General features: G+C 67.5%; 799 protein-coding genes, 11 pseudogenes and 3 riboswitches (2 of these 813 running past the window's edge). Of the genes and pseudogenes, 415 read left to right on the plus strand and 395 right to left on the minus strand.

Going from position 1 to position 922746, the window contains the following annotated elements:
• From QZM35_RS04390 to QZM35_RS04400, 3 genes are all read right to left on the minus strand, one after another.
• A protein-coding gene (locus QZM35_RS04390; protein ID WP_301775464.1) for a hypothetical protein crosses the window boundary here: on the minus strand, positions 1-315 show its 5' portion. It extends 489 nt beyond the left edge of the window; only the first 315 of its 804 coding nucleotides appear in the window; it begins with the start codon at positions 313-315; the stop codon falls past the left edge of the window.
• A 62-nt stretch (positions 316-377) separates the two neighbouring features.
• On the minus strand, positions 378-821 hold the full coding sequence (locus QZM35_RS04395) for a hypothetical protein (protein ID WP_089427759.1): 444 nt from the start codon (positions 819-821) through the stop codon (positions 378-380).
• Between the two features lie 712 nt (positions 822-1533).
• Positions 1534-2532, minus strand: a complete 999-nt coding sequence (locus tag QZM35_RS04400) for a LysR substrate-binding domain-containing protein (RefSeq protein ID WP_089432519.1) — start codon at positions 2530-2532, stop codon at positions 1534-1536.
• A gap of 602 nt (positions 2533-3134) precedes the next feature.
• Between QZM35_RS04400 and QZM35_RS04405 the strand changes: the two genes are divergently transcribed.
• The 10 genes from QZM35_RS04405 to QZM35_RS04450 all read left to right on the plus strand — a co-directional run bounded on the left by QZM35_RS04405 (position 3135) and on the right by QZM35_RS04450 (position 19542).
• Entirely contained in the window at positions 3135-4550 is a 1416-nt protein-coding gene (locus QZM35_RS04405) for a circularly permuted type 2 ATP-grasp protein (RefSeq protein WP_046547558.1), read from the plus strand.
• Between the two features lie 64 nt (positions 4551-4614).
• A complete protein-coding gene (locus QZM35_RS04410) occupies positions 4615-5556 on the plus strand; it encodes an alpha-E domain-containing protein (RefSeq protein ID WP_089427755.1) in 942 nt (313 codons plus the stop codon).
• An 8-nt stretch (positions 5557-5564) separates the two neighbouring features.
• Positions 5565-6584 carry a transglutaminase family protein gene (locus tag QZM35_RS04415; RefSeq protein WP_301775465.1) on the plus strand — a complete coding sequence of 340 codons (1020 nt, stop codon included), beginning with the start codon at positions 5565-5567 and terminating at the stop codon, positions 6582-6584.
• Positions 6585-6680: 96 nt separating this feature from the next.
• Positions 6681-10094, plus strand: a complete 3414-nt coding sequence (locus QZM35_RS04420; protein ID WP_089429126.1) for a DUF2126 domain-containing protein — start codon at positions 6681-6683, stop codon at positions 10092-10094.
• A gap of 214 nt (positions 10095-10308) precedes the next feature.
• Entirely contained in the window at positions 10309-12915 is a 2607-nt protein-coding gene (locus QZM35_RS04425) for a circularly permuted type 2 ATP-grasp protein (protein ID WP_254600161.1), read from the plus strand.
• Entirely contained in the window at positions 12909-13955 is a 1047-nt protein-coding gene (locus tag QZM35_RS04430) for a transglutaminase family protein (RefSeq protein WP_301775466.1), read from the plus strand. The genes QZM35_RS04425 and QZM35_RS04430 overlap by 7 nt, the downstream gene beginning before the upstream one ends.
• 455 nt (positions 13956-14410) lie before the next feature.
• Entirely contained in the window at positions 14411-16582 is a 2172-nt protein-coding gene (locus QZM35_RS04435; RefSeq protein WP_301775814.1) for a DUF3274 domain-containing protein, read from the plus strand.
• On the plus strand, positions 16579-18060 hold the full coding sequence (locus QZM35_RS04440; protein WP_256976889.1) for a virulence factor: 1482 nt from the start codon (positions 16579-16581) through the stop codon (positions 18058-18060). The genes QZM35_RS04435 and QZM35_RS04440 overlap by 4 nt, the downstream gene beginning before the upstream one ends.
• A 224-nt stretch (positions 18061-18284) precedes the next feature.
• A complete protein-coding gene (locus QZM35_RS04445; protein ID WP_174971741.1) occupies positions 18285-18557 on the plus strand; it encodes a hypothetical protein in 273 nt (90 codons plus the stop codon).
• Between the two features lie 82 nt (positions 18558-18639).
• Positions 18640-19542 carry a hypothetical protein gene (locus tag QZM35_RS04450; RefSeq protein ID WP_301775467.1) on the plus strand — a complete coding sequence of 301 codons (903 nt, stop codon included), beginning with the start codon at positions 18640-18642 and terminating at the stop codon, positions 19540-19542.
• Positions 19543-19552: 10 nt separating this feature from the next.
• On the opposite strand, the gene pip is transcribed toward QZM35_RS04450, so the two are convergent.
• Complete coding sequence (gene pip, locus QZM35_RS04455; RefSeq protein ID WP_301775468.1) at positions 19553-20485, minus strand: prolyl aminopeptidase; 933 nt, start codon at positions 20483-20485, stop codon at positions 19553-19555.
• A 320-nt stretch (positions 20486-20805) separates the two neighbouring features.
• Between pip and QZM35_RS04460 the strand changes: the two genes are divergently transcribed.
• On the plus strand, positions 20806-21957 hold the full coding sequence (locus QZM35_RS04460; protein WP_301775469.1) for an acyltransferase: 1152 nt from the start codon (positions 20806-20808) through the stop codon (positions 21955-21957).
• Positions 21958-21994: 37 nt separating this feature from the next.
• Here QZM35_RS04460 and QZM35_RS04465 read toward each other — a convergent pair whose 3' ends face one another.
• Entirely contained in the window at positions 21995-22819 is an 825-nt protein-coding gene (locus tag QZM35_RS04465; RefSeq protein WP_089427748.1) for a multidrug ABC transporter ATPase, read from the minus strand.
• Between the two features lie 139 nt (positions 22820-22958).
• On the opposite strand from QZM35_RS04465, the gene QZM35_RS04470 reads away from it, so the two are divergent.
• Together QZM35_RS04470 and QZM35_RS04475 are read left to right on the plus strand one after the other, a co-directional pair.
• The gene (locus QZM35_RS04470) at positions 22959-23324 is read left to right on the plus strand and encodes a VOC family protein (protein WP_089427747.1); all 366 of its coding nucleotides are present in this window, start codon (positions 22959-22961) and stop codon (positions 23322-23324) included.
• Positions 23325-23462: 138 nt separating this feature from the next.
• Positions 23463-24092, plus strand: a complete 630-nt coding sequence (locus QZM35_RS04475) for a transcriptional regulator (protein WP_301775470.1) — start codon at positions 23463-23465, stop codon at positions 24090-24092.
• Here the strand turns inward: QZM35_RS04475 and QZM35_RS04480 are convergent.
• The gene (locus tag QZM35_RS04480) at positions 24085-24234 is read right to left on the minus strand and encodes a hypothetical protein (protein ID WP_179255099.1); all 150 of its coding nucleotides are present in this window, start codon (positions 24232-24234) and stop codon (positions 24085-24087) included. The two genes, QZM35_RS04475 and QZM35_RS04480, sit on opposite strands and share 8 nt — an antisense overlap.
• Before the next feature lie 50 nt (positions 24235-24284).
• Between QZM35_RS04480 and QZM35_RS04485 the strand changes: the two genes are divergently transcribed.
• The gene (locus QZM35_RS04485) at positions 24285-25430 is read left to right on the plus strand and encodes a pyridoxal-phosphate dependent enzyme (RefSeq protein WP_089427744.1); all 1146 of its coding nucleotides are present in this window, start codon (positions 24285-24287) and stop codon (positions 25428-25430) included.
• An 11-nt stretch (positions 25431-25441) separates the two neighbouring features.
• Positions 25442-26371, plus strand: coding sequence for an asparaginase domain-containing protein (locus QZM35_RS04490; protein WP_089432526.1), 930 nt, complete (start codon positions 25442-25444; stop codon positions 26369-26371).
• Positions 26372-26468: 97 nt separating this feature from the next.
• Here QZM35_RS04490 and QZM35_RS04495 read toward each other — a convergent pair whose 3' ends face one another.
• The 8 genes from QZM35_RS04495 to QZM35_RS04530 form a co-directional block, all read right to left on the minus strand.
• Complete coding sequence (locus tag QZM35_RS04495; protein ID WP_241026051.1) at positions 26469-27560, minus strand: branched-chain amino acid ABC transporter substrate-binding protein; 1092 nt, start codon at positions 27558-27560, stop codon at positions 26469-26471.
• 707 nt (positions 27561-28267) lie between these two features.
• Positions 28268-29332, minus strand: a complete 1065-nt coding sequence (locus QZM35_RS04500; protein WP_301775471.1) for a 2-aminoethylphosphonate aminotransferase — start codon at positions 29330-29332, stop codon at positions 28268-28270.
• Complete coding sequence (gene aepY, locus QZM35_RS04505; protein ID WP_301775472.1) at positions 29332-30513, minus strand: phosphonopyruvate decarboxylase; 1182 nt, start codon at positions 30511-30513, stop codon at positions 29332-29334. Before aepY ends, QZM35_RS04500 begins: the two co-directional genes overlap by 1 nt.
• On the minus strand, positions 30510-32195 hold the full coding sequence (gene aepX, locus QZM35_RS04510; RefSeq protein ID WP_089432528.1) for a phosphoenolpyruvate mutase: 1686 nt from the start codon (positions 32193-32195) through the stop codon (positions 30510-30512). The genes aepY and aepX overlap by 4 nt, the downstream gene beginning before the upstream one ends.
• Complete coding sequence (locus QZM35_RS04515) at positions 32192-32959, minus strand: NTP transferase domain-containing protein (protein WP_089432529.1); 768 nt, start codon at positions 32957-32959, stop codon at positions 32192-32194. Before QZM35_RS04515 ends, aepX begins: the two co-directional genes overlap by 4 nt.
• 36 nt (positions 32960-32995) lie before the next feature.
• Complete coding sequence (locus QZM35_RS04520) at positions 32996-33997, minus strand: HpnL family protein (protein ID WP_089427737.1); 1002 nt, start codon at positions 33995-33997, stop codon at positions 32996-32998.
• Entirely contained in the window at positions 33994-34803 is an 810-nt protein-coding gene (locus QZM35_RS04525) for a 2OG-Fe(II) oxygenase (protein ID WP_089432531.1), read from the minus strand. The genes QZM35_RS04520 and QZM35_RS04525 overlap by 4 nt, the downstream gene beginning before the upstream one ends.
• The gene (locus tag QZM35_RS04530) at positions 34800-35480 is read right to left on the minus strand and encodes a CDP-alcohol phosphatidyltransferase family protein (protein ID WP_039357120.1); all 681 of its coding nucleotides are present in this window, start codon (positions 35478-35480) and stop codon (positions 34800-34802) included. The genes QZM35_RS04525 and QZM35_RS04530 overlap by 4 nt, the downstream gene beginning before the upstream one ends.
• A gap of 654 nt (positions 35481-36134) precedes the next feature.
• Here QZM35_RS04530 and QZM35_RS04535 point away from each other — a divergent pair.
• Entirely contained in the window at positions 36135-37649 is a 1515-nt protein-coding gene (locus tag QZM35_RS04535; protein WP_089432532.1) for an acetyl-CoA hydrolase/transferase family protein, read from the plus strand.
• A 37-nt stretch (positions 37650-37686) separates the two neighbouring features.
• Here the strand turns inward: QZM35_RS04535 and QZM35_RS04540 are convergent, their stop codons facing one another.
• On the minus strand, positions 37687-39216 hold the full coding sequence (locus QZM35_RS04540) for a DHA2 family efflux MFS transporter permease subunit (protein WP_089427733.1): 1530 nt from the start codon (positions 39214-39216) through the stop codon (positions 37687-37689).
• A 122-nt stretch (positions 39217-39338) separates the two neighbouring features.
• Between QZM35_RS04540 and QZM35_RS04545 the strand changes: the two genes are divergently transcribed.
• On the plus strand, positions 39339-39779 hold the full coding sequence (locus QZM35_RS04545; RefSeq protein WP_047850156.1) for a MarR family winged helix-turn-helix transcriptional regulator: 441 nt from the start codon (positions 39339-39341) through the stop codon (positions 39777-39779).
• Between the two features lie 258 nt (positions 39780-40037).
• Here QZM35_RS04545 and QZM35_RS04550 read toward each other — a convergent pair whose 3' ends face one another.
• The gene (locus QZM35_RS04550) at positions 40038-40535 is read right to left on the minus strand and encodes a DUF2938 domain-containing protein (RefSeq protein ID WP_089427732.1); all 498 of its coding nucleotides are present in this window, start codon (positions 40533-40535) and stop codon (positions 40038-40040) included.
• Between the two features lie 140 nt (positions 40536-40675).
• On the opposite strand from QZM35_RS04550, the gene QZM35_RS04555 reads away from it, so the two are divergent.
• Positions 40676-41101: a helix-turn-helix domain-containing protein gene (locus tag QZM35_RS04555; RefSeq protein WP_089427731.1), complete on the plus strand. Its 426-nt coding sequence runs from the start codon at positions 40676-40678 to the stop codon at positions 41099-41101.
• Positions 41102-41370: 269 nt separating this feature from the next.
• Positions 41371-41985: a hypothetical protein gene (locus QZM35_RS04560; protein ID WP_301775473.1), complete on the plus strand. Its 615-nt coding sequence runs from the start codon at positions 41371-41373 to the stop codon at positions 41983-41985.
• A 1-nt stretch (position 41986) separates the two neighbouring features.
• Here QZM35_RS04560 and QZM35_RS04565 read toward each other — a convergent pair whose 3' ends face one another.
• The gene (locus QZM35_RS04565; RefSeq protein WP_301775474.1) at positions 41987-42889 is read right to left on the minus strand and encodes a helix-hairpin-helix domain-containing protein; all 903 of its coding nucleotides are present in this window, start codon (positions 42887-42889) and stop codon (positions 41987-41989) included.
• Positions 42890-43070: 181 nt separating this feature from the next.
• Positions 43071-44606, minus strand: coding sequence for a sigma-70 family RNA polymerase sigma factor (locus tag QZM35_RS04570; protein ID WP_174971709.1), 1536 nt, complete (start codon positions 44604-44606; stop codon positions 43071-43073).
• Between the two features lie 297 nt (positions 44607-44903).
• On the opposite strand from QZM35_RS04570, the gene QZM35_RS04575 reads away from it, so the two are divergent.
• Positions 44904-45341 carry a hypothetical protein gene (locus QZM35_RS04575; RefSeq protein WP_089427727.1) on the plus strand — a complete coding sequence of 146 codons (438 nt, stop codon included), beginning with the start codon at positions 44904-44906 and terminating at the stop codon, positions 45339-45341.
• A gap of 33 nt (positions 45342-45374) precedes the next feature.
• A complete protein-coding gene (locus QZM35_RS04580) occupies positions 45375-46214 on the plus strand; it encodes an SH3 domain-containing protein (RefSeq protein WP_301775475.1) in 840 nt (279 codons plus the stop codon).
• A gap of 140 nt (positions 46215-46354) precedes the next feature.
• Here the strand turns inward: QZM35_RS04580 and ilvD are convergent, their stop codons facing one another.
• The 5 genes from ilvD to QZM35_RS04605 form a co-directional block, all read right to left on the minus strand.
• Positions 46355-48214, minus strand: coding sequence for a dihydroxy-acid dehydratase (ilvD, locus tag QZM35_RS04585; RefSeq protein ID WP_301775476.1), 1860 nt, complete (start codon positions 48212-48214; stop codon positions 46355-46357).
• A 340-nt stretch (positions 48215-48554) separates the two neighbouring features.
• Positions 48555-49577 (minus strand): Ldh family oxidoreductase, encoded by a 1023-nt coding sequence (locus QZM35_RS04590; protein ID WP_301775477.1) that lies wholly within the window; start codon positions 49575-49577, stop codon positions 48555-48557.
• Between the two features lies 1 nt (position 49578).
• Positions 49579-51162: an aldehyde dehydrogenase (NADP(+)) gene (locus QZM35_RS04595; RefSeq protein ID WP_301775478.1), complete on the minus strand. Its 1584-nt coding sequence runs from the start codon at positions 51160-51162 to the stop codon at positions 49579-49581.
• Between the two features lie 76 nt (positions 51163-51238).
• Positions 51239-52864 (minus strand): APC family permease, encoded by a 1626-nt coding sequence (locus QZM35_RS04600; protein WP_301775479.1) that lies wholly within the window; start codon positions 52862-52864, stop codon positions 51239-51241.
• Positions 52865-53097: 233 nt separating this feature from the next.
• A complete protein-coding gene (locus tag QZM35_RS04605) occupies positions 53098-54018 on the minus strand; it encodes a dihydrodipicolinate synthase family protein (RefSeq protein WP_006484863.1) in 921 nt (306 codons plus the stop codon).
• 251 nt (positions 54019-54269) lie between these two features.
• On the opposite strand from QZM35_RS04605, the gene QZM35_RS04610 reads away from it, so the two are divergent.
• The 4 genes from QZM35_RS04610 to QZM35_RS04625 all read left to right on the plus strand — a co-directional run bounded on the left by QZM35_RS04610 (position 54270) and on the right by QZM35_RS04625 (position 58017).
• Positions 54270-55202, plus strand: coding sequence for a 4-hydroxyproline epimerase (locus QZM35_RS04610; RefSeq protein WP_301775815.1), 933 nt, complete (start codon positions 54270-54272; stop codon positions 55200-55202).
• Positions 55199-56326 (plus strand): FAD-binding oxidoreductase, encoded by a 1128-nt coding sequence (locus tag QZM35_RS04615; protein WP_301775480.1) that lies wholly within the window; start codon positions 55199-55201, stop codon positions 56324-56326. Before QZM35_RS04610 ends, QZM35_RS04615 begins: the two co-directional genes overlap by 4 nt.
• 192 nt (positions 56327-56518) lie before the next feature.
• On the plus strand, positions 56519-56752 hold the full coding sequence (locus QZM35_RS04620) for a 2Fe-2S iron-sulfur cluster-binding protein (RefSeq protein ID WP_012338331.1): 234 nt from the start codon (positions 56519-56521) through the stop codon (positions 56750-56752).
• Positions 56749-58017, plus strand: coding sequence for an FAD/NAD(P)-binding oxidoreductase (locus tag QZM35_RS04625; RefSeq protein ID WP_301775481.1), 1269 nt, complete (start codon positions 56749-56751; stop codon positions 58015-58017). The genes QZM35_RS04620 and QZM35_RS04625 overlap by 4 nt, the downstream gene beginning before the upstream one ends.
• 179 nt (positions 58018-58196) lie before the next feature.
• Here QZM35_RS04625 and QZM35_RS04630 read toward each other — a convergent pair whose 3' ends face one another.
• Positions 58197-59141 (minus strand): LysR family transcriptional regulator, encoded by a 945-nt coding sequence (locus QZM35_RS04630; RefSeq protein WP_089427719.1) that lies wholly within the window; start codon positions 59139-59141, stop codon positions 58197-58199.
• Positions 59142-59305: 164 nt separating this feature from the next.
• On the opposite strand from QZM35_RS04630, the gene gtdA reads away from it, so the two are divergent.
• The 9 genes and pseudogenes from gtdA to QZM35_RS04675 form a co-directional block, all read left to right on the plus strand.
• Entirely contained in the window at positions 59306-60349 is a 1044-nt protein-coding gene (gtdA, locus tag QZM35_RS04635; RefSeq protein ID WP_301775482.1) for a gentisate 1,2-dioxygenase, read from the plus strand.
• 89 nt (positions 60350-60438) lie between these two features.
• Positions 60439-61137 carry a fumarylacetoacetate hydrolase family protein gene (locus tag QZM35_RS04640; RefSeq protein WP_301775483.1) on the plus strand — a complete coding sequence of 233 codons (699 nt, stop codon included), beginning with the start codon at positions 60439-60441 and terminating at the stop codon, positions 61135-61137.
• 25 nt (positions 61138-61162) lie between these two features.
• Positions 61163-61804 (plus strand): maleylacetoacetate isomerase, encoded by a 642-nt coding sequence (gene maiA / locus QZM35_RS04645; protein WP_301775484.1) that lies wholly within the window; start codon positions 61163-61165, stop codon positions 61802-61804.
• A gap of 19 nt (positions 61805-61823) precedes the next feature.
• Positions 61824-63032 (plus strand): 3-hydroxybenzoate 6-monooxygenase, encoded by a 1209-nt coding sequence (locus QZM35_RS04650; RefSeq protein WP_301775485.1) that lies wholly within the window; start codon positions 61824-61826, stop codon positions 63030-63032.
• A gap of 79 nt (positions 63033-63111) precedes the next feature.
• Positions 63112-64473: an aromatic acid/H+ symport family MFS transporter gene (locus QZM35_RS04655; protein ID WP_089429121.1), complete on the plus strand. Its 1362-nt coding sequence runs from the start codon at positions 63112-63114 to the stop codon at positions 64471-64473.
• Positions 64474-64575: 102 nt separating this feature from the next.
• A complete protein-coding gene (locus tag QZM35_RS04660) occupies positions 64576-64926 on the plus strand; it encodes a helix-turn-helix transcriptional regulator (RefSeq protein WP_089427714.1) in 351 nt (116 codons plus the stop codon).
• Positions 64916-65350: a YeeE/YedE family protein gene (locus tag QZM35_RS04665; RefSeq protein ID WP_301775486.1), complete on the plus strand. Its 435-nt coding sequence runs from the start codon at positions 64916-64918 to the stop codon at positions 65348-65350. The genes QZM35_RS04660 and QZM35_RS04665 overlap by 11 nt, the downstream gene beginning before the upstream one ends.
• Position 65351: 1 nt before the next feature.
• Positions 65352-65774 (plus strand): DUF6691 family protein, encoded by a 423-nt coding sequence (locus QZM35_RS04670; RefSeq protein WP_301775487.1) that lies wholly within the window; start codon positions 65352-65354, stop codon positions 65772-65774.
• A gap of 33 nt (positions 65775-65807) precedes the next feature.
• Positions 65808-66116, plus strand: a pseudogene (locus QZM35_RS04675) (PLP-dependent aminotransferase family protein); the annotation flags it as partial.
• Between the two features lie 81 nt (positions 66117-66197).
• Here QZM35_RS04675 and QZM35_RS04680 read toward each other — a convergent pair.
• From QZM35_RS04680 to QZM35_RS04690, 3 genes are all read right to left on the minus strand, one after another.
• The gene (locus QZM35_RS04680; RefSeq protein WP_011355479.1) at positions 66198-66473 is read right to left on the minus strand and encodes a hypothetical protein; all 276 of its coding nucleotides are present in this window, start codon (positions 66471-66473) and stop codon (positions 66198-66200) included.
• Positions 66474-66570: 97 nt separating this feature from the next.
• Positions 66571-67968, minus strand: coding sequence for a cytochrome-c peroxidase (locus tag QZM35_RS04685; RefSeq protein ID WP_301775488.1), 1398 nt, complete (start codon positions 67966-67968; stop codon positions 66571-66573).
• Positions 67965-69428 carry a metallophosphoesterase gene (locus tag QZM35_RS04690; RefSeq protein WP_301775489.1) on the minus strand — a complete coding sequence of 488 codons (1464 nt, stop codon included), beginning with the start codon at positions 69426-69428 and terminating at the stop codon, positions 67965-67967. Before QZM35_RS04690 ends, QZM35_RS04685 begins: the two co-directional genes overlap by 4 nt.
• A 166-nt stretch (positions 69429-69594) precedes the next feature.
• On the opposite strand from QZM35_RS04690, the gene QZM35_RS04695 reads away from it, so the two are divergent.
• Entirely contained in the window at positions 69595-70443 is an 849-nt protein-coding gene (locus QZM35_RS04695; protein WP_301775490.1) for a class I SAM-dependent methyltransferase, read from the plus strand.
• A 99-nt stretch (positions 70444-70542) separates the two neighbouring features.
• On the opposite strand, the gene QZM35_RS04700 is transcribed toward QZM35_RS04695, so the two are convergent.
• From QZM35_RS04700 to QZM35_RS04720, 5 genes are all read right to left on the minus strand, one after another.
• On the minus strand, positions 70543-70854 hold the full coding sequence (locus QZM35_RS04700) for a hypothetical protein (protein WP_089427709.1): 312 nt from the start codon (positions 70852-70854) through the stop codon (positions 70543-70545).
• Positions 70855-70906: 52 nt separating this feature from the next.
• Entirely contained in the window at positions 70907-72928 is a 2022-nt protein-coding gene (locus QZM35_RS04705) for a BCCT family transporter (RefSeq protein WP_301775491.1), read from the minus strand.
• 320 nt (positions 72929-73248) lie between these two features.
• Complete coding sequence (locus QZM35_RS04710; RefSeq protein ID WP_089432551.1) at positions 73249-74436, minus strand: porin; 1188 nt, start codon at positions 74434-74436, stop codon at positions 73249-73251.
• Between the two features lie 112 nt (positions 74437-74548).
• Positions 74549-76969, minus strand: a complete 2421-nt coding sequence (locus QZM35_RS04715; protein ID WP_301775492.1) for a glycoside hydrolase family 31 protein — start codon at positions 76967-76969, stop codon at positions 74549-74551.
• Between the two features lie 27 nt (positions 76970-76996).
• Positions 76997-78268 (minus strand): MFS transporter, encoded by a 1272-nt coding sequence (locus QZM35_RS04720; protein WP_301775493.1) that lies wholly within the window; start codon positions 78266-78268, stop codon positions 76997-76999.
• A gap of 468 nt (positions 78269-78736) precedes the next feature.
• On the opposite strand from QZM35_RS04720, the gene QZM35_RS04725 reads away from it, so the two are divergent.
• The 8 genes from QZM35_RS04725 (at position 78737) to QZM35_RS04760 (ending at position 88081) form a co-directional block, all read left to right on the plus strand.
• On the plus strand, positions 78737-79681 hold the full coding sequence (locus QZM35_RS04725; RefSeq protein WP_301775494.1) for a MurR/RpiR family transcriptional regulator: 945 nt from the start codon (positions 78737-78739) through the stop codon (positions 79679-79681).
• Positions 79678-80679 carry an isoaspartyl peptidase/L-asparaginase family protein gene (locus tag QZM35_RS04730; RefSeq protein ID WP_089427703.1) on the plus strand — a complete coding sequence of 334 codons (1002 nt, stop codon included), beginning with the start codon at positions 79678-79680 and terminating at the stop codon, positions 80677-80679. Before QZM35_RS04725 ends, QZM35_RS04730 begins: the two co-directional genes overlap by 4 nt.
• A 29-nt stretch (positions 80680-80708) precedes the next feature.
• Positions 80709-82616, plus strand: coding sequence for a dipeptide ABC transporter ATP-binding protein (locus QZM35_RS04735; protein WP_301775495.1), 1908 nt, complete (start codon positions 80709-80711; stop codon positions 82614-82616).
• Between the two features lie 95 nt (positions 82617-82711).
• Positions 82712-84274, plus strand: a complete 1563-nt coding sequence (gene gsiB, locus QZM35_RS04740; protein WP_089427701.1) for a glutathione ABC transporter substrate-binding protein GsiB — start codon at positions 82712-82714, stop codon at positions 84272-84274.
• A 79-nt stretch (positions 84275-84353) separates the two neighbouring features.
• The gene (gene gsiC / locus QZM35_RS04745) at positions 84354-85274 is read left to right on the plus strand and encodes a glutathione ABC transporter permease GsiC (protein WP_089427700.1); all 921 of its coding nucleotides are present in this window, start codon (positions 84354-84356) and stop codon (positions 85272-85274) included.
• A gap of 7 nt (positions 85275-85281) precedes the next feature.
• Positions 85282-86175, plus strand: coding sequence for a glutathione ABC transporter permease GsiD (gene gsiD / locus QZM35_RS04750; protein ID WP_089427699.1), 894 nt, complete (start codon positions 85282-85284; stop codon positions 86173-86175).
• A complete protein-coding gene (locus QZM35_RS04755; RefSeq protein ID WP_089427698.1) occupies positions 86175-87257 on the plus strand; it encodes a P1 family peptidase in 1083 nt (360 codons plus the stop codon). The genes gsiD and QZM35_RS04755 overlap by 1 nt, the downstream gene beginning before the upstream one ends.
• Positions 87254-88081, plus strand: coding sequence for a M55 family metallopeptidase (locus QZM35_RS04760; RefSeq protein ID WP_301775496.1), 828 nt, complete (start codon positions 87254-87256; stop codon positions 88079-88081). Before QZM35_RS04755 ends, QZM35_RS04760 begins: the two co-directional genes overlap by 4 nt.
• A 38-nt stretch (positions 88082-88119) precedes the next feature.
• Here QZM35_RS04760 and QZM35_RS04765 read toward each other — a convergent pair whose 3' ends face one another.
• On the minus strand, positions 88120-88899 hold the full coding sequence (locus QZM35_RS04765; RefSeq protein WP_301775497.1) for an alpha/beta fold hydrolase: 780 nt from the start codon (positions 88897-88899) through the stop codon (positions 88120-88122).
• 142 nt (positions 88900-89041) lie between these two features.
• Between QZM35_RS04765 and QZM35_RS04770 the strand changes: the two genes are divergently transcribed.
• Positions 89042-89821, plus strand: coding sequence for a helix-turn-helix domain-containing protein (locus tag QZM35_RS04770; protein WP_301775498.1), 780 nt, complete (start codon positions 89042-89044; stop codon positions 89819-89821).
• Positions 89822-90279: 458 nt separating this feature from the next.
• Here QZM35_RS04770 and pcaG read toward each other — a convergent pair whose 3' ends face one another.
• The 3 genes from pcaG to QZM35_RS04785 form a co-directional block, all read right to left on the minus strand.
• Positions 90280-90873, minus strand: a complete 594-nt coding sequence (gene pcaG, locus QZM35_RS04775; RefSeq protein ID WP_089432560.1) for a protocatechuate 3,4-dioxygenase subunit alpha — start codon at positions 90871-90873, stop codon at positions 90280-90282.
• A gap of 3 nt (positions 90874-90876) precedes the next feature.
• Entirely contained in the window at positions 90877-91584 is a 708-nt protein-coding gene (pcaH, locus tag QZM35_RS04780) for a protocatechuate 3,4-dioxygenase subunit beta (RefSeq protein ID WP_059683235.1), read from the minus strand.
• 274 nt (positions 91585-91858) lie between these two features.
• Positions 91859-92425, minus strand: a complete 567-nt coding sequence (locus tag QZM35_RS04785; protein ID WP_089427693.1) for a YiiX/YebB-like N1pC/P60 family cysteine hydrolase — start codon at positions 92423-92425, stop codon at positions 91859-91861.
• 120 nt (positions 92426-92545) lie between these two features.
• Here QZM35_RS04785 and QZM35_RS04790 point away from each other — a divergent pair, with 120 nt between their 5' ends.
• The 4 genes from QZM35_RS04790 (at position 92546) to QZM35_RS04805 (ending at position 95193) form a co-directional block, all read left to right on the plus strand.
• The gene (locus QZM35_RS04790) at positions 92546-93283 is read left to right on the plus strand and encodes a helix-turn-helix transcriptional regulator (protein ID WP_089427692.1); all 738 of its coding nucleotides are present in this window, start codon (positions 92546-92548) and stop codon (positions 93281-93283) included.
• An 84-nt stretch (positions 93284-93367) separates the two neighbouring features.
• Positions 93368-94354 (plus strand): pca operon transcription factor PcaQ, encoded by a 987-nt coding sequence (gene pcaQ, locus QZM35_RS04795; RefSeq protein WP_175238843.1) that lies wholly within the window; start codon positions 93368-93370, stop codon positions 94352-94354.
• A 110-nt stretch (positions 94355-94464) separates the two neighbouring features.
• On the plus strand, positions 94465-94824 hold the full coding sequence (locus QZM35_RS04800) for a type II toxin-antitoxin system RelE/ParE family toxin (protein WP_011355455.1): 360 nt from the start codon (positions 94465-94467) through the stop codon (positions 94822-94824).
• 72 nt (positions 94825-94896) lie between these two features.
• Positions 94897-95193 (plus strand): XRE family transcriptional regulator, encoded by a 297-nt coding sequence (locus QZM35_RS04805; RefSeq protein WP_089427690.1) that lies wholly within the window; start codon positions 94897-94899, stop codon positions 95191-95193.
• A 149-nt stretch (positions 95194-95342) separates the two neighbouring features.
• Here QZM35_RS04805 and QZM35_RS04810 read toward each other — a convergent pair whose 3' ends face one another.
• The 3 genes from QZM35_RS04810 to QZM35_RS04820 form a co-directional block, all read right to left on the minus strand.
• Positions 95343-96617 (minus strand): APC family permease, encoded by a 1275-nt coding sequence (locus QZM35_RS04810; RefSeq protein ID WP_301775499.1) that lies wholly within the window; start codon positions 96615-96617, stop codon positions 95343-95345.
• 135 nt (positions 96618-96752) lie between these two features.
• The gene (locus tag QZM35_RS04815) at positions 96753-101351 is read right to left on the minus strand and encodes a DEAD/DEAH box helicase (RefSeq protein ID WP_301775500.1); all 4599 of its coding nucleotides are present in this window, start codon (positions 101349-101351) and stop codon (positions 96753-96755) included.
• A 201-nt stretch (positions 101352-101552) separates the two neighbouring features.
• A complete protein-coding gene (locus tag QZM35_RS04820; RefSeq protein ID WP_089474688.1) occupies positions 101553-102077 on the minus strand; it encodes a metal-dependent hydrolase in 525 nt (174 codons plus the stop codon).
• 423 nt (positions 102078-102500) lie between these two features.
• Between QZM35_RS04820 and ggt (QZM35_RS04825) the strand changes: the two genes are divergently transcribed.
• Positions 102501-104222: a gamma-glutamyltransferase gene (ggt, locus tag QZM35_RS04825; protein WP_301775501.1), complete on the plus strand. Its 1722-nt coding sequence runs from the start codon at positions 102501-102503 to the stop codon at positions 104220-104222.
• 87 nt (positions 104223-104309) lie between these two features.
• Here the strand turns inward: ggt (QZM35_RS04825) and QZM35_RS04830 are convergent, their stop codons facing one another.
• On the minus strand, positions 104310-105233 hold the full coding sequence (locus tag QZM35_RS04830; RefSeq protein ID WP_174971654.1) for an alpha/beta fold hydrolase: 924 nt from the start codon (positions 105231-105233) through the stop codon (positions 104310-104312).
• 353 nt (positions 105234-105586) lie between these two features.
• Here QZM35_RS04830 and QZM35_RS04835 point away from each other — a divergent pair, with 353 nt between their 5' ends.
• A complete protein-coding gene (locus tag QZM35_RS04835; protein WP_089432565.1) occupies positions 105587-106036 on the plus strand; it encodes a helix-turn-helix domain-containing protein in 450 nt (149 codons plus the stop codon).
• A 27-nt stretch (positions 106037-106063) separates the two neighbouring features.
• Here the strand turns inward: QZM35_RS04835 and QZM35_RS04840 are convergent, their stop codons facing one another.
• Positions 106064-107479, minus strand: coding sequence for a TolC family protein (locus QZM35_RS04840; RefSeq protein ID WP_174971652.1), 1416 nt, complete (start codon positions 107477-107479; stop codon positions 106064-106066).
• Between the two features lie 281 nt (positions 107480-107760).
• On the opposite strand from QZM35_RS04840, the gene QZM35_RS04845 reads away from it, so the two are divergent.
• From QZM35_RS04845 to ppk2, 7 genes are all read left to right on the plus strand, one after another.
• Positions 107761-107934, plus strand: a complete 174-nt coding sequence (locus QZM35_RS04845; protein ID WP_006495012.1) for a hypothetical protein — start codon at positions 107761-107763, stop codon at positions 107932-107934.
• A 225-nt stretch (positions 107935-108159) separates the two neighbouring features.
• Positions 108160-108345 carry a hypothetical protein gene (locus tag QZM35_RS04850; protein WP_027791386.1) on the plus strand — a complete coding sequence of 62 codons (186 nt, stop codon included), beginning with the start codon at positions 108160-108162 and terminating at the stop codon, positions 108343-108345.
• A gap of 145 nt (positions 108346-108490) precedes the next feature.
• The gene (locus QZM35_RS04855) at positions 108491-110611 is read left to right on the plus strand and encodes a peptidase domain-containing ABC transporter (RefSeq protein ID WP_301775502.1); all 2121 of its coding nucleotides are present in this window, start codon (positions 108491-108493) and stop codon (positions 110609-110611) included.
• The gene (locus QZM35_RS04860; RefSeq protein WP_174971648.1) at positions 110608-111612 is read left to right on the plus strand and encodes a hypothetical protein; all 1005 of its coding nucleotides are present in this window, start codon (positions 110608-110610) and stop codon (positions 111610-111612) included. The genes QZM35_RS04855 and QZM35_RS04860 overlap by 4 nt, the downstream gene beginning before the upstream one ends.
• 12 nt (positions 111613-111624) lie before the next feature.
• Complete coding sequence (locus QZM35_RS04865; RefSeq protein WP_089432567.1) at positions 111625-112920, plus strand: HlyD family secretion protein; 1296 nt, start codon at positions 111625-111627, stop codon at positions 112918-112920.
• 4 nt (positions 112921-112924) lie between these two features.
• Positions 112925-114316 (plus strand): OmpW family protein, encoded by a 1392-nt coding sequence (locus QZM35_RS04870; protein WP_301775503.1) that lies wholly within the window; start codon positions 112925-112927, stop codon positions 114314-114316.
• An 89-nt stretch (positions 114317-114405) separates the two neighbouring features.
• Positions 114406-115356: a polyphosphate kinase 2 gene (gene ppk2 / locus QZM35_RS04875; protein WP_089427680.1), complete on the plus strand. Its 951-nt coding sequence runs from the start codon at positions 114406-114408 to the stop codon at positions 115354-115356.
• 55 nt (positions 115357-115411) lie between these two features.
• Here ppk2 and QZM35_RS04880 read toward each other — a convergent pair whose 3' ends face one another.
• From QZM35_RS04880 to QZM35_RS04890, 3 genes are all read right to left on the minus strand, one after another.
• Positions 115412-115702, minus strand: a complete 291-nt coding sequence (locus QZM35_RS04880) for an H-NS histone family protein (RefSeq protein WP_089427679.1) — start codon at positions 115700-115702, stop codon at positions 115412-115414.
• Between the two features lie 262 nt (positions 115703-115964).
• Complete coding sequence (locus QZM35_RS04885; RefSeq protein WP_089432569.1) at positions 115965-116552, minus strand: YigZ family protein; 588 nt, start codon at positions 116550-116552, stop codon at positions 115965-115967.
• A 240-nt stretch (positions 116553-116792) separates the two neighbouring features.
• A complete protein-coding gene (locus QZM35_RS04890) occupies positions 116793-117650 on the minus strand; it encodes a LysR family transcriptional regulator (protein ID WP_089429117.1) in 858 nt (285 codons plus the stop codon).
• A 127-nt stretch (positions 117651-117777) separates the two neighbouring features.
• On the opposite strand from QZM35_RS04890, the gene QZM35_RS04895 reads away from it, so the two are divergent.
• The gene (locus QZM35_RS04895) at positions 117778-118356 is read left to right on the plus strand and encodes a DUF4865 family protein (protein ID WP_301775504.1); all 579 of its coding nucleotides are present in this window, start codon (positions 117778-117780) and stop codon (positions 118354-118356) included.
• A complete protein-coding gene (locus QZM35_RS04900) occupies positions 118356-118526 on the plus strand; it encodes a hypothetical protein (protein WP_174971639.1) in 171 nt (56 codons plus the stop codon). The genes QZM35_RS04895 and QZM35_RS04900 overlap by 1 nt, the downstream gene beginning before the upstream one ends.
• 76 nt (positions 118527-118602) lie before the next feature.
• Here QZM35_RS04900 and QZM35_RS04905 read toward each other — a convergent pair whose 3' ends face one another.
• On the minus strand, positions 118603-120804 hold the full coding sequence (locus tag QZM35_RS04905) for a glycoside hydrolase family 3 C-terminal domain-containing protein (RefSeq protein WP_089429116.1): 2202 nt from the start codon (positions 120802-120804) through the stop codon (positions 118603-118605).
• Positions 120805-121280: 476 nt separating this feature from the next.
• On the minus strand, positions 121281-122540 hold the full coding sequence (locus QZM35_RS04910; protein WP_089427676.1) for an oligosaccharide flippase family protein: 1260 nt from the start codon (positions 122538-122540) through the stop codon (positions 121281-121283).
• 573 nt (positions 122541-123113) lie between these two features.
• Between QZM35_RS04910 and QZM35_RS04915 the strand changes: the two genes are divergently transcribed.
• Positions 123114-124970, plus strand: coding sequence for a S9 family peptidase (locus QZM35_RS04915; protein WP_089432571.1), 1857 nt, complete (start codon positions 123114-123116; stop codon positions 124968-124970).
• A 168-nt stretch (positions 124971-125138) separates the two neighbouring features.
• On the opposite strand, the gene QZM35_RS04920 is transcribed toward QZM35_RS04915, so the two are convergent.
• Positions 125139-125564, minus strand: a complete 426-nt coding sequence (locus QZM35_RS04920) for a hypothetical protein (RefSeq protein WP_301775505.1) — start codon at positions 125562-125564, stop codon at positions 125139-125141.
• Positions 125565-125692: 128 nt separating this feature from the next.
• On the opposite strand from QZM35_RS04920, the gene QZM35_RS04925 reads away from it, so the two are divergent.
• The 8 genes from QZM35_RS04925 to QZM35_RS04960 all read left to right on the plus strand — a co-directional run bounded on the left by QZM35_RS04925 (position 125693) and on the right by QZM35_RS04960 (position 137125).
• Positions 125693-126919, plus strand: a complete 1227-nt coding sequence (locus QZM35_RS04925; protein WP_089427673.1) for a polysaccharide biosynthesis/export family protein — start codon at positions 125693-125695, stop codon at positions 126917-126919.
• Positions 126920-126978: 59 nt separating this feature from the next.
• On the plus strand, positions 126979-129252 hold the full coding sequence (locus QZM35_RS04930; protein ID WP_174971629.1) for a polysaccharide biosynthesis tyrosine autokinase: 2274 nt from the start codon (positions 126979-126981) through the stop codon (positions 129250-129252).
• Entirely contained in the window at positions 129249-130583 is a 1335-nt protein-coding gene (locus QZM35_RS04935) for an oligosaccharide repeat unit polymerase (RefSeq protein ID WP_301775506.1), read from the plus strand. Before QZM35_RS04930 ends, QZM35_RS04935 begins: the two co-directional genes overlap by 4 nt.
• A 374-nt stretch (positions 130584-130957) precedes the next feature.
• Entirely contained in the window at positions 130958-131203 is a 246-nt protein-coding gene (locus QZM35_RS04940) for an acyl carrier protein (protein ID WP_059666713.1), read from the plus strand.
• A 55-nt stretch (positions 131204-131258) separates the two neighbouring features.
• Positions 131259-133202 (plus strand): HAD family hydrolase, encoded by a 1944-nt coding sequence (locus tag QZM35_RS04945; protein WP_301775507.1) that lies wholly within the window; start codon positions 131259-131261, stop codon positions 133200-133202.
• 237 nt (positions 133203-133439) lie between these two features.
• Positions 133440-134360 carry an SGNH/GDSL hydrolase family protein gene (locus QZM35_RS04950; protein WP_179255095.1) on the plus strand — a complete coding sequence of 307 codons (921 nt, stop codon included), beginning with the start codon at positions 133440-133442 and terminating at the stop codon, positions 134358-134360.
• Positions 134361-134412: 52 nt separating this feature from the next.
• The gene (locus QZM35_RS04955) at positions 134413-135843 is read left to right on the plus strand and encodes an MBOAT family O-acyltransferase (RefSeq protein ID WP_174971622.1); all 1431 of its coding nucleotides are present in this window, start codon (positions 134413-134415) and stop codon (positions 135841-135843) included.
• A gap of 112 nt (positions 135844-135955) precedes the next feature.
• Entirely contained in the window at positions 135956-137125 is a 1170-nt protein-coding gene (locus QZM35_RS04960) for an acyltransferase (RefSeq protein ID WP_089432578.1), read from the plus strand.
• Between the two features lie 83 nt (positions 137126-137208).
• Here the strand turns inward: QZM35_RS04960 and QZM35_RS04965 are convergent, their stop codons facing one another.
• The 3 genes from QZM35_RS04965 to QZM35_RS04975 all read right to left on the minus strand — a co-directional run bounded on the left by QZM35_RS04965 (position 137209) and on the right by QZM35_RS04975 (position 140952).
• On the minus strand, positions 137209-138288 hold the full coding sequence (locus tag QZM35_RS04965; RefSeq protein ID WP_089427666.1) for a glycosyltransferase family 1 protein: 1080 nt from the start codon (positions 138286-138288) through the stop codon (positions 137209-137211).
• A 27-nt stretch (positions 138289-138315) separates the two neighbouring features.
• On the minus strand, positions 138316-139464 hold the full coding sequence (locus QZM35_RS04970; RefSeq protein WP_089432579.1) for a glycosyltransferase: 1149 nt from the start codon (positions 139462-139464) through the stop codon (positions 138316-138318).
• A gap of 438 nt (positions 139465-139902) precedes the next feature.
• Complete coding sequence (locus tag QZM35_RS04975; protein ID WP_089429115.1) at positions 139903-140952, minus strand: glycosyltransferase family 2 protein; 1050 nt, start codon at positions 140950-140952, stop codon at positions 139903-139905.
• A 369-nt stretch (positions 140953-141321) separates the two neighbouring features.
• Between QZM35_RS04975 and QZM35_RS04980 the strand changes: the two genes are divergently transcribed.
• The gene (locus QZM35_RS04980; protein ID WP_301775508.1) at positions 141322-142614 is read left to right on the plus strand and encodes a right-handed parallel beta-helix repeat-containing protein; all 1293 of its coding nucleotides are present in this window, start codon (positions 141322-141324) and stop codon (positions 142612-142614) included.
• Between the two features lie 79 nt (positions 142615-142693).
• Here QZM35_RS04980 and QZM35_RS04985 read toward each other — a convergent pair whose 3' ends face one another.
• Both QZM35_RS04985 and QZM35_RS04990 read right to left on the minus strand, forming a co-directional pair.
• Positions 142694-144268 (minus strand): mannose-1-phosphate guanylyltransferase/mannose-6-phosphate isomerase, encoded by a 1575-nt coding sequence (locus QZM35_RS04985; protein ID WP_301775509.1) that lies wholly within the window; start codon positions 144266-144268, stop codon positions 142694-142696.
• A complete protein-coding gene (locus QZM35_RS04990) occupies positions 144265-144843 on the minus strand; it encodes a drug:proton antiporter (RefSeq protein WP_301775816.1) in 579 nt (192 codons plus the stop codon). Before QZM35_RS04990 ends, QZM35_RS04985 begins: the two co-directional genes overlap by 4 nt.
• A 309-nt stretch (positions 144844-145152) precedes the next feature.
• On the opposite strand from QZM35_RS04990, the gene QZM35_RS04995 reads away from it, so the two are divergent.
• Both QZM35_RS04995 and QZM35_RS05000 read left to right on the plus strand, forming a co-directional pair.
• Positions 145153-145401 carry a hypothetical protein gene (locus QZM35_RS04995; protein ID WP_301775510.1) on the plus strand — a complete coding sequence of 83 codons (249 nt, stop codon included), beginning with the start codon at positions 145153-145155 and terminating at the stop codon, positions 145399-145401.
• A gap of 669 nt (positions 145402-146070) precedes the next feature.
• Complete coding sequence (locus QZM35_RS05000) at positions 146071-147462, plus strand: sigma-54 dependent transcriptional regulator (RefSeq protein WP_174971616.1); 1392 nt, start codon at positions 146071-146073, stop codon at positions 147460-147462.
• Positions 147463-147503: 41 nt separating this feature from the next.
• On the opposite strand, the gene QZM35_RS05005 is transcribed toward QZM35_RS05000, so the two are convergent.
• The 6 genes from QZM35_RS05005 to QZM35_RS05030 form a co-directional block, all read right to left on the minus strand.
• Complete coding sequence (locus QZM35_RS05005; RefSeq protein ID WP_089432582.1) at positions 147504-149990, minus strand: glycoside hydrolase family 2 protein; 2487 nt, start codon at positions 149988-149990, stop codon at positions 147504-147506.
• Positions 149987-151042: a DUF1839 family protein gene (locus QZM35_RS05010; protein WP_089429112.1), complete on the minus strand. Its 1056-nt coding sequence runs from the start codon at positions 151040-151042 to the stop codon at positions 149987-149989. Before QZM35_RS05010 ends, QZM35_RS05005 begins: the two co-directional genes overlap by 4 nt.
• Positions 151039-152007, minus strand: a complete 969-nt coding sequence (locus QZM35_RS05015) for an amino acid--[acyl-carrier-protein] ligase (RefSeq protein ID WP_174971614.1) — start codon at positions 152005-152007, stop codon at positions 151039-151041. Before QZM35_RS05015 ends, QZM35_RS05010 begins: the two co-directional genes overlap by 4 nt.
• The gene (locus tag QZM35_RS05020; RefSeq protein ID WP_089427659.1) at positions 152004-153200 is read right to left on the minus strand and encodes an acyl-CoA dehydrogenase family protein; all 1197 of its coding nucleotides are present in this window, start codon (positions 153198-153200) and stop codon (positions 152004-152006) included. The genes QZM35_RS05015 and QZM35_RS05020 overlap by 4 nt, the downstream gene beginning before the upstream one ends.
• Entirely contained in the window at positions 153197-153448 is a 252-nt protein-coding gene (locus QZM35_RS05025) for an acyl carrier protein (RefSeq protein WP_089427658.1), read from the minus strand. Before QZM35_RS05025 ends, QZM35_RS05020 begins: the two co-directional genes overlap by 4 nt.
• Positions 153449-153637: 189 nt before the next feature.
• On the minus strand, positions 153638-154420 hold the full coding sequence (locus QZM35_RS05030; protein ID WP_174971612.1) for a Crp/Fnr family transcriptional regulator: 783 nt from the start codon (positions 154418-154420) through the stop codon (positions 153638-153640).
• A gap of 922 nt (positions 154421-155342) precedes the next feature.
• On the opposite strand from QZM35_RS05030, the gene QZM35_RS05035 reads away from it, so the two are divergent.
• From QZM35_RS05035 to polX, 4 genes are all read left to right on the plus strand, one after another.
• Positions 155343-156125 carry a Crp/Fnr family transcriptional regulator gene (locus QZM35_RS05035; protein WP_089427656.1) on the plus strand — a complete coding sequence of 261 codons (783 nt, stop codon included), beginning with the start codon at positions 155343-155345 and terminating at the stop codon, positions 156123-156125.
• Positions 156126-156157: 32 nt separating this feature from the next.
• Complete coding sequence (locus QZM35_RS05040) at positions 156158-157570, plus strand: undecaprenyl-phosphate glucose phosphotransferase (RefSeq protein WP_301775511.1); 1413 nt, start codon at positions 156158-156160, stop codon at positions 157568-157570.
• A 386-nt stretch (positions 157571-157956) separates the two neighbouring features.
• Positions 157957-158349 carry a TraR/DksA family transcriptional regulator gene (locus QZM35_RS05045; protein ID WP_089429110.1) on the plus strand — a complete coding sequence of 131 codons (393 nt, stop codon included), beginning with the start codon at positions 157957-157959 and terminating at the stop codon, positions 158347-158349.
• A gap of 155 nt (positions 158350-158504) precedes the next feature.
• Positions 158505-160274 (plus strand): DNA polymerase/3'-5' exonuclease PolX, encoded by a 1770-nt coding sequence (gene polX, locus QZM35_RS05050; protein WP_301775513.1) that lies wholly within the window; start codon positions 158505-158507, stop codon positions 160272-160274.
• Between the two features lie 54 nt (positions 160275-160328).
• Here polX and ald read toward each other — a convergent pair whose 3' ends face one another.
• Entirely contained in the window at positions 160329-161444 is a 1116-nt protein-coding gene (ald, locus tag QZM35_RS05055; RefSeq protein WP_175238816.1) for an alanine dehydrogenase, read from the minus strand.
• Positions 161445-161789: 345 nt separating this feature from the next.
• Here ald and QZM35_RS05060 point away from each other — a divergent pair, with 345 nt between their 5' ends.
• Complete coding sequence (locus tag QZM35_RS05060) at positions 161790-162206, plus strand: DUF3995 domain-containing protein (RefSeq protein WP_089432585.1); 417 nt, start codon at positions 161790-161792, stop codon at positions 162204-162206.
• Between the two features lie 9 nt (positions 162207-162215).
• On the opposite strand, the gene QZM35_RS05065 is transcribed toward QZM35_RS05060, so the two are convergent.
• Positions 162216-162803, minus strand: coding sequence for an RNA 2'-phosphotransferase (locus tag QZM35_RS05065; RefSeq protein WP_301775514.1), 588 nt, complete (start codon positions 162801-162803; stop codon positions 162216-162218).
• Positions 162804-163404: 601 nt separating this feature from the next.
• Between QZM35_RS05065 and QZM35_RS05070 the strand changes: the two genes are divergently transcribed.
• The 4 genes from QZM35_RS05070 (at position 163405) to QZM35_RS05085 (ending at position 169256) form a co-directional block, all read left to right on the plus strand.
• Complete coding sequence (locus QZM35_RS05070; protein ID WP_089427651.1) at positions 163405-164142, plus strand: gluconate 2-dehydrogenase subunit 3 family protein; 738 nt, start codon at positions 163405-163407, stop codon at positions 164140-164142.
• Positions 164142-165920, plus strand: coding sequence for a GMC family oxidoreductase (locus QZM35_RS05075; protein ID WP_301775515.1), 1779 nt, complete (start codon positions 164142-164144; stop codon positions 165918-165920). The genes QZM35_RS05070 and QZM35_RS05075 overlap by 1 nt, the downstream gene beginning before the upstream one ends.
• Complete coding sequence (locus tag QZM35_RS05080; protein ID WP_089432587.1) at positions 165917-167329, plus strand: cytochrome c; 1413 nt, start codon at positions 165917-165919, stop codon at positions 167327-167329. The genes QZM35_RS05075 and QZM35_RS05080 overlap by 4 nt, the downstream gene beginning before the upstream one ends.
• Before the next feature lie 208 nt (positions 167330-167537).
• Positions 167538-169256, plus strand: coding sequence for a cation:proton antiporter (locus QZM35_RS05085; RefSeq protein ID WP_089427648.1), 1719 nt, complete (start codon positions 167538-167540; stop codon positions 169254-169256).
• A 221-nt stretch (positions 169257-169477) separates the two neighbouring features.
• Here QZM35_RS05085 and QZM35_RS05090 read toward each other — a convergent pair whose 3' ends face one another.
• Complete coding sequence (locus QZM35_RS05090) at positions 169478-171376, minus strand: penicillin-binding protein 2 (protein ID WP_089427647.1); 1899 nt, start codon at positions 171374-171376, stop codon at positions 169478-169480.
• 407 nt (positions 171377-171783) lie between these two features.
• Entirely contained in the window at positions 171784-172128 is a 345-nt protein-coding gene (locus QZM35_RS05095; RefSeq protein WP_089427646.1) for a DUF3564 family protein, read from the minus strand.
• 648 nt (positions 172129-172776) lie between these two features.
• Between QZM35_RS05095 and QZM35_RS05100 the strand changes: the two genes are divergently transcribed.
• Entirely contained in the window at positions 172777-173988 is a 1212-nt protein-coding gene (locus tag QZM35_RS05100; RefSeq protein ID WP_089427645.1) for an SDR family oxidoreductase, read from the plus strand.
• A gap of 55 nt (positions 173989-174043) precedes the next feature.
• Here QZM35_RS05100 and hpaR read toward each other — a convergent pair whose 3' ends face one another.
• Entirely contained in the window at positions 174044-174484 is a 441-nt protein-coding gene (gene hpaR, locus QZM35_RS05105) for a homoprotocatechuate degradation operon regulator HpaR (protein ID WP_039356885.1), read from the minus strand.
• 152 nt (positions 174485-174636) lie between these two features.
• Between hpaR and QZM35_RS05110 the strand changes: the two genes are divergently transcribed.
• From QZM35_RS05110 to hpaI, 7 genes are all read left to right on the plus strand, one after another.
• Positions 174637-175326, plus strand: a complete 690-nt coding sequence (locus QZM35_RS05110; RefSeq protein ID WP_301775516.1) for a fumarylacetoacetate hydrolase family protein — start codon at positions 174637-174639, stop codon at positions 175324-175326.
• A complete protein-coding gene (locus tag QZM35_RS05115; protein WP_089427643.1) occupies positions 175323-176087 on the plus strand; it encodes a fumarylacetoacetate hydrolase family protein in 765 nt (254 codons plus the stop codon). The genes QZM35_RS05110 and QZM35_RS05115 overlap by 4 nt, the downstream gene beginning before the upstream one ends.
• A gap of 22 nt (positions 176088-176109) precedes the next feature.
• Positions 176110-177573 (plus strand): 5-carboxymethyl-2-hydroxymuconate semialdehyde dehydrogenase, encoded by a 1464-nt coding sequence (gene hpaE / locus QZM35_RS05120; protein WP_301775517.1) that lies wholly within the window; start codon positions 176110-176112, stop codon positions 177571-177573.
• Positions 177574-177683: 110 nt separating this feature from the next.
• Complete coding sequence (gene hpaD / locus QZM35_RS05125) at positions 177684-178532, plus strand: 3,4-dihydroxyphenylacetate 2,3-dioxygenase (protein ID WP_089427641.1); 849 nt, start codon at positions 177684-177686, stop codon at positions 178530-178532.
• A gap of 33 nt (positions 178533-178565) precedes the next feature.
• Positions 178566-178958: a 5-carboxymethyl-2-hydroxymuconate Delta-isomerase gene (locus QZM35_RS05130; RefSeq protein WP_089427640.1), complete on the plus strand. Its 393-nt coding sequence runs from the start codon at positions 178566-178568 to the stop codon at positions 178956-178958.
• A 20-nt stretch (positions 178959-178978) separates the two neighbouring features.
• Positions 178979-179782, plus strand: a complete 804-nt coding sequence (gene hpaH, locus QZM35_RS05135; protein ID WP_089427639.1) for a 2-oxo-hept-4-ene-1,7-dioate hydratase — start codon at positions 178979-178981, stop codon at positions 179780-179782.
• Between the two features lie 12 nt (positions 179783-179794).
• Positions 179795-180598, plus strand: a complete 804-nt coding sequence (hpaI, locus tag QZM35_RS05140; RefSeq protein ID WP_301775518.1) for a 4-hydroxy-2-oxoheptanedioate aldolase — start codon at positions 179795-179797, stop codon at positions 180596-180598.
• A gap of 86 nt (positions 180599-180684) precedes the next feature.
• On the opposite strand, the pseudogene QZM35_RS05145 reads toward hpaI, so the two are convergent.
• Positions 180685-180891, minus strand: a pseudogene (locus tag QZM35_RS05145) (AraC family transcriptional regulator); the annotation flags it as partial.
• A 158-nt stretch (positions 180892-181049) separates the two neighbouring features.
• On the opposite strand from QZM35_RS05145, the gene QZM35_RS05150 reads away from it, so the two are divergent.
• Genes QZM35_RS05150 through QZM35_RS05160 form a run of 3 tightly spaced genes read left to right on the plus strand, consistent with a single transcriptional unit; the run spans position 181050 to position 187525 of the window.
• Positions 181050-183782 (plus strand): type VI secretion system Vgr family protein, encoded by a 2733-nt coding sequence (locus QZM35_RS05150; RefSeq protein ID WP_301775519.1) that lies wholly within the window; start codon positions 181050-181052, stop codon positions 183780-183782.
• 39 nt (positions 183783-183821) lie between these two features.
• Positions 183822-185885, plus strand: coding sequence for a phospholipase D-like domain-containing protein (locus tag QZM35_RS05155; protein WP_301775520.1), 2064 nt, complete (start codon positions 183822-183824; stop codon positions 185883-185885).
• Positions 185882-187525, plus strand: a complete 1644-nt coding sequence (locus QZM35_RS05160; RefSeq protein ID WP_301775521.1) for a DUF6396 domain-containing protein — start codon at positions 185882-185884, stop codon at positions 187523-187525. Before QZM35_RS05155 ends, QZM35_RS05160 begins: the two co-directional genes overlap by 4 nt.
• Before the next feature lie 231 nt (positions 187526-187756).
• On the opposite strand, the gene QZM35_RS05165 is transcribed toward QZM35_RS05160, so the two are convergent.
• Positions 187757-188590, minus strand: coding sequence for a helix-turn-helix domain-containing protein (locus QZM35_RS05165; RefSeq protein ID WP_301775522.1), 834 nt, complete (start codon positions 188588-188590; stop codon positions 187757-187759).
• A gap of 95 nt (positions 188591-188685) precedes the next feature.
• On the opposite strand from QZM35_RS05165, the gene QZM35_RS05170 reads away from it, so the two are divergent.
• The gene (locus QZM35_RS05170; protein ID WP_174971580.1) at positions 188686-188937 is read left to right on the plus strand and encodes a hypothetical protein; all 252 of its coding nucleotides are present in this window, start codon (positions 188686-188688) and stop codon (positions 188935-188937) included.
• Positions 188938-188983: 46 nt separating this feature from the next.
• Positions 188984-189949, plus strand: a complete 966-nt coding sequence (locus QZM35_RS05175; protein ID WP_174971578.1) for a zinc-binding alcohol dehydrogenase family protein — start codon at positions 188984-188986, stop codon at positions 189947-189949.
• Positions 189950-190137: 188 nt separating this feature from the next.
• Here QZM35_RS05175 and QZM35_RS05180 read toward each other — a convergent pair whose 3' ends face one another.
• From QZM35_RS05180 to QZM35_RS05200, 5 genes are all read right to left on the minus strand, one after another.
• Positions 190138-191229 (minus strand): porin, encoded by a 1092-nt coding sequence (locus QZM35_RS05180; protein WP_301775523.1) that lies wholly within the window; start codon positions 191227-191229, stop codon positions 190138-190140.
• 130 nt (positions 191230-191359) lie between these two features.
• A complete protein-coding gene (locus QZM35_RS05185; RefSeq protein WP_089432595.1) occupies positions 191360-192427 on the minus strand; it encodes an ABC transporter ATP-binding protein in 1068 nt (355 codons plus the stop codon).
• Positions 192420-194192 carry an iron ABC transporter permease gene (locus QZM35_RS05190; protein WP_174971574.1) on the minus strand — a complete coding sequence of 591 codons (1773 nt, stop codon included), beginning with the start codon at positions 194190-194192 and terminating at the stop codon, positions 192420-192422. Before QZM35_RS05190 ends, QZM35_RS05185 begins: the two co-directional genes overlap by 8 nt.
• A 120-nt stretch (positions 194193-194312) precedes the next feature.
• On the minus strand, positions 194313-195413 hold the full coding sequence (locus QZM35_RS05195; protein ID WP_301775524.1) for an ABC transporter substrate-binding protein: 1101 nt from the start codon (positions 195411-195413) through the stop codon (positions 194313-194315).
• Between the two features lie 218 nt (positions 195414-195631).
• The gene (locus tag QZM35_RS05200; protein WP_301775525.1) at positions 195632-197119 is read right to left on the minus strand and encodes a PLP-dependent aminotransferase family protein; all 1488 of its coding nucleotides are present in this window, start codon (positions 197117-197119) and stop codon (positions 195632-195634) included.
• 102 nt (positions 197120-197221) lie between these two features.
• Here QZM35_RS05200 and QZM35_RS05205 point away from each other — a divergent pair, with 102 nt between their 5' ends.
• From QZM35_RS05205 to QZM35_RS05215, 3 genes are all read left to right on the plus strand, one after another.
• On the plus strand, positions 197222-198460 hold the full coding sequence (locus QZM35_RS05205) for a multidrug effflux MFS transporter (RefSeq protein WP_301775526.1): 1239 nt from the start codon (positions 197222-197224) through the stop codon (positions 198458-198460).
• Positions 198461-198585: 125 nt separating this feature from the next.
• Complete coding sequence (locus QZM35_RS05210; protein ID WP_089427627.1) at positions 198586-199266, plus strand: response regulator; 681 nt, start codon at positions 198586-198588, stop codon at positions 199264-199266.
• 181 nt (positions 199267-199447) lie between these two features.
• A complete protein-coding gene (locus QZM35_RS05215; RefSeq protein WP_174971569.1) occupies positions 199448-200866 on the plus strand; it encodes a sensor histidine kinase in 1419 nt (472 codons plus the stop codon).
• Positions 200867-200949: 83 nt separating this feature from the next.
• On the opposite strand, the gene QZM35_RS05220 is transcribed toward QZM35_RS05215, so the two are convergent.
• The 8 genes from QZM35_RS05220 to QZM35_RS05255 all read right to left on the minus strand — a co-directional run bounded on the left by QZM35_RS05220 (position 200950) and on the right by QZM35_RS05255 (position 209097).
• The gene (locus QZM35_RS05220; protein WP_301775527.1) at positions 200950-201816 is read right to left on the minus strand and encodes an MOSC domain-containing protein; all 867 of its coding nucleotides are present in this window, start codon (positions 201814-201816) and stop codon (positions 200950-200952) included.
• An 88-nt stretch (positions 201817-201904) separates the two neighbouring features.
• The gene (locus tag QZM35_RS05225) at positions 201905-202858 is read right to left on the minus strand and encodes an ABC transporter substrate-binding protein (RefSeq protein WP_301775528.1); all 954 of its coding nucleotides are present in this window, start codon (positions 202856-202858) and stop codon (positions 201905-201907) included.
• 37 nt (positions 202859-202895) lie between these two features.
• Complete coding sequence (locus QZM35_RS05230) at positions 202896-204080, minus strand: cytochrome c (RefSeq protein WP_301775529.1); 1185 nt, start codon at positions 204078-204080, stop codon at positions 202896-202898.
• 50 nt (positions 204081-204130) lie between these two features.
• Positions 204131-204958 (minus strand): ABC transporter ATP-binding protein, encoded by an 828-nt coding sequence (locus QZM35_RS05235; RefSeq protein ID WP_174971563.1) that lies wholly within the window; start codon positions 204956-204958, stop codon positions 204131-204133.
• Positions 204952-206055 (minus strand): ABC transporter permease, encoded by a 1104-nt coding sequence (locus QZM35_RS05240; RefSeq protein WP_301775530.1) that lies wholly within the window; start codon positions 206053-206055, stop codon positions 204952-204954. Before QZM35_RS05240 ends, QZM35_RS05235 begins: the two co-directional genes overlap by 7 nt.
• A gap of 4 nt (positions 206056-206059) precedes the next feature.
• A complete protein-coding gene (locus QZM35_RS05245) occupies positions 206060-207106 on the minus strand; it encodes an ABC transporter substrate-binding protein (protein ID WP_301775531.1) in 1047 nt (348 codons plus the stop codon).
• Positions 207107-207138: 32 nt separating this feature from the next.
• Positions 207139-207978: a class II aldolase/adducin family protein gene (locus QZM35_RS05250; RefSeq protein WP_174971559.1), complete on the minus strand. Its 840-nt coding sequence runs from the start codon at positions 207976-207978 to the stop codon at positions 207139-207141.
• A gap of 33 nt (positions 207979-208011) precedes the next feature.
• The gene (locus QZM35_RS05255; protein ID WP_089427618.1) at positions 208012-209097 is read right to left on the minus strand and encodes an LLM class flavin-dependent oxidoreductase; all 1086 of its coding nucleotides are present in this window, start codon (positions 209095-209097) and stop codon (positions 208012-208014) included.
• Positions 209098-209403: 306 nt separating this feature from the next.
• Here QZM35_RS05255 and QZM35_RS05260 point away from each other — a divergent pair, with 306 nt between their 5' ends.
• Positions 209404-210780, plus strand: a complete 1377-nt coding sequence (locus QZM35_RS05260) for an acyl-CoA dehydrogenase family protein (protein ID WP_089427617.1) — start codon at positions 209404-209406, stop codon at positions 210778-210780.
• Positions 210781-210841: 61 nt separating this feature from the next.
• On the opposite strand, the gene QZM35_RS05265 is transcribed toward QZM35_RS05260, so the two are convergent.
• Positions 210842-211816, minus strand: a complete 975-nt coding sequence (locus QZM35_RS05265) for a LysR family transcriptional regulator (RefSeq protein WP_174971555.1) — start codon at positions 211814-211816, stop codon at positions 210842-210844.
• Between the two features lie 17 nt (positions 211817-211833).
• Here QZM35_RS05265 and QZM35_RS05270 point away from each other — a divergent pair, with 17 nt between their 5' ends.
• Complete coding sequence (locus tag QZM35_RS05270; protein ID WP_089427616.1) at positions 211834-212400, plus strand: cysteine dioxygenase; 567 nt, start codon at positions 211834-211836, stop codon at positions 212398-212400.
• Positions 212401-212516: 116 nt separating this feature from the next.
• Complete coding sequence (locus QZM35_RS05275) at positions 212517-214145, plus strand: rhodanese-related sulfurtransferase (protein ID WP_301775532.1); 1629 nt, start codon at positions 212517-212519, stop codon at positions 214143-214145.
• 64 nt (positions 214146-214209) lie between these two features.
• Here QZM35_RS05275 and QZM35_RS05280 read toward each other — a convergent pair whose 3' ends face one another.
• On the minus strand, positions 214210-215355 hold the full coding sequence (locus QZM35_RS05280) for a glycerophosphodiester phosphodiesterase (protein WP_089427614.1): 1146 nt from the start codon (positions 215353-215355) through the stop codon (positions 214210-214212).
• 375 nt (positions 215356-215730) lie between these two features.
• Here QZM35_RS05280 and QZM35_RS05285 point away from each other — a divergent pair, with 375 nt between their 5' ends.
• Positions 215731-216795: a phytoene/squalene synthase family protein gene (locus QZM35_RS05285; protein ID WP_089427613.1), complete on the plus strand. Its 1065-nt coding sequence runs from the start codon at positions 215731-215733 to the stop codon at positions 216793-216795.
• Positions 216796-217285: 490 nt separating this feature from the next.
• Entirely contained in the window at positions 217286-218500 is a 1215-nt protein-coding gene (locus QZM35_RS05290; protein ID WP_089427612.1) for a porin, read from the plus strand.
• Between the two features lie 224 nt (positions 218501-218724).
• On the opposite strand, the gene QZM35_RS05295 is transcribed toward QZM35_RS05290, so the two are convergent.
• The 8 genes from QZM35_RS05295 to QZM35_RS05330 all read right to left on the minus strand — a co-directional run bounded on the left by QZM35_RS05295 (position 218725) and on the right by QZM35_RS05330 (position 226719).
• On the minus strand, positions 218725-220221 hold the full coding sequence (locus QZM35_RS05295; RefSeq protein WP_301775533.1) for an efflux transporter outer membrane subunit: 1497 nt from the start codon (positions 220219-220221) through the stop codon (positions 218725-218727).
• Between the two features lie 10 nt (positions 220222-220231).
• Entirely contained in the window at positions 220232-221386 is a 1155-nt protein-coding gene (locus QZM35_RS05300) for an ABC transporter permease (protein WP_089427610.1), read from the minus strand.
• A complete protein-coding gene (locus QZM35_RS05305; protein WP_089427609.1) occupies positions 221383-222342 on the minus strand; it encodes an ABC transporter ATP-binding protein in 960 nt (319 codons plus the stop codon). Before QZM35_RS05305 ends, QZM35_RS05300 begins: the two co-directional genes overlap by 4 nt.
• Positions 222339-223313, minus strand: a complete 975-nt coding sequence (locus tag QZM35_RS05310) for an HlyD family secretion protein (protein ID WP_089427608.1) — start codon at positions 223311-223313, stop codon at positions 222339-222341. Before QZM35_RS05310 ends, QZM35_RS05305 begins: the two co-directional genes overlap by 4 nt.
• Positions 223310-224017: a TetR/AcrR family transcriptional regulator gene (locus QZM35_RS05315; protein ID WP_089427607.1), complete on the minus strand. Its 708-nt coding sequence runs from the start codon at positions 224015-224017 to the stop codon at positions 223310-223312. Before QZM35_RS05315 ends, QZM35_RS05310 begins: the two co-directional genes overlap by 4 nt.
• A 253-nt stretch (positions 224018-224270) precedes the next feature.
• Positions 224271-224693, minus strand: coding sequence for a cupin domain-containing protein (locus QZM35_RS05320; RefSeq protein WP_089427606.1), 423 nt, complete (start codon positions 224691-224693; stop codon positions 224271-224273).
• 10 nt (positions 224694-224703) lie between these two features.
• Positions 224704-225141, minus strand: coding sequence for a carboxymuconolactone decarboxylase family protein (locus QZM35_RS05325; protein WP_089427605.1), 438 nt, complete (start codon positions 225139-225141; stop codon positions 224704-224706).
• Positions 225142-225234: 93 nt separating this feature from the next.
• Entirely contained in the window at positions 225235-226719 is a 1485-nt protein-coding gene (locus QZM35_RS05330) for a PLP-dependent aminotransferase family protein (RefSeq protein ID WP_089427604.1), read from the minus strand.
• Positions 226720-227035: 316 nt separating this feature from the next.
• On the opposite strand from QZM35_RS05330, the gene QZM35_RS05335 reads away from it, so the two are divergent.
• Positions 227036-227953 (plus strand): LysR family transcriptional regulator, encoded by a 918-nt coding sequence (locus QZM35_RS05335; protein ID WP_089427603.1) that lies wholly within the window; start codon positions 227036-227038, stop codon positions 227951-227953.
• Between the two features lie 162 nt (positions 227954-228115).
• Positions 228116-228865 carry an SDR family oxidoreductase gene (locus tag QZM35_RS05340; RefSeq protein ID WP_089427602.1) on the plus strand — a complete coding sequence of 250 codons (750 nt, stop codon included), beginning with the start codon at positions 228116-228118 and terminating at the stop codon, positions 228863-228865.
• A gap of 96 nt (positions 228866-228961) precedes the next feature.
• On the opposite strand, the gene QZM35_RS05345 is transcribed toward QZM35_RS05340, so the two are convergent.
• Both QZM35_RS05345 and QZM35_RS05350 read right to left on the minus strand, forming a co-directional pair.
• Complete coding sequence (locus QZM35_RS05345; RefSeq protein WP_089427601.1) at positions 228962-230599, minus strand: glycoside hydrolase family 32 protein; 1638 nt, start codon at positions 230597-230599, stop codon at positions 228962-228964.
• A gap of 152 nt (positions 230600-230751) precedes the next feature.
• Positions 230752-232338, minus strand: a complete 1587-nt coding sequence (locus tag QZM35_RS05350; protein WP_089427600.1) for a glycoside hydrolase family 68 protein — start codon at positions 232336-232338, stop codon at positions 230752-230754.
• Between the two features lie 187 nt (positions 232339-232525).
• Between QZM35_RS05350 and QZM35_RS05355 the strand changes: the two genes are divergently transcribed.
• The 5 genes from QZM35_RS05355 (at position 232526) to QZM35_RS05375 (ending at position 237689) form a co-directional block, all read left to right on the plus strand.
• The gene (locus QZM35_RS05355) at positions 232526-233554 is read left to right on the plus strand and encodes a substrate-binding domain-containing protein (RefSeq protein WP_089427599.1); all 1029 of its coding nucleotides are present in this window, start codon (positions 232526-232528) and stop codon (positions 233552-233554) included.
• 406 nt (positions 233555-233960) lie between these two features.
• Complete coding sequence (locus QZM35_RS05360) at positions 233961-234647, plus strand: type 1 glutamine amidotransferase domain-containing protein (RefSeq protein WP_089427598.1); 687 nt, start codon at positions 233961-233963, stop codon at positions 234645-234647.
• A gap of 143 nt (positions 234648-234790) precedes the next feature.
• Positions 234791-235900, plus strand: coding sequence for an NADH:flavin oxidoreductase/NADH oxidase (locus tag QZM35_RS05365; protein WP_089429107.1), 1110 nt, complete (start codon positions 234791-234793; stop codon positions 235898-235900).
• A 129-nt stretch (positions 235901-236029) separates the two neighbouring features.
• Positions 236030-237100, plus strand: coding sequence for an AI-2E family transporter (locus QZM35_RS05370; protein ID WP_089427596.1), 1071 nt, complete (start codon positions 236030-236032; stop codon positions 237098-237100).
• A gap of 214 nt (positions 237101-237314) precedes the next feature.
• The gene (locus tag QZM35_RS05375) at positions 237315-237689 is read left to right on the plus strand and encodes a hypothetical protein (RefSeq protein ID WP_089427595.1); all 375 of its coding nucleotides are present in this window, start codon (positions 237315-237317) and stop codon (positions 237687-237689) included.
• A gap of 27 nt (positions 237690-237716) precedes the next feature.
• On the opposite strand, the gene QZM35_RS05380 is transcribed toward QZM35_RS05375, so the two are convergent.
• Positions 237717-238511 carry an SDR family NAD(P)-dependent oxidoreductase gene (locus QZM35_RS05380; protein ID WP_089427594.1) on the minus strand — a complete coding sequence of 265 codons (795 nt, stop codon included), beginning with the start codon at positions 238509-238511 and terminating at the stop codon, positions 237717-237719.
• Positions 238512-238686: 175 nt separating this feature from the next.
• Here QZM35_RS05380 and QZM35_RS05385 point away from each other — a divergent pair, with 175 nt between their 5' ends.
• Positions 238687-239532, plus strand: coding sequence for an AraC family transcriptional regulator (locus tag QZM35_RS05385; RefSeq protein ID WP_089427593.1), 846 nt, complete (start codon positions 238687-238689; stop codon positions 239530-239532).
• A gap of 10 nt (positions 239533-239542) precedes the next feature.
• Here QZM35_RS05385 and QZM35_RS05390 read toward each other — a convergent pair whose 3' ends face one another.
• The 7 genes from QZM35_RS05390 to QZM35_RS05420 all read right to left on the minus strand — a co-directional run bounded on the left by QZM35_RS05390 (position 239543) and on the right by QZM35_RS05420 (position 249338).
• Positions 239543-240130 (minus strand): LysE family translocator, encoded by a 588-nt coding sequence (locus tag QZM35_RS05390; RefSeq protein ID WP_089427592.1) that lies wholly within the window; start codon positions 240128-240130, stop codon positions 239543-239545.
• A gap of 104 nt (positions 240131-240234) precedes the next feature.
• Positions 240235-241674, minus strand: a complete 1440-nt coding sequence (locus QZM35_RS05395) for a heavy metal sensor histidine kinase (protein WP_089427591.1) — start codon at positions 241672-241674, stop codon at positions 240235-240237.
• The gene (locus QZM35_RS05400; RefSeq protein ID WP_011355331.1) at positions 241671-242366 is read right to left on the minus strand and encodes a heavy metal response regulator transcription factor; all 696 of its coding nucleotides are present in this window, start codon (positions 242364-242366) and stop codon (positions 241671-241673) included. Before QZM35_RS05400 ends, QZM35_RS05395 begins: the two co-directional genes overlap by 4 nt.
• 28 nt (positions 242367-242394) lie before the next feature.
• Positions 242395-243915, minus strand: a complete 1521-nt coding sequence (locus QZM35_RS05405) for an efflux transporter outer membrane subunit (protein ID WP_089429106.1) — start codon at positions 243913-243915, stop codon at positions 242395-242397.
• Positions 243916-243920: 5 nt separating this feature from the next.
• Complete coding sequence (locus QZM35_RS05410) at positions 243921-245150, minus strand: efflux RND transporter periplasmic adaptor subunit (protein ID WP_089427590.1); 1230 nt, start codon at positions 245148-245150, stop codon at positions 243921-243923.
• A gap of 36 nt (positions 245151-245186) precedes the next feature.
• Positions 245187-248354 (minus strand): efflux RND transporter permease subunit, encoded by a 3168-nt coding sequence (locus QZM35_RS05415; RefSeq protein WP_089427589.1) that lies wholly within the window; start codon positions 248352-248354, stop codon positions 245187-245189.
• 228 nt (positions 248355-248582) lie between these two features.
• A complete protein-coding gene (locus tag QZM35_RS05420; RefSeq protein WP_179255093.1) occupies positions 248583-249338 on the minus strand; it encodes a Crp/Fnr family transcriptional regulator in 756 nt (251 codons plus the stop codon).
• Positions 249339-249506: 168 nt separating this feature from the next.
• Between QZM35_RS05420 and QZM35_RS05425 the strand changes: the two genes are divergently transcribed.
• Complete coding sequence (locus QZM35_RS05425) at positions 249507-251162, plus strand: acyl-CoA synthetase (RefSeq protein ID WP_089427588.1); 1656 nt, start codon at positions 249507-249509, stop codon at positions 251160-251162.
• A 36-nt stretch (positions 251163-251198) separates the two neighbouring features.
• On the opposite strand, the gene QZM35_RS05430 is transcribed toward QZM35_RS05425, so the two are convergent.
• From QZM35_RS05430 to QZM35_RS05445, 4 genes are all read right to left on the minus strand, one after another.
• The gene (locus tag QZM35_RS05430) at positions 251199-253181 is read right to left on the minus strand and encodes a methyl-accepting chemotaxis protein (RefSeq protein WP_301775534.1); all 1983 of its coding nucleotides are present in this window, start codon (positions 253179-253181) and stop codon (positions 251199-251201) included.
• 159 nt (positions 253182-253340) lie between these two features.
• Entirely contained in the window at positions 253341-253772 is a 432-nt protein-coding gene (locus tag QZM35_RS05435) for a YqaA family protein (protein ID WP_069251485.1), read from the minus strand.
• A 53-nt stretch (positions 253773-253825) separates the two neighbouring features.
• Entirely contained in the window at positions 253826-255001 is a 1176-nt protein-coding gene (gene kch / locus QZM35_RS05440) for a voltage-gated potassium channel protein (RefSeq protein WP_301775535.1), read from the minus strand.
• Positions 255002-255123: 122 nt separating this feature from the next.
• Complete coding sequence (locus tag QZM35_RS05445; RefSeq protein ID WP_089427585.1) at positions 255124-255771, minus strand: LysE family translocator; 648 nt, start codon at positions 255769-255771, stop codon at positions 255124-255126.
• Positions 255772-256056: 285 nt separating this feature from the next.
• Between QZM35_RS05445 and QZM35_RS05450 the strand changes: the two genes are divergently transcribed.
• Positions 256057-256539: an Lrp/AsnC family transcriptional regulator gene (locus tag QZM35_RS05450; RefSeq protein WP_021159229.1), complete on the plus strand. Its 483-nt coding sequence runs from the start codon at positions 256057-256059 to the stop codon at positions 256537-256539.
• Between the two features lie 850 nt (positions 256540-257389).
• Here QZM35_RS05450 and QZM35_RS05455 read toward each other — a convergent pair.
• A complete protein-coding gene (locus QZM35_RS05455) occupies positions 257390-259039 on the minus strand; it encodes an IclR family transcriptional regulator (protein WP_089427584.1) in 1650 nt (549 codons plus the stop codon).
• A 177-nt stretch (positions 259040-259216) separates the two neighbouring features.
• On the opposite strand from QZM35_RS05455, the gene QZM35_RS05460 reads away from it, so the two are divergent.
• From QZM35_RS05460 to QZM35_RS05470, 3 genes are all read left to right on the plus strand, one after another.
• Complete coding sequence (locus QZM35_RS05460; protein ID WP_089427583.1) at positions 259217-260176, plus strand: MBL fold metallo-hydrolase; 960 nt, start codon at positions 259217-259219, stop codon at positions 260174-260176.
• 180 nt (positions 260177-260356) lie between these two features.
• Positions 260357-261706, plus strand: a complete 1350-nt coding sequence (locus tag QZM35_RS05465; protein WP_089427582.1) for an MFS transporter — start codon at positions 260357-260359, stop codon at positions 261704-261706.
• A gap of 87 nt (positions 261707-261793) precedes the next feature.
• A complete protein-coding gene (locus QZM35_RS05470) occupies positions 261794-263146 on the plus strand; it encodes an MFS transporter (RefSeq protein WP_301775536.1) in 1353 nt (450 codons plus the stop codon).
• A 20-nt stretch (positions 263147-263166) separates the two neighbouring features.
• Here QZM35_RS05470 and QZM35_RS05475 read toward each other — a convergent pair whose 3' ends face one another.
• Both QZM35_RS05475 and QZM35_RS05480 read right to left on the minus strand, forming a co-directional pair.
• Positions 263167-263463, minus strand: a complete 297-nt coding sequence (locus QZM35_RS05475; protein ID WP_301775537.1) for a hypothetical protein — start codon at positions 263461-263463, stop codon at positions 263167-263169.
• 265 nt (positions 263464-263728) lie between these two features.
• Positions 263729-264529, minus strand: coding sequence for an SDR family oxidoreductase (locus QZM35_RS05480; RefSeq protein ID WP_174974435.1), 801 nt, complete (start codon positions 264527-264529; stop codon positions 263729-263731).
• A gap of 136 nt (positions 264530-264665) precedes the next feature.
• Between QZM35_RS05480 and QZM35_RS05485 the strand changes: the two genes are divergently transcribed.
• On the plus strand, positions 264666-265625 hold the full coding sequence (locus tag QZM35_RS05485) for a GlxA family transcriptional regulator (RefSeq protein WP_301775538.1): 960 nt from the start codon (positions 264666-264668) through the stop codon (positions 265623-265625).
• Between the two features lie 76 nt (positions 265626-265701).
• Complete coding sequence (locus QZM35_RS05490; protein ID WP_089427575.1) at positions 265702-266850, plus strand: epoxide hydrolase family protein; 1149 nt, start codon at positions 265702-265704, stop codon at positions 266848-266850.
• Between the two features lie 98 nt (positions 266851-266948).
• On the opposite strand, the gene QZM35_RS05495 is transcribed toward QZM35_RS05490, so the two are convergent.
• A complete protein-coding gene (locus tag QZM35_RS05495) occupies positions 266949-267440 on the minus strand; it encodes a 2,4'-dihydroxyacetophenone dioxygenase family protein (protein WP_301775539.1) in 492 nt (163 codons plus the stop codon).
• Between the two features lie 171 nt (positions 267441-267611).
• Here QZM35_RS05495 and QZM35_RS05500 point away from each other — a divergent pair, with 171 nt between their 5' ends.
• The 3 genes from QZM35_RS05500 to QZM35_RS05510 are packed head-to-tail and all read left to right on the plus strand — an operon-like array spanning position 267612 to position 269690.
• Positions 267612-268082: a MarR family winged helix-turn-helix transcriptional regulator gene (locus tag QZM35_RS05500; RefSeq protein ID WP_089427573.1), complete on the plus strand. Its 471-nt coding sequence runs from the start codon at positions 267612-267614 to the stop codon at positions 268080-268082.
• 37 nt (positions 268083-268119) lie between these two features.
• Positions 268120-268455 carry a hypothetical protein gene (locus QZM35_RS05505; RefSeq protein WP_089427572.1) on the plus strand — a complete coding sequence of 112 codons (336 nt, stop codon included), beginning with the start codon at positions 268120-268122 and terminating at the stop codon, positions 268453-268455.
• On the plus strand, positions 268452-269690 hold the full coding sequence (locus QZM35_RS05510; RefSeq protein WP_301775540.1) for an MFS transporter: 1239 nt from the start codon (positions 268452-268454) through the stop codon (positions 269688-269690). Before QZM35_RS05505 ends, QZM35_RS05510 begins: the two co-directional genes overlap by 4 nt.
• Positions 269691-269828: 138 nt before the next feature.
• On the opposite strand, the gene QZM35_RS05515 is transcribed toward QZM35_RS05510, so the two are convergent.
• The gene (locus tag QZM35_RS05515) at positions 269829-270779 is read right to left on the minus strand and encodes a LysR family transcriptional regulator (RefSeq protein ID WP_089427570.1); all 951 of its coding nucleotides are present in this window, start codon (positions 270777-270779) and stop codon (positions 269829-269831) included.
• Positions 270780-270884: 105 nt separating this feature from the next.
• Between QZM35_RS05515 and QZM35_RS05520 the strand changes: the two genes are divergently transcribed.
• Entirely contained in the window at positions 270885-272240 is a 1356-nt protein-coding gene (locus QZM35_RS05520) for an aspartate aminotransferase family protein (protein WP_089427569.1), read from the plus strand.
• A gap of 49 nt (positions 272241-272289) precedes the next feature.
• Complete coding sequence (locus QZM35_RS05525) at positions 272290-273807, plus strand: CoA-acylating methylmalonate-semialdehyde dehydrogenase (protein WP_089427568.1); 1518 nt, start codon at positions 272290-272292, stop codon at positions 273805-273807.
• A gap of 159 nt (positions 273808-273966) precedes the next feature.
• Here the strand turns inward: QZM35_RS05525 and QZM35_RS05530 are convergent, their stop codons facing one another.
• The 5 genes from QZM35_RS05530 to QZM35_RS05550 form a co-directional block, all read right to left on the minus strand.
• Positions 273967-274341, minus strand: a complete 375-nt coding sequence (locus tag QZM35_RS05530) for a hypothetical protein (RefSeq protein WP_089427567.1) — start codon at positions 274339-274341, stop codon at positions 273967-273969.
• A gap of 286 nt (positions 274342-274627) precedes the next feature.
• On the minus strand, positions 274628-275563 hold the full coding sequence (locus tag QZM35_RS05535; RefSeq protein WP_301775541.1) for a DMT family transporter: 936 nt from the start codon (positions 275561-275563) through the stop codon (positions 274628-274630).
• Between the two features lie 125 nt (positions 275564-275688).
• Positions 275689-276621, minus strand: a complete 933-nt coding sequence (locus tag QZM35_RS05540; protein ID WP_301775817.1) for an AEC family transporter — start codon at positions 276619-276621, stop codon at positions 275689-275691.
• Between the two features lie 182 nt (positions 276622-276803).
• Positions 276804-277688 (minus strand): LysR substrate-binding domain-containing protein, encoded by an 885-nt coding sequence (locus tag QZM35_RS05545; protein WP_089427564.1) that lies wholly within the window; start codon positions 277686-277688, stop codon positions 276804-276806.
• A gap of 306 nt (positions 277689-277994) precedes the next feature.
• The gene (locus QZM35_RS05550; protein WP_301775542.1) at positions 277995-278930 is read right to left on the minus strand and encodes a helix-turn-helix domain-containing protein; all 936 of its coding nucleotides are present in this window, start codon (positions 278928-278930) and stop codon (positions 277995-277997) included.
• Positions 278931-279017: 87 nt separating this feature from the next.
• Between QZM35_RS05550 and QZM35_RS05555 the strand changes: the two genes are divergently transcribed.
• From QZM35_RS05555 to QZM35_RS05565, 3 genes are read left to right on the plus strand one after another with little or no spacing between them, the layout of a single operon-like run.
• A complete protein-coding gene (locus QZM35_RS05555; RefSeq protein WP_301775543.1) occupies positions 279018-280445 on the plus strand; it encodes a cytochrome P450 in 1428 nt (475 codons plus the stop codon).
• On the plus strand, positions 280442-280642 hold the full coding sequence (locus QZM35_RS05560; RefSeq protein ID WP_301775544.1) for a hypothetical protein: 201 nt from the start codon (positions 280442-280444) through the stop codon (positions 280640-280642). Before QZM35_RS05555 ends, QZM35_RS05560 begins: the two co-directional genes overlap by 4 nt.
• 36 nt (positions 280643-280678) lie before the next feature.
• Entirely contained in the window at positions 280679-280990 is a 312-nt protein-coding gene (locus QZM35_RS05565) for a panthothenate synthetase (protein WP_301775545.1), read from the plus strand.
• Positions 280991-281057: 67 nt separating this feature from the next.
• Here QZM35_RS05565 and QZM35_RS05570 read toward each other — a convergent pair whose 3' ends face one another.
• The gene (locus QZM35_RS05570; RefSeq protein ID WP_301775546.1) at positions 281058-281441 is read right to left on the minus strand and encodes a hypothetical protein; all 384 of its coding nucleotides are present in this window, start codon (positions 281439-281441) and stop codon (positions 281058-281060) included.
• Positions 281442-281579: 138 nt separating this feature from the next.
• Complete coding sequence (locus QZM35_RS05575; protein WP_301775547.1) at positions 281580-282380, minus strand: helix-turn-helix transcriptional regulator; 801 nt, start codon at positions 282378-282380, stop codon at positions 281580-281582.
• Between the two features lie 141 nt (positions 282381-282521).
• On the opposite strand from QZM35_RS05575, the gene QZM35_RS05580 reads away from it, so the two are divergent.
• A complete protein-coding gene (locus QZM35_RS05580; protein WP_301775548.1) occupies positions 282522-283928 on the plus strand; it encodes an APC family permease in 1407 nt (468 codons plus the stop codon).
• 72 nt (positions 283929-284000) lie between these two features.
• Complete coding sequence (locus QZM35_RS05585; protein ID WP_301775549.1) at positions 284001-285110, plus strand: P1 family peptidase; 1110 nt, start codon at positions 284001-284003, stop codon at positions 285108-285110.
• 129 nt (positions 285111-285239) lie between these two features.
• Here QZM35_RS05585 and QZM35_RS05590 read toward each other — a convergent pair whose 3' ends face one another.
• On the minus strand, positions 285240-285452 hold the full coding sequence (locus QZM35_RS05590; RefSeq protein ID WP_034191451.1) for a hypothetical protein: 213 nt from the start codon (positions 285450-285452) through the stop codon (positions 285240-285242).
• A gap of 137 nt (positions 285453-285589) precedes the next feature.
• The gene (locus tag QZM35_RS05595) at positions 285590-287773 is read right to left on the minus strand and encodes an FUSC family protein (RefSeq protein WP_089432640.1); all 2184 of its coding nucleotides are present in this window, start codon (positions 287771-287773) and stop codon (positions 285590-285592) included.
• A gap of 200 nt (positions 287774-287973) precedes the next feature.
• Here QZM35_RS05595 and QZM35_RS05600 point away from each other — a divergent pair, with 200 nt between their 5' ends.
• Positions 287974-288921, plus strand: a complete 948-nt coding sequence (locus QZM35_RS05600; RefSeq protein ID WP_089427555.1) for a LysR family transcriptional regulator — start codon at positions 287974-287976, stop codon at positions 288919-288921.
• Between the two features lie 124 nt (positions 288922-289045).
• Here the strand turns inward: QZM35_RS05600 and QZM35_RS05605 are convergent, their stop codons facing one another.
• Positions 289046-289348 (minus strand): DUF4148 domain-containing protein, encoded by a 303-nt coding sequence (locus QZM35_RS05605; protein ID WP_089432642.1) that lies wholly within the window; start codon positions 289346-289348, stop codon positions 289046-289048.
• Between the two features lie 216 nt (positions 289349-289564).
• Positions 289565-290707, minus strand: a complete 1143-nt coding sequence (locus tag QZM35_RS05610; protein ID WP_301775550.1) for a porin — start codon at positions 290705-290707, stop codon at positions 289565-289567.
• 261 nt (positions 290708-290968) lie between these two features.
• Between QZM35_RS05610 and QZM35_RS05615 the strand changes: the two are divergent.
• A pseudogene (locus QZM35_RS05615) lies at positions 290969-291103 on the plus strand (cytosine deaminase); the annotation flags it as partial.
• 165 nt (positions 291104-291268) lie between these two features.
• On the plus strand, positions 291269-292597 hold the full coding sequence (locus tag QZM35_RS05620; RefSeq protein WP_301775551.1) for a chloride channel protein: 1329 nt from the start codon (positions 291269-291271) through the stop codon (positions 292595-292597).
• A 155-nt stretch (positions 292598-292752) separates the two neighbouring features.
• Here QZM35_RS05620 and QZM35_RS05625 read toward each other — a convergent pair whose 3' ends face one another.
• From QZM35_RS05625 to QZM35_RS05645, 5 genes are all read right to left on the minus strand, one after another.
• Positions 292753-293805, minus strand: coding sequence for an RNA-guided endonuclease TnpB family protein (locus QZM35_RS05625; RefSeq protein WP_089427552.1), 1053 nt, complete (start codon positions 293803-293805; stop codon positions 292753-292755).
• Positions 293806-293925: 120 nt separating this feature from the next.
• Positions 293926-295254 carry an MFS transporter gene (locus tag QZM35_RS05630; RefSeq protein ID WP_301775552.1) on the minus strand — a complete coding sequence of 443 codons (1329 nt, stop codon included), beginning with the start codon at positions 295252-295254 and terminating at the stop codon, positions 293926-293928.
• 222 nt (positions 295255-295476) lie between these two features.
• Complete coding sequence (locus tag QZM35_RS05635) at positions 295477-296409, minus strand: 3-keto-5-aminohexanoate cleavage protein (protein WP_174974405.1); 933 nt, start codon at positions 296407-296409, stop codon at positions 295477-295479.
• Positions 296410-296444: 35 nt separating this feature from the next.
• A complete protein-coding gene (locus QZM35_RS05640) occupies positions 296445-297251 on the minus strand; it encodes an SDR family oxidoreductase (protein ID WP_089432647.1) in 807 nt (268 codons plus the stop codon).
• Between the two features lie 72 nt (positions 297252-297323).
• Positions 297324-298034, minus strand: coding sequence for a GntR family transcriptional regulator (locus tag QZM35_RS05645; RefSeq protein WP_301775553.1), 711 nt, complete (start codon positions 298032-298034; stop codon positions 297324-297326).
• A gap of 285 nt (positions 298035-298319) precedes the next feature.
• Here QZM35_RS05645 and QZM35_RS05650 point away from each other — a divergent pair, with 285 nt between their 5' ends.
• On the plus strand, positions 298320-298820 hold the full coding sequence (locus QZM35_RS05650; protein WP_089429101.1) for a type VI secretion system amidase effector protein Tae4: 501 nt from the start codon (positions 298320-298322) through the stop codon (positions 298818-298820).
• Entirely contained in the window at positions 298817-299269 is a 453-nt protein-coding gene (locus QZM35_RS05655) for a type VI secretion system amidase immunity protein Tai4 (RefSeq protein ID WP_089427548.1), read from the plus strand. Before QZM35_RS05650 ends, QZM35_RS05655 begins: the two co-directional genes overlap by 4 nt.
• Before the next feature lie 54 nt (positions 299270-299323).
• Here the strand turns inward: QZM35_RS05655 and QZM35_RS05660 are convergent, their stop codons facing one another.
• On the minus strand, positions 299324-300115 hold the full coding sequence (locus QZM35_RS05660) for an IclR family transcriptional regulator (RefSeq protein WP_089427547.1): 792 nt from the start codon (positions 300113-300115) through the stop codon (positions 299324-299326).
• A gap of 161 nt (positions 300116-300276) precedes the next feature.
• On the opposite strand from QZM35_RS05660, the gene QZM35_RS05665 reads away from it, so the two are divergent.
• The 5 genes from QZM35_RS05665 (at position 300277) to QZM35_RS05685 (ending at position 304668) form a co-directional block, all read left to right on the plus strand.
• Entirely contained in the window at positions 300277-301053 is a 777-nt protein-coding gene (locus QZM35_RS05665; RefSeq protein WP_089432648.1) for an ABC transporter substrate-binding protein, read from the plus strand.
• An 88-nt stretch (positions 301054-301141) separates the two neighbouring features.
• Positions 301142-301798 carry an amino acid ABC transporter permease gene (locus tag QZM35_RS05670; RefSeq protein WP_046547751.1) on the plus strand — a complete coding sequence of 219 codons (657 nt, stop codon included), beginning with the start codon at positions 301142-301144 and terminating at the stop codon, positions 301796-301798.
• Entirely contained in the window at positions 301795-302550 is a 756-nt protein-coding gene (locus QZM35_RS05675; RefSeq protein ID WP_089432649.1) for an amino acid ABC transporter ATP-binding protein, read from the plus strand. Before QZM35_RS05670 ends, QZM35_RS05675 begins: the two co-directional genes overlap by 4 nt.
• Entirely contained in the window at positions 302547-303857 is a 1311-nt protein-coding gene (locus tag QZM35_RS05680) for an FAD-binding oxidoreductase (RefSeq protein ID WP_089432650.1), read from the plus strand. Before QZM35_RS05675 ends, QZM35_RS05680 begins: the two co-directional genes overlap by 4 nt.
• Before the next feature lie 79 nt (positions 303858-303936).
• Positions 303937-304668, plus strand: coding sequence for a class I SAM-dependent methyltransferase (locus tag QZM35_RS05685; RefSeq protein WP_301775554.1), 732 nt, complete (start codon positions 303937-303939; stop codon positions 304666-304668).
• A 29-nt stretch (positions 304669-304697) separates the two neighbouring features.
• Here the strand turns inward: QZM35_RS05685 and QZM35_RS05690 are convergent, their stop codons facing one another.
• Positions 304698-306119 (minus strand): cytochrome-c peroxidase, encoded by a 1422-nt coding sequence (locus QZM35_RS05690; protein ID WP_301775555.1) that lies wholly within the window; start codon positions 306117-306119, stop codon positions 304698-304700.
• Between the two features lie 94 nt (positions 306120-306213).
• Positions 306214-307887 (minus strand): phospholipase C, encoded by a 1674-nt coding sequence (locus tag QZM35_RS05695; RefSeq protein WP_301775556.1) that lies wholly within the window; start codon positions 307885-307887, stop codon positions 306214-306216.
• 349 nt (positions 307888-308236) lie between these two features.
• Between QZM35_RS05695 and QZM35_RS05700 the strand changes: the two genes are divergently transcribed.
• A complete protein-coding gene (locus tag QZM35_RS05700; protein WP_301775557.1) occupies positions 308237-309148 on the plus strand; it encodes a DMT family transporter in 912 nt (303 codons plus the stop codon).
• Between the two features lie 70 nt (positions 309149-309218).
• Here the strand turns inward: QZM35_RS05700 and QZM35_RS05705 are convergent, their stop codons facing one another.
• From QZM35_RS05705 to QZM35_RS05715, 3 genes are all read right to left on the minus strand, one after another.
• Positions 309219-309710, minus strand: a complete 492-nt coding sequence (locus QZM35_RS05705; protein ID WP_143329879.1) for a hypothetical protein — start codon at positions 309708-309710, stop codon at positions 309219-309221.
• Positions 309707-310420 (minus strand): M35 family metallo-endopeptidase, encoded by a 714-nt coding sequence (locus QZM35_RS05710; RefSeq protein WP_256976893.1) that lies wholly within the window; start codon positions 310418-310420, stop codon positions 309707-309709. Before QZM35_RS05710 ends, QZM35_RS05705 begins: the two co-directional genes overlap by 4 nt.
• Positions 310421-310729: 309 nt before the next feature.
• Positions 310730-311203 carry an Lrp/AsnC family transcriptional regulator gene (locus QZM35_RS05715; RefSeq protein ID WP_039367332.1) on the minus strand — a complete coding sequence of 158 codons (474 nt, stop codon included), beginning with the start codon at positions 311201-311203 and terminating at the stop codon, positions 310730-310732.
• A 312-nt stretch (positions 311204-311515) separates the two neighbouring features.
• On the opposite strand from QZM35_RS05715, the gene QZM35_RS05720 reads away from it, so the two are divergent.
• From QZM35_RS05720 to QZM35_RS05745, 6 genes are all read left to right on the plus strand, one after another.
• Positions 311516-312901: an amino acid permease gene (locus QZM35_RS05720; protein ID WP_069251526.1), complete on the plus strand. Its 1386-nt coding sequence runs from the start codon at positions 311516-311518 to the stop codon at positions 312899-312901.
• Between the two features lie 46 nt (positions 312902-312947).
• Positions 312948-314150, plus strand: a complete 1203-nt coding sequence (locus QZM35_RS05725; protein ID WP_301775558.1) for an amino acid aminotransferase — start codon at positions 312948-312950, stop codon at positions 314148-314150.
• A 152-nt stretch (positions 314151-314302) separates the two neighbouring features.
• Positions 314303-314701: a DUF488 domain-containing protein gene (locus tag QZM35_RS05730; protein WP_089427536.1), complete on the plus strand. Its 399-nt coding sequence runs from the start codon at positions 314303-314305 to the stop codon at positions 314699-314701.
• Between the two features lie 138 nt (positions 314702-314839).
• Positions 314840-315130: a DUF1488 domain-containing protein gene (locus tag QZM35_RS05735; RefSeq protein ID WP_089427535.1), complete on the plus strand. Its 291-nt coding sequence runs from the start codon at positions 314840-314842 to the stop codon at positions 315128-315130.
• Positions 315131-315146: 16 nt separating this feature from the next.
• Positions 315147-315386 (plus strand): hypothetical protein, encoded by a 240-nt coding sequence (locus QZM35_RS05740; RefSeq protein WP_039367346.1) that lies wholly within the window; start codon positions 315147-315149, stop codon positions 315384-315386.
• 154 nt (positions 315387-315540) lie between these two features.
• Positions 315541-315891, plus strand: a complete 351-nt coding sequence (locus QZM35_RS05745; RefSeq protein ID WP_301775559.1) for a metal ABC transporter ATPase — start codon at positions 315541-315543, stop codon at positions 315889-315891.
• A gap of 45 nt (positions 315892-315936) precedes the next feature.
• Here the strand turns inward: QZM35_RS05745 and QZM35_RS05750 are convergent, their stop codons facing one another.
• From QZM35_RS05750 to lhpI, 3 genes are all read right to left on the minus strand, one after another.
• Entirely contained in the window at positions 315937-316716 is a 780-nt protein-coding gene (locus tag QZM35_RS05750; protein ID WP_089427533.1) for a helix-turn-helix domain-containing protein, read from the minus strand.
• 16 nt (positions 316717-316732) lie between these two features.
• Entirely contained in the window at positions 316733-317137 is a 405-nt protein-coding gene (locus tag QZM35_RS05755; protein ID WP_089427532.1) for a response regulator transcription factor, read from the minus strand.
• A gap of 168 nt (positions 317138-317305) precedes the next feature.
• Positions 317306-318241 (minus strand): bifunctional Delta(1)-pyrroline-2-carboxylate/Delta(1)-piperideine-2-carboxylate reductase, encoded by a 936-nt coding sequence (gene lhpI / locus QZM35_RS05760; protein WP_089432657.1) that lies wholly within the window; start codon positions 318239-318241, stop codon positions 317306-317308.
• 262 nt (positions 318242-318503) lie between these two features.
• Here lhpI and QZM35_RS05765 point away from each other — a divergent pair, with 262 nt between their 5' ends.
• The 6 genes from QZM35_RS05765 to QZM35_RS05790 all read left to right on the plus strand — a co-directional run bounded on the left by QZM35_RS05765 (position 318504) and on the right by QZM35_RS05790 (position 325841).
• A complete protein-coding gene (locus tag QZM35_RS05765) occupies positions 318504-319241 on the plus strand; it encodes a FadR/GntR family transcriptional regulator (protein ID WP_301775560.1) in 738 nt (245 codons plus the stop codon).
• Positions 319242-319362: 121 nt separating this feature from the next.
• On the plus strand, positions 319363-320484 hold the full coding sequence (locus QZM35_RS05770) for a branched-chain amino acid ABC transporter substrate-binding protein (protein WP_089427529.1): 1122 nt from the start codon (positions 319363-319365) through the stop codon (positions 320482-320484).
• Between the two features lie 65 nt (positions 320485-320549).
• Positions 320550-321557 carry a trans-3-hydroxy-L-proline dehydratase gene (lhpH, locus tag QZM35_RS05775; RefSeq protein ID WP_301775561.1) on the plus strand — a complete coding sequence of 336 codons (1008 nt, stop codon included), beginning with the start codon at positions 320550-320552 and terminating at the stop codon, positions 321555-321557.
• 175 nt (positions 321558-321732) lie between these two features.
• Positions 321733-324327 carry a penicillin-binding protein 1A gene (locus QZM35_RS05780; RefSeq protein ID WP_301775562.1) on the plus strand — a complete coding sequence of 865 codons (2595 nt, stop codon included), beginning with the start codon at positions 321733-321735 and terminating at the stop codon, positions 324325-324327.
• Between the two features lie 79 nt (positions 324328-324406).
• On the plus strand, positions 324407-325288 hold the full coding sequence (locus QZM35_RS05785) for a PilZ domain-containing protein (protein WP_089427526.1): 882 nt from the start codon (positions 324407-324409) through the stop codon (positions 325286-325288).
• Between the two features lie 223 nt (positions 325289-325511).
• Positions 325512-325841 (plus strand): DUF4148 domain-containing protein, encoded by a 330-nt coding sequence (locus QZM35_RS05790; RefSeq protein WP_089427525.1) that lies wholly within the window; start codon positions 325512-325514, stop codon positions 325839-325841.
• Positions 325842-325962: 121 nt separating this feature from the next.
• Here QZM35_RS05790 and QZM35_RS05795 read toward each other — a convergent pair whose 3' ends face one another.
• The 3 genes from QZM35_RS05795 to QZM35_RS05805 are packed head-to-tail and all read right to left on the minus strand — an operon-like array spanning position 325963 to position 328279.
• A complete protein-coding gene (locus QZM35_RS05795; RefSeq protein WP_301775563.1) occupies positions 325963-326856 on the minus strand; it encodes a DMT family transporter in 894 nt (297 codons plus the stop codon).
• A gap of 8 nt (positions 326857-326864) precedes the next feature.
• Complete coding sequence (locus QZM35_RS05800; RefSeq protein WP_089427523.1) at positions 326865-327653, minus strand: DUF2182 domain-containing protein; 789 nt, start codon at positions 327651-327653, stop codon at positions 326865-326867.
• 23 nt (positions 327654-327676) lie between these two features.
• Positions 327677-328279 (minus strand): DUF1326 domain-containing protein, encoded by a 603-nt coding sequence (locus QZM35_RS05805; protein WP_089474832.1) that lies wholly within the window; start codon positions 328277-328279, stop codon positions 327677-327679.
• 348 nt (positions 328280-328627) lie between these two features.
• Between QZM35_RS05805 and QZM35_RS05810 the strand changes: the two genes are divergently transcribed.
• The gene (locus QZM35_RS05810) at positions 328628-329032 is read left to right on the plus strand and encodes a lysozyme inhibitor LprI family protein (RefSeq protein ID WP_089432663.1); all 405 of its coding nucleotides are present in this window, start codon (positions 328628-328630) and stop codon (positions 329030-329032) included.
• 67 nt (positions 329033-329099) lie between these two features.
• On the opposite strand, the gene QZM35_RS05815 is transcribed toward QZM35_RS05810, so the two are convergent.
• Positions 329100-329747 carry a response regulator transcription factor gene (locus tag QZM35_RS05815; protein ID WP_301775564.1) on the minus strand — a complete coding sequence of 216 codons (648 nt, stop codon included), beginning with the start codon at positions 329745-329747 and terminating at the stop codon, positions 329100-329102.
• Complete coding sequence (locus tag QZM35_RS05820) at positions 329744-331852, minus strand: PAS domain-containing sensor histidine kinase (RefSeq protein ID WP_301775565.1); 2109 nt, start codon at positions 331850-331852, stop codon at positions 329744-329746. The genes QZM35_RS05815 and QZM35_RS05820 overlap by 4 nt, the downstream gene beginning before the upstream one ends.
• A gap of 323 nt (positions 331853-332175) precedes the next feature.
• Between QZM35_RS05820 and QZM35_RS05825 the strand changes: the two genes are divergently transcribed.
• From QZM35_RS05825 to QZM35_RS05845, 5 genes are all read left to right on the plus strand, one after another.
• The gene (locus QZM35_RS05825) at positions 332176-332646 is read left to right on the plus strand and encodes a universal stress protein (RefSeq protein WP_089427519.1); all 471 of its coding nucleotides are present in this window, start codon (positions 332176-332178) and stop codon (positions 332644-332646) included.
• A 366-nt stretch (positions 332647-333012) separates the two neighbouring features.
• Positions 333013-333519 carry a cupin domain-containing protein gene (locus tag QZM35_RS05830; protein WP_089474834.1) on the plus strand — a complete coding sequence of 169 codons (507 nt, stop codon included), beginning with the start codon at positions 333013-333015 and terminating at the stop codon, positions 333517-333519.
• Positions 333520-333694: 175 nt separating this feature from the next.
• Positions 333695-334720 (plus strand): DedA family protein/thiosulfate sulfurtransferase GlpE, encoded by a 1026-nt coding sequence (locus QZM35_RS05835; RefSeq protein ID WP_041493311.1) that lies wholly within the window; start codon positions 333695-333697, stop codon positions 334718-334720.
• A gap of 443 nt (positions 334721-335163) precedes the next feature.
• Complete coding sequence (locus QZM35_RS05840) at positions 335164-336546, plus strand: amino acid permease (RefSeq protein ID WP_301775566.1); 1383 nt, start codon at positions 335164-335166, stop codon at positions 336544-336546.
• Between the two features lie 217 nt (positions 336547-336763).
• Entirely contained in the window at positions 336764-337699 is a 936-nt protein-coding gene (locus QZM35_RS05845) for a universal stress protein (protein ID WP_301775567.1), read from the plus strand.
• Positions 337700-338254: 555 nt separating this feature from the next.
• Here the strand turns inward: QZM35_RS05845 and QZM35_RS05850 are convergent.
• Both QZM35_RS05850 and QZM35_RS05855 read right to left on the minus strand, forming a co-directional pair.
• The gene (locus QZM35_RS05850; RefSeq protein WP_089427515.1) at positions 338255-338689 is read right to left on the minus strand and encodes a hypothetical protein; all 435 of its coding nucleotides are present in this window, start codon (positions 338687-338689) and stop codon (positions 338255-338257) included.
• A 293-nt stretch (positions 338690-338982) separates the two neighbouring features.
• Complete coding sequence (locus tag QZM35_RS05855) at positions 338983-339222, minus strand: hypothetical protein (RefSeq protein WP_143329881.1); 240 nt, start codon at positions 339220-339222, stop codon at positions 338983-338985.
• Between QZM35_RS05855 and QZM35_RS05860 the strand changes: the two genes are divergently transcribed.
• Complete coding sequence (locus QZM35_RS05860) at positions 339215-339466, plus strand: DUF3562 domain-containing protein (RefSeq protein ID WP_089427514.1); 252 nt, start codon at positions 339215-339217, stop codon at positions 339464-339466. The two genes, QZM35_RS05855 and QZM35_RS05860, sit on opposite strands and share 8 nt — an antisense overlap.
• Positions 339467-339817: 351 nt before the next feature.
• Positions 339818-341617, plus strand: coding sequence for a methyl-accepting chemotaxis protein (locus tag QZM35_RS05865; protein WP_089427513.1), 1800 nt, complete (start codon positions 339818-339820; stop codon positions 341615-341617).
• Between the two features lie 30 nt (positions 341618-341647).
• Here the strand turns inward: QZM35_RS05865 and QZM35_RS05870 are convergent.
• Positions 341648-342695, minus strand: a pseudogene (locus tag QZM35_RS05870) (sigma-54 interaction domain-containing protein).
• A gap of 385 nt (positions 342696-343080) precedes the next feature.
• Here QZM35_RS05870 and QZM35_RS05875 point away from each other — a divergent pair.
• Positions 343081-345072, plus strand: a complete 1992-nt coding sequence (locus QZM35_RS05875) for an ATP-binding protein (protein WP_301775568.1) — start codon at positions 343081-343083, stop codon at positions 345070-345072.
• 106 nt (positions 345073-345178) lie between these two features.
• Entirely contained in the window at positions 345179-345790 is a 612-nt protein-coding gene (locus QZM35_RS05880; RefSeq protein WP_089429100.1) for a DUF4142 domain-containing protein, read from the plus strand.
• Positions 345791-345802: 12 nt separating this feature from the next.
• On the opposite strand, the gene QZM35_RS05885 is transcribed toward QZM35_RS05880, so the two are convergent.
• The 3 genes from QZM35_RS05885 to QZM35_RS05895 form a co-directional block, all read right to left on the minus strand.
• Positions 345803-346318, minus strand: coding sequence for a PRC-barrel domain-containing protein (locus QZM35_RS05885; protein ID WP_089427510.1), 516 nt, complete (start codon positions 346316-346318; stop codon positions 345803-345805).
• Positions 346319-346355: 37 nt separating this feature from the next.
• Positions 346356-346787, minus strand: coding sequence for a CBS domain-containing protein (locus QZM35_RS05890; RefSeq protein WP_089429099.1), 432 nt, complete (start codon positions 346785-346787; stop codon positions 346356-346358).
• 378 nt (positions 346788-347165) lie between these two features.
• The gene (locus QZM35_RS05895) at positions 347166-347414 is read right to left on the minus strand and encodes a hypothetical protein (RefSeq protein WP_089427509.1); all 249 of its coding nucleotides are present in this window, start codon (positions 347412-347414) and stop codon (positions 347166-347168) included.
• A gap of 135 nt (positions 347415-347549) precedes the next feature.
• Between QZM35_RS05895 and QZM35_RS05900 the strand changes: the two genes are divergently transcribed.
• The 5 genes from QZM35_RS05900 (at position 347550) to QZM35_RS05920 (ending at position 353656) form a co-directional block, all read left to right on the plus strand.
• Positions 347550-347849 (plus strand): hypothetical protein, encoded by a 300-nt coding sequence (locus QZM35_RS05900; protein WP_301775569.1) that lies wholly within the window; start codon positions 347550-347552, stop codon positions 347847-347849.
• A gap of 323 nt (positions 347850-348172) precedes the next feature.
• Positions 348173-348484, plus strand: a complete 312-nt coding sequence (locus QZM35_RS05905; RefSeq protein WP_041492268.1) for a hypothetical protein — start codon at positions 348173-348175, stop codon at positions 348482-348484.
• Between the two features lie 205 nt (positions 348485-348689).
• Positions 348690-349568 (plus strand): MipA/OmpV family protein, encoded by an 879-nt coding sequence (locus QZM35_RS05910; RefSeq protein ID WP_089432676.1) that lies wholly within the window; start codon positions 348690-348692, stop codon positions 349566-349568.
• A 96-nt stretch (positions 349569-349664) separates the two neighbouring features.
• Positions 349665-351359: a VRR-NUC domain-containing protein gene (locus QZM35_RS05915; protein ID WP_301775570.1), complete on the plus strand. Its 1695-nt coding sequence runs from the start codon at positions 349665-349667 to the stop codon at positions 351357-351359.
• Positions 351356-353656: an ATP-dependent DNA helicase gene (locus tag QZM35_RS05920; RefSeq protein WP_301775571.1), complete on the plus strand. Its 2301-nt coding sequence runs from the start codon at positions 351356-351358 to the stop codon at positions 353654-353656. Before QZM35_RS05915 ends, QZM35_RS05920 begins: the two co-directional genes overlap by 4 nt.
• A 60-nt stretch (positions 353657-353716) precedes the next feature.
• Here QZM35_RS05920 and QZM35_RS05925 read toward each other — a convergent pair whose 3' ends face one another.
• Positions 353717-354487, minus strand: a complete 771-nt coding sequence (locus QZM35_RS05925; protein WP_089427504.1) for an IclR family transcriptional regulator C-terminal domain-containing protein — start codon at positions 354485-354487, stop codon at positions 353717-353719.
• A 296-nt stretch (positions 354488-354783) separates the two neighbouring features.
• On the opposite strand from QZM35_RS05925, the gene QZM35_RS05930 reads away from it, so the two are divergent.
• Positions 354784-355395: a hypothetical protein gene (locus QZM35_RS05930; protein ID WP_089432679.1), complete on the plus strand. Its 612-nt coding sequence runs from the start codon at positions 354784-354786 to the stop codon at positions 355393-355395.
• Positions 355396-355482: 87 nt separating this feature from the next.
• On the opposite strand, the gene QZM35_RS05935 is transcribed toward QZM35_RS05930, so the two are convergent.
• Together QZM35_RS05935 and shiA are read right to left on the minus strand one after the other, a co-directional pair.
• Positions 355483-356784 (minus strand): UDP-N-acetylglucosamine 1-carboxyvinyltransferase, encoded by a 1302-nt coding sequence (locus tag QZM35_RS05935; RefSeq protein ID WP_089432680.1) that lies wholly within the window; start codon positions 356782-356784, stop codon positions 355483-355485.
• Positions 356785-357001: 217 nt separating this feature from the next.
• Positions 357002-358309 (minus strand): shikimate transporter, encoded by a 1308-nt coding sequence (shiA, locus tag QZM35_RS05940; protein ID WP_089427502.1) that lies wholly within the window; start codon positions 358307-358309, stop codon positions 357002-357004.
• Positions 358310-358665: 356 nt separating this feature from the next.
• Here shiA and QZM35_RS05945 point away from each other — a divergent pair, with 356 nt between their 5' ends.
• Positions 358666-359793, plus strand: coding sequence for a 4-hydroxyphenylpyruvate dioxygenase family protein (locus QZM35_RS05945; RefSeq protein WP_089427501.1), 1128 nt, complete (start codon positions 358666-358668; stop codon positions 359791-359793).
• Positions 359794-359846: 53 nt separating this feature from the next.
• Here the strand turns inward: QZM35_RS05945 and QZM35_RS05950 are convergent, their stop codons facing one another.
• Positions 359847-361082, minus strand: coding sequence for an NADH:flavin oxidoreductase (locus QZM35_RS05950; protein WP_301775572.1), 1236 nt, complete (start codon positions 361080-361082; stop codon positions 359847-359849).
• A gap of 218 nt (positions 361083-361300) precedes the next feature.
• Between QZM35_RS05950 and QZM35_RS05955 the strand changes: the two genes are divergently transcribed.
• Positions 361301-362530 (plus strand): DUF2252 family protein, encoded by a 1230-nt coding sequence (locus QZM35_RS05955; RefSeq protein WP_089429098.1) that lies wholly within the window; start codon positions 361301-361303, stop codon positions 362528-362530.
• Positions 362531-362556: 26 nt separating this feature from the next.
• Here the strand turns inward: QZM35_RS05955 and QZM35_RS05960 are convergent, their stop codons facing one another.
• From QZM35_RS05960 to QZM35_RS05975, 4 genes are all read right to left on the minus strand, one after another.
• On the minus strand, positions 362557-363891 hold the full coding sequence (locus QZM35_RS05960; RefSeq protein WP_174974348.1) for a type II toxin-antitoxin system HipA family toxin: 1335 nt from the start codon (positions 363889-363891) through the stop codon (positions 362557-362559).
• Between the two features lie 2 nt (positions 363892-363893).
• The gene (locus tag QZM35_RS05965) at positions 363894-364322 is read right to left on the minus strand and encodes a helix-turn-helix domain-containing protein (RefSeq protein ID WP_089427498.1); all 429 of its coding nucleotides are present in this window, start codon (positions 364320-364322) and stop codon (positions 363894-363896) included.
• A 152-nt stretch (positions 364323-364474) separates the two neighbouring features.
• Positions 364475-365599, minus strand: a complete 1125-nt coding sequence (ribBA, locus tag QZM35_RS05970) for a bifunctional 3,4-dihydroxy-2-butanone-4-phosphate synthase/GTP cyclohydrolase II (RefSeq protein WP_089427497.1) — start codon at positions 365597-365599, stop codon at positions 364475-364477.
• A complete protein-coding gene (locus QZM35_RS05975) occupies positions 365596-366534 on the minus strand; it encodes an alpha/beta hydrolase (protein ID WP_089432683.1) in 939 nt (312 codons plus the stop codon). Before QZM35_RS05975 ends, ribBA begins: the two co-directional genes overlap by 4 nt.
• A gap of 281 nt (positions 366535-366815) precedes the next feature.
• Here QZM35_RS05975 and QZM35_RS05980 point away from each other — a divergent pair, with 281 nt between their 5' ends.
• Entirely contained in the window at positions 366816-368006 is a 1191-nt protein-coding gene (locus tag QZM35_RS05980) for a LuxR family transcriptional regulator (protein WP_069251570.1), read from the plus strand.
• Positions 368007-368205: 199 nt separating this feature from the next.
• Here QZM35_RS05980 and QZM35_RS05985 read toward each other — a convergent pair whose 3' ends face one another.
• Both QZM35_RS05985 and QZM35_RS05990 read right to left on the minus strand, forming a co-directional pair.
• The gene (locus QZM35_RS05985) at positions 368206-368871 is read right to left on the minus strand and encodes a cation diffusion facilitator family transporter (RefSeq protein ID WP_089432684.1); all 666 of its coding nucleotides are present in this window, start codon (positions 368869-368871) and stop codon (positions 368206-368208) included.
• 256 nt (positions 368872-369127) lie between these two features.
• Positions 369128-370312, minus strand: a complete 1185-nt coding sequence (locus QZM35_RS05990; RefSeq protein ID WP_089429097.1) for a thiolase family protein — start codon at positions 370310-370312, stop codon at positions 369128-369130.
• A 515-nt stretch (positions 370313-370827) separates the two neighbouring features.
• On the opposite strand from QZM35_RS05990, the gene QZM35_RS05995 reads away from it, so the two are divergent.
• Positions 370828-371850, plus strand: coding sequence for a DNA-binding protein (locus QZM35_RS05995; RefSeq protein ID WP_301775818.1), 1023 nt, complete (start codon positions 370828-370830; stop codon positions 371848-371850).
• Positions 371851-371966: 116 nt separating this feature from the next.
• Here the strand turns inward: QZM35_RS05995 and QZM35_RS06000 are convergent, their stop codons facing one another.
• Positions 371967-373538: a hypothetical protein gene (locus QZM35_RS06000; RefSeq protein WP_301775573.1), complete on the minus strand. Its 1572-nt coding sequence runs from the start codon at positions 373536-373538 to the stop codon at positions 371967-371969.
• Positions 373539-373844: 306 nt separating this feature from the next.
• Here QZM35_RS06000 and QZM35_RS06005 point away from each other — a divergent pair, with 306 nt between their 5' ends.
• From QZM35_RS06005 to QZM35_RS06035, 7 genes are all read left to right on the plus strand, one after another.
• Positions 373845-374465 (plus strand): TetR/AcrR family transcriptional regulator, encoded by a 621-nt coding sequence (locus tag QZM35_RS06005; RefSeq protein WP_089427491.1) that lies wholly within the window; start codon positions 373845-373847, stop codon positions 374463-374465.
• Between the two features lie 234 nt (positions 374466-374699).
• The gene (locus QZM35_RS06010) at positions 374700-375758 is read left to right on the plus strand and encodes an NADP-dependent oxidoreductase (protein WP_089427490.1); all 1059 of its coding nucleotides are present in this window, start codon (positions 374700-374702) and stop codon (positions 375756-375758) included.
• Positions 375759-375858: 100 nt separating this feature from the next.
• Positions 375859-376158, plus strand: coding sequence for a putative quinol monooxygenase (locus QZM35_RS06015; protein WP_089427489.1), 300 nt, complete (start codon positions 375859-375861; stop codon positions 376156-376158).
• Positions 376159-376292: 134 nt separating this feature from the next.
• Complete coding sequence (locus QZM35_RS06020) at positions 376293-376748, plus strand: (2Fe-2S)-binding protein (RefSeq protein WP_089432687.1); 456 nt, start codon at positions 376293-376295, stop codon at positions 376746-376748.
• A 1-nt stretch (position 376749) separates the two neighbouring features.
• Positions 376750-378972: a xanthine dehydrogenase family protein molybdopterin-binding subunit gene (locus QZM35_RS06025; protein ID WP_301775574.1), complete on the plus strand. Its 2223-nt coding sequence runs from the start codon at positions 376750-376752 to the stop codon at positions 378970-378972.
• Positions 378973-378987: 15 nt separating this feature from the next.
• Positions 378988-380286 carry a cytochrome c gene (locus tag QZM35_RS06030; RefSeq protein ID WP_301775575.1) on the plus strand — a complete coding sequence of 433 codons (1299 nt, stop codon included), beginning with the start codon at positions 378988-378990 and terminating at the stop codon, positions 380284-380286.
• Positions 380287-380438: 152 nt separating this feature from the next.
• Positions 380439-381884: an NAD-dependent succinate-semialdehyde dehydrogenase gene (locus tag QZM35_RS06035; protein ID WP_089427485.1), complete on the plus strand. Its 1446-nt coding sequence runs from the start codon at positions 380439-380441 to the stop codon at positions 381882-381884.
• A gap of 15 nt (positions 381885-381899) precedes the next feature.
• On the opposite strand, the gene QZM35_RS06040 is transcribed toward QZM35_RS06035, so the two are convergent.
• Positions 381900-383423, minus strand: coding sequence for an OmpA family protein (locus QZM35_RS06040; RefSeq protein WP_301775576.1), 1524 nt, complete (start codon positions 383421-383423; stop codon positions 381900-381902).
• Positions 383424-383824: 401 nt separating this feature from the next.
• On the opposite strand from QZM35_RS06040, the gene QZM35_RS06045 reads away from it, so the two are divergent.
• Complete coding sequence (locus QZM35_RS06045; protein WP_301775577.1) at positions 383825-385303, plus strand: diguanylate cyclase; 1479 nt, start codon at positions 383825-383827, stop codon at positions 385301-385303.
• Positions 385304-385357: 54 nt separating this feature from the next.
• Here the strand turns inward: QZM35_RS06045 and tagH are convergent, their stop codons facing one another.
• Together tagH and QZM35_RS06055 are read right to left on the minus strand one after the other, a co-directional pair.
• Positions 385358-386821 (minus strand): type VI secretion system-associated FHA domain protein TagH, encoded by a 1464-nt coding sequence (gene tagH / locus QZM35_RS06050; RefSeq protein WP_301775578.1) that lies wholly within the window; start codon positions 386819-386821, stop codon positions 385358-385360.
• 44 nt (positions 386822-386865) lie between these two features.
• On the minus strand, positions 386866-387252 hold the full coding sequence (locus QZM35_RS06055) for a TssQ family T6SS-associated lipoprotein (RefSeq protein ID WP_089427481.1): 387 nt from the start codon (positions 387250-387252) through the stop codon (positions 386866-386868).
• 629 nt (positions 387253-387881) lie between these two features.
• Between QZM35_RS06055 and tssJ the strand changes: the two genes are divergently transcribed.
• The 19 genes from tssJ (at position 387882) to QZM35_RS06150 (ending at position 418500) form a co-directional block, all read left to right on the plus strand.
• Positions 387882-388397 (plus strand): type VI secretion system lipoprotein TssJ, encoded by a 516-nt coding sequence (tssJ, locus tag QZM35_RS06060; RefSeq protein WP_089427480.1) that lies wholly within the window; start codon positions 387882-387884, stop codon positions 388395-388397.
• Positions 388394-389806 carry a type VI secretion system baseplate subunit TssK gene (gene tssK, locus QZM35_RS06065; RefSeq protein WP_301775579.1) on the plus strand — a complete coding sequence of 471 codons (1413 nt, stop codon included), beginning with the start codon at positions 388394-388396 and terminating at the stop codon, positions 389804-389806. The genes tssJ and tssK overlap by 4 nt, the downstream gene beginning before the upstream one ends.
• Positions 389807-389821: 15 nt before the next feature.
• Complete coding sequence (locus QZM35_RS06070) at positions 389822-391144, plus strand: DotU family type VI secretion system protein (protein ID WP_089427478.1); 1323 nt, start codon at positions 389822-389824, stop codon at positions 391142-391144.
• Positions 391145-391146: 2 nt separating this feature from the next.
• The gene (gene tssM, locus QZM35_RS06075; RefSeq protein ID WP_301775580.1) at positions 391147-394773 is read left to right on the plus strand and encodes a type VI secretion system membrane subunit TssM; all 3627 of its coding nucleotides are present in this window, start codon (positions 391147-391149) and stop codon (positions 394771-394773) included.
• Positions 394755-395450, plus strand: coding sequence for a type VI secretion system-associated protein TagF (gene tagF, locus QZM35_RS06080; protein WP_301775581.1), 696 nt, complete (start codon positions 394755-394757; stop codon positions 395448-395450). The genes tssM and tagF overlap by 19 nt, the downstream gene beginning before the upstream one ends.
• An 84-nt stretch (positions 395451-395534) precedes the next feature.
• Positions 395535-397898, plus strand: coding sequence for a serine/threonine-protein kinase (locus QZM35_RS06085; protein WP_301775582.1), 2364 nt, complete (start codon positions 395535-395537; stop codon positions 397896-397898).
• Positions 397885-399000 (plus strand): type VI secretion system protein TssA, encoded by a 1116-nt coding sequence (gene tssA, locus QZM35_RS06090; protein WP_301775583.1) that lies wholly within the window; start codon positions 397885-397887, stop codon positions 398998-399000. Before QZM35_RS06085 ends, tssA begins: the two co-directional genes overlap by 14 nt.
• Before the next feature lie 73 nt (positions 399001-399073).
• The gene (gene tssB, locus QZM35_RS06095; protein ID WP_089429096.1) at positions 399074-399628 is read left to right on the plus strand and encodes a type VI secretion system contractile sheath small subunit; all 555 of its coding nucleotides are present in this window, start codon (positions 399074-399076) and stop codon (positions 399626-399628) included.
• Positions 399621-401129 carry a type VI secretion system contractile sheath large subunit gene (gene tssC, locus QZM35_RS06100; protein WP_124576885.1) on the plus strand — a complete coding sequence of 503 codons (1509 nt, stop codon included), beginning with the start codon at positions 399621-399623 and terminating at the stop codon, positions 401127-401129. Before tssB ends, tssC begins: the two co-directional genes overlap by 8 nt.
• Before the next feature lie 71 nt (positions 401130-401200).
• Positions 401201-401692: a type VI secretion system tube protein Hcp gene (locus QZM35_RS06105; RefSeq protein WP_027791618.1), complete on the plus strand. Its 492-nt coding sequence runs from the start codon at positions 401201-401203 to the stop codon at positions 401690-401692.
• Between the two features lie 16 nt (positions 401693-401708).
• Positions 401709-402266: a type VI secretion system baseplate subunit TssE gene (gene tssE, locus QZM35_RS06110; RefSeq protein WP_089429095.1), complete on the plus strand. Its 558-nt coding sequence runs from the start codon at positions 401709-401711 to the stop codon at positions 402264-402266.
• Between the two features lie 4 nt (positions 402267-402270).
• Complete coding sequence (tssF, locus tag QZM35_RS06115) at positions 402271-404142, plus strand: type VI secretion system baseplate subunit TssF (RefSeq protein WP_301775584.1); 1872 nt, start codon at positions 402271-402273, stop codon at positions 404140-404142.
• 8 nt (positions 404143-404150) lie between these two features.
• Positions 404151-405242, plus strand: coding sequence for a type VI secretion system baseplate subunit TssG (tssG, locus tag QZM35_RS06120; protein WP_367620778.1), 1092 nt, complete (start codon positions 404151-404153; stop codon positions 405240-405242).
• Positions 405243-405254: 12 nt separating this feature from the next.
• Complete coding sequence (gene tssH, locus QZM35_RS06125) at positions 405255-407912, plus strand: type VI secretion system ATPase TssH (protein ID WP_301775586.1); 2658 nt, start codon at positions 405255-405257, stop codon at positions 407910-407912.
• A complete protein-coding gene (tssI, locus tag QZM35_RS06130) occupies positions 407909-410182 on the plus strand; it encodes a type VI secretion system tip protein TssI/VgrG (protein WP_367620779.1) in 2274 nt (757 codons plus the stop codon). The genes tssH and tssI overlap by 4 nt, the downstream gene beginning before the upstream one ends.
• Positions 410183-410261: 79 nt before the next feature.
• Positions 410262-410861 (plus strand): hypothetical protein, encoded by a 600-nt coding sequence (locus QZM35_RS06135; protein WP_301775587.1) that lies wholly within the window; start codon positions 410262-410264, stop codon positions 410859-410861.
• Between the two features lie 17 nt (positions 410862-410878).
• On the plus strand, positions 410879-412177 hold the full coding sequence (locus QZM35_RS06140; RefSeq protein WP_301775588.1) for a hypothetical protein: 1299 nt from the start codon (positions 410879-410881) through the stop codon (positions 412175-412177).
• Positions 412174-416880: an RHS repeat-associated core domain-containing protein gene (locus QZM35_RS06145; protein WP_301775589.1), complete on the plus strand. Its 4707-nt coding sequence runs from the start codon at positions 412174-412176 to the stop codon at positions 416878-416880. The genes QZM35_RS06140 and QZM35_RS06145 overlap by 4 nt, the downstream gene beginning before the upstream one ends.
• Positions 416881-417084: 204 nt before the next feature.
• Complete coding sequence (locus QZM35_RS06150) at positions 417085-418500, plus strand: ISNCY family transposase (RefSeq protein WP_301775590.1); 1416 nt, start codon at positions 417085-417087, stop codon at positions 418498-418500.
• A gap of 297 nt (positions 418501-418797) precedes the next feature.
• Here QZM35_RS06150 and QZM35_RS06155 read toward each other — a convergent pair whose 3' ends face one another.
• A complete protein-coding gene (locus QZM35_RS06155; protein WP_301775591.1) occupies positions 418798-420258 on the minus strand; it encodes an efflux transporter outer membrane subunit in 1461 nt (486 codons plus the stop codon).
• Positions 420259-420335: 77 nt separating this feature from the next.
• On the opposite strand from QZM35_RS06155, the gene QZM35_RS06160 reads away from it, so the two are divergent.
• The 4 genes from QZM35_RS06160 (at position 420336) to QZM35_RS06175 (ending at position 426132) form a co-directional block, all read left to right on the plus strand.
• A complete protein-coding gene (locus tag QZM35_RS06160) occupies positions 420336-420953 on the plus strand; it encodes a TetR/AcrR family transcriptional regulator (protein ID WP_301775592.1) in 618 nt (205 codons plus the stop codon).
• Positions 420954-421035: 82 nt separating this feature from the next.
• Positions 421036-422154, plus strand: a complete 1119-nt coding sequence (locus QZM35_RS06165) for an efflux RND transporter periplasmic adaptor subunit (protein ID WP_301775593.1) — start codon at positions 421036-421038, stop codon at positions 422152-422154.
• On the plus strand, positions 422151-425288 hold the full coding sequence (locus tag QZM35_RS06170; protein ID WP_301775594.1) for an efflux RND transporter permease subunit: 3138 nt from the start codon (positions 422151-422153) through the stop codon (positions 425286-425288). The genes QZM35_RS06165 and QZM35_RS06170 overlap by 4 nt, the downstream gene beginning before the upstream one ends.
• A 37-nt stretch (positions 425289-425325) precedes the next feature.
• Positions 425326-426132 (plus strand): oxidoreductase, encoded by an 807-nt coding sequence (locus QZM35_RS06175; protein ID WP_301775595.1) that lies wholly within the window; start codon positions 425326-425328, stop codon positions 426130-426132.
• A gap of 287 nt (positions 426133-426419) precedes the next feature.
• Here the strand turns inward: QZM35_RS06175 and QZM35_RS06180 are convergent, their stop codons facing one another.
• Positions 426420-427394 carry a nitronate monooxygenase family protein gene (locus tag QZM35_RS06180; RefSeq protein WP_301775596.1) on the minus strand — a complete coding sequence of 325 codons (975 nt, stop codon included), beginning with the start codon at positions 427392-427394 and terminating at the stop codon, positions 426420-426422.
• A gap of 335 nt (positions 427395-427729) precedes the next feature.
• Here QZM35_RS06180 and QZM35_RS06185 point away from each other — a divergent pair, with 335 nt between their 5' ends.
• The 3 genes from QZM35_RS06185 to QZM35_RS06195 all read left to right on the plus strand — a co-directional run bounded on the left by QZM35_RS06185 (position 427730) and on the right by QZM35_RS06195 (position 430016).
• Complete coding sequence (locus tag QZM35_RS06185) at positions 427730-428725, plus strand: GlxA family transcriptional regulator (RefSeq protein ID WP_301775597.1); 996 nt, start codon at positions 427730-427732, stop codon at positions 428723-428725.
• A gap of 214 nt (positions 428726-428939) precedes the next feature.
• Positions 428940-429395 (plus strand): VOC family protein, encoded by a 456-nt coding sequence (locus tag QZM35_RS06190; protein ID WP_301775819.1) that lies wholly within the window; start codon positions 428940-428942, stop codon positions 429393-429395.
• 42 nt (positions 429396-429437) lie between these two features.
• Positions 429438-430016 (plus strand): hypothetical protein, encoded by a 579-nt coding sequence (locus tag QZM35_RS06195; protein ID WP_301775598.1) that lies wholly within the window; start codon positions 429438-429440, stop codon positions 430014-430016.
• A 36-nt stretch (positions 430017-430052) separates the two neighbouring features.
• Here QZM35_RS06195 and QZM35_RS06200 read toward each other — a convergent pair whose 3' ends face one another.
• The 6 genes from QZM35_RS06200 to QZM35_RS06225 form a co-directional block, all read right to left on the minus strand.
• Positions 430053-430958 carry an ABC transporter ATP-binding protein gene (locus tag QZM35_RS06200; protein ID WP_301775599.1) on the minus strand — a complete coding sequence of 302 codons (906 nt, stop codon included), beginning with the start codon at positions 430956-430958 and terminating at the stop codon, positions 430053-430055.
• Between the two features lie 45 nt (positions 430959-431003).
• On the minus strand, positions 431004-431978 hold the full coding sequence (locus tag QZM35_RS06205) for an ABC transporter permease (protein WP_089427458.1): 975 nt from the start codon (positions 431976-431978) through the stop codon (positions 431004-431006).
• 64 nt (positions 431979-432042) lie between these two features.
• Positions 432043-433950, minus strand: coding sequence for an allophanate hydrolase (gene atzF, locus QZM35_RS06210; protein ID WP_301775600.1), 1908 nt, complete (start codon positions 433948-433950; stop codon positions 432043-432045).
• Entirely contained in the window at positions 433947-437540 is a 3594-nt protein-coding gene (uca, locus tag QZM35_RS06215; RefSeq protein WP_301775601.1) for an urea carboxylase, read from the minus strand. The genes atzF and uca overlap by 4 nt, the downstream gene beginning before the upstream one ends.
• Positions 437541-437691: 151 nt before the next feature.
• Positions 437692-438348, minus strand: coding sequence for an urea amidolyase associated protein UAAP2 (locus tag QZM35_RS06220; RefSeq protein ID WP_039357735.1), 657 nt, complete (start codon positions 438346-438348; stop codon positions 437692-437694).
• A gap of 13 nt (positions 438349-438361) precedes the next feature.
• A complete protein-coding gene (locus tag QZM35_RS06225; protein ID WP_089427455.1) occupies positions 438362-439117 on the minus strand; it encodes an urea amidolyase associated protein UAAP1 in 756 nt (251 codons plus the stop codon).
• Between the two features lie 57 nt (positions 439118-439174).
• Positions 439175-439308: riboswitch (guanidine-I (ykkC/yxkD leader) on the minus strand.
• 432 nt (positions 439309-439740) lie between these two features.
• A riboswitch (guanidine-I (ykkC/yxkD leader) is annotated at positions 439741-439862 on the plus strand.
• A gap of 137 nt (positions 439863-439999) precedes the next feature.
• Between QZM35_RS06225 and QZM35_RS06230 the strand changes: the two genes are divergently transcribed.
• From QZM35_RS06230 to pal, 3 genes are all read left to right on the plus strand, one after another.
• On the plus strand, positions 440000-441022 hold the full coding sequence (locus QZM35_RS06230; protein WP_089427453.1) for an ABC transporter substrate-binding protein: 1023 nt from the start codon (positions 440000-440002) through the stop codon (positions 441020-441022).
• Positions 441023-441270: 248 nt separating this feature from the next.
• Positions 441271-442467 carry a porin gene (locus tag QZM35_RS06235; RefSeq protein WP_174974466.1) on the plus strand — a complete coding sequence of 399 codons (1197 nt, stop codon included), beginning with the start codon at positions 441271-441273 and terminating at the stop codon, positions 442465-442467.
• A gap of 412 nt (positions 442468-442879) precedes the next feature.
• Positions 442880-443371 (plus strand): peptidoglycan-associated lipoprotein Pal, encoded by a 492-nt coding sequence (pal, locus tag QZM35_RS06240; RefSeq protein WP_089432715.1) that lies wholly within the window; start codon positions 442880-442882, stop codon positions 443369-443371.
• Positions 443372-443516: 145 nt separating this feature from the next.
• On the opposite strand, the gene QZM35_RS06245 is transcribed toward pal, so the two are convergent.
• Positions 443517-443981 (minus strand): hypothetical protein, encoded by a 465-nt coding sequence (locus tag QZM35_RS06245; protein WP_301775602.1) that lies wholly within the window; start codon positions 443979-443981, stop codon positions 443517-443519.
• A 208-nt stretch (positions 443982-444189) separates the two neighbouring features.
• Here QZM35_RS06245 and QZM35_RS06250 point away from each other — a divergent pair, with 208 nt between their 5' ends.
• Positions 444190-444354: a hypothetical protein gene (locus QZM35_RS06250; RefSeq protein WP_179255092.1), complete on the plus strand. Its 165-nt coding sequence runs from the start codon at positions 444190-444192 to the stop codon at positions 444352-444354.
• Between the two features lie 88 nt (positions 444355-444442).
• Here the strand turns inward: QZM35_RS06250 and QZM35_RS06255 are convergent, their stop codons facing one another.
• The 3 genes from QZM35_RS06255 to QZM35_RS06265 are packed head-to-tail and all read right to left on the minus strand — an operon-like array spanning position 444443 to position 449273.
• Entirely contained in the window at positions 444443-445702 is a 1260-nt protein-coding gene (locus QZM35_RS06255; RefSeq protein ID WP_089427449.1) for a cytochrome c, read from the minus strand.
• Positions 445699-446400, minus strand: coding sequence for a (2Fe-2S)-binding protein (locus QZM35_RS06260; RefSeq protein WP_089427448.1), 702 nt, complete (start codon positions 446398-446400; stop codon positions 445699-445701). The genes QZM35_RS06255 and QZM35_RS06260 overlap by 4 nt, the downstream gene beginning before the upstream one ends.
• Positions 446397-449273, minus strand: a complete 2877-nt coding sequence (locus tag QZM35_RS06265) for a xanthine dehydrogenase family protein molybdopterin-binding subunit (RefSeq protein ID WP_089427447.1) — start codon at positions 449271-449273, stop codon at positions 446397-446399. The genes QZM35_RS06260 and QZM35_RS06265 overlap by 4 nt, the downstream gene beginning before the upstream one ends.
• A gap of 500 nt (positions 449274-449773) precedes the next feature.
• Between QZM35_RS06265 and QZM35_RS06270 the strand changes: the two genes are divergently transcribed.
• From QZM35_RS06270 to QZM35_RS06320, 11 genes and pseudogenes are all read left to right on the plus strand, one after another.
• Positions 449774-451324 carry a sensor domain-containing diguanylate cyclase gene (locus QZM35_RS06270; RefSeq protein WP_089427446.1) on the plus strand — a complete coding sequence of 517 codons (1551 nt, stop codon included), beginning with the start codon at positions 449774-449776 and terminating at the stop codon, positions 451322-451324.
• Positions 451325-451568: 244 nt separating this feature from the next.
• Positions 451569-451844 (plus strand): hypothetical protein, encoded by a 276-nt coding sequence (locus tag QZM35_RS06275; protein WP_089427445.1) that lies wholly within the window; start codon positions 451569-451571, stop codon positions 451842-451844.
• Between the two features lie 257 nt (positions 451845-452101).
• Positions 452102-453142, plus strand: a complete 1041-nt coding sequence (locus QZM35_RS06280) for a succinylglutamate desuccinylase/aspartoacylase family protein (RefSeq protein ID WP_089427444.1) — start codon at positions 452102-452104, stop codon at positions 453140-453142.
• Positions 453143-453245: 103 nt separating this feature from the next.
• Positions 453246-453541, plus strand: a pseudogene (locus QZM35_RS06285) (type II toxin-antitoxin system MqsR family toxin).
• Between the two features lie 2 nt (positions 453542-453543).
• The gene (locus tag QZM35_RS06290; protein WP_089442431.1) at positions 453544-453945 is read left to right on the plus strand and encodes a type II TA system antitoxin MqsA family protein; all 402 of its coding nucleotides are present in this window, start codon (positions 453544-453546) and stop codon (positions 453943-453945) included.
• Between the two features lie 316 nt (positions 453946-454261).
• Positions 454262-454822 (plus strand): GNAT family N-acetyltransferase, encoded by a 561-nt coding sequence (locus QZM35_RS06295; protein ID WP_301775603.1) that lies wholly within the window; start codon positions 454262-454264, stop codon positions 454820-454822.
• Between the two features lie 55 nt (positions 454823-454877).
• Positions 454878-455825: an ABC transporter substrate-binding protein gene (locus tag QZM35_RS06300; RefSeq protein ID WP_301775604.1), complete on the plus strand. Its 948-nt coding sequence runs from the start codon at positions 454878-454880 to the stop codon at positions 455823-455825.
• A 63-nt stretch (positions 455826-455888) separates the two neighbouring features.
• The gene (locus QZM35_RS06305) at positions 455889-456938 is read left to right on the plus strand and encodes an LLM class flavin-dependent oxidoreductase (protein ID WP_301775605.1); all 1050 of its coding nucleotides are present in this window, start codon (positions 455889-455891) and stop codon (positions 456936-456938) included.
• A 7-nt stretch (positions 456939-456945) separates the two neighbouring features.
• Entirely contained in the window at positions 456946-458298 is a 1353-nt protein-coding gene (locus tag QZM35_RS06310; RefSeq protein ID WP_174974267.1) for an LLM class flavin-dependent oxidoreductase, read from the plus strand.
• Positions 458299-458361: 63 nt separating this feature from the next.
• On the plus strand, positions 458362-460152 hold the full coding sequence (locus QZM35_RS06315) for an amino acid ABC transporter permease/ATP-binding protein (protein WP_089427437.1): 1791 nt from the start codon (positions 458362-458364) through the stop codon (positions 460150-460152).
• 34 nt (positions 460153-460186) lie between these two features.
• A complete protein-coding gene (locus tag QZM35_RS06320; RefSeq protein WP_089474924.1) occupies positions 460187-461122 on the plus strand; it encodes an ABC transporter substrate-binding protein in 936 nt (311 codons plus the stop codon).
• 98 nt (positions 461123-461220) lie between these two features.
• Here QZM35_RS06320 and QZM35_RS06325 read toward each other — a convergent pair whose 3' ends face one another.
• Both QZM35_RS06325 and QZM35_RS06330 read right to left on the minus strand, forming a co-directional pair.
• The gene (locus QZM35_RS06325; protein ID WP_301775606.1) at positions 461221-462315 is read right to left on the minus strand and encodes an LLM class flavin-dependent oxidoreductase; all 1095 of its coding nucleotides are present in this window, start codon (positions 462313-462315) and stop codon (positions 461221-461223) included.
• Positions 462316-462367: 52 nt separating this feature from the next.
• Entirely contained in the window at positions 462368-463333 is a 966-nt protein-coding gene (locus tag QZM35_RS06330; protein ID WP_174974265.1) for an ABC transporter substrate-binding protein, read from the minus strand.
• 300 nt (positions 463334-463633) lie between these two features.
• Between QZM35_RS06330 and QZM35_RS06335 the strand changes: the two genes are divergently transcribed.
• The 3 genes from QZM35_RS06335 to QZM35_RS06345 all read left to right on the plus strand — a co-directional run bounded on the left by QZM35_RS06335 (position 463634) and on the right by QZM35_RS06345 (position 466882).
• The gene (locus tag QZM35_RS06335; protein WP_089427434.1) at positions 463634-464551 is read left to right on the plus strand and encodes an alpha/beta hydrolase; all 918 of its coding nucleotides are present in this window, start codon (positions 463634-463636) and stop codon (positions 464549-464551) included.
• Positions 464548-464979: a MarR family winged helix-turn-helix transcriptional regulator gene (locus QZM35_RS06340; protein WP_089427433.1), complete on the plus strand. Its 432-nt coding sequence runs from the start codon at positions 464548-464550 to the stop codon at positions 464977-464979. The genes QZM35_RS06335 and QZM35_RS06340 overlap by 4 nt, the downstream gene beginning before the upstream one ends.
• A gap of 457 nt (positions 464980-465436) precedes the next feature.
• Complete coding sequence (locus QZM35_RS06345) at positions 465437-466882, plus strand: sialidase family protein (protein WP_301775607.1); 1446 nt, start codon at positions 465437-465439, stop codon at positions 466880-466882.
• 69 nt (positions 466883-466951) lie between these two features.
• Here the strand turns inward: QZM35_RS06345 and adhP are convergent, their stop codons facing one another.
• Positions 466952-467980, minus strand: coding sequence for an alcohol dehydrogenase AdhP (gene adhP, locus QZM35_RS06350; protein ID WP_039367642.1), 1029 nt, complete (start codon positions 467978-467980; stop codon positions 466952-466954).
• Positions 467981-468559: 579 nt separating this feature from the next.
• Between adhP and QZM35_RS06355 the strand changes: the two genes are divergently transcribed.
• The 4 genes from QZM35_RS06355 (at position 468560) to otsA (ending at position 474780) form a co-directional block, all read left to right on the plus strand.
• Positions 468560-470638: a TonB-dependent receptor gene (locus tag QZM35_RS06355; protein ID WP_301775608.1), complete on the plus strand. Its 2079-nt coding sequence runs from the start codon at positions 468560-468562 to the stop codon at positions 470636-470638.
• A gap of 467 nt (positions 470639-471105) precedes the next feature.
• The gene (locus tag QZM35_RS06360; protein ID WP_089427428.1) at positions 471106-472725 is read left to right on the plus strand and encodes a methyl-accepting chemotaxis protein; all 1620 of its coding nucleotides are present in this window, start codon (positions 471106-471108) and stop codon (positions 472723-472725) included.
• Positions 472726-472836: 111 nt separating this feature from the next.
• The gene (locus QZM35_RS06365; RefSeq protein WP_174974261.1) at positions 472837-473043 is read left to right on the plus strand and encodes a hypothetical protein; all 207 of its coding nucleotides are present in this window, start codon (positions 472837-472839) and stop codon (positions 473041-473043) included.
• Between the two features lie 330 nt (positions 473044-473373).
• Positions 473374-474780 (plus strand): alpha,alpha-trehalose-phosphate synthase (UDP-forming), encoded by a 1407-nt coding sequence (gene otsA, locus QZM35_RS06370; protein ID WP_089427426.1) that lies wholly within the window; start codon positions 473374-473376, stop codon positions 474778-474780.
• Positions 474781-474956: 176 nt separating this feature from the next.
• Here the strand turns inward: otsA and QZM35_RS06375 are convergent.
• Both QZM35_RS06375 and ftsH read right to left on the minus strand, forming a co-directional pair.
• Positions 474957-475271 (minus strand): annotated as a pseudogene (locus tag QZM35_RS06375) (OsmC family protein); the annotation flags it as partial.
• A gap of 83 nt (positions 475272-475354) precedes the next feature.
• Entirely contained in the window at positions 475355-477331 is a 1977-nt protein-coding gene (ftsH, locus tag QZM35_RS06380; RefSeq protein WP_301775609.1) for an ATP-dependent zinc metalloprotease FtsH, read from the minus strand.
• Positions 477332-477813: 482 nt separating this feature from the next.
• Between ftsH and QZM35_RS06385 the strand changes: the two genes are divergently transcribed.
• Positions 477814-479478, plus strand: coding sequence for an acid phosphatase (locus QZM35_RS06385; protein WP_174974258.1), 1665 nt, complete (start codon positions 477814-477816; stop codon positions 479476-479478).
• A gap of 101 nt (positions 479479-479579) precedes the next feature.
• Here the strand turns inward: QZM35_RS06385 and QZM35_RS06390 are convergent, their stop codons facing one another.
• Both QZM35_RS06390 and QZM35_RS06395 read right to left on the minus strand, forming a co-directional pair.
• Entirely contained in the window at positions 479580-481076 is a 1497-nt protein-coding gene (locus QZM35_RS06390) for an FAD-dependent oxidoreductase (protein WP_089432730.1), read from the minus strand.
• A gap of 266 nt (positions 481077-481342) precedes the next feature.
• Positions 481343-481552, minus strand: a complete 210-nt coding sequence (locus QZM35_RS06395; RefSeq protein ID WP_089427420.1) for a hypothetical protein — start codon at positions 481550-481552, stop codon at positions 481343-481345.
• Positions 481553-482013: 461 nt separating this feature from the next.
• Between QZM35_RS06395 and QZM35_RS06400 the strand changes: the two genes are divergently transcribed.
• Genes QZM35_RS06400 through QZM35_RS06420 form a run of 5 tightly spaced genes read left to right on the plus strand, consistent with a single transcriptional unit; the run spans position 482014 to position 485931 of the window.
• Positions 482014-482430 carry a nuclear transport factor 2 family protein gene (locus tag QZM35_RS06400; protein ID WP_089429092.1) on the plus strand — a complete coding sequence of 139 codons (417 nt, stop codon included), beginning with the start codon at positions 482014-482016 and terminating at the stop codon, positions 482428-482430.
• 3 nt (positions 482431-482433) lie between these two features.
• Positions 482434-483291 (plus strand): SDR family NAD(P)-dependent oxidoreductase, encoded by an 858-nt coding sequence (locus QZM35_RS06405; protein ID WP_089427419.1) that lies wholly within the window; start codon positions 482434-482436, stop codon positions 483289-483291.
• A gap of 40 nt (positions 483292-483331) precedes the next feature.
• On the plus strand, positions 483332-484090 hold the full coding sequence (locus tag QZM35_RS06410) for an SDR family oxidoreductase (RefSeq protein WP_089432731.1): 759 nt from the start codon (positions 483332-483334) through the stop codon (positions 484088-484090).
• 40 nt (positions 484091-484130) lie between these two features.
• Positions 484131-484964, plus strand: coding sequence for an SDR family NAD(P)-dependent oxidoreductase (locus QZM35_RS06415; protein ID WP_217481532.1), 834 nt, complete (start codon positions 484131-484133; stop codon positions 484962-484964).
• 58 nt (positions 484965-485022) lie between these two features.
• Positions 485023-485931, plus strand: coding sequence for an NAD(P)-dependent oxidoreductase (locus QZM35_RS06420; RefSeq protein ID WP_089432733.1), 909 nt, complete (start codon positions 485023-485025; stop codon positions 485929-485931).
• A gap of 104 nt (positions 485932-486035) precedes the next feature.
• Here the strand turns inward: QZM35_RS06420 and QZM35_RS06425 are convergent, their stop codons facing one another.
• From QZM35_RS06425 to QZM35_RS06445, 5 genes are all read right to left on the minus strand, one after another.
• The gene (locus tag QZM35_RS06425) at positions 486036-487901 is read right to left on the minus strand and encodes a phosphoenolpyruvate carboxykinase (GTP) (RefSeq protein WP_089432734.1); all 1866 of its coding nucleotides are present in this window, start codon (positions 487899-487901) and stop codon (positions 486036-486038) included.
• Between the two features lie 525 nt (positions 487902-488426).
• Positions 488427-489203 carry a glucose 1-dehydrogenase gene (locus QZM35_RS06430; protein WP_301775610.1) on the minus strand — a complete coding sequence of 259 codons (777 nt, stop codon included), beginning with the start codon at positions 489201-489203 and terminating at the stop codon, positions 488427-488429.
• A gap of 106 nt (positions 489204-489309) precedes the next feature.
• Positions 489310-490065, minus strand: coding sequence for an SDR family NAD(P)-dependent oxidoreductase (locus QZM35_RS06435; RefSeq protein ID WP_089427413.1), 756 nt, complete (start codon positions 490063-490065; stop codon positions 489310-489312).
• A gap of 9 nt (positions 490066-490074) precedes the next feature.
• Positions 490075-490941: an SDR family NAD(P)-dependent oxidoreductase gene (locus tag QZM35_RS06440; RefSeq protein WP_301775611.1), complete on the minus strand. Its 867-nt coding sequence runs from the start codon at positions 490939-490941 to the stop codon at positions 490075-490077.
• Between the two features lie 55 nt (positions 490942-490996).
• Complete coding sequence (locus QZM35_RS06445; protein WP_301775612.1) at positions 490997-491497, minus strand: nuclear transport factor 2 family protein; 501 nt, start codon at positions 491495-491497, stop codon at positions 490997-490999.
• A gap of 212 nt (positions 491498-491709) precedes the next feature.
• On the opposite strand from QZM35_RS06445, the gene QZM35_RS06450 reads away from it, so the two are divergent.
• Positions 491710-492222, plus strand: coding sequence for a nuclear transport factor 2 family protein (locus tag QZM35_RS06450; protein WP_174974252.1), 513 nt, complete (start codon positions 491710-491712; stop codon positions 492220-492222).
• A gap of 51 nt (positions 492223-492273) precedes the next feature.
• Positions 492274-492990, plus strand: a complete 717-nt coding sequence (locus QZM35_RS06455; protein WP_301775613.1) for an EthD domain-containing protein — start codon at positions 492274-492276, stop codon at positions 492988-492990.
• Positions 492991-493221: 231 nt separating this feature from the next.
• Here QZM35_RS06455 and QZM35_RS06460 read toward each other — a convergent pair whose 3' ends face one another.
• From QZM35_RS06460 to QZM35_RS06470, 3 genes are all read right to left on the minus strand, one after another.
• Positions 493222-493851: a HEAT repeat domain-containing protein gene (locus tag QZM35_RS06460; RefSeq protein WP_179255305.1), complete on the minus strand. Its 630-nt coding sequence runs from the start codon at positions 493849-493851 to the stop codon at positions 493222-493224.
• Positions 493852-494104: 253 nt separating this feature from the next.
• Positions 494105-495013: an alpha/beta hydrolase gene (locus tag QZM35_RS06465; protein ID WP_089432739.1), complete on the minus strand. Its 909-nt coding sequence runs from the start codon at positions 495011-495013 to the stop codon at positions 494105-494107.
• Between the two features lie 56 nt (positions 495014-495069).
• Entirely contained in the window at positions 495070-495777 is a 708-nt protein-coding gene (locus tag QZM35_RS06470) for a TetR/AcrR family transcriptional regulator (protein WP_089432740.1), read from the minus strand.
• A 395-nt stretch (positions 495778-496172) separates the two neighbouring features.
• On the opposite strand from QZM35_RS06470, the gene QZM35_RS06475 reads away from it, so the two are divergent.
• The 4 genes from QZM35_RS06475 to QZM35_RS06490 all read left to right on the plus strand — a co-directional run bounded on the left by QZM35_RS06475 (position 496173) and on the right by QZM35_RS06490 (position 498780).
• Complete coding sequence (locus QZM35_RS06475; protein ID WP_089432741.1) at positions 496173-496676, plus strand: YbaK/prolyl-tRNA synthetase associated domain-containing protein; 504 nt, start codon at positions 496173-496175, stop codon at positions 496674-496676.
• Between the two features lie 63 nt (positions 496677-496739).
• The gene (locus QZM35_RS06480) at positions 496740-497378 is read left to right on the plus strand and encodes a transcriptional regulator (protein ID WP_011355097.1); all 639 of its coding nucleotides are present in this window, start codon (positions 496740-496742) and stop codon (positions 497376-497378) included.
• A 61-nt stretch (positions 497379-497439) separates the two neighbouring features.
• Complete coding sequence (locus QZM35_RS06485) at positions 497440-498414, plus strand: threo-3-hydroxy-L-aspartate ammonia-lyase (protein WP_089427405.1); 975 nt, start codon at positions 497440-497442, stop codon at positions 498412-498414.
• 117 nt (positions 498415-498531) lie between these two features.
• Entirely contained in the window at positions 498532-498780 is a 249-nt protein-coding gene (locus QZM35_RS06490) for a hypothetical protein (RefSeq protein WP_089427404.1), read from the plus strand.
• Between the two features lie 34 nt (positions 498781-498814).
• Here the strand turns inward: QZM35_RS06490 and QZM35_RS06495 are convergent, their stop codons facing one another.
• The 5 genes from QZM35_RS06495 to QZM35_RS06515 are packed head-to-tail and all read right to left on the minus strand — an operon-like array spanning position 498815 to position 502560.
• Positions 498815-499639, minus strand: a complete 825-nt coding sequence (locus QZM35_RS06495; RefSeq protein ID WP_089474951.1) for an SDR family NAD(P)-dependent oxidoreductase — start codon at positions 499637-499639, stop codon at positions 498815-498817.
• A 5-nt stretch (positions 499640-499644) separates the two neighbouring features.
• Positions 499645-500520 (minus strand): SDR family NAD(P)-dependent oxidoreductase, encoded by an 876-nt coding sequence (locus QZM35_RS06500; RefSeq protein WP_089427402.1) that lies wholly within the window; start codon positions 500518-500520, stop codon positions 499645-499647.
• Between the two features lie 31 nt (positions 500521-500551).
• The gene (locus QZM35_RS06505) at positions 500552-501544 is read right to left on the minus strand and encodes an NADP-dependent oxidoreductase (RefSeq protein ID WP_174974238.1); all 993 of its coding nucleotides are present in this window, start codon (positions 501542-501544) and stop codon (positions 500552-500554) included.
• A gap of 49 nt (positions 501545-501593) precedes the next feature.
• Positions 501594-502226 carry a Dabb family protein gene (locus tag QZM35_RS06510; RefSeq protein WP_301775614.1) on the minus strand — a complete coding sequence of 211 codons (633 nt, stop codon included), beginning with the start codon at positions 502224-502226 and terminating at the stop codon, positions 501594-501596.
• The gene (locus tag QZM35_RS06515) at positions 502216-502560 is read right to left on the minus strand and encodes a hypothetical protein (RefSeq protein ID WP_174974234.1); all 345 of its coding nucleotides are present in this window, start codon (positions 502558-502560) and stop codon (positions 502216-502218) included. Before QZM35_RS06515 ends, QZM35_RS06510 begins: the two co-directional genes overlap by 11 nt.
• Before the next feature lie 167 nt (positions 502561-502727).
• On the opposite strand from QZM35_RS06515, the gene QZM35_RS06520 reads away from it, so the two are divergent.
• The 7 genes from QZM35_RS06520 to QZM35_RS06550 all read left to right on the plus strand — a co-directional run bounded on the left by QZM35_RS06520 (position 502728) and on the right by QZM35_RS06550 (position 510230).
• Complete coding sequence (locus tag QZM35_RS06520) at positions 502728-503786, plus strand: AraC family transcriptional regulator (RefSeq protein ID WP_301775615.1); 1059 nt, start codon at positions 502728-502730, stop codon at positions 503784-503786.
• Between the two features lie 89 nt (positions 503787-503875).
• A riboswitch (cobalamin riboswitch) is annotated at positions 503876-504069 on the plus strand.
• Between the two features lie 339 nt (positions 504070-504408).
• Entirely contained in the window at positions 504409-506337 is a 1929-nt protein-coding gene (locus tag QZM35_RS06525; protein ID WP_301775616.1) for a TonB-dependent receptor, read from the plus strand.
• A gap of 236 nt (positions 506338-506573) precedes the next feature.
• Positions 506574-507143, plus strand: coding sequence for a YdeI family protein (locus QZM35_RS06530; protein ID WP_174974226.1), 570 nt, complete (start codon positions 506574-506576; stop codon positions 507141-507143).
• A gap of 115 nt (positions 507144-507258) precedes the next feature.
• A complete protein-coding gene (locus tag QZM35_RS06535; protein ID WP_301775617.1) occupies positions 507259-508104 on the plus strand; it encodes a GNAT family N-acetyltransferase in 846 nt (281 codons plus the stop codon).
• A 95-nt stretch (positions 508105-508199) separates the two neighbouring features.
• Positions 508200-508772: a TetR/AcrR family transcriptional regulator gene (locus QZM35_RS06540; protein WP_301775618.1), complete on the plus strand. Its 573-nt coding sequence runs from the start codon at positions 508200-508202 to the stop codon at positions 508770-508772.
• Positions 508773-508801: 29 nt separating this feature from the next.
• Positions 508802-509797, plus strand: a complete 996-nt coding sequence (locus QZM35_RS06545; RefSeq protein ID WP_301775619.1) for an alpha/beta hydrolase — start codon at positions 508802-508804, stop codon at positions 509795-509797.
• Between the two features lie 19 nt (positions 509798-509816).
• Positions 509817-510230, plus strand: a complete 414-nt coding sequence (locus QZM35_RS06550; protein ID WP_174974222.1) for a DUF6331 family protein — start codon at positions 509817-509819, stop codon at positions 510228-510230.
• Here the strand turns inward: QZM35_RS06550 and QZM35_RS06555 are convergent.
• On the minus strand, positions 510223-510855 hold the full coding sequence (locus QZM35_RS06555) for a LysE family translocator (RefSeq protein ID WP_301775620.1): 633 nt from the start codon (positions 510853-510855) through the stop codon (positions 510223-510225). The genes QZM35_RS06550 and QZM35_RS06555 overlap by 8 nt on opposite strands.
• Before the next feature lie 116 nt (positions 510856-510971).
• Here QZM35_RS06555 and QZM35_RS06560 point away from each other — a divergent pair, with 116 nt between their 5' ends.
• Entirely contained in the window at positions 510972-511433 is a 462-nt protein-coding gene (locus QZM35_RS06560; protein WP_301775621.1) for an Lrp/AsnC family transcriptional regulator, read from the plus strand.
• 122 nt (positions 511434-511555) lie between these two features.
• Here QZM35_RS06560 and QZM35_RS06565 read toward each other — a convergent pair whose 3' ends face one another.
• The 10 genes from QZM35_RS06565 to QZM35_RS06610 form a co-directional block, all read right to left on the minus strand.
• Entirely contained in the window at positions 511556-512968 is a 1413-nt protein-coding gene (locus QZM35_RS06565) for a collagen-like triple helix repeat-containing protein (protein WP_301775622.1), read from the minus strand.
• Positions 512969-513293: 325 nt separating this feature from the next.
• Positions 513294-514085, minus strand: a complete 792-nt coding sequence (locus QZM35_RS06570; RefSeq protein WP_089432753.1) for a DUF2182 domain-containing protein — start codon at positions 514083-514085, stop codon at positions 513294-513296.
• Positions 514082-514726, minus strand: coding sequence for a DUF1326 domain-containing protein (locus tag QZM35_RS06575; protein ID WP_301775820.1), 645 nt, complete (start codon positions 514724-514726; stop codon positions 514082-514084). Before QZM35_RS06575 ends, QZM35_RS06570 begins: the two co-directional genes overlap by 4 nt.
• A gap of 190 nt (positions 514727-514916) precedes the next feature.
• The gene (locus QZM35_RS06580; RefSeq protein WP_043186617.1) at positions 514917-515216 is read right to left on the minus strand and encodes a hypothetical protein; all 300 of its coding nucleotides are present in this window, start codon (positions 515214-515216) and stop codon (positions 514917-514919) included.
• A gap of 267 nt (positions 515217-515483) precedes the next feature.
• Positions 515484-515732, minus strand: coding sequence for a hypothetical protein (locus QZM35_RS06585; RefSeq protein WP_301775623.1), 249 nt, complete (start codon positions 515730-515732; stop codon positions 515484-515486).
• Between the two features lie 103 nt (positions 515733-515835).
• Positions 515836-516363 carry a transferase hexapeptide repeat family protein gene (locus QZM35_RS06590; RefSeq protein ID WP_124472044.1) on the minus strand — a complete coding sequence of 176 codons (528 nt, stop codon included), beginning with the start codon at positions 516361-516363 and terminating at the stop codon, positions 515836-515838.
• 3 nt (positions 516364-516366) lie between these two features.
• On the minus strand, positions 516367-517311 hold the full coding sequence (locus QZM35_RS06595) for an electron transfer flavoprotein subunit alpha/FixB family protein (RefSeq protein WP_301775624.1): 945 nt from the start codon (positions 517309-517311) through the stop codon (positions 516367-516369).
• Positions 517312-517327: 16 nt separating this feature from the next.
• Complete coding sequence (locus QZM35_RS06600; protein ID WP_301775625.1) at positions 517328-518077, minus strand: electron transfer flavoprotein subunit beta/FixA family protein; 750 nt, start codon at positions 518075-518077, stop codon at positions 517328-517330.
• A 38-nt stretch (positions 518078-518115) separates the two neighbouring features.
• Positions 518116-518904 (minus strand): SDR family NAD(P)-dependent oxidoreductase, encoded by a 789-nt coding sequence (locus tag QZM35_RS06605; RefSeq protein WP_089427384.1) that lies wholly within the window; start codon positions 518902-518904, stop codon positions 518116-518118.
• A gap of 77 nt (positions 518905-518981) precedes the next feature.
• Positions 518982-519818, minus strand: coding sequence for an alpha/beta fold hydrolase (locus QZM35_RS06610; protein WP_301775626.1), 837 nt, complete (start codon positions 519816-519818; stop codon positions 518982-518984).
• A gap of 137 nt (positions 519819-519955) precedes the next feature.
• Between QZM35_RS06610 and QZM35_RS06615 the strand changes: the two genes are divergently transcribed.
• The 6 genes from QZM35_RS06615 (at position 519956) to dmpG (ending at position 527031) form a co-directional block, all read left to right on the plus strand.
• The gene (locus QZM35_RS06615; RefSeq protein ID WP_301775627.1) at positions 519956-520735 is read left to right on the plus strand and encodes an SDR family oxidoreductase; all 780 of its coding nucleotides are present in this window, start codon (positions 519956-519958) and stop codon (positions 520733-520735) included.
• Positions 520736-521180: 445 nt separating this feature from the next.
• Entirely contained in the window at positions 521181-522746 is a 1566-nt protein-coding gene (locus QZM35_RS06620; RefSeq protein WP_089496850.1) for a DUF1302 domain-containing protein, read from the plus strand.
• Positions 522747-522786: 40 nt separating this feature from the next.
• Entirely contained in the window at positions 522787-524169 is a 1383-nt protein-coding gene (locus QZM35_RS06625; RefSeq protein ID WP_301775628.1) for a DUF1329 domain-containing protein, read from the plus strand.
• 118 nt (positions 524170-524287) lie between these two features.
• Entirely contained in the window at positions 524288-525070 is a 783-nt protein-coding gene (dmpE, locus tag QZM35_RS06630; RefSeq protein WP_039350783.1) for a 2-oxopent-4-enoate hydratase, read from the plus strand.
• A gap of 13 nt (positions 525071-525083) precedes the next feature.
• A complete protein-coding gene (locus QZM35_RS06635) occupies positions 525084-525983 on the plus strand; it encodes an acetaldehyde dehydrogenase (acetylating) (RefSeq protein ID WP_046547936.1) in 900 nt (299 codons plus the stop codon).
• A 16-nt stretch (positions 525984-525999) separates the two neighbouring features.
• Positions 526000-527031, plus strand: a complete 1032-nt coding sequence (gene dmpG / locus QZM35_RS06640; RefSeq protein ID WP_089432764.1) for a 4-hydroxy-2-oxovalerate aldolase — start codon at positions 526000-526002, stop codon at positions 527029-527031.
• A 109-nt stretch (positions 527032-527140) separates the two neighbouring features.
• On the opposite strand, the gene QZM35_RS06645 is transcribed toward dmpG, so the two are convergent.
• Both QZM35_RS06645 and QZM35_RS06650 read right to left on the minus strand, forming a co-directional pair.
• Positions 527141-527389 (minus strand): hypothetical protein, encoded by a 249-nt coding sequence (locus QZM35_RS06645; protein ID WP_089427378.1) that lies wholly within the window; start codon positions 527387-527389, stop codon positions 527141-527143.
• Positions 527386-528633: an alkaline phosphatase family protein gene (locus tag QZM35_RS06650; protein WP_301775629.1), complete on the minus strand. Its 1248-nt coding sequence runs from the start codon at positions 528631-528633 to the stop codon at positions 527386-527388. Before QZM35_RS06650 ends, QZM35_RS06645 begins: the two co-directional genes overlap by 4 nt.
• A gap of 410 nt (positions 528634-529043) precedes the next feature.
• Here QZM35_RS06650 and QZM35_RS06655 point away from each other — a divergent pair, with 410 nt between their 5' ends.
• On the plus strand, positions 529044-529334 hold the full coding sequence (locus QZM35_RS06655) for a hypothetical protein (protein ID WP_301775630.1): 291 nt from the start codon (positions 529044-529046) through the stop codon (positions 529332-529334).
• A 123-nt stretch (positions 529335-529457) separates the two neighbouring features.
• Here the strand turns inward: QZM35_RS06655 and infA are convergent, their stop codons facing one another.
• The 22 genes from infA to QZM35_RS06765 form a co-directional block, all read right to left on the minus strand.
• Positions 529458-529721: a translation initiation factor IF-1 gene (gene infA, locus QZM35_RS06660; RefSeq protein WP_048251091.1), complete on the minus strand. Its 264-nt coding sequence runs from the start codon at positions 529719-529721 to the stop codon at positions 529458-529460.
• Between the two features lie 468 nt (positions 529722-530189).
• Positions 530190-530393, minus strand: coding sequence for a cold-shock protein (locus tag QZM35_RS06665; RefSeq protein ID WP_006483056.1), 204 nt, complete (start codon positions 530391-530393; stop codon positions 530190-530192).
• A 290-nt stretch (positions 530394-530683) separates the two neighbouring features.
• Positions 530684-531763 (minus strand): Rieske 2Fe-2S domain-containing protein, encoded by a 1080-nt coding sequence (locus QZM35_RS06670; RefSeq protein WP_301775631.1) that lies wholly within the window; start codon positions 531761-531763, stop codon positions 530684-530686.
• Positions 531764-531830: 67 nt separating this feature from the next.
• Positions 531831-534293, minus strand: coding sequence for an RND family transporter (locus QZM35_RS06675; protein WP_301775632.1), 2463 nt, complete (start codon positions 534291-534293; stop codon positions 531831-531833).
• Positions 534294-534348: 55 nt separating this feature from the next.
• The gene (locus QZM35_RS06680) at positions 534349-535320 is read right to left on the minus strand and encodes a YCF48-related protein (protein ID WP_089429088.1); all 972 of its coding nucleotides are present in this window, start codon (positions 535318-535320) and stop codon (positions 534349-534351) included.
• Between the two features lie 150 nt (positions 535321-535470).
• Positions 535471-536676: an acetyl-CoA C-acyltransferase gene (locus tag QZM35_RS06685; RefSeq protein WP_089427371.1), complete on the minus strand. Its 1206-nt coding sequence runs from the start codon at positions 536674-536676 to the stop codon at positions 535471-535473.
• 17 nt (positions 536677-536693) lie between these two features.
• Positions 536694-537179, minus strand: a complete 486-nt coding sequence (locus QZM35_RS06690; protein ID WP_174972601.1) for a MaoC family dehydratase — start codon at positions 537177-537179, stop codon at positions 536694-536696.
• A complete protein-coding gene (locus QZM35_RS06695) occupies positions 537179-537979 on the minus strand; it encodes an SDR family oxidoreductase (protein ID WP_089432768.1) in 801 nt (266 codons plus the stop codon). The genes QZM35_RS06690 and QZM35_RS06695 overlap by 1 nt, the downstream gene beginning before the upstream one ends.
• The gene (locus QZM35_RS06700; protein WP_089432769.1) at positions 537976-539178 is read right to left on the minus strand and encodes an acyl-CoA dehydrogenase family protein; all 1203 of its coding nucleotides are present in this window, start codon (positions 539176-539178) and stop codon (positions 537976-537978) included. Before QZM35_RS06700 ends, QZM35_RS06695 begins: the two co-directional genes overlap by 4 nt.
• Entirely contained in the window at positions 539175-540413 is a 1239-nt protein-coding gene (locus QZM35_RS06705) for an acyl-CoA dehydrogenase family protein (protein ID WP_089432770.1), read from the minus strand. The genes QZM35_RS06700 and QZM35_RS06705 overlap by 4 nt, the downstream gene beginning before the upstream one ends.
• Positions 540414-540416: 3 nt before the next feature.
• On the minus strand, positions 540417-541307 hold the full coding sequence (locus QZM35_RS06710) for an SDR family oxidoreductase (protein WP_089427367.1): 891 nt from the start codon (positions 541305-541307) through the stop codon (positions 540417-540419).
• Between the two features lie 33 nt (positions 541308-541340).
• The gene (locus QZM35_RS06715; RefSeq protein ID WP_089496835.1) at positions 541341-542492 is read right to left on the minus strand and encodes an acetyl-CoA C-acetyltransferase; all 1152 of its coding nucleotides are present in this window, start codon (positions 542490-542492) and stop codon (positions 541341-541343) included.
• Entirely contained in the window at positions 542492-543559 is a 1068-nt protein-coding gene (locus tag QZM35_RS06720) for an acyl-CoA dehydrogenase family protein (protein WP_089427365.1), read from the minus strand. The genes QZM35_RS06715 and QZM35_RS06720 overlap by 1 nt, the downstream gene beginning before the upstream one ends.
• 35 nt (positions 543560-543594) lie before the next feature.
• Entirely contained in the window at positions 543595-544764 is a 1170-nt protein-coding gene (locus tag QZM35_RS06725) for an acyl-CoA dehydrogenase family protein (RefSeq protein ID WP_046547952.1), read from the minus strand.
• Positions 544761-545570 (minus strand): enoyl-CoA hydratase family protein, encoded by an 810-nt coding sequence (locus QZM35_RS06730; RefSeq protein ID WP_301775633.1) that lies wholly within the window; start codon positions 545568-545570, stop codon positions 544761-544763. The genes QZM35_RS06725 and QZM35_RS06730 overlap by 4 nt, the downstream gene beginning before the upstream one ends.
• A 24-nt stretch (positions 545571-545594) precedes the next feature.
• The gene (locus QZM35_RS06735; RefSeq protein WP_089427362.1) at positions 545595-546683 is read right to left on the minus strand and encodes a nitronate monooxygenase family protein; all 1089 of its coding nucleotides are present in this window, start codon (positions 546681-546683) and stop codon (positions 545595-545597) included.
• Positions 546680-547606: an enoyl-CoA hydratase gene (locus QZM35_RS06740; RefSeq protein ID WP_089432775.1), complete on the minus strand. Its 927-nt coding sequence runs from the start codon at positions 547604-547606 to the stop codon at positions 546680-546682. The genes QZM35_RS06735 and QZM35_RS06740 overlap by 4 nt, the downstream gene beginning before the upstream one ends.
• 8 nt (positions 547607-547614) lie before the next feature.
• Positions 547615-548412: a CoA-transferase subunit beta gene (locus QZM35_RS06745; RefSeq protein ID WP_301775634.1), complete on the minus strand. Its 798-nt coding sequence runs from the start codon at positions 548410-548412 to the stop codon at positions 547615-547617.
• Positions 548413-548422: 10 nt separating this feature from the next.
• Positions 548423-549316 (minus strand): CoA transferase subunit A, encoded by an 894-nt coding sequence (locus QZM35_RS06750; RefSeq protein ID WP_089427359.1) that lies wholly within the window; start codon positions 549314-549316, stop codon positions 548423-548425.
• A 9-nt stretch (positions 549317-549325) separates the two neighbouring features.
• Positions 549326-550222: a VOC family protein gene (locus tag QZM35_RS06755; protein WP_089432778.1), complete on the minus strand. Its 897-nt coding sequence runs from the start codon at positions 550220-550222 to the stop codon at positions 549326-549328.
• A gap of 199 nt (positions 550223-550421) precedes the next feature.
• Positions 550422-550838, minus strand: a complete 417-nt coding sequence (locus tag QZM35_RS06760) for a type II toxin-antitoxin system VapC family toxin (RefSeq protein WP_226203062.1) — start codon at positions 550836-550838, stop codon at positions 550422-550424.
• Positions 550825-551061, minus strand: a complete 237-nt coding sequence (locus tag QZM35_RS06765) for a DNA-binding protein (protein ID WP_039351245.1) — start codon at positions 551059-551061, stop codon at positions 550825-550827. The genes QZM35_RS06760 and QZM35_RS06765 overlap by 14 nt, the downstream gene beginning before the upstream one ends.
• Before the next feature lie 391 nt (positions 551062-551452).
• Here QZM35_RS06765 and QZM35_RS06770 point away from each other — a divergent pair, with 391 nt between their 5' ends.
• Positions 551453-552679 (plus strand): acyltransferase, encoded by a 1227-nt coding sequence (locus QZM35_RS06770; RefSeq protein WP_174972546.1) that lies wholly within the window; start codon positions 551453-551455, stop codon positions 552677-552679.
• A 12-nt stretch (positions 552680-552691) separates the two neighbouring features.
• Here QZM35_RS06770 and QZM35_RS06775 read toward each other — a convergent pair whose 3' ends face one another.
• Positions 552692-553375 (minus strand): hypothetical protein, encoded by a 684-nt coding sequence (locus QZM35_RS06775; protein ID WP_089429086.1) that lies wholly within the window; start codon positions 553373-553375, stop codon positions 552692-552694.
• 1003 nt (positions 553376-554378) lie between these two features.
• On the opposite strand from QZM35_RS06775, the gene QZM35_RS06780 reads away from it, so the two are divergent.
• Positions 554379-555104, plus strand: coding sequence for a lysozyme inhibitor LprI family protein (locus QZM35_RS06780; protein ID WP_174972541.1), 726 nt, complete (start codon positions 554379-554381; stop codon positions 555102-555104).
• Positions 555105-555156: 52 nt separating this feature from the next.
• Here the strand turns inward: QZM35_RS06780 and QZM35_RS06785 are convergent, their stop codons facing one another.
• From QZM35_RS06785 to QZM35_RS06815, 7 genes are all read right to left on the minus strand, one after another.
• The gene (locus QZM35_RS06785; protein ID WP_301775635.1) at positions 555157-555930 is read right to left on the minus strand and encodes an SDR family NAD(P)-dependent oxidoreductase; all 774 of its coding nucleotides are present in this window, start codon (positions 555928-555930) and stop codon (positions 555157-555159) included.
• A gap of 32 nt (positions 555931-555962) precedes the next feature.
• Positions 555963-557549 carry a FadD3 family acyl-CoA ligase gene (locus tag QZM35_RS06790; protein WP_301775636.1) on the minus strand — a complete coding sequence of 529 codons (1587 nt, stop codon included), beginning with the start codon at positions 557547-557549 and terminating at the stop codon, positions 555963-555965.
• Between the two features lie 39 nt (positions 557550-557588).
• Positions 557589-558650 (minus strand): ferredoxin--NADP reductase, encoded by a 1062-nt coding sequence (locus tag QZM35_RS06795; protein ID WP_301775637.1) that lies wholly within the window; start codon positions 558648-558650, stop codon positions 557589-557591.
• Positions 558651-558665: 15 nt separating this feature from the next.
• Entirely contained in the window at positions 558666-559184 is a 519-nt protein-coding gene (locus QZM35_RS06800) for a flavin reductase family protein (RefSeq protein ID WP_089429085.1), read from the minus strand.
• A complete protein-coding gene (locus QZM35_RS06805; RefSeq protein ID WP_301775638.1) occupies positions 559184-560941 on the minus strand; it encodes an FAD-dependent oxidoreductase in 1758 nt (585 codons plus the stop codon). Before QZM35_RS06805 ends, QZM35_RS06800 begins: the two co-directional genes overlap by 1 nt.
• Before the next feature lie 10 nt (positions 560942-560951).
• Positions 560952-562145, minus strand: a complete 1194-nt coding sequence (locus QZM35_RS06810) for an acyl-CoA dehydrogenase family protein (protein WP_089432785.1) — start codon at positions 562143-562145, stop codon at positions 560952-560954.
• 163 nt (positions 562146-562308) lie between these two features.
• Positions 562309-563448, minus strand: coding sequence for an LLM class flavin-dependent oxidoreductase (locus QZM35_RS06815; protein WP_089427349.1), 1140 nt, complete (start codon positions 563446-563448; stop codon positions 562309-562311).
• Between the two features lie 258 nt (positions 563449-563706).
• Here QZM35_RS06815 and QZM35_RS06820 point away from each other — a divergent pair, with 258 nt between their 5' ends.
• Entirely contained in the window at positions 563707-564057 is a 351-nt protein-coding gene (locus QZM35_RS06820; RefSeq protein ID WP_011355015.1) for a VOC family protein, read from the plus strand.
• Positions 564058-564108: 51 nt separating this feature from the next.
• Here the strand turns inward: QZM35_RS06820 and QZM35_RS06825 are convergent, their stop codons facing one another.
• Entirely contained in the window at positions 564109-564969 is an 861-nt protein-coding gene (locus QZM35_RS06825; protein WP_089427348.1) for a LysR family transcriptional regulator, read from the minus strand.
• A 157-nt stretch (positions 564970-565126) separates the two neighbouring features.
• Here QZM35_RS06825 and QZM35_RS06830 point away from each other — a divergent pair, with 157 nt between their 5' ends.
• A complete protein-coding gene (locus QZM35_RS06830; RefSeq protein ID WP_301775639.1) occupies positions 565127-566515 on the plus strand; it encodes a DHA2 family efflux MFS transporter permease subunit in 1389 nt (462 codons plus the stop codon).
• Positions 566516-566524: 9 nt separating this feature from the next.
• On the opposite strand, the gene QZM35_RS06835 is transcribed toward QZM35_RS06830, so the two are convergent.
• A complete protein-coding gene (locus tag QZM35_RS06835; RefSeq protein WP_089432787.1) occupies positions 566525-566905 on the minus strand; it encodes a DUF4377 domain-containing protein in 381 nt (126 codons plus the stop codon).
• A 301-nt stretch (positions 566906-567206) separates the two neighbouring features.
• Between QZM35_RS06835 and QZM35_RS06840 the strand changes: the two are divergent.
• A pseudogene (locus QZM35_RS06840) lies at positions 567207-568400 on the plus strand (tyrosine-type recombinase/integrase).
• Between the two features lie 34 nt (positions 568401-568434).
• On the opposite strand, the gene QZM35_RS06845 reads toward QZM35_RS06840, so the two are convergent.
• The 3 genes from QZM35_RS06845 to QZM35_RS06855 all read right to left on the minus strand — a co-directional run bounded on the left by QZM35_RS06845 (position 568435) and on the right by QZM35_RS06855 (position 571269).
• A complete protein-coding gene (locus tag QZM35_RS06845) occupies positions 568435-568653 on the minus strand; it encodes a YXWGXW repeat-containing protein (protein WP_089429083.1) in 219 nt (72 codons plus the stop codon).
• A 61-nt stretch (positions 568654-568714) separates the two neighbouring features.
• Complete coding sequence (locus tag QZM35_RS06850; protein ID WP_174972527.1) at positions 568715-569878, minus strand: DUF1501 domain-containing protein; 1164 nt, start codon at positions 569876-569878, stop codon at positions 568715-568717.
• On the minus strand, positions 569875-571269 hold the full coding sequence (locus QZM35_RS06855) for a DUF1800 family protein (RefSeq protein WP_089427344.1): 1395 nt from the start codon (positions 571267-571269) through the stop codon (positions 569875-569877). The genes QZM35_RS06850 and QZM35_RS06855 overlap by 4 nt, the downstream gene beginning before the upstream one ends.
• Before the next feature lie 386 nt (positions 571270-571655).
• Here QZM35_RS06855 and QZM35_RS06860 point away from each other — a divergent pair, with 386 nt between their 5' ends.
• Positions 571656-572513: an alpha/beta hydrolase gene (locus QZM35_RS06860; RefSeq protein ID WP_301775640.1), complete on the plus strand. Its 858-nt coding sequence runs from the start codon at positions 571656-571658 to the stop codon at positions 572511-572513.
• 147 nt (positions 572514-572660) lie between these two features.
• Here the strand turns inward: QZM35_RS06860 and QZM35_RS06865 are convergent, their stop codons facing one another.
• From QZM35_RS06865 to QZM35_RS06880, 4 genes are all read right to left on the minus strand, one after another.
• Complete coding sequence (locus tag QZM35_RS06865) at positions 572661-573164, minus strand: periplasmic heavy metal sensor (RefSeq protein ID WP_089427342.1); 504 nt, start codon at positions 573162-573164, stop codon at positions 572661-572663.
• On the minus strand, positions 573161-573580 hold the full coding sequence (locus tag QZM35_RS06870; protein ID WP_089432792.1) for a hypothetical protein: 420 nt from the start codon (positions 573578-573580) through the stop codon (positions 573161-573163). The genes QZM35_RS06865 and QZM35_RS06870 overlap by 4 nt, the downstream gene beginning before the upstream one ends.
• Positions 573577-574341: an RNA polymerase sigma factor gene (locus QZM35_RS06875; protein WP_301775641.1), complete on the minus strand. Its 765-nt coding sequence runs from the start codon at positions 574339-574341 to the stop codon at positions 573577-573579. Before QZM35_RS06875 ends, QZM35_RS06870 begins: the two co-directional genes overlap by 4 nt.
• Before the next feature lie 244 nt (positions 574342-574585).
• On the minus strand, positions 574586-574885 hold the full coding sequence (locus QZM35_RS06880) for a YXWGXW repeat-containing protein (RefSeq protein ID WP_089427339.1): 300 nt from the start codon (positions 574883-574885) through the stop codon (positions 574586-574588).
• A gap of 323 nt (positions 574886-575208) precedes the next feature.
• Here QZM35_RS06880 and QZM35_RS06885 point away from each other — a divergent pair, with 323 nt between their 5' ends.
• The 8 genes from QZM35_RS06885 to yddG all read left to right on the plus strand — a co-directional run bounded on the left by QZM35_RS06885 (position 575209) and on the right by yddG (position 584691).
• Positions 575209-576894, plus strand: coding sequence for a metallophosphoesterase family protein (locus QZM35_RS06885; RefSeq protein ID WP_301775642.1), 1686 nt, complete (start codon positions 575209-575211; stop codon positions 576892-576894).
• Positions 576895-576997: 103 nt separating this feature from the next.
• Positions 576998-577279: a hypothetical protein gene (locus tag QZM35_RS06890; RefSeq protein WP_256976901.1), complete on the plus strand. Its 282-nt coding sequence runs from the start codon at positions 576998-577000 to the stop codon at positions 577277-577279.
• Positions 577280-577514: 235 nt separating this feature from the next.
• Positions 577515-578246 carry a GntR family transcriptional regulator gene (locus QZM35_RS06895; protein ID WP_089432796.1) on the plus strand — a complete coding sequence of 244 codons (732 nt, stop codon included), beginning with the start codon at positions 577515-577517 and terminating at the stop codon, positions 578244-578246.
• Positions 578247-578331: 85 nt separating this feature from the next.
• Positions 578332-579651, plus strand: coding sequence for an FAD-binding oxidoreductase (locus tag QZM35_RS06900; RefSeq protein ID WP_089432797.1), 1320 nt, complete (start codon positions 578332-578334; stop codon positions 579649-579651).
• 134 nt (positions 579652-579785) lie between these two features.
• The gene (locus QZM35_RS06905) at positions 579786-581117 is read left to right on the plus strand and encodes an MFS transporter (protein WP_089432798.1); all 1332 of its coding nucleotides are present in this window, start codon (positions 579786-579788) and stop codon (positions 581115-581117) included.
• Positions 581118-581196: 79 nt separating this feature from the next.
• Positions 581197-582105 (plus strand): dihydrodipicolinate synthase family protein, encoded by a 909-nt coding sequence (locus QZM35_RS06910; protein WP_089432799.1) that lies wholly within the window; start codon positions 581197-581199, stop codon positions 582103-582105.
• The gene (locus QZM35_RS06915; RefSeq protein WP_089432800.1) at positions 582105-583607 is read left to right on the plus strand and encodes an aldehyde dehydrogenase; all 1503 of its coding nucleotides are present in this window, start codon (positions 582105-582107) and stop codon (positions 583605-583607) included. The genes QZM35_RS06910 and QZM35_RS06915 overlap by 1 nt, the downstream gene beginning before the upstream one ends.
• A gap of 139 nt (positions 583608-583746) precedes the next feature.
• Positions 583747-584691 carry an aromatic amino acid DMT transporter YddG gene (gene yddG / locus QZM35_RS06920; protein ID WP_144025219.1) on the plus strand — a complete coding sequence of 315 codons (945 nt, stop codon included), beginning with the start codon at positions 583747-583749 and terminating at the stop codon, positions 584689-584691.
• A 73-nt stretch (positions 584692-584764) separates the two neighbouring features.
• Here yddG and QZM35_RS06925 read toward each other — a convergent pair whose 3' ends face one another.
• On the minus strand, positions 584765-585394 hold the full coding sequence (locus QZM35_RS06925) for a LysE family translocator (RefSeq protein WP_089433317.1): 630 nt from the start codon (positions 585392-585394) through the stop codon (positions 584765-584767).
• 123 nt (positions 585395-585517) lie between these two features.
• Positions 585518-586414: a LysR family transcriptional regulator gene (locus QZM35_RS06930; protein ID WP_301775643.1), complete on the minus strand. Its 897-nt coding sequence runs from the start codon at positions 586412-586414 to the stop codon at positions 585518-585520.
• A 321-nt stretch (positions 586415-586735) separates the two neighbouring features.
• Between QZM35_RS06930 and QZM35_RS06935 the strand changes: the two genes are divergently transcribed.
• Entirely contained in the window at positions 586736-587638 is a 903-nt protein-coding gene (locus tag QZM35_RS06935; RefSeq protein WP_301775644.1) for a sulfite exporter TauE/SafE family protein, read from the plus strand.
• Between the two features lie 315 nt (positions 587639-587953).
• Here QZM35_RS06935 and QZM35_RS06940 read toward each other — a convergent pair whose 3' ends face one another.
• Complete coding sequence (locus tag QZM35_RS06940; protein WP_174972512.1) at positions 587954-588904, minus strand: LysR substrate-binding domain-containing protein; 951 nt, start codon at positions 588902-588904, stop codon at positions 587954-587956.
• 109 nt (positions 588905-589013) lie between these two features.
• Here QZM35_RS06940 and QZM35_RS06945 point away from each other — a divergent pair, with 109 nt between their 5' ends.
• The 4 genes from QZM35_RS06945 to QZM35_RS06960 all read left to right on the plus strand — a co-directional run bounded on the left by QZM35_RS06945 (position 589014) and on the right by QZM35_RS06960 (position 592352).
• On the plus strand, positions 589014-590339 hold the full coding sequence (locus QZM35_RS06945) for a D-serine ammonia-lyase (protein WP_301775645.1): 1326 nt from the start codon (positions 589014-589016) through the stop codon (positions 590337-590339).
• A gap of 210 nt (positions 590340-590549) precedes the next feature.
• The gene (locus QZM35_RS06950; protein WP_301775646.1) at positions 590550-590702 is read left to right on the plus strand and encodes a hypothetical protein; all 153 of its coding nucleotides are present in this window, start codon (positions 590550-590552) and stop codon (positions 590700-590702) included.
• Between the two features lie 825 nt (positions 590703-591527).
• Entirely contained in the window at positions 591528-591782 is a 255-nt protein-coding gene (locus QZM35_RS06955; protein ID WP_027791787.1) for a hypothetical protein, read from the plus strand.
• Positions 591783-592052: 270 nt separating this feature from the next.
• Entirely contained in the window at positions 592053-592352 is a 300-nt protein-coding gene (locus QZM35_RS06960; protein WP_089432805.1) for a DUF4148 domain-containing protein, read from the plus strand.
• Positions 592353-592462: 110 nt separating this feature from the next.
• Here QZM35_RS06960 and QZM35_RS06965 read toward each other — a convergent pair whose 3' ends face one another.
• The 3 genes from QZM35_RS06965 to QZM35_RS06975 form a co-directional block, all read right to left on the minus strand.
• Positions 592463-594253, minus strand: a complete 1791-nt coding sequence (locus QZM35_RS06965; RefSeq protein WP_089432806.1) for a sensor domain-containing diguanylate cyclase — start codon at positions 594251-594253, stop codon at positions 592463-592465.
• Complete coding sequence (locus tag QZM35_RS06970; RefSeq protein WP_301775647.1) at positions 594250-595383, minus strand: PotD/PotF family extracellular solute-binding protein; 1134 nt, start codon at positions 595381-595383, stop codon at positions 594250-594252. Before QZM35_RS06970 ends, QZM35_RS06965 begins: the two co-directional genes overlap by 4 nt.
• A gap of 161 nt (positions 595384-595544) precedes the next feature.
• Positions 595545-596267 (minus strand): FadR/GntR family transcriptional regulator, encoded by a 723-nt coding sequence (locus QZM35_RS06975; protein ID WP_089429080.1) that lies wholly within the window; start codon positions 596265-596267, stop codon positions 595545-595547.
• A gap of 270 nt (positions 596268-596537) precedes the next feature.
• Here QZM35_RS06975 and uxuA point away from each other — a divergent pair, with 270 nt between their 5' ends.
• The 6 genes from uxuA to QZM35_RS07005 all read left to right on the plus strand — a co-directional run bounded on the left by uxuA (position 596538) and on the right by QZM35_RS07005 (position 603431).
• Entirely contained in the window at positions 596538-597602 is a 1065-nt protein-coding gene (gene uxuA, locus QZM35_RS06980) for a mannonate dehydratase (RefSeq protein WP_179255087.1), read from the plus strand.
• 71 nt (positions 597603-597673) lie between these two features.
• Complete coding sequence (locus QZM35_RS06985) at positions 597674-598984, plus strand: MFS transporter (RefSeq protein WP_089427329.1); 1311 nt, start codon at positions 597674-597676, stop codon at positions 598982-598984.
• A 129-nt stretch (positions 598985-599113) separates the two neighbouring features.
• A complete protein-coding gene (locus QZM35_RS06990) occupies positions 599114-600547 on the plus strand; it encodes a PLP-dependent aminotransferase family protein (RefSeq protein ID WP_301775648.1) in 1434 nt (477 codons plus the stop codon).
• Between the two features lie 92 nt (positions 600548-600639).
• Positions 600640-601035, plus strand: a complete 396-nt coding sequence (locus QZM35_RS06995) for a hypothetical protein (RefSeq protein ID WP_301775649.1) — start codon at positions 600640-600642, stop codon at positions 601033-601035.
• Between the two features lie 201 nt (positions 601036-601236).
• Entirely contained in the window at positions 601237-603021 is a 1785-nt protein-coding gene (locus QZM35_RS07000) for a nitrite/sulfite reductase (RefSeq protein ID WP_301775650.1), read from the plus strand.
• The gene (locus tag QZM35_RS07005) at positions 603018-603431 is read left to right on the plus strand and encodes a DUF934 domain-containing protein (RefSeq protein WP_301775651.1); all 414 of its coding nucleotides are present in this window, start codon (positions 603018-603020) and stop codon (positions 603429-603431) included. The genes QZM35_RS07000 and QZM35_RS07005 overlap by 4 nt, the downstream gene beginning before the upstream one ends.
• Positions 603432-603509: 78 nt before the next feature.
• Here QZM35_RS07005 and QZM35_RS07010 read toward each other — a convergent pair whose 3' ends face one another.
• The 3 genes from QZM35_RS07010 to QZM35_RS07020 all read right to left on the minus strand — a co-directional run bounded on the left by QZM35_RS07010 (position 603510) and on the right by QZM35_RS07020 (position 608161).
• Positions 603510-604790 carry a virulence factor family protein gene (locus QZM35_RS07010; RefSeq protein WP_089432811.1) on the minus strand — a complete coding sequence of 427 codons (1281 nt, stop codon included), beginning with the start codon at positions 604788-604790 and terminating at the stop codon, positions 603510-603512.
• Positions 604787-607381 carry a bifunctional lysylphosphatidylglycerol flippase/synthetase MprF gene (gene mprF, locus QZM35_RS07015; protein ID WP_089458371.1) on the minus strand — a complete coding sequence of 865 codons (2595 nt, stop codon included), beginning with the start codon at positions 607379-607381 and terminating at the stop codon, positions 604787-604789. The genes QZM35_RS07010 and mprF overlap by 4 nt, the downstream gene beginning before the upstream one ends.
• 399 nt (positions 607382-607780) lie before the next feature.
• Positions 607781-608161: a hypothetical protein gene (locus QZM35_RS07020; protein WP_301775821.1), complete on the minus strand. Its 381-nt coding sequence runs from the start codon at positions 608159-608161 to the stop codon at positions 607781-607783.
• 193 nt (positions 608162-608354) lie between these two features.
• Here QZM35_RS07020 and QZM35_RS07025 point away from each other — a divergent pair, with 193 nt between their 5' ends.
• The gene (locus QZM35_RS07025) at positions 608355-608831 is read left to right on the plus strand and encodes a hypothetical protein (protein WP_301775652.1); all 477 of its coding nucleotides are present in this window, start codon (positions 608355-608357) and stop codon (positions 608829-608831) included.
• A gap of 25 nt (positions 608832-608856) precedes the next feature.
• On the opposite strand, the gene QZM35_RS07030 is transcribed toward QZM35_RS07025, so the two are convergent.
• Genes QZM35_RS07030 through QZM35_RS07045 form a run of 4 tightly spaced genes read right to left on the minus strand, consistent with a single transcriptional unit; the run spans position 608857 to position 617379 of the window.
• Positions 608857-613032, minus strand: a complete 4176-nt coding sequence (locus QZM35_RS07030) for a bifunctional nitrate reductase/sulfite reductase flavoprotein subunit alpha (RefSeq protein WP_301775653.1) — start codon at positions 613030-613032, stop codon at positions 608857-608859.
• Positions 613033-613048: 16 nt separating this feature from the next.
• Positions 613049-613396, minus strand: a complete 348-nt coding sequence (gene nirD / locus QZM35_RS07035) for a nitrite reductase small subunit NirD (protein ID WP_089432814.1) — start codon at positions 613394-613396, stop codon at positions 613049-613051.
• A 38-nt stretch (positions 613397-613434) separates the two neighbouring features.
• A complete protein-coding gene (gene nirB, locus QZM35_RS07040) occupies positions 613435-616032 on the minus strand; it encodes a nitrite reductase large subunit NirB (protein ID WP_301775654.1) in 2598 nt (865 codons plus the stop codon).
• A gap of 21 nt (positions 616033-616053) precedes the next feature.
• Positions 616054-617379: an MFS transporter gene (locus tag QZM35_RS07045; protein WP_301775655.1), complete on the minus strand. Its 1326-nt coding sequence runs from the start codon at positions 617377-617379 to the stop codon at positions 616054-616056.
• A gap of 663 nt (positions 617380-618042) precedes the next feature.
• Between QZM35_RS07045 and cobA the strand changes: the two genes are divergently transcribed.
• The 7 genes from cobA to QZM35_RS07080 all read left to right on the plus strand — a co-directional run bounded on the left by cobA (position 618043) and on the right by QZM35_RS07080 (position 624088).
• Positions 618043-618813, plus strand: a complete 771-nt coding sequence (cobA, locus tag QZM35_RS07050; protein ID WP_301775656.1) for a uroporphyrinogen-III C-methyltransferase — start codon at positions 618043-618045, stop codon at positions 618811-618813.
• Positions 618814-618969: 156 nt separating this feature from the next.
• On the plus strand, positions 618970-619566 hold the full coding sequence (locus QZM35_RS07055; RefSeq protein ID WP_089427317.1) for an ANTAR domain-containing response regulator: 597 nt from the start codon (positions 618970-618972) through the stop codon (positions 619564-619566).
• Between the two features lie 5 nt (positions 619567-619571).
• Complete coding sequence (locus QZM35_RS07060) at positions 619572-620624, plus strand: CmpA/NrtA family ABC transporter substrate-binding protein (RefSeq protein ID WP_301775657.1); 1053 nt, start codon at positions 619572-619574, stop codon at positions 620622-620624.
• Positions 620625-620746: 122 nt separating this feature from the next.
• Positions 620747-621346 (plus strand): uracil-DNA glycosylase family protein, encoded by a 600-nt coding sequence (locus tag QZM35_RS07065; protein ID WP_089427315.1) that lies wholly within the window; start codon positions 620747-620749, stop codon positions 621344-621346.
• Between the two features lie 62 nt (positions 621347-621408).
• On the plus strand, positions 621409-622203 hold the full coding sequence (locus tag QZM35_RS07070; protein WP_089432818.1) for a YkgJ family cysteine cluster protein: 795 nt from the start codon (positions 621409-621411) through the stop codon (positions 622201-622203).
• A 119-nt stretch (positions 622204-622322) separates the two neighbouring features.
• Positions 622323-623264 carry a helix-turn-helix transcriptional regulator gene (locus QZM35_RS07075; protein WP_301775658.1) on the plus strand — a complete coding sequence of 314 codons (942 nt, stop codon included), beginning with the start codon at positions 622323-622325 and terminating at the stop codon, positions 623262-623264.
• A gap of 125 nt (positions 623265-623389) precedes the next feature.
• Positions 623390-624088, plus strand: coding sequence for a fumarylacetoacetate hydrolase family protein (locus tag QZM35_RS07080; protein ID WP_301775659.1), 699 nt, complete (start codon positions 623390-623392; stop codon positions 624086-624088).
• A 55-nt stretch (positions 624089-624143) separates the two neighbouring features.
• On the opposite strand, the gene QZM35_RS07085 is transcribed toward QZM35_RS07080, so the two are convergent.
• The 4 genes from QZM35_RS07085 to QZM35_RS07100 all read right to left on the minus strand — a co-directional run bounded on the left by QZM35_RS07085 (position 624144) and on the right by QZM35_RS07100 (position 629740).
• Positions 624144-624698: a DUF4303 domain-containing protein gene (locus QZM35_RS07085; protein WP_089427312.1), complete on the minus strand. Its 555-nt coding sequence runs from the start codon at positions 624696-624698 to the stop codon at positions 624144-624146.
• 148 nt (positions 624699-624846) lie between these two features.
• Positions 624847-626058: an MFS transporter gene (locus QZM35_RS07090; protein ID WP_301775660.1), complete on the minus strand. Its 1212-nt coding sequence runs from the start codon at positions 626056-626058 to the stop codon at positions 624847-624849.
• A gap of 227 nt (positions 626059-626285) precedes the next feature.
• Positions 626286-627866 (minus strand): trypsin-like peptidase domain-containing protein, encoded by a 1581-nt coding sequence (locus tag QZM35_RS07095; protein ID WP_301775661.1) that lies wholly within the window; start codon positions 627864-627866, stop codon positions 626286-626288.
• 401 nt (positions 627867-628267) lie between these two features.
• Entirely contained in the window at positions 628268-629740 is a 1473-nt protein-coding gene (locus tag QZM35_RS07100) for a PLP-dependent aminotransferase family protein (protein ID WP_301775662.1), read from the minus strand.
• Between the two features lie 203 nt (positions 629741-629943).
• Between QZM35_RS07100 and QZM35_RS07105 the strand changes: the two genes are divergently transcribed.
• A complete protein-coding gene (locus QZM35_RS07105) occupies positions 629944-631146 on the plus strand; it encodes a GNAT family N-acetyltransferase (protein WP_301775663.1) in 1203 nt (400 codons plus the stop codon).
• A gap of 24 nt (positions 631147-631170) precedes the next feature.
• On the opposite strand, the gene QZM35_RS07110 is transcribed toward QZM35_RS07105, so the two are convergent.
• Positions 631171-631653: a DUF3331 domain-containing protein gene (locus QZM35_RS07110; protein ID WP_301775664.1), complete on the minus strand. Its 483-nt coding sequence runs from the start codon at positions 631651-631653 to the stop codon at positions 631171-631173.
• Between the two features lie 38 nt (positions 631654-631691).
• Complete coding sequence (locus tag QZM35_RS07115) at positions 631692-632903, minus strand: CynX/NimT family MFS transporter (protein ID WP_301775665.1); 1212 nt, start codon at positions 632901-632903, stop codon at positions 631692-631694.
• A gap of 474 nt (positions 632904-633377) precedes the next feature.
• Between QZM35_RS07115 and QZM35_RS07120 the strand changes: the two genes are divergently transcribed.
• The 4 genes from QZM35_RS07120 (at position 633378) to QZM35_RS07135 (ending at position 638577) form a co-directional block, all read left to right on the plus strand.
• Positions 633378-634442: a 2,3-butanediol dehydrogenase gene (locus QZM35_RS07120; protein ID WP_174972593.1), complete on the plus strand. Its 1065-nt coding sequence runs from the start codon at positions 633378-633380 to the stop codon at positions 634440-634442.
• Positions 634443-634887: 445 nt separating this feature from the next.
• A complete protein-coding gene (locus QZM35_RS07125) occupies positions 634888-636825 on the plus strand; it encodes a HAMP domain-containing sensor histidine kinase (protein ID WP_301775666.1) in 1938 nt (645 codons plus the stop codon).
• A gap of 154 nt (positions 636826-636979) precedes the next feature.
• On the plus strand, positions 636980-637636 hold the full coding sequence (locus QZM35_RS07130; RefSeq protein WP_089433322.1) for a VC0807 family protein: 657 nt from the start codon (positions 636980-636982) through the stop codon (positions 637634-637636).
• A 74-nt stretch (positions 637637-637710) separates the two neighbouring features.
• A complete protein-coding gene (locus tag QZM35_RS07135; protein ID WP_301775667.1) occupies positions 637711-638577 on the plus strand; it encodes a CPBP family intramembrane glutamic endopeptidase in 867 nt (288 codons plus the stop codon).
• 20 nt (positions 638578-638597) lie between these two features.
• On the opposite strand, the gene QZM35_RS07140 is transcribed toward QZM35_RS07135, so the two are convergent.
• From QZM35_RS07140 to QZM35_RS07160, 5 genes are all read right to left on the minus strand, one after another.
• The gene (locus QZM35_RS07140; protein WP_166894947.1) at positions 638598-639578 is read right to left on the minus strand and encodes an aldo/keto reductase; all 981 of its coding nucleotides are present in this window, start codon (positions 639576-639578) and stop codon (positions 638598-638600) included.
• A gap of 189 nt (positions 639579-639767) precedes the next feature.
• Complete coding sequence (locus tag QZM35_RS07145) at positions 639768-640439, minus strand: MarC family protein (protein WP_069251769.1); 672 nt, start codon at positions 640437-640439, stop codon at positions 639768-639770.
• Positions 640440-640588: 149 nt separating this feature from the next.
• Positions 640589-641389 carry an enoyl-CoA hydratase-related protein gene (locus QZM35_RS07150; protein ID WP_301775668.1) on the minus strand — a complete coding sequence of 267 codons (801 nt, stop codon included), beginning with the start codon at positions 641387-641389 and terminating at the stop codon, positions 640589-640591.
• A 38-nt stretch (positions 641390-641427) separates the two neighbouring features.
• A complete protein-coding gene (gene paaK / locus QZM35_RS07155) occupies positions 641428-642750 on the minus strand; it encodes a phenylacetate--CoA ligase PaaK (protein WP_301775669.1) in 1323 nt (440 codons plus the stop codon).
• 59 nt (positions 642751-642809) lie between these two features.
• Positions 642810-644366 carry a 3-hydroxyacyl-CoA dehydrogenase gene (locus QZM35_RS07160; protein WP_301775670.1) on the minus strand — a complete coding sequence of 519 codons (1557 nt, stop codon included), beginning with the start codon at positions 644364-644366 and terminating at the stop codon, positions 642810-642812.
• A gap of 551 nt (positions 644367-644917) precedes the next feature.
• Between QZM35_RS07160 and QZM35_RS07165 the strand changes: the two genes are divergently transcribed.
• Positions 644918-646006, plus strand: a complete 1089-nt coding sequence (locus QZM35_RS07165; protein WP_089427295.1) for a calcium:proton antiporter — start codon at positions 644918-644920, stop codon at positions 646004-646006.
• Between the two features lie 94 nt (positions 646007-646100).
• Here the strand turns inward: QZM35_RS07165 and QZM35_RS07170 are convergent, their stop codons facing one another.
• From QZM35_RS07170 to QZM35_RS07205, 8 genes are all read right to left on the minus strand, one after another.
• Entirely contained in the window at positions 646101-647234 is a 1134-nt protein-coding gene (locus QZM35_RS07170) for a transporter substrate-binding domain-containing protein (protein ID WP_089427294.1), read from the minus strand.
• Positions 647235-647254: 20 nt separating this feature from the next.
• Positions 647255-648028: a hypothetical protein gene (locus QZM35_RS07175; RefSeq protein WP_301775671.1), complete on the minus strand. Its 774-nt coding sequence runs from the start codon at positions 648026-648028 to the stop codon at positions 647255-647257.
• A gap of 666 nt (positions 648029-648694) precedes the next feature.
• Positions 648695-649519 carry an amidohydrolase gene (locus tag QZM35_RS07180; RefSeq protein WP_301775672.1) on the minus strand — a complete coding sequence of 275 codons (825 nt, stop codon included), beginning with the start codon at positions 649517-649519 and terminating at the stop codon, positions 648695-648697.
• Entirely contained in the window at positions 649516-650538 is a 1023-nt protein-coding gene (locus tag QZM35_RS07185; RefSeq protein WP_301775673.1) for a hydroxyacid dehydrogenase, read from the minus strand. Before QZM35_RS07185 ends, QZM35_RS07180 begins: the two co-directional genes overlap by 4 nt.
• Positions 650535-651605: a LacI family DNA-binding transcriptional regulator gene (locus QZM35_RS07190; protein ID WP_301775674.1), complete on the minus strand. Its 1071-nt coding sequence runs from the start codon at positions 651603-651605 to the stop codon at positions 650535-650537. Before QZM35_RS07190 ends, QZM35_RS07185 begins: the two co-directional genes overlap by 4 nt.
• Before the next feature lie 22 nt (positions 651606-651627).
• Positions 651628-653514, minus strand: coding sequence for a TRAP transporter large permease subunit (locus QZM35_RS07195; RefSeq protein WP_301775675.1), 1887 nt, complete (start codon positions 653512-653514; stop codon positions 651628-651630).
• Between the two features lie 3 nt (positions 653515-653517).
• Positions 653518-654546, minus strand: coding sequence for a TRAP transporter substrate-binding protein (locus QZM35_RS07200; protein ID WP_301775676.1), 1029 nt, complete (start codon positions 654544-654546; stop codon positions 653518-653520).
• A gap of 284 nt (positions 654547-654830) precedes the next feature.
• Complete coding sequence (locus QZM35_RS07205; protein ID WP_089427287.1) at positions 654831-655739, minus strand: LysR substrate-binding domain-containing protein; 909 nt, start codon at positions 655737-655739, stop codon at positions 654831-654833.
• Positions 655740-655857: 118 nt separating this feature from the next.
• On the opposite strand from QZM35_RS07205, the gene QZM35_RS07210 reads away from it, so the two are divergent.
• On the plus strand, positions 655858-656796 hold the full coding sequence (locus tag QZM35_RS07210) for a 2-hydroxyacid dehydrogenase (protein WP_301775677.1): 939 nt from the start codon (positions 655858-655860) through the stop codon (positions 656794-656796).
• A gap of 73 nt (positions 656797-656869) precedes the next feature.
• Positions 656870-658234 carry an MFS transporter gene (locus tag QZM35_RS07215; protein WP_089432837.1) on the plus strand — a complete coding sequence of 455 codons (1365 nt, stop codon included), beginning with the start codon at positions 656870-656872 and terminating at the stop codon, positions 658232-658234.
• Between the two features lie 49 nt (positions 658235-658283).
• Here the strand turns inward: QZM35_RS07215 and QZM35_RS07220 are convergent, their stop codons facing one another.
• On the minus strand, positions 658284-659252 hold the full coding sequence (locus QZM35_RS07220) for a LysR family transcriptional regulator (RefSeq protein WP_301775678.1): 969 nt from the start codon (positions 659250-659252) through the stop codon (positions 658284-658286).
• 364 nt (positions 659253-659616) lie between these two features.
• Here QZM35_RS07220 and QZM35_RS07225 point away from each other — a divergent pair, with 364 nt between their 5' ends.
• The 4 genes from QZM35_RS07225 (at position 659617) to QZM35_RS07240 (ending at position 663964) form a co-directional block, all read left to right on the plus strand.
• Positions 659617-660792: an HPP family protein gene (locus QZM35_RS07225; protein WP_301775679.1), complete on the plus strand. Its 1176-nt coding sequence runs from the start codon at positions 659617-659619 to the stop codon at positions 660790-660792.
• Positions 660793-660922: 130 nt separating this feature from the next.
• Entirely contained in the window at positions 660923-661336 is a 414-nt protein-coding gene (locus QZM35_RS07230; RefSeq protein WP_089427282.1) for a MarR family winged helix-turn-helix transcriptional regulator, read from the plus strand.
• 20 nt (positions 661337-661356) lie between these two features.
• Complete coding sequence (locus QZM35_RS07235) at positions 661357-663144, plus strand: chloride channel protein (RefSeq protein WP_301775680.1); 1788 nt, start codon at positions 661357-661359, stop codon at positions 663142-663144.
• 484 nt (positions 663145-663628) lie between these two features.
• Positions 663629-663964, plus strand: coding sequence for a hypothetical protein (locus tag QZM35_RS07240; protein WP_021162025.1), 336 nt, complete (start codon positions 663629-663631; stop codon positions 663962-663964).
• 90 nt (positions 663965-664054) lie between these two features.
• Here the strand turns inward: QZM35_RS07240 and QZM35_RS07245 are convergent, their stop codons facing one another.
• Positions 664055-664375, minus strand: a complete 321-nt coding sequence (locus QZM35_RS07245) for a pyrimidine/purine nucleoside phosphorylase (RefSeq protein ID WP_021162026.1) — start codon at positions 664373-664375, stop codon at positions 664055-664057.
• 209 nt (positions 664376-664584) lie between these two features.
• Positions 664585-665487: a LysR substrate-binding domain-containing protein gene (locus QZM35_RS07250; RefSeq protein WP_089427280.1), complete on the minus strand. Its 903-nt coding sequence runs from the start codon at positions 665485-665487 to the stop codon at positions 664585-664587.
• 181 nt (positions 665488-665668) lie between these two features.
• Here QZM35_RS07250 and QZM35_RS07255 point away from each other — a divergent pair, with 181 nt between their 5' ends.
• The 3 genes from QZM35_RS07255 to QZM35_RS07265 all read left to right on the plus strand — a co-directional run bounded on the left by QZM35_RS07255 (position 665669) and on the right by QZM35_RS07265 (position 668989).
• The gene (locus tag QZM35_RS07255) at positions 665669-666853 is read left to right on the plus strand and encodes a M20 aminoacylase family protein (RefSeq protein WP_089427279.1); all 1185 of its coding nucleotides are present in this window, start codon (positions 665669-665671) and stop codon (positions 666851-666853) included.
• A 44-nt stretch (positions 666854-666897) separates the two neighbouring features.
• Positions 666898-668217, plus strand: coding sequence for an MFS transporter (locus tag QZM35_RS07260; RefSeq protein WP_301775681.1), 1320 nt, complete (start codon positions 666898-666900; stop codon positions 668215-668217).
• Positions 668218-668446: 229 nt separating this feature from the next.
• Positions 668447-668989 carry a cysteine hydrolase family protein gene (locus QZM35_RS07265; protein ID WP_301775682.1) on the plus strand — a complete coding sequence of 181 codons (543 nt, stop codon included), beginning with the start codon at positions 668447-668449 and terminating at the stop codon, positions 668987-668989.
• Positions 668990-669073: 84 nt separating this feature from the next.
• Here QZM35_RS07265 and QZM35_RS07270 read toward each other — a convergent pair whose 3' ends face one another.
• From QZM35_RS07270 to QZM35_RS07290, 5 genes are all read right to left on the minus strand, one after another.
• Positions 669074-670180, minus strand: coding sequence for a porin (locus tag QZM35_RS07270; protein ID WP_046548031.1), 1107 nt, complete (start codon positions 670178-670180; stop codon positions 669074-669076).
• 63 nt (positions 670181-670243) lie between these two features.
• Positions 670244-670663 carry a DoxX family protein gene (locus QZM35_RS07275; protein ID WP_089429075.1) on the minus strand — a complete coding sequence of 140 codons (420 nt, stop codon included), beginning with the start codon at positions 670661-670663 and terminating at the stop codon, positions 670244-670246.
• A 185-nt stretch (positions 670664-670848) separates the two neighbouring features.
• Positions 670849-672126 carry a cytochrome c gene (locus tag QZM35_RS07280; RefSeq protein ID WP_089427276.1) on the minus strand — a complete coding sequence of 426 codons (1278 nt, stop codon included), beginning with the start codon at positions 672124-672126 and terminating at the stop codon, positions 670849-670851.
• A 2-nt stretch (positions 672127-672128) separates the two neighbouring features.
• A complete protein-coding gene (locus tag QZM35_RS07285) occupies positions 672129-673748 on the minus strand; it encodes a GMC family oxidoreductase (RefSeq protein ID WP_301775683.1) in 1620 nt (539 codons plus the stop codon).
• Positions 673748-674254 carry a sugar dehydrogenase complex small subunit gene (locus QZM35_RS07290; RefSeq protein WP_089427274.1) on the minus strand — a complete coding sequence of 169 codons (507 nt, stop codon included), beginning with the start codon at positions 674252-674254 and terminating at the stop codon, positions 673748-673750. Before QZM35_RS07290 ends, QZM35_RS07285 begins: the two co-directional genes overlap by 1 nt.
• A gap of 303 nt (positions 674255-674557) precedes the next feature.
• Between QZM35_RS07290 and QZM35_RS07295 the strand changes: the two genes are divergently transcribed.
• The 3 genes from QZM35_RS07295 (at position 674558) to QZM35_RS07305 (ending at position 683667) form a co-directional block, all read left to right on the plus strand.
• On the plus strand, positions 674558-680611 hold the full coding sequence (locus tag QZM35_RS07295) for an alpha-2-macroglobulin (RefSeq protein WP_301775684.1): 6054 nt from the start codon (positions 674558-674560) through the stop codon (positions 680609-680611).
• A 10-nt stretch (positions 680612-680621) separates the two neighbouring features.
• Positions 680622-682871 (plus strand): penicillin-binding protein 1C, encoded by a 2250-nt coding sequence (gene pbpC, locus QZM35_RS07300; RefSeq protein ID WP_301775685.1) that lies wholly within the window; start codon positions 680622-680624, stop codon positions 682869-682871.
• A 100-nt stretch (positions 682872-682971) separates the two neighbouring features.
• Positions 682972-683667, plus strand: a complete 696-nt coding sequence (locus tag QZM35_RS07305; RefSeq protein WP_301775686.1) for a hypothetical protein — start codon at positions 682972-682974, stop codon at positions 683665-683667.
• Positions 683668-683706: 39 nt separating this feature from the next.
• On the opposite strand, the gene QZM35_RS07310 is transcribed toward QZM35_RS07305, so the two are convergent.
• Together QZM35_RS07310 and QZM35_RS07315 are read right to left on the minus strand one after the other, a co-directional pair.
• On the minus strand, positions 683707-684228 hold the full coding sequence (locus QZM35_RS07310) for a GNAT family N-acetyltransferase (RefSeq protein WP_089427270.1): 522 nt from the start codon (positions 684226-684228) through the stop codon (positions 683707-683709).
• 21 nt (positions 684229-684249) lie between these two features.
• Positions 684250-685503, minus strand: a complete 1254-nt coding sequence (locus QZM35_RS07315) for a multidrug effflux MFS transporter (protein ID WP_089427269.1) — start codon at positions 685501-685503, stop codon at positions 684250-684252.
• A 299-nt stretch (positions 685504-685802) separates the two neighbouring features.
• Here QZM35_RS07315 and QZM35_RS07320 point away from each other — a divergent pair, with 299 nt between their 5' ends.
• On the plus strand, positions 685803-686342 hold the full coding sequence (locus tag QZM35_RS07320; RefSeq protein WP_089427268.1) for a hypothetical protein: 540 nt from the start codon (positions 685803-685805) through the stop codon (positions 686340-686342).
• Positions 686343-686417: 75 nt separating this feature from the next.
• Here QZM35_RS07320 and QZM35_RS07325 read toward each other — a convergent pair whose 3' ends face one another.
• Both QZM35_RS07325 and QZM35_RS07330 read right to left on the minus strand, forming a co-directional pair.
• Positions 686418-687314, minus strand: a complete 897-nt coding sequence (locus QZM35_RS07325) for a glutamate/aspartate ABC transporter substrate-binding protein (RefSeq protein ID WP_089427267.1) — start codon at positions 687312-687314, stop codon at positions 686418-686420.
• 211 nt (positions 687315-687525) lie between these two features.
• A complete protein-coding gene (locus QZM35_RS07330) occupies positions 687526-687714 on the minus strand; it encodes a hypothetical protein (protein WP_301775687.1) in 189 nt (62 codons plus the stop codon).
• Positions 687715-687735: 21 nt separating this feature from the next.
• Here QZM35_RS07330 and QZM35_RS07335 point away from each other — a divergent pair, with 21 nt between their 5' ends.
• The 3 genes from QZM35_RS07335 to QZM35_RS07345 all read left to right on the plus strand — a co-directional run bounded on the left by QZM35_RS07335 (position 687736) and on the right by QZM35_RS07345 (position 693702).
• Positions 687736-689394, plus strand: a complete 1659-nt coding sequence (locus QZM35_RS07335) for a S8 family peptidase (RefSeq protein ID WP_301775688.1) — start codon at positions 687736-687738, stop codon at positions 689392-689394.
• 718 nt (positions 689395-690112) lie between these two features.
• A complete protein-coding gene (gene mgtA, locus QZM35_RS07340) occupies positions 690113-692878 on the plus strand; it encodes a magnesium-translocating P-type ATPase (RefSeq protein ID WP_089427263.1) in 2766 nt (921 codons plus the stop codon).
• Positions 692879-692958: 80 nt separating this feature from the next.
• Entirely contained in the window at positions 692959-693702 is a 744-nt protein-coding gene (locus QZM35_RS07345; protein WP_301775689.1) for a transporter, read from the plus strand.
• A 150-nt stretch (positions 693703-693852) separates the two neighbouring features.
• Here the strand turns inward: QZM35_RS07345 and QZM35_RS07350 are convergent, their stop codons facing one another.
• From QZM35_RS07350 to QZM35_RS07360, 3 genes are all read right to left on the minus strand, one after another.
• A complete protein-coding gene (locus QZM35_RS07350; RefSeq protein ID WP_301775690.1) occupies positions 693853-695652 on the minus strand; it encodes a DUF262 domain-containing protein in 1800 nt (599 codons plus the stop codon).
• Between the two features lie 210 nt (positions 695653-695862).
• On the minus strand, positions 695863-696135 hold the full coding sequence (locus tag QZM35_RS07355; protein WP_301775691.1) for a transcriptional regulator: 273 nt from the start codon (positions 696133-696135) through the stop codon (positions 695863-695865).
• Positions 696136-696214: 79 nt separating this feature from the next.
• Positions 696215-697090 carry a LysR family transcriptional regulator gene (locus QZM35_RS07360; protein ID WP_301775692.1) on the minus strand — a complete coding sequence of 292 codons (876 nt, stop codon included), beginning with the start codon at positions 697088-697090 and terminating at the stop codon, positions 696215-696217.
• Between the two features lie 51 nt (positions 697091-697141).
• On the opposite strand from QZM35_RS07360, the gene QZM35_RS07365 reads away from it, so the two are divergent.
• The 6 genes from QZM35_RS07365 to QZM35_RS07390 all read left to right on the plus strand — a co-directional run bounded on the left by QZM35_RS07365 (position 697142) and on the right by QZM35_RS07390 (position 701669).
• Entirely contained in the window at positions 697142-697441 is a 300-nt protein-coding gene (locus QZM35_RS07365) for a hypothetical protein (protein WP_089432851.1), read from the plus strand.
• Between the two features lie 242 nt (positions 697442-697683).
• On the plus strand, positions 697684-698781 hold the full coding sequence (locus QZM35_RS07370; RefSeq protein WP_301775693.1) for a serine hydrolase: 1098 nt from the start codon (positions 697684-697686) through the stop codon (positions 698779-698781).
• Positions 698782-698825: 44 nt separating this feature from the next.
• Entirely contained in the window at positions 698826-699059 is a 234-nt protein-coding gene (locus QZM35_RS07375; RefSeq protein ID WP_089427257.1) for a hypothetical protein, read from the plus strand.
• A 73-nt stretch (positions 699060-699132) separates the two neighbouring features.
• On the plus strand, positions 699133-699588 hold the full coding sequence (locus tag QZM35_RS07380) for a MarR family winged helix-turn-helix transcriptional regulator (RefSeq protein ID WP_301775694.1): 456 nt from the start codon (positions 699133-699135) through the stop codon (positions 699586-699588).
• Positions 699589-699654: 66 nt separating this feature from the next.
• The gene (locus tag QZM35_RS07385) at positions 699655-700218 is read left to right on the plus strand and encodes an isochorismatase family protein (RefSeq protein WP_089427255.1); all 564 of its coding nucleotides are present in this window, start codon (positions 699655-699657) and stop codon (positions 700216-700218) included.
• Entirely contained in the window at positions 700215-701669 is a 1455-nt protein-coding gene (locus tag QZM35_RS07390; RefSeq protein ID WP_301775695.1) for a DHA2 family efflux MFS transporter permease subunit, read from the plus strand. The genes QZM35_RS07385 and QZM35_RS07390 overlap by 4 nt, the downstream gene beginning before the upstream one ends.
• Positions 701670-701799: 130 nt before the next feature.
• Here QZM35_RS07390 and QZM35_RS07395 read toward each other — a convergent pair whose 3' ends face one another.
• Positions 701800-703518: a SulP family inorganic anion transporter gene (locus QZM35_RS07395; RefSeq protein ID WP_301775696.1), complete on the minus strand. Its 1719-nt coding sequence runs from the start codon at positions 703516-703518 to the stop codon at positions 701800-701802.
• Between the two features lie 97 nt (positions 703519-703615).
• Here QZM35_RS07395 and QZM35_RS07400 point away from each other — a divergent pair, with 97 nt between their 5' ends.
• Both QZM35_RS07400 and QZM35_RS07405 read left to right on the plus strand, forming a co-directional pair.
• A complete protein-coding gene (locus QZM35_RS07400) occupies positions 703616-703903 on the plus strand; it encodes a hypothetical protein (protein WP_301775697.1) in 288 nt (95 codons plus the stop codon).
• A gap of 110 nt (positions 703904-704013) precedes the next feature.
• Positions 704014-705264, plus strand: a complete 1251-nt coding sequence (locus tag QZM35_RS07405) for a mechanosensitive ion channel family protein (protein WP_089427251.1) — start codon at positions 704014-704016, stop codon at positions 705262-705264.
• 53 nt (positions 705265-705317) lie between these two features.
• Here QZM35_RS07405 and QZM35_RS07410 read toward each other — a convergent pair whose 3' ends face one another.
• On the minus strand, positions 705318-706739 hold the full coding sequence (locus QZM35_RS07410) for a PLP-dependent aminotransferase family protein (RefSeq protein WP_174972402.1): 1422 nt from the start codon (positions 706737-706739) through the stop codon (positions 705318-705320).
• Positions 706740-706894: 155 nt separating this feature from the next.
• Here QZM35_RS07410 and QZM35_RS07415 point away from each other — a divergent pair, with 155 nt between their 5' ends.
• The gene (locus tag QZM35_RS07415; protein WP_174972400.1) at positions 706895-709219 is read left to right on the plus strand and encodes an FdhF/YdeP family oxidoreductase; all 2325 of its coding nucleotides are present in this window, start codon (positions 706895-706897) and stop codon (positions 709217-709219) included.
• Between the two features lie 12 nt (positions 709220-709231).
• Positions 709232-710152 carry a bestrophin family protein gene (locus QZM35_RS07420; protein ID WP_301775698.1) on the plus strand — a complete coding sequence of 307 codons (921 nt, stop codon included), beginning with the start codon at positions 709232-709234 and terminating at the stop codon, positions 710150-710152.
• Between the two features lie 121 nt (positions 710153-710273).
• On the opposite strand, the gene QZM35_RS07425 is transcribed toward QZM35_RS07420, so the two are convergent.
• From QZM35_RS07425 to QZM35_RS07435, 3 genes are all read right to left on the minus strand, one after another.
• Positions 710274-711173, minus strand: coding sequence for a hypothetical protein (locus QZM35_RS07425; protein WP_301775699.1), 900 nt, complete (start codon positions 711171-711173; stop codon positions 710274-710276).
• 125 nt (positions 711174-711298) lie between these two features.
• Positions 711299-712474 (minus strand): hypothetical protein, encoded by a 1176-nt coding sequence (locus tag QZM35_RS07430; protein WP_089427245.1) that lies wholly within the window; start codon positions 712472-712474, stop codon positions 711299-711301.
• A gap of 842 nt (positions 712475-713316) precedes the next feature.
• Complete coding sequence (locus QZM35_RS07435; protein WP_301775700.1) at positions 713317-715350, minus strand: FUSC family protein; 2034 nt, start codon at positions 715348-715350, stop codon at positions 713317-713319.
• A gap of 145 nt (positions 715351-715495) precedes the next feature.
• Here QZM35_RS07435 and QZM35_RS07440 point away from each other — a divergent pair, with 145 nt between their 5' ends.
• The 7 genes from QZM35_RS07440 to QZM35_RS07470 all read left to right on the plus strand — a co-directional run bounded on the left by QZM35_RS07440 (position 715496) and on the right by QZM35_RS07470 (position 723209).
• Positions 715496-716398: a LysR family transcriptional regulator gene (locus tag QZM35_RS07440; RefSeq protein ID WP_089427243.1), complete on the plus strand. Its 903-nt coding sequence runs from the start codon at positions 715496-715498 to the stop codon at positions 716396-716398.
• A gap of 434 nt (positions 716399-716832) precedes the next feature.
• On the plus strand, positions 716833-718392 hold the full coding sequence (locus tag QZM35_RS07445) for a DHA2 family efflux MFS transporter permease subunit (RefSeq protein ID WP_089432861.1): 1560 nt from the start codon (positions 716833-716835) through the stop codon (positions 718390-718392).
• A 174-nt stretch (positions 718393-718566) separates the two neighbouring features.
• Positions 718567-718896, plus strand: coding sequence for a hypothetical protein (locus QZM35_RS07450; RefSeq protein ID WP_301775701.1), 330 nt, complete (start codon positions 718567-718569; stop codon positions 718894-718896).
• 257 nt (positions 718897-719153) lie between these two features.
• Positions 719154-719489 carry a sugar ABC transporter ATPase gene (locus QZM35_RS07455; RefSeq protein WP_089432862.1) on the plus strand — a complete coding sequence of 112 codons (336 nt, stop codon included), beginning with the start codon at positions 719154-719156 and terminating at the stop codon, positions 719487-719489.
• A 136-nt stretch (positions 719490-719625) separates the two neighbouring features.
• A complete protein-coding gene (locus tag QZM35_RS07460) occupies positions 719626-721215 on the plus strand; it encodes an ABC transporter substrate-binding protein (RefSeq protein ID WP_174972390.1) in 1590 nt (529 codons plus the stop codon).
• 170 nt (positions 721216-721385) lie between these two features.
• Positions 721386-721928 carry a class I SAM-dependent methyltransferase gene (locus QZM35_RS07465; RefSeq protein ID WP_301775702.1) on the plus strand — a complete coding sequence of 181 codons (543 nt, stop codon included), beginning with the start codon at positions 721386-721388 and terminating at the stop codon, positions 721926-721928.
• A 27-nt stretch (positions 721929-721955) separates the two neighbouring features.
• Positions 721956-723209, plus strand: coding sequence for a hypothetical protein (locus QZM35_RS07470; protein WP_301775703.1), 1254 nt, complete (start codon positions 721956-721958; stop codon positions 723207-723209).
• Between the two features lie 19 nt (positions 723210-723228).
• On the opposite strand, the gene QZM35_RS07475 is transcribed toward QZM35_RS07470, so the two are convergent.
• From QZM35_RS07475 to QZM35_RS07485, 3 genes are all read right to left on the minus strand, one after another.
• Positions 723229-724536, minus strand: coding sequence for an Nramp family divalent metal transporter (locus QZM35_RS07475; RefSeq protein WP_174972386.1), 1308 nt, complete (start codon positions 724534-724536; stop codon positions 723229-723231).
• Between the two features lie 84 nt (positions 724537-724620).
• Positions 724621-725877 carry an oxalate decarboxylase family bicupin gene (locus tag QZM35_RS07480; RefSeq protein WP_301775704.1) on the minus strand — a complete coding sequence of 419 codons (1257 nt, stop codon included), beginning with the start codon at positions 725875-725877 and terminating at the stop codon, positions 724621-724623.
• 111 nt (positions 725878-725988) lie between these two features.
• Positions 725989-726396 (minus strand): hypothetical protein, encoded by a 408-nt coding sequence (locus tag QZM35_RS07485; protein ID WP_301775705.1) that lies wholly within the window; start codon positions 726394-726396, stop codon positions 725989-725991.
• Between QZM35_RS07485 and QZM35_RS07490 the strand changes: the two genes are divergently transcribed.
• The 10 genes from QZM35_RS07490 (at position 726395) to QZM35_RS07535 (ending at position 735348) form a co-directional block, all read left to right on the plus strand.
• Positions 726395-726991, plus strand: coding sequence for a hypothetical protein (locus QZM35_RS07490; RefSeq protein WP_174972382.1), 597 nt, complete (start codon positions 726395-726397; stop codon positions 726989-726991). The two genes, QZM35_RS07485 and QZM35_RS07490, sit on opposite strands and share 2 nt — an antisense overlap.
• A 366-nt stretch (positions 726992-727357) precedes the next feature.
• A complete protein-coding gene (sapR, locus tag QZM35_RS07495) occupies positions 727358-728239 on the plus strand; it encodes a sap1 transcriptional regulator SapR (RefSeq protein WP_089432867.1) in 882 nt (293 codons plus the stop codon).
• A 24-nt stretch (positions 728240-728263) separates the two neighbouring features.
• The gene (gene ddpX, locus QZM35_RS07500; protein ID WP_089429074.1) at positions 728264-728827 is read left to right on the plus strand and encodes a D-alanyl-D-alanine dipeptidase; all 564 of its coding nucleotides are present in this window, start codon (positions 728264-728266) and stop codon (positions 728825-728827) included.
• Between the two features lie 70 nt (positions 728828-728897).
• Positions 728898-730499, plus strand: coding sequence for an ABC transporter substrate-binding protein (locus QZM35_RS07505; RefSeq protein ID WP_301775706.1), 1602 nt, complete (start codon positions 728898-728900; stop codon positions 730497-730499).
• Between the two features lie 10 nt (positions 730500-730509).
• Complete coding sequence (locus QZM35_RS07510; protein ID WP_089475095.1) at positions 730510-731580, plus strand: ABC transporter permease; 1071 nt, start codon at positions 730510-730512, stop codon at positions 731578-731580.
• Between the two features lie 66 nt (positions 731581-731646).
• Positions 731647-732561 carry a nickel transporter permease gene (gene nikC / locus QZM35_RS07515; RefSeq protein ID WP_069251831.1) on the plus strand — a complete coding sequence of 305 codons (915 nt, stop codon included), beginning with the start codon at positions 731647-731649 and terminating at the stop codon, positions 732559-732561.
• Position 732562: 1 nt separating this feature from the next.
• A complete protein-coding gene (locus tag QZM35_RS07520) occupies positions 732563-733477 on the plus strand; it encodes an ABC transporter ATP-binding protein (protein WP_089432871.1) in 915 nt (304 codons plus the stop codon).
• A complete protein-coding gene (locus tag QZM35_RS07525) occupies positions 733474-734250 on the plus strand; it encodes an ABC transporter ATP-binding protein (protein WP_089427229.1) in 777 nt (258 codons plus the stop codon). The genes QZM35_RS07520 and QZM35_RS07525 overlap by 4 nt, the downstream gene beginning before the upstream one ends.
• A gap of 128 nt (positions 734251-734378) precedes the next feature.
• Positions 734379-734633 carry a GlsB/YeaQ/YmgE family stress response membrane protein gene (locus QZM35_RS07530; RefSeq protein WP_089427228.1) on the plus strand — a complete coding sequence of 85 codons (255 nt, stop codon included), beginning with the start codon at positions 734379-734381 and terminating at the stop codon, positions 734631-734633.
• Between the two features lie 379 nt (positions 734634-735012).
• Positions 735013-735348: a type 1 fimbrial protein gene (locus QZM35_RS07535; protein ID WP_301775707.1), complete on the plus strand. Its 336-nt coding sequence runs from the start codon at positions 735013-735015 to the stop codon at positions 735346-735348.
• Between the two features lie 68 nt (positions 735349-735416).
• On the opposite strand, the gene QZM35_RS07540 is transcribed toward QZM35_RS07535, so the two are convergent.
• The 3 genes from QZM35_RS07540 to QZM35_RS07550 all read right to left on the minus strand — a co-directional run bounded on the left by QZM35_RS07540 (position 735417) and on the right by QZM35_RS07550 (position 738366).
• Positions 735417-736289, minus strand: a complete 873-nt coding sequence (locus QZM35_RS07540; protein WP_089427226.1) for a LysR substrate-binding domain-containing protein — start codon at positions 736287-736289, stop codon at positions 735417-735419.
• 106 nt (positions 736290-736395) lie between these two features.
• Positions 736396-737295: a class A beta-lactamase gene (gene bla / locus QZM35_RS07545; RefSeq protein WP_301775708.1), complete on the minus strand. Its 900-nt coding sequence runs from the start codon at positions 737293-737295 to the stop codon at positions 736396-736398.
• A gap of 210 nt (positions 737296-737505) precedes the next feature.
• A complete protein-coding gene (locus tag QZM35_RS07550) occupies positions 737506-738366 on the minus strand; it encodes a peptidoglycan DD-metalloendopeptidase family protein (protein WP_301775709.1) in 861 nt (286 codons plus the stop codon).
• A gap of 511 nt (positions 738367-738877) precedes the next feature.
• Here QZM35_RS07550 and QZM35_RS07555 point away from each other — a divergent pair.
• The 3 genes from QZM35_RS07555 (at position 738878) to QZM35_RS07565 (ending at position 742877) form a co-directional block, all read left to right on the plus strand.
• Complete coding sequence (locus QZM35_RS07555) at positions 738878-739774, plus strand: LysR family transcriptional regulator (protein ID WP_301775710.1); 897 nt, start codon at positions 738878-738880, stop codon at positions 739772-739774.
• 46 nt (positions 739775-739820) lie between these two features.
• Positions 739821-740207 carry an ester cyclase gene (locus tag QZM35_RS07560; protein ID WP_089475102.1) on the plus strand — a complete coding sequence of 129 codons (387 nt, stop codon included), beginning with the start codon at positions 739821-739823 and terminating at the stop codon, positions 740205-740207.
• 495 nt (positions 740208-740702) lie between these two features.
• A complete protein-coding gene (locus QZM35_RS07565; protein ID WP_174972366.1) occupies positions 740703-742877 on the plus strand; it encodes a hypothetical protein in 2175 nt (724 codons plus the stop codon).
• Between the two features lie 112 nt (positions 742878-742989).
• On the opposite strand, the gene QZM35_RS07570 is transcribed toward QZM35_RS07565, so the two are convergent.
• Both QZM35_RS07570 and QZM35_RS07575 read right to left on the minus strand, forming a co-directional pair.
• Complete coding sequence (locus QZM35_RS07570) at positions 742990-743730, minus strand: sulfite exporter TauE/SafE family protein (RefSeq protein ID WP_174972364.1); 741 nt, start codon at positions 743728-743730, stop codon at positions 742990-742992.
• Positions 743731-744083: 353 nt separating this feature from the next.
• Positions 744084-745100: an aldo/keto reductase gene (locus QZM35_RS07575; protein WP_301775711.1), complete on the minus strand. Its 1017-nt coding sequence runs from the start codon at positions 745098-745100 to the stop codon at positions 744084-744086.
• Positions 745101-745241: 141 nt separating this feature from the next.
• On the opposite strand from QZM35_RS07575, the gene QZM35_RS07580 reads away from it, so the two are divergent.
• Positions 745242-746153, plus strand: coding sequence for a LysR family transcriptional regulator (locus QZM35_RS07580; RefSeq protein WP_089427218.1), 912 nt, complete (start codon positions 745242-745244; stop codon positions 746151-746153).
• 45 nt (positions 746154-746198) lie between these two features.
• Here the strand turns inward: QZM35_RS07580 and QZM35_RS07585 are convergent, their stop codons facing one another.
• Positions 746199-747353, minus strand: coding sequence for a porin (locus QZM35_RS07585; protein ID WP_089427217.1), 1155 nt, complete (start codon positions 747351-747353; stop codon positions 746199-746201).
• A gap of 382 nt (positions 747354-747735) precedes the next feature.
• On the opposite strand from QZM35_RS07585, the gene QZM35_RS07590 reads away from it, so the two are divergent.
• Both QZM35_RS07590 and QZM35_RS07595 read left to right on the plus strand, forming a co-directional pair.
• Positions 747736-748833, plus strand: a complete 1098-nt coding sequence (locus tag QZM35_RS07590) for an OpgC domain-containing protein (protein WP_089429073.1) — start codon at positions 747736-747738, stop codon at positions 748831-748833.
• Between the two features lie 61 nt (positions 748834-748894).
• Positions 748895-749827, plus strand: a complete 933-nt coding sequence (locus QZM35_RS07595; protein WP_089432876.1) for an esterase family protein — start codon at positions 748895-748897, stop codon at positions 749825-749827.
• A 175-nt stretch (positions 749828-750002) separates the two neighbouring features.
• Here QZM35_RS07595 and QZM35_RS07600 read toward each other — a convergent pair whose 3' ends face one another.
• Complete coding sequence (locus QZM35_RS07600) at positions 750003-751217, minus strand: FAD-dependent monooxygenase (RefSeq protein WP_301775712.1); 1215 nt, start codon at positions 751215-751217, stop codon at positions 750003-750005.
• 166 nt (positions 751218-751383) lie between these two features.
• Between QZM35_RS07600 and QZM35_RS07605 the strand changes: the two genes are divergently transcribed.
• The 3 genes from QZM35_RS07605 to QZM35_RS07615 all read left to right on the plus strand — a co-directional run bounded on the left by QZM35_RS07605 (position 751384) and on the right by QZM35_RS07615 (position 753492).
• Entirely contained in the window at positions 751384-752328 is a 945-nt protein-coding gene (locus QZM35_RS07605; RefSeq protein ID WP_301775713.1) for a LysR family transcriptional regulator, read from the plus strand.
• A gap of 140 nt (positions 752329-752468) precedes the next feature.
• Complete coding sequence (locus tag QZM35_RS07610) at positions 752469-753227, plus strand: SDR family oxidoreductase (protein ID WP_301775714.1); 759 nt, start codon at positions 752469-752471, stop codon at positions 753225-753227.
• A gap of 37 nt (positions 753228-753264) precedes the next feature.
• Positions 753265-753492 (plus strand): cupin domain-containing protein, encoded by a 228-nt coding sequence (locus QZM35_RS07615; protein WP_301775822.1) that lies wholly within the window; start codon positions 753265-753267, stop codon positions 753490-753492.
• Between the two features lie 14 nt (positions 753493-753506).
• On the opposite strand, the gene QZM35_RS07620 is transcribed toward QZM35_RS07615, so the two are convergent.
• On the minus strand, positions 753507-753842 hold the full coding sequence (locus QZM35_RS07620) for an H-NS histone family protein (RefSeq protein ID WP_301775715.1): 336 nt from the start codon (positions 753840-753842) through the stop codon (positions 753507-753509).
• 397 nt (positions 753843-754239) lie between these two features.
• Here QZM35_RS07620 and QZM35_RS07625 point away from each other — a divergent pair, with 397 nt between their 5' ends.
• Positions 754240-754800, plus strand: a complete 561-nt coding sequence (locus QZM35_RS07625) for a TetR/AcrR family transcriptional regulator (protein WP_301775716.1) — start codon at positions 754240-754242, stop codon at positions 754798-754800.
• Between the two features lie 216 nt (positions 754801-755016).
• On the opposite strand, the gene QZM35_RS07630 is transcribed toward QZM35_RS07625, so the two are convergent.
• The 4 genes from QZM35_RS07630 to QZM35_RS07645 form a co-directional block, all read right to left on the minus strand.
• A complete protein-coding gene (locus QZM35_RS07630) occupies positions 755017-755304 on the minus strand; it encodes a hypothetical protein (protein ID WP_301775717.1) in 288 nt (95 codons plus the stop codon).
• Between the two features lie 16 nt (positions 755305-755320).
• Positions 755321-756409 (minus strand): retroviral-like aspartic protease family protein, encoded by a 1089-nt coding sequence (locus tag QZM35_RS07635; protein ID WP_301775718.1) that lies wholly within the window; start codon positions 756407-756409, stop codon positions 755321-755323.
• 203 nt (positions 756410-756612) lie between these two features.
• The gene (locus QZM35_RS07640; RefSeq protein WP_069251854.1) at positions 756613-757707 is read right to left on the minus strand and encodes a TrkA family potassium uptake protein; all 1095 of its coding nucleotides are present in this window, start codon (positions 757705-757707) and stop codon (positions 756613-756615) included.
• Between the two features lie 82 nt (positions 757708-757789).
• The gene (locus tag QZM35_RS07645) at positions 757790-759124 is read right to left on the minus strand and encodes an FAD-binding oxidoreductase (RefSeq protein WP_301775719.1); all 1335 of its coding nucleotides are present in this window, start codon (positions 759122-759124) and stop codon (positions 757790-757792) included.
• Between the two features lie 224 nt (positions 759125-759348).
• Between QZM35_RS07645 and QZM35_RS07650 the strand changes: the two genes are divergently transcribed.
• On the plus strand, positions 759349-760203 hold the full coding sequence (locus tag QZM35_RS07650) for a helix-turn-helix domain-containing protein (protein WP_006485970.1): 855 nt from the start codon (positions 759349-759351) through the stop codon (positions 760201-760203).
• Between the two features lie 126 nt (positions 760204-760329).
• On the plus strand, positions 760330-761997 hold the full coding sequence (locus QZM35_RS07655; protein ID WP_089432881.1) for an ATP-dependent helicase: 1668 nt from the start codon (positions 760330-760332) through the stop codon (positions 761995-761997).
• A 56-nt stretch (positions 761998-762053) separates the two neighbouring features.
• Here the strand turns inward: QZM35_RS07655 and QZM35_RS07660 are convergent, their stop codons facing one another.
• Entirely contained in the window at positions 762054-763613 is a 1560-nt protein-coding gene (locus QZM35_RS07660) for a methyl-accepting chemotaxis protein (protein WP_301775720.1), read from the minus strand.
• A gap of 229 nt (positions 763614-763842) precedes the next feature.
• Here QZM35_RS07660 and QZM35_RS07665 point away from each other — a divergent pair, with 229 nt between their 5' ends.
• On the plus strand, positions 763843-765357 hold the full coding sequence (locus QZM35_RS07665) for an MDR family MFS transporter (RefSeq protein WP_301775721.1): 1515 nt from the start codon (positions 763843-763845) through the stop codon (positions 765355-765357).
• 59 nt (positions 765358-765416) lie between these two features.
• Here QZM35_RS07665 and QZM35_RS07670 read toward each other — a convergent pair whose 3' ends face one another.
• The gene (locus QZM35_RS07670) at positions 765417-766415 is read right to left on the minus strand and encodes a quinone oxidoreductase (RefSeq protein WP_089429071.1); all 999 of its coding nucleotides are present in this window, start codon (positions 766413-766415) and stop codon (positions 765417-765419) included.
• Positions 766416-766546: 131 nt separating this feature from the next.
• On the opposite strand from QZM35_RS07670, the gene QZM35_RS07675 reads away from it, so the two are divergent.
• From QZM35_RS07675 to QZM35_RS07700, 6 genes are all read left to right on the plus strand, one after another.
• On the plus strand, positions 766547-767419 hold the full coding sequence (locus QZM35_RS07675; RefSeq protein ID WP_174972352.1) for a LysR family transcriptional regulator: 873 nt from the start codon (positions 766547-766549) through the stop codon (positions 767417-767419).
• Positions 767420-767506: 87 nt separating this feature from the next.
• Entirely contained in the window at positions 767507-768067 is a 561-nt protein-coding gene (locus QZM35_RS07680) for a GNAT family N-acetyltransferase (RefSeq protein WP_174972349.1), read from the plus strand.
• Between the two features lie 9 nt (positions 768068-768076).
• Entirely contained in the window at positions 768077-768916 is an 840-nt protein-coding gene (locus QZM35_RS07685; protein ID WP_089427206.1) for a MerR family transcriptional regulator, read from the plus strand.
• A gap of 123 nt (positions 768917-769039) precedes the next feature.
• Positions 769040-770023 (plus strand): sulfonate ABC transporter substrate-binding protein, encoded by a 984-nt coding sequence (locus QZM35_RS07690; RefSeq protein WP_089427205.1) that lies wholly within the window; start codon positions 769040-769042, stop codon positions 770021-770023.
• 414 nt (positions 770024-770437) lie between these two features.
• Positions 770438-770641, plus strand: coding sequence for a cold-shock protein (locus QZM35_RS07695; RefSeq protein ID WP_006485974.1), 204 nt, complete (start codon positions 770438-770440; stop codon positions 770639-770641).
• A gap of 276 nt (positions 770642-770917) precedes the next feature.
• Entirely contained in the window at positions 770918-771142 is a 225-nt protein-coding gene (locus QZM35_RS07700; protein WP_089427204.1) for a hypothetical protein, read from the plus strand.
• A 107-nt stretch (positions 771143-771249) separates the two neighbouring features.
• Here the strand turns inward: QZM35_RS07700 and QZM35_RS07705 are convergent, their stop codons facing one another.
• Both QZM35_RS07705 and QZM35_RS07710 read right to left on the minus strand, forming a co-directional pair.
• Positions 771250-771447 carry a hypothetical protein gene (locus QZM35_RS07705; RefSeq protein ID WP_143329889.1) on the minus strand — a complete coding sequence of 66 codons (198 nt, stop codon included), beginning with the start codon at positions 771445-771447 and terminating at the stop codon, positions 771250-771252.
• A gap of 9 nt (positions 771448-771456) precedes the next feature.
• Positions 771457-772875 carry a CoA transferase gene (locus tag QZM35_RS07710; RefSeq protein WP_301775823.1) on the minus strand — a complete coding sequence of 473 codons (1419 nt, stop codon included), beginning with the start codon at positions 772873-772875 and terminating at the stop codon, positions 771457-771459.
• A gap of 118 nt (positions 772876-772993) precedes the next feature.
• Between QZM35_RS07710 and QZM35_RS07715 the strand changes: the two genes are divergently transcribed.
• A complete protein-coding gene (locus QZM35_RS07715) occupies positions 772994-774283 on the plus strand; it encodes a citrate synthase family protein (protein WP_301775824.1) in 1290 nt (429 codons plus the stop codon).
• Positions 774284-774517: 234 nt separating this feature from the next.
• On the opposite strand, the gene speB is transcribed toward QZM35_RS07715, so the two are convergent.
• Positions 774518-775486 (minus strand): agmatinase, encoded by a 969-nt coding sequence (speB, locus tag QZM35_RS07720; RefSeq protein WP_089433328.1) that lies wholly within the window; start codon positions 775484-775486, stop codon positions 774518-774520.
• A gap of 435 nt (positions 775487-775921) precedes the next feature.
• On the opposite strand from speB, the gene QZM35_RS07725 reads away from it, so the two are divergent.
• From QZM35_RS07725 to QZM35_RS07745, 5 genes are all read left to right on the plus strand, one after another.
• Positions 775922-776593, plus strand: coding sequence for a lysoplasmalogenase (locus QZM35_RS07725; RefSeq protein ID WP_089429069.1), 672 nt, complete (start codon positions 775922-775924; stop codon positions 776591-776593).
• 246 nt (positions 776594-776839) lie between these two features.
• A complete protein-coding gene (locus tag QZM35_RS07730; RefSeq protein ID WP_174972343.1) occupies positions 776840-778429 on the plus strand; it encodes an NAD(P)/FAD-dependent oxidoreductase in 1590 nt (529 codons plus the stop codon).
• A gap of 21 nt (positions 778430-778450) precedes the next feature.
• Positions 778451-779383, plus strand: coding sequence for an SDR family oxidoreductase (locus QZM35_RS07735; RefSeq protein ID WP_089432886.1), 933 nt, complete (start codon positions 778451-778453; stop codon positions 779381-779383).
• Entirely contained in the window at positions 779380-780285 is a 906-nt protein-coding gene (locus QZM35_RS07740; protein ID WP_301775722.1) for a metal-dependent hydrolase, read from the plus strand. The genes QZM35_RS07735 and QZM35_RS07740 overlap by 4 nt, the downstream gene beginning before the upstream one ends.
• A 4-nt stretch (positions 780286-780289) precedes the next feature.
• Positions 780290-781213, plus strand: coding sequence for an alpha/beta fold hydrolase (locus QZM35_RS07745; RefSeq protein WP_301775723.1), 924 nt, complete (start codon positions 780290-780292; stop codon positions 781211-781213).
• Here the strand turns inward: QZM35_RS07745 and QZM35_RS07750 are convergent.
• On the minus strand, positions 781162-781728 hold the full coding sequence (locus tag QZM35_RS07750; protein WP_089432889.1) for a putative glycolipid-binding domain-containing protein: 567 nt from the start codon (positions 781726-781728) through the stop codon (positions 781162-781164). The two genes, QZM35_RS07745 and QZM35_RS07750, sit on opposite strands and share 52 nt — an antisense overlap.
• A 256-nt stretch (positions 781729-781984) precedes the next feature.
• Between QZM35_RS07750 and QZM35_RS07755 the strand changes: the two genes are divergently transcribed.
• The 4 genes from QZM35_RS07755 to QZM35_RS07770 all read left to right on the plus strand — a co-directional run bounded on the left by QZM35_RS07755 (position 781985) and on the right by QZM35_RS07770 (position 788904).
• Positions 781985-782878 (plus strand): urea transporter, encoded by an 894-nt coding sequence (locus tag QZM35_RS07755; RefSeq protein ID WP_089427195.1) that lies wholly within the window; start codon positions 781985-781987, stop codon positions 782876-782878.
• A complete protein-coding gene (locus QZM35_RS07760) occupies positions 782853-783629 on the plus strand; it encodes a class II aldolase/adducin family protein (RefSeq protein ID WP_089427194.1) in 777 nt (258 codons plus the stop codon). The genes QZM35_RS07755 and QZM35_RS07760 overlap by 26 nt, the downstream gene beginning before the upstream one ends.
• A gap of 52 nt (positions 783630-783681) precedes the next feature.
• Positions 783682-783870 (plus strand): 4-oxalocrotonate tautomerase, encoded by a 189-nt coding sequence (locus tag QZM35_RS07765; protein ID WP_039344138.1) that lies wholly within the window; start codon positions 783682-783684, stop codon positions 783868-783870.
• Positions 783871-784062: 192 nt separating this feature from the next.
• Positions 784063-788904, plus strand: a complete 4842-nt coding sequence (locus QZM35_RS07770; protein WP_301775724.1) for an NAD-glutamate dehydrogenase — start codon at positions 784063-784065, stop codon at positions 788902-788904.
• A 40-nt stretch (positions 788905-788944) separates the two neighbouring features.
• Here QZM35_RS07770 and QZM35_RS07775 read toward each other — a convergent pair whose 3' ends face one another.
• The 6 genes from QZM35_RS07775 to QZM35_RS07800 all read right to left on the minus strand — a co-directional run bounded on the left by QZM35_RS07775 (position 788945) and on the right by QZM35_RS07800 (position 793838).
• A complete protein-coding gene (locus QZM35_RS07775; RefSeq protein ID WP_301775725.1) occupies positions 788945-789805 on the minus strand; it encodes a class I SAM-dependent methyltransferase in 861 nt (286 codons plus the stop codon).
• Between the two features lie 7 nt (positions 789806-789812).
• The gene (locus tag QZM35_RS07780; RefSeq protein ID WP_089427191.1) at positions 789813-790163 is read right to left on the minus strand and encodes a glyoxalase/bleomycin resistance/extradiol dioxygenase family protein; all 351 of its coding nucleotides are present in this window, start codon (positions 790161-790163) and stop codon (positions 789813-789815) included.
• A gap of 1 nt (position 790164) precedes the next feature.
• Complete coding sequence (locus QZM35_RS07785; protein ID WP_069251879.1) at positions 790165-790341, minus strand: ribbon-helix-helix domain-containing protein; 177 nt, start codon at positions 790339-790341, stop codon at positions 790165-790167.
• Positions 790342-790432: 91 nt separating this feature from the next.
• Positions 790433-791263 carry an arylamine N-acetyltransferase gene (locus tag QZM35_RS07790; RefSeq protein ID WP_089427190.1) on the minus strand — a complete coding sequence of 277 codons (831 nt, stop codon included), beginning with the start codon at positions 791261-791263 and terminating at the stop codon, positions 790433-790435.
• A 121-nt stretch (positions 791264-791384) separates the two neighbouring features.
• A complete protein-coding gene (locus tag QZM35_RS07795) occupies positions 791385-792071 on the minus strand; it encodes a hypothetical protein (RefSeq protein WP_089432892.1) in 687 nt (228 codons plus the stop codon).
• Between the two features lie 282 nt (positions 792072-792353).
• A complete protein-coding gene (locus QZM35_RS07800) occupies positions 792354-793838 on the minus strand; it encodes an amidase (protein ID WP_174972335.1) in 1485 nt (494 codons plus the stop codon).
• A 367-nt stretch (positions 793839-794205) separates the two neighbouring features.
• Between QZM35_RS07800 and QZM35_RS07805 the strand changes: the two genes are divergently transcribed.
• The 3 genes from QZM35_RS07805 to QZM35_RS07815 all read left to right on the plus strand — a co-directional run bounded on the left by QZM35_RS07805 (position 794206) and on the right by QZM35_RS07815 (position 796285).
• Entirely contained in the window at positions 794206-794640 is a 435-nt protein-coding gene (locus QZM35_RS07805) for a universal stress protein (protein ID WP_089427187.1), read from the plus strand.
• Positions 794641-795274: 634 nt separating this feature from the next.
• The gene (locus QZM35_RS07810) at positions 795275-795523 is read left to right on the plus strand and encodes an adhesin (protein ID WP_301775726.1); all 249 of its coding nucleotides are present in this window, start codon (positions 795275-795277) and stop codon (positions 795521-795523) included.
• A 288-nt stretch (positions 795524-795811) separates the two neighbouring features.
• Positions 795812-796285 (plus strand): nuclear transport factor 2 family protein, encoded by a 474-nt coding sequence (locus tag QZM35_RS07815; protein ID WP_089427185.1) that lies wholly within the window; start codon positions 795812-795814, stop codon positions 796283-796285.
• 9 nt (positions 796286-796294) lie between these two features.
• On the opposite strand, the gene QZM35_RS07820 is transcribed toward QZM35_RS07815, so the two are convergent.
• Positions 796295-797023: a BPL-N domain-containing protein gene (locus QZM35_RS07820; RefSeq protein WP_301775727.1), complete on the minus strand. Its 729-nt coding sequence runs from the start codon at positions 797021-797023 to the stop codon at positions 796295-796297.
• A gap of 647 nt (positions 797024-797670) precedes the next feature.
• Between QZM35_RS07820 and acnB the strand changes: the two genes are divergently transcribed.
• The gene (gene acnB, locus QZM35_RS07825; RefSeq protein WP_301775728.1) at positions 797671-800256 is read left to right on the plus strand and encodes a bifunctional aconitate hydratase 2/2-methylisocitrate dehydratase; all 2586 of its coding nucleotides are present in this window, start codon (positions 797671-797673) and stop codon (positions 800254-800256) included.
• Positions 800257-800424: 168 nt separating this feature from the next.
• Here acnB and QZM35_RS07830 read toward each other — a convergent pair whose 3' ends face one another.
• The 16 genes from QZM35_RS07830 to QZM35_RS07905 all read right to left on the minus strand — a co-directional run bounded on the left by QZM35_RS07830 (position 800425) and on the right by QZM35_RS07905 (position 814978).
• A complete protein-coding gene (locus tag QZM35_RS07830) occupies positions 800425-800838 on the minus strand; it encodes a PPC domain-containing DNA-binding protein (RefSeq protein ID WP_089432896.1) in 414 nt (137 codons plus the stop codon).
• 66 nt (positions 800839-800904) lie between these two features.
• A complete protein-coding gene (locus QZM35_RS07835; RefSeq protein WP_301775729.1) occupies positions 800905-801456 on the minus strand; it encodes a GNAT family N-acetyltransferase in 552 nt (183 codons plus the stop codon).
• Positions 801457-801631: 175 nt separating this feature from the next.
• Positions 801632-803032 carry an MFS transporter gene (locus QZM35_RS07840; protein WP_089427180.1) on the minus strand — a complete coding sequence of 467 codons (1401 nt, stop codon included), beginning with the start codon at positions 803030-803032 and terminating at the stop codon, positions 801632-801634.
• Positions 803033-803062: 30 nt separating this feature from the next.
• Positions 803063-804307 (minus strand): NAD(P)/FAD-dependent oxidoreductase, encoded by a 1245-nt coding sequence (locus QZM35_RS07845; protein WP_301775730.1) that lies wholly within the window; start codon positions 804305-804307, stop codon positions 803063-803065.
• Entirely contained in the window at positions 804304-805266 is a 963-nt protein-coding gene (locus tag QZM35_RS07850; protein ID WP_301775731.1) for a VOC family protein, read from the minus strand. The genes QZM35_RS07845 and QZM35_RS07850 overlap by 4 nt, the downstream gene beginning before the upstream one ends.
• An 18-nt stretch (positions 805267-805284) precedes the next feature.
• The gene (locus QZM35_RS07855) at positions 805285-806775 is read right to left on the minus strand and encodes an aldehyde dehydrogenase (RefSeq protein WP_089427177.1); all 1491 of its coding nucleotides are present in this window, start codon (positions 806773-806775) and stop codon (positions 805285-805287) included.
• A gap of 72 nt (positions 806776-806847) precedes the next feature.
• Positions 806848-807675 (minus strand): aspartate dehydrogenase, encoded by an 828-nt coding sequence (locus QZM35_RS07860; protein ID WP_089427176.1) that lies wholly within the window; start codon positions 807673-807675, stop codon positions 806848-806850.
• Positions 807668-809335, minus strand: coding sequence for a thiamine pyrophosphate-binding protein (locus QZM35_RS07865; protein ID WP_301775732.1), 1668 nt, complete (start codon positions 809333-809335; stop codon positions 807668-807670). Before QZM35_RS07865 ends, QZM35_RS07860 begins: the two co-directional genes overlap by 8 nt.
• On the minus strand, positions 809328-810125 hold the full coding sequence (locus QZM35_RS07870; protein ID WP_089427174.1) for an SDR family oxidoreductase: 798 nt from the start codon (positions 810123-810125) through the stop codon (positions 809328-809330). Before QZM35_RS07870 ends, QZM35_RS07865 begins: the two co-directional genes overlap by 8 nt.
• Positions 810122-810979, minus strand: a complete 858-nt coding sequence (locus QZM35_RS07875; protein WP_089427173.1) for an IclR family transcriptional regulator — start codon at positions 810977-810979, stop codon at positions 810122-810124. Before QZM35_RS07875 ends, QZM35_RS07870 begins: the two co-directional genes overlap by 4 nt.
• Entirely contained in the window at positions 810976-811872 is an 897-nt protein-coding gene (locus QZM35_RS07880; RefSeq protein WP_089432901.1) for an alpha/beta fold hydrolase, read from the minus strand. The genes QZM35_RS07875 and QZM35_RS07880 overlap by 4 nt, the downstream gene beginning before the upstream one ends.
• A gap of 18 nt (positions 811873-811890) precedes the next feature.
• Positions 811891-812418: a cupin domain-containing protein gene (locus QZM35_RS07885; RefSeq protein WP_039344094.1), complete on the minus strand. Its 528-nt coding sequence runs from the start codon at positions 812416-812418 to the stop codon at positions 811891-811893.
• 37 nt (positions 812419-812455) lie between these two features.
• Positions 812456-813226 (minus strand): SDR family oxidoreductase, encoded by a 771-nt coding sequence (locus QZM35_RS07890; RefSeq protein ID WP_089427171.1) that lies wholly within the window; start codon positions 813224-813226, stop codon positions 812456-812458.
• Entirely contained in the window at positions 813219-814295 is a 1077-nt protein-coding gene (locus QZM35_RS07895; RefSeq protein WP_089427170.1) for an aromatic ring-hydroxylating dioxygenase subunit alpha, read from the minus strand. The genes QZM35_RS07890 and QZM35_RS07895 overlap by 8 nt, the downstream gene beginning before the upstream one ends.
• A 52-nt stretch (positions 814296-814347) precedes the next feature.
• A complete protein-coding gene (locus QZM35_RS07900; RefSeq protein WP_069251900.1) occupies positions 814348-814659 on the minus strand; it encodes a recombinase-like helix-turn-helix domain-containing protein in 312 nt (103 codons plus the stop codon).
• Position 814660: 1 nt separating this feature from the next.
• Positions 814661-814978: a non-heme iron oxygenase ferredoxin subunit gene (locus tag QZM35_RS07905; protein ID WP_011354710.1), complete on the minus strand. Its 318-nt coding sequence runs from the start codon at positions 814976-814978 to the stop codon at positions 814661-814663.
• 444 nt (positions 814979-815422) lie between these two features.
• On the opposite strand from QZM35_RS07905, the gene QZM35_RS07910 reads away from it, so the two are divergent.
• Positions 815423-816502 (plus strand): porin, encoded by a 1080-nt coding sequence (locus QZM35_RS07910; RefSeq protein ID WP_301775733.1) that lies wholly within the window; start codon positions 815423-815425, stop codon positions 816500-816502.
• Between the two features lie 104 nt (positions 816503-816606).
• Here the strand turns inward: QZM35_RS07910 and QZM35_RS07915 are convergent, their stop codons facing one another.
• The 5 genes and pseudogenes from QZM35_RS07915 to QZM35_RS07935 all read right to left on the minus strand — a co-directional run bounded on the left by QZM35_RS07915 (position 816607) and on the right by QZM35_RS07935 (position 820115).
• Positions 816607-817500 carry an IclR family transcriptional regulator gene (locus QZM35_RS07915; RefSeq protein WP_089427167.1) on the minus strand — a complete coding sequence of 298 codons (894 nt, stop codon included), beginning with the start codon at positions 817498-817500 and terminating at the stop codon, positions 816607-816609.
• A gap of 277 nt (positions 817501-817777) precedes the next feature.
• Positions 817778-818314, minus strand: a complete 537-nt coding sequence (gene tecA / locus QZM35_RS07920; RefSeq protein ID WP_226202780.1) for a type 6 secretion system effector deamidase TecA — start codon at positions 818312-818314, stop codon at positions 817778-817780.
• Between the two features lie 192 nt (positions 818315-818506).
• Positions 818507-818704 (minus strand): annotated as a pseudogene (locus QZM35_RS07925) (prepilin-type N-terminal cleavage/methylation domain-containing protein); the annotation flags it as partial.
• 258 nt (positions 818705-818962) lie between these two features.
• Complete coding sequence (locus QZM35_RS07930) at positions 818963-819169, minus strand: hypothetical protein (protein WP_089429068.1); 207 nt, start codon at positions 819167-819169, stop codon at positions 818963-818965.
• A 340-nt stretch (positions 819170-819509) separates the two neighbouring features.
• Positions 819510-820115, minus strand: coding sequence for an alpha-ketoglutarate-dependent dioxygenase AlkB (locus tag QZM35_RS07935; protein WP_179255085.1), 606 nt, complete (start codon positions 820113-820115; stop codon positions 819510-819512).
• Between the two features lie 98 nt (positions 820116-820213).
• Between QZM35_RS07935 and QZM35_RS07940 the strand changes: the two are divergent.
• Positions 820214-820405, plus strand: a pseudogene (locus tag QZM35_RS07940) (nitroreductase family protein); the annotation flags it as partial.
• Positions 820406-820476: 71 nt separating this feature from the next.
• On the opposite strand, the gene QZM35_RS07945 reads toward QZM35_RS07940, so the two are convergent.
• Entirely contained in the window at positions 820477-821625 is a 1149-nt protein-coding gene (locus QZM35_RS07945; protein WP_301775734.1) for a metallophosphoesterase, read from the minus strand.
• 841 nt (positions 821626-822466) lie between these two features.
• On the opposite strand from QZM35_RS07945, the gene QZM35_RS07950 reads away from it, so the two are divergent.
• From QZM35_RS07950 to QZM35_RS07970, 5 genes are all read left to right on the plus strand, one after another.
• Positions 822467-822760, plus strand: a complete 294-nt coding sequence (locus tag QZM35_RS07950) for a hypothetical protein (RefSeq protein ID WP_011354664.1) — start codon at positions 822467-822469, stop codon at positions 822758-822760.
• On the plus strand, positions 822757-823806 hold the full coding sequence (gene mdtN, locus QZM35_RS07955) for a multidrug transporter subunit MdtN (RefSeq protein WP_301775735.1): 1050 nt from the start codon (positions 822757-822759) through the stop codon (positions 823804-823806). The genes QZM35_RS07950 and mdtN overlap by 4 nt, the downstream gene beginning before the upstream one ends.
• The gene (locus QZM35_RS07960; protein WP_301775736.1) at positions 823787-825934 is read left to right on the plus strand and encodes an FUSC family protein; all 2148 of its coding nucleotides are present in this window, start codon (positions 823787-823789) and stop codon (positions 825932-825934) included. Before mdtN ends, QZM35_RS07960 begins: the two co-directional genes overlap by 20 nt.
• Positions 825921-827465 (plus strand): TolC family protein, encoded by a 1545-nt coding sequence (locus QZM35_RS07965; protein WP_089427161.1) that lies wholly within the window; start codon positions 825921-825923, stop codon positions 827463-827465. The genes QZM35_RS07960 and QZM35_RS07965 overlap by 14 nt, the downstream gene beginning before the upstream one ends.
• Positions 827466-827770: 305 nt before the next feature.
• Positions 827771-828478 (plus strand): MgtC/SapB family protein, encoded by a 708-nt coding sequence (locus QZM35_RS07970; protein WP_089427160.1) that lies wholly within the window; start codon positions 827771-827773, stop codon positions 828476-828478.
• Between the two features lie 46 nt (positions 828479-828524).
• On the opposite strand, the gene QZM35_RS07975 is transcribed toward QZM35_RS07970, so the two are convergent.
• A complete protein-coding gene (locus QZM35_RS07975; RefSeq protein ID WP_089432910.1) occupies positions 828525-829244 on the minus strand; it encodes an autoinducer binding domain-containing protein in 720 nt (239 codons plus the stop codon).
• Positions 829245-829316: 72 nt separating this feature from the next.
• Here QZM35_RS07975 and QZM35_RS07980 point away from each other — a divergent pair, with 72 nt between their 5' ends.
• The 3 genes from QZM35_RS07980 (at position 829317) to QZM35_RS07990 (ending at position 831399) form a co-directional block, all read left to right on the plus strand.
• Positions 829317-829760 carry a DUF4902 domain-containing protein gene (locus QZM35_RS07980; protein WP_089427158.1) on the plus strand — a complete coding sequence of 148 codons (444 nt, stop codon included), beginning with the start codon at positions 829317-829319 and terminating at the stop codon, positions 829758-829760.
• Positions 829761-829974: 214 nt separating this feature from the next.
• Positions 829975-830583, plus strand: a complete 609-nt coding sequence (locus QZM35_RS07985; protein WP_301775737.1) for an acyl-homoserine-lactone synthase — start codon at positions 829975-829977, stop codon at positions 830581-830583.
• A gap of 51 nt (positions 830584-830634) precedes the next feature.
• Positions 830635-831399 (plus strand): hypothetical protein, encoded by a 765-nt coding sequence (locus QZM35_RS07990; RefSeq protein WP_301775738.1) that lies wholly within the window; start codon positions 830635-830637, stop codon positions 831397-831399.
• Between the two features lie 173 nt (positions 831400-831572).
• On the opposite strand, the gene QZM35_RS07995 is transcribed toward QZM35_RS07990, so the two are convergent.
• Positions 831573-831863: a hypothetical protein gene (locus tag QZM35_RS07995; RefSeq protein WP_175238945.1), complete on the minus strand. Its 291-nt coding sequence runs from the start codon at positions 831861-831863 to the stop codon at positions 831573-831575.
• Positions 831864-832160: 297 nt separating this feature from the next.
• Here QZM35_RS07995 and QZM35_RS08000 point away from each other — a divergent pair.
• A pseudogene (locus QZM35_RS08000) lies at positions 832161-832545 on the plus strand (VOC family protein).
• 21 nt (positions 832546-832566) lie between these two features.
• Here QZM35_RS08000 and QZM35_RS08005 read toward each other — a convergent pair.
• Together QZM35_RS08005 and ribA are read right to left on the minus strand one after the other, a co-directional pair.
• Complete coding sequence (locus QZM35_RS08005; protein WP_301775740.1) at positions 832567-833133, minus strand: GNAT family N-acetyltransferase; 567 nt, start codon at positions 833131-833133, stop codon at positions 832567-832569.
• A gap of 148 nt (positions 833134-833281) precedes the next feature.
• Positions 833282-833932 carry a GTP cyclohydrolase II gene (gene ribA / locus QZM35_RS08010; protein WP_069260282.1) on the minus strand — a complete coding sequence of 217 codons (651 nt, stop codon included), beginning with the start codon at positions 833930-833932 and terminating at the stop codon, positions 833282-833284.
• Positions 833933-834109: 177 nt separating this feature from the next.
• Between ribA and QZM35_RS08015 the strand changes: the two genes are divergently transcribed.
• Positions 834110-834571, plus strand: coding sequence for a CBS domain-containing protein (locus tag QZM35_RS08015; protein WP_069252006.1), 462 nt, complete (start codon positions 834110-834112; stop codon positions 834569-834571).
• 153 nt (positions 834572-834724) lie between these two features.
• Here QZM35_RS08015 and QZM35_RS08020 read toward each other — a convergent pair whose 3' ends face one another.
• Positions 834725-835054 (minus strand): DUF4148 domain-containing protein, encoded by a 330-nt coding sequence (locus QZM35_RS08020; protein ID WP_089427152.1) that lies wholly within the window; start codon positions 835052-835054, stop codon positions 834725-834727.
• Positions 835055-835567: 513 nt separating this feature from the next.
• On the opposite strand from QZM35_RS08020, the gene QZM35_RS08025 reads away from it, so the two are divergent.
• On the plus strand, positions 835568-835966 hold the full coding sequence (locus QZM35_RS08025) for a GreA/GreB family elongation factor (protein ID WP_059239999.1): 399 nt from the start codon (positions 835568-835570) through the stop codon (positions 835964-835966).
• A 176-nt stretch (positions 835967-836142) separates the two neighbouring features.
• Here QZM35_RS08025 and QZM35_RS08030 read toward each other — a convergent pair whose 3' ends face one another.
• Positions 836143-837261 carry a porin gene (locus QZM35_RS08030; RefSeq protein ID WP_089427151.1) on the minus strand — a complete coding sequence of 373 codons (1119 nt, stop codon included), beginning with the start codon at positions 837259-837261 and terminating at the stop codon, positions 836143-836145.
• A 588-nt stretch (positions 837262-837849) separates the two neighbouring features.
• On the opposite strand from QZM35_RS08030, the gene QZM35_RS08035 reads away from it, so the two are divergent.
• Positions 837850-838224, plus strand: coding sequence for a YXWGXW repeat-containing protein (locus QZM35_RS08035; protein WP_301775741.1), 375 nt, complete (start codon positions 837850-837852; stop codon positions 838222-838224).
• 491 nt (positions 838225-838715) lie between these two features.
• Here QZM35_RS08035 and QZM35_RS08040 read toward each other — a convergent pair whose 3' ends face one another.
• Positions 838716-839102, minus strand: a complete 387-nt coding sequence (locus tag QZM35_RS08040) for a helix-turn-helix domain-containing protein (RefSeq protein WP_301775742.1) — start codon at positions 839100-839102, stop codon at positions 838716-838718.
• A 318-nt stretch (positions 839103-839420) separates the two neighbouring features.
• On the opposite strand from QZM35_RS08040, the gene QZM35_RS08045 reads away from it, so the two are divergent.
• The 4 genes from QZM35_RS08045 (at position 839421) to QZM35_RS08060 (ending at position 842992) form a co-directional block, all read left to right on the plus strand.
• Complete coding sequence (locus tag QZM35_RS08045; protein WP_206149658.1) at positions 839421-839897, plus strand: nuclear transport factor 2 family protein; 477 nt, start codon at positions 839421-839423, stop codon at positions 839895-839897.
• 234 nt (positions 839898-840131) lie between these two features.
• Positions 840132-840947 carry a helix-turn-helix transcriptional regulator gene (locus tag QZM35_RS08050; RefSeq protein WP_254600169.1) on the plus strand — a complete coding sequence of 272 codons (816 nt, stop codon included), beginning with the start codon at positions 840132-840134 and terminating at the stop codon, positions 840945-840947.
• Positions 840948-841096: 149 nt separating this feature from the next.
• Entirely contained in the window at positions 841097-841255 is a 159-nt protein-coding gene (locus tag QZM35_RS08055) for a hypothetical protein (RefSeq protein ID WP_174972291.1), read from the plus strand.
• Between the two features lie 111 nt (positions 841256-841366).
• The gene (locus QZM35_RS08060; RefSeq protein WP_089427146.1) at positions 841367-842992 is read left to right on the plus strand and encodes an amidohydrolase; all 1626 of its coding nucleotides are present in this window, start codon (positions 841367-841369) and stop codon (positions 842990-842992) included.
• A gap of 23 nt (positions 842993-843015) precedes the next feature.
• Here the strand turns inward: QZM35_RS08060 and QZM35_RS08065 are convergent, their stop codons facing one another.
• The 3 genes from QZM35_RS08065 to QZM35_RS08075 form a co-directional block, all read right to left on the minus strand.
• The gene (locus tag QZM35_RS08065; protein ID WP_301775743.1) at positions 843016-843627 is read right to left on the minus strand and encodes a cysteine hydrolase family protein; all 612 of its coding nucleotides are present in this window, start codon (positions 843625-843627) and stop codon (positions 843016-843018) included.
• Between the two features lie 173 nt (positions 843628-843800).
• On the minus strand, positions 843801-845051 hold the full coding sequence (locus QZM35_RS08070; protein ID WP_301775744.1) for an MFS transporter: 1251 nt from the start codon (positions 845049-845051) through the stop codon (positions 843801-843803).
• A 156-nt stretch (positions 845052-845207) separates the two neighbouring features.
• A complete protein-coding gene (locus QZM35_RS08075; protein WP_089432923.1) occupies positions 845208-846524 on the minus strand; it encodes an MFS transporter in 1317 nt (438 codons plus the stop codon).
• 336 nt (positions 846525-846860) lie between these two features.
• Here QZM35_RS08075 and QZM35_RS08080 point away from each other — a divergent pair, with 336 nt between their 5' ends.
• The 3 genes from QZM35_RS08080 to QZM35_RS08090 all read left to right on the plus strand — a co-directional run bounded on the left by QZM35_RS08080 (position 846861) and on the right by QZM35_RS08090 (position 849317).
• Positions 846861-847778 carry a LysR family transcriptional regulator gene (locus tag QZM35_RS08080; protein ID WP_301775745.1) on the plus strand — a complete coding sequence of 306 codons (918 nt, stop codon included), beginning with the start codon at positions 846861-846863 and terminating at the stop codon, positions 847776-847778.
• Between the two features lie 206 nt (positions 847779-847984).
• On the plus strand, positions 847985-848521 hold the full coding sequence (locus QZM35_RS08085) for a VOC family protein (RefSeq protein ID WP_089427142.1): 537 nt from the start codon (positions 847985-847987) through the stop codon (positions 848519-848521).
• Between the two features lie 40 nt (positions 848522-848561).
• A complete protein-coding gene (locus QZM35_RS08090) occupies positions 848562-849317 on the plus strand; it encodes a glucose 1-dehydrogenase (RefSeq protein ID WP_089427141.1) in 756 nt (251 codons plus the stop codon).
• Positions 849318-849499: 182 nt separating this feature from the next.
• On the opposite strand, the gene QZM35_RS08095 is transcribed toward QZM35_RS08090, so the two are convergent.
• Positions 849500-851014, minus strand: a complete 1515-nt coding sequence (locus tag QZM35_RS08095; RefSeq protein WP_089427140.1) for a cytosine permease — start codon at positions 851012-851014, stop codon at positions 849500-849502.
• A gap of 202 nt (positions 851015-851216) precedes the next feature.
• Positions 851217-851864, minus strand: a complete 648-nt coding sequence (locus tag QZM35_RS08100; protein WP_301775746.1) for a glutathione S-transferase family protein — start codon at positions 851862-851864, stop codon at positions 851217-851219.
• Positions 851865-851969: 105 nt separating this feature from the next.
• Between QZM35_RS08100 and QZM35_RS08105 the strand changes: the two genes are divergently transcribed.
• Positions 851970-853088, plus strand: coding sequence for a pyruvate dehydrogenase (locus tag QZM35_RS08105; RefSeq protein WP_089432929.1), 1119 nt, complete (start codon positions 851970-851972; stop codon positions 853086-853088).
• Positions 853089-853106: 18 nt separating this feature from the next.
• Here the strand turns inward: QZM35_RS08105 and QZM35_RS08110 are convergent, their stop codons facing one another.
• Positions 853107-853562 carry a MarR family winged helix-turn-helix transcriptional regulator gene (locus QZM35_RS08110; protein ID WP_089432930.1) on the minus strand — a complete coding sequence of 152 codons (456 nt, stop codon included), beginning with the start codon at positions 853560-853562 and terminating at the stop codon, positions 853107-853109.
• A 173-nt stretch (positions 853563-853735) separates the two neighbouring features.
• On the opposite strand from QZM35_RS08110, the gene aceE reads away from it, so the two are divergent.
• Positions 853736-856420, plus strand: coding sequence for a pyruvate dehydrogenase (acetyl-transferring), homodimeric type (gene aceE, locus QZM35_RS08115; RefSeq protein ID WP_301775747.1), 2685 nt, complete (start codon positions 853736-853738; stop codon positions 856418-856420).
• A gap of 59 nt (positions 856421-856479) precedes the next feature.
• On the opposite strand, the gene QZM35_RS08120 is transcribed toward aceE, so the two are convergent.
• The 3 genes from QZM35_RS08120 to QZM35_RS08130 are packed head-to-tail and all read right to left on the minus strand — an operon-like array spanning position 856480 to position 862419.
• Entirely contained in the window at positions 856480-858009 is a 1530-nt protein-coding gene (locus QZM35_RS08120) for an efflux transporter outer membrane subunit (protein WP_301775748.1), read from the minus strand.
• Positions 858006-861179, minus strand: a complete 3174-nt coding sequence (locus QZM35_RS08125; protein WP_301775749.1) for an efflux RND transporter permease subunit — start codon at positions 861177-861179, stop codon at positions 858006-858008. Before QZM35_RS08125 ends, QZM35_RS08120 begins: the two co-directional genes overlap by 4 nt.
• Before the next feature lie 13 nt (positions 861180-861192).
• Positions 861193-862419 (minus strand): efflux RND transporter periplasmic adaptor subunit, encoded by a 1227-nt coding sequence (locus tag QZM35_RS08130; protein ID WP_089427134.1) that lies wholly within the window; start codon positions 862417-862419, stop codon positions 861193-861195.
• 80 nt (positions 862420-862499) lie between these two features.
• Between QZM35_RS08130 and soxR the strand changes: the two genes are divergently transcribed.
• Positions 862500-862979: a redox-sensitive transcriptional activator SoxR gene (gene soxR / locus QZM35_RS08135; RefSeq protein ID WP_089427133.1), complete on the plus strand. Its 480-nt coding sequence runs from the start codon at positions 862500-862502 to the stop codon at positions 862977-862979.
• 58 nt (positions 862980-863037) lie between these two features.
• On the opposite strand, the gene QZM35_RS08140 is transcribed toward soxR, so the two are convergent.
• Entirely contained in the window at positions 863038-863799 is a 762-nt protein-coding gene (locus QZM35_RS08140; protein ID WP_301775750.1) for an SDR family NAD(P)-dependent oxidoreductase, read from the minus strand.
• Positions 863800-863907: 108 nt separating this feature from the next.
• Here QZM35_RS08140 and QZM35_RS08145 point away from each other — a divergent pair, with 108 nt between their 5' ends.
• Positions 863908-864819 carry a LysR family transcriptional regulator gene (locus QZM35_RS08145; RefSeq protein WP_301775751.1) on the plus strand — a complete coding sequence of 304 codons (912 nt, stop codon included), beginning with the start codon at positions 863908-863910 and terminating at the stop codon, positions 864817-864819.
• A 24-nt stretch (positions 864820-864843) separates the two neighbouring features.
• Here the strand turns inward: QZM35_RS08145 and QZM35_RS08150 are convergent, their stop codons facing one another.
• Positions 864844-865497: a TetR/AcrR family transcriptional regulator gene (locus tag QZM35_RS08150; RefSeq protein ID WP_089427130.1), complete on the minus strand. Its 654-nt coding sequence runs from the start codon at positions 865495-865497 to the stop codon at positions 864844-864846.
• Between the two features lie 149 nt (positions 865498-865646).
• Here QZM35_RS08150 and QZM35_RS08155 point away from each other — a divergent pair, with 149 nt between their 5' ends.
• Together QZM35_RS08155 and QZM35_RS08160 are read left to right on the plus strand one after the other, a co-directional pair.
• On the plus strand, positions 865647-866939 hold the full coding sequence (locus tag QZM35_RS08155; RefSeq protein WP_089427129.1) for an NAD(P)/FAD-dependent oxidoreductase: 1293 nt from the start codon (positions 865647-865649) through the stop codon (positions 866937-866939).
• 44 nt (positions 866940-866983) lie between these two features.
• Positions 866984-867382 carry a DUF3331 domain-containing protein gene (locus QZM35_RS08160; protein ID WP_301775752.1) on the plus strand — a complete coding sequence of 133 codons (399 nt, stop codon included), beginning with the start codon at positions 866984-866986 and terminating at the stop codon, positions 867380-867382.
• Between the two features lie 29 nt (positions 867383-867411).
• Here QZM35_RS08160 and QZM35_RS08165 read toward each other — a convergent pair whose 3' ends face one another.
• A complete protein-coding gene (locus tag QZM35_RS08165; RefSeq protein ID WP_089427127.1) occupies positions 867412-868740 on the minus strand; it encodes a dicarboxylate/amino acid:cation symporter in 1329 nt (442 codons plus the stop codon).
• Positions 868741-868968: 228 nt separating this feature from the next.
• Positions 868969-870720 carry a gamma-glutamyltransferase gene (gene ggt / locus QZM35_RS08170; RefSeq protein WP_301775753.1) on the minus strand — a complete coding sequence of 584 codons (1752 nt, stop codon included), beginning with the start codon at positions 870718-870720 and terminating at the stop codon, positions 868969-868971.
• 362 nt (positions 870721-871082) lie between these two features.
• Between ggt (QZM35_RS08170) and QZM35_RS08175 the strand changes: the two genes are divergently transcribed.
• Positions 871083-871961 (plus strand): MurR/RpiR family transcriptional regulator, encoded by an 879-nt coding sequence (locus QZM35_RS08175; RefSeq protein WP_089427125.1) that lies wholly within the window; start codon positions 871083-871085, stop codon positions 871959-871961.
• On the opposite strand, the gene QZM35_RS08180 is transcribed toward QZM35_RS08175, so the two are convergent.
• Positions 871940-872644, minus strand: a complete 705-nt coding sequence (locus QZM35_RS08180; RefSeq protein WP_144025215.1) for a hypothetical protein — start codon at positions 872642-872644, stop codon at positions 871940-871942. The genes QZM35_RS08175 and QZM35_RS08180 overlap by 22 nt on opposite strands.
• 3 nt (positions 872645-872647) lie before the next feature.
• Between QZM35_RS08180 and QZM35_RS08185 the strand changes: the two are divergent.
• Positions 872648-873637: pseudogene (locus QZM35_RS08185) on the plus strand (ImpA family type VI secretion system protein); the annotation flags it as partial.
• A 50-nt stretch (positions 873638-873687) separates the two neighbouring features.
• On the opposite strand, the gene QZM35_RS08190 reads toward QZM35_RS08185, so the two are convergent.
• The 3 genes from QZM35_RS08190 to QZM35_RS08200 all read right to left on the minus strand — a co-directional run bounded on the left by QZM35_RS08190 (position 873688) and on the right by QZM35_RS08200 (position 878471).
• A complete protein-coding gene (locus tag QZM35_RS08190; RefSeq protein WP_069252037.1) occupies positions 873688-875034 on the minus strand; it encodes an AAA-associated domain-containing protein in 1347 nt (448 codons plus the stop codon).
• Between the two features lie 11 nt (positions 875035-875045).
• Complete coding sequence (locus tag QZM35_RS08195) at positions 875046-876800, minus strand: ABC transporter permease subunit (protein WP_089432938.1); 1755 nt, start codon at positions 876798-876800, stop codon at positions 875046-875048.
• Positions 876801-876881: 81 nt separating this feature from the next.
• Positions 876882-878471, minus strand: a complete 1590-nt coding sequence (locus tag QZM35_RS08200) for an inorganic phosphate transporter (RefSeq protein WP_301775754.1) — start codon at positions 878469-878471, stop codon at positions 876882-876884.
• Positions 878472-878726: 255 nt separating this feature from the next.
• Between QZM35_RS08200 and QZM35_RS08205 the strand changes: the two genes are divergently transcribed.
• The 3 genes from QZM35_RS08205 to QZM35_RS08215 all read left to right on the plus strand — a co-directional run bounded on the left by QZM35_RS08205 (position 878727) and on the right by QZM35_RS08215 (position 881326).
• Positions 878727-879671: a metallophosphoesterase gene (locus tag QZM35_RS08205; RefSeq protein ID WP_089432940.1), complete on the plus strand. Its 945-nt coding sequence runs from the start codon at positions 878727-878729 to the stop codon at positions 879669-879671.
• 25 nt (positions 879672-879696) lie between these two features.
• Positions 879697-880029 (plus strand): cupredoxin family copper-binding protein, encoded by a 333-nt coding sequence (locus QZM35_RS08210; protein WP_301775755.1) that lies wholly within the window; start codon positions 879697-879699, stop codon positions 880027-880029.
• Positions 880030-880186: 157 nt separating this feature from the next.
• Positions 880187-881326 carry a patatin-like phospholipase family protein gene (locus QZM35_RS08215; protein ID WP_089432942.1) on the plus strand — a complete coding sequence of 380 codons (1140 nt, stop codon included), beginning with the start codon at positions 880187-880189 and terminating at the stop codon, positions 881324-881326.
• Between the two features lie 223 nt (positions 881327-881549).
• On the opposite strand, the gene QZM35_RS08220 is transcribed toward QZM35_RS08215, so the two are convergent.
• The 3 genes from QZM35_RS08220 to QZM35_RS08230 form a co-directional block, all read right to left on the minus strand.
• Positions 881550-882710 carry an alpha/beta hydrolase gene (locus QZM35_RS08220; RefSeq protein ID WP_301775756.1) on the minus strand — a complete coding sequence of 387 codons (1161 nt, stop codon included), beginning with the start codon at positions 882708-882710 and terminating at the stop codon, positions 881550-881552.
• Positions 882711-882946: 236 nt separating this feature from the next.
• Positions 882947-883627 carry an HAD family hydrolase gene (locus QZM35_RS08225; RefSeq protein ID WP_089429066.1) on the minus strand — a complete coding sequence of 227 codons (681 nt, stop codon included), beginning with the start codon at positions 883625-883627 and terminating at the stop codon, positions 882947-882949.
• An 83-nt stretch (positions 883628-883710) separates the two neighbouring features.
• The gene (locus QZM35_RS08230; RefSeq protein WP_231937848.1) at positions 883711-884022 is read right to left on the minus strand and encodes a winged helix-turn-helix transcriptional regulator; all 312 of its coding nucleotides are present in this window, start codon (positions 884020-884022) and stop codon (positions 883711-883713) included.
• Between the two features lie 155 nt (positions 884023-884177).
• Between QZM35_RS08230 and QZM35_RS08235 the strand changes: the two genes are divergently transcribed.
• The 4 genes from QZM35_RS08235 (at position 884178) to QZM35_RS08250 (ending at position 886575) form a co-directional block, all read left to right on the plus strand.
• The gene (locus QZM35_RS08235; RefSeq protein WP_301775757.1) at positions 884178-884555 is read left to right on the plus strand and encodes a carboxymuconolactone decarboxylase family protein; all 378 of its coding nucleotides are present in this window, start codon (positions 884178-884180) and stop codon (positions 884553-884555) included.
• A gap of 5 nt (positions 884556-884560) precedes the next feature.
• Positions 884561-884800, plus strand: coding sequence for a hypothetical protein (locus tag QZM35_RS08240; RefSeq protein WP_301775758.1), 240 nt, complete (start codon positions 884561-884563; stop codon positions 884798-884800).
• 322 nt (positions 884801-885122) lie between these two features.
• Positions 885123-885431, plus strand: a complete 309-nt coding sequence (locus QZM35_RS08245; RefSeq protein WP_089427115.1) for a helix-turn-helix transcriptional regulator — start codon at positions 885123-885125, stop codon at positions 885429-885431.
• A gap of 82 nt (positions 885432-885513) precedes the next feature.
• Positions 885514-886575: an alkene reductase gene (locus QZM35_RS08250; protein ID WP_089427114.1), complete on the plus strand. Its 1062-nt coding sequence runs from the start codon at positions 885514-885516 to the stop codon at positions 886573-886575.
• Positions 886576-886593: 18 nt separating this feature from the next.
• Here the strand turns inward: QZM35_RS08250 and QZM35_RS08255 are convergent, their stop codons facing one another.
• Positions 886594-887121 carry a GNAT family N-acetyltransferase gene (locus tag QZM35_RS08255; protein ID WP_301775759.1) on the minus strand — a complete coding sequence of 176 codons (528 nt, stop codon included), beginning with the start codon at positions 887119-887121 and terminating at the stop codon, positions 886594-886596.
• 87 nt (positions 887122-887208) lie between these two features.
• Here QZM35_RS08255 and QZM35_RS08260 point away from each other — a divergent pair, with 87 nt between their 5' ends.
• The gene (locus QZM35_RS08260; RefSeq protein ID WP_301775760.1) at positions 887209-887820 is read left to right on the plus strand and encodes a LysE family translocator; all 612 of its coding nucleotides are present in this window, start codon (positions 887209-887211) and stop codon (positions 887818-887820) included.
• 54 nt (positions 887821-887874) lie between these two features.
• Here the strand turns inward: QZM35_RS08260 and QZM35_RS08265 are convergent, their stop codons facing one another.
• Both QZM35_RS08265 and QZM35_RS08270 read right to left on the minus strand, forming a co-directional pair.
• Positions 887875-888075 (minus strand): hypothetical protein, encoded by a 201-nt coding sequence (locus QZM35_RS08265; RefSeq protein ID WP_089427111.1) that lies wholly within the window; start codon positions 888073-888075, stop codon positions 887875-887877.
• Positions 888072-888533 carry a hypothetical protein gene (locus QZM35_RS08270; protein ID WP_089427110.1) on the minus strand — a complete coding sequence of 154 codons (462 nt, stop codon included), beginning with the start codon at positions 888531-888533 and terminating at the stop codon, positions 888072-888074. The genes QZM35_RS08265 and QZM35_RS08270 overlap by 4 nt, the downstream gene beginning before the upstream one ends.
• 285 nt (positions 888534-888818) lie before the next feature.
• Between QZM35_RS08270 and QZM35_RS08275 the strand changes: the two genes are divergently transcribed.
• Entirely contained in the window at positions 888819-889775 is a 957-nt protein-coding gene (locus QZM35_RS08275; RefSeq protein WP_301775761.1) for an alpha/beta hydrolase, read from the plus strand.
• Here QZM35_RS08275 and QZM35_RS08280 read toward each other — a convergent pair.
• A complete protein-coding gene (locus tag QZM35_RS08280) occupies positions 889772-890692 on the minus strand; it encodes a phosphatidylinositol-specific phospholipase C (protein WP_301775762.1) in 921 nt (306 codons plus the stop codon). The genes QZM35_RS08275 and QZM35_RS08280 overlap by 4 nt on opposite strands.
• A gap of 6 nt (positions 890693-890698) precedes the next feature.
• On the opposite strand from QZM35_RS08280, the gene QZM35_RS08285 reads away from it, so the two are divergent.
• The gene (locus QZM35_RS08285; protein WP_301775763.1) at positions 890699-891721 is read left to right on the plus strand and encodes a LacI family DNA-binding transcriptional regulator; all 1023 of its coding nucleotides are present in this window, start codon (positions 890699-890701) and stop codon (positions 891719-891721) included.
• Between the two features lie 32 nt (positions 891722-891753).
• On the opposite strand, the gene QZM35_RS08290 is transcribed toward QZM35_RS08285, so the two are convergent.
• The 12 genes from QZM35_RS08290 to QZM35_RS08345 form a co-directional block, all read right to left on the minus strand.
• Complete coding sequence (locus QZM35_RS08290; protein WP_301775764.1) at positions 891754-892614, minus strand: carbohydrate ABC transporter permease; 861 nt, start codon at positions 892612-892614, stop codon at positions 891754-891756.
• Positions 892611-893480, minus strand: a complete 870-nt coding sequence (locus QZM35_RS08295; protein ID WP_301775765.1) for a carbohydrate ABC transporter permease — start codon at positions 893478-893480, stop codon at positions 892611-892613. The genes QZM35_RS08290 and QZM35_RS08295 overlap by 4 nt, the downstream gene beginning before the upstream one ends.
• A 34-nt stretch (positions 893481-893514) precedes the next feature.
• Positions 893515-894753, minus strand: a complete 1239-nt coding sequence (locus QZM35_RS08300; RefSeq protein ID WP_301775766.1) for an ABC transporter substrate-binding protein — start codon at positions 894751-894753, stop codon at positions 893515-893517.
• Positions 894754-895017: 264 nt separating this feature from the next.
• Positions 895018-896226, minus strand: a complete 1209-nt coding sequence (locus QZM35_RS08305; protein WP_301775767.1) for a porin — start codon at positions 896224-896226, stop codon at positions 895018-895020.
• Between the two features lie 167 nt (positions 896227-896393).
• A complete protein-coding gene (locus QZM35_RS08310; RefSeq protein WP_124578046.1) occupies positions 896394-897332 on the minus strand; it encodes a helix-turn-helix domain-containing protein in 939 nt (312 codons plus the stop codon).
• A 61-nt stretch (positions 897333-897393) separates the two neighbouring features.
• Positions 897394-897981, minus strand: a complete 588-nt coding sequence (locus QZM35_RS08315) for a DUF3156 family protein (protein WP_301775768.1) — start codon at positions 897979-897981, stop codon at positions 897394-897396.
• Positions 897978-899480, minus strand: a complete 1503-nt coding sequence (locus QZM35_RS08320) for an APC family permease (protein WP_089427102.1) — start codon at positions 899478-899480, stop codon at positions 897978-897980. Before QZM35_RS08320 ends, QZM35_RS08315 begins: the two co-directional genes overlap by 4 nt.
• A gap of 236 nt (positions 899481-899716) precedes the next feature.
• Positions 899717-901057 (minus strand): aspartate aminotransferase family protein, encoded by a 1341-nt coding sequence (locus tag QZM35_RS08325; RefSeq protein WP_089427101.1) that lies wholly within the window; start codon positions 901055-901057, stop codon positions 899717-899719.
• Between the two features lie 42 nt (positions 901058-901099).
• The gene (locus tag QZM35_RS08330) at positions 901100-902602 is read right to left on the minus strand and encodes an aldehyde dehydrogenase family protein (protein WP_301775769.1); all 1503 of its coding nucleotides are present in this window, start codon (positions 902600-902602) and stop codon (positions 901100-901102) included.
• A gap of 191 nt (positions 902603-902793) precedes the next feature.
• Positions 902794-903183: a hypothetical protein gene (locus QZM35_RS08335; RefSeq protein ID WP_301775770.1), complete on the minus strand. Its 390-nt coding sequence runs from the start codon at positions 903181-903183 to the stop codon at positions 902794-902796.
• 339 nt (positions 903184-903522) lie between these two features.
• Positions 903523-904263, minus strand: coding sequence for a LuxR C-terminal-related transcriptional regulator (locus tag QZM35_RS08340; RefSeq protein ID WP_301775771.1), 741 nt, complete (start codon positions 904261-904263; stop codon positions 903523-903525).
• A gap of 170 nt (positions 904264-904433) precedes the next feature.
• On the minus strand, positions 904434-905315 hold the full coding sequence (locus tag QZM35_RS08345) for a neutral zinc metallopeptidase (RefSeq protein WP_089427097.1): 882 nt from the start codon (positions 905313-905315) through the stop codon (positions 904434-904436).
• A 400-nt stretch (positions 905316-905715) separates the two neighbouring features.
• Between QZM35_RS08345 and QZM35_RS08350 the strand changes: the two genes are divergently transcribed.
• From QZM35_RS08350 to QZM35_RS08370, 5 genes are all read left to right on the plus strand, one after another.
• Positions 905716-906507 carry an SDR family NAD(P)-dependent oxidoreductase gene (locus QZM35_RS08350; RefSeq protein ID WP_089432956.1) on the plus strand — a complete coding sequence of 264 codons (792 nt, stop codon included), beginning with the start codon at positions 905716-905718 and terminating at the stop codon, positions 906505-906507.
• Between the two features lie 186 nt (positions 906508-906693).
• Entirely contained in the window at positions 906694-907728 is a 1035-nt protein-coding gene (locus tag QZM35_RS08355; protein WP_089432957.1) for a LysR family transcriptional regulator, read from the plus strand.
• A gap of 99 nt (positions 907729-907827) precedes the next feature.
• Complete coding sequence (locus QZM35_RS08360) at positions 907828-908514, plus strand: DUF4286 family protein (protein WP_089432958.1); 687 nt, start codon at positions 907828-907830, stop codon at positions 908512-908514.
• 79 nt (positions 908515-908593) lie between these two features.
• Entirely contained in the window at positions 908594-909913 is a 1320-nt protein-coding gene (locus tag QZM35_RS08365; protein WP_089433329.1) for an MFS transporter, read from the plus strand.
• Between the two features lie 53 nt (positions 909914-909966).
• On the plus strand, positions 909967-910668 hold the full coding sequence (locus tag QZM35_RS08370; RefSeq protein ID WP_089432959.1) for a DUF2848 domain-containing protein: 702 nt from the start codon (positions 909967-909969) through the stop codon (positions 910666-910668).
• A 347-nt stretch (positions 910669-911015) separates the two neighbouring features.
• On the opposite strand, the gene QZM35_RS08375 is transcribed toward QZM35_RS08370, so the two are convergent.
• Complete coding sequence (locus QZM35_RS08375; protein ID WP_301775772.1) at positions 911016-911999, minus strand: NAD-dependent epimerase/dehydratase family protein; 984 nt, start codon at positions 911997-911999, stop codon at positions 911016-911018.
• Positions 912000-912100: 101 nt separating this feature from the next.
• Between QZM35_RS08375 and QZM35_RS08380 the strand changes: the two genes are divergently transcribed.
• A complete protein-coding gene (locus QZM35_RS08380; RefSeq protein WP_089427091.1) occupies positions 912101-913003 on the plus strand; it encodes a LysR family transcriptional regulator in 903 nt (300 codons plus the stop codon).
• Positions 913004-913054: 51 nt separating this feature from the next.
• On the opposite strand, the gene QZM35_RS08385 is transcribed toward QZM35_RS08380, so the two are convergent.
• On the minus strand, positions 913055-913375 hold the full coding sequence (locus tag QZM35_RS08385) for a hypothetical protein (protein ID WP_089427090.1): 321 nt from the start codon (positions 913373-913375) through the stop codon (positions 913055-913057).
• Positions 913376-913434: 59 nt separating this feature from the next.
• Entirely contained in the window at positions 913435-914307 is an 873-nt protein-coding gene (locus QZM35_RS08390; protein ID WP_089429065.1) for a LysR family transcriptional regulator, read from the minus strand.
• Positions 914308-914477: 170 nt separating this feature from the next.
• Here QZM35_RS08390 and QZM35_RS08395 point away from each other — a divergent pair, with 170 nt between their 5' ends.
• Positions 914478-915938 carry an MFS transporter gene (locus QZM35_RS08395; protein WP_301775773.1) on the plus strand — a complete coding sequence of 487 codons (1461 nt, stop codon included), beginning with the start codon at positions 914478-914480 and terminating at the stop codon, positions 915936-915938.
• Between the two features lie 82 nt (positions 915939-916020).
• Here QZM35_RS08395 and QZM35_RS08400 read toward each other — a convergent pair whose 3' ends face one another.
• A complete protein-coding gene (locus QZM35_RS08400; protein ID WP_069252077.1) occupies positions 916021-916218 on the minus strand; it encodes an oxidoreductase-like domain-containing protein in 198 nt (65 codons plus the stop codon).
• A gap of 82 nt (positions 916219-916300) precedes the next feature.
• Positions 916301-916738 (minus strand): hypothetical protein, encoded by a 438-nt coding sequence (locus QZM35_RS08405; protein ID WP_254600166.1) that lies wholly within the window; start codon positions 916736-916738, stop codon positions 916301-916303.
• 189 nt (positions 916739-916927) lie between these two features.
• Here QZM35_RS08405 and QZM35_RS08410 point away from each other — a divergent pair, with 189 nt between their 5' ends.
• Entirely contained in the window at positions 916928-917350 is a 423-nt protein-coding gene (locus QZM35_RS08410; RefSeq protein WP_089433331.1) for a RidA family protein, read from the plus strand.
• A 95-nt stretch (positions 917351-917445) separates the two neighbouring features.
• On the opposite strand, the gene creD is transcribed toward QZM35_RS08410, so the two are convergent.
• From creD to QZM35_RS08430, 4 genes are all read right to left on the minus strand, one after another.
• Complete coding sequence (creD, locus tag QZM35_RS08415; protein WP_174972197.1) at positions 917446-918834, minus strand: cell envelope integrity protein CreD; 1389 nt, start codon at positions 918832-918834, stop codon at positions 917446-917448.
• Positions 918835-918944: 110 nt separating this feature from the next.
• Positions 918945-920396: a two-component system sensor histidine kinase CreC gene (gene creC, locus QZM35_RS08420; RefSeq protein ID WP_089432963.1), complete on the minus strand. Its 1452-nt coding sequence runs from the start codon at positions 920394-920396 to the stop codon at positions 918945-918947.
• A gap of 15 nt (positions 920397-920411) precedes the next feature.
• Complete coding sequence (creB, locus tag QZM35_RS08425; RefSeq protein WP_089427086.1) at positions 920412-921131, minus strand: two-component system response regulator CreB; 720 nt, start codon at positions 921129-921131, stop codon at positions 920412-920414.
• A gap of 85 nt (positions 921132-921216) precedes the next feature.
• On the minus strand, positions 921217-921930 hold the full coding sequence (locus tag QZM35_RS08430) for an SDR family NAD(P)-dependent oxidoreductase (RefSeq protein WP_089432964.1): 714 nt from the start codon (positions 921928-921930) through the stop codon (positions 921217-921219).
• Positions 921931-922423: 493 nt separating this feature from the next.
• Here QZM35_RS08430 and QZM35_RS08435 point away from each other — a divergent pair, with 493 nt between their 5' ends.
• Positions 922424-922746 carry the 5' end (the start) of a dihydrodipicolinate reductase gene (locus QZM35_RS08435; RefSeq protein WP_089427083.1) on the plus strand. 370 nt of this gene lie beyond the right edge of the window, so only the first 323 of its 693 coding nucleotides appear in the window; the start codon lies at positions 922424-922426; the stop codon falls past the right edge of the window.

Here is a 922746-nt window from a genome sequence, read left to right on the forward strand (position 1 = left end):
CGGCGCGGGCGGCGAGGCCGGCGTGCGTGTCGACGCTGCCCCGGGCTCGGCCGATGTTCCGGACGTGCCCGTTGCGGGTGCGTGCGAGGCAAGGGCCATGATCGCGTTGCGGGTTTTCCCGACGGCGGTTCCGATCGCGCCGGAGATGTCGTGCGTCACGCTCGCATGGCCGACCGTCGTGTCCCGTTCGGCGTACGCGAAGAGGCCGAAGATCGCGGCGAATGCGGCGAAGCTGAGCGCCGCGTTCTTTCCAGGACCCCAGGAGGGTTTCGGCTGGTGGGCGGGCGAGCCGTCCTGTCGTTCTGCACGAGTCATTCATGTCTCCTCGATTCGATACGTTGTGGTGTAAGACGTGATGCGGTTCGCTCAGGTGGCGCTCACCATTTCAACTGCGTGGTCAGCGCACCCGTTTCGACGATCGCGAACTGGGTCGCGCCCTGATAGGTTCCTTCGACCCGGTAGCTCGCATCGGGCACGCTGAACAGGCAACGCGACCCCGATGCATTGAATTCGACGAGCACGCGGCCATGTCGCCGCAGGCGCACCTGGACGTTGGCGAGCGGCTGCCCCGTCTTGGCTGAAGCAAACGACACGCCCAGGTTGTACGGCCGTCCGTCGGGCGGTAGCGGTGCCGTACCGTCGATCCGCGCATCGCCGCAGATATACGAAATGACGTAGCGATCCGCACCCGGGCCGGATGCAGGGGCCGGCGCGGACGCGGACGGCTGGGACGCGAGCGTCTGGGCCATCGCATTCATGCTGAGCGCGCAGATGAAGACGCTCAGCAAAGGGCGAGCATGCTGTCGAAACGAGGAAGACATTGCAACCTCCCGTCCGGAATCAATGGCGAGCATTTATTCCGAGTCAGATTTGCCAACGTTCTTTTTGCGACACGCTATTGATACACGATGGACTTTGAACCAACAACCGCGTGTGGCCTGAATGGGACGACGTTAAATATCCTATTTAAATAGGATTGCGACGGATTCGTATGATTCCATTAACTATGAAGAAAGTCGATATTGCCGAATATGAATATTGCTAGTCGGTAGCGATGATCCGCCACGCATTGAATCACGTCGGACGTATCGCCATTCGTGCCGAAAAATAACGACTGATAAAAGGAATTTTTGCGGCTGTGTTCCGGAAAAATTGAAATCGATCCAGATACAGGTCGCACGATATGAAATGCGGGGGAGGCGTTGTTGGTATTTTAGATTGTTACAGGTAAATCGAAACTTTTAATTTGTTCTGTAACAGGGTATTTCTGTCCTGATAATCAGACGGAAAATGCCGATGTGCAATGCCGGACGTAAAAAGTTCATCCACGGGATGCAAACGATTGCGAATCATCTGATATCGATTACGCGTCCGGCACGGTCATTTTTCAGGCTAAAGCGGGATCGTTGCTTGCTACCGGAAAGCGGGGCGTGTAATCCGGGAAGCGACGCGGCGCGAATGGATGCGCACACCGGATTGTCGCCAACCGTGCTTGCGTTCGCGTCGTCCGCGGGAACGACGCGAACGCGACGATCAGCGGCTGCCGCCCGCGCTGCGCCGGGCGATGCGCATCGCCGGTGCGGCCGCGGGTTCGGCCGCGCCGGCTGCACCGTCGACCGCCGTGCGCGGCCGGTTCATGATGTAGGTCCACAGTTGCTCGGCCGCGAGCCCGCGCTTGCGGGCCGATCGGTACAGGCGGATTTCGAGCTCGGTGATCCAGTCGCCGGAACCTGCGCACACGAGCGTGCCTTCCGCGAGTTCCTTCGCGACGCAGCTTTCCGGCAGCCAGCCGATCCCGTGCCCGGCCACGACCATGCCCTTCAGGGCCTCGGACATGTGCGTCTCGAAGCAGCGGTGCAGCACGTACGGCTCGGTGGCATTCAGCAGCAGCATCTCGACGATGTTGCCGAGAAACGCGCCCGACGAATACGCGAGCAGCGGCAGCGGTGCATCGGGGGTGCCCGGCAACTGGAATACGGGCTTGCCGCGCGCATCGGGTGTCGACACGGGCAGGATCCGCTCGACGCCGAGGCTGACGAACGGGAAGTGATTCGGGTCGAGCACGATCGGCAGCTGCGGATGGTGATAGCCGAGCAGCAGGTCGCATTCCCCTTCGACGAGCTGCTGCACGCCTTCCGGCACGTTCACCGCGTTGACGCGTGCGGTGACGTGGCCGACCTCGCCGTTGAGCTGCTTGAGCCATTCGGGAAACAGCGTGAAGACGAGCGTGTGGGCCACCGCGAAACGCACGACCTGGTCGCTGGCCGCGAACTGGTCGTAGCCGTTCACGAGATTGCGCGCCGCATACATGCTGCGCAGGATGTCCGCGGCGAGCCCGCGGAACATCTGGCCGGCTGGCGTGAGCGTGATCGGGTTGATGCTCCGGTCCACCAGCTTCGCGTCCATCCAGGTTTCGAGTGCCGCTATTCGTCTGCTGAATGCCGATTGCGTGAGGTGCCGGTTACGCGCGGCCCGGGAAAAGCTCTTGGTATCCGCAAGGCTCAGGAAATCTTCCAGCCACTTTGCTTCCATTTCGATCTTCGCTTTTTATAGTCGGGCGCCTGAAAGGCGGCGGCACCGTTTGCTGCACGAACGTTCTAGCGTACCGCGCCTCGCGCCGCTCGACCCGATGTTTTTTTTCGATGGGTGTCAGTCGAAATATGCATGGGCGTTGTCGGCGGGATTACGGCTGCATAGCGTTGAGGTGCCGGACCCGGCTTAACCGGACAGTTCATCGCGTCGAACTGCCGGTGCGGCCGCAGACGGTACTTCCCCCCGGGCCGGTTGCGCCGTGCGCGTGCCGGCCCGCCTTCCCGTCCTTTCGTTCCGCTGGTCCGATGCGCGGGCGGGCCGTTTTTTTGTGCAGTGCAGATTGCACATTCGTGACACGCGGGGGAACTATGTTCGAAAGACGCGGCGCAGCATGAACCGTGCGCGCCGGCGACGCACCGTCGTCGCCCGTCGCGTCGGGCGCTGCACCGTGATGGTGCGCAATGCCGCGCGGGCGTGCCCGGCGCGGCGCAAAAACGGGGGGATATCGAGGGGATCGCGCAAGGCACGTTCCTTGCAAAGCATTCATTACGCCGGTCCGGCATGCGCAATGCCGGGGAAAACGATCGATGGAGAAAAGATCGATGAAGCCATTCGATGAAATGCTGCAATCCGGCGACATGGTAAGGGCGCCCTACGCGCGCCTGAAGCAGTGGCTCGACACGCAGAATCCCGCGAGCCTCGCCCAGAAGGCCTACGACGCGGAAGGCGTGTTCCGCAAGACGGGCATCACGTTCGCCGTCTACGGCGACGCGGAGGCCGCCGAGCGGCTGATTCCGTTCGACATCGTCCCGCGCATCATCTCGGGCGCCGAATGGAGCCGGCTGTCGCTCGGCATCGAGCAGCGCGTGATGGCGCTCAACGCGTTCCTCGACGACATCTACCACCGCCAGGAAATCGTGCGCGCGGGCATCGTGCCGAAGCACCTGATCGCGCACAACGAAGCGTTCATCCCGGAAATGATCGATTTCCGGCCGCCCGGCAACGTTTACACGCACATCATCGGCGTGGACATCGTGCGCACCGGCGAGAACGAATTCTATGTGCTGGAGGACAACGCGCGCACGCCGTCCGGCGTGTCGTACATGCTGGAAAACCGCGAGACGATGATGCAGCTCTTCCCGGAGCTGTTCCAGCAGGTGAAGGTGCGCCCGGTCGAGACCTATCCGCAGATGCTGCGCCAGTCGCTCGCGGCCGTGTGCCCGCCGGGCGGCAACGCCGACAACCCGACCGTCGCCGTGCTCACGCCCGGCATCCACAATTCCGCGTACTACGAACATTCGTTCCTCGCCGACCAGATGGGCGTGCATCTCGTCGAGGGCAGCGACCTGCAGGTGATCGACGGCCGCGTCGCGATGCGCACGACCGAAGGCTTCCAGCCGATCGACGTGCTGTATCGCCGCGTCGACGACGCGTTCCTCGATCCGCTCACGTTCCGCCCCGATTCGGTGCTCGGCGTCGCGGGGATCATGGACGTGTACCGCGCGGGCAACATCACGATCGCGAACGCGCCCGGCACCGGCATCGCCGACGACAAGGCGATCTACTCGTACATGCCGGAGATCGTCGAGTTCTACACGGGCCGCAAGGCGCTGCTGGAGAACGTGCCGACCTGGCGCTGCGGCGAGGCCGACAGCCTGAAATACGTGCTCGACCATCTCGACGAACTGGTCGTGAAGGAAGTGCACGGCTCGGGCGGCTACGGGATGCTGGTCGGGCCGTGCGCGTCGAAAGCCGAGCTCGAAGCCTTTGCCGCGAAGCTGCGCGCGCGCCCCGCGAACTACATCGCGCAGCCGACGCTCGCGCTGTCCACGACGCCGATCCTGACCGAAGCCGGCCTCGCGCCGCGCCACGTCGACCTGCGGCCGTTCGTGCTGGTGTCGGATCGCATCCGCATCACGCCGGGTGGGCTGACGCGCGTCGCGCTGAAGGAGGGATCGCTCGTCGTCAACTCGAGCCAGGGCGGCGGCACCAAGGACACCTGGGTGCTGGCCGACTGAGCCGGACGCGACCGCGCGCCCCGCGACCGGGGCGCCAACCGAACGAAGACGGAGTGGACACGAGATGCTTCTGGGACGTACTGCAAGCGGTCTCTACTGGATGTACCGCTATATCGAGCGCGCGGAGAACATCGCGCGCATCGTCGATGCCGGGCTGCGGATGGCGCTCACGCGCACGTCCGACGCGCCGGCCGAATGGTCGTCGGTGCTCGTCAGCTCGGGCACGGACGACGGCTACCGGCAGAAATACGACGCGTATGCGGCCGATACCGTGACCGACTACCTGCTGCGCGACCGCGACAACCCGTCGAGCGTGCTGTCGTGCATCGACGCCGCGCGCTCGAACGCGCGGATGGTGCGCACGGCGCTCACCCGCGAGGCATGGGAGAGCGTGAACGGCGCGTGGCTCGCGTTGCGCCGCGCGCTCGCGCAGCCGGTGCCGGAGAGCGAACTGCCGGCCGTGCTCGACCAGGTGAAGCGCGAAACCGCGCTGATCCTCGGCAGTTTCTACAGCACGATGCTGCGCAACGAGATCTTCGATTTCGCGCAGATCGGCGCGTTCGTCGAGCGCGCCGACAACACCGCGCGGATCATCGACGTGAAATACCACCTGCTGCTGCCGTCGGTGTCGCACGTCGGCACGATCCTCGACAACTACCAGTGGGAGACGATCCTGCGCTGCGTCGCCGCGCACCGTTCGTACCGCTGGGTGTACGACGTGCAGTACAAGCCGATGAACATCGCCGACTACCTGATCCTGAACGGCCGCATGCCGCGTTCGCTGCGTTATTGCTACGGGCGCGTCGTGTCGAGCCTGAACCTGCTCGCAAAGGATTACGGTGTGACACACCCGTGTCACGACACGGCCACGAAGATCCTGCAAATGCTGTCCGACACCTCGGTCGAGCGGATCTTCAAGAGTGGCCTGCACGAGTTCCTGACCGACTTCATCGGCCGCAACAACAGCCTCGGGCTCGAAATCGCCCAGGCTTACAACTTCGACTGAGACTTGCCATGCGACTCGCCATCCGACACATCTCGCGTTATCAGTTCGACGATCAAGCCACCCATGCGCTGCAACGGCTGCGGCTGCGCCCGCAGTCGGGCCCCGGGCAGACGGTGCGCGCGTGGCAGGTCACGATCGACGGCGTCGAGCCGTCGCTGTCCTATGCCGACGGGCTCGGCAACCGGATCGACCTCGTGCGGCACGACCGCGGCGCGAAGGCCGAGATCGTCGTCATCGCGGCCGGCGTCGTCGAGACGCAGGACCGCGCGGGCATACTCGGTCATCCTGAAGGCTATGCGCCGCCGTGGATCTTCGAGCGCGAAACGGCGCTGACGAAGGCCGGCGACACCGTGCGTGCGCTGGCGCAAGCGCTGCCGATCGAGCCGCACAGCCTCGACGCGCTGCACTGGCTGATGACGGAAGTGCACGACCGCATCGCGTATGCACCGAACCTGGCCGCCGACGCCCCCGTCGACGCGGAAACCGCGCTGCAAAGCGGCGAGGGCACGAGCCGCGACCATGCGCATGCGTTCATCGCGGCCGCGCGCGTGCTGAAGATTCCCGCGCGCTATATCTCGGGCTACGTGCTGGCGGACAGCGCGATGCAACGCATCGCCGACGCGAAGCAGAACGCGGGCGACGTCGAGCAGGAAGAAGCGCTCGCGCTGCAGAGCGGCGAGGGCATGCAGCAGGTGCTCGGCGCGTCGCATGCGGCGCAGTCGCAGTCGCAGTCCCAGTCCCAGTCGCAGTCGCAGTCGCAGTCGCAGGGAATGCCGCAGCCGGCGCACGGCGCGCAGTCGCAGGCGGCCGGGCTGACGCAGCAGCCGGCCGGCCATGCGTGGGCCGAGGCGTATGTGGAAGGGCTCGGCTGGGTCGGGTTCGATCCGTTCATGAATCGCTGCCCGGACGAGCGCTACGTGCGCATCGCGGTCGGCCTCGACTATCGCGACGCGCAGCCGGTGACGGGGCTCGGCGCGACGGCCGTCGGTGTCGAGATCAGCGTCGTGCAGACGCCCGAGCTCGTCTGACCTCGCGCACGTTTTCGCCGAATCCGCCAGGCCGGGGTGCCGCGTCGCATCGAGCGCGACGCGGCGCGCGGCTGGCCCAACCCGAACCGAGCTCCCATGTCCATCCACGTCGCGCTGCATCACACCACCCGCTATCGCTACGACCGGCTCGTCAACCTCGGCCCGCAGGTCGTGCGCCTGCGGCCCGCGCCGCACTGCCGGACGCCGATCCTCGCGTATTCGATGACGGTCGAGCCCGCGCAGCACTTCATCAACTGGCAGCAGGACCCGTTCTCGAACTATCTCGCGCGGCTCGTGTTTCCGGAGCGCACCGAGCACTTCGAGATCACGATCGATCTCGTCGCCGAGATGTCGGTGTACAACCCGTTCGACTTCTTCCTCGAAGCCAGCGCGGAGCAGTACCCGTTCAGCTATGACGACGCGCTGAAGACCGAGCTCGCGCCGTATCTCGTGTGCGATCCGCAGACGAGCGCGTCGCCGCTGTTCCGCGCGTATCTCGACGGCGTCGACCGCACGCCGGCCGGCACCGTGAACTTCCTCGTCGCGCTGAACCAGCAACTGCAGCACGACATCGGCTATCTCGTGCGGATGGAGCCGGGCGTGCAGACGCCCGAGCAGACGCTCGAACTGGCCTCGGGCTCGTGCCGCGACAGCGCGTGGCTGCTCGTGCAGCTGTGCCGTCATCTCGGCATCGCCGCGCGCTTCGTGTCGGGCTACCTGATCCAGCTGACGCCCGATGTGAAATCGCTCGACGGCCCGAGCGGCACGTCGGTCGACTTCACCGACCTGCATGCGTGGTGCGAGGTGTACCTGCCGGGTGCCGGCTGGATCGGCTTCGACCCGACTTCGGGCCTGCTCGCCGGCGAGGGCCACATTCCGCTGGCCTGCACGCCGCAGCCGACCAGCGCCGCGCCGGTCGAGGGGCTGATCGACGAGTGCGAGGTGTCGTTCGAGCACGAGATGACCGTGACGCGCGTGTACGAATCGCCGCGCGTGACGAAGCCGTACACGGAATCGCAGTGGGACGGCGTGCTCGCGCTCGGCACACAGGTGGACGGCGCGCTCGCGGCCGGCGACGTGCGGCTCACGCAGGGCGGCGAGCCGACCTTCGTGTCGATCGACGATCGCGACGGCGCCGAGTGGAACACCGACGCGCTCGGCCCGACCAAGCGCGGCTATGCAACCGAACTCGTGCAGCGGCTGCGCGCGGAATACGGCGACGGCGGCTTCCTGCATTTCGGGCAGGGCAAGTGGTACCCGGGCGAGCAACTGCCGCGCTGGGCGCTGTCGATCTTCTGGCGCGCGGACGGCCAGCCCGTATGGCACGATCCGTCGCTGTTCGCCGACGAGCGCGAGCCGTCCGCGTATACGACCGACGACGCGAAGCGCTTCATCGATGCGCTCGCCGCGCGGCTGAACCTGACCGGCGAATTCATCCGGCCCGGCTACGAGGACGTCTGGTACTACCTGTGGCGCGAGCGCCGGCTGCCGGTCAACGTCGACCCGTTCGACTCGCGTCTCGACGACGAACTCGAACGCGCGCGGTTGCGCAAGGTGTTCGAGCAGCAGCTCGACAGCGTGGTCGGCTATGTGCTGCCGGTCAAGCGTACGGAAGCTGCGCCCGGCCTCGACGGCCCGCGCTGGCAGACGGGCCCGTGGTTCTTCCGCGACGAGCGGATGTACCTGATGCCCGGCGATTCGCCGATGGGCTATCGGTTGCCGCTCGATTCGCTGCCGTGGGCGAGCCGCGCCGACTATCCGTACCTCGTCGAGCGCGACCCGTTCGCGCCGCGTGACGCGCTGCCGGATGCCGCCGCGATCCGCGCGCGCTACGCAGGGCCGGCCGATGCGCCGCGCTACCTGTCCGGCGTGCATCGCGAGGCATCCGCGCAGACCGTGATGCAGTGGCGCGACGACGGCACGGCCGGCAACGGCCGGCCGGCCGCGCGCGACCCGGGTCGCCAGCCCGAGCGCTTCGAATCGGCCGCATGGATCACGCGCACTGCGCTGTGCGTCGAAGTGCGCAACGGCATCCTGTACCTGTTCATGCCGCCGCTCGCCGCGCTCGAGGATTATCTCGAGCTGCTCGGCGCGATCGAGCTGACCGCGCATGCGCTGGGCGTGAAGCTCGTCCTGGAAGGCTATCCGCCGCCGCGCGACGCGCGGCTGAAGCTGCTGCAGGTGACGCCCGATCCCGGCGTGATCGAGGTGAACATTCATCCGGCCAGCAACTTCGACGAACTCGTCGACCACACCGAATTCCTGTACGACGCCGCGTGGCAGTCGCGGCTGTGCAGCGAGAAGTTCATGGTCGACGGCCGCCACGTCGGCACGGGCGGCGGCAACCACTTCGTGCTCGGCGGCGCGACGCCGGCCGACAGCCCATTCCTGCGCCGCCCGGACCTGCTCGCGAGCCTGATCGCGTACTGGCACAACCATCCGTCGCTGTCCTACCTGTTCTCCGGGCTCTTCATCGGGCCGACGAGCCAGGCGCCGCGTGTCGACGAGGCGCGCAACGACCAGCTCTACGAGCTCGACATCGCGTTCGCCGAGATCCAGCGCAACAAGCTGCTGTTCGGGCAGGACATGCCGCCGTGGCTCGTCGACCGCGTGCTGCGCAACCTGCTGATCGACGTGACCGGCAACACGCACCGCAGCGAGTTCTGCATCGACAAGCTGTATTCGCCGGACTCGTCGACCGGCCGGCTCGGTCTGCTCGAACTGCGCGCGTTCGAGATGCCGCCGCATGCGCGGATGAGCATCGTGCAGCAATTGCTGCTGCGCGCGCTGGTCGCGCGTTTCTGGGCTGCGCCGTACACGACGCCGCTCACGCGCTGGGGTACCGCGCTGCATGACCGCTTCATGTTGCCCGCGTTTCTTCAGATGGATTTCGACGACGTGCTGACCGAACTGCGCGACGCCGGCTTCGCGTTCGATCCGGCGTGGTTTGCGCCGCACTTCGAATTCCGCTTCCCGCTGTTCGGCCAGATCGCGGTGAACGGCATGGAGCTGTCGCTGCGCGGCGCGCTGGAGCCGTGGCACGTGATGGGCGAGGAGGGCGCGCCCGGCGGCACGGTGCGCTACGTCGATTCGTCGGTCGAACGGCTCGAAGTGCGCGTAACGGGGCTGAACGACAACCGGCACGTCGTGACGGTCAACGGCCGCGCGCTGCCGCTGCAGCCGACCGGCACCGTCGGCGAATACGTCGCGGGCGTGCGCTACAAGGCGTGGTCGCCGCCGTCCGCGCTGCATCCGACCCTCGGCGTGCACGCGCCGCTCACGTTCGACATCGTCGATACGTGGCTGCAGCGCTCGCTCGGCGGTTGCCGCTATCACGTCGCGCATCCGGGCGGGCGCAACTACGCGACGTTCCCGGTCAATGCGTACGAAGCCGAGAGCCGCCGGCTTGCACGCTTCGTCGAGATGGGGCATACGCCGGGGCGCATGGATGTCGCGGCGGCCGCGCCGAGCCGCGAATTCCCGTTCACGCTCGACCTGCGGCGGCCGTGACCGGACGATGACGACGCGGATGACGATGCGCGGTTCGCGATACCCGGCGGTTTCGGTCGCTGGCGGCCCCGCCGGAATGCTAGGATGCGGGCAGATTGCGGCCGCGCGCCGCGCCCCGCCGCCCGGGTGGCGGCGCGCGTGCGCGGCCGCGCCCTGACGACGGAACGACATCGTGCCGCCCATTGACACCGATCATCTCGCCGCCCTCGACGCGATGCCCACGCTTTTCGATACCGGCGCGCAGCCGGATGCCGCGGAACTGGCCGCCGCGCTTGCGGCGCCGGCTGCCGCCGGCCGCTACGACGAACTGCGCGGCAGCGCGGCCGGCCTGAACGCGCCTGCGCTCGCGCCCGCGTGGCGCAGCTTCTTCACGTCGATCGGCAGCGACGGCGTGGCCGACCTCGATCGCCGCGCCGACGCGCTGCACCGGCGCATGCGCGAGAACGGCCTGTTCTATCAACTGCACGAGCAGCGCGCCGGCGACGGCGCGGCCGGCCCGTGGTCGCTCGACCTGCTGCCGCTGATCGTCACGCCCGAGGACTGGGTCGCGATCGAGCGCGGCGTGCTGCAGCGCGTGCGGCTGCTCAACGCGACACTGGCCGACCTGTACGGGCCGCAGACGATCCTCGAACGCGGGCTGCTGCCGCCCGCGCTCGTCACCGGGCATCCCGGCTACCTGCGCGCGATGCGCGGCGCGCGCGTGCCGGGCGATACCTGGCTGCACGTCGTCGCGTTCGACCTTGCGCGCGGCCCGGACGGGCAGTGGCGGATCGTCGCGCAGCACACGCAGGGCGCGGCCGGCCTCGGCTACCTCCTCGAAAACCGCCTGATCGTGTCGCGGCTCTTTCCGCGCGGGTTTCGCGGGCTGCGCGTGCAGCGGCTCGCGTCCGCGTACCGCGCGCTGTTGCAGAGCATGCAGGCGCTCAGCCCGGCTCGCAAGAATTCGCGGATCGTGCTGCTCACACCGGGGCCGCACAGCGCGACCTATTTCGAGCATGCGTATCTCGCGCGCTACCTCGGCCTCACGCTCGTCGAAGGCGGCGACCTGACCGCGCGCGACAACCGCGTGTTCCTGAAGACGCTGAGCGGGCTCGAGCCGGTGCACGGCATCCTGCGGCGCGTCGACGATGCATGGCTCGATCCGCTCGAACTGCGGACCGATTCGATGCTCGGCGTGCCGGGGTTGCTGCAGGCCGTGCGCGCGGGCAACGTGCTGCTCGCGAACGCGCCGGGCTCGGGCTTTCTCGAATCACCGGCGATGCTCGGCTTCATGCCGCGCCTGGCGGAAGGGCTGCTCGGCGAAACGCTGACGCTGCCGGCCGTGCATTCGTGGTGGTGCGGTGAAGCGGCCGCGTGCGACGACGCGCTGCCGCAGCTCGCGCGCGGCATCGTCAAGGCATCCTATCCACCGGACGTGCAGGAAGGCGGCGCATTCGAGCCGGTGATCGGCGCGCGGCTCACGCAGGCGCAGCTGGCCGAGTGGCGCGCGCGGATTCTCGCGCGGCCCGAGCACTACACGGTGCAGGCCGACCTGCCGCTGTCGCAGGCGCCGACCTGGCCGCGCCACGACGCACCCGACAGCAACGGCGGCGCGCGCATCGTGCCGAAGCCGGTGCTGCTGCGCGTGTTCGCACTTGCCGACGGTGCGCAGCGCTGGCGGCTCCTGCCCGGCGGGCTGTCGCGGGTCGGCACGCGCGACACGCTGTTCAACGCGCCGATGCCGCGCGGCGGCAGCACCGTCGATACGTGGGTGATGACCGAAGGCATCGTCGATTCGACGACGCTGCTGCAGACGCACCTCGGCCCCGACGATCTCGTCGAACGCCCGCGCGCGATCGCGAGTCGTGCGGCTGAAAACCTGTTCTGGCTCGGCCGTTATACCGAACGCGCAACCAACCTGATGCGCCTCGCGCGTGCCGCGCTCGAACGGCTGCGCGGCGAGGACGACGTCGACAGCCCCGCGCACCTGGAACTGCTCGACACGCTGTGCCGCGACACGGGCCTGATCGCGGCCGACGCGCCGAACGCCGTCGATGCGCCGCGCGCGTTCCAGCACGCGCTCGCGACGTCGCTGACGCGCGGCGCGGATCGCACGTCGGGCATTGCGTCCTGCCTGTTCGGCATGCGTGGCGCGGCCGCCGCGATCCGCGAGCGACTGTCGAGCGATCAGTGGCGGCTGATCGACGACGCGACTCAACTGTTCGCGGACAGCGCGGGCCTGCCGGAAGCCGAGGAGCAGATCGGCAACGAGGCCCTGCAGTTGCTGGAGCGCCTCGGCCTGCTGCTTGGCGCGATCACGGGCGCGCAGACCGACAACATGACGCGCGACGACGGCTGGCGCTTGCTGTCGATCGGCCGGCAGATCGACCGGCTGGACTTCCTGTGCAGCGTGCTGAAGGCGGCCTTCGACGAAGGCGCGGTGCACCGGCAGGACGGCTTCGAGCTCGTGCTGGAACTGTTCGACAGCACGATCACGTTCCGTTCGCGGTTCCAGCGCGGCTTCGATGTCGCGCCGCTGCTGTCGCTCGTCGTGCTCGATACCGACAATCCGCGCTCGCTCGGCTGGGTCGTGCAGGCGCTGCGCGGCCGGCTGACGAAGGTGGAGCGCAGCGAAGGCTATGCGCTATCCGAGCTGGCCGAGACGATTCCCGACGTCCCCGCGTGGTCGCTGCACGAGCTGTGCGAGACCGCCGACGGCGGCCGGCACGACAAGCTGCTCGAAGCGCTCGACACGACGGTGAAGGCGGTATGGGAATTGTCGAACCGGATCGGCGAACGCTATTTCAGCCACGTGCGCGAGGCGGGCAGGACGTTATGGTGACGACGAAAGGCGCGGCGAAAGCGCCGCACGGTTCCGGCAATGCGCGGAACGCATCGGCACCGCCATCGGCGTCGGCCGCAAAGGCCGACGGTGCGCCCGGCCGGTTGCTGCGCGTCACGCACGACACCGAATACCGTTACGCGGCGCGCGTCGAATCGGCGCAGCACCAGGCACGCCTGCAGCCGCTCGTCACGCCGCGCCAGCAGGTGCTGTCGTTCGCGCTCGACATCGACCCCGCGCCGGAATCGGTCGGGACCGAGATCGATGCATTCGGCAACGCGCGCGCGTCGTTTGCGTTGAACCAGCCGCACGATGCGCTGCTCGTGCGCAGTTGCAGCACGGTACGCGTGACGCCGCCGGTGTGGTCGCGCGGGGCGCGCGGCGAGCCGCCGCCCGCCATCGCGAAACCCGACGCGAAACAGGCGATGGCGTGGGAAGCCGTGCGCGACCGCTTGCGGTTCCGCGCAGGGCAGCCTTACGACGCGGCGAGCGAATTCGTGTTCACGTCGCCGCATGTCATGTGCGATCCCGAACTCGCCGCGTATGCGGCCGCGAGCTTCACGCCGCAACGGCCGCTCGTGCAGGCCGCGTGGGAACTGATGCGGCGCGTGCATGCCGATTTTGCGTATACGCCGAACAGCACCGACATCACGACGTCGGCGCTCGATGCGCTGCGCTTGCGCAAGGGTGTGTGCCAGGATTTCGCGCACGTGATGATCGGCGCGCTGCGCTCGCTCGGGCTGGCCGCGCGTTACGTGAGCGGCTACCTGCTCACGCAGCCGCCGCCCGGGCAGCCGAGGCTGATTGGCGCCGACGCATCGCATGCATGGGTCGAGGTGTATGACCCGGCATGGCCCGAGGATAACGGCTGGCTGCAGCTCGATCCGACCAACGATCGCGCGCCGGGCGACGACTACGTGATGCTGTCGATCGGCCGCGACTATGCGGACGTGACGCCGTTGCGCGGCGTGATTCGCGGCGGCGGCGCGGATCAGGAGCTGAAGGTCGGGGTGACGGTGGAGCCGCTCGATGTCGTTTGACGCGGGTTCGCCGATCGGAGCGGTCGGTTGTTGATCGCGTGTCTGCAGGCGCGTACGTTCGTGACGGCTGCGAACCGGACGGTCCATGCGCGCGGCTCGGAAGACACTTCGTACTCGACCGTGAGACATGACCGGAAAGTCACGTGTCATTCCGTTCGATTGAATCGGACGAGTTCAATTCTGTAGGAAAAGAGAAAACTGCACTTGTGCGCTGGTGCGCGGATTTCCGATGATCCGCATCTGCGTTCACGTCGCGTCAGCTTGAATGACTGGCGGCGGAACGGCAGAACAACACCAAACCGCGCGCAGGAGCCAGGGTGACCCAGCTTTATCCCGAACATCGATCGGCGACAGACGAACCCGTCGCACGGTTGATCGATGCCACCGAGTCGGACAGCACCGGAACGCCACGCAAGCCTCCACCGATCGTCGTCGGCCGAGGCGACGGGGTGTCGATGTGGACGAAAGACACTCGGCTGATCTGCATCAAGCAAATGCCGTTGCCCGGTATCGTCATCTTCGTCCATGGTGTGAATTCCGAAGGCGAATGGTTCGAAGCCGCCGAGCAGGGGCTGTGCGATGGCCTGAATCGCCGGCTCGGCCGGCTGGACGATCAATTGATGTATCACGGCATCGACGCCGGGCAATTGGTGCCGGCGAAGTACACGGAAAGCGTGACGCCGGACGGGTTTTTGAATCCGAAGCTGCTTGCGGACAACTACGTCAAGCCCGATCCGTCGTTTTCACCGGTCATTCATTTCCGGTGGGGCTATCGGGCGACAGCCGAGGAACTCAAAGAATACGGCGACAAGATCTTCCTGAACGAGAAGGACTACTGGGGCGGCGGCCCGTTCACGAACGGTTGCGCGAGCCTGCCCGATCTCTGGCACGGCGGCCTCGACGACCGCGCGGCCGGGTGGATAACCGTGCAGGGCATCAACCCGACCAATCGACCGCTGTATCGCGCGCCGCCCCGCGCGTATGGCGTGCTCGCGGCGTTGCGCCTTGCGAGGTTGATCGAGTCGATCCGCCGCATGCAGGCCGACGTGCCGATTACCGTCGTGTGCCATAGCCAGGGCAACATCGTGGGTCTTACCGCGGCTTTCTTCGGCGACGCACTACCCGATGTCGAAGATCCGTGGGGACGTAGCGGGCATTGCGTGGCCGACGCCTACGTGCTGGCGAATGCGCCGTACAGTCTTGCGCGCGCAGACGGCCCGAATCCATCCGATACGTTCATGGATACCTGGTCGCAACGCGCGACCAGGGACGGCAGCGGTCGTCGCGGGCGGCAGACCTACGCCGCGCGCACGAAAACGTTCGGCAAGTTTCTGTCGATCATCGGCACGCGGAAGGCCTATGAACTTCCCGCAGACAAGATCGATGAAGACATGGCGAACGAACGGGTATCGCCGACCAGCAAGCGGTCTTATGCGGCACAAGAGGATCGGGTACGCCACGGCCTGAACGGATCGACGTATGGTCGCGTCACCGCGTATTGCTGTCCGCACGATCAGGTGATTTCGGCGATCACGGTTCAAGGCATCGGCTGGCGTGGCATCGACAAGAACGAGCTGAACGATATCAACGTCTCCGGCGTGCTGACGCAGCGCGTCTTTGCCTCCGGCTTTCAGGTTGGCGTGCAGGAGCGCTATCAGTATTGGGAAGACGACTGGCGGCATGGCAAAAAGGGAACGACGTCGGGATTCTGGTATCCGCCTTCGCCACCTGCCAAGTTCAATCTCATCGGTGCGCTCAAGGGAAACGAGTCCGTGTTCGGGGTGGCGGCCACGCTTGCATCCGCGCCGATCATGTTTTTCGTGACCCAGATCAGCTCGGCATTGAATATGTTCCGCGTGAACGCCAATCCGCCGCAGGGCTGGACCGTGGTGGCGGACGCGCCGGCACTCGACGAACCGTTCCCGCCGAAGGCGTTGCGGTTCGGCAAGCCCATCGAAACGAAGGACGGCAATGCGACCAGCGACTTCAACGAAGGCAACGATCCGCCGGCCGCATGGCGCGACGCAAGCAAGAGCGAGGCAGACAAGCGCGCGGACGATCCCTACGATCAGTACGAGGCGAAGAAAAATGACAGCGTCGCGCAAGGCACGGCAGAGAGCGAAGCCGGACAGCGTTACGAGGACCGCGCGTTGATGCGGATGGAGGCGCGGCGAACGCTGAATACGGAATGGCTCGATGGCGACGGCCACGTGATCGGCGAGGACGGCAAGAGCGAAATGCCGGAGGGCTACAAGGAATGGCGCGATAAACAGATTGTCGATTGGCTCGATCGTGGCTCGACCAACAGCCCGACGAATCACTCCACGACGATGACCAATCCGGAGCATGCGAAAAAGGCGCTTGCGTACGATGTGGCGATCGGGCGGTGCTACCTGACGCCCGAGCAAATGAAAGCACTACGGATTGAAGCCGATTGGCGGATGGGAGACGGTATTCCCGACGGCAACCCGAACAAGAAATACGCAGAGTACTTTGTACGCGGAGAGCTTGACGAGCTTTCGATGCACGACTGGATACATGCAGAGAGCAGTGAAGGCACGATGCCGGACACGATCACGGATGAACGGGAAGGTCAGTTCTATCTGAACGTCGGGAGAGCAAGATGAAAGCACTGATCGCTACATGGCCGCGACGTGCCGCTGTTTCGGTCGCTGCATGGATGATCGCAGCCGTACTCATGGCTTCGCTGATGGCTCACGTAGAGCAACCGGACCCGACCCAACTGGAAATAGGAGATTGGATGAAACGATTTGTATTCGTGCCCAGCTTGGCTGCGCTCATGGTGCTCCTGTTCACCACGGCCACGGCACGGTCAGCGCACGCGGCACCCGCTACGGAACCCGTAACTCATGCGGTGCTGTCCGCGGAAGAAGTAGCGAAGCCGTTCGTGGCACAAGTTGCAGGTTTGATCTGGTTGAATCCATTGCAACGCATGGACTATCCGACCGAATGGCAATTGTTGTGGACGCAGGGACTCGTGTCTCCGAACAAGAACGACGACATGGTACGGACCGATCCGAAGTCCTTCACAACGCTTCAATCGATTGGCGCGCTGGTATATGGCAACGAAGGTGCAGAAACATTTAGAGGCTTCTATCGCAAGTACATGACCAAGTTCCCGCTGCTGCTTCGCTCACGCTATGCAAGCAACGCGAAATACTTCTACACGGTCAAGCCTGATGACAAGAAAGGCTGGCGCGAACTGGCCGGCATCCGCGTCGAGCTTGCGATTCCGGAAAGACTTGACGCGTCCGAATCGCAAAGCTATTTGCGGGACTCCATTCGAAAGACGTTTTCGATCGGCAATCCGTATTTTCCAACCATGTGGAGCCGAAACACGCTTCCCGATGTCCAGATCACGCAAGGCGGGCCGAACGCCGGCTTCACCTCGCTGAACAGCGCGTTGGACTACCTGCAGGCGAACCCCGACGAGACCGTCTGGGTAGTGAACTGGGACGCACCCAACTTCCCGCCCACGGATGCACAGATCAACGAGAACCTTGTCGTGCTGTTCCTCGCCGGCCCAGCCTTCAACACCGAGCGAGAACCGCTCGCCTGGATCGGCAAGGCCGCAACCGGCAACACGCATGATTTTCCGCCGAAGGTCGGCACGACGCGCACCGTGCAGGCGTGGAAGGCGACCATCGACCAAGCGGCACGCAACGCCGGCGTCGCAGTCCCGGATCTCCATTACATCGTTCACGACGCAGGTAAGGGCAGCGACGCATCATCGTCACGTCTAGCCGTGCTCGGACAGACCTTGACCGAAACCCTTCCCGAATACGACCACCGCAAACAGACCTTCAACACGGCGGCCCTACTCGGTGACATGGGAACCGGCAGCGCATTGACCGACGTCGCGCTCGCCATCGGCCGGATCAATCACTTCGGCGGCAACGCACTCGTCGCCGGCACGACCGATCCGGATCACCCGGTCGCGGTCGTTGTCCGGCCACCGTCGAAGCTCACGCCGATCGATCCCGACAAGGACTGGTTCCGCGCGCGCGGCGGAAACAATGCCTACCTGCCGTGGTGGGGCCGCCGGCACGATACCGATTACGGCATGCAGGGCTATTCGTGGTGAGGTATGTCAGTGCGATGGTCGGCGGGCTTGACGCCCATCAGGTTCATCGGTCGTTGCGGAGATCGCGTCGGCGCTTTAAGTCTTCGTTAATACTGCGCGCCTAGCATGATCATGCCGGCGAACGGATCGGACTCGATCCGGGGCACCGGCGGCACGCGCGGGTGCGTCGACGTCACGGCGCCGCACCGTCGCGCAGCGCCATTCCCTTGCAACGGCGGCGCATCATGATCAAGAACTTCGACTACACGCTCGGCAGCGACACGATTGCGCTCTGCGCGAGCTTCGGCGCGGGGCCGGCGTGGCGCCGTGTGCTCGTGAGCCGCGCGGATTCGATGGAAACGCTGGTGGTGCTCGACGCGCGCGGGCTGTCGGGCTTGCTGAAGGTGGCGACCGAAGCGCCGGAAGGATTGCTCGAGGACGCGATCCGCAAGGTCGGCGACGAACAGCTCGTCGAGCGGGCGATCCGCGGCAAGGCGATCGTCGAAGCGGCGCTTTGACGGCACATGTGGCACACGAGCGGCGCGGCTGAACGGATCAAAGGAGTATGCTTCCGGTCCGACCGGCTTTTCGACGCTGCCCATGCTCACGACAGGCGCTGCCATTCCTGCTTCCCGCCGCTATACGACGATTCGCGTGATCGCGTATCACGGCATCCTGCAAAACTTGACATCGCTGCTGCAGTTCGTCCCGTTCGTGCTGTTCGTCCAGCACGAGCGATCGCTGAATGCGTTTTCGGCGTGGTCGTGGCAGTTCCGGGCGCTGCAGTGCGCACTGTTCGTGTCGGCGGTTGCGGGGCTGATCAGTCACGTTGCGCTTGCGTTGCGCCGCCGCTGGGGACGCACGCTGGCGCTAGCGACCTGGTGCGTATCGTGTGTCGTGTGGCTCCTGCTGTCGACGTGGGTCCCGGTGCTCGTCGGGTTGCCGTTCGGCATCATCGGCTTTGCGATGATGTACAACAGGCTCAGCAGCGACTACCTGCACCTGCCGCAGGCCGCGTCGGGTTCGACGGTGCGGCATTTCGTGTCTTTCGGCCTGCTGGCCGTGGCGTCGGCCCTGTATTACTGGGCGATATCGTACGCGGCGGCGCATGCGGGCGCTTTCGCTTACCTCATTCCGAACATCCGGCCGAAGAATCTGCTGCAGGCGGCGGCAGTCGCGCTGGTCCTGGGCACGGCCATCGCGCCGCGCGGGCGGCGCATGTGGAGTTGCGGCATGTCGCTGATGACGGCTGCGATCGCGATGCTGGGCATGCTGACGGGCTATGTGTCGATCGCGACGCCGCTGGTTCGCCATATGCCGCAGGAGTATCAACGCACGGCCGTTGTCATTCCGTGGCAGCCGATCATGGTCTACGTGGTCGTGACGTTCTGCGTTGCGCTGGTGCTGATTCGCGTGACGAAGCCGCCCAGGCCCGGCGATTGGGAGCAGGGGGCGAATCCCGACGCGCCTGCGGATTCGGCGCGCCGGGAAACGACTTCCTGATATCGCGCGGCTAGCCCGCGAACCGGTCCGTCGCCGCGACCAGCGCTTCCAGAATCCCCGGCTCGTTGTAAGCATGCCCGGCGCCGGGCACGATCTCGAACGTTGCATCAGGCCACGCCTTGGACAGCTCCCACGCGGTGCGTGCAGGCGTCGCGATGTCATAGCGGCCCTGCACGATCACGCCCGGAATGCCGGCGAGGCGATGCGCGTCGCGCAGCAACTGGCCTTCCTCGACGAAGCCCTGGTTCACGAAGTAGTGGTTCTCGATCCGCGCGAACGCGAGTGCGTAGTGACCGTCCGCGAAGTGTGCGGCGAGGGCGGGGTCGGGCAGCAGCGTGATCGTGCGGCCTTCCCAGATGCTCCACGCGCGCGCGGCTTCGAGCTTCGCGGCTTCGTCGTTGCCGGTCAGCCGGCGATGGTAGGCGGCCATCAGGTCGCCGCGCTCGGCTTCCGGGATCGGCGCAACGAAGTCTTCCCACAGATCAGGGAACAGCCACGATGCGCCTTCCTGGTAGTACCACAGCAATTCCGCGCGACGCATCGTGAAGATGCCGCGCACGACCAGCGCGCTCACGCGCTCGGGATGCGTTTCCGCGTAGGCAATCGACAGCGCGCTGCCCCACGAGCCGCCGAACACGAGCCACTTTTCCGCGCCCACCATCTCGCGCAGGCGTTCGATATCGGCGACCAGATGCCAGGTCGTGTTGTTCTCGAGGCTGGCGTGCGGTGTCGAGCGCCCGCAGCCGCGCTGGTCGAACAGCAGGATGTCGTAGCGCTCCGGATCGAACAGGCGGCGGTGGTCGGGGCTGCAGCCGGCGCCGGGGCCGCCGTGCAGGAATACGGCGGCCTTGCCGGCCGGGTTGCCGCAGCGCTCCCAGTAGATGCGGTGGCCGTCGCCGGTGTCGAGGTGGCCGTGGGCGTAGGGTTCGATCGGTGGGTACACAGGCAGGCTCCGGGTAAGGGTCGGCAGGAGGCGGACGACGCGCGGGCCGGTGTACGGGCGGGGGCTGCGGATATTGCGCCGCCGCAAAAATCGTTGTGTCGGCATCGACCCGGCCGCCGCCGGACAAGGCTTGTCATTATGCCCATTCGCTGCCCCGGGTGTCGGCTCGTTGCGGCGTGCGCGGCCGCGGGTGTCGGCCCGGGGATTTTTGAAGCAATTTCATTCCGATATTTTTCATACAAAATCCCGGCGGCATATCGGCGTGCCGAAGCGGGGGCGCCGGCGTGCTGCCCATCCACCGTGCCAACGGAAACCAGCCGATGAACCATCGCGTCACGCAGTTGACCGGGTTGCGCGCCGTCGCGGTCGCGATGGTGGTGGTCGGGCACGCCGAGCACGTGCTGCCCGGCGGCTACACGGGCTGGTACGCGCCGTTGCGGCTGATCGCCGACGGCCGGCTCGGCGTGCTGATCTTCTTCGTCCTCAGCGGCTTCCTGATCACCAACGTATTGCGCGCCGAGTTCGCGCGCACGGGCGGCATCGCGCTGACGTCGTTCTACGTGCGCCGCGCGCTGCGGATCTGGCCGGCCTGCTATGTCTATCTCGCGGCGGTGGCGATCGTGGCCTTCACCGGCTGGTTCGACGTCGACCGCCGGCAGTGGCTGTATGCGGCACTGCACCTGTGGAATTACTCGGCGTGGTTCGGGCTGACCGGCGACAATGCGCTGCATCCGGACGGCGCGTGGTATCTCGGCCATTTCTGGTCGCTCGCGCTCGAGGAACAGTTCTACTGGTTCTGGCCGCTGCTGTTCGTGTATGGGATGCGCCGCGGCGGCACGCGCTGGTTGGCTGCGTTGATTCTGGTCGTGCCGCTGGTGCGCGCCGTGACGTATTTCGTTGCGCCTGCGCTGCGCGGGCAGCTCGGGATGATGCTGCACACGGGCGTCGATCCGATCCTGATCGGCTGTTATGTGTCGCTCAATCGCGAGCGGCTTGAGGCATGGATTCGTACGTGGCGCAACGAGACGCGCATCGTGACCGCGATCATCGTCATCGTGCTGATCGGCATGCCGCTCGCCGAACATCGACTCGGCGGTTTCTGGAATGCGACCTATGGCGTGACGGTCGAGGCCGCGTTGATCGCGATCGTGATCGTCGTGTTGAATTTCCGCAGCGAATTCTGGTGTGCGCGGTGGTTGCGCGCGCGGCCGGTCGTGTTCGTCGGCACGATCTCGTTCAGTCTTTATCTGTGGCAGCAGCCGTTTGCGAATCCGGATCTGCAGGTTCCGCATGCGTTTCCGCTTGGGATCGTGTGGGCGCTGCTGGCGGCGACGGCCAGCTATTTCCTCGTCGAGAAGCCGTTCCTGCGATTGAAGGATCGTTATTCGGCGCGCGAGGCGCGACGTGTGCGTGACGATGCGCTGCGGATGCCGGCTTCGGGTGAGGCGATCGGGGCGAAAGTGGCGGAGTAGGCGGGTGGGGCGGACTCACCGTGGCTTCGCGTCACCGTCATTTGAATCGCTTCTTCGAGGCAGGCGAATACCAGAAGTCCCGGTACATATCGCTCCCGTATGATTTGCCGTCGTATTTGACGACCGTGCGCACGGTGCGTTTTCCCGCGTCCGGTTGTTTGTCGTCGTTGCTTTCCGCGTTCATGACGTGTGCCGTAATCGACAGGTCCGCAAAGCCGTTGTGCGACGTCTTCTCGACCGCAATCGTCATGCGGGCGGACTCACTGCGCAGGTCGCTGGTATCGGGGCCGCACGCGGTGCCGGTGGTGGCGACCCAGCCATTGAGATTGGTACCAAACACGGGGCGGATACGGGCGCCTTCGCGAATCCACAGTGTCAGTTCGTTCTCCATGTAGGCATCCGGACAGCTCGGTCCGTGCGCGGTACTGCTGAACACGACGCCGAATGCCCGTACATCGGGCGACAGTCGGTACGGCGCCGTATCGATGCGGTAACTGTTCTCGCCGATCTGTATCGCCGCGTCCTCCTGGATCACCGAACGGTCTGCCGCTACGACCTTGCTCCCTTCGACGAGCGCGACGACCTGCAGCTTGCTGCTTTCGTCGGGGTTCTTGCTTTTGGGCAGCGAATCGAACGCAACGGCCGCGATCGTCGTTTCCGGCGCGTTCGGCATGGCCTTGCATGCCGATGCGACGACGAGCCGGTTCGTGTCGCGCGTTGCGATGCGTGCGCTTGCGATGCCGGCCCAGCGGGCGATGGCTGTGACGGTTTCGTCGTTGCAGGACTGCTTATCGCCAGCGTGAGCGAACGGTGCCGCGGCGAGCGCCAGCAGCGGAACAAAACGAGCGATTCTCGGGGTCATGTGGGAGGTTTTTTATGGATTGCCGTGGAAATCGCTCAACGGCCGGAAACGAACGTCTTCAGAACGACCCCGCGTCGTCATGGGCGTGGCCACGGTGCCTATAATCGATTCTCGACAAACACCAAGGAAAGTGGCACGGATGAGCATTCGAGGGAAAGACCGGCAGATCGACAACATCGAATTCAATGTTAACAGCATTGCACGAAGCAAGGCCTTCTATGGCAGCGTGTTCGGCTGGACCTTCACGGATTATGGTCCCACCTATACCGAGTTTCGCGACGGCCGGATCACAGGCGGGTTGACGACCGGTGAGCCCGTTCGGCCCGGCGGCCCGTTAGTCATTCTCTACGCTGACGATCTGGTTGAAACCCGTCGAAGGATCGAGGCGGCGGGAGCCACCATCACCCGTCAGATTTTCTCGTTCCCTGGCGGTCGGCGCTTCCAGTTCCTTGATCCCGATGGCTATGAACTGGCCGTATGGTCAGCAGACGAATCGGGCCAGTAATCAAGACAAGAACCAGGAACCGGCCGTTGCTTCCGGCCATGTTCAGGATGTTAATCTAGACGAATTGTTTTGAATTTGACAAATCGTCTTGACGTGGCCAAACTGCCCGGCATGCCAAGGAAAATCACTGGACCCGACATGCCGAAGAAGACGCCCGAACAGCAGCTACTGCTGGGGCAGCTCAAACAGGTCGCCGAAGGGCTGGCCAGGACCTTCGCCCCGTTTACCGAGGTCGTGGTCCATGATCTCCTCGACCCGGAGCACGCGGTGCTCGCGATCCACAACAACCTGTCAGGTCGAGAAGTCGGACAGCATGCCACTGAATTGGGGCTTGCGCGGATCATGGACGCCGCCTACGAGCAGATCATCGCCAACTATCCGAATCAGTTCTCGGACGGCCGTCAGGTGAAGAGCACTTCCATCGGTATCAAGGACTCCAAAGGCGACTACATCGCCGCGTTGTGCCTGAATATCGACCTCACGTTGTTCCGGGGATTTCAGAACATGCTGAGCAGCTTCATGGCGGTCGAGGGCACCGCGCCTGCCAGGGAATCGCTGGACCCCGCTGGCGCGGATCTCATTCGCGCCCGTATCGACGAGTTCGCCGCACGCATGGCGTCGACACCGCGCTCGCTCAAGCCGGAGGACCGCCGCTCGCTCCTGAAGGAGCTCAAGGCGGCCGGCCTGCTCGAGGTCCGTCGGGCGATGGACACCATTGCCGTCTACCTGGGCGTCTCGCGCGCAACGGTGTACAGCGATGTCAAATGACGCCACGCGACTTCTCGTCGACCAGCATGTCGTCGCTCAATTGCTCGTGCCGGACGCCGTGATCGCGGCGGTGCGCGTGGCCTTCGAACTGCATGGGCAGCGCGCGGGCCGTGTGTTTCACCCCCAACGTCCCAGCCGTCATCGTCTTGCTCTTGCAGCGATCCGGTAGGTGCCAAAGCGGAGGCGGAAAACTTGAAACCGCACTATGTCGAGCCGCTCAGCGGCACTACTTATCCTCTCGACACGCCTCGGTGGTGTTCGGACGACCGCAGGCCGCTCCTGATCTCGCCGCAGGCTGGCATTTCCCGGGACGACATCGATCGACACGTTCGCTCCCAATGGCGCTATCGCGCGTCGCTTCCAGTCGAGATCGTCTCCCCCATCTCCATGGGGGAAGGGTGCACCCCGTTGATCCAGAAGACGTGGGGCGACCACCGGCCGCATTTCAAGCTGGAGTGGTTCAGCCCCACAAGCAGCTTCAAGGATCGCGGCACGACGGTGATGCTCTCGATGTTGCGGCAGCAAGGCATCGCGTCCGTTCTGGAGGACAGTTCGGGAAACGGCGGAGCGTCGGTGGCGGCGTATGGCGCTGCAGGCGCCGTGCGCGTGAAGATTCTGGCGCCCGCATACGCGTCGCCCGCGAAGATTGCCCAGATGCGAGCCTATGGGGCGGAGGTACAGCTGGTCGACGGCCCGCGACAGGCGTGTGAGGACGAGGCCGTCCTGCAGTCCGCGAGCATCTTCTACGCCAGCCACAATTGGCAGCCATTTTTCCTCGAAGGGACCAAGTCGGTCGGCTACGAGATCTGGGAGGACCTCAACTTCCAGGCGCCGGACAACATCGTCATGCCTGCAGGCGCGGGCAGCAATGTACTCGGCTGTTATTTGGCGTTCTCGGAACTGATGCGCGCGGGCCAGATTCACAAAATGCCCAGGCTCTTCGTATGCCAGCCATTGAACTGTTCTCCTATCGATGCCAGCTTTCAGGCGGGCGTCACGACGCCCATTCCCCGCGAGGTCCGAAAGACGGTCTCCGAGGGGACGGCCATCGCCCATCCTCTACGGCTGGCGCAAGTGATCAACGCTGTCAGGGAGACGGGCGGTACGACTGTGGCCGTGGAGGAAGAAGCAATCGTCGACGCGCTCAGGCGGATTGCGCGACTGGGCCTTCTGCCGGAGCTGACTTCGGCGACCGCGGTTGCAGGATTTGATCGGCTCACGCAACTGGGGGCGATTGAGGCGCGAGAGGAAACGGTTGTCCTGCTGACGGGCACGGGTATCAAGAATGCCGAGGCCATCGCGGATATGTACGCGGAAATTCCCGATACGCTTGCGTAAAGGCTCCCTCCATGAAAATCGGACTCCTGAATTGCGGCGGCACCATCACGGAAAGCTATCAGAGTGATGGGACGATCAAGCGTCTACTGGCGCGTGATCTGATCGTATCGAGCGGTCAAGCAGACTGGATCGGACGTGATATCGATCCTGTCGATAGCTGCGATCTGACTTTTGCCTCACTTTGCCGCGCTCGTGACGTCATGCGGCAGGATCGCGAGAGCGAAGCTTTCGTCATGTGCTGCGGCACCGACGCAATGGAAGACGTCGCCTATGCGGCCGCTCTGCTTTTTGATCGCGATCGGCCCGTCGTTTTGACCGGTGCGGCGATCCCCGGCGGCAATGCCAATGCCGACGGTCCGCGCAATCTGGCGGATTCCGGACGTCTGGCACAGGCCATGCAGAAGGGCGCGAGCGCTCTCGTGGCCTTCGCGGGACGGATTTTCGATCCGGTCTCGATCGTCAAGGTATGGCCGCAGGCCATTCAGCCCTTCGGACCGGAAACAGCGATCCGCGGCTCCATCGAGGCCGACATTGTGACGCTCACAGGTTCGGGAACCGTTGACGAGAGTTACGCGGATCTCGATGTATCCGACCTCGGCGCCCGCGTTGCGATCGTCATGGAGACCTTCGGGCCACTCGTCGGCTTGCCGGCTATCTCCGAACTCGACGGTATCGTCGTGGCAGGCAAGGGGGCAGGGGGTTTCTCGGCGCAGTCGGAGAGATTCCTGAGCGAAGCCGCGCGGCATATCCCCGTCGTGCTATCGACACGCTGTGCCCAGGGTTTCCGGGTCAATTCAGCCGTACCCAAATATGCCTATGAGCGCGCCCACAACCTCGGCCTGACCACGGCAGGTTATGACGGCCTGGACGCATCAAAGGCACGAATCCGGCTCATCGCGGAGCTTGGTCGTGCAACTCGCAGCGGAAAGGCTGGGCGCTGATCCGCGGACGGCGGCCACTCAACGATCTCGGCGAAGATGCGCCCGGTGCGGGGCCGGCGCGGGGGGCTTGAAGGCGCCCGCGTCGGCCCCGCCTCGTTCACATCTTCTCGACTTCCAGCAGGGTTCGCTTGCCTTTCACGTACTTGTAAAGGGAGATGGTGCTGTCCTTCAGGTCGCCGTGCTCGTCGAACCGGATATTGCCAATCAGCGTGTTCAGATTGGTCGCGGGCATGGCGGACAGGATGCCGGCGCGCGTGATCGAGTTGGCGCGTTTCATCGCATCGACGATCACGTAGACGGCGCTGTACGCAACCGGCGAGTAGACCACTGGATCGTGGCCGTACACGGCCTTCAGTTCCTTGCTGAACGCAGCGCTGCCCGCCATCGCGGACAGATCGCCGCCCGCGACGGAACAGACCAGATTGTCGGCGGCGTCGCCGGCCAACCTGGCCAAATCGGTCGTGCAGACACCGTCGCCCGCCAGGATCCTGGCGCGTAGGGCCAGTTGCATGGCCTGTTTGGCGAAGGGGCCGCCGGTGGCGTCCTCGCCGCCATACATGATCGCGTCGGGGCGTTCGGACTTGATCTTGGTCAGGATGGCCTTGAAGTCAGTGGCCTTGTCGTTGGTCGCATCGCGCGATAGCACCTGGATGCCTTCGGCCTTGGCGGTCTTCTCGAACTGGTCCGCAAGACCCTGGCCGTAGGCCGTGGCGTCGTCGACGATGGCGACCGTCTTGACTTTCTGGTTTTTGGCGTATTTCGCGAGGGCGGGGCCCTGCTGGGCATCGGTGCCGATCACGCGGAAGGCGGTCTTGTAGCCTTGCAGTGTGTACTGCGGGTTGGTGGAGCCCGGCGTGATCTGCGTGACGCCGTTGTCGCGGTAGATTTTGGACGCGGGGATGGACACGCCGGAGTTCAGGTGGCCGATCACGGCCACGACGCCATCGTCGACCAGCTTCTGCGCGACGTTCGTACCGATCCTGGGATCGGCCTGGTCATCCAGCGACTCGACCTCCAGGATGACCTTTTGACCGCCGATGACCAGATTGCCGGCCTTGTTGATCTGCTGGACGGCGAGCTTGGCGCCATCGGCCGCATCCTGGCCCATGTGAGCAATGTTGCCGGTCAGCGGTTCGGCGCTGCCGATCTTCACGATCACGTCCGCGAGAGCCGCTTGACCGTAGACCATGGCAACGCAGGCGAGTGTCAGCGCGGCGTTGCCGGGTTTGAGTTGAGATTTCATATGCTTAGCCTCTTGTTGAACTGGGTTGCTGTTGAAAATGCAAGCGGCGTCTCCTGTCGAAGTCGCGACGTTGGCGACGTTTCCGAATGTGAGTATTCGTCAGAGCAGCCCATCACCCGAGGAAAGACTGATTAGCATTCCGTAGCGTTATGGTCGGGAGCGTGGCCGCTGGTGAGCGGCCCGTCTGCTCCTTGGGCTCCCGTTTCTAGAAAGATTATCTAGAATTAAATAAAATGTATTGTAGGGGTAAACGCTTGGTATTGTCCGGCATCGACCAGAGGCTGAACGACTGACTGATGGACGGGAGGTAGGTCCAGACTGGAAGAAGCACCGCGTCTCGGTCCACGCAGTTGACTTGAACGCAACATTGATCGCTGGATCGACCGGTGATATTTGGCATTGCCGCGCCCGCAGGTACGTGCTGCTGGAGGCACCTCAGGGCTGAATGCGATCGGGATGACGCGAAGTCTCGAAGACCTCCAAAGCAGCCACCATTCCGTTAAATACACGCGGCCGATGTGGGTCGACAACCGGCCAGCCACCGCTGCCAGCCGAACGTTGTCAATGAGTTCAGCCTTTGCCGGAGCATCGCGAACAATAAAAAAGGCCCGGGAGCATTGCCCGGGCCTTTCGTAGACGAAGGAGTCAGGCGCTTACCGCGTCAACGCCGTAAACCCCTCCAGCAACCGCTCAACATCAGCCGCCTGAATCGCGCCCATCGTCGAGATGCGGAACAGTTCCTTCGACAACCCGCCTTGTCCCGCATAGATCACGAAGCCGCGCGCCTTCAACCCGTCGTGCAGCGTTTCGTACGTCACACCCTGCGGCAACCGATACGCACGCAGCACGACCGACGATTCACCTTCCGGCAACACCAGCGGCATCCCGCGCGCCGCAAGCCCGGCTTGCGCCTGTTCGGCGAGCGCCTTGTAATGCGCATGCCGCGCACGCCAGCCGCCGGCTTCGTCAAACTCGCGCAGCGCCTCGACGAGCGCGTAATACGCATGCACGGAAGGCGTGAAGGGCGTATTGCGCTGGTCCTGCAGCTTCGCGAGACGGCCGAGGTCGAGGTAGTACGTACGGCTTGCGGCCTTCGCGAGCGCACTGCGACGCACGATCACGAACGCTGCGCCCGGCACACCATGCAGGCATTTGTTCGCGGTCGCAGCCACAGCATCGATATCACCACCGGCAAAATCGATCGCTTCCGCCCCAAAGCTGCTCACACCATCAACGAGCATCTTCACGCCGCGCGAGCGGCAGACTTTCGCGATCGCGCCGAGGTCGTTCAAGCGGCCCGTCGTGGTTTCGTGATGGATCACGGCGACGTGCGAGTAACCACCCGCATCGAGCTTCGCACCAATCTGCGCAAGATCCGGCGCCTGCATCCACTCATGCTTGAGCACATCATGCGCGATCCCATACTGCGTCGCGATCTGCGTGATCCGCTCGCCATAAACACCGTTCTCGATCACGAGCAGCTTGCCGTCCTTCGGCACGAGCGCCGCGATCATGCTTTCGACAGCGGCCGTACCCGAACCGGTCATCAGCACGGCCGTCCACTCAGCCGGATCAAGCTCATACGCAGCAACGAGCCGCGCACGCGCCTCATCCTGCAGATCGAAGAATTCGCTTTCGCGATGGCACAGGTCGGGTTGCAGCAGGCTGCGGCGCACGCGTTCGGTGAGCGTGACCGGGCCGGGGTTCAGCAGCAGCATCAATGGGCTCCTTCAACGTGGGCTTCGGTCTGTGCGGCGCCGATGTGCCGCATCAGACGGGTCTTGACCTCGACCGGCGTGACGGTCGGGCGGGGCAGGCCGTCGGGCACGCCGGTGCGGATTGCCAGTCGCACGAACTGCGCACCATCGGCCGACGAAGCAAGCGCCGTATCGAGCACATCCAGCGTATCGCCTTCGACCGCCGACGCATACCCGCACGCGGCAGCCACGCCCGCGAACGAAACATGTTGCGACACGGTGGCCTGGCCACCCGTCGATTCGTGCGCGCCGTTGTCGAGCAGCACGTGCGTGAGGTTGGCCGGGCCGTAGGTGCCGAGCGTCGCGAACACGCCCATGCGCATCAGCGCGGCACCGTCGCCGTCGACCGCGACCACGCGCAGGTCGGGGCGTGCGAGCGCGAGGCCGAGCGCGAGCGGCGTCACGCAACCCATCGAACCGACCATGTACAGCTGGTTCGGGCGATCGTCGATTGCGTAGAGTTCGCGGCCGCAGAAGCCGGTCGACGCGAGCACGACGGTCGAATCGACCGGCGTGTGCGCGATCACGCGCTGCAGCGCGTCCTGGCGGGTCGGCCAGGCTTCGGCCGACGCAGCGCGCGACGACGCTTGCGCGGCGACATGCGCACGCGGCTTCGCGGCCGGGTTCGATTTCAGCTCATACGGCGCGACGCTGCCTTTCTGCATCACGAGCGCGTACGGGCGGCCCGTCGCGTCCATGTGCGCGATCGCGCGGTCGAGTGCCGGGCCGACCTGTTCGGGGTCGGTCGGGAACGTCTCCCACGGGATCTCCATCGTGTCGAGCATCGCGGGCGTGATCGGACCCATCAGCGCGTGCTGCGGCTCGTCGGCCACGCCCGGCTGGCCGCGCCACGTGACGATCAGCAGCTGCGGCAGGCGGAACGTCCACGTGAGCGACGTGAGCGGGCTCACCGCGTTGCCGAGCCCCGAGTTCTGCATCATCGCGATCCCGCGCTTGCCGCCGAGCGTCGCGCCCGCGATCAGCGCGACCGCGTCGCCTTCGTTCGCGGCCGACACGTAATTCAGCGTCGGGTCCTGCAGCACGTAATTGATGAACGGCGTCAGGTACGAGCAGGGCACGCCCGCGTACCAGTCGAAACCGCGCTCGCGCGCGGCCTCGACGAACTGGGCCGCTTCGATCATTGCGCGCCCCCGTTGCCGGCACCCGGTTCGGACAGCGGCGTCTGGCCGTGCGCGAAGTCGCCCGCGCGGCGGAAGTCCTCGAGATCGTTGACGCCGCGCCAGTGGCCGTGCACGTATTGCACCTCGATCTTCTCGCCGGCGGCGATCAGTTCGTTGAGCAGCGACGGGATGTCGAGCGTGTCGAAATCAGGACGCGCCTGCAGCGTCGCGAGCATGGCCTTCAGGCGGTCGACACCGGCGCCGCGCACGTTCAGCAGGCCGATCCAGCGGCCGTGCGGCGTGCCTGCGGCGACGTCGCTCGATACGCGTTGCAGGTACGTCTTCTGGCCGAACAGGCCGCGATCGTCTTCAGCCGAGCAGAGTGCGAAGTCGCGCACGCTCTGGTTGGTTTCGGTGAGCGACGAATCGACCACCACGCTGAACTCGGCCTCGCTCTCCGCGAGGTCGCGCACGATGTAGCTGCGGAACAGCAGGTCGCCGTACGAGATCACGGTGTCGCCGGTCAGGCGGTCGGCCGCGCAGGCGAGCGACGCGAGTTCGCCCGTCTGTGCATGGCGTTCGTTGACGACGAGCTTGATGCCCGACGTGTCGATCGCATCGGCGCGATAGCCGCCGACCACGGTGATGTCGTTCACGCCGTGCGTCTTGAAGCCGTCGACGAGCCAGCGCAGCAGCGGCTTGCCGGCGACCGGCAGCATGACCTTCGGCTTGTCTTCGGTCACGGCTTCGAGGCCCTTGCCGCGGCTGGCAGCCAGCACGATCGCCGCGTTCGACGCGCGCGACGACGACGACAGGTAGATACGCTCGGCCGCCGAGTATTCGTCGGCGTCCTGCAGGCGGAAGATCTCGTTGACCGATGCTACGCGGTCTTCGACGTTGATCAGCGTTTCGCTCTCGTGGATCTCGCGTGCGGTCGCCTGCATCGCGGAGGCCGACGCGCGGATCAGGTGGTTCGCCCAGATCACGGTGCTGATGCCGGCCTGGCGGAACACGTCGGTCGGCGTGCTGTAGTACTTGGTCGGCACGATCACGAGCGGCGCCTTGCCGCTCCATTCGCGCGCGAACTGCAGGATCTCGTCCGGGCGCGACAGCTTGCTGTGGATCAGGATCGCGTCGGCGCCGGCTTCCGCGTACGCGTTCGCGCGGCGCAGCGCCTCGTCCATGCCCCAGCCCGCGATCAGCGCTTCGACGCGCGCGACGATCGAGAAGTCGGGATCGGTCTGCGAATCCTTGCCGGCCTTGATCTTGCCGCAGAACTCGTCGATTTCCGCGAGCGGCTGGCGCTCGCCGCCGATGAAGCTGTTGGTCTTCGGGAACTGCTTGTCCTCGATACAGACGCCTGCGATGCCGCGCTGCTCGAGCTTCTTCACGAGGCGGCGCACGTTGTTGAAGTTGCCGTAGCCGGTGTCGCCGTCGAGCAGGATCGGCAGGTCGCTCGCGTCGGCCATGAATTCGAGCACGTCGACGACCTGGGTCCAGCTTGCCTCGTTGTTGTCACGCACGCCGAATTGCGCGGAGATCGCGAGGCCCGATGCCCAGATGCCCTTGAAGCCGGCTTCGCGGACGATCCGCGCGGACAGGCCGTTGTGCGCTTCCATCAGGAATTCGAGGTCGCTGCTGACGAGCATGCGGCGCAGGCGTGCGCTGCGCGATTCGGTGAAGTTGGGTTCGCGTGCGTTCATCGTGCGACTCCTGCGGTGGTGCGTTGAATCAGGGGGAGGATTTCTTGCGTGGCGCGAGCGACGTCGTTCGGGAAGTCGATCTCGATCCACGGCGAGCCGGTGACGTCGGCGACGTCGAACGAGTGACCGCCTTCGAGCAGCAGGTCGCGCACGGCTTCTTCGTGCGGCATGTTCGCGCGGCCGCTGTCGACGTAGCCCGCGACGATCGTCGCGAGGCGGCGCGCGGTGCCTTCGGTGAAGCGGAAGAAGCCGACCGATTCGCCGATCGTGTCGTAGTCGAGGTCGACTGCGAGCTGCTTGCGCAGCTCGACCGGCACGCCGTTCTTCAGGCACAGCTTGACGGGCTCGTCGCCGGCCTCGAAGTCGCGATCGATCAGCAGGCGGTCGACCGCCTTGTCGGAATCGGCCACCAGCGCGTGCAGGATGTTCTCGTCATACAGCACGTCGGCGTCCATCAGCAGCACGTCGCCGCCGCGCGTCATCGCCTCGGCGACGGTATGCACGGTCAGCACGCTGCCGAGGTCGTAGCGGTCGTTGATCACGATCTCGGCCTGGCGGCCGAGACGCTTCAATTCCTGCTCGACCTTCTCGTGCTGGAAGCCCAGCCCGAGCACGATCTCGTCGACGCCCGCGGCATCGAGTACGCGCAGATGGCGCTCGAGCAGCGACACGTCGTCGAAGCGCAGCAGGCACTTCGGGAACTGCGCCTCGGGCGGTTGTTGCAGGCGCAAGCCGAGGCCTGCCGCAAGAATGATGGCTCGCATGGGTTCTCCAACCAAAAAGCCGGCGGATCTGAACGATCAGTCGGCGAGCGGCTGCGGCGCACGGCGCCGCTGCCAGTTTCTTTCACTGAAATGCAGATAGAGCAGGCCGGGCAGGCCGAGCGCGAGTTCGCGCGCGCGTTTCGCAAGCGACAGCGCGAGCGCCGCGTCGGGCGGCAGTCCGACCAGCGGCGCGAGCAGCAGGTAGCCGCCTTCCTGCGCGCCGAGCGAGCCCGGGATCGCGAAGGCCGCGCCACGAATGGCCTGGCCGACGCTCTCGAGCAGCAGCGCGTCGAGCCAGCTCACCGGGTGCCCGAGGAAGTGCAGCGCAAGCCACACTTCGGCGGTGCCGACGATCCAGCCGACCAGACTCAATGCGAACGTCTTCGCGACCTTCGCACGATCGCGGTACAGCGCGCCGACCGCATCGTCGATCGCGTCGGCGCGGGTGGCCAGCGACGACCAGTCGCGCGGGCCGAGCAGCTTCGACGCGAGGCGCAGGCCGCGGCCGAACAGCCCGCGCCGCTGCGCCGCATAGAACGCGACGGCGAGGGCGCCGAGCACGCCGGTGGCGATCAGCGCGGGCGTGCGCAGGTGCGCGACCGATTCGTGCGTCGCATACAGGCTGAACGCGGCGATGCCGATCAGCGCGAACGCCATCTGCGCGAGCGCCTGCATCGTCGTGCTGACCGTGACGGCTGCCGCCGCGTCGGCCATCCGCGTGCCGCGCTGCGCGAGGTGGCGCACCATCAGCACGGGGCCGCCGATCTGCCCGGCGGGCAGCAGGCTGTTCACCGATTCGCCGACCCAGCGCGCGCGCAGCGCGTTGCCGAGCTCGGCGCCCGGCTGGCCGGGGCGGAACATCACGGAGATCGCGACCGCGTCGATCGCGAGCGGCACGACGTGGAACGCCGCGACGAGCGCGAGCCCCCAGCCGGCCGCGAGGAACGTGGACGCCACGGCGCCGACGCCCTGCCAGGCCAGCAGTGCGATGAAGAGTGCGGTCCCGAGGGACAGCAGGATGAGGCCCGCGCGTGTCATGACCCGCTCGTGCGTCGCGTCGCCAGTTGCTTGAACACCTGGCGGAAACCGAAATACGCGATCGCGTCCTTCATGTTCGAGATGAAGCGCTTCCACGGCCGCATGCCGGGGTTCGTCACGTATTCGAACGTGAGCGACACGCGCATCTCGTTCTGGCCGAGCGGCGTGATGCGGTGGCGCAGCTTGTCGCCGTCGAACAGCACGATGCCGCCGTCGGCGATCTGCACGGAACCCGGTTCGTCGGCTACGTCCGGATTGCGTGTGTGCAGCTCGTAGTCGAGCCGGCACGACGATTCGTCGATCACGCCGATCAGCAGCGTGTAGCGGCGGCCGTCGTAGTACGACGTGTCGTAGTGCCAGCCGATGTGGTCGCCGGGCTTCGTGTAGTAATACAGCGCGTACGCGTGCGGATCGTCGTCCGGCGACAGCATCAGCTTGTCGCCCGTGACTTTCTCGAGGAACGAGATCAGTGCCTTCGAGCGATACAGCTCGGCGATGTACGGCGCCTGCTCGTCGATCGTATGACGGCTGACGCTGCCGCCCTGCTTGTGGCCGGGCAGGTAATTGCGGTTCAGGCCGGCCTGCAGCGCGCGGGCGGCGTCGGCCAGTTTCGCGTGCGCGTCGGCCGGCAGGAAGGTGTCGAGATAAAGGAACGAGCCCTGGCGCGTGTAGTCGCCGCGCAGGCGGTCGAGGTCGAGCTGGCCGACACGGTCGGCCACGGTGCGATCGGGGTCGGCCGCGGCCGCGCGCACGGGCGCGGGGCGTGCCGGGCTCAGCACGGAGTCGTCGCGCGTGCTAGGAGTCATTTGGAAGCCTGGATTTCAGTAGGGTTCTGCGAAACGTTGCCGCGCCGAACGATGCGCCACCAGTCGAACACGACCCACGCCGCGAACAGCGGGGCGCCGATCGACGCCGCGAGCAGGAACGGCTCGACGCCGTCGAACAGCGTCACGAGCGGCAGCAGGTACAGCACGTCTTCGGTCTCGAAGCCGCCGGCGAATGCCTGCTTGGTGCCGGCCTTGCCGGCGAACGATTCGATCCGCATGCGCAGGAAGAAGATCAGCGCGACGGCCGCGCCGGCCACCGCGCCGAGCAGCACCGGCGACGCAGCCATCTGGCCGCCCTGGGCGACGATGCCGACGCCCATGCTGACGAACAGCGCGACCGTGACGAGCGCGTCTGCCGCGAGGTCGTAAAAATGACCGATCTTGCTGGATTTCCCGCTGATGCGTGCGAGCTCGCCATCGGTGTGGTCGACGAAGTTCGACAGCACGATCAGGAACGCGCCTGCATTGCTCCAGCCGAAGCCGCCGTGCGCGAGGCACCAGGCGCCGGCGAGGCCGATCAGCAGGCGAACGGTAGTGAGGTGATTCGGGGTGACGGGCGTGTCGACGAGCGGTCGGACAAGCGAGCGCGCCAGCCGCGCATCCCAGGTGCGCGGCAGGGGCGGTTCGGAACGTGTGGCGGTTTTTCTTTGGTCCATCGGCGAAATATATACGGAATTGTAATTTGGTGCTTTTTATTCGATCAATGTCCTGACATGAGGGAGTGTTACCGCGTCTTGCGGCGATCGGCCGGCCGAAAAAAGCGTGCGCGAAAGGGCGGCCAGACGGGGCGGCGGCATCCGTATTCCAGTGTGGTTCGCAACGCGCGACTGTCAAGGACGGACGGGCCTCACAGGCCGGTGCGGCGGTGCTTTTCGCGCTTCCCGCCGCGCGTCGCGCGGCGCGTGCGAGCTTGACGTGCGTCAGGTCGGGACAAGCCGCATCGGGCGACAATTGGCCGCGCCGGACGGGCGTCGGTCATTGCCGATCCGCAGGCGATAAAGCGCAGTGGAAATTCGTCGATTGATGCGCGTGAGTTGTCGATCGGCGACCGGTCGTTCTGCCCGATGCTTTCGCGCACCTTTCGTGTGCATCCGATTTAAACGGCACGCCTGTCACAGAACGGTCGTTCGATACCCGGCAAATCCGGCAAGGATCTTTTGCATTTAGCGGACATTTTGCGGCGATGGCCTCTGCGATACTCCGACCGTGCCTGTGGTGCCGGCCGCCCCTCGCGGCCCCAAGGGCTTCATGTCGCTCAGGAGACACCCCCCGCGACGTCAACGACAGACCCCAAGCGTCAGAAACCAGCCATGTCTTCATCACGCATCCTCGCTCCCGCCCTGCGTTCGCTCGTCCGCACCGCCGACGAAGCCGCCGCGCTGATCCGTCCCGGCATGACCGTCGCCATGAGCGGCTTCACGGGCTCAGGCTATCCGAAGGCCGTCCCGGCCGCGCTTGCCGCCCACATCGACGCGGCGCACACGCGCGGCGAGGACTTCCGGATCAACGTGCTGACGGGCGCATCGACCGCGCCGGAACTCGACGGCGCGCTTGCCCGCACCAACGGCATCTCGATGCGCCTGCCGTACCAGTCCGACCCGACGTTGCGCGACAAGATCAACGGCGGCGAAGTCGACTACCAGGACGTCCACCTGAGCCATGTCGCGCAGTACGCCTGGTTCGGGCTGTACGGCGATCTCGATGTCGCGATCGTCGAAGTCGCGGGTATCCGCGAGGACGGGCTGCTGATTCCGTCCGCGTCGATCGGCAACAACAAGACCTGGCTCGAACGCGCGAAGCACGTGATCCTCGAGGTCAACTCGCGCCAGCCGCTCGGCCTCGACGGGATGCACGACGTCTATTACGGCACCGCGCTGCCGCCGCACCGCAAGCCGATTCCGCTGACGAAGAGCGACGACCGGATCGGCGAGCCGTACCTGCGCTGCCCGGCCGACAAGATCGTCGCGATCGTCGAGACCGACGCGCCGGACCGCAGCAACGCGTTCTCCGCGCCGGACGCGACGTCCAAGCAGATCGCGCTGCAACTGATCGACTTCCTGCGCCATGAAGTGAAGCGCGGCCGCCTGCCGGAAAACCTGCTGCCGCTGCAGTCGGGCGTCGGCAACATCACGAACGCGGTACTCGCTGAGCTCAGCTCGGCCGGCTTCTCGAACCTGACCGCGTACACGGAAGTGATTCAGGACGGCATGCTCGACCTGCTGCAGGACGGCACGTTGAGCTTTGCGTCGGCCACCGCGCTGTCGCTGAGCCCGGCCGCCGTGCAGCGCTTCGCCGACGAAATCGCGACGTTCCGCGAGAAGATCGTGCTGCGCCCGCAGGAGATCAGCAACCATCCGGAGCTCGTGCGCCGGCTCGGCTGCATCGCGATGAACGGGATGATCGAGGCCGACATCTACGGCAACGTGAACTCGACGCACGTGATGGGCACGAAGATCCAGAACGGCATCGGCGGCTCGGGCGACTTCGCGCGCAACGGCTACCTGTCGTGCTTCATGTCTGCGAGTACCGCGAAGGGCGGCGCGATCTCGCGGATCGTGCCGATGGCGAGCCACGTCGATCACACCGAGCACGACGTCGCGGTGGTCGTCACCGAGCAGGGTCTCGCGGACTTGCGCGGCCTGTCGCCGAAGCAGCGCGCACGCAAGGTCATCGCGACCTGCGCGCATCCCGACTACCGGCCGATGCTCGAGGATTACTTCGAGCGTGCGTCGCGCGAAAGCTTCGGCAAGCACACGCCGCACCTGCTCGCCGAGGCGCTGTCGTGGCACGAGCGCTATGTGCGCACGGGCACGATGAAGGCCTGACGCGGAGCGAAGCGGGCGCGCGCCGCGCGTGCGCTCGTCAATCCATCGCCGCGTGCGCGATTTCCACGCTCGCCGCCTTCTGCGGCGGGCGGATCAGCAGCAACAGCGGAATCATCAGCAGCGTCGCGACGAACATCAGCTTGAAGTCGTTCAGGTACGCGATCATCGACGCCTGCTGGTTGATCGTGCGGTCGAGCAGCGCGATGTCGACGCGGCTGCCGACCATCGCCTGCACGGCCGGGTTGAACGGCGTGATGTGGGTCGCGAGGTCGGCATGCGCGACCTGGGTGTTGCGCGTCATCAGCGTCTGCACGATCGAGATGCCGATACTGCTGCCGATGTTGCGCATCAGGCTGTAGGTGGCCGTGCCGTCCGCACGCAGGTCGGGCGGCAGCGTCGAGAACGACAGCGCGCTCAGCGGCACGAACACGAGCCCCAGCCCGAAGCCCTGCACCACGCCCGGCCACACGATGTCCGCTTCGGACAGCACGACCGTGTACTGCATCATCTGCCAGAGCGCGAGCGCGGAAATCGCCAGCCCCGCGAGCAGCAGCATCCGCGCATCCACGTATTTCAGAAGCCTGCCGACGAACAGCATCGCGATCATCGTGCCGGCGCCGCTTGGCGCGGTGACGAGGCCCGTCGTCGCGACCGGGTAGCCCATCAGGTTCTGCAGCATCGGCGGTAGCAGCGCGCGGGTCGCGTACAGCACCGCGCCGACCACGAAGATGAACAGCGTGCCCGTCGCGAAGTTCGGGTCGCGCAGCAGTTCCGACTTGAAGAACGACGCCTTGCCGACGGTCGCCGTATGCACGAGGAAGAACGCGAAGCTGAGTGCCGCGACGATCGCCTCGATGCGGATCTCGTACGAGCCGAACCAGTCGAGTTGTTCGCCGCGGTCGAGCATCGCCTGGAACGCGCCGATCGCGAGCGCCAGCGTCGCGAAGCCGAACGCGTCGAACTTCACGTGCGGGCGCGGCGCGCGTGCGGGCAGGAAGGTCATCACGCCGGCGAGCGCGAACGCGCCGATCGGCACGTTGATGAAGAACACCCAGCGCCAGTTGTAGCTGTCGGTGAGCCAGCCGCCGAGCGTCGGGCCGAGGATCGGGCCGACCATCACGCCCATTCCCCAGATCGCCATCGCCTGGCCTTGTTTCTCGCGCGGATTGATGTCGAGCAGGATCGACTGCGACAGCGGCACCAGCGCGGCGCCGAATACGCCCTGCAGCAGGCGCGCGCCAACGATCTGCACGAGCGTCTCGGACAGCCCGCACAGCGCCGACGCGACCGTGAAGCCCGCGATCGACACGATCAGCAGCCGTTTCACGCTGAGCCGGTCGGACAGCCAGCCGGTGAGCGGGGTCGCGATCGCCGCGGCGACGATATACGAGGTCAGCACCCATGTGATCTCGTCCTGCGACGCGGACAGCGTGCCCTGCATGTGCGGCAGCGCGACGTTCGCGATCGTGCTGTCGAGGGTCTGGATCAGCGTGGCGAGCATGATCGACAGGGTCAGCATCGGCCGGTTCAGGGCGGGCGAGGCGGGGGCGTCGGCGGCGGGGTTCAAGCGGGTGTCTCCACGGGGCGGTCGCCGTGGGCGGCGATCCGGTATGGCTGGAATTATAAGCACGCGTATTATATATCCGCTTATCGCCGAGGCATGGCCGGCTTGACCCCTATAATCGCCGGATGGACAAGACTTACGAGAACCGGATCGGCTATCTGATCGCCGATGTCGCCCGCCTGAACGGACGCCTGTTCGACCGGCGCGCGAAGCGCATCGGGCTGACCCGGGCGCAAAGCCGCGTGCTCGCGTACCTGACGTGGAAGGGCGAGATGAATCAGGCGCGGCTCGCCGAATGGCTCGAGATCGCGCCGATCTCGCTCACGCGGTTGCTCGACCGGATGGAAAGCTATGGCTGGATCGAGCGCATCGCGAACGACGACGACCGCCGCGCATTCGTGATCCGGCTGACCGACAAGTCGCGCGAGATCTTTCCGCAGATGCTCGAAGTGGGTGACACCGTCGCCGACGACGGGCTGCGCGGCTTCACGCCCGACGAGCGCGACACGCTGGTGCGGCTGCTCGGGCGCGTGCGCCACAACCTGATCGATTGCGGCGGGGAGTGACGTGGCCCGCCGGTCGGGCGGGCCGGATGAACGACTTGAAAGCACCGGGCGGCAGCGCGCGAGCATGCGGCGTTTGCCCGCATGCCGGCACGCGGCGTTGTCGTCGCCGTTGCGCGGGTGCCGATGCCCGGCGTGGCCGTCGTCCGGCTGGCACACGAGACGATACGCTCGCCATGTTCGACGAAGCGCTTGCGTGGGTATCGACGTCGGCTCGGTTGAGCCGACGCTAGCTGTTACGGCCTCCGGAAGTCCATCTGCTCAACGGGTCAGTGCCGCGAGCGTGTACGCAGCCAGATAAAGCCCCACACCGTAGGACAGATGCGTGATGAGACTGCGCCGGCGCGCGACGCCCGGGTTCGGCGTGCGCGACGCCGCGATGCCGAAACCGAACGCGGGCTGCATCACGAAGAACGGTGCGACGACGCTAGCGAGGCCGGCGACTAGCGCGGGGAGCGGGGTCGGCGCGTCGATCCACGCCGGGCCGGCGATCAGGAGAGGCAGTGCCGCGAACGCGATGCCGATCGCGTAATGCGCGATCCAGCCGAGCGCACGTTCGCCCGGCACGGGCGCCGCGGCTCCGATCGACGCATGCCGGAACCGGCCGTGCATCATGTGGCCGATCCAGCGGCCGACCAGCGCATAGTCGAGCGACGGAATGCCGAATGCACGCCGCCGGAACAGTGTCCACAGATCCATCACGAGCGTGGCGCCCGTGCCGATCAGCAGCAGGTCGGGCAGGACGTCGGGCAGGCTCATCGCGTGCCTCCGCAGAGAAGGGAACAGGCTGCGCGGTGCAGCGGAATACGGCGTGGTTTCAACGGTTTCATGGCGATCCGGGCTTGTCTTCATCGAGTCGAACGACTATCTTGCAACCTCAAGTTCACTTGAGGTCAAGCATGAGCCGGCTGGACATTGCAGAGGTGGCGCGACGCTCGGGATTGCCCGCGTCGACGCTGCGCTACTACGAGGAAAAGGGGCTGATCGTCCCGATCGGCCGCCACGGGCTGCGGCGGCAATACGACGAGTCGGTGCTGGAGCGCCTGGCGCTGATCGCACTGGGCCGCGAGGCCGGCTTTTCGCTCGACGACATCCTCGCGATGGTCGGCACGGACGGCATGCCTGCGATCGATCGCGCGAAGCTCGACGGCAAGGCCGACGAACTCGACCGCACGATCCGCCGTCTCGGCGCCGTGCGCGATGCGTTGCGGCATGCGGCCGTGTGCCCGGCATCGAACCATCTCGAATGCCCGTCGTTCCAGAAGCTGCTGCGGATCGCCGCGCATCGCCATCCGGCCCGCCGCACGAAGACGGAGGGTGCGTAGGCGGCGAGTATGCATCGGCGGGTTGGCCGATGGCAGGGTGATGCGCGGAGTCATGCGGTGCCAGACATCGCAAACTGGAACAACGGGGTTGCAGCGTGTGGATTTTGCTTGTGTTTCCTGCCGCGTATGCGGCATCGCGGGTCGCGCCGCATTACGGGGTGCTCGCCGGGCTCGCGACGGTGGCCGTCGTGATGGTGACGCCGCAAGTGCTGCTGGCGTTGGGAATCGATTGGGTGACTCGGCGGTGCGGGGGCATTGAACCGCCTGTCATGGCCGCTCCGCCTGTACGGACCGATAGTCCGGAGGACGAACTGGCTGACGAGCCCGGCGACGCACCCGATGTGCCGTTTCGATACGGCGAGCGTGCACGATTCAAGCAACTGGTGCTGATCGCCGACGCCGTGCGGTCCGACGTCACGCGCAGTTTCTACGACAAGGCGAAGCTGACGATCGAAGCGTACGTGGATGTCGAGACGGGGCGCGACGGTTCGGGGGCGGCGATGGTGTCGACGGCCGAGCTGGCCCAGGAAGACGCCCCGACCGTCGTGCTGCCGGACGAAATGCTGACCGTGTTCGTGTCGAACGACGGCGCGTGGTCGGGGTTCCGCGTCGGTGACGACACCATCCGGTTCCGCCACGGTGCAATCACGAGAATGCAGCTCACGCAGGTGATTCCGGTTCGCTGGAAGGGCGGCTACATGGTGAAGTTCTGGTTCGACGTACCGAAACGGAACAGTCAAGACGATTGCGGGCCGCATTCGACCTGGTTCTATCTCGCGGCAGATTATTCCGGCCGCCGATCGCGCGTGCTCACCCATGCATGTCGCGAAGTCGCGTCGGTGCTCGACGTCCCGTTCGACGTCGACGAAACCGGCGACGACTGAGTCATCCCGCGTAGTACACGCGGCATTCCTGCTCGCGCCCGCGCACGATGCGCTTGCCGACGAGCGAGCCGTACGTTTCGGTGAAGACGGTCCGCTGATGCTCGCGTTGCAGGGCGTCGTAGAAATAGAGCGAGACCCAGTCCGTCGGGCGGGACGCCTCCGGCGTGCGCATCGCGGCATGCAGGCACAGCGCGGTGAAATGCCAGCCGCCCTTGGTCACGTGCATCACGGGCAGCGGCACGTAGTCGTCCGCATTCGGGCGCCGATGCGCGGTGACGCGTTGTACGACGCCAGGCGTCGGCAACACGCCGGCGGCGGCCTTGTTGCGGTACAGGCGGTCGATGTAGAGCAGCAGTTCGACGGGCGGCTCCGTGCCGCGGCCGGCGTCCTGCACGTGGCCCTGCCAGCGCCGGCGGCGGCTCAGCACGTCGTCGAGCGCGGCGCGGATGCCGGCCGCGCGCCGCGGGCCGACGCCCGAGATCGTTTCGAGCTGGCCGTTGCGGGCCGCGCGTTCGAGTTCCTCGAGCGTATCGATGTGCAGCAGGTCGTGAATGCGCAGCGCGAGCGCGTGGCCGATGCCCGGCACCGCTTCGAACGCGGAGGTGCGTTCGGCGTCGCCACACAGCCGGTCGAGCTGGCGCCAGCGCCCCGTCACCAGCAGCTCGGCAATCGCCTGGGCGACGCCCGTGCCGACCTCGGGCAGCATCCCGAGCGCATCGACGCCACCGGATTCGAACAGGGTGCGGATGTCGAGGTCGAGCGCGTCGACCGTCTCGGCCGACGCGCGGTACGCGGCGACCCGGTACGGATTCGCGCCCTGGTCAGCCAGCCGCTGCGCCGCCTCGCGCAGGCAGGCCGCGATATGCCGGTTTTCCTCGAACGTTTGGCTGACGGTCGTCTGCATGGCGAGGGACCCGGGGAAGCACAAACGGAATGGACACGGCGAACGATGCGCCGGTCGGCCTTTCATCATTGTCACGACACGCGATGAAGAAAACTTGACGCACGTCAATGGCAAACGTAGCACAGGTTCGACGCGCACGGTCGTGCCGGAAAGCGGCACGACCGTGCGTCGCGTGAGGCGGTCACGCGTCGAGGAACGACTGCGCGTTTTCGGCCTCGGCGGCCGTGCGCAACGCGGCGAGCGCCCGCTTCTCGATCTGCCGCACGCGTTCGCGCGACATGCCCGCGTCCTGCGCGATCGCGTCGTAGGTGTCAGGCTCGGCGCCGCCGAGCCCGAACCGCCGGCGCAGCACGTCGGCCTCGGCCGGCGTGACCGACCGGAGCAGCGACCTCACGCATTCGCGCATCCGCGTGTCGGCCAGTTGCTCGAACGGGCTGGCCGACGCCTGGTCCTCGATCAGCTCGACGAGGCCGGTGTCCGCGTCGGGCAGCGGCGCGTCGAGCGACACGGGCTCGGCAGGCAGCGCGAGCACCGCGCGCAGCTTGTCCTCGTCGAGGCCGGTTTCGGCGGCGAGGTCGGCCGGCGTCGCCCGGCGGCCCGTGCGCTGCCGAAAACGCAGCGCATGCCGCTGCACCCGCTGGTACTGGTCGCCGACGTGCACGGGCACGCGGATCGTGCGGGCGCGATCCGCGACCGCGCGCGCGATCGCCTGGCGGATCCACCAGGTCGCATAGGTCGAGAACTTGAACCCGCGCCGGTATTCGAATTTCTCGATCGCGCGCATCAGGCCGAGACTGCCGTCCTGCACGAGATCGGGCAGGTCGACGCCGCGGTTCATGTACTTGCGCGCGATCGACAGCACGAGCCGCAGGTTCGCCTCGAGCATCGCGCGCGTGGCGTCGTGCACTTTCTGCTGGCCGTCTGCCAGCGCCGCGGCGAGTGCCCGCCGCGCGACCGTGTCGAAGCAGGCGGCTTCGCCCGCCGCGGCGCGATGCGGCGCGGACACGAGCGTGCGCACGACGCCGCTCGCGTCGTCGACGGCCGGTGCGACCCACGCGATCGAGCCGAGCAGGGCGGCGACGTGGTTGCGTGCGTCACGGTATTCGTCTGAACGGTAGCCGTGCGCGTGCAATGCGCCGCGCAAGGCCGCGACGGCCACCTGCAGCGCGTCGTAGCTGGCCGGCGCAGGCGTGTCGCCGGCGTCGTCGTCGGACGACCCGGCTGCGCGGGTCGAAACCGGGGCGCGATGACGCGCGAGCAGCGCGTCCACCGCCGCCGGATAGCCGGCGAGCGCGTGCAGGATCTGGTGGCGGCCCGTCTCGATCTCGCGCGCCAGCACGATTTCGCCTTCGCGTGTGAGCAGCGGCACCGCCTGCATGCGGCGCATGTAGAGGGCGAGCGGATCGGTCGACGCGCTCGTGCCGCGTGCGAGGTCGCCGAGCATCGCGCGGCCTTCGTCGAGCGCATCGCGATCGACGTCGACCGGCGCCGAACCGGCGAACGGCGCAGGCGCGGCCGGCTCGTCGAGCACGGCGATGCCGATGTCGGCGAGCGCGGCGCGCACGACGTCGAGCGCGTCGGGGCTGTCGCTTTCGGGCGGCAGCGCGTCGACGAGGTCGGCGTGGGTCAGATAACCCTGTTCGCCGGCGAGCGCCAGCAACTGGATGATCGGATCGAGCGGCGTGTCCGCCCGGGGAGTGGGCCGTGGCGTAGTCATGTCGATGGCGGCGTGAGCCGCGTTCCTGTCTGGGCGGGCCGAAGTCCGCTGGTTTCGGGCCGCCGGTTGCTCGCGAACCCCGTCCGCGCCGGCCAGCCTGACATCGTTCAAGTTGAGGGCATTTGCGCGAACTTCAACGCGGGTGCGGCAGACGTGCCAGCATGCGGCGTGCCCGCGCGCCCGTCCGGTGCAGGAAACAAAAAGTAACCGATCAGACCGAGCGGAAATCTGCAGGGGACGTAAGCTAGAGTCAGGCGCGCGCCTGGCGGCGACGCGTGGATTCTGCCGGAGCAACCGATGACCCCGATTCCTGCCGCGAGGTATGCGGTATTCGCATTGACGACGCTGGCCCTCGGCGGCTGTTATTACACGAGTCCGTATGGCTATGCGCCGTACTACACACCGGCGCCGGCCACGCTGACGCAGCGCGAGATTCCCGTCACGCCGGCTGCGCCGGCCACCACTGCGCCGGGCCCGGCTGCGGCGGCGGTCGCGCCGCCGGTGGTCGATCCGGCGCCCGTCTACGTCGCGCCGGCCTATCCGCCACCGTATCCCTATCCGTATCCGTACTATGCCCCCGCGTATTACCCGGGCTGGTACGGCTGGGGCGCACCGGCGATCTCGGTCGGCTTCTGGGGCGGATGGGGCGGCGGCTGGCGTGGACGCGGCGGGTACGGGCATCGTCCGTGGGGCGGCGGCCACTGGGGCGGCGGCTGGGGCGGGCATCGGCACTGACCGGCGCGCGGCGGCACCGCGCGGGAGAGCATCATGAGGAACACGATTGTCCGTAGCCTGTGCGTCGTCCTGCTCGGCCTGGCGGCCGCGCCGGATATTACACAGGCACAGAGCACCGGCTACACGAATTCGCCGGCCGAACTGTTCGCCGGGCCCGCGCCCGACTATCCGGTCGTCGCGCAGATTCCGCCGGGCACCGCGCTGGACGTGTTCGGCTGCCTGAGCGACTACACGTGGTGCGACGTCGCGCTGCCGGGCGTGCGCGGCTGGATCGACGCGCAACTGATCGACTATCCGTACCAGGGCGGTTATGCGCCGCTGCTCGAATATGGCGCGATCGTCGGCGTGCCGATCACGGGGTTCGCGATCGGTGCGTACTGGGATCGCTACTACCGTCACCGCCCCTGGTTCCATGACCGCGATCGGTGGGAACACCGCGCGGAACCGCGGCTCGGCCCGGGCGGCGTGCCGCCGGGACAGGGGCGCGCGCAACCGGGTGGGCCGCCGCAGGCCGCACCGGGCGGACCGCCGCCCGTGCATGACGCGCGGCCGTCCGCTGCACGCGGCGGCTGGAACGGCGCGATTCGCACGCCGCCGCCGGCTGCGCCTGCGCCGGCACCCGCGCCTGCGCCGATGCCGGGTGCAGCCGGCAATCCGCGTCCGGCAGCGCCGCCGCAGGCCGTCATGCATCCGCCACCGGCCGCCGTCATGCGTCCGCCTCCCGCGCCGGGCGGTGAGGGCCGTTCGATGCCGGTACCAGTGCACCCGGGCGGTGGTTGGGGTGGCGGCGGTGGGCGGCCGCAAGGCGGCGGGAACGGCGGCGGAAGCCACGGTGGTGGCGGAGGCGGCGGCCCGGAAGAACTCCGTCACTGACGATGCCGATGCATTGGGTCGGCGCAGGACGAAAAAAAGCCGCTCCGGAGAGCGGCTTCTGGATCGGGCGAGCGGGCGACGGCCCGCAGCCTGACCGGCTACGTGTTACAAGCAGCCGGCCTTGCTAGTTGCTACCCCAATCAGTCGTCGAGCAGCGACAGGTCGCGCACCGCACCCTTGTCGGCGGACATGACCAGCTTCGCGTAGGCCTTCAGCGCAGCGGACACCTTGCGCGGACGCGGCTGCGTCGGCTTCCAGCCCTTGGCGTTCTGCTCTTCGCGGCGGCGCGCCAGTTCGTCGTCCGACACCAGCACGTCGATCGTGCGGTTCGGGATGTCGATGCGGATCTTGTCGCCGTCGCGCACGAGGCCAATCGCGCCGCCCGCTGCCGCTTCCGGCGAGCAATGGCCGATCGAGAGGCCCGACGTACCGCCCGAGAAGCGGCCGTCCGTCAGCAGCGCGCATGCCTTGCCGAGGCCCTTCGACTTGATGTAGCTGGTCGGGTAGAGCATTTCCTGCATGCCGGGGCCGCCCTTCGGGCCTTCGTAGCGCACGATCACCACGTCGCCGGCCTTGACCTTGTCGTTCAGGATGTTGTCGACTGCCTCATCCTGCGATTCGGTCACGTGTGCCGTGCCTTCGAACACGAGGATGCTCTCGTCGACGCCGGCCGTCTTCACCACGCAGCCGTCGACCGCGATGTTGCCCGTCAGCACGGCGAGGCCGCCTTCCTTCGAGAACGCATGCTCGTACGAGCGGATGCAGCCTTCGGCGCGATCGAGGTCGAGGCTCGGCCAGCGCGTGTTCTGGCTGAACGCGACCTGCGTCGGGATCCCGGCCGGGCCGGCCTGGTAGAACGTGCGGACCGCGTCGTCCTGCGTGCGGACGATGTCCCACTGGTCGAGCGCGTCCTTCAGCGACGGCGCGTGCACGGTCGGCACGTCGGTGTGCAGCTTGCCGGCGCGGTCGAGCTCGCCGAGGATCGCCATGATGCCGCCTGCGCGGTGCACGTCCTCGATGTGGTACTTGTTCGTGTTCGGCGCGACCTTGCACAGCTGCGGCACGACGCGCGACAGGCGGTCGATGTCCTTCATCGTGAAGTCGATGCCGGCTTCCTGCGCGATCGCCAGCAGGTGCAGGATCGTGTTGGTCGAACCGCCCATCGCGATGTCGAGCGTCATCGCGTTCTCGAATGCCTTGAAGCCCACCGAGCGCGGCAGCACGCGTTCGTCGTCCTGCTCGTAGTGCTGGCGGGTGAGTTCGACGATGCGACGGCCGGCGCGCTTGAACAGTTGCTCGCGGTCGGCGTGGGTGGCCACCACGGTGCCGTTGCCGGGCAGCGACAGGCCGAGGGCTTCGGTCAGGCAGTTCATCGAGTTCGCGGTGAACATGCCCGAGCACGAACCGCAGGTCGGGCAGGCCGAGCGTTCGACTTCGGCGACTTCGGCGTCGGAATACGACGGGTCGACCGCGATCACCATCGCGTCGACGAGGTCGAGCTTCTTCACCTCGATGGCCTTGGTGACCGGGTTCGCGAGGCGCGTCTTGCCCGCTTCCATCGGGCCGCCCGACACGAAGATCACCGGGATGTTGAGGCGCATCGCGGCCATCAGCATCCCCGGCGTGATCTTGTCGCAGTTCGAGATGCAGACCATCGCGTCCGCGCAGTGCGCGTTCACCATGTATTCGACCGAGTCGGCGATGATGTCGCGGCTCGGCAGCGAATACAGCATGCCGTCGTGGCCCATCGCGATGCCGTCGTCGACCGCGATCGTGTTGAATTCCTTCGCGACGCCGCCGGCTGCCTCGATCTCGCGCGCGACGAGCTGGCCGAGATCCTTCAGGTGCACGTGCCCCGGCACGAACTGCGTGAACGAGTTGACGACCGCAATGATCGGCTTCGAGAAATCGTCGTCTTTCATGCCGGTGGCGCGCCAGAGCGAGCGCGCCCCTGCCATGTTGCGGCCAGCGGTGGAGGTTTTGGAACGGTAAGTGGGCATGGTCGTTGCTGAAGAAATATCGCGGGAAAAGGGTGGAGGCACGGGGAATAAAGGCCTCTCTCGCGCCCGTGCAAACAACCTCTTGAGCTGCGCCCTGGGCAAACTCCGTGATTATCCCACAGCCGCCGGGCGGGCGGCGCCGGCGGGCAAGGCCGATCGGCGCGGGTGGGGCGCGGCGGGCAGCGCGTGGGCCCACAAGCCGAAAGAACCGAACAAAGCGCGGCGCGAAGACGGAATGGCGGGAGCACGCGAAGCCGGAAGCCGGCCATCGCCAGCGGAGCCCAGCAGCGGCTTCATCGCCCGTCTTGCCGACGACGAAGCCGCGCCGCTCGATCGCGCGTCAGTCGAGCAGCGTCAGGATCTCGTCGTACAGCGCCTTCGGAATCCGCACGCCGTTCGCGATGCTGCGCGCGCGGGCGTCGAAGCGGCGTTGCGACGGCAGCCGCGCACCCTGCGCGACGATCGATTCGAACATCCGTTCGCCGCGCGCGAGCCCCGTGTCGAGATCGTCGCCGAGGAACACCTTCGGGTCGAATGCGATCACGAGCTCGCCGTGGCACGGCGTCGCGCCGACGCCTTCGTCGAAGTCCATCGATTCCCGGCTCGTCATGTCGCCGATCAGCGCGCCGCCGAGCAGTTCGACCATCGCCGCGAGCGCCGAACCCTTGTGGCCGCCGAACGTGCGCATCGCGCCCTGCAGCGCGGCTTTCGGATCGGTGGTCGGCCGGCCGTCGGCGTCGATCGCCCATTCCGGCGGGATCGCCTTGCCTTGCTTCGCATGCAGCTCGATGTCGCCGCGCGCGATCGCGCTCGTCGCGAAATCGAACACGAACGGCACGCCGCCCGGGCGCGGCCATGCGAACGCGATCGGGTTCGTGCCGAACACCGGCTCCTTGCCGCCTTCCGGTGCAACCCAGCTATGGCTCGGGTTCATCGCGATGCCGACCAGCCCCTCGGCCGCGATGGCCTCGACCTCCGGCCACAGCGCGGAGAAGTGGTAGCAGTGGTTGATCGTCATCGCGGCGATGCCGTGCTGCTTCGCCATCTCGACGAGCACCGGCAGGCCGGTCTCGAAGCTCAGCAGCGAAAAGCCGCGATGTGCGTCGACCGAGACGATCGACGACGACAACCGGCGCAGCGTCGGCACGGCTTGCGGATCGACCTTGCCCTTCTTCAGCGAACGCACGCAGACGAGCAGCCGGTACACGCCATGCGAATGGCATTCGTCGCGCTGGCCCTGCGTGATCACGTTGGCGATGGCACGCGCATGCGCGTCGGACATGCCGTTGTGCGTCAGCACGCGCAGCGCGAGCGCGTGGACGTCATCGAGCGACAGGACGACTTCGTCGGTGGAGGCGGTCATGTCACGCCTCCCGCGGCGCGGGCACGCCGTCGATACGTTGCGGCACGTTCAGCGGATTGCCGTTGCGGATCGCGTCCGGCAGCAGCGCATCAGGCAGGTCCTGATACGACACCGGGCGCAGGAAGCGCTCGATCGCGCGTGCGCCGACGGACGTCGTGCGCGTATCGGACGTGGCCGGGAACGGGCCGCCGTGCACCATCGCATGGCCGACCTCGACACCCGTGCCGAAGCCGTTGACGAGAATGCGGCCGGCCTTGCGCTCGAGCAGCGGGCGCAGCGCGGCGAACAGCGGCGCGTCGCCATCGGCGAGGTGTGCCGCGATCGTCAGCTGGCCTTCGAGCGACTTCAGCACGCGATGCAGCGTGTCGGCGTCCGGGCAACGCACGATCAGCGAAGCGGGGCCGAACACTTCTTCTCGCAATTCGGGATGCGCGACGAACGCGTCGGCCGAGGTCGCGAGCAGCGCCGCGCGGGCCTGCAGGCGGTTGCCTTCGGCGCCTTGTGCGAGCAGCTCGACGGCCGCGTGATCGCGCAGCGCCGCGACGCCCTGTTCGTAGCTGGCGTGGATGGGCGGCGTCAGCATCGTTTGCGCGGGCGCGGCACGCACCGCAGCGGCGGCCGTTTCCTCGAACGCGCGCAGCCCGGGCCCGTCGACGGCGAGCACGAGGCCCGGGTTCGTGCAGAACTGACCGGCGCCGAGCGTGAGCGACGCGACGAACTGCGGCGCGATCGCATCGCGGCGCGCGTCGAGCGCGGCGGGAAACAGCAGCACGGGATTGATCGAGCTCATTTCCGCATAGACGGGAATCGGCTCGGGGCGCGCGGCCGCGATGTGCATCAGCGCGACGCCGCCGCGGCGCGAGCCGGTGAAGCCGACGGCCTTGATGCGCGGATCGGCGACGAGCGCCTGGCCGATCTCGCGCGACGCGTCGAACAGCAGCGAGAACACGCCGGCCGGCATCCCGCATTCACGCGCGGCTTGCTGGATCGCGCGGCCGACGAGTTCCGAGGTGCCCGGATGCGCCGAATGCGCCTTGACGATCACCGGGCAGCCGGCCGCGAGCGCCGACGCGGTATCGCCGCCGGCGACCGAGAACGCGAGCGGGAAATTCGACGCACCGAACACGGCGACGGGCCCGACCGCGACGTTGCGCAGGCGCAGGTCGACGCGCGGCAGCGGCTTGCGCTCGGGGCGCGCCGGATCGATGCGCGCGTCGAGAAAGGCGCCGTCGCGCACGAGCGACGCGAACAGCGCGAGCTGGCCGACCGTGCGGCCGCGCTCGCCTTCGATGCGCGCGCGCGGCAGGCCCGTTTCGATGACGCAGCGCTCGATCAGGTCGTCGCCGAGCGCCATGATGTGGCGGCCGATCGCGTCGAGAAACGCGGCGCGGGCTTCGAGCGACGTTTCGCGATAGGTGTCGAAGGCGTCGTCGGCGAGCGCGCAGGCCGTCTCCAGGTCGTGCGGGCTCGCACCGCCGAAGGCGGGTTCGAGCCGTTCGCCGGTGGCGGCGGCGATCGCGTGGAGGGTGCCGTTCTGTCCGGCGACGGCGGACGGGCCGATCAGGAGCTGACCTGTGAGTTGCATGGTTTTCCTCGGAAAAAGACAGGAGCCGGGCGTGGAGCGCCCGGCCGAAGGGATCATGGGAAAAGGAGCGAGTGCGTCAGTCCTCGTCGTCGTCGAGTTGCAGCTTCTCCGAGCGCACGCCGGTGTTCGCCCCCCAGTAATAGATGACGAGCGCGACGGCCGCGACGACGACTGTGTCGTACGGATGGGCAAGCTGGCCCGTGCCGCCGAAGCCGCCGAGATACGACAGCACGATCATCGCGGCATAGAACGCGATCAGCCACGCGGACGAGCGCACCTGCTCGGCGAGGCTAAGGTGCGCGGTCGGCACCCAGCGACGGCACGCGAGATAGATCACGAACATCACGATCTGCAGGCCGAGCAGCCAGGACACCGTGCTCCAGCCCGACCAGTAGACGATCAGCGCGGCGATCACGAACGACGCGGGGCCGGTGATGCCGAACGCGCTCGCGCGGAACGGCCGGGGGAGATCCGGCGCGGTGCGGCGGAGTGCGGCGACCGACACCGGCGCGACCGCATAGCTCAGCACCAGCGCGGCCGACACGATGTTGATCAGCGCTTCCCACGACGGGAACGGCAGCGTCCAGAAGATCGCGAGGCCGAACGTGAGCCACAGGCCCGCGCGCGGAATGCCCGACGCTTCGTCGACGCGCGTGAACACCTTGAAGAACGTGCCCGTCTTCGCCCAGCCGTAGACCACGCGCGGCGTCGCGTTCATGTAGATGTTGCCGCAGCCGCTCGGCGAGATCATCGCGTCGGCGACGACCATCACCGCGAGCCAGCCGACGCCGAGCGCCAGCGCGATGTCGCGGTACGGCAGCGAGAACGCCTTGCTCACGTCGTGCCAGCCGGCGGCGAGCATGTCGGTGGGGATGCTGCCGATGAACGCGAGCTGCAGCAGCACGTAGATCAGCGTCGACAGCAGGATCGACAGGATCAGCGCGATCGGGATCGTGCGCTGCGGATTGCGCACCTCGCTCGCGACCGACACGATCGGCGTGAGCCCGAGGTACGCGAAGATGATGCCGCCCGCGGACACGGCCATCTCGATGCCCGGCATGCCGAACGGCGCGAAGCCCTGGATCGTCAGGTTCGCGGGCTTGAAGAACGTGAACAGCACGGCGATCACCGCCAGCGGCACGATGAACTTGAAGAGGCTGATGATGTTGTTCGCCTTCGCGAACGTCTTCACGCTCGAATAGTTCAGGTAAAAGAAGAAGCCCAGCAGCGCGGCCTGCACGAGCCAGCCGAGCGTGGTCGGGTCGCTCGATCCTGCGACGGTCAGGCCTGGAAACCACGCGGCCGCATACTGGCGCGCGGCGACGACTTCGATCGCGATCAGGCTCGAAAAGGCGATCAGCGTGATGAAGCCCATCAGGTAGCCGAGCAGCGGGCCGTGCGAGAACACCGGGTAGCGCACGACGCCGCCCGCGCGCGGCAGCGCGGCGCCGAGTTCGCAGTAGACGATGCCGAGCAGCAGCACCGCGAAGCCGCCGAGCAGCCACGAGAAGATGCCGGCCGGCCCCGCGATCGTCGACACGTGACTCGCGGCGAACAGCCACCCCGAACCGAAAATGGCGCCGAGACCGATGAACGTGAGATCGGTCAGCGACAGCTGTTTCTTGAACTTGCCGTGACCCGCGTCGGGGTGCGCGGAACGGGAAAGCGGGATAGACGGGTGAGCGTTGCCTTGGCCTGGCATGGGCGTGTCTCCTGGAGGAATGTCGGCACAGGCTCGAGGTGCGCCGCGCTCCGACGGAGCAGCGGCGCCAGCCTGCCGGCCGGCGTCGCCCGGTTCGAACGACCGGGGCGGGCTGCGGGGCGTTCACGCGCGGCGCGCTCGGGCGCCGGTATGAACGGGCCCGCAGGCCATGCCGGACCGAAGACGGCGGCGCGCAGGGGGGAAAGCCCGCGTGCCGCCGCAGGGGAAGTCGGTCAGAGACCGACGTCGGGCAGCGCCGGGCGCGTTTCGAGCGCCTTCGCGACGATGGCCTTCACTTCCGCGAGCGTGTCGCCCTGCAGCGCGAGGCGCGGCGGGCGCGTGATCGCGCTGCCGCGGCCGACCAGCTCTTCGCACAGCTTGATGCACTGCACGAGGTCGGGGCGCGCGTCGAGGTGCAGCAGCGGCATGAACCAGCGATACAGCGCGAGCGCTTCGTCGAAGCGCTTTTGCTTCGCGAGGCGGAACAGCGTCTCGCCTTCCTTCGGGAACGCGTTCGACATGCCCGACACCCAGCCTTCGGCGCCGACGGCGATGCTCTCGACCACGACGTCGTCGAGGCCCGCGAACAGCACGAAGCGATCGCCGACGGCGTTGCGCAGGTCGATGAAACGGCGCGTATCGCCTGACGAATCCTTGAAGCAGACGATGTTCTCGCAATCCTGCAGCGCGATCAGCACGTCGGGCGTCACGTCGTTCTTGTAGATCGGCGGGTTGTTGTAGACCATCACCGGCAGGTCGGTGCTGGTTGCGACCGCGCGGAAGTGCGCGGCGGTTTCGTGCGGCTTCGCCGAGTAGACCAGCGCGGGCATCACCATCACGCCGTCGACACCGACGCGCTGCGCCTCACGCACCGTGTTGCGCGCGAATTCGGTCGTGAATTCGGCGATGCCGGCGATCACCGGAATCTTGCCGCCGGCCGCGTCGCGTGCGGCCTCGATCACCTGGAGCTTCTCGCTCGTCGACAGCGACGTGTTCTCGCCGACCGTGCCGCAGACCACGAGGCCCGATACGCCGTCGTTCACCAGGTTCTTCACCACGCGGTGCGTGGCATCGATGTCGAGGGAAAAGTCCGGCTTGAACTGGGTGCTGACGGCCGGGAAAACCCCGGTCCACTGAATGGCGTTTCGGCTCACTTCAATCTCCTACGTGTTTGTATCGGTCGGCCGACAGGTGTCGGTGTGGCAACCAGTATCGCCGCGCAAATGCCCATCACGCTTGAGTCGTATCGCGGAGCAAAATGACGAAATCGGCACAGCGGCCGGACGGCGCGGGAAGGGCGCTTCGCACTATGCCGATTTCGTCGTCGTCCTCATCGAAAAGCCACAAGCGGGCGGACGCGCGACGGAGGAAGCTGTGCTCCTTTCCCCACTTCGGACGGCTCATGATGAAGCGCATCCAGATCATCGATTCGCACACGGGCGGCGAACCCACTCGGCTCGTCGTGTCCGGTTTCCCCGCGCTCGGCAGCGGCACCATGGCCGAGCGCCGCGACGTGCTCGCGCGCGAGCACGACCGCTACCGCACCGCCTGCATTCTCGAACCGCGCGGCAGCGACGTGCTGGTCGGTGCGCTGCTGTGCGAACCCGTGTCGCCCGAGGCGGCGGCCGGCGTGATCTTCTTCAACAATAGCGGCTATCTCGGGATGTGCGGGCACGGTACGATCGGCGTCGTGCGCACGCTGCACCATATGGGGCGCATCGCGCCCGGCGTGCACCGGATCGAGACGCCCGTCGGCACCGTCGAGGCGACCCTGCACGACGACCTGTCGGTCAGCGTGCGCAACGTGCCTGCGTATCGCCATGCGAAAGGCGTCGCGCTCGACGTGCCGGGTTACGGCCCCGTGAAGGGCGACGTCGCGTGGGGCGGCAACTGGTTCTTCCTGATCAGCGACCATGGGCAGCGCGTTGCCGGCGACAACGTCGCGGCGCTCACCGCGTATGCGTCGGCCGTGCGCGAAGGGCTCGAACGCGCGGGCATCACCGGCGCGAACGGCGGCGAGATCGACCATATCGAGCTGTTCGCCGACGATCCCGAGCACGACAGCCGCAGCTTCGTGCTGTGCCCGGGCCTCGCGTACGACCGCTCACCGTGCGGCACCGGCACGAGCGCGAAGCTTGCGTGCCTCGCGGCCGACGGCAAGCTCGCGCCGGGCGCCGTATGGCGGCAGGCGAGCGTGATCGGCAGCGTGTTCCAGGCGAGCTACGAAGTGGCCGACGGCGGCATCGTGCCGACGATTCGCGGCAGCGCGCACCTGAGCGCGGAAGCGACGCTGCTGATCGAGGAAGACGATCCATTCGGCTGGGGTATTGCGCCGTGAGCGACACGAAGACGGATGTCGTCGTGATCGGCGCCGGCATCGTCGGCGCGGCGTGCGCGCACGAACTCGCGCAGCGCGGGCTGCGCGTGCTCGTCGTCGACGACGCGAGCGGCGGGGCAACCGGCGCGGGCATGGGGCATCTCGTCGCAATGGACGACAACGCGGCCGAACTCGCGCTCAGCCATTACTCGATCGAACTGTGGCGCGCGCTGAGCGGCGAGATGCCGGAAGGGTGCGCGTACCGCAACTGCGGCACGTTGTGGCTCGCCGCCGATGCGCACGAAATGGATCTGGCGCGCGCGAAGCAGGCGACGCTGGCCGCGCATGGCGTGGCGGGCGAGCTGATCGACGCGGCGACGCTCGCGCGGCTGGAGCCGATGCTGCGCGCGGGCCTCGGCGGTGCGCTGAAGATTCCCGGCGACGCGATCCTCTATGCGCCCGTCACCGCGAACTGGCTGCTGCAGCGCGCGCCGCGCATCACGTTGCGGCGCGACCGGGCCGTCGCGGTCGACGGCCCGTGCGTGACGCTCGCGAGCGGCGACACGCTGCGCGCGGAGCGGGTGGTCGTCGCGAACGGCGTCGCCGCGCGCACGCTGCTGCCCGAGTTGCCGCTGCGCCCGAAAAAGGGCCATCTGCTGATTACCGACCGCTATCCGGGCCAGGTGTCGCACCAGCTCGTCGAGCTGGGCTATGCGGCGAGCGCGCATGCGAGCGACGGCACGTCGGTCGCGTTCAACGTGCAGCCGCGGCCGACCGGCCAGTTGCTGATCGGTTCGTCGCGCCAGTTCGACACCGAGGACGCGCAAGTCGACCCGCCCGTGCTCGCGCGCATGCTGCGCCGCGCGGTGGGTTATCTGCCGGACCTGGCCGACCTGAACGGGATCCGCGCATGGACGGGGTTCCGTTCCGCGAGCCCCGACGGGCTGCCGCTGCTCGGCGAGCATCCGGCGCGGCCGGGCGTGTGGCTCGCGGTCGGGCATGAAGGGCTCGGCGTGACGACCGCGCCGGGCAGCGCGCGGCTCGTCGCGGCGCTGATGGCCGGCGAACGGCCGCCCATCGATATCGAACCGTATTTGCCGGGACGCTTTCTGAGCGCGTCCCTCGTAGCCGGAGCGCTGACATGAAACGACCCCCACGCTCTCTTCGTTCGCTGTCGACCGGTGTTGGCGCTTCAGAGCTGACTCCCGTCCCATGCACGGCGCCCCTCGCAGCGGCGGCCCGGCGGAGGCTGAGATGAAACGACCCCCACGCTCTCATCGTTCGCTGCCCCCCGCGGGGGCGGTCAGCCTCCTTGGGGCGGCCCGGCGGAGGCTGACATGATCATTCATCTGGACGGCCGCGCGCTGACGGTGGCCGACGGCGCGACCGTCGCGGCCGCCGTCGCGGCGAGCGGCGACGACACGACGCGCGTGTCGTGCACGGGTGCGGCGCGTGCGCCGTTTTGCGGGATGGGAATCTGCCAGGAGTGCAGGATGACGATCGATGGCCGTCGCCGGCTGGCCTGCCAGACGCTGTGCCGCGACGGCATGCAGGTGGAGCGCACGCGATGAAACAGGAACGACTGAGCGTCGACGTCGCGATCGTCGGCGCGGGGCCGGCCGGGCTGTCGGCCGCGCGGGCCGCCGCGCGCAGCGGTGCGACGGTTGCGATCGTCGACGACAACCCGCGTGCGGGCGGGCAGATCTGGCGGCAAGGCGCAGCGGCGATGCCGACGCCGGCCGCCGCCGAGCGGCTCGCCGTATTGCGGCAGCCGAACGTCACGCATCTTTCGGCGACGCGCATCGTCGCCGAAACGCAGCCGGGCACGCTGCTGCTCGAAGACGACGAACGCGGGCTGTTGCTTGATTTCCGCACGCTGATTCTCTGCTGCGGCGCACGCGAGCTGCTGTTGCCGTTTCCGGGCTGGACGCTGCCGGGTGTCACCGGCGCGGGCGGCTTGCAGGCGTTGATCAAGTACGGCCTCGACGTGCGCGGGCAGCGCACGGTGATCGCGGGCAGCGGGCCGCTGCTGCTGGCGAGCGCGGCGACGGCCCGTCAGGCTGGCGCGCGCGTGTCGCACGTGCTCGAACAGGCCGCATGGGGCGACGTGGCCGGTTTCGGGGCAGGGCTGTGGCGCTGGCCGTCGAAGCTCGCGCAGGCCGCGAAGCTCGTCACCGCCGCCTATCGGCCTGATGCGCATGTCGTCGAGGCGTTCGGCGACAAGCGGCTCGAACGCGTGCGGATTCGTCAGGGCGATCGCGAGTTCGACGTCGACTGCGACCGGCTCGCGTGCGGCTTCGGCCTCGTGCCGAACACCGTGCTGCCCAGTCATCTCGGCTGCCGGATCGACGATGGCGCGGTGGCGGTCGATGTGCACCAGCGCACGAGCCGCGATGGGTTTTTTGCGGCGGGTGAGTGTACGGGCGTCGGCGGCAGCGAACTGGCGATGGTCGAAGGCGAAATCGCCGGTTTGGCGGCGACCGGGCAGACGGCGCCGTTGGCCGCGCTGGTTACGCAACGGGCGCACTGGCAGGTGTTTGCCGATGCCGTACGCGAGCGTTTCGCGATCCGCGAACCGATCCGCCGGCTCGCGCGGGCCGACACGTTGCTGTGCCGTTGCGAGGACGTGCGTTTCGACGCCGTCGCGCAAGCGCCGGGCTGGACGGCCGCGAAACTGCAGTCACGTTGCGGGATGGGCGCGTGTCAGGGGCGCGTGTGTAGCGCGGCTGCGCAGGCGCTGTTCGGCTGGACGCCGCCGATGCCGCGTACGCCGCTCGTGCCCGCGCGGGTCGGTACGTTGATGCTGGACGGCACGGCATCCTGCGACGGCGCGTGACGCGTCGCGGCACCACGGCACCACGGCACCACGGCAACACGGCAACACGGCAACACGGCAACACGGCAACACGGCAACACGGCAACACGGCAACACGGCAACACGGCAACACGGCAACACGGCAACACGGCAACACGGCAACACGGCAACACGGCCCGGTTGACACCGGGCCGCGCCATTCATTCCACCTTCACTTTCTCCCATCCGCCGACCTGCGGCGCCGCACAGGCGCGCAGGCACTCGATCGTCGCGGCCACGGCCGCGCGATTCGCGCTGTCGGGGTGCCAATACATCGACACCGCGCCCTGGCCCTCGAGCTGCATCGGCAGGATCCGGATCGCGTTCAATTGCGCGAAGCGCTGCGCAGCGCGGTGCGATGCCACGCCGAGCAGGTCGGTGTTGTTCAGCAGCGTGAGGTTGAGGATCGACGAATTCGATTCGACGCAGTGCGGCGGCCGCACGCGGCCGGCGGCCGACAGCGCGGCCTCCAGCGCGTTGTGCACGGGCGTGCCCGACGGCCACACGATCCACGAGTAGGCGAGCACGTCGTCCCAGCCGACCGACGTCGCACCGGCGAGCGCGTGGCCGGGCCGCGCGACGAACACGACCGGATCGACATACAGCGCTTCGGCATGCAGCAGCGGATCGACGGATGTCGATCCCGAGCGGCCCACGACGATATCCAGTTCGCTGCGTGCGAGCTGCGGCATCAGCTGGTTCATCGTGCTTTCGGTCATCCGCACCTGCGCTCGCGGCATCCGTTTCAGCAACTGCGACACCGCGAGCGGCACCGTGTCGGCCGCCGCCACGCCGGACGTGCCGATCGTCACGAGGCCGCTGCCGCCTTCCCGCAGCGCAGCCATGTCGTCACGTGCGACGTCGAGCTGCGCTTCGACGCGGCGCGCATGCTCGATCAGCGCTTCGCCGTACGGCGTCGGCCGCAGGCCGCGCGCATGCCGTTCGAACAGCGGCAGCCCGACATCCTCTTCCAGTTCCTTCAGCCATTTCGACAGCGCGGGCTGCGTGGTGGCGAGCGCGACCGCCGACTGGCTCAGATTGCCGGTGCCGGCAAGGCTCAACAGTACCTGCAGATGCCGCAGTCGCAGCCGGTGGGTCCAGTCCATCGCATGCCTCGTCGCGAGTAGGTATATCCAGAAACATATGAATCAGATGATTTGACCATTTTACCGGGTATGTCTTGGTCGAATATAAATCCACTAACGGACTGCAGCACGGTTCCCGCCCCGACATAGCGCCGACGCCGATCGGCCGACTCCAAGGAGACATCATGACGACCCACCCGGACGCGTCGCGCGCCGCCTACTACGCACGGATCGCCGAGCAACGCCTGGCGCCGCTGTGGGAATCGCTGCACAACCTCGTGCCGAAAACTCCGCAGCCGGCCGCGCAGGCCGCGATCTGGAAGTACGCGCAGGTGCGCGACCTCGTGATGCAGGCCGGCAGCGTGATCAGCGCGGAAGAAGCCGTGCGCCGGGTGCTGGTGCTGGAGAACCCGGGGCTGCCCGGCAAGTCGAGCATGACGCCGACCCTGTACGCGGGCCTGCAGCTGATCCTGCCGGGCGAGATCGCGCCAAGCCACCGGCACACGCAGTCGGCGCTGCGCTTCATCGTCGAAGGGCGTGGCGCGTGGACGGCCGTGAACGGCGAACGCACGACGATGCATCCGGGCGACTTCATCATCACGCCGTCGTGGGCTTGGCATGACCACGGCAACCCGTCGGAGGAAGCGGGCGGCGAGCCGGTCGTATGGCTCGACGGGCTCGACATCCCGCTGCTCGCGAATCTCGACGCAGGCTTCGCGGAGAACTACCCGGAAGCCGTGCAGCCGGTGAATCGCCCGGAAGGCGACAGCTTCGCGCGCTTCGGTCACAACATGGTGCCGGTGCGGCATCGCGTGAGCGATCCGACGTCGCCGGTGTTCAGCTACCCGTATGCCCGCACCCGCGAAGCGCTCGACGCGCTGTACCGGAACGGCGAGCTCGACGCGTGGGACGGCGTGAAGCTGCGCTACGTCAACCCCGCGACGGGCGGCTGGCCGATGCCGACGATCGCGACCTTCATGCAGTTCCTGCCGGCCGGTTTCGACGGCCGCACGTACCGCAGCACCGACGCGACGATCTACTGCGTCGTCGAAGGCCGCGGCACCGCGCATATCGGCGGCAATGCATTCGAATTCGAGCCGCACGACATCTTCGTCGCGCCGTCGTGGGCGCCGGTGCGGCTGTCTGCGTCGTCCGACAGCGTGCTGTTCAGCTATTCCGACCGGCCTGTGCTGTCCGCGCTGAACCTGCTGCGCGAAGCGCGCGACTGACGCCGGCCGGTTTCGACGATTCGTTTCCCGTTTCCCGTGCGTCGCTGCGGCGGCGCGCCCCTTCATTCGTATTGACGCTGGAGCCATTCATGACTTTCGTTTTCCCGCCCGAAGCGCCCGTGGCGCTCCCCGTTGCCGGCAGCGACGCGCAGTTCGCGGTACGCCGTGTGTATTGCGTCGGTCGCAACTACGCGGCCCATGCACGTGAAATGGGCTTCGATCCCGATCGCGAGCCGCCGTTCTTCTTCTGCAAGCCGGCCGACTCGATCGTGCCGGTCGCGTACGGCGACACGCTCGACCTCGCCTATCCGTCGCAGACGCAGAACTATCACTACGAAGCCGAGCTTGTCGCGGTGATCGGCAAGGGCGGTTCGGACATCCCGCTCGAGCACGCGCTCGAACACGTGTGGGGCTACGCGGTCGGCCTCGACATGACGCGCCGCGACCTGCAGATGAAGATGCGCGAGATGGGCCGTCCGTGGGAAATCGGCAAGGCATTCGACCGCTCGGCGCCGATCGGGTCCGTGCATCCGGCGAGCGACGTCGGTCACTTCGAACAGGGCGGCCTGTGGCTGACCGTCAACGATGCGACGAAGCAGAAGAGCGACGTGTCGCACCTGATCTGGTCGGTCGCGGAAACGGTGGCCGACCTGTCGAAGTTCTTCCGCCTCGAACCGGGCGACGTGATCTTCACGGGCACGCCCGAAGGCGTCGGCGCGGTGGTCGCGGGCGACGTGATGAAGGTCGGCGTCGAACGGCTCGGCGAGCTGACCGTGCGCGTGGTCTGACGCATCTTCATCGAAAGGCGACATCGTGCAACTGCATAGCTTCTTCAACAGTTCGACGTCCTACCGGGTGCGCATCGCGCTCGCGCTGAAAGGGCTGCCGTACGACACGCTGCCGGTGAACATCCGCACCGGCGAGCATCGCGAGGCGGCGTACGTCGCGAACGTGAACCCGTCGGCCGCGGTGCCGGCGCTGGTCGATGGGGATTTTCGTCTCGGGCAGTCGCTCGCGATCCTCGATTACCTCGACCAGATCCAGCCGACGCCTCGACTGATTCCGCTCGAACTGCACCATCGTGCGCGCGTGCTGGAACTCGCGACGCTGATCGCATGCGACATCCATCCGGTCAACAACCTGCGCGTGCTGCGCTATCTCGACACCGAGTTGAAGGTCACGCCGCAGCAGAAGACCGCGTGGTACCGGCACTGGATCGCGGAAGGGATGGCCGCCGTCGAGCGGCTGCTCGCGCGCGCGGACGACGGCCCGTGGTGCTTCGGCGACACGCCGACGCTCGCCGACGTATGCCTCGTGCCGCAGGTCGCGAACGCGTTGCGGATGGATTGCGACTTGAGCACGTATCCGCGCAGCCTCGCGGTATATGAACACGCGCGGCACGAGCCGGCGTTCGAGGCCGCGCAACCGCAGCGGCAACCGGATTACGTCGCGTAACACGAAGCAGGAGACAGACATGGGCGAGACACAACACAACGGCCGGCGCGTGCTGGTGATCGGCGGCGGCATCGGCGGGCTCGCGACGGCGCTCGCGCTCGCGCGCCAGGGCATCCGCGTGAAGCTGCTCGAACAGGCCGACCGGATCGGCGAGATCGGCGCGGGGATCCAGCTCGCGGCGAACGCATTCAACGCGCTCGACGCGCTGGGTGTCGGCGAGGCCGCGCGCGGCCGGGCGGTGTTCACCGACTGGCTGCAACTGATGGATGCGGTCGATGCGCGCGAGGTGGCGCGCGTCGATACGGGCGCCGCGTACCGCGAGCGCTTCGGCAATCCGTATGCGGTGATTCATCGCGCGGACATTCACCTGTCGATCTACGAGGCGGTCAAGGATCATCCGCTGATCGAATTCCGGACGAGCACGCAGGTGTGCGGCTTCGAGCAGGACGGCAACGGCGTGACCGTGACCGACCAGCACGGCGAACGTTATCGCGCCGATGCGGTGATCGGCTGCGACGGCGTGAAATCCGCGATCCGTCAAGCGCTGATCGGCGACGCGCATCGCGTGACGGGCCACGTCGTGTATCGCGCGGTGGTCGACGTCGACAACATGCCGCAGGACCTGCAGATCAATGCGCCGGTCGTGTGGGCCGGCCCGCATTGCCATCTCGTCCACTACCCGCTGCGCGGCGGGCGGCAGTACAACCTCGTCGTCACGTTCCACAGCCGCGAGCAGGAAACCTGGGGCGTGCGCGAGGGCAGCAAGGAAGAAGTGCTGTCGTACTTCGACGGCGTCCATCCGCTGCCGAAGCAGATGCTCGACCGGCCGACGTCGTGGAAGCGCTGGGCGACCGCCGATCGCGATCCGGTCGAACGCTGGAGCGAAGGCCGTGCAACGGTGCTCGGCGACGCCGCGCATCCGATGACGCAATACATCGCGCAGGGCGCGTGCCAGGCGCTCGAGGACGCGGTGACGCTCGGTGCGGCCGTCGCCCGGACCGATGGCGACTTCGAGGCCGCGTTCGCGCTGTACGAACGTGTGCGGATTCCGCGCACCGCGCGCGTGCTGTATTCGGCGCGCGAGATGGGGCGGATCTATCACGCTAAGGGCGTCGAGCGGCAGGTGCGCAACGGCCTCTGGGTCGGCCGCACGCAGGCGCAGTTCTACGACGCGCTCGACTGGCTGCACGGCTGGCGCGCGGAGGATTGCCTGAAGTCCGTCGCGTAACGCGGCGCGGTTGGCCGATTCCGGCGGCGCGCATTTCAACGACACGACGCGCGACCGCCTTCCTGGAGGAGACATCATCATGGCCGATACGCTGTCCATCGACGTCAGCGAATGGATCGACCGGCATCGCGTGGCGCCGTTTCAGGCCGCGATCGTCGTCCTGTGCTTTCTGATCGTCGCGATCGACGGTTTCGATACCGCATCGATCGGGTTCATCGCCCCCGTCATCCGCGCGGAATGGGGGCTGTCGCCCGCGCAGCTCGCACCGGTGTTCGGCGCGGGGCTCGCCGGGTTGATGGCCGGCGCGCTCGTGTTCGGGCCGTTCGGCGACCGGTTCGGCCGCAAGCGGCTGCTGCTCGCCTGCGTGGCGTGCTTCGGCATCGCGAGCGCCGCGTCGGCGAGCGCGGGCGGCCTGACCGAGCTGATCGCGTGGCGCTTCGTGACCGGGCTCGGGCTCGGTGGCGCGATGCCCAATGCGATCACGCTCACGTCCGAATACTGCCCGGCGCGGCGCCGTTCGCTGCTGGTGACGACGATGTTCTGCGGCTTCACGATCGGCTCCGCGCTCGGCGGGCTCGCGGCTGCGTCGTTGATCGAACACCACGGCTGGCGCGCGGTGCTCGTCGTCGGCGGGGCCGCGCCGTTGTTGCTGCTGCCGGTGCTCGCGTGGCGGCTGCCGGAATCGGTGCGCTATCTCGTCAACGCAGGTGCGGCGCGCGAACGGATCGCGGCGATGCTGGGGCGCATCGCACCCGATCCGCATCTTGCGAACGCTTCGTTCATCGCGCCCGACGGCAAGCCGGCCGGGTCGCCGCTTGGCCGCCTGTTCGGTGCCGACCTGCTGCGCGGCACGCTGCTGCTGTGGCTCACGTTCTTCATGAGCCTGCTCGTGATCTACCTGCTGTCGAGCTGGCTGCCGACGCTGCTGCGCACGACCGGCGCGACGCTGCAGACGGCCGCACGCGTCACCGCGATGTTCCAGATCGGCGGCACGCTCGGCGCGATCGTCCTCGGCGGCTTGATGGACCGTTTCGATCCGCATCGTGTACTGGCCTGCAGCTATGCGGCGGCCGGTGTGTTCGTCGCCGCGATCGGCGTGTTTGCCGCATCGCCGTGGGGCGCCGCGCTCGCCGTGTTCGCGGCCGGCTTTTGCGTGTCGGGTTCTCAGGTCGGCGCGAACGCGTTGTCGGCCGCGTTCTATCCGACCGAGTGCCGCACCACCGGCGTGAGCTGGGCGAACGGGATCGGCCGTGGCGGCTCGGTCGTCGGATCGATGGCGGGCGGCGCAATGCTCGCGATGGGCGTGCCGTTGTCGACAGCGTTCGCCGTCGTCGCGGTGCCGTGCGTGATCGCGGGGATGGCGGTGCTGGCGCTCGGTGTGGTTCGCGCCGATTCGACGCGCGTAACTGCCGCGAAGGCGATGGCGGGCAAGCAGGCCTGAGCGAAGGAGGGGGCAAGGCCGCCTGCCTCTGCCGGTAAACCGCGGGGAACATCATTATATAAATCAATATAATATTGATTCTTTAATTGTGTCCCTGCGCCGATGAACGACGATCTTTCCACCGGGTTGCCGGAACCCGACCCGATGCGTGCGGCTGCCGAATCGGCCTGCGCGCTGCTCAAGGTGATGTCGAATCCCGACCGGCTGCTGCTGCTCTGCGAACTGTCGCAAGGCGAGCGGTGCGTCAGCGATCTCGAGACGGCGCTGGATATCCGCCAGCCGACCCTGTCGCAGCAGCTCGGCGTGTTGCGGGACAACGCGCTGGTTCGCACGCGCCGCGAGGGCAAGAACATCCACTATTCGCTCGACAGCCCGGCCGCGATCGCGGTGATGGGCGTGTTGTACGAACAGTTCTGCGGCCCGGCCGCGAAGGGGCGGCGCGATGCAGCTTGATGCGCTTCATTTCACGCCGTGGCTGTCGCTGGCCGGCGGCGTCCTGATCGGGCTCGCGGCCGCGTGGCTCGTCGCGTTCAACGGCCGGATTGCCGGCATCAGCGGCATCGTCGGCGGTCTGCTCACGGCACGCGCGGGCGAGCGCGACTGGCGCGCTGCGTTCGTCGCCGGGCTGATCGCCGCGCCGCTTGTGATGTACGTCGCAGGGAATCGTATGACGCCGCTTGTCGATGCAGGCTGGGTCGAACTGGTGGCGGCCGGGCTGCTGGTCGGCGTCGGCACGCGCTATGCGGGCGGTTGCACGAGCGGCCACGGCGTGTGCGGGATGTCGCGCGGTGCGTTGCGCTCGGCGGTCGCGACGGTAGTCTTCATGGTCGCAGGCTTCGCGACCGTCTTCGTGCGACGGCACGTGCTGGGAGGCTGACGTGCAGGCAGGATTCGCGTTTCTGGCGGGGCTGCTGTTCGGCACCGGCCTCATCGTGTCGGGCATGGCCAATCCGCAGAAGGTGCTCGGTTTTCTCGACCTGGCGGGCCGCTGGGATCCGTCGCTCGCGTTCGTGATGGCCGGCGCGACGGGCGTGGCCGTGTTCGCGTTCGCCTGGGCGAAGCACCGGACGCGGACGTGGCTCGGCTTGCCGATGCAGTTGCCGGCCGTGCGCGCGATCACCGTGCGGCTGGTTGCCGGAAGTGCGGTGTTCGGCATCGGCTGGGGGATCGCCGGGTTCTGCCCGGGGCCCGCGATCGTGTCGATCGGCTTCGGGTCGGCGAAGGGGATCGTGTTCGTCGTCGCGATGCTGGTAGGGATGGCGGTGTTCGAGTGGGTCGAGCGGCGCAGGAGTGTGCGGTGATGTCGGGGCCGCTGCGTGCCAGGCAGGGTGCGGCGGTTGCGCGTGCAGCGCGACGTGACGACCGATGCGATTGCGCGGCATTTCCCGGCCGGAACGCGGATGAACCAGCCGCCGGGCGGGATGCTGCTGTGGATCGCGCTGCCGGACGGCATGCGCTCCGAGGCGCTGTTCGACGCCGCGCTCGCGCACGGAGTCAGGATCGCACCCGGCTCGATCTTCTCGAATTCCGACCGCTTCGACCGCTATATCCGGCGCGCTTGCACGCGCGAGTTCGATGCGGCGCACGAAGCGGCATTTGAAACGCTCGGCCGCCTCGTACGGGAAGCCACCGCAGCCACGTAAGCATGGTGTCGGCCGGCCGGGCCAGCGAATTCGCAGGCCCTCCGGCTTTCCGGGCCACCGACGCGGCCAGCCGTCGCCATTTCATCGGCTGGCCGAGTGCGTGGCGAGGTGCTGGCGGATCAACGACAGGTAACGATCGCCGACCGAGAAATCGCGAGCGGCGCGCGGCCGTTCGGCCTGGCGCAGCGTGGCCGGTGCGCTCATGCCCAGATACCGGCATACGGCGGACGGGAAGGGCTTGCGCGTATGCCCGAGCTGGCGAGCCGCGCGCTCGACGCGGGCATCACCGACCTGAGCGCGGAGCCACGCCAGCACTTGGCGATCAGCTTCGTTGACGATACGGACCAGATGTTCCATCGCGCACCTCACTGTTCATAAATACAGTACTGTAAATATAACCAGTGTTTGCGGTGACCGCAAGCGGGTGCGCATGCGGCTGGCCGTTCGGCCAGGGTCAGCGAGCCGGTACGGTGGTTCGCGTGATCCGGCCAGCAGGAGCGGCGGGCGCCACAGGAGCCGCAACCTTCGTGTAGCGCGCGTCGGTCAGCGTGCCGAGGAACGCGACGATGTCGTCGATTTCCGCGTCGCTCAGTGCGGGTGGCGTGCCCGGCCGACGGTTCATCGGCGTCGAGTTGACGTTGATGTTGCCGCGGTAGGCGGCCGGCACGTCGTCGAACGTTCTGGCCCCGTGATACCAGAAGCCCGGGTCGGTCGAGCGCGTGTTGTAGAACGCGACCGCGTCGCGCAGCGTCGTGAACACGCCGTTGTGCATGAACGTCTGCTTGACCGCGACGTTGCGCAGCCCCGGCGTGCGCAGGTAGCCGCACCATTGCGTCGGCTCGGGCCAGCGCAGCCGCCGTGCGGTGTCGCACAGCCCGTTGTCGAAATGGCGCGGATCGCGGTTCGCCGGCAGCGCGCGGTTGCGCGGCACCGCGATCGCGTCGTAGCCGAAATCGGTGAAGAGCGAACGCTCCGGGCGGCTCGACGTCTCCGACAGCGTATGGCAGCTCATGCAGTTGCCCTTGTCGGGATTCCGGAACAGCGCGAGGCCGCGCATTTCGGCCGGCGCGAGTGGCTTGCGCGTGCGCAGGAAAACATCGAAACGCGACGTGAACGGCGCCATCTCGTCGCTCTGCAGATAGGCCTCGACGGCCAGGCCCATCGCATGCACCAGTTGCTCGGGATCGCGCCGCACCGGCGCGCCGAAACGTGCGGCGAGATCGGGCGCGAGTTCGGTCGCGTCGACCTTGCGCAGCAGCGCGGCCGGCGACCGGTTGTTCATCTCGTTCGGATCGAACAGCGGCCCGCGGATCTGCTCGGCGAGCGTATCCGCGCGGCCATCGCTGAACAGGCCGCCGAACGGCGACGGCGCGGGTGCGTCGTCATCCTGGTAGAAGTGGCGGCGCGGCACGTAACGCACATAGAGCAGCGACGGCGCGTTGCGCTGGCTGAAACGCCCGGGCCGGCTGCCTTCCGGCACACCGGGCCCCGCGAGCGAGGCGGGCGACAGCGTCGGCGCGAACGCGCGGCCCGGATCGTGGCAGCCCGCGCACGACATGCCGCGCGGCTCGGACAGCCGCGGATCGAAGAAGATCCGGCGGCCGAGCGCGACGAGCGTCGGGTCGGGCGCGAAGCGGGCGGTCGCCGCATCGATCTTGCCCGTCACCTGCGGCGTGCCGTTGCCGATCGTGTCGACCACTCGCGAAGGCGGCGCGCCGGGGAGCAGGACCGTTTCGGCCGGCGCGGCGTGAGCCGCGAGCGTCAGGCCGGTGAATACGACCGCCGTGGCTAGCGTGCGCAGCGTTTGCAGGCCGCCCGCATGGCGGCCGTCACATCGAACCCCTTCACTCACGGCGCAATGAACCCCGTCTTGTCGCAGGCGAGCGTCGTGCCCGACTGGTCGCACGACGCGAGCAGCTTGCCGGCCGCCGAATACGCGTGGAACACCCAGCCGGTCGCCGGGGCGGCGCGACGTTCCATGATCAGGAAGCCGAAGCTGTTGTTGTGCGACAGCCGTTCGATCACGGCGCCCGGTGCGGGCGTCAGGCCGGCCGGGAACGGGTCGGGCAGCGCGACGTCGAGATTGTCGCCGCCGTTGCCGGACACGATCGTCGCGGGATGCCCGGACGAGAAGTTGATTGCCTGGAAGTCGTGCACGTGCCCGTGCAGCGCGACGTGCACGCCGGGCGGGTAGTACGCCTGCGCGTTGAGGCTCGACATCACCGACTGCAGCGCGAGGTTGCCCGGCGCGGGCGTGCTGCCGGCGATCGGCGCGAACGCGAGGATCGGATGGTGGTTCGTGAAGATCGTCGTCGTCATGCCGGCCTTCGACGCGAGCGCGGCGACCGTCTGGAACTGCTTCTGGTAGATGCCGAATTGCGCGTCGGTCGTCTTGAGCGGCGTGCGGCCGACCTTCGCGGTGTCGAACACGATCACCTGCGAGCCGCCGCCGAGCGACACCGCATAGGGTTCCGAATAGTTCGCGTTGTTGTCGTTGGCCGGATCGTCGCACGAGCGCGCGGCCGAATACGGGCGCGGATCGAGGAAGCGGAACCAGCCCTGGCCCGCCCGCGCGCACTCCTCGTGGTTGCCGCGCACGACGACCCATGGCGCCTTCGCGAGCAGCGGCGCGGCCGGGCGGAACAGGTCGGCCTGCCACGTATCCCAGCCATAGCCCCACGGGCTGTCCTTACAGCCGGCGATGTCCGGCGGGCACGCGTTCTCGCGATAGTGGTAGTCGCCGATGTGCATCACGAGGTCGGGCGACAGCTTCGCGACGCTGGCCGCGATCGTGTCGAACGGCCACACCGTCGCGTCGTTGCACGCCTGCCACGCGTTGTCGGCTTTCTTCATGCGGCAGCCGGTATCGGCGATGATCGCGATGCGTTGCGGCTGCGCCTTCGGCAGCGGCAGCGTGCGGCCCGCGACGCTCGCCGCCTGCGCGCCGGCCGGCAGCGTCATCTCGCAGACGGACACCGGGAAGCTCGACGGCTTCGAATCGGACGGATCGCTGGCGGTGGGCCGCTGGGCGACGGTCGCGGCGCCCGCGCGCACGGCCATGCGCGACAGCTTGCCGTCGACGGTCAGTTGCGGGCACAGCGGATCGCCGGCCGACGCGGGTGTGTAGTTCGTGATGACGCGCGCGATCGCCTGGTTCGACTCGCCGATCTCAACCCATGCGGCCTGGACGTTGGCCGATGCGCTCGCCGGATCGGCCGGCGAATCGATGTGGTTCGAGCACGCGGACAGCGCGGCGAGGGCAGCAAGGGGAGCGCAGCGCATGAGCAGCGCGCGCGTGAGGAGTCGTCGCATGGGAGGCACCGTAGGAAAGTCGTCAACGATACGCAGCGCGAATGTAAGAAATATGAAAAAACCGGGCGCGACAGGGCGCTTGAGCACGGCCCGGGGGCTTGACCTCAAGCCGGCTTGAAGCAGCAAAGTGCGAGGCACGATCAATGAGCCAGAAGGGGAATCGACGATGGAAACCAGCCTGCCCAATGACGAACAATCCGTGCTCTGGAACGGCCCGTCGGGGCGCGCGTGGGTCGACACGCAGGCGCCGATCGACCGGATGTTCGAGCCGCTGGAAAAGTTGCTCGTGGATGCGGCGGCCACGTCGTCCGCGCGCAGCGTGCTCGACGTCGGCTGCGGCACGGGCGCGGTCACGCTCGCGATTGCGCGGCGGCTAGCGGCGGACGCGCAATGCACGGGCATCGATATCTCGGCCCGGATGATCGACGCCGCGCAGGCGCGTGCCGAACGCAGCAGCGTTCACGCCCGTTTCGTGCGCGCGGATGTGCAGACCCACGCGTTCGAGCCCGCGAGCGTCGACCTGATCGTGTCGCGCCTGGGTGTGATGTTCTTCGACGATCCGGTTCGTGCTTTTGAGAATCTGCGGCATGCGGCACGGCCGAATGCGCAGATGCGGTTCGTCGCATGGCGCAGCGCGGCCGACAATCCGTTCATGACGATCGCCGAGCGGGCCGCTGCGCCGTTGCTGACGAACCTGCCCGCCCGGCGGCCCGGCGCGCCTGGGCAATTCGCGTTCGGCGACCGGCAGCGCGTTGCGTCGGTGCTGTCGGACAGCGGCTGGGCGGACATCGTGATCGAGCCGGTCGATCTGGCGTGCGCGCTGCCTGCTTCCGCGCTGGACGACTACATCTCGCGGCTGGGCCCGGTCGGGCTGGCATTGCTGGCGGTGGACGAGGCGACCCGGCGGCGCGTGGTCGACACGATGCGTGCCGCGTTCGCGCGTTACGTTGAGGGTGCCGATGTGCGCTTCGACGCGGCATGCTGGCTCGTGACGGCGCGGGCACCGTCCGCGTAACGCGTTGCGGTAACGAGGCAGGTCAACGAAGGGCCGGCCGGTTCGCCCCGCGCGTGGCCGTTCGCGCGGGACGAAGCCGGGCCGCGTGACGCACGCGCGTCAGTGTCGCCGCGCGCGCAACATCAACCACGCGCATCCGCCGGCGACCAGGGCGAGACCGAGCAGCACGGCTTCGACGCCGAGTGCAAATCCGGGCGGCATGTTCCCGGTATCCGGCACCGGCGACAGGTTGACGCCCATCGCGATGGCGCCGCCGGCGAGCAGCGCCGCGCAGACGATCCAGTAGACCTTGCCGCTGGGCGCCGCGGCCCGGATTCGCCACAGCGCGATGCCGGCGCCGCTGAGATAGAGCACGGCGAGCGTGCCGAGCGCGATGACGTCGGAGGCGCGGCTTTGCAGTAGTCCGGTCATCGTGCCGCTCCATCGTGGATGGCGAACCGCCACGGCATGGCAAGGGCGGAGTTCATTCGGCCTCCGTCGCATGCCCCGGCGCGCGGCTCAGCAGATGCGTGCGCTTGTCGGCCGCGAGCGACACGTAGCGTTCGTACTGGCGCAGCACATCGGCAATCACTTCGTCGCCGCGCAGGTATTCGACGTCGTAGCCGAGCCGCCCGTCCTCGAAGAACGTGACGATCCCGTACACGTGGGCCCGTTCCGCTTCCGGCTCGGTTGCCTCGCGCACCAGGAACGCGGCCGCGGATTTCACCGTCACGCGCACGCCGTACACGAAATCGCGGTGGTCGGCGGTCGGCACGGTGAGCCGCACGGCATCGTCGCTGTCGCGCTGCACGTTCGCATCGACGCCGCTCGCGCGCAGCTCGTCGGCGACCTTGCGCAACGCGGGCTCGACCGTCTCGGCGACGAACTGGCGCGCTTCGGCTTCGGTCGTCTGCCGCAGGATGTGCGTCAGGCGGTGGCGCCAGTGCTGGCCGGTCCAGAAGCTCGTCGCGGGCGCGATGTCCTGCGAATAGTGCGCGCGGTCGGCCGCGAGCCCGCGCCACAGCCCGTAGCAGAGCGCGAGCATGATGATCGCCACCGGAAGCGCGGCGATCAGCGTCATCGCCTGCAACGCGCCGAGCCCGCCGGCGACGAGCAGCACCGCGGCCGTCACGCCGAGCAGCGCGGCCCAGAACAGCCGTTGCCACACGGGCGAGTGCGCGTTGCCGCGCGTCGCGATCTGGTCGAGCACGAACGCGCCCGAATCGGCGGACGTGACGAAGAACACCGCGATCAGCACGATCGCGACGATCGACAGCCCTTGCGACAGCGGCAGGAAATCGAAGAAGCGGAACAGCAGCGCGTCGACGTTGGTGGCCGTCTGCGCTAGCGCGCCGGCCGCGCCGTGCGTATCGAGCCAGATCGCGCTGTTGCCGAACACGGTCATCCACACGAGATTGAACGCGGTCGGCACGAGCAGCACGCCGATCACGAACTGACGGATCGTGCGGCCACGCGAGATGCGCGCGATGAACATGCCGACGAACGGCGACCACGATACCCACCATGCCCAGTAAAGGATCGTCCAGCCGCCGAACCAGCCTTCCTCGCGCGGCGATGCGTACGCATAGGTGCGGAACGACAGGTCGACGAGATGCGACAGGTACTGGCCGATGTTGTCGCCGAGCGCGCGCAGCAGGAACGACGTCGGTCCCGCGACGACCACGAACGCGAGCAACAGGAACGCGAGCAGCAGGTTCAGCTCGGACAGCCGCCGCACGCCCTTGTCGAGGCCACTCGCGGCGGAAGCACCCGCGAGCAGCACGACCAGCACGACCAGCCCGATGCGGAACGCGTTGCCGCTGGTGTCCCAGCCCACGACCGTGTGCAGGCCGGCGCTGATCTGCATCACGCCGTAGCCGAGCGTCGTCGCGATGCCGGCGACCGTGCCGACCAGCGCGAACGCGTCGACCGTGTGGCCGATCCAGCCGTTGATGCGCTCGCGCAGCACCGGATACAGCCCCGAGCGCAGCGTCAGCGGCAGGTTGTAGCGGAAGCCGAAATACGCGAGCACGAGCCCCATCAACCCGTAGATCGCCCATGCGTGGAAGCCCCAGTGGAAGAACGTCATCAGCATCGCCTCGCGCGCGGCGGCGGGCGTGCCGGGGTCGACGGTCGGCGGCTTCAGGAAGTGCTGCATCGGCTCGCCGACGCCGAAATACATCAGGCCGATACCCATGCCGGCCGCGAACAGCATCGCCGTCCACGACACGAAGCTGAATTCGGGTTCGGCGTCGTCGGGGCCGAGCCGGATGTTGCCGAAGTCGCTGGCGGCGATCAGCACGAGAAACACGAGGAAGCCGGTGACGGCGAGCACGTAGAACCAGTCGAAGCGTGCGATGACCCATTGCTGGCCGGCGGAGAACAGCGCGCCGGCTTCGCTCGGGTGCAGTGCGCACACGACGAGCAGTGCGCCGATGACCGCGAGCGCGGGCAGGACGACCTGCGGCTTGAACGTCGTGCGGGGCGAGGGACGGGAATCTGGCATGGCTGGCATCCAGTTGTGGGCGCAACGAGGCGCGACGCCGCCCGGCGCGCGTGTCGCGCGTCGGACCCTGATACGGCGTGCGTCGAGTGTACCGCGGTGTCAGGACTGCAAGAAGGGGGCATGCAGAAGAGGTGAACCTGACGAATTGTAAGGTATTGGGAGGATCGAGAAAACCCGGGAGGTTCGCCCGGCGGGCGGACGGGGCGCGGCAAACGCCGTGGCGGACGTTTATCGGGCGCCCGGACGGCGCGCGTGGAATGCGGGAAATGCGCGTGTCGTCCGGGGCAGGGGCAGCGCGCCGAAAGCGCTGCCGCGAGGGTTCAGAACGTGACGGCGATGCCGGCCATGCCGACGAACTGGCCGCGCGTCGTCGACGGCGTGAGCTGCTGCGAATCGCCGACGATCGGTGCCGCGTCGATCACGTGGCCCGCGCCTTGCGCACCGAGCGTCTGCCCGCTCGAATGCGTGTACGCCTGCAGCGCATAGAGCGTCGTGCGCTTCGACAGGCTGTACGACTCCTTCAGCGAATACTGCTGGTAGCGGGCCGCACTGTTGATGCCGTTCGCCTTCGACGCGAGCGTGTACGCGAACGCGCCGGCCACCGAGAATACCGGCGTGAAGCGGTACGCGGCGAGCGCGCCGTAGGTGTTGAACACGGCCGTGTCCGTGAACGCGGAGCCGTTGCCGGGCAGGTACTTCACGTTCGAGTAGTTGAGACCCATCGTCAGGTCGCCGAGCGTGTAGTTGCCGGCCGCCGCGACCTGCTCGACGGCCTTCGCGGTCAGGTAGCCCTGGTTCAGCACCGACACCGCGAAGCTGCCCGACGCGGCGGTCGCCGGATTCAGGAAGCCCGCCGACGAGCCCGAGCTGTTGATGCGCAGGTAGCCGGCCGCGACGCCGATCGGCCCGTTCGCATAACGCAGCGCGGCGCTGAACGTGTTGCCCTTGCCGGTCGCGCCGGCAATGCCGCCGAAGGCATACATCGCGCTGGCGGTCAGCCCGGCGAAGGTCGGCGACGTATAGGTGACCGAGTTGTTCACGCGTGTCGTCGTGTCGAGGCCGTCGATGTCACCCGGATGCGCGCCCGTCGCGCCGGTCAGCCAGCTGCTCGACGCGTACGGGCCGACGAACAGGAAGTAGGGCGTGTACTGGCGGCCGGCCGTCATCGTGCCGTAGTGATCGTTGCGCAGGCCGACGAACGCCTGGCGATTGAAGATCAGGCCGGCGGCGGATTGCGCGCCGTTGTTCAGGTTGAAGCCGGACTGCAGGTCGAAGATCGCATGCGTGCCGCCGCCGAGATCCTCGTCGCCGCGTAGCCCGAACTTCGACGCATACAGGTTGCCGTCGCGCATGTAGACGTTCGAGTGGCCCTGCTGGTTGTTCACGTACGCGAGCGAATCGTCGACGACGCCGTACAGCGTCACGCTGCTCTGCGCGTGGGCGGCGGTCGTGCCGAGCGATGCGGCCGATAAAATCAGGATTGCATAGCGATTGACGGGTGCTTTCATTGACGATCTCCAGATCTCTTCATCTTTTCAAGGGGGGGCGGGAGGCTCGGTCGCCTCCTCTGTGGCGGGCGGCGGGCCGCGTGAACGGCCCGTCTTGCGCGGGTGACGCGGTTCAGCTGTCGAATGCGACGACGAGGCGGCGCCATGCGCCGTCCTGCGCATCCTGCTCGACATGCGCGCCGCGCACGGCGACCGGGCCTTGCAGCGACGCGGGCAACAGGATCTCGACGCGGTCGGCCGGGCGTGCGGGGCGGCCGTCCCAGCGCACCGATACGCCGAGCGCGCCCGACGCTTCGCGGCCGGTCTCGATGCGCCACAGCCCGTATTCGCCGTCGCGCCATGCTTCCGTCTCGCCATCGTCCTCGACGCATTCGCCGTACGCGACACCGTCCTCGATGCGCGGCGCGACGAGGAAGCCGCGCGTGTCGGCACGCGCGCCGAAATGCTGTTCCGCGACGTTCAGCGGCAGCACGCGGCCCTCGCGCAGCAGCATCACCGGCGTGTCGAGCGGCGCGGGCAGCGTCACGCTCGCGCCGCCGTTGAACGCTTGCGCGCTCGCGCAGCACAACCAGCGCGCGCCCGACGGCAGATAGACGGTGCGCACCGTCAGGCCGGGATCGACGACCGGCGCGACGAGCAGCGCGTCGCCGAGCATCATGTCGTCACATTCGTCGTAGCAGCGCGCATCGCCGGGGAAATCGGCGAAGGTCGGCCGCAGCACGGGTTCGTAGCGCGTCGTCGACAGCCACAGCAGGTGATAGAGGTAGGGCAGCAGCCGGTAGCGCTGCTTGATCAGCGACGCGATCTGCGCGGTGATCTCCGGATACATCCACGGTTCGTTGACGGTGCCGTCGTCGTTCCACGAGTGGATGCTGAAGCGCGGCATGAAGATGCCGAACTGCACCCAGCGCAGCAGCAGTTCCGGCGACGGCGCGGGCCCGGAGAAGCCGCCGATGTCGTGACCGATGTTCGACACGCCCGACAGCGCGAGCCCGAGGCCCATCTTCAGGTTGTAGCGCAGGGTTTCCCACGACGTATAGTTGTCGCCGGACCAGGTCTGCACGTAGCGCTGCATGCCGGCGCCGCCGGAGCGCGACACGAGGAACGGCCGCCGCGCCGGCGCATGCGCGCGCTGCGCGTCGCGCGACGCGCGCATCATCAGCATCGTCTGCAGCACCTTCGCTTCACGCACGGGATACGGCTGGCCGAAACCGTGCGCGATCGCGTCGGGCGACCAGATCTCGTACTCGTTGTTGTCGTTCCAGGTCGACTCGATCCCGTATTCGAGCAGCGCCGACGTGACCTGCTCGCGCCACCAGCGATACGCGTCGGGCTGCGTGAAGTCGAGATACGCGCCGACTTCGTCCCAGAACTGCACCCATGCGGGCTCGCCGGACGCCGAGCGGATCAGCAGCCCGCGCCTGGCCGCCTCTTCGAATGCGGGATGGTCGCGCAGCAGGCACGGCTTGATGTTCGCGCACACGCGGATGCCGTGGTCGCGGTAATGCTTCACGAAGCCCTTCGCGTCGGGAAACTTGTCGAGGTTCCAGTTGAACACGTAGCGCTTCGCACCGATCGACGTATAGCCCGACGACAGGTGGAACGAATCGCACAGGATGTCGTGCGTGTCGCATTGCTCGACGAACTGGTTCATCTGCTGCTGCGCGTCCGGCGCATCGGTGTAGCGCATCGTCGAGCCCGAATAGCCGAGCCCCCATTTCGGCGTGCGCGCGGGGCGCCCGGTGAGCCACGTGAAGCGCCGCGCGGCGGCGAGCGGCGTGTCGGGCGACGCGATGAAGTAGTAGTCGAGATCGCCGTGCTCGGCGACGAAATAGCGGTATGGGCCGTGATAGTTGTCGAGCTCGCGGCCCATGTCGAACGCGCAGTCCGACAGCGTGTCGTAGAACAGCCCGAACCCCTGGCACGCTGCGGGCGACCAGGTGATGTAGAACGGAATGTGCTTGTACAGCGGGTCGGTGTGTTTCGCGCTGTAGCCCATCGCGTCGATGTTGCGCATCTCGAAGCGCGCGCCGGTGCGGTCGAGGTCGCCCGCACGTTCGCCGAGGCCGAACACCTTGTCGCCGCGCTCGCGGGCGACGTAGTGATACGCGCGATCGTCCCACCAGCCGAAGTTGTACGCCTGCGTCGCACGGTCGGCGAGTGCGACGCGCCAGGTGCCGTCCGCGCCGCGCATCGACCACGTGCAATGGCCGCCTTGCCGGCGCACCGCGAGCCGGATCTGTACGGTCTCGATGCACACGCTCTCATCGTCTTCGACGAGGGTAACGGAGGGCAGCGCGAAGCCGCTCAAGTCGAGGCGGTCGCGCCCGTCGAGCGGCACGTCGTCGAGGCCCGGCGCGATCGACCACGTGCGCGGGTTGCGCGCCGTCGCGTCGGGCAGCACGCGCACCCGCACGATGTCATCCTCGAGCACGAAGATCTCGACGGTTGCGCCCGCCTCGGACGCGAGCAGCACACGGTTCGCGTGCTGGCCGGCGACGCGGAACACGGGCGGATGAAGAAGCGAAGTCATGAATGCGATTCCTGGTAAGGGCGAAGGTCAGGCGTGCCGGGCGAGCAGGCGTTCCTGCTTCGACTGCCCGCGGATCAGCATCGCGAGCAGCGTGACGCCGATGATGTCGAACAGGCCGAGGCACGCGAACAGCGGCGCGTAGCCGATCTTGTCGGCGAGCGCGCCGACCAGCAGCGAGAAGCCGAGCCCGCCGATCCACGCGGCCATTCCGGCGAAGCCGCTCGCGGTGCCGACTTCCTCGGGATCGAACACGTCGGCCGACAGCGTGTTGACGAGCGCGGAGATCATCTGGTGCGCGAAGCCGCCGACGCAGAACAGCGCGATGGCCATGTACGGCGACGCGACGAGCCCGATCATCGCGGGACCGAGCATCAGCACCGCGCCGAGCGCGACGCCGGCAACGCGCGACCACACGAGCGGCAGCTTGAACCGTTTCGCGAGATACGGCGACAGGTAGCCGCCCGCGATGCCGCCGAGGTCGGCCGCGAGAAACGGCATCCACGCGAAGATCGCGATCTGCTTGAGTTCCATGTGGCGCTCGGTCGCGAGATAGAGCGGAATCCAGAAGCTGAAGGTCTGCCACGCGGGCTCGGCGAAGAAGCGCGGCAGCGCGATGGCCCAGAAGCGCCGCGCGGTGACGACGTCGCGAATGCGGCGCTTCGACACGGGCGGCATCGTCGCCTGGCCGTCGCGGATCAGCGCGCGCTCCTGCGGCGTGATGCGCGGATGGTCGGCTGGCGACCGGTACTGCGCATACCAGAGCGCGGCCCACACGAAGCCGAGCGCGCCGGTGGCCATGAACGCGGCCTGCCAGCCGAACCGCATCGACAGGAACACGACGAGCGGCGGCGCGATCGCGGCGCCGAGCGACGTACCCGCGTTGAAATAGCCGACCGCGACGGATTTCTCGCGATCGGGAAACCATTCGGCGACCGCCTTCATCCCGGACGGAATCGCGGCGGCTTCGAACAGGCCGAGAAAGCCGCGCAGGATGCCGAGCGACAGCCAGCCCGACGCGAAGCCGTGCGCGACGCCGACGATCGACCACAGCATCGCGAACAGCGCGAACCCGAGCCGTAGCCCGATCAGGTCGACGACGAAGCCGCACACGGGCTGCATGATCGTGTAACCGATCTGGAACGCGCCGACGATGTACGAATACTGCTGCGTCGAGATCGAAAAGACCTGCTTCAGCTCGGGGGCGAGCACCGCGAGGGAGTTCCGTGCGAGGTAGTTGAGGATCGTGCCGAGACATACGAGCACGATGATCCACCAGCGCAATGCCTTGACTGTCTTCACTGCTGTCTCCTGTCAGAGGGGCGGGCGCCCAGCGCCCGCCGATCCGTAAGGGCCATCCGCCCGGGATGGCTTATTCGTTTTATTCGTACGATGTCCGATCTTGATTGGAGCGGGTTATGCCGGCTTATATCGAAAATACGGTATTCGAACGAACATTTTGTCGTCGTCGAGCTGCGACGTTATCTGACGACTGATCATTTTCGAGCATCCTATGTTCGAATTCGAATCCGGTCAACGTGAAAATGTATTCGAACGAACTTGCTCGGGGTTTTCCCGAGGAGCACGGCCACACAGCGTGCTTGGCAACGCACGGCGATCACGCGCGAAGGCCCGTGCGGCGGGGCAGTGCGCGCATCGGGTGGTCGAAAGGCGCGGGGCGCGCCGTGACGAACCCTGATGAAAATTTATTTCTTTTCGAGACGGGAGTTGTGTAAATTCATTTTCATCATCCTTGCAACAACCCTTCGCATGACGCCTCTCGTTCCGCCCGACGCCAGTCACGACGAACCCGCGATCGCCGAGCGGATCGCGTCGGCGATGCCGTTGATGACGCCGATCCACCGCCGCATGGGCGAGTTCGTGCTCGCGAATCCGTTCCGCGCGGCGACGATGCGCATCGACGAACTCGCGCAGGCCGTGAACGCGTCGATCGCGACCGCGAACCGCTTCGCGAAGGCGCTCGGTTTCGACGGCTATCCGGCGATGCGCGCGGCGCTCGTGCGTGGCTTCGAGGCGACGCTCGGGCCGGTCGAGCGGCTGCGTTCCGCGCAGGAGCAGGAGCCCGGCGTACGCGGCGCCGCGTGGATCGACGCGGTATTCGACCAGGCCGTCGCGAACATCGAGAACACGCGTGCGCAACTGGACGCAGCCGATGTCGAGACCGCGGTCGAGGCGATCGTCGGCGCGCGGCGCGTGCTGATTCTCGGCGCGGGGTCGAGCGCGTTTCTCACCGGGCTGATGGAGCACGGGCTGTCCGTCTGCCATGACAACGTGCAGTCGCTCGCATTGCTCGGCGGCCCGTCGCACGCGGCGCGGCGGCTGTACACGGCCGACTCGCGCGATCTCGTGATCGCGCTCGCATTTCCGCGCTACGTGAAGGACACCATCGAACTGGCCCGTCGCGCGGCGGCGCGCGGTGCGCGCGTGCTGGGCATCTCCGACGGCCCGCAATCGCCGCTTGCGCCGATTGCGTCGCTGAACCTGTACGTCAAGGCCGAGCGGCGCTTCGCGGCGACGTCGGAAGCGGCCGTGCTCGCGATGATCGAGGCGCTGATCGACGCGGTCGCGCTGCGCACGCACCGGTCCGCGAAATCCGCGGCCGAGATGACCGAATTCCTGCTGCCGTGGCTCATCCAGCCGCAAGCGACGCCACCGGCCGCCAACCCTTCTACTCACCGTCCGAAAAAAACATGACTTCACCCGCGATCGTTGCGATTCACGGCGGCGCAGGCACGATCCTGCGCGAGGCGATGGATTCCGACACCGAACGTCAGTACCGTGCCGAACTGACCGCCATCCTGACGGCCGCGCAGCAGGTGCTGGCCGACGGCGGCAGCGCGCTCGACGCCGTCACCGTCGCGGTGCGGATGCTCGAGGATTGCCCGCTGTTCAACGCAGGACGCGGCGCCGTCTATACGGCGGAGGGCAAGCACGAACTCGACGCGGCGGTGATGGACGGCGCGACGCTCGGTGCCGGCGCGATCTGCTGCGCGACGCGCGTGCGCAATCCGGTGCTGGCCGCGCGGCGCGTGATGGAAGCGAGCGAGCACGTGCTGTTCGCCGGTGAGGGCGCCGATGCGTTCGCGGCCGCGCAGGGGCTCGAACTCGCGGAACCGGATTACTTCCACACCGAGGCGCGTCACGCGCAGTGGGTCAAGGCGCGCGCAGCGGCGGGCGCCATGCTCGACCACGACGCGGCGACGTTCACGTTCGGCGCATCACAGCAACTGCAGCAGCCGGCCGAACCGCTCGACCCGGACCGCAAGCACGGCACGGTCGGCGCGGTCGCATGCGACCAGCACGGCCACATCGCGGCGGCGACGTCGACGGGCGGCATCACGAACAAGCAGCCGGGGCGTGTCGGCGATTCGCCGATCATCGGCGCGGGCTGCTATGCGGACGACGCAACCTGCGCGGTGTCGTCGACGGGCACCGGCGAGATGTTCATCCGGCTCGCGACCGCACACGACGTGGCCGCGCAGATCGCGTATCGCGGCGCATCGCTCGCCGACGCCGCGCACGACGTCGTGATGAACAAGCTGCCGCGCCTCGCGGGCCGCGGCGGGATCATCGCGGTCGATGCGCAGGGCAACGTCGCGATGCCGTTCAACACGGAAGGGATGTACCGCGGCTATGCGCGCGTCGGCGAAGCGCCGGTGGTCGGCATCTATCGCGACGACGACACGGCCTGATCCCGGCCCGCACGAGGAGGAGACCCACGATGACTTCGAGCCGTAACCCGTCCGGCCTGGTGCTGCCCGAGCAGCGCGTGGTGGCCGTCGACGACCTGTCGGTCACGTTTCGCCGCGAAGGCGCGACGTTCGACGCGGTACGCAACGTGTCGTTTCACGTCGACCGCGGCGAGACGCTCGCGATCGTCGGCGAATCGGGCTCGGGCAAGTCGGTTACGTCGCTCGCGCTGATGCGGCTCGTCGAGCACGGCGGCGGCGCGATCACGAACGGCCGGATCGCGTTCCGCCGGCGCGGCGGTGCGATTGTCGATCTCGCGCAGGCCAGCGGCGCGACGATGCGCGGCATTCGCGGCGCGGACATCGCGATGATCTTCCAGGAGCCGATGACGTCGCTGAACCCGGTGTTCACGGTCGGCGACCAGATCAGCGAGGCGATCGCGCTGCACCAGTCGAAAAGCCTGTCGGAAGCACGCGCGGAAACGCTGCGGCTGCTCGAACTCGTGCGCATTCCGGAGGCGCGCCGCGTGTTCGCGCGCTATCCGCACCAGTTGTCGGGCGGGATGCGGCAGCGCGTGATGATCGCGATGGCGCTGTCGTGCCGGCCGTCGCTGCTGATCGCCGACGAGCCGACGACCGCGCTCGACGTGACGATCCAGGCGCAGATCCTGCAACTGGTGCGCGGGCTGCAGGACGAGATGAACATGGGCGTGATCTTCATCACGCACGACATGGGCGTGGTGGCCGAAGTGGCCGACCGCGTGCTCGTGATGTATCGCGGCGAGAAGGTCGAGGAGGGCGAGTCGGATCGCATCTTCGCGGCGCCGGAGCATCGCTACACGCGCGCGTTGCTCGCGGCCGTGCCGAAACTCGGCTCGATGCAGGGCACCGATGCGCCCCAGAAATTCCCGCTGCTGAAGGTGGAGGGCGCGAGCACGGCGGCGCCGGCTGCGTCGCCCGCCCCCGCGGCGAACGACGCTGCGCAGCCGCCCGTCGATCAGTCCGCGTCGCCGATCCTGCGCGTGCGCGATCTCGTGACGCGCTTCCCGGTGAAGAGCGGTGTGTTCGGCCGCGTGTCGCAATACGTGCATGCGGTGGAACGGGTGAGCTTCGAGCTGCGCGCGGGGGAGACGCTCGCGCTGGTCGGCGAATCGGGCTGCGGCAAGTCGACCACCGGCCGCTCGCTGCTGCGCCTCGTCGAATCGCAGAGCGGCTCGATCGAGTTCGACGGCCGCGACATCAGTGCGCTGAAAGGCCCGGACCTGCAGGCGCTGCGCCGGAACATCCAGTTCATCTTCCAGGATCCGTTCGCGTCGCTGAACCCGCGCCTGACCGTCGGCTTTTCGATCATGGAGCCGCTGCTCGTGCACGGCGTCGCGAGCGGCCGCGAAGCGCAGGCGCGCGTCGACTGGCTGCTCGACAAGGTCGGCCTGCCGCCCGAGGCCGCGCGCCGCTATCCGCACGAATTCTCGGGCGGCCAGCGCCAGCGGATCGCGATCGCGCGTGCGCTTGCGCTGAACCCGAAAGTCGTGATCGCCGACGAATCGGTGTCGGCGCTCGACGTGTCGGTGCAGGCACAGATCGTCAACCTGATGCTCGACCTGCAGCGCGAGCTCGGCGTCGCGTATCTGTTCATCTCGCACGACATGGCTGTGGTCGAGCGCATCAGCCATCGCGTCGCGGTGATGTACCTCGGCCAGATCGTCGAGATCGGCCCGCGCCGCGCGGTGTTCGAGGCGCCGCAGCACCCGTACACGAAGAAGCTGATGAGCGCGGTGCCGGTGGCCGATCCGGCACGCAGGCATGCGCCGCGCCAGCTGGCGGCGGACGAAATCCCGAGCCCGATCCGCGCGGTCGGCGACGACCCGGTCGTCGCACCGCTCGTCGCGGTCGGCCCCGATCATTACGTCGCGACGCATCGCGTCGGCGGCGCGTACTGAAGCAATGCGTCGCCACGGCGATGCGCGAGCGTGCAGGAAGTCGAAACCGAAACGCCCGTGAGGCGTCACCGATTCACCGATAGGAGCCCAGCAACATGACCAAGCAGCATCCGTTCCCGATGTTTCGTCCGCGCGCGTGTTTCGTCGCGCTTGCCGGCGCGTTCGCGCTGTCGGCCGCGGTGCCCGCGTTCGCGCAGCAGACCGCGGTGATGGCGGTGGATTCGACGTTCACGACGATGGACCCGTACGACGCGAACGACACGGTGTCGCAGGCCGTCGTCAAGTCGTTCTACCAGGGGCTGTTCGGCTTCGACAAGGACATGAAGCTCGTCAACGTGCTGGCGACGAGCTACGACGCAAGCCCCGATGCGAAGACGTACACGATCAAGCTGCGCCAGGGCGTCAAGTTCCACGACGGCACCGATTTCAACGCGGCGGCCGTGAAGGCGAACTTCGACCGCGTGACCGATCCGGCGAACCACCTGAAGCGCTACAACATGTTCCGCGTGATCGAGAAGACCGAAGTGGTCGATCCGTACACGGTGAAGATCACGCTGCGCGAGCCGTTCTCGGCGCTGATCAACACGCTCGCGCACCCGTCGGCCGTGATGATCTCGCCGGCCGCGTTGAAGAAGTGGGGCCGCGACATCGCGCTGCATCCGGTCGGCACCGGCCCGTTCGAATTCGTCGAATGGAAGCAGACCGACGACCTGAAGGTGAAGAAGTTCGCCGGCTACTGGAAGAAGGGCTATCCGAAGATCGACGCGATCGACTGGAAGCCGGTGGTCGACAACAACACGCGTGCCGCGCTGATCAAGACGGGCGAAGCCGATTTCGCGTTCCGCATCCCGTTCGAGCAGGCGGTCGACCTGAAGGGCAACCCGAAGGTCGACATCGTGGAGCGGCCGTCGATCGTGCAGCGCTACGTGTCGCTGAACATGCTGCAGAAACCGTTCGACAACCCGAAGGTGCGCCAGGCGCTGAACTACGCGGTGAACAAGGAAGCGCTCGCGAAGGTCGCGTTCTCCGGCTTCGCGACGCCGTCCACCGGCGTGGTGCCGCAGGGCGTCGACTATGCGACGAAGCTGGGCCCGTGGCCGTACGACCCGGCGAAGGCGCGCGCGCTGCTGAAGGAGGCAGGCTATCCGAACGGCTTCGAGACGACGCTGTGGTCCGCGTATAACAACTCGACGTCGCAGAAGGCGATCCAGTTCGTGCAGCAGCAGCTCGCGCAGGTCGGCGTGAAGGTGCAGGTGCAGGCGCTGGAGGCCGGCGAGCGGGTCGCGAAGGTCGAGAGCGCGCCCGATCCGGCGAAGGCGCCGGTGCGGATGTACTACATCGGCTGGTCGTCGTCGACGGGTGAGGCGAACTGGGCGATCACGCCGCTGCTCGCCGGTGCGTCGGCGCCGCCGAAGCTCGTCAACACCGCGTACTACAAGAACGACACGGTCGACGGCGATCTGACGAAGGCGCTCGAGACGGTCGATCGTGCGAAGAAGACCGACCTCTACGCCGATGCGCAGAAGCAGATCTGGACCGACGCACCGTGGATCTTCCTCGTGCAGGAGAAGATCGTGTATGCGCGCAGCAAGCGGCTGCAGGGTGCGTACGTGATGCCGGACGGTTCGTTCAACTTCGACGAAATCTCGCTGAAATGACAGTGGTGATGACGGCGGTTCGTCCGCCATGCGGTGCCGGCGGCACAAGCTGCCGGCACGCTGATTCGATCGGTGCCCCATGCTGAATTTTCTCGTCAAACGCCTGTTCGGCCTGCTGCCCACGCTCGCGATCGTCGCGGTGCTGGTGTTCCTGTTCGTCCACCTGCTGCCGGGCGATCCGGCGCGGCTCGCGGCCGGCCCCGAAGCCGACGACGCGACGATCGCGCTCGTGCGTGCCGATCTCGGGCTCGACCGCCCGCTGCCCGCGCAGTTCGTGAACTTCTTCACGAAGATCGCGCACGGCGACTTCGGCATGTCGACGCGCAGCAAGCGGCCGGTCTCGACCGAGATCGGCGAGCGCTTCATGCCGACGCTGATGCTGACGCTCGTCAGCATGGTGTGGGCGACGGCCTTCGGGATGGCGATCGGCATTGCGTCGGCAGTGTGGCGCAACCGCTGGCCGGATCGCCTCGGCATGACGCTCGCGGTGTCGGGCATCTCGTTTCCCGCGTTCGCGCTCGGCATGCTGCTGATGGAAGTCTTCTCGGTGAAGCTCGGCTGGCTGCCGGTCGTGCCGGACGGTTCGTGGAAGAGCTACGTGCTGCCGTCGCTGACGCTCGGCGCCGCGGTCGCGGCCGTGATGGCGCGCTTCACGCGCGCGTCGTTCGTCGAGGTGCTGAACGAGGATTTCGTGCGCACCGCGCGTGCGAAAGGCGTGCACGAGCCGATGGTGGTGCTCAAGCACTGCCTGCGCAACGCGATGATCCCGGTCGTCACGATGATGGGGCTGCAGTTCGGCTTCCTGCTCGGCGGCTCGATCGTCGTCGAGGTCGTGTTCAACTGGCCGGGGCTCGGCCGCCTGCTCGTCGACGCGGTAACGATGCGCGACTACCCGGTGATCCAGGCGATCGTGTTGCTGTTTTCGCTCGAGTTCATCCTGATCAACCTGACCGTCGACGTACTGTACGCGGTCATCAACCCGACCATCCGGTTCAAGTGAGGCGCGCATGAACGCGACAGTCCAGACCGCGGCGCCGGCCGCACCCGCCGCGATCCGCACGCCGTGGCGCGAATTCTGGCGCAAGTTCCGCAAGCAGACCGTCGCGCTCGTCGCGGGCGGCTTCGTGCTGGCGCTCGTCGTGCTGGCGTTCGTCGGCCCGCACATCGTGCCGTTCGATCCGGAGAACTATTTCGACTACGACGCGCTGAACGCGGGGCCGTCGGCCGTGCACTGGTTCGGCGTCGACTCGCTCGGCCGCGACATCTTCAGCCGGATCATCACGGGCACGCGCATCTCGCTCGCCGCCGGCTTCTTCTCGGTCGCGCTCGGCGCGGTGATCGGCACGTTCTTCGGTCTGCTCGCCGGCTACTACGAAGGCTGGTGGGACCGCATCACGATGCGCGTGGCCGACGTGCTGTTCGCGTTCCCGGGCATCCTGCTCGCGATCGGCGTGGTGGCGATCCTCGGCAACGGGATGGTCAACGTGATCTGCGCGGTCGCGATCTTCAGCATCCCGGCGTTTGCGCGGCTCGTGCGCGGCAACACGCTGATGCTCAAGCACATGACCTACGTCGAGGCCGCGCGCAGCATCGGCGCGTCGGACTGGACGATCATCATGCGGCACATCCTGCCGGGCACCGTGTCGTCGGTCGTCGTCTACTTCACGATGCGGATCGGCACGTCGATCATCACGGCCGCGAGCCTGTCGTTCCTCGGGCTCGGCGCGCAGCCGCCGACGCCGGAGTGGGGCGCGATGCTCAACGAGGCGCGCGCGGACATGGTGACGGCGCCGCACATCGCGATCTTCCCGAGCCTGGCGATCTTCCTGACCGTGCTCGCGTTCAACCTGCTCGGCGACGGGCTGCGCGACGCGCTCGATCCGAAACTGGAGCGCCGCTGATGCGCGATGCACCGATGTGGACGGCGACGCTGCCGTCCGGGCCGCGCGGCACGATCGCCGACGTGCCCGGCGTGACGGTCGGCCATTGCACGCTCGATGCGGGCAACGTGCAGACGGGCGTGACCGTCGTGAAGCCGCATCCGGGCGACGTGTACCGCAGCAAGGTGCCGGCCGGGGCGGCGGTGATCAACGGCTTCGGCAAGAGCGTCGGGCTCGTGCAGGTCGACGAACTCGGCACGCTCGAGACGCCGATCGCGCTGACCAATACGTTCGGCGTCGGCGCGCTCGCGCAGGCGCAGATACGCGCGGCGATCGCGGCGAATCCGCAGATCGGCCGCGACTGGTCGACCGTCAACCCGCTCGTGTTCGAGTGCAACGACGGCTATCTGAACGATATCCAGGCGTTCGCGGTCACGCCCGCGCATTACGACGACGCGTGCCGCGCGGCATCGCGTGACGTCGCACGCGGCGCGGTGGGCGCGGGGCGCGGGATGTCGAGCTTCGACCTGAAGGGCGGGATCGGTTCGGCATCGCGCGTCGCCGTCGCGGCCGGGCGGCCCTATACGGTCGGCGCACTCGTGCTCGCGAATTTCGGCCGGCTGCCGATGCTGACGCTCGGCGGCGTGCCGGTCGGGCGCATCGTCGCGCAACGGCGTGCGGCCGGGGCCGCACATGCGGCGCCGCCGGAGCAAGGATCGATCATCCTGTTGCTGGCGACCGACGCGCCGCTCGATGCGCGGCAACTGTCGCGGCTCGCGCGCCGCGCCGGGGCGGGACTGGCCCGCACGGGCTCGGTCTACGGGCACGGCAGCGGTGACATCGCGCTCGCGTTCTCCACCGCCTACACGATCGCGCACGACGCATCGACCCTCGCGCTGCCGGCCCTCGTCGCCGATGCGGCGCTCGATCCGCTGTTCATGGCCGCGGCCGAAAGCGTCGAGCATGCGATCGCCGACGCGCTGCTGCAGGCCGTGACGGTGGCCGGGCGCGACGGCCACGTGCGGCAATCGCTGCGCGATGCGGTGCCCGATCTCGATCGCCTGTTCAACGAAGGCCACGAAGGACGTCTTACCCAGTCATGAAGATCCTGATTTCGACCGACATCGAAGGCGTCGCCGGCGTATTTGCCATCGAGCAGACGCGCGCCGGCAATCCGGAATACGAGCGCGCGCGCCGCTGGATGACCGCCGAGGCGAACGCGGCGATCGAAGGCGCGTTCATGGGCGGCGCGCAGGCGGTGTGGGTCAACGATTCGCACGGCGGTTTCCGCAACCTGCTGCCCGACGGGCTCGATGCGCGTGCGCGTGTCGTGCTCGGCAAGCCGCGCACGCTCGGGATGATGACGGGCCTCGAGCAGCAGCCCGATCTCGTGTTCATGATCGGCTATCACGCGAAATCGCAGACGCGCGGCGTGCTCGCGCACACGATCAACAGCTTTGCGTTCACGCAGGTCTGGCTGAACGGCGTCGAACTCGGCGAAGCCGGGCTGTACGGTACGCTGGCGCGCGAATACGGCGCGCACGTCGCGCTGGCCACGGGCGACGACGTGTTCGCGGCGGAAACGCAGCCGCTGTTTCCGGACGCGCATTTCGAGACGGTCAAGACGGCCGGCGGCGCGTCGAGCGGCGATACGCTCACGCCCGCCGCGTCATGTGCGCGGATCGCAGCGGCTGCGCGCGAAGCGGTTGCGCACGCACTGTCGGCAGGCGTGCGCGCCGGCGCCCATCGGCCCGCGTCGGCCGCGTGCACGCTGCGCGTGCAGACGGCGGCGCAGGCCGACCTGTTCTGCGTGCTGCCGTCGCTGGAGCGCGTCGATGCGGTGACGCTGCGCTTCGACGGGCCTTCGGTCGAATATGTGGTGCGCACGCTGAACAGCTTGTCGGCGATGTCGTTCATGCTGCGGTGATGCGCATGACCGCCATGCTCCTTGCGCGCCGCGCGTCGTCAGGGGTTGCCGACGGGGTGCGCCGTCACGGCGAGCAGGAACGCTTCCATCGCGGCGACGAACGCGAGCGGCGTCTCGTTCATCGGGTAGTGGCCTGCATTGCGCAGCACGTCGACGGTGGCGAGCGGATAACGCCGCAGGTAGGTGCGGGCCACCAGTGCCGCGTCGAACGCCGGATCGTGCTCGCCGATCAGCACTTTCACCGGATGGATGCCGGCGATCTCGTCGCCGAAATCCGTATCGGCCCACGCGCGGAAGTACGCGCCGAACGCCGACGGCGAAGAACGGGCTGCCGAATACGCCGCTTTCCACTCGACCCAGGATGCGGGCAGCCGGCCGCCGGTGCTGCGATCGATGATGGTCCGGCGATCGGCGACGTGGTCGGCGGCGCGCTCGAATAGCGCACGTTTTTCCGCGTCGAACGGCAGGCCGCCGCACGGCACGGGCGTGACCGGCACCAGCGCGCGCACGCGCCCGGGCGCGATGACGGCGACTTTCTCGGCCGCCATCGCACCCATCGAATGGCCGACGATGCTGAAGGTCGCGAAATCGAGCGTGTCGGCCAGCGCGAGCGCGTCGGCGGCGATCTCGTCGATCGTGTAGTGGCCCGCTGCGTCGCGCATGCGGCCGTAGCCTCGGTAGTCCATGAATACATAGCTGAAGTGCTTGCGCGACAGCCACGCTTCGACGGGTTCGAACGCGTGGGCGTCGCCGAACCAGCCGGGCAGTACAAGAACAGGGTGGGGGCCGTCCCCCACGCGATGAAACGTATTCGGCATGTCCGCTCCGATGCAGTGGTAATCCGGCCGATCAGGCCGACGGGTCTTGCGGCCGTCAGGTCGCGCAAGGGTGGAGCGGATCGTAGATCGCGCGAAGGAGACCCGCCTTCGATATCGGGTCATTGATGATGGAATTCGGGCCGTGAGAAATACGCTGCTAGATCCCTACGAAAACATTCCCCGGAGCGTGGTCGTGACCGCGAATGACTATGCGGCGGGCACGACGTTTCCGGAACACGCGCACGGGCGCGGGCAATTCGCGTTCGCGTCGCGCGGCACGATCAGCGTGTCGACGCCGCACGGACGCTGGCTGGTGCCGCCGCAGCGCGCGTGCTGGGTGCCGGCCGGCGTGCGGCACGAAATGACGATGACCGGGCCGGTCACGATGCTCAACACGTTCGTGTCCGGCGCCGCCGCGCAGGAGGCGGGCCTGCCCGAGCAGTGCGGTGTGTATGGCGTATCGGCGCTGCTGCGGCAACTGATCGACGATGCGATCGACTTGCCGGCCCTGTACGACGTCGACGGGCGCGGGGGCAAGCTGATGGCGCTGCTGGTCGCGGAAATCGCGACGATGCCGCGCCTGTCGCTGCATGCGCCGCTGCCGGCCGACGCACGGCTGGCGAAGGTGTGCCGGCACCTGCTTGCCTCGCCGTCGATCGCGGCCGATCTCGACCAGGTCGCCGCGGACGCGGGCCTGAGCCGCCGCACGTTCACGCGGCAGTTCCGTGCGCAGACCGGCGTGAGTTTTGCCGTATGGCGCCAGCAGGTGTGCATGCTCGCGGCGATCGCGCGCCTGAGCGACGGTCAGCCGGTGACGCGGGTCGCGCTCGATCTCGGGTATGCGAGCGCCAGCGCGTTCACGTCGGCGTTTCGCCGCATTCTGGGTGATACGCCGAGCCGCTATCTGGAGATTCGGCGCTGACCGGAACGAAGTGACGCACGCCACGCCGGTGTGCCGGCCGCCGCCAAAAAATACGCGCCTGCCAACTTCGGTCAGACGCGTTTAAAGGCACTCGGTCAGAAAAAATGCGCGCCCAGCCTGCCGGGCGGTGTCGCGCATGACATGCGTAATTGTTTCCTGTTTCGATTCAATCTCATTGAAGCGTTGCGGATAGCGAAGAATACGCCGCATAACGCGCAAACGATATCGTGTCGGACTGGTGACTTGTGTGCTGTCGCAGCATGCGTTTCAATCGCGCGTTCGATGCAGGGGCAGGAGGCCCGTGGCAAGGCCGTCGGCACCCGCGATATGGCACGCTGCACCGCAGCATCGAATGATGACGACGGACCATGAAAAACGCCGCGTGGCGCGATGCCTGTCGGTATCGCGCCACGCGGCGGTGCGGTAGCGGGCGAAGCCGGCGTGAGCCGGCCCGCGCGTCACACGTCGAAGAACACGGTTTCGTCCGGCCCCTGCATGCGGATGTCGAAGCGGTAGACGACCGGGCGACCCGGCTGCGCGTCGCGTTTCGCGACGAGCGTCGCGCGGCGTTCGGCCGGCACCGCGTTCAGCACGGGGTCGGCTGCGTTTGCGGCGGCTTCGTCGTCGAAGTACACGCGCGTGAATGCATGAGTGAGGATCCCGCGCATCATCACGGTCACGTTGATGTGCGGCGCTTCGCCGGCGGCGAGGCGGCCCGGCTTCACCGTCTCGACGACGAAGCGCTGCTGCGCATCGGTGCCGGTGCCGACCCGCGCGAAGCCCGTGAAGCCGGATTTCGCGATGTCGTCGCGCGACGTGGGGTAGCGGCCCGCGCCGTCCACCTGCGTGAACTCGAGCACCGCGTCGCCGACGACGTTGCCGTCACCGTCGAACACCTGGCCGACCAGCAGCACGTGTTCGCCTTCGGCGTGTGCCGCGGCGATCGTCGGCGTGAACAGGCTCTTCAGGTCGTAGTCGTATTGCTGCGGGCACAGGCCGTACGCGAAGTACGGGCCGACCGTCTGCGAAGGGGTTTGCTTCAGCGTCGTCATGGTTCAGCGCTCCATCGGGGTAGCGTCGCGGCCGCGCAGCACGATGTCGAATTCGTAGCCGAGCGCATAGCCTTCTTCGGTGATGTCCATCGAGAAGCGCGAGATCAGGCGATCGCGTGCGGCCTCGGGCGTGCCCTGGAAGATCGGGTCGTACGCGAGCAGCGGGTCGCCGGGGAAGTACATCTGCGTGACGAGACGCGAGCCGAAGTAATCGCCGAACAGCGAGAAGTGGATGTGATTCGGGCGCCACGCGTTCGGATGGTTGCCCCACGGGTATGCGCCGGGCTTGATCGTCAGGAAGCGGTAGCGGCCTTCGTCGTCGGTCAGGCAACGGCCCGCGCCGAGGAAGTTCGGGTCGAGCGGCGCGTCGTGCTGGTCGACCTTGTGCACGTAGCGGCCGGCCGCGTTCGCCTGCCATACCTCGACGAGCGTGTTGCGCACGGGCTTGCCGCCTTCGTCGAGCACGCGGCCGGTGACGACCATGCGCTCGCCGAGCGGCTCGCCGTTCTTCACGGCGTTCTTCGTCAGGTCATGGTCGAGCGCGCCGAGATCTTCGGCGCCGTAGACGGGCGCGTACTGGTCGCGGAGCTTCTCCTTCAGCGGGATCAGCGGGCGCGTCGGGCCGCGCTTCACGGACGAACGGTACTCGGGGTGGATATAGGCCGGATGCGACGGCCAGTCGCGCGGCGTGAGGATCGTGGGGGAATCCATCGGGGCGTCTCCTGATAGGTCTTTCGCGAAGTGGATGGCACGACTGTAGCCAATCCGGAAAGTTATGCAAAATGACCTTTTTTAGCAAATCGCATAACTGTTCGTTATGTTCGATGCGCCAATGAAAATTCCGCCGGACAGGATGCCTGTCCGGCGGAAAAAGCGATCGGGCTTCGCGTCGTCGGTGACGACCCCGTGCACGGCCCTCCAGCCAGCCCGTCGCCGCTTTTTTGTGTTGTCGTTCTTGTTGTTATCCGGTCTCCCTGAGCGCCTGTTATGACGGGCGGCCGGGATCGAACACGATCCCGTCGAATTCGAGTGACAGGGTGCCGCTGCGCAGCAGTGCGGCCGGCGTCGCATCCCGGTCGGCACCGAGCACGTCGCTCACGTAGCGCGCGCAGAACCCGCGCCGCGTCCGCAGGTTGAAGCGGTTGCCGAGCAGGGCGTCGATCCGTTGTTCGGCGATTGCGTGCACCTGGCGCTGCGCATCGGCGGTCGGCGCCGCGACGCGACGGGCCAGCGCGATGCGTCCGCCGTCGGTACGGGCGACGAAGCGCGACAGCGGCGTGAGCTTCGTCCACGCCAACGCGGATTCGGCGATCACGGGCTCGTCGCCCGACGTGTCGACGACGATGCCGAAGCGATTGGCCCACGCACCCGTCGCGCCTGCCGCGTCGCGCGGCGCATTCGCCGGCACGCGGATGAACACGAGATCCCCGACGTGCGCGCTGGCGGCCAGCGTGCGGACCGTGGCGAGCGGCATCGTGCGATCCGTGTCGCGGGCATCGCGCGGGGCGGGGTGATGCGATTCGTAGGCAGCGGTGTCGGTTCGGGGGGGCATGTCGGCTCCGTCGTTCAGTGACAGCACGGAGCGGATTATGCAGACAAGTATCCGAATGTGTTCATCTGCGCGCGCAGGTAGCCTAATATCTGACCTCGAGCATCACTTTTCGATACCAAAATGACCGAAACTGCCCAACTCATCGACATGCTGAAGCGCCAGCTGAAGGCGCAGGGCATGACCTACCGCGACGTCGCACGTGCGCTCGACGTTTCCGAGACCAGCGTGAAGCGGCTGTTCGCCAGCGGCCGCTTCACGCTGGAGCGCGTCGTGGAGATCGCCCAGCTGCTCGGCTATACGCTGGCCGAGCTCGTACAGGAGGCGTCCGCATCGGCACCGAGGCTGCACGTGCTGACCGAGCAGCAGGAGGCGCTGCTCGTGTCCGACGACAAGCTGTTGCTCGTCGCCGTCTGCGCGATCAACTACTGGACGGTGCAGGACATCGTGTCGGCCTATCAGGTGACGAAGGCCGAGTGCGTGAAATACCTGCTGATGCTCGACCGGATGAACGTCGTCGCGCTGTTGCCGGGCGACCGGATTCGCGTGCGCGTCGCGCGCGATTTCGACTGGCTGCCGGGCGGGCCGATCCGCCGTTACTTCCATGCGCACGCGCTCGGCGATTTCCTCGACAGCCGCTTCGACGGCGAAGGCGAGACGATGACGTTCTCGCAGGGGATGCTGACGGAGGCTGCTTCCGCCGAGCTCGAACTGGAATTGCGCCGGCTGCGCAGCAAGGCGGCCGCGCTGCATGCGGAATCGTCGTCGGCACCGCTCGCGCAGAAGCGCGGCACCAGCTTGCTGATCGCGAAGCGGATGTGGGAGCCGGCCGGTTTCCAGGCACTGCGGCGCAACGCGTGACGCGTGACGTCTCGTCGAGCGCTTGGGGCTATCCGGAAAGTTATGCAAAATGGCATTTCATCGTCAATCGCATAACCACCTGTTATGAATAACCGTATCGCGGACGGCCGCGTCAAGTTTCGGCATCTGCAGTGCTTTCTCGCGGTCGCGCAACTGGGCGGCGTGCAGAAGGCAGCCGAAAGCCTGTCGATCACGCAGCCGGCCGTGTCGAAGACGATCGCCGAGCTGGAGGCGATCCTCGGCGTGAAGCTGTTCGAGCGCGGCCGGCAGGGCGCGCAGCCGACCCGCGAGGCGCAACTGTTCATGCCGCACGCGAACGCGTGCGTGCTGGCGTTGCGGCAAGGTGTCGGGCTGCTCGCGCGCGAAGGCGGGGCCGCCGCGGCGACGCTGGAAATCGGCATGCTGCCGACCGTCGCGGCATCGCTCGCGCCCGCGTTGATGAAGGCGCTCGCGGAGCGCTGGCCGCGCGTCGTCGTGCGGATCGCGACGGCCGCGAACGCCGATCTGCTCGAGCGCCTGAAGTCCGGCGCGATCGAGTGCGCGATCGGGCGGCTGTCGGAGCCGGAGCGGATGATCGGGCTCGCGTTCGAGCAGTTGTACAACGAGCCGCTCGTTGCCGTCGTGCGCGCCGGGCATCCGCTGCTCTCGAATGCGGCGCCGGCGGCCGAGCTTGCGCGCTATCCGGTCGTGCTGCCGCCGTTCGGCACGCTGATCCGCCAGTCGGCCGAGCAGCTGCTTGGCGCTTGCGGCGTGCCGCCGCTGGATTCGTTCATCGAGGTGCTGTCGGTGTCGGTCGCGCGTGCGCTGGCACTCGAAAACGACGCGGTCTGGTTCGTGCCGCTCTATGCGGCCGAATACGACCTGTCGGCCGGCGCACTGGCACGCCTGCCGCTGCCGTCGGCGGGCACCGACGAGCCGGTCGGGCTGGTGCTGCGCACCGATGCGCAGCCGTCGCCGGTCGCGCGGACGCTGATCGACGCCGTGCGCGACATCGCGCGGTCGCGGTTCGGCGAGACGCGTGAACGCGGGGCGTCACGCGCGGCGCGCAAGCCGGCTCGTCGCGACGATTGAGCCGGCGGACCGCCCGCCGTTCCCGGCTGCCGGATTGGCCATCCGGTCAGTAGCCGGCTGCGGGGTGCTTGGCATATCGTACCGATTTTGGTACGATTGGTGTCAGGACGATGACGAGACAGCAGATCCAGGTCACGCTCGGCGTGCGGTTCTTCCAGACGGCCCGTGGCAACGAGCCGGTGCGCGAATGGCTGAAGGCGCTCGGGCAAGCGGAGCGAAGGGCGATCGGCGAAGAGATCAAGACCGTTCAACTCGGCTGGCCGCTCGGCATGCCGCTGGTTCGGAAGATGGCGCAGGATCTGTGGGAGATCCGCGTGATGTTGCCGGGGCGGAGCGCCCGCGTGCTGTTTACGGTCGTCGGCGACACGATGGTCCTGCTGCACGGCTTCTTCAAGCAGTCGCGGGCCACGCCGTCGGACGATCTCGATGTCACCGTCGCGCGCCTGAAAGCGCTGATGCGCGCCATCTGAATTCCCCGGTCGCGCCGGAACACACCGTCTTCGACGGTCAGGCCGCCGGCAACGCCATGCACTGGAGTACCCATGACGACCACGAACAATCCGCATATCGGCAGCGATTTCGATACCTTCCTCGAGGAGGACGGCAATCTCGAGGCGGCCACCGCCACCGCGATCAAGCGCGTGATCGCGTGGCAGATCGGCCAGGAAATGAAGGCGCAGCAGATCACGAAAACCGCGATGGCCGCACGGATGAAAACCAGCCGCGCCGCGCTCAACCGCCTGCTCGACGAAACCGACACGAGCCTCACGCTGGCGACGCTCGCGAGCGCGGCCACCGCGCTCGGCAAACGGCTCAGCTTCGAGCTGGTGCCCGCCTGACGGGCGCGCAGCATCGGCGGCGGCCGAGGCTGCGCCCCCACGCATGATGCACGCGGCGGCGTGGCCGGCAATCCGGCCAGCGGTTCGGTGATGTCAGCCCGCGCGTCGCCGCAAGCAGGCGCGTGTCGACCCCGCGCGCAGCTGCCGGGTCACTGACGCGGCCCGGCCACCTGCAGATAGAGCAGCGCCCCGCCCGCGAGCAGCAGCGGGCACAGGATGTACCAGCCGGTCGTCAGGAACAGCCCGGCCACCGCGACCAGCGAAATCCATGCGCAACGGTGTGCGATGCCGCCGCGCGGCAGCAGTTTCAGCGCGGCGGCCGCGCCGAGCCCGTACACCATCACGAAGCACCCGGAGGTGACGAGCACGAGCGGCTTCGGCCCGACGTCCGACAGCGTCGTCGCAGCGAGTGCGATCACGGCGAGCAGGGCGATCACGCCGAGGCTGCGACGCGGGACGCCGCCGACCTGGCTGCCCTGCGCGAGCCACGCGGGCAATGCGCCGTCGCGCCCGAGCGCCGCGCCGAGCTTGGCCGCGCCCGCGAAATACGCGTTCATCGTACCGAGCGTGAGCAACAGGGCGGCTGCGGCGGCCAGCACCTGCGCATGGCCGCCGATGCCGCCCGCGATCAGTTCGGCGAGTGGCGCACCCGATCCGCCCGCGGACGGCCCGAGCACCGTCACGCTCGTGGCAGCAACCGACAGATACAGAAACCCGACCACCACGACCGCGATTCCCGCCGAGCGCGGCATGTCGTGCGCGGGCCGGCGGAATTCGGCCGCGAGATGCGTGATCGCTTCCCAGCCGGCGAAACTCCACACGAGCAGCGCGGCAGCCTGGCCGACCGCGAGCCAGCCGTGCGGCGCGAACGGATGCAGGTTCGCGGTGCGTGCATGCGGCGCGGAGGCGAGCACCGCGGCGAGCAGCAGCGTGACGAGCAGTGCCGACAGCACGAGCTGCATGCGGCCCGAAACCGTGACGCCGAATGCATTCGCGGCCGACACGGTCGCGATCAGCGCGGCAGCGGTGACGATGACCGTCGTGTGCCCGCCGCCCGTGACGGCCGCGACGTATGCGCCGCCGAACATGGCGGCGGCCGGTGCGCCGGCCGGTACCGCGAAGTAGAAGCACCATCCGACGATCGCAGCGGCTTTCGGCCCGAATGCGCGCCGCGCGTAGGTCGAGACGCCGCCTGCGTCGGGATAGCGCGCGCCGAGTGCGGCGAAGGTGGCCGCGAGCGGCCCGGACAGCACGACCAACGCCGCCCAGGCAAGTAGCGAGGCCGGCCCCGCCACCTCGGCGGCCAGTGCGGGCAGCGCGATCACGCCGGTGCCGAGCACCGCGCCGATATAGAGCGCGGCGCCCTGGAAAATCGTCAGCGAGCCCGCGTGATGAGCGGCGGGCGATTCGACATGCGAGGGCATGGACGGCAGTCTCCGGAAGTCTTGTTGTGTTCGAGCGCGGGCGCTCGCGCGGAAAATCGTTCGATGCTACCCGAACGACGGCGGCAGCGCGGCCCGGCGATCAGTAGTCCGTGCGGTGTCGTGTGTCAGCCGATGTCAGCAGTGGCGTGCGAGCCGCAGGCGGGCATCCTCGCGCGCGGCGGGCGACAGCTCGGGGGCGTAGTGGAACGCGCCCGAAACCAGCGAGGCGACGGGCACGCCGTCGCGGAACAGCACGCGATTGCCGGCCAGTGCCGGCACCTTGTCGCCGGGCAGCAGCGTGCCGGCAAGATTCAGCGGATCGGCGCCCGTCACGCACACGTACTGTCCGTCACCGGGTTGCCGCCGCATTTCGCGCAGGATCGGAATCGCTTCGGGCAACGCGAACTGTTCACCCGCGAGCCCGGCGACGAAGCGTCCGCCGCGAATCTCGCCGCGCGCTTCGAGGCGCTGCAGTACCCGCACGAGTTCACGCCAGCTCGGCAGCCAGTCGGCTTCGCGTTCGAGCAGCCGCCAGAACACGACGCCGTAGCGGCGCAGCAGCGTCCAGGCGATGTGTTCGAGCGCGTCGGGGTCGGTCGCGGCCTGGCCGCGTTTCGGTGCGGGCGCATCGGCCGGCGGCGCATGACGTTGCACGAGTGCCCAGCGGCCCGCGTCGTCCATCCCGCCGATCAGCGCACCGCCGCGCCGGGTGCGTGGCGCATAGGTCGCGCTGCGCTTGACGGCGGGCTTCAACAGCGCACGCAGGCCCGCGTAGCTGTCCGCATTCACGAGGCCGGCCGACACGAGTTCGCCGAGCGCCTGTTCGAGTTCGACGGGCAGCATGTGCAGGTCGTCGAGCAGCGCGTCGAAGAACATCGCGCCATGCGCGGCGAGGGCGTCACGTACCTGCGTGGCCCGCGCGGACAGCGCCGGTTGCGCGTCGGGATCGCGCAGCGCCTGCCATGCGGAGAGGTGGCGGCGCGGCAGCAGCACGATCGGCGTCGTCTTCACGGGTGTGCCGGCTGCGCGCGCCGGCGCGCCGATGCGTGTCCAAACGAGCTTGCCCGAGCGGCACAGCTCGTCGAGCCCACCCGCCATGTAGTCGGTGAGCCGCGCGGGCAGCAGCGCGTCTTCCCAGGCGCTTGCCGCGGCCTCGTAGCCTTCGAGCTGTTCGACCACGGCCGCGAGAGCGTCGCGGCCCGTGCCGCGCGTGTCCGGTGTCAGGTGTTGCCAGTGGAACAGGAACCGCATGAAATCGGCGCGCTCGACCGGCTCGATCTCGCGGCGCAGGCGCTTCACCGTATAGCGATGAATGCGCGCAAGCAGATGGCGTTCGCACCATTCGTCCGTCGTCGCGCCCGGCGTGAACCGGCCGCGCATCACATAGCCTTCGCGCTCCAGCGCCGCGAGTGCCGTCGCGATCGACGCAGGCGGCAGGCCGAGCGGTGCCGCGATCGCGTCGAGTGCAAGCGGCCCGAAGCCGGTGAGCCGCGCGCGGATCACGTCGACGAGTGCGGCGTCCGATTCCCACGGCTGCGCGCACGCGGCCGGCACCTTGAGCGCCGGCACGATGCGTGCGTCGGGATGCAGTGCACGCAGGCATACGAGTCGTTCGACCGGCACCCATAGCGCGGTGCCGTCCGGCGCGACGAGTTTCGTCGCACGGCGGCGTTCGGCGAGTTCCGCGAGCCGGTCGAGCCAGCCTTCGTGTTGGCGTGCTTCGCTGTCGGCGATGCACGCGAGCGTGAGCAGCGCGTCGTGCATTTCGTCGGCGTCGCGCACGAGCGGCCAGGCTTCGTCGCGTACGGCATCGATCGCGTCGGCGTCGAGCGCGCCGAGATCGTCGGTCGATTCGGGATCGCTCCAGCGGCGCGACTGCACGGCCTGCGTGCGGCGTTCCTCGAGCGGTGCATCGTCGAGGAACGCGTAGGGTTTCGCGTTCAGGATCTCGGCCGCGAGCGGCGACGGCGCGGGCAGGTCGCGCGCGACGAGCTCGATCGCGCCGCTTTCGATCCGGCGCAGCAGCGCAAGCCAGCCCTCGGTGTCCATCGCGTCGTGCAGGCAGTCGTCGAGCGTCTGGTCGACGAGCGGGTGATGCGGGATCTCGCGCTCGCCGACGATGTTCTCGAGGCACGCGACCTGATCGGGGAACACGGTCGCGAGCAGGTCGTCGCTCTTCATCCGCTGCAGTTGCGGCGCGGTGCGCTTGCCGCCGGTGAAGCGCGGCAATGCGAGCGCGGTGGTCGCGTTCCAGCGCCAGCGCACGCCGAACATCGGCGCGTCGAGCAGGGCCTGCACCAGCACGTGCTCGGCGCTCGCCGAACGCAGGTAGCGCCACACTTCGTCGAGCGCGAAGCTGTGCGCGAGCGACAGCGACAGGATGATCGCGTCGTCGGTCGCGGCCGCCTGCAGTTCGAAGTTGAAACTGCGGCAGAAGCGCTTGCGCAGCGCGAGCCCCCACGCGCGGTTGATGCGGCTGCCGAACGGCGAATGGATCACGAGCTGCGTGCCGCCCGATTCGTCGAAGAAGCGCTCCATCACGAGCGTGTCCTGCGTCGGCAACGCGCCGAGCGCGGCGCGCGTGCGCGCGAGATAGTCGGCGATCTGGTGCGCGGCGTCGGGCGACAGGTGCAGATCGTCGACGAGCCAGCGCAATGCCGGCGCGAGCCGGCTGTCGGCCGGGCTGGCAGGGGTGGCACGGGAGACGTCGTTTCGTACACTGATCGCGGCTTCGGCTTCGGCTTCGGCTTCGGCTTCGGCTTCGGCTTCGGCTTCGGCTTCGGCTTCGGCTTCGGCTTCAACGCGTCGCGTCGATTTTGCACCGCCTTTGGTCTTGGCTTTGGTCGTCGCCTTTGTTTCAGCCGTCGTCTTCCCGCGGATATCGTCGTCAGTGCGTTCACCGCCTCGGGCATGCGCTTGCCGCTCGCCGTCGGCGAACAGCCCGTCGAGCCGCGCGCGCAGCCGGCCGACCGCCGCCGATAATTCGTCGCTGCGCCCCGGCGCCTCGCCGAGCCAGAACGGGATGTTCGGCGACTGCCCCTGCGCATCCTCCACCCGCACGCGGCCCGTTTCCACGCGAATGATCCGGTACGACTGGTTGCCCAGCTGGAACACGTCGCCGGCCAGGCTCTCGATCGCGAAATCCTCGTTGACCGTGCCGACCTGGATGCCCTGCGGTTCGAGCAGCACCGCGTAATCGGCCATGTCGGGGATCGTGCCGCCCGACGTCGTGGCGGTCATCATCGCGTTGCGGCGCCCGCGCACGGTGCCGCCGACCACGTCGCGATGCAGGTAGGCGCCGCGCACGCCGCGCCGGCTCGTGAAGCCTTCGGCGAGCATCTTCATCACTTCGTCGAAGCGCTCGCGCGTCAGCCGCGCATACGGCGCCGCGCGCGTGAAGCTCGCGTACAGCGCGTCCTCCTGCCACTCCGCGCACGCCACTTCGGCGACGATCTGCTGCGCGAGCACGTCGAGCGGTGCTTCGGGAATGCGCAGCGTGTCGAGCTCGCCGCGCTGCACGCAATCGAGCAGCGCCGCGCATTCGACGAGCTCGTCGCGCGACAGCGGGAACAGCCGGCCCTTCGGCACGCCGCCGACATGGTGCCCGGAGCGGCCGACGCGCTGCAGGAACGGTGCGATCCCGCGCGGCGAGCCGACCTGGCAGACGAGATCGACGTCGCCGATATCGATGCCGAGTTCAAGTGATGCCGTGGCGACGAGCAGTTTCAGTTCGCCGCGCTTCAGGCGCTGCTCGGCGTCGAAGCGGTGCTCCTTCGCGAGACTGCCGTGATGCGCTGCGATCGCTTCCTTGCCGAGCCGGTCGGCGAGATGGCGCGCCATGCGCTCGGCGGTGCGCCGCGTGTTGACGAACACCAGCGTCGTGCGATGCGCGGCTGCGAGGCCGGCGATGCGGTCGTACACCTGTTCCCACACGTCGGTTGCCATCACGGGTTCGAGCGGCACGTTCGGCAGTTCGAGCGCGAGGTCGCGCTCGCGCGTGTGGCCCGTGTCGATGATCGTGCAGTCGCGCGGCGCGTCAGCCGGGCCGCCGACCAGGAAGCGCGCGACCGCATCGATCGGTTTTTGCGTCGCCGACAGTCCGATACGCGGCAGCGCACGGCCGGCCAGCGCGTCGAGACGTTCGAGCGACAACGCGAGATGGCTGCCGCGCTTCGATGACGCGAGCGCATGGATTTCGTCGACGATGACCGAGCGCACGTTCGACAGCATTCGTCGCCCCGACGTGGACGACAGCAGCACGTACAGCGACTCGGGCGTCGTCACGAGGATGTGCGGCGCGCGCTTGCGCAGCGCGGCGCGCTCGGCTTGCGTCGTGTCGCCGGTGCGCACGGCGGTGCGGATCGCCGGCACCGGCAAGCCGAGTTGCGCGAGCGATTCGGCGATGCCGGCCAGCGGCGCATCGAGGTTCACGTGGATGTCGTTCGACAGCGCCTTCAGCGGCGACACGTACACGACGAGCGTTGCGTCGGGCAGCGTGCCGTCGTGCGCCAGCGCATCGCGCACCAGATCGTCGAGTGCACACAGGAAGGCGGTGAGCGTCTTGCCGGAGCCGGTCGGTGCCGCAACGAGCGTCGATCGGCCGGCCTTGATGTGCGGCCACGCGAGCGCCTGCGCGCCGGTGGGCGCGGTGAACGTGCGCCGGAACCACGCGGCGACGGCCGGGTGGAACACGTCGAGCGCACTGGCGGCAGGGCGGGTAGTGGTGACGTCCATCGGAGCGTTGAAATGGGGTGCAAGCGCGCGGAGGGCGCGGGTGCGAATCGAATCGTCAGTGTGCCAGACGTCGCGCGTGCGCGCCGGGCACGTGTGGCGACGATTCCGCTTCAGATGGGGGCCGTCACCGCACTTTCAACGAACGGAAAGTTGCATGCGTGTCGGCACGCCGATCGCGTGCCGAATTGAGTCGAATTGCAATCAAACGCGATTGAGCCAGCCGAGCCAGTGCTCGAGCAGCGGTGCACGCGAGCACAGCGACTGCGCGAGCCACAGCGTGCCGCCCCAGGCGGCGGCCACGACGATCAGGTCGCAACGCCCGCTCTTCCACAGGTTGAGCGAGTGACGCCGCCAGATCCACGGCACGCCGAGCGGGTTCGGCCAGTCGGCGAGCAGGTGCATCAAGCCGCCGCATGCGAAGCCGAACAGCGGCGCGGCCCACAGCGGATGCGGATGATGGATGAGCCCGTGCCACCCGAGCGCCAGCAGCGCGATCCAGCCGATGCCCCAGTGCGTGACGGTGCGATGCGTGATCCACAGGCGGCGCTTGCGGCTCCACCATGCGACTTCGAGCCAGTCGGGCGCGGTGCCGCCCGCGACGCCGGCCGCGAACGCGGCGAACAGGCTCGAATGCCACGGGCCGGTCGCGCCGGTTTGTGCGACGAGGACGGCGGCGGCGACACCGGCCGCGAAGCCGGACGCATGATGCGCATTGTGTGATGCCATAGGAAGCGAGACGGGGAAACGTGAAGCGATGCGTGCGCGAAAAATGATGCACCGCGAAAGCGGGGCGCTATCTTCGCAGATCGGCCCATGCAGCGGGAGGGACGTTTGCAGATTTTTTTGCACGGGTCGCGTAGCCTTCCGCGCAGTTCGCAACTTTCGGTTTTTTGTGCGTTGCGTGATGACGGGTGCCGCGGACGTACACGTCAGACGCGCACCGTGTGCAATTTCGACCGATCTGCATGCATGTTCAGAAGCCGCGGCATGACCGAGGGCAGATAACAATGCGCTTTCGTTGCACGCCCCGTGTTCGACCCTTTTTGTCCCCCTATACTACGAAACCGGAGATGGCCGTCGGCGCGCCGGCGGCCATGAGCGGAACAGGTGCTTTTCCTGCCTGAAGGAGATCCATATGGGGGACGTGCAATGACTACGCTGAATCGCTTCAAATCATCCGCTGTCGTGCTCGCGACGGTGGCCGGCATCGGCTTCCTGCCGAACGCGCCCGTCTATGCGAAGGGGCCGCAGCCGGCCATCCTGACGAGTTCGGCGGTCGCGGTGGCCGACAAGTACAGCGCGGATGCCGCGGAGCGGATCTTCAAGGAAGGCGGCAACGCGATCGACGCGGCCGTCGCGATCGCGTTCACGCTCGCCGTCACGTATCCGGAAGCCGGCAACATCGGCGGCGGCGGCTTCATGACGATCTACAAGGACGGCAAGCCGTACTTCATCGACTACCGCGAGCGCGCGCCGCTCGCCGCGACGAAGGACATGTATCTCGACAAGGACGGCAACGTCGTCAAGGGCATGAGCCTGTACGGCCCGCGCGCGGTCGGCGTGCCGGGCACGGTCGCGGGCATGTGGGAAGCGCAGAAGCGCTTCGGCAAGCTGAAGTGGAAGCAGGTGCTCGCGCCGGCGATCCACTATGCGCGTGACGGCTTCGTCGTCGACGAGCAGCTCGCGCAGCGCGGCGTCGACGCATCGAAGGAGTTCGGCGGCAAGACCAACTTCGACAAGTATTTCTCCGGGCTGAAGGCGGGCGTGAACTTCAAGCAGCCGGATCTCGCCGAAGTGCTCGCGCGCATCGCGAACGACGGCGCGGAAGGTTTCTACAAGGGCAAGACGGCCGAGCTGATCGCCGCGTCGATGAAGACCGGCGACGGCAACGGGCTGATCACCACCGAGGATCTCGCGCAGTATCGCGCGGTGTGGCGCCAGCCGGTGCAGGCGAAGTGGAACGGCTATGACGTGATCACTGCGCCGCCTCCGAGCTCGGGCGGCATCGGCCTCGTGCAGCTGCTGAAGATGAAGGCCGACCTCAAGCAGGACTTCGAGGGCGTGAAGCTCAACTCGCCGCAGTACATCCACCTCGTTGCGGAAATCGAGAAGCGCGTGTTCGCCGATCGTGCGCAGTATCTCGGCGATCCGGATTTCTACAAGGTGCCGATCGCGCAGCTGACCGACGATAAGTACATCGCGAAGCGGGCGGGCGAGGTCAACCCGAAGGAGCCGTCGGATACGAAGAGCGTGCAGCCGGGCCTCGGCACGACGATGCCGGAGAAGGCTGAAACGACGCACTTCTCGGTGGTCGACAAGTGGGGCAACGCGGTGTCGAACACGTACACGATCAACGGCTATTTCGGCTCGGGCGTGATCGCCGACGGCACGGGCATCGTGCTGAACGACGAGATGGACGACTTCTCCGCGAAGCCGGGCGTCGCGAACATGTTCGGCGTGGTCGGCAGCGATGCGAACGCGATCGAACCGAAGAAGCGCCCGCTGTCGTCGATGTCGCCGACGATCATGACCAAGGACGGCAAGGTGTCGCTCGTGATCGGCACGCCGGGCGGCTCGCGAATCTTCACGTCGATCTTCCAGGTGATCAACAACATCTACGACTTCAAGATGCCGTTGAAGGAGGCCGTCGGCGCGATGCGCTTCCATCACCAGCTGCTGCCGCCGAACACGATCTTCTGGGAGCCGTACCACCCGATCGAAGGCGAACTCGCGAAGCAGATCGAGGCGCGCGGCTATACGCTGAAGGGGCAGGATTTCAGCGGCGACATCCAGGTGATCAAGATCGACGGCAAGACGCCGGAGGCGATGGCCGATCCGCGCGGGCGTGGCGTGACGCGGATCATCCACTGACGTGAAGGGGCGCGTGCGCGGGTGCGAAGGCGGCCGCGCACGCCATGTTCCGCAGCCGGGTGTCGTGCAGCCGGCTGCGGAACGCACTCAGCCGGTGGTCCGGATGAATTCGGCGATGCGCGCCGCGATGGCGTCGGGGGCATCCTCGAAGCAGTAATGTCCGACGCCCGCCAGCCGCTCGACGGGCGCGGACGGAAACAGTGCCGTGAAGAGCGGCAGGAAGTGTTCGGCGCCGAGCGTTCGATCGGCGTTTCCCCAGATCGCGAGCGCGGGCTTGTCGCGTATCGCGCGCAGCGCCGCCGCATCGGGTTCCTCGAACCGGTGCGCGCCAGCGGCAAACCCGCGGGCCCATCCGATCGCGCCGACGCAGTCCTCCGGCTGCGCGAACGGCGCACCGTATGCGGCGATCCACGTGTCGTTGATCACCGCGTGATTTTCGAACCCGTTCAGCTTCAGCGTGCTCAGGATATTGAAGCCGAGCTGGCCGAGCACCGTCTCCAGCGTATCGTCCGCCGCCGCGCGTGCGATCCACTGGAACCACGGCGCAGTGCGACCGTTCGCGTTCAGGCGTTCGACCAGATCGGGTTGGCCGAACGGCGTCGGCCCGTTCGCGGACACGATCCGCCGGATGCGGTCCGGATGCCGCGCGGCCAGCCCCATGCCGACCGGGCCGCCGAAGTCGTGCATCACGAGCGTGATGCGATCGAGGCCGCGCGCGAGCACGAAGCGCTCCAGGTTGTCGACATGGTCCTGCAGCCAGTAGCTGCGGTCCTGCGGCGTCGCGCTTTTGCCGAAGCCCATGTGATCGGGGACGACGACGCGGTGCGTCGGACTCAGCGCGGCAATCAGATGGCGGAACAGATAACCCCACGTGGGTTCGCCATGCAGGCAAAGGAGGGTTTCGCCGTCGTGCGGACCTTCGTCCACGTAGTGCATCCGGAAGCCGGATGCGTCGTCGAAATGCGGGGCGAATGGAAAGGTGCCGTCGAATGTGGCATCGGACCGGATCATCGAACGCTCCTTCGGATAGTCGGATAGTTTGGTTTCAAATTGAAACCGAATCCAAGCGTAGGATATCGGGTTGCAAGTTGCAACCGAAAAGATTGCCCCGATAGCCGCCGAATGACCGAGCCGTGGGCGCGTGATGACGCATCGGAAAGGAGCAGTGCCGGAATTTGTCGGCTGGAAATAGGAGTTGAAGTGCCAATCTGACCCGAATCGGCCGTTCCATTCGGCGATCGCGAACAGTCGGGCGTCGGGCGATTGATCTTTCGTTCGACGAGTTTTATATTGCAACCATTCATTTCACCGAAAACGACCGCCGTTTCACCTGCATACCGGGAACGGCATCGCCCCATGCAACGATGAACAGACGAACCACGCACGAAGAATCCCCCTGCGGCGTTGCCCGCCCGCTGGACGCGATCGGCGACTGGTGGTCGCTGCTGATCGTCCGCGACGCGTTCGACGGGCTGCGCCGCTTCGGCGAATTCCAGAAGAATCTCGGGCTGGCCAAGAACATCCTGGCCGCGCGTCTGCGCAACCTGGTCGCGCACGGGATCATGGACATCGTGCCGGCCGCGGACGGTGGTGCGCATCACGAATACGTGCTGACCGAGAAAGGGCGCGGCCTGTTTCCGCTGCTCGTCGCGCTGCGGCAGTGGGGCGAGGATTTCTTCTTCGAACCGGACGAGGCACACGTGCTGCTCGTCGACCGGAAGAGCGGTTTGCCGGTCAGGAAACTGGAGCTGCGTTCGCAGGACGGGCGCGTGCTCGGGCCGGAGGACACGGTCGTGTTGCCGCCGCCGGACTGATGGGCGGCGACCAGGCTCGCACCGCGCTCAACTCCGGTCGCTCGCCGCGTTGCTTTCGAGGAAGCTGTCCACCGCGATCAACGACTGTTCGTCGAGCGTACCCAGCACGCTTTTCAGCTTCAGCTGCAGCTTCAGCGCGTCGAGATAGCTGTCGAACAGCTTCTGCCGGATGCCCGAGATATCACGGCGCAGGTTCAGCGTTTCGTACGTCGTGCTGTAGCCGACCTGATGCGCCTTCATCGACGAATCGTACGCGAGCCGCGCGGCCTGCAGCGACTGCTGCAGCGCGCGGATGCGCTTGCCGACCGATTCGAGCGCGGACAGCGCCTCGCGATGATCGGTGCCCAGTTGCTCCTCGACCTCGCGCAGCCGGTTGCGGTATTGCTCGGTCACGTGTTCGGCTTCCACCTGCCGGTAGTACACGCTGCCGCCGGAGAAGATCGGAATCGTCACCTGCACGCCGACCGCGCTCTGATGGAAGTCGGAGCGATCGGTGAGCCCGCGCAGGTTCGGGTTGAGCCCGCGCGAATACGACGCAAACAGGTCGACGGTCGGCAAGTGCTCGGCGCTGACGCGCTTCGCGGCGAGCCGCGCGACCTGGACGTCGCGATACGCCTGCCGGTACGCGGGGTTGTCCTGCGGCGCGTAGTCGCCCGACGGAATGCGCGGCGACGACCCGCGCATCGCGAGCCGCGGCCAGCGTGAGAAATCGATCGTCGAACCGAGCAGCGTCTCGTAGCGCGCGCGGCGTGCGTCGACGTCGGTTTGCGCGAGGGCTTCGTCGGATTGCGCGAGGCTGCGGCGCGCCTCGATTTCCGCCGTATCGCCGATCGTCTTCATCCCGAGCTGCGCCATGCGTCGCGTATCGCTTTCGAGCCGGGTGAGCGCGTTCACTTCGTCGTCGGCCGACTGCAGTTTCTCGCGCGCGCTCAGCAGGTCGAAGCACGCGTTCGCGACGCGCAGGATCAGGTCCTGCCGCGCCACCTCGAGCTTCTGTTTCGCCGATTCCTCGTACTCGGTCGCGCGCCGCATGTCGTACAGGTAGGGCACGTTGAACAGCGCCTGCGTGACCTGCGCGGAACCGTATGCGGCATTGCTCGATCCGCTGACGTCGATGCCGAACAGGTTCGCGTGCGTCCCGTAGCGTCCCCATTCGAGTTGCGCGGCGGCCTGCGGCAGCATCTGGGCGCGCGCTTCGGGGAATTTCTGGCGGGCCGCGTCGTATTCGCTGCGTGCCTGCAGGTAGCGCGGATCGTGCACGACCGCGTACTGGAACGCGGTGTCGAGGCAGAACGCGTGCGCGTTCGCGGACACGCCGGCTATCGTTACAGCGAACAATGTCATGGTTGCAAGTCGGGGATTCCACCTAGTCGAAAAACTTGATAGGGAATTACCCGCATTCCGCGTTGCCGATCCGCGATTCGCGCGCCTCGTTTCAAACATGGCCGTCTCCGTCTCCTGCCCGTGCCGCAACGCAGTGCGGCGGGATTTAAACGTATTGAAATTGAAATTCAAACAGCGTGAATGCCTGCCAATCGTGGTGCATCGGAAAACACCACTGTAAGAGTGTGTCCTCCATTGAATTCCGATGCGCTCGCATGATAGCCTGATTTCGGCTCGTAATCGCAGTGATTATTAGATTAACAAGTCGCTAGGGATTAAAAGCCGTTTGTCTTTCAATGAAGGTTCTTTGCGTCATCTTTATTTTTTACGAGGAGAGAATGATGAAGGTCATGACGACGGAACAGGTCAGGAATGTGCATGGCGGCGGTGCGATCAGCTCGCTGGGTAGCCTCGCTGTTGACGCCGCGCCGGTGGTGACCGCGCTCGGCCAGTTCCTGCCGAGCCTCGGCAATTACCTGCAGAACCCGAAGACGTTCAATAACACCGGCAAGTAACCGCCGTGCGCGGGGAGGCGCCCCCCGCGCGAAATGCTGCGAAACAGAAGGAAAAGAATCGATCGCCGCAGTGGAAATAAAGCGAATCCGGAATGCATTATTTTCGGTTCGGGCGATTATCAGGAGGCAGGAGTGCCGGATTATCCCCGTAATAAAGTTGACGGCCATTGAGATTGCAATTGGCTGACGGTGGCGGGCATTCCGACAATATAAAGGCCACAACAAATGCGAGACATCACGGAAGAACAGGCCCGCCAGATTCGCGGCGGCGCGTCGCTTTACTCCAATTCGGCCGCCTATACGGTCGATCTCGTCAACCAGTCGATCGGGACCACGCTCCAGGGCCTGATGACCCAGTACCAGACCCGCGCCGTCGAACAGTTCCGGATGTCGCTCGGCTCGTCGCGCTGAGCGGCCCGCCCAGCAGCCGGTAACACCGATCTTCCGTCGCAGCCGGCAGCGTGCCGGCTGCGCCCATGCGTATCGCGCACGACCCGCCACGGGCCCGCTAGCGGCAGGCCCGGGCGGCGCGTCGTCGCGCCCCGGGTGCCCGACCATGCTCTTCAATACGCGTAAAGTCCGTCCGGTCCTGCAGGACGAGGTGACGGAGTGCGGCCTGGCCTGCCTCGCGATGATCGCGTCGTGGCACGGGCGCGAAATCACGTTGCGCACGCTGCGCAACCGCTATCCGGTGCGGATCGATTCCGGGCTGTCGTTCTTCGACCTGATGGAGATCGCGAACGATCTCGGCCTGCGCGCACGCGGGCTGCAGTTCGACGCGGGCGAACTCGACGCGCTCAAGACGCCGTGCATCCTGCACTGGGGGATGAACCACTATGTCGTGCTGACGAAGGTCGGCTACGGCAGCGTGCACATCGTCGATCCCGCGCTCGGCGAGACGAAGCTGCCGCTCGCGCAGGCGCTCACGCACATCACCGGCTACGCGCTCGAGCTGAATCCGGACATCGGCTTCACGCGGTCGGGGCAGGCCGACCGGATCCGGCTGCGCGACTACCTCGAAGGGCTGACCGGCATCCGCAAGAGCCTCGCGATCGGCATCGCGGGCGGCGTCGCCGCGCAGCTCCTGCTGCTGCTCGGCCCGTCGTACGTACAGCTGACGATCGACGAAGCGCTGAAGAAGACCGACGTCGACATCCTGTACCTGCTGACGATCCTGTTCGCGATCGTGTTCCTGTTCGACACGCTGTACGCGAACCTCGTCGGCAACATCAAGAGCTACCTGCGCAACATCGTGTCGCAGCAGTTGTCGGCGAACATGGTCGGGCATCTCGCGCGGCTGCCGATCGGCTATTTCCTGTTCCACAACACCGGCGATTCGATCTCGCGCGTGTCGTCGGTGTCGGAGGTCGGGCGCTTTCTCGTCGATGGGCTGATCGGCGGGCTGCTCAATACCGTCACCTGCACGCTGACGCTCGTGCTGATGCTGTACTACAGCCCGGTGCTGGCCGGCATCAGTCTCGCGGGGATGGTGCTGTTCGCGCTGAGCCGGCTCGCGATCCAGCCGCAACTGCAGGACGCGATGTCGCAGATCCTCACGCGCGGCGCCGAAGCCGATGCGCTGCTGATCGAGAACATTCGCTCCGCGCACTCGATCAAGCTGCTGTCGGCCGAGACCGCGCGCAGCAGCCTGTGGGTGAACGCGTTCACGCAGAAGCTGCAGGCGATGCGTCAGCAGGAGCGGCTGCAGCTGCTGTTCGATGCGATCTCGAAGGGGATCGTGCACGTCGAGCAGCTCGTGATCGTCACGTACGGCGCGTGGCTCGTGATGCACGGGCAGAGCACGATCGGCGTGATCTACGCGTTCATCCAGTACAAGAACCTGTTCGCCGACAAGTTCATCGACTCGATCCAGCTCTACGTGCGCCGCAAGGTGTTGCAGGTGCACATGGACCGCGTCGCGGACGTGCTGCAGACCGGGACGGAGGAGCCCGCGCCGGACGCGGTCGTGCGGCCGATCGACGGTTTCGACGGCGCGCTGGCGATCCGCGCGCTGTCGTACACGCCGAAGGGCGGCAACCGCCCGATCCTGCGCGACATCGCGCTCGACGTGCCGGCGGGCGGCAAGATCGCGATCGTCGGCCGCACCGGCAGCGGCAAGACGACGCTGCTGAACCTGATCTGCGGGCTCGTGCGGCCCGAGCCCGGCACGCTGTTCGTCGGCGGTGTGGATCTCGCGGAAGTGAACCTGCGGCAGTACCGCAAGCGTCTCGCGGCCGTCACGCAGTCCGACCAGCTGTTTCGCGGGACGATCCGCGACAACATCACGAACTTCGCGCCCGCGCCGCGGATCGGCGCGATGTTCGATGCGGCGAAGCTCGCGTGCATTCACGACGAGATCGAGCGGCTCGACCATCGCTACGACACGCCGCTCGGCGATACGCAGAAATTCCTGTCGGCCGGCCAGATGCAGCGGCTCCTGATCGCACGCGCGCTGTATTGCGAGCCGCGCCTGCTGATCCTCGACGAATTTTCGTCGAACCTCGACCAGGCGACGACCCACGAGATCTGCCGCAACGTGCTGACGCTGCCGTGCACGATCGTGCTCGTCACGCACGACGCGTCGATCCTGTCGAGGGTCGACCGGATCTACGAGATGCAGGACGGCGTATTGACCGATGTGACCGACGCGTGGCGTTCGGCCGAGGAGACGCGATGATGCTCGGGCGACTCTTTCTGCTCAATCCGTTCTCGTACGCGTTCCTGGTGCGCCGCGCGGTGCGCGCCGTCGCGCTGCGCACGTCGCCCGCGCGCGGGCTGCGGCTGATGCGCTGGTGCTCGGGCGCATGCCTGCGCTGCTTTCCGTGCATTCGCGAGTCGATCGAGCGTGCGGTCGCGTTCATGCTGGGCACGCACCTGAACGACGATCCGCGGCGCGTGCGGGAAGTGGCGGCGGCGATCGTGCGCGAGCTGTTCGAAGCGGAGTTCGCGGGGCTCAAGCTGCGGTCGCACAGCCTTGAATCGATGAAGTCGATGATCGATGGAATGGCGTGCGACGGCGACGCGCAACTGCAGGCGGCGCTCGCGCGCGGCGGCCCGCTGATGCTCGCGGGGCTGCACTTCGGCAACCTGATGCTGTTCGTCACGAAGCTGCGCTTCATGATTCCCGACGACCGCAAGCTGATGGTGATCCTGCACCGCGATGCGCCCGGCGCGTTCTTCGACGATGCACTGCGCCTCGTCGCCGAATACGGCGCCGGCGAAGTCGAGTTCATCGACATCGAGGAGCGCGTGCATCTGCGCCGGCTGATCACGAGCCTGCGGCGCGAGGCGCCGGTATTCCTGCTGTTCTCCGACCTGCACGGCAAGTTCGGCAAGACCAACCGCTGCCGGCTCGGTGGCCGCTGGGTGCGGATGGCCGGCGGCGGCGTGAAGCTCGCGGTCGAGCAGGGGATTCCGCTGCTCGTCGCGTATGCGACCGGCGTGCCGTTCCGCGATCGCTGCGCAGTGCATTTCACCGAACTCGCGGCCCGCCCGCTCGCGCCGATGCTCGGCGCGGACGACGACGCGTCGCCCGTGCGCGCGACGCACCAGCGCATCGTCGACCGGCTCGAGCAGGCGCTCGTGCGCCAGCCCGAGCAGTGGCATTTCTGGGAACACTTCACGCCTTACCTGATGCCGGCGCCGCTGCTCGATGCGGCCGCGCGGCGTCGCTCCTGACGAGCCCGCCCCATGCCGACCTGGAATTCCGCCCTTCGAGAACAGAAGCCGTCGCGCAAACTCGCGCGCGGCACGACCTTCGGCACCGTGATCCACGGCGTCGTCGACGTGCCGGTGTCGATGCGGTTCTTCTGCTACCTGTCGCTTGCGATGTTCGTGATGTTCGTGACCGCGCTCGTCGAGCTGAGCTATGCGAACACCGAGAGCGTATCGGGGATGCTGACGCCGCGCTCGGGGCTGATCGGCGTCAGCGCGCCGCCGGGCTGGGCCGTGCGCGACGTCTACGTCGGCAAGGACCAGCACGTGAAGGCCGGCCAGCGGCTGCTCGCGGTGACGCGCGACACGAGCTTCGTGAGCCAGGCGAACAACGTGCAGGGGCTGCGCGCCGCGCTCGACCGGCAGCGCGTCGAGGTCACGCAGCAGATCGACGCGGCGCGGCTCGAATACAAGTCGTCGGTGCAGCAGATCAACCAGCAGATCGCCGCGCAGGGTGAAAGCCGCGGGCTGATCGACCGGCAGATCCAGGACCAGAAACGCATCGTCGACGAGTACGGCGAACGGCGCGCACGCGTGAAGCAGCTGCTCGACGAACAGGTCGTGACGCTCGAGCAGTACAACCAGGTCAACACGCAGTACCTGCAGGCCGGGCAGGCGTACCAGGATCTGCTGCTGCGCCGCGCAGAACTCGCGAAGAACGCGATGAAGCTGCGCGGCGACCTCGACACGATGCAGAGCAAGTACGACGGTGCGAACGCGGAACTGAAGATCAAGCAGGAGGAACTGAACGCGAAGGAATACAACATCGACGAGAACGTGAACCAGGTGCTGTACGCGCCGGCCGACGGGCAGATCGTGCGGCTCGACGTCGTGCAGGGCGGCGTGATCGACCCGCCGGGTACGCGCGTCGTCGAGATCCTGCCCGCGAAGGCGGACGGGCTGATCGCCGAGGTCTACATTCCGTCGTCGAAGGCCGGCTTCGTGAAGAAGGGGCAGGAAGTGAAGGTGGCGTACGCCAGCTATCCGGTCGAGAAGTTCGGCACGTATCGCGGCAAGGTGCTGTCGATCTCGCCGGTCGCGTTTTCGGCGAAGGAGCTGAACCTGCCGGGCGATGCCGCCGCGCCTCAGACCTACTTCAAGACCTGGGTCGAGCTGGCCGACCGCACGCCGGCATTCGAAGGGCGGCCGCTGTCACTGCGCGCCGGGATGATGCTGAAGGCCGACATCGTGCTGGAGCGGCGCAGCCTGCTCGAATGGCTGTTCGAGCCGCTGTACCGCATCCGTCAGCGCCTGTTCGGCGTGCCGGCCTGAGCCGATGGCGAGCCGGGACAAGGACCGCCGCCGCGCGCGGCCGGGCACGGTGCGTCCGCTGTCGCGCTGGCTCGGCGCGACGCTGTTCGCGTGCGCGGCCGCCGCGCACGGCGCGCCGCAGCCGGACGGCGACGCTGCGCCACGCTGGCAGGCCGGCGCGGACGGAATCGGCTTCTGGCCGGGCGGCGACGCGGACGGGTTCGATGCGAGCGCGTGGGCGACCGATGCGGGGCCGGCCCGCAGCGGCCGCGGCGAGTCGGGCGATGTTTCGCCACCCGACACCGTACCGTTCACGGCGCGCAAGATCACGCTCGGTCAGCGGACCCGCGGGGCGGGGCGCGCATGCGCGGCCACACGCGACGACGGCGCGGACGGCATCGGCTTCGACGACAAGGGCTCGGCCGGCGGCTGCGAGCCGGCCGCGACACGCGATGCAACGGCGGATGACGCACCGGCGGGCGGTGTCGTCCACGCCGACCGGATGCCGTACGAACTGCATCCGATCGACCCGTCGCGGCTGCCCGATCTGCCGGCCGCCCAGGCGCCGCCGCTGCTGACGCAGCTGATGGGCGACGACCGCAACATGGTCGGCCTCGGCTGGCACTTCGTCGGCACGACCGGCCGATCGACGCCGGTGACGACGCACACGGACGCACTCGGGCTGAACAGCTTCCAGAACCGGGGTTCGAGCCTGTCGCTCAGCAATACGAACACGCTGGCTTTCACGTTCACCCACTTTATCTCGGAGAACTGGGCGGCCGAACTCGGCGCGGGCATTCCGCCGGTGCTGACGCTGCGCGGGCACGGCAGCATCGCGTTGCCGCTCGACCGGATCTTTTCCGGCGTCCAGGGGCGCTTTCCGCTGATCGACCTCGCGAATACGCAAAGCAACCCGCTCGCGACCACGCGCGCGTGGCTCGGCTCCGTCGTGTTCAAGTACTACCTCGGCGAGCGCGAGGATCGGTTCCGCCCGTTTGCGGGCATCGGCATCAGCTATACGCGCTTCACGAACACGAACCTGAATCCCGTGTTCCAGCGCAAGCTCGCGTCGCTCGGCGGGCTGCTCGCGGCGGGCGCGGACATCGGCAGCCTGCAGTCGCTGCTGCTCGACCCGTCGCTGTTCCAGCGGATCTGGGACGCCGGCGGCGACCTGCTGCTGTCGGGCAAGACCAATGTGTCGGCCAAGGTGAAGAGCGTGTGGGAGCCGGTGTTCACCGTCGGCGCGAGCTACCAGATCACGCGCCAGTTCTGGATCACCGGCATGGTGACCTATATCCCGTTACGGACGAAGATTACGCTGGACATCGACCAGCCGAATCGGCAACTCGCATCGAACACGTTCGATATTTCCGCGAACCCCGTGCTGGCCAGCGTGCTGCTCGCGTTCCGCTTCTGACCGGCGCGCCGGCCCTTTTTTCATGAATTTGACGCGCGACACTGAGATAATGTCAGCGTTTGGCTGCGTCAATGATGGAAGGAGGCCCCATGGGCGACAACGATACCCGCACCGAGACCGACGACCGCACCGATATGGAATCGATGGAGGCGCGCCAGCGCCGTTTCGAGGAAGATCTGGTCGACGCCTACGACGAAGAGCTCGAGATGGAGCTCGACGATCGCCGCTTCGACGACAGCGACGACCTGCTGTTTTCGCAGGAGCGCCGCGAGGCGCGCAAGGAGTATTTCCGCGAGCTGTTCCGGCTGCAGGGCGAGCTCGTGAAGCTGCAGGACTGGGTCGTGAGCACCGGGCACCGGCTCGTCGTCATTTTCGAGGGGCGCGACGCGGCCGGCAAGGGCGGTGCGATCAAGCGCATCACGCAGCGGCTGAATCCGCGCGTATGCCGCGTGGCGGCGCTCCCGGCGCCGAACAACCGCGAACGCACGCAATGGTATTTCCAGCGCTATGTCGCGCATCTGCCGGCCGGCGGCGAGATCGTGCTGTTCGACCGCAGCTGGTACAACCGCGCGGGCGTCGAGCGCGTGATGAACTTCTGTACCGACGAGGAATACGAGGAGTTTTTCCGTTCGGTGCCCGAGTTCGAAAAGATGCTGGTGCGTAGCGGGATCCAGATCGTCAAGTACTGGTTCTCGATCACCGATCACGAGCAGGAAGTGCGCTTCCAGAGCCGGATCGAGGATCCACTCAAGCAGTGGAAGCTGAGCCCGATGGACCTCGAGAGCCGCCGCCGCTGGGAAGCCTACACCGCCGCGAAGGAAGAGATGCTGCAGCGCACGCACATTCCGGAAGCGCCGTGGTGGGTCGTGCAGGCCGTCGACAAGAAGCGCGCGCGGCTGAACTGCATTCACCACCTTCTGCAGCAGGTGCCGTATCACGAGGTGCCGCACGCACCGATCGACCTGCCGCCGCGTGAGCATCACGAGGATTACATCCGTCGACCGGTGCCGGACAACATGATCGTGCCGGACACGTACTGAGCGGCCGGCGCGGATTCGATGCGATGAAGGGACGCGCCGCGCCACGCGGCGCGCATTACTCCCGGATCAGGAACGCGGTGCGGTCGCGCCCGACGATCCATGCGGGTGCACGGCCGCGGCCGCTCCATGTCGCGCCGGTTGCCGGGTCGCGATACTTCACGCCGACGGTGAACAGCTTCGCGCGATCGCTGTAACCCTGCCCGAAGATTTCCCGCGCGGTCAGCGCGTAGCTCGTGACGAGTTCGCGTACCTGCGCCAGCACCGCATTGCGTTCGCGGCTCCGCGCCGCCTTGATGCGCCGATCGAGTTCCGCAAGCTGGGCTTGCAGTGTCTGCACTTGATGCATGCGTCCGTTATCCCGTAGCTGAATTTTGATTATTGGCGACGCGTGACGAACCGCACGTCGGCACACCCGGCCCTGGCGTGCCGACTCGGCCGGTGGCGGTTGCGTGCTGCCTGTGCCGGCCTGCGGATAAAACGTATGCGGCGCGAGTCGCCGGGAACCCGGTGAGATTAAGTGGCAGCGTGCGGTTTTTCTATCGGACGTATCTGATTTTTCGGCGGAATTTGCCGGCAGCAGGAACGACGGGGCGGCCGGTTGCCGCGCGTCACAGATCGGGAAAGCCTGATCGCCCTTGCGTCAGGTCGAACAACTCGGTCCGCGCGTTCGCGTCGGCGGTCTCGGGCAGCTTGATCACGAGCTTGACCGTCATCCCGTACGCGCTGTCCACCAGTTCATAACCGGCCTGTTCGATCCAGCGGCGCACGCGCGCCTCCTCGGGATAGCCGATTTCGATGGCGAGCCGCGTGTAGCGGATGCGCTCGACGCGCTCGGCATCGAGCAGCGCCGACGCGATTGCATCGGTGTACGCGCGCACCAGCCCGCCCGCGCCGAGCTTCACGCCGCCGTAGTAACGGACGACCGCGCCAAGCACACCGTCGAGATCGTGATGGCGCAGCACTTCCAGGATCGGCCGGCCCGCCGTGCCGGACGGCTCGCCGTCGTCCGACATCCCCGACTGGCCGCCCGCCAGCAATGCCCAGCACACGTGCGTGGCGGCTGGATGTTCGTCACGCAGGCGTTGCAGTGCCTGCATCGCGGCGTCGCGGTCTTCGACGGGAATCGCGTAGGCGATGAAGCGGCTCTTGCGGATCTCGAGTTCCCGGATGTAGGTGGTGGCGAGCGAGTACATCATGCGTCGCGACGGGGAAAGTGTAGGGAAATCAAGGTGATGATGGGTGTCGGTTCTTTGGGTGCTGGCCGCGCAGGCAGTGGCCAGCCTGAAGACTGAATATTACCGTGGCGCGCGTCGAAGCCTTTCGATGCCGTCAGGGCCCGATCCGGGTGAGGTGCCGGATGCGGAATGGCGAAGTGCCACTGTGCATGGTGCGGCAGCGGCCGTTCCAATTTTTTCTCCGATGGTTCAAGCGCGCTATCACCGCGCGCCGACCGACGACCGCAGCGCCGCGCCCAGCGTGCGCAGCGCTTGCCGGGCCCGCGCATCGGTCAGGTTCGAGTAGAGCACCACGTCGCGCGCCGGCAAGGGCGGCAGCCCGTATCGCGCGCCCACGTCGACCGTCCCGACGGGCGCCACGCGATGCCCGAGCGCGGCGACGGCCAGCCCCGCGGACACCGCCGCGCCGATCGTCGCCACGCCGCCGCCGACGAACACTTCAGTCCACGCGACACCGGCTTCGTCCAGCGCGCCGATCGCCATGTGTCGCACGCTGCACGGCTCGGCCTGCGTCGCGAGCCGCAGCGGTTGCGGCGGATGGTATTCGAAATCGGTCGCGGCCATCCAGCCGAACGACGCCGACAGCAGGGTTTCCCCATCGAGCCGCCGGCTGTCGTGCTGTAGCGCGACGGCGGCATCGAGCTGGCCGCGATCGAACGCATCGAGCACGTCGCGCGACGCGGCGACCCGGATCTCCAGCACGAGCCCGGGTTCCGCTTCGCTCATGCGCCGAAGCAGCATCGGCAGATCGGCGCCGACGGCATGATGGCTCACGCCGATCACCAGCCGCCGCTGGCCGGCGCCGAACGCGCCGACCGCACCCTGGTGAGCCGCTACGAGCTCGCGCGCGGGTTCCAGGAACGCGGTGCCGTCGGCCGACAGGCGAACCTGCCGCGGCGTGCGTTCCAGCAAACGGCGGCCGAGGCCGTCTTCAAGTCGCTTGATCTTCAGGCTCACGGCGGACTGCGTCGTGTCCATCGCCTCGGCGGCCCGCGTGAAGCTCTTGAGGTCGGCGGTCAGCACGAACGCCTGCACGGCTTCGATGTCGAGCGTTTTCATCACGCACTCATCCATTAATAAAACGAATCATTGAAATATTCTGCCATCGTCTTTTCAAATGATTCAAGGTCTTCTACGCTGTTCTCGAGCCGTTCGGAATCTCCCTTGTCAATCCCAGGAGTCGATCATGCTGACCGCGTACTACGTGCACCGCCTGCCGGCGGACTACGACCTCGATATCATCCGCAATCGCGTGCGCGAGCGCGGCAGGCTCTGGGACGACACGCCGGATCTCGTGTTCAAGGGGTTTCTGCTGCGCGAGGCGGGCCGCTACGGTGCGACGGAAAACGGCTATGCGTCGCTTTATCTGTGGCGCAATGAACAGGCGTTCGCGGGGTTCGTCACGGACGGCCGCTATCGGGTCGTGACGGACAGTTTCGGACGCGCGCCGATCGATGTGCAGGTCGCACTCGATGCGCGCAAGGGCAGTGCGTCGGCGGGACGCTTCGTGCGGCTGGAAGCCATCGACATTCCGGCGGACGCCGACCTCGATGCGACGCTGGCACAGGAGGTCGAGCGCAATCGCGACGTGGCGGCGCGGCAGGGTACGGTTGCGGCCGCCGTCAGCCTCGATCCGCTGCGCTGGCGGCTGACGCGCGTGCTCGTATCGGAGCAGGAGCCGGATGGCGGCGGCGCGGGCACGGTGTACCAGGTTTTGCATCTGGCCCGGCCGTTGCTCGATGCGCTCGAAGGGAGTGGGGTGTGATGGCCGGCGCTGCGTTCCGATCGCGGGCCGGGCCGGCGGGTGGGGCCTGCGGCCCGGCATCCGCGCGATTGCCGGCCGGCCTGGTGATCGCCGCGCATCTGGCCGGGATGGCGGCGGGGATCGCCGCGATTGCCGCGCTCGCGACGGTGCTGGCGCTGTTGTTCCGGTGAGGTGCGCGTTTGCGGATGAGTGAATACGGAAGCGCCGCGCACGACGCACGCGGCGCTTCCGTTCTTCCTCTACCGCTCAGTGCCCCTGCAACCGGATATCCCGCGACGATGCACCGACGTACACCGTCCCGCCCGGCACCACGCGCCAGCCGTTACGCGACGTATCCCACACACTCTGCATCCGCGGCGACACGGTCACGTGCACACGCCGCGCCTCGCCCGGATTCAGCCGGATCTTCTCCCAGCCGACCAGCCGCTTCGGCGGCTCGTCCTTGTACGGCACGCCGAGATAGACCTGCGGCGTTTCCGCGCCGGCAACGCGCCCGTCGTTACGCACCGTGAACGCGACGCTCAGCGATCCGTCCCATTGCTTCGACACCGACAGCCCCGAATACGCGAAGTGCGTGTACGACAGCCCGTAGCCGAACTCGAACATCGGCTTGATGTTGTGCGCGTCATACCAGCGATAGCCCATGTTCAGCTTTTCCGCATAGACGGGATCGTTGTCGAACGCACCGTTTTGCCCCCAGGCCGGCGAATCCTGATCGCGCGCGGGGAACGTGACGGGCAGCTTGCCGGACGGATTGACCGCGCCGAACAACACGTTCGCGATCGCCTTGCCGCCGGCTTCGCCCGGATACCACGCCTCGACGATCGCGGAGACCTGGTCCTTCCACGGCATCAGCACCGGGTTGCCGCTCTGGACGACGACGATCGTGTGCGGATTCGCGCGCGCGACGGCTTCGACGAGCGCATCCTGGTTCGACGGGTTCGCGAGGCTCAGGCTCTGGAGATCACCGAAATCCTCGCCGGCCGGCTGCGCGACCACGACGATCGCGACGTCCGAGCGGCCCGCGAGTGCCGCGGCCTGGTCGATCTCCTGCTGCGTGTACGCGCGGAACGGCGACTGCTGATCGCTGTTGCCGGCATACGTGACCTGCGCGGCCGGCGCGAGCGCACGGATCGCCGCGACGATCGGCACGTCCACCTTCAGCCACGGATTGCGCCACCAGCTGCATCCCGTCGATGACCCGAACGTCAGGCCGCCGCAACCCGCGAACGATCCCGATACGGGGTCGCGCGTGTTGCCCGAGCCGCCGCCCGACAGCACGGCCGCATCGGCATGGCCGCCGATCACGGCGATACGCGACAGCGCCGACGCGGCGAGCGGCAACTGGTTGCCGTCGTTCTTCAGCAGCACGATCGACTGCTCGGAAGCGGCCTGCGCGAATCGGTTGCCGGCCGCGAAATCGATCGTGCCGCCGCCCTTGGCCGGATCGTCCATCACGCCGACGCGGATCATCACCGCGAGCTTACGGCGCACCATGTCGTCGAGGCGCGCGGTCGACACCGAGCCGTTCGCGATCGCCTGCTTGACCGCCGCCGGCGTCAGGTACACGCTCGGCCCGACGTCTTCCTCCTCGTCGAGCCCGGCGTTGATCGCGGCGGCGGTGCTGTGCGTGGCGCCCCAGTCGGACTGCACCTGGCCCTGGAAGCCCCATTCGTTCTTCAGCACGTCGTTCAGCAGATGGGGGTTCTCGCACGCATAGGTGCCGTTCAGGCGGTTGTAGCTGCACATCACGCTGCCGGGCCGGCCGCGCTTCGCGGCGATCTCGAACGGCAGCAGGTACAGCTCGCGCAGCGTGCGTTCGTCGATCTGCGTGTTGCCGCCCATCCGGCCGTGCTCCTGCTCGTTGCCGGCGTAGTGCTTGATGGTCGCGATGACTTTCTGCCGTTGCGTGGCCAGCGTGCGTTCGGCGAGCAGGTCGCCGGCCAGCAGCGGATCCTCGCCGAGATACTCGAACAGGCGGCCGCCGCGCGGTTCGCGCGCGAGGTTGGTGCCGCCGGCGAGGCCCATGCCGAATCCTTGCGCGCGCAACTGGATCGCGACCTGCTTGCCGTAGTCGTACGACAGGCGGCGATCCCAGCTCGCGGCGACGGCGATCGTCGCGGGGAACGTCGTGCTGGCCTGCGACGTGCTGCCGGAACCCGTCGCCGAATCGACCATGTTCAGGTCGGGAATGCCGAGGCGCGGCACACCCTGGATGTAGCCGGCGCCGCCGCCCGGCACCTTTGACATTTCGTATTGCGAATGAATGAATTGAAGTTTTTCGTCGAGCGTCATCTTGCGCACGAGCAGGTCAGCGCGCCGAACCGCCGCAGCCGACGCGAATGCATCGGTCGCGTCGCCCTGCGCGTTGAAATCGGCGTCGCCCGCATAGGCGGTGGTGCAGAGGGTCGCTGCCAGCACGACGGCCGGCCAGAGTGTGTCCCGCATGTTGCTCTCCATGATCGTATTGCCGGTTGTTCGGATGATGTCTGGAGCTGCGCACGTCCGGTGGATTCGCACCGGACGCAATTGGCTGGCGATGCTGGGTGGTTGCGCGTCGGCATGCCGGGCCAGGCGGGGAATCGTTACGGCCGGTTGGGCCCGATCGAACATCGAGGACGGCGACGCGGACCGCCCGACGCTGCCGAATCGGATGTAGCGATTCTCTGCAGCGACCAATCGTACAAATGTAGTTTGACTACAGCATCGGTGTTTCTACCGATACGTGTGATCTTTATTTCGTAGGGGGCGCGTAGCGGGGCGGAAAGACGGTCATCGTTCCCGATCGAGCGTGCGTGGAGGAGTAAGAAGTACCCGTGTGCGAGCGTGCGGAGGCGGCGGGCAATGAGGAGGCGTGTGGTCGCGCGGGACGGTTCGTTGCGCGCGCATCGAACGGAGCACCGTCGGATGCCGGCCACCTCGCGCTAGCCGCGTCGTGCGAGCGGACTGCCGGGAAGCGGAATCCCGGCGCGATAGACGACGGTGGCGAGTGCCGCGGCGACCGCCGCCTCGGCCGTCAGCACGGCGGCGGCTGCGCCCAGCTCGGCGAAGTACTTTGCGAGCACGGGTACCAGCACGATGTTCAGAACGCCCGATGACATCAGGATGCGCGTGAATGCGGACTTCATCCCGAGCGGCAGCATCGTCTGCACGCCGAACAGGTCGGTCATGCCGGCCATGAACGGAATGAAGGCCATCCAGCGCAGCACCTGGACCGTCGGTTCGTACGAAGGGCCATACAGGATGCGCACGGCGAGCGGCGCGCCGAAGAAGATCACGAGCGAGATACCGAGCACCATCGCAACCTGCACGACGAACAGCTTGCGCAGGAACGAGAACGCATCGTTGCGCGCGTGCCGCATCAGGTAGTTGATGCGCGGATAGGTGGCGGCCTTCAGCGGTTGCAGCATGCTGAGCGCCGCACGGATCAGCTTGTCGCCGGCGGCGAAGTAGCCTGCCGCGACGTTGCCCGATACGAAGCCGAGCAGCACGGTGTTGGTCGACGCATAGAACGCGATGGACGTCGACGCGAGGAACACCTGCCAGCCGCCTTTCAGCGATTCCGCGACGTCGGAGAACTCCACGCGAATGAAGTCGATTTCGCGCTGCGCATACAGGTAGATGGCCAGCACGATCGCGGACAGCGTCGGGACGGCTGCGTTGACGATCATCGCGCGGTCGATGTCCGCCGGGCTGTGCACGAGCGCGAACATCGCGGGCAGGCTCAGGATGCGGCCGATGAACAGGATCACGCTCAGCGCGCGCAGTTTCTCCATGCCCTGGAAATACCAGCCTGGCGTGAACGCCACGCCGGCCACCATGCCGAAACCGATCAGTAGCAGATCGCGGTCCTCGCCGAAGCGCTTGAACAGGAAAGTCAGCGCGACCAGCACGATGAAGCAGATCATGGCGATGCCGATCTGTGCGTACAACGTCGCCCAGAAGATACGGGAGCGCTCCGCGCGGTCGTCGCGGGCGAGCGCGATGCGCGGCGTGGCGGTCAGGTCGAAGCTGTAGCTCGTGCAGTTGGTCAGGTAGGCGATGACCGCGAGCGAGAACGCGAGTTGGCCGTAGCCTTCAGGCCCCAGTGCGTGCGTCAGCAGCGGTGCGATCAGCAGCGGCACCGCGTACATCGAAATCTGCAACGTCAGCAGCAGCAGGAAGTTCTTCTTGAGGTTAGACATTCGCTCGGTCGGCGCCGTGGGTGTCGCGGTGCGGCGGCATGGGGCCGCGGTGCGCGTGTGCAGCCGGTCGGCGCTGACCCGGATGCATGGGTGGGTGGCGCGTCCGGCGTCGCCGGGCACGGCCACATCATCGTATGGCGGCCATGATACCGGCGGCACGAGACGACTGTGTTCGCGAGCCTACCGTTCGCGGATGCCGTGCGCGCGGCATGCGTGGATCCCGACACCGCGCACGCCGTCGCGCGTCGTCGGATCGCGACAGTGACGAATCCATTTGTAAGCTGGCGCACCGAAGGACGCTCGAACCGGGTGCTTTAATCGAGTGCACAGTTTTGGTTCACGGCGCACGGGTTCCCGGCGCAGACCGTGACGGCGTGCCAGGCACACAACATCACCTCCCGCGGGCATGCGGGCAGGGCAACGGACGAAACAGGGCGGGCCGCGCAGGGGCGCGGACGGGGGCGCCGCCGTGTGTTCGCCGAGCAGTCGCACGATCGTGGAATCGCTCATTTCGGTGGAGCCGCCGGAACACGCGTCCGCGTCCGATAAAAATACCGATCCGAGGAGTACCGATTGAAGCCGATTACGTTCGGCAGCTGCGTGGGGTGGCTGCACGAGGGACAGACGACACAAGGGGTGGTCCTGTGCGAAGCATTGGGCCACGAGGCATCGTGGACGCACAAGTTCATGCGGGCGATCGCCGAGCGCCTTGCCAGTAACGGTGTCACGGTGTTGCGATTCAACTATCCGTGCAGCGGTGACTCCGCGGGCGACGATCTCGATGCCGGTCGGTATGCCGCGTGCATCGACAGCATTCACGATGCGATCGACATGCTGCGCGACCAGGTCGGTGTCGCGTCGCTAACGCTCGTCGGAATCCGTGCGGGCGCGCTGGTCGCGATGCTGGCCGCCGCAGGCAACGGCCAGCGCCCGTCGCCGCGCGTCGACGCATTGGCGGCGTTCGCGCCCGTCGTGCGTGGGCGTGCGTACCTCCGCGAGATGTCGTTCGTGCATCGGCAGTGGCTCGACATCACGTCGCCGGCCATTCGTGCCGCACATCGCGACGAACCGTGCATGAACGTGCTCGGGCACCGCTTTCCCGACGATTTCGTCGATGCGCTGAAGGCGGTCGATCTGTGCGACGTCGTGCGCGATGCAGCGACGTTGCCCGGCGCGATGCTGCTGATCGATCCCGATCAGGGGGACGGCCCTGCGTTGCGCGATGCACTGCTCGCTCGCGGCGTCGACGTGGCGACCGACTCGTTCCGCGAATGGTCGACGACGATGCTGGACGGCACGCGCTCGCGCTTGCCGCTCGACGCGATCGACACGCTCGTCAACTGGATCGCCGAACGGGCACCGCACGTGGCGACACGCATCGACCCCGCGCGGCCGCTGGATCCGTCATGGAATGGCGAGTCGGCTGTCGCGCTCGACATGACGGACATGACCGAGCAGGTCGTCGCGGTAGGGCCGGACCGGGTGGTCGGCGTGCTGTGCCGTCCCGCCGATACGGGGCCGGCAAATCCCGTCGCGCCGGCACTCGTGATCGCGAACACGTCGACGAATCCGCGCAGCGGAGAAGGGCGCTTCAGCGTGCGCCTCGCGCGGACGCTCGCACGCGCCGGCGTGACGACGCTGAGGATCGACGTGCATGGCGTGGGCGACAGCGGGGTTGCCGCGCCCGACGACCAGGCGCCGGTCGTGTATTCACCGCAGTCGAGCGACGACGTGGCCGCCGCCGCCGACTGGCTGCGTGCACTCGGCTACCCGGAGGTGATCGCAACCGGCATCTGTTCGGGCGCCTATGCGGCATTGCATGCGGCCGTGAAGACGCCGTCGCTCGGCGGCGTGATCGCGATCAACCTGGCGCGTTTCGTGTGGCCGGCCGGGCTCTCGCTGGAGGCGGTGCAGAAGCAGCGGAACAATTCGGTGCGCGGCTACTGGCTATCGGTGCGCGACTGGAAAAAGTGGAAGGGCCTCGTGCGCGAACGGCGCGATTTGCGGCCGATCGTGGCGGCCGTCGCCGCCAATGCGATCGCGCGGGTCAGCGTGCCGTTGAAAGAGGCCGCCGCGCGCTTCGGCTGGAAGCCGCGCGCCGGCACACCACGCGGCGTGATGCACGTGCTGGCACAACGCAATGTCCGGACGACGCTGGTGTACGGCGCGCTCGATCCCGGCATCGACGACGTGCGGCGCCACTTCGGTGCGATCGAGCGCGCGTTCAGGCACTCGCGTCACGTGCGACTGCATCTCGAGCCGCAGGTCGATCACGCGGTGTACGGCGCGGTCGGCACGGACATCGTGATCGGGCTGTGCATGCAGGCACTCGGCCGTGATTCGGCGAGGTCGGTCGTGCGCGTCGCCGATCCTGCCACGCTCGACGCGGCCGCAGGGTCGTACGGGAGCGTGTCGGTCGGCAGGCCGTGACGTGCGTTGTGCCGCATGCGTTGCATGCAGCGGCGCATCGGGGTGCGATCGCGCCCGCGTATGAAGATGGGCGTTCGGTGAGGTTGCTCACAGACGCGCCGTTTGCCGTGGTGTCCAATCCCTTATCGATGCATGCGCGGTCATGCCGAGGCATGACCGGCGGGTGCTTCAGTCCGGCTCGGCTGGCGCGTCATAGGGTGATTTCGCGTAGGGCGATGCGTACAACGTGTTGCTGCCCCATACGTCGTCGGTTGGTGTACTGGCCACCTGCGCGCGATGCGGGCGCGCCGGGACGAGCGGCCGGCGCAACGTGCTGTGGGCGCGCGGGTCGGGCTGGACGGCGGCGCTCGCGGCGGAACGCGTGAGCGCGGGTGCGGCAGCCGCGGACGCGGACGCGGGCGCGGCAGGTTCGGCGGCCGCGCGTGCGACCGCCGCTTGCGCCGAACGTTGTGGCGGCACCAGGCCCGGTAGCGTCGACGACGCAAGGGACGGAGTGTCGGCGGGGCTGCTGGACAGCGTCTGCGCACCGGCGGTACAGACGAACCCGGCCGACACGATGCAGACGAACGACGAAAGCGATGAAGAGAAGTTCATGACGAATCGTATGGAGTGACGTGCGGTGAAGAGGGCGGTGCGGCGATGCAATGCGAGCCGCGCTGGGCAAGCGTAATGCCGGAATTCGCCGCGTTCGGCGGGTTACCGCACAGTTTTGGAAGGACATCATGTCAATCACCACGCAACCGGAATCGACGCTCGGCACGCCGAGGCCCCGTCGGGCCGACGCCCGTCGCGCACCGTGGCAGTCGCGCCTGGCGATCGCGGCCGCCGCGTGCGCACTGAGCGCATGCGCGCTGTCGCCCGGCATGACTTATCACCCGCCGGCCGAGCGCGACTCGAATGCGCGCGTGAGCGCCGACGCATCGGGATCGGGCGGCCTCGACGGCGTGCAGAACGTGTCGAGCGAGGATCTGATCGAGATCACGCCGGCCTTCGTCGCGCAACACCATGCGGGGCGGCCGGCCAACGTCGACGCGGAAATCCGCCAGCTGTTCGGCAAGCCGATGCCGTACACGATCGGCCCTGGCGATGTGCTGGGCATCGTCGTATGGGACCACCCGGAGTTGAACCTGCCGACGACGCAGACGGTCGGTGGCGGCGACGGGGTCGGCGCCAGCTCGGTCGCGACGGGCTATACGGTCGACGCGAACGGCAACGTGCAGTTCGCTTACGCGGGCCTCGTTCACGTGGCCGGGTTGACCGAGGCACAGGCAGGCGCGCTGCTGATGAAGCGGCTCGGCGAATACGTGCGCAAGCCGCAGCTCTCGCTACGCGTGCAGAGCTACCGCAGCAAGCGCGTCTATCTCGACGGCGAGGTGCGCACGCCGGGTCTGCAGATCGTCAACGACATGCCGATGACGCTGCCCGAGGCGATCGACCGTGCGGGCGGTTTCACCCCGACGGCAGACCGCTCGCAGGTTTCGGTGACGCGCGGCGATAAGACCGTAAACGTGAGCCTGCCCGCATTGATCTCGGCGGGCGTGAATCCGTCGAACATCCTGTTGCGCGACGGCGATCTCGTGCGCGTGCGCGCGGCGAGCGACGCGAAGGTGTTCGTGCTCGGCGAGGTGTCGCGACCCGCGACGCTGACATTGACCGACGGCCGGATGAGCCTCGGCGAGGCGCTCGGCGACACGGGCGGCGTAAGTCAGTACACGTCCGACGCGCGCCAGGTGTTCGTCGTGCGCCGTGGCCCGGACAACCGTCCGCGGGTGTACCACCTCGACGGCAGCTCGCCCGCGTCGTTCGCGCTCGCCGACCAGTTTCCGCTCGAGCGGCGCGACGTCGTGTTCGTCGATGCGTCGTCGCTCGTGCGCTGGAGCCGCGTCGTGAACCTGCTGATTCCATCGTCCGCGCAAGGTGCGCTGACGGCGAAGGCCATTTCGCCGTGATGCTCGCGGCGGATTTTGTGACCGCGACGGTGCGTCGCGCCATACAGGACTGAGGCTGTATGAATACTTCGACCCTGCCTGACTCGCACAGCGGGCGCATTCCGCGGCCGTCCCATTCGGTACGCCGCTACTGGAGCGTGCTGTATGGCGGCCGGCGCCTGATCCTTTGCACCGCGCTTGCGGGCGCGATTGCCGGAGGCCTGTATGCGCTGTGCGCGGCCCCCGTCTACCGCTCCGACATCCTGTTCCAGGTCGAGCAAAGCCAGACCGACTCGAAGCAGACGTCGCCGCCTGGCGATCCATCGTCGGTGTTCGATCTGAAGACGGATGCATCGACGGAGATCGAGGTGCTGAAATCCCGCGCGGTGCTCGATCGCGCGATCGACAGCACCAACCTCGCGCTCGACGTTCGACCGCATTACCTGCCGCTGATCGGCTGGCGGTTCGTGAATGCCGCCGACGGGTTGTCGTCGCCGTTGCCGGGCGGATACGTGTACGGCACCGAACGCATCGACGTGCCGACCTTCGACGTGCCGAAACGACTGCTCGGCAAGCGCTTCGCGTTGACCGTCGGCGATGACGGCGCCTATACGCTGCAGCGCACCGGCATCTTCGGCCGGAAAGGGCCGATGTGGCAGGGCCGTATCGGCCAGCCGTTGCACGTCGAGACGCCGGAGGGCGCGATCGACGTGTTCGTGCGCGGCGTGGCCGGCAAGCCCGGCGCACGCTTCGACCTGACGCGTTACAGCGACGAGGAGGCGTCCACGTGGCTGCAGAAGAACGCGCTGATCTCGGAGCGCGGCAAGCAGTCGAACATGGTTGGCGTGACGCTCGACGGCACCGATCCCGTGCAGGACAGCCGCGTGCTGAACGCGATCGGCGACGCGTATCTGGCGCAGAACACGCAACGCAAGTCCGAGGCGGCCGACAAGCTGATCCGCTATATGGACGGCCAGTTGCCGCAGTTGAAGGCCCAGCTGGAGGCGGCGGAAAACCGCTTCAACGCATTCCGCGCATCGCACGGGACGGTCAATACGAGCGACGAAGCGCTGGCATTGCGTCAACAGGCGGTCGACATCGAGACGCGCGTGCAGACGCTGCAGCAGCGGCGTGAGGAACTGATGACGCGCTTCATGCCGAAGCATCCGGCGGTTGCGGCCGTTGATGCGCAGCTCGCCGATGCGCAGCGTACGCTCGACACGACGCGCAAGCAGATCCAGCAGTTGCCGACCGTGGAGCAGGGCGTGCTGCAACTGCAGCGCGACGTGGCCGTGGATACCGCGCTGTACACGAACCTGCTCAATACGCGCCAGCAGATGGTCCTCGCACGTGCCAGCAAGACCGGCACCGTGCGGATCGTCGATACGGCGAAGATCGCCGAGCAGCCGATCGGTCCGCATCGCGGGGTTGCGGTGGTCGGTCTCCTGGTGGTGGGCCTGCTGGCTGGCGCGGCGATCGTGATCGCCCGGCAGCGCGTCGTCGGCACGATCGGCGACGCGGAGGAAATCGAATGGGCGACGGGGCTGCCGGTGTTCGCGACCGTCCCGCACAGCGCGATCGCTGCGGCCGCGGAACTGCGGACAAAGGCCGGCCGGCCCGGTCCGCGCGCATCGATTGCGCCGGTCGGCGCGCAGGACGCCGCGCTCGAAAGCCTGCGCGGTCTGCGCGCGTCGCTGCAATTGGCGATGCCGGCCGCATCGAATCCGGTCGTGCTGATCTCCGGGCCGACGACGGGCGTCGGCAAGTCGTTCGTCGCTGCGAATATCGCGTCGCTCGCCGGTGCCGCGAAACGGCGGGTCCTGCTGATCGACGCCGATCTGCGCAAGGGTTCGCTGCACGACCGGTTCCGCTATAGCCGCGCGCCGGGGTTGTCGGACGTGGTGGCGGGCACCCATGCGCTCGACGAGGCAATCAAGCGCGGCGTCACACCGGGCCTCGATTTCATCGCGATGGGCAGCGTCGTTCCCGATCCGGGCGAACTGCTGCTGCAGCCCGCTTTCGCCGAATTGATCGGGCAGCTCGCGTCGCGCTACGACATGGTGGTGCTCGACGGCCCGCCGTTGCTGCCGGTCGCCGATGCGCTGGTGCTGGGGCGTCTGGCGGGCACGGTGTTCCTCGTCGCGCGTAGCGGCGTGACGACGCTGACGGAGCTCGACGAAAGCGCGCGACGGCTCGAGCACGCGCATATCGATGTGCGCGGCGTGATCCTGAACGATTACCAGGGCGCGCCGGGTCGGTACGACTACGGCTATACGGATACGAATACGCATCAGGCCGCGGCGACTGCCAATGGAATGGCGGTGTCGCGACAACAGATGGAACGTGCTTCATGAGACCGCGTGGCGTGGGCGAAGGCAGGCCCCGTCCGCGACAGAGCGGGGCGACGGCACGCAAGGCGGCGCGTGTCCGTCGCGAGGCAGGTGCTTACACGGGTTACTGGTGGGAAGACCCCGCCCGGCTCGTGCTGATCTTCATCCTGCCGTTGTACGGGATGTTGTCATTGAGTCTGCTGGTCAATCAGAAATCGATTGCGCGGCTCTACTTCGACGGCTATTACGCCTGGGTCGGCGCATTGTTCCTGCTGGTGGTCGTGGCGACGGCGTGGCTGGCGACGACCGAGGCGCAGTCGCGCCGGGGGCCGCCGGCCGCCCCCGCCGAGTTGCTCCCCGGCGTACTCGATTTCGTGTTCGTGCTCGCGATGTTCGGCAATCTGATGCTGCTGGGCGGGATTCTCGCGCGTCCGGCGTTGGTGCTGGCGTTCCTGCACGGCGAAGCGAACGCGTATGTCATGCTCGAGCAGAAAGGGCACTTCACGGGCCTGAGCTCGTTCACCCAGGCAGCCGCGCCGTACGTCGTGCTGTATTTCTACGTGTTCAAGACACCGGTCAAGGGCATGAACCGCTACAAGGTTTACCTCGGCGTGCTCGCGGTGCTGACGCTGCTGCGCAGCTTCATCTTTGCCGAGCGGCTCGCGTTGATCGAGGTGGCGCTGCCGTGCGTGCTCATGATCGTGCGGTTCCGGCTTCGCGGCCGGTTCTCGCGGCTGCTGACGCTCGGGCCGTACGCCGCGATTCCGTTGCTGTTCGGGCTCTTCATCGCGAACGAGTACAACCGGTCGTGGGAGGCCTATTACGTCACCGTCTACGACAACATTTTCGATTTCGCGATCGAACGTCTCGGCTTGTATTACTCGACGGCGCTGAACAACGGTGCGGGGATACTGGGCGTGCTCGGGTGGGACAGCGGTCATCCGATGTTCACCTTCGACTGGCTGCTGCATTTTCCGATCATCGGTGCGCCGTTGGAGCCGTGGCTCGATTCGACCGACAGCATCACCGTGTTCCTGAACAGCTACGCCGACCCGGAATTCAATAATCCGTCGGGGATCTTCGTTCACTTTTACGAATGGGGCTGGTTCGGGCTGCTCGATGCGGTTGTCCTCGGCTGGGTGTTCGGACGGAGCTACGCAGGCTGGCGGAGCGGAGCGGGGTTCTGGTGTTGCGCGCATGCCGTGCTCTTCGTTTCGATCATGGAAATTCTTCGAATTCCGAATTTGTTCAGCGGACGGAATTTCGTGCCGATCGTCTTGCTGATCGTCGTGTTCCGCTATTTCGTCAAGCGACCGGCATCGGTCGCGCCGCTCACCCGTCCTGCCGCGCCGTGAGGCGCACGCGGTCGCGCCGACGTGTGGAACGACGGCCGGGTTCGCGGCGTATCGCAGCGCGAACGCGGCTGATACCCCGTTGACGTTCGGTCCCGCGTCGCGGCGCCTGCCGCGCGCGAAGCGGCGGGGCGGCTGCGCACCCGCTCGACATTCCGCCCGGGAGTCGAAACCCGCATTCGAGCCGTGCAGTCTCCCGGAAAAGTAGCTTTTCGCACGTTAATGATTCGATCGCCGGGCTAGCATTTGTACGATGGTCGAGGTTGTCGTGCTGCCACGGACCGCTGACCGATGCAATGCGATGACGTGCGCGAGAACGACTTCGACCGCGCACATCGCATCGTTCATTTTTCCCTACGTCAAAGGATGCCTTCGCCGTGAGCCAATCTGCCGTCTATGCCAAGTTGACCGATGTGTTGCGGGACGTATTCGACGACGACGAGCTGGTGGCAACGCCTCAACTGACCGCCGCCGACGTCGACGGCTGGGACAGCCTGTCGCATATCCGTCTGGTTCTGAGCGTCGAGCGTGCGTTCGGAATCAAGCTTGCCGCCGCCGATATTTCAGGCCTGAAGAACGTCGGTGAATTTGCAGACCTGATCAGCAAGCGCCACGCCGCATGACGCGCGTCGGCCCGCATTTCCCGTCCAGAACCCGCTTCGCCGAGAGCGCCGTCCGATGAAAGATGATTTGTACACCGCGCTGGCCTGGTTGCCGCGCCCGCCTGACGATTTCTCCGCGCGCTGCCGCGAGCTCGGCGAATCGATCCACGATGATCCGGCTGCCGGATTGGGCAGTCGCGTACGCCAACTGGCCAGCTGCGCGCTCGGCGAAAATCAGTTGATCAAGCTCGGGCGCGCGATCGTCGCCTTGCAGCGCGCGGGGCGCACGCTTGCGCCGCTTACGCCGTTCCGGCTCGGGCTGGTCGGCAACGGCACGCTCGATCATCTCGTGTTGCCGCTCGTGGCCAGCGCCGCGCGTCATGGCGTTGCGCTGGAGATCGTGTCGGGACACTACGGGCAGGTCATGCAGGAAGCCCTGGCGCCGGATTCGACGATCAATCGCGCGCAAGTCGATGCCGTGCTGGTGGCCCTGGACTACCGCGGGCTGCCGCTGAACGCACAACCGGGCGACGAGGAAGCGGCGCAGCACGGCGTGGCTGCGGCGCTGGATCAGATCGATGCACTGCGCGCCGGCTTCAGGCAGCACGGCAACGCGCTGTCGATCGTCCAGACGCTCGCGCCGCCGTCCGACACGCTGTTCGGCAACCGGGATGCACTGATTGCCGGCACGCCGCTCAATCTCGTCGAACGTTTCAATCGAGCACTTGCGCAGCGTGTGGCGGAATCGAACGACATCCTGTTCGACGTTGCACATGTCGCGGGGACGGTCGGCGTCGCGAACTGGCATTCGCCCGCGCAATGGAATCTGGCCAAGTATCCGTTTGCCGGCGACTATGTGCCGCTGTATGCGGATCACGTGGGCCGGCTGCTCGGCGCGGCGCGCGGCAAGAGCCGGCGCGTGCTGGTACTCGATCTCGACAATACCCTGTGGGGCGGGGTGATCGGCGACGACTTGCTCGAAGGCATCAAGGTCGCGCAGGGCGATGCGGTCGGTGAAGCCCATCTCGCGGTGCAGCAGCTCGCGCTTTCGCTGAGAGCACGCGGCATCGTGCTCGCGGTGTCGTCGAAGAACAATGACGATACGGCGCGTCTGCCGTTTCAAAAACACCCTGAAATGCTGTTGCGCGAGCAACACTTCGCGGTGTTCCAGGCCAACTGGAACGACAAGGCGACCAATATTCGCGCGATTGCCGACGAACTGTCGCTCGGTATCGATGCGATGGTGTTCCTCGACGACAATCCGGTCGAGCGCAATCTGGTCCGTACGACGTTGCCCGAAGTCGCCGTTCCCGAGTTGCCCGATGATCCGTCGCTGTACGCGCGAACCCTGGCCGCCGCGGGCTATTTCGAGTCCCTCGCATTCTTGCCGGAAGATCGGAAGCGCGCGGACATGTACCAGGACAATGCGCGCCGCGTGGCGCTACGCAGTCAGGCCGGCGACATGGATGCGTACTTGCGATCGCTCGACATGAAGATCGATTTCGCACCGTTCGACGATACCGGACGGGCCCGCATCGTTCAGTTGATCAACAAGTCGAACCAGTTCAATTTGACGACGCGCCGCTATACCGACGCGGAGATCCAGGCGCTCGAAGGCGACGGGCGGGTTTTTACGCTGCAGGTTCGCCTGACGGATACGTTCGGCGACAACGGCATGATCTCGGTCGTGATTTGCCGGCCCGACGAACAGGCGCCGAGTACCTGGCAGATCGATTCGTGGTTGATGAGCTGCCGCGTGCTCGGGCGCCAGGTCGAGCAGATGGTGTTGCGCGAAGTGCTGCAGCATGCGCGCCAGCGCGATGTCACGCGCGTGATCGGGCGTTATGTCCCGACCGACCGCAATGCGCTGGTCAGGGATCATTATGCGAAGCTCGGTTTCGAAGCCGTGAGCGAAGAGCCGGACGGCACGACGGTCTGGGAAATGGCCAGCGACCGCGAGATCGCGCCCGGTCACTTCGCCGTGACGCGGGCGGGTTTCGATACGATGGCTGCCGCCTGAACCATGAAAAACACCGTACCACTCACGTCGTTTCGCGAGACGGATGACGTCGCGGTTTCTCGCCGGCTGCCGAGCCGGGACTATGTATTGCTGCCGTTGATCGTCGTGGCGACAGTGATCTGCCTGTTCGTCGCCGCCGAATGCGTGACGAGGGCGATCTGGAGCGCGGGGACGCGCGGGGGCGAATGTCATGTAGCCGATGCGGCGGAGGGCATGCGCAACGTTCCGAATTGCACGATGACGGTCAAGACCCCGGAAACGCCGTGGATCGCTTATCACTACAACGCGTGCGGTTTCCGCTCGACCGAGGGTTGCGGGCCGAAGCCGGCCGGAACGCGCCGCGTGGCGTTGCTCGGCACGTCGTTTGCCGAAGGCACGAGCCTCCCGTATGACCAATCGTTCGCGGCGCTGGCGGAACAGGATTTGAGCAGGATGTGCGGCGCGCCGGTCGAGGTCCAGAATCTCGGTGTCTACGAACTGCCGTTCCGCAAGGTGCTGAACCGGATCGGGCCGGCGCTCGCCTTGCAGCCGGATGCAGCGGTGCTCACGGTCGCGCCGTTCGATCTGGAAAAGATCAACCTGCCCGACGTCGCGGATGCGCCCGCGGCCACCGCGGCGCCGGAACCGCGCAGCGACCTGATGGCGCGTGCCAAGGGCTGGCTGAGCGGGAGCCGTGCCATTGCCGTCGCGCAGCACTACATGTTCGAAAATCCGGACATTCAGGTGCCGATGTATCTGAAATACGGCGACAAGGCCGATTTCCTTCGCCCGCCATTTTCGACCGCCTGGCGCGAGCGGCTCGAGACGTTCGACAAGGTGGCCGCCACGGTCGCGGACAGGTTTCGCGCGACAGGCGTGCCGGTGGCGCTGATGCTGATTCCGCAGCGCACGCAGGCGGGGCTCCTGGCCGCGAAATCGCTGCCGAGCGGGATCGATCCGTGGGCGCTCGATCGCGCGATGGCCGAAATCGCCGCGAAGCACGGCATGCGCTACATCGACCTGGCCTCGAGCCTTAAGCAGTCGGCGAACCCGGCCGATTACTACTATCCGGTCGACAACCATCTGAACGCCGCCGGCGCGCGCGTCGTCGCGCAAAGCATGGTGACGGCGCTTACCGCCGGCGGGTCGCCCGCGTTGTCGGCATGCGGATCACATTGAATCTGGCGGCGCATGCCGCCGCCATCGTTTCGAACCGTATCCAGGCCGCCCGATGAATATTCCATCCTTCCAGTTCTTCGCCTTTGCAGCCGTCGCCGCGCTGATCTTCAACCTGTCTCGCTCGCTGACCTGGCAAAACGCGGTGTTTCTCGTCGTCAACCTGCTGTTCCTGGCCACGTTTTCCCGCGATCCGGTCGCGTGGATTCCGTTCGCCGCTTTCCTGCTCGTCGGCTATCTGAGCGTCCGGGGCATGCAGACGAAGCAGTGGCTGGCGGCGTTCGCACCGATCCTCGCGATCGTGATCGCGCTGTTCTTCTGGCTCAAACGCTATACGTTCGTGCCGTCCGCGTTGCTGCTGTCGCACCCTTACGCGACGATCGGCGTGTCGTACATCTTTTTCCGGATGCTCCACCTCATCATCGACGCTCGCAGTCCGGGCCTGCCGGTTCGCGTGACGCCGGTGGTGTATCTGAATTACGTGCTCAACTTCACGTCGATCGTGTCGGGGCCGATTCAACGCTTTCAGGATTACAGCGTGACGCAGACGAACGAGCGGCCGGGGCCGGATGCCATCGACTACGGCGTCGCGCTCGAGCGCATCATCGTGGGATTCTTCAAGGTGGCGATCGTGTCGGTGGCGTTGTCGCACGTCCATCATCAGGCGCTTGCGCAGCTGTCGCCGGCGCAACCGCTCGGCGAGCGCATTCTGACCGGGCTGACGATCGCTGCGATCTACCCGGTCTATCTGTATTTCAACTTCTCCGGCTACACGGACACGGTCGTCGGTGTCGCGCGCTTCTTCGGGATCTCGCTGCCGGAGAATTTCGACCGGCCGTTCTCGTCGACCAACTTCATCGGATTCTGGAGCCGCTGGCACATCACGCTCTCCGGCTGGCTCAAGACCTACGTCTACAACCCGCTGCTGATGGCGCTCATGCGTCGCTTTCCGTCGCGCTCACTGGAGCCGTATCTGGGTGTCGTCGCGTTCTTCGTGACGTTCTTCCTGGTCGGCGCCTGGCACGGGCAGACGTCGATGTTCCTGTTCTTCGGTGTCCTGCAGGGCGGGGGCGTCAGCATCAACAAGCTGTATCAGATCCGCATGACCAAATGGCTTGGCAAGAAACGGTACGTCGCGCTGTGCAACACGCCGCTCTACACCCATTGCGCGCGTGGGCTGACGTTTACGTTCTTCGCATTCAGCCTGTTGTGGTTCTGGTCGACCTGGAGCGAAATCCAGACCATCGCGACCACGCTCGGCCCGGTACTCGTCGCGCTCGTGTGGCTGATGGTATTCGTCGGCGCGACGGTGACGCTTGCCGTGCTCGACGCGGTATATACGCGTATGACGCAAGGCGGCATGGCCGGACTGTTCCTGTCGCGTTACGCCCGGACCTCGTGGTGCACGGTATTGGCGGTCGTGACCGTGCTGGTGCTGGTCATTTCCGATTCGCCCGCGCCGGACATCGTCTACAAGACTTTCTGATCCGCGTCGGCGGTACGGCGATCGCAGGGTGCCGGGTTGCCGGACCCGTGCAAGTGCGCGCCGACGCGTGCCGAACCTGCAAGATCGATATTTCCCGGAGCCACTCACTTTCATGGCCAGTCACAAGCAGAAGTTCGAAATCCTGGACGGCTTGCGGGGCATCGCTGCCATCAGCGTGATGTTCATGCATTTCCTGCAGGAACTATCGAGCACGATCCTGCAGGGCGCCTATCTTTCCGTCGACATGTTTTTCATGTTGAGCGGGTTCATTCTTGCGTACTCCTACGGTGAAAGGCTGCGCCAGGACGCATGGCGTGGCGAGTATCTGAAGCGCAGGTTGATACGCCTGTACCCGATGATTTTCATCGGGTTCGCGATCGGCTTCGCCAGCCTCATCGTCATGCAGGCCAATTCGTCGGCCCGGTTCTCGTCGGGCAACCTGGTGGCCGCCACCGGCCAGAATCTTTTTCTCGTTCCGTACCTCGGTCGCTTTTCGGTGTCGGGTTTCGTCGGCGCGGCGAATCACAGCTTGCCGTCCGTCAACGATCCCGGCGTATTCCCGCTGAACCCGCCTGCCTGGTCGCTGTTCTTCGAGATGTTCGCGAGCGTCATCCTGATCGTGGCAATCAGGATGAGCGCGCGCAATCTGTCGAGATGGGCCTACGCCTGTCTCGTCGCATTCCTCGTATACGGTTTCCTCGCCAGCCTCGATAACGACAAGCTGGCGATCCTGATGAGCCAGGGCTGGGCGGCGGATAACTTCTTCGGCGGCTTCTTCAGGGTGGGCTACGGGTTCTTGTTGGGAATCGCGATCGGCAAGATGTACGACGCGAATCTTCCGGCGAAGCCGCATTGGTTCATCGGCGGGCTGGTGAAGAACGACTACATGCTGTTTGTCGTTTTCCTGGTGGTCGTCGCGTTTCCGTCGTCGATCAAGGGGATGTATTCGGTTGCGATCCTGCTGTTCGTCGCCCCCGCACTGGTTTACCGGGGGGCCATGCTCGCGCCTAGCGGCAAGGCGATTGCAAGGCTCAGCGCGTTCCTCGGCTGGATCTCGTATCCGCTTTATTGCGTGCACTATCCGATCGGCAGGCTGGTGTTCGCGTATGCACCACAGGCCGACATCCACATTGTCCGAACTGCGATGCTAGCTGCGTTTCTTTCGATCGTGTCCGCCGCCATCCTGGCGAAATTCGTCGAAGAACCGATCAGGTCGTATCTGGGCAAGCGCATGTTCGGAAATCACCGGGCCGCGACCGGCAACCCGGTCAACGCCGGGTAACGGGCGCCGCGCGCGGCGCACGCCGGCGTCGTTGCGGCGCCGGCGTGCGGGAATGCGGGAATGCGGGATGGCGGGAGTCGCGCTTACAGCCCGTCGAAGATCTCCGTCATCATCTCGGCGCTTCGGCGCCAGCGATATTTCTCCGCGTGCAGGCTTCCCTTGCGCTTGAGCTCGGCCCTGAGTTCGGCCGAATCGAGCAGGGTCCGCAATTTCCGTGCGATGTCGTCCTGGGAATACGGATCGCAGTACAGGGCCGCATCGGCACAGACTTCCGGCAGCGCGGCCGATTTGCCGACGACCGCCGGACAGCCGCAGCGCATCGCCTCGAGAGGCGGTATGCCGAAGCCTTCGTAGATCGACGGATACAGGAAGCACGCCGCGTTCTGATACAGCGCCTTCAATTGCTCGTCGCTGATGTAGCCGACGTACTTGATGTTCGGTTCGGCGGCCGACAGAGGATCCTGCTTGCCGAATACGGTGGTGTTCTGCATGCCGACGATGACGAGATCGACCGAAGGATCGTCGATCTGCCGGAAAGCCGCGATCAGCCGCCCGAAGTTCTTGGTCGGATTCATGCTGCTGACCGCGAGCACGAAGCGGCCGGGCGTCAGCGCATGCTTGTCGAGCACGCTCGTGTCCGCTTCCAGCGCATCGAGATGATCCGCACCGAGCGGCACGACGCTGATCTTCTCCGCGGACACGCCGCAGTGATGCGCGAGGCGATCCCGTGAGAAATAGGAGTTGGTCAGCACGCATACGGAGGTTCGCGCGAGGATCCAGAACATGATCCGGTACCACACGCGAAACGGGCGTGAGAAGTGCGCAGGCGTGTCGAACACTGCCGCATCGTGCATGTAGATGATCTGGTTGCCGATGAAAACGGATGCCGAATTGCTGAGATTGACGATGCGGCCTCGGCGAGCGAATAACGGGAGCACCAACTGCTCCCAGACCACGCCCTTGTAAAAGCCGACCTTGACCGTCCTGGCGCCGCTGACCTCGACGCCGGGCTGCGGAGGCACCAGCACGGTCACCGGATCCTGCGGCTGAAACTTGATCAATGCGGCGATCAGCTCGCGCGCGACGCGCTGCACGCCGGTCGTCTTCTGCGTGGTGAAGCGGCCGTTATAGACGAGTTGCTTCGGTTTATTGAAAGTGATCATGTCAACAAGAAGATATCGAAATCGGAATCAGGCTTTGACGTGATCCGGTGCGACCGGCTTGAAGTCGCGCGTGTCGACCCGCAGCTCCTCGGTATCGAGTCCGTAGAGCGCATTCCACTGCCGGAAAATCGCGTTCATCGAAAACCGCTGAATCGCCCGTTTTCGGGCTGCCGCGCCCATTTGCTCGCGAAGCTGCCGGTCGTCGCGCAGCGTCGTCAGATACGCGGCCATCTCGGCGGCGTTCGACGCGACGTAGCCGGTCACGCCGTGAATCACCACGTCGCGATTGCCCACGACGTCCGTCACCACGGCCGGTATGCCGGCGACCTGCGCTTCGATCAGCGCGACCGGCATGCCTTCCCAGCGGGAAGTCTGGACGTAGATGTCCAGTTCCGACGTCAGCGCGAGCGCACGTGCGCGGGGTATCCAGCCGCTGCAGACGACGGCTCCGCGCTGGGCGGAATCCGGAATCTCGGCCGCGTTGCCGCCGATCCAGAGAAACTCGACGTCCGCGTCGTGCAGCAGGTCGGCGAGTCGCACGAAGGCTTGATGATTCTTCTGGTACGACGCCCGACCGCTCATCCCGATGACGACTTTGCGATCGTCGCGCATTCGACGCGGCGGGATCTCCGCCACATCGACACCGTTTTCCACCAGGACCGTCGATTTCGCCCGGACCTTTGCCCTGATCTCGGCGAGCTCGCTGCCCGAGCACGCGACGATGGTGCCGCCGATGTGCGCTGCGATGCGTTCGAAGCTCAGATAGGCGTACTGCTTCATGCGCGACACGTCGCGACGCAGGAACGAGAGTCCGTGCGGCGAGTAGAGCACCTTCGCGTTCGGGGCGGCGATCCGGGCGGCGATTCGCCCCAGTACGCCGGCCTTCGACGAGTGCAGGTGAATCGCGGTCGGCCTGCAGTCGCGCAGGTTCAGGACCAGCGCACGCACGCTCTGCAGATCCTGTCTGACGCTCACCTCGCGCGCCATGTCGACGTACACGAGCTTCACGCCGGGCAGGAACAGCGTCGAAAAATCGGTCGGGGTTTCCGATCGGATCGAGTGCAGAACCGTCACGTCGACGCCGGACGCTGCGGCATGGTTGGCGAGATGGGTCAGCATCGAAAGCACGCCGCCACCGAATGCTTCGGCGATATGAACGATCTTTTGTTGGGTCATCTGTGGGTCCAGCGATTCGCTCGCACATTCATCGAACGTCGTGACGATGAGTCGCCTGCGAATCTCGCGGTCTCGATATCCGGTTCGTGAAACTATGCATTCCTGATTGATAAATGCATGGCAGTCGCGGCCATTGGATCCTGCTGTCACAGTCGCTGGTTTGCGCCGACGTCGCAGCGTGATGGTTTCCGCCGATGAAATGCCGAGTCGACGTTGCCGCAGGGCGCCGGACACGATGCAGCGTGAGGAATCCATGCCGCGACATACGTGCAGGCGCGATTCCTCCGAACATCGAAACCGGCGTTCGACTACGACGACTGGAGCCGAGACAACGACGAAGTCCGGTTAGTGCGCGTGAATCCACTGGTCCGGATCATTGTGCAGCGCATGCGCGACCCACTGGGTGCGATGGCTTACCGAATGCGCGATTCGGCGACGCTATCGCGCGTCGGCGTGATGGCCCGACGACTTGCGCACGCGCGCGAGCGGATTGGAGATATAGCGAATCGCGCGGTTGCTGAGCGTTGCCGACGGCAGCAAGCATGCGAGCGACAGCCCGGCTACGGCCGCTTTCTTGGCAACGCCCCAGAACGGGTTGCGCAGCACGGTTTGCCAGTAGCGTCCGGATTCGCACAGGAACCAGCGCCAGCGCCGCACGAGTGGGGCGTGATAGAGCGTGCTGGCGAAGCGGGCCTTCTCGATCGCGAAGTCGAGCGGCGCGATCGGCAATGCTTCGTGCAGCCGCGTGGCGGCGAGCATGCGCAGCGTCGCCCACCGGCGTTCGGCTTTCAGCGCGCCCGTCGCGGCGTCTTCGGAGTTGGTGAGCGCAAGCGCCGGCGTGTCGGCGGGCAGGCGCATCCCCGGCTGCTGGTGGACGCGATAGCCGCCGAGCGTTGCATCGATCATGTGCACGGCGCCGAGCAACGCGATACCGTAGATCGCGTAGAAATCCGCACCGTGCAGATTGTCCGGGGTGACCGGCACCGGAAAGATGCGCTTGAGCGCGTCGACCCGATACGCGTTGCCCGATGCGGGCGGCGACGGGTACAGCCAGCCCGCGCGCAACAGGCGGCCGCAATCGGTGTCGACGGCCGACTGCGGTACGCTGGCCCCGGTCACCGCACCGTCCCGTGCGATCACGTCGAGCCGGAAATGCACCTTCACGAAGTCGCCGGAAGCGAATGCGGCCAGCACGCGGGCCGCGGCGTCGGCATAGAGCAGGTCGTCGGCGTCGAGCAGGATCACGTAGCGCGTCGTGACATGCTCGATCGCGCGGTTGTATGCGGCGACCTGGCCGCGATTCTCCTGGAACACCGCCGTCACGCGCTCGCCGTACGAGCGAATGATGTCGCGCGAATCGTCGGTGGAACCGTCGTCGACGACCAGCACGGGGACGCCGTGCGCGCTTTGTGCGAGCGCCGAATCGATCGCATCGCGCAGGTACGCGCCGTGGTTGTAGTTGCAGATTGCGATGGTCAGGGTGGTCATGAACGGATTCCGGACGAGCGAAGTGCGGACGATCCGGGTGCCCGGCGCGCAGGGTTCGGGCCCCGGAGCACGGTCGCGTCGCATGGCGGCCATGATACGCGTCGTCGATCGGCATTCGGTTCGCGAGCCTACCGTTGCGCGATTCGCTTCGTCGAAAGCGCGATGACGCGTCAACCGCAAGCCGGATACACCGCGCAGGCAGGGTGTATTGGTCTGTTGACGCACTGAAACGCGGCGGGTTCGAATGATCCAATCGACCGTAGCATGCCGTCGCGTCGACGGTATCGTCGGTGGGCAACTCGGTCGGCATGCAGCGATTCGGATGCGCGTGCCGGCACGTTCGAAGTCATTCCAGGGAGTCGACTCGATATGCGTAGATCACATGGCACGTTTCTCGCGCGCGCAGCGCTCGCCGCCATGTGCGCGGCAGGCGGGCTGGCTTGGCCGGGCAGTGCCGCGGCGGCATCCGGCACGTCCGTGCCTGGGGCGCTTCATGCGACTGTACCGGATGCGGTCGTTCGTCCCGCTGCGGACGCGGCCGATCAGGCCGACATGCTGCAACATGCGCTGGACGCGTTGCAGCCGGGCCAGCGGCTGGTGTTCGCGCCGGGCCGGTATGTGGTCGGCCGGTCGCTGGTCGCGCGGCAGCGGCATGTGGTGTTGTCGGGCTACGGCGCGACGCTGATCGCGACCACCCCCGGCGACCAGACGATCGAGATGAGCGGCGACGGTACGACGCTCGTCGGCTTCCGGCTCACCGGAGCCGGCACGACACGCCTCACGACGCCGGAGTCGTCGAAGGTCGAGGTGACGGGGCGCGGTGTGCAGGTGCTCGACAACGTCATCGACGGTGGCGCGGGCGGCGGGATCTTCGTGTTCGGCGGCGCGGACGTCGCGATCGTCGGCAACGAGGTGCTGTCGACGCTGGCGGATGGCATTCACATGACGCACGGCACGCGCAACGTGCTGGTGCAGGGCAATGTCGTTCGCGGCACCGGCGACGACATGATCGCCGTGGTGAGTTATCAGGCGGAAGGCGTGCTGACGCGCAACGTGCTGATTACCGGCAACTCGCTGGAGGGCAATCCGTGGGGGCGGGGCATCACGGTGGTCGGCGGTGCGGAGGTCACCATCTCGAACAACGTCGTGCGCAACGTACAGGTGAGTTCCGGCATTCTCGTCGCTCAGGAAGACAGCAATCGCACTGCCGGCTCGTCCGACATCCGCATCGAGGGTAATTCGATCGCGGATATCCAGACGGCGACGGATCGGGCCGATGCTCGCCCGGTCACGCAGCAGGCGGCGATCGAGGTCAGCACGTGGTCGGGTTCGGTGTCGCGCGTGACCGTGATCGGTAATCGCGTGTCGCATGCGCGATTCGACGGCATTCGCCTGTGGGGAAACGTGTCGGGCGTGCGTCTCGCGGACAATCAACTGTCGGGGATCGGCGGAATGCCGGTCCGGATCGACCCTGCGCACGCTTGCGCGGCCGGCCGGCAGGTGGGGGCATCGGGACAGCAGGCGAAGGGCACGCCGTGTGCCGGCGCCGCGCTTCAGCCGCTGTCGGCGGCAGGCGATGCGATCGGCGCGGATACGTCGTTGTTGCCGCGCGTGCGCGAGTCCGTCAGGCGGCCGCGCTGGCCGCAAGGCGGCCCCCACTGATCAGGTGTTGCGTGGGCCGCCGGTTGTTCGCGCGGCGGCGGGTGTTGGCGTCGCACACGCCGTCGCAATCCGCATGCCCTTACCGGATGACGTCGCGTTCCGCGGCTTCCTCGTCCGGTTCGCGCGAGGCGAGCGACGGGGGCTGCTGCGCGGTCCCGACGACTGCCCGCCCGTACTGATCCTCGAACCGCACGATATCGTCCTCGCCGAGATAGTTGCCCGATTGAACCTCGATGATTTCGAGCGGAATCCGGCCGGGATTCTCGAGTCGATGCACTTCGCCGACGGCGATGTATGTCGATTCGTTCTCGCACAGCAGGAACGTCTCGGCGCCGCGCGTCACCTTCGCGGTGCCGCGCACGACGATCCAGTGCTCGGCGCGGTGATAGTGCATCTGCAGCGACAGCTGCTTGCCGGGTTCGACCACGATCCGCTTCACCTGGAAGCGCTCGCCGAGGTCAATCGAATCGTAATGGCCCCACGGCCGCTGCACCTTGCGGTGCTCGCTCACCTGCGGGCGCTGGTCGCTCTTCAGGCGCGCGACGATGTTCTTCACGCGCTGCACGTCGTGCTTGTTCGCGACCAGCACCGCATCGGCCGTCTCGATCACGACGACGTCCTTCATCCCGACGCACGCGACGAGGCGGCCTTCCGAACGCACGAGGCTGTCCTGCGTATCCTCGAAGACGATCGGGCCGCGCGCGACGTTGCCGTGATCGTCCTTCGGCATGATTTCCCAGATCGCGTCCCACGTGCCGACGTCCGACCAGCCGGCCGCGAGCGGCACCACAATGCCTTCGATGCCGAGTTCGGCGTGTTCCGCGAGGCGCTCCATCACCGCATAGTCGATCGAATCCGATGGGCACGCGTCGAAGGCGGCCGCATCGACCCGGAAGAACGGATCGTCGGCGACGCCCGCGCGCCACGCGCTGTCGCAGGCGGCATGGATGTCCGGTGCGAGCGCGCCGATCGCCTTCAGCCAGACCGATGCGCGCGTGACGAAGATCCCGCTGTTCCACCAGTAATCGCCCGATTGCAGGTAACGCTCGGCGAGCGTCGCATCGGGTTTTTCGACGAAGCGTCCGATCGCGTAGCCGCCGTGGCTGCCGTGGCGGCCCGAGCGCGGCTCGCCGACCTGGATGTAGCCGTAGCCCGTCTCCGCGCGGCGCGGCAGCACGCCGAGCGTGACGATCGCGCCTTCCTGCGCATAACGCGCCGCGCGCGCGACCGCGTCCTGGAACGCGGCGACATCCGCGATCACGTGATCGGCCGGCATCACGGCGAGGACAGGATCGTTCGCGAGCGCGTTCGCGTCGAGCGCGGCCAGCGTCAGCGCGGGCGCCGTGTTGCGCGCCGCGGGCTCCAGCAGGATGCGGGCAGGCACCGAGCGGCCGTGTACCTGCTCGGCGCTCATGAAGCGATGTTGTTCGCCGCATACGAGTAGCAGCGTGTCGCCGAGCGACGCGTTCGCGATGCCGTTCAGGCGGCGCGCCGTCGCCGACAGCGGCGACTCGTTCGAGACCAGCTCGATCAGCTGCTTCGGATACTGCTCGCGCGACAACGGCCACAGCCGCGTGCCGGAACCGCCGGCGAGAATCACCGGCAGGATGCTCGGCAGATCGGGTTCGGGAACCGGGTGAAGGGCGCGGGTCATCGGTTCGCTCCGGTATCGGCGGGCAGCCGGGTGTGAGGGCGGCCGTCGGCGCGCGTATCGTCGTCGCGCGAGAACGAAACGGCGCGCGACAGCAGGTGACGCAGCGCACCGGCCGTACGGTCGGCCGGCCGGACCAGGCCGACGAACGGCGCCCCTTGTTCGAGATACGGGCCGTAGGCTTTGCGGAATCCGAACCGTTTGTAGAACGCCTGACGCGGCGCGGGGACGTGCATGCGCACCGCGGTGTCCGGCCATGCGGCCTGCGCGGCGGTGAGTGCGCGCCCGATCAAACGCTCGAGCGTCTCGTCATCGCGGCAGCTTTCGCTCGTCAGCACCTTGTCGATCACGACGTCCGGATCGATGTCGTCGCCGGGCAGGATGCGCGCGTAGGCGGCGACTTCCGTCGTGTCGCCGTCGCTCACGCTCGCATAGACGTGCAGCGCGCCTGCGTCCTTGCCGTCGATGTCGAGATGCGTGTGGGCGTCCTCGACCACCAGCACGGCGTTGCGCGCGCGCAGGATTGCATAGAGATCGACGGCGCTCAGATGTTCGAATTCACAACAATGCCATTCCATGATGCTGTCCTCGCGTGATGCCTTCGTCACGCCGCGCTGCACGGACGCGATCGTTCCGTGCGACGTGGCGATCTTCATCATCCGGATGCGCGGTCCGGCGGTCTGTTCGACAGCGTACTCACGCTCCGGATTCGCCGGTCCGGCGCGGGCTGCGGGGCGGTGTGCGCGACGGGCGAGCGTCGCAATGTGCGACAGCACACATCGTCCGTGCCGCTGGCTTTTCATAATTGATTCATCGTGGCTCGCTGCAATGAAGCGCGACTGGTCCGCATCGCACGCGAACGAGGCAGCGGGGCGCGGGACCGAGGATTGCGCGCGGCCGACGACGGACCGCTCGCGTACCGCATCGTCGGCACGCTGCCGCCCGCGTGCATGCACGACCGTCGTGACCTGTCGCGGGCCTGCATCCGGTCGAACCACGGGGTTGTCCGGTCGCGCGGGAATGGCCATCATGCTGCGCCGCGAGACGCGCGTGCCGGCCCCGTGAAGTTCGAGCTCGCCGGCGGCGATTCGCGCGAAAAGCGCCAGCGTGGCGCGATGCCGTTGATTACGGCGTGATTACGACGTGTAACGGCCGGATGGCTCTCGCGCCGGCGCAATGGGATCGGGCTATCCGGGGGCGGGCGCGATTATGTGGTGCGACGGACACGGTGCCGCCACTTTAAGGAGATTTCGACGGAAGTTGCGGGTAATCGACGGTATCAATCTTGCGGAAAAGTAGTATTTGCCACTGATTGACGGGAAAGGTCATAGATAATCAAATCTCAGTGTTCAAAAAGGGGGCGGTGCGGAACGGCCGGCCCCGTAACCGCTTGATTCAGGTTTATCTTTTGCTAACAAAACCGGCCCGAAACGGGGTGTAAATTCAGGTGCGGTTGAAATGGGGCAGTCAATCCGGGCGCGGTTTGGCGGCCCGCCGGTTCAGCATCGGCGCGCTTGCCGTGTACGACGCCATGCCCATGCGGACGGGTTTTGGTTTGCCGACGTGCCCCGCCTGGCGGCGGGTTGCTTCAAAGCCGGAATGTCGTGGCTCCCGTAGCCGCGCGTTCCGTTCGAGTTCGATGACAACGGGACCGGATGATATCCGGCTCGATCTCCGGGGGTTCTCGCCGTGTGCAGTTTCGATCTTCGCCAAGGCTGCGGAAACGCAGCGCGGAAAGGCGGCCATGCGCCGCCTGCCGCCGCGCACGCGAACGGTTCGCGGAGTGCAGAAAATGATGGTTCGTTATGAATATGCCAATAACGCGCGATAAGAGCGCCGGCGTGGGGAGCGGTAACGGGCAGCGTCCGCTGATTTACTGGACGCAATCGCCGTCCGTGATGCTGCGAAAGGAATTGTCGCGCCGCGACTGGAAGGTGTCGGTCGTCGCGCATGCGAGCGAGCTGCGCGACACGTCCGGCGAAATTACCTGCGGCATTCTCGACCTGAGCGGCGGTCATGCCGATGCGATCGGCAACATCGCGTCGACCTGCGCGTCGATGCGCGATGTCGTGTGGGTGGCGCTCGTGGATGTCGGCCAGACCACCTCGCCGAACGTGCGCGCGCTGTTGCGCGACTACTGCTTCGACTACGTGACGTTACCGGCGTCGCATCAGCGGATTGCCGATACGGTCGGCCATGCCTACGGCATGGAATGCCTGTTCGCGCGCGATCGCGAACAGCTCGAATCGGAGGAAAAGGGCATCGTCGGCACCTGCAGCGCGATGCTGCGGCTGTTCGATACGGTGCGGCGTTTCGCACGCACCGACGCACCGGTGTTCGTGTTCGGCGAAACGGGAACCGGCAAGGAACTTACGGCCGTCGCGATCCATCGCCATTCGGCGCGGCGCAACGGCCCGTTCGTCGCGGTCAACTGCGGTGCGATTCCGCCGCATCTGCTGCAATCGGAACTGTTCGGCTATGAGCGCGGCGCGTTTACCGGCGCGAACGCGCGCAAGATCGGCTACGTCGAAGCCGCGAACGGCGGCACGCTGCTGCTCGACGAGATCGGCGACCTGCCGCACGAGAGCCAGGCGAGCCTGCTGCGGTTTCTGCAGGAACGCTCGATTCACCGACTTGGCGGCAGCGAACCGGTGCCGGTCGATGTCCGGATCGTGTCGGCGACGCACGTCGACCTGCGCGATGCGATGGAAGAAGGACGCTTTCGCGCCGACCTGTTCCACCGTCTGTGCGTGATGCGCATCGACCAGCCGCCGCTGCGCGCGCGCGGCAAGGACATCGAACTGCTCGCGCACCACATGCTCGAACGCTTCCGCGGCGATGCGCGCCATCGCGTGCGCGGGTTCTCGACGGATGCGATTACCGCGCTCTACAAGCACGACTGGCCGGGCAATGTCCGCGAGCTGATCAACCGCGTGCGCCGTGCGGTCGTGATGACGGAGGGGCGCCTGATCACCGCGCGTGACCTCGAGCTCGAATACTGTCTCGATGCGGCGTCGCCGTCGGTGGCCGACATCCGCAAGTCGATCGAGCGCGAGGCGATCGAAACCGCGTTGCTGCGAACGCGCGGGCGCGTTGCCGCTTCGGCGCGCGAACTCGGCGTGTCGCGCGCGACGCTGTATCGCTGGATGGAGGCGTACGGTATCGAGCGGCCGCGCGGGACGGGCTCGTCCGATTGATACAGGGCGACCCGACGCTCGCGGTGGCCGCGAGCGTCGGGTCAGCCGGCCTGCGTGGCTCGCACCGCGCGCGCGGCGTTCACGGCACGGATTTCCACCGCGGGCGGGGCGTTGTCGTCGGCCGCCACAGGCTTCCCGTCGATGCGCAATGGAACGAGCGCGATGCGCGCCGGCGTGCCGGGCGCGAGATGGAACCAGTCGTCGCCTGGCATGAATCCCGGCGCGTCGATCTGCACATGGCGCGCGACGTGTCGCGTGTCGACGTCGACGTGCCAGGTCTCGCCGGTGCGCGACACGCATGCCTCGATCCCGAGTTCGCGACGCGCCAGCACGGCCGGATGCGTGCGCGACACAAAATGGAACGCCTGCGACAGCAGCGTGCCGTCGTCGGCACGCAGGGTCGCGACGACCGTATCGTGTTCGCACGGGCCGAAACGGTATGCATAGGTCCAGTCGAAGAAGCGGCCGAGCAACTCGGCCGAGCCGAGCCGCACCGTGTCGTGCGCGGCGATCCGCACCGGGCAGCCGGCCCGCGCGACCGGCGTACGGCCGTCGCGCAGCGCGACCAGCTCGATTGACGCCGACAGCGGCGCCGGGCGCTCGTTGACGACGTGCACGTCGAGCCCGTTCAGCCCTTCGTCGACGAGGAGCACCTGGATCGGCTGCAGCACCTGGCGCAGCGCATACCATGCCGATTTCGGCCGGTGGGCGGCGTCGATCACGCCCCATCCGGCGCCCGGCATCACGTCCTGGAACTGCCACACGAGCGCGCCGGCGCAACGCGAGCCGGTGCGGCGCCATTCGGAAAACGTCTCGCGCATCACGTCCGCGACCACCGCACGCGACAGCTCGACATAGCGCGCCGGATCCTCGCGCCGCAGCCGGTCCGGCACAACGTCGTACAGCGTCTGCAAATAGTGGTCGCGGATATCGTCGAAATCCCACGACGTGCCGGGGTCGCGCGGCACGGCCGCCTTCCAGCGCGGCTCGTGCACGCCGGGCCAGCCGAGTTCGGCGAGTGTCGCGTCGCACGGGACGTTCGCGAACGCGAGGCATTCGCTCGCAAAGCGCACGTCCGCGCGGCGCGCGTCGTCGAGCGGACGCAGGTACGCACCGACGCCGTAGTAGTGCGACACGCGTTCGCGCGGCGTGAACGGCAGTACGCCGCCGTCGGGCGAATCGGGCACGTACGGGACATCGGGACGGAGCGCGGCCGCGTGGCCGGCCAGCCGGTCGGCCGTCAGTTCGAGGAAGCGCTGCTTCGGCCCGAGCCCCGACATCGCGGCCTGTTGCGCGATCTCGCTGCCGCCGCACAGCACCGCAAGCGACGGCGAAGCGCCGTGACGCGAGAGGAACTGGGTCGCTTCGCGATCGACGTTGGCCGCGAACGTGGGATCGTCGAGCGCGTAATCGAAGTTCGCGAAACCGAAGTCCTGCCAGACCAGCAGCCCGAGCCGGTCGCACCACGCGTGAAAGGCATCGGCCTCGTAGGTCATGGTGCCGCCGACGCGGATCATGTTGAAGCCGGCGTCGCGTGCGAGCCCGAGCAGGCGGCCGTAGGTCGCGTCGCCCGCGTGGAGCGCGAGCGGCGCGGCGCTGCTCCAGCATGCGCCGCGCGCGAACACGGGCACGCCGTTGATGCGCAGTCCGAAACCCTTGCCGTCGGCGCCGGAATCGATCTCGATCGTGCGGAAACCGGTCGAGCCGAGCGGCCGGCGCGCATCGCCGATATGCAGCACAACGTCGTAGAGCGACGGTTCGCCGTGCGTATGCGGCCACCAGCGACGCACGTTCGGTATCGCGACGTGCGCACGCAGCCGGTCGGCGCCGTCACGTTCGAGCGTCGCATGATGTTCGCCGCACGACAGCCGCGCTGCGAACGTATCGGGCAGCGGCGCGGCGAACGTCAGTTCCGCGTCGAGCCAGCCCGTGTCGCCTTCGACACGCGCCTGCAGTTTGCAGTTGGCCAGAACGGGCCCGTCGGCCGGATCGAGCACGTCGACGGGCCGCCACGGGCCGGTGGGCACATACGGCGGAAACCAGCCGGGCATGTGCCCGAACAGCGACGTGCGGATCGTGCGCAGCCCGGCCGGCTCGGCGAGCCGCGTGCGCCAGCGCGCGCGGCGCGGTGCGCGCGCGTCGCGCAGGTGCGGCGCGAGCGCGCGGAAACAGAGGGTCAGCCGGTGCATGCCGTCGAGCGATACCGGCACGTCGTGCGCGACGAACATGCTGTCCGAGCCGTGAATCGGCGTGTCGTCGAGCCAGGCCTGTGCGAGCGTCGCGAGGCCGTGAAAGCGCAGGATGCGCGGCCCGCGCCCACGCAGCTCGACGCGGTACCAGTGGTCGCGCTCGTCGAGCGATGCGGCTTCGTCGAGCCGGCCGGCCAGCGCGAGCGCCTGCGCGACCGTGCCGGGCACCGGCGCCGCGATCCAGCCGCCGTGGCCGGCCGGGAGGTCGCGCGGTTCCCGAACGGCGCCTGCGGCCGTCGCCAGCATCGACCACGCGGGCAGGGCGCGCGCGCGCGTCACCGCATGACCGACACGGGCGCCGTGTCGTAGCGTGCGGGCGTCACGTGCCGCAACGGCGCGCAGATCTGCCGCGCGCACGCGACGACGTCGACATACGCGGCCTCGATCGCCTCGAGCGTCGAGTCGCCGCGCTCCTCCTTGCCGCGTGCGCATGCGCGCGCGAGCCGGAATTCCAGCACCATCGCTTCGGACGCGATGCGCTCGCACGCGGCGCGAATCTCGGCGAACGGGCCGATGCAGCCGCTCGCCTGCAGCCAGCGCGCATAGTGGCCGAACAGTTCGAAATTCGCGCCGAGCTGCCGCACCGAATTGAACGAGTACGCATGGAAATGTTCGAGCGGCGCCTGCGCGAGGCGTTGTGCGTCGGTCTGCAACTGCCGGCGGAACGCCGCGATCGGATCGACGGTCGGCAGGCGCCGCAGGTGGCGCTGCAACGCGGCGAGCGAGGCCTCGCAGAGCGCGCGTTCGTCAAGCGGCGTAAAGCGTCGTTTCGCGCATTCGACGTACGGCGGCAGCGTCATCGGCGAGTTGCCGCCGACGAGCCCGTTGTAGTCGAAATCCTCGGCCACGTAATAGCCGCTGTTGTGGAAGTAGCCGATCTGGCGGTTCGCGCGGTCGATCGCGTCGATGCCGATCGTCGTCTTCGTATGCTGCGTGCGGTAGCTGCTGCCGCGCGTATCGGGCAGGAACCACGCGTCGACCTCGACGATCATCAGGTGGCCGCGCGCGACCTGCGTCTCGATGTGCTGATCGAGCGGCTCGTAGATCGAATGTTCCTGCACGACGATCCCGTAGAGCCGCTCCAGCTCGTCGAGCGGAAACTTGAAGAACGTGAACTGATCGCCCTCGAAGTCGAGCGCGATCGTAAACGGCAGCGCCGCGTACGGATTGAGACCCCACCACCGGAGCACCTCGAGCCACATGTCGACATAGCAGTTGGTCTGCTTCCAGACCATCGCCTGGCTGTGCAGCGGGTGCGGCCGGTAGTGGCGGGCGCGGTGGCGCACGCTCTCGAACGACGCGTCTTCGCCGTCGCGGGACACGAACCTCATCGCGTCCCCCACAGCACGTCGCGGACCGCTTGCGGCCACGCGGCGATATCGAAGCCGTGGTGGCGGAACAGCGCGAGCGTGAGCCGTTCGAGGCCGAAGCCGACGCAGCCCGTGTGCGCGACGTCGCCCGTCGCGGTGCGGATGTCCCACAGCAGCCCGAAATGGTCCATGTGGTAGTTGAAGCTCAGGCACGCGGTCTGGCGATCGTCGTGCTCGATCGGGATCAGCAGCTCGAACTTCAGGTTCTGCTCGCGCTGGCTGTCCGCGACGATCTTGCCGCCGCGCCCGAAGAACGGGTCGTTCGCGAGATCGATCGCATTCGGCAGGCGCAGCGCGTCGATCATCTTCGTGCCGCGTTCGATCCACGTCTCGCGGAACGAGACGATCTGCTCGGGCGTGCCGATCCGCACGTACTCGCGCATCCGGAACAACTGCATGCGGGTCGGGTCGAGCGACGGTTCGTGACGGAAGCAGTACGAGAACACGTCGACGATCCGGCCGTCGGCGGGCAGCGCGCCCGCGCGTGCGACGACCGGATAGACGGGGTAGCACGCGGCCGGTGTCATCACGACGTAGGTCGGCTTCTGGTTCTCGGTCCAGTCGTCGCCGCGATCGAGGCATTGCAGCACGCGCTGATGCTGGCGTTCGTCGCCGCAGAACGCATGCACGCTGCCCGCCAGCTGCGGGAAGCTCTTCATGTATTCGCTGCGCTCGAACTCGGTGCGGCTCATGGCCGGCGGGAAGCGCAGCACTTCGGCCTGCTGGTCGGCACCGATGCGCGTGACGAACGCGTCGAGCGCTTCGACCACGCGCTCGAATCGCTCGCTGCGGCCGAACAGGCCCTGGATGCCGGTCGAGACTAGCAGGCCCGCGTCGATCAGTTCGTCGCGCAGCGGGTTGACGCCGGCGCGGTCGAGCGGGGCGTCGGCGGGGGAGGCGGCGGGCACGGCGAGGCGATCGTTCACGTATGTTTCTCCAGCGTCGCAGGACGCAGCGCGAGCAACAGGCTCGCAGTGTTGGCGGCAATGCGGTCGTTGCTGATCATCAGCGGCGCCGCGTGCAGGTCGCGAATGTGGCGGCCGATACTGAAGGGCGTGCCTTGCTTGTAGCCGGCCATCCCGCAGATCATCATCGCCTGGTGCGCGACTTCGAGGGCCGTCTCCGACACGTAGGTCTTCAGCGTATTGATTTCGGCGGCCCAGGCCATGCCGGCCGACCACGAACGGGCCGACGCATTCGCGTGAAGGCGCAGCACGTTGTCGACGCGGGCCTGCATCGCCTGCATCAGTGCAAGCGATTCGGCGATGCGCCGCGCGGCGGGCGAAGGTGCGCCGTCGGTCTGGCGTGCCTGCGCGCGGAAGAACTGGTGCGCGCGATGGAATGCGTCGCCGGCCACGCCGATCCACACCGCGGCCCACAGGATGTGCGAGACCGGCACCATCGTTTCCTCGGCGATCGTCGCGAACGGCACCGGCAGGCATTGCACGGCGGCGCCCTGCGCATCCAGCACGAAGCCGTTGCTGCACGTGCCGCGCATGCCGAGCGTGTCCCATTCGCCGCGGCGCGTGAGCGTGTAGCCGTCGCGCAGCAGCGTGACGAGCACCTGCTCGGAAGCCGGCGCATCCGCATCGCGTCGCGCGGTGGCGAGAATGCCGTCCGCGTAGTCGCCGTACGAGATCGTCGGCGCGGATTTGTGCAAACGGAAGCCGCCACCGTCGATTTCGAGTGCGCACTGGCTCGCGCGCAGGTTGCCGCCCACGCCGTCTTCCGACGTGGCTGATGCGAGCAACCACTGGTGGCGCACGAGCTGTTGCAGGAACAGCTTGTGCCAGCCCTGGCCGGCGGCGTGATCGACGATGCAGGCGACCTGGATCTGGTGCATCGCGAACACCATCGCCGACGACGCACAGGCCTGGCCGAGGATCGAGCAGGCCGACGCGATGTCTTCCAGCGACGCGCCCGCGCCGCCGAGATGGGTCGGCACCATCGCGCCGAGCAGGCGGCGCGCGCGCATCGCCTCGATCGCCTCGACGGGGCAGCGCGCGTCGCGGTCGACCGCGTCCGCGTGCTGCGCGGCGATCTGTGCGACGGCATGCGCGGCCTCGTCGAGCCGACGCGCATCGCTGTCGGCCGCGAGTTCGGGAAGCGGCGCGCTCATGCTGAATGCTCGGTGCGTTGCAGCGTGGTGATCGTGTCCGCGAGCGCGTCGATGCTGCGGAACAGGTTGCGGTTCAGCATCTCGTCGGGAATCTCGATGTTGAATTGCTTCTCGATCGCGAGCATCAGCTGGATCGTGTCGAGTGACGAAAGGCCCGCGTCGTAGAGGTCGTCCCCGTCGCCGATCGAATCGATCGCGGCTTCGAGATGGGCGACGTGTTTCAGGATGGTTCTGATTTCGTTTTTCACGTGCTGCTCCGGCGTGCGTGGTGTCGTCCGCTCGGGCAGACGCGCGACACGCGCTGACGTCCCCCCGGCAGTCCGGCATCAGTAGACCATTGGCAGACACGGTGTTCTGTTCGCCACCCTACAAACAGCTGACCCGGCAGGCACCGGACGGCACGCGACGTTGCGTCCCGTCCTGATGCGGCACGCCGATCAGGCGCGCGACGCGGCCGGCACACCCGAATCGGCCGACAGGATGCGCTTCATCTCGTCGCGCACGATCGCGCGGCAGCCGCACGACATTTTTTCGAGGCCGTCGAGGTCGGCGAGCTCGATCGAGCTCCGGTACTGGCGGATCAGGCCCAGCTTCTGGATTTCGCCGGCGGCATCGGTGACCGTTTCGCGCCGCACGCCGAGCATCTGCGCCAGCATGCTGTGCGTCACCTGGATCTCGATGCTGCGGGTCCGGTCGTACGCGAGCAGGAACCATCTGCATAACTGATGTTTGAGCACGTGATGACGGCTGCAGAACGTGATCTGCGAGACCTGCGCCATCAGCAGCCGCACGCAGACGAACACGAGATGGCGGATCACCGGCGATGCGTCGAACGCGGCGGCGAACACGCGCCGGTCGAGCCGGTAGACGAAGCCGTCGCGGCAGGCCACGGCGCGGCAGGGCATCCGGCCGCTGCCGCCGATCACGTCGTCGCACACCACGCTCTCGCTGCCGATCTCCGCGACTTCCAGCGTCATGCCGCCGGACGACACGTACTGCAGCGAAATCGCGGTCGTGACGGGCAGGTAGACCGCCGCGAGCATTTCGCCGGGCTCGCAGAGCACTTGCCCGGATTTCAGGTGGACGAGTTGAAGGTGGGGGGCCAGCGTCGCGCGCTCGTCGCGGTCGATGGCCGCGAGAAAGCGGTTCGCGTCGAAGCTGTGGGAAAGCTCGATCATGCCGTTCGCGTACGCGACGGTATCCGGGGCCTGGTGAGTCACGGCGCATCCTCGTAGGGTGGCGGTCACGCGTCGTCGCGGCGATATCCCGGGAATTGGGAATTCGCACGATCGTGCGGACTTGTGTTCGTCAAAAATGGAGTGACGATACTGGCGAAAAGGCTAGCACGCCATTGAAATCGATCAATTGCATATTACGTCATTTCACAAAGTTTGACGATTTTGGCGCATGCAAACGTGATCCGGATTTAATGATTCATTTCCGTGAAATTAATCATCCGGAAGTTGAATGCGACCTCGGGCATTCATTCCATGTCGACCGTGAATCAATCTGCCGGGAGGGGCGCATCGCACGGGAAAAGTGCCAGATGGGCATTGAACATTTTTTGACAAATAAATTGCTATTTCAAGAATGTCTATATAAATCAGTCGGTTGCGTGAGAATTGTGCGGTGGATGACAGAGGCGAAAATTAGTGTGCCGATTCAGATTTGAGACAGTTTCAAACAACCGTGTGAGGCGCGATGCCATACCGGAGTGCTATCCGGGCACGTCATGGAAACAATTGAAAATAGACTGTAAGTATATGAGCGACAAGCCGTGCAGCACCGGTGCGGCTGCCTCGGCTCGAGGCAGGTGAATGATCAGTCAAATTGCCCGCAGTGTCCGCCATCAGGAAGAGTGTCCGGAAATGAGACGCTTTTTTTGTTTCTTGGCCGGTTATTCGGTCGATCTAAATCAGGCGTGATTCATATATTAAGGATGGGCATGTATTGGCACGTAAATCGCTTATTCGGGCTGGCGTGTCGAAACGGGACGGCCGACTCGATCCGGCGGCGATAAGCCGACGGTCAGTCGGAATCAGGGTTGTGGGCCGCAACCACGGTCAGTCCCGGGCGCGCATCGCGATAACGAGTTCCGTGCACGCGGCTGCAGGCGGCGCGGACAATAAAAGGGATACAGACATGCTTCATCTTCACTCGAGCTACTCGGCGAACGCCATCCTCGATGCCCTCCCGGAGGACAGCATCCGCACCATCGCACCGCATCTCGAACTGGTCAGGATCAAGGCCGGGATGCTCGACCGGGTCGGCGAGCCGATGCGCCACGTGCATTTCCCGACGACGTCGATGATGTCGGTGCAGCATCTGATGGAGGACGGTGCGATGGTCGAGGTGGCGCAGGTCGGCCGCGAGGGGGTGGTCGGCCTCGCGACGATGGTCGGCGGCGCCGCGGCGTCGCAACGGGTCGAGGTCCGCATCGGCGGGATGGCTTATCGCGTGCCGAGCTGCGTGATGCGCGCCGAATTCGAGCGCTCGCCGGAAACCTACCGGCTGCTGCTCAACTACTGCCAGGCGGTGATGGCGCAGATCTCGCGCAGCGCGCTGTGCAACCGGCATCACTCGGTCAGCGAGCAGCTCAGTCGCTGGCTGCTGCTTGCGCATGACCGCATCGACGGCGACGAACTGGCCGTCACGCAGCAGACGATCGCGAACATGCTCGGCGTGCGCCGCGAAGGCGTGACGGAAGCGGCGGGCAACCTGCAGGAAGCCGGGCTGATCCGGCAGCGCCGCGGCCGTATCACGGTGCTCGACCGCGACGGCCTCGAACATCACGCGTGTGAATGCTACAACCTGATTCGCGAGGACTATCGCAGGCTGCTCGGCACGCGCGAGACGGCGAGGCCGACACCGGTTCGGCCGCGCATGCCGGACGTGCATCGCGGGTTCCCGGCACATGGTGCATGACGATGCAATCGAAGTCCGGTGGGACGAATTCGATGCGGCGTTCTGTGATCGCAGTTATCGACGCCGCGCTCGTGCTGGCAGGCGCGCTCGCGGCGCAGGCGGCGTCGGGCCTCGCGTGGCACGCGCTGTCCGACGCGCAGCGCGGCGCGATCGCGCTGCTGTGCGTGCTGACCGTGGCCTTGCTGCCGCGCTACCTGCGCACCGTGCGCGGCAGCGTGGCGCCGCAAGGCGGCACGCATGCACTGACGCAGACGATGGTGGCGCTCGTCTGCGCGAGCGTGCTGACGGTCACCGCCGCGATGTGGATCATGAATCGCGGCGGCACGATCACGACACGCTGGATCGTGCGGACGGTGCTGGCCGGCGATGCTGCGTTGCTGCTCGGCCGTGCCGCGCTGCTGGCGCTCGCGCTGACGCGTGACGACCCGCGCGCGCGGCAGCGCCGCGTCGCGGTCGTGGGCGCAACGGCATATGGGCGTGTCGCGGTCGAGAGGATGCAGCTCGCGCCGAACGGCCCGTTCGTGGCCGCATGCGTATTCGACGACGACGCACCGGCTGCTACCGGCGCCACCGGCGCCACCGGCGGCATCGGCGGCATCGGCGGCGTGCCGGTAATCGACGACTGGAGCGTATTGCGTGACCTGATTCGCGGCGGCGACATCGACGAGGTCTGGCTCACGCTGCCGATGTCGCACGAGTGGCGGATCCAGCGCATCGTGCGCGAGTTGCGCGACGAGTTCGTGGAACTGCGGCTGTTGCCCGACGTGCGGCAGATGGCGGTGGTCGATCGCTCGGCGACCGACGTGCTCGGCATGCCCGCCATCAACCTCGCGACCACGCCGCGTTCGGCGCCGGAGCTGTGGGCGAAGTTCGCGTTCGACCGGCTGTTCGCATTCGGCGTGCTGATTCCGTTGCTGCCGCTGCTGTCGATGCTGGCGATCGCGGTCAAGCTGTCGTCACCGGGGCCCGTGCTGTTCAGGCAGCGCCGCAAGGGTGTCGACGGCCGGGAGTTCGACATTCTCAAGTTCCGGACCATGCGCGTGCATCGCGCCCAGCCGGGCGTGCTGCAGCAGGCGTCGCGCAACGATTCGCGCATCACGCGCGTCGGCGCGTTCCTGCGGCGTACGTCGCTCGACGAACTGCCGCAGTTCTTCAACGTGCTGTTCGGGCAGATGTCGGTGGTCGGGCCGCGCCCGCACGCGATCGAACACGACGACCTCTATCGGCAATTGATCGACTGCTACATGTACCGCTACCGCGTGCGGCCCGGCATCACCGGATGGGCGCAGGTGAACGGCTATCGCGGTGAAACGCGCAAGGTCGAGGCGATGGCAGCACGCGTGAAGTTCGATCTGTTCTACATGCAGAACTGGAGCTTCTGGTTCGACATGAAGATCATCCTGTTGACGGTCGTGCGCGGCTTCATTGGGCGCAATGCATTCTGAGGATCACGAAAGATCGAGGCGGCGCCGCGCGAGCGATCGTCCCGACGGCGTAATGCCGGTTCGTGCGCGCGGACGAAGCGTTGTAGCCGTGCGGAAAATTGCTGCGCTGCGGTCGTGCCGCCGAGTGTCCGAGCGCGCACCGCGGGTCCGGATTACGCGTCCGGCCCCAGTTTCAGCACGGCTGCCGCTGCCTGACCGACACGCTGATTCCGGTCAACACACGCGTGTTCAATGGGTTTATCCTGCGTCGAATGCGTCCGGCGCTCTTCGTGTCGCCGGGCGCCCATCCGGACACGGTGGCAGGCGGTGACGCCGGCCCGCCGCGCACCGGCGCGACACCGCGCGCCGCCATGCTCCGCGCGGAACCCGGAACAGGAGAGACGGCCATGTCGCTCGACCCACAACAACGGCAGACGCTGAAACAGCGGCTGAACGAGAGCGAGCAGACGTTGCGTGCGGAGATCCGCGCGAGCGAAGACCAGCGCGCGTCGGAGTCCTACGCAGACCTCGCCGGCGCGGCGCCGGACGAGGGCGACGAGGCCAATGCGGATCTGTTCGTCGACGTCGATCATGCGTTGATCGGCATGAAACTGACCGAGCTGCGCGCGATCGGCCGTGCCCAGCAGCGAATGCGCGACGGCAGCTACGGCGAGTGCATCGACTGCGACGGCTCGGTCGGCTACGAGCGCCTGCTGGCGCGCCCGGCCGCCGAACGCTGCACGCATTGCCAGTCGATCTACGAGCGGCACTACGCCACGACACCGCGCGCCTCCCTCTGACGCTGTCATCGTCGCCATCACGGCGCTGCACGCGCGGCGCGGCCGGCGTACGATGATGAACGGGCACCCGGCGGCGTCAGCATGCGGCGCCGGGCGGGCAGACGCCGTCGCGCACGCGCGCGGCGCCATCCACGTGGAAGGGAGCCACGCCGATCATGCCGATCCACAATGCCGAGTGTGCGGCGGTGTTCGCCGAGATCGCCGACATGCTCGAGATCCAGGGCGCCAATCCGTTCCGGGTGCGTGCCTATCGCAACGCAGCACGGACGATTGCCGACTACGGGCGCGATATCCCGACGATGATCGCGAACGGCGACGATCTCGGGAAGATTCCGTCGATCGGGCCCGATCTCGCGTCGAAGCTGCGCGAGATTGCCGCGACCGGCACCTGCGAACTGCAGCAAACGCTGCGTCACGCGTTGCCGGGCGCGATCGTCGAGCTGCTTGACGTGCCGGGGCTCGGCGCGAAGCGTGTGAAGGCGCTCCATGACGCACTGCACGTCGATTCGCTCGAGCAGCTTCGCGCGGAAGCGAAGAGCGGGCACGTGCGCGAGTTGCCGGGCTTCGGCGCGAAAACCGAAGCGCATCTGCTCGAAGCGATCGACGACCGGCTGAAGCGCGAACCTCAACGCTTCCTGCTGCCGGATGCGATGCACGCGCTGCAGCCGCTGCTCGAACGCCTGCGCGCGATCGCGGGCGTCGGCAACGCCGTGCCGGCCGGCAGCTTTCGCCGCCGCCGCGAGACGGTCGGCGATCTCGACATCCTCGTTACCGCACGTGATCCGGTGGCTGTCGCCGACGCGTTCGTCGGCCACGGCGAGGTCGCGCGCGTGCTCGCGCACGGCAAGACGAAGTCGAGCGTCGTGCTCGCCAGCGGGTTGCAGGTCGACCTGCGCGTCGTCGATGCCGACGCGTTCGGCGCGGCGCTCGTCTATTTCACCGGATCGAAAGCGCACAACATCGCGTTGCGCAGGATCGCGCAGGCCGGCGGACTGAAGATCAACGAGTACGGCGTGTTTCGCGGCGACGAACGGATTGCCGGCGCGACCGAGGCGTCGGTCTATGCAGCGATCGGGTTGCACGACGTGCCGCCCGAGTTGCGCGAGGATCGCGGCGAGATCGAGGCCGCGCGCGCGGGCACGCTGCCGGCACTGGTCGAGCGCAAGCACGTGCGCGGCGACCTGCACGCGCATACCGACGCGTCTGCCGGCCGCGACAGCCTGCGTGCGATGGCCGATGCGGCACGCGCACGCGGGTTCGCGTACCTGGCCATCACCGACCGGGCGCCGCATGCCGGCGGCAGCCGCAGCGACTTCGACTGGCTTGCCCGGCAGCTCGACGAGATCGATCGTCTCAACGCGTCGTTCGACGATTTGGTGCTGCTCAAGGGCGTGGAGGCCGGCATTCGAGAGGACGGCAGCCTCGATGTGCCCGATGCGATGCTCGGCCGGCTCGATCTCGTGGTCGGCGTGGTACGCGACGGCTTCGAGCTGTCGCGCGACGCACAGACCGCGCGCATGCTGCGCGCGATGGATCATCCGCATTTCACGATTCTCGCGCACCCGACGGGCCGCGTGCTCGGCGAGCGCGATGCTTGCGAACTCGATGTGCCGCGCGTGATCGCGCACGCCGCGGCGCGCGGTTGCTTCGTCGAACTCGATGCGCAGCCGCGGCGGCTCGACCTGCCGGACGTCTGGTGCCGCGAGGCCGCGAAGGCCGGCGTGCCGGTGGCGATCGGCTCGGATGCGTGCAGTGCGGACGAACTCGACAATCTTGCGTACGGCGTCGATCAGGCGCGACGGGGCTGGCTCACGCGGCCCGACGTGCTGAACACGCGCACGCTCGCGCAATTGCGGCCGCTGCTTGCACGCACGATGGGAGCGGGCGGCGCGTCGAAGCGCTGCGGCGGCGCGAAGGGCGCGTGAACGCAGCCGGCGGCGCGTGCCGTCAGCGGCTGGCCGGTCATGAATGTGGTCACGTCATGCCAGTACGCCGGCCGCCGGCACATAGGGCAGGCCGAGCGCGAGCGCGACGGCTTCGTACGTGATGTGTCCGTCGCATACGTTCAGGCCCGCGCGCAGATGCGGATCGTCGGTCATCGCCTGCTTCCAGCCCTTGTCGGCGAGCGCGAGCGCATGGGTGAGCGTCGCGTTGTTGAGCGCGAAGGTCGACGTGCGCGCGACTGCGCCGGGCATGTTCGCGACGCAGTAGTGCACGACGCCGTCGACGACGAAGGTCGGGTCCGCGTGCGTCGTCGCATGCGAAGTCTCGAAGCAGCCGCCCTGGTCGATCGCGACGTCGACGACGACCGCTCCCGTGCGCATCGTCGCGATCATGTCGCGCGTGACGAGCCGCGGCGCCGATGCGCCCGGCACCAGCACGGCGCCGATCACGACGTCGGCGTCGCGCACGGCTTCGTCGATCGTGTGTGCATTCGAGCAGACGGTCGCGATCCGGTTGGCGAAGACGAGGTCGAGCTGGCGCAGCCGGTTCACGTTGGTATCGAGCACGGTGACGCGTGCGCCGAGGCCGACCGCCATCTGCAGGGCGCCGGTTCCCACCACGCCCGCGCCGAGCACGACGACGTGCGCGGCCGGCACGCCGGGCACCCCGGCCATCAGCAGGCCACGCCCGCCGCGCGGGCTTTCGAGGTGAGTCGCCGCGACCTGGATCGACATGCGCCCGGCCACCTCGCTCATCGGCGCGAGCAGCGGCAGGCCGCCACCGGGGCCCGTCACGGTTTCGTACGCGATGCAGACGGCGCCGGACTTCACGAGCGCGGCCGCCTGGTCGGGATCGGGTGCGAGATGCAGGTACGTGTAGAGGATCTGGCCGCGCCGCAGCATCGCGCATTCCGCCGGCTGCGGCTCCTTGACCTTGATGATCATGTCGGCGCGCGCGAAAACTTCGTCGGCGCCGTCGCAGAGCGCTGCGCCCGCGGCCGTGTAGTCGTTGTCGAGCAGGCCGATCGCCGTGCCCGCGCCGCGCTGCACCAATACGCGATGGCCATGCCGCGTCAGTTCGCGGGCGCCGGCCGGCGTGAGGCCCACGCGATATTCGTGGTTCTTGATCTCTTTCGGCACACCGATCAGCATGAGTCGCCTCCATGGCCTTCGTTATCGTTGTCGTGCAGGTGCGCCATGCGGCGAACGTTGCCCGTGCGGCCGATCATGCAGGAGCGTATCGACCGCAGTACTGGAATATCAGGGTAGTAGTGCGCGGAGGGAAGTCAAGCGGCCGGATCGCGTGCACCGGCGCGCGCACTGCATCGCAACATGCGCTGTCGCGGGTGGCGGGTGGCAGGTTGCGACCGGAGGTCGCAATGCACGTGGTGCCGGGTTTCGGTATCGTCACGTGTGGCTCGGACCGAGGCCGCGCGCCGGAACGTCGCCGGCAACACATCGCGATAACGAGACAACGACACGAGGGCACTGACCAACATGACCGGAGCGTATTTCAGCGTGCCGACGCTTTGCGCAATCGCGCTCGTTCACGTCTACTGGGCGTTGGGCGGGCGGCGCGGCAAGGGGGCGGCCATTCCGGAGCAGGACGGCGAGCCGCTATTGCGGCCGACTGCCATCGGCACGCTTGCGGTCGCGGTGGCGTTGCTGGGCGGCGCGTGCGTGGTTGCCGCGCGTGCCGGCTGGCTGGGGCCGAATGCGTATCCCGGCACAATCTCGTTCGCGGTCGTTGCGTTCGCACTGATCTTCGCGGTGCGGGCCGTCGGCGATTTCCGTTACGTCGGCTTCTTCAAGCGGATTCGCGGCTCGCGTTTCGCACGCATGGACACGCTGTATTACTCGCCGCTTTGCGCGGCGCTGGCGCTGTCCATCGCGTCGATGTTCTGGCCGTGGTGAGCGCGCGTCTCAGCGCGCGGGCCCGTCCATCTCTTTGAGGAATGCCGCCGGCACGGTGTCGGTCAGCCATACGCCGTTTTCCGCGACGAAGAACGTGTGGCCTTGCCGATGCATGCGCTGCGCATCGACCTCGAGTATCACGGGCACGCCGTAGCGTGTGCCGACGGCCAGCGCCGTCCGGATGTCCGGCGACAGATGCACGTGATGACGGGCGCCGGGTTTCAGCCCTTGCTCCCGAATCGAATCCAGGAAGCGCGTCGCCGTGCCGTGATACAGGCGCTCGGGCGGCTGCGCGGTAGGATAGCGGCGCTGCACGACGGGCGTCGAATGGCCTTGCACCGCACGGATGCGACGGCCGTCGTCGGAGAGGGCGAAGCGTTGCTTGTCGTTGGTCGCGCAGACGGTTTCGAGCGTCGCGCGATCGAGGTGGTGCCCCTGGCGGGCAGCGCCGGTCATCAGTGCGTCGATGTCGGCCCAGCCTTCGGGGTCGAGTTGCAGCCCGATCGACTGCGGCGCGTGGCGCAGCAGGTAGCTGAGATATCGGCTGATGCCGGTCGCGTCGGTCGCCGGCAGTTCATTCTTCTTGTGTGGTTTCATGAGACGCGGAGGCTACCAGAGCACCGCGCAAAAAAGTACGCCCGGGTACCCCGCGTAGCAGGAAAGAGACAGCCTTCGGCGCAGCGCGCCACACAACAATCGTCTACCTGACGCCCGCGTCAGTCGGTATTCCCGCGATCCTTGTCGATTCCGACTCCCGGATTTTTCAATTGTTGCGATTTTCGATGCATTGAATTGCATTGATACGACACTCAATGGAACCGGTTCCATTTATAATTCGCGGCACTCGTCGCCGGGCCCGAAAGAGGGTCGTGCACGTTGCGCTTGCTGTCGGCAAACGCGGCGTCTAAGTTGAATGAGGGTCATGAGCGATGAGGGGCAGATGCGGGCAAATGCCGGCATTTGTCAGACGATAAGGCTCGCGAAGAAGCCGATCCGTGCAGCGCATCCTGAATTGGCGCGATGCGCGGCTGCTTGAAGGCGCTGCCGTGCATGGCATGGGCGGCGTCAGCAGCGAGGTTGTTCGCAACAGACGAAAGAACAGGACGGCCAGCCGCATGCGGCATGGCTGCCATGCCGGACATGCCGCATGCGGAGTGCGCGCGTCCGGGTCCCGATCCCCAACGATCAACATCCGACCATGTCCACGCCACCTGACAAACCCAACTCGCGCCGCCGTTTCCTGCGCACGTCGGTCGCGCTCGTGCCGATCGCGTCGGTCGCCGGCTGCGACCTGCGTTCGTCGTCGCCTTCCGCGACGACCGGCAACGCGCCCGGTGCATCGGCCAGTGCCGAACGCGCGCCGTACAAGCCGACCTTCTTCGATGCGAAGGAATGGGCGTTCGTCCAGGCCGCCGTCGACCGGCTGATTCCGGCCGACGCCGAAGGGCCCGGCGCGCTCGAATCGGGCGTGCCCGAATTCATCGACCGCCAGATGGAGACGCCGTATGCGCACGGCGCCACCTGGTACATGCAGGGGCCGTTCCAGCAAGGCGTGCCCGAGCTCGGCTACCAGCTGAAGCTGGTGCCGCGCGACATCTACCGGCTCGGTATCGCGGCGGTCAACCGCTATTGCGAGAAGACTCACGGCAAGGCATTCGCGGATCTCGACGCGCCGACGCGCGACACCGTGCTCGGCGCGCTGGAGAAGGGCGGCGCGCAGATCGACGACGTGCCGCCCGGCGTGTTCTTCGGTCAGTTGCTGCAGAACACGCGTGAAGGCTACTTCTGCGATCCGGTGCATGGCGGCAATCACGACATGGCCGCGTGGAAGATGATCGGCTTTCCGGGCGCGCGCGCGGACTTCATGGATTTCGTCAACCAGAACGGCAAGTCGTATCCGTACGGCCCCGTCTCGATCAACGGGGAGCGCAGCTGATGGCCGCAGAGAAAAAACCGCATGTCGATGCGGTGATCGTCGGCTTCGGCTGGACCGGCGCGATTCTCGCGAAGGAACTGACCGAAGCGGGCCTGAACGTCGTCGCGCTCGAGCGTGGCGAGTATCGCGACACCTATCCGGACGGCGCGTATCCGAACACGATCGACGAGCTGACCTACAACATCCGCAAGAAGCTGTTCCTCGACCTGTCGAAGACGACCGTGTCGATCCGCCACGGCCTGCAGGACACCGCGCTGCCGTACCGGCAGCTCGCCGCGTTCCTGCCGGGCGAAGGCGTGGGCGGCGCGGGGCTGCACTGGTCGGGCGTGCATTTCCGGATCACGCCGGAAGAGCTGCGCCTGCGCAGCCACTATGAAGAGCGCTACGGCAAGAAGTTCATCCCCGAAGGGATGACGATCCAGGACACGGGCGTGACCTACGAGGAGCTCGAGCCGCATTTCGACTTCGCGGAGAAGGTGTTCGGCACGTCGGGGCAGGCGTACAAGGTCGGCGGCAAGGTGGTCGGCGACGGCAACGTGTTCGAGGCGAACCGCAGCGACAACTTCCCGCTGCCCGCGCAGCTCAATACCTATTCGGCGCAGCGCTTCTCCGACGCGGCGAAGTCGCTCGGCCTGCATCCGTATCGGCTGCCGTCGGCGAACACGTCGGGGCCGTACACGAACCCGTACGGCGTGCAGATGGGCCCGTGCAACTTCTGCGGCTACTGCAGCGGCTACGCGTGCTACATGTACTCGAAGGCGTCGCCGAACCTGAACATCCTGCCCGCGCTGAAGCAGGCGCCGAACTTCGAGCTGCGCTCGAAGTGCCACGTGCTGCGCGTCGACCTCGACGATACGAAGAAGCGCGCGACGGGCGTGACCTACGTCGATCCGGCCGGGCGTGAAGTGCACCAGCCGGCGGATCTCGTGATCGTGGCCGCGTTCCAGTACCACAACGTGCACCTGCTGCTGCTGTCGGGCATCGGCAAGCCGTATGACCCGATCTCGGGCGAAGGCGTCGTGGGCCGCAATTTCGCGTACCAGAACCTGTCGACGATCAAGGCGTTCTTCGACAAGGACACCTACACGAATCCGTTCATCGGCGCGGGCGGCAACGGCGTCGCGGTGGACGATTTCAACGCGGACAACTTCGACCACGGCCCGCTCGGATTCGTCGGCGGCTCGCCGCTGTGGGTGAACCAGGCCGGCGTGAAGCCGATCAGCGGCATCGCGACGCCGCCCGGTACGCCGCAGTGGGGCTCGGCGTGGAAGAAGGCGGTGAAGGACAACTACGCGCATACGATCTCGATGGACGCGCACGGCACCAACATGTCGTACCGCGACGTGTATCTCGACCTCGATCCAACCTATCGCGATTCGTACGGCCAGCCGCTGCTGCGGATGACGTTCGACTGGAAGGACAACGACATCAAGATGGCGCAGTACGTGACCGCGCAGATGAAGAAGATCGCGGAGGCGATGGGGCCGAAGGCGATCAGCGTGTCGACGCGCGAATTCGGCAAGCACTTCGATTCGCGCGCGTACCAGACGACCCACCTCGTCGGCGGCGCGATCATGGGCACCGACCCGAAGACGAGCGTGCTGAACCGCTACCTGCAGTGCTGGGACGTGCACAACGTGTTCGTGATGGGCGCATCGGCGCTGCCGCAGGGCATCGGCTACAACCCGACCGGGATCATCGCGGCGCTGGCCTACTGGTCGGCACGTGCGATCCGCGAGCAATACCTGAAAAATCCCGCCCCGCTGGTGACCGCATGAAGAGGACGATGAACCACAACGTCGCGCGCCGGATGTCGCGCGCGCTGGCGGCCGGTGCGGCCTGGGCCGCGTTCGGCTGCGCAGGCTCGATGGCGTTCGCGCAGCCCGCCACTCCCGCGGCGGCTTCCGGCCCGGCGGCCGCACCCGCGGCCCAATCCGCCGACGCGGCCTTGATCAAGCGCGGCGAATATCTCGCGCGGGCAGGCGACTGCATCGCGTGCCACACCGCGAGCGGCGGCAAGCCGTTTGCGGGCGGGCTGAAATTCGACACGCCGATCGGCGGGATCTACTCGACGAACATCACGCCGGATCCGAAAACGGGCCTGGGCGGCTGGACCGTCGAGGACTTCACGCGCGCCGTGCGCGAAGGCGTGCGCAAGAACGGCGACACGATGTATCCGGCCATGCCGTTCCCATCCTACGCGCGCCTGACCGACGACGACATGAAGGCGCTGTACGCGTACTTCATGCACGGCGTCGCGCCCGTCGAGCACGAGAACCGCGCGGTCGACATCGTGTGGCCGCTGTCGATGCGCTGGCCGCTCGGGATCTGGCGCAAGATGTTCGCGCCGACCCCGAAGCCGTTCGACGCGGTGCCATACACCGATCCGGTGGTCGCGCGCGGTGCGTATCTCGTGCAGGGTCTCGGCCACTGCGGCGCGTGCCATACGCCGCGCGCGCCGACCATGCAGGAGCGCGGGCTGACCGACGCGGACGGCCCGGACTTCCTGGCCGGCGGCGCGGCGATCGACGGCTGGGTGCCGACGAGCCTGCGCGGCGAGCCGCGCACGGGCCTCGGCACGTGGACGGAAACCGAGATCGTGCAGTTCCTGAAGACGGGCCGCACGCTGCGCACGGCCGCGTTCGGCGGGATGACGGACGTGGTCGGCCACAGCATGCAGCACATGACCGACGACGACCTGAACGCGATCGCGCGCTACCTGAAGACGCTGCCGCCGCGCGTGCAGGGCGAGCAGCCGCACGTGTACGACGCGGCGGCCGCGAAGGCGCTGCAGACCGGCGACGCGAGCAAGCCGGGCGCGGCCGTTTATCGCGACAACTGCATGGCGTGCCACCGCAGCGACGGCCATGGCTACACGCGCGTGTTCCCGGCGCTCGCCGGCAACCCGGTCGTGCAGGGCGACGATCCGACGTCGCTGATCCACGTCGTGCTGGAAGGCAGCGCACTGCAGGGCACGCGCACCGCGCCGTCGACGTTCACGATGCCGCCGTTCGGCTGGCGCCTGTCGGACCAGGAAGTCGCGGACGTGTCCAACTTCGTGCGCACGAGCTGGGGCAACACGGGGGCTGCCGTGACGGCCGCGCAGGTCGCGAAGGTGCGCAAGAGCGTGCCGTCGACCCGGCCCGAACCGCCGCCGGGCGCGCGGTTCCCGCAAGCGTCGCGCTGACGGGGCGGCGGGGCGCCGGCCCCGCCTGTCGGATGTGCTGCAAGGCGCCGCCGTCTCCGCGCGGCGCCTTTTGTTTCGCCGGGGTTGCACCCCGCAAAGGCGCGCCAATGCGTGAAATTTTCGCGGCGGCGCGCCATTTTTCCGCCTCATCCCTTATCCTTTCGTTCTTGAACCTTACTAAATAGTTACAAGAACTTCGGGAGGGGGGATGCCTCATGACGTCAGCCTGATTGCGTTGCTCGCGGCCGGTTTCGGTCTCGCGATGGTCTTCGGTTATTTCGCGTCGCTGTTGAAAATGCCGCCGCTCGTCGGCTATTTGCTCGCCGGGATCGTGATCGGCCCCGGCACGCCCGGCTTCGTCGGCGACCTGTCGCTCGCGCAGCAGCTCGCCGAAGTCGGCGTGATGCTGCTGATGTTCGGCGTCGGCCTGCATTTCTCGCTCGGCGATCTGCTCGCGGTGCGCAAGATCGCGCTGCCCGGCGCGATCGTCCAGATTACGGTGGCCACGCTGCTCGGCGGCGGGCTCGCGCTCACCTGGGGCTGGAGCGTCGGCGCGGCGCTCGTGTTCGGGCTCGCGCTGTCGGTCGCGAGCACGGTGGTGCTGCTGCGAGCGCTCGAAGGGCGCGGGCTGGTCGAGACGGTCAACGGGCGCATCGCGGTCGGCTGGCTCGTCGTCGAGGATCTCGTGATGGTGCTCGTGCTGGTGCTGCTGCCACCCGTCGCGGGGCTGCTCGGCGGCACGCCGCCCGGCGACGCGCAGGCGGCCGGCGGCAGCGTGTGGGGCACGCTCGGCGTCACGATGCTGAAGGTCGCGGCGTTCATCGCATTGATGCTGGTGGTCGGCAAGCGCGTGTTTCCGCGCATTCTGTGGCTCGTCGCGCGCACCGGCTCGCGCGAGCTGTTCACGCTGTGCATGATCGCGGCCGCGGTCGGCATCGCATTCGGCGCGGCGAAGCTGTTCGACGTGTCGTTCGCGCTCGGCGCGTTCTTCGCCGGGATGATGATGCGCGAGTCGGAATTCAGCCGGCGCGCGGCCGACGAGACGCTGCCGCTGCGCGATGCGTTCTCGGTGCTGTTCTTCATTTCGGTCGGGATGCTGTTCGACCCGAAGATCCTGCTCGCGGAGCCGCTGCACGTGATCGAGGTCGCCGCGATCGTGGTGATCGGCAAGACGCTCGCGGCAGTCGCGCTCGTGATCGCGTTCCGCTATCCGCTGAATACCGCGCTGACGGTCGGTGCGGGGCTCGCGCAGATCGGCGAGTTCTCGTTCATCCTCGCCGGGCTCGGCCGTGCGCTGGGGCTGCTGTCGGCCGAGGGGCAGAGCCTGATTCTGGCCGTCGCGCTGATCTCGATCGCGATGAACACGCTGCTGTTCGCGATGATCGATCCGGCGCTCGCGTGGATTCGCAAGCATTCGGCGTTCGCGCGCAAGCTCGAGGCGCGCGACGATCCGCTCGCCGCGCTGCCGATGTCGACGCCGCAGACGCACCTGACCGGGCAGGTCGTGATCGTCGGCTACGGCAAGGTCGGTACCCGAATCGCGCACGCGCTGGACGAGCGCGGCATCGCGTATGTCGTCGTCGAACAGAATCGCGAGCTCGTCGAGAAACTGCGTGAGGACGGCGTCGCCGCCGTGTCGGGCGACGCGATCGAGCCGATCGTGCTCGTGCAGGCGCACATCGCGCGCGCCGGGATGCTGGTCGTCACGCTGCCCGACGTGTTCGACGTGCGGCAGATCGTCGAGATCTCGCGCACCTTGAATCCGGCGCTCGAGGTCGTGCTGTGCACGAACAGCGGCGACGAGGCCGCGCTGCTGTCGAGCGAGGGGATCGGCACGGTGTTCATGGGCGAGACCGAACTCGCGCGCGGGATGACCGAGCACGTGCTCGGCAGGATGACGAAGCCGGCCGCGGCCGCTGCACATTGACGGCACGCGGCATCGTGCCGCGTACCGGGCAGGGCGCGGCGGCCCGGGTGGGCCGAGGCGTGAAAAATTGGTAGGGAGCAGCGGCGGGAACGCTCAAATGACGCGCGGCGTTCCTGGAAAGTGGGACGGTGCCCGATGACGGGTAGGTCTGAGGCGGCGACGAGGCTGTCGGAGCGTGACGCGCGCGCCGGGACGGCGGCGCGTCGCGCGGGCAGCGCCGATCAACCCGCCGCCGTGTTTGCCTGCGCCGGCGCGCTCGATGGCGAGGCCGTCTTCAGGGATGCGGCGGCTTTCGGCGCCGCGGCTGTCTTGGCCTGGGTTGCCGCCGCTTTCGGTGCAGCCACCGTCTTTTGCGGCGCAACGGCCTTCGCCGGCGGCGCCTTCTCGGGCTCGACCGGCGCGTCGGGCGGCACGCCGAGCAGCTGCAGCGAGCCGCTCGTGACCGACGCGAACACCGGGCCGGCCACCGTGCCGCCGTAGTAGCCCTTGCCGCGCGGCTCGTCGATCATCACCGCGACGATCAGGCGCGGGTTGCTCATCGGCGCCATCCCGGCGAACAGCGCGCGGTACTTGCCCTTCGCATAGGTCGCGCCGACCTGCTTGCGCGCGGTACCCGTCTTGCCGCCGATCCGGTAGCCGTCGACGCGCGCGCGGCGCCCCGTGCCGCCTTCGCCGACCGCCATCTCGAGCATCGAGCGGATCGCCGCGGCCGTTTGCGGCGACGTCACGCGGTGGCCGCGATGCGCGTCGATCGTCTGCTGGTCGGTGCCGTTCTTCAGCAGCGACACCGGGTGCAGCGTGCCGTCGCCTGCATAGGCCGTGTAGGTCTGCGCGATCTGCAGCAGCGACATCGACAGGCCGTAGCCGTACGCCATCGTCGCCTGCTCGATCGGCCGCCAGCGCTTGTAGCCGCGCAGCCGGCCCGACGCGACGCCCGGGAACGTGAGTTCCGGTGCGCGGCCGATTCCGTATTCCTGGTATTTGTTCCAGATCGTTTCGGCAGGCAGGTTCAGCGCGAGCTTCGCGAGCGCGACGTTGCTCGACTTCTGCAGCGCCTGCGACACCGTCAGCGACCCGTGGTTCGACGTGTCGTGGATCACGGCCGGGCCGATCTTGTAGGTGCCCGGCGACGTGTTGATGATCGTGTTCGGCGTGACCTTGCGCTCGTCGATCGACAGCGCGACGACGAGCGGCTTGATCGTCGAGCCCGGCTCGAACGTGTCGATCACCGCGCGGTTGCGCAACTGCTGGCCGGTGAGGCGCGCGCGATCGTTCGGGTCGAAGGTCGGATAGTTCGCGAGCGCGAGAATCTCGCCGTTCTGCGCGTCGAGCACCACGACGCTGCCGGCCACCGCGTTGTTCTCGACCACGGCCGCCTTGAGCTGGCTGAACGCGAGCTGCTGGATGCGGCGGTCGATCGTCAGTTCGATCGTCGCGCCGTGCTGCGCCGGGACGAGCGGGCGCGTATCCGACACGATGCGGCCGAGCCGGTCGCGGATCACCTCGCGCTGCCCGGACGTGCCCACCAGGCGCGCATTCGCCGCGAGCTCGACGCCTTCCTGCCCCTTGTCCTCGACGTTCGTGAAGCCGACCACGTGCGCGGCCGATTCGCCTTCCGGGTAGAAACGCTTCGAATCGGCGATCTGGGTGACGCCGTCGATCGCGAGCTTGTCGAGCTTGCCCGCGGTGTCCGCGTCGACCTGCCGCTTGAGCAGCACGAACGTCTTGTCGTTGCCGAGGCGCCGCTTGACCTCGACGAGCGGCATGTCGAGCAGCTTCGAGATCTGCGGGTAATCGGTGTCGGCGACCTGTTTCGGGTTCGCCCAGATTTCATAGGTCGACAGGCTGACGGCAAGCATCGCGCCGTTGCGGTCGACGATGCGCCCGCGCGTCGCGTCGAGCTCGATCGTGCGCTGGTAGCGTTTCTGACCCTGGCCGACGTAGAACTCCTTGTTCGCGACCTGCACCCAGAAGGCGCGGCCGATCAGCGCGGCGAACGCGAGGAACACGATGATCACGATCAGCTTCGAGCGCCACATCGGCAGGCGCGACGCAAGCATCGGATGCTTGGTCGCGGCCGCGTACGGATCGGCGGGGTGGGTCTTCTTTTTCACGCTCATGCAATGGCCGGGTCGGGCCGCCCGAGGGCGGCGAGTCAGTCTGAATAATGCGATTGTAATAAATGAGTAAACGCCGTGTGGGGAAAGTATGTTCCGGCCCCGAGAAAAAGCGGGTATCGGCGCGCTGACACCGGGTGGAAAAGGGGGAGGGAGCGACATTTTCCCGAAGCAGTGACGATGAAACTCGGGTGACTTGCGACGTGCAGAACGGGCGGGTGGGGGATTTCCGGTACGGATCGAGGCCGATCCTCCCCGGTGTGCGATCAATTGACCGGCCCGTGGTTATTTCTTTAAGCCGGAAAATGAAAACGCCCCGAAGTGGGGCGCCGTTAATGCTGAATATCGAAATGAATATCGCTGAAACCGGAATAAACCCGAAAACCGCAGACGAATTACATCGATTATTTCTATCGGGCGACGGAAATGAATTCCCGGTATTCCGGCTCGCTCGTGCAACGATCGACAGCCTGCAGTCGCCACGCGCCGGGATGATTGCCGGCGAGCACCGCGGGGCCCTGTTCGCGCTGCGTCGCACCGAACGACAGTCCCTTCAACTGGCACACGGCATTCCCGCTGTCGGCCGCGCAGAGCGCCATTGCGCCCTCGACGTCGCGGACCTTGCCCCAGGTCGGAAGATCCATGCCCTGATGTGCCTCGCGCGACCACAGGCCCTCGTCGGTATCGACCCACAGTACCGCGAAGGCGTGCCGGGTTGCCGATTCGCTGCCATTAATCCGAATGGTGAGGCGCATTGTGATCGTCTCCTAAAAAAATGACACATTCGACCGTTTTGACTTGACCAGTCTAGATAGACTGGCGTGAAACGCAAGTGATAATCCGCAATAAATTCATATTGAGTCCATTGCGATTTCAGATGGAACGACGTCTGACGATTCATGGTAATTCCGGCCCAGTACGCGCAAACACACGCGTGCCGGCGATCGCGGTGCCGATGGGGGGCGGCCGATCATCGAGACATGGGATGACATGGCCGCGAGGCGCGTCGATCTGTCGCGCATGACCCGCCGGGGAAACCGGGCCGACCGGGGCGCCGCACCGTCGGAACGCGGGCCGATCGGATGTTGCGGCAGGTTGACGGCGCGCCCGGTACGACACACTCCGACAATCCCATACAAATCGGCACACTTTCACGAAACTTTCGGGACAGACTTGCCTGCGGTCGGGCCCCACACTGAGATCTTCCCGATCCAGTGCCGCGGACGCCCGTCCTCGGCGGCTGCCGCCGCCTCGTGCCAGAGACGCGATCGACGCGATCGCGGGCCGCACGCCCGATCGGGACTGCCGGGGCGCGCGTCAGGCCCCGGCCCGGCCGGTGAGCCGTGCGCAACCCGCAACCGCGGGCGTCGCGCCGCCCGGCCGACTCTTCGAAGGAGACTATCGTGCTGATCTGGAAAACCGCGTTGTCGCTCAACTGGCGGACGAGCCTCGTGTCGCCGGCCAGCGCACCGGTCGCGGCGGCGAACGTCGGGCGGCTGGTGCTGACCGGCGCAACCGGCTTCATCGGCAGTACCGTACTGACGGCGCTCGTCAATGCGGGGCTGCTCGACCGCATCGTCTGCGTCGTGCGTGCGCAGGATCGCGGCCACGCCGTCGCGCGGCTGCGCGAAGCGGCGCTGCGCGCGGGGCTGGCGCCGTACTGGGCGTCGCGCCTGACCGATGCGAACGTGATCGTCGGTGCGCTCGGCGACGTGTGGCAGGGCGCCGACGCGCCGCGCCTCGCCGCCGCGACGCACGTGATTCATTGCGCGGGCCATGCGTCGCCGGCCGACGGCGCGCACCTGCGCGCCGACATCGCCGATGCGGTGCGCTTCGCCGAGCGCTTCGCCCGGGCGCCGCGCCTGCAGCGCTTCGTGTACGTCGGCACGGCCTATGCGCATGCGGGCCGCGGCGGGATCGTGCAGGAAGAAGCCGCGGCCGCTGCGGCGAACGACGTCGCGCGCGACGAAGAGGGCTTGCCGGGTGCGGTGCTCGCGGCGGACTACCTGCATGCGAAGGCCGAGACCGAGCAGCGGCTGCGGGCGCTCGGGCTGCCGCTCGTCGTGGTGCGGCCGTCGCATGTGGTCGGCCACACGGTGCTCGGTACGCGGCCCGCGCCGAATTCGTTCTGGATGTTCCGGCTCGCGCATGCCGCGCGCCGCTTCACCGCGCGGCCGATGACGCGCATCGACATCGTGTCGGTGGACGACGTGGCGCGCGCGACGATGCTGCTGGCCGTCAAGCCGACGCTCGCGCACGACCTGTATCACGTGTCGGCCGGCGACGAGGCGCCGCAGGTCGCGCAGATCGTGCGTGCGATGGACGAGGCGGCGGGGATGACGGGCGCGCCGCGCTACGCGGCGTGTGCGCCGGCCGAGTTGCCGCTCGTGGTGCGCGATGTGCTGGGGCGGACCGATCCGGCACTCGAACGCGTGATCGGCCGGGCACTGCAGCGCTGCGGGGAATTCGCGACGGTCGATCGCGTGTTCGACAACCGCCGCGTGCGCGACGAAATCGATTTCGAGCCGCTGCCGTTCATCGACTACGTCGAAGAATGCATGCGCACGTCGCGCGGCGTGGCCGTGACCGAGCTGATCCGCGGCACGGTGCACTGATCACCCGCGCCGCACCGGCGCCCGTTCCCGCGGTGGGCGGGAACGGGCGCCGTTTTCACGTGTTGCCGCCGAGCTCGATGAGCCGGTCGAGCGCGCGGTAGATGTCTTCGAGGCCGTCCTGGCCGAACCGCGATTCGAGCTGCCGGTACTGCTCGTCGATCCGCGGACCGATTTCCGTGACCAGTTTCCTGCTTTGCGGTGTCAGGCTGACCAGCAGCCGGCGCTGATCTTCCTGCGCGCGTGTGCGCGTGATCAGGCCGTCGCGCTCCATCCGTTCCAGCACGCCGGTCAGGCTCGGGCTCAGGATGCAGCAGCGCCGCGCGATCTGTCCCGCTTCGAGCGCCTGCGCCGGTTCGCCGTCGAGCACGCGGATGATCCGCCATTGCTGTTCGGTCAGCGCGAATTCCTTGAGAATGGGGCGAAACAGACCCATCAGCGTTTCGCGGGCCTCGAGCAGCAGCATGGCCAGGTTGCGGTGGTCGAGCGTACGGTTCATCGGGGAGAGCAGAGGACGGGGACGCATCAATCTTAACAGCCGCGGGTAGTGAATTTCGCCTATCAGGGTAATCGAGGTTGCCAGCGTTCGATTGTTTACTTAAGATATTAACTATTGACGATGCGCCGCGACGCGCGGCAGGGGAATGACGCATGGAGCTGTCTTGCACGACCGCCGCGGCGCCGCCGTTGCCGGTCGCCATCGGTACCGTCTACGGTGCGCTGCTCAACGAGCGCGCGGCGCTCGACGCGCTCGGCGATGCCGTGAACGCACCGCCTTACGGCCGCCCGCCGCAGGCGCCGATCCTGTACATCAAGCCCGCCAACACGCATGCGAGCGACGGCGCGGCCGTCATCGTGCCTGCCGGTGTCGACGCGCTGGAGATCGGCGCATCGGTGGCCGTCGTGTTTGCTCGCCGAGCGACGCGCGTGCCGGCCGAACGGGCGCTCGACTATGTGCACGGCTTCACGCTCGCAAGCGATGTGTCGGTGCCGCATCCCGATTACTACCGTCCGGCCGTGCGCTTCAAGTGCCGCGATGGTTTCTGCCCGCTGGGCCCGGCTTTCGTGCCGGCCTCTGCGCTGGGCGAGGTCGACGCGATCGGCCTGACCGTGCGGATCGACGGCGACGTAGCCGTGTCTGCGTCGACGGCCACGCTGATTCGCCCCGTGCGCGAGCTGATCGCCGACGTGACGGCCTTCATGTCCTTCGACGCGGGCGATGTCCTGCTGCTCGGCGTTGCCGGCGGCGCACCGCGCGCCCGCGCGGGCAGCACGATCGAGATTTCGGCCGCCGGCATCGGCACGTTGCGACACACGCTGATCGCGGAGGAAGCACGATGAAAACCGCACGCGTCATCTACAACGGCGCACTGCATGCGGCCGAACCGGCCGGCGACGGTGCGATCCGCCTCGATACGGGGCGCGTCGTCGCGGAAGAGGCGGTCGAATGGCTGCCACCCGTCGCGCCGCGCACGACGTTCGCGCTCGGCCTCAACTACGCCGACCACGCGAAGGAACTCGCGTTCAACGCGCCGAGCGAGCCGCTGATCTTCCTGAAGGGGCCGAACACGTTCATCGGCCACCGGTCGCGCACCGTGCGCCCGGCGGATGCCACCCACATGCATTACGAGTGCGAGCTGGCCGTCGTGATCGGCCGGCCCGCGCGCAACGTGAGTCGCGCGCAGGCGCTCGACTACGTGGCCGGCTACACGGTCGCGAACGACTACGCGATCCGCGACTATCTCGAGAACTACTACCGCCCGAACCTGCGCGTGAAGAACCGCGACACCTGCACGCCGCTCGGGCCGTGGTTCGTCAGCCGCGACGAGATCGGCGATGCGGGCGACCTGACGCTGCGCACGACGGTGAACGGCCAGGAGACGCAGCGCGGCAGCACGCGCGACATGATCTTCGACGTGCCCGCGCTGATCGAGCACATCAGCGGCTTCATGACGCTCTCGCCGGGCGACCTGATCCTGACCGGCACGCCCGAGGGGCTGGCGGACACGAAGCCGGGCGACGAGGTCGTGACCGAGATCGAAGGGATTGGCCGGCTCGTGAACACGATCGTCGGCGAAGCAGACTACTATCGCGCCGGCTGAGCCCGTCGCCCAAGGAGAGAGCATGACCATCAAGCACTGGATCGACGGCCGCGAAGTCGAGAGCCGCGAGACGTTCACGACGCTGAATCCCGCGACCGGCGAGGTCATCACCGACGTCGCATCGGGCGGCGAGGCCGAAGTCGACGCGGCCGTGCGCGCCGCGAAGGAAGCGTTCCCGAAATGGGCGAACACGCCCGCCAAGGAGCGCGCGAAGCTGATGCGCAAGCTCGGCGAGCTGATCGAGAGGAACGTGCCGATGCTCGCGGCGCTGGAGACGCAGGACACCGGCCTGCCGATCGCGCAGACGAGCAAGCAGCTGATTCCGCGCGCGTCGGAGAACTTCAACTTCTTCGCGGAAGTGTGCGTGCAGATGAACGGCCGCACCTATCCGGTCGACGACCAGATGCTGAACTACACGCTGTACCAGCCGGTCGGCGTGTGTGCGCTGGTGTCGCCGTGGAACGTGCCGTTCATGACCGCGACGTGGAAGACGGCGCCGTGTCTCGCGCTCGGCAACACGGCCGTGCTGAAGATGTCGGAACTGTCGCCGCTGACGGCGGACCAGCTCGGCCGCCTCGCGCTCGAAGCCGGCATTCCGCCGGGCGTGCTGAACGTCGTGCAGGGCTATGGCGCGACGGCCGGCGATGCACTCGTGCGCCATCCGGACGTGCGCGCGGTGTCGTTCACCGGCGGCACGGTCACCGGCAAGCGGATCATGGAGCGTGCCGGTCTCAAGAAGTATTCGATGGAGCTTGGCGGCAAGTCGCCGGTGCTGATCTTCGACGATGCCGATTTCGATCGCGCGCTCGATGCGTCGCTGTTCACGATTTTCTCGATCAACGGCGAACGCTGCACGGCCGGCTCGCGGATCTTCGTGCAGCGCACGATCTACGACCGCTTCGTGCAGGAGTTCGCACGCCGCGCGAACAACCTGGTGGTCGGCGATCCGTCCGATCCGGCCACGAATCTCGGCGCGATGATCACGCGCCAGCACTGGGAGAAGGTGACGGGCTATATCCGCATCGGCGAGCAGGAAGGCGCGCGCGTGGTCGCGGGCGGCGCGGACAAGCCGGCGGGCCTGCCCGACCATCTGCGCAACGGCAACTTCGTGCGGCCGACCGTGCTGGCCGATGTCGACAACCGGATGCGCGTCGCGCAGGAAGAGATCTTCGGGCCGGTCGCGTGCCTGATCCCGTTCGAGGACGAGGAAGAAGGGCTGCGGCTCGCGAACGACACGTCCTACGGGCTCGCCTCGTACATCTGGACGCAGGATGTCGGCAAGGTGCATCGCCTCGCACGCGGCATCGAGGCCGGGATGGTGTTCGTGAACAGCCAGAACGTGCGCGACCTGCGCCAGCCGTTCGGCGGCGTGAAGGAGTCGGGCACCGGGCGAGAGGGCGGCGAATACAGTTTCGAGGTGTTCGCGGAGATCAAGAACGTGTGCATCTCGATGGGTTCGCACCACATTCCGCGCTGGGGCGTGTGACGGGCGACGGTCGTCGGCAGCACAAATGATTCCTTGGCCGGCACGCCGGCCGAGCATGGGACCGGAGTAAGCGCTAAAGCGCTAACTCCGGCCGACAGGAGACTTGAACGATGGGCAAACTGTCCCTCGCCGCGAAAATCACGCACGTGCCGTCGATGTACCTGTCGGAACTGCCCGGCAGGCATCACGGCTGCCGCGAAGCGGCGATCCGCGGCCATCAACTGATCGGCGAGCGCTGCCGCGCGCTCGGCGTCGACACGATCGTCGTGTCGGACGTGCACTGGCTCGTCAACGCCGGCTATCACGTGAACTGCAATGCGCAGTTCTCGGGCACGTACACGAGCAACGAGCTGCCGCATTTCATCCGCGACATGCAGTACGCGTATCCAGGCAACCCGGCGCTCGGCCGGCTGATCGCCGAGACGGCCACCGAGCGCGGGATCGCGACCCGCGCGCACGAGATCGACAGCCTCGAACTCGAATACGGCACGCTGGTGCCGATGCGCTACATGAACGCCGACCAGCACTTCAAGGTCGTGTCGATCGCCGGCTGGTGCATGTGGCATCAGCTCGACGAAAGCCGGCGCTTCGGCGAGGCGCTGCTCCAAGCGATCGAGAAGAGCGATTCGAACGTCGCGTTTCTCGCGAGCGGGTCGCTGTCGCACCGCTTCAACGACAACGGCAGCCCCGAGGAGTCGATCCACGAGATCAGCCGCGAATTCTTCCGGCAGGTCGACCTGCGCGTGGTCGAGCTGTGGAAGCAGGGCGATTTCAAGACCTTCTGCGCGATGCTGCCCGAGTACAACACGCATTGCCACGGCGAAGGCGGGATGCACGACACCGCGATGCTGCTCGGCTTGCTCGGCTGGGATCGCTACGACAAGCCCGTCGAGATCGTCACCGACTATTTCGCGAGTTCGGGCACCGGGCAGATCAATGCGATCTTTCCGCTCGCCTGAGCGCTGCGCCACGCCTTCGACAGGAGACCCGCCATGCCACACATCGTCGTCGAATACACCGCGAACATTCGCGACGACGCGCGCATTCCCGCGCTGCTGCGCACGATCAACGCCACGCTGATCGCACAGGGCGGCGTGTTCCCGACGGGCGGCATCCGCTCGCGCGCGATCGAGCTGCAGGACTATTGCGTGGCCGACGGCACGGAGGACGACGCGTTCGTCCACGTGACGCTCAAGATCGGCTCGGGCCGTACCGACGAGCAGAAAAAGGCCGCGTGCGACGCACTGTTCGACGCGATCAACGCGCATTTCGCGGAGTTGTACGCGAAACGCTACCTGGCGCTGTCGATGGAACTGACCGAGTTCAGCGAAAGCGGCTCGTACAAGCACAACAACATTCACGCCCGCTACAAGCGGGCCGGCTGAACCCCATTCCCGATCCGACCATGCTCGAACCCGCCATCATCGACCAGCTCGCGCAGCGCCTGCACGACGCCGAGCGCGAGCGCAAGCAGATCCGCCAGATCTCGCTCGACCATCCCGACATCACGATCGACGACGCGTACGCGATCCAGCGCACGTGGGTCGCCCTCAAGCTCGCGGAAGGCCGCACGCTGAAGGGCCACAAGATCGGCCTGACGTCGAAGGCGATGCAGAACACGTCGCAGATCGACGAGCCCGACTACGGCGCGCTGCTCGACGACATGTTCTTCGCCGACGGCGGCACGATTCCCACCGGCCGCTTCATCGTGCCGCGCGTCGAGGTCGAGCTCGCGTTCGTGCTCGGCAAGCGGCTCACCGGCCCGGACTGCACGATCTTCGACGTGTACGACGCGGTCGACTACGTGGTGCCGGCGCTCGAGATCATCGACGCGCGCAGCCAGTCGATCGACCCCGACACGAAGCGGCCGCGCAAGGTGTTCGACACGATCGCCGACAACGCGGCGAACGCGGGCGTCGTGATCGGCGGGCGGCCCGTGAAGCCGCAGGACGTCGACTTGCGCTGGGTCGCGGCGATCATGTCGCGCAACGGCGTGGTCGAGGAAACGGGCGTCGCGGCCGGCGTGCTGAACCATCCGGCGAACGGCGTCGCGTGGCTCGCGAACCGGCTCGCGCGCTTCGACGTCGCGCTGGAGCCGGGGCAGATCGTGCTTGGCGGTTCGTTCACGCGGCCGTGTGCGGCGCGGCCGGGCGACACGTTCAGCGTCGACTACGGCCCGCTCGGGACGATCCAGTGCTACTTCGAATGAGGTGAGCGAACGATGCAGATTCCTTCGAATGTCTTCAAGGCCGCGCTGGCACGCGGCGACGCGCAGATCGGGCTGTGGCTCGGGCTCGCGAATCCGTACAGCGCCGAGGTGGTCGCGGGCGCCGGTTTCGACTGGCTGCTGATCGACGGCGAGCATGCGCCGAACACGGTGCCGACGATCCTCGCGCAACTGCAGGCGATCGCGCCGTATCCGTCGCATCCGGTCGTGCGCGTGCCGTGGAACGATCCGGTGATCGTCAAGCAGGTGCTCGACCTTGGGGCGCAGACATTGCTCGTGCCGATGGTGCAGAGCGCCAACGAGGCGCGCGCGGCGGTGGCGGCGACGCGTTATCCGCCGCACGGGATTCGTGGCGTGGGCAGTGCGCTGGCGCGTGCGTCGCGGTGGAATCGCGTCGGTGACTACCTGCATCGCGCGAACGACGAGATGGCCGTGCTCGTGCAGGTCGAGACGCGGGCGGGGCTCGACGCGATCGAGACGATTGCGCGGGTCGAAGGTGTGGACGGTGTGTTCATCGGGCCGGCGGATCTCGCGGCCGACCTCGGGCATCTCGGCAATCCGGGACATCCGGATGTGCAGGCGGCAATCGATGGCGCGATCCGGACGATCAAGGCCGCTGGCAAGGCGCCGGGCATTCTGAGCGCCGATGAGGCGGCCGCGCGGCGCTATCTGGAGGCGGGGGCGTTGTTCGTCGCGGTCGGTGTCGATACGACGCTGCTGGCGAGGAGTGCGGAGCGGTTGGCTGCGCAGTTCAAGGGGAAGGGTGGCGAGGCGAAGGAGGGCGACGGCACATATTGACGCAGCGGCTGCGCGCGGCGGGTTTCTGTCAACCGAACGCCTGCTCTCCGTTCTGCGACTTCATGCGCGTGCAGGGCTGACCATTCTGCGCGTTGTTCTGCCTCCATATATTTCCCGTGCGTCGTCCCCAGCGCTCGCAGCAGTCCGGCCTACTGGCGTTGCTACGCGAACGTCAGTCCAGTCTCGGCGACAAAGCGGCGGCACATCGTCCGCGCACCGATGCCGGCCCATTCGAGCCAATCCTCCAGTCGCCGGTTGTCCGCGAGATTCGTAGCCAGCACGTCGGTAATCTTCCTGAACGCAGACCCGGTGGCGGCGCGAGCCGTGGCGTCTAGATACGCAAGTTTTTGTAACCTGATGCAATACTGATCTGAGTGCAGTTAGAATCGCGCAAGAGAGCCCATGTCATATTAATGACAATAAGTAAGCAAAAAGTAATAAAGGGATGGGAATGAACGCGCAAGATATTGTGAGGGCCCTTCAAGGCGGATTGCTTCAGCAAGACCGTCTACTGAAACTCGATAGTCCGCTGGGCCCCAACGTGCTGCTACCGCATCGCGTAGCGGGCTGGTCTCGGATCGGGCGGCACTACGACTTCACGCTCGATGTGTTGTCGACGCGCAACGATCTCAAACTAAAGAAGCTGATTGGGCAACCTATCACCCTTTGGATCCAGCAGGCGAACAAGTCGTATCTGCCACGGCATGGCTATGTTTATTCGATAAGACGGCTGGGAGCGGAAGGTGGGCTGACCAGCTACCAGATCGGGTTCGCATCGTGGATGAATTTCCTTAAGTTTCGTCGGGATCAACGTATCTGGCAGGACAAGCCTGTCGATGAGATCCTCAGCGACGTGTTCAACGCCCATCCGCAGGCGAAAGGACAGTTCAAGTTCGCACTTTCAAAGGCGCTGCCGCCAAGATCATATTGCACCCAGTACGAGGACGACTGGAACTTCGTTCACCGGCTCATGGAAGCAGAAGGGTTGTTCGGCATTTGGACGCAGGCTGGCGATGGCAAATCGCACGTGCTGACAGTTACCGATCGCCTGGATACTTGTGAGCAATTAACTCCGCAAGCGGTTCAATTTTCGCGTGACGGTGCAAACAGCGAGGTTGATGCACTGGTTCACTGGTCGGGAGTGCGAGTCCTGCATAGCGCCGCGCTGACGACCCGCACGTTCGACTACAAGAATCCATCATCGCTGGGAAATCCCAAGGGCACTAATGTTCCGACAGTGTTGCCCGAATTGCCCGAACAGTTGGAGATGTACGAGTACACCGGGCCGTACACCTATCTGAAGCAAGAGCGAGGAGAGCACCTTGCCAAGGTGCAAATGGAGGAGTGGGAGTCGAGCGCCAAGCGGTTCTACGGTACTGGCGGCCTGCGTGCGGCCGATGCAGGCAGGTGGTTCGAACTCACCGGGCATCCAGAGCACGATCGGGATTCTGCCGAGCGGCGTGAATTCGCGATTATCGAAACCGTATGGCTGATTGAGAACAACCTCCCAGGCTCAAGTCATCACGCAAACTTCCCTTATGGACTGCAGGGGCGCCTGTCCGACGCAATGGCGAGCCGTGGCATCGGAAACACTTCGATCATTGCGCACGATCATGGAGCCAAAGGCTTCTTTCTCGTCGAGGTAGAGGCGCAAAGAAAGGCCGTTCCGTACCGCAGCCCGTTCGAACACCGAAAGCCAGTCATGCAGATGCAGACGGCTACTGTGGTGGGTCCGCAAGGTAAGGAAGTCTATACGGATGAACTGGGGCGCGTGAAGGTACAGTTCCACTGGGACCGCATTGGAAAACGTGACGAATGCAGCTCGTGCTGGGTGCGGGTTGCACAGCCGTGGTCCAGCGCTCAGTTTGGCGGTATTCAGTTACCAAGAGTCGGTGACGAGGTGATCGTGCCATTTTTCGAGGGTGACCCTGACAGGCCGGTGATCACGGCCCGTGTGGGGAACGGCACGCATCGGCCGCAGTGGAATCTTCCCGACCAACATGCCCTTTCGGGTTTCGTCAGCAAGGAGATTGGTGGAGAGCAGAATAACGTCTGGCTGAAAGATGATACGGCGGGGCAAGTGCAGACTCAGATTCGGAGCGATCATCTTGAGTCAGGACTGCATTTGGGCTACCTCACGCGAGTCAGCGAACCCGCTGGGCGCGGCGAGAAGCGTGGTGAGGGCGCGGAGTTGCGCACGGATGGTCACGTTGCGGTACGCGGCGCACGCGGGATGCTCCTGTCGACGCATGCCCGCCCCGGGGCGACTGGGGATACTTTCAGCGTCGACGAGGTCAATCTCCAACTCGTGAACGCGCAGGATATCGCCGCCGGCGTCGCGCAGTCGGCCCAGGCAGCAGGCGCGCAAGATGGCGAGCAAAAGGCTGTTGCCAATTCGCTGAAGAGCCAGGCGAACTCGATAAAAGGTGGCGGTACGCTCAAACAGTTCGAGCGGCCGTATTTGGTGTTGGCCAGCCCTGCGGGCGTCGCGGCTACGACTGACGAGCAGATTCACTTGAGCAGTGGCAAAACCACAGCAGTCACTGCTGGCGAACATATGTCCGTCAGTACGGGCGGTGGATTTTTCGCCAGTGCACGTCGAGCGCTGCGCCTGTTCGCCTATGAGGCCGGCATGAGGCTCGTGGCGGCGGCCGGCGACATCGACGTGAAGGCACTAAAGGACAGCATCAATCTGCTGGCGAAGCTAAACGTTACGGTGACGGCCACAAAAATCACGATTAGTGCGCAGCAGGAAGTCGAGATCAACGGGGGCGGGAGCTATACCCGGTGGACAAGCGGGCAAATCAAGAGCGGCACATCGGGCGGCTTTGAAGTGCATTCGGCAAGCCAGACGTTCGTTGGTCCTGATAGCGTAAGCGCACCGAATATTCCTGCGTTGCCGCCGGAGAAGGAGCAACTGCACTTCGCTTTGCAGGCGTTACCGGGTGAAGGGCATTTGATTGCCGGCGAGCCCTATGAGCTATACAAGGGGAGCGCAAAGGTCGGCGCAGGTGTCACTGACGAATTCGGTCGGATCGTTGTGGACGACCACCAGGCAGGTACCCAAGCCTACACTGCTAAACTCAGTAACGGCGCAGAATACAATTTAAACGTCAAGGATGCGCTCAACGAAGAATCCGATCACCCCGATCAACGCACGAATCAAGGTGAGCGGTATGTCTGAGAGCAACGCCAATCGCATCCACTATTGAGAACAGCAGCCATGGCAGATTTCCCGCTTAAAACTCACAAACACGCAACAGTCGCGATCGATGAACAATCAAGGTCGGCGAAGAATGCGATGCAATTTCTCGTCGAGCATCGCGACGTGAAAGAAAAGAATGGGGACGGCACCTGCCCGATTACTAGGGGAAACAAGCTCAGCTTCATCATTTGCGGCGAAGAGGGATTTAAGCGGATCGCAAAAGACTTGCGAGAAGCGAAGAAATCAGCAGACATCGTCTGCTGGGGTTTTGATCCAGGTATGGAGCTCGAGAGAGACGGTGAAACGTGGCCGCGAGGGCAAACCTACGGACAGTTATTGGATGAGATCACTACCCGCAAGGAAAATCCTGTCACAGTGCGATTGCTGATCTGGTCTACTCCACGGGGTTCCGCTGTCCAAAACAATATGCCCGGTTTTTCAGATGTGCAGGAAAATTGGACAAGTGGTCCTATTGTTTACCATCTTCGGCAAGGGCCCGCGTACGGCGACGAGAAAAGCGAGCGTCACAAGACCTGTGTTGCGTGGTGGGCCGAGAACCTACCAGGAGGAAAAAGCAATAGCGGAAAGAATCCTCGCCTTCGAGTTGTACTGCGTGAAGTTTCGCCTGCTGATGCGAAAGCCTTGATGACTACTGCGCCTGCGGAAGAGGACAAGCCCGTAACCAGTACATTCAGCGTCGTTGATGAACGAAGCGGGATGGAGGATTATGGGACACATCACCAGAAACCAATCCTGATTGATTACGACTACGACAATGGAAGTAAGGCGGTTGGTTACGTCATGGGGCTAAATTCGGTTACCGACTACTGGGATCGTACCGCTCATGAAATCGACGATCGAAAGCGTGAGATCTTGTCATCGCCACTTATTGAAGACGAGCTGAAGCGCGAAATTTCAACGCAGACTGCGCCAGCAAAAACTAGTTTGTACCAGGGTCTGAAAAACAGGTTTTCGAAAAACGACGTGCAGCGCGGAATAGGGCACGAAAACTATGTACATGGACGTCCCTTTCAGGACTACGCGTGCCGAGTTGTAGGGCCGGCACTTGCGCAGCTGCATTTCAATTTTGAAAACGCATGGGCTGCGGCACTCAATGTTGGAGAATTACCATACCAGATTCCTCCAGCTCCACCAGCGAAGATTCCGCGGGTAGCCGGAAATCCAGCACATCTTGTGCAAATTGTGCGCACGCAACCTCGTGAACGAGAAAAGTCGATCAAGGAGGTGTATTTCCAGGCTACCAGTAGTGCACGCAACTACATTTACATGGAAAATCAGTATTTCTTTTACCCGGAATTTGCCCGGCACCTGATCAAAACACGGAAAAAACATTGCGATGACTGGATGAAGGGAGCAAATAAGCCAGTTACTGAAATGCCGAAGCTGCATCTTTTTATCGTGATTCCACATCCGGAGCGGGAGGAAATGGTGCCTCGAACATACGACACTCTGACCCTGCTTGGGGCTGGTGATTCGATGTCCGAGCAAAAGGGGCTTGTCGATAAAGGGAAGCTTGATTTTGTCTATGGAAAGAGCAGCAGAGGTCGCGGTGAAGTGCTTGATCGACCCAGTGTGGAGAATCTTGAGAAAACACTGGGTGTCGTTGTAAGTGTCGCGAGATTGCGAACGAGTGGTCCCGATGTTGATCAAAACATGTCTTATCGGGAAATATATATTCACTCGAAGTTGATGATCATTGATGATGTGTTTATTACGGTGGGTAGTGCAAACCTGAATCAGCGAAGTATGGCTATTGATAGTGAAATTAATATAGCTGCAACCGGTAGTGTTTATGCTGCTGATCTTCGTGAGCGTGTATTCGGGTTGCTCTACGGTGGTGATATTAGATATAGCGGCCACCCGAAAGATATGCCGGATACATTCAGGAATTGGAATCGACGGATGAGCAAGAATCAAGATATCCAGCAAGCGGGTACGCAGCCGATGACGGGTTTTTTGTTGCCATTCGTCGAGCATCGTTCGACCACGACGCTGTACGGGGCGATCTCCGTGCCAAATGGCGGTGGCGTCGGTGGCCCTCCTGGAAATGTGTACGCATGAATATTTTTATCTATATGTTGCGTTTTTCCCTCGCCGCTTTGTTGTTAACAACTACGGCGCACGCGGGCATCCTGACTTCTATCGGCAATAAGTTGACCACTCCCATGTCTGATCTGCCACGAAACGAAAAACTACCGCTGTTTGATCCACACCGAAAGGACTTTACCTGTGTCTACGAGGCGCAACGGGTGTCGTCCGTTGATCCACAGTCAGAAATGTGGTTCCAGCAAGCGTTGAGGCTAGATGACCCGGCGGTACCTGCGGACAACATCGACTATGCAAAGGTATATCAGCTCTATCTGCAAGCAGCTGAAAAAAAGCATTGGAAAGCGATGCTGAATCTGGCGTCGCTGATCTTGAGTGATCATTCTGGCGTACCGGACCACAATCCGGAAGTCGCTATTCAATGGGTCGAGAAGGCGATGAGGCTCGATATTCCCGACGCGTACGACAGGATGGGTGTATATCATCTCAACGGCGTGGTAAAGGAGGGGGACGCTACCAGCGCTTACGCTTTTTTCCAGCGAGCAGCGGATATGGGTAGCCCGGCTGCAATGGCATTTCTGGGATACAAGCTGGCTGCGTCTTACGATAACCCCAGCGAGGGCTTTTGGGCCAACCAAGCGGTGGGAACCAAGATGCTCGAATGTGCTTTTGCTCAGGGATATGGAGATGCCGCGGAGAAGCTGGGTTTGATCTACGCACGTTCCAATACACCTGAGGCGAAGCTCCGTGCGCTGAAGGTCTTGCATGAAGGCGTGAAGCTCGGGAGCACCAAATGTGCAGATAGCCTCGTTTCGGAATTTGATGGGATGGATCTCGAAAATGGAACCAATCTGGTAGGCCATATCGACAAAGCGCGTGCTCAACGGTACGGAAAAATTGCTGATATCTTGAAACTTTACGACGGACGATTGAAGCTTCCCAACCTGGACAAGATACTGCCGTTACCGCCTGCGCCGCTGCCGAAATGGAACGGTGATGGACAAACACTGATCAATGCCGCGAAGGCGGTTACTCCACCAATCAGTCGGAAAAAGAGTAGTGCGCTTCAGGGGCGTTCTTTTATACCCGATGGTTACGCGGTCGCCGCATTGGAGACGAGCACGCTTGCAGTCGGCGGGGATCAAAGCGTACCTAAAACGGGATACTGGCTGGCACTGTATGGTTCATCGAATGAGCCCGACGGGCGGTTGATTGCTCGATCAGGCTTGCCAGAGCGCTTCGAAACGGGAGAGCGGTTCGAGTTACCGTTACACGAATGGCTATCGCAGGATCGAGTGCAATGGCATTTCCTCGGTGAAGCATACCGTCTGCCGCCGCAGCGTGCAGATTTTCTGGCGAATATGGTTGAATCGGGATTATTGCGCGAGGTAGCGGCGCAGCCGGTGGCAGTGAAGTGCTCGGGTGATCGTCGCTGCACGGACACAGGCGTATGGGAGGGCCGCGTTGCAGATGACCACCCAATGGCCGCGTTGTTTAACCGATGGAATCAGCAAGCGTTTGTCGAAAAGGGGCAGGTGTTTCCATCGCCTACCGAGCAATTCATCGACATTGCGAACGATGATGTTGAATGGACCTATTTGGGGAGCCCAAATGCAGAAATGGGCGCCACTGGCGTTTACACCATTACTCTTTAAACTTGGTGTAGTTCTGCACTCGACGTAGGCTCGGGCGGTCGTCGTTGACGCCAAGCCAATCGATCGCAAGAGCGACACCGTCGATTGCAGTGCGCGGGATAGGTGAGATGTCTTGAAACAGGACGACGGGACCGGTCTGTCACTGAGGGTCCGGCAGACCCGAATGATCAAAATCGAATCGCGTCGCCACGTGATAGCAGTGTGTGTCGGTCAGTTCGAATATCTGATATATCAGTAATTGGGCCGCGACCATTCACACCTGCTGACGGCCGCACCTATCCTTCCGCGCCGGTCCGCTTCCATATACCTCCCCGGCGTCGTTCCCAACGCGCGCCGGAACATGTCGATGAACGCGCTCACGTTGTCGTACCCGAGGTCGAGCGCGATCGTCGTCACCGGCACGCCGTCGGCAATGCGCTCCAGCGCCCGCAGCAGCCTGGCCTGCTGACGCCACTGCGCGAACGTCAGCCCCGTCTCCGCGACGAAGCGGCGGCTCATCGTCCGGGCACTGATGCCCGCCCATTCGGCCCATTCCTCCAGCCGCCGGTTGTCCGCTAGATCGGCGGCAAGCGCATCGGTGATCTTCATCAGCCGCGGATCTTGCGGCCGCACCAGCCCCAGCGCCTCGACTTCCGACGACGCGATTTCATCGAGGATCACGTCGGCGATCCGCGTTTGAGCGGCATCCAGCGCCGACCCCTCCCAACTCGCCGCGCGCTGCACGGCCTCGCGCAGCAGCGGCGTCGTGCGGATCGCGCGCGGCGTATCCGGCAGCGCCGCGCAGCGTGCTTCGGCAACGAACGCCGACCAGCCGGAAATCGGCCCGAACGAGCGCAGCGAATGCCGGCAATGCGGCGGAATCCAGATCGCATGGATCGCCGGCACGACCCAGTCCTGATCGTCGAGACCGATCGTCAGCAGCCCGCTCAGCGCGCCGACGAGCTGGCCGCGCGCGTGCGAGTGGGATGGCGTCACGCGTGGGTCGCGTTGCGACAGGACGGCCGCGACGACGAACGGGCCGTCGTCGGACGTGACGAATCGGGCGGGCAGGAGTGGATCGGACATGGCCGGATAGCGGTATCGAATGGCCGTTATACCGGAGATCGGCCGGATTCGCACGCCTACACTGCATCCATCGATGACAACCGGAGTACGACACGATGCGAGCCGAACAGATGCTTCCCGACCATGCCGACCGGATCGAGGCCGGCGGAACGACGATCCGCAAGGGCACCGTCGGCGCGTTCCTGGTCAACGCGCGAGTGCTGACCGACCCGAACGCCGCGCCTGCCGACCGGGCGCGCGCGGAAGCCGACACGATCGACGCGTTGCCCGCGTTGCGCGCACTTGGCCTGTTCGACATGCTGGACGTACGCGATCCCGCGCTGCGCGCGTGGCTCGAAGCGCATTGACACGCGCCGGAACTGTCGATCGAGTATCCCGATTCGAGGAGTCACCATGAAAGCAGCAGTCGTAACGGGCGCCGGCGAGCGTCCCGTCCATATGGAATTCGACGCACCGCGCGCGATGCCGGGCCATCGCCTGATCGACGTGACGGCGTCCGCGCTGAGCCGGATCGCGCAGGGGCGGGCGTCCGGTACGCATTACTCGTCGGAAGGGCGTTATCCGTTCGTCGTCGGCGTCGACGGCGTGGGCCGCCTCGATGACGGGCAGCGCGTCTATTTCTTCGGCGCGCCCGCACCGTTCGGCGCGATGGCCGAGTGCACGATCGTGCCCGATACGCGGTGCGTGCCGTTGCCCGACGCGCTCGACGACATCACGGCCGCGGCGATCGCGATTCCCGGGATGTCGTCGTGGGCCGCGCTGACCGAGCGCGCCCGGCTCGTCGCGGGCGAGACGGTGCTCGTCAACGGCGCGACCGGTACGTCGGGGCGGCTGGCGGTGCGGATCGCGAAGCATCTCGGCGCAGCGAAGGTGATCGCGACCGGCCGCAACGCGGCTGCGCTGCAGGCATTGCTGAACGCGGGCGCGGATGCCGTCGTGTCGCTGCAGCAGGACGACGCGCATCTGGCGCGTGCGCTCGAGCCACACTTTCGCGCAGGCGTAGACGTTGTGCTCGACTATTTGTGGGGTGCCAGCGCGCAGACGCTGCTGGTTGCTGCGGCGAAGGCGACGCCCGAAGGCCGCCGGCTGCGCTTCGTGCAGATCGGTTCGATCGGCGGCGCGGATGTGCTGCTGCCGGGCGCGGTGCTGCGGGCGACCGCCATCGAGCTGATGGGCAGCGGCCTCGGCAGTGTGCCGTTGCCGCGCCTGCTGGCCTCGGTGCGCGGCGTATTCGACGCGGCCGGGCCGGCGGGCCTGGCAATCGAGACGCGGGTAGTGCCGCTGGCGGACGTCGGCGTGCATTGGGGCGATACGAGCAGCCTCGTGCGATCGGTGTTCACGATGGACGAGGGCAGATGAAGAAGCGGCGGTGCACCGCGTGGCCGAACGCACGGCGGGCACCGTTCACGCACGTGATCTCTTCACGATACCGATGGGTACGGCGAGCACGCTTCGTGCAACAAACAAGGGAACGGTGGCCCGTCGCGAGCGAACGGGCGACGCGGCGCAGCGACGCAACGCGCGCGCCGCCATCCGCCGCATGAGACTCAGAACCGCTGCTGAATCCCGGCCGTCACCCCGACCTGCGTGGTGCCGTACCCGTTGACATCGCGCGATACACCGACCTTCTGCCCATGCTGCCCGATCGCGAATGCACCGGCTGCGTACAGCACCGTGCGCTTCGACAGCGCGTATTGCGCGCGCATCGACACGAGCGTCGGATCGGCATCCGTGCCGCCCTTGATGTTCTGGTGATACACGGCGCCGATCAGCGAGAACGTCGGCGTGAACTGATACGAGCCGCCGACCCAGTACATGTCGCTCAACTGGTTCGCGGCGCTCGTGCGATACGTGCGCTTGTAGTTGCGGTAGCCGGCCATCGTCTTCAGGTTGCCGAAGTCGTAGCTCAGGCCGGCATGGATGCCCTGGATATAGTTGACCGCATCGGCCGGCGTGACGCTGTCGGCCGCGCCGTTCTGCCGGTCGAACGCGACCACCGCGGCGAACGGGCCTGTTTCGTAGCCGGCCGCGAAGTCGTATTTCGAGCTGGTCTTCATGCTGCCCGGCACGTTGCCGAAGCCGTACAACGCGCCGAACTTGAAGCCGCTGAATTCACCGTCGTAGCGCACCGCATTCGACGAGCGCGTGAACATGCCATCCTTGCGGCCGCCGGTCGCCATCGACGACGAGGCCCACGAGTAGTTCTGCGAGTAACCCATCGGGTCGAACGGCATCATGTAGTCATACGTGACGGTGAAGTTGCGGCCGAGCGTCAGTTCGCCCCATTTGCTTTTCAGGCCGACCGTCGCGCGGCGCGCGAAGATCGAGTCGGGGCCGTCGTCGGACGCGCCGTTCGCGAGGTCGATCCCGCTTTCCAGCCGGAACACCGCCTTCAGCCCGCCGCCGAGATCCTCGACGCCGCGCAAGCCCCACCGCGACGTGTTCTTGTTGCCCGACTTGAGCTTGACGGAATTGCCGCCTTCCGGCGCCGCGTGGTTCGCGAACTCGATGCCGGCGTCCATGATCCCGTAGATCGTGACCGACGACTGCGCGTGCGCGGCCGGCACGGCGATACAGGCTGCCGCGGCCGAACTGGTGAGGACTACTGTTCGAATGGAATGTTCTGCGCGTGACTTCATTTTGACGGTGTCTCCTTGGTTTTTGTGGGCGGGTTGAAACAGAAAACGGGTACGCGTCGCGCCGATGCGGGGCGCGAAGGGATGTGTGCGCAAATGCATGCGCGGCGGCGCGTGGGCCGCCGCGACGGGGTCAGCCCGCTTTCGCGAACGCCCAGCAGTCGTTGGCCGGGAATTCGATCCAGTGCTTGCCCGCTGCGCGCGGCACGTGGCCGAATGCGCGCAGGCGCATCTCGCCGCAATGGAACAGGTATTCCCAGCGGTCGCCGAGATACATCGACGTGACGAGGTCGGCCTGCAGCCGGTTCGCGCCCGGGCCGTCGGCGACCTGCACACGCTCGAGGCGGATCACGGCCTGCGCGTCCTGGCCCGGCGCGAAGGTGTCGCGGGCGAGCGCCTGCAGTTCCCAGCCGTCGCCGGCGAGCGTCACGCGTTCGCCGTCAATGGCCGCGACGCGCGCGTCGATCCGGTTGTTGCTGCCCATGAACTCGGCCGTATACAGCGAGCGCGGCGCGCCGTACAGCTCGGCCGGCGTGCCTTCCTGCTCGATGCGACCGTTGCGCAGCAGCAGGATGCGGTCGGACATCGCCATCGCTTCGGTCTGGTCGTGCGTCACGCACAGGGCCGACAGCCCGAGCGATACGATCAGCTCGCGCAGCCATGCGCGCGCTTCCTCGCGCAGCTTGGCGTCGAGGTTCGACAGCGGTTCGTCGAGCAGGATCACCGGCGGGTTGTAGACGAGCGCGCGCGCAATCGCGACGCGCTGCTGCTGGCCGCCCGACAGCTGATGCGGGAAGCGTTCCGCGAGATGGCCGAGGCCGAGCTGGTCGAGCGCGGACTGCACGCGGCGCTTCTGTTCGGCCGGTGCGACGCGGCGCAGCTTCAGCCCGTAGCCGACGTTGTCGGCGACGGTACGGTGCGGCCACAGCGCGTACGACTGGAACACGAGGCCGAGCGAGCGCTGCTCGACGGGCAGGTCGACGCGCTGCGCGCCGTCGAAGAACACGCGGTCGTCGAGCTGGATGCGGCCGTCGGACGGCTGTTCGAGGCCGGCCACCGCGCGCAGCAGCGTGGTCTTGCCGCTGCCCGACGCGCCGAGCAGGCACACGACTTCGCCGGCCTTCAGTTCGAACGACACGCCCTTGAGGATCGGATGGGTGCCGTAGCTGAGGTGCAGGTCGTCGACGATGAGCTTATCCATGAAGTTTCACTCCGAAACGCAGGGCCACGCCGAGACCGGCGCCGACCATCGCAATGTTGATGACAGAAAGCGCGGCGACCTGGTCGACGGCGCCGGTCGCCCACAGCGACACGAGCAGCGCGCCGATCACTTCGGTGCCGGGCGACAGCAGGTAGACGGCCGTCGAGTATTCGCGCTCGAAGATCATGAAGATCAGGAGCCACGCGGCGAGCAGGCCGAAACGCACGAGCGGCAGCGTCACGTCGAGCGACACGCGGCTGCGCGTCGCGCCGACGCTGCGGCCGGCTTCCTCGAGCTCGGGGCCGACCTGCAGCAGCGCGCTCTGGATGAGCCGCATCCCGTACGCGAGCCACACGACCGTGTACGCGATCCAGATGCTCCACATCGAGTTCTTCAGCTCGCGCAGGCCGGGGACGAACAGGAAGATCCACAGGAACGCGAGACCGGCGAGCAGGCCGGGCACCGCGCGCGGCAGCAGCACGAGGTAGTCGAGCAGCTTGGTGGCCCAGTCGGGGCGGCGGTGGCCGGCGAACGCGACGAGCGAGTAGAAGCCGATCGCGAGCGCGCCGCCGATCACGCCGACGCCGAGCGTATTGATGATCGCGCGCACCAGGTTGTCCTGCTCGAACAGTTCGATGAAGTTCGACAGCGTGAGCACGTCGGCGAGCGCGACGCCTTCGCCCCAGTTGGTCACGAACGCGCGCAGCACGATGCCCGAGATCGGCACGATCACGGTCAGCATCAGCCACAGCGCGACGATCGCGAGCGCGACCCAGCGCCATACGCCGAGCGGCAGCACCGTCGCGCGGCCGGCCTTGCCCTTCACGGTGACGAAGCGGTTCGCGGTCTTCAGCAGGCGGCGCTGCAGCAGCACGAGCGGGAACGTGATCGCGACGATGCACACCGCGACCGCGGCCATCAGGTGATACGACGGCACGCCGAGCTTGTTGGTCAGCTTGTACAGGTAGGTCGCGAGCACGAGGTGGCCTTCCGGATCGCCGAGCACGAGCGGCAGCCCGAACACCTCGAAGCCGAGGAAGAACACCAGCACGCCGGCGAACAGCAGCGCGGGCATCGTCATCGGCAGGCTCACGTCGAGCGCGACGCGGAACGGGCGGGCGCCCGTCACGCGCGCGGCTTCCTCGACATCCGAGCCGAGGTTGCGCAGCGCGGCCGACGAGTACAGGTACACGTGCGGCACGTGCGTGAGGCCGACGATCACCGTGATCGCGAAGACCGAGTACACGTTCCAGGGCACGCTTTGCACCCCGAACAGTGCCTTGAACCACACCGAGTAGAAGCCGACCGGGCCGGCCGCGACCACGTAGCCGAACGCGAGCACCATCGGCGACACGAACACGGGCGTGAGCAGCAGCGGTTCGAGCCAGCGGCGGCCGGGCAGGTCGGTGCGCACCATCAGGAACGCGAGGATGCCGCCGAGCGGGATCGAGATGAACAGCATCCCGCCGGCGATGATGAACGAGTTCTTCACGGCCGACCAGAAATCGGGATCGCTGAAGACGAAACGGAAGCCGTCGATGCCGAGCGTCTTGTTCGCATCGAAGAACGGCGCGGACAGCAGGCTCTGGAACAGGATGAAGCCGAGCGGCAGCGCGACCGCGATGGTCAGTACCGCGACGACGATCCAGCGCAGCATGCCGGCGAGCGGCTGCAGGCTGCTGACCGGCAGCGCGGGAATCGCATCGCGCGGGCCGGTGGCGGGCGGAACGGCAGGCACCGATCCGCGTGTGCTGGTTGAAAGCATGAGTTCGCCCCTGCGGCCATCCGGATGGCCGCCTCTAGGAAGTCGGTATGGGGAAGGGGCCGCCCGCGCGACGTGGCGGGCGGCCATTGGCCGGCCGAAGCCGGTCAGTGGATCAGCGGATCAGCCCTTGATCGCCTGCTGCCATTGCTTCAGGAACGCGAGCCGCTTCGACTGATCCAGATAGACGAGCAGGCCGGTGCCGATCTGGATCGGCTTCAGCGAATCGCCGAGTTCCTTCGTGAGGCCCGCGGCCGACGTTTCGCCGGTCACGTCCGTGCGGATCGCGTACAGGTTGGCCTGGTTCGCGATCAGCGTCTGGCCGCGTTTCGACAGCAGGTAGTCGACCCACAGCTTCGCGGCGTTCGGATTCTTCGCTTTCTTCGAGATGGTGGTGAGGCGGCTCACGATCTGTGTGTAGTCCTTCGGAAACACGTAGCCGATCGACTTGTCCTTCTTTGCCTTCGCGTACGCGTACGATCCGAAGATGTTGTAGCCGATCAGGTTCTCGCCCGACGAGATGCGCTCCATCATCGCGCCGGTGCTCGACTGCAGCTTCGGGCCGGTCGCGCCGATCGCCTTCACGAGTTCCCAGGTGACCTTCTCGTTCAGGTGCGCGTCCTGCGTCAGCGCGTTGAAGCCGACGCCGGATTTCTCGACGTCGTACGTCGTGAGCTTGCCCTTGAACTTGTCCGGTTGCGACGCGAGCAGCTTGATCAGCTCGGCGCGCGTTTTCGGCACTTCGTTCTCGGGGATCAGGCGCTTGTTGTAGACGATCGCGAGCGGCTCGAACGTCGTGCCGTACGCCTGCTTCTGGTACTGCGCCCACTGCGGCAGGTTCGCGCTTTCGGGGGAGTCGTACGACGCCATCAGGCCGTCGTTGACGAGCTTGACCTGCAGGTCCATCGCCGAGCTCCACAGCACGTCGGCGCTGGTGCTGCTCGCCGCGTTCTCGCTGATGTAGCGGTTGTACAGCTCGGTGCTGTTCATGTCGTTGTACTCGACCTTCACGCCGTACAGGCTTTCGAAGTCCTTGATCAGCGGACGCACGAGGCCCGTGTCGGTCGTCGAGTAGACGATCAGCTTGCCTTCCTTCTTCGCGGCGTCGATGACGCCCTGGTAGCTCCCCGGATACCCGGCCGGAACCTGCGCGGCGGCGCTGCCGGCGGCAGTGCCCAGAACGACCGCCAGCGCGGCGACGAGGTGCTTCGGTGCAAACGGCATGTCTTCCTCCAGTTACGTCTAGGTGTTGTTCGAGTGGAGCGGATGTTAATTGCGGCGCACTTTCAGCCCGCTTTCATTTCTGTTCACAATCGTGTCGTTCATGTCATGGATTTCCCGAGGTCGAAGCGGCGGCGGCCGCGCGTTTTGCAGCGCGCGGCACGGTCGGGCAAGCGGGGGCGGCGGGTTGCCGCGGGGCGCGGCACCGATGACGGGCGCGGTTAGGCGGGTTGCGCGAGCAGCTTGCCGAGCAGCCGGCCGCCATGCCGCGCGTGCGCGGCCGTCAGCGCGGAATACCCGACGACGACGCCCGCTTCGCACCGGGCGCTTCGACAGAATCCGCGGATCGGCTGCAACTCGATGCCGTCCGCCTGGGCTTGCGCGACATACGTCGCGTCGTCCATCCCGGGCGGCAGCCACAGCACGAAATGAAAGCCCGCGTGCTCGCCGGACACCGTGTACCGCCCGCCCGCGTGTTTCGCCAGCTGGTCGAGCACGATGTCGCGCCGCTGGCGGTACGCGTGACGCGCGGCGCGCAGGTGCTTCGCAAAATCGCCGTGGCCGATGAAGCGGGCCAGCGCCAGCTGCGGCGCCACGCCGACCGAGCGCGCGGTCGCATGCCACACGACCGACAGCGCCGGCCGCAGTTCCGCGGGCACGACCATGAAGCCGATCCGCAGACCCGAGAACAGCGTCTTGTTGAACGAGCCGCAGTAGAGCACGCGATCGCACGCGTCGAGCGATTTCAGCGCGGGCAGCGGGGCGGTCTGGTAGCTGAATTCGCCGTCGTAGTCGTCCTCGATGATCCATGCGCGGGTGCGCTGCGCCCAGTCGAGCAGTTCGAGCCGGCGCGACACCGACATCGTCACGCCGAGCGGCGCCTGATGGGCGGGCGTCACGTAGGCCGCGCGCGCATCGGGATAGCGATCCAGCGACGCCGTGTCGATGCCTTCCCGATCGACCGGCACGTCGATCACGGTCGCGCCCGCGATCGTGAAGATCTGCCACGCCGACGCATAGCCGGGATCCTCCATCAGCACCGTCGCGCCGGGCGCGAGCAGCGTGCGCGCGACGAGATCGATCGAATGGCGGATGCCGGTCGTGATGAAGATGTCGCCGGCGTCGCACGGGATGCCGCGGTATTCCCGCAGGTACGCGGCGATTTCGTCGCGCAGGCTTTCGACGCCTTGCGCCGGCGTGGCCCCGAGGTCGTGCGCGGTCGCGGCAAGCAGGCTCGCCCCGAGCGCCTTCTTCCATTGCTGCATCGGCAGCAGGCCGGGATCGGCAAGCCGCGCGACGAACGGCACGCCCGGGCGCACGCCTTGTTCCGGCGCGGGGGCTTCGGTCGTGCGTGCCGGTGCGGGGTGTGCGCCGGATGGGGGAAGGTGGGTGTCGCGCGATTGCGCCGCCGCGCGCAGATAGCTGTCCGGCACCACCGCGCATACCCGCGACCCCGACCCTTGCGTGCGGGCGATGTAGCCCTCGGAGCACAGCCGGTCGTACGCCGCTTCGACGGTTCCCCGGGCGACGCCCCAGCGCGCGGCGAGGGTGCGGCTCGACGGCAGCGGGCTGCCGCCGGGCAGCAGGCGCTTCAGGATCGCGTCGCGCAGCGCGTCGGCGATGCACTCCTGCTTCGACTGCGGACTGCCCGCGGACAGCCCGGCCGGGCACGGCAGATCAAGCGGAATCGCGGCTTTGCCTCGCGGCATAGTGGTCTATTCAGTCAAGGATTTAATGGCCCTTCAGCTTATATCACTTTGACCTTAGATTGCTGTCGACCCCATCAATCCGACCGGAGACGAGCTCACCGCATGAAAACGCGTTCATTACCCCAGTGGGGCTGGCTGCTCCTGTTGATGCTCGTCGTGTGCCTGCCGCGGGTCACGATCGATGCGTACCTGCCGTCGCTGCCGGCGATGGCGGACGCGCTGCACGGCACCGATGCCCAGTTGCAGCTCACGCTCACCCTGTACATGGTCGGCTACGCGCTGTCGATGCTGGCGTCGGGGCCATTGTCCGACCGTTATGGCCGCCGTCCTGTCCTGCTCGGCGGCCTGTGCCTCTACGTGGTCGCGAGCGTTGCCTGCGCGTGGTCGACCAGCGTCACGGCGATCGTCGCCGCGCGCATCTTCCAGGCGTTGGGCGGCTGCAGCGGAACGGTGATCGGGCGGGTGATCGTGCGCGAGCGCTTCCCGACCGCGATGCAGGCCACGATGCTGGGCCGCATCTCGGCCGGCATGGCGCTGTCGCCGGTGATTGCGCCGCTGGCCGGCAGTGCGGTGGCCGAATGGCTCGGCTGGCGCGGCGTGTTCGGGCTGCTGGCAGCGGGCGGGCTGGTCGCAACGGCGATGGTGCTGCGCTACCTGCCGGAGACGCGCGAACGCAACGCGCGGCCGGCGCCGGGCGCGGGGCTTCTGCGGACGTACGCGGGCCTGCTGCGCGAGCGCAGGTTCCTGCGCTACTCGCTCGCCATCAGTTTCGCGTACTGCACGTACTACCCGTTCATCGCGGAATCGTCGACGTTGTTCCAGCGGCAACGCGGCGTATCCGGCCCCGTGTATGCGGCGATCTTCGGCCTGACCGTGCTCGGCTACCTGATCGGTTCGAACCTGTTCGCGCGGACCGGCACGCGCTGGAAGACCGATTCGGTCATCGCGGCGGCGGCGGCCGTCAATCTGGCCAGCGCCGCCGTGTTGTGGATCGGCGGTGTGATCGCGCCGACGGCGGTCGCGGCGCTGGTCGTCCCGATGTTCTTCGTGATGATCACCGTCGGGATCGCGATTCCGGCCTGCCAGTTCGCGGTGATGCAGCCGTACACGACGATCGCGGGGACGGCGTCCGGGCTGTTCTTCTTTATCCAGATGGCGATCACCGCCGCGTGCGGCGGCGTGCTGGCGTGGCTGTCGGACGGCACCGCGCGCCCGATGATCGTCGTCACGGCCGGTGCGAGCGTCGCGTTCCTGGCGGTGGCGGTCGGCCTGCGCGAGCGGCACCGGGCAGGCGAAAGTTCGCGCTTCGCGACGCGCAACCGGCCCGCCGCCGAGCGCTGAGCGACGGTCGGCCGGGCCGGCCGACGTGCGCCCGAGCCGACGGCGCAACCCGTGTTTCCGCGAGGCGTCGCGATGGAAAGGATCATGTAATGTAGCGGCCTGTCGCTGACCTTACCGGAATCCCCATGCGTGTGCTGCTCGTCGAAGACAATCCGAACCTCGCCCAGTCGCTGAACGATGCGCTAAGCGCGGCGCGCTTCGCGGTCGACCACATGGCGGACGGCGAGGCGGCCGATCACGTGCTGCGCACGCAGGATTACGCGCTGGTGATCCTCGATCTCGGGCTGCCGAAGCTCGACGGGCTGGAAGTGCTGCGGCGGCTGCGCGCGCGCCGCAATCCGGTGCCGGTGCTGATCCTGACCGCGCACGGGTCGGTCGAGGATCGCGTGAAGGGGCTCGATCTCGGCGCCGACGACTATCTCGCGAAACCGTTCGAACTGACCGAACTGGAGGCGCGCGCCCGCGCGCTGATCCGCCGCAGCCTCGGCCACGAGCATTCGCGGGTCGAATGCGGGCCGCTTTCGTACGACAGTATCGACCGCAGCTTCCAGCTCGCGGGGGAGCCGCTGTCGCTCACGCCGCGCGAGCGCTCGGTGCTCGAGGTGCTGATCCTGCGCAACGGCCGCGCGATCAACAAGGAAACGCTGTCGGAGAAGATCTTCGGGCTCGACGAGTCGGTCAATGCCGATGCGATCGAGATCTACGTGTACCGGCTGCGCAAGAAGCTCGAGAACGCAGGAGTCGCGATCGTCACGCTGCGCGGGCTCGGTTATCTGCTGGAAGCGAAGGCGGAGACGGCTGAATGAACCGCCGCCGGGCTCACGATCTTTGCGCGGAACGGGTGGGCGCGTTGACGCGCCATGCCGGATCGACACGCTCACGGCGCGCCAACGACACGCACGCCATTCACGGCCGACCGTGCGGGCGCGGAGCGGTGCGCCGTGCATGCGCCGCCGTGTCCCTATGGGCGGCCTGGCGGGGGGCCGAGTGACCCGCCCGAACCTGCGCGCGCAGGTCGCGCTGTGGTTGCTGCTGCCGCTGCTCGGCCTGCTCGCGCTCGACTCGTGGCTCACGTACCAGCGCGCGATGAGCGCCGCGCACGTCGCGTTCGACCGCACGCTGTCGTCGTCGCTGAAGTCGATCCGCGAAGGCGTGCGGCTCAACGACGGCGAGATCGAGGTCGACCTGCCGTATCTCGCGCTCGAAATGCTCGAGTCGAGCGACGGCGGCAAGGTCTACTACCTGATCCGCGAGGACAACGGCCACACGATCACCGGCTACCCGGACCTGCCGCTGCCGCGAGGGCGCGACGCGGGCGACGGCGCGCTGTTCGTCACGCGTTACTACGACGTCGTGTATCGCGGCGAGCAGTTGCGGATGGCCGCGCTGCGCATCCCGGTGCACGACGTGCCGACCGCGCAGTCGCGCATCGTGTGGGTGATGGTCGGCGAGACGATCGAGGCGCGACAAGCGCTCGCGCGCGAGATCCTGGTGGGGTCGCTGCTGCAGGAAGGATTGCTCGTCGTGCTGGCGCTCGGCATCGTGTGGCTCGGCGTCGGGCGCGGGCTGCGGCCGCTGAACCGGCTGTCGGCGACGGTCGCCGCGCGCAGCGAGGACGATACGACGCCGCTCGATACCGGTGCGGTGCCGAGCGAACTCGCGCCGCTCGTCGAGTCGATCAACCAGTACATCGGCCGCACGCAGCGGATGCAGGTCGCGCGGCGCCGCTTCTTCGCGGACGCGGCCCATCAACTGAAGACGCCGCTCGCGGCCGTGCAGGCGGGCGTCGAACTCGCGTTGCGGCCCGACGAGCAGCCGCGCGCGAACGGGCACCTGCGGCGTGCGAACGGTGCGGTGCGGCAGGCCGCGAAGATCGTGCAGCAACTGCTGTCGCTGTCACGGCTCGATTCGGACAGCGGCCATGCGGTCGCGCACAAGCCGGTCGCGCTGCACCGGCTCGCGCGCAGCGTGACGCTCGACTGGTCGCCGGTCGCCCGCGCGCGCGACATCGATCTCGGTTTCGAGCACGAGGCCGACCTTGACGTGCACGGGCAGTCCGACCTGCTCGGCGAGATGATCGGCAACCTGATCGACAACGCGATCCGTTATGCGGGTGATCGCGCGGTGATCACGGTGCGCGTATCGCGCGACGGCGAGCACGCGCGGCTCGACGTCATCGACAACGGGCCGGGCATTCCGGCGGACGAACGCGACGCGGTGTTCGAGCGCTTCCATCGCGGCAGCAAGACGCAGACGGTCGAAGGGACGGGGCTCGGGCTGTCGATCGTGCGCGAGATCGCACGTGTGCACCAGGGCAGCGTGACGCTGGCCGATGCGGCCGGTGGCGGGTTGGTCGTGACGATCTGGCTGCCGGCGGCGAACGACGCAGCGCCGCGCGCTGCGTGATGGCGATCGGCGATGCGGGAAGCGGTGGCTGTGAGCCGCGGCTTCCCGGCGGTGAAAGGGGCGAGCGGTTCCGCCCGCCCGGCTCAATCGCCGAACCCGATCTCCGCTTCCAGCGACTGGCCGACTTCGAGCCACGCGCCCGCGCCTTCGACGACGATCGCATTGATGCCGAACGTCAGCTCGCCGTTGAAGTTCGGGTTCGCGCGATAGGTCTGCATCGTGTCGGTCGGTTCGTGCGGCCACGCCGGATCGGGCGCGCCGGTGGCCTGGTCGATCGTCGGCATCGGGCAGCGCGTGCACGGCTTCACGAGGCGCAGCCGCACGGGCGTCGCGCCTTCCGTGTCGAGATGTTCGACGAAATCCTCTTCGAACGCGTCGAGATCCGACACGACGATATTCGGGCGGAAGCGATTCATCGGGATCGCCGGCGCGCCCTTCGCGGCGAGCCGCGCATTCAGGTCGTCGAGCGACGACTGGCCGATCACGAGCAGCGGGTAACCGTCCGCGAACTGCGTGTGCGTATCGATCTCGCCGGTCCATGTGCGGTTGCAGCCGCGACGCGCGTCGGGCCCGAAGCGCGCGAGCTTCGTGGGCGTGCCGAGGAATTCGGTGAGCCACGCGGCCGTTTCGGTGCCCGTGTCGATCGCGTCGACGGTGTCGCGCCATACGGTCGCGGCCATTTTCGGCGTGGCGGGCGATACGTCGCCGTCGAGCGGCGTGCGGATCTCGTGCATGCCCGGCGCGTTCAGCACGAGCGCATCGCTGTCGAGCGCGGTGCGGATCAGCGCGAGGCGCGGGTGCGTGCGCTGCGTGATCATCTGCCCGGCCGGGTCGGTGATCAGCCAGTGGCGGTCGTACGCCAGGCCCGTTTCGAGCAGTTGCGCGCGCGACAACGCGATGCCGGCGCAGGATTTGATCGGGTAGACGAAGAGTTCGGCGATGGCTGGCATGACGCTGGCTGAAGGCGAATGGCGAGACTGCGATTGTGCCAGATCATGCCGAAGCCGTTCGGGCGGCTGCGCGCCGTCGCGTGGCCGGTCAGGCGAGCGGGAAGCCCGGGTCGAACGTCGTGCGCACGTCGAGCGGCTGGCGCAGCAGTCCGGCTTTCAGGTAGAAGTCGGCCGTGCGTTGTTGCTCCGCGACGACCGTCGCGTCGATCGGCAGCCAGCGCGTGTGGCGACGCTCGAACTGCAGCTTCGCGGCTGCCGGCGGAATGCCGATGATGCGCGCGAGTGCCGCGGAATACGCATCGACATGGCGGTACGACCAGGTCTGCGCGCGCACGACGCGCCGCAGGAAATCGTGCAGCACGTCGCGCTTCGACGCGATCGCCGCGTCGGTCGCCGCGAGGTAGCTGAGGCCCGACCACAGTCCGCGGCCATTGACGAGCACGCGCGCGCGGCCGCTCGTTTCGGCGAGCGCGGTATAGGGCTCCCAGGTCGCCCACGCGTCGATCGAACCGGTTGCGAGCGCAAGCATCGTGTCGGCCGGCGGCAGGAAGCGGAACGACACGGTGTCGGGCGGCAGGCCGGCCGCATCGAGCGCCTTCAGCGTGACGAAATGGCCGATCGAGCCGCGCGTGGTGCCGATGCGCTTGCCCTTCAGGTCGGCCGCGCCTTTCAGCGCCGCGTCGGGCTGCACGAGCACGGCCGTGCCGTATGGGTCGGAGCGGTTCGCGCCGATCACCTTGATGCGTGCGCCCGACGCGAGTGCGAAGATCACCGGCGCGTCGCCGATCGGCCCGCAGTCGACGGCGGCCGCGTTCAGCGCTTCGGCGAGCGGCGCGGCTGCCGGGAACTCGGTCCACGCGATGTCGTACGCCAGGCCATTCAGTTCGCCGGCCGCTTCGAGCAGCGCGCGTAGCCCGCCTTTCTGGTCGCCGGCACGCAGCAGCGGCCGCGTGCCCGATTGCGCGCGCAGGGCGGCCGGGGCTGCGGCGATCGTGGCGAGGGCGCTCGCTTGTGCGAGGAAATGGCGTCGGGTTGGATTCATCGTGAAGCTCGGTCGGAAGAGAGGTTCAAAGTTTCAATCAATGCGGAAGCCCGGCCTGCACATCGCGTACGGGCTCCGTGTCGACGCGCAGCAGCAGCGCAGTCAGCGGATCGCCGGTCGCTGCCGGCACGGCCGGTCGTGCGGTGGCGTCCGAGCGGCACAGCAGGTCGGCATCCGACCAGCCGGCGCTGCCCGGCAACGCGCGCGCCCGCAGCCAGCCGCGCCGATCGGCGAGGAGCTGCGTGCCACCGAGCGCATCGGGCGCCACGCCGGCGATCGTCGCGAATGCGTGCCACGCATCGGGCGTCGACGCGACGCAATCGGCCCGTGCGGCGCCGGTTGCCTGCGCCACGGGCGCGCCGCGTGCCGTGACGAGCAAGGTTTGCCAGCGCGCGTCTTCCGGCGGCGGCGTCGCGCCCGGCGCGAGCGCGACGATGCGCACGCGCTGGCCGTCGCGCCAGCGCTCGAGCGGCTGGGGTGCAGCGGCGCCGCAGCGCACGTCGAGCGCCGGCAGCGGAACGGGCACGGGCCACGCGCCTTCCGCCTGCGCGCCGCTGCCCGCGGCGAGCGCTTTCAGGTAGTCGAGCACGGCCCAGGTGTCCTGGGGGCCGAGCGTCGCGGTGAAGCCGGGCATCGTCGACGCGCCGTGTTCGTCGCGCGTGCCGTGGCGTACGCGCCAGAACAGCTCGCCGTCGAGACGTCGGGCGAGCAGCGCGCCGGCGAAGGTCGGCGGCCAGTGCGGGAGCGTGGCCGCGAGCGGCCCTTCGCCGCGTCCGTCCGCGCCGTGGCACGCCGCGCAATGCTGCGCATACAGATGCGCGCCGTGCATCACGTTCGATACGGAAAACGGCGCGGGATCGCGCTGGAAACTCGTCGGTACGGCAGGCGAGAGCCACAGCGACGACGGCGGCCACGGCGCGAACCACGCAACGGCCAGCGCGGCGACTGCCGATACGACACGCCACTTGCGCGACGCCAGCGCGATGCCCGCGAGCACGACCGCCAGCGCCGTCGCCGCCACGGCGAACGCAAGCTGCCGCGTGAGTCCCGCGTCGATGCGCAGCGTTTCGAGCGCGATGCGATGGGCCCATGGCCACGCGGCTTGACCATCGGCGTCGCCCGTCAGCCCGATCGCATGCAGCACGCGCGCCAGCGCGATTTGCGCGCGATACAGCCCTTGCAGAAACAGGAGCGCCCAGTCGGCGAACGTCGGCGCGTTCATCGGCTACGGCCGCGCCGCGCGGCGGCCCTTCGTCGAACGGTACCGCGCATCTACCAGCTCGCATCGAGCCCGAGATGCCGCAGCGCGTCGTGACGCAGTTCGGCGAGGCGCGGGTCGCCGCGATGGCGCGGATAGGGCAGGTCGACGTGCAACTCGGCGACGATCCGCGCGGGGCGCGGCCCGAACACGATCACGCGCTGCGCGAGGAACAGCGCTTCCTCGACATCGTGCGTGACGAGCAGCGCGGAGAAGCCGTCGCGTTGCCACAGCGCGGTGAGCTCGGCCTGCATCGTCAGCCGCGTCAGGGAATCGAGCTTGCCGAGCGGCTCGTCGAGAATCAGCAGGCGCGGATCGTTGACGAGTGCACGGGCCAGCGCGACCCGCTGCGCCATCCCGCCGGACAACTGATGCGGAAACACGTTCGCGAATTCCTGCAGCCCGACGCGCGCGAGCGCATCGTCGACGCGATGCTGCGCGGTGCGTGCCACGCCGCGCGCCTCGAGGCCGAGCGCGACGTTCGCGCGCACGCGCCGCCACGGGTACAGCGTCGGATCCTGGAACACGACGATGCGCGACGGATCGGGTTGCTCGATCGGCACGCCGTCCTGCGCGATCGTGCCTTGCCGCGCGGCGTCGAGGCCCGCGACGAGGCGCAGCAGCGTCGATTTTCCGCAACCGCTCGGGCCGAGCAGCGCGACGAATTCACCGGCCGCGACCGACAGCGTGACGTCGTCGAGCACCGGCAGCGCGCCGCCGGGGCCGTCGAACGCATGGCTCACGCGGCGGATGTCGATGCGCGCGCCGCGCGGCGCCGTGACGGCGGGCGCAGCGGCAACGGACGATGCAACGGACGATTCGAGTACGGCGGCGCTCACCATTTGACGGTTCCTTTCTGCCAGGCGAGCACGCGGTCGCGCACCGCGAACAGCAGCGCGATCAGCCCGGAAAACAGCAGCGCCATCACGATCAGCGCCGCATACATGTTCACGTACGATGCCCAGCCCTGCGCCCAGCTCAGGTACCAGCCGAGCCCCGACTTGACGCCCATCATCTCGGCGACGACCAGCACCGTAAACGACGCGCTCAGCCCCATGAAGATGCCGACGAACACGTGCGGCAGCGCGGCCGGAATCGCGACGCGCAGCACGAGGAAGCGCGCGTTCGCGCCGAGCGTGCGCGCGACGTCGTAATACTGCTTGTTGACGCTCGCGACGCCCGACCACGTGAGCACGGCGACCGGGAAGCCGGTTGCGAGCGCGATCAGGAACGCGGCCGCGGAATAGCTCGACGGGAAGAAGTAGAACGTGAGCGGCAGCAATGCGGTGGCCGGCACGGGGCCGAGCACGCGCAGCACCGGATGCACCCAGTAGCCGATCCGGCGCGACCAGCCAATCGACACGCCGACCGCGAAACCGACCGCGACGCCGTACGCAAAGCCGAGCGCGAGCAGCTTCAGCGTGTTGCCGGCGCTGCCCAGCAGGCGCGGCCAGTCGTCGACGTAGACCTCGATCAGCGCCTGCGGCGGCGCGAAGAACGGCGTCGGCAGCCAGCCGGTTTTCGCGGTGACGATTTCCCACGCGGCGAGCACGAGCGGCAGCGCGACGAGCCACGGGCCGGCCGGGCGCACGCGTGCGAGCCGCGTGCGTGTCGTGGGGACGAGATGGCCGAGCGTCGCGGCGGCGAGCAACAGCGCGGCGATCGTCCACGCGCCGACGGCGAATTCGTCGGTGTACGCCCAGTCGCTGAAACCGACGACGCGGTTCGGCCACAGTCGCGTGAGGGCGCCGAGCACGCCCCATGCGAGCGCGGCGGCGATGCCGGTCGGCCAGGTACGCGCGCGACGGGCTTCGGCGGCCAGCGTCGCTTCGCAGGCCGTGCAGGCGACACGTGCCGACGATGCGGTGGTACTGGCGCCGGAAGCGCCGGAAGCGCCGGAAGCGGAGCGTGCGGGAGCAGCGTGTTCGATCGTCGACATCGCGTCACCCCAGCACGTTCGCATAGACCTGCTGCGCGAAGCGCTGCGGGTCGGTGCTCTTCTTCAGCACGCTGATGCGGCGGAAGTCGTCCGCGTAGAACGCGATTTCCTGCTGCAGGTCGACGTTGGTCGGGTGGTGATTGTAGGTGAGCGTCGCGTAGAGCTTGCGCAAGTCCTCGGGGTTGATCTTCGGCGAATACTTCGCGAACACCTTCGCGGCTTCGTTCGGGTTGTCGTGCGTGAGTTCGGTGGCCTGCACGATCGAGCGCGCGAGCGCGGCGGCCGACGGACGGTCGTTGCGCACGAGGTCACCGCGCGCGCCGATCACGCAGCACACCTTGCGCGCGTATTCGCCGGACAGATTCGTCGCCAGCTCGGTGTATGCGCCGTTGCTGCGCTTCTCGAGCAGATAGAGGTTCGGGTCGCCGTCGGCGATCGCGTGGATCTCGCCCTTGTCGACCGCCACGCCGAGCAGGTCGGCCGGATACTGCCGCCACGTGATGTCGCGTTCGGGATCGATCCCGTTCTTCGCGAGCAGGATCGAGAAGAAATGCTTGCCGGGCGCAGCCAGGTCGCTGACGCCGACCGTCTTGCCCTTCAGCGCCTGCAGCGTCGTCACGCCGGCCGCCTTCGCGCCGACGAGCCGCACGCAGCCGCCGTGCGAGCTGCCGATGATCTTCACGTCGAAACCGGCTTCGAGCGGCTTCAGCCAGCGGTGAATCATCCCGACCGCCGCATCGGCCTTGCCGGTCGCGATCGATTCGAGCAACTGGTCGGTCGAGCCGCTGTAGTTGATCAGATCGACCTTCAGGCCGTTCTTCTCGAAGAAGCCGCGCTCCTGCGCGACGACGATCGGCGTCAGGCAGAACGCGTTCTGGTTCCACGCGAACGTGAGCTTCTTCAGCGGCGGCGCGGACCAGGCCTTGCGGCCCAGCGTGATCGCGGGCGCGGTGAGCGCGACCGCGCCGGCGGCTCGCAGCAGCTTGCGGCGCTTGTCGTCGTGCGCGTCGTCGGGCACGGGTGCGGGTGCGGGTGCGGTGGTTCGGGTCATGAGGGCTGGTCTCCGGTCGTGCGGAATGTTGCTCAGTCGAGCAGGTCGGGTTCTTCGGCGACGACGCGCGCGAACAGGCTGTCGAATGCATGCAGCGCACCCTCGGGGCCGCCGATCTGGCCGTGCGTGTGGCGCGCGGTCGCGCGATCGATCGGCTGCGGCGTGCCGGCCGCCTCGGCCAGCAACTGCGTGTGCGCGGCGTTGTCGAGCGCGATGTACCACCACGCAGCGGCCTCGACCGTCGGGCCGGCGCTCAGGATCCCGTGGTTCTTCAGGATCGCGCCCTTGTGCGTGGTGCCGTCCGGCTTCGCGAGCACGTCCGCGATCCGCGCGCCTTCGCTCGTGTCGACGACCATCCCCGTGAAGTCGTCGAACAGCGCGTGGTCTTCGTAGAACACGCAGGCATCCTGCGTGAGCGGATCGAGCAGGCGGCCGAGCGTCGACCACGCCTTGCCGTATGTCGAGTGCGTATGCGCGGCGGCGACGATGTGCGGATGCGCTTCGTGGATCGCCGCATGGATCGCGAACGCGGCCTTGTTCAGCGGCCGCGTGCCGATCGCGGTTTCGCCGCGTGCGTTGACGAGCAGCAGGTCGGACACCTTGATCTGCGAGAAATGCACGCCGAGCGGATTCACCCAGAAGTGGTCGAGCAGTTCGGGGTCACGTGCGGTGATGTGGCCGGCGAGCCCCTGCGCGAAGCCGAAGCGGGCGAACAGGCGGAATGCGCCCGCGAGCCGTTCCTGGCGGTGACGGCGCTCGGCGGCGACGTCGATGCGCGGTGCCGGCGGATCGAACCAGAAATGCTGGCGCGGCGCTTCGGCGAGTTCGAGACCCGATGCGGTGCGGACGGGCGAGGCAAGGACGGCGGACATGATGGCGGATGGCTCCAATAGGCTTCGTTGGGCTCAGGCTGCGCGGCGTGCCGCGTCGCGGGCGGCGACGGCGCTGCGCACGCGCGGAATCAGTTCGCGGCCGTAGTCGATCGCGTCTTCCAGCGGATCGAAGCCGCGGATCAGGAACGTCGTGACGCCGAGGTCGTAGTAGTCGAGCAGGGCGTCGGCGACCTGTTCGGGCGTGCCGACGAGCGCCGTCGAATTCGAGCGTGCGCCGGTGAGCTTCGCGATCTCGGTCCACAGCCGCTTGTCGACGCGCGAGCCGCGTTCGGCCGCGGCGAGCAGGCGGCGCGCGCCTTCGCTCTGCTGCGGGCCGCCGGCGCCGAGGCCGGCCGCTTCGCGCAGCCGGCGCGTTTCGTCGAGGATGCGATGCGCGCGCGCCCATGCTTCGTCCTCGGTCGCGGCGAGGATCGGGCGGAACGACACGGAGAAGCGCACCTGGCGGCCGTGCTTCGCGGCTTCGGCGCGCACGCGTGTGGTCAGGTCGCGCACCTGGTCGAGCGATTCGCCCCACAGCGCGTAGACGTCCGCGTGCTTGCCGGCCACTTCGAGCGCCGCTTCCGATGCGCCGCCGAAATAGATCGGCACATGCGGCTGCTGGAACGGCTTCACTTCTGAAAAGCCCTGCTTGAATCGGTAGTGCGCACCGTCGTGATCGAACGGCTGCGCTTCGGTCCAGATTCGTCGGAGGATGCCGAGGTATTCGTCGGTGCGCGCATAGCGCGCGTCGTGATCGAGGAAATCGCCGTCGCGCTGTTGTTCGCTGTCCGAGCCGCCGGAAATGAAGTGCACGGCGAGCCGGCCGCGGCTGAACTGGTCGAGCGTCGCGATCTGCCGCGCGGCGAGCGTCGGCGCGGTGAAACCCGGGCGATGCGCGAGCATGAAGTGAATGCGCTCGGTCGCGGCCGCGGCGAACGCGATCGTCAGCGTCGCCGACGGGCCGGTCGAGTGGTGCGGCACGAGAATCCGGTCGAAGCCGGCCGTCTCGTGGGCGCGCGCAAAATCGCGCACGTAATCGGGATCGACGACGGGGCCGGACGGCGGATGGATTTCCGACTGCTTCTGGCTCTGGATCATGCCGATGAATTCGACGCTCATCTGGGTCTCCGGTGCAGGGACGTCCCGGCGCACGGCCGGGCAGGAATGGAGCGCAGGTTAACGCCGGGATCATGCGAAACGGAAATAATCAATCCCGAATTGAATATCAGATTTGCATGGTTTGGGCGGGGGCGCGCTGCGCATACGCTGTGGGCTCACGAAAGATCGGGCGCGCGGGCGCCAGCGCATCCGGCGCCGCGCGTTCCGGATCGCCGGCTTCATCAGAAACCGCGCCGCGTGGCGATCGATTGCCGCTATTGCCGCCGGTCCGTATTACTTTGCGTATTGCCCAGGGAATCCGTCTCGATGTCCGCCAGCCTTGCCGCTTCCTCGCCAGCGCCGCAGCCGCGTTCGCTGCGCCTGCTGTCCACCGACGATGCCGACGCCGACGCCGACGCCGACGGCGCCCGCGTCGCCGCGCTGCTCGACCGCCTCGCGCCGGAGCTGGCCGCCGACGCGGCCCGCAACGACGCTGACGGCCGCTTTCCGCACGAGAACTTCGCGCGGCTGCATCGCGCGGGGCTGATCGCGCAGGTCGTGCCGCGCGAGCATGGCGGCGCCGGTGCGACGCTCGCGCAGGCGAGCCGGATCGTGGCTGCCGTCGCGAGCGCCGACCCGGCGACCGCGCTGGTGCTGACGATGACCTACCTGCAGCATCGCGCGCTCGGCCGCGCCGACAACCGCTGGCCGGCGCAGGTCCGGCGGGCGGTATTCGACAGCGCGGTCACCGAAGGGGCATTGATCAACGCGCTGCGCGTCGAGCCCGCGCTCGGTTCGCCGTCGCGCGGCGGCCTGCCGGAAACCATTGCACGGCGCGACGGCGACGGCTGGCGATTGTCCGGCCACAAGCTGTACAGCACCGGGATTCCGGCGCTGCGCTGGCTGGCCGTGTGGGCGCGCACCGACGAGCCGGTGCCGCGGGTCGGCGTGTTTCTGGTGCCGCGTGACCGCGATGCGGACGGCGATCGCATCCGCGTGATCGAAAGCTGGAATCACCTCGGCCTGCGTGCGTCAGGCAGCCATGAGGTCGTGTTCGACGACGTGCGGCTGCCGGCCGATTACGCGGTCGACGTACGCGCACCGGACGCATGGGCCGTGTCGGCGGCGACCCATGCGGATGCCGATGCGCAGGCCGACCAGCAGGCGTGGATGGTCGCGTTGCTCGGCAGCCTGTACGACGCGGTGGCGCGTGCGTCGCGCGACTGGCTGGTCGGGTTCGCGACGACGCGTGCGCCGAGCGGGCTGGGCGCGCCGCTGGCGACGCTGCCGCGCGTGCAGGAAGCGGTCGGCGAAATCGAGGGCTGGCTGCATGCGAACCGTGTGCTGCTCGACGATCACATCGCGCGCACCGATGCGGGTACGGCACCGGCGGTCACGACGAGCGGCCTCGTCAAGCGAACCGTGACCGAGCACGCGATCCGCGTGGTCGAGCAGGCATTGAAGCTGTCGGGCAATCACGGGCTGAGCCGCGCCAATCCGCTCGAACGCCACTATCGCGACGTGCTGTGCAGCCGCGTGCATACGCCGCAGGACGATGCGATCGCAGTGGCAGCGGGGCGTGCGGCGCTCGAAGCGGCGAGCCGGAGTGAGACGAAGCGCGCAGCGAAGGGCGAAACGAAAGGCGAAACGGAGACGAGCGGGGCGTCGGTCAACGAGACCGAACGCGGCCGCAACGATGCGTGATGGGAGCCGGGCGGGCGCGGGCGCCAATCGGGCGGCGCGACGCCTTCGCCGCCCGATCCGGTCAGGCAGCCTTGCCGTGCGCCTGCTCCGGCAACGCGAACGCGGTGCGCGCATGCGCGGCAACGGCGGCGAGCGGCGCGTCGAAGCGGGCCGCATCGTGCCGGCGCAGCAGCCACAGATCGATCTGCGGCTTGAAATCGGCGAGCGGCACGATGTCGAGCGCATCGCGCAGCGGGCTGCCTTCGACGAGCGGCAGCGGCATCAGCCCGATGCCGAAGCCGTTCGCGACGCTCTGCAGCTGCAGGTCGCGGCCGTAGGTGTCGAGCGTGACCGGCATCGGCAGGCCCTGCGCGTCGAGCGCGCGCCGCAAGCCCGCACGAAAACCGCAGCCGTCCGGATTGAGCACCCAGCCGCGCGCGTGGCAATCGGCGAGCCGGTAGCTGCGGCGCGGCCAGTCGCCCTTGCGGCCGACCGCGACGAGCCGCGTGGCCAGCAGCCGTTCGCCTTCGACCTGCGCCGGCAGCACCATTTCGCGCGCGAGGAACACGAGCGCCGCATCGAGTTCACGCCGGGCGACGCGCTCGACGAGCATGCCGCCCCAGGCGGTCGTGACCTGCGTCGCGAGCGCGGGCCACTGCGCGGCGAGTTCGGCGATCAGCGCGGGCAGCATCAGCTCGCCGAGGCCCTGCGTGAGCCCGATCCGGAATTCGCCGGCAGGCGGCTGCTCGCCGGCCGTCAGCTCGCGCAGCGCATCGACTTCACGCAGGATCGCGCGACACTGCTCGAACACCCGTCGGCCGATGTCGGTCGGGCGCGGCGGCTTGGTGTTGCGATCGAGCAGGATCACGCCGAGCGCTTCCTCGAGATTCTGGACGCGCCGCGTGATCGCGGGCTGCGTCATCCCGAGCTCGGCCGCGGCCTGGCTCAGGGTCTGGCAGCGGACGACCGCTGCAAAAGCGTCGATATCGCTAATTTTCATGTTTGTTCTGCATGGTCTTTCGGGTGCATCATGACGATCCATCATATTCGGCATCATATTCGAGGAGTCAGCCGATGAGTACGCTTTCGTTGCATCAGACGCCGCTGCGGCCGTTCGTCGACGGTCTGGGCGCGTTGCTCGCGTCCGGCGCGAACGAGGCGCGCATCCTCGACGAAGGCGGCGCGCTGCTCGCCGCGCTCGTCGAACACGACGACTGGTTGCCCGACGCATTCGCGCAGCCCGACCCCGCGCGCTATCGGCAGTACCTGCTGTATCTCGACCCGGACGAGCGGTTCTCGGTCGTCAGCTTCGTGTGGGGGCCGGGCCAGACGACGCCGATTCACAACCACACGGTGTGGGGGCTGATCGGGATGCTGCGCGGCGGCGAGTTCTCGCAGCCGTACCGGTTCGACGCGGCGGGCCGGCCCGAGCCGGCGGGCGACGCCGTGCGGCTGCGGCCGGGCGAAATCGAGGCCGTGTCGCCGCGCATCGGCGACGTCCATCGCGTGACCAACGCGTTCGACGATCAGGTATCGATCAGCATCCATGTGTACGGCGCGAACATCGGCAAGGTCGAGCGCGCGGTGTTCCTCGACGACGGTACCGTGAAGCCTTTCGTGTCGGGTTATTCGAATGCCTGATGCCTGACGCAACGCCCGCACGCGCGGCCGGTTGCCGGCACGCGCCGGCAGGCCCGAGATTCATCCGTTCCGCTTTTTTCACCGACTTCAACGCATTCAATCAAGACAGAGACACCGTGACGCAATCCGCCGACTCCACCTCCCGCTTTCCCGTCGCGTCGTACCAGGACGTGCGCGCCCGCCTGCTGGCCCGCGACGAGATCGCGCTGATCGACGTACGCGAGGAAGATCCGTACGCGCAGGGCCACCCGCTGTGGGCGGCCAACTTTCCGCTGTCGAAACTCGAACTCGACGCGTGGACGCGGGTTCCGCGCCGCGATACGCCGATCGTCGTGTTCGGCGAAGCGGGCGGCGAGGATCTCGCGCCGCGCGCGGCCGCCAAGCTCGCGCAGCTCGGCTACACCGACGTGCGGCTGCTTGACGGCGGCCTCGCGGGCTGGCTCGCCGCGGGCGGCGAACTGTTCATCGACGTGAACGTGCCGAGCAAGTCGTTCGGCGAATGGGTCGAGGCCGAGCGGCATACGCCGTCGCTGTCCGCGCAGGAGGTGCAGGCGCTGATCGACGCGAAGGCCGATGTCGTGATCGTCGACGCGCGCCGTTTCGACGAATACCAGACGATGAACATCCCGACGTCGACGAGCGTGCCGGGCGCGGAGCTCGTGCTGCGCGTGCGCGCGCTCGCGCCGAACCCGGCGACGCAGGTGATCGTCAACTGCGCGGGCCGCACGCGCAGCATCATCGGCACGCAGTCGCTCGTCAACGCGGGGCTGCCGAATCCGGTCGCCGCGCTGCGCAACGGCACGATCGGCTGGACGCTCGCGGGCCAGACGCTCGAACGCGGCGCCGCGCGACGCTTTCCGGACGACATCGACGCGACGCAGCGTGCCGACGCACGCCGGGCGGCGCGCGCGGTGGCCGAACGCGCGGGCGTGCCGCGCATCGCGCTCGCGGATGTCGCCGCGCTCGACGCGCCGGGCCGCACGCTGTACCGCTTCGACGTACGCACGCCGGAGGAATATGAAGCCGGCCATCTGCCGGGCTTCCTCAGTACGCCGGGCGGCCAGCTCGTGCAGGAGACCGACCATCACGCGGCCGTGCGCGGCGCGCGGATCGTGCTCGCCGACGATGACGGCGTGCGCGCCGACATGACCGCGTCGTGGCTCGCGCAGATGGGCTGGGACGTGCGGGTGGTCGAACCGGAGGACGGCACGGCGAAGTTCGGCGAGCGCGGCCAGCCGCCGCGCGACGTGCCGGCGACGCCGAGCGTGGCGGAAGTGTCGCCCGCGACGCTCGCGGGCTGGCTGAAGGAGGCCGCGCCGGGCGAGCTGGCGATCGTCGACGTGACGGCCAGCGCGAACTACGTGAAGCGGCATATCCCGGGTGCGTGGTTCGCGGTGCGTGCGCAGTTGCGCGATGCGCTCGCGGCGATTCCGCCCGCGAAGCGCTATGTGTTCACGTGCGGGTCGAGCCTGCTGGCGCGGTTCGCGGCGGACGACGCCTGCGCGCTGCTGCCGGCTTCGGCCGACATCTCGGTGCTCGCCGGCGGCACGGCCGCATGGATCGACGCCGGGCTGCCGCTCGAAAGCGGGGAGACGCATCTGGCCTCACCGCGCGTCGACCGCTACCGGCGCCCGTACGAAGGCACCGACAACGCGGCGGCCGCGATGCAGGCGTATCTCGACTGGGAGTACGGACTGGTCGATCAGTTGAAGCGGGACGGCACGCATCACTTCAACGTGATCTGACCGATGCGGCGCGACCGGGCGCGGCGCGTCGTGCGTCATGCATCGCGCCCGGTCAGCGCGCAGGTCAGCGCTTGAACGTATCGACGGCCGTGCGGCCGACGGCCGGATCGTCGGTGAAGAAACCGTCGATGCCCGCGCGCAGGTACGCCTGGATCTCGCGCACCGAGCCGGCCGGGTTGCGCGTGGCCGGCGTGCCGCCATCCTTCAGCGACGCGGGCAGGAAGTTGTTCTCCGGGCGGAACGTGTACGGATGCACGACGAGGCCGGCCTCGTGCGCGTAGCGCACGTACGGCGTCGGCTGCTGCAGCGTGCCGTCCGCGGCGACCGCGATGATCGACGTCTTGTACGGGCCGACGCCGTTCGCATAGGTCGCGATCTCGCGCATGCCGTCGCGCGTCGACAGGTCGCCGTAGGTGCGCTTGTCGTTCGCCTTCACGAAGTCGTACGGGCGCTGGCCGGCTTCGTCCATCAGCTGCACGAGCTTCCAGTTCGGCTGGCTCGACTTGATCCGGTTGCGGATCGTCTTCAGGTTCGCGACCTCGAACGACTGGATGTAGACGGTCGCCGTGCGTGCCGTGTACGAATCCTTCAGCAGTGCATCGACGAGACGGTCCTCGAGCGGCAGGCCGATCGACTGGAAGTAGGTCGGATGCTTGGTTTCCGGATACAGGTGGATCGTGCGGCCGGTCTGCGCGGACATCTGCTTCGCGAGCGCGACGATCTCGTCAAAGGTCGGGATCTCGAACTGGTCGTTGTACGCGGTGTTCGCGGGGCGCACTTGCGGAATGCGCTCGCGGGCGCGCAGCGTCTTCAGCTCGGCGAGCGTGAAATCCTCGGTGAACCAGCCCGTCAGTTCCGCGCCGTCGATCGTCTTGGTCGCCTTGCGGCTCGCGAACTGCGGCAGCGTCGACACGTTCGTCGTGCCCGAGATCTCGTTCTCGTGTCGTGCGACGAGCACGCCGTCGCGGGTCGACACGAGGTCGGGCTCGATCACGTCCGCGCCGTCCTCGACCGCCTTGCGGTACGACGCGAGCGTGTGTTCGGGGCGCAGCGCGCTCGCGCCGCGATGGCCGACCACCTGGACCTTCGCGGAAATCGGCTGGGTGGGATCGGACGCGACGTCGTCGTCACCACCGCACGCGGCGAGCAGGAACGCGGCGGCACAGGCGAACGGGACGTAGCGCAGGGAGGTCGGGCGCTTGAAGAGCATGTCGATGAACCTTCGAAACGAGAGTCGGAAAGGGGCGATCGATCCGGCGGTGAGGCCGTCGCGGCGTGTCGCACGGAGTCGAATGGGACGCGATCGTCGCACCGAATAATTACATATGTATTACTTTCGCCTTTCCATTATCTATTTTTAGGGTGCGATACCCGCGGCAGGGCGGTTGACTGCGACCTAGCGTGACGCGCATTCCGGCCGTCTCGGGCAGGCTGCGCGCCGGATGCACTAAACTTGCGGGAATTTTGCATCGACGCGCCGGGGCCGACGCCCGCCTGGCGCGACGATGCGGCGACTCGCGGGCCGGCGCGGGCGCCCGGCGCCCGTGTGCGTCCGGGGCCCGCGCCGGCCGATTTTTCCCGACCCATGACGACTCGAACCGATTCCGCTTTCCTGCTCGGCGACCTGCTGAAGAACGTTTCCCGCTCCTTCTACCTGACGCTGCGCGTGCTGCCCGACGGCATGCGCGACCCGGTCGGCCTCGCGTACCTGCTTGCGCGCGCGGCCGACACGATTGCCGATACGGCGCTCGTCGCACCCGATCGCCGGGCCGCGTTGCTGACCGACCTGCGCGACGAGGTCGAGCGGCTCGGCGACGGCGTCGCGCTGTCGCGGGCGCTCGAGGACGTGACGCGGATGCAGACCGATTCGCACGAGCACGTGCTGCTCGGCTCGATCGAGCCGATGCTCGCGCTGCTGCGCACGCAGCCGGACGCCGACCGCGCCTCGATCCGCAAGGTCGTCGCGACGCTGACGGCGGGGATGGTATTCGACCTGCGCACGTTCCCCGACGAGCAGTCGGGGCGCGTCGTGTCGCTGCCGACGCGCGGCGAACTCGACCGCTACACGTATCTCGTGGCCGGCTGCGTGGGCGAGTTCTGGACCGACATGACGGGCATGCACACGCCGGCCGCGCGCCGCTGGAACCTGCCGGACATGTGCGAGAAGGGCATCCGTTTCGGCAAGGCGCTGCAGATGACCAACATCCTGCGCGACTGCGGGAAGGACCTGCGCATCGGCCGGTGTTACCTGCCCGACGACGTGCTGGGTGCGCACGGGCTCGGCGTTGCCGACCTGATGGCGCCCGACGCGTCGGCGCGCGCGCGCGGCGTGCTCGTCGACCTGCTGCGCGTGACGCTCGACCAGTATCGCGACGCGTGCCTGTACACGCTCGCGATCCCGCGCCGCTTCGTGCGGCTGCGGCTCGCGTGCCTGTGGCCGATCATGATCGGCCTCGAAACACTCGAGTTGCTGGCCGGCAACGATGCGTGGCTCGATCCGGCAAAGCCGGCCAAGGTGCCGAGAAAGCGCGTCTACCGGATCATGGCGTCGTCGCTCGCGCTGGTCGGCTCGAACGCCGCGATTCGCGCGCGCCTGACCGCGCTCGCCGATGCCGTGAGCGCGCATCTCGCGCAGCCGGCCACGCGCTGATTCGCAGTGAACGATGCCGGCGCGACAGGTGCCGGCATCGCCCCTCGGCCCGCGTTCGCCGGGCCATCACCGTCCGCCGCTTCACGCCTCGGCTAAAAACGTTTTCATTATTTCGTGTCGCGAAACGTGGGTGTCATGAACGTCAGCGATCCTTCGCGGCGGCGTGAATCGTGGTGTCAGCCACGGTCGCGCATTGGTAAGACGTATGTTGCCGAAGGCATCTGACGACATCCGACGGTCGTGTTGCACCCGTAAAAATGTAAAGCTAGGGTTTTCACCGGGAAATGCCGGAAAAGCCCGCCGCGTAAGCGTTTTCAGGTGTTATGTAACCGCTTGGTGAACCCCTGCGTTGCGTCGATCATACGATGACCGACTGCGCGTGTTGGGAAATAATCGGTAATCCGTCAGAATCCCGTCGGCATGTACTCGCACATGTGTCAGTCATAAAACCACACCAGAAAAGAAATCATTCTTTGAGGACGGAGAATCAATGAAAAAGCGCGTCGCTTTCGCCATGACGGCAGTCGGTCTCGCAGCCGCTACCGCCGCCCACGCCCAGAGCAGCGTGACCCTGTACGGTATCGTCGACAACGGTCTGGCTTGGCAGAACAACTCGTCGGCCGTCGGCGCGACCACGGGTGGTCACTCGAAGGTGCAAATGTCCACCGGCGTGTGGGCAGGCAGCCGCTTCGGCCTGAAGGGCAGCGAAGATCTCGGCGGCGGCACGAAGGCGATTTTCCAGTTGGAAGCCGGCGTCAACACGGCTAACGGCTCGTCGCAGTGGACCAACGGCATCTTCACGCGTCAGGCGTGGGTTGGCCTGACCAACAGCACGTACGGTACGCTGACGGCCGGCCGCCAGTACACCGCGTACTACACGCTGCTGTCGCCGTACAGCCCGACGACCTGGCTGACCGGCTACTACGGCGCGCACCCGGGCGATATCGACTCGCTGGATACGAGCTACCGTGCGAACAACTCGCTCGTCTACATGTCGCCGAAGTTCTACGGCTTCACGGTCGGCGGTTCGTACTCGTTCGGCGGCGTCGCAGGCGCGACGAACCGCGGCTCGACGTGGAGCGCGGCGATCCAGTACCTGAACGGCCCGGCAGGCATCGCGGTCGGCTACCAAAAGGTCAACAACGCGACGCTCGGCGGCGGCGTGTGGGGCGCGAACTCGACGGTCCAGAACGGCCTGACGGCAACGGGCGACGGCAACCAGCCGGCTGTCTCGTCGATCAACAACGGCTATGCCACGGCGCAATCGCAACAGCGTATCGCCGTGACGGCGGGCTACCAGTTCACGCCGGCATGGGACATTTCGGCATCGTACTCGAACGTCCAGTACACGCCGGGCACGGGTTCGGCGTTCCGCAACACCGCCATCTTCAACACGGCTGGCGCCGTGCTGCACTGGAAGGCAGCCGCTCAGTGGGACTTCGCAGCGGGCTACTCGTACACGGCGGCAACGCAGTCGAACGGCATCACCAGCTCGGCCAAGTACCACCAGGTCACGCTGTCGCAGTACTACAGCCTGTCGAAGCGCACGGGCCTGTACGCAGTTGAGGCTTACCAGCACGCCAGCGGCAACACGCTCGGCAAGAGCGGCATCATCGCTGCAACGACGTCCATCGGCGACGGCGTGGGCGCAGGTTCGAAGCAGAACCAGATCGGCCTCGGCGTCGGCCTGATCCACCGCTTCTAAATGCCGCGCGGCGCGTGAGCGCCGCTTACGGTATGCGGTTGAAGAACCGGCCTTCGGGCCGGTTTTTTGTTTGCGGTACGTATTAAGTGTATTCCGGTGCCGTCGCCGGCCGGCATCGACGGGATGAGGACGGCGACGAAAGCCGCGCCAGACAAGCGCACCGCTCATGCGGTGCCCGGCGTGCACACGGCGGCGTCCTGCCCGTGCCAATGTCGTCCATCCGATCACTCCGCCGCGTCATCCGTCCAGCTTCCCGCCAGCGCCTGAAACAGCGCCGCCGTATCGGCGAGCCGGTCGGCCTGCGCGCGGGTACGGTCGAGCGCCGTCTGCAGCGCCTGCCGCTGCGCGTCGAGCAGGTCGAACGTGCTGATCCCGCCCGCCGCGTAACGGTCGCCGGCAATCCGGTTGCTGGCCGCCGCTTCCTGCGCGGCGATGTCTCTCGCCTGCAATGTCACCGCGTCGTGCTCGACCGCGCGCATTGCGTCGGCCACCTGCTGCAGCGCCTCGAGCACGGTTTCCCGATAACTTGCGAAGGCCGCTTCATACGCCGCTTCGGCCGCACGTTTCTTCGCGCGCAGTTCACCGCCATGAAAGAGCGGTTGCGTCAGCCCGAGGCCGACATTCCACACGTTGAGCCCGCTCAAGAGATCCGCGATGCGCGTGCGCTCCGAGCCGATTCCCGCCGAAATCGACAAGCGCGGATACAGGTTCGCGGTGGCCACGCCGACGTTCGCGCTCGCCTGGTGCAGCATGGCTTCGGCCGCGCGGATGTCGGGGCGTTCGCGCGCGAGCGTCGATGGCAGCGCGATGGGCAGCGTGCGCGGCAGCGCGAGCGCATCGAGGGAGAGGTCGGGCAACACGGCATCAGACGGCGGCACGCCGAGCAGGATCGCGAGCCGGTGGCCGGCCTGCGCGAGGCGGGCCTCGAGCGCTGGCAGCGACGCCCGCGTCTGCGCGAGCAGTGCGCGTTGCGCATGCACGTCGGCCTGCGAAACGCCGCCCGCCGCGAAACGCATTTCGACGATGGGCAACTGCCGCGCCTGCGCATCGATCAGTTGCCGCGTGAGCGCGACCTGTTGCGCGAGCGACGCGCGCAGGATCGTGGTCGCGACGATATTTCCCGCGAGCGTCAGGCGCGCCGCGTCGAGCGTGTACGACTGGTAGTCGACCTGTGCGCGCAACGCTTCGAGCGCGCGCCGGTTGCCGCCGAACACGTCGAGTACATACGACACGCTCACCGACGCGTCATACAGCGTGAACGGCCCCGGGCTGGGCACGTTGGCGGGCAGGCCGAACGCGGTTGTATTGACCTGCTCGCGCGTGGCCGACAGGCTCGCATCGACTTTCGGCAACATCGTCGCGCCGGCTTCGGCCGCATGGTTCTGCCGCGCTTCGTCGAGTCGTGCGCGGGCCTCGGCAAGCGTCGGGCTATTGTGCCACGCGGTATCGACGAGCCGGTTCAGCGGTTCGGAGCCGAACTGCGTCCACCAGTGCCGCGGCGTATGCGCGGCCGATGCGAACATCTGCGCGTCGCCAGTCGGGCCGGCGGTGGCGACCGTCGTCGCGGGCGGCTCGCCGCGCGTGTAGTGTTGCGTGGCCGGCGCATCCGGCGCGTGGAAATCCGGCCCGACCGCGCATCCCGCGACGAGCAGCGCGGCAGCCAGCGCACAGCCGCGAGCAGCAGGGTCGACGTGGAAGGAGCGACGCGAAGCCGGTTTCATCGTGCGGCGCCTAGTCGAGCGTACGTCGGTAGAAGCGCAGCGCGACGCCCATCACGACGACGGTGAACAGCGCGACCGGCCACACCGACGGCCACAGGTCGCTCCAGCCGTTGCCTTTCAGCAGGATGCCGCGCACGAGGCGGTTGAAGTAGGTGAGCGGCAGCAGGTTGCCGATGAACTGCGCCCACTTCGGCATCCCGGCGAACGGGAACATGAAGCCCGACAGCAGGATGTTCGGCAGGAAGTAGAACACCGCGAGCTGCATCGCCTGCAACTGGTTCTGCGCGAGCGACGACAGCGTGATGCCGACCGTCAGGTTCGCCGCGATGAACAGCAGCGCGGACAGGTAGATCGCGAACACGCCGCCGACGAACGGCACGTCGAACACGAAGCGCGCTGCGGCGACGATGATCGACACCTGGATCAGCCCGATCAGCACGTACGGGATGATCTTGCCCGTCATCACCTCGAGCGGCCGCACGGGCGTCGCGAGCAGGTTCTCCATCGTGCCGCGCTCGCGTTCGCGCGTGATCGCGAGGCCCGTCATCATTACCATCGTCATCGTCAGGATCACGCCCATCAGCCCCGGCACGACGTTGTACTGCGTGATGCCCTCGGGGTTGTACAGCCGGTGCAGCACGACGTCGAACGCGGCCGGGCGGCCGTTCAGGTGTGCGAGCGGGCCCGTCAGGTCCTTGTCGGCGACGGGCTGCACGAGGCCCGGCAGCGCGCCGATCGCCGACGCGGTCGCGACGGGATCGGTCGCGTCCGCCTCGACGAGTAGCGACGGACGCTCGCCGCGCAGCAGCCGCCGCGAGAAATCGGCCGGCACGCTCAGCACGAACTGCACGTCGCCGCGGGCGAGCGCATGCCGGCCGGCCGCCTCGTCGGGCAGCGTCTCGACGATGTCGAAGTACGCAGAATTGCGCATCGCGGCGATGAAGCTGCGCGCGAACGGGCTCGCATCCGCGACGATCACCGCGGTGGGCAGGTGCTTCGGATCGGTGTTGATCGCGAAGCCGAACAGCGTGAGCTGGATGATCGGCACGCCGACGATCATCGCGAACGTCACGCGGTCGCGCCGCAGCTGCAGGAATTCCTTCAGCACGATGCTCCACCAGCGGGCGACCGAAAACGCGTCGCGCAGGCGCGCCCACGCGTTCATGACGACGCTCCGCCGGGCGGCCCGGATGCGCGGCCCATCATGTAGATGAAGACGTCCTCGAGCGCGGTGTCGATCGGTGCGACCTGCAGCGCGGCAGACCCGTCGGCTTGCGCCGCGACCTGCGCGAGCGTCGCGTCGAGCCGCGCCTGATCGCGGCCGCTCACGTGCAGCGCCGAGCCGAACACGACCGTCTGGTCGACGCCCGGCATCGTGCGCAGCCGCGCGGACAGTTCGCTCAGATGCGCACCGGTGATCGCGCGGGTCACGAGCCCCTGCGACGCGACGATCTCCGCCGACGTCCCCTGCGCGAGCAGCTCGCCGTATGCGATGTACGCCAGCTTGTGGCAGCGCTCGGCCTCGTCCATGTAGTGCGTGCTGACGAGCACCGAGATCCCTTGCGCGGCCAGCCGGTGCAGTTCTTCCCAGAAGTCGCGGCGTGCGGCCGGATCGACGCCGGCCGTCGGTTCATCGAGCAGCAATAGCGCCGGCTCGTGCAGCATGCAGGCGGCCAGCGCGAGGCGCTGCTTCCAGCCGCCCGACAGCGCGCCCGTGAGCTGGTCCGCGCGGCTCGCGAGGCCGAGCCCGTCGAGGGCGCGCGCGACGGCCGCCTTGCGGTCGGGCATCCCGTACACGCGCGCGACGAAGTCGAGGTTCTCGCGAATCGACAGGTCCTCCCAGTACGAGAAGCGCTGCGTCATGTAGCCGACGCGCCGCTTGATCTGCGCGCTGTCGCGCACGATGTCGTAGCCGAGGCAGGTGCCGCTGCCCGAGTCGGGCGTGAGCAGCCCGCACATCATCCGGATCGACGTGGTCTTGCCGCTGCCGTTCGGCCCGAGAAAGCCGAAGATCTCGCCGCGCGCGACGCGCAGCGACACGTCCTTCACGACGTGCTTGTCGCCGAAATGCTTGTTCAGGCGATCGACGTCGATCGCGTACGGTGCGGGCGGCGCGCTCATGGCACCCTCACGGCGACGGGCTGGCCCGGATGGAGCTTCGGCGCGTCGCCGACGGCCGGGCGCGCCTCGATCATGAACACGAGCTTGGTCCGGCTTTCGTTGCTGTAGATCACGGGCGGCGTGTATTCGGCCTCGTTCGACACGTAGGTGATGCGTGCGGGCACGTCCGCCGCACAGCCGTCGCAGTGAATCGCGACCGTGCGCCCCGGCGCGAGCGAGGCGATCGCGGCCTCCGGCACGAAGAAGCGCACCTTCAGGTTTTGCGGCGGCAGCATCTGCACGACCGGATTGCCGGCCTGCACCCATTCGCCGACGCGGTACAGCGTGTCGTACACGCGTCCGGCGGCGGGCGCGGCGACGCGCTTCTGGTCGAGCTTCCATTGCGCCTCGGCGACCGCCGCCTGCGCGGCGTCGACCTGCGCGGCCTGCGCGGCGACCTGCTGCGCGCGGCCCGGCAGGCGCGCGACGTCGACCTGTTTCCGCAGTTCGCGCATTTGCGCGGCGGTCGTTTGCGCGGACGTGCGCGAATCGTCGAGCTGCTGTTTCGACAGGCCGCCGGCGGCGTACTGGCTTTCGTCGCGCGCGAGTTGCGCGGCGGCCCGCGCGGCCTGCGCGGTGGACTGCGCGAGCTGCGCCTGCGTGACCGCGATTTCCGGCGGGCGCTTGCCCGTCTGCAGGTCGGCGAGCTGCGCGCGGGCGGCCGCGAGCTGGTGCTGCGCCTGCAGCAGCGCGGCCGTTTCGCTGACGGCTTCGAGCGAGAAGGCCGGCGTGCCGGCGGCGAGGGTCTGGCCGCGCGCGACCGACAACTGCGTCAGCGTGCCCGATTGCGACGACGACAGGTACACGAATTCGCCTTCGACGTAGCCCTGGTAGGTCGTGCCGTTGTTCTCCCGGCGTTCGCAACCGGCGAGCAGCGCGACGGCGGCGACGGCGGCGGCCAGCGCGAGCGACCGCGCGCGGGGCGCGTTCATGACGGCCTCCGCGGCGAGGGCGAGCGGGCCCGTGCGCGCGGCGCGGCGGCCGGCGGCTGCATGCCCGACCCGAGCAGCGCGCGGACGTGCCGGTGCAGCACGTCGCGGTCGATCGGCGGCAGGCCGCCGCGCGCGCTTTGCCACAGCTTTGCGGTCGCGAGCGGCAGCATCACCAGTGCGATGATCGAATGGAACAGGAACGCCGGTTCGAGCGCCGGGTTCAGCGTGCCGGCCTGCTGCGCGCCGTGGATGCGTTCGGCGAAGCGCCCGACATGTTCGAGCGGAATGCGCCGGACCATCCGTTCGCGCAGTAGCCCGCCCTCATGGACGATCTCGCGCAGCCAGATCGACGGCAGCCATGGCATGCGGTGCGTGACGTCGAAGAAGCGGTCGACGAGTTCGGCGACGAGCGCGAACGGATCGTTTTCGATCTGCGGCTCGGTCGGTCGCCACACGAACGCGATGACCTGCGCGAGCCGTTCCTCGACGATCGCGTCGAGCAACTGCTCGCGATTCGTGAAGTAGTAGTGAACCATCGCCGACGTGACGCCGGCGGCGGCGGCGATCTGCGCGACGGTCGTCGCGGCGATCCCGCGTTCGGCGAACAGCTGCATCGCGACGTCGAGCATGTGGTCGCGCAGGTCGAAATCGTCGACCGACGGGCGGCGCCCGCGCGGCCTGGCGACGGTGGATTTCGCGTTCATGAAATCGACGCTAATTGATGAGTTAGTTAATTTCAAGGAAGGGTTTCCGCCCGAGATGATCGCGATCAGGCGAGCGTCGAAGGGGGACGCGGGCGAGCGAGGAGGCGACGTGACGCGGCGCGGTACGGCAAGCCGGTGGCGGAGTGTAGGGAGCAGCTAATGGAGAAACGGGAGGCGTGGCGGCCCCACGGTATGGAAAACCGGTCGCGAAGCGGGGCGCGCGCCTGGACGATCGCACGCCCCCGGTGAGCGGTTACTGATCGATCGGCGACGTCAGCGGCACGTGTTCGCCGGTCAACCCGAATACGACGAGCTGAGCGGGCTCGGTCGCGCTCGCGTTGCGCGACACCGGGTGGCGCGAGCCGGGCGCCTCGTACCAGCCTTCGCCGGCGCGGTAGCGGTGCAGCGGGCCGCCGTTCACCTGCGACAGCACTTCGCCTTTCGACACGACCGCGAACACCGAGCCGAGGTGCCGATGGGCTTCGGACGCCTGGCCGGGCGCGTAGTCGACGGTCGCGACGACCGCGAGCTTGCCGGGCGCTTCGGGCACGGCCTGCTGCAGGATCGTGTGCACGTTGTCGCCGGTGTCGTGCGCCCGGGCAGCGGCCGGCAGCAGCGCGACGCCGGCCGCGAGCGAGGCGCACAGGGCGGCGCGACGGAGCGTGGCATCCCTCATCGTCGTCTCCTTACTCGGGCATCTTGCGGAACGCGATCGCGAAGCGGTTCCACGAGTTGATCGTCGCGATCAGCATCGACAGGTCGAACAGCTCCTCGTCGGTGAAGTGCGGCTTCACGGCTTCCCAGACGGCGTCGGGCACGTGGTTGCTGGCGACCAGCGTCAGCGCCTCGGTCCATTCCAGCGCCGCGCGTTCGCGCTCGGTGAAGAACGGCGTCTCGCGCCACGTGACGACGGTGGCCAGGCGGCGGTCGGTTTCGCCGCCGTTGCGCGCGTCGGTCGTGTGCATGTCGACGCAGAACGCGCAGCCGTTGATCTGCGAGGCACGCAGGCGGACGAGTTCGGCGAGCGGCTTTTCGATCGAGCTCTTCGCGAGGAATTCCTCGGCGTTGCGCATCACCTTGATCGCATTCGGGCTGGCGGCGTAGAAGTTCAGGCGCGGTTGCATGGCAGGTCCTTTTCGGTGGGAGCGCACGGTGGCGCGACAGGACCTACTTTAGGACGTATGCTGGCCTGCTTGAATGGCCAATTTCCGGTAAATTCAGGTAACCAGTGCCGAGCCGCCAATGGCGTCCGAACCCAGCAGGCCGGCCAGCGTCGCGAGCGCCGTGTCGATGCGCGGCGTGTCGATCCCGCCATAGCCGAACAGCAGCCCCGCGCGGACCGGCACGCCGACGTGGAACGCCGAGATGCCGTACAGGCCGATGTCCTGCGCGCGGGCCGCGCGGACCAGCGCCGCTTCGTCGAGCCCCGGCTTCAGGTAGGCCGCCAGGTGGATGCCGGCGGTCGGCACGATCGCGTCGAACCACGGCGCGAGTTCGCCGCGCAGATGCGCGATCAGCATCTTGCGGCGCGCGTCGTAGTGCTTCTGCACGCGCTTCAGGTGCCGCGCGAAATCGCCTTCGAGCATGAAGCGCGCGAGCGCCGCCTGCGTCAGCGTGCAGGTGTGCCAGTCGACGATCTGCTTCGCCTTGGTCAGCGCGCCGCGCAGCGCACGCGGCGGAATCGCGTAGCCGATCCGCAGCTCCGGAAAGATCGTCTTCGAAAACGTGCCGACATACGCGACGAGGCCCGTGCGGTCGAGGCTCTTCAGCGATTCCACCGGCCGGCCCTCGAAGCGGAACTCGCCGTCGTAGTCGTCCTCGATGATCACCGCGCGGCGGCGCTGCGCCCACTCGAGCAGCGCGACGCGCCGGTCCAGCGTCATCGGCATCCCGAGCGGGAACTGATGCGACGGCGTCACGTAGACGAGGCGCGCGTCGTCGGGCAGCCGTTCCGTCACCAGCCCCTGCGCGTCGACCGGCACGCCGATCACCGTCGCGCCGAGCGACGCGAACGCGGCGCGGGCGGGCGGATAGCCGGGATCCTCGACCGCCACCACATCGCCCGGCCGCACGACGACGCGGGCGATCAGGTCGAGCGCCTGTTGCGCGCCTTGCGTGACGAGCACGTCGTCCCAGCCGCACGCGACCGCGCGGCTGAACGCGACGTAGCGCGCGATCGCGCCGCGCAACTGCGGATCGCCGGCCGGGTCGTGGTACCCGGCGGAGCCGCGCATCTGCTGGCGCAGCGCGTGATGCAGGCAGCGCCGCCACGCGTCGAACGGGAACAGCGCCTTGTCGGTCACGCCGCCGCGGAAGTCGAAGCCCGGTGTGTCCTGCGGCGTGGGCATCGCGAGCGCGTCGGGCAGGTCGTCCCACAGCGCACGCGCGTCGACCGCGTCGATGCGCGGCGTGTATTCGACGAGGGAGGGTGCCGACATGGCCGCGGCGTGCGGCACGCGCGCGAGGCCGTCGGCGACGAACGTGCCGTCACCCGCGCGCGTATTCAGGTAGCCCTCGGCGACGAGACGCTCGAACGCGTCGAGCGTCGTCTTGCGCGATACGCCGAGCTGTTTCGCGAGGTCGCGCGTCGACGGCAGCCGCGCGCCGCCGGCGAGCCGCCCGTCGACGATCGCGGTGCGCAGTTGCCGGAAGATCTGCCCCGTCAGGTCGTGACGGCCTTCGATGCGGATCGCGATGTCCATCGCAGTGGTTACCTCGATTTCTGGAATTTTGTGCCGATCAGCATACCGGAGGCGACGAAAGAATGGGCGGTTCTGCGCGGCGTGACGGCTTCGCGGGTTTCGCTCGATGCTCGAACCGGCCGCACGGTGCAAGGCATCCCGGCAGGGCGACGCGGGCGGCCGACGAACCCGTGCATCGTGCAACGCTGGCCCGGCGGCATTCGTCAGGGGGCGGGCATCGTCAGACGACGCAGCCCGGTCGCGCGATTGGACCTCGGCCCGCCGCTGCCTTACGATCCACGACAGATCCACGACAACCCCACACCGGAGCGTGCCCATGCTGTCCGAAGACGAACTTGCGCTGCTCGACGCGATCCGCGCCACCGGCAGCCTGTCGCGCGCGGCCGCGCGGCTCGGCAAGGCGCCGTCGACGGTGTCGCACGCGGCGCGCCAGCTCGAAACGCGCTTCGACGCGCTGCTGTTCGACCGCCGCGGCTACCGGCTGCAGCTCACGCCGGCCGGCCAGTTGCTGACCGACGAAGCGGCGCGGCTGGCGCTGGACGTCGCGCGGCTGACGCAGCGCGTGCGGCAGGTCGCGAGCGGCTGGGAAGACCGGCTGTGGATCGTCAGCGACGAAGTGCTGGAGTTCGACACGCTGCTGCCGGTCGTCCGCGCGTTCGATGCGCTCGACTCGGGCGTGTCGCTGCGTTTCACGCACGAAGTGCTCGGCGGGACGTGGGAAGCGCTGCGCGACGGGCGCGCGGACCTGGTGATCGGCGCGACCAACGAGCCGCCGGCGATTCCCGGTTTCAAGTGGTTCGAGCTGGGCGCGATGGAGTGGGTGTTCGCGGTATCGCCGCGCCATCCGCTGGCCACCGTGAGCGGCGCGCTGACGCGGGACGCGATCGGCGCGCACCGGGCCGTCGTCGTCGCCGATTCGTCGCGGCGCGCGGCCGGCCGCGCGTATGGCCTGCTCGGCGGGCAGGCCGTGCTGGCGGTGCCGTCGATGCGCGCGAAGATCCTCGCGCAGCGCGACGGGCTCGGCGTCGGCTGGGTGCCGCGCCGGCGCGTGGCGTCGCTGCTCGCGCGCGGCGAACTCGTGGAAAAACAGACGGCCGATCCGCGCGAACCGAACCTGCTGTATGTCGCATGGCACGGCGACCGGGACGGCCGCGCGCTGCAATGGTGGCTCGAGCAATTGCGCGAACCGCGGCTCGCGCAGCGCCTGCTCGACGGCATCGACGTGGCCGGCTGACGCGGCGCGGAACAGCACGGCACGGAACAGAGCGTTCGTATCCCATCCGCCCAAACATGTTCGATATTTTCGAACATGTTCGTCACGCCCGTCGTACGGCATGACCGGGCGCGGCGCGCATCCTGTGTTCACGGTCAACTCACCGGTTCACAGGAGAACATCATGCAACGCTTCGAAGGAAAGACGGTCCTCGTCACGGGTGGCAACAGCGGTATCGGCCTGGCAGCCGCCAAGGCATTCGCGGCAGAAGGCGCGCGCGTCATCATCACCGGGCGCGATGCGCAGACGCTCGAGGCCGCGCGGCAAACGCTCGGTGAAGGCGCGCTCGCGATCCGCAACGAGGCCGGCAGCGTCGCGTCGGCCCGCGCGCTGGCCGATGCGATCGCGTCGGCGGGGGCGCGGCTCGACGCCGTGTTCATCAACGCGGGCGTCGCGAAGCTCGCGCCGTTCGCCGACAGCGACGAGGCCATGTGGGATCTCGTGTTCAACACCAACGTGAAGGGCGCGTATTTCCAGATCCAGTCGCTGGTGCCGCTGCTGAACCGCGGCGCGTCGATCGTGATCAACGGCTCGATCAACGCGCACATCGGGATGCCCGGCTCGTCGGTGTATGCGGCGAGCAAGGCGGCCGTCAATTCGTTCGCGAAGACGCTGTCGGCGGAGTTGCTGCCGCACGGCGTGCGCGTGAACGTCGTGAGCCCCGGGCCCGTGCAGACGCCGCTCTACGGCAAGCTCGGATTTGACGCGGCCACGCTCGACGAAACGGCAGAGAAGATCAAGGGCCTCGTCCCGGTCGGCCGGTTCGGCACGCCGGACGAGATCGCGTCGACGGTGCTGCACCTCAGCGCGCCGGAATCCGCGTTCATCGTCGGCGCCGAGATCATCGCGTCGGGCGGGATGGGCTTGCTCTGATCGGTGGGGCTCAGGCGGGGGCTGCAACCGGCCGGCGTGATGCCGGGCGGACAGCCCCCGTCACATGCAGGACCGATGGCCGCCCGCCCATCGCATCTATCGCGCCGCACAGGCGTTGTGGCTGTCACCACCAGCTTCGAGCTGCGTCACCGTGAGCCCGGAGAACGTCGCGCGGCCGTGTTCGGCAAATACGGCGACGCGGTCCGCATCGAGCGGCGGGAAGATCAGGTCGGTGAGCGCGACACGGCCGCCGTTCGCGAACACTTCCACCGAACCGTGATCGACGACGATCTCGAGCCGCAACTGCCCGTGCTCGAGCGGCAGGTCCACGATGTGCTCTTTGCTGAACGTGTCGGCGAAATTGGTTTCGCCGGACTGCGAGCGGTCGAGCGTCAGCGTGCGCTTTGCCGTGTCGTACACGATCCGGGTGCCGACCGAGCCATCCGCCGAGCGCCGGACGATCAGGCCGGCACGCGCCGCGTGCTGCGGCGCGAGCGTGACCGTGATGCGCTGGATGACGCCGCGCGTCGCGGCCGACAGCGCACGTGTCGTGGAATCGACCGCGAGATCGCCTTCATGCACGGCGGGCCTGCCGTCCGCCCAGGCGTCGAATGCGGCGGCCGGCGCGACCACGAGCGTCGGTTCGCCGTCGATCGTTTTCAGCGACAGTTCGCGCGGCAGGGTCGTCGCGCCGCGCCACGGCGCGGTCGGCGCTTTCGCCGCGTAATCCCAGTTGCTCATCCACGCGATCGCGACCGGCCGTGAGCCGGGCGCGCCCGAGAAGGTGCCGGCTGCGTAGAAGTCCGCGCCATGGTCGACCCAGCGGAATTGCGCGGGATCGGAGCCGGCGGGCGCAATGCGGTCCGGTGTAAACGTGCGGCCGTCGAAGTCGCCGACGAAGTACATCGCGCCGGAGCCGCCGGCGATCGACCACGGATTGACGTTGACGATCATGACCCACCGGATGCGGGCGGGGTCGCCATCGAGCGGCAGCGGCACGAGGTCGGGCATTTCCCACAGCGCGCCGTCGTGCGGCACGCCCGGCCGCGTGAAGTCGCTCAGGAAATTCCAGTGGATCAGATCGTCCGAGCGATAGAGCTTCACGACGTGCGCATCGGCGACGACCGTCGTCATCAGCCAGTAGCCGCCCGGCGCATACCACGACACTTTCGGATCGCGAAATTGCTTCGATTCCGGATCGAGCGTCAGCACCGGATTGCGTGCGTACGGCTGCCAGGTCGCGCCTTGATCGAGGCTGTACGCCAGCGACTGCGCCTGGACGCCCGGCGCGTGACCGGAGCCTGCCTTGTACACGCTCGTATAAAGCGCGACGAGCGGCGTGTGGCCCGGCTTGCCGAGGCCGGACGTGTTGAGCGTGTCGGCGACGATCGAGCCGGAGAAGATTTCCTCCGTCGCGTTCGCGCGCATCGCGACCGGCTGCTCGCGCCAGTGGACGAGGTCGGTGCTCGTCGCGTGGCCCCACGACATGTTGCCCCAGTCGCGGCCGAGCGGATTGTATTGATAGAACAGGTGATAGCGGCCGTTGTCGTAGACGAGCCCGTTCGGGTCGTTCATCCAGTTGCGCTGCGGCGTGTAGTGGAGCGCGGGCCGCCATTGCGGCGTGTCATGTTCGGCCGGTGCGTGGCAAGGCGCGGCAGCGACCTGGGCGCAGGCCACGCAGGCGAGCAGCAACCGGGCGACCCGGACGGAAAAGCGGAAAGACGTCGATATCATGCGGGGTCCCGTGCTCCGCCGTGCAAAGCGGGAAAGGAGGGCACAACCGCTTTCAACGGCGGTGTGCGCGATGGATGGAAGAAAAAAGAGGAGGCGCACACGCGACACGCGCGATACGCGCCTCCTTAACCCCGTGCCTCTACCAGCGTGCGTTATTGTTGGTTATCCTGATTGCCCTGGCTGTTGCTGCCACCGGTCGCGGGCAGGTTCGCGGGAATGTCGCCGTAGCCGCCGAGCCCGCCGCGTCCATAGGCGCGATCGACCGCCGTCGACGTGCCGTTGATGTTGACCTTCACTGTCGGCGCGAGCGTGCCGCCGCGGCGTGGGCCGATCGCATCGATGAACGACTCGACGAGCCCGCCCGGCATCACGTAGTGCGAATACGACTGGAATTCACGCGGATTCTGGTTCGGATCCTGCGAATACGGCGCGCCGGCCGGCGCGGAGAAGTCCGTCGGGTTGCCGAGCACGAGGCCGCTGCCGCCGTTCAGCGGCAGGAAGTCGCTGCGGATGCCGTTGCCGACGAAGCCGTACACGCCGTCCGGCCCGTCGACGCCGGCCGCCATCGTCGTGCGGTGGCTGATCGTGAACAGGTAGTACTTGCCGTCCTTCAGGTAGATCTGCGGGCGCTCGGTCTGGTCGTCGACGCAGTTCGCCGACAGGATCGGCGGCAGGAACTTCCACTCGGTCAATTGCGGGTTCGTCGCGATCGCCAGGCCGACATTGGCCTTTTGATACACTGCGCCCGAATTCATCACCGCGTTGAGATCTTCCTTGTACGGATCGTTCGGCGCGTAGCCGAGATCCGCGTTGGTGCAGGTGCGTGCGCCGCGCGGGCCGCCCGTGTTGCCCTCGAAGACCATGTAGGTCTTGCCCGGGTGCGCGGGATCGGTGAACACGAACGGGTCACGGAACGAGAAGTAGGTGTTCTGCTGGCCGGACTGGTAGTAGTTGCCGTCCGGTTGCAGCAGCGCCTTGTGATCGTCGAAGCCGGAGAACCAGACGTGCGTGGCGTCGGCGTGGATGTGGCCGTCGGCGCGCGTGATGATCGCCTGCGGCGGCGTGATGTCGGCGCCGCCGGGCGCCGAGCGGTTGAACGACGTCGCGGTGTAGTAGAGGCTGACGTTGTCGCCGTGCGTGAGCCGGGCGGATCCCGACCATTCGGCGTTGTTGGTCATCGGCGCGGTGCCGAACACCTTGGCGCTTGCGCCGTCGGGGAACAGGTGGCCGCCCCAGGTCCAGCCGCCGTTCGCGGGGCGCTGCGACGCGGGGATGCCCGCGCGACGGTAGAAGAAGCCGATGCGCGCATGGACGTGACGGTCGTCGAACGTGTAGCCCGCATGCGGATCGGCGGTGAGCGAGAAGATCACCTCCCAGCCCTTGTAGCTGAGCTGGTTCGCGCGCAGGTCGGCCAGCGGCCATGTGTCCCACACCCATACGTTCGAGTTGATCAGCGGGAAATCCTGCGGGATGTCCGGCATCGTCAGCGCTTGCGGCAGCGAGTTCTTGTCGGCACCGGCGGTATGCGACTGCGCGACGATCTGGCGGATGTCCGCTCGCGTCCAGCGCATCGTGAAGTTGCCCTCGGGATCGTAGGCCTGCTGCGTATGGGGCGTGGGCAGGGGCGCGCCCGTGCCGCTGGACTGCGCATGCGCGACGGACGCGAAGGCGGCGAGTGCGCCGCCAGCGAGCAGCAAACGTTTGGTCGCGATCGGGCGGAAAAGGGGAAAGTATGTCATCTCGTCGTTGTTTCCTGGCTAGGTGAAAGTGAACGGCTGAGTGGGCATCGATGTCCAAACCGGTTTGGATGCTATTTCAAACCGGTTTGGAACGCAAAAGATATTTATTTGACGGTAATCGTTACCAATTGGAAATAATTACCCGGTCGGCGCGTCCCGCACGTCGGGCGGCCGGGCGGATCGGCGAATGCGAGGAACGACGGTGAAGGTGAATCTGAAGGCGCTCTCGGACGCGCTCGGGCTGTCGCGGACGACGGTCAGCCGCGCGCTGAACGGTTACGACGACGTCAGCGAGGCGACGCGCGAGCGCGTGGCGCGGGCCGCGCGGGAAATGGGCTATGTGGCGGATCCGACCGCGCGCCGGCTCGCGACCGGGCGGGCGGACGTGATCGGGATCGTCTATCCGTTCGGCGCGGGCGATCTCGGCGATCCGCGTTTCGGCGAGGTTGTCGCGGGCATCACCGAGCGGCTCGCGGAACGCAATCTCGATTTCATCATCGCGTCGGCGCGACCGAACGCGGAACTGGACACCTATCGGCGCATCGTCGACGGCAAGCTCGTCGACGGGCTGATCGTCGCGCGCACACGGGTCGACGATCCGCGCATCGCGTACCTGCAGGCGAGCGCGTTTCCGTACGTGGCCTACGGCCGGACGCAGGTGGCCGAGCCGTATGCGTGGTTCGATTTCGACAACGAGGGCGGCGCGCGGGACGCGGTGCGTCGACTGACGGCGTTCGGGCACCGGCGCATTGCGATGATCAGCGCGCCGCTGGCGCTGAATTTCGCCGCGCAGCGCCGTGCAGGCTATCTGTCGGCCCTGCGCGAAGCCGGTGTCGAGCCGGATCCGGCGCTGATGGTCGAGTGTCCATTTACGCACGACGGCGGGTGGCAGGCGGCGCGGGCGCTGCTCGCGCGCACCGAGCGGCCGACGGCGCTGCTGGTCGACAACAATATCGCGGGCGGCGGCGCGTTTCGGGCGCTCGTGGACAGCGGGCTGCGCCTGGGCGAGGACATGTCGCTGATCGTCTACGACGGCGTGCCGCCGAACCTCGCGCATCCGTATCGCGTGACGGCGGTCGTGCAGCCGACCGGCCACGCGTCGGGGCGCGCACTGGCGGAACTGATGCTGCGGCTGCTGGGCGACGGGGTTCGCGAGCAGCGGCTCGAAGCACCGGCGATCGAGGCGGGTGACACGGACGGTCCATTGCGCGGCTAGCCGCGGCGGCGCGGGTGAGGGGCGCGAGCGACGGCAGGTGCCGGCGGATCGCGCGCCGCCGAAAAGGCCATGACGAAGGCAGGGGTTACTAGACGACCGGTCTAATCCAGGGCTATCATCCGTTCCCATGAATGCGACGACGTCCGCGGCGCAGGCAACGAAGACGCGAAAATGCCATTTGAATGCCATTTCGCGCTGCGATGCTGGTGGTGCAGCAAGACGCCGTCGTTTCATTTCGAATTGTTCTAGACGACTGGTCTAATAGGCGCAAGCCGCATTCGGATACACGGGTCGCACGTTGACGCGTCACAGCTGACTAACCCACAGGCGTGCCGCGCCCACCGGCCGGATTTGCCGGCCGAGCGGCCCCGTTCCCGTCATCCATTTTTCGAAGGAGTGTCCGATCATGAAGATTCTGGTTGTCCTGACCTCGCACGACACGCTCGGCGACACCGGCAAGAAGACCGGCTTCTGGCTCGAGGAACTGGCCGCGCCGTACTACACGTTCAAGGACGCGGGCGTCGAGCTGACGCTCGCGTCGCCGAAGGGCGGCCAGCCGCCGCTCGACCCGAAGAGCAATGACCCGACGGCCCAGACCGACGCGACGCGCCGCTTCGACGCCGATGCGGAGGCCAAGGCCGAACTGGCTTCGACGCGCAAGCTGGCCGACGTGTCCGTGGACGACTACGACGCCGTGTTCTACCCGGGCGGCCATGGCCCGCTGTGGGATCTCGCCGAGGATCTGCATTCGATCGGCCTGATCGAGCGCGCGCTGGCGGCCGGCAAGCCGGTCGCGGCGGTGTGCCACGCGCCGGGCGTGCTGCGTCACGTGAAGAATCCGCAGACCGGCGAATCGGTCGTGCGCGGCAAGCGTGTGACGGGCTTCACCAACAGCGAGGAAGCGGCTGTCGAACTGACGGAAGTCGTGCCGTTCCTCGTCGAGGACATGCTGAAGACCAACGGCGCGGAGTTCGAGCGCAGCGCCGACTGGGCGCCGCATGTCGTCACCGACGGGCTGCTGATCACGGGGCAGAACCCCGCGTCGTCGGAGCCTGCCGCCGAGGCGCTGCTCGCGCAGCTCGGCCGCCGTTGAGCCCAGGGCGCCGGCCGGGCCGGCGCCATCCCCGTATCCGTCGCCGGGCGCAGGCCGGCCCGTCGACGGCCTGAATCGATCCGTCGTGCAGGTTGCACGACGCGTTTCCCGTCGTTTTTCAGAACCAAGCAAAGGAGCCGTGGATGTCTGCCCTGTTCGAACCGTTCAAACTCAAGGATGTCACGCTGCGCAACCGCATCGCGGTGCCGCCGATGTGCCAGTACGTCGCCGAGGACGGCGTCGTCAACGACTGGCATCACGTGCATCTGGCCGGCATCGCGCGTGGCGGTGCGGGCCTCGTGATCGCCGAGGCGACGGCGGTGTCGCCGGAAGGGCGCATCACGCCGGGCTGCGCGGGGCTGTGGAACGATGCGCAGGCCGAAGCGTTCGCGCCGTCGGTCGCGGCGATCAAGGCGGCCGGCGCGGTGCCCGGCATCCAGATCGCGCACGCGGGCCGCAAGGCGAGCGCGAACCGTCCGTGGGAAGGCGACGACCATATCGCCGACGGCGATCCGCGCGGCTGGCAAACCATCGCGCCGTCGGCCGTGCCGTTCGGCGCGCACCTGCCGAAGACGCCGCGCGCGATGACGCGCGACGACATCGCACGCGTGCAGGCCGACTTCGTTGCGGCGGCGAAGCGCGCGCGCGACCTGGGCTTCGAATGGCTCGAACTGCACTTCGCGCACGGCTATCTCGGCCAGAGCTTCTTCTCGGTGCATGCGAACCAGCGCGACGACGAATACGGCGGCTCGGCCGAGAACCGCGGCCGCTTCCTCGTCGAGACGCTGGCGGCCGTGCGCAAGGTGTGGCCGGAGCATCTGCCGTTGACCGCGCGCTTCGGCGTGATCGAGTACGACGGCCGCGACGAGGAGACGCTCGCCGAGTCGATCGCGCTCACGCAGCGGCTGAAGCGGGAAGGGCTCGACATGCTGAGCGTGTCGATCGGTTTCTCGACGCCCGACGCGCAGATCCCGTGGGGCCCGGCGTTCCTCGCGCCGATCGCCGAACGCGTGCGCCGCGAGGCCGGGCTGCCGGTGTCGTCCGCGTGGGGGATCGACACGCCGCAACTCGCGAACCGCGTGGTGGCTGAGGAGCAGCTCGATCTCGTGATGGTCGGCCGCGCGCATCTGGCCGACCCGCACTGGCCGTACTACGCGGCCAAGCAACTCGGCGTCGAGCGTCCGTCGTGGACGCTGCCCGCACCGTACGCGCACTGGCTCGAGCGTTACCGGAGCGCCGACAAGGTGGCCTGAGCGGGCGGGGCACCGGGGCGGCGCGCGCATCCCATGCGCCGCCGATCCGGCGCCGATGGATAGAATGGCGGTTCGCGCAGGCAACCGGCCTGCGCGAACCGCCATTTTTTTCATTTCGACAGAGGTGCCATGGGCGCACATGTCCCGTCGTCTCCCGAGCCCGCCGCACGGCCGCGCACGCAGCAGGTTTCCCGCGCCGTGCTGGTTGCGGCGCTGCTGGTGATCGCGCTGTGGGTGATCCGCGATTTCATTCCCGCCATCGCGTGGGCCTGCGTGATCGCCATCGCGATGTGGCCGATGCTGAAGCGCTTCGAATCGCACCGGCTGTTCCGCAACCGCCCGACACTCATCGCGCTCGTCATCACGGCGGCGATCTCGTTGCTGGTCGTGCTGCCGGTGGCCGTCGCGGCGACCCAGGCGATCGGCCAGGTGCATGACCTGCGCGAGTGGCTGCGCACGATCCAGGACAACGGCATCCCTGTGCCGGACGTGGTCGCCCGGGTGCCTTACGGCGCGGCGCAGATCACCGAATGGTGGCAGGCCAACCTCGCCCATCCGCTGCATGCGGCCACCGCGATGCACAGCGTCAACAGCGAGAAATTCCTCGCGTTCGGCCGGCAGTTCGGCACCAAGCTCGCGCACGCGCTGCTCGAATTCGGCTTCATGCTCGTCACGCTGTTCGTGATCCTGCGCGCCGGCCACAAGCTGTCGGGGGCGCTGCTGCAGGGCGCACGGCGCGCGTTCGGGCGCAGCGGCGCGGAGCTGATCGAGCGGATGGTCGCGGCCGTGTTCGGCACGGTGACGGGGCTCGTCGTCGTCGGGCTCGGCGAGGGCGCGCTGCTCGGTATCGCGTATGCGCTGGCCGGCGTCCCGCATGCGGCGCTGCTCGGCCTCGTCACGGCCATTGCCGCGATGCTGCCGTTCTGCGCGCCCGTCGTGTTCTGCGGCGCCGCGCTCTGGCTGTTCGTGCAGGGCGCGACCATGTGGGCCATCGTCGTGGCCGTGCTCGGGTTCGTCGTCGTGTTCGTCGCCGAGCACTTCGTGCGGCCGGTGCTGATCGGCAGTTCCGCGCGGCTGCCGTTCCTGCTCGTGCTGTTCGGCATCCTCGGCGGCGCCGAGACGTTCGGCCTGATCGGGCTGTTCGTCGGCCCCGCGCTGATGACGGTGCTGACGATGCTGTGGGCCGAGTGGATTGCATGACGCTGCGCGCCGGGGCGGCGGCATGAAGCGGCGGTACCGATGCGTGTTCACGCGCGCATCGGCCGCCACGACGGGCGCCGATCAGGCGGGTGCTGGAGCATGCAATGCAAGGATTCGGATAAAGATCTCTACATTTCTTTTCGATCCGGACCCAAAGGTCGAGTAGCATGGCGCTTTCGATCACGCCGGCATGGCGCAGCAGATTTCACCAAGCATGCGATTGATTTCGATGTCCCGTCCCGCAGCGACGCTGTCGCTGGCCGCCAGCTGCCTGATGTTGCACGGTTGCGCGTGGTTCGACGCGTGGCTGCCATTCTCGTATTCGCGCACGCCGCTCGCGAGGGCCGCGTCGCGGCACGGCGCGACGCGCGCCGATGTCGTCCGGGCCGCCGGCAATCCGCGCAGTGTCTGGATGGTCCGCAGCGGCAACGGTGTCTGCTACAACTACTTCATCGAGCACGGCAACGATCACCGCGAGTATTTCGTCGTGTTCGACCGGGCCGGCGTCGTCACGCAATACGGCTTCGATTCCTGCATGAACGCCGACCGCAAGGGCACGCTCCAGCCGGGCAAGGCCGCGTCGCGCTAGCGCGGCGGCGGCCGTGCCCGCCTGCCGTCAGGCGATCGTGTCGACCACGCCGCCGTCCACCCGCAACGCGGCGCCCGTCGTTGCCGACGCGAGCGGCGAGCACACGTAGACCACCAGGTTCGCGACTTCCTCCGGCGTCGCCGGCCGCTGGATGATCGAGCTCGAGCGGTGGTTGCGCACGAAATCCACGGCCACGTCCTCGACACTGCGGCCGGTTTCGTCGGCCGTTTCCTTCAGCAGCGCCCGCACGCCGTCCGACATCGTCGGCCCCGGCAGCACCGAGTTGACCGTCACGTTCGTGCCGGCCGCGAGCTTCGCGAGGCCGCGGGCGATCGACAGCTGCGCGGTTTTCGTGAAACCGTAGTGAATCATGTCGACCGGGATGTTCAGGCCGGATTCCGACGAAATGAACACGATGCGCCCGGCATTGCGTTCGATCATCCCCTTCAGGTAATGCCGCGCGAGGCGCACGCCGGACATCACGTTCATCTGGAAGTAATGTTCCCATTCGGCGTCGTCGATGTCGAAGAACGCCTTCAGGCCGTAGATGCCCGCATTGTTGACGAGGATGTCGGCCGCGCTCGTGTGCTGCGTGACGCGCGCAACGCCGGCGGCATCGGACAGGTCGGCCGCGACGCCGTCGAAGTCTGCATCGGGGAGGGCGGCGCGCAGGTGTTTGAGCGCGGACTGCACCGATGCATCACTGCGGCCATTGACGACGACGCGCGCGCCGGCGCGTGCGAGCCCTTCGGCGATCGCGAGCCCGATGCCGGCGGTGGAGGCGGTGACGACCGCGGTCTTGCCTTTCAGATCGATATGCATGTGCGTGACGGGAGAGGAATGAACGGAATCGCTGCGAGTGCCGCGGCGGACGGAATTCAAAGCTTAGGCGAAACGGCGCGATCCGGTATTGAAGCTGCAATCCGCCGATCCGGTTGCGCGGCGCCGCACAGTCTTGTACGGTGAGCGTTCGCCATCCGAACCGGGAGCCCGCCGCGTGAGCCGTACCGCCAACCGATCCGTCGTCCCGTCGCCGTTCTGGCGTGACGCCGCGCTGCCGTTCATCGAGGCGCGCACCGTCGACGACGGCCGCGCGATCTGTTACGCGAAGCACACGCACGACACGTTTTCGGTGGGCGCGATCGTCGGCGGCACGAGCACGTACGTGAACGGCCCGACGAACGCGCACGTCGGGCGCGGCGTGCTCGTGATCATCGATCCGGAACAGGTGCATGCGTGCAATCCGTACGGCCCCGACGCATGGGCGTACCGGATGGTCTATGTCGACGTGCCGTGGCTCGCGCGGCTTCAGCATTCACTGGGCCGCGATCCGAACAGCGATTTTCACGGCTTTTCGCAGAAGTTGACGGAGCGGCACGACCTGTTCGCGCAATTTGGCGGCTTCTACCGCACGCTCGTCGCACCCGGCGTCGATCCGCTCGGCAAGGAGAGCGCGGCGGTCGAGTTCTTCACGGCGCTGCACGGCGCGCTCGATCGCGACCTGCCCGGCCCGCGCGCCGGGGACGACAACGCCCGGCTCGCGCGCGCGGCCGACTACATCGCCGCGCATTGCCGCGAGGGCGTCACGCTCGATGCGATCTGCGCGGCGGCCGATCTGTCGCCGTCATACCTGATCCGCGCGTTCAACGCCCGCTACGGGATGACGCCGCATGCGTTCCTGATCGATCGCCGCGTGCAGTACGGCCGCACGGAGCTGCGCCGCGGCCGGCCGATCGCCGACGTCGCGCTGGACGCGGGCTTCGCCGACCAGGCGCATTTCCAGCGCGCGTTCCGGCGGATCGCGGCGGCGACGCCTGGTCAGTACCGCAGCGCGACGAGCTGAACGGCAAGCGCTACACGTCGAGCAGGAAGAGTGCGCTGCCCGCGAGCAGCAGCGCCATCAGCCGGTTGAACACGCGCATGTGCCGCGTGTTCGCGAGCCGGTGCCGCAGCGACGCGCCCGCATACGACCAGCACGCGATCGACGCGAAACAGATCACCAGATACAGCGCGGCGAACTGCCAGACCTGCGTGCGGTCGCCATCGGCCGCATAAGCGCCCATCGCGGCCACGCACGCGAGCCACGCCTTCGGATTCAGCCATTGCATCGCCGCACCGGCCGCCGCCGACGGGCCGGCCACGTCCGGGTCGGCCGACAGCCGGCCGTCGTCGAGCGCGAGCCGCAGCGCCATATACAGCAGGAACGCGATCCCCGACCATTGCGTGACAGTGGTCAGCACCGGCCAGCGCGCGAGCGCCGCGTGCAGCCCGAGGCCGATCAGCAGGAACAGCGCGACGAAGCCGAGCGTCGCGCCGGCCGCATAGCGCAGGCTCGCGCCGAGGCCGTGGCGGGCGCCGGCACTGAGCGCGACGATGTTGACGGGGCCGGGGGTGATCGACGAGGCGAGCGCGAACGCGGCCATCGAAACCAGCATGCTCATTGGGTGTCTCCATGCGAAAGGTCGAAAGTCGCATCGAGACTACGGGCGCCGCGCGGGCCCGTATTGAAGAAAACTGCCCTCGTCGGGCGGCCGCGCGGCCGCCGTCAGTGCAGCGCGCTCGGCGCGTGCGCCGGCCGGGTCTCGTGCCGGTCGGCCGGGGGCAGCGGGCCCCCGGCGCAGGGTTTCGTCGAGACCGAGAAGCCGAACGTATTGATGCCGCCCGAGCACGCGACGAATACGCTGCCGCCGTGCATCTCGGCGACGGCCTTGACGATCGACAGCCCGAGCCCGTGGTTCTCCTTGCTGTTCGCGCGGGCTTCCTCGAGCCGGTAGAAGCGCTCGAACACGTGCGAACGCCGCGCCGGGTCGATCGGCTCGCCGGGGTTCGCGACGGACATTTCGACGAGCGTGTCGCGACGCACGATCGTCACGCTGACAGTCGCGCCGGGCGCCGAATGCTGGATCGCGTTGATCAGCAGGTTCGTCATCGCACGGCGGAACAGCGACGGATCGACGGCTGCGCGCGCATCGCCGTGCAGCTCGGCGCGCAACTGCGCTTCGTCGAGCGGGATTTCGAGGAAGTCGAGCATGCGCCGCACTTCGTCGGCGAGCGACACGTCCTTCAGGTCGGTCGCGCGTTCGCCGCGGTCGCTGCGCGACAGGAACAGCATGTCGTTGATGATCACGCGCAGCCGCTCGAATTCCTCGAGGTTCGACTGCAGCGTCCGCTCCATCCGCTCGACCGTGCGGTCGCGGCTGGTCAGCGCGACCTGGGTCTGGCCGATCAGGATGCTGACCGGCGTGCGCAGCTCGTGCGCGACGTCCGCGTTGAACGCCTCGAGCCGCGCGTAGGTTTGCTGGATGCGGTCGAGCGCTCCGTTGAATGACGTGGCGAGGTCGCGCAGCTCGGGCGGCAGCGCGTCGGTCTGCAGCCGCTGGCGGCGATTCGCGAGGCTGATCGCCGAGGCGTCCTGCGACAGCCGGTCGAGCGGCGCGAGCCCGAAGCGGGCCACCGCGCGGCTCAGCAGCAGCGTGATGATCGTGGCGATCGTGATCAGCCCGGCGAGCGTCCAGCCGAAGCGGCGCAGCATCCGCTGCGTGCGCTCGCACGAGCTGGCGACGGTCAGCTTCAGCACCGGCCGCTCGCCGTTGCCGGCCACCATGACGGTCTTCGTCATCACGTCGTAGGTGCTGTGGTTCAACGCATAACGCTGGAACGCGCCGAACGGTGCGCCGACGGGCACGCCGTCGACGGGCGTGCCGAAGCGGAAATCCGGATTCGGGCTGTCGACCTGGTAGTGCGTCGAGCCGTCGGGCGGTTCGAGGTCGGCGAGCTTTTCCTGCATGAGACGCCCGCGCATGGCCGTGGTCGCATGCGACACGATCATCTCGGCGACCTTGGTGCGCGTATCGAGCGTCGCGCGCAGCTCGGCGAACAGCTGGCGCTCCATCATCACGAACAGCCCGCAGCCCACCAGCGTGAACACGAGCAGCGACACGATGCCGAACATCGCCGACAGCCGCAGGACGATCGAGCGTTTCATGCCGGCCTCTCGGTGTCGCCGTCCTCGCGCGCCTCGAGCACGTAGCCCATGCCGCGGATCGTGTGCAGCAGCTTGTCCGTGAACGGGCCGTCGAGTTTCGCGCGCAGGCGCTTGATCGCCGTTTCGACGACGTTCGCGTTGCTGTCGAAGTTCACGTCCCACACGAGTTCGGCGATGGTCGTCTTCGACAGCACCTCGCCGCTGCGCCGCGCGAGCACGCCGAGCAGCTGGAATTCCTGCGCGGTCAGGTCAAGGCGCGTGCCGTCGCGCGTGGCACGGCGGCCGATCAGGTCGACGCGCAGGTCGCCGATCGAGATCAGCGTCGATTCCTGCACGCGGGCGCGGCGCGTCAGCGCGCGCAGCCGCTCGATCAGCTCGAGGAACGAAAACGGCTTGGTCAGGTAGTCGTCGGCGCCGCCGCGCAAGCCCCGCACGCGGTCGTCGACGCGGTCGCGCGCGGTCAGCATGATGACGGGCGTCTGCTTCTGCGCGCGCAGTGCACGCAGCACGCCGAAGCCGTCCAGCTTCGGCAGCATCACGTCGAGCACGACCACGTCGTAGTCGAATTCGACGGCTTTCCACGCGCCGTCCTCGCCGTCGAGCGCGGTGTCGACGACCCAGCCTTCCTCGGTCAGGCCGCTCTTCAGGTATTCAACGACTTTCGGTTCGTCTTCGACGATCAGGACTTTCATGTTCGAATCCGTTGTCCGGGTAATCCGGTTAAGGGCTGGGGCGCGCCGCGGCCGGGGCTGGCACCGGCGCTGCCGTGGCGACCTCGGCCGGCGCGGGGTCGCCCGCGGCTTGGCCATCCCAGCCGCCGCCCAGCGCCTTCGCGAGAAACACGACGAGCGCCGCGCGCTGGCCCTGGATCTGCACGGCCTGCCGCTCGCTCGTCAGCAATTGCTGCTGGGCCGTCAGCACGTCGATGAACGGCGTCAGGCCGCCCGCGTAGCGATCCTGCGCGAGCGACACGAGCTTGCGCGCGTCGTCGACGGCCGCGGCGGCCTGCTGCGCGGCGTCGGCGAGCACCGACAGTCCCGTGACCGCATTCTGCACCTCCTGGAACGCGGTGAGTACGGTCTGCCGGTAGCTGGCCTGCGCGGCGACATAGCCGGCCTGCGCGAAATCGACGCCGGCCTTCAGCTTGCCGCCTTCGAACAGCGGCTGGCTGAGCGACCCGCCGACCGACCACAGCAACGCCGGCACGGTGAACAGGCCGGCGAAGCGCGTCGCGTCCCAGCCGATATCGGGCGACAGCGTGATGCGCGGGAAATACGCGGCGCGCGCGACGCCGATCTGCGCATTCGCGGCGGCCATCGCGCGCTCGGCCGACGCGACGTCGGGGCGCCGCTGCAGCACGTCGCTCGGCAGGCCGGTCGGCAGCGCCGGCGCGTTGATCGGCACGACGCGCGGCGCGATCGAGAAGGCGGGGGCCGGCGTGCCGACCAGCGTCGCGATCGCGGTCTCGACCTGCACGCGCTGCTGGAGCAGCAACTGCGCCTGCGTGCGCGTTGCGTCGAGCTGCGCGCGCTGCTGCAGCAGGTCGAGGCCCGACACCGCACCGAGGTCGTGGCGCGCGCTCACGTAGTCGAGCGCCTTCTGCTGGAGGTCGATCGAGCGCTTGACGACGTCGATCTCGGTGTCGAATTCGCGCAGCGCGAAATAGCTCGACGCGAGATTGGCGGTCAACACCAGGCGCGCGTTCGCGAAATCGTCGCCGGCCTGCTCGGTGGTCGCCTGCGCCGATTCGACGCTGCGCCGCACGCGGCCGAACAGGTCGAGTTCGTAGCTGACGGCCGCGCCGACCTGGATCTCGTTCTGCACGGTCGACATGCTTTTCGTCGCGTAGTTGGTCTGCGGCCGGTCGGCGGAGATCTTGAAGCGCTGGCCGCTCGCGTTCAGGCCGACGGCCGGATACTGCGCCGACGCGACCGACGCGAGGGTCGCCTTCGCTTGGTCGTAGCGCGCGGCGACGGCTTTCAGGTTCTGGTTGTTGCGCAGCGCGTCGGCTTCCAGCGCATCGAGCTGCGGATCGCCGAACGCGGTCCACCATGCCGGGTCGAGCGGCGCGCGGGCCGGCGCGGCCGGATGCCAGTACGCATCCGCCGGGTCGAGCCGCCACGCGGCCGGCGTGTCGACAGCGGGCCGCCTGTAATCGGGGCCGACCGTGCAGCCGGCGAGCGCGGCGGCGAGCGCAACCGACGTGATGGAGACGGCGGCAGGCCGCCGGCGGACGCGCAGCGCGATCACGACTTCGCCTCCGCGGCGCCGGAGGCCGGCTTCGCGGCCGGCGCCGTGACGATCACCGGGTCGCCGTTCGCGAGCGCGTCGCTCGGGTTCGTGACGAGGCGGTCGTTCGGCGTGAGCAGGCCGTCGACTTCGAGCGTTTGCCCGATCGTGCGCACGACCGTCACCTGCTTCAGGCGCACCCGGCCGTTCGCGTCGACGGTGGCGACCGTCGGGCCCTCGGCGCGGAACAGCAATGTATTGGCCGGCACCTGCAGGCGGCCGACCGGCGTCATCGGCAGCGTCGCCTGCACGTACGCGCCGGGCAGCAGCTTGCCGTCCGGGTTCGGCAGCGTGATCTCGATCTGCAGCGAGCGCGTCGCGACGTCGATCGCCTCGGACGTGCGCGTGACCGTCCCGTCGAAGGTCCGGCCCGGCAGCTCGGCCTGCGCGACGCTCACGTGCTGGCCGACCTTCACCTGCTGCGCGTACGCCTGCGGCACCTGCACGTAGAGGCGCAGCCGGTCGGCCTGCACGACCGTGAACAGCGAGCGGCCCGCGTTGCCGGAGCTGACGAGATCGCCCACGTCGACGTTGCGCTGCGTGACGATCCCGTCGATCGGCGCGGCGATCCGCTGGAAGCCTTTCAGCTCGGTGAGGCGGCGCATGTTGGCATCGGCCGCCGCGAGGTTCGCGGTGCCCTGGTTGAACGCGCCTTGCCGGTCGTCGAGTTCCTGCTGCGAGACGGCATCGCGCTGGCGCAACTGCTGCGCGCGGTCGAACGACGTCTTCGCGAGCGCGAGCGCGGCTTGCGCCTGCTGGCGCTGCGCGGTGGCCTGCGCGAGTTCCTGGTTCAGCTCGGGCGTGTCGAGTTCGGCGAGCGTCTGGCCCTGCTTCACGTGCGCGCCGATGTCGGCCTGCCAGCGCAGCACGTAGCCGCTCGCGCGGGCGTAGATCGGCGCCTCGACGAAACCGCGCAGCGTGCCGGGCAGCGTCAGCTTGCCGCCGGTGGCCGCATCGACCGGATGCGCGACGGTCACGTACTGGCGCGTGTTCTGCTCGGCGACCGCGTCGAGCCGGTTGTGGTTCAGCACGTTGACGACGACCGTGCGCGCCGCGCCGGCGGCCAGCAGCACGCCGATCACGATCAGGACGATTTTCCCGCGTCGCGACACCGACGACCGTGTCGGCAGGTGCATGCCGTGTTCGTCCACCTGGATGCCGACCGCGCTGTGATGTTTCTCTTCCATGAATTCAACCAAATCAACCGGGTAGTGGGACGAAAGTCAGTGGCCGGCCTGGCGCGCACGCCGGCGGGCCAGCCGCGCATGCACGCCGCCGAACACCAGCGGCACGAACAGCAGGGTCGACACGGTCGCGAACAACAGCCCGCCGATCACCGCGCGGCCGAGCGGCGCATTCTGCTCGGCGCCTTCGCCGAGGCCGAGCGCCATCGGCACCATCCCGATGATCATCGCGAGCGCCGTCATCAGCACCGGCCGGATCCGTGTCGCGCCGGCTTCCAGCGCGGCCGTGAGCGGCGGCGCGCCGTCGGCGAGGCGCTGGCGCGCGAACGACACGACCAGGATGCTGTTCGCGGTCGCGACGCCCACCGTCATGATCGCGCCCGTCAGCGCGGGCACGCTCAGGTGGGTGCCGGTGATGAACAGCATCCAGACGATGCCGGCGAGCGCGGCCGGCATCGCGCTGATGATGATCAGCGGGTCGAGCCACGACTGGAAATTGACGACGATCAGCAGGTAGACCAGCACGATCGCCATCGCGACGCCCGCGCCGAGGCCGATATACGACGTGCGCATCGTCTCGATCTGGCCGCGCATCGTCAGCTCGGTGCCGCGCGGCAGCGTCGCGCGCGCACCGGACACGATGCGGTCGATCTCGCCGGCCACCGCGCCGAGGTCGCGGCCTTCGACGCTCACGTACACGTCGATCGCCGGGCGGATGTTGTAGTGCGTGATCACGGCCGGGTTCGCGGTGCTGCGCACCTGCACGAGGTTGCCGAGCAGTTGCAGCGGCATGCCCGTGCGGCCGCTCGCCGAGATCGGCGTGCCGAGCAGGTCGTCGACCGACGAAATGTTGTATTGCGGGGTCTGGATCTGCAGCGGGTACTGGACCCCGGTGCGCGGGTTGATCCAGAACGACGGCGTGGTCTGAGAACTGCCGGACAGCGAGATCAGCATGTTCTGCGCGACGTTCTGCGCGGAGAGATTGAGCTGCTGCATGCGCGTACGGTCCATGTCGGCCAGCAGGGTCGGTTCGTCGTTACGTTGCAGCACGTGCACGTCGACGGCGCCGGGGATTTGCCTGATCTTTTTCATCAGGCTGCTCGCGATAGTCATGTTACTCGCGAGATCGTTGCCGAGCACCTGCAGGTCGATCGCGGCCGGTTGGCCGAAGTTGAGGATCTGCGTGATGATGTCCGACGGCTGGAAGAAGAACTCGACGCCCGGGAAGCGCTCGGGCAGCACTTGGCGCAGCGTCTGCACGTAGTGCTGGGTCGCGCGGTGGCCGGGCTTCAGCGCGATCAGCAGCTCGCCGTCGAGCGTGCCGATCGTGCCCGCGTTGCTGTACGACAGGTTGATGCCGCTCACCGGCAGGCCGAGGTTGTCGACGATCGCGCCGAGTTCGTCAGGCGGCACGGTTTGGCGGATCACGCGCTCGACCTGGTCGGCGAGGCGCGCGGTTTCCTCGATCCGGTAGCCGGTCGGCGCGCGCATGTGCAGCCGGATGTTGCCGGAATCCGCATTCGGGAAGAAGTCGCGGCCGAGCACGAACACGAGGCCCGTCGACAGCACGCAGAAGCCGAGGAAGCACATCGCGTAGAAGCGGCGGCGCACCAGCAGGATGCTGAGCAGCACGATGTACCACGCGCGCAGCCGCTCGAACGCCGCGTTGAACGCATGATGGATGCGCGCGAAGCGCGACGTCGCATGGCCGGCGCCGGTGCCCGCCTGCTGCGGGCGGAACAGCAGCATCGCGAGCGTCGGCACCAGCGTGCGCGACAGCACGTACGACGCGAGCATCGCGAACACGACCGCTTCCGCGAGCGGCACGAACAGGAAGCGCGCGACGCCCGTCAGGAAGAACATCGGCACGAACACGATACAGATGCACAGCGTCGACACGAACGCGGGCACCGCGATCTCGCCGGCGCCTTCGAGGATCGCGTCGTGCAGGTTCGTGCCGAGATGCAGGTGCCGCTCGATGTTTTCGATGGTGACGGTCGCATCGTCGACCAGGATCCCGACCGCGAGCGCGAGCCCGCCGAGCGTCATGATGTTGATGGTCTCGCCGAGCGCGGACAGCGCGATCAGCGACGTGAAGATCGACAGCGGAATCGAGATCGCGATGATCAGCGTGCTGCGCCAGTTGCCCAGGAACAGCAGGATCATCATCGCGGTCAGCACGGCGGCGATCAGCGCCTCGTGGATCACGCCCTGGACGGCCGCGTTGACGAACACCGACTGGTCGAACAGCGGCGTGATCGTGAGCCCTTCGGGCAGCGTCGGGATCACCTTCGGCAGCAGCGCCTTCAGGTCCGACACGACCTTGAGCGTCGACGCATCGCCGCTTTTCAGGATCGAGATGAGCACGCCGCGCTGGCCGTTCTGGCGCACGACGTTGGTCTGCGGCGCGAAGCCGTCGCGCACCGACGCCACCTCGCGCAGGTAGGTCGTCGCGCCGTTGATGGTCTGGACCGGCAGGCTGCTGATGTCGGCGACGGTGTCGGCCGAGGCGTTCGTGTCGATCCGGTATTCGGTCTGGCCCATCTTCGCGGTGCCGGTCGGCAGCACGAGGTTCTGCGCGTTGACCGCGTTGACGATGTCGGCGGGCGTGAGCCCCTTCGCCTGCAGCGCCTGCGGATCGAGGTCGATCGCGACCACGCGCGTGCGGCCGCCGTACGGGAACGGGATCTGCACGCCCGGCACCGTGATCAGCTGCGGGCGCAGGAAGTTGAGCGCGATGTCGGCGAGCGACTGTTCGCTGAGCGTCTTGCTCGACAGCCCGAGCTGGATCACCGGGATGCTCGACGCCGAATAGGTGATCACGAGCGGCGGCGTCGCGCCTTGCGGCATCTGCCGCACGATCGCCTGCGCGGACGAGACCGTCTGCGCGATCGCCGTCTGCACGTTCGCGCCCGGCTGCAGGAATACCTTCACGACCGCGATGCCGGGCAACGACGTCGATTCGACGTGCTGGATGTTGTTGACGGTCGTCGTCAGGATCCGCTCATGCACGGACGTGATGCGGTTCGTCATCTCGGTCGCGGAGAAGCCGCTGTAATTCCAGATGACGCTGATCACGGGAATGTTGATCGCGGGCAGCACGTCGACCGGCGTGCGCATCAGCGCAAGCGGGGTGGCCAGCACGATCATGATGGCCATCACGATGAACGTGTAGGGGCGCTTGAGCGCGAGATTGACGATCCACATGGAGGCAGCGGGACGGGCGGTGATCAGGCGTGGGTAAAGGGCACCCGAATGATAGGCGTCGGCGTGGAACGGGTTACTGTCGCGAAACTGGCGGAATTGTCAGGTCGGGGCGGGGCGGCCGATTGCCGATTCAGCAGAGGAAACGCCGCGCGGCGCGACGGCCGGAAAACGGTCGCGATACCGGATGGGCGCGCTGCTTCGATGGCGATTCCGTTCATCGGCCCGCGCTCAGATCTGCTCCATCCCGACGCGCGCGAGCGCCCCGAGATCGACGACGTCGATCTGGTTGTACGCGAGCCGCAGCGCACCAAGCTTCTCGAGCTGCTGCAGCGCCTGGTTGATGCGCTGTCGCGATACGCCGACGAGCATCCCCAGTTCCTCCTGCGAGATCGACAGCGACGGGCCCGTGTCCGGGTACAGGTCTGGGTTGAAGAGTTGGGCGAGCGCCTGCGCGACGCGCGCATCGACGTCGAGCAGCCGGCTGTTCTGGATCGACGCGATGAATTCGCCCATCCGGTTGTTCAACTGGTGGATCACGAAACGCGTGAACGGCAGGCTCGTGTCGAGCAACGCGTGGAACGTGTCGACCGGCACGAACAGCACGGTCGAGCGCTGGATCGCGACGACCTCGTACTTGCGCAGCTCGCGCTTGATCACGCTGCCTTCGCCGAACCAGCCGCCCGACGGCACGCCGGAGAACGTGCAGCCGCGCCCGGACGCATTGAAGATCGCGAGCTTCAGCAGCCCGCGGTGCACGCCGATCCAGTATTCGGATGGCGCGAGCCGATGGGCGATCACAGCGCCTGCCTCGCACTGCTCGACGCGCGACTGCGCGAGCACGAGCGCCTGGTGCTCGGGCGCGAGCGTGCGGAACCACGCGCACTGGCCGAACAGCGTGGCCAGCGCTGGCAGCGGGCCCGGTTCGGAAAGGGTGTCGGCCGGGGCGGCGGGCGCGTCGGGCGAGGCAACGAGAGGGTCGTGCATGGGTGCGGGTTTGCGAGGATAGGGATAACGCGCAGCGCGTGAAAGGCACTCTGTCGTTTCGATGACAGACCGCTCACAATAGTGCCCGTTAGGCTGTCGGCAATTGAACCACATCAAAACGATCCGGGGTGGATGCGCCCCGGTCGACAGGACACGGGAGACAGGATCATGACGCAGATGTTCGAGGCCGGGCTCGGCCGCCGCGACGCGAATTACGTGCCGCTCACCCCGATCGACTTCCTGGTCAGGACGGCCGAAGTCTACGGCGAGCGCCTCGCGATCGTGCACGGCGACGTGCGCCGCACGTGGGGCGAGACCTACACGCGCGCGAAGCAACTGGCGAGCGCGCTCGCGCGGCTCGGCGTCGAGCGCGGCGACACGGTCGCGGCGATGCTGCCGAACATTCCGGCGATGGTCGAGGCGCACTTCGGCGTGCCGATGGCCGGCGCGGTGCTGAACACGATCAACACGCGGCTCGACGTGTCGTCGGTGCTGTTCATGCTGCGTCATGGCGAGGCGAAGGTGCTGATCGTCGACACCGAATACGCGGAGTTCGCGCATCGCGCGGCGCTCGAGGTGCCGGGCCTGAAGATCGTCAGCGTGGCCGATGCGATGGCGGCCGATCCCGCGCGCTTCGCGGGCGCGACCGACTACGAGGCGCTCGTCGCGAGCGGCGACGCCGACTACGCGTGGACGCCGCCCGCCGACGAATGGGAGGCGATCGCGCTGAACTACACGTCCGGCACGACCGGCGACCCGAAGGGCGTCGTCTACCACCATCGCGGCGCGTATCTCGCGGCCGTCAGCAACCTCCTCGAATGGGACATGCCGAAGCACGCCGTCTACCTGTGGACGCTGCCGATGTTCCACTGCAACGGCTGGTGCTTCCCGTGGGCCGTCGCGGCGCGCGCGGGCGTGAACGTCTGCCTGCGCAAGTTCGATGCGAAGACGGTGTTCGACCTGATCCGCCGCGAACGCATCACGCACTATTGCGGCGCGCCGATCGTGCAGAGCGCGATCGCGAACGCACCGGCCGAATTCCGTGAAGGCATCGACCACACGGTGCACGCGATGGTCGCGGGCGCGGCGCCCGCGCCGGCCGTGATCGCGAAGATGAAGGAGATCGGCTTCGACCTGCTGCACGTGTACGGACTGACCGAGGTCTACGGCCCGGCGACCGTCTGCGCGAAGCAGTCGCACTGGGAGGCACTGAGCGACGACGAGCGCGCGCGGCTCAACGCGCGCCAGGGCGTGCGCTATCACCTGGAGGCGGGCGCGACGGTGCTCGATCCCGACACGATGGCGCCGGTGCCGGCCGACGGCGAGACGCTCGGCGAGATCATGTTCCGCGGCAACATCTGCATGAAGGGCTACCTGAAGAACCCGAAGGCGACCGACGACGCGTTCCACGGCGGCTGGTTCCATACCGGCGATCTCGCGGTGCTGATGCCGGACGGCTATATCCGGATCAAGGATCGCAAGAAGGACATCATCATCTCGGGCGGCGAGAACATCTCGAGCATTGAGGTCGAGGATGCGCTGTACCGGCATCCCGCGGTGGCGGTCGCGGCCGTCGTCGCGATGCCCGACCCGAAGTGGGGCGAGGTGCCGTGCGCGTTCGTCGAGCTGCGCGAAGGCGCGAGCGTGACCGAGGCGGAGATCGTCGCGCATTGCAAGGCGCTGCTCGCGGGCTTCAAGGTGCCGAAGGCCGTGCGGTTCGGCGAACTGCCGAAGACGTCGACCGGCAAGATCCAGAAGTTCCAGCTGCGCAATGCGGTGGGGTCGGACAAGGCGATCGATCTGGCGGGCGACGACAAGAAGTAGGCGATGGGCCGGCCGTCGCTGGCCAGCCGTTCTCCGTCACGCCTTCCGTTCGAGCCGGAACACGCTGACCGCGTCCGACAGATGCGCGGCCTGGTCGCGCAGCGCGACGGCCGCGCGTTCGGCATCCGAGATCAGCATCGCGTTCTGCTGCGTCGCGTCGCCGATCTGCGTGACGGCCAGGTTCACCTGCTCGATACCGGTCGACTGTTCGCGCGACGCGGCGCTGATCTCGCCGATCAGCGCGCGGACCTGGTCGACGCGCGCGACGATGTCGCGCATCGTGCCGCGTGCGGCCTCCGCGATCCGGTAGCCCTGTTCGACGGTCGTCGACGATTCGGCGCTCAGCGCGTCGATCTCCTTGACCGCGGCCGCGCTGCGCTGCGCGAGCGCGCGCACCTCGGCCGCGACCACCGCGAAGCCCTTGCCGTGTTCGCCGGCGCGCGCGGCCTCGACGGCCGCGTTCAGCGCCAGGATGTTGGTCTGGAACGCGATGCCTTCGATCGCGCCGGTGATCTCGGCGATCCGGCGCGTCGCGCGGCCGATGTCGTCCATCGTCGCGACCACGCGCTGCACCGCGGCGTCGCCGTTCGTCGCGGCGGCCGACGCGTCCGCGACCAGCGCATTGGCTTGCGCCGCGTGCTCGGCACTCTGCTGCACGGCGGCGGTGATCTGTTCCATGCTGGCGGCCGTCTGTTCGACGCTGCTCGCCTGCGTCGCGATCCGCGCGGCGATGTCGCTGCTGCCGGCGGCAATGTCGACCGTGCCGCGCGCGATGTCCGCGGAGCTGTTGCGCACCTGCGCGACGATCCGCGCGAGGCCGTCGCCGATCCCGTCGACCGCCTGCACGAGCCGGCCGATCTCGTCGTCGCCGGCCTGGCCGCGGGTGGCCGCGCCATCGCGGATGCGCACGCTGAGATCGCCCGCCGCATAGCGTTCGGACGCCCGTGCCGCCGCATCGAGCGGCCGGCTCACGACGCGGCGCACCACGATGACGAACAGCGTCGCGAACGCCGCGACGAGCACCGCGCCGATCATCAGGAAGCGGTTGCGGGTGGCGCGCATGGTGGCGAGCAGTTCGTCGTCGAGCGCGATGCCGCCGACGAGCCACTGCCACTGCGGAATCGTCGTGAACGACACGAATTTCGCGGTCGGGCCGCCGTCGTGCGCGGCCGGGTCGGTCGATGTGTACGCGAGCCGCCCCTGGCCGGTTGCGAGCATCTGCGCGTACGGCGCGCGCGTGTCGTCGGCCCGCTGGCCGGCGGCATCCGGATGCACGACGAAGGTGCCGCGCGACGGGCCCTGCGACGCATCGAGCACGAAGTAGTAGCCGTTGTCGCCGATCTTCAGCGAGCGGATGCCGTCCTCGACGAGCTTGAGCTCGGCGCCGATGTCGAGGCCGACGAACAGCGCGCCGATCACGCGGCCGGTCGCATCGGTCACCGGCTTGTACTGCGTGATGTACGGCCGGCCAAACAGCTTCGCGAGTCCCGTGTAGCTGCGTCCGGCGACGAGCGGTGCGTACGCGGGGCCGGCACGGTCGAGTTTCGTCCCGACGGCACGCGCGCCGTCCTGCTTCTTCAGCGACGTCGTGATGCGCACGAAGTCGTCGCCGTCGCGCGCGAAGATCGTCGCGATCGCGCCGCTTTTCTTCAGGAACTGGTCGGGAATCGAATAGTCGAGGTCGAGCGGCTGGCCGCCCGCGAGCAGGGTCGGCGCGGCGACGCCGCCGATGTCGACGGTACGCGTCGGGTCGAGCGAGAAATCGGGCGGCAGGAAGCTCGCGAACAGCGACATCGAACGGTTGGCTTCGGCCGACAGCGCCTTGTCGAACAGGTCGACCATCGCGCGGATCGACTGTTCCTTGTCGACGATCCGCATGTGGGCTTCTTCAGCCAGCTGCTGGCCGGCGAAATGAGCGAGCGTCCACGCGAACACGGTAAACAGCACGGCGACGAGTGCGCACGCCAGCGCCGCGAGACGCGCGCCGACGCTCACCCGGCCCAATTGAGTCAATCTCATGGAACATCCTGAGTGGGGAGGGAGAGGAGGCGGAACGCACGCGTCACCGCTAGTCGACCGGTTAATACGGCAACTTCGGCGAAATCTTTAGCGGCGCGCGGTCGATGGCGGCGCCGGCAGGTGCGGCCGTCGCGCGGGTGGGCGACGGGAAGCGGGGTGTCAGTGCGTCACGAGCCACGCGATCACGAGATACCGCGCGACCTTCGCGACGGTGACGATCGCGAGGAACGACGGCAGCGGCTCGCGCAGCACGCCGGCGATCATCGTCAGCGGATCGCCGATCACGGGCGCCCAGCTCAGCAGCAGCGACCAGCGGCCGTAGCGCGCATACCAGCGCTCGGCGCGCGCGAGCGCGGCGGGCTTGACGGGAAACCACCGGCGTTCGCGGAAGTGCTCGATGCCGCGCCCGAGCGCCCAGTTGATCACGGAGCCGGCGACGTTGCCGATGCTCGCGACGAGCACCAGCGCCCACACGGGTTCGCGCCCGGCGAGCAGCAGGCCGGCGAGCACGGCTTCGGACTGGAGCGGGAACAGGGTCGCGGCGACCATCGACACGGCGAACAGGCCGCCGTAAGTGAGCAATTCGGACATCGCGCGATTGTACCGGGCACGCACCGGCCAATCCGGGGCACCGGGTCACACGGTCATGCGGCGTCGGCCGTGCCGAACAGCAGGTGCGAGATCAGCGACTTGTCGACGGGTTCGTCGTTGAGCGTGCTGGCCAGCAGTTCGCCCGCCAGCTGCTGCGGCGAAAACACCATGTCGGGCTTCAGCAGGCGCAGCCGTTCGAGGTTGCGCTGCTGGTTCACGAGCGCGACCGTGCGCACCGACGATGCGATCTCGCGGATCGCGAGGATGATGAACGCGTTTTCGGCATCGTCGGAGCGCAGCGCGAGCACCGCACGCGCGGTCGCCGCGCCGGCGCGTTCCAGCACCGCGTGGTCGGTCGCATCGCCGACGATCAGGTCGGTCGCGGCCGGATAGTTGTGCTCGACGCCGGCCGGCACGACGACGGTCACCGCGTAGCCGCGCTTGCGCAGCCCGTCGTGCACGGCATGCGCGACGGGTGTCGCGCCGACGATCAGGTAATGATGCTTGCGGATCACGTTCGAAATGCCTCCCTTGACGATCCGTTTCAGATTGCCGCCGATCACGGGCCCGACGACCGCGCTGATCGACGTCGCGAACACCGTGATGCCGAGCACGATCACCGACGCGGTGAACAGGCGGGCGGTCGGCGCGTGCGGGACGATGTCGCCGTAGCCCACCGTCGACATCGACACGATCGAGAAATAGACGGCCGTGGCGAGATCGTGGACGGGCGGCGTGAATTCGTCGCCGAGATACAGCACGCCGAAGGTCGCGTAGATCAGCAGCGACACGATGCTCAGCAACGCGAACAGGCTGCTCGCGGCGACGCTCGCGCGGTCGAAGTGCCGCCAGTAGTACAGCAGCGCGACGGCCAGCACGGCCGTGTAGACGAACACCGCGTGGCTTCGATAGCCGCCGAGCACGCTGATCGCGGCGGCCGCGACCAGCAGCAGGATCGACAGCACCCACGCGACGCGGGCGCGCAGCACGATGCCGATGGCCATCGTCGCGAGGCCGGCCGCGACGACCACTTGCGGCAACACGACGAGCCCGGCGTTGTCGACGAGGTTCAGCGCATCGGCGAGCCACGCGTGATGCACGCCGAGCCGGGCATGCTCGACGACGGGGCGCAGCACCATGAGCGCGTCGAGCGCGAGGAGGAGAGCGAGATACCAGTGCAGGCCGATCGGCGCGAACAGGCACCGCAGGCGGGAAGTGAGAAGCTTCATCCAGTCGCCCGGCTGGCCGGGCATGTCCAACGAAACAGCCGCTACCCTAAAGCATTCGGCGCTCGGCTGCTTTTTCGAGGGGCGTTGCGGCGGCCGCGATGAAGCCGGCCGCCCGGCCGCGTTCAGTTCCAGCCGACCATGATCGCGCCCATGCCGACGAGCAGGCCACCCGTCACGCGGTTCATCGCGCGCATCCGCGCGGGCCGCTGCAGCGCGCGGCTCAGCCGGTGCGAGAACAGCGCCATCGACGCGACGCCGCCCGCGAACAGCACCGCGAACGTCGCCGCGAGCAGCAGGTACTGCTGGTTCAGGCTCCAGTCGGCGTTGGGGCTGATGAACTGCGGGAAGAATGACGGGAAGAACAGCAGCGTCTTCGGATTGAGGCCCGAGGTTGCCACGCCGCGCCAGAACAGCGCGCGGTGCGAGTCGGTGTCCGGCGTGGCCGGTCCGGCCGGGCCGGCCGAGGCGGCGGGTGCGCCGGCCGGCGTGCGGCTGAGCCATTGCTTGCAGCCGAGCCAGACGAGGTAGGCCGCGCCGGCCCAGCGCAGCACGGTCAGCGCGCGCTCGTCGAGATGCACGAGCGAATTCAGGCACAGCGCGGTCAGCGCGAGTTGCAGCAGCACGGCGAGCGTGCCGCCCCAGACGCACGGCAGCGCGCGGCGCCAGCCGGCGCGTAGCGCCTGGTTCATGGTGAGGAGGTTGACGGGGCCGGGGGCGTAGACGAGAACGGCGGAAGCCGCGAGAAACGACAGGTAAAGCCTGAACGACATGACGGGTAGGGCAGGAACAGGATCACGGGCGCCGAGGCCGCGCGGCCGGATAGGCGCGCGGACGGCGGGGAATCGCATGCCTGCCGGCCGGCACCGCAACTCGTGATTGCGGCTGTGCGTCCCGGTGCGAAGGGGTTGTCGCGGGGAACGTGCCGGACAGCAGGCATGGGTAAAAATATATCAAGGGGCCGGATTAAAAGGCTTCCGCTTTTCCACACAAACCGACACAAATCCGGAATGTCGTTCAGATAGAATCCCAGTTTTCAGTAGAAGATTCTTTTTGCCATGGCCACACGTGAACGCTCGCCGAAAACGCTCGACAGCCAGGACCGCAAGATCCTCGGTGCACTGCAGAAAAATGCGCGTCTGTCGAACGCCGAACTGGCCGAACAGATCGGCATGTCGACCACCGCGTGCTGGAACCGCACGCGGCAGCTCGAGGTGGACGGCTACATCGACGGTTACGTCGCGCTCGTCAATCAGCGCAAGCTGGGCTATGCGGACATCGTGATCCTCGAAGTCACGCTCGATCGCCACGAGGACGACGCGCTCGCGCGCTTCGGCGAGGAACTCGCCGCGCTGCCCGAGGTGCTCGAGGCGTATCTCGTGTCGGGCGAGTACGACTACTGGATCAAGGTCGCGGTGGATGGCACGGCCGGTTACGAGCGGTTCCTGCGCGAAAAGCTGTACAAGATTTCGAGCATCCGTCACAGCCGCTCGATGTTCGCGCTGCGCTGCATGAAGGACGTGCCGTCGATTCAGGTGTGATGGGGGCGGGGAGGCGTGTGCGGCCGTCGTTGAAACGACGGCGCATGAGGCTGCGCGTTTGCGCGGAGCAAGCCGGCAATCGGGAGAGGGGGCAGGCGTGAGGCGGGGTTCGGCGCCCGGGCCTGCAACGCGGATGAATCTTCCGCTCGCGATGATCCGGCGGACTCACGCGCCGGCGAGATAGCAGCTGCCTGCCCGGGCAACCGGCAGACAAAACCGCGCCGAGGTTGATCGCGGCGCCGGCGTCGGCTTTAAAGCAACTTCAAGGCGACTTCAACGCGCGCCTGAAACACGGCGCGCATCCAACGGGATCACCCGGCCTGTTTCTGACGACTTGCCTTGCAATCCGTTGCCCGACGCGGCGGCCTCATGGCGCGCGTCCGGGCAAGCGGATCAGGCAGGGTATCGTCGGGCCAACCGGCTGGCGGCCGGCCATTCCGCGCTCAGCGCGGCAGGCGTGCGTGTGCTTCAGCGATGACTTCGCAGTTCTCGAGGTGGAGTGCCCAAGCTTCTGCAATCAGCTCGCCCATACGTGCGAGCCAGCCAGCGGATTCGGTGGAACGGTCGGAGGTGTTAGACGTTTGCATGACGAAGCCCCATATAGGTGGCGAGTTAGGGATAACCCTAATCATAGCGAAACACCTCCGCTTTGTGAAATGCGATTTCGTTATATGAGAATTCCTGACAGTTTATGTTGCCGCGATGCAACATGAATGGCGGTCGCACACGGCTTCATAGCGATGTCATTTAGTACGGCCATCCCGCCCCGGAAAGGCCTGGCGCGCAGGCGTGGCGAGGCTGCGCCTCGCGGCGCGGTCTGGCGGAGGGAAGAAGAGAAAAAAGGGGACGGCTATCCGCCGATCCACCCGAACCGCCACGACAGCCGTCGCGTCGCGGCGAGCAGCGCCTGCGCGAGCTCGCTGTCGGGCCCGCGCGGGAAGCCGCGCGACGAGCCGATGATCGCGATCACGAGCCGGATGCTGCCGGTGTGATCGAACACGGGCGCGGCGACCGTCCCGATGCCCGGCACCGGCGCGTCGAATGCGAAATCGAGTTCGTCCGCGCGGATCGTCGCGAGCCGCGCGCGGAAGGCCGCGTCGACCGGCGCGGCGGCGCGGCCCGCGAGGCGCACGGGCTCGTTGGCGAGCAGGTCGGCCAGCACGTCGTCGGACATGCCGGCCGCGAAGATCCGTCCGATCGCCGTATTGACGAGCGACATCACCGTGCCGACCTGCAGGCTCACGTGCTGCGGTCGTGCCGACTCTTCGAGGCGGATCACGGTCGGGCCGAGCGGCCCCAGCGTCGCGGCTGCCACGCTCATGTCGGTCGCGCCGGCCAGCGCGACGATCTCGGCTTCCGCGTCGCGCGTCGGCGACACGCGCTGCATCGCGATCAGGCCGAGCGCCTGCCCGAGCGGGCCGCCGCCGAAGCAGCCGGCGTCGTCGCGGCTCAGCAGGCCGATCTTCTGCAGGCTGACGAGATGCGGAAAGGCCTTCGCGGCCGGCATGCCGGCGGCTGCCGCGAGATCGCGCAACGGCAGCGCGCGGCCCGCCGACACCAGCGCGAGCAGCAGCTCGCCGGTGCTGTCGAGCGCATTGATCCCGCGCTGCGCCTTCGCATCGTCGGCCAGTGCAGGCGGCACACGCGGGGCGGTCGGCGCCGAGGTGGAAGCCGGCGGAGGCGCATCGTGCGCCGCGCCGAGCGATGCGGTTGCCTGAAGAGCCGCGTCGCGTAACGCCGCCGCGATCGGGCCGTCCCAGTCGACGTCGATCGAGCCCGTCGAACCGATCACCGTCAACGCGAGTTGCAGCGTGCCTTGCGCGTCGAACACCGGCACGCACATCGCGCTGACGCCGGGGCTCGGCAGGTCGACGCCGCGCTCGATACCGCGTGCGCGGATCGCGTCGAGTTCCGCCTGCGGCACGCCGGCGTCCGGCGCGGGCTGCTCGGCGCCCGCGAGGGTGGCGCCCGCGCCGGCCTGGCTGGCCGCCATCGCATCGAGTTGGGCGGGGTCGCCGAACGCGCGGAACACGCGGCCGGTGGCCGTCGTGTCGAGCGACATCACCGAGCCGACGTGCAGGTTCACGTGCAGCGGATAGCCGCCGTGCTCGATTCGCACGATCGTCGGCCCGAGCACGCCCGGCACCGACAGCGCAACGCTCAGGCCAACCGCTTCCGCGAGCCGCGCCGCGTGCGGCAGCGCCGCGCGATAGGCCGGCTGGCGCTCGATCGACATCAGCCCGAGCCGCAGCGACAACGGGCCCGGCTCGTAGTTACCGGTGATCGCATCGCGCTTCACGAGTGCGAGCCGCGTCAGGCTGACGAGATAGGTGTGCGCCTGCGCGGTCGACAGGTCGGCCGCCGCGGCCAGCTCGGACAGGCCGAGCGGCTTGCGCCGGCGCGCGAGCGCGTCGAGCAGCCGGCCGCCGACCTCGACACTCTGGATCCCGCGCTGCGCCTTGGGCGGCGCGTCGTCTGCGCTGACTTCGTGGTTCTGCACGCGATGATTCTTCCGTTGACGAAACCCCGCATGGTATCCGACGCCATTTATCGCGCCAGCCCGCAGGTTTACCCGCATTAGACAATAGCAAGTGACTTTGTCATTGACAAATAATCGGCGCAGGAAGATGATCCGCTCACTCCCCTCAACACATGGCTCGCAGCCACGGAACGCAACATGGCCAAAGCATTCGCCTCCCAAGCCGATCTGGAAGAGAAGAAAGTCACCTGGACGAAGCTGTCCGAGAACGCGTACGCGTACACCGCCGAAGGCGACCCGAACTCGGGCGTGATCATCGGCGACGACAGCGTGCTGATCGTCGACACGACCGCGACGCCCGCGATGGCGCAGGACCTGATCGCGAAGATCCGCAGCGTGACCGACAAGCCGATCAAGCACGTGGTGCTGTCGCATTACCACGCGGTGCGCGTGCTCGGCGCGTCCGCGTATTTCGACGAAGGCGCGCAGCACGTGATCGCGAGCCGCGGCACGTACGAGATGATCGTCGAGCGCGGCGAGGCCGACATGAAGTCGGAGATCGAGCGTTTCCCGCGCCTGTTCGCGGGTGTCGAGACGGTGCCCGGCCTGACCTGGCCGACGCTCGTGTTCGAGCGCGAGATCACGCTGTTCCTCGGCAAGCTCGAAGTGAAGATCATGCACGTCGGCTCGGGCCACACGAAGGGCGACACGATCGTCTGGATTCCGTCGCAGAAAGTGCTGTTCTCGGGCGACCTCGTCGAATACGACGCCGCGTGCTACTGCGGCGACGCGCAGCTCGAACAATGGCCGGCCACGCTCGAGGCGCTGCGCGCGCTCGGCGCCGAGAAGCTCGTGCCGGGCCGCGGCCCCGCGCTGCTGAACCCGGCCGACGTGAACAAGGGCCTCGACTACACGAAGGATTTCGTCACGACGCTGCTCGCACAGGGCCGCAAGGCCGTCGAGCAGAAGCTCGACCTGAAGGCGTCGATGGCGCTCACGCGCGAAGCGATGGATCCGAAGTTCGGCCACGTGTTCATCTACGAGCACTGTCTGCCGTTCGACGTGTCGCGTGCGTTCGACGAAGCGAGCGGCATCACGCATCCGCGCATCTGGACCGCGCAGCGCGACAAGGAAATGTGGGCCGCGCTGCAGGACTGAGCGGCTTGCACAGGCGGGGTGTCCGGCAGGGCGCTCCGCCTTTTTTCTGACGCGGCGACGGGCCACGGCTTCCTGCCGGCTTTCCGTCCGCCGTATCCGATCTCACAAGAAAGCAGGGCGCACGTACGCCCTGGGAGACGGCTTGCGCGCTCGAATCGCGCAGCCTGTTTGGAGAGAGACATGCCCCAATCGCTTCCCGCCGAAGCGACGCTCGCGCACGCGAGCGCTTCGGTTTCCGCTTCCGCCGCCACGGACGACGCGCTGCTGTTCCGCAAGATCGCCTGGCGGATCGTGCCGTTCCTGTTCCTCTGCTACGTCATCTCGTTCCTCGACCGGATCAACATCGGCTTCGCGCAGTTGCAGATGAAGCACGATCTCGGCTTCAGCGACGCGATGTACGGCCTCGGCGCCGCGGTGTTCTACGTCGGCTACGTGTTCTGCGAAGTGCCGAGCAACCTGCTGCTCGCGCGTTTCGGCGCACGCCGCACCTTCACGCGGATCATGCTGCTGTGGGGCATCGCGTCGACCGGGATGATGTTCGTGTCGCAACCGTCGCATTTCTACGTGCTGCGCTTCCTGCTCGGCGTGTTCGAAGCGGGCTTCTTTCCCGGCATCGTGCTGTACCTGACCTACTGGTTCCCCGCGAACCGGCGGGCGGCCGCGATCTCGGTGTTCTTCGCGGGCGTCGCGGTGGCCGGCGTGCTCGGCGGCCTGATGTCGGGCTGGATCATGCGCGACATGAGCGGCGTGCTCGGGCTGCACGGCTGGCAGTGGATGTTCGCGATCGAAGGCGCGCCGGCGATCCTGCTCGCGTTCGCCGCGTTCACGTTGCTGGTCGACCGCCCGCAGGACGCCACGTGGCTCACGTCCGATGAAAAGGCGCGGGTCGCCGCGCTGTGCGCCGACGGCCGCGGCCACGGCCACGCGCACGACGGGCGCAGCCTCGTGGCCGCGCTTGCGAACCCGCGCGTGTACCTGTTCGCGTTCATCTATTTCTCGCTGACCTGCGCGTCGCTGACGCTCAACTTCTGGATGCCGCTGATGATCCGCGACTTCGGCGTGACCGACGTCGTGGCCGTGAGCCTGTACACGGTGGTGCCGAACGCGGTCGGTGCGGTGGGGCTGATCCTGATCGCGCGTCGTTCGGACCGCACCGGCGAGCGGCGCAAGCACTTCGCGTGCTGCACGATCGGCGGCGGGCTCGCGCTCGCGGCGCTGACGCTGCACCTGCACAGCTTCGCGGCGATGCTCGCGTGCCTGTCGGTCGCGGCGACGCTGATCTTCGCCGCATTGCCGATCTTCTGGGCGGTGCCGACCCGCTACCTGTCGGGCAACGCCGCCGCGGCCGGAATCGCGCTGATCAGCAGCATCGGGATCACGAGCGGGATCGTCAGCCCGTGGGTGATCGGGATGATCCGCACGCGCACCGGCAGCATGGATCTCGCCGTGTATCTGCTGGCCGCGCTGCTGGTGGCGAGCGGCGTCGCGCTGATGCTCGGCGTGAAAGGCGAAGCCGCGCCGCGCGACTGAGCGAGCCACGGCCGGTCGCCGCTCGCGGGCGGCGGCGACTGGCACGACGTGTGAGTCCCGTACCCGAACCCAGCGAGGAGACGATCGATGTCAGCCCCTCTTCAAGCGGACGCCGCGCGTGCCGTCGCGTCCGGTATCGCTTCAACGGACGACGACGCGCTGTACCGCCGCATCGGTGCGCGAATCGTGCCGTTCCTGTTCATCTGCTACATCGTTTCGATCCTCGATCGCAGCAACATCGGCTTCGCGCAGTTGCAGATGCGGCAGGATCTCGGCCTGACCGATGCGATGTACAGCCTCGGCGCGGTGCTGTTCTTCGTCGGCTACGTGCTGTTCGAGGTGCCGAGCAACGCGCTGCTGCGCCGCTTCGGCGCGCGCCGCACGTTTGCGCGGATCATGTTCCTGTGGGGTGCGGTGTCGGTCGCGATGATCACCGTCGACAGCGCGAAGCACTTTTACGTGCTGCGTTTCCTGCTCGGGCTGTTCGAGGCCGGGTTCTTTCCGGGCGTGGTGTTTTACCTGACGTACTGGTATCCGGCACGCCGGCGCGCGTCGGTGCTGTCGATCTTCTACGCGGGCGTCGCGGTGGCGGGGATGGTCGGCGGGCTGCTGTCGGGCTGGCTGATGCGCGGGATGTCGGGCGTGCTCGGGCTGCACGGCTGGCAGTGGATGTTCGCGATCGAAGGCGCGCCCGCGATCCTGCTCGGCGTGATGGCCTGGTTCTGGCTGTGCGATCGTCCCGAGCAGGCGAGCTGGCTGTCCGACGCCGACCGCCAGCGGCTCGCGGCCGACCTCGCCGCCGACCTCGCCGCCGACCGCGCCGGTGCCGGGACGCCGGCGCCGCATTCGCTGCGGCAGGTGCTGGCCGAACCGCGCACGTACCTGTTCGCATTCATCTATTTCTCGCTGACCACCGCGCTCCTGATGCTGCTGTTCTGGATGCCGCTGATGATCCGCGAATTCGGCATTCACGACGTCGTGCAGATCAGCCTGATGTCGGTGGTGCCGAATGCGATCGGCGCGGCCGGCCTGATCGCGATCGCGCGGCGCTCCGATCGCAAGCGCGAACGGCGCTGGCACTTCGCGGCATGTGCGCTCGGCGGCGCGGTGGCGCTCGCGCTGTTGACGCTGCACCTGTCGAGCATCGTCGCGATGATGGCGCTGCTGTCGGTCGCGGCGATGCTGATCTTCGCCGCGCATCCGGTGTTCTGGGCCGTGCCGTCCGCGTATTTCTCCGGCGCGGGCGCGGCCGGCGGGATCGCGCTGATCAGCAGCATCGGCGTGTCGAGCGGCATGATCACGCCGTGGCTCGTCGGGCTGATCCGCACCAGAACCGGCAGCATGGACCCGGCGATGCTGATGATCGCGGCGCTCCTGGCGGCATGCACGGTCGCGATGCTGCTGGGCGTGCGGGCGGTGCCGCGTGCGGAATCGGCGTGACGCGGGCGCGGCGGTGCGGTTCAGTTGAAGTACATAAACAGCCCGGGCAGGACGATCAGGCTGTGCAGCGCCAGCGCCCAGCTGATCGTGCCGCCGCGCGCCTGCTGGTCGATCGACAGGCACGCGATCGCCGCCATGACCCCGATGACCGACAGGCCTGCCGCCCAGAAGAGCGCGGTGATGAACACGCGAAGGCCCATGTACGGATCGTCCATCGAACTGGCGAACCCGTAGCCGAACAGCAGCGCCAGCAGCTCGATGAGCGCGACGACGAGAAGAACTGACGCGATGCGCGCGGTTCGTTTGGCATTGTCCATGGCGAGTCGGGGTGTGTAGGGGCAGGGGCGCCAGCCTACACGATCCGTCCCGAATATGTCGAGCAAAGGGGGCGGCGGGACGCCAGGCCGATCGGGAAACAATCCGGTGTGCGTTCCCGCGGACGAATTCATCAATCCGCAGATGCCCGGAAACGTGCCGCCGAACTTCGGATGATGACGGGCAATTCGCCACGTATCACCGTGTTCCGCAGCACCTCCCGGGCTTCGAAACGGCTATTGCTTTCGACCCGCGAGCGTCGCGTGGTCAGCCCGCCGTCGAATAACGCGGCGCGGGCGTGTCGGCCGACAGGTGCGGCGCCATCGTGCGGCGCGCGGCCTCGTACGCGGCCCATTCGTCACCCGCGTGCAGCGACGGGATCGTCACGAGTTCGCCACGATCGAAGCCGACCAGCGCCGCGTCGACCATGTCGGTCGCCGACATCACGATTTCCTTCGGCAGGTGCTCGAGCGGCAGGCCGCCCGTTTGCCAGAAATCGGTGGCGGTCGCGCCGGGCAGCACGGCCTGCACCTGCACGCCCTTGTCGGCGAGTTCGTGATGCAGCGACTGGCTGAACGCGAGCACGAACGCCTTGCTGCCGCCGTACACGCCGTTCAGCGTTTCCGGCGAGATCGCGACGATCGACGAAATGTTGATCACCGCGCCGTTGCCGCGGGCGACGAAGCCGGGCACCGCTGCATAGGTGAGGCGCGCGAGCGCGGTCACGTTGAGGTCGATCATCCGCGTCATCGCGTCGATGTCGCTGTCGAGCAGCGGCGTGTGCGTGCCGATGCCCGCGTTGTTCACCAGCAGCGTGATGCTCGCATCCTGCTTCAGCTTCGCCTCGACGGCGGCGAGTGCCGCGCGGTCGTTGAGGTCGGCGTCGATGATCTCGACGCTGCGCTGCGTGTCGTTCGTGATGCGGTCGGCGAGGGCGGCCAGGCGGTCGCGGTTGCGCGCGACCAGGATCAGGTCGTAGCCGCGGCGCGCGAGGCGGTCCGCGTAGACGGCGCCGATGCCCGACGAGGCGCCGGTAATGAGGGCGGTACCGCGATGTGCTTGCGTCATGATGTGCTCCGTTTCGAGGGAAATGGCCGGATGGCGTGAAGCCATTCTGGTCCCGAATCGTTGCGACACAAATGACGTAGATGGGTATGATTCCGGACATCGGGTCGACCCCTTCGCCCGGGACGGGAGATTCCACATGCACCGCATCGGCTTTCTGATCAGCGACGGCTTCCAGATCATGGCGCTCGCCGCGCAATCGGTGTTCGAGTACGCGAACATGGGCACGAGCGAGCCGTTCTACGCGATGGCCAACTATTCGGTCGACGGCGGCGACGTGCGCTCGTCGCTCGGGCTGCCGGTCGCCACGCACGCGCTGCGCGGGCGGATCGCCGTCGATACGTGGATCGTCGCGGGCGTCAACGATCCGCTCGCTTCGCCGGCGCCGGCCGGCGTCGTCACGTTCCTGCGCCGCACCAGCGCACGCGCGCGGCGGATCGCCGGCATCTGCACGGGCGCGTTCGTGCTGGCCGAAGCCGGGTTGCTGGCACAGCGCCGCGCGACGACGCACTGGGCGTTCGGCCGCGACATGCAGCGGTGCTATCCGGAGATCCGCGTCGAGGACGACCGGATCTACATCGTCGACGGCCCGATCTGGACGTCGGCCGGGATGACGGCCGGCCTCGACCTCGCACTCGCGATGGTGGAAAAGGATCTCGGCGCCGATGCCGCCCGGTCGGTCGCGCACAAGCTCGTGATGCACCAGCGGCGCGCCGGCGGCCAGTCGCAGCATTCCGAAATGCTGGAGCTCGCGCCGAAATCCGACCGGATCCAGAACGCGCTGAACTACGCGCGGCAGAATCTCGGCCGCGCGCTGACCGTCGAGGATCTCGCCGAAGCCGTCCACCTGAGCCCGCGCCAGTTCAGCCGCGTGTTCATGCTCGAAACGGGGCAGTCGCCGGCGAAGGCGATCGAGCGGCTGCGGCTGGAGGGGGCGCGACTGATGATCGAGCAGAGCCGCCACTCGCTCGACGTGATCGCGAAGGAAAACGGCTTTCGCGACCGCCGCCACATGCGCGAGGCGTTCGTGCGCGGGTTCGGCGTTCCGCCGCAGGCGATGCGGCGCGACGCGCGTGCGGAGGAGCGGGAAGCGGGCTGATGCCCGCGGGCGCGAGACGCCAGCGAAGGTCGGAAAAATCGCGCAGAATCTCCGGCACGTTTCGCGAGGAGACACCATGCACGCCGAGCCGTTCGACATTGCGATACCCGATCACGCGCTGGATGACCTGCGTCGGCGCCTGCGCGCCCACCGCCCGCCGTTGCTCACGCCCGCCGAGCCGTGGCAGCAGGGTGTGGACGGCGCGTGGCTGGGCGAACTGACCGACTACTGGGCCGAGCGCTTCGACTGGCGCGCGGTGGAACGTGCGCTGAACCGGTTGCCGCAGTTCGTCGCGGACGCAGGCGGGCAGCGCGTGCACTTCATCCATCGGCGTGGGGCGGGACCGAAACCTTATCCGCTCGTCATCACGCACGGCTGGCCGGGCTCCGTGTTCGAATTCGCCGCGCTGATCGAGCGCCTGTGCGACCCGGCGGCATTCGGCGGCGATCCTGACGACGCGTTCGATGTCGTCGTCCCGTCGCTGCCCGGCTTCCTGTTCTCGCCCGCGCCAACGGCACCCGGCATGTCGGCACTGCAGGTCGCCGACTGCTGGGCGGCGTTGATGTCCGGCCTCGGCTATCGACGCTTCGGCGCACAAGGCGGCGATCTCGGCGCAGGCGTGTCGATCGCGCTCGGCGCGCGGCATGCCGACCGGGTGGACGGCATCCATCTGAACTACCTGCCCGGCAGCTACGAACCTCCGGCCGACGCGGCCGTGCCGCTGACCGACGACGAACGGGCCTTCGTGACGCAGCGCGGCGAGTGGGCCGCGCTGGAAGGCGGCTACGCGCATGTGCACATGACGAAGCCGCAGACGCTGGCCGTCGCGCTCAACGATTCGCCGGCCGGACTGGCCGCCTGGATCGCCGAGAAATTCCGCGCGTGGAGCGATTGCGACGGCGACGTCGCACGGCGGTTTTCGCACGATGCGCTGCTGACCGGCATCTCGCTCTACTGGTTCACCGGCTGCATCGGCTCATCCATGCAGATGTATTGGGAAAACCGGCTGCAGCCCATGCGTTTCGCGGCCGGGCAACGCGTGACGGTGCCCGTCGCGTTCGCGCGCTTTCCGAAGGAAATCAGCCGTCCGCCGCGCAGCTGGCTGGAACGCGTGTTCGACGTCGTGCAATGGACCGACATGCCGAGCGGCGGCCATTTCGCGGCGATGGAAGAGCCGGATCGGCTGGCCGACGATATTCGGACGTTTTTCCGGCGCTTTCGGTGACGATCGGGTCGGCCGGCGCAGCGCACCGGCGGCCATCCGGTCGACAGGGAGTGCGGGCGGATCGCGACGCGACGGCGGCGCCTGCGTTAGCGCCTGCCTTAGCGCGTGACGAACGGCGCGGCGTCGTCCGGCGCCGTACGCGCATGCTTGCGCTGGCGCAGCAGCGCGACGCGGCAGTTCTCGCGCGCGGTCTCGCGGCCGTCGTCGTCGAGCAGCACGAGATCGCCGCGCATCACGTTGAGCGTGATTACGTCCTCACCCGGCGCGCCGAGCGTTTCCGGCGTATGCACCGAGCCGGCCGGCTCGAGCACCGTCGAGCCGGCGTGCGCCACCCAGTCGTATTCGCGGTAGCGCCACGCCCCCTGCAACGTATGGACGAACACCTCGCCTTCATGACGGTGGCGCGGCAGCGTGCCGCCGGCCGGCATCTTCAGCAGCGCGGAGAGTGTGTCCTCGGCCGCATTGATGTGCAGGTACTTGATCGCCAGCCCCGGCAGGTCGGCGCTCATCGGCAGCCACGGCAGCGCGTCGCCGGGCAGGCACGAGATCGGCGGCAGGTCGGTGGAGAGCGGGACGGACGGCTGCGTCATGGCGGGCGGTGGAGCGGAAATGGGGAGCCCGCATTATCGCAGAGCACGGCTTGTGCAGCCGAGCGGGACGTATAGCGTTGGCTTTCGAGCACATGCGACGAGGCGATCCTTACAGCTTGAAATATACAGCCAAACTGTACAGTTTGACTGTATATCTGTTATCTTGAATTTATGAACACGCCATTGCCTCCTTCCGAAGCGCTCCCACTGGCCGGTCTCGCCGGCGAACTTCGCATCTCCGTCGGCAAGCTGATGCGGCGGATGCGGGAGCAGGTCCACCCGAACGACCTCACGTCATCGCAGAAATCGGTGCTGTTGCGGCTCGACCGCGACGGCCCCGCGACCGTGTCGGCGCTCGCGCGCGCCGAAAGCGTGCGGCCGCAGTCGATGCGCGTGACGGTCGCGACGCTCGAGACGCTCGGCGCCGTCAGCGGCGAGCCCGATCCCACCGACGGCCGGCAGACGCTGATCGCGCTCACGCCCGGTTTCCGCAAGGCGCTGCAGGCCAACCGCGCGGCCAAGGACGACTGGCTGTTCCGCGCGCTGCATGCGCAACTGTCGGAGGCCGAGCAGGCCGAGCTCGCGTCGGCCGTGAAACTGCTGCAGCGGCTCGCCGAATTCCAGGAACCGGCGCGTCCGTAAACCGCCTCGCCCCGTTTGCCGCAAGGAAAGCCCGAACATGAACCTCCCGCATCTCGTGTCGTATTTCTTCGGCGGCGCGTTTCTCGCGAACGTCGTGCCGCATCTCGTCAGCGGGTTGCGCGGCGAGCCGTTCCAGACGCCGTTCGCGAATCCGCCCGGGCGCGGGTTGTCGTCGTCCACCGTGAATGTCTTGTGGGGTGTCGCGAACCTCGTGATTGCCTACGTGCTGGTGTGCCGGGTCGGCGACTTCGATCTCCGCATCACGGCAGACGCGGCGGCGTTCGGCCTCGGCGTCCTCGCGCTCGGCCTGTTCCTCGCGCGGCGCTTCGGTGAGCTGCACGGCGGCAACGAGCCCGACCGGGAGCGGCCATGAGCGTGCCGGCGGCGGGCGTCTTCCGCTCGCTTCGCAGCTTCAACTATCGCGTGTGGGCGATCGGCTCGCTGGTGTCGAACATCGGCACGTGGATCCAGCGCACCGCGCAGGACTGGCTCGTCCTCACGCAGCTCATGCATCACGACGCGTCGGCCGTCGGCATCGTGATGTCGCTGCAGTTCGGCCCGCAGCTTCTGCTGCTGCCGTGGACGGGCTACGCGGCCGACCGTTTCGACCAGCGCAAGCTGCTGATGGCGACCCAGGCGCTGATGGGCGGGCTCGCGCTCTTGCTGGGGCTGCTGACGGTGACCGGCGTCGCGCAGCTGTGGCACGTGTATCTGTTCGCGTTCCTGTTCGGCTGTGCGTCGGCATTCGATGCGCCGGTGCGGCAGACGTTCGTTGCCGAGCTGGTCGCCGATCGGGAACTGGCGAACGCCGTCGCGCTCAACTCGACGTCGTTCAACGCGGCGCGGATGATCGGGCCGGCGGCGGCCGGCTTCATCATCGCGTCGGTCGGCACCGGCTGGGCGTTCCTGCTCAACGGGCTCAGCTTCGTCGCGGTGCTGGCGTCGCTGTCGATGCTGCGTGCCGACGAGTTGCGCGCGCATGCGCGAGCCGACCGCACGCGCGGGAGCCTGCTCGACGGGTTCCGCTACGTGTGGCAGCGCCCGGACCTGAAGGCGATCCTCGTGATGCTGTTCCTGATCGGCACGTTCGGGCTCAATTTCCAGCTGTTCATCTCGACGATGGCGGCCAGCGTGTTTCACGTCGACGCGCGCGGCTTCGGCGTGCTGTCGTCGATGATGGCCGTCGGCACGATCACCGGTGCGCTGCTCGCGGCGCGCCGCGACCGGCCGCGTTTCCGGCATCTGTGGATCGGCGCGGCGCTGTTCGGGCTCGGCTGCACGCTGGCGGCGCTGGCGCCGGGTTACTGGCTGTTCGGCGCCGCGCTCGTGCTGACCGGGATCGCCGCGATCACCTTCATGAACTCGACCAACAGCCTCGTGCAGCTATCGACCGAGCCGGCGATGCGCGGGCGTGTGATGGCGCTGCGTCTCGCGGTGGCGCTCGGCGGCACGCCGATCGGCGCGCCGGTGGCCGGTTGGGTCGCGAATCATCTCGGCCCGCGCTGGGCGCTCGGTGTCGGCGCGATGTCCGGTTTTGCCGCGGCGCTCGTCGCGACGCATTTCATGAAGCGGATGCGTGCGCAGGCGGGCACGGGCGACGGCGCTTGACCGGCAGTGAAACCGACGTAGGCTGCCCAACCGTTCAGCCGTTCAGCCGTTCAGCCGTTCAGCCGTTCAGCCGTTCAGCCGTTCAGCCGTTCAGCCACTCAGCCATTCAGCCATTCAGCCATTCAGCCACGACGGCCGTTAAGCGACCGGCCGCGCCGCAGCATGCGCGGCTTCCAGGCACGACTGAAACAGCAACGCAGCCCGCGACGGCCGCGGCGAGCGCCGTAGCAGGCTCACGAACCGGCACAGGTAATTGAACCGGTGCGGCGCGATCGGCTGCATCAGCCCCTTGTTTTCGAAGCTTTCCGCGTAATGGTCGGGCAGGAAGCCGAGATAGCGGCCGGACAGGATCAGCGTCGCGATCGACTCCTGGTCCGACGCGGTCGCGCTGCGCGTGAGCTTCGCGCGATGGCTCAGCTCCATGTTCGGCGAATGGAAGCCGAGGCCCGCGAACGCATGGTTGCGGATCGTCGTCCACGTGAGCTTGCCGTGCGGCGCATCGTAGAGCGGATGCTGCCGGCCGCAATAGAGCAGCATCCGTTCGTCGAACAGCTCCGAATACACGAGGCTGCCCGAGTTGCGGTGTGCGGGAATGATCCCGACCTGATAGCTGCCGTCGATGATCCCGCGCTCGACCTCGTTGATCGACGCGACATGCAGGTTCAGTGCGACGTCGGGCGCTTCGTCGGCGAACTGGCGGATCGCGTCGCCGAGCCGTGCGTTCGCGTTGGTGGCCGTCTTGTCGAATACCGCGATGTGCAGTTCGCCGCCCATCCGGTCGTGAATGCCGTCGATCCTGCTGCGAAATGCTTCCATCGACGCGAGCAGCCGCAACGTCTCCTCGTACACCGTCTGGCCCTCGGGCGTCAGCGTGAAGCCCGCGCGGCCGCGCCGGCACAGCACGAGGCCGAGGCGCGTTTCCAGATCCTTCACGTGCCGGCTGATGGTCGAGATGCCGATATTCAGTTCCAGTTCGGCCGCGGCCATCCCGCCGCACTGCACGACGCCCTTGAAGACCCGCAGCAGGCGGAGATCCATGTCGCTGAGCTGCCCGAGCAGCGCGCGACTCTTCGGTTGCTTTGCTTGCATAGATGCGCAAGTGAACATTGATATTGCGATATTCAAAAGACTAATTGGCCTCCCGACAATGCGCAATATCAACATAAGGAGGAGGGGCGCCCCGCGCCGACCGATATGACCGACATCACCACCGCCCAGCACGACGAAACCAACCTCCGCACCGACGCCGCGTGGCTCGACGCGCACTGGATGCCGTTCACTGCCAACCGCCAGTTCAAGGCCGATCCGCGCATGATCGTGTCGGGCAAGGGCGCGTATTACACGGACGCCGAAGGCCGCAAGATCTTCGACGGCCTGTCGGGGCTCTGGTGCACGGGCCTGGGTCACGGCCGCACGGAAATCGTCGAGGCCGTGAGCCGCCAGGTCGCGCAGCTCGACTACGCGCCGGCATTCCAGTTCGGCCATCCGAAATCGTTCGAGTTGGCGAACAAGATCAAGGACCTGACGCCGGCCGGCCTCGACTACGTGTTCTTCACGGGTTCGGGCTCGGAAGCGGCCGATACCTCGCTGAAGCTGGCCCGCGCTTACTGGCGCGCGAAGGGCAAGGGCACGAAGACGCGCCTGATCGGCCGCGAGAAGGGCTATCACGGCGTGAACTTCGGCGGCATCTCGGTCGGCGGGATCGGGCCGAACCGCAAGCTGTTCGGCCAGGGCCTCGACGCCGACTTCCTGCCGCACACGCAACTCGCCGAGAACAAGTTCTCGCGCGGGATGCCCGAGCACGGTGCCGAGCTGGCCGACCGCCTGCTCGAGCTGATCGCGCTGCACGATGCATCGAACATCGCGGCCGTGATCGTCGAGCCGTTCTCCGGTTCGGCGGGCGTGGTCGTGCCGCCGAAGGGCTATCTGAAGCGCCTGCGCGACATCTGTACCGCGCACGACATCCTGCTGATTTTCGACGAAGTCATCACGGGCTTCGGCCGGGCCGGCGCGATGACGGGCGCCGATGCGTTCGGCGTGGTGCCGGACATCATGAACTTCGCGAAGCAGGTCACGAACGGCGTGCAGCCGCTCGGCGGCGTGATCGCGACGAAGGAAATCTACGACACGTTCATGGCCGCGGGCGGCCCCGAGTACATGCTCGAGTTCCCGCACGGCTACACGTATTCGGCGCACCCGGTCGCATGCGCGGCCGGCGTCGCGGCGCTCGACCTGCTGGTGAAGGAAGACGCGGTGGCCCGCGTGCGCGATCTCGCGCCGCATTTCGAAGCGGCGGTGCATGGGCTGAAGGGCCAGCGCCACATCACCGACATCCGCAACTACGGGCTGGCAGCCGGCCTGACGATCGCGGCGCTGCCCGGCGAGCCGGCACGGCGCCCGTACGAGATCGCGATGCGCTGCTGGGCGAAGGGCTTCTACGTGCGCTACGGCGGCGACACGATCCAGCTGGCGCCCCCGTTCATCTCCGAGAAGCGCGAGATCGACAACCTGGTCAACGCGCTGTCCGATGCACTGAACGAAGTGGACTGAGCCGCGGCTTGCCCTGAGCGATAACCGAATTCACGAAAGAGCCTCAACGATGAAACACGACAGCAACGTAACCTCCACCGTCGGCCACCTGATCGACGGCAAGCGCGTCGACGGCGGCAGCCGCGTCCAGCCGGTGTTCGACCCGGCCACCGGCGAATCGCACAAGAGCGTCGCGCTCGCCGACAAGCTGACCGTCGAAGCCGCGATCGCATCCGCGCAGGCCGCATTCCCGGCCTGGCGCAATACGCCGCCGCTGAAGCGCGCCCGCGTGATGAGCCGCTTCAAGACGCTGCTCGAGGAGCACGCCGACGAGCTGTGCGCGCTGATCACCGCCGAGCACGGCAAGGTGCTCGCCGATGCGATGGGTGAGCTGCAGCGCGGGATCGAGAACGTCGAATACGCGACCTACGTGCCCGAACTGCTGAAGGGCGAGCACAGCAAGAACGTCGGCCCCGCGATCGATTCGTGGAGCGAGTTCCAGGCGCTCGGCGTCGCGGCCGGCATCACGCCGTTCAACTTCCCGGTGATGGTGCCGTTGTGGATGTGGCCGATGGCCGTCGCGTGCGGCAACACGTTCGTGCTGAAGCCGTCGGAGCGTACGCCGTCGTCGACGTTGCGCATGGCCGAGCTGGCGCTCGAGGCCGGCCTGCCGCCGGGCGTGCTGAACGTCGTGAACGGCGACAAGGAAGCGGTCGACACGCTGCTGACCGACCCGCGCGTGAAGGCGGTGAGCTTCGTCGGCTCGACGCCGATCGCCGAGTACATCTATTCGACCGGCTGCGCGCACGGCAAGCGCGTGCAGGCGCTCGGCGGCGCGAAGAACTTCGCGGTCGTGATGCCGGACGCCGACATCGGCAACGCGGTGAACGCGCTGATGGGTGCCGCGTACGGTTCGTGCGGCGAGCGCTGCATGGCGATCCCGCTGGTCGTCGCGATCGGCGACGAGACGGGCGACCAGGTCGTCGCGGGCCTGAAAGCCGAGATCGAGAAGATGAAGGTCGGCCCGGGCAACGGCGCGGGCGTCGACATGGGTCCGCTCGTCACGCAGCAGCATTTCGAGAAGGTGACGGGTTTCGTCGACGCCGGTGTGGCAGCGGGCGCGACGCTCGTCGTCGACGGCCGCAACGTGAAGGTCGACGGCCACGACGGCGGTTACTACCTCGGCCCGTGCCTGTTCGACAACGTGAAGCCCGGCATGCCGATCTACCAGCACGAGATCTTCGGGCCCGTGCTCGGCGTGATCCGCCTGAAGTCGCTCGACGAGGCGATGGCGCTGATCGACGCGCACGAGTACGGCAACGGCACGTGCCTGTTCACGCGCGACGGTGAGGCCGCGCGCTACTTCGGTGACAACATCCAGATCGGCATGGTCGGCATCAACGTGCCGCTGCCGGTGCCGGTCGCGTACCACTCGTTCGGCGGCTGGAAGCGTTCGCTGTTCGGCGATTTGCACGCGTACGGCCCGGACGCCGTGCGCTTCTACACGAAGCGCAAGACGATCACGCAGCGCTGGCCGTCGGCCGGCGTGCGCGAAGGCACCGTGTTCAGCTTCCCGTCGAACCGCTGACGCGCCACCCGGCTGCATGCGTCGCCCGTCCGCCTGCCTGACGGCGGGCAACGCAACGCAATGCGGCCGGCGTGACCGCGACAAGGCCCGCCCGGATCGACGATCCGCGCGGGTTTTTTTACGTCCGCGCGGCGCGCGCGGAAGGGGGCGGAAGGACGGTTATGGCGCCACCACGTGCCACATGTTCTTGAAGTTGTCGCCGTTGCGGTCGCCCTGTTTCATGTCCTTCGAGAAGAAGTACAGCGGCTTGCCCTTGTACGCCCATTGCGGGCTGCCGTCATCGCGCTTGATGATCGTGTAGGGGCCGACCGGGACATCGGTCGCGCTGGCCTTGTAGGGCGGCCAGAAGGATTCGCATTGGCCGGTGCAGGCGCTGGTGCCGGCGTTGGGCTTGTCCTGGTCGAATGCGTAGACGGTCATCCCGTTTGCGGCGACGAGCGCGCCGTTTTCGACTTTCGTGATCGAGCCTTGGGCCGACGCCGAAGCGGATGCAATGGCGAGCAGGGCGGAACTGACGAGCAGCGCGGCTTTCATGAGGGCCTCCTGTAATCCGGTGGGCGGCCGCGATAGCGCACGGGCGAGCGTGCGCCGGGATCGCGATGAATGGTGCCGGAACGCGGTGCCGTTACCGCCGGTGCGAGCGACGCAGGGTCGAGTGGCGATGAACGGGGCGCTCCATTCACGATAGGCGGTTTTTGGCGGGGCTGCGAGAACATCGGGGGCGTATCGGCCGCGCGTGGGCGTGACACAACGGCCGTCATGCTCCGGCGCCGGGATTTGACATCCGTCCCCTTAGGCGCGACGGGCGCATGCCGATACGTCAGCGCCGCGCGCGATTGGTCAACGCGACGCCCACGATCACGAGCGCACCGCCGGCCAGCATCGACGGCGACAACGGCTCGCCGAGCAACGCGACCGACAGCAGCACGCCGAACACGGGGACCAGGTTGGTGAACACGGCCACGCGGGCCGGCCCGAGTTCGCGGATGCCCTGCGAATACCAGACGAACGCGACCACCGTGCCGATCGCGCCGAGGTAGAGCATCGACGCGACGGCCTGCCACGTCAGCGGCGTGCCGCTGCCGGCGGGCGCGCTGAACAGATGCGCGCCGATCAGCAGTGCGAGGCCCCACAGCGCCGCATACGTCGTGGCCGCGAGCGGCGACAGCCCGTCGAGCGCGCGTCGGCCGATCACCGTATAGGCGGCCCAGCTCAGCACCGCGCACAGCATGAAGCGTTCGCCCGAGCCGAACGTGTTGCCGAGATCGGTCAGCACCCGCAGCAAGTCGCCGCGGCTGATCACGACCAGCGCGCCGGACAGCGCGACGGCGATGCCAGCCCAGCGCGACAGCGACAGGCGCTCCCCGCGCACGACGATCGACAGCAGCACGGCGGTGGCCACCGGGTTCAGCGCGACGAACAGCGCGGTGCGGCCCGCCGGCATCCGCGCCAGCGCCGCGAAAAAGCACACGTTGTACAGGAAGATGCCGGTCGCGCCGAGCCCGAAGGTCGTCACGACCTGGCGGCCGCTCAGCTTCGGGAGCCCGCCTTCGATCTTCCACGTCAGCACGACCAGCAGCAGCGCGGCGATCGCGAAGCGGCCGGTGGCCGCGGCGGTCGCGGACATCGTCGCGGCCAGGATCCGACCTGCGATGAACGTGCCGCCCCAGAACAGCGCGACGAGCGTGAGCTTCACGTAGATGGCCGCGTGCGGCCGGGTGGCGACGAGGGCGGCGGGTGGGGCGGGCGCGTTCATGTGAAGGGTTTCTCGGTGGGTGCCTGCGGCCACGCGTGAGCGACCGCGCGCGGCCGACGATGCGGAATCGCGCGATGGCCGGCTGGCAGTCTGGATTCAGGGGGAAGGAGGGCGGCGCTGCGTCGTCAGCGAAACCCGGGCGCCGACGCGAGCGCGCTCAGCACGACCGGCATCGCGAGCGCCGCGGCGACCGTCTGGAACGCGGTGATGCCGGCCATCAGCGGCGCATCGCCGCCGAGCTGGCGCGCCATGATGTAGGACGCCGACGACGTCGGCAGCGCCTGGAACAGCAGCGCGACGGTCAGCGCCGCATCGCCGAGCCCGAGCAGGCGGCCGGCGGCGAGCGTGATGAGCGGCATCGCCATGAACTTGAACGCCGACGCGACGCATACCGGCTGCAGCCACGCCCGCGCCGCATCGAATTGCAGTGCCGCGCCCACGCACAGCAGGCCAAGCGGCATCGACGCGACGCCGAGCGCGCGCACGGCCGGCGCGACGGCCGCGGAGAACGAGACGCCGCCGGCCTGCATCGCGATCCCGAGCGCGCACGCGACGACCAGCGGATTCGACAGGATCTGGCGCACGAGTGCCGCCGCGCCGAGCCGCGTGTCGCCGTAGCGTGCGAACACCAGCACGCACATCAGGTTGACGGTCGGGACGATCGCCGCGACGCATACGGCCGCGAGCGCGATGCCTTTTGCGCCGAACAGGCCGGCGGCGAGCGCGGTGCCGACATAGTTGTTGAAGCGCACGGCGCCCTGGAATACCGACGTGAAGCCGGCGCCGTCGACCCGCACGAACCGGCGGACCAGCAGGAGAAGCGCCGCGGCGAGTGCGGTCGAACCGACCACCGCGGCCGCGAGCGGTAAAACGGGCAGTGATTGCAGCCGTGCGTTCGCGAGGCCGTCCGCGAACAGCGCGGGCAGCAGCACGTAGTAGCACAGCCGCTCGGCCTGCGGCCAGAACGCGTCGCCGATGAAGCCGGTGCGCCGCAGGCCGTGGCCGAACGCGACCAGCAGCGCAACCGGTGCCAGCGCGAGCAGGATCGGGCCGATCATCGACACGCCTTCACGCGAGCCGTGCAGGCGGTGCGGGCCGCTGCGAGTGGCTGGCACGCAAAACGGCGGAACGAGGCGGGAATCCATCCGGCGGGCAACATGGCGGCACGCAATCGAAAGAGTGACGATGCCGCCAAGTTAACACGCGCAAGCAACAGGAATAATGGTGAATTATCGGGTGTTCAATGAGAAATTCTCATCGATGACGCGGTGACTTCGGCGGCCAGCGCACGTGCGAAACGCTCGGCCGGACGCGACTGGTGTTCGAGCAGGACGACCGCGCGCCCCATTTGCGGCTGGCCGAACGGCAAGCGCGTGACGGGCGGCAGCCGCGCGAGCGTCGAATCGGGGAGTGCGACGATCGCCGCGCCGAGCCCTCTCGCGACCATGCGCGCGATCGTTTCCGCGCTGTCCAGCACCATCTCCTCGCGCACGCGCACGCCGATGCGGCGCAGCTCGGCGGCGATCATGCGGCCGGCCCATGCCTGCGCATCGAAGCGGATGAACGGCAGCGAATCGAGCAGCGTGACCGCATCGCGTTCCGCCTGGTCGGGCGGCGCGAGCAGCCAGAAGCGATCCTCGTACAGCGTGGTCCACGTCAGTTCCGCCGGATGCGGGCGCACGGGGCGCGTCGTGATCGCCGCATCGAGTTCGCCGGCCGCGACGCGGTTCGCGAGTTCGGCCGACATCCCGGCCGACACGTGCACGCGCAGCCGTGGGTGCGCCGCGCGCAGCGCGAGCAGCGCGTCGGGCAGCGGGCCGGACAGCGCGGTCTGGATCGCGCCGATCCGCAGGCGGCCGACCAGCTTCTTCTCGTCGCTGAGCGCATCGGGAATCCGGTCGACCAGCGCGAGCACCTGCTCGGCCTGCGCCAGCAGGATGTTGCCGGCCTCGGTGAGCACCGGCTGCCGGCGCGAGCGATCGAACAACTGCACGTTGTATTCGCTTTCGAGCGTCTTGATCTGCAGGCTCACCGCCGATTGCGTGAGGCCGATGGCTTCGCCGGCGCGCGCGAATGTGCGGTGTCGGGCGATGGCGACCAGCGTTCTGAATGCGCGTAATGACATGGGCGGGCGGAGGTGGGCAGAAGCAGCCGTGTGCGAAGCGGATCCCGGCTGGCGCGATTTGCAGCGCGTTGCGGGAAACCGTTCACAGGGCCGCCGCCAGGGTTCGCGACATCATGCCCGCGCGTCCCGAATCGGGCAACCGGCGTGCATGGCGTGCGCTGCGAGTCGTCGATGAGTCGCGAGCGTTCGGGGATTCCCTGGAATGACGGTTTGATTTCTGGAATGCTTTAGCCGGACAAGCGAGTGGTGCCGTACCGGCGTGTCGAGCGATGCTGCACGCCGGCGCAATGTGTCGTCCGCGGCGCCTTACACCCACAGCCGATACATCCAGAACGATTCGTCCTCGATGAAACGTTGCGTGAATTCGCTCGGCGAGAACCCCGTGATGCGCTTGACCTCGCGGCTCAGGTGCGCTTGGTCGGCGAACCCTTCGTCCAGCGCCAGCGTGGCCCAATTGAACGCGGCGCCGGCTTCGTACCGGTCGCGCGCCGCGAAGAACGCGCTTTCTGTCCTGACGAGCGTTTGCCATTCGCGCAGCGATCGGCCGCTGTAGGTCTTGATCCGCCGCTCGACCTGCCGCGGGCTATGGGTATCCCGCCATTCGCGCGCCTGCAGTGCGAGGCGCTCGACCCAACTGCGTCCCGCATTGCGTAGCGACGACAGCGGCGTCGCGGGCCGTAACGCCTGCCAGCGCGGTGCAAGATGACGTTCGATCGCCGCCAGCGCATCGGCATCGCGGTCCGCGCCGGCCAGCGCGTCGAGCAGCGGATGCCAGTCGTGGCCGAGGCACGCATGGGCGTCGAGCACGCGATCGTGGATGTCCGCCAGCGCGACGCCGAACAGCGCCCGTGCCGCATCGGCGGTGAAGCAGATCATGCCGATCCGTCCGCCCGTCGGCGCCCAGGCCACGGTAGGGGCCGAATGGCTGCCCGACAGTGTCACGGCGGCACCGAAGGGGCGCCACCGGGGCCCGTCGGCCGTGTGTTCGACGAAGCCCACGTCGAGATCCCGATACCACGACACGCACACGAGCGGCGTGGCCGGAAAATGCGAGAGCCGCTGCGCGTCGCTCAATGCGACCCCGCGCGTGTCGTGCAACACGATCGCGACCACCGCGCCCTGCAGGGCAGCCGGCGCCGGGTACAGCCGTCCATGCGGCGCCCGCCCGTCGCCCGGCGCGCGAGGGGCGCGTGCCAGCGGATCGGGGCACGACAGCGGGATCGATGACGGGGCGGGGAACATGACGCTGGAGTATAGGGAGCGGCCCGACGCGTGTCGATGTCGTTTGCGTTCAAGACCGCCGCCATGCCGGTGCGGACAATCCGGCCCATGAACACGCGATCCACATCCTCATGTCCATTCCATACGGGCGCTGCTTCGGCGCCCGTGCTTCACCCGCCCGGCGTATGGCCGCCGGGGCCGCGTGCCGGCCTGACGGGTTGGGGGCTGCTGCGCGCGATGTCGCGCGACCTGCTCGGCACGCTGGCCGGCTGGCAGCGCGCATACGGTGACGTCGTGCACGTGCGCGTGTGGCCCGAGCATGCGGTGGTCGTGACCGATCCCGCGCTCGTGCGCGAACTGCTGGTCACGCATCACGATGCGCTCGGGCGCTGGGAGCGTGCCGTCCGCGTGTTTGCGGAGGTCCACGGCCATAGCGTGCTGATCGCCGAAGGCGACGCGTGGCGCGACAAGCGGCAGGCGTTGCAGCCGAATTTCATGCCGAAGGCGGTGCAGACGTTCGTGCCGTCGATCGCGGCGACGGCCGGACATGCGCTTGCGCAGTGGCCCGCGCGCGATCCGGACTGGCCGATCGAAAGCGCGCTGACGTCGCTGGCGATGGACGTGATCATGCGCACGATGTTCTCCGACGCGATCGGCGACGACGCACGTGCGGCCGAGGAAGCCGTGCGAGCGGTGAGCGCGGCGGCCAACGCCGATTTCTACTGGCCCGCGAGCACGCCGGACTGGGTACCGTGGAAGCGCGGCAAGGCCCGGGCGATGGCCGTGCTGAACGGGCTGATCGACCGGCAACTGCATGCGCGTCTCGACCTGCCGGCGCGAGCGTGGCCCGACGATCTGCTGTCGCGCTTGTTGCGGCTGCATCGGGACGACGCGCGGCGCTGGCCGCTGCAGGCCGTGCACGACGAATGCATGACCGCGTTCCTCGCGGGCCACGAAACGACGGCCGGGGCACTGACCTGGTGGGCGTGGTGCATGGCGACGAATCCGGCGGCGCAGGCCGCCGCGCGCGATGAAGTGTCACGCGTGCTGGGCGGTTGCGCACCGTCCGCCGAGACGCGAGCGTCGTTACGCTACCTGACGCACACGCTCGAGGAAACGCTGCGCCTGTATCCGTCCGCGCCGATCCTGATCAGCCGCCGCGCGTCGCGACCGATCGTGCTGGGGCCGTGGCAGTTTCCCGCGCGGACGCTGTTCATGCTGCCGCTGCAGCTCATGCAGCGCGATGCGAGAGGGTTCGACGCGCCCGACGTGTTTCGCCCCGAGCGTTTTGCCGACGACGCGCCGGCTGCGCCGCGCGGAAGCTACATGCCGTTCGGCACAGGCCCGCGCGTGTGTCTCGGGCAGCATCTGGCAATGACGGAAATGACGGTCGTCGCGGCGATGATCCTGCAGCGCTACGCATTGTCGGCGCCGCCCGGCATGAAGCCGCCGCGGCCGGTGCTGAACGTGACGCTGCGGCCGGACCGGCCACTGCATCTCGCGATCGCGCCGGCGGCGGATGGGCGTTCCGCGTGATGCGCACGGCGCGGCCGGGCGAGCGGGCCGCTGAGTCGACGACAGATATCGAACGCGACGGCAGGCTCGGCCGATTCGCGTGTCGCGAACGCTTGCTGTTCGCGACACGCAACGAAATCGAATCGTCGGAACGTAAACGCGTGCCGGCCGCTGCGTTCGGCGCCACTGGCGCGGCATCGCGCAGCACCTATGCTTGAAGGGCCCAGGCCGGGCGCAGCCCAAGGAGGATGGTCATGCGCATGCTTCTCAACATACGAATCCCTCACGAGCCGTTCAACACGCTGGTGCGCGACGGCAGCGTCGGCGACGTGATCGGGCGAATACTCGAAGCGGTCAAGCCGGAGGCCGTGTATTTCACGGAGCAGAACGGCGGGCGCGGGGCGGTCGTGATCATCGACCTGAATGATCCATCGCAGATCCCGGCGCTCGCGGAGCCTTGGTTCCTGATGCTGAACGCGGACTGCGAGTTCCGCGTGGTGATGTTGCCGGACGATCTCAAGAACGCCGGGCTCGCGCAGATCGGTGCGAAGTGGAAGTCGACGTAGACATAGCGGACATCAGCGCATGACGATGCCCCTGCTCGAGACCCGTGCAGGCGGCTTGGCGCGCCGGCTATCGCGCAGGCTGCGACGGTTCGGCGTTCGCTGTTTGCGTGTCTTTCGGCCGTAATAGCAACAGCAGGCCGCTCAGTGCCGCCGCCGCGACGAACACGAAAAAGAACTGTCCGTTCCATTGGCGCAGGCTGTCGGACGCCACGCCGCCGTGACTCCCGGCCGAGGCGCCGGCTTCCAGCAGGAACGTGAAGACGGCCGGCACCGGCGCGGAGCCCAGGTAGGCGAGGAACGCGAACTGCAGCCGGCCGCGGGTCAGGATCGACCAGACGTTCTTGCCCATCAGGCAAGCGACCAGCACCGCCGGCGGGATGAGCACGATCGATACGGCACTGATCGCGCACAGCAGCAGCCAGCCAAGTCCGATGATCGGAATGAGCGACATGAATCGGGGCTCCTGTTGTCGGGCAATCCTGTTGTCGACGGTGCATCCGCATCGGCGTTACCGGATGACCCCGGCATGCGGCGCTTCACGGAGTGTGCCCGATTCCACGCCGGTTGCCATCCGCCGGCACCGATGCAGTCATCCGGCCGCGTCTTCCCCCAGCGCCTGGATGAAGCGCGAAAACAGCTCGGGCTGCGACGAAATCCCGAGCTTCGCGTACAAATGCCGCCGGTGCACCTTCACCGTTTCGGGGGATATCGCCAGCCGCTCGGCAATCGCCTTCGACGAATTGCCGCGCAGCACCATTCGCGCGATCGACATCTCTCGATCGGTCAGCACGCCCGCGCCGAAGCGGGCAAGCGCCTGCTCGACCCGCGCGCCGAGATCGGCATCGGGCGTCGCGCGCGCCGCGTCGCCCACCAGCCGCCAGTGCTGCCGGATCGACGCGAGCACCCACGGCATCGCGGCCGTCAGCTTGCCGAGCGGCTCGACGTCGAACCGCGTGCCCGCACCGAGCGACAGCGACAGCAGCATGTCGGCGTTCGGCCGCACGAGGATCTGGATCTCGTCGTCGCCGACCGCGTCGCGGAAGTAGCTCAGGAAATATTCGCTCTGCCGGAACAGGTCGGGCGCGACTTCCTCGAGCCGGTAGCAGCCGTCGGCTAGCCCGTCGTGCGCGGCCTGCAGGAACGGGTCGAGCAGATACACGCCGTTCAGGTAGAGCGGCACGGGCGATGCGGCATCGGTGCCGCCCGTGTCGTATTCGTCGAGCACGAGCGGCACGCCGTCGCGGCCGATCGCGGTCGCGAGCGCGTTGTCGAACGGCACCATTTCATTGAGCAGCAGCACCAGGAACCGCCAGAAGCGCGGCTGGCCGAGATGATCGATTGCGCGGCCGAGCGCCTGGTGCATCGCGATTTCGGAAAAGAGACGATCCATACCACCACCGGAAGGGCGTAACACGAAGGGGGAATAGCGGTCCTGAAATTGGCTTCCTAGACTGCCACGCAATCAATCGGGCCCGAGTATGGGCGTTCAAAAAAAAGTGGCAAAGGATTGGCCCAAGCACAGGAGAACGAAATGGCGATGATGTCGGAATCGACGGGCACGCTGCAAGCGGCGCCTGCAACGGAAGACGCGCCGCGCGCGCTGTCGCAGACGCTCAGCGTGCGCGATGCGGTGATGATCACCGTATCGGGCGTGACGCCCGCGAGCTCGATCTTCGTGATCGCGCCGTTCGCGATCCAGCAGGCCGGCAGCGGCGCCGTGCTGTCGTTCCTGCTCGGCGGCGTGCTCGCGCTGGCGTTCGCGCTCTGCTATGCGGAGCTGAGCGCCGCGCACCGCAGCGCGGGCGGCGAGTACGTGATGGCCAAGCGCGTGTTCGGCACGCTGCCCGGCTACCTGACCTTCATCACGGTGCTGTCCGTCAGCGTGTTCATCCCGGCCGTGCTCGCGAGCGGCGCCGCGCCCTACCTGAACAACGCGCTCGGCACGCATTTCAGCAACCAGTCGGTCGCGCTGACGATCGTGCTGCTCAGCTATCTGCTCGGCATGCTGAACATCAAGACGAACGCGTGGATCACGGGCGCGTTTCTCGTCGTCGAGATCGGCGTGCTGATGCTGATCGCGGGCCTCGGCTTCGGTTCGCCGCATCGCGGCGCCGACGCGCTGATCGCGCCGGTCGTCGCGAGCGGCAACGCGCTCGTGCCGGCGACGCTGGCCGCGATCGTCCCGGCGATCGGCACGGCGATCTTCTGCTACAACGGCTTCGGCTCGGCCGCCTATCTCGCGGAAGACCTGCGCGGCGGCAACCGCAATGTCGCGAAGGCGGTGATCTACTCGCTGCTCGTGATCCTCGTCGTCGAACTGATTCCGCTCACCGCGATCGTGCTCGGCGCGCCGTCGCTGACCGAGCTGACGAAGAGCGCCGACCCGATCGGCTATGTCGTGCGCTCGCTGAGCAACCCGGCCGTGTCGCGCGTGGTCAGCGGCGGGATCTTCCTGTCGGTGTTCAACGCGATCATCGCGATCGTGATCACGATGGGCCGGCTGCTGTACAGCAGCGGCCGGCACGCGCTCTGGTCGCGCACCTGCAACCGCGCCTTCTCGACGATCCATCCGCGCTTCGAATCGCCTTGGCTCGCCACGATCGCGCTCGCGGTGCCGTCGGCGGGGCTCGTGTTCGTGTCGAGCCTCGACGAACTGACCGCGTTCACGGTCGACCTGCTGCTGCTGATCTATCTGGTCGTCGGGCTGGCCGCGCTCGCGAGCCGCTTCGTGCGCCGTGACGTCGAACATCATTACCGGATGCCGTTGTGGCCCGTGACGCCGCTCGTCGCGGTAGCCGGCGCCGCGTATACGCTCTACACCACGCTCGCAACGGCCACGAAACCGACCGACCTGATCATCATCGCGGGGCTGCTGGTCACGGCACTCGTGATGTATGTGGTCTGGGCGCGCCACAGCGAAGCCTTCCGCACGCTCTGAGCGCGGGATCGAAAGCTTGCCGTACCGAATCATCGAAACACCGAACCATTGAAAGACGGGAGGAATTGCATCATGCGCACGAGGGATCTCGGCATCCGCATCGGACTCGGCACGCCGGGCCGCTTCAACGCGATCACGGACGTTCCGGGCGTGCGGGTCGGACATTGCACGCTGAACGTCGAGAACGGCGACGCGTCGATCTGCACCGGCGTCACCGTCATCGAGCCGCGCGCGGGCGCCGCGCACGATTCGCCGTGCTTCGCGGGCGTGCACGTGCTGAACGGCAACGGCGACGCGACGGGGCTCGAATGGATCCGCGAGGCCGGCCTGCTGACCACGCCGATCGCCTATACGAACACGCACAGCGTCGGCGCGGTGCGCGATGCGCTCGTCGCGAACGAGCGCGAAGCGGCGGCCGGCCGCGTGTACTGGTGCATGCCGGTCGTGATGGAAACCTACGACGGGCTGCTGAACGACATCTGGGGGCAGCACGTGAGCGCCGCGCATGTGCAGCGCGCGCTGGCCGCCGCGCAGTCGGGGCCGGTTGCCGAAGGCGGCGTGGGCGGCGGCACGGGGATGATCTGCCACGAGTTCAAGGGCGGCATCGGCACCGCGTCGCGCGTGCTCGCGGCCGAGGCGGGCGGCTGGACCGTCGGCGCGCTCGTGCAGGCGAACTACGGCGTGCGCGAGATGCTGCGCGTGGCCGGCTACCCGGTCGGCGAAGTGCTGCGGCACGTGCCTTCGCCGTTCCGCGCGCCGGACGCGCAGGGCGAGGCCGGGATGGGCTCGATCGTCGTGACGATCGCGACCGACGCGCCGTTGCTCCCGCACCAGTGCACGCGTCTCGCCCAGCGCGCGAGCGTCGGGCTGGCGCGCGTCGGCGGCGGCACGGAGGATTCGAGCGGCGACATCTTCCTGGCGTTCGCCACGGGCAACGACGGCCTGCCGGCGGCGAACTACGGCAGCAAGGGCGCGTCGACCACGGGCGTGAAGATGGTCAACAACGACCATATTTCCGCGCTGTTCGTGGCGGCGGCGGAAGCGGTGGAGGAAGCGATCGTGAATGCGCTCGTCGCGGGCGGCGACGTCGAGTCGCGCGGGGCGCGGGTCGAAGGGCTGGGGCAGGCGCGCTTGCTGGATGCGTTGCGCGAGGTGGGCTGGCGGCCGGGGCGCGGCGCCTGAAACGGCATGCGCCGCTTCAATCGAAGCGGCGCGCAGGGGAGCGGCGATGCGGCGATCGGCCGGGCCGCCGCTCGCCCATGGATGCAACGCGGGCGGTGCGGGCCTGGCCGTGACGACGCGGCGTCATGCTCAGCTGCCGAAGTAGATGTTGCAGAAGCTGACGGGGCCGACACACGCGTTCGGGTCTTCCTGCTTCGATTGCGAACGATCGACGCGGCCGGCGGCCTTCACGGCTTCGGCGCGGTTCGCCTGTTGCGGTGCGGCGTCTGCCGGTGCCGGCTGTGCGTGAGCAACAGCAGCGGTGAGCGACAGGGCAACGAGGGCGAGGTGCAGCGGCTTCATTTTGGTTTCTCCTGGGTGGGTGCCAGTCTCGCTGGCAGTGAGGAAACTATAGGCTCGCACTGCTTAAAGATTAATCACCGCGGCTGTAGAGCTTATTTCCATCCGGAACAAGGATCCCGTTGCGCGCGCACCGATCGTCAATGGCGGTGCCGGTTGAATGGCGCATCCTTGTCCAGCAGCGCGCTGCGCATGAAGTGCAGGCAGCCGACGATGCGCTGCATCCGGTGCCGCTCGTTGGGCACCGCATACCACGCCTGCAGCGTGTGCTGCGCCGCGCGGATCGCCAGGTTCACCGATTTCAGCGTGCGCGCGTGGTGGCCGGGCGTCGGGTCGTCGAAGAAGCGCGGCAACTCGTGCAGCACCGCGTCGATCGAGCCGGTCCAGCGCAGCGTTTGCGGCGGTTTCGATGCGCAGAACGCGTTCAGTTCGTCGCGCAGGTCGATCACCGCGTGGCCGACCTCGAGCGTCGACAGCATCCAGCGCAGCGCATCGCGATGCTGTCGCGTGCGCCGCACGAGCAGCGTGCGCAGTTGCGCCATCAGGTCGTGCGTGCTTGACTGGAAGCGCTGCGCGAGGCGCTCCGTCGGCCCTTCGCACGCCAGCGTGACCTGGCGGCGCAGGTCGTGCGCGATGCGACCCGTGAGCCACGGCATGTGGGTAGGAAAGACGACCGCGAACACGAGCGAGCACGCGAGCATCGCGACGACGATCGCCAGCCCGTTGTTGATCAGCACCTCGGGTGTATAGGCGATCACGTTGTCGGGCCCCGCGAGCAGGCAGAAGAACACCGCGAAGCCGATCCCGTAGCCGGACAAGCCCGGCCGCATCGCGAGAAACGCGCCGAGGCCGAGCACCGGCGCGAGCGCGGCGCACAGCAGCGGGAACCCTTCGATGTTCGGATACACGTAGCACAGGAACACATAGCCGACCGCAGTCGCGAACGCCGCGCCGACGCTCATCTGCGCGACGAACTTCGGCGCGCGCGGCGACGTCGAGCTGAGCGCGCACGCGATCGCGGTGGCGATCACGGCGAGCGGGCCGCTCGGCCATTCAGAGGCGAGCCAGAACGCGCTCATCGCGCCGACGGCGACGATCGTGCGCAGGAACGCGAACCCGACGAAGAACGAATTGGTCTTCACCGCGTAGTGCGTGACCGAGCGCTCGAACGCGTGATCGTCCTGGTCGAGCGATGCGTAGGTGTCGGCGTAGCCGAGATATTCGCCGATGAAGCGGTACAGCAGCTCGATCGCGGTATCGAAGTCGAGCAGGCCGCCGGCAGCGTGCTCCTCGATGGTTCGCCGCGATGCACGCGCGGCTTTCGGCAACGCGCTGTGGAAGCGGCGCAGTTCGAGCAGTGCGCCGGTGGCCGGCGCGATGCCGCGCTGCCGCTCGTCGCGCAGTGCGGCGAAGCGCTGCGCGAGCGCATCGACGTGCGGCGCCAGCGCGTCGAGCACCGCGTCGGAGCCATTGGCGCGCAATCGCTTGATGAGCTGGTGCAGCGCATGCAGCCGCGTGCACGCGTTCATGAACTCACTGTTCAGCCGCGCGAGGCGGCGGCTGCGCGCGCGAATGTGCGGATCCTCGAACGACGCGAACGCGCGGTTGGCCTCGAAGCCGACGATGTCGTCGACGAAATCGGCGAAGCGCCGCTCGAAATCGCCGCGCGCGACGTCGCCGGCGAGCGCGCCGGCCGTGAACGCCGCGAACGTCGCGTGGCGGGTGCCCAGCGAACGCATCAATGCCTTCGCGGAGCTGAGCGGCAGGATCAGCGCGCTGACCGCACCCGAGCACGCGATGCCGAGCGCGACCTCCGCGGCGCGGGTGAGCGCGGACTGGAACAGCGTCTGCGGGGTCATCACGGACGGCAGGCCGATCAGCGCGGCCGTATAGCCGGCGAGCACGAAGCCGTACCAGCGAAAGTGGCGGTTGCGCACCGCGAGCGCGATGCAGGTGCCGATCCACAGCGTGATGCCGGCCATGTACAGCTCGGGCTGCTGCGCGAACAGCCCGCCGAGCGCGAGTGCGGCGACGAGGCCGGCCGCCGTGCCGAGCACGCGGTAGAAGCTCTTCGCGAACACCATCCCCGACAACGGCTGCATCAGCACGAACACGGTCGTCATCGCCGTGCGCGGCTGCGACATCTCCAGGCGCATCGCGATGCCCATCGCGAGGAGCGCCGCGAACACGGTTTTCGCGAGGTGCAGCCAGATCAGCCCGTCGCTTGCGGCCCAGTCGCGTGCCGCGTCGCCGAGTGGATCGAGCCAGGTCCTCCATCGTGCCGGTTCGATGGAATGACGCTCGATCACAGGTTGTGGCTTCATGAAAAGAGGGGGCCGGTACGGGGCCTGGCGAGGTGCCTGGCACGTCCGAACGGGTCCGTTCGACTGTTGAGGCGCCGATTGTAGGAGTGCGGCGCCCGCGCATTAACGCAGCTGCGGGGAAACGATAGTTGCAGCCGGAGTAACAATCTGTCGCATCCCGTGGAGGAAAATAGCGGCTCCGCTACAGGTTGCTCACAGGAATGGATACCCTACAAAACATGCGGGTGTTTTCGCGCGTCGTCGAGACGGGCAGTTTCACCGCCGCCGCGCAATCGCTGAATTCGACGACGGGCGCGATGTCGCGCGCGGTGTCGGAGCTCGAGGCGCGCCTGCGCACCCGTCTGATGAATCGTTCGACGCGCCGTCTCGCGCTCACGTCGGCCGGCGAAAGCTATCTGCGGCGCTGCCGCCAGATCCTCGCCGACGTCGACCGTGCGGAAGAAGAGGCGAGCTGCGCACACGAACGGCCGGCCGGTGTGCTGCGCATGCACAGCTTCGCGAGCGTCGGCCATCACTATGTGTTGCCCGCGCTGACGCGCTATCACGCGCAGTTCCCGGACGTGTCGATCGAACTGTCGCTGTCGCAGCGCATGCCCGACCTGTTCGACGGCACGAGCGACATGGCCGTCGTGACCGCGTCGTCGCTGCCCGATTCGGAACTCGTGTCGCACCTGCTCGGTTCGACCTTCAGCATCCTGTGCGCGTCGCCCGACTATGTGAAACGCCACGGCGCACCGGTGCGTCCGCAGGATCTCGCTGCGCACGCATGCCTGACGTTATGCACGCCGGCGTTCCCGACGCACGAATGGGTGCTCGAAGGGCCGGAAGGCGTCGAGCAGATCCACGTCGCGGGGCCGGTGCAGACCAATACGGCCGAATCGCTCGCCCTCGCGATCCGCGACGGCATCGGGATCGGCATGCTGCCGCTGTACTCGGCGATCGACGCATTGCGCGACGGCACGCTCGTCCGCGTGCTGCCCGCGCATATCCTGCAGAAGATGAACGTGTATGCGCTGTATCCGTCGCGCCGCTTCGTCGATGCGAAGGTGCGGACCTGGGTCGAGATGCTGCGGGCCCAGGTGCCGGGGATGATCGCGCGCGACGTCGAGATGCTGAACGCGATCGATCGCGAACCGCAGGCCGCCTGAGCGGCGGGCGCGCACCGGCGCATTGCCAAGCTGCCGGCGTCTTCTCTTCAAGCCAATCAAGCGAACGCAACCGAGCCGCGCCTGCATGACATCGTTCATGCGGGCGCGGCGCTTCGTCATGCCGTTACAGCGCAGGCTTGGCCGCCGCGCCCGATTCCGTCGTCGGTGCGCCGGCGTGGCCGTAGGCGGCCTGCGCCGCCTTTTGTTCCGCGAGACGCTTTTCGTGAAGTCGTTCCTGCGCCGCCATGATGTCGTCCGGATAGTTGTTGACTTCGCCGCGCGCCGGGTTGTAGCCGACCGACTCGAGATCGATCAGCTCCTGCAGCACTTGCGCGCGCGTGACGGGCGACTGGGCCGACTGGGCGAAAGACAGGGCCGGTGCAGCGAGCAGGACGGCAGCGGCGGCGGTAACGACGAGCGATTTCACGAGGTTCTCCTGGGGACGGGGTGGGCGGCCGGTTCGACGCGCGATGCGTGACCGCGACCTTTGCAGGCAGTCTACGCAGCGCCCGCGCGCGCAAAAACCCCGATTCCAGGCAGGCTGCTTTCCAGATGACACAACATTGATGGAGGCCGCCCGCGGCCGGCGAACCCGCGTGCGAACGCAGGTTCGTGGCCGGCGGGCGACGACGCATCGCGCCGGTCAGAAGCGCGTGCGCATGCCGATCGTGCCGACGATCTGGTTCGCCGTGCTCGATGCGCCGCCCGAGCCGTTGATGAACGCCTGGTAGCCGCGGCCTGCTGCGTGCTGGTACATCGCTTCCGCGTAGACGTCCGTGCGGCGCGACAGCTTGTAGACGGCCTGCAGGTCGACCTGGTGCCATTTCGGATCGGTGCCGTGCTTGCTGTCGGGGTTCGACACGCTCGCGTCCGTGTACACGTAGGCCGCGCCGAGGCTGACGGCCGGCGTCACCGCATAGCGCACGTTCACGTCGTAGTTGTTGAACGCGACCTGGCCGGTCGAGCCGAACGAACCCGTGTTGTCGTACTGCGAACGCGTATAGACGAAGCCGACGGTGGCCGGGCCGAACCCGTAGCTGATGCCGCCGCCGTACGAACGCATGCGGTCCGAGCCGATCGACCAGCCGCCCTGGTTCAGGCTCTTTGCTTCGGCCGCATCGGTCGCGCCGGGGCTCGCGCTCGTCGAGCCCTTCGTGCCGTTCATCTGCAGGTACGCGCCGGCCAGTTTCAGCGGGCCGTTCGTGTAGCTCGCCGCGACGCTGTACGCGCGGTTCGCGCCGAAGTTGGTCGCGTTCGAGAACGCGACCATCGCGCCGACCTTGAAGCCCGCATAGGTCTCGCTCGTGTACTTGACCGCGTTGTTGATGCGCAGCGAGTGGTTCAGGTTGTCGTTGTCGAACGGATGCGCGAAGCTCGCGTCGCCGAGGTCGCCGGCCGTGGCCGACAGCGGCGCGACGAAGTCGACCATCGTGTCGTACTGGCGGCCGAGCGTCAGCGTGCCAAAGCCGTTCTGGCTCAGGCCGACGTACGCGTGGCGGCCGAACAGCTTGCCGTCCTGCCCGAGCCCGCCGTTGTTCACGTTGAAGCCGTTCTCGAGCACGAACAGCGCCTTCAGGCCGCCGCCGAGATCCTCGGTGCCGCGAAACCCGACGCGGCTGCCGTTGACGGTGCCGCTGTTCAGGCGCCACAGCGACGCGCCGTTCGCGTTGTTGGTGTAGACGATGCCGGCGTCGATCAGGCCGTACAGCGTGACCGAGCTCTGTGCGTGAGCGAGCGGGGCGAACAGGGCGGCGGTGCATGCGCCGGCGATGAGGGTTTTTTTCAAGTCAGGGCTCCTGCGTGTGGGACTGGGAACGAAGGTTCGGCGCAAGTGTAGGGGCGCATCGCGCGCGCAAGGCCGCCGGGGCCGCGAGCGGACCTTTCCGGATCCCGCAAGAGTCCTTCACAAAACTGACACGAGGCGCCGCGCGCGCGTGACGCCGGCGGTTTTTGCGTGGTCGCACGCGGCTGGCATCCGTTCATCGAGGCGTGCCTGTCGCGTCGCTGCAACATGCGCGGCGTGCGGTACGGCGGTTGATCGGCGTGTCCGGCGAATCTCGTCGTGCTTGATGCGGACAGCGACGACGAAGCGGTGCGGCGGCAGGCCAAGGCCACGCTGTCGATCCGCCAGGGGAAAGCGATCCTGCGGCGCGAACCTGAGCGGGTCATATATCCGGATTGAGGTGAACGGCGGGCGACTTGGGCCCGCCAGACGCCATGTATTCGAGAAATGCATCAGTCGATTCTAAAAATACGTTTGTCTCATGATGGGCGCCGGCCTACGATGCGGTCCTGACGGCGGCGCGCGTGTTGCGCGCCGTCCTTTCGATTCCAATCGCCGACCCCAATGCGCCCCGATCTCCCGTCCGCCCCCGCATCCTCCTCGCCGGCCGCCAGCCCGTTCGCGCGCGTGGCCGTCGTCACGATCCTGACCGGCATCGGCGCGGGCCTCGGCGGCATGCTGCTCGCGCTGCTGCTGCATGCGATCCAGCATGTTGCGTACGGCTACAGCGTCGCGCACGTGATCGGCACCGAGAGCTTCCTCACCGGCGTGACCGGCGCCGATCCGCTGCGCCGCCTCGCGGTGCTGGTCGTCTGCGGGATCGTTGCCGGCGGCGGCTGGTGGGCGTTGCACCGGTATGGCCGGCCGCTCGTCAGCATTCGCCGCGCAGTGCGTGCAGCCGATCCGCGGATGCCGGTCGTCAGCACGACGGTTCATGCGCTGCTGCAGATCGTCACCGTCGCGCTCGGCTCGCCGCTCGGCCGCGAAGTCGCGCCGCGCGAGATCGGTTCGCTGCTTGCCGGGCGGCTTGCGCATGCGGCGGGGCTCACGCCCGACGACTGCCGGCTGATGGTCGCGTGCGGTGCCGGTGCGGGGCTCGCTGCCGTCTATAACGTGCCGCTCGGCGGCGCGATCTTCGTGCTCGAAGTGCTGCTCGGCACGTTCGAACTGCGTGCGCTGGTCGTGGCGGTCGCGACGTCGGCGATCGCCGCGGCCGTTGCGTGGATCGGCCTCGGCAACGAACACCAGTACACGGTGCCGCCGTTCGTGCTGAGCTCGCCGCTGGTGGCGTGGTCGATCGTCTGCGGTCCGCTGTTCGGCCTTGCCGCGTACGGCTTCGTGCGGCTCACCACACGTGCCCGGGCGAACGCGCCGAAAGACGGGCGGTTGCCGGTGCTCGCACTGATCAACTTCACGATGATCGGCGTGCTCGCGATGGGGCTTCCGCCCTTGCTCGGCAACGGCAAGGGCCCGGCGTCGCTGGGCTTCGACGGCACGTTGACGATCGGCTTCGCCGCGGCGCTGCTCGTGCTGAAGGTGTTGATCGAGGCCAGCAGCTTGCGCGCGGGTGCGGAAGGGGGCCTGTTGACACCGGGCCTCGCGAACGGCGCGCTGCTCGGCGTCGTGCTCGGCGGGCTTTGGAGCCTCGTATGGCCGGGCGCGTCGATCGGCGGGTGCGCACTGATCGGCGCGACCGCGTTCCTCGCCGCGTCGATGCAGATGCCGATCACGGCGGTCGTGCTGCTGCTCGAATTCACGCGCGCGGACCACGACAGCCTCGTGCCGATGCTGCTTGCCGTGGCCGGCTCGCTCGTTGCGTACCGGTTCATGCAGCTGCTGGCGGAGCGGCGCGAATACGCGGTCGCGACGGTGCGTGCGCGCGCGCATCGGTGACGGCGCGTTAGCGCGGCGAACTCGTTCGAATCCTTCGCATGCGGCGCCTGGGGCGCCGCATGCTGTTTCTTGCTCCCTCGTTTCCCGGTTGCATCGCTGCGCTTACCAATCCAACTTACGGTCTCGATGCAGATGGTATTGACGTTCCTCTTCCTTTAAAAGCGAGGAATTCCCACAACTGGCGATGCACGTCCGCATCGGAGAATGTTCAGCGCAGCGTTGATATCACGATCATGCTCGACACCACAGTCACTGCAGGCCCACTCTCTTATTCGCAGTCCCGCGATACCTTTCGGCCGCGTCGTGCTGTCTTTCGATCCGCACGCCGAACAGGACTGGGTAGAACCGCTTTCGTCGACTTCCTCGAACGTGGCCCCGTGCGCGATCGCTTTGTAGCGGAGCTTGTTTCGGAAGGACGACCAGGATGCGTCGTAGACGCTCTTCGCCATCCTGGTTCTGGCGAGTTTGGCGGCCGACACGTTGCCAACCGCGATGTAATCGAAACGCCGCACCAGATCGAGCGCGAGCTTATGCTGGAAATCGGCACGGGCATTCGCCACCTTGGCGTGCAGCTTCGCGATATGCCGCTTGTGCTTTCGTGCCCGTTGCGCTTTCGCCAGCTTTTCCGCCGCTCGTCGACCGAACCGATCGTTAGGCAGTTTCTCGCCGGTCGAAAGTGTGGCGAAGTCTTTCAGGCCGAGATCGATGCCGACGCCGGAACGGACCGGGCGGGCCTGCACATCGGGCATCTCGATCACGATGTTCAGAAACCAGTTGCCGCGTGCATCCTGCGCAAAGTTGGTCCCGTCCTTGATCTTGCCTTCGGGAAGCGGTCGGCTGTTGAACACGCGAAAGGTGTTGCCGGCGAAACGGAACGCGTCACCCTCACGCTTCAGGTCACGGCCCTTCAGCGGCACCCAGCCCAGCGATTTCCTGCCGCGATAGCGCAGGTAGGGCCGACGGTGTTGGCTGCGCGACTTCGCGTATTGCTCGCAGGTTGCGTTGACGGTGCCCGAGTGGATGCCGAGTTCCTTGCTGGCACCGGTCGTCAACACGTTCAGGTCGAAACCCGTCGGCCACTTCTTGCGCCACTTGAGCGCGTGCTTTTGCGTGTCGTTGCAGAAGTTCCAGACGTAGTTCACCGCACGGCTCTGCTTGTTAAGCAGGCCATTGAGCGACTTCACCCGGTAGCGATAGACAACAATCATGCTGATCACTCTAGCGTTCGAGTGCTTTCTGTCAACGGTGCATTATTTCCTGATCGTAACCGGTGAGTTTTTATTGGGTGATTGAAGTCGCGTACAACGAACGAGTGTGCGAGTCTGGACTCAATTGCGTGACAGCATGGCATCCCGCTCGTGCCCGTGCCGCAACGCGAGGCTGGCGAACGCCGCGATGACGAGCGCGGCCGCCAGCAGCGTCAACCCGTTCTTCGCATTGCCGGTGGCCTGTTCGATCGCACCGACGACGGTCGGTCCGACGAAGCCGCCGAGCAACCCGCACGTATTCACCAGTCCGAGTCCGCCGGCCAGAGCGTTACCGGCGAGCCGCGACGCGGGAAACGTGAAGACGATCGACTGAACGACGAAGAACATGAAGGCGGCCACGCACACGCACAGGAGCCCCGCGGCAGGCGACGCATGCGCGGCGCCGACCATTCCGGCCGCCATCACGACCAGCCCCGCACACAGCATCCGGCGCGAATGCCGCGACTCGCGCGCAAAGCGCGGCAGCGTGGCGGCGCCGCACGCGGCGGCGAGCCAGGGCAGCGCGGTCAACAACCCGACCGCGAACGGCGAGAAGCGTCCCGATGCGCCGATGATGCCCGGCAGGAAGAAAATCACCGTGTAGATGGTCAACTGGTGGCAGAAGTACACGAAGATCGCGAGCCAGATCTGCGGATCGCGCAGCGCGGTGCCGAATGCATGGCCGCCGTGCGCGCCGGCGCCCGCATTCTGCTCGGCGGCCAGCGTGCGTTCGAGCGCACGCCCGGTTTCCGGGGAGAGCCACGGCGCGGTGCTCGGACGATCCGGCAGCCGTGTCCACACGACGAATGCGAGCAGGATCGCCGGAATGCCTTCGACGACGAACAGCCATTGCCAGCCGTGGAAGCCGAGCGTGCCGTCGAGCTCGATGAGCGCGCCGGCCAGCGGCCCGCCGACGATGTTTGCGATGCACACGCCCAGCAGGAAATAGCCGGTTGCGCGCGCACGCTCCTCGCGGCCGAACCAGTACGTCAGGTACAGCATCACGCCGGGAAACAGGCCGGCTTCGGCGGCCCCGAGCAGCAGGCGCATCACGTAGAACGACGTCTCGCCGCTGACGAACGCCATCGCGACCGATAGTGCGCCCCACGTAATCATGATCCGCGTGATCCAGAAGCGCGCGCCGACGCGATGCATGATCAGGTTGCTCGGAATTTCGAAGAGCGCATAGGTCAGGAAGAACAGCCCCGCGCCGAGTCCGTACGCGGCCGATGAAATGCCGAGATCGACCCCCATCGAATGTTTGGCGAACGCGATGTTGGTGCGGTCGAGGAAGCTGATCACATACGCGGCGATCAGCAGCGGCAGGAGTTTGCGGAACAGCAGCCGGTTCAGCGACGCGCTCGCGTCGCCGGCGGCGGAAGACAGGGCCTGGGCGTGATGAGTGGACATGCGGACGACTCCGGTAAGGGCGAACCGGCGCGCACGGCAAGCACGGTGCGCCGCGTTCGACAGATGCCGCTGCGATGCATGCAGCGGATGGGCAGACGACGGAGCCGCGCCGGCAGCGCTCGAACGGAGCGGGGCGATGATGGGCGTCCTGGCGCCGGCCGGCTCGGGCCGGCGCCTTGTCACTGCGCTTGCGGATTCTGGTGTTGGGGCGTTACCCGGCGATCAGAAATTCACCGCGTCGCCGCCCTTGAGCGCGAGCATCGCGCGCGCCTCGGCCGGTGTCGCGATCTCGAGCGACAGGCCCTCGAGCACCTGTCGCATTTTCAGGACCTGCGCGGCGCTCGATTCCGCGAGCGTGCCCGGCGCGATCCACAGCGAATCCTCGAGCCCGACGCGCACGTTCGCGCCTTGCGCGGCGCCGATCGTCGCGAGCGGAATCTGGTTGCGCCCGGCGCCGAGGATCGACCACACGTAATCGCTGCCGAACAGGCGGTCGGCCGTGCGGCGCATGTGCATCAGGTCTTCCGGGTGTGCACCGATCCCGCCGAGCAGGCCGAACACGCTTTGCACGAAGAACGGCGGCTTCGCGAGCCCGCGGTCGACAAAATGCGCAAGGTTGTACAGGTGCGAGATGTCGTAGCACTCGAATTCGAAGCGCGTGCCGTTCGCCCCGCAGCGCGTGAGGATCGTTTCGATATCGGCGAACGTGTTCTTGAACACGAGGTCGCGGCTCTTCTCGAGATGTTCGCGTTCCCACGGATGCTTCAGCTCGCGAAAGCGCTCGAGCATCGGGTACAGCCCGAAGTTCATCGAGCCCATGTTCAGCGATGCGACTTCGGGCTGGAAATGCAGGGCGGGCTGGAGGCGTTCGTCGACCGTCATGTGCGGGCTGCCGCCCGACGTGAGGTTGATCACCGCGTCGGTTTGCGCCTTGATGCGCGGCAGGAATTCGGCGAACACGGCCGGATCCTGGGTCGGCTTGCCGTCGGACGGATTGCGTGCGTGGAGATGCAGGATCGCTGCGCCGGCCTCGGCGGCCGCGACGGCGGCGGTTTCGATCTCGTGCGGCGTGACGGGCAGGTACGGCGACATCGACGGCGTATGGATCGCGCCGGTCGGCGCACAGGTGATGATGACTTTGCGAGCGTTGGCCATGGATGGATTCCTTTCGGTGAACGATGCAGGGTGCGTCAGAGCACTTCGACGTTGCCGCAGACGGAGATCGCTTGGCCCGTGATCCCGTGCCCGCCCGGCGAGCACAGGAACAGCGCGGTTGCGGCGATCTCGGCCGGATCGGTCATGCGCCGCAGCGAGATCTTCTCGAGATAGCGCGTCTCCATTTCGTCGTAACCGATGCCGAGCTGCTGCGCACGTGCCTGGATCACGCGGCGCATCCGCGGGCCGCGCACGATGCCGGGTTGAATGGCGTTCACGCGAATGCCGAGCGGGCCGAGTTCGATCGCGAGGCTCTTCACGAGGCCGACCACGGCCCATTTGGTTGCCGCATACGGCGTGCGGAACGCGTAACCGAGCCGGCCTGCGACCGACGACAGCGCGATGATCGCGCCGCCGTGCTTCGCGTCGCGCAGCAGCGGCACCGCGTGGCGCGCGAACTGGAATTGCGCGGTCAGGTTGATCGCGACGGTTTGTTCCCACTGCACCGGGTCGATCTCGTCGATGCCGCCGGTCGGACCGGCGATGCCGGCATTGTTGACGAGCACGTCGAGGCCGCCGAGCGTGGCCGATACGTCGGCGAACACGCGTTCGACGGCAGCCGGATCGGAGACGTCGGCCAGCGTCGCGCTGATCGCGCCGGCTCCGGCGCGCGGCGGCCGGTCGGCGAGCGCTGCAATCGCGGCTTGCGACGCGTCGCATACATGCACGTGCGCGCCGCATTCGGCGAACGCGTCCGCGATTTCAAGACCGATGCCCGATGCGCCGCCCGTCACGAGGACGCGCAGGCCGTCATAGGGTTTCAGCAGGTCGGAAGCTGTCATGCCGGGTTGTCTCCATCGTTGATGTAGTCGGATCGCGGACGCTCGCGACCGGGCGCCCGCGGCAGGCGGCCGCTACGGCTTCGCGTTCACGGTCCGCGGGGTCCGTTCCGCCCGCAGCGTCTCGGCGAGATCGTGTGCCGCGCCGCCGATGTCGAGCGCGATGCCGGCGCGCACGCCTGCGCCGTCGCGCCGTTCGAGCGCATCGACGATGGCGCGGTGCGCATCCATCGAGCGCCGCATGTGCGGGATGTCGAGCGCGACCATGTTGAGGAAGGGGCCGACGCGCATCCACAGGTTCTCGACGATCGCGAGCGTGCTTTCGCTTGCGCCGTGCGCATAGATCGCGCTGTGGAACGCGAAATTGCTTTGCAGGTAAGCGCGCGAGCGGCCTGCCTCGGCGTGAGCCTGCATCGTCTCGCAGGTCTTGCGCACGGCCGCGATCTGCGCGTCGCTCATGCGTCCGCACGCGCGTTCGGCGATGCAGCCTTCGAGTGCGATGCGCACGTCGCGCAACTCGTCGAGCATGTCGAGCGTCATCGGCGGCACGACGAGCGCGCGATTCGGGCCGTCGACCAGCGCGCGCTCGGCGTGCAGCCGGGTGAGTGCGGCGCGCACGGGCATCGTCGACGAACCGACCGCTTCCGCGACGCTGCGCAGGCTCAGCGCCTGGCCGGGCGCGAAACGGCCGCTCATCAGCGCTTCGCGCAGTTGCTGGTAGACCTTGTCGGCCATCGTTTCCTGTTCGATGGCTTTGAGGGCGGGCGGGACGATACGAGGCGCCAAGGCGGGTTCTCCTGGGTTTGATCTGCGATCTGTGATCACACTTGCGATGTGCGAATTGTGGTCGCCGGAGCGTGTGGAGTCAAGGCGAACGGGATCGGGGAAAACGAGGGGGCGAAGCAGAAGAAGGATCGGCGTCCGGCAAGTCGGCATCCTTACAAAAAACTTTCCAATCGCGCATCATGACTCCCTGATTCGATGGATTCGAAGGTATTCGTAGCACAGAGCCGTCGCGAGTCTTCGATGCGCTTCCTCGAGTCGAATTCATTACTATAACAAGGAGCCAAAGTGAAACGACCATCATTTGCCGTTGCGTGGGCGGCATCCCAGCGAATCTACGACCCGGCAAATTCCGGGGAGCGCGTCGCGAAAGTGATCGGCGGATACGTTGCGAAGAACGTCAACAATCCGAACCCGGCAGAGCAATGGAGCAATACTTGCGCGGTGAGGATGAGTTATATCCTGGGTGAAGCAGGTATGGTGATACCGCGAATCCCGGAACAAACGGTATCGGGTGGAGACAATCGGCAATACTTTTTTCGTGTCAGGGACTTGATTCGTTTTCTCGAGCAACGATGGGGGAAGGCTGACGGCGTCAAATACCCGCCGTCGAACGGAGGGCCACTTGCGGGTCGGCGGGGTGTCATCCTGTTCGAGGTGTCGGGGTGGCGCGATGCACAGGGCCACGCCACGTTGTTCAACGGGCGAACGTGTTACGACCATTGTTACTTCAACGAACCCGGCGCGCGGTATCGTACCGATCGCGCAAATTTTTGGAGCCTGTCATGAGGGGAGTCCGGATCGCTGCCGCGTTGGCGTGCATCGCGTTTCAACCGGCGATGGTCGTGGCGAAAGACGCCGCACAAACGTCGCCTGAGGCCGGCTCACGAACTTACCTCTGGAACTTCAAGGACATGGTGCTCGCGGAGTGCCTGGCTACCGCATACAAGCAGGCGCCCGGCGCGAGCAAGGACATCGGCAGCAGCACCAGCGCGTTGCGCGACTGGACCTACTACGACATGGAGCGTGCGCCGGACGTCATTCATGCGCTGGTCGCGAAGTATCTGGCCCGCGACTATCGGAATCCGGTCGTCGAATCGGAAGTCGGGGACGTGAAGTTCGACTTCCTGAAATGCATCGATCTGTATCACGGCAAGGAACTGGACGCCGCAGCGAAGCAGCTCGTATTGCGCCCGAACGGTACCTACCGGGCCGAGCATTCGCCGAAGCCGCAGTAGCGATCGAACGCCGGTGCGCCATGCAACGGCGCGCCGTATGCCGTTTCGCCGACGCTATTCAAGCGTCCGGATCGAATTGCTGATCCCGCGCGCGCAGTCGATCACCGCCGGCGCAAGCTTGCGGCGCGCGTCGTCGAACGTCCAGCGGCTCGTCGGTGCGACCACGTGCACGGCCGCGACCGGCTGCCCCTGACTGCCGAGCACGGGTGCGGCAATCGACATATCCCCGATGAACAGTTCTTCCTGGTTGGCCGCGTAGCCTTCGCGCCGCGCGCAATCGAGCAACGCGACGAGATCGTCGAGCGCCGTGACCGTGCGCGGCGTATGCGGCGTGCGCGCCATGCCGTCCAGCCTCACACGCGCTTCTTCCGGCGGCAACGCGCTCAGGAACGCGCGGCCACTGCCGGTGCAGTACATCGGGATACGGCTGCCGATCGGCATGTGGATCGGCACGAACTTGGTCGATACGAAACGCGCGACGTACACCATTTCATCGTCGTCCGGCTCGGTGAGGTTGGTCGTTTCGCCGGTCAGGTTCGTGAGCTCGGACAGGAACGGATTCGCGACGTCGATCAACGTGTCGGCCGCGAGATAGTTGAAGCCGATCCGCATCACGTGCGGCGTGAGCTGGTAGCGCCGCGTAACCGGATGCTTGCGGATGTAACCGAGCTTCTCGAGCGTATAGACCATCCGCTGCGCCGAGCTTTTCGTCATGCCGGCCGCGTCGGCCACTTCCGCCAGCGTCATCGTGCGCCGCTTCGCGCTGAACGCGCGCAACACGTTCAGCCCTTTCTCCAGCGACTGGTTGAACAGTAGGTCGTTTGACTGATCGGGCGACGTTTCCATGAGCAAGGGGCCGAATCGATTCGATATCGCATCATATCGTATCGCATATCGATACATAAAAATCTTTTTGCGATATTTTTGATTCGTTTTAAGATCGGGTCATCGTCGCAGTGTCGATCCGCGACCGGCCGGCGCACCGAAGTATTCGAGAAGGAGACATCATGGTTTCGTTCATCAAGCGGTTCGGCGCACTGGCCGCCGGTTTCGCCACCTGCATCGCTTTCTCCACGGCATCGGCCGGCGCCGTCGCGGCCGAGCCCACGCTGAAGGTCGGCGCGACGGCCACCGGCGTGCCGTTCACGTTTCTCGACGTCAAGAGCAATTCGATCCAGGGGATGATGGTCGATGCGATCACCGCGGCCGGGAAGTCGGCCGGGTTTCGCGTCGACGTGCAGCAGACCGTGTTCTCGGCGCTGATTCCGTCGCTCACCACGCAGAAGATCGACATCATCTCGGCCGCGATGCTGAAAACGCCGGCGCGCCAGCAGGTCGTCGACTTCTCCGACACGGTCTATACGTTCGGCGAAGGCCTGATCGTGAAGGCGGACGACCCGGGCCGCTACACGTCGATGGACGACTTCAAGGGGCAGGTGGTCGGCGCGCAGGTCGGTACGGCGTTCGTCGACGCACTCAACAAGAAGGGCATCTTCAAGGAAGTCCGCACCTACGATTCGATCGCCGACATCATGCGCGACGTCGCGCTCGGCCGCATCAAGGCCGGCTTCGCCGACCAGCCGATCGTCGCGTATCAGATCGAACACGGCGTCAACCGCCAGGTCCGGCTCGTGCCCGAATACCAGAGCGTCGTGAAGGGGCAGGTGTGCTTCATCGTGCGCAAGGGCGACACGGCGACGCTCGAGCAACTCAACGGCGCGATCCGGAAAATGAAGGGCGACGGCACGCTGCAGCAGATCCTGCAGAAGTGGCACATGAGCTGAGCGCGCGCCCGGGATTCCCGAGCGGTATCGCCCGCGCATCGCGGGCACCCACTGCGACGTGCCGCCGGGCCGTCGCATAGGAGACCTCATGTTTTTTCAGAACGCGATCGATTTCCTGCCGATCCTGCTGAAGGGGGCGGTGGTCACGATCGAGATCACGGCATGCGCGTTCGTGCTCAGCTCGGTGCTCGGGCTGATCCTCGCGTTGCTGAAGGTGTCGCCCAACCGTGCCGTGTCGACGGTCGGGAGCACGGTCGTCAACGTGATTCGCGGCCTGCCGATCATCGTGCAGCTGTTCTACATGTACTTCGTGTTGCCCGATCTCGGCATCCAGCTGTCGGCATTCCAGGCCGGGGTGCTCGGTCTCGGCATCGCGTATTCGGCCTACCAGGCGGAAAACTTCCGCGCGGGCATCGAGGCGATCGACCGTGGCCAGATCGAAGCCGCGCACGCGATCGGCATGCGCGGGCCGATGATCATGCGGCGCGTGGTGCTGCCGCAGGCGTTCCGCATCGCGCTGCCGCCTTACGGCAACACGCTGGTGATGCTGCTGAAGGATTCCTCGGTCGCGTCGACGATCACGGTCGCGGAGATCACGCGCGCCGGCCAGCTGATCGCGTCGTCGACGTTCCAGAACATGAGCGTCTATACGCTCGTCGCGTTGCTGTATCTCGCGCTCGGCCTGCCGCTGATGTTCGGCGTGAACCGGCTCGGCAAGCGACTCTCGCTGAGGAGAAGCGCATGATCCGGATCGATGCGATACACAAGCGCTTTCAGCAACACGCGGTGCTGAAGGGCGTCAGCCTCGACGTGCAGCAAGGTGAGGTCGTGTGCCTGATCGGGCCGTCCGGCTCGGGCAAGTCGACCGTGCTGCGCTGTATCAACGGCTTCGAGACGTACGACGAAGGATCGATCACGATCGACGGCGTGACGGTCGACGCGCATTCGAAACGGATCCACGAGCTGCGGATGCGGGTCGGCATGGTGTTCCAGCGCTTCAACCTGTTCTCGCATCGCACGGCGCTCGAGAACGTGATGGAAGGGCCGGTCCACGTGCGGCGCACGCCGGCCGCGCAAGCGCGCGAGCAGGCCCGCGCGCTGCTCGACAAGGTCGGGCTCGCGCACCGGATGAATGCGTATCCGTCCGAGCTGTCGGGCGGGCAGCAGCAGCGCGTCGCGATCGCACGCGCGCTCGCGATGGAGCCGCAGGCGATCCTGTTCGACGAACCGACGTCGGCGCTCGACCCCGAACTCGTCGGCGAAGTGCTCGGCGTGATGCGCGGACTCGCGCGCGACGGCATGACCATGGTGGTCGTCACGCACGAAATGGCATTCGCGCGCGAGGTGGCCGATCGCGTGTGTTTCCTGCACGACGGCACCATCTGCGAAAGCGGATCCGCGCGCGACGTGCTCACGCAGCCGAAGCATCCCCGCACGCAGGAATTCCTGCGTCGACTGCTGGCGTCGGACGACGCCGCCAACCCGGATCGAACATGAGTGCAAGGAACGCGGCACCCGGATGGCCCGACGCCCAGTGGCCGGATTCGCTGTGGGCGGCGACCGCCGCGCCGGCGCCCGATACACCCGCGCTCGACGCTTCCGCGTCGTGCGACGTGGCGATCGTCGGCGCCGGCTTTACGGGCCTGTCGACCGCGCTTCACCTGGCCGAACGCGGCGTGAACGTGCGCGTGATCGACGGCGCGCAGCCGGGCTGGGGCGCGTCCGGCCGCAACGGCGGGCAAGTGATCCCCGGCCTGAAATACGACCCCGACGAATTGATCCGCCGGTTCGGCGACGAAGCCGGCGAGCAGCTTGCTGCCGTGGTCGGCGGTGCGGCCGACACGGTATTCGACCTGATCGCGCGGCACGCGATCGACTGCGATGCGCGACGCCACGGCTGGATCCAGCCGGCGCCGACTGCCGCGATGCTCGACACGGTCGCCCGGCGTGCGCGGCAGTGGGCCGCGCGCGGCGCACCGGTCGAACTGCTCGGTCGCGACGAGGTCGCGCGCCGGCTCGGCACGCATGCGTATGCGGGCGGCTGGATCGATCGCCGCGCGGGCAGCGTGCAGCCGCTCAGCTATACGCGCGGCCTCGTGCGCGCCGCGCAGGCGAGCGGGGCGGTCGTGCACGGGCTGACGCGCGCCGTCGGGCTGACGCGTGCCGACGGCCGCTGGCAGGTCGCGACGGCCGGCGGCGCGACGCTATCGGCGGACCGTGTCGTGATCGCGACCAACGGGTATACGGACGGGCTGTGGCCGGGCTTGCGCCAGTCGGTGATCGCCGCGAACAGCTTCATCGTCGCGACGCAACCGCTCGCGCCGGAACTCGGTCGCGACATCCTCGCCGGCGGCGAGGTCGCATCGGATGCACGGCGCCTGCTGCTGTACTTCCGGCGCGATGCCGCGGGACGCCTGCTGATGGGCGGCCGCGGCCCGTTCGCGGAACCGCGTGCGACGAGCGACTGGCGCCATCTCGAACGTGCGACGACGCTGCTGTATCCGCAACTGAAGGGGGTCCGGTTCGAGTACCGCTGGGCCGGGCGCGTCGCGATCACCGCGGATTTCATGCCGCACGTGCACGAGCCCGCGCCGGGCGTGACGATCGCGCTCGGCTACAACGGGCGCGGCATCGCGATGGCGACGACGCTCGGCAAGCATCTGGCCGCGCACCTGTCGGGCGATGCGCAACTGCCGCTGCCGTTCCGGCGCACGCCGATCCGGCCCATTCCGTTTCACGGGCTGCAGCGCTTCTATATCGCGGCCGGCGTGGCCTGGTATCGGCTGCTCGACAGCCTGTCGTGACGCAGGCGAGACGCCGAGTCGCCACCCGCCGGCGGATCAGGCAGAATCGGCTTCCCCAGTTTCCATCGACGGAGTCCGCATGACCGATCCGAACGAACCACCCGGCCGCCAGGCATACGCGAGCTTCGCGCAACGCTACGCCGACATCGCGCCGACGAAGGCGCACAACGCGCTCTACGAACGTCCGGCGACGATGGCGCTGCTGGGCGACGTCGACGACCTGACGGTGCTCGATGCCGGCTGCGGGCCCGGCATCGGCAGCGAACACCTCGCACGCCAGGGCGCGAGGGTGCATGCGTTCGACGTCACGCCGGAGATGGTCGCGCTGGCAAGAACACGCTGCGCGGGCCTCGCGGTCGACCTCGTGGAGGGCGATCTGGAGGGGCCGCTCACGTGGTTGCCCGACGAAGCATTCGACAAGATCGTCTGTTCGCTCGCGTTCGACTACGTGCGCGACCTTGCGCCGACGCTGCGCGAATTCCGGCGGGTCGCGCGGCCGGGCGCCACGCTCGTGTTTTCGATGGCGCATCCTATGCGCGACTGGATGGACGAACGCACGCGCGGCGAGGGCACCTATTTCGATACGTCCCGCTTCGGCTTCCACTGGTCGGGTTTCGGTGAGCCGAAACCCTATGTCGAAGCGTGGCGGCGGCCGCTCGCAGACATCCTGAACGCCGTGGCCGACAGCGGCTGGCGGCTCGACCGGTTCGTCGAGCCGAAGCCGCTGCCCGAGATGAAGGCCGCCTCGGAGCGGCTTCATGCGGAGCTGTCGCTGGCCCCGGCCTTCCTCTGCATCCGCGCGCGCTGCTGACACGACGCGGCGCGGCGGTCATCCCGCACTCAATGCCGCACCGGCTCGTCGTTCAGCGTGCCGAGGAATGCTTCGATATCCTTGATGTCCTGCGCCGTCATCGCGGGCTTGTCGCCCGGCTTGCGATCGAACGGCACATCGGTCACGTCGACGTTCGCGCGATACTTCGGCGGGATGTCGTCGTACTCGTCGACCTTGCCGTCCGCGCCGCGCGAATAGAACTTCTGCGGCGAGATGCTGCGCTCGTTGTAGAACGCCATCACCTGGTCGAGCGTGTGGAACACGCCGTTGTGGAAGAACACGTGGCGCGTCGCCGCGTTGCGCAGCGTCGGCGTCAGGAACATCCCGCAATACTGCGTCTGATCCTTCAGGTCGTCGCGGAACGGCCCGCACACGCCGAGATCGTAGAACGCCGGGTTGCGGTTCTGCGCCAGTTCCTTGTTGCGCGGCGCGCCGAGCGCCTCGTACTGGTAATCGGTCAACATCGGCGGCAACCCGTCCTTGCCGGGTTTCGACAGGTGGCAGCCCGCGCAATTCGCCTTGTCCGGATCGTTGAACAGGCGCAGCCCGCGCAGTTCGGCCTGCGTGAGGCGCGCGCGGCCTTCGAGCCAGCGGTCGTACTTGCTGTTGTACGGATGGAACGACGGATCTTCCACCTGGTAGCGCGCGATCGCGAACATCGCCTCCGACACCGCGAGCTGCGGGCTGTCGAACACGCGCGGGCCGAACAGTTGCTCGAGCTGCGCGCGGTGCGACGACTGCTTGAGCTTGCGCGCGACGTCGTCGACGCTCGCGTTCGCCATCTCGACCGGATTCAGCAGCGGGCCGAACGCCTGTTGCTGCAGCGTATCGGCGCGGCCATCCCAGAACATTCCGCCCTGCGGCACGAGTTGCGGCGCGGCCGACGTGCCGGCCACCTTCTGCGCCTTGACGACGCCGGCTGCCGACGCGGCCTGTTGCGCGACGCTCGGCGCGGCGTCGTTTTCACCGGCATCGGGGCCGATGCTGAAGTTCGGCTGACGGTACAGGTACATCAGCGACGGCGGCGGGCGATAGCCCTGCTGCGTCATCGCGAGGCCGCCCGGCTGCACGTCGAGCGCATTCGGCGGGCCATACGCATGATCCGGGCTGTGGCACGACGCGCACGACTGCTTGCCCGACGCGGACAGCGACGGATCGGCGAACAGCGCGCGGCCGAGCTGCGCGACCGCCGACAGCGGTTGCGCGGCGGGCCGCTGCAGCACGACCGGATGCGGGTTCGCGCCCGTCCAGTCGGCGACGACGGTGCCGATCGCCGCGGGCACCTGCGCGGGGAACGCGATCGCGAACGCGCCGTAGCCGAGCACGGCGGCGCCGATCACGAACGCCGTGCGGCGCAGGAGGCGGGACGTCGTGCGCGACGCGCGGGGGCCGGTGGTGTCGGGAGACGGGAACGCGGGGCGGGCTGTCATGCTGTCGGTCGGAAATCGGGCGCCGCACGAAGCGGCGCGTTAAACGGAAACGGCCGGCGCGTGCTGCGCCGGCCATGCGGTCACGACGTACCGGTCAGATCGCGGGCGCCGAGCTCAATACGGTGCCGAGCGTCGGGTCGAGGTACAGCGGCGTCGTGTTCGGCTTCGACGTGAAGTCGAACAATGCGCGCAGGTCGCCCGCCGTCGCATCGAACGAGCCGCCGCCGATGCGCTGGCCGCCGAGCCAGTTGTCCTCGATGAAGCGCACGACGGACGCCTGGTCGAGCATCGTGTGGTCGACGTAGTTCTGCTTCGCGTACGGCGAGATCACGACGAGCGGAATGCGCACGCCCGGGCCGCAACGGCCGTTCACGGTCGCGCCGTTCACGCCGGTGGTGCCGCCCGTGCCGCACTTGCCGTTGCCGTTGACCTGGTCGACCGCGTCCGACGATGCGTGCGTCGGCGCCGTGTACACGTGGTCGTACCAGCCGTCCGAGTCGTCATAGGTGACGATCACGGCCGTGTTCTGCCAGTCCGGCTGCTGTTGCAGGAAGTTGACCACCTTCGTCACGAACGCCTGCTCGTCGAGCGGATCCGAATAGCCGGCGTGCCCGTCCTGCGCGGCCGGCGCCTTCAGGTAGCTGACCGACGGGAAGTTGCCGGCCTTCACGGCGGCGAAGAAGTCGTCCGTGTCGTACTGGTGGTTCGCGGGTTCGGCGGTCTTGCCGTCCGCCTGGAGGCTCGAACCGATCGCGGCGACCGAGCTCGGGCGCGTGTGCTGCGGGTTCGCGGTCGATGCGTAGTACTGGAACCAGTTGTGGTGCGGGATGTAGTCGGCCGTCGCGGCGTTCACGGCGGTGGCGACCGTGCTGCGCGCGCAGCCCGTGGTGCCGTTGCCGTTCGTCGTCGACAGGTTGAAGCCGCCCATGAAGCCGCCCCACGTGATCTTCGCGCTGTTCAGCAGGTCGCCGATGTTCTTGCCCGTCATCATCGCCTGGTCGGTCGTGCTCGAGCACACGTCGAAGCCCGGGTCGACGTCGTTGATCATCGTGAAGCCGCCCTGGCCGTCATTGATGTAGTACGAGCTGGCGGCGAGCGTCGACGGCTGCTTCGACGTCTTGACGATCTGCATCCCGTTGGTCTGGCCCGACACGACGTTCAGCGCGCCCGGCGTCGACGGGCCGTAGACCGTCGTGAACGTGTTGTCGCTCATCGCGAAGCGTTGCGCGTAGTTCCACAGCGCGGTCACGGTGTTGCCGTCGAAGTAGCCCATCACCTGGCCCTTCGTGCCGAACGCGCCGGCGCCGCCGGACGAGCCCTTGCCGGTGTATTTCGGGAACAGGTCGGCGAGGCCGTTGTCCTCGGCCTGCTGCTCGGCCGTGTACGCGTGGTTCTGGTCGGCGGTCGCGGCCTGCGTGCGGTCGAGGCGGAACGGGTTCGCCGCGTCGGTGCCGTTGGCCGTGTTCGTGAAGTTCGGGTTCGCGGTGAGCAGCGTGCCCGTCAGGCCGTTGGGCGTCGGCGTGCCGGACTTGGCGGTGAACGCCGGTTCGCCCGACGGGTTCGTCGCGTTCGGGTAGGTGCCGAAGTAGTGGTCGAACGAGATGTTTTCACCGTAGATCACGACGACGTGCTTGATCGGCGTGGCGGTCTGCAGCGCATCCTGCGACGACACGGCGGGCGTCGACGTGGGATCGTCGCTGCCGCCGCAGGCGAACAGCGCCAGCGCCGCGGCTGCGCAGGTGGTGACGAGCAAGGCTTGACGGAACATCGGGAAACTCCAGGTAAGGTCTTCGATGGTGGAGAGCGGCCCCGTCGCCGTGTCGGTTCGGCGCGGAGCTCTTGAGCGAGCACGCGCATTGGAACAGTCCCGTATGAAGATATGGGGACGGAGTGGTTTCGTCGCGATTGCGCTGCGGTATCGATTTCATTACGGCGGAATGCGATGCGAAAGTGAACGGAAAGGGGCGGACCGCATGCCACCTTCGTGTCACATCCCGCGGCGCGTGGGCCGCTTGCCGCGGATGCCGCGCGGGGCGGGCGAAAGGGCGTCATCGACGGCTCGGCGCACGGTGCGGTGCGGCGCCCGTTTTTTGACAATTGGATGACGTATTCCTACGATGAACGCCCTGCGGCGACGATTTCGCGTGGCCGACCGTCAGCGAGTATTCAGCGTGCCGATCCCCGTTCTGTTTGCCGTTCTATGTGCAGCGTTCCTGCACGCGTCGTGGAATGCGCTCGTCCGCAGCAGCGGAGACCGGCTCCGGTCGGCCACGGTGCTGCAGATCGCGATCGGACTGTTCGCGCTGCTGTTCCTGCCGGCCGCGGCGCCGATCTCGGCGGCGAGCTGGGCGTACGTCGTCGCGTCGGCCGTGCTGCACGTCGTCTATACGCTGCTGCTGGTGCGCGCGTACGAGCAGGGCGACCTGAGCGTCGCGTATCCGGTCGCGCGCGGCACCGCGCCGCTGCTCGTCACGCTCGGCGCGGCGGCGTTCGCGGGCGAGCGGCTGAACCTGGGTGCGCAGGCAGGGCTCGTGCTGATCTGCGCCGGCATCCTCGCGATCGGGCTGGAGCGCGGGCGCGGCGCCACGCACCGGATGATGCAGGTGCTGCCGACCGCGTTCGCGACCGGCGTGTCGATCGCGGCCTACAGCGTGGTCGACGGGATCGGCGTGCGGGAAAGCGGCAACACGGTCGGCTATACCGCGTGGATGTTCGTGCTGACGGGCGCGATGATGGCCGCGTACTACCGGCTGCGGGCGGGGCCGCTGCGGCTGACGCAGGAGGTCGGCGAAACGGCGAAGGCCGCGTGCGGCGGCGTGTTCGCGGCGCTCGCGTACGGCATCGTGATCTGGGCGATGGATCGCGCGCCGATGGGGCCGGTGTCGGCGCTGCGCGAAACGAGCGTGGTGTTCGCGGCGCTGATCGCGCGCGTGTATCTCGGCGAGCGGCTGACGCCGCGCCGGGCGGCAGGGTGTCTGGTGATCGCTTGCGGGGCGTTGTTGATCAGTGCGTTCGAGGCGGTGCGGTGAGTAAACGCCAAGATGGCCCCGTTCGGACGCCGTGAAAGTGCGCGCGCAGCCGACAAATCGTCATTGCCCATCACAGAATCGCCTTGCTTCGGGGCGTAACGCGTGGGTCGTCGCAAAGCCTTTGACACCCGCCTCGGCATAGGGGGGTTAGCTCAATGTCGATCTGGTACAGGGTTAGTGTTCCGTCGCTGTTCCGCACCATGGCATCGGTGAAAGTTTTTTTGTCGATGATGATGTGTTCGTTCCTGATTCCAAGTTGCTTCAGATATTCGCTCGCGATCTTGGCTCGCTCGGTCTTCAGGCGCTCGCCGTTCCGTTCCATCGTATATGCACCGGATATGACAACGGCCTGAATTTCTGCATCCGGCCATTTTCGCGCCTCGATTACAGCATTTGCGATTTTCAGCCTGTCAGCATTGGTCACGTCGACGCTGTTGAGCGGTAACGGGATTCGCACCGATTCCCCAATCGTGCATGCATGTGCTGGAAAGGTGCCGGCGCATGCCGACAGTGCAATCACCCGTGAGATACCGGAAATTACGGCTTTGATATGGACTTTCATTCCATGATTCTCTTGTCGAAGGTTGCGATGTATCCCGTAATACTGTCCGCATTTCTAATGGCGACGTCGGCATTGTTTTCTGCAAAAGCCTTCAGCCCGGATTCTGTGTCGGAATATATGATGTCGTCGGAATTGAATGTGTCGACATAGTGCGTGCATTCATGGATCAGTGTTTTAACCTTTGATGCCGTCCATAGGTCTCCGTTTGAAATTGTGCAGAATTTTGAATAGATGGCGATGATCCGCTTCTCAGAGTCCGGCTTGCATACCCCTGCGATGTTGTTACCACTGTCGGGCACTACACTGCAGGTAAGACGTCTGTTCATGGAATCGTCCCATCGAACGATCTTCTCCGGCACGAGCTCCCGCATCGCATTGAGTAGTCTAGGCAAGCCAGCGGCAAGGACTGATCTGACATCATTGTCGGAGCGGCCGAAGTAGAGTCGAGCCCGCGCTTGTTCAGCCTTGTCCCAAGCTGTGACGCCTTCAATGCGCTGTAGTATCAGAGAGATTGCTGCATCACGAGCCTTCATGATCAGTTTTCGGAATTTCCTGTTACTCATATTCGAGCATATGGGAGTCGTGTTGATTGACACATACACCATTGAGCCGGGGTTGGTATTGGTGATGGCGCCGGAATGTACCAAAACCCAATCCTCACTGTCGTCGATGTCGAAGTCGTACGGTTTTTTGTCGAAAAAATTGGTCATGCGTCAGCCCCCCTGTACATGGATTCTCAAGGATCAAGCCGAGTTCTTGAGGAATACTCTAGGGTCGCCAGAAGGGCGATTATTGTCCATCGGACGCATTCGAAATTTTGATTGAATCCGCCCGTGGCTCGTAGCGGGCCGCGCGCATACGAACATGAGATCGTTGCGCTCGATGCAATGTGGATGAGCTGCGAGGTGTGCTACGCGAGGTGGGAATAGGCCGATGAGGGATTCGAGCCTATTCGGGGCGACCACGTGCTGCGGATGCCGGGCGCGCGAATGGCGCCGCCGAGAATCCATGTGTGAAGGTCACGCCTCGACCGGCATCGCACTCGTGCACTTGATCTCGTCGAGGCACACGCTCGAATGCACGCCGCTCACGCCGGGAATGCGCATCAGCGTCTCGAGCAGGAACCGCGACAAGCCTTTCAGATCGTGCGCGACGACCTTCAACACGTAGTCGATGTCGCCCGTCACCGAGAAGCATTCCTGGATCTGCGCTAGATCGGACACCAGTTTCTGGAACTTCGACAGGTCGCGGATATGCCCGCGCTCCATCGTCACGTGCACGAAAGCGGTCACGCCGAAACCGAGCGTGTCGGGGCACAGCCGGGTTTCGTAGCGACGGATCGCACCGATTTCCTCCAGCCGCCGGTGGCGGCGCAACGTCTGCGCGGGCGACAGGCCGACGGCCTTCGCCAGGTCGAGGTTCGACGCGCGGCCGTTCTCCTGCAGGATCGCGAGCAAGTGGCGATCGAGGCGATCCAGAACCGGTTCATGCATTTTTGTTTCCCCATCTGTCTCCTGGATGCAATCTTATCTCATAATGTAGGGTTTGCATGAACGGGTTACGAAACCCGATTTCGCCGTCGCGACGCTAAACTGACGCCGGATTTTCGTGTGCGAACGCATCAAAGCGGGCGCGGCGGCGGCCGGTCTGGCGGGCACGCCGACGCGAATCGGGCGCCGCCACGCGAAGATTGCAGTCCCCAACCCGGCGGCTCCACGAACGGCCCCGGCACACCAAAACAGCGCCCGGCACACCGAGGCGCGCCGCACCCCGCTGCAGGCGGGCGCGGACAGAGTGGAGAAGACATGGTTTCTGGAAACGAGAGCGACGGCCTGAAGCGCGGGCTGAAGAACCGGCACATCCAGCTGATTGCGCTCGGCGGCGCGCTCGGCACGGGGCTGTTCCTCGGCATCGCGCAGACGATCAAGATGGCGGGCCCGTCGGTGCTGCTCGGCTACGCGGTGGCCGGCATCGTCGCGTTCTTCATCATGCGCCAGCTCGGCGAGATGGTCGTCGACGAGCCCGTCGCCGGCTCGTTCAGCTACTTCGCCAACAAGTACGTCGGCCACTTCACCGGTTTCCTGTCGGGCTGGAACTACTGGGTGCTGTACATCCTCGTCAGCATGGCCGAGCTGTCGGCCGTCGGGATCTACGTGCAGTACTGGTGGCCGGGCGTGCCGACCTGGGTGTCGGCGCTGGTCTTCTTCGTCGCGATCAACCTGCTGAACCTGGCCAGCGTGAAGTCGTACGGCGAGACGGAATTCTGGTTCTCGATCATCAAGGTCGCCGCGATCGTCGGCATGATCGGCTTCGGCGGCTGGCTGCTCGCGAGCGGCCATGCGGGGCCGGAGGCGAGTGTCCGGAACCTGTGGCAGCACGGCGGCTTCTTCCCGAACGGCGTGTCGGGGCTCGTGATGTCGATGGCCGCGATCATGTTCTCGTTCGGCGGGCTGGAGCTGATCGGCATCACCGCGGCCGAGGCCGACGATCCGAAGCGCAGCATTCCGCGCGCGACGAACCAGGTGATCTATCGCATCCTGATTTTCTACATCGGCGCGCTCGCCGTGCTGCTGTCGCTGTACCCGTGGGAAAAGGTCGTCACCGGCGGCAGCCCGTTCGTGCTGATCTTCCACGCGCTGAGCAGCAACCTGGTGGCCAACGTGCTGAACGTGGTCGTGCTGACGGCCGCGCTGTCGGTCTACAACAGCGGCGTGTACAGCAACAGCCGGATGCTGTTCGGCCTCGCGAAGCAGGGCAATGCGCCGAAGGTGCTGTGCTCGGTGAACAAGCGCGGCATTCCGCTCGCCGCGCTCGGCGCGTCGGCGCTCGCGACCGGCGTGTGCGTGCTGGTCAACTACTTCATGCCGGGCAAGGCGTTCGAGGTGCTGATGGGCCTCGTCGTGTCGGCGCTGATCATCAACTGGGCGATGATCACGCTGATCCACCTGAAGTTCCGCCAGGCGAAGCGCGCAGCCGGGGAGGAGACTTCCTTCCGCAGTCTGGGCTATCCTTTCACGAATTACCTGTGCCTGGCTTTCATGGCCGGCATTCTCGTCGTGATGTACCTGACGCCGGATCTCCGTCTGTCGGTGTACCTGATCCCGGTATGGCTCGCGGTGCTCGCGGTCGGGTATCGCTTCCGTCAGAAGAATGCAGGCTATGCGGTGCACGACGGCGCATCCGCACGCTGACGCAGGCCACGACCGACCATTCTTCCAAACGAGACCGATTCAAGCCATGTTCGAACACATCGACGCGTACCCGGGCGACCCGATCCTGACGCTCAACGAGAACTTCCAGAAAGATCCGCGCGACCAGAAGGTCAACCTGAGCATCGGCATCTACTTCGACGCCGAAGGCCGGATTCCGGTGATGGGCGCCGTGCGCGAAGCCGAAACCGCGCTGCAGCGCGACAGCGGCGCGAAGCCGTACCTGCCGATGGTCGGTCTGGCCGCGTATCGCGACGCCGTGCAGGCGCTCGTGTTCGGCGCCGATCATCCGGCCCGCGCGGCTGGCCGCATCGCCACGCTGCAGACGCTCGGCGGCTCCGGCGCACTGAAGGTGGGCGCCGATTTCCTGAAGCGTTATTTCCCGAATTCGCAGGTGTGGCTCAGCGATCCGAGCTGGGAAAACCACCGCTTCATCTTCGAGCGCGCCGGCTTCACGGTGAACACGTATCCGTACTATGACGAGGCGACGGGCGGCCTGAAGTTCGACGCGATGCTCGCGGCGATCGACGCGCTGCCGGCGCGCAGCATCGTGCTGCTGCACGCGTGCTGCCACAACCCGACCGGTGTCGACCTCGACGAAGGCCAGTGGGAGAAGCTGATCGACGTGATCGAGGCGCGCGGGCTGCTGCCGTTCGTCGACATGGCGTACCAGGGCTTCGGCGCGGGCCTCGACGCGGACGCGTTCGCGGTGCGCGAGCTGGCCCGCCGCGGCGTGCCGGCGCTGGTCGCGAACTCGTTCTCGAAGAACCTCTCGCTGTACGGCGAGCGGGTGGGCGGCCTGAGCGTCGTCTGCGAGGATGCCGCCGCGGCCGAGCGCGTGCTCGGCCAGCTGGCCGGCGCGGTGCGCTCGAACTACAGCAACCCGCAAACCTACGGCGCGAAGGTCGTGGCAACCGTGCTCGGCACGCCCGCGCTGCGCAAGCAGTGGGAAGAGGAACTGGCGGCGATGTGCCGCCGCATCGCGCGGATGCGCCAGTCGATCCATGACGGCCTGCGCGACCACGTCAGCGGCGAGGCACTGACGCGCTACGTGAAGCAGCGCGGGATGTTCACGTACACGGGCCTGACCGAATCGCAGGTCGACGCGCTGCGCGAAGTGCACGGCGTGTACGTCCTGCGTTCGGGCCGGATGTGCGTCGCGGGCCTGAACGACTCGAACGTCGCCATCGTCGCGGATGCCATCGGCAAGGTGCTGAAGAGCGGCGTCTGAGCGCGGCGCGCCACGCGGCTGGCCGAACCGGCTGTCTCCGCAAGGGGGCAGCCGGTTTTTCATTGTGCGGCCGCAAGGTGCGCCACCCGGCTGACGCGGGGGCACGCACGGCGGTACGATCACGGCATCCAGCGCAACTTGGAAGGAAGCACATGGGCATCCGGATCATCCAGCTCGGCACGCCGCGCGCGGCCGGCGAGGGCCTGCGGATCGGCACGGTGCGGCGGCCGCCGCGCGGCGTGCCGAAGGCGGAATTCGCGTCGCGCAACTACTATGATGTATGGCTGCCGACGCTGTCGCCGAGCCCGGAACTCGTCGCGCAGGCGCAGGCCGCCGCAACCGATGCCGAATGGAACGCGTTCCGGCGTCACTTCCGTGCGGAGATGGCGCATGGCGATGCGCCGAAGGTGCTCGACCTGCTGGCGGCGCTGTCGGCGACCACCGCGTTTTCGATCGGCTGCTATTGCGACGACGAGCGCCATTGCCACCGCAGCGTGCTGCGCGAACTGCTCGCGGAGCGCGGCGCGGCGATCGAGCCCGACGCGGGCTGAAAGCCGTTTGTAGCGGCATCGCACAGCCGCGCCGGCACGCCGCCGCGCCGTCATCGTGCGGTGCAGCGAACCGGTTGACGTGGGTCAAGCGTGCGTGCGCGCGCGCCACTATGCTCTTGTCATGGAGCCATCACGACGATGACAGGCCGACAGATGCAGATTGTTTTCCCGCCGGAACCACCCGAATATTGCGCACGCGACCTGGTCGTGGCGTTTTCGGCGCTGGTCGACGGACGGTGCGTGCAGTGCGCGGTCACGGCCGAGGCGCTGGAGGATCATTTCGGCGCGCCGTCGCTGCTCGAACGCGACCTGCTGGCTGCGTTCGACGCGCACCGGTCGGCGATCGAGGCGATGGCACGACGCATGCTCGAGGAAATCGGCGGCCGGCCGGTGCTGCTGCACAGCGGCCACTTCCGGCTCGGAGACTGATACCGCAGGAGGGCGCATGACACTGCAGGGCAACATTCACGAACGCGACTGGTCCGTCGAAGTCGAGACGCGCCCGTGCGAATCGGGCGAATTCCGCTGCCGCGTGTCGGTCGAGCACGGCACCGGCGCCGCGCGTTTTCATCATACGTTCGAGCACAGCCATGCGTATCCGACCGAGCGCGAGGCGATGATCGAAGGGTTGCGGGCCGGCATGACCTGGATCGAGATGAAGACGTCACAGACCTTCAACGTATGAACGGACCCGCGCCGGCGACGGCGCGGGCAGACTATCGGCCGGCAGCGATCGCAGAAATCGCGCCGTGCTACGGGCAACACGTGCCGCCGCCTTTCGGTGCAGGCGGCACATGCAAGGCGGTCGACGAGCGGGCGGCCCCGTCAGGAGACACGACATGGGCGTGGGCATGCAGATCGCCTGCCTGGGATTCGCGGGAACCGCCGCGGTCGAAGCCGAAGCCGGCGCGCAGCTGGTGCGGCTCGAACGGTTTCGCACGCTGATCGGCGGCTGTTACCTCGCCATTGAAGCGAGCGCCGACGCCGATGGCGCACGCGTGTACGACGTACGACTCGACCTCGTGATGCACGACACGGCGCGCTGGCCGCTGCCGCCGTGCGTCGGCGGCAACCTGGACGACGCGCTGCGCCGCGCGTTCATGCAGGCCGAACAGGCGCTGATCGCGTGCCAGGCGGCCGGTGCAAGGGTGGGGCTGCGCAACGCGGCGGCCGATGGCGCGGTGCGATGATGCATCGCGCGCGGTGCCGTCAGGCGCAGCCTGGGTTCCGGGTTGTCAGACCCGTGCGAGCGCTTGCGAGTCGATGATGCGCACGCGCTTGCCGCGCGTTTCGACCAGCGCTTCGCGATGGAACCGCGAGAACATCCGGCTCACGGTTTCGAGCTTCATCCCGAGATAGCAGCCGATTTCCTCGCGCGTCATCCGCAGGTTGAATTCCGTCGCCGAATAGCCGCGCGCCTCGAAGCGCGACGACAGGTTCAGCAGGAAATGCGCGACGCGTTGCTCGGCCGACATCGTGCCGAGCAGCAGCATCTGGCTCGATTCGCGGACGATCTCGCTGCTCAGCATCTGGTAGAGGAAGTGCTGCATCGGCTTGATCTCGCGGCACGCCGCTTCGAGCGCGCCGAACGGGATGATGCACACGACGCTGTCCTCGAGCGCGATCGCGTCGCAGCAATGCTGGCCGCCGCCGATGCCGTCCATCCCGAGCGTTTCGCCGGCAATCTGGAAGCCCGTCACGTGTTCGCGGCCGTCGCGATGCATCATCACCGTCTTGAACGAACCCGCGCGCACCGCATAGATGCTCTGGAACGGATCGTCGGTGCGGAACAGCGCGTCGCCCTGGCGCACCTGCCGGGTCGTGCAGATGATCGAGTCGAGGCGGCCGTATTCGGCTGCGGTCAGGTGCGGCGGCAGGCACATCGTGCGCATCGCGCACACCGAGCAGCGTGCGGCGGGATGCTTGGCGGCGTCGGCGCGCGTGACCGCGCGAAGCGGAATCGTCGGCCGAGGCGCGATGGATACGTCGGCGGCGCAGGGGGTGGCTGTGGACATGAGTCACTCCGGCTCGTCAGGGGTGGTGCACGCGAGCGTGCGCCAGGGATTCGATGACCTGGCATGCGGCGTCGAATTCGACGGTCTTGTCGAAGAAGTAGTCGGCTCCGGCCAACGCGCATGCCTCTCTGAATGCCGGTGCCGAGTGATTCGTCAGCACGATGGTGACGATGCGCGGCGCGGCCTTCGACAGCGTCCCGATCAGCTCGAGGCCGCTGCCGTCCGCCAGCCGCAGGTCGACGATCACCACGTCCGCCTGGCTGCTGCGGATATGCGTCCACGCGTCCTGGCCGTCTTCCGCTTCGCCGACGACGGCGACACCGCGGATCGCGCCGACGAGCAGCGCGATCCGCTGCCGGACGGCGACGGCGTGATCGACGAGAAACACCCGGAGCGCGGCGGGTAACGGGCTGGCATTCATGCCGGCAGTATCGTGTTGCGCCGCCGAAAATGAAATCGGCCGAATTGGAAGTTGATGTAGGCCGCTGCGACGCGTTGTAGGGCGATTCCTACAACGCGTACGGGAAATCGCCGGAACGGCCCCGCGGTGGCGATGCCGCGAGCGCGGCTGAAGGGGGACGTTGGCGGGTCAGCCGGCCTGGCGCGCAGCCAGCGCATCGCGCGCCGTGCGGCACGCGGCGAGATCCCACGCCGCACAGCCGACGCTCTTGAACAGCAGCGGCCCGTTGCGGTCGAATGCGCCGCCCAGCACGTCGGCGAGCGATGCGACGTGCTGCCAGTCGACCTGCGCGACGATCAGGTCGCCGGCTTCGTGACGCGCGCCGGCCGGATCGTCGACGACCAGCCGGCTGGCGCGCACCGTGTTCGCGTCGATCTCGGCCGCGTCCGCGGTAAACGCGCCGACGCCGACCACGAGCCGGCCTTCGCGCGCGGCTTCGCGATAGACGGGCGTGCGGCTCGTCGTCAGCGTGACGACCACGTCGATCGCATCGGGAATCGCGTCACCGTCGAGCGGCACGAGGCGCGGCGCCTGCGCGCGGTGCGCGGCACAGAATGCCGCTGTGCTGTCGGCGCTTGTGCCGCGCACGTGAAGGCGCGCCTCGGGAAAGATCGCGGCGAGCGCTTCCGCGTGATTGGCCGCCTGCTTCCCGGTGCCGATCAGCAGGATGTCGCGCGGCGCGGCGCCCTGCAGCGCCTGGATGCCGAGCGCGGTGATGGCCGCCGTGCGGCGCCCGGTGACCGTCGGGCCGTCGAGCGCGAAGCGCATTTCGCCGGTGGTCGCGTCGTAGGCGGTGACCTGGCCGAGGATCGTCGGCAGCCCGCGCGCGCCGTTGCCCGGGCACACGTTCACGAGCTTGTGGGTCGCGAGGTCGCGCGCGCTCGACGGCATCGACAGCATCACGCCGCCCGCCTGCAGCGGCACGACCAGGCGTTCGGGGCTGACGATCTCGCCCGCCGCATAGTCGGTGACGGCCTGCCTGAGCGTGGCAAGCAGCGCCGGGTAGTCGAGCAGCGCGGCCGTGTCGGCCGCGTCGAAAACGGGAATCGGGGAAAGAGCGGTCATCGTGTACGTCGCATGCGTCGGTGAGCGTGGACGACGGGCGCATGCCGCGCCCGCCAAGAGCTGCCGGATACCGTGACACAGGGCAGTGTGGATCGAATCTATACCACTTGCTGGCCCACCCGCAACCCAGAAAATAAAGCGCCTCGCCGTTTTTGGTTCTAATATCTGTCCAGAAGGGGCGCCATGGCCTCGATGCCGGCGCGCTCCGGTATAGTGCGAACCCATTCCCGATTCACGCCCGCGACCGGGCAGGAGCCATACGATGATGTCCGCGCGTCCCGACACACTCGAAGGCGGTTTCAGGCCGCTGCAGATCTACGAGCAGGTGGCCGAGAAGATCCGCGACGAAATTCGCGCGGGGCGCTATGCCGCCGAGTCGCGGCTGCCGTCCGAGCGCGAGCTCGCGGGGCTGTTCCAGGTCGGCCGGCCGGCCGTGCGCGAGGCGCTCGGCGCGCTGCAGAACGAAGGGCTCGTGTTCACGAAGCGCAATTCGGGCACCTACGTCGTCGCGTCGCCGCTCGACGTGCTCGCGCAGCGCGGCGACAGCCACCGGGCGTCCGAGCCCGATTTCAGCCCGACGTCGACGCTCGACGTGCGGCTGATCCTGGAGCCCGCGATCGCGCGCCTCGCGGCTGCGCACGGCCGAGCCGACCCGGGCGCCGAACGCTATCTGGCCCAGATGGAAACCATTACCGACGTCGACGATCCGCATCAGCGCGCGCTGTGGAACGAGAGCGACCGGCTGTTCCACCGGCAACTCGCGCTGATGACCGGCGACGCGCTGATGGTGAAGATCGCGGACGAAGTCGCGAAGACGATGGACCAGCCGCTGTGGAAGCGGCTGAAGGACGACGGCATCTACGATGCGGGCAGGATCCGGCTCTACGTGTCCGAACACCGGCTGATCTACGAGGCGATCGTGTCCGGCGACGCGGATGCGGCGGCGTTCTATGTCGAGCAGCACATCCGCCGCGTGCGGCGCGACATCGCACCGAAGTGACCGCGCCGGGTTCGTTCTGGTCTGAAAAATGACCAGAATCGCAGTTCTTATTTTGAAATTGCTTGCGCGGTGACCACGCGTATCCTACATTGGTTTCACACAAAACCAATCAGGAGACATCATGCGACATCTCGTTACCGCGCTCTCGGTGGCCATCGCCGCCGGCGCGCTGACTTCCGCGCAGGCGCAAGAAGTCGTCACGATCGGCCATTCGGCGCCGCTGACCGGCCCGCAGGCCGCGAACGGCAAGGACAATGAAAACGGCGCGCGCCTGGCCGTCGACGAACTCAACAAGGCCGGCATCAAGGTTGCCGGCAAGACGGTCACCTTCAAACTGGTCTCCGACGACGACCAGGCCGATCCGAAGGCCGGCGTGCAGGTCGCGCAGAACCTCGTCGACAAGGGCGTCGTCGCGGTGCTCGGGCCGTACAACTCGGGCGTCGCGATTCCCGCCTCGCGCGTGTACTCGAGCGCCGGCGTGCCGATGCTGCCGGTCGCGTCGAACCCGGCACTGACGAAGCAGGGTTTCAAGAACATCTTCCGGATCGGCGCGAGCGACGAGCAGCTCGGCGGCACGATGGCGACCTTCGCCGCGAAGACGCTGAATGCGAAGACCGCCGCCGTGATCGACGATCGCACCGCGTACGGGCAGGGCGTGGCCGAGCAGTTCATGAATGTCGCGAAGGCGAACGGCATCAAGATCGTCGACCAGGAATTCACGAGTTCGTCGGCCACCGATTTCCTCGGCATTCTCACCAAGATCAAGGCCAGCAACCCCGACGTGATCTTCCTCGGCGGCTATGCGGCACAGGGCGCGCCGATGGCCAAGCAGATGAAGCAGCGCGGCCTGCGCGCGAAGCTGCTCGGTGGCGACGGCATCTGCTCGGCCGACATGGGCAAGGTCGCGGGCGAGGCGGCGTCGATCGTCTACTGCGCGCAGGGCGGCGTCGCGCTCGAGAAGACGGCGGCCGGGCGCGAATTCCTGAAGAAGTACCACGACACGTATCACACCGATACGCAGGTCTATGGCGTGAACTACTACGACGGGATGAAGCTGCTCGCCGACGCGATGGTCAAGGCCGGCACGACCACCGACAAGGCGAAGCTGATCGCGCAGCTCGCGAAGTCGAACTACACGGGCGTCGCGGGCACCTATTCGTTCGACGCGAACGGCGACCTGAAGGGCGCGCCGACCACCGTTTACGTGATCCGCAACGGCCTGCCGGAACCGTACGCGAAGTAACGGCCCGCCAGCCATCGGACGGCGGCGCGGCCGCCGTTCTTCGTTTCAACGCTTTCGATTCCCCCATGAAAATTTCCCGATCCCTTTCCACCGTCGAAGTCCATACCGGCGGCGAAGCGTTCCGCATCGTCACGAGCGGGCTGCCGCGTCTGCCGGGCGACACCATCGTCCAGCGCCGCGCGTGGCTCAAGGAGCACGCCGACGAGATCCGCCGCGCGCTGATGTTCGAACCGCGCGGCCACGCCGACATGTACGGCGGCTACCTGACCGAGCCCGTGTCGCCGAACGCGGATTTCGGCGTGATCTTCGTGCACAACGAAGGCTACAGCGATCATTGCGGGCACGGCGTGATCGCGCTGTCGACCGCGGCGGTCGAGCTCGGCTGGGTGCAGCGCACGGTGCCGGAAACGCGGGTCGGCATCGACGCGCCGTGCGGCTTCATCGAGGCGTTCGTCAAATGGGACGGCGAGCACGCGGGGCCGGTGCGCTTCGTCAACGTGCCGTCGTTCATCTGGCAGCGCGACGTGTCGGTCGAGACGCCGTCGTTCGGCACCGTGACCGGCGACATCGCGTACGGCGGCGCGTTCTATTTCTACGTCGACGGTGCGCCGTTCGACCTGCCGGTGCGTGAAGCGGCGGTGGAACGGCTAATCCGCTTCGGCGCGGAAGTGAAGGCCGCCGCGAACGCGAAGTACCCGGTCGTGCATCCGGAGATCCCGGAAATCAACCACATCTACGGCACGATCATCGCGAATGCGCCGCGCCACCCGGGCTCGACGCAGGCGAACTGCTGCGTGTTCGCGGATCGCGAGGTCGACCGTTCGCCGACGGGTTCCGGCACCGGTGGCCGGGTCGCGCAGCTCTACCAGCGCGGGCTGCTCGCGGCCGGCGACACACTCGTCAACGAATCGATCGTCGGCACGGTCTTCAAGGGGCGCGTGCTGCGCGAAACGACGGTCGGCGACATCCCGGCCGTGATTCCGGAAGTGGAAGGCAGCGCGCATATCTGCGGGTTCGCTAACTGGATCGTCGACGAGCGCGATCCGCTGACCTACGGTTTTCTCGTGCGCTGAGTCGCCGCGCCGATCGGCCGCGCCCGGCGCGGCCACCCGTTTGTCGTACCAGGCTTGGCGCGTCGTTCCCGTTGCGGGGCGCGCGCCTTTTTTGCGTGGGGACCGCCCGCGCAGGCGCGCCGGGTAGGTCGCCGCCAGGCCATCGCCGTCCGGCGGCCCGCGCGAGTTTGGTACGATGCACCCTTTTCAGCCGAGCTCCACCCGAGTGAATCGCCGAAACGTGTCGTCAGTGCGTGCCTTCTGTGCCAGATGGGTCGCGCGCGCCCAACCCGTCGCGGCTGCCGCCGTCGCGCGGGTCAAGCCTCTCGCCGCCACCGCGTGGCACCATGTCCGTCACCCGACGCGCCGCGGCGTGTTGCTCGCCGGCGCCGCCGTGCCGGCGCTGTTCGTGGTGTACGTGGTCGTGCTCATCCCGTTCACGCCGGGCATCGGCGACATCCGCAAGGCGCGCGTCGACCAGCCCGCGCAGGTGCTGTCCGCCGACGGCAAGCTGCTGGCCGAATTCAAGCCGTCGAACCGCGAGTGGGTGCCGCTCAAGCAGATCTCGCCGCACATGGTCGATGCGCTGATCGCGACTGAGGATCACCGCTTCTACGAGCACCACGGCCTCGACTGGAAGCGCACGGCGTCGGCCGCGCTCCACACGTTCTCGGGCAGCCGCCAGGGCGGCTCGACGATCACGCAGCAGCTCGCGCGCAACCTGTATCCGGACGAGATCGGCCGTGCGCCGACGCTCACGCGCAAGGTGAAGGAGGCGATCACCGCGCTGAAGATCGAGGCGATCTACAGCAAGGACCAGATCCTCGAGACCTACCTGAACACGGTGCCGTTCCTGTACAACGCGTACGGCGTCGAAATGGCCGCGCGCACCTATTTCGACAAGTCGGCCAACGAGCTCGACGTGCTCGACAGCGCGACGCTGGTCGGGATGCTGAAGGGCAACAGTTACTACAACCCGGTGCTGAACCCGGAGCGCGCGCTGCAGCGGCGCAACACAGTGCTCGGCCAGATGGTGAAGTACGGCAAGCTGTCGCCCGCGCAGTTCGCGCAGCTGCAGCGCCGGCCGTTGCGGATCGACTTCGAGCGCCAGAAGGAGCCGCCGGGGCCGGCGCCGCACTTCGCGCAGCAGCTGCGCAAATGGCTGATCGCGTGGGCCGACCGCAACGACTACAACATCTACTCGGACGGGTTGATCGTGCGCACGACGATCGACGCGCGGCTGCAGCAGATGGCGACGCAGGCGCTCACGCTGCAGGGCAACCAGCTGCAGGGCATTGCGAACAACGCGTGGAGCGGCCGCGACGGCTGCGGCACCGACAACGAGGTGTTCCGCACCTTCATGCGCGAGTCGCCCGAGTACAAGGCCGCGCAGGACGCCGGCAAGGACGACGCGGCCGCGATGAAGCTGCTCGCGGCCGACCGCGGCTTCCTGCGCGCGCTGTGCAAGACGAAGACCGACGTGCAGGCCGGCTTCCTCGCGATCGATCCGCGCGACGGGCAGATCCGTGCGTGGGTCGGCAGCCGCGACTTCACCCGCGAGCCGTTCGACCACGTCGCGCAGGCGCGGCGCCAGCCGGGCTCGACGTTCAAGCCGTTCGTCTATGGCGTCGCGTTCGCGAACGGGATGAAGCCGGACGATACCTTCATCGACCAGCCGGTCGAGATTCCGTTGAAGGGTGGCGAGATCTGGCGGCCGAACGACGACGTGCCGCCCACCGGCAAGCCGATGACGCTGCGCGACGCGGTCGCGCTGTCGCGCAACCGGATCACCGCGCAGGTGATGGAGAAGGTCGGGCCGGCGTCCGTGGCCCGACTCGCACGCGACATGGGCGTGCGCGAGAGCCCGCTCGAACGCGTGCCGTCGCTGGCGCTCGGCACGAGCCCGGTCACGCTGAAGGAGATGGTCGCGTCGTACGCGACGATCGCGAACGGCGGGTTGTACGTCGAGCCGCAGATGGTGACGCGCATCGAGAACCGCCAGGGCGACGTGCTCGCCGAATACGCGCCGGCGCCGCCCGAGCGCGCGCTCGACGCCGAAACCGACAAGACGCTGCTCAGCGTGATGCGCGACGTCGTGACGCGCGGCACGGGCGGCAGCATCCGCACGCGCTTCGGGATCCGTGGCGACGTGGCCGGCAAGACCGGCACGACGCAGGACAACGCGGACGGCTGGTTCATCCTGATGCAACCCGGCCTCGTCGCCGGCGCGTGGGTCGGTTTCGACGACGGCCGCGTGACGCTGCGCAGCGACTACTGGGGGCAGGGCGCGCACAGTGCGCTGCCGATCGTCGGCGATTTCTTCCAGCGCGCGCAGCGCGCCCGGCTCGTCGATACGAAGGCGAAATTCGACACCGAGCCGTCGCCGGGCTGGTTCGCGTCGCTGCGCGAACGCGCGACGGACCTGTTCGACACGTGGTTCCCGCCCGACGCGAAGAAGGCGCCCGCACCGGTCAGGACGCAGCGGGTGGAGCCGGCGCCCGAGGCGGATACCGACGAGGCGTCGGCCGCCTCGGCTGCCTCGGCGCCCGAAGCGGCATCCGGGGGCATCGTCGAGGAATGGGTGCCGGCGTCCGAAGTGGCCGCGTCGGCCGCCGCGCTGTCGGCGGGCGCCTCGCAGCCGCCACCCGCGCAGCCGCCGGCGGGGGCGAGCGCGGCGGGCGGAGGCAGTGCGGGCCTCGGCGCCGCACCGGCGGCCGCCCCTTCGACCGCACCGTCCCAGGCGCCGGTACCGGCCGCGCCCGACGCGACCGGCGCATCGCAGTCGCAGTAACGGAGCCGTTCAGAACTCGCGCGATGCTGCCGTAATCATGTTGTCATGACAGCTTGCGCGGTCGCTCCGCGCCTCCCCGATGAGGCTATCTACCGACTACGTCCCGCTCGCGCGCGACGATCTCGCCGCCGGCGTCCCGCTCGGCTTCGATCTCTACGATGCCGACGGCGCCGCGCTGCTGCCGGCCGGCACGACGCTGCGCGATGCCGCGCAGCATGCCTTCCTGTTCGACCATTTCCGGCCGGTACGACGGCGCGACGACGCCGAAGCCGCGGCCGAGCCGCGCGTGCCTGACGCGGTGCCTCACGCGCCGCGGATGGGGTTGTCGGCGGGGGCTTCGATCGGCATCCGCCGCCGGGTCGGCACGACCCGCGGGCTGCAGCGCTGCCGGTTGATCGGCAGCGCCGCGTCGGGTGCGCTGTTCGTCGAGCCGCAGCCGTCGGCCGCGCTCGACTTCGCGCATGGCGACGATATCGAGGCCGTGGCGATCGGTCGTGCCGCGGTGTCGCGTTTCGGCGCGACGGTCGAGTCGGTGCAGGCGGCGGGCGCCGCGCGGTTCCTGGTGCTGTCGCCGCCCGGCTTCGTCGACCGGCTGCGCACGCGCGCGGAGCCGCGCGTGCCGGTGCGGATCGCCGCCTGTTGCACGGGTGGGTCGGAGGGGGCGGAAGGCATCGGGATGGTGCACGACATCAGCTTGAGCGGCCTGTCGATTGCCGTCGACCGGCCGATCGCCGCCATCGGCGAACCCTTGCGCGTGCAGCTTCCGTACGCGGCGGGCGACCGGGTCGAGCTGCTGGCGCTCGACGGCACGGTGCGGGCCGTCCATGCCGACCCGGCCGCGCCCGCGCTGACGCTGCATCACGCGGCGTTCGGCGAGACCGGCGCCGACGACCTGATCCGCCTCAAGGCGCTGCTGTTCGACCGGTTGATGGCGTCGTCGGATACCGACCGGCGGCGCTGATGCAGGGCTGGACGCACGGGGCGCCGTGCCACGGTATTCAGTGCGTGAATGCCGATAATCATCTGACGATTCCGCGTATTCCGTGGTGATTGTATGGTTTCCGTCAACAGTGAATTCGCGATTTAAGTATTTACCCTGATAGCGTGGCCTCCTAGACTTCTACTCATGCGCAACGACCCCGAGTCCGAAGCGCCTGACAAAACAATTCTGGAGGTAACGCATCATGAAATCGCTGATCAAGGCAGTTGCACTGGCCGCCCTGGTGGCCGCACCGGTCGTCTCCTTCGCCCAATCGAACCAGCAGCCGCTGACGCGCGCGCAAGTGCGCGCCGAGCTGGTCCAGCTCGAAAAGGCCGGCTACAACCCGAACGACTGGATGAACTACCCGGAAAACATCCAGGCCGCACAGGCAAAGATCGCCGCCGCGCAGAACCCCGGCGCGCAAGCTGATGCTACGGGCTACGGTTCGAACCCCGCCGCTGCGTCGCAATCGGGCCAGCGCGTGGTCGTGCCGGCCGCAACCGACCGTTCGTCGGTGTTCTTCGGCCACTAAGCCAGGCAGCGCCCGCAGGGGCGCCCGGTTTGCCGTTTCATCCGAAACCCGTGCACGGTATCCGTGTGCGGGTTTTGCATTTTGGCCGCTTGAATGGGTGGGGTGCCGCGCCTGACGGACATCACCGCGTGCTGCCCGCCCGCCGCGCCCGCGTCGCGAGCACGGTCGCGACGCCGCCGAGGATCGCAGCCGATGCGAGTGCGAGCCGCCAGGTTGGCTGTTCGGACAGGAGCAGCACGGCGCCGCCCGCGGCGATGGGCGGGACGGACAACTGAACCGCCGCGGCGCGCATCGCCGTGAGGTGCCGCAGCGCGGCATACCAGACCACGTAGCCGAGGCCCGACGTCAGCGCACCGGAAAGCGCGGCGAGCGCGAGGCCGGCCGGCGTGACGTGCAGGCGGGCGGCGAGCGCGACGCTCAGCGCGAGTGCCAGCGGCGCGGCGCGCAGGAAGTTGCCGGCAGTGGCCGCGACCGGATCGACGGGCCGACGGCCGCGGATCGAATAGACACCCCATGCGATGCCGGCTGCCGTCATCAGCGCGGCGCCGCGCGGCGTCGGCGCGGCGAGCCCGGGCGACACGAGATAGACCAGCCCGCCGAGCGCCGCGCCGAACCCGGCCCAGCCGGTCGCGGCAAACCGCTCGCCGGCATGCCATCCCGCCGCGAACATCGTCAGTTGCACCGCGCCGAACAGGATCAGCGCGCCGGTGGCCGCGCTGACGGTCAGATACGCAAACGAGAAGCACGTGACGTACGCGAACAGCATCGCCGCGGCCGGCCAGTCGGCGGGCGGGGCAGGCCGTCGTGTCCCCGCACGCGCGACGATCGCGAGCATCAGCGCGCCCGATACGAGGCGCAGGCTGCCGAAGCTGGCCGCGTCGATCCGCCCGGCCTGCAGCGCGAGCCGGCACAGCAGCGAATTCGACGCGAACGCGAGCATCGCGATCGACGTCAGCGCGACGACGCGCACGCCCGGCCGGACATGCGGCACGACGGCGGAGGCGGGCGGTCGCATCGTGGGCCTCACGCGTGGCCGGCGACGATCAGCACGGCCGCGCCGAACAACGCGGCGCCGAGCGGCGCGGTGAGCGCCTGCCCCCACGACGCGTTCTTCTCGACGGCCATCAACGCGGCGAGCGCCAGCATCCAGCCGAGACTGCCGGCGCCGACGACGAACATCAGGAGCATCAGCGCCCAGCAGCAGCCGACGCAGAAGAGCCCGTGGCTGACGCCCAATGCAAATGCGTGACGCATCGGCGTGCGGCCGCGCCAGCGGCTGATCACGAAACTGAACGGCGTGCGGCACCGGTCGAGGCAGTGCGTCTTCAGTCCGCTGAACTGGAACGCGCCGGCGAGCGCGAAGACGGCCGCGCCGATCAGCCAGCCGCGCCACGCGAGCGCCGGCACCCGCGCGACACCGGCCAGCAGCAGCCCGTGCAGCCCATGCGCGACGAGGCCGAAGCCGCTCCACGTGGCGACGTAGCCGATGCCGACGAGCGCTAGCAGGCGCGTCTGGTCGGGTCGGCTCGCGACGACGCGGGCGAACGCGTCGAACAGCGACAGCGTCGTCGGCAGCATCATCGCGAGGATCATCAGCGTCCAGCCGGCCGCGGTGAACGCGGCCGGCAGCCACAGCGCGCCACCGGGCAGCGCGCGGCAAAGCGTGCTGAACGGTTCGGCCAACACGCCGTCGCCGTGGTCGAGGTACCGCCCGTAAGGACTGCGCGTCCACGCCCACAGGGTGAGCCAGGCGAACGCGACGAGACTCGCGAGCACGAGCGGAAACAGGCGCCGGTGCAGCGACGCGGCCATGACCGTTGGCGTGCGATCACGCGTCACGCGTCGAACCGGAACGTGCTCTGCAGCGCGTTGTGATTCTTCAGGTCGACGTCGATGCCGATCGCCGCATTCTTCGACCGGTAGACGGGCGCCTTGCCGACGAACACCGGCGCGCCGGGCACCGTCGAGAACACGGTGTCGGTCAGCGTCGTCTGCGCGCCGCTCGGGCCGAGGTAGGGCTCGAGTTCCGCGTGGTAATCGGTGCCGATCGACAGCGTGCCGCGAGCCCCCTCGACATTGAACGTGATGGGCGCGCGTTCGATCGACACGACCGTGCCGATCAGTTTCGCGAGTTCGGCGATCGGGCCGCCGGCCTCGCCCGTGTAGACCTTGAGGAGCGCCTGCTCCTGCGCTTCGGACGCCGTGTCGCTGACGTAGATCGCAGCCGTCCAGTTGCCTTCCAGGATGTTGCCGGGCACGCGGCATACGGCGGCGATCGTGTTGCCGCCCACGTCGACGCCGTCGACGGTGCCCTTGTCGACATGCCACGCGACGATCGTGTCGCAGACGCCGAAATCGGGGTCCTCGCCGATCCAGCACGGGCAGAGTACGCGACAGTTGCAGACCTCGAGCAGACGGCCTTCAAGGTGATAACTCATGATTCCCTCCAGGGGGCGACGGCGAAGGCACGTTGGGCTGGGGGGAGGAGGCTGGCAGACGAATCGTCACCCCGCTCGGCGATGCGAACGCGAAATGCGCTGAGGAATGCGCGGAAGCGGAGACGGGATGGATGCGATAGCGCGGGCCTGAAGCGGCGTATCGGTTTTCAAGTGTAGGTGCGCACGGGCGATATGCAAGCCGTCGCAGGCCGCGACACCGGCTGACAAGCCGGCGCGCGTACGCTAGCATCGCGATCGGTGTCGCCACGAGAGACGGCGGCCGATGCGCGTCAGCGCGTCAAGCCCGGCACCGGCTTCCACGACTTCAACGAACAACAAGGAGCATCCATGCGTGTCTTGACCGGTCTGCTGTGCTCGCTCGCGCTGGCGGCGAACCTCGCCCACGCGCAGGCGAATTGTGCCGACGCGACGGATCAGGCGGCGATGACGGCGTGCGCCGATCGCGCGTACAAGAAAACCGACGGGGAGCTGAACCGGACGTACCAGGCCGTCACCGCACGCCTGCGCGACGCGCGGCCGCTTGCCGACAAACTCGTGAATGCGCAGCGTGCGTGGATCGCGTACCGCGATGCCGAATGCAACTTCTCCAGCGCGAACGCCGAGGGCGGCAGCGTGTATCCGATGGTCGTGTCGACCTGCCTCGACGATCTGACGAAATTGCGCACCGAAACGCTGAAGGGCTATCTGTCGTGCGAGGAAGGCGATCTCGCGTGCCCCGTGCCGGCGAAGTGAGCGGGTAAGCAGGGCGCGCCGCCCGGCCGGCGGCACCTGCCATCCCGCCGCTGCCGGACGTCGTCCGTTACACGTCGTCCGTTTCGTCGAGCAGCTTGTGCCGCATCGCGTACCGCACCAGCGCCGCTTCGTGCGGCATCTGCATCTTTTCCAGGATCCGCGTCTTGTACGTGCTGACCGTCTTCGCGCTCACGCACAGCGCGTTGGCGATCTCGGTCAGCGTCTGGCCGGCGGCGATCCGCCGGAACACGTCGAATTCGCGGTCGGACAGCCGCTGGTGCGGCAGCGTCTCGGCCGGCTCGTTCAGGCTCTGCGCGAACTGCTCGGCCATCGCGAGGCTCACGTAGACGCCGCCTGACGCCACCTTCGTGACCGCGCCGACCAGCTCGGCGCTCGCGCTTTCCTTCGTCAGATACCCGGACGCGCCGGCGCGGAACGCGCGCACCGCGTATTGCTGCTCCGCGTGCATGGTCAGCACGAGGACGCGCAGCGCGGGCTTCTCGTCCTTGATCTGCTTGATCAGCTCGACGCCGTTGCGGCCCGGCATCGACAGGTCGAGCACGAGCACCTGCGCGGGCGTCGCGCGCACGAGCGCGATCGTCGACGGGCCGTCGCAGGCTTCGCCGACCACCTCGAATCCGGTGGCGTTCTGGAGGATGTGCCGCAGACCGTCGCGTACGAGCGTATGGTCGTCGGCGATGAGCACCTTGATCATGTGATGAGCGTTTCCTGTTGGACGGTACTGAGCGGGAGCGCGACGGTGATCGAGAAACCGCGCGCGAGCGCGGTGTCGATCGTCACGCTGCCGCCCAGCATGTGGGCGCGTTCGCGAATGCCGATCAGGCCGAACGATTTGTCTTCATGGGCCGGGCCGCCGGGCGCCGAGCCGCGGCCGTTGTCCGCGACACGCAGCACGCAGAAGCCTTCCTCGACGTCGAGCCGCAGCGCGACGCGCGTCGCATCCGCGTGGCGCGCGACGTTCGTCAGCGCTTCCTGGACGATCCGGAACAACGTGGTCGCGCCCGCGCTGGTGAACGTGAGCCCGCCGGTTTCGATGTGCCGTTCGACATCGATTCCGTAGCGGTTCGTGAAATCGTTCGCGAGCCATTCGATCGCCGGCACGAGGCCGAGATCGTCGAGCATCACGGGCCGCAGGTCGGCCGCGATGCGCCGCACCGACGCGACCGTCGCGTCGATCAGCCGCCGCATGCCCTGCAGGTGCGTCTGCACGTCTTCGTCGGGGTGTGTGCGACCCGGCACGCGCAGCTGCTGTTCGACCACCGACAGATCCATCTTCAGCGCGGTGAGCTGCTGGCCGAGGTCGTCGTGCAGTTCGCGCGCGATGCGGGTCTTTTCCTCCTCGCGCACGTTCTGCAGGTTCGCGGACAGTTCGCGCAATTCCTCGCGCGACTGCTTCAGCGCGTTCTCGGCGCGCTGCCGCTCGGTGATGTCGCGCAGCATCACCGTATAGAGCTTGCCGGACGCGTCGCGGATCTGCGAGATCGACGCCTCGATCGGGAATTCCTCGCCGTTGGCGCGCAGCCCGAACAGCACCCGCTGGCGGCCCATCTGCCGCTCGGACACGCCCGTCACGCCGAACTGGTCGACGTGCTTGGCGTGCGCGGCGCGGAACCGCTCGGGGATGAAGCGCGACAGCGGCGCACCGATTGCCTCCATCGCGGATACGCCGAACACCTGCTCGGCCATCGGATTGAAGATCACGACCGTCTGCTTTTCGTCGATCGTGATGATCGCTTCCATCGACGAACGGATGATGCCCATCATCCGCGCCTCGTTGAGGATGCCGCGGCTGCTCGCGCCCGAATCGACGGCGATGCGGCCGCGCAGCAGCGCATGGATCAGCACCGCGAATGCGATCGACGCGATCAGCCCCGCGGCGAGCACGGTGCCGGCCGCGCGTTGCGCGCCGGTGGCGCTCGGGCGGCCGTCCGCGGAATACGCGAGCGTCAGCACCGTGCCGCCGAAATTCAGCTCGTCGGTGCGCCGCATCAGGTCGGGCGATGCCGACGCCTCGTCGGTCGTCGTTTCGACGCTGACGATCGCGCGCCGATCGCCGCCGGCGGTGATCCACACGTCGATCCCGCGTTCTGCGTCGAGCGCGCGCTCGACCAGGCGCCGCGGGCTCAATGCCGCGAACAGCACGCCGTCGGCGCCGGTTTCGCGCAGGCCGGGCGGTGCGGCGGCCGCACGCGGCGACGCGGCAACCGGCAGGAACAGCGTGAAGGTGCGGGCGTCGCGCGACGTGTCGTCGTCGGCCGGGTGGACGCCGAGCGCGACGTCGCCGGTCTGCAGCGCGCGCGTGAGCGGCGCCGCATCGGACGCGCCGAAGCGCACGACCGGTGAATTCGACGCCGGTGCGCTGAGCGCGGCGGTCGCGAGCGTGCCGGCCGGCATCGGCTTCGCGCCGGCGAGGGCGGTGCGCGTCGCGGGCGGCAGCGGCGCATAGCCGATCTGGCGCACCGGCGAGCGGCCGCTGTCGAGGTCGATCATCTCCGCATACCGGCGCCATTGTTCGGGCGTCATGCCCGGGACGAGGCTGAACGCGCCGCGCGCGCCTTCGAGCACGGCCGCGCCGGATTGCAGCTCGTGGCGGAGCATGGCCGTCACATGCGTCGTGCGGCGTTCGAAACGCGTATGGACAGCGCCTTGCCACTGCTCGCGCACGAGCAGCGCGACGCCGAGCGACAGCACGGCGCCGGCGCACAGTGCAACGACACCAGCCGCGAGCGGCTGGCGTAACATGATCTGGAGGCGCGTGGGCCCTCGGGCGTCACGCGTCGGGGTTCCACTTGCGGTCATTCGATTGGCATTCTGTTGTCAGGGGCCGCGCCCTGGCACCGGGAGCGGCACAGCAAAACCGGGCAAAACTCGCGCCGGCTGCACGCAACGTCTATTTTCAAGATGAAATTGTGCGCGATTTACACGTTTTATGTAATGGGGGCACTAGAAATTGCGGCAACCGGCGTGAAGCAGCGGGCGCGCCGGCCGCGCTTGACGCGCATCAACGGGCGCGTCGGCACGTGGGGCAGACTGTTCGGCAGACCACCCGGCACCGGGCCGGGTGGCGATAACGGGCCGCCGTCGCGCGACGCGCGATGCGTGCCCGGTCGGAGGGACGGACCATGTACAAGCGGATTTTCGTCGGGCTCGACGGCAGCCCGAGCGCGCGTCTCGCGCTGAACGAGGCGATCCGGATCGCGGCGGCGTCCGGCGGCGAAGTGACCTGCGCGTATGTCGTCGAGCACCGGCCGCAGCTCGTCGACGTCGATGCGGGCTTCGCTGCCGCGCGCGACGGCGATGCGGCCGCGACCGATGCCGTGACGCCGGTGCTCGACGATGCGAAGGCAGTGCTCGCGCAGCAGCATGTATCGGGCACCGTGCGCGCGCTCGACGCGTACGGCGAGGATGTCGCCACCGTGCTGATGCGCACGGCGGCCGAAGCCGATGCCGACCTGATCGTGATGGGCACGAGCGGGCGGCATGGCCTGCGCCGGCTGCTGCTCGGCAGCGTCGCCGAATCGCTGCTGCGCGCGGCCGACCGGCCCGTGCTGCTGGTGCGGCACAGCGAGCCCGGCACCTCGGCGGCTGCGTGACGCACGCGGCGATGCACCGACGTTGACGCACGGGCGGTCGCGGGGGGGCGGCCGTCTCGCGTATTCGTCGGATGACGGCGTGATGAAACGGAAACGCCCGCCGCACGGCGTGTGAGCGCGGCTGTCGCTGCTCATCGGGCGCGCGAGGGCGGCACACCCGATGTCCCCCACGCGCGCAATCGCGTGCCGGCGGTTGCATCCCGACACGCAGTTCTGGCAGCATCGACCGGTGTCCGCTTGTTCGCCGCGCGCATGGCCGCGGCGATCGACGCAGCAGCATCCGGCGCTATGCGACCGCGTTCGCGATGAGCGAAGCGAGGCCGTGCGCCGGGTGCCCGGTTCCTTACTTCACCGACGTCATCCGCCATGCCGATCTCCGCTACCGACCTGATTCGCCAGTTCGACCTGCAGCCGCATCCCGAAGGCGGCTATTTCCGCGAAACCTACCGTGCGGCCGATTCGGTCGTGCGTCCGGCCGACGGCGCGCCACGCGCCGCGTCGACCGCGATCTACTACCTGTTGTGCGACGGCGCGTATTCGTCGTGGCACCGGATCCGTTCCGACGAAGTCTGGCATTTCTACGCGGGCGACCCGATCGAAGTGTGGGTGCTCGACGAGCGCGACGGGCTGACGATCCACCGCCTCGGCAACCCGCTCACGCATCCGGGCACCGTGTTCCAGGCGGTCGTGCGGGCCGGGAGCTGGTTCGGCGCGCGCTGCGCGTTGCCGGAGCATGTCGCGCTCGTCGGCTGCACGGTGGCGCCGGGCTTCGAGTTCGCGGAATTCGAACTGGCCGACGCGGCCGCGCTGGCCGCCGCGTTTCCCGACTACGCGGAACACGTCGGGCAGCTTGCCCAGCGCACGGACATGTGACTGTCACGGAAGGGCGCGAAGCCCGTGCCGATGGTGCGTGTTCCGCGCGGTCGCGGCCAAACCCGTTTAGAATGCCGTGATGCATCGGGTCGGCCGCGGGCGTGCCGCGGCGGCCGTTGCCCAGCGGTGCCGACGGCCCTCGTCGCACGGCTGCATGCCTTCCAGGAGCGCCGCCGTGTGGCACTTTCCCATCGCTATTCCATCGTCGCTCGGCCCGTGGGCCGTGTTCGCGAGCGTGTTGATCACGCAGCTCGGCGTGCCGGTGCCGGCCGTGCCGATGCTGATTCTCGGCGGCACGATGGCGGCAATGGGGCAGGCGTCCTGGGTCAGCATGTTCGCGGCGGCGATCGGCGCGACGATGCTGGCCGATTCGCTGTGGTTCTTCATGGGCCGCACCCGCGGCCGGCGCCTGCTGAACGGCCTCGTGCGCTTCTCGCTGTCGCTCGACACGACGCTGCGTTTCGCACGTAACGTATTCGAAAGATACGGCGCGCCGCTGCTGGTGCTGTCCAAATTCCTGCCGGGCCTCGGCCTCGTGTCCGCGCCGCTGCTCGGCACGACCGCGATCGGCGTCGGCGTGTTCCTGTTCTGGGACCTGGCCGGCGCATCGCTGTGGGCCGCGTTCTGGCTAGTCGGCGGCGCGGCCATTCACGACCAGATCGTCCAGTTCGTGCTGTGGGTGCGCGCGAGCGGCGGCACGATCCTCGATGCATTCCTCGCGATCTTCATCACGTTCCTGCTGTACCGCTGGGTGCGTCGCGTGCAGTTCCGCCGCTATCTCGCGCAGGTGCGCATCTCGCCGCCGCAGCTCGTCGAAATGATGACGTCGGACGAGCCGCCGCTGATCTTCGACGCGCGGCCGAAAGCGATCCGCGAGCGCGAACCGTACCGGATCGCCGGCGCGGTGCCGGTCGACCTCGATTCGCCGGACCTGCTCGATCCTGAAATGCTGAAGCGGCCGATCGTCGTGTATTGCGTATGCCCGAACGAGGCCACCGCGAAGCGCCTGATCGCGAAGATGCAGCGCAAAAAGATGATCCACAACATCCGTGCGCTGAAGGGCGGCCTCGATGCATGGGAGAAGCACGGCTATCCGGTCGAGCCGATGCCGGCCGATCTCGATGCGTCGCGGTATTTCGTGCGGCCGGATCACGGTGCGATCGAAGGCGAATATACGGTGCGCGCGACGCTGTCGAAATAAATCCGAGCGCGGGAGTCGCGCGCATTCGAATTCCACTACCGGTTTCACGCCCCGCGATTTTCCCGAAAATCGACTGGCGTGAAACTGCTGATCCTCCCTATAATCCCGCCTGCATATTGCGTGCGCCTGATCGCGCACCTTCGACGCGTGTTCGTTCGCGCCGAAAGCGATTGATCCCGTCGCCGTCCGTCACGCGCACAGCCGCGTCGAACGGGCCGCGCGGGCGTATTCCGTGAACGGCCCGATCCGTTTTCCGGATTGTTCCGGAACATACGGATAATCCGCGGCGATTCCCATCGGATTGACGCAATATCCGTGTCGTTTCTAATTCAGAAAACGCCAGCGGAGATTATTTCGTTTTCGGCATGCCGGGATCGGCATGAACGGTCGCGCATTGACATCGACAATGACGGCGGCTCGTTCACGGCTGCCAGGAGACGGACTTGAAACAACCAGAAGACCAGTTGCATAGAGGATTGGAAGAGCGGCACATCAACCTGATGGCGCTCGGCGCGACGATCGGCGTCGGCCTGTTCCTCGGCTCGGCCAGCGCGATCCGCGTCGCCGGCCCGGCCATCCTGCTGACCTACCTGCTGGGCGGCATCGCGATTTTCCTGATCATGCGCGCGCTCGGCGAGATGGCGATCGCCAATCCCGTCGCCGGCGCGTTCAGCCGCTACGCACGCGACTACCTCGGGCCGCTCGCCGGCTATCTGACCGGCTGGACCTACTGGTTCGTGTGGATCGTCACCTGCATGGCGGAAATCACGGCGGTCGGCGTCTACATGCACATGTGGTTCCCCGCCGTGCCGAACTGGATCTGGGCGCTCGCGGCGCTCATGGCGATGGGCTCGGTGAACTTCATCGCGGTCAAGCTGTACGGGGAATTCGAGTTCTGGTTCGCGCTGATCAAGATCGTCACGATCGTGCTGATGATCATCGGCGGCGGGTTGATGATCGCGTTCGGCATCGGCAACGGCGGTGTCGCGATCGGCCTGTCGAACCTGTGGGCGCACGGCGGTTTCATGCCGAACGGCATCAACGGCGTGGTCGCCGCGTTGCCGATCGTGATGTTCGCGTATCTCGGCGTCGAGATGCTCGGCCTCACCGCCGGCGAGGCGCGCAACCCGGAGAAGTCGCTGACGAAGGCCGTGAACTCGGTGTTCTGGCGCGTGCTGATTTTCTACATCGGTGCGCTGTTCGTGATCATGTCGCTGTATCCGTGGGACCAGATCGGCACCCAGGGCAGCCCGTTCGTGATGACGTTCTCGCGGCTCGGCATCCCGGCGGCGGCCGGCATCATCAACTTCGTCGTGCTGACCGCGGCGCTGTCGTCGTGCAACAGCGGCCTGTTCAGCACCGCTCGGATGCTCTACAACCTCGCGCAGCAGGGCCAGGCGCCGAGCAAGCTCGGCCAGGTCAATCGCAACGGCGTGCCGGTGTACGGCGTGATCGTGTCGGTTGCGCTGCTGCTGATCGGCGTGCTGCTCAACTATCTCGCGCCGCAGCACGTGTTCACGTGGCTCACGTCGGTGTCGACGTTCGGCGCGATCTGGACGTGGTGCGTGATCCTGATCGCGCAGATGCGCTTTCGCCGCACGCTGTCGGCCGACAAGATCGCGCGCCTGCCGATCCGCGTGCCGTTCTATCCGCTCGGTTCGTTCGTCGCGCTCGGCTTTCTCGTGCTGGTCGTCGTGCTGATGGCGTTCACGCCCGACACGCGCGTCGCGCTCGTGATCGGGCCCGTATGGATCGTGCTGCTCGGCGTCACCTATGCGCTGTTCTACGCGAACCGTCGGGCGGCATCGGTGCCGACCAAGTCGTAAGCAGCAGGGGCAGGGGCCCGCGCGACCTTGATCGCGATCATGCACGCGCGGGCCGGACGACCTATGCTGAACGAATCGATTGTCCGCGTTTCGCGTGGCAACCCGCCGATCCCCGTGACCGCCGCGACCGCGGCGGTGGCCTGGCCGCCGTGCGCCGCTTCCGCGCGAAGCTCCCGTCGTCGTTCCGCGACGACGCGCACGCACGGAGGCCTTCGCCATGCAGCCTGCCCAGCCCAGCCCGACGCCTGCGCGGATCGCGCTGGCCGTCGATCCGACGCCCGAATCGCTGTCCGCCGCGCGCTATGCGCGCACGCTGCTGCACCCCGGCATGCGATTGCGGATCGTCTGCGCCATCGACAACCCGCGCCTCGTGTTGCCCGACATCCCGCGCATCGACGCACTGCTGACGTCCGCGCGCGAGGACATGATGCGCGAGGCGCACGCCATCAACGAACGGATCGCGGCAATGTTCGCCGGCAGCGGTGTCGAGGTCGAGCAGGCCATCATCGATACGTCGGTGACGGGCGGCTCGGTGGCCGATGCGTTGGTGGGCGATACGTCGGCATGGCGCGCGGACGTGCTGATGGTCGGCGCGAATCCGCATCACGGGCTGCTGCGGCTCGTCGAAGGCGCGATGTCGGACACGTTGACGACCCGCGTGCGCTGCGCGCTGCTGATCGTGCCGGCCGCCTACGTGCGGCCGTCGGACGGCGGCCTGCAGCGGCTGATGTTCGCGGTCGACGGCAGCGAGCCGTCGCTGCACGCGGTGCGCGTCGGGCTCGGCTTCGCGACGCCGACGACGTTGCTCTACGCGGCGTACGTGATCGATCGCGCGGTTCGTCTGACGGATATCGTGCCGGTGCGCGCGCTCGAGGATGCCTATCGCGCGGAGGGCGAGGATGCGCTCGCGAAGATCGGTCCGCTGTTCCATGCGACCGGGAACCCGAGCAAGCGCGGTGTCGTCGAAACCCGCCCGACCAGCGACGACGTGGCTCATGCGCTGATGCGCGACGCCGTGCACTGGCGTGCCGAACTGCTGGTGGTCGGCACGCATGGCAGGCGCGGCATCGCCGCCTGGCTGATCGGCAGCGTGGCGCGCCGCATTGCGCATCTCGCCCAGGTGCCGGTGCTGCTCGTGCGCGGTACCGAATAAAGCGCGCGGTGTCGCGATCGAAGCAGGCTTGGCTTGACCTGCATCAGAAACGGCGCGCCTCGCGCGTGAGACATTGTCGGAACAACCGGCAACACGGCCGGTCTGTCGTGCATGTACCGCGCAGCCACGCTGCAACACGCGTGTTGATGGCCGCGATCGACGGTGCATTCACAGCCGTGACATCAATTTCCGGAGCCGCGACGTGCGATGCACGGCGCGTCATCCGACAGAGAACTCTCTGGCACGAGGGTAGGCAGCCACGGTTGCCTTGGAGGACGGACGGGGTGGAAGTCACCCCGTCCGCTTTCCGCGTTCGTGTTGTAGTTGGCCCCGTCTGAATTGCCTTCCCCGCAGGAATCGTCGTCATGGCGGCCGTGTCGAACGGCGCGTCATGACGCGTGATGGCGCGCGGTGGCGCCGATGCGGATCGGTGAGGATCGCGCCAGGTGCGCCGCTCGCTGTAGTACAGGCGCGGCGTGCGGCAGGCGCTGCCGACGTCGTGAGATGTTCAGCCGTTGCACGGCCCCCGTGCCGTGCAACGGCACGCCTGCATGCTCAGGTGAAGCGAAGCATCGACCGCAGGTCGTGCCGTCGGCCGGGAGCGCGGCGCACCCGCGGACGCTGATGCCCGACATGCAGCGGCGCGCACGCGCTGCACGTGCGGTTGCGCAGGCGGTTCGCGTGCGGCCAGCCGGGGCGCGCCTTGCGACGTGGCTCGGCATCGGCCGGCGCGTCGGGTGCGGCCCGCGCGCAGAGTGCCGCGGCGAACCGTTGCAACGCGAGCACCGAGCCCGCGACGCTCTGGTACTTTTCGCGGCCGATCTGCCCGTCGAGCGTGACGAGCAATCCGGCCTCGCGTGCCAGCGCAAGCAAGGTGTCGATATTGTCGGACGGAAGGTTGCCCGCCGACACGGCCTGGGCGGGCAGGGCGCGCGCTTTGCCCGACGCGCGCCGCTGGCCGTCCCGGCCCGGTAAGTTGCGATGTGCCATGGTTGGTCTCCTGCGCCAGGCCCCGCATGCCGGCTCGACGGCCGGCTGAGCGATGACCCGTATGAACGTTTCGTCCATGTCACCAGTATCGTGTCGCGCCCGTGCGCTGCCAAGCAGCGCGCGCTGAAGTCGCTGTCAGGTAATGCGCGGCGCCTATAGGAATCCGCTGACACGCCGGCGTGTTCGTTCGGACGAATGGGGCGCGCGCGGAGGGGATCGCTTGACGCATGATTTCGGCCGGTCTAACTTGGCCAGTGCATCGGCGTCGGGCGGCGTTCCATCGTCGGCCTGTGTCAGTCGGTGCCGCGCCCCGGGGTGGCGTGGCAGGGCTTCCAGTCTCGTTCGCGGGCAGTTTGCGCCGCGAATCTTGCGCGGCCGGTTCGGGGACGGATCGGCACGGCGGCACGCAACGTGCCGTTGATCGCGCACAAACATGCGCCGGTGCATCGCACGCCGCGCCGCCGTTCAGTCTTTAAGCTTCCGGTACCTTCTTCTTTTCGTTCCTCGACCGTCAGGAGTCCGTCGATGTCCAAGGACAGTTTGCTCGATTCACTCAAGGAAGCCGCCAAACAGCGCGCAATCGGTTCGGATCAGTTGCGTGCGATGCTCGACGACGAAGTGCGCGCGCTGTCGTCCGACGCGCGGGTGCACGACTACATCCACGTATTCGCGATCCGGCACCTGCGCGAACGGATGCGCCGGCAGGACGATCTCCACGACGACACGCGTGCCGATGCGCCCGCGGACGCCGATCCGCGTCCGAGCCATCGCCTGTGACGGGCGAGCGCCGCGGCTGATGCCGCGGACGTGACATGATCCGTGGCCGGGGGCAGGGCCCGGGCCGGATCCTGATCGACATTCATGAGTCGGTCGGCAGCAAACCGGGCCCGTTCCAACGCGCTTCTTGATCGCCGTGCCCGGGATCGACGATGCCGTCGTCGCGTCCGCGGGCGGTGGGCGCACGGCGCCGCGCAGCACGGTCATCCTGACGATTCGCTGACAACCGGTCTTGCGTTTTGTCATACGTTTCACTGAATTGTCACAGCGGCCTCAAGTAAGTGGCGCGATTGCCGTTTACCCGGTGAATTCGTCCACCGGGCGTTCGCGCTCCCTTACCGAGTCGTTGCCATGCTCTCGTCCATCCGCGCCCGCATCCTTGCCGCGTGCGTCGCCATCGTCGTATTCGCGCTGGTCGCCACCACGCTCATCAACTATTTCATCGCGCGCTCGTACAACGACGACGCGATCGACCGCAACCTGACCTCCGTCGCCAGCGGCCACGTGGTCGGGATCGCCGACTGGGTCGCCACCCGGAGCCGGATGATCGCGTCGCTGCAGGATGCCGCGCTGACGACCGACCCGCTGCCGGTGTTCAAGCAGATGGCCACGGCCGGCGGTTTCACGAACGTCTACGCGGGCTACGCCGACAAGGCGTTCCACTTCTCCGACCCGACCGGCATTCCGCCCGACTACGATCCGACCGGCCGCCCGTGGTACAAGCAGGCCGCGCAGGCCGGCAAGCCGGTTGTCACGCCGCCGTACGTCGACGCCGGCACGGGCAACCTCGTCGTCACGTTCGCGGTGCCGATCCTGCGCGACGGCGCGGTGAAGGGCGTCGTCGCGGCGGACGTCTCGATGGACACCGTGATCGCGAACGTGAAGACGATCCACCCGACGCCCGCGAGCTTCGGGATGTTGATCGACAGCAACGGCCACGTGGTTGCCCACCCGGACCCGAAGCTCACGTTGAAGCCGGTCGCCGACGTGTCGCCCGAACTCGGCGCGACGAACGGCGCGACGATCGCGGCCGCGGCCGCGCCCGTCGAGGTGACGGTCGGCGGCGACGCGAAGCTGGTGCGCGCGCGCCCCGTGCCGGGCACGGACTGGTACGCGCTGGTGCTGCTCGACAAGAACGAAGCGACGGCCGGGATGCGCTCGCTGCTGACCGCGTCGCTGATCACGCTGCTCGTGATCGTCGGCGTGGCGTCGCTGATCATCGGCGCGATCACCGCGACCGCATTCCGTCGCCTGTCGCAAGTGCGCCAGGCCATGGCCGCGATCGGCTCGGGCGCCGGCGACCTGACGCAGCGCCTGCCGGCCGACGGACGTGACGAAGTGGCCGACATCGCCCGCTCGTTCAACAGCTTCGTCGACAAGCTGAACGACGTGATGCGCCAGATCCGCGACGCGAGCGAATCGGTGCGCACGGCCGCGAACGAGATCGCGGCGGGCAACCAGGACCTGTCGTCGCGCACCGAATCGGCGGCGGCGAGCCTCGAGGAAACGGCTGCGTCGATGGAAGAGATCACCGCGACGGTGGGTCAATCGGCCGCCGCCGCCGGCCAGGCCGACGAACGTGCGGCGGCCGCGTCGCGGATCGCGTCGCACGGCGGCGTGGTCGTGTCGGACGTCGTCGCGACGATGGAGAAGATCGAGGAAGCCTCGGGCCGCATCGGCGACATCATCGGCGTGATCGACGGGATCGCGTTCCAGACCAACATCCTTGCGCTGAACGCGGCCGTCGAAGCGGCGCGCGCGGGCGAGCAGGGCCGTGGCTTCGCGGTCGTCGCGCAGGAAGTGCGCAGCCTCGCGCAACGCAGCGCGCAGGCCGCGCGCGAAGTGAAGGTGCTGGTCGAATCGACGGTCGCGAGCGTGTCGGCCGGGTCCGGGCAGGTGCGTCAGGCGGGCGACACGATGCGCGAGATCGTGTCCAACGTGTCGAACGTGACGACGATCATCTCCGAGATCACGCACGCGGCGAACGAGCAGACGCGCGGCATCCAGGAAGTGAATCGCGCGGTCACGCAACTCGACGAAATGGTGCAGCAGAACGCGGCGCTCGTCGAACAGTCGACCGCCGCCGCGACCGCGTTGCAGTCGCAGGCGAACGCGCTGGCGACCACGGTCGGGCGGTTCAAGGTCGCTTGACGCGGCGCGTGGGAAAGACGGCCGCGCCGCTCAGGAGTGGCCGTTGTCGCGCATCAGCGCGAGCCGGTTGTAGAGCGTTTTCAGGCTGATCCCGAGCGCTTTCGCGGCGCGCGGCTTGTTGCCGTCGAAGTGGCGCAAAGTTGCCGCGATGAAGCGCTGCTGCGCATGGTGCAAGGTCGCGCCGAGCGGCAGCGCCATCGTGTTCTCCGACAGGCGCTCGGGCGGCATCGCCGGCTTCGGCAGCGTGACGTCGATGCCTTCGTCCGCCAGGATGTACGCGCGCTCGATCGTGTTGTGCAGCTCGCGGACGTTGCCGGGCCACGAATACGCGCGCAGCGCGGCGATCGCCGCGTCGGTCAGCCGCTTGTGCGCATGGTGCCGCGCGTTGAGCGCGTCGACGAATTCCAGTGCGATCGTCTCGATGTCGCTGTCGCGCTGGCGCAGCGGCGGCACGTACAGCGCAAACGCGGCGAGACGGTAGAACAGGTCCTCGCGCAGCCGGCCGTCGCGCACGGCTTCGGCCGGGTTGTGGCGCGTGGCCGACACGATGCGCACGTCGAGCGGAATCGGCTCGGTGCCGCCCACCCGGACGATCACGTTCGATTCGATCGCCCGCAACAACTTCACCTGCAATGGCGCGGGCATTTCCGCGATCTCGTCCAGCAGCAGCGTGCCGCCGCGCGCGGCTTCGAAGAAACCTTCGCGCTGCGCGATTGCACCCGTGAAGCTGCCTTTCTCGTGCCCGAACAATTGCGATTCCGCGATATCGGGCGGAATCGCGCCGCAGTTCACGGGGACGAACGGGCCGTCGCACCGGGCACTGAGGTCGTGCAGCCGGCGCGCGACGATATCCTTGCCGACCCCGCTTTCGCCGGCAATCATCACGCTGGCGCGGGTCGGGGCGATCTTCTCGATGCGGCCGAGCAGCGTGCGCATCGCGGTGGACTCGCCGGACAACCGGCGGCCGTCCGCACGTTGCTTCGACCGGTTTGCGGTTTCTCCCATTGGCATGGATCGGCATGGGTGGGGCCGTTTTGAAAATCGGCACCACGCGCTCCGTTGATTGCAATATTTTCATCGACAGCGAAACGACCACGAAGGTGCCGCAAAATAGAAATTTCCAATGTGCGCGGCGGGGACGGAAGAGACAGGCCATCGATTCCTGACGCGCATCGCGGCATTTCTGTGCCATCCAGGGTCGTATCGGTGCTTTTTTACAGAATTTTGATGAAAAAACCGGTCGTGACCATCGTGCGTTGATGCGACGCGCGACACCGGCTGGCGCTCAACCTGATACGGCACGCCCGACAGCCAGGGAGTCAGGCAGGCAGCCTTCCGCGATCCGCGCCGGGCATGCAGCTTGCGAATCCCGTCAGGCTCGCCCGGCACGCTCGACGGCAGGCCGGATGGTCGACCCCCGGCATGACGCCGTGCGACCGGAGCCGGCGCGAGGCAAGGATGCAATGAGGACCCTGACACGTGAGCTGTTACGGCAGGGTGCATGGATCGTGCTGGCCGTCGGGCTGGCGTCCGCGCTGCAGGCGTGGGCGGTTCGCGTCGTCGGCGAGCACGCGCCATTTGCGCCGCTGCCCTTTTATGCAGGCGTTGCGGCTGCCGCATGGCTGACGTCGTTCGGCGGCGGGCTGGTCGCGGCCGCGTTGAGCGTGGCCGTGATCGGCACGCTGTGGTGGCGTGATGCGCCGCTGGCCGAGCTGCTCACGCAAGCCGGCGCATTCGTCGCGATCAGCTTGGTCGAGTGCGTGCTCGTGATGGCCGTGAAGCCGCTGCTCGCGAACGATCGTCTGCGCGAACCCGATGACGACGGCGACGCCGGTGCCCGCGAGCCGCATCGCGAGCGGGCGCCGGCCGCACGCGTGCCGGTACCCGACGACCGCCTGCTGCGCCGTGTGGTCGACGCTTCGCCCGACGCGATCGTCGGGGTCGATGCCGCACGCCGGATCACGAGCTGGAATCCGGCCGCGCGCCGGATCTTCGGCATCGACGCGGCGCAGGCCGCCGGGCGCGACGTCGCCGCGATGATCGCGCCGCGCTGGTTGCGGCGCCATCCGTTGCCCGCGTCGTTCGCGAACCTGCACGCGCCGGTCGGTCCGCTCGACGTGCTGTGCGTGCGACGCGACGGCGGCCGTTTTCGGGCGACCTTCGCCGCCTCGCCGATGGTCGATGCGCAGGGCAACTGCACGGGCCTGTCGATGACGCTGCGCGATGCGCACGAACGGCGCCGCGGCGAGCGGCGCAACCTGCGCTCGCTGCGCGGCGCGCGCGACGCACGCGCCCAGGCGGACACGTCGAACCGGCTGAAGGACGAACTGCTGGCCACGGTGTCACACGAACTGCGCACGCCGCTGAACGTGATCTACGGCTGGGTCGAGGTGCTGCGCAACGTCGACGGCCAGGGGCTCGCGCAACAGGCCGTCGACGCGATCGATCGCAGCGCGCGGTCGCTGTCGCACATGGTGGCCGACCTGCTCGATGCATCGTCGCTCGCGACCGGCCGGTTGCGCCTCGAGCGCGTGCCGGTCGATCTCGTGCGGATCGTGCGCGATGCCACGCGTGAACTCGACGCGACGGCCCAGGCGAGCGGGCTCGAGCTGTCGACCCACTACGCGATGCCGACCTGCGTGATTCCGGCGGACCGCGAGCGCGTGCGCCAGCTCCTGTCGAACCTGCTGTCGAATGCGATCAAGTTCACGCCGCCGGGCGGGCGCATCGCCGTGTCGCTGGCCCGGGCAGGCGAGCGCGTGCGGCTGTCGGTCGCCGATACGGGGCAGGGCATTGCGCCGGAATACCTGCCGCACCTGTTCGAGACGTTCAGCCGGCCCGAACGCGCATTCGCGTCGCCGGAGCGCGGCCTCGGGCTCGGCCTGTCGATCGTGCGCCACATCGCGCAACTGCACGGCGGCGATGTCGTGGCGACGAGCGCCGGCCCCGGGCGCGGGACGACCGTCACGGTCACGCTGCCGGCTGGCTGGGACATCGACGATCCGGCCGACAACCTGCTGCACGCGGCGGACACGCCGGACCCGGTGACGCTCGACGGCCAGCGCGTGCTCGTCGTCGACGACGACGCGACATCGCGCGCGAGCCTTGCCGCGGCCCTCGAAACGATGGGCGCGCAGGTGTCGACCGCGCAGTCGGGGCACGACGCGCTCGACGCGGTGGAACGGCAGGCGCCGAACGTCGTGCTGTCGGATCTCGCGATGCCGGACGGTGACGGCTTCTGGCTGCTCGACCGTATCCGTCATTTGCCGGGCAGCAGCGGGCATCTGCCCGTCGTCGCGGTCACGGCCCACGCCGGCAACGCCGACCGGCACCGCGTGATGGCGGCCGGGTTCGACGCGTATCTGCGCAAGCCGGTGGACATGCCGACGCTGGCGAGCGTGATCGCCGATGTCGCGCCGGACGCCGCGCACGATCGGAAAGGGCGCGGCCAGTAGCAGCCGGCGTGGCGGCTCGCCGGGTCATGACGAAGGGAGGCGGCGCGACGGACGCAACGGCAACCCGCGCGGCCGGGCCGCCCTGTCGCGCCACACGGAGGTCCGGATGAAAACGAATCGACTTCATCGGCCAGCGGTGATCGTGCTGGCCGCGACCGTCGGCGCCTCGATCGCCGTACTCGCCCATGCGCAGGCGTTACCCGCTTCGTCGGCCCAGGTCGCGCCCGGCGTCATCCGCCCCGGCACGACGCCCGACGAGGCCGGCATGACCCAGCGGCCGACCGGTATCGATGTCGAATTCATCGACAAGGCCGGCATGATCGGCAAGGTGGCGCGGCAGGCCGGCCAGCTCGCGCTCGACCGCTCGTCGAACCCCAACGTGAAGGCGTTCGCCCGCCGGATGGTCGACGATCACGGACGGCTCGCCGGCGAATTGCGGGAGCTTGGCGCGACCAAGGGCGTACCGGTCCAGTCGCGGATGCTCGTCGATCCGGCCGTGACCGCGTTGCGAACCAAGGAAGGGCATGCGTTCGATACGGCCTATGTCGCGCTGGCGGGCCCGCGCGCGCATGAAGAAGCGATCAGGCTCTACGAAACAGAGGCGCGGAACGGCCGCGATCCGCAGCTTCGCGCGTTCGCGGCCCACGCGTTGCCGACGCTGAAGGCGCACCTGGCCGCCGCCCGGCAACTCGCGCAGACGGTGGCGGCCGCACACTGAGCGCCGATTGCGCTACCGCTTGCCGCCGTCAGGGCTTTCAGGGGCGTCGGGGCCGCCCGGCGACGCCTCATGCGGCGGAGCATCCAGCGCCGTTTCACCTTCCTCGATCAGCCAGTACGGCGAACTGCCATAGTACGCATGCAGCGCCTCGGCCCATTCCGGATCGGCCATGGCGGGCCAGCGCTTCCGGTCGAAGCCGGGGGCTTCGCGCACGCGTTCGGTGGCGACGGGCAACACGAAGCAGCGGCGCTCGACGTCGAGCACGAGCACGTTCCACGGCACCGCGAGCAGCTTGTCGCCGCTCCCGGGCGGGTTGCCCGCCGACACGACCGCATACGCGATCCGGCCGGAGCGCACGTCGAGCATGATGTCGGCGACCTGGCCGATGTCGTCGCCGTCCATCGTCAGCACGCGATCGCCTTCGAGCGTGCGGGCGGCCATCACGTCGGGCCCCGGCCCGCCGCCGGCCGTGCGGCGGTTGCCGCCGACGATGCGCGTGTCGTCACGCGACGGTCTGTCCGTTGTCATCGAACACCTCCTGGTCGAAGCGGCACCCGGGCGCCGGTCAGCGCCGGCGCGGCAGTGACACGTCCTCGAGCGTATTGGCCAGCTCGTCGCGCTCGGGGCCGCCGGCGCGCGTCGCGATGTCGCCGAGCGACACGATGCCGACCAGCCGCCGGTTGCGGTCGAGCACCGGCATCCGATGCAACTGCACGTCGGCCATCCGCTGCTGGACGTCGCCGACACCGTCGTCCTCGACGCACCACTGCACGGGTTGGGACGCGACCGCCTGCACGGGCGTATCGGACGAATGGCCGTGCGACAGTCCGCGCACCGCGAGGTCGCGGTCGGTCACGATCGCGACGAGTTCGGCGCCGTCGCAAACGGGCAGCACGCCGATATCGAAGCGCTGCATCAGTTCGGCCGCGTGGCGAATCGTGTCGGTCGGCGCGACGCACACCACGTCGCGCGACATGATCTCGGTGACGCGATACATGAACGTCTCCTTCGTGAGCAAGACTATCGGGGAGCAGATGGCGTGCCGCGCACGGGCCGCACACGCCGGGCCTGGGGCCAGCGCAAGCCCGCCACTAGCGTGAACGGGCCGCGCCGGCCAGGCGACGGAGAAATTTGCCAGCCCGCTTGTACATCTTCCACGGCGACAGCCGCGAGCGGGCGGGGCAGGACCTCAGTGGCCGATGCCCGTCATCGCGACGATCGCGAGCACCACCGCGCTTTCGATCGCCGCCAGCGCGGCAACGCCGGCGGCGCCGCTGATTTCATGCCATCTACGTTCAAGGCGTTTCATCAGATCAACTCCAGATTGCTCCGGCACGCGGCTGCGCCGCCGCGCAGCGCGGGCCGGTTGCCGCCGTCAGCCGTGATCGCGGGGCGGTGAAGGGACGTCCGGCGAGCGGCGTTCGTGCTTGCCGGATGGCTTGGCAGGATCGATACGGGTCGCGCCGCCCACGGCGGGCGGGTCGCTGGCCGGAAACGTCTCCTCGAGGCCCTCGTCGATGCGTTCCTCCGTCTTGTCTTTGGACGGCGGACGCGACGTGGCGAGCCAGAGCAGTCCGGCAGCCGGTGACACGGCGTCGTGGCGGCCGGGGGCGTGAACGGTCATGGTCGAACCTCCTTGGTCATGGATAGAGGCGCAAGCGCCATGCCTGCGCGGGCCGTCGGCACGACGGTTGCGCGTTGGCGAAACCGCACGCTGCGCAGTCACGCGCGCCGTCGGCGTGGTTGAGAGGACATCGTGATGAATGCATCCAGGGAAAGAATACGTTACGACGCGAACGTATGCGGCGGCGATTTCGCCCACCTGCGCGAGCGTTTCGACACGTGGAAGCGCGAGTCGCGGGTCTATCGGCCCGAGCGGCGCATGCTCGACGGCAAGGACGAGGTGCGCGAACTGAACGACACCGTCTACGACGGCCCCGAGCGCGCGCAGCGGGCGCTCGTCGCGGAATGCACGCCGTCCGACCGGTTCGCGCTCGCGGCCCGGCTGACCGCAGAAGGCCGCACGATGTGGCTGGTGATGGCGGCCTACGACGACTGAGCGCACGACAGCGTCCGACCGGAGCGGGCAACCGGGCGCGCGGGAGCGGGCACGCCGCTTGCGCGCGATGCCGGCGCCATCGAGATGCGCGCGCCGTCGCGCAGGAGAGACATGAAGACGCCATCCATGCTGCACCGCCCCGAGCCGACGACGCCCGATGTCGACCCGGACCCGCCGCCGCCCGGGCACGACGATCCCGTCGATCCGCCCGTGCCAGACGGGCTGCCGCAGGGCGACCCGCCGTCGCACCCGCCACCGATCCGGATGCCGGGAGGCGGTGCATCACAACCGTCCGCGCGAACACTCAAAAAAGGAGGACCCTCATGGACATTCACGTGCAATCGCCAGACAAGCGCGCGATCGCTCAGGTGCTGGGCCGCTACTTCGAATCGCGCTCGTTGCGCTATCACATCGAGGAATTGCCGGGCGGCGTGCTGCAGATCGGCTTTCGCGCCAGCGGCCGCCCGGTCGCCGTCACCGTGTCGTTCGACGATGCCGCGTACGACACCTACACGCACTGGGATGCGAGCCAGAAGCAGCTCGCGCTCGGTCGGCTCGCCGACGGCTTCTCGCGGATGATGTCGACGCGCAGCCCGGCCGCGCTGGCCGGCGACTATCACGTCGAGCGATTCTGATTCCACTCCGCTTCACCGGACTGTCCCGCGTACGGCAAAGTGCCCGCACGCAGCGGGCGCTTTGCGTCCGCGCGTGGGTCGCGTAGGATGTCCGTTAATTCAGCGCACGCTACGTTCGCGCCGCAGGCTGCCCACCGCTGCAGCCGAAGAGGCGTAATGCGCTTCTTTATTTCAGGTTCGTTTCGCGCCACCGACGGGGACCTTGATGACTGTTGCTCGCCCTTTGTTGTCACCCGGCGCACGCCGGTTCGTTTCCGGGGTGTCGGCCTGCGCGGCGCTTGCCGCGGCCGGCGCCCGCGACGCGTCGGCCCAGACGCCTTCACCGCTCGGCGAGTGGCAATACTCGGCGGGCGTGCCGCTCCAGAAGCTGTACGAGCCGAACATCTCCACCTGGGATATCAGCATGGGCGCCGCGATGACGCTGCAGCCGCGCTATGCGGGCTCTGACCGCTATCGCGTGATGGGCGGCCCGACGATCGATATCCGCTATCGCGACCTGTTCTTCCTGTCGACCGGCGAAGGGCTCGGCGCGAACGTGCTGCGCGGGCCGAACTGGCGCGTGAGCCTGTCCGTCGGTTACGACCTCGGGCGCCGCTCGGCCGACGACCTCCAGCACCTGAACGGCCTCGACAACATCAACGCGGCGCCGGTGATGAAACTGGCGGCCGATTACGTGATCTCGAAGGAGTTTCCGCTCGTACTGCGCGCGGATATCCGGCGCAGCATCGGCGGCTCGAATGGTTGGGTCGGAGATTTCTCCGCGTACATGCCGATGCCCGGCAGCAACGAGCATTTCTTCTGGTTCGCGGGGCCGACCGTGTCGTTCGCCGATTCGCGCTACATGAATAGCTGGTTCGGCGTGAGCCAGGGCGCCGCCGCGCGCTCGGGGCTGCCGGCCTATTCATCGGGGGCCGGGCTCAAGTCGGTCGGTGCGGGCGTGACGATGGCCTGGTTCGTGAACAAGCACTGGTTCGTCACGATCGACGGCGCGCTCGAGCAGCTCGTCGGCCGCGCCGCGCACAGCCCGATCACGCAGCAGAAGACCAACGGCGTGTTCGACATGTCGGTGAATTACCAGTTCTGAGTGGGGCCGGGGAGCCGATCGCCGACGGGGCGTGCGGCAGTTGCCGTCACATTTGATATGATTCCGACCTGTACAAATGTACAGTGATCGATCCCCGTGACGCCTGCATCGCCGACGCCCCCGGCGTTTTACTACCTGACCAATTTCGAACGCGCGCTGGCCTGGCTCGGCGCGCGTTACGACGACCTGTTCGACGCACACGAGCACGCGTTCGTCCGGCAGTTCGCGATGCTGCCGCAGGCGTCGCGCGCGCTGCTCGTGCGGATGCTGATGCGCAACGGGTCCGACTTCCGCGCCAGCAAGCTCGTCTACGACGAAATCGGCTGCACGCTCGACGCGGTCGCGCCGCTCGTCGCACTCGGCTGGGTCGATCCGGCGCCTGCGCTGACGCTCGACGAACTGTTCGCGCTGTCGACCAAGGCCGATCTGCTGCGCATCTTCCCGGCACTCGCCGCGCATGCCGGCGAGCGCAAGCCCGAATGGCTCGAACGGCTGCGGCCCGCGCACGACGTCGCGCAACCGCTCGACGCGTGGTGCGCGCAGGCCGGCGACCGCGTGCTGCGCGTGACGGTCGGCGCGCTGTGCGACCGGCTGCGCCTGATGTTCTTCGGCAATCTCCATCAGGACTGGAGCGAGTTCGTGCTCGCCGATCTCGGCGTGTTCCAGTACGAAAGCGTGCCGATCGCGCCGTCGTCGCGGGCGTTCCAGCAGCGCGGCGACGTCGATGCGTATCTCGCGCTGCAGACGTGTCGCGACGCGCTCGACGCGTGGCCCGACGATCTGCCGTTCGACGACCTGATGCGCGCCATCGACGCGGTCGGCTGCGCCCAGCCGTGGCTCGCGACGCGTCGCGCGAAGCTGCTGTTCGCGCTTGGGCAGACGTGTGAGCGCCGGGCCGACTGGGACGGCGCGCTCGACGCGTATGCACGCAGCGCATGGCCCGGCAGCCGCCATCGGCGCATCCGCGTGCTCGAACGCTGCGGGCGTGACGGCGAGGCGCTCGCGCTGGCGCTCGATGCGCGCTGCAGCTTCGAGAGCGACGAGGAGCGCCAGCGTGTCGAGCGGATGCTGCCGCGCCTGCAGCGCCGGCTCGGCCAGCGTGTCGAACGTGCCGCTGCCGCCGCAGACGTGCCGCGCGCGACGCTCGTGATCGCGCGTCCCGATGCGTTCGTCAGTGTCGAATTCGCCGTGCGCGACCATCTTGCGCAGCCGGCTTCGCCGGTCCATTACGTCGAAAATACGCTGATCAATTCGCTGTTCGGGCTGCTGTGCTGGGAGCCCGTGTTCGCCGCGGTGCCCGGTGCGTTCTTCCACCCGTTCCAGCGCGGCCCGGCCGATCTGCACGCACCCGATTTCCTCGCGCGTCGTGCGGAAGCGTTCGCCGCGTGCTTTGCGCAGCTCGATTCGGGTGCGTATCGCGACACGATCCGCCGGCATTTCGCGACGAAGGCCGGGCTGCAATCGCCGTTCGTGTTCTGGGGCGTGCTGACGGACGCGTTGCTCGACGAGGCGCTCGCGTGCCTGCCGCCCGAGCACCTGAGGCTGTGGTTCACGCGCCTGCTCGCGGATATCCGCAGCAACCGCTCGGGGCTGCCCGATCTCGTCCGCTTCTGGCCCGGCGAGCGCCGCTACGAGCTGATCGAGGTGAAAGGCCCCGGCGACCGCCTGCAGGACAACCAGACGCGCTGGCTCGCGTACTGCGTCGCACACGGCATGCCGGTGCGCGTGATCGATGTCGAGTGGGCCGGTGAGGGCGTCGCGCACGCCGAAGCGGCGGGGCTGTCCGCATGAGCTACGTCGTCGCGGTGCGGGCGATGTGCGAGTTCACCGCGCGACGCGGCGACCTCGACCTGCGCTTCACGCCCGCACCGACCGCGCTCGAAGGCATCGCCGGCCACGGTGCGGTCACGTCGAATCGCGGCGCACGCTACGAAACCGAGATCGCGCTGACCGGCACCTGGGGCACGCTCACCGTGCGCGGCCGCGCGGACGGCTACGACCCGGTGGCGAACCGTCTCGAGGAAATCAAGACTTATCGCGGCAGCCTCGATGCGATGCCCGACAACCACCGCGCGCTGCACTGGGCGCAGGCGAAGGTCTACGCGCACCTGATGTGCGACGCGCGCAGCCTCCCGGAAATCGACGTCGCGCTCGTCTATTTCGACATCGTGTCCGAGCGCGAGACGGTGCTGACGCAAACGCTGGGCGCGGCCGAGCTTGCGACGTTCTTTGCCGAGCAGTGCGCGTGCTTCGTCGGCTGGGCCGAGCGCGAGACGGCCCATCGGGCGGCGCGCGATGCGGCGCTGCGCGCGCTGGCGTTTCCGCACGGCCAGTTCCGCAGCGGCCAGCGCGAGCTGGCGGTGGCCGTCTATCGCGCGGCACGCGACGAGCGGTGCCTGATGGCGCAGGCGCCGACCGGCATCGGCAAGACGCTCGGCACCGTGTTTCCGCTGCTGAAGGCCTGCGGCGAGGGCGAGCTCGATCATGTGTACTTCCTGACCGCGAAGACACCCGGCCGCGCGCTCGCACTCGAGGCGGCGACGACGCTCGGCGCCGGCACGCCCGTGCTGCCGCTGCGCGTGCTGGAACTCGTCGCGCGCGACAAGGCGTGCGAGCATCCGGACAGCGCATGCCACGGCGAATCGTGTCCGCTCGCGAAAGGCTTCTACGACCGGCTGCCGGCCGCGCGCGATGCGGCCATCGAGGCCGGGCTGCTCGACCGCGACACGGTGCGCGCGGCCGCGCTCGCGCACGACGTCTGCCCGTACTACCTGTCGCAGGAGCTCGCGCGCTGGTCCGACATGGTGATCGGCGACTACAACTACTACTACGACGGCAGCGCGATGCTGCACACGCTCGCGCAGCAGAACCAGTGGCGCGTCGGCGTGCTCGTCGACGAAGCGCACAACCTGCTCGATCGCGCGAGGAAGATGTACAGCGCATCGCTCGACCCGTTCGCGTTCGCGGCGGCGCGCGAGGTTGCGCCCGCGGCACTGCGCAAGGCGTTCGACCGGCTCGCCCGCGCCTGGGGCTCGGTCAGTCGCGCGCAGGCCGAGCACTATGCCGCGTATCCGGAGATTCCGGGCCCGATCGTGTCGGCCGTGCAGAACCTCGTTGCGGCAATCGGTGAACACCTGGCCGACGCGCCGCGCGCGAACGGCGATGCACTGCTGCGGTTTCATTTCGAGGCGATCCAGTTCGGCGTGCTGGCCGAAGCGTTCGACAGCGCGTCGATCTTCGACGCGACGCTGCACGGCGAACCGATGCCGCGCCAGCCGGCGCTGGACGGCGTGGCGTCGGCCGGCCGCCGGCGCCGCGTCCAGTCGACGCTGTGCGTGCGCAACGTGATTCCGGCCGGCTTTCTCGCGCCGCGCTACGAAGCCGCGTGCGCGACCGTGCTGTTCTCGGGCACGCTGAGCCCGTTTCATTTCTATCGCGACACGCTCGGGTTGCCCGGCGACACGGGCTGGCTCGACGTCGACGGGCCGTTCCGCGCCGAGCAACTGACGGTGCGCGTCGCGAGCCACGTGTCGACGCGCTGGCGCGACCGCGACCGTTCGCTCGAACCGATCGCCGACCTGATCGCCGCGCAATACGCGACACGGCCCGGCAACTACCTCGGCTTCCTGAGCAGCTTCGACTACCTGGGGCGCGTGGTCGCGCTGATGCAGACGCGGCATCCGGACGTGCCCGTCTGGGAGCAGGCGCCCGGCATGGCGGAAAGCGAGCGCGACGCCTTTCTCGCCCGCTTCGACGCAGGCGGGCGCGGCGTCGGCTTCGCGGTGCTGGGCGGCGCGTTCTCGGAAGGCGTGGACCTGGTCGGCGAGCGGCTGATCGGCGCGTTCATCGCGACGCTCGGGTTGCCGCAGGTCAACGACGTCAACGAGCAGATGCGGCGTGCGATGGACGCGCGCTTCGGCAACGGCTACGACTACATGTACCTGTACCCGGGCTTGCAGAAAGTCGTGCAGGCGGCAGGACGCGTGATCCGCACCGAGCACGACGAAGGCGTCGTGCACCTGATCGACGACCGTTACCGGCGGCGCGAAGTGCGCGATCTGCTGCCGCGGTGGTGGCGGATCGGGTGACGGTGACGATGACGCTGCGCGGCCCGTTCCGGCGCACGGCTTCCCCGTCTCCGCGCCTCGCTACAGCACGTTGAGCATCGCGAGCGCGGCTTCCTGCAGATGCGGCAGGACGCGCCGCACGGCCGCGTCGGTCGTCTCCGCGCCGATCGGCATGTTCGTGCTCAGCGCGGCGACCACTTCACCATGACGGTTCTTCAGCGGCACCGCGATTCCGCGCACGCCGACCTGCAATTGCTGTTCGATCGCCGCGAAACCGGCGTCGCGTGCCTGGTCGACCTGTTCGAGCAGGCGCGCCTTGTTGGTGATCGTGTGCGGCGTGAACGGCGGCAGTTCGGTGTCGTCGAGCCACGCGCGCACGGCTTCGCGATCCGGATGATGGGCGAGCAGCACGACGCCGGGCGACGTCAGCGGCGCCGGCACGCGCGCGCCGAGCACGAAGCCGGTCGTCATCACGCGCGACACGCCGTTGCGCGCGATGAACACGAGTTCCCAGTCGTCGAGCACGCTCACGTACGCCGACTCGTTCAGCGACGCGCTCAATTGCTGCAGATAGGGCTGGACCGTGCGCGGCAGGCGGGCCGAATCGAAGTACGACCAGCCGACCCGCAGCACGCGCGGCGTGAGACCGTACAGCTTGCCGTCGGTGTACACGTAGCCGAGTGATTCGAGCGTCAGCAGGTAGCGCCGCGCGGCCGTGCGCGTGAGGCCGGTGCGCGCGGCAGCCTGGGTGGGCGTCATGCGCGCATGCTGGCTGTCGAATGCCTCGAGGATCGCCAGGCCTTTTTCGAGGCCGGCAATCCAGTCGCGTCGGTCGAGTTCGGGCTTTTTCATCGTCGTGATCAGGCGTCGGAATGCGCGGTGATCGCGCGTGAATGGGCGATTATCGCGCAGTTCTGATCTCCACGACGCTTGATCAGGGCTCGTTTCATTCGACGGTGGATGCGTGCTCCAGGCCCGGAACATGACCGTCGACGACAATCGGCACCACGCCGAACTATTGGGCCAGCCTGACTTGCGCAACCTGTGTGGAAGACATGCCGCAGGCTTTGCCGCTGTTCCGCAGCATCGCAGGCACGATTACGCTGGCGAAGCCGCGCTAGAATCGGCGCCTCGACTGGAACAGAACAATGACAATTCGCGAATCCGTATTGGCCGTGCTCGTCGCGGCCGTGCCGCTGCTTGCCGCGGCGAATCCTTCGTCCGGAACACTCCTCCCGAAGCCGACCGCCGACATCCGCGCGTGGCCGCGCATGACGTCACCGAAATTCGGCTGCTACGTCGAAACGTCCTTCGGCTACCGTGACAAGCGCTTCAATTGCGCGCTGAAGCAGTACCGGAACACCGGCGACGCGTGCAAGAACACGAAGGCCTACTACGAGGGCCCGGCGTTCCCCGACCGGCTCGCGGCCAGCGTGCATCCGCTCGCGACGAAGGTCGATCTCGACTGGGAGCAAGGCAGGCTGCAGATGGTCACCGTCACGCTGAAGGGGACGTGGAACGAAGCGGACGTGCGCAAGGCGTTCGGGCTGCCGCGCGCGGAAGGAAGCAAGCTGACCGAAGCGGAGTTGCGCTCGGAGCCGGGCAACCTGATGGACACGAGCGTCCAGTACCCGTCGTCTCCACTCGATGAAAGCCTGGCGAAACGCCCGAGCAACCCCGCGCGCGGCACGACGGCCGTGATGCTTTACGGGTTCGACCACATGGGCGGCGGCGATGTCGATTGCGGAGGAGGCGAGTAACGCGGGAAGGCGCGGCCGGCACGGGTGCCGGCCGGGTGGGGAGGATGGTACGGCTGTTCGCAGCGCTTGCGCCGTACCGTCAGGGCTTTACTCGCTGCTCGTCCACTCGACGTTCGCGCCGACCGAGCGCAGGTTCTCGACGAAGTGCGGGTGTGCGCGGCGGATCGGCAGCGCGTTCATGATTTCCGAGCGGCCTTCGATGCTCGCGGCCACCATCAGCAGCGCGATCGCGACACGGATGATGTACGGGCTCTCGACGCGCGCCGGCGTCAGTTGCAGCCCGCCGAACGTGATCAGCCGGTGCGGATCGGACAGCAGCACGTGCGCGCCGAACTTCGACAGTTCGCCGGACCAGCCGAGCGCGCCGTCGTACACCTTGTTCCAGAACATCGCGCTGCCTTCCGCACGCACGCCGAGCGCGATGAAGATCGGCAGCAGGTCGACCGGCAGGTACGGCCACGGCGCGGCTTCGACCTTGGTGAGGATGTTCTGCGTGAACGGCCGGCGCACGCGCAGCGGGCCGTCGCGCTCCGCGCGCGACCAGCCGTCGCGGTGCGTGACGTTGACGCCGAACTTCGCGAACGTGCGGTCGATCAGCGGGAAATGTTCGGGCGACGAGTTGCGCACCGTGATGTCGCCGCCGGTGATCGCGCCGAGCGCGAGGAACGTCGCGATCTCGTGGAAATCCTCGGCGAAGCGGAACTCGCCGCCGCCGAGCTTGCGGCCGCCCGTCACGCACAGCCGCGACGTACCGATGCCCTCGATCGCGACGCCGATCATCGCGAGGAACTGGCAGAACTCCTGCACGTGCGGCTCGGACGCGGCATTCATCAGCGTCGACGTGCCGTTGGCGGCCGTCGCGCACAGCGCGAAGTTCTCGGTGGTCGTGACCGACGCGTAGTCGAGCCAGTGGTCGTTGGCCGTCAACGGGCCGTCGGTGCGGACGATCAGCGAATCGGGCGTGCGCTCGATGTGCGCGCCGAAGCGCTCGAACACCTCGACGTGCGGATCGATCTCGCGCACGCCGAGCGTGCAGCCCTTCACGTCGTTCTCGAGGCGCGCGACGCCGAAGCGCGCGAGCAGCGGCGGGATCAGCATGATCGACGAGCGCATCGCTTCCGGCAGCCGGTGGACGGCCGGATCGAATTTCGTGTTGCGATGGTGGAGTTCGAGCAGGCCCGTCGTGAAGTCGACCGACACGTCGCTGCCGAGCGTGCGGAAGATGTCGAGGATCTTGCGCACGTCGGTGATGTCCGGCACGCCGATGAGGCGCAGCGGCTGATCGGTCAACAGGGTGGCGCACAGAATCGGCAGGACGGCGTTCTTGTTCGCGGACGGCTTGATGTCCCCGCGCAGCGGAGTGCCGCCGTGGACGATGAGATTCGACATGATATGGGGGCGTATCGGTGACTGACGTAGGCCCATATGATGCCATTGGTCGGCGGGCGGCGTGGCATGTTCAGCGGGGAAAAGGGCGAATCGACGCGTGTAACTGACAGTGTTTGACGTCGTGCGCTCGAACACGAGGCCGTGGCGCCGTTGCAGGTCATCGTCGAGCCACGCGGGATGGCCGGCCGCGCATCGGGCCGGCCATCCGGTCAGGGTGTTACTGCGCAGCCCGCATCCGCGCGGCGACCACCAGCGAGATCAGGCAGCCCACCGCGAGATAACCAGCGACGAGGTGCCACGAGCCGCCGGCCATGCTGACGAGGCCGACCGCGATGAACGGCGTGAACCCGCCGCCGACCACGCTCGCGAACTGGTAGCCGACGCCCGCGCCGCTATAGCGGTATTCGGCGCCGAACAGCTCGGTGAACAGCGGCTGCTGGACGCTCACGACCATGTCGTGCGCGGCATTCGCGAGCAGGATCGAGAAGATCACGATCCACGCGATCGAGCGCGCTTCCAGCGCGACGAAGAACGGCACCGCGGACGCCAGGCCGATCAGCGCGCCGATCAGGTAGATGCGGCGCAGGCCGTAGCGGTCGGCCAGCCACGCGAAGCACGGAATCGTCACACAGCTCACCGCGCCCACCAGCAAGCCGATGTTCAGGAACAGGTCGCGCGACATGCCGAGGTTCGTCGTCGAATAGCTGAGCGCGAACGCGGTGACGATATACATCGTGAACAGTTCAGCGAGGCGCAGCGCGATGATCAGCAGGAATGCCTTCGGATGGCGCGTGAGCGCTTCCAGCACCGGCAGGCGCAGCTTGCGGTTGCCGTGTTCGACCTTCTCGACGAACTCCTGCGATTCGTCCATGTTCTTGCGCACCCACAGCCCGATCAGCACGAGCACGATGCTGAACACGAACGGCAGGCGCCAGCCCCACGACTTGAATGCGGCCTCGCCGAGCGTGTGGCTCAGGATCGACACGATGCCCGTGGCCAGCACGAGGCCGACGCCGTAGCCGACCTGCACGCCGCTGCTGTAGAACGCCTTCTTCTGCTTCGGCGCGCTTTCGACGGCCATCAGCGCCGCGCCGCCCCATTCGCCGCCGACCGCGAAACCCTGGATCGCGCGCATCAGCACCAGCAGCACGGGCGCCCACCAGCCGATCGTCGAGAACGCCGGCAGCAGGCCGATCGCGACCGTCGACAGCCCCATCAGCATCACGGTCAGCACCAGCATCCGCTTGCGGCCGAGCCGGTCGCCGTAGTGGCCGAACACGACGCCGCCGAGCGGCCGGAACAGGAAGCCGACGCCGAAGGTCGCGAACGCCGCGAGCGTGCCCATCGTCGGGCTGACTTTCGGGAAGAACTCGGAATTGAATACCAGCGCGGCGACGATCCCGTACAGCAGGAAGTCGTACCAGTCGACGACGGCGCCGACGAAGCTGCCTATCGCGGCCTTGCGGGCCTGGCTGCGCGCGCGGGCGCCGGCTGCGGCGTCGAGGGTGTCGAAGGTTGGGGTCATGGCGATGTCTCCTGGCACGGCGCATCGTGGAATCGTGGCGGCGCCGCGTCCGATGCTGCATTGAAGTCGATGAGTGAACGGAGAATAGGGCGCGCGCCGCATGGCGGCAATTGGCCAATCGGACAGAGTGCGCGATTATCGTTCAAATCCGTGCGATTATCGAACGCTTTCCGGGTTTGCACTAGGCCGCGTGACGATATCCCGTTTGGCCAGGGTGTGCCGCCGTGAACGAACTGGTTAAAATTGGCAGCATTGAAAACTCGCCCGTTCGGGGCGGACGCGCGGTCGCCACCCTGGCCGCGCATCCCGCACGCAACGAGCGCCATCCCCATCGACGCATGCCCCCGGAGACTGGAATGCCCGGCACTTCCCACCCCCTGTCCAGCGATACGCCGCCCGTTGCCGATCCGGTTGCCAATCCGCTCGGGATGGCCGGCCTCGAGTTCGTCGAATTCGCGGCGCCCGTGCCGGAAGCGCTTGCGCAGCGCTTCGAGCAGCTCGGCTTCAAGGCGATCGCGCGGCACGTCAGCAAGAACGTCACGCTGTACCGGCAAGGGCAGATGCACTTCCTGATCAACGCCGAGCCCGATTCGTTCGCCGCGCGCTACGCGGAGGAATACGGGATGGGCGTCTGCGCGATCGGGCTGCGCGTGGCCAGCGCCCGGCGCGCGTTCGAGCGGGCGATCGAGCTCGGCGCGTGGGCGTTCGAGGGCGAGAAGGTCGGCGTCGGCGAGCTGAAGATTCCGGCGATCCAGGGCATCGGCGATTCGCACCTCTATTTCGTCGACCGCTGGCGCGGGCGTGACGGCCAGCGCGGCGGCGTCGGCGATATTTCGATCTTCGACATCGATTTCCGGCCGATCGACATCGCAACCGCACATACCGATCTCGACTGCGTGGGTGTTGGGCTGCAGCAGGTCGATCATTTCACGCAGACCGTCGGCGCGGGGCGCATGCAGGAGTGGCTGGATTTCTACCACGACCTGCTGCATTTTCGCGAGATCCACGAAATCGATGCGCACTGGCATGTGTCCGAGGAATCGCGCGTGATGGTGTCGCCGTGCGGCGCGGTGCGGATTCCAGTCTATGAGGAAGGCACGCGGCGCACCGAGCTGATGCATGCGTACCTGCCCGACCACCCCGGTGAAGGCGTGCAGCACGTCGCGCTGGCCACCGACGACATCCTGTCCTGCGTCGATGCGCTGCGGGCGAACGGCGTCGAATTCGTCGAGCCGCCGGCCCGCTATTACGACGAGGTCGACGCACGGCTGCCGGGGCACGGCGTCGACCTCGACGCGCTGCGCCGCCGCGCGGTGCTGGTCGACGGCGAGATCGGCAGCGACGGCGTGCCGCGCCTGTTCTTCCAGACCTTCGTCAAGCGCCGGCCCGGCGAGATCTTCTTCGAAATCGTGCAGCGCAAGGGGCACCACGGGTTCGGGGAAGGGAATCTCGCCGCACTCGCCCGCGCGCGCGACGCCGGCTGAGCGGCCGCGGCGCCCGCATCAGGCATCAGGCATCACGCGTTACACGTCAAGCGTCACGCGCCGGCGGCCGGCACGCGGTTCGGCGCGGGGTCGTTCGACTCGCGCAGCACGCACGCGGTGCCGCCCGGCGTGTACATCGACACGACACAACGGTTGCACGACGTGCAGCCCGACTGCGCGAGCCGGCCGTCGCGCAGCCCGTTGACGAAATCCGGCTCGAACACGAGCGCGCGTGCGAGCGCCACCGCGTCGAACCCTTCGCGCATCGCCCGCTCGACGTTCTCGCGCGAACGCACGCCGCCGAGGTAAGCGAGCGGCATCCTGACGGCCGCGCGCACCTTCCTCGAGTGTTCGAGGAAATACATCTCCCGAAACGCGCCCATCTTCGGCTCGGTGAGCTTCTGCAACGCCATTGCCGCGCGCACGATCGCGTTGTCGGCATTCGCACGCGCCTCGCCGGGCAACGGGCTGCCGAACAGCTGCCACACCGATTCGACGTTCATCCCGCCGCTGAGCACGAGCAGATGCGCGCCTTCGGCTTCGAGCCGCCGCGCGACTTCGCAAGCGTCGTCGGCGGTTCCGCCGCCGCGCACGCCTTCGGTCACGCCGATCTTGCAGACGACGGCGAGGTCGCGGCCCACCGCATCGAGCACGCGGCGCAGCACCTCGACCGGGAACGCGGCACGCCGCGCCGCGTCGCCGCCATACGCGTCGCGGCGGCGGTTGTACAGCGGCGACAGGAACTGGCTGAGCAGATAGCCGTGCCCCATGTGGATCTCGACTGCATCGAAGCCGGCGTCGCGCGCATGGCGTGCGGCCTGCGCGAATTCGTCGGCGATGGTCGACATCTGGTCGTGCGTCATCGCCTGCTTCAGGAAGCGGCCGCTCATCACGCCGACCTTGTTGAAGCCGCCCGACGCGCTCAATGGCCGCTTGGTCGACAGCGACGGCAGGAACGTGAAGCAGCCGCCATGCGTGATCTGCGCGGATGCGGCGGCACCGTGGCGATGGACGGCGTCGGTCAACGCGCGGAACTGGCGGACCGTCGGCGCGTCGAGCCGCGCCTGGTCGACGAATGTGCGGCCGTCGTCGCTGATCGCGCAGTACGCGACGGTCGTCAGCGCGGCGCCGCCTTCGGCGATGCGTTCGTGAAAACGGACGAGCGCGCGCGACGGCACACCGTTCGGCGTCATGCCCTCGTTGGTCGCGGACTTGATCAGGCGGTTGCGCAGCGTCAGCGGGCCGATCTGCAGCGGGTTGAACGCGAGGGACAATTCGGTGGGTTCCATGTCGGGGAGACGTCGGGAATGGGTTCGACGGTCATTGTGCGCAACCCGCGCCGGCGCACATCGTCCAGGTGGATGGCCCCGATCCGGCCGAATGAAGCATGAGACGGCAGGCCGGGGGGACGGACATTGGCGACGCTGCCGGTTTGCAGAAAGGCATCGATCAATGGCATCGTGACGAAGCCGCATGCCGCACACGACAGGAACATCCGGAGAACCGAATGAGCAACCAGTCACAGCCGAAGCAGAAACACAAGCAGAAGCGCATGCCGAAACCCGCCGGGCGCCAGGCGATCCTGACCGAACAGCGCCGCCGGAAGATGGCGCGCTCACCTCACGCGTACGTGCGCGGCAATACGGCGCGTTTCTACGAATGGCTCGTCGAGACCAACGGCAGCGCACTGCCGCACGGGCCGTCGATCTGGATCTGTGGCGATTGCCATACCGGCAATCTCGGCCCGGTCGCGAACAGTGAAGGAAAGGTCGAGGTGCAGATCCGGGATCTCGACCAGACGGTCGTCGGCAATCCCGTTCACGACCTGATCCGCCTCGGGCTGTCGCTGGCGACGGCCGCGCGCGGGTCCGCACTGGCGGGCCTGACGATCGTGCACATGATGGAGGCGATGACGGCGGGTTATGCGTCGGCATTCGGCAGCCGCCACGCGAAGCTGCCCCAACGCCCCGAACCCGTGCACCTCGTGATGAAGCAGGCCATGCGCCGCTCGTGGCGGCAACTCGCGATCGAACGGATCGAAGGGCTCGCGCCGACGATTCCGCTTGGCCGTCGCTTCTGGCCGCTGAGTGCGAAGGAATCCCGCGCGATCGGCAAGCTGTTCAGCGACGATGCGATCGCGACACTCGCAACGAGCCTCAAGGGCCGCAAGGACGGAGGCAAGGTCGACGTGCTCGACGCGGCGTACTGGGTGAAAGGCTGCAGTTCGCTTGGACGACTGCGCTACGCGGTGCTGCTCGACATCGACGGCGACGTGCGCGACGGCGACGACCTGTGTCTGATGGACATCAAGGAGGGCGTGACGGCCGCTGCACCGCGCGACGAAACGGCCACGATGCCGCGCGACAACGCCGAGCGCGTCGTGGAAGGCGCACGGCATCTGTCGCCGGCCCTCGGCGAGCGGATGCGGGCCGCGCGCCTGCTCGATCGCGCGGTCGTGATCCGCGAACTGCTGCCACAGGACCTGAAGCTCGACATCGATCTGCTCGCCGAGGACGATGCGCGTGACGTCGCGCGCTATCTCGGTGCGGCGGTCGGCGCCGCCCACGCGCGCCAGATGGACAAGCCGACACGCACGGCATGGCGCACCGAACTCGGCCGCAACCGCGCGAAGACGATCGACGCACCGATGTGGCTGTGGAACAGCATCGTCCAGCTCGTGAGCAGCCATGAAGCGGGGTATCTGGAGCATTGCCGGCGCTTCGCCGCCGGCGAGTAGCGTGTCGCCGCGGGCGACGGCCGAGGCTACCCGGCCGCGCCCAGCTTGAGGCTCTGCCGACGCATGCCGTCGAAGATTGCATCCGCCACGTCCGCCGGAAACTCCGCCGGGATCTGCGCTGCGGCCTCGGCGATCGCGGGTTCCGTGCGCGCGACGACGGCTGCCATCGCGGCGTGCACGTCATCTTCGGTCAGGCCGACACGCCGGCCCTGCGCGATCCAGTGGCGCGGCTGGATCTCGCCGATCACGTAGTGCCGGTTATTCCCGCACACGGCCATCGCGAGCCGCGCGCGGCGCGGCGGAAGCTGGTTGCGGCGCGTGCCGATGATCGGATGCGCGGACAGCACGTCGTACAGCGGCGTGCTGCGGTAGGTGTTGCCGGGCAAATGCGCGATGCTGAAGTTCTTCGCGTGGCCGTCGATCGCCGCCAGCACCCAGAACACGAGCTGCGTGACGAAGAAATTCATCCGGTCGCGCGCAGCGTCGGCCGAATGCGCGAGGATGCCCATGATCGTCTCGATGCCGGGGCCGCCGTCGGATTCGTATTTCGCGCCTGCGGGCGTGCCGGTCGCCTGGCACATGTCCTCCTGCGGCAATCGCAGGATCCATGTGCGGTCGCGCGAAGGACGCCGGTCGAAGCGCTCGACGATCAGCGCTTTCTGGTCATCGAACCGGCCGATCTCGCACGGTGCGACCGGCAGGCCGTACGCGGCGACGAGCGTCGAGCACAGCCATTCGTTTTCGACGGACGTCCGCATGTCGGCCTGCATGTTCCCGACACGTCCGAGCGGCAGCTTGAAAATGTGCGTCGTCGGCGTGCTGCCCAATGGTCGCAGCCAGCGGTTTCCGTGACGCAGCAACGCGGTCTTTTCCTGCGCGCCGGCAATCGACAGGCTCAGGTCGCCTTCCAGCTCCGCGCGGCCAGGCAGCGGCGTGGCGGTCGCGTGGCGCAGCACGTCGGCGACGGCCGCGTCGTCAAGCGTCATGCCGTCGATCGCCTCGAGATCGACGGGCGTCTCACCGGCCGGCAGCATCTGAATCGCGCCGACGCAATCGCGGCCGATCGACGCGAGCAGTTCGAACGGCGCCGTCGAGCGGAGCCCGTAACGCTGCGCGATGCGACGGCGGATCGGCTCGCTGTCCGGCAGCAGGTTGTCGAAGTAATCGGCGACGATCGCGCCCTGGTGCGGCTGGTTGCCGGGCGTGAAGGGCAACGACAGCGACAGCGGCCGCCCCTGTGGATCGTCGAGCCATTCAGGCAGGTAGACGAGGCGCTCGACGCCGCGCCGGACTTCCCAGTAGCCGACCGGAATGCCATTCATCCACAGGTCGAGCCGGTCGTGGCGGACACGCGTGGCCATCGTCACCAGTCCTCCCGCTTCGCAACCCTGGGCTTGCCGGGTGCTGCGTCAGTGGGCCGCTTGCGCTTGGCGCCGGTTGCGGGTTTGGCTGGATTTTTGGCGGGCGTGGTGCCGCGGGACGTTTCCTGCTTGCGTTTGCTCGAAGCCGGTTTCCGAACCGCCGGCGTGGCATCGGGCACAGGCACGGGATCCGCCGATGCCGCCGACACGTCCTGCTTGCCCAGTGCGAGTGTCATGTGAACGCCGAGCGCGTTCAGCACTTTGAAGAGCCGCTCGATGCTGACCGCCGACGGATTGGCCTCGAGCTGCGCGTAGGATTGTTGCGTGACGCCCAGACGGGCGGCCAATTGCGCCTGCGTGAGGCCCGCGGCTTTCCGGAAGCCGACGAGTATCGGCCGCAGTTGGGTCAGGGTCTGGACAGGAAAGGACATCGGGCGCTCCGCAGGATGACAAGCGATCGTTTGTAATCGAAAAATACAGCCTATAGCATGTATTATCAAAATACAAACCAAAGACTGTATCCACCAAAAACAAGCGATAGCCTGTCAGGCGTAAAGCCGACCCGCCATCCCGCGTCAACGCGTCACGCCGCCCGCAGCGGATTCGCCTGCACGCTCCGCGCGCTTTCCGGATCGTCGTCGCCGAGCGGAATGAACGCCATGATCTCGAGGTCGTGACCCGACAGCGCCGGCAGCCGGAACGGGCTCGACAGCACGTTCAGCCGCCGCACGCCGAGCTCGCGCAGGATCTGCGAGCCGATCCCCGTCACGCGTCCGTCGCGGCGCGCATGGCTGGTCGGCATTCGCATCGCGTCGCCACGCATGTCGCAGTCGAGCAGCACCGCGACCCCGCAGCCGGCCGCGTCGATTCGTTGCAGCGCGGCGTGCAGCGGCCACGAGTGCGCGGACGGCTCCGCATCGAGCAGGTCGAGCAGCGAATGGCATTCGTGCACGCGCGTCAGCACCGGCGTCGACGGATCGGGCTCGCCGCGCACGAGCGCGAGATGCGGCGCGCCGTGCACGGTGTCGCGATACTCGATCGCGCGGAATCGTCCCCACGGCGTATGCAGCGGCCGCTCGCCGACGCGTTCGACGAGCGATTCGTGTTCGCGCCGGTAATGGATCAGGTCGGCGATCGTGCCGATCTTCAGCCCATGCTGCGCGGCAAACGCCTTCAGCTCGGGCAGCCGCGCCATCGTGCCGTCGTCGTTCATCACCTCGCAGATCACCGACGCGGGCGTGAGCCCCGCGAGCGCGGCGAGATCGCAGCCGGCCTCGGTGTGCCCCGCACGCACGAGCACGCCGCCGGGGCGCGCGGCGATCGGGAACACGTGGCCGGGCTGCACGAGATCGTCCGGGCGGGCGCCGGCCCGCACCGCCGCCCGGATCGTGTGTGCGCGATCGGCCGCCGAAATGCCGGTCGTCACGCCTTCGGCCGCCTCGATGCTGACGGTGAACGCGGTGCCGAACGGCGTGCCGTTGTGATCGGCCATCGGCGGCAGCTTCAGCTGCTCGCAGCGCTCGGCGGTCAGCGTGAGGCAGATCAGCCCGCGCCCGAAGCGCGCCATGAAATTGATCGCGTCCGGCGTCACGTGATCGGCCGCGATCACGAGATCGCCTTCGTTCTCGCGATCCTCTTCGTCGACGAGCAGGACCATGCGGCCCGCCCGCAGTTCGTCGACGATCTCCAGCGTGCCGGCGAGCGTCATCGTGCCTCCGTCAAATCGAACGCGCGGCGCAGCGCATCGGCGCCGAAGGTCAGCACGCGGTCGGCTGCATCGATCGCGCCGAGCATGCTCGCGAAACCATGAAGCTGGCCCGGCCAGCGCACGAGCGTCACCGGGGTGCCGGCCTGCGCGAGGCGCAGCGCATAGGCTTCGGCCTCGTCGCGCAGCGGATCGAATTCGGCGCTGACGATCGTCGCCGGCGCCACGCCTGCGACGTCCGGCGCGGCGAGCGGGCTCGCGAGCGGCGACGCGCGATCGGCGCCGTCGTCGAAATAGTGGCGCTTGAACCAGCGCATCGCGTCCGCCGTCAGGAAATAGCCGTTGCCGAGCGTTTCGTACGACGGATGCTCGGTCGCGCAATCGACGACTGGATACAGCAGCAACTGGTGCGCGATCGCGATGCCCGAGCCGCGCAACTGCAGCGCGGCGACCGCCGCGAGATTGCCGCCGGCGCTGTCGCCGGCCACGGCGATCGCCCCGGCGCGCGCGCCGAGATCGCGCGCACTGGCGGCGGCCCACCGCACCGCGTCGCATGCGTCGTGCGCGGCCGCCGGGAAGCGTGCCTCGGGCGCAAGCCGGTAGTCGACCGACAGCACGAGCGTGCGCGCCCGGGTGGCGAGGCTGCGGCACAGGTTCGCATGCGTATCGATCCCGCACGACACGAAGCCGCCGCCGTGGAAGAACACGGTCAGCGGCAACGGCCCATCAGCGGCGGGCCGATACAGCCGTGCGGACAACTGACGGCCCGACAGCGGAATCCGCCAGTCCTCTTCGGCGGCGACGGCATCGCCCGGGGCGAACGCGCCGCCGGCTGCAAGGCTCGCGCGATATGCGGGAACGGTCAGCTGCGCGAAATCGATCGCGGGTGCCTGGGCGAACGCGGCGAGCAGCGCCTGCGCCTGTGGGTCGAGCGGCATGGGGACTCCTGTCTGAATCGGATGCGTTTTGAATCAGGTAAACCCGTGTCGCGGTTTTCCCTGAGTCCACGCCGGACGCTTGCCGGCACGGCCTGACGGGCATTCCAGCGCAGCGGGCAGGGCGCCACATCATCCGATCGGACGATGGTTCGTTCGCACGGGTGGCCAATTCTCACCATTCAGTGAATCTCCCGATGACGCCGGAATTTAGACGCGTCTTAATCATGGCGGCGCGGTTGGGTCGCGCCGGAAACATGTCGTATGGAGGATGGAGCGTGCTGATGGAGACGAGATGGGCTCCGCAAGAGAGCCAGGCAACCAGTGACGAGGCCGACATCGGCGTCGCGGATTTCAGCGAACTGATGGCGCGCATCTACCAGGGGCCGCTGGAGACGCCGCCGTGGGCCGGCGCGCTCGAACTGGTCCGCCGCTGGCTGCAGGCGAACTACGTGACGCTGATCCTGCGCGCGGCCGCCAGCGACCGCCGCGCGCCGCTGTCCGTGCACGCGTCGGAATTCGGCCCGGTGGTGCCGGGCGACGGCGAGGCGTCGTACAACAACTACTACTATTCGCTCGACCCGTTCGTCGGCCTGCCGGCCGATCGGGTGGTTACGGTCGACGACGTGTTCGGCGACACGGGCTGGCTGTCGAGCGAGCTGTACAAGCAGTTCCTGAAACCGCAGGACGTGCGCTATATCCTCGGCGCCGACCTGCGCACGGCATCGGGCGTCGAGTGCCGCTTCCGCGTGTGCCGCAACCATGCGTCGAAGCAGTTTTCCGCGCGCGACAAGGCGATCTGCGCGCTGCTGCTGCCGCACCTGAAACGCGCGGTGGAATTGCATTCGCGGCTCGACACGGCCGAGGTCGAGCGCTCGATCTATGCGAATGCGATCAACCGGATGCAGATCGGCACGATCACGCTCGACGAGAACGGCACGATCATCGACCTGAACAGCGTGGCCGACGAGATCCTCAAGCAGAACAACGGTCTGACGATTGCGCGCGGCACGATCGAGGCGACCGATGCGCAGGAGAACCGCACGCTGAAACGGCTGATCCGCCATGCGGTGATGGGGCACCACGGCACGGCCGCGGCGACCGTCGAGGCGATGCCGATCACGCGCAGCTTCGACAAGCCGCGCCTCGGGCTGCTGGTGCGCACGGTGCTGCTGTCCGACTGGTCGGAGGACAACAAGCGGCGGCCGGCCGTCACGCTGTTCCTGCGTGATCCCGACCGCAAGCCGCAGGGCGCGCAGGAGATCATCCGCAAGCTGTTCGACCTGACGCCCGCCGAGACGTCGCTCGCGCTGCTGCTGACGAACGGGCTGACGCTCGAGGAAGCCGCGGAGGAATCGGGGATCAGCAAGAACACGGCGCGTACGCACCTGCGCGCGATCTTCTCGAAGACGGGTGTCACGCGCCAGGCGACGCTCGTGCGGATTCTGCTCGGGAGCGTCGTGCCGCTCGGGTAAGCGACCATCAAGGTCGATCCATCGGAACCGGCCGCATTCGTCGGGCGATACATCGACTTCGGTCAACGCGTCGCGTATAGCACGATGATGGCGGCGACCTCATGCAAAAGAGGCTCGCACCGCGCGAGCCTCTTCTTCATTCATCGCCGCAGATAGCGACTACTGTGCCGCTCGCGATGCGGGACGATGCCCGCTGCGTTCACGAGCCGCGCGTCGACCGATCCGCCCATGCCGTGAGCGCCGGCCACTGCGCGCAACCACGTCGGATGAAACCGACACCCGTGCGGATCACGAGTGCGCCGATCGCCAGCGCGGCCAGATCGTCGAGACGACCGAAGCCAACCAGTGCCGCGCTCATCGCGAGCGCCGCCAGCAGCGACGACAGCGCATCGGTCCGCACATGCCAGCCGCTCGCCTCGAGCAGCGCGGAGCCGGTTTCGCGCGCCTTGCGCAGCATCCAGTGCGACAGCGCGGCCTTGCCGGCGAGCGTGACGGCGACGAGTGAGAGCGTCGCCGCGCCCGGCTGCACGACGGGCGGCGTCGCGAACCGGTTCGTTGCATGCCAGATCATCTGCGCGCCGGTTATGACGAGCAACGCGCCGAGGCCCGCGAGCGCGAGCGGTTCATAGGTCGGGCGCCGCTCCGGCGGCAGGCGTGCGTCGAGCCGGCACGCGACGAGAATCAGCGCATCGGCGGCGAGATCGATCGCCGCGTGGACGACGTCCGCGAGCAGCCCCGACGAATGCGCGGACCACGCCGCGGCCGTCTCGACGGCGAGCAGCAGCAGGTTGATCGCGAGGCTGACGGCGAGGGCGCGGGACGTGGCCGCATAAACATGGGGCGTGGCGCGCGACGTGCGCTGCATGGCGGATTCGTCTGTCGAAAGCGTGGGTCAGCCCCGAACGCTACCGGTCGACGGTGGCAGATCGGTGACACGGGGGCAATCGCCGAATCCGTGCGCGATGTGTACGGAAGCCTCCGGGCCGCCCGCCGACTTGGCGCGGTGCGCGCCGAGCAGGTGACTGGCTGCACCGTGACTCGGGAAGCCCGCGCCGCGAGCCGCATCGCCCGCGGCGTTTCCCTTTCGTCCGAATCGCAGATGCGTCCGCGTCCGCTTCGACTCAAAGCGCCTCGATCGCCAGCGCGATGCCCTGGCCGCCGCCTATGCACAGCGTGACGACGCCGCGCTTGATGCCGTCGCGCCGCATCGAATGGATCAGGCGAGTCGTCAGCACCGCCCCCGTTGCGCCAATCGCATGGCCGTGCGCAATCGCGCCGCCTTCGACGTTGACGATCTCCTCGGCGATGCCGAGCTGGCCCGCCACCGCGATCGGCACGACCGCAAACGCTTCGTTGATCTCGAAACGCTCGACGTCGGCCAGCGTCCAGCCCGCCCGCTCCAGCGCGATCCTGACGGCCGGCACGGGGCCGAGCCCGAACATGCCGGGTTCGACGGCAGCAACGCCGAATGCAACCAGCCGCGCACTCGGCGCAATCCCGTGCGCGTCGGCGAATGCGCGATCCGCGACCAGCATCGCCGCCGCGCCGCTGTTCAGGCCCGGTGCATTGCCCGCGGTAATCGTGCCGTCCGGGCGGAACGCGGGCTTCAGCTTCGCGAGCGCTTCGAGCGTCGTGTCGGGGCGCGGCGTCTCGTCGCGCGCAAACGCGACGCGCGTCTTGCGCTGCAGGACGTCGACCGGCACGAGCTCGGCGTCGAACTTGCCGTCCGCCAGCGCGGTGGAAAAGCGCTGCTGCGAGCGGAGCGCCCAGCGATCCTGGCGATCGCGCGAGATGTCGAGCTGGCTCGCGAGATCCTCGGTATGCCAACCCGAATGCTGGTCGGAAAACGCATCGACGAGGCCGTCGCGCAGCATGCTGTCGCGGATCGGCGCGTCGCCCATCCGGTAACCCGAGCGTGCGCCGTCGAGCAGGTACGGGGCGCGCTCCATGCTTTCCATGCCGCCGGCAATCGCCGCATTCGCGTAGCCCAGCAGGATCTCCTGCGCGGCGTTGACGACCGCCTGCGCGCCGGAGCCGCAGACGCGGTTGACCGTGAGCGCCGGCACCTTGACCGGCAGGCCCGCGCCGATGGCGGCCTGCCGGGCCGGATTCATCTTGTTGCCGGCCTGGATCACGTTGCCCAGCACGACCGCGTCGATCGCCGCGCCGTCGAGGCCGCTGCGCCGCAAGGTTTCGCGGATGGCGATCGCGCCGAGCTCGGTGGCCGGCGTGTCCTTCAGGGATCCGTTGAACGTACCGATCGGTGTCCGGACGGGGTGGCAGATGACGACTTCGCGTGTGCTCATGATGCATTCCTGGATCGCGTTGCAAGTTGCGCGGACGAGTCGGTGGCGAACGAGGGCGCGCCGCGCCATTCGCGTCGCCGGTTCGATTGCGCCGTGACGCCGGCAGGAACGCCGGCGCGGTGCAATGCGGCCGCCTCCGATGACCGGATCACGCGCCGCTCTTGAGGGAACGGTATCTATGCATATGCATACTGTCAACGGGGGCTTTGCTTAACAGATTGAGCGGCAGGGCACGTCATCGGGGAGAGGGGCGCATGACGATGCGCACGTCGCGGTCGGCGGCCGGCTTTCGATCGCGCATGTTGATGGTTTTTCGCGCTGATTGCAGCGGCGTTTGGGTGTCCGGGCGGGCTGGGAGGGAATCGGGGCAACGTGTTGTACTCGGCGACTTTGTGCTTGATGCCGAGTTCGACCATCTCGACATTATAGAAATAATGTCAAATTAAAAGGCGCGGTTAATTGGATATTTGACGTTTTACGTTATATTATTGACGAAATCACCAGCCCAACCCGCCATGTCCGATCTCGCCGCCGACGAATCCCGCCTGACCGCCGAAATCGAGCGTCTCAAGGCCGACTTCCCGAAAACCCGCGAGCTGTATCGCGAAGCCTGCGCGCTGCTGTTCTTCCGCTTCGGCATCACGCCCACTGCGAACCGCCTGTACCAGCTTGTCCGCAAGGGCAGCATGAGCACGCCGACGGCCGTCCTCGGCGAGTTCTGGGCCGAGCTGCGGGAAAAGAGTCGCGTGCGCATCGAGCATCCCGATCTGCCGGCCGATCTGCAGGCGGCCGCCGGCGAACTGGTGGCGGCGCTGTGGAATCGATCGAGCGCCGACGCGGCCGGCGCGCTCGACGCATTGCGCGCGGAGGTCGAGACCGAGCGGGTAGCAGCGAAGGCGGAAGTCGCGGCATTGCAGGCCGAACTGGCCCGCACCGAAACCGCGCTGGAGCAACGCACGGCCGCGCTGCTGGCCGCGCAGGTGCGCATTCAGGAACTGGAACAGGCGAGGGCGGCGGACGACGCATCGCGGCAAGCGCTGCAAGCGGACATCGAACGCCTCATGGCCGACAACGCGGAAGGCGACCGCGCACTTGCGCAGGCGCGGGCGGATTTCACCACCCAGCTCGACCGGCTGCGCGACGACGCCGGCCGGGCCGAGGAGCGCTTGCGCGCGTCGGAGAAGCGGGCGCTTCAGGAGATCGATCGCGAGCGGCTCGCGGCCGCGCGGCTGCAGAAGGAACTCGAGGCAGCGGCATTGCGCATGGAGCAGCGCGATGCGCAGCAGCGCAAGGAAATGGCCGCACTGCAGGCGCAGCTCGGCGACGCGCTGCATCGATGCGGCGTGCTTCAAGGGCAGCTCGACGGCGCGCTGGCGACCGATGCGGCACGGAGCAAGGAGCTCGATGCGCTGCGGCGCGAAATGACAGCGCTCTCGCGCCGGTCGGCGCTGCGTGGCGCCAAGGCTGCGCCAGCCGCACAACGGGACGAGCGGAGGGCGCGCACGCGAAAGCGCGCGGACGAAGCGCCGTCTCGTTGAAGTAGAAACCGCAAGCGTGCGTCAGCCGAAGGCGACGCACGCCGAAAGCCTGAAGCGGCAAGGCAAGCGACCGAGCCCCTTACACCCCCGATCGCCCGCCCATCCCCCGATACCGATCAACTCGACACATACCGCGACGGCAACGCCGGCGCATCCGCCGGAATCGTGACGAGCGACGTATTGAGCCAGCCCTGCGGCGACCCATTCGACTGCGCATAGGCACCGACGTACGGCATCATCCGCGTCGTCTGATAGACCTGCGGCGTCCACCCGGCGGGCGCGAGGAAGATCGACGTCGCGCGCTTCTCGCTATACGCGGACGCGCCGTACGTCGAGATGTTCCACAGCGTCTGCTGATACGTCGCATAGTCGGCGTTGTGCCGCGAACCGCCGGCCTGCCAGCCTTCGAGCTGGATAAACGTGTTGTACGTGCCGGCGCCCGCGAGCAGGTTGTTCACCGTGCGCCCGTACAGGAACGACAGGATCAGCCCGCAGTTCGCCGGCGCGAAATCACTGCCGACGCTCAGGTAATAGCGGCCCGTCGTGTTCAACACCGATGCGTAGTGCGAGTTGCCGATGTCCGTCGACGTCGTCAGCCCGCTCGCGCCCATGAAGCTGTCGAACGCCTGCATCGTGACGCCCGCCGGCAGGTCGCTCGTCGCGCTGATCGCGACGATGTGCGAGCCGGCCGCCAGCAGCGTCAGGAACGCGGACAGCGTGCTCGTATTCCAGTTGCCCTGCGCATCGACGAACGGAAACGCGCGATAGCCCGTCAGCGCGAACACCGCCGGATCGGAGCCGGCCTGCCACGTGATCTGCGGCACCCACATCGTCAGCGGGCCGGCGTTCGACGCGCCGGATACGTACTGTTTCAGCGCGTCGACGAGTTGCGCATCGGCAGCGGGCAGCACGCCATAGGCCGCGCCGCTCTGCCAGCGCCGCACCCATTGCGCGACGAAGGCCGCCAGTTGGCCGCCGGTGAAGTCGGCGGGCGGCACGTAGCCGAGCGGGCCGGTGCCTTGGTACGCGGACTGGATGGCCGCGACCGTGCGCACGTTGCTGCCGAACATGCTGTTCGCGAAATCCTGGCAGTTGTTGGCCGGCGGCGTCGCGAGCTGCGCGAGCGGGACGACCCACGCGCCGTTCGCGGTCGGGACGCCGCGATACAGCGTGAGATTCGCGACCGAGTCGTGACCGGGAAACGTGGCGGCGTCGGCGCCCGACACGTAGCCGGCGGACGGCGTGACGCTGACGGTGGTCGGCTGCGACCCGAACGGATGCGTGTACGAAATGGCAAACGATGCGTCGCCGCCGGCGAGGCTGAACGATCCCGTGCAGTCACCCCAGCTGTTCGACGCACTGACGGCGGTCGATTGCCCGGTGGCGACCTGCGCTTGCGACGCCTGCGGCAGCGAGCCGCTCTGGCTCGCCGCGTTGCCGTACGCGAGCGTCGTCGACGGGATCGCATTGACGACGTTGATCGTGATCGAGCGGTCGGCGATGCCGTAGCTGCGCGCGGATGCATCCGCGGCGCCGGCGGCGGCGAACGACGACGCGGACGTCGGGTTGCCGTCGCCGCCGCAGGCAGCCAGCGAGCCGACGAGCGGCGACAGGGTCAGCGCGGCGCCGCGCTGGATGAAGCGCCGGCGGTTCGGCGCGGACGGGCGTTCGGGTTTCGAAGCAGTCATGGGCGTTCCTGGTCACGGGTTCGGGAGGCGACAACGACGATCCGGCGCATTGCACACGTGTGCAATGCCGGTCGAAACGGCTCGATCACCGGCACATGCGCCGCGCGTATTTATGCGGGAGATCGATGAAACGCCTGCGACGAAACCGAGTCGGGCGTGTGACGCCGCGCGCTCGGCGGAGCGGGAAGGAGGGAGGCATGCCGGCGCGACGTTTGGGCGCCGGGCGGGGATCGGGTAAAGTGCCGCTCAACATGCCGGCTCGACGTTACTAGACGACCGGTCTAATCGTTGCTAACATACGCCATCATGAATGCATCTTCGGGCGCGGAAGTCCGCCAGCACATCCTGAATATCGCCAAGCCGATCATGCTCCACAAGGGGTTTTCGGCGGTCGGCCTGAACGAGATTCTCGCTGCGGCGGGCATCCCGAAGGGCTCGTTCTACCATTACTTCGGCTCGAAAGAGGCATTCGGCGAAGCGCTGCTCGAATCGTATTTCGACGGCTATCTCGCGCACCTCGACAACCTGTTCAAGCATCAGGCCGGCACGGGCGCCGAGCGCCTGATGACGTACTGGCGCAACTGGCTGCACACGCAATGCGCGGACGATCCGGAAGGCAAGTGCCTCGCGGTGAAGCTCGGCGCGGAAGTGTCGGACCTGTCGGAAGCGATGCGCGCGGTGCTGCGGAACGGCACGAGCCAGATCATCGAGCGGCTCGCGGGCGGCATCGAGGCCGGGCTGGCCGACGGTTCGCTGAGCGGGGTCGCCGATCCGTCGCATACGGCCGCGATCCTGTACGAGCTGTGGCTGGGCGCGACGCTGCTGGAAAAGATTCACCGCAATCGCAAGCCGCTCGAAAGGGCGATGGTCGAAACGCGGCGCATGCTGAACCTGCCGCCGCTCGAGCCGGGCGACGTGCAGTCATAACCCGGGCGCGCATCGGCGCGCCTTGTTTTTACCCTGATACTAGACGACTGGTCTACTCAACACCGCATGACGAACGTGCCACGCCGCGTTACGCTGTTCCGATTGATTCAACCGCATGCACGCAGCCGCGCCGGCCTGAGCGCCGATGCAGCCGCCCGCGTGCGTCTCCCGCTGGTCCATCCCTGATCCGATCGTGCCCACGAAGCACGTCCATTCCTGTTGACGGAGGCTCACATGCCGCAAAGCAAAACCGCTAATCGCCAGATCATCCTGAATTCGCGCCCGGTTGGCGCGCCGACGCCGGGCAACTTCCGCACCGAATCCGGTGACGTGCCGACGCCCGGCGCCGGCCAGGTGCTGCTGCGCACGGTCTGGTTGTCGCTCGACCCGTACATGCGCGGCCGGATGAGCGACGCACCGTCCTATGCGCCACCGGCCGAACTCGGCCAGCCGATGGTCGGCGGCACCGTCAGCCAGGTCGTCTCGTCGAACCTGCCGGCGTTCCGCGAAGGCGACCTGGTGGTCGCAGGCGCCGGCTGGCAGGACTATGCGTTGTCCGACGGCAGCGGCCTGATTCCGCTCGGCCGCGACTTCGCCCATCCGTCGTACGCGCTCGGCGTGCTCGGCATGCCGGGCTTCACCGCCTATACCGGACTGCTGACGATCGGCGAGCCGAAGGCCGGTGAAACCGTGGTCGTCGCGGCGGCGAGCGGTGCGGTCGGCGCGGTGGTCGGCCAGATCGCCAAACTGAAGGGCTGCCGCGTGGTCGGCGTCGCGGGCGGCGCCGACAAGTGCGCGTACGTGACCGATACGCTCGGTTTCGACGTGTGCGTCGACCACCGCGATCCGGCGTTCGCCGCGAAGCTGAAGGAAGCGTGCCCGAACGGCATCGACATCTATTTCGAGAACGTCGGCGGGGCCGTGTTCGACGCGGTGTGGCCGCTGCTCAACGACCATGCGCGCGTGCCGGTGTGCGGGATCATCGCGCACTACAACGACGCGGCCTACGACGACAAGGCCGTGTCGACCGGCCGCGACCGCGTGCCGGCACTGATGGGCACGATCCTGCGCAAGCGCATCCGGATGCAGGGTTTCATCATCATGGATCACTATGCCACCGGCTACGCGACGTTCATGAAGGACATGAGCGAATGGGTCGCGCAGGGCAAGGTGAAGACGCGCGAGGACGTCGTCCCCGATCTCGCCGATGCGCCGGAAGCGCTGATCGGCCTGCTGGCCGGCAAGAACTTCGGCAAGGTCGTCGTGCGCGTGGGCCCGGACGAACTGGCCTGACGCCTCGGCACGGCGACACACAACGGCTGCACGCCGGCGTCACGCGACGCCGGCTTGTGGCATGCTCGATTCCGCTATCGACGACTAGGAGAGTGACAAGATGGCGCTTCACGTGATGGCTTCCCTGTTCCTGAAACCCGAACACGCGGCGGCCGCCGAGGCCGAGCTGCGCAGCATGGTCGCGAAGACACGCACCGAGCCGGGCAACCGGCGCTACGACCTGTTCCGCGAACAGGACGGCTCGCCGAACCTGCACCTGTACGAGATCTACGACGACCAGGCCGCCTTCGACGCGCACCTCGCGAGCCCGCATTTCGGCGAATTCCGCGCGAAGTCGGCCGACTGGTTCACCGCGCCGCCGGTCATCAAGGTGCTGTCGGGCATCGACGTCGCCGAGTAACCCGCCGTACGCCCGTCGCGGCTCGCGCCCACCCGGGCCGCACGGCACCCGCCGCACTGCACGCGGCGGCGATGACAACACCAGGCGGCGCATCGTTCGCGCCGCTTCCCCCATACACCGGCCCCGGAGGCTGAATGATCACCCTCAACATCAACGGCGAAACCCGCTCGGTCGACGCCCCCGACGACATGCCCTTGCTCTGGGTGCTGCGCGACGTCGTCGGTCTCACCGGCACGAAATTCGGCTGCGGGATCGCGCAGTGCGGCGCGTGCACGGTGCATCTCGACGGCGTCGCCGCGCGCTCGTGCGTGCTGCCGGTCGCGGCGGTCGCCGGCCGCAAGATCACGACGATCGAAGCCGTCGGCGCGACGCCGGCCGGCCACAAGGTCCAGCAGGCGTGGCGCGCGCTCGACGTCGTCCAGTGCGGTTACTGCCAGTCGGGGCAGGTGATGGCCGCCACCGCGCTGATCGCGTCGAACCCGAACCCGAGCGACGCCGACATCGATGCGGCGATGGCCGGCAACATCTGCCGCTGCGGCACGTACAACCGGATTCGCGCGGCCGTGAAGCAAGCCGCCAAGGAGGCCTGACATGTCACGAGGACTGATCGAAGCCGGTCGGGCCGGCGCGGGCGTGTCGCGCCGTTCGTTCCTCAAGCTCGGCATGTCGCTGGGCGCGGCGGCCGGCGGCGGATTGCTGCTCGGCTTCAGCATGCCGGCCGCGGGTGACGATGCGCGTCGTTCGGTGATCGGCGGCGACGCCGCCGAGCCGGCTCAACCGGGCGTGTTCGCACCGAACGCGTTCGTGCAGATCGACCGCGCCGGCAAGATCACGCTGGTGATGCCGAAGGTCGAGATGGGGCAAGGCGTCTATACGGCGCTGCCGATGCTGATCGCGGAGGAACTCGAAGTGCCGCTGTCGAGCGTGACGCTCGATCATGCGCCGCCGAACGAGAAGCTGTTCCTCGATCCGCTGCTCGGCGGCCAGCTCACCGGCGGCTCGACGTCGGTACGCTACGCGTGGGAACCGCTGCGCCGTGCGGGCGCCACCGCGCGCACGCTGCTGGTCGCGGCCGCCGCGAAGCAATGGAACGTCGATCCGGCAGCCTGCCGCGCCGCGAACGGCGAAGTGCAGCATCCGCCGAGCGGCCGGCGCGCGTCGTACGGCCAGCTTGCCGATGCTGCGGCGAAGCTGCCGGTGCCGAAGGACGTCGCGCTGAAGCAGCCGGCGGATTTCAAGCTGATCGGCACGCCCGCGAAGCGGCTCGATTCGCCGGAGAAGGTCGACGGCACCGCGCAGTTCGGGCTCGACGTGCGCCTGCCCGGCATGCTGGTCGCGGTGATCGTGAACAGCCCGGTGTTTGGCGGCACGGTCGCGAGCGTCGACGACACGGCCGCGAAGAAGATCCCCGGCGTGCGCCAGGTCGTGCGCGTCGACAACGCGGTCGCGGTGGTCGGCGATCACACGTGGGCCGCGAAGCGCGGCGCATCGGCGCTGGTCGTGAAGTGGAACGAAGGCGCGGGCGCGAAGGTGTCGACCAAGGATCTGTTCGCGGATCTCGCGCAGGCGGCGGCGAACGGCAAGGGCGCGGTCGCGCGCAAGGAAGGCGACGTCGGCAACGCGTTCGCGAATGCGAAGACGCGCGTCGACGCCGTCTACGAGCAGCCGTTGCTCGCCCACGCGACGATGGAACCGGTGAACTGCACGGTGCACGTGCGTGGCGACGGCTGTGAGATCTGGGTCGGCACGCAGGTGCCGACGCGGGCGCGCGATACCGTGCAGCAGCTCACGGGCCTCGCGCCCGACCGGATCGTCGTGCACAACCACCTGCTCGGCGGCGGCTTCGGCCGGCGGCTCGAGACGGACATGATCGGCCAGGCCGTGAAGGTCGGCAAACAGGTCAACGCGCCGGTGAAAGTGATCTGGACGCGCGAGGAAGACGTGCAGCACGACATGTACCGGCCGTGCTACTACGACAGGATCTCGGCCGGCCTCGATGCGAACGGCAAGCCGGTCGCGTGGCAGCACCGGATCGTCGGCTCGTCGATCATGGCGCGCTTCGCGCCGCCGGCGTTCCAGCACGGCGTCGATCCCGATGCGGTCGAGGTCGCGGCCGAGCTGCCGTACGACCTGCCGAACCAGCTCGTCGACTACGTGCGCCAGGAGCCGCGCCACGTGCCGACCGCGTTCTGGCGCGGCGTCGGCCCGACGCGTGGCACGTTCGTGGTCGAGAGCTTCATCGACGAACTGGCCGCGCAGACCAAGACCGACCCGGTGCAATACCGCCGCGCGCTGCTCGGCAAGACGCCGCGCGCGCTCAACGTGCTCGACGTCGCGACGAAGGCGGCCGGCTGGGGCGGCCCGGCGCTGCCGACGGGGCAGGGGCGCGGCGTCTCGGTGATGCACGCGTTCGGCAGCTTCTTCTCGATCGTCGTCGACGTCGCGGTGGATAACGGCGAAGTGCTCGTGAAGCGTGTCGTGTGCGCGGTCGACTGCGGCATGGTCGTCAACCCGAACACGATCGAGGCGCAGGTGCAGGGCGGCATCATCTTCGGGATTACCGGCGCGCTGTATGGCGAAATCACGATCGAGGAGGGCCGCGTCGTGCAGAGCAACTTCACCGACTATCGGATGCTGCGGATCAACGAGACGCCGCCGATCGAGGTGCATCTCGTGAAAAGCGGCGAGGCGCCGGGCGGGATCGGCGAGCCGGGTACGGCCGCGACCGCCGCTGCGGTGGCGAACGCGATCTTCGCGGCAACCGGCAAGCGGCTGCGCAAGCTGCCGGTCGGCGACCAGCTGAAGACGGCTTGAGGGGAGGAGACGACCATGCAAAACCTCACCCTGAAGATGCTCGGCACGTCGTTGCTCACCGTGTCTGCACTGCTGGCCGGCACGGCCGCGCACGCCGCGCAGGCGGCGCCGGCCGACAGCGCGCTCGTCGCGCGCGGCGCGTATCTCGCGAAAGCGGGCGACTGCGTCGCGTGCCACACCGCGCCGCGCGGCACGCCGTTCGCCGGCGGCCTGAAGATGGTCACGCCGATGGGCGCGATCTACACGACCAACATCACGCCCGATCCGGAGACGGGCATCGGCGGCTATACCGAAGCCGACTTCGCCAGCGCGTTGCGCAAGGGCGTCGCGAAGGACGGTCACAACCTGTATCCGGCGATGCCGTATCCGTCGTACGCGAAGCTGAAGGACGACGACGTGAAGGCGCTGTATGCGTACTTCATGCACGGCGTCGAACCGGTGAAGCAGGCGAACCGGCCGTCGGACATCCCGTGGCCGCTCAACATGCGCTGGCCGCTCGCGTTGTGGAACAAGGTGTTCCTCGACACGACGCCTTACGCCGACAAGCCGGCGAAAGACGCGATGTGGAACCGCGGCGCGTATCTCGTGCAGGGGCTCGGGCACTGCGGGTCGTGCCACACGCCGCGCGGCGTCGGCTTCCAGGAGAAGGCGCTCGACGAAGGCGGCACGGCGTTCCTGTCGGGCGCGCCGATCGACAACTGGTTCGCGTCGAACCTGACCGGCGAGCCCAACACGGGGCTCGGCCGCTGGAACGAGGCCGAGGTCGCGCAGTTCCTGAAGACCGGCGCGAATCGGCACGCGACCGCGTTCGGCTCGATGGTGAGCGTGATCAACCACAGCACGCAGGCGCTCTCCGACGACGATCTGGCGGCGATTTCGCGTTACCTGAAATCGCTGCCGGCCGCAGGCGGCACGGGCGCGCCGCCGTACAGCTACGATCCGAAGGCGACGCAGGCCGCGCTGGGCCGGCCGGCGACCGATCCGGGCGCGAAGGTGTATAACGCTTACTGCCTGCATTGCCACGGCGCGGACGGGCGCGGTTACGCGCCGCTGCTCGCGCCGCTCGCCGGCAATCCGAACGTGCTCGAAACCGATGCATCGTCGCTGATCAACGTGACGCTGAACGGCAGCGACACGCTCGTGATCGGTGGCGTGCCGTCCGCGTATCCGATGCCGGCGTTCTCGAACCAGTTGAACGACCGGCAGATCGCCGACGTGCTGACGTTCATGCGCGCCGGCTGGAACAACGGCGCGCCGGCCGTGCAGGCGGCGGACGTCGCGAAACTCCGCAAGGCGACGGCGGCCGCGCGCTGAGCGCGGCCCCATGCGGAACGAGGGCGGGCCGGCGTGCCCGCCGTCACTGCCGCCGGGTGCGTGCCTGCCCCGGCGGCGTGGCTTTTTCTGTCAACCGGCGCGCGGCCGTTCGCGGCAGCGCGCGTTTATCGACGCAATGTAGGGGTGTCTGGATGGCTAACGTGACTTATACGGATACGCAACTGCTGATCGACGGCGAGTGGGTCGACGCCGCGAGCGGCAAGACGATCGACGTCGTGAACCCGGCGACCGGCAAGCCGATCGGCAAGGTGGCCCACGCGGGCATCGCCGATCTCGACCGTGCGCTCGCCGCCGCGCAACGCGGCTTCGAAGCCTGGCGCAAGGTGCCCGCGCACGAGCGCGCGGCGACGATGCGCAAGGCGGCCGCGCTGGTGCGTGAGCGCGCCGACGCGATCGCGCAGCTGATGACGCAGGAGCAGGGCAAGCCGCTCACCGAAGCGCGCGTCGAAGTGCTGTCGGCGGCGGACATCATCGAATGGTTCGCGGACGAAGGCCGCCGCGTGTACGGCCGGATCGTGCCGCCGCGCAACCTCGGCGCACAGCAGACGGTCGTGAAGGAGCCGGTCGGCCCGGTCGCCGCCTTCACGCCGTGGAATTTCCCGGTCAACCAGGTCGTGCGCAAGCTGAGCGCCGCACTGGCCACCGGCTGCTCGTTCCTCGTGAAAGCGCCGGAAGAAACCCCCGCCTCGCCGGCCGCGCTGCTGCGCGCCTTCGTCGACGCGGGTGTGCCGGCCGGCGTGATCGGCCTCGTGTACGGCGATCCGGCTGAGATCTCGTCGTACCTGATTCCGCACCCGGTGATCCGCAAGGTCACGTTCACGGGTTCGACGCCGGTCGGCAAGCAGCTCGCCGCGATGGCGGGCCTGCACATGAAGCGCGCGACGATGGAGCTGGGCGGGCACGCGCCGGTGATCGTCGCCGAGGACGCCGACGTCGCGCTCGCGGTGAAGGCGGCCGGCGGCGCGAAGTTCCGCAACGCGGGGCAGGTCTGCATCTCGCCGACGCGCTTCCTCGTGCACAACAGCATCCGCGACGAATTCACGCGCGCGCTGGTCAAGCATGCGGAAGGGTTGAAGGTCGGCAACGGCCTCGAGGAAGGCACGACGCTCGGCGCGCTCGCGAACCCGCGCCGGCTGACCGCGATGGCGTCGGTCATCGACAACGCGCGCAAGGTCGGCGCGAGCATCGAAACCGGCGGCGAGCGGATCGGCTCGGAAGGCAACTTCTTCGCGCCGACCGTGATCGCGAACGTGCCGCTCGAAGCGGACGTGTTCAACAACGAGCCGTTCGGCCCGGTCGCGGCGATTCGCGGTTTCGACAAGCTCGAGGACGCGATCGCGGAAGCGAACCGTCTGCCGTTCGGTCTCGCCGGCTACGCGTTCACGCGTTCGTTCGCGAACGTGCACCTGCTCACGCAGCGCCTCGAAGTCGGGATGCTGTGGATCAACCAGCCGGCGACGCCGTGGCCGGAAATGCCGTTCGGCGGCGTGAAGGACTCGGGCTACGGGTCGGAAGGCGGGCCGGAAGCGCTCGAGCCGTACCTCGTCACGAAGTCGGTGACCGTGATGGCCGTGTAAAGAAGGGCGGCTCGGCTAGTCCGTGCCGCTCTTGCCCCCTCCGCGAGCGTAGGTCACGCGAATTTCCACACGACGATTCGGCGCGTTACATTGTTCGACCTCGTAACGCGTTCCGGTCGTCTCTGACGGGCATTTGACCTTCGGCTCGCGGCTACCTGCACCAGTCGAGACGATCTCGACATCTTGATTGGCAATTAACCGACGCAACACCGTCGCAACTGCACTGGCACGCAATTCCGACAATCGCTGGTTGTCTCCAAGCGTTTCTGCGAGTGGTCCAGTGATGTGTCGGGCATCGCTATGCCCGCGTACGACGATGCGCCTTGGTGTGCCCGATGCCTCGATCGCGGACATCACGCTTTTCAATTGTGTCTGGGCAAGCGAGGTCAACTCGAAGCTCCCAGTCTTGAATAGCATGTCGTTTGCTAGATCGAAGCACGGATTAATCGGTGGCTTCGCGCTAACCACTCGCATTGCTCCCGTATCGAGGCGCAATGTCGCGTAGCGGATAGCGCGACGGTCGTTACCGAACGATACATTATCCTTCGGCTCAAGCACACTGAACGACACGAAGGAAGTATTTCCAACGCCTGTCCACAAAACATCCGCGCCGTGAATGAGCAGCCGTCCCCCCTCGATGCGGCGGCAATCCAGTATTGGATGGCCAACGACGTCCGAAATACGTTCGATCGTGCCCCGTTCGGATTCGTTTACTTCAATGCTGACGTCGGGAATACGAATTCCCAGCCTTTCGAAAACTAGATTCATCAGAGGCTGTGGGCCGCCGAAGAGGAGCACGATACCGAGTGGAATTATCGCGACAAATAGCCAGCGGACCCACGCTGGCGGCCGCGAATGTTTATCGTTGAGTGTTGAGAAGCCCAGTCGCTCGGCTGGAAGGCCTGTGATGACCAACGCGATAAAACCAGCAAGGAAGAATGCAATCAACAGCCTCGCCAACGACACATCGTGATAGACCCACGCAAGCAGGACCATCACCGCAAACATCATCACCGACATGAACAGGTACGCGCCGCCTTGGACTTCACGCGGCATCGAATATTCCGCAGCACCGGATGCCTTACGCCTCTCCTGCACCTGCTTTCGACTCTTCCGGAATTTCGTCAATACTGCCCATCGGAATCTCGCAAATTTCTTGATTTTTCTTTGGGATACTAGCTTTCTGAGTGACGGCCAGTTGGCTGCAGAAATAGTTCTAGGCGGACGGTTATATACGCGTTCCAAAAAACTTATCAAATGAACAAACCATATCGAAGAAATGGCACCGTACATCAACAGCACGACATAGACGAAACCAAAAGCAATTGCCACGAAAACAAAGAAAACGACTTCCCCAGGCGTCAATCCAGAAGGGAAGAATTTGATGTTGAACAAGTATCCGAGAGTAATTAGCGCCCCCGCGGCCGCTGCAATCTTGTAGGAAAACGATGCTAAATTGCTGATTGATTCGACGCGTTTTGCAAGAAGGTCGGCGCGCTCGGCTTCGCTGGCCGCGTCCGCGTGATTGTTTGTCGACATGACGTTATTTTTCTATTGCATGAAATGGAACGACTGGTTTGCACGCAAAACAGTCAGGCCTTGTCTTGATTTTTGCAAGACAACGTCATTGAGATAAATCGATCAAGGGCCGTTGTCAACGCCCACGTGCTGTCTGGCGGCGATGTTCATCTAGCTTTCCCGCCGACCGTACATTCGAACGTCAACCGGACGACAATTTCAATATCCGCACCATTCCCATCCCATTGTTTCAATTCCGTCATCGGCAACGACATACGCCGCGCCCCTAAGCTCACGCCGTCAGCCAACTGGCAAGTACGGACTGCTCCTCGTACCCGGATGTCACACTTTTTGGTATAGCTTATTCAGAAGAAACCATAACAACCGGTGCGTCAGCGTCGGCCCAACCTGAGAGGACACGGATGCATCCGCGGTCGGCAGCGCCGTACTACGTTGTGCTGGCGGGGACCTTGATAGCGTGCGCGCTGATGGGCCTCTGCGTGTTGCAGTTGTTTCAGAGCCGTCACGACGCGCTCGACCGCGCACGCGAGACGTCGCGAAATCTGGCGCTCGTCGCCGAGCGCGACATCGAGCGCAATATCGAGCTGTACGGGCTGTCACTGGAGGCGGTGATCCAGGGCCTTCAGCGGCAGGACGTCATGGCGGCCACGCCGGCCCTGCGGCGCGCCGTCCTGTTCGATCATGCAATGACCGCGCAATTTCTCGGTTCGATGCTCGTGCTGGATTCGGCCGGCAACATCATCCTCGATTCGGCGAACGACGTGCCGCGACAAGGCAATTTCGGCGACCGCAAATACTTTACGGTTCACCGGGACAATCCGAACGCCGGGCTTTACATCAGCGATCCGTTTGCGTCCCGCCTGCGCGGCGGCTCGCTCAGCGTGGCACTGACGCGCCGCGTGTCGAATCCGGACGGCTCGTTCGGCGGCATTGCGCTGATCGCGGTCAATCTCGAGTATTTCCATACGCTGTTCGCCGGCCTCGCGCTCGGCTCGCACGGCGCGATCTCGCTGGTCGGCCGGGACGGCATCATGTTCATGCGCCAGCCGTACGACGTGCACACCATCGGCCGCGACATCAGCAAGGCGGCGACGTTTCGCCACTTCATGACGGCGCCGGAAGGCTCGTTCATCGAGACCTCGACGATCGACCACGTGCGCCGCCTGTATTACTTCAAGACGCTGCCGCACCTGCCGCTGATCATCATGGTCGCCGAGGCGGAGCAGGACATCTACGCGGCGTGGCGGCGGCGCGCGATCACGATCGGCGCGCTGGTGGCGACCTTCGGCGCGGCGTTCATCGTGCTGTCCTTTTTGCTGGGCACCCAGCTGCGGCGCAGGATGCGGGCCGAATCCGAGCTGGTGATGCTCGCGCGCACCGACGGCCTCACCGGGCTCAACAATCGCCGCTCGTTCGGGGAAGTGCTGGATCTCGAATGGCGCCGCGCACGCCGTGCCCGCTCGGTGTTTTCGCTGCTGTTCGTCGACGTCGACCGCTTCAAGGCCTTCAACGACAAGTATGGTCACCAGGCCGGCGACGACGCGCTGGCGGCGGTTGCGCGATGCATCGGCGAGAACATCCGGCGTCCCGCGGACACCGCCGCCCGCTATGGCGGCGAGGAATTCGTCGTGATCCTGCCCGATACGCCGGCCACGGGCGCGACCGAGATCGCCGAACGGATTCGCGCGGCCATCGACGGGCTCGCGATCGAACATGCGGAAAGCGAATTCGGGCGCGTCACCGCGAGCATCGGCGTGGCAAGCTGGGCCCCCGGGCAGGAAGGGGAAGTCGAGTCGGTGATCAAGGCGGCCGACGAGGCGCTGTACCACGCGAAGGAAACGGGGCGAAACAAGGTGGCCTCGCATGAAACGGGCACCTGACACCGCCGCCGACACGCACCGCCCGCCACCGACGGCGGGCGTGCCGTTCGACGTTCAATGCCGGCCGCTGCCGCGATAGCTTTCCACTTCCGCGTCGTACGCCGCCAGAAACGCCTTGCCGAACACCGACGCGAAATCGTCCTCGATCGCGAACACCGTGTCGCGATGGGTCGCCGCGTAGCGATCCCACATCCTCGCCTTGTACAGCACCGGCACGCGCTTCTCGTACCAGCGCATCGCGTCGTCGCGCTCGCGCAGCCGTTGCGGCGAAAAGCGCGTCAGCAGATCCATCAACGCGGCGCGCATGCCAGCCACCATGCCGATCTGGTGCGCATGCAGATCCTGGAATGCGTCGCTGACCGCGCTCTGCGGCGACATGAAACCCGGCAGCGGCAGCCCGAACATCTGCCGCAGCACGGCGCCGCCGTCCGGCAGCAGCTTCAGCGGGTTGTTCTCGCGATCGAGCAGCATCGTCATGTGCGCCTTCACCTCGCGCTTCAGGATGCTGCGCGACGACAGCAGCTCGACCGTGCCGTTCGCGAACAGCGCCAGCAACTGCCCCGCGATGTACAGCTGCTCGGCCGACCACTGATGCGACTCGGCGGCCGTATCGAGCCCCGCGCCTTCGAAGAACGCGCTCAGCAGTTCATCGGGCGTCGGCGGGCGCGTGGCATGTGGCGCCGGTTCGTCGGCCGGCTGCGCATGCGTATCGGCCGCGCGCGCGGCAGCGGGCTGCACCCGCACGTGTTGCGTCCACTCGGGCGCATGGTCGGCCTGGGTCGCGGACGACGCTTCGCGTTCCGTGTGGCCGCGATCGGCATGCGATGCCGTGCCCGTCGTGCCTGATGTGCCGATATCGCCCGACGGCTGCGCGAACAGATCGAGCGGATCGATCGACAGCTGGTGCAGGTCGCGCTGTGAAGGGGCGGGCGGTACCGTTTGCGCCGCGCGGTTCGCGGGCTGCGCGGCATCCGGCCGTGCAGGGCCACCTGGTCGTGTACCGGTGTCCGCCGCCTTGCCGCGTGGCGCGAGACGATCCTGGAGAAGCCCCCACAGCCGGTTGCCGGCGCCTTTCGTATCGATCCGCGAAGACGATGCAGGCGAGGGCGCCGCCGACGTTCGCGCCTGCGACGGCGGATCGACGTGCACGCCGGTATCGGTCGCCATGTCGATGACCGGGGCGTCGTCGCCGTGGCCGCCGTCGTCACGTTCGGCGCGCAGCACGTACGGCCCGATGCGGATGATGTCGCCGGTATTGAGCGGGCGCTCCTGCGCATAGCCGACCGGCTCGCGATTCACCTCGATCGTCGAGACGCTGCTCAGGTTCTTCAGCAGGCACGCGTCGTCGCCGACCTGCAGCAGCGCCTGCAGGCGAGATATCTGCCGCGTGTCGTCGCGCAACACGAGATGGTTGTCGCTGGCCCGGCCGATGGTGCCGCCGGGCGGATGAAACACGACGGCGTCGTAGGAGTCGTTTTCGACCGGCTCGCCGGCATGTTCGATCACGATCAGTTGCATGTCATACGTCGCTCGGTGAAGCGCTCGCGTGGAAACCGGTTCGTTCAGGATGACGACGCATGCCTGCGGCGCGCGAATTCGAACGCGGGCCCCCAGATCGGATGCCCCTTCTCGGCAGGGGACAAGTCGAAGCGCGGGTTGAGGTCGAGAAGTTTCGAGAACTCGGCGCGGCACGGCGTGATGCGGTTCGTCACGCAATAGCTGAACGCGAGGAGCTTGTGCGCGGCCACCTGCGTGTCGGTGTCGGCGCCATCGATCTCCTTCGCATGGCTCAGCAATGCGATCGTGCGCCCGTAGTCGCCGCTGTCGTATGCGGCGCGCGCGCTGTCGACCGTCGCGCGTGCAGCCGACTGTGTCGGGGACGTACTGCACCCGCCGGCCCCCAGCAACCATGCGCCGAGGAAAAGAACGAGCGATGAACGACCTTTCATTATTGAAATTAAAGATTGGCGTAATTGGAAGGTGGCACACAAGCGCTGTTGGATTCTAGTGCCAATCATCGGCACCCAACCAGCTGTTACGTTTTGTTTCATTTCGCCAATCCGTTTCCCCCTGAATGCAGAATCGACTACGAATTTCAGTGCTTGTGAAACCGGAAAAACGGCCTATAGTTCGCTGTGTTTTTCGGATTCGTCAGTTGTTTGGTCAGCGCACGTCAATGCACTAAAAACAGGGCATCCGTTCGTGCGAAACGAATAGCCTGGCACACCACCAGCGTCGCGAGCGTCCCTTGCCCGGCGGCCGGTCGGCGTACGTCCTGCGCCCATCCGACAGGTGTCCACGCCATAGAACCGGGCCGCCCAGGCGCACCGGTCGGGTTAACTTTTGCCATTAATTTACCAATCTCAATTCAATTGCCCATCATCTCGCCAAAGAGATTTTCAAAAACCCCGATTGATATGACCCGGCTTTTTACAAGAATAATTTGCCGACACGGATTGCAATGGATGGATATGCAGGTTACACAATTACCGATCAATTAATTGTCCCTTTTTCAATCAGATCATCCGGTTTCGAAGTCGAAAACCGGCGCGCGGCTATTGGGTGGCGAGGGTGGCATATGCAATGGCGGTCGAGCAGTTTCATCGTATGGGGATGCGTGATGCTGTTGCCGGGGTGCGGTGCGACGGAGCACGCCGCGGCGGTGCCGTATGCGATCACGGTTGACGTTGCGCCGGACGTCAACCCGGACATGAACCGCAAGCCTTCGCCGATCGTGCTGAAGGTGTTCCAGCTCCGCGCGGCATCGTCGTTCGACAGCGCGGATTTCTTCTCGCTGCAGGACAAGCCGGAAAACGTGCTCGGCGCGGACCTGCTCGGCACCGACCGCGTGATCCTGCGGCCGGGCGAGTCGCGCACGCTGCGCTATCGCGGCAACGTCGAGGCCGGCGCGATCGGCGTGGTCGCCGAATACCGGATGCTCGACAAGAACCGCTGGCGGCTGACGGTGCCGCTGCCGCGCGCGAAGCAGCTCAATCTCTACAAGTTCTGGCAGACGTCGCCGGGCGAGCTGAAGCTGTCGATCGCCGTCCGCAATGGCGGCGTCGCGCTGAACGATGCGAAGGGGCGCCCATGACCGAACCGACGATGTCCGCGACGCCGGTCGCGGCGCTCCGCCAGCGGGTGGTGTGGACCGAGGGGATGTTCCTGCGGCCGCAGCATTTCCAGCAGCTCGAACGGCACTGGGAGCGCTACGTCGCGCTGCGCTGCCTGCCGCTGCAAGGCTTCTACTGGGGCTTCGACACGCTGGAACTCGATCGCGAGCAACTGGCGCTCGGCAAGGTCGCGCTGCGCACCGCGTCGGGCGTGATGCGCGACGGCACGCCGTTCGACCTGTCCCATCCGGACGATCTCCCCGAGCCGCTCGACGTGCCGGCCAATGCGAAGGACCAGCTCGTCGTGCTCGCGCTACCGCTGTGGCGCGGCGGCGGCGAGGAGGTGTCGTTCGGTGCGGGCGCGGGCGGCAGCCATGCCGCGAACGGCATGAATAGCGCGAACGGCAGCGCCGACGTCGCGCGCTACGTCGTCCGCGAATACGAAGTGGCCGACGCGAACGCGGTCGCACTCGGCCCCGCGCTGCTGCAGACGGGCCGCCTGAACGTGCGGCTGATGCTCGAAGCCGAGCTGACCGGCGACTGGCACGCGCTCGGCGTCGCACGGATCGTCGAGCGGCGCACCGACGCGCGGCTGCTCGTCGACGACGGCTACATTCCGCCGCGCCTCGTCGCGCAGCACGACACCGTGCTGCTGGCGTATGTGCGCGAGCTGCACGGGCTGCTCACGCAACGCAGCGAAGCGCTCGCGGCACGGCTGTCGGAGCCCGGGCGCGGCGGCGTGTCGGAAGTCGCGGATTTCCTGCTGCTGCAGCTCGTGAACCGCTATCTCGCGCTGACCTGGCACGCGCAGCAGCACGTGTCGACGCACCCGGAGGCGCTGTTCTGCGACTGGCTGAAGCTCGCCTGCGACCTGAGCACGTTCACGGCGGCCGGCCGGCGCCCGCAGTCGCTTGCGGTCTACGTCCACGACGACCTGCGCACGAGCTTCGCGGAGCTGATGACCGAGCTGCGCCGGTCGCTGTCGACGGTGCTCGAGCAGAACGCGATCCAGATCGAGCTGCGCGATGCGGGCAACGGCATCCGCGTCGCGACGCTGGCCGACCCGGCGCTGCGCGACACGGCCGGCTTCGTGCTCGCGGTGCGCGCGGACGTGCCGGCCGACAGCCTGCGTGCACGGTTTCCCGCGCAGGCGAAGCTCGGGCCGGTCGAGCGGATCCGCGATCTCGTGCAGCTGCAGCTGCCGGGCATCACGATGCGCCAGTTGCCGGTCGCGCCGCGGCAGATCCCGTATCACGCGGGCCATACGTACTTCGAGATCGACAAGGGCAGCGACCTGTGGAAGCAGCTGGCGCGCTCCGGCGGTCTCGCTTTCCATTTCGCCGGCGAATTCCCTGGGCTCTCGATGGAGTTCTGGGCGATACGCGGGTAAGGGCGGGGCGACGCGATGAATTCCTCCTCCGAATCGATCTCCCCCGGCGCCGGCGGATTCGTGCCGCCGAATCCGGGCGGCATGCATCCGGCCGCGGCGGGCACGGCCGGCCCGACCGCGACGCAGCCGCGCCCGGGGCGCTGGGCCGCGAGCGGCACGAACCCGCTCGTCGCCGCGGCGAATCCGTTGCTCAACCTGGTGCCGCAGATCCGCTCGACCGTCCATCACCCGAATCCCGCGTGGCTGCGCGAGCACCTGGTCGTCGAGATCCGGCAGTTCGAGGCGCGGGCGCAGGAGGCCGGCGTGCCGTCGGAAGCGATCATCGGCGCGCGCTACTGCCTGTGCACGGCGCTCGACGAGGCCGCCGCGCTGACGCCGTGGGGCGGCAGCGTGTGGTCGTCGCACAGCCTGCTCGTGTCGTTCCACAACGAGACGTGGGGCGGCGAGAAATTCTTCCACCTGCTCGAACGCCTGTCGCAGCAGCCGCGCCAGCATCTCGACCTGCTCGAGCTGCTGTATTTCTGTCTCGCGCTCGGTTTCGAGGGCCGCTATCGCGTGCTCGACAACGGCCATGCGCAGCTCGACGCGCTGCGCCACCAGCTCGCGCTGACGATCCGCTCGGTGCGCGGCGAATTCGAACCGGCGTTGTCGCCGCACTGGCGCGACGTCGTCACGCGCGACGTCGCGCGCCGCTTCGGCGTGCCGCTGTGGGTGTGCGTGGCGCTCGCGCTGCTGATCGGCTTCGGCGTGTTCGTCGGGCTGCGGATCGCGCTCGCCGGGCATTCGGATCGGCTGTTCGCGTCGATCGACGCGCTGCACGTGCCGAAGCTGCAACCCGCGCAGGCGCCGCCGCGCCCGGCGCAGGCACCGCGCATCGCGAAGTTCCTGGAACCGGAGATCGCGGCCGGCCTCGTGGCGGTGCGCGACCAGGCCGACCGCAGCGTGATCGTGCTGCGCGGCGACGGGGTGTTCAAGTCCGGCTCGACGTCGGTAATCGACCGTTACGTGCCGGTGCTCGCGCGCGTGGCCGATGCGCTGAACAAGGTGCCCGGCAACGTGCGCGTGACCGGCTATACCGACGACACGCCCGTGCATACGGCGCGCTTCGCATCGAACTGGGACCTGTCGCGCGAACGCGCGGAAGCCGTGCGCGGGATGATCGCCGCGCGGCTCGACCATCCGGAACGGCTCGCCGCGGAAGGGCGCGGCACGCTCGATCCGGTCGCGCCGAACGATTCGCCTGCGAACCGCGCACTGAACCGGCGCGTCGAGATCACGCTGCTGCCGGCGCCCGGCAGTGCCGCCGTCGGCGCGAGCGCCACGCAGGGAGCCAACTGACCATGAACCAGGCTGTCGCGCGTTTCGTCCGGCCGTTGCCGTCGCGGGAGATCTGGACCTTCGCCGGTCTCGTCGTGCTCGCGTGCTTCGTATGGCTCGCGGGGCCGCTGTTCGCGTTCGCCGAGGTCCGGCCGCTCGAAAGCGGCTGGGCGCGCGGGCTCACGATCGCGGTGCTGTTCATCGCGTGGGGCGCACGCGTCGCGTGGCGCAGCTGGCGCGCCGGCCGCCTCAACGCGCAGTTGCTGAACCAGCTGCGCGAGGCCGCGCCCGGGCCGGCTGTCGCCGACGATCCGGCGAAAGCGCAGCTCGACGAGTTGCGCAGCCGCTTCGACGAAGCCGCGACGCTGCTGAAGAAGGTGCGCTTCGGGCAGGCCGACACCGTGCGCAAGGGCTTGCCGCGCTGGTTCGACCGGATGTCGCGCCAGTATCTGTATCAGCTGCCGTGGTACGTGTTCATCGGCGCGCCGGGCTCGGGCAAGACCACCGCGCTCGTGAATTCCGGGCTCAGCTTTCCGCTTGCCGAGCAGTTCGGCCGCGCGGCGATCCGCGGCGTGGGCGGCACGCGGCATTGCGACTGGTGGTTCACGAACGACGCGGTGCTGATCGACACGGCCGGCCGCTATACGACGCACGAGGGCAACCGCGCGCTCGACGAGGCCGAATGGAAAGGCTTCGTCGACCTGCTGAAGAAATACCGCACACGCCAGCCGCTGAACGGCGCGATGCTGACGATCAGCGTGGCCGACCTGCTCGGCGCGTCGGAGGCCGAACGCACGCAGCACGCGATGGTGCTGCGCAAGCGGCTGCTCGAACTGCGCGCGCAGCTCGGCATCCGCTTTCCCGTGTACCTGCTCGTGACGAAGGCCGACCTGCTCGCGGGCTTCGCCGAGTATTTCAGCAGCTATGGCCGCGCGGAATGCGCGCAGGTGTGGGGTTTCACGTTCCCGCTCGCACAAAGCGAGGCGCCGGGCTTCGACCTGCGCGCGGCATTCGACCGCGAATACCGGCTGCTGCACCAGCGGCTGAACGACGGGCTGCCCGAACTGCTCGCCGCGCAGACCGACGCGCGCCAGCGCGAGATGACGTACCTGCTGCCGCAGCAGATCGCCGACCTGCAGGACATGCTCGGCCAGTTCGTCGCCGAGGTGTTTTCCGTGTCGAGCTACGAGCCGATGCCGATGCTGCGCGGCGTCTACCTGACGAGCGGCACGCAGGAGGGCACCGCGTTCGATCGCGTGATGAGCGGCATCAAGCGCTTCCTGAAGATCGAGGGCGTGCCGCCGGTCGCGCAGGTCGGTTCGACCGGGCGCAGCTTCTTCCTGAAGTCGCTGCTGCAGGAGCACATCTTCCGCGAAGCCGCGCTCGCAGGCAGCGACCTGCGCTGGCACCAGAAGCGGCGCGTGCTGCAGATCGCCGGCTACGTGCTGCTCGCGCTGGTGTGCGTGGCCGTGCTGTTTGCGTGGCTGCGCAGCTATTCGAACAACCGCGCGTATCTCGACCAGATCGCCGGGCGCGTGCCGGCCGTCGATGCGCAGATCGCCGGCGCGAAATTCTCCGATGCGGCCGACGTCGCGCGCCTGCTGCCCGTGCTCGACGCGCTCGGCAACCTCGCGAATGCGGGCGGCGTCGACCTGCAGCATCCGCCGCTCGCGTACCGGTGGGGGCTGTTCCAGGGCGAGAAGATCGACGAAGCCGTCGACGCCGTGTACCGGCGCGCGCTCGAAGACGTGCTGCTGCCGATCGCCGCGAGCCGGATGGAGGCCGCGCTGCGCGACGCACGGCCCGACGAGACCGAATATGCGTATGCGGCGCTGAAGGCGTACCTGATGCTGTACGACAGCGCGCACTACGATCCCGCGTTCGTGCAGGCGGTCGTCGACCTCGAGATGGAACGTGCGCTGCCGCCCGATTTCTCGCCGGCCGAACGCTCCGCGCTGCGTGCGCATCTTGCCGCGCTGTTCGGCAACCGGGTCGCGGTGTCACCGTATCCGATGAACGAGCGGCTCGTGGCCGACGTGCGCGACCGGCTGCGCCAGGTGCCGTTCTCGCAGCGGCTGTACCGGCAGATGACGATGACGCTGCGGCCGGCCACGGCCGCGTTCGACTTCAGCGTCGCGCGGGCGGTCGGCCCCGACGCTTCACTGGTATTCCGCCGGCAGAGCGGCAAGCCGCTGTCGGAAGGCGTGCCGGGGCTCTACACGCGCAACGGCTATCGCAACGTGTTCGCGCCGCGCCTGGCCGGCGAGGTCGAAGCGTACGGGCGCGAGGAGGTGTGGGTGCTGAACCTCGGGCTGTCCGAGATTCCCGGCCCGAACGACGCGGCGGCGTGGGCGCGCGATATCCGCCAGCTCTACCTGAACGACTACCTGAAGATCTGGGACGACTATCTCGCCGACATCAAGCTGCAGCGCACCGCGACGCTCGCGCAGAGCATCCAGGTGGCGCGCGCGCTGTCGTCCGCCGATTCGCCGCTCACGCGACTGATGGTGGCGCTCGCACGGGACACCGCGCTCGGCGACGCACCGGGCGGGGCGCGCAATCTCGCGGCGCGTGCGCAGGACAAGGTCGACGAGGCGCGCAGCTCGCTGTCGCAGATCTTCGCGGGCCAGGGCGGCAATTCGAGTGCGTCCGCGGCGGCGCCCGCGAGCGCCGAGCAGATCGTCGACAGCCACTTCGCCGGGCTGCGTGCGTTCGCGCCGGGCAGCGGCGACCAGGCGTCGGCATTCAACGACGTGCTGAAGTCGATCGACGCGCTGTACACGTACCTGACGGCCACCGACGACGCGCTGAGGAGCGGCGCGCAGCCGCCGCCGTCCGATGCGCCCGCGAAGCTGCGCGCCCAGGCCGGCCGCCTGCCGACACCATTCCGCGAAGTGCTCGACGACCTGTCGAACGTCGCGAACGGCAGCGTGGCGACCGTCGAGCAGCGCAGCGTCGCGACGCGGGCCGGCGCGAACGTCGGCGACTTCTGCCGGCAGGCGATCGCAGGCCGCTATCCGTTCGCGCGCGGCGCGGCGCGCGACGTCGCGCCGGCGGATTTCGCGCAGATGTTCGCGCCCGGCGGCCTGATGGACGACTTCTTCCAGAAGAACCTGCAGTCGATCGTCGATACGACGTCACACCCGTGGCGCTTCGCGAACCGCAATGCGGACGCCGATCCGTCGGCCGCCGCGATGCTGGCGTCGTTCGAGAAGGCGGCGGTGATCCGCGACGTCTATTTCGGCGGCGGCGCGCGCACCGCGCAGTTGAAGGTGCAGATCCAGCCGCTCGAAATGGACCCGTCGATCACGGAGATGGTGCTCGACGTCGACGGGCAGATCGTCCGCTACGCGCACGGCCCGCTCGTGCAGAGCGCGGTGAACTGGCCGGGCCCGCGCGGCAGCAACCAGGTGCGGCTGCAGGTGTCCGGGCAGGCCGGCGCGACCGAAGGCTTCTCGACCGACGGGCCGTGGGCGCTGCACCGGCTGTTCGACCGCGCGGGGGTGTCCGCCGGGCGCGGTTCCGACCAGATGATTGCGCGGTTCACGGTCGACGGCAAACCGATCGTGCTGCAAGTGAATGCGGGCAGTGTCCGCAACCCGTTCAGGCTGCCCCAGATGGAGTCCTTTACATGCCCGCCGAAGCCATGAGCCCGACACCGCCGTTCACGCGTACCGACGGCGATGCGCCGGCCTGGTACGGGAAGATTCCCGGCGCCGGCGACTTCGTGAACAGCCGGCTGCCGCATGCGCTCGCGCTGTGGTGGGAGCGCTGGCTCCAGCAGGGCATGGCCGCGATGCGCCAGCGCGGCGCGGACGAGATCGAGCGCCACTACACGGTCGCGCCGGTCTGGAATTTCCTGATTCCGGCGGGCGCGGGTGCGTCGTGCGTGCAGCCGGGCTGCCTCGCGCCGAGCTGCGACCGGGTGGGGCGCTACTACCCGGTGATCGTGACGCTGCCGATGCGCGCCGCCGATTACTGGAACGGGCTGCCGGATGCCGCCGACACGTTCTACTGGCAGGTCGGCCAGGCGCTGCTCGACACGATCCGCCATGCCCGCGCGCCCGGCGATCTCGAGCAGATGCTGGAACGCGTGCGGCTCACGCAGCGCGACGACACCTACGCCGACATCGTCGACGGCATGCCGGCGCCGCCGCCGGAACGGCCGGCCCCGGCCGCGTGGCCCGGGCTGTCCGGTTACTTCGATCCGCACGGCGGCACGAGTTTCTGGTGGACCAACCGCGCGGACGGATCGCCGCTGCGCACGCATGCGCATACGGGCACGCCCGACAACGCGCTGTTCCTGACGCTGTTCGGCGGCAGCTAGCGGGCCCCCGGCTGACCGACGGCGGGCCGCCGGGCGCGGCGGGTGCGGCGAGTGGAAAGGACGCGGTTTCGAGAGGTGGTGGAGATGAAGGACGCTGGATCGAGAGACAACGAGCACGACACGGCGACACGCGGCGACGCATCCGAATTCACGGTGCGGCCGCTGCCGCTCGGCCATCGCCTGGGCGAACTGCAGCTCGACGAGGTGCTGGGCATCGGCGGCTTCGGGATCGTCTATCGCGCATTCGACCGCACGTTGCGGCGCGCGGTCGCGATCAAGGAATACATGCCGTCGATGCTGGCCACGCGCGGCGGCGACTACACGGTGTCGCTACGCTCCGAGCGGTTCGCGCAGGCCTTCGACGCCGGCCGCGGCGCGTTCCTCAACGAAGCGCGCCTGCTCGCGCAATTCGACCATCCGGGGCTCGTCAAGGTCCTGCATTTCTGGGAAAGCCACGGCACCGCGTACATGGTGATGCCGTTCTACGAAGGGCGCACGCTCAAGCAGCTGCTCGACGGCGGGATGCGGATCAGCGAGACGCAGTTGCGCAATATCGTCGGCGCGCTGCTCGGCGCGCTCGACACGCTGCATCGCGCGCAGTGCTTCCATCGCGACGTCGCGCTCGACAACGTGCTGATCCGCCCGAACGGCAGCGCGATCCTGCTCGACTTCGGCGCGGCGCGCAAACGGATCGGCGACCTGGTCGACGACGGCGCGATGATGATCAAGCCCGGCTACGCGCCGATCGAGCAGTACACCGACGATCCCGCGTTCAGCCAGGGGCCGTGGACCGACCTCTATGCGCTCGGCGCGGTGATGCACGCGATGATCACCGGCGAGCTGCCGCCCGCGGCCGTCGTGCGCAGCATCAAGGACACGTACCGGCCGCTCGCGTCGCGCGAACTGCCCGCCGGCGAGGTGTACAGCCCGGCCTTTCTCGCGGCGGTCGATCATGCGCTGCAGTTGCGGATTCCGGATCGGCCGGAATCGGTCGCGGCGTTCGCGGCGGAGCTCGGGTTGCGGGACGTCGGGACGGGTGGCGGATATGGCGCGGCGGTCGTGCCGCCGGTGGGTGATGCAGGCAGGAGCGGGGAAGGGAAGGGGGAGGCTTCGGCTGCGTCCGGTACGGCGTCGGCTGTTGGCGCGGCTTCGATCGGCGCGGGCGGGACCGCTTCGGGCAACGCTGCGGCGGATGGGCGGGCGTCGACAGCCGGTGGTGCAGATCATGTGTCTACACCCACGCACACGGCATCCGCAGCGCCTGGCGTGTCCGGCGCCAAGCCGGCGGCCGATATGCGTTCGACGTCCCAAACCGTCGCGCAAGGCGCCGCCGTTGCGGCTGCGGGCTCGCTGGCAGCGTCTGCTGCATCGCATGCGTCTCAATCGCCTGCGAAACCGGTTGAAAAGCCGGTCGAATCCGAAACGGCGAACGGAAACGTCGAACGCGCGCAAGAAGCGTCTGCTGCACGAACTGACACACACGACGCAGCCGGTACGCGATCCCCAACGACCGACACCGGCGTCGGTGCACGCGGTGCGGCGGGTTCCGGGAATGCGAACGCATCCGCGACTGCCGGCACCGCTGGTTTGAGCGCACCGCATCCCGCCGCATCGGCGTCGGCCTCGTCATCGAGTGGCGCATCCGGGCCGACCGGCGCCCAACGCGACCACGCTCCGCCGGGATCGCGCAACCGCCGGCTGCCGGTCTACGTCGGCAGCGCGCTCGTTGCGTTGATCGCCGTCGGCCTCGCGGCGACTTATCTGTCGCGTCCCGCCCGCGTCGCCGACGAGGCCGCGCCGGCCGCCAGCCAGCCGCAGGCCGGCACGTCACCGCCCGCGAGCACGCCGGGCGCCACGCTGGCCCAGCAAGGGCCGACACCGACCGTCGTGCCGCCGTCGAGCCTCCCGGCCGGATCGTCCGCGCAGGTTCCACCGCCCCCCGTCGTCGCCGCACCGGCCAGCGCGCCTGCCGTCGAAGCCGCCACGCCCGCGCCGCAGGTTGCGACCACCGTCACGAACCCGGCCCCGTCGCCGTCGGGCTCCAGCTCGGGCATCGCGCCCGCCGGCAGCCTCGATTCGTCGGAACGCGTCGTCAACGTGCCGCCGTCGGAAGCGGCCGCCACACCGGCGACCGCGCCGACACCCGCACCGAAGGCGCCGTCGGAGGCCGAGACTGCTGTCGCCGCCGTCACCGCGCCAACGGCCGAGTCGCAGCCGCGTCCGCCGAAGGCGCAGGAAACCGTGCAGGTGCGTTTCAACGTGCGGCCCTGGGGCGACATCTACGTGAACGGCGCGCGGCGCGGTGCGAGCCCGCCGCTGCGCTCCGTATCGCTGACGCCGGGCGTCTACGTGATCGAGATCCGCAACGGCTCGCTGCCGCCGTTGCACCGCACCGTGGCGATCGACTTCGGCAGCAAACCGGTCAACATCGACTATGCATTCGAATGACGTCAGCCAGGCGGCGCTGGCCGCCGCCGCACATGCCACGGTGCCGCCCGGCCTGCCGGCGACCCCGCGCGCCGACCTGATCGGCCAACTGCTCGCGGACGTCGCGCCCGATGCGCCGTGCGGCGCGAACCTCGAATACGACGCCGAGTTCCTGCAACTGCAGGAGCGCGCGACGCCGCGTGCCGAGCAGCAATACGGCGACACCGTGATCCCGGCCGAGGCGCCCGACTGGCGGGCGGTCGAGCGGCTCGCGCTGGCGCTGTCGGCGCGCACGAAGGATCTGCGCGTCATCGCCTGTCTCGCGCGAAGCTGGACCGAGCAACACGGTATTCCGGGCTACGCGGACGCGCTTGCGCTCGTCGCGAACCTGCTCGAACGCCGCTGGGACGACCTGCATCCGCGGCTCGACGCGGACGGCGAACCGGACCCGACATTGCGGATGAACGCGCTCGCCGAGATAGCCGGCGCGCACGACTGCGCGCGCGCGGCGCGGCGCCAGCCGCTGTTCGACGGCGGCCCGAGCGTGCGCGACGCGGAACGGCTGCTCGACGGCCGCGACGACACCGGCAGCCCCGTGGCGGGCAGCCGCGAAAGCCTGCTGGCTGCGCTGTCGGCCGCGCGCAGCGACGGCACGACGCCGCTCGACGCGGCGCGCGCGGCACTGCACGCACTGGAGGCGATCCGCGTGGGCGTGACGGACAGGCTGGGCCGCGAATGGGCGCCCGACGAAGGCGACGCCGAGAAGGCGCTGCAACGGATCGTGCGCGACGTGCCGCTGCCCGAGCCGCAACCGGTGTCGCCCGACATGCAGCAGGCCGCGCCCGGCGACACGGCGCCGCCAGGCGTTGCCGCAACCGCGCCGGCGGCACGACCGAACGCGCACGCCTGGCGCGATGCCGAGGTCACGAGCCGCGACGACGTGCGCATCGGTCTCGACAAGATGTGCCGCTATTTCGAGCAACACGAGCCGAGCCATCCGGCGCCGCTGCTGCTGCGGCGCGCGCAACGGCTGCTCGCGCTCGACTTCTACGAAATCATCCGCGATCTCGCGCCGGAGAGCCTGCCGAAGCTGGATCTGCTGAGCGGCGAGCGGAGCGAATGAAACGAGCGAGCGCCGCCGCGATGTGGGCGGTGACGACCAACTGCGCAACCTGATCGATGTGAAGGAGTGGACGATGACGGACAGAACCAAGGCGGCAGGCAGCGGACAGAAGTTCATCGCGCGCAATCGGGCGCCGCGCGTGCAGATCGAGTACGACGTCGAGACCTACGGCGCCGAACGCAAGGTGCAGTTGCCGTTCGTGATGGGCGTGATTTCGGACCTGGCGGGCAAGCGTGCGGAGCCGTTGCCGGACTTGCCGGAGCGGAAATTTCTCGAGATCGACGTCGACAACTTCGACGAGCGGATGAAATCGATCGCGCCGCGTGTCGCGTTCCAGGTGCCGAACACGCTGACGGGCGAAGGGATGCTCAACGTCGACATGACGTTCGAGCAGATCGACGATTTCTCGCCGGCCGCGATCGCGCGCAACGTCGACGCGCTGCGCCGGCTGCTGGAGGCGCGCACCGAGCTGTCGAACCTGCTGTCGTACATGGACGGCAAGCATGGCGCCGAGCAGCTGATCGAGCGCGCGATCAACGATCCCGACCTGCTGAAGACGCTCGTGCGCAACCCGCACGAGCCCGCGCAGGGGGGCGACGCGACCCAACCGGAGGCCCGCGATGAATGATCCCGTCCAATCCCGCGCGGATACGCGCGACGCCGCACAACCGGCCGTCGCGCACGACGAATTCGCCGCACTGCTGCAGAAGGAGTTCAAGCCGAAGACGGCCGAGGCGCGCGAGTCGGTCGAGCGCGCGGTGCGCACGCTCGCGCAGCAGGCGCTCGAACACACGGTCGGCATGACGACCGATGCGTACGGCAGCGTGAAGCAGATCATCGCGGAGATCGACCGCAAGCTGTCCGAGCAGATCAACCAGATCCTGCATCACAACGAGTTCCAGACGCTCGAAGGCGCGTGGCGCGGGCTGCATTACCTCGTCACGCACACCGAGACCGACGAGCTGCTGAAGATCAAGGCGCTGCCGGCGTCGCGCAACGAGGTCGCGCGGGTGCTGAAGCGCTACAAGGGCGTCGCGTGGGATCAGAGCCCGCTGTTCCGCAAGATCTACGAAGAGGAATACGGGCAATTCGGCGGCGAGCCGTTCGGCTGCCTGGTCGGCGATTTCCATTTCAACCACAGCCCGCCGGACGTCGAGATGCTCGGCGAGCTGTCGAAGATCGCGGCGGCCGCGCACGCGCCGTTCATCGCCGGTGCATCGCCGGAGCTGATGCAGATGGATTCGTGGCAGGAGCTGTCGAACCCGCGCGACCTGACGAAGATCTTCCAGAACACCGAATACGCGGCGTGGCGCAGCCTGCGGCAGTCGGAGGATTCGCGCTACATCGGCCTCGCGATGCCGCGCTTTCTCGCGCGGCTGCCGTACGGCGCGCGCACCAACCCGGTCGACGAATTCGACTTCGAGGAAGACACCGACGCCGCGAACCACGACCGCTACACGTGGGCGAATTCGGCGTATGCGATGGCCGCGAACATCAACCGCTCGTTCAAGCAGTTCGGCTGGTGTTCGTCGATCCGCGGCGTCGAATCGGGCGGGGCGGTCGAAGGGCTGCCGAGCCACACGTTCCCGACCGACGACGGCGGCGTCGACCAGAAATGCCCGACCGAGATCGCGATCAGCGACCGCCGCGAGGCCGAGCTCGCGAAGAACGGCTTCATGCCGTTCGTACACCGGAAGAACTCGGATTTCGCGGCGTTCATCGGCGCGCAGTCGCTGTACCAGCCGGCCGAGTACCACGATCCCGACGCGACCGCGAACGCGCGGCTGTCCGGCCGCCTGCCATACCTGTTCGCGTGCTGCCGCTTCGCGCATTACCTGAAGTGCATCGTGCGCGACAAGATCGGCTCGTTCCGCGAACGCGACGACATGGAGCGCTGGCTGAACGACTGGATCATGAACTACGTCGACGGCGACCCCATCAACTCGTCGCAGGAAACCAAGGCGCGCAAGCCGCTCGCGGCCGCGCAGGTGGTGGTCGACGAGGTCGAGGACAACCCCGGCTACTACACGTCGAAATTCTTCCTGCGGCCGCACTACCAGCTCGAAGGGCTCACGGTGTCGCTGCGGCTCATCTCGCGGCTGCCGACCGCGAAGGCGGCCAACGAGTGAGCAGCGCAGCAAGCAACGATCGGCATTCAACGCGGCATTCATCCTGACATCGCACTGAAACGGAGACGGCAATGGGCGTGGCAATGTTTATGAAGGTGGACGGCGTGACCGGCGAATCGGCGGACGCGCAGCACAAGGGCTGGACCGACATCCAGTCGTTCACGTGGGGCGCGAGCCAGCCGGGCGCGATGGCGAGCGGCAGCGGCGGCAACGCGGGCAAGGCGAGCTTCAACGATCTCGTCGTCGCCGCATACATGGACAAGGGCGCGCCCGCGATCATCAAGAACTGCGCGAACGGCAAGCATCTGTCGTCGGTCGAGATCTCCGCATGCAAGACGGGCGGCACGCAGGTCGAGTTCATGCGCGTGACGCTGCAGGAGGTGCTCGTCACGTCCGCGCAGGTCGCGGGCATCGATCCGGGCGACGTCGCCGACCGGCTGATGATGCATTACGGCTTCCAGGCCGCGAAGGTGAAGAAGCAGTACTGGCAGCAGAACGACAACGGCGGCAAGGGCGCGGAGGTGACCGTCGGCTGGAACATCAAGGAAAACACCGAGATGTGACGGCGCGGAGATGACGATGGACGACCCGCGAACCCGCGACGGCCGCGACAGCCGGGAAGGCAGCCTGCGCGACCGGCTCCAGCCCGCGCTGCTCGACCGGCTCACCGACGACACGCCGCAGCGCGCCGCCGAAGCGCCCGGCGCGCAGTGGATCGGCACGGAACGCCTGCGTGCGGCCGTGCTGCGCGATCTCGCGTGGCTGCTCAACACGCGCAACGCCGAGGACGGCTTCGTCGACTGGTCGGCGTTCACGCACGCGCAGGCGTCGGTGCTCAACTACGGGATGCGGCCGCTCGTGGGCAAGCCGATGTCGGGCGTCGAGCGGATGTCGGTCGAGGCGTCGATCCGCGACGCGATCCTCCGCTTCGAGCCGCGCATCGCGCCCGACAGCGTCGAAGTCCGCAGCGTGATCGACGCGGCCGGCGGCCGCGCCGGCGAACGGCGCCACAACGTGTTGCTGTTCGAGATTCGCGGCACGCTGTGGTCGATCCCGCATCCGCTCGAATTCGTGCTGCGCTCCGACCTCGATCTCGAGACGGGCGCGATGTCGCTGCAATCGGTGGCGGGGGCCTGACGCGATGGATACGCGCCTGCTCGACTACTACAACCGCGAACTCGCGTACCTGCGCGAGCTCGGCGGCGAATTCGCGCAGCAGTTCCCGAAAGTGGCCGCGCGGCTGCGGCTCAACGAATCGGGGCCGCCCGATCCGTACGTCGAGCGGCTGCTCGAAGGCTTCAGCTTCCTCACCGCGCGCGTGCAGCTCAAGATGGACGCCGAGTTTCCGCGCTTCACGCAGGCGCTGCTCGATGCCGTTTATCCCGGCTATATCGCGCCGCTGCCGTCGATGGCGATCGTGCGGTTCGCGCCGCTGCTGAACGAAGGCAGCCTGGCGCAAGGCTGGCGGCTGCCGGCCGGCACCGCGCTGCGCGCGCGTCCGGCCGCGTCCGAGCAGACCGCCTGCGAATTCCGCACCGCGCATGACCTGACGCTGTGGCCGCTCGAACTGACCGATGCGACCGTCACCGGCGCGCCGTCGTGGCTGCCGCGCGGCGCGTTCGCCGCGCGGCAGGACGTGCGCGGCGCGCTGCGCATCCGGTTGGAGGCGCGCGGCGGTGCCAAACTGTCCCAGTTGCCGCTCGACCGGCTGACGTTCCATCTCGCCGGCCCCGAACGCGACGCGCTGCATCTGCTCGAACTGATCGCCGCGCATGCGCTCGGCGTCGTGTGCCACGATCCGGCGCAGCCGCCGCGCTGGCTGCATACGCTCGATGCCGACGCGATCGTCCACGAGGGCTTCGATCCCGCACAGGCGATCCTGCCCGACGACGGCCGCAGCTTCCACGGCTACCGGCTGCTGCGCGAGTATTTCGCGTTTCCGGCGCGTTTCCTGTTCTTCAGCATCGGCGGGCTGCGCGCCGCGCTTGCGCGTGCGACCGGCGACGCGTTCGAACTGACCGTGCTGTTCGATCGCCACGATGCGGCGCTCGAGGCGGCCGTCAGCGCGAAACACCTCGCGCTGAACTGCACGCCGGCCGTGAACCTGTTCGCGCGCCGCGCCGACCGCATTCCGCTGCAGCCGGGCGCGCGCGAGCACCATGTCGTCGTCGATCGCAGCCGGCCGCTCGACTATGAGGTCTATGCGGTGCAGCGGCTCGCGAGCGAGCAGCGCGACGATGGCCAGTCGCGCGAATTCCGGCCGTTTCATGCGTCGTTCGCGAGCGACGACGGTAATCACGGCGCTTACTACACGGTGCGGCGCGAACCGAGGCTGGTCTCTTCTCAGGCACGTGCGAACGGCACGCGCACCGGCTACGTCGGCAGCGAGACCTACGTGTCGCTCGTCGACAGCCAGTGCGCGCCGTACGACGAAACGATGCGTTACCTGGCGGCCGATACCCTGTGCACGAATCGCGATCTCGTGCTGCTGCAGCCACCGGGCGATGCGAACACGTTCACGCTGCGCGTGTCGGCCCCGGTCGAAAGCATCGTCGCGATCCGCGGCCCGTCGCGGCCGCGCCCGCCGATCGCCGATGCGCAAACCGCGTGGCGGCTGATCCGCCATCTCGGGCTCGCACGCCACACGCTGACCGATCTCGACGACGAAGAGGGCGCGCATGCGCTGCGCGAACTGCTCGGCCTGCATGCCGACCCGGCCGATGCCGCGATGCGCCGGCAGATCGACGGCGTGCTGCGCGTGGCGTTCTCGCCGGTGTTTCGTCGGCTGCCGGCGTCCGGCCCGCTGATGTTCGGGCGCGGCGTGCAGGTCGACGTGACCGTCGACGATCATGCGTTCTCCGGCGACAGCCCGTTCCTGCTCGGCGCGGTGCTCGAGCAGTTCTTCGCGCGGCACGTGTCGATCAACGCGTTCGCCGAATGCGTGCTGACCAGTGCGCAGCGCGGCACGCTCGCGCGCTGGCCGGCGCGCATCGGCAGGCGGCCCGCGATATGAAGCGCGACATGTCTCCGGCTACCGGGCCGGCTGCCGAAGCCGCACGCCGCGACGCGTGGTGGGCACGCCTGCGCGCCGCGCCGCACGGCTACGACCTGTTCCAGGCGCTGCGCTGGCTCGATGCGCTGTCGCCCGGCCCCGCGCCGCTCGGCCATGCGACGCGGCCACGCGACGAGCCGGTGCGGCTCGGGCAGCAACCGTCGCTCGCGTTCGCGGCGTCGATGCTGGCCGGCGTGAGCGACGACGGCAGCGGCATGCCGCCGCGCATCGCGATCCACGGGTTCGGGCTGTTCGGCCCGAACGGGCCGCTGCCGACGCACCTGACCGAATACGCGCACGAACGCGCCGCGCAGCACGACGATCCGACGTTCGCCGCGTTCGCCGACCTGTTCCATCACCGGCTGATCCTGCTGTTCTACCGCGCCTGGGCCGACGCGCAGCCGACGGTGAGCCTCGATCGCCCGGAGCGCGCACGGTTCGACGGTTATATCGCGAGCCTGATCGGCCGGGCGGCGCATGGCGACAAGCCGGCCGCGAAAGCCGACATCCACGCTGACGCCGACACGCTCGCGCCGCATGCGCGCTATTTCCACGCGGGCCATCTCGTGCGGCACACGCGCAACCCGGAAGGGCTCGTGCAGATCCTGCGCCGGCATTTCGGTGTCGAGGCGCGCATCGTCGAGCACGTGCCGCGGTGGGTCGCGATCGAACGTTCGCAGCGCTGCACGATCCGCGCGACGCGGCCGACGTTGCGGGTCGGCGCCGTCGCGCTCGGCGTCGCGGTGCGCGATGCGCAGTCGCGCTTCCGGATCGTGCTCGGCCCGCTGTCGCTCGACGCGTACCGCCGTTTCCTGCCGGGCGGCCCGCATGCGCGGCAGCTCGCGCAATGGGTGCGCGAATACGTCGGCATCGAGTTCGACTGGGACGTACAGCTCGAACTGGCGGCCGACGCGGTGCCCGCGATCGCGCTCGGCGCACCGCAGGGCATCGGCCGCACCGCGTGGCTCGGGCAGCGGCTCGAACCGGGCCCCGCGCGCGACCTCGTCGTCCGCTACGACGTGCGGCGCGGCGGCGCCCCCCTTCATCGCGAAACCGCCTAAACGGGAACCGTCATGTCCGATATCGGCCGCGCCAACCTGTTCGGAAAACTGAATCCGTTCCTCTACGAGACGCTCGAGCAGGCGACCGGCTTCTGCCGGCTGCGCGGCAATCCGTACGTCGAGCTTGCGCACTGGTTCAAGCAGATGCTGCAGCGGCCCGACGGCGACCTGCAGCGCGTGCTGCGCCACTTCGGCGTGGACGACGCCGCGATCGACCGCGGGCTCGTTACCGCGCTCGACAAGCTGCCGCGCGGCGCGGGCTCGGTGTCGGATCTGTCCGTGCACATCGACGATGCGGTCGAGCGCGCGTGGGTCTACGCGACGTTGAAGTACGACGCGACGCGCATTCGCGGCGCGGTGCTGCTGCTCGCGATCCTGAAGACACCGCAGTTGCGCAACGTGCTGCTGGCGATCACGCGCGAATTCGAGCGCATCGTGCCGGACGTGCTCGCCGACGAACTCGCGTCGATCGTCGAAGGCTCGCCCGAAGCGCCAGCGGCCGGGCAGGCGGCGCAGGGCGGCGACATGACGATGCGCGGCGCGACCGCCGCCGCCGGCTCGGCGCTCACGCGCTTCGCCGTCGACCTGACCGCCCGCGCGTGGGCCGGCGAGATCGATCCGGTGATCGGACGCGATCCGGAAATTCGCCAGATCGTCGACATCCTGCTGCGACGCCGGCAGAACAACCCGCTGCTGGTCGGCGAGGCCGGCGTCGGCAAGACGGCGGTCGCGGAAGGCTTCGCGCTGCGGATTGCCGCCGGCGACGTGCCGCCGTCGCTGCGGGACGTCGCGCTGTACCTGCTCGACATCGGGCTGCTGCAGGCCGGCGCGAGCGTGAAGGGTGAATTCGAGAGCCGGCTGCGCGGCGTGATCGACGAAGCGATGTCGTCCGAGCGGCCGGCGATCCTGTTCATCGACGAAGTCCACACGCTCGTCGGCGCGGGCGGGGCCGCCGGCACCGGCGACGCCGCGAACCTGCTGAAGCCAGCGCTCGCCCGCGGCCTGCTGCGCACGATCGGCGCGACCACGTGGTCCGAGTACAAGCAGTACATCGAGAAGGACCCGGCGCTGACGCGACGCTTCCAGCTCGTGCACGTCCATGAACCGGAGGAAGCGGCCGCGCTGACGATGCTGCGCGGCCTCGCCGGGAAGCTCGAGGCCCACCACCGCGTGCTCGTGCTCGACGATGCGCTGGAGGCCGCCGTCACGCTGTCGCACCGCTACATTCCCGCCCGCCAGTTGCCGGACAAGGCGATCAGCCTGCTCGATACGGCCTGCGCGCGCGTCGCCGTCAGCCAGCACGCGGTACCCGCGCCGATCGAAGATGCACGCCGCCGCATCGACAGCCTGCGCGTCGAACAGGAGCGGATCGGGCGCGAATGCGCGCTCGGCACCGGTGATACGGCGCGGCGCGACGCGATCGAGCACGACATTGCTACCGCCCGAACCGAACTCGACCGGCTCGACACGCGCTGGCAAACCGAACGCGACGCATTGACCGCGATCGTCGATGCCCGTGCGCTGCTGCTCGACGACGATCCGTCCCACGCACTCGATGCGGATGCACGAGCCGCGGCGCAAAACCGTCTCTCGGCTGCCCAGCAGGCGCTGGCCGACCTGCAGGGCGATGCGCCGCTCGTGCTGCCCGCCGTCGACCCACACGCGGTGGCCGCGGTCGTGGCCGACTGGACCGGCATTCCGCTCGGCCGCATGGTCCGCGACGAAACGCAGGCCGTGCTGAAGCTCGCCGATACGCTCGGCGAGCGCGTCGTCGGCCAGCAGCACGCGGTCGAGCTGATCGCCGAGCGCATCCAGACCGCGCGCGCCAAGCTGGACGACCCGAAGAAACCGCATGGCGTGTTCCTGCTGTGCGGGCCGTCCGGCGTCGGCAAGACCGAGACCGCGCTCGCACTGGCCGACACGCTGTACGGCGGCGAACACAACGCGATCACGATCAACATGAGCGAATTCCAGGAGGCGCATACGGTGTCGACACTGAAGGGCGCGCCGCCCGGCTACGTGGGCTACGGGCAGGGCGGCGTGCTCACCGAAGCGGTGCGCCGCCGCCCGTACAGCGTCGTGCTGCTCGACGAGATCGAGAAGGCGCACCGCGACGTGCACGAGATTTTCTTCCAGGTATTCGACAAGGGCTGGATGGAGGATGGCGAGGGGCGCGACATCGATTTCCGCCACACGGTGATCCTGCTGACGTCGAACGTCGGTGCCGATCGTGTGATGCAGCTGTGTCGCGACCCCGAGCGCCTGCCCGACGTGCAGACGCTCGCCGATGCGCTGCGCGCGCCGCTGCTCGACGTGTTTCCTGCCGCGCTGCTCGGGCGGTTGACCGTCGTGCCGTACTACCCGCTCACCGACGCGACGCTCGCGCGGATCGTCGCATTGCAGTTGCGGCGGATCGAGCAGCGGATCGACGCGCACCACGGCATCCGGCTGCGCTGCACCGAAGCGGCGACCGCGCTGGTCGTCGAGCGTTGCCGGACGATCGAATCCGGCGGCCGGATGGTCGACGCAATCCTCACGCACACCGTGATGCCGCGCATCGGCCGCGCGATCCTCCAGGCCACGCTCGAGGGCCGCACGCTGTCGTCGATCGAGCTGAGCGCCGTCGACGGCGAATTCGCGTACCGGTTCGACGAGGAGGAAACGACTTGAATCGCGTATTCACACTCGACAGCCCGCACGGCGACGGCCTCAAGTTCCATACGCTCGACGGCAGCGACGAGCTCGGCCGCCTGTTCGAATTCCGGATCGAGGCGCTTGCCGACAGTCACAGCCTGTCGCTGAAGGACATGCTCGGCAAGCCCGTGACGGTCCGGATCGAACAGCAGGACCTGTCGACCCGCTACCTGAACGGGATCGTTGCGCGCGCATCGCTTTCCGGCCGGCGCGCCGAGCGCTACTACGGCTACGAGCTGATCGTGCGCCCGTGGCTGTGGCTCGCGACGCGCCGCTCCGATTGCCGGATCTTCCAGAACAAGACCGTGCCCGAGATCGTGCAGGAGGTGCTGTCGACGTACGGCTTTCCGATCGAGAACCACCTCGCCGAATCGTATGTGCCGCGCGACTATTGCGTGCAGTACAACGAGACCGATGCCGCGTTCGTGTCGCGGCTGATGGAGTTCGAGGGGATCTACTTCTGGTTCCGGCATGCGGAGGACACGCATACGCTGATGCTCGGCGACGCGATGTCGTCGCATACCGTGCTGCCCGGCTACGAGACGATTCCGTACATCGCGCGCGACCGCACCGCGATCGCCGACGAGGAGCACATCGACGGCTGGCTGCCCGCGCAGGCGGTGAGCGTCGGCCGGCACCAGACCACCGACTATGACTATACGAAGCCGCGCGCCGATCTTTCGTCGCAGAAAGTCGATCCGCGTGGGCACGATCACGACAGTTTCGCTTCGTTCGAGTGGCCGGGTGGTTATCGCGACGATGCGCCCGGTGCGCATTACAGCCGCGTGCGGCTCGAGGAACAGCAGGCCGGACATGAACGGGCGAGCGCCGATACCGATGTGCGCGGTGTCGCGCCCGGTCATCTGTTCACGCTCGAACATTGCCCGCGGGCGGACCAGAACCGCGAATACCTGATCGTGCGCTGCCAGTACCGCTTTCAGGAGAACGCGTATGCGAGCGACCAGGGCGCGGAGGCCGTCGTGCATCAGACGATGATGCTCGTGCAGCCGTCGAGCCTGCCTTACCGGTCGCCGCGCGAGACGCCGCGGCCGCGCACCAACGGGCCGCAGACGGCCACCGTCGTCGGGCCGCCCGGGGAGGAAATCTGGACCGACCAGTACGGGCGCGTGAAGCTGCAGTTCCGCTGGGATCGGTATGGGCAGAGCAATCAGGATTCGTCGTGCTGGGTGCGGGTGTCGAGTCCCTGGGCCGGGGGTGGGTTCGGGGGCGTGCAGATTCCGCGGGTGGGTGATGAGGTCGTCGTGGATTTTCTGAACGGCGATCCGGATGAGCCGATCGTCACCGGACGGGTTTTCAACGGCGAGAAGATGCCACCGTGGGGGCTGCCGGGCAGTGCGACGCAGAGCGGGCTGTTGTCACGCTCGTCGCCGGGCGGGACGACCGACCACGCCAATGCGTTCCGGTTCGAGGACAAGAAGGGCGCCGAGCAACTGTGGATGCACGCGGAACGGAATTTCGATGCGGAGACGGAGCTCGATCATTCGCTTTCCGTCGGGAACAACCATACGCATACGGTCGGGAACGACGAAACGATGCAGGTGAAGAACAACCGGCAACGGAGCGTGGGGCAGAACGAGACGGTGAATATCGGGCAGAACCGGGTCGCGCAGATTGGGGCGAACGAGACGCATGGGGTGACGGGGAATCGCAGCGTGTCGGTCGATGGCAACAGTTCGCATACCGTGACCAAGGGGAATCACAACCTGGCGGTGATCGCCGGAACGCACGACGTCTTCGTCGAGGGGAACAGCACGCATGTCGTCGGCACCGGGTCGTATGCGACGAAGGTCAATGCCGGAAACCATTCCGTGGACGTTAACAAAGTCGCTTCATTGGCGGCCGGCCAATACATCGACATGGGTTCAGGAAAGAGTGGCGTGTCGATCAACAAGGACAACGTCGGCGTCTCCATCGGCGGAACCGGAGGCGATACCGGTGTCGGGATCAGCGGCCAGGGTGGCGGTGTGGCCATCGCCGGATACGGCAAGGGCGTCAACATTGCGGGCTACGCACCTGGCGTGACGATTTACGGCGAGAACGATCTCAATCTTTCCGGCAAGTCGACGGCAAATCTTCAGGCACCGACGGTCAACATCGACAACGGCAAGGCCAGTTGCACCGTCAACGTCAATGCGACGAGGATCGTTCTGGCGACCGGTGGCGGCTCGATCACGCTCGACGGATCGGGCGTGACGATCCAGGGGACGATTGCCCACATCAATTGATTTCGACCGGCGCCTGCCGGTCACACGATTGCATTTGAAGCATGGGAGACATTCGATGGAAAACGAATCGGATCAGGTGATGGTCGACGAAGCCCTCGAAGCCGAAACAGTCGAGGCGTTGCGCCGGTTGTTCGCCAACGATGCGACGCCGGAGCGTACACCGCCCGACGAACGTCGCGAATCGTCGACGATGATCGGCGAAGTGACCGATACGCATCATCCCGACGCGATGGGGCTCATTCGTGTGAAGTGGGTTTCGCAGGACGACACCACGTGCGAACGCTGGCTCGAATGCGTGGACGGCATCAAGCCCCACATCGGCGATCGCGTGCTGCTGCAATCTCCTGCGAACTGGCCCGAGTACCTGATCGCCGGTCTTCTCATGCGCAAAGGACACGGTGAACCGGTCGAACCAGCGGTCGAACCCGCGATGGCACTTTCGCTTGAAACCGACAAGTGCGTGCAGATCGCGGATGCATCTGGCTGTCCGCTGCTGCAGGTGCGTGCTTCTCCGGATGGGCCGGTCGTGACGCTGCTGAACCGGAACGTGAATATCGAAGTCGCCGGCAAGCTGCGGCTGAGCGCGCAGACCCTCGAACTGGAGGGCGGGCGAGGCGGTGTCGATATCCGGACCGAAGCGGACACCGTCGTGCGCAGCCGTTACGTTCGCCTGAACTGAGAAGGCGGCCTGACGTCATGCATCGTGAATTCTCCGCCATCGAATCGTCGCTCGAAGCGTTCATCGATCAGCCCGATGATCCCACGCTGTTGATCGAGGCAACCGACAACGACCTCGTGCCGGTTCTGAAGATGATGCAGTCGCTCGACGAACGACTCGGCGATGCCGTTTTCCTGAATTTTCCGTTTCCTTGCGACTCTGCCGACGCGTATCTGCAGACGTGCATGGAAGCACTTGCACGTCAGATCGACGACGCAAGCAGCGCACGCATTGAACGTGGCGAAACAAGCTGGCCACCGTTGCCGCTGACCTGCACCGACCCGAGGCGTGCGCCGGCGGCACGGCTGCGCGATGCCGTCACGCATGTTCACACGCTGATGCCGGAAGGCACCAAGGTCGTATGGGCATGGTTGCCGTCACCGATGGGCGATTTCGGCGGCTTTGCAAAGCTGGTGCTGCAATGCCTGGCGCTGAACGGCTTTGAAGAGTGGATGGAAGGGCATCGGTTCTGCATCCGCGACGACCGGAAGCATCCGTGCCTGATTCCGCTCGCTCGCGAGAAGAAGGCCGAGCACGTGCTGATCTTGCCGGTAGATTTCTCGTCCGAAAAAGCGACCCGTCATCTGGTCGACATCGCGAACGACGCGGTGCATCCGATCGAGCAGCGCATGGGGGCCTTGCTGCAAATCGCAGGGATCGATCTTGCGCATGGCCGATTGCCCGAAGCGCAGCGCAAGTACTACGCGCTCTTTTCCTTCCACGCCGAGCGCAAGGATGCGACAGGCTGCGCAGTGGCATTGCACGGCCTCGGCGATGTAGCGTTGCGCCACGGGTCGCCGCGCGATGCGAAGGACTGGTACATGCGCGCGCTGCCGGCTGCGCTCGATGGTCGGAACCTGCTGGTCGTGCTGAATGCGCTGATGGCCACGGGTAGCTGTTGCAACACGCTCGGCGAGCATGCGAAGGCGGCGACTTATTTTGATCTCGCGAGCGGTGCCGCCGGCAGGCTGATGCTCGTGCATACGAAGATCGAGGCGATGGAGAAGGGCGGTGTCGCGCTGCTGGCATGTGGCCAGGCGGCGGAAGCCGCGAAAAGCTGGATTGCCGCGAAGGGATTGTGCGAAAAGTTCGGCTGCGAACGACAGCGCATTTCCCTCCTCGATCGACTCGTTTCGCTCTACGGGAACGCCGGCCTGAAAACCGAGGCTAGGGCGTATGAGCTGGAGAAGGATCCGCTTTACATGACTCGCCTCCGTGGAGTGGTCGCGCCGACGGTACACGATGCGATGGCCGGGTACGAACGGGCGCGCCAATGAGTGACTTTGAAACCCGGCTGACGCGCGCATCGACGCCTGCGGAGAGCCATGCATCGCAATCCGAGTCGAAGGCCGACACCGCGTGCGATTCGCTGCTCGGTACGGTCAAGTCGACGTTCGATCCGTTCAAGGAGACCTTCTCGTCGGAAGGCGGCACGCTTCACCACGTCAGCGAAGCCGTGAACTCGCTCGCGTCGTTGCAGGGCATGCCGTCGCAGTTACTCAACACCGGCATTGCGCAGATCCCGCTGCTCGACAAGATGCCGGGGATGCCGGCGGCCACCATCGGTGTTCCGCATCTCGGTACGCCGCATGCGCATAGTCATCCGCCAAGCAGCGGTTTTCCGTTGCCGAGCGTCGGGGCGACGATCGGTAGCGGATGTTTGAGCGTGCTGATTGGGGGGATTCCTGCGGCACGCGTGCTGGATATCGGTATCGCGCCGACGTGCGGCGGGATAACGCCTTTCTTCGATATTCAGACTGGATCGAGCAATACCTTCATCGGCGGGATGCGTGCTGCTCGCATGGGAATCGACATGACTCGGCATTGCAATCCGATGGGGCATGTCGGGCACTCGGGTGGCGAAGCGGCGAGCGCTGCGGAGAAAGGCGAGGAGGTGGCAAGCGAGGCTGCTCAAGTGACCGGCAGGGCGAAGACGTTGGGACGGGCAGGGAAGGCATGGTCGGTTGGTAACGCCGCGGTCGGGCCAGCGTCCGGGGTAGCGGCTGCTGCCGATGACGCATCGCAAGGAGAAATCGCAGCAGCAGCGATGATGGCCGCACAAACTGCGGCCGATCTCGCGTTCATGGCGCTCAGTAACCTGATGGGCAAGGATCCCGGCATCGAGCCGAGTATGGGGGCGCTGCTCGTGGGCGATCCGACGGTCCTGATCGGCGGGTTTCCGTTGCCGGACTCGCAGATGATGTGGCATACGGCGAAGCATGGGATCGGAAAGAAGGTACGCGCTCGAATAGCACCTGAACGGCAAGAAGCAGGCCCGTGCAGGGATGGTCACCCAGTCGATGTGGTCAGGGGTACGGCCGAGAACGAATTCGTCGACTATGTGAAAGTTGAAGTGCCTGAATTCAGTTTGGAGCGATTTTATTGCAGCGGCTGGCGTGATCAGGACGGAGTCCTCGGATTCGGCTTCCGACATGGGTTTCAGCACGAACTTCGCATGTTGCGCACACGGGCGATCTATGTGGATGCACGCAACCGGACATATCCATTTCGTCGGAATGCAGCGGGCCAATATGCGGGCATTTGTTCCGGCTACGAGCTCGAGCAACGAGATGGGCGTTGTTTCGTTCTTCATCACGAACGGCTAGGCGACATGATTTTTGATCGCGCAAACGATTCCGACCGGGTTGCTCGGCTCGTACGGTACGTCAAGAGCGACGTTCAGCGCACGCTCGAATATTCGCGTGACGGTGCACTCATGCGCATTACGCAGGAGGACTGTCGCGCTCATCAGCGACAGTTGATCGATTTCCGCTACGATGACCACGGCCATGTCGTTGAGCTTTATCTCAAAGATCAAGAGGGCGGAAGCCAGCGGATCGCTCACTACCGTTACGACACGGCTGGATGTCTGGTGGAGGTTACCAATATTCTTGGCGCGAGGACTTCACACAAATATGATCGTCGGCGCCGGATGATCCAGGAGACCGATCCCAACGGCTACTCATTCTTATACCGGTACGACAACCAAGATCGCTGTATAGAGAGTGTCGGCGAGGACGGGCGGTGGCGTGTCGTGCTCGGCTATCAACCCGGTCGCACCGTAGTGACGCGTGTCGATGGCGGAAAATGGACATTCCTGTACAACGAGGCGCGCACCGTGACGCGAATCGTCGATCCATATGGCGGAGCAACGGAGCGCGTGACCGGCGATGATGGACAAATCCTTCGCGAGACGGATTCTGGCGGGCGCGTGATTCGCTGGCTTTATGACGAGCGCGGCGGTAATACGGGACGCTTGGATGGCTGGGGGAATCACTGGCCACCGCGAGAAGAAGCGCTCACGCTGCCCAACCCTCTGACGCATGAAATCCCAGCGACCCCGCTGGGGCTTCAGTGGGGCGATGCCAGACCGACGGATCTGGTTGATCGGATACTGCTACCGCCTGAAATCGACACGCTAGTCAACAAATTCGCATCGAATATTGTCGTATCCGCTCCGACTGAGCAGCATGATGCTGCAGGAAACGTGATCGCGCGCACGGACGAGTATAGGCAAACCGAATATCTGCATCGCGACGATGCCGGCAACCTGCTGTTTCTCCGTGACAAGGACGGATGCGGTTATCACAACACTATCACGTCGTGGAACTTACGCGAAAGCGAGGCCGATCCATTGGGCAACACAATTCGGTATCGGCACACAGCGAAAGGAGAAATTGCTGTCGTCATCGACGCGACCGGCAATGAAAGTGCATACACGTATGACTTAAAAGGCCGGATTTCGAGGGTGGTGCGGCATGGCGTGCTACGTGAGACGTACCGGTACGATGAGGGTGATCGATTGATCGAAAAATGCGACGGCGCCGGAACCGTTCTCCTGCGCAACGAAGTGGGATTCGATGGATTGTGTAGCCATCGTGTGCTGGGAAGCGGTGATATCCATACATTCGCGTACGATGCGCTGGGCAACGTAACAGAAGCGTCGACCACTCGATTCAAGGTCACGCGTACGTTTGACGGATTCGGCCGATTAACTGGAGATCGACGCGACGATCAAGGCGTCGAACACCGGTACGCCGGCCAGCATCGATCCGAAACCATGTATTTCGGGCACTACGCGGTGCATTACGAAGAAATTGATGGTCGGCAGATCCTTATCCGCACCCCGGACGGCGGCGAACATCGCATGTTGCGATCGACAGACGGCCGGGTACTCATGCAACTAGCCAATAAGACAAATGTGCTCTATATGTTCGATAGGCTAGGCAGGGCTACTGGGCGTCTGTCATGGCAGGAAAGTCGCACTGACCAACTTCGCAGTACGCAGTACGCATATAGCGCGACAGGAGAGTTACAACGCGTAACCGATAGTGTTACTGGAAGCACTGAATACCGATATGACGCGGCCCATCGCCTTATCGGAAAAGTCCAAGGCGGACTTCTCGTGAGTCGCTTCATCTACGACGGCGCTGGCAACCTGCTGGACTCCCCGACATCCCGATCGATGCAGTACATCGAGGGCAACCGGCTTGCCAGAGCAGGCGGCACCGTATACGAACACGATTCTCGGAATCATATCGTGCAGGCGACAAGCGAAACCGGATGTCGCAGGACGTATCACTACAACAGCATGGATTTGCTGGTGAAAGAGCAATTAAGCGATCGACCAGTCGCATGGACTGCCGATTACGATGGTATGTGTCGGCGAGTCGCGACGACATGTGGCAGCCAGCGTACCGATTTTTACTGGGACGGCGATCGCCTCGCTGCGGAAGTAAACGCCGATGGACTCGTGCGGCTGTATGTCTATGCAAACGACATGGCACTCGTTCCGTTCATGTTTTTCGACTACTTGAGCAAAGATGCAGCACTCGATAGTGGTCGAGCCTACTTCGTCTTTCACGACCAGGTTGGCATGCCGCAGTGGATCGAGGACATGGATGCAAAAACGGTATGGGCTGCAGAGCACACCGACCCGTACGGGTCGATCGATGTCGCGGTTGGCAGTTCAATCGAATATAACTTGCGATTTCCGGGCCACTACTTTGACGAGTCCACGGGGCTCCACAGCAATCGTTTTCGGTCCTATAACCCGGCGCTCGGTCGCTATCTTCAGTCCGATCCGCTTGGTCAACGTGGCGGAATCAATCTTTATTCCTATACAGCGAACCCGTTGCTGAAAGTCGACGTGCTCGGGTTATCCGCCGATGAGTGCAAGGCTGGAGAGCATTCCTCCGACGGACCGGGAAATACGAGCACGGGACATGTCGCAGAGCAACTAGCGCTGTGGGGAGAGCCCGTATCCGTACACAAGACACCGCCTGAGCGACCGCGTTTGAGTCGCGAGGAGGGGCAGCGCGTCGTAGACGGAATTCATGCGGCCATGCGCAGTACAGAACGTGCCAATAGGACCACCGGGCTGACCGAGCTTGAGGATGGGCGGCTTGTCATCACCTCCAATGCGCATTCACTGACCCCGAGCCAGAGGGCAGAGGCGGTGAGGCTGCTGCTAAACCGAGGATTCGGCCCGGACGACGTCATCTTTGTCGATGGGAAGCATCTGTCGTTTGGTTATCACCCGAGTTATGACAAACCTGTCACTGAACATCACCAGCCAAACGCCAATTACGTTTCCTCCAGAACGGATCGAAAACTGCAACCGGAAAATATCGAAGCAAGTGAAAACCTTCCCGATCCAAGTACGCTTCAAAATCCCCACCTTCACCATGCCGAACAGAGAGGCATTGAGGCAAGCTACAAAGCAAGCGGGAGGCCGCCCACACGTCAGTGGTCATCGTCCGGTGACGAACCTGGCAATCCGGATCGACCTGGGCATGGCGGCGCGGCTTGTCGTCATTGCGCCCGAGTTCAACAGGAACTCGGCATTCGGAATGAAACCGGGATTCAACCTGGCAGCGGCAAGTCTCCAATCGAAGGCTGGGACGGACGCATTGACCGGACGACACACACGATTCCCGGTGAGAACTGGGAAAATCATCGCGCGTGGTGGCGTCGATAGAGGACTCTTGAGCGAAGCATCCGGACGATTCAGATCATAAGCAGATCAACTGATTCACTAACACTTTAATTTGACATAACGTGAATTATCAACGTTAAATCGTGTAGCAGCCATATCCTAATGTCGTGTTCTGGCTATTTACAGATGTCGTGTTTTTGACTGCTGGCATGCTGGACGGCTCGTTGAGCGAGCGCGGAGCCGACCATGCAGCCAGCCGGATTGGTGACACTGACGATGCGAGAGCTTGATCGACTCAAGGTAATCCAGGCCGTGGTGGACACGGGCCTGAAGCCCGGACGTGCGGCCGAACGGCTGGGACTGAGCGTGCGACAGGTGGAAAGGCTGGTCATCCGATATCGAGAGCATGGACCTAGCGGCGTCGCTTCGGGCCGTCGTGGCCGGCCAGGCAACCGCAAGCTCGACGAAGGACTAGCGTTACGCGCCTTGACCACTATTCGAGAGCGTTACGCCGATTTCGGGCCGACGTTGGCCTGCGAGAAGCTGTGGGAATGCCATGGCATTCGGCTGGCCAAGGAAACGGTCAGGAAGCTGATGACGGACGCTGGCTTGTGGATTCCACGTCGGCAGCGTCCGCCGAAGGTTTATCAGCCGCGAGCGCGCCGGGCGTGTCTGGGTGAACTGATCCAGATCGATGGTTGCGATCATCGGTGGTTCGAGGAACGGGCGCCGGCCTGCACGCTGCTGGTGTACGTGGACGACGCGACGAGCCGGCTGATGATGCTGCACTTCACGCAGACCGAGTCGACGTTCAGCTACTTCGAGGCCACGCGAGCGTATCTGGAGCGCCATGGCAAGCCGGTGGCGTTTTACAGCGACAAGTACAGCGTGTTCCGCAATACGAGCGCCAGCAAGACAGGCCAAAGCGTGACGCACTTCGGTCGGGCGATGTACGAGCTGAACATTGACACGTTCTGCGCGAACAGCAGCTCGGCCAAGGGACGTGTCGAGCGAGCGCACTTGACGCTGCAGGATCGGTTCGTCAAGGAGTTGAGACTGCGCGGCATCAGCACGGTGGCCGACGCGAACGCTTACGCGCCCTCCTTCATGGCCATGTATAACGAGCGCTTCGCGAAGCCACCGAAGAGCGGCTTTGATGCGCATCGACCGCTGCGGTCCGACGAGGATCTGGATCTGCTGCTGACCTGGCGCGAGACACGCCGGGTCACGAAGGCGCTGACGGTGCAGTACGACCGGGTGCTCTATCTGCTGGACGATACGCCGGGGAATCGGGCGTGGATACATCGTGACATCGAGGTGTGGGAGTACCCGGACGGACGCATCGAGCTTCGGGCGGCTGGCCAGCTACTGTCGGCACAATCCTACGATCGGCTGGCCGAGGTGGATCAAGGCGCGATCGTGGATCACAAGCGCCTGAGCCATGCGTTGCAGGTGGCACAAGCGTTTCAGGCGCAGCGCGACAGCCGGCGGATCGGCACTGCGCCGTCGCGAACGCATCGGGGGCTGCCGGTGCGGGCAAATGAAGCGCAACCCGGCACGAAGAAACCTCGCCGGTTCACGGTGACTGACATGGAAGCCGCGATTCTGGAAGTTGCGTCAAAAGCAGAAACTGAGCGGCGGTCTGCCAAGGCCCGCGGGTGAGCGTAAGCGCCCTGCTGCTTCAGGCTCGGCGCTTCAACGCTGAAGGACGGAAAGGCCGATGAAACATGCGACATCTGTATTTAGCTGGCGCTACGACATCTGAATCCGGGTATGGCATTTGTTTGTAGCGGCTAGATTGAAATGGCCGCTTTCGGGCCGCGTAAGCTGGCCGGCCGCCGGGTGTCCGGCGCCGGAGGCTTCGATGGCTGCAACGGAGCGGATCACGATGACGATGCGCGAGCTGGACCGATTCAAGGTCATTCAGGACGTGGCAAGCCATCGGCACGTACAACCGCGCTATCGACTCGCAACGGCTTCGGACGCCGCCCCTTGCCATCCACCACCGAGCGCCTTGAACGCAGCCACCGACGCCCGAGCCGCTTCGGTTTTCGCCTGCACGCGCTCGTCCGATGCGCGCAGCAGGCTTTCGTCCGCCTGCAACACCTCGATCAGGCTGACGACGCCCTTCTGGTACGCAGCGAACGACGCAGCCCGTGCGCGGCCGAGCGAATCCACGCCGTCGGCGAGAACCGCCGCCTGCTCGTCGCGCCTGACGAGCGCGGAGAACGCGTTCTCGACGTCCTCGGTGGCGTGCAGCGCCGCGAGCCGATACGCAGCCAGCATTTCGGCATCCTGCCCTTTGGCCTGCGCGATCTGCGCATTGATGCGCCCGAAGTCGAACAAACGCCAGCGCAGGCCGAGCACGCCGGCAGCCTGGTTCGCGCCGCCGGCAAACAGGTTGCCCGCGCCCATCGTCGTCGCGCTGCCGATCAAGCCGCTCAGCGAAAACTTCGGGTAATACTCGGCAATGGCCACGCCGATGCGCGCGTTCGACGCCGCAAGGCGCCGCTCGGAGACGATCAGGTCGGGCCGCCGCCTGAGGAGTTCGCCGGGCGTTCCCGTCGCCGCGATCCGCGGTGCGACCGGCACGTCGCCGCCGTCGAGCAATTCCGCGCGATACGTACCGGGTTGCGAGCCGAGCATCACGTCGAGCGCATTCATCGCCGTGTCCAGCGCCGCTTCGAGTACCGGCACCGTTGCGCGGACCTGAGCGAGCGCACCCTCGGCCTGCCTGACCTGAAGCTCCGCCGCGAGCCCCTTTCCATACAGCAGATTGATGGTCGACAACAGATCCTGTTCGGTCTGCACCTGATGCCGCGCGACCTTCAGCCGGCCCTGCAACCCGCGAATCGTGATGTAGATGTCCGCCGTCTGCGCGGCCACGGCAAGGCGCGTGGCGACCGCCGCCGCCTCGGAGGCCTGATAGTCGGCGAGCGCCGCCTCCCGCCCGCGGCGCAACCCGCCGAACACATCCAGTTCCCAGCTCGCGGTGAAATCGGCCTCGTAGTCGTTGCCGTGACGGTCGAAACCGGGCGTCGAGTTCAGCACGCGCCCCAACGGCGTTTCGACCGACTGGTAGACGCGCGCGGCTTGACCGGTCACAGTGCCCGAAGGCAACAGCGCTGCATTGGCCGCACCGAGCCCGGCACGCGCTTGCGTGACGCGTGCCGCGGCCTGCGCGAGATCGAGGTTCTGCGCGAGCGCAAGCGTGACGAACCGGGTCAACTGCGGATCGCCGAAGCCCGTCCACCACGTCGCGAGTTCCGCTTCGGCCGCCGCGTGCCGCTGCTCCACGGCGCGCTGGCCCTGGAAACGCTGCGGCATGGCGATGTCCGGCCGCACGTAGTCGGGACCGACGGCGCATCCCGTCGACAGGAGCGCGGCAAGCACCGCGGCAACGATGGGTTTCGGTAGCATGACGGTTTTAGCCAAGATCAGATGGTGACTATAATACCAAATAGTCACTCGTTGTCCATCCTTGCCAGCCGCAACCCATGAAAGAAAACACCGCTTCCCCGGCTCCCGCGCGCGGCCCGGCCGATCACGACGTGCGGGACCAGATCGTGGCGGCCGCCACCGAGCACTTCAGCCGGTACGGCTATGAAAAGACGACCGTGTCCGACCTCGCGAAGGCCATCGGTTTCTCGAAGGCCTATATCTACAAGTTCTTCGAGTCGAAACAGGCGATCGGCGAGATGATCTGCGCGAACTGCCTGCATGAAATCGAAACCGACGTGCGCACCGCCGTCGCCGAAGCGAAACGACCCACCGAAAAGCTGCGGCGCATGTTCAAGGTCTTTACCGAAGCGAGCCTGCGGCTGTTCTTCCGCGACCGCAAGCTGTACGACATCGCCGCGTCGGCCGCCACCGGCAACTGGCAGTCGGTGCAGGCCTATGAGGCGCGCGTGCAGCAACTGCTGCAGGAGGTGCTGCAGGCGGGCCGGCAAAGCGGCGAGTTCGAGCGCAAGACGCCGCTGGACGAAACCGCGACGGCGATCTACCTCGTGATGCGGCCATACCTGAATCCGCTGCTGCTGCAATACAACCTCGACACGACCGATGCCGCGCCCGCGCAGTTGTCGAGCCTGGTGCTCCGCAGCCTCGCCCCGTGAATCGACGCCCATTGTGACCATTGACTCTTTTGGTCACTAGATACACAATGAAAGCCCCGATCACTTCGTTAGTGGGTCTTTCATGGTTCGGCGTCGCCCCGCTCTCCTCGCAGTCGCTTCCGCACTGCCCCTCGCGCTAGCCGCCTGCAGCGGAAAAGCGCCTTCCGATCCGCGCACGGAGGCGCCGCTCGTGCGTACCGCCATCGTTCAGGCAGCCGCGCCCGCGTCCCGCTCGTTTACCGGCACCGTCGCCGCACGCGTGCAGAGCGATCTCGGGTTCCGGGTGTCCGGCAAGGTGCTGGAGCGGCTCGTCGATACCGGACAAACCGTCCGGCGCGGCCAGCCGCTGATGCGGATCGATCCCGTCGACCTGAAGCTCGCGGCACGCGCACGCGACGAAGCCGTGGCCGCGGCACGGGCACGCGCGCGGCAGACCGCCGAGGACGAAGCGCGCTACCGCGACCTGCGCGGCACCGGCGCGATATCGGCATCGGCCTATGACCAGGTCAAGGCAGCGGCCGATGCCGCGAAAGCCCAGCTGAGCGCCGCCGAGGCCGATGCCGGCGTCGCACGCAATGCGACCGGCTATGCGGAACTCGTCGCGGACGGCGACGGCGTCGTGATGGACACGCTCGCGGAGCCCGGCCAGGTCGTGAGCGCCGGCCAGCCGGTCGTGCGGCTCGCGCACGCCGGCAACCGGGAAGCCGTGATCCAGTTGCCGGAAACCCTGCGCCCCGCGGTCGGCTCCGTGGCGCAGGCCGAGTTGTTCGGCAAGCCGGGCTTGCGTGTCCCCGCGACGCTGCGGCAGCTCTCCGATACCGCGGATGCGCGAACGCGCACGTTCGAAGCGCGCTACGTGCTGCAGGGCGCGCTGGCCGCTGCGCCGCTGGGCGCGACCGTCACGATCCGCCTACCGGACGACGCACGCGCGACGCCGCAAGCCGGCCTGCAGGTGCCGATCGGCGCGCTGCTGGACGGAGGCAAAGGGCCCGGCGTATGGGTCGTCGCAGGCGATCCGGCCAAGGTGGGATGGCGGCCGGTCACGGTCGAGCATGTGGATGACGACAGCGCACGCGTGTCGGGCGCACTCAAGCAAGGCGACCGGGTCGTCGCGCTCGGCGCGCAGTTGCTGCATGACGGCGATGCGGTCCGCGTGGCCGCGCAGGCCGCCACGCTCGCGAGCGAAGGAGCACGGCCGTGAGCGAGCGCCGCTTCAACCTGTCGGCGCTCGCGGTACGCGAGCGCGCGATCACGCTGTTCCTGATCTGCCTGATTTCGCTTGCGGGGCTCGTGTCGTTCTTCAAGCTGGGCCGCGCGGAAGACCCGGCCTTCACCGTCAAGGTGATGACCATCGTCACCGCATGGCCGGGCGCGACCGCGCAGGAAATGCACGACCAGGTGGCCGAAAAGATCGAAAAGCGCATGCAGGAGCTGCGCTGGTACGACCGCAGCGAAACCTACACGCGCCCCGGCCTCGCGTTCACGACGCTGACGTTGCTCGACAGCACGCCGCCGTCCGAGGTGCAGGAGCAGTTCTATCAGGCGCGCAAGAAGATCGGCGACGTGGCGAACGATCTGCCGGCCGGCGTGATCGGCCCGCTGGTCAACGACGAATACGCGGACGTCACGTTCGCGCTGTTCGCGCTGAAGGCCAAGGGCGAACCGCAGCGCCTGCTGGTGCGCGATGCGGAGACGCAGCGCCAGCGGCTGCTGCATGTGCCCGGCGTGAAGAAGGTCGACATCATCGGCGAACAGGCCGAGCGCATCTACGTGCAGCTGTCGCACGACCGGCTCGCGACGCTCGGCGTGAGCCCGCAGGACGTGTTCGCCGCCCTCAACGGCCAGAATGCGCTGACGCCGGCCGGCTCCGTCGAGACGCGCGGGCCGGAGATCTTCATTCGCGTGGAAGGCGCATTCGACAAGCTGCAGAAGATTCGCGACACGCCGATCGTCGCGCAGGGCCGCACGCTGAAACTGTCGGACATCGCGACCGTCGAGCGCGGCTACGAAGACCCGTCGACGTTCATGATCCGCAACAACGGCGAACCCGCGCTGCTGCTCGGCGTCGTGATGCGCGACGGCTGGAACGGGCTCGACCTCGGCCGCGCGCTGGACCGGGAAGTCGGCGCGATCAACGCCGCGCTGCCGCTCGGCATGAGCCTGACCAAGGTCACCGACCAGTCCGTGAACATCAGCTCGGCCGTCGACGAGTTCATGGTCAAGTTCTTCGCCGCGCTGCTCGTCGTGATGCTGGTGAGCTTCGTCAGCATGGGCTGGCGCGTGGGCCTCGTGGTCGCCGCGGCCGTGCCGCTGACGCTGGCCGTGGTGTTCGTCGTGATGGCCGCCACCGGCAAGAACTTCGACCGCATCACGCTCGGCTCGCTGATCCTCGCGCTCGGGCTGCTGGTCGACGACGCGATCATCGCGATCGAAATGATGGTCGTGAAGATGGAGGAAGGCTACGACCGCGTGGCCGCGTCGGCGTATGCGTGGAGCCATACGGCCGCGCCGATGCTGGCCGGCACGCTGGTCACCGCGGTCGGCTTCATGCCGAACGGCTTCGCGCGCTCCACCGCGGGCGAATACACCAGCAACATGTTCTGGATCGTCGGGATCGCGCTGATCGCCTCATGGGTCGTCGCCGTCGCGTTCACGCCGTACCTCGGCGTGAAGATGCTGCCGAACTTCAAGAAGTTCGAAGGCGGTCACGATGCGATCTACGACACGCCCCGCTACAACCGCTTCCGGCAACTGCTGACGCGCGTGATCGCCCGCAAATGGCTCGTCGCCGGGTCGGTCGTCGCCCTCTTCGTGCTCGCGATTCTCGGCATGGCGGTCGTCAAGAAGCAGTTTTTCCCGATCTCCGATCGCCCCGAGGTGCTGGTCGAGGTGCAGATGCCGTACGGCACGTCGATTTCGCAAACGAGCGCCGCCACGTCGAAGGTCGAGGCGTGGCTCGCGAAGCAGAAGGAAGCGAGGATCGTCACCGCGTACGTCGGCCAGGGCGCGCCGCGTTTTTATCTGGCGATGGGGCCGGAGCTGCCCGATCCGTCGTTCGCGAAGATCGTGATCCGCACCGACAGCCAGGACGAGCGCGACGCGTTGAAGGCGCGCCTGCGGCGGGCCATCGCCGACGGCCTCGCGCCCGAAGCGCGCGTGCGCGTGACGCAGCTCGTGTTCGGCCCGTATTCGCCGTTCCCGGTGGCCTACCGGATCACGGGCCCCGATCCGGACACGCTGCGCGGCATCGCGACCGATGTCGAGCGCGTGATGAACGGCAGCCCGATGATGCGCACGGTCAATGCGGACTGGGGCACGCGCGCGCCGACGCTGCACTTCACGTTGCAGCAGGACCGCCTGCAGGCAGTCGGGTTGACGTCCAGCGCGGTCGCGCAGCAGCTGCAGTTCCTGCTGACCGGGGTGCCCGTCACCGCGGTGCGCGAGGATATCCGGACCGTACAGGTGATCGCACGCTCGGGCGGCGACGCGCGGCTCGACCCGGCACGGCTCGACGACTTCACGCTCGCCGGCGCGAACGGCCAGCGCATCCCGCTGTCGCAGGTCGGCAAGGTCGACGTGCGGATGGAAGAGCCGATCATGCGCTGGCGCGATCGCGTGCCGACGCTCACGGTGCGCGGCGACATCGCCGAAGGCTTGCAGCCGCCGGACGTGTCGGCTGCGATCACGCAGCAACTTCAGCCGATCATCGCCGCGCTGCCGAGCGGCTATCGAATCGAGGAAGCCGGCTCCATCGAGGAATCCGGCAAGGCCACGAAGGCGATGCTGCCGCTGTTCCCGATCATGCTGGCGGTCACGCTCGTGATCATCATCTTCCAGGTGCGCTCGATCTCCGCGATGGTGATGGTGTTCATGACGAGCCCGCTCGGCCTGATCGGCGTGGTGCCCACGCTGATCCTGTTCCGGCAGCCGTTCGGCATCAATGCGCTGGTCGGCCTCATCGCGCTGTCGGGGATCCTGATGCGCAACACGCTGATCCTGATCGGCCAGATTCACCAGAACGAACAGGCGGGGCTGGATCCGTTCCACGCGGTTGTCGAAGCGACCGTGCAGCGGGCGCGCCCGGTGATTCTCACCGCGATGGCGGCCGTGCTCGCGTTCATTCCGCTCACGCATTCGGTGTTCTGGGGCACGCTCGCGTACACGCTGATCGGCGGCACGTTCGCCGGGACGATCCTCACGCTGATGTTCCTGCCGGCGATGTATGCGATCTGGTTCAGGATCCGGCCCGGTCAGTCCGCCGCCCGCCACGGCGGCCATGAACCGGCATCGCCGGGCGAGCCCGCACTTCAGCCCGCGCTCGACGCGCGCGATTGATTACGCCGATCCATTCACCGTATCGAAGGAAGCAGCCATGTCGAATTCCACCGTTGTCGTCGTGACCGGCGTGTCGTCGGGCATCGGGCGCGTTGCCGCGGAACGATTCGCCAAACGCGGGTGCCGCGTGTTCGGCACCGTGCGCAGCATTGCGCGAACGGCGCCCGTCGCCGGCGTCGAGTTGATCGAGATGGACGTGCGTGACGACGCGTCCGTTCAATCGGGTATCCAAGCGATCATCGATCGCGCGGCGCGTATCGACGTGCTCGTGAACAATGCGGGCATGAGCCTGATCGGCGCGGTGGAGGAAACGTCGGTGGACGAGGCAGCGGCCCTGTTCGACACCAACGTATTCAGCCTCCTGCGTACGACCCATGCGGTGCTTCCGCACATGCGGGCCCGACGGCGCGGCCGGATCGTCAATGTCAGCTCGGTGCTCGGCTTCCTGCCGGCGCCTTATATGGGACTCTATTCGGCATCCAAGCATGCGGTGGAGGGGTTGACCGAATCGCTCGATCACGAGGTGCGCCAGTTCGGCGTTCGCGCGACGCTGGTCGAACCGTCGTTTACACGGACCAGCCTGGACGTCAATGCGCCGCAGGCCGGCGCACCGATCGCCGAGTACGACCGCGAGCGAACGCTTGCGTCGCGCGCCGTCGCCGACAGCGTGAAAGCCGCGCCGCACCCCGACGGGGTGGCCGCCACCATCGTCGACGCAGCGCTCGGCGCATGGCGGATGCGACGCACGCCGGCCGGCGAGGCGTCGCTGTTGCGCAAGTTGCGGCGCTTCATGCCGGCCGGCCCCGTCGATTCGAGCCTGCGGAAAAAATTCCGGCTCACGTGACGCTGTCGGCGACGAAACGGTTCTGATGCGATCAGCGATATCGCCATGGTCAGGTTGTGATGCTTTGGATTCGCGGTATATCTGGGTGCAGCCGTCATCACCGTCTTGAGCGTCGCCACGCTCGCGACTCGCGCTCGGCCCACGGATCGAGTGCTCAGGTTGACTTTCGTCGACAGCCACACGCATCGGGGTTTTGCAACCAAAGACGGCCGTTCACCACTGAAGGTCGACCACGGCTGCAAATTCACGCTCGCCAAGCGGCTGCCGGAATTCGGGCAGCCTGCAGCTCAAACCGCGATATGTGCCAGCCGACTGCGGATGATCTCCGTCGCCTCGCTCACGATGCGATCGACGAGTTCCTTCACGGTCGGGATATCGCGGATCAAGCCGACGACCAGGCCGCACGACCAGGCGCCCGCGTCGAGCGCGCCCTCCTTCATGATGCGCGGATACACGCCGGCGACCTCTTCGACGATATCGTCGAACCGGATATCGGCGCCGAGCGTGCGTTCCTTTTCGAGGATGCGATCGACCGCGGCATTGCGCAGCACGCGTTCGGTATTGCGCAACGGACGCATGACCAGGCGCGTGTCCAGTTCGGTCGCCGCGACCAGCGCCTGCTTCACGTTCTCGTGCACCGGCGCCTCGCGGGTCGCGATGAAGCGCGTCCCCATGTTGATGCCGTCCGCGCCCAGCGAAAGTGCCGCCACCAGCGAGCGCCCGTCCGCCATGCCGCCGGAGGCCACGAACGGAATCCTGAGCTCGTCGGCAGCGCGCGGCAGCAGGACGAAGTTCGGAATGTCGTCCTCGCCCGGATGGCCACCGCATTCGAATCCATCGACGCTCACCGCATCGCAGCCAATGGCCTCGGCCTTGAGCGCATGGCGAACCGACGTGCACTTGTGGATCACCTTGACATGCGCGTCCTTGAGCGCGGGCAGGTAGGGCTGCGGGTTGTTGCCGGCCGTTTCGACGATCTTGACGCCGCCTTCGACGATCGCCCGGATATAGCCGGGATAGTCGGGGGACGTGACGGTCGGCAGGAAGGTGAGGTTCACGCCGAACGGCTTGTCGGTCATCTCGCGGCAGCGCCGGATTTCGGCAGCCAGATCCGCCGGCGACCGCTGGGTCAGGCCGGTAATGATGCCGAGGCCGCCGGCGTTGGAGACGGCCGCCGCCAGCTCCGCGTACCCGACGTGATGCATGCCGCCCTGGATGATCGGATAGTCGATGCCGAAGAGTTCGGTGATCCTGGTTTTCATGATGTTTTCGGTTCAGGTTGAGACGAAGGCGCCTTCGCATGCCGGGAACGCGCGGCGACCTCGACGCGCGCTGCCGTACGGCCGAATCGCCGGTGCGAAGCCGATGGAAACCCACGCGGCCACGCAACGGAGGCGCCCGAGCTTCCCGGGCGCCGGCTTCGTTCGCCTTCGCGCGGCCCGGACAGCATGCGATGCCGCCCCTTTTACACGGCCGCCCGCGTCGACGATCGGGTCGCCGCCCGACGCTGGCGCCAGCGGACACCGACAGTTTCCTCGCAGTACGGATTGCCGTACATTGGCTAAACTGACACATTACATGCGATATCCGACACACCATGCCCCGCGCCGCCATCCTTGCGTACGACGATTGCTACGCGTCCAGCCTGGGCGGGTTCGCCGACATCCTTCAGATTGCGAACGCGCATGTGCGGCGACAGCGAGGCGACGGCAATGCGCAGTTCGAGTGGCGGTTCGTCTCTCCGACCGGGGCGCCCGTCATGGCAAGCAACGGGCTACAGCTGAACACGGAGCCGATCCGGCCGCACGAGCAATTCGACGTGGTCTTCATTCCCAGTGCGCACTATGCGAGCGGCAAGGCGTTCGACCAGTTGCTGGCACGACAATCCGCCGCATGCGACTGGCTGGTTTCGCAATGGCACGCCGGCGCGTACCTGGCGGCAAACTGCACCGGCACGTTCGTGCTGGCCAACACCGGCCTTCTGGACGGACGGCCCGCGACGACCACGTGGTGGCTGGCAGACGCGTTTCGCAGCCGGTTTCCCCGGGTCGACCTTCAGCTGGAACCGGTCGTCACCGAAGCGGACCGGCTGATCTGTGCGGGCGCGTCAGCGTCTTACCTGCTGCAGACCATCCATGTCATCGAGCGTTTCTCCGGGGCGGTGATTGCCGCGCAGTGCGCCAAGACGATGCTGATCGACGTCAGCCAGACGAAGCAATTGCCGTATCTCCCGTTGCTGACGGAGAAGACGCATGGCGATTCGCTGGTTCACCGCGCGCAGCATTGGCTGCAGAAGCACATGACGAAGGACGTGAAGATGTCGGCGATGGCGCAGGACCTCGGCGTGAGCGAGCGCACGATCATCCGCCGCTTCAAGGCCACGCTGAATCAGTCTCCATTGCGGTATTTGCAGAGCCTGCGCATCGAAGCCGCGCGCGCTTTGCTGGAGGCCGGCGATCTCAGCCTCGAGCGGATCACGGCCCAGGTGGGGTATAGCGACACGAGCTCGTTCTGCCGACTGTTCAAGGAGAAGGTCGGACTGAGCCCGGGAGCGTATCGGGATCGCTTTCGGCCTGCGGCGGAATCGCGATGACGACCGGCCGGTAGAGGGCGGAGACCGTCCGCCTGCCAGGCGTCGCCGCCGCATCACCGCCCTTCCCCCACTCGCTATTTTCGTCTGTAGAATCAGCGTGTTAGCCGTTCACCACACGACAAAATCCTCGGCCACCGCCCCAGTGGACTCAATCCCCGCCCCGCGAGGCCCGACAGGATCGGCCGACACCCACACCCCCAAACCGGAGGGCACCATGGCGATTCACGAAGTGTTTCCCTATTTGCGCGCCAGGCGTGCGGACGACGCCATCGCGTTCTATGCGAAAGCGTTCGGCGCGCAGGAGAAATTCCGTCTCGTCGAGCCGTCGGGACGCATCGGCCACGCGGAATTGCAGCTCGGGCCATGCACGCTGATGATCTCGGACGAGTTCCCCGAATACGATATCTTCGCGCTCGACCCGGACGGCAAGGCGCCGATGTCGCTTCACCTGCACGTCGACGACGCCGACGCGACGATCGCCGCCGCGGTCGCGGCCGGCGCGCAGCTGACACGCGCGATCCAGGACCAGTTCTACGGCGAGCGTTCCGGCAAGATTCGCGACCCGTTCGGCTACGATTGGCTGATCGGGCATACGATCGAAGCGGTCGAACCCGATGAAATGCAGCGGCGTTATACGGCGCTGCTGTCCGGCGATCAGCAGAAAACCTGAACGGCGCACCGCGCGCGCCGGTCGATCACCCCGACATTCGCGATGCACTATCACTCCGCCGACATCTACCGGCTCTACCGAAGCGTGCCGACGCTGCTGCTGAACCGTCCCGCGCCGGCCGAACAATTCCTGGCCGCCGCCGTCGAGACCGGCGCCGAACTCGGGCACGTGCTGCGCGACTACCCGCAGGTCCGCTACCAGCCCCTCGACTTCCACTACCTGTGCCAGCAAAGCCTGTCCGTGCTGGACGACGCGCTGCTGGCCGACCTCACGTGCGACGAGGAACATGGATGGCGCGGCGCGCAGTGGGCCGCGCTGTTGATCGCGTTATCGGGCGATGCGCGCCATCTGCCGCGCCTCGATGCAGTCAGGCGCCATCGCGGCGTCGAGTGGACGGCCGGGCTCGCCGACGCCGCCGTCCACCCGGAAGCCTCGTCCACCGGTTTTCGCTGCTGCCGGCTGATCGTCGACCTGCGGAATCAGCTCGCATCGCTACCGCGCATCGCCGTGCGCCTGCGAAAGTCACCCCCGCCGGAAGTCATCGCGGCCACGACGGCGGCCGTTCGGGCCGCGTATCGCCGTGGCGATGTCGCGACGGCGCTGGCGATCGCCCGCGCCTAGACGCGTGGCGAACCGTCCGCCCGTTTTCATCACGGCTTACTCGACGTTGTCCGACACATCCGTCATGCGGATCATGTGCGGTCTCACGCCGTCGTCGATGGCCACCGCCTCCTTCGGATGGATCAGCGCCTCGAGCCGCGCCTTCGTCGCGATGAACTCGGGCGTATTGACCTGCGCATAGTCGCGCGGCCGTGGCACGGGCACCTCGATCAGTTCCTGCACCGCCCCCGGGTTCGCCTTCAGCACGAGAATCCGGTCCGCCAGGAAGATCGCCTCGTCGAGATCGTGCGTGATGAACAGGATCGTCACGTCGATGTTGCGCCAGATGTCGAGCAGGTGCGTCTGCATCCGCGCCCGCGTCTGCGCGTCGAGCGCGCCGAACGGCTCGTCCATCAGCAGGATGCGCGGCCGGTTCGCGAGCGCGCGGGCAATCGCCACGCGCTGCTTCATCCCGCCCGACAACTGGTGCGGATAGACATCCGCGAAACGCGTCAGCCCGACCAGATCGAGCCACTGCAGCGCTTCGCGCTCGGCCTGGCCGCTGCTGCCGTTCATCCGGAGTCCGAACATCACGTTCTTCTTCACGGTGAGCCACGGAAACAGCGTATAGCCCTGGAACACCATCCCGCGATCGGCGCCCGGCCCCTGCACGGGCTTGCCGTCGAGCAGCACCTCGCCGCTCGTCTGTGCGTCGAGCCCGGCCAGGATGCGGATCAGCGTCGACTTGCCGCAGCCGGACGGGCCGATCACGCACACGAATTCGCGCCGGTAGGTACGGAAACTGATGTCGTCAAGTGCGGTGCACTCGCCCTGCGGTGTCGCGAAACGCTTGCCGACATGACGCACGTCGAGTATCACGTCGCGGGTTTTCAGGCGCGCGAAGCGCTCGCGCACCGCGTCGGACTGCATCAGGTAATCGGGAACGGCTTGCGGGTTCTGCATGATGGTCTCCGCGGAAATCGGTCGATGGGTGGGCGTCAACGGGCGTCACGCGTTCAGCGTGCGATCCCACGGAAACAGCCGGCGGCCGAGCAGCCCGAGCACGATGTCGGTGCCGAGGCCGATGATCCCGATCATCAGGATCGCCGCATACACGTTGTCGAAATGCTGGTAGCGCGCCTGCTGGCTGATGTACCAGGTGATGCCCGAGCTCGTGCCGACGAGTTCGGCGACGATCAGGTAGGTCCAGGCCCAGCCGAGCAGGATGCGCTGGTCGCGATACAGGTCCGGCAGCACGCCGGGAATCACGACGTGCGTGAGCAGCTTCAGCTTCTTCGTGCCGAGTGTCATCGCGGCCTCGAACAGCCCGTACTCGAGCTTGCGCGTCGTGTTCGCGATGATCAGCACCTGCTGGAACAGCGTCCCGATCACGATGATCGCGACCTTCGGCGCATCGTAGATGCCGAGGATCGCGACCATCAGCGCGCCGAACGCCGGTGCGGGCAGGTAGCGGAAGAACTCCAGGAACGGTTCCTGCAGCCGCGCGAGCACGCTGAAGGTGCCGCAGACGATGCCGAGCGGCACGCCGATCGCGGACGAGATCACGAAGCCCCAGAAGATGATCCGGATGCTGTGCCACAGGCTCTCGTGCAGCCACACGCCGTCGCGGGATGCCGGCGGGGTCGTGAACGCCGTGTAGAACGCGCGCAGCACCTGGTGCGGCGCGGGCAGGTACACCGGGTTCGCGCGCACGCCTTCGGGCACGGCCGCGTGGGTCGCTCGCGCGTGGGCGAGTTCGTCGTCGAACACGTCGCGATCGATCTGCATGCCGGTCTGGAAATAGTCGACGCTGCCCGGATTCGTGACGCGCATTTGCGGATGCCAGATGAACGGCACATAGCTGATCAGGCACCAGACGGCGAATGGCAGCAGGAAGGACGCCACGCCGAGCGTCCATTTTCCGCGGGTCGTCAGCTCGCGGCGCACGGCAAGCCATCCGGTCGTGTTGCGGGTCATTGGCATGAAAATCTCCGTATCGTTTCAGGTGCCGGTCGCGCGCATGCCGGGGCACCGCGCGACCGGACGTTCATTGCAATGCGCGTGCGCCGGTCGCGGCGCTCGCACGGTAGGCACGCCAGCCGCCGAAGTGCGTGATGTCCTGCGCGCCGGCCAGCGCCGCGCTTTCGCACAGGAAACCCTGGACCCGAGCGCCGTCCGCGAGCGCCAGCGTGCCGATGCCGAGCGGGCCGGCAATGCCGGCGACGAAGCTGCCGTAAGCGTCGACCGGCATCTCCCAGAGCTCGACCGCGATCGACGCGCCGCCGTCCGGCACACGCACGAGGCCCGGCTTGGCGACGCCGCCGGATGCCGCCGCGGACAGCGCGTAGAGACGATAGGCGGGCGCCGTCGTCGTCGCGGCGACGAAATGCCCGCCTCGCTGGGTGAGCTGCCAGTTGAGCGGCTCACCGCGCAGATGCGCGCCGACGACAGCCACGCGCACGACGCCGGATGACGCGCCGGGCACCGGTGCTGTTGTTGCACCCGTGTCGCCGGCGACGTCCGTCTGCAGGCCGCCACCCTCGCCGCGGCCACGTTCCTCCGCGTCACCCCACGCCTGCGCAAGATCAAGCAGCCGCGCGTCGTCGTGCGCTCGCCCGACGAACGTGATGCCGAACGGCAGCCCGGCATGCCGCCCGGTTTCGCAGCGACCGGCGGGCACCGCGATCGCCGACAGGTCGAGCAGGTTGACGAAGTTCGTGTAGTACCCAAAACGCGAATTGACGCCGATCGGGTCGGCTTCGAGTTCGCCGATGGTCGCTGTCGTCGCCGAAGTCGGCATGACGATCGCGTCCAGTCCGTCCCATGCGCGACCGGCCTCGACGCGCAATGTCGCGAGCGTGTCGAATGCGGCGAACGCATCGGCCGCGCTGAAGCGCGCCGCGCCACCGACGATTGCGCGAATCACCGGATGTAGCGCGTCCGGTTCCCGCGCGGCGAACGCGCCGATCGCGGCGAGCCGTTCGGCGACCCACGGGCCTTCGTACAGCAGCCGCGCGGCAGCCAGGAACGCGCTGAAATCGATCTCGACGATCCGCGCCCCGGTCGCACGCAAGCGTTCGAGCGCGGCGCACCACGCCGCGCCATACGACTCGTCACCGAAGAATTGCAGCTGATCGGCGCGCGGCGTACCGAAGCGCAACTGCCCGAACGGTCGCGCCGGTTGCGCGCGGAGCCCGTCCGCGCCCAGCAGCGGTTGCCATACGCGTCCGTACGGATCGCCGTCGGTCACGCCGTGCGCGGCGGCGAACACCGTGCGCGCGTCGGCCGCCGACTGCGCGAACACCGACACGCAATCGAGCGACCGGCAGGCCGGCACGACACCGAGCGTGCTCAATACGCCCTTGGTCGGCTTGAGCCCGACGAGCCCGTGGAACGCGGCCGGCACGCGCCCGGAGCCGGCCGTGTCGGTACCCAGCGAGAACGACGCGACGCCGAGCGCCACGGCCACCGCCGACCCGGAGCTCGACCCGCCCGATGCATAACGCGGATCGAGCGCATTGCGGCACGCGCCATACGGCGAGCGCTGGCCCGACAACCCGGTCGCGAACTGGTCCAGGTTGGTCTTGCCGATCGGGATCGCGCCGGCCGCGATCAGCCGCTCGACGACGGGCGCGCTGCGCGCCGGCGTGTACGCGTAGGCCGGGCAGGCTGCCGTCGTCGGGATGCCGGCGAGGTCGATGTTGTCCTTGATCGCGAACGGCACGCCGTACAGCGGCAATGACGCGAGCTCGCGCCCGGCCAGCGCGTCGGCGTAGGCCGTCATCTCGCCATGCGTCAGCGGCCGGATCCACGCATGATGCGGATCGCCCGCGGCGAAATGCGCGGCGATCGCGTCAACGAGCGCGTGCGGCGTCAGGTCGCCCGCCGCATAGCGTGCACGCAGCGCGGCGATCGAGCTGGCGCCCGGCAGGATCGAACGTTCCGTCGTGCTCATGCGACCTCCTCGGCGGCGCCCGCCTTTATCACCATCAGCCGCTGGCCGGCCACCACCGCCGCGCCCGGCGCGCAATCGATCGTCTCGATCGTGCCGTCTTCCGTCGCCGTCACCGCGACCTCCATCTTCATCGACTCGACGATCGCGACGACCTGCCCTTCGGTCACGCGCTCACCGGCTTCGACCAGCACCTTCCATACGCTGCCCGACACGTCCGCGGCAATCGCGCGCTGCGTGTCGGCGAGCGCGCCGGCCTCCCGCGCGGCATCCGCGTCGCCCTGCACCGCGTCGCCGACGTATTCGGCATGCCCAGCTACCCGCCACCGTTCGCGCTCCGCTTCGAACGCCGTTTGCTGCGATGTCTTGAACGCGGCGATCGAATCGGCCTCGTCGCGCAGGAAACGGTTGTATGCACCGAGGTCGAACACCGATTCCTCGATCTTCAGCCCGGCGCGCCCCGCGACGAAATCCGCGCGCAGTTCCGCCAGTTCCGCCTCGCTGACTTCGTAGAAGCGAATCTCGTCGAAGAAGCGCAGCAGCCACGGCTTGCCGGCTTCGAACTCGCGGGTGGTGCGGTGGCGGTTCCACATCTGGACGGTGCGGCCGACAAACTGGTACCCGCCCGGCCCCTCCATCCCGTACACGCACAGATACGCGCCGCCGATGCCGACCGCGTTCTCCGGCGTCCAGGTGCGCGCGGGGTTGTATTTCGTGGTGACGAGCCGGTGGCGCGGATCGATCGGCGTCGCGACCGGCGCACCGAGGTACACGTCGCCGAGCCCCATCACGAGATAACGGGCGTCGAACACGATGCGCTTCACGTCGTCGATGCCGGCCAGGCCGTTGATCCGCCTGATGAACTCGATATTGCTCGGGCACCACGGCGCGTCGGGCCGCACCGACTGCATGTAGCGCTCGATCGCGACCCGCGTCGACGGGTCGTCCCACGACAGCGGCAGATGCACGATGCGGTTCGGCACGCGCATGTCGGCGACTTCCGGCAGTTCGCGCTCGGCCGCCTGCAGATGCGCGAGCAGCGTGTCGAGCGGCAAGGTCCGCGCGTCGAACTGCACCTGCAGCGAACGGATGCCCGGCGTCAGGTCGAGCATGCCGGGCAGACGGTGCGCGTCGAGCCAGCACATCAGCGCATGCACGCGAAAACGCAGGTTCAGGTCGAGCACGAGCGGCCCGTATTCCACCAGCACGTTGCGGTCGCCCGAGCGCCGGTAGACGACGCCGAGGCCGCCGCCGGCCGCCGGGTCGCGATGCAGCACGCAGTCGTCCGGCACGCCGGTGGGTGCCGGACGCGCAACCACCGTGTCGGCGGAAAGCTTGGTCGACACACGGGCGCGCACGAACTGCACCGTATCGCCCGGCCGCAGTTGCCCGAGCTTCCACAACTCGTCATGCACGACCGTCACCGGACACACGAAGCCGCCGAGGCTCGGGCCGTCCGGGCCCAGGATCACCGGCATGTCGCCGGTGAAATCGACCGCGCCGATCGCGTACGCGTTGTCGTGGATGTTCGACGGATGCAGGCCGGCTTCGCCGCCGTCCGCGCGTGCCCACTGCGGCTTCGGGCCGATCAGCCGGATGCCGGTGCGGCTGGAGTTGTAATGGACCGTCCACTGCGTGCCGTACAGCATCGCGATGTCGTCCGGCGTGAAGAAATCCGGCGCACCGTGCGGGCCGTCGAGCACGCCGAGGGTCCACGCGTGCGTCAGCGCGGGGATGTCCGCGGCGACCAGCGTGGCGCCCGCGTCGCCGCGCCCGGCTGCCGCATCCAGATGCAGCACGTCGCCCTTGCGCAGCGCCCGCCCCGCATGGCCGCCGAACTGGCCGAGCGTGAAAGTCGCCTTGCTGCCGAGATAGTCGGGCACCTGCAGCCCGCCTTTCACGGCCAGGCACGCGCGCACGCCGGCGCCCGTCACGCCGCCCAGCTTCAGCACCGCGCCGGGCCGCGCGCGCAGCACCTGCCAGAACGGCGCAGGTGCGCCATCGAGCGATGCCGCGAGCGGTGCGCCGCCGAGCACGAAGAGCGTCTCGGCGTTGAAGCGCAGCGTCGCGCCGACCATCGTGAATTCCAGCCCCGCCGCGTCGCGCGCGTTGCCGAGCAGCGTGTTCGCAAGCGCGAACGCGCGATCGTCCATCGGCCCGGACGGCGGCACGCCGACGTTCCAGTAGCCGATGCGCCCGGGCGCCTGCTGCACGGTGGTCTGCACGCCGCCGTCGAGCACGTCGATCGTGTGCGGTGCGAACGCGAAGCGCGACAGGAAGGCGGTCGTCGACGCGCCGCGCGCGAACGTGTCCGAACCGGCAATCGCGCGCAGATAGTCGAGGTTGGTTTCGATGCCGTACAGTTCCGTGCGCGCCAGTGCGCGCTGCAGCGCGGCCAGCGCGTCGCGGCGCGTCTCGCCATGCACGATCAGCTTCGCGAGCAGCGGATCGTAATACGCGCTGATCTCGGTGCCCGCCTCGATCCATCCGTCGACGCGCACGTCGTCCGGAAACGCGACGTGCGTCAGCAGTCCCGCGCTCGGCAGGAACTGCTTGTGCGGATCCTCCGCATACAGCCGCACCTGGATGCTCGCGCCGCGCGGTGCAACGGCGAGCGTGTCGAGCGGCGGCAGGTCGCCCTCCGCCTGCTGGATCATCCATTCCACGAGATCGATGCCCGTCACCGCCTCGGTCACGCAATGCTCGACCTGCAGCCGCGTGTTCACCTCGAGGAAATAGAACTGGCGCGTCGTCGCGTCGAACACGAACTCGACCGTGCCGGCCGACGCATAGCCGACCGCACGGGCAAGCCGCACCGCGCTCGCGTGCAACGCGGCACGCTCTTCAGCGGTCAGGCCCGGTGCAGGCGTTTCCTCGATCACTTTCTGGTTGCGGCGCTGCACCGAGCAATCGCGCTCGCCGAGCGCGATCGCATCGCCACGGCCGTCGCCGAAGATCTGCACTTCGATGTGCCGCGCGTGCTCGACGAACTTCTCGAGATACACGCCCGCATGCGCGAAGTTCGCGGCGCCGAGCCGCACGACGGAATCGAACGCCGCTTCGAGCTGCGCGGCGTCGCGACACAGGGACATGCCGATCCCGCCGCCGCCCGCGGTGCTTTTCAGCATCACCGGATAGCCGATTGCGTCGGCTTCCGCGAGCGCCGTCCGTGCATCGTCGAGCAGGCCCGTGCCCGGCAGCAGCGCGACGCCCTGCGCGGCGGCGAGTTCGCGCGCGGTGTGCTTGAGCCCGAACGCGCGCATCTGGTCGCCGCGCGGCCCGATGAAGCGCAGGCCCGCGGCTTCGCATGCGTCGGCGAAACCGGCGTGCTCGGACAGGAAGCCGTAGCCGGGATGCACGGCTTGCGCGCCCGTCTCGCGTGCGGCGGCGAGAATCGCCGCGACGTTCAGGTAGCTGTCCGCCGCCGGCGCGGGGCCGACCCGCACGGCTTCGTCGGCGAGCGCCACATGGCGCGCATCGCGATCGGCGTCGGAGTAGATCGCGACTGACGCGATTCCGAGCCGCTTCAGCGTGCGGATCACGCGGCACGCGATTTCGCCGCGGTTCGCGACGAGGACTTTCGTGAATCTCATGTTGCCTCCCGCCGGGCCGCCCCAAGGGGCGTAGCGGGGAATTCGCGGAGCATCGCTCCGCGCCCGCGCAGCCGGCCGGCTTTGCAAAGCCGGCCGTGGACGGCAACCGCCCCCTTGGGGGGCAGCGAACAATAGTGAGCGTGGGGGTCGTTCATTCAGCCTCCCAGATCGTGAGGCGCACCGGCGTCGGGTTGTACCCGTTGCACGGATTGTTGAGCTGCGGGCAGTTCGAGATCAGCACCGTGACGTCCATCTCCGCGCGCATCTCGACGTACTTGCCCGGTGCGGAAATGCCGTCCTCGAAGGTCAGCCCGCCGAGCGGCGTGACGGGCACGTTCATGAAGAAGTTGACGTTGCCGACCAGGTCGCGCTTGGTGAGCCGCGCGCCCGCGCCGCACGTGCAGTGCGTGATCGCGTTGAGGAAGCTGTCGCGGCAGTTGTGCATGTGCCGCTTGTCGAGCGCATAGCGTACGGTGTTGCTCTCGGCCGCGCACGCGCCGCCGAGCGTGTCGTGGCGGCCGCAGGTATCGGCGACGATCGTCACCATCGGGTTGCCCCGGCTCGACAGCAGCACGCTGCCCGCGCTCAGGTACAGGTTGCGCTGGGCGCGGATGGTGTCCTGCGCGCTGTAGCGCTCCTCGGGGTCGTCGGACCGGTAGAACAGCGTGTCGACGGCCTGGTTGCCTTCGAGGTCGAGGATGCGGAAGACCTGCCCGCGCTTCAGGTCGTGCAGCCACGGTTCGCCCGCGTTCAATGTGGTGTCGTGAATGGCATCGCGCGGGTCGAGACGGCTTTCGATGATCGGCATGGCTCGGCGCTCCTTACGCAAACAGGCGATCGGTGTTGGCGAAGCCGCGCACGTTCTCGGCGCACGCGCGGCGGCACGGGTCGTCTTCGGGCGCGGCCCCGTCTGCCGGATACGCGCGGTACGCGATCAGCTTCACGGCCTTCGGCGCGTAGTCGGGGTGCGGATCGAGCGGATGCGGCGCGGTCGAGAACGCCGCCAGCGTGTTCATCTCGAAGCGCAGGTCGACGGTGCTGCCGGCCGGCGAATGTCCGGCGACGAAATCGAGCGCGCCGTCGTCGCGCGTGTCGAGCTTGCTGAAGAAATTGACGTTCGCGACGAGGTCGCGCGCCGACAGCCCGTATTTCGCGAGTTCGAGCACGAGGCTGTCCCGGCCATTGCGGATCATCGCGTTGCGATCGGCCTGGTAAGACGTCGTGCCGTACTTGTGCGCGAACAGCCGCGCATCGCCGACGCCGCCGAGTGGGTCGTGCCAGCCGAGCGTGTCGGCCGTGATCGACGCGATCACACGCCCCATGTCGGTGTACAGCGCATGGCCGCGGGTGAGATGCGCGGTGTGCTGCGCCTTCAGCGTGTCGGCCATGTTGTAGCGTTCGAGCGGATCTTCCTGGCGATGAAACACGGCGGACAGATTCGCACCGCCGTCGACATCGACGACACGCAGCGCGAGACCGCGGCGCAGGATGCCGGACCAATGGGTTCCGGCGGGAATGAGCGTTTCCCACACGACGTGTGGCGGCGGGGCAAGGACGGCTTGGGGGCGCGGCGACATGGCGGCTCCGTGGTCGGTTGGACAAAAGGCGTGAGAGGGCGACCGAACGACATCGCGACCTCCCGGGCTTTTATCCCTCCGTGGAGCCTCGCCGTTTCCTCGAAGCGAGGAGAAGACAAGACCGGATTGCTCTCGGACCAGCCATCGCGCGGCGCGAACGCCGCACGACCGGAACCCTAGCGATCCTGAAGATGATGCAAATTGCTTCGCACCTCTCGGGCACGGAATAAGCGAGTTGCGTGCCAGCGTGCGAGGAATCGCCGTGCCACGCGGCTTTCCGGCGTGCGCGCGCTGACGGACACCGCACCGGATGCGGATCGCCGCCCTCGCGGCGGGCGTGCCGCGCACCATGCGAACGCGCGGCCGCACCGGCGCAGTGCGCGCCGAGCCGGCCTGCACGACACGACCGGTGATGGCATGGGCATTGCTCGATGCATGCACCTTCACTCGATACGCGACACCTCATGAACAAGCTCGACCTGCTCCGGCGCGCGCTGAGCGCGCTCTTCTCCGCCCGCTTCATCGAACTGCAGCGCAGGTCGCGCCGCCCCTGAGCCGCCCCGCCGCGTGCCGTTGGCACGCTTCTCGCTCGGCATGACGCCGAGAGGTGCGGCGGCGTCGCATCTTAGGGGTGCTAGGGTTCCGGTTCATCGAACGTCTGGTCCGAGAGCAGCCCGGCGCGGGTGCGTCCGATCGCGAGACCGGACGCGCACGCGCTACACGGCGGGACAAAAGCCCGGGAGATTGGCGATGGCAACGGCCGTCGCGCCTCTCCGTGGCCGCTTCATTCGTTCCGCATCCGCAGGAACCGGCCACGCGGCCGGACCGCGCACGAGCACGGTCCGTATCGACGATCCCGATCCCGGTCTCCTGGAGAAAACGATGACCCGCCCCGCCCTGGTGCTCCGCCGCCTGCTGTCCCGCCGTTCCGTCCGTCACGCCTTGGGCGCCGCCGCCGCGGCCGCCACGCTCCTCATGACGCCCGCCGCGCACGCGGCAGCGCCGCTCAAGATCGGCTACAGCGACTGGCCCGGCTGGGTCGCGTTCCAGGTCGCACTCGACAAAGGCTGGTTCAAGGAAGCCGGTGTCGACGTCGATTTCGAATGGTTCGATTACTCGGCATCGCTCGACGCGTTTTCGGCAGGCAAGCTCGACGCGGTCGCGGCGACGAACGGCGACGCGCTCGTCACGGGCTCGGCCGGCGCGAAGAACGTGATGATCCTGCTCACCGACTATTCCGCCGGCAACGACATGATCGTCGCCAAGCCGCCGCTGCGCAGCGTCGAGGCGCTGAAGGGCAAGAAGGTCGGCGTCGAACTCGGCCTCGTCGATCACCTGCTGCTCGAAACCGCGCTGCAGAAGCACGGGCTGAAGGACGGCGACGTGACGCTCGTGAATGCGAAAACCAACGAACTGCCCCAAGTGCTCGGCTCGTCGACGGACATCGCCGCGGTGGCCGCCTGGCAGCCGAACGCGGGCGAGGCGTTGAAGCGCGCACCGGGCGCACGTGCGATCTTCACGTCGGCGGACGCGCCGGGGCTGATCTACGACGCGATCACGGTCGCGCCGGCCAGCCTCGCCGCGCGCCGCGCCGACTGGGCCAAGGTGATCAAGGTCTGGTACCGCTGCGTCGCCTACATCAACGATCCGAAAACGCAGGCCGACGCGGTCCGGATCATGTCCGCACGCGTCGGGCTTGCGCCGGAGCAATACCTCCCGCTGCTGAAGGGGACGCACCTGCTCGACGAAGCCGCCGCGAAGCGCGCGTTCCGCAAGGGCGACGGGCTCGACTCGATCTACGGCTCGACGCGCAACGCGAATGCGTTCAACGTGCGCAACGGCGTATACAAGCAGTCGCAGGACATCGACGCGTATATCGATCCGCGCCTCGTGATGCCGCATTGACGGGCGCGGGGCCGGGCTTCGTGCGCCGGCCCCTCGCGCACACTCCCCCCACATCGCGGTCGCGTCAATACGCGGCCGCCGCTTGACCCTCTCTGCGCCCCCACTTCGCCGCGATTCCACGCGATTTTGCAGAGGACCTTTCCTGTGCAACGCCTTAATCGACCGCCATACGATCTCCAATAATGGCCGCTCGATCCGCCGGCCGCCGGGCCGGAAAAACGATAAAAACTCCTATGCATTCCTACAAGATGAACCAGCACGCCAGCACTCGACTCGCGGGGACCGCCATTGCCACCTGCCTGACCGCCCTCGCGTCAGGCGGAGTACACGCACAGAGCAGCGTGACGCTGTACGGCCTGATCGACACGTCGATCACCTACGCGACCAACCAGCGCACGCACGGCGCCGGCTCGCCGGGCAGCGGTGCCGTCGCGATGACGAGCGGCGCACTGAACGCGTCGCGCTGGGGGCTGCGCGGCCGCGAGGATCTGGGCGGCGGGACGGCCGCGGTCTTCACGCTCGAGAACGGCTTCTCGGGCACCACCGGCGCACTGTCGCAGAAAGGCGTCGACCTGTTCGGCCGCCAGGCATGGATCGGCCTGAGCTCGAAAACGGCCGGCACGCTCACGTTCGGCCGCCAGTACGACCTGATCCTCGATTTCGTGACGCCGCTCGGCGCGTCCGGCCCCGGCTGGGGCGGCAACCTCGCGGTGCATCCGTACGACAACGACGATTCGAACCGCAACCTCCGCATCAACCACGCGGTGAAGTACACGAGCCCGACGTACCGCGGGCTGACGTTCGGCGCGATGTTCGGGTTCTCGAACACGGCCGGACAGTTCTCCAATAACGCGGCATGGAGCACGGGCGTGTCGTACGCGAACGGTCCGCTGAAGCTCGGCGCCGGCTACCTGAAGATCAGCCGCGACCGCAATGCGCCGAACCCGAACGGCGCGCTCAGCACGGTCGACGGCTCGGCGACGATCACCGGCGGCAACCAGCAGATCTGGGCCGCGGCCGGCCGCTATGCATTCGGGCCGCATTCGGTCGGCGCCGCGTGGTCGCACTCGACCACCGACGGCGTGACGGGCGTGCTCCAGGGCGGCGGCATCGCGCCGCTGAAGGGCGAATCGCTGGTGTTCGACAACTTCTCGATCGACGGGCGCTACGTCGTCACGCGGGCGTTGAGCCTCTCGGCCGCCTACACGTACACGATGGGCCGCTTCGACACGCGCACCGGCCAGACGCGCCCGAAATGGAACCAGGTCGTGGCGCAGGCCGACTATGCGCTGTCGAAGCGCACCGATGCGTATCTCGAAGGCGTCTACCAGAGCGTGAGCGGCGGCAACGGCCATCCCGCATTCAACGCGACCGTCTGGACGCTGACGCCGTCGGCGAACAGCAACCAGGTCGTCGTCGCACTGGGGCTGCGGCACAAGTTCTGACGATGCAAGACGGAGCGGTGCAGCGCAACGCAACGCGGCTGCGCCGACGGACGTATCAGGCAAGCGTTCCAGCACCGCCCGATCGTCATGCCCCGAACCGAAAAGGCCGCGCCCGTGCGCGGTCTTTTCACTGTGACGGCGCCCGCACGGCAGCAAGAATGCCGCCCGGACTGTCGCATCGGCGCAAAAAAATGCGGAGAAACTGGTCACGCTGTGACATTTTTCCTAATCTGTTTGCAGCGACGCCGAGATTTGGCGTTCCGGTCGCGACACTCTTTCATATGGCGCACCACCGGCTTACGAACGTGCTTCACGTCGTGCGTGCCGGGCCTTTCGCGCCATGCCGGCCGGATACGGGCGTGCCGGTCGCACGCCCCACGCGTTCAACGCAGTCAACCGCTGGAGACGAACGATGAGCAAAACGAACCGATTTGCGGTCCTGGCAACCTTCGCGCTGCTGGCCGGTTGCCACCATGCGGCGAAGACGCCCGAGAATGCCGGCACGGCGCCGACACCCTCGAGCGAAGCCGTCGCAACGGTGACGGCCGACGATCTCGATAATCCGAACAGCCCGCTCGCGAAGCGCAGCATCTACTTCGATTTCGACCAGTACTCCGTCAAGCCCGAATTCCAGTCGCTGCTGCAGGCGCATGCCGACTATCTGCGCAGCCATCCGGCGCGGCACGTGCTGATCCAGGGCAACACCGACGAACGCGGCACGTCCGAATACAACCTCGCGCTCGGCCAACGCCGCTCGCAGGCCGTGATGAGCGGGCTCGAAACGCTCGGTGTGCCGGCCACGCAACTCGAGGCGGTCAGCCTCGGCAAGGAAAAGCCGGTTGCGCTCGGCCACGACGAGGATTCCTGGGCGCAGAATCGCCGCGCCGATCTCGTCTATCGTTGATCGCGGGCCGCCGCGACGGCGGCCTCCGCTTCAGGCACAGCATGGCAGCCCGCAGGCCGCAGAAGCGGCTGCGCGGCGCCGCCTGATTCGTACGATGCGCGCAAGCGATCGACACGCAGGCGGCCGATCACATACCGCTTCGCGTTCAACGCCGACGTTCGAGCCGGCGATGCAGCCAGTGCGACATCAGCGCCGACGCCACGATCGCATTGAGCGTGGCGCCCGCCGTGAGGGAGCGGGACGTGTCGCTCTTCGCCAGGCCATTCACGAGTTCGACGAAGCCGATCATCGCGCCTGCCCCGACGACCATCCCCAGCAGCACGAACCAGCGCCGCCGGATCCGCGTGCCGATTGCACCCATGATGCCGCCCGTCACGGCCGCAGGCACGAAATAGCCGAACAGGAACGACGCGAAGAAGATCAGCGGCACCATGCTGGCGCTGACCTTCAGTACCTCCCACGACGGACCGTCGATCAACGACCACGCGATCAGCATCACGGCCGGCCAGACGAGCGATGCGACCAGCGGGCCACCGACGGCAAACGACATGCAGCCGAACACGATGGGATGGGACAGCCGCGACGGCAGACGTTCTGCGGTAGCACTCATGTTCTTTGTAGTCGGAATCGGAATGGCGGCTGCCGGAGTGTACCAAGACACGGCAAGATGCCTCCGGTCTGCCCCTTCGCGTTCAACAATCCACAAAATGCATGGAATAAACCGCCCGCCCGAAACGTTTCATGTTCCGTCAGCACGCAGACGCGCGGTTCAAGCGAACCGGCCTTTCCAGCGTCCCGCGCGTGGCAAGGAGGCGGACATGAAATCGGCAAGGTGGGCCGCGGCGCTGATCGCCGCGCTGGTGCTCGTGCTGTCGGCGGGATGCATGTCATCGGGGAGTGGCCCTGCGCAGGGACCGGGCATGAGCCGGTATGGCGGTAGCGGCTCGGGAGGCAGCGGAGGCGGAGGCGGCAGCGGCTACTGAAGCGCCGCCGAAAAAATCGGACGACGCGTCGCGCGCGAGCACCGGAAACCGGCTGACTCCCGCGCGACGCCCCGCCCTGCGGCACGACTTAACGCATGGCCTTCACGTCGGCCGGCGTGACGCTCGCGGGCTGGCCGCCCCACGTCGCACGCAGGTAGTTCGCGAGCTGCGCGAGTTCGTCGTCGCTCAGCGTGTGCGCGAAACCGGGCATCGGCTGCAGGTTCTCGAACCCGGCAAACTTCTGCTCGCCGATGCCGTCGAGCATCGCGACCAGCAGGTTGCGCGGGTCGCCCTGGCGCACCGTCGAATTGCCGTTCATCGGCACCGCCACGTGCGGCTTGCCTTCACCGTTGAAGCCGTGGCAACCCGCGCAGACCGCGAGATACACCGAGCGGCCGGCCGCGAGCTGCGCGGCGTCGGCCGACACCGGCTTCACCGGTTGCGGCGCGGGCGGCGTATCGCCGAGCAGGTACACGGACAGCGCGCGCAGGTCGTCCTTCGTCATGGTCTGGGTGCTCAGATGCACGACCGGGTACATCTCGCCGAACGCCGAGCCTTGCGGCGCGATGCCGACGCCGAAGAACGTCTGCAGGTCGGCGCCCGTCCAGCCGCGCGCGGCGAGACCGGCCGGCGTGATGTCGGGCGCGGCCACGCGGCCGAGCGCGGCGCCGGCGAACGGCTTCGCGCTGTCGAGCTGGCCCGTGAACGCGCGCGGCGTATGGCATTCCGCGCAATGGCCGAGCGCACCCGCCAGATAGCGGCCGCGCTGCCAGTCGGCGGACTGGCCGGTCGACGCATCGGGCAGGCTGTCCTTCAGGAACACCATGTCCCAGAAGACCATCCCGAAACGCAGGTTGTACGGGAACTTCAGCTCGTGCTCGCGGTTTTCCAGGGCGACCGGCTTGACGGTCTTCAGGTACGCGTACATCGCGTCGGAATCGGCGCGCGTGAGCTGACGGTACGACGTGTACGGCATCGACGGATACAGGCGCTTGCCCGGCGCCTTGCCGTCATGCAGCGCGGCGTAGAAATCGTCCGCGCTCCAGCTGCCGATCCCGTGATCCTTGTCGGGCGTGATGTTCGAGCCGTAGAACGTGCCGAACGGCGATTCGAGGGGCGCGCCGCCGGCGAACGGTGCGCCGTCCTTCGCGGTGTGGCACGCCGCGCAGTCGGCGGCCTTGACGAGGTAGCGGCCGCGCGCGATCGGGTCGGCACCCGGTGCGCCGGAAGCCGCGTTCGAGGCCGGTGCGTCGTGGCCGCCGCATGCGGCGAGCAGCAACGCGCAGGCGGCCGCGAGCGCGGGCAAGCCCGCAGCCCGCGCGACACGATGAGCGAATGTGCGTTTCATGCGGCGTCCTTCACGAGTCCCGGCGTCGTCAGCACCACGTCCTTGACGGCTTCGTAGTAGCGGACATAGCCCGTGCAGCGGCAGAGGTGCGCATCGAGCGCCTCGGTGATCGTGCGCTCGACGTCGGCCTTCGCGATCGGCTCGCGCTTCAGGCGTTCGATCAGCACGGTCGCCGCGTTGACGAAGCCCGGCGTGCAGTAGCCGCACTGGAAGCTGAAGTGCTCGAGGAACTTCTGCTGGATCGGCGACAGCTCGACCACTTCGCCCGCTTCGTTGCGCTTCGCGTGGCCTTCGATCGTGCGGATCGAGCGGCCGTGGAAGAAGTGCGCGCCGGTGATGCAGGTGCGCATTTCCTCGCTCGTGCCGTCCGGCTTGTCGACGATCACGACGCACGCGTGGCAGATGCCCTGCCCGCAGCCGAGCCGCGAACCGGTGAGGCCCGCGTATTCGTGCAGGAACTCGATCATCATCAGCCCTTCCGGCACCTGCATCGGGCCGACGGACTTGCCGTTGATATTGATCGACAGCGGTTTCGACTGGAACCGGACGAGCGGACGCTCGACGGCAGCCGGTGCCGAAGCCGGCACGGCCGCGGCCGGGGCCGATGCCGGTGCGGCCGAAGCCGCGCTCGGCGCGGAAGCGCCGGTCGCAGCGGCGCTGGCGCTCGCGGCCGTAGCCGCGGTTTGGGCGGTCGTCATGCGAGCACCTCCTGAATCTTTTGCGGGGTCACCGGCAGGTCGGTGAAACGATGGCCGATCGCGTGCGCGATGCCGTTCACGATCGCGCCGACGACGGGAATCATCACCACTTCGGCGACGCCCTTCGGCGGATCGGTCTCGGACAGCGGCGGCAGCACGTCGCCCGTCTGCGTCCAGACGGCGACGTCGGACGCGCGCGGCAGCTGGTAACGGTTGAAGTTCCACGTGCCGTTGCCGGGGCCGTCTTCATAGAGCGGCAGGTACTCGTGCAGCGCGTGGCCGATCCCCATCGCGAGACCACCCTGCAACTGGCCCGACACGAGCTGCGGCGAAATCTGGTTGCCGCATTCCATGATCGAGTGGTGCGTGAGCAGCTCGACCTTGCCGGTCGCTTCGTGCACGGCCAGCTCGACCAGCGTGCCGACTGCCGTGTAGTACGTGACGGCCGCGTTGTTGCGGCTCGTCGGCGGAATGAACACGCGCTTGCGATCCAGCACGCGGTAGCCGTTCGCGGTCGGCGCCAGCGTGCCGCGCATCGTGGTCGCGCCGGCCGGTGCGGCGGTGCCGGGCACCGGGCCGTTGTCGCCCGTCTTCGGCGCGCCGACACGCAGCGACAGCCCGTCGATCGGCAGGCGCTCGACCGTGCCGCCCACTTCGAACTCGGCGTCGGCCCACTGCCAGCGGTTGAACACGTGCACGACGGCGCCGGTCGGCAGGCCGAGCGCATGGGCCTGCTTCGCGAGCTGCTCGAACGACAGCGGCTCGAGGCCGTCGGCGGTCAGCTTGCCGTCGACCCAGCGCGCGTCCTCGATGCGGATCGTGTACGGCGCGGCCTGGCCGCCGCCGAGGCCGCGCGTCCAGATCGACATCGCCGCCGGCCACAGGCCGTAGCGGAACACCGCGCGCGCGGCTTCGCGCGTGCTGTGCGTGAAGTAGTACGCGGAGTTCGTCGCGCTCGACGGCGACGCATAGCTCGGCGACCAGCGCGGGTTCGCGCTCAGGCGATCCTGGTCGGCCTGCGACATGAGGTACGGATCGCCGCTGGTCTCGACCGGCAGGTCCGGCCATTCGGTCACGGCCACGCGCACGTCAGTTGCCGGACGGCCCAGCCATTTCGCGACCGCGACGGCCTGCGACGTCGACATCCCGGTGCCGATCTCGGCCGCCGTGTGCTGCAGCGAGACCTTGCCGTTCTCGTCGAATTCGACCTTCGCGAACGACGCTTCCGCGCCCGTGCCGAAATCCTTCTGCACGCACGCGAAGCCGACGCCGTAGCGCTTGCCCGGATGCGCGGCCTCGTATTCGGCCTTGCGCGCGGCGCGGCGCGTCCACAGCGGATGCTGCTTCGAGCGCTCGAGCACCTCGTCGACGCGCAGCGCGCCGGCGGGAATCGCCCCCTGCGTGTTCTTCATCCCCGAGCGCAGCGCGTTGCGCAGGCGGAAATCGATCGGGTCGATGTTCAGCTGCGCGGCGATCTCGTCGACCGCCATCTCGGTCGCCGCCATGCTCTGCAGCGTGCCGTAGCCGCGTGCGGAACCGGCATCGATCGCGCGCGACGCGATCGCGACCGCGGCCAGGTCGCTCTTCGGGAAGTAATAGATCGATTGCGCGGCCGTCGCGCCCACCATCGCCACCGACGGCGAGAAGTTCGAGCGCCCGCCGCCGTTCGCCTCGAAGTCGCCCTTGAACGACTGCAGCAGGCCCGTGTTGCGGTCCACCGCGATCCGGTAATGCATCTTGAACGCGTGACGCTTCAGCGACGTCTGGAACTGCTCGTAGCGGTCGTTCGCGAAACGCACCGGGCGGCCGTCCGCGTACAGCGCGCAGACGAGGCCGTAGAACGGCACGTTGAAGTGATCCTTGGAACCGTAGCCGACCGTGTAGCACGGATGCACGAACAGCTTCTTCACCGGGAAGCGGCACTTCGCGACCATCGCGGCCGCGTTCTCCGCCACTTCGAGCGGCGACTGGGTCGGCACGACGAGATGCAGCGACTGCGTCGGGGTGTCGTACCAGCAGTTCGCGTTGTCCGGTTCGAGCGCGGACGTGTCGACCGACTGCGTGTTGTACTCGCGGTCGAACACGAGCCAGTCGGCCGACGGATGGTCGAGCTCGCTGGCGATCTGCCCGGCGAGGAACATGCCCTGCTCGTCGAGCTTGCCGTGCTCCTTGCCGTCCGGCCACACCGGCAGGTGCTTGCGCATCATGCTCGGGAAGATCGGCGCGTCCTTCAGGCTCGAATAGACGTCGTCGTCATAGGCCGTCTTGCCGCCCACGCGCACATAGCGGAAGGTGCCCCACGGATCGCGCTCGAGCGGGCCCGTGACCGCGCCGTAGCGGATCACGTCGTCGCGGAACTTGAGCGCGTTCTTCGCGAAGCGGAAGCGCGCGAAGTCGTGATAGATGAGGATCGCGACCGCATGGCCGAGATACGCGGGCGTCTTGCCGGCCGGCAGCAGCATGTCGTCGCCGTAGAACGTCGGGAACGCGACGCCGTCGCGCACGAGATCGTCGGCCGTGACCACGCGGTCCGGCTTCAGGTCGTCGCCGAGCAGCGACAGGTCGAAGCCTTCGTAGGTGCGGTCGGCCTGCGTGACGCGCAGGATCAGCGCATGCGACTGCTGCTGCGGCCAGTGCGGCATGTCGGCGGCGCGCACGTCCCGGGCGAACACTTTCGAGCCGGTGACCTTCGCGATGCCGTCGATGCGGAATTGGGGGATGCCGGTGACGCTATCCCATTTGACGGGGGTGAGGAGTTTTTCTTCGAAGAGCGCCGCGAATGCGCGGCTGCCCAGGGGCGCGACATACACCGCGACACCCGCCAGCACGCTGGCTTTCAGAAAACCCCGCCGTGACAGGCCGTGGTTTTTCATTTGGGGGGAACCTCCTGATGCGGCTCGGACGGCGATCGGGTGTCGCGACGTTCGGAGCGGCGCGCATTCTGGCATTGTTTTAGATATATCGCCTATAGTATTTCTCGCATGAAATACTTATTGAATTTCTTATAACGGTATTCAGCCGGGCTGCGGCAGCCGGTCGCGGGTGTCGATTCGACCGCGTCGCGCGCCCGTTTGCAGCGGCCCGCCGTGCACGGTGACCGGTCTCCTGCGGGTCGCCGAGCTGCATTCCGTTCGCCACGATGCTGCCCCGGCGCCGGCGAATGCGCAAGCCATTCGCGGGCGTGGTTTACGACGAGTGGCCGGCGCGGCGAGCGGTGCCGCTGGCCTCCCCGGGCATCCACCCGGGCTATCCGCGCCGCCCGCGTTTCATGGTAATGTCGTGCGCATCCGGCCTGGCCGGGCGCCCGCCATGTGCCGTGCGGGCGCCGCCAGCCATCGCGACATCACGCGACATCGTGTCGAGGTTAACAACCATGGCAGTCAGGGCATCTCTCCTGCACTCCGTTCTCGCCACTCCCCCCTCCGGCAACCACCGTGTGACGGCCGCGCTGCGCCCGTCGATGCTCGTTACGCTGTTCGAAGACGTCCGACCGATGGCGCTCTCCGGGCTCGCGAGCGGCTTCGTCGCGGCCGTCGCGCTGATCCGGCTGCAGCAGCTGTGGTGCCTCGCGTGGCTGATCGCCGACGTCGGCCTCCTCATCACGCGGCTCTCGATCGCGCGCGCGTACACCGTTCAACGCAACGCCGGCGACGACCGTGCCGAATACTGGGCGTTGCGCTATGCGCCTGTGTCGCTCGTCGCGTGCTTCGTGCTCGGCCTCGGCGTGATGGGCTGCGTGCAGGCCGTCGACGTCGAGCTCGGCACGCTGTCGGTGATGGTCGCGGGCGGCGTGTTCGGCGGAATCGCGTCGCGCAATTCGGCGCTGCCGCGGCTCGCGATGATGCAGGTCGCGCTCGGCGTGCTGCCGATCGGCGTCGGTGCGCTGCTGGCCCACCGGTCGGGCGCGTGGCTGCTGCTGCCGCCGCTCGCGATCTATCTCGCCGCGATGCGCACGGTCGTCCAGCGTCACTATCGCGTGCTCGTCGCGCTGATCGCCGCGCGCCAGCGCAACGCCGAACTCGTCGCGCGCTTCGACGCCGCGCTCACTTACATGCCGCACGGCCTGTGCATGATCGACGGCGAGCGCCGCGTGATCGTCGCGAACCGGCGCACCGCGCAACTGTTCGGCTCGCCGCGCGAAATCATGCTCGATACGCCGTTGCCCGCCGTCGTCGCGGCGCTCGGCGCGAACGACGCGACCGATCCCGGCGGCGCCATTCTCGCCGCGCAGTGCGAACTCTGGCTGGCCTGCGACGAACCCGCGCCGCTCGACGTCGTGCTCGCCGACGGCCGCCAGCTCGAACTGACGCGCCACCGCGTGCCCGACGGCAACGCGGTGATCATCGTCGAGGATGTCACAGCGCGGCGCCGGACCGAGCAGCACATCCGGCATCTCGCGCGGCACGATGCGCTGACGGGCTTGCCGAACCGTCATGAACTGCATGCCGAGCTCAAGCGGATGCTCGCGCGCCGGCCGCGCGCGCCGGGCCCCGCGCTCGCCGTCATGTATCTCGACCTCGACGGCTTCAAGGCGATCAACGACCGGTTCGGTCACCAGGCCGGTGACGACGTGCTCACGCAGGTCGCCGTGCGGCTCGGCAAGACGCTGTCGTCCGGCGAGCTGGCGGCCCGCATCGGCGGCGACGAGTTCGTGGTCGCGATCGACGATACGACGATGCACACGTGCTCGCTCCTCGCCGCGCGCATCATCCGGCAGATCTCGGCGCCGTACACGCTGTCGATCGGCGAGACCGTGAGCCTCGGGATCAGCATCGGCATCGCGCTCGACGACGGGCACGGCTCTCCCGACGAACTGATCCGGCAGGCCGACAGCGCGCTGTACGACGCGAAGTCCGCAGGCAAGGGCATCTATCGTTTCTATTCGAGCGGCAGCAGCCGGGTCACGCCGGTCACCGCGAGCTGACCCGGCTGCGCCACCCGCTTTCCCCCGCCTCCGCCTCCTCCCGACGATTCAATTCCGCAACGCTTTGCGTGGCCGCACGTGTCGTCGCGCGTTCGCGTGTCACGTGACGTGTTCCGTAACATCGCCGCCCGCCACCCGTCACGTTGGCTGCAGAAGCCGGCACGATCGACGCAGCGCAAGGCGTTTCAAGCCTGGCACTCTTATTGCTCCCTGTCAGGGAAACAGGTTGTCAGGGAGACCCAACATGAATACCGTCGAAGTCCTCAGCCGCAGCGAAACCATCGACGCACTGGACGTGATCGACGGCGAATCGCTGATCCGCCGGCTCGTGTCCGAAAGCCGCATGCCGGCCGCCCGCGAGGCCCGATGCGTCGACAATCCGCCGCTGACGCTGTACGGCGCATTTCGCCAGGGCATCGCCGATCACGGCGCACGCCGCGGGAATCCGTATCGCGCCGGCAGCCGTTTCTGGGCGCTGTGGGAAGAAGGACGTCTCGAAGCTGAAACATCGGGCCGGTAACGCGGTTGCGCGCGCCGGCCCTGTCGCGGCAAGGGGCCGGCGCGAAACATCCCGCCCGAATGCAGCCGGCCGACCTGCCGGCATGCGTTCATCGCTGCAACATCGCACGGGGCCTCGCGTATCGGCTGTGCAACGCGCCGTACGCATGATCCATGCGCGTGCCGGTTGATGGTGTTCGGCGTTGCACGCGTCGGGCCCGGCGCGCGGCGGTCGTTTCCCGATAAGATGGCGAATTCCGTTCATCGAACGATGCCGCCATGACCGCCTCTTCCTCGCACCGCAATCCCATCCACTGCGAAATCGATCTCGACGCACAAGGCAAGCACGCGGGCTACCTGCGGCTGCCGCATTCCGTCCACCGCTCGGCGTACGGCTGGCTGCCGATCCCGATCGCGTCGATCCGCAACGGCGACGGCCCGGTCGCGCTCGTGATGGCCGGCAATCACGGCGACGAGTACGAAGGCCAGATCATCGTGTCGCAACTGATGCGCGAGATCGAGCCCGAGATGGTCAGCGGGCAACTGATCCTGCTGCCGATGGCGAATTTCCCGGCGGCGGATGCCGGCCTGCGCGTGTCGCCGCTCGACGAAGGCAACCTGAACCGCAGTTTCCCCGGTGATCCGACCGGCACGCCGACGCAGATGATCGCCCACTACATCGAGCACGCGCTGCTGTCGCGCGCGGAGTATCTGGTCGACCTGCACTCGGGCGGCAGCTCGCTGCTGTACCAGGGCGGCAACATGCTCGCGATCGATCCGCTCGACGCCGACGAAGCCGCGAAGCTCAACGGGCTGCTGGTCGCGTTCGGGCTGGACAATGCGCTGCTGCACGCGCCGAATCCCGTGCATTCGGCGTCGGCCGCGCGCCGGCAAGGCGCGATCTCGATCGTGACCGAACTCGGCGGCGCGGGCATGGCCGATCCGTCGTTGATCCGGATGGGCCGCCACGGGCTGCTGCACTACCTCGGCCATATCGGCCTGCTGCGCGGCACGCTCGTGCCCGATGCGCCACCCACCGTCACGCGCTTCATGCGCGTCGACGGCGAGCGCCACTTCGTCTACGCGTACGAGCGCGGGCTGTACGAGCCGCTCGTCGAACTCGGCGACCAGGTGAAGGCCGGGCAGCCGGCCGCGTGGGTGCATTTCCCCGATACGCCGCTGCGCGAGCCGGTGCTGCACCGCTTCAAGGGCGACGGCGAAGTGGTGTGCAAGCGCGTGCCCGCGCAGGTGCAGCGCGGCGATTGCCTGTTTCAGCTCGCGGAGTTGTCGGCGCCGCCAAGCATCGGCCAGACGGCCTAAATCCGGACCTCTCTCCTTTCCACGCTGTCTGCCAGTCATGGCGGACGGCATGCGCTCGCCATTAACCAACTTGACAAATTAACTTACTTGGTTATGATCGCAGATGGAAAAGAGAACGCCTCATTGCAAGCTGCTGCGCGTGAAAGCGCTCGTCGAATCCGGCAAGGTCCGGCTAACGGCGAGCGCGGTACTCGGCGCCGGCTATTGGGTTTCACGGAACGGGAGGCGCTCGGTGTCGTGCTGTCGCTGACCGATCTCGACTTCCACAAGAGTATGACGACGTACGCCGACCACACGATCTGGCAGGACGTCTACCGACCTTTCACGGTGCGCGGCGACGTGTACCTGAAACTGACGGTGATCGACGATGTGCTGATCGTGTCTTTCAAGGAGCGTTGAACATGAAGTGCCCTGCCTGCGGTGCCGCCAAGCTGGTCCGCGACACGCGAGACATCCCCTATACCTACAAGGGCCGGTCGACTGTCGTTCGCGATATCACCGGCGATTTCTGTCCGGCCTGCGGGGAATCGGTGCTGGATCTCGACGAGGCGACCCGTCTCGGCGAAGCGATCACCGAATTCAACAAGCAGGTGAACGCCACCCTCGTCGACCCGAAGTACATCGCGAAGGTGCGCAAGAAGCTGAAGCTGGACCAGCGCGAGGCGGCCGAGCTCTTCGGCGGCGGCGTCAATGCGTTCTCCCGTTACGAGACAGGCAAGACGAATCCGCCGCTTGCCCTCGTGAAATTGCTGAAGCTCCTGGATCGTCACCCCGATCTGCTCGCCGAAGTTCGCGCGGCATAGGCGCTCGCGCTTCAGGATCGCGCATGCGTCCGGCACACGCCTCGACGCATGCGCGATCCCCCGTCACCCCACCCCACTCCCGCTGCAAGCCTTCTGACGCTTCCCGCGAAATCCTTATCGAAATTGCTTCGTTCGCCTTTGCCGGCCGCGCCGCTAACGTGTTCAAAACGGCGGCGGCCCGCCCTCTGCATTCCGGCAGGATACGCACCGGCCGCCGCCATCACGACAACCGCGTCGCGATAACGGAACAGACCGGACGGGCCGCGTGCCCGCACCCCGCCAGGAACGTCCGCATCGCGCGCCCTTCGCGATGCCCATGGCCACGACCGACCGCATCATCGACACGACGCCGCTCGACGTCCGCGCGCAACCGCTGATCGACGCGCTGATCGACGAGTATTCGACCCGTTACCACGCCTATCGGCCCGACAGCCACGCGTCCGCCCGCGAAGAACTCGCACGCTACCCGGCCGAAGTGTTCGCGCCGCCCGAAGGCGCGTTCGTGCTGCTGCTGCGCGACGGCGAAACGATCGGCGGCGGCGCGTTCAAGCGCTACGACGAGCAGACCGCCGAGCTCAAACGCATCTGGACCCGCTCGGACCTGCGCCGCCAGGGCCTCGCCCGCGTGATCGTCGACGCGCTCGAACTGCGCGCCGCGCAGCAAGGCTATCGCCGCATCTACCTGACCACCGGTTTTCGCCAGCCCGAAGCATGGGCGCTGTACGACCGCACCGGCTATACGCGGCTGTTCGATGCGTCGATCGACCCCGAAGCGTATTTCCACCTGCGGTTCGGCAAGGATCTCGCCGATCCGTCGCGAACGTCGACGCTGGCCGACCTGTGGGCGCCCGTGCCCGAACCGGTGCTGTCGCGCTGACCGCGACGGCCCCCCGCTTCCCTCCGATTTCCGCTTGCCACCCCAGGACGCTTTCATGCAACGAGCCGTACCGCTTTCTTCCCGTGCCGTGCGCGCGCTGGCCGCCGCGCTGATCGGCCTGACCGCGTTCGCCGCAGCCGCGGCCGCCGCCACATTCGACCTGAGCCCCGAGCAGCGCGGCCGCCCGCGCGGCGTGGCCGATGCGGCCGTCGAGCGCGCGGTGCCCTCGTCGTTCAAGTTCGCCGAACCCGGCACGCTGACGATCGGCGTTGCGCCGAGCCTGCCGCCGATCAGCTCGTATGCGACCGACGCGCGCACGGTGATCGGCTTCGACGCCGACGTCGGCCAGCTCGTGTCCGACAGCCTCGGCCGCAAGCTGAAGATCGTCGCGCTCGCGTGGGCCGACTGGCCGCTCGCCCTCGAATCCGGAAAAGTCGACGCGGTGATCTCGAACGTCACCGTCACCGAGGAGCGCAAGCAGAAGTTCGATTTCTCGACCTACCGCAAGGATCAGGTCGGCTTCTACGTGCGCAACGACAGCAAGATCCAGGCGATCCGCGAGCCGAAGGACGTCGCGGGGCTGCGCGTCGTGACCGACGCCGGCACCAACCAGGAAAAGATCCTGCTCGCGTGGGATCGCGAGAACGTCGCGCACGGGCTGAAACCCGTGCAGATCCAGTACTACGACGACCAGGCGATGCGTATCGTCGCCGTGCAGTCGGGCCGCGCCGATGCGGTGTTCAGCGTGAACTCGGTGCTCGCGTACCAGAGCGCGCAGCAAGGCAAGACGCGCCTCGTCGGCGCGATCAGCGGCGGCTGGCCGCGTACGGCCGACATCGCGATCGCGACGCGCCGCGGCAGCGGGCTCGCCGATCCGCTGACCGTCGCGCTGAACGGGCTGATCAAGAACGGCCGCTACCAGCAGGTGCTCGACCGCTGGAACCTCGCCTCGGAAGCAATCGACCAGTCGCGCACGAATCCGCCGGGGCTGCCGAAGAGCTGAACGCCGCGCACGCTCACCGTCCCTTCACGCTTACGCCACGCTCACGCAGGAACGCCGCCCACCATGTCTTATTCGCTTTCGTTGCTGGACAAGAGTCCGATCGCCGACGGCGCGAACGCCGCCGACGCGCTGCGCTTCACCACGACGCTCGCGCAGCGCGCCGAACAGCTCGGCTACGAGCGCTTCTGGGTCGCCGAACATCACGGCACGCCGGCCTTTGCAAGCTCGGCGCCGGAGATCGTCGTCGCGCACCTGCTCGCGCACACGTCGCGCATCCGCGTCGGCTCGGGCGGCGTGATGCTGCAGCACTACAGCCCGTTCAAGGTCGCCGAGACCTTCAAGGTGCTGGCCGCGCTCGCGCCGGGTCGCGTCGATCTCGGCATCGGCAAGGCGCCCGGCGGGTTGCCGCTGACCACGCGCGCGCTGCAGTGGTTCCACGACAAGGCGCGCAAGCCGGACTTCGCGGGCCAGCTTGCGGAGCTCGACGCGTTTCTCGGCTGGGGCGTCGCCGAGGATCACCCGCTCGCCGGTGCCGTCGCGCTGCCCGTGCCGCCGCAGGCGCCCGAACGCATCCTGCTCGGCGGCTCGCCGGACAGCGGCGCGCTCGCCGCGCGCAACGGCTGGCGCTTCTGCTACGCGGGGCATTTCAACGGCGACGACGCGAACCTCGAACGCTCGCTGGACGCGTACCGCAGCGCGGGCGGCACCCGGCCGCTGGTCGCGCTGTACGCGGTGGCCGCGCCCACGCGCGACGCGGCCGAGCAGCTGATCGGGCCGCTGAAGATCTTCAAGCTGCAGTTCGCGGGCGGCCAGAGCTTCAATCTCGCCAGCGCGCAGGCGGCCGCCGAATTCGCGCGGCAGAGCGGCGCGTCCGACTACCGGATCGACGAGTTGCGCCCGACGGTGCTGGCCGATACGCCCGAGCGCATCCACCGCGCGCTCGATGCGCTGAGCCGGCGGCTCGACGTCGATGCGTTCGTGATCGATTCGCCGGTGACCGACTACGCGGCGCGGCTCGCATCGGCCGAATGGCTCGGCGGCGCGCTGTCGGCCACGCCGTTGCAGGCGGCCCTCGCGGCCGACCGCTCCCTCTCCCCTGACCAGAACATGTGACGCTCCCATGACGACCCGACGATCGATTCCCTTCGGCCTGATGCTGCAAGGCGCAGGCAGCCACATGAATGCATGGCGGCACCCGAGCAACCCGCCGGACGCGAGCATCAACCTCGATTTCGCGATCGGCATCGCGCGCAAGGCGGAAGCCGCCGGCATCGCGTTCGCGTTCGTCGCGGACGGCCTGTACATCAACGAGAAGTCGATCCCGCACTTCCTGAACCGCTTCGAGCCGCTGACCGTGCTGTCGGCGCTCGCGGTCGCGACGAAGAAGATCGGGCTCGCGGGCACGATCTCGACGTCGTACAGCGAGCCGTTCACGGTCGCGCGCCAGCTCGCGTCGCTCGATGCGATCAGCGGCGGGCGCGCGGGCTGGAACGTCGTGACGACGCCGCTCGAAGGCACCGCGAAGAATTTCGGCAAGGCGCATCCCGATCACGAACTGCGCTACGAGATCGCCGACGAATACCTCGACGTCGTGCAGGGCCTGTGGGACAGCTGGGACGACGACGCCTTCGTGCGCGACCGCGCAACGGGCCGCTTCTTCGACCGCGACAAGCTCCACACGCTCGACCACCACGGCCGCTTCTTCCAGGTCGCGGGCCCGCTCAACATCCAGCGCTCGCCGCAGGGGCAGCCGGTGATCTTCCAGGCCGGTTCGTCGGACACCGGCATCAGCCTCGCCGGCAAGTATGCGGATGCGGTGTTCACGCATTCGCCGTCGCTCGACGAAACGGCCGCGTTCACGCGGCGCGTGAAGCAGAGCGCGATCGAGCACGGCCGGCAGGGCAGCGACGTGAAGATCTTCCCCGGCATCGGGCCGATCGTCGGCCGCACGGCGGCCGAGGCCGAGGACAAATACCAGGCGATCCGCAACCTGCTGACGATCGACGAGGCGCTCGCGTATCTCGGCCGCTATTTCGATCACCACGATTTCACGCAGTACGCGCTCGATGCGCCGTTCCCGGAACTCGGCGAGCTCGGCCGCAACAGCTTCCGCTCGACCACCGACCGGATCAAGGCCGACGCGAAACAGAAAGGCCTGTCGCTGCGCGAGACGGCGCTGGCGGTCGCCACGCCGCGCCCGAACTTCATCGGCACGGCCGAGCATGTCGCCGACGAACTGATCCGCTGGCACGACGCCGGCGCCGGCGACGGTTTCATCCTCGGCTTCGCGGTGCAGGCGCAGGGCGTCGAGGATTTCATCGAACTCGTGATTCCGGTGCTCGAGGCACGCGGGCGCTACAGCCGCGACCTGCCCGGTGCGACGCTGCGCGACCACCTCGGGCTCCCGCGCAAGGCCAGCCGCCACGCGGCGCCCGGCGCGCCGCACGAAACGGCGGCCGAAGCGCACGCCTGACACCCGCCGCCGCGCCGCCCGTGCGCGGCGCGCCCGCCCGACCGATTCGAGGATTTCCACGACATGAGCGACACGACCCACCTCGGCGGCGCGCTGCCGCCGCTCTCTTCCCCCGGCGCGCGCGACGCCGGCACGCGTTTCCGGATCGTGCCCGCGCGCCACCGGTCGCGCACGGCCGGCACCGTGCTCGCCGTCGCGCTGATCGCGATCGTCCTGCATTCGATTCTCGGCAACCCGCAATGGGGCTGGCCGGTGTTCGCCGAATGGTTCCTGTCGCCGCCCGTGCTGTCGGGGCTCGCGCGCACGCTGGTGCTGACGCTGCTCGGCGCGGTGTTCGGCCTCGTGCTCGGCGCGTTCGTCGCGCTGGCCCGGCTGTCGCGTTCGCGGCTGCTGTCGGCGAGCGCGTGGACCTTCGTGTGGCTGTTCCGCTCGATTCCGCTGATCGTGCTGCTGCTGATCCTGAACAACCTCGGCTACCTGTACGAGCATGTGCGGCTCGGCGTGCCGTTCACCGACATCGTCTGGTTCGACACGCCGACGACCGACCTGATCAGCCCGTTCCTCGCGGCCGTGCTCGGCCTCACGCTGCACCACGCGGCGTTTTCCGCGGAGGTGATTCGCGGCGGCATTCTCGCGGTCGACCAGGGCCAGCTCGAGGCGGCCGCCGCGCTCGGGCTGCCGCGCGGCCGCCAGACCACGCGAATCGTGCTGCCGCAGGCGATGCGCGCGATCCTGCCGACCGCGTTCAACGACCTGATCATGCTCGCGAAAGGCACGTCGATGGTCTACGTGCTCGCGATGCCCGAGCTGTTCTATACGGTGCAGGTGATCTATCGCCGCAATCTCGAAGTGATTCCGCTGCTGATGGTCGCCACCGTCTGGTACCTGATCATCCTGACCGTGCTGTCGGCCATCCAGGTGCAGGTCGAGCGGCACTATGCGCGCGGGGCGCTGCGCAACCCGCCGCCGTCCGTCATCACGTTCGCGCTCGCGCGCCTCGGCGCACTGTGGCGGCGTGTCACGTCCCGTCACGCGGCATCGGTCGCGCAGGCTCACGGCGATAGCGACGCGGCGACCGCCGTCGCACCGCGCGCCGGCGGCGAAGTGGCCGTGCATGGCGTGTCGAAGCAGTTCGGCATGCAGCGCGTGCTCGACAACGTGTCGTTCGTCGCGCCGCGCGGCAGCGTGACCGCGATCGTCGGGCCGTCGGGCTCGGGCAAGTCGACGCTGCTGCGCACGATCAACCATCTCGAACGCGTCGACGACGGCTTCATCGACATCGACGGCGAACTGATCGGCTATCGCCGCGACGGCGACGTGCTCTACGAACTGAAGGAGCGCGACGTGCTGACGCGGCGCACGGCCGTCGGGATGGTGTTCCAGAACTTCAACCTGTTCCCGCACCTGACCGTGCTCGAGAACCTGGTCGAAGCGCCGGTCGTCGTCGGCGGCATCACGCGCGACGCCGCCGAACGCATCGCCCGCACGCTGCTCGCGCGCGTCGGCCTCGCGGACAAGGCCGATGCGTATCCGCGCCAGTTGTCCGGCGGCCAGCAGCAGCGCGTCGCGATCGCGCGGGCGCTCGCGCTGCGCCCGAAGGTGCTGCTGTTCGACGAACCGACGTCGGCGCTCGATCCCGAGCTCGTCAACGAGGTGCTCGACGTGATCAAGGAACTCGCGCGTTCGGGCACGACGCTCGTGATCGTCACGCACGAGATCGGCTTCGCGCGCGAAGTCGCGGACAACGTGCTGTTCATGGAGCGCGGGCGCATCGTCGAAGCCGGGCCGCCGGCCGTCGTGCTCGACGCGCCGTCGCATCCGCGCACGCGCGCGTTCCTGTCGCGGGTGCTGTGATGCGCACCGCTCACGACCTGCGAGGTGCCGCACGATGACCGACCGACGCCAGTTCATGACCGCGGCGCTGGTCGCGGCAGCGGGCAGCCTTCCATGGCACGCGGTGCAGGCAGCCGCCGCGACCGCGGATCTCGATCCGCGCCAGGCCGGCCGCCCGCGCGCGCAACCCGACGACGCGGCGATCCGTGCGGCAGCCGGCTACCGCTGGGTACGCGACGGCGCGTTCACGGTCGCGATTTCACCGCACGCGCCGCCCGTGTCGACCTACGCGACCGACGCGCGCACCGTGGTCGGTGCCGACCCCGACTATGCGCAGCTCGTCGCCGACGCGCTCGGCCGCACGCTCGTGCTGCTGCCGATCGCGTGGGCCGACTGGCCGCTCGGGCTGACGTCCGGCAAGTACGACGCGGTGATCTCGAACGTCGGCGTGACCGAGAAGCGCAAGGAGAAATACGATTTCACGACCTACCGGCTCGGGTTGCACGGCTTCTACGTGCGTACCGGCAGCCCGATCGCGAAGCTCGCCGAGCCGAAGGACATCGCCGGCCTGCGCATCATCACCGGCGCGGGGACGAGCCAGGAGCGCATCCTGCTCGAGTGGAACAAGCGCAACGTGGCGCAGGGGCTGAAACCGGCCGAGCTGCTCTATTTCGACGACGATGCGGCGTCGCGCGTCGCGCTGCTGTCGGGTCGCGCCGATGCGGAGCTGAACCCGAACGCGTCGCTCGCGTACGAGGCCGCGCGCACCGGCAAGATCCGCCGCGTCGGCGTCGTCAATGCGGGCTGGCCGGCCAACGCCGACGTGGCGATCGCGACGCGGCGCGGCAGCGGGCTCGCGCCCGCGCTGACGCTTGCGACGAACGCGCTGATCGGCAGCGGCCGCTACGGGCAGGCGCTCGCGCGCTGGGGTTTGCAGAGTGAGGCGATTGCGCGTGCGGAGACCAATCCGCCGGGGCTGCCGTCGTTTTGACGGCGTCGATGGGGCGATACCCGACATGACATCGCCCCGGCACATTGCACGATGGCAATGCCGGGGCGCGTCGAAGCAACATCGCTGGCTGTAGAAGCCTACGCCGTCACCGCCGCGTGATACCGGTCGAGTTCCGCGACCTGCGCATGAATCGCCGGAATCAGCTCGCGCCCGTAATCGAGCGCGTCGTCCAGCGGATCGAACCCGCGAATCAGGAACGTCGACGCGCCGAGCCGGTAATACGCGCCGAGCGCCCGCGCGACCTGTTCGGGCGTGCCGACCAGCGCGGTCGAATTCCAGCGTGCGCCGGTCAGGTTGGCGACACCCATCCACAGCCGCTCGTCGAGCACGTCGCCCTGCGCGGCCGCCGCCATCAGCCGTTGCGAACCGGCATTCTGGGGCGCATGGCCGGCGATCGGCTGGCCGTTCGCGAGCCGCGCCGCGCGCACGCGTTCGCGGATCGCCTCGGCCTTCTCCCATGCGGCCGCCTCGGTGTCGGCCACGATCGGCCGGAACGACACGCTGATGCGCGGCGCACGCCCGAACGGCGCGGCGGCTTCGCGCACGCGTGCGATCTGCTCGCGCACCGACGCGAGCGGCTCACCCCATGTCATGTAGACATCGGCATGCTCGCCCGCGACCGCCAGCGCAGCCGGCGACGACCCGCCGAAATAGATCGGCACGTGCGGCCGCTGCGCGCCCTTCACGAGCGGCGACGCACCGCGCAGCCGGTAGAACGCACCGTCATGGTCGACCGGCGCGTCGGCCTGCCAGATCCGTTTCAGCACGTCGAGATATTCGCCGGTGCGTCGGTAGCGCGCATCGTGCGGCACGAAATCGCCGTCGCGCTGCAGGTCGGCATCGTCGCCGCCCGACACGACGTTCAGCGCCAGCCGGCCGCCGCTGAACACGTCGAGCGTCGCGATCTGCCGCGCGGCGGCCGACGGCACGATCACGCCCGGCCGGTGCGCGAGCAGGATGCGGATACGTTCGGTCGCGGCAGCCGCGAACGACGCGACGATGAAGCCGTCCGCCGCGTTGCTGAAATGGCCGACCAGGATCTGGTCGAAGCCGGCGGCCTCGTGCGCCTGCGCGAAGCGGCGCACGTAGTCGGGCTGGACGGCCGCGCCGCCCGGTACGTCGACCTCCGCGCCCGGTGTCGCGGTGATCATGCCGATGATGTCGACTGGCATGTCGGGATGTCCTTGGGGTGCTCGATTGGAAATCGTGGACGGGATGGCCCGCTTACTGCGCGGCGGCCGTCTTCTGCGCCGGCGCCGCGAACGCGCCCGCATACGAGCGGTCGAGCAGCTTCGACGTGTCGTACGCGGCCGGAATCACGCCGGCCTTGTACAGGAAGTCGGCCGTGTTCTGCGCGTCCTTCGCGGCCGTCTCGTCGACCGGGCCGACGCGCTGCTTCGCGTTGTTGAGCCAGCGGTACGCGACATCGGGTTCGAGCTTCGCGCGCTTCGCCCACAGATCCGCGTACTCGCGCGGATGGTTGTCGACCCACTGGCGCGCGGCGACGACGCGCCGCAGGAAATCGGTGATCTCGGCGCGCTTGCCGGAGGCAGCCTGCTCGTTCGCGGCGACGAAGCTCAGCGCCGGCATCAGCCCCTGCGCGGTCGTCACCGGTCGCGCACCTTGCCGCAACGCGAGCGTGCTGACGAACGGCTCCCACAGCGACACGGCGTCGACCGAGCCGTTCGCGAGCGCGTTGGTCGCATCGATCGGCATCAGGTACGCGTACTTGACCGAATCGGCGCGCAAGCCCGCGTGTTCGAGCGCGCGCAGCACGAGCTGCTGGCTCCACGCGCCGCGCCATACGGCGATGGTCTTGCCCTGCAGGTCGGCCACGGTGCGCACCGGCGAATTCTTCGGCACGAGAATCGCGACGCCGTCGAGGCTCTGCCGCGACACGGCGACCACCTTCACCGGCGCGCCGCGCGCGGCCAGCGTGAGCAGCGCGGAATCGCCGAGAAAGCCGACGTCGATCGCATTGCCGTTCAGCGATTCGGCGACGGGCGCCGCGGCCTGAAAATGCTTCCACTCGATCGTGTAAGGCAGGTCCTTCAGCACGCCGGACGCCTCCATCGACGCCTGGATGTTGAAGTAGTTCTGTTCACCGACGCGCAGCGTGACGGTGTCCTTGGCCATGCCCGGCTGCGCGGCCAGCGCCAGCAAGAGTGCCGTGACGATTCGACTCAACAACGTGATCTCCCGGAGGGTTGGCGGGCGGCCGCGCGAGAGCGGCGCCCGTGGTCCGCCGTGCACGGTGGTCGGCGGAACGGATGGAACCGCTGAAGATACGTCGATCTTCATCATGAAACAAACGCAATATTCTTCTATGCAAAGATGCAAATGTTTTATGACATGGCAAGCGTCGCCGGATGCCGCCGGTCGCGCTCAGGGGAACCCGGTTCGAATGAATCCTCGACAGATATTTCGCTCGCGAAATAAATCACGAACTATATTTCGCATACGAAATAACTACCCGTAACGAGGACAGCCATGACCTCCGAGCCCATCGAGTTTTCCGCCGCCGACGGCTACGCGCTGCACGGCACGCTGTGGTCGCCGGACGCGCCGCCGCGCGCGCTGGTGCTGATCCATCCGGCAACGGCCGTGCCGGAGCGGCTGTATGCGGGCTTCGCGCGCTTCCTGACCGAACGCGGCTTCGCGGCGCTCACCTACAACTATCGCGGCATCGGCGCGTCTCGCCCCGCGCGCCTGGGTGCGTTGAAGGCCCGCATGCGCGACTGGATGGAACTCGACGTGGGCGCCGCGACCGCGTGGGCGCGGCAGGCGTACGAAGAATTGCCGCTGCTGGCGGTCGGCCATAGCGTCGGCGGGCACGCGATCGGGCTGTCCGCCGCGACGCCGCACCTGCGTGCGGCCGTGCTGGTCGCCGCGCATGCGGGCAGCACGCGGCTGATCACGCAGGCGGCCGAACGCCTGAAGGTGCGGCTGATCCTGCGCGTGCTCGGCCCGCTGATGTCGGCGCTGCTCGGCTACGTGCCCGGCAAGCGGCTCGGGCTCGGCGAGGACATGCCGGCCGGCGTGTTCCGCGAATGGAGCCGCTGGACCACGCTGCCGCACTATTTCTTCGACGATCCGACACTCGGCGCGGCCGAGCGTTACGCGAAACAGCAGTTGCCGATCCTCGCGCTCGGCTTCGACGACGACCCGTGGGCGAACCCGCCGGCGATCGGGCTGCTGGTAAGCTATCTGACCCGCGCGGCGGTCGAACGCCGCCAGATCGATCCGCACGCGGCGGGCAGCGGCCCGGTCGGGCACATGGGCTTCTTCCGCAGCCGCCCCGGCACCGTGCTGTGGCCCGACGTGGCCGACTGGCTCGCGCAGGCGCTCGACTCGCCGCGAACCGCGGGCCGCCCCTCCCTTTCCATTGCAGCCGGGAACCCAGCTTGAGCGAAGACCGACGACTGTTTTTCATGTTGAACATCGGCCAGCGGCGCGTGCAGCGCTGGATCGACCGCAAGGCGGAGACCGAGACGCGCGCGAGCGCCGCGCAGGCCGGCGCGCTGTTCTGTCTCGCGAGACAGGATGGCGCGCTGATCGGTGAAGTCGGCGCCGCGCTGCAGCTCGCGCCGTCGGCGATGACGGGGCTCGCCGATCGGATGGCGAAAGCCGGCCTCATTACGCGTCACGCCGATTCGGACGACGGCCGCGCGACGCGCCTGTACCTGACCGACGCAGGCCACGCCGCGCTCAAGCGTGCGCGCGTGCTGCTGCGCGAACTCAACGGCAAGCTGTGCGACGGGTTTTCCGACGACGAACTCGATGTCGTCGCGCGCTGGCTGCATGCGTTGCAGGAGCGGTTTCCGGCGGAGCGCTGAGCGGCACCTTCCGGCATCGCCACCGGCACTCACCGGCCCCATCGAAAGCGATTCCGATTCGCATTTTCGATTCGATTTTCATGCCGCCTCGACGGCATTTTTTGCGCGCCCGCCGCCCTCTTCCGGCAACGCTTTCCGGCTGCGCACTGTTACAAAAAACTGCCTGCCGGGTGGCAATCGAATCGCCTACATTGCAATCCACCTCGACACATTCGTCGCCTGCCCGGGCAAGTCTTCCCGCCCGGTCGACATCGCAGACACACCCGACAATCAATGAAAATGAAAAGGAGTCTTAACCGAAGTGCTGGCGGCATCCAGCATACGCGGATTGCGATGACCGAAGCGGCATCCTGAACGACACGTATCGGCCTGATGCGCGGCAGACGACGCCGCGCGCCGGATCGCGCCGCCGCGTCGTGCCGCGCCATCGCACCCGCACGTCAACGAGGAGCAGTCCATGCGACGCATGATCTTGTCCCACTCGCTTGTCACCCGCCTGTCCGCCGCGATGGCGATGGCCGCCGCTGCCGCGGCGCACGCCGATCCCGTCGTCGTGTCCGGCCCGAGCCCGTTCGCCGCCTGCACCATCGGCGGCCCCGGCACCAACTACGTGAACGCCGAAGTCGAGCCGTGGCTATCGGTCAACCCTGCCAACCCGATGAACATGATCGGCGTGTGGCAGCAGGACCGCTGGTCGAACGGCGGCGCCCACGGGCTCGTCGCCGGCTACACGTTCGACGGCGGCGCGACCTGGGCACGCACGCCGCAGCCGTTCAGCGCATGCGCGCCGGGCGGGCTCAAGTACGAGCGCGCGTCCGATCCGTGGGTCTCGTTCGGGCCGGACGGCACCGCGTACTCGGTGTCGATTTCGTTCAACCAGTCGAACAACAGCAATGCGGTTGCCGCGTCGGTTTCGTCCGACGGCGGCCAGACCTGGAGCAGCCCGGCCGTGCTGATCGCGAACGACGAGCCGACGACGCAGTTCTTCAACGACAAGGAATCGGTCACCGCGAACCCGGTGAAGGCCGGCACGGCGTATGCGGTATGGGACCGCCTCGAGCTGCCGAACGGCAACCCGTACGCGAACCTGCACACGAAGGCATTCCGCGGCCCGACGCTGTTCTCGAAGACGACCGACGGCGGCAAGACGTGGAGCGCCCCGAAAGTGATCGTCAACGTGCCTTCACGCCAGCAGACGATCGGCAACCAGATCGTGGTCGATCCGAGGAACGGCACGCTCTACGATTTCTTCGACCTGATCCAGCCACCGTTCAGCAAGGCGGCCGGCAAGGTCGCGTTCATCAAGTCGACCGACGACGGCGCAACGTGGACGAAACCGCAGGTGATCGCCGGCCTGCAGACGGTCGGCGTCACGGATCCGGTCACCGGCGAACCGGTGCGCACCGGCGACATCATTCCGGAACCCGCGATCGATCCCGCGTCGGGGCAGCTGTACGTCGTGTGGCAGGACAGCCGCTTCAATGGCGGCACGTACGACGAGATTGCGGTATCGACGTCGAAGGACGGCGGCGCGACCTGGAGCGCGCCACAACAGTTGAACACGCCGACCGGGCGCCCAGCGTTCAATCCGTCGGTGCGCGTCGACAACACGGGGGCCGTGATGGTCACCTACTACGACTTCCGCGACCTGCAGGCCGGCAACACCACGACGCTGCCGACCGGCTTCTGGCGCAAGATCTCGCATGACGGCGGCACCACGTTCACCGACGAGCGGCGTGTCGGCGGCCCGTTCGACATGAAGCTCGCACCCAATGCCGAAGGTTTCTTCATCGGCGACTACCAGGGGCTCGACGTGCTTCCATCGTCGTCGTTCCATCCGTTCTTCGTCCAGACCAACGCGGGCAACCTGACGAACCGCACCGACGTGTTCTTCGCACCATGACACTGGCATGACCGCCACGCCGTCGCACGACGCGATGCGTCGCGCGGCGGCGTGGGCGTGTTCACGGCATCAATGCATGTCGGTCAGCACGATGCGCCCGTCGACCTTGCCTTCGCGCAGCTTCGCGAACACGTCGTTGATGTTGCCGAGCCGGTCGCGATGGATATGCGCGCGCACCAGGCCATCGGCGGCGAAGTCGAGCGATTCCTGCAGGTCGCGCCGCGTACCGACGATCGACCCGCGCACGGTGATGCCGTTCAGCACGGTCGAGAAGATCGGCAACGGGAAATCGCCCGGCGGCAAGCCGTTGAGCGCCACCGTGCCGCCGCGCCGCACCATCCCGAGCGCCTGCGCGAACGCGCTGCGCGACACGGCCGTGACGAGCACGCCGTGCGCACCGCCGATCTCCTTCTGGATCACCTTGGCCGGATCGTCGGTCGACGCGTCGATCGTCAGTTCCGCGCCGAGCTGCCGCGCCAGCGCGAGCTTGTCGGGTGATATGTCGATGGCCGCGACGTGCAGGCCCATCGCACGCGCATACTGCACGGCCACGTGCCCGAGGCCGCCGATGCCGGAGATCGCGAGCCACTGGCCCGGGCGCGTATCGGTGACGCGAATGCCCTTGTAGACGGTGACACCCGCGCACAGGATCGGCGCGATCTCGTCGAACGCAACCTGCGCGGGCAAATGGCCGACGTAGTCGGGATCGGCCAGCACGTATTCCGCGTAGCTGCCGTTCACCGAATAGCCGGTGTTCTGCTGGCCGTGGCACAGCGTTTCCCAGCCCGTGTGGCAGTACTCGCAATGGCCGCAGGCCGTGTAGAGCCACGGCACGCCCACGCGATCCCCCTCGCGCACGTGCGTGACGCCCGCACCGACCGCCGCGACGATGCCCACGCCTTCATGCCCCGGAATGAACGGCAACGTCGGCTTGACCGGCCAGTCGCCGTCGGCGGCGTGCAGATCGGTATGGCACACGCCCGACGCCTTGATGTTGACGAGGATCTGGCCGGGCCCCGGCGTCGGCACGGGCACTTCCTCGATGCGCAGCGGTTCGCCGAATGCGTGCACGACGGCCGCTTTCATGGTTTGGGTCATGGGTCGCTCCTGCCTGGTCAATGAGCGATCCAGTATCCGGTTTCGGAATCGAACGACGTTGATACGCATCAACCCGCGGGGCAATGCACGGCGATGGCCACCGCTACAAGGCGTCGCACCGTCGCGCGACGCGAAATCGCGCTGGCTCCCGACTCAGGAGCGGCGGTCCGCGCCCGCTGCATCGATCAGCGCAGGGCTGCTTCGGGCGGGCCGCTTCGACGGACACCGACGCGGGCAACACGCACCTGGCCGGCGAATCGGCAACGCGTCGGCATGCGCATCGCGTCCTCCGGTTCAGGCGAGCGTTCCGCACACCGCGCAGACGGTTTCCGCTCCCGCCGCCATTTCCCCCGTCCGACAGAAACCCGACGGGATCCCGCCATCCGGCTTGGATTTTGAGATGATATAACATATCATTTTGCGTGCTCGTCCGCCTGACGCCGTTCTACTGTGGGCGGCCGAGCCTCGCCGAGCCATGTTCCAACGGGTCACTGCGCGTCGCTGACGCAACAATATATCGTATCCAGCCGTGACCTGCATCGCTCGTTATCCGATCCGATTCCAACCGATTCACCGACCATGCGCGACCTCCCTCGTCTACCGCTTCGCCCGCTCTCGTCCCTTTCGCTGATGCTGTTCGCCGCCGTCGCGCACGCGCAGACCGAGCCGCCCGTCGGGCCCGGCACGCCGCCCACCACCACGCTCGCCCCGATCTTCGTGACCGCGAACCCGCTCGGTGACAACGAACTGATCGCGCCGACCGCCCAGCTATCCGGCGATGCGCTGACGCGCCGCCAGGCCGATTCGCTCGGCGAAACGCTGAACGGGCTGCCCGGCGTGTCGACCACCACCTACGGGCCGATGGTCGGCCGCCCGATCATCCGCGGGATGGATGGCGACCGGATCCGGCTGCTGCAGAACGGCGTCGCGGCGTACGACGCGTCGTCGCTGTCGTACGACCACGCGGTGCCGCAGGACCCGCTGTCGATCGAACGCATCGAGATCGTGCGCGGCCCGGCTGCGCTGCTGTACGGCGGCAATGCGGTGGGCGGCGTCGTCAACACGATCGACAACCGGATTCCGCGCGAAGCGATCCAGGGCGTGACGGGGGCGCTCGACGCGCGCTACGGCGGCGCGAACTCGGTGCGCGCGGGCGCCGCGCAGGTCGAAGGCGGCAACGGCCGCTTCGCGTTCCACGTCGATGCGTTCGACCGCGAGACGAGCAAGCTGCGGATTCCCGGCTACGCGCGCAGCAGCGCACAACGCGCGATCGACGGCCCCGACGCGCCGCAGCCGTACGGCAACGTACCGAACAGCGACGGCCGCGTGCACGGCGGCGCGGTGGGCGCGTCGTACACGTGGGCGGACGGCTTCGCGGGCCTGTCGTACAGCGGCTACGAATCGAACTACGGCTCCGTCGCGGAAAGCGACGTGCGGCTGCGGATGCGCCAGGAGCGCCTCGCGCTCGCGTCCGAGGTGCGCAACCTGAGCGGGCCGTTCACGAAGCTGAAATTCGATTTCGCGTACACCGACTACCGTCACAAGGAAGTCAACAACGGCGAAACCGCGACCACCTTCCGCAATCGCGGCTACGAGGCTCGCATCGAGGCAACGCATCGCAAGATCGGCCCGTTCGAAGGCGCGATCGGCGTGCAGTTCGGCCAGAACACGTTCTCCGCGCTCGGCGACGAATTGCTCGTGCCGTCCACGCGCACCAACAGCGTCGCGCTGTTCGGCCTCGAGGAATGGCAGGTCGTCCCGGCGCTGAAGCTGAGCCTCGGCGGCCGCTTCGAACACGTGAAGGTCGATCCCGATCCGGCCGGCGTCGAGAAATTCGCGGGCGCGCAGCCGCGCGAATTCAACGCGGGCAGCCTGTCGGCCGGCGCCCTGTTCTCGCTGACACCCGTGTGGTCGGTGGCGGCCAACGTCGCATACACCGAACGCGCGCCGACCTTCTACGAGCTGTATTCGAACGGCCCGCACGACGCGACCGGCCAGTTCCTGATCGGCAACCCGAACGCGTCGAAGGAAAAGGCCGTATCGACCGACCTGTCGCTGCGCTATGCGAGCGGGCCGAACCGTGGCAGCGTCGGCGTGTTCTACAACCGCTTCTCGAACTACCTGACCGAGTACAACACGGGCCGCGTCGTGAACGGCGACGACGAACCCGTCGCGCCCGGCACCGACGGCGCGCTGAACGAAGCGATCTATCGCGGCGTGCGCGCCGAGTTCTACGGCATCGAGCTCGACGGCAAGTGGCGTGCCTTCTCGCGGCGCGGCCATACTGTCGACCTGGAGCTGACCGCCGACTACACGCATGCGCGCAACGTCGACACGGGCCAGCCGCTGCCGCGCATCGCGCCGCTGCGCGCGACGCTCGCGGCCGACTACGGCTACGGCCCGTTCGGCGCGCGTGCGCAAGTCACGCATGCGTGGTCGCAGCATCGCGTGCCCGACAACGATTTTTCGACGGACGGCTACACGTCGCTCGGCGTGATGCTGACTTACAAGTTCCGCGTCGGCCCGACGCACTGGCTCGCGTACCTGCGCGGCGACAACCTGACGAACCAGGAGATCCGCTATTCGACGTCGGTCGTGCGCGGCTTCGCGCCGCAAGGCGGCCGCAGCGTCATGGCCGGGTTGCGCACCACGTTCTGACCCTCTCACGGTCCGCGGCGCCCGCCGCGGGCCTCTCTCCGGCGCCCCCCCCTGCGCCGCGAGTTCCATTGATCCGCCATTACCGCCAATTTCGCGGCATTCGCCGACGACGCGCACCAGTTCCCTCCCCAATTAATTCGAAACCCAATTCCAATATTCACCCATAAATCGAAACAGATTCATCAGACAATTATTAGCAAAACAAGTGTTTTTGTTTCACCCATGAAAACCGGTTTCGAATTCCACGTATAAACCTTTTAATTACGGGCACTCCGCCGATTTTTGATAAAAATCAGGAGCGCCCGTCTGGCAACGATTCCAGCGCTAAAAAAACTAATATCAGGGTTTTCGACGGGTAAAGAATCATCCCGGATACCCGTTAATGCCGGCACGAGCCCGTATCTGGTCGAACAATAAATTCAATTCGTCAACCACACGCACAGAGGCACACTGTGAAAATCGCCAGAATGAGCATCAAAACAAAACTCCTTGGCGGCTTCGGCCTGCTCGCCGCGGTCGTCGTGATCGTGTCGGGCATGGCACTCAAGGCGCTATCCGATACGAACGCCGAATTTTCCCGCTACATGAACGGCATCAATGCGCGGGCGACTGTTTCCGCGCAAATCCGCACCGCGGTCGACCGGCGCGCGATCGCCGCGCGCAACCTCGTGCTCGTGACCAAACCATCCGACGTCGAGCTCGAACTGGCCGAGGTCAACCAGGCGCACAAGGACGTGCAGGATCACCTCGCGAAGCTCAAGGACCTGATGGCGAACGCGACGGACACCTCCGATCGCGCGCGCGAACTGGTGGCCGACATCGTCCGTATCGAAACCAGCTACGGGCCCGTCGCCCTGCGCATCGTCGGGCTCGCGCAGGCCGGCAAGAAAGACGAGGCGACCGCCGACATCGACGGCAACTGCCGGCCACTGCTCGCGCAACTGGTGCGCGCAACCGATGCATACGCAACCTATACGCATGAACGCGAGCTCGCGATCGCGCAGCAATTCGCGGATCGCTATGCGATGGAGCGCAACCTGCTGGCCGGCATCTGCCTGATCGCCGTCGCGGTCGCGGCATGCGGCGGCCTGTGGCTGACGCGCAAGATCACGGTGCCGATCGGCTCGGCCGTGGACGTCGCGCGCACGGTCGCGAACGGCGATCTCGGCAGCCGCATCAACGTGAGCGGCAACGACGAGACGCGCGATCTGCTCGACGCGCTGCGAACGATGAACGAGCGGCTGATCGGCATCGTCGGCCGCGTGCGCGATTCGTCGAACAGCATCGCGCACGCGGTCAGCGAGATCGCATCGGGCAACCTCGACCTGAGCCAGCGCACCGAGGAACAGGCCGCGTCGCTGCAGGAAACCGCCGCGACGATGGAGGAATTCACGTCGACGGTGCGCCTGAACGCGGAGAACGCGCAACAGGCCAGCTCGCTCGCCGCGAACGCATCGGACGTCGCGCAGCGCGGCAGCGCGGTGGTCGGTCGCGTGGTCGACACGATGACGGAGATCGGCCAAAGCTCGTCGAAGATCGCGGACATCACGGGCATCATCGAAGGCATCGCGTTCCAGACCAACATCCTTGCGCTGAACGCGGCCGTCGAAGCCGCGCGTGCGGGCGAACAGGGGCGCGGCTTCGCGGTGGTCGCCAGTGAAGTGCGCAGCCTCGCGCAACGTTCGTCGACGGCGGCGAAGGAGATCAAGGAACTGATCTCCGCGTCGGTGCAGACGATCCGCGACGGCTCCGAACTCGCGGGCGAAGCCGGCAAGACGATGTCGGACGTCACGCAGGCCGTCGCGCGCGTGACGGACATCATGGGCGAGATCGCGGCCGCGTCGGCCGAGCAGAGCCGCGGCATCGACCAGGTGAACCTGACGATCACGCAGATGGACGAGACGACCCAGCAGAACGCGGCGCTCGTCGAGCAGGCCGCGGCCGCATCGAAGTCGCTCGAGGCGCAAGGCCACGAGCTGTCCGAAACGGTTGCCGCGTTCCGGATGCCGTCCGGCACGCACGTGGCGTCGCTGGGCGAGTACGCGCAAGCGCCCGCCGTGCAGCACTGGCAACCGGCCACTGCGTAACCTCGGAACCGCGTAACCGCGTAACCGATACCGCAAGGAGACGACGATGCGCCCGCTGTTCCGCCGATCCGCCTGCATCACGCTTGCGCGCACCGCGCGATGCGCGGCCGCATGCGGCACGCGGTGCAGTTGCATATCGTCGCCGTCCGGCGCGGCCGGTTCGCCTGCACGACGTCGCGCGTGCGCGGCACGCCTGCACGTCGCTTGGTGTCGCTCGCGCGTCGGCGCAGCCACGGCATCGCCGGTCCCTTCCACCGACCGGCGCGGGCCGCGCGCGCACGTCATGAAATGCACATCGTCACGCTCGATCGCGCGTGACGTGCGCGCTTGCGCATCACGCGGCGCACGCTGAATGGCCAGCGCTGCGCAAGTTTCGGTCCCGCCCATGTTTCTCACGTTGCCATACCGGCGTCATGGAGATCGCGCTGCATTCGCACGTGCGTCGCGCGCCGATGCAGACTTTTAAAACAGCCGAATGACGAGTATGCTTAAAAAAGCACTCCGCGATCGGACTGCGAGTCGCGTGCCCTGACTCCCGACCGATCGCATTGCGGCCCCGTCGCTGCGCGCACCGCGCGTCGATGGCGGCGTCTGCTTCTCGCGCCACGGCCGCACGAACCCTTCCCTCAACAATCGTCAGGAGAGCTGGTGAGCCGACTCGTCGTCGTATCCAATCGCATTGCAGATCCCCGTAAAGCCGCGGCCGGCGGGCTCGCCGTCGCCGTGAAGGACAGCCTGCAGGAATCCGGCGGCGTCTGGTTCGGCTGGAGCGGGAGGCTACGCGGCGGCGACGACCAGCCTGCGCACGGCGACGAGGTGCAGATCCAGAACGTCGGCGGCATCCAGCTCGCGACGATCGATCTCGACCCGCAGGATTACGACGCGTACTACCTCGGTTATTCGAACAACGTGCTGTGGCCGGTGTTTCACTACCGGCTCGATCTCGCGCAGTTCGACCGCCGCTTCGCCGACGGCTACCGGCGCGTGAACCAGCTGTTCGCGCGCAAGCTGCGCACGCTGCTGCGCCCCGACGACACCATCTGGGTCCACGACTACCAGCTGATTCCGCTCGCCGCCGAGCTGCGCGCGATGGGCTGCACGAATCCGATCGGCTTCTTCCTGCACATTCCGATGCCGCCGCCGCCGATCATGGCCGCGATCCCGGAACACGAATGGCTGATGCGTTCGCTGTTCGCCTACGATCTCGTCGGCTTCCAGACCGAGTCGGATCTGCTTCACTTCGAGCATTACGTCGAAGCGGAAGCCGGCGCCGCGCGGCTGCCCGACGGCCGCCTGCGCGCGTTCGGCCGCACGCTGTCGGCCGGCGCATTCCCGATCGGCATCAACGTCGACGAGTTCGAATCGCTCGCGCGCGATCGCGACGGCCTCGACATGTTCGAGCGAATGCGCGATGAATACTCGCGCCGCCAGTTGCTGGTCGGCGTCGACCGCCTCGACTACACGAAGGGGCTGCCGCAACGCGTGCATGCATTCCGCCAATTGCTCGAGCAATATCCGGAGAACCGCAACCGCGCGACGCTGATCCAGATCGCCGCGCCGAGCCGCGAGGATCTCGGCGCATACGACGACCTGCGGCGCGAGATGGACAGCCTGTGCGGCGCGATAAACGGCGACTACGGCGAACTCGAATGGATGCCGATGCGCTACATTCACCGCACCGTCGCGCGCAAGCGCCTGCCGGGCCTCTACCGCGCGAGCCGCGTTGCGCTCGTCACGCCGCTGCGCGACGGGATGAACCTCGTCGCGAAGGAATTTCTCGCCGCGCAGGATGCCGCCGATCCGGGCGTGCTCGTGCTGTCGCGTTTCGCCGGCGCGGCCGAGCAGTTGAAGTCGGCACTGCTCGTCAATCCGTACGACACGCAAGGCACCGCGCAGGCGATCCAGCGCGCGCTCACGATGCCGCTCGAAGAGCGCCGCCAGCGCCACGCGGCGCTGATGGCGATCGTGCGCAAGACCGACGTGCACTGGTGGCGCACGCGCTTTCTCAACGCGCTCGCTGAGGCCGCCGAAGTCGCGGCCGCGACCGAATCCTGACCCACCTGACGCGCGTTCACGCGTCCGTCGTCGCGCGTTCGAGCACCGCGCCGTTCACGTCGCACAAGTCGATCGACACCGGAATGCCTTCGCGCAGGCTCTCCGTCAGTACGCAGTACGCAGTACGCATCGAACTGATCGAGCATACGCGTCGCGACCGCGAGATCGGCCCACGTCTTGCCGATCGACAGCCGTACCGACATCGCGCCCACGCGCACCCGGCCCGCTTCGTTCTGCACCATGTCGACGTCGATATGCGCGGCAATCGGCTGCGGATCGACATGCTGCTTTTCCAGCGCGAACTGCAGGCTCGCCGCGAGACAGGTTGCAACGGCCGCGGCCAATAACCGGATCGGGTTCGGCCCGCGCCCGTCGCCGTGCGGCGGCGGTTCGTCCGTGAGCACCGGCGCCAGCGTCGTGCCGGCAAATACCACTTCGAAACAGAAACGCGCCTGCTGCGCGACATCGACCGATACGTGCGCCTCGCTCATGGCGACTCCGTGGAGATCAACGGGGAAAGGAATGACGGCACGCAGTCGCTTCGACGCGCGCCGCTCGCCGATTCATGGCATCTTCAGCGCTCGGGTTCGCGTGGCGGCCCGTACGCGACGAAATCGCGCTCGATTGAGGACGCCTGCTCTGTCTCGACCGCGCCGTCGCGTGCGCCGGCTGCGTCGTCCGGCGCCGGCGTCGTGGCGGACGACGGTTCGGCGCGCCCGTCGATCAGCGCCTGCAGCGCATCACGTTCGAGCACTTCGCATTGCAGCAGCCGGCGCGCGATGCGTTCCAGCGCATCGCGACGTTCGCCGAGCGTGGCCGCGACGCGGGCATGCGCGTCGGTCAGCAACGTATGCACCTCGTCGTCGATCATCCGCGCGGTGTGCTCGCTGCAGCGGCCGTCGCCCGCATGCCATACGCCCGGCATGCCGGTACACGTGTCGCCGTCATCGAAAGTCACGAGCCCGATCTTCTCGCTCATCCCGTACTGCATGACCATGTGGCGCGCCATCGCGGTCGCGCGCTCGAGATCGTTCTGCGCGCCCGTCGACACGTCGCCGAACACGAGTTCCTCGGCAGCACGGCCGCCGAGCAGCGCATCGATCCGGTCGAGCAGCTCGCTTCGGCGCAATACGTAGCGATCCTCGGTCGGCACCTGCTGCGTGTAGCCGAGCGCCGCGACACCGCGCGGAATGATCGACACCTTCTTCACCGGATCGCAATGGGTGCGGCTTTCCGCGACGAGCGCGTGGCCGGCCTCGTGATACGCGATGGTCAGCTTCTCCTGTGCGTTCATCACGCGGCTCTTGCGCTCGAGGCCCGTCAACGCGCGGTCGATCGCCTCGTCGAAGTCGGCCATGCCGATTGCCTGCTTGCCGAGTTCGGCCGCATGCAGCGCGGCCTCGTTGACGACGTTCGCGAGATCCGCGCCGACGAAGCCCGGCGTGCGCGACGCGAGTTCGCCGAGATCGACGTCGTCCGCGAGTTTCACGCGCTTCACGTGCACGCCGAGGATCTGCCTTCGGCCATTCACGTCGGGCCGGTCGATCGCGATGTGACGATCGAAGCGGCCCGGCCGCAGCAGCGCGGGATCGAGGATCTCCGGCCGGTTCGTCGCGGCCATGATGATCACGCCGGAACCGGCCTGGAAGCCGTCCATCTCGACGAGCAACTGATTGAGCGTCTGCTCGCGTTCGTCGTTGCCTGACATCGGGCCGACGCCGCGCACCTTGCCGAGCGCATCGAGCTCGTCGACGAACACGATGCACGGCGCCTTCTGCTGCGCCTGCTCGAACAGGTCGCGCACGCGCGCCGCGCCCACCCCGACGAACATCTCGACGAACGCCGAGCCGCTGATCGAGAAGAACGGCACGGCCGCCTCGCCGGCCACCGCGCGCGCGAGCAGCGTCTTGCCGGTGCCCGGTGCGCCGACCACGAGCACGCCCTTCGGGATCTTGCCGCCGAGCCGCTGGTAGCGGTCGGGGTTGCGCAGGAACGCGACGAGCTGCTGCAGCTCGGCCTTCGCTTCGTCTATGCCCGCGATATCGTCGAACGTGATGCCGGTTTCCTGCTGCACGTACACCCGCGCGCGGCTCTTGCCCATCCCGGTGAAATCCTGCAGCCCGCCGCGCCTGCGCAGCATCATGTTCCAGATGAACACGAACAGCACGAGCGGCAGCAGCCACGACGCAAGCGATGCAACCCAGCTCGTGTCGGGCGCACCGTGATAGCGGATGCCGGCGGCGGTCAGCGTGTCGGTCAGGTGCTCGTCGGTCACGCGGTTGGTCGTGAAGTGCCACGGCGCGCCGGCCTGCCGCACGGCCGCGGCTTCGGATGCCGGCAGCATCGTGCCGGCCTGCGGCATCTTCAGCGTGCCTGAGATCGATACGGGGCCGACTTCGAGATCGTCGACGAGCCGGGCGGCGACGAGCTGGTGGAAATCGCTGTACGCGATCGGCGCCGACGTCGGGCGCAGCATCAGCAACTGCGCGGCGAACAGCACGAAGAAGCCCGCCGCGATCAACAATCCCGGGTAGTCGAATTTCCTGTCCATGGCGTCGGGCCGGACGTGCGCGCTACGCTTGCGTTGCGCGGCACGGCGGACGGGTGCGGGCACGCGCGCAGCCGGCGCGCGCCGTCGGCGGCCATGCGGAAGCGGCATTCATGCGCGCCATCGTCGCCTCGCTTCATCGCCTCGTTCGTCGCATCAATGGCTCCGCGGCGACGCCGTCGGCCGGCGCCGCCGCGCAATCCTCGCCCGGGCGGCACGCTTGCGACGCGCCGCCCCTGAATCCAGTCTAGTTCGCGCGCGGGCGTCGCGCATGGCCCGAGACGCGCGTCGAATCGTCCGACAAACACCTTTCATCCGCCCCCGTTGCCGCGTTATAGTCGCATTCGTGACATTTTTGTGACAGATGCATCGCACCAGCCCATCCGTAACCGGGGCCGTTGCTTTCCATCCCGCGGCGCGGCAGCCTGTGCGACGCCGCCGCGCATCACGCCCCCGTCCACCCGCCCATTCGAGGAACCCACGACGTGAACGACACCCCCGATCGCCCCGACGACCTTCCCGCCGATCCCGACCGCCGCCGCGTGCTCGGCGGCCTCGCCGCGCTCGGTGCGGGTGTCGCGCTCAGCGGCTGTGAAACCACCACAGGCAGCGCGCCGCGTTCGGCCGCCGACCTGCGCATCGACGAAGCGTTGCGCCAGCGCGTGCGCCACATCGTCGTGATCTATGCGGAAAACCGCAGCTTCGCGAACCTGTACGGCGATTTCCCGGGCGTGCGCCATCCGCTGAGCGAGGTGCGGCCCGAGCATGCGCAGCAGCTCGATCGCGACGGCAAGACGCCGCTGCCCGTGCTGCCGAAGATCTGGGGCGGGCTCGTGCCGCAGGCGCAGGAAGTGGACGGCAAGCGCTACGCGATCGCCGAGCGCGACATCGACAAGCTGCCGAATGCGCCGTTCCTGATCAAGGACGCACAGGGCAACGCGCTGCCGAACGGCGTGATCACGCGCGACCTGTGGCACCGCTTCTACCAGAACCAGATGCAGATCGCGGCCGGCCGCAACAACCAGTTCGCCGCGTGGGCCGATTCGGGCGGCCTCGTGATGGGTCATTACCGCAATTCGGCCGACACGCTGCGGCTGTGGAATCTCGCGCGGCAATACACGCTGTGCGACAACTTCTTCATGGCGGCATTCGGCGGGTCGTGGATGAACCACATGTTCCTGATCTCCGCGCAGCCGCCGCTCTATCCGGACGCGCACAAGCATCCGCATGCGGCGAAACTGCTGTCGAAGGTCGAAGGCGACGATCCGACCGGCACGCGCCTGAAGCTCGCCGACAATTCGCCGGCGTCCGCGCTCGACGGCCCGCCGAAGTTCGTGGCCGACGGCCCGCTGACGCCGGACGGCTACGGCGTGAACACGATGGCGCCGCCGTACCAGCCGAGCTACGTGCCGCCGCCCGATCCGGGCAACGCCGCGTATGCGGATCCGGCCGACCATCGCGTGATGCCGCCGCAGGGCTATGCGACGATCGGCGATCGCCTGTCGGAAAAGAACATCGACTGGGCGTGGTACAGCGGCGCATGGCAGTACGCGCTCGAGCATCGCGACACGGGCACCGTGCCCGATTTCCAGTACCACCACCAGCCGTTCAACTATTTCGTGAACTACGCGCCGGGCACCGACGCGCGCCGCAAGCACCTGCGCGACGCGGGGCTCGGCGACGAGCCGTCGACCAACCACTTCATCGCCGACATCGACGCGGGCCGCCTGCCGGCCGTCACGTTCTACAAGCCGCAGGGCAACCTGAACATGCACGCAGGCTACGCGGACATCGAATCGGGCGACCGTCACATCGCGACCGTGATCGATCATATCCGGCGCGGGCCGCAATGGGACCACACCGTGATCGTGATGACGCACGACGAGAACGGCGGCTGGTGGGATCACGTCGCGCCGCCGGAAGGCGACCGCTGGGGCCCGGGTTCGCGGATTCCGGCGCTCGTGATCTCGCCGTTCGCGAAGAAGGGCTTCGTCGATCACACGCTGTACGACACGAACTCGATCCTGCGCTTCATCAGCCGCGTGCATGGGCTCGCGCCGCTCGACGGCGTCGTCGCACGCAACAAGGCGTTCGCCGCGCGCGGCGCGACGCCGCCGGGTGATCTGACGAATGCGCTCGATCTGGGCTAAGGGTCGACTGGCTTGACTGGTTGGTTGCTTGGTTGCTTGAAACGACGACGCCCCGGGCGATGTGATTGCCCGGGGCGTCGTTCATTTCGCGCCTGAAAACACTACGCGGCGCGGCGCACTGCGTCGCACCCCGCTTGCGCGGCGTGACGCCCGGCCTGCCGGCCGAAGAACGTCGCGTCGGCCAGCGACAGCCCCGAGCTGTACCCGGCGCCCCAGCGCGGCAGCCCGCAGGTCGTGCGGCCCGCCGCATAGAGCCCCGGCACCGGCGCGCGCGATGCATCGACCACCTGCCCGGTCGGCAGCGTGTCGAGCCCGCCGAGCGTGAAGTGTGGATAGAACGCGAAGTCGATCCGGCAATCGAGCGCGACGAACGGCGGCTCGATCAGCGGCTGCAGCCACTGCTTCGCCTTGTGGAACAGCGGATCGGTGCCGTCGGCCGCATGGCGGTTGTAGACGTCGACGGTCGCCGTCAGCGTGCCGGCCGGCATCTGCAGGTCGCGTTCGACTTCCTCCCACGTTTCGCCGGCCGCCGCGATGCCGATCCGCGCGATCGCGGGCGGCTCCTGGTAGGTGGCCTGGTCGACGAGCAGGTAGATCCGGTCGTCGGCCTGATGGAACGCGTGATGGCCCGTGCGACCGTGATAGCCGTCCTCGTTGATGAAACGCTGGCCGCGCGCGTTCACGAAGATCCCCTTGATCAGCGATTCGGGTGCGTAGAACGGCAGGCTGACGAAGCCTTGATCCATGTGAATCGCCGCGCCGCCCGCGCTCTGGCCAAGCAGGATGCCCGAGCCGTCGTCGCCGGGGCTGCCGATCGGCTCGTCCGAGCGCAGGAACTGCGGCGCATGCCGGCGCACCATCTCGCGGTTCATCGCGAAGCCGCCCGCGCACAGGATCACCGCGCGACGCGCCCGTACGAATGCCGTCTCGCCATAGGCGCGCAGCACGACGCCGCATACGGCGCCGCCGTCGTCGACGATCAATGCGAGCGCGCGCGTGTCGTAGCGCGTCGCGACGCCGAGCGCCGCCACACGTTCGGCCAGCACGCGCATCAGCATCTGTCCGCCGCCCCAGCCGGGCCATTGCGGCGTGTGCCCGCGCGGGCACGGCTTCGCAGCCTCGCTGAACGGCCAGGCTTCCTCGCTGCCCGACCAGATCAGGCAATCGTCGGTTTCCGGTTCGACGATCCGCTCGGATATGAACGTGTTCTTGTACGTGAGGCCCTGCGCGACGAGCCAGTCGTGGTGCGTCAGGCTGTCGTTCGCGTAGAGGCGCACTTTCGCCTCGTCGGCGTCGCGGCCGCCGGCCAGCATCAGGTAGCGGTACAGATCCTCAGTGTCGTCGGTGAAGCCGGCCTGCCGTTGCGCGGGTGTGCCGCCGCTGCCGCCGAGGTAGATCTCGCCGCCCGACAGCGCGCTCGTGCCGCCGTAGCTCGACGCGCGCTCGACGATCAGCGTGTCGGCGCCGGCGCTTGCGGCTTCGATCGCCGCGCAGGCGCCGGCCGCGCCGAAGCCGACGATCACGACATCGTGTTCGGCGTCCCAGCGAGGCACGTCGCGGGTGTTCAGGGGGTGAGTCAGGGAATAGTCGGATGACATGAGGAATGGGTCAGCGTTTGGGGAAATCTGCGGAAATCGGCGGAGGTGGCAAGGGACTGACGCGGACGTTACCGCCGATCCGGTTGCCGAGACGGACGTACGACGGTGCGCGTGCAACGCGCACGTCCGTCTCTCGTCCGGTTGAAGTCAAAGCGCGTAAAGCGGGATCGGCGCGCGGCGACTCCACCGTTGCCGTAGCGAATCGCATCCATACGCCATCGCGCCGCCACCGCTTCCGCGCTGCGCGGCGCGCGGCCGCGCCGATGTCACATGCCGCGCATCGCGGCAAAACCGAAGTGCGACGGATCGATCGGCACGCAACCGGTCGGCAAACCGTTCGCGTCGACCGAACGGCATTGCAGGATGCCGGCCGCATACGGCGGCGACGGGACCTGATCGGCGCCGTATCGCGCCATCGCCATGGCAGCGAACGTCCCTATCGCCAATACGCACAGCTTGCGAGTCGTCAGTCTCATGATCGTCGTCCCCTCCGGTTGTCCGCTGGTGCGGTTCGTGTCCGGCGTGCATCACATGCGGTACCGGATGACTGCACGGTAGCCAGCGCCCGGCCGCCGGCCATCGTCCATTTCGACTAGGGGCAAACGCTGAGCGGACGATGCGCGGCCTGACGCATCGCAACATCGCGCGCCGCGGCTTCGCCCACGCGGAGGAAACGCGGCACGTGGCGCGCCTGTCGCGGCCGGCCATACGAATCGTCAGACGCATCTCGCACACCGGCCACCGCACCGCACCATCCATGCGCCCTCACGTGACTCGCGGCGGCCTGCCCCGGTGTTTTCCCCGACCCGCGCCCTGCTCCGTATGGATGATGAATCCCGGCCTGCGCGATGCGAACCTGCGCGTCGACGTCGCAATGCCGCCGCGTCGGCCCGCCTTGCGCGGCCGACGCGTTCCGTTCTTCCACGGGAGCCCACGCATGACCGATTCCAATCCCCGCCACGCGCTGTACGAACTGGCGTGCCGCTACGCGCAAGCCGTCGACCGGCGCGACTGGCCACGCCTCACCACGCTCTTCACCCCCGATGCCACCCTGGCCGGCCCCGGCTTCCGCTTCGACGACCGCGACGCGATCGTCGCGGGCATGCGCGTGATCGAGCGCTACGAGGCGACCCAGCATCACGTGCACAACCAGCTCGTCACGCTCGACGGCGGCGAGGCCGATGTCGAGACCTACGGCGTCGCCTGCCACGTCTACGTGCGCGACGGCGTGAAGCGCAAGCTCGACTGGGGGCTGCGCTATCGCGATCGTTGCGTGGTCGACGGCGGCACGTGGCGCTTCGCCGCGCGCACGCTGCACGTCGACTGGGCCCAAGACCTGCCGCTGGAGGGCTGAACGATGCGCACCTCCGCTCCCCTCGACGGCCGCACTGCACTCGTGACGGGCGGCGCCGGCGGCATCGGCGCGGCCTGTGCGCACGCGCTCGTCGCCGACGGCGCGGCCGTCGTGCTGATGGGCCGCCGCCGCGACGCGCTCGAACGCACGCAGCGGCAACTGACCGACGCCGTGCCCGGCAGCCACGTCGCGATCCATGCGGGCGACGCCTGTGACGAAGGCGACCTGCAGGCCGCGCTCGACTGCGCGTGGGCGCTCGACCATCGCCTCGACATCGTCGTGCCGACGGTCGGCGGGGCGGGCTTCCGGCCGCTGCTGCTGCACGACGCCGACACCTTCCGCGCCGAAATCGACCTGAACCTGCACAGCGCGTTCGCCGCGATCCGTCATGCGGCGCCGCGGCTCGCCGACAGCGGCGGCGGCGCGATCGTCTGCATTTCGTCGACGGCCGCGCAGATCAATTTCCGGTGGCTGTCCGCGTACTGCACCGCGAAGGCCGCGCTCGAAGCGCTCGTGCGCGGCGCGGCCGAGGAACTGGCCGGCGCGAAGATCCGCGTGAACGCGGTGCGCCCGGGCCTCACGCGCTCGGAAGCCACCGCGCCGATGTTCGACAACCGCGCGCTCGTCGACAGCTTTCTCGAACAGATCCCGCTCGGCACGCTCGGCGAACCCGAAGCGATCGCGCATGCGGTGCGCTATCTCGCCGGCCCCGAGTCCGGCTGGGTGACCGGCCAGAGCTTCGCGGTCGACGGCGGCCATGAGCTGCGCACCAACCCGCGCGTCGACGACACGATCGCGCAGATCTACGGCACGGCCGCGCTCGACGCGATCAAGGCCGGCCGCGTGCCGGGCACCGCATGAGCGCCTGCCCTTTTTCAACGTCAAAGGAATCCGAACGAACATGAATCGAGTCGCAAACAAGGTCGCGCTGGTCACCGGCGCGGCAAGCGGCGTCGGCCGCGCGGATGCGCTGCTGCTCGCCGCGGAAGGTGCGCGTGTCGTGCTGACCGACATCGACGAGGACGCGGGCCTTGCGCTCGCCCGCGAGATCGGCGACGCGGCGCTGTTCGTCCGCCACGACATCGCCGACGAAGCCGGTTGGCAGCACGCGATCGCGTCGACGCTCGACCGCTTCGGCCGCCTCGACGTGCTCGTCAACAACGCGGCGATCTGCCCGGTCGGCTCGATCGAGGACACGAGCCTCGACACCTGGCGGCGCGTGATGCGTACCAATGCCGATGGCTATTTCCTAGGCTGCCAGTACGCGATCGGCGCGATGAAGGGCAACGACACGCCGGGCTCGATCGTGATGATGTCGTCGGTCGCCGCGCTCGGCGGGCTGCCGATGATGTGCGCGTACACCGGGTCGAAAGGCGCGGTGACGGCGCTCGCGCGCAGCGTCGCCGTGCACTGCAAGCGCAGCGGCTACCGGATCCGCTGCAACTCGATCCATCCGGACGGCATCTGGACGCCGATGACGCAGGCGCTGATGCCCGATCTCGACCCGGCCGCGCTCGGCATCGGCAGCGATCCGATGGCGCGCATGTGCGACCCGCAAGACGTCGCGAATCTCGTGCTGTTCCTCGCGTCCGACGAATCGCGTTTCGTGAACGGTGCGGAGCTGCGGATCGACAACGCGCAACTGGTGTCGTCGCTGTGACGCGGCTCATTGCTTTCCCGTTCAAAGGAGTCCATCGATGATTTCATTCACCGGCAAGACCGTGCTGGTCACCGGCGGCGGCGCGGGCATCGGCCGTGCGTGCGCGGAAGCGTTCGGCGCGACCGGCGCGCGCGTCGCGGTAGCCGAGATCGACCCGACCCGCGCGCAGGACGTGCGCCAGGCACTCGAAGCGGCGGGCGTCGATGCGCTCGTCGGCACCGTGGACGTCACGCGCCGCGACGAGGTCGAAGCATTCGCGCGCACCGTCGATGCACGCTTCGGCGGCCTCGACGTACTCGTCAACAATGTCGGCGATTTCCTGCAGATCGCGAAACCGTTCGACGACTGCACCGACGACGACATCGCACGGCTGTTCGACGTGAACCTGCGCCAGGTCTTCATCGTCACGCGCGCGATGCTGCCGTTGCTGCGCAAGCGCGGCGCGGGCAGCAGCATCGTCGGCGTGTCGTCGATCGAAGGCTTTCGAGCGATTCCGAACTGCACCGTGTACGCGTCGTTCAAGGCCGCGCTGACCGGCTTCACGAAGAGCCTTGCTCTCGAACTCGGGCCGGCCGGCATTCGTGTGAACCAGATCGCCCCCGAAACCACCGAGACGCCGCAGGTGCCCGTCAGCGCGATGGTCGCGGCCGAGCATCACGGCCATATCCCGCGCTGGATCCCGCTCGGGCGCTTCGGCGCGGCCGGCGATATCGCGGGCGCCGCGCTGTTCCTCGCGAGCCCGCTCGCTGCCTGGGTCACCGGCACGACGCTGCATGTCGACGGCGGCGCGCTCGCGGCGGCCGGCTGGTATCGCGACCCGAACGGCTTCTGGACCAACCTGCCCGTCGTCACGGGCAACGGCTTCAATTTCTGAGCGGCACCGCTCGCCTGTTCATTTCACGCGGCGAAATGGCGCCGCTTTCGGAGACATCATGAAGATCCTGATCGTCGGCGGCACCGGCCTCATCGGCGGCCATGCCGCGCTGCACCTGCACGCGCAGGGCAACCCCGTCACGCTCGCCGCGCGCAAGCCGCCCGCACCCGGCAGCGCGCTCGCGCGGTTCGACGTGCTGCTGCGCGACTACGTGGCCGGCAACTTCACGCGCGACGACCTCGCACCGTTCGACGCGGTGGTGTTCGCGGCCGGCAACGACATCCGCCACCTGCCGCCCGGCACCGACGAAGCCGCGCACTGGGAACGCGCGAACGTCGACGCTGTGCCGCGCTTCTTCGCGCTGGCGCGCGAGGCAGGCGTGAAGCGTGCGGTGCTGGTCGGCAGCTTCTATCCGCAGGTCGCGCCGGCGCTCGTCGACACGGTGCCGTACGTGCGCTCGCGCCATCTCGCCGACGAACGCGTACGCGCGCTCGCGACGCCGTCGTTCGCCGTGTGCAGCGTCAACGCGCCGTTCGTCGTCGGGTCGGTGCCGGGGCTGCGCAACGAGATGTTCGCGGCGTACGCGGGCTACGCGCAGGGCCAGTTCGCGGGGCTGCCCGTGTTCGGGCCGGCCGGCGGCAGCAATTTCATCTCGACGCAATCGCTGTCGGAAGCGATCTGGGGCGCATTGCAGCGCGGCGAAGCGGGCAAGGCCTACCTCGTCGGCGACGAGAATCTCAGCTTCGCCGATTACTTCGCGGCCTTCTTCCGCGCGGCCGGCAATCCGCAGGACGTGCCGTCGCTCGACCAGGAGCATCCGCTGCTGCCCGACATGGCGATCTACACGGGGCGCGGCAACGTCGTGTCGTACGAGCCCGATCCGGCCGACAGCGCGCTGCTGCGCTACCGGCGCGGCGACGTGCAGCGCGCGGTGGACGAGGTCGTCGCGCATTGCCGCGCGCAGTAAGCGAACGGCGAACGGTGCGTGTGCGGAGCCGATGCAAAAACGTCCCGCCGCCGGCGATGCAGGCCGGCGGCGGGACGTCAGGATGACTACGCGAATGCGATCCGTCAGGCGCCGATGCGCTGCTCGATCTTCTTCATCGTATCGGTCATTTCGGCCGGCAGGCGCAGCTTCAGCATATCGAACAGCGCCGCATGAAGCTTCAGCTCCTCGCGCCACTCATCGGCGTTCATCGACGTCACCGCATCGAACTGATCGCGCGTGAAATCGAGGCCGTCCCAGTGCAGGTCCTCATACGCGGGCGATACGCCGAACGCATGCTCGCCGCCACCACCGGTGCCTTCGAGACGATCGAGCATCCACTTCAGCACGCGCATGTTCTCGCCGAAGCCCGGCCACACGAACTTGCCGTTCGCATCCTTGCGGAACCAGTTCACGCAGTAGATTTTCGGCAGTTTCGCGCCCGCGCCTTCGAGCTGCTTGCCGAGCTTGAGCCAGTGCGCGAAATAATCGCTGACGTTGTAGCCGCAGAACGGCAGCATCGCGAACGGATCGCGACGCACGATGCCCTGCTGGCCGACCGCTGCGGCAGTCGTCTCCGAGCCCATCGTCGCGGCCATGTACACGCCTTCGACCCAGTCACGCGCCTCGGTCACGAGCGGCACAGTCGTCGAACGGCGGCCGCCGAAGATGAATGCGTCGATCGGCACGCCGGCCGGGTTCTCCCAGTCGTCGTCGATCGACGGACACTGCGCGGCCGGCGCCGTGAAGCGCGAATTCGGATGCGCGGCCTTGCGGCCCGTCTCCTTGCCGATCTCAGGCGTCCACGGGTTGCCCTGCCAGTCGGTCAGCTTCGCGGGCGGCGTGTCGGTCAGCCCTTCCCACCACACGTCGCCGTCTTCCGTCAGCGCGACGTTCGTGAAGATCACGTTTTCGGTGAGCGTCGAGATCGCGTTCGGGTTCGTCTTCACGCCGGTGCCCGGCGCGACGCCGAAGAAGCCCGCTTCCGGGTTGATCGCATACAGTCGGCCGTCGCGGCCCGGCTTCAGCCATGCGATGTCGTCGCCGATCGTCGTGACCTTCCAGCCGTCGAAGCCCTGCGGCGGAATCAGCATCGCGAAGTTGGTCTTGCCGCACGCGGACGGGAACGCAGCCGCGACGTGATACTTCTTGCCGGCCGGCGACGTCACGCCGAGGATCAGCATGTGTTCGGCGAGCCAGCCCTGGTCGCGGCCCATCGTCGACGCGATTCGCAGCGCGAAACACTTCTTGCCGAGCAGCGCGTTGCCGCCGTAGCCCGAGCCGAAACTCCAGATCTCGCGCGTTTCCGGGAAATGCACGATGTACTTGACCGGGTTGCACGGCCACCGCACATCCTGCTGGCCGGCTTCGAGCGGATGGCCGACGCTGTGCACGCACGGCACGAACTCGCCGTCCTCGCCCAGCACGTCGTACACCTCACGACCCATGCGCGTCATGATCCGCATGTTCACGACGACGTACGGACTGTCGGACAGTTCGACGCCGACGTGCGCGATCGGCGAGCCGAGCGGGCCCATCGAAAACGGCACGACGTACAGCGTGCGGCCGCGCATCGAGCCGCGGAACAGGCCGTTGAGCGTCTCGCGCATTTCGGCGGGCTCGATCCAGTTGTTGGTCGGGCCGACGTCGTCGCGCGAGGCCGCGCAGATGAACGTGCGATCCTCGACGCGCGCGACGTCGGACGGATCGGATTGCGCGAGATACGAGTTCGGGCGCTTCGCCGGGTTCAGGCGCGTGAGCGTGCCCTGGTCGACCATCGCCTGGCACAGCGCGTCGTTTTCTTCCTGCGAACCGTCACACCACACGACGCGCTCGGGCTCCGTCAGCGCCGCGATACGCGACACCCAGTCGATCAGCTTGCGATGTTTGACGAAAGCCGGCGGAGCGATCAGCGGGCCGTGTGTTGCTTCGGCCAAAGTGTTTTGCGACATGAGGATGTCTCCAGATTATTGGGCGGGGATGGGGGTTGCGGGGCGAGCCCGCGAGATGGGGTATGCGATTGGAGCGCAGGGTGCGGCGGCGCGCAGGACGGGACGCGCGAGCGGAGCGCGCGTCGATGCCGCGATGCGTGCGAGAGAAGGTGATGTCTCTTTAGTAATTGCGAACGCGAGTTTCGCCATACAAGCAACCTGCCGTACAACTCCATGACGGCCAGCATACCATCGCCGTTATTCGGCAAACGTTGCGTTGCAACAAGAAACAACTATGTCGGCGCGCCGGCACGCCGGTTGCATGTGCGTGCTTTTTACAGCGCCATGGCGCGCGCTTTGGGGACGAAACGGCCAGGACGGCCGTCCGGCAAGGGTTTCGCGGAAGCGGCAAAATTGCCGCACCGCTCCCGCGTGGGGCCCACGCGAGCGCGGGCCGGGCGAATTCACGTTTTCGCTACTCAGGCAAACCCTGAATTAGGTTGCGTACACAAACATCTGACGTGAGCGGGTCGCAGGCACCCCTGCTCAAAACGGCGCGCCGGGCAATCCGGGGTAATACGCGCCTGCCGCCATCCCGCCGTCGACGGCCAGCTCGGCGCCGTTGCAGTACGACGCTTCGTCGCTCGCGAGGAACAGCGTCGCGCGCGCGATTTCGTCGGGCAGCCCGACGCGTTGCAGCGGCACGTTCGCATAGTGCTGGTTGATTTCCTCGAGCGGCGCGCCGGTCGGGTTCGACATCGCGGTGTTCACGCCGCCCGGATGGATCGAATTCACGCGCACGCCCTGATGGCCGAGTTCGAGCGTCGCGACCTTCGTCAGCCCGCGCACGCCCCACTTGCTCGACACGTACGCGGCCAGCGCGTTCACGCCGCGCAGCCCGTCCACCGACGAGATGTTGACGATCGACCCGCTCTTCTGCGCGATCATGCGCGGCGCAATGGTCCGGATGCCGACGAACGTCCCGACGAGGTTGATCGACACCGCGCGCTCGAATTCGCGTTTCGACAGCTCCGTGATGCCGCCGAACGTCAGTACGGCTGCATTGTTGACCAGTACGTCGATCCGGCCAAACTGCTCCATCGTCGCTTCGGTCACGCGCACCCAGCTCGCTTCGTCGGCGACGTCGAGCCGCATGAAGCGCGCCGCGTCGCCGAGTTCGCGCGCGAGCGCTTCGCCCTCCGCGTCGAGTACGTCGCCGATCACGACGCGCGCGCCTTCCTCGACGAACAGCCTGCACGTCGCCGCGCCCATGCCACGCGCACCACCCGTGACGATCGCTACCTTTCCTTCCAGTCGACCCATGTCGTCCTCGCTTCGATTCCGGTTTGCCGGCTGCCGCGCGCAAGTGTGCATGCTCGCCGGTTCGTGATTGGCACGCGGCAAGCACCGCGCGCCGTCGGCCCCGCCATCAGCCCCAGTAAGCCTGCCCGCCGTCGAGCGGCAGCGTCGCACCGGTCAGGTAGGCGGCATCGCGGCTCGCCAGAAACACGATCGCGCGCCCGATGTCCTGCTCGCAGTCGCCGACGCGGCCAAGCGGAATCGTGCGAAAAAACGCCGCGGCTTCCTGCGGATTTGCGTCGACCCAGCCTTTCAGGCCCGGCGACAACGCGTGCGGCGCGACCGCGTTCACGCGGATGCCGTCCACGCCCCATTCGCAGGCCGCCGCGCGCGTCAGCGCACGAATCGCCTCCTTGGTCGCCGCATACGCGCCGTAGCCCGACGCATCCCAGCGCACCGCGGCCGACGACGCGAAATTGACGATCACGCCGTCGCCCTTCAGATGCGGATGGCACGCGCGCATCATGCGCAACGTCGCGATCGGCCCCGATTCGAGCCCCGCCAGGAAACTCGCGTCGGTCACGTCGAGCAGGCGGCCGAGCGGCACGACCTGCGCGTTGTTGATCAGGATCTGCACGCCACCGAACCGCGCGACGACGTTGTCGACGCATTGCTCGATCTGCGTCGCGTCCATCACGTCGCACACGAACGGCTCGGCCACGCCGCCGCGCGCACGAATCGCCTCGCAGGTCGCGAGCAGCTTGTCGAGGGTGCGACCGACCACCGCGACGTGCGCCCCTTCCGCCGCGAGCGCCTGCGCGACGCCCTGGCCGACGCCCTGCCCCGCGCCCGTCACGAGCGCGACCTTGCCTGTCAGGATGCCCATGCGTGCTCCTCAGGCGACGATCGCCGGATGCGCCTGCACGGGCCCGCCGAGCAGTTCGCGGTAAGAAGGCGGCTGCTTGCCGTCGAGATCGGCGATGCCGTACCGCAGCGCGGCTTCCGCGCCGACGAGCACCTGCCCCGACAGCGCCATGCGCTGCGGATCGCCGTGGATCGCGTGAATCACGCGGCCCGTGAATTCGGGGCTTTCCGCGACGAGCGAGAATTCCTTGTACAGCTCCGGGTGTTCTTCCCACACGCGCCTCGTGCGCTCGGTGCGCAGCGGGCCCATCCAGATCGACACGGCCGCGACGTCGAACGGCTTCAGGTCGACGGCCATGTCCTTCGCGAACTTGTCGACGCCGGACTTCTGCGCGCCGTACGCCGCGCCGTGCATGTAGCAGCTCGCGCCGAACGACGACGTGAACGCGATCAGCCCGCTGCGGCGCCGCGCCATCAGCCGCGCCGCGTGCCAGCTCGCGACATAGGCCGAGCGCAGCCCGACATCGAGGATGTTGACGAGATCGAGCGACTTCTCCCAGAACGGGCCCGGCAGGATCAGCTGATCGTGCAGGTAGGTCGCGTTGTTCACGAGCATGTCGAGCCGCCCACTTTCGCGTTCGACACGCTCGAACAGCGCCTGCACCTGTGCATCGTCCGCGTGGTCGCAGGCCACCGCGATCCCGCGCCCGCCGAGCGCATCGATCTCGCGTGCGGTCTCGTGGATCGTGCCGGGCAGCGGCGCATCGCCTTCATTCTGCGAGCGGCCCGTTACATAGACGGTCATGCCGGCCGCGCCGAGCGCGCGCGCGATGCCCTTGCCCGCGCCGCGCGATGCGCCCGTCACGACGGCGACCGGCGCATCGTGGTTCTGTGTCATGTTCGATGTCTCCTGTGGAATGTGCTGGGCGCCACGTGGATGGCGTTCGCGTGCGTCAGGCGGCCGGCGGCTGCGCGCCGGCGAACAGCACGCCCGGCGCATCGCCTTCGTAGCGGGCCGACAGCGTCGACGTGACGACGCAGCGCGTGCCCGCGATCTTCCATTCGCCGCCGACCTTCCGGTATTCGTCGTCGTAGTACGCGCCGAGCTGCGTGAGCGTGCGCGCGTTCGTGTCGATCATCTGGTAGTGCAGGCCCCACGTGCCGCGTGCATGCGTCGCGTCGAGCACATCGATCTCGGGATTCACGCCGTGGTGCATCTCGACGATGTGCGGATGGCAGCCGAGTTGCGCGAAGACGTCGACGAGCGCGTCGCGTGTATCGAACGTACCGATCCGGCCGTAGTCGATCTGCACGGGGCCGGGCGCGAAGCAGTCGCGCATCCCTTCCGGATCCTTGCGGTCGCAGCAGGTGAAGTAGCGCGCCTTCAGCCGGCGGATTGCGTCGGCGTCCTCGAGCCGGCGCACGCGCGCTTCCAGCGATTCGATGAGGGGCATCCTGTCTCCTTGTTTCGTGCCGGCGCGGTTCGAAGGCCGCGTCGATGCCACGTTACCGCCGCGCGATGGGTCGGCCATCACCCGTTCGGATGAAATCCGCGATTCGTTTCGGCAGCGCTGTTTGAGCGTGTCCGCAGCATTCGTCCGAACAGACGATGTGATGCAGGCGGCTTCGTTCCTACCATCGAACGACACCACCACGAGACCCGGCGATGGACGACACGACCCGCACGCTCCACGAGTACGAGCAGATCCGACAGCTGAAGTACCGGTATTTCCGCGCGGTCGACACGCACGACTGGGCGCTGCTCGCGGATTGCCTGACCGAAGACTGCGAGGCGCGGCTGTATGGCGGCCGCTATGCGTACGACGGCCGCGACGCGTTCGTGTCGAGCCTGCGCGCGCTGATCGGCAAGCCGACCTTCCTGACGATGCATCACGGTCATCACCCCGAGCTCACGCTGGTCTCGGCCGATCACGCGTGCGGCGTGTGGTTTCTCGAGGATCACGCGATCAATCTTGAGGATGACTACCTGCTGCACGGCACCGCGTTCTACGACGACCAGTACGTGAAACGCGATGGTGTGTGGCGCATTCACGCGACACGCCACGAGCGGCTGTTCGAAACCGTCACGTCGCCGGTTCCGCCGTCGTTCACGCTGACCGCGAACCGGTTCGCACCGGGCGCGCATCAGGCGGCCGGATCGACTGAAGCCGCTTCCTGAATCCCGGCGGCGATGCCGCCGATCCTGTCATTTCCCTCTGGAGCCGGAGCAATGGAGAAAGTCATTTACGTGTTGTGGCGCGATATGCAGGCCGCGCCCGATCAGTGGAGCCGCACGGTGCGCGCGCAACTCGCCGACAAGCTGCTGTCGCTCGGTGCGCACGGCGTGCAGGTGAACGTCGCCGATGCGGATGTCGCGCCGGCCGCCGGCCTGAAGCAGACCAACACGCACCCGGGCATCGACGGGATCGTCGCGGTGTGGGTCGATAGCGCGAATGCGATGTTCCGCCAGCCGTTCGACGACGCGGTGCGCGCCGTGGTCCCGCACATGGCGGCGTATCTCGTCACCGAGTCGCAGCCGATTACGAATACGCGCTTTCCGGCGCGTCCGGGCGAGCGGACGACGGGTTTTTCGCAGCTCGCGTTTTTGAAGCGGCCACCGCGGCTGACGCACGAAGCTTGGCTCGACGTGTGGCACGGGCATCACACGCGCGTCGCGATCGATACGCAGGACAACTTCCTGTACGTGCAGAACGTCGTCGTGCGCGCGCTCACGCATGCGGCGCCGGGGTACGACGCGATCGTCGAGGAATGCTTCCCCGCTGCGGCGATGACCGATCCGCATGCGTTCTTCGATGCGGTCGGCGATGACGAGAAGTTTCAGCGGAATGTAGCGGAGATGATGGACAGCTGTGGGCGCTTCATTGACTTCGACAAGATCGATGTGGTGCCGACGAGTCAGTATGTGGTGAAGGCGGTGCGGGGGTGAGCTGGAGTGATCGCACGGTGCGGTCGCCCTATTCCCGATTGACTGCCGTGTTCCATTTTGAGCCGGAGGAGCGTCGCCAACACACAACGGCTCGCTCCAATCGATAGTTGAACGTGGGGCACTGCGGCGAACGCCTGAATGCTGGCGAGTACTACCGGACGCGAACGGATTCGGGTGCCCGCCGCAATAGATGATCACATCGTTTCGCAACGTTCATTGAATCACCTGTCGTTACCGTCGAGGAGGAGCAGATCCATCGGCGGCGTCCGCGACAGGCTGGCCGTCACGTGCCTGGATCGCTTCTATCGCCGCCTGAGCCGAAATCTTCACATCGCGCTTGCGCGACTTTAGATTCTGCGTGATGGCAGGCAACGCTTTGCACGTGCCAATCCGGTTGAGCGTGGATTGACAGTAGATGACGTCATAGGGATCTGAAGTGGTCGCGAGAATCTCCAGCAACTCGTCTTCAGCCTGGGGGTTTGCGCAACCATTGAGTGACCGTATCGCGGAATGCCTCACGAGCCAGCGCTTGTCCTTGAGAAGTGCAAACAGGGGCCGGACATCGACGCCTCCCGGCTTCGGGATGTCAGCAAGCCGATCAAGGAGACTTGCCAGCGCATACTTGTCCGGCTCTCTGGACGAGTATTCGATCAGGCGTACCGCGCACTCGCCGCTGAGACAGTTCTTTCCGATCTTGCCGATGATGAAGTACGCTGCAGACCGCTGCTCCTTTTTGGGCTTCTGGCCGAGGAATACATCGAGTTCATCAACCAGAGACATGTCGCCAAGCAGTTCCGCTTCGCGATGTGCCTGCCAAGAGATGGAATCGTCCGAGCTAACGAAGTCCTGACGATCTGTCATCCGTTGAATTAGCTCGAGTAGCGCTTGTCGCATCACCGCACCCTTCGAAAAGAAATGACGACTCTAACAGCTTGGCCGTATAAACGAACCCATGAGCCGGTCGGTGCAGGAATGGTCACCGATCTGTGCATCTGATGCGAGTGACCGGCACGGGCCGATGCGGTCACGCTCGCGACAGCAGACACTCGCCGCCATCCGGCGGCTGCCGGCCCGCTACAGGCTGCCCCGACAATCGCATCGTATTCGATCGAGATTAGCGCCGACTCACTGCAAATCTGTGCACGAACGCCGAAACTGCCTCCACGACACCGTCCGCCAGTGGCAGATCCGGGTTCGAATAAGCAGCGAAGTTTTCGTGCAGATCCGCCGTGCGGACGGCCTTGAGAACGTGATTGGCGTCGGCGATCAGCGCCATTTCGGCCTGCGGATTTGCTCGCTGTAACAGTTCCGCGTCCTGCACGGCAACCTGGATATCCCGCGCGCCCTGCACGATCAGCACGGGCTTCACGTAATCGGCCAGCAGTGCCGCCGGGTCGATGGTCAATTCGCTGATCAGGAAGCGCTGGACTTGCGGCCTGAACGACGGCATGAGCGCCGGATCGATGTCGGTCGCGTCTACCCCATTCCCCGCTTCCAGCGAATCGAGGATCGACATTGCATTGTCCAGGATCGGCGCATTTGCAGGGTTCGACCGCAGTTGCTGCCTCAATACGGGCGCGAGCGGACGCCCCGCCGTGGCGACCAGAATCAGGCCGGCGATGTCGGCGGATTGCCGCGCCGCCAGCAACGCCACCAAACCGCCCTCGCTGTGCCCCAACACCCATACGCTGGAAGCACCTGTCCGCGCGCGGATGGCGGCTACCCACGAATGGACGTCCGCCGCGTAGTCGTCGATCACGACATCATTGGCATCCGGTATCGCCGACGCGCTGCCGTACATGCCGCGCTTGTCGACTCGTACCGACGCGATACCTTCTTCGCACAATCCTTCCGCGAGCAACCGGTACGTCGACGCCTGAAGCCAGCTCGGCGCGTTGCCATTTCTGTCGGTCGGGCCCGAGCCCGGCACGATCAGCACCACCGGCATATCGCCGGTGTCCGGGGACAACAGCGTGCCCTTCAACGGACCGGCAGGGCCCGGCGCTTCGATTTCCGTCTGCATGGTATGCAAAAGCCCCCCTGGTCATGAGCTACCGACAATCGCTCCAACAGTGCAGCTCACGGCGCCTTGGCCAAAGCCAGAATGGCCGTCACCGCATCGTCCTCGATTCCCTTGATATCCGACGGAAACCGATTCCTTTGCGGTATCAACACGATGAGCCCCTCGATCTGCGCCGTAACGAGTGCCGCGCGCCGGATGCGCACCGCTTGTGGCAGCGCCGGGTTCACGGCTTCAATGAGGCCGGCGATCACGCCGCGTTGAAATTCATACCCCTCTTCAAGCATCTTCCGCGCGAACTCCTGCGTTTGGGCCAGTGCCCAGAAGTTCACGAACAGGCTTTGGGTCTTGGGCTGCTTGCTGTCTTCGAGCAAGAGTCTGACCACTTTCTCCAGCCGGCCCTCGGGTGTCAGCGACGTGTCCGCGCGCACGCCGTCGTACGTATTGGCGTACGCCTCCCGCGTCACGGCAAGGATCGCCTCGAAGATGTCTTCGCGCGTGGGAAAGTAGTGCTGCAGGTTCGACAGCGCCAACCCGGCTTTTGCCGCGACCTTCCTCATGGTCAGCCCGCCGTAGCCTTCGTCCACGAAGATCTCGATCGCACTGGCCATAATCTTGTTCACAGCGTTCTTGCCGCGTTCGGTCAAGACGCGTCCGTTATCGAGAGCCGCCCTCTTCAAGAATTCCTCCTGCTGCCCCGTGAGCGCATGCCCGGGGCGATGGTGCTGATGGCGCGTCAGCGCCGCCGATGCCTGGTCGCAGACCAACCACGCCGCATCCGCTCCGCGCACGGAAGTGGTGATATAGGTTGGTCGACCGGATTTCGCAAAACATCGATGCCCCACACGCGGCCGTGTCGGTTCCACTGCAGGGACCGCAAGGCGGAACCTGACGGCGACATTCTACGCAGGATTGGAAATCCGGGGAGAGGCACCGATGTCGATTGACGAGCGTACGCATGACATGTTCGATACCCGTCACAAAATGGGTCGAGCGACACATTCTCGTCGATGCGCCCGAACGCCCTCGACTCCCCGCTCTCCCGTCCCTTTGCCAGGCCCATGACAAAAAGTCTATAATTTGACAATCCATCGACCGGCACGCCGAAGCATACGAACCCGAGCGCGCCCCCGATTCCCCGGCCCAATTTGCCCGGAGCGACATGAGCGACTACCCCGTTTTCGACACGCTTTGCGATCTGCTGAACACGTCCGGCGCGCGGTTCCGTGTGCTGGAGCATCCGGCCGAAGGGAAATCCGACGCCATCGCCGCGCTGCGCGGCACGCGCCCCGAACAGGGCGCGAAGGCGATGCTCTGCACGTTCAAGGATGGCGGAGACACCACCGCGCTCGCGGTGATTCCCGGCCATCTGAAGATCGATTTCCGCAAGGTCGCCGATGCGGTCGGCCGCCGCAAGGCCACCCTCGCGTCGCCCGACCTCGCGGCCACCGTCACGCGCTGCGTGATGGGCGCCGTGCCGCCGTTCGTGTTCGACGCCAGCGTGACGCTCGTCGTCGACCCCGCCCTGGTCGAACGCAACACCGAGATCGCTTTCAACGCGGGCCGCCTCGACCGCTCCGTCGTGCTCGACGCGGCCGACTACGTGCGGATCGCGCAGCCGCTGCTCGCCGACATCACGCGGCCGGAAGCCGCGGAAGGCGAGTAACACGCCGGTTGCCCCTTCCCCCGCAGCCGTCGCATCGATCCGAAACCTGACCGCGAAACCATCATGACCACTACCCGGAAACTCGTGCTGTCCGAACAGGCGTCGCTGATCGAACAGGTGCAGCGCATCGCCGAAGGGCTCGGTGCGATGTTCGCGCCGTTCACCGAGGTCGTGGTTCACGACCTGCGCACGCCGAAGCACGCGATCCTCGCGATCCACAACAACCTGTCGGGGCGCGCCGTCGGCGATCCCGCGACCGAGCTCGGCCTCGCCCGCATCGCGGACGACGATTTCCCGCCCGTGCTCGCGAACTACCCGAACCGCTTCGCCGACGGCCGCACCGCGAAAAGCACGTCGATCGGCATCAAGGATTCGACCGGCCGCTATGTGGCCGCGCTGTGCCTGAATGCCGACGTCACGCTGTTCCGCGGCTTCCAGGGCATGCTGAACCAGTTCTGCAGCACGGACGGCGAAGCCGTCGCGGAAACGCTCGATCCGGCCGGCGCGGACGCGATCCGCCAACGCATCGACGCATTCGCGATGCGCCTCGCGACGACGCCGCGCGAACTGAAGACCGACCAGCGCCGCGAGCTGATGCAGACGCTGAAGGCCGACGGTTTCCTCGAAGTGCGCCGCGCGATGGAGATCGTGTCGCAGCATCTCGGCGTCTCGCGCGCGACCGTCTACAACGATGCGAAATGACGCAGGCGCGTGACACGCGCTGCTTTCCCGCTGAACGATTTCAACGACCACCAGGCAATCCATGAACGCTCCGACTCTCCCCACCTACGACGACGTTGCCGCCGCCGCGGCCCGGCTCGAAGGCCATGCGCACCGCACACCGGTGATGACGTCGCGGACGATCGACGAAGCGCTCGGCGCGCAAGTGTTCTTCAAGTGCGAGAACCTGCAGCGCATGGGCGCATTCAAGTTCCGCGGCGCGTTCAACGCGCTGTCGCGCTTCGATGCGGAGCAACGCCGCAACGGCGTCGTCGCGTTCTCGTCCGGCAACCATGCGCAGGCGATCGCGCTGTCGGCGCGCATGCTCGGCATTCCCGCGACGATCGTGATGCCGCAGGATGCGCCGGCCGCGAAGATGGCCGCGACGCGCGGCTACGGCGGCAAGGTCGTGACCTACGACCGCTACACCGAGGATCGCGAGCAGATCGGCCGCGATCTCGCCGCGCAGCACGGCCTCACGCTGATTCCGCCCTACGACCACCCGGACGTGATCGCCGGCCAGGGCACGGCGGCCAAGGAACTGTTCGACGAAGTCGGCCCGCTCGATGCGGTATTCACGCCGCTCGGCGGCGGCGGCCTGCTGTCGGGCACCGCGCTCGCCACGCGCGCGCTGTCGCCGCACGCGACGCTGTACGGCGTCGAGCCGGAAGCCGGCAACGACGGCCAGCAATCGTTCCGCTCCGGCGCGATCGTGCATATCGACACGCCGCGCACGATCGCCGACGGGGCGCAGACGCAGCACCTCGGCAACCTGACGTTCCCGATCATCCGGCGCGACGTCGACGACATCCTGACCGCGACGGACGCGGAACTGATCGACTGCATGCGCTTCTTCGCCACGCGTATGAAGATTGTTGTCGAGCCGACCGGCTGCCTGTCGTTCGCCGCGGTGCGACGGATGAAGGACGCGCTGCAGGGCAAGCGCGTGGGCATCGTGATCAGCGGCGGCAACGTCGATCTCGAGAACTTCTGCGCGCTGGTGTCGGCGCCGGCATGAACGTCGCGGCGCGCATGAATATTCCGTCATCCGCGCCGCATCGCTCCTTCACGTCGCGTTAAGTTTCGCGCCCTAGACTGATGATGTTGTCCCGCAGTCAGTCGTGAAGGAGCCACCATGAAATCGCACGCGATCGTCGCCGCCGCCCTGGCGGCTGCTTCCCTTTCGGCGTTCGCTCAACCGGGCGTGACGTCATCCGGTTTCCCCGCAGCGTCGCCGCACGACGCCGTCGCGCAAGCGACGCACCGCTCGCCCGGCGCGTTGCCGCACGCCGGCTTCGTGCTCGCGAAGATCGATCAGAACAATACGCCGCCCGATCGCGGCGGCGACCCGAGCGGCCGTTCGCACTCCGGCATGCGCATGTGACGGCACGCGCCGGGCGCTGTGCCGCGCCCGGCCCTCAGAACGCAGGCAGCGACGGATCGCGTGACGCGAGGATGTCGTCGGTGCGCCGCTGCAGCGCGCCGTCGATCGTCTCCGGTTGCGGAATCAGCCAGTAGCGCCCGTCCCGGATGCCGTCGAACACCCGCGCGGCGAACGCGTCGGGCGTGAGCCCGTGCGCGTTCAGCATCGCGCGCATCGTGTCGACGAAGCCGCGCACCTCCGGCCGGTCGTGCACCGCGCCGAACGGGTCGTTGAAGATGCCCGACTGCACGGGGCCCGGCGCAAGCAACGACACGCCGACCGGTGCGCCCAGCATCTTCAGTTCTCCGTACAGTGATTCGGTCAACGCGACCACCGCGAATTTCGTTGCCGAATAAGGCGACATCAGCGGGCTGGGCAGGAACCCGCCGACCGACGCGGTATTCACGACGCGCGCCGGCACGTTGCGCTCGAGCATCCGCGGCACGAAGCTGCGGATGCCGTTCAGCACGCCGTGCACGTTGATCGCGAAGCTGCGCTCGAAGCGTTCCGGCGTGATTTCCCAGCTGAAGCCGGTCGCCATCACGCCCGCGTTGTTGAACAGCAGGTCGACGCCGCCGAAGCGCTGCCACGCGGCTTCCGCCAGCGCGTCGACGGCTTCCGGCCGGCTGACGTCGGTCGGCACGCACAGGACGTCGGTGTCGAGCGTCGCGGCGAAGGCGTCGAGCTTCGCCGGGTCGAGATCGGCCAGCACGACGCGCATGCCGAGCCCGGCGGCGTGGCGTGCGAGCCCGCTGCCGATGCCGCTGGCCGCGCCGGTGATCACGGCGGTGCCGCCGTCGAAGCGAATCGAATTCGTCATGTCAATCAAAGTCCTGTCGGGTCGATGTGGGGATGCGCATACGCGGGAACCACCGGCGGCGGCAGCACCGTGCGGCCGTCGAGCGAGCGCACCGCGAGTTGCTGCGCGAGCGGGAAATGCAGGCTGTGCGTGACGAGGCCCGTGCGTTCGCGCGCCGGCAGGCGGCACAGCGCGAGCGCGGTCTCGGCGAGATACGCGACGTCCTCCGTCGGATAGCCTTCGGGGATGTAGCGCGCGGCACCGGGCGTGCGGATCGCCGTGCTCGGCGCGACGAGATTCACCGCGATGCCGTCGGCTTCGAGTTCGGCCGCGAGCCCCTGCGTGAAGCGCGACAGCGCTGCCTTCGCCGCCGCATAGACGGTCGCGCCGCCCGCGCGCGAGAAATCGTCGAACGGCCGCAGCGGCGGCAGCGCCGTCACCGAGCCGACGTTGACGATCCAGCCGGCGCCGCGGGCGCGCATCAGCGGGATCGCAGCCTGCGCCAGCGCGAACGGAATCCGCAGATAGTGTTCGATCGTCGTGTCGAACATCGTCATCGGCATCGCGTCGACGCACGCGTAGTCGGCCACGCCCGCGTTGTTGACGAGGATGTCGAGGCCGCCGGCGGCTTGCGCCGCGTGCCCGACGAGCGCGTCGCGCTCGGCTGCGTTCGACAGGTCGGCCGCCAGCGCAATCGCGCGGCCGCCGGCGGCCTCGATCAGCGCAACCGTTTCGGCGAGCGTGCCGGCGGTCGTCGCCGATGGCGTGAGGCTGCGCGCCGTCACGACGACGGTCGCGCCTTCGGATGCGAGGCGCTGCGCGATCGCACGGCCAATGCCGCGGCTTGCGCCCGTCACGAGCGCACACTTGCCGGCCAGTACGCCGGTTCGGATATCGGTCATCGTTGTCTCCTGTGTTGTGCGTGCGGGCCGCTCAGCGGGCGATATCCGCAACATGAAGCACCAGCTTCGTTTTCGCCTCGCCCGTTTGAACGAGATCGAGTGCGCGGGCCGCCTGTTCGAGCGGGAAACGGTCGAAGCGCGGCACGCGCAGCGCGTGCTTGTCGAGTTGCGCCGCGATCCGGCCAAGCGTGCCGCCGCTCGGCATCCGGCTGTAGGTCATCGCGGTGCGCAGGCCGCGTCGTGCGGCAACGGCCGCCGTCGCGGCGAGCCGCTCCGCATCGCCGGGCGCGAGCGTCATGATGTTCACCAGCGTGCCGCCCGGCGCCAGCAGGTCGAGCGCATCGGGCAGCGTGTCGCCGCCGACCGCGTCGAGCACGAGGTCGACACCGCCGGGCGCCCAGGCGCGCAGCGCCGCGGCGATGTCCTGCGCGCGATAGTCGATGCTCGCCGCCGCGCCCAGCGATTCGACCGTCTCGCGGTTGCACGCGGAACACGTTGCCGCGACGCGCGCGCCGGCCTGCACGGCAAGCTGGATCGCGAACGTGCCGACCGCGCCCGCGCCGCCGTGCACCAGCACGGTCTGGCCCGCCTTCAGCTCGCCGTCGTCGAACAGGCCGGCCCATGCGGCAAGCGCAGGCGTCGGCACCGTGGCGGCTTCCGCCAGGCTCACCGCGTCGGGCACGCGCACGACCGAGTCGTGGCGCACCGCGACGAATTCCGCATACGCACCCCAGCGCCCCGCGCCGACGTCGGTCTGCGCGAACACGCGCATGCCGGGCGCGAACCCGTCGACGCCGTCGCCGACCGCTTCGACCACGCCCGCCGCGTCGAAGCCGATCACGAACGGAAACGTGTATTGCATGAAGGCGCCGAGGTAGCCTTCGCGGCATTTCCAGTCGGCGGGATTGATGCCCGCGTAGGCCACGCGGATCAGCACGTCGCCGGGGCCCGGCGTCGGGGCCGGCACGTCGGCCATTCGCAAGGTGTCGGAATGACCGACGCGGTCGATCAACAGGGCTCGCATCTTCGTGTCTCCAGGGTTGGTTTGATGTCAGCTCGATGTGGGCTGCGCGTCACGCCGCCGTGTCCGCCAGCAGGCTCGACGCGAGCGGACAGAACGCATGCGAGATCGCATCGACCGTCCAGTCGGGGCTTTCAGCGTCGAACCGGCGATCGACCCAGCCCCAGTGATACGGATGCATCAGGTATTCGCCGAGCAGATCGCCGACGTGCGCGAATTCCTGCTGCCACACATGCGTCCACGCGCCGGGCGTTTCGATCCGGCTCAGGCGCCAGTTGCGGATGCCGGGCATGAACGCGGGCATCTGCAGCAGTTCGCGTTCGAGCGCGGCGATCTGCGCTGCGCCGGCCTGCGGCCGCACGCGCAGCATCAGCGTGCGCCAGACGCCGTCGCGCAGCGCCGGTTCGCGCAGGCCGCCGCCGATCGAGCGGCATTGAGCGCCATCGATGCGCTCGATGCCCGGCAATTGAGCCAGCGCCGCGAAATCCGCCGTGCCGTCGGCCGCCGAATCGTCGCGTAGCACGTCGAGCGTGTAGTCGCCCGCGCCCCAGCTGCCGTCCAGATTGCGTGCCAATGCCACGCGTGTCGTGCCAACCCGCGCGTGCGCGGCTTCGTGCAATGCATGCTCGATCGCGCCCGCATCGCAATCCGAGGACACGAATACCTGTGCCGTGTCATGCCGCATGATCGACCTCCGTCAGCGCGGGCAGCGGCGCGTCGACGTCCGTCATCACATGGCGACGGCGCAGGTCGCACAGCGCGTCGACCGCCATCCAGAATCCGACCACATCGGCATCCGTCAACGCACGCATCCGGTAATAGGCCGGCGCGTCGGCCACGTGCCAGGTCAGCCACAGCGTGCTCGGCTGCCCCGGCACCGCGACGGGCGGTGATATCCAACGGCCGGCCGCCGTCAGCCCGCGCGCCGCATGGCCCGGCAGGTAACGGTCGCGCAGCAGTGCAAGCACGTCGGGAATGCGCTCGGGCGCGAGCGTGATTTCGTCTACGATCTGGATCATTCGCGTGTCGTCCGTGGTCGTTCGTGACAGGGATGCGCAGCCGGCCTACGCCGTTCCGGCGAGGCCGAAGGCGGTCGGCGTGGATAGCATTCTTGCGTGGTGACGATTCGCAGACCCCTACCGGCCCGCTCACCGCCCCCTGTCGCAACGATCAGATCGGGAAACTCATGAAACAGCGCGCCATTCCGGCCCGCAGCCGCGTCCTGCCGGGCCTCGGCGCGCGCCTGCTGAGCGAACTCACGCGCAGCGGCGCGCCGCCGGCCGACCGCGATGCGCAGCCGCCGCCACCGGCAGCGACGCCGGGCGATTTCGTCGCGCTGTATCGCGACGCGATCGAACGCCTTGAGGCGCAGGTCGCGCGCGGCGATGGCCACCCGCCGATGCGTAAGCGCGAAGTCGACCTGATGTGCCGCTGCCTGCTGAGTTGCGCGACGCTCGCCGACGCGATCCGCTGCGCGCGCGAATTCGGCGAGATGCTGACCCCGCGCGCCGGTGCGTTGTCGCTCACCGTGCGCGACGGGCGCGCGACGTTCCGGATGGATTCGCTGCGCCGCACTCGCAGCCCGGCCGCGTGCCTCGTCGACCTGACGGGCTTGTTCTGCTATCTGCAGCTGTTCGGCTGGCTGATCGGGCAGCCGCTGCGGCCGACCGACGTCTGGCTCGGCCATCCGCGCCGCGACGACGCGATGCCGTTGCTCGGGTTGTTCAATGCGCCGGTCGAGGTGGGCCGCAAGACCTACGGCTTCGCCTTCGATGCGGCGCGGCTCGAATGCCGTGTGGTGCGGCAGCCAGCCGAACTCGACGCGTTTCTCGTCGATTTTCCGTTTCGCCTGATCGACGCGGCGCCGGCCGTCGTGTCGTGGGCGCAGCAGGTGCGCGGCTTTCTCGACGCGGCGCTCGCGCACGAGCAGGCGTTGCCGGCACTCGCGGAGCTGGCCGTGTGGCTCGGCGTGAGCGAGGCGACGTTGCGGCGGCGGCTGGTGGCCGAAGGCAGCGGTTATCACGTGCTGCGGGAGCAATGCCTCTCCGAGGCCGCGCAACGCTGCCTGCGGGAGTCGGACTGGCCGGTCGCGCGGATCGCCGAGCATCTCGGGTTCGGCGGCGAGGAAGCCTTCCGCCGCGCGTTCGTCAGGTGGACGGGTGTCGCGCCGAGCCGGTACCGGCGCGATTTCATCGCAGCGAACCATGCCATTTCGTCAGACATGAAACGCACCGCCGACGCCTGAAAGACAGGATTTCGAAAGTTTTTGCGCATCGATGACGTTTTTTCGCATCCGGGGGCTGTCCGACAATTGACGCGCCGGCGCGCACGCCATTACCCTTGCGCGCTGATGGTTCCCAGGGATGGGATCAAAAGGGAACGCAGGAGAGGCAGTGCCTCGAATCTGCGGCTGCCCCCGCAACTGTGAGCGGCGAATCCGTGCCACTGCGTGCCACTGGGAAACCGGGAAGGCCGGCGCGAATCAGGACCCGCGAGCCAGGAGACCTGCCATCGACCCGAGGTCCAAGCAGCCGCACCGGGCGGGGTGTCCCGATGCGCCAACACCGCCTTTGGCGGTGTCCGTTGCATGGACGGCCCGACCTCAGGATCCGCCCGATGTCCACTGTTACCGCATCCGCTTCCTCACCGGAAGCGTCGCGCCGGCACGCCGCCGGCATGCACGGCCCGCCTGCTCGCGCGCGCCGTTCTCTGTGGATCGCGTCCGCCGGCATGTGCCGCGCCGACGCCCGCGACCGCGGCCCGCTCGGCCCGCTCGCGCGATAGCCCGATCACCGATAACAAAACCGGCGCTGCCCGCCGCGCTCCCCCGATCGACGCATGCGCAGCCCGACCACAACGACAGCCTCATGAAGATTCGACACCTCCTTGCCACGTCCGCCGCGACCGCGCTCTTCTCGCCGCTCGCCCACGCAGCCGGCGACACCGCGGTTGCGCAACCGGCCCCGGCCGCCGAAGGCGCCAACCTGCCGACGATCAATGTGACTGACACGCGTCGGCTGCCCGAGTCGTTCGACCAGCGCTATGCGACGACCCAGGTGCTCACGCGCACCGATCTCGACCGGCTGTCGCCGAGCGACCCGAGCATCACGCAGGCGCTCGCGACGCTGCCCGGCGTGACCGTCTCGCAGAACGGCGGGCCCGGCTCGTCCGCGTCGGTCAGCATCCGCGGCTCGTCGGCCAGCCAGGTCGCCGTGTTCATCGACGGCATCCGGATCGGCTCGCCGACCACCGGCATCGCGCCGTGGGCGGACCTGCCGACCGAATCGTTCGAACGTGTCGAAGTGATCTCGGGGCCGGCTGCCGCGTCGTTCGGCGCCAATGCGATGGGCGGCGTCGTGCAACTCTTCACGCGCCGCGCGGCCAGCCAGCCGAACCAGACCACCGTGTCGTTCGGCGGCGGGTCGAACAAGACGTTCGACACGCAACTGCGCACGTCGGGCACCGTGCCGTCGACCGGGCCGCTCGCCGCGCTCGGCGGGCTCACCTACTCGCTCGGCCTGCATTCGTACAACACGGCCGGCATCGACGCGACGCGGCCTTTCGCGTACGGGCACGAGGCGGGCCGCAACCCGTACCACGCGCAGGATCTCGATGCCCGCCTCGGCTACGCGCGCGACAACTGGTCGATCTCGACGTTCGCGCTGTATCACCGGTCCGATCTGTCCTACGACAACCGCGGCTATGCGAATCGCCAGCTCGATCATCAGCTCACGACCGGTCTCGCGTTCCACGTCGATATCACGCCGGACACGCAGTTCGACCAGTCGTTCGGTTATGCGAACGATCGCGGGTTCATCTACGCGAGCGATCCGACCACCCCGACCGACCAGATCAATTCGCAGCGCATCAGCACGTCGACGTCGCTGACGCACCAGGCGCGCGGATTCCATCTGTTCGGGCTGCCGCTGTCGGGCGAAACCAAGCTCGCCTACGACTTCACCCGCGAGCAGGCATTCCTGCCGGTCGACATTCCGAACGGCGTGCCGACGCGCAACGATTCCGCGTTCTCGCTGCATCAATCGGCGACGCTCGGCAGCGTGACGATGTTCCTCGCGGGGCGTCATGAAATCATCGCCGGGCGGTCCGTGAATACGGGTAACGCGGCGCTGTCGTGGACGATCACGCCGGTGTACACGGCGCGCGTGTCGTACGGCAATGCGTTCAAGCTGCCGTCGTTCAACGACCTGTACTACCCCGGCTACGGCAATCCGAACCTCAGCCCGGAACGCAGCACGTCGGTCGAGGCTGCGGTCGATGCGAACACGTCGTACGGTACGTTCACGGCCGCGATCTACGATACGCGCGTCAGCAACCTGATCGCGTACAACCCGGCGACGTTCTCGCCGATGAACATCGGCCGCGCGCATATTCGTGGCATCGACCTGTCGTACAAGGGGACGATCGGCCGCTCGACGCCGGTGAGCGTCGCGGTCGGGATCCTGAATCCGCAGGACGAAACCAACGACTCGTGGCTCAACCGCCGGCCGCGCCAGACGGTCAGCCTCAACATCGATCACACGTGGGACGAACTGCACCTGCATGCGTTGAGCACGGGGGCGTCGCTGCTTTATGGCGGCACGACGTTCGACGATCCGGCGAATTCGACCTATCTGCCTTCGTATCTGACGGTGGGCCTGCGCGCGTCGTACCGGATCAATTCGCACCTGACGGTGTCGGCGACGGTATCGAACCTGTTCGACCGGCAGTACATGACCGCGTATGGGTACAACACGCTCGGGCGGACGGCGTTCGGGAAGGTCAGCTACACGTTCTGACCGGGATGGGGAGGCTTCGGCCGGATAGCTGGCGAAGCCTCCCATTTGAAATCGCGCATCCGATGCCTGCGCCACCGGATGCCTGAAACGGGTGATGCCGCCCCCAAACCGGGCGACCGACGGACGGCTGACGAGCCGCCGGCCTTCGTCGCACTGCGCACGTTGCTGTCCGTATCAACACTGTTAGACTGCGGACGCCTTCCCCGCCCATGTACTCCACCATTCAGGATAGCGACATGACCGAATGCGCCCTAACATTGACCAGTCAGATCGAATGGGAAAACTGGTTAGGGCAGAACGGCAGAACGTCGGCCGGAACATGGCTGCGCCTGGCGAAAAAAGGCGCCGGGCAGCGAACCCTCACCTACGAACAGGCGTTGGAAAGCGCCCTCTGCTATGGCTGGATCGATGGTCAAAAACGGGCCGAGAGCGAGCAATACTGGTTGCAACGCTTCACCCCGCGCTCCGCAAAAAGCATCTGGTCCAAACTCAACACAGACAAGGCTGAAGCACTGATCGCCGCAGGCAGAATGCGCCCGCCCGGCTTGTGCGAAATCGAGAAAGCCAGAAAGGACGGCCGCTGGCAGGCTGCCTATACGTCGGCCAGCAACTCGATCGTGCCGGACGACCTGCAGGCGGCTTTGGACGCCAATCCGGAAGCCCGCAAGTTTTTCGCAACACTGAACAGCCGTAACCGATATGCCATCCTGTTTCGGATACAGAATGCCAAAAAGCCGGAAACACGGGCGCGCAAAATCGGGGAATTCATCGACATGCTGAATCGCGGCGAAACCATCCATCCATAGACTTTTCGCTGACGGGAACGGCGCCAAACGGGGCAACTCGCCCGTCATGGCTGCTTCGGCTCGGCAGCCGGTAACGCAACGCGCAATCCTGAAGGCGCAGCGACTGGGGTGAACCATGAACCAAGGCGGAGACTTCATCGTGCGCACCATGTCGGCCGACGAGGTCGCCATGGCGGTCGAATGGGCGGCGGCAGAAGGCTGGAATCCCGGCCTGCACGATCCCTCCTGTTTCAGGGAAGCAGACCCGGCCGGGTTCTTCGTCGGCGTATGGCGCGGCGAGCCGGTCGCGTGCATTTCTGCTGTCGCCTACGACGAACGCTTCGGCTTCATCGGCCTCTACATCGTGAAACCCGAGTTTCGCGGCCAAGGCTTCGGCATCCGAACCTGGCAGCACGGCATGCGTTACCTCGGAGACCGCAACATCGGGCTTGATGGTGTCGTGGCCCAGCAGGCGAACTACGGAAAATCCGGATTCGAGCTTGCGTACCGCAACATCCGCTATGAGGGGCGCGTGGACGGCATCGGGTGCGCGCACGTGGTGGCAGCGGCCGACGTGCCGTTCGAACAGTTGCTTGCCTACGATCGCGCATGCTTTCCGTCGGCGCGCGAGCGTTTCATCTCCACCTGGATCGCGCAGCCGGATGCCGTTGCGCTCGCGACGATCGACGCCGGCCGTGTCGCCGGCTACGGTGTCGTGCGCCGTTGCAGGACGGGCTGCAAGATTGGCCCGCTTTTCGCCGACGACGCGGGCGTCGCCACCGGGCTGTTTCGCGCGCTCGCGGCGCGAATGCCCGGCGAGGTCGTCGTGCTCGACGTGCCGGAAACGAACCCCGCGGCCGTCGCGCTGGCGGAACGGCACGGCATGACGAGCGTGTTCGAAACCGCACGGATGTACACGAAAGAAGCGCCGGCGATTGCGATCGACCGCGTGTTCGGGGTGACGTCGTTCGAGCTGGGGTGATCGTCATGGACATGGCTGTGACCGAATTCGGGAAATTGACATCAACCCAAAACCTAATACAATTAGCCTTTTCGCTAATCTGAATAGCATTCGCTATGGCACGCGCCGGCATCAAACTGGACAAACTCGTCGAAGCCGGCGCGCAACTCGCCGATGAAACCGGCTTCGAGCACCTGACCGGCGCGGCGCTGGCACGTCACTTCGACGTCAAACTGGCCAGCCTGTACTCCCATATCCCGAGCTTCGACGACCTCAAGAGCCGCATCGCACTCTTCGCGCTGAAGGAACTTGCCGATCGCGCGACCGACGCCTTGGCCGGCCGCACCGCCAAGGACGCGCTCACCGCGCTCGCCGACGTCTATCGCGACTACGCCCGCGAGCACCCCGGTCGCTTCGCCGCAGCGCGCCACCCGGTAAGCGCCGAACGCGCCGCCGAAAGCGCGGGCGGGCGGCTCGTCAGGATGACCTCGGCAGTGCTGCGCAGCTACGACATTCCGGAAGCCGAACAGGCGCATGCGATCCGTCTGCTCGGCGGCTTTTTCATGGGCTACGTCACACTTGAAAGCGCGGGCGGTTTCGCGCACAGCGCACCGGCTTCCGACACGTCGTGGTCGCGCAGTCTCGATGCGCTGGACGTGATGCTGCGCCACTGGCCCTCTGCCGCATGACTCGCCCAACGTCCAACGGAACCGAATCGATGAAAGACGAACCCGACGGCGTCGCCCTGCCGAGCCGCGTCGTCCCCTTCCCGGCCTCGATCAGCGACGAAGCGCGAGCCGCGTTGCAACGTCTGGTCGGCAGCGACGGCGTGCCGCTGAACGCGCTGCACGTGATGCCGGCCCCGGACGATTTCGACGCATGGATGCGTGTGAAGGCGGCCGCCGACGCACACTACGCGGCCGCCATCGAGCAACTCGGCGGCCATCTGCGTTCGAGCGTGGAGACGATCCGGACCGGCGCGGCGGACGTGCATGTCGCCACGCCCGAAGCAGCGGCTTCCGGCGAATGCGCGTACATCGACCTGCACGGCGGCGCGCTGGTGCTCGGCGGCGGCGCCGCGTGCCGCGCCGGCGCGCAGATGCAGGCCGACCGGCTCGGCATTCGGTGCTACGGCGTCGACTATCGCCTGCCACCCGAGCATCCGTATCCCGCCGCACTCGACGATTGCATCGCGGCGTATGCGTACGTGCTCGAGCGCTACGCGCCGGAAAACATCGTCATCGGCGGACGCTCGGCGGGCGGCAACCTCGCCGCGGCGATGGTGCTGCGCGCCCGCGACGAAGGCTTGCCGCTTCCGGCCGCGCTGGTGCTGCTGTCGCCGGAAGTCGACCTGACCGAATCCGGCGACAGCTTCGAAACCAATCGCCTCGTCGATGTCGTGCTGCCGGCGTCGCTGATGCCGAACAACCTGCTCTACGCGCACGGCGCCGATCTCGCGCATCCGTATCTGTCGCCGCTGTTCGGCGATTTCTCCGCCGGTTTCCCGCCGACCTTCATCCAGAGCGGCACGCGCGATCTGTTCCTGTCGAACGCGGTACGCCTGCATCGCGCGTTGCGGCGCGCGCAGGTGCCGACCGAGCTTCACGTATTCGAAGGGATGCCGCATGGCGGGTTCATGGGCGCGCCCGAGGACAGGGAACTGAGCCAGGAAATCGCGCGCTTCGTGCATGCACATTTGCCGGCGTTGAATTGAACCCGTCGAGCGTCAACCGATGAACGGCAAACCCCACAAGGACGACATCAGCATCGGCCCGGATCGCTGGATCGAATTCGGCGATCTGTCGGGTGGCCACGCACATGCGGCCACGATCGACGCCTGTCTGGCAGAGGTCATGCCTTTGATCGATGCGCTGGAGACAAACTGTGTCGCCGAATGCTGCGGCATCGACGCGTTCGGTTTCTGGCCGGACGAGATCGAGGTTGCGGTGGCCACGCGGGATCGCGATGCGCTGGCGCGACTCGCCGACGATCTGCTGACGGTTCAGCATTCGATCGACGCGTTGCCGTCCGATTTCGTCGTCAGCACGCGAATGAACCAGTATTTCCGGAAAGCCGTCGTGGTCGAGTTGCTCGCGCATATTCGGACGACGGTCGACGCGATCCACGCGGCGCATCGGCCTAAATGACACCGCGTACACCCGCGACCACCTGAATCACGCCAAATACCGCGATCACCGCCGCCGACACGCGCGACAGCCCGTGCATGAACGCGAACGACATCTTCGTGCGCAATGCGGCGGTCGTACCGCTCAGGCACAGCCACCACGTCGCGGAACCGATGAACACACCGGTAACCATCAGCGCCACAGCCGGCCACATCGCCCCTTCCCGCGTGCCCGACAGCGGGCCGAGCGCCGCGAAAATCCCGACGAACGACAGGATCGTCATCGGGTTCGACAGCGTCAGGCCAAACGTCGTCACGAAATCGCGCAGGACGGTCGTGCGCGGCACGTCGCGCTGCGCCGTCGACGCGGCCGGCGCCTGACGCGCGATGGTCCACGCCAGCCACACGAGGAACGCGCCGCCGCCGATTTTCAGGCCGACGGTCAGCATCGGGAACGCCGTGACGACACCCGCGATGCCGAGCGCGCCTAGCAGGCCGTAGATCGCATCGGCGCACGCGGCGCCGACGCCCGTCGCGAATCCCGCCTGAAAGCCGCGGCTCAGGCTGCGCTGAATGCACAGCATGCCGATCGGGCCGACGGGCACCGCAATCGACAGCCCCATCACGACGGACTTGATGAACAGCATCGCCTGCTCCTTGCAACATGCAACGGGTGGAACAGGCATCGTAGGGAAAGTCCCGTCATCGCTGAATGCGGTTTTTAAGGAAAAATGGCCACTCCGCCTTAAAAAATACCGCCGCGATGGACGATCTGGACTGGAAGGTAGTGACGCTGTTGCAGGCCAACGGCCGCATCAGCTACACGGAGCTGGCGCGCCAGGTGCACCTGTCGGTGCCGGCGGTGACGGAGCGCGTGAAGCGCCTTGAAGCGGCCGGTGTCGTCGAGGGCTACACGGCCCGGATCAATCCTGTCGCGGCCGGCTATCCGGTCAGCGCGCTGATCGGCATCACGGTGCCGCAACCGGCAAAAGCCAAATTCCTCCGGTTGCTGGAGACCATTCCCGAAGTCGTCGAATGCCATCACGTGACGGGCGCGGACTCGTACATGATGCGGCTCGCCGCGATCAGCATGACCCATCTCGAACAACTGATCGAACGCATCAACCTGTACGGCGAAACACGCACGTCGATCGTGATGTCGACGCCGCTGCCCGCACGCGGGCTGGCGCGGCCGCCGTCGCAGCGCGACGTCGTGCGCGATTGACACATCGAGAGGCCCCGTCCGATCCGCTTCCCGCAGGGGATCATCAAGCCATTCTGGTTGGCGGTAACCGGAGGCCGATTGTCGGTTGGCCGGTTACCGCCATGACGATCTCAATCGATCGGTTACTTGCCGGCCAAGCCACCCAAGCCGCCGAGCAGGCCGCCCACCAGCCCCGTCACGGGTGCGAGCGGGTTGGAGAGACCACCCAACGGTGAGCCGCCGCCCGTGCCCGTCGTGGAACCGTTGTGGACGATCGCCGTATTACCGCCGACCACGCTCGTCACCAGGCCCGCGACCGGCACCGCGCCGTTCGCACCGCCCGGGTTCACGAGGCCGCCCGCATTGGTCACGGTGTTGCCGACCGCGCGCACGAGGTCGCCGACGCCACTGACCAGCGGCTGGGGCGACGTGGACGTCACCTTCCATCCCGCCGACGTGATCGCGCCGCCGATCTGGCCGAGCAGGCCCGCGACGGGCTGCCCGAGGCCGGTCGCCGTGCCGACCTGCTGCGTGACCTGGCCGACGGTCGTGACGAGCGGCGTGATCGCCGTGCTGATCGCCTGCGTCGTCTGCTGGACCGGGCCCGACGACAGGGCCGCGCCGAGCATCGTGCCGCCCGTCTTGAGGCCACCGGCGACGGTATCGAGCAGCCCGCCGACCGGCGTCGTGAGCGGCGCCAACGGCGACAGCGGGCCGGTGCCGAGCGCCTTCACCGTGTCGCTGAGGCCGGTGACCGGGTTGCTCGTCGAGCCGACGATGGAACCCAGCCCGGCGACCGTCGTGCCGACCGGGTTCGCCGTGAAGCCGGTCTGGCCGATGCCGTTGCTCACGGCGTTCGACGTGTCGCGGATGATCGTGCCCGCGCCCGCGACCGTGTTGCCAAGGCCGGTGGTCACGCCCTTGGTCGGTCCCGGCGGGCTCTCGCCGGAAATCGTGGCGCCGGCGTCGATGACGACCGCGCCGACGGCGCTGACGATGCCGTTCGTGCCGGGGGTGCCGCTTGTGCCGCTTGTGCCACCGATTCCGCTCGTTCCACTTGTGCCGCTGGTTCCACTTGTGCCGCTGGTTCCGCTCGTCCCGCTCGTCCCGCTGGTTCCGCTGGTTCCGCTGGTTCCGCTGGTTCCGCTGGTTCCGCTGGTTCCGCTGGTTCCGCTGGTTCCGCTGGTTCCGCTGGTTCCGCTGGTTCCGCTGGTTCCGCTGGTTCCACTCGTGCCACTGGTTCCACTCGTGCCACTGCTTCCGCTCGTGCCGCTGGTTCCACTCGTGCCACTGGTTCCACTCGTCCCGCTGGTTCCGCTCGTGCCGCTGGTTCCACTCGTACCGCTGGTTCCACTCGTGCCACTGGTTCCACTCGTCCCGCTGGTTCCACTCGTCCCGCTCGTACCACTCGTCCCGCCAGTGCCGCTCGTACTCGTTCCGATCGTGTTACCACCCGGCTTAGGCGCCGTTACATCGCTGCCGCCACACGCCGCCAGCGCGCAAGCCGCCGCAATGGCGGCGACCGCAACGTTCGCCTTGATGAAATGATTCTGCATGGAAGCCCCCGTTCGCTTTCTAGCTCGATCATCCCGACAAGCACCTATCGTGCCATTGTGATCGGCATCAACGACGACTTCACGCCCACGCCGGACTGCCCTGTTCCAACGGCCGTCCGGGGCCCAACGCGTCGCATCCGGGCTCGCCTTCATCAGCGAGATCGAGCCTTGCGTTCCGGGTAACGCGTGCGTAACGCAGGCCCGGCGTTACGTAGCATCCCGCAGTGCAAATGCCGGCATCGCTCGACGCGGGACCGGCCGCGGCCGGCCGTCACCCGTCCATGGCGATTCCGCACGTCCGCGCCGGCTTGTCCATGACGGCCCGTCACACGATCAACGTCGCACCGGCCCACGCAATCAGCACGACGCCCAGCGCGCGCCCCACACGTTCGCCGCCGGGCAGGATCTTCTCCGCGAACACGAAGAGCGACAGCGCGGCGATCCACACGACGTTCATCACGCCGCCGACGAACAGCAGCGCCATCAGCAACCAGCAGCAGCCGACGCAAACCATGCCGTGCCGCGCGCCAAGCAGGAAACTGCCGGTGACGCCCGGACGCCAGTGCGCGACCAGGAACCCGGCCGGCGCCCGGCATTGCCGAAGGCACGCGCGTTTCAGCGACGAGAATTGATAGAGCCCGGCGAGCGCCAGCACGATCGCGGAAAGGACGGCGCTCTTCGACCACAGCATCATCGCGGAGATCAGCCCGGCCGGCTGCAGCATCGCCTGAAGCAGCGCCGCGCCGATCGAGAACGCCAGCCATGCGGCCAGGTAGCCGGCCAGCAGCGACAGCGACGTGAACGCCGAACCCGCCCCGTCCACGCCGCGCTGTCGCAGCACCCGCCGGTACAGCATCACGAGCGGCGCCGCGCTGGGCGTCATCATCGCGATCATCATCACCCACCACATCACGATCACGGTGGCCAGTGACGGATCCATGCTACCCATGGCGCCCTTCAAGCGATGCGGAAAGAGCGCAACTGCGGTCATGTCCAGCGCCGACATGCCGGTTCCCGCGCCCGTCAAAAGATAGAACCAGCACAGACCGACGAGCGCCGCGATGCCGAGCAGCGCGATGACGCGCTCGCGCCCGAGCCAGTGGTCGACGGGAGTCATGCCGCGACGCGATGCCTGACCACCCCGTGGTTGTTCAGGTGCAGCCGCGCGAACTGCGCATAGCTGCCGTCGAGGGTCAGCGGAATGTGGCCTTGCGAGCGCGACGTGCCCGAGCCGATTTCGGCCAGCTCGTATTCGAAGCCGTGCGGCAGGTCGATTCGTGCGCGATGCTCGGCGCCCGACACCGGATTGAGGATGGGATCGCCCGCGAGGTCGAACACGCCGTCGATGTGAATCCGGCCACGCCGCGCATCGACATCGACGTCGAAATCGATCTTCGCGAAGATCGGATCGAACGCCTGCTCGAGCGTCGAAGCGTAGACGGAGAACATCGTCGCGAACGGATCGGTATCCTGACCAGTCATGATCTTCAGCACCGCCTCGCGCTGGGCCGGGCTGGCGCGCTCGTCGACGATCGGCTGGCACCGGCCCCGCCCCTCGTGGACGGCCCCCGGCCACTCGAACACGACCGCGATCCTGACGCCGTCGAGCACCACGTCGCCGTAGTGGCCGCTGCCAATCTCAATCGCCCCCATCGCCGCGCAATGGCCATGGGTCGGCAGCGCATTGAACTGGCACGGGCAACCGTATGAGCAATTGCAATTCATCAATTCGGTGCCCTGAATCTCCCACGGCGTCATGGCCCCACCTCGCGCTCGGCTACACAGGAATGCTTCGAATCTAGTGCACGGCACAGGGGAAATCAAAGCCGTCGCGGCGGCCCGAATCGACGCGTGAAAACCGCCGTTCAAGCGCGCGTGGAAGACGTTTCGACACGCCCGTTCAAGACCGAACCGGTGGACCTCAGCGCATGCGAATCCTGCACGAATCTCACACGACCAGCGACGCGACGATCGCACACCACAACGCACTCGCACCGCACAGAAACACACGCCGCGCGACGAACATCCGCGATTCGTCGTCGGGGGTCTTCATCGGTGACGTGGCGAGAAACGGCACACTGACGAGGCACGCGAACCCGGCCAGCGCCGGCAGGATCACGACGTAGTCGCCGAACCGCCACGGCAGCGGCTCGTGCCAGCCCCAGTAGCCGAGAAACAGCATGCCCATCGAAAACATCGTCGCGGCGGCCGAACTGAGCGCGACCACCGATCCCGTCGGAAATTGCATGGCAGCCTCCCCTCGCGCGGCGTGCGCGACGCCGGATCATTATCCGGGCACGGCAGGAAAAAGCACAACGACGGCCGACGGACGGCAACGCTCATCCCGACGTCGAAGCCGACCAGCACGTCGAACGAGCGGAGCCCGATCCCGGTGGCCGGTTGCGCCTGCGGCGCGGGGATGCGGAAGAGGCACGGACGATTGCGGCGATGCCGCATGAGTGATCGTTGTCACGGATTGACAGCGATCGGTTTCGCGTGAAAAAAAAGCCAGCCTTCAACCCGGCTTCTTCGCGGCCTGCATGACGGAGATCCAGCCCACCACCGCCGCGGCGACCCAGCAGCACGCGATCATCAGGTCGAGATCCATCCAGCCTTCGAAGTTCGTGCTGTTTTCGAAACTGCAGCGCTGATGGCCCCTGACCCACACACAGCCACTGATGAACTGCTGGATGTGCTTATAAACGCTGTAGACGGCAAATGCCGACGCAATGACTGTGAGCCGCAAACGGACGTGCTTTTTCATGTGACGCGGATGCCGGTGGGAAAGCCTGTGCCGATCTTACGGCAACGGCAAGCTGCCCGGCAATCCGTCACATCCTGGGCCACCCGGCCGCCCGCCTGCCCGCTCACCCGTCGATCCGCCTGATCGTCCTCAGGCAGTCCGCCGCCAGTTGCTGATAGATGCGCGTACCGTTCGCCTTCGCGTCGATCTCCGCGTCGCTGAGCCGCCGCACGACGCGCCCCGGCACGCCCGCGAGCAGCACACCGCGCGGCACGTCGTAGCCGGCCTTCACGAACGCGCACGCGGCGACGATCGTCGTCGCGCCGATCGTCGCGCCGTCCATCACGACCGCATTCATTCCGATCATCGTGTCGGGTTCGAGCGTCGCGCCATGCACGATCGCGCCGTGGCCGACGTGGCTGTTGACGCCGAGCCGGCACGTCTCGCCAATCCCGACGTGCAGCACGCAGCCGTCCTGCACGTTGCTGCCGTCTTCGACGACGATCGCGCCGAAGTCGCCGCGCAGGCTCGCATGCGGGCCGATGTAGCAGCGCGCGCCGATCGTCACGTCGCCGATCACGACCGCGCTCGGATCGACGTACGCGGACGGATCGATGCGCGGCCGCATCCCGTTGAATTCGAACAGCGGCATCGGTCAGAGCGCCGCGGCCGCTTCCGGCACGAGTGTGAACAGGTCGCCGACCACACCGTAGTCAGCCACGCTGAAGATCGGCGCTTCCGGGTCCTTGTTGATCGCGACGATCACCTTCGAATCCTTCATGCCGGCCAGATGCTGAATCGCACCCGAGATGCCGACCGCGATGTACAGCTGCGGCGCGACGATCTTGCCGGTCTGGCCAACCTGGTAGTCGTTCGGTACGTAGCCGGCGTCGACTGCGGCGCGCGAGGCGCCCAGTGCGGCTTGAAGCTTGTCGGCCAGCGGCTCCAGTACCCTCGTGTAGTTCTCGCCGCTGCCCAGGCCGCGGCCGCCCGACACGATGATGCTTGCGCTCGTCAGTTCCGGACGGTCCAGCTTCGTCACTTCACGGCTCACGAACTGCGACTTGCCGGCATCGGCTGCCGCTTCGATCTTATCGACCGACGCGCTGCCGCCTTCCGTTGCCACCGGATCAAACGCGGTCGCGCGCACCGTGATCAGCTTGACCGGATCGCCCGACTGCACCGTCGCGATCGCGTTGCCTGCGTAGATCGGGCGCTCGAACGTATCGGCCGATACCACCGCCGTGATCTCGGAGATCTGTGCGACATCCAGCTTCGCGGCGATGCGCGGCGCGATGTTCTTGCCATAGGCCGTTGCCGGCGCAACGATGTGCGAGTAGCCGTTCGCGACGGTCATCACCGTCGCTTCGACGTTCTCGGCCAGACCGTCGGCCAGCTGCGGTGCATCGGCCAGCAGCACCTTCGACACACCGGCGAGCTTCGCCGCTGCATCGGCTGCCGCTTGTGCATCGTGTCCAGCAACGAGCACATGAACGTCGCCGCCGCCCACCACATTGAGCGCCTGTGCGGCCGCGACGGCATTCAGCGTCGCGGCCTTGATCGACGCGTTGTCGTGTTCCGCAATCACCAGAATCGTCATTTCTTTCCGCTCCCTGTTACAGCACCTTGGCTTCGGTCTTCAGTTTCTCGACCAGCGTCTGCACGTCCGGCACCTTCACGCCGGCTGCACGCTTCGGCGGCTCGTTCACCTCGAGCACCTTCAGGCGCGGCTTCACGTCCACGCCGAGGTCGTCGGGCTTCACGATTTCGAACGGCTTCTTCTTCGCCTTCATGATGTTCGGCAGCGTCACGTAGCGCGGCTCGTTCAGGCGCAGATCCGTGGTGACGACGGCGGGCAGTTGAAGCGACAGCGTTTCCGCACCGCCGTCCACTTCACGCGCAACCGTCACACGGCCATCGGCCACCACAACCTTCGAGGCAAACGTCGCCTGCGGCAAACCCGCCAGCGCGGCCAGCATCTGCCCGGTCTGGTTCGAATCGTCGTCGATCGCCTGCTTGCCGAGGATCACCAGCTGCGGCTGCTCCCTGTCGACCAGCGCCTTCAACACCTTCGCGACGCCGAGCGGCTCGACGCCTTCATGCGATTCGACGAGGATCGCGCGATCCGCACCGATCGCCAGCGCCGTGCGCAGCGTTTCCTGCGCCTGCGCGACGCCGACCGACACGGCCACCACTTCCGTCACGACGCCGGCCTCCTTCAACCGCACGGCCTCTTCCACCGCGATCTCGTCGAACGGGTTCATCGACATCTTCACGTTCGCGACGTCGACGCCCGTCCGGTCGGATTTCACGCCGACTTTCACGTTTGCATCGACCACGCGTTTCACTGCCACGAGCGCTTTCAACTGCCTGTCTCCTGTTCCGTTGCGTGCGCCGCGCCGCGTCAGCGCGCGGTAAAGCCGCCGTCGATCACGAGCTCCGCGCCTGTGACGTAACGGCCCGCCGGCGACACGAGATACAGGATGCCGGCCGCGATGTCGCGCGGGCTGCCGATCTTCGCCATCGGCACGTTGGTCTGCATGTACTCGAAGGCGCGATCGGGGTCCTGCCCCATCTGGCGGAACGCGTCCTCGAGCATCGGCGTGCGGATGTAGCCGGGATGCACCGAGTTCGCACGGATGTTCTTCGCCGCGTACAGCATCGCATCGACCTTCGCCATCATCCGCACCGCTGCCTTCGACGCGTGATACGCGGGCACGTCCGGGCCGCCGACGATCCCGTACATCGACGACAGGTTCACGATCGAGCCGCCGCCGGCCGCGTCGATATGCGGAATTGCCGCACGTGTGCACAGGAACACGCCGTTCACGTTCACGTCCTGCACGCGCTGCCATTGCGCGAGCGTGAGCTCGTGCGTCGGCACGTTGTGGCCTTCGATGCCCGCGTTGTTCACGAGCACGTCGAGGCGCCCGAAGCGCGCGACGATCTCGCCGAACACGCGCGCCACGTCGGCCTCGTGCGTGACGTCGAGCGACCAGAACGCGGCCTGGCCGCCCTGCGCTCGGATTTCCTCGACCAGCGCTTCCGCCGGTTGCGACAGCACGTCGAGAATCGCGACGCTCGCGCCGGCGGCCGCCAGCGTGCGCGCGGTCTCCGCGCCGATGCCGCGCGCGCCGCCGGTGATCGCGGCCACCTTGCCGCGCAGGTCGAACAGGTCTTCGATGAGCTTCATGTCGTCTCCAGGTTCCAGGTATTTGTTCAGACAGGCAGGCCGCCCGCATCGAGGCCGGCCGTCAAGGGCATCCGGCGTTATCGCGTATTCCGCGTCGCAAGAAAATCGAGGCATTCCCGATTGAAATAGTCGGCGTGTTCCACCATCACCCAGTGGCCGCACCGGTTCATCAGCACGAAGCGCGCATCGCGGCAGCGTTCGAGGAACTTCAGCGCGCCGCCGACCGGATTGAACCGATCGTCCGTGCCCCAGAACCCGAGCACCGGCGTACGCAGGTCGCCGAGCGCGTCGGTCAGGTTCGGCACGCTCATCGTCGACAGCACTTCGGTCGGCTGTTCGACGCACACCTTCATCCGCTCGGCGACGAGCGCGTCGGTGACGATCGCCGGGTCGTGCACGAGCAGCGTCAGCAGCTCGCGCATCGTGTCGTCATTCATCTGGCGGTTGGTGAACAGCTTCACCATCCGCTGGATGCCCTCCATCCGGAAATAGGTGTCGCGATCCTCGACGCCGCCCGGCGCCATCATGATCAGCCCGTCGACGTCGTCCGGGTAGTCGAGCGCGTACTTCAGCGCGATCGCGCCGCCGAGCGAGTTGCCGAGCAGCACGGCCGGCCCGATGCCGAGCGCGGTCAGCTGCGCATGCAGCGCGCCGACGAAGAAATCGAGCGTATAGGCGACGTCGGACGGCTTCGACGACTGCCCGTAGCCGGGCAGGTCGACGACGATCGCGCGATAGCCGGCCGCCGCGAACGCGGGCACGTTGTGCTTGAAGTTGCTGAAACCGCTGGCGCCCGGGCCGCTGCCGTGGATGAACACCACGGGCCGGCCTGCGCCCGCCTCGTAGTGGTGCAGGCGCAGGCCGCCCGGCACGTCGGTGAAGCTGCCGGCCGGCGGCGTCGTGGGGATCGTCATCGCGGGTTGTCTCCTTCGTCGTTCGATGGCTGTCTGCCACGATGATTGCGCCGCCGGCGCCGGCCGGCATCATCCTTTCAGACTACGAAGCCGCGCGCGCTTCTTCCTATCATCGGCCCACCGAAACGGAGGCAACGATGAACGGATTCGACTACAGCGGCAAGACGGTGCTCGTGACGGGCGGCACCAAGGGCATCGGGCGGCGCATCGCCGAACGGTTTCTCGCGGCGGGCGCGCGCGTGTTCGTCTGCGGACGCAGCGCGCCCGACACGCCGCCCGCGGACGGCAGCCGCACGGCGACGTTCGTCGCGGCCGACCTGCGCGACATCGAACAGGTCGACGCGATGCTCGCGACGATTCGCGCGGCGGCCGGCCGCCTCGACGTGCTCGTCAACAACGCAGGCGGCTCGCCGTTCGCGCTCGCGGCCGATGCATCACCGCGCTTCACCGAATCGATCGTGCGGCTGAACCTGATCGCGCCGCTGCAGCTCGCGCAGCGCGTGAACGCGATCATGCAGCCGCAGCCCGAAGGCGGCGTGATGCTGTTCATCGCGAGCGTCAGCGCGTCGCGTCCGTCGCCCGGCACGGCCGCATACGGCGCCGCGAAAGCCGGCCTCGTCAACGCGGTCACGTCGCTCGCGGTCGAGTGGGCGCCGCGCGTGCGCGTGTGCGCGATCAGCCCGAGCCTCGTGCAGACGGAATCGGCCACCGAAGGCCACTACGGCGACGACGATGCGCTCGACGCGATCCGCGCGACGATTCCCGCCGGCCGGCTCGCGACCCCCGACGACGTCGCCGCCGCGTGCCTGTTCCTCGCGTCGTCCGACGCGTCGTACACGTCGGGTGCAAACCTGCGGCTCGACGGCGGCGGCGAGCGGCCCGCGTTCCTGTCGGCCGCGCAGGTGGCCGCACGTTGATGCACGCACGGCAAATCGGTGCCGCACGAATCGTTGCCAGTCCTAGGGCCTGTTCACGCTAATAACGGGCTTGCGAACGTGCCTTTCCGCCCGCAGTGCAAGGAGAGAGGAGGCGCAATAGCCGTAGCTATTGCAACGACGAACGACGCCGCAATGCGGGCGGAAAGGCACGTTCCCCTGTTTGGAAAAATTCTCTCGTGGGGCTGGCCCCCAGAAGGGCCGATCGCCGCGTCATGCTCCTTGCGAATACGTTGAGTATTCGCTTCGTCGCATTCCTTGCGCTCGGCCCTTCTGGGGGCCAGCGCAAGCCCGTTATTAGCGTGAACAGGCCCTAGGGAAGTCATCTAGTTCATTTTGACGATTCCCTGCTACCGCGATCTCCCTACTCTGCCTCTCACGACAACACACACAGTCGACCGTCGTCGATACCCCAAGAGGAGACACCATGCATCAACGGATTTCGCGCCGTACCGACAAGCGGGCAACCGCCACGCTGTCGACGCTGGCCGCCGCGCTGCTCGCGTGTGCCGCTCCCGGCGCACATGCAGGCAGCACGATCGAGCTGGGCGCCGACACGACGCTGGACTACACGTTCACGCTCAGTTACGGCCTCGGCATGCGCACCCGCGCACCGAGCGGCAATCTCCTCACGCCGGCGAACATCAACGGCGACGACGGCGACCGCAACTTCGCGAAGAACAAGCTGATCGAGAACCAGGTCAGCCTGCTCGGCGAAGTGAACCTGAAGCACGACGACTGGGGCGTGTTCGTGCGCGCCGACACGTTCTACGACCAGGCGTATCGCCGCCCGAACTACAACGACGCGCCGGGCACCGTGAACCAGTCGGGCCAGTACAACAACTTCACGAGCGACGCGCGCTACTGGTCGGGCGGCCACACGACGCTGCTGGCCGCATACGCGTACAACACGTTCAAGATCGGCTCGACGAGCCTGAACGTGAAGGTCGGCGACCAGGTCGTCGCGTGGGGCGAAAGCCTGTTCTTCCCGAACATCGCCGGCGCACAGGGGCCGTCCGACGCGACCAAGTCGTACATGGCCGGCGCCGAAGTGAAGGACATCCTGCTGCCGGTGCCGCAGATCTCGACGCAGTGGCAGATCACGCCGAACTTCAGCCTGCTCGGCTACTACCAGTTCTCGTATCAGCAGAACCGGCTGACCGCGCCCGGCACGTACTGGAGCTATTCGGACGTCACGGGCCCCGGCGCGCAGTTCATCATCGGCCCGGGCGGGATGATCATTCCGCGCGGCCCCGACGACAAGCCGAGCGCGCGCAACCAGTGGGGGATCGGCGCGCGCTTCCGCGTGCTCGGCGACACCGAGCTCGGCCTGTACCACCTGCACTACAACGACATGAACCCGAGCGTCGTCACGACCTACTTCCCGACGCTCCAGTACCAGCAGAAGTATTTCAGCAACATCAAGCTGACCGGCGCGAGCTTCTCGACGCAGGTCGGCCCGGTGAACGTCGCGGGCGAAGTGTCGTACCGCCAGGGCGCGGCCGTGCTCGTCAACACGCCGACCGGCCCGCAGTCCACCCGCGCGAACGTGCTGCAGACGAACCTGTCCGGCATCTACTCGATCGGGCCGAGCTTCCTCGCGAATTCGCAGTCGCTGATCGGCGAACTCACGTACGTGCATGCCGGCAGCATCTCCGAGCTCGACGGCTCGACCACGCTCGCGAATTCGCGCAACGCGCTCGCGATGGAGATCGCGTGGACGCTCAGCTACAAGAACGTGTTCAACGGCTGGGATCTCGACGTGCCGCTGACCTACACGCACGACCTGACGGGCACGTCGCCGCTCGCCGGCGCGCTCGGCTCGCTGACCGGCCAGGGCGACCACCGCGTGACGGCCGGCGTGACCTTCACGCGCCTGAGCAACCTGCAGCTGTCGCTCGTCTACGCGAAGTTCCTCGGCTCGCCGAACCCGGTCACGCGCCCGCTCGCGGATCGCGACTACGTGCTGGCCACGGCGACCTACCACTTCTGAGCGGCCCGGCCGCTCGTCATTCAGCACTATGAGGATCGATATGAAACGCTTTCATCTCCCCCTCCTGCGCGCGTCGGTGATGGCCGCGTGCGCGGTCGTCGCGACGGCGTCGTACCCGAAGGTCACGCCGGACGACCTGAAGGCGCTCGACGGCCCGCTGACGCCGATGGGCGCGGTGCGCGCCGCGAGCAAGGACAGCGGCGTGCCCGAGTGGTCGGGCAAGTGGCTCGGCACGCCGCCGGACGTGCAGTACAAGCGCGGCACCCGCTACCCCGATCCGTTCGCGAGCGAGAAGCCGGTCGCGACGATCACCGCGGAGAACATGGCGCAGTACGCCGAGCACCTGACCGACGGCCAGAAGGCGATGTTCAAGCGCTACCCGGCCACGTTCAAGATCATCGTCTATCCGAGCCATCGCGACTTCCGCTACGCGGATGCCGTGTACAAGGACATCCGCACGTACGCACCGGATTCGACGATGACATCCGACGCGAACGGCCTCACGAACGCGCCGCCGACGGTGCCCTACCCGATCCCTAAAACAGCCGCCGAGCTGCTGTGGAACCAGCGCTTCTCGTCGGCGATCGGCGCCGAGCAGGCGACCTACGACCAGGCGGTCGTGTACTCGGACGGCAACATCGCATGGGGCAAGGTGCGCTACGACATCTACTCGCCGCGCAACTCAGGCAAGTACGACGTGAAGAGCGACCTGAACAACCGCACGTACTACCGCAACGCGACGGAGCTGCCGCTGTCCGACCGCGGCTCGCTGATCGTCGGCTTCACGAACTGGGACAAGGCCGGCGCGGACAACTCGTCGCGCACGTGGATGTACAACCCCGGCACGCGGCGTGTACGCCAGGCGCCCGAGTACGGCTACGACCAGCCGCAGGGCCCGGGCGGCTTCCGCACCGTCGACGACGACCGCCTGTACAACGGCCCCGGCGACCGCTATGACTGGAAGATCGTCGGCAAGCGCGAGATCTACGTGCCGTACGACAACTACAAGGCGATGGACAGCTCGGTGAAGTACGCAGACCTGCTGACCAAGGGCCACGAGAACCCGTCGTATATCCGCTACGAGCTGCATCGCGTGTGGGTGCTGCAGGCAACGCTGAAGAGCAACTATCGTCACCAGTATGCGAAGCGCGTGCTGTACATCGACGAGGATTCGTGGATGACGCTGCTCGCCGACAACTACGACGCGCGCGGCCAGCTGTGGCGCACCAATGTCGCGACGACGCTGTACGCGTATGACGCGAAGGTGTTCTACCCAGGCGTCGTGTTCTTTCACGACCTGATCTCCGGCGCGTACATGGCCGACCGCCTGACCAACGAAGGGCCGATGCCGAAGCTCGACAACAGCCCGCAGTTCAACGAGGCGTACTTCTCGCCCGACGCGATCCGCAGTTCGGGTAACTAAGCAACCCGCCGACGCGGCATGCCCGCGTCCCACGCGCCGGAGCGTCGCTCCGGCGCCCGGCGCCGCCCGCGACGGCGGCCTGTTCCATTCGATTCATTCGAGATTCGAGGGCCCTTTCATGTCTTCCCGCCTGCATACGACGCTCGGCGACGAGCTGTACGCCGCATGGCACGCGCGTGCGCCGGTCGCGCCGCTGTCGAGCCGCCCGCGCCGCCTGTCGCTCGACGACGCGTACCGCATCCAGCAGCGCTTCATCGAACGCCGCATCGAACACGGCGAGGCCGTGGTCGGCAAGAAGATCGGCGTGACGAGCCAGGCCGTGCAGGACATGCTGAACGTGCGCCAGCCCGATTTCGGCATCCTGCTGTCGGGCATGCACTACGCGGCCGGCGAAGCGATCGCCGCCGATACGCTGATCGCGCCGCGCGCCGAGGGCGAGATCGCGTTCATCCTCGCGCGCGACCTGCGCGGCCCCGGCATCGACCGCACCGACGTGATCGCCGCGACGGCCGCCGTCGCGCCCTGCTTCGAGATCGTCGATTCGCGCATCCGCGACTGGGCGATCCGCATCGAGGACACCGTCGCCGACAACGCATCGTGCGGCGTGTACGTCCTCGGCGATGCACGCGTCGATCCGCGCACGCTCGATCTCGCCGCGTGCGAGATGACGATCGACAAGAACGGCGAGCCCGTCGCGCAGGGCCGCGGCGACGCGGCGCTCGGCCACCCCGCCGACGCGGTCGCGTGGCTCGCGAACACGCTCGCCGCGTACGACGTGCCGCTGCTCGCCGGCGAGATCGTGCTGTCGGGCTCGCTAGCGAAACTGATTCCGGTCACGGCCGGCGACGCGCTGTCGATGCACATCTCCGGCATCGGCAGCTGCGACGTCCGCTTTATCTAAAGGAAAAATCCTGATGAAGAAAATCAAATGCGCACTGATCGGGCCCGGCAACATCGGCACCGACCTGCTCTACAAGCTGCGCCGCTCGCCGGTGCTCGAACCCGTGTGGATGGTCGGCGTCGATCCGGCGTCCGACGGCCTCGCGCGGGCGCGCGAGTTCGGCCTGAAGACCACCGACAAGGGCGTCGACGGGCTGCTGCCGCACGTGGCCGCCGACGACATCCGCATCGCGTTCGACGCGACCTCCGCCTACGTGCACCGCGACAACTCCGACAAGCTCACCGCGCTCGGCGTGAAGATGATCGACCTGACGCCCGCCGCGATCGGCCCGTACTGCGTGCCGCCGGTGAACCTCGACGCGCATCTCGACAGCGCGCAGGCGAACGTGAACATGGTCACGTGCGGCGGCCAGGCGACGATCCCGATGGTGTACGCGGTATCGCGCGTGCAGCCGGTCGCGTACGGCGAGATCGTCGCGACCGTGTCGTCGCGCTCGGTCGGCCCCGGCACGCGCAAGAACATCGACGAATTCACGCGCACGACGTCCGGTGCGATCGAACAGGTCGGCGGCGCACGCAAGGGCAAGGCGATCATCGTGATCAACCCGGCCGAGCCGCCGCTGATCATGCGCGACACGATCCATTGCCTGACCGACGGCCCGCCCGACGTCGATGCGATCACCGCGTCCGTGCATGCAATGGTCAAGGAAGTGCAGCGCTACGTGCCCGGCTATACGCTGAAGAACGGCCCCGTGTTCGACGGCAATCGCGTGTCCGTCTTCATGGAAGTCGAAGGGCTCGGCGATTACCTGCCGAAGTACGCGGGCAACCTCGACATCATGACCGCCGCCGCGGCCGCCACGGCCGAGCGTTTCGCCGAACAGATGCTGGCCGCGACGGCCGCCACCGCTTGAGTTGAGGAGCCACGCGATGTCACTTGCAGGCAAGAAGATCACCGTTCACGACATGTCGCTGCGCGACGGGATGCACCCGAAGCGCCACCAGATCACGCTCGACCAGATGCGCAACATCGCGCGCGGGCTCGACGCGGCCGGCGTGCCGCTGATCGAGGTCACGCACGGCGACGGGCTCGGCGGCGCGTCGGTCAACTACGGGTTCCCCGCGCACACCGACGAGGCATACCTCAGCGCCGTGATTCCGGAGCTGAAGCAGGCGAAGGTGTCGGCGCTGCTGCTGCCGGGTATCGGCACCGTCGAGCATCTGCGCATGGCGCACGCACTCGGCGTCGGCACGATCCGCGTCGCGACGCACTGCACCGAGGCGGACGTGTCGGAGCAGCACATCGGCCTCGCGCGCACGCTCGGGCTCGATACGGTCGGCTTTTTGATGATGGCGCACATGTCGTCGCCGGCGCAGCTCGTCGTGCAGGCGAAGCTGATGGAGTCGTATGGCGCGAACTGCATCTACATCACCGATTCGGCCGGCCACATGCTGCCGGATGACGTGACCGCGCGGATCAGCCAGGTGCGCGACGCGCTGAAGCCGGAGACGGAGCTCGGCTTCCACGGCCACCACAACCTCGCGATGGGCGTCGCGAACTCGGTCGCGGCGGTTGCCGCCGGCGCGAACCGGATCGATGCGGCCGCGGCCGGCCTCGGCGCCGGTGCGGGCAACACGCCGATGGAAGTGTTCGTCGCGGTGTGCGACCGGATGGGGATCGAGACGGGTGTCGACGTGTTCGCGATCTCGGACGTCGCCGAGGATCTCGTCGTGCCGATCATGGACGCGCCGATCCGCCTCGACCGCGATGCGCTGACGCTCGGCTATGCAGGCGTCTACTCGTCGTTCCTGCTGTTCGCGAAGCGCGCGGAAGCGAAGTACGGGATTCCCGCGCGCGACATCCTCGTCGAGCTGGGGCGGCAGCGGCTCGTCGGCGGGCAGGAGGACATGATCGAGGATGCGGCGCTGACGATGGTGCGGGCGCGGGCAGTGGCGGCCTGAACGAACGCGGCCGGCATTCGTCCGGAAGCGGCGGGAAACGGGGCGCGAGCCCCGTTTTCATTTCGGATGCGCGGATCGAGTCCCCTCGATCACGCATCGCCCGCCGACTTCAGCGATGCTTCCCGCCGTGCCGCTTGCGCCGATGCGCTTCACGCGCCTGCAACAGCGACGGCATCAGTTCCTCGATGTATTGCCGCGCCTGCCCGCGCGTCACGATCTCGCTGAAGCGCTGATGGGCCTTGTCATGGCCGACCAGCGCCGCATGCGCTTTCTTCAGGATGTGCAGATACGCGATCAGGCTCGTACCGTCGCGCACGGGCAGCGCATCGCGCGGGTCGAAGGCCGGTGTCGTACTCATGATCCGATCCTTTGCGGGCAGTCGCTGCGGCACGTCGTGGAGACGAGCGCCAGCAGGTCGTTCGCGAGGCGGTCGCGATCCGTCAGCGGCGCGAGGCCGAACAGCCGCTCGAGCGTCGCGGCAACCGACGCATGATCGTACGGCGTGTGATCGACCTGCCCGGCCGCGACCCACGGCGAAATCACGATCGCCGGCACCCGCACGCCATACACGTCGAACCCGAAGCCGCTCGCGTTCAGCGTCGCCGCCGCGCCGTCGTTCGGCGGCGGCGCGGCACCCGGCCTGACCGAATCGTAGAAGCCGCCGTGCTCGTCGTAGCAGATCACGAGCAGGCTGCTGTTCCACACCGGCGAATTGCGGATCGCGTTGTACACGCGCGCGGCGAGCTGGTCGCCACCGGCGAGGCCGTCCATCGGGTGCTGCGAGCTGCCGTTCTGGTAAGTGCCGTGCACGATGTCGCCGTAACCGGGCTCGATGAACGTGTAGCGCGCCGTATAGCCGGCCGCGAGATCGGCCTCGAAATGCGCGAGGTCGTCGATGTCGAAGAAGCTGATGCCCTTCAGCGACGCAACCTGCGGCACGTGGCCGAGCGGGTCGCCGGTCTGGTCCTGGTAGATGCGCCAGTTGTCGTCGCCGAGCGCGGCGAAGATCGACCCCTTCGGATACGGAAAGCCGTTGAACGCGTCCCATCCGGCCATTTCTTCCTTGGTCGGCGAATGGTCGAGCCCGGCCGACGACGCACCGTGCAGGAAAAAGCGGTTCGGCCAGGTCGGCCCCGGCATCGACGCATGCCACGCGTCGCACAGAACGAACGCGTTCGCGAGCGCGTGCAGCGACGGCGCCTGCGTCGCGATATCGACGCCCTGCATGATCTTGCCCGCGTCGGCCGGCTGCGGCGGTGTGCCTTCGGAATGCGAGGTCGCGTAGTTCGACACGAACCCGGTGTTGACGACCGGCGGATACGGCTGCCCTTTCACGAACGGCACGCTCGCGCCGCACAGCTGCTCGAGCACGTCCGTGAATTCGTGGCACGGATCGGTCGGCATCCGGTCGGGCGCGCCGCCGCCGAACGGATAGACCGCATCGCCGTACGCATTGCTGTTACCCGGCGACGCGGCGACGATGTCGGGATAGCCCGACAGCGCGAACAGGTGATCGAAGGAACGGTTCTCGAGCATCAGCACGAACACGTGCTGGATGCGGTCCTGAACCGACGGGGATGCGGGGGCTGCGTCTGCACTCATGGCGCCTCCTGGCGTCGCGCGACGAAAGTCCGGCTGGCACGATCGTCGGCCCGCTGAAAGCTGCTGAAGGGATTGAAAGCTGCGGCGCGGGCCGAGATTGCCGACGAGTGTACGACCGCGCCGGCCCGCGCGTAAAGCTGCATGCGAACCGTGTGGCAGTGTGCGCGTTCGACCGCTTGCCGGCCCGTTGCACGAGGCCCTCCCAGACTGGGGCGTCGACCGTTTCAACTTCATCGTCGACCGTGCAAGCAGGTCGCATCACGCGCCGATCGCCGAGACGACCGTCGATGACGATGCGTTTCGCCGGCTCGTGCGATTCGTGACGGGGGGACTGTCGGCGCGCGGGGCCGACGTGAAGCTGCCGCAGAACCGCGCGCGTGGCGCCGGCTTGCCGGCTCGCGTATCTCGACATGCTGACCGGCACGGATTTCGTCGACGACATCCGCGGGCTCGACACGCGCTTCCCGGTGATCGTCGGCGACAAGGATCCGCGGGCTCGACGCAGCGGCGATGCAGGCGACCTTCCTCGCGTGGCATCCGAACGCGCGGCTCGTGACGATACCGAATTGCGGACATCACCCGATGCAGGAAGGTCCGCCGTATGTCGCGATGATCGTCGAGGATTTCCTGCGGGACGCGGCCGCCTGAGCGTTGCGCACGCGCGGCGGCCGGTGAAGGCGGTATTGGCCGCCGCGGCATGACGATGCCGCCGGCGACCGGTGAACGGCACGCGATGTGTCGCCCACCCGGTTCGTCCGGCCTCGTCGGCCGGACAGGATTCGATTGGCGAGGCGGTGCTGCGTGCCCGCGCCGATCGTTACCGCTTAACGGCGCGGCTGGCCGGTTCGCGGCGGACGCGGCGAATTCGCGTCCTTGTGACGGAAGTTGATGCGCCCCTTGGTGAGGTCGTACATCGACAGTTCCAGGGTCACGCGGTCACCCGCGAGAATGCGGATGTGGTTCTTGCGCATGCGGCCCGACGCGTACGCGCCGACCACGACGCCGTTTTCCAGCGTGACACGGTATTTGCTGTCCGGCAGCACTTCGTCGACGATCCCGTCGAGTTCCAGCAGTTCTTCTTTTGCCAAACCAATTCCTCCAGACAAGGTGATTGACCGCGGCCGCGGCGATCTGCCCGGCGCCGTTTCCCGCAACGGGACGGCGACCGGCAGGCTGCCGGGTGTCGGTTCGTTCAGACGGACCCAGGGTCTGTCTTGTGATCGGAGCCCGGCGCGATGCGGCGTTCAGGCGGTCGGTGGCGGCGGCGCATGGAGCGCCGCGCAAGTCGGGACCGCGCCTGCTACGGCATGGCGGCGGTCTGCTCAGGTTGATGCGTTGAAGCGGTGATGCGCTCGCGAAGCGACAGGCGCTCCACGAAGGCGTTGCGTCGCACGCGGGTCACGCATGCGATGAGGGAAGCGTCACGACCGATGCATCGCGAATGTCGCGATGCATCGGTCGTGCGCATCGGAACGCGCCGGCTGCCGCCAAAGCGGCGCCCTGCGCGCCAATCCATCCGGCAGCGGCCACCGTGTGGCGGCCGTTGCCGATGCGGCTTACTGCGGCGTGATGTTCGACGCTTGCAGACCCTTCGGGCCGCGCTTCACTTCGAAGCTGACCTTCTGGCCTTCGGCCAGGGTCTTGAAGCCCGTGCCGCGAATTTCCGAGAAATGGGCGAACAGATCGTCGCCGCCGTTGTCCGGGGAGATGAAACCAAAGCCCTTGGTTTCGTTGAACCACTTGACGGTACCGGTATCCACAAATACTTCCTTAATACAAATGACGAATAATTGAACATGCGCCCGCGACGGGCACATAAAGAATCAAAAGAGGGATAGACCAACGACTGCCGCACGGAGTGCGGCCAATGATGAGCAATCGAACTTCTTGAACACTTCGGCCATGGACACTACGCGATGGCAGTCGCTTCGTCAAGTCTTTTTGATGCGGCGCACAAGCCTGCCCGCCGCGTGCGCCTTGCGCAGCGGGTGTTGCCGGCCGACGGCACGTATTTCGATGCGCCCCCTTTTTCGGCCGGCCCGCCGGGTTTTTACTGCGGCTCGAACACGTGATGCAGCGCCGGCGGCGCGGCGCCTTCGCGAATCCGCATTTCGAATGCCTTGCGCGCGACGCTCGTCGGCCGCACGTCCGCCACGTCCAGATAGAACTGCGAATACCAGTCGCGCATCTGGTACAGCGGCCCGTCGCCTTCGCACAGCAGCGGGTTGTCGATCCGCGTCTTGCTGTGCCAGATGTCGACGTCCTCGTAGAACGCGCGCTGCGCCTCCTTCACGTACGCGTTCGCGATCTCCATGTTCTGCGCGTCGGTCAGCCCGGCCACCTTCTTCACGATCACGCCGTAACGCAGCTCGAAACTGTTCATGTCGATCGGCACGTGGCAGTTCAGCAGCACCGAGTGGATCGGCTGCCCGCCGCTCTGCCCCGTCATCTGCGTGATGTGCACGGCCGGCCCGAAATACGTCGACAGCGCGGTCAGCGCATCACCGCCGAGCTTCTCGCTGCGGCCGACCATCAGCTGCGTCGCCTTGTGATCCTCGAACAGGTTCGCGAAATAGTCGATCGGCGCACGATGCACGGTCGCGAAGTGCGCGACGTCCGAGATGTTGTCGACCAGCTCGCGGCAGTTGGCCTGGATCACCATCGTGTCGACGACACAGTCCGACCATTCGTCGGAGAAGCACACGTCGAGCCGCGGAATCGCGACTTCCGGCGGCGGCGCGTTGCCTTCCGGGTCGTTCCACACGAACAGCAGGTTGTTTTCCTCGCAGGTCGGCCAGGCGCCGATGCGCGCCTTCGGCGGGATCCGCTTGCAGTACGGGATCGATGCGCACTGCCCTTCGCCGCTCCACGCCCAGCCGTGGAACGGGCACACGAGGTGGTCGCCCTGCACCGTGCCGAGGCTCAGGTCGGCGCCCATGTGCGGGCAGTAGGCGTCGACGACGTTGACCTTGCCGGTCGAATCGGCGAACGCGGCGAGCTTGCGGCCGAACGCGTTCAGCGTGTGCGGCTTGCCGTCCTTGAAATCGCGGGCGAGCCCGAGGCAGTGCCAGCCGCGCGCATAGCGCTGTGCGAGCGGCTGGGCTTCGATCTTGTAGGGGCGTGCGGACATGTGGGTTGACTCCTCTTGTGGAGAGCGCGCGGCGGCCGGCCGCGCGCGGGGGAAATGAGGGCGCCGGTCAGCGCATCGGATTGCCGGATTCGAGCGCGGGCGACGGCTTCAGCGGCGCCGGGGCCGCCGGTGACGGCTGCTGCCGGTGCGCCACGCGGCGCTCGGCCCGCTCGACGCCGAGCCATGCGGCGAGCGCGGGCAGCAGGAACACAGCGCCGAACAGGTTCACGAGGAACATGAACGCGAGCAGCACGCCCATGTCGACCTGGAACTTCAGCGCGGAGAACGCCCACGTGCCGACGCCGATGAACATTGTGACGGCCGTGAACAGCGCCGCCGTGCCGCGCTGGCGCATCGCGTCGGCGAACGCGTCCGGCAGCGTCGCGCCGTGGCGGAGGTCGTGCTGCAGGCGCTCGTACAGGTAGATCCCGTAGTCGACCCCCACGCCCACGCCGAGCGTGATCACCGGCAGCGTCGCGACCTTCAGACCGATGCCGAGCCGCGCCATCACCGCATTGCACAGGATCGACACGAGCGTGAGCGGCACGATGATGCACAGCACCGCGCGCCACGAGCGGAACGTGACCGCGCAGAGCAGCGCGATCGCGCCGAAGATCGACAGCAGCATCGCGATCTCCGCGTCGCCGACGGCCTCGTTGGTCGCGGCCATCACGCCGACGTTGCCGCCCGCGAGCCGGAACGCGACGTTCGGCGTCGGGTTCTCGGCCGCGAAGCGCTTGATCTCGTCGACGATGTGCGCGATGGTCGTGCCTTCGTGGTTCTTGGTGTAGATCAGCACCTGGATCGCCTTGCAGTTCGCGGTGTTCATCCCGTTGTCGGGGTCGAACGCGTTGGAGCCCTGCGTGAGCCCGTCGCTGGAACGCGGCAGCGCGGCCCAGCGCGGGTTGCCCTCGTTGAACGCGGCGATGAACACCTTGCCCTGCGACGACACGCTCGTCACCGACTGCACGCCGGCCACGCCGCGCATGGTCATCTCGAACTTCTCGATCGCGCTCATCACCGGGTAATGCAGGCACGCGTCGTCGAAGCCGGTCGTCTCGACGATCACCGACAGCACGTCCACGCCGATGTTGTACTGGTGCGTGATCGCCGCGTTGTCGAGGTTGTAGCGCGAGTTCGCGCGCAGCTCCGGCGCGCCGGTGCCGATGTCGCCGATCTCCAGCTTGCGCGATTCGAGCGTGCCGTAGGCGAGCAGCGCGAGCGCCACCGCGAACACGCCGAGCGCCGGCACCGGCCGGGCGAACACCGCGAAGCGCGACCACATCCGGCTGCCGCCGGCCGCCGCCGTGCGCTGCGCACGCGCCAGCGTGCCGCGCTCGAGGCGCGTGTACGACAGCAGGATCGGCAGGAACACCTTGTTCGTCACGATCATCAGCAGCACGCCGAGGCACGCGGTGATGCCGAGCTCGCGCACGATGTCGATCCGGATCCGCATGATCACCATGAAGCCGAGCGCGTTGGTCAGCAGCGCGACGGTGCCCGGCACGAACAGCTTGCGGAACGCGTCGCGCGCGGCATCGACCGACGACGCGCCGCGCACCAGCGCCTGCTTCCACGCATTGGTCATCTGCACCGCGTGCGACACGCCGATCGAGAAGATCAGGAACGGCACGAGGATCGACATCGGATCGATGCCGAGGCCGAGCAGCGGCAGCGCGCCGAGCAGCCATACGACCGGCAGCAGCGCGACGACGAGCGCCAGCACGGTGGTCTTCAATGAACGCGTATAGGCAAACAGCAGCGCGGCCGTCACGAGGAATGCGAGCGCGAAGAACGCCATCACGCCCGCGATACCGCTCTCGACGTCGCCCACCAGCTTCGCGAAGCCGATGATGTTCACGTCGATCCCCTGCTTCGCGTACTTCGTGCGGATCTCCTCCAGCTGCCGCGCGACCGCGCTGTAGTCGAGCCGCTTGCCGGTGGCCGGATCGGTCTCGCGCAGCTCCGCGCGGATCAGCGCCGACTTCAGGTCGTTGCCGACGAGGCGGCCGATCTGCCCGGAACGCGCGACGTTGCGGCGCACCTTTGCAAGATCGTCCGGATTCGCGCTCGAGAACTGGCCCGGCACGACCACGTCGCCGCGAAAGCCCGCCTCGGTCACCTCGGTGTAGTGGACGTTCGGCGTGAACAGCGAGAACACGCGCGAGCGGTTCACGCCCGGGATGAAGAAGACATCGTCGGTCGCGTGGCGCAGCGCGTCCATGAACGACTGGTTGTAGATGTCGCCGTCGCCCTTCCAGCGCAGGCTCACGAGGATCGTGTTCGCGCCGGGGAACGCGCCCGCATAGCGCTCGAACACCTGCATGTACGGATGCTGCATCGGGATCATCTTGTTGAAGCCCGGATCGAGCTTCAGCCGCGTCGCGGACAGCCCGAGCGCGAGCGTCACCGCGACGCACAGCAGCATCAGCAGCTTGCGCCGGCGGATGATCGTGTCGGCGCAGCGCTCGACGAACGCGGCGAGGCGCGACGCGGGGACGGCTTCAGGGGGACGTGACAGGTCGTTCATGGAATTCTCTTGTCGATGCGAAACGAACGGGAGCAGGCAGCGGGACCGCCGCGCGTCAGGACGGCGTTGACGCAGCCGCGCCGGCGAGCGGCGCGACGCCGGCCTCGCCGCCGAGCAGCAGCGCGCCGTGGCCCATGTCGAGCACGGCCGCGAGGCTCTGCACGCCGCCGAGCTTGCGCACGTCGAAGGTCAGGCCGCCGTCGCGCGACGCGACGATCGCGCCGCCCTGGCCCACCAGCACCAGTTCGCCGTCGGCGAGCTGGGTCGCGCCGAAGTACGACACCGGCACGTGGCTGTCGACGTGCGTCCAGGTCGCGCCGCGATCGGTGCTGCGCACCACGTTGCCGCGCATCCCGTATGCGACCCAGTCGCCGTTCGCGAGCATCAGCGCGCCGAACAGCGAGCCGGCGTACGGCGACGGCAGCTTGTCCCACGTCGCGCCGTTGTCGGTCGAGCGCAGCAGCGTGCCGCTCTCGCCCGCGACCAGCAGGTTGCCGTGGCCGTCGCCGACGATCGCGTTCAGGTGACGGTCGCCGGCCGGGGTTTTCACGGTCTGCCAGGTGAGGCCCGCGTCGTCCGAGCGCAGCAGCTGGCCGAAGCTGCCGGCCGCGAACAGCGGGCCGCCGGCCGTGCCCCACACGGACAGCAGCGGATCGGCATGCGCGTGGTCCATGTGCACGTCGCGCCAGTGCAGGCCGGCGTCGTCGCTGCGCACGATCCGGCCGTCGTGGCCGACCGCGATGCCGAGCGTCGGCGTGATGAAGCGCACCTGCGTGAGCGTCGATGCGTGGTCGGGTGCGGTCGAGGCCGGCCGCCAGTGGGCGCCCGCGTCGTCGCTCAGCAGGATCACGCCGCGTTCGCCGACCGCGACGATGCGCGCGCCGGCCCGGGCGAGCCCGTTGATCTGCAGCCGGTCCGCGTGGATCGCGGTGACCGGGAACGCCGGCAGCGGGCGCGGCGAAAACGCGAACAGCGCGGCGCCGAGCACCAGCGCCGACATCGCGAGTCCGGGCAAAGTTCGTTTCATCGCTTGTCTCCTGTGTCTGCGTTCGACGACGGTTCGCGCCATCGCGCCCACCGCCGTCGCCTGCATGTCTCCGGGCCGTCGGTCGTTGCCGCGGCCTCGAATGGTCCTGAATGGCGGGCCGCTCGTGCGGCGTGGCCCGTCCGCGTGCCGCTACGCGCCGACTTCGAACAGCGCGGCGGCGCCCATCCCGCCGCCGATGCACATCGTCACGACCGCGTGCCGCACGCCGCGCCGCGCGCCTTCGAGCAGCGCGTGCATCGTCATCCGCGTACCCGACATCCCGAACGGATGGCCGAGCGCGATCGCGCCGCCATCGACGTTCAGCCGGTCGTCGGGAATGCCGAGCGTGTCGCGGCAATACAGCGCCTGGCACGCGAATGCCTCGTTCAGCTCCCACAGCCCGATGTCGCCGACGGTCATCCCGAAGCGCGCCAGCAGCTTCGGAATCGCGAACACCGGGCCGATGCCCATCTCGTCGGGCTCGCAGCCGGCCACCGCGAGGCCGCGGAATGCGCCGAGCGGCGTCAACCCACGGCGCACCGCCTCACTGCGCGACATCACGACGACGGCCGCCGCGCCATCCGACAGTTGCGACGCATTGCCGGCCGTCACGAATTCGCCCTGCTCGACGACCTTGCCGCCGCTCCATGACGGCTTCAGCCCCGCGAGCCGCTCGGCCGTCGTGTCGGCACGCACGCCTTCGTCGCGCGCGGCGTTTACGTCCTCGAAGCCGGCCGGGTTGCCTTCCTTGTCGAACAGCGCGCGCCGCACGTCGAGCGGCGCGATTTCCGCGTCGAAGCGGCCGGCCGCCTGGGCGTCGGCCGTGCGCTGGTGACTCTGCAGCGCGAACTCATCCTGTGCGGCGCGCGAGATTCCGTAGCGGCGCGACACGATCTCGGCCGTTTCCATCATCGCCATGTAGGCCGCCGGCTGGTGGTCGAGCACGGCCTGCGAGCGAGCGCGATATGCGTTCTTGTGCTTGTTCTGCGTGAGCGAGATCGACTCGACGCCGCCTGCGACGACGATCCGTGCGTCGCCCGCGCCGATGCTGCGCGCGGCGCTCGCGATCGACATCAGGCCCGACGAGCACATGCGGTCGATCGCCATGCCGGGCACCGACGCCGGCAGCCCGGCCGCCGCGGCCGACAGGCGGCCGATGTTGTAGCCCTGCGTGCCCTGCTGCGCGGCGCAGCCGATCAGCACGTCGTCGACGTCGGCCGGCGCGACGCCCGCGCGTTCGAGCGCGGTGCGCACGACGTGGCCGCCCAGCGCGGGCGCCTCGGTGTCGTTGAACATGCCGCGAAACGCCTTGCCGATCGGCGTGCGTGCAACGGAAACGATGACTGCGTCTTCCATGTGTCTGCTCTCTGGAACTAGAAGTAGTAGCGGCTGATCGTGTCGGCCACGCAGCCGGGCTTCGCTTCGCCTTCGATCTCGACGGTCACGCGAATCCAGGCCTGCACGCCGCCTTCGAGCGGCTCGACGCGCAGCAGCTCGCCGACGCCGCGCACGCGCGCGCCGACCTTCACCGGTGCGGGGAAACGGATCCTGTCGCAGCCGTAGTTGACGCCGAGCCGCGCGCCGTCGATCCGCACGATCTGCGGCAGGAAGCAATTGACGAGCGACAACGTCAGGTACCCATGCGCGATGCATGCGCCGAACGGGCCGTCTTTCGCGCGCACCGGATCGACGTGCACCCACTGGTGGTCGCCCGTCGCGTCGGCGAAACCGTCGATGCGGAGCTGGTCGATCGCGAGCCATGCGCTTGCGCCGAGCGTGTCGCCGACGGCCTCTGCCAGTTCGCCGGGATGCGCGAACACGCGGGGCGTCGCGCGCACGGGGTCGAGGGTCGCGCTCATCATGCGTGCTGGCTGCTGACCGACAGCACTTCGCCGGTCATGTACGACGCGTAATCGCTTGCAAGGAACACCATCACGTTCGCGACCTCCCAGACTTCGGCGGCGCGCCCGAAGGCTTCGCGCGACGCCAGTTGATTCAGCAGGTCGGCCGGAGCCGACTTCTTCAGAAAATCGTGCATCGCGATGCTCGGCGCGACCGCGTTGATGCGCACGCCGTACGGCGACGCCTCGAGCGCCGCGCAGCGCGTGAGCGCCATCACGCCCGCCTTCGCCGCCGCGTAGTGCGCCTGTTCCGCCTGCGCGCGCCAGCCGAGCACCGATGCGTTGTTGACGATCGCGCCGCGGCCTCGGGCCTGCATGTGCGGCAACATCGCGCGCGTCATCCGGAACGTCCCGGTCAGGCTAATGTCGATCACGCGCGACCATTCGGCATCGTCCATATCGACGATGCGGGTCGAACCGCCGAGCCCGGCGTTGTTGATCAGCACGTCGACGCCGTCGAGCTTGTCCTGCGCTTGCGAGACCAGTGCCTGCACGTCGGCCTCCACCGAGACATTGCACAGGCGGCCGTAGACCTGTTGCAGCCCCGTTTCCGCGCGCAACGTCTCGACCGCCTGTTCGAGGCGCTTTTCGTGGATGTCGGAGATGAACAGCGCACGGCAGCCTTCTTCCGCACAGCGGCGTGCGGCCGCGAAGCCGATGCCGGCGCCGGCGGCCGCCGTGATCAGCACCGATTTTCCGGCGAGCAGCTGATGGCCCGGCACATAAGCCGGCGCTTTCTGGATCTGGGGTTCGGTCATGCTGTTCCTCTGGCTTCCCTGGGCATGCCGAGCCCGCGCTCGGCCATGATGTTGAGCTGGATTTCGTTGGTGCCCGCGTAGATCGTGTCCGCACGGGAGAACAGGAACACGCGCTGCAGATGGGTGAGTTTTTCGTCGGCCGGGTCGATCACGTTCGCGCGCGAGCCCAGTGCGTCCATCGCGAGCTGGCCGAGGTCGCGGTGCCAGTTCGACCAGAAATACTTGTAGATCAGCGCCTCGCGGCGCAGCGGCGTACCGGCGCCGGCATCGATGTCGTCCGCACCGGACAGCATCCGCAGCGCGTTGTAGCGCATCACGCGCAGCCCGGCCCACGCGCGACCGATCCGCTGGCGCAGCACCGGGTCGCGGTCCGCGCCCGATTCGCGCGCGGCGTCGATCACCCATTCGAGCTCGCGGACGAACTGCATCTGCTGGCCGAGCGTCGACATCCCGCGCTCGAATCCGAGCAGCGTCATCGCGATCCGCCAGCCGTCGCCGGGTGCGCCGACGAGGTCGCGGGCTTGAGCGCGCGCGCCGTCGAAGAACACTTCGTTGAATTCCGCGCCGCCGTTGAGCTGCTTGATCGGCCGGATCTCGATGCCCGGCTGGTCGAGCGGCATCAGCAGGAACGACAGCCCCTTGTTGCCCTTCGACGCGGGATCGGTGCGCGCGAGCACGAAGATCCAGTCGGAATCGTGCGCGAGCGACGTCCAGACCTTCTGTCCGTACACGCGCCACGTACCGTCCGCGTCCTGTTCGGCACGCGTGCGCACATTGGCGAGGTCGGAACCCGCGCCGGGCTCCGAATACCCTTGGCACCAGAACTGCGTGCCGGCCAGGATGCCGGGCAGGAAGCGCGCGCGCTGGTCGTCGGTGCCGCACGCGACGAGCGTCGGCCCAAGCAGCCCTTCGCCGATGTGCCCCATCCGCCCGGGGCCGCCCGCGCGTGCGTATTCCTCATGGAAAATCACCTGCTCGGCAACCGAGAAGCCGCGCCCGCCGGCGTCCGTCGGCCAGCCGAGGCCGGTCCAGCCGCCCTTCGCCAGTTCCTGTTCCCACGCCTTGCGCAGTTCGGGCCACGCTTCCTCGTCGCCGGGGCCGCCGCGGTATTTCAGGCATGCGAAGTCGCCGGTCAGGTGCGACTGCACCCAGTCGGCCACTTCGTGCCGCAATTGCTGTTCGCGCGTTTCGCTGTTCATTGCAGGGCTCCTGCGCGTGCGGCCGATGGGCGTGATGCCATCGCGGTGGCGGGGGCGAACGCTTGGTCGCGATGCGATGCGCCGCCGTCGATCGCATGGGTCGCGATCCATTCGAGCAGTTGCGGCGTGCTGCCGAACTGCGCACCCGATGCCTGTGCGCGCTTGAAATAGAGATGCGGGTCGTATTCCCACGTGAAGCCGACGCCGCCGTGCAGCTGAATCGCTTCCTGCGCGCAGAACGCATACGCGTCGTTCGCGGCGGATTTCGCGGCGGCGATATCGGCGCGCAATGCGTCGCTCGGCTGCGTGCGGCCGGTTTCGGCATCCCACGCGTGTGCAGCACCGAGCACGGCCGAGCGCGCCGATTCGATCAGCACCATCATCTGTGCGCAGCGGTGCTTGACGGCCTGGAACGATGCGATAGCACGGCCGAACTGCACGCGCTGGCTCGTGTAGTCGAGCGTCAGGTCGAGGCATTGCTGGGCACCGCCGAGCTGTTCGGCGGCGAGCGCGAGTGCCGCGAACCAGGTGGTGCGTTCCAGCACCTGCGCTGCCGCCGTGCCGCATGCGAGCAGCGCGTCGCGGCTCATGCGGGCTTCGTCGAATACCATGCGCGCGATCGGCCGTGTTGCGTCGAGCGTGTCGAGCGACGTGACTTTGAGCCCGGATGCCGCTGCGACGTCGATTGCGAACAGGCCGATCGATTGCCCTTCGTTCGCGATCCGCGCGGGCACCAGCAGCAGGTCGGCACGCGCGCCGTCGATCACCTGTTCGAGCGTGCCGGACAGCGCGTAGCCGCCCGCCGCTTCTTCCGCGACGACCGGCAACGACCGCAAAACGGCCGGGAGGTCGAACGGCAGCGCGAGCGTCGCGCTGCACGCGCCTTCTGCGATCCTGGCAAGCCAGTCGCTCGCCAGCGGCGTCTCGGCACAGCCCGCGAGCGCGGTCGCCGCGAGGCAAGCCGTCGAAAAATACGGCACGCACGCCACGCGCCGGCCGAGCTGTTCCATCAGTACGGTCTGTTCGACCGCACCAAGCCCCAGCCCGCCGGCCGCCTCGGGCAATGCGAGCGCATTCCAGCCGAGTTCGCCGGACAGCGCGGCCCACAACGCATCGTCGCGGCCGGCCGACTGCTCGAGCGCGCGGCGCACGTCGGCGGACGCGCTGCGTTCGGCGAGCACGTCGGCCGCCGCGTCGCGGATCATCGCCTGTTCGTCGGTGAGCGCCAGATCCATCGCTCAACTCCCGTACACGCGCTGCGCGGGACGCGCAGCGGCGAGCAGCTGTGCCACCGCCGGGCCGACCTCGGCCGCTTCCCAGCGCGCGCCGCGATCGACGCTCGGGCCGGTGCGCCAGCCTTCCGCGACCGCGATCATCCCGCCCGCGACCTCGAACACCTGCCCCGTCACGTCGGCCGACAGCGCGCTGCCGAGCCACACGACCAGCGGCGCGACGTTGGCCGGATCGAAATAGTCGAAGCCGCCGTCCTCGGGCTTCTTCATCATGTCGGCGAACACGCCTTCGGTCATCGACGTGCGCGCGGCCGGCGCCAGCGCGTTCACGCGCACGCCGTAGCGCTGCAGCTCGGCCGCCTGCATCAGCGTGAGCGCGGCGATCCCGGCCTTCGCCGCGCCGTAGTTCGACTGGCCGATCGAGCCTTGCAGCCCGGCGCCCGAACTCGTGTTGACGATCCGCGCGTCGACCGGATTGCCGGCCTTCGCCGCATCGCGCCACACACGCGCCAGCACGCTCGACAGGCAGAAGTGGCCGCGCAGGTGCACGCGCATCACGTCGTCCCAGTCGGTTTCGGTCATGCTCGTGAACATCTTGTCGCGGCAGATGCCCGCGTTGTTGACGAGCACGTGCACGTCGCCGAATGCTTCGCGCGCTGCATCGACGATCCGCTGAGCGGTGTCGACCTGCGTGATGTCGTCCGCATTCGCGAGCGCGCGGCCGCCGCCGGTTTTACCTCGACTGGCGATCTCGTCGACGACCGCTTGCGCGGCATCGTGCCGGATGTCGTTGACGACGACCGCCGCGCCTTCGGCCGCGAACGCCAGCGCGTATTCGCGCCCGAGCCCGCCGCCCGCGCCGGTGATGATGACGGTGCGTCCGTTACAGATTCCCATGCTTGTGCCTCGTGGATCGTGAAGGTGGCGCGCTCACAGGCGCTCGATGATCGTGACGTTCGCTAGGCCGCCGCCTTCACACATCGTCTGCAGCCCGTAGCGGCCGCCCGTGCGTTCCAGTTCGTGCAGCAGCGTCGTCATCAGCCGTGCGCCGGTCGCGCCGAGCGGATGGCCGAGCGCGATCCCGCCGCCGTTCGGGTTGGTCTTTTCGTGCGGGAAACGCGTATCGGCGAGCCAGGCCTGCGCGACCGACGCGAATGCCTCGTTCATCTCGACGACGTCGATCCGAGACCAGTCGAGGCCACTCTTCTTCAGCGCCGCCTTCGTCGCGGGAATCGGCGCGGTGAGCATCCACAGCGGATCGTCGCCGAGCACGCTCAGGTGATGGATGCGTGCACGCGGCGTGAGGCCGTAGCGCTTCAGCGCATCCTCCGACACGATCAGCAGCGCCGCCGCCGCGTCGCACGTCTGGCTCGCGACGGCCGCCGTCAGCGAACCGCCCGGCGTCAGCGGTTCGAGCGTCGCCATCTTTTCCAGCGACGTATCGGGGCGTGGCGTCTCGTCGTGCATCACGCCTTCGAGCGGCACGATTTCCCGCTTGAAATGCCCGGCCTCGATCGCCGCAACCGCACGGCGGTGGCTCTCCAGCGCATAGCGCTCCATCGCGTCGCGCGACAGGTTCCAGTGATCGGCGATCCGCTGCGCGGCGACGAACTGCGACACCGGCGCATCGCCGAAGCGTGCGCGCCAGCCGGTGCTGCCCGAGAACGGGTCGTTGAAGCCGAGCGGCGCGGCGCAGGTCATCGCGGACGAGATCGGGATCTGCGTCATCGTCTGCACGCCGCCGGCCACCACCACATCCTGCACGCCGCTCATCACCGCCTGCGCGGCGAAGTGCACGGCCTGCTGCGACGAGCCGCACTGGCGATCGACCGTCACGCCCGGCACCTGCAGCGGCAGCCCGGCCGCGAGCCAGCAGGTGCGCGCGATGTTGCCCGCGAGCGGGCCGATCGTGTCGACGCAGCCGAACACCACGTCGTCGTATTCATCGGCGGGAATCGCGTTGCGCTCGACCAGCGTCTTCAGCACGAAGCCGCCGAGGTCCGCCGCGTGCACGTGCGCGAGCCCGCCCTTGCGGCGGCCGGTCGGCGTGCGCAGCGCGTCGACGATATAGGCTTGTCTCATCAGTTCAATTCCTCGAGGTCGAAGGTCTGCGCGGGGCCGATCGGCAACGCGTCGCCGAGGATCGCGTCGGCCACGCGGGCCTTGTGGAACGCGCTGTCGCCCCAGCTGCCGGACAGCGCCCAGATGCGTTTCATGAAGATCTGCAGGTCGAGCTCCCACGTGTAGCCGATCGCGCCGTGCACCTGCATCGAGTGGCGTGCGGCGAGCTGAGCGGCCGACGTCGCCGCGAGCTTCGCGTGCGACACGAATACCGCGCGCTGCGGGTGATCGTCGGCGATCGCCTGCGCGGCGCGTGCCACCACCGGCCGCGCGAACTCGTAGCGGATCGCGACATCGGCGAGCAGGTGCTTGAGCGCCTGGTACGAACCGATCGCCTTGCCGAACTGCTTGCGCTGCGCGCTGTAGTCGATCGCGACGTCGAGCACGCGCTGCGTGAGGCCGAGCAGTTGCGCGGCGACCGCGAACGCGCCGTGGTCGAGCGCACGATTCAGCAGCGGTGCGGCCGCGTCGGCGCTCGCGATGCGCGTGGCCGCCGACGGTTCCCAGTCGAGCGTGAACAGCCGCCGCGACGGGTCGACGCTGTCAACCGCACGCCATGCGCATTGCGCCGGATCGACGCGGTGCAGCTCGCCGCGGTGCTCGCACAGCAGCGTCTGCGCGACATGCACGTCGGCCGCATACGGATTCACCGGATGCACGAGCGCGACGCGCGCGCGCCCTTCGGCGATGTCGCGCAGCAATGCGTCGCGCCAGTCGCTCGCCGGCAGCCGCGCGAGTACGCCGGCCGATACGAGCGCCGTATCGAGCAGCGGCTCGGGGCTGCCGAAATAGCCGTAGGCCTGCGCGAGCAGCGCCCATTCCGCTTCGGTCAGGCCGAGGCCGCCGTGCGCCTCGGGCACCGACACGGCGGTCAGCCCCTGCGACGCGAACAGCGCCCACAGGTCGTCCGAGCGCCCGGTCGGCGTGGCCCACAGCTCGCGGATCAGCTCGGGCGTCATCTCGGTCATCAGCAGGCGCTTCACGCTGTCCGCGAGCGCTTCCTGGTCTTCATCGAATACGAAATCCATACGATGTCCGTTCTGTAAGGGTGGCGCCGGCGCGCTTACGCACGCGGCATGCCGAGCATCCGTTCGGCGACGATGTTGCGCTGGATCTCGTTGGTGCCCGCGTAGATCGTGCCGGCCTGCGCGAACAGGAAGCCGTCGAGCCAGTGCCCGAGCGTCGCGTGCTGCGCGGCCGTCTGCGGGACGACTTCGCCATGCGCGCCGAGGATGTCGAGCGCGGTCTGGTGCATGCGCAAATCGAGTTCCGACCAGAACACCTTGTTGGTGCTCGATTCCGCGCCGATATGGCCGCCCTTCAGCAGCCGGCTCGCGGTCGCGTAGGTCGACAGCGCATAGGCCTGCGCATCCATCCACGCCTGCACCACGCGCTCGCGCAGCGTCGGATCGCGGTCGGCGCTGTCACGGTGCGCGAGATACAGGTCGCGCAGCGCCTGTGCAGTGCGCTGGAACCGTGCCGGCGAACGCAGCATCAGCCCGCGCTCGAACCCGGCCGTCGCCATCGCGACCTGCCAGCCCGCGCCTTCCGCTGCCAGCCGGTTCTCTACCGGCACACGCACGTCGTCGAAGAAGATTTCCGCGAAGCCGGTCTGCCCGTTCAGCTGGCGGATCGGCCGCACCGTGATGCCCGGCGCGGACAGCGGCACCATCAGGAACGTGAGCCCGTGGTGACGCGACGATTCGGGATCGCTGCGGAACAGGCCGAACAACCAGTCGGCCCACACCGCGCGCGTCGACCAGATCTTCTGGCCGTTCAGCACGTATTCGTCGCCGATGCGGGCGGCCGTCGTGCGGATCGCGGCCATGTCCGAGCCCGCGTTCGGCTCCGACCAGCCCTGCGCCCACACGTGCTCGCCGGCCGCCATCGCGGGCAGGAAGCGCGCCTTCTGCTCGGCCGTGCCGAAATCCATCAGCGTCGGGCCGAGCAGGAAGATGCCGTTCTGGTTCACGCGCATCGGCGCGTCGGCACGCCAGTACTCTTCCTCGAAGATCAGCCACTCGATCAGGTCGCAGCCGCGGCCGCCGAGTTCGCGCGGCCACGTGACCATGCTCCAGCGGCCGGAGTGCAACGTGCGCTCCCATTCGCGGTGCGCGGCGAAGCCTTCCTCGGTGTCGAAGCTCGGCAAGCGCTCGCGCGGCACGTGCGCCGCGAGCCATGCGCGGATCTCCGCGCGGAACGCCTGTTGCTGCGGCGTATAGGTCAGGTTCATGCGCGTGCCTCCTCGGCGGTTGCCTGCGCATCGAAACGCGCATCGCGCTTCTCGACGAACGCGGCGCGCGCTTCCGTCGAGTCGTTCGTCATGTACGCCTGCAGCGTGAAGCCCTGCTCCCAGCGGTACTTGTCCTCGAGATCGCCGTCCTCGACGCCGTTCAGCGCCTCCTTCGCGAGCCGCACCATCGCCGGGCTCTTCGCCGCGATCTTGCGGGCGATCGCGAGCGCCGCGTCGCGCAGCGCGTCGCGCGTCACGACCTGCTCGACCGCGCCGAGCCGGTAAGCTTCCGCCGCGTCGATCATGTCGCCGGTGAAGTACATCGCGCGCACCTTCTGCACGCCGAACAGCCGCTGCAGGTGCGCGCCGCCGCCCATCGCGCCGCGGTCGATCTCGGGCACGCCGAAGCGCGCGCAGTCGGCCGCGACGACGATGTCCGCCGCCCCGCAGATGCCGATCCCGCCGCCGAGCACGAAGCCGTGCACGGCCGCGATCACCGGCTTCGGGTTGCGGTGCACCGCGCGGAACGTCTCGTAGTTGCCCGCGTTGACCGCCACGATCCGCTCCGGATGCGCGGCCAGTTCCTTGATGTCGACGCCCGCGCAGAAGCCGCGCCCTTCGCCGCGTACGACGATCACGCGCACGTCGTCGTCCTCGCCGAGCGCGTCGAGCGCGCGCGAGAGCGCAAGCCAGCCCTGTGCGTCGAGCGCGTTTACGGGCGGATGGGCGATCACCAGTTCGGCGATGCCATCGGCACGATCGATCCGGAACGGCGTCGCGCCGGCCGGTTGGTTGGATGCTGTCATCTCCAAAGCCTCCCTGTTATGTTTTCACGCAGCCCGTGCGGCCGGCGCGCCGCGCAGCGCGGCCAGTGCGTCGAGCCGCTCGCCGGCGTCCGCGACGATCCGTGCGATCAATGCGTCGCACGATTCGATCGCGCCGATCATCGCGGCCGCCTGGCCGCTCGGCAGCACGCCTTCATCCGGGCGGCCTTCGACGATCGCGCGCTGGATCAGGAACGGCGCGTTCGCGGCCATCAGCGTCTGGCTGGCGGTGTAGTCATGCGAGCGCAGTGCCTTGAGCGCGAGGCCGAGCATGTCGCCGGTGCTCAGCCCGTTCTGGCGCCGCCAGGCTTCCGCCGTCTTCAACGCGAACCACGTGCGGCGCAGCGGGCCGAAGCGTTCGAGCTTCATCAGGTACGGGTTGTCGATCATCCGTTGCGGCAGCCCGTCGAGCGCGTCCGACACGCGGATGCGTGCCGGGTCGCCGACCGCGACGTAGCGCTCGAGCGTCTCGCGCGGCACCGGCGATTCGGCGCTCATCAGGAAGCGCGTGCCCATCGCGATGCCGGCCGCGCCGTACGCGAGCGCGGCAGCCAGCCCGCGCCCGTCGAAGAACCCGCCGGCCGCGACCACCGGCACGCGCACCGCGTCGAGCACCTTCGGCAGCAGCAGCGTGGTCGGCACCGAGCCGGTGTGGCCGCCGCCTTCCGCGCCCTGCACCGTCACGATGTCCGCGCCGAGTTCAACCGCTTTCGCCGCATGCTTCGGTGCGCCGACGGTCGGCATGCAGACGATGCCGGCATCCTTGAAGCGGCGGATCGTCTTCGCATCGGGCCCGCGGCCGTAGCTCACCGCGCGCAGCCGGTGCTTGATCGCCAGTTCGACGACCTGCTGCGCGTTCTTCTGGAACATGTGGAAGTTGATGCCGAACGGCTGGTCCGTCAGCGACTTCACTTTCAGGATCTCGGCCTCGACCTGGTCGGGTTCGAGCGTCGCGCCGGCGAGGAAGCCGAAGCCGCCCGCGTTGCCGGTGGCCGCGACGAGCCGTGCATCGGCCACCCAGCCCATCGCGGTCTGCACGATCGGATAGCGGCAGCCGAGCAGGTCGCACAAAGGCGTATGCAGCGTCGTGCTCATGCGGCGGCTCCGTTGACGGCGACCGGTGCCTGCGCCTGCGTGTCGCCGCGATCCGCGCCGTTCGGCTGGCGCTGCGAGCTGGCCATGCTGCGCGCGTCGTAGCCGCCGAGGCGATCGCCGCTCACCAGCTCGTTGTGCGCATGCGCAAAGTGATGCCACGCGAACGCCGCGTCCATCGCCGCGCGCTTGCCCTGCAGCTCCTCGACGTGGTTCAGCGCCTGCTTGGTCAGCGTGAGCCCGAGGCGCGGCATCGTCGCGATCTTCGCGGCGATCGCATAGGTCGCGTCGCGCAGCCGCTCGCGCGGCACCACGCGGTTGACCATCCCCATCTGGTACGCGCGCTCGGCCGGCATCCGCTCGCCGAGGAACAGGAACTCCTTCGCGATGCGCGGGTTGAGCTCGTACGCATGTGCGAAATACTCGACGCCCGGAATCCCCATCCGCACGACCGGATCGGCGAAGAACGCATCCTCGGACGCGACGATCAGGTCGCACACCCACGCGAGCATCAGGCCGCCGGCGATGCACGCGCCCTGCACCATCGCGATCGTCGGCTTCGGCAGGTCGCGCCAGCGTCGGCACATCCCGAGGTACACCTCCTGCTCGCGGGCATAGAGGAATTCGCCGCCCTCCTTGTCGACGTGGTCGTACCACAGCGATGCGCGGTCGAACGATTCGTGGATGTCGCGGCCCGGCGTGCCGATGTCGTGGCCCGCCGAGAAATGCTTGCCGGCGCCCGCGAGCACGATCGCCTTCACCGCGTCGTCGTGCGCCGCGCGCCGGAACGCCGCGTCGAGCGCATACGTCATCTTCGAGTTCTGCGCGTTGTGATACTCGGGGCGGTTCATCGTGATCGTCGCGATGCCATCCTCGACCGCGTAGTCGACGACACCGTCGCCGAAGGTCACCTGGGTCGCTTCCATGTCGGACCTCATCCCCGGCGCGGCGCCGGATTGTTGCGCACGATCGCCGCGCGCAGGTTGTGCGGATCGAGCGCACGCACGATGCGCAGGTCTTCCGCAGTCGGCGGGGCCGTCGTGCCGAGGTCGGGTGCGGCGATCAGCGGGAAGCCGGTCGCGTCCTGCACCTCGTCGAAGCTCACGCCCGGATGCAGCGAACGCACGCGGATCGCATGGTCCGGCCCGCCGAAATCCATCACGCACAGGTCGGTGACGATGCTGCGCAGGTCGACGAAGGTCTTCATCCCGGGCAGCCGGCGCGCCGGGTTGTAGCCGACCGTGCACACCATGTCGACTTCGCTCTCGACGAACGTGCGCTTGCCGTGGCCGCTGACGAAGAACGAATTCGCGTGGTTCGTCGTGTTGCCGGGGAAGCCGCGTGCGCCGAGCAGCTGGGTTTTCGGGCGCGCGTAGTCGTCGCCGAGCCACGAGATGTTGGCCTGGCCGAACCGGTCGATCTGCGTCGGCATCACGAGCGCATGGCGGCGGCCGTGCCACAGGCAGTCGAACACGCGCTCGTAGGTCATCCAGCCGCTCGCCTTCACCCGATAGCCGTCGGGGCGGGGCCCCAGCGGCACCGGCTCCTCGACGAGATACGCTTCGCCGTCGGTCAGCATCAGCCCGTTGTTGTATGCGAGCCGCGCGAGGCCGGCCGCGAGCCGCGGGCCCGTGCCGATGCCGGTCGCCAGCACTTCGCCGTCGTCGCGCCAGAGTCGCGCGGACGCGACGATCATCAGTTCCGCGAGGGAATGGTCGAGAGATTCGCTCACAGGCGCTCCTTTACAGAATCGGCAACGGCAGCGTCGTCACGTGCGACAGACCGCCGACGCCTTCGAGGTACCGGCGTTCGTCCTGGCCGACCACGTCGCGCAGGTACGCCGTCGTTTTCGCGTCGTCTTCCGCGCTCGCGCAGTACGCGCGCAGGTGCGGCAGGTCCCAGCCGTAGGCCGGCCCGCACGACGTCGGGTGCGCGCCGCCCGGCGCATGCACGACGCCGGTGACGAGCGAGCGTTCGAACGGGTTGCGTTTGGCGGCGTCGAGGTCTTCGCTCGCGAGCGATGCGTCGAGCGTTTCCGCCGACACGTAGCAGCGCTGTGCGGCCCGCGCCATCCACGCATCGAAGAACGGATCCGGGCCGTCGATGCGCGTATTGCCCATCCGGTCGGCCGCGTTCACGTGCAGCAGCGCGACGTCGAGGTCGATCGCGGGCATCGCGAGCAGCGTCTCGCCGTCGTCGTACGGCGATTGCACGGTGCGCAGTTGCGGCGCGTGATCGAGCAGCGCGGTGCCGAGCCCGGCACGGGTCGGCAGGAACGGCAGGCGCGCGGCGGCCGCGCGCAGGCCGAGCTGCAGCATCCCTTCGTCGAGTTCGAGCACGTCGACGCGGCCCTGCTCGCGGGCCCGACGGAAATGCGGTTCGAGCGGAATCACGTCGAGCGACACGAAGCCGAACACCACCTTGCGCACCTTGTCCGCCGCGCACAGCAGGCCGACATCGGCGCCGCCGTACGCGACGATCGTCAGGTCCTTCAGGTTCGAGCGCGCGATCTCGCGCACCAGCGCCATCGGCTTGCGCCGCGGCCCCCATCCGCCGATGCCGATCGTCATGCCGTCGGCGAGTTGCGCGACCACGTCGCGCGCGGACATCGTCTTGTCGAGAGGTTTCATCGTCATCGTGCTGGCTTACCGGTATCCGATGCTGAAATCGTGGCCCCACTGGCTCACCTTCGTGGCCTCGAACACCGCGTGCTTCGACCAGTCGACCGTGAGGCCGCCGAAACCGTATTCGAGATCGAAGCCGCCGGGGGTCTTCATGTAGAAAGAGATCATCTGGTCGTTGCAGTGACGGCCGAGCGTCGCGGACAGCTTCACGTCGTGCGCGGCCACGCGGTCGAGCGCGCGGCCGACTTCGTCCATCGAGCCGACTTCCGCCATCACGTGCACGCAGCCCGACGGCACGGCCATCTCGAACAGCGCGAGGCTGTGATGGCGCGCGTTGCGGCAGTGCATGAAGTGGATGCGCTTCTCGGGTTCGGCCGGATCCGGGGTGAACTTCACGCGAAAGATGTCGGACAGCTCGAAGCCGAGCACGCCGCGCACGAACGCGTCGGTCGCGTCGAACTGCGGCGCGGGCAGCACCGCGTGGCCGAGCCCCATGTCGCCGGTGACGAAGTGCGAGACGCCCAGCGGCGACACGAAGCGGCGGAAGTCGCAGCGCGCGCCCCAGTACAGCTCGTGGCGGTTGCCGGACGGGTCGATGCACCACGCCATCGCCTGCACGCGGCGCAGCGCGGCTTCGTCGCGGGTCGCGCGCACCGGCTCGACGCCCGCCCGCTGCAGTGCCGCCAGCGCGGCGTCGAACGCGGCGCCGTCGGGCAGTTCCCAGCCCGACGCGAAATAGCGGTCGGTCGAGCCGGGAACGATCACGTAGCGGAAATCGCGCTCGTCCATCTTCAGGTACAGCGCGCCGTCGGGCGCGTCGAGCGCCTGCATGCCCAGCACGTCTTCCGCGTAGCGGCGCCACGCATCGACGCGCGTCGCCTCGACGACGACATAGCCAAGCGCACGGACATCGATCATGTCGGCCTCCTCCTGGTTCAGAATCCGTTGTTCGTGAAAGGATTCTGGCCGGTCGGGGGTGGTGTTACATCGTCTGTTGGGACGAGAGGCGGCGGGGAATCGGCGCGGCGCAGGTGCGCGCGGAAGCCCGGCGGGACGGGCTGTGCATGCGGGAGAAGACGGGGAGCGGGTGCGGATTGCCGCGGCGCGGCAACACGGGTCAGTCGAACGGGTTCAGCAGCCGGACGCCGGTGCGGGCGAAATCCGCGACGTTGCGCGTGACCACGGTGAGATCGTTGATCAGCGCGGTGGCCGCGATCAGCTTGTCGAGTTCGTGCGTCGGATCGGGCACGCGCAAATGCCCCCACATCTGGCTGATCTCGATGTCGACCGGCAGGATGTTCGGCGCATAGCCGGACAGGATGGTCGCCATCCAGGCCTCGAGCGCCGACGCCTGAGGATGATCGCCGCGATGACGGATCAGATCGACGCCGCGGCGAAGTTCAGCAACCGTCACGACGGACAGGTAAAGCGGGCTCGCGTCCGCCGCGGCCTGCGTGAAGAACGCCCGCACGCCACGGTTGGTTCGCTTGCCCTTCCTGATTTCGCTGATGATGTTCGTATCAATCAAATACACGCCTGGCCTCGCCGGAATCCTGAACACGTTGAAAATCCGCGTCGTCGCCAACATCGGGCATGCTCATCAGCACTTGCGCAAATGTCTTACGCTTCGGCCGGCCGAGCGCATCGGCCAGGATGGCCCGATGTTCGGCCTCGGCACTCCTGCCATTTGCCGCAGCCTGCTCGCGCAGGCTCTGAACGATACTGTCATCCACGTTACGCACCAGTAGATTTGCCATGAATTCCTCCATCCGGATTTGCTATCAATGATAGCGCCAACAGGATGAAGTGCAAGCATTGCTATCATCTTGATGACGGACGGACGACGATGTCGGCGCTGGCCCTCGGCTCCGGACGAAACGGATCCGCCCACCGGCCGCCGCTGGCCCGACGCCTCGAACTGCTGTCGCCCAAGGTAAACCGGGACGGAGCGAGGTGAAAGACAGCCGAATGGCCGGTTTCCGACGCGCAGCCTGCCGCCACTCGCCGGCTCTGCGGCCATCGGCATCGTTTGATACCATCGAAACCATGAGACTGGCGATAGAACGCCGAGCAAAGCGCGCAGAAGACCTTGCATCGACGCGGATCATCCGTGCCTGAAATCCCGATCAAGACACGAGACGCCTTTCAGTGGACTTTGTTACGCCTTCTTTCGACACCCTCCTTTCCCCGACTCCCGACAAACTCTACTTCCCGGCCTGCCTTGCGGCCGTGGCGATCATCGCGTGGTTCGTCGCGCGACACACGCCGTTCTACCGGTTCGCCGTCGACCAGTCGCTGTCGATGCGCTATCGCAATCTGGACGGATTCCGCGGCATCCTCGCCACCTCCGTCGTCTTTCATCACTTCGCGTGCAACCAGGGCTTGCTCACGACCGGAAGCTGGGGCACGAGCCCCGGCTTCCTGCGCAATCTCGGGACGATTCCCGTCGCGATGTTCTTCATGGTCACCGGGTTCCTGTTCTGGGAACGCGCGTGCAAGGGCACGCTCGACGTGCGGACCTTCTTCGTCGGGCGCGTGCGGCGCGTCGCCCCGCTCTATCTCGCTTGCGCGATCGTCATCGTCGTCTGCACGCTGGTCTGGTTTCCTCGCAACGTCGTGGACGCGCCGACGCAGTTGCTGGCCGACGTGCTCAAGACCGTGTCGCTCGGCTGGTTCGGCGCGTTCCCGATCAACGGCGCCCGACACACCAGCTATCTGAGCGGCGTCTGGTGGACGCTCGGATATGAATGGCGGTTCTATGCCGTCGTTCCGTTTCTCGCGTGGTTCGTCGCGACGCATGCGTGGCGCAAGCTGTTCGCGCTCGCGATCGTCACGATCTGCGCGACGCTGTTCGGGCAGCCTGGCAGCCTGGCCCTGCTGTTTGCGCTCGGTGCCGTGGCATTCGAGATGTCGCGGCACCCCGCCATCCGCGCGCGGCTCGACACGAAATCGGCCGCCACCGTCGCGTTGCTGATCCTTGCCGTCGCCCCGAGCCCGGGTGAACGCTATTCGATCGAGGGCGTGTTGCCGCTGCTGCCCGTGTTCGTCTGCGTCGCGTGCGGGAACACGTTCTACGGCGTGCTCAAGACCCGGCCGCTCGCGTTGCTCGGCACGGTCAGCTTCAGCATCTACATGATCCACATGGTGATCGTGTACGTGCTGATCCACGCGATCAACCGGTTCGTTTTCCAGATCGGTTCCGCGGACGACCTGCAACGCTGGATGCTCTCGCTTGGATGCGCGCTGGTCGCGGTACTTTGTGCGTTGCTGACCTATCGCTACATCGAGCATCCATTCATCGCGAAACGCAGCAGCGCGCGTCCGGCACACCGATCGGTACCGCCCGAACGCGAGCGTCAAACGGCCACGCTGTGACCTGCCCACCGCTCAGAACCGATACGAAATCCCGATCTGCAACACCGGGTACCACCGATAGCGCGACATCACCTGCCGCAGCGAATCCAGCCCGCTCGCGGTCAGGATCTGGCTCTTCGCCGGCCCGGCCGCGGCCGCCAGTTCCGGCGACAGCGTGTACGAACATTTCGGTATCCCGTAGGCCACGCCAAGATCCGCGACGAAGCCCAGCCCCTTCGATGCCGGCCGGTGCCCGTAGCCGATCCCGAAGTACGGCATCACGGTCGGATAGCGCGCTTCCGCCACCGCGTTCATCCCCGGCATCGCCGGATAGCGCTTGCCGCCGAACACATAGGAGCCATTGGTCGGCACCGATACGCCACGGAGTTCGTCGTCGTTGAAGCGCAGGCCGAGCGTCGCCCGGAAGCCGCTGCCGCGCCATGGAAAGATGTCCGCGTACAGGCCGCCCTGGCGCAGCTTCAGGTCGTCCTGATAGCGATTGCCGGCTACCGTGAAGTCATGCGAAAGATCGATCGCATTGAAGTCCGCGTGCGCGCCCAGCATCGAATTGAAGCTCACGGCCGCGCCGATGCCGACGCCCTGCGTGCCGCCCTGCAGGTAGATCTCCTGCGCGAGTACATGCATGCTCGCGGCGCACGTCACCGCGACCGCTACCCATTGGTTCACCGTCGTTTTCACGGGCGCCTCCCCCGACATGTGCCGGGCGCGCCTCGCCAACGCATGCGACCTGCGCCGCCACGCGTGACGCGAACCCCGGCACGACACCTTGCAAGCACGCTTGCTGTTCGACGGATCGGGAGCGCGTTGCCCCTTGCGCATGGCCGATACGACATGCGCGGCATGTACGTCGCTCCAGGCGGCGCCCACGCCCCGATCCGATTCCCCGTTTGTTTCGATGTCGCTGCATGCCGCCGATGCGTTCATCGTGGTTGCGTGTTTCGTTTGCACCGGCGGCACCGGGTCAATCGCAAAGCGCGTGCCATGCGGCGCAAATCGAAGCGGGACATGCGTCATCACCGAACGTCGGCAGTCGCGCGGCGTGTAATCGGAGGAAATGTTTCAGGAACGCATCGTTATTCGGCAGACGAAGCCGGGACATGCGATCCGATGTGTCCGCATCGATGCCGCAATGCGTATTGAACGCGGCGGGACGGCCTTCAGCGCATGCGAGTCGTCGTTGCCGTCAAGCGCATGCGGCGCAATGCGTGGACGAAACGTTGCAAGGATGTGACCGCGCGCGGCTCGAGCGCGTGGCCGATGTGCGATCGCACGTGGCAATTCAGGGTGAATACGGGTGCCGGCGCGTGTTTTTCATTTGAATGCAGCCACGATGCTCCAATTTATTGACTTTCCAGATCACCAACCAAACGAAGCAGCTTGGTACAATCCATCGACCAAGACCAAGCCGATTTATAAATCAATCCGGCCACCGGAAAATTGCAGACGAGGCATTCCACGTCGAATATCCGCGGCAACCATCGGCGATTCATAAGACCAATCGATTAGCGGGGGAAATGTGAAACACATCGCAATTCTTTTGTTGGTAGCAGCCACTGTTGCTGGTTGCAATTCGAAACAATCCGACAACAGCACTCAGTCGTCAGCAACGAGCCCCAGCACATCAAGCGATACTTCCACGCCGCAGCAGCCGCCTCCAGTGGTGGCCCCTGCGCCGCCTCCCCCTTCACACAACTACGCAATGAGCCAAGATGGCACGTATGGTTACGAGCCTGCGCTTAGTGAAGACGACGTGAGAGCAGGAAAAGCCACGAAGGCGCTTGTCATGATGCGCTACGTTGGACTTAGGGATGGCAGCTATATTCTGCTCCTGGTCGATGAAGACAACCCGAACATTTCGAATCGCATTACCTGTTCGGCCCCGTGCAATTTCGCCAAGTCGCAAACCATGGCTGGTGATTCGATTCTTAAAACTGAAACAGTACGGGTTGTACCTAATTCCCTGATCGGCGCGATGGTCGAAGACGCGATGTCGGGGCAACTGACACCTTATGGTCAACGCACGGCAACGTTGCCCCAACCTCAACAATCATCTACTACGGCAATCTCGACACAATCGAACTTGCCTGCTGCTCAGCCGGTGGCAAATCAACCAGCAAGCGATGCCGCAGCTTCACCGCTGCAACAAACAAGCTTCGACTGTGCCAAAGCCAAGTCCATTCCAGAATTTCTGATCTGTCACGATGCCGATCTTGCAGCTTCAGATCGGGATCTTGCCGCGACATATCAACAAGCGAAAGATGCTGTCATCGACAAGACCGCCTTTGTTGAGCGGACACGAAAGCAGTGGAATTTTCGCGAGAAGAATTGTCGAGACAAGGACTGTCTGACATCGTGGTACGCGTATCAGAAGCGCGTTCTGACGAAGATCGCCCAAACCGGCGATGTCAACGTTCAAGACAACTGACGCGACTCGGCGACGATGAAGCCTGCTCGTCCGAGCAGGCTTTGTGTACCCGCTACAACCCATACCCCCCAGACACATTCAACTGCTGCCCGGTGATGTAATTGGCCCGGTCCGACGCCAGGAACACCGCCGCCCGTCCGACATCGTGCGCCTTCCCCCAGCGCTTGAGCGCGAGCATCTTCTGCGTCTCGTCGATCCACGCCTGATCGAACTGCCCCTGTTCGAGCAGCACCGGAAACATCCCGGCCTCGATCACGCCGACCAGGATCGAATTCGCGCGAATGTCGTAACGCCCTTCCTCGCGCGCCAGCCCTTTCACCAGCGCCTCGTTCGCCGCCTTCGGCGCGACCGAAAGCCCGTCGCGATCCGGCCAGCGCAGGTGCCCGGCCGAACCTAGCGTCACGAACGATCCGCCGCCCGACGCACGGAAGTGCGGCAACGCAGCCTTCGCCGCCACGAAGAAGCCGACCGTCTCGACGTCGATCGCGCGGCGCCAGTCGTCGTGCGTCATGTCGCCGATGTGACGCTGGTTCACGAACGGCCCGGCCGCCCAGACGACCGTGTGCACGCGGCCATGCGCGTCGATCGCGGCCGCGAGCGCGGCATCGACCTGGGCGGAATCGGTCACGTCCACGCAGTGCGTGGTGGCCGCGACGCCTTCGCCGCGAATCTCGCGCGCGACGCGCTCGGCCACGTCGGCCTTGCTCCGATAGCCCACCGCGACCGGCACGCCGGCACGCGCAAACTCGAGCGCGACACCCTGCCCGATCCCGCCGCTGCCGCCGAACACCAGCACCGCGCCCTGCGGAAACCCGTTGTCGTTCATGCGTTCATCCCGTTCGTGTGTCGCGGCGGCGCTCAGGCCGCCGCGTCGATCCCCGCCCGCAGGCGGTACTTCAGCACCTTGCCGGCCGCGCTCGTCGGCAGTTGCTCGACGAACGTGAAATGCCGCGGCACCTTGTAGTTCGCCATGTTGCGGCGTGCCCAGTCGTTCAGTTCGTCGGCGCCGGCATGCGCGCCCGGCCGCAGCACGACATACGCATGCCCGACTTCGCCGAGCCGCGTATCGGGCACGCCGACCAGCGCGACCTGCGCGATCGCCGGATGCGCGGCGAGCAGCCGCTCGATCTCGGCCGGATAGCAGTTGAAGCCACCGACGATGAACATGTCCTTGATGCGATCGGTGATCTTCAGGTTGCCGTTCGCATCGACGCAGCCGAGATCGCCCGTATGCAGCCAGCCATCCGTATCGATCGTCTCGCGCGTCGCGTCCGGCTGGTTGAAGTAGCCGCGCATCACGTTGTAGCCGCGCACCCAGATCTCGCCGGTTTCGTCCGGCCCGAGCGGCTCACCGCCTTCGCCCGCGATACGCAATTCGACATCCGGCATCGGGCGCCCCGACGTATAGGCAACGGTTTGCGCATCGTCACCCTGACGGCACAGCGTCGCGAAGCCGCACGATTCGGTCAGTCCGTAGCCGGTCAGCACCGTCTCGAAGCCGAGCTCCGCGCGCATCCGCTCGATCAGGCTCGGCGCGATCGCCGCCGCGCCCGTCACCGCGATCCGCAGCGACGACAGGTCGCGCGTCGCGCGATCGGGTGCGTCGAGCAGCGCGTAGTACAGCGTCGGCGGGCCGGGCAGCACCGACACGCGATCGTCGGCGACACGCCGCAGCACGTCGGCCGGCTGGAACACGAGATGCGGCAGCACGGTCGCGCCGCTCGACAGCGCGGCGAGCCAGCCCGCCTTGTAGCCGAACGTGTGGAAGAACGGATTGACGATCAGGTAGCGGTCGTCGGCGCGCACGCCGGCGATCGCCGCCCACGCCTGCGCGGCGCGCAGGTTCTGGCCGTGCGCGGTCATCACGCCCTTCGGGCGGCCCGTCGTGCCGGACGTGAACATCAGGTCCATCACGGTGTCGGGCGTGACCTGCGCCTCGCGTTCGCGCACCGCGGCCAGCGGCACCTCGGCGCCGCGTGCGAGGAACGCGTCCCAGGTCTCGTCGCGCGCGCCTGAAGGCGGCTCGCCGTCGAACACGACGACGCGCTCGAGCGTCGCGGGCCGGTGCGGCGCGAGCATCGCCGGATACGATTCGCCGAGGAAGGTGCCGCAGCAGAACAGCAGCCGTGCGCCGCCGTCGTACAGGATGCCGCCCACCTCCATCCCCTTCATCCGCGTATTGACCGGCACGAGGATCGCGCCGACGGTGTGGATCGCCAGCGCCGCGACGATCCATTCCGGCAGGTTCGGCGCCCACACCGCGACGCGGTCGCCTGTCTCGATACCGCTCGCGAGCAGCGCGCGGGCCGCGGCGACGCGCGCAGCATCGAGTTCCGCGTAGGTCAGCCGGCCATGCTCCGACTCGATCGCCGGATGCGCGCCGTGGCGCGCGGCTGCCCGGGCGATCAGCGCGGGCGTGGTCAGGATTTCGTTGTCCATCGTCATAGATCAGGGTGGCCGTGCGCGCCGCCGGCGCGCGACGGCTCAGTCGGGAAACACCACGCGCAGCGCGTCGCTCGCGGGCCGTGCGCAACAGGCGAGCGTCCAGCCGGCCGCGATCTCGTCGTCGTCGAGCACATGGTTGCTGTCGAGCGCGACTTCGCCGCGCTCGATCCGGCACATGCACGCGCCGCATTGCCCCATCCGGCAGGAATTCGGCGCCGGCACACCCGCGCGCAGCATCGCGTCGAGCAGCGTTTCGCCGGGGGCGCTGTCGAACGCGAACGCGTCGCCGTCGAGCACCGTCTCGATCGCCGCGCCGTCGCCGGATGCTGCGGCCGACGCCGCCGCTACGACGCTTGACGCCGTCGTATCCGCCGCCGTCGACGCCGGCGCATCAGGCAGCGAGGCAAAACGCTCGACATGGACCCGCGAACGCGGCAACCCGAGGCCGAGCATCGCGGCCAGCGCGTTCTCCATGAACAGCGCGGGCCCGCAGATGAACGTCTCCTGCTGGCTGAACGGCCGCGCGAGCTCCTCGAGATGGCGCTGCTGCGGAATGCCCTGCACGCTGTCGAGCCAGTGGATCACGCGCAAGCGGCCCGGATGGCGCTGCGCGAGCTGCTGCAATTCGGCGCGGAAAATCACCGAGCGTTCGTCGCGGTTCGCGTAGATCAGCGTCAGCATCCCGCGTCCGTGCACGAGCGCCGATTTCAGGATCGACAGCACCGGCGTGATGCCGCTGCCGCCCGCGAACAGCAGCAGGTCGCCATCGAGCGCGCGCGGCGTGAACACGCCGGCCGGCGGCAGCACATCGAGCGTGTCGCCCGGCTTCACGCGGTCGCACAGCCAGTTCGACGCGCGGCCGTCGCGCACGCGCTTGACGGTGATCTTCGGCGCGGCGTCGATGCCGGGCGCGCTCGACAGCGAATAACAGCGCGCGACGGTCGCGTCCGCGCACGGCACGTTCAGCGTCAGGAACTGGCCGGGCCGGTACGCGAAGGCGTCGCGCAACGCGGCCGGCACGTCGAACACGAACGAGCACGCGTCGTCGCTTTCGGCAATCACGTCGGCCACGGTCAGCCGATGGAAGCGCGAATCGCTCATGGCCGGCTCCTCACGTCACGCGGCCGCACGGGCCACCGGCGCGCCGGGCGTCGTGTAGGCGCCGTCGAGATAGACGAGCGGATCGACGTCGCCGCTCATCAGCACCTCGCGGATACGCCCGATGAACACGGTGTGCGTGCCGTATTCGAAGCGGCCGTCCTGCTCGCACACGAGGCTCGCCTGCGCGTCGCGCAAATACGGCACGCCGAGCGCCGACGTGTGCCAGTCGCCGGTCGTGAAGCGCGCCTCGCCCTTCAGGCGGCCGCTGCAGTCGATCGCGATGCCTTCGTGCGCCGCCGACAACACGTTCACGCAGAACCCGGCGCCCGCGTCGAGCGGCGGATACAGCGACGCGCTGCGGTTGATGCAGATCAGCAGCGAAGGCGGATCGGTCGACAGCGAATCGACCGCCGTCGCGGACATCGAGTAGCGCCGGCCGTCGTGCGCGCTGCTGATGACCGTGACGGAGCGCGCGAGGCGGCGCATCGCGAGCAGCATGTCGGTGCGCAGCGGATGGGTGGTGAGATCGCTCATCATTGGACTCCGTCAAGTTCAGTCGTGGATGGCCGGGCGGGCTGCCCGCCGGCGTCGGCCGCGCGAGCAGCCAGGTGGTCGGCGGCGAGATACCCGAAGGTCATCGCCGGACCGAGCGTCGAGCCCGCGCCGGGGTAGCTCGCGCCCATCATCGAGGCGCTGGTGTTGCCGATCGCGTAGAGGCCGTCGATCGGCTCGCCGTCGGCGCGCAGCACGCGGGCGTGCACGTCGGTGACGAGCCCGCCCTTCGTGCCGATGTCGCCCGCGTCGATCCGCACCGCGTAGAACGGCGCCTGGTCGACCGGCCCGAGGCACGGGTTCGGCTTGTTCCGCGGATCGCCGTAGTACGTGTCGAACAGGTTGTCGCCCTTGCCGAACGCTTCGTCGATCCCGGTTGCCGCATAACGCGCCATGTCGCGCAGCGTGTCGTGCAGGCCAGCCGCGTCGACGCCGATGCACGCAGCGAGCGCGTCGATCGTGTCGGCCTTCACGATCACGTCGCGGAACGCGGCCGGAATCCGTGAATCGGGCATCATCGACGCCGGCATGATCGGACCGCACGGATACTTGCGGCGAAACCGCGCGTCGAACACCATCCAGGCCGGCACGTTCGCGCCGGTGCGCGCATGGTCGCGATACATCGCCGGCACGAATTCGGAATACGGCGCGGCTTCGTTGACGAAGCGCTTGCCGAGGCGGTTCACGATCACGCAGCCCGGCAGGTTGCGTTCGACGAACAGCGCGCGCTGCTTCTCCTCGCCCGCGACACCGACCGTCGGCGCGCCCCACACGTGCGTCATCAACGCCAGCGCGCCGCCGAGCCGGTGGCCTTCAGCGATCGCGTCGCCGGTGTTGGCCGGCGGCGTCGCGCTCCACTGCGCCTGCGTCGGCTGCGGCAGGTAGCGTTCACGCATCGGCTGGTTGCGCTCGAACCCGCCCGCGCCGAGGATCACGCCACGCCGCGCGACGATCGTCACCGGCTGCCCGAAGCGCTGCGCGCGCACGCCGGTCACGCGGCCGTCGACGTCGAGCAGGTCGCGCATCGGCGTATCGAGCCACACGGGCACGTTGCGGTCGAGCAGCGCACGGCGCAGCCCGCCGATCAGCGCGTTGCCGAGCGTCAGGCGCCGGTCGCGCCGCGTGCGGCGGCGCATCCCGATATCGAGCCAGTAACGGCCGAACTGCGCGATCGCGAGCTTCATGAAGCCGGGCCCGCGCGAGAACAGCGTGTGCGCCTCCTTCGACGTCACGGCGACGCGCCCGCCGATCAGCGTGCCGGGCGACGCCGGCCGCAGCCGGTCGAGTTCGTCGCCGAGCAGCCCGCCGTCGAACGGCATCGGATCGAGCGCGCGGTAGCCCGGCATCGCGCCCGGCACCTTCTGGAAGTAGTCCGCGTATTTCGGCAGCGACTGGTAACGCACCGGCGTTTTCGTTTCCAGGTAGCGCAGCATCTCCGGCGCGCGGTCGAGATAGGTGTCGATCTTCTCGGGCGTCGATTCGCCAGCCACGCAGGCTTCGATATAGCCGCGCGCGGCCTCGCGCGAATCGGTCGCGCCCAGCTCGACGATATGGTGGTTGCACGGCACCCAGATGCCGCCGCCCGACACGGCCGACGTGCCGCCGTACAGCGCCGTCTTCTCGATCACGACGACGGACAGGCCGCGGTCGGCCGCGCGGCACGCGGCGAGCAGCGCGCCCGCGCCCGAACCGACGACCACCACGTCGAACACGTATTGCGGTGCTTGCGGGTCGTTCATCGCGGCCTCGTCAGATGAAGAAGTCGGTGTTCTCGCGGCCGAGCATCACGGCGCCGAGGTTCTGGCCGAAGCGGTCCACGTTGTTCGCGTAGTGCGCGCGGGCCGCATGCAGGTCGAGGAAGCGGCGCACCAGCGGATTGCGGTGATAGATGCCGTTGCCGCCCGCGTAGCGCAGCAGCGCGTTCGCGGCCTGCGCGCAGCGCTCGGCGACCTGCGCGGACTGGTAGCGGAAATGCACGCGGCGCTCGATCGACACGGCCGGGCCGCCGGTGACGGACGCCATCAGTTCCGCGAAATTGCGCTTGAGCAGCACCTGCATCTCGTCGATCGCGACGGCCGCGTTCGCGCACGCGTTCTGCGCGCCCGGATCGTCGGTCGTCTTCGCGCCGCTGTTGGCCGACACGCGCGTGGCCGCATAGCCGGTGAAATCGTCGAGCGCACCCTGCAGCGCGCCGATGCACGACGTGCACACCGCGCGCACGAAGATCTGCGCGAACGGCAGCTTGAACAGCGGCGCGTCGTTGACGGCGAGGCCCGGGCTCGTGCCCATCATCCCGTCGATCGCCTTGTGCGTGCGGTACGCGGGCACGAACACGTCGTCGACGACGATGTCGTGGCTGCCCGTCGCGCGCAGGCCGAGCACGTCCCAGTCCTGCTGGATCCGGTAGTCGGCTTTCGGCAGCAGGAAGGTGCGGTATTCGGGCGGCTGGCCGGCAACGGCTGGCGGCACCAGCGCGCCGAGGAACACCCACTCGCACAGTTCGCTGCCGCTCGAGAACTTCCAGTGGCCCGACAGGCGGAAGCCGCCGTCGACCGGCGTCACGCGGCCGACAGGCATGTAGGTCGACGCGATCAGCGTCGTCGGGTCGTTGCCCCACACGTCCTGCTGCGCGCGTTCGTCGAACAGCGCGAGCTGCCAGTTGTGCACGCCGACGACGCCGTACACCCACGCGGTCGACATGCAGCCGCGCGCGAGCGCCATCTGGATGTCGAAGAACGCCTGCGGATCGAGCTCGTAGCCGCCGTAGCGCTTCGGCTGCAGCACCTTGAAGAAGCCGGCGGCCTGCATGTCGGCGATCGTCTCGGCCGGGATGCGGCCCTGCGCGTCCGCCTGCGCGGCGCGGCCGGCCAGCGTCGGCGCCAGTGCCTCGGCCCGGGCGATCAGCGTGGCGGCCAGTGCGTTCGAATCGTTGTCGCGATGCACGAATGTCTCCTGTGAAGCGGGTGATGCGCTGCGGCGCGTGCCCCGCTCTCGTTCAAAGTTGTCCGGCGCGGCCTGGCCGCGGGCGATGCTCGCCACCACCGATGGTCGGCTTCGCGCGAGCGCGCCGCATCGTCCGACCGGACGACGGGCGCGGCCCTGTGCATCACGCGCAGGCGCGCGCCTTCTCGCGGTTGAAGAACGGAATCACGTGCTCGCCGATGTTGCGGATCGTCTCCATCTGCGCGTCGTGCGGCACCGTGCCCATCTGGCACAGGAACAGCACCTCGTCGACGCCGGCTTCCTGCAGGCGGCCGACATAGCCGATGCAGTCGTCCACCGTGCCGTACGCGTGGTTCGGGTTCATCATCGCGAGCGCCGGGTCGGCGAAGTTCACGACGACTTCCTCCGACGCGAAGCGCGAGCGGATCACCATCTCGCCGGTATCGGCCTGCACGAGGTCGTCGCCCCACTTCGCCGGGTCCGGACGCTCGCCGCCCGTGTACCAGTACGCGAGCGATTCCATGAAGTAGCGCTGGCCGCGGATGCCGATCTTGCGGGCGGCCTGGCCGTCGGCCATCACGACCGTCGGGCACAGCGCCGCGAGGTGCTGGGTCGGGCGGAAGCCGACCTGGTCTTCCGGCTTGCGATTCGCCCACGCTTCGCGATACACGGCGTTCTTCTTCGCGACTTCGTCGGGGCCACCGAAGCCGAGCACCAGCGCGCCCATCCCGCGCTGCCCGGCGCGCAGCAGCGCGTCGGTGTTGGTACACGCGAGGTACATCGGCGGATGCGGATCCTGGAACGGCTTCGGGTGGATCGGACGCTTCGGAATCTTGATGTACTTGCCGTCGTGCTCGATCTCGTCCTGCACGAACATCTTCGGCACGAGGTACATCGATTCGTCGATCATCGGCTGCAGTTCGTTGAGGTCGTAGCCGAACGCGCCGGCTTCCTGCTGGCTGCCGCCCTTGCCGACGCCGAAGTGCACGCGGCCGCCGGACAGGATGTCGAGCAGCGCGACGCGCTCCGCGACCTTGATCGGGTGGTTCATCGCCGGCGGCAGGCACACGACGCCGTGGCCGAGGCCGATGCGCGTCGTGCGGCCGGCCAGGTACGCAAGGAAGGTTTCCGGTGCGCTCATGTGCGCATAGTTGGTCAGCGACGTGTGCTCGACGCACCAGATCGTGTCGAAGCCGACCTGCTCGGCGAGCAGCGCCTGTTCGACCGTCTCCTTGAATACCCGGTGGTCGCCCTCGCGCGATGCGTCGGTGGTCTGGGCTTCGTAGATGAGGGAAAACTTCATTGCGTGCGTCTCCATGGTTGTTGGACGAGTCGGGTCGTGCAGCCCGCCCGCACGATACGGACGAAGCGCGACGGTCCACGAATGGGAGTGTCGGCGCACGCACGGGTGCGGGCATCGTCTGTTCGGAGTACCGGCGCGCCTGCGGGGACAGAGGGGTTTCACCGTCATCCGATCGGACTGCGTGAGCGCGCGACCGGCGCGCTAGCATCGAACGGCGGGCGCGTGGCGCGCGCCGACCAACGACAAGGGAGAGAGGGAATGAAGGTATCGATGCTGCTGTATCCGGTCGACGACATCGACACGGCGCTGCCGCTGTTCGTCGACGGACTGGGCCTGAACGTGAAGTTTCGCGACGGCGACCGTTATTGCGCGCTCGACGGCGGCCCGCTGACGATCGCGCTGGTCGCGGGCGACGAGCAGATCGTCGAGCGCGCGGCGCTCACGCTGCGCGTGGACGAGGACGACGACCTGTATGCGGCGATGGCGCGAGTGGTGAAGGCCGGCGCGTCGGTGCGCGTGCCCGTGCAGGCCGGGCCGCACGAATACCGCGCGGTGCTGGAGGACAAGAACGGTGCATTGCTCGTGATTTCGCAGAAACGGGCCGCATGACCGCACGCCGCGCGGGCGCCGGATACGGGCGCCTCGTGCGCGGCGCGCCCGCTAGGCGTGCGCGCCCGGCGTGCTCAGGTCGCTCGCTTCGAGCAATTCGAGCAGTGTGCGCGCCGGCTGGCTGAGCCGCTTCGCGGCCAGCGCGATGAATTCGATGTCGGGCAGCACGGGCAGCGCATCGCCGTTGACCAGCGGCGCGAGCCCGCGTGTCGACAGATAGTGCGACGTCGCGGTCAGGCCGAGCCCCGCGCGCGCGGCCGCGATGCAGCCCGGCTGGCTGCTGCTCGAACACACGACTTCCCAGCCGATCCCCTTCTCCGCGAGCGCGTTCAGGACGATCGCGCGCGTCACGCTCGGCTCGGCGACCAGCACGAGCGGCAGCGGCCGCTCCGGATCGACGACGGTGCCGGGCCGCGCGACCCATTCGAGCCGCGTGCGCAAGAGCGGCGTGCCGCGCCGCTCGCCGAGCCGCCGCTTGCCGATCATCAGGTCGAGCGCGCCCGCGTCCAGCCCTTCATACAGCCGACTCGTCATGCCGGTGGTGATTTCCAGCGCGACGTCCGGATGCGCGGCGCGAAACCCGGCGAGCACGTCCGGCAACGCGACGAGCGCGAGATCGTCCGGCGCGCCAAGGCGCACCCGCCCTTTGAGCCTCGGCTTGCGAAACTGCGATTCCGCGCGGTTCAGCGCCTGCAGGATCACGTTCGCATGCACGAGCAGCGCCTCGCCGTCGGCCGTCATCGCGATCGAATGGGTATCGCGCACGAACAGCCGCCGGCCGACGCTCTCCTCGAGACGACGGATGTGTTCGCTGACGCTCGACTGGTTGAGCCCGAGCTGCCGGCCCGCTTCGGTGAAGCTGCGGCAGTTCGTGACGGTCGCGAACGTGTTGAGCCAGACGGGATTGAGCATGGCGCATTGTCATCGGCAATACCGATGACAGTCAACGTCTTCAGGCAGCTTCCCGATGACCGTCGGAATCGGTACCATCGTGCGCTTGGAGACCGCAGGCGCCACGCAACCGCGTGAAGGCGCCCTCCGCGCCGGCCTTTGCACCACCGATTTCGCCATGTCCCGGGAACCCACACATTCCGCGCTGCTCTGGATCGTCGCCGCTGCATTCTTCATGCAGTCGCTCGACACGACGATCGTCAACACCGCCCTGCCTTCGATCGCGCAAAGCCTGCATGCGTCGCCGCTGGCAATGCAGCCGGTCGTGGTCGTCTATACGCTGACGATGGCGATGCTCACGCCGGCGTCCGGCTGGCTCGCCGACCGGTTCGGCACACGCCGCGTGTTCTCGCTCGCGATTCTCGTGTTCGTGCTCGCCTCGATCGGCTGCGCGGCGTCGCATACGCTCGGCCAGCTCGTCGCCGCGCGTGCGCTGCAGGGCATCGGCGGCTCGATGCTGCTGCCGATCGGCCGGCTCGCCGTGCTGCGCCGCGTGCCGGGCGAACAGTACGTCGCGGCGATCGCGTTCGTGTCGATCGCCGGCCAGCTCGGCCCGATCGTCGGGCCGACGCTCGGCGGCTGGCTCACGCAGGCGATTTCGTGGCACTGGGTGTTCATCGTCAACGTGCCGGTCGGCGTGGTCGGCTTCGTCGCCGTGCAGCGCTACCTGCCGCACGACCAGGCGCACCAGCCGCCGCCGTTCGACTTCGTCGGCTGTGCGCTGCTGTCGGTCGCGATGATCGCGCTGTCGCTCGCGATCGACCCGCCGATGCCCGCGCATCGCGCCGCCTGGGCGGCCGGGCTCGCCGTGGTCGGGCTGGCGAGCGCGCTTGCGTACCTGCCGCACGCGCGGCGCCGCGCGCAGCCGCTGTTCCGGCTCGGGCTGTTTCGTGAGCCGAACTTCGGCTCGGGGCTGCTCGGCAACCTGCTGTGCCGGATCGGCACGAGCTCCGTGCCGTTCATGCTGCCGCTGCTGATGCAGGTGCAGCTCGGCTATACGCCGCTGCAGTCGGGGCTGATGATGCTGCCGGCCGCGATCGCGGGCGTCATTGCTAAACGCTGGATCGCGCCGCTCGTGAAGCGGTTCGGCTACGCGACGTTCCTGGTCGTGAATACGGGGATCGTCGGGTGCGCGATCGCGGGGTTCGCGCTGGTGTCGATGCGGCCCGCGCCACTGCTGGAAGGCGCGCTGCTGATCGTGTTCGGCACGGCGAACTCGATGCAGTTCGCCGCGATGAACGGCGTGACGTTGAAGGGGCTGTCGCATGCCGACGCCGGCAGCGGCAACAGCCTGTTCACGATGATGCAGATGCTGGCGATGGGGCTCGGCGTGTCGATCGGCGGCGGCCTCGTCAACCTGTTTGCCGACTATTGGGGCTCGATGGCGCACGGGTTCATGCTGTCGTTCACGTGCATGGGCGTGGTGACGCTGCTGTCGTCCGTCGTATTCCGGCAGATCGATACGGCCGCGCCGCCGGCCAGCGCGGCCGCACGCCCATCCGCGTGAGCGCGGCCGTCAGTTCACCTGGCGGCGCTCGACGACGCGCTTGAGCACCCAGCGGATCGACGAACCGTCGGCCGGCGGCTGCGCAACGTGGTACTCGTCGATTTCGAGCGTGTACAGGTAGCCGGGCTGGTACGCGAAGCCTTCGATACCGGCGTACCACAGGCTCCACGGCTCGTTGGGGCCGTTGCGCACCTGCAGGCACTCCATCGGCGCGACACCCGTGCAGCGCGCGGATTGCGGCGCGACGTACACGGTCTTGGTCACCGGCTTGCTGTCGGCCGGGCGCACCGCGTTCGGCTGCGTGGCGACCGCATCGGTCTGGCATCCGGCGAGGAGCGTGCTGCCGGCAATGACGGCCGCGCCGAGCAGCGTTCTGGATGGGCGAATCATCGGGTGTTCCTCTGGAAGCGTTGGAGGGCCGATTAGAGGCCCTCACGGCAAGAAAGTTCACAAATACCTTACAGAATTCACGCCACCTCTTTCATGCCCGGCGGATCGCACGACCTCGCGGTAGCGGAGACGTGACTATGCTCGCCCGCCGCGCGTTTCGTCGCCGGTCAGACGATCGCCGCCGACGGCGAATTCACCGTGTGCTGATCGTGTACCATCGACGCTTCCCGATATGCCTGATCGCGCTGTGTTCGTCCGCCTATTCACATGCGTACGATCCGCACAGCGCACCCCGCCTCGCATGACCTCACCCGTTCCGTCCGACACCCCGCTGCGCCCGCTGCCGATCGATGCACTCACCGTGCCGGCCGCGCTCGACGGACGCACGGGCACCAACCGCTCGAGCAGCGCGCATCCGCAGATTGCCGCGACCAATGACCTGGACGCGGTGCGCGCGTGGCTCGCCCGCTTCGTCGATACGCCGACCACGTTCCAGAACTACCGCAAGGAAGCCGAACGCCTGCTGCTGTGGGCCGTGATCGCGTGCGGCAAGCCGCTGTCGTCGCTCACGCACGAGGATCTGGTCGTCTACCGCCAGTTCCTGCTCGCACCCGCGCCGGCCAAGCTGTGGTGTGCGAACGGCGGGCGCAAGCATCCGCGCGACGATCCGCGCTGGCGGCCGTTCTACGGGCCGCTGTCGGCGGCCAGCCAGCGGCAGGCACTGGTGATCCTGAACGTGATGTTCTCGTGGCTCGTGCAGGCCGGCTATCTCGCCGGCAATCCGCTCGCGTTGTCGCGCCAGCGGCAGCGCCGGCCCGCGCCGCGCGTCACGCGCCATCTCGGGCAGCCGCTGTGGCAATCGGTCAAGGATGCGATCGCCGCGATGCCGCGCGACGACGCGCGGGCGGGCTTCCATGCGGATCGGGCGCGCTGGCTGTTCACGCTGCTGTATCTCGGCGGGCTGCGCATCACCGAAGCGGCCGACACGACGATGGGCCAGTTCTTCTGCCGGCGCGATGCGGACGGGCGCGACCGCTGGTGGCTCGACGTGACGGGCAAAGGCGGCCGGCAGCGGCTCGTGCCGGCCACCGACGAGATGATGGCCGAGCTGTCGCGCTACCGGCGCGCGCATGGCCTGCCCGCGTTGCCGTCCGACGGCGAGGCCACGCCGCTCGTGCTGCCGGTCGGCCAGGCGCGCAAGCCGCTCACGCGCGCGGCGCTGCACCGGATCGTGAAGCAGGTGTTCCGGCACGCGGCCGACCGGCTGCGTGCGAACGGCGAAGCCGGCGCGCAGCAGGCGCGCGTGCTCGAACAGGCGTCCGCGCACTAGCTGCGCCACAGCGCGGGTTCGCACATGGCCGACGGCCGCGTCGACCTGCGGCTCGTGCGCGACAACCTCGGCCACGTATCGCTCACGACCACGAGCCAGTACCTGCACGCGGACGACGACTGGCGGCATCGCGAGACGGAGGAGAAGCACCGGATCGGGTGGTAGGCGCGCATCGGCCGGCTCGGCGCGTCACACACGATCAGTACACGCCCACCCAGTGCCCGGGCACCCACGCCCAGTGATTGCCGGCCCACCGGTAATGGCCCTTCACCCAGCGATAGCCCGGCGCGGGCATCGGCGGCGGCACCTCGACGATCGGCGCCGGTTGCGGCGGCCGCACGGGTTCGACAACGCACGCGGACATCAACGCTGCGCTGGCCGTCACCAGCATGGCGAGCGAAACGGATCGGATCTTGATCATCTTGCATTCTCCCTTTTTGTAGTGAATGGATTGAGTGCCGACGCGGCAACGCTGTGCGTCACGCGGTTCCGCGAATCAGCCCGCTCATCGGCCGCGTCGCACCGCTTTCCGCAAACAGCGCGGACGCGGTACGGCGCGGATCGAGCCGCAGGCTGTCGGCGGCGGCGCCCGAGATCAGCGCGTCGAGCGACGCGGTCGGTTTCAGGTCGCGCCCTTCGTACAGGTCGCCCGGTCGCAACCCCGGCCAGTCGGCGATCACGCGGCCGCCCGCGACCGCGCCGCCCGCCAGCATCGCGACGGATGCCTGCCCGTGATCGGTGCCGCCCGTGCCGTTCGCGGCCGCCGTGCGGCCGAACTCGGTAGCGACCAGCACCGTGGTCTGCTGCCACGCGGGCCCGAGGCCGTCGCGCAACGCGGCGAGCATCGTGTCGAGCGCTTTCAGCTGATTCGCGAGCCGTGCGTTCTGCGCGCTGTGCGTGTCCCAGCCGCCCGTCTCGATCATCGCGATGCGCGGGCCGTCGTCGCGCGCGAGGAACGTCGCGGCGAGCTTGCCGACGCCCGCCGGATCCTGTCGCGCATGCGCATCGCCGGCGAGGCCGCGCGCGTCCATCGCCGACTGCCACAACGGGCCGAGCTGCGCATCGGCCTCGTAGAGCGCCGACACGCGCGCGAGCAGGTCGTCCGGCGCGGCCGGCAAACCGGACGGCGCGTACGACGCGGCCTGCACGGTGCCGCGCAACGCGAGCGGCACGGTCGGCGCGAACGCGATCGCACTTTCGCGCGTGGCCGGCAGCAGCGCGGCGAGCCGGTTCAGCCAGCCGTCCTTCACCTGGTACGGCGCGCGGCCGCCCGTCTCGAGCACGTTCTGCCCGTCGAAATGCGAGCGGTCGCGATACGGCGAGGCAATTGCATGGACGAACAGCGCCTGCCCGTCGCGGTACAACTGCGCGGTCTGCACGAGCGACGGATGCAGCGCGAACGTGCCGTCGAGCCGCGTCGCGGCCGACGTGTCGATCGCCAGCGGGCCGCGCAGCGACGCATACGCGGGCTCGGCATACGGGACGACGATGTTCAGGCCGTCGGCCGCGCCGCGCTGGATCACGAACACGAAGCGCCGATCGGTCTCGACGTTCGCGAACACGATCCGCGGTGCGACGAGGATCGCGCCTGCGCCGGCGGCGGCCACGCTCAGGAATTGTCGGCGGGACAGTGACATGGTCATCTCCGTTGGAAATCGGGTGAGACGAGCAACAGCGCGAGCGACGTGGTCGCGCTTTCGGCGCGCGACAGCGCGGTCGCCGTCGGCGCGCTCAACGAACCGGCGAGCAGCGTGTTGCCGAGCGTGCGCGGGTCGAGCCGGTCGCCCGTGCGCGCGGCCAGCCGCTGCGCGAGCTCGACGCGGCGCACGAGTGCGTCGGGCGCGGCCCAGCTCGCGGCCACGTCGTCGTAACCGGCCGGCGAGCCGGGCCGCCACACCGGCTGGCCGAGCTGCGCGAGCAGCGGCGCGGCCTTCAGGTCGCCCGTTTCGCGCCAGCCGAGCCCGCGCAGCGCCGACACGGCCCACTCCCACGGCGTCTTGAACTTGCGGTTGACCGGCGACCATGCATCCGTCGAATCGACGAGCGCGCGATAGACGGTCGGCAAATCGCCGCCGCTCGCGTCGAACGCGCGGGCCAGCCGGTCGGTCAGCGCGGGCGGCGGATTGTCGGCGACGAAATGACGGGCCAGCTGGAACGCGATGTGCCGGCCGGTCGCCTCCGCATGCGCGAGGTCGTGCAGGATCGCGCGCGCCTGCGCTTCACCGGGCTGGTCGTAGCTGCGGCCCATCACGGTACGCACGCCGGGCTCGTGCAGTTTCGGGCGAAACACGAACGCGCCGGGCGCCGCATCGCCGGGCTGCGGGCCGCGTCCGCCGGCGATGCTCCAGCCGGTCAGCGCACGCGCGAATTCCGTCACGTCGGCCTGCGTGTATCCCGTGCGTACGCCGAGCGTGTGCAGTTCCATGATTTCGCGCGCGAGATTCTCGTTGAGCCCGCGCCTGGCCGACGGATTGCGTGCTTCGGCACGCAGCGCGGCCGGGCTGTCGGGGCCGACCGAGCGCGCCTGGTCGAGGAAAAGCTGCATCGCCGGATGCTGTTCGACGGCGACCAGCATGTCCTCGAAACGGCCGAGCACGTGCGGGCGGATCGCGTCGCGTTCGAACGCACCCGCGTAGGCCGCCACCGGTCCCTTGTCGACCGATACCGCGAAATGGTTCGCCCAGAAATGCACGAGACGCTCGACGAACGGTGCGGGCGTATTCAGCGCACTGTTCATCCGCGCGACGACCGCGCTGCGATACGTGTCGTTGCCGTCGCGCCGGATCGACTGCTCGGTCGCGCGCTTCGTCGCCGGATCGTTGGCCGTCATCGCATTGCGTGCGTTCGCGAAGCGTGTCGCGAGCGTGACCGCGTCGGGCTCGCCGGCCCATGCGGCCGGCCGCGCGTCGTAACGGTCGAATTGTGCGACGAGCGCTGCCTTCGGGTTCGCCGGCGGCGCTTCGTCGGCCCGCGCGCCGAGACCGAAACGGTTCAGCGCGATGGCGGCCGGTGTGATGTCGTTCGGGTGGTCCATGACAGGGCTCTCGCGATGCGTACCCGTGTTTAACGTGGGTCGGCGGGAAATCCGTCGCTGGGGAGACGAATATTTCCGGTGCGTCGCGCGGCCTTGGATGCGTGCGTGTTGCCGCTCGAATGCCGGTCGCGGATTCGGCTGATCAAAGTCGCGAATCGGTGGGTCGCTCAGCGGCCGTATCGGGGTCCCGCGTCCCTGCGAAGGACGGGCCTGTTTCGACATTCGGTTAGCCGGCTTTCACTTGCCTGACCGGCCTCGATCTCAGCGGAAGGCTCGCCGACCGCCCCACCCGGACGCTTGCCGTTCCCGGAAAGCCACCTAGACTCAATGAAAGGTATCGCCCCCGCGTCACGGCGTTTTGCCGTCCCGACCCAGCGACCACTACGATGCCCACTCTTCCCGTCAGCTTGCGTGCGCGGTTTCGTTGCGTCGGTTCGATGCGTCCGCACTCGCACTGGATCCGTGCGTGGCTGCTTGCCATCGCGCTGACGCTGCCCGGCTATCCGGCCCATGCGCAGAATGCGCCCAAGGTCGTCGACATCCCGACGCGCCCCGGCGTGACTCAACGGATTCTCTTCATCGCACCCGACGCACCCAAGGCAGCGGCCATTCTCTATGCCGGCGGACATGGCGGGCTGCAACTGGAACCGTCCGGACAGTTCGGATGGGGCGCAGGCAACTTTCTCGTCCGCACCCGGCAGCTGTTCGTGAATGACGGCATCGCCGTCGCGGTCATCGATGCACCGAGCGACCGGCAATCCGCGCCCTACCTCAATGGCTTTCGACTGTCGAAGGAACACGCCGACGACGCACGCGCCGTGATTGCGTGGTTGAAGGAGCAACTCCATGTACCGGTCTGGCTGGTCGGGACGAGCCGCGGCACCCAGTCCGCCGCCGCCATTGCGATTGCGCTGGCCGGCGGCGGCGGGCCCGACGGTCTCGTGCTGACGTCCACCATCCTCCGCGAAGAGCAAGGCGGTACCGCGGTTACGGACATGAACCTTGCCAGTCTCACGATTCCGGTGCTCATCGTTCATCACCAGAATGACGGCTGCAAACATTGTCCGGTGTCCGAAACGGATACGCTGCTGAAGAAGCTGGAGCAGTCTCCGAAAGCCGAACTGATGATCGTGTCGGGCGGCACGTCCCGGGGCGACCCGTGCGAAGCCTTTGCTTATCACGGCTTCAATGGCCTTGAGAGCGGTGTGGTCGACGCGATCTCCGCGTGGATGCTGGCGCGCTGAACGGGCGCGCCGCGTAGCGAAGTCGAAGCTGCTCCTTGCGATCCTTTGTCGAAGCTCAGCCTGCAAGCATTGCCGACCCACCTTCGGCGTACGCGTTGCGCATCACCGAAAAGGCACGCCGCCGCACGTTGCCCGTGCGGCGTTGGCTTACTTGCTCGCTGCGTCGTCCTGCTTCTTCTGCCACTTCGCCGGCAGCCGCCAGTTCCCGCTGCGCCGCAACCCGTCGACGAACTTCGCGCGCTCGTCCGGCGTCAGCGTCGCCGCGAAATCGACGACGCGGCGCTCGACCTGCGCACGCAGCGCCGTATCGGCCGCACGCGTGCGGTCGAGCGCCGCGTCGATCGCCGTGCGATCGAGTTGCGGCGCGGCGAGCAGGTCCAGTACGGTGATCCGGTCGTCGCGCCCTTCCCGCGCGAAATCGCGGCCGTCCTTGCGCGCCGCCTTCAGCGCCGCCACGAATTCCTGCTGGCGCGCGTCCGGCAATTCGTCCGCGGCGAAACGCAATGCGGTGTGCGACGCCGGTGCGCCCGCGGCCCGCAGGTCGCGATGCGTCGAAAACCACTGATACGCACCGCCGCCGATCGCGCCGAGCATGAATACGTTCAGCACGACCGACCCGACGAGGACGAATTTCCAGCCACGCTCACTCATTCATCACTCCAGTCCACGCTCGGCCCACCGAACGTCGTTGTCAGATAGCCCGGCTCATGCGCAGGCGGCACGCTGCCGAGCATCAGCATCGACACGGCCACCGCACCCGCGAGCGCACCGGCCAGGCCCACGCCCGCGAATGCCGCGCCCGACCACCACACGGCGCCCCGCCGCCGCCGCGCGCGCCGCGCCGCGGGTGCCGTCGCGACGATACGCTCGACGAGCGCCGGCGCGGGCGGTGCGACCGTATCGTTGGCGAGCCACGCATCGAGTTCGGCGGCATCGTCCAGCGCGGCCAATGCGTCGCCCGGATGCGCGCGCGCCCATGCCTCGGCGGCCGCGCGCTCGCCATCCGGCCAGCGCCGCGCATCCGAGCCGTACGCGGCGACGATGGTACGAAATCGTTCGGGTGTCATCGGATGTCCTCGCTCGGTGAGTCGCCCGCCAGTTGCGCGCGCAAGTTTCGCCGCGCACGTGCAAGCAGGCTTTCCAGCGCGTCGACGGTAATGCCCATCAGGTTGGCCGCCTCCACGTTCGACATTTCCTGATAGTACTGGAGCACGAGCGCTTCGCGCTGCCGCGCCGGCAACGCCGCGAGCGCCTGCCGCACGCGCGCGTCGCGCGAGCGGGTCTCCGCACGGGTGGCCGGCTCCGGTTGCGGATCGGGCACGTCGGGCAACACGTCGACCGGTTCCTCGCGGCGGCCGCGCAAGCGGTCGTAGCACAGATTCAGCACGACGCGATGCAGCCACGTGTCGAACCGTGCCTCGCCTTCGCGCCAGCCCGGCGCCTGTTTCCAGATCCGCAAGAACGTCTCCTGTGCGACGTCCTCGGCTTCCGTGCGGTCGCCGAGCATGCGCGTCGCGAGTGCGAGCAGCCGCGGCAGCTTGCGCGCGACGAGCATGCGCACGGCCGACGCGTCGCGCGCGCCGACCCGTGCGACCAGGGCCGCGTCCGGATCGCCGTCGCTCAACGCGGGGCGCTCCAGCGCATCGTGCGTCTGTGCCGCGGCGCGATCGTTGATGCGCCCGCCGGCAGACTCAAGCTCATCGTCGTGCTCTCCTTGCATGCGCCGCGCCATTACCCGGCCCCGCCCCAGTGGCGGTTCGGGATCGCCGCGCGCATCGCGCACGGCCTCGGCAAGGTCCGTTTCATCGGCATCCGTTTCAGGCTGCATGGCGATCGGGTCGATCGGGTGCCGGCCGCCCGTTTGCGCGAGCGGCGGCCGGCGTGCTCAATATACGACGACCGGCGCGGGCCGGTAATAGACCGGACGCGCCGGCACCACGACACAGCCGGCCAGCACGACAACTGCGGCCGCGAGTATCACCACGGTTCGAAAAGGCATGGCTGCTGCGCCTCATGACGTTGCGGGAAAGCGCCGCCGCGCCGGCATCGCGTGCCGTGCGGCGGCATGCGCATCAGGCCCAGTGACCGGGCACCCAGCGCCAGGCCGGGCCGCGCGCGGCCCAGTGGCCCGGCACCCAGTGATAGCCGACGCGCACCACTTGCCAGTGGCCCGGAATCCACACGTAGCGGCCCTGCCGCCAGTGCCAGTGGCCCTGGTCCCACACGTAGCCCGCGCGCGGCGCCGGCATCACTTCGACGCGAGGCGCCGGCGGCGCGTAAGGCGCGACGATGACCGCCTGCGCGAAGGCGGCCGACGCAGCCAGCGCGGCCACGCATGCCGCTGCGAACCGCAATGGAATGGAAAGCTTCATGCAAGACTCCGAAGTAGCGGATATCGACCGGAAGCGGCCGTTCATGCGTTAAACGGCGCGGGCGAACGGAATCCGTCGCGGAGTCTGCAAATAAATTTCGGTCGGACCGGATGCGCGCCGGCACGGGCCGGATGCCGTGATGTGCACACGCGGACAGTCGCCGACACGCGCGCGGGGTTGCCCTGCTGTCACAACCCGGCAAAACTGCCCTTCGACAATGTCTCGCACCGGGATCCCGCTCGTTTCCAGCTCACGCACTGGCCGCGCTCGCGCATGGCCAGGCGGTTCCACATCTCGCGTCTCCACCCACGAAAACACCGACCATGTCGAACCAGGACAACTCCCCGATCCAGCCGAACGAGCCGGCCGCGTCCGTGTCGCGTCGCGGCTTCCTGAAACTTGCCGGCGTATCCGGCCTCGCCACCGCCGCCGGTGGCCTCGCGGCAGCCCGGGCCGCCGCGTCGAACCCGGACGGCACGCCCGAACAGGTGCACCTGACGTGGGGCAACGACCCGACGTCGGAAGTCGTGATCTCGTGGGCCTCGCTCGCGCCGGCCGTCAATCCGCGTGCGCGCATCGTCGCCGACGGCGAGCCGGCGCGCACCGTGTACGGCGTCCAGCGCCTGTACACCGACGGCCTGAACGGCGAGACGGTATTCGCGTACCACGCGCGCGTGCACGGGCTGAAGCCGAATACGCGCTACCGCTACGAGATCACGGCCGACAACGACAGCAACGCCGCGCAGCCGTTCTCCGCGAATTTCTCGACCGCGCCGCGCGGCCGCGCGCCGTTCCGCTTCACGAGCTACGGCGATCTCGCGACGCCGAACGGCGCGTGGGTGCTGTCGTCGCCGCAGAGCCGCTTCGCGGTGCAGGCTGTCGAGCAATTCCAGCCGCTGTTCCACCTGCTGAACGGCGACCTCTGCTACGCGAACCTGAACCCTGCGCACCAGCCCGAGGTGTGGCGCGATTTCGGCAACAACAACCAGACGTCGGCCGCCAATCGTCCGTGGATGCCGTGCCCGGGCAATCACGAGATCGAGTTCAACAACGGCCCGCAGGGGCTCGACTCGTATCTCGCGCGCTATACGCTGCCGGAGAACGGCACGCGCTTCCAGGGCCGCTGGTACAGCTTCCGCGTGAGCTCGGTGCTGTTCGTCTCGCTCGACGCGGACGATGTCGTGTACCAGGACGCCGCCGCGTTCGTCGGCGGCCCCGCACCGCTCGTGCCGGCCGCGAGCACGGGCCACCCGCCGATCGAGCCCGGCACGTCGTTCTACGTGCGCGGCTACAGCAACGGCGAGCAGACGCGCTGGCTCGAACACACGCTGCGTCATGCCGCGCATGACGACGACATCGACTGGATCGTCGTGCAGATGCACCAGGACGCGCTCAGCTCGTCGAAGACGGGCAACGGTTCCGACAAAGGCATTCGCGAAGCATGGCTGCCGCTGTTCGATCGCTACGGCGTCGACCTCGTGCTGTGCGGCCACGATCACGACTACGAGCGCAGCTACCCGGTGCGCGGCTGCAATCACCGCGCGGGTGTCGATGCGACGACCGGCGAAGTCGTCGAGACGCTGCAGCCGCGTCCGGTCGGCTCGAACGACCCGGACCGCACGACGTTCGACACGAGCCACGGCACGATCCACCTGATCCTCGGCGGCGGCGGCACCAGCGCGCCGCTCGACGTGTATGGCGAGAACCCGGCGACCGGCTTCGCGCGGGCGAAGGTGTTCACGAAGCCGAACCGACCGGTGCCGGGCACGGCGCCGAATACGTTCGTGCGCGCGCCGGCCGATGCGCTCGAGGATGCGATCTGGTCCGCGCGCCGCGATACGGGCACCGGCTACGGGATCGCGGTGTTCGACCACGACCCGGGCAAGCCGGGCGGGCACACGACGATCACGATGCGCTACTACCACGCGCCGGGCGCCGACCAGCACCCGACCGCCGACTACGAACTGTTCGAGACGATCGAACTGAGCAAGAAGCGGAACGAACGCTGATCGGGCGGGCGCCCGTTGCGACGGGCGCCCGATGGAGTGCCGTTGCGGGACGTCGCGCGATGCCACGCGTTAGACTGCCCGCCTCGCCCACCGGCCCATGCAGATGAGTTTCGAATACCGCATCCACACGATCCCGTCGGCCGACGCATTCGATGCCATCGCGAATGCGTTGCGGCAAGCGCATGACGACGTCGACATCGATCCCGACCGACGACAGCTCGAAGTCCGTGGCGACACTGGCGACTGGCCACTGATCGGCCTGTCGACCGACGAAGACGGCTTCTTCCTGGTCACGACGCTCGGGCCGACGCGCGACGCGATGCTCGACACGATCGGCCGCGCGTTGTCGGCAATCGGCGCAGCGTGGCACATCGACGACGCATGACCGTCGCCCCCCTTTCACCGGCTTGCCTGAATCGGCCCCGCACGCAGAGCCGGCACCGCATCAACGCCCGCCATTCGGCCCTCCCGGCTTCGTCCCTTTAAGCTACGCATGTCCGGGCGCGCCTCGCCGCGCCCGCACCGGCCTCGTCCGCCCGGCGAGGCAAGGTGTAAACCCTTATTTTTGCTTGGTCTATTCTCAACCTAAACTGTGTCTACAGTTTGTAGACAATAAAATCATGTCCAGACAGAAGCTTCAGACCGCCTCACCGGATGCCGAATCCGGCGGATCGGCGGATCGCAAGAACGTAATGGCGGAGACACTGCGGCGACGCATCGTGAGCATGGAGCTCGCGCCGGGCGCCGTCGTCGACGAGCTCGCGCTCAGCGAGGAATTCGGGCTCTCGCGCCCGCCGGTGCGCGAACTGATGCGCCAGATGGCGGCGGAAGGCTATCTCGAGCTCGAGCCGAACCGCCCGGCCCGCGTGTCGCCGATGGGTTATCAGTCGCTGCGCAGCTTTTTCCTGGCTGCGCCGCTGATCTACGTCGCGACGACCCAGCTGGCCGCAAGCCACGCGACGGCGGAAGAAGTGGAGCGGCTGAAGGCGATCCAGGCGCAGTTTCGCGCCGCGATCGAGGAGAACGACCTGCAGGCGCGCGTGCTGCAGAACGACGCGTTCCACTTCGAAATCGGCCGGATCGCGCGCAACGCCTACCTGATGCCGAGCCTGCGCCGCGTGCTGATCGATCACGCCCGCCTCGGCAAGATCTTCTATCGCTCGCCCGCGACGAGCGACATGCAGCAGGACCTGGAAACGGCAGTCAAGCAGCACGACGAGATCATCGAAGCAATTGCGCAGCGCGACGCGCAGCGCGCCGGCGAGCTGGTCCGCAGCCACATGGAGCTGTCGCGCCGCCGCATGGCCGAGTACGTGATCCCGGAGGGCCTCGACGTACCCATCCAGTTTTAACGGCCGCACCAGACGGCGCACGCTTTCACGTGCGCCGCCTCAACACGCCATCGATCAGGACTCTTTACCGATATTGGATTTAGGAATGCATAAGGTCACATCGCTTCCCGCCGACGACAAGATGTGCGGCTGGTACCACACCAGCCGGCAGCGGCAGCCCAGGCCGTCGCACCGCGGGGAATCCAGCGCGCGCTGGGCCGTCGTCGGTGCGGGTTTCACCGGCCTGGCCGCCGCGCGGCAGCTCGCGCTGAATTTTCCGGATGACGAGATCGTCCTGGTCGATGCACAGGAAGTCGGCTTCGGCACCTCGGGGCGCAACGCCGGTTTCGCGATCGACCTGCCGCACGATATCGGTGCCGACGACTACATCGGCGACATCCCCACCGCCCGGACGACGCTGAAGCTGAACGTGCTCGGCCAGACGATCCTGCGCCGGCTCGTCGCCGAGCACGGTATCGATTGCGCGATGAGCGCGTCCGGGAAATACCAGGCGGCCGTGGAAGCGCGCGGCATCGCCGTGCTCGACGCATACCGCCGAGGTCTCGACAAGCTCGGCCAGCCGTACGAGATGATCGAGGGCAAGGATCTGCCCGCGCATATCGGCACGTCGTTCTACCGGAAGGCGCTGTTCACGCCGGGCACCGTGCTGATCCAGCCGTCGGCGCTCGTGAAGGGGCTGGCCGACTGCCTGCCGCCGAACGTGACGCTGTACGAGCACACGCCGATCACCGACGTCGAGTACGGCGACAGGATCGTGCTCGCGCACCGCCACGGCCGGGTCACGGTCGACAAGCTGGTGCTCGCGAACAACGCGTTCGGCATGCGCTTCGGCTTCCTGCAGCACACGATGCTGCCGGTCTTCCTGTATGCGAGCCTGACGCGGCCGCTGACCGGCGCCGAACAGGCGCAACTGGGCGGCAAGCCGTTCTGGGGCGTGATTCCGGCCGACCCGTTCGGCAGCACGCTGCGCCGCACGCACGACAACCGCATCCTGGTGCGCAACAGCTTCAGCTTCAACCCCGACGGCCGCCCGCGCGAAAAGTACCTGCCGCGTTTCGCCGACCGGCACCGGCTGTCGTTCGAGCGACGCTTCCCGATGCTGCCGGACGTCGAGTTCGAGTACACGTGGAGCGGTTCGCTGGCGCTGTCGCAGAACCACAAGGGATTCTTCGGGCAGCTTGCGCCGAACGTCTACGGCGCGCTGTGCTGCAACGGCCTCGGCATCACGCGCGGCACCGTGACGGGCACGCTGCTCGCCGACTGGCTGGCCGGCAAGCGCAGCGACCTGGTCGACTTTCTGCTGGAAACATCGGGACCGAACCGCACCCCGCCGGAGCCGTTCCTGTCGATCGGCGTCAACTCGACGCTCTGGTGGGGACAACGCAAGGCGGGACTCGAAAGCTGACCGGGACGCGACGAGCGTAACCGCGCCAGGAAGCACCCTGACAACGACATCGATTCATGCATCACGCTTAGTAGACCATATCAATTGATCACGCGACGGTGTTCCGTGCGCAATTTCATGGAAGGAGACAGGCAATGTCAACGCATCACGTTTCCATCGAGGATGTTCCGCTCAATGGATTTCACCAGTTGCTCACGGTCCGCTCGGGCGGCGGCTGGCTAATGGACGGCTACGTGCTGAGCATCATCGGCGTCGCGATGGTGCAGTTTTCCGACGCACTCGGCCTGACCGGCTTCTGGCAAGGCATGGTCGCCGCGTCCGCGCTGATCGGCATTTTCTTCGGCGGCTTCATCGGCGGCTGGCTGAGCGACCGTCTCGGGCGGCAGAAGCCCTACCTCTTCGGCCCGGTGATCTTCTTCGTCTGCTCGCTCGCGCAGCTATGGGTCCAGTCCGGCGAAGCGCTGTTCGTGCTGCGCTTCCTGATCGGCATCGGCGTGGGCATCGAATATCCCGTCGCCGGCTCGCTGCTCGTCGAGTTCATGCCGCGCAAGTATCGCGGACCGCGTCTCGCGATGCTGACCATCATCTGGTTCTTCGGTGCGGCGCTCGCGTACATCGTCGGCAACATCATCCTCGGCAGCGGCGGCCCCGATGCGTGGCGCTGGGTGCTGGCCAGCCCGGCCGTGATCGGTCTCGCGCTGTTCGTCGTGCGCATCGGCACGCCCGAATCGCCGCGCTGGCTGCTCAGCAAAGGCCGCGTTGCGGAAGCCGACGACGTGATCCGAAAAGTCTACGGCCCGTCGTTCTCCGTGAAGAACCTGCCGGAAGAACCAACCGAAAAGAAGATCTCGCTGTGGGCGCTGCTGCACTCGGGCTACGGCAAGCGGATGCTGTTCGTGTCGGTGTTCTGGAGCTGCTCGGTGATTCCGGTGTTCGCCGTCTACTCGTTCGCGCCGCGCGTGCTCGAAGCGCTGCACCTGACCGGCAAGTGGGAATCGCTCGGCTCCGTGGCCATCACGTTGCTGTTCGTGGTCGGCTGCATCATCGCGACGTGGATCATCAACGAACTCGGCCGCCGCGCGATGGTGATCCACAGCTTCCTCTGGTCGGGCCTCGCACTGCTGGCGCTCGGCGCCTGCTCCGGCGGCTCGGCGGTGCTGATCCTCGTGCTGTTCGGTGCGTATGCGGTGCTGATCGGCGGCGCGCAGGTGCTGCAGCTCGTGTACCCGAATGAAATCTTCCCGACCGACATCCGCGCATTCGCGGTCGGCATGGGCGCATCGCTGTCACGCATCGGCGCGGCGGTCGGCACCTGGCTCGTACCGATCGCGCTGCAGACCGTCGGCATCGGCAACACCATGTACGCAGCGGCCGCCGTCTCCTTCGTCGGGCTGATCGCATCGCTCGCGCTGGCGCCCGAAACGCGCTCGCTCAGCCTGCAAGAGGCCGCGTCGCTGAACCACTGATACCCGTCACCGGTGCGCCGCCCTCACGACGACGCACCTTTCCTCAACCTGCCCCAATCCCTTTCCGCGGAAGAACACCATGAATTTCGAAGGCATCTACACCCCGGCCATCACGCCCCTGAACGCCGCCGGCCAGATCGACAAGACCGCATTCGCCGACGTGATCGAATCGCTGATCGCGGCCGGCGTGCACGGCATCATCGTCGGCGGCTCGACTGGCGAATACTATGCGCACACCGCGCAGGAGCGCTTCGACCTCGGCGCCTGGGCGCGCGAAGTGATCGGCTCGCGCGTGCCGCTCGTGATCGGCACCGGCGCGGTACGCACCGAGGATTCCGTCGACTACGCGAAGGCGGCCAAGGCCGTGCGCGCCGACGCGATCCTGGTCGGCTCGCCGCCCTACGCGCTGCCCACGCAGCAGGAGAACGCGGCGCATGCGCTGGAGATCGATCGCGCGGCGGGCCTGCCGATCATGCTGTACAACTACCCGGGCCGGATGAGCGTGTCGATGGACCGCGAATTCTTCCGTACCGTCTGCGACGCGTCGAAGAACATCGTCGCGATCAAGGAAAGCTCGGGCCAGACGGGCCAGTTGCACATGCTGGTCCGCGAGTTCCCGAACATCAGCGTGTCGTGCGGCTGGGACGACCAGGCGCTCGAGTTCTTCGCATGGGGCGCGCGCAGCTGGGTGTGCGCGGGCTCGAACTTCCTGCCGGCCGAGCATATCGCGCTGTACCAGGCATGCGCGATCGAGAAGGACTTCGACAAGGGCCGCCGGATCATGTCCGCGATGATGCCGCTGATGGATTTCCTCGAAGGCGGCAAGTTCGTGCAGTCGATCAAGTACGGTTGCGAACTCGCGGGGCTGCGCGCGGGCGGCGTGCGCGCACCGCTGCGCGGGCTCGACGAACCGGAAAAGCAGGCGCTGGCCGCGATCGTGGCCGGCATCAAGCGCGAAGTCGCCGCCGTCACCGGAGGCCAAGCCTGATGACCGACCTGCTCAGCGCGTCCGAATACGCGGCGCTGGCCGCGGCGTTGCGCTTCCCGACCGGGCCGTTCATCGACGGCGCATTCCGCACGGCCAGTTCCGGCGACACGTTCGCGACCGTGAATCCGGCCACCGACGCCGTCCTCGCGCAGATCGGCGCATGCAATGCGGCCGACGTCGACCTCGCGGTCGCCCATGCGAGGCAGGCGTTCGAGGACGGCCGCTGGCGCAAGCTGGCGCCGTCGCATCGCAAGGCCGTCCTGCTGAAGTTTGCCGACCTGCTCGAACAGCACGCGCACGAACTCGCGACGATGGAAAGCCTCGACAGCGGCAAGCCGATCCGCGAATGCCAGACCATCGACGTGCCGGAGACGATTCATACGATCCGCTGGCACGCCGAGCTGATCGACAAGATCTACGACAACACGGCGCCCGTCGGCGGCAACGCGCTGGCACTGGTCGTGCGCGAGCCGATCGGCGTCGTCGGCCTCGTGCTGCCGTGGAATTTCCCGCTGCTGATGCTCGCGTGGAAGATTGGCCCGTCGCTCGCGGCCGGCTGCTCGATCGTCGTGAAGCCGGCGAAGGAAACCTCGCTCACGGCACTGCGCGTCGCGGAACTTGCTCATGAAGCCGGCGTGCCGGCCGGCGTCTTCAACGTGCTGCCCGGCGGCGGCCCGGAAGTCGGCGAGCCGCTGGGCCGTCACGCGGACGTCGACATGGTGAGCTTCACCGGGTCGACCGATACCGGGCGGAAGTTCCTCAAGTACGCGGCCGAATCCAACCTGAAGCGCATCGTGCTAGAGTGCGGCGGCAAGAATCCGGCGGTCGTGCTGCCCGACGCCCCCGATCTCGACGCGGTCGCGCAGCACATCGTCAACGGCGCGTTCTGGAACATGGGCGAGAACTGTTCGGCGTCGTCGCGGCTGATCGTCCATGCCGACATCAAGGACGACCTGCTGCGGCGCATCGGCGCGCAGATGCGCGAATGGAAGATGGGCAACCCGCTCGATCCGGCACACCGGCTCGGCGCGATGGTCAGCAAGGCCCACTTCGAGAAAGTGCGTTCGTACCTCGAGCAGGTCGATGTGGAGCATTTGCGCATCGCGTTCGGCGGTCACACCGACGGCGGCATTTTCGTCGAGCCGACCGTAGTGGACGGCGTGAGCCCGCACAGCCGGCTGTTCCGCGAGGAGATCTTCGGCCCGGTCCTGTCGGTGACGACGTTCACCGATATCGGCGAAGCGATCGCGCTGGCCAACGACTCGGTGTACGGACTCGCCGCATCGGTCTATACCGGCAGCCTGAACCAGGCGATCCGGCTGTCGCGCGAGATCCGCGCGGGCGTCGTGACCGTCAACTGCTTCGGCGAAGGCGACGTGACGACACCGTTCGGCGGTTACAAGGCGTCCGGGTTCGGCGGCCGTGACAAGTCGGTCTGGGCGCACGACCAGTACACCGAGATCAAGACCATCTGGATCGACGTACCCGCGGATCTCGCGTAAGCGCGCCGCTTTGCATGGCCGGTTGCAGCCGCCGCCGCGTGTGGCGAGTGCAACCGGATTGTCCGTTTGCGGCGGCGGCACGCGCGGGCGGACCCGAATCATCTGAACTCGAATTTAAATGTTGAAACAGGCAGGAAGCATGAAGCGCAAGAACAAGGCCACGCTCGCCGGGCTCGGTGCGGTGTTGTTGTGGGCCTCCGTGGTCGCCCTCGTTCGCGGCGTGAGTGAAAGCCTCGGCGCGACCGGCGGCGCCGCGATGATCTATACGGTCGCATCCGCGCTTCTGCTGTTGACGATCGGCTTCCCCGATCTCAGCAAATTCCCGAAAAAATATCTGCTCTGGGGCGGGCTGCTGTTCGTCGCGTACGAGCTGTGCCTGTCGCTGTCGATCGGCTATGCCAGCAACGGCCAGCAGGCGATCGAAGTCGCGATGGTCAACTATCTGTGGCCGAGCTTCACGCTGGTCGCGGCGATCGTGTTCAACAAGCAGCGCGCCAACCTGCTGGTCGTGCCCGGCGTCCTGCTGTCGATGCTCGGGATCTGCCGGGTGCTCGGCGGCGACCAGGGGCTCGACCCGGCCGGCATGCTGCACAACGTCGCGGACAATCCGCTGAGCTACGGCCTCGCGTTCTTCGGCGCGCTGATCTGGGCCGGCTATTGCACGGTGACGGCACGCCTCGCCGACGGCAAGAACGGCGTCACGCCTTTCTTCATGCTGGTGGCGCTGGCGCTCTGGATCAAGTTCGCGATCGAAGGCGGCGGCGGCATGACGTTCAGCCTGCATGCGGTCATCTACATCGTGCTGGCGGCATCGGCGCTGGGGTTCGGCTATGCGGCCTGGAACACCGGCATCATGTACGGCAACGTGACCGTCATCGTCGGCGCGTCGTACTTCACGCCGGTGCTCGCCGCGCTGCTCGCCGCGACGCTGCTGCATGCGCCGCTGTCGATCGAATTCTGGCAAGGTGCATTGATGGTGTGCGGCGGGTCGATCCTGTGCTGGCTCGCGACGCGCAGCCGGCGCCATGAAAAAGCCGCACCTGTCCCGGTCGGCAACGAAGCGCAGGGCAACTGCCAGGGCTGACGATGCCGGGCGCTTGCGTTGAGATGCCGCCTGAAAGCCCCACGGCGATCCTGCATACCGCCAACCGTTCGCGCTAGCGCGACTCCAGTGCGATACGCACGGCCAGCCCGGCCAGCACCGTACCCATCAACCAGCGCTGGGCCGACGCCCAGACCGGCCGCCCCGCCAGAAAGCCCGCGATGCCGCCTGCCATGCAGGCAATCAGCGCATTCACGCTGACGCTCACCGCGATCTGCACGCAGCCGAGCGCCAGCGATTGCACGAGCACGCTGCCGTGCCCCGGCGAAATGAACTGCGGCAGGAGCGACAGATACATCACCGCGATCTTCGGATTCGCGAGGTTCGTGACGAAGCCCATCGTGAACAGCCTGGCACGGCTGTCGTGCGGCAGTTGCCTGACCTGGAACGCCGAGCGACCGCCCGGCCTCAACGCCTGCCAGGCGAGGTACGCCAGATAAAGCGCACCGGCGAAACGCAACGCGTCGTACGCATACGGCACGGCCATCACGAGCGCGGTGATGCCGAACGCCGCGCACACCATGTAGAACACGAACCCCAGCGCGACGCCGCCGAGCGACACCAGCCCGGCACGGCGGCCCTGGCAGATCGAGCGTGACACCAGGTAGATCATGTTCGGCCCGGGTGTCAGCACCATGCCGAGCGACACGAGTCCGAAAGCAAGCAAGGTGGGCAAGGCCGGCACGGCAATCTCCTTCGGGACGAAGCGGTCAGGGGCGAGTTCGAACAATGTATTGCATCTCGACTGTCATCGGCTTGAATAAACTTCAAGACGCCCATGAGCGCTGTTCATCGCCGAAGCCGCTCGTCACCGGGCCTTTCTCGCACGCGTGTTGACCGCCTTCGCCGCCTTCGCGCGTTGCGCGTCGACGAGCCGCACGAATTCCTCTGCGACCGCGTTGCCGGCCGTATTCCACGACAACCGCACCGAGCGATGCAGCCTGGGCGACAGTTCCAGCACGCGGCCGCCGAATTGCGTGTACGTAAGCGTGATGCGCGGCACGATCGACACGCCCATGCCGGCCTCCGCCATCGACAGGATGGTGCGCATCTCGACCACGTTGAACGCGGCCCGCAGCGGCACCCCGCCGCGCGCGAAGTAATCCGCGATCACCGGCCCGCATCCTGCCTTCGAGAAGATGAACGGTGCCGTGGACAACTGCTTCGCCGACACGCTCTTGCGGCCGGCGAACATGCCGTCGGCCGCCACCGCGACAAAATCCTCGTCGAGCAGTGCCAGAGTGTGTGCGAACGTCTTCGTGCCGGCCACCACGCCGACATCGGCCGTACCGTCGTCGATCCACCCTTCCACTTCGCTGTCCGTGCCTTCGAGCAGCACCGCCGACACGCCCTGGTGCATGTCCTTCAACGCCTCGAGCGCGGGCACGACGAACGCCAGCGACACGCTCGGCAGCGACGCGACCACCAGCTTCCCTTCGAGCTTGCCGCGTGACAGGCTGAACTGCTGGCGCAACAGCTGCGCTTCCCGCACCACATTCTGCACGTACGGCCACAGGCGTTCGCCCGCCGCCGTCAGGACGACCGGCTGCCGGTCGCGCCACAGCAGCTTGACCTCCGTAAGGTCTTCCAGCTCGGTCAATGCATGACTGATCGCGGATTGACTGCGGCTCAACCGATCGGCCGCGGCCGTGAGCGACCCGAGTTCGACCACGGCCGCCAGGGCCTGCAACTGGGCCAGCGTCATCGACGCCTCCTCGTTCAAAGATATGAATCGGGCACATGAAATTACCAACCATCATGAATTATATTGAACAGCGGGAATGATCACGTCGAAGCGCCCCGTGACGCGCCACAGTCCGTGCCGAATGTCCTTCGCGACGCTCAGGTAAGATGCACCGTCGAACCGCCCATCGATTGCCCGCGGCCCCGGCCGCACAACGGCGCGACGCCACGCGATCGACTTCCGGTTCAAGCCAATCCAGAACACACGCGTGCCAGACACACGCGACCGCCACGTGCGCCATCGACAGCGCTCGCTGCCGGATATGCCGCGACATGCCATTCCATGATGCATTTCAATCTGACTGAAGGGGTGCTGGTCTCCAGCCTGCAGGGGCTCAGCGCGTTCGAGCTGGCCGGCATCGCCATCGCGCTATTGCTGGGCGGCATGGCCAAGGGGATCACGGGCATCGGCGTGCCGCTGATCGCGATGCCGATACTCAGCCAGTTCCTGCCGATCCGGCATGCGGTGCTGCTGCTGTCGATGCCGATCATCCTCGGCAACATCCCGCAGGCGCTGGAAGGCGGCCAGCTGCTGGCGACGGCACGCAAGATCGCCGCGCCGATCGCGGGCACCGTGATCGGCAATATCGTCGGCGTGGCGATCCTGCTGTCGCTCAATCCGGGCCACGCGCAGGCGGCGTCCGGCGCACTGCTGATCGTGGCCGCGGCGCTGATGCTCGCCGCGCCGAAACTCAACCTGCCGGAAGCATGGCAGAAGCCCGTCGGCTTCGCACTCGGCTTCGGTGCGGCGCTGATGGAAAGCATCGCGTCGGTTCCCGGCCCGCTGCTCGCCACCTATCTGATTTCGTCCGGTGCAACCGGACGCGTCTTCACGAAGCAGATCGCGATCATCCTCGTGGTGTCGATCGTCACGCTGATCACGACGTTCAGCGGCGCCGCGCACGCGAGCGGCGCCGACCTCGCGATCTCGGCCGCAGCCAGCCTGCCGGCGATTGCCGGCATGTGGCTCGTTCGCCCGCTGCGGGACAAGATGTCGCCCCGCCTCTTCAGGATGGTCGTGCTGCTGTTCGTGCTCGTCGCGGCATCGCAGATGATCTGGAAATCGGGTGTATTCCGGCACGGTGGATCGCACGTTACCCAGATGAACCACGCGCGCACGGGCAAGAACCAGGAGATGGCGCAAAGCCATCGATCGCGCATGCGTTCTGAAAGCTGCGAAGCGTAGTATTCGCGGACCCGGCGTATCGCCCCGCCCGACGGGTCGAACGATACGTCACCGATGTTGCTGCTCGCTCGCTGATGCCCGCATCGGCGCTGCCACGCTTTCAGAGACATGACATGGAAACCTACGTATTGCTCGGCTGCGGATTGGGCCTTGGCCTGTTGATCGCCGTCTGGGGCATCTGGCAACTCAAGTAACGCTTGCCCGCACCGTCCACATGCAAGCCATCCGTATGGAGACGAACGGGAAACTGTAGTTTGCATCCGCATTCGTCACCCGACTACTTCGCACTCCGATTCAGCTATCCGACAGCGTCGGCTACCCGCGTTTGCTTCCGTTCGAAAGCAAACGTGAACGCGCGGCATCGAAGCGCGTGCACTCGGCCTTGAGCCAATCCGAAAACACCTCGGTACGCGGATCGTCGGGATGGCGTGACAACAGCATGTAGCGCGCCGGCGCACGCACGTGCTTGCCGAAGACATCCACGAGCCGCCCGCTCGCGATCTCGTCATGCACGAGCGCGGCGCGCCCCATCGCGACACCCTGATGGTTCAGCGCGGCCGTGATCGCCAGGCTGGAGAAGTTGAACTGCGGGCCGTCAAGATCGACCGCCCACGCCGGACGGACTGCCTCCAGCCACGTGCGCCACTCCACGAACTCGGGCGCGCCGCCCCACGGCGCGGCGTCGTGCAGCAGGACGACGCCGTCCAGCGACTCTCCACGGGCAAAGGCCGGATGCTGCGCCAGATACGCCGGTGTGGCGACCGGAAACAGGATTTCGTCGAGGATGGCCTCGGCATGCAGCCGATCGTATTGCACCGGGTCATAGCGCACCGCCACATCGATGTCGTCGGTCTCCATGGCCTGGCGATCCAGCACCTGAAACTCGGCCTTCACGCGAACCGGCACGTTCGGCTGCTGCCGATGAAATTCGGACAGGCGCGGCATCAGCCACTGCAGCGCAAGCGACGGCAGGCAGCTGACCTGCAGCGGGGCATCCGACGTGCCAAGCGCCTGAAGCGTGCGGTTGATGTCGACGAACGCGCTCGACATCGTCCCGAGCAGGATTGCGCCCTTCTCGGTCAGCTTCAGTCCGCGCGCCTGGCGCACGAACAGCGGATAGCCGAGCCGGTCCTCCAGGTTCCGGATCTGCTGGCTCACGGCGCTTTGCGTCAGGTTGAACGCCTGTGCCGTCTTCGTGAAGCTCAGCAACCGGCCGGCGGTTTCAAAGCAGAGCAACGCACCCAGGGTCGAACCGTCGAGTCGCATAGGTATCAGTCAGGCTAATGGATCCATTAGAAATCGGCGCTTTCGCGCAGGCGTCCCGGATCGTAGCATTCCGGCCACCCCTCACGTTTATCCAGCGCAAGACCGATCCATGACCCTCACGCTCCTGCCCGACGATCTATTAGCTCAACTGCAATCCCGCCATCCGCTACTGTGGCTGAATCCCCATGCCGGCAGTCCGTTGCCGCACGACGCGCCGGGGCTCGGCGCCATTGCAATGGCCGAAGCGCGGCTGGCGCGCTGCGAACCGCTGATGGCCGAGCTGTTTCCCGAACTCGCGGCAAGCGCGGGAAAAATCGAATCGCCGCTGATGCCGGCAGACGACCTGCCGCGCAGGCTGTCGCTCCCGGCAGACGCACACGGCGCCTGGTTCATCAAGCGCGACGACGCGTTGCCGATCGCCGGTTCGATCAAGGCGCGCGGCGGCTTTCATGAAGTGCTCGCGCTCGCGGAGTCGATCGCGATCGAACACGGGTTGCTCGACCCCGCGGGCGACCGGCGGATCCTCGCATCGGCCGCCGCACGCGAACGGTTCGCCGCGCACACCGTCATCGTCGGCAGCACCGGCAATCTCGGCCTGAGCATCGGCGTGATGGCCGCCGCGCTGGGGTTCGAATCGGTCGTGCACATGTCGACCGACGCGAAACCGTGGAAGAAGGCGCGCCTGAGAAAGCGTGGCGTTCGCGTGATCGAACATGACGGCGACTATGCGCAAGCCGTCGCGGCCGGACGCGCGCAGGCACACGATCAGCCACGCAGCCACTTCGTCGACGACGAAGGCTCGCTGATGCTGTTCCTCGGCTACGCGGCCAGCGCCCGGCATCTCGCCGCGCAGCTCGCCGACGCGGGCCGCCGCGTGGACGCGACGCATCCGCTCTTCGTTCATATCCCGTGCGGGGTCGGCGGCGCACCGGGCGGCATCGCGTATGGCCTCAAGGCGCTGTTCGGCGAGCACGTGCATTGCTTCTTTGCCGAACCCGTCGCGTCGCCATGCATGCTGGTCCAGCTGGCCGCCGGCCCCGGGAAGCCCGTGTCCGTCTACGACGTGGGGCTCGACAACCGGACCGAGGCCGACGGCCTGGCCGTCGCGCAGGCATCGCACCTCGTCAGCCCGCTGATGGCGTCGCTGCTGTCCGGCGTGTTCACCGTCAGCGACGCGCAGCTCTACGCGCAGTTGCTCGCGGTTCAGCGCGCGACGGGCGTGGAACTCGAACCGTCGGCCGCCGCGGCCGTCAGTGGCCCCGGCTGGCTGACGGCGTCCCCGGCCGGCCGCGACTACGTGCATCGCCGCGCGATCGACCTGCGCCGGTCGACGCACGTCATCTGGGCGACGGGCGGCTCGCTCGTGCCGCCGGAAGAGCACCGACGCTTCCAGTCGCATGCGAAAGCGCTCGCCGGTGTCGCAACCAACACGTGACGCTTCGGGGCAAGCGTTCAGCCCCGCTCCCGAAGACGCGTTAGACTGTCCCGATGGAACAATGCCGTTATTGCCAGAGAATCCGCGATGAATGGGATTGCCACGGTGACATCGGCCTTTCCGGCTTGCGGCGTATGTCTGTTCGTTCCGTGATTTTCCGACTTTGGACAATCACAGGACAAACCGCATGGCAACCTGCTTCGATCGGCAATGGCTCAGGTGTCGTTAGCCGACCTCAATGCAGCGATGATCGCAGAGTGGCGCGATGACAGACTGAAAACCATATGCGGCGGCTCGCTCCTGCGCGAGTTCTCCGTACTCAAAAACACGATCAAGGCCGATCCGATTGGGGAATCGAACTGACGAGCGATCCTCTAGCGAACGTTCGCAGACCGCGCGAGACAGGCAAGCGCGAACGCATCGTGACGCCAGAAGAAGAACAACAGCTTTACGAAGGGTGCGTCACGTCCCGCAATCAGCTTCTCTTATCGGTGGGACTTCCGGCCAGTTCTAACCGGATCACAAAAATTGATTAACCCCATGGATGTTTACGGACACCATGGGGTTAATCAATAACGTATTACATGCCAACGGTCATAGTAAGTCCCCCGAAATCCTCCACGGCTCAGGGGCATTATTATGATCACTGCGCGATCAGTTCAGCATCAGCGTGAACGTGAATGCTTCTTGACCAGAAACTTTCGGCCGCGCTTTGAGGTGCGCAAGTGGCTCGACACCTCGATATCGCGGCCGATCTTCGGTGCAGTCAAACGCTCGATTGCCTTCTTCCGCGCTTTCCGCCTCTGCTCTGCCATCTCGGTAATGCTCTTGAGTCTTCTCATAATGAGAGTTTCCTGCTTGAGTTAAAAATACCCCATATAGGGGATGCTGCCTGAATCGATGAACTGACATGGCCCCGATATTGTTCAGAGACACCGGTCATTTGTACAGATCGGAATGTATGAAGAATCACAGCGTGTTGTAAGGAAGTTACGTTTTGTCTCCAGCGTCTTGCAATTGCTCGCTCGTCGATCCGCGCCCGGGAGCGGTGTATGTCCGTCTTCACCCATTTATGTACAATGGTCTGTCACGGAACGCACACATACACCGCTGAAAGCATTTCACCTCCGCGCCAAGCCATTGATTTTATTGATTTTGCGAAGGTTGAAGTGCCTAAGTAAGCTCCCGATGGAACAATGCCGTTATTGCCAGAGAATCCGCGATGAATGGGATTGCCACGGTGACGAATGCCGCCGGGCAATCGCCAAGGCGCTGCGCCGGCAGCGCGCGGGCCTGCCCATGGTGCCCGATCGCATCCGCAACGAACTGCCGTCCGGCGCGCCGACCCAGCAGGTGATCGCCGTGCTGTCGCGCCAGCGCCTGCGCGCGCGCCGCGGCAACGAGGAACGCCGGGAGCGCAAGGAAATCGACGACGACGTCTGATCCGCCAGCGTCGCAGTGCGTCCCCCTCTCCGCCCGCGCCTTCGCCGCCGCGCGCCCGTCCGTGCGTGCGCGCGCATCCGCCGCCCGTTCCCTTGCAAATCCGGCAACGTCGATTAGGGACGGAAGGTATTTATCTCGAAATTATTGCCCCGGCTGCAACGATCTTTCGCCGAAACTCACGTTTACCCTAGGTCGACCGACGCCTACGATGTAATCAACCGCTTACGACATGGTGTCGAACGCGGAAAGCCAAAAACATCGGAGGTCATCATGAAATCGCTCGTTTCCGCAGTCGTTGCCGCTGCCGCCCTGTCCGCCTCGTTCGGCGCCTTCGCCCAAAGCACCGTGACCCGCGCTCAAGTGCGCAATGAACTGGTCCAACTCGAAAGCGCCGGCTACAAGCCGAGCCAGTCGAGCCCGTATTACCCGGCCGACATCCAGGCCGCGCAAGCCCGCGTGCAAGGTGCCGACAACAGCGGCTACGGTGCGCAACCGGCCGCGACCGTCCAGGGTGGCGCACCGGCCGTCAAGGCGCAAAACCCGCGCGACTCGGTCTACTTCGGCCACTGAGCAAGCCTGCCGCCGCGCGCCTTCGCGCGCAGTCCGCAAACGCCACGAGCCCGTCTTGCGACGGGCTCGTGGCGTTTGCAACGCGTGGATCAGCGACCGGCCGCAACCGGTCACCGGCCGCCGCCCGACGCGACCCGGCCGGCCGCTTCGTCCGTCCCGCTGCCGGCGCCACTCCCGTTGCCGACCAGTTCCTGATAGCGCACGAACGCGCGCTGCGCGGACGCCTTCGCCGCATACATCGCCGCATCGGCCTTGACGAGCAGTTCCTCGGCCGACGCACCGTCGGCCGGAAACTCGCTGACGCCGATACTCGCGCCCACGGCCACCCGCCGGTCGCCGAACTCCAGTTCCTCGTCCATCACGCGCTGGATGCGCGACGCGACGTCGCCGATCACCGCCGGTGAGCGCACGTCCGTGATCAGCACGATGAATTCGTCGCCGCCGAGCCGCGCGACCATGTCGCCGCCACGCAGCACGAGGCTCAGCCGCTTGGCGACCGCGACGAGCGTGCGGTCGCCGGCCGAGTGGCCGTGCTGGTCGTTGATCTGCTTGAAGCGGTCGAGGTCGACGAACATCACGGCCAGCCCTTCGTGCAGCGCGGCCGCACGCCGGATCGCGGCATCGAGATGCTCCATGAACAGCAGGCGATTCGGCAGTTCGGTCAGCGCATCGTGTCCGGCGAGGTGCGTGAGCTCCAGCTGCTTCGCGCGCAACATCGCGACCTGCGTGCGGATCTCGACGCGCATGCTGTCGAAACAGCGCGCGAGCACGCCGATCTCGTCGGCACGCCCGACCGGCAACTGCTCGGTGGCCGGATCGTCGAACACGTGCGTCGCGGCGCGCGCGAGCGTCTGCAGCGGCCGCGTGATCGCACGTGCGAACAGGATCGCGAGGATCACCGCCATCAAGCTCGACACCAGCACCATCCGGACGATCCGCTCGCCAAGCATGCCCGCTGGCGACAACACATCCGCCAGCGGGCGCCCCATCCCGAGCACGACGAAGCGGTTGCCCTCGTCGTGCCCGAACGGCGTGCGCACGAACGCGAACATCTGGCCCGGCGCCGCGGCGGGGTCGGCCAGGCCATTGAGGGTAACGTTTGCGCGCGCACTGTCGAACAGCGCACGCGTGACGGCGAAGCGGTCCTGCATCAGCACGCGCCGGCCGCGATCGAAGCCGAACGTCTGCGTCGGATCGGGATGCACGAGGAAATCGCCCCACTCGTTCGCGAGGTACACCGTGTAGTCTTCCGGCAGATCGCGCTCGAGCCGGTCGAACACGCGCGACAGCTCGACGTCGACGACGAGCGCCCCCACCGTCTGGCCCGACGCGTCGACGACCGGCGTGCCCACGCGCAGGATCGGCAGCCCTTCGGCCGCGTGCGCCCCCGTCTCGTGGTTGATCACGATCGGCGACAGGTAGATATGACCGGGCGCCGTGGCCAGCGTATCGAATACGTAGGAAAACTGTCCTTTCTCCTGCAACGCACTGTCCGGCAGGACGACGATGCCATGCGCATCGCGATCGACACGGATGCGTTCGAGGCCGAAATCCCCGCGCGCGATCAGGCGGACCTGCAGGTACTCCGGGTGATTTCTCATGAAGCTGTAGAACACCTGCTCGAGCCGCGCGCGTGGCGCGCCATCCCGGTTGTCGCCGCTCGAGACCCGTGCACACGACGGCAACTGTGCGAGCACGAGCGCATCGTCCGAGACGTCGGACAGCGCCGTGGTGAAGCGCTGCCCGAGCAGTTGCGTCGACATCAGCAGGCTGTGCTGCGCTTCCTGCACGAGCATCGTGCGGTTCGCGCGATACGCGTAATAGCCGGTCGTGCCGGACGCGATCACGCCGATGCAGGCGAACAGCACCGACAGTTTCGACGTGAGCCCGAGCCGGATCATTTTCCGAAACGCTCCGGCCGGTCGCCCGACACGATGCGGCTCCACAGCGATTCGCGCCGCGCGATGTCCTCGACGGGCTGGAGCCAGACGAGATGCTGGTGCCCGGTGTCGAGTCCCGGCGGCGACGCGAGCGTGTTCGCGAGGCCCTGGCGTTCGGTCAGCAGCGCGCCGATCGCCGGTTCGAGCATGTAATTGATCCACGCGAACGCGAGCTCCGGATGTTGTGCGCCGCGCGTGACAGCCCAGCAGTCGAGCCACGCGAGCGCGCCTTCATCCGGGATCACGTAGCCGACGTCCGCGCCGGCCCGTCGCAGCAGTTCGACCTGTTGCGTGCCGTAGTTGCCGAACATCAGCGCCGCGCGATGCTGGACGAACAACGCGGTCGCCTCTTCAGGAAGCGTGTAGTACGTCAGCAGGTTGCGGCGCAGGTCGATCAGCTTGTGCGCGACGGCGAGCGTCTGCGCGGGCGACAGGCGAAACGGATCGGGATAGCCGAGCGCCAGCGCCGTGAACGAAAAATTGTGCTGCGCGCTGTTGAAGTCGAGCACCTTGCCGCGATAGCGCGGATTCCACATCTCCCGCATCGAGCGCGGCGCGGCCGGCACCTGCTTGCGGTCGTAGATCAGCCCCATCGACGAATACGTGAACGGAATCGCATACGGGGCGCCTGCTTCAACGAGCCCGTCGATCGCCGCGAGTTGCTGGAAGTTCGGCAACTGCCGCCGCCGGTTCGGGATGCGCGGCAGGTCGATCGGCGCGAGCAGGCGTTCGTGCGCATAGCGCTGGATCTCGGCCGTATTCGCGGCCAGCACGTCGTACGGCGGTGGCGCCGCGCTGTGCATGCGCGTCCACAGTGCTTCGTCGGAGTCGACGAACGTGACTTCGACGCGGACGTGAAATTGCGCCTCGAACGCACTGACGACATCGTCGTCCGCATAGCCGGGCCATGCGAGCACACGCAGCACGTTGTCGTTGACGGTTTCGGGAGACGCGGCGAACGCGGGGGGAAGCACGGAGGCCAGTAAGCCCGCCGTCAAAATGACAAGCAGCCGGCGCACGGCGAACCGTACGCATGTACGTCCGCCGATTCCCCTGATCAATTGGACCCCGTGTGAATCGCCCGGCTGCATTCGACTGTCCTTTTTTGAGTCGATGCGATATCCCGCAACAAGACCATAAAACCTACGGTCATGCAATCGGAAGAAGCCGTACAACGGGGCCGCGCGCGCCAACCCTCACCGCCGTATGACGGTAACGTTACGCCGGCCTGTTTCCTCTGACGGAACGCGCGTCAGCGCCACGCCTGCGTGAATTCCGCGATCACGCGCGACAGGTGTGCACGCATCGCGTCGCGTGCCGCCGTTGCGTCGCGCGCCATGATCGCCGCGAAGATCCGCTGGTGATCTTCCTGCGACGCCTCGCGCAGCGCGGTCGAGTGAAAATGCTCCTCGATCTTGTCCCACAGCGGATCGCTGCGCGCGCAGTCCCACATCGCGGTGACCATGTGCAGCAGCACCGTGTTGCCGGTCGATTCCGCGATACGCAGGTGGAACTGGCGATCGGCCGCGTCGTACGCGACCTTGTCGTCCATCTGCTCGCGCATCGTCGTCAGCGAGAAGAACAGCCGGTCGAGATCCGCGTCCTTGCGTTCGGTCGCCGCGAGCGCCGCGACTTCCGCCTCGATCAGCCCGCGGGCGCGCAGCGTCTCGATCGGCCCCGGGCCGCGCGGCACCTCGAACGTCACCGGCCGCGCGGCGTCGGCCGCCGATACGTAGATGCCCGAACCGATCCGCACCTCGACGATCCCCTGCACCTCGAGCGCGATGATCGCCTCGCGCACCTGCGTGCGGCTCACGCCGAACTGGTCGGCCAGGCTGCGCTCGGACGGCAGCCGCGCGCCGGCCTCGAACGCACCGGCGGCCACCATCGCGTGAATCTGCCGCGCAAGGCCGATATAGGAGCGGTCCGCGGCATCGGTATCGCGGCTGGCGGGCAGGCTGGAAAGATCGGTCATCGAAAGGCTCGCAACAGGCTGGCCGGCGCCGTCGCGGCACCGGATCGCCAAAATGGTACACCAATTTCGGGCCGCCTCCGATTCGGCGGGGTGGCCGGCGCGACGCATGCCTTTCCTGCGATGCGCTGACACCCCGATTCCACCTCGACAACTGGTAAACCACTATCCCGCACAATTGGCATACCAATCATAATCCGCACACCGGAGACGGGGCCGGCACGCTGCCGCCCGTTCGTCCGATGCCACAACCGCCAGCCAGGAGCCGCGCCAGTGAAGATGTCTTTCCGTTGGTATGGCGAGTCCGATCCGGTCTCGCTGCAATACATCCGCCAGATCCCGGGCGTCACGCATATCGTGTCCGCGATCTACGACGAACCGGTGGGCGCAGTCTGGCCCGCGCACAAGATCGACGCGCTGAAGGCGACGATCGAGCGCGCCGGCCTGCAGTTCGAAGTCGTCGAGTCGGTGCCCGTCCATGAGGACGTCAAGCTCGGCAAGCCGGGCCGCGACCGCCTGATCGACCACTACCGTCAGACGATTCGCCATCTCGGCGCGGCCGGCGTGCGCGTGATCTGCTATAACTTCATGCCCGTGTTCGACTGGACGCGCACCGAGCTGTCGAAGACGCTCGACGACGGCTCGACCTGCCTCGCGTTCAGCACCGATGCGGTCGACCGGATCGATCCGGACGACGGCATCGCGCTGCCGGGCTGGGATTCGAGCTACCGGCCCGAACAGTTGAAGGCGCTGCTCGCCGAGTATCGCGACGTCGACGAAGCCGCGCTGTGGGCGAACCTCGAATACTTCCTGAAGGCGATCATCCCCGTCGCCGAGGAAGCCGGCGTGAAGATGGCAATCCACCCCGACGATCCACCCCGCCCGATCTTCGGGCTGCCGCGCATCGTGAAGAACCGCGATGATCTCGCGCGGATCGTGCGCATCGTCGACACGCCCGCGAACGGGCTGACGCTGTGCTCGGGCTCGCTCGGCGCGGGCCCGCAGAACGATGTCGAGGCGCTCGTGCGCGAATTCGGCGCGATGGGCCGCATCCACTTCGCGCACATCCGCAACGTGAAGGTCGACGCGAACGGCGATTTCGAGGAAACCGCCCACCTGTCGAGCTGCGGCTCGCTCGACATCGCCGCGATCGTGAAGGCGTACCACGACACCGGCTTCACCGGCTACGTGCGCCCCGATCACGGCCGCATGATCTGGGGCGAGACGGGCAAGCCCGGCTACGGCCTCTACGACCGCGCGCTCGGCGCGGTCTACCTGAACGGCCTGTGGGAAGCGCTCGCGAAGTTCGACCGCACGCCGTCGCACGCCACGCGATAACCCGCCCATCGAGGCCGCCGGCGCTGCGGATCGCCGGCGGCCCGTCACGACATTCCGCGCGGAGACACCGCATGCCACGCATCCGATGGGCCATGATCCTCATGTGCTTCCTCGCCAACGTCATCAACTTCATCGACCGCGCGAACCTCGCGATCGCGGCGCCCAGCATCCGCGCCGACCTCGGCCTCGACGCGGTCGGCATGGGGCTCGTGCTGAGCGCATTCTTCTGGACCTACGCGTTCCTGCAACTGCCGGCCGGCTGGTTCATCGACAAGGTCGGCGTGCGCGTGAGCCTCGCGCTCGCGGTCGGCTGGTGGTCGGTGTTCACCGTCGCGACGGGCGCCGCGCGCGGCCTCACGCAGCTCGTCGGCGTGCGGCTGATGCTCGGCGTCGGCGAAGCGGCCGCGATCCCGTCGTTCGCGAAGGTCGCGTTCAACTGGTTCCCGCGCAGCGAACGCGGGCTCGCGAGCAGCATCTTCGACAGCGGCTCGCGCGTCGGCTCCGCGCTGTCGCTGCCGCTCGTCGCGTGGCTGATCTCGATCGTCGGCTGGCGCGGGTCGTTCGTGATCACGGGCGGCATCGGCATCGTGTGGGCACTGGCGTGGTGGTTCGTCTATCGCGATCCGGAACGCTACCGTGCGATCGCGCCCGACGCCGTCGATGCGCTGCTCGCGCAGCGCGGCGCACCGACCGTTGCGGCCGCAACCGACGGCCCGAAGGTGTCGTGGCTCGACCTGTTCCGCTACCGCACCGTGTGGGGCATGATGATCGGGCTGTTCTGCCTGAACTTCGCGATCTACTTCTTCATCACGTGGTTCCCGAGCTACCTGCTGCAGTCGCGCGGCTTCTCGCTCGCGTCGCTCGGCACGTGGGGCATGCTGCCCGCGCTGCTCGCGATTCCCGGCGGCTGGCTCGGCGGCTATGTGTCGGACAGCCTGTTCCGCCGCGGCTGGAGCGCGACCGCCGCGCGCAAGACCTGCCTCGTGCTCGGCATGCTGCTGTCTTCGTCGATCGCGCTGTCGGCCTTCGTCGAGAACGTGTGGGCCTGCCTCGGGTTGTTCGCACTGGCGTATGCGAGCCTGTCGTTTGCAGGCGCCAACGTGTGGACGCTCGTCGGCGAAGTCGCGCCGACGCCCGCGCATGTCGCATCGCTCGGCGGCATCCAGAACTTCGCCGGCAATCTCGCGGGGATCTTCATCACGACGTTCACGGGCGTGATGCTGTCGATCACGAAGGGCTCGTTCGTCGTGCCGCTCGCGGTGGCCGGTGCGTTGTGCGTGGTCGGCGCGCTGTCGTACCTGTTCATCGTCGGCAAGGTCGAGCCGTTGCCGCCGTTGCGCGGCGCCCCGAACCGGCAGAACGTCGAGCCGAACGCGGCCTGACGCAGCCGGAAAGCGCGGCCGCCGCGCCTGCGCTTTCCTTTTCGGGCCGCGCATCGGACAATGAGCCGCGCCCGCCGGCGCGGCGCCACCCCGGCCCGCGCGTGGCGACGACGCGCGCCACCCTCGCCGATGAAACGCTACGAAACCCTCGCCCACACGATCGCCGACGACATCCGCACCGGCAACCTCGCCGTCGGCACGCGCCTGCCGTCGCTGCGGCAGATCATCGCGCAGCACGGCGTGAGCCAGTCGACGGTGTTTCGCGCGTACTACCTGCTCGAACAGTGGGGGCTGATCCGCGCGCGCGAACGCTCGGGCTACTACGTCGCGCCGGGCGCCACGCCGGCGGCAAACCCGGCCGCCAAACGCCAGGCAAGCCGCGCCGGCGTCACCCGCAAGGTCGACATCAGCAGCCTCGTGTTCTCCGTCCTCGACGCGGCGACGCAACCCGGCATCGTGCCGCTCGGCTCCGCGTTCCCGTCGCCGCAACTGTTTCCGCTGCCGCGTCTCGCGAAATCGCTCGCGCAGGCCACGCGGCTCGTCAGCCCGTGGAGCACGGTCGTCGACCTGCCGCCCGGCAACGAGGCGCTGCGCCAGCAGATCGCGCGGCGCTATCTCGCGACCGGCATCTCGCAGCCGATCGACGAGATCGTCGTCACGAACGGCGCGCTCGAAGCGCTGAACCTGTGCCTGATGGCCGTCACGCGGCCCGGCGACGTCGTGGCCGTCGAAGCGCCCGGTTTCTATGCGGCGCTGCAGGCGCTCGAGCGGCTCGACCTGCGTGCGGTCGAGATTCCCGTCGATCCGCGCATGGGCCTCGATCTCGACGCGCTCGCGAACGCGCTCGACCGGCACGACATCCGCGCGTGCTGGTTCATGACCAACTTCCAGAATCCGACCGGCGTCACGCTGTCCGCCGAGAAGAAGCGCGCGCTCGTCGCGTTGCTCGCCGCGCGCGACGTGCCGCTGATTGAGGACGACGTGTACGGCGAGCTGCACTTCGGCCCCGACTATCCGCTGCCCGCGCGCGCGTTCGACCGGCACGGCCTCGTGATGCATTGCAGTTCGTTCTCGAAGACGCTCGCGCCCGGCTACCGGATCGGCTGGGCCGCCGCCGGCCGGTTCGCGGAGAAGGTGCAGCGGCTCAAGCTGATGACGACGCTGTCGGCCAGCATCCCCGCGCAGGTCGGCATCGCGAACTATCTCGAGCACGGCGGCTACGACCGGCACCTGCGCAAGCTGCGCGGCGCGCTGCACACGCAGCTCGACCGGATGGACGACGCGCTGCGGCGCTGGCTGCCGGCCGGCGTCGAATGGGTGCGGCCTGAAGGCGGCTATTTTCTGTGGCTCGCGTTTCCCGACGCGATCGACGCGATGGAGCTGCATCGCCAGGCCATCGCACGCGGGATCAGCTTCGCGCCGGGGCCGCTGTTTTCGGCCGCGCACGGCTTCGAGCGTTGCGTGCGCGTGAACTTCGGCCATCCGTGGAGCCGCGACATCGAGCGTGCGATCCGTGTGCTCGGCGAGCTCGTCGCGCAGCCGTCGGTCCGCAAGGGCGGCTGAATCTCACCCGGGGCGCACCGCCTGCGTCACGGTGATGCGCGCAATCCGCACGCGGGTTACAGTGCTGTTCCCGCCGCCCTTCATGATTTCCGATGAGTCAACTGCCCTACCTCGATCACGACGCGCTGTTGAAACTGACCGCTGAAGCCGCGCACATCACGCAGTCGTGCATCTGCACGAAAACGCCGCTCGCCGGATGGACGACCCTGCCGCTGTCGCTGCAGGACGCGCAACTGACCGAAGTCGCCACGCTCGCGCCGCCCGACGAGACGGAGCCGACCTACGCCGAATATCACCCGGCCGGCACGCGCTACGCGTCGGACGACGCGCCGATCGCGCTGCGCCATTTCCCGTACAACCGCTGCACCGTCAACCGCTGCCGCTCGTGCGGCCGCCTGTTCCTGCGCTATCAGGAAGGCGGCGGCTACTTCATCGACCAGCGCATCCGCGCGCTCGATCCGGCGCTCGTCGTCGACGCCGCCGTTTAAACGCCCGCCACGGGCATGCCCGCACGCATGCCCGGCCCGCGCCGGCGTCACGCCGGCGATCTGCTGCGCCCTTTTCGCCCCCATCTGCTGCTTGTCCCGCCGCACCGCGTTCCCTACGCTGTCTGCGGTTGCCCGACACCCGTCGCAACGTCTGTTCCGAGCCGCGCGCGCCGCGCCACGGCTCCTCTCGCGTATCACGTCATGTATCGATATACCGTTTTCGACCGGGCGCTCGTGCACAGCCGCGCCGCCCAGTTTCGCGATCAGCTCGAACGCTGGCAGCACGGCACGCTGAGCGAAGACGCATTCCGGCCGCTGCGCCTGCAGAACGGCTGGTACGTGCAGCGCCACGCGCCGATGCTGCGCGTGGCCGTCCCGTACGGCGAACTGTCGAGCGCGCAGCTACGCGTGCTCGCGCGGATCGCGCGCGACTACGACGTGCCGGACGACGCCACCTACCGCGCCGCATCCGACGCGCAGGCCTTGCTCGGCACGCTGCGCCTGCCGACCCGCAGCGCGCACTTCACGACGCGCACCAACGTGCAGTTCAACTGGATTCCGCTCGACAAGGCCGCCGACGTGATGGACCTGCTCGCGACCGTCGACATGCACGGCATCCAGACGAGCGGCAACTGCATCCGCAATATCTCGTGCGACGAGCGCGCGGGTGTCGCGCCGGACGAGATCGCCGATCCGCGCCCGTTCGCCGAAGTGATGCGCCAGTGGACCACGCTGCACCCCGAATTCGCGTTCCTGCCGCGCAAGTTCAAGATCGCGATCACCGGCGCGACCGAAGACCGCGCGGCCACCGACTGGCACGACGTCGGGCTGAAGCTCGTGCGCAACGACGCGGGCGAACTCGGCTTTCGCGTGAGCGTCGGCGGCGGGATGAGCCGCACGCCGATGATCGCGACGCTGCTGCGCGCGTTCCTGCCATGGCAGCACGTGATGAACTACATCGAGGCGATCGTCCGCGTGTACAACCGCTACGGACGGCGCGACAACAAGTACAAGGCGCGCATCAAGATCCTCGTGAAGACCGAGGGACAGCGCTATATCGACGACGTCGAGGAAGAGTTCCGCCAGATCGTCGATCACGACGGCGGGCTGCATACGATTCCACAGGTCGAGTTCGACCGCGTCGCCGCATCGTTCGTCCCGCCGCGGCTCAAGCCGCGCACGGTCAGCCTGCGCGACGCGAACCTGCGCCTGTCCGCCCAGGCGGCACGCCATCCGGCCTTCGCGCGCTGGCTCGCACGCAATGTGGCCGACCACCGCGATCCGGCGCTGCGCATCGTCACGCTGTCGTTCAAGCGCCGCCTGCAGGCACCGGGCGACGCGTCGCCGGACCAGCTCGACGCGCTCGCCGATCTCGCCGACCAGTTCTCGGCCGGCGAGGCGCGCGTCACGCACACGCAGAACGTCGTGCTGCCATGGGTGCATGTCGACGACCTGTTCCTGCTGTGGGAAAACGCGCGCGCGATCGGGCTCGCCAGCGCGAACGTCGGACTCCTGACGGACATGATCGCGTGCCCGGGCGGCGACTTCTGCGCGCTCGCGAATGCTCGCTCGATCCCGATCGCCGATGCGATCGCCGAACGCTTCCAGGATCTCGACATGCTGCACGACGTCGGCGACATCGACCTGCACATCAGCGGCTGCATCAACTCGTGCGGCCATCATCACAGCGGCCACCTCGGCATCCTCGGCGTCGACAAGGACGGCGCCGAGTGGTACCAGGTCACGCTCGGCGGCTCGGACGGCTCGACCGCGAGCGGCCCCGCGCGGCCGGGCAAGGTGATCGGCCCGTCGTTTTCGGCGGACGAGATCGTCGATGTCGTCGATGCGATCGTCAACGCGTATCTCGACGCGCGCATCGACGACGACGGCCGCAGCGAGCGATTCATCGACACCGTCCGCCGCATCGGCACGGAACCCTTCAAGGCCGCCGCGAACGACGCGCGCCATCAGGTGGAGCACGCATGACGCACGGAGAGAATTCGACCACACGCATCCGGCTGCTGACACCGGCCGAACACGCCGGCGACACGCAGCAGCACGGCACGGCGACGCTGACGATCGGCAACGACGAGGAACTGCCGCCGCTCGCCGAACACATCGCGCGGGCCGCGCGCATCGACCTCGCGTTTCCGTCGTTCACCGATGGGCGTGCGTACAGCCAGGCGTACCTGCTGCGCAAGCGCTACGGCTTCGCCGGCGACCTGCGCGCGACCGGCGAGGTGCTGGTCGACCAGTTGCTGTTGATGGAACGCACGGGGTTTTCGAGCGCGGTGCTCGGCGACGGCACGGACCTCGCGGCCGCGCGGCGTCAGCTCGACCGGTTCACCGGCTTCTATCAGCACGATGCGCGAACGGCAACGCCCGCCGCAAAATGAAACGGGCGGCCCGCAGGCCGCCCGTACGATGAACCGGAAGCTACCGGTCGGCGCCCGCCGCAAAGCGGGCGCCGGCGTTCAGCGTGCCGCGACCGGCTTGCCGAACGCGCCGAGGATCTTCTTCTCGAGCGCGATGTAGTCGCGGCCGAAGTGGTGATCGCCTTGCGTCTTGATCACGTCGGCGCCCGTGTTCGCGAGTGCCGGACACATCGTGTCCTTCTCTTCCGCGCCATAGAAGCACTGCACGAGCTGCGGCGGCACCTTCGCGATTTCCGGCGCAACCTTCAGCGCCTTGTCGCTTGCGGGCATGCCGAGCCAGCCCGTCACGCGGATCTGGAAATCGGCGGCCGGCGCGAAGCCGAGCAGCGACATCACGGCGACCTTGTCGCGCAGGTCGGCCGGCAGCCGGTTGTACGCGAACGGCATCACGTCGGCGCCGAACGAGTAGCCGACCAGCGCCACGCGGTTCGCATGCCAGCGCGCCATGTAGGTGCGCATCACGCGTGCGAGATCGCGGCTCACCTGCGCCGGCGGCTTCTCGCTCCAGAAATAGCGCAGGCTGTCGATGCCGACCACCGACACGCCGTCGCGCTGCAGCGCCTCGGCGATCGTCTTGTCGAGATCGCGCCAGCCGCCGTCACCCGAGATCACGATCGCGAGCTGGCCGTTGCCACCCTTGGCCGGCAGCTCGACGAGCGGCAGGTCCGACACGTCGAGTTCGTCGCCGCGGGTAGTGTCCAGCAGATGCGACGTGACGAGCGACACGAGCTTCGCGGAATCGCCCGTGGCCGCCGTGTCGACGAAGCCCGGCATCGCGCGGCGCACGATCGTCGGATCGGGCGGGCACGGCTTGAAGCGCGGATCGAGCTTGGCGGCCGGATCGACCGATACGACACCGGCGATCGTGTTCTCCGGCGCCATCGACAGGATCTGCTTCGCGATCGTGCCGCCCTGGCCGACGCCCGCGACGATCGGCGTGAAGTAGCGCGACGACTGTGCAAGGCGCTCGAGCTGGTGACTGACCGCTTCGGCGTCGCCGTCGAGGTGATGGCAGGTCTCCTGCTTCGCGGCGAGATTCATCGCATACCGCTCGGAATCGACGCCGACCGTCATCGCCCCGGCCTTCGCGAGCGCCTCGGCGGCCTGCTGGTCGGCCGCATTCCAGCCGGCCTCGCGCGAGAACAGCACGACGAAGCCGCGCAACGGCCCGCTGGGTTTGGTCACGGTCACGGGCCCGTAGCGGCCGCCCGATACGGTTTCGGCCTTCATTGCGGCTGGCTGGGTGGCGCACGCGGCGCCGGCCAGCATCATTCCCGCGCAGGCGGCTGCCGCCCGCGCGATTCCCTTCTTCAACATCATGAACGCCGACCTCCAGCCAGCAATGACAGATCCGCCAGCGTGACGAACACACCGACCGTGCCCGAGGCCGCGAGGTAACGCGGCTCCCAGTGCGGTTCGAACTTGCTCTTGAATGCGCGCAAGCCGCGGAAGTTGTAGAAGCGGCCGCCGAAGCGCCAGACCATCAGGCCGATCCGGTGCAACGGCGACGGCATCTTCGCCGCCCCCATCCCCGAGAACGGCGCGATGCCCAGGCTCAGCTTGCGGAAACCCGCTTCCTTCAGATGCAGCGCGAGCTGCGTAAACAGATACTCCATCGCGTACGGCGACGCGTCCGGCAGATGGCGCATCACGCCGACCGTCGCCTCGGTGTTGAGGTCGGTCGTCATGAACGTGACGAACGCGATCGGCTTGTCGGCCTGCCGCACGAGCATCACCGACTGCGTCGCCAGATAGCCGTCGTGGAACGCGGCGACCGAGAAGCTCTTCTCGCGCGCGTCGCGGCTGTCGAGCCAGCCGTCCGAGATGTCGCGCAGCGCCGGCAGCGCGGCCGGCACGTCGCTCGGCGCGATCACCTCGACCGTCAGCGCGTCCTTGTCGCCGCGGCGCAGCGCGTAGCGCAGGTGCGAGCGGTTCGAACCCTTCAGGTCGAACCGGTCGAGCGCGATATGCGCTTCCTCGCCGAGCTTCATCAGCGTGAGCCCCGCGTCGAGATACAGCGGCAGCGCGTTCGCGCGCACCTGGTAGAACGCCGCACGGCCGCTATGCGCGTGGGCGAGCGCGATGAACTTGCTGATCAGCGCCGGCCATTCCTCGCGCGGCCCGACCGGATCGTGCAGCGCGGCCCACGTGCGGCCGTTCTTCGCATACATCAGGAAGGCCCGGCGGGACTCCGAGAACAGGAACGACTTGTCGCCCATCAGCGCGAGGCCCGCATCGCTGCATTCCTGCGCGCGGATGATTCGTTCGGCATCCGACAGGTCCTGCTCCGCAGGCTTCACGAAACGGCCCGGCGCCGGGCGCAGCAGTTGCCACAGCGCGAACAGCGCGACGAACACGCCGGACGCAAGCGTCGCGCGCAGCGCCCGCGGCGCACGCGCGTCGAACGAGAAATGCGACCACAGCTCGCGCGTGTACGGCACGTCGCGGAACGCGAAGAACAGCACCCACACGGCCAGCATCAGCACCATTGCCACCGACACGAACCAGCTCACCGTGAAGCGCTCCGCCAGCAGCGACGAATGGCGGTTGAAGCGGCGACGGCTGACGAGCAGCAGCACCAGCAGCGTGCCGAGCACGCCGGCCTCGACGAACGCGAGGCCTTTCGCCAGCGACAGCGCGAGGCTGGCGAGCGTCAGCGCGAAGGTCATCCACCAGGCACCGTCGAGGCGGCGCAGCAGCCCGCGCGCGACGAACAGCAGCGCGACACCGAGCACGCTGCAGATCACCTGCGAGCCTTCGAGCACCCACAGCGGCACGAGGTGGCGCAGGATCGCGATCCGGTGCCAGAACGCGGGCGTCGCGCTCGAGATCACCAGCATCCCGCCGACCGCGAACGTCACGAGGCTCAGGAACACCGGTGCGAGCTGCGACACGCGCACGGCCTGCCGCGTCACGAGCCGGCGCCGCAGCGCGCGGCCCTCGAAACCGGCCAGCAGGCCGGCCGACAGCACGAGCGGCACGCCGAAATAGATCGCGCGATACGCGATCAGCGCGGCGACCATCGCGTGCGGCGGCACTTCGCGGCCCAGCGTGAAGACCATCGCGGCTTCGAACACGCCGATCCCGCCCGGCGTATGGCCGATCATCCCGAGCAACAACGCGGCGGCGTAAACGGTAATGAAGGTCGGGAAGCCGACCGGCGCGGCCGGCAGCAGCACCCACAGCGTCAGGCCCGCCGCGACGACGTCGAGTACCGCATAGACGACCTGCGCGACGAGATCGCGCCGTGCCGGCACGTCGAACGACAGCCACTTGAAGCGCGTGACGACCGGGCGCGCGGTGTTGCCGCACATCACGACCATCGCGGCCAGCACCACCAGCAGCGCCGCCCCGGTCCAGGTCAGCACGCCGGGCGCGACGTGCAGCATCGCGGCGAGCGCTTCCGGCATGCACACCATGCCGACTGCCGTCATCAACACCATCGCGAGCGCCAGCGTGCCGCTCGTGAACACCGTCATCCGGCCGATCTGCGCGGGCGTGACGCCCGACACGCCGTACACGCGTGCGCGCACCGCGCCGCCCGTCAGCGCGCCGAAGCCGGTCGCGTTACCGAGCGCGGACCCGGCGATCGCGCCGATCCACAGCGCGACGCGCGGCACCTTCGCGGCGACGTAGCGCAGGCCGACCGCGTCGCGGGCGACAAGCGCGAGATAGCTGAGGGCCGTCGCGGCCAGCGACGCGCCCCACTCGCCGGCGGACATGTGACGCAGCTGGCGGATCACCGACCGGTAGTCGACGGATTCCGACAGGTGCTGGAAAACCACGATCAGCAGCAGGCCGATGCCGAGCGCGAGCAGCGGCGACAGCACGCGCTCGTTGCGGATCAGCGCCCGGGCACGGGCGATCACCGCCGCGGCACGACCAGGCGAACCAGAGTGGCGGGAAGACATAAGTTGTTCAGTGGTGGTGCATAGCGTGTCGCGGCGCGGGTTGGCCGGGCGGCGACGTATCTGTGGTTGTTCTGCGTGGGCGGCCGGCCGAAGACGGGCTCGGAGGCGCCTGGGTCAGAACTTACGAGTATACGGAATTTATATTACAGAATCTTTCACGTCGGCTTTGTGCGGATTTGTGGTATCTCGGCCATCAAAAACGCATAAAGAAACAAGGCGTCCTGCAACGCAAGGTGCGCATCATACCGGGAACCGGGATGGTTTTTTCATCTGATGAATGACTTGTGATGCATTTGGGAAAAAATCGCCGGGAGTGCCCGCGCGGACAGGGACAAATACGCAACGCCGCGCGGCTTTCCGGGACGGGAGGCGCCGTCTCGGGCAAGCACCCGCTTGCCGTCACTTCGCCCGCTCATGCTCCCCCAACCCGATCGCCTTGTAGTCGTAAGTCGGATAGAACTCCGTCCGGTACGCGCCCCACGCCGTATCCTCGAGCACGCGATTGACCTCCCGCAGCCGCGACGCCGGCAACCGCAGCACGACGATCTGCCCGATCCCCATCGTCACGGTCCAGCTCACCACTTCGACACCCGGCGGCGGAAATGCCTTGTAAAACCCCTGCTTCGCGAGCTGCGCATTGAGCTCGGCAAGCGGGCGCGACTGGTCGTGTTTCAGGAATACCGTGAGCAGCACCGCGTTGTCGGGGGTCGCGGCGGCCGACCCGACCGGCGACGACGCGCCCTGCGCGGCGGCGGGCAGGCTCCATGCCGCTGCCGCCATCAGGATGCCGACGGTCGCGGCCCGGGCCGTCGCGCTGACAAATCTCGTCTTCATGTTTGCTCCGGTCGATCGTGAAGGAAGGTGCGCGCCGGCCGCGAAACGAACCGGCCGTTGCCGGCGCCGACGCCTGTGCTACGCTGCGACGATCGATTCCCGCCTGCGGCCGCGACGCCGCCAGCCGAGCGCAAGCGGCATGCCCGCCGCCGCGAAGGAACCCATCGGAATGAAAATGACTTCGCTGAAGAATATGCCGATTTTCGGCGGAGATACGCCGGAAACGGTCCGGGTGGCCGTCACGCTGCTGGCAGGCGCATGGTGCATCTTCGCGTACCGGATCGCCATTTTCGAGTCGGCCATCGTTCCGGCCCTGCTCGACCGCGTCTCGGGTGACGCGTTACGCGTCAGGATCGTCCAGATGCTCGCGGCGGCCTTCATCGCGATCGCCCTCGCGCTGCTCGTCGTGCAGATCGCGCGCCGGAAGAACTGGGCGCGCATCACGATGATCGGGCTGGTCATCGCCACGCTCGCCTTGATGGCCTTTACGGTCGCCCATCGGCCGGTCGATTTCCTGAGCGCCGTCTACTGCCTGTTCACGCTGGCGACCTTGCTGTTGCTGTCGCGCTCGAGCCGGCAGTGGTTCAACCGGCCGCAACCGGACGATCAGGCGTAACCCGCCGGGCCCGCGTCACCGGCGTTCAGTACACGTCCCGCATGTAGCGCCGCGCCTTCGAGAGCCGCGCGACATAATCGTTCGCGGCTTCATCCGACATCCCGCCGTGCTCGGCGACCACCGCCTTCAGCGCCGTGTCGACATCCTTCGCCATCCGCGCGGCATCGCCGCACACGTAGAAGTGCGCGCCTTCCTCCAGCCACGCGAACAGCTCGGCACCCTGCTCGCGCATCCGGTCCTGCACGTAGATCTTGTCGGCCTGGTCGCGCGAGAACGCGAGGTCGAGCCGCGTCAGGAAGCCGCTGTCGTGCATCGCGCCCAGCTCGTCGCCGTAGTAGAAGTCGGTCTGCGCGTGCTGCTCGCCGAAGAACAGCCAGTTGCGCCCGCGCGCGCCGCGCGCCTGCCGCTCGTGCAGGAAGCCGCGGAACGGCGCGACGCCGGTGCCCGGGCCGACCATCACGATCGGCACGTCGCCGTTCACCGGCGGCCGGAAATGCGCGGACTTCTGCACGAACACCGGCACGCGGCCGTCGTCCGCGCGATCGGCGAGGAACGTCGACGCCACGCCTTTGCGCGCGCGCCGACCGTTGTGATAGCGCACGGCCGACACGGTCAGGTGGATCTCGCCCTGATGCGCGCTCGGGCTCGACGCGATCGAATAGAGGCGCGGCTGCATGCGCTTGAGCATCCCGATCAGCTCCGTGCCCGACAGCTCGACCGGAAACTCGTGCAGCACGTCCGCGAGTTGTTGCCCCCACAGCCATTGCTTCAGGTCGCCCTTGCGGGCGTCGCCGAGCAGCGACTTCAGCGCGCCGTTCGGGCTGCGCGACGCGATGAACGCAAGCGTGTCCGGATGCGGGCGCGTGATGTCGAAGTGACGCGCGAGTGCATCACCGAGGCGCACGTCGCCGACGCCCGCCACCGACACGGGCGCATCGGCCTTCAGCGCGGTGACCGACAGCAGCTCGTCGACCAGCTCCGGGCAGTTGGTCGGCCACACGCCGAGCGCGTCGCCGGTTTCGTATTCGAGGTTCGCGCCTTCGGTCGACAGCGACACGTAGCGCGTGTCCTTCGCCGCGCCCGGACGGTTCAGCCGCAGGTTCGCGACGAGCTTCGACGGCGCCGGATGCGCCTTGGTCGGCAGCAGCCCCGACGGGCTCATCGCGCCGGTCGGCACCGCGTGCAGCGCGGCATCGGCCTCCTTGATCCGCGCGACGACGCGTTCGAGCCACTGGTCGGCGTCGCGCTGGAATTCGACGTCGCAATCGACGCGTGCACAGAGGCGCGCCGCGCCGAGTTCCGCGAGCCGCGCGTCGAGCCGGCGGCCGTGGCCGCAAAACTGGTCGTAGTTGCGATCGCCGAACGCGAGCACCGCGAAGTGCACGCCATCGAGACGCGCGGCGCTGCCGGCCCGCAGCGCGTCCCAGAATTCGCTGCCGTTGTCGGGCGCATCGCCGTCGCCGAACGTGCTGGTCATCAGCAGCACGTATTGCGCGCCGGCGAGCGAAGCGACCGGATAGTCGGACATGCACGCGGTACGGATCTCGAAGCCCGCGTTCATCAGTTGCGTCGCGTAATCCTCGGTCAACGATTCGATGTTGCCGGTCTGCGACGCCCATAGCAGCACGACCTTCGGCCGTGTACGCACGATCCGCACGCCGCCCGACGCAGTGGCATCGGCCGGCAACGCAGGCGCCGCGGCACCCGGCACGCTCGCCGGCAGCGTGCGGCTGAACAGCCCGGCCAGCATGCCGTCGAGCCAGAACCGCGCCGGCGGCGTGAGCGGCGCGCCGGCCGGCAGCACGGGCACGCCGCCCTCGCGCCGGCCCGCGCTCGCCTTGAGCCCGCTGACGAGGCCGGCCACGTACAGCCGTTCGGTGTCCGTCAACGGCGGCGGCGCGAGGTCGGCCACGCCGAGCGCGGCCGCGAAAGTGTCGATGTCTGCCATGTCGGATTCCTGTGAAGCAAGCGTCGGCGCGGGCAGCGTGTCGTCGGCGCGAGCATCGGGTTGCACGGTCGCTTCATCGGCGGACGCGAACGCATCCGTCTCGACGCGCCGCAGCGCGACCGCGCAGTATTTCAGTTCGGGTTGCTGCGATTCCGGATCGATCGCGTCGTTCGTCACCGCGTTGATGCACAGGTCGTCGCCGTACACGTCGTTCCAGTGCATCGGCGCGAAGCAGTTGCCGCGTCGCACGCGCTCGGTCACGACGGCCGGTAGCACCGCGCGGCCGCGCGCCGAACGGATCTCGACGCTGTCCTTCGCGGCAATGCCGAGCGCGCTCGCGTCGTCCGGATGCAGCTCGACGAACGGGCGCGGGTTGAGCTTGTTCAGCATCGCGACCTTGCCCGTCTTCGTCATCGTGTGCCACTGATGCTGCAGCCGCCCGGTGTTCAGCACGATCGGGAACGTGTCGTCCGGCAGCTCGGCCGGATCGACATGCGGCCGCGCGAAGAAGCGCGCCTTGCCCGACGGCGTCGGGAATGCGAGGCGCGGCGCGTCGTTGCCGTCGGCGGCCGGCCGCAGCGTCTGGCTCACGCCGTCGTTCAGGTAGCGGATCGGGTGCCGTTCGCGCGCGGTGCCCGGCGCGACCGGCCACTGCACGGGCCCGTCGCGCAGCGCCGCATGGCTCGCGCCGCGCAGGTCGTAGCCCGTCGCCGGATTCGAGAAGCGCACGATCTCGTCGAACACGTCGGCCGCCGACGCATAGTCGAACGCATCGCCGAAGCCCATCGCACGCGCGACTTCCGCGACGATGCGCCAGTCGGGCAGCGCGTCACCGGGCGGCGCGACCGCCGCGCGCATCAGCGTCATGTTGCGCTCGGAGTTGACCATCACGCCGTCACCCTCGGCCCACAGCGCGCCGGGCAGCAGGATGTCCGCATAGCGGTTGGTCTCGGTGTCCAGGAATGCATCCTGCGCGATCACGAGCTCGGCGGCCTGCAACCCGGCGATCACGTTCTGCCGGTTCGGCACCGTCGCGACCGGGTTCGTGCAGATGATCCAGCATGCCTTGATGTCGCCGGCCGCCATCCGCGCGAACATGTCCACCGTGCCGTGCCCCGTCTCCTTGCGCAGCGTGCCGGCCGGCACGCGCCACAGGCTCTCGACGAAGCGGCGATCGTCGTCGGACGCCACCGAGCGCTGGCCCGGCAGCCCGGGGCCCATGTAGCCCATCTCGCGCCCGCCCATCGCGTTCGGCTGGCCGGTCAGCGAGAACGGGCCGCTGCCGGCGCGGCAGATCTTGCCCGTCGCGAGATGCAGATTGCAGATCGTATTGGTGTTCCACACGCCGTGCGTGCTCTGGTTGAGCCCCATCGTCCAGCAGCTCATCCACTCCGGCGCATCGCCGATCCACTCCGCGGCCGTGCGGAGGTCGGCTTCCGCGAGCCCGGTGATTTCCGCGACACGCTCGGGCGTGTAGTCGGCGAGGAACGCGGGCATCGCGTCCCAGCCTTCGGTGTACGCGTCGATGAACGCGGCATCGGTGCGGCCGTTCGCGTGCAGCAGGTGCAGCAGCCCGTTGGTCAGCGCGAGATCGGTGCCCGGCCGGATCTGCAGGAACAGGTCGGCCTTGTCGGCCGTGCCGGTGCGGCGCGGATCGACGACGATCAGCTTCGCACCGGCCTTCACGCGATCCATCATCCTCAGGAACAGGATCGGATGGCAGTCGGCCATGTTCGCGCCGATCACGAAGAACAGGTTCGCGCGATCGAAGTCCTGGTACGACCCGGGCGGGCCGTCCGCGCCGAGCGACTGCTTGTAGCCGGTGCCCGCGCTCGCCATGCAGAGGCGCGAGTTCGACTCGATGTTGTTGGTACCGACGAAGCCCTTCGCGAGCTTGTTGACGAGGTATTGCGCCTCGATCGACATCTGCCCCGATACGTAGAACGACAGCGCGTCGGGCCCGTGCGTATCGAGCACCGCGCGCAGGCGGCGCGCGGTGTCGGCGATCGCGTCGCGGGCCGGCAGCGGCACCAGGTCCTCCTCGCGCGCCCGGCGCACGAACGCGCGGTCGAGCCGCCCCGAGCGGCGCAGCGCGACGTGCGCCGACGCGCCCTTCGTGCACAGCCGCCCGAAGTTGGTCGGATGGTCGGCGTCGCCGGACACCTTGACGACTTCGCCTTCCTCGACGTGCAGCACCATCCCGCAACCGACGCCGCAGTACGGGCACACGCTCTTGACGGGGGTGGCGGTCATGCGCGCTCCGGGGCGGTCAGGCTGCGATCCACACGAAACCGTCCTCGACCCGCGACGGATACGCGCTCACCGACTGCTCGGGCGCCTCGAGACATTCGCCGGTGCGCAGGTCGAAGTGCTGCTTGTACAGCGGCGACGCGACGACCACGCGCTCGCCGAGGCTGCCGATCAGCCCGCGCGACATCACGGCCGCCTGCGATACGGGATCGACGTTGTCGATCGCGAACACGCCGCCTGCTTCGGCATGCGCGACGTGAAAAACCGCGACCTGCTCGCCGTTGACGAGCGCACATACGCCGGTGTTGGGCACGATGTCGTCGAGCGCGCACACGCGGGTCCAGGACAGCGGAAGACGATCGTTCATGATGGGCTCCTTGGAAAAGACGCGGGTGTCGGTCAGGGTCAAACGGTGGCGGGTTCGGTGGCGGCTTGCGTCACGCCTTCGGCCACGACGGGAATCGACACGCGCTTGCCGCCCGCGCGTTCGCCGGGCGTCGCGGGCCGGATCTGGCCGCGCGTCTCGACGAACTCGATGGTCGTGTCCGGCGCGTCGCTGTTCACGAAGTGGCGGAAGCGCTTGCGCGTTTCCGGATCGGTCACGGCCTTCTTCCATTCGCACTCGTAGGTGTCCACCACGTGCTGCATGTCGGCTTCGAGTTCGGCGCCGAGCCCGAGCCGGTCGTGCACGACGACGTCGATCAGGTAGTCGAGGCCGCCTTCGAGGTTGTCGCGCCACACGCTCGTGCGTTGCAGCCGGTCAGCCGTGCGCACGTAGAACATCAGGAGACGGTCGATGTAGCGGATCAGCGTCGGACGATCGAGATCGGACGCGAGCAGTTCCGCGTGGCGCGGCTTCATCCCGCCGTTGCCGCACACGTACAGGTTCCAGCCCTTCTCGGTCGCGATGATGCCGACGTCCTTGCCCTGTGCTTCCGCGCACTCGCGCGTGCAGCCGGACACGCCGAACTTGATCTTGTGCGGTGCGCGCAGCCCCTTGTAGCGGTTCTCCAGGTCGATCGCGAGGCCGACCGAATCGTCGACGCCGTAGCGGCACCACGTCGAGCCGACGCACGATTTCACGGTGCGCAGCGCCTTGCCGTACGCGTGGCCCGATTCGAAGCCGGCGGCGATCAGTTCTTCCCAGATCGAAGGCAGCTGCTCGACGCGCGCGCCGAACAGGTCGACGCGCTGGCCGCCGGTGATCTTCGTGTACAGGCCATACTTTTTCGCGACCTGGCCCACCGCGATCAGCCCTTCCGGCGTGACTTCGCCGCCCGGCATGCGCGGCACGACCGAGTATGTGCCGTCGCGCTGGATGTTCGCGAGGTAGTAGTCGTTCGAATCCTGCAGCCCCGCGTGCTCCTTCTTCAGCACGAATTCGTTGAAGCACGACGCGAGGATGCCCGCCACCGCCGGCTTGCACACGTCGCAGCCGAGGCCGTGGCCGTGCTTCGCGAGCAGTTCGTCGAAGGTCGTGATGCGCTCGACGCGGATCAGGTGGAACAGCTCCTGGCGCGAATGCGGGAAGTGCTCGCACAAATGGTTGTTGACCGCGAGGCCCTGCTTCTTCATCTCGGCCTTCATGATCTGCGTGACGAGCGGCACGCAGCCGCCGCACGACGTGCCGGCGCCGGTGCACGTCTTCAGCGCGCCGAGGCTCGTCGCGCCGTCGGCGACCGCCGTGCAGATCTGCGACTTCGACACGTTGTTGCACGAGCAGATCTGCGCGGCCGCGGGCAGCGCCTCGACGCCGATCGCCGGCTTCGCGACGCCGTCCGACGACGGCAGGATCAGGAATTCCGGCGATTCCGGCAGCTCGATGCGGTTCAGCATCATCTGCAGCAGCGTGCCGTACTCGGCTGCATCGCCGACCATCACCGCGCCGTGCAGGAACTTGCCGCAGTCGGACACCACGAGCTTCTTGTAGACCTGGCGGCGCTCGTCCGCGTACTGGTAGGTGCGGCTGCCGGCCGTCGTGCCGTGCGCGTCGCCGATGCTCGCGACGTCCACGCCCATCAGCTTCAGCTTCGTGCTCATGTCGGCGCCGGCGAAGGCGGCCTCGGCCGCACTGTTCGCATCGCCGCAAAGCTGCTTCGCGACCACGCGCGCCATGTCGTAGCCGGGGGCGACGAGGCCGTACACCATCCCGTTCCAGGCCGCGCATTCGCCGATCGCGTAGATGTCGGCATCGCTCGTGCGGCATGTGTCGTCGATCGCGACGCCGCCGCGCGGGCCGATGTCCAGACCGCATGCGCGGGCCAGTTCGTCGCGTGCGCGGATGCCGGCCGAGAACACGATCATGTCGGCGTCGAGGTGCGAGCCGTCGGCGAACGCCATCCGGTGCGTACCTGCCTCGCCATCGACGATTTCCAGCGTGTTCTTGCCCGTATGCACGGTCACGCCGAGCGCCTCGATCTTCGCGCGCAGCATCCGGCCGCCACCGTCGTCGACCTGCACGGCCATCAGCCGCGGCGCGAATTCGACGACGTGCGTGTCGAGCCCCATGTCGCGCAGCGCCTTCGCGCATTCGAGGCCGAGCAGGCCGCCGCCGACCACGACGCCCCTTTTCGCATGCGTGCCGCACGCCTGCATCGCTTCGAGATCCTCGATCGTCCGGTACACGAAGCAGCCGTCACGATCGTGCCCCGGCATCGGCGGCACGAACGGGCGCGAACCCGTCGCGAGCACCAGCTTGTCGTACGCGAGCGTTTCGCCGGATGCGAGCGTGACCGTATGCGCGGCGCGGTCGATCGACGCGACTTGCGCATTCAGGCGCAGGTCGAATTGCGGATGACGTTCGAAGAAGCCGGGTTCGACGAGCGACAGGTCGTCCGCCGACTTGCCCGCGAAGAATTCCGACAGGTGCACGCGGTCGTACGCCGGACGCGGTTCCTCGCCGAGCACCGTGACCTGCAGCGCGCCCGCGGCGCCCGCTTCCGCCGCGACGCATTCGAGGAGCTTGTGGCCGACCATGCCGTGGCCGATGACGATGAGTTTCATGGTGACGTTTCCTTCGGTCGATCAGCTCGCGACGCTGCTGGCAGCCAGCGCGCGGTCGCGCAGCTCGGCTTCGCGCGCCTTGTGTTCTTCGCTGAAGCGCACGGCCATCGCGCACAGCGCGGTCGCGGTGACGGCCAGGCCGAGCAGGCTCAGCGTGTGCTGCACGTCGCCGACACCCTTCAGCAGGAAGCTGGCGGCCACCGCGCCGACGTTGCCGCCCGCGCCGACGATCCCCGCGACGCCGCCAAGTGCCTTGCGGTCGATGAACGGCACCAGCGCGTAGGTCGCGCCGCAGGCCATGTGCGTGAAGAGGCCGAACGCGAGCATCGCGACGAGCGCGATGCCGACGCTTTGCGCATGCGAGAACCAGATCAACCCGAGCCCTTCGCCGACGATCAGCGCGCACAGCAGCGTCGCGCGCACGTCGAGGCTGCGGCGCGCGGCGATCCTGTCGGACAGCCAGCCGCCGAGCGCACGCGCGAACAGCGCGAGCAGCCCGAACAGGCCGACCGCGAAGCCGGCGTCCTTCAGCGACAGGCTGAAGTGATCGACGTAGTACAGCGCGGCGATGTTGTGGATGAACACCTCGACGCCGAAGCACGCGCCGTACGTGACGAACAGCATCCACACGCGATAGTTGCCGCAGGCCGCGAAGAAGCTCGCCCAGCCACCCTTCTTGCCGCTGTCGACCGTCACGCCCGCCTTGCGCAGCGCGATGATGTCGCCTTGCGGGCAATCCTGCGTGAAGCGCCAGTACGCCCAGGCCATCACGAGCATCGCGACGCCCGGTACGACCAGCGCGATGCGCCACGACGAATCCTCGCCGAAGCCGAGCATCAGGCCGGCGGCGACGAGCAGCGGCATCAGCGCCTGCGTCGCGCCTGCGCCGGCGTTACCCCAGCCGGCCGTCGTCGCGTTCGCGGTGCCGACCACGTTCGGCGCGAACATCACCGAAGTGTGGTACTGCGTGATCACGAAGCCCGCGCCGATCGCGCCGATGCCGAGCCGGCAGATCAGGAACGACAGGTAATCGTGCGTGAACGACACCGCAAGCACGGGGATCGCGCCGAGCAGCAGCAGGCCCACGTACACGCGGCGCGGGCCGAAGCGGTCGCACAGCGGGCCGACCAGCAGCCGTACGGCGATCGTCGCGGCCACCGCCGCGATGTTGATGTTGGCGACCTGTGCGGCCGTCAGGTGAAATTCGCGTGCGATCAGCGGCATCAGCGGCGCGCACGCGAACCACGCGAAGAAACACACGAAGAACGCCATCCACGTCAGGTGGAACGCGCGCATCGGCGCGGTGCGGAAGCTGAAGAGATCGATACGGGTAGCTTTGTCGGTCATGTCATCCGCCAAACGAAAAACGGCGTCCTGCGCACCCGGTCTCGTCGAGACCCGATGCGTAGGACGCCGTTGCCCATGAAGCCCGTTGCCGGGCGCGTCGGTAATCGGTACTGCCGGACGAATCGCCATTGATCCGCCCGAACCTCCCAACGCAAACGCCGTGCCATGTCGTCGCGAATCGGGCCCACAGCCCCGCCACGCAAGGCGTGTCGGGCGTCATGCGACGCGCGGCGCCACGTCACCCACGATGCGTCGTGAGGCAGCGAGGCACAGATGTGGTGCGATGCAGCACTGTCGTCGTGCGACATCGCGGTGCGTGCTGACGGGGCACGATGCACGTCGATGCGGCATTGCGGCTGCCCGCGCGCGGTGGCCGCCTTCACGCTCGGGGCCATCGCGCGGCGCAATGCGCACCGTTGCCGCCGCCCCCCGCGCGACGCGTCATGCCGGTTGGCCCGGATATTGCTGAATCCGCCGCATGACACCGGCAACGGCGCCGGTGGGCAGTCCCCGCAAACCATGCCCGTCATTCACGCGGGCCGATCAGGACAACGGCGTCCTTCCGTGCGCGGCACGGCCGGATGCCGGTGCGTTTCGACCGCCCGCCGCCGCGCAAGACAATGCGCTATCGACCGCCCCATGCAGGCGGCACTGGAACACGACATGACGACAGGCAAAGTCACGCTGCTGGGCGCCGGCCCCGGCGATCCCGATCTCCTCACGCTGAAGGCCGTGAAGGCGCTGGCCGCCGCCGACGTGCTGCTGCTCGACGATCTCGTCGCGCCCGGCATCGTCGAACTCGCGCCGCAGGCACGCGTGATCCGCGTCGGCAAGCGCGGCGGCTGCCGCTCCACGCCGCAGGCATTCATCGAGAAGCTGATGCGCCGCTACGCGCTGCGCGGCGCCCACGTGGTGCGCGTGAAAGGCGGCGATGCGCTGCTGTTCGGGCGCGCCGGCGAAGAACTCGCGACGCTGCGCGCCGCCGCGATCCCGGTCGAGATCGTCAACGGCATCTCGTCGGGCTTCGCGGCCGCCGCGAGCCTCGGCATCTCGCTCACGCACCGCGCGCATTGCCACGGCGTCACGTTCGTCACCGCGCACCGTCAGGACCACGGCGAACCCGACTGGGCGCGTCTCGCGGCGACCGGCACCACGCTCGCGATCTACATGGGCATGAGTCGCGTCGACGGCATTGCCGCCGGCCTGCTGGCCGTGCTGTCAGCCTCGACGCCGGCCGCAGCCGTGCAATGGGCCGGCACGTCCGACGAACGCCGCTGGACCGGCACGCTGGGCGGTCTCGCGCACGGCATCGACGCAGCGCGGCTCGGCAGCCCGGCCGTGATCCTCGTCGGCGGCGCGATCGGCGAAGCCGCCGTGCAGCACGTGCCGGACGCGGGCGCCGCGATCGGAACGGCCTTGTCCCGGGCCGCGTAGCATGCGCGACGCCATGCGGCACCAGCCGCCCCCCTATCATGAAGACGGCGGCACCGGCCGCCGGGCCGCCGTGCGCGGCACCGACACGATGTCCGCACGGAACCGCCGCCCCCGATCCGCCCATCGCGCCACGCTTTCGCCGCCGCCGTTCACGTCATGAGTACGTCTGCTTCTTCCTCCCGCCTGCGTGTGCTGCTCGTCACCGACACCGACAAGCCGATCGGCGAGCTCGGCGACGCGCTCGCGCACCTCGGCTACGAGATGCTGAACGACGTCGCGACGCCCGCGCGCCTGCCGGCCGCCGTCGAGGAGCAGCATCCCGACGTCGTGATCATCGATACCGATTCGCCGTCGCGCGACACGCTCGAGCAGCTTGCCGTGATGCACGCCACCGCGCCGCGCCCCGTGCTGATGTTCAGCCATGACGCCAACCAGTCGCTGATCCGCGCGGCGGTCGGCGCGGGCGTCAGCGCGTATCTCGTCGAAGGGCTGTCGGCCGAGCGCCTCGCGCCGATTCTCGAAGTCGCGCTTGCCCGCTTCTCGCACGACGACGCGCTGCGCCGCCGGCTGGCCGACGTGGAGCGCGAGCTCGCGGAGCGCAAGCTGATCGACCGCGCGAAGCGCTTGCTGATGGATGAGCGCAAGCTGTCCGAACACGACGCCTACGCGGCGCTGCGCAAGCGCGCGATGGACCAGGGCCTGCGCATCGTCGACGTCGCGCGGCAACTGCTCGACGCGTCACCCCAGTCATGAATGCCATGGATACCTCCTCTCCCGCCGCGCCGGAACGCGCACATCTTCGCCTCGGGTTCGTCGCGCTGAGCGACGCGGCCCCGCTGATCGTCGCGCAGCGCCTGAACCTCGGCGAACGGCACGGCCTCACGCTCGAGCTCAGCCGCCAGCCGTCGTGGGCCACCGTGCGCGACAAGCTGCTGAGCGGCGAGCTCGACGCCGCGCATGCGCTGTACGGGCTCGTCTGCGGATTGCAGCTCGGGATCGGCGGCCCGCAGGCCGACATGGCCGCGCTGATGGTGCTGAACCGCAACGGCCAGGCGATCTCGTTGTCGCGCAGCCTCGCCGACGCGTATCGCGCCAGCGGCAGCGTGCGCGACGCGTTCGCGACGCTCGGCCGCAAGCCGCTCCTTGCCCAGACGTTCCCGACCGGCACGCACGCGATGTGGCTGAACCACTGGCTCGCGTCGCACGACGTCGATCCGCTGCGCGACGTGCGCAGCGTCGTGATCCCGCCGCCGGAGATGGTGGCCGCGCTCGCCGGCGGCGAGCTCGACGGTTTCTGCGCCGGCGAGCCGTGGCATGCGGTGGCCGAGGCCTGCGGCGCGGGGCGGACCGTTGCCGTCACGAGCGAGATCTGGCCCGATCATCCGGAGAAGGTGCTCGCGGCCCGGCGCGATTTCGTCGCGCTGTATCCGGCCACGGCCCGCGCGCTGATCCGCACGCTCGTCGATGCCTGCGCCTGGCTCGACAGTGCCGCGCACCGTCGCGAGGCGGCCGACTGGCTCGCGTCGCCCGATGCGCTCGGCGTGCCGGCCCGGCTGATCGCGCCGCGCCTGCTCGGCGACTACGGCTCAGGCCCGTTCGCCGTGCCGCCGCTGCCGATCCGCTTCCACGACGGCGGCGCCGTGAACCGCCCCGATCCGCGCGAAGGCGAGTGGTTCCTGTCCCAATACCGGCGCTGGGGCATGCTCGACGGCGCGCACGACGACGCGGGGATCGCCCGGGCGATCGCGCAAACCGCGTTGTATGATGCTGCCGTCGCCGAAAGCGGCGCACCGGGCCTGTCGCAGGCGTGATGCGCGCCGCATGATGCAGGCGGCGCGCGCTCCCGCGCCACGCCTGTCCGGGCCGCCTGCCGGCGCCCGGCACGCGGCCCCGGGTGACGCCGCATGACCACTCCGTCCCCCGATCCGATTCGATGCCAAAACCCACGCGCGCGCCGCTCGACGTGCTGCTCACCGAAATCCGCGCGTGCCGTGCCTGCGAAGCCGACCTGCCGCTCGGCCCGCGCCCCGTCGTGCGCGCCCATCGCGACGCGCGCATCCTGATCGTCGGGCAGGCGCCGGGGGCACGCGTCCATGCAAGCGGCATCCCGTGGGACGACGCGAGCGGCCAGCGGCTGCGCGGCTGGCTCGACGTCGATGCCGACACGTTCTACGACGAGACGCGCTTCGCGATCGTGCCGATGGGCTTCTGCTACCCGGGCCGCGGCACAAGCGGCGACAACCCGCCGCGCCCCGAATGCGCGCCGCTGTGGATCGACCGATTGCTCGCCGAGTTGCCGTCGATCCGGCTCACGCTGCTGATCGGCCAGTACGCGCAGCGCCATTTCCTGCGCGAGTCGCGCAAGGCCACGCTGACCGACACCGTGCACGCGTGGCGCGACTATGGCCCCGACGTGTTGCCGCTGCCGCATCCGTCGCCGCGCAACCAGGCGTGGTTCAAGCACCACCCGTGGTTCGACTCCGAGGTCGTGCCCGAACTGCGGCGCCGAATCGCGCCGCTGGTCGCCCGATAAACGCACACCGCTGCCATGTCGCGACGCGTCGCGACATCCCCGTTATCCGTATCGAATCAAGCATGAACGACACCCCCACCGACCTCGACTTTGCCTGCAACGGCTGCGGCGGGTGCTGCCGCGACCTGCGCATTCCGCTGACGATCGACGAGGCCACCGATTGGCTGCAGCGCGGCGGCCACGTGGAGTTGCTGTGCGACGCGATGCCGTGGCTCGTCGAGCCCGAGCCCGACAACGCGTTCGCCGCGTACAAGCGCGTGCGCTCGAGCGCCGCGCTCAGCGGCTCGCTGCCCGTCCGCATCACGGTCATGCTCACCGCGACCCATGCCGGGCCATGCCCGAACCTCGGCGATGACATGCGCTGCGCGATCTACGACGCGCGGCCGCTCGTGTGCCGGATCTATCCGGCCGAAGTGAATCCGTTCGTGCCGCTGGTGCCGGACGGCAAGCAATGCACGCCCGACGCGTGGCAGCAGGCGCCGTTCGTCCGCGGCGGCACGATCGTCGACGCGGCCACCCGCGAGAACATCGCGCGCTCGCGTGCGGCGAGCGAAGCCGAGACGCCGCTGCGGGCGCGGTTGTGCGCGATGCTGGGGATCGATACGGCGGCGGTGGCCAACGAAGGGTTCGCGGTCCATGCGCCGCCGGCTGCCGCGCTGCTCGCCGCGCTGACGGCTTTGACGGCGCAGCGCGCAGCGGAGTCGGCCCCGGCCAGCGCCGACGCCGCCATCGCCTGGACGCTGGTGTCGAACCGTACGTCGACGCTGGATGCGCTCGTGTCGGTCGGCGCGGCAGCTCAGCGTGCCGGTAGCGCCAACCCGCATGCCAGTTATCTCGGCTTCCATCCGGACGAGTGATCGCCGCGCGGCACGCCGCGAGCGACACCGGGCGAAGCCGTGCGGCCGCACGGATCGCCGCCGCGCCCGGTTCGCTGTACCATCGCGGCTCAACCGCGTCACGAACAGCAGAATCCTTCATGCCCTCCACCGCCCCGCCGCGCCTGTACGGGATGCCCGAACGCAGCGACCGGCTCGACTTCTACATCCGCGACCAGGCGTCGCGCCAGGCGATCACCGAGCCGCACCGGCACGCGTATTTCCAGATCCAGTTCAATCTCGGCGGCGACACCGAGCAGCGGATCGGCGGCGTCACGCGGCCGTTTCCGCGCGGCGCGCTCGCGTTCGTGCTGCCGCACCGCGAGCACCTGATCCCGCATCCGGAAGGCGCGCACTTCATCGTGATCAACTTCAGCCAGGCGTTCCTGCGCGCCGATCTCGACGTCGACCCGCTCGATCTCGAGGACGTGCCCGCGCACCGCTTTCCCGAGCTGACGCCGTTCCGCTTCCAGGAACACCTCGACTTCATCCTGACCGGCGACACCTACGAAGAAGCGCGCCGCCTCGCGCTGTGCATGCTCGACACCGATCGCGTGCGCACGTTCGGCTCGACCACGCTGCTGCGCGGCTACCTGCTGCAGCTGATCGGGCTCGTCTGCACGCAGTACGCGGGTGCGCTCGACAAGCTCGCGCAGCGCGGCGCCCAGCGCGCGGGCCGGCGCGACGCGCTCGCGCGCGTGCTGCGCCACGTGCGCGCCAACCTGACCCGCGAGGACCTGACGCTCGCCGCGACCGCCGAGGCCGCGTTCCTGTCGCCCAACTACCTCGCGCACCTGGTCCGCAAGGAAACCGGCAGCACCTTCACCGATCTCGTGACCGAGCGCCGGATCGCGCTCGCGCAGTCGCTGCTGGCCCATACCAGCCGGCGCATCGCCGATATCGCACGCTCGGTCGGCTTCCGCGACGAAGGGTATTTCGCGCGGCGCTTCCGCGCGCGGGTCGGCGTGTCGCCGAAGGCGTACCGCGACGCGAACGCCGCGCCGCCGGACGGCGACGACGCACCGGCGGCGGCCGACGCGTAGTTTTGTCCCGGTAAAACGCAGTTGCGTCGCATCCGGCCACTCGGCTGTCGGGTATCGTTGCACGCATGCCGGCCCGTGCGCCGCACGGGCACCGCATCCGTCTTCCCACTGAACGAGGCCATCCGATGTCCGCTTATGTCATCGACGCTGCCGAGCGTCCTTCCGTCGAAGTCGACCAGTCGTCCGCGCGCTTTCCGGTGCGCCGCGTGTTCTGCGTCGGCCGCAACTACGCCGACCACGCGCGCGAAATGGGTGCCGATCCCGACCGCGAACCGCCGTTCTTCTTCACGAAGCCGGCCGACGCGATCGTCCCGGCCAGCGGCACCGTCGCCTATCCGCCGCTGACGAACGACCTTCATCACGAAATCGAGCTGGTCGTCGCGATCGGCAAGAACGGCCGGTCGATCGACCCGGCCGACGCACTGTCGCACGTGTGGGGCTACGGTGTCGGCGTCGACCTCACGCGCCGCGACCTGCAGGCCGAAGCGAAGAAGCTGAGCCGTCCGTGGGACTGGGCGAAGGGCTTCGATGCATCGGGCCCCGTAACCGCACTGCGCGCGGCAGCCGCCACCGGCCACCCGGCGACGGGCCGCATCTGGCTCGCGGTCAACGGCGACACGCGCCAGCAAGGCGACCTGGCCGACATGATCTGGGCCGTGCCCGACGTCATCGCGTACGTGTCGCGCTCGGTCGAGCTGAAGGCCGGCGACCTGATCTTCACCGGCACGCCGGCGGGTGTCGGCGCGCTGCAGCCGGGCGATCGCGTCACGGGCGGCGTCGACGGCGTCGCGACGTTCGAATTCGTCGTGGGCGCGAAGCCGTAAACCATAAGCCGACACGCAGCACGCACGGCGGCCGCCTGCGCGGGGCCGCCGTGCGCTATCCCGCTTTCGGTCGGTCGTAGCGGCGCAGGAATGCGTCGGCGACGGCCGGCGGATTCAGCGCCTTCGCCGATTCGTTTTCCAGCGCCTCGGCCGCGTCGTCGTCGCTGATCGACACGAACAGCGTGATCGCCGCCCGGTCGTCGCCCGTGCCGAACAGGCCTTCTCGGTCGAGCAGCCGCAACGCCGCGATCATGTCGGCGTGCAGTTGCCGCGAAAATTCCGGGAATCTCGAGCGGATGAACTGCGGGCTCAGCACGTCATCGGCGAGCTTGCCGCAGATCGCATTGAACGGCGACGCTTCCGCCGCCGCGTACGCCCATTCGGAGAAACCCCACGCATACCACGGGTCGTCGTCCGGGACGGCCTGCTGCTCGCGGATCCGGCGCAGCCCCTCGACCGAATTGGCCGCCGGCACCACCGTCATCGCGCCGCTGTCGGTATACAGCGCGAATGCGTAGAAATGCTCGTCCGGGTGCAGCGCCCGCAGCGCCCTGAATGTCGCTCTCGCGGCGTCGGCAATGTCTCGCTGGAAATCAGAAAAGTCGCTCATCGCATCCTCGTCCAGTCGCCCTTCCCGCGTCGGAGCATGCTCGGCGCGCGGCGGGTTCGTCGTCTCCCGATAATCGATCGATTGTCCGCCAATCGTTCACGGCACGGTAGCGGTGCCAGCCCCCATGTCCGATGCCGCGTGTCTTCGTTCACCGCCCCGCGTCGCGCGCATCGAACACCCGCACGCAGACGGCCGCCGCCAGGGCGATCGCGGCCGACAGCAGCATCATCGCGAGCGGCGCATAGCCCGCGTTGCCGGCTGTCAGCACCGCCCCCGTCAGCGACGAAAGCGCGGCCCCGCCGGCGATCGTCATCGCGCCGGCCAGCCCCGACGCGCTCCCCGCCAGTTCCGGGCGCACCGACACTGCGCCTGCATGCGCGCCGGGATTCGTCAGCCCGTTGCCGATGCCGACCAGCACGCACGGCCCGAACCACGCGATCGCCTGCGTCGCGCCACCGAACCTTAGCGCGAGCCCGATCAACGGCCCCGCGCACGCGACCACCCGCCCGCACAGGATCGTCGTGGCCAGCGCGTAGCGGCGCGCGTAACGCGCGGCCAGGAAGCTGCCGCACACGAAGCCGGCCGTGATGGTCCCCATGTAGAAGCCGATCTCCGCCGGCGCGATGCCGAACACCGTTTGCGCGGCGAGCGGCGCACCGGCCAGAAACGCGTAGAACGCGCCGGTCGAAAACGCCATGCAAAGCGCGTAGGCCCAGAAACGGCGCGCGCGGAGCAGCGCCGGATACGCACGAAGCTGCTGCCCGAGGCTCGACGACCGGTTCGCATGGGTTTCGACGAGGTCGAACGCACACCAGACGAACAGCGCGATGCCCACCGCGCCGAGCAGCCAGAAGCTCGCGCGCCAGCCCAACGCCTGGTCGAGCGCGCCGCCGAGCGTGGGGCCGAGCATCGGCGCGAACGCGGCCGCCATCGCCGCATAGCCGATCCGGCTCGCGGCGCGCGCACCGCCGCCGGTGTCCCGGATCGTCGCCATCGACACCGGATAGACCGACGTGATCGCCGCCTGCATCAGCCTGCATGCCAGAAACGCCCGAATATCGGTCGCCATCGCGCAGCCGAGCGAGCCGAGCGCGAACACGCCGACGCTCGCCAGTACGACCGGCCGCCGCCCGAACCGGTCCGACAGCGGCCCCATCACGAATTCGAGCAACACGGCCACCGCCGCGTAACCGCCGAGCGACAGCGCGACGAGCGCATAGTCGGCGCGCAGGTCGCGTGCGATGGCCGGCAGCGACGGCAGGAACAGGCTCAGCGGCAGCACCGAGCACGCACACAGCAGGATCAGCGTCGCGAGTCTCGGCGACGCCCGTTCGGAAGCGATCGGCAGGTTCGATTGCAAGCGGATGCCCTCCGCGCACGTGCCGCACGGCCGTGCGCAATGCAAAAAAAAGCCCCCGAACGAGTCGGGGGCGCATGGGTGCCGGCGCGGTGCCGCTACCGGACCCTGCGCCTGGGTACTACTACGATGATGAATGCTGCGTTCATGCCGGATGGCTCCTGAATGCGTCGCTGACTGCGTGCGAGATCGGACGATGGTAGGCGGACGATGCCGAGCGCGTCAACGCCCTAACGCGCACGCACCGACACGAATTTCCGGGCGTTGTTGCGCTGGATCAGCACCGCGATCACGCTGCCGTTCGCTTCGAGCGTCGGTATGTCATCGGGCGTCTCGAGCAGCGTGTCGTTGAGCTCCAGCACGACATCGCCCGGTTGAATACCGGCCTTGGCTGCCGGGCCGTGCACCGCGTCCACCATCATCCCGACGGCGAGCCCCGTCGAGCGGCGCTCGTCGTCGCTGAGCGCATGCATCGTCAGCCCGAGGCGGTCGCCGCCGTCGGCAGCCGCTGCTCCCGCCGCCGGTCGTGCAGCCGCCTTCGGCGCGGCCATGGCGACAGCAGGGCCGGCGGTGCCGGCGGCCTCGTCGGCGCCCGTGATCGTCAGCATCACCGGCGCGCGGTTGCGGATCAGCCGCAGCGGCGCCTTCTGGCCCGGCGGCAGCGCGGCGGCCAGGTCGTTCAGCTCGGCCGAACGGCCGATCGTCTTGTCGCCCAGCTTCACGATCACGTCGCCGGGCTTCACGCCGGCCGCGGCGGCCGGCGAGCCGGGCGCGACGCCGTTGACGAGCGCGCCCGCCGGCCGCGGCAGCCCGAACGCCGCGGCCAGCCCGATGCCGACATCCTGCACGTCGACGCCGATCGCATTGCCGGACGACGACTCGCCCGGCGCCTGGGCCTGCTGCGCTTGCGCCTGCATCTGCTTCTGCAGTTGCGCACGCACCTTTGCGGCAAACGCGATCGGGATCGCGAACGTCGTGCTCGCGTAGCGGTCGGTGCCCGTGTAGACCTGCACCGCGATGCCGATCACGTCGCCCGCCCGATTGAAGACGGGGCCACCGGAGTTGTCGGGGTTCGGGGCGATGTCGGTTTCGAAGAACGGAAACGCGCTGCCGTCCGGCAGCCGGTGCGACGTCGCGCTGACGATGCCGGCCGTGACCGTGTTGCCCGATCCGTCCGGCGCGCCGATCGTCATCACCGGCTCGCCCGCGCGAACCTTCGACGAATCGCCGACGCGCACGAACGGCAGCTTCGTTACGTTGACACGCAGCACGGCGACATCGCTTTGCGGATCGACGGCCAGCACGGTCGCCTTGAATTCGCGGCGGTCGGTGAGCCGCACCGTCACGTCGGTGGCATCGTCGACCACGTGGGCGGACGTGAGGATCACGCCGTCGGCGCTGACGATGAAACCCGAGCCGCTGCCCGATACCGCGCGCGGCGCGGTGTCGGGTGCCTGCGCCTGCTGGCCTGGCGCCTGCGGGCCCTGGGCGGGCGGCGGTGCGTCACGCCGGAAGAACGCCGCGAGCGGATCGTCGGGATCGAGGGTCGTGAACGACGGGCCGCTCGCCTGCTGGTCGGGTGCGGCGGTCATGACGGTCACGACGGCCGGGCCGTAGCGGTCGACGATCGCCGGAAAATCGACCGGCATCGCGTAAGGCGCGACAGCCGGCCGTTGCTTCATCGGATGCGGCGTGACGGGCGGCGAGAGGGTTCCGGCAAGGACGGCCGGCGGGGCCGGCAAACAGCCGGCAAACACGCCCCCGATCAACGCGGTGCGAAGCACGGCGCGAGCAAGCGTCTGGCGAACCACGGTGCACCTCCCCCGGGAGTCACGGCGCCGACATGCGCGAGACGCGCAGGCGCTCGACAAGGCCCGGTACACCCATCCATTTATAGTCCACGCGGCCTGTTCGACCATACGAATCGAAACCCGAATGCCGGGCGGCGCGGCAAGCGCGGAGCCGCGACGGTGGCCGTTTCGAACAAAGTGTGCGGTTCGTCAATCCGCACAAGTCCGATTGTCATCCGTCGCACCAGCGCACGCGGCTTCCGTAGCGAAGGCAGCCAGACGAACGACGGTCATCACCGATCCAGTTCGTCCATTCATGACTCGATTCTCCCGTCGGGATCCCAAAGCGAAATCGAAATCGATACAGACGCGGAAATCACCGGCGACGGGTGACGTCACCCGCGCGCCCGGCCGCCCCCACATCACTCCCCACCCACCCGCTCCGCGATAGCCGACAACATCCGCAACATCGGCTCGAACGCGTCAGCCGACGTATTGCCGAAACCGAGCACGAGCCCGTTGCCCGCCGATCCCGCATCGATCGAAAAACCCGACAGCGGAAACGGCCCGATGCCGTGCGCACGCGCGGCGTCGACGATCGCGCGATCGCGGTAGCGCGCCGGCAGCCGCAGCGCGAGATGCAGCCCGCACGGCCCGCCCTCGATCTGATGCGTCACGCTCAGGTTGCCGTCCAGCGCGGCGAGCAGCAACCGCCGCCGGTCGCGGTACAGCCGGCGCATGCGGCCGAGATGGCGGCCGTACTCGCCCGACTCGATGAAATCGGCCAGCGCGAGCTGCACGTGGCGCGTCCCGCCGCGCAGCATCTCCGGCAGCACCGGCCGCACCGCGGCCAGCAGCGCGTCGGGCAGCACGAGAAAACCGATCCGCAGCGCCGGAAACATCGTCTTGCTGAACGAGCCGAGATAGACGACGGGCGAATCGGGCGCGAGCCCGTGCATCGCGCCGATCGGCTCGCCGGTGTGACGGAATTCGCTGTCGTAGTCGTCCTCGATGATCCACGCGCGATGCCGGCGCGCGGCATCGATCAGCGCGAGCCGGCGCGAGATCGACAGCACGGCGCCGGTCGGGAACTGGTTCGACGGCGTCGTATAGACGAGACGCGGCGTCCGCTCGCGCCAGTCGTCCTCGTCGGTGCGCAGCCCTTCTGCGTCGACCGGCATCGGCACGACGTCGAGGTCGGCCGCCTGCATCGCGGTGCGCGCGCCGCGATAGCCGGGCTCCTCGACCCACACCGTATCGCCCGGGTTCGTCAGCAACTGCGCGCACAGCGCGATCGCGCCCTGTGCGCCTTCCGTGATCACGATCTGCTCGGGATCGCAGCGCACGCCGCGCGTCACGGCTAGGTGGCGCGCGATCGATTCGCGCAGCGCGGGCTCGCCGAGCGGGTCGCCATAGCCGAGCAGGTCGCGGCCGGCGCGGCGCAGCGCGCGGTCGATCGCGTGGCGCCATGCGTCCGCCGGGAAATGCGTCAGCGCGGGCACGCCCGGCCGGAAGCCCTCCGATTCGCCGGTGCCGATGCGGCTCGGGCGAATCCGGCCGAGCCGCTGCGCGACGGCCGGCGGCGCGGCACGCCGGCGCGGCGGCGCCGGCCGTGACAACCCCACCACGCGCGTACCGCGGCGGTCCGACTGCAGGAAGCCTTCGGCGACGAGCTGCTCGTAGACGGCCGCCGTGGTGTTGCGCGACACGCCGAGCGTCTCGGCCAGCGCGCGCGTGCCGGGCAGCCGCGTGCCGGCCGGCATCGCGCCGCCGAGAATCGCGTCGCGCACGCGGCGCAGCAACTGGCGCTGCAGCGAAGGCGCGCCCGGCGTGCGCGCCAACGGCGCGTCGAGCGGCAGCAACGGCGCATCGCCGGAAGGAAGGACAGTCGTCATCGGAACATCGCAGCGTGAAAATGTCGGAACGTGGCGCACGGCAAGTGGCGCACGGCTGGTGAACGGCGGCTCGCGGTTCGGCCCCCCGATATTCGTGGCACCATAAATTTGCCGATCTCTGGCGCTTCTCATGGTACCTCGCCGCGACTACGATCGTCTGCATGCCGGCATGTCGCCGGCCGCCAACCGAAGCGAGATCGACCTTGTCCACGCTCACCAACGCTTTCCAGCAACCCATCGGCCACCCCGTTCCCGACTGGTCCGCGCGCCCGCGCCCGGAGCGCATCGTGCTCGAAGGCCGCTACTGCCGGCTCGAACCGCTCGACGCCGAGCGCCACGCGGCCGACCTGCACGCCGCCTACTCGCAGGCGCCGGACGGCAGCGACTGGACCTATCTCGCACACGGCCCGTACGCCGACGAAGCGAGCTACCGCGAGTACGCGCGTGCCGCGCAGGCGAGCCCGGATCCGCTGCACTACACGGTGATCGACCGCGCCACCGGCCGCGCGGTCGGCACGCTCGCGCTGATGCGCATCGATCCGGCCAACGGCGTGATCGAGGTCGGCTCCGTCACGTTCTCGCCGCTGCTCAAGCGCACGCCCGTTTCGACCGAAGCGCAGTTCCTGCTGATGAAGTACGCGTTCGACACGCTCGGCTACCGGCGTTACGAATGGAAGTGCGACGACCTGAACCTCCCGTCGTGCAAGGCCGCCGCCCGGCTCGGCTTCCGCTACGAAGGCACGTTCCGGCAGGCGATCATCTACCGCGGCCGCAATCGCGACACCGCGTGGTTCTCGATCATCGACGGCGAATGGCCGGATGTGCGCGCCGCGTTCGACGCGTGGCTCGCCCCGGAAAACTTCGACGCGCAGGGCGAGCAGCGCCGGTCGCTCACCGCGATCCGCCACGCGCAGGCAAGCGCGCGCGACGCGGCCAGCCGCGCGAACGACGCGACGCGCGTCACGGTGCGCCCGCTCGTCGCCGCCGACGAAGCCGCGTGGCGCCCGCTGTGGCAGGGTTATCAGAAGTTCTACGACACCGCGCTGAGCGACGCGGTATTCGCAACGACGTGGGCCCGCCTGATGGATCCGGCCGAGCCGATGTTCGTGCTCGGCGCATTCGACGCCTCGGGGGCGCTGGTCGGGATCGTGCATGCGATCTACCACCGCTCGTGCTGGACCGAAGGGCCGTACTGCTACCTGCAGGACCTGTACACCGCACCCGACGCACGCGGGCAAGGCGCAGGCGGCGCGCTGATCGAGGCCGTGTACGAACATGCCCGCGAAGCCGGCGCGAGCCGCGTGTACTGGCTCACCCACGAAACCAACACGACGGCACGCGCGCTGTACGACAAGCTCGCGAACAACGCCGGCTTCATCCAGTACCGGCACGACGTGAAGAAGTAACGCGGCGTCGCAGCCGGCCGGCGTTCAACGGGAAACGTCGGCCGGCTCGCGTGCGGCGTCGTCGCCCTCCGGGGCGGCGTCACCTGCCAGGCCGGCCGCACCCGGCACCGCCGCCGGGCAGATCATCTCGTCGCCGTTGGCCGGCACGGGCCGCCGCACCGGCCGGAACACCGGCTCGCCCGGCTCGATCGGTTGCCCCGAGATCGCGCAGCGGCCCGGCTGCAACGCGACGCGCAAGCGCCAGCGCTGCTCGCCGTAATGGCACCGGCCGCTCTCGACCCAGCGGATCAGCAACGCGTGGTCGTCGGCCTCCAGCACCGTGACGAACAGTTGCGGGCGCAACGGCGAGACGGCCGCCGCGGCGTGGTCGGGACCCGGCGCCCGGCCGATCGTCCCGAGCGGATGCGCGACGCCGCCACGTGGCGGCATCGCATCGTCTTCGACCCATGCCGGCGCATCGCACGGCGGGTCTGCTTCGCAAATCAGGCTTTCCATGGTGTTGAGCATGCTTGACGGATTTCCGTGCAGGTTGAACGGCGCCGCGCTCAGCGCCGGCCCGTTGGTTCGCGCAGCAGCGACAGGCCGATCGCCGCGCCGGTGACCGCGGCCGCGAGCATCAGCCCGATGCCGCCCGACCAGCCGAATGCGCCGACGATCGAGCCGATCGCGAGCGGCCCGATCACCTGCCCGAGATAGTTGCCCTGCACGACCCAGCCGATGCTGAGCGGCGCCAGCGACGGCGTCGGCGCGGAGCCCGGCGCACACGCGAGGATCGTCGCGGGCAGCATCCCCGCGATCGCCGAAAACGCAAAACCCAGCGCCACCGCGAGCGGCGCCGGCGTGGCCGCGCTGAAGAGCCCCGCGCCGGCCGCGCCGATCGCGACCGACGTCGCGGCCATCACGATCCCGGGCCGTGCGCCGCGCGACAACAGCCAGCCGGCCGTCAGGTTGCCGATCACGCACGCGGCGACGATCGCCGCGCTGATCAACCCCGCGGCGCCGACCGCGACGCCGAGGCGCTGCATCAGGAACACCGGCAGGAACGTCATCGCCGCGAAGAACTGCACGTTGTAGGTGGCGAACCCCAGCGCCAGCAGCGTGGTCGAGCGCGACGCGAGTACGTCGCGCAGCGCGGGCCCGACGCGCGGGGCGCCGGCCTGCCGCGACGGCGCATCCGCCGACGTCGTGACGGGCACCGCAGCCGCCGCGACGAGCGTCAGCGCCGCGGCCGCGAGCCAGCCGTTGCGCCAGCCGCCGAGCAGCGGCCCGACCAGCATCGACAGCGCCATGCCGACCGGCATGAACGTGCTCCACAGGCCAAATACGAGATTGCGCCGCTCGGGCGGCGTCACGCGATTCAGCACGGCCGGCGCGGCAACCACCACGATCACGAAACCGAGCCCTTCGACGAAACGCGTGGCCAGCAACAGCGTGAAGCTGCCGGCCCATGCGCCGGCGACACTCGACAGGCCGAGGATCACGAGGCCCGCGATCAGCAGCAGCCGGTCGCCCCGGCGTCGCACCAGCAGGCCGGCCGCGATGCCGCCGAACACGCCGACGAACGGAAACACCGACATGATCCCGCTCAGCGACGCGAGCGAGCCGCCGAATTCGTGCTGGAGCGACGGCAACGCGATCGTCGCCTTGCCGACGTGCAGCGCCGACACGATGCTCGCCAGCACGACGTTCGCGACGGCGGCCCGGTAGCTGCGCGACGGCAGCGTGGCGGCATCGGCCGCGACAGGCGATTCGGTCATCTCCCCCTCCGTTGAAACGGCTGCGTGCAACGGGATGCGTCACGCGTCCGCGATCGGACTGGCGCACATGATACAAATTGAAGTTAACTTCAAGTAAAGGGGTAATGTGCGCAACGATCCGTTCCGCCGATCGCGGCAATGGATCGGCGTGGCAACGTGCGTCTCGCGATTCGTCTCATTGCGCTGAGACGAACGTCCCAGCGTCTCACCCGGCCGGAGTTTTTGCTTCCGCAGCAAATTTCACCCCTGCTTCCGTCAAATCATTCCCTGTCAACGAGTCGGTAAATGGTGCATCGCATCGTTCCCATCCCGTCCGATCGCCGTCCGGCGCCCCCACTCGAGCTGGCCCCGTTCCTGCATACCGGTCGTTCGCGCACTCGCGCGACGGGCGCACCGGCAGCCACGCCTCGCGCCCGACGACAACCTGATGGAGACAGCAACGTGAGTACACCGGCAACGACCACCGCCCCGAGCATGAAAGCCGCCGTCTGGCACGGCCGACACGACATCCGCGTCGAACAGGTTCCCGTTCCCGAGCGCCCGCCGGCAGGCTGGGTGACGATTCGCGTGCATTGGTGCGGGATCTGCGGCTCCGACCTGCACGAATACGTCGCGGGCCCGGTCTTCATCCCGGTCGACGCGCCGCATCCGCTGACGGGCCTGAAGGGCCAGTGCATCCTCGGCCACGAGTTCAGCGGCGAGATCGCCGAACTCGGTGCGGGCGTGACGGGCTACGCGGTCGGCGACCGCGTGACGGCCGACGCCTGCCAGCATTGCGGCACCTGCTGGTATTGCAAGCATGGGCTGTACAACATCTGCGAGAACCTCGCGTTCACCGGGCTGATGAACAACGGCGCATTCGCCGAATACGTGAACGTGCCGGCCGAGTTGCTGTACAAGCTGCCCGACGACTTCCCGACCGAGGCCGGCGCGCTGATCGAACCGCTCGCGGTCGGGCTGCATGCGGTGAAGAAGGCCGGCAACATCGTCGGGCAGACCGTCGTCGTGGTCGGCGCGGGCACGATCGGCCTGTGCACGATCATGTGCGCGAAGGCCGCGGGCGCCGGGCGCGTGATCGCGCTGGAAATGTCGGCCGCGCGCAAGCAGAAGGCGCTGGAGGTCGGCGCAAGCGTGGTCATCGATCCGAAGACGTCCGACGCGATCGCGGAAGTCAAGGCGCTGACCGGCGGCTACGGCGCCGACGTGTCGTTCGAGTGCATCGGCCACACCACCACCGCGAAGCTCGCGATCGACGTGATCCGCAAGGCCGGCAAGTCGGTGATGGTCGGCATCTTCGAGGAGCCGGCGCCGTTCAACTTCTTCGACATCGTGTCGACCGAGAAGGAAGTGATCGGCTCGCTCGCGTACAACGGCGAATTCGCGGACGTGATCCGCTTCATCGCGGACGGCCGCATCGACGTGCAGCCGCTCATCACCGGGCGCATCGCGCTTGGCGACATCGTCTCGCACGGCTTCGAGGAACTGGTCAACCACAAGGACCGGAACGTGAAGATCATCGTCCAGCCCGCCCTCACCTGACCGCACGCGCGGCCGCGGCAGCGATTCGCGCCGCGGCACGTGGGCTGCAAGCGTCACCCTGGAGCGTCGCCCGTGCGCAGGCGGCGCGCCTGCCAGCCATTCCCTTCCAGCGCCCCCTCCTTGCCGCCTTCGTCCGTCGCGAACTTCGTGCCGCGCATCGTTCGAACATGACGACCAGAAACATTCGCAATCCAAACCATCCGTCGTAATGCGCCGCTGGTCCGATGCGCGCTCAGGGTTTCTCCGGATCAAGCGCGATTCGTCCGATGTCGACAGGACACTGACGCAAGGTGATCCTGTGCAAGGCACGATCCGGCCTCCCTGCCGGGATCGTTGCCGCCCCTTGAGGGCGGCCCCCGCCCCCCCCACAAAACCTTACGGTGTCGCGGCGCCGACAGGCCGAGAATACGGGCCCACCCGGGATAGCTTGCAAACATGGTGTGTCATGAATCGTTCATTCTCGTTTAGCCGGGAACGCGCATATAACATTCGATCGCTGACGATCCAGCAGAAGACCCATATCGGCTTCGCACTCGTCACCACGCTGCTGGCCTTGCTGTGCGGCACGATCATCTGGGGGAGTGTCCGGCAATACCGGCAGGAGAACGCCGACCTGCAGAGCTTCGAATTCGTCCGCGGCGCGATGAGCGCCGCCAACGTGATCTCGGCCGAACGCGGCCCGACGAACGACCTGCTGGTGCGCCCGCAGGACGACGGCGCGATCGAGATCCGCCACCTGCTCGCCGCGCGCGTGCGTTCCGACCAGGCGCTCGACCATTTTCGCGGCGGCATCGCGCAAGCGACCGTGCTCGACGATCGCGAACGCAGCACCCTGCTGCATGCACTCGACTCGGTCCGGATCACGCTCGCCGATGCGCGTATGGAAGTCGATGCACTCGGCATGCGGCCGCGCGCGACACGCGGCGTTCACGATATCCAGCACGCGCAGGCGCGCCTGTTCCGGATCGTCGACACGCTGTCGCTGCTGATCGACGGCGCCATGACCGACACCGCGATGGGCGACCCGCGCACCTCGGGTGCGATCCTGCTCGCGCGGCTCCTCGGCGATCTTCGCGAATACGCGGGCCGCACGGGCTCGCTGCTCATTGCGCCGATGTTCGCGCGGCAGGCGCTCGAGCGCACGCAGTTCGCGGACATCATGCGGATGCGCGGCCGCATCGAGCAATTGCGCGCGCTGATCGACGGCTCGATCGGCGCGCAGCTCGACGACCCTGACGTGGCGCGCGAATACGCGCAGCTCAACGCGGCCTTCGACGCGCACATCCTGCCGCTCGTCGACGCGGCCGTCGCCGGCGGCAAGAACGGCGTCTATGCGATGAGTGCGGCCGACTTTTCCCGCGCGATCGTGCCGCATTTCCGGCCGAGCGAGCGGCTGCGCGACCACGTGATCGACCTGGCCCGGCGTCGCGCGATCGGCGGCCGGAACACCGCCCGGATCAAGGTCGCGTTGTCGGCGTTCGCCACGACACTGTGCGTCGCGATCCTGGCCTCGCTCGCGCGCGGCGTGCAGCGACTGCTGTCGAAGCCGCTCGATGCGCTCGGCCGCCGGATCGTCGCGCTCAGCGATGGCGATACGTCGCACGTCGCGATGCCGCGCGGCATCGGGCCCGAGATCACGCAGATCCACGACGCACTGGAAACCTTGCGCCACGCGACCGTCCGCCGCGACATGCTCGAGCGCCAGCGCAACGACATGCTGACGCTGTTCTCGCACGACATGCGCGCCCCGCTGACCTCGCTGATCATCCTGATCGACACGCAGGCGCGACGGGCGGGCGACGTGCAGATGAAGCAGCAGTTCGCGAGAATCGGCAAGCTGGCGCGGCACACGCTGGCGCTGGCCGACGGCTTCGCGCAGCTCTCGCGTGCGGAGGCCAGCGACTACGAGCGCGTGCCGGTCAACCTCGCCGACCTGATGAACGAGGCACGCGACGCGGTGTGGCCGCTCGCGCACCGGAAATCCATGTCGATCGACGACGTGCCGCGGCGCGACGACACGATCGTGCTGGGCGACCCGGCACTGCTGTCGCGCGCGCTGATCAACCTGCTGGACAACGCCATCAAGTACAGCGCGTCGCTGACGAGCGTCGAATGCAGGGTCGAGCCGGGCGCCGACGGCAAGACCGTGCGCTGCACGATCCGCGACAGCGGGTGCGGGATCAGCAGCGCGGACCAGACGCGGCTGTTCGAGCGTTACCGGCGCTTCCGCACCGCCGGCCAGCCGGAAACCAGCGGCGTCGGGCTCGGCATGGCGTTCGTCAAGACCGTCGTCGAGCGGCACGAAGGCACGATCCACGTGCACAGCGTCATGCTGCAGGGCACCACGGTCACGATCACGCTGCCGGCCGCGGGGCTTCCATGACGATGGCACCGACACCGGCGCCGACGGCACGCGGCCGACACGGCACCGCAGCCCGGCCCGATTCTTCGATATACTCAATCGAACCCTTTTCGGGGCAACCGCGGGCCACCACGCCCTTTGCAGGTTCGCCCCAACCTGCGTGGAATTGCTCACCGTGAAACCGCGAGCCGGACTGATCCTCGAACTCTTCGTCAACCTGGTGCTGCCCTGGATTGCCTACCGGGCCGCGCAGCCGTCTTTCGGCGAAACCGGCGCGCTGTACGCGTCGGCGGTCCCGCCGATCGTCTGGTCGATCGTCGAATTCATCCGCTCGCGCCGCGTCGATGCGGTAGCGGCCATCGTGCTGCTGGGCATCGCGCTGTCGATCCTCGGGATGGCGCTCGGCGGCAGCGCGCGCACGCTGCTGATGCGCGAATCGCTCGCGTCGGGCACGATCGGCGTCGTGTTCCTGCTGTCGCTGTTCCGCGAACGCCCGCTGATCTTCTACCTGGCCCGCGCCACGGTGGCCCGCGAGATGGATGGCGGCGCCGCGCATTTCGAAGCCGTCTGGGAAGCCCAGCCGGGGCTGCGGCAGATGCTCCGGCGGATGACCTTCGTGTGGGGCGCGTTCATGACGCTGGAAATGCTGCTGCGCCTCTGGATGGTCGTGACCTGGCCGGTCGAACGCGTGCTGGTCGTGTCGCCGATCATGGGCTACACCGTGTTCGGCTGTCTGCTGCTGTGGACGTTCTGGTACCGGCGGCGGATGCGCGAGCGCAACAGCGTCCACGTCCCGGGCCGCGACAGCGTCACCGAAACCGCCGGCCGCTGACCGCTCTCCACCGGCATCGCAAGCCGGCTGCTGTATGATGCGCGGCGTCTCGTCCGACGAATGCCGCTCCTGTCATGTCCCTTTCGCTCCTTCCGTCCGCCACGATCTGGCTCGCGCTGTTCGCGGCCGCCGCGTTCGCGTGGCATCGCCCGCAGCACGGCCTGAGCGTCGGCCTCGCCGCGCTCGGCTGTGCGTGCGCGCTGGCGTTCGGCAAGCTCGGGCCGCTCGCGCTGGCCCCGCTCGCGTTGCTGGGCGCGGCAGCCTGGGGCGTGATGCCCGAGCGCCCACGCGCGGTGCGCATCGCCGCGCACGTCGTCTTTGCCGCCGTCGCGATCGCGCTCAGCCTGCACCTGATTCCCGGCTTCCACAATCCGCGCGTGATCGGCCCAACGCGCTTCACGCCGGATGCCGTGCCGTTCACGATGTACCTGAATCTCGACAAGCCGCTCGTCGGCTTGTGGCTGGTATGGGTGCTGCCGTGGGTCGCCCCCGACGTCCCGCTGTCGCGCGCGCTGCGCACCGGCGCGGTGGCGGCCGTCGCAACGGCGGCCGCGTGCCTGGCCGGCGCGCTCGCGATCGGGATGATCGGCTGGGCGCCCAAATGGCCGCCGTCGGGCTGGCTGTGGCTCGTGAACAACCTGCTGCTCGTGACGCTCGCCGAGGAAGCGTTGTTCCGCGGCTACGTGCAGGGCGGGCTAACGCGTGCGCTACGCGCGTTCGCATGGGGGCCGTGGGCCGCGCTTGCGATCGGCGCGGTGCTGTTCGGCGCCGCGCACGCCGCCGGCGGCTGGCAATGGATCGTGCTCGGCACGGTGGCCGGCGTCGGCTACGGCCTCGCCTGGCGGCGCGGCGGGCTGCTCGCGTCCGCGCTCGCGCATGCGGGGCTGAACGTCATCCACTTCGGCCTGTTCACCTACCCGATGCTCGACGCCGCGCGCTGACGGCCGCGCGGCGCCGCCGCTCAGTTGATCCCGGCGACCGCGTGCGGCACGTACGGGCGTTCGAGCGTCGCGATCTCGTCGTCGGTCAGTTTCAGTTCGAGCGCGGCCAGTGCGTCGTCCAGCTGCTGCGGCTTCGATATGCCGACGATCGGCGCGGTGACCCCGCGCTTCTGCGCGACCCACGCGAGTGCGACCTGCGCACGCGGCACGTTGCGGGCGGCCGCGATCGTCGCCACGGCATCGACGACCGCCTTGTCCGACTCCGCCGTCGCATCGTAAAGCCGCTGGCCGACCGCGTCGCTCTGCTGCCGCTCGGTCGACTCGTCCCAGTTGCGCGTGAGGCGGCCGCGCGCGAGCGGGCTCCACGGAATCACCGCGATCCCTTCGTCTTCGCACAGCGGCAGCATTTCCCGCTCCTCTTCCCGATACAGCAGGTTCAGGTGGTTCTGCATGCTGACGAAGCGGGTCCAGCCGTGCTGCTTCGACGTGTGCAGCGCCTTCGCGAACTGCCATGCGAACATCGACGACGCGCCGATATAGCGCGCCTTGCCGGCCTTCACGACGTCGTGCAGCGCCTCGAGCGTCTCCTCGAGCGGCGTGCCGTCGTCCCAGCGGTGAATCTGGTAGAGATCGACATAGTCGGTGCCGAGCCGCTTCAGGCTCTGGTCGATGTCGGTCATGATCGCCTTGCGCGACAGCCCCGCGCCGTTCGGCCCGGGCCGCATCCGGTAGAACACCTTGGTCGCGATCACGATGTCGTCGCGTTTCGCGAAATCGCGCAGCGCGCGGCCGACGATCTCCTCCGACGTGCCGTCGGAATACATGTTCGCGGTATCGAAGAAGTTGATGCCGGCTTCGACCGCCCGCTGGATGATCGGACGGCTCTGCGCTTCCGGCAGCGTCCACGGATGCGTGCCGCGTAACGGTTCGCCGAACGTCATGCAACCCAGCACCAGCTTCGACACCTCCAGCCCCGTCGATCCGAATTTCACGTATTCCATTGCACGCCTCGCCATTGAAGTTGAGCTGACGGCCGGATGCGCGCCGCGCATCCGCCGAACCGTCGCATGGTATCCCGGGCGGCAAAAATGCGTGCGGTGTCGCCGCAAGGTGCGAAGGGAGTGGTCGTCAGCGCGAGGTCGTACGGGCGCCGGCCGCGCAGCACGTGCGCAGCGGCGCGGGCTGCTTGCTTACTTGACCTGGTCGGCGATCGGCTGCAGGAACGCGGAAAAACCGGTCAGCATGATCTGCACGCCGATGCACAGCAGCAGGAACGCCGACACGCGCTTCGCGACCTTGGTGCCTTCGCTGCCGAGGTAGCGCGACAGCAGCGCGGAGCGGCTGTAGACCTGCCAGATCACGATCGCCACCAGCACCGAGACGGCGATCGACACGATGCTCGACAGCGCGAACTCCGACAGCTTGTGCGTGCGGTTCGCGTTCAGCGCGATCGCGGTCGCGATCGAGCCGGGGCCGACCGTCAGCGGCATGGTCAGCGGGAAGAATGCGCGCGTCATGATCGCGTTCGCGTCGATCGGCTTGACCGGCGTATCGCCGCCGCCCGGGCCGTCGGGTTCGTTCAGCATCTGCCAGCCGGCCACCGCAACCGCGAAGCCGCCGCCGATCCGCAGCGCTTCCATCGAGATCCCGAAGAAATGCAGCACCGGCGTGCCGGCGAAGAACGCGACCATCAGCACGACGAACGCGTTGAACGCGACCTTCCTCGCGAGCAGATCGCGTTCTTGCTCGGTGAGCGCCTCGGTTCGTTCGAGAAACAGGAACGCGATGCCGATCGGGTTGATGATGCCGATCAGGCCGGTGAAGCCGAACAGGATCTCGGAGATAAGGCGGTTGACGATCATCGGATGAAGAATCGGTCGGGGCTGGGCCGGCAGCACGCCGGAGGTCACGCATTGTAGAGCAAGCGCCCGCGCCCGAGCCGCAAAATTCGGCCGGGCCCGCTGCACCGCCGAGCGCCGCCGTTTCGCCCTGGTTTCCCCTCGGTTTCCCGTTACTCGGTGCCCGCCTCCCAGGCCGGCGGCCGCTTCGCGAAGAACGCGGCGAAGCCTTCCTTCGCTTCCGGCGTCGCCCGCACGCGGGAGATCGTCTGCGCGGTGAACGCCGCGCGCTCGTCCGACGGCGGATACTCGCCGATCGCGTCGAAGAAGCGCTTGATCTCCATCAGCGCGTTCGGGCCGTTGCGGCCGAGTTCGGCGAGCGTCCGGTCGAGCGCTTCGTCGAGCGCATCGAGCGGCACGGCCTGGTGGATCAGGCCGATCGCGACCGCTTCGCCCGCGGCGAGCTGGGTCGCCGTCAGCGCGAGGCGGCGCGCCTGGCGCTGGCCGACCGCCTCGACCAGATACGGGCCGATCACGGCCGGCAGGATCCCGAAGCGGGCCTCGCTGACCGAGAAGCGCGCGTGATCGCTCGCGATCACGATGTCGCACGCCGCGCACAGGCCGACGCCGCCACCGAACGCATGGCCCTGCACGCGCGCCACCGTCGGTTTCGGGCATTGCCGGATCGCGCGCATCATCGCGGCGAACCGCTCCGCATCGCGCAGGTTCGCGGCCGCATCGTTCGCGCTCGCGCGCTGCATCCACTGCAGGTCGGCGCCCGCGCAGAACGCGCGGCCCTCCGAACGCAGCACGATCGCGCGCACGTCGTCACGCCGGCCGAGCGTGGCGAACGCGTCGGTCAGTTCGGCGATCATCGTCTCGTCGAATGCGTTGAGCACGTCGCCGCGCTGCAGCGCGACGGTTGCGATGCCGCGCGCATCGACCGTGACGGCCAGGGTCTTCAATCCATCCATCGAACAGGTTTCCTCGGGTTGAACGGCAAACAGGGGAATCAGGCGGCCTGGCGGCGATCGATCACGCGCCGGGCCTTGCCGGTCGCGGTCGCGGGAATGCCGCCCGCGGCCAGCACCGTCACGCCGGACGACACGCCGACCATCGTCTTGATCCGGTGCTGCAACTCGCGCGCGAGCGCCGTGCGATCGCTTTCGCTGACGGACGCGGCCGCTTCGGAGCGCAGTTCGACCGCGAGGTCGAGCCGGTCCATGTGCCCGTCGCGCGACAGCGTGATCTGGAACTGGCCCGACAGCTGCGGCAGCGCGACGATGATCTCCTCGATCTGGCTCGGGAACACGTTCACGCCGCGCACGATCAGCATGTCGTCGGAGCGGCCCGTGATCTTCGCGAGCCGGCGCATCGCGCGCGCGGTCGGCGGCAGCAGCGCGGTGAGGTCGCGCGTGCGGTAGCGGATCACCGGCATCGCCTCCTTCGTCAGCGACGTGAACACCAGCTCGCCCTGGCTGCCGTCGGGCAGCACTTCGCCCGTGACCGGGTCGATGATCTCCGGATAGAAATGGTCTTCCCAGATCACCGGGCCGTCCTTCGTCTCGACGCATTCGCACGCGACGCCCGGGCCCATCACCTCCGACAGCCCGTAGATGTCGAGCGCGTCGATGCCCACGCGCGTCTCGACTTCCTCGCGCAACGCCTGCGTCCACGGCTCGGCGCCGAAGATGCCGATCTTCAGCGACGATTCGGCCGGGTCCATCCCCTGCCGCACCATCTCGTCGATCAGGTTCAGCATGTATGACGGCGTGACGAGGATGATCTTCGGCTCGAAATCGCGGATCAGCTGCACCTGCTTCTCGGTCTGCCCGCCCGACATCGGCACGACCATGCAGCCGAGCCGTTCCGCACCGTAGTGAATCCCGAGGCCGCCGGTGAAGAGCCCGTAGCCGAACGCGTTGTGCAGCGTGTCGCCCGGGCGGCCGCCGGCCGCGCGGATCGAGCGCGCGGTCACGTTCGCCCACGTGTCGATGTCACGCGCGGTGTAGCCGACCACCGTCGGCTTGCCGGTCGTGCCGCTCGACGCGTGCACGCGCACGACCTGCTCGCGCGGCACCGCGAACAGCCCGAACGGATAGTTGTCGCGCAGATCGTGCTTGGTCGAGAACGGGAATTTCGCAAGATCGGCGAGCGACTTCAGGTCGTCCGGATGCACGCCCGCCGCCTCGAACGTGCGGCGATAGTGCGGGACGTTGTCGTACGCGTGGCGCAGCGACCACTTGAGGCGCTCGAGCTGCAGCGCCTGCAGTTCGTCGCGGCTGGCAGTCTCGATCGGCTCGAGGGCGGCGGCGGGATGCGTCGGGTGAGTCATCGGGGTGCTCCTCCAATGGAGTGATGTCGTTATCGTGTTCGAAGTGACGGGGGCGACGGCTACGACCGGAACGTGCGGCCGGCCGCATGCAGCGCGGCGATACGCGGCGACACGCGATAGCGGTCCTCGCCGTAGCTCGCCGCCAGGTTCGACAGCACGCGATGCACGCGGCCGATGCCGATCACATCGGCCCACGCGAGCGGGCCGCACGGGTAGTTCACGCCCTTCTCCATCGCGAGATCGAGATCGGCGGGCGAGCACACGCCCTGGTTCACCGTGTCGGCCGCCTCGTTCGCGAGCATCGCGACGGTGCGCATCGCGACCATGCCCGGCACGTCCGCGACGCCGACGACGCGAAAACCCGCCTGCTGGAACAGGCCGACCGCATCCGCATAGGCCGCGTCGCTGCACTGGAGCGCGCGCGTCAGCGCGACGAGCCCGGCCTGCGCGTAATCACGCGCCAGATCGACCAGCACGAGATCAGCCGCGCCCGTCTGCGCGGCGCGCTCGGTCGCGGTACGGCCGTCGGTCAGCGCGATCGATGCGCGGCCGGCCGTCGCGAGCAGGTCGTCGGCATGCGCGCCGGCCTGCCGGGCGCTCGGAATGCGTTCGGCGAAGCGCGCCTGCAGCGCGGCGGCCGGGCCGTCCTGTGCAAACAATGCAACGTCGGCCGGCGCGTCGCGCGGGGCTTCGAGATCGGGGGCAGGCGGCGTCGCGCCGTCCGCATACGAATAGAAGCCGCGGCCCGACTTGCGCCCGAGGAAGCCTGCGTTCACGAGTTCCTGCTGGATCAGCGACGGCGTGTAGCGCGGATCGTTGAAATACGCGCGGAACACCGATTCCGTCACCGCGAAGTTCACGTCGTGGCCGATCAGGTCCATCAGCTCGAACGGCCCCATCCGGAAGCCGCCGGCCTCGCGCATCACCGCGTCGATCGATGCCGGCGCGCCGCCCTGCTCGTTCAGCACGCGCAGCGCCTCTGCGTAATACGGCCGCGCGACGCGATTCACGATGAAGCCCGGCGTCGATTTCGCCATCACGGGCTGCTTGCCCCACGCGGCGGCGGTCGCAACCAGCACCTGCGCGACTTCCGGCGCGGTCGCGAGCCCGCTGACCACCTCGACGAGCGCCATCAGCGGCGCCGGGTTGAAGAAATGCAGGCCGGCGACGCGCTGCGGCACACGCAGCCCGGCCGCGATCGACGTGATCGAGATCGATGACGTATTGGTGGCCAGCAGGCACGCGTCGTCGACATGACGCTCGAGCGTCGCGAAAATCTCGCGCTTCACGTCGAGCCGCTCGGCCGCCGCCTCGACGATCAGCGCGGCGCCCGCGAAATCGGCCAGTTCACGCACCGCGCGAATCCGGGCGCCGGCCGCGTCGGCCTGCGCCGGTTCGAGCCGGCCCTTCTCCGCGAGCCGCGCGAACTGCGCGCGGATGCCGGCCAGCGCCTTGTCGCAAGCGGCTTCGTTCAGGTCGTACAGCAGCACCGCATGGCCGGCCGCCGCCGCGACCTGCGCGATGCCCGCGCCCATCGCGCCGGCGCCGATCACGCCGACGACGGCCGATGGCGCCAGCGCGCCCGAGTTCACCGAATGTGCAGAAGAAACAGCCATCGCTTGCGATCCGTCATGAAGTGGAGGTGCGAGCGATTATAAACCGACCGGTCGGTAGATTTATGTCAGGGCGAGCCCGAATTTGTCGTGCAAGAGACCGTTACGAAACCTGCAAAGACAAAAAAATCGAAAGGCCGGGGCACTTTTTGTAAACCGAAAGGTCTATGAAAGAGTTCGAATATGAGATAGTGACCCCCAAACGCCTGATAAAATTCGACAAACTGCCGGATTTCAGGGGGAAACCGCATGTCACGTCGCCACCGCCGTCCATTGCCGGCCGCCCTTCCAGGGTCGGAACCGAGCCTCCGGCCCGTGCGTCGTCACACGTGCTCGCCTCGTCGTTCGCGGCCGGCCGCATCGAATCGTTTCATCCCGCGACGGGCTCCGGCCCGCCCGCGCCCCTCGCCGCCTCATGGCGGCGAACCCCGGGCAGCACCGTTGCGTGCCGCCCTCCTTCGGTTTCATCATCCTCGTTCGGCGGATAGTACGGCCGGGCTTCGTCAACCCGTGACGGCGCGTCGCGCGCCGCCACTCGCATAAGGAAACCCTCCATGCCGCTCTCGTCCAACCAGCTCCCGCGCTGGACCCTCGTGGCCCCGCTTGCCGCCTGGCTGGTCCTCGCGCTGTCGCGCGTCGTACCGGCCGAAGGCCTCGTCATCGCGGTGTTCGCCGCCGCCCTCGCCGGCGCCGTGTTCGCCGCCGTCCACCATGCCGAAGTCGTCGCGCACCGCGTCGGCGAACCGTTCGGCACGCTCGTGCTCGCGATCGCCGTGACCGTCATCGAAGTCGCGCTGATCGTGTCGGTGATGCTCGGCGCGGGCCCGGAGAAATCGGGCCTCGCCCGCGATACCGTGTACGCCGCCGTGATGATCATCTGCAACGGCATCGTCGGCATCTGCCTGCTGGTCGGCGCGTGGAAGCACGGCGAGCAGGACTTCCAGGGGCGCGGCGCCAGCAAGGCGCTCGCGGTGCTGGCTTCCCTGTCGGTACTGTCGCTCGTGATGCCGAACTACCTGAGCGCCGCGCCGGGCCCGTTCTTCTCGAAATCGCAGCTCGCATTCGCCGGCGTGGCGTCGCTCGTGCTGTACGGCGCGTTCGTGTTCGTGCAGACCGTGCGCCACCGCGACTACTTCCTCACCGGGCACGACAGCGCGAACGAATCGGTGCATGCGGCGCCGCCAAGCGGCCGCACTGCGCTGATCAGCCTGGTGCTGCTGTTCGTAAGTCTCGTCGCGGTCGTGCTGCTCGCGAAGCTGCTGTCGCCGGCCGTCGAGCATGCGGTGATGAAGCTCGGCGCGCCCGAGGCCGCGGTCGGTATCGTGATCGCCGCGCTCGTGCTGCTGCCGGAAGCGCTCGCGGCCGTCACCGCCGCGCGTGCGAACCGCCTGCAGACCAGCATGAACCTCGCACTCGGTTCGGCGCTCGCGAGTATCGGGCTCACGATCCCGACCGTCGCGGCCGTGTTCATCTGGGTCGGCCAGCCGCTCACGCTCGGCATCGGCCCGATGGAAACCGTGCTGCTGGCGCTCACCCTGCTGGTCAGCACGCTGACGCTCAGCCAGGGGCGCACGACGGTGCTGCACGGCGTCGTGCACCTGTCGCTGTTCGCTGCCTACCTGTTCCTGTCGATCACGCATTGACGCAGAAAAGCACGCGGCCCGGCGGATCCTCTCCGCCGGGCCACGCGCCGTCCTTCACGTCCCTTCCGCTTCCTTCGTTCACGTCACGCCGCCGTTACCGCACCGGAATCACCAGATGCTGGCCCGCCAGGATCAGGTTCGGGTTGGCGAGGTTGTTGCGGCGTTGAATCTCGCGATAGCGCTGGCCGCTGCCGAGCTTGCTCGCGGCGATCAGGTTCAGCGTGTCGCCCGCCTTCACCACGTACGTATGCTCGCCCGACGCGGCCGCGGTCGTCACCGCCTGGTCGCTGACGAAGTACTTGCGCAGCAGGTCGAGATACTGCGGCGACTGCTTGAGCTTCGCGATCGCGGCGTTCAGGTAGATCAGCAGATCCTGGTCGTCGGCGCGCACGCCGATCTTGTACGCGATGTTCGAGCCGTCGAGCTTGGTCACCGCGAACTTCAGGTCGGTGTCCTTGATCGAGCTGACCGCGAACGGATAGTCGTAGATGAACGCGTCGACCGCATGGCCGTCGATGCTCTTCGCGATGAAGGCCGGATCGGAATCGTCGACCTCGACGAACTTCACGTTCGGATACTGGCGCGTGACGAACGCACGCACGTCCGGGTCGCCCTTCAGGATGCCGACCGTCTTGCCCGCGAGATCGTCGGTCGAGCGGATCGCGGAGCCTCGCCGCACGATCAGCGAATAGCCGAAATCGTCGACGTACGGCACCGAATAGACGATGCCCGACGGCGTGTTGTCCGGGAACGTCAGCCCGTCCATCGCCACGTCGACCACGTGGTTCCCCTTCGCATCCGTATCGAGCAGCTGCTTCGGCACGCCCGGATACGTGTCGACCTCGTGACGCGTATCGACGACGACCGGCTTGCCGCCGTGCGAGAACGACGGATCCGCGAACAGCAGCCGCGCGAATTCGACGTTGAAGCCGTGCGGCGTGCCCTTGTCCTCGCCGAAGAACGGTTCGCTCGGGTTCTGCACGGAGATCCGCACGATACCGTTTTCTGCAATCGATTTCAGCGCGCTGGCCTGCGGCGTGAAGCCGGCCGGCAGCACGTTGGACGACGGCGACGTCTGCGTGGACGGGCCGCTGTCGCCACTTTGCGCGGACGTCGAGGCCGGGGCCGCGTCATGCGCGGGAATCAGCGTCGACAGGCCGCCCTGATGCACGATCCATACGCCGACGAGCACGACCAGAAATGCGATGGCGCCAAGAAGTTTTTTCATGGTTGCGAGCCTGCAGGAAGTTATTGTTGTTTCGACGGCAGTTGCGCGCGGGTCGTCGCGTCGAGCCCGGGCGCATGCGGCGCGTTCATCACCGCCTGCTGCTGTGCCTGCTTGACCTCGGGGTTATCCATCAGCGACGTCTCCATTTCGGAGAACGCCTTGTTGACCGAGCGCATCACCGAATCGACGGCCACGTCGGTCTTGATCTGCTCGAACGTGTCGGACGCCTGCCGGCCCGCGAGCTTGTTCATCTGCTGCGCGGCCTGCGACATGTCCCACATCGCCTTCGCACGATCGATCGCCGATGCGAAATTCTTCAGTTCGGCCTGCACCTGCTTGTACCGCCCCTCGCGAAACGAGAGCAGCTGCTTCATCGTGTCGAGCTGCTGCCGGAAGCGCGGCGCGTCGTCCGGATACTGCTTCTCGAACAGCTCCGTCTTGCTCTCGAAGTTCTTCACCTCGGTGCGGAACGCGGTGATGCTGTCCGCGAACTTCTGGGCCGCCTGGCGCTTCTCCGCGAGCTGGTTGATCAGCGTCTCGATCGGATTCGCCTGCGCCTCCTGGACGATCATCTTCACCTTCTGGTTCGCGAACCTCATCGCGACGACCGGCGCGAAGTAGATCGCGCCGAGGCCGATCACGGCCGCCGTGACCAGTGCGATCACCCCCTTCAGGATGAACAACGCCGCCGGTGCCGCGATCGCGACGCCGGCGATGATGATCGCCCACTTGATCAGCTTGACCTTGCCATTCCCCGAACTGCCGTTTGCTTCTTCATTCGAAAGCTGCGACATGAGTTTTTCTCCTTGAACCTCGAACCGAACTGCTTGCGTTTGCCTTTTCAAGCTCAATCGAAATGCTTCGGACTCCGGTGCCGCCGGGCAGTCAGGCAGGCCGGCGGCGCAATGCAAGGATGGGCGCGACGGACGTCACGAGACGCCGGTGTAGGCGCCGTTCAGGATGCGTTGGTGAGGAGCGGCAGACGACGCTGCGATGCGGCGCGCCGGACGGGCGCCGCTCATCGTCGCGGCTCGCGCGCGGACGGGAAAGTGTACCGATGCACGGTACGAAACGGGATGACGGATACGTGACGCGACGGGCGTCGGGAGAAGCATTGTTCCGGCGGGCCGAGAAACGCGGGGCCGGTATTCCGGTACGAGTGCGTAAAGGCTCATCGTTGTTTTTCTGCGTATCGCGGGTGCAGGAACCGCGCGGCCGGCGCGTCCCACTCCACATGCACGGACGTATCCTGCGCCGACCGGCATGCAGCGTCAAGCAGTTGTCGCAGTGCAGCGAAGCCTCGCGTTCCTCCGTTGGAACACCGATAGCGAACCCGCTTTCAGCACGGTAAGGATTCGCAGGACTGCGACCTGTCGTGCTAGGTCAGGATTGCTTGGCATCGCTTGTGCAAGCTTCCGGATTGAAAGCTTGTGACGCTCGACCTCGTCCTGGCAGCCGACTCAGAATCCGTAAAGTACGGTCGGGTTGTCGATCAGAATCGCGCGGCTGACCGCGTCGTCCGCCGTGCAGTCGTCCAGCCAGCCGAGCAGGCGCAGGTCGTCGGGGACCGGCGACGCGTTCGGGTGCGGCCAGTTGCTGCCCCATACGCAACGCGCCGAGTGGTCGCGCGCCAGCACGGCGGCGAGACGCGCGACATCGTCGTAACCGGGCGCGCCCGAGCGCGACGTCTCGTACGGCGCGGACAGCTTCACCCAGGCGTGGCCGCGGTCGAGCAGACGCCGCAGCGCGAGAAACGCAGGCGCGTCCGGCGCGACCGGTGTCAGGAACTTGCCCGTGTGATCGATCACGACACGCGCCGGTAGCGAGGACAGCAACGGCAGGACCTCGGGCAGCGTCCGGCCGTCGAGCTGCACGTCGACGTGCCAGCCAAGCGGCGCGATCCGCGCGGCCACCCGCTCCAGTTCGTCCCACCGCGCCAGGCCGCCCGCCAACGTCATGAACCGGACGCCGCGCACGCCCGCCGCGTGCAACCGCGCCAGCTCGGCATCCGGCACGTCGACCGGCAACGTCGCGACGCCGCGCGCCTGCGGGCCGAATGCAGCCAGCGCTTCGAGCAGGCAACGGTTGTCGACACCATAGCCGGTCGGCTGCACGATCACGACGCGGGCCAGGCCGAGCGTCTGCTGCACCCGGCGATACGCATCCACCGGCGCGTGCGGCGGACGGAACGTCGCCGTCGGCGCGAGCGGATACGCGTCGTCATAGATGTGGATGTGGCAATCGCACGCGTCGGCCGTCCGCCCGGTGGGTGTGTCGGCTCTCATCGCGCGCCCGCCCCGGTATCGGCCCCTGCCGTGCGCCAGCGCGCCAGCCGCGAGGCGTACGCCGCGTTGACGGCACCGCGCGGCACGCTTCCGGCGAGCAGCGCGGCGAGCTGATCGACCGTCTCGAGCGCCTGGTGCTCGACTGCGGGCAGCGTCAGGCCGCCGACGTGCGGCGTCGCGATCACGCGTGGATGGGCCGCGAGCGCGGGCGTCGGCATCTGGTCTGGCGCGCGCCCGACGTCGAGTGCGCAGCCCGCGAGCCGGCCGGTGTCGAGCGCCTCGGACAGCGCCTGCTCGTCGACCAGTTCGCCGCGCGACGCATTGATGAAATACGCGCCCGGCTTCATGGCCGCGAACGCGCCCGCATCGATCAGGTTCGCGGTGGCCGGCGTCGCCGGCGCGAGGCACACGACGAAATCGGCCGCCTGCAACAGCGCCGCGAATTCGACCTGTTCGAGCCTCGGCGCATCGACGCGCACGTACGGATCACTGACGAGCACGCGCATCCCGAGCGCCGTCGCGATCGGCGCGAGATGGCGCGCGATCTGCCCGTAACCGATCAGGCCGAGCGTGCTGCCGCGCAATTCGCGCCCCATCTGCGGCACGGGCGGCATCCCTTGGTGGTAGGCCGACGCATAACGGCCGATACCGCGCGTGAGATCGATCATCGCGCCGATCACCCACTCGGCGACCGCCGGCGCGAAGCCGGGGCTCGCCTGCGTGACCAGCACGCCGAACGCGCTCGCCGCGTCGACATCGATGGTGCGGATATCGACCGCGCAACGCAGGAACGCCGCCAGTGCGGGCAGCCCGGCGAACAGCGCCCGCGGCGCGGGCGTCTGCCGGTACGCAATCATCGCCTCGCAACCCTGCGCGGCCGCGATCAGTTCGTCCGTGCCCAGCTCGCGATCAAGCGGATTGCACGTGACGTCCGCGATCGCCTGCAGCGCGCGCATGGCCTTCGCGCCGAAATAACGGTCGAGCATCCCCGACGGATGCGTGACGAAGACGCGCGTCATGCGGCCCCCCCGTGCGAATCGCCCGCTTGCGGCGGCGATGCAACCGAGGCGCGCTCGATGAGCGTCACGTCGGAGAATACGTGCGGCTCGGGCGCCAGCGGCCTGTCGCCGTCCGGCCGCATCACACGCCGCACCATGTCCTCGGCCATCTCGGTGACCGGCAGTTGCACCGTGGTCAGCGCCGGATTGGAAATCGCCGACAGGAAATGACCGTCCATCCCGACGACCGACACGTCGTCCGGCACGCGCAGGCCGCCATCGCGCAACCCGGCCATCAGGCCAAGCGCGAACAGGTCGTTGACCGCGACGATGCCGGTCGGCCGCGCCGGATCGGCCGCAAGCGCGACGCCCAGCGCGCGCCCCACGTCGACGATCACGGCGTCGCCGTACTCGTTCGCGGGACCGCCGTCGAGCACCCGCGCGTGTGCGTCGACGCCCGCCTCGCGCGCCGTCTCGAGAAAGCCCCGGATCTTGTCGCTGCGGCTCACCGTCATGCCGGCAACCGTCGCGAACGCGAGCCGCCGATGTCCCGCATCGACCAGGCAACGCGTCGCGAGCCGCGCGGCGGCCTCGTTGTCGGCCGTGACGTGTTCGACCTTCGACCGTTCGCCGGGCGTCGCGCGCCGGTCATAGCTCACCACCGTCATCCCGCGCTCGGCCGCGCGCTCGAGGTGGCTTTCGTCGGCCAGCGACGAGATCACGATCACGCGCCGCACGCCATGCGCGAACAGGTCGTCGAAGAACGATGCCTCCTTCTTCGCATCGCGATACGTATTGCCGATCAGCACGCGATGGCCGTACCGTTCCTGCGCGCAGGCCTCGACCTCGCGCGCGATGTAGCCGTACATCGGGTTCGCCATCGACGGCACCAGCAGCCCGACGAGCGGCGTCTGCCCCGTCTTGAGCTGCCGCGCGAGCGTGCTGGGCCGGTACTGCAACACTTCCATCGCGGCCTTCACGCGTTCGAGCGTTTCCTGCTTCATCTGGTCGGTGCGGCCGTTGAGCACGTTCGAAACCGTGCTGACCGAAACGGCCGCATGACGGGCCACGTCCTGAATCGTACTCATGTCGTCTTGCTGTAAAAGGCGGCTACAGGCCGAAATGGGCCGGCAGCCACAACGAAAACGCCGGCACGAGAATCAGCGCCACGAGGGCGGCGACCAGCACCAGCAGATATTTCACCATCGGCCGCGCAACGTGCCGGACTTCGGTGCCCGTGATCGCGCAGGTCGTGAACAGACCGAGTCCGACCGGCGGCGCGAACAGGCCGAGCCCCATCGCCACCACCACGACCGTGCCGAAATGCAGCGGGTTGATGCCCAGCTGCAACGCGATCGGCGCAAGCAGCGGCCCGAAGATGATCAGCGCCGGCGCCCCCTCGAGCACCGCGCCGAACACGATCATGACCAGCGCCGCGAGCAGCAGGAACATCGTCGCGCCGTACTGGTGGGCGAACGCGGTCATTGTGCCCGAGACCAGCGCCGGAATTTGCTCGATCGACAGCGCGAACGACACGCTCGACGCCGCGGCGACGATGAACAGGATGCCGCCGGCCATCGACGCGGCACGCACGAACACGCGCCCGACCGACCGCCAGGTCAGCTCGCGAAACGCGAGCCAGCCCGCCACGAGCGCATAGACCACCGCGAACGCGGACACCTCGGTCGACGTCGCGATCCCCGACGTCACGCCCTTGCCGATCATCGCGACCATCACCAGCGCGACCAGCGCGCCGCCCGCGAGCGGCAGCCACGCGCGGCGTTCCGTGAACACCGCCGAGACGTCGATCCGGCGTCCGGTGATCACCGTGACCACCGCGAGCGACGCGGCCAGCACCGCGGCCGGCACGATGCCCGCGACGAACAGCCCGGCAATCGAGATGTTCGCGACGAAGCCCATGATGATCATGTTCACGCAGGGCGGGATGGTCTCCGCCATCACCGCGCTGCACGCGAGCAGCGCGGCCGTTTCGTCCGGATCCTGGCGCGCACGGCGCACCGCCGGCATCACCACGCCGCCGACTGCCGCGATGTCGGCAAGCTTGGAGCCCGACACGCCGGAAAAGCAGGCCGTCGCGAGAATCACGATCAGCCCGAGCCCGCCGCGCACGCGCCCGAAAATCCGCAGCAGCAGCTCGACGAGCCGGGCGGACATGCCGTTCGATTCCATCAGCAGCCCGGCCAGCACGAAGAACGGCACGGCGAGCAGCACGAAGTGATCGGCGCCGGCCATGACCTGCTGCGAATAGACGAGCAGCGGCAGCGTCGGGTCGGCGAGGAAATACAGCAGCGCCGAGAACGCGAGTACGAAGCCGATCGGCACGCCCAGTACGAGCCCGCCGACGAAACCGGCCGCCAGCAGCAGGCCCGGCGCGATCGCATGCGCCGGCGCCAGCACATTCCATCCGTACAGCGCGGCCGCGAACCCCACGCAGCACGCGAGCGTGCCGATTACCCGGCGGCGCGGCGCGTCGAGCGCGTTCGCCAGCGCGAACACGGTCATGAACAGCGCGCCGAACATCATCGGATACACGTTGATCCAGCCCGGCAGCCCACCCGGCGTCAACTGGTCGTACGAATCCGCCAGCAACTGGCACGACGACACCAGCAGGTTCAGCGAGACGGCCGCGACGATCCAGTGGCCGATCTGCACGAGCGCGCCCTGCCAGCGCACGGGGAACGCGCCGCGAAACAGGTCGATGCCGACGTGCTGGCTGCGCCCGAGCACCGTCGCCGCGCCGAAAAACACCAGCACGATCATCAGCGCACTCGCGACCTCCTCGGTCCAGTCGAGCGGGTCGTGCAGGAAATAACGGCACACGACCGACACGAACACGACGAGCACATCGACGGCCAGCACCGCCGCGGACACGTATTCGATCGCGCGCAGCATCGCGTCCAGCACGCGCGCGACGCGGCGTGCCGGGCGGCCGGCGCCAGGCGCCGCCGCGGCGCCCGAAACGGAACAGGTCTCCATCGTTCAGCCCCGCCCGGCGGCGATCGCCGGAAACAGCGGCGCGGTCGCCGGATACTGCGTGGCGAATGCGGTATAGAGCCGGTCGTGCATCGTCTGCCGCAACGCCGCGCGTTCGGCCGGCGCCATCGGATGGAAGCGCATGCCGTGCTGCTTCAGCGCCTGCTCGGCCTGGTCGGCCTTCTGCGCGGCAATCGCGCGCTGCTGCGCGGTGGCGTCGGCCACCGCGCGATCGAACGCGGGACGCAGGTTCGCCGGAATCCGGTCGAGCGCACGCCGCCCCATCACGACGGTCATCGCGGCAAACACGTGTTGCGATTGCCAGCACGACTTCACCACTTCGTCGAACTTGCTCGCGAGCACCGTGGCCGGATCGTGCTCGAGCCCGTCGACGACGCCCGTCTGCACGGCCATGTACAGCTCGCCGAACGGAATCGGTGTCGGCACCGCCCCCATCGCCTTGAAGGTGTCCATGAACGCCGGCGTCGGCAGCACGCGCAGCTTCGTGCCTTTCAGCCCCTGCAGCGCCAGCACGGGCTGCTTCGTGAACACGCAGCGCCCGCCGAAATGCGAGCCCCAGGTCAGCACCGAGCAGCCCGCGCGCTTCTGCAGCAGCGCGTTCAGGCTGGCACCGACCGGGCCGTCGAGCACTTTCGCGACGTGCGCATAGCTGTCGAACAGATAGCCGAGATCGAGCATGCCGAGCTCCGGCGCCACCGTCGCCCAGATCGACGAACCCGCGATCATCATGTCGATCGCGCCGATCTTGACCTGCTGCGCGACATCGCTTTCCTTGCCGAGCTGGCTGTTCGGAAAGTAGTCGACCCGGATCGCGTCGCCGACACTCGCCTTCAGGTTCGCGGCAAGACGCTCGTACCACACGTAGTGCGCGGCGTTCTGGTCGGCCGGCATCGACGACGAGCAACGCAGCGTCACGACCGGCTGCGCGCGCGCGGCGTCCGGCAAGCCGCCCGCGGCCGCGAGCGTGGCGGCGGACACCGTCTGCAGAAAGCGCCGCCGGGTGTAGGTATTCATGGGCCGTCTCCTTTGCGATGGCGTCTCACGACGCACTGTATCGATTTAGTGTATCGATACAGTAATACGACGACCGATGAGATAAAAATGGGGGTTTTCCCGTGACAAAGGTAAAAATGGGGGATCTGCGGCGTTGATTTCCGGCCGATTCCTTTGCAAAGAAACGGAATTCCCGCTGATTCCGGACGACCCGGAAATGATTCGAGCGGGCATCTCGAATCATCAGACGACAGACTTTTAATCCGGCATGTGGGCAGGACGCTCGCGCGAGTCGCGCCGCTCCTCTATGCGCCCGCTTCGTCGGCGCTCTCGGTCAGGAACCGCTCGACCATCGCGTTGAACACCGGCAGCGCCGGGTTGTCGTTGTCCGCGCGCCATGCGAGATACAGCTCGGCCGCCACGTCGGCGCCCGCCAGCGGCCGGAACACCACGCCATCCACATGCAGTTCGCGCGCCGACGCCGGCACGAGCGCGGCGCCGAGCCCCGCGCGCACGAGGCCGAGGATCGTATGCGTCTGCCCGACATAATGCAGGTAGTTCGGCAGCCGCCCCGCGTTCGCGAACAGGCCCGAGATCAGGTCGTGGAAGTATTTCCCCTCGTTCGGCGAATACGCGATGAACGGCTGCCGGTCGAGCTCGTCGGGGCCGATGCGCTCGCACGCGGCGAGCGGCGCGCCCTCCGCGACCGCGACCAGCATCGGCTCGCGCTGCACGAGCCGGTATTCGAGCGGCTGGCGCGCGGCGCGCTGGCGGACGAAGCCCGCGTCGAGCATCCGCGACGCCAGCGCATCGATCTGCACGGTCGACACCATCTCGCGCAATTCGATGTCGACGTCCGGCAGCGCGTGCGCGGCATGCGCCAGCAGCATCGGGATCATCCGGTATGCGCTGACCGCCGTGAAGCCGAGCGTGATGCGGCCGGCGCCGCCATGTGCGACGCGCTGCGCGGCCTGCTCGGCCCGTGCGGAAAATTCGAGGATGTGCCGCGCGTCGCGCAGAAACCGCTCGCCGGCCGCGGTCAGGCTGACCTGCCGGCTGCTGCGTTCGAGCAGCGCGATGCCGAGCGCATGCTCGAGCAACTGGATCTGCCGGCTGAGCGGCGGCTGGGTCATGAAGAGCCGCCGCGCCGCGCGACCGAAATGCAGCTCCTCGGCGACCGCGACGAAACAGCGAAGCTGGTGCAGTTCAATCATCCAAATCTTGAATCAATCAATAGTCTTTTGATGTTAGACGCATATCGATGCGATTTCTATACTCGGTTGCACCTGATGCACGGCGCGGCCCGCGCCGCGCATACCGACCGAGACCTTCATGACCATCGACATCCTCCTCACCCAGCCGCTCCCCGACACCATCGACGCCGAACTGTCCACCCGTTACGCCGTGCACCGGCTGTATGCGGCCGAGCAGCCGGACGCACTGCTCGATCGCGTGGCCGCACGCATTCGCGGTGTCGTGACCGGCGGCGCGAACGGCCTCGCCGCCGCGCTGATGGACCGGCTGCCCGCGCTCGAGATCGTCGCGATCAGCGGCATCGGCACCGACGCCGTCGATCTCGAGCGGGCGCGGGCACGCGGCATCCACGTGACGACGACGCCCGACGTGCTGACCGACGACGTCGCCGACATGGCGATGGGGCTGATCCTGATGACGCTGCGCGACCTCGGCGCCGGCGAGCGCATCGTGCGCGCCGGCCGCTGGGGCAAGACGGCCCAGGCGCTCGCGACGCAGGTGAGCGGCAAGCGGCTCGGCATCGTCGGGCTCGGCCGCGTCGGACGCGCGATCGCGCAGCGCGCGCAGGCGTTCCGGATGCCTGTGAGCTACTTCGGCCCGCGCGAGCATCGCGACAGCGGCTATCGCTTCGTGCCCGACCTCGCCGCGCTCGCGCGCGACAGCGACGTGCTCGTGATCGCGGCATCGGCCGATCACGGCAACGTGCTCGTGACCGCCGACGTGCTCGCCGCGCTCGGCCCCCAAGGATTCCTGATCAATGTCGCACGCGGCAAGCTGGTCGACGAAGCCGCGCTGATTCGCGCACTCGCCGACGGCACGATCGCCGGCGCCGGCCTCGACGTGTTCGCGAACGAACCGCACGTGCCGGCCGAGTTGCTCGAACTCGACCGTGTCGTCGTGCAACCGCACCGGGCGAGCGCGACCCGCGAAACGCGCGAAGAGATGGGCCGGATCGTGCTGGCCAACCTCGCCGCGTGCTTCGCGGGCCAGCGCCCGCCGACCAGCGTCACACGCTGATCACGGCACACCGCACGGCCGCCCCTCGTTACAACACCGGATGCCTCCGCATGACGGAGGCCAGGAGACACGCATGCCCAATCGAACCAGCGGCGCCGCCCTCGCCGCGTCACCCGCCGCCTCGCGCACGATCGGCCGCGTCCGTTATGCGGTCCTCGCGCTGATTTTCGCGGTCACCGTCATCAACTATGCGGACCGCGCGACGATGTCGATCGCCGGCACCGGCGTCGCGCACGACCTCGGGCTGACGCCCGTGCAGCTCGGCATCGTCTTTTCCGCGTTCGCGTGGGCCTATGCGATCGGGCAGATCCCGGGCGGCTGGCTGCTCGACCGCTTCGGCGCACGGCGCGTGTACGGCCTGAGCCTGCTGCTGTGGTCGGTCTTCACGATGCTGCAAGGCACGGTCGGCTGGCTCGCCGTGCAAGGCGCATCCGCCACGCTCGCGCTGTTCGTCATGCGCTTCATGCTCGGCCTCGTCGAATCGCCGGCGTTCCCGGCCAATTCGAGAATCGTCGCATGCTGGTTCCCGACCGCCGAACGCGGCACCGCGTCGGCCCTGTTCAATTCCGCGCAGTACATGGCCGTCGTGCTGTTCACGCCCGCGATGGCGTGGCTCACGCATGCGCTCGGCTGGGAGCACGTGTTCCTGTGGATGGGGCTGCTCGGCATCGCGCTCGCCGCGCTGTGGTTCGCGTGGTATCGCGAGCCGCACGGCCACCCGCGCGTGAGCGACGCGGAACGCGACTACCTGCGTGCGCACGGCGCGCTCGTCGATCTCGAAGCGAACCGCGTGCGCCAACAGCCACGCGTGTCGTGGCACGACGTGTCGCAACTGTTCCGCCACCGGAACCTGTGGGCGATCTACGTCGGCCAGTACTGCATCACGGCGCTCACCTACTTCTTCATCACGTGGTTCCCGATCTACCTGATCAAGGGGCGCGGGATGACGATCATGGAGGCCGGCTGGGTCGCCGCGCTGCCGGCGATCTGCGGCTTCACGGGCGGCGTGCTCGGCGGCGTGCTGTCGGACTGGCTGATCCGGCGCGGCATGCATCCGTCGAAGGCGCGCAAGACGCCGTTCGTCGTGGGGATGGCGATGGCGACGCTGCTCGTGCTGGCGAACGGCGCATCGTCGAATGCAGTCGTGATCGCGCTGATGACGATCGCGTTCTTCGGCAAGGGGCTCGCGGCAGTCGGCTGGGCCGTGCTCGCCGACACCGCGCCGGAAGGCATGGTCGGCCTGAGCGGCGGCGTGTTCAATGGCCTCGGCAACATCGCCGGGATCGTCACACCGCTCGTGATCGGCTATTTCGTCGCCAGCACCGGCTCGTTCGCCGGCGCATTGTGGTTCGTCGCCGCGCACGGGCTGCTCGGCATCGCCGCCTACGCGTGGCTCGCGGGACGCTTCGAGCGGATTCGCATCACGCCGCGCGCATGAACCGCGCCGCGGCCCGTGCGGTTCGCGCGGCGCACGCCCGCGCGGATCGTCACGCGCGCTTGCGGCCGCCCGGCGTCAGTTCGGTCGTCAGCCGGTCGAGTTCGCGCAGGTCGTTCTCCAGCGCGGGCGTGAGCGTCGTGCGCAGGTGGTCGAGGAACGTGCGGATCTTCGCGTCGAGATAGCGGCGCGTCGCGTAGACGGCATACACGCTCACCGTCTGCAGCCGGTACTCGGGCAGCACGCGGATCAGCCGCCCTTCGCGGATGTCGTCGAGCACCGTATACAGCGCGACGCACGCGATCCCGCGCCCGGCGCGCACCGCGACGCACAGCGCGTCCGGCACGTTGACCTGGAACGGCGCGGGCTGCAGTTCGTAGACCGCCTCCTCGCCATCGCTGCGCTCGAGCCGCCATTCGCTGGCCGGCGAGGCCGGCGTATCGAGGCGCAGGCACACGTGGTTCGGCAATTCGTCGGGCGATTGCGGCGTGCCGTGGCGCGCCAGGTATTCGCGCGACGCGACGAGCACGCTGCAGCTCGTGCCGCAGGTCTGCGCGACATAGCCCGAATCGGGCAGCTGCGACGCCGTCACGATCGACACGTCGTAGCCCTCCTCGACGAGATTCGGCATCCGCTGGGCGAGCGTCAGTTCGACCGACACGTCGGGGTTGTCCTCCTGGTAGCGGACGATCGACGACACGACATGACTCTGCCCGAGCCCCGTCATCGCATGGATGCGCATCTTGCCGCTCGGCCGCAGCAGCGCGTTGCGCGCCTCCGCGTTCGCGTAGTCGATTTCCGCGAGGATCGACTTTGCGCGCTCGAAATAGCGTTCGCCGCTTTCGGTGAGACCGAGGTGGCGCGTCGTGCGATGCAGCAGCCGCGTCTGTACGTGCGCTTCGAGGTTCGATACCGCGCGCGACACCTGCGCGGTGGTCGCGTCGATTTCCTTCGCGACCGCAGTAAAACTGCCGGCTTCGACAACGCGCACGAACAGGCGCATGTTTTCGAGCATGTCCATTGAATTGGCTTGGGGAGAGTCAGTGGGGAGGCGTCGGCAGCGCTCGCGTCAGGTGGAAAACGGAACGCAGCCGCGAACCACGTCAATTCGATCACCGTGCCGGGGGAAAGGCGGGAGAGCGGGCATCGCGTACGTGGGTTCTGGCATGACGGGGGATTCAGTGGCCCGAATTGTACGCCGCCGCAGACAAATTTGCGCGTTTGTCCGGCCTGCAAACTTTCATCGGATGAAAGCTTTTTGCAAGGCATGTCCGTCGCACGTATGCAACGGCTTGATGCAGCGCGACGATTTGTATCACAACGCGATATAATTCGCCGCTTGTCGCAGCGCGCATCCGCGCTGTCATCCTTACCGCTTACCGTCCATGTCGTCAGGCTCCCCTTCGTCGCGCCGCACGTTGCGGCAATGGCTGCACAGCTTCGTTCCCCATCCGATGTCGCTGGGCTGGCGTGAACGCCTGCGCTCGTGCACGGGCGCGCTCGTCGGCATCGCGACGGTCGGCGTGACGATGCGGCTGCTGCCGGGCGTGCCGGGCCTCGTGCCGCTGCTGGTCGCACCGATGGGGGCGTCGGCCGTGCTGCTGTTCGCGGTGCCGGCGAGCCCGCTCGCGCAGCCTTGGTCGATCATCGGCGGCAATCTCGTCGCGGCGACGGTCGGTGTCGCGTGCGCACAATGGATCGCCGATCCGATCACGGCCGCCGCGGTCGCGATCGCGTGCGCGATCGGCGGCATGTTCGTGCTGCGCTGCGTGCACCCGCCGTCGGGCGCCGTCGCGCTCACGGCCGTGGTCGGCGGCCCGGCGATCCATTCGCTCGGGTTCAGCTTCGTGCTGGAGCCGATCGCGCTGCAATCGGCCGTCCTGCTGTCGGCCGCGCTCGCCTATCACGCGCTGACCGGGCACCGCTACCCGCACGGCGGCGTGCGCCCCGAAGCGAAACCGCAGGCAGGCGGCGCCGCACCGGCGCGCGGCGGCTTCACGCGCGGCGACCTCGATGCGGTGCTGAAGCGTCGCGGCGAATGGCTCGACGTCGATCCGGACGATCTCGAAGCGCTGCTGCGCGAAACCGAGATGCAAGCCTATACGCGCACGTTCGGCCAGCTGTCGTGCGCCGACCTGATGACGAAGAACGCGATCGAAGTCGCGCCGTCGACGTCGGTGACGGCCGCGCTCACGCTGCTCGACCGCCACCGTGTGAAGGCGCTGCCGGTCGTCGACGGCGAAGGCCGCCTGACCGGCATCGTCACGCGTGCGGACCTCACGCGCCAACTGCGCCGTCCGACCCCGCTGTGGCAACGCCTGTCGGCGCGGCTGCCGCAATCGTTCGGCGGCCAGCCGGCGAGCGTCGCCACCGTGATGACGCGCGACGTCGCGTGCGTGCCGGAGACGATGCCGATCACCGCGCTCGTGCCGCTGTTTACGCATTCGGGCCACCACCATATTCCGGTCGTCGATGCATCGCGCCGGCTCGTCGGAATCATTACCCAGACGGATCTCGTCACGGGCCTTTATCGGCAGACGCAAATGCGCGAGGCCGCGTAGCGCATGCAGCGCACGTAACGCATCTAACGGCCGGCACAACGCGGAATGCCTTCCATTCGCCCCCACTCGGCCATTTATATCATGTTGTGATATATTAATCGCTACCGAAACCGACTGTCCGACCGCCCCGATGAACGATACCCGACGCGCGCTGGCGAAAAGCGATTTCCAGCAACTGTCCGAGTTCCGCTACCAGATGCGCCGCTTCGAGCGCTTCTCCGAACGCGCCGCGCAAAGCGAAGGCGTGACGCCGCTGCAATACCTGCTGCTGCTGCACATCAAGGGCTATCCGCATCGCGAATGGGCGACCATCGGCGAACTCGCGGAACGCCTGCAGGCGCAGCATCACGGCGTCGTCGCGCTGGTCACGCGCTGCGAAGCGCTCGGCCTCGTGAAGCGCAAGACGAGCGAAGCGGATCGCCGCCAGGTCGAGGTCCACCTCGAGCCAGCCGGCGAGACGCTGCTCGCGCGTCTCGCGGCCATGCACCGCGCCGAGCTAAGATCGCTCAAGGACGCGTTCCAGGTTCCCCAGATCGATTACTGACCCCTGCTCTGTCCACTCCGATGAACGCACCACACAAACGCGATTTCGCGACCAACGACCGCCTGCCCAGGATCGCGTTGCTCGCCGCCGGGATCGGCCTGCTCAGCACGCTGGCCGCATTCGTGCTGTTGAGCCTGATCCACCTGTTCACGAACCTGTTCTTCTACCAGCAGTTCTCGTTCGCCGACCGATCGCCGGCGAACAGCACGCTGGGCGCATGGGTGATCATCGTGCCGGTGATCGGCGGGTTGATCGTGGGGTTGATGGCGCGCTTCGGTTCGGAAAAGATCCGCGGCCACGGCATTCCCGAAGCGATCGAGGCGATCCTGTTCGGCAAGAGCCGCATGTCGCCGAAGGTCGCGATCCTCAAGCCGCTGTCGTCCGGCGTCGTGATCGGCAGCGGCGGCCCGTTCGGCGCAGAAGGCCCGATCATCATGACGGGCGGCGCGCTTGGCTCGCTGATCGCGCAGTGCGTGCACGTCACCGCCGCCGAGCGCAAGACGCTGCTCGTCGCCGGTGCGGCCGCCGGCATGACGGCCGTGTTCGGCACGCCGGTCGCCGCCGTGCTGCTCGCGGTCGAACTGCTGCTGTTCGAATGGCGCCCGCGCAGTTTCCTGCCGGTCGCGCTCGCCTGCGCGGTGGCCGGTTTTGCCCGCGCCGTGTTCTTCGGCGTCGATCCGCTGTTTCCGCTGACCACCGCCGCACCGACGCCCGTCGCGCTGCTGTCGTGCATCGTCGCGGGCCTGCTGTCGGGCATGCTCGCGTGCGGCCTGTCGGCGGCGCTGTATCGTGTGGAGGACACCTTCGCGAAGCTGCCGGTGCACTGGATGTGGTGGCCCGCGCTCGGCGCGGTCGTGATCGGCATCGGCGGCTGGCTCGAACCGCGCGCGCTCGGTGTCGGCTATGACGTGATCGGCGATCTGCTGCATCAGCACATCGCATTGAAGATCGCGCTCGCGCTGCTGATCGTGAAGGCCGTGATGTGGGTGATCGCGCTCGGCTCGGGCACGTCGGGCGGCGTGCTCGCCCCGCTGCTGATGCTCGGCGCCGGCCTCGGCACCGTGCTGTCGCCGGTGCTGCCGGGGGGCGACCCGGCGCTGTGGCCGCTGGTCTGCATGGCCGCGACGCTCGGCGCGACACTTGGCGCCCCGCTGACCGCGATCGTGTTCGCGTTCGGCCTCACTCACGACGCGAACGCACTGCTGCCGCTGCTCGCGGCGACGCTCGTCGCGCACGGCTTCGCGACCATCGTGATGAAGCGCTCGATCATGACGGAAAAGATCGCACGTCGCGGCTATCACATCTATCGCGAATACGGCGTCGATCCGCTCGAGCGGCACGACATCGGCGAAGTGATGACGTCGGCCGACCGGCTCGTCGCGATCGACGGCGCAGCGACGCTCGATGCCGTCGAGTCGCAGTACTTCGGCGCGAAGCAGACGCACCGCGCGTACCCGGTCGTGCAGAACGGCCGCCTGCTCGGTCTCGTCGATCGCGCGACGCTCGACGCGCAGCGCGCACGGGCCGCGGCCGACACGCCGATCGCGGGCGCATTCGCCGACCGCGCGCCTACGGTCGCGCAGGCGCACGAAACGTGCCGCGTCGTCGCGTCGCGACTCGCGATGCTCGGCCTCGAACGTCTGCCGGTTGTCGACGACGAGCAATCGATGCGCATCACGGGCATCGTGTCGCGCAGCGACCTGATCAAACCCGCACTCCAGCACTTCGACGACGAACAGAAGCGCGAACGCTTCCGCCCGATCGTCCCGGCCAACCTGCGCGACATCGGCACGCGCAAGGCCGGCTGACCCACTGCACTGCGCGGCCCCCTCGCCGCGTACGCTCCGCTCGCATCACCGCTTGCGCTCGCGATGCGGCACGCCTCTCGCGTGCCGCATCGCATTCCGCCGCTTCCCGTGTTTAAAGTTGGTTAACAATTCGACGGGCGAAAGTTTGTCATCATGGTGCTCATGCGACGGGGCCATCCATCCAGCCATTCCACTTCGCGATCCAATAAAGAGTCACGGCACGGCATGAAGACATATGCCGTTCGCCGCGACCGTCACGTCACCATACGACCGGGCAGCGCGCCGACCACGCAGCGCATGACGTCGTGCCGCACACGATGCATGCCGCGCCGCAGCAACGTGCAAAGCATCGGAGCCGCCATTTGGCAAGCGCGTTAACATCTTGTTTCGGAATAGCCGGAACCGTGCTCGCCCGATGCGATCTCACTGTTACGCAGTCCTGCTGCGCATCCCACTCAATCAATCACGACTCGAGGGAGATAACGTGAACGCGAAATACTTACCGCTCATCGCATTGACCGTGGCATTTTCTGCTCATGCAGCCGATTCTGCCCTGCAAAACGTGGGACAAAGCCAGAAACCCGCCGACCAGGTCGCGCAGTGCATCGCCAAGACCTGGGCCGACAAGTCACAGCAACAAGTGACGTCGCAGTATGAACTCGCGAACGGCCTCGCCATGGCCGTGTATGCGCCGGGCCAGCAGCCGCCGAATGGCGCCGCGGCCGTCGTGCGCCCGGCCAACGCCGCCAATGCGAAGACCTGGGTAGGTTTCCGCGGTGGCGATGCATCGTCGGCCGGCGACATCAACGCCTGCCTGTAACGAGAACAGGCGCTTCGGATGGCCTTGGCGCCATCCGCTTGCGACAAGCCCCGCTTCGGCGGGGCTTTTCTTTTGCAGCGCGGCGGCGTGTTACAGGTAGCTGCAGACGTAATCGAGCGTCTCGAGCACTTCGATGTCGAAGCGGCTCTTGCCCGGCACCGAGAACGATTCGCCCGCGCCGTAGGTCTGCCATTCGCTGCTGCCGTCGAGCTTCACGCGGCACTTGCCGGCCTGCACTTCCATCAATTCGGGGGCGTCCGTGCCGAAGTTGAGCGCGCACGGCAGGATCACGCCGAGCGTCTTGCGCGTGCCGTCCGGGAAGAGCACGGTATGCGACACGCACTTGCCGTCGAAATAGACGTTCGCGCGCTTGACGATCGATACGTTGTCGAATTGGGTTGCACTGGTCATGAAATGCCTCTGATTGCTGGATGCCGGATGGCGATGTTGTTGGAGGCCGGCCGGAGCGGCGGGCCGGCCGCTATGATACCGGCTCGCGCGGCATGCGCCGGAACGGCGTGCCCGCTGCGCAAGCCACGTGCCCGTCAGACAACGGCAACGCCGCACGGATAATCGTCAGGATGACGATGTATTGAAGATCGCCGACCGCGAGCGCCGGTTCACCGCAACCCCTTGCGCCGCGCGGAATCACGCAGGCAGTCGAGCAGCATCGCCGCTGCCGGTGTCAGCGGGCTGTCGCGACGCGTGATGACCTGCACCGAGACGCCCGGCAGGCGCTCGCGGATTGGCAACACCGCGAGCTGGTCGCGCGCCCATTCGGCCTGCAGCAATTGCTCGGGCATCGACGCGATCAGGTCGCATTCCATCATCAGACTGCGCGCGAGCCCGAAGCTCGGGCACTCGACGACACGCGCCGGCACCGGTAGCCCGTAGGCGACGAACGAATTGAACAGCACCTGCGTCGAGCTTTCCGGCGACGGGTTCATCAGCCAGTCGGCTTCGACGAGCTCGGCGAGCGACGTGGCCGACGCGAGCGGATGCCCCTTGCGGGCGACGATCAGCGACCGGCTCGCATACAGCTCCGCGTGATCGAATTCGGCCGCCAGCAGTTCGGGCACGACGACGGCCACCGCGAAATCGAGCGAACCGTCGTGCAGGCGCGGCAGCGCGACGCCCGGAAACCCCTCCATCAGGTTGACGCGCGCCACCGGGAAGCGGCGCCGGAATGCGCGAAACGCGTCGGGCAGGATCGTCACCGCGGCGGCCGGCGTGATCGCCGCCGCGACGGAGCCCGTCATCGCGCCCTGCGCCTGCTCGATGTCGTCGCGGGCGCGCTGCATTTCGGCGACGATCAGCCGCGCGCGCACCTGCAACTGCTGGCCGAACGCGGTGAGCTGCACGCCGCGCGCGGTGCGCACGACGAGCGATACGCCGAGCGCGATCTCCAGTTCCTTGACCGCCTTCGTCAGCGCCGCCGGCGACACGTTCAGGCGCCGCGCGGCCGCGCGAATGCTCCCCTCTTCCGCGACGGTGACGAACGCTTTCAGCTGATGGTATTTCATGGCGGCGACGCGTGATCCGTGGAAACCCCGTGCTGCGCGGCACACGCCGGCTCAGGGTATTCCCGAGCGGCAACCGGTGGTGAGCACCAAAGCAATTTATCAGCTTCTGGTACACAAAAGAAATTTATATGCTTGCTCGTCATATGTGCGTCAAACGCCCACCTGCCCCACAGGAGATACCATGCTGCAAGCCGTGAACCCCGTCATCCCCGGTATCGCCGCGATCGCACCCGAGCTGGTCGAAGTGCGCCGCCGCATCCACGCTCATCCCGAGCTCGCGTTCGAGGAAACGCTCACGAGCGATCTCGTCGCCGAGCTGCTCGCCGGCTGGGGTTATGAAGTGCATCGCGGCATCGGCAAGACGGGTGTGGTCGGCGTGCTGCGCGAAGGGCAAGGCACGCGCACGGTCGGGCTGCGCGCCGACATGGACGCGCTGCCGCTCGCGGAAACCACGGGCCTGCCGTACGCGAGCCGCCACGCGAACAAGATGCATGCGTGCGGCCACGACGGCCACACCGCGATGCTGCTGTGCGCGGCGCGCCACCTCGCAGCCACGCGCCAGTTCTCCGGCACGCTGAACCTGATCTTCCAGCCGGCCGAGGAAAACTTCGGCGGCGCGAAGGCGATGATGGACGACGGCCTGTTCGACCGCTTCCCGTGCGATGCGATCTTCGCAATCCACAACATGCCGGGCCGCGCGGCCGGTGACATGGCCTTCCGCACCGGCGCCGCGATGGCGTCGGCCGACCGCGTGACGATCACGCTGCGCGGGGTCGGCGGCCACGGCGCGATGCCGCATTTCGCGCGCGATCCGATGTCGGCCGCGGGCAGCATCATGGTCGCGCTGCAGACGATCGTCGCACGCGAGGTCGACGCGCAGCATGCGGCCGTGATCACGGTCGGCAGCGTGCAGGCCGGCGAGACGTTCAACATCATTCCCGAAACCGTCACGATGAAACTGTCGGTGCGCGCGCTGAACGCCGACGTGCGCGCGCTGCTCGCGCGCCGCATCGAAGCGCTCGCGAAAGGCCAGGCGGAAAGCTTCGGCGTCACGGCGGAAGTCGACTACGACTACGGCTACCCGGTGCTCGTCAATCACGCGGAACCGACCGCGTTCGCGGCCGACATCGCGCGCCAGATGCTCGGCGCCGAACGCGTCGAAACCGACGCCGCGCCGTTGATGGGCAGCGAGGATTTCGCGTTCATGCTCGAAGCGCGCCCCGGCTGCTACGCGTTCATCGGCAACGGGATCGGCAGCAAGGGCGGCTGCATGGTGCACAACCCCGGCTACGACTTCAACGACGACATCCTCGCGATCGGCGCGAGCTACTGGGTTCGCATCGCCGAAGCCTGGCTCGCCGCCTGACGGCCCTTTACCCCATCGTTTCGCGCCCAACCGGGGAGCCCCACATGGAAACGTCCGCCCTTTCGTTCGCCGGCACGCCGGTCGATGCACGCGCCGCCGCGAAGAAACGCCGGCTGATCGCGGCCGCCGCCGTCGGCAACGCGCTCGAGTTCTACGACTTCACGGTCTACAGCTTCTTCGCGATCCTGATCGGCAAGCTGTTCTTTCCCGTGCATTCGCCGTTCGGGCAACTGATGCTCGCGGTGGCGAGCTTCGGCGTCGGCTTCGTCACGCGCCCGCTCGGCGGGCTCGTGATCGGCATGTATGCCGACCGCGCCGGCCGCAAGAAGGCGATGATCCTCACGCTGCTGCTGATGGCGCTCGGCACCGCGACGATCGCGGTCGCGCCGACCTTCGCGCAGATCGGGCTCGCCGCACCGCTGCTGCTCGTGCTCGCGCGCCTGCTGCAGGGATTCGCGTCGGGCGGCGAAGTCGGCGCGTCGACGACGCTGCTGCTCGAACAGGCGCCGCAGCATCGTCGCGGCTTCTACGCGTCGTTCCAGTTCTCGAGCCAGGGGCTCGCCGCGCTCGCCGGCGCGCTGACCGGCGTCGCGCTGACGTCGACGCTGAATGCCGCGCAGCTCGAAAGCTGGGGCTGGCGCGTGCCGTTCATCATCGGCACGCTGTTCGTGCCGCTCGGCTACTGGCTGCGCCGCACCGTCGAGGAAGTGCCGGCCGCCGCGCCTGCCGCCGCACACGACGAGCCGGTCGCGTCGCTGCCGCTCGCCGACGTGCTGCGCCATCACGGCAAGGCCGTGTTCGCAGGCCTCGGCGTGACGATCGGCGGCACGTCGATCCACTACATCATCGTGTTCTACATGGCGATCTACGGCGTGCAGGTGCTGCACCTGCCGACGTGGCTGTCGATGACGGCCGGCAGCGTCGCGGGCGCGATCCTGATGCTCGTGACGCCGATCGGCGGCCACCTGTCCGACGTCTACGGACGCAACCGGATCGTCTGGTGGACGCGGATCGTGCTGATGGCCGCGATCTACCCGGCGTTCATCGCACTGAACCGCTGGCCGGGCGCCGCATCGCTGCTGTCGATCATCGCCGCGCTGTCGATCGTGCATGCGATCAACATCGGCGCGACGGGCGCGATGCTCGGCGAACTGTTCCCGCGTGCGGTGCGCGCGACCGGCGGTGCGCTCGTGTACAGCGTCGGCGTCGCGATCTTCGGCGGCTTCGCGCAATTCTTCGTCACGTGGCTGATCGCGGCGACCGGGAATCCGAATGCGCCTGCGTGGTATGCGATCGGCTGCGGCGCGATGACGCTGCTTGCTGTCCGCTGCATGGATGAAAAGGCCGGGAAGGCACTCGACTGACTGGTGGCCGATGCGCGATGCAGGATTGACGTGGCGCGCGTGCATCGTGCATGATCGCTCCATGCGCCACATCACGACCACCCCCTCGACCACGACGCGCACGACCGCCTTCGGCGGGCTCGTGCGGCGAGTGCGCGCAAGGTCGTAGCGCCATCCCTCACAGGCCCCGCCGGTTCCGGACGGGGTCTTGTCGTTTCTCCGTCCGTATCGGTCACTCAGGAGAAACGCAATGCCAGAAGTCTGTTCCCCGAAACGCGCACTGCTCGTCATCGACATGCAGGTCGGCCTGTTTCATGGCCCCGAGCGTCCGTACGACGGCGAACGCGTGCTCGCGAACATCAACCGGTTGATCGGTCGCGCGCATGAAGCCGATGCACCGGTGTTCGCCGTGCGCCACACCGGGCCTGTCGGTTCGCCGATTGCGCCCGGTTCCCCGCTGACCGCGCTGGTGCCGGAACTCGCGATCGATATGAAGCGTGACATCGTGTTCGACAAGGCGCAGTCGAGCAGCTTCGCCGGTACGCGGCTCGCCGAATGGCTGCGCGAAGCCGGCATCGGCGAGATCGTCATCGCGGGAATGAAGACCCAGTACTGCGTCGATACGGCCTGCCGTGCGGCCGCCGATCACGGCTTTCGTGCGGTGCTCGTGACCGATGCGCACACCTGCATGGACATGCCGGAGCTGCCGGCCGAGCGGATCGTCGCGCATCACAACACGACGCTTGGTGGGCCGTTCGCGACGCTCACCACGACCGACGCGTGCGCGTTCTGATCGACACCGTTCACACACTCTAAACACAACAACGCACGGGCAGCCACCGCCCGTGCGTTGCGTACCGGTCGCGTAACCGCCTGCTCAGAACGTATGCATCATCCCCACATACGCCCCCGTCTGCGACTCGCCCGTCATCGGACTCGTCCCGGACGTCGCATCGCGCGGCGTCGCGAGCAGCGAGAAGTTCGAATTGCCGCCGTTTCGCACATAAGCGACCGTGCCATACAGGAACGTGCGCTTCGACAGGTTGTACGTGGTCCCTAACACATACATCATCGCGTGCCCCGACGGATCGTGTGACGCATCGCCGCCGCCATCGCCCACCTTCACGTAGTACCCGCCACCCGTCACCGCCCACTGCGGCGTCGCGGTGTAAGTCGCACCGAGCCAGTAGTGATCGGCCCGATCGGCGACACCGGCCGGGCTGTCCGGCGCCTGGTAATGCGTATACGCGCCCTGGATCTTGAACTTCGACACCTTCACGTTCGCACCGACGAAATACTCGCGCGACGCGGTGAAGATATTGCTGAACTTGCCGTTGTTGTCGCGCAGTTCGTCGTAGATGCCGCGCACGTCGAGCAACGGCGAGTGGTACGAGATCATGATCCCGTCCGAGCGGCCGAAATCGTCGGCCGCACCGTAGTTGAAGCCGCGCGACTGGTTGCCGAACGCGTATTGCGCCTGCACGTCGAAGCCGCCGATCACCGGGCTGTGATATTCGATGTTGTTGCTGGTCTGCTGCCAGTTGCGGCCGCGCACGAGCGAGGCCGACGAAAACGCCTGCTGCACGAACGGGTCGAATTCCCACACGCCGTCGCTGTCGATGAACAGGTTGCGGCCGGCCTGCAGCTGGCCCCACGTGTTGCTCTTCAGCCCGACGTACGCGCGCCGCGACCACATGCGGCCGCCGCCGGTCTGGCCGTTCATCACCTGGAACGCGGTTTCGAGGTTGAAGACCGTCGACAGCCCGCCGCCGAGATCCTCGATGCCCTTCAGCCCGAACATGCTGGTGCCCCAGTCGCCGCTTTCGGCGCTCCAGCGGGTTCCGCTGCCGCCGTTCGGCTTCGCGATGTGGTTCAGGTATTCGATGCCGCCGTCGACGCGGCCGTACAGCGTCACGCTCGTCTGTGCGAAAGCGGCCGCCGGTGTGGCAGCCGCGATCAGCCATGCGAAATGTTTGAGTCGCAAAATGATGCCCCCTCGGAGTCTCGACCTTCCAGCGCGTGCCCCATGCGCGCGCCCCGGGTCCGTTTATCCGCGATCGATCGAAAAACGACCGGGGCCCGCCGCGCAAAGCGCGAGCAGGCCGCCGGCGATCGCGATGTTCTTGTAGAAATGAATCATGTTGTTGATCTGCTCGCCGCCCGTCATCGTCCAGTAGTGGTGACCGATGATGCCGGTGCCGATCGTATAGAGCGCCAGCAGCAGCGCGAGCGCCCGCGTCTGGAAACCGACCAGGATCGCGATCCCGACGAACAGCTCCATCACGACGGAAATCGCGGCGGAGATGATCGGCGCGGGCGCGCCTTCGGAACCCATGAACGCGATGGTCCCGGGGAAGTCGACGATCTTCTTCCAGCCGAACATGACGAACAGGATCACGAGCAGGATCCGGGCAAGCAGCAGCAGCACATCGCGCTGGGACGCGAGAAACGGTTGATTCGGTGTCATGGTGTCGATCAACGAAAGCGATGCGCACGGCGAAAACACGCCCGGCGCACCGGATTGCGAATGAACCAGGACGGGCGGCCGCCTGCGCCGCCCGCCCCGCTCTGCAACAACCGGCATCGGGCAACGACCCGATGTGCTGTGCTCCTCCTCTTGTCAGTTATCGCCCTGCTTCGTCGCGCGCCGCCTCAACGCAGCTTCGCGACGTCCTGCTCGGTCACCTTCGCGGCCGGATTGCCGAACTGCCCGGTCAGGTAGTTAGTCAGCGCGGCGATCTGCGCATCCGACAGCTCGTGGCGGAACGCCGGCATCCCGACGTCCTCGCTGCCGGCCTTGCGCTGCACGCCGTTCAGGATCACCTGCACGAGGTTGGTCGGATTCGATGCGCCGACCGTCGAGTTGTGGAACAGCGGCGGGTAATAGCCGTCCGGCGTGCCCTTGCCCTGCATCTGGTGACAGGTCGCGCAGTTGCCGAGATAGAGCCGGGCCGGATCGATGCCCGACGACGCGAGCGCGACGCCGCGCAGCGTCAGGCCGTCCTCGGCCGGCTTGCCCCACGACGCGCGCGACTGCTTCGCATCGCCGCTGGCGACGGCCGGCACCGTGCGAATGTACGTCGAGATCGCGCCGATGTCGGCTTCCGTCATCTTCGAGAAGCTGTGCTCGATCGCCTCGGCCATCGGGCCGGCCGCCTGCGCGAGGCCCGGCACGCTGCCGGTGCGCAGGTACTGGACGAGCTGCTGCTGCGTCCACCCGCCGATCCCCGCATTGGCGTCGGACGTGATGTTGTAGCCGTCCCAGCCCGCGAGCACCGAGCCCGACAGGAAGCTGCCGCCCGTTTCGTCGAGCGACTTCTCCTGCATCGCGATGCCGCGCGGCGTGTGGCACGTGCTGCAGTGCGCAAGGCCCTGCACGAGATACGCGCCGCGGTTCCACTCGGCGCTCTGCGCCGGCTTCGGCTGGTAGACCCCGTCCTTCAGGAACAGCCAGTTCCAGATCTTCAGCGGCCAGCGCATGCTCAGCAGCGCGGGGATCTCGTTCTTCGGCGGCGCCTGCTTGACCGGCTCGACGCCGTGCATGAAGTACGCGTACAGCGCCTGCACGTCGTCGTCGTTGATCTTCGCGTACGACACATACGGCATCGCCGGATACAGGTTGTCGCCGTTCTTCGACACCCCGTGGCGCACCGCGCGCTCGAAGTCCTCGGCGGACCAGTTGCCGATGCCCGTCTCGGGATCGGGCGTGATGTTGCTCGTGTAGATCTTGCCGAGCATCGGGACCGGCATGCCGAGACCGCCCGCGAACGGCTTGCCGCCCTTCGCGGTGTGGCACGCCATGCAGTCGCCCGCGACCGCGAGATATTCGCCGCGCTTGACCAGCGCCGGATCGGCCGCATCGGCCGCGCGTACGAGACCCGGCAGCGCGAGGCAGCCGGCGAGGAGGAAGGTGAGAGTAGATTTCCGCACGGTCAGACTTCCTTCTTCAGCGTGTCCGACATCCGCAGCGCAAGCGCGGCGATCGTCAGCGTCACGTTCACCGTACCGACGGTCGGCATCGTCGAGCTGCTCGAGATGAACAGGTTCGGATGGTCGAACGTGCGGCAGTCCTTGTCGACGACCGAGTCGCGTGCATCCGCGCCCATGATCGTCGCGCCCGTGATGTGGTTGTTCGGCGCGAACTCGTCGTTGAAGACGACTTCGGTGCCGCCCAGCACCTTCGCGGCCGTCGCGTAGACCTCGCGCGTGTGCACGGCGCCGCGCTTCACGTAGTCGTCGATCGCATACGTGATCTCGGGGCGCGGGATGCCGACGGCGTCGGTGGCCGTCTTGCTCGGCACGATGCGGTTCTCGGGTTGCGGCAGGATTTCGTGGAAGCAGTCGAACTGCACGTAGCGCGCGGAACGGTCGCGGATCTGCGCGTCGAGCTCCTCGGGCTTCATCAGCTTGCCGGCCTTGAAGATCTTCTGCGTTTCCTGGTTGATACGCGACATGTTCGACAGGTGGATCTTCTTCGCGGCTTCGGTCGCGCGGAACGGGCCGTCGCGGAAACCGATCAGCAACGTCATCTCCTGCGGGCCGCGGCCCGGCCACAGCTTCTCGTTCGCGTAGAACGACACGCCGGTGCCCGGGTGGTCCATCAGGTTGCGGCCGACCATGTCCGAGCTGTTCGCGACACCGTTCGGGAAATCGCGGTTCGCGGACATCAGCAGGATCTTCGGCGTCTCGATGCCGTTCGCGGCGATCACGAAGTACTTGCCTTCGACGCGATGGTCGGCGCCCGTCTTGTCCTTGTAGACCGCGGCGGTGATGCGCTTGTCCGGCCCGGTCTCGAGCTTGTAGACGACCGCGCTGTCGATCAGCTTCGCGCCGGCCTGCTCGGCCTTCTCGACGTGCACGATGCCGTTGTACATCGCGCCGATCGGGCAGATCGGCATGCAGTTGTTGTTCCCGCAACACGTCGGCCGGCCGTCGTACGGGCGGCTGTTGCGCGCGACCGGCTCGGTCACCACGTGGAACTTCGGGTCATAGCCGTTGAGCGCGCTCTTGATCGTGTGCTCGTTGAACGACAACGGCAGCGGCGGCATCGGGTACGGCTGCTTGCGCGGCGAGTACAGGTCTTCCTCGGGGCCCGGGCCCCACACGCCGAGTTCCTCTTCGGCGCGCTGGTAGTAATGCTCGATGTCGTCGTACTGGATCGGCCAGTCGCGGCCGACGCCGTACACGGTCTTCATCTTGAAGTCGTTCGGGATGAAGCGCCACGCCGACGCGGCCCAGTGCCACGTCGTGCCGCCTACCGCGCGGATGTACTGCGAGTTGAACTTGTGCTCGCCCTTCAGGATCAGGTAGTCGTTCGGCGGGCCGTATTCCGGATGCGGCGCCCACGCGCTCGACGGGTACGGCGCCATGAAATCGGTCTTGTCGACCTGGTTGCGGAAGCGCTCGACGATTTCCCAGCGCGGCATGCGCGGGCCGGCTTCCAGCAGGATCACGGACTTGCCCGCCATCGCGAGCTGGTGCGCGACGATCGCGCCTGCGACACCCGACCCGACGACGACGACGTCTGCCTTTTGCGTATCGGTATCGGCCATCAGGCTTGCCTCTCGATCGGTTTTTCGGCCCAGAAGCCGGGTTTGTTGGGGCAATACGACGGGATCACGAGCGTATCGGATACGACGCTGAACATTAATGCTTCTTCGTAGGTAATCACGACGTTATCGACGATGCCGAGATACCACGCTTCAAGAATCTTCAGCGCGAGTGCTTCCTGGTCGGGATTCAGCGAACCGGACGCGAGTGCGCCGGCGAGTTGAGGCAGGCTGTCGGCCGTCTTGAACGAACCCTTCTGCAACGCCTGCAGGAAGCGCTGGCCGAGCACGCGGCTCAATCCCTTCTTGCCTGTCACTGCTTCGGAGAGCGTCATGAACGTATCGAGCGGCGCGGTGCCGGGATCGTCGGCCAGGGCCCGCAACGCCAGCGAGCCCGTGAGGCCCGCCGCCGTCAGCGCCAGTGCGCCCTGCAGCCATTGACGCCGTGTGATGCCTGTTACGGCTGCGTCGCCCGAGCGACGCGAGTGGGGAGTGTTGTCGTTGTGCATGTTTCCTTCTCTCGAACACCGGATTCGGGAAAACCACGCTTGATATTTCTCAAACATTGGCGCGGACCTGAAATGTACGCGCACAAATCGGATCGAACAATCTTTTTATAGTCCATTAAATGTTCCGCAATCCGAGACAATCGACATTTCGCTGCATTTTTGTGTCGTTGACGCGACAAATCTGCGGCACGCACCTCAGTGTCGCACGCCGACGACACACTGTGCAGTGCGATGCGCGCGCAGGTCGGTCGGTTAGAATCCCGTGCAATCAAACAGAAAGCTTCCCTCCAAGGGCAACGAGCGATGAAGCAGCACGACAAACAGAACAAAGCAAAACGAACCAACCACACCACCCGGCTGCTCTGGCGCATCGGCGCCGTCGCGGCGCTCGGCGGCGCCACGGCGCTGTCGCTGCATGCGGGCGCGGCGCGCACGGTGAGCGTGTCGCCGCAAGGCACCGTCACCGAGGTCCGGCAAACCGTCGTCAAGTTCGACGAACCGATGGTCGCGTTCGGCTCGGCCTCCGCGCCGAATCCGGCACGCGTGACCTGCAACGACTCCACGGCCGCGCGCGGCCAGGGCCACTGGCTCGACGACAAGACCTGGGTTTACGATTTCGAAAACGACCTGCCGCCCGGCGTGCGCTGCTCGGTCGCGCTCAACGACACGTTGCGCTCGGTCGCCGGCAACGCGGCCAGCGGCCCGCGCCGCTTCACGTTCCAGACGGGCGGCCCGTTCCCGGTGAACGTCCGCCCCGGCTCGCGCGAGATCGAGGAGCGGCAGATGTTCGTGCTGAAGCTGAACGGCCCGGCCGAACCGCGCTCGGCGCTCGCGAACATCTGGTGCGAAGCGGCCGGCATCGGCAACCGCATTCCCGTCACGGCCGCCGACGACGATGCGCGCAACGCGCTGCTCGATCACTTCGGCCTGAAGAAGGATGCCGCGCGCGTGCTGACGCTGTCGTGCGCCCAGGCGCTGCCGGCGAGCGCGAAGATGCAGCTCGTGTACGGCAAGGGCGTCACGAGCCCGAGCGGGATCCCGAACGAAACGGAGCGCCGCTTCGATTTCACCGTGCGGGCCCCGTTCGCCGCGAGCTTCTCGTGCGAACGCGAGAACGCGAAGGCGCCCTGCACTCCGCTGCGCCCGCTCACGCTGTCGTTCAACGCGCCAATCTCGCGCAAGCACGCCGAGGCGATCAAGCTGCGCGGCCCTGACGGAACGCTCGCGCCGACCTTCGCGGCCGACGACAAGAGCGAGGAAGTCACCACCGTCACGTTCAACCCGCCGCTGCCCGAACAGGCCGGCCTGACGATCGAACTGCCGTCTGGCCTGCGCGACGTGACCGATCGACCGCTGTCGAACGCCGACCTGTTCCCGCTCGCGACGCGCACCGCGCCGATGCCGCCGCTCGCGAAATTCTCGTCGGGCACCTTCGGGATCGTCGAGCGCTTCGCCGAACCCGATTCGCCCGCGCTCGTGCCCGTCACGCTGCGCAACGTCGAGGCCGACCTGCATATCGACGGCCTCAACACCCAGGGCGCGCAGTTCTCGAACCTGAAGGTCGACGACGACACCGCGATCCGCCAGTGGATGCGCACGGTCGACCGCTTCGACAACTGGTCGATGACGGCCGGCTCGATCGACCGCCAGATTCCCGGCCTGCTCGAACGCAAGGGCCAGCATCCCGTGTACGTGCCGCGCGAAGCCGGCGAAAAGGCGCCCGCGCCGAAGGATCGCCGCATCGACGTGCGTTCGCTGACACTGCTCAAGGGCCAGCCCGGCGTGCAGGCGCTGACGCTGCCGAAGGCGGACCCGAAGGCGCTGCGCCCGTTCGAGGTCGTCGGCGTGCCGATCGACAAGCCCGGCTTCTACGTGCTCGAACTCGCGTCGCCCGCGCTCGGCCGCTCGCTGCTCGCGAAGCCGTCGAGCATGTACGTGCGCACCACGGTGCTCGTCACCAACCTCGGCGTGCACCTGAAACAGGGCCGCGAAAACAACCTCGTGTGGGTCACGACGCTCGACAAGGGCAAGCCCGTGCCGAACGCGCAGATCCGCGTGTCGGACTGCAACGGCGACGAGATCGCGTCCGGCAAGACCGATGCGCAGGGCCTGCTGAAGATCGACGGCGCGTTCGAGTCGAAGCGCGCCTGCAGCTCGTCCGACTCGGAGCAACGCTTCGACGACTACTTCGTGTCGGCCCGCGTGAACGATCCGAAGACGGGCCCCGACATGGCGTTCGTCAGCTCCGGCTGGAACCGCGGAATCGAATCGTGGCGCTTCAACGTGCCGACCGACACGGACAGCGCACGCACCGTGCGCGCGCATACGGTCTTCGACCGCACGCTGCTGCGCGCCGGCGAAACCGTGTCGATGAAGCATTTCATCCGCGCCGAGACGCTGCAGAGCCTCGCGTTCCCGTCGCAATACCCGACGCGCGTGACGATCCGCCATCTCGGCACGGGCCAGACCTACAAGCTGCCGCTCACGTGGGCCGCCGATCACAGCGCGGACACGCAGTTCACGCTGCCGGCCGCCGCGAAGCTCGGCGAATACAGCGTCGAACTCGAAGGCGGCCCGGAAGACGCGCCGACCGCCACCTATTACAGCGGCAGCTTCCGCGTCGAGGCGTTCCGCCTGCCGGTGCTGAAGGGGTCGATCGGCGCGCGCGACGCGCAGAAGAGCCCGCTCGTCGCCGTGAAGGAAGCGCCGCTCGCGGTGCAGATCGACTACGTGTCGGGGGGCGGCGCATCGAACCTGCCGGTGCAGGTATCGGCGCTGATGAAGTGGGCGTCGCCGCCGTTCGCCGATCGCTTCGAGGATTTCAGCTTCACGCCGTATCGCCCCGAAGCGGGCGACGGCAATGCCGACGACGATTCGCAGGACGGCGACAACGCATCGACGTCGAACAACGATCCCGACGCGACGAAGCTGATCGCCGACAAGCTGCCGCTGACGCTCGACCGCAACGGCGCGGGCTCGGTCACGCTCAAGGGCCTGCCCGACGTCGACGCACCGAAGCGCATCGCGCTCGAAGCGACGTTCGCCGACCCGAACGGCGAAGTGCAGACGATTCGCGGCGACACGATCCTGTGGCCGGCCGCGGTGGTGGCCGGCATCAAGGCAGGCCGCTGGGTATCGGTCGGCCAGCGCGTGCCCGTGCAGGCACTGGCGGTCGACCTGCAAGGCAAGCCGCGCGCGTCGGTGCCGATCGAGATCAAGGGCATCGCGCGCATCACGACGTCGTCGCGCAAGCGGATGGTCGGCGGCTTCTATGCGTACGACAACAAGAGCGACACGCGCGACCTCGGCGTGCTGTGCTCGGGCAAGACCGACGACAAGGGCCGCATGGCTTGCGACGCGACGCTCGAACAGGCCGGCAACGTGCAGCTGATCGCGGTCGCCAAGGACGGCGACGGCCGCACGTCGAACGCGTCGACGTCGGTGTGGGTCACGCGCGAGGACGAGCTCTGGTTCGGCGGCGACAACACCGACCGGATCGACGTGATCCCCGAGAAAACCTCGTACGAACCGGGCGAAACCGCCCGCTTCCAGGTACGCATGCCGTTCCGCTACGCCACCGCGCTGGTCGCTGTCGAACGCGGCGGCGTGATGGAAACGCACATCGTCGAGCTGAACGGCAAGAACCCGACGGTCGACCTGAAGGTCGGCGAATCGTGGGGGCCGAACGTCTACGTGTCGGTGCTCGCGCTGCGCGGCCGGATTCGCGAAGTGCCGTGGTACTCGTTCTTCACGTGGGGCTGGAAGGCGCCGGTCGAATGGGCGCGCGCGTTCTGGCGCGAAGGCCGTCACTATGAAGCGCCGACCGCGTTCGTCGACCTGTCGAAGCCCGCGTTCCGCTATGGTCTCGGCGAAATCAAGGTCGGCACGGGCGTGCACCGACTCGGCGTGACCGTGACGACCGACGCGACCCGCTACACGGTGCGCAGCAAGGCGCAGGCGCACGTGAAGGTCACGCTGCCGAACGGCCAACCGGCGCCGGCCGGCACGCAGATCGCGGTCGCGGCCGTCGACGAGGCACTGCTCGAACTGATGCCGAACAACAGCTGGGACCTGCTCGACGCGATGCTGCGGCGACGCGCGTACGGCGTCGAGACATCCACGGCACAGATGGAAATCGTCGGCCGCCGCCACTTCGGCCGCAAGGCCGTGCCCGCGGGCGGCGGCGGCGGCAGCGCGCCGACGCGCGAGCTGTTCGACACGCTGCTGCTGTGGAATCCGCGCGTGACGCTGGATGCCAATGGCAGCGCGACCGTCGAGGTGCCGCTGAACGACGCGCTCACGCGCTTCCGGATCGTCGCGATCGCGGCGGTCGGCCCCGACCGCTTCGGCACCGGCAGCACGTCGATCCGCAGCACGCAGGATCTGCAGCTGATCTCCGGCCTGCCGCCGCTCGTGCGCGAAGGCGACGCGTTCCGCGCGCAGGTCACGCTGCGCAACACGACCGACCGCGCGATGCAGGTCGTCGTGACGCCGCGCGTGACGGGCCTCGAGGTCGCGCCGCAAACCGTCTCGCTCGCGGCCAACACGGCCACCGAGGTCGCGTGGACGATCACCGTGCCCGAGCAGGCGCTCGACGCGGCCGGTGCGCTGAACTGGCGCATCGAAGCGGCCGAGCAAGGCGGCAAGCGCGCGTCCGACGCGCTGGCGGTCGCGCAGAAGGTCGTGCCCGCGCTGCCGGTCACGGTCCAGCAGGCGACCCTCGCGCAAGTCGACGGCACGCTGACGGTGCCGATCGCCTCCCCGGCCGGCGCCGCGAACAACGCGCAAGGCCTGCCGCGCGGCGGCATCGCCGTGTCGCTGCAGTCGAAGCTCGCCGACGGGCTGCCCGGCGTGAAGCGCTGGTTCGAGCGCTATCCGTACCGCTGCCTCGAACAGCAGACCTCGCGCGCGATCGGCCTGCGCGACCCCGCGCAATGGCAGGCGCTGATCGCACGCATGCCCGTGTATCTCGACAGCGACGGGCTCGCGAGCTACTTCCCGCCGTCGTCCGACGATTCGCATGCCGGCAGCGCGACGCTGTCGTCGTACCTGCTCGTGGTGTCCGACGAGGCGAGCCGTCTCGACCCGCGCTTCGCGCTGCCGGAAGACCTGCGCACGCAGCTCGAGGCCGGGCTCGCGCGTTTCGTCGACGGCCGCCTCGAACGCAACCCGTGGGCGCCGCGCCAGGATCGCGACCTGCGCAAGCTCGCCGCGATCGAGGCGCTGTCGCGCTACGGCGCCGCGCAGGGCCGCATGCTCGGCTCGATCGAGATCGCGCCGAACCAGTGGCCGACTTCCGCGGTGATCGACTATCACGCGATCCTGACGCGCGTGAAGGACATCCCGCAACGCGACGAGAAACGCGCGCAGGTCGAACAGATCCTGCGGGCACGCCTGACGTACCAGGGCACGCAGCTCGTGTTCTCGACCGCACGCGACGACGACCTGTGGTGGCTGATGACCAGCAACGAGACCAACGCGGCACGGCTCGCGCTGGAATTCGCCGGTGACCCGGCGTGGAAGGACGAGATGCCGCGCGTGACGGCCGGCCTGCTCGCGCTGCAGCGCCAGGGTGCATGGCAGACCACGACGTCGAATGCGCTCGGCCTGCTCGCGGTCGAACGTTTCTCGCGCACCTACGAGAGCACGCCGGTGGCCGGCGCGACGAAGGTCGCGCTCGGCGGCGACGCGCGCACGATCTCGTGGTCGCAGGCATCGGCCCCCGCGTCCTCGCCCGCCGACACGCCGGCGTCGGCCACCCCGGCCACCCGCGCCGCCGCGGCCCGCAGCGTAATGCTGCCGTGGCCGCGCGCGTCGCAGGCGCCGGCCACGCTGTCCGTCACGCAGGACGGCACGGGCCGCCCGTGGGCCACGATCGAAAGCCTCGCGGCGGTGCCGCTGCGTTCGCCGTTCGCGGCCGGCTACCGGATCACGAAGACCGTCACGCCCGTGTCGCCCGCCGTCAAGGGCGTGCTGACGCGCGGCGACGTCGTGCGCGTGCATCTCGACATCGATGCGCAGAGCGACATGACCTGGGTCGTCGTCAACGATCCGGTTCCGGCCGGTTCGACGATCCTCGGTTCGGGCCTCGGCCGCGACTCCGAAGCCGCGACCCAGGGCGAGAAGACGCCGGACGGCGCGTGGCCGGCGTTCATCGAGCGCGACTTCGACGGCTACCGCGCGTACTACGACTATCTGCCGAAGGGCAAATTCTCGGTCGAGTACACGGTGCGGCTGAACAACGTCGGCACGTTCGGCTTGCCGCCGACGCGTGTCGAGGCGCTGTACGCGCCGTCCGTGTACGGCCTGTGGCCGAACCCGCCGATGACCGTGAAAGCGGCCGAAGCGGGCAAGTAACGAGCAAGCGATGATCGATCAGGGTTTGCCGCGGCCGGCGCGTTTCGCCGGCCGCGTATTCGTCGCCATCGTGCTGGCCGCACCGCTCGTCGCGCATGCGCTGCCGAGCTACGACGACGTGCGCCGCAACTGGCGCAGCTCCGACTGGGTGCTGCTCGCGCGCGACGGCACGCCGCTGCAGCGCACGCGCGTCGACCTCACCGAGCGGCGCGGCGACTGGGTGTCGCTCGCCGACGTGTCGCCCGCGTTTCGTGAGGCGATCGTCGTGTCCGAAGACAAGCGCTTTTATGAGCACAGCGGCGTCGACTGGCGCGGCATCGCCGGCGCCGCGTGGGGCAACCTGTGGAACGAGCGCACGCGCGGCGCGTCGACCGTCACGATGCAGCTCGCCGGGCTGCTCAGCGATTCGCCGCGCCGCTCGGGCCAGCGCTCGCTGCCGCAGAAGGCGTCGCAGGCGGTCAACGCGCTGCTGCTCGAACGCGGCTGGCGCAAGGACCAGGTGCTCGAGGCATACCTGAACCTCGTGCCGTTCCGCGGCGAGACGATCGGCCTTGCCGCGCTGTCGCAGGTGCTGTTCGGCAAGGCGCCGTCGGGCCTCGACGCCCGCGAAGCCGCGATCGCGGCCGCGCTCGTGCGCGCGCCCAACGCAACCTCCGCGAAAGTCGCCGAACGTGCATGCCGGATCCTGCGCGACATGCATGCCGAGCAGGCCTGCGCGTCGCTCGACGGCTACGTGCAGCTCGTCACCGCGCGCCCGGCCGGCGCCGCGCGCGACGACGGCGCCGCCCTCGCCCCGCACTTCGCGCGACGCATCGCGGCCGAGGTCCGGCCAACGGCCGGCGCGCAGATACGCACGACCCTCGATGCGCCGCTGCAGCGCTTCGCGCGCGACACGCTGGTGCGCGCGCTGACCGAACTCAACGCACCCGCGCACCGGCGCAACGTGCAGGACGGCGCAGTCGTCGTGATCGACAACGCGACCGGCGAGATTCGCGCGTGGGTCGGCTCGTCCGGCGCGCTGTCGGGCGCGCGCGACGTCGATGCCGTGCTCGCGCCGCGCCAGGCCGGCTCGACGCTCAAGCCGTTCCTGTATGCGCAGGCGATCGACGAGAAACGGCTGACGGCCGCGTCGCTGCTCGACGATGCGCCGATCAACCTCGCCGCCGGCGGCGGCCTGTACATTCCGCAGAACTACGACAAGGATTTCAAGGGCTGGGTGAGCGTGCGCAGCGCGCTCGGCGGCTCGCTGAACGTGCCGGCCGTGCGCACGCTCGTGCTCGTCACGCCGCACCGCTTCGCGCGCACGCTGACCGCGCTCGGCCTGCCGCTCGCGCAGGAAGGCGACTACTACGGCTTCAGCCTCGCGCTCGGCAGTGCGGACGTCACGCTGCTGTCGCTGACCAACGCGTACCGCGCGCTTGCGAACGGCGGCGTCGCGCGCAAAGTCATCGACGTGCCGGCGCCGGCGTCCGGTGCAGCCGGCGCATCGGCCGCGTCACCCGCCCGCGCAGCCGACGACACGCGCGTGTTCAGCGACGCGGCCAGCTTCGTCGTGACCGACATCCTCTCCGACAACAACGCGCGCGTGCGCACGTTCGGCTTCGACAATCCGCTCGCGACGCGCTTCTTCTCGGCGGTCAAGACCGGCACCAGCAAGGACATGCGTGACAACTGGACCGTCGGCTTCACGTCGCGCTATACGGTCGGCGTGTGGGTCGGCAATGCGGACGGCTCGCCGATGTGGGACGTGTCGGGCGTCACGGGCGCGTCGCCGGTGTGGTCGGCCGTCGTCGGCTACCTGCACCGCGACCAGCCGAGCCGTGCGCCGCGCGCGCCGGCCGGCGTCGAGACGCGCCGCATCACGTTCGAACGCGATATCGAACCGTCGCGCAACGAGTGGTTCATCGCGGGAACGGCGGTCGACACGATCCGGCTCGCCGCCCCCGTCACGCCGGGCAAGGACGGCGCGCGCGCACCGCTGACGATCGGCACGCCGACCGACGGCACGATCTTCGCGATCGATCCGGACATTCCGCCGAAGAACCAGCGGATCTGGTTCGAGCGCTCGGCCGGACGCGCGACGAAGTTCGCGTGGCGGCTCGACGACAAGGTGATCGGGCATGCCGATCGCATCGCGTGGATGCCGTGGCCGGGCCGGCACCGCCTCGAACTCGTCGATGCGCGCGGCAAGGTGGCCGATACGATACGCTTCGAGGTGCGCGGCGCGTTCGCGAAGGCGGCCGCGCGCGGGCCGAACTGACCCAACGGCCAAGCAGCGCCCCGATTCGGGACCTAGAATAGGAACGGCGCCGCATTTTCGGCGCCGACCGGTTGCCCCACTCTCGTCAAGGCCCGCGACCATGAACATTCACCCCAGGCGCTTCATCCGCCCCGCGCTGAGCACCCTCTGCCTCGCCACCCTCGCGACGCTCCAGGCATGCAACGGCGATGCCTGCTTCGGCGTCGATGCCTGCTTCAACAACAACAACAACACGCAGACCGTCGCGCTGTCCGGCACGGCCGCGACGGGCGGCGCGCTCGCCAGCGCGCAGGTAACAGTCAGTTGCGCGGCAGGGTCGGCGACGACGCTGACGGACGGCGGCGGCAACTACCGCGTGACGGTCAATGCGGCGCTGCCGTGCGTGATCACCGTGACGTCCGGCGGCACGAGCCTGCATTCGCTCGCGTATGCGGGCGGCACGTTCAATACGACGCCCGAGACCGAGCTGATGCTCGTCTATCTCGCCGCCCAGCTCGGTACGAACACGGCCACCTTGATCGGCAATTTCCAGGGGAATTCGCGCTATCAGCAGGCGATGAACAGCGCGAACACCGTACAGGCCGCGCAATCGGCCGTGGTGACGAACCTGCAGCAGCGCTATTCGGTGGCGCTCACCACGCCGGCGTTCCTGACGACATCGTTCACGGTCGGGCAACCGGGTGTCGACAGCGATCTCGTCGCCCTCGCGAAAGCCGGTGCAATCGACTCGAACGGGATGCCGGATCCGGCGGCCGTATCGCTGCTGACGCAGGCCGGCGCGGCGCATCCGCTGTAGGCGGCCGGCGGCGGGAAGAAGATCGCCCGGTATCGGGCGTCAGGGGCGCGCTTGGGGCTTGCTGTCGGCCAGCAGCGCCCACCGTTCGTGGTCGCGCCATTCGCCGCCGATGCGCAGATAGCGCGGCGAAAAACCCTCTTTCGTGAAACCGAGCCGCCGAACCAGCGCAATCGACGCGTGGTTGCCGGGCTGGATGTTCGCTTCGAGCCGATGCAGCCCGAGTTCGCCGAACGCGACGCCGATCGCCGCGCGCAGGGCTTCGGTCATCAGCCCTGTACGGCTGAATTCCACCATCCCGTAGTACCCGAGATACGCGCTCTGGAACACGCCGCCGACGATCTCGTTGAGGTTCACCACGCCGACCACCGCCCCGGACGTGCGTTCGCGTGCGACGAGGCCGACGTTCGGCCCCGTGAGGCAGCGGCCGAACCACTGGTCGAATCCCGCCTGGTCGGTGAACGAATCGACCCACGGGAGATGGTGGCTCCGGCTCGCGCGGTTGGCGGCGAGCAGGTCAGCGGCGTCGGTACGGGCGACGCGGTTCAGCAGGATCGGGCTCACGGCCCGGTCGACAGGCGGCACTTACGCGGCCTCTTCGCGGCCGCACGCGACGGGCGCGGCCTGCGCCTGCTGCTGCGACAGGTATCGCAACAGCTTGGTGACCATCCACACGACGATGCACGACAGCACGACGAAGAACACCGCGAGCGGCGTCAGCACGTGAATCGACACGAAGCCGGCCAGCCCCATCATCGCGGACGACACCAGCAGCAGCGCGCATCCGAGGATCGCGCTCGTCAGGCCGGCGATATGCGGAAACAGCGAATTGCCCTTGGCCATCAGCGTCGGATACATCGCGCCCGCGCAGAAACCCATCACGAGCACCGGCGTCGCGAGCGTCCAGACGCGCAACCCGACGGTCAGCGCCAGCACCAGCATCGCGACCGACGCGCCGGCCATCACGCGCGCGCCGATGCGCAGCCGTTGCTCGGCGCTCGGCAGCCCGGGCCGGTGAATCCGGTTCGACAGGCCGCCGAGGAAATACATCAACCCGATCCCGAGCGCGAGATAGCCGAAGAAAGTCGGCGGCTTGTGCAGCGTGGTCTGCACCATGAACGGCCCGACGATGTTGAACACGAGCAGGATGCTGTAGCACAGCCCCTGTGCGAGGAAGCAGCTCTGGAACACCGGGCTCGCCAGCACCTTGCCCGCATTCGTCATCAGCGTGCGCGGCTCGAGATGCACGGGTTTCGGCAAGGTTTCGCGGTAACGCCACAGCAGCGCCCACATCACCAGCGAGTACACGAGCAGGAACACGAGGCATGCGCGCCAGCCGAACCATTCCTGCAGGTGCGCGCCGATCACCGGTGCGACGATCGGTGCCAGCCCCCACGCGATCGACATGTACGTAAACGCGTGCATCAGCGCCTGGCCGGCGAACGAATCGGTGATGATCGCCTTCGCGAGCAGGTTGGTGGTCGCGATCCCGAAGCCCTGCAGGCAGCGCGCGAGCACGAACGTCTCCAGGTTCTGCGCGCCGAGCGACAGCAGGCAGCCGATCGTGTAGATCACGAGCCCGAACGCGAGCACACGCTTGCGCCCGTAGGCATCCGCGACCGGCCCGAAAATCAGCTGGCCGAGCGCGTAGGCCGCCATGTAGCCGGACACGCTCGACTGGATCGCCTGCGGCGTGGTGGCGAACGAACGTGCCATGTCGGGCAGCGCGGGCACGTAGATGTCGATCGCGAGCTGGCCGGCGGACGCGAACAGGCAGATCAGGAACAGCAGGAAACGCGGCGAATTCGACTCGCGCGCGGGGATGAGCGTGGCGTTCATGACGACGGGGAAGGAGGTCGGACAGCAGCGGCGCAGCCGTGCGATGTTCGAATGGCGAACACGCGTGCGTGTCGCGGCGAATTCCGTATTGTGCCTGTTGTTGCATCGGGCGACAGGATTCCCCTGGCACGGGCGAGGTTGAATGCCGATTGCGGAGCGTCCTGACCTGCGCTGACCGGGCCGGCCGGCGGCGGTTTTAATGTTGATTTAAGCCGACGGCTGCATTGTCCCGGATGGCTCACTCCGTGAGCCGCACGTCATTGTTGATTCGATCAGTCTCGTTTGATGGAGATACGAAGATGCGATTCCGTTCGTATATGGCGGCGGGCGCGCTGGCGCTGGTGCCCGTGTTCGCCCTGGCCGGGCAGGCCGGCGCGGCGGCCGCCCAACCGATGTTCGTCAACGTCGACGGGCAGGCCGTGCCCGTGAAAGCCGAAACGCGCGTCGTCCAGACGGCCGTCGGCCCGATGAAGGTCAGCACGTGGAGCTGGCACAGCCCGCAAGGCGGCGCGAGCTTCGAGATGCAGACGTCGTCGTCGGGCGGCCTGCCGCCCGCGGCAGCGTTGCGGCAAATGCAGGCCGCGCAGTACCGGATGCAGGCGGCTCAGGCGCAGATGGTCGCGATGCAGCAGCAGATGATGGCGCTCCAGCACATCGCGCTCGCCAATGCGTTCGCGATGCCGGTGCCGCAGCCCGTCGGCTTCGCGATGGCGCCGTGGGCCATGCCCGAGCCGGTGCTCGTCATCGTGCCGGCGCAGCCGTCGGTGCGTTCGACGGCCCCGGCAACGCCGGCCGCCCCTGCCGCCCCCGCCGCGCGCGGCGCGGAAATCAAGGCCTGACACGCTTCGCCGCGCTCGGCGCGGCGCGCTCGAACCGCCGGCATACGCCGGCGGTTTTTCATTGCGACGGCCGAATCAATACTGCGCCTGATCCGTTGGATTCCTGAACAGCTGCTTCATCTCCGCCGACAGCGGATAGTTCAGGCTCACGCCCTTGGGCGGAATCGGCTGCGTGAACCACTGGTTGTAGAGCTTCTCGGCCGCGCCCGACGTCTGCATCTTCGCGATCACGCCGTCGACCACGTGCTTGAACGCCGGATCGTCCCTGCGCATCATGCACGCGTAGTTCTCGTGGACGAGCGGCGTGCCCGTCACCGTGTACGCGCCCGGGTTGCGGTCCTTCGCGATCTCGCCGTACAGCAGCGGCTCGTCCATCACGAACGCCACCGCGCGCCCGGTCGTGACGTTCATGAACGCTTCGGCATGATCCTTCGCGCTGATGATCGTCATGTTCATCGCCTTCTCTTCGTTGAGCTTGCGCAGCAGGCGCTCGTCCGACGTGCCGGCCGTCGTCGCGACCGTCTTGCCGGCCAGGTCCGCGAAGTCCTTCACGCCGGAATCCTTGCGCGTGCTGAAGCGGATGCCATACAGAAAGATGCTGTTCGAGAACGCGGCCTGCTTCTGCCGTTCGAGCGTGTTCGTCGTCGATCCGCATTCGAAATCGATCGTCCCGTTCTGCAATAGCGGAATCCGGTTCTGCGACGTGATCGGGATTTCCTTCACGGCGAGGTTCGGCGCGTTCAGTTCCGTCTTCAACTGATCGATGATGCGCGACGCGATGTCCCGCGAATAGCCGATGTTCTTCTGCTGGTTGTCCGAATACGAGAACGGCACCGACGATTCGCGAATGCCCAGCGACACGACACCCGTGTCCTTGATCTTCTTCAGCGTGCCGGTGAGGGCCTGCGCGTGCGCGGTGCCCGCCAGCGCACAGGACAGCGCGACGGCCAGCCAGCGTAAGCGGCGATCCATGCTTTTCTCCTGACGAAACGTTGGTCGAATCGCGATCGTACGCCCGACAAAATTCGCGTCGCATCAGGGAAAGCGTCATCAACCTTCCGTCGCGGCCGGGCCGTGAAAGATGTTTTCCGTACCGCGCAAACGCGCCCGCGCCGCCCGTGTCGCCCGACCGGCCGCACACGGACTCGCCCCACCTTTTGTGCCACGCGTTCCAAACACGCGTTCATGCTGCAACGCAGCAACGTAATCGTTTGCGCCCACCCCGGTTTTTCTCGTGAAACGCACTCAAGAAGCCGCCGCGCTGGCCGTTACCCAGTGCATGGCGCGTCGCAGCAACCTGGCTGCAACCGTCAGACAAAAAAGACAAGGTCCGGGTCAGCCGGACCAGCGCCACCGCCGGCACGACGGTCATCTACGAGGATCGAGTTTCAACATGAGAACCAAGCGTTTCAATTTTGCGCTGGCGCGCTCCGCACATGCGCGCATGCTCGCCGGCATGCTGTCCGCCGCCGCCCTCCTGCCCCTCGCCGGTTGCGGCGGCGGAGGCGGCGGCGACGGCAGCAACCCGTCTTCTTCCAACGCAGCGCCTGCCCCTGCCCCTGCCCCCACGCCGTCTCCCGCGCCGTCCAATCCCACGAACCCGCCCACGTCGTCCGGCAGCAATGCGTGCACGACGCAGCAGGCCGCCGTGCAGATGGCCGCGCAGACCGCGCAGACCGAACCGCCGATCGATCACCTGATCGTCAAGCTGAAGACGCTGACGGCCACGCGTGCGATGGCCGCCGTCGATAACGGGACGCGGCTCGACGCAGTGATCCAGCGCTCGCTGACGCGCTGGACGGCGCCGGTCGCCGGCAGCGCACGTGCGTATGCAAGCACGGTCGGGCAAACGCCGGTGAACGTGCAGGTCGAGCGGACGATCTCGAACGGCGCGACCGTGCTGTCGCTCGGCCAGCGCATGGCCGCCACCGACGCAGCCGCGCTCGCGCAGGCATTCGCAGCCGATTCCGACGTCGACTACGCGGAACCGGATCATCCGATGCAGATCCGCGACACGCCGAGCGACCCGCTCTACAGCCAGCAGTGGTACCTGTCCGACCCGACCGCCGGGATCAACCTGCCGCCCGCGTGGAACGCGACCAAGGGTTCGCCGACCGTCGTCACGGCCGTGCTCGACACGGGCTACCGGCCGCACGCCGACCTCGTCGGCAACATCCTGTCCGGCTACAGCTTCATCAGCAACGTCAACACCAGCAACAACGGCCTGACCCGCAGCCCTGACGCGACCGACCCGGGCGACTGGGTCACGCAGCAGGAACTCGACAACGCAAACGGTCCGTACTATCACTGCGCGAGCCAGCCGAGCGACAGCAGCTGGCACGGCACGCGCGTGATGGGCGTGATCGGCGCGACCGCCAACAACGGCACCGGCATCGCCGGCGTGTCGTGGCTCGGCCAGATCCTGCCGGTGCGCGTGCTCGGCAAGTGCGGCGGCACGACGAGCGACATCGCCGACGGGATGCGCTGGGCCGCCGGCATCGCGGTGAACGGCGTGCCGAACAACCCGCGCCCCGCGAAGGTCATCAACCTGAGCCTCGGTGGGGTCGGCGCGTGCAGCTCGACGTTCCAGCAGGCCATCGACGACGTGACCGCGAAGGGCGTGACCGTCATCGTCGCCGCGGGCAACGACGGCCTGTCGACCGGGCTCGACCAGCCCGCGAACTGCCGCGGCGTGATCAGCGTCGGCGCCACCGACGCGACCGGCCGCCGCGCGTCGTTCAGCAACTTCGGCCCCGATGTGTCGCTGAGCGCGCCGGGCGTCAACATCCTGTCGACGTCGAATACCGGCACGACGACCCCGGGCTCGGACACCTACGGCCTCGCGAACGGCACCAGCCTCGCCACGCCGCAAGTGACGGGGGTTGCCGCGCTGATGTTGTCGGTGAACGGCAACCTCACGCCCGCGCAGATCCAGCAGAAGCTGCAGGGCGGCACGCGCACGGCCAAGCTCGCGGCCGGCACGTCGTGCACCGCGATGCCGGCGGGCTCGGGCATCCTCGATGCAGGGGCCGCCGTCGCATCGGCCCACTAATACGCCACCTGCTTCGACACGGCCGCGCGCATGCCGATATCGCATGCGCGCAGCCGTTTCATTGGCGTCGATCCGACGGCGCGCCGCGCACCCCTCACCCCGATTACGTTTCTCGAAATAACGACTGACAAAAGGGTTGACGCTTCGCACAGCGACCCATTACCATCGCTCCCGTCTAATTACATGGAGTGTTCTGTGAACACCGATGCGAGTTGTAGTTGGTGCTTGACCAACTCGACTGCTGCCTGAGGAAAACGCGCAGAGCCTCGTCTTCTGCCGCATCCCGGGAAGCAGGATGCGGCGTCCTTCCGGCCTGACTTGACTGGCCAGATCTCCCGCCGAATTTTCATTATTGTCGAATGCACGCGATGCGCCGTCGCGCGCGTGCGTTCGTGTTGCGCGCAGCGTCAGCTGCGTGCGTTTTCCGTTCGCGTGCCGTCCGGCCGCGCGCCTTCGTGCGTGCGTCGCCGTCGATCGCCCGTGCCGACTATTCGCAACCGACAGGAGTGCAGATGAACTCAGACGACAGTAGTCGATTACCGCTCGCCGGTGCGACGTCACGCATCGCCCCTCCGGCCGCACCGCACGCGCCGGCGAGCGTTCCCGCCTTCACCGATCCACAGCCGATCGCGCCTGACGCGACGCGGCGGGGAGCGCTCGTGCGTCGATAACGTCACGGTCGCTCCCCGCCCGCCGCCTCGTGCGCTAGGAGCGACTCATGACAACACGACACAACACATCGCAAAAGAAACAGCGCGGCTTCATCAAGGCCGGCGGCGCCCAGCAGAACGACCCGCGCATCATGCGCGCCGCGCAGGAAGCGGCCCGTCCGCTCGAAGAGACGCTGAAGTCGCTGAACACCAGCACGCGCGGCCTCACCTACGACCAGGCCGCCGACCGCCTGCAGCACTACGGCCCGAACGAAATCGCGCACGACAAGCCGCCGCACTGGACCCGCCAGCTGCTGCTCTCGTTCCACAATCCGTTCGTCTACGTGCTGCTGGTACTCGCCGCCATCAGCTTCTTCACCGACGTCTACTTCGCGGCGCCCGACGATCGCGACTACGTCGGCATGACGATCCTGCTGACGATGGTCACGATCAGCGCGCTGCTGCGCTTCGTGCAGGAATTCCGTTCGCTGCGCGCGGCCGAGAAGCTGAAGGCGATGGTCCGCACGACGGCCACCGTGCAGCGTGCCATGACCGACACGTCCGAGCCGACACGCCGCGAGGTGCCGATGCGCGAAGTCGTGGCCGGCGACATCGTGCACCTGTCGGCCGGCGACATGATCCCGGCGGACGTGCGCCTGCTCGCGTCGCGCGACCTGTTCATCAGCCAGGCCGTGCTGACCGGCGAGGCGCTGCCCGTCGAGAAGTACGACACGCTCGGCGCGGTCGCCGGCAAATCCGCCGGCACGCGCGCGGCCGACTCCGCGACCGATACGTCGGCATCGCTGCTCGATCTCGAGAACGTCTGCTTCATGGGCACCAACGTCGTCAGCGGCACGGCGACGGCCGTCGTCGTCGCGACCGGCGAGGACACCTACTTCGGCTCGCTCGCGCGCAACGTCGTGAGCCACAAGCGCATCGAGACGAGCTTCGACCGCGGCGTCGCGAGCGTGAGCTGGCTGCTGATCAAGTTCATGTTCGTGATGGTGCCGATCGTGTTCATGATCAACGGGCTGACCAAGGGCGACTGGCTGAGCGCGCTCACGTTCGCCCTCGCGGTGGCCGTGGGCCTCACGCCGGAGATGCTGCCGATGATCGTCAGCGCGAACCTCGCGCGCGGCGCGGTGGCAATGGCGCGCCGCAAGGTCGTCGTCAAGCGGCTGAACTCGGTGCAGAACTTCGGCGCGATGGACGTGCTGTGCACCGACAAGACCGGCACGCTCACGCAGGACAAGATCATCCTCGAACATCACCTCGACCTGTCGGGCTACAAGGACGAGGAGATCCTGCGGCTCGGCTGGCTGAACAGCTTCCACCAGAGCGGCCAGAAGAACCTGATCGACATCGCGGTCGTCGCGCGTGCCGACGAGATCGGCGAGCGCGTGAAGCCGCAGGGCTACAAGAAGATCGACGAACTGCCGTTCGACTTCGTGCGGCGCCGCCTGTCGGTCGTCGTCGAGGACAGGCACGGCACGCACCTGCTGATCTGCAAGGGTGCGGTCGAGGAAATGCTGGCCGTCTCCACGCACGTGCAGGACGAGGACGGCGTGCGCCCGCTCGACTTCGTCGCGCGCAAGCGGCTGCTCGAACAGGCCAGCGCGTACAACGAGGACGGCTTCCGCGTGCTCGTGCTCGCCACGCGCACGATCCCGCGCGGCGACGAGCGCCAGCAGTACCGCACCGCCGACGAACACGACCTCGTCGTGCGCGGCTTCCTGACCTTCCTCGATCCGCCGAAGGAATCGGCCGCGCCGGCGCTCGCCGCGCTGCGCGAAAACGGCGTCGCGGTGAAGGTGCTGACGGGCGACAACCCGGTCGTCACGATGAAGGTGTGCCGCCAGGTCGGCCTCGAGCCCGGCAAGCCGATCCTCGGCACGGAAATCGAAGCGCTCGACGACGCGACGCTCGCGGAAGTCGTCGAACGCACGACCGTGTTCGCGAAGCTCACGCCGCTGCAGAAGGCGCGCATCGTCAAGGCGCTGCAGGCGAACGGCCACACGGTCGGCTTCCTCGGCGACGGCATCAACGATGCGCCCGCGCTGCGCGACGCCGACGTCGGCATCTCGGTCGACAGCGGCGCCGACATCGCGAAGGAAACCGCGGACATCATCCTGCTCGAAAAGAGCCTGATGGTGCTCGAGGAAGGCGTGATCAAGGGCCGCGAGACGTTCGGCAACATCCTGAAGTACCTGAACATGACCGCCAGCTCGAACTTCGGCAACGTGTTCTCGGTGCTCGTCGCCAGCGCGTTCCTGCCGTGGGAGCCGATGCTCGCGACGCAGCTGCTCGTGCTGAACCTGATTTACGACACGTCGCAGATGCTGCTGCCGTGGGACAAGATGGATCCCGAGTTCCTGAAGAAGCCGCGCAAGTGGGAAGCCGGCAACATCAGCCGCTTCATGCTGTGGGTCGGGCCGACGTCGTCGGTGTTCGACATCACGACGTACATCCTGATGTGGACGGTGTTCGGCGCGGGTGCGATGTATCACCTGAACGGCGGCACCGGCGGCCAGATCGTGATGAACTCGGGCTGGTTCATCGAGAGCCTGGTCTCGCAGACGCTCGTCGTGCACCTGCTGCGCACGCAGAAGATCCCGTTCCTGCAGAGCACGGCCGCGCTGCCGGTGCTGCTGTCGACGTTCACCGCGATCGCGATCGGCTGCTGGCTGCCGTTCTCGCCGTTCGCCGAATCGCTCGGCTTCATGCACCTGCCGGGCACCTTCTGGCTGTGGCTCGCCGCGACGATGGTCGGCTACATCCTGCTCGCGCAGATCGTCAAGACGATCTACGTGCGCCGCTACAAGCAGTGGTTCTGAACGTCTTCGCTTGACGACCTGCCGGCCTGCGCCTCCCTGGGCGCAAGCCGGCAGGCTCGCCACGCATCTCGGGTGACACGATGAAAAGAATGCTTCCGCTCGCAGCCGCGAGCGCCTTCCTCGCGCCGTTCGATGCGCTCGCCACCCATCCGCTCGTCAGCGACGACACGGGCACGCAGGGCAACGCGAACTGGCAGTTCGAATTCAACGCCGAGGAAACCTCGAAACAGGAAGAAACCGGCCGCCACCAGCTGTGGAACGCGACGCTCACGCGCGGGTTCGGCGAACACGTCGATCTCTACGTGAACGCGCCTTACACGCATCTGCAAACGCGCACCGATGAAAACGGCGCCGGAATCGGCGATGTCGAGATCGGCATGAAATGGCGGTTCGTCGAGCGCGGCCCGCTGTCGATCGCGCTGAAGCCGAAACTGACCGCGCCGACCGGCAACGACCGGCGCGGCCTCGGCACCGGCCGCGTGGGCGCCGGCGCAACGCTGCTCGCGCAGCTCGACGTCGCGCGGTTTTCGTTCCTCGCGAATGCGGGCATGACGTACCAGCCGAATCGCCAGGGCGACCTGACGTCGATCTGGGCCGTGTCCGGCGCGGCGATCTACAAGGCGACCGACACGTTGCAGATCGTGGCCGACATCGGCACGTCGCGCCACACGGAAAGCGGTGCCGGCGCGAATCCCGCCTTCGTGATCGCGGGCGCGATCTATTCGCCGAAGCCGTGGCTCGATCTCGACCTCGGCTACCGGCGCAGGCTGAACGACCAGACCTACGATCATTCGGTGATGGGCGGCGTGACGGTGCGGTGGTGAGACGTCGAACGATGGATGGGGGGAGTACTAGCGCCCGTCCACCATCGTCCCGCACAGAATCCGTGTGCTCATAAAGATTTTTTATCAACGACAAAGATTTTTTTCGCGCTGGAAATACTCAACAAGATCGTGCGAAATTCAACCCTTTTGTCAATTGAATAATCTTGCGAGTTGAATTATCTCCTTCCCCGCCACCTCCACTGTTTGCGCCCCGTTCCTTCTAAACATTTTGTCACCTAAGAAGCAGGGCTCTTTCCCGGCTTCGACCCTAACCACGATCGAAGTACGCCCCATGTAGTCAATCGGCGCAATCTGAGATCCGACCCTTATCCTTATCTCATCAGACAGATTACTTCCTGCGATTCTATCCGAAATAAACTGAAGATATTTATCCATATTTGTATGAAACACCGCCTCCCGATCGACTCCGACAACATGAAACTCACCCGCCTTCAATATTGACGTCCCATACAATTCCCGCACCCTCTCGGCGTCAGATTTTTTATCAGCAACCCCAAGGATCACATACCCAACCTTTCCCTTCCCCAAATTTGCAAGCGCACATATCGTCTCCAACACCCCGGAAAATGAATTATCATCAAATTTCCTGGCACCATCCAAGCGATGCAAACCTTGCTTAAAATCGTAATTTGCCGCCTCTGTTTTCGATCTCGACAGCAAATTCAAGAATTCCGTTTTCCCAACAAGAGCCACCGGATCTTCCGGATTAACCCTAAAACTTCTACGGATCAACCCCTTAACAAGATCGACATTTTTATTTCTATTAATTGCCGCCCAGTGTCCACCCGTCGAAATATCAACATGCCTATCCAAGCCATCCAGCGCCTTTATCAAACCTCTCTTATCGGCGATCCTCAACTTCTCGACAAAGAGAAGCTCATAGAGAGCAAGAAATACAACTTGAAAGTATCGTGAAGTCCCATGCCTCGGAGAAACGTTCTTCAGTACTTTTCGAAATCCACCTATCTCATCAAAGATCTCGTCAAAATTATCAACCGTTTGCTGAATCGTCTTCTCTAGTGCCGAAATCCCAAACTTAAAAACCAGCGAGTCAATTTCGGACTTTTTTGCCGCAACACGAACCAACTCTTCTGCCGTGGACTCTCGGGATCTACCGTAGAATGCGTCACGAGCCTGCCGAGAACTTGCCGGCTTCTCCTCGTCCGGACTCGCAATATAGGCGATGATGTCAGCAATCACCTCTTCATCTCGACTATCGCGAATATCCTCTCTCAACTGCACCCCATGACGAACCCAGAACATATCCTCGACACGAATTCCATACTCGAGGTCTTTACTGGTAATACTAATTGCATCCATTTTACTCAACAGCAAGATATCGTCATGCGAAACGTCGCCACGAATCGCCGTAGCCAGCGTTCGAACAAGATCTGAAAATGATCCCGTAACGCCAGCCTGCCGAATCTCCTGATCAGACAGAACCCGTCCAAAGGAATTTATTCTTCTAAATATTTCATCGATATCAGCAGAATCATCGATTCTATAAGTCGAAATAGGTATTTTGTAATTCGCAAAAGCAGCACATACTTTACGAGGCAGAATATTTTCGCCTTGACCCAAACGCCCCTCATCGAGCAACTGCTTCGACGACGCCATCGTCTCCAAGTCAAAATACTCATTATTGAATGCAAATTTATTTTCAATAAAACTGAATATCGCATTCAATCGCTGCATTCCATCAATAATCTCGAATCTCGGCTGCCCGTCAACATGAACTTCGGCCAAAAGAATTAATGGAAGAGGAAATTGCCGAACAACAGTATCGATCAGATGTTGCTTTTCATCGATAGTCCAAACCAATTTTCTTTGATAGCGCCTATTTACGATAAGACGGCCATCGAGATACCATGTATAAAGCTCCTGAATATTTTCACCGCGAATATTCAAATCAATTTTAGAAGATTCCATTGTTATTATCCATTATTTAATATAATCACCCGCAACATTCCGGGCGCCCCGATTTCTAATGCACCATCAATAACAAAAACAGCAAACAACCACGTGGCAACAAGACCAAACCTCTCCTACCAAAAACATTTATCGCCAATCAAAAGATAACATAAGCCCGACAAGAAAACTTACCCATAATAACGACCCACATCTTCCAGTACATTCGCATTAGTCACCGAACAGTTGCGCGCACACCGCGCGCCCTTCGTCGGTCAGCGCGGCGCTGCCGGTACCGTCCTCGCTCAACGTCGTCGCGCTCAGGCCCGCGGCGTCGAGCTGCGTGAGCACGCGGCGCAGCGTGCTCATCGGCAGTTGCGTGCGTTTCGCGATCTTCGGCAGCGACCAGGCCTTGCCGGCCGGATCGCCCGCGGCGTCGTTCAGTGTCGCGAGCGTCGCGACGAGTGCGGGATCGAGCGGGGCGTCGTCGGATTCTGAAGTCATGGGTGGTGGTTGTTGAGCGAGACTGGGGCTTGCGATCGGGCGACCGCTGCCGGCTGAGGACACTATACCGCTTCGTTCGTCATGCATTCTTGATCGCGGCACGCATGAACGATACGAAGCGTGTGGTGACGGGATCGTCGCGATCCGACAGCCATGCGAGCCCGACGCGCCACTTCGCGTCCTTGCCGTCGAGCGGCAATACCGTCGCGTCGCGCAGCAGATATTGCGCACGCGACGGAATGAACGCGACGCCCGCGCCGGCCGCGACCGACGCAAGCACCGACTGCACGTCCTCGGCCTGCTGCGTCACGTGCGGCACGAAGCGGCGCTCGACGCACCACCGGTCGACCTGCGCGGCCAACCCTTGGCCGCGTGCGCGCTGCAACGCGATGAAGCCAATCTCGTTGAGCGTGCCGAGATCGGCGGGCACGCGCTTCAGGCCGAGATGCGGCGGCACCGCCAGCGCCAGCGCCTCGTCGATCACCTTGAACGACGACAAATCTTCGTCCGACGGCAGGCGCAGGAATCCCGCATCGAGCTTGCCCGCGCGCAACCGGCGCGTCTGCTCCGCGGACGACAGGTCGCTCAACGTCACGGCAATGCCGGGATTCCGGCTGCGAAATTCCGCGACGAGCTTCGGGACGAGCGTCAGCACCGACAGGCAGATGCCCAGCCGCAAATGGCCGCGCTGCCCGCTCGACAGCTCACGCGCGCGGGTGAGAATCTCGTCCGCATCGCGCACCAGCGCCTGCGCATCGGGCAGGAAGCGCTCGCCGAACGCGGTGAGTTCCGCGCCGTGCCGGCCGCGCTCGAACAGCTTGCCGCCGAGGCTCGCCTCGAGCGCGCCGATCTGCTTGCTCAGTGCCGGCTGGCTCATGTGCAGCGCATCGGCCGCGCGGCTGAAATGGCTCAGCTCAGTGACCGTCAGGAAGGTTCGCAGCAGTTTCAATTCCATTCTTAAAAGGAATCGTAACGATCGAAACATTCATTTTACCGATCGAATGCGATGGCGTTCAATACGGACATGCCCTTTCAGGAATCGACCGTCATGTCTGTAGATCTCATCTGTGAATGTCCGCCCGACGACACGTCGTGCGCACCGGCCGCCCTCGATGAGCGCGCCGCAACGGCTGATCCGCGCGCTCCGAAGCGTCGTGCCGAACGCGCCGACGGCCGCGGCCGCCGCTTTCGTTTCGGCGATGCGGTGGACGCGATGAGCGCGATGAACGACGCACCGCCGCGCCCCGTGACGGGTTCGATCGCGATCAGCTTCGCGGTGGTGTCGCGGCGTAACTGGCCGCGTTGAGCATCGGCGCTATCGATCCACGATCGCGCCGCGTATCGCGTCATATATCGCGCGACCGCAAGCGCGCAGGCCGCTGCGCCCTCCTCGAATCACCGATCAGCGTCGCCCAATTTCACCGAATCGCGCATCTTTTCCCGCCTTCAATCGTCATCGCTCCGCGATCGACCGTATAATTTTCCGCATCCCGCTGACCGCCCACGCATTTCACGCCGCCTCGCCACGCGTGACAAGGAGACTTTCGCTTGACCGGCCTCATCGCGCGCCTGCCTCTCGCCCGGACCACCCTGCTCGTCGCCCTGTCGATGCTGATGTTCGCCTTCTCGACGAACGCGTCGTCCGCACAACGTCACACGCCGCAGCGCGTCGCGCATGTGCAGCCGCATGCGAAAAAGGTCGTCAAGAAAGCCGTCAGGAAAAAGCCCGCGCAGCGTAAGCAGAAGGCCGTCAAGCACCGCCGCCCGCGCGTGAAGCACCAGGCAGTCAAGCGCCAGGCGGCACCGGCCCCGCAGCAGCGCCGCGCGAAACGTTCGAATGCGGTACGCCCGCGCCCGGCCGTCAAGCCGCGCCTGATGGCGAGCTGCGGCTATACCCCACGCGCAGTCAACTCGCTCCATTCACGCGCCGCCTACGTGCTAGACGTCGACTCTGGCACGCCGCTGCTGGCCCGCAACGCACGCACCGTGCGGCCGATCGCGTCGATCTCGAAGCTGATGACGGCCGTCGTCGCGCGCGACGCCGACCGTCCGCTGAACGGCGTGCTGCGCGTCACCGCGCACGACCGCGACACGATCAAGTTCACCGGGTCGCGCCTGCAGGTCGGCTCGGAACTGTCGCGCCGCGAGATGTTCCATATCGCGCTGATGTCGTCGGAAAACCGCGCGGCCGCCGTGCTGAGCCGCGACTATCCGGGCGGACGCGCCGCGTTCGTCAAGGCAATGAACCGCGAAGCGCGTCGGCTCGGCATGCGTCATACGCACTTCCGCGAGCCCACCGGCCTGTCGCCGCACAACGTGTCGACGGCGGAGGATCTCGCGAAGCTCGTCGGCGCGGCCGCGCAGGATCCGCTGATCCGCTATTTCTCGACGGATACGTCGACCACCGTGCGCCCGGGCGACGGCGAGCTGCTGTATGTGAATTCCGACCCGCTCGTCCGCTACCGCCGCCTGCCGATCCGGCTGCAGAAGACCGGCTTCATCAACGAGTCGGGCCACGGCGTCGTGATGCGCATGCGGGTGAAGGGCCGCCGCGAAACGGTCGTGCTGCTCGGTGCGCCAACGCGCGCGGGCGTCTCGAGCGATGCCATCAAGATCCACCGCTGGCTGTCCTGCTCGATCCAGTAAGCGCGCACGGGCGGCCGGCGCGTTCACCGTCACGGAGCGACGCCATGCAGGACGAATACCGCTTCAACGCATTTGGCCGGCTACTCGCCGTCGTCCGCAAGAACGACCGCTGGATCGTGTTCGCTCTCGGCGCCGAGGGCAAGCGGCGCCCGGCAAACCTGCACATTCCGTCCGAGCTTGCCGCCGACGAACTGGCGCAATACCTCGGCGACCTGCTGCACGAAAGCGCGACCCCGCGATACAGCGAAGTCGTACCGGTCCCACTCCCCGGCGCGTAACCACCCGCCCGGCTGCACCGCGATCCGGCGATCAATTCGACAGTTAAACTTGCAAGTTTAACTGTCGTGCCCTATGATCCGCCGCATGAACCCGCCACGCAAATCCGGCGTTTCCGCCGATATCGTCGCCGCCGATCTGACCCTCGCGGTCGGCCAGTTGATCCGCCGGCTCCGCTCCGAGATCGAATCCGGCGGGCTCGGCATGTCCCAAACGAGCGCGCTCGCGCGACTCGAACGGCACGGGCCGATGACGACCGCCGACCTCGCGCGCGCCGAAGCGATGAAGCCGCAGTCGATGAAGGCGACGCTTGCCAGCCTCGAGGAAGATGGCCTCGTCGAACGCGAACCGCATCCGACCGACGGCCGCCAGATCCTGTTCCGGCTGACCGCGGCCGGCCTCGACGCGCGGCTCAAGCGCAACGCCGCGAAGCACAAGTGGCTCGGCGCCGCGATCGCGCAACTCGATCCCGAAGACATCGGCACGCTCGCCGCCGCGATCCCGCTGATCCGCCGCATCGGCGAGCAATGAATCCGGCCGGCGCGCCCCACCGCATTCGCGCGCACGGCTTCCTTCGCCCTTTCACGGAGTCCCATCATGAGCGCAACCCGTCTCGACACGAACACGGCCCTCGTCGTCATCGACCTGCAGAAAGGCATCGTCGCCCTTCCCACCGCGCACCCGGTCGAACCGGTGATCGCGCACACCCGTGAACTGCTCGACGCATTCCGCAGCCGCGGCCTGCCGGTCGTGCTCGTCAACGTCGCGGGCGGCGCACCGGGTCGCACCGAGCAACCGCCGCGCACGGCACAGCTCCCGGCTGACTGGGCCGAACTCGTGCCCGAACTGAACCGGCAACCGGGCGACCACCTCGTGACGAAAAAGACCTGGGGCGCCTTCACCGGCACCGACCTCGACGCGCACCTGAAGGCGGCCGGCGTCACGCAGATCGTGCTGACCGGCGTCGCGACGAGCATCGGCGTCGAATCGACTGCACGGCAGGCGCATGAACTCGGCTACAACGTCACGCTCGCCGTCGATGCGATGACCGACCTCAACGCGGATGCACATGTGAACAGCGTCGAGCGCCTGTTCCCGCGCCTCGGCGAGACGGGCACGACGCAGGACATCGTCGCGCTGCTCGACCGGCGCGGCGCGTGAGCGATCCACGCACTCGGCCGGCGCGGGACCACGCGGCCGGCCGGCTCGATCCGTCGATCTGGAAGGTCAGCGCGGTCGCGGTGCTGGGCTCGTTGCTGTCGCAACTCGACGCGACGATCGTCAACGTGTCGCTGTCGAGTCTCGCGACCGACCTGCACGCGAACCTTTCGACGATCCAGTGGGTGACGAGCGGCTACCTGCTCGCGCTCACGCTGGTGCTGCCGCTGAACGGCTGGCTCGTCGACCGGATCGGCGCGAAGGCGCTGTATTTGTGGTGCTTCTCGGCGTTCACGCTCACGTCGGCGCTGTGCGGGCTCGCGTGGTCCGCGCCGTCGCTGATCGCCTTCCGCGTGCTGCAAGGCGTGAGCGGCGGGCTGCTCGCGCCGATGGCGCAGATGATGATCGCGCGTGTCGCCGGCCAGCAGATGGCGCGCGTGATCGGCTACGCGGCCGTGCCGGTGCTGCTCGCGCCGATCCTCGGCCCGGTCGTCGCCGGCGCGATCCTGCAGCACACGTCGTGGCGCTGGCTGTTTCTCGTGAACCTGCCCGTCGGCGTGCTGGCGCTCGCGCTGGCCGTGCGGTTCCTGCCCGGCGACCGCGACGACACGCAGCCGCGCGAACTCGACTGGGTCGGCCTCGCGCTGCTGTCGCCGGCGCTCGTGCTGTTCCTGTACGGGATCGAGCGGATCAACGAAGCGCTCGGCATCGCGGCGATCGTCGCGGCCGCGCTGTTGCTCGCGGCGTTCCTGCGGGTCGAAACGCGCAAGGGCGAGCACGCGCTGATCGACCTGGCGCTGTTTCGCCGCAAGGTATTCGGCGCGGCCGCGTCGACGCAATTCCTGTCGAACGGCGCGCTGTTCGCGGGCCAGATGCTGATTCCGGTGTTCCTGATCCAGGCCTGCGGCCGCACGCCCGGCGAAATGGGCTGGCTGCTCGCGCCGATGGGGCTCGGCATGCTGGTCACCTACCCGTCGATGGGCGCGCTCACGAGCCGGTTCGGCGTGCGCCGGCTGGCCGCCGCAGGCGCCCTGCTCGCGCTGTTCGCGACGCTGCCGTTGGTGTTTCTCGCGCTGAGCGGCTACGATCCGGTCCTGCTCGTGCCCGCGCTGTTCCTGCGCGGCATGGGCCAGAGCGCGATCGGCGCGCCGTCGATTTCCGCCGCGTATGCGTCGGTCGAGCGCCGCAACCTGCCGATGGCGACGACCTCGCTCAATATCGTGCAGCGTCTCGGTGGCCCGACGTTCACGACGATCTGCTCGCTGTTCCTCGCGTGGCGGCTGCAGGCCGAATCGGTGGCGAGCGGCGGCACGCAGGCGAACGCGTATGCGTGGGCGTTCGGCCTGCTTTGTGTGCTGCACGCGGCGAGCTTCGTCACGACGCTGCGGTTGCCGTTGTGGTCGGCCGGTGCGGGCGGGAAACCTGCCGGCGCCGCACGCGCCGGTTCGCGCTGACCGCGGGCGCTCCATCACGCTGCGCTGTGCCCCGCGCGCGGCGTCGCCATGGCAGCCACATCGGCACGATCGACGCCACCTGCGCAACGGCTTCGCGCGCGTGCGGGCGGCAGCCTAACGCCCGCTCCCGCTACACGATGCCCGGTTCCTGCGGCGCCGGCGTCGTGCCGGCGGCCTCCAGTGCCTGGTGCAGTGTCGGGAAGATGCACGACGCGCCGACGATCTCCGTGATCCGGTGACGATCCATGTCCGCGCGCAGGTAGCGATTGACACGCCCGAACAGCACACCGATCCCGCGTGCCTGCAGCATCCTGACGAGGTCGGTCAGCGTCCGCGCGGCCGAGTAGTCGATATCGGTGATCGCGCCCGCATCGACGACGAACCAGCGCGTCGGCACCGGCGCCGCCTCGACGAGCTCGGTCACTTCGGCGGTGAACAGATGATCGTTCGCGAAGAACAGGTCGGAGCCGAACCGGTAGACGATCAGCCCCGGCGCCGTCATCGCGCCGCGCCGCGTGGGCACCGGCTGCCACCGCCCGTTGCCGTCGACCGGTTCGAGCACCATCGTGTGCGGCTGGTAGCTGTGGCGCACGTGCCGCATCAGCGACAGCGCGACGGCCAGCAGGATGCCGTGCTCGACGCCGACCGTCACGACGGCCAGCGCCGTCACCAGCGCGAGCGTGAACTCGCCGGGGCTTTCCTTGCGGATCGCGGCGAGACTGCGCACATTGATCAGCCCGAGCGCGATCGTGAACACGATGCCGGCCAGCACCGCATGCGGCAGGTACTGCAGATAGGGGCTGAAGAACAGCAGGACCACCGCCACCACGGCCGCGAATGCGAGGTGCCCGATCTGGCTGCGCACGCCCGCGCCGTCGGCCATCGCCGTCTGCGTCGGGCTGCCGTTGACGACGAACGCGCCGCCCACCGCCGCCGCCGCATTCGCGGCCGCGAGGCCGAGGATGTCGGCGTTGGTGTCGACCTCCTCGTCATACTGCTGCGCGAACACGCGTGCGGCGGCCGCACTCTGCGCGATGATCATCACGAAGCACGAAGCCGCGACCGGCACGAGATCGAGGCACTGCTGCCACGTGACGGACGGCCAGCGCAACGGCGGCAGCCCGCCGGCGACCGGCCCGAGCACCGCGATGCCGTGCGCGGCGAACCCGAACGCGTAGCTTGCGGCGATGCTGCCCACGACCACGATCATCGGCATCGGCACGCGCGGCAGGAACCGCTTGCACGCGAGAATCGCGACGACGACGAGCGCCGCGAGCGCGAACGTCGGCCGGTTCGTGTGGACGAGATGCGTGACGACGTAGTCGAGCTGTGCCAGGCTGCGCGACGCCGGGTACGGCACCGCCAACCCGAGCATGTCGCCGAGCATCGCGATCGACACCTGCACGCCGACGCCGGCGAGAAAGCCGACCAGCACCGTGCGCGACAGGAAATCGGCGAGAAAGCCGAGCTTGAAGAGGCGTGCGAGCAGCAGCATCGCGGCGGTCAGCAGCGCGACCATGCCGGCCAGCGCCACGTACTCGGCGCTGCCGGCCGGCGCCATCGACGACAGCCGGCTCGCGAAGATCGTCGCGGTCGCGGAATCGGCGGCCACCACCAGATGCCGCGACGCACCGAAGCACGCGAACGCGACGAGCGGCAGGAACACCGTGTAGAGGCCCGTGACGGCCGGCATGCCGGCGATGCGCGCATAGCCGAGCACCTGCGGGATGTCCATCGACGCGAGCGAAATACCCGCGAACACGTCGCGGATCGCCCCGCCACGGCGGATCGGGAGGATGCCTTTCAGCAGCCGCACGCCCGACGGGCGGCTTTCGTTGGAATCTTGCATGCGTGGAATGCGTGAATACGGGGTGGCGTGGTTCGCGAAGTCGTTCGTGCATCGTGCCCCGGGCAGGCGTCCCATGGCAAGTGCGCGAAGGTGGCACGTGTCGCTCACCGTCGGCGATGAGCCGCACGCGAAAGCGAGCGTCACACGCGCCGGCACGGGCGACGCCCGCATGATTGCATGGATCGCCGTTCACGCGCATCGACGCGCGAAGGCCCGCTGGAGCGGGCTGCAGCCGATCCCCAGCCCGGTGCGCAACGCATCCGGCGACATGCGCGCGCGGCGGCTCGCGGTGATGCGCTTTCACCACCCGCCCTCACCCGATTACAGAGGAAACCTACGCAATGGTGAGGAGATTCGGGAGCCGCGCACCATGCACTCGCAGTAACGCGCCCGGAACCCGATGGCACAATCACGGTCCCTTTCATGTGCCCTTCACCGGGCGCGCGCCGCGCCGCGGCGCCGATTCAACGCACGAGAAGGCCCCTGTTTGCCCCTATGACCCTGAACGAATCCTGGTTTGCGCCGCTCGTCGGCACCCTCATCCTGCTCGCCGCCGCCGGCGCGATCACCGCCGTCGTCCATTTCCTGCTGTTCCGCGTGGTCGCGCGGCTCGCCCGGCTGTCCGCCACGCGCGTCGACGACGCGCTGTTCGAGTTCGGCGCATTCAAGTGGCTGAACCGCATCGTCCCGTTCGTCGTGATCAAGTTCGGGCTCGGCGCGGTGCCCGGCATCCCCGAGACGGCCGCGGAGGTCGCCGACAAGGTGCTGTTCGCGCTGATCGTGTTCCTCGTGACGATGACCGTCAGCGCGACGCTGTCGGCGCTCGAACACACGCATCGCACGTACCAGCGCGATCAGCGCGGCCAGCCGCACCTGTCGCTGAAAGGCGCGATGCAGCTCGTCAAGCTCGTGATGTTCATCACGGCCGCGCTGGTCGTGATCGGCGACGCGACCGGCAAGCAGATCGGCCTGCTGCTGTCGGGCATCGGTGCGATGTCCGCGGTGCTGATGCTGATCTTCAAGGACACGCTGCTCGGCCTGGTCGCGGGCGTGCAGCTGTCGTCGAACGACATGCTGCGGATCGGCGACTGGATCACGATGCCGTCGGCCGGCGCGGACGGCACCGTGATCGACATCACGCTGAACACCGTCAAGGTCGCGAACTTCGATCACACGATCATCACCGTGCCGACGTGGAAGCTGATCACCGAGAGCTACCAGAACTGGCGCGGAATGACCGAAGCGGGCGGGCGCCGTATCAAGCGCGCGCTGTTCGTCGACGCGACGAGCGTGCGTTTTCTCTCCCACGACGAGATCGAACGGCTCGAACGCCTGACGCTGCTGAAGGACTATCTCGAGGACAAGGTCGACGCGATCGAGCAATGGAACGGCACGCTCGGCGCCGCCGGCGACTGCCCGGCGAACCGCCGCCAGCTGACGAATCTCGGCACGTTCCGCGCGTATGTCGCGAACTACCTGAAGGGCCATCCGCGCATCCGCCGCGACATGACCTGCATGGCGCGGCAACTGCCGCTCACGGCCGAAGGCATTCCGCTCGAACTGTACTGCTTCACCGACACGACGACGTGGGTCGACTACGAGGCCATCCAGTCCGACCTGTTCGATCACCTGATCGCGGTGCTGCCGGAGTTCGGGCTGCGCGTGTACCAGCACCCGTCGGGCTTCGACATGCGGCAGATGGTCGGCGCCGCGCAAGCCGGGCTGCAGGCGCCGCACGCGGGGTGATGCACGCGGTGGCGGCCGAGCGTCGGCCGCCGCTTGCCGCGCGGCCCCCGCACTCAGCGCGCCGCGCACTCCGACGCGAGCCGCCCGAGTACCTTCAACGCATCCTCGATCTGTCGCGACCACGGATAGCTGTAGTTGAGCCGGATGAAATGCCGGTAATCGGTGCTCGCCGAGAACATGTGTCCGGGGCCGACCGTGATTCCTTGAGCGAGCGCGGCCGCATACAGCTTCATCGCATCGACCTGCCGCGGCAGCTCGACCCACAGCACGTACCCGCCCTGCGGCTGCGACAGCCGCGTGCCTTCCGGAAAGAAACGCCGCACCATCGCGCTCATCAGGCTCGCCTGCTGCGCGTACTGCTTGCGCATGCGCCGCAGGTGGAAATCGTAGCCGTCGTATTTCAGGTACTCGGCAATCGCGAGCTGCTCGATCGCGGGCGTGGCCAGCGTGTTCAGGAATTTCAGCTTCTCGACCTGATCGCGGTAGCGGCCCGGCATCGCCCAGCCGATCCGGTAGCGCGGCGACAGGCTCTTCGTGAACGACGCGCAATGCAGCACGAGCCCGTCGCGGTCGAACGACTTCAGCGCGCTCGGCGTCGTGTCGCCGAAGTGCAGCTCGTGATAGACGTCGCTCTCGATCGCCGGCACGCCGTGCTTCGCCAGCAGTTCGACGAGCGCGCGCTTGCGCGAGTCGGGCATCTGGAAACCGAGCGGATTCTGGAAGTTCGGCATCACCATGCACGCGGCGATGCGCTCGCGTTCGAGGACCCGTCCGAGCGCGTCGAGATCGATGCCGTCGACCGGGTGCGTCGCGACTTCCAGTGCGCGCATGCCCATCCGCTCGATCGCGTGCAGCATCGCGTAGAAGGTCGGCGACTCCACGGCGATCGTGTCGCCCGGCTTCGCGACGGCCTGCAGGCACAGGTTGATCGCCTCGGTCGCACCGATCGTCACCACGATCTCGCCGGGTTCGACCACGATCCCGCGCTCCGCATAGCGCCGCACGATCTGGCGGATCAGCTCCTGGTTGCCGGGCGGCAGATCGTCGATCACGCCCCAGCGCGTGCGGCGGCGGCCGATCGTCTGCGCATAGCGCGCAAGACGCTGCACCGGAAACTGCGACGCATCGGGATACGGCGAACCGAGCGGCACCGCGTCGTCGCGCGAGATCGAGCGCAGCGTCGACAGCACGAGCCGGCTCACGTCCACGGCCGACGGCTCGGCGGCCGGCGCCGACATGTGCAGCTCGGCCTCGGCCGGCGCCGACGCGCGCGCACGGACGAAGTAGCCCGATTGCGGCCGGCTCTCGATCAGGCCGCGGCTTTCCAGCACGAGGTACGCGCGCAGCACGGTCGTGACGCTGAGCTGCTGCTGCCGGCTCGCCTGCCGCACCGACGGAATCCGCTCGCCGGGCCGGTACACGCCGCGCTCGATCTGCGCCTGGAGATCGTCGGCCAGTTGTTCGTAACGCTTCACGCGCCTCCCTTTCAACTTCCCTTCAACAATACAGTTGCGATCCGCACTGCCTGAATGGCCGCAACTGTACTCTTTTTTGGAATGAACAGGTGTACACACAGCCGGACGGGGGCCGCGCGTACTCTGCACCCATCGACCCCGACACCCGCTGCATCATGAAAAAGAAATCCGCCACCGCGCGCATCGAACCGTACACCCACCCGGCCGCCGGCTGGGGCGCGCTGAAAGCCGTCACGATCAACCTGATCAAGGAAAAGGTCGCGGGCGGCAACTACCGTACGCTGCTGCGCCAGAACCAGCCGGACGGCTTCGACTGCCCGGGCTGCGCGTGGCCCGATCGCCAGCACGCGTCGACGTTCGAATTCTGCGAAAACGGCGTGAAGGCCGTGGCCGCGGAAGCGACGAGCAAGCGCGTGACGCCCGAATTCTTCGCCGCGCATACGGTTACCGAGCTGCTCGAACAGTCGGATTTCGAACTCGAGCAGCACGGCCGGCTCACCGACCCGATGGTGTACGACGCGCAGACCGACCGCTACGTGCCGATCGCATGGGACGACGCGTTCGCGCTGATCGCGCGCCACCTGCGGGCGCTGCCCGACCCGAACCAGGCCGCGTTCTACACGTCCGGCCGCGCGAGCAACGAAGCGGCGTTCCTGTACCAGCTGCTCGTGCGGCTGTACGGCACGAATAACTTCCCCGACTGCTCGAACATGTGCCACGAGGCGACGAGCCGCGGGCTGCCGGCATCGGTCGGCGTCGGCAAGGGCACCGTCACGCTCGACGATTTCGAACATGCGGACACGCTGCTGATCTTCGGCCAGAACCCGGCCACCAACCACCCGCGGATGATGGGCGAGCTGCGCGAGTGCGCGAAGCGCGGCGCGACGATCGTGTCGATCAACCCGCTGAAGGAGCGCGGCCTCGAACGCTTCGCCGATCCGCAAAGCCCGATCGAGATGCTGACGATGTCGGGCACGAAGATCGCATCGACGTTCATCCAGCCGACGATCGGCGGCGATTTCGCGCTGATCAAGGGGATGGCGAAGCGCGTGCTCGAACTCGACGACGCCGCGCGCGCCGCCGGTGCGCCGCGCGTGCTCGACACCGCGTTCATCGGCGAGCACACGGCCGGCTTCGACGCATTCGCCGACGATCTGCGCAACGAAAGCTGGTCGGCGCTGACGGCCGAAAGCGGCGTGCCGTACGAACAGATCGACAGCCTCGCGCAGCTCTATGCACGCAGCGAGCGCGTGATCGCGACGTGGGGCATGGGCATCACGCAGCACAAGCATTCGGTCGCGACCGTCCAGATGCTGACGAACCTGATGCTGATGCGCGGCAACATCGGCCGCCCCGGCGCGGGCCTGTGCCCGGTGCGCGGCCACTCGAACGTGCAGGGCAACCGCACGGTCGGCATCGAGGAAAAGCCGTCGCAGGAGTTCCTCGACCGGCTCGGCCACGTGTTCGACTTCGAACCCCCGCGCCACCACGGCTACGACGTCGTCGAGACGATCGAAGGGATGCTCGAAGGCCACGTGAAGGTGCTGATCGGCCTCGGCGGCAACTTCGCGATGGCGACGCCCGACACGCCGCGCACGTGGGAAGGCATGCGCCGCTGCGACCTCTCCGTGCACATCACGACGAAGCTGAACCGCAGCCACCTGATCCACGGCCGCGACGCGCTGATCCTGCCGACGCTCGGCCGCACCGAAATCGACCTGCAGGACAACGTCGCGCAAGGCGTGACGGTCGAGGATTCGATGAGCATGGTCCATGTGTCGTACGGGATGAACAAGCCGGCGTCGCCGAACCTGATGTCGGAGCCCGCGATCGTCGCGCACATGGGTCATGCGCTGTTCGGCAGCGGCAAGATCGACTGGCTCGCGTACAAGGACGACTACGCGAAGATCCGCGACGCGATCGAGGCGACGCTCGACGGCTTCTACGACTACAACACGCGCATCGCGCGACCGGGCGGCTTCCACCTGCGCGTCGCGTCGCGCGACCGCGAATGGCTCACGCCGACGGGCAAGGCGAACTTCATCGCGCACGCGCTGCCGGCCGACACGCCGATCCAGCGTGCCCGCGCGCTGCACGGCGAGCGCCTGATGACGCTGATGACGACGCGCTCGCACGACCAGTACAACACGACCGTCTACGGGCTCGACGACCGCTATCGCGGCGTGTTCGGCCAGCGCCGCGTGGTGTTCGCCAATCGTGACGATCTCGCGATGCTCGGCCTGAAGGCCGGCGACTGGGTCGACATGGAAACCGTGTGGCACGACGGCATCGAGCGGCGCGCGGACGGCTTCCTGCTCGTCGAGTACGACATCCCGCGCGGCTGCATCGGCGCGTACTACCCGGAAACGAACCCGCTCGTGCCGCTCGACAGCGTCGGCGACGTGTGCAACACCCCGACGTCGAAGTCGATTCCCGTGCTGCTGCATCGCGCGGCCGCGCCGGCCTCGATTGCCGCCTGACGGAGCGCCGCGATGATCGTTCGTCCGCGCGAGCACTGGCTGCGGATGCTGCTCGTCTGGAACGGCTCGGTGCTGCCGACCATCCTGCCGCAGCTCGTGCTGACGCTCGCGATCAGCCTCGTCGCGGTCTGGGGCGGCGGCCGCGTGCTCGGCGAGAAGGTGCCGCTGAACCCGACGCCGTTCACGCTGATCGGCCTGACGCTCGCGATCTTCGCGGGGTTCCGCAACAACGCGAGCTACGAACGCTACCGCGAGGGCCGGCAACTGTGGGGCGGCGTGCTGACCGCCACGCGCACGCTGGTGTCGCAGGCGCTCTGCTACGGTGCGATCGACCGTGACGATGCATCGCGGCGCGCGTTCGTGCGGACGGTCGTCGCGTTCGTCTATGCGCTCAAGCATCAACTGCGCGGCACCGATCCGGCCGCGGACCTGCGCGGGCTGCTCGACGGCGCCGCTTACGCGCGCGTTGCCGCTGCGCGGTTCCGCCCGGTCGTCATCGTGCACGCACTGCGCGAAGCGTTCGCCGCACGCGCCGATGCGGGCCATCTCTCCGACACGCGACTGTGGATGCTCGACGCGCGCCTCGACGATCTCGTCGAGATGGTGAGCGGCTGCGAACGGATTGCGTCGACGCCGATCCCGTTTTCATACGACGTGCTGCTGCACCGGACCATCTATGCGTACTGCGTGCTGCTGCCGTTCGGTCTCGTCGATTCGATCGGCGCGGCGACGCCGTTCGTCAGCGTGTTCGTCGCCTATACGCTGATCGCCCTCGACGCGATCGCACATGCGATCGCCGAGCCGTTCGGCGACGGGCCGAACCATCTCGCACTCGATGCAATGACGCGGCAGATCGAGCGCACGCTGCTCGAGCTGAACCGCGAGCCGCTGCCGGCGGAAGTGAGGCCGGGCAAGGCCTGGCGGCTCAGTTGATCCGGCCGACTCGGCCCGGTAGCGACGCGCTGCCCGGCGTTGACGTCCCCTGCATTCTCGGTACGAGTTCTGCCGTGGATTGGACCGCACCGTCGACGACCGCGCCATTGCGTCGCGCCCCTTACCCTCCGAGGAATTGCGCTGCACTTACCACGGACGCGGCGAGGACGATTGGCGCATTCCGATCGCTGGCGATTTGCACCGTCATCTGGTTCTCGCTGTTGAAGTGAATATGGGTGGAAATCCCGGAGCCGCTCAAGTAGAACGGCCACATACCCTTCGCCTGACTGGCTTGGATCGATTGCTGGTCGGCTTTGCTAAACGACGCACTCGATGTGTACTCGGCATTCAGACCCGATACGACAAGCAAGCTTGCAACAAAGCGCTGCATGTTGCCGTGCGGGCCAAACGTCGATTGCCAATTGATCGCCGATCCCGGATTCCACGGGTCGCCGCTCTTCGTCGCGTGCGCAAGTGACAGCGCTGAAGAAACGTACCAGTTGGACGGCGTTGCCGACAACGGAAGCACGTGCTTGAATTCGAACTGACCGGACACGTCGCCGGCGGCGAATTGCGCACTCGGTCCCGAGATGGAATCGCTGCCGCCCCACAGGCCCCAGAATCCTGTATTCGGCTCGGCGTTGCTGCCGAACGGAAACGTGACGCTAGGGGCTACCGCAAGCTGCTTCACCAGGCCGGCATAGTCGACATTCCAGGCGGGGGGCTGCCGCCCCCACACATCGAGGCGATGCTTTGCTGCCGCGATCGGATCGAGCAGAGCGGATCCAGGTATCAATGAGTCGATCAACGCGGAATATGCCGCAAAAAACGTGTCGCCACCGCTTGGCGCAAAGACCGGCAAGTCGGCCGGAATGGTGTTGAAGCAGGACCACAGTGACTCGTTATCCCCGGAGCGGAGCAATGCGGCCGGCTGTAGCACTTGCCCGCCCGACCGAGAAAACCCGAGCGCCGCAAACTCCGCGGTGATAAAGCGGTCTTGCAGTTCGACGAATGAAGCCATGGGATTGACCTTTCTTCGGTTGTGCAAGTCGGCGGGATCCAGGGGATCCCGCCCGAAATGAGCACGGCGCAGCGACCTCCTGCTGCAAATGGCCGGAATGCCGGCTCAGGTATCACTGCCCGACGTCAGCTGTAGAACTTCTCGGTAAGGATCTTCGACGCCAGCGACTCATGGCCGAGATAGTGGCTTGCGGAAAGAACGATGCAGCCGATGACAACGGGTACGTTCTTCTGAGAGGTGATCGTGACGGTCATGTTTCCCGCGGCATTGAACGCCGTCGACGTGTTGGAACCGCCCGAGCTACTGGAGCAATAGAATGGCCACAAACCGGCGGACGAGTTATTTCTGATCTGCTCCTGCTCGCTCTCGCTATAGGACGCGTTAGACGTAACCTTGATGTTCATCTCGTTGACAATCACGAGAGTCGATGCGAACCGTTGCATGTTGCCCGACGCGCCGAATGTCGTTTCCCAATTGGGCTTGACACCGGGCTTCCACGGCGCACTGCCCGGGTTGTTGAATGCGAGGCCGAACGCGCCCGAGCTGTACCACGTGCCCGGGGTCACGTTGAACGGCAGCACGTTGCGGAAGCTCGCGTCCACCGATACACCGCCGGAGGCGAACTTCTGGCTCAACGTGGACGTATAGCTGCTGCCGCCCCATAGCCCGAAGAAACCGCTGTTCGAACCTTGGGTCCACGTGCTGGACACATCGGTTTGCCAGCTGTTGGTACCGACATTGAAGGAGCGATACGGCGCCTTCTTGAGCAAGGCAAGCATCTTCGAGTAGCCGGGCACGAAGTCAACCGACTCGTCACCGGCCGGGAGGTAGGGTTCGACGTTCAACTGCGCAGCGAAGATCGGATCAAGCTCCGCAGCCGCCAAGGCAGACGCGCCCGACACTGCAACGGCAGAACACGCTCCGTTATATAGCGCCCAATTGCGAAACTTCTTGGGATTCGTCAGGCTCTTGTCCTGCTTCAGCGCAGCCTGATAGCTATCCCAACATGCCGGGCCGAGCGTCGATTGGAAGTTGTTCGGTGCTGACTGCAATGCAGACATCACTGCCTGGTAATTGGCAAGAAACTGATTGCCGCCCGAAATCTGCGTGTTCCCCGTCAGAGACGCGACGGGAAGATTATTGAAATAGGCCCAGAGCAAGTCATCCGCGCCCTCTCCATCCAGAAGCGGAGGCGACGGTTGAATCACCTGAAACGGGTCCTGGTTGGAGTACCCCAGACCCTGGGCGAGTGCGTTGTAGAAGCCAGCTTGAAGATCAACGAAGTTTTTCGGATCCGCCATGACATTCACCTTTGTGTTATTTTAATGCACGATTTAAATGCCCCGATTATTTTGCAAGCAAACCTATCAATCCACTGCACCTTCCCGCATTACTGCGGCCACCACATTGCCACGCCATAGTCGCGCGCCTCGTTTTTCGCGTTGACCCGGCGTTTTTGCACGACTTCACCTCGCTTCTCCCGGAATCTCCTATGCACACACTTAATAATCAAACCAGCCGCATGAATAAAACATAGATAAAAAACATAGACTTTAAAGCTGTCATTTATATCAGCCCAATTCGATTCATCAATCGTCAATATTATTCAATAATCCAAGAATCAATAAAAATAGGTTCGCATTAAATTAAAAATATCCCCTTGCCGCTCCATTGCGGCAACAGAGTTGAGTGCTTGTCGCGTGGGCAGTACGGGGTCGTTGCCTGCATTGCGCCGGCCCCTCGATCACTCTCATTAAACGGCCGCAATTGCTCCCCAAAAACGCAGCCCAACAGAAAAAGTTGGATTTAGCCATGAATGCCATTCCGAAAATTAAATTGCGCACGGGAGTGAGCGGACTCCTCGCCAAATATGTGAACGCACTGCAAGAGTGCTCAAATTTTTCGAATACCGGTGGGAAGTAACCATTGGAACAGACGCTGATAAATTCAAGCGCTCAGGTCTGGATTCCGTCAGTCGCCCCGGGGAAAAAGGTGAGCAACGACACCACGGAACTGGATACCGCTGACGAATGATTCCCCGGCGAGGCAAAGCGGAAAACTGAAGCCTCAGGGTGCGCCTGCCTCATTCAACGTCGATGGACAGGTGTTTTTCGAAGGAGAGACTGCACCACTCCTTCCGATTTCAGACGAACGCTACCGCGCGCAGGAAGCCATCGTGCGCGGCCGCCGTCTCCGCGATCGTTCTCAGCAGCACCGCACCGCGCAGCAGTGCGCGGCCGTCGTCGCTGTCGACTTCGGTCACGCGCCGCAGCAGCATGCGGGCAGCCGCGTTGCTGGTCCGCGCCAGCCGCGCGAAATCCGCGCGCCCGACCCGCCCCCGCACGACCGCGACCGCCCGGCGCGCCGCCGGCTCGCGCGCGGCCAGTTCGGCGAGCGACAACAGGCTGTCGCCGATCGTCCAGGCCGCGAGCAGATCGCGCAGGTCGCGCTCGATGAGCGTGGGTGACAGACGGCCCGCGAAACCGAGTTCGCGCCCGAGACGGTCGGCCGTGCGGCTCAGCCACGCACTCGCCCGCCATGCCCGTGGATTGCGTGCGATGCGAACCAGATCGTCGCGCACCGCGCGATGCAGGCGCCGCCGGCTCGTGCCGGGATCGCCGGGAAACACGAGCGCGAACACCAGCGCCCCGAACGCGATGCCGAGCAGCGTGGCGAGCGCCGAATTGAGAAACGCGGCATCGCCGATGCGCGCCGTATTGTCCGGCGACGTGAAATTCCAGAAGAAGATCGAGAAGCCGCTGCCGATGCCGGCCGTGCGCGGATTGCGCATCGCGATGCCCGTGCCGATCATGAACACGCCGAGGATGTACGCGAGCATCTCGAAGCCCGACACCGCCGGCAGCAGCACGAAATTGCAGAGCGCGCCCGCGACCGCCGCGCAGGCCGCCCCTTTCAGGAAGCCGACGGTGGCGCCGACCGAGTTCGGGCGCGTCGAGAACAGCGCGCAGACCACGCCCGTGATCGCGACGAACCCGGCGCCCGACGGCCACGCGGTGACGATCCAGAGCGCCGATGCGACCAGCACGGCGACGAACGCGCGAATGCCGTTGTGCCACGCGAGCACCGGATCGTGGTGGAACGCATAGCGCACGCGCGACGCCGGCGGATTCGGCCGGTCCAGCTGCGCCTTGCCCGCAAAGGCGGCGTCGAACCCGGCAAGCAGCGCCGCCAGCCGGTCGAGCGTGAGCAGGCGCGACGGATCGGAGCCGGCCGGCTCCGCGGCCTCGGCGCGCACCGCGTCGTCCACGCGCGCACGCAATGCGGTCAGCGCAGGCCCCGCTTCGCCCGACGCCGCCACGCCATCGAGCACCTGCGCGGCATCGGCGACCAGCGGCTCCGGCGTGCCGTCGCTGCGCGCCGCGTGCTCGTGCAGCGCCTGCCCCGCGGCCTGCGCGGACAGCACACCCAGCACCGCCGCGCGCAGATGGCCGATCGCGTTGCGCACCGGCAGATCGCCGGCGGCCGCATATTCGGCCGCCGTGTCGAGTTCGAGTGCGTCCGCGAACAGCCGGTGCACGGCGGCGCCGTTCGGCTCGCGGCGCAGCGCGCCCGCACCGACGGCCACCGCGCGGTCGAGATAGCGCGCGAGCCGCGTGCGGACGTCGGCCAGCGGCGAACCGGGCGCGAACACAGTCTCGAACGCCGCGCCGCACAGGATGCCGACCACCACGTACAGGAAGCGCGCGGTCGCGATGTCGAATGCGTGCAGCGGCGCGGAGACGGCGTCCATCGCGATGATCGCCGCCGTATAGCCGGCGAGCACCGCCGCATACGCGCGGAAATTGCGCAGAAAGGTCGCGACGCCCGCGCACAGGCCGATCCACGCGGCGAGCGCCGGCAGGAACAGCTCGGGCGTCTGCGCGAAGGCGCCGGTCAGCACCAGTGCGACGGCCGCGCCGATCGCCGTGCCGAGAATCCGGTACTGGCTCTTCGACAAACCCATCCCGCGGCTGCCCTGCGCGACGATCCACACCGTCGACGCGGCCCATTTCGGGTCGTCGAGATTCATCCGGAATGCGATGTAGAGCGCGAGGAGCGACGCGGCCGTGTTGCGCAACGCGAAGCCGAGGGCGCTGGGCGGCAGCGTGGGCCGGGCGTCGCGCAGCGCGGTGCGCACGGCCGCGAGCGGCGGTAGAGAGGGCAAGGCGAATTTCATGCGGCGAGCATACGGGGGCGCGCCGCCGCCACTAAGAGGCGCGGACAGGATGCGTTATTGCACCGGGCAGGATAATCGCCGCCGCACGAAGCAATTCGGCCGGCACAGGTAAGATGCGCGCAGGTCGAACACTGAAGCACCTCGTATGGACTTCGAAAGCATCCGGATATTCCTGCGCGTGGTCGAGCGCGGCAACTTCACCGCCGCCGCCACGCACCTCGACATGCCGCTCAGCCGCGTAAGCCGCAAGGTCAAGCAGCTCGAGGACGATCTCGGCGTCCAGCTGCTGTACCGCACCACGCGCCGTGTGTCCGTCACCGAAGCCGGACGCGACTACTACGAGCGCTGCCTGCGTGCCGAGGACATCCTGCTCGACGCCGACCGCCAGGCCCGTGCGCTGCGCACGGCGCCGGAGGGCATGCTGCGCGTGCTGGTGCCCTATTCGATCGGCCTGTTCGAGCTGGAGCCGGCGCTCGCCGAGTTTCGGCGGCGCTACCCGCTGGTCCAGCTCGTGCTGATCTACGACAACAACCCGCTCGATCTGGTCGAGCATGGCTTCGACGTCGCGCTGCGGGCGGGCGTGCTGACGGACTCCAGCTACATCGCGCGCTCGCTCGGCTGGTCGCAGGCGAAGCTCGCCGCGAGCCCCGCGTATCTCGACCGCGTCGGCCGGCCCGCCACGCCGCAGGATCTCGCGCAGCACGACCTGCTGCTCGTCGGCCGCGACGCGCCCGGCCTGACGCTGCGGCTCACCAATGCGGCCGGCGAAGTGGCCGACGTGCCGGTGCGGCCGGTGCTGATCACCAACGAATCGGTGACGGTGCTGCGCCAGGCCGCGAGCGGCGGCGGCATCGCGCTGGTCTCGACGCACTACACGGCCCGCCGGCTCGAGCGGAACGAGCTCGAAATCGTGCTGCCCGACTGGCACCGGACCGACGACGTCGAGCTGCACGTGCTGTATCCGCGGCGCGCGACGCTCGACAGCAAGGTGCGCGCGTTCGTCGAATTCCTCGCGGAAGTGTTCGACGATTGGCGCACCGCCCCGTAACCGGCACGGTTCGCCCAGCGATTGTTGCAGCAAGCGAAATCGATTAATGAGCCGGCACGTGTTGATGGCGGCTCGCCACATCGTTAGCCTGTCGCGATGCAAAACCATTCCACACGCGACGGCAGCCGCCTGACCGCTGCCCGCAGGCGCGTCACGCGCGTCCCGCCTTCCTGACCGGCAGCATTCCGCCTCCCGAAGCCCGCCACGGCTTCGTGCATCCGATCGAGCAGCACGTCGCACGCGTCGGCCCCTCTACCGGGCCGCGTCGCGCGCGCCGTGCTTCCTTCCGTTCAGCAGCCGCGCCGTCCGTGCGTCGCTTTCGCGCGCGCGCGCGTGCGTGGCCGCGTGCGGCCGCGCGTGCCCGCCGCAACGGGTCGCATCCGTTCCGCCCCTTACGTCCCTTACGTCCATTACGTCCCTTACGCAGGAAACCCATGTCCTCTCCGTCCACTACAGCCCCGCTATCGGGCGGCCGCCTCGCGATCGGCACGATCGCGGTATCGCTCGCGATGTTCATGAACGTGCTCGACTCGTCGATCGCGAACGTCGCCATTCCGACGATCTCGGGCGACCTCGGCGTGTCGGTCGACGAAGGCACGTGGGTGATCACGATCTTCGCGGCCGCGAACGCGGTGTCGATTCCGTTGACCGGCTGGCTCACGCAGCGCTTCGGCCAGGTGCGCCTGTTCGTCACGTCGATCCTGCTGTTCGTGTTCGCGTCGTGGCTGTGCGGGATCGCGCCCAACCTGCCGACGCTGCTCGCCGCACGGATCCTGCAGGGCGCGGTCGCCGGGCCGCTCGCGCCGCTGTCGCAGGCGCTGCTGCTCGGCGCGTGGCCACGGCAGAAATCGTCGAGCGCACTGGCGCTGTGGTCGATGACGGCGCTCGTCGGCCCGATCGCGGGGCCGTCGCTCGGCGGCTGGATCACGTACGACTACAACTGGTCGTGGATCTTCTACATCAACATCCCGGTCGGCTTCTTCGCGGCCGCCGTCACGTGGATCGTGTTCCGCGACCGCGAATCGGCCACGAAACGCATGCCGATCGATACGATCGGCCTGTTGCTGCTCGTGCTGTGGGTCGCGTCGCTGCAGATCATGCTCGACAAGGGCAAGGATCTCGACTGGTTCAACTCGCCGGTCGTGGTCGCGCTCGGCATCGTCGCGCTGATCGGCTTCGCGTTCTTCCTCGTGTGGGAGCTTCACGAGGCGAACCCGATCGTCGACCTGCGGCTATTCACGCAGCGCAATTTCGCGGGCGGCACGATAGCGATCTCGGTCGCGTACGGGATGTTCTTCGGCACGCTGGTGCTGCTGCCGCAGTGGATGCAGGGCTATCTCGGCTACCGCGCGGTCGATTCCGGGCTCGCCACCGCGCCGCTCGGCGTGTTCGCGATCCTGCTTACGCCGGTCATGGGGCGCCTGCTGCCGCGCACCGATCCGCGCTACATCGCGACACTCGCGTTCGTCGGCTTCGCGGTCGTGTTCATGATGCGCACGACCTTCTACACCGACGTGTCGCGCTGGGATCTCGTGCTGCCGACGCTGCTGCAGGGCATCCCGATGGCGATGTTCTTCGTGCCGCTGACATCGATCATCCTGTCCGGGCTGCCGCCGGAGAAGATCCCGGCCGCCGCCGGCCTGTCGAATTTCGGCCGCACGTTCTGCGGCGCGGTGGGCACGTCGCTGATCAGCAACGCATGGAACGACCGCACGATCCTGCATCACGTGCGGCTCACCGAACAGGCGAGCGTCACCAATCCGGTCTTCACGCAGCAGGTTGACACGACGCGCTCGCTGCTGCATCTCGGCCCCGATTCGGCACTCGCGTTCTTCAACGCCTCGGTCGATTCGCAGGCGGCCGTGATGGGGTTGAACGACATCTTCTACGTGTCGGCGATCATCTTCATCGCGATCATTCCGCTCATCTGGATCACGAAGCCGAAGCGCTCCGGCGGCGGCGATGCCGATGCGGCGGCGGCCGGCGCGCATTGACCCGAGTGCGCGACGGTCGGGCCCCGTCCTGCACGCGCCGGGGCTCGCGCCGTCACACGCCGACGTAATAAAGACTTGCAATCGATACACGAGGAAACGTCAACAGCCGGTGCCCGCTCCGCGTTTTTTGGACAAGCGCCCACGATCCGGAGCGCAACGACAGGAGAACACACCATGCGAGCCCTGACCCGCCATCTCACGATTGCCGCGACCCTGATGTCGGTGCTGACCGGTACCGCGTTCGCCGATACGCCGTGGCAACAGGCGCATCCGCGCCGCGAAGCGGTCAACCAGCGCCTCGCCAACCAGAATCGCCGGATCCATCACGAAGTGAAGGAAGGCGAGATGTCGCACGCCGAAGCTGCGCGCCTGCACCGTGACGACCGCAAGATCCGCCGGGAAGAGCGGGACATGGCTGCGCAGGATCACAGCCACATCACGAAGAGCGAAAAGCACGTGCTGAACCAGCAGGAAAATGCGGTCAGCCACCAGATCGGCCAATAAGATCGACAACACCGGCAAGTGCCCATTCGCCGTCACCTGAAACGCCCGCTGCCGCGATGCGGTAGCGGGTGCTTGTTGTGTATCGAATCGTTTCAACGCGCCAACGGCTTCAAACGCTGCGGGTATACTCCGTCGTCAGCCGCCTGTCGCATCGTCATCCGTCAAAAACGGCCCGATTCCGGGCGGTTTCGTCGCGAAGCTTCGCGTTTCGCCTCCCCCGCGCCCCAGCCTCGATACGAGACCCACGACGACCCATCATGAAACGATTCCTGCTGCTCCTTCCCGCCGCCCTGCTCGCCGCCTGCGGTTCCGCGCCCTCGTCCGACTCGGGCTCCGCCTCCGGTGCAGCGCCGATGATCTACGTGTCGTCGCAACGTCCGGCCTACGCGGTCGCCAACTGCCTCGACAGCCGCCTGTCGGGCACCGAGCAATCGCAGCACAACGGCGTGACCGACATCGCGGTCGGCTCGAACTCGTACTTCGTCACGTTGACGCCGTCGGGCAACGGTTCGGTCATCAAGGTCGTGCGCGGCTCGGGCAACGAGCCGGCCGAGGAAGCGATGCGCTTCGCGATCGCGCGCTGCGCGATCTGATTCGAACCCGCCGACGCCGGGCGCCCGCCCGGCTCGCGGCTACGCGCCACCCCACCGGCGCGCACGCCGAATATTTTCATCCGGCCGGCCGTCGATGAGAGAATCGCACCCACGATTCCCTTTCAACGGAGCCCGCATGAAGCACCTGCTGTCCCGCCTGTTCGTCAGCGCCGCGCTCGTCGCGCTTGTTCCGGCACTCCCGGCGCAGGCGGCCACGCCGCCCGGCATCTTCGTCGTCGCGACGCAGCTCGGCGAATTCACGACCCTCGACCCGAGCGGGATCTACGAGCTGGTGCCGTCCGAATACGTCGCGAACACCTACGAACGCCTGGTGCGCGTCGACCTGAAGGACCCGACACGCTTCGACGGGCAGATCGCGCAATCGTGGACGGTCGGCGCCGACGGCGTGACCTACACGTTCAAGCTGCGCCCCGGCCTCACGTTCCACTCCGGCAACCCGGTGACCGCCGACGACGTCGCGTGGTCGCTGCAGCGCACCATCCTGCTCGACAAGGGGCCGGCCGGCGTGCTCGCCGATCTCGGCCTCACGAAGGCGAACGTGATGCAGAAGGTGCGCGTGGTCGATCCGCAGACCGTCGTGCTCGAAACCGACCGCAAGTACGCGCCGAGCTTCGTGCTCAACGTGCTGAGCGCGTGCCCGGCATCGGTCTTCGACAAGAAGCTGCTGCTGTCGCATCAGCAAGGCAACGATTTCGGCAGTGCCTGGCTGCGGACCAACGACGCGGGTTCGGGCCCGTACCAGCTCGTCAAGTGGACGCCCAACGAGACCATCGTGCTGCAGCGCTTCGAGAAATACCGCACGCCGTACCCGATGAAGCGCGTCGTGCTGCGCCACGTGCCCGAAGCATCCGCGCAACGCCTGCTGCTGGAGAACGGCGACGCCGACGCCGCGCGCAACCTGAGCCCCGACAGCCTCGCCGCGCTGACGAAGGCCGGCAAGATCAAGGTCACGTCGTGGCCGGTGTCCGCGCTGCTGTACCTGAGCCTGAACACGAAGAACCCGAACCTCGCGAAACCCGAGGTGCAGCAGGCGATGAAATGGCTCGTCGACTACGACGGCATCCAGCGCAACATCGTCAGCACGACCTACAAGGTGCATGAAACCTTCCTGCCCGAAGGCTTCCTCGGCGCGTCGAACGCGCGGCCGTACAAGCAGGACGTCGCGAAGGCGAAGGCGCTGCTCGCCAAGGCCGGCTTGCCGAACGGCTTCGACGTGACGATGGACATGCCGAACGACTATCCGTACCTCGAGATCGCGCAGGCGCTGCAGGCGAACTTCGCGCAGGGCGGCATCCGCGTGAAGCTGATTCCGGGCGATGCGAAGCAGGCGATCGGCAAGTATCGCGCGCGCCAGCACGACATCTTCGTCGGCGAGTGGTCACCCGACTACATGGACCCGAACAGCAATGCGCGCGGCTTCGCGTGGAATCCGGACAACTCCGACCAGTCGCCGACCAAGATGCTCGCGTGGCGCAACAGCTGGGACATTCCGCAACTGACGAAGGACACCGAGGCCGCGCTCGTCGAGCCGTCGCCCGCGAAGCGCGCGCAGCGTTACGAAGCGCTGCAGAAGGCCGTGCTCGCGAACTCGCCGTTCATCATCATGTTCGAGAAGGTCGTGCAGGTCGCGACGCGCCCCGGCGCGACCGGGCCGGAAATCGGGCCGATCAACGACCTCGTGTCATACCGCACGCTCGCGAAGTAATCGGGGCTGCCCGCGCGGCCGGCCCTGCCGGCGCGCGGGTAATCGCCGCCACCGCCGCGCCCGCGCTAGGGCGAGGGGCGGCCGGCGATCTACAATGGCCGGCACCGCGGGGACCGGCGGGTCCCGGCGCTGGCAACCACCACCGAATCCGGTTCGCGAAGGAAAACAGGATGCGCACGCTACAACAACTGAGAATGGCGTTTCTGCAGTACCAGATCGAACCGATCGGCTGGCTCGGCGACAGCCCTTCCCGCTTCGACTTCTATACGGAAACGGCGACCGGGTGCGACACCATCCTCGAGCTCGGCGTGTTCACCGGGCTGACCACGACGGCCTTCATGCTCGCGCAACCCAAGCGCCTCGTGTCGGTCGACATCTCCGACGAGCACTTCCGCATCCGGCACGAACTGGAGCAGGCCGCGCAAGACCTGTCGGTCGACTTCGAATTCAGGATCGCCGACGATCTGGCGATGGAGCCGCTGGCATCCGACCTGCTGTTCATCGACACCACGCACACGTACGAGCAGACGCTCGCCGAACTGAACCGCTTCGGCCCGCTGGTGCGCAAGAAGATCGTGCTGCACGACATGACCACGGCAGGCGTATATCAAGCCGTGTTCCAGTGGCTGTGGGACAACAAGCAGTTTCATATTACGTATCACGACAGCCGCGGCTGCGGCGCGGTCGTCTGCGAGCGCCACGTCGGCTACTGAGCCGGGCACGCACACCGGGGAAAGAACATGCATTCGAGCGAGCACGCGGTCTGCGTGGCGATCAACGACAACAACCGCGCGTGGTACGAAATGCTCGTGCCGTTCCTGCTGTCGCTGCGGCACACCGGCTACGACGGCCGGATCGCGGTGATCGGCTACGGCCTCTCCGAACGCAAGCGGCAGATCCTGGCGAGCCAGGCGGTCGACGTGATCGAGGCATCGGGCGCGTATGCGCTGCCGGTCGGCCGCTTCATCGAGGCCGCCGAGTATTGCGCTCGCCACCCGCAGATCCGCAAGCTCGCGCTGTACGACGCCGACATCTGGTTCTGCGCACCGGGGTTCGACCTGTTCTCGCAGATCGGCGACGACCGGATCCACGCGTGCCCCGACCCGCTGTTCTGCACGTTCGTCGTCACGCCGCTGATCGGCGAGCGGCGCGACCATCACTGGCGTCTCGTCGTCGACGAAGTCTCCGCGCGCCACGGCGGCGCCTTGCAGGCCGGGCTCGTGGCCGGGACCGCCGATGCCTGGACACGCTACGCCCACCACCTGCGCGACTGCATCGCCCGCATCGGCACCGATTTCCAGGAATGCTTCGGAATAGATACGACCTTCCTGCACCTGTGGAGCGCACAGGGTGAAACGGCGCTGCTCGACCCTGTCCAGAACTTCGTCAGCAAGTACGGCATTCACGAAGCGTTCGATGCCAGCACCGGCACGACGACGCTCCGGTATCACGGCGAGCCGATCCGCGCGCTGCACATGACCGGCGATATCCGCTTCCTCGACCGGTGGCGCTACTACCCGAACCACACCGACGCCGCGCTGCGCGACGGCATGCCGTTCGCGCTGTCGGACGGCACGCCGGCGCAATCCGACACGGTTGCCGCGCGCATCGCGGCGACCGGCTACGTCCGCTCGGCCGGGCTGACCGTCGCGGCCGCGGCGATCGAGGAAAGCACCGGCGCCTACCTGCAGGCGATCGACGAACCCGGCGGCACGATGCTGATCGGCAGCGGAAACCACGAAATCGTGCTCACCGCGACCCGCGACATCGCGCGGCTGAACGTCTACGTCACGCATCCGTCCGGCTCGCCGTCGCCGCTGCTGTGCGAGGTGCTGGTCGACGGGCAGGCGCAACGCAAGGGCACCGAGCTGATGGCGCATTTCTGGTATCAGGTCGCGGCCGGCACCGTCATCACGCTGCGCTCGACGAGCCTCGGCGGCCAGCAATGCAACGTGATCTGGCGGCTTCGCGAGGCGCCGGACATGCAGCAGTAGGCGGCCGGCCCGCGGCCGTTCAATTGAAGGCCGCCCACACCAGGTACGCATTCAACCCGACGATCACGACCGTCGCCGCGCCGGCGACGATCCGCAGCGGCGGCCGCATCGCGTAGGCGCCCATCACGTCCGTGCGCGCCGACAGCAACAGCAGCGCGATCATCGGCAGCGGCAGCACGAAACTCAGCACGACCTGGCTCGCGACCATCGCGCGCGTGACGTCGCAGCCGAGCGCGACCACCGCGAACGCGGGCACGACCGTCACCGCGCGCCGCACCCAGACCGGCATGCGGCGGTGGATGAAGCCCTGCATCACGACCTGCCCGGCCATCGTGCCGACCACCGAACTCGACACGCCCGACGTCAGCAGCGCGACGAGAAACAGCGCGCCGGCCGCCGGCCCGAGCACCGGGATCAGCGTGTGATACGCGTCGCCGATGTCGGTCATGCCCGGCGCGCTCGCGTGAAACGCCGACGACGCCATCATCACCATCGCGAGATTCACGAACCCGGCCAGCCCGAGCGCGACGACGACCTCGCGATTCGAGAAGCGCACGAGCCGCCGCCGCTCCGCGTCGTCGCGCGGCGCGGTGCGATCCTGCGTGAGACCCGAATGCAGATACAGCGTGTGCGGCATGATCGTCGCGCCGATGATCCCCACCGCGATCGTCAGCGCCGCGTGATCCGGAATCTGCGGGACGATCAGGTGGAACGCGGCCGCATGCCAGTCCTGCGGCGCGATCAGCAACTCGCCGAGATAGCACGCGCCGATCACGCCGACCAGCGCCGCGATCGCGGCTTCCAGCGGCCGGAAGCCGCGCTTTTCGAGCGCGAGGATCGCGCCGGTCGCGAGCGCCGTCGCGATCATCCCCGCGAACAGCGACAGGTGGCACAACAGCCCGAATGCGAGCGCGCCGCCGAGGAATTCGGCGAGGTCGGTCGCCATCGCGGCGATCTCGGACGCGACCCACATGCCCCACACGACCGGCGCGGGAAAGCGGTCGCGGCACAGCTCCGCGAGATTGCGGCCGGTCACGATGCCGAGCTTCGCGGACATCGCCTGGAACAGCATCGCGATCGCGTTCGCGGCCAGCACGACCCACAGCAGCCGGTAGCCGTACGCGGCGCCGGCCTGGATGTTGGTCGCGAAGTTGCCGGGATCCATGTAGCCGATCGACGCGATTACGGCCGGGCCGACGAACGGCAGCAGCGCGGCGACGCCGGTGCGGCGCCCTTCCAGCGCGGCGCGCGCCGCGCCGTCGGGGTGCGCGGTGGACAGGTCGGGCAGCGCGAAGCCGCCGGCACGTTTGCTCGTGACGGGAATCATGGTGAGGTTCCGTTCGAATGAGGAAGGATTCCTGAAGTTCGGGCGCCGTGGCCGGCATGCCGCCTGCCGGCCGAGGCGGCGGCGTTACAGCGGCACGACGTCGGGACGGTTGCGCGGAAACTGCGCGATCACGTCCGGTGCGACGTCCAGGTGCGCTTCGACGAGCTGCGGCGGCGTATGCGCGAGCCAGTCGGACAGCGACACTTCCGCATAGCGGTCGGTCTTGAAGATCTCGAGGAACACCAGGTCGGTGTTGCCGGTGTTCTGCACGTAGTGTCCGAGGCTTTTCTTCACGTAGCCGACGTCGCCCGCGCGGAAGTCGGCCGTCTGCGCCTTCGGCCCCGTGTCGAACACGGTCATTCGCGCGTCGCCCTGCAGGTAGTACTGCCATTCGTCCGCGTTGGGGTGCCAGTGCAGCTCGCGCATGCCGCCCGGATGCACGGTGACGAGCGCCGCCGCGACCGTGGTCGACACGTTGAAGTTCGTGCTGTCCGCGATCCGCACTTCGCCGCCGCGGGTCTTCCTGACCGGCTTCATGTCGCCGAGCGAGAAGATGAACGGATGCGGCGGCGCCCCGGCCGACGACGCCGACGCGCGCTGCGCTTCCGCGAGCGGGCCCGGTTCGTCGCCCTGGAAGATCCACAGGTTGTCGAGCGGAATGTTCCTGAACGCGTCGGCCGGCACGCCGAAGTTGAGCGCAAGCACGTCGGGCGGCGTGTGCGCGATCCAGTCGGTCAGCAGCAGCGTGTTGAATTCGGACGCGCGGCCGTTATCGAACGCGAGCAGGAATTCGGCGCCGTCGGTGCCGAGGCCCTGCAGCGAATGCGGCAGACCGGGCGGGAAATACCAGAGATCGCCGGTTTTCACGTCCTGCACCGATGGCCTGCCGAGTTCGTCGAGTACCGTGATCCGGCAGCGGCCGTCGAGCATGATGGCCCACTCGGCCTGCTGGTGCCAGTGCATCTCGCGAATGCCGCCACGCGTGAGGCGCATGTTGACGCCGGAAATGGTTTCGGAAATCGCAAAATCGTCCTGCGTGACTTCACGTGCCCATCCGCCATTTTGAATGCGTTTATGGGCGTTATTGAATGACGCCCAGAATAATGGCATCCCATTGATATCGGTAGCCGGCGGATCCTGAAAGGCCGGGAATTGATTGGCGATTGCCGGGTTTTGGGGCCCCGGGTCGGTCAGGCTCTGGCGGTTGCGCGCATTCACCGCGCCTTCCGGCGGGCGGTCCGGATTACCGAACGAAGCAGCCTTGGCCGATACGGCGATACCCGCCGCGGCAATGGCGCCGGCCGTTCCAGCCAGCATCTTGCGTCGAGAAAGATTCGTCATGATTTCCTCTTCATGCCTGCGATTGTGCGAATTTCCATTTACGGAACACATGCCGTTTTTCGGATTATCGAAAATCGAACATCCCGTGACGCAAGTTAAATCCATATTCATCTAAAAATTAAATGAATTATTAACCTGAATTGATGAGTTAATCTGATTCGCTTTAATTTTGTAATTATTGAGGCGCTGTTGGGTGTGAGCGACCGATGCTGTTAATCGGTCGAGTCTGGTGAATGAGGAAACGCGATCAGTTGCAGCGGTGATGCCTGAAATGGCGGCAAGAGGAGTCGATGCCGAGTCCACGTAGCGCGAAATGCTCGATGCCAGGGCGCGGTTACCCCGGGGCATCGTCACCACACGCCACGCGTTTTTTGTCTCTTCAGGACCGCTTTTAACCGGTTGAGCCGCGGCAAAGGCAATGTCGGGCAGGCGGGCGACGTCGACAAGACGACCGCCCTTGCATTTTCGGGGTATTTCAGGGTACTCTCGGGGTAATTCAACCAGAAACGGAGCTTTCATGCCCCCGATTCAGTATGTCAATGCCAGCGATGGCACCCCTACCCATGTCATCATTCCCGTCGACGAATTCGAGCGCGATTACGTGCGCATCGACACGACTCATGCGGCACCCGAGTCCGAACCCGCGCGCGAGTCGCTGTTGAGCGCCGACAAGCTGTTCATCAAGCTGCCGCACGGCGGCCCGGACGCGAAGATCGACGTTCACGCGTTCGCTCACGCGTTCTGCCGCCGCGGCACGACCGATACGGTGCTCCCGGTTGTGCCGATCGCCAAAAAAACGCAGAAGCTGGCCGACTTCGAGGCCAAACGCGACGGCAACAACAACATGGTCGGCCCCATCAACGGCCTTGACGCGATGCTGCGGCGTTGCTGCCTGCCGGAGGGTTCGCCCTATCGTGACACGATGCAGGCGACTACGGCTGTGGTCGACGCACTCGTCGAAACCGGCCTGTTCAAGCGCACGACTCAATCCATGCCCGGCTTCTATCGGGCCGTGCAATGCCTTTCCGTGGTGGAGGAGAAAATCGTCGCCTTCGTTGATGACCACGGCGAACCGGACAACCCGATCGACCCGAACCTCTTGATCATCCCGTGATGCCGAAGCAGCATCGCATTCCTCAACATGCAAAGGCGAAGCCCGGGGACGGCCTTCGCTTTTTTCTTTTTGCGGCCAACCGGGCAAGCGCTGTCACTGCACCGATCGCGACTCCCATTTCACGGCTTCGAGACACAAGACCTAGCGCAGGCTTCGCCAGCCCGACAATTATTCCTGTCAGGCATATTTTGCGTTTATGCCTGACAGGAATAATTGACCCGCCTGCGCACACCTCTCCCTCCGCCGACCATGCTTTCGCCCCTATCACCTATCCTCACACCATAGTTTTTATCCGCTGGCGCGGATGATTTTGGCTTTGTTAGATGGATGACATTCGATCACCTGACGACAACGATCTAACAGCCGATGACCTGCGCGTTTGCCCGTACCGTCGAATCCCGCTATGCCGAGCTGACGCCGACCGCCAAGCGCATCGCGAGCTACATGCTCGCGAACCTCGACCGGCTCGGGCTCGAGACGGCCGACCAGATCGCGCAGCAGGCCGGCACCAGCGGCATCTCGGTCGGGCGATTCCTGCGCAGCGTCGGCTACCGCAACCTCGACGACCTGAAGCGCGAACTGCGCGGCGGCGGCGACCGCCCGTGGATGATCACCGACCGGCTCGACGAATACCGCCGCGTCGCCGGCACGCATCCGGCCGAACCCGACGGCAACGGCCGCGAGGGGCCGCTCGCGTCGTCGCTCGAGCGCGAGCTCGATGCGATCCGCCACGTGTACCGGCTCGCCGAAGGCCCGGTGTTCGCGCAGGTGGCCGACCGGATCGCGCAGGCGGACGCCGTGTTCATCCTCGGCATCCAGTCGACGCGCGGGATCAGCAACGCGTTCAGCAGCTACCTCGAATACCTGCGCCCGCGCGTGTTCTATTCGGACGGCCAGTCGGGCTCGTACGTCGATTCGCTGAACTCCGAATTCGAGCGGCCGTACTGCATCGTCACCGATACACGCGCGTATTCGCGCAGCGCGCGCCGCTATTGCCAGGCGGCCGCCGAGCGCGGGCAGCCGTTCGCGCTGGTCACCGATCTCTCGTGCCCGTGGGCGCGCGACTGGCCGGCCGACCTGCTGCAGGTGAAGACCGACGTCGGCCAGTTCTGGGATTCGCTCGCGCCGCTCACCTGCCTGTTCAACCTGCTGATCACGGCCGTGGTCGACCGCCTCGGCCCCGCGATCGACCGGCGCGTCGCGCGCAACCGCGAACTGCAGCGCACGTTCGATCAATTCGAATCCTGAATGCGAGTGCCTTCCGAACCGCCGATGAACGCTCACCGCCTCGTTGAAATCACGTCCGCCACGCATCGCGTCGACATCGATCTCGTCTACGCGACCGACCGCAACCTGACCGGCAAGCCGATCTACCGCCGCGCGCATTGCCTGCTGCTGGCGCCGGCCGAAGCCGCGCTGCGCCGCGCGGTGACCATCGCGGCGCAAGCCGGCTTCACGCTGCGCATCTACGACGCGTACCGGCCGCCGCAGGCGCAGCAGGTGCTGTGGGATTTCCTGCCCGATCCGAACTTCATCGCCGATCTCGGCCGCGGCTCGAATCACAGCCGCGGCACCGCGCTCGACCTGACGCTCGTCGGCGCGGACGGCGAGCCGCTCGACATGGGCACCGGCTTCGACGAGATGGTCGCCGCCTCCGGTCACTTCCACGCGGGGCTGCCCGAAGCCGTTCAGCGCAACCGCCTGCTGCTGCTCGGCGTGATGCACGCGGCCGGCTTCGCGCACATCGACAGCGAGTGGTGGCACTACGAATTGCCGGGCTCGCACGCGCTGCCGCAGATCGACAATGCCGACAGCGGCTCGTGGCACCTGATGTGATGGCCCGACGTATTTCCCTCACCGTTCACGTTCGACGACTTCAACGATCTCAACGACAGATGGAGCGCACATGAAATTGCTGACATCCCGGCTCGTCGCGGCGCTGGCCGCCGCGTCCGTTCTCGCCGCCGTTCCGCTTTCCGCCGCGCGCGCGGAAACGCCGAAGGACATGTTCGTGATGGCCACGCTGCTCGACGAATTCACGACGCTGGACCCGGGCGAGATCTACGAGCTGGTGCCCGAGGAATACGTCGCGAACACGTACGACCGGCTCGTGCGCGTCGATCTGCGCGATCCGTCGAAATTCAACGGCGACGTCGCGCAGTCGTGGACGGTGAGCACCGACGGGCTGACCTACACGTTCAAGCTGCGCCCCGGCCTCAAGTTCCACTCGGGCAACCCGCTGACGGCCGACGACGTCGCCTGGTCGATCCAGCGCGCGGTGCTGCTCGACAAGGGGCCGGCCGCCGTGCTGACCGGCATCGGGCTCACGAAGGCGAACGTCGTCGCCAACGTGAAGAAGCTCGACGACCTGACGGTATCGGTCACGACCGACCAGAAGTACGCCCCGACCTTCGTGCTGAACGTGCTCGGCTCGTGGCCTGCATCGGTGGTCGACAAGAAGCTGCTGCTGTCGCACCAGCAGGGCAACGATTTCGGCAACGCCTGGCTGAAGACCAACGAAGCCGGCTCCGGCGGCTACAAGCTCGTGAAATGGACGGCCGGCGACAGCGTCGTGCTGCAACGCTTCGATGGCTACCGTCTGCCGCTCGCGATGAAGCGCATCGTGCTGCGCCACGTGCCCGAAGCGGCAAGCCAGCGCCTGCTGCTGGAAAACGGCGACGTCGACGCGGCGCGCGACCTGAGCCCTGACGATCTGGCGTCAGTCGTGAAATCCGGCAAGGCGAAGGTGTCGGCCTCGCCGCAGGCGACGCTGCTGTATCTCGGCCTGAACACGAAGAACCCGACGCTCGCGAAACCGGAGGTACAGGAAGCGCTGAAATGGCTGGTCGACTATGCGGGCATCCAGGGCAACGTGGTGAAGACGACCTACAAGGTGCACCAGACCTTCTTGCCCGAAGGCTTCCTCGGCACGCTGAACGCGAACCCGTACAAGCTCGACGTCGCGAAGGCGAAGGCGCTGCTCGCGAAGGCCGGCGTGCCGAACGGCTTTTCGGTGACGATGGACGTGCGCAACGACTATCCGTACACCGAAATCGCGCAGGCCGTGCAGGCGAACTTCGCGCAGGCCGGCATCAAGGTGCAGCTGATCCCCGGCGACAACAAGCAGACGCTCGCGAAATACCGCGCGCGCCAGCACGACATCTACATCGGCGAATGGTCGGCCGACTACATCGACCCGCACAGCAACGCGCAGGGTTTTGCATGGAACCCGGACAATTCCGACAAGTCGAGCTATAAAATGCTGGCCTGGCGCAACAGCTGGGATATCCCGCAACTGACGAAGGAGACCGACACCGCGCTCGCCGAACCGACCGCCGCGAAACGCGCGCAACGGTATCAGGCGATGCAGAAGGAGATGCTCGCGCGTTCGCCGTTCGTGATCATGTTCGAGAAAGTCGCGCAGGTCGCGACGCGGCCCGGCGTGAGCGGGCTCGACGTCGGGCCGATCAACGATCTCGTGTCGTACCGCAACCTGAAGAAGCAATAAGATTCGCCGCATGTCGACACCCGCCTCCTCCCTCGAAGCACTGCGCACGCTGCCCGCGCGGCGCCCGGCCGTGCGCTGGGCCCTGCGCGTGCTGCGCTGGGCGCTCACGCTCGCCGTCACGTTCGCGGGGCTGCTCGCGCTGACGTTCGTGATCGGCCGCAAGGTGCCGATCGACCCCGTGCTCGCGATCCTCGGCGATCGCGCGTCGGCCGACGCGTATGCGGCCGAGCGCATCGCGCTCGGCCTCGACAAACCGCTCGCCACGCAATTCCTGATCTATGCGCGCGACGTGCTGCACGGCAATCTCGGCATGTCGCTGCTGACCGCGAACCCCGTGCTCGACGACATCAGGCGCGTGTTCCCGGCCACGCTCGAACTAGCGACGATCGCGACGCTGATCGGCATCGCGATCGGCGTGCCGCTCGGCGTCGCGGCCGCCGTGAAGCACAACCGGCCGATCGACCACGTCGCGCGCTTCGTCGGGCTGATCGGCAATTCGGTGCCGGTGTTCTGGCTCGGGCTGATGGGGCTGCTGCTGTTCTACGCGCGGCTGCACTGGGTCGGCGGGCCCGGCCGGCTCGATCCCGTGTACGACGGGATGGTCGACGCGCGCACCGGCAGCCTGCTGATCGACGCGGCGCTCGCGGGCGAGTGGGACGTGTTCCGCAACGCGGTGTCGCACATCGCGCTGCCGGCCGCGATCCTCGGCTACTACTCGGTCGCGTACCTGAGCCGGATGACGCGCTCGTTCATGCTCGACCAGTTGAGCCAGGAATACATCGTCACCGCGCGCGCGAAGGGCTTGTCGGAACGGCGCGTGATCTGGCGGCATGCGTTCGGCAACATCATGGTGCCGCTGCTCACCGTGATCGCGCTCACGTACAGCAACCTGCTCGAAGGCTCGGTGCTGACCGAGATCGTGTTCGCGTGGCCCGGGCTCGGCTCGTACCTGACCGGCGCGCTGCTGAACGCCGACATGAACGCGGTGCTCGGCGCGACGCTCGTGATCGGCGCGATGTTCATCACCGTCAACCTGCTGACCGACGCGCTGTACCGCGTGTTCGATCCGCGTGCGCGCTGAGGGCCGACCCGACATGACCGCTTCCCCCCTGCTTCTTTCATCGCCCATGCCGAAGGTCGTCCAGTCATGAATGCCGAGCGTCTCACCCTGCGTGCGTGGCTGCTCTCCGACGCGCCCGCATCGCGCTCGCAGGCCGCACTCGGCCTCGCGTACCGGCGCTGGCGTCGTTTCGCCGCGAATCCGCTCAACCTGTTCGGGCTCGCGATTCTCGTCGCGCTGATCGTCGTCGCGATCGTCGGCCCGCTGATCATGCCGCACGACCCGCTGCGCCAGGTGCTGTCCGACCGGCTGCTGCCGCCCGGCTCGCCGTCGCACTGGCTCGGCACCGACCAGCTCGGCCGCGACATCCTTTCGCGGCTGATTGCCGGTTCGCGCCTCACGCTCGGCATCGCCATCCTCGTCGTCGTGATCGTCGTGCCGATCGGCCTCCTGATCGGCACGACGGCCGGCTATTGCGGCGGCTTCGTCGACAGCGTGCTGATGCGCATCACCGACATCGCGCTCGCGTTCCCGAAAATCGTGCTCGCGCTCGCGTTCGCCGCCGCGCTCGGGCCGGGCGTGATCAACGCGGTCGTCGCGATCTCGATCACCGCGTGGCCCGCGTATGCGCGGCTCGCGCGCGCGGAGACGATCCGCATCGCGCAGGCCGACTTCATCCACGCCGCGCGCCTGCAGGGCGCGTCCGGCCCGCGCATCCTGCTGCGCTACATCATGCCGCTGTGCATGTCGTCGGTGATCGTGCGCGCGACGCTCGACATGGCCGGCATCATCCTGACCGTCGCGGGCCTCGGCTTCCTCGGCCTCGGCGCGCAGCCGCCGAGCCCCGAGTGGGGCTTCATGGTCGCGTCGGGCCGCAACGTGCTGCTCGACGCGTGGTGGGTCGCGACGCTGCCCGGCTGCGCGATCCTGCTCGTGAGCCTCGCGTTCAACCTGCTCGGCGACGGGCTGCGCGACGTCTTCGATCCCCGCCATGGAGCGTGACATGCCGATGAATCCCGCCCCCTCGCCCGCGCCGCTCTGCGAGATCGACGGCCTGAAGATCGGCTTTCGCGGCCACGACGGCACCGTCACCGACGCCGTGCGCGACCTGTCGCTGACGCTCGCGCCCGGCGAACGGCTCGGCATCGTCGGTGAATCGGGCTCCGGCAAGTCGCTGACGGGCCGCGCGCTGCTCGGCCTGCTGCCCGATGCCGCGCGCTGGTCGGCCCGCACGATGCGCTTCGCGGGCCACGACCTGCTCGCGATGCCGCCGGGCGAACGCCGGCGGCTGTGCGGCAGCCAGATGGGCATGATCCTGCAGGACCCGAAATATTCGCTGAACCCGGTGATGACGGTCGCGAAGCAGATGGGCGAGGCGTTCCGGCTGCACGAGCCGGGCCTGCGCGGTCGCGCGCTGCGCGAACGGATCGTCGACGCGCTCGCGGCCGTGCAGATCCGCGACCCCGCACGCGTCGTCGATGCGTATCCGCACGAGTTGTCGGGCGGCATGGGCCAACGCGTGATGATCGCGATGATGGTGTCGACCGGCCCGCGCCTGCTGATCGCCGACGAGCCGACGTCCGCGCTCGACGTCGCCGTGTCGATGCAGGTGCTCGCCGTGCTCGACGCGATGATCGCGCGACACGACACGGGCCTGATGTTCATCAGCCACGACCTGCCGCTCGTGATGTCGTTCTGCGATCGCGTCGCGGTGATGTACGCGGGCCGCGTGGTCGAAACCTGCGCCGCGCGCGACCTGCGCGACGCATCCCATCCCTATACGCGCGGGCTGCTCGCGGCGAACCCGCCGCTCGCGAACCCGCCGGACGAACTGCCCGTGCTGCGGCGCGATCCGGCGTGGCTCGAGCCCGCGTCGCCTGCCGGCACGCCCGCCGATCGACAGGAGGCCGCACGATGATCGACGTCGATCACGCATCGATCCGTTTCCCGACCCGCACGGGTCACGTCGACGCCGTGCGCAACGCGAGCTTCGCGGTGCGCGACGGCGAGGTGTTCGGGCTCGTCGGCGAATCGGGTTCCGGCAAGTCGACGCTGCTGCGCGCGCTGACGGGCCTCGTGCCCCTCGCGTCCGGCAGCCTGTCGATCGACGGCCGGCCGGTGGGCGGCACGCCCGATCGCGCCTTTCGCCGTCACGTGCAGATGGTGTTTCAGGATCCGTATGCGTCGCTGCATCCGCGCTTCACGGTCGACCAGACGCTGCGCGAGCCGCTGTCGATCCATGGCATCGGCGACGCCGATGCACGCATCGCCCGCGCGCTGTCCGAGGTCGGCCTCGGCCCCGCGTTCCGGTTCCGCTATCCGCACCAGCTGTCGGGCGGCCAGCGGCAGCGCGTCGCGATCGCGCGCGCGCTGATCGTCGAGCCGCGCGTGCTGCTGCTCGACGAGCCGACGTCCGCGCTCGACGTATCGGTGCAGGCGGAGATCCTGAACCTGTTGCGCCGCCTGCATCTCGAACGCAACCTGACGATGATCCTCGTCAGCCACAACCTCGCGGTGGTCGGCTTCCTGTGCCAGCGCGTCGCGGTGATGCAGCATGGCCAGATCGTCGAGCAACTCCGGATCGAGGACGTGCGCGCCGGGCAGGTGGCGCGCGACTACACGCGCACGCTGCTGAACGCGACCGAAGGCTACCGCCGTCTCGACCCGGTGGCGGGCGCGCCGGCGGCCTGACATCTGCGCGCCGTGCCGGCATGCGATACTCGGCACGCCACGCGGCGGCCTGCCGCGCATGGAACCCTTGTGCGCTGCACGGGTCAACTTTCTTTCGTCAACAGCTCATCCGCAATAGGGAGGCGTTCATGCTGCAATTCATCGAAACCCTGGTCGTCGGGCTCATCGTCGGCCTCCTCGCCCGCGCGCTCAAGCCCGGCGACGACAAGATGGGCATCCTGATGACCATCGTGCTCGGCGTTGTCGGCTCGCTGGTCGCCGGCTACGTCGGCCGCGCCGCCGGCTGGTACGCACCGGGCCAGGGCGCGGGCTGGATCGCGTCGATCATCGGCGCGATCGTGCTGCTCGTGGTCGTCGGCGCGGTACGCAAGCGCACGGCCTGAACGACGCACGTTCCGCTTCAACGCAAAACGGCCGCTCGGAAACGAGCGGCCGTTTTCTTTTGGATCGCCGATATTCACCTGCGCACCTCTTTCACGCTCCATAAATTCGTTGACTTCGCAACGACCCGTCGTGACGACCGGCATCGGACTTCCGCGTTCCGGTCGAGCCTACACCACCGGCATTACCCTGATTTGATATCTCGCAAATCAGGCATAGATTGAATTCAGCAATACGAAAGCGTTTGCTCCTATCCCAAATTGGTAATTTTCCACTCAAGAGTTTCGATGGTTTTGCCGTTTACGCATACAGCATCGCAGCGTTAGACGGACTGCCACCCGAGCGGCCCCGCTGCGACGCGCTTCCTCTCTGGAGCCTGTCATGAAGCACCGCCCTATCGCCGCCTCGTTCGTCCTGGCTGCTGCGCTTCTGGCCACTTCCTCGTCCTTCGCCGCCGGCACGTCCGGCGTCATCACCTTCTCCGGCATGATCGTCGAGCCGCCCTGCTCGTTCGCGGTCGATACGGCCGATGTCGCCCGTGGGCACGTGCGCCCCGATTGTCCGCGCCCGGCCTACGGCCAGATCGCGTTCGTCGACGCGGCGAGCCAGCAGGCCATCAAGACCACGACCTTTACTCAGGCCTCGCGCGCAATCGTTTTACCGAACCGTCCGGGCCACAACCAGGCGCCGATGATCGCCGTCGTGACGTACCAGTAAAGCCGTCCGCCGGCGCGCGGGATCCAACGGATTCCGCGCGCCGTTCGGCGTACCTGCGTGATCGCCGGTCAATCGCGATGGCGCGCGATCCAGTCGCTGAACGCGCGGATCTTCTGCTGGTTGCCGATGTTCTCGGGATAGACGAAGAAATAGCGCGCGCCCGTCTCGAGCACGATGTCGAACGGACGCTCCAGCCGGCGCGCGCTGACGTCGTCGTCGACGAGCGTCACGTCGCCGATCGCGACGCCGAAGCCCTGCATCGCCGCGTTCGTCGCGAGATCGAGCGTGTCGAACGTCGGCCCGCGCGCGGGATCGACGCTGCGCTCGCCGGCGTGATCGAGCCACGCGCGCCAGTCGCGGTGGTCACGCGTCGGATGCAGCAACGTATGGCGCGCGAGATCGCCGACCGCATCGAGCGGCGACGTCTGCCGCAATTCGGGCGCGCAGACGGGTGTCAGCCGCTCGTCGAACAGCGGCAGCGCGAACACGCCGGCGCCCGGCGACGTGCCGTAGACAACGGCCGCATCGAACGGCTCGGTCGAGAAATCGACGACGTGCTGCCACGCGGTCGTGATCTGCACATGGAGATCGGGATGCTCGCCCTGGAAACGCATGATGCGCGGCAACATCCAGCGCATCACGCAGGTCGGCACCTTCAGCGCGAGATCCGTGCGCTGCCGCGTGAGCCGCATCGAAATGTCCTCGATCCGCGCGAAGCTCTCGTTGACCACCGGCAGCAACTGCTCGCCCTCCGCCGTCAGCGTGAGGCCCTTCGCATGCCGCTTGAACAACGGGAAACCGTAATGCGCCTCGAGCGTCTGGATCTGCCGGCTTACCGCGCCCTGCGTGATGCACAGCTGCTCGGCCGCGCGCGTGAAGCTGCGGTGGCGGGCCACCGTCGAGAAGATCTGCAGCGCGTGCAGGGGCGGAAGTCGGCGCATGAAGAAGGCAAACGGAAAAACGGCGCGGAAGGACCGCGCGCCGACCCCGGCGCGCACTGTCCGACACGATAAGCCAAACGCCGGCTTTGCGCGAGGCGCGGGACGCTCAGGCCGTCGCGGTGAGCGCGCCCGCCACGATGCGCGCCGCCGACGCGACGACGTCCGCGCGGGCCGCCGCGGCGACCTGCGGCTGCGTGAACGACACGGCCATCACGATCGGCGCACGCGACGGCGGCCACAGCACGGCGACGTCGGTCGTCGTGCCGTAACCGCCCGTGCCGGCCTTGTCCGCGATGCGCCAGCCGGGCGGCACGCCCGCCGCGATGCCGGTCGCGCCGCGCGCGCCGCCGACCATCCACTCCGTCAGTCGCGCGCGCTGCGGCTCCTGCAGCGTGTTGCCGAGCAGCAGCCGCTGCAGCGTGTCGACCATCTCGACCGACGTCGACGTGTCGCGTTCGTCGCCGGGCGCGGCGTTGTTCAGTTCGGGTTCCCAGTGATCGAGGCGGAACGACGTGTCGCCGCTCGCGCGCACGAACGCCGTGACGGCCTGCGGGCCGCCGAGCACGCCCATCAGCAGGTTGCCGGCACCCTTGTCGCCGGACTGCAGCATCGCCGCGCACAGCTGCTCGATCGTCATGCCCGTGTCGACGTGGCTTTCCGTGATCGGCGAGCCCGCAACGATTTCATAGCGACGGTACAGGATGCGGCGCGGCAGCAGCGACGCGTCGAGCGAGCCGCGCGCGAGTATCGCGGCCGCCGCAGCGACCGCGTACGTGCCGCACAGCGGGAAGCGCTCGCGCGCATGGTGCGCGATGCGCACGCCGTTCGACGTATCGAGCGCGGCGACGCCGAGCCGGCCATTCGAGGCCTTCTCGAGCGCGGTCAATTCAGCCTGGGCGGTGTGGGCGCGCCCCTGGTCGGCGACCGGCGCGGACGTGCACGCGGCGACGAACGGCGCGGCAACGGCGGCAAGCAACAGCGAGCGGCGTGTCGGAGAGTGTTCCATGAATGTCGTGGGTTCTGTCGGAATCGGTGGCACGAAGCAGCTCGGGCACGCGTTGAAGAAGCGTGCCCGTTCACGCCGACGGCCGGCCCGCGACGGCATTCGCCGCGCTTCCCCGAAAGACGACCGTCGGCCCCGCGAAGCGCGGGACTCGCATGAACAGACCCTAGCGTAGCAGCGACCGCCGCGACGTTCCAGCGAAACGGCCCGGCTTCACCCTTGCGACGAAGGCAGGTACGGCATCGGATTGACCGGCTTGCCGTCGCGTCGCACTTCGAACAGCAGCGCGACACGCGAGTTGTCGAGGTCGCCCATCTCGGCGATCTCGTCGCCCTGGCGCACGATGTCGCCTGTCTTCACGAGCAGCTTGCGGTTGTGCGCATAGGCGGTCAGGAAATCCGCGTTGTGCTGGACGATGATCAGGCTGCCGTAGTCGTTCAGGCCGGTGCCCGCGTACATCACGCGGCCGTCGGCCGCGGCGCGGACCGGGTCGCCCGGCCGGCCGGCGATCTGGATGCCGCGGTTCTGCCCCGGCCGGAAGCCGTCGACGATCTTGCCGCTCGCGGGCCACTTGAGCGCGACGCCGCCCGCATGCCGCTTCGTTTCCTTGACGACCTGACGGTCGCTCGCGCTCGACGCGATGGTCTGCGTAGCTGCCGGGTTGCTCGCCGCGCCATTGCCCGACGCCGACGAGGCGGCCACCTGCGTGCCGGGTGCACCCGGCGCCGGCAACGGCTGCTGCTTGACGATGCGCAGCACCTGCCCCATGCGCAGCCTGCCGTTCGCGCCCAGCTTGTTCCAGGTGCGCAGGTCGGCAACGCTGCAGCCGTTCGCGGACGCAATGCCCGTCAGCGTGTCGCCGCGCTTCACGACGTACTTCTGCGCGACGAGAATCGGCGCCGGCGGCGGTGCGCTAGCCGACGGCGCAGCGGCAGGCTGGCTCGACGGCGAAGGCTGTCCCGCCAGCGTGTCGCTCGGCGGAACGGACTGCGTGCTTGCACAACCGGCCATGACGAGCACGGCTGCCAGGCCTGGCAGCCACGCCGCGTTGCGGTGAATCTCGCGCGTTTTCATGGACGATCCGACTCCGGTTTGACAATCTTTCAAGCATCTCAAAAACGGAACGGCCGACGTGTAACCGGATGCAAACAATGATGACAAACGATCACGAACCGGATGCCGGCCGGCATTCGCTACCGGTAATACGGTCCGATTCAGGAAAACTTGATGGTCTTTTTGCAGGAAAGCGGAAGAATTTTCGTCTCTGAAAACTATGACGGATTGGTTTCAATAGGCACGAGGCGGCGATCGCCGCGACGTTCAACGCAACCACGCGGCGAGTTCGGAACAGGCCCACGCGATGCCGATGCACAGGAACAGCATGTGCAACGCGATCTTGAACGACACGCCCCACGACGGATCGATCTGCATGACAGGCTCCTCGGTTGATGTGCGGCCATGATCCGCCATCGATCGCGCCCCGAAAATGCGGAACCGGCGAATCGGGCCTCAAGCTGCGCCTGAGACCCGGGCCGCGGTTCCCTGCTAACTTATCGGCCATTCCAATACGATCGCCCCACCCATCATGCGCTTCGACCTGACCGACCTGCGGCTCTTCCTGAACATCTGCGAGGCCGGCACGATCACGAGCGGCGCCGAGCGGACCCACATCACGCTGCAGGCCGCGAGCGAGCGCATCCGCGGCATGGAGGACGAGCTCGGCGTGCCGCTGCTGCACCGGACCAAGTCGGGTGCGCAGGCCACCGATGCCGGCCGCGCGCTCGAACACCACGCGCGCACCGTGCTGCAGCAGATCGACCACATGCGCGGCGAGCTGCAGCAATACGGCCAGGGGCTGCGCGGGCATATCCGGTTGCTATGCAACACGGCGTCGCTGAGCGAATACCTGCCCGATGCGCTGGCCGACTACCTGCCGCATCATCCGAAGCTGTCGATCAGCGTCGAGGAGCGCTCGAGCCAGGAGATCGTGCATGCGATCCGCAACAAGACGGCCGAGGTCGGTATCGTCGCCGATTCGGTCGGGCTCGGCAGGCTCGAACAGAAGCCGTTCCGCGAGGACTGGCTGATCGTCGTCGTCCCGGCCGCGCATCCGCTCGCGTCGCAGGACAAGGTCGCGTTCGACTCGATCGCCGATGCCGACTTCATCGGCCTCACCGACGGCAGCGCGCTGCAGGTGCATCTCGCCGACCAGGCGCGCGCGCTCGGCAAGCGGATCCGCTATCGCGTGCAGCTGAAGAGCTTCGATGCGATCTGCCGCGTGATCGCGAGCGGCGTGGGCATCGGCATCGTGTCGCGCCATGCGGCCGAGCGCGCGATGCAGACGATGGACGTGCGGCTCGTCGAGCTGTCCGATGCGTGGAGCCATCGTCGGCTGAAGCTGTGCGCACGGTCGTTCGATGCGCTGCCGAAGTACACGCGGGAGTTCGTCGCGTTCCTGTCCGGCGAAACCACGCCGCAGTGACGCGCGCCGCATCCGACTCATCCCGTCGATACAAGGAGGCACGGCCATGACCGACACCGATCTTGCAACCCGCTACCGCGCGTACATCGACTGCCTGAACCGGCAGGACTGGCCGGCGCTCGGCGAATACGTCTCCGATAACGTGATTCACAACGACCGGCCGCTCGGCCTCGCCGGTTACCGCGCGATGCTGGAACAGGACTTCCGCGACATTCCCGATCTCCGTTTCGACATCCGGCTGCTCGTGTGCGAGCCGCCGCGCATCGCCTGCCGGCTGCGCTTCGCCTGTTCGCCGAGCGGGACGTTCATGGGGCTCGCCGTCGACGGCCGGAAGGTCACGTTCTGCGAGAACGTGTTCTACGAGTTTCATGACGGCAAGATCCGTCAGGTCTGGTCGGTGATCGACAAGGCCGCGATCGAGGCACAGCTTTAGGCTCGACGGAACGGCGTGGCTGCCTGTCGCCATCGCGCCCCGATGTCCGTCGAATTCATCTCGATCCGTGTGGATAACGTTTTCCCTCACTCCCCCGCGAGCACGCATCACCGGATAGTCATTCTGCTCGTCGTGTCCACATCGGTATCCCGCGCTTCACTTCATCTCATCGCGAAGAAATCCCGGTAAATTCTTCACTATTTCGCTCCAACCCTTCACGCCCCCTTCCCACCATCCGGGTTTTTCCCGCCCCTTCCGACGTGAAAGTTCATTGACATCACGCCGATGGCTGCCTAAATTTGGAAAACGTTTTCCAATATCTTCGCACGACGCCCGTCACGGCCCGTGCAGGGAGAACGCTTGCCCGCTCGACAAGTGATTCAGGCCGTCCGTCTTCAGGGATCAGGGTTGCAAGACGGCGGCCGGGTACGGGCATCGAGCGCGGCAACGGCCACACCCGCCCGTGCTTCATCACTATTCAAAACTGGAGACACAATGCATCCGCGCAGCAGATTCGCGCTCGGCGCCGCGCTCAGCGCCCTTTCCGTCCTGTTCGTCAGCGCCTGCGGCGGCAACGACGTGACCGACACGCCGCCACCGTCGTCATCTTCGCCGCCCCCGTCCACGACACCGACGCTCGCGTCGAACTCGCTGCAGGCGCTCGTCTACGGCGCGCCCGACACCAGCGTGCCGGCCGGCGCGAACATTCCGGTCACGATGATGGGCCAGATGCGCGCACTGTTCGACCTGATCCGGAAATCGCCCGACTTCACGCAGGTCGTGATGGATCTCGGCGACGGCACGCCGGTCCACGTGCTCGACACGAACACCGGCGACAAATTCCTGCCGGGCAAGCTCGCGCTCGGCCTGTCGTACATCCTGATCGACATGAAGTCGAAGAACGATCCGCAGTACGCCAGCTACCTCGCGACGTACCAGACGATCACGACCGCGATGATGGCGCAGTCGGGCAGCAACTACACGTATGCGAATACGTCCTGGGGCGAGTACTACTACCTCGTCGCGCTGAACAACCTGAAGGCGCACGGGATGCTCAACGAAGTCTTCAGCGACGCGATGCTCGCGACCCTGCAGCGGCGGCTCACCTTCTGCGACATGTTCGGCCCCGATGCGAGCGGCAAGACCGATACGTGCCCCGCGGCCGGCACGCCGATCGACATCGCCTCGCTCAACACCGCGCAGAACTACTATGCGGTGTCCTACGGCATCGCCGGGCTGCGCCAGAAGCTCGGCTGGAGCAGCCCGTCGTTTGCATCGAAGACCGATCCGTCGGTCGCGACGATGGGCGCGCGCGACGCGCTGCTGTACACGCTCACGAACCATATCCGCAACGACTCGTCGGGCGGGTTCTCGGACGAAGCGTCGAACACGCACACGACCTACTACGACCAGGCGCGCTTCGACCGCTACAGCACGCTGCTGATCGGCGAAGTGACCGAGCGCACGTTCGAGATGGGCAACGAGGCGAACCTCACGCCCGAGTTGAAGGGCTATCTGCGCAAGTCGGTCGACCTGATCCTGCCGCAGCTGAACGCGAACGGCCAGGGCTTCAACTACGGCCGCTCGATCGGCCCGTACGGCGATTCGGCGTTCATGGAGGTGTTGACGGCCGCGGCCAACGCCGGCGTGCTGACCGACCAGGAGAAGCAGGTTGCATACAAGTTCATCTATCAGGCCGCGCAGCGTTTCGACACATACTGGTACGACCCGTCGCTGCCCACACCTTCGGTGAACATGTGGGTCAAGGGCCGCGGCACGGACGCGTATCGCGGCAAGCCGCGCGTGATGGGTGAGAACTTCAGCCTGCTGCACCAGTACCTGTACGTGAACGCGTGGTGGAACAAGCTCGGCTTCGGCGGCAAGGCGCCGATGGCCGACACGGACTACAACGCGTGGCTCGATGCGCTGCCGCACTACACGCTCACCTGGTACAACCAGCCGGGTGACGCCGCGCATCCGTACAGTGCGGCGCTCGTCACCGTGCGCGACGGCCGGCGCGTGATCAACCTGAACCTCAGCCAGGCGCCCGACTACAACTCCTACACGCCGTACTACCCGGTACCGTTCTCGGACAAGCTGATCTACGGCACGACCGATCTCGGCTACGCGCTGCTGGTGCCGCAGGTGTCGTACAACGGGAAGACCTACATTCCCGTCACGTACTACAAGAACCTGAACGTTCAGCAAGGCAACGGCCAGGTGATCGTGTCGTTCGATACCGCGAAGTTCCGGCTCGCGTCGAAGAATGCGGCGTACACGACGGATCTCGACCTGCAGGTGCATACGGTGCTGACGTTCGCGCATGGGTCGGTCGCCCGCAGCGACACGCTGAGCACGGGCTCGCTCACCGGCAACCTGTCGGTCGAGACGGACTTCACGTCGTTCGCGGATTTCGCGTCGACGCAGGCGAACGGCGACGGCGTGTCGGTGACCTACGCGAACAGCGCCGCGACCGGCTATGCGGCGTCCGGGTTCGACACCTGCGCGCTGTCGGCCTTCGACACGGCGAACGGCACGACGAATCCGCTGTCGACGACGCCGGTCGGCCAGCTGCATTCGAACTTCGCCTGCACGACGAAGCCGTTTGCCCTCGGCGCGGGCGCGACCCGCACGTTCGGTTGGACGCTGAAGTACGCCGACCCGGCCTGAGCGAGGTGACCCACGTCCGGTGAACGCGCCTGAAGCCCGCTGTTGTCGAAACCGGCTTCGGGCGCGTCACCGACAGCGGACAGCGGGCATCGCGCTCGTCAGCGATGCCCGCTTACAGCCACCCCGAAGCCGCCATATAGGCGCCGAGCGCGATCAGCCCGACGAAGAAGCAGCGCTTGAACGCCTTCTCGCTCATCACACGCCGAGCATATTGCCCGCCGGCCATGCCCGCCAGCGCCGGTACGAGCGCGAGCGCCGACACGCCGAGATCGACCGTCTCCAGCGCGCCCGTCACGCGCAACTGCAGGCCGAGCACGATCGTCGATGCGGTGAACGACAGCCCGAGCGCCTGGATCAGGTCGTCTTTCGACAGCCGCAGCGCCTGCAGGTACGGCACGGCCGGCACGACGAACACGCCGGTCGCGGCCGTCACGACACCCGTGAGGTAGCCGACCCCGGCCGACAGCCATTTTTCATGGCGGCCCGGCGCGGGCAACCGCGCGGCGGCCAGCCCCCACAGCCCGTAGAGGATCAGCACCACGCCGAGCGCCGCATGCGTCCAGGTGCTGCCGGCCGCGAGCGCGGGCAGCCCGCCCGTCAGCGTGCCGATCGTCAGGCCGGCGAGCAGCGGCCAAAGCCGGCACAGCAGCGGCCCGAACGACGGGCCGAGCCACAGCTGCCACACGTTGGTGACGAACGACGGCACGAGCAGCAGGCTCGCGGCGGCCGACGGCGGCATCGCGAGCGTCAGCAGCCCCATCGCGATCGTCGGCAGCCCAAGCCCGATCATCCCTTTGACCGCGCCGGCCAGCAGGAAAACCACCGCGATGATCGTTAGCGTATGAACTTGCATGAAAGGCATTCCGTCCGGTTGAGTACGGCGCCGATGGTGAACCCCGATCGCGCCGCTCGCCATCTGGTTTTGCCTGAGGCTGGCTAGGGCTTGCCGGATGGGGCGGCGGCGCGATTGTGCCGATGGGCTGGCGCGCCGCAGCGTCGGCGAAACATGCGCCACCGGCGTCAAGTCAGGCCAGGCCAGCCATGCACTGCAATCGGGGTTGCCGGCCCGGCCTCAGCCCCAGCCTCAGCCTCAGCCTCAGCCTCAGCCTCAGCCCCAGCCCCAGCCCCAGCCCCAGCCCCAGCCCCAGCCCTCAGATTCGAGCCGAATACGGAGCCTGCACCGAAACCATTGCCGATCCGCGCCGATCAGTCCCCGTGAGATGCCCCCCGGCCTTGCTCGCTGTCGAGGTGCGCCATCTGTGCGGCCGGATAACGCTCACCGGCAGCCGCCCCGGCGGGAACCGCCGCTTCGATGCGAGCGATGTCATTGACCGTTAGTTGCATTTCAATCGCCTGCAACGCATCCTGAAGTTGTGTGCGCTTGCGCGCGCCGATCAGCGGCACGATATCGTCGCCGCGCGACAGCGCCCACGCGATCGCGACCTGCGCCGGATTGCTGCCCTTCTCGTCGGCGATGGCGCGCAGCGCATCGACGAGCGCGAGGTTGTGCGCGAGGTTCTCGCCCTGGAAGCGCGGGCTCGCCGCGCGGAAATCGCGCTCGCCTTCCCGCGCCGTGCTCCAGCGCCCGCCCAGCAGCCCGCGCGACAGCACGCCGTAGGCCGTGACACCGATCCCGAGTTCTCGACACGCGGGCAAGATCCCGGCCTCGATGCCACGCGACAGCAGCGAATACTCGATCTGCAGGTCGGAGATCGGCGCGACGGCCGCCGCGCGGCGGATCGTGTCGACGCCGGCTTCCGACAGGCCGATATGGCGCACGTACCCGGCCTTCACGAGATCGGCGATCGCACCGATCGTCTCCTCGATCGGCACGGCCGGATCGACCCGCGCCGGCCGGTAGATGTCGATGTAGTCGGTGCCGAGCCGTTTCAGCGAGTACGCGACGAAGTTGCGGATCGCCACCGGCCGCGCGTCGTAGCCGGCAAACCCGCCGGCCGGATCGCGCAGTGCACCGAATTTCACGCTGATCAGCACCTGGTCGCGGGCCCGGCCGCGCAGCGCGTCGCGGATCAGCATCTCGTTGTCGCCCATCCCGTAGAAATCGCCGGTGTCGAGCATCGTGATGCCGTGGTCGAGCGCCGCGTGCAGCGTCGCGATGCTTTCGTCGCGGTCGGCGGGCCCGTAGAAGTCCGACATCCCCATGCAGCCGAGCGCAATTGCCGACACCCGCGGGCCGGTACGGCCCAGTTCACGCGTTTCCATATCCGTTTCCTCGAGTGATGAATGAACAGGCCGGATTCTGGGCGCATCGCGGCGCGCGATAAACGCGAAACACTCAACCAAACCATTCGACGCTGATTAACAATGGAGCCTGCTCCCCCTCCACCCACGCACCCGCCCCGCATGGATCATCTGCAAGCAATGCGCATCTTCGCGCGCGTCGCCCATCTCGGCAGCTTCACGAAAGCGGCCGAGCAGTTGCAACTGCCGCGCCCGACGGTCAGCAACGCCGTCCAGTACCTGGAAAAGCATCTGAAGGTCCGCCTGCTGCAGCGCACGACGCGGCGCGTCGCGCTGACGGCCGAAGGCGCGACCTATTACGAGCGCTGCATGCGGCTGCTGGCCGATCTGGACGATGCGGAGACGCTGTTCGAGGACGCCGGCACGACGCCGCGCGGCGCGATCCGCGTCGACCTGCCCGAACGCTTCGCGCTGAACCAGGTGATTCCGGCGCTGCCGGGTTTCCACGCGCGCTACCCCGACCTGCGCGTCGTGATCGGCACGACCGACCGCTTCGTCGACCTCGTCGCCGACGGCATCGACTGCGCGGTGCGGGTCGGCGCGATGTCCGATACGTCGCTCGTCGCACGGCGCATCGGCGAACTGGCGCAGATCAATTGCGCGGCGCCCGCGTATCTCGAGCGGCACGGCACGCCGCGCTCGCCGGACGAGCTGCCGGACCACGTCGCGGTCGGCTATTTCTCGAGCCGCACGGGCCGCGAGCTGGACTGGGAATATGCGGATATGGATTCGGGCCGGCTGCACGCGGTCAAGATGCGCAGCGTCGTGTCGGTCAACAGCTCGCAGGCGTATCTCGCGTGCTGTCTGGCGGGCCTCGGGCTGATCCAGGCGCCGCGCGAAGGGCTCGGGCCGCTGCTCGCCGACGGCTCGCTGGTCGAGGTGCTGCCGGAATGGAATGCCGAGCCGCTGCCCGTGTCGGTGGTGTTTCCGACCGGCCGGCATCTCGCGCCGCGCGTGCGGATCTTCGTCGACTGGCTTGCGGAAACGCTCGGCGCCACGCCCCGGGCGGATTGACGGCAGGCGCCGGCGCACCCGCCCCGGCGCCGCCCGGTCAGAACTTTAGAACTTGTGGCGGATCGCCGCGCGCACCGCGAACTGGTTCGACGACGCCGACGGGCCGTCCGTCCCGACCACGTAGCCGCCGTCGGCCGCCGTGCCGGTCTTGTCGCCGCCCACCTTCTGCCACGCGCCCTGCAGGTACACGTCGGTGCGCTTCGACAGGCTGTAGTCGGCCATCAGGCCGACCGTGTGGTATTTCGGCTTGAACGTCCCGGCCGCGGCATCGTACTTGCCGTCCGTGTACACATACTGCGCGCCGAGATAGAAATCGGGCGTGAGCTGGTACTTGCCGTTGATCTCGAAGTTCTGGAACTTCGTCGCGGTCAGCCCGAGGCCGGCGAACGTCGACGCCGGCAGGTAGACGGTCGACACCGGATTCTTCACGTCCGTCTTCGTGTAGACGAAGCCGACCGTGGCCGGGCCGAACGTGTAATTGACGCCGCCGCCGAAGATCCGCAGGCGGTCGGCGACGAAGTTCGCATCGTCGGCCGAGATCGCGCCCGCGCTGCCGATGCCCGGGTTGTTCGCCTGCAGGTACGCAGCCGCGACCTGCAGCCCCGCCAGCGAATACTGCGCGCCGAGGCTGTACTGACGGTTGTTCGAGAAGCCGGTGCTGTTGCTGAAGCTGTACGTGCCGCCGAACGTCAGGCCGTTCCAGTCGGCGCTCGCATACTTGACCGTGTTGTTGACGCGGAACGAGTTGTCCGTGTTGTCGTTGTCGAACGGGTGCGAGAACAGCGTGCCGCCCCAGTTGCCGTTGGCGGTGAGCGGCGCGAGATAGTCGACGACGGAATCGTACTGACGGCCGAGGGTCAGCGTGCCGAAGCGCGGCGCGCTCAGCCCGACGAACGCCTGGCGGCCGAACATGCGGCCGCCCTGGCCGAGCCGGCCGTTGTTCACGTCAAAACCGTTTTCCAGCGTGAAGATCGCCTTCAGCCCGCCGCCGAGATCCTCGCTGCCCTTCAGGCCCCAGCGGCTGCCCTGCGCATAGCCGCTCGCCAGCTGGTAATTCGTTTTTCCGACCCCATTGACGTTCACGTTGTTCGTGTAATTGAAGCCTTCGTCGATCACACCGTACAGCGTCACGCTGTTCTGGGCGAAGACCGGCGCGGCGAAAGCGGCTAGCGCGGCGGCAAAAATGACGTGCTTCTTCATGACGGATCTCCGGAGCCGGGGGCCGGGCAGGGTCGAGCGCCCGGCGAATGTTTGGTCTGTTTTAGGTGTGGCCCGCAGGGCGGACGACGCGGTGTGCGGCCGCGTGAGGTCAAAATGGTGTCACGTCGCAAACCGTCCGTCCATCGGGGTAGCTGAACCCTGCGCAAACCGTTGCGCTCGTCCAACTGCCCCGTTGCGCAGACTGCCTGCCCCGGCTTATCGGCAGCGGCACGACGGCCGACCATCCGCGTAAACCCGATGTGCGCCGCATCGGTGGCACAATGCGCATCCGTTCGTCATTTCTTCACGAAGTCATGCTTCCCCCCGATTCATGCGCGGCGCGTGCCGGCCGCGCCCGCGGCGCGCGCCGGGAGGCGGTCCGATGACCGCACCGGCCCGGGCCGGCCGCTACGCCGAGCTCGATTTCTTCCGCGGCCTCGTGCTGCTCGTCATCGTCGTCGACCATATCGGCGGCAGCATCCTGTCGCGCGTGACGCTGCACGCTTACGCGCTGTGCGACGCGGCCGAGGTCTTCGTGTTCCTCGGCGGCTTCGCCACCGCGATCGCGTACAACTCGCTCGCCGAACGGCACGACGAAGCCGCCGCGCGCCAGCGCTTCATCCGGCGCGCGTTCGAGATCTACCGCGCGTTCCTCGTGACGGCCGGTCTGATGCTGCTGATCACGGCCGCGCTGAACGCGTTCGCGATCGACGGCCCGAACATGCCGACCAACGATCTCGACGGCCTGCTCCACAAGCCGCTCGCCGCGCTGCGCGACATCCTGCTGTTCCGCCGCCAGCCGTACCTCGCGTCAGTGCTGCCGATGTATGCGTTCTTCGCGCTGCTCGTCCCGCTCACGCTGCCGCTCGCGCGCACGCAGCCGTGGCTGCTGCTCGCGTTCAGCGGGTCGCTGTGGTACGCCGCGCCGCACGCCGCGCGCTTTTTGCCGACTGTCGAAGGCGCGCCGTGGGACTTCAATCCGTTCGCATGGCAGTTCCTGTTCGTGCTCGGCGTGATCGCGCGCTGCCAGCCCGTCTACCAGACGCTCGCGCCGAAGCCGCAGGGCTGGCTGCTGACGGCCGCGGCGCTCGCGATCGTCGCGGCCGGCGCGTACTACCGGCTGCGCATCGAGCCGTTCCCGACCGATCCGTCGATCAAGCAGAACCTCGGCGCGCTGCGGCTCGCGAACTTCCTCGCGATCGCATGGCTCGCGGCCAAGCTGGTCCACCTCGGCTGGATGAAGAAGGTTGCGCACGCGATGCCGTGGATCGGCACGATCGGCCGGCAGGGGCTGCTGTGCTTCGTCGCGGGCACCGCCATCTCGCTCGCGGTCGATTCGGTGCTCTACCAGGCGACCGAAGGCTATCTCGACGTGAAGCTCGGCCTGATTGCCGACGTCGTCGCAATGGGCCTGCTGTATCTCGTCGCCAAACTCTACGGGCCGCTCGTCGCGCGGCTGCCGTTCCGTTCGCGGCGATGACGCGCCGCGCCGTCATGCGCCGCTGCTACGATAGCCGGCGCCTCTCCTGAAACGATTCGACATGCGCCGACTCGCCCTTGCGTTCGCCCCCGCCCTGATCGCCGGCTCCATCGCCACCGCCCGCGCCACGCCGCCCGCGCCGGCGGCAGCGCCCGCGCCGCCGCCGGCCGTCCAGACCGCGACGACCCCGTCGGCCACCCAGGAGCCCGCGCTCAATCCGGGCAGCAGCGTCGTGCTGCGCACGTTCCGGTCGGCGTCGCTGAAGCGCGACTGGTCGTACACGGTCTACCTGCCGCCCGGCTACAACCCGGAAGGCGCGCGCTACCCGGTGATGTACCTGCTGCACGGCAACGCCGGCAACGCGAACGACTGGGTCACGCAGGGCCGGCTGCAGGCCACCGCCGACACGCTGATCGAGCGCCGCGAGATCCCGCCGGTCGTGATCGTGATGCCGCAGGGCGGCACCGACTGGTACGTCGACCGCAAGGAGAAGATGCAGAGCGCGTTCCTCAACGACCTGCTGCCCGAGGTCGAAGCGCACTTCGCGGTGTCGAACCAGCGAGCGGGCCGCGCGATCGGCGGCGTGTCGATGGGCGGCTTCGGCGCGCTGCGCTTCTCGCTGCTCGAACCCGGGCTGTTCTGCGGCGCGATGCTGCTGAGCCCCGCAATCTACGCGAACGAGCCGCCGCTCAATTCCGCCGCGCGCTACGTCGGCGTGTTCGGCGACCGGCAGTTCGACCCGCGCGTGTGGCACGAGCTCAACTACCCGGCGCTGATGCGCGGCTATTTCGCGCGCAGCTGGCGAATCCCGATGTTCATCGCGGTCGGCGACGACGACCTGACCATCCAGGCCGAATCGAGCGTGCTGTACACGCAGCTGCGCCGCGCGCAGAACCCGGCCGAGCTGCGCATCGTCGACGGCGGGCACACGTGGGATGTATGGCGCGGGCTGCTCGGGCAGGGGTTGAAGTACGCGCTCGAATGCGTGAAGTGACGGCGGGCGGGCGTTGCCCCGCCCGTTTTCGTCAGGCCGGCGGGTGATCGGCGGGCCATAGGCCGTCGACCCACGTCATGCCCGGCGCATGCAATCCCGGCGAGCCTGTCGCGCCTGAAGGCGCACTCGTTGCGCTTGCCGCCGCGCCCCCTGATCCAGATTCCAGATGGCAGACTCAAAGCCAAGTGCCGCCCTGCCGCTCGCTTGGCTCCCTCGCCAGCGCATCGAAATCGTGAATCCAGTCCAGGTGATGCAGCACGCAGTCGCGCTCGGCCAGACGCGCATTGCGCGCCTGCGCGGCCGGCCCGTCGGGCAGGTGCAACACATCGGCCACGGAGATCGACGCGTACTGCACCTTGCGCGTGCGACCGCGACGCAGCCGCTCATACGCTTCCTGTGCTTCGCGCCAGTTGCCTGGCCCGGCCTTGGCCAGTTGCTCGGCCAGCACCACCGCATCCTCGATCGACTGGTTCGCGCCCTGCCCGTGATGCGGCACCAGCGCATGCGCGGCGTCGCCGATCAGCGTCACGCGCCCGCGGCTCCAGCGGCCGAGCGGCGGCCGGTGGAACAACCCCCAGCGCTGGCTGATCGGCACGGCGGTGATCATCTGCACCACCGCCGGATGCCAGTCCCTGAACACACGCAGTTGCTCGCCCTCTTCCGACGGCATCACCCAGTCGCGCGACGGCCACGGTGACGGATGGCGCTCGACCAGCAGGAAATTCTGGTCGCCGTCGTCGCCGATCGGATAGTGCAGCAGGTGCCCGTGCGGCCCGATCCAGTACTGCAGCGTTTCGGGATCGGGCAACAGGCTCAGCCGCGCGGCCGGCACCACGCCGCGAAACCCCGAACACCCCGAATACAGCGCATCGTCGTAGCCGAGCATCCAGCGCCGCGTGATCGAGCGCGCGCCGTCCGCACCGATCACGAGATCGGCGTCGACGCGCACACCGTTGTCGAACGACAGCGTGACGCGATCGGGATGCTGCGCGAGATCGGTCAGCCGATGGCCGAGATGGATGGCGTCGAGGCCGACCGCCTTCGACAGCAGCGCCTGAAGATCCGCACGATGCACGCCCCAGTACGCGCCGCCGAACTGCCGGCGATAGTCGGGGTCGCCGCGATGATGGCCGATCACCGCGCCGCTGCGGCCGTCGCGATAGACGAGCCCCGGGATGTCCGCGCACACCGCATCGAAGGCCGCCCGCAATCCCATCCGTTCGTAGAAGCGCGTCGCATTGGCCGACAGCGCGACGGCCGCGCCGACTTCGCGCAACACCTCCGTCTGTTCGTAGAGCTGCACGTCGATGCCGTGCTCGCGCAAGGCAAGTGCGAGCGTCAGGCCGCCGATCCCGGCGCCGACGATCGCAATCTTCAGGTTCGTCTGCATGATGAAGGTGTCTCCGATGTTCCGATGGGGGGTCTGCGGCGTGCGCAGCGGTCATGTCGATTGCATGGGCCGTATCGGTATTCTCGGGAGCGGACTTTCATCCCGCAATAAAATGACCGGAATCTGCTTCATCACTGAATGCAATGATTCCGGCGAGGCCCAACCCATGGAACTGAGCGATATCGACCTCAACCTGCTGCTGCTTTTCCAGCGGCTGATGCAGGAACGGCGCGTGTCGAGCGTCGCCGAGCAGATGAACATGAGCCAGCCGGGCGTGAGCAATGCACTCGCGAAGCTGCGCCGCCGGCTCGGCGATCCGCTGTTCGTGCGCGGGCCCGGCGGCGTGGTGCCGACGCCGTTCGCGCTGCGCCTCGCGGAACCCGTATCGCACGCGCTCGCGACGCTGCACGCCGCGCTCAACCCCGAGACCGGTTTCGATCCGCAGCGCGCCACGCGCACGCTGACGATCGGCATGACCGACATCGGCGAAGTCGTGTTCCTGCCCGCGCTGCTCGAACACCTGTCGCAAGCGGCGCCGGGCATCGCGCTCAATACCGTGCGCGACACGAGCGTCAATCTCGGCGACGAAATGGCCGACGGCCGCGTCGATCTCGCGATCGGCCTGCTGCCGCAGCTCAAGGGCGGCTTCTATCAGCGCCGGCTGTTCGATCAGCGTTATGTGTGCCTCTTTCGGCGCGGCCATCCGCTCGAGGATGCGCCGCTGACGGTCGACGCATGGCGCAATGCCGAGCACCTGGTCGTGGTGTCGGCCGGCACCGGTCACGGGCAGGTGGACGAATGGCTGAAGCGCCGCCGCGTGGCGCGCCAGGTGCGGCTCACGGTGCCGCACTTCATGAGCGTCGGCTACATCCTGCAGCGCACCGACCTGATCGCGACGGTGCCCGAACATCTCGCGCAGCAGCTTGCCGCACCGTTCTCGCTCGGCTGGCGCGCGTTGCCCGTCACGGTGCCGGGCGCGCCGATTCACATGCTCTGGCATACGCGGGTCAATCAGGACGAAGGGAACAAGTGGCTGCGCGACGTGGTGGTCGATCTGTTTGCGGAGTCAGGCACGCGGGCGCGGAAGGCCATACCTGGCCGCAAGAAGTAGCCAAGGTCATCACGCCATCGCGTGTGCCTGACGATGTCGCTCGAACATGTGCGCCGCACATTTCGACTACATTGCCGAAGTGGCGACGATTCCGGTCGTCGGCCACCTCGCCCCTCTTTCAACCTGCAGGAAATCAAGCCATGTCTGTTTCGAAGAAATTCGCAGCCGTCACCGGCGCCGGCTCCGGCATCGGTCGCGCGGCGGCCATCGCGCTCGCCCAGGCCGGTTTCACCGTCGCGCTGCTCGGACGCACCGAGGCATCGTTGCGCGACACGCAGGACGCGATCCGCACCGCCGGCGGTGACGCGCCCGTGTTTCCTGCGGACGTCACCGACGAAGCCTCGGTCGACCACGCGTTCGCCCGGATCGCGCAGCAGTTCGGCCGGCTCGACGTGCTGTTCAACAACGCCGGCCGCAACGCGCCGCCGGTTTCCCTCGACGAATACGAATTCGACGTGTGGAACAGCGTCGTCGCGACCAACCTGACCGGTGTCTTCCTGTGCGCGCGGGCCGCGTGGCGCCTGATGAAAACGCAGACGCCGCAGGGCGGCCGGATCATCAACAACGGCTCGATCTCGGCCCATGCGCCGCGCCCCGACACGATCGCGTACACGGCCACCAAGCATGCGGTGACCGGGATCACCAAATCGCTGGCGCTCGACGGCCGCCGGTACAACATCGCGTGCGGCCAGATCGACATCGGCAACGCGGCGACGTCGCTCACGGACCGAATGACGCAAGGCGTCCCGCAGGCCGACGGCAGCCTCGCGCCCGAGGCGCGCATGGACGTCACGCATGTCGCGAACGCGATCGTCCAGATGGCGAACCTGCCGCTCGACACGAACATCCTGAACATGACGATCATGGCGACGGCGATGCCGTTCGTCGGCCGGGGCTGAACGAAACGCACGCGACACCCGATCCCGTCCGGCCCGAATCGCGAGACGTCACCCGCGTCATGATTGCGGACGACGTCACGTGCTGTCGGGCGAACGCGAGTTGCACGTCGAGCACGGCGAGCCGACGCGGTTGCGCGCCGGTGAGCACGCGCGCTTCTCGTCGCAGCGGCCGCATGCGTACGTGGCGCCGTCGCCGGAAGACGTGACGCTGCTCATGGTGCTCACGCCGTCCAGTCAGGCACCGGCGAAGCCGCTGTCGCCGTAGCCCGACGCCGTCCGTCATCTGGTTTTGGTTTTCTTGCCGGTCGACGGCGGCTTGACGATGACGAACTGACGACGATCCTTGCCCCTGATCCAGAGCGGCGCATTGCCGCGCCCGCTCCACTCCTTTCCGCTCACCGGATCACGATAGCGCGCCGGCAGCGCTTTCAGGATGTACGAGCCCCGGCTGCCGTTGCGGCCGACCAGGTCGCGATGCTTGATCGCATACGTGTCCATCAGCGAGTGAACCGCCGCGATCGCATCGACGCGTTCGCGCGCGCGTGCGCGCTCGATTTCCTCGTCCAGTTCGGCCAGCTCGACGACGAGCTGTGCATAGGTCTTGCTCGCGTTCATCTTCTGCTTCCTGCCCCGCATCTGCATCTGCATGCGAACCGGCATGATTCGCATGACTAACTGACTGTTTCACGACGTCCCGTGACGGCCACATTCACTCGATTGGCAAGCAGCGCGCGTCGGCGCATCGAAGCACGCGATACGACACCAACGACACGCCGCCACGCACCGGCACACCGTGCGCCCCCCGCGTCGACCCGATCGCCCGCCCGGGGCCCCCGCTGCAGACGTTCGGCGACACAATCGCACCCGGCATTTCAAATATCGAGTGATATCTGAAATGCGATCGTAATGGTATCTATCTTAAATATCAACTGATATCCTGCCGGCCATGAACATGGTTCCCCCTCCCCCGCGGCTGAGCCGCGAAGAAAGCCGACAGCAGACCCGTGCCCATTTGCTCGCCGCGGCGAAACGGCTGTTCGTCGACCGCGGGTTCGGCGGTACATCGCTCAGGGATATCGCGGCCGAGGCCGGCTATACGCAAGGCGCGTTCTATTCGAATTTCGCGAGCAAGGAGGAATTGTTCGTCGAGCTGATGCGCGAGCGCTCGCAGACGCAAGTGGCCGACATCGCCCGGGTGCTGAGCGACCCCGCCGCGTCCGGGGAGGACATTCTGAATGCGCTGGAGGTCTGGTCGCGGACCGTCGATGCCGAGCCCGAGTGGTCGGTGCTGGGCGTCGAGTTCAAGCTTCAGGGGCGGCGCAACCCCGCTTTTGCCGTCGCGTCGCAGGCGTTGCTGGACGCCCATCGCGATGGCCTTGCCCATTGCATCGAACAGATTTTCGCGCGGCTGAAGAAGGTGCCGCCCGAACCGCCGGCCGTCCTGGCCGTTGCGTTCATGGGGCTCTCGCAAGGCCTGTCGCTGCAGCAGTCGATCCTGTCCGAGGTGCCGATCGGGCACATGATCATGGTGTTCCTGCGCAGCCTGCTGACCACGGCCGAACCGGTGCGTTGAACGAAAAGGCGGCGGGCGACCGGGAAATGACCGGCGCCGCGACGGAGTCGGATCGCGCATGACGCCGTGCGGGCCGTTGCGGGCACTCGACGCAAGTGATGGCGCTCGTATCCGGGGCCTGCCGCAGCACCACCGTTTACGAACGCCGCGATGCCGCGGCGACACGCCGCCTGCGGACGTGCAACGTCATGCCCGCAGGATCTCCTTGGCGACCTGTTAGAAGGCCACACGCCCTTGCCGAAGCTCGACGGTCTCGTCGCTCCCGAAGTCGATGTGGCCACTGTTCAGCCCGCGATTCAATTCGATGAATCCGTTGATCGCCACGCTCGAGAACGGATTCATCGCGAGTACGCCAGCCCACGCCGAAGGTTCGAGCGCCACCGGCCGCACCGGTCGATCCAGCATGAGCGCAAAGATCGCCGCGATGTCGGCAGGCGAATAGGCAACCGGCCCTTCCAGGCCGATCTTGCGGATGCCCGCCCAGTCTTCACGCAGGAGGTCCACTCACGCCACGGTCCGGTCAGGAGCGCTGGCTGATCGACCAACGCGTCGGCGTGAACGACACCTCGAAACGGGACAGGAAAGACTGGCCGAGCAAGCCGTCGATGCCGTCGCCGTATGGCGACTTGCCGCCCGCATCGACCGATACCGGCACGTCCGACGCTTCGACCGCACCGACCTTGACCGCGCGGGCCTGGGCCAGCAGTCCGTCACGGGCACCATTGGCTGTCTGCAGACGAATCCGCTTGGCTTGCTCCGTCGGAACCTGCGCGCGCCGGGCAAACGCTTCGCTTAGCGAAACATAGCTCGCGCCCGTGTCGACGATGAACACACCCTCGATGCCGTTGACCTTCGCCTTCACGCGAATCGTATTGCCCGATTGCCTGGCAAAACTCTCCTGTCCGGCCGCATACGTCGACGGGCAACTCGCATGCGACGCGTACTGCGCGATCATCCCCTTCGCCTGCGTGTTGTCCGCACGCTCCGGATCGGCCGACACCCACATCCGGATCGCACTGACCGAATCGCAGTAGCGGCCAGCCTTCGCATGCAGGTCGGCGATCCGGATGAACAGGTTGCTGGTGACTGTCGCCAGGTTCGTCGACAAAGCCAGCGCCTGCATGTAGTCCGACAATGCCGCATCGTCGCGCTGCCAGCCTTCGTTTGCGCGCCCGCGATCGAAGTAATACTGCGGTTCCGACGGGTTGTTTGCGATCAGCCGGTCGGAAACCTCCACGGCGCCCTTGAAATCGCTCACGGCCATCAGGTCGTTCGCGGCAGCACTCAGGAAACCGTCCGCGCGCCCGCATCGATCGACGAACCCGATCAGCGCGGACGCGCTTTCGCGACGGTAGCCGAGCGCGTCGATCTGCGCGGCCATTCGGCCCATCGCGTCCCGATTGCAAGCCTCCCGGCTCAGTTGAACCAGCGCCCGCCGGATGTCGGGCTTCGTCATGTCGGAAACGGACATGCCGGAAAGCTTGTACGTGTCGACAGCAGGCTTGATGTCGTCGGGTACCGCGATGCCGACCTGGTCGCAGGCGGTCATGGCGACCAGCACCGCGAGCCCTGTGCTCACCTTGACGGCGCGTCGAACCGACCGGCTCATGCGCCCCTTCGAAAACGCGTGCGGCCCATCTGCGTCATGCGGGTTCCTTGTCGCCCCGCTTTCTCTCTCGATCATTCTTTTCATTGCCCCGTTTAATTCTGATTTCGCGGCCCGTTCGCGCGGGCCGATCCCTCGCGTGCGCCGGACCGGCGCCGCCTCCCTGCATCAGCGGCAACCGGTCGGCCATGTTGCCATACGAGCCGTCAAACATCCGGATCCGGAATCCGCGCCGACTGAATCACGACCAGCGTGTCCCCTTTCTCGATCCGGCACGGCGGGTCTTCATAGAACGAAAAAATCTTCCCGCATCGATCGAGCCCGACGACGATCGCGCCCGGCACGACGTTCGTCATGCAGCCGACTTCCTGCGGCATCGCCTCGCGCTCGAGCAGCGTCGCGCGGCCGCGCGTCGATAGCATGTCGTTCACGAACGGCACGATATAGCGGCTATGCACGGCATCCGCGAGCAGCAGCGCGCCGATCTTCGTCGACGACACGATCACGTCGGCGCCCGCCTGCCGCAGTTGCCGCTGATACAGGTTCTCCTGGATCCGCACGACGATCTTCGTATCGGGCGCGATACTGCGCACCGACAACGTGAGCAGGATCGCGGTCGGATCATCGGTCACCGAAATGATCACGGCCTTCGCTTCGCGCACCTGTGCCTGCTGCAGCAGATCCTCATGCGCGGGATCGCCGAGCAATCCCGCCACGCCGAGCGACGTCGCGGCCTCGATCGCCTGCTGCTGCGAGTCGATCACGATGAGCGTCGCCGGATCGACGCCGCTCTCGAGCAGTTCGCGCACCGCGATCGAGCCGGACAGGCCATAACCGCATACGACGATGTGATCGGACAATTGCTTCTGCAGGCGTTTCATGCGGAATTCCTCGATGACGCGCTGGATCACGAACTGATACGCCGTGCCCAGGAAAATGAACCAGATGACGATGCGGATCGGCACGATGAAGAACGCATCGATCAGACGCGCCCGCGCGGTGACGGGCACGATGTCGCCATAGCCGACCGTCGCGACCGTGACCATCGTGAAGTACACGAGATCGGCGACGGTCATCGGCGTGCTCTTGGTCGAATCGCGCAACCCGTCGCGATCGAGATACAGCACGAGGAACGCGAGCGTGCACAGCAGCACGACCGCGCCGATCCGGAACAGCAGCGTGCGCCGCGGCGACGTCGCGGGACGCGTGAACAGTGTGCGCGCACGCGGCGCCTGCCACGGGTTGCGGGCGCGACGCAGGCGTGAGCGCAACGAGCGGCGCTGGGCGGAGGGCGAAGCCAACGGGGAATCTCCTGAAGGATGCGGGCTCGATTCTACGATGGGTCGGCCGCGGCCGGCCGACGTCATCGCGTCGATGCGTCCGTTACAGCATGCTGCGCGGCCGCACCATCGTGCCGTCGACGAAGCGCTGCGCACGAAACGCCGACAGGTCGAGCGACGGCGCACCCGTGTCGATCCATTCGGCCAGCAGCCGCCCGACGATCGGCCCCATCGCGAAACCGTGGCCGCAGAACCCCGTCGCGATCGCAAGCCCGGACGGCGTGCCCGGCGCATCGATCACCGGAATGCCGTCGGGCAGCACGTCGATCAGGCCGGCCCAGGCCTCGACGATCTGCGCGTCCTTCAGCGCGGGAAAGATCGCCTTGAGCTTCGCGAGCGCGCGCGGCGCATGCGCGCGATTCGGCTGCGGCTGCGGATCGCGCGGTTCGATCGGCCCGGTCGCCCCGTTGATGCGGGCCAGCACGTCGCGCCACGCGGCCCCGTTCACGTGCAGCCGGAATTTGTCGCGCTGCGACCAGAACTCCGGCCAGAACAGGCTCAACCCACGCAGGTGGCCGAGCGTCAGGTCGACGTCGACCTGCATGTCGTCGGCAAGATTGATCGCGCCGTTCTTGCGCTGCCGGATACCGAGGCCGTGGCCCCACACCGTCGACGCCGACACCGGCGGCACCACGTTGGTGCGCATGCAGGTACCGCGCACGGCCTGTTGCGGGAGCCGGATGCCGACGCCATCGAGCAGCCGGAAGCTGGTCGCACCGGCCGCGCAGATCACGCGCCGCGTGCGGATCGTGCCGCGCTCGGTCACGACACCGACCACCGCACCGCCGGCCGTCTCGATCGCAGTCACGCCGCAGCCTTCGAAGAAGCGCGCGCCCGCCTCCGCGGCACGCGCGGCGAATGCGGCGGCCGCGCGACGCGGCTCGGCCTGCCCGTCGGTCGCGGTGTACAGCCCGCCGAGCGTGCGCGCCTGCGGCGAAAGGCCGCTGACGCACTCGTCGATCTGCGCGCGCGTCAGCGTGCGTGTATCGAGCCCGTGGTCGCGCGCGACGGCGAGCCACGCGTTGAATGACGTCCAGTCCGTTTCGTTGTCCGCAATATAAAGACAGCCGCCCTGCCGCCATTCGAGATCGAAACCGAGGGTTTCCTCTAACCCCTCCCAGATCTTGATGCCGGCCATCATCAGCGGCACCTCGGCCGCTTCGCGCCCCTGCTGCCGCACGAAGCCCCATGCACGGGTCGACTGCTGTCCGGCGATGCGCGACTTGTCGAGCACGACGGCCTTCAGGCCGCGCAGGCCCAGGTAATACGCGGCTGCGCAGCCCATGATGCCGGCGCCGGCGATCACGACGTCGGCTTCGTGCGGGAATGGTGTGTCTATGCGGGTCAGGGCATCATGCAGCGGATAGGTTGTCGTCATTGTTTCCTGTCAGGCGTTAATGCATCCGAATGTGGGCGGCGGTGGTAACGTCGTGACACACCTTTCACACAAACGCACCTTTCGCCACGCTGAATAACGACCATTTTGCGGTAAAGTTATCTTTTCCGCGCGTGGCCGGTCGGCTCGCCCCTGGACGTCATGAAGACTGTCCGTCGAGACTGCCGCAAGGCGTCGTTCTGAACGTCACGATCCGTTCCCGTAGCATGACCACTGAAGCAATCACCACGGATTCCCTCGCGGTTGCCGAGCGCGTGCGCGAGCTGATGACCCGCAACGGCATCGGCAAGCGCCAGCAGACCACCGAGCTGTGCCGCATCCTCGACCTGAGTTTCTCGCAAGGCCACCGCAAACTGCGCGGCAGCAGCCCCTGGACGCTCGCGCAGATCAAGAAAGTCGCCGAAGCGTACGGCGAACCCGCCGCGCAACTGTTCGGCGCGCAAACGCTCGACCCCGGCATGGTCGGCGCCTATTCGCAGGAGGCCGTCCTTTACGCGGGCGTCGCCGAGATTCCGTGCACCGCCTGGATCGGTGCGCCGCTCGAAGCCGGCGCGCGCCCCGAATTCGTCGCGTACGAACAAAACGGCCGCTGGCGCGTGCTGCGCCACACCGGCGTGCTGTACCAGAACGCGTACGACGTGCACAAGATCGAGATCTATCCGCGCCGCGCGGAGAGCGACAAGCTCGTCGTCGCGGTGATCGACCCCGATCGCGTCAGCGCGACCGAACTGTGCCGCTATCTCGAACGCCAGGGTTTCGCGACCGCCGCATTCGACGGCCTCGCGCCGTTCGTCGACGCGCTGCAAGGCCAGGCGTTCGACGCGGTGCTGACCGAATGGCTGTTCGACGACAGCACGGCCGCCACCGCGATCAAGGCCGTGCGCACATCCGACAACCCGGGCGCACCGATCTTCGTGCTGACCGGCGACCTGCTCACCGGCCGCGCGAGCGAGGCCGACATCAGCGAAGTGATCCGCGCGTTCGACGTCGTCTGCTACGAAAAGCCCGCGCGCATGGCAATTCTCAGCGCCGATCTCGCGAAACGGCTCGCCCGCGGGTAACGTCCCCGGGCCGTTCTTCCTCCTGACGGCCAGCGTCCGCGCGGCACGGCGGTCGTGAACCGGTGCATAGCTCAGTACAATAGCCGCACCCGTTCACGCCCACGCCGGCTTCCGCCGCCCGACGCCATGGCCCGCCTCATCCCCGACGACTGGAAAAGCCTCGCCGCGACCGGCGCGGCCGAACGCGAGCGCGAAACGCTCGCCGCGCTCGAACACGCGCTGCCCGACAGCTACACCGTGTATCACGGCGTGCACTGGACCCGCGCCGACCAGGCGTTCTCGGTGTTCGGCGAGGCCGCGTTCGTCGTCGTGAGCCCGGCCGGCCGCGTGCTGCTGATCGAGCAGAAAGCCGGCTTCCTGCGCGAAACGCCGAAGGGGCTCGTGAAGGTCTATCTGCAGAAGGAACGCAATGTCCCGATCCAGCTCGCGCGCACGCAGGAAACGCTGCACCGGCGCCTGACGGCCGCGCTCGGCGCGGGTGTCTACGGCGTCGAGGCGCTGCTGTACTGCCCCGACTACTCGATCCGCGACGCGTCGATCGCCGGCGTCGCGGCCGACCGCATCGTCGATGCATCGCGCAAGGCGCAGCTCGCGCAGGTGATCCTGCAGATCCTGCCGGAGGACGACGAACACTTTCCGAACGCGCCGAAGCTCCACCACTTCCTCGCGGACGAGCTCGCGCTCACGCCCGACACGAGCGCGCTCGTCGGCCAGGCCGGCACGCTCGTCACGCGGCTGTCGGGCGGGCTCGCCGCGTGGGCGCGCCAGCTCGAATTCGCGCCGTTCCGGCTGCGCGTCACCGGCACGGCCGGCTCGGGCAAGACGCAGCTCGCGGTGCAGGCGATGCGCGATGCGGTCGCGGCCGGCAAGCGCGTGCTCTACGTGTGTTTCAACCGGCCGCTCGCCGACTACATCGCGCGCATCGCGCCGCCCGGCGCGAAAATCGCGAACTACCACCAGCTGTGCGACTGGGTCGCGCGCGACGGCGGCTATACGCCCGACTTCCAGGTACCCGGCGAATTCGAGCGGCTCGAGGCGCGCTTCGCGGCAACGCCGATTCCCGAGCGCTGGCGCTTCGACGTGCTGGTCGTCGATGAAGGACAGGATTTCCATGCGCCGTGGGCGGCCGCCCTGGCGCGCTTGCTGGCGCCGGAAGGCGCATGGTGGTGGCTGGAAGATCCGCTGCAGAACCTGTACATGCGCGAGCCCGTCGCGCTGCCGGGCTGGGTCACGCTGAAGGCGCTCACGAACTACCGCAGCCCGCGCGACCTGCTCGAATTCGTGCGCGACATCGTCGGCCGGGTCGAGCCGCTGGCGGCCGAGCTGCGCTCGGGCAGCCCGTTCGACGGTTCGGATCCGTCGGTGTCGTCGTACGGGGAAGAAGGCGCGTCGGCAGACGCACTGGCCGACGCCTGCATCGACGCGACCAAGCGGGCGATCACGCATGCGCTGTCGCTCGGCTTTCGCAAGCAGGACATCGCGGTGCTGTCGTATCGCGGCCGCGAAGGCTCGGTGCTCGCGCCGCTCGACCAGCTCGGCCCGCACCGGCTCAAGAGCTTCACCGGCAAGTACGACCTGTTCGGCAACCCGGAGTATCGCGAAGGCGACGTGCTGCTCGATTCGATCTACCGCTTCAAGGGCCAGTCGGCGCCGTGCGTGATCCTCACCGAGGTCGACTTCGACACGCTCGACGCGCGTGCCGCGCGCAAGCTGTTCGTCGGCGCGACGCGTGCGACGATGAAGCTGCTGATCGTCGCGTCGTCGCGCGCGGCCGCGCAACTCGCGGCCGTCTGATGTAACGGGCGGACGGCAGGCGGGCAAGCGCCCGCCCCGTCGCCGCCCGCGGTCGATCAGGCGACGCGGAACGCGCCGACCGCGCGGCGCAGCCCGTCGGCCTGCTCTTCCAGCGACGCGGCAGCCGCCGCAGCCTGCTCGACGAGCGCCGCGTTCTGCTGCGACACCTGGTCCATCTGCGACACCGCGCGGTTCACCTGCTCGATCCCGTCGCGCTGCTCGTTCGACGCAGCCGCGATCTCGGTCATGATGCCCGTCACGCGGCCGATCGCCTGCTGGATGTCCTGCATCGTCGCACCCGCCGTGCCGACGAGCCGCGAGCCGGTCGCGACGCGCTCGACCGATTCGCCGATCAGCGTGCGGATTTCCTTCGCCGCCGACGCCGAACGTTGCGCGAGCGTGCGCACCTCGCCCGCGACCACCGCGAAGCCGCGGCCCTGCTCGCCCGCGCGCGCGGCTTCGACTGCCGCATTCAGCGCGAGGATGTTGGTCTGGAACGCGATGCCCTCGATCGTGCCGATGATGTCGGCGACCTTCTGCGAGCTCTGGTCGATCTCGTTCATCGTGCCGATCACTTCGCCGACCACCGTCGCGCCGCGCGTGGCGATCTCGCTCGCGGTATCCGCGCAGGCCTGCGCCTGCATCGCATTGTCCGCGTTCTGCTTCACGGTCGCGGTGAGCTGCTCCATGCTCGCGGCCGTTTCCTGCAGCGCGGACGCCTGTTCCTCGGTGCGCTGCGACAGGTCGGTGTTGCCGGCCGCGATCTGGTGCGTCGCCGTCGAGATCGCTTCGGAACCCTGGCTGACCTGGCGGACCGTATCCGCGAGGCTGCGCTGCATGCCGGTCACGCCCTTGACCAGCTCGGCCATCTCGTCACGCGACGACCAGCGCACCTCCGACGTCAGGTCGCCTTCCGACAGGCGGCGGAAATGCGACAGCAGCCGGTTCACCGGCTGGGTGATCGCGTAATGCAGGCCGATCGCGCAACCGAGGCACGCGGCCAGGCCGAACGCGATACCGGCGATCGCGCCCGCGCGCATCCAGCCGTAATAGGTCTGCGCGGTGTCGTACACGTCCTTGCCGCGTGCGACCTGGTACGCATCGAGCGCATCGGTCGCCTGCGTGAGCGCGACCGACAGCGGCGGCGCAACCGACATCAGCAGCCGGTCGGCCTCGTCGCGACGGCCGTCGCGGACCGCGTCGATCATCGGCTTCAGCGCCTGCCCGATCAGCGCCTGGCGCGCGGCGTCGAGGCGGCTCGCGAGCGGGCCTTCGTCGCCGTCGTGCGGCATCGACGCGTAGCCGCGCCAGGCGGTGTCGGCCTTCGCGAGATAGCTCTCGGCCTTCTTGACGAGATCGGGCACCTCCGGCGCTTCCGGATGCAGCATCGCGCGGTCGATCGTCGTGCGCACGATCGTCAGGTTCAGGCTGGCCGCCGACAGCGCGGTCTTCGCAGCCAGTTGCTGCGTATAAGCCTCGTCGAGCGCGCGGTTCGAGCTCTGCATGCCGGCGAGGCCGATCAGCCCCGATACGACGAGCAGCGCGGCAACGAGGCCGAGCGTGGAGAAAATCCGCGTACGGATCGAGAAACGGGAAAACAGGGCGTTCAGGTTCATGACGGGACGAGAGCGATGAAAAGTGCCGCGGCAATCGGTCCGCAGCACTCTGGATTACGGTTTGCCTGCAAAAAACTTGAGTCCGTCCCCGCTTTCCCGTGATCCCGGTCAATTTTCCGGGCCGGCAATCTCCTGTTGCGGTTGCAACACATCGAGGCTGGGCAGAAATTGACCAGTCAACTATCAATGGCTATATTCGACACAATTCCCTGCCATGGCAGATATCTCGATGACAACCGACACCCTCCTCACTCCGCCGGCCGCCGAAACGGCCCGCCGCGACGCGCCGACCGGGCTGATCGTCGCCGCGCTGCTGCTCGTCATGCTGCTGTCCGCACTCGACCAGACGATCGTGTCGACCGCGCTGCCGACGATCGTCGGCGAGCTCGGCGGGCTCGACCAGTTGTCGTGGGTCGTCACCGCGTACCTGCTCTCCTCCACCGTCGTGCTGCCGTTGTACGGCAAGCTCGGTGACCTGTACGGCCGCAAGATCGTGCTGCAGGCCGCGATCGTGCTGTTCCTCGCGGGCTCCGCGCTGTGCGGCGTCGCGCAGGACATGACGCAGCTGATCGTGCTGCGCGCGGTGCAGGGGCTGGGCGGCGGCGGCCTGATGGTCGTCACGATGGCCGCGATCGGCGATCTGGTGCCGCCCGATCGCCGCGCGCGCTACCAGGGGATGTTCGGCGGCGTGTACGGCCTCGCGACGATCATCGGCCCGTTGCTCGGCGGCTTCCTGGTCGAGCACCTGTCGTGGCGCTGGATCTTCACGATCAACCTGCCGCTCGGCTTGCTCGCGCTCGCGGTGATCGGCGTCGCGTTCCGGCCGCACACCGCGCACGTGAAGCACCGGATCGACTACATGGGCGCCGCGTTCCTCGCCACCGCCCTCACCTGCGTGATCCTGTTCACGAGCGAAGGCGGCTCGCTGCTGCCGTGGACGTCGCCGCAGCTGTGGATGACGCTCGTGCTCGGCATCGTCGCGATCGGCGGCTTCATTTACGAAGAGCGGCTCGCGGCCGAGCCGATCATGCCGCTCGAACTGTTCCGCCATCGCACCTTCGTGCTGGTCAGCCTGATCGGCTTCGTCGTCGGCATCGCGCTGTTCGGCTCGGTCACGTTCATTCCGCTCTACCTGCAGGTCGTGAAGGGCTCGACGCCGTCGCAGGCCGGGATGCAGCTGCTGCCGATGATGGGCGGGATGCTCGTGACGTCGATCGTCAGCGGCCGGCTGATCTCGCGGCTCGGCTCGTACCGGATGTTCCCGATCCTGGGCACGCTGACCGGCGGCATCGCGATGGCGCTGCTGTCGACGCTGACGCTCGATACGCCGCTGCACACGATGTACACGTACATGGCGCTGCTCGGGATCGGCCTCGGCATGGTGATGCCCGTGCTGACGCTCGCCGTGCAGAACACGGTCGAATTCCGGCACATGGGCGTCGCGACGTCGGGTGCAACGCTGTTCCGCTCGATCGGCGGCTCGCTCGGTGTCGCGGCGTTCGGCGCGCTGTTCTCGCACGGGCTGCAGTCGCGGGTGATGGCTGCGCTGCCGGCCGGCACGGCGCTGCCGCCCGCGCTCGGCCCGGCTGCCGTGCACCAGTTGCCGGATGCCGTGCGCGACGCGTACCTGCATGCGTTCGCCGGTTCGCTGCACGTCGTGTATCTGGCCGCGGCGACGGTCATCGCGATCGCGTTCGTGCTCGCGTGGTTCGTCGAGGATGCGCCGCTGCGCAAGCACCACTGAGCCTCCCGTGGATCGCGATGCGAGCATCGACCCGCATCGCGATCCCCATCCCCCCGCCATCACGGCACCAGCACGACCCCACCCGTCGTCGCGCGCGACTCCAGCAACCGGTGCGCATCGGCCGCCTGTTCGAGCGGCAGCCGCGCGCCGATCTCCACGTGCATCCCGCCTGCCAGCCGTTCGAGCGTCGCGCGCGCAGCCTCGCGATATCCGTCGACGTCACGCGCGATGAAGCCGAGCACGCTCGGCCGCGCCAGCGCGATCGACCGCGCCGGTCCCAGTTCGTCGAGATCGAACGTCTGCCGCGCACCGATCGCGGCCACCTGCCCGATGCTCGCGACCATCCCGAACGGACGGACCGCGCCGAGCGTGCGCGTCAGCACGTCGCCGCCGATCCCGTCGATCGCGTAATCGACTCCCGCGCCGCCGCCGAACGCGCGGGCCGCCGCGACAAAATCCTCCTCGCGGTAATCGACGACCGCGTCGGCGCCATGCTTGCGAACAAGCGCGGCTTTCGCGGCCGACCCGACCGTGCCGATCACCCGCGCGCCGAGCGCACGCGCCCATTGCGTCGCCAGCAGCCCGACGCCGCCGGCCGCCGCATGCACGAGCACCGTGTCGCCGGCGCCGACATGACGGACGCGATGCAGCAGCATGTAAACGGTGATCCCTTTCAGCAGTCCGGCCGCGGCGCCTTCGTCGCTCAGGCCGTCGGGAAGCGGCAACACACGCTCGGCCGGCATCGTGCGCAGGCTCGCATAGCTGCCGGTCGGCATACCCGCATACGCGACGCGCTGACCAGGGACGAGCTCCATCACGCCCGGCCCGACCGCATCGATCACGCCGGCCGCTTCGACACCGAGCGCATCCGGCAGCGCCGGCAACGCGTGTGCGCCCGACCTGAAATAGATGTCGACGAAATTCACGCCGATCGCGGTCTGGCGAATCCGCACTTCGCCGGCACCGGGCGGCGCGACGGGCGCATCGACGCGGCGCAGCACGCCGGCGTCGCCGTAACGGTCGATCCCGATCCGGATGGCGGTGGCAGTCTGGGTCATGACGTTCCTCGTAATCGAATGAAGTGACACGATCATCCCATCGTGCATAATCGAACGGAATTCCCGCCAACCGCCCACCTACTGTGCAAAATTCGACCGATCAGGATCCCGTTTCCGCATCCGCATTGCCGATGAGCTGGGACGACGTCCGTTATTTCCTCGCGGTGATGCGCGGCGGCAGCCTGTCGGCCGCCGCGCGGGCGCTCCAGGTTCAGCACTCGACGGTCGCGCGGCGCATCGACGCGCTGGAGTCCGCACTCGGCATCCGGCTGTTCGACCGGCTGCCGCGCGGCTGGCCGCCGACCGACGAAGGGCTGCACCTTGCCGAGCACGCGGCACGCATCGAAACCGACGCGCATGCGTTCGCGCGCGCCGCCCAGGGCGCGGCGGCGCTCGACGGCGTGGTGCGCGTATCGGCGTCGCCGGTGTTCGCCAGCCACTTCCTCGCGCCGCGGCTCGCCCGCGCGCAGCGCGCATGGCCGGCGCTGCGGATCGACCTGCTGGGCGAGATGCACGCGGCGAACCTGTACGCACGCGAAGCCGATCTCGCGGTGCGGCTGTCGCGGCCGACCGAGCCGGGGCTCGCCGCGCGCCGGCTCGGCACGATGCGCTTCGCGCTGTGCGCGTCGCCGGAATGGGCGGACGCACCGCCCGACACCTGGCCGTTCGTCGGCTACGACGACGCGCTCGCTCAGACGCCGCAGCATCAGTGGCTCGCCCGCTTCGCGGCCGGGCGCCGTTTCGCGTTCGTCACCAACGACCTGGCCGCGCAGCATCGCGCGTGCGCGGCCGGCGCCGGCGTCGCGCTGCTGCCGCGGTTTCTCGTCGACGATCCGGCCGCGCATGCCGGCGCGCCGCTCGTCGAGCTGACGGCCGCACCGCGTTGCGACATCGAGCGCGAGATCTGGCTCGTCGTCCACCCGGACGTGCGCCGGTCGCCGCGCGTGCAGCGCGTCGCCGACGCGATCGCCGAAGCCGTTCACGCGGCGGACGGACGGCTGTAGGCAGCTGCCTCCGCACACGGCTTTGCCATACGCGCCAGCGGCCGGCATAGTAGCGGTCTCCATTCGGAATGCACCGGACCCGCCGCCATGCTCACCACTCCCGCCTGCGTCGTTCGCGACGCGACCGACGCCGACCTCGATGCGATCCACGCGATCTATGCGCACCACGTGCACCACAGCGTCGCGTCGTTCGAGGAAACGCCGCCCGACGTCGCCGAACTGCGCGCGCGCCGCGACGCGGTGCTGCGCGACGGGCTGCCATACCTCGTCGCCGAATGCGACGGCCGCGTGGCCGGCTACGCGTACGCGACGCCGTACCGCACGCGCAGCGCGTACCGCTTCACGATCGAGGATTCGATCTACATCGACGATGCGCAGCGCGGGCGCGGGATCGGCCGCGCGCTGCTCGCCGCGCTGATCGAACGTTGCGAGGCCGGCCCGTGGCGGCAGATGATCGCGGTGATCGCCGACGGCGGCACCGGCGGCTCGACGTCGCTGCATCGCGCGTTCGGCTTCGAGCCGGCCGGCATGCTGAAGGCGGTCGGTTTCAAGCACGGCCGCTGGATCGATACGGCGCTGCTGCAGCGCCCGCTCGGTGACGGCGCGCGCACGCTTCCCGTCTCGCCGGAGCCTCCCACGTCGCGCTAGAATGGCCGCATGTCAAAACAGACTCATTCCACACCCGACGAGGCGGCGCCGGACTCCCGCAACGAGTACACGGTCGACGAACTTGCACGCGTGTCCGACACGACCGTGCGCAATGTCCGTGCGTACCAGGATCGCGGTTTGCTCGCGCCGCCGGAAAAGCGCGGCCGCGTCGGCATCTACGACGACACGCACGTCGCACGGCTGAAGCTGATCAACCACCTGCTCGCGCGCGGCTACACGCTGTCGAACATCCAGGACCTGATCAAGGCGATCGACGAAGGCCACGACCTGCGCTCGATCCTCGGTCTCGAAAACGCGATCGGCGGCCGCTGGTCGCACGAACTGCCGAAGACCTATTCGCTTGCCGCGCTCGCGCAGATGTTCGGCCCGCAGGCCACCACGCAGCTGTCGCGCGTGACCGAACTCGGCCTGCTCGAACGGCGCGGCCTGTCGTTCGTCGCCAAGAGCCCCGCGCTGCTCGAAGCGGCCGCCGCGATGACCAAGGAAGGCATTCCGCCGCGCGAGCTGCTCGACGTGATCAGCCTCGCACGGCCGCATTTCGACGCGATCGCGCGGCTGCTCGTTGATCTCGTCGTGAAGCGGCTCGACCGCTACGACGCGGGCACGCTGCCGCCCGCCACCGACGTGCCCGAACTGGTCGATGCGATCTGGCGCCTGCGCCCGCTCGCGGCCGTGTTCGTCGAAGGCGAGACGAACCGCGCACTGGAAACCGCGGCGAGCGCGTATCTCGGCGGCCGCGTCGCGACGATCCTCGACAAGAAGCTCAGCGACGAGGCCGCGCGGCAGTCCGGCACACCTTCACCGGAAAACGGCGGCGACGAAGCATAGGCGCGCCGCAGTCATATTGATATCGGCAATGCTTCGTTTGCGGGCGTGATTGCCCATGCGACGATTCTTCCAACCGAGCGGCACCGCCGCTCGCCCGAAGACGTTTTGCATGGAGTCCGTTCGATGATTCGTTTCACCCGCTGGATCGCCCGCACCGCCGCCGTCACCACGCTCGTCGCGCTGTCCGCCGCGTCGGCTTTCGCGCAAGGCGGCGCCGACAAGGTCGTGCGCATCGGCTACCAGAAGGCCGGCCTGCTGTCGGTCATCAAGGCGCAAGGTTCGCTCGAAGCGCGGCTCAAGCCGCTCGGCTATGGCGTGCAGTGGTTCGAATTCCCGGCCGGCCCGCAACTGCTCGAAGCGCTGAACGCGAACAGCATCGACTTCGGCTACACGGGCGCGCCGCCGCCCGTGTTCGCACAGGCGGCCGGCGTGCACTTCGTCTATGTCGGCGCGGAACCGCCGGCGCCGCACAACGAGGCCGTGATCGTGAAGGCCGATTCGCCGATCGGTTCGGTCACCGGCCTGCGCGGCAAGAAGATCGCGCTGCAGAAGGGCTCGAGCGCGAACTACCTGCTGCTCGAAGCACTGAAGCAGGCCGGCGTGCGCTACGACGAAATCCGCCCCGTGTATCTTCCGCCAGCCGACGCGCGCGCCGCATTCGAGAGCGGCAACGTCGATGCGTGGGTCGTCTGGGATCCGTACTACGCGGCCGCGCAGAATGCGCTGAAGGTGCGCACGCTGTCCGACTACACGGGCCTCGCGGCGACCAACAACTTCTACGAAGCGACGCGGGATTTCGCGCAGCAGCATCCGGACGTGGTCGGCGCGATCCTGAAGCAGGCGCGCGAGACGGGCCAGTGGGTCAACACGCATCCGGCCGACACGGCGGCGCTGATCGCACCGAAGGTCGGCCTGCCGCAACCGATTGTCGAGACGTGGATCAAGCGTGTCCCGTTTGGCGCGGTGCCGCTCGACGAAAAGATCGTCGCGGCCCAGCAACGCGTCGCCGATGCGTTTTATGCGGCGAAGCTGATTCCGCAGAAGCTGAACGTGGCCGACAACGCATGGGTCGACCAAAACGCGCAGCGTGCGCTCGCGGCAAAGTAGCGGGAACCCAGCGCGCAACGTGCCGAAACGGCCGCCGGGCACACGACTCGTCGGCCTTTCTTGTTCTTGTCGAATTTTCGGGAAATGCGGGACGCACTGTCGGCGTAAGCGCCAGCGCGCGAGTCTCGCGTTTGCGTTTATCGTGGACGCCCCTGCACGCCATGCCGCGCAGCACGCTCCGCTACGCAGGGCCACATCGCTTCGTCCGCAAACAGGCCGCGCGGTGAAACAGTTACAAGTTAATGATTGACGCCACCGCCGCCCAGCGGTTAATGTCTCGGTCGAAGTTCAAGAAGTCCGATTGCTGTTCATCAATTGATCGCTCCTCAGCGGTATTCGTTGTCCTCTCCCTCCTTGACGCTTCCAGCGCTCTTTCCAGAGCAAATCTTCATATTTTTATCTCAAGGAATCTTCATGGATACCGGTATCGTCAAGTGGTTCAACGACAGCAAAGGCTTTGGCTTCATCACGCCCGACAACGGCGGCGACGACCTCTTCGCTCACTTCTCCGAAATTCGCGCCGACGGCTTCAAGACGCTGGCTGAAAACCAGAAAGTGAGCTTCGAAACGAAGCAAGGCCCGAAGGGTCTGCAAGCGGCCAACATCAAGCCGCTGTAAAGTTTGAAGGACCCGGCGCCCCGTAACGGGCGCCGGGTTGCAGCGACATCCTCGCGGAGCCTGGTCTCCCAAAGTTGGCGCGATTGCTCTTGGCTGCATCGGTTCATTCCGCAGCTCGCCGCGCGCCACACGCCTCGTTGCACTTCATTCCCCCTCTGGCTGCCAAGCCCTTTTTCGCTTTACGACTGCGTCAGATTCAGCTCGCAATGGCTTTGAATCGGCATACCCGTGCACATCCGCACGGCACGCGCGCACTCGAACATCATTAAAATTAAAATGCATAACGAACAAATTCATCAATACAACGGCTATGCCGTCCAACCCTCGGCGCATCGTTTGCCCGACGGTAGTTTTTCGTCCAACCTGCTGCTTGAACGCGCCGGTAGCCCACGCACCGAAGGCCGCTACCAGTTCTATTCGCTCGATTACTTCACGAGCGAAGAGCAGGCGTTGCAGCATTCGGCCCGCTGGGCACGCAACTGGGTCGACACGCGCGGTTAAACACAACGCCCGGCCGTCGATCCAGCGACGCGCAGCGCGCCGGCGGTCTTCGCCGGCCGACTTGCTTCACTAGGCCGCCCCCTCTCCGCCGAACGCGTTCCGTCTGCTCAGGCACATCCTGATCGGCGGCCAAGGTGCGGTGGGGGGACATCCGTAAACACGCCGCCGATCGCTTCGGTCACGTGTTCCAGCACGTTCGCGGGCTGCCCGATGATGACGACCTGCGCATTGCGCTGAGCAACATTCATCGCCGTGGCCACGTCGTTTCCCGTCCCGTCGCCACTCACCGACACCAACCGACTCATCGCATCGCGTCACAGATCGTCGTTCGACGACAACCATTCGGGCTCGTACGCACCCAGCGCGCGCGCCGGATAAAACCATCGCAGCGGCGCACCGTCGATCCGTACGGGCGGCAGGAGCCGGGATGCCGGCCCCCACGACGTCGGTTCGACGTGTTCCGCACGATCACGTTGATCGTCGGCAACCAGCTCAATCACCTCGCTCATCGGCTCCGACCGCAACTGCAACTCAGCCGCCGTGCGCGCCAGCGAAGTGCGCACCTCGGTACCGACGCCCTCTTTCATTCGCGTCGTCAGCCCGCGGATCGCGGCGGTCGCCATCAGGTAACCCGTCGCATGGTCGATCGCCTGGACAGGCAAGTTCACCGGCTCATCACTGCCCGTCACGCGCATACCCGCGTCGGCGATTCCCGTGCTCATTTGAATGAGGCTGTCGAAGCCGCGCCGGTAACGCCATTCACCACTCCAGCCATAAGCGTCGAGCGACACGTCGATGAGCGCAGGATTCAGCTCGCGCCGATGCGCGGCATCGAGCCCGAGGCGCGCGAGCGCGTCCGACCGGTAACCGTGCACGACGATATCCGCGCTGCGCAGCAACTGCTTGAGCGTATCGAGATCCGCCGCATCCTTCAGGTTCAGCCGCGCACACCGCTTGCCGTGGACGACTTCGGGCACCGTGCCCGGCTCTTCCCAGCCGTACGGATCGATGCGCAGCACGTCGGCGCCCAGGCCCGCAAGAAACCGTGTCGCCACGGGGCCGGCGAGAATGCGCGTCAGGTCGAGCACGCGAATGCCGCGCAACGGCCGGTCTTTCGAAGGCCGCCAATCATGCGCGACGGCATCGGTCGCGGCACGGACATGCAGCAACGGCTCGGTTGCGACTGCGTTGCCCTGCGGATGCCCGGCCCACTCCTGCGCCGAGTACATCGCCGCTGCACAACCGCCGCGCTCGACGATCGCCTCTTCGAGCGCGCCGGCATCCCAGCGATTCACCGCTTGTGCGACCGACTGCGCATCGGCGGCGCAGCCGAGCACCGACAACGCGGCCAGCCGATGATGCGGCGCGTTCGTGTGCAAGCGGATCCAGCGATCGCGCGCCCGATAGTTGGCGGCCAGCGGATCCCATTGCGGCGGCATCGACCAGCCCTGCGGACGCAGCGACGTGCCGAACCATAGCGACGCCATGCGCCGGTCGACCCGAACCGCCGGCAACGTCCCGGTCGCTGCATGCAGCAATTCGGCAACGGACGCCCCTGCCGCGCCGATCGCCGCCGTGGCCATGTCGGTGACGCGAAATGCCGAAACCAGTTCGCCCGCCCCGCTGAAGCTGCACGACTCGAGAAAAGCCTGAGACCCACCCGCCGCGCGCCAGAACGCCCGTAGCTGACGCGACACCCGCTCGTCATCGGCCGGAGCCCGTTCCCTCGACATTTGATCGACACCCATGTTCGCCTCGCATGAATCAGGTGACGCAAAGATCGTCCCGCTCGCATTTGCTGTCAACGTTGATTATCCTGATCAACCTGTCGAACGATTCCCCCTGCGCACGATGTCGAACTACCTGAATTCGACCGCAGCCGCGGCAAGGCTCGGTGTCTCGCGGCAAACCCTCTATGCGTACGTCAGCCGCGGCCTGCTTCGCGCGGAGCCGGGCGGCAGCCACCGTGAAAGCCGCTACCTCGCGGCCGATGTCGAGCGCCTCGCGGATCAACGCGCACGCGGCCGCAAGCCGAAGGAAGTGGCGAAGGCCGCGCTGAACTGGGGGGCGCCCGTGCTCGAATCGAGCATCACGTTGATCGATGGCGGCCGGCTCTTCTATCGCGGCGTGGATGCACTCGATCTCGCTGCCCGCGCGAGTCTCGAGGAAGTCGCGGCGCTGCTGTGGCGATGCGACGAGCAGACCGCTTTCGGCCGTCACGTCCCCACGACGCCGTCAGTACTGCGAACGCTCTTCAGGCACTACGACGGTCAACGCACCGAGCAAGCGCTGCTGCCGCTCTTCACCGTCGCAAGCGAGGACGCGCCGACGGCGATCTGGCATCAGTCGGCCGATCGTCAGGCGCAGGGCTGCGGCGATCTCGTGCGGATTCTGACGGCATGCCTGCTGCGCACCCGCATCGATACCGCCCCCATCCACGCGCAATGCGCGCGGGCATGGGGCGTCGGGCCGGCGGGCGCCGAGCTGATCAGGATGGCGCTCGTGCTGTGCGCGGATCACGAACTGAACGCGTCGAGCTTCACGGGGCGGTGCATCGCGTCGACGAACGCGAGCTTGCGCGCCGTCGTGGTCGGCGGCCTGGCCGGCTTGTCGGGCGAGCGGCATGGCGCCACCACCGCGCGCGGCGAAGCACTGTGGGACGAACTGGGCAAAAAGGACGTCGAGCAAAAAATGGTCGCGCGTCTCGCCCGGGGTGACGGCTTGCCGGGCTTCGGACATGCGCTCTATCCCGATGGCGACGTGCGTGCGACGTATCTGTTGTCGCGGATCCTGCCGCGTCATCCTCAATGGAAAAGGATGATCGATACCGGGAGCACGCTCGTCGGCCAGAAGCCCTCGCTCGATCTCGCGCTGGTGGCGTTACGCAGACATTTGCGGCTTCCCGTCGGCGCGGCATTCGGCCTGTTCGCGCTCGGCCGCTCGATCGGCTGGATCGCGCACGGGCTGGAGCAGCGCGAGCAATCCGATCTCATCCGGCCGCGTGCGGTTTATACGGGGGCCTGGCCAGACGGTGCCGGAGCGGATCATTCTCGATCTCGCGGACGGGCGGGAAAGCAGCAAACAACGCAACCGGCAGCGCCGAAAGACGACATGCTTGCGGCTTTCTTCAGGAGTAGATAGGTTTTTGCTTGATGAAGTCGCGGCACGTCATCGGTGACATGTCAGCGCGTCGTTGACGTACGGAAGCAGCCAACCACTGACGTTTCGCGGATTTCGCCAACGGGTCGGCAACGCCCCTCCACGGGAATCCGCAAAGACTTTTCTCCCGATTCACGGGATACGAACAGCACACGGCACCTCGATCCGGCAATGCGCGCACCGCGCCAGCGGCACGCGCATGCCCGGCATGCCGACTTACTTCAGCGCTCCCGCCACCTTCTTCTGCCGCCACAGACACAGCAAGTCACACGCGACATGCGCGGCCGCGATCGCCGTGATGTCCGCGTGGTCGTACGCGGGCGCGACCTCGACCACATCCGCACCGACCAGGTTCACCGCGCCGAGCGCACGCACGATCGCGAGCGCCTGCGCCGACGACAGCCCGCCCGCGACCGGCGTGCCGGTGCCGGGCGCGAACGCCGGATCGAGACAATCGATATCGAACGTCAGGTACGCCGGCCGCGCGCCGACGATAGCGACGATCCGCTCGACCGCCGCACGCGCGCCGTGGTCATGCACCCACGCCGCATCGAGCCGCTCGATCCCGAGAAAGTCGTCGTTCCACGTGCGAATCCCGACCTGCACCGACGTCGCCGGATCGATCAGCCCTTCCTTCACGGCCTTGTAGAACATCGTCCCGTGATTGAGGCTGTCCGGATCGTCGTCGGCCCACGTATCGCAGTGCGCGTCGAAATGGATCAGCGACAGCGGCTTGCCGTAGCGCTCCGCATGCGCGACCAGCAGCGGGTACGTGATGTAGTGGTCGCCGCCGAGCGTCAGCATCTTCGCGCCGGAACCGAGGATCGTGCGCGCATGCTCGACGATCGCGGGCTTGATCGACAGCGGGTTGTGCGCGTCGAACCAGCAATCGCCGTAGTCGACGGCCGCGAGATCGTCGAACGGGTTGAAGCCCCACGGATACGGATGAAGCTCCGCGAGCTGCACGCTCGCCGCGCGGATCGCGGCCGGCCCGAGCCGCGCGCCGGAGCGGTAGGTCGTCGCGAGGTCGAGCGGCACGCCGGAGATCGCGACGTCGACGCCGTCGAGCGCGCGCGAATAGTTGCGGCGCATGAACGACAGCACGCCCGCATAAGTGTTTTCGATCGACGAGCCGTACGGCGTCGTGCGACGGATCGCGCCGTCGCCGTGGAGAAGTTCGGTCATGGTCGGACCTGTTTTCGTGGGGAAGGCCAGCCCGCCCGGTTCGCCTGAGCGCACGGGCCGGGCACGGCATGGATTCATCGGGCCCGCATCGGCTTGCGCATCCAGTCGCGCGGCCGGGCGGAACAACGACAACGACAGCAACAACCACATCGACAACGGCAATACCGCGGCGATCATAGCAAGCCGAATTGCAATCGTTGCCCCGGTTCAACCGGGGCAACGCGCGGAGAAAATCCGGCGGCGGCACCCACGCATCGGAGCTCGACATCGCCGGATTGCCGCGCCGGCGGGCAATCCTCGTGCATGGCGATCCCGGTCGCTTCCTAGAAGGATTCGCCGGTTTTGGCACGTCCTTTCTTCCGGATAATGGCCGACAGCCGCGCCCTCGACCGCGCGCCGTCCACCGCAGACGACAACAAACCGGAGACACCCGCCTTGATCGCCACGCTTCCCGCCACCTACCGCCGGCTCTGGCCGCTCGCCGTCGTCGCCGCGCTGCTATACGGACTGTCGCTCGCCGCGGCGCCCTATCCCGGCCAGGCCGTCGCGAAAGCCGCGATGGGCATCCTGCTGCTCGCGGCGGGCAGCACCTGCGCCGCACCGCGTGAACGCGCGTGGCTGTGCGCGGCGCTCGTGACGGCCGTGCTCGGCGACGTGCTGCTCGCGCTGCCCGACTGGCCGCTGTCGTTCGTCCTCGGCCTCGGCGCGTTCCTGCTCACGCACCTGGGCTACTGCGCGATCTTCATGCGCTGGCGCGCGCGGCCGCACGGCTGGCGCATCGTCGCGCTCGTCGGGCTGTGGATCGCCGCGCCGGCGTTCTACGTGGCGTTCTTCCCGCACCTCGGCGAGTTGCTGGCACCGGTCGCCGTCTACATGCTCGTGCTGTGCGCGATGGCGAGCTTCGCGCTCGCCGCCCGCACGCGCGGCCCGCTGGTGGCCATCGGCAGCCTGATCTTCGTCGGCTCCGATACGCTGATCGGCGTCGGCCGCTTCCTCGGCGGTTTTCCGGGCATCGATTACCTGATCTGGGGCCTCTACGCGCTCGCGCAGGTCACGATCGTGGCCGGGGTTTTCCATGAGACAGCCGGTCGACCGATCCGTCCCTGATACCGTTTCAAACAGCCCGCCGCGCGCCGGCGGTCTCGCCCGCACCCTCTCTCGCCCTGGCGACGGCCCTTCCCGCGCATCCCGCGATGCGGAAACCGGCCCGTTCCAAACCCCGCTCAGCCTTTTCCCGCCTGGCTTCCGGCCCTTAGAGCGCCGCTTCTAGCCTCTTGCGGTTTCCGGGTTCACCCACTATCGTTACATCAAACAATGTAACATTCCAAAATGAGCCAAATCGGAGACACCCGGATGAATGCTCGCACGTTGCCTTTCGGTCCGCCCGGCCACGACGGCCTGGACGAAACCATCGACATCGCCATCATCGGCACCGGCTTCGCCGGCCTCGGGATGGCGATCCGCCTGCGTCAAACAGGCGTGACCGACTTCGTCGTCCTCGAGAAGGCCGCGTCGGTCGGCGGCACGTGGCGCGACAATCATTACCCCGGGTGTGCATGCGACGTGCAATCGCACGTCTATTCGTTCTCGTTCGCGCCGAACCCGCGCTGGACGCGCATGTTCGCGCCGCAGCCGGAAATCCGCGCCTATCTGGAAGACTGCGTGCAGCGCTTCGGCGTCGGCCCGCACCTGCGCCTGAACCATGAACTGCAACGCGCCGAATACGACGAAGCCGCGCAACGCTGGCGCCTCACGTTCGCGAACGGCAAGCGGTTGTCCGCGCGCGTGCTGGTGTCGGGGATGGGCGGGCTGTCGCGCGCCGCGCTGCCGTCGATTCCCGGCGTCGAGAACTTCAAGGGCCGCGCGTTCCACTCGCAGCAGTGGGATCACGACTATGCGCTCGAAGGCAAGTGCGTCGCGGTAATCGGCACCGGCGCGAGTGCGATCCAGTTCGTGCCGCAGATCGCGCCGCGCGTGAAGGCGCTCGCGCTGTTCCAGCGCACGCCGCCGTGGATCATGCCGAAGCCCGACCGCAACCTGACCGGGTTCGAGAAGTGGCTGTTCCGCACGCTGCCGTTCACGCAGAAGGCCGTGCGCAGCAGCATCTACTGGATGCTCGAATCGCGCGTGCTCGGCTTCGCGATCCATCCGTCGCTGATGAAGAACGTGCAGAAGCTCGCGCTGCGCCATATCCGCAAGCAGATTCCCGATCCGGAGCTGCGCAAGATCGTCACGCCGAACTACACGCTCGGCTGCAAGCGCGTGCTGATCTCGAACGACTACTACCCGGCGCTGTCGCGCAAGAACGTCGACGTGATCACGACCGGCATCGACCACATCGAAGCCGACGCGGTCGTGACGACCGACGGCAAGCGTCATGAAGTCGACTGCCTGATCTACGGCACCGGCTTCCAGGTGGCCGATCCGTATCCGCGCGGCGCGATCATCGGCCGCGGTGGGCTCGACATCGTCGACGCATGGCGCGACGGCGCGCACGCGTATCTCGGCTCGACGCTGCCGGGCTACCCGAACTTCTTCATGATCGTCGGCCCGAACACGGGCCTCGGCCACAACTCGATGGTGTTCATGATCGAGTCGCAGATCGAGTACATCCTCGGCGCACTGCAGGCGATGCGCCGCGAACGGGCGGACGCGATCGAGGTGCGCCCGCTCGTCGAGGCGCAGTTCAACAGCGACCTGCAAGGCAAGCTCAAGAAGGCGATCTGGTCGACGGGCGGCTGCAAGAGCTGGTACCTCGATCCGCGCACCGGCAAGAACACGACGCTGTGGCCCGGCTTCACGTGGCGCTTCCGCCAGGCGACCGCGCACTTCTCGATCGCCGACTACCACGCGTATCGCGCGCCGCAACACGACACCACTGCGCGGCCTGCCGCCGCGCCCGCCGCTTCCGCTTCGACTTCCCCGTCCGCCGAAGCGGCCTGAGCCAGACAAGGAGCCACCGACATGAGAGATTTCGCCAACAAGGTCGCCGCCATCACGGGTGCCGGCTCGGGCATGGGCCGCTCGCTCGCGATCCAGCTCGCGCAGGCCGGCTGCCACGTCGCGCTCGCCGACAAGAACGGCGTCGGCCTCGCCGAAACCGAACGGATCGTCCGCGCGATCGCGCCGAACGTGCGCGTGTCGACGCGCGTGCTGGACGTCGGCGATCGCGACGCGATGTTCGCGTGGGCCGACGACACCGCGAAGGAACACGGCAAGGTCAACCTGATCTTCAACAACGCGGGCGTCGCGCTGTCGAGCACGATCGAAGGGATGGAATACAGCGATCTCGAGTGGATCGTGAACATCAACTTCTGGGGCGTCGTGCACGGCACGAAGGCGTTCCTGCCGCACCTGAAGGCCTCGGGTGACGGCCACGTGATCAACACGTCGAGCATCTTCGGGATCTTCGCGCAGCCGGGCATGAGCGGCTACAACGCGACCAAGTTCGCGGTGCGCGGCTTCACCGAATCGCTGCGCCAGGAACTCGACATGATGAAGTGCGGCGTGTCGGCGACCTGCGTGCATCCGGGCGGCATCCGCACGAACATCGCGCAATCGAGCCGCGTCGCGAAGAACATGGTCGGCTTCATCGTCGAGAGCGAACAGCAAGGCAAGGACAGCTTCGAGAAATTCTTCATCACGACCGCCGACGACGCCGCGCGCACGATCCTCGCCGGCGTGCGCAAGAACAAGCGCCGCGTGCTGATCGGCCGCGACGCGAAGGGCGCGGACTGGATGGCGCGCATCCTGCCCGCCGCGTACCAGGCGCTCGTCGTGCTCGCGACGCGCCGCGAGGCCGCGAAAGCCCGCCGCGCCGCGCGCGGCACGCCGGCGCCCGCGCCGCTGCACGCCACCTACAACAATGCAGGCAACCAGGGAGGAGAACAATCATGACGACCCCGAACATGATGCCCGTGCGGCGCGACATCCGTTTCGCGCTGCCCCCCGAACGCGCGCGCGACTGGCACGTGCAGGGTGTACCGGTCACGCACTTCATGAACGCGCTGTCGCTGCTGTTCCCGGCCGGCGAACGCTTCTTCATGGATTCGGTGCGCAACTACCGCGACCAGATCGAGGATCCCGAACTGAAGAAGCAGGTGCTCGGGTTCATCGGCCAGGAAGCGATGCACACGCGCGAGCACATCGAATACAACGACCTGCTGCAGGCGTCCGGCCTGCCCGCGCACAAGCTCGACAAGCGCCTGTGGACGATCCTCGGCTGGTTCAAGAAGGTGCTGCCGCATTCGATGCAGCTCGCGATCACGATCGCGCTCGAGCACTACACGGCGATCCTCGCGAACCAGCTGCTGTCGGGCCACGAGCACCGCATCGACGGCTCGGTCGAAGGCTACCAGCAGATGTGGATGTGGCACGCGATGGAGGAAACCGAGCACAAGGCGGTTTCCTACGACGTGTGGCGCACCGTGATGAAGCCGGGCCTCGGCAGCTACCTGCTGCGCACCGGCACGATGCTGACGACCACCGTGTTCTTCTGGGCCATCGTGTTCGACTTCCATGTGCGGCTGATGCGCGCGCACCGTCGCGAGCACGGCAAGTTCGGCGGCATGTGGCGCCTCGTGAAGTACCTGTACAGCCCCAAGCACGGCGTGTTCCCGAGCATCGCGCGCGAATGGCTCGACTACTTCCGCCCGGGCTTCCACCCGTGGGACCACGACAACCATCAGTACCTGCAGGAGCTCGACACGCTGCTCGAGAACATCGACGCGACCAACGCGCGCTACGCCGCGCAAGCCGCCCCGCGCCGCGTGCCGCTGCACCCGGTTCCGCAGGCATGACGCCATGGCGCGCGCCCACGAGATGCTGACCGTCCAGTCCGGCGACGTGAAACTCGCCGTCTACGTAAGCGGGTCGCGTCGCGCCCCGCCGCTGATCCTCGTGCACGGCTACCCCGATTCGGCGGCCGTGTGGGCGCCGATCCGGGCGCGGCTCGCGAAGCGCTACCGCGTGATCGCGTACGACGTGCGCGGCGCCGGTGCGTCCGATGCGCCGCGCCGCCGTGCCGACTACACGCTCGAGCAGCTCGCCGCCGACCTGAAGGCGGTGGCCGACGCGACCTGCGGCGGCCGGCCGTTCCATCTCGTCGGCCACGACTGGGGGTCGATCCAGTGCTGGGAGGCCGTGACCGACCCCGCGTTCCGCGGCCGGATCGCGTCGTACACGTCGATCTCGGGCCCGTGTCTCGATCACGTGTTCCGCGCGAAGATGCGGCTCAAGCAAAGCCTGAAGTCGTGGTACATCGCGTTCTTCCACCTGCCGCTCGTGCCGTCGCTGGTGTGGCGGCTCGGCGGCGCGGCACTGTGGCCGCGCTGGCTGCAGCTCACCGAGCGCGTGCGTGCGGAGCGCGATCCCGTGCAACTGAAGAACGCGCTGAACGGGCTGCAGCTGTACCGCGCGAACTTCATCGCACGGGCCCGCAAGCCGCGCGAGCGGTACGCGCAGGCGCCCGTGCAGATCCTGGTGCCGGTGCGCGACCGCTACGTGACGCCCGAGATGTCGGTCGACCTCGACCGCTGGCTCGGCGACCACGTGCGCGAGGAAATCGACGGCACGCACTGGATCGTGCTGCGCCACCCCGACATGATCGCGTCGCGGATCGACCGCTTCGCGTCCGCGCAGGAGCGGCCGGCACTCGCCCCGGTCGCGGCCCGGGTTCAGCGCACAGCGGGCGCCGGCGCCGGCAGGCGCCTGAACAGCGTCTCGTAATCGATGACGAGCCCGTCGTCGTCGATCTCCATCTCGGCCGTGAAGTCGCGGAAGATTCCTTCGTAGCGATAGCGCCGGCCCGGCTCGAGGCACGCATAGGCCTGCTTGACCGGCGTGACCTTCAGGTCCGGCGTCGAGATGTACGCGACGTCGATCGGCCGCCGCTCACCGCGCGCGAGCCCGAGGCGGCCGATCGGCAGCGAATTCGTGAACGGCGTCGCCGCGATGTCGATGTCAATGCAACCGTCGAGTTCCGGCAGTGCGCGGCCCGAGCCGTCGCGCCAGTGGCCGGCGCCGTCGCCGCGCAATTCGAGCGTGCCGCCGCCCATCACCTTGAGCACCGCATGGGTCACGCGCCAGTGCGCGTCGCACTCGACGCGATACGCGAGCCCGTACGCACGGCCGTACCGCTGGCCGACCACCGCGCTTTCGACGACGATCCCGCCGCCGCTCCGGTCGAACGTCAGATGTTCGACCCCGTCGCCTTCGAGCGACGCCCAACGCACTTCGCGCATCTTTCCACCTCCCGGTATTCCCGATGCGAGGCATCGTCGCACGAATCGCCCGACGAAAATGCCGGCCATCACCAGGATTCGAGTCCCGAGCGGGACAGCCCGCCGAAAGCGCCAACGGCGCGACGTTCGGGCACGAATCGACCTCCGGATTCACCGTTTCGGGGCATCGACCACAAATCCTGACTATCCAGAATTCCCTATTCCGGTGCATCGGATTGTGTCCTATGCTCGCGGCTCGTCCTGTTCCGCCGCCATCATGCCTACCGCCCGCCCCGTCCCGCCGTCGATCGACCTGCGTATCCTGCTGCGCGGCATCGGGCAGATCGTGCTGCAGGCGAATGCGCTCACCGGCGCGCTGCTGCTCGCCGCGCTGGCGCTGACCGACCTGCGGCTCGCGAGCGCGGCGCTGGTCGGCTCGGCCGCTGCCAGCATGACGGCCGTGCTGACGGGCGCCGAGCGCCGCGACGTCGAACAGGGGCTGCACGGCTTCAACGGCGCGCTCGCCGCGCTGATCGCCGTGCTGTTCGCGCCCCATCAACTCGCGGCCATCGTACTGGTGCCGCTGGCCTCGATCGGCGCGGCGCTCGTGCAGCGCGCGATGCGCGTGCCGCTCGCGCGCTGGCGGCAGTGCCCGTATTCGAGCCCGTGCCTCGCCGTTACCGCGCTATGGTTTCCGTTTGTCGCATTGCAGCAGGCAGGCGGCGCGACGGCCGGCCCGGCGCTGACGTTTTCAGCCGCGGCCGACGCGCTGCTCTCGGGCATCGCGCAGACCACTTTCGCGCAAGGCGCATGGGCCGGCACGCTGATCGCCACCGGCCTTGCCGTCGCGTCCCGCCGCGCGGCCGCATTCGCACTCGGCGGCGCACTGGTGTCGACCGTGCTGCTGGTCGCACTCGGCGCGAGCGGCGCATCGTTCGCCGACGGCCTGCTCGGCTTCAACGGCGCGCTCGCCGCACTCGCGCTGATGCCGCGCGGCCCGCGCGCGGCGCTCGCGGCCGCCGCACTCGCCGCGCTGATCCAGTGGCTCGCGACGCGCGCCGGCATTCCCGCGTTCACGGCCCCGTTCGCGCTCGCGTCGTGGATCACGGTGATCGTCGCGCGCCGCTTCACCTTCGGAGAACCCGATGTCGTCATTCGCACACCGTCCTGATGCCGTGAAACCCGGCGGCCCGATCTCGGACGCCGAACGCCGGATGCGCGTCGACCTCGCCGCCGCGTACCGGCTCGTCGCGCTGAACGGCTGGGACGACCTGATCTACACGCACCTTTCGGCGACCGTGCCCGGCGAGCCCGGCCACTTCCTGATCAACCCGTTCGGCCTCACGTTCGACGAAGTCCGCGCGTCGAATCTCGTGAAGATCGACCTGGCCGGCAACCGGATCGGCGACAGCGAGCATGCGGTCAACGTGACGGGCTTCGCGCTGCACGCGGCCGTGCATGCCGCGCGCGCCGACGCCGTGTGCGTGATGCATCTGCACAATACGGCCGGCATCGCCGTGTCGATCCAGCGCGACGGGCTGCTGCCCGCGTCGCAGCACGCGCTGCGGTTTCATGGCGACCTCGCGTACCACGACTACGAAGCGCTCGCGTTCTCGCCGGCCGAAGGCACGCGGCTGACCGCGAGCCTCGGCGCGAAATCCGCGATGCTGCTGCGCAACCACGGCACGCTGACGGTCGGCCGCACCGTGGCCGAAGCCTATGTGCTGATGGATACGCTGATCAAGGCGTGCGATATCCAGGTGCGCGCGCAGGCCGGCGGCGGGCCGCTCGTGCTGCCCGCCCCGGCCGTTGCCGACCGAACCGCCGAACAGCTGCGCGACGGCGGCGCGATCGAAGGCGAACTGGAATGGCCGGCGCTGCTGCGCCGGCTCGACCGGATCGATCCGACGTATCGCGACTGACGACGCCGGCTCCCAACGCCTCATTCATCCCAACCAATCGGAGCACTCCGTCATGCCGACTTTCAATATCCAGCTCTTCGAAGGCCGCACCGTCGACCAGAAGCGCGCATTCGTCGAAGCCATCACGCGCGTCACGTGCGAGACGCTCGGCTGCGAACCGGGCTCGGTCGACATCATTCTCACCGACGTGAAGAAGGAGAACTGGGCGACGGCAGGGAAGCTGTGGAGCGACGAGCGCTGAGCATCAAAGGCGGCGTCGCTTCGACGCGGCCTGCCCCACACTAATCGACACGCTGCAGCGCCCGCGACGGGCGCTGCACGCGGCCTTCTCCAGCCGCCTCTCGTTGTGCGCCCGCACATCGCTTTGTCACGCAATCGGCGCATAATGCCGGACAGACGCAGCAGCCGATGGCCACCCGACGAGGAGACCGCCATGGAAGCGAAGAACGAGGAAGTCGTCGCACACCTGCTCTCGGACGTCGTCGAATTCGCGCGCGGGCGCCTGCCCGAAGCCACGTTCCGGATCGTCGAACCCTTCCTGCGTCACTACTACGATTTCGTCGACGCCGATGATCTGCAAAGCCGCAGCATCGCCGATCTCTACGGCGCCGCGATGGCGCACTGGCAGACCGCCCAGAAATTCGTGCCCGGCAGCGAGCGGCTGCGCGTGTACAACCCGATCCTCGAACAGCACGGCTGGCATTCCGATCACACGGTCATCGAGATCGTCAACGACGACATGCCGTTCCTCGTCGACTCGGTGTCGATGGCCGTCAACCGCCTCGGGCTCGCGCTGCATTCGGCGCTGCACCCGGTATTCCGCATCTGGCGCGGTCGCGACGGCGGCATCGAGCGCGTCGACGCGGGCGGTGCGACACCCGGCGACGGCCAGTCGCAGCTCGCGTCGTTCATCCATTTCGAAGTCGATCGCTGCGGCGATGCCGCGCTGCTCAACACGTTGCGCAACGACATCGCGCACGTGCTCGGCGACGTGCGCGCGTCGGTGGAAGACTGGCCGAAGATCGTCGAGATCGCGCGCGCGACGATCAAGGAAATGAAGGCGCGCGAATCGACCGCGGAAGACATCGAGGCGCGCGCGTTCCTCGAATGGATGGCCGCCGATCACTTCACGTTCCTCGGCCAGCGCGACTACGCGCTGGTATCGGACGGCACGGGCTTCGGGCTGCGCGGCATCGAAGGCACCGGCTTCGGCATCCTGCGCGAATCGCTGCGCACGTCGGGCGCGCCCGACGTGACGCCGCTGCCGCAGGCCGCCGCCGACATCATCACCGGCTCCTGGCCGATCTTCCTGACCAAGGCGAATTCGCGCGCAACCGTGCACCGGCCCGGCTATCTCGACTACGTCGGCGTGAAGCTCGTCGGCCCCGACGGCAAGGTCGCGGGCGAGCGCCGCTTCATCGGGCTCTACACGTCGACCGCGTACATGGTGTCGAGCGCCGAGATCCCGATCGTGCGCCGCAAGTGCGCGAACATCGTGCGGCGCGCGGGCTTCCTGCCGAAGGGGCACCTCGGCAAGTCGCTCGTGACGGTGCTCGAAACCTACCCGCGCGACGAGCTGTTCCAGGCCGACGAAGACCAGCTCTACGACATCGCGCTCGGCATCCTGCGGCTGCAGGAACATCAGCGCACGCGCCTGTTCGTGCGGCGCGACCGCTTCGACCGCTTCGTGTCGTGCCTCGTGTTCGTGCCGCGCGACAAGTACAACACCGACCTGCGCCGGCGCATCGCGAAGCTGCTCATCGACGCGTACAACGGCGTGAACGTCGAGTTCACGCCGCTGCTGTCGGAATCGGCGATCGCGCGCATTCATTTCGTCGTGCACGCGGAACCGGGCACGATGCCCGACGTCGACACGCGCGAGCTTGAAACGCGGCTCGTGCAGGTCACGCGCCGCTGGCAGGACGATCTCGCCGACGCGCTGCTCGACGCCTTCGGCGAAGAGCAAGGCAACCGCCTGCTGCAGCGCTATGCCGATTCGTTCCCGGCCGGCTATCGCGACGACTATCCGGCGCGCACGGCCGTGCGCGACATCGAGCTGATCGAGCGCGTGAAGGATTCGGGGCAGCTCGCGATGAACCTGTACCGGCCGATCGAGGCCGAGGCGCGTGCGTTCCGCTTCAAGGTCTATCGCGCGGGCGACCCGATCGCGCTGTCGCGCAGCCTGCCGATGCTCGAGCATCTCGGCGTGCGCGTCGACGAGGAGCGGCCGTACCGGATCCAGACGCAGGACGCCGCGCATGCGTGGGTACACGACTTCGGCCTCGAGCTCGCCGACGACACCGAATTCGACATCGAGCGCGTGAAGGGCCTGTTCGAAGATGCGTTCGACCAGATCTGGAGCGGCCGGATCGAGAACGACGATTTCAACCGCCTCGTGCTGCGCGCCCACCTGAGCGCACGCGAAGTGACGATCCTGCGCGCGTATGCGAAGTACCTGCGGCAAGTCGGCTCGACCTTCAGCGACGCGTATATCGAGCGCGCGCTGACCGGCAACCCGGCGATCGCGCGGCAGCTCGTCGAGCTGTTCCTGCTGCGCTTCGACCCGGCCACCGGCGACACGCGCGACGTGCAGGCCGAGCGGCGGCTGAAGGCGATCGAAGGCGCGCTCGACCAGGTGCCGAACCTCGACGAGGACCGCATCCTGCGCCAGTTCCTCGGCGTGATCAATGCGACCGAGCGCACGAACTACTTCCTCGCCGATGCGAACGGCGAATCGAAACCGTACCTGTCGTTCAAGTTCAATCCGGCGAAGGTGCCGGGCCTGCCCGAACCGAAGCCGATGTTCGAGATCTGGGTGTATTCGCCGCGTGTCGAAGGCGTGCATCTGCGCGGCGGGCGCGTCGCGCGCGGCGGCCTGCGCTGGTCGGATCGCCGCGAGGATTTCCGCACCGAAGTGCTCGGGCTGATGAAGGCGCAGATGGTGAAGAACGTCGTGATCGTGCCGGTCGGCTCGAAAGGCGGCTTCGTCGTGAAGAACCCGCCGCCGCCGAGCGATCGCGAAGCGTGGATGCGCGAAGGCATCGCGTGCTACCAGACCTTCCTGCGCGGCCTGCTCGACCTGACCGACAACCTCGTGAGCAACGCAATCGTGCCGCCGCCCGACGTCGTGCGTCACGATCCGGATGACCCGTACCTGGTCGTCGCCGCCGACAAGGGCACGGCCACCTTCTCCGACTACGCGAACGCGATCTCGCATGAATACGGCTTCTGGCTCGACGACGCGTTCGCGTCCGGCGGCTCGGTCGGCTACGACCACAAGAAGATGGCGATCACCGCGCGCGGCGCGTGGGAGTCGGTGAAGCGGCACTTCCGCGAGATGGGCATCGATACGCAGACGACCGATTTCACGGTGGTCGGCGTCGGCGACATGTCCGGCGACGTGTTCGGCAACGGGATGCTGCTGTCGCCGCATATCCGGCTGGTCGCCGCGTTCGATCACCGGCACGTGTTCCTCGATCCGAACCCCGATCCCGCGACGAGCTTCGCCGAGCGCGCGCACATGTTCGCGCTCGAACGCTCGAGCTGGGCCGACTACGATCCGGCCGCGATTTCGGCGGGCGGCGGCGTCTACCCGCGCACCGCGAAGACGATCCCGCTGTCGCCGGCCGTGCAGGCCGCGCTCGGCATCGACGCGCATGCGTTGCCGCCGGCCGAGCTGATCCGCGCGATCCTGCAGGCGCCGGTCGACCTGCTGTACAACGGCGGGATCGGCACCTACGTGAAAGCCGCGCGCGAAACCCACCTGCAGGTCGGCGACCGCGCGAACGACGCGGTGCGCGTGAACGGCGCGGACCTGCGCTGCAAGGTGGTCGGCGAAGGCGGCAACCTCGGCTGCACGCAGTTCGGCCGGATCGAGTTCGCGCAGCGCGGCGGCCGCATCAACACCGATGCGATCGACAATTCGGCCGGCGTCGATTGTTCGGATCACGAAGTCAACATCAAGATCCTGCTCGGGCTCGTCGTGTCCGACGGCGAGATGACCGAGAAGCAGCGCAACGCGCTGCTCGCGGAGATGACCGACGAAGTCGGGCTGCTCGTGCTGCGCGACAACTACTACCAGACGCAGGCGCTGTCGATCGCCGGCCGCTATGCGGTCGAGCTGCTCGATGCCGAAGCGCGCCTGATGCGCTGGCTCGAACGCGCGGGCCGCCTGAACCGCGTGATCGAATTCCTGCCGACCGACGACGAAGTGGCCGAACGGCAGGCCGCGAAGCTCGGCCTCACGTCGCCGGAACGCGCGGTGCTGCTCGCGTACAGCAAGATGTGGCTGTACGACGCGCTGCTCGAATCCGACGTGCCCGAGGATCCGCTGGTGGCCGCGATGCTCGTCGACTACTTCCCGAAGCCGCTGCAGCAGCGCTTCAGCGAACCGATGCGCCGCCATCCGCTGCGCCGCGAGATCCTCGCGACGCACCTGACCAACGCGCTCGTGAACCGCGTCGGCTGCGCGTTCGTGCACCGGCTGATGGAGGAGACCGACGCGAAGCCCGGCGACATCGTGCGGGCGTGCATCATGGCGCGCGACGTGTTCGACCTCGATGCGGTGTGGCGCGATATCGACGCGCTCGACAACCGCGTCGCCGACGACGTGCAGGCGCGCATGTTCGTCGACGTCGCGCGGCTGCTGGAACGCGCGGCGCTGTGGTTCCTGCGGCATCTGCAGTCCGGCGCGGTGGCCGATGGTGGCGTCTCCGAGCTGATCGCGCGCTGCCGCGACGCGGCGGAGCGGCTTGCACCGCAATTGCCGTCGCTGCTGCCGGCCGCCGATCTCGAAGCGCTGTCCGAACGGCAGCGCGTGCTGGTTGAAGCCGGTGTCGACAGCGCGCTCGCGGTGCGCGTCGCGAGCGGCGACATCTCGGCCGCGCTGCTCGACATCGCCGAAGTGGCCGCGACCAGCAACCGCAGCCTCGAACTCGTCGCGGGGGTCTATTTCTCGCTCGGCACGCTGCTTAACTACAGCTGGATCGGCGAGCGCGCGGCGACGCTGCCGACGCCGACGCACTGGGACATGCTGGCGCGCGCGGCCGCGCTCGCGGAAGTCGCGCGCCTCAAGCGCACGCTGGCATCGAGCGCACTCGCGGAATCACCGGATTCGACCACACCGGAGACGATCGTCGGCGCATGGCGCGCGCGCCGCGAAGCCGCGCTCGTGCGCTACGAGCACCTGCTCGCGGACTTGCGCGCATCGGGCGGCGCGAGCCTCGCGGTGCTGCTCGTGGTCGTGCGGGAAATGGCCGTGCTCGAACGGGCGTAATGGTCGCTGTGGTTGCCGTGGTCGCTATGGTCGCAACACCTCAGACCGTCGCGACCAGCAGCTCTTCCGCGTTGTTCGGCGGCCGCAGGCCGTCGGTGCGATCGGCGAAGTAACGGCGCGTCAGTTCGGCGGCCGATACGTGCGCGGCCTCTGCGAAACCGGCCTCACGCGCGAGCGCCTGGATCTGCGCCGGCATGAAGAAGCTGATGAACGGCGTGCCGCTGGCGCGCGCGCCCTTCGCGGCCATTTCCAGCCCGGGGCGCACGTCCGGATCCGCATGCTCCAGCGGCAACAGGAACGTCATCGTGAGCGTCGAGCCCGGCGCGAGCGACGCGACTTCGCGCAACGCGGCCGCATTTGCTTCGTGCGTCAGGTACATGCTGACGCCGGTCGACACCACGACCGCGGGCTTGCCGGCATCGAAGCCCGCGCCGACCAGCGCAGCACGCCACGACTGTTTCGCCTCGAAATCGACCGGCACGAAACGCAGCCAGTCGGGCACGCCGAAACCCAGCTCGACCAGGCGGCGCTGCTTCCAGGCCTGCGGCGCGGGCGGGTCGACTTCGAACACGGTCACGCGCGACGCCATGTCGGGCCGACGCTGCACGAAGCTGTCGAGGCCCGCGCCGAGGATCACGTACTGGCTCACGCCGCGCGCGGCCTGTTCGACTACGAGATCCTCGATGAAGCGCGCCCGCGCGACGATCGACGCGCGGAACGGCCGCGTGAATTGCGGATCCATGTCGCCGCGCTGCTGCCAGCCGGGTTCCGGCGCGAGCAATTGCAGCCCGACTTCATCGGCGAGCACGTGCGGTGGCGCATCGAGTTCGACGTGCAGTGCGCGCCACAGTGCGACGCGTGCGGCGGTGCTGTCGGGAGCGCTTTCTCGGGGTTCGTTCATGGCCGCCTCACGCGCCCTGCTTGCCCGGCGCCTGCAGGCGCCATACGCGGCCGTCCGGATCGCGCACGGTCATGTCGCGCGTGCCCCAGTGGGTATCTTCGAACGGCGTGACGACGTCGACGATCGGCTGCGGCTGCACCGCCTGCTCATCCGCCACCTTGAGCACGACCTGCATGCCCGGTTTCTCGCCCGGCGGCACTTCGGCAATGAACAGAAAGGGGCCGTCGCCGCTGCGCAGCTGGCCAGAGTGGTGATCGGTTTCGAACTCCAGCTTGAAGCCCAGCGCCTGGAAGAACTTCGCCGACTTGCCCCAGTTGTGCGTCGTCAGGTACACGGCTTCGATTCGCTCGGATGACATGTCACTCCTCCTTGGTGGACGGCCCCTCGCCCGGCGGCGGCGCGGCCAGATACGCGCGCAATGCGTCGGCCACCAGCGCGGACAGCGATTGCTCCGTTTCGATGGCGCGATGCTTGACCTGCCGGATCAGGCTGAGCGGCAGGTACACGTTGAACTGCTTCACTTCTTCATCGGTCATGGTTACTAGTATGCTATCAATCTAGTAAAAGTCAATCGCAAGCGCGACCCGTGGGTGCGGGCCGCCGTTGGAGATCGGTCGTGAATCCGGGTTACGCGGCGGCGCGCGCCGCCAGTCGCACAAACAGCGCGTCGAGATCGAATCCCGTCGTGTCGATGCCGATCGTGTCGCGCAGGCACGCGCCCCAAGCGGCCGCATCGTCGAACGTGACGGTGCGCCCGACGCCCGCCGCGTCACGGATCGTCAGCGTGGTGTTGCGCAGCGCGGCACGGCCGTCCGGCAGCACGCGGCAGGCGATCAGGTTATGCAGGAAGATCGATTCGGGATACGTCGACGTGAACCAGTTCGCGGCCTCGTAATCGATCCACTCGACCCGCTTCGGCTGGAAGCGGTAGGTGGTCTGCCAGCCGTCGGGCGTCTCGATCTGCATGTCGAATTCACCGTCGACCGGCGCGGCGACGACGCGGAACGCGCCGTGCGGCGTCAGCTGCCGCTCGTCCGGCACGAAACGCAGCGGCGCGGTGAGCGTCGCGCTGCCGAAGCCGATGTCCGCGAGCCAGGCCGCGCCGTCGAGATCGATGCGCAGCAGCATGTGCGTATGCGCGGTGGCGACTTCGGGCGGCAGCATCCAGCGCACGCGCGCGATCATCGGCGTCACGCGAAAGCCGATCGCCGTGAGCGCGGTGTAGAACAGCTTGTTGAGTTCGAAGCAGTAGCCGCCGCGGCGATGCGCGAGCACCTTGTCGACGATCGACGGCAGGTCGAGCGCGACGCGCGCGCCGGTCAGCGGATTGAGGTTTTCGAACGGAATCGCCTGCGGGTGCAGCAGATGCAGCCGGCGCAGCACGTCGAGCGTCGGCTCGACCGGGCCGTCGTAGCCGATGCGGGAGAAATAGCGCGAGAGGTCAAACGAGTCTGTCATGAACCTGCACCGAAAAAAGGGACACGCCACGATAGCATCGTGCGCAATCCCCATGTTGGGCGGGGTCATCTTCGTGTCGCGCGCGATGTCGGCACCGCATCGCGCACGGCCCCGCGCAACGTTACGGCAGCAGCTTCAGCGCGGACGATGCGACCGACGGCACCGAAATGCCTTGGCTCGTCGCGAACTGCACGGCCTGGCTGAGCGTCGTCGCGAGCGACTGCAACTGGCCCGGCGCGCTTTGCGCGATATACGACGCAGCCTGCATGTTCTGCGGATTCAGGCCCGACTGCAACAGCGACGCCGCGCTCGTCGAACCGAGATTGCCGAGCCCCGACTGCAGTTGCGAATACTGCGTGAGCCCCTGCCCGAGCGACGCGAGGCCGTTGCTGAATGCCTGCTTGTCGATCGGCCCGTGCGTCGCACCGCCGCTCGCGAAGGCCTGGCCGAGCGCCTGCGATACCGATTGCTGCGCGCCGCCCATCTGCGACAGCGCGGCCGGCGTCAGCGCATTGCCGCCGGCGAGCTGGCTCGCGGCCTGCTGCGCCTGCCCGGCCGCGCCGGTCAGGCCCATCGCCGACGCGAGCGACGACTGGCCGGTCAGCACCTGCTGGTTCGCACCGACATAGGCCTGCAGCAATTGCGCGACGCCGCCCTGCGTGGGCGCCGCCTGCTGCTGCCCGCCGCCGAGCAGCGACGCGCCGATCGACTGCAGGTCGAGCTGCGCGTGCGCGGTGCCGCTTGCGAGAATGCCGAACGCGATGCATGCCGAGGCCAGGTGCCGGCCCGTCGCGCGAATCTGCTTCATGTGTTGTCCTCGTGCCCGAATGGTTGAGCCCGATATTGTCGAAGCGCGCCGCGCGCGGCCGCAACGACTGAAACACATCGAAACGAAATCACGCCGCGCGGCCGCTTGCAATTGCGCGTGTCACGTACGTGCTCGAGGGAATTCTTCCGCGATTGTGTGCGATTTCGCGCGGGAGCTGGAATTCGTTCGCGTGCCGCATGAATGGCGATGGCGGCAGAGAGGTTGGCAAAGTGAGGCGGCCGGTGGTCGGCCACCCGCTTTCGGCTTTCGGCCAGCGCGGCGCTACGCCGCCATCCACGCCGGCAACCGCCCGCCGACCCAGTCAGCCGCCTGCTCGTAGCCGCGCGCCAACTGCAACACGGCGAGATCGGCGCGCGGACGCCCGATCAGCTGCATCCCCATCGGCAGCCCCGCGTCGTTGAAGCCGACCGGCACGCTGATCACCGGGCAGCCGGCCAGCGTCCACGGCACGACCGTTTCCATCCAGCGGTGGTAGGTATCCATCGCGCGGCCCGCGATCTCCTTCGGCCAGCGCTGGTCGACGTCGAACGGGAACACCTGCGCGGTCGGCGCAGCAATGAAGTCGTAGCGGTCGAAGAAGCTGAGCACGGCCTGATGCCACGCGGTGCGCTCGACGCTCGCGTCGAACACGGCCGCGCCCTGCATCGCGAGCAGCCCCTCGACCTCGTAGATCGCCTCGGGCTTCAGCAGCGCGCGCCGCGCCGGGTCGCGATAGTGCGCAAGCAGCCCGCCGCCGGACAGCAGGTGCCGGTGCGCGAGCCACAGGCGCCAGATCCGGTCGGGCGCGAACGCCGGCAACGCGGCATCGACGTCGCAGCCGATCTCGCGCAGCGTCGCCAGCCCCTGCTCGCACAGCGCGAGCACGCCCGCGTCGGTCGCGAGATAGCCGTTCCAGTCGCCGACCCACGCGATGCGCTTGCCGCGCAGGTCGGCGTCGAGCGGCTGCGCGAACACGGCCGGATCGTCTGCGAGCGACAGCGGATCGTTGCGGTCGTAGCCCGCCTGGATCGCGAGCAGTTGCGCGACGTCGCCGACCGTACGGCCCATCGGCCCTTCGATGCCGAGCTGCTGCACGAACACGTCGACGCCCGGCCAGCGCGGCACGCGGCCCTGCGACGGGCGGAAACCGTAGATATTGCAGAACGCGGCCGGATTGCGCAGCGAGCCGCCGAAATCGCTGCCGTCCGCCACCGGCAGCATCCGCGACGCGAGCGCCGCCGCCGTGCCGCCGCTGCTGCCGCCCGCACTCTTGGTCAGGTCGTACGGATTGCGCGTCGCGCCGTAGACCTCGTTGAACGTGTGCGAGCCGAGCCCGAATTCGGGCGTGTTGGTCTTGCCGATGAAGATCGCGCCGGCCGCACGCATCCGCGCGACGCCCACGGAATCGGTCTGCGGCACGTTCTCGCGGAAGATCGGCGAGCCGTAGGTCGTCCGCAGCCCCTTCGTCATCGCCAGATCCTTCGGCGCCTGCGGCATCCCGTGCATCCAGCCGTGGTACTCGCCGCGCGCCAGTGCGGCATCCTTTTCCGCGGCTTCGGCGAGCAGTGCGTCGCGATCGCGCAGCGCGACGATCGCGTTGATCGCGCCGTTCACGCGCTCGACGTGATCGAGGTACGCACGCATCGTCTCGACGCACGACACGGCCTTGCCGCGGATCGCCGACGCGAGCTCGCCCGCCGACAGGCGCACGATCGGGTCGACGGGGATGGAAGCGGGAGCGAGAAGCTGCGGGGCGCCGTGCGGCATGCGGAGTCTCCTGGAATCGGAATGGAATGGCGGGCCGCATGGCGGCGGTCGCGCCCGAACCGGCCGGGAGCGGCCGCGCCGCGGCCGATGCACTACTCTACGCGACGCCGGATCGGCGACCTCCGATATTTTCCGCCGCGATTCATTGCGGTTCCGACTGAATCGGGGCGGCGGGCCACGCTTCGCGCGCGCTGCTCAGGTCGATGAAATCGTTTATGCGCATAAACTTAAATTTCTTATATTTCTATTAGGCGCAGCACGACGCGGCACGTGTTGACGACATTTTTACGCGGTCGGCCATTCTCTTTAGATCGTTCGGTCCGGCGGCACGCTACGCTGGAATCATCTCGTTTCCTGGACAACGTCCATGCTCAAGCTGCTGGTTCCGGTCGGCCACTCTCCCCGCTCGCTTCAGGCGGTTCGCCACGCGACGTTCCTGTATCGCGAACGATGCGCGTCGGAAATCGTGCTGATCAACGTCCAGGCGCCGCTCGAATCGACGCGGCTCGAGGCCTACTATCCGCTGTCGCGGCTGCGTTCGATCGAGGAAAAGTTCGCGTCCGACGATCTGGCCGTGGCCGAGCGGATCCTGCGGGAAGCCGGCGTCAAGTACAGCGTCGTGATGAAGGTGGGCCCGGTGGCCGATACGATCGCGTCCGTGGCAGCCGAGACGGGTTGCGACGAGATCGTGGTCGTCGCGCCGCGGCACGATCCGTTGCATGCGCTGATGTCGGTGTTCCGCCGCAGCGTGATGAGCCGGCTAGTGCGGATTTCGAATGTGCCAGTGACGGCCGTGCAATGACGGGATGACGGGATGACGCGCGGCGACGCGTCGAAGGCCCGTTCGCTGACGGGCCCCAGGTTTGCAACGAGCGGTGCGACACGTGTGCGCGTTACCGCTCGCCCGTGTTGCATCGGCGTTCACGTAGCGCTTAGTCGATGACCTTGCGCCAGAACACGAAATAGGCAGCGGCCGAAGACGCAACGAGCAGGATGGCCCACAGCGGGGCGAGGCTGATCAGGACGGAAGAGACGTTAAGCATTTGGATTCCTCACTAATTCGATAGCGATATTCAACTCGCACCTGCTTGCCGGAACCGATGCATTCCTCCGCGATCGCGCTCCGTCAAATCATGCATTCATGCTATCGCTTTGAACGGTTGCGCGACCGCCCCCTCCCGTCCGTAACCTGACATTCGTCAAACTCCCGTGAATCGCGCGCCTGTCGCGCAGAAAACCGTCGCACGCATGTGTCGTCGCGCGTCCGGTTGCGCCTGCCACGCGCATTGAAACCGCGCCTTCCCTCCTCCCGCAAACCACGAAAACGGGACAGGATCACCCGCCGCGCCGTTATTTCAGCAGACGTTTACCGGGGGAACCCCCAAGTGCTTCGTCAATCGGGTCCGCGTTACGCTTGAGCCACGAGGAGACGAACCATGAGACGAGCCGTACATATCGCTGTTTTCGCGCTGCTGGCGTATCTCATTGGCGATCGCGCGATCCTGCACGCACAGGGCCGCGACACCAGTCCGCTCGCGTGCGAACAAGGCGCCGCGCAAGTGAAGGTCGACGCGCTCGGCCGCGGTTTCGGCGAGGCCGCTGCCAGCAGCCAGAGCGAGGCGTTCATGTCGAGCTGCCTGGTGACGGGGCGCGGCAATCAGGACGTCGCGCTGGCGAACCGCTGATGGGTGTCGGTTGACGCGCCGGCCGCGTTCGGGTCACGACAGCCGAGGCAGAGCCACACACGCCGCATCCATTCCCGCTTTTCGATCGATGTCGCGACGCATGTCACGGCTGGGACGGTGGTCACACCGAACGTCTGGGCATAACCTGCATCGCGGCGGGGAAGATGCGTCGACATCGAGTCGATCGGAGCGTCCTTGCCGTATGGCACTCACCAGACGTTCAACCGGCCGCATTCCCGGCCGCCGCGTCGAGCCCCCGCTTCATCTCCAACGACACCCCACCCAACGATGAGCCACGCACACACCGAGTTGATCCAGCGCTTCTACACGGCGTTCCAGCAGCGCGACATCGACGGGATGCTCGCCTGCTATGCCGATGACATCGTGTTCAGCGATCCCGCATTCGGCGAGTTGCGCGGCGACCTCGCACGCGACATGTGGCGCATGCTGGTCGCGCGGGCGCAGGACTTTTCATTGACGTTCGGCGAAGTCGCCGCGGATCAACAGGCCGGGCGCGCCGAGTGGATCGCCCAGTACCGCTTCACCGCGACCGGCCGGATGGTGGTCAACCGGATCGACGCGCGGTTCCGGTTTCGCGACGGACGCATCGTCGAGCATCGCGACAGCTTCGACCTGTGGCGCTGGGCGCGTCAGGCGCTTGGGCTGAAAGGCGCCCTGCTCGGCTGGACGCCTTTCGTGCAACGCGCGATCCGCGCGCAGGCGCGGAAGAACCTCGACGCGTATCGCGCCAGGCGGAAATAGCACACACCGTCATGGCTTCATCGTCGCGTTGATCAGGTCGTGAGCCATGTCCGGCCGAATACCGTCCGGATTCTTCAGGCCGTTCTGGCGATACCAGCTTTCGTCGGCTTCGGGATGCGGGCCGACGAGCCCGACGCGCCCCTTGCCGTAGCGATAGGTCGCCGCCGCGATGTCGCGGTTCGGATAAGTCGCCAGCACGACCGCGCCGGGGGCGGCCGGGAGCATCGCGCCGTCCTGGAAATAGATCCAGCGTTTTTTCCCGCGCCAGACCACTGGCGTCACCGTGTCCGCGATCCCGTGCAGCGTCGAGCCCGGCCGGTCGACCTCGGAGTCGAACTCGCCGGAGACCAGCCCGAAACCCGGGTCGCCTGCGAGGTAGGCGCCCATGCAGATGCCCAAATAGCGCCCGCCGTTCGATACGTAATGCCGCACGGCCTTGAGCGATTTTTTCCCGATGCTGGCCGCCGCGCCGGGAATGTCCTGCCCGCCGCCCGGCTGGACATAGAGCGCGGCGCCGGCCAGGACAGCGGGCGTGATCTTGAGTTTCTCCGCGGGCCCGACGTAGATCACCCGGAACTGGTGGTCCGATTCCCGCAGGCGCTGCGCAATCGTCTCCGGGCAGCCATCGCACGCGGCCGGGCCGCGATAGACCAGGGCGACGGGACGGCTGGCGGCGCCACGCGCGCCGTCGTCGGTCGCCGCCGCATGAGCGACCGACGCTGCGACGAGGGACAACACGAAGAAAATCGAATCTCTGGAGCGCATGTTCGTGAGCGACGGGATTTGAGGACTCGCGACCGTCCGGATCATTCCAGGACAGGGCGACCGGCACGCACCGACGGCCGCCCCACCTTTTGAAACCCGATTGAAAGTCACGTGCAATAGAGCGTAGGCGCGCGAAAGCGGCCGGTATGTAACGTTTCTTGCGTGCTTGTGCAGATATATGGCGCCGCCGGCAACCCGAGTTCCTGATGCTTCATTACCGGTAGCACACCTCGCCGGTCGCGACCTCGAGCGGTTCGCGCCGGTTCACATGACTGCAGCCAAAGCCGGCGACGGAAACACCTGATGCGAACGGACGATCCCGGGGCGCAGTCGGGCCCACCACCGCCCCACCGCCCTCCACGCGTCCCGGCGGCAACCGGAACCACCCGCGACACCTGGCCCGCACGCACGCCCATCCGCGCCTCCGCCACACGTCCGAAACGACCGACTCCCCGCGCCGCCTCGCTTTCCCGCGCGCCAACCTCAACTCTTATATAAGACATAAGACATTTGACGTTAAAGATCATTGAGATTAGAATCCCGCTGCAAAGCAGTGTCTGGAACAGCCCCGGAGTGCCGGCAAGGCCTTCCCCTCAAACGCAATATCAGCAGGTCTCCCCATGCTTGAAAACTTTCGTGCTCACGTGGCCGCCCGCGCCGCGCTCGGTATTCCTCCCCTGCCGCTGACGGCTCAGCAGACCGCCGAACTGGTGGAACTGCTGACGAACCCGCCCGCCGGCGAAGAGCAGACGCTGCTCGACCTGATCACCCATCGCGTGCCTGCCGGCGTCGACGAAGCCGCCCGCGTGAAGGCCGGCTTCCTGGCCGCCGTGGCCAAGGGCGAGACCGCCTGCCCGCTGATCTCGCGCGAACGCGCGACCGAACTGCTCGGCACGATGCTGGGCGGCTACAACATCCAGCCGCTGATCGAGCTGCTGTCCGATAAAGCCGTCGCCGCCGTGGCCGCTGACGCACTGAAGAAAACCCTGCTGATGTTCGACCAGTTCCACGACGTCAAGGAACTCGCCGACAAGGGCAACGCGCACGCGAAGGCCGTGCTGCAGAGCTGGGCCGACGCCGAATGGTTCACGAGCCGTCCGGAAGTGCCGCAAAGCCTGACCATCACCGTGTTCAAGGTGACGGGCGAAACCAACACCGACGACCTGTCGCCGGCCCCGGACGCCACCACCCGCCCGGACATCCCGATGCACGCGCTGGCGATGCTGAAGAACGCACGCCCGGGCATCACGCCGGAAGAAGACGGCAAGCGCGGCCCGGTCAAGTTCATCGAATCGCTGAAGGAAAAGGGTCACCTGGTCGCCTACGTGGGCGACGTGGTCGGCACCGGCTCCTCGCGCAAGTCGGCCACCAACTCGGTGCTGTGGTTCACCGGCGAAGACATCCCGTTCGTGCCGAACAAGCGCTTCGGCGGCGTGTGCCTCGGCGGCAAGATCGCCCCGATCTTCTACAACACGATGGAAGACGCCGGCGCGCTGCCGATCGAGCTCGACGTGTCGCAGATGGAAATGGGCGACGTGGTCGAACTGCGCCCGTACGAAGGCAAGGCGCTGAAGGACGGCAAGGTCATCGCCGAATTCCAGGTCAAGTCCGACGTGCTGTTCGACGAAGTGCGCGCCGGCGGCCGCATTCCGCTGATCATCGGCCGCGGCCTGACCGCGAAGGCACGTGAAGCGCTCGGCCTCGCGCCGTCGACGCTGTTCCGCCTGCCGCACCAGCCGGCCGACAGCGGCAAGGGCTTCTCGCTCGCGCAGAAGATGGTCGGCCGCGCATGCGGCCTGCCGGAAGGCCAGGGCGTGCGCCCGGGCACGTACTGCGAACCGAAGATGACCTCGGTCGGCTCGCAGGACACCACGGGCCCGATGACCCGCGACGAACTGAAGGATCTCGCGTGCCTCGGCTTCTCGGCCGACCTCGTGATGCAGTCGTTCTGCCACACCGCCGCTTATCCGAAGCCGGTCGACGTGAAGACGCACCAGACGCTGCCGAACTTCATCAGCACGCGCGGCGGTATCGCGCTGCGCCCGGGCGACGGCGTGATCCACTCGTGGCTGAACCGCATGCTGCTGCCCGACACCGTCGGCACCGGCGGCGATTCGCACACGCGCTTCCCGATCGGCATCAGCTTCCCGGCAGGTTCGGGCCTGGTCGCGTTCGCGGCCGCCACCGGCACGATGCCGCTGGACATGCCGGAATCGGTGCTGGTCCGCTTCAAGGGCAAGATGCAGCCGGGCGTCACGCTGCGTGACCTCGTCAACGCGATCCCGCTGTACGCGATCAAGCAAGGGATGCTGACGGTCGCCAAGCAAGGCAAGAAGAACATCTTCTCGGGCCGCATCCTCGAAATCGAAGGCCTGCCCGACCTGAAGGTCGAGCAAGCGTTCGAGCTGTCGGATGCGTCGGCCGAGCGTTCGGCAGCCGGTTGCTCGGTGCATCTGAACAAGGAACCGATCATCGAGTACCTGAACAGCAACATCACGCTGCTGAAGTGGATGATCGCGCAGGGCTACCAGGATCCGCGCAGCCTGCAGCGCCGTATCCAGGCAATGGAGCAATGGCTGGCCGACCCGCAACTGCTGTCGCCGGATGCCGACGCCGAGTACGCGGCCGTCATCGAGATCGACCTCGCCGACATCCACGAGCCGATCGTCGCGTGCCCGAACGACCCGGACGACGTGAAGACGCTATCGGACGTCGCAGGCGCGAAGATCGACGAAGTGTTCATCGGCTCGTGCATGACCAACATCGGTCACTTCCGTGCCGCGTCGAAGCTGCTCGAAGGCAAGCGCGACATCCCGGTCAAGCTGTGGGTCGCGCCGCCGACCAAGATGGACCAGAAGCAACTGACCGAAGAAGGCCACTACGGCGTGTTCGGCACGGCCGGTGCGCGTACCGAAATGCCGGGCTGCTCGCTGTGCATGGGTAACCAGGCTCAGGTGCGCGAAGGCGCGACGGTCATGTCGACGTCGACCCGCAACTTCCCGAACCGTCTCGGCAAGAACACGAACGTGTATCTCGGCTCGGCGGAACTGGCGGCGATCTGCTCGCGCCTGGGCAAGATCCCGACCAAGGAAGAGTACATGGCCGACATGGGCGTGCTCAACGCGAACGGCGACCAGATCTACAAGTACATGAACTTCGACCAGATCGAAGACTTCAAGGAAGTGGCCGACACCGTGCAGATGTAAGCACGCGGAGCGGGCTGCGACGGGTGGTTGACGTCGCAGCTCGCCGCGCAATGGCGTCGCAGGCTGAATGCCCGCGGCGCCATTTTTTTATGCGGTTTCGAAACAAGCCTCTCCGGAGATAGCGGGAAAGCCGCGATGACCGGCGTTTCTGCCGCTGCGTCGCGACGCTCACGCGTCCTCGCCACCCGGTTCGCGGCGGATCACCAGTTCGTTGAAGCCGGTGTGCGGATCGGGTTCGCGCGCAAAGCGATGCCCGGGCAGCACGGCCAGCAGGATCTCGGCGGTCGTGCGCACCACGCAGCCGCTGGCCACATGGCCACCCGATACGCGGCCGACCCCATCGGAAACGGCCATGTGCAAGTGGGCACCGTCCGGTGATACCGAGCCGGCCAGCGTCAGGATTTCGAGGTCACCGCGCAACTCGGTCGGCACGTCGGCCCCGGCAAAGCGCAGCTGCGCGACGCTCAGGCTGCCGATGCCCTGGATCACGAATGCCGCGTGCGCGTCGTGCTGACGCAATGCATGCTCGATCGACGCGCGCAGGTCGTCGCCGGGGGAAAGACGCAGAGGGTGGGCTTGCATGGTCGAGCACCTGCCGATGGAGGATGGTGTCGACCAAGGGTACGTTCGCGCCGTGAATCCGGCAAGTCACCCGCGCCGATCGCTCGCCAGCAACCCATACAACGCACTGTCCGACACTTCGTCCCCAACGATCCAGCGTTCGCGCAGCAGCCCTTCCCGCGCGAAGCCCAGCCGTTCGAGCAGCCCCGCAGACGCGACGTTGCGCGGATCGATATCGGCCTCGAGCCGGTTCAGCCGCAGCGTGCCGAACGCATGATCGATCACGGCCGACGCCGCTTCGCGCATGTATCCGCCGCGCCAGAACGCGCGCCGCAGGCTGAAGCCGATCTCGGCGCGCCGGCATTGCTCGTTCGCGTGGAACAGCACGCATTCGCCGAGCGCTTCGCCGGTTTCCCGCAGTTCGAGCACGCAGGTCAGGCTCTCCCCGCTCGCGGACGTCTGCACGTTGCGCGCGACGCGCGCTTCGGCCTGCTCGATCTGCGTCATCGGCGAGAACGAGAAATAGCGCATCGCTTCCGCATCGGACCAGATCTCGAAGAAAGTTGGCGCGTCGGCGTCGCGAAGCGGCCGCAGGATGAGGCGGGAGGTATTCAGCGTGACGGGTTCGAACAAAGACATGGCGACGGTCGGTCGAAAAACGGGATCGTGAATTAGAACACGCGAGCCGCAAGTCGGCCATTGCACGCGTTCACACGCCCCGCCCCGGCGCGGCGCGGCACCCCGATCGCCGCCAGACAAAAAGGCCCGGGCATCGCCCGGGCCTCTCCACCTCATCCGTTACCGCCGCCAGCGCTTACGCTTCGAGCGCTTCGAGCACCTTACCCTTCGTCTCGATCCCGACGAAGTGCACGGTCACCGCCGCGATCAACGGAACGACGCCGATCAGGTAGAACGCCGGCGCGAGGTTGCCGCCGATGATCGCGTGCGGCACCACCATCGGCGCGACGAACGACGCGATCTTCAGCCATGCGCTGCCGAGCCCGCAGCCCGACGCGCGGATGCTCGTCGGATACTGCTCCGGCGTATAGACGTACGCGGTAATGAACCCCGACGCCATCAACCCGAGCGACAGCGAGCAGAAGATCGACACGACATACACCGACGACGCGTGATAGAAGCCCGCGAACGCCAGCGACAGCGCGCACAGCACGAACGACCACACGATCACCGGCTTGCGGCCGAGCTTGTCGACGAGCAGCGCCGACGCCAGCGACCCGAGCACGCCCATCACCGAGCCGATCACCGCGAGGTTCAGCGCGAGCTGCAACGGCGCGTGATAGAAGTTCTTGTAAATCGTCGGCAGCCACGTCGACAGCCCGTACTGGATGAACCCGCAGGTCGCCCACAACGTCGCCACCGCGAGCGTGCGCTTGCGATACGCGGCGCTGAACAGGTCGCTCATCTTGCGCTTCGGATGCTGGCGCACCATCTCGTCGAACGCCGCTGCCTGCGTGACCGGCGGCAGTTCGCCGCGCACCGACGCTTCGAACACGCCGACCGCCCGCCCGGCTTCCGGGAGCCGCCCACGCGACGCGAGCCAGCGCGGCGATTCCGGCACGAGGCGCGTGAGCACCAGCGACAGGATCAGCGGCAACCCGCCGACGAAGTACATGATTTCCCAGCCGAAGCGCGGCACCAGCCACGCACCGAGCGCCATCGACACGAGCAGGCCGATCGGGAACACGATCTCGTACAGCAGCACGAAGCGGCCGCGGCCATGGGCGCGCGTGATCTCGTTGATGTACGTCGCGGCGACCGGCAACTCGCCGCCGAGACCCAGGCCCTGCAAAATCCGCAGCAGCACGAAGATCTCGAAGGTCGGCGCGAAGCCGCACGCGATGCTCGTGATGCCGATCACGGCCGAGCTCCACGCGATCGCCTTCACGCGGCCGTGCTTCTCCGCCAGCGCGGGAAACAGGAACGCGCCGATCAGCTGGCCGATCGCGCCGGACGCGATCAGCATGCCGATCTGCGTCGGCGACAGCCCCCATTTGTGAATCAGCAGCGGCAGCGTCGCCGCGATCGTGATCACGTCGAAGCCGTCGAAGAACGTCGCGGTGCCGATCAGCACGCGCGCGCGGATCTGCATCGCGTTGGCGGGAAGCCGCTCGAGCCGCGCGATGATCGCGCCGGGCGTGGAGGCGGCAGCTTCCATCGTGGCGCGACCGGCCACGACGTTGTCGAAAGTGCTCATGCGGGGAGTCTCCTGTGTCTCGTCGCCCGGTCAGGCCAGTGTCCTGCTCGTGTCTGCCAGGGCTTCCGTATCCACTGCCCGGCCCTGGTTCATCCACTTGCGCGCGAGCTTCAGCTCACGTGCGTTGTTGACGGCGATGACACCTCTCACATGTCCTTCGCCCACGAAAAACAGCGTCGCGCGGCGCGCGGCAAGATCGCCGCGCACGACGAGCTGCGCATCGGCCGGCAGATCACCGAGGATCTGCAGGTTCACGTCGTACTGATCGGACCAGAACCACGGAATCTCCGCGTACGGGGCGCGCACGCCGAGCACGGCCTTCGCCGCCGCGATCGCCTGGTTCTGCGCGTTGGCCCACGATTCGAGCCGCACGCGCCGCTTCAGCCAGCCGTTGTGATGGTTCGCGACGTCGCCGCACGCGAAGATCGCCGGGTCGCTGGTCGCGCCGAATTCGTCGACGACGATGCCGTCGTCGATCGCCAGCCCCGCGTCGCTCGCGAGCGACGCGTTCAGCGCGAGGCCGATGCCGGCCACCGCGAAATCGGCGTCGATCGTCGTGCCGTCGGCGAGCGTCGCGCGCACCTTCGACGCGTCGTCCGGCTGCGCGTCGAGCGACGCAAGTGCCGCGCCGAGGCGGACGTCGACACCGTTCGCGCGGTGCAGGTCGAGCAGGAAATCCGACACGATCTGCGGCACCGAGCGGCCGCACAGCCGCGGCGCGCCTTCGACGACCACCGCGTCGACGCCGAGCTTGCGCGCGGTCGCCGCGACTTCGAGGCCGATCCAGCCGCCGCCGATCACGAGCACGCGCCGGCTCGCACGCAGCTTCTCGCCGAGCGCGGCCGCTTCGTCGAGCGTACGCAGGTAATGCAGGTTCGGGGTCCTCACGAGTGCGTCCGGCAAGCGGCGCGACGTGCCGCCGGTCGCGATCACGAGGCGGTCGTACTCGATCTCGCGGCCGCTTTCGGTTGTCACGACGCGGCGTGCGCGGTCGATCGATGCGGCGCGCTCCGGCTGCCACGCCTCGACGTTCAGCGCGTCGAATTCGTCCGGACGCACGACGCGCACGGTTTCGATGTCGGCGTCGCCGGCCAGCACGGCCTTCGACAACGGCGGCCGCTCGTACGGCAGATGCGGTTCATCCGCGATCATCACGAGACGGCCCGCAAAGCCTTCCGCGCGCAGCGTCTTCAACACCCAGCCGGCGGCCTGGCCGCCGCCGATCACGACGACCGTGCCGGGCGCGGCCTGTTCCGGTGTGTTCTCTTCGCTCATGATTTGCGCTCCGTCATGAACTTCCCTTCCGGCGCCTTCGCGTTCTTCTGCCGGCGCGTGTTGCCGTCGAGGCCGCCGTCGACCGCCCATTCGGCGAACACGGTCGGGCCCGGCTCGAACTCGCGCGGCTGCCACTCGGGCGTCAGCACGTCTTCATCCGCGTAGTACTCGATCAGCGCGCCGGCCGGGTTCTGGAAGTACCAGAAGTACGCGGACGACACCGGGTGGCGGCCCGGGCCGAGTTGCGTTTCCCAGCCGCAGCGGTCGATGTGCATGCCGCCGCCGAACACCTCGTGGATGTCGCGCACGGTGAAGGCGACGTGGTTCAGGCCACGTTTGCCGTTCGGCAGCGCGAGCAGGAACAGGTCGTGGTGGCCGCCGTGCGGCGCGCAGCGCATGAACGCGCCGCGGCCCGGGTAACGGTCGGACGTCTCGAAGCCCAGCAGCTCGTGATAGAACTTTTCCTGCGCGTCGAGGCAGTTCGTGAAGAACACCACGTGCCCGACCTCGACCGGCTCCGCGCGCGCATAGATCGGGCTCGGCTGGTCGACGCGCAGCGTCTGGCCCCACACGTTCGACGGCGAGCCCTTGATGTCGAGTGCGCGCTTGCGCGTAACTTCGATGCGGATCGCCATCCCGTTCGGGTCGATGCAGCCGACCGCATCGTCCAGCGCGTAATAACCGGGCTGGCCGGTGAGCTTCGTGCGCAGCGCGTCGAGTTCCTGCCGCGTCGCGACGCCCCACGTGACTTCCCGCAGCGTCGGCCCCGCTTCGAACGCGGGCGGCAGCGACGGATCGTCGGCCTTGACGGCCAGCACGGTGCAGCCGTTCAGCGTCTCGAAGCGTGCGCGCGTGTCGTCGTGCGAGACTTCCTTCATCCCCCAGTCGGCGAAAAAGCGCCGGCAGGTCGCGAGGTCGTCGACGCCGTACGTGATCTGCTCGATTCCCAAAATGCTCATTGCGTCATTCCCCTTCGCTCAGTTCGCCCACGGCAGCGGCGCGTCGTTCAAGCCCCAGTAGAGGCTCTTCTGCTGCATGTACTCGCGGATGCCGAGACGCCCCTTCTCGCGCCCCATCCCGCTCTCCTTCCAGCCCGAGAACGGCGTGGAGATCGAAAACAGCTTGTACGTGTTGATCCAGACGGTGCCCGTCTCCAGCGCCCGTGCGATGCGCCATGCGCGCTTGTAGTCGCGCGTCCAGATGCCGGCCGCCAGGCCGAACACGCTGTCGTTCGCCTGCGCGATCAGCGACGCTTCGTCGTCGAACGGCATCGCGACGAGCACCGGGCCGAAGATTTCTTCCTGGCAGATGCGCGCGCTGTTCGGCAGCCCTTCGAGAATCGTCGGCTGATAGAAGAAGCCGTCCTCGCGCCCGTCGCCCGCAGGCCGCTCGCCGCCGCACAGCAGGCGGCCGCCTTCCTCGAGACCGAGCGCCACGTAGCGCTCCACCGATTCGCGATGCTTCGCGGTGATCAACGGCCCCATCTGCGTGTCGGGGCGCGTCGGATCGCCCACGCGCAGCTTGCGGGCGCCGGCCACCAAACGCTTCATGAATTCGTCGTACACCGAACGTTGCACGAACAACCGCGAGCCCGCGATGCACGCTTCGCCCGACGAGCTGAAGATGCCGTACAGCACGCCGTTGACCGCGTGGTCGAGATCGGCGTCGTCGCACACGATGGTCGGCGACTTGCCGCCGAGTTCGAGCGACACGGGCATCAGCTTCTCGGCCGCGATGCGCGCGATGCCGCGGCCCACTTCGGTGCCGCCGGTGAACGACACCTTCTTCACCAGCGGATGACGCACGAGCACGTCGCCGATCACCGAGCCCTTGCCCGGCAGCACGCTCAGCACGCCCTTCGGTACGCCCGCTTCCTCGCAGATGCGCGCCAGCGCGAGCGACACGAGCGGCGTGACTTCGGCCGGCTTCAGCACCACCGCGTTGCCGCCCGCCAGCGCCGGCGCGAGCTTCTGCGCATCGGACGCGATCGGCGAATTCCACGGCGTGATCGCCGCGATCACGCCGATCGGCTCGTACACGCTCATCGTCAGGTAATCGCCGCGCGACGGCGTCAGTTCCTCGTCGAGCGTTTCGAGGCACGCCGCGAAATAGCGGAACGTGTTCGCGGCGCTCGCCACCAGCACGCGCGTCTCGCCGATCGGCTTGCCGTTGTCGCGGCGCTGCAGGTTCGCGAGCGCCTCATGGCGCTGCATGATCAGATCGGCGATGCGGTACAGCACCTGCGCGCGCTGGTGCGGCTTCAGCCCGGCCCAGTCGGCGCGGCGCCATGCGGCATCGGCGGCCACGACGGCTTCGGCCGCGTCGTCCGCATTCGCGGTCGACACTTCCATGTTCAGCGACTGGTCGGCCGGATAGATGCTCGCGTAAGGCGCGCCACGGCCGCGCCGCCATTCGCCGCCGATCAGGATGTTGCCGTCGGGTACGAGGCTCGTATCGAAAGGAGTCATGTCACAAGTCCCACAAATCTGTCTCTGCACGTCCGCCCTCGCCGTGGCGCGGGCGGGCCTTCAATGGCCCGGTCAGATCACGCAGCGGGCCGCGCGGTTGCGCAGCGCGCGGATCGCGCTGTACGCCGTCAGCGCGGACGTCTTCGGGTTGTCTGGCAACGGCTTGCCGCTCATTTCCAGCGACATCTCGCCGAATGCGCCGCGCGCGGTGATGCGGTGCACGTTGCGCTCGACCGCCGGATCGGCGATCAGGCGCACGTGCGTCGCGTCGAGGCCGAGGCCCGCGAGCGCGACGGTGGCCGCGACGTTCGCGTTCTTCGGATACAGGCGCGCTGCGTCGCGCGCGCTGCCTTCGAAAATCACCTTCTCCGCGGTCATCGCACGCAGGTCGCACAGCTCCTCGGCGGGCGTGCCGAGCCATCCGAGCGGCGGCTTGCGGCCCACGTACAGCACTTCGTCGAGGCCGCCCTGCTTCGCGGACGCCAGCGCGTCGATCCCGCCGATCGCGCCGGACAGCAGCGTGACCGTCGCGTCGCCCTCGTCGGCCGCCTGTGCGAGCACGTCGAGCAGCGCGAGATCGGACAGCGCGCCGATCGACGCGACCGCGCAATCGGTGCCGGCCTTCAGCAGCGGCACGACGTGATCGACGAGCGCGCTGTGGCCCGCGCATTCGAGCGCGAACTCGGGGCGGCGGGCCAGTGCGTCGACCGACGACACGACCTCCACCGCGCCGCCCAGCACGCCCTGCACCGCCGCGCGCTGGTGTTCCGGCACGATCACGTGCGCGACGCGCAGCGACGCATCGTGCTCGACCGCGTGGTACACGGCCGCGCCGATCGCACCGAAGCCGATCATCGCGACGTCGACGGGGGCGTGAGCCCGCTTGTGCCCGTTAAGCATATTGGCGCTCCGACGGCTCTTCCTTCTTGACCGGCGGGCCTGCGAAGTTCGACGCGAACGCGCCGACCGACAGCATGTCGACCTCGACCATCACCGGGCCTGCCTTCGCCATCCCTTCGCGCACGATCGCTTCCGCGTCGTCGAGCGACGTGATCCGGTAGTGCGGGAGGCCGAAGCTCGCACAGAACTGCGCGAAATCGGGCTGGTGCAGTTGCACGAAGCAGCGGCGGCCACCGTAGTGCGCGTCCTGGATGTTGCGGATCACGCCGTAGCACTGGTCGTTCATCAGCACGATCATCACGTTCGCGTTTTCCTGCACGGCCGTGACGAGCTCGCCGACGTTGACCATCAGCCCGCCGTCGCCGACGAGGCAGACCGTCTTCGCCGCCGCATCCGCCAGCGCCGCGCCGATGCCCATCTGGATGCCCTGGCCGATGCCGCCGCCGAGCGCATGCACGCCCGAGCGCGGCTCGAAGATCTTCAGCAGGCGGTTGCCCCACGTGCTGTTCGAGATCGTCACGTCGCGCACCCAGTTGTAGTCGCGACCGACCGCGCCCTGCAGCGTATCGACGAGCTGCTTGTACGGCCCGAGGCCCTTCGACACGTCGGCCACCGCCTGCTCGCGGGCGGCCGCGAGATCGGCCGCGAACTGCGGATCGACCGACAGGCGGCCTTCGAGCTGGTCGGCCAGCTCGGCCAGCACGCGCTTCGAATCGCCGTGCACGAACAACTCGTTGCGATAGCCGCGGTTGTCGGCGAGCGCGTCGGCGTCGACACGGAACAGCGGCTGCGGCAGCGCGAGCTTGTACTTCAGCGTTTCGTTGCCGCGCAGGCGCGAGCCGACCACGACGAGCGCATCGCAGGTCTTGTAGAACGCTTCGACGGACGCGTGCACGTTGAACGCGCCGAGCGTCGCCGGGTGATCTTCGGGCAGCACGCCGCGGCCCTGCACGCTCGTGACGACGCCGAAGCCGAGCTTCACGAGGCGTTCGACTTCCTCGCGTGCATGGCGCGCGCCGCCGCCGAGCCACAGCAGCGGGCGGCGCTTGGCCGCGAGGGCATCGGCCAGCTTCGCGACGCGGGCGGTGTCGTGCTCGCGCACCGCGACGTGTGCCGGCGCGAGGTCTTCCGGCCATTCGATTTCAGCGGCCTGGATGTCGATCGGAATCTCGACCGACACGGGGCCCGTCGGCGCGGTCTGCGCGATGCGCACGGCTTCGCGGATCGTCGGCAGCACGGTTTCGACGGTACGCACGCGGAACGCGGCCTTCGAGATCGAATGCAGCATCGACAGCTGGTCCGGCGCTTCGTGGATGTACGCGAGATCCTGGTCGAGGTACGGTGTCTCGATCTGCCCCGTGACGTGCAGCAGCGCAGTGCCGGCCGTCAGCGCCTCGACCATCGCGCCGGCCGCGTTGCCCGCCGCCGTGCCCGTGCTCGTGAACGCGACGCCGAGGCCGCCCGACACGCGGGCCAGGCCGTCGGCCATGTTCAAGGCGCCGGCTTCGCCGCGTGCACCGACATACCGGATGTTGCCGCGCGAGTTGATCGCGTCGAGGATCGGCATGTTGTGGATCGAGATGACACCGAATGCGGTCTTCACGCCGCACTGCTCGAGAAAGGCGGCAATCAGCTCGCCAACCGTGGTTTTTTTAGACATGGCGTGCAAAGCCTCCAGAAACGTCGATATGGCTGCCCGTCGTGTAGGACGACAGATGCGTTGCGAGATAAAAGAGTGCCCAGGCGGCCTCGTCAGGCTTGCCGAAGCGGTTCAGCGGAATGTTCTTCGTGCGGGCGATCGCGCCCGTCCAGTCCTCCCAGCTCTCGCCGGACTGCGCCTGCGTTTCGTACCGGCGGCGCCACTGGCCCGACTCGACGATGCCGATCAGGATCGAGTTCACGCGGATGCGCTGCGGCGCGAGTTCGGTCGCGAGCGACTTCACGAGGCTCAGCACGCCCGCGCGCGCCGACGACGTCGCGACCATGTGCGGCTCCGGCTGCAGCGCGAGCAGCGAGTTCACGCAGGTGATCGTCGGCGCCTGCGCGTCGCGCAGCAGCGGCAGGAATGCGCGCGTCGGGCGGATGATGCTGAAATACTTCAGCTCGAGTTCTTCGCGCCATGCGTCGTCGGTCGTGTCGGCGAAGGTCGACACGCGGCCCTGGCCGGCGTTGTTGACCAGCATGTCGGCACGGCCGAAGCGCGCCGATACGGCTTGCGCAAAAGCAGCCACGTCGGCTTCGTCGAGCACGTTGCAGCGCGCGGCGAGCAGTTGCGCGCCCGGATACTTTTCGACGAGCATCGCTTCGGCGCGTGCGAGGCGCTCGCTGTCGCGGCCGCAAATCGCGACCGACGCGCCCGCCTGCAGGAACCGTTCGGCGGTCGCCAGGCCGATGCCGGACGAACCGCCCGTCACCACCGCCACCTGCCCGGTCAGATCGATCTGAATCATCGGAGTCCTAATGCCTTGAGAAACGTGTGCTCGTCATCCGAGCGGTAATTGAGCCGCCGCGACAGTTCCGCCGCCGCGCGCTGCACCTTGTCGATCAGGCCGTCCGCGATCAGCGCCGCGTCGATTTCCGGCCTCGGCACCGTCACGGTGATGCACGCGACGATCTTCTGCGTCTCGTTGCGCACCGGCGCGGTGACCACCGAGATGCCGCGCTCGAACGACGAATTGCTGACGCCGTAGCCGCGCAGCGCATCCTCGCGGATCACTTCGTACAGCGCGTCGACCGTTTCCGGCGTCGCGTTCGTCATCCGGTTCAGCGCGCCTTCCGGATACAGCGCATGCAGCTCCTTCAGCGACAGGTCGCCCATCAGCACGTGGCCGTGCGTCGTCGCATGCGCGGGCAAGCGCGTGCCGACGTTCACGCGGATCGAGCTGAACACCGGCGCCTGGCTCTGCGCCTTCGCGACGAACACCACGTCACGGCCATCGCGGATCACGATGTGCGTCGTGAAGCCGGTCGCATCGCGCAGGCTTTCGATCACGGGCAGGCCGAGATCGGTCAGCTCCAGCGAGCTCAGGTATTCGAAGCCGAGCCGCAGCACGGCGATGCCGAGCTTGTAGTTGCGATCCTTGTCCGCGCGCTCGAGAAAGCCGAGCGATTCGAGCGTCTGCAGCAGACGGAATACCGTCGTGCGCGGAATGCCGAGCCGCTTCGACAATTCGGGCGCGCCGAGCACGGGCTCGCGCGGCGAGAATTCGGCGAGAATCCGCAGCCCGCGTTCAAGGCCGGGAACCACGTAGCTGGCTTCGGCCTTGCCGCTTTCGAGTTCGGGTTGTTGCAGCGGTTCGTTCATGCCAGTCCCCGCTGTTGGTCGCACTGACGGCAGAACGTGTCGATCAGTGCGGAATAGACAGCCGGTGCTTCCACGTAGCCGGCATGGCCTGCTTGCGGAATCACCTGCAGCCCGACGTGCGCGGCCGCGGCGATCCGCTCGCACGCGGCGGGCGGCGTGATCGCGTCGTTCGCGCCGACGGCCACGGCCGTGCGGCCGCGAAAGCCGGCGAGATCGGTGGCGAGATCGGCGTTCGCGAGCAGATGCGTGGCCTGCGCGTAACCGGCCGGCACGATGCGCGCCATGTTCCAGCGCACCCACGCACGCGCATCCTCGTTCGCGAAACCGGACAGCATGTTGCCGCTGCGCTGCTCGGCGAGCCCGGCCGGGCCGAGTTCGGCGAGCATCGCGAGCCGCGCGTCGCGGCGCGATTCGCGCGTTTCAGCCGGTGCGCTGCCGTAGCCGCCCGCGGGCGACACCAGCAGCAGGCCGGCGATCCGCGCGGGCATCACGCGGACGAGACCGCCCGCGATGATCGCGCCGAGCGAATGACCGACCAGCACGCAGCGTTCGATGCCGAGTGCCTCGAGCCACGCGTTCAGCGATGCCGCGTAATCGGCGGCTGCCGGCGACGCGCCGTGCACCGGCGTCGACACGCCGTAACCGGGCGCATCCCACGCGAGCACGCGCCGCGATGCGCCGAGCGTGTCGAGCTGGCGGACCCACGATGCGGCGCCCGAGCCGATGCCGTGCAGCAGCACGACGGGCAGCGCACGGCCTGCATGCTGCGCGCCGGCCTCGCGATAACCGATCGTGCCCGCCGCGCCGGCCGCGCAACGCTGTTCCGGAAACTGCCCGAGCAGCGCGGCGAACGCCACGGTGCGGTCGCGTTCACGTTTGTCGATGACACTCATTGCTTCACCTGCTCCGTCTCAGCGCTTGATCTTCGCGAGCGGCGAATCGGGCGGATAGGTCGGCGTGACCGGCTTCGGCGAACCGAGCATCACGCACATCAGCGCATCTTCCTCGCCGATGTTGATTTCCGTGCGATACACGCCCGGCGGCACCGAGATCAGGTCGCGCTCGCCGAGGATCGCTTCCCACGTCTCGCCGTCACGCTCGCAGATCACCTTCATCTTGCCGCGCAGCACGAAGAAGATTTCCTCGACGTCCATGTGGATGTGGCTCGGGCCGATGTTGCCGGCCGGGATGACCATCGTCGAGAACGTGAAGCCGCCGGCCGGCACCGTGTTGACGTCCTTCGCGACGCCCGTGCCGCCCGTGCCGACGTAGCGCATCTGCGCACGGCGGTACTTCGGGTCGTAATCGGCCTGGAACTTCAGTGCGTCCCAGTCGTAGCGACGGGTTGCGTAGCGCGCCACGCGCCCTTCCATCCAGTCGTTGAAGCTTGCGCCTTCCGGCTGGTCCCACGACTTGCGTTCGAGATCGGCGTCCGCCATCGTCCTCTCCTTCATCAGAGTGAAAACTTCAATTCAATCAATTCATCACGAAGCCGCCGTTCACCGGCAGCAGTTGACCCGTCACGAAGCGCGCGCCGTCCGACAGCAGGAACAGCACGGGGCCCGTCACGTCGTCGGGCACCTGCGCACGCGTCAGCGCGCGGCCCTGCAGGTAGAACGCGTGGCGCTCGGCCGGCACGTAGGCGGTCGCCTCGACCTCGGTCAGCCCCGGCGCGATCGCATTGACCGTCACGCCGTGCGCGCCGAACTCGCGTGCCTGCGCATGCGTCATCGCGATCACCGCGCCCTTGCTCGCGACGTACGCGAGCAGCTTCGGCGCGCCCCACAGTGCGGTATCCGACGCGAGGTTCACGATCGCGCCGCGGCCCGACTGCGCGAGATACGGCAGCGCCGCATTGCTGACGAGCCACACGCCGCGAACGTTTACGTTCATCACGGCGTCCCAGGTCGACACGTCGAGCTCGGTCGACAGCTTGCCGCCCGAGTTCGTGATCGCCGCGTTGTTGATCAGCGCGTCGATGCCGCCGAGCGCCGCCGCGCCCTGCGCGACGAACGCGGTGACGCTCGCCGGATCGGCGAGATCGAGCGCGAAGCAATGCACGACATGGCCGGCTTCGGCGAGTTGCGCGGCCAGCGCGCGGCCTTCGTCGGCCAGCACGTCGCCGAACGCGACCTGCGCGCCCGCTTCGACGAGCGCCTTCACGAACGCCGCGCCGAGCCCGCGCGCGCCACCCGTCACGAGCACGCGGCGCCCCGTGAGCGACACGACCGGAGCGCGCTCAGCCATTTGCCGGCTCCGAGGCGACCTGCGCCTGCGCCGCGCGATGTGCGTCGAGCGCCGCAAGATGCTCCTGCGCACGGGTGCGCAGCATCCGGCGCACGCGCGTCATGCCGACGTCGTGCTGGTACAGGTATTCGTGATCGCGCGCATTCGGCGCGAGGCTTTCGAGGACGTAGCGGTCCTGCTCGAGCACGTCCCAGTGCAGGCCCTCGAGGCGGTTGCGATACATGAAGCGCCACACGTCGCGCTGCCAGCCGCTGACCTTGCGGGTGCGCCAGAAATAGACCTGGCAGTTGTCGCCGTCGACCGGCGTCGCGAAGCCGATGATCCCGAAGTTGCCGCCCGGGCCGAACTTCTGCTTGTACGGGATCGCGAGGCGCATCCACAGGCAGCCCGTTTCGCCAAGCTCGACCCAGTCGAAGTTCACGTCGCGCTGGCCGATCTTCTCGAACATCAGGCCCGTTTCCGTCTTGCGCACGCGCATGTCGGCCTGCTTGTCGCCTTCGGCCATCGAGTGCGAGGTGGCATGCAGGTACGCGCCGTGCATCGGGTCCATCACGTTGTCGATCGCGTACTGGTAATTGCACTTCCAGTTCGACACGCACAGGAAGTGGCCGTACGCGTCGTCGACCAGTTCCTCGGGCAGGTTCAACGGCGCCGGCTCGCCGTGCGCTTCGTCACCGAACCACAGGAAGATCGCGCCGGCCTTCTCCTCGACCGGATACGACTTCACGCACTTCGTGCCTTCGAGCGGACAGTTCGATACGGCCGGCACGCGGTTGACCGTGCCGCCGCCGTCGACTTCGATGCCGTGATACCAGCACGCGATGTTGCCGCCGAGGTTCCAGCCGAGCGACAGGCGTGCGCCGCGGTGCGGGCAGCGATCCTCGAGCGCGTGGACCTTGCCGTCGTGATCGCGCCACAGCACGATCTGCTCGGACAGGCGCGTGAGGCCGACCGGTGCATTCGACACCTGCCAGCTCGGCGCGACGGGATACCAGTAGTTCTTGATGCCCCGGTCGAGATAGGCACGGACCGGGTCGTGTTGTGCTGCGTGTTGTTCGGGGGACGTCATCAGTGTGCTCCGGATGCGGTTGTCGTCGGGTCGGCGGTCGGCGCTTACGCGGTCATTCCGCGAGCGAGGCCATTTCGGCGCGGAAGCGCTCAGGTGTCCAAACCGTGCCGTCCGGCGCGCGGAAGCCGATGCGGTTCAGGCCCGCGACGACCTCGTCCAGCTCGGTCGCGCCGGCTTCGAACACGCGTTCGAGCGCATCGCCGAGGTCGTTTTCGTACTGGGTCGGTGCGGCCTTGCGGTTCTGCCAGACCTGGTTCTCGACCTGGCCGGGGATCTCGATCTGCCCCTTGCCCGCGACGTTGTTCGGCTGCGGCGCCACCCACGGCTTCAGGAAGGGATTGAAATTCACGGTCGCTTCTTTCATGTCACTCCACCTTTATCTGGATTTCCTCGCCGGCGAGCCGCACCGCGTACTGCTTCAGTGCGCGTCCGCCCGGACCCTTCAGGCATTCGCCCGTCTTGATGTCGAACACGGCCTCGTGCAGCGGGCATTCGACCGTGCCTTCGTCGACGAACCCCTGCGTCAGCAGCGCGTACGCATGCGGGCACACGTTCTCGAGCGCATACACGTCGTCGCCGACGCGGTAAATCCCGATTTCGACGCCGTCGGTCCGCTTGAACTCGATCGGCGTGTCTTCCGACAGCGCGCCGGCGTGCCCGGCGCAAACCCATTGTTCAGACATCTCACACCCTTCCTTCTGATCGACTCTCGGTTTGTTCCGATTTGTTCCATATCCGGAACAGCAGTTTATGGATGGTGATTATAAGAGTGACTTTCCACGAGTAAAACAAAAAGCTGCACGCCCTAGGGAAAACACTGACCGCCGGGTCGGCAATCACGTTCGTCTATCTCATCAAATGAAATTTTTTGTTATACGACGGGGAGTTACCGGGTTTACGCGGGCTTCGCTGCCCGACGCCGAGCAGCGGTCCGAAACCCATCCGTCCCGAAAAAATTATTTTTGATACGGTGCGAGACACCCCTATACTCCATTCCATCAGAGGCACACTGTTCCTTATATGGAACATACGAATGCCCACCCGATGGCGAACACGCGCGACGGCCGGCCGTTCCCGCGCATGCCGCCACGGCACGTATTCATCAGGTTGGAGATTCAGGAGATCAAATGGTCAAGCATGCGGTAGCAGCAGCAGTGATCGGAGTGGGCGCCGTGTCGGGCGCGTGGGCGCAGAGCAGCGTGATGCTGTACGGCAGCATGGATGCGGGCGTCGCGTACGTGAACAACGTCGGCGGCCATGCGAAGTGGGCGATGATCCAGGGCAATACGCAGCCCGACCGATGGGGCCTGAAGGGCAAGGAAGACCTCGGTGACGGCCTGTCGGCGATCTTCCAGCTCGAAAACGGCTTCTATACGAACAACGGCCAGTTCGCGACCGCGAACACGATCTGGAACCGCGCGGCCTTCGTCGGCCTCGGCTCGGAGCGCTACGGCACGCTGACGCTCGGCCGCCAGACGCCGCTGTCGTTCGACTATCTCGATCCGCTCAGCACGGCCTACCTCGCGATGAGCTGGTACGCGTTCCACCCCGGCAACATCGACGGGCTCGCCGCGACCGGCAACGTGCCGTACAACAACTCGGTCAAGTACCGCTCACCGACTTTCGCGGGCTTCTCGGCCGCGGCGACGATGGCGCTCGGCAACACGACGAACTTCTCGACCGGCAAGTCGGTCGGCGTCGCGCTGAACTATGCGAACGGGCCGTTCAAGGCGTCGGCCGTATACTCGAACGAGCACGACCGCGCGATCCTGATCAGCACGACCGGCATCACGTCGTTCCAGGGGCAGAACACCGCGAACGGCTACACTGCGAGCAAGGTCGAGAACATCGGCGCGGGCGCGTCCTACCAGTTCGGCGACTTCCTCGTGCACGGCCTGTACACGCGCACGAAGATGCAGTCGAACGGCTTTTCGGACACGTTCCAGAGCTACGACGCGGGGGTGAACTACCGCAGCAGCGCGTTCAACACGATCGCGGGCGGCGCGGCGACTACGACGCTGGCCGGCCGCCGCTGGACGCAGGTCGAGCTCGGCGACATCTATGCGCTGTCGAAGCGCACGCAGCTTTACGCGAACGTGTTGTACGAGCACGGTTCGGGCGGTGCAAAGGCCGCGTTCTTCACGGCGGGTGTATCGAGCACGGCGAACCAGGTGATCGTGCTCACCGGGATCCACCACTCGTTCTGAACGATGTCGGGCGTGCGTCGCCTGAAACGACAAAAGCGGCCCGCAGGCCGCTTTTGTCATTCGCGTATTGCATTTGCACGACCGCCGGCCGCGCATCGGAACACTCAGAACATCGCGACCTTGTGGCGCGCGTGCGCGAAGGTCGGATCGCTTTCGAGCGGACGATAGTTCAGCCGCTGTGACAGGTCGACCGCCGCGCCGCACACGGCTTCGACGAGCCGTTCCTTCTCGCGGGCCTCGCCGATCTCCGAGCGCGGCACGGTCGCGGTGATCGCCGCGACGATCGAGCCCGAATGGTCGCGTACGGGCGCGGTCACGGCCGAAATGCCGCTCTCGAACGCCGCCTCGCTCACCGCGTAGCCGAGCCGCGCGTAATGGCGCACGCGTTCGTAAAGTTCGTCGACGGTGCCCGGCGTGCGCTCGGTGAACTGCTCGAGCCGCTTTTCCGGATAAAGCTGGCGAAGTGCGTCGCGCGTCAGGTCGCCCATCAGCACGTGGCCGTGCACGGTCGCATGCGCGGGCAGGCGCGTGCCGACGTGCACCTTCACCGAACCGAACATCGACGTGTTGCTCTGCGCCTTCGCGACGAACACGACGTCGCGCTGGTCGCGGATCAGCAGATGCGTCGACAGGCTGGTCGCGTCGCGCAGCCGTTCGAGCACAGGCGCGCCGAGATCGGTCAGTTCGAGCGAATTCAGGTATTCGAAGCCGAGCCGCAGCACGCCGACGCCGAGCCGGAAATAGCGGTCGCCGTTCACGCGCTCGAGGAAACCGAGCGCTTCGAGCGTCTGCAGCAGGCGGAACGTGGTCGTGCGCGGAATGCCGATGCGCTTCGACAACTCGGGCGCGCCGAGCACCGGCTCGCGCGCGGAGAATTCGGCGAGGATCCGCAGCCCGCGTTCGAGCCCCGGCACCAGATAGGACGACGCGCCGCCGGACGCTTCGTCGTCGCCGGGCGTCGCGGTTTCAGGTGCGTCGCTCATGGTTGTCTTGACCATGTGGACATGGACGGTAGGAAATCAGTCACGTAACAGGTCACGGATCGTCGTGGATATTCAGTCATGCTACCTCAGCGCGCACGGGGTTCACACCGCGTGCATCGCCGCACCGCAGCATGCGGATCGTGACGCCGTGGAGAGTCAATCACGGTCGAGAGGATAGCAGCGATGGACAGCGCGACGCCATGACGGAATGGCCGGCAGCGCGGGAAGGCAGCCGCGTGCGCGGCGGCCGGCCAACGCATGGCGGCCGGCGCGGCAGGCAAGGCCGGGCGGCCTACAGGCGCGACAGGTGAACCCGGATGTTCGCGCGATCGTACGTGAAGCCGCCGGCCGCATCCGGCTCGAGCACGCGCGCCAAGTCGACCGCATACATCCATCCGCTGCCCAGGCGGCCCCCGTTGATCGCCCGGATCCGGCTGCCGCCGACGGCAATCGCCGCATGAAAGACCGTGCCGCCGCGCGAGAAGCCGACCGCGGTTCCCGCCGGAATGCTCGCGCGCCCGTCCCATTCACCGCCGGTCTCGAAGTTGAAACGGGTTCGCCAGTGCTGGCCGATCGTGTCGAGCAGCGCGCCGGGTGCGATCATCGCATCGCTGCGCAGCAGGTACCGGACATAAGCCGCGGCGTCGTAGCAGACGCCGCCGGAAACATACTCGTTGATGTCGGCCATGCCGAACATCAGCGCCTGGGCGTGCTTCTGCCGTTCGGCGAAACCGGACTGGGCGACATGCCCGCCTAGCTGGGAGAGTTGCATGGGTGGCTCCTGGTGAAGAAGCAGGACGTCATCGTCCCGCCAACGCAATAACGTCATATGTTATTACGATATCGCGCCACTTCCGGGCACGGCCCCGTGCGTCACGGCATGCGCGCCGCCGACGCCGGCACGCGGCGGCCGCATCAGGATTCGGCGCGAGCCGCAGGCGCACGCGCAACGGCTGCAGCATATCGGGCGGCGGCGGCTCGCCGACGATCGCACCCGAGATCCGACAGCGCGTGCACGTCCGGCGCCAATCGCGCACATCACGGCGCCCAGCGCCACGGCGACGATCGCCAGCGCGATCAGCACCTCGATCAGCGTGAATCCCCGTTCCGGCGCCCGCGCCGTGCGCGAGCCGCCGCGCGCATGGCGGTTGTAGTCGGTTCTGTCATCGCAGGCCTGCGTTCTTGTCGATGGGTCGGCGTCCGGCGTCCGGCACTCCAATCGCAGCGCGAAGGCGCATCGCCGGCGCGACGGACCCTGTGCAGGGACGTTAAGCGCGGCGTATGGCACACACGTGTCGAATGGTACGGACCATTTGGCGCGGCGAGCTCGGGCGGACAGGCGCGCAAGCGCGCCGCACGCGCTGTCGCGCAGAGCGCGACAGGCGACGGAAAACTGAAAACGATCGGGAAAAGCCACCCGGCGGCGGGCGGCAAGCGATGAAGACGATCCTCGGGCGGCGGGATCGACGCGACGGCGTCAGGCCGTCACGGCGGCGTCATACGCGGCGCGGGCAAGCTGGCCGGCGGCGTAGGCCTCGGCTTCGCCGCGAAAGCCGTCCCGGCTGAACGCAACGACTTTCACGCCAACGCCGGTCGCCCGCTTCACCGTCAGCGCCCATTGCCATCCGCCGTCTTGTTCGAAGACGTGCAGCGAGGGTTCGAAGGAAGGGTCGAATACGGTCACGCGGTTTGCTCCTGCCCCCTTGCGCACCGCATCGGCAGCGCTCGGGGCATGTCGAAAGGATCGCGCCGGGATGCGACGCGCTTTTGCCATTCGACAGTCTAGTCAAGGATTGTTGCGACGCACCATCAGAGGTTTCACTCATCTATCGGAACCGGGCGGTCGATCCAATTTCCTGAAACCCCATATGGCACGGGCCTCAGCGGCGTTTCAGCGCGCATGGTTCAGCAGTCGTGCGGCAACGTGCCGCACACGCGACCGCTTGCCTGTATCGATCGCCCATGAATCGCAAAAACGGGGCGCGCATTGCCCGGCGATCCAGTCACGTCGGTGATGGGCGGGGTTACCTGCCCGTACCCGTCGGCATCACGCGCCGAAACGTCAGGTTCACGCGCTCGCCCTGCACGCCCGGCGCCTTCGGCACGCGATGCTGCCATTCGGCCTGTGTGCGGCCTCGCATCACGAGCAGGCTGCCATGCCCGAGGCGATACGCATGCGTGACACCGGTCTTGCGATGGCGAAGGTCGAACACGCGCATCGCCCCGAGGCTCACCGATGCGATCACCGGCGCATCGCCCAGCTCGGGCTCGTTGTCCGCATGCCAGCCGAGGCTGTCCTGCCCGTTGCGGTAGCGATTGAGCAGCACGCTGTTGAAGCGCGCGCCGCACGTCGCCTCGACCGCGCGCTTCAGGTCGAGCACGGCCGGCGTCCACGGCGCCGGCACGTTGCGGATCCCCGAATACACGTAGACGGCGTCCGGCTCGCCCTGCCATGCGGTCAGCCGCGGCAACGGAATGCGCCCGCGCGGCGTGCGGATCGTGTCCTGCTGCCACGCGACCTCGTTGATCAACACGGCCAGCGCGCGATCGGCATCGGACGGCGCCAGCCAGTCCGGGTACCAGTCCACGTCGGGTGCGGGCGTGTCAGCGAAGAAATCGGGTGTCGACATGTCGGAAGAAACGGTCGAAGAACGGAGCGAACGGTGCATGCCTGCATACTAGCCAACGGCGTCGCACACTGCCATGCGCTGTCATTCGCGGATACAAGGTGGCCGCGCGCGCACTCGGCGTCGACGCAGGCCCGATCTCCGGCTTCGACGGCGCGAAAGTCGATGCCGCGTGCTTCGCGGGCACCGCGATCAAACGCAACTTCCTAGTGAATCTCGGCTATGGCGATCCGGCCGGCTTGTTCCCGCGCAGCCCGCGCTTCGATTTCGACGACATTGCCCGCATCGAGTGAAAGCCGCTAGCCAGGGCTGGTGCCGCTGGTGACGGGCCGGCGCCGGCCTTTTCCAAACGAGGAAACGTGCCCTACCCGCCGCGCGTCAGCCGGATCAGCGTGATCTCGGACGGCACGCCGAAACGATTCGGCGGCCCCCAGTATCCGGTGCCGCGGCTCGTATAGAGCCACAGATCGCCGAAGCGGCTCAGCCCGCCGATCACCGGCTGCTGCAGCCGCACGAACGGTGGCCATGGCAGAAACTGGCCGCCGTGCGTATGCCCCGACAACTGCACGGTAAAGCCGGCCCGGTTCGCCGCTTCCGCGCTGCGCGGCTGGTGCGCGAGCAGGATCTTCGTGCCGACGTCGCGCGGCGCCCCCGCCAGCGCCTGCACGGGGTCGCTGCGATGAGCGGGATCGAACCCGCCCGCCGTGAAATCGGTGACGCCCGCGAGCACTGCGTGCGCACCGTCATGTTCAATCAGCACGTGCTCGTTGAGCAGCACCGTGATCCCGATGCGGCGGAACTCGTCGATCCACGCATGCGCGCCCGCGTAATACTCGTGGTTGCCCGTCACCAGGAAGCTGCCGTGCCGCGACTGCATGCGGCCGAGCGGCGCCGTGTGGTCGCGCAGGCGCTGGACCGAGCCGTCGACCACGTCGCCCGTCACGACGACGAGGTCGGCATCGAGCGCGTTGACCGCGCGCACGATTCGTTCGACGTAGGGCCGCTTGATCGTCGGCCCGACGTGGATGTCGGACAGCTGCACGATCGTCAGCCCGTCGAGCCCGGCCGGCAGCCCCGCGACCGGGATCGACACGCGCTTGACCGCCGCCGTGCGGCGCGCACCGACGAACCCGATCACGGTGACGAACACCGCACCGGCCAGCACGCCGATCGCCGTGTCGGTCGCCGCGCCGGGCCACGCACCGTCGTGCCCGAGATGACGCCATCCGGACACGCCGAGCAACACGAATTCGCGAAGGAACGTCAGCAGGAGCAGCGACGAGAAGAAGCCCATCACGAGCGAGCCGGCCCAGCCGGCCAGCGTCGCGGCCCAACCTTCGTCGAAGCGGCGCGAGAACATGCCGACCGGGATCAGCACGACGAAGCTCGCCAGCACGAGCGCCGCGATCGTGCGCGCGACCGGCGACGTGAATGCATCGGGAATGATCCGAATCCCGACGTAGAGATGGAACAGCATGCCGATTGCAATGAACCGGACAAAGAAACTTCGCATGGAACACTCACCTTCGTTGCGATACCGATACCGCTTCCGCGTTGCGTGTTGCACGAGGCCGTGAGGCTCCGTGCCGCGCGTCGCGCCATACGTACGATGGTACACAGATCGCGGCTGTGACGACCGGTCGCCGGCCGGGCTTCGACGCCGCCCGGCGCACCGCTCGACCGCGACTTCATCGGCCCGCCCGACGCGAGCGACGTTGACGCTTTCCCGAAGCCCGTCGTTACCGACATGCAGCGCACGCTGCGCTTGACCATCCCGGTCAGCCACTTCGAGAACGGCGGCCGGATGATCGATGCGAACGTCAGCGTCTTGCCCGAAGGCACTGCGCGTCGTCGCTCTCGCGGGCGAGCAAACGAGCAGACCGCTCAGGCCGAACGCCTGCCGCAGATCTGCGTCACCGATCGCGACACGCTGCCGCGCTTTACCCGCAATCCGGTCGACCCACTCGTCAACATCGCCCCCCCGATCCGCCGAATCGACCACATTCCCCAGCGTTCGAACGGCAATCGGCCGTTTCCGCCCCGATTCCGCGCTGTCGAAAGGACAAATCGGCCGCCCTTCGTTCGTCTGACGATCCTTTACAGTCCGTTAGCAACCCTACGCGAGCGTGCGCTGGCAGAATCGCGACGGTCCGACCATCATTGCAGAAACGCGGTGCCGAACGGGCGGACACGCCCCCCGACCGGTAATACCCCCCACGGTGCACGGGGCGGGTGGCTGGCGGTCCGCATCGCGCTGATTTATTATCGGCTCCGTATCCCGGAATCGTCGTCGCGGCGGCGATTCGCATTGCGCCGCGCCCGGCATCCACCCCCAACGTCGAGCTCGTCACACCATGAGAAAAACAACGCCGCGCGCGCCCTTGCGCGTCGCCGCCGTCCTGGCGCCAGCCCTGCCGCTCGCGGGCTGCGCATCGCGCGGCGCACCGTCGTACGTCCTGTTCGGCGCGTATTTCCCGCTTTGGCTCGTCAGCGCGATCGTCGGCGTCATCGGCGCGATCGTCGCGCACCGCGTATTCGTCGCGACCGGCTGGGCCGCGACGGTGCCCTACCAGCTGGCCGTCTGCACCGCGATCGGGCTCGTGGTCGCGGTGATCGTGTGGCTCACCGGCACGGGGCCGTTCGCATGAAGGCCGCCGGCATCGCTCGCCCGTCCGTCAAAGGCCGCGTGATCGCCCTGGCGATCGTCGCGCTCGGCATCGCGGCACTCGTGTACGCGTACTACCGCACGACGGCCTACCCGTCCACCGACGACGCATCGATCGACGCGGACGTCGTGCACGTTGCGTCGCCGGTCGGCGGCCGCATCGTGCAACTCGCGGTACATGAAAACCAGCGCGTCGCGAAAGGCGAGCTGCTGTACGTCATCGATCCCGTGCCGTACCGGCTGACGGTTGCGCAGGCGCAGGCCGACCTCGAACTCGCGCGCGCATCGCTCGACACGCGCCGCCGCTCGCTGATCGGCGAACGCTCGAACGCGGCCGTGGCCGCCGAGCAGGTCAAGCGCGCGACCCAGAACAACGACCTTGCCACGCGCGACGTGAACCGGCTCGCGCCGCTCGCCGCACAGGGCTACGTCAGCGCGCAGCAGTTCGACCAGGCGAAGGTCCGCCAGCGCGACGCGGCCGTGTCGCTCGCGCAGGCGCAGGAACAGCAGCGCGCGTCCTCACAGACGATCGGCGACGACGCCGACGCGATCGCGACGCTGCATGCGCGCGAGGCCGCGCTCGCCCGCGCGCAGCATGCGCTCGAAGACACCGTCGTGCGCGCGCCGCACGATGGTCTCGTCACGGGCCTGAGCGTGCTCGCCGGCGAAACCCTTGCGCCGAACCAGTCGATCTTCACGCTGATCGACGCGAGCGAATGGTTCGCCGTCGGCAACTTCCGCGAGACGTCGCTGAGCCGCATCGAGGTCGGCGACTGCGCAACCGTCTATTCGATGATCGACCGCAGCCGCCCGCTGACCGGCAAGGTCGTCGGCGTCGGCGCAGGCATTGCCGACAGCGCCCGCATCAACCTGCCGCGCACGCTGCCGATCGTGCAGAACTCGGTGAACTGGGTGCACGTCGCGCAGCGCTTCCCCGTGCGCGTGAAGCTCGACGAACCCGACGGCAAGCTCGTGCGCGTCGGCGCCAGCGCGATCGTCGAGGTCCGGCATGGCACTGCCTGCCGCTGAGGTTCGGTCGCCGGGCCCGCGCGAAGTCCTGCGACTGCTCGCGCCGTTTCCCGGGCGTACGTCGATTGCCGTGCGGGTTGCGCTGATCTGCGCGCTGACCGCGCTCGTGACGGCCGCCTACGGCACGCCCGAAGCCGCGCTGTCTGCGTACGTCGTGTTCTTCATGATCCGGGCCGACCGCGTGACGAGCGTCGTGCTCGCGGCCGCGCTGCTGGTGATCGTCACGATCGTGATCGGGCTCGTGCTCGGCATCGCGATCTTCAGCATCGACTATTCGATCCTGCGGGTCGCGTGCATGGCCGTGCTGTCGGTCGGCCTCCTCTATCTGACGTCGGCCAGCAAGCTGCGCCCGGTTGGCGCGATCCTCGCGATGATCGTCGGCTTCGGGCTCGACCAGCTCGGCCTTGCGCCGTTCGGTGAAGCTGCAACGCGCGCGCTGCTGTACATCTGGCTGACGATCGCGATCCCGGTGGGAGTCGCGATCGTCGTCAACCTGCTGATCGCGCCGTCGCCGCGCAAGCTCGCGCATGCGCAACTCGCGAAGCGCTTGCGGCTCGCCGCGCAGCGGCTGCGCGGTGACGATGCCGCGCGCGACGCATTCAATGCCAGCCTGCACGAAGGCGACAAGCAGCTGCTCACGTGGCTCAAGCTGTCGAAACTCGAAGGCTCGTCGTCCGCCGCCGACTTCGCGGCGTTGCGGCAGGCCGTGACATCGAGCACCGCGCTGCTCGTCGGCGTCGCGCTGGCCGATCGCGAACCGGATGCACGGCTGCCCGACGCATACGCCACCCCGATCGCCGCGACGCTCGACGAGATGGCCGACATCCTCGACCAGGGCGGCTACCCGGTCGACGTGACGCTCGCGCTACCGCCGACCGGCACGCTGCCGCCGCTCGCACGTGTTGCTGCGACGGATCTCCATGCGGCGATCACGCATTTCACGGAACCGGCCGCAACGACCGATGTCGCTTCGACGGCTTCGACGGCTTCGACGGCTTCGACGGCTTCGACGGCTTCGACGGCTTCGACGGCTTCGACGGCTTCGACGGCTTCGACGGCTTCGACGGCTTCGACGGCTTCGACGGCTTCGACGGCTTCGGCAACTGCCCCCGACGCCCCCGCAGCCGCCCCGCGCAGCGGCTTCTTCCTGCCCGACGCGCGCACCAATCCCGACCACATCCGCTACGCGCTGAAGACCACCGCCGCGGCGATCTTCTGCTACCTGCTGTATTCACAGCTCGACTGGTCGGGCATCCATACCTGCGTCGTCACCTGCTACATCGTGTCGCTCGGCTCGACGGCCGAAACGGTCGAGAAGCTCACGCTGCGGATCTTCGGCTGCATCGTCGGCGCGCTGCTCGGCACGGCGGCACTCGTCTTCGTCGTGCCGTCGCTATCGTCGGTCGGCCACCTGATGGCGCTGGTGTTCGCCGGCGGGTGGCTCGCCGCGTGGGTCGCGTTCGGCTCGCCGCGCATCGCGTATGCCGGCTTCCAGATCGCGTTCGCGTTTTTCCTGTGCGTGATCCAGGGCGCCGGCCCCGGCTTCGACCTGACGATCGCGCGCGATCGCACGATCGGCATCCTGCTCGGCAACGTCGTCGTGTATCTCGTGTTCACGCGCATCTGGCCTGTCAGCATCGGCAAGCAGATCGACGCCGGGCTCACCGCGCTGATCGAACAGTGGCGGCGCCTCGTGCAGGTCGCGCAGCCGGCCGAGCGGCGCGCGCTCGCGGCCGAGGCGTTCGCCCGCCACGGCGCGATCACGCAGGAGCTCGGGCTGGTCCACTACGAACCGTCGTGGGTACGGCCGGCCGCGTCGTGGCTCGCCACGCGACGCCGCGCGCTCGCGGAGCTCGGTGCGCTCGAAGGGCCGCTGTTCCTGCTCGCCGAACGCAAGCCCGGCGACGCGGCGATCGGCGCGCAGCTCGCCCGCGTGACCGAACCGCGCGACGACGCCGCCGCGCCCGATCAAGAACCCTCCACGCCGCCGGCCATGCCTCCGCGCGCAGCCCCCACCGACCCCGCACGCGACGCGCTGCTGAACCTGATCGACGCGCGGCTCGCGCACATCGCCGATGCCGCCCGTCAAGCCACACCGAAGGAGTCTGCCCCCCATGCGCCTACCTGAACCGCCGGCCGCCTCGATCGCCGCCGCCGCCCTCGCGACCGCCGTCGCGCTGGCCGGCTGCGCGACGTCGTCGATCGATCTGGCGCCGGAGGCGTCCGACCGCCCGTGGCAGCCGCAAACGTCGGCCGCAGGCGACATCGTGCCGGGCCCGCCGCGCACGTCCGCGCCAGGTTCGCACGACTACACGCTGCCCGCGTCGCCGGCGCTCGCGTCGGTCTCGCCGCCGGCCGCGCTCGATGCCGCGCACGCGTACACGCTGCCCGAGCTGATCGATCTCGCCGAATCGGCGAACCCGTTGACCCGTATCGCATGGAACGACGCGCGCAACGCCGCGCTCGCGGTCGGCCTGGCCAAGACCGCCTACCTGCCGAAGCTGTCCGCGACGGCCATGGGCGGCTACCAGGCAAACCACGGGTCGACGTCGTCGTTCCTCGGCGACTCGTCGAGCAACTCCACCGTGCACGGCACCATCTCGGCGCTGTCGCTGCAATGGCTGCTGTTCGATTTCGGCGGCCGCGCGGCACGCGTCGAAGCGGCCGAACAGGCGTCGATCGCGTCGAACGTCGCGTTCACGGCCGTTCACCAGCAGGTGATCCACGACGTGACCGTCGCGTACTACCGCTACGAAGCCGCACGCTCGCGCGCGCTCAGCGCCCAGCAGGGCCTCGCGAACGCGGACGCGATCCTCGCGGCCTCCCGCGCGCGGCTCAAGCACGGCGTCGGCACGGTCGTCGAACTCGCACAGGCGACGCAGAACCGCGCACAGGCCAACCTCGCGCTCGTGCAGGCCAACGGCACGGAGAGCGACGGCTACCTCGCCCTCGTCTCCGCGCTCGGCATCTCGCCGCTGTCGAAGCCAACCGTCGCCGCGCTGCCGAAGCGGCCGCTGCCGCCCTCGCTCGGCTCGTCGGTCGACGCGATCGTGTCGGATGCGATCGCGCGCCGCCCCGACCTGCAGGGCGCGTTCGCGCTCGAAAAGGCCAATCGCGCGAAGATCAAGGCCGCGGAAGCCGCGTTCATGCCGAAGATCTTCCTGTCCGCGTCGACGTCGTACGCGAGCGGCGGCACGTCCATCTCCGCGCTGCCCGCGATCGGCGACCAGGCGCCGACCGTCAACCTGAACGGCAGCCGCTACGGCGGCGGCGTGTTCCTCGGCGTGACGATTCCGCTGTACGACGGCGGGCTGCGCTCGGCGGTGCTGATGCAGGCGCGCAACGACGCGGAAAGCGCCTCCGCGCGCCTCACGCGGACCAAGGAGGAAGCGGTCCGCCAGGTGGTCGCCGCGCAGAATGCGGTACAGACGAGCCTGGCGTCGCACAACGCCGCGAAGGCGCTCGTCGACGCCGCGCAGACGAGTTACGACGCGGCGCTGACCGCGTACCGGAACGGCGTCGGTTCGGTCACCGATGCGACGATTGCGCAAAGCCAGTTGCTCGCCGCCCGCAACGCGGAGGTCGACAGCTATGCCGGTGCACTGTCGGCCGCCGCCGCGCTCGCGCTTGCGACGGGAACGATCGGCTCGGCGCAGTAGCGCGGCCGCCGCGAGGCGGTTGACGCCTGCGCTCGCCGCCCACTAGAATGCCGCCCATTCTTCCTTCAGGAACCATCGTGGACAGTTGCAGCACTCCGTTGCGTGCGCCGCTTGCCGCCTGAACGCCTGTCCGACGCAGTTCTCCTGCCCGGCTCGCGTTCCGCGAGCCGCACGCCTCCCGTTTCACACTGAATGACGCATTCGCGCGGTACAGTACCGCGCGATGACGGCTATCTTCGTGCCGCCTTCGGCCTTGCGCCGCAGCGACGCGAAACGGCACGCGCTTCTTGCACGGCAGGACAACCATGACTTTCGATTTCGCACTTCGTCTTTTCACCGCGTTCGCCTGCGGCGTCGCCATCGGCCTCGAGCGCCAGATGCGCCAGCGCACGGCCGGCCTGCGCACGATCACGCTCGTCGCGAGCGGCGCGTGCCTGTTCGTCACGCTCGGCGTGCTGACCGGCAACGGCGTCGCGGGCGTCACGCAGATCGCCGCCTACGTCGTGTCGGGCGTCGGCTTCCTCGGCGGCGGCGTGATCATGCGCGACAAGGGCTCGATCCAGGGCATCAACACCGCCGCGACGCTGTGGTGCTCGGCGGCCGTCGGCGTGCTGTCCGGCTCCGGTCATTACGTGCCGGCGCTCGCCGGCACCGGCGTCGTGCTGGTCACCAATACGCTGTTGCGCAGCGTCAGCCAGGCGATCAACGCGACGCCGGTATCGAACGCCGATCTCGTGCGCGAATACCAGATCACCGTGATCTGCCTGGCCTCCGATGAAGTGCACATCCGCACGCTGCTGTCGAACTCGATGTATGCGAAGCCGCTGTCGTTCCAGAGCCTCACGAGCGAGGACGTGCCCGACCAGCCGGACCGGCTGAAGGTGACTGCGACACTGAAGCTGCATCCGAAGGATCAGCAGAAGCTCGAGCAGATCGCGAGCCGGATGAGCATGGAGAAGAGCATTTCCAGCGTGAGCTGGACCGCGAAGGAAGCGGAGCCGATGATGGAGTGAGCGGCCCGGCGGCAGCTGCATATTGCGCTGCCGCCTTCACGCCCTGTCAGGGCGTCTCGATCAGCCCGGCCGAGATGGCCTTGACGACCGCCTGGACCTTGTTCGTCGCGCCCAGCTTCTCGAGGATGTTGTTGACGTGGAAGTTGACCGTCCGCTCCGAGATGCTGAGGATCTGGCCGATTTCGCACGCGGTCTTGCCCTCGGCCGTCCAGCACAGCACCTCGCGCTCGCGCGCGGTCAGCGTGACGGCCGCCGCAGGCGCCAGCTTCGGCACCATGAAGCGGCTCATCAGCGAATGCGACAGGTTCGCGAGCCAGTTGGTCTGCAACGTCAGCATGTTGATCTCGGCCGGCGTCAGCCGGTCGGCATGGCGGGCGATGCTCAGCAGGCCGAACGCACCGCGGGGAGCCCAGCTCGACTGCGCGACACCCACCGACAACCCGAAATCACGTGCGTCCTGCCACAGCGGACATGGTTCGATCCGGTCGACATCCGGCCAGACGATCATGTTGGTGCTGAGCGCGCCGTCGCGAACCGTCGAGTCGATCTCGATGTAGTTCTGCGCCTGGTAGTGCGCCATCCAGCCGTCCGGATAGGTATCGAAGATCGCGACCGCGGGCTTCGAAACGGGCAGCGGGACGCGAATGCCGTAACAGCAGTATTCGAACCCCAGCCGCTTGGAATAGGCGGCGATCCGCTGGAAGAGCTGCTGCTCGTCTTCCGCGGCGCTGAATTGTTGATAGGCATCCTGCCAGCGCAGTTCCATTCATTCTCCGACAACGTCACGCTGTCATACTTGTCAGGTTCCAGACCCGTTCGAGGCTGATACATTCCGCGCATGACTTCACCTTTGCTGCACTCGGTCCCCGGCCCGTCCCCGGACGGCTACGTACGCCTGTCAGAAAGCGCACTGGCCGTGCTTGCGCTCGACCATGTCGCAAGCGGCCTCGACGCATCGCTGCTCGAGGAATTGCGCGACAGCACCATCGACGCACGCCTCGCCGGCTACACCGAATGGCATCGCCCGGCCAGTGCCGGCGTCGCTTACGTGACGATCGGCTGGGACTGGTACCTCGAACGCGCGACGGGCGCGTTCGTGATCGCAGGCGGCGACGTCCGCAGCAACGTGATGGTCACCGACGCCACGGGCGCCGACATCGGCATGGTCCGCACGGCCGCCGCGCTCGCCGCACGGCTCGCATGCATCGACTGGCCCGCCGCGGTCGCGTCGGCCCTGCTCGGGCACAACGACGCCTATCATGCCGGTCCGACGCTCCAGTGACAACTGGCTGCGCCTCTATTCCTCTGACAATTTCCGCCATGCTGGCGCTCTTTATAAGCAAAAGCGCCACGGTTTTCAATCCCGTTGATCAAGAAACCGTTACCACGTCCTAAACAGCGTCTTTCCGACGCGATCCTGTAAGAGTTACCAGTTACAGCCCCCTCGTGCTGCGCGATGTAATGCATGCATACAAAAGCACAGATCCGAGGACACCATGCGGACCTTCGTTCACGAGGAAGGGCGGTTGCCACACGAACTTGCGGCGGATCTAGGGCGCTACCGGCGCCGTGTGTTCGTCGAGCAGCTCGGCTGGGCACTCCCGTCGGCGAACGAAAGCTTCGAGCGCGACCAGTTCGATCGCGACGATACCGTGTACGTGTTCGCGCGGAACGCCGGCGGCGACATGTGCGGATGTGCGCGCCTGCTGCCGACGACGCGCCCGTATCTGCTGAAGTCGCTGTTCGCCGACCTGATCGCCGAAGACATGCCGCTGCCGCAATCGGCCGCCGTCTGGGAGTTGTCCCGGTTTGCGGCAACCGACGACGAAGGCGGGCCGGGCAATGCCGAATGGGCCGTGCGCCCGATGCTCGCAGCCGTCGTCGAATGCGCGGCGCAGCTTGGCGCGCGGCAGTTGATCGGCGTGACGTTCGCGAGCATGGAACGGCTGTTCCGCCGGATCGGCATACACGCGCACCGCGCAGGCCCGCCGAAGCAGGTTGACGGACGTCTGGTGGTCGCGTGTTGGATCGACATCGATCCGCAAACGTTTGCCGCACTACGAATCGAGCCGGGGCAGGCCGCCCGGCAAGCCATCGCCGCCTGAACCGGAACGCGCGTTTCTGTCCGGGCGGTATCGTAACGAAGGAGAATCAACGTGGACCAGTCTCAGGTCTTTCGCGCGATGATGCCCGGGTTGACGAGCGCCAACGGCGCCCGCATCGCGGTCGCCTACCCGTCGTTTCCCCGGCCGCTGCCGCTCGTGCGGCTCGACCGCCGCGGGCTCGTGTTCCGTGCTGCCCGCGCCGCGCCGCTCGTCTGCGGGTTGCCGCGCGCGGCGACGCTGCTGGTCGCGGACGAGCCGCTCTGCTCGCTGCGCCTCGTGATCCGCGACATCGCGCCGGCCGGCGAAGGCCGGCATGACCTGACGATGCAGCCATCCGGCGCCGCCGGCGACGAATTGCTGTGGCACGCGTTGCGTGATCGCGAGCCCTACCGCCAGATTCAGCAGCCGCTTGCGCCTGTCGACGCGTCCATCGCCACTGACGGCGACCCGCACGCGTCGGCCGGCGAAGCCGCGCCGCGCCCGTCGCGCAGCGCGGCCTTCCGGCTGCCGTGCCACAGCGACGCGCTGTTCTTTGCCGACTGGCTCGAATATCACTTCGACGAACTCCGTGCGCTGTCGCAACAGCATGGGCCGCAACTGCAGCTCAACCAGCTCGAGCGGCAGGTGGCCGACGACGAGGTCGGCGTGCGCTTCGTCTACGACATCGATGGCCATGCGACGCGGCATGCGCTGACCGACTGCGCGCGCGAGGCCTGCGCATGGATCGAGACGGAGATGCGCGACAAGTACGCGTTACCGGTCGCGCAGGAGCGTTTCAGCGCGTTTGCGGCGCACGCCCGGGCAGGCGGCATGTAAGTGCGGTGCAACAAGAAGTTGTATCGATACAACTAGGGCTTGCCATGCCTCGGGTTTTCCCTTAAATTTACGTCTGTCTCCTCCATGTCTCCAAACATGGATTCAGCCCGCTCAATGTAGCGGGCTTTTTCTTGCCTGCGCGAATTACGGGGACAGATCTCCTTCCGCCCCACCTAACCTGCCGGGCGCACACCAGACGGCCACGGCCAGTAGTGGTGCACCGCAAATATCAGCGCCACCACCCCGATCACGACCAGCAGCAGGTAGAACCAGCCCTTTTTGGTCGTTGGCAGATCCACCAGCGCACTCACGTCGCCCGTCAGGGCCGCCAGCGCGACCATGCCGAGTCCGACCAGCACCATCGTTCCCTTGGCCACCCATCCAAAGGCAACCTCCAACGCGCCCGCCCATCGCGACTGGCGATAAGGGCCGGTAACCGGCCGACGGAGATCGGGCTTACTCATTTACGCGCACTCGCCCGGGATCGGCACGTCGGCTCATCGATCGACAGACTGACCCGAAAACAGGACGTCGAAGGTTGTCCTGACAAGCACCGGCTGCAAAGGGGTGCGCGCATTTGATCGGAAGCGTCATGTTTTTTCTTTCACGAGACGAGGTTCGGCGGTTCGATTCGTTTGGCCGCAAGGAGCTCATATCGTTCGATACGATGGGCCTGCGCCGAAGCGCGCTCCGTTCGTCACACGCAATCCGGATGGGCCGGCTTATCATTGACCGGCCCGCCACTCGCCCCCGAGGCCATCTTGCACGCCCATCTGCGCATTGCCCGCCCGGTCAGCAACCTCGCCCGCACCGAGCGCATGTATCGCGACGCCCTCGAGTTGTCCGTTCTCGCGCGCTTTGAAGATCACGACGGGTTTTCCGGCGTGATGCTCGGGCGCGACGGCCTCGACTATCACTTCGAATTCACGCATTGCCCCGACCATCCGATCGCGCCGTCACCGACGCCCGAAGACCTGATCGTGTTCTACCTGCCCGATCGGCCGGAATGGGAGGCGGCATGCGCGCGCGACGGAACATGGCTTCATGCCGGTGACGTCGTTCAATCCGTACTGGGAAATATCCGGCCAGACCTTCGAGGATGCCGACGGCTACCGGATCGTGCTGCAGAACGGCACATGGCGCTGACAGGCGAACACGCGTGAACCGTTACGCGCCGGCCAGGCCGGCGGCGCGAGCGGCATACACGACGTGCCGACGCAGCGCGTGCCCGTCCGGCAACGCAGGATGGTCGAAATCACGCGCGGGCCGATGCTGCATGCCGAGCCGCTGCATCACGTGCCGTGATCGCAGGTTGGTGTTGGCCGTCCACGCGAAGATCTCGCCGAGCCCGATCCGGTCGAACCCGTCGGCCAATGCGGCGGCTGCCGCTTCGACAACGTAGCCATGCCCCCAGGCGTGACGCGCCTGCCGCCACATGATCTCGACGCACGGCGCCATCGGATGCGATGCACGCGCTTCGTGCGACAGGCCGCACACCCCGATCAGCATCGCGTCGGCACGGCGCTCGATGGCCCACGGGCCGAAACCGTATGCCTCGAAATGCGCGTCGAAGCGCGCGATGACGTCGCTCGCCTCGTCAACGGACATCGGGCCGCGCGCGAGCCATGCGGTCACGTCTGGATCCTCATGCATCGCCGACAGCGCGCCCGCATCCGTCGGCCGCCAGCGACGCAGCGTCAAGCGCTCGGTTTCGATCTTCGACGGTGTGGACATAGGGGCGATGGATCGTTCAGGCGGCATAACGCGAGCGCCGTCACAAACCTGAAAGCGGAACGGATGGGAGAAATGAAAATCGTCGCCTTTGCCGGCGACGATCCAGGGAACAGATGACGAGAAACGGGCGCCGGTGCGCCCGCGGCGGTTACTCGTTTTCTTCGAAGTAATGCCCAAACTTCGTCTGCTTCGTGCGGATATAACGCTCGTTTTCCTCGCGCACGGGCACCGCAAGCGCCACGCGTTCGCAAACCGGAATACCGTGCTTCGCGAGCGTATCGAACTTCGCCGGGTTGTTGCTCATCAGCCGCACCGACGTCACGCCGAGGATCCGGAGAATCGCGGCGGCCGAGTCGTATTCGCGGGCGTCGTCAGGCAGGCCGAGGTCGAGGTTCGCCTCGACGGTGTCGCGCCCCTGCTCCTGCAGCGCGTAAGCGCGGATCTTGTTGCTCAGGCCGATCCCGCGCCCTTCGTGGCCGCGCAGATACAGCAGCACGCCGCGGTCTTCCGCCGCGATGTAACGCAATGCGAGATCGAGCTGCTCGCCGCAGTCGCAGCGGTACGAGCCGAATACATCGCCGGTCAGGCACTCGGAATGAAGGCGCGTCAGCACGGACTGCTCGCCGGCGACGTCGCCCATCACGAGCGCGAGATGTTCGGCATCGCTGCCCGATACGCGGAAAGCGTACGACGTGAACGTACCGTAACGCGTGGGCAGCGACGCGGTAGCGACGAGCGTCACGCACTCGTCGGCCTGGCCATTGCCCGGCGTGGGCGATTGGGGACGCGAAGACATCATGAATTCAATCGAAACGTTCAGGAATGTAGGAGTTGTGTGGATAGTGCGTGACCGGAGTTTACCGCTAATCTGGAATCGTCACGCGACTGCCGCCACCTGCGCGGCTATACTGGGCTCATCGGGTGACAAGCATCACACCCTGCCTGCCCAGCATCGACCTGCACACGGAGAAAGCGAATGAGTACGACTGTCGCGCAACTTCTCAAGGCCAAGCCGGATTCGGGCCGCACCATCTACACCGTCACGAAGAGCGACCTCGTCTACGACGCCATCAAGCTGATGGCCGAAAAAGGCATCGGCGCGCTACTGGTCGTGGACGGCGACGACATCGCGGGCATCGTCACCGAGCGCGACTACGCGCGCAAGGTGGTCCTGCAGGACCGCTCGTCGAAAGCCACCCGCGTCGAGGAAATCATGACGGCGAAGGTACGCTACGTCGAACCGTCGCAATCCACCGACGAGTGCATGGCGCTGATGACCGAGCACCGGATGCGCCACCTGCCCGTCCTCGACGGCGGCAAGCTGGTCGGCCTCATCTCGATCGGCGACCTCGTCAAGAGCGTGATTGCCGATCAGCAGTTCACGATCAGCCAGCTCGAACACTATATCCACGGCACGCCCGCGGTCACGTCCGCCTGACCCGCCCAGCAAAAAAGGCCCAAACGCGCGAGCGTCTGGGCGGAAAGCCGCCGGAATGCGGCGACGGAGGTTCTGCTCCTGCGGGCGAATGACGCGCACAACGGGTGCGCGCCTCGTCGATTAAGCGGTGCGCTCGGGCAGACCCGGGGACGTTCAGTTGCCGAAATAGACCGAGTTCACGGGATTCGGTGCTTCGCGCGTCATGCGACGGCCGGCTTGGCCCGCACTGGTCGCCACGGCACCGTAGCCGCTCGTATCGGCTTGCGCGAGCATCGGCTGGTTCGGTTGAATGCGTTGTTCCGCGGCCTGAATGTTGTCCGGATACTGCGAATCGCTCGCCAGCGGCTTGTAGCCGTTCTGTTCGAGTTGCACGAGCTCGGCCTTGACCTGATCGCGCGTCAGCCCCTGCTCGGACTGTGCAAACGATGCGATCGGGGTGGCAAGGACGGATGCGGCGATAGCTGCGTAGATGACCGACTTCATGATTTACCTCCGGTATATGTTCTGTTTTGGCGTCGCCTCGGCAAGGACTGTCTGAAGCGATTGAATCCAGTGTAGTTCTCGCCAACCCAAGGGGAAACCCTTAGTTTGAACATACAGCGTTGCGATTTTGACAAAAATCGCGGGCACATAACGGACGATATCGCAGCAACTTGCTTCACTCGCACAACAATCGCTGACAAAATGCCGACAGCCGAATCACATATCCCGAAGGTTGTGTTGTAGAATCGTAAGGTTATATTCGTCAGTCGATCTTCCATCCACCATGTACGCGCTCACGCCCCTTTCGGTTTCGCCGTCCGGCCCGGCCGGCGTGCGCGCGCGCGCCGGTTATCCGGCGCATCCCCTCGCTCGACGCACGGCCCAGGCGCCGCTCGCCCCTGCCCGGCGCCTGATCTGACGGCTCGGTCTCCTCCCGGAGCCAGGTCAGACAGGCTCCGGGCGATCCCCATAGGCACGCCACGCCTGCCCTTGCCGATCATTTGGAGAACTGCCATGAAACAACGCCTTTACCAGTTGACCGAACTCGACGTTGCTCGCCTCGAGAAGCACGCCGAACACAACCCGCGCTTTCAGACGATGCTCGATACGCTTCTTGAGCGCGCCGACATCGTCCAGCCCGACGCCATCAAGGCGAACGTCGTCACGATGAACTCGCAGATCACGCTGCTCGACGAGGCGACCCAGGAACAGGCCACCTGGACGATTGTTTACCCGGACGCCGCCAATCTCGAGCTCGGCCGCCTGAACGTCTTCTCACCCGTCGGCATGGCATTGCTGGGCACCCAGCGCGGCCAGATGGTCAAGGTGACGCAGCCGAGCGGCGCCGAAAAGCAGATGAAGGTCGCCGCGATCGTGTTCCAGCCGGAAGCCAACGGCGAATACACGCGCTGAGCACCCTGCCGTCGGCACTGCGCCGTAGTGGCGCGCAACGAAAAAAGCGAGGCACAGGCCTCGCTTTTTTGCATCCGGACGACGCGAATCGTCGACATCACATTCCGCAGACGAAAAAAAAGGCGCCCGAAGGCGCCTTTTTCGATGCTGCGTAGCGGGTTACCCCGCCGTCACGCTTAGAAGCGGTGACGCAGACCAACCGTTGCTGCGGTTTGGTTGATCGACGAGCTCGGCAGGTTGTCGCTGAAGTTGCTGCCGTTGTAGATCGACGCGCCGATGCCGTTCTTCGCTGCACGCTGGTACACAGCTTGTGCGTAGACGTCCGTGCGCTTCGACAGAGCGTAGTCAGCTTGCAGGCCGAACTGGTTCCAGTGCGTGCTGCCGTTGTTGATCTTCGCGTTCGTGTACGTGTAAGCAGCGCCCAGGCCGAGAGCCGGCGTCAGGTTGTACTTTGCGTTGACTTCGTAGTTGTCGGTGCGCAGCGTGCCCAGACCAACTGCGTTGTTGTCGAGGCGAGCTTGCGTCCATGCAGCGCCGACTTGTGCCGGGCCGAATGCGTAGCCAGCAGCAGCACCGTACGTGCGGACGCGGCCTTGGCTAGCGATGCCACCGATTGCCGACGACGTTGCGCCGTTTGCGTTCGTACCGTCACCCAGGTTCGCTTGCGAGTATGCACCCGCCAGCTTCAGGCCTTGGAACTGGTATGCAACGCCTGCGCTGTATGCACGGTTGTTACCGAAGTTCGTGTTGTTCGAGAACGAGTACGTGCCGCCGAATTGCAGGCCAGCGTAGTTCGCGCTCGTGAACTTGATCGTGTTGTTCTGAGCGACATCACCGTTCGTGCTCAGACGGTCGAGGTTCAGCGGGTGCGCGAAGTACGTGCCGCCCCACGAGCCCGTTGCCGTCAGCGGCGCCAGGTAGTCTTGCGTTGCGTCATACTGCTTACCCAGCGTGACCGTGCCGTACTGGCTCGACAGGCCGACGAAAGCTTGGCGGTTGAACATGCCGTTGCTGTTCGCGAACTTGCCGTTACCGATGTTGAAGCCGCTTTCCAACGTGAAGATTGCCTTCAGGCCGCCACCCAGGTCTTCCGAGCCACGCAGGCCGAAACGGCTCTGGTCAATGCCCGAACCCATCGCCCAACGCGACTTGCCAGCTTGGCCGAGTGCCGGCTGGACGTTGCTCGTGTAGGTGATGCCTGCGTCCAGCACGCCGTACAGCGTGACGCTGCTTTGTGCGTGAGCGACGGTAGCAAACGATGCTGCAGCTGCTGCAACGATCAGAGTCTTGTTCATTCGTGGAGCTCCCTTCTAAAAAGAGGCAGGTCTCGCGACCTTGTTCATAAACGGTCTGCAACCGCCCGGGAGCGCCATCGATCCTGCTGGCCGCGCCCGGATAGTTGCCCGTTTGGGAACCGTGAGTTTAGGGGTGTACCCTAGGGGAGCGATCCGCAAATAAAGAAATAAGCTTTTCCAGAACTAGAAATAATGAAAGTGGGGACGAGTTATAAGTATTTGTTTTGACGTTTGTTTTTGACTTCTTGACGGGGGCTTTTTGGAGCCTTTCATCGCACCATTCTTACATGTCATCGTCTTGACGGTTGCATAGAAACAACAAACGGATTCGGCGCGACACCCCGAAATCGGCAAATTTTACCCAACTTGATCTCGAATTTCTGGCCTCGGACACCTAAAACGCGTCCGTCGGCCAGTAAACAGGGCTCGACAGTCGTTCAGCGGGTCACACCCCCGGCAGCCATCCATATAGAAAGGCCAGCACCCACCTGCCGTGACACACGGTAACAGCGTTAACCGCTCGCGTAACCCGGCCGGCCGACTGGCAGGCTAATGTAAGGCAGCCTCGAATACAGAACAGGACACGCCATGAATCGACGCTCGTTGTTACGCGCCATCGGATTGACCGCCGCCTTCGTCGGCACCGGCGGCTGGCTCCGCACCGCCTCGGCCCAGCCCGCGCCGCCCGTGTACCGGCCGTCCGGCCCGAATCGCGTGCCCGGCGGCCCGCCCTATCCGGACCGCCCGGGCTTCGCACCGCCGGCCGCCCGGCACGACCGCCGTCCGCCGCCGCCACGGCCGCATGGCTATATATGGACCGACGGCTACTGGCGCTGGCAGCGTGGCCGCTATATATGGGTGCCGGGGCGCTGGGTCGCACGGCGCCCCGGGCGTCGGTGGGTGCCCGGCTACTGGCGACGCCAGGGACAGGTGTGGATCTACGTCGACGGTACGTGGCGATAGGCAGCCACCGGGCGCCTGACCAGTAGCAGGCTCGGGGCGGGCGGCGCGAGCGAACCCGTGCCGCTCCGCCCCGACATCAACATCATGATGCCCGGCAGGCGCCCCAACGAATCCTGCCCCCGGCCCGATGCCGGCGCGCTAACCGGGGGAATGCTTCCGGTCACGCAACCTCGCCCATCGACGTGCTCGCCGGTCTACGGCGCACCATCCCGCCTCGACCGGACCCTGCCGCACCCTTCGTACGCGATGCGGGGAAAGGCCACTGTCTCGATCGCCCCGGACCTGCCCTTGTAAGCGGAGCACCGCCAGCGCATTGCCGCATTCGGGCCGAATGGAACACACCGCTGCATCAGCGCCCTCGCTCAACTCGACGAAATCATTCGGATAACGAACTCATGCAATGGCGATGCACCGGCAACCACGCTACGCCTCGTCGCATCGCACCCGAACGCAGCACAACGCCCAGCGACAAGGCGGCGCAAGCGCCCCGCTCAGCGCCCGCCGCCTTCCATTTCCCGCGCACGACGTCGCGCAACGCAGATCGCGCGATGATGTTCGTCGGCCCACCGGATCATCGCCTGCATCGGCGTCAGGAACGAACGCCCGAGGTCGGTCAGCGCATATTCGACACGCGGCGGCACTTCTGCGTACAGCGTGCGACTGACGAAGCCGTCCTGCTCGAGCCGCTTGAGCGTGCGCGACAGCATCTGGTTCGACACATCGCCGATCGCACGGCCGAGTTCGTTGAAACGCATCGTCCCGCCGGACAACGCTTCGAGCACGAGCAGGCTCCACTGGTCGCCGATGCGGTCGAGCACATCGCGAATCGGGCATGGCTGATCGAGTTCGACGGATTCGTCGGCGGGCGAAAACGGCATGACTGGATTCTCTTTAACGGACAACGCATGGTCAGCGCGGTGTGACCTGTTCACACCGCGCTGACTTCTTGTGACGGGTTCGCGGCAACTGTACCATTCGATCGGCCCGACAGCCGCGCGGATTCGCCAGTTCAACGAAGCATGACGACGGCGCGCGGCCGTTACCGGCCCGTGTCGTCACGATACGGGCCGGGCGGAAAACCCAAGGCGCGTGTATCCGCAACCCTGCACCGCCGCCCGCCGATCGCCGCGGCAGGCTCGACCCGCCGTCGCCCATCGCACACCCACCCACGCTTCGTCAGACAAGGAACCCGCTACATGTCATCGCTCCGCTCCCCCGTTCGCGCCGTTGCCGCGCTCGTCCTGCTGGCCGCATCGACGGCCGCGCTGGCCGCCGGCCCGGCCACGCGCGACCTGGCCGCCGAGGAAACCAACCGCCAGCTCGTGCTGACGTTCTACGACCGCTTCTTCAACAAGCACGAAGCCGTCGAAGCCGCCGCCGTCGTCGCGGACGACTACAAGCAGCACAACCCGCACGTGCCGGACGGCAAGAAGCCGTTCGTGTCGTACTTCGTCGGCGCGTTCCAGAAGAACCCGGCATCGCGCGCGCGCATCGTGCGCAGCGCAACCGACGGCGACCTCGTCTACCTGCACGTGCATGCGACCGAGCGTCCGGGCGACCGCGGCGAAGCGGTCGTCGACATCTTCCGCGTGAAAGACGGCAAGATCGTCGAGCACTGGGACGTGATCCAGTCGGTACCCGAGAAGTCCGCGAACGCGAACACGATGTTCTGACGCGCGGGGCCGGCACGTGGTGCGCCACGATGCGCACTACCCGTCCAAGGGAGATCGGCCGCCCGCCGGGCAAGCGCGAATGCCCCGCGGCGGCGAACTCCCCTACAATCGAGCTTCGCCGACGCGCCGGCCCCCGTTCCGCATGACCGCACCGCCAGCCGCCGCGCCGCCGGCGCGCCGTCGCAAGCGAAGCACGGCCGGCACGGGCGGCCGTTCGCGAAGACGGTGTCAACGATGAGCCCCGCCCATATTTCCCTCAGCAATGCCGGCGACCTGGTCGCCAGCCTCGGCAGTCCGCAGTTTCCCGCCCGGCTCTGGGCGTGGCTGCGCGAAACCGTCGACCCGCAGTCCCACTACAGCGTCGCGACGCGCTACCGCCGCGATGCGCCGTCGCAGTCGGTCGACAGTGTCGACGTGCTGTTCTTCGCGGGCGGCGACGATCCCGACGGCACTCGCCACGCGCTCGATCTGTATACCCAGGGCGACTGGCGCACCGACACGCTGCTCCCGCATATCGAGCGCGCCACCGATTCGCAGCTCGTGTTCTCGTGCAACGAGGACATCGATACGGCAACCGAATACGGCCGCCATTTCGCGCTCGGCGAACTCGGCGAAGACTGCACGCTGCTCGGCAGCGAGCGCGACTATGTCTATGCGTTCTCGTTGTTCCGCCGGCGCGGCCAGCCGTCCTATACGCTGGCCGAACTGGCGCTGCTGCGGCAGCTCGGCGATTTCGTGCTGCCGCTCCTGATCCAGCATGCACGGCTCGCCCGCCTGACGCCGCGTTCGGACGACGGCGCGTTGCTGCAGCGGTTCGAACAGCGCCTGGCGGCCAGCGGCGCGGCGCTGTCGCAGCGCGAACGGCTCGTATGCCGCGCGGTGTTGCAAGGCCAGCCTGTCCCGCAGATCGCCGACACCCTCGCACTCAAGCCCAGCAGCGTGCGCACCTATCTCGGGCGCGCGCTCGCGAAGCTCGGCGTGGCGAACCGGGCCGGGCTGTTCGCGTGGTGCGTGACCGAAGAAGAACCACCGGGGGACCGCGGTCAATAGCTGACACCTCCGCATCGCTGCACGCCCACTCGCCCCCGCCTTCTTTGTCGCGTCTTGTCCTCAAAACGATGACAGACAGCCGGCCGCCCCGCTCCTAGTATCTGACTCACCCGACGACCGGAACGCGTCGGATATCACGGAGACACGGCATGCCGAATACCGGATGGACGCCGGCCCGCACGGCCGCGCGCGCGTCGCCCATCGATTCGCCGATCCAGACCTGGCGGCGCGATCGGCGTGACGCTCCGGCGGCGGCCGGCCTTCACCACGGCGCATCGCCGCGCCTGCCACGCAACACCGGCACCTAGCCGCCCCGCATCTCATTCCAACCCGACCGGGTTCACGCGACCGGACGAGCCACACGGCCCGCCCGCAGGACACGTGCGCCCGTCGAACCTTCCCTCATCCGGAGGAGACACATGCAACACGCCGATACCGTCTATCTGAACGGCCTGCTTTACACGGGCGACGCGCAGCGCCGCTTCGCGCAGGCGTTGGCCACCCAGGGCGGCAAGATCATCGCCGTCGGCCGCGACGACGACATCCGCCCGCTGGCCGGCCCCGCGACGCGCATCGTCGACCTGGCCGGCAGGCTGATGCTGCCGGGCCTCATCGACGGCCACGTGCACCCGCTCGAAGGCCACCAGATCCTCGGTGACTTCGACCTGTCCGGCATCAACGATCCCGACACGATCCTGCAGCGCATTCGCGCATGCGCCGATGCGACGCCGAACGAACCGTGGGTCTATCTCGGCGGCGCCAACCTGGCCGCATTCGGCGCGTATCCGACCCGCGAGCTGCTCGACCGGATCGTGCCCGACCGGCCACTGCTCGTGGTCGGCTTCGACGTGCACAGCGGCTGCCTCAACACGAAAGGGCTCGAAGCGGCCGGCATCCACGCTGACACGCCCGACCCGGCCGGCGGCGTGTACGAGCGCGATGCGTCCGGCGCGCCGAATGGCGTCGTGCACGAAGCGGCGTTCTACCGCGTGTGCCCGATCATTCCGCAACTGAGCCCGGCCGGCTACCCGAAGTCGCTCGCGAAAGCGCACGCGATGGCGCACGGTTACGGTCTCACCGGCTGGTTCGACGCGCGCGTCGAGGAGGCCGAACTCAAGGCTTACGCCGACGCGCAGCGCGCGGGCACGCTGAAGGTGTACATGAGCGCAGGCCTCTATGCGAACCCGCGCCGCGATCCGCGCGAGCAGATCGAGCGCTTCGCCAGATGGCGTCGCGAATACGAATGCGACAACCTGCGCCTGCATACGGTGAAGATCTTCGTCGACGGCGTGCCCGAATCGAAAACCGCCGCGCTGCTCGAGCCGTACGCCGGCACCGACGACTGCGGCCTCGCGCTGTGGAGCCAGGACGCGCTGAACGAGATCTGCCTGCTCGCGGATACGGCCGGCTTCGACTTGCACTTCCACACGCTCGCCGACCGCGCGGTGCGCATGACGCTCGACGCGCTCGAATACGTCCAGATCCGCAACGGCATGCGCGACCGGCGCGCGCAGCTCGCGCACCTGCAGCTCGTCGATCCGGCCGACATGAGCCGCTTCAACCGGCTCGGCGCGATCGCCAGCGTGCAGACGCTGTGGACGGCCGCGCGCGAGGAACAGCAGCAGCTCTATCGCGACCTGCTCGGCGCGGAACGCACCGCGCGCAATTATCCGTTCCGCAGCCTGCGCAATGCGGGTGCGATGCTCGCGGCCGGCTCCGACTGGTCGGTCAGCACGATGGACCCGATGCAGATCATCCAGACGGGCGTCACGCACCTGCTGATCGACCAGTCCGACAGCCCGCCGTGGAATCCGCACGAACGCCTCGACCTGCTCACGATGCTCGAGGCCTATACGGTGAACACCGCGTATGCGCTGCGCTTCGACGACTGTACAGGTTCGCTCGAAGCGGGCAAGGACGCGAGCTTCGCGATCCTCGACCGCAATCCGTTCGCACACCCGGTCGAGACGTTCGCGCAAACCCGTGTGATCGAGACGTGCTTCCGCGGCGAAGTCGTATACGCCGCGCCGGGCTGGGCGGGCTGAAGCACGCATCCGGCGGCGTGCCGTCAGGCGACGGCCAGCGCCAGCACCTGCTCGGTCGTCAGCACGTCGCCGAACGTGTCCGACAGCGCGGCCAGCGTCGCGCGGTGGAGGTCGCGGTGCGATACCGTGCCGCCATCCGCGAGATCGAGGTCGCGCGTCGCGCATGCGTCGTCGACGACGATCACCGCGTAGCCGAGCGGCACCGCATCGCGTGCCGCGCCGGCAACGCATGCATGCGTCATCAGTCCCGTGACGATCAGCGTGTCGACACCGGCCGCCTTCAGGCGCGCATCGATGTCCGTCGTCGGGAACACGCTCACCGACGTCTTCTTCACGACCGTGTGATGCGCCGCCGGCTGCAGGTCCGCGTGAAAGCGGAAGCCGTCGCTGCCGTCGGCGAAGATCGGGCCGTCGGCCGCATCGACGTGCTGGACGTGAAACACAGGCATGCCCTCGCGGTCGGCGAACGCGATCACGCGCTGCGCGTTGCCCAGCGCGCGCGGCCCCTCCGGAATCGGCAGGCGGCCGCTGAAGTATTCATTCTGGAAATCGATCACCAGCAGCGCGGTGCGGGCGGCGGCGATCGATGTCGGCGCGCTCGCGCCCGCCAGGGTACGGATGGTCGGATGTTGCATGGGTCACTCTCTCGGTTGGCATGTCGAAGGAGCGGCGCGCCGGGCCAGCCGGCGCCGCCGGACGCGGCCCGGATGTTCCCGGGACGCGAGGCGCCAGTGTCAGGCCGCGCGGCCACGCGCGACAGCGGTGCGCGGGACAACGTCCGACAGAATCGGGCCAACGTGCAAACCGCCTACGACAGCGCGGCTGTTCGCGCACCCGGCTGCGTACGGCCATACACAACCATCATCGCGAAGCTGAGCAGGAAGCCCGCGCCACCGATCAGCAGCAGGCCGATCTCGCCGAACACCGGCAGCAGGTTCGTGAGCGCGCCCGTCACGACCCACGCGACGGCCATCACCGAGCCCGCGACGCCGAGCGCCCAGCCTTGCCGGTCCTCGCTGACCGCGTCGGAGAACGCCGTATACATCGTCGTGTACGCGACCATGTCGAAGCAGCCGACGACCATCGCGAGCGCCCACAGCACGAGCTCGTGCGGGAACAGCGCGGACAGGACCTGGCCGACGCCCGCGACGAGCAGGCCGGTCTTCGCGATGTCGACCACGCGCCACACGCGCAGCATCCGCCGCACGACGAACAGCAGCCCGAACACGAAGCAGAGCCCGATCACGCCGCTGAACAGCCCGAGCCGCGCGCTCGTGTAGCCGAATCTCGCCTGCAGCAGCAGCATGATGGTCTGCAGGTAGAGCCCGTAGCCGACCTGCATCAGGAAGAACACCACCGACAGGAACGCGACGTTGCGCTGGCGCGCGGCCTCCCCGATGATCCGCAGCGGCAGCAGCGGATCGATGCGCGTGTCGCCGCGCGGTGCGGCAGAGTCGCGATACGACGCCCAGGTCCAGCACGCGCAGGCCACCGACAGCGCGGCGACCAGCACGAACGGCGTGCCGTAGTCGAACAGCGGCGAAATCGTGCGATCGGACGTCACGCCGCCGAGCACAGGGCCGACGATCACGCCCGCGCTGAACGCGAGCGACATGATGCTCATGTTGTACGCCTTGTTCTCCGGCGTGCTCAGGTCGGTGATCGCCGCCTGCGCGATGCCCTGGCAGCCGGCCAGCAGCCCGGTGAGCCCGCGGCCCGCCAGCAGCAGCCCGACGCTCGCGTGCCACGCGCCGGCCGCCATCATCCCGTAGCCGGCCGCGAGGCCGAGCACGCACAGCAGCAGGATCCTGCGGCGGCCGTAGCGATCGGACAGGTCGCCCATCAGCGACGAGCCGAAGAACATGCACAACGGGTAGATCCCGTAGCCGAGACCGAGGTAGAAATTGCGCGCATGCGCGCCGGCGTCGGCCGGCAGGATGCCCGCGTGCGGATCGCTGAAGATCGCGGACATCATCGGATAGACGAGCCCGAAGCCCATCGCGTCGATCGCGATGGCGAGCAGGCAGGGGCCGAGCAGCGTGTAGTCGAGTCGGGACATGGCGACCTTCCGGACAGAGTGGATGATCGCCCAAGCGTAACGATGGGGCGGCGGCCGCGGTAGGCCGCCGCCCGTGATGCTAAGCATCGGCAGGACCGCTACCCTGCCTGCCGCCTGCGCCGACGGCTCGCCGGCGCGGGCGGCAGGCCACGGCCGCTACTTGGCGCTCAACGGCTCGCCCTGAAACCGCCGGCGCGCGAGCACGCACGGCGCGCCGTCGTGCATGAACACGCTCGCAAGCAGCCCGAACGACGCCGCGAAGAGCACGTACCATGCGGGCGCGACAGACGACCCGCTCGCGTGCGTCAGCCACGTGACGATGAACGGCGCGAAGCCGCCGAACACCATCACCGCGACGTTGTACGCGAGCGCGATGCCCGTGGAGCGCGAACGCGTCGCGAACTGCTCGGCGAGCGTGGTCGGCGCGGGCCCGTAGCAGATGCCGATGATCGTGCAGATCACGAGCTGCATCACGAGCAGGCGCCCGATGCCCGGCGCGGCGGCCAGCCACGTGAACAGCGGATACGTGACCGTCAGCAGCGCCAGCGAACCGGCGATCAGCACGGGACGCCGGCCGATGCGGTCGGACACGAGCGCCGCGAACGGGATCGTCACCGTCAGCAGCGCAACCGCCGCCATCTGCACCTTGAAGACCTGGTCGAGCGGCAGCCCGAAGGTCTTGTGCACGAACGTCGGCATGTTGACGAGCATCACGTAGAACACGGCCGTGCCGGTGATCGTCTGCCCCATCGACACGAGCACGCCGCGCAGGTTGTCGCGCAGCACGCCCGACACGCTCGCCGGCGGCTCGACGGTCGACTTGCTCGCGGCGACGAACGCCTCGGTCTCCTCCATGTGCCGGCGGATCCACAGGCCGACCGGCCCGATCAGCAGCCCAAGCGCGAACGGCACGCGCCAGCCCCAGCTATGCAGCGCCGCGTCCGACAGCGATTGCGTGGCCCACGCGCCCATCGCGGCGCCCGAGAACACCGCGAGACACTGGCCGATCAGTTGCCACGATCCGTACAGCCCGCGCCGATTCTCCGGCGCGCTTTCCACGAGAAACGCGGTCGCGCTCGCGTATTCGCCGCCCGTCGCGAAACCCTGCAGCAACCGCGCGACGACGATCAGGATGGGCGCCGCCGGGCCGATCACGGCGTACGACGGCGCGAACGTGATCAGCGCGATCGACAGCGTCATCAGGAAGATGATGAGCTGCATCGCGGCCTTGCGGCCCTTGCGGTCCGCATAGAGCCCGAGCAGGATGCCGCCCACCGGGCGCATGAAGAAGCCGACGCCGAAGGTCGCGAGCGACATCAGCAGCGACGCGTACTGGCTCTCGGCGGGAAAGAATAGCCGCGCGATGATCCCTGAGAAGAAACCGTAAACGATGAAGTCGTACCACTCGAGGGTATTGCCGACGACAGCGGCAACCACCTGCCGATGCCGCGAGTTCCGACGTGAGTCGCGCATGCCTTTCTCTCCTGCAGTCTCATGGCGCCGCGCCCATGCGTGCCGTGTTGCGTGGCACGCATGGGCGAACCGGCTGTTCGTATCGCCGGCAGGAAAGGTGCTGGCGCGGGCACAGGCCCGCGCCATCGGAACCTCACGGCCTGCCCGTACGACCAGCGTGCAACGATCATAGGGACGCCGAAAACCCGCATCAATTAATACCCGCGGCAGATGATTAGCCGGAGATTAAATGTTGCCCCGCCGGGCGCCGCCCTGCGAAAACCCCGGAAATCCGCGCATTGTTGCAGCCCCGGTTCTGCGGCAGAATCGTCGGCCGCCCTTCCCGTCGCCCGCACCATGCGCAACCGCATCAACGAAGAGATCACGTTCCGCAAGCTCGAGGTGCTGCTCGCCTTCATGGAAGCGGGCAGCCTCGCGAAGGCCGCCGAGGCGCTGGGCGTCAGCACGGTCAGCGTGCACCGCGCGCTGCACACGCTCGAGGAAGGGATGCACTGCGCGCTGTTTCGCCACGAGGGGCGGAACCTCATTCCAACCGACGCCGCGCAGGTGCTCGCCGAAGTCGCGGGCGAAGTGCTCAAGACGATGACGGACGGAATCCGCTCGACGCGCGAGGCGGCCGGCTACGGCGCCGGCCAGTTGAAGATCGGTTCGCTCTACTCGCTAACGATCCGCACCGTGCCCGAAGTCGTGATCGCGTTGAAGGAGCGCCGCCCCGAGCTGCAGGCCGAGCTCGTGCTCGGCTCGAACGCCGACCTGCTCGACAAGCTGCGGCAAGGCGCGATCGACGCGACGCTGATGGCGCTGCCCGCACCGGATGCCGAGATCGAATCGATCGCGCTGTTCGAGGACGAGATGTTCTTCGCCGCGCCGATCGACTCGCCGTACGCGCGGCACGATGCCATCGATCTGTGCTCGTGCGGCGACGCGCCGTTCGTGTCGCTCGGCGAAGGCTTCGCGACGCATCACGGCTTCACGGAAGCGTTTCGTTCGGCCGGCGTCACGCCGAACGTCGTGATGCGGGTGGGCGACATCTTCTCGCTGATCAACTTCGTGTCGGGCGGCGTCGGTTGCTCGCTGCTGCCCGGGCGCGTGCGCGACCTGTTCGCGCACAAGATCGCGCTCGTGCCGCTCGCCGGGCCGACGATCCGCCAGACGATCGGCCTGAGCTTCCTGCACCGGCGCGAACGCGACCCGAACCTGCTTGCGCTGGCAACCGTGTGCCGGCTGACGGTCAAGGGGCCGAACGCGCGGTAACGCGCGGATCGCCCGGACGGAAGCGCGTCTTCTCCGTTCCGCTTCGCATTCCGGCATCGTCGCGCCCCGGCGCACCCACTCGCCCGCCACGCCACGACGAAGCGTGCGAGGTCATCCGTTTGGACGGCACGCCGCGCGCGCTTTGTTGCGATCATGACCGTCAATCATCGCGCGGCACGCCCACGTGTGTCCGCCAAGGAGACGCCATGAACGATCCCATGCTCGGCCCCATCGACCAGATCGGCTACGTGGTCGCGGATCTCGACCGCAGTATCGCGCGCTGGCGTAAACGCCATGACGTCGGGCCGTGGACCGTATTCCGCAACGTGCGCCTTGACGGCTTCCATCTCGGCGAACCCGTCACGGTCGCGATGGACGTCGGGCTCGCGTATCGCGGCGATCTGCAGATCGAACTGATTCACGTGACGAACGAGGCGCGCTCGCCGTACCGCGATACGCACGGGCAGCCGCTCGTCGGGCTGCATCACGTCGCGTGGGTCGTCGACGATCTCGATGCCGCGCTCGCACGGCTCACATCCCGCGGCCTGCGTGTCGTGTTCGACGCACGCAACCCGGCCACGCGCGTCGCCTATCTCGACGACACCGACGATCCCGGCGTGCGCGTCGAAGTGATCGAAGGCGCCGGCATGCGCGACATGATCGCGCGCGGCATCACCGAGGCCCGCGCATGGGACGGCGCCGATCCGGTTCGCATCGTCGACGCGGCGGCCGCCTCCGCGTAAGCGGTCCCGCGCGTCCCTCTCACTCACAGGAGCAAGCAACTTGAAACGACTCGAAGGCAAGGTGGCGCTGGTCACGGGCGGTGCCCGCGGCCAGGGCGAAGCGGAAGCGCGCAGGTTCGTCGCCGAAGGCGCACGCGTGGTGATCGCCGACGTGCTGGACGAAGCCGGCCGGCGCGTCGCGGCCGAACTCGGCGACGCCGCACGTTTCCAGCATCTCGACGTGACGAACGAAGCCGACTGGCAGGCTGCCGTCGATGCGACGCTCGCGCAGTTCGGCCGGCTCGACATCCTCGTGAACAACGCGGCGATCCTGAAGCTCGTGCCGATCGAAGCGTGCTCGCTCGACGACTATCGCAAGGTGATCGACGTGAACCAGGTCGGCTGCTGGCTCGGCATGAAATCGGCGCTGGGCGCGCTGAAGGCGGCGGGTGGCGGCTCGATCGTCAACGTGTCGTCGACGGCCGGGATGGAAGGCGTCGCGGGCGGCAGCGCATACGTATCGAGCAAGTTCGCGGTGCGCGGGATGACGAAGGCCGCCGCGCTCGAATTCGGCCGCTACGGCATTCGCGTGAACTCGGTGCACCCCGGTGGCATCGATACGGTGATGGCGCGCCCGCCCGAGTTCGCGGACTTCGATCCGTCGTCGATCTACAGCGGCCTGCCGATCGCGCGCATCGGCAAGCCCGATGAGGTGGCCAATCTCGTGCTGTTCCTCGCGTCCGACGAATCCGCGTATTGCACCGGGTCGGAATTCATCATCGACGGCGGAATGCTCGCGGGCAGTTCGTTCCACTGAACCGCATCCAGGTCGACGCGCGCCCACGAACCTGGTGGGCGTTTTCGTTTGCACTTTCGAGGCACTGCGTGGAGCGTAAAGCCGCCCCTCTGGCAACCACCCGCCCAAAAACGACGATGCCGCCGGCAGCTCTCCCGCGCGGCGGCATCGTCATTTGCGGCGCAACACACCACGCGCCGCGCTTACCCCTTCGGCTGGATCACCGGCGCGCCATTACCGCGCGCCGACTGCCCACCGCCCCGCACGAAGCGTCGCCCGTGCGGACCGTACACGCCATCCGGTTCCGGATACAGCATCAGCAGCACGAAATACAGCACGCCGCCCACCACCAGCGACACCGGCACGCTCAGATCGAGCCCGCCCGCGAGGTTGCCGAGCGGCCCGACGAACTGCCCCGGCAGGTTCACGAACGACAGCCCGACGAACGCGGCCGGCAGCCACGCGCCCATCGCGCGCACGTTCCAGCCGTGCGTGAACCAGTAGTGGCCGCCGCGCAGCCCGCGGTTGAACACCTGCAGGTCGTCCGCGAGATAGTAGCCGCGCCGCGTCACGTAGCCGATCACCATGATCGCCATCCATGGGCAACTGAACGTATCGATCAGCGTCGAGAACGTCGCGACGCTTTCGACGAGGTTGAACCAGAAGCGGCCGACGAAGATGAACGCGATCGCGATCGTGCCGATCAGCAGCGTCGCACGCACACGGTTCAGCAGGCGCGGGAACATGCTCGACACGTCGAGGCCGGTGCCGTACAGCGCGGTCGTGCCGGTCGACATCCCGCCGATGATCGCGATCAGGCACATCGGCAGCAGGAACCAGCGCGGCGAGATCGCGAGCAGCCCACCGACGTAGTCGTTCGACGCGATGAACGCGGGTGCCTTCGTCGCGATGATCGTCGCGGTCGCGAGGCCGAAGAAGAACGGCACGAAGGTCGCGATCTGCGCGGCGAACACGGCCCCCATCACGCGATGCTTCGGCGTGCGCTGCGGGATGTAGCGCGCCCAGTCGCCGAGCGTCGACGCGAACGATACCGGGTTGCTCAGCGCCACCAGCACCGCGCCGACGAACGCGGCCCAGAAGCCCGCGCTGCCCTGCTGCACCGTGCCGGCATAGCTCACGTCGAACAGGCCGGCGAACGCGAACAGGCCCGCGACGAACAGCACGCTCGCGGCCCACACGGCGATCTTGTTGACCCACAGCATGAAGCGGAAGCCGTAGATGCAGACGATCAGCACGAGCACCGCGAACACCATGTACGCCGCGCCGAGCGTGAAGCCGTTGACCGGCACGCCGACCATGTTGTGCGCGCCGCCGACGAGCGCGTCGCCCGAGCTCCACACCGCGAGCGAGAAGAACGCGATCGACGTGAGCAGCGCGAGGAACGAGCCGACGATCCGGCCGTGGATGCCGAAATGCGCGCCGGACGACACCGGGTCGCTCGTCCCGTTGCGCGGGCCGAACAGGCTCATCGGCGCGAGGATGCAGGTGCCGGCGAGTACGCCGAGCACGATCGCGCAGACACCCGCCTTGAACGACAGCCCGACCAGCACGGGAAAACTGCCGAGCACCGACGTGGAAAAGGTATTGCAGCCGCCGAACAGCAACCTGAACAGATCGATCGGCCGCGCATAGCGCGATGCATCGGGAATGCGCTCGAAACCGAACGACTCGACCTGCGTAATCCTGCCTTCACTCATTTGTCTCCTGCTCCTCTGGTGCGTCTGTAGCGCCCGCAACTGCGGCGATACGACACATCGTCATCGATTCGCGGCCACTCTAAACCGGATCGCGCGGCGCAAATATCACGCATTCGAGACGTTTACGACGAAGGAGAACAATGTTTCCCGGCAGGCCGGCAACCGGCGCCCGCGCCATCCGTCCGGCGCGGGCGATGCGAGGTCAGTGCGCGCCCTCCGCCGCCGGCGCGCGGCATGCGATCAGGCCCCGCTGAACGGCTTGCCGAGCCTCGATGCCGGCGAGCCACCGCTCGACGTGCGGGTAGTCGGCCAGATCGAGATCGAGTTCGGGCGCCGTGCGCAGCCACGGAAACGCGGCGATGTCGGCGATCGAGTAGCGCGGCGACGCGAGATACGCCGATTCCGCCAAGCGGCCGTTCACGACCCCATAGAGACGCCGCGCCTCGTTCCGGTAGCGCTCGAGCGCTTGCGCATTGACCATCTTCGATGCATGCAGGAACCACCAGAGCTGGCCGAGCATCGGCCCGATTCCGCCGATCTGGAAGTGCAGCCATTGCTGGACGGCCGTGCGCTCGGCCAGCGTGTCGGGATGCAGAACGCCCGTCTTCGCGGCGAGATAGCTGAGGATCGCGCCGGATTCGAACACGGTCAGCCCGGCGTCGTGGTCGACGATGGCCGGGATCTTGCCGTTCGGGTTGATCGCGAGAAACGCCGGGCTACGCTGCTCGCCGGCGGACAGGTTCACGTGCACGCGGTCGTAGGCGAGCCCGGCCTCTTCCAGGTAAATGGCGACCTTGTGCCCGTTCGGCGTGTTGGCCGTATAAAACGTGAGGGGATGCGTCGAGATCATGGTGGTCCTTGTCTTCCGGTTGTCGTTGCAACTACAATCGTTGCAATTGCAATCCTATGCCGGAACCGATAGCCCCGGCGACATGCCAGTACTCGAAGGAGGGACATGCAGACTGCGCGATCCGGTCCGCCCGTGCGGACACCCGACACCCGCCGCGCCGCGGCGGCCTGCCTCGACAGGCTGATCACGCAGCGGCTCGCGCCGCGTGGCCGTGCGGTGTCGCCGCTCGGCGCGATGCGCGCGGCCGCCGATTGCCTCGAACGCGATGCGGCGACAGCGGAACGCGTCTGGGTCGTCCGAGCCGATGCGCGGGAGCCGTCCGCAGATGCGGGAGCGCATCGCCGCATCAGTGCATGGCCGCTACGGTTTCTCGATGCGCGCAAGCGGTTCGAGAAGCCGCTGCTGTACCTGCTGCATGCGCGCGCGACCGACCGGCTGCGGCTGGCGTCGATCGAAACCATCGATCGCGGGATCTTCGTCAACGATGCCGAAACGGTCGCGTCGTCCTGGCCGAAAGGCGTGACGCCCGATGTCCCGCACTGGCTGGCCGCGAACCCCGCGTGCACGCCGTACGACCCGGCGTCGGGCCATGAGGCGATCGCGATCCTGCGCCACGCGCTGCGCACGCTCTATGTCGCCGGCCAGCCGGGATTCTGTTACCTCGCGAGCCACGACGACCTCGTACCCGATGCGAAACCGCTGTCGGCCACCGCGGCCCGCGATGCGTTCAGCGGCATGGTGCGGGCCGGCCGGCGCACGGCGGCCGGCGCGGCTGCGCAGATCCGGCTGTGCGGCGCGGGCAGCGCGCTCGCGCAGGTGCTGGAGGCGGCCGACCTGCTGCACGACGAATGGCGCATCGATTCGACGATCTGGAGCTGCCCGAGCTACACGCAACTCGCCCGCGACGGTCATGCAGCCGACCGGTGGAACCTGCTGCATCCGCACGACGAACCGCGGATCGCACATGTGCGCCGATGCATCGGCGACAGCCGCACGCCGGTGCTTGCGGTGACAGGCTACGCGGGGCACGTCGCCGCGCAGATCGGGGCGTTCGTCCCGGCCCGCTTCGCGGCGCTCGGCGCGGATCTGGCCGGCCCGGGCCCCGGCGCGCGCGCGCCGAATGCACGCTGGATCGCCGCGGTCGCGCTTCGGCTGCTGGCCGACGACGGCCGCGTGCCGGCCGACTGGGCCGCGCAAGCGATGCGCCGCTATGCGAGCGGCTGACGTGCGTGCCGGCTGACGCTACTTCGCGTCGGCTCCCGCGTCGCGCGCCGCGGCGGTCGCACGGTCGAGCGCGGCGGCCATCGCCGCCTGCTCCTTGCCGCCGAACTGATCGAGAAAGAGTTCCGAGACCGTCGACTGGTACACCTTCCACATCTTCTTGCGCAGCGTCCGCCCCTTGTCGGTGATGCTCGCATACGCGGCGCGGCCATCGTCCGCCGAACGGGCGCGCGTGACGAGCCCCTCCTGTTCGAGCCGGTCGACGAGCCGCGTGAGGTTGTAGCGCTCGATCGCGAGCACGTCGGCCAGCTCGTGCATGCGACGCGTGCCGTCGGGCCCGCTTTCGAGCCCCCACAACGCGTCGTACCACGCATAGGCCGGCAGGCCGGCCGCCGCAAGGCGGCGCTCGATCTCGCGAATCATCGTCCGGTGTGCGCGGACGAACGAGAACCACAGATCGGGTTCGGGTGCGCTCATGTCAGGTCGTTCCTCTCGTTGAATTGCAGTTGCAATTAAATTTTACCTCGATAACAATTGCCCTCATACGATTGCAATTGCAACCATCTGCCCGCCGATCGGCGGGCGTTCCGTCCCGCGTCGCGGCGCCACGACCGTCGCGCCGCGCAGCCTTATGCTTCTGGAGACATTGCATGACCGCACCTCTCGCGCTACCCGACATCGACCCGCAGGAAACCCGCGAATGGCTCGATGCGCTCGAATCCGTGATCGCGCTCGAAGGCCGCCCGCGCGCGCACTACCTGCTCGACCAGCTTTCCGATCTCGACGCGGCACGCCACGGCGACCTGCACGGCCGCGTGACGACCGCGTACGTGAACACGGTGCCGCGTGAACGGCAGCCGGCCTACCCGGGCGATCTCGCGCTCGAACGGCGCCTGAACGCGATGATCCGCTGGAACGCGATGGTAATGGTGTTGCGCGCCGGCCGGCTTTCGAACGTCGGCGGGCACATCGCGACCTACCAGTCGGCCGCGGTGCTGTACGACGTCGGCTTCGATCACTTCTTCCGCGGCCGCACCGATACCTTCGACGGCGACATGGTCTACATCCAGGGCCATTCGGCGCCCGGCATCTATGGCCGCGCGTACCTGGAAGGCCGCATCACGGACGCGCAACTCGACAACTTCCGCCGCGAGACCGGCCGCGAAGCGGGACGCGACGGGCTGTCGTCGTATCCGCATCCGCGGCTGATGCCGGATTTCTGGCAGTTCCCCACCGTGTCGATGGGGCTCGGGCCGCTCACCGCCGCGTATCAGGCGCGCTTCATGCGCTACCTCGAATATCGCGGGCTGAAAGCGCATCAGGGCCGCAAGGTCTGGGCCTTCCTCGGCGACGGTGAAATGGATCAGCCGGAATCGCTCGCCGCGATCTCGCTCGCCGGGCGCGAACGGCTCGACAACCTGATCTTCGTCGTCAACTGCAACCTGCAGCGCCTTGACGGCCCCGTGCGCGGCAACGGCAAGGTCATCCAGGAACTCGAAGGCACGTTCCGCGCGGCGGGCTGGAACGTCATCAAAGTGATCTGGGGCGCCGGGTGGGATCGCCTGCTCGAACGCGACACGACGGGCCTGCTGCGCCAGCGCATGATGGAATGCGTCGACGGCGACTACCAGACCTTCAAGTCGCAGAGCGGCGCGTACGTGCGCGAGCATTTCTTCGGCAAGTATCCGGAACTGCTTGAGCTCGTCGCGGACCTGTCCGACGACGACATCTGGAAACTGGCACGCGGCGGCCACGATCCGGAAAAGGTGCATGCGGCCTATGCGCAGGCGATGCGCGCGGACGGCCGGCCGACCGTCGTGCTCGCGAAGACGGTCAAGGGCTTCGGGATGGGCGAAGCCGGCGAAGGCCAGAACGTGAACCACCAGTTGAAGAAGATGAGCGCGGATGCCGTACGCGCGTTTCGCGACCGCTTCGCGCTGCCGGTCAGCGATGCGCAGCTCGACGAACTGCCTTATCTGAAGCCGGAGCCGGGCAGCGCCGAGGCACGCTACTTCGCCGAACGCCGTGCCGCACTCGGCGGCCACGTGCCGGCCCGCTTCAGCAGCGTGGCGCCGCTGCCGGTGCCGCCGCTCGCCGCGTTCGACGGTCAGCTCAAGGACAGCGGCGAGCGCGGGCTGTCGACCACGATGGCGTTCGTGCGCATCCTCGGCACGCTGCTGAAGGATCCGGCACTCGGCAAGCTCGTCGTGCCGATCGTGCCGGACGAATCGCGCACGTTCGGGATGGAGGGCCTGTTCCGCCAGATCGGCATCCACTCGCATCTCGGCCAGCTCTATACGCCGCAGGACGCCGGCCAGCTCAGCTACTACAAGGAAGCGAAGGACGGGCAGATCCTGCAGGAAGGCATCAACGAATCGGGCGCGATCGCGTCGTGGATCGCGGCCGGCACCGCGTACAGCAACCACGGCCTGCCGGCGATCCCGTTCTACATCTTCTATTCGATGTTCGGGCTGCAACGCGTCGGCGACCTCGCGTGGGCAGCCGGCGATGCACGTACGCGCGGCTTCCTGCTCGGCGCGACGTCGGGCCGCACGACACTGATGGGCGAAGGGTTGCAGCACGACGACGGGCACAGCCACGTGCTGTCGTCGGTGATTCCGAACTGCGTGTCGTATGACCCGACCTATGCGTACGAACTCGCGGTGATCGTGCGCGACGGCCTGCGGCGGATGTTCGCGGAACAGGAGGATGTGTACTACTACATCACGCTGCTCAACGAGAACTATCCGCACCCGGCACTGCCGGACGGCGCGGAAGCCGGCATTCTCAAGGGGCTTTACCTGCTGCGCGAAGGCACGTCGCGCACGGTCGAAGCGCCGCATGTGCAGTTGATGGGCAGCGGTGCGATCCTGCGCGAAGTGATCGCCGCGAGCGACCTGCTCGCGCAGGACTTCGGCGTGTCGAGCGACGTGTGGAGCGCGACGAGCCTGAACGAGTTGCGCCGCGACGGGCTTGCCGCGGAACGCTGGAACCTGCTGCATCCCGAGCAGGCGCCGCGCGTGCCGTACGTGCAGCAATGCCTCGACGGCCGCACGGGGCCGGTGGTGGTGGCGACCGACTACATGAAGATCGTCGGCGACCAGATCCGCGGGTTCGTCGACGGCCGGCGCTTCGTGTCGCTCGGCACCGACGGCTTCGGCCGCTCGGATACGCGCGACGCGCTGCGCACGTTCTTCGAGGTCGACCGGCACTTCATCGTGATCGCAGCGTTGAAGGCGCTCGCCGACGACGGCGCAATTCCGCGTGCACGCGTCGGCGAAGCCATCCGGCGCTACGGCATCGACATCGACAAGGTCGATCCGGCCAGCGTGTAATCAAGCGGCGGCGCGGCAGGCGGGATTGCCCGGCCTGCCGCGCCACCGCCCTGTCCACGCTACTGCGCTGACTGCTCCGCCTGCGCGAGCGGGCCTTGCTGCGGGCCCTGCCCCGTTCCCTGCGGCCAGCCGCCCGCCAGCGCCTTGTACAACGCCACCGTCGACGCCGCGCTGCGCATCTGCCCGTCGGCCGCCGCATCCTGCGCCTGCAGCAGCGTGCGTTGCGCGTCGAGCACTTCGTAGTAGTCGATCGCGCCCGCCGAAAACCGCGCCTGCGCCAACTGTGCGGCGCGCGCGCTGTCGGTCGCGGCCCGTACGAGATGATTCGTCTCGTCACGCGTGCGGGCGGTGCGCAGCAGCGCGTTCTCCGTTTCCTCCAGCGCCCCGAGCACGGTCTGCCGGTACTGCGCGAGCTGCCCGGCCGCTTCCGCGTCGCTCGCGGCGATCCGCGCACGCACGCGGCCGACGTCGAGGAACGACCAGTCGATGCCGAGCGCGATCAGGTTCGTGTCGCTGCCCGCGCGGAAGAACCCGTAGCTGCTCGTCGCACTGCCGAGCAGCCCCGACAGCGTGAAACGCGGAAACAGGTCGGCCGTCGCGACGCCGACGCGTGCGGTCGCCGCGTGCAGCCGTGCCTCGGCGGCCGCGACGTCGGGCCGCCGCCGCAGCAGGTCGCCCGGCGTGCCGGGATCGATGTCGGCGGCCAGCGCCGGCAGCGGCACGGGCGTGCCCGCCGACGCGGCTGCCTTCGGGAGATCGAAGCGGCCGATCAGCGCGTCCGGCGTCTGTCCGGTCAGCACCGCGAGCCGGTGCTCGTCGACGCCGATCGCCGCTTCGTACACGGCGATCCGCGACGTCGTCGATTCGTATTGCGCGCGCGCCCGCGCCGCATCGAGTTCAGAGCCTCTCCCCGCGCCGACGCGCGCATTGATCAGCGCGAGCGTCTGCTTCTGGTTGTCGGCGTTCTCGCGTGCAATCCGCAGCCGCTCCTGCGAGCCGCGCAGATCGACGTATGTGCTCGCCACCTCGCCGGCGATCGCGACGCGCACCGCACGCACGTCCGCCGCGCTGGCGGCCGTTTCCGCACGCTGCGACTCGATCGAACGACGCACGCGGCCGAACAGGTCGAGCTCCCACGCCGCATTGATCCCGACGCTGGACGTCGGCGTATCGCGCTGGCTACGCGGCGCGCGGAATGCCTGGTCCTTGCTCATCAGCTGATGGCCGATCTGCCCGCTCGCGGTGATCGTCGGGTAACGATCGAACGTCGCCTGTGACAGCAGCGCATTCGATGCGTCGTAGCGCGACACGGCGACCTGCAGGTCCTGGTTAGCCGCGAGCGCCGTGTCGATCAGCTGCGTCAGCACCGGATCGCCGAAGCCCCGCCAGAACGCGGCATCGGCATCGGCCGATGCGTCGGGCGGCATCTCCGGCGTCTCCGGCGTCGTACCGGACGGCGCCGCCGGATGCGCATCGCGCGCGAATCGCGCGGCCGTGGCCGTGTCGGGCCGCTTGAAATCGGGGCCGACCGCGCACGCGGCGAGCGTCACCGACATCGCGAGCGCGGAAAGACGGAAAGCGGCGCTCATCGGTTTTCTCCTTCGAGGGTGCCGTGGTGTTCGCTCCACACGGCCGGCGTGCCGCCCGCGAGCTTGCGGATCGCCACATAGAACACTGGCGTCAGGAACAGCCCGAACAGCGTGACGCCCAGCATCCCCGCAAACACGGTGATGCCGGTGGCCGCGCGCACTTCGCTGCCCGCGCCGCCGCCGATCAGCAGCGGCACCGAGCCCGCGATGAACGCGACCGACGTCATCACGATCGGGCGCAGCCGCAGCTTGCACGCTTCGAGCGCGGCGTCGATCACGCCCTTGCCCTGGATTTCGAGCTCGCGCGCGAACTCGACGATCAGGATCGCGTTCTTGCACGCCAGCCCCATCAGCACGACGAGACCGACCTGCACGAACACGTTGTTGTCGCCCCCCGACAGCCACACGCCGAACAGCGCGGCGCAGATGCACACGGGCACGATCAGGATCACCGCGAGCGGCAGCGTCCAGCTCTCGTACAGCGACGCGAGCACGAGGAACACGAGCATCACCGCGAGCGGGAACACGACGATCGCAGCGTTGCTCTGCGTGACCTGCTGATAGCTGAGGTCGGTCCATTCGAGCGTGATGCCCGGCGGCAGCACGTCCTTCGCGATCTGCTGCAGCTTCTCGATCGCCTGCGACGACGACATCACCTTCGGATCGGCATCGCCGATCAGGTTCGCGGCCGGATAGCCGTTGTAGCGAACGACCGGGTCGGGCCCATACGCGGGCGCCACCGTCACCATCGAGCCGATCGGCACCATCTCGCCCTTCGCGTTGCGCGTGCGCAGGTTCGCGATGTCGGCGGCCGTCTGCCGGTGCCCGGCATCCGCCTGCGCCATCACGCGGTACACGCGGCCGAACAGGTTGAAGTCGTTCACGTACATCGAGCCGAGATAGACCTGCAGCGTGCTGAACAGGTCGGTCAACGCGACGCCCTGCGCCTTCGCCTTCAACCGGTCGACCTTCACCTCGAGCTGCGGGATGTTCGCCTGGTACGAACTGACCGGATAGCTCATCCCCGGCGTCTTCGCGACCGCGCCCTGGAACGCGGTGAGCGCGTTCTGCAAGGCCCCGTAGCCGAGCCCGCCGCGATCCTCCAGGTACAGCGAATAGCCCGAGCCGTTGCCGAGGCCCTGGATCGGCGGCGGCATCAGCGCGTAGGTAATACCACCGCCGATGGCCGCGAAGCGCGCGTTCAGGTCCGCGTTGATCTGCGCGGCGCTGCGGTGGCGCTGGTCGAACGGCTTCAGGATCACGTACGAGTTCGTGATGTTCGGCGTGTTCACGCCCTGCAGCGCATTCAGCCCGGCAAACGCCGGCATCATCTCGACACCGTCGGTGCCGAGCGCGATCTTCGTCATCTGCTCGGTCACCTCGCTGGTGCGCGCGAGCGACGCGCCTTCCGGCAGCTTCGCGCCCGCGAACAGGTACAGCTTGTCCTGCACCGGGATGAAGCCGCCCGGCACCGCGTTGAGCAGCAGCGCGGTGGCCGCGAGCAGCGCCGCATAGACCGCGAACACCACGCCGCGCCGCTTCAGCGTGCGGCCGACGAAGCCGTGATAGCGATCGGAGCTGCGGTCGAAGAAGCGGTTGAACGGCTGGAACAGCCAGCCGAACGCACGGTCGAGCCCACGCGTGAGCGCATCCTTCGGCGCATCGTGCGGACGCAGCAGCTTCGCGGCGAGCGCGGGCGACAGCGTCAGCGAGTTGATCGCGGAGATCACCGTCGAAATCGCGATCGTCACCGCGAACTGCCGGTAGAACTGGCCCGTGACGCCGGACATGAACGCCATCGGCACGAACACCGCGCACAGCACGAGCGCGATCGCGACGATCGGCCCCGACACCTCGCGCATCGCCTGGTGCGCGGCGTCGCGCGGGCTCAGGCCCTGCGCGATGTTGCGCTCGACGTTCTCGACGACCACGATCGCATCGTCGACGACGATCCCGATCGCGAGCACGAGCCCGAACAGCGTCAACGTGTTGATCGAATAACCGAGCAGATAGAGCCACGCGAACGTGCCGACCACCGACACGGGCACCGCGACGAGCGGGATGATCGACGCGCGCCACGTCTGCAGGAACAGGATCACGACGAGCACGACCAGCACCACGGCCTCGATCAGCGTGTGCTGCACCGCGCGGATCGATTCGCGCACGAACACCGTCGGATCCCACACGGGCCGGTACGCGACGCCGGGCGGGAAGCGCTTAGACAGTTCGTCGAACTTCGCATACACGGCCTTCGCGACCTCGAGCGCGTTCGCACCCGGCGACAGGAAGATGCCGACCACCGCCGATGGCTTGTCGTTGAAATACGAGCGCAGCGTGTAGTCGCCCGCGCCGAGTTCGACGCGCGCGACGTCGGACAGCTTCACGACCTGCCCGTCGTCGCCGGTGCGCAGCACGATGTCGCCGAACTCCTGCACCGTGCGCAGCCGGCCGCGCACGTTGATCGACAGCAGGAAGTCGTTCTTCTTCGGCGACGGCTCCGCGCCGAGCTGACCGGCCGACACCTGCACGTTCTGCTCGCGCGCGGCGGCAATCACGTCGCTCGCGGTCAGCCCGCGCGACGCGAGCCGGTTCGGGTCGAGCCACAGCCGCATCGCGTAGTCGCCGGAACCGGACAGGCCGACGTCGCCGACACCCGTGAGCCGCGACAGCTCGTCCTTCACGTGCAGCGTCAGGTAGTTGCGCAGGTACAGCGAATCGCGGCTGTTGTCCGGCGAATAGAGGCTCACGTACATCAGCGGCGTGGGCGACTGCTTCTGCGTGGTCACGCCGTACTGGCGCACCTCGTCGGGCAGGCGCGACAGCGCCTGGCTCACGCGGTTCTGCACGCGCACGGCGGCCGTGTCGGGATCGACGCCCTGCAGGAACGTGACGACCACCTGCAGGCTGCCGTCGGAACCGGCGACCGACTTCATGTACATGATGCCTTCGACGCCGTTGATCGCCTCTTCCAGCGGTTCGGCAACCGATTCGGCGATTTCCTTCGGGTTCGCGCCCGGGTACGTCGCGCGCACGACGACGCTCGGCGGCACGACTTCCGGGTATTCGCCGGCGGGCAGCATCGGGATCGAGATCAGGCCGATCGCGAAGATGACGATCGACAGCACGACCGCGAAGATCGGCCGGTCGATGAAGAATCGGGAGAAATCCATTGGCTGTCTCCCGTTACTGCGCGGCCGGCGCGCCGGCATCGGCGACGGCCTGCGTGCCGTTGACCGGCCCGTTGCCCGCGCCATTGCCGGCACCGGCGTCGGCGCGGGCGGGCAGCGTCTTCGGCTTCACCTGCGCGCCCGGATAGTAGATCCGCTGCATGCCGTCGACGACCACGCGGTCGCCCGCCTGGATCCCCTTCTCGATGATCCGCTCGCCCTCCACCCCGCGGCCGATCGTCACGTCGCGGCGCAGCGCCTTGTCGCCGGGCCCGATCACATACACGTACTTGCGATCCTGGTCGGTGAGCACGGCCTTGTCGTCGACGAGCAGCGCATCCTGGTCGCGGCCGCTGACGAGCTGCACGCGCGCATACAGGCCCGGCGTAAACGTATGGTCCTCATTCGGCAGCCGCACGCGCGCGCGGATCGTGCCCGTTTGCGGGTCGAGCCGGTTGTCGAGGAAGTCGACGGTGCCCGCATGCGGGAAGCCCGTCTCGTTCGCGAGGCCCACGCGCACCGGATCGGCGCCGATCGCGCGATGTTTCGGATCGGCGCGCCGCGCGTTGTAGCGCAGGTAGCTCTGTTCGTCGCAGTCGAAATACACGTAGACGGGGTTCTGCGACACGACGGTCGTCAGCAGCGTGTCGTCCGCGCGCGCCAGGTTGCCGACGGTGGCGACCGCGCGGCCGACGCGGCCCGCGATCGGCGCGCGCACTTCGGTGAAGCCGAGATTGAGCTTCGCATCCGCGACGGCCGCGTCGGCCGCCTGCAGGTCCGCACGCGCCTGCTCGGCGGTGGCGCGCGCGTTGTCGAGTTCTTCCTGCGACGTCGCATGCGCATCGATCAGCGTCTGCACGCGCTTGAGCTGCACGTTCGCGAGGCTCGCGGCCGCACGGGCCCGCTGCAGCTGCGCATTGGCGCGATCAAGCGCGATCCGGTACGGGCGCGGGTCGATCTCGAACAGCAGCGCGCCCTGCGCGACCAGGTCGCCTTCCTTGTAAGCGACGCGCTGCAGATAGCCGCTTACGCGCGGCCGCAGTTCGACCGCGTCGACCGCTTCGACGCGTCCGTTGAATTCGTCCGCGAGGCGGATCGTGCGGGGTGCGATGGTGGCGACGCCGACTTCGGGAAGGGATTGGGCCGACGATGCGCCTTTGCCGTCGTGACAGCCCGACAACGCCAGCAGCAGTGCACAGGCCGCGCCCAAAGGCGACGTCCTGCGTAGGGATAAGGAGAGCATGATGCCTCGCGACGGGTTAAACTGCCGCGTAGCATAAAAGTTGAAGTTAACTTCAAGTCAAGTTTTCCCGGAGGGGCAACATGGGTATCCAGGAAACACCGCAATGGCCGCTGATGTCGATCCGCGAAGTGGCCGCGCGCAGCGGCGTGCCGGCGTCGACACTACGGTTCTACGAGACGCGCGGGCTCATCAAGTCGCATCGCAACGGCTCGAGCCATCGCCACTATTCGCGCGCGGTGCTGCGGCTGATCGCGTTCATCGTGTTCGCGCAGAAGATCGGCTATTCGCTCGACGAGATCGCCGAGCAGCTCGTCAGCCTCCCCGAGGACACCGCGCCGAGCAACAAGGACTGGCAGCGGCTGTCGCGCGGCTGGAAGCAGCGCGTCGCGAGCCGGATCGAGGAGTTGCAGCGCCTGTACATCAACCTCGACGAATGCATCGGCTGCGGCTGCCTGTCGCTGAAGCGTTGCAAGCTGACGAACCCGGAAGACCGCGCGGGCCGCAACGGGCCCGGCGCGCGGCGCTGGCTCGGCGACAAGCCGCCCACGGATATCGCATGACCGGCGGGCCGGATGTGGCGCGCGATGCCGCCGCATCCGGCCACCTGGGTAGATTGCGTCACCCGACCCGCCAGCCGCCGTTCACCGCGATCGTCGCACCGGTGACGAACGACGCACGCGGCCCGGCGAGCCACGCAACCGCGTCCGCGATATCGTCCGGATGCCCGGCGCGGCCGGCCGGCGTCTGTTCGCGGATCGTCGCCGCAATGGCCGGCGCGACGCCGCTTTCGCCGAAGAAGCGCGTGTCGGCGATATAGCCGGGCGCGACCGTATTGACCGTGGCGCCGCGCGGCCCGAGTTCGCGCGCGAGCGCGACGGTGAACCCTTCGACGCCGGCCTTCGCCGCCGCGTACGCCAGGCCACCCGGCAGCAGGCTGCCGGCGCGCGCCGCGATCGAACCGATGTTGACGATCCTCGCGGCGCGCTCGGCCAGGTGCGGCAGCACCGCCATGGTCGTCACGAACAGGCTTTTCAGGTTCGCGTCGAGCACGGCGTCCCACACGCGCTCGGCCTCGCCTGCCTCCGTATCCGCGCCGACGCGGCCGGTCGCCCCCGCGTTGTTGACCAGTACGTCGATGCAAGGGCACTGCGCGACGATCGCGGCAACCGCCGCCTCCGCTTCGCACCGCACGCTCAGATCGGCCGCCCGCCCGATCGCCATGCCGCCGAGACGCGCAACTGCCGCTTCCAGCCGCGCCGCGTCGCGCCCGACGATCGCGACCCGATACCCGTCCGCCACCAGCCGGCGCGCGATTGCGAAGCCGATCCCGCTCGACCCGCCCGTGACGATTGCCGTTCGCTGCTGTTCGATCCCTGTCATGACCTGCCCTCCCGAATGTCGACCGTTGATGACAAGGCCATTCTGGGCACCACAGTGTGATAGGTAAAATACGAATTCGATGATCCACTGATACGCAAAAGGTATCGCATGATCGATCTACGCCAGTTCAGGCAATTCATCGCGGTCGCCGAGACGCTCAGTTTCCGGCGTGCGGCCGAGCGGCTGCACATGGCGCAACCGCCGCTCAGCGCGGCGATCCGCAAGCTCGAGGACGAGCTGGGCGTCGTGCTGTTCGAGCGCGACAACCGCGGCACGGCGCTCACGCCGGCCGGCGACGCGTTCCTGCTCGAAGCACGGCGCGCGCTCGAACAGGTCGAGCGCGCGGTGGCCGTGGCCCGCCGCGCGGGCGCCGGCCTCGGCGGCACGCTACGGTTGCGTTTCGTCGACAGTACGGTCAACGCGCTGCTGCCGCTGATCCTCCGCGCGTTCCAGGAACGCCATCCGGACGTCGATTTCCAGCTCGAGGAAGGCACGACCGCCGAGCAGGTGCTCGCGCTGCGCCAGGACCGCACGGACGTCGGCCTCGTCGTGCTGCCGGTGGCCGATGCGGGCGACGTGCGCGTCGAGCCGCTGCTGCGCGACCGGATGGTCGCCGCGCTGCCCGATGGTCACCGGCTCGCACACCGCCGGCGCATTGCGCTTGCCGAACTGGCGGACGAACCGTGGATCATGTTTGCCGCGCACCACGGGCCCGGCATGCACGCGCTGATCGTGACCGCATGCGCGCAGGCCGGCTTCGCGCCGCGCATCGTCCAGCAGCCGCGCCAGATGCAGACGACGGCCGGGCTCGTCGCGGGCGGCATCGGCGTCGCGCTGATGCCGCGCCTGTTCGTGCCGATGCAACCGCCAGGCATTACGTTCTGCGAACTGACGGGTGCGGGAAGCCCGCTCGCGTACGAGCTGGCGATCGCGTACCGGACGCCATCGCCGCTCGTCGAAGCGCTGCGCGAGATCACGCGAAGCGCGGTGCGCGAACTGGGGTGGGTGCTGGCGACATGACCGCGCACGTCACGCGCGCCGTGCTCAGCCGCCGACGACGTTGAACGCAATGTCCACCACGGCCTGCCGGAACGCGTCCTGCCGCGTGGGCAGCGACGTGTACTCCAGCATCATGTGACTGTATGACACAGTCGTGCCGATCGCGCTCGCGATCATGAAGAACAGCACCGCCGGATCGACCGGGCGGATCACACCGGCCTCTACCGCCTCCGACAGCAGCGGAAACATCACGTCGTAATACGGGCGCACGAGCCGCGCCTGCAGCCGGTCGAGCCGCGCGCCCACTTCGGTCGCCGCCGTCGAGAAGAACATGCCCAGGTCGGGCTCGTCGAACTCGTGGTCGACACACAGCTCGATCGCGCGCCGTACACGGTCGCGTTGCGGCAGCGGCGACGTGCGCAACGCGCGCAGCGCGTCGAACATCGGCTCGGCCAGCTCGGCGATCTGCTCGACGACCGCCAGCCACAACGTTTCCTTCGTCCCGAAATGGTGCGCGATCAGCGCCGCATCGACACCCAGCTCGCGCGCGACTTCGCGCACGCTCGTGGCGTCGTAGCCACGCTTCGCGAACGTGCGGCGCGCGGCCCGCAATATCACGTCCGGCCCCACGGACGCCCCGGCCAGCGGCCGCCCTCGCATACGCCGCTTGGCCGGCGCGCGCTCAGTGACTTCAGCCACGTCTTCCTGCTCTCCTTGAATGATTCGAATACCCGTGTTCCGGCCCCGCTCGAACGACGCCGAACACCGGGTGACCTGCCCCGCTCCGTTGACACGCGAAGCCGGGAAGCGCTAGGATCATACCTTATTCATCACGTGATGATTTATCCATGACAACCCCTACACGCATCGTCATCGTCGGCGGCGGGATCGCCGGCCTGCAGCTCGCCACCCGCCTGGGCGAGCGCCTCGGCCGGTCCGGGCGCGCCCAGGTGACCGTCGTCGACCGCAGCCCGACCCACATCTGGAAGCCGATGCTGCACACGATCGCGGCCGGTACGCGCGACGTGCAGCAGCAGCAGGTGATCTTCCTCGCCCATGCACGTGATCACGGTTACACATACCAGCCCGGCGAACTGACGGGGCTCGATCGCGCGCGCCGCCGCGTGCAGCTCGGCGAGATCCGCTCGCAGGACGGCGAACTCGTGCTCGACGCACGCGAACTCGAATACGACGTGCTGATCTTCGCGCTTGGCAGCCAGGCCAATGATTTCGGCGTGCCGGGCGTGCGCGAGCACTGCTATTTCATCGACAGCCAGAAGCAGGCCGAGACTTTCAACGAAGCGTTGCGGATGCGCGTATTTCGCAGCATCGCGCGCGACGAGCCGTTTCGCGTCGCGATCGTCGGCGCGGGCGCGACCGGCGTGGAACTCGCGGCGGAGCTGAGCCGCTTGCTGGAAGTGGCACAGGCGTACGGTGACGCGACGGTGCGCGAGCGGCTGCAGCTCACGCTGCTCGAGAGCGGCCCGCGCATCCTCACCGCGTTTCCGCCGCGGATTTCCGCGTCGGCGCAGCGGCGGCTCGAACAGATCGGCTTTCATGTGCTGACGTCCACCCGCGTCACGTCGGCCGACGCAAACGGCTTTCACTACGGCGACGGTTCGTTCGCGGAAGCGGACCTGATGGTGTGGGCGGCCGGCGTGAAGGCGCCCGATTTCATGCAGGCGCTCGACGGGCTCGACACGAATCGCGCGAACCAGATCGTCGTCGGGCCGACGCTGCAGGCCACCGGCGACGAGCACGTGTTCGCGATCGGCGACTGCGCGAGCCTGCTGCCCGACGGCCAGGAACGGCCGCTGCCGCCCACCGCGCAAGTCGCGACGCAGCAGGCCGAGCATCTCGCGAAGCACCTGCCCGCGTGGCTCGACGGCACGCCGATTCCGCCGTTCGCGTTCCACGATTTCGGCGCGCTCGTGTCGATCAGCGACTACGACGCGTTCGGCACGCTTGGGCAGTTCGGGTTCTTTCGCGGCGGCTTCATCCAGGGGCGTTTCGCGCAATTCAGCCACCTGATGCTCTACCGGCGGCACCAGCAGGCGCTGCACGGCTTCTCCAAGGCGACCCTGCTGTGGATCGCCGAACGGATCAACGGCTGCGTGCAGCCGCGCATCCGCCTGTCGTGATACCGCACGTGGCGGTGTCGCATAACGTTTCGAGGAAAACCGACATGAACAACCGTTTAGCGCCCTGGCTCATGACCGTTGCCGCGATCAGCAGCTTCGACATGCCGTCCCTCTCGTGGGGCGCGCCGCGGCGGCGCAGCGTCACGCGCGACCGGCTGCCGTCGTGGGACGCGACGAGCCAGCCGTCCATCAGCGTGCTCGAGCGGCCCACGGCCGACACCGTGATGATTTCATGGCGCGACGCATGCACCGGGCACTACGGTTATCAGAAGTGGCGGCTGTTCACCACGCGCAAGCGCGGCGTGTGCGCGCTGTCGGGGCAGCCCATCGAGATCGGCGACAGCGTCTATGCGCCGCAATTGCTCGGCTCGACGCCGGGCAACGCCGCCGCGATGGTGCTGGCCGCGTGCCTCGACGCGGCCCGCCCCGCCGAGGCGGCCTGACAGCCCGGGATTCGACCCGGGGCCCCGCTTCAGCCAGAGGTGACGCGATCCGTATCGCGAACCGCCTCGTTCATGCGTGCTTCGGCTTCCGCATCCAGCCGCGCCGCATTCGCTTCGGCTTCTGCTTCCGGCATCAGCTCGCCTTCCCATTTCGCGACCACCGCGCTGGCGATCGAGTTGCCCACCGCGTTCGTGGCCGAACGGCCCATGTCGAGGAACGTATCGACGCCCAGAATCAGCAGCAGCCCGGCTTCCGGAATGTTGAACTGGTGCAGCGTCGCGGCGATCACGACGAGCGACGCGCGCGGCACGCCGGCCATGCCTTTCGACGTGAGCATCAGGATCAGCAGCATCGTGACCTGCGTGCCGAGCGACAGGTGAATGCCGTAGGCCTGCGCGATGAACAGCGACGCGAACGTGCAGTACATCATCGAGCCGTCGAGGTTGAACGAATACCCCATCGGCATCACGAAGCTCGAGATCTTGCGACGCACGCCGAAACGGTCGAGCGCATCGAGGATCTTCGGATACGCGGCTTCCGAGCTCGCGGTCGCGAACGACAGCATGAACGCTTCCTTGATCAGCGCCAGCAGCTTGAACACGCGGCGGCCGAGGAACAGCAGGCCGGCCGCGACGAGCGTGCCCCACAGCAGGAACAGGCTCAGGTAGAAGTCGCCCATGAACACCGCGAACTTCAGCAGGATCGACAGGCCGTTGATCGCGACGGTCGACGCCATCGCCGCCAGCACCGCGAGCGGCGCGAGCTTCATCACGTAGCCGGTAATCTTCAGCATCACGTGCGCGAGCTGGTCGATCGCTGCGACGAGAATCTTGCCGCGTTCGCCGAGCGACGCGAGCGCCACGCCGAAGAACATCGAGAACACGACGATCTGCAGGATCTCGTTGTTCGCCATCGCCTCGGCGATCGATTTCGGCACCATGTGGCCGACGAAATCCTTCAGCGTGAACTTGGACGTCGCCAGATGCGCGGACGCGCCGATATCCGGCAGCGGCAAACCGAGGTTCTCGCCCGGGCGCAGCAGGTTCGCCATCAGCAGGCCGAGCAGCAGCGAGATCAGCGACGCGGTGAAGAACCAGCCGAGCGCCTTCACGAACACGCGGCCCACCGACGACGCGTCGCCCATGTGCGCGATGCCGACGACCAGCGTCGAGAACACCAGCGGGCCGATCACCATCTTGATCAGCCGCAGGAACACGTCGGACACCAGCGAGATGTAGCCGGCGATTTCCGCCGCCGACTGTTTGTCCGGCAGCTGCGTATAGATCATGTAGCCGATCAGGATGCCGGCCGCCATCGCGAGCAGGATCCAGCCTGCCGCGGACATTCGTTTGTTCATATCGGAATTCGACGCACGGGAAGATGTTGACGGATGAAAGGCGCGCATTCCTGTGCCGTGCCAGGGTGCGCGCGTGGCGAGCCGGTCGTGCCCGGTGTATCGGGCACGGTCGCCGGCGCCGGTCAGGCTCGCGGATCTCGGCGAACTGACGCGCCGCCGCCGCAACGGCATTCGCGCGAGGGCGAACGCCGTTGCGGAGCAGCGATTCATCAGCATGAAGCGATCAGGTCAGTAACCGATTGCCGAACCGGCCGGACGGCGCGGATCGTTGTAGCCGTAGATGAAGCCGACGCGCACGTTCCCGGACACGGACGAATCGTTCCCGGAACTCTGGCGGCTCGCCGCTTCGGTGCCCGCCAGGCCGACCATGATCAGCTCGGCGGCGCCCCACGGCGTCTGCTCGACCATCTTGTAGCCCATGTTGCGCAGGATCGCGAGCGTGTCGGGCGACAGGCCGTAGGTTTCGTAATAGACCTCGTCGGGCAGCCACTGGTGGTGAATGCGCGGCGCGGTGACCGCGTCCTGCGGCGTCATCCCGTAGTCGATCACGTTCAGCACGGTCTGCAGCGTGATCGTGATGATGCGCGAGCCGCCCGGCGAGCCGACCACCATGAACACCTTGCCGTCCTTCTTCACGATGGTCGGCGCCATCGACGACAGCGGACGCTTGCCCGGCGCGATCGAGTTGCGCGTGCCCTGCACGAGACCGAACAGGTTCTGCGCGCCGACCTTCACGGTGAAGTCGTCCATCTCGTCGTTCAGGAAGAAGCCCGTGCCCGGCGCGATGACCACGGCGCCGAAGCGGCCGTTGACCGTATAGGTCGTCGACACCGCGTTGCCGTCGTGGTCGATGATCGAATAGTGGGTCGTCTCCGGCTTCTCGTGCACGCCGACGCCCGGCTGCACGTCGACCGACGGCGTCGCCGTATCCGAGTGGATGCTATTGCGGATCTGCGCCGCGTATTCCTTGCTCGTCAGCTTCGCGACCGGGTTGTCGATGAAGTTCGGGTCGCCGAGCAGCGTGTTGCGATCTTCGTATGCGTGACGCATCGCTTCGGTCATGTAGTGCACCGCCGCGGCCGAATGGTAGCCAAGCTTGCGCATGTCATACCCTTCGAGGATGTTCAGCGTCTCGCACATCGTCACGCCACCCGAGCTCGGCGGCGGAGCCGACACGAACTCGTAGCCGCGATACGTGCACGTCAGCGGCGCCATGTCCTGCGCACGGTACGACGCGAAATCCGCCGCCGTGATCAGGCCGCCACCCTTCCTGGCCGCCGCCTCGACGATCTTCGGGATCTCGCCGTGATAGAACGCGTCGGGGCCCTGCTCCGCGATGCGCTCGAGCGTGCGCGCCAGGTCCTTCTGCACCAGGCGATCGCCCGGCTGCAGCGGCGTGCCGTCCGGACGCAGGAAGATGCGGGCCGCTTCCGGATCCTTCCTGAAGCGGTCGATCGTCGTGTCGAGGATGTCCGTATCGCCACGCGTCAGCACGAAGCCGTCGCGCGCGAGGCGGATCGCCGGCGCCATGACCTGCTTGCGCGTCAGCTTGCCGTACTTGCGCTGCGCGAGATCGAGGCCCGCAACCGTGCCCGGCACGCCCACCGCACGATAGCCGTACAGGCTGTCGTCCGGAATGACGTTGCCCTTCGCGTCGAGATACATGTTCGCGGAAGCCGCAGCCGGTGCGGTTTCGCGGAAATTGATGAAGCGGTCACGGCCGTCGGCCAGGTGGACGGTCATGAAACCGCCGCCGCCGATGTTGCCGCAGCACGGATTGGTCACGGCCTGCGCGTAACCGACCGCCACCGCGGCGTCCACCGCGTTGCCGCCTTCCTTCAGGATGTCGACGCCGATTTGCGACGCGAAGTGCTGCGACGAAACGACCATGCCGTTCTTCGCTTCGACCGCGGGGTCCGATGCGGCGAACGCGCACACGCTCATGGCCGACAACAGGGTGAGTACTACGAGCCGCCTCATGACGGGATCCTCCAGACAAATAAAACCGTGGCATGCCGGAACGCGACGCCGCATCGGGGTTGTCGACGCGTCAATCGCGCTTGTAATAAACAATACATTCCAGCGAGGCCGCGATCATAGCACTCGCTTTTTTGCGCCAAAACCTAGGGTTATCACTGAACAACGAACGAATATCCGCCGAATGGGTCATTTGCCAATGTTTGTTTTATTACAATGGTGAATGAGCCGGTCCACCGTGCGATGCGTCCCTCTAATTTCGGAGCGTGCACGGCCCGCCTGACGTCGATCGGCTAACATGCGTGGAGTCGCCGGCAGACACCCGTCTGCCGTTTGTCATTCAGATACGAGAGTTGGAGTGCCCGATGGGGACGAGCATCAGGGCGTTGCTGCTATCCCAGATGGATAGCTTCACGCCGTCGGAACAGAAGGTCGCGCAGGCGTTGCTGGATCGCTACCCGAGTCTCGGGCTCGGGCCGATTGCGAGCTTTGCCAAACAGGCGGAAGTGAGCGATCCGACCGTGTTTCGCTTCGTCGTCCGGATCGGCTTTCCGAATTACTCGTCATTCCAGCAGGCGCTGTACGGCGAGATCGACACGGCAATGAATTCGCCGCTCGCGCGGATGGATGCGTTCCACTCGGCAGCGGGCATGCGCGACAGTCATTCGGCAATTTTCCAGCGGCTGTCGGAGTCGCTGGCGACCACGATCGAAGGGCTCGATGCGGCGGCGTTCGGCGCCGCGGTGGCGCTGCTGGCGAATCCGGATGTGCGTGTCTTTTGCGGCGGCGGGCGTTATACGGCGCCGCTCGCGTCGCTGTTTTCGTTCACCCTCGCCTACGCGCGGCCACATGTTCAATATGTCGAACCGAATGTGAACCTCGCGTCGGTCGCGCTGGCGGACATGGGGGCCGGTGACGTGCTCGTTATTTTCGATTTTCGCCGTTATCAACGGGACAGTATTCGGTTCGCGCAAGCCGCTCACCAACTTGGCACACGCGTGCTGCTGATTACGGACGAATGGCATTCGCCGATCGGCGAGTTCGCGGAGATCGTGCTGCGCATCCGCGGGCAGCCGTTTGCGATGCTTCAGACGAACGTCCCGGCGCTCGCGCTCGCCGAAGCGCTCGTGATCGGTGTGACGAACCAACTGCCGGAGCTGGCAAGGCAGCGGATGGAGAAGATCGAGCTTCTGAATTCCGGGGGGAGCGAGCCGGATATCGGTCAGCGGGATTTGCCGGAGTGAGGGGTGGTTGAAGCATGAGCTTCAAAGCGAACGATACCCGTCAAGTCACGATAGCAGCTTACCCACAGCGCATATCCTAGGAAAATAGCGGCGGAAAATACCACAACCATCCCGCCAATTGTGGCCCAAACGGGCCATGTCAATACACATTGCATGACAAACCACGCGCTCAGCAAACTGCTCGCCGCGTACAGCAAATGCAGCATCCGCCGCGGCCGCTTCATCGGCCTCCAAGTTTCAGGATGCACACCCGCATCGACGAATACATCAAGGTCAAACCGCAAACCACGACCAGCAAGGCCGCGTAGTATCGCAACAATCAGTGCATCGCGATTCCTGAACCGTATGCATCGCATAGCATTGGACGTGAGCCTCATCGGAATTCGTTGCTCGACGATTTCACCGGTCGCCATGCGGCGCCAGAACACGAAGCTCTTCGTGAATGACCTGGATGTCTGGTATTCGGTTCGCACGTCACACCCGGCATCCGGTTTCCCGACTATCTCATCCCAGTGGATGCGTCTTCCCGCAGACAGCGCGTTGCTATCCGATAACTTTCCAGTGCCATACCAAAGACCAATCTCATCGACGTGAAACCACGCCCCTGCCTTGATTCCCTCGCGCGTCATGACAATGGCTGAAGCGGCCATCAAAACAAACAACGCAATCAAAACGATCGCCAACTCGATTTCGTGGTGCTGTTTGCCGGCACCGCACCCAGACAGGATGTGCAGTACGGCACATTCGTCGGTTCGCCCGAACCGCTGAACTGGAGCGAGACCGAGCGGGACTGCCGGCGGCTGATGACGCGCACGAAGGACATACGCGTTGCCGTGCTGCATACGCGCTGCCGCACGCGCCTGGGCGGCGTCGCAGGCCTGTCGGAAGGCATGCGGTTACTGGCGGCGTGGTTGCAGGCCTTTCCGGAGCAGGTCCATCCACAGGCCGATGCCGACAACGATCGCCATGCCGCGCTGGAGATGCGCATGAACGCGCTGCAAGCGCTGTCGGATCCGGAAGGGTTGCTGGCCGATGTGCGGGAAATCGTATTGACACGATCGACTGCCACCCGGTTGCAGGTTCGTGACGTCGAGCGCGCGTTCGCGCATCCGCGTCCCGCCGACGCGCTCGCGCCCGATTCGGTCGCCCTGCAATTGCAGAACCTGCGGGAACAGCAGCCGTCGTCGATGAAGGCCTTCGACGACGCGATCTCGAGCCTCTCCGCTATCGATTCGTGGTGCTCGACGCACCTCGAGACGTATCTGCCGGATTTTTCCCCGTTGGTCCGCCTGCTCAAGCTCTTTCAGGCAAGCGAACCGCAGGTCGATGGCCGATCCGGCTCCTTGCGTGCGGTCGAACACGAGGCACGCGATACGCCGGTGTTGGCGGCGCTCGACGAAACGGCCACAGCGCCGGCAGATCCGGACGGCGAGGAGGAGGCTGTGCCAACCCCGACGTCCGTTGCCGCGCTCGCCCCGCTTGCGCCAACGGACCGGCAGGCAGCGTTGGCGCTGATCTGCGCGGCACGCAAGTGGTTCGAAATCAACGAACCGAGCAGCCCCATCCCCGTGCTGCTCAAACGCGCCGAACAATTCGTCGGAAAGCGCTACGTCGATGTCGTCAGGGCCATTCCGCCGGAGCTTCTCGCTCAGTGGGAAGAGGCAGACGGCTCATGATGGCATCCCGTCACGGTCGTGCGTGACGGGATGCCGTGCGTGCTCGACGATCAGCTCTCGACATCCTCGAGACTGAACACCTCCGTCTTGTCGTTATACGAGAACACTTCCCCGTAACGCCCCCAGTCGATCACTGCATCGAGCGTTTCCTCAGCCGCTTCGTCGGACAGGAAATCCTCCAGCTCCTGTTCGAACCGCACGCGCGGCGCCCTATGCCCCGGGCGCTCGTTCAACACCTTCCGAATACGCGCAGCAAGCGGCACGTGCTTCAGCAAATGATCCGCGAACATCAGCTTGCGTTCCTGCGTGCCGAATTCCGCGAACACGCGTGCCGGCGGCGTAAGGAACACGTCCCCTTCCCGCACGTCCGCGAAGCCGAGGTACTGCAGCACTTCGGCGATCGGGAACAGTTCGTCGACTTCCAGATGCAGCGTACGCGCGATTTCCGGCATGTCCGCGCGGCCGTGGTACGGCGCCATCGCGAGCGTCTCGATCAGGCCGGCCATCAGGTTGGTCGACACGCGCGGCATCCAGCTGCCGAGCTCCAGCCCCTTCTTCGTCGCCTCGTTGGTCTGGCGGGCCGTCATCTTCGCGTAGATGTCGTCGACGAGCTTGCGGAAATCGGTGTCGAGCCGGTTGCGCGGATGCTTGAACGGCACCTTGATCTCGGCGATCACACGGCCCGGGTTCGACGACAGCACGAGGATTCGGTCGCACATGAACACCGCTTCCTCGATGTTGTGCGTGACGATCAGCACCGACTTGATCGGCATGCGGCCCTGCGTCCACAGGTCGAGCAGGTCGGTACGCAGCGTCTCGGCCGTCAGCACGTCGAGCGCGGAGAACGGCTCGTCCATCAGCAGGATCGTCGGATCGACGACGAGCGCGCGCGCAAAGCCCACGCGCTGGCGCATGCCGCCCGACAGCTCGCGCGGGTATGCGTTCTCGAAGCCGTCGAGACCGATCAGGTCGATCGCGGCCAGCGCACGCTCACGCCGCTCGCGTGCGCCGACGCCGAGCGCCTCGAGGCCGGCTTCCACGTTCTGCAGCACGGTGAGCCACGGGAACAGCGCGAAGGTCTGGAACACCATCGCAACGCCTTCGGCCGGGCCGCGCAGCGGCTGGCCGAGATAGGTCACTTCGCCGCCGGTCGGTTCGATCAGCCCGGCGATGATGCGCAGCAGCGTCGACTTGCCCGAGCCGGAACGGCCGAGCAGCCCGACGATCTCGCCTTCGCGCAGCGACAGGTTCGCATCGTCGAGCACGAGCAATTCGCCCTGCGACTTGTTGAAGCCGCGGTTCACGTGCTCGACGCGCAGGATTTCGTCGCCGAGGCGCGGCGGCTGCAGCGGCTGGGACGTCTTGGCGGGGGCGTTGATAACGGTCGAATTTTGCATCGCGCTTACTCTCAATCGAGACGGAGCCGGGATTCCGCATAGGCGTACATCGGACGCCACAACAGACGGTTGAACAGGGTAACGAACAGGGACATCACGGCGATGCCCAGGATGATCTTCGGAAAATCGCCGGCGGCGGTGGTCTGCGCGATATACGAACCCAGGCCGTGAGCCACGACCTTCGTGTCGCCCCACTGCACGAACTCGGACACGATGCTCGCGTTCCACGCGCCGCCCGATGCGGTGATGGCGCCGGTCACGTAATACGGGAAGATGCCGGGCAGGATCGCCTGCCGCCACCACTGCCAGCCACGGATGCGGAAATTCTTCGTCGCTTCCTTGTAGTCGTTCGGATAGGACATCGCGCCGGCGATCACGTTGAAGAGGATGTACCACTGCGTGCCGAGCACGATCAGCGGCGACAGCCAGATGTCGGCGTTCAGGTGGAAGTGGACGATCACGATCACGAACACCGGGAACAGCAGGTTCGCCGGGAACGCGGCGAGGAACTGCGCGAGCGGCTGGATCTTCTCGGCCAGCGCGGGGCGCAGCCCGATCAGCACGCCGAGCGGCACCCAGATCACCGACGCGATCGCGATCAGCACCAGCACGCGCAGCAGCGTGATGAGACCGAGTACGAGCACGTGCCCGACTTCGCCCATCGTCACGCCGGTCGCGACGAACGTGACGACACGCCACACGACGTACGCCGTCAGCAGGATCACGAACGCGCCCCACACGATGTCGCCGATGCGCGACGAGCCACGCGACGATGCACCGCGCGTACGCGTGCTTGTCAGCGACGGAAAGCGCAGCGGAATCCGCGCGGCCTGCGACAGCAGCCAGCCGGCCGGCACGAGCAGCTGATGGATCAGGTGCGTGCGGCGCATCATGTCGAGCAGCCAGGATTGCGGCGCATCGCCCGACGCGGTGTTTTCCATCCGGAACTTGTCGGCCCACGCGACCAGCGGGCGGAACAGGAACTGGTCGTAGGCGAGGATCACGACCGACATCGCGACGATCACCCAGCCCACCGCGCCGAGATTCTTGTCCGAGATCGCCTGCGCGAGATAGGCGCCGATGCCCGGCAGCGTGATGGTCTGGTTGCCGACGGTGATCGCTTCCGATGCGACGACGAAAAACCAGCCGCCCGACATCGACATCATCATGTTCCAGATCAACCCCGGCATCGAGAACGGCACCTCGAGCTTCCAGAAGCGTTGCCACGGCGTCAGGTGAAAGCCGCGCGACACTTCGCTCAGGTCGCGCGGCACCGTGCGCAGCGACTGGTAGAAGCTGAACGTCATGTTCCACGCCTGGCTCGTGAAGATCGCGAAGATCGCGGCCAGCTCCGCACCGAGCACGCGACCCGGAAACAGTGCGAGGAAGAACGTGACGGTAAACGAGATGTAGCCGAGCACCGGCACCGACTGCAGGATGTCGAGGATCGGGATCAGCACCATGCCCGCACGCCGGCTTTTCGCGGCGAGCGTGCCGTAGACGAGCGTGAACACGAGCGATGCGACCATCGCGGCAAGCATCCGCAGCGTGGTGCGCAACGCGTATTCGGGCAGGTTCGACGGATCGAGCGAGATCTTCTGCGTCTGCAGCACGCCGATCGGCGCCATCGTCTGGTGGAAGCCGACGATCGCCATCGCGAGTATGCCGATGATCAGCGGAAACGCGACCACGTCCCAGCGGTTGGGCAGCACGCGCCACGCGGACGCGTTGGCGGTGCGATTCGGATCGAAGAAACTGATATCCATCGGTAGCGTCTTGTGTTGAATTGAAAATCGATGGGACTGGCCGCGCACCGCGCGGCCGGACGTCGCGCCCCCCGGCGCGGGTCAGAACAATCCGTGCAGCAGCCAGTAAAGGGCGGCAGACAGCGCGATCGAAGCGGGCAGCGTCAGCACCCACGCGAGCACGAGGTTGCGCACCGTATCCCAGCGCAGGCCCGCGCCGCTGGCCGTCATCGTGCCGGCCACGCCCGACGCGAGCACGTGCGTCGTCGATACCGGCAGCCCGTACGCGTCGGCCATCCCGATCGTCAGCATCGCGACGGCCTCGGCCGATGCGCCCTGCCCGTAGGTGAGATGCGACTTGCCGATCTTCTCGCCGACCGTCACGACGATCCGCTTCCACCCGACCATCGTGCCGAGGCCGAGCGCGATCGCGACCGCGACCTTCACCCAGGTCGGGATGAATTTCGTCGCGCGGTCCATCTGCTTCTTGAACGCTTCGAGCGCGCTCGCGTCCTCGACCGTGAACGCCGGCGCCTTCGCCTTCTCCATCAGCCGGATCGCCTCGGACGCGACGTACATGTTGTTGCGCACGTTGTCGACGAGGTTCTGCGGCACGCTCGAGATGCCGCCGGCCTGCGCGACCTGGTCGGCGATCGTGTCAGTGAGCTTGCCCAGTGCGGGAATCGTCGCCGGCGTCAGCTTGTGCGTGCGCACGTAGGCCTCGACATCGGCGCGCGGGTCGGTCGACTGGGCAGCCGGGTCCGCATATTTGACGAGCGTCGTCGACGCGCGGCGTGCCACCGCGACGAACGTGCTAGTCTGATCCGGCGTCACGGCCTTGTTCAGCGCATACGCGGTCGGCATCACGCCGATCAGGATCAGCATGATCAGCCCCATGCCCTTCTGCCCGTCGTTCGAGCCGTGCGCGAACGACACGCCCGTGCAGGTGAGGATCAGCAGCAGGCGGATCCAGAACGGCGGCGGCTTGTTGCCCTTCGGCTCCTGGTACAGCGCCGGCACGCGCACGAGCGCCTTCAGCAACAACAGCACGAGCGCGGACAGCACGAAGCCGATCAGCGGCGAGAACAGCAGCGCCTTGCCGACGCCGAGCGCCTGGTTCCAGTCGACGCCGCTCGTGCCCGACGGGCCGCTGACGATCTGGTTCATCAGGCCGACGCCGATGATCGAGCCGACGAGCGTGTGCGAACTCGACGACGGCAACCCGAAATACCAGGTCGCGAGGTTCCACGTGACGGCGGCGATCAGCAGCGAGAACACCATCGCGAAGCCCGAGCCGCTGCCCACCTGCAGGATCAGCTCGACCGGCAGCAACTGCAGGATCCCGAACGCGACGGCGCCGCTCGACACGAGCACGCCGAACAGGTTCCAGAGGCCGGACCACACGACGGCGAGGTGCGGGTCGAGCGAGTGCGTATAGATGACGGTCGCGACCGCGTTCGCGGTGTCGTGGAAGCCGTTCACGAATTCGAAGCCGAGCGCGATCAGCAGCGCGACGATCAGCAGCAGGAACGGGAGGACCGAGCTTTCCTTGACGGGACTGAGGTCGGCGCTCAGGTGGATACCGACGTAGACGATGCCGCAGGCAATGATCAGAAAAAACAGCGCGAGGCTGATGGTGCGCGTGCGACTGCTGACCGCACCGCTGGTTTCCGTTGCCGCGAGATTCGGCATGAAGGGGCTCCGGAGAGGTGACTCGGAGTGGCAGGCTATCGATCGGTCGTGACGCAAATGTGACGTGTCACTTACAGGACATTGACAAGCCATCTGCCAGGAATCGCGTCGCGCCGCGCAAGCCGCAAGCACGGGTGGTCGACCTTGTAACCGGCGGGAATAAATTCGCCGCTGCGCCGGTATGGCACGCGAAGGCGCCGGCTTATTCCAGGACGATCCGGCCGTCCGGTTTCGTCACACGAATGCGAGGCTCACATGTCTTCATCGACCCCCACCAACCCGTCGCGCCGCAAGGCACTGCAGTGCATGGCCTTCGGCGGCCTCGGCACGCTGTTTACGCTGTCGGGCGGCGTCCTGACGCCGTTCGACCTCGCGCTCGCGCAGACCGGCGACGCGCTGCCGGCCAACGCGGGCCGCCCGCTGTTCGTGCAGATCAGCGACACGCACATCGGCTTCAACAAGGACGCGAACCCCGACGTATCGGCCACGCTGAAGCAGACGATCGACCTCGTCAACGGCATGCCGGCGATGCCCGCGCTGGCCATCCATACCGGCGACATCACGCACCTATCCAAGCCCGAGGAGTTCGACCACGCGTCGCAACTGCTCGCCGCGTTGCGCGTGCCGGAACTGCATACGGTGCCCGGCGAGCACGACGTCACCGACGGTTCGGGCGCCGAATATTTCGGCCGGTTCGGCAAGGCGTCGGACAACCGCGGCTATTACAGCTTCGATCACGCGGGCGTGCACTTCATCGGCCTCGTCAACGTGATGCACTTCAAGCCGAACGGGCTCGGCAGCTTCGGCGACGACCAGCTCGCGTGGCTCGCGCAGGATCTCAAGGGCCGGTCGTCGAGCACGCCGATCGTCGTGTTCTCGCACATGCCGATGTGGACCATCTACGAGCCGTGGGGCTGGGGCACCGGCGACGCGCCGCAGACGATGGCGCTGCTGCGCCGCTTCGGTTCGGTCACCGTATTGAACGGGCACATCCACCAGATCGTGTCGAAGGTCGAGGGCAACGTGACGTTCCACACCGCGCGCTCCACCGCGTTCCCGCAACCGACGGCCGGCAACGGCCCGGGCCCCGTGCCGCTCACCGTGCCGCGCGACCGGCTGCCGTCGATGCTCGGCGTGACGACCGTCGAATTCGCCGGCCATCCGGTCGCGTCGTCGCTGCGCGATGCGACGCTGGCCTGACGCACTGAACCCAAGGGAGACCGACATGACCCGTTCCAAGCCATCCAGCCTCATCGCGGCGCTGCTGCTGTGCGCCACCGCCCCGCTCAGCGCGTTCGCGCAGGGCCCCGACGGCACGCTCGTGACGATCCGCAACTTCATGTTTTCGCCGATGTCGACGACGATCAAGGCCGGCACGACGATCACGTGGAAGAACCTCGACGGAGAGCCGCACACCGTCGTCAACGACGCGGGCATCTTTCATTCGAAGGCGCTCGACCAGGACGAGACGTACGCGTTCCGCTTCGACAAGCCGGGCGTCTACAAGGTATTCTGCGGGATTCACCCGTACATGAAGGAGACCATCACGGTCGAATGACGCGGCGCGTCACGACACGCGCTTGAGGGTCGGAAGCGACTGACGTCGAATCGAACGCGGCCGCCCGTTGCACCGCGGGCGGCCGTCCGCCGTCGATCGCCTAAACTGAATCGAACCGTTCGTACCCGACCCACTATCACACGCAGCGAGGCCAGCCATGACCGCGAGCCAGCCGGCACGCATGGATCTCCCCGGGCAAGTGGTGCTCGTGCTCCAGGGCGGCGGCGCACTGGGCGCATTCCAGCTCGGCGTCTTTCAGGCGATGGACGAAGCCGGTATCCGGCCCGACTGGGTGGTCGGGACGTCGATCGGCGCGATCAACGCGGCGCTGATCGCCGGGAACCCGCCAGCGCAGCGTTACGAGAAGCTGTCGGCATTCTGGCGCCGCGTGACCGAACGGACCCGTTTCGACACTGGGCCGCTGCTGCCCGGCTGGAACCGGACGCTGGCCGAGCTGATGATCATCGGCGGCGGCATCGCGGGATTCTTCCAGCCCAATCCGGCCTCGTGGCTCGGGCCGATGGTCCGCCTCGGCGTCGATCGCGCGTCGTATTACCGGATCGCGCCGCTGCGCGACACCCTTGCGTCGCTGATCGATCCCGAGCTGCTGAACGCCGGCCACCCGCGCCTGACCGTCAGCGCGGTCAATGCGTGCTCGGGCATGATGCGCTATTTCGATTCCCGCGATACGCGACTGGCGCTCGAGCACATCATGAGCTCCGGCGCGCTGCCGCCCGCGTTCCCGGCGATCAGGATCGACGGCGAGCCGTACTGGGATGGTGGCGTGTATTCGAACACGCCGGTCGAGGTCGTGCTCGACGACAATCCGCGCCGCAGCTCGATCATCTTCTCGGTCCAGATGTGGAACCCGGCCGGCCCCGAGCCCCAGAGCATCTGGCAGGTGTCGGAGCGGCAGAAGGACATCCAGTACGCGAGCCGCACCGACAGCCACATCGCGCGCCAGCAGCAAATTCACCGGCTGCGCCACGTGATCCGCGAGCTGGCCCGGCACGTGCCGGAAGCCGAGCGCGCGTCGCCGGCCGTGCGCCGGCTCGCCGCGTGGGGATGCGAAACCACGATGCATCTGATCAAGCTCGCGGCGCCGCGACTCGCCGACGACAATCAGTTCAAGGACATCGATTTCACGCCGGCCGGCATCGAGGCCCGCCGGCAGGCCGGCTACGAGGCCGCACAACGGGCCATCGCGGCGCGTCCGTGGGAGACACCGACGGACCCGACGGAAGGGCTGACGGTATTCGACGCCAGCGGGCCGCCGATCACGGAAGATCCGGCGTGATACGCGGCGCCCTTATCGCGCGCCGAGCGCATCGGCTCGATCCCGCGCGCCCGGCCTCGTACACCTCGACCATCAGCACACCGTCCCGCGCAGCGTGTCGAAATAGTCATCGAGGATCGTGATGTTCATGGGGAGCGCGCCCGGCACCGCCGTCATCCTGAACCGGGAGCCTGCATGTCTCTGACCGATCGATTTTCGCCGTGCGCGGACCTCGCACGCACGCTCACTGCCCTGCCGCGCGCATGTCCGGCGCCGTGCCGGCAACGACCGGACACGATTGCGGCAACGCCTGCCCGAACAGCACGGCCAGCCCGCAAGCGGACGTGAACATGCCGAGGCCGTCATGCCCGACGCCCGGCACTTCGACGACCTGTTGCGCGAGATCGTCAGGATGCCGTTTCTTCAGATAGTCGAAATACGCGAGCCCGCGTGCGAGCCGGTACGGGCCTTGCGCCCTGGCCGCGCATGAGCGGTCGATGAAGTGGGTGTAAGGGTTCGTGTCGGCCTGGCCGAGCAGGTACACGACATGACGCGCGACATAGCGCGTTTCGAGATCGCGCACGTCCTGCGACGCAACATAAGGCGGCGCCGACTTCAGCCCGTATTTCCATTCGGTCGCGCTCGGGCAGGTTCCGCCTGCGATCGGCTGGCCGTCCGGCCGTTCGTCGTCGAAATACAGGTAGCTCGACGGGTTCGCGACCACATAGCGCACCGCGATGCCGGCCCGCGCGAGCGCATCGCCTTCGTGCCCGGCCACCGCGTAACGCTGCAGCAACTGCGCGCCGGCGGAGTGGCCGATCACGACGACCGTCGACAACGCGGGATACAGGCCGCGGTCGGCGAAATGCGCGAGCAATGCGTCGAGCGCGGTGAACGAGCTGATCGGGGCTGGCTGGCGGGCCGGTTCGCCGCCCTTCCATCCTTCCTGGGTCCAGGCGAGCGTCGGCGCGGGCAGCGAGAACGCACGCGTATCGGCGCGTGTCAGGAATTGCGGCGCGACGACCATCGTGCCCTGGCCCACTGCACCGGCCTTCTCGACCACCTTGAGCCCCGATGCGTAATAAGCGTCGGCGTTGCGCAGCGTGCCGTGAATCACGATGAACACACGCGTGACGTCGGGTGCCACCTTGTCGACGGGATGGTCGGCATAGACGGGCAACATCGCGCTGCCCTGCGGCGTGTCGACGGTCAAGCGCTGGTCGGCGACTGCCTTCACCGGTGCTTCGAGACGTTCGCGCTGAGTGGGCGTGGCGGCCTCCGTCGGGCGCGCGCCGCCCAGGACGCCGATGGCGGCCGCTACCGAAATCGCGAACGCCAGGGTTCGGGCGGCCGGCAACACGCGTGAGCGCCGGATGCTTGCAAAGGCAACGGAAATGAGTGACATGGCGACGGATCGAGTGGCGGATATGACTTTAACGGCGATGGTCGCAGAATCCGTCGCGCGCTGCCGGACGGTTACGGGAAGCGCGTCAGTGGGCCGGTTCTGCGCCGCGTTCGCGCCGCCCGCCCATTCCCGGCATCCGTCACCGGCGCCACCAGCCGCCGGCGAGTCGATCAAGCTGACCTGGAAGCGGATCGTCAGGGTCATCGACATCCCGACGATCGACGGGCCGGGGCGCGTCAGCCCGACGCTTCGGACGCATCGCGCTGCATCCGTTGCACGATCGCGTCCAGTTCGCCGATATGCGTGGCCACCGCCTGCTTGCCCGCGCGTGCCCATCCATCGAACGACGTCATCCCGCTCACCGCGCCGACGAACGCCACGCCGGCACGCTCGGCCGCCTGCGCATCCACCGCATGGTCACCCACGTAGATCGCCGAACGGGCCGGCACGCCCAGCCGCGCCAGCGCCAGCACGAGCCCTTCGGGATCAGGCTTGTGACGCTGCACGTCCTCGCCGCCGATCAGCACGTCGACGAGCGACTGCAGTTCGTTCAGCGCAAGAATCGCCTCGATCCGGTAGCGGAACTTCGACGACACGATCGCGACCGCGAGACCCTGCTCGCGCAGACGCGCAAGCAGCGACGGGACATCGGGATAGATGCGCGTGCCGTGCACCATGATCTCGTCGGCGCGTGCCACGAAGTGGCGCGCAAACGCGTCGGCCCGCGCCGGCTCGGTTTCACCCGTCAGCAAGCGGAACATTTCGTGCAGCGGCAGCCCGATCACGGCACCGATCTGCGCCGGTGTCGCGCCGGCGGCATCCAGCCGATGCAGCGCGTATTCCGTGCATTCGATGATTGCGGCGGACGAATCCGCCAGCGTCAGATCGAAATCGAAGATGACGGCCTGAACAGGCATGAAAGGACGCTCCGAAAAAAATCGGCTTGCGCGCGACGCGCGAACCGGCATGACGTTGCGATGCGCATGCGCGTGTCGATCGATCAGCGCTCCTGACCGGATTGCTCGCGATCGGCCGCGTCGAACCCGTCCGGGTCGCGCTTCGCCCATTGTTTTGCCCACCCCAGCAACGGTTGCAGCGCCGCCTCGAGCCGCCGGCCTTCGGCCGTCATGCAGTAGCCGCCCTCGCCATGCTCGACGAGGCCCGATGCCTTGAGCTCGGCCAGCCGCGTATTGAGCAGGCGCGCATTCGTTTCGCAGGCTTCCTGCAGTGCGCGGAATGTGAGCGGCTCGCCGCGCAGTTCCCACAGGATGCGCAGCGTAGTCCGCCGCCCGAGCAGATCCAGCACGACCATGATGGGTCGTCCCGTCTTCGATCCGCGAACGCGCTGTCCGATTTTTGGTGTGGTCATGCTGTACTTTTTAAAGCAAACGCCAGGCAGAGTCAATCGCTTGAATCGCGCCTCGGTTCTGCTTTACTTTTTAAAGCACGAAACTTACGCTTCCACGCATGCATCGTCTCGGGCACGGGGCTCACATGACTCAGCGTATTGCATCCGAATCACCGCCGTTCGAACCCGACATCGCGGCTTCGATCGACCGGATCATGCAGGGCCGCCCACCGTTGCGACTCTTCACCACGCTCGCGCGCGATCCGCGCCTGTTCACGAAATTCTTTGCCGCCGGCCTGCTGGACAAGGGCCATCTCGACATCCGGCAACGCGAGATCGTCATCGACCGCACTACCGCGCTTTGCGGGTGCGAATACGAATGGGGCGTGCATGTCGCCGTGTTCGCCCGGACGGCGAAGCTGAGCAGCGAGCAAATCCGGTCGTTGGTTGCGGCTCGGCTGACGACACATGCTGGAACGACGACGACCGGGTGCTGATCCGGATGTGCGATGCGCTGCATCGGCACTGCGATATCGACGATGACCTGTGGCACACGCTGTGCCGGCATTTCAGTGACGAGGCACGGCTCGAGCTGCTGATGCTGGCGGGCTTCTATCGGACGGTCAGTTATCTCGCGAATGCACTGCGCCTGCCGCTTGAAGCGCATGCGACACGGTTTCCGTCTCGTACGTCGGCATGTGAAGTTCATTCCCCTGATTTGCCGACGGAGGATCGACCGTGATTTCTGGCATGGCGACGAATACAAGGCGATGGTCGAGCGGGTGTATGGCCACCCGCCCGTGATACGCGTGCTGGATTCTGTCGCGCATGTCGATGCGACGCAGGACGGTACTAGATCTTCGGACTGTCCGACTGAGGGCCGGATCGCGCCGTTGCGGAACGACCCGCCCTGCACCCTCGAGGGTCACCACGATCCATCCCCGTTATCGCATTTCGCTATCAACCCCATTGCCAGCAATGCTTTCAAACATATCGTCAAGTTCCGATATAAGATTCGCCCATCGACGATACCTGTTTGCCTGAGTGAAACGCCCGCCTGATCCATGCCGACCGAACTCGACATCGAAGCCATCCTGAAAGCGCTCTCGAACCCCGTGCGCCGGGAAATCCTCCTCTGGCTGAAAACGCCGGGCGAGCATTTCCCGAACCAGACGCTGCCGTATGAACACGGCGTCTGCGCGGGCCAGATCGACGCGCGCTGCGGGCTGTCGCAGTCGACCGTCTCTGCACACCTCGCGACGCTGCAACGCGCGGGGCTCGTGACGTCGACACGGATCGGCCAGTGGGCGTTCTTTCAACGCAACGAGGCCGTCATCGACGCATTTCACGACGCCCTGCGCCGCGAACTCTAGTCAACACGGCCGAACCGGCCATGCGGAGCGCTGTCGCCCATGACGCGACGGTTTCCCGCCTTTCGTGAAGAGGTTATTTGCCATGCCCACCCTGTTCGATCCCGTCACCCTCGGCGACCTGACCCTGCCGAACCGCATCGTGATGGCGCCGCTCACCCGCTCCCGTGCGGGCGCGACGCGCGTGCCGAACGCGCTGATGGCCCGCTACTACGCCGAGCGCGCGACGGCCGGCCTGATCATTACCGAGGCAACGTCGGTCACGCCGCAGGGCGTCGGCTACGCGGACACCCCCGGCATCTGGTCCGACGAGCAGGTCGAGGGCTGGAAACAGGTGACGCAGGCCGTGCATGCGGCCGGTGGGCGCATCGTGCTGCAACTGTGGCACGTCGGCCGGATCTCCGACCCGGTGTTCCTGAACGGCGACCTGCCGGTCGCGCCGAGCGCGATCGCCGCCGGCGGCCACGTGAGCCTCGTGCGTCCGCAGCGCCCGTACGTGACGCCGCGCGCACTCGAGCTCGACGAAATCCCGGGCATCGTCGCCGCGTACCGCAAGGGTGCGGAAAACGCGAAGGCCGCCGGCTTCGACGGTGTCGAGATCCACGGCGCGAACGGCTACCTGCTCGACCAGTTCCTGCAGGACAGCACCAACCACCGCACCGATGCATATGGCGGCCCGATCGAGAACCGCGCACGCCTGCTGCTCGAAGTGGTCGATGCGGCAATCGACGTGTGGGGCGCCGGCCGCGTCGGCGTGCACCTTGCCCCGCGCGGCGACGCGCACACGATGGGCGATTCCGATCCGGCGGCAACGTTCGGCTATGTCGCGCGCGAACTCGGCCGTCGCAAGATCGCCTTCATCTTCACGCGTGAGTCGTATTCGGGCGACCACTTGAGCCCGCGCCTGAAGGAGGCATTCGGCGGCCCGCTGATCGCGAACGAGCAGTTCACGCTCGACACCGCGCAGGCTGCGCTCGAGGACGGCAGCGCCGACGCGATCGCATGGGGCAAGCTGTTCATCGCGAACCCCGACCTGCCGCGCCGCCTCGAACTCGGCGCACCGCTCAACAAGCCGGTGCCGGAGACGTTCTACGCGGAAGGCGAAACGGGTTATACCGATTACCCGGCGCTGAGCGACGCGGCCTGACGGCCCGGCAGCGCGTGTTCAGCGGCGCACGTCCGCCCGCATGAACACGCGCTGCGTCTCGTCGAGGCCGAGCGATACGTGGTGCGCGCGGATCGCGCGCAGCGTGTCGTCGAGCGCGGCGGCGTCGACGATGCTGAAACCCAGGCGCGCGTAGTACGGCGCATTCCACGGCGCGTCGCGAAACGTCGACAGCACGACCTCCGCGATCCCCTCCTGCGCCGCGCGTGCCATCACCTGTTCGATCAGGCGCGCGCCGATCCGCTGTCCGGCATGCGACGGCGCGACATCCAGCTCTTCCAGATAAAGCCGCTGCGCATCGAGCAGCCGGTAGAATGCAAACCCGACGCACGCGCCGTGCGCATCGACCGCCACATAAGCCCGGCCGCCATCGATGCGCACGAGTACGGCGGCCGTATCGGTCGGCTCGGCTTCCGCGATGTGGGTCATGCCGATTTCGCGAAACCGCTGCGCGGCAGCCACTTCGACGGCGGCCATCGCGGCCGCGTCTTCCCGCGTGGCGGGACGGATCAGGATCGGTGCAGTCATGACGGCAATTCAGGCAGACAGTCTGGAACGGCCGTCACTATAATCGAAACCTCATACGTTTCGAACGCCCCACCCACGAGGTTCGTCATGACGCTGTCCGCGCTCGCCGTCTTCGCTGTCACCCTGCTCGTCACCGCCGGCACGCCCGGGCCGAGCGTCGCCGCGCTGGTCGCGCGCGTGCTGACGAACGGCGTGCGTGACGTGCTGCCGTTCCTCGCGGCCATGTGGGTCGGCGAAGCGCTGTGGCTCACGCTCGCGGTCGCGGGGCTGTCCGCGTTCGCGCGCACGTTCGCGGCCGGGCTGATCGTGCTGAAACTGCTCGGCGTCGCGTACCTGCTGTTCCTCGCATGGAAGATGTGGACCGCGCCGACCGGGACCGGCGCCGACGACCTCCCGCGCGGCCAGTCGCCGTGGCGCATGTTCGTCGCGGGCATGGCCGTCACGCTCGGCAATCCGAAGATCGCGGTTTTCTATCTCGCGTTGCTGCCGACCATCGTCGATCTCGCGCACGTCGGCGTGACCGCGTGGGCCGAGCTGGTCGGCACGATGCTCGCGGTCCTGATCCTGGCCGACTGCTTCTGGTCGCTGCTTGCGTCGCGCGCACGGGCTTTCCTGACGTCGGCGCGCGCGAAGCGGTTCGCGAACCGCACGAGCGCGACCGCGATGGCCGGTGCGGCAGTGGCGATCGCGACGCGCTGATGTGGAATCGAGGCGCGCTGATGGCATTCTGTAACGCCTGACGTGCAGGAAGCGTTACTTCCGTAAGCGCGGGTCATCTCCCAGGTCGCGCAGGCGCTTTCTCAACCGTCGATTGTCCGCGAGCAATGCAACCAGCGCGACGAGCGTCGCAACGGGAAAAAACCAGTTCCCCGAGTAATGCAGCAGTGCCCATGCAACAGCTGCGACTACAACAGCCGCGGCGATCAGACTGATTCCGTCTGCCATTCTGCTCATGCGGTCGCCCTCCCGATTGCGCGTGCGCGGATCGCAAACGTCACACTGACTGGCATGGGTCGAAGTACCTCCGGATACCGTTCGATCACGCGATAGACATCTTGCGGAATCACAAGACCGCGACGAGCCGCCCAGACGCGAATGCCGTCGACAGCGGCCACGCCGCGCTTGTCGCACACCAGCGACGCGTCGGCAGCCACAATCAGGCTGCCGATCGCCGCACCGACGTAAAAGCTCGCCCCGAGTGCTGACGCGGCTGCCAGCAGTTCCAGTCCGGTCGTTGCTCCGATCAGTTCGCCAACAGTAGCAGTCGGGCCGAGCGTCTTGAGCACGCCGAGAATAGCCGCGAGCGTGCCGGTTGCGGTTTGCTGCGCAGCAAACAGGCTTGCTGGCGCGGGTAAACCGAGGGCATCCATGTTGTCCCTGAATGCCCGATAAAAAGTCTTGCATTGCGTCATGCTGGATCCTCCTCAGAGCGCGGTGATTCTAGCAATGACGAGATGCGCTGACGAACCTGCCGGATTCATTCTGACCGAGCGCCTCTTCATTCAAGCGTCTCGACGCCCTCCACGCCACAAGCGCGTGTCGTCCCGGTGCGTGCCCGCTTACTGCCCGATGATTCGTTACGAAGTGTCGCGAACGAACCGTTCGTCGCTTCTTACAGCTATACACAACCGCCGATTTTCGTCACGATACGGCGAGTCGCGAAGGCGGCCCGCCGCGCGCCTGCCCCGGGGACCTCAATGAAAACCTGGCTATCGGCTGTCCTGCTCTGCCTGTCCGCCACGGTCGCGCACGCGGCCGGCATCAAGTTCCTCAGCATCCCGGCCAATGCGGCCGGCCACGAGTTGCGGGCGCTCATCTGGACCCCCTGCGCGGCACCCGCGCAATCGCTCACGATCGGCCCGTTCCTGCTGAAAGGGCAACGCAACTGCCCGACCGTCGGCGACAAGCTGCCGCTGGTCGTGATTTCGCACGGCCATGCCGGCACGTACTTCGGGCATCACGACCTCGCCGAAACGCTTGCCGACTCGGGCTACGTCGTCGCGGCGATCAACCATCCCGGCGACACGCATGCCGACATGAGCCGCGCGGCCGACCTGAGGGAGCTGGCGGAGCGGCCGGAGGACATCAAGCGCCTGGTCGACTACATGCTGTCCAACGGGCCCGACGCCGCGCACATCGATCCCGCGCGGATCGGCTTCTTCGGCTTCTCGCGCGGCGGCTATACGGGCCTCGTGCTGGCCGGCGCCAATCCGGATTTCGTGCACGCGCACGTGGCCTGCCCGGACCCGACCTGGTTGATCTGCAAGCAGATCCGCGACCATGACCTGCCGCGCCAGCCGCTGGCGCACGATCCGCGGATCAAGGCCTACGTGATCGCCGACCCGATGAACGAATTCCCGACCGCCGATACGCTGAAAGACGTGCATGCGCCGATCCAGCTCTGGGCGTCCGAAGCGGGCGGCGACGGCGTGGAGCCGGAAACGGTCCCCGCGCTGGCCGGCATGCTGCCGCAACGGCCGGAATTCCACGTCGTGCCGAATTCCGCGCATTTCGCGTTTCTCGCGCCGTGCTCGGAATCACTGGCGCACGACTCGCCTGAAGTCTGTACCGATGCGAAGGGATTCGACCGCGTGGCCTTCCACGAAACACTCGACGCGAAGGCACTCGCGTTCTTCAGCGCCAATCTCCGCTAACAGCGAAACGTCTTGCGCCAGACGCCCGGCGCCGGCACATGGTCGTTGCACGCGATCAGCGCGTGCACCAGCGCCCAGTCGTCGTCATCGCAGAAGTCGAGCAGCATCGCGCCATACGGGCCGGGCTGCTCGCGCAGCCGTTCGGCCAGCCGCGCTTGAATGCCCCGCACGTTGCCGTCGCCGTGCGCGACCACCGACGGATTCGCGCCCATTCCCGTCCCGCTGCAGAAGTTGATCGCCCAGCGGCCGCTGTCCGGCGACGGCAAATCCGTCAGCAGTGCGTCGATCGCACGCCACTTCCAGCCGATCGACGCGGCGACCGGCACGCGGTATTCGTCCTGGATCACGAATGCACCATCGGGGTGGTCGATCGTGAACGTCGCATTGTCGGGCCATGCGGTCAAGTCGATGCCGAGCGGACGGCTGCTGCGAAAGCGGCGCAGCAGCACGATCGCGCCGCGCACGTCGCCGAGCGCGGGCAGCGTGCCGCCGGCATGCCAGCGCAGCCGCGGATGCCGCGCGCGATGCGCGTCGAACGTCGCATCGAAACTGCGCGTGCACGCGTGCGCCGGCCATTCGTCCTTCACCGACATCACGATGCATTCGCGCGGATGCGCGTCGAGAAAACGCGCGCAGGTTGCCAGCACGTCGTCGAACGTCATGCCGAGCGCGATGCCGCCGTGATGGATGTCGAACGCATCGCGCACGTGCCGGCAGCGGATGTCGAGGAGCCGCACGCCATGCGCGAGCTGGGCATCGAGCGGCGCACGCTGGGTGCGCACGAGCCGATCGTCGACGGTATACGCACAGGTGTCATGGCTGCCCGGTAGGGTCAGCGTATGCAGCAGCCGCGCATCGTCGAGCGCCGACATCCAGTCGGCGGGCGGCATGCACGTATCGTGGCTCGAAGGGATCATGAATCGATGAATGACAAGGAAAGAAAGCCGTGGGTCACGGCATCGGATGTCGCGGCGCGCGCCGGCGTGTCGCGCTCCGCGGTGTCGCGTGCATTCTCGCCGACGGCGAGCATCGCCCCGCAGACACGTGAACGCGTGATGGTCGCCGCGCGCGCGCTCGGCTACCAGGTCAACCTGATCGCCCGCGACATGATCACGCAGCGCAGCAGCATGATCGGCGTCGTGACGGCCGGGTTCGAGAATCCGTTTCGCGCACGGCTGCTGTCGGACCTGATGGCCGCGCTCGGGCAGCGCGCGCTCACGCCGCTCGTGACCAATGCGGAAGATCCGCGCCAGGTCCGGCAATCGCTCGAGCAGTTGCTCAGCTACCGGATCGCGGGCCTCGTGATGACGTCCGCATCGCCGCCGCTGTCGGTCGCGCAGCAGTATCTCGAACACCGGATCCCGGTCGTGATGATCAACCGCGAGGCGAACCTGCCGGGCGCGGACATCGTCGTCAGCGACAACGCGGCGGGCGCCGTCCACGCAGCGCAGCGGCTCGTGCGGGCCGGTGCGCGCCGGCTCGCGTTCGTCGGGCCGCGCGGCGCGAGCTACAGCGCGCAGTCGCGCGCCACCGCGTTCGAGCAGGCGATCGGGCGCGGCGATGCGTTCGACGCGACACTCGCGCACGTGCTCGACACGCCGTCCGACACGCATGCAAGCGGCGTCGACGCCGCGCGGCAACTGTTCGGGAACGGCAAGCGGCCCGACGGCGTGTTCTGCTCGTCCGACCTGCTCGCGCTTGGCGTGATCGACGTCGCGCGCAGCGAATTCGGGTTGCGCGTGCCGGACGACGTGCGCGTGATCGGCTTCGACGACATCCCCGCCGCCGAATACGACGCGTACCGGCTCACGACGCTGCGGCAGGACACGCGCGGCCTCGCGCAGGCGGCGATCGACCTGCTCGCGGACCGGATGCAGGCGTTCGACGGCCCGTCGCGCACGCGCATCGTGCCGGTCACGCAGGTGGTGCGGGCCAGCTGCGCATAACCAGGGAGCATCGGGCGCGGCGACGCCGCGCGTCACTTCAGCCCGCCCGCGAACCCGCGCAACAGGTAGCGCTGCACATAGCCGGCCACGGCCAGCGTGGGCAGCGACGCCATCAGGCCCGCGCTCATCAGGTCGCCCCAGTCGATGCCGTTCTCGGTCACGTAGCCGGCAATCGCGAGCGGCAGCGTGAAGCGGCTCGGCGTCGACACGAACAGCAGCGCGATCAGGAATTCGTTCCACGCGGCGATGAACACGAAGATCGCGGTCGCGATCAGCCCGGGCGCGCACAGCGGCAGCACGATCTGCACGAGGCGTCGAGCAAGCCCCGCGCCGTCGATGCAGGCGGCTTCCTCGTATTCGATCGGCACGTCGCGCACGAACGCGAGCAGCATCCAGATCGCCATCGGCAACGCGTAGATCTGGTACGCGAGCATCAGGCCGAGCGTCGAGTCGAGCAGGTGCAGCCGCTTTGCGAGCGCGAACAGCGGCACCGCGATCGTGATCGGCGGCATCAGCTTCAACGCGAGCACGAGCACCAGGAACAGCAGGTCGAGCCGCGCCGGAAACCGCAGCCGCACGAGCGCATACGCGGCCGGAAACGCGAGCGCCAGCGCGAGCAGCGTCGTGCCGAAGCCGACCAGCAACGAATTGAACAGCGGCGCGCCGATGCCGTTCGACCAGACCGACGCGAAATGCTCGAAGGTCGGCGCGGCCGGCCAGATCCGTAACGGATGATCGAGGCGTTCGAGCGTCGGCATGAACGCCGCGCCCGCCATCCACAGGCACGGCAGCAGCAACAGCGCGAGTACGACGAAGCGCAATGCCCAGGGCACCGCGCGACCAAAAGCAGCGCCCGTTCTCGCGCCCGTGATGCGGGCGGGTTGCGCCGTCATGCGCGCCGCTTGCGAACCGTCTGCCATACGTACCCCGAGACCAGCAGCGCGGACGCCGCGAGCATCAGCACCGACGCGGCACTTGCCGGCCCGACGTTGAAGAAGCGGAAGCCCGTGTCGTAGATATAGGTCGACAGCGTCTGGGTCGCGTTGCCGGGGCCGCCGCCCGTCAGCGCATAGACCTTGTCGAACAGCTTGAACGTGTCGATCGAGCGCAGCAGCAGCGCGAGGCCGATCTGCGGCGCCGCGAGCGGCAGCGTGATGTCGCGCAGGCACTGCCACTCGCTCGCGCCGTCGGTGCGCGCGGCTTCGTACAGCTCCTGCGGGATCGACTGCAGCCCGGCGAGCACGATCAGGAACGCCATCGGCGTCCACTGCCACACGTCAACGAGCGCGAGCGACCACAGCGCGAGATGCGGATCGGACAGCCAGCGCACGCCTTCGATGCCGAACGCCGCGAGCAGCGCGTTCAGGAAACCGTCGAAGTTGAGCCAGTTGCGCCAGATCGCCGAGCACACGAGCGTGGACAGCATCATCGGCAGGATCGCGAGCGGCAGCGCGATGCGCCGCCCCGGAAACGCGCGCACGAACAGCAGCGCGAAGCCGAAGCCCAGCGCGACTTCGGCGAGCGACGCGACGATCGTGAAGCGCAGCGTGTTGCCGAAGCCGACCGTGAACGCCTCGTCGCCGAGCACCGCACGATAGTTCGCGAGCCCGGCGAAGGCGCGCCGGCCGGCCGAGTAGTCGACCTGGCAGAACGAATCGATCAGCACCTGCGCGACCGGATACAGCGCGAGCGCGGCGAGCACCAGCAGCGCGGGCCCGAGCAGCGCGACGAACGGCAGGCTGCGGCCGAAAGCTTTCATGCGCTGGGTCCCGGCGAGAGTTCGAGGCGAGCCGTCACTTGCCGGCCGCGGCCGTCGCCTGGGCGATCTTCTGCTGTGCCTGGCGCAGCGCGGCGTCAGGCGTGGCCTGCCCCGTCAGCGCGAGCTGCAGCTGGTCGCCGAGAATGCTCTCGACCTGCTGCCAGTCGTTCACGCGCGGCCGCGCACGGCCGGCTTCGAGCGCCTTCAGCTGATCCGGATACCAGCGGCACTGGCGCACCAGCGCCGGATCGTTGAACACACTGCGGCGGGTCGGCGGAATGCCGATGCCGGCGAGGCGCGTCTGCGTGTCGCGGGCGGTCAGGTACGCGAGGAAATCCTGCGCGAGCTTCGCGTGCGGCGCGTCCTTCGGGATGCCCATCTGCCAGATGCCGAGCATCGGCGCCGGGCCGGCGGTCTGCCCGGGCGGCGGCTGCAGCGCGATCTGGCCGACCACGCGCGACTGCTTCGGATCGTCGAGCGCCGGCACCCACGCCGGCCAGACCTCGATCGACTGCGCGGCGGTGCCGCGCTGCAGCGCATCGCGCACTTCCGCCGCGCCGTACACGTCGACGTCCTTCGGCGCGGATGCCTTCAGCGCGAGGAAGGTCTTCAGCGCGGCTTGCGCCTCACGCGAATCGATCGTCACGTTGCCGGCACGGTCGAACACGTCGCCGCCATAGGCCCACTGGATCGGCAGGAAGCCCGTCACGACCGGGTTGCCCTTCGTGCCGCGGAACACGACGCCCGACACGCTCTTGTCCGCACCGCCGACCGTCTGCGCGATCTTCAGCACGTCGTCCCAGTTGCGCGGCGGCTGCAGCTTGTACTTCGCGAGCAGGTCCTTGCGGTACGCGAACATCTCGACGTTGCCGACGATCGGCAGCGCGTACAGCGCGCCGGCCGCGTTGCGGCCGAGCGCGACGGCGGACGGCACGAGATCGGCGTCAGCAAGCGACGCGGGCAGCGGCTTCAGCCAGCCGTTGCCGATGAATTCGGGCGCCCACGTGTCGTCCATCATCACGAGGTCGTATGCGCCGGTGCCTTCGCGCATCGACAGCTTGAGCTTCTGGTACAGGTTCGCGTTCGGCAGCTTGAGCAGCTCGATCTCGGTGCCCGGATGCAACTTGTTGAAACCGGCGACGGCGTCGGCCAGCCCCTTGCCGTAGATATCGTCGCGGCCTGCGATGACGAGATCCGCGGCAACGGCGTGCGTGGCGGCGAAGGACAGCGCAAGGGCGGCGGACAGCGCGCGCAGGCGGCTCAGCAAGGTCATGAGGTCTCTCTCGTTCGGCGTGGTGGCGGGACGGCCGGGCGTTGCACACGTGTGCAACGCAGGAGATGTTTCCGGCCGCCTGTAGCGAACGCCATTGTTCACGCCGATCGTTAAGAATTTATGGCACGCGGCGATCGCCGGTACGCGGCGCCTGCCGCAGCGAGTCGGGCAGCAGCCCGGCGGCCCTCCGCCCACCCTATGCCCGCCACCCGTCGCACGCCGATAGCCGCCCGCGTTCCGCGCGCCCTGTCCCATGCCCAGCGTTCAAAAATTCACGCGAATACCCGCCATCACCGCCAGTTGCCGGCTCGAGTTGCTGTTCGCGAGCACCGGGATCTGCGCGTAGTTCACCGCGTTGCCGTCCGCGTCGGTGCCGAGCCCCTTCCCGCTCGCGATCTGGCCTATCGCGACCGCATACAGCGCCGTGCGCTTCGACAGGCTGTAGTTCGTGCCGACGTTCACCTGGTGGAACCGCGTCGTGCCGCGCCCGTCGGTATGCGCGGCGTTGAAGATATAGGCGACGCCGCCCTGCAGCGCGGGCGTGAACATGTACGTGGCGTTCACCTCGCCGATATCGAACGTGAACGCCTGCGTGCGCGGCTGCGCGGTGGTCGAGAAATAGCGGCTGTCGCCGAGGCGCGTATGCGTATAGGTGAGCGCGATCGTCGCGTCGCCGAACGTGACCGACCCGCCCGCGCCGAACGCGCGCATCGAGCCCGCGTCCTGTAGAAGGCAATACATCGCACCCGGGTTACTGCACGAGAAATCGCCGATATAGCCGTTCGCGCCGCCGAGCGCCGCGTCGAGCGGCTGGTGCAGGTCGAGGTAGCCGACCGAGAACGCGACCGGTGCGCGCGTGTACGTCGCGGCCACCGCGTAACCGCGCTTCGCGGAGAAATCGCCGGCCTGCCCGCCGAAGCTGAACGTGCCGCCGAACGTGAGGCCGTTGAAATCGGCGCTGGTAAACTTCACCGCGTTGTTGAAGTTGAATGCGGCATTCAGGTTGTCGACGTCGCCGAGGTGCGAGCCATACGGCGTCGACCAGTTGTTGCTCGACACGTACGCGCCGAGCATGTCGGTATACGTGTCGTACTGCCGGCCGAGGCCGAGCGTGCCGATCCCGTCCTGGCGCAGCCCGACCCATGCCTGCCGGCTGAAGGCCGTGCCGCCCTGCAGCGCCTGCCCGTTCGCCGAAAGAAACTGCTGCTCGAGCGTGAACACCGCATTGAGCCCGCCGCCGAGCGGCTCGGCGCCCTGGAAGCCGAAGCGTGACGGCACGAGGTTGCCGCCACCCATCTGCCATGCGTGGCCGCCGCCCGTGCTGCCGTCGGCGCGCGTGAACTGCTGGTTCGTCGAGTAGATGATGCCGGTATCCACGGTGCCGTACAGCGTCACGCTGCCCGAGGTCTGCGCGTGTGCGTGCATGCAACCCAGCGTCGCCGCAGCCGCGGCCAGTCGTCGTCCGATCTTCATGTCCCGCCCCTCTGTTGTCATCGATTCGCAGTGCAGATCGATGGGGTTATCGATATGGGTGACAGGACTCTATCCAGCGAAAATTCAGGACCTCTATCGCAAATCGGCAAACAGTCGCACGCGTTGCCCGCGACCGTGCTCGACGACGCCGTTGCGGCGCGCGTGCGTCATTCGGGGCGCGTCGTCTGCGACGGCAACTCGCCGAACAGGTCGCGATACTCGCGCGCGAAATAGCCGAGGTGGGTGAACCCCCAGCTCGCGGCGGCCTCGCCGACGCCGAGCTGCTGCACGGGCGTCGTGCGCAGCATGCGGCGCACCGCGTTCAGCCGGATCGTGCGCAGATAGCCGACCGGCGTGACGTCGGCCACGCGTTGAAAACTCGTCTGCAGCGTGCGGCGGCTGCAGCGCAGCGCACGGCACAGTTCGAGCACGGTGACGGGTTCCTCGGGCCGGTCGCGCAGATGCTTCTCGCAACGGCTCACGATGTCGCTGTAGGTGGCGTGCGTGATGTCGCGACGCTCGACGCCGATGCCCTGTTCGAGCGCATCGAGGAACATGCCGAGCATCGCGTCACGGAACATCTTGCGGGTGGCCGCGTATTCGAGGTGGCCCGGGTTGCGCTGCGCATCGTCGATTAGCGACGACAGCCGCACGCCGAGCGCGACGCCCTGCTCGTCGGACAGCCGCGTCACGTGGCGCAGCTTGCGCGCGCCCGATGCGCCGAATTCGGCTTCGCAGAGCTCGTCGACCATGTCGGACGCCGCGCTGATCCCGACGAGCCCCATCCCTTCCGGCGTGTGGAATTCGAAATCCTCGCCGGCGCGCAGCGCGAGCAGCGCATAGCCGTCGACGGGCTGGCCCTGGAACGTGCCCGCGAGCGGCACGGACAGCGGCACCGCGAGCGACGTGCGCCCGGCCGGCGCGAGCCCGGTTTGCGCGACCCGCCGGTTGGTCGTTTCGCGGAAGAAGTGGAAATCGTCGTACAGCACCTGCGTGACGGTGCCCTTGAAGCGGCCCGGCGTCATCTGGCGGTAGACCTGATGCCAGCCCGCGATCGCGAGCCCGTGATCGTGCACGTCTTCGTGTGAGCGTGACTGGAACAGCATCGGCATCTCCGGTAAAACCCCTAAACGCGGCCGCCGGCTCCCCGGCGCGCAACGCCACAGCTTACCCGTGCAATATCCTGCGTAGTGCGGTTTCGAACGCAAGACAGGCCGCCGACAGCGCGGCGGCCTGCTCGCCCGTCAGGCGGACGTAGCGGCGGAACGACGGCATCCGGTTCACGACCTCGCTGCCGCCGAACGGCACGATCGCGAGCGTCCAGCGCCCGTCGCGCGCGTCGATCGTACAGTCGGTCAGGTGCAGCGGCCGCAGCGCGTCGGCCAGCGACGGCTCGTCGACCAGTGCGGCTACCGCATCGACGAAACCGGGGTCGCATCCTGGCACGATCACCGCGTCGATACCCGTGCAGCGCAGCCAGCCGGTCTGGCGCACGCGCGCGCTGCCCTGCACGGCCGGACCGCACGCGGTGGCCGCTACCTTCACGCTGACCGTGTGCATCAGGAACTGGCGGTCGACCCGCTCGTCGATGCTCACGCGCACGCCGTTCGGCAGCCTCGCCGTCGGACTGCCGACGTGATCGGCATCCCGCTCGGCGCCCAAATCCGCCAGCACACGCGCGGCGATCGCGCCGGGCCGATGGCCGGGCGGCGGCGCATCAGGCCCCGCGCGCCAGCGGGCGAGCGCGAGCTTCACGATGCGACGTGCTCGTTGCGCAGCACTTCCTCGACCGGCACCGGCTTGAACGGATGCCGGCGCTGCACGACGAGCGTCCAGAACAGCGCGTACAGCGCGGTGAGCCCGAGCATCGCGCCGAACGGCACGTAGATGTCGCGCGCGTTCATGCCCGGCGGCGTGATGTACCAGATCGCCAGGATGATGCCGACGCTCGACACGATCTGCGGCAACGGGAACAGCGGCGAACGGTACGGGCGCGGCAGGTCCGGGCGGCGAATCCGCAACATCACGACCGATGCGGTGACGAGCAGGTACGCGGTGCCCCACGCGCAGGTCGCGGCGAGCACGAGGTGCAGGATGCTGTCGAGATTGCCGTTGATCAGCCACGCATGGAAGATCGGCACGATCGCCGCGGCGACGATACCGACCACCGGCGTCTTGAAGCGCGGATGCAGGTAAGCGAAGCAGCGCGGCAGCGCACCGTCGATCGCCATCCCGTACAGGATGCGCGGCAGCCCGGCCATCAGCGTGTTGATCGTCGCGGCGCCGGCGCACAGGAACGCGATGCCGAACCAGATGCGGCCGAACGGCCCGAGTACCTGCAGCGCGAACGCGGGAATTGCGCCCGGCGTGTCGAGCAGGTGCGTGAGGCCGTCGGCGCTCACCGGCACGTTCGCGACCTGGCGGCGGATCGCCGCGCCGTACAGGAACATGCAGATCGCGACGCCGACGAGGCCCAGCGCCATCGCACGCGGAATCGTCTTGCCCGGCGCCTTCATTTCCGGCGCGAGCGGCGTGACGAACTCGCAGCCGACGAACATGAACATCGCCATCCCGACCAGCGACAGCACGGCCGGCACCGACGTGCCGACTTCCGAGCCGCCGAACCAGCCGTCGAGATGCACGGCCGGCGCGGCCGCGAGCCCGAGGATCCCGAAGATCATCAGCGACAGCCACATGCCGGCCGTCAGCACGATCTCGAGCTTGCTGAACACCTTGATGCCGATGATGTTGGTGATCGCGAACGTGACGACGAGGCCGACGCCGACGAGCCACGAGCTGTTGTGCTTCTCGAACGCGGCATTCAGCGATTCGAAATTGACGAGCGCCATGATGCCGCTCAGGATCGTTTCCGCCGTGCCGGCGAACACGTGCACGAGGAAATACGCGGAGATCGTGCCGGTGATCGCCCAGAAGCGGCCGAGCCCGCACGACAGGTAATCGTAAACCGAGCCGGCCGTCGGCAGCATCGCGGCGGCTTCCGAGAAGGTGGTCGCCTGCGCCTGCATCATCACGAACGCGATGATCATCGCGACCGCGAACGCCCAGCCGCCCATCCCGAAGCCCGACGTCGCGGTGAGAATCACCGGGCTTGCCATGATGAGGCCGACGGCGCTCGCCAGCGCGGTCGGAAAGCCGACCGCCCCCGCCTTCAGCGCCGTGCCGCCTCCCGCTTCAGCCGGCGTGCCGGCGGGCGTGTCGCCCGCTGCGCCGGTAACTCCAGACCATCCCGACATCCCTGTCTCCTTCCTGTGTCGACCCGGACTGCCGCTTCGTCGGCGATCCGGGTTCCATGGCTATGCGGTCAGCCCGGGCGGCGCTTCAGCGCTTCGATTCCCGGGCCCCTTGTCGATCACACCTTGATCCGATGTCGAAAAAATACGCAGGCAAAATAATCCGGTCATAGCGCAAATTGGCAAACCGGCGGCGGCCGCACTGCCCGCCGCCGGCGTGCCGTCACGGAGTCACGCCATCACGCGAACGGCACGGCCTCGAAGCCCGCCGCCAGCGCGTCGACGATCCGGTCGAGCTGCTCGCGCTGGATCACGAGCGGCGGCGACAGGATGATCTTCGTGCCGACCGGACGCACCAGCACGCCGTTCTCGCGCGCGACTTCCGCAACCGCGTTCGCATAGCCCGAGAGCGGGTCGATCGGCTCGCGCGTGTCCTTGTTCGCGACCAGGTCGAGCGCGAGCATCAGCCCCTTGCCGCGCACTTCGCCGACCGCCGCGAAGCGTTCCGCGAACGGCTTCAACGCTTCGAGCAGATACGCGCCCTGCTTCGCCGCGTTCGCCGGCAGGTCCTCCTTCACGACGATGTCGAGGCTCGCGATCGCCGCCGCGCAGGCGACCGGATGGCCCGCATACGTGTAGCCGTGCATGATCGCGCCGCCGAAATCGGCATTCGCGGCGAATGCGTCCTCGATCCGTGCGTTCACGACCGTCGCGCCGAGCGGCACGTAGCCCGACGAGATCCCCTTCGCGAGACACATGATGTCCGGGCGCACGCCCCAGCCGCGGCTGCCGAACATACTGCCGCTGCGACCGAAGCCCGTCACGACCTCGTCGGCGATCAGCAGGACGCCGTAACGGTCGCACACCTCGCGCACCAGCGGCCAGTAGTTGGCCGGCGGCACGATCACGCCGCCCGCGCCCTGGATCGGCTCCGCGATGAACGCGGCCACCGTGTCGGGGCTCTGGAACTGGATCTCGCGCTCGAGCATTTCCGCGCAGATCCGGCCGAGTGCTTCGGGATCCTGCGTGAACGGGTTGCGGTACAGCCACGGCGTCTCGACGTGGAAGCAGCCCGGCAGGTTCGGCTCGTAGTTGCGGCGGAACACCGTGTTGCCGTTCACCGACGCACCGCCGAAGTGCGTGCCGTGATAGCCCTGCTTCAGCGAGATGAACTTCGTGCGGTCGGCCTGGCCGCGCACTTTCCAGTACTGGCGCGCGATCTTCAGCGCGGTCTCGATCGAGTCGGAGCCGCCCGAGCTGTACAGCACGCGGCGCATCCCTTCCGGTTCGAGCATGTCGATCACCTTCTTCGACAGTTCCTCCGCGCGCGGATGCGAAATGCCGTCGAACAGCTGGAAGTATTCGAGCTCGTCGAGCTGGCGCACGATCGCGTCCTTCACTTCCTGGCGGTTGTGGCCGACGTTCACGTTCCACAGGCCCGCGACGCCGTCGACGAGCTTGCGGCCCTGTTCGTCGAACACGTAGCAGCCGTCGCCGCGCACGATGCGGATCGGCTTGCGCTGCTTCATCTCGTTCGGGTGCAGCATCGGGTGCCAGAATTTCGCTTCGTTGTAGCTCATTGCAGTCTCCACTGTCGGATCGGTTGAGGTTGAGGCCGCGCGTCAGTGCGCGATGCAGACGGATTTGGTTTCGGTGAAGCCTTCGATCGCGTACTGGCCGAATTCGCGGCCGATGCCCGATTGCTTGTAGCCGCCGAACGGCATCGACGGGTCGAGCGGGATATGGCAATTCACCCACACGGTGCCGGCCTCGATCTGCGGCACGAGGTTCATCACGCGCGTCAGGTCGTTGCTCCAGAGGCTCGCGGCAAGGCCGTACGGCGACGCGTTCGCGAGACGCACCGCATCGGCCGCGTCGTCGAACGGCACGACGACGATCACCGGGCCGAACACTTCGTCGCGCACGATCGCGCTGTCCGGATGCGGATCGGCGATCACCGCCGGCTTCACGTAGTAGCCGGGCAGATCGTCGGCCGGCGTGCCGCCCGCGAGGAACGTGAGGCCCGCGCGGCGCGCGCCTTCGATGTGCTGGACGACCTTGTCGCGATGGTGCGCGGAGACCAGCGGGTTGATCTGCGCGGTCGTGTCGAGGCCCGCGCCGAGCTTCATCGACTGCGCGACGCCCGCGAGGCCGTCCGCGAGCTGCCTGAACTTGCTGCGGTGCACATAGATGCGCGATGCGGCCGCGCACACCTGCCCCTGGTTGAAGAACGCGCCGGCGGCGACGCCGTCGAGCGCCTGCGCGACGTCGATGTCGTCGAGCATCACGATCGGGTTCTTGCCGCCGAGCTCGAGCGAGAAGCGCGTCATGTTCTGCACGGCCGCCGCGCCGACCAGCTTGCCGGTCGCGGTCGAGCCCGTGAACGAGATCTTCGCGATCGACGGGTGGCTCGCGAGCGCGGCGCCGCACACGCGGCCGCCGGTGACGACGTTGAACACGCCGGGCGGCACGCCGGCCTCGCGTGCGAGCTCGGCCAGGCGCAGCGCGGTGAGCGGCGTTTCCGGCGACGGCTTCAGCACGATCGTGCAGCCGGCCGCGAGCGCGGGAATCAGCTTCCACACCGCGATCATCAGCGGGAAATTCCACGGCACGATCGCCGCGACCACGCCGACCGGCTCCTTGCGCGTATAGGCCGTATAGCGCGCGCCGGGCGGGAACGGGATCGACACGTCGAGCGTCTGGCCGGTGATCTTGGTCGCCCAGCCGGCCATGTAGCGCACGTATTCGACGCTCGCGCCGACCTCGATCGCGCGCGACACGTGGATCGACTTGCCCTGGTTCAGCGTTTCGAGCTGCGCGAGCGTTTCGGCGTCGGCTTCGATCAGGTCGGCGAGTTTCAGCAGGATGCGTTCGCGGTCGGCCGGGCGCAGGCCGCTCCATACGCGGGTGTCGAATGCATGCTTCGCGCTGGCGACCGCGCGGTCGACGTCATGTGCGTCGGCATCCGCGACCGTCGCAAGCCGCTCGCCCGTCGCGGGGTCGTACACGTCGAGCCGCGCGGCCGCGTGGGCGGGCTGCATTTCACCGTCGATGAAGAGGCCGAAGTCGCGCGCAACGAAGGTGCGCACGGTGTCGCTGACGGCGACGAAATTCGTGGTGCTCATGGGCGTCTCGAGGATTGTCGTGGCTGGACCGCGTGCGCACGGGCACGCGGGCGTCGTTCCACTGTATCGACGAGGGTTCGCGCCCGGTGAGCGCAAATTGGCAGCGCGTGGGCGGTGGGGAGGCGCGGGTTCGAACCGCGCGGGGTGGCTGGCGATCGACGTGGAAAGCCGGCCGGGGGCAGCAGCCTCGGTCAGCCGCTGAAGTACATGCAGCGGGCGCCGCCGACCAGTTCGTTTTCCTTCGCACTGCCCGATGTAAACAGGCAAAAGCTGGCGCCGAGGTCGCTTTCGAATTCCATCAGGAAGTCCGGTCGGCCGTCGCGATCGAGGTCGCCCGCCCAGATCAGCGACGCGCTGAACGGCGGCGAGCCGCCGCCAAAATCATGCAGGACCGACCGCTTGCCATCGCCTTCGGCAATCGCCGCACCGGATGCCGTGTGATGCAGTGCGTACCGGCGGCCGTGGAAATCGAAGCGCAGCGGGCTGGCGCCGGGCTCGATCGCCCTTCCGTCTTTCGGGAACGCCAGGTTCGCCGCGTCGACCTTGCCCTGCCTGAGCCACTTGCAGCGGAACAGCGCCACGGCTTTTCCGAGGTTTGACTTGATGTCGACGATGTCGCCGCCCGGTTGCGACGGTTCGAACCGGACGCTTGCCGGTGCGAGCGTCCAGCGGTTTCCGACCGGAATCAGCCCGAGCCACCCGCCACCGGGATAATCAGCGGCCTCGCCGACGTCGTCCGGGGCAATTTGGGTCGGTCACAGCACGAGGCAACGATCGGGCTCGCTTTCTTGCGCGAAGGCCGTCGAGGCCGTCGAAACACCCAGCAAGACAAGCAGCACGGCCAGCAGCGCTTTGACTTTGATATTCATGAATCGGCGATCGCGAAAGGTTCGAAGTCCGGATCGCAATTATCCGATGAATTACAGGAACAGCGCCCCGACCAGTTCCGTGCGGTTCGACACCCCGAGCTTGCGATACATCCGCATCAGGTGCGTCTTGACGGTCGGCTGGCCGAGCGCGAGATCGCGGGCGATCTCCTTGTTCGAGCGGCCGTCGCGTACGAGGCGCGCGATCTGCTCCTCGCGGTAGGTCAGCCGCTCCTCGCATCCGATCCGGTGAATTCCGCGCCGCGCGCGCAGCAGCGGGCTCAGCGCGGCTTCGGCCACCGGCTGCAGCCGCGCGAGCGCTTCGATCTCGCCGGGCGCGAACCGCCCGGCCGTGCTGTTGCCGGCCACGCCGCCGCGCGTGTCGCCCGCCTCGAAGCGCAGCAGCGAGAACGCACCGACCGTGCGGCCCGCATCGCGCAGCCAGATCTCGACGACGTCGGCCACGTCGTGCCGCCGCAGGAAACGGGTCCAGTACGCGGACGCGTCGCGCCTTTCGTCAGGCAATTGGGACGCAAGCGTGACGACCGCGCGCTCGCCCGCCGCGCAGCGCGACGGATGCAGCGGATCGAGCATCCGGTAGCGCGCGACATAGGTGCGATGCATCGATTCCGGCATCCCGAACAGCTCGAAATCGGCCGGTTCGCCGCTCTGGTCGAGCCGGTAGAACACGATCGCGGACGGGCTTGCAAACGCATCGAACGCGTCCACGCACGCGCGCAGCGCGCGTGGCCAGTCGGCGGCGGCCGGGTCGGCGGGAACGGATGGGGTCGGCATGATGGAATCGGCTGGCGGGCGAACTTATTGAAGATCGAAGTTCGGGCCAGCCTACCGGCGCCGAAAAGCGCCGGTGAGCACAAATCGGCAAATCGTCCCGGCCCGGCCGGTACGGAGGATTCACCCTCCGGCCGGAACGATGCAGGCGCGCGGCCAGGCACGCGCTCGATTCAGCGTGCGTTCGCGGCGAACGTGTCGCAGGCGCTCAGCTCGCCCGACTCCATCCCGCGCCGCAGCCAGTACACGCGCTGGTCGCTGGTGCCGTGCGTGAAGCTCTCCGGCACGACATAGCCCTGCCCTTGCTGCTGCAGCCGGTCGTCGCCGATCGCGGCGGCCGCCTTCAGCCCCTGCTCGAAATCGCCGGGTTCCATCAGCCGCTGGTTCGCGCGCTGCGCGTTGTTCGCCCACACACCGGCGAAGCAGTCGGCCTGCAGCTCCATCCGCACCGACAGCGCGTTCGAGTGCGCCTGGCTCGCCCGCCGGCGCGCGGCGTCGACCTTGTCGGAAATGCCGAGCAGGTTCTGCACGTGATGGCCGACCTCGTGCGCGATCACGTAAGCCTGCGCAAAATCGCCGCCCGCGCCGAAACGCTTGCGCAGTTCGTCGTAGAAACCGAGATCGATGTACACCTTGCGGTCGCCCGGGCAGTAGAACGGCCCCATCGCGGTCTGGCCCGTGCCGCATGCGGTCGGCGTCGAGTTCGTGAACATCACGAGCGTCGGCGGCTGGTACTGCGCGTGCAGCTGGGTGTTGAACACGCCCGTCCACGTGCGCTCGATATTGCCGAGCACCTTGCGCGTGAACACCGCGCCCGTGTCGTTCGCCGGCTCGCCCTGCCGCTGCGCGGGCGCGGGCTGCGCCTGCTGCTGGCGGCCCTGCAGCGCCGACGCGCCTTCGAGTATCACGCGCGGGTCGATCCCGAAGAAATACGACGCGGCGAACGCAACCACGATCGTGCCGATGCCGATCGTCGCGCCACGCCCGCCGCCGAACCCGCCGGCGCCGCGGCGATCCTCGACGTTCGTGCTTTCCCTTTCGTCGTCCAGCCTCATAGCCGGCCCTCCCTGTTCTTGTCGATGGTCCGGCACGCGAGCGCGCAACCGGGCGATAGGTTGTCGTGACACGATCCCCGGCCGATGCAACGCCCGCGCACGGGGTGTGCGCTGCTGCCGGGATCGCCGGCCTGCCGCTCCGCTCGCACGACGGAATCGGCCGGCCGATGCGCCGCGCGTCGATGCGCGGCCCGCCCGCGCTATTCTGCCGGGCTTTCGTGACTTATCGCAAAAATGTGGAGGATAGAGCGATTCGGCGCCGGACATCGTCAGCCTTTGCAAAATGGCCCGCTACCGCGCCGGCCGCCCGGATGCCGCCCGCGTTCATCCTTTCGGCTGATACCGGCGCTCGCCGGCGCCGCCTAAAGTGACCGGAAACGACACCTTTCCGGAGCACGACATGACCCACCCGACACCCCGCACGATCGCGATCACCGGCGCGGGCACCGGTATCGGCGCCGCTTGCGCGCGCCGCTTCGCCCGCCGGGGCGACCGCGTCGTGCTGATCGGGCGGCGCCAGGCGCCGCTCGACGCGCTGGCCGCCGAAACGGGCGGCCTCGCGCTGGCCGGCGACGCCGCGAGCACCGCCGACTGGGCCCGCTTCCTGCCGCGGATCGCCGAACGCTTCGGCCGCGTCGATGCGCTCGTCGCGTGCGCGGGCGGCCACGGGCTCGGCCGCGCGGACGAAACCGACGACGCGCAGTGGCGCGACGCGATGCACGCGAACCTCGACACCGCGTTCGTCAGCGCGCGCGCGTGCCTGCCCGACCTGATCGCGCAGCGCGGCAGCATCGTGCTGGTCGCGTCGATCGCCGCGCTCGCGGCCGGGCCCGGCGTGTGCGGCTACACGGTCGGCAAGCACGCGCTGCTCGGGCTCGCCCGGTCGCTCGCACGTGACTACGGGCCGCACGGCGTGCGGGCGAATGCGGTGTGCCCCGGCTGGGTCCGCACGCCGATGGCCGACGCGGAGATGGAACCGCTGATGTCGGCGCACGGCGACACGCTCGACGGCGCGTATGCACGCGTCAGCGCCGACGTGCCGCTGCGGCGCGCGGCCGATCCGAACGAGATCGCGGCCGTGTGCGCGTTCCTCGCATCGCCGGACGCGTCGTTCGTGACCGGCGCGACGCTCGTTGCCGACGGCGGCGCGATGGTGGTGGACGTGCCGACGCTCGCGTTCGACAGGCTTTGATGCGCGTGGGTGTGCCGCTCGCGTGACGTACGCGTCGCGGGCGGCGTTGCGTTCAGGTCCTCCCGTCCTCCAGCGCCTGCCCACGCACGCGCGCCACGTCGCCCGCTTCTTTCCCGCCCCCGAAAATCCGCTACCATCGACCGATCCCGCCGCCCCGCCCGGCACTGCCTCACGGTTCGAACGTCGATGAACATCCGGTTTCTTGAAACCTTCGTCTGGCTCGCGAAGCTGGAAAACTTCCGGCTCACGGCCGAAAAACTGCACACCACACAGGCCGCCGTATCGAGCCGCATTGCGTCGCTCGAGGAAGCATTCGACGTCCGCCTGTTCGACCGCAACACGCGTTCGGCCACGCTCACGCCCGCCGGGCGCCGCATGCTCGCGTACGCGGAGCGGATCGTGCGGCTCGACGGCGAAATGCGCCGCGACATCGATGCGGCGAGCGATGCGGGCCTGATCCGGATCGGCGTGATCGAATCGATCGTGCACAGCTGGTTCCCCGCGCTGATGGCGCAATTGCGCGAGCGCTATCCGCGCCTCGACGTCGAGATCACGAGCGACACGACGCTGCACCTGATCCGCCTGCTCAGCACCGACGGCGTCGACCTGATCCTGCAGACCGACCCGGTGCCGGGCCCCGATTTCACGAACCTGCCGCTGTGCGAATTCCCGGTGCGCTGGGCGGCCAGCCCGCGCCTCGGGCTCGGCGGCCAGGCGCTCGACGTCGCGCGCCTCGCGGCATTCCCGATCATCAGCTTCTCGCGCCACTCGGGCCCGCACGCGACGATCGAGCGGCTGTTCGCGGCCGTCGAGCGGCCGGCCAGCATCAACTGCATCACGTCGGTCGCCGCGATGATCCGCCTCGTCGCCGACGGTTTCGGCGTGGCCGCGCTGCCGCCCGCGATCATCGGGCGCGAACTCCACGAAGGCACGCTCGAACTGCTCGACGTCGAACCCGAATTCCCCGCGCTGCCGCTCGTCGCGACGTATCGCAGCCAGGGCCTGCCGGTGGCCGCGCGCATCGCGGAACTGGCCAGCGAAGTCGCGCGCGCGATGTCGGCCGCCGCGCATCACGCAAAGACGGCCGCGCCCGACAGCGTGGTCGAAACACCCACCCGTCCCGCGACAAAAGCCAAAGCAAAAGCAAAAGCACCGGCAAAAGCGAAACGCACGACGCCATCAGCCCCGCCCGCCGCGAAACGCCGCCCGCGCCGCTCATAAGAAAACCTGTTCACCGCGAATTTGTTTTCTTGTTGGACGGGCACGGCCCGTCTTCGGGAAACTGCGGTTCCTGACATCCCCGTCACGAGGAACCCCGCGATGACCCGCCTTTCCCTTCCACACGGCCAGCTTTGCGTCTGGACGGATATCGACCCCGCGCACGAAGCCGATTTCAACGCGTGGTACGACCGCGAGCACATGCAGGAGCGTGTCGCGATTCCCGGCTTCACGCACGCGCGGCGCTTTCGTGCGACCGACCGCGGCCCGCGCAAGTACCTCGCGCTGTACGTGACGGATGCGCTCGACGTGTTCCATGGCGGCGCGTACCGGCGCGCGTTCGCGCAGCAGACCGCATGGTCGCTCGCGAACTTCGAGCGCATGACGGGCACGCAGCGACGCGTCGGAGAACTGACGATCGAGGTTGGCGACGGAGAAGGCGCGCATCTCGCGCTGTTCGTGCTGCCGCCGGATCGCATCGACGTGCCGCAGCTGCGCGAGCGTTTCGACGACGTGCTGCACGAACCGGGCATCCACGCGGCACGCCTCTTTTGCACCGCGCCCGAACTGTCCGCGCCGATCGGCGCCGCTGCAGCGGCGCGCCCGGCCGCCGATGCGCTCGTGCTGATCGAAGGCAGCGATGCGGCCGCGACCCGCCGCGTGGCCGCCACGCTCGCCGGGCACGACGACGTGCGCACCTTCGAGCTGCTGTGGCGCGCCGCCGCGCCGCTGCACGTCACGCACGGCGACGTCGAAACCGCACCCGCTGCCGCGGCATGCTCGGCTTGATCGCCCACGCCCGCCGTACCGCAGGCGCGATGCCCACCCACGCATCGGCCCGGCGCCTCATCCCGTTCACCATCACGACCTGCCCGACACCATGAACACGCTCGCCCAGCCCGCCGCCCACGCGCCCCGCCGCGTCCGCACCAGCCGACTCGCGACCGCGAGCATGATCGGCACGTCGCTCGAGTGGTACGACTTCACGATCTACAACACGCTCGCCGCGCTCGTCTTCAACCACCTGTTCTTTCCGTCGGTCGATCCGCTGGCCGGCACGATCCTCGCGTTCTCGACCTATGCGGTCGGCTACGTGTCGCGCCCGCTCGGCGGCTTCGTGTTCGGAAATCTCGGCGACCGTATCGGCCGCCGCGCGGTGCTAATGCTCACACTGGTGCTGATGGGTGTGACGACCGCGTTGATGGGCGCGCTGCCGACCTACGCGCAGGCCGGCATCCTGAGCCCGATCCTGCTCGTCGCGCTGCGCTTCGTGCAGGGCGTCGCGCTCGGCGGCGAATGGGCCGGCGCGGTGCTGCTGTCGGTCGAGCACGGCGACCAGAAGCGGCGCGGGCTGTCCGCATCATGGACGCAGATCGGCCCGTCGTTCGGCACGCTGCTCGGCACCGGCTGCATCGCGCTCGTGACGCTGTCGACCACGTCCGGCGACTTCCTGTCGTGGGGCTGGCGCGTACCGTTCGCGGCCAGCGCGCTGCTCGTCGTGTTCGGCTTCTGGCTGCGGCGCGGCGTCGACGAAACGCCGCAGTTCGAGCAGCTCGCCGAATCGCACGCGACTGCCGAGGTGCCCGTCGCCGACGTGCTGAAGGTCCACTGGAAGCGCCTGCTGATCGCGGGTGGCTCGCGGATCGGCTCGGACGTGCTGTATGCGCTGATCGTCGTGTTCACGCTCACCTACGTAACGACCGTGCTGCACCTGTCGCGCCCCGTCGCCTTGACGGCCGTGATGATCGGCACGGCCTGCAACGCGCTCGCGGTGCCGTGCTTCGGCGCGCTGTCGGACCGCTTCGGCCGCCGGCCCGTGTATCTCGGCGGCGCGCTCGCCGGCATCGTGTGGGCGTTCGTGTTCTTCACGCTGCTCGATTCGGCGCGCCCCGGCGCGATCGTCGCGGCCGTCGCGATCGGCCTCGTGATCCACGCGGTGATGTACGGCCCGCAGGGCGCGTTCGTGACCGAACAGTTCCCGACCCGCGTGCGCTATGCGGGCTCGTCGCTCGCGTACACGCTCGCCGGCATCGTCGGCGGCGGCTTCGCGCCGCTCGTGATCGCCGCGCTGTTCCGGCAGACGGGCACGACGACGGCCGTGTCGCTGTATGTCGCCGCCGCGCTCGTCGTCACGTCGATCGCGCTCCTCGTCGCACGCGAAACCGCGCACAAGCCGCTCGCGGATTGAACGTCGCCGCCAGCAAGCCGTTTCATTCCTTCGCACTTCAAACGGATACCCGTATGCCAACCCTGTCGTTTAATGTCATTCCCCGGAAAGGTGCGCCGGCCACCGTCGACGTCGAGATCGCGCGCGTCGTGATCGCCGGCTGGGCCGGCCGCGATCCGGCCGCAATCCAGGCGCATATCGACGAACTCGCGGCGCTCGGCGTCGCGCCGCCGTCGATCACGCCCTGCTTCTATCGCGTGTCGGCCGCGCTGCTGACGCAGGCGCCCGCGATCGGCGTGCTCGGCGCACGATCGGGCGGCGAGATCGAATGCGTGCTGGTCGACAGCCCGGCCGGCACGCTCGTGACCGTCGGCTCCGATCATACGGATCGTGAGGTCGAAGCGTACGGCGTAGCGGTGTCGAAGCAGGTGTGCGCGAAACCGCTCGGCCACGACGCGTGGCTTCACGCGGACGTTGCGGATCACTGGGATGCGATCGAGATGCGTTCGTGGCTGATTTCGCGCGATGGCGAGCGGACGGCGTACCAGCACGGCGCGGTGAGTGGTTTGCTTGCGCCCGAGGTGCTGTGGCAGCGCTTCGATGACGGCCGGACGATGCCCGCGCGCGGCGCGATGTATGGCGGCACGGTTGCCGTGCATGGCCCGATCGCGGCAATGGGTGACGGCGAGGCGTTCGAGATGGAGCTGCACGATCCGGTGCTGGGGCGCAGCCTTCGGCACCGCTACGCCGTGGAAGTGTTACCGGTCGTGGCATAACGGGCAACGAGGCGCGGCAGATGGGCCCGCCAGCGTTCTGTCGCCGCGCCGGCTCCCGCTAATACGCCTAAAAGCAGTGATAATCGGGAAAGTTGAGCTGCGAGTTGCCGCAATACAGCACACCAGCCAGGTTGGTACACCCGCTCAATGCAAGCATCATTGCGCCCGCAACCGACACTTTCCATCCGAAATGCAACATTGCGCCCCCGTTTCCGCCTGATCGACATGAGCCGACATGATGCGCATCGGACGTGCCCGGGTATGTGGAGAATTGTTGTGCCGCAGGTGCTGCGGTTCGCCATCGTGCCCGCCCGTGCCGGAGCATGGACCCAGGCACGAGCCGTTGCTCACTTGAGACACCCGAGGCCCACCAGCGTCGCTTCCACCGCCGTGTCGAGCGGCGTCACCGGCTCACGGCCAAGCACCGCGGTCACCCGCGTGTTGTCGAGCCGGATCGGCTCGCGCCACAGGTAGCGCATCTCGAGCAATTCGCGCAGCGTCGTGACGAACGGCGCCGCCGCCCACACGAACCACCACGGGAACTTGCGCACCGTCGGCCGCAACCCGTGCCGCTGCGCGACGCGGCGCACGGCCTCCGCCATCTGCGTGCCATCCGCATCCCAATGCCCGCCGAGATGAAAGCGCGCGAACGGTTCCAGCGTGTCGCGCCGCTCGATCAGCTCGACCATCGCGCGCGCGGCGTCCGGCACGTACGACCATTGGTGCCCGATGCCATCCCGCCCCGGCACGCTGATCGACGCAACCGGCTGCCCGGCCTTGACGAGCCCCGCCGCGAACCAGCTGTTGCCGGTGAGCTTCGGCCCGAAGAAATCGCCGGCGCGCACGATGATCGTGCGAACGCCCAGCCCGGCCGCATCCTGCAGCCGGCGCTCCAGCTCGACGCGGATCGCGCCCTTGCGCGTCGACGGATGCTGCGGCGCATCTTCGACCAGCACCGGAAACGCATCGGCGCCGTAGTTGTAGACGGTGCCCGGCAATACGACGGTGGCCCGCTCCGCCTTTGCCGCCGCGATCGTGTTGTCGATCATCGGCAGCACCTGCCCGGCCCAGTTCCGGTAGCCCGGCGGATTCACCGCGTGGACGATCACGCTGCAGCCGCGCGCGGCGCGGACGACCGCGTCGCGGTCCATCGCGTCGCCGCGCATCCAGGTGATGCCGTCGCGCTCCACGACTTCGGCATCGAGCCCCCGCTTCAACCCGCGCACCTGCCAGCCCGCATCGCGCAACTGCCGCGCGACTTCCCCGCCAATTCCGCCGCTCGCGCCGAGCACGAGTGCCTGTCGTTGCGTCCCGCCTGCGTGGGTCGTCATTGCCGCTCTCCTCGAATGAATGTCCGTGATGACAAGCATTCTGGCGCGGCTTCGGCTATCAAGGAATTGCCGAACCTGATGGATCAGCTATACATTTATGCATGACCACCGATCTGAACTGGGAACGCTACCGCACCTTTCTCGCCGTGCTGACGGAAGGCTCGCTGTCGGGCGCGGCACGCGCCCTCGGCATTACGCAGCCGACGGCCGGCCGCCACGTCGCGGCGCTGGAGGCCGCGTTCGGCCAGACGCTGTTCACGCGCTCGCCGTCCGGCCTGTTGCCGACCGAGGCGGCGCTCGCGCTGCGCGGCCATGCGGAGGCGCTGCGCAGCGCGGCCGCGGCGTTCGAGCGCGCGGCCGCGAGCCACGGCGCCGGCGTGCGCGGCATCGTGCGGATCTCGGCCAGCGACGTGATCGCCGTCGAAGTGCTGCCGCCGATGCTCGCGCAATTGCGGCGCAACCACCCGGGGCTCGTCATCGAACTGGTGCCGACCGACCGCCTCCAGGACGTGCTCAAGCGCGAGGCCGACATCGCGGTCCGCATGGCGCCGCCCACGCAGGAGGCGCTGGTTGCGCGGCGTATCGGCGCGGTCGATGTCGGGCTGTATGCGCGCGACGATTACCTGGCGCACAACGGCGTGCCCGAGACGACCGACGCACTCGCGCATCACGCGCTGATCGGCTTCGATACGGTCACGCCGTTCATCCGCTCGATGGGCCGCAGCATGCCGCTGTGGAAGCGCGATGCGTTCTCGCTGCGCACCGACAGCAACCTCGCCCAGCTCGCGATGATCCGCGCCGGCTACGGGATCGGCTTCTGCCAGAGCGGGCTCGCGAAACGTGACGCGCGGCTCGTGCGGGTGCTGCCGGACACGCTCGCGATGCAGCTGGAAACCTGGGTCGTGATGCACGAGGACCTGCGGTCGAGCCCGCGCTGCCGCGCGGTGTTCGATGCGCTGGCCGACGGGCTGCATGCGTATGTGAGCGGCGAAATCGTCGAATAAACGGTTCGCGGCGACGGTCACGAACGAAGTGAACGCAGCGCCCGCGCGGCGCTATTCGTAGATTTTCCCGGCGAACAGGATGTCCGCCATGCGCCGCCACGGATTGTCGGGCACGTCGTAGAAACGCAGCCCTTCTTCCGACGCCTCGGCCCAGTCGACCATCGCGTCCAGGTACTCGCCGATCGAGCGGTTTTCCCAGCCGAGCGCGGCGCGGGCGTACGGCGACGGCGGCACGTCGGCCTCGAGCTGGCGCTCCGTGTTCCAGTCGTGGCCGAGCACGCGCAGAAACTGGATCAGCGAGCGTTCGTCGACCACGCGCTCCAGCGCATCCTGCAGCTTCGCGTCCATCTGGCGTTGCAGTTCGTCGTTCATTTTTATGTTCCTTCGCGCGCCTCTCAGGGACGCGCCGCCGCCAGTCGTGCGGCCCGGTTTCACATCAGCAATTGCCGCGACAGCACCTCGCGCGCCTGCGTGACGGCTTCGCGTTCGCCGGGCATCGGCGGCGTCAGCGAAAACACCGCGTCGGGCAGCGGCGGCAGCCGGTATTTCGCGCCGAGCCGCATCATGCCGTCGCCGATCGCCGACGCGCACAGGCAGCCCACCCCGAGCCCCGCCGCCAGCATCGACTGCAGCCCGGCCACGCCCGACGCGCTGTGCACGAGCCGGTACGGCATGTGCTGCTCGTCGAGCGAGCGCACCGCGACCTGATGCATCATGCAGTCGTCCGGCAGCAGCACGAGCGGCAGCGGCTCGGGCAACTGCTCGGCGAGCGCGGGCGATGCGACCCACGACAGCGGCTCGCGCCGCAGCACCCAGCGCGTATCGGCCGACGCCGGCCGGAACGGCCCGCTCGACAGGTTCATCACCACGCCGAGATCGACCTGCCCGCGCGCATGCGCGGCCTCGATATCGGCACTCTTCATCGCGCTGACGTGCAGGCTCAGTTGCGGGTAGCACTCCCGCAGCCGCGCGAGCAGGCCCGCGACTTCGTTGGTCCGGTAGTAATCGGTGATCGCGACGCGCAGCTCGCCCTTGATCGCCTGCCCGCGCACTTCGTCGAACGCGGCCTCGTTCAGCGCGACGATGCGCCGCGCATGCTGCAGCAGCCGCGAGCCGGCCGGGGTCGGCTCGACCCCGCGCTTGCTGCGCACGAACAGCGGCACGCCGGCGCGCGATTCGAGCTTGCGCACCTGCTCGCTGACCGTCGACTGCGACAGGTGCAGCAGCGGCGCGGCGGCCGTCAGGCTGCCGGCATCCGCGACCGCCGCGAAAGTACGCAACTGATCCAGGTCGAAACCGCGCATCGCCATTCTCCATCCATCGATTAACCCGATGGATGCTACCACCAATTCCCGCTTTTCCGATTCATCGTCACCACCCAGAATGGGGGTCAATCGCCCGCCCACGGCCGAACCGGCGCTTCTGTCGCCGCATCCGGCGTGAACATGGCACTCATTCTTTCGGACTTGCTTCCATGACGAACGACACCCTTGCCCCCTGCGTGCCGGCCGGCACGGCCGCCGCGGCGACGCCGCGCAGCCACCACGGCTGGGCGCTGGTGGTCCTGCTGGTTGGCGCGATTTTGCCGCCGCTCGACTACTTCATTGTGAATCTCGCGCTGCCGGCCATCCGCGACGGCATCGGCGCGCGCCCGGCCGAGCTGCAGCTGGTCGTGTCCGCGTATGCGTGCGCGAACGCCGTCGTGCAGATCACCGGCGGCCGGCTCGGCGACCTGTACGGCCGCAAGCGGATGTTCATGATCGGGATGGCCGGCTTCGTCGTCGCGTCGACGCTGTGCGGGCTCGCCGGCAGCGGCGCGGTGCTGGTCGGCGGCCGCGTGCTGCAGGGCCTGTTCGCCGCGATCCTCGCGCCGCAGGTGCTCGCGACGATCCGCAGCGTGTTCAGCCCGCAGGAGCAGGTGCGCGTGATGGGCTTCTACGGTTTCGTGTTCGGCCTCGCGGCCGTGATCGGCCAGCTCGGCGGCGGCGCGTTGATCAGCCTGCATCCGTTCGGGCTCGGCTGGCGCGCGATCTTCCTCGTCAACCTGCCGATCGGCATCCTGGCGCTGATCGGCAGCTGGCGCTTCATCCCGGAAAGCCGCCCGCCGAAAGGCCAGCGCATCGACGTGCCGGGCATGGTGCTGCTGTCGCTGTTCCTGCTGATGCTCGTCTATCCGCTCACGCACGGGCGCGAGGCCGGCTGGCCGCTGTGGATGGTCGCGTGCCTCGTCGGCGCGCTGCCGATGCTCGGCGCGCTGCTGGCGGTCGAGGCGCGCCGTCTCGCGGGCGGCCATGATCCGCTGCTCGACGTGCGCCTGTTCCGCAATCCCGTCGTCGCCCTCGGGCTCGTACTGGCGTTCCTGTTCTACACGCTGAGCGCGTTCTTCCTGAGCTACGGGATCTACCTGCAGGGCTGCCTGAACTGGTCGCCGCTCGCGTCCGGGCTCGCGATCCTGCCGCTCGGGCTCGGTTTCCTGTCGAGCCCGCTGCTGATGCCGCGACTCGTCGGCCGGTTCGGCGGCTATCGCGTGCTCACGCTCGGTTTCGCGATGCTCGCGGCCGGCGTCGCGACGGCCGCCGCGCTGGCGGGTGCAGCCGCGCCGGGCGCCGGCTTCTACGTGGGGATCGCGGCGATCGGGATCGGCCAGGGCCTCGTGCTGCCGTCGGTCGTGCGGATCGTGCTCGCGGAAGTCGACACGGCGCGCGCGGGTGTCGCCTCCGGCATGGTCACCGCGATGCTGCAGATCGGCGCGGCTGTCGGCGCGGCCACGCTCGGCGGCGTGTTCTTCGCCCGGCTCGGCGCGCATCCGGCCGCGCTCGATTACGTGCAGGGCTTCAGGACGTCGATGTTCGCGCTGACGGCCGTCCTGCTCGTATGCATTGTGCTGTCGGCGATGCTCGGGCCGCTGCATCGGCGGCTGCATGCAGGCGGGTAAGCGGGACGGGAAGCGTTGCGACGGCAGGGTCTGATGCGGAAGCGGTGCCGATGCAGGTGCGGCCGCTCGCCGGTCTCGGGCATCACGCGTGATGCTTGCGTTGCGCCTGGCGCGCTTCCCATTCGGCCAGCTCGACGCGATACCGCGCGAGTGCTTCGTCGTAGAGATCGAAGACGCACGGCGAGCAACCGCTGTTGCAGCAGTCTTCGAGTTCGGGCTGGATGGGCGGGGTCGGACGGGGATCGTCGACGGACGGATCCGGAGAGGCAGTGTTGGGCACGGCGAAAATCGAATGAATGGACGCGCTCAGTATAAGCGGATGCCGCCCGATATGCGTGCCGCGCAGGCCATGTCACGCGGCGTCATATCCCCAATATCGTCACCTGATCGTGGCGAATCCGGATCTCGCGTGTCCATGCATCGATTTCGGCAATCACTTCCGCAAGCGCGGCGCAACTCGCGTCCAGACGGTCGATGAAATCCTGCCGCGAATCGCGGAACACGAAGCCGAGCCGGTCGAGTGCCGCCGTTCGCTGCGTGGCGTCGCCCAGCATGCTGCGCGTATCGTCCAGTTCGTCAATGATCCGAAGCCAGTCCGGCATGCCGATGCCATTGAACGCGTAATGATCGTAGTCCGGGATCTGCCGCGAGATCGCCGCTTCGAGCAGGCCGAAGACTTCCTCCCTGAAAAACAGCGATCCCTCGTTCCAGCACTTGCGCGCATACGGCCCGCGCATGAGCTCGATGTAGGCGGTGTCCTCGATTTCCGCGAGATCCCTGATGATCCGGATGTCGTCCATGGGGTGTCGTCGTTGCCGCCGTGGCGTCGCTCACGCTTCGCCGGGCGCTGATCCATAATGGCGCGATTGTCGGCGAACCCGGCGACGCTGTCGATGTCTCGCTTCCATCGCGTTCCGGCCGACGCACGGCCCAAACCCACCGCGACGCTCGCCGCCGCATCCTCGTCATCGCCCCACAGGAGCCGCACGATGGCCGAAGCAGTGAATCCGCCGGAAGTCTGGGCGCCGTTCGGCGCGTTCTCGATGGCCGTGATCCAGGGCGATGGCCGGATCGTGCACCTGAAGGGGCAAGTGTCGCTCGACCGCGACGGCCGGGTGGTCGGCCACGGCGACATGCGCATGCAGGTACGCCAGACGCTCGACAACATCCGCGCCGTGCTCGCCACGACGGGCGGACAGATGCAGGACGTGATCTCGCTCGTTCACTACGCGACCGACATCGATGCCTTCATGCAGGCCGGCGACATCCGCAAGACCTACTTCGCCGAGCCCTATCCCGTGACGACGACCGTCCAGGTCGAGCGTCTCTACCATCCCGATCTGCTGATCGAGATCACCGCTGTTGCAGAGATTCCGCTGGCGCGTTTTCGACGGCCTGCATCGCGCGCGTGAAGCGGCGATGTGGCGATGTGGCGATATGGCGATGTGCCATATGACGCGCCGGTCGTGAAGTTCCCGACCGGCGCGCCTGCCCACACCTCGCGCGCTTACTTCACCTGCGCGCCCGGCTTCGCGGCACCCGCCGCCTTGTCGGCCAGCGGCTGCCACGCGGCACCGAGCGAATACCAGTCGACGCGGCGCGTGAGCGTCATGATGCCGGCGAGGATCGCGAACAGCAGCAGCGAACCGAGCATCAGCGCGTTGTCTTCCGACAGCAGCAACCCGTAGAGCGCCGCGTACAGCACCGCGAGCAGCACCGCGAACACCGCCCCGCGCTTCACGCTGTGCAGCACGAACGACAGGTAGAAGGCGAGCAACCCGATGCATGCACCGCTCGCCGCGAGATACGCATACGCGAACTTGATGTGTTCGGACAGGCTCAGCAGCAACAGGAAGAACAGCGCGAGCGACAGGCCGACCAGCGTGTACTGGATCGGGTGAATGCGCAGCCGCTTCACGAGCTCGTACATGAAGAAGCTCGCGAACGTGAGCATCACGAACAGCGCGCCGTACTTCGTCGCACGTTCGGCCTGCAGATAGACGTTCACGGGTTCGATCACCGACACCGATGCCATTTCGATCGCGCCTTCCCCGTCGCCCGAGATGATCTGCTCACGCGCCTTCGTGTTGAACGACGTCACGCGCCAGTTGCCGGTGAAGCCGCGCGCATCGACCGTGCGGTTGTTCGGCAGGAATGCGCCGTCGAAACTCGGATGCGGCCACGTCGATTTCAGCGAGAAATCGTTCTGGTCGCCCACCGGCGCGAACGCGACGGAATCCGCCCCGCGCAACGGCAGGTCGACGCTGAACGGCACGACCGCCCCTGCGTTTGCGTCCGCCAGCGCCGCGAGATCGACGTTCGCGTGCACGCCCTGGCGCAGGCTGTCCAGCCGCGTGCCCTGCTCGACGTCGAAGCGCGTGCCGCCGATGCGCAAGTCGGGCTGCGCGGTCAGCCCGCGAATGTCGCCGATGCCGATCGACACATAGGCATCGTCGATCTTGAAGCTCACGTGGCCGTCCGCCTGCGGCAGCTTCTTCAGGTCGGGCAACGCCAGCGTGCCGGTCATCCGGCTCGCCAGCTCGTACACCAGCGCCTTGTGAATGCCGCGATACCGGACGCTGGTCGTCAGCGTGCCGTCGACGTTCAGCGTCTTCGGAAACACGAGCAGGCGCTTCGACTCGCTGCGCAGGCTCGTCTTCGTCGCGCCGCCGGCCGGCGAATCGTCGCGCACCCGCGTGACTTCCGTGTAGTGCACGACGAGCACGGGGCCCGCCACCGTCTGCGGCCCCGCATAGCTCGACCAGATACTCTGCAGCGCATCCCGGCGATACGCGGCACGTTCATGCACGATGCTTTGCACCATCTGCAGCGGGATCAGGATCAGCAGCGCGAGAAACGCGGTGATCGCGAATTTGAACAACAGGACTCGATTCATGGCCGACAGGTACCGGAGTAAAAGGGTACGGTCAGCATGAGCCGCCCCGGTGAAGGGCGATTGAAGCCGGTGTGAAGCGAAGGTGTGTCGAACGTGAAGTTGAAGGGAGTTCAGCCCGCCGACGGCAGCGTGAGCGTCGCGCACGCGCCGCCTTCGTCGCGGTTCGCGAGCGCGACCTGGCCGCGGTGCAGCATCGCGACCTCGCGGACGAAACACAGCCCAAGGCCCGTGCTGCGATCCTGGCCGTCGGGGCGCGGCAGCGAATAGAAGCGCTCGAACACGCGCGCCAGTGCGTAGTCGGGCACGCCGGGGCCGTCGTCGGTCACACGCACGACCGCGACATGGGCCTTGCCCGCCGGCTGCCGTTCGAGCGCGATGCGGATCGTGCTGCCCTGCGGCGCGAAATCCAGCGCGTTGTCGAGCAGGTTGCCGAGCGCCTGGCGCAGCAGGAACGGATCGCCTTCGACGACTGCCGGATCGGCCGCGTCGTGCGCGTCGATCGCGAGGTTCACGCCGCGCTGCCGCGCGCGCGGCTCGATATCGTCGACGAGCTGTTCGAGCACCGGCCGCAGCGCGACCGGTTCGCGCACCGACAGGCGCTGCTTCTGCTCGACTTCGGCGAGCGCGAGCAGCTTGCGGATCATCTGTTCGAGTCGGCCGGCCTGGCGGCGGATGTTCTCGGTGAAGCGCCGCCGGTTCGCGACCGGCATGTCTTCCTGCAGCAGTTCGGCCGCGCCGCTGATTGCCGCCAGCGGGCTCTTCATCTCGTGCGTGAGCGTGTGGATATAGGTCTCGACGTACTGCCGGTCTTCCAGCCGCTGATGCATGCTTTCCACCGCGCGCCCGAGCTCGGCCAGCTCGCTTGCGCCCTGTAGCGGCATGTCGGCCCGCTCGCCCCCCGCGATCGCGCGCGCATAGCGCTGCAGGCGCCGCAGCCCGACCACCAGCCACCACGTGCAGGCCACGCCGATCAGGATCGCGCCGCCCATCAGCAGCGCGCCGTACAGCATGATCTTGCGCTGGCTGCGCGCGATGAACGGCGCGACCGTCTGGTTCGGCTTCGCGATCGTCAGCACGCCAATGATCTCGTTGCCGTGCCGGATCGGCGCCGCCACGTGCATCACGGTGCTACTGTCATCGTTCGGATCGCTGCGCGTGCTGCGCGCGCCGTACTCGCCGCGCAGCGTCCGGTACACGTCGTTCCAGCGCGAATAGTCCTGCCCGACCGCGCGGCCGGACGAGTCGTAGCGCACGATGCCGTGCGCGTCGGTGATGTAGAGACGGTAGCCGATCGTGTTCTTCTGCACGCCCCATACGTTCGCGCTGATCGGGCGTTCGTGCAGGTTCGACAGTTGCCGCGCGAACGCGCCGTTGGCAATGTGGCCGTTCGCCAGGTCGTCGGCGGCCAGCGTCGCGAGCACCTGCGCGGTATCGACGAGCGTGTCCTCCATCGCCTCGCGCACACCCGGCTTCACCTCCTGCACGAACACGCGCAGCGTGATCAGCGCAGCCAGGCCGACGATCAGGAAAAAACCGAAGAAGATGCGCAGGCCGATATGCATGGACGGAGCCAGTCGTTACGGTTGCAGCGAATAACCCATCCCGCGATGCGTGCGGATCGGGTCGCGCTCGGGGTCGATCGCGCGCAGCTTCGCGCGCAACGTCTTGATGTGCGTGTCGACCGTGCGGTCGGCCGAATCGAATGCCTCGTGCCACACGAGGTCCATCAGTTGCTCACGCGAGTAGATGCGCCCCGGATGCCGGACCAGCAGCGCCAGCAGCCCGAACTCGTAGCGCGTGAGGTCCAGTGCGTGGCCGAGCCACGATATGCGGGCGCCGTCGGTGTCGAGTGTGAAACCCGGTGCGGTTGTCTCGGCCGGCGCGGGTACGGGTACCACAGGCGTGGGGATCGATTCGGGCGCAGCCGTCCGGTAGAAGCGCCGCAGAATCACGCGCACCCGCGCCGCCAGTTCGCGCGGCGAAAACGGCTTGACCACGTAATCGTCGGCACCGATCTCGAGCCCGACGATCCGGTCGATTTCATCGTGCCGCGCGGTGAGGAAGATCACCGGCACGTCGGAGAACGTGCGCAGCCGCCGGCACACCTCGAAGCCGCTGAGATCCGGCAGCCCGACGTCGAGCACCACGAGATCGACGCGCGTGTCGCGCAGGTGGTCGAGCGCCGCCTGGCCGAGCATGCAGTGGACGGTCTGCATGCCGTCGGTGCCGAGGGCATAGATGATCGTGTCCGCGATCGCCACTTCATCTTCGACGATCAGGATAGTGGGCTGATGCATGGTCTCAGTCAGGGCTCGCGCAATCCGGTGCGACATTGTACGCACGGCCGGCCGCCGCGCGAGCCCCTGCCCTTGCCCCGCCGCGCTATGCCACGCGGCCGGTCACCGGAATCGACGCGCCGGTGATCGCCTGCGCGTCGGCCGACAACAGGAAGCCGATCGTCGCCGCGATCTGCTCCGGCTTCACCCAGCGCGTGAAATCCGCGTCCGGCATGTCGGCGCGGTTCGGCGGCGTATCGATGATGCTCGGCAGGATCGCGTTCACCGTCACGCCGCGGTCGAGCAGTTCGGCCGCCAGCGCCTCGGTGAGCCGCGCGACGCCGGCCTTCGCGGCCGCGTATGCGCCCATCCCCGTGCCGGCCTTGAACGCCGCGCCCGCGCCGATGTTGACGATGCGCCCGGCCGGGTTCGCCAGCAGGTGCGGCAGCGCGGCCTTCGATGCGTTCAGCGCGGTCTTCACGTTCAGTTCGTACATGCGGTCCCACGTGGCGGCGTCGCCGTCGGCGATCGTCTGCCACACGAACGCGCCCGCGATGTTCAGCAGCGCATCGACCCGGCCGAATTCGCGCTGCACGGTGTCGAGCGCCTGCGCGGCGGCCTGCGGATCGACGAGATCGATGCCGCCGATGCGCAGCACGTCGGCCGGCACGCCGGGCAGCGCCTGCGCCGCCGGGGCCGCGCCGCGGCCGATCAGCGCGACGCGTGCGCCGCGCTCGCCGAGCCACGCGGCCGTCGCGATGCCCAGGTGACCGAATCCGCCGGTGATCGCGACTGCCTTGCCTTTGAAATCGTGTTCCATCGATGTTTTCTCCTGGATCGAGGGTTGCTTGATGATGCGTGTTGCATGAGCGATGCCGGCCGCGGCATGCGTGCGTGGCCGGCAATGTGCCACAGGGTAGCGCCGTTCACGCGTCCGTGCGCACCGCAACGAGGCTGCGACGGCGCAGTGCTTCCGTCGTTTCACCCGGGTTGTCTGGGCGATGCAGCGGTTGGCGCCGGCCTGCATGGCGTGTCGGAAGTGAAGCACGACACGGTGGCATCCGATACGGACCGCCTCGCGCGCTCGATCGCGAAACGACTCGCGACGCAGAACGCGACAAATGCGTGGCTGCGGACGGTGTCGGCGAGCTGACGCACCGGGCCGCCGCCTGCGAGGCCCGGCGGGCACGCAGGCGAGCGGCCGGGCATAATGCGCGAGGCCGGTTCGGCGCCACGCGCCGCGACCGTGCCGAGCCACCCGACGGCCCGCTTCATTTCCCGTCCCGAATCCTGAACTTCAATCCGTGAATGTCATGCAAGTACTCGTCGTAGGAACCGGCAAGCTGGCCAGCGAACTGCTCGACGCGCACCGGCTCGACCCGGCCACCTGCCGCGTGATCCCCTGGTCGGACAGCGCGCGCAACGACGCGCAGCGCAGCGACGCCCGAACGATCGTCGTGCATGCCGGTTCCGGCCGCGAACTCCCCGCCGTGATCGCGTTCTGCGAGGCCACCGGATCGCCACTCGTCGAACTGTCGACCGGCTCCGAGCTCGAAACCGGCTCGCACGCTTTCCCGGTCGTGCTGTGCCCGAACACGAACATCCTGATGCTCAAGTTCATGAGCATGCTGGAAAC

This window comes from Burkholderia sp. AU45274 (genome assembly GCF_030482505.1).
Lineage (GTDB): Bacteria > Pseudomonadota > Gammaproteobacteria > Burkholderiales > Burkholderiaceae > Burkholderia.

Excerpts from the sequence above, each read along its gene's own strand:
- QZM35_RS04395 (WP_089427759.1), bottom strand. The coding sequence starts at position 821 with ATGTCTTCCTCGTTTCGACAGCATGCTCGCCCTTTGCTGAGCGTCTTC.
- QZM35_RS04400 (WP_089432519.1), bottom strand. The coding sequence starts at position 2,532 with ATGGAAGCAAAGTGGCTGGAAGATTTCCTGAGCCTTGCGGATACCAAG.
- QZM35_RS04405 (WP_046547558.1), top strand. The coding sequence starts at position 3,135 with ATGAAGCCATTCGATGAAATGCTGCAATCCGGCGACATGGTAAGGGCG.
- QZM35_RS04410 (WP_089427755.1), top strand. The coding sequence starts at position 4,615 with ATGCTTCTGGGACGTACTGCAAGCGGTCTCTACTGGATGTACCGCTAT.
- QZM35_RS04415 (WP_301775465.1), top strand. The coding sequence starts at position 5,565 with ATGCGACTCGCCATCCGACACATCTCGCGTTATCAGTTCGACGATCAA.
- QZM35_RS04420 (WP_089429126.1), top strand. The coding sequence starts at position 6,681 with ATGTCCATCCACGTCGCGCTGCATCACACCACCCGCTATCGCTACGAC.
- QZM35_RS04425 (WP_254600161.1), top strand. The coding sequence starts at position 10,309 with ATGCCCACGCTTTTCGATACCGGCGCGCAGCCGGATGCCGCGGAACTG.
- QZM35_RS04430 (WP_301775466.1), top strand. The coding sequence starts at position 12,909 with ATGGTGACGACGAAAGGCGCGGCGAAAGCGCCGCACGGTTCCGGCAAT.
- QZM35_RS04435 (WP_301775814.1), top strand. The coding sequence starts at position 14,411 with ATGTGGACGAAAGACACTCGGCTGATCTGCATCAAGCAAATGCCGTTG.
- QZM35_RS04440 (WP_256976889.1), top strand. The coding sequence starts at position 16,579 with ATGAAAGCACTGATCGCTACATGGCCGCGACGTGCCGCTGTTTCGGTC.
- QZM35_RS04445 (WP_174971741.1), top strand. The coding sequence starts at position 18,285 with ATGATCAAGAACTTCGACTACACGCTCGGCAGCGACACGATTGCGCTC.
- QZM35_RS04450 (WP_301775467.1), top strand. The coding sequence starts at position 18,640 with ATGCTCACGACAGGCGCTGCCATTCCTGCTTCCCGCCGCTATACGACG.
- QZM35_RS04460 (WP_301775469.1), top strand. The coding sequence starts at position 20,806 with ATGAACCATCGCGTCACGCAGTTGACCGGGTTGCGCGCCGTCGCGGTC.
- QZM35_RS04465 (WP_089427748.1), bottom strand. The coding sequence starts at position 22,819 with ATGACCCCGAGAATCGCTCGTTTTGTTCCGCTGCTGGCGCTCGCCGCG.
- QZM35_RS04470 (WP_089427747.1), top strand. The coding sequence starts at position 22,959 with ATGAGCATTCGAGGGAAAGACCGGCAGATCGACAACATCGAATTCAAT.
- QZM35_RS04475 (WP_301775470.1), top strand. The coding sequence starts at position 23,463 with ATGCCGAAGAAGACGCCCGAACAGCAGCTACTGCTGGGGCAGCTCAAA.
- QZM35_RS04480 (WP_179255099.1), bottom strand. The coding sequence starts at position 24,234 with ATGACGGCTGGGACGTTGGGGGTGAAACACACGGCCCGCGCGCTGCCC.
- QZM35_RS04490 (WP_089432526.1), top strand. The coding sequence starts at position 25,442 with ATGAAAATCGGACTCCTGAATTGCGGCGGCACCATCACGGAAAGCTAT.
- QZM35_RS04495 (WP_241026051.1), bottom strand. The coding sequence starts at position 27,560 with ATGGTCTACGGTCAAGCGGCTCTCGCGGACGTGATCGTGAAGATCGGC.
- QZM35_RS04500 (WP_301775471.1), bottom strand. The coding sequence starts at position 29,332 with ATGCTGCTGCTGAACCCCGGCCCGGTCACGCTCACCGAACGCGTGCGC.
- aepY (WP_301775472.1), bottom strand. The coding sequence starts at position 30,513 with ATGATCGAAGCGGCCCAGTTCGTCGAGGCCGCGCGCGAGCGCGGTTTC.
- aepX (WP_089432528.1), bottom strand. The coding sequence starts at position 32,195 with ATGAACGCACGCGAACCCAACTTCACCGAATCGCGCAGCGCACGCCTG.
- QZM35_RS04515 (WP_089432529.1), bottom strand. The coding sequence starts at position 32,959 with ATGCGAGCCATCATTCTTGCGGCAGGCCTCGGCTTGCGCCTGCAACAA.
- QZM35_RS04520 (WP_089427737.1), bottom strand. The coding sequence starts at position 33,997 with ATGACACGCGCGGGCCTCATCCTGCTGTCCCTCGGGACCGCACTCTTC.
- QZM35_RS04525 (WP_089432531.1), bottom strand. The coding sequence starts at position 34,803 with ATGACTCCTAGCACGCGCGACGACTCCGTGCTGAGCCCGGCACGCCCC.
- QZM35_RS04530 (WP_039357120.1), bottom strand. The coding sequence starts at position 35,480 with ATGGACCAAAGAAAAACCGCCACACGTTCCGAACCGCCCCTGCCGCGC.
- QZM35_RS04535 (WP_089432532.1), top strand. The coding sequence starts at position 36,135 with ATGTCTTCATCACGCATCCTCGCTCCCGCCCTGCGTTCGCTCGTCCGC.
- QZM35_RS04545 (WP_047850156.1), top strand. The coding sequence starts at position 39,339 with ATGGACAAGACTTACGAGAACCGGATCGGCTATCTGATCGCCGATGTC.
- QZM35_RS04550 (WP_089427732.1), bottom strand. The coding sequence starts at position 40,535 with ATGAGCCTGCCCGACGTCCTGCCCGACCTGCTGCTGATCGGCACGGGC.
- QZM35_RS04555 (WP_089427731.1), top strand. The coding sequence starts at position 40,676 with ATGAGCCGGCTGGACATTGCAGAGGTGGCGCGACGCTCGGGATTGCCC.
- QZM35_RS04560 (WP_301775473.1), top strand. The coding sequence starts at position 41,371 with ATGGCCGCTCCGCCTGTACGGACCGATAGTCCGGAGGACGAACTGGCT.
- QZM35_RS04565 (WP_301775474.1), bottom strand. The coding sequence starts at position 42,889 with ATGCAGACGACCGTCAGCCAAACGTTCGAGGAAAACCGGCATATCGCG.
- QZM35_RS04570 (WP_174971709.1), bottom strand. The coding sequence starts at position 44,606 with ATGACTACGCCACGGCCCACTCCCCGGGCGGACACGCCGCTCGATCCG.
- QZM35_RS04575 (WP_089427727.1), top strand. The coding sequence starts at position 44,904 with ATGACCCCGATTCCTGCCGCGAGGTATGCGGTATTCGCATTGACGACG.
- QZM35_RS04580 (WP_301775475.1), top strand. The coding sequence starts at position 45,375 with ATGAGGAACACGATTGTCCGTAGCCTGTGCGTCGTCCTGCTCGGCCTG.
- ilvD (WP_301775476.1), bottom strand. The coding sequence starts at position 48,214 with ATGCCCACTTACCGTTCCAAAACCTCCACCGCTGGCCGCAACATGGCA.
- QZM35_RS04590 (WP_301775477.1), bottom strand. The coding sequence starts at position 49,577 with ATGACCGCCTCCACCGACGAAGTCGTCCTGTCGCTCGATGACGTCCAC.
- QZM35_RS04595 (WP_301775478.1), bottom strand. The coding sequence starts at position 51,162 with ATGCAACTCACAGGTCAGCTCCTGATCGGCCCGTCCGCCGTCGCCGGA.
- QZM35_RS04600 (WP_301775479.1), bottom strand. The coding sequence starts at position 52,864 with ATGCCAGGCCAAGGCAACGCTCACCCGTCTATCCCGCTTTCCCGTTCC.
- QZM35_RS04610 (WP_301775815.1), top strand. The coding sequence starts at position 54,270 with ATGAAGCGCATCCAGATCATCGATTCGCACACGGGCGGCGAACCCACT.
- QZM35_RS04620 (WP_012338331.1), top strand. The coding sequence starts at position 56,519 with ATGATCATTCATCTGGACGGCCGCGCGCTGACGGTGGCCGACGGCGCG.
- QZM35_RS04625 (WP_301775481.1), top strand. The coding sequence starts at position 56,749 with ATGAAACAGGAACGACTGAGCGTCGACGTCGCGATCGTCGGCGCGGGG.
- QZM35_RS04630 (WP_089427719.1), bottom strand. The coding sequence starts at position 59,141 with ATGGACTGGACCCACCGGCTGCGACTGCGGCATCTGCAGGTACTGTTG.
- gtdA (WP_301775482.1), top strand. The coding sequence starts at position 59,306 with ATGACGACCCACCCGGACGCGTCGCGCGCCGCCTACTACGCACGGATC.
- QZM35_RS04640 (WP_301775483.1), top strand. The coding sequence starts at position 60,439 with ATGACTTTCGTTTTCCCGCCCGAAGCGCCCGTGGCGCTCCCCGTTGCC.
- QZM35_RS04650 (WP_301775485.1), top strand. The coding sequence starts at position 61,824 with ATGGGCGAGACACAACACAACGGCCGGCGCGTGCTGGTGATCGGCGGC.
- QZM35_RS04655 (WP_089429121.1), top strand. The coding sequence starts at position 63,112 with ATGGCCGATACGCTGTCCATCGACGTCAGCGAATGGATCGACCGGCAT.
- QZM35_RS04660 (WP_089427714.1), top strand. The coding sequence starts at position 64,576 with ATGAACGACGATCTTTCCACCGGGTTGCCGGAACCCGACCCGATGCGT.
- QZM35_RS04665 (WP_301775486.1), top strand. The coding sequence starts at position 64,916 with ATGCAGCTTGATGCGCTTCATTTCACGCCGTGGCTGTCGCTGGCCGGC.
- QZM35_RS04680 (WP_011355479.1), bottom strand. The coding sequence starts at position 66,473 with ATGGAACATCTGGTCCGTATCGTCAACGAAGCTGATCGCCAAGTGCTG.
- QZM35_RS04690 (WP_301775489.1), bottom strand. The coding sequence starts at position 69,428 with ATGCGACGACTCCTCACGCGCGCGCTGCTCATGCGCTGCGCTCCCCTT.
- QZM35_RS04695 (WP_301775490.1), top strand. The coding sequence starts at position 69,595 with ATGGAAACCAGCCTGCCCAATGACGAACAATCCGTGCTCTGGAACGGC.
- QZM35_RS04700 (WP_089427709.1), bottom strand. The coding sequence starts at position 70,854 with ATGACCGGACTACTGCAAAGCCGCGCCTCCGACGTCATCGCGCTCGGC.
- QZM35_RS04705 (WP_301775491.1), bottom strand. The coding sequence starts at position 72,928 with ATGCCAGATTCCCGTCCCTCGCCCCGCACGACGTTCAAGCCGCAGGTC.
- QZM35_RS04710 (WP_089432551.1), bottom strand. The coding sequence starts at position 74,436 with ATGAAAGCACCCGTCAATCGCTATGCAATCCTGATTTTATCGGCCGCA.
- QZM35_RS04715 (WP_301775492.1), bottom strand. The coding sequence starts at position 76,969 with ATGACTTCGCTTCTTCATCCGCCCGTGTTCCGCGTCGCCGGCCAGCAC.
- QZM35_RS04725 (WP_301775494.1), top strand. The coding sequence starts at position 78,737 with ATGACGCCTCTCGTTCCGCCCGACGCCAGTCACGACGAACCCGCGATC.
- QZM35_RS04730 (WP_089427703.1), top strand. The coding sequence starts at position 79,678 with ATGACTTCACCCGCGATCGTTGCGATTCACGGCGGCGCAGGCACGATC.
- QZM35_RS04735 (WP_301775495.1), top strand. The coding sequence starts at position 80,709 with ATGACTTCGAGCCGTAACCCGTCCGGCCTGGTGCTGCCCGAGCAGCGC.
- gsiB (WP_089427701.1), top strand. The coding sequence starts at position 82,712 with ATGACCAAGCAGCATCCGTTCCCGATGTTTCGTCCGCGCGCGTGTTTC.
- gsiC (WP_089427700.1), top strand. The coding sequence starts at position 84,354 with ATGCTGAATTTTCTCGTCAAACGCCTGTTCGGCCTGCTGCCCACGCTC.
- gsiD (WP_089427699.1), top strand. The coding sequence starts at position 85,282 with ATGAACGCGACAGTCCAGACCGCGGCGCCGGCCGCACCCGCCGCGATC.
- QZM35_RS04755 (WP_089427698.1), top strand. The coding sequence starts at position 86,175 with ATGCGCGATGCACCGATGTGGACGGCGACGCTGCCGTCCGGGCCGCGC.
- QZM35_RS04760 (WP_301775496.1), top strand. The coding sequence starts at position 87,254 with ATGAAGATCCTGATTTCGACCGACATCGAAGGCGTCGCCGGCGTATTT.
- QZM35_RS04765 (WP_301775497.1), bottom strand. The coding sequence starts at position 88,899 with ATGCCGAATACGTTTCATCGCGTGGGGGACGGCCCCCACCCTGTTCTT.
- pcaG (WP_089432560.1), bottom strand. The coding sequence starts at position 90,873 with ATGACGACGCTGAAGCAAACCCCTTCGCAGACGGTCGGCCCGTACTTC.
- pcaH (WP_059683235.1), bottom strand. The coding sequence starts at position 91,584 with ATGGATTCCCCCACGATCCTCACGCCGCGCGACTGGCCGTCGCATCCG.
- QZM35_RS04785 (WP_089427693.1), bottom strand. The coding sequence starts at position 92,425 with ATGCCCCCCCGAACCGACACCGCTGCCTACGAATCGCATCACCCCGCC.
- QZM35_RS04790 (WP_089427692.1), top strand. The coding sequence starts at position 92,546 with ATGACCGAAACTGCCCAACTCATCGACATGCTGAAGCGCCAGCTGAAG.
- pcaQ (WP_175238843.1), top strand. The coding sequence starts at position 93,368 with ATGAATAACCGTATCGCGGACGGCCGCGTCAAGTTTCGGCATCTGCAG.
- QZM35_RS04800 (WP_011355455.1), top strand. The coding sequence starts at position 94,465 with ATGACGAGACAGCAGATCCAGGTCACGCTCGGCGTGCGGTTCTTCCAG.
- QZM35_RS04805 (WP_089427690.1), top strand. The coding sequence starts at position 94,897 with ATGACGACCACGAACAATCCGCATATCGGCAGCGATTTCGATACCTTC.
- QZM35_RS04810 (WP_301775499.1), bottom strand. The coding sequence starts at position 96,617 with ATGCCCTCGCATGTCGAATCGCCCGCCGCTCATCACGCGGGCTCGCTG.
- QZM35_RS04815 (WP_301775500.1), bottom strand. The coding sequence starts at position 101,351 with ATGGACGTCACCACTACCCGCCCTGCCGCCAGTGCGCTCGACGTGTTC.
- QZM35_RS04820 (WP_089474688.1), bottom strand. The coding sequence starts at position 102,077 with ATGGCATCACACAATGCGCATCATGCGTCCGGCTTCGCGGCCGGTGTC.
- ggt (WP_301775501.1), top strand. The coding sequence starts at position 102,501 with ATGACTACGCTGAATCGCTTCAAATCATCCGCTGTCGTGCTCGCGACG.
- QZM35_RS04830 (WP_174971654.1), bottom strand. The coding sequence starts at position 105,233 with ATGATCCGGTCCGATGCCACATTCGACGGCACCTTTCCATTCGCCCCG.
- QZM35_RS04835 (WP_089432565.1), top strand. The coding sequence starts at position 105,587 with ATGAACAGACGAACCACGCACGAAGAATCCCCCTGCGGCGTTGCCCGC.
- QZM35_RS04840 (WP_174971652.1), bottom strand. The coding sequence starts at position 107,479 with ATGTTTGAAACGAGGCGCGCGAATCGCGGATCGGCAACGCGGAATGCG.
- QZM35_RS04845 (WP_006495012.1), top strand. The coding sequence starts at position 107,761 with ATGAAGGTCATGACGACGGAACAGGTCAGGAATGTGCATGGCGGCGGT.
- QZM35_RS04850 (WP_027791386.1), top strand. The coding sequence starts at position 108,160 with ATGCGAGACATCACGGAAGAACAGGCCCGCCAGATTCGCGGCGGCGCG.
- QZM35_RS04855 (WP_301775502.1), top strand. The coding sequence starts at position 108,491 with ATGCTCTTCAATACGCGTAAAGTCCGTCCGGTCCTGCAGGACGAGGTG.
- QZM35_RS04860 (WP_174971648.1), top strand. The coding sequence starts at position 110,608 with ATGATGCTCGGGCGACTCTTTCTGCTCAATCCGTTCTCGTACGCGTTC.
- QZM35_RS04865 (WP_089432567.1), top strand. The coding sequence starts at position 111,625 with ATGCCGACCTGGAATTCCGCCCTTCGAGAACAGAAGCCGTCGCGCAAA.
- QZM35_RS04870 (WP_301775503.1), top strand. The coding sequence starts at position 112,925 with ATGGCGAGCCGGGACAAGGACCGCCGCCGCGCGCGGCCGGGCACGGTG.
- ppk2 (WP_089427680.1), top strand. The coding sequence starts at position 114,406 with ATGGGCGACAACGATACCCGCACCGAGACCGACGACCGCACCGATATG.
- QZM35_RS04880 (WP_089427679.1), bottom strand. The coding sequence starts at position 115,702 with ATGCATCAAGTGCAGACACTGCAAGCCCAGCTTGCGGAACTCGATCGG.
- QZM35_RS04885 (WP_089432569.1), bottom strand. The coding sequence starts at position 116,552 with ATGATGTACTCGCTCGCCACCACCTACATCCGGGAACTCGAGATCCGC.
- QZM35_RS04890 (WP_089429117.1), bottom strand. The coding sequence starts at position 117,650 with ATGAAAACGCTCGACATCGAAGCCGTGCAGGCGTTCGTGCTGACCGCC.
- QZM35_RS04895 (WP_301775504.1), top strand. The coding sequence starts at position 117,778 with ATGCTGACCGCGTACTACGTGCACCGCCTGCCGGCGGACTACGACCTC.
- QZM35_RS04900 (WP_174971639.1), top strand. The coding sequence starts at position 118,356 with ATGGCCGGCGCTGCGTTCCGATCGCGGGCCGGGCCGGCGGGTGGGGCC.
- QZM35_RS04905 (WP_089429116.1), bottom strand. The coding sequence starts at position 120,804 with ATGCGGGACACACTCTGGCCGGCCGTCGTGCTGGCAGCGACCCTCTGC.
- QZM35_RS04910 (WP_089427676.1), bottom strand. The coding sequence starts at position 122,540 with ATGTCTAACCTCAAGAAGAACTTCCTGCTGCTGCTGACGTTGCAGATT.
- QZM35_RS04920 (WP_301775505.1), bottom strand. The coding sequence starts at position 125,564 with ATGAACTTCTCTTCATCGCTTTCGTCGTTCGTCTGCATCGTGTCGGCC.
- QZM35_RS04925 (WP_089427673.1), top strand. The coding sequence starts at position 125,693 with ATGTCAATCACCACGCAACCGGAATCGACGCTCGGCACGCCGAGGCCC.
- QZM35_RS04930 (WP_174971629.1), top strand. The coding sequence starts at position 126,979 with ATGAATACTTCGACCCTGCCTGACTCGCACAGCGGGCGCATTCCGCGG.
- QZM35_RS04935 (WP_301775506.1), top strand. The coding sequence starts at position 129,249 with ATGAGACCGCGTGGCGTGGGCGAAGGCAGGCCCCGTCCGCGACAGAGC.
- QZM35_RS04945 (WP_301775507.1), top strand. The coding sequence starts at position 131,259 with ATGAAAGATGATTTGTACACCGCGCTGGCCTGGTTGCCGCGCCCGCCT.
- QZM35_RS04950 (WP_179255095.1), top strand. The coding sequence starts at position 133,440 with ATGACGGTCAAGACCCCGGAAACGCCGTGGATCGCTTATCACTACAAC.
- QZM35_RS04955 (WP_174971622.1), top strand. The coding sequence starts at position 134,413 with ATGAATATTCCATCCTTCCAGTTCTTCGCCTTTGCAGCCGTCGCCGCG.
- QZM35_RS04960 (WP_089432578.1), top strand. The coding sequence starts at position 135,956 with ATGGCCAGTCACAAGCAGAAGTTCGAAATCCTGGACGGCTTGCGGGGC.
- QZM35_RS04965 (WP_089427666.1), bottom strand. The coding sequence starts at position 138,288 with ATGATCACTTTCAATAAACCGAAGCAACTCGTCTATAACGGCCGCTTC.
- QZM35_RS04970 (WP_089432579.1), bottom strand. The coding sequence starts at position 139,464 with ATGACCCAACAAAAGATCGTTCATATCGCCGAAGCATTCGGTGGCGGC.
- QZM35_RS04975 (WP_089429115.1), bottom strand. The coding sequence starts at position 140,952 with ATGACCACCCTGACCATCGCAATCTGCAACTACAACCACGGCGCGTAC.
- QZM35_RS04980 (WP_301775508.1), top strand. The coding sequence starts at position 141,322 with ATGCGTAGATCACATGGCACGTTTCTCGCGCGCGCAGCGCTCGCCGCC.
- QZM35_RS04985 (WP_301775509.1), bottom strand. The coding sequence starts at position 144,268 with ATGACCCGCGCCCTTCACCCGGTTCCCGAACCCGATCTGCCGAGCATC.
- QZM35_RS04990 (WP_301775816.1), bottom strand. The coding sequence starts at position 144,843 with ATGGAATGGCATTGTTGTGAATTCGAACATCTGAGCGCCGTCGATCTC.
- QZM35_RS05000 (WP_174971616.1), top strand. The coding sequence starts at position 146,071 with ATGAATATGCCAATAACGCGCGATAAGAGCGCCGGCGTGGGGAGCGGT.
- QZM35_RS05010 (WP_089429112.1), bottom strand. The coding sequence starts at position 151,042 with ATGAGGTTCGTGTCCCGCGACGGCGAAGACGCGTCGTTCGAGAGCGTG.
- QZM35_RS05020 (WP_089427659.1), bottom strand. The coding sequence starts at position 153,200 with ATGAGCGCGCCGCTTCCCGAACTCGCGGCCGACAGCGATGCGCGTCGG.
- QZM35_RS05035 (WP_089427656.1), top strand. The coding sequence starts at position 155,343 with ATGCTTCATCTTCACTCGAGCTACTCGGCGAACGCCATCCTCGATGCC.
- QZM35_RS05040 (WP_301775511.1), top strand. The coding sequence starts at position 156,158 with ATGCGGCGTTCTGTGATCGCAGTTATCGACGCCGCGCTCGTGCTGGCA.
- QZM35_RS05045 (WP_089429110.1), top strand. The coding sequence starts at position 157,957 with ATGTCGCTCGACCCACAACAACGGCAGACGCTGAAACAGCGGCTGAAC.
- polX (WP_301775513.1), top strand. The coding sequence starts at position 158,505 with ATGCCGATCCACAATGCCGAGTGTGCGGCGGTGTTCGCCGAGATCGCC.
- ald (WP_175238816.1), bottom strand. The coding sequence starts at position 161,444 with ATGCTGATCGGTGTGCCGAAAGAGATCAAGAACCACGAATATCGCGTG.
- QZM35_RS05060 (WP_089432585.1), top strand. The coding sequence starts at position 161,790 with ATGACCGGAGCGTATTTCAGCGTGCCGACGCTTTGCGCAATCGCGCTC.
- QZM35_RS05065 (WP_301775514.1), bottom strand. The coding sequence starts at position 162,803 with ATGAAACCACACAAGAAGAATGAACTGCCGGCGACCGACGCGACCGGC.
- QZM35_RS05070 (WP_089427651.1), top strand. The coding sequence starts at position 163,405 with ATGTCCACGCCACCTGACAAACCCAACTCGCGCCGCCGTTTCCTGCGC.
- QZM35_RS05075 (WP_301775515.1), top strand. The coding sequence starts at position 164,142 with ATGGCCGCAGAGAAAAAACCGCATGTCGATGCGGTGATCGTCGGCTTC.
- QZM35_RS05080 (WP_089432587.1), top strand. The coding sequence starts at position 165,917 with ATGAAGAGGACGATGAACCACAACGTCGCGCGCCGGATGTCGCGCGCG.
- QZM35_RS05085 (WP_089427648.1), top strand. The coding sequence starts at position 167,538 with ATGCCTCATGACGTCAGCCTGATTGCGTTGCTCGCGGCCGGTTTCGGT.
- QZM35_RS05090 (WP_089427647.1), bottom strand. The coding sequence starts at position 171,376 with ATGAGCGTGAAAAAGAAGACCCACCCCGCCGATCCGTACGCGGCCGCG.
- QZM35_RS05095 (WP_089427646.1), bottom strand. The coding sequence starts at position 172,128 with ATGCGCCTCACCATTCGGATTAATGGCAGCGAATCGGCAACCCGGCAC.
- hpaR (WP_039356885.1), bottom strand. The coding sequence starts at position 174,484 with ATGAACCGTACGCTCGACCACCGCAACCTGGCCATGCTGCTGCTCGAG.
- QZM35_RS05110 (WP_301775516.1), top strand. The coding sequence starts at position 174,637 with ATGGAGCTGTCTTGCACGACCGCCGCGGCGCCGCCGTTGCCGGTCGCC.
- QZM35_RS05115 (WP_089427643.1), top strand. The coding sequence starts at position 175,323 with ATGAAAACCGCACGCGTCATCTACAACGGCGCACTGCATGCGGCCGAA.
- hpaE (WP_301775517.1), top strand. The coding sequence starts at position 176,110 with ATGACCATCAAGCACTGGATCGACGGCCGCGAAGTCGAGAGCCGCGAG.
- hpaD (WP_089427641.1), top strand. The coding sequence starts at position 177,684 with ATGGGCAAACTGTCCCTCGCCGCGAAAATCACGCACGTGCCGTCGATG.
- QZM35_RS05130 (WP_089427640.1), top strand. The coding sequence starts at position 178,566 with ATGCCACACATCGTCGTCGAATACACCGCGAACATTCGCGACGACGCG.
- hpaH (WP_089427639.1), top strand. The coding sequence starts at position 178,979 with ATGCTCGAACCCGCCATCATCGACCAGCTCGCGCAGCGCCTGCACGAC.
- hpaI (WP_301775518.1), top strand. The coding sequence starts at position 179,795 with ATGCAGATTCCTTCGAATGTCTTCAAGGCCGCGCTGGCACGCGGCGAC.
- QZM35_RS05150 (WP_301775519.1), top strand. The coding sequence starts at position 181,050 with ATGAACGCGCAAGATATTGTGAGGGCCCTTCAAGGCGGATTGCTTCAG.
- QZM35_RS05155 (WP_301775520.1), top strand. The coding sequence starts at position 183,822 with ATGGCAGATTTCCCGCTTAAAACTCACAAACACGCAACAGTCGCGATC.
- QZM35_RS05160 (WP_301775521.1), top strand. The coding sequence starts at position 185,882 with ATGAATATTTTTATCTATATGTTGCGTTTTTCCCTCGCCGCTTTGTTG.
- QZM35_RS05165 (WP_301775522.1), bottom strand. The coding sequence starts at position 188,590 with ATGTCCGATCCACTCCTGCCCGCCCGATTCGTCACGTCCGACGACGGC.
- QZM35_RS05170 (WP_174971580.1), top strand. The coding sequence starts at position 188,686 with ATGCGAGCCGAACAGATGCTTCCCGACCATGCCGACCGGATCGAGGCC.
- QZM35_RS05175 (WP_174971578.1), top strand. The coding sequence starts at position 188,984 with ATGAAAGCAGCAGTCGTAACGGGCGCCGGCGAGCGTCCCGTCCATATG.
- QZM35_RS05180 (WP_301775523.1), bottom strand. The coding sequence starts at position 191,229 with ATGAAGTCACGCGCAGAACATTCCATTCGAACAGTAGTCCTCACCAGT.
- QZM35_RS05185 (WP_089432595.1), bottom strand. The coding sequence starts at position 192,427 with ATGGATAAGCTCATCGTCGACGACCTGCACCTCAGCTACGGCACCCAT.
- QZM35_RS05190 (WP_174971574.1), bottom strand. The coding sequence starts at position 194,192 with ATGCTTTCAACCAGCACACGCGGATCGGTGCCTGCCGTTCCGCCCGCC.
- QZM35_RS05195 (WP_301775524.1), bottom strand. The coding sequence starts at position 195,413 with ATGCCGTTTGCACCGAAGCACCTCGTCGCCGCGCTGGCGGTCGTTCTG.
- QZM35_RS05200 (WP_301775525.1), bottom strand. The coding sequence starts at position 197,119 with ATGCCGCGAGGCAAAGCCGCGATTCCGCTTGATCTGCCGTGCCCGGCC.
- QZM35_RS05205 (WP_301775526.1), top strand. The coding sequence starts at position 197,222 with ATGAAAACGCGTTCATTACCCCAGTGGGGCTGGCTGCTCCTGTTGATG.
- QZM35_RS05210 (WP_089427627.1), top strand. The coding sequence starts at position 198,586 with ATGCGTGTGCTGCTCGTCGAAGACAATCCGAACCTCGCCCAGTCGCTG.
- QZM35_RS05220 (WP_301775527.1), bottom strand. The coding sequence starts at position 201,816 with ATGCCAGCCATCGCCGAACTCTTCGTCTACCCGATCAAATCCTGCGCC.
- QZM35_RS05225 (WP_301775528.1), bottom strand. The coding sequence starts at position 202,858 with ATGAATCCAACCCGACGCCATTTCCTCGCACAAGCGAGCGCCCTCGCC.
- QZM35_RS05230 (WP_301775529.1), bottom strand. The coding sequence starts at position 204,080 with ATGAACGCGCCGACGTTCGCCGACTGGGCGCTCCTGTTTCTGCAAGGG.
- QZM35_RS05235 (WP_174971563.1), bottom strand. The coding sequence starts at position 204,958 with ATGGTGAGCGCCGCCGTACTCGAATCGTCCGTTGCATCGTCCGTTGCC.
- QZM35_RS05240 (WP_301775530.1), bottom strand. The coding sequence starts at position 206,055 with ATGTCGACGATCGAACACGCTGCTCCCGCACGCTCCGCTTCCGGCGCT.
- QZM35_RS05245 (WP_301775531.1), bottom strand. The coding sequence starts at position 207,106 with ATGACCCGAACCACCGCACCCGCACCCGCACCCGTGCCCGACGACGCG.
- QZM35_RS05250 (WP_174971559.1), bottom strand. The coding sequence starts at position 207,978 with ATGTCCGCCGTCCTTGCCTCGCCCGTCCGCACCGCATCGGGTCTCGAA.
- QZM35_RS05255 (WP_089427618.1), bottom strand. The coding sequence starts at position 209,097 with ATGAGCGTCGAATTCATCGGCATGATCCAGAGCCAGAAGCAGTCGGAA.
- QZM35_RS05260 (WP_089427617.1), top strand. The coding sequence starts at position 209,404 with ATGTCCGCCAGCCTTGCCGCTTCCTCGCCAGCGCCGCAGCCGCGTTCG.
- QZM35_RS05265 (WP_174971555.1), bottom strand. The coding sequence starts at position 211,816 with ATGATGCCGAATATGATGGATCGTCATGATGCACCCGAAAGACCATGC.
- QZM35_RS05270 (WP_089427616.1), top strand. The coding sequence starts at position 211,834 with ATGAGTACGCTTTCGTTGCATCAGACGCCGCTGCGGCCGTTCGTCGAC.
- QZM35_RS05280 (WP_089427614.1), bottom strand. The coding sequence starts at position 215,355 with ATGCTCTTCAAGCGCCCGACCTCCCTGCGCTACGTCCCGTTCGCCTGT.
- QZM35_RS05285 (WP_089427613.1), top strand. The coding sequence starts at position 215,731 with ATGACGACTCGAACCGATTCCGCTTTCCTGCTCGGCGACCTGCTGAAG.
- QZM35_RS05290 (WP_089427612.1), top strand. The coding sequence starts at position 217,286 with ATGAAAAAGCGCGTCGCTTTCGCCATGACGGCAGTCGGTCTCGCAGCC.
- QZM35_RS05295 (WP_301775533.1), bottom strand. The coding sequence starts at position 220,221 with ATGAAACCGGCTTCGCGTCGCTCCTTCCACGTCGACCCTGCTGCTCGC.
- QZM35_RS05300 (WP_089427610.1), bottom strand. The coding sequence starts at position 221,386 with ATGAACGCGTGGGCGCGCCTGCGCGACGCGTTTTCGGTCGCCCGCTGG.
- QZM35_RS05305 (WP_089427609.1), bottom strand. The coding sequence starts at position 222,342 with ATGAGCGCGCCGCCCGCACCGTACGCGATCGACGTCGATCGCCTGAAC.
- QZM35_RS05310 (WP_089427608.1), bottom strand. The coding sequence starts at position 223,313 with ATGAACGCGCCCCGCGCGCGGTCGCTCGCGCTGGCCGCCGCCGTCGCC.
- QZM35_RS05315 (WP_089427607.1), bottom strand. The coding sequence starts at position 224,017 with ATGAACGCGAAATCCACCGTCGCCAGGCCGCGCGGGCGCCGCCCGTCG.
- QZM35_RS05320 (WP_089427606.1), bottom strand. The coding sequence starts at position 224,693 with ATGAGGGATGCCACGCTCCGTCGCGCCGCCCTGTGCGCCTCGCTCGCG.
- QZM35_RS05325 (WP_089427605.1), bottom strand. The coding sequence starts at position 225,141 with ATGCAACCGCGCCTGAACTTCTACGCCGCCAGCCCGAATGCGATCAAG.
- QZM35_RS05330 (WP_089427604.1), bottom strand. The coding sequence starts at position 226,719 with ATGGACATCGCGATCCGCATCGAAGGCCGTCACGACCTGACGGGGCAG.
- QZM35_RS05335 (WP_089427603.1), top strand. The coding sequence starts at position 227,036 with ATGCTGTCCGAAGACGAACTTGCGCTGCTCGACGCGATCCGCGCCACC.
- QZM35_RS05340 (WP_089427602.1), top strand. The coding sequence starts at position 228,116 with ATGCAACGCTTCGAAGGAAAGACGGTCCTCGTCACGGGTGGCAACAGC.
- QZM35_RS05345 (WP_089427601.1), bottom strand. The coding sequence starts at position 230,599 with ATGATATCGACGTCTTTCCGCTTTTCCGTCCGGGTCGCCCGGTTGCTG.
- QZM35_RS05350 (WP_089427600.1), bottom strand. The coding sequence starts at position 232,338 with ATGACATACTTTCCCCTTTTCCGCCCGATCGCGACCAAACGTTTGCTG.
- QZM35_RS05355 (WP_089427599.1), top strand. The coding sequence starts at position 232,526 with ATGCGAGGAACGACGGTGAAGGTGAATCTGAAGGCGCTCTCGGACGCG.
- QZM35_RS05360 (WP_089427598.1), top strand. The coding sequence starts at position 233,961 with ATGAAGATTCTGGTTGTCCTGACCTCGCACGACACGCTCGGCGACACC.
- QZM35_RS05365 (WP_089429107.1), top strand. The coding sequence starts at position 234,791 with ATGTCTGCCCTGTTCGAACCGTTCAAACTCAAGGATGTCACGCTGCGC.
- QZM35_RS05370 (WP_089427596.1), top strand. The coding sequence starts at position 236,030 with ATGGGCGCACATGTCCCGTCGTCTCCCGAGCCCGCCGCACGGCCGCGC.
- QZM35_RS05375 (WP_089427595.1), top strand. The coding sequence starts at position 237,315 with ATGCGATTGATTTCGATGTCCCGTCCCGCAGCGACGCTGTCGCTGGCC.
- QZM35_RS05380 (WP_089427594.1), bottom strand. The coding sequence starts at position 238,511 with ATGCATATCGATCTGAAAGGCAAGACCGCGGTCGTCACCGCCTCCACC.
- QZM35_RS05390 (WP_089427592.1), bottom strand. The coding sequence starts at position 240,130 with ATGAGCATGCTGGTTTCGATGGCCGCGTTCGCGCTCGCCTCGTCGATC.
- QZM35_RS05395 (WP_089427591.1), bottom strand. The coding sequence starts at position 241,674 with ATGAAACGCTCGATCGTCCTGCGGCTGTCGGCGATGTTCGGCATCGTG.
- QZM35_RS05400 (WP_011355331.1), bottom strand. The coding sequence starts at position 242,366 with ATGAAAGTCCTGATCGTCGAAGACGAACCGAAAGTCGTTGAATACCTG.
- QZM35_RS05410 (WP_089427590.1), bottom strand. The coding sequence starts at position 245,150 with ATGGAAGAGAAACATCACAGCGCGGTCGGCATCCAGGTGGACGAACAC.
- QZM35_RS05415 (WP_089427589.1), bottom strand. The coding sequence starts at position 248,354 with ATGTGGATCGTCAATCTCGCGCTCAAGCGCCCCTACACGTTCATCGTG.
- QZM35_RS05420 (WP_179255093.1), bottom strand. The coding sequence starts at position 249,338 with ATGCACGACCCTCTCGTTGCCTCGCCCGACGCGCCCGCCGCCCCGGCC.
- QZM35_RS05425 (WP_089427588.1), top strand. The coding sequence starts at position 249,507 with ATGACGCAGATGTTCGAGGCCGGGCTCGGCCGCCGCGACGCGAATTAC.
- QZM35_RS05430 (WP_301775534.1), bottom strand. The coding sequence starts at position 253,181 with ATGAGATTGACTCAATTGGGCCGGGTGAGCGTCGGCGCGCGTCTCGCG.
- QZM35_RS05435 (WP_069251485.1), bottom strand. The coding sequence starts at position 253,772 with ATGTCCGAATTGCTCACTTACGGCGGCCTGTTCGCCGTGTCGATGGTC.
- kch (WP_301775535.1), bottom strand. The coding sequence starts at position 255,001 with ATGAAGCTTCTCACTTCCCGCCTGCGGTGCCTGTTCGCGCCGATCGGC.
- QZM35_RS05445 (WP_089427585.1), bottom strand. The coding sequence starts at position 255,771 with ATGTCGTTCAGGCTTTACCTGTCGTTTCTCGCGGCTTCCGCCGTTCTC.
- QZM35_RS05450 (WP_021159229.1), top strand. The coding sequence starts at position 256,057 with ATGGCCACACGTGAACGCTCGCCGAAAACGCTCGACAGCCAGGACCGC.
- QZM35_RS05460 (WP_089427583.1), top strand. The coding sequence starts at position 259,217 with ATGGCCAAAGCATTCGCCTCCCAAGCCGATCTGGAAGAGAAGAAAGTC.
- QZM35_RS05465 (WP_089427582.1), top strand. The coding sequence starts at position 260,357 with ATGCCCCAATCGCTTCCCGCCGAAGCGACGCTCGCGCACGCGAGCGCT.
- QZM35_RS05470 (WP_301775536.1), top strand. The coding sequence starts at position 261,794 with ATGTCAGCCCCTCTTCAAGCGGACGCCGCGCGTGCCGTCGCGTCCGGT.
- QZM35_RS05475 (WP_301775537.1), bottom strand. The coding sequence starts at position 263,463 with ATGGACAATGCCAAACGAACCGCGCGCATCGCGTCAGTTCTTCTCGTC.
- QZM35_RS05480 (WP_174974435.1), bottom strand. The coding sequence starts at position 264,529 with ATGACGCAAGCACATCGCGGTACCGCCCTCATTACCGGCGCCTCGTCG.
- QZM35_RS05485 (WP_301775538.1), top strand. The coding sequence starts at position 264,666 with ATGCACCGCATCGGCTTTCTGATCAGCGACGGCTTCCAGATCATGGCG.
- QZM35_RS05490 (WP_089427575.1), top strand. The coding sequence starts at position 265,702 with ATGCACGCCGAGCCGTTCGACATTGCGATACCCGATCACGCGCTGGAT.
- QZM35_RS05495 (WP_301775539.1), bottom strand. The coding sequence starts at position 267,440 with ATGACGCAGCCGTCCGTCCCGCTCTCCACCGACCTGCCGCCGATCTCG.
- QZM35_RS05500 (WP_089427573.1), top strand. The coding sequence starts at position 267,612 with ATGAACACGCCATTGCCTCCTTCCGAAGCGCTCCCACTGGCCGGTCTC.
- QZM35_RS05505 (WP_089427572.1), top strand. The coding sequence starts at position 268,120 with ATGAACCTCCCGCATCTCGTGTCGTATTTCTTCGGCGGCGCGTTTCTC.
- QZM35_RS05510 (WP_301775540.1), top strand. The coding sequence starts at position 268,452 with ATGAGCGTGCCGGCGGCGGGCGTCTTCCGCTCGCTTCGCAGCTTCAAC.
- QZM35_RS05515 (WP_089427570.1), bottom strand. The coding sequence starts at position 270,779 with ATGCAAGCAAAGCAACCGAAGAGTCGCGCGCTGCTCGGGCAGCTCAGC.
- QZM35_RS05520 (WP_089427569.1), top strand. The coding sequence starts at position 270,885 with ATGACCGACATCACCACCGCCCAGCACGACGAAACCAACCTCCGCACC.
- QZM35_RS05525 (WP_089427568.1), top strand. The coding sequence starts at position 272,290 with ATGAAACACGACAGCAACGTAACCTCCACCGTCGGCCACCTGATCGAC.
- QZM35_RS05530 (WP_089427567.1), bottom strand. The coding sequence starts at position 274,341 with ATGAAAGCCGCGCTGCTCGTCAGTTCCGCCCTGCTCGCCATTGCATCC.
- QZM35_RS05535 (WP_301775541.1), bottom strand. The coding sequence starts at position 275,563 with ATGAACGCGCCCGCCCCACCCGCCGCCCTCGTCGCCACCCGGCCGCAC.
- QZM35_RS05540 (WP_301775817.1), bottom strand. The coding sequence starts at position 276,621 with ATGATCGGCCCGATCCTGCTCGCGCTGGCACCGGTTGCGCTGCTGGTC.
- QZM35_RS05545 (WP_089427564.1), bottom strand. The coding sequence starts at position 277,688 with ATGTCATTACGCGCATTCAGAACGCTGGTCGCCATCGCCCGACACCGC.
- QZM35_RS05550 (WP_301775542.1), bottom strand. The coding sequence starts at position 278,930 with ATGTTCCCCGCCCCGTCATCGATCCCGCTGTCGTGCCCCGATCCGCTG.
- QZM35_RS05555 (WP_301775543.1), top strand. The coding sequence starts at position 279,018 with ATGAACACGCGATCCACATCCTCATGTCCATTCCATACGGGCGCTGCT.
- QZM35_RS05565 (WP_301775545.1), top strand. The coding sequence starts at position 280,679 with ATGCGCATGCTTCTCAACATACGAATCCCTCACGAGCCGTTCAACACG.
- QZM35_RS05570 (WP_301775546.1), bottom strand. The coding sequence starts at position 281,441 with ATGTCGCTCATTCCGATCATCGGACTTGGCTGGCTGCTGCTGTGCGCG.
- QZM35_RS05575 (WP_301775547.1), bottom strand. The coding sequence starts at position 282,380 with ATGGATCGTCTCTTTTCCGAAATCGCGATGCACCAGGCGCTCGGCCGC.
- QZM35_RS05580 (WP_301775548.1), top strand. The coding sequence starts at position 282,522 with ATGGCGATGATGTCGGAATCGACGGGCACGCTGCAAGCGGCGCCTGCA.
- QZM35_RS05585 (WP_301775549.1), top strand. The coding sequence starts at position 284,001 with ATGCGCACGAGGGATCTCGGCATCCGCATCGGACTCGGCACGCCGGGC.
- QZM35_RS05590 (WP_034191451.1), bottom strand. The coding sequence starts at position 285,452 with ATGAAGCCGCTGCACCTCGCCCTCGTTGCCCTGTCGCTCACCGCTGCT.
- QZM35_RS05595 (WP_089432640.1), bottom strand. The coding sequence starts at position 287,773 with ATGAAGCCACAACCTGTGATCGAGCGTCATTCCATCGAACCGGCACGA.
- QZM35_RS05600 (WP_089427555.1), top strand. The coding sequence starts at position 287,974 with ATGGATACCCTACAAAACATGCGGGTGTTTTCGCGCGTCGTCGAGACG.
- QZM35_RS05620 (WP_301775551.1), top strand. The coding sequence starts at position 291,269 with ATGCGCCCCGATCTCCCGTCCGCCCCCGCATCCTCCTCGCCGGCCGCC.
- QZM35_RS05625 (WP_089427552.1), bottom strand. The coding sequence starts at position 293,805 with ATGATTGTTGTCTATCGCTACCGGGTGAAGTCGCTCAATGGCCTGCTT.
- QZM35_RS05630 (WP_301775552.1), bottom strand. The coding sequence starts at position 295,254 with ATGTCCACTCATCACGCCCAGGCCCTGTCTTCCGCCGCCGGCGACGCG.
- QZM35_RS05635 (WP_174974405.1), bottom strand. The coding sequence starts at position 296,409 with ATGGCCAACGCTCGCAAAGTCATCATCACCTGTGCGCCGACCGGCGCG.
- QZM35_RS05640 (WP_089432647.1), bottom strand. The coding sequence starts at position 297,251 with ATGACAGCTTCCGACCTGCTGAAACCCTATGACGGCCTGCGCGTCCTC.
- QZM35_RS05655 (WP_089427548.1), top strand. The coding sequence starts at position 298,817 with ATGAGGGGAGTCCGGATCGCTGCCGCGTTGGCGTGCATCGCGTTTCAA.
- QZM35_RS05660 (WP_089427547.1), bottom strand. The coding sequence starts at position 300,115 with ATGGAAACGTCGCCCGATCAGTCAAACGACCTACTGTTCAACCAGTCG.
- QZM35_RS05665 (WP_089432648.1), top strand. The coding sequence starts at position 300,277 with ATGGTTTCGTTCATCAAGCGGTTCGGCGCACTGGCCGCCGGTTTCGCC.
- QZM35_RS05670 (WP_046547751.1), top strand. The coding sequence starts at position 301,142 with ATGTTTTTTCAGAACGCGATCGATTTCCTGCCGATCCTGCTGAAGGGG.
- QZM35_RS05675 (WP_089432649.1), top strand. The coding sequence starts at position 301,795 with ATGATCCGGATCGATGCGATACACAAGCGCTTTCAGCAACACGCGGTG.
- QZM35_RS05680 (WP_089432650.1), top strand. The coding sequence starts at position 302,547 with ATGAGTGCAAGGAACGCGGCACCCGGATGGCCCGACGCCCAGTGGCCG.
- QZM35_RS05685 (WP_301775554.1), top strand. The coding sequence starts at position 303,937 with ATGACCGATCCGAACGAACCACCCGGCCGCCAGGCATACGCGAGCTTC.
- QZM35_RS05690 (WP_301775555.1), bottom strand. The coding sequence starts at position 306,119 with ATGACAGCCCGCCCCGCGTTCCCGTCTCCCGACACCACCGGCCCCCGC.
- QZM35_RS05695 (WP_301775556.1), bottom strand. The coding sequence starts at position 307,887 with ATGTTCCGTCAAGCCTTGCTCGTCACCACCTGCGCAGCCGCGGCGCTG.
- QZM35_RS05700 (WP_301775557.1), top strand. The coding sequence starts at position 308,237 with ATGAACGCCCTGCGGCGACGATTTCGCGTGGCCGACCGTCAGCGAGTA.
- QZM35_RS05705 (WP_143329879.1), bottom strand. The coding sequence starts at position 309,710 with ATGAAAGTCCATATCAAAGCCGTAATTTCCGGTATCTCACGGGTGATT.
- QZM35_RS05710 (WP_256976893.1), bottom strand. The coding sequence starts at position 310,420 with ATGACCAATTTTTTCGACAAAAAACCGTACGACTTCGACATCGACGAC.
- QZM35_RS05715 (WP_039367332.1), bottom strand. The coding sequence starts at position 311,203 with ATGCATGAACCGGTTCTGGATCGCCTCGATCGCCACTTGCTCGCGATC.
- QZM35_RS05720 (WP_069251526.1), top strand. The coding sequence starts at position 311,516 with ATGGTTTCTGGAAACGAGAGCGACGGCCTGAAGCGCGGGCTGAAGAAC.
- QZM35_RS05725 (WP_301775558.1), top strand. The coding sequence starts at position 312,948 with ATGTTCGAACACATCGACGCGTACCCGGGCGACCCGATCCTGACGCTC.
- QZM35_RS05730 (WP_089427536.1), top strand. The coding sequence starts at position 314,303 with ATGGGCATCCGGATCATCCAGCTCGGCACGCCGCGCGCGGCCGGCGAG.
- QZM35_RS05735 (WP_089427535.1), top strand. The coding sequence starts at position 314,840 with ATGACAGGCCGACAGATGCAGATTGTTTTCCCGCCGGAACCACCCGAA.
- QZM35_RS05740 (WP_039367346.1), top strand. The coding sequence starts at position 315,147 with ATGACACTGCAGGGCAACATTCACGAACGCGACTGGTCCGTCGAAGTC.
- QZM35_RS05745 (WP_301775559.1), top strand. The coding sequence starts at position 315,541 with ATGGGCGTGGGCATGCAGATCGCCTGCCTGGGATTCGCGGGAACCGCC.
- QZM35_RS05750 (WP_089427533.1), bottom strand. The coding sequence starts at position 316,716 with ATGTCCACAGCCACCCCCTGCGCCGCCGACGTATCCATCGCGCCTCGG.
- QZM35_RS05755 (WP_089427532.1), bottom strand. The coding sequence starts at position 317,137 with ATGAATGCCAGCCCGTTACCCGCCGCGCTCCGGGTGTTTCTCGTCGAT.
- lhpI (WP_089432657.1), bottom strand. The coding sequence starts at position 318,241 with ATGACCGCTCTTTCCCCGATTCCCGTTTTCGACGCGGCCGACACGGCC.
- QZM35_RS05765 (WP_301775560.1), top strand. The coding sequence starts at position 318,504 with ATGATGTCCGCGCGTCCCGACACACTCGAAGGCGGTTTCAGGCCGCTG.
- QZM35_RS05770 (WP_089427529.1), top strand. The coding sequence starts at position 319,363 with ATGCGACATCTCGTTACCGCGCTCTCGGTGGCCATCGCCGCCGGCGCG.
- lhpH (WP_301775561.1), top strand. The coding sequence starts at position 320,550 with ATGAAAATTTCCCGATCCCTTTCCACCGTCGAAGTCCATACCGGCGGC.
- QZM35_RS05780 (WP_301775562.1), top strand. The coding sequence starts at position 321,733 with ATGCACCCTTTTCAGCCGAGCTCCACCCGAGTGAATCGCCGAAACGTG.
- QZM35_RS05785 (WP_089427526.1), top strand. The coding sequence starts at position 324,407 with ATGAGGCTATCTACCGACTACGTCCCGCTCGCGCGCGACGATCTCGCC.
- QZM35_RS05790 (WP_089427525.1), top strand. The coding sequence starts at position 325,512 with ATGAAATCGCTGATCAAGGCAGTTGCACTGGCCGCCCTGGTGGCCGCA.
- QZM35_RS05795 (WP_301775563.1), bottom strand. The coding sequence starts at position 326,856 with ATGCGACCGCCCGCCTCCGCCGTCGTGCCGCATGTCCGGCCGGGCGTG.
- QZM35_RS05800 (WP_089427523.1), bottom strand. The coding sequence starts at position 327,653 with ATGGCCGCGTCGCTGCACCGGCGCCTGTTTCCGCTCGTGCTCGCGAGT.
- QZM35_RS05805 (WP_089474832.1), bottom strand. The coding sequence starts at position 328,279 with ATGAGTTATCACCTTGAAGGCCGTCTGCTCGAGGTCTGCAACTGTCGC.
- QZM35_RS05810 (WP_089432663.1), top strand. The coding sequence starts at position 328,628 with ATGCGTGTCTTGACCGGTCTGCTGTGCTCGCTCGCGCTGGCGGCGAAC.
- QZM35_RS05815 (WP_301775564.1), bottom strand. The coding sequence starts at position 329,747 with ATGATCAAGGTGCTCATCGCCGACGACCATACGCTCGTACGCGACGGT.
- QZM35_RS05820 (WP_301775565.1), bottom strand. The coding sequence starts at position 331,852 with ATGACCGCAAGTGGAACCCCGACGCGTGACGCCCGAGGGCCCACGCGC.
- QZM35_RS05825 (WP_089427519.1), top strand. The coding sequence starts at position 332,176 with ATGTACAAGCGGATTTTCGTCGGGCTCGACGGCAGCCCGAGCGCGCGT.
- QZM35_RS05830 (WP_089474834.1), top strand. The coding sequence starts at position 333,013 with ATGCCGATCTCCGCTACCGACCTGATTCGCCAGTTCGACCTGCAGCCG.
- QZM35_RS05845 (WP_301775567.1), top strand. The coding sequence starts at position 336,764 with ATGCAGCCTGCCCAGCCCAGCCCGACGCCTGCGCGGATCGCGCTGGCC.
- QZM35_RS05850 (WP_089427515.1), bottom strand. The coding sequence starts at position 338,689 with ATGGCACATCGCAACTTACCGGGCCGGGACGGCCAGCGGCGCGCGTCG.
- QZM35_RS05860 (WP_089427514.1), top strand. The coding sequence starts at position 339,215 with ATGTCCAAGGACAGTTTGCTCGATTCACTCAAGGAAGCCGCCAAACAG.
- QZM35_RS05865 (WP_089427513.1), top strand. The coding sequence starts at position 339,818 with ATGCTCTCGTCCATCCGCGCCCGCATCCTTGCCGCGTGCGTCGCCATC.
- QZM35_RS05875 (WP_301775568.1), top strand. The coding sequence starts at position 343,081 with ATGAGGACCCTGACACGTGAGCTGTTACGGCAGGGTGCATGGATCGTG.
- QZM35_RS05880 (WP_089429100.1), top strand. The coding sequence starts at position 345,179 with ATGAAAACGAATCGACTTCATCGGCCAGCGGTGATCGTGCTGGCCGCG.
- QZM35_RS05885 (WP_089427510.1), bottom strand. The coding sequence starts at position 346,318 with ATGACAACGGACAGACCGTCGCGTGACGACACGCGCATCGTCGGCGGC.
- QZM35_RS05890 (WP_089429099.1), bottom strand. The coding sequence starts at position 346,787 with ATGTATCGCGTCACCGAGATCATGTCGCGCGACGTGGTGTGCGTCGCG.
- QZM35_RS05895 (WP_089427509.1), bottom strand. The coding sequence starts at position 347,414 with ATGACCGTTCACGCCCCCGGCCGCCACGACGCCGTGTCACCGGCTGCC.
- QZM35_RS05900 (WP_301775569.1), top strand. The coding sequence starts at position 347,550 with ATGAATGCATCCAGGGAAAGAATACGTTACGACGCGAACGTATGCGGC.
- QZM35_RS05905 (WP_041492268.1), top strand. The coding sequence starts at position 348,173 with ATGGACATTCACGTGCAATCGCCAGACAAGCGCGCGATCGCTCAGGTG.
- QZM35_RS05910 (WP_089432676.1), top strand. The coding sequence starts at position 348,690 with ATGACTGTTGCTCGCCCTTTGTTGTCACCCGGCGCACGCCGGTTCGTT.
- QZM35_RS05920 (WP_301775571.1), top strand. The coding sequence starts at position 351,356 with ATGAGCTACGTCGTCGCGGTGCGGGCGATGTGCGAGTTCACCGCGCGA.
- QZM35_RS05925 (WP_089427504.1), bottom strand. The coding sequence starts at position 354,487 with ATGAAAAAGCCCGAACTCGACCGACGCGACTGGATTGCCGGCCTCGAA.
- QZM35_RS05930 (WP_089432679.1), top strand. The coding sequence starts at position 354,784 with ATGACAATTCGCGAATCCGTATTGGCCGTGCTCGTCGCGGCCGTGCCG.
- QZM35_RS05935 (WP_089432680.1), bottom strand. The coding sequence starts at position 356,784 with ATGTCGAATCTCATCGTCCACGGCGGCACTCCGCTGCGCGGGGACATC.
- shiA (WP_089427502.1), bottom strand. The coding sequence starts at position 358,309 with ATGACCCCAACCTTCGACACCCTCGACGCCGCAGCCGGCGCCCGCGCG.
- QZM35_RS05945 (WP_089427501.1), top strand. The coding sequence starts at position 358,666 with ATGCCCGGCACTTCCCACCCCCTGTCCAGCGATACGCCGCCCGTTGCC.
- QZM35_RS05950 (WP_301775572.1), bottom strand. The coding sequence starts at position 361,082 with ATGGAACCCACCGAATTGTCCCTCGCGTTCAACCCGCTGCAGATCGGC.
- QZM35_RS05955 (WP_089429098.1), top strand. The coding sequence starts at position 361,301 with ATGAGCAACCAGTCACAGCCGAAGCAGAAACACAAGCAGAAGCGCATG.
- QZM35_RS05960 (WP_174974348.1), bottom strand. The coding sequence starts at position 363,891 with ATGGCCACGCGTGTCCGCCACGACCGGCTCGACCTGTGGATGAATGGC.
- QZM35_RS05965 (WP_089427498.1), bottom strand. The coding sequence starts at position 364,322 with ATGTCCTTTCCTGTCCAGACCCTGACCCAACTGCGGCCGATACTCGTC.
- ribBA (WP_089427497.1), bottom strand. The coding sequence starts at position 365,599 with ATGACGCTCGCCGGCACGCTGGAGATCGTCGACGAACTGCGGGCGGGC.
- QZM35_RS05975 (WP_089432683.1), bottom strand. The coding sequence starts at position 366,534 with ATGCCGCTCGACCCACAGGCGCAGGCGCTGCTCGCCGCGTTCGCCCAG.
- QZM35_RS05980 (WP_069251570.1), top strand. The coding sequence starts at position 366,816 with ATGGAGACGAGATGGGCTCCGCAAGAGAGCCAGGCAACCAGTGACGAG.
- QZM35_RS05985 (WP_089432684.1), bottom strand. The coding sequence starts at position 368,871 with ATGCAGCGCACGTCGCGCGCCACGCCCCATGTTTATGCGGCCACGTCC.
- QZM35_RS05990 (WP_089429097.1), bottom strand. The coding sequence starts at position 370,312 with ATGAGCACACGCGAAGTCGTCATCTGCCACCCCGTCCGGACACCGATC.
- QZM35_RS05995 (WP_301775818.1), top strand. The coding sequence starts at position 370,828 with ATGTCCGATCTCGCCGCCGACGAATCCCGCCTGACCGCCGAAATCGAG.
- QZM35_RS06000 (WP_301775573.1), bottom strand. The coding sequence starts at position 373,538 with ATGACTGCTTCGAAACCCGAACGCCCGTCCGCGCCGAACCGCCGGCGC.
- QZM35_RS06005 (WP_089427491.1), top strand. The coding sequence starts at position 373,845 with ATGAATGCATCTTCGGGCGCGGAAGTCCGCCAGCACATCCTGAATATC.
- QZM35_RS06010 (WP_089427490.1), top strand. The coding sequence starts at position 374,700 with ATGCCGCAAAGCAAAACCGCTAATCGCCAGATCATCCTGAATTCGCGC.
- QZM35_RS06015 (WP_089427489.1), top strand. The coding sequence starts at position 375,859 with ATGGCGCTTCACGTGATGGCTTCCCTGTTCCTGAAACCCGAACACGCG.
- QZM35_RS06020 (WP_089432687.1), top strand. The coding sequence starts at position 376,293 with ATGATCACCCTCAACATCAACGGCGAAACCCGCTCGGTCGACGCCCCC.
- QZM35_RS06025 (WP_301775574.1), top strand. The coding sequence starts at position 376,750 with ATGTCACGAGGACTGATCGAAGCCGGTCGGGCCGGCGCGGGCGTGTCG.
- QZM35_RS06030 (WP_301775575.1), top strand. The coding sequence starts at position 378,988 with ATGCAAAACCTCACCCTGAAGATGCTCGGCACGTCGTTGCTCACCGTG.
- QZM35_RS06035 (WP_089427485.1), top strand. The coding sequence starts at position 380,439 with ATGGCTAACGTGACTTATACGGATACGCAACTGCTGATCGACGGCGAG.
- QZM35_RS06040 (WP_301775576.1), bottom strand. The coding sequence starts at position 383,423 with ATGTCGACAAACAATCACGCGGACGCGGCCAGCGAAGCCGAGCGCGCC.
- QZM35_RS06045 (WP_301775577.1), top strand. The coding sequence starts at position 383,825 with ATGCATCCGCGGTCGGCAGCGCCGTACTACGTTGTGCTGGCGGGGACC.
- tagH (WP_301775578.1), bottom strand. The coding sequence starts at position 386,821 with ATGCAACTGATCGTGATCGAACATGCCGGCGAGCCGGTCGAAAACGAC.
- QZM35_RS06055 (WP_089427481.1), bottom strand. The coding sequence starts at position 387,252 with ATGAAAGGTCGTTCATCGCTCGTTCTTTTCCTCGGCGCATGGTTGCTG.
- tssJ (WP_089427480.1), top strand. The coding sequence starts at position 387,882 with ATGCAATGGCGGTCGAGCAGTTTCATCGTATGGGGATGCGTGATGCTG.
- tssK (WP_301775579.1), top strand. The coding sequence starts at position 388,394 with ATGACCGAACCGACGATGTCCGCGACGCCGGTCGCGGCGCTCCGCCAG.
- QZM35_RS06070 (WP_089427478.1), top strand. The coding sequence starts at position 389,822 with ATGAATTCCTCCTCCGAATCGATCTCCCCCGGCGCCGGCGGATTCGTG.
- tssM (WP_301775580.1), top strand. The coding sequence starts at position 391,147 with ATGAACCAGGCTGTCGCGCGTTTCGTCCGGCCGTTGCCGTCGCGGGAG.
- tagF (WP_301775581.1), top strand. The coding sequence starts at position 394,755 with ATGCCCGCCGAAGCCATGAGCCCGACACCGCCGTTCACGCGTACCGAC.
- QZM35_RS06085 (WP_301775582.1), top strand. The coding sequence starts at position 395,535 with ATGAAGGACGCTGGATCGAGAGACAACGAGCACGACACGGCGACACGC.
- tssA (WP_301775583.1), top strand. The coding sequence starts at position 397,885 with ATGCATTCGAATGACGTCAGCCAGGCGGCGCTGGCCGCCGCCGCACAT.
- tssB (WP_089429096.1), top strand. The coding sequence starts at position 399,074 with ATGACGGACAGAACCAAGGCGGCAGGCAGCGGACAGAAGTTCATCGCG.
- tssC (WP_124576885.1), top strand. The coding sequence starts at position 399,621 with ATGAATGATCCCGTCCAATCCCGCGCGGATACGCGCGACGCCGCACAA.
- QZM35_RS06105 (WP_027791618.1), top strand. The coding sequence starts at position 401,201 with ATGGGCGTGGCAATGTTTATGAAGGTGGACGGCGTGACCGGCGAATCG.
- tssE (WP_089429095.1), top strand. The coding sequence starts at position 401,709 with ATGGACGACCCGCGAACCCGCGACGGCCGCGACAGCCGGGAAGGCAGC.
- tssF (WP_301775584.1), top strand. The coding sequence starts at position 402,271 with ATGGATACGCGCCTGCTCGACTACTACAACCGCGAACTCGCGTACCTG.
- tssG (WP_367620778.1), top strand. The coding sequence starts at position 404,151 with ATGTCTCCGGCTACCGGGCCGGCTGCCGAAGCCGCACGCCGCGACGCG.
- tssH (WP_301775586.1), top strand. The coding sequence starts at position 405,255 with ATGTCCGATATCGGCCGCGCCAACCTGTTCGGAAAACTGAATCCGTTC.
- QZM35_RS06135 (WP_301775587.1), top strand. The coding sequence starts at position 410,262 with ATGGTCGACGAAGCCCTCGAAGCCGAAACAGTCGAGGCGTTGCGCCGG.
- QZM35_RS06140 (WP_301775588.1), top strand. The coding sequence starts at position 410,879 with ATGCATCGTGAATTCTCCGCCATCGAATCGTCGCTCGAAGCGTTCATC.
- QZM35_RS06145 (WP_301775589.1), top strand. The coding sequence starts at position 412,174 with ATGAGTGACTTTGAAACCCGGCTGACGCGCGCATCGACGCCTGCGGAG.
- QZM35_RS06150 (WP_301775590.1), top strand. The coding sequence starts at position 417,085 with ATGCAGCCAGCCGGATTGGTGACACTGACGATGCGAGAGCTTGATCGA.
- QZM35_RS06155 (WP_301775591.1), bottom strand. The coding sequence starts at position 420,258 with ATGCTACCGAAACCCATCGTTGCCGCGGTGCTTGCCGCGCTCCTGTCG.
- QZM35_RS06160 (WP_301775592.1), top strand. The coding sequence starts at position 420,336 with ATGAAAGAAAACACCGCTTCCCCGGCTCCCGCGCGCGGCCCGGCCGAT.
- QZM35_RS06165 (WP_301775593.1), top strand. The coding sequence starts at position 421,036 with ATGGTTCGGCGTCGCCCCGCTCTCCTCGCAGTCGCTTCCGCACTGCCC.
- QZM35_RS06175 (WP_301775595.1), top strand. The coding sequence starts at position 425,326 with ATGTCGAATTCCACCGTTGTCGTCGTGACCGGCGTGTCGTCGGGCATC.
- QZM35_RS06180 (WP_301775596.1), bottom strand. The coding sequence starts at position 427,394 with ATGAAAACCAGGATCACCGAACTCTTCGGCATCGACTATCCGATCATC.
- QZM35_RS06185 (WP_301775597.1), top strand. The coding sequence starts at position 427,730 with ATGCCCCGCGCCGCCATCCTTGCGTACGACGATTGCTACGCGTCCAGC.
- QZM35_RS06190 (WP_301775819.1), top strand. The coding sequence starts at position 428,940 with ATGGCGATTCACGAAGTGTTTCCCTATTTGCGCGCCAGGCGTGCGGAC.
- QZM35_RS06195 (WP_301775598.1), top strand. The coding sequence starts at position 429,438 with ATGCACTATCACTCCGCCGACATCTACCGGCTCTACCGAAGCGTGCCG.
- QZM35_RS06200 (WP_301775599.1), bottom strand. The coding sequence starts at position 430,958 with ATGCAGAACCCGCAAGCCGTTCCCGATTACCTGATGCAGTCCGACGCG.
- QZM35_RS06205 (WP_089427458.1), bottom strand. The coding sequence starts at position 431,978 with ATGCCAATGACCCGCAACACGACCGGATGGCTTGCCGTGCGCCGCGAG.
- atzF (WP_301775600.1), bottom strand. The coding sequence starts at position 433,950 with ATGAGCACGACGGAACGTTCGATCCTGCCGGGCGCCAGCTCGATCGCC.
- uca (WP_301775601.1), bottom strand. The coding sequence starts at position 437,540 with ATGAGATTCACGAAAGTCCTCGTCGCGAACCGCGGCGAAATCGCGTGC.
- QZM35_RS06220 (WP_039357735.1), bottom strand. The coding sequence starts at position 438,348 with ATGCCGATCATCGAAAGCCGTCTCGACCCGCGCGATGCCATTCACGAC.
- QZM35_RS06225 (WP_089427455.1), bottom strand. The coding sequence starts at position 439,117 with ATGTCGCCGCGCCCCCAAGCCGTCCTTGCCCCGCCGCCACACGTCGTG.
- QZM35_RS06230 (WP_089427453.1), top strand. The coding sequence starts at position 440,000 with ATGACCCGCCCCGCCCTGGTGCTCCGCCGCCTGCTGTCCCGCCGTTCC.
- QZM35_RS06235 (WP_174974466.1), top strand. The coding sequence starts at position 441,271 with ATGAACCAGCACGCCAGCACTCGACTCGCGGGGACCGCCATTGCCACC.
- pal (WP_089432715.1), top strand. The coding sequence starts at position 442,880 with ATGAGCAAAACGAACCGATTTGCGGTCCTGGCAACCTTCGCGCTGCTG.
- QZM35_RS06245 (WP_301775602.1), bottom strand. The coding sequence starts at position 443,981 with ATGAGTGCTACCGCAGAACGTCTGCCGTCGCGGCTGTCCCATCCCATC.
- QZM35_RS06250 (WP_179255092.1), top strand. The coding sequence starts at position 444,190 with ATGAAATCGGCAAGGTGGGCCGCGGCGCTGATCGCCGCGCTGGTGCTC.
- QZM35_RS06255 (WP_089427449.1), bottom strand. The coding sequence starts at position 445,702 with ATGAAACGCACATTCGCTCATCGTGTCGCGCGGGCTGCGGGCTTGCCC.
- QZM35_RS06260 (WP_089427448.1), bottom strand. The coding sequence starts at position 446,400 with ATGACGACCGCCCAAACCGCGGCTACGGCCGCGAGCGCCAGCGCCGCT.
- QZM35_RS06265 (WP_089427447.1), bottom strand. The coding sequence starts at position 449,273 with ATGAAAAACCACGGCCTGTCACGGCGGGGTTTTCTGAAAGCCAGCGTG.
- QZM35_RS06270 (WP_089427446.1), top strand. The coding sequence starts at position 449,774 with ATGGCAGTCAGGGCATCTCTCCTGCACTCCGTTCTCGCCACTCCCCCC.
- QZM35_RS06275 (WP_089427445.1), top strand. The coding sequence starts at position 451,569 with ATGAATACCGTCGAAGTCCTCAGCCGCAGCGAAACCATCGACGCACTG.
- QZM35_RS06280 (WP_089427444.1), top strand. The coding sequence starts at position 452,102 with ATGACCGCCTCTTCCTCGCACCGCAATCCCATCCACTGCGAAATCGAT.
- QZM35_RS06290 (WP_089442431.1), top strand. The coding sequence starts at position 453,544 with ATGAAGTGCCCTGCCTGCGGTGCCGCCAAGCTGGTCCGCGACACGCGA.
- QZM35_RS06295 (WP_301775603.1), top strand. The coding sequence starts at position 454,262 with ATGGCCACGACCGACCGCATCATCGACACGACGCCGCTCGACGTCCGC.
- QZM35_RS06300 (WP_301775604.1), top strand. The coding sequence starts at position 454,878 with ATGCAACGAGCCGTACCGCTTTCTTCCCGTGCCGTGCGCGCGCTGGCC.
- QZM35_RS06305 (WP_301775605.1), top strand. The coding sequence starts at position 455,889 with ATGTCTTATTCGCTTTCGTTGCTGGACAAGAGTCCGATCGCCGACGGC.
- QZM35_RS06310 (WP_174974267.1), top strand. The coding sequence starts at position 456,946 with ATGACGACCCGACGATCGATTCCCTTCGGCCTGATGCTGCAAGGCGCA.
- QZM35_RS06315 (WP_089427437.1), top strand. The coding sequence starts at position 458,362 with ATGAGCGACACGACCCACCTCGGCGGCGCGCTGCCGCCGCTCTCTTCC.
- QZM35_RS06320 (WP_089474924.1), top strand. The coding sequence starts at position 460,187 with ATGACCGACCGACGCCAGTTCATGACCGCGGCGCTGGTCGCGGCAGCG.
- QZM35_RS06325 (WP_301775606.1), bottom strand. The coding sequence starts at position 462,315 with ATGCCAGTCGACATCATCGGCATGATCACCGCGACACCGGGCGCGGAG.
- QZM35_RS06335 (WP_089427434.1), top strand. The coding sequence starts at position 463,634 with ATGACCTCCGAGCCCATCGAGTTTTCCGCCGCCGACGGCTACGCGCTG.
- QZM35_RS06345 (WP_301775607.1), top strand. The coding sequence starts at position 465,437 with ATGCGACGCATGATCTTGTCCCACTCGCTTGTCACCCGCCTGTCCGCC.
- adhP (WP_039367642.1), bottom strand. The coding sequence starts at position 467,980 with ATGACCCAAACCATGAAAGCGGCCGTCGTGCACGCATTCGGCGAACCG.
- QZM35_RS06355 (WP_301775608.1), top strand. The coding sequence starts at position 468,560 with ATGCGCGACCTCCCTCGTCTACCGCTTCGCCCGCTCTCGTCCCTTTCG.
- QZM35_RS06360 (WP_089427428.1), top strand. The coding sequence starts at position 471,106 with ATGAGCATCAAAACAAAACTCCTTGGCGGCTTCGGCCTGCTCGCCGCG.
- QZM35_RS06365 (WP_174974261.1), top strand. The coding sequence starts at position 472,837 with ATGCGGCACGCGGTGCAGTTGCATATCGTCGCCGTCCGGCGCGGCCGG.
- ftsH (WP_301775609.1), bottom strand. The coding sequence starts at position 477,331 with ATGGACAGGAAATTCGACTACCCGGGATTGTTGATCGCGGCGGGCTTC.
- QZM35_RS06390 (WP_089432730.1), bottom strand. The coding sequence starts at position 481,076 with ATGTCATCCGACTATTCCCTGACTCACCCCCTGAACACCCGCGACGTG.
- QZM35_RS06395 (WP_089427420.1), bottom strand. The coding sequence starts at position 481,552 with ATGAGACTGACGACTCGCAAGCTGTGCGTATTGGCGATAGGGACGTTC.
- QZM35_RS06400 (WP_089429092.1), top strand. The coding sequence starts at position 482,014 with ATGACCGATTCCAATCCCCGCCACGCGCTGTACGAACTGGCGTGCCGC.
- QZM35_RS06405 (WP_089427419.1), top strand. The coding sequence starts at position 482,434 with ATGCGCACCTCCGCTCCCCTCGACGGCCGCACTGCACTCGTGACGGGC.
- QZM35_RS06410 (WP_089432731.1), top strand. The coding sequence starts at position 483,332 with ATGAATCGAGTCGCAAACAAGGTCGCGCTGGTCACCGGCGCGGCAAGC.
- QZM35_RS06420 (WP_089432733.1), top strand. The coding sequence starts at position 485,023 with ATGAAGATCCTGATCGTCGGCGGCACCGGCCTCATCGGCGGCCATGCC.
- QZM35_RS06425 (WP_089432734.1), bottom strand. The coding sequence starts at position 487,901 with ATGTCGCAAAACACTTTGGCCGAAGCAACACACGGCCCGCTGATCGCT.
- QZM35_RS06430 (WP_301775610.1), bottom strand. The coding sequence starts at position 489,203 with ATGGGTCGACTGGAAGGAAAGGTAGCGATCGTCACGGGTGGTGCGCGT.
- QZM35_RS06435 (WP_089427413.1), bottom strand. The coding sequence starts at position 490,065 with ATGGGCATCCTGACAGGCAAGGTCGCGCTCGTGACGGGCGCGGGGCAG.
- QZM35_RS06440 (WP_301775611.1), bottom strand. The coding sequence starts at position 490,941 with ATGACACAGAACCACGATGCGCCGGTCGCCGTCGTGACGGGCGCATCG.
- QZM35_RS06445 (WP_301775612.1), bottom strand. The coding sequence starts at position 491,497 with ATGCCCCTCATCGAATCGCTGGAAGCGCGCGTGCGCCGGCTCGAGGAC.
- QZM35_RS06450 (WP_174974252.1), top strand. The coding sequence starts at position 491,710 with ATGGACGACACGACCCGCACGCTCCACGAGTACGAGCAGATCCGACAG.
- QZM35_RS06455 (WP_301775613.1), top strand. The coding sequence starts at position 492,274 with ATGGAGAAAGTCATTTACGTGTTGTGGCGCGATATGCAGGCCGCGCCC.
- QZM35_RS06460 (WP_179255305.1), bottom strand. The coding sequence starts at position 493,851 with ATGACAGATCGTCAGGACTTCGTTAGCTCGGACGATTCCATCTCTTGG.
- QZM35_RS06465 (WP_089432739.1), bottom strand. The coding sequence starts at position 495,013 with ATGCAGACGGAAATCGAAGCGCCGGGCCCTGCCGGTCCGTTGAAGGGC.
- QZM35_RS06475 (WP_089432741.1), top strand. The coding sequence starts at position 496,173 with ATGAGCGACTACCCCGTTTTCGACACGCTTTGCGATCTGCTGAACACG.
- QZM35_RS06480 (WP_011355097.1), top strand. The coding sequence starts at position 496,740 with ATGACCACTACCCGGAAACTCGTGCTGTCCGAACAGGCGTCGCTGATC.
- QZM35_RS06485 (WP_089427405.1), top strand. The coding sequence starts at position 497,440 with ATGAACGCTCCGACTCTCCCCACCTACGACGACGTTGCCGCCGCCGCG.
- QZM35_RS06490 (WP_089427404.1), top strand. The coding sequence starts at position 498,532 with ATGAAATCGCACGCGATCGTCGCCGCCGCCCTGGCGGCTGCTTCCCTT.
- QZM35_RS06495 (WP_089474951.1), bottom strand. The coding sequence starts at position 499,639 with ATGACGAATTCGATTCGCTTCGACGGCGGCACCGCCGTGATCACCGGC.
- QZM35_RS06500 (WP_089427402.1), bottom strand. The coding sequence starts at position 500,520 with ATGACCGATATCCGAACCGGCGTACTGGCCGGCAAGTGTGCGCTCGTG.
- QZM35_RS06505 (WP_174974238.1), bottom strand. The coding sequence starts at position 501,544 with ATGCGAGCCCTGTTGATCGACCGCGTCGGTCATTCCGACACCTTGCGA.
- QZM35_RS06510 (WP_301775614.1), bottom strand. The coding sequence starts at position 502,226 with ATGCGGCATGACACGGCACAGGTATTCGTGTCCTCGGATTGCGATGCG.
- QZM35_RS06515 (WP_174974234.1), bottom strand. The coding sequence starts at position 502,560 with ATGATCCAGATCGTAGACGAAATCACGCTCGCGCCCGAGCGCATTCCC.
- QZM35_RS06520 (WP_301775615.1), top strand. The coding sequence starts at position 502,728 with ATGAAACAGCGCGCCATTCCGGCCCGCAGCCGCGTCCTGCCGGGCCTC.
- QZM35_RS06525 (WP_301775616.1), top strand. The coding sequence starts at position 504,409 with ATGAAGATTCGACACCTCCTTGCCACGTCCGCCGCGACCGCGCTCTTC.
- QZM35_RS06530 (WP_174974226.1), top strand. The coding sequence starts at position 506,574 with ATGACCGAATGCGCCCTAACATTGACCAGTCAGATCGAATGGGAAAAC.
- QZM35_RS06535 (WP_301775617.1), top strand. The coding sequence starts at position 507,259 with ATGAACCAAGGCGGAGACTTCATCGTGCGCACCATGTCGGCCGACGAG.
- QZM35_RS06540 (WP_301775618.1), top strand. The coding sequence starts at position 508,200 with ATGGCACGCGCCGGCATCAAACTGGACAAACTCGTCGAAGCCGGCGCG.
- QZM35_RS06545 (WP_301775619.1), top strand. The coding sequence starts at position 508,802 with ATGAAAGACGAACCCGACGGCGTCGCCCTGCCGAGCCGCGTCGTCCCC.
- QZM35_RS06550 (WP_174974222.1), top strand. The coding sequence starts at position 509,817 with ATGAACGGCAAACCCCACAAGGACGACATCAGCATCGGCCCGGATCGC.
- QZM35_RS06555 (WP_301775620.1), bottom strand. The coding sequence starts at position 510,855 with ATGCTGTTCATCAAGTCCGTCGTGATGGGGCTGTCGATTGCGGTGCCC.
- QZM35_RS06560 (WP_301775621.1), top strand. The coding sequence starts at position 510,972 with ATGGACGATCTGGACTGGAAGGTAGTGACGCTGTTGCAGGCCAACGGC.
- QZM35_RS06565 (WP_301775622.1), bottom strand. The coding sequence starts at position 512,968 with ATGCAGAATCATTTCATCAAGGCGAACGTTGCGGTCGCCGCCATTGCG.
- QZM35_RS06570 (WP_089432753.1), bottom strand. The coding sequence starts at position 514,085 with ATGACTCCCGTCGACCACTGGCTCGGGCGCGAGCGCGTCATCGCGCTG.
- QZM35_RS06575 (WP_301775820.1), bottom strand. The coding sequence starts at position 514,726 with ATGACGCCGTGGGAGATTCAGGGCACCGAATTGATGAATTGCAATTGC.
- QZM35_RS06580 (WP_043186617.1), bottom strand. The coding sequence starts at position 515,216 with ATGCAATTTCCGACGGGATCGGTGGTCGCGCTCAGTTCGGCCGCCGCG.
- QZM35_RS06585 (WP_301775623.1), bottom strand. The coding sequence starts at position 515,732 with ATGAAAAAGCACGTCCGTTTGCGGCTCACAGTCATTGCGTCGGCATTT.
- QZM35_RS06590 (WP_124472044.1), bottom strand. The coding sequence starts at position 516,363 with ATGCCGCTGTTCGAATTCAACGGGATGCGGCCGCGCATCGATCCGTCC.
- QZM35_RS06595 (WP_301775624.1), bottom strand. The coding sequence starts at position 517,311 with ATGACGATTCTGGTGATTGCGGAACACGACAACGCGTCGATCAAGGCC.
- QZM35_RS06605 (WP_089427384.1), bottom strand. The coding sequence starts at position 518,904 with ATGAAGCTCATCGAAGACCTGTTCGACCTGCGCGGCAAGGTGGCCGCG.
- QZM35_RS06610 (WP_301775626.1), bottom strand. The coding sequence starts at position 519,818 with ATGACGATCCCCACGACGCCGCCGGCCGGCAGCTTCACCGACGTGCCG.
- QZM35_RS06615 (WP_301775627.1), top strand. The coding sequence starts at position 519,956 with ATGAACGGATTCGACTACAGCGGCAAGACGGTGCTCGTGACGGGCGGC.
- QZM35_RS06620 (WP_089496850.1), top strand. The coding sequence starts at position 521,181 with ATGCATCAACGGATTTCGCGCCGTACCGACAAGCGGGCAACCGCCACG.
- QZM35_RS06625 (WP_301775628.1), top strand. The coding sequence starts at position 522,787 with ATGAAACGCTTTCATCTCCCCCTCCTGCGCGCGTCGGTGATGGCCGCG.
- dmpE (WP_039350783.1), top strand. The coding sequence starts at position 524,288 with ATGTCTTCCCGCCTGCATACGACGCTCGGCGACGAGCTGTACGCCGCA.
- QZM35_RS06635 (WP_046547936.1), top strand. The coding sequence starts at position 525,084 with ATGAAGAAAATCAAATGCGCACTGATCGGGCCCGGCAACATCGGCACC.
- dmpG (WP_089432764.1), top strand. The coding sequence starts at position 526,000 with ATGTCACTTGCAGGCAAGAAGATCACCGTTCACGACATGTCGCTGCGC.
- QZM35_RS06645 (WP_089427378.1), bottom strand. The coding sequence starts at position 527,389 with ATGAGTACGACACCGGCCTTCGACCCGCGCGATGCGCTGCCCGTGCGC.
- QZM35_RS06650 (WP_301775629.1), bottom strand. The coding sequence starts at position 528,633 with ATGAGTGCAGACGCAGCCCCCGCATCCCCGTCGGTTCAGGACCGCATC.
- QZM35_RS06655 (WP_301775630.1), top strand. The coding sequence starts at position 529,044 with ATGCTGACCGGCACGGATTTCGTCGACGACATCCGCGGGCTCGACACG.
- QZM35_RS06670 (WP_301775631.1), bottom strand. The coding sequence starts at position 531,763 with ATGTCCGCACGCCCCTACAAGATCGAAGCCCAGCCGCTCGCACAGCGC.
- QZM35_RS06675 (WP_301775632.1), bottom strand. The coding sequence starts at position 534,293 with ATGAACGACCTGTCACGTCCCCCTGAAGCCGTCCCCGCGTCGCGCCTC.
- QZM35_RS06680 (WP_089429088.1), bottom strand. The coding sequence starts at position 535,320 with ATGAAACGAACTTTGCCCGGACTCGCGATGTCGGCGCTGGTGCTCGGC.
- QZM35_RS06685 (WP_089427371.1), bottom strand. The coding sequence starts at position 536,676 with ATGGAAGACGCAGTCATCGTTTCCGTTGCACGCACGCCGATCGGCAAG.
- QZM35_RS06690 (WP_174972601.1), bottom strand. The coding sequence starts at position 537,179 with ATGAGCGCGACCCTCGACCCCGTGCGCGCGACGCCCCGCGTGTTCGCG.
- QZM35_RS06695 (WP_089432768.1), bottom strand. The coding sequence starts at position 537,979 with ATGACCGAACCCCAGATCCAGAAAGCGCCGGCTTATGTGCCGGGCCAT.
- QZM35_RS06700 (WP_089432769.1), bottom strand. The coding sequence starts at position 539,178 with ATGAACAGCGAAACGCGCGAACAGCAATTGCGGCACGAAGTGGCCGAC.
- QZM35_RS06705 (WP_089432770.1), bottom strand. The coding sequence starts at position 540,413 with ATGGATCTGGCGCTCACCGACGAACAGGCGATGATCCGCGACGCGGCG.
- QZM35_RS06710 (WP_089427367.1), bottom strand. The coding sequence starts at position 541,307 with ATGGGAATCTGTAACGGACGCACCGTCATCATCACCGGCGCGGGCGGC.
- QZM35_RS06715 (WP_089496835.1), bottom strand. The coding sequence starts at position 542,492 with ATGAGACAAGCCTATATCGTCGACGCGCTGCGCACGCCGACCGGCCGC.
- QZM35_RS06720 (WP_089427365.1), bottom strand. The coding sequence starts at position 543,559 with ATGGATTTCGTATTCGATGAAGACCAGGAAGCGCTCGCGGACAGCGTG.
- QZM35_RS06725 (WP_046547952.1), bottom strand. The coding sequence starts at position 544,764 with ATGAACCTGACCTATACGCCGCAGCAACAGGCGTTCCGCGCGGAGATC.
- QZM35_RS06730 (WP_301775633.1), bottom strand. The coding sequence starts at position 545,570 with ATGACAGCATCCAACCAACCGGCCGGCGCGACGCCGTTCCGGATCGAT.
- QZM35_RS06735 (WP_089427362.1), bottom strand. The coding sequence starts at position 546,683 with ATGAGCACGACGCTGCATACGCCTTTGTGCGACCTGCTCGGCTGCCGC.
- QZM35_RS06740 (WP_089432775.1), bottom strand. The coding sequence starts at position 547,606 with ATGGAAGCGACCCAGGTGACCTTCGGCGACGGTGTCGTCGACTACGCG.
- QZM35_RS06750 (WP_089427359.1), bottom strand. The coding sequence starts at position 549,316 with ATGACGATGAAACCTCTCGACAAGACGATGTCCGCGCGCGACGTGGTC.
- QZM35_RS06755 (WP_089432778.1), bottom strand. The coding sequence starts at position 550,222 with ATGATCGATGTCCGTGCGCTTGGCTATGTCGTCGTCGAGGCGACGCGC.
- QZM35_RS06765 (WP_039351245.1), bottom strand. The coding sequence starts at position 551,061 with ATGGCAAATCTACTGGTGCGTAACGTGGATGACAGTATCGTTCAGAGC.
- QZM35_RS06775 (WP_089429086.1), bottom strand. The coding sequence starts at position 553,375 with ATGTCGGGGGAGGCGCCCGTGAAAACGACGGTGAACCAATGGGTAGCG.
- QZM35_RS06780 (WP_174972541.1), top strand. The coding sequence starts at position 554,379 with ATGAGCCAAGATGGCACGTATGGTTACGAGCCTGCGCTTAGTGAAGAC.
- QZM35_RS06785 (WP_301775635.1), bottom strand. The coding sequence starts at position 555,930 with ATGAACGACAACGGGTTTCCGCAGGGCGCGGTGCTGGTGTTCGGCGGC.
- QZM35_RS06790 (WP_301775636.1), bottom strand. The coding sequence starts at position 557,549 with ATGACGATGGACAACGAAATCCTGACCACGCCCGCGCTGATCGCCCGG.
- QZM35_RS06795 (WP_301775637.1), bottom strand. The coding sequence starts at position 558,650 with ATGAGCGATTCGCGCTTCCATCGGCTGACCGTGGCCGACGTGATTGCC.
- QZM35_RS06800 (WP_089429085.1), bottom strand. The coding sequence starts at position 559,184 with ATGAGCGATCTCACCACCCATCCGCTGCGCACCGACATGCTGCTCGCG.
- QZM35_RS06805 (WP_301775638.1), bottom strand. The coding sequence starts at position 560,941 with ATGAACGACCCGCAAGCACCGCAATACGTGTTCGACGTGGTGGTCGTC.
- QZM35_RS06815 (WP_089427349.1), bottom strand. The coding sequence starts at position 563,448 with ATGAAGTTTTCCCTCATCTACGAAGCCCAGACCACCGACGCATCGCGC.
- QZM35_RS06820 (WP_011355015.1), top strand. The coding sequence starts at position 563,707 with ATGAAGGTATCGATGCTGCTGTATCCGGTCGACGACATCGACACGGCG.
- QZM35_RS06825 (WP_089427348.1), bottom strand. The coding sequence starts at position 564,969 with ATGCTCAATCCCGTCTGGCTCAACACGTTCGCGACCGTCACGAACTGC.
- QZM35_RS06830 (WP_301775639.1), top strand. The coding sequence starts at position 565,127 with ATGTCCCGGGAACCCACACATTCCGCGCTGCTCTGGATCGTCGCCGCT.
- QZM35_RS06835 (WP_089432787.1), bottom strand. The coding sequence starts at position 566,905 with ATGATTCGCCCATCCAGAACGCTGCTCGGCGCGGCCGTCATTGCCGGC.
- QZM35_RS06850 (WP_174972527.1), bottom strand. The coding sequence starts at position 569,878 with ATGACCATGTCACTGTCCCGCCGACAATTCCTGAGCGTGGCCGCCGCC.
- QZM35_RS06855 (WP_089427344.1), bottom strand. The coding sequence starts at position 571,269 with ATGGACCACCCGAACGACATCACACCGGCCGCCATCGCGCTGAACCGT.
- QZM35_RS06860 (WP_301775640.1), top strand. The coding sequence starts at position 571,656 with ATGCCCACTCTTCCCGTCAGCTTGCGTGCGCGGTTTCGTTGCGTCGGT.
- QZM35_RS06865 (WP_089427342.1), bottom strand. The coding sequence starts at position 573,164 with ATGAGTGAGCGTGGCTGGAAATTCGTCCTCGTCGGGTCGGTCGTGCTG.
- QZM35_RS06870 (WP_089432792.1), bottom strand. The coding sequence starts at position 573,580 with ATGACACCCGAACGATTTCGTACCATCGTCGCCGCGTACGGCTCGGAT.
- QZM35_RS06875 (WP_301775641.1), bottom strand. The coding sequence starts at position 574,341 with ATGCAGCCTGAAACGGATGCCGATGAAACGGACCTTGCCGAGGCCGTG.
- QZM35_RS06880 (WP_089427339.1), bottom strand. The coding sequence starts at position 574,885 with ATGAAGCTTTCCATTCCATTGCGGTTCGCAGCGGCATGCGTGGCCGCG.
- QZM35_RS06885 (WP_301775642.1), top strand. The coding sequence starts at position 575,209 with ATGTCGAACCAGGACAACTCCCCGATCCAGCCGAACGAGCCGGCCGCG.
- QZM35_RS06890 (WP_256976901.1), top strand. The coding sequence starts at position 576,998 with ATGAGTTTCGAATACCGCATCCACACGATCCCGTCGGCCGACGCATTC.
- QZM35_RS06895 (WP_089432796.1), top strand. The coding sequence starts at position 577,515 with ATGTCCAGACAGAAGCTTCAGACCGCCTCACCGGATGCCGAATCCGGC.
- QZM35_RS06900 (WP_089432797.1), top strand. The coding sequence starts at position 578,332 with ATGCATAAGGTCACATCGCTTCCCGCCGACGACAAGATGTGCGGCTGG.
- QZM35_RS06905 (WP_089432798.1), top strand. The coding sequence starts at position 579,786 with ATGTCAACGCATCACGTTTCCATCGAGGATGTTCCGCTCAATGGATTT.
- QZM35_RS06910 (WP_089432799.1), top strand. The coding sequence starts at position 581,197 with ATGAATTTCGAAGGCATCTACACCCCGGCCATCACGCCCCTGAACGCC.
- QZM35_RS06915 (WP_089432800.1), top strand. The coding sequence starts at position 582,105 with ATGACCGACCTGCTCAGCGCGTCCGAATACGCGGCGCTGGCCGCGGCG.
- yddG (WP_144025219.1), top strand. The coding sequence starts at position 583,747 with ATGAAGCGCAAGAACAAGGCCACGCTCGCCGGGCTCGGTGCGGTGTTG.
- QZM35_RS06930 (WP_301775643.1), bottom strand. The coding sequence starts at position 586,414 with ATGACGCTGGCCCAGTTGCAGGCCCTGGCGGCCGTGGTCGAACTCGGG.
- QZM35_RS06935 (WP_301775644.1), top strand. The coding sequence starts at position 586,736 with ATGATGCATTTCAATCTGACTGAAGGGGTGCTGGTCTCCAGCCTGCAG.
- QZM35_RS06940 (WP_174972512.1), bottom strand. The coding sequence starts at position 588,904 with ATGCGACTCGACGGTTCGACCCTGGGTGCGTTGCTCTGCTTTGAAACC.
- QZM35_RS06945 (WP_301775645.1), top strand. The coding sequence starts at position 589,014 with ATGACCCTCACGCTCCTGCCCGACGATCTATTAGCTCAACTGCAATCC.
- QZM35_RS06950 (WP_301775646.1), top strand. The coding sequence starts at position 590,550 with ATGGCTCAGGTGTCGTTAGCCGACCTCAATGCAGCGATGATCGCAGAG.
- QZM35_RS06955 (WP_027791787.1), top strand. The coding sequence starts at position 591,528 with ATGGAACAATGCCGTTATTGCCAGAGAATCCGCGATGAATGGGATTGC.
- QZM35_RS06960 (WP_089432805.1), top strand. The coding sequence starts at position 592,053 with ATGAAATCGCTCGTTTCCGCAGTCGTTGCCGCTGCCGCCCTGTCCGCC.
- QZM35_RS06965 (WP_089432806.1), bottom strand. The coding sequence starts at position 594,253 with ATGATCCGGCTCGGGCTCACGTCGAAACTGTCGGTGCTGTTCGCCTGC.
- QZM35_RS06970 (WP_301775647.1), bottom strand. The coding sequence starts at position 595,383 with ATGCAGCCGGGCGATTCACACGGGGTCCAATTGATCAGGGGAATCGGC.
- QZM35_RS06975 (WP_089429080.1), bottom strand. The coding sequence starts at position 596,267 with ATGACCGATCTTTCCAGCCTGCCCGCCAGCCGCGATACCGATGCCGCG.
- QZM35_RS06985 (WP_089427329.1), top strand. The coding sequence starts at position 597,674 with ATGCCACGCATCCGATGGGCCATGATCCTCATGTGCTTCCTCGCCAAC.
- QZM35_RS06990 (WP_301775648.1), top strand. The coding sequence starts at position 599,114 with ATGAAACGCTACGAAACCCTCGCCCACACGATCGCCGACGACATCCGC.
- QZM35_RS06995 (WP_301775649.1), top strand. The coding sequence starts at position 600,640 with ATGAGTCAACTGCCCTACCTCGATCACGACGCGCTGTTGAAACTGACC.
- QZM35_RS07000 (WP_301775650.1), top strand. The coding sequence starts at position 601,237 with ATGTATCGATATACCGTTTTCGACCGGGCGCTCGTGCACAGCCGCGCC.
- QZM35_RS07005 (WP_301775651.1), top strand. The coding sequence starts at position 603,018 with ATGACGCACGGAGAGAATTCGACCACACGCATCCGGCTGCTGACACCG.
- QZM35_RS07010 (WP_089432811.1), bottom strand. The coding sequence starts at position 604,790 with ATGATGTTGAAGAAGGGAATCGCGCGGGCGGCAGCCGCCTGCGCGGGA.
- mprF (WP_089458371.1), bottom strand. The coding sequence starts at position 607,381 with ATGTCTTCCCGCCACTCTGGTTCGCCTGGTCGTGCCGCGGCGGTGATC.
- QZM35_RS07020 (WP_301775821.1), bottom strand. The coding sequence starts at position 608,161 with ATGGCGGCAGCGGCATGGAGCCTGCCCGCCGCCGCGCAGGGCGCGTCG.
- QZM35_RS07025 (WP_301775652.1), top strand. The coding sequence starts at position 608,355 with ATGCCCGCCGCCGCGAAGGAACCCATCGGAATGAAAATGACTTCGCTG.
- QZM35_RS07030 (WP_301775653.1), bottom strand. The coding sequence starts at position 613,032 with ATGACCGCCACCCCCGTCAAGAGCGTGTGCCCGTACTGCGGCGTCGGT.
- nirD (WP_089432814.1), bottom strand. The coding sequence starts at position 613,396 with ATGAACGATCGTCTTCCGCTGTCCTGGACCCGCGTGTGCGCGCTCGAC.
- nirB (WP_301775654.1), bottom strand. The coding sequence starts at position 616,032 with ATGAAACTCATCGTCATCGGCCACGGCATGGTCGGCCACAAGCTCCTC.
- QZM35_RS07045 (WP_301775655.1), bottom strand. The coding sequence starts at position 617,379 with ATGACCGACAAAGCTACCCGTATCGATCTCTTCAGCTTCCGCACCGCG.
- cobA (WP_301775656.1), top strand. The coding sequence starts at position 618,043 with ATGACGACAGGCAAAGTCACGCTGCTGGGCGCCGGCCCCGGCGATCCC.
- QZM35_RS07055 (WP_089427317.1), top strand. The coding sequence starts at position 618,970 with ATGAGTACGTCTGCTTCTTCCTCCCGCCTGCGTGTGCTGCTCGTCACC.
- QZM35_RS07060 (WP_301775657.1), top strand. The coding sequence starts at position 619,572 with ATGGATACCTCCTCTCCCGCCGCGCCGGAACGCGCACATCTTCGCCTC.
- QZM35_RS07065 (WP_089427315.1), top strand. The coding sequence starts at position 620,747 with ATGCCAAAACCCACGCGCGCGCCGCTCGACGTGCTGCTCACCGAAATC.
- QZM35_RS07070 (WP_089432818.1), top strand. The coding sequence starts at position 621,409 with ATGAACGACACCCCCACCGACCTCGACTTTGCCTGCAACGGCTGCGGC.
- QZM35_RS07075 (WP_301775658.1), top strand. The coding sequence starts at position 622,323 with ATGCCCTCCACCGCCCCGCCGCGCCTGTACGGGATGCCCGAACGCAGC.
- QZM35_RS07080 (WP_301775659.1), top strand. The coding sequence starts at position 623,390 with ATGTCCGCTTATGTCATCGACGCTGCCGAGCGTCCTTCCGTCGAAGTC.
- QZM35_RS07085 (WP_089427312.1), bottom strand. The coding sequence starts at position 624,698 with ATGAGCGACTTTTCTGATTTCCAGCGAGACATTGCCGACGCCGCGAGA.
- QZM35_RS07100 (WP_301775662.1), bottom strand. The coding sequence starts at position 629,740 with ATGACGACTGTCCTTCCTTCCGGCGATGCGCCGTTGCTGCCGCTCGAC.
- QZM35_RS07110 (WP_301775664.1), bottom strand. The coding sequence starts at position 631,653 with ATGCTCAACACCATGGAAAGCCTGATTTGCGAAGCAGACCCGCCGTGC.
- QZM35_RS07115 (WP_301775665.1), bottom strand. The coding sequence starts at position 632,903 with ATGACCGAATCGCCTGTCGCGGCCGATGCCGCCACGCTGCCGTCGCGC.
- QZM35_RS07120 (WP_174972593.1), top strand. The coding sequence starts at position 633,378 with ATGAAAGCCGCCGTCTGGCACGGCCGACACGACATCCGCGTCGAACAG.
- QZM35_RS07125 (WP_301775666.1), top strand. The coding sequence starts at position 634,888 with ATGAATCGTTCATTCTCGTTTAGCCGGGAACGCGCATATAACATTCGA.
- QZM35_RS07135 (WP_301775667.1), top strand. The coding sequence starts at position 637,711 with ATGTCCCTTTCGCTCCTTCCGTCCGCCACGATCTGGCTCGCGCTGTTC.
- QZM35_RS07140 (WP_166894947.1), bottom strand. The coding sequence starts at position 639,578 with ATGGAATACGTGAAATTCGGATCGACGGGGCTGGAGGTGTCGAAGCTG.
- QZM35_RS07145 (WP_069251769.1), bottom strand. The coding sequence starts at position 640,439 with ATGATCGTCAACCGCCTTATCTCCGAGATCCTGTTCGGCTTCACCGGC.
- QZM35_RS07150 (WP_301775668.1), bottom strand. The coding sequence starts at position 641,389 with ATGGATGGATTGAAGACCCTGGCCGTCACGGTCGATGCGCGCGGCATC.
- paaK (WP_301775669.1), bottom strand. The coding sequence starts at position 642,750 with ATGACTCACCCGACGCATCCCGCCGCCGCCCTCGAGCCGATCGAGACT.
- QZM35_RS07160 (WP_301775670.1), bottom strand. The coding sequence starts at position 644,366 with ATGGCTGTTTCTTCTGCACATTCGGTGAACTCGGGCGCGCTGGCGCCA.
- QZM35_RS07165 (WP_089427295.1), top strand. The coding sequence starts at position 644,918 with ATGCCGCTCTCGTCCAACCAGCTCCCGCGCTGGACCCTCGTGGCCCCG.
- QZM35_RS07170 (WP_089427294.1), bottom strand. The coding sequence starts at position 647,234 with ATGAAAAAACTTCTTGGCGCCATCGCATTTCTGGTCGTGCTCGTCGGC.
- QZM35_RS07175 (WP_301775671.1), bottom strand. The coding sequence starts at position 648,028 with ATGTCGCAGCTTTCGAATGAAGAAGCAAACGGCAGTTCGGGGAATGGC.
- QZM35_RS07180 (WP_301775672.1), bottom strand. The coding sequence starts at position 649,519 with ATGAGAGCCGACACACCCACCGGGCGGACGGCCGACGCGTGCGATTGC.
- QZM35_RS07185 (WP_301775673.1), bottom strand. The coding sequence starts at position 650,538 with ATGACGCGCGTCTTCGTCACGCATCCGTCGGGGATGCTCGACCGTTAT.
- QZM35_RS07190 (WP_301775674.1), bottom strand. The coding sequence starts at position 651,605 with ATGAGTACGATTCAGGACGTGGCCCGTCATGCGGCCGTTTCGGTCAGC.
- QZM35_RS07195 (WP_301775675.1), bottom strand. The coding sequence starts at position 653,514 with ATGGAGACCTGTTCCGTTTCGGGCGCCGCGGCGGCGCCTGGCGCCGGC.
- QZM35_RS07200 (WP_301775676.1), bottom strand. The coding sequence starts at position 654,546 with ATGAATACCTACACCCGGCGGCGCTTTCTGCAGACGGTGTCCGCCGCC.
- QZM35_RS07205 (WP_089427287.1), bottom strand. The coding sequence starts at position 655,739 with ATGATTGAACTGCACCAGCTTCGCTGTTTCGTCGCGGTCGCCGAGGAG.
- QZM35_RS07210 (WP_301775677.1), top strand. The coding sequence starts at position 655,858 with ATGACCATCGACATCCTCCTCACCCAGCCGCTCCCCGACACCATCGAC.
- QZM35_RS07215 (WP_089432837.1), top strand. The coding sequence starts at position 656,870 with ATGCCCAATCGAACCAGCGGCGCCGCCCTCGCCGCGTCACCCGCCGCC.
- QZM35_RS07220 (WP_301775678.1), bottom strand. The coding sequence starts at position 659,252 with ATGGACATGCTCGAAAACATGCGCCTGTTCGTGCGCGTTGTCGAAGCC.
- QZM35_RS07225 (WP_301775679.1), top strand. The coding sequence starts at position 659,617 with ATGTCGTCAGGCTCCCCTTCGTCGCGCCGCACGTTGCGGCAATGGCTG.
- QZM35_RS07230 (WP_089427282.1), top strand. The coding sequence starts at position 660,923 with ATGAACGATACCCGACGCGCGCTGGCGAAAAGCGATTTCCAGCAACTG.
- QZM35_RS07235 (WP_301775680.1), top strand. The coding sequence starts at position 661,357 with ATGAACGCACCACACAAACGCGATTTCGCGACCAACGACCGCCTGCCC.
- QZM35_RS07245 (WP_021162026.1), bottom strand. The coding sequence starts at position 664,375 with ATGACCAGTGCAACCCAATTCGACAACGTATCGATCGTCAAGCGCGCG.
- QZM35_RS07250 (WP_089427280.1), bottom strand. The coding sequence starts at position 665,487 with ATGAAATACCATCAGCTGAAAGCGTTCGTCACCGTCGCGGAAGAGGGG.
- QZM35_RS07255 (WP_089427279.1), top strand. The coding sequence starts at position 665,669 with ATGCTGCAAGCCGTGAACCCCGTCATCCCCGGTATCGCCGCGATCGCA.
- QZM35_RS07260 (WP_301775681.1), top strand. The coding sequence starts at position 666,898 with ATGGAAACGTCCGCCCTTTCGTTCGCCGGCACGCCGGTCGATGCACGC.
- QZM35_RS07265 (WP_301775682.1), top strand. The coding sequence starts at position 668,447 with ATGCCAGAAGTCTGTTCCCCGAAACGCGCACTGCTCGTCATCGACATG.
- QZM35_RS07275 (WP_089429075.1), bottom strand. The coding sequence starts at position 670,663 with ATGACACCGAATCAACCGTTTCTCGCGTCCCAGCGCGATGTGCTGCTG.
- QZM35_RS07285 (WP_301775683.1), bottom strand. The coding sequence starts at position 673,748 with ATGGCCGATACCGATACGCAAAAGGCAGACGTCGTCGTCGTCGGGTCG.
- QZM35_RS07290 (WP_089427274.1), bottom strand. The coding sequence starts at position 674,254 with ATGCACAACGACAACACTCCCCACTCGCGTCGCTCGGGCGACGCAGCC.
- QZM35_RS07295 (WP_301775684.1), top strand. The coding sequence starts at position 674,558 with ATGAAGCAGCACGACAAACAGAACAAAGCAAAACGAACCAACCACACC.
- pbpC (WP_301775685.1), top strand. The coding sequence starts at position 680,622 with ATGATCGATCAGGGTTTGCCGCGGCCGGCGCGTTTCGCCGGCCGCGTA.
- QZM35_RS07305 (WP_301775686.1), top strand. The coding sequence starts at position 682,972 with ATGAACATTCACCCCAGGCGCTTCATCCGCCCCGCGCTGAGCACCCTC.
- QZM35_RS07315 (WP_089427269.1), bottom strand. The coding sequence starts at position 685,503 with ATGAACGCCACGCTCATCCCCGCGCGCGAGTCGAATTCGCCGCGTTTC.
- QZM35_RS07320 (WP_089427268.1), top strand. The coding sequence starts at position 685,803 with ATGCGATTCCGTTCGTATATGGCGGCGGGCGCGCTGGCGCTGGTGCCC.
- QZM35_RS07325 (WP_089427267.1), bottom strand. The coding sequence starts at position 687,314 with ATGGATCGCCGCTTACGCTGGCTGGCCGTCGCGCTGTCCTGTGCGCTG.
- QZM35_RS07330 (WP_301775687.1), bottom strand. The coding sequence starts at position 687,714 with ATGACCGTCGTGCCGGCGGTGGCGCTGGTCCGGCTGACCCGGACCTTG.
- QZM35_RS07335 (WP_301775688.1), top strand. The coding sequence starts at position 687,736 with ATGAGAACCAAGCGTTTCAATTTTGCGCTGGCGCGCTCCGCACATGCG.
- mgtA (WP_089427263.1), top strand. The coding sequence starts at position 690,113 with ATGACAACACGACACAACACATCGCAAAAGAAACAGCGCGGCTTCATC.
- QZM35_RS07345 (WP_301775689.1), top strand. The coding sequence starts at position 692,959 with ATGAAAAGAATGCTTCCGCTCGCAGCCGCGAGCGCCTTCCTCGCGCCG.
- QZM35_RS07350 (WP_301775690.1), bottom strand. The coding sequence starts at position 695,652 with ATGGAATCTTCTAAAATTGATTTGAATATTCGCGGTGAAAATATTCAG.
- QZM35_RS07355 (WP_301775691.1), bottom strand. The coding sequence starts at position 696,135 with ATGACTTCAGAATCCGACGACGCCCCGCTCGATCCCGCACTCGTCGCG.
- QZM35_RS07360 (WP_301775692.1), bottom strand. The coding sequence starts at position 697,090 with ATGGAATTGAAACTGCTGCGAACCTTCCTGACGGTCACTGAGCTGAGC.
- QZM35_RS07365 (WP_089432851.1), top strand. The coding sequence starts at position 697,142 with ATGGCGTTCAATACGGACATGCCCTTTCAGGAATCGACCGTCATGTCT.
- QZM35_RS07375 (WP_089427257.1), top strand. The coding sequence starts at position 698,826 with ATGCAGGACGAATACCGCTTCAACGCATTTGGCCGGCTACTCGCCGTC.
- QZM35_RS07380 (WP_301775694.1), top strand. The coding sequence starts at position 699,133 with ATGATCCGCCGCATGAACCCGCCACGCAAATCCGGCGTTTCCGCCGAT.
- QZM35_RS07385 (WP_089427255.1), top strand. The coding sequence starts at position 699,655 with ATGAGCGCAACCCGTCTCGACACGAACACGGCCCTCGTCGTCATCGAC.
- QZM35_RS07395 (WP_301775696.1), bottom strand. The coding sequence starts at position 703,518 with ATGCAAGATTCCAACGAAAGCCGCCCGTCGGGCGTGCGGCTGCTGAAA.
- QZM35_RS07405 (WP_089427251.1), top strand. The coding sequence starts at position 704,014 with ATGACCCTGAACGAATCCTGGTTTGCGCCGCTCGTCGGCACCCTCATC.
- QZM35_RS07415 (WP_174972400.1), top strand. The coding sequence starts at position 706,895 with ATGAAAAAGAAATCCGCCACCGCGCGCATCGAACCGTACACCCACCCG.
- QZM35_RS07420 (WP_301775698.1), top strand. The coding sequence starts at position 709,232 with ATGATCGTTCGTCCGCGCGAGCACTGGCTGCGGATGCTGCTCGTCTGG.
- QZM35_RS07425 (WP_301775699.1), bottom strand. The coding sequence starts at position 711,173 with ATGGCTTCATTCGTCGAACTGCAAGACCGCTTTATCACCGCGGAGTTT.
- QZM35_RS07430 (WP_089427245.1), bottom strand. The coding sequence starts at position 712,474 with ATGGCGGATCCGAAAAACTTCGTTGATCTTCAAGCTGGCTTCTACAAC.
- QZM35_RS07435 (WP_301775700.1), bottom strand. The coding sequence starts at position 715,350 with ATGAAATTCGCCTTGCCCTCTCTACCGCCGCTCGCGGCCGTGCGCACC.
- QZM35_RS07440 (WP_089427243.1), top strand. The coding sequence starts at position 715,496 with ATGGACTTCGAAAGCATCCGGATATTCCTGCGCGTGGTCGAGCGCGGC.
- QZM35_RS07445 (WP_089432861.1), top strand. The coding sequence starts at position 716,833 with ATGTCCTCTCCGTCCACTACAGCCCCGCTATCGGGCGGCCGCCTCGCG.
- QZM35_RS07450 (WP_301775701.1), top strand. The coding sequence starts at position 718,567 with ATGCGAGCCCTGACCCGCCATCTCACGATTGCCGCGACCCTGATGTCG.
- QZM35_RS07455 (WP_089432862.1), top strand. The coding sequence starts at position 719,154 with ATGAAACGATTCCTGCTGCTCCTTCCCGCCGCCCTGCTCGCCGCCTGC.
- QZM35_RS07460 (WP_174972390.1), top strand. The coding sequence starts at position 719,626 with ATGAAGCACCTGCTGTCCCGCCTGTTCGTCAGCGCCGCGCTCGTCGCG.
- QZM35_RS07465 (WP_301775702.1), top strand. The coding sequence starts at position 721,386 with ATGCGCACGCTACAACAACTGAGAATGGCGTTTCTGCAGTACCAGATC.
- QZM35_RS07470 (WP_301775703.1), top strand. The coding sequence starts at position 721,956 with ATGCATTCGAGCGAGCACGCGGTCTGCGTGGCGATCAACGACAACAAC.
- QZM35_RS07475 (WP_174972386.1), bottom strand. The coding sequence starts at position 724,536 with ATGATTCCCGTCACGAGCAAACGTGCCGGCGGCTTCGCGCTGCCCGAC.
- QZM35_RS07480 (WP_301775704.1), bottom strand. The coding sequence starts at position 725,877 with ATGACGAATCTTTCTCGACGCAAGATGCTGGCTGGAACGGCCGGCGCC.
- QZM35_RS07490 (WP_174972382.1), top strand. The coding sequence starts at position 726,395 with ATGCCCCCGATTCAGTATGTCAATGCCAGCGATGGCACCCCTACCCAT.
- QZM35_RS07485 (WP_301775705.1), bottom strand. The coding sequence starts at position 726,396 with ATGAAAGCTCCGTTTCTGGTTGAATTACCCCGAGAGTACCCTGAAATA.
- sapR (WP_089432867.1), top strand. The coding sequence starts at position 727,358 with ATGACCTGCGCGTTTGCCCGTACCGTCGAATCCCGCTATGCCGAGCTG.
- ddpX (WP_089429074.1), top strand. The coding sequence starts at position 728,264 with ATGAACGCTCACCGCCTCGTTGAAATCACGTCCGCCACGCATCGCGTC.
- QZM35_RS07505 (WP_301775706.1), top strand. The coding sequence starts at position 728,898 with ATGAAATTGCTGACATCCCGGCTCGTCGCGGCGCTGGCCGCCGCGTCC.
- QZM35_RS07510 (WP_089475095.1), top strand. The coding sequence starts at position 730,510 with ATGTCGACACCCGCCTCCTCCCTCGAAGCACTGCGCACGCTGCCCGCG.
- nikC (WP_069251831.1), top strand. The coding sequence starts at position 731,647 with ATGAATGCCGAGCGTCTCACCCTGCGTGCGTGGCTGCTCTCCGACGCG.
- QZM35_RS07520 (WP_089432871.1), top strand. The coding sequence starts at position 732,563 with ATGCCGATGAATCCCGCCCCCTCGCCCGCGCCGCTCTGCGAGATCGAC.
- QZM35_RS07525 (WP_089427229.1), top strand. The coding sequence starts at position 733,474 with ATGATCGACGTCGATCACGCATCGATCCGTTTCCCGACCCGCACGGGT.
- QZM35_RS07530 (WP_089427228.1), top strand. The coding sequence starts at position 734,379 with ATGCTGCAATTCATCGAAACCCTGGTCGTCGGGCTCATCGTCGGCCTC.
- QZM35_RS07535 (WP_301775707.1), top strand. The coding sequence starts at position 735,013 with ATGAAGCACCGCCCTATCGCCGCCTCGTTCGTCCTGGCTGCTGCGCTT.
- QZM35_RS07540 (WP_089427226.1), bottom strand. The coding sequence starts at position 736,289 with ATGCGCCGACTTCCGCCCCTGCACGCGCTGCAGATCTTCTCGACGGTG.
- bla (WP_301775708.1), bottom strand. The coding sequence starts at position 737,295 with ATGGAACACTCTCCGACACGCCGCTCGCTGTTGCTTGCCGCCGTTGCC.
- QZM35_RS07550 (WP_301775709.1), bottom strand. The coding sequence starts at position 738,366 with ATGAAAACGCGCGAGATTCACCGCAACGCGGCGTGGCTGCCAGGCCTG.
- QZM35_RS07555 (WP_301775710.1), top strand. The coding sequence starts at position 738,878 with ATGCGCTTCGACCTGACCGACCTGCGGCTCTTCCTGAACATCTGCGAG.
- QZM35_RS07560 (WP_089475102.1), top strand. The coding sequence starts at position 739,821 with ATGACCGACACCGATCTTGCAACCCGCTACCGCGCGTACATCGACTGC.
- QZM35_RS07565 (WP_174972366.1), top strand. The coding sequence starts at position 740,703 with ATGCATCCGCGCAGCAGATTCGCGCTCGGCGCCGCGCTCAGCGCCCTT.
- QZM35_RS07570 (WP_174972364.1), bottom strand. The coding sequence starts at position 743,730 with ATGCAAGTTCATACGCTAACGATCATCGCGGTGGTTTTCCTGCTGGCC.
- QZM35_RS07575 (WP_301775711.1), bottom strand. The coding sequence starts at position 745,100 with ATGGAAACGCGTGAACTGGGCCGTACCGGCCCGCGGGTGTCGGCAATT.
- QZM35_RS07580 (WP_089427218.1), top strand. The coding sequence starts at position 745,242 with ATGGATCATCTGCAAGCAATGCGCATCTTCGCGCGCGTCGCCCATCTC.
- QZM35_RS07585 (WP_089427217.1), bottom strand. The coding sequence starts at position 747,353 with ATGAAGAAGCACGTCATTTTTGCCGCCGCGCTAGCCGCTTTCGCCGCG.
- QZM35_RS07590 (WP_089429073.1), top strand. The coding sequence starts at position 747,736 with ATGACCGCACCGGCCCGGGCCGGCCGCTACGCCGAGCTCGATTTCTTC.
- QZM35_RS07595 (WP_089432876.1), top strand. The coding sequence starts at position 748,895 with ATGCGCCGACTCGCCCTTGCGTTCGCCCCCGCCCTGATCGCCGGCTCC.
- QZM35_RS07600 (WP_301775712.1), bottom strand. The coding sequence starts at position 751,217 with ATGCAGACGAACCTGAAGATTGCGATCGTCGGCGCCGGGATCGGCGGC.
- QZM35_RS07605 (WP_301775713.1), top strand. The coding sequence starts at position 751,384 with ATGGAACTGAGCGATATCGACCTCAACCTGCTGCTGCTTTTCCAGCGG.
- QZM35_RS07610 (WP_301775714.1), top strand. The coding sequence starts at position 752,469 with ATGTCTGTTTCGAAGAAATTCGCAGCCGTCACCGGCGCCGGCTCCGGC.
- QZM35_RS07620 (WP_301775715.1), bottom strand. The coding sequence starts at position 753,842 with ATGAACGCGAGCAAGACCTATGCACAGCTCGTCGTCGAGCTGGCCGAA.
- QZM35_RS07635 (WP_301775718.1), bottom strand. The coding sequence starts at position 756,409 with ATGAGCCGGTCGGTTCGACGCGCCGTCAAGGTGAGCACAGGGCTCGCG.
- QZM35_RS07645 (WP_301775719.1), bottom strand. The coding sequence starts at position 759,124 with ATGACGACAACCTATCCGCTGCATGATGCCCTGACCCGCATAGACACA.
- QZM35_RS07650 (WP_006485970.1), top strand. The coding sequence starts at position 759,349 with ATGACCACTGAAGCAATCACCACGGATTCCCTCGCGGTTGCCGAGCGC.
- QZM35_RS07655 (WP_089432881.1), top strand. The coding sequence starts at position 760,330 with ATGGCCCGCCTCATCCCCGACGACTGGAAAAGCCTCGCCGCGACCGGC.
- QZM35_RS07660 (WP_301775720.1), bottom strand. The coding sequence starts at position 763,613 with ATGAACCTGAACGCCCTGTTTTCCCGTTTCTCGATCCGTACGCGGATT.
- QZM35_RS07665 (WP_301775721.1), top strand. The coding sequence starts at position 763,843 with ATGACAACCGACACCCTCCTCACTCCGCCGGCCGCCGAAACGGCCCGC.
- QZM35_RS07670 (WP_089429071.1), bottom strand. The coding sequence starts at position 766,415 with ATGACCCAGACTGCCACCGCCATCCGGATCGGGATCGACCGTTACGGC.
- QZM35_RS07675 (WP_174972352.1), top strand. The coding sequence starts at position 766,547 with ATGAGCTGGGACGACGTCCGTTATTTCCTCGCGGTGATGCGCGGCGGC.
- QZM35_RS07680 (WP_174972349.1), top strand. The coding sequence starts at position 767,507 with ATGCTCACCACTCCCGCCTGCGTCGTTCGCGACGCGACCGACGCCGAC.
- QZM35_RS07685 (WP_089427206.1), top strand. The coding sequence starts at position 768,077 with ATGTCAAAACAGACTCATTCCACACCCGACGAGGCGGCGCCGGACTCC.
- QZM35_RS07690 (WP_089427205.1), top strand. The coding sequence starts at position 769,040 with ATGATTCGTTTCACCCGCTGGATCGCCCGCACCGCCGCCGTCACCACG.
- QZM35_RS07695 (WP_006485974.1), top strand. The coding sequence starts at position 770,438 with ATGGATACCGGTATCGTCAAGTGGTTCAACGACAGCAAAGGCTTTGGC.
- QZM35_RS07700 (WP_089427204.1), top strand. The coding sequence starts at position 770,918 with ATGCATAACGAACAAATTCATCAATACAACGGCTATGCCGTCCAACCC.
- QZM35_RS07705 (WP_143329889.1), bottom strand. The coding sequence starts at position 771,447 with ATGAGTCGGTTGGTGTCGGTGAGTGGCGACGGGACGGGAAACGACGTG.
- QZM35_RS07710 (WP_301775823.1), bottom strand. The coding sequence starts at position 772,875 with ATGTCGAGGGAACGGGCTCCGGCCGATGACGAGCGGGTGTCGCGTCAG.
- QZM35_RS07715 (WP_301775824.1), top strand. The coding sequence starts at position 772,994 with ATGTCGAACTACCTGAATTCGACCGCAGCCGCGGCAAGGCTCGGTGTC.
- speB (WP_089433328.1), bottom strand. The coding sequence starts at position 775,486 with ATGACCGAACTTCTCCACGGCGACGGCGCGATCCGTCGCACGACGCCG.
- QZM35_RS07730 (WP_174972343.1), top strand. The coding sequence starts at position 776,840 with ATGAATGCTCGCACGTTGCCTTTCGGTCCGCCCGGCCACGACGGCCTG.
- QZM35_RS07735 (WP_089432886.1), top strand. The coding sequence starts at position 778,451 with ATGAGAGATTTCGCCAACAAGGTCGCCGCCATCACGGGTGCCGGCTCG.
- QZM35_RS07740 (WP_301775722.1), top strand. The coding sequence starts at position 779,380 with ATGACGACCCCGAACATGATGCCCGTGCGGCGCGACATCCGTTTCGCG.
- QZM35_RS07745 (WP_301775723.1), top strand. The coding sequence starts at position 780,290 with ATGGCGCGCGCCCACGAGATGCTGACCGTCCAGTCCGGCGACGTGAAA.
- QZM35_RS07750 (WP_089432889.1), bottom strand. The coding sequence starts at position 781,728 with ATGCGCGAAGTGCGTTGGGCGTCGCTCGAAGGCGACGGGGTCGAACAT.
- QZM35_RS07755 (WP_089427195.1), top strand. The coding sequence starts at position 781,985 with ATGCCTACCGCCCGCCCCGTCCCGCCGTCGATCGACCTGCGTATCCTG.
- QZM35_RS07760 (WP_089427194.1), top strand. The coding sequence starts at position 782,853 with ATGTCGTCATTCGCACACCGTCCTGATGCCGTGAAACCCGGCGGCCCG.
- QZM35_RS07765 (WP_039344138.1), top strand. The coding sequence starts at position 783,682 with ATGCCGACTTTCAATATCCAGCTCTTCGAAGGCCGCACCGTCGACCAG.
- QZM35_RS07770 (WP_301775724.1), top strand. The coding sequence starts at position 784,063 with ATGGAAGCGAAGAACGAGGAAGTCGTCGCACACCTGCTCTCGGACGTC.
- QZM35_RS07775 (WP_301775725.1), bottom strand. The coding sequence starts at position 789,805 with ATGAACGAACCCCGAGAAAGCGCTCCCGACAGCACCGCCGCACGCGTC.
- QZM35_RS07780 (WP_089427191.1), bottom strand. The coding sequence starts at position 790,163 with ATGTCATCCGAGCGAATCGAAGCCGTGTACCTGACGACGCACAACTGG.
- QZM35_RS07785 (WP_069251879.1), bottom strand. The coding sequence starts at position 790,341 with ATGACCGATGAAGAAGTGAAGCAGTTCAACGTGTACCTGCCGCTCAGC.
- QZM35_RS07790 (WP_089427190.1), bottom strand. The coding sequence starts at position 791,263 with ATGACAGACTCGTTTGACCTCTCGCGCTATTTCTCCCGCATCGGCTAC.
- QZM35_RS07795 (WP_089432892.1), bottom strand. The coding sequence starts at position 792,071 with ATGAAGCAGATTCGCGCGACGGGCCGGCACCTGGCCTCGGCATGCATC.
- QZM35_RS07800 (WP_174972335.1), bottom strand. The coding sequence starts at position 793,838 with ATGCCGCACGGCGCCCCGCAGCTTCTCGCTCCCGCTTCCATCCCCGTC.
- QZM35_RS07805 (WP_089427187.1), top strand. The coding sequence starts at position 794,206 with ATGCTCAAGCTGCTGGTTCCGGTCGGCCACTCTCCCCGCTCGCTTCAG.
- QZM35_RS07810 (WP_301775726.1), top strand. The coding sequence starts at position 795,275 with ATGAGACGAGCCGTACATATCGCTGTTTTCGCGCTGCTGGCGTATCTC.
- QZM35_RS07815 (WP_089427185.1), top strand. The coding sequence starts at position 795,812 with ATGAGCCACGCACACACCGAGTTGATCCAGCGCTTCTACACGGCGTTC.
- acnB (WP_301775728.1), top strand. The coding sequence starts at position 797,671 with ATGCTTGAAAACTTTCGTGCTCACGTGGCCGCCCGCGCCGCGCTCGGT.
- QZM35_RS07830 (WP_089432896.1), bottom strand. The coding sequence starts at position 800,838 with ATGCAAGCCCACCCTCTGCGTCTTTCCCCCGGCGACGACCTGCGCGCG.
- QZM35_RS07835 (WP_301775729.1), bottom strand. The coding sequence starts at position 801,456 with ATGTCTTTGTTCGAACCCGTCACGCTGAATACCTCCCGCCTCATCCTG.
- QZM35_RS07840 (WP_089427180.1), bottom strand. The coding sequence starts at position 803,032 with ATGAGCACTTTCGACAACGTCGTGGCCGGTCGCGCCACGATGGAAGCT.
- QZM35_RS07845 (WP_301775730.1), bottom strand. The coding sequence starts at position 804,307 with ATGAGCGAAGAGAACACACCGGAACAGGCCGCGCCCGGCACGGTCGTC.
- QZM35_RS07850 (WP_301775731.1), bottom strand. The coding sequence starts at position 805,266 with ATGAGCATTTTGGGAATCGAGCAGATCACGTACGGCGTCGACGACCTC.
- QZM35_RS07855 (WP_089427177.1), bottom strand. The coding sequence starts at position 806,775 with ATGACTCCTTTCGATACGAGCCTCGTACCCGACGGCAACATCCTGATC.
- QZM35_RS07860 (WP_089427176.1), bottom strand. The coding sequence starts at position 807,675 with ATGCTTAACGGGCACAAGCGGGCTCACGCCCCCGTCGACGTCGCGATG.
- QZM35_RS07865 (WP_301775732.1), bottom strand. The coding sequence starts at position 809,335 with ATGTCTAAAAAAACCACGGTTGGCGAGCTGATTGCCGCCTTTCTCGAG.
- QZM35_RS07870 (WP_089427174.1), bottom strand. The coding sequence starts at position 810,125 with ATGATTCAGATCGATCTGACCGGGCAGGTGGCGGTGGTGACGGGCGGT.
- QZM35_RS07875 (WP_089427173.1), bottom strand. The coding sequence starts at position 810,979 with ATGAACGAACCGCTGCAACAACCCGAACTCGAAAGCGGCAAGGCCGAA.
- QZM35_RS07880 (WP_089432901.1), bottom strand. The coding sequence starts at position 811,872 with ATGAGTGTCATCGACAAACGTGAACGCGACCGCACCGTGGCGTTCGCC.
- QZM35_RS07885 (WP_039344094.1), bottom strand. The coding sequence starts at position 812,418 with ATGGCGGACGCCGATCTCGAACGCAAGTCGTGGGACCAGCCGGAAGGC.
- QZM35_RS07890 (WP_089427171.1), bottom strand. The coding sequence starts at position 813,226 with ATGGCTGAGCGCGCTCCGGTCGTGTCGCTCACGGGGCGCCGCGTGCTC.
- QZM35_RS07895 (WP_089427170.1), bottom strand. The coding sequence starts at position 814,295 with ATGACGTCCCCCGAACAACACGCAGCACAACACGACCCGGTCCGTGCC.
- QZM35_RS07900 (WP_069251900.1), bottom strand. The coding sequence starts at position 814,659 with ATGAAAGAAGCGACCGTGAATTTCAATCCCTTCCTGAAGCCGTGGGTG.
- QZM35_RS07905 (WP_011354710.1), bottom strand. The coding sequence starts at position 814,978 with ATGTCTGAACAATGGGTTTGCGCCGGGCACGCCGGCGCGCTGTCGGAA.
- QZM35_RS07910 (WP_301775733.1), top strand. The coding sequence starts at position 815,423 with ATGGTCAAGCATGCGGTAGCAGCAGCAGTGATCGGAGTGGGCGCCGTG.
- QZM35_RS07915 (WP_089427167.1), bottom strand. The coding sequence starts at position 817,500 with ATGGTCAAGACAACCATGAGCGACGCACCTGAAACCGCGACGCCCGGC.
- tecA (WP_226202780.1), bottom strand. The coding sequence starts at position 818,314 with ATGACGTTATTGCGTTGGCGGGACGATGACGTCCTGCTTCTTCACCAG.
- QZM35_RS07935 (WP_179255085.1), bottom strand. The coding sequence starts at position 820,115 with ATGTCGACACCCGATTTCTTCGCTGACACGCCCGCACCCGACGTGGAC.
- QZM35_RS07945 (WP_301775734.1), bottom strand. The coding sequence starts at position 821,625 with ATGCGAAGTTTCTTTGTCCGGTTCATTGCAATCGGCATGCTGTTCCAT.
- QZM35_RS07950 (WP_011354664.1), top strand. The coding sequence starts at position 822,467 with ATGAGAAAAACAACGCCGCGCGCGCCCTTGCGCGTCGCCGCCGTCCTG.
- mdtN (WP_301775735.1), top strand. The coding sequence starts at position 822,757 with ATGAAGGCCGCCGGCATCGCTCGCCCGTCCGTCAAAGGCCGCGTGATC.
- QZM35_RS07960 (WP_301775736.1), top strand. The coding sequence starts at position 823,787 with ATGGCACTGCCTGCCGCTGAGGTTCGGTCGCCGGGCCCGCGCGAAGTC.
- QZM35_RS07965 (WP_089427161.1), top strand. The coding sequence starts at position 825,921 with ATGCGCCTACCTGAACCGCCGGCCGCCTCGATCGCCGCCGCCGCCCTC.
- QZM35_RS07970 (WP_089427160.1), top strand. The coding sequence starts at position 827,771 with ATGACTTTCGATTTCGCACTTCGTCTTTTCACCGCGTTCGCCTGCGGC.
- QZM35_RS07975 (WP_089432910.1), bottom strand. The coding sequence starts at position 829,244 with ATGGAACTGCGCTGGCAGGATGCCTATCAACAATTCAGCGCCGCGGAA.
- QZM35_RS07980 (WP_089427158.1), top strand. The coding sequence starts at position 829,317 with ATGACTTCACCTTTGCTGCACTCGGTCCCCGGCCCGTCCCCGGACGGC.
- QZM35_RS07985 (WP_301775737.1), top strand. The coding sequence starts at position 829,975 with ATGCGGACCTTCGTTCACGAGGAAGGGCGGTTGCCACACGAACTTGCG.
- QZM35_RS07995 (WP_175238945.1), bottom strand. The coding sequence starts at position 831,863 with ATGAGTAAGCCCGATCTCCGTCGGCCGGTTACCGGCCCTTATCGCCAG.
- QZM35_RS08005 (WP_301775740.1), bottom strand. The coding sequence starts at position 833,133 with ATGTCCACACCGTCGAAGATCGAAACCGAGCGCTTGACGCTGCGTCGC.
- ribA (WP_069260282.1), bottom strand. The coding sequence starts at position 833,932 with ATGATGTCTTCGCGTCCCCAATCGCCCACGCCGGGCAATGGCCAGGCC.
- QZM35_RS08015 (WP_069252006.1), top strand. The coding sequence starts at position 834,110 with ATGAGTACGACTGTCGCGCAACTTCTCAAGGCCAAGCCGGATTCGGGC.
- QZM35_RS08020 (WP_089427152.1), bottom strand. The coding sequence starts at position 835,054 with ATGAAGTCGGTCATCTACGCAGCTATCGCCGCATCCGTCCTTGCCACC.
- QZM35_RS08025 (WP_059239999.1), top strand. The coding sequence starts at position 835,568 with ATGAAACAACGCCTTTACCAGTTGACCGAACTCGACGTTGCTCGCCTC.
- QZM35_RS08030 (WP_089427151.1), bottom strand. The coding sequence starts at position 837,261 with ATGAACAAGACTCTGATCGTTGCAGCAGCTGCAGCATCGTTTGCTACC.
- QZM35_RS08035 (WP_301775741.1), top strand. The coding sequence starts at position 837,850 with ATGAATCGACGCTCGTTGTTACGCGCCATCGGATTGACCGCCGCCTTC.
- QZM35_RS08040 (WP_301775742.1), bottom strand. The coding sequence starts at position 839,102 with ATGCCGTTTTCGCCCGCCGACGAATCCGTCGAACTCGATCAGCCATGC.
- QZM35_RS08045 (WP_206149658.1), top strand. The coding sequence starts at position 839,421 with ATGTCATCGCTCCGCTCCCCCGTTCGCGCCGTTGCCGCGCTCGTCCTG.
- QZM35_RS08050 (WP_254600169.1), top strand. The coding sequence starts at position 840,132 with ATGAGCCCCGCCCATATTTCCCTCAGCAATGCCGGCGACCTGGTCGCC.
- QZM35_RS08055 (WP_174972291.1), top strand. The coding sequence starts at position 841,097 with ATGCCGAATACCGGATGGACGCCGGCCCGCACGGCCGCGCGCGCGTCG.
- QZM35_RS08060 (WP_089427146.1), top strand. The coding sequence starts at position 841,367 with ATGCAACACGCCGATACCGTCTATCTGAACGGCCTGCTTTACACGGGC.
- QZM35_RS08065 (WP_301775743.1), bottom strand. The coding sequence starts at position 843,627 with ATGCAACATCCGACCATCCGTACCCTGGCGGGCGCGAGCGCGCCGACA.
- QZM35_RS08070 (WP_301775744.1), bottom strand. The coding sequence starts at position 845,051 with ATGTCCCGACTCGACTACACGCTGCTCGGCCCCTGCCTGCTCGCCATC.
- QZM35_RS08075 (WP_089432923.1), bottom strand. The coding sequence starts at position 846,524 with ATGCGCGACTCACGTCGGAACTCGCGGCATCGGCAGGTGGTTGCCGCT.
- QZM35_RS08080 (WP_301775745.1), top strand. The coding sequence starts at position 846,861 with ATGCGCAACCGCATCAACGAAGAGATCACGTTCCGCAAGCTCGAGGTG.
- QZM35_RS08085 (WP_089427142.1), top strand. The coding sequence starts at position 847,985 with ATGAACGATCCCATGCTCGGCCCCATCGACCAGATCGGCTACGTGGTC.
- QZM35_RS08095 (WP_089427140.1), bottom strand. The coding sequence starts at position 851,014 with ATGAGTGAAGGCAGGATTACGCAGGTCGAGTCGTTCGGTTTCGAGCGC.
- QZM35_RS08100 (WP_301775746.1), bottom strand. The coding sequence starts at position 851,864 with ATGATCTCGACGCATCCCCTCACGTTTTATACGGCCAACACGCCGAAC.
- QZM35_RS08105 (WP_089432929.1), top strand. The coding sequence starts at position 851,970 with ATGCAGACTGCGCGATCCGGTCCGCCCGTGCGGACACCCGACACCCGC.
- QZM35_RS08110 (WP_089432930.1), bottom strand. The coding sequence starts at position 853,562 with ATGAGCGCACCCGAACCCGATCTGTGGTTCTCGTTCGTCCGCGCACAC.
- aceE (WP_301775747.1), top strand. The coding sequence starts at position 853,736 with ATGACCGCACCTCTCGCGCTACCCGACATCGACCCGCAGGAAACCCGC.
- QZM35_RS08120 (WP_301775748.1), bottom strand. The coding sequence starts at position 858,009 with ATGAGCGCCGCTTTCCGTCTTTCCGCGCTCGCGATGTCGGTGACGCTC.
- QZM35_RS08125 (WP_301775749.1), bottom strand. The coding sequence starts at position 861,179 with ATGGATTTCTCCCGATTCTTCATCGACCGGCCGATCTTCGCGGTCGTG.
- QZM35_RS08130 (WP_089427134.1), bottom strand. The coding sequence starts at position 862,419 with ATGCTCTCCTTATCCCTACGCAGGACGTCGCCTTTGGGCGCGGCCTGT.
- soxR (WP_089427133.1), top strand. The coding sequence starts at position 862,500 with ATGGGTATCCAGGAAACACCGCAATGGCCGCTGATGTCGATCCGCGAA.
- QZM35_RS08140 (WP_301775750.1), bottom strand. The coding sequence starts at position 863,799 with ATGACAGGGATCGAACAGCAGCGAACGGCAATCGTCACGGGCGGGTCG.
- QZM35_RS08145 (WP_301775751.1), top strand. The coding sequence starts at position 863,908 with ATGATCGATCTACGCCAGTTCAGGCAATTCATCGCGGTCGCCGAGACG.
- QZM35_RS08155 (WP_089427129.1), top strand. The coding sequence starts at position 865,647 with ATGACAACCCCTACACGCATCGTCATCGTCGGCGGCGGGATCGCCGGC.
- QZM35_RS08160 (WP_301775752.1), top strand. The coding sequence starts at position 866,984 with ATGAACAACCGTTTAGCGCCCTGGCTCATGACCGTTGCCGCGATCAGC.
- QZM35_RS08165 (WP_089427127.1), bottom strand. The coding sequence starts at position 868,740 with ATGAACAAACGAATGTCCGCGGCAGGCTGGATCCTGCTCGCGATGGCG.
- ggt (WP_301775753.1), bottom strand. The coding sequence starts at position 870,720 with ATGAGGCGGCTCGTAGTACTCACCCTGTTGTCGGCCATGAGCGTGTGC.
- QZM35_RS08175 (WP_089427125.1), top strand. The coding sequence starts at position 871,083 with ATGGGGACGAGCATCAGGGCGTTGCTGCTATCCCAGATGGATAGCTTC.
- QZM35_RS08190 (WP_069252037.1), bottom strand. The coding sequence starts at position 875,034 with ATGCAAAATTCGACCGTTATCAACGCCCCCGCCAAGACGTCCCAGCCG.
- QZM35_RS08195 (WP_089432938.1), bottom strand. The coding sequence starts at position 876,800 with ATGGATATCAGTTTCTTCGATCCGAATCGCACCGCCAACGCGTCCGCG.
- QZM35_RS08200 (WP_301775754.1), bottom strand. The coding sequence starts at position 878,471 with ATGCCGAATCTCGCGGCAACGGAAACCAGCGGTGCGGTCAGCAGTCGC.
- QZM35_RS08205 (WP_089432940.1), top strand. The coding sequence starts at position 878,727 with ATGTCTTCATCGACCCCCACCAACCCGTCGCGCCGCAAGGCACTGCAG.
- QZM35_RS08210 (WP_301775755.1), top strand. The coding sequence starts at position 879,697 with ATGACCCGTTCCAAGCCATCCAGCCTCATCGCGGCGCTGCTGCTGTGC.
- QZM35_RS08215 (WP_089432942.1), top strand. The coding sequence starts at position 880,187 with ATGACCGCGAGCCAGCCGGCACGCATGGATCTCCCCGGGCAAGTGGTG.
- QZM35_RS08220 (WP_301775756.1), bottom strand. The coding sequence starts at position 882,710 with ATGTCACTCATTTCCGTTGCCTTTGCAAGCATCCGGCGCTCACGCGTG.
- QZM35_RS08225 (WP_089429066.1), bottom strand. The coding sequence starts at position 883,627 with ATGCCTGTTCAGGCCGTCATCTTCGATTTCGATCTGACGCTGGCGGAT.
- QZM35_RS08230 (WP_231937848.1), bottom strand. The coding sequence starts at position 884,022 with ATGGTCGTGCTGGATCTGCTCGGGCGGCGGACTACGCTGCGCATCCTG.
- QZM35_RS08235 (WP_301775757.1), top strand. The coding sequence starts at position 884,178 with ATGCATCGTCTCGGGCACGGGGCTCACATGACTCAGCGTATTGCATCC.
- QZM35_RS08240 (WP_301775758.1), top strand. The coding sequence starts at position 884,561 with ATGTGCGATGCGCTGCATCGGCACTGCGATATCGACGATGACCTGTGG.
- QZM35_RS08245 (WP_089427115.1), top strand. The coding sequence starts at position 885,123 with ATGCCGACCGAACTCGACATCGAAGCCATCCTGAAAGCGCTCTCGAAC.
- QZM35_RS08250 (WP_089427114.1), top strand. The coding sequence starts at position 885,514 with ATGCCCACCCTGTTCGATCCCGTCACCCTCGGCGACCTGACCCTGCCG.
- QZM35_RS08255 (WP_301775759.1), bottom strand. The coding sequence starts at position 887,121 with ATGACTGCACCGATCCTGATCCGTCCCGCCACGCGGGAAGACGCGGCC.
- QZM35_RS08260 (WP_301775760.1), top strand. The coding sequence starts at position 887,209 with ATGACGCTGTCCGCGCTCGCCGTCTTCGCTGTCACCCTGCTCGTCACC.
- QZM35_RS08265 (WP_089427111.1), bottom strand. The coding sequence starts at position 888,075 with ATGAGCAGAATGGCAGACGGAATCAGTCTGATCGCCGCGGCTGTTGTA.
- QZM35_RS08270 (WP_089427110.1), bottom strand. The coding sequence starts at position 888,533 with ATGACGCAATGCAAGACTTTTTATCGGGCATTCAGGGACAACATGGAT.
- QZM35_RS08275 (WP_301775761.1), top strand. The coding sequence starts at position 888,819 with ATGAAAACCTGGCTATCGGCTGTCCTGCTCTGCCTGTCCGCCACGGTC.
- QZM35_RS08280 (WP_301775762.1), bottom strand. The coding sequence starts at position 890,692 with ATGATCCCTTCGAGCCACGATACGTGCATGCCGCCCGCCGACTGGATG.
- QZM35_RS08285 (WP_301775763.1), top strand. The coding sequence starts at position 890,699 with ATGAATGACAAGGAAAGAAAGCCGTGGGTCACGGCATCGGATGTCGCG.
- QZM35_RS08290 (WP_301775764.1), bottom strand. The coding sequence starts at position 892,614 with ATGACGGCGCAACCCGCCCGCATCACGGGCGCGAGAACGGGCGCTGCT.
- QZM35_RS08295 (WP_301775765.1), bottom strand. The coding sequence starts at position 893,480 with ATGAAAGCTTTCGGCCGCAGCCTGCCGTTCGTCGCGCTGCTCGGGCCC.
- QZM35_RS08300 (WP_301775766.1), bottom strand. The coding sequence starts at position 894,753 with ATGACCTTGCTGAGCCGCCTGCGCGCGCTGTCCGCCGCCCTTGCGCTG.
- QZM35_RS08305 (WP_301775767.1), bottom strand. The coding sequence starts at position 896,226 with ATGAAGATCGGACGACGACTGGCCGCGGCTGCGGCGACGCTGGGTTGC.
- QZM35_RS08310 (WP_124578046.1), bottom strand. The coding sequence starts at position 897,332 with ATGCTGTTCCAGTCACGCTCACACGAAGACGTGCACGATCACGGGCTC.
- QZM35_RS08320 (WP_089427102.1), bottom strand. The coding sequence starts at position 899,480 with ATGTCGGGATGGTCTGGAGTTACCGGCGCAGCGGGCGACACGCCCGCC.
- QZM35_RS08325 (WP_089427101.1), bottom strand. The coding sequence starts at position 901,057 with ATGAGCTACAACGAAGCGAAATTCTGGCACCCGATGCTGCACCCGAAC.
- QZM35_RS08330 (WP_301775769.1), bottom strand. The coding sequence starts at position 902,602 with ATGAGCACCACGAATTTCGTCGCCGTCAGCGACACCGTGCGCACCTTC.
- QZM35_RS08340 (WP_301775771.1), bottom strand. The coding sequence starts at position 904,263 with ATGCCGACCCCATCCGTTCCCGCCGACCCGGCCGCCGCCGACTGGCCA.
- QZM35_RS08345 (WP_089427097.1), bottom strand. The coding sequence starts at position 905,315 with ATGAGGCTGGACGACGAAAGGGAAAGCACGAACGTCGAGGATCGCCGC.
- QZM35_RS08350 (WP_089432956.1), top strand. The coding sequence starts at position 905,716 with ATGACCCACCCGACACCCCGCACGATCGCGATCACCGGCGCGGGCACC.
- QZM35_RS08355 (WP_089432957.1), top strand. The coding sequence starts at position 906,694 with ATGAACATCCGGTTTCTTGAAACCTTCGTCTGGCTCGCGAAGCTGGAA.
- QZM35_RS08360 (WP_089432958.1), top strand. The coding sequence starts at position 907,828 with ATGACCCGCCTTTCCCTTCCACACGGCCAGCTTTGCGTCTGGACGGAT.
- QZM35_RS08370 (WP_089432959.1), top strand. The coding sequence starts at position 909,967 with ATGCCAACCCTGTCGTTTAATGTCATTCCCCGGAAAGGTGCGCCGGCC.
- QZM35_RS08375 (WP_301775772.1), bottom strand. The coding sequence starts at position 911,999 with ATGACGACCCACGCAGGCGGGACGCAACGACAGGCACTCGTGCTCGGC.
- QZM35_RS08380 (WP_089427091.1), top strand. The coding sequence starts at position 912,101 with ATGACCACCGATCTGAACTGGGAACGCTACCGCACCTTTCTCGCCGTG.
- QZM35_RS08385 (WP_089427090.1), bottom strand. The coding sequence starts at position 913,375 with ATGAACGACGAACTGCAACGCCAGATGGACGCGAAGCTGCAGGATGCG.
- QZM35_RS08390 (WP_089429065.1), bottom strand. The coding sequence starts at position 914,307 with ATGCGCGGTTTCGACCTGGATCAGTTGCGTACTTTCGCGGCGGTCGCG.
- QZM35_RS08395 (WP_301775773.1), top strand. The coding sequence starts at position 914,478 with ATGACGAACGACACCCTTGCCCCCTGCGTGCCGGCCGGCACGGCCGCC.
- QZM35_RS08405 (WP_254600166.1), bottom strand. The coding sequence starts at position 916,738 with ATGGACGACATCCGGATCATCAGGGATCTCGCGGAAATCGAGGACACC.
- QZM35_RS08410 (WP_089433331.1), top strand. The coding sequence starts at position 916,928 with ATGGCCGAAGCAGTGAATCCGCCGGAAGTCTGGGCGCCGTTCGGCGCG.
- creD (WP_174972197.1), bottom strand. The coding sequence starts at position 918,834 with ATGAATCGAGTCCTGTTGTTCAAATTCGCGATCACCGCGTTTCTCGCG.
- creC (WP_089432963.1), bottom strand. The coding sequence starts at position 920,396 with ATGCATATCGGCCTGCGCATCTTCTTCGGTTTTTTCCTGATCGTCGGC.
- creB (WP_089427086.1), bottom strand. The coding sequence starts at position 921,131 with ATGCATCAGCCCACTATCCTGATCGTCGAAGATGAAGTGGCGATCGCG.
- QZM35_RS08430 (WP_089432964.1), bottom strand. The coding sequence starts at position 921,930 with ATGGAACACGATTTCAAAGGCAAGGCAGTCGCGATCACCGGCGGATTC.